The organism is Flavobacterium pisciphilum (assembly GCF_020905345.1).
Classification (GTDB): domain Bacteria; phylum Bacteroidota; class Bacteroidia; order Flavobacteriales; family Flavobacteriaceae; genus Flavobacterium; species Flavobacterium pisciphilum.
Window position 1 is genome coordinate 4,267,691 of record NZ_JAJJMO010000001.1, and the last position, 922,746, is coordinate 5,190,436.

Sequence of the window (922,746 nt, forward strand, 5' to 3'; positions counted from 1 at the left end):
TTTCATAATTACCATAGCGCATAAATAAGAAATCATTATTTAGAAAACGGTTTGCAATAGATGTACTACTCACCAAACCATTTACATAATCATTAGCAATCTGATTGTTTAAATCAACCCAATCCTGTTTGTAAAGCAAAGGCATATTATACTTAAATGGGAAATTACCTTTTGTCCATGATTGGTTTACATTATTCTCAATACTAGTCATATAATAAGCATTGAGCGGTATCGCTTTTGCAGGAATCACTCCTAATTCACTAGTATCTCTGTCACTTATAGCATATTTACCATTTAAAGGATAATCTTTATAGAGATATGGATAGATATCTGTTGTATAATACGCATCATTTAGTTTAGATTGTGCTGTTATCATAGGCTTACTATCGCTATAGGTTACTCCTTGCAATTCAACCATATCAAATGCTTCCTGACTTGAAATCGTATTGGTTAAATAGATGACATCTGAAAACAAGACTCCAAAATTGTAACTCTGCGTATTTATCGCATTCATCTTAGAAGTAAAGGTTTTGTACTTACTGGTGTTGAATGAATAAGATAGACGATCAATACTACCCTCTGCTTTAGATAACTCATCAGCTTGGTTTTCTCTTACTTGGATGTCATTACCTGCATCACTGATAGTATTCGTTTTTGTTGTAGCTGTTGAATTTCTTGACGGACTTTCTTTCAAACTACTTACTATCGAAAAGTTATATTTCTTGTCCTGATTAATATTAGGTAGATCATAATAGACTTCATTAGAACTGGTATTATAATTAAAAGTCGTAGCTTTTGCATTAGAAACTCCATCTTCATTTACCTTAATACTAGTTTCCCAATTGGTATCTTCAAACAAATAATCCTGACCACGTTTAAGCTGAATGTATCCTTTTGAATATTCTTCTTCAAGGAAATATTTCTGATCTACAACCGGATACGAATATTTTATATTGGTAAGTGGAATATGATCGGGAGCTCCTCCCGTTGTAAATAGTCTCTCTTCATATTCTGTTGCCACTTTTCCGTCTATTATTATAGGCTGAAATACACCATTTACCATCTTTTGAAAACTAACCTCTACCTGAACTTTTAATTCCTTGTTCGGGGGTAAAATATCTGTAGAAACAAAATTAGCTTTGTCTTTTGAAGAACCCCATTCTAAGATTCCCTGAATTTCTTTTGTACCATCAAGAACCTTAAATTTTTCTAGTATCACCTTATAGGTAACATCACCTGCATCTTCCGGAATTACAAAAGCTTCATTTACCTTCATTGAAAAAGCGGCTTGAGGTACAGCGAAAACATCTACATCGGTAGAACTTTGTTTTGGAGTCACATCTGTTATCAGTTTAAGTCCACCTAGCGGAGATCCATTCTCAAACTTACATTCTTCCCCTATTTCTAATTTAAAGCGGAATTTACCTTTAATTAACCCTCCTAAAATATTCATGTTTCCACCCACATACCCTCTCATCCAAACTGGATTTGGTAATTTTGCCTGTAATAAAACCGCAGCCCCTCCTGAAACAATTGGAATCTTTAATTTCAAGAATGATAATTTAATTCTAATTCCCAATTCTCCTTGTAGATACGCATATGATTGTCCGTTGGCATACCAGCCATTTATACCCACTCGATCTCCTGTATTAGAACATCTGGCCTCTTGATAATCTTTTAGCATGATATCAAATCCCATTCCTGCCTGAAAACGGGCATAAAAAAGTAAGAAACTCAAATCCCCTGTATCAAAATCTAAACTTGCACCAAAGGCTATACCCCCTCCATTTGCCAATGCATTTTCGTCACGCATATAATCTAATTGTTTGGCATCTACACCCAGAATCTGAGCCACAATAGGGGGCGGGGGCGGACTTGCTGGCAATAATGTACCTGCCATAAAATAACTGGTTGTTTTAAGGTATAAACCGGCAACTCCTATTTTTATACCACATCTTTTATCTGGAGTTCCCATGTACATATACCAATCTTTCGGGTCTTTATGAAATACTCCCCAAACTGCCTGCCCACCAGGTCCAGTACCTGACAGAAAATTTCCGGGAGTATTAATATATACATCCGTTGTGGCATGCATAGAATTATTCTGAAAATCAAATTCTATTGCTGCTGCCATTTTTATACCTACCGCAGCTGATAAATCTCCGGGAATTGCTGCTTTTGCCTCTGGAATATATTTACTGGCGAAAGAACCTTTAAGATCACTTTCAGTTATGCCTAAAAAACTTTTCTTTGAAGTAACATCTGACGCTACTTTTCCCATTAAGTCAGTAACATCTTTGAGTCCTGGTATAGTAGCCATAACATTTGCTTTCCCAAAAATGGCTAATCTATTGATTCCACCTTTTGAATTAAAAGCCATTTCAAATCCAGCTTCACCATCACAGATACTTTCTGAACCAATATTAAAATAAATTAAAGCTTTAATTCCTAAACTTACTTTTTCATCAGGCGTATAGCTTAATCCTGATGGTGAGAAATCTCCAATGGCTATATCTTGATTTCTGTGCATTTTATAATAGGCACCTCCACCAAAACCGGTAATCATAAACGGGACACCAGGCGTTGGAGGAAATTTTACTGCGGCATCAAAATACCAATATCTAAAAGTACTACGTCCAAAAATTGCTTTTGCTTTTACGTTGACAACTTTTGCCACATCTACTTCTAAGTCAGCATTAAAGCCATCTCCATAGATGGGGTCTTTTTCCATTAAGATAAGACCTCCCTTAATGGTGAGTCCACTAAACTGGCAATCAATATTTATGGCTGATAAATCTAAACCATCATATCGGCTTCGTTGCCTATAACCGTCATCATACATTTTCCCTTTTATCCCAATTCGGGCAGTGGCTCCAGCTCCGACACTTTCCATCAAGTTAATTCCTAAATCAAAATCGATTCGGGAATCATTTCCGTTAATGGCAACATTTATATTACCAATTGAAACAGGGAAATTTCCAAAGGCAACAGTACCTTTATAGCCCATATTTCGAACAGAAATAATAGGGGAGACGGTCTGCAATTGTAGATTTTCAAAAGAAATTCCCTTAAAGTCAACTGTACGTTTTCCCTCTACTTCCTTATCATCTGTTGCTCCTTTATTGGTACCAAAAGAAACTGTTCCGTTTAAATTAGCCTTAGGTAAAAACCGTCCATTGACTAATTTTAGTTCAACAGAACTATTAGGCAACAGCAAAGCTTTTGCTTTCCAAATGTCAAAAGCTATGGAATCTTTTGTAACTACAATCAGCTGCTGTTCATTCATGGATATAAAACCATTATATGCTAAACCTGCTCTATTGGTTTGCGCTGGTTTATCCGGAGTTGGGGTTCCAGTACTTGGTGTTCCAGGAGTTGAAGTTTCTTTTTTCCCTGTTGTTGCTTTTGTTATTGGTAAAAGAATCTGACCGCTTAAATTTACCTTTACAAAAGTATTCGCCGCAATAGTTACATCAATATGATCTAAGGAATAGGCCCATGATTTTTCCTTACTGGTTATACCCCGATCCAGTGGAAACACATTATCGGCATAAAAAGTCCCAGAAACCCCATATTTATCAATAATAAGATTTTGAGCTCCTACATAAAGTCGCTCTTTGCTTGATGCCGTATCTGTAGTCTGAAATTCTTTTGGCAGACCTACATCAAAAGTCTGAATGAATATTCCTTTCCATGCTTGGGGATTTGGTACTAAAAGTGCGTTTTTCGCATAATACTCCGGAAAGACGACTGTGGGATCATTTTTTAAATCACTTAAATCCAATACTGCATTACTGACTAAAAATTGGAAATTACCGTCAAAATCTTTTCCGTTTCTTTTGTCTTTTAACGTAAAAGGTTGCAAACTTACATTGACTAAAATATCATTCCAACTACTTGCCATAAAGCTAAACTCACCTCTAACTCTGTTTGGTATCTGAACCGTTTTTCCGTTATAATACGTTTTAGGAACAGTTATCTTTGCTTCGTCGACAGTTTTAGTTATAGGATCAATTGGTAATATCAGGTTTCTTGAAAACTCAACGGCTCCCGAAATTTTCATTTCTTTAAAACCATCGCAATCAATTGTTACATAGGTCAAATCATCGACATTTCCGGTTGCCATATCAAAACCGCCGTATAATGAAACCTGCCATTTATTATCACTAAACGGAATATCAACATTGCCAAGTAATACCAATTTGGCCTCTCCCATGATACCTCCCTGATGTGATAATTTTACATTATCAGCACCAAAAAATAATTGCATTGGTTGCCCGTCTGGCCCTTTTTGTGGAATATCTACTCTACAAAAAACTGTCAAAGTGGTATACTCTGGTAAAAAAACAGCTTTTGTTATTCCAATAGAATATTGAACATTATTTACGGTATTACGAATCCCTATTGGTAATTCTACCAAATCCTGATTTGAAAATTTATCTACCCAACGCTCAGAGGCTTCAATCTTTTCGATAGCGCTCGAAGCTGCTCCTAATTCTTTTGGTGGTGTAGCATTCTGCCCATAAGAAAAAACAACCGAAAGGATGATAAATAATACCGATAAATGTATTCTGTAAAACTTTTTCATAAGCAAATAATCCTGTTTTTTTGTAAAATAAAGCATAGTAACTTCTTTAATATTGTAGCCAAACTTCTTTTTGAAACAATCTGTATCCCTTTGGCTTACATTAAAAAGAGGCATACTCTTTCGATTCTTAATTATTCTTTAGATGTTTAAAATCAACCTCATCGTCTTTAACCTTTTTCGTTGCTAAATCATGGTAAAACGGAATTAGTTTTATTTTTAACTCTTCTATTATTTCTGTATCTGTTTTATTCTCTTTCATCATTTTAAAGAAGTGATTTAATTCTTGTTTATTAAAATTTGAAAGATTTTCGTTTTTATGAATATCATCTGCAGAAGTATTGGCAAGTATTGAAATCTCACTAAGCATCCATCGATGAATTAATAAAGGTTGTAGCTTTTTATTTTTTCTTTCGACTAATTTTAAATAAGATTTATAGCTAATTTTATCGGTTGCATCTTGTTCACTGATCCCATGCATTTTATGTTTATTGACTCTTCCCAATGCCATAACATAATCATTTTCAAACACTGCGTCTTTGCGAATTATTTCTTGATCTAAACTCTGTACCGTTTCAAGAATATATTTGTTGTATTTGTCTAAGATGTCATTATTTAAATCATACTTTTTCAGATAAATCAACGCTTTTTCTTTAAAACTTCCATCATCTGGGGTTAGAGTCGTAAGTGTCAACAAATGTTGCAGTTCGTCCGAATCTTCCTTTGGAATCGGTCGTAATGCAAGTTGAAGTTCTTCTAACTGCTTTATGATTTCATTTCTGGTTCCTTTGTAAGTCTTGTCTTTGTGCTTTATTTCTAAAATAGGATCTGAAACAATTTTCACTTCTTCTTTAGGTTCTTTTTTGGCTGGTAATTTTATTTTATCCAGTGAATAAGAATAATTCAACGTAGCAGTTAAATCATTAAATTTCTTCGCATTAGAACTAGTTCTAAACATTGAAATAATACTCATATTAAAATTGTGTTTTTCGAGCAGCATATAACTATTGTTAAACTTAACTCCAAATACAGAACTTGAATTCATATTTGACTGAGAATTATTATACAGCACTCCAAAATTTGTATTTAGCTTATCTTTGAACAACTTCTTAGAGGCTCCAACGGAACCACCAACCGAAGAATTACTATTTTGACCAACTGCATTATTGGTGTAATTAAGAGAGCTGTTTAATGCTACTTTGGTTCCTATAAAATTTACTGAATGGGTTAAATTATAATTCTGTACTGTACTGGCCTGCCCTTTTCTTATAATACCTCCTTGTTCATTTGCCTGACCAGCGATGCTATAATTGAAATTGAAATTTTGATTTCTCTTTTCCCCAAAAGCATAGGACATATTTACATTGGCATTTTGAGATAATTGTCTATAATCTAAAGTATCAGACTGCACTACATTTGGATTATTTATAAGCTCAAACTGATCTAATTTTTTATTTGTGTAAGTAGAGAAATTCGAATAACTACCCGAAATAGTAAGTTGATCTGTTACTGTGTAATTCATATTAATGGAAGCTACAACCCGCTTAGTATCCTGTTTTTTAGCTTTTGCTAGATCATCTCTTTGAAATCCTAAACTGGTAGAAACTGTAATTTTATCCTGATAAAAAGGACGTGAAAAACGCAAAGCTATGTTTTCTAAGTCATTATTAAAATATAGCGCGCCCAATGTGTTGTAGTTAGGATCAATACGCTCGTACGTTAATCCTATGACACTCTTTTGGATGTTATAATCAAAATTAACATTAAAGGCATTCATATAACTTGTACTTTCTTTGGCAGAAAACAACTTGTCTCTGAAACTTCCACCTGAAAGATTTTTACTTCGAGTATCATCCGTTAAAACAGACAAAGCATACTCAACATTAAAGTTTAAATTTTTTAATAAAGAGGTACTAAAGGTCAAACTGTTTACAAAATTTTCTTTTGGCGTTACCCCCTTATCACTCATCATGTTTAGAGAATTCACATTGTCTTTGGCATAAAAACCAATCCAGCCAATTTTATATTGTGGTTGCTCAAAACCTATTTTTGCTCCGTAACCAAAACGCTGATACACTGGAATTCCTCCCATTGCATCTTCTTCTGAAACGGCTTTAAGTAATTGTCCTCCCATTAAAGTGACTTTAAAAGGACTTCTAGGAGTAAGTTCCAGACCAACTCCTTTAAATGGAAAACCACTTAAGGTATAAGGAGAAAAGGTCATACTTACATTACCTATATAGGCTTTTACCCATTTGTATTTGGGCATAATACTTAATCTGTTGAAATCAAATGGGGCAGTATAGCCCAAATTATTTCCCTGATTGGTAATGCTATAAAATAACGGAACATTAAAATTAAAAGCACTAATATTTAAACTCCCTGAAAGCAAATAAGTAAAAGGCTCACGTGCATTTGGCATATTAGAATTATAATACATCATATTGGCATTAATAGTACCTGTAACTTTAAAATTAGGTTTATAAAAACTCTCTAAATCCACATCCTGGGTATATCCTTTGCCGCAAATACAACAGACAAAAACGATACATAACCAAAACAAGATCTTCTTATTCTCTCTCTTCATTTATTGGTTATTGTTTTTGTACTTTGATATCGCATAAAATATAAGAACCTGTTCCGTTCTTTACCATATCTTTAATTTTGATGGCTCCTTTTCGTCCGTCTTGTGTTTTAAACAGAATGATTTTTGGATAAGTAAAGCCAAATTGCTGTTCGCCAGCTGCGTTGTAATTTATATTTAAAGATTTTATCGCGGTATCATTTACCATCGCGTCAAATTGGGTTTCGGTGAAATTTAAACCACAATTACACAAATTTTGGGAGTTTATAAAAATGGTGCTTTGTGAATTTTGGAGTGTTAAAAAGCCATAATTGTTTACCTGATCCGGCGATATAAATCTGTTATAGGTAAAATTGTTGTTCAAGCCCTGAAAAACAATATCAATTAAGCTGCTATTCTGATCGTTGATTTCATTTGCTTTGTATACCTGTCTTGTAACTGTTGAGAACATTGCCCCAATAGTATTATTGTTATGTGCTGAATTGATTCCCAATTTAACGTTGGTCAAAATACGCAGATTAGTATCAGGTAAAACTGTAATAGTGGATTTAAAAACTTGACTGGTTTTATCATTAATAGCTTCTAGGGTAACTTCATGACTGCCTGCACTTGTAAAAACAACCGTAGGGTTTTCTTCTGTTGATGTTGCTGGATTTCCGCCTTCAAAAGTCCATTTGTAGTTTGTCGCACTAGTAGATTTATTGGCAAAATGTATCGTAACCGGAGCCTCATAATCATCATCTTCGAACTTTGGTTCGTATGTAAACAAACTCACTAGGTACGGAGCAACAGTGATTGTTTTAGTTTGTTTCTGTGATTCAAAACCATTAGAAACCGTTAGAGTAATGTTGTGTTCACCAGGAGTTGTAAACACAGCATTTGGAGGTGTTTTTCCTGAGAAACTTGCAGGGATTCCATCTTGAAAATCCCACTGAAAAGTTAATCCCTCTCCAGGGGTAGTATTCTTTAGAACGACTTCAACCGGAGAATAATTGCTCTTAATAATTTCATGGGTAAACTGAATGTTGATTCCGTCTCTTATAATAACGGTTTTACTAAATTCTTTATGCTCTCCATCTACATTTGATGCTTTGAGTTTTATGGTAAACGTTCCTTGTTTATCATACAATATCTCACCTGGATTTTTTAAAGATGAACTACTTGGATTGCCTCCTTCAAAAGTCCATTCATACGTATCTGCTCCAGTGACTTTATTGTCTATTTTGATAATAACAGGAATTGATTCATCCTCATTTGCATACGAAGTCGTAAAATCACCTTCTAAGGCTATAGAAGTTTCCTGATAACACGAAGTAATAACAATAAATAATAGTAAGAGTAAAGTTTTTTTCATTCCATTTATTTTAAAACAGTACAGCTTTTTAGGGCTGTAATGTTTTTATTATACAGTATTCTATCGCTAAATATTACAAATAGCGTTTGATAATCTTATCTGTAGAAAAAGCCCAAACAACATTGTTCTTATATGAAATATTGCGGATAGGTTGGTCGTGTGTGTAGTCAAGAGTCCAAACACTACCACCATTAATTGTTTTATAGATTTTATTATCTAGAATTGCCCAACCTGTATTGGCATCTTTAAAAGTAAATTTGGTAAACATCTCTCCATTATAAATTTGAGACCAAGAGTCACCTCCATTAATGGTTTTAAACAACTTAACATCTAGTAATGTATTTAGATATTTATTGATTAAAAGAAAACCATTTTCAGAATCAACAAAACAAATTTCTCTAGCGTAATAACCTGCAGGTTCCTTTACAAAAGGATACTCTTTCCAACCGTCTGTTGTGTTGTTTTTGAATAAGATAAAAGGCTGATTGATATTACCTTGTTCCTTATATCCAATTGCCCAAATATGGTTATTATCAATTTCTGTTGCTTGATAAAGATTGGCTCCATTACCTTCTATTTCGTAAACTTTAGTAAAATTGACTCCATTTGTTGTGGTAAATACTTTTCCTTTTTGAGAGACAATTGTCCCGTCTTTCATATTATCATCTACATAGATAGAATAAGCAGTTCCTACTTTGTTATCTCCAAAATTGGCAAATTCATCTATACCAAGATATCCACCAACTGCTATTTTAGAAATTCCAAAACCAGTATGACACCATCCTTCATCATTTATAGTTGCATGAAATCCAGCACCAAAACCATTATTGGCCCAATCTGTCCAAGTAATACCTCCATCTAAAGTTCTAGAGAGACGTGCACCACTTTGAGTGTAATATAAAATCTTATCACTTAACATTTGTATGCGAGGAATTGCAGAGTCACTTTTTCTATGTATTGGAATAGTGAACCAGCCTGTAGTTGATGGAATTGGTAAAATCCCAATGTTGCCATTATAAGTATTTTTTACATCATTAGTTACTATTCTGTTTGCAATTGTTAGAACTAATGATGGTAATAGTTTTTCCGTAGCTGGTAGTGTAAATGATATTTCGCTGGCAGTAGCCGAAAGAATTGTTGCAGGTACCCCATCAAATGTTATTTTTATATCACTTACTTTATCCGAAAAATTTTCACCATAGATACTAACAGTTTCTCCAGTTTCTCCAGCATTTTTTGAATAGGATGTTACTTTTGCTGTTTTTATCACTACAACTGGTAGCTCTTGAGTAGACGAATCATTTCCTGAATCTGAACTACAACTATTTAGCGTTAAAAAAAGTTGTAATGCTGCTAATAGTAAAATTCTCTTTTTCATTTTTATTTAATTTCTGTTAACTTAATTATTTTCTTTTCTCCAAATATTGGCTTCCTAAAGTATATCCGTTGCCAACAAGAACCCTTACAATATTCATAGCTGTAATATCCTTGCTCATTCTATATCCAATCGGATTACCTCTATTGTCAAAAGTGGCTTTAAAAACCTTATTATCAAACGTAATAAGTTCTTGATTTAAAAATTTATCATAGCCTGAAACCATAGCTGATTTAGCAAACCAGGTAGCAATTTTATAATTATCTAAATCCATAACTTCATACATCAACTCTCCATTAGTTGCTAGCGATGTCATCCTGATATAACCAATTCTTTTATCATCAGGATCCAGGTTTTGTGCCTTTATACTATAAATAACCCCTGTATCGTCAATTGCTAACTGATAGCTGTTTATCAAATTGCTCATTATATCCGAATCGTTTTTAATACCTAAAAGGTTTTCAGAAACACCTGTTGATTCTCCATTAATAAATTTTTCCACTGCTTCTGTATTTAAACCATCAGTATTTAAATAATTATGTTCTATCAACGCATTTACAACACTCTTCCCATTATTAAAAGGATTGAACTTTCCTGATGTAAAAGCAATTTCATTGAACTTTCCTGTTGTTTCATTTCTTAACTCTATCCACGGAATAGCTGCCGGATCAGTAACTTTTTTTAACTCTGCTGTGATCGTATAGTTTTTGTCAAGATTTGAAATTTTAAAAAGTGGCTTTTTACCTTCTATATATCCAATTGTTTTTTCATCCAGCTTTATGTCTCCTTTGTCAATCTTGATTTTTTGTGCAAAACCGCAAATACTGATTAGTATAATTATTAGGGTTAAAATGTTTTTTTTCATGTGTAAATGCTTGTTTTTAATTTTAATATCATATAATAATTGTGATTACGGTTTAATTTTTATATTAGCTTTTTAATTTATAAATGTGGTATTATTTAATCAAAGATTTATAAGTTTTCACTCATAAATCAATCTTCTGGATATGAGTCATGAACTTAAAAATCTAGCAATGATACTTCTCTTCATTTTTTAATAATTTCTAGACACAGATCGATTTTGTTTTTTAATTATTTTTTTCTTTAGATTGACATAAAACCTCGCATTTCAAGCATACATGCCACACTAAAAGCTTTACCCCGCAGCTGTGACGGCAGGGGATATTTCTATAGTTCTTATTTTGTAAAATAGATATCGTAACCAGATTCGACCTTCTTTACTTGTACATTTAACGTTTTCTTTAATTCATTAATGCCATAATTATCAAATACATATTCTGTTTTATAGAAGAAGTCATAGATTACTCCTTTTTTAATTTCATTATGCTCTTTAATTATTATTTTTAAATGAAATTCAACATTCTCAATTTCTGTAATTAAATCGCTATAATTCCTTATATCATTTAGTTCATCATAAGTCAATTTCAGTTTTTCATTATCAAAATCAATACAGCCATTATAAAGTAAATTTCGATAAGTTGGCTCATCTGCTAATACAATACCGAAATCACAAATATTAATTGAAATCAAATAGAATTTTTTTTGAACGTAATTTATTAGCAATAGAATTTCATTTAAACTTTCAATAAATTTTTCACCGTCTATATAATCACTATATCTTCGGAAGGTCATTTTTTTTGATTTATCATTAATATTCAAAGTTAATTCGTAGTTTTCTGCAGTATCTTCGATAGATAATAATGAAAAAATAATTTTTTCTTCTAATAAATTAAAGCTTTTAATAAAAGTCTCTAAGTAATCTTTACCTTCCCAAATACAATCTGGCACATCAAAATAATAATAATTGTTATCTACTATATTATCTATTTTTTCTAAACCATTATAATAGTATTTGTCATCATTTAATACCAGTTTGTCTATATCAAGATAGCGATCTATTTCACTATTTATCACTAGTGGTTTACTATTAGAATCAATATCAATTAAATGTATATCTTCTTTTCCTTCTTCTACATATAAAAATATATTATTGTTAAGTTTTGCAAAAGGAATGATTTTAGAACAATTTATTACAGGAAACAAATATCTTTTTATATGTTCATCAATTTCTTTTAGAATGAAGTATGGATTACTAAAATTATCTCCTTCTCTAATATGATAATCGATAACTTGAAATGTGCCATAACATGGTATTTCAAATTCTATCTTTATTTTGTTTTTTAATTGGAATTCAAGTATTTTCCTAATGGCATTTGGTATAATTCTATTGTTGCTTTTTTCAAAGGTATTTAATTGCTTGTTTTTTAATAAAATAACTATTTTAAAAAACTTAACTAGAATAACAAAAAATCCATAAATTATAAAAAATATGCCAAGATACTCCCAAAATAGCTTACCAGTATTGTGTAATATCATACCAAGTATTACAAGTACCAGACCAATAAAAATATTAATTATTTTATTTTTCATTTTCTAATTAAATTTCAATATAGAATTATGTTTAAACCTTTACTCTTTGCAAATTTCACTTATAATAATCATAGCCTGTCGAATTACCAAAACCGCTCATCAACGAACCCTTTTGTGTTATATGTTCTACTTGAAATACTACCAGGATCTGATTTATATTCAACCATTATATCTTTATCAAATCCCCCGCAATTAATACATAATACATCAATGGAACTATTGGCCTTGCATTAGGTATAGAATGTTCAAATTTAATTTTCTTCTCCTTCGTAAAATTTGCACCAATCTTTTACTATATCTTTCATTTAAATGGTTAACTGTTTATACTCTTTAAAATCAAACCCTTGTAATTTTGATTCCTCTAATGTTTTTTTCAATTCTTCACTTATTAATATAAGTGGAGTAATATTACTTAGGCTTAAAATGTCATACTTAGGAAAAGTATCTAATAAGACTAACTGTTTTATTTGAATATCTTTTTCAAAATTTAGTTCTCCTTCTAATTTATGTAGCTGGTCGACTGAAGAGACATTAAATTCTTTTAATATTGTGAATGGCCATTTTTGAAATAATTCAAATGTTGTTTTCTCAAAATCAACATAATTTATAAAACTATCTATAAAGTGAAACCAATAATATTTTAATTGTTTATTATGATATACAACTTCAATAGGATAAAAACGATGCGGGGGCAATTTAAATTTACAGAGTAAATCTTTTAATTCATCATCAATTGTAAGCCCTTTAAATCCAGGCAAAGAATGAAGTAAATTAGTTGCTACAGCATTATTTCTAATCTTTACACTGTAGGTAGGTTCAAATTCTGGAAATTTATTCCAAAAGACATTCCAATAAGAATAAGGAGATGATAAATTGTATTTTTCTGATTTCTCAATCTGAGGATATTCTCCAATAACATTTAGTTCATCTGTATTAAAAAAAGTGTAATATTTCATTTTAATTAATTCCGTATTTAGGGTTTATAATTTCTTTAAAATATGTATTTAAGTTTTTTGATGTAGAATTTTTTGCATTAAAAATTTCAGCTTTTAATTCCGGGATTAATTGTTTCTGTATAAAATCGTTACATGCATCTGGACTTAAATTTCCTTTCTCCATAAATTTATTCAATCTAAATTCAATAAAATTATCGTACGCAGGATGATTTTGATGTAAGCCTACTTGCAAAGCTTCATCATAATGCTCAAGACCCAATATACTTTCGGGTAAATTAGGATGGTAACCATTTCTTGCCGCTGCTTGTACAATAGGATGCTCACATCTACCAAGTGGTAAAACGTGATGAGCATCTATACCTGATTTCGTTCCTAAGAAATTTTTAATCTGAGATCTTAAATTTGATTTCGCAGCATCTGATGTAAAATCTATACTACCATTTACTACCTTCCACTTTAAAATCATGGATTTACTACCAAGTGAAACCTTTCGTGATACCTGTTTCACTCCATTTGCCAACTCTCCTGCTATATTATATTTTCTAACTCCACCCACCAAGCCTTCAGCAAATTCGATAGCATCATCGGTTATTTTTCCAACTTTTTCTAAACCTTCATCGGAACCAAGTATAACAGGTGTTTTTTCTCCATTAATTTCAATTTCTAAAATTCTATTTCCATTCTCATCTAATGGTAATTTTTCTATTCCTCCTTCAGCATTTATTGCTTCATCAACTTTAGATTTTAAAGTCTTTATTTCATCTTCCGTAAATTGTGCTCCTTTACGAATTAGTTTTATATCTAAAATTGGGAAACCACAATATAAGTTAGATGAAGGTCTTATTACAAGTCTGCTATCTCTTATAAATTCTGCACCTTCTCTTAAAACAAATTTAAACGCTTTACCCGAAGTGTTTAAAATGGGCTTAATAACTTTTCCTGCAAATTTAGAAACCTTGCTAATTAATGCTCCAACAGCGTCTAATTTATCTAAGGTCTGGAAGAAAGTGGCCAATCCTTTTGCTTCACCAGCTCCATAAAAACATGAAACGACTATGAATCCAACTTCACCAGTGCCATAAGAAACCATACAGGGGTTGGATGTATATTTATTCCATTGTTCACTTGCAAGGGTTTCAATAGTTTGCCATTCAAACTTTGAGAATGCTGTTAGTAAATTGGTTCTAGTTTTGTCTTCATTGGTAATTAACTTAATAATCATAGATGCTCCTTCAGGAATACCACCTACAGCACCTACAAATCCATTCCAAATACCACAAGTAAAAGCAAAACTTGCACGACTAGATGAATATTTATCAGTGTAAGGATTTTTATTAGTTATTATACTAGTTAATTTATCATTTAGAACAGTTAATGTAGCATAAGAATAGACCTGTGCCGGAAAGGAGTTATAATCAGTTACATCAGGATTATAAAAACGTTCAGGTATTACAGTTTTACCAATAAGACCAGCTAAACCATCCAACATCGCTGTTAAAGGATTAAAAGCAGTATATTTACCGTCAAATTTAGGTAATACTTCACCTAATAGCTGAAGATATTTGTTCATCTCTGTACTACCTTTTCCTTCTATTTTATCTCCTAAAACAGTTTTTATAGTTGCTTTTCCTTTTGCATCAAAATCAATCCAAAGCGCAATTTCCAATCCTTTTACACTAGCTAAGTAATCAGTTACTTCTTTACGTTTGGCAGGAAGTGTTTGAGTATCCGTTAAAAATATTTTAGTCGCAATGCCAGAATCAGTTTTGATACCTGCCATTTCAGAAAGAATTTTATTTTTTTCTTTCTCTGTAATAATAGCTGAATAGTCGTAAACATGACTTTCAGCTGCGTTTACATCTACCGGATCATTTTTGTAACCTTTATTCGCAAGTTTTCCTAAGTTTTCTACATAATTAACATAACTAACGTCTGTTCCATTACCATCTCCATCATAATTACATCCATTGCAGGCTACATAGCCCCAAAAAGTAGTCCTATCTTCTTTCTCGCGTCTAAAGTTATCTTTAGTAGTATATTTATCTATAAAGGCACTTAATTTTTCTGGTACCCTACTATCAAGTACTACCTTTAGTTCCTCATTGTAAATGGTTTTAAGATATTTATGTTGGGTAATTGATTTGTCATTATCAAAAAATAACCAAATTATACTCTCTTTTAAAGTTGGTTTGGAAGTTGGTAATTCAAAAACATCCTTTTTGTCTGCATCATTAACATACACTTTGTTTGTCGCATCCCATTTGTATGTTTTTTCACCGTTTTTAAATCCGCCCACGAATCCTTTTTCAGCAACTTCAAGGTAAGCTACTGTTCTTTCGTCTCCATTATTAACAAAAGTCCAATTTGGTGCAATACCAAAACCTTTTGCTAACTGCCCACTAGCTTGACTCTGAAAAGCATACAACTTAAATGCAGGATCATTGATTTGTTTCCAATCCTGATGATTCAGGATCGTTCCTGAACTATAGTCCATTAAGAAATCGGTACCAGATTCTGAAGTTTTATATTGTTCAAAAGGATGTTCTAATTTAAAGATTCCATGACCTAACTCATGTGCAGCCGTTTTATTATTTGCTGAATTAAATACATAACCGAATTGACCATTCAAACGCATATAACCATCTTGCCCAGTACTTGAAGCTTTATCGGTTATAAACAACACATAACTATTAGCTGTACCTTGATACAGGGCATTTATTTTTTGTTGCTCTGAACTATAGGTCGATGTAAGTGTATTCTTTTCAGTCTGAATTTTATTGACAGTATCTGGAACTACACTGTCAATTTTTAATCGGTCTTCTTTCGTAAAATTAATTTTTACCCCAACTTTATTATAAATTGCCTGTGTATTGGAAATAATTGCATCGACCTTACTTTGCGAAATTGCGTAAGTAGGCACCAGCGCTACATTTACTTCTTTTGTAGAAATATGTACGAGCATAAAAGCACCTATAACTTTCCATTTATTTCCTTGTTTTATAGTCGCTAATATTTGTTCTTCGGCATAACTCAGGTTTCCTTTTACCGTTAGTACAAAGACATTATCATTTTTTGTAAAGTTGATTTTGGCACCATTTTGGGTTTTAAAAACAATACTATCCGCTTTTACATTCGTGTCTGTAATGTTAACTGTAGCCAATACAGTATCCGTATCACCATTTAAAACTGCTTTATAGGGCAAGGCAACGTCACCTACTTTTTTGTATAACTTTTGTAAAGCGGTAGCTGCGTTATTTGGCATTACATCAAAAGCATATTTACTTCCGTTTCCTGAAAAAGCAATCGAGATTCCTTTGGCAGTAAATGCTGTGACCTGACCACTTTTATCTACACCATCGGTATTCTCAGGAGTTGGTTTTCCTCCCGCTGCGGGTTCAGTAGGTTGGTTACTTCCATTACCATCTTTGTCTACAGTATACGTATTTCCTTTACTATCAGTAATGACAGTATCTTTTCCTCCTGGAATGGTTACTTGCTGTCCATCGCTACCATTTACAACAATATCTCCATTGGGATTAATAATAATGTCTTTGATCTCAAACGGAACCGTTTCTTCTATCTGCCCACCCTGACCTTCACCTGTGAAATCTTCTACATCGGTAACATTTTTCCATTCGGGATTATAACTCGTTTCAACGATACCACTAATTAACTGATAATCGGTATTAACTACGATATTGTTAAATTCAACAGCAATCTTAGTGTCTTTTAGATAAGGCACAATAATGTAACCTCGACCGGAGTATGGGCTGTTTTCGCCTTTGAGTTCAAGAATAGTTACCGGAAAATCTCCAGCTTTAAACGTTTCACTTTGTATTAAATTGGTAAGCGGTTTTTGATTCTGAATATTAATTTGGGGTATGATACCACAATTATAAGCAGGAACACCACTAGTTTCTGTTAGCGTTGTAAAGGTGCTGATTCCAGAATAGGTAAACGACTGAACGCCATCTGTTGCAGGATCACAACTTGAACCAACTCTAAACTGATAGGTTATACCTGGCTCTAAATTGGTGATTAAACTTTGCGTGTTTAAACTATTTATCGAAAACCATTGCGCATTACGAACATTTTGTTTTTTATATTGTACCTGATAACGGGTGTGTTCCGGTATTCCTTCCCATGTGATTTTTACACTTTTAGAACTTTGAGATTCGCTTAACAAAAAGGAAGGAGCAGGGCAGGAAGCAGTATACTTAAAAGAATAAATTTCACTATATCCATCATTCTTAAACACAGCGTTCTCTGAAAGTCCTGTTGTCGAAATTGCTCTTACGCGCCATGCATAACGCATTCCCGGTGTAAGAATAGGCATGCTTAAATTATATAGTAAAGCAGTTCCAAAAAGTGTTTCCTCATATAATAAGGGAGACATCTGAAATGCAAACTGCGGATCTAGTGTAGGATCAATAAGCCTTTTTAATTCGAACTTATAGGAGATATTAGTCGCATTCATCTGGCGTGGTGTCCAGGTAAACATAATATTCGGGAAATCGCTTGAAGCTATTTGCTCATTTTTTTGTGGCGTATTTAAAAGTGGAGGATCATTTAAAATCAAATATAGACTCGCACAGCTTTTTTGTGATATTCTTTGATTAGTCATATAATCAAACATCTCGAAACAAAAACTGTACATGCCTTCTGGTAATCCGTTGGCATATTGTAATGCTGTAATTCCTTGCAGGTTTTCTAACCTAAATAAGGCTCCAATATCACTATTGGTTAAGGTCTGCAATTCGCCTCCATTGATAAAAATGGGGCGTTGTCCTACCATATAATCGCTGGTTTGTATATTGAGCCCGTTACCTTGTATGTGCAGTTTTAAGCGTACTTGTCGTTGCGATATCGTAATATCGGTAGGGTTGATTAGCAGTCGCATTTTAGTATCCATACTGGTTGCGTAATCGGATAATTTGACACTGTATGGACTATTAAAAACAGGTGTTAACTGGACAGGGAATAATTGGGCATAAGCCCCTCCAAGTCCAGAAAAAGATACTACAATAAAAAGGATAATATGATTGAAAAAGTTTTTCATTTTCTAATAGATGATAATTTTTTTAACAAGCGTTTGTTGTTCTGTTTCAAGCACCAAAATATACATTCCAGACGGCAATGAAGTGTTAAAATCGACTTCGTACTTTTTCTTGCCTGAATCTTTTTTCTGCGTGGTAAATTCTCCCGTAGTTGAAAACAGCCTTAAATTTATAGCACTGTTATTCTCTAAAGTCACAATTGCTTTAAAGTTTCCGTTACTCGGATTAGGTGTTACAATAAAATCAATGATAAACTTAGAACCAATAGCTGCATTAGGAAGCGTGCTTCTTTTTTCTACTGTAATATTTTTATTGTATGTGGCAAAGCAGTCTCCCTGTGTTTGTTGTAAACCTATTGTATAAATACCTGTAGTATCAAATTTAAGTGTAATATATTTTTCTTTTTGCTCTACAATGCTAACACCCTTAGGTAGTATCCAGTGGGTACTTTCTCCAAAAGGATTACTAGTATTTACCAAAATAACTTCTTCATCTGAGTAAGCCTGAGAGCTGAGTAAAAACTCAGAACTGATTACCATCTGATTTGTTTTTATTATAATTTCGTCCTCTCCAATACAACCTAAAGCTGAAGTTACTTTTACAGTATAAGTTCCAGATTTGGTCAAACTTACTTTTGCCTGATTTGATGTAAAACCATTTGTAGAAGTCCAACTGTATTGTGCTTTATCATCTGAGATTGTAACATCTAAATCTAATACCTGATCGTTGCATAAAGTTCTGTCTTTTCCTAAATCAACCACAATTGGGTTTGGATCTTTTAAAATAAACTTCTTTTTGTACACACAACAATCCGTGCAGGAAATAGTTACTTCATAATTTCCAGCTACCAGATTATTTAGATCTTTGGTAGTAGCTCCTGTGTTCCATAAAAAATTATAAGGTAAATTTCCACCTGTAACATTTAGTTCTATTGAACCATCATTACCACTATAACAAGTTGGATTTGTTACTGTTTCCGTAGTGAATATCCCTTTCGGATCACCTACAAAAATGCTCCCCTGAACAACACAGCCTTTTGCGTCTGTTGCAATTACAAAGTAGTTGTTTGTTGTTATGTTTTCAATTCTTGCCGTTGTTTCACCATTTGTCCACTCATATGTATAAGGCGGAGTTCCACCGGAAATGTGTGCTTCTGCCCAACCATCATCTCCATTGTTACAACTGGCATTCCCTTTTGTAAAAGTCAGATTTAGTTTTGCTGGTTCGGGCATATACTGAGTAACATCTACTTCTTTTACTAAAACATTATTGACATACGTTCCGAGTTTTATTCCGTTGGCATCTTCAATATTTAAGGCATACGTTCCCTCAGATAAGTTTTCGGCTGTTTCATCCTGATCGTTCCAAATAGTCCATGAACCATCTTTTTGCTGTTTCTTCCAGGTATAAAAATAGGGTAGTGCGTTATTTTTGTCCGCCTTTAACTGAATTCCTCCCTTGACATGGGCCACTAAAATTCCGTCCTGCGATTCGTCTCTTTGGTTGTCTTGTGGATTAGCATCGATCTCGTTTCCAAATTCATTACTTACATTACACGAAATAGTACGAACTACTTCAAAAGTAACTTCAAGCGGATCCGGATCATCCAAAGTTGTAATTGAATTTGCCACCGTACAACTTATTTTATTTGTTGCAGCGTTATAATTAGCATCACGAACTGTTAGGCTATAGGTTTCCTCAGGAAGCCCGTTTAGAGAGATAGTAAAAATGCCATTACTAAAGCTCGTTGTGGTTGTAGTTTGTGTTATTCCTGTACTATTTTTCCATTCAAACCAATAGGAGTTGTCTGGTAAAATTGTTCCACCTGTAACTTCTACTACAATTTTTCCATTAGTCGCTTTATAAAAAGTAGGATTAAAAACTTCTGTATATTTTATAGCAAGTGGTGCTACAGGTTGCAAGATAGTAACACTTTCCTGTGTTGTACAGCCTTTAGCATCTGTAATAAACACCCAGTATTTACCTGCTTTTAGAAACGTATTTTTATCAATATCTACTTCATTAGACCATTTATAGTCATACGGAGGCGTTCCTCCCACAACGTTTGCTGTAGCCCAACCGTCATTTCCGCCATTGCAAAAAACATCTCCATGTGTTATAGTAACAGCTAATTTTGGAGGTTCCTGCATTAATTGTGTAACATCAATTTCCTGTGTGAGTATATTATTAACATAAGTCCCTAACATGATTCCGTTTCTGTCTTTTATATTCAACGCATAACTTCCATGAGAAAGGTTTGAGGCTGTTTCACTTGTGATGTTAGGTAAAGCTATCCAGGAACCATCTGCCTGTTGTTTTTTCCAGTAAAAATAATAAGGCAATCCATTATTTACAGAAGACGCCAGTGGAGTTCCACCAGAAACATGAGCGACTAAAATACCATCTTGCGACTCGTCACGCTGACCATCTTTTGGCGTAGTGTCTTTATCATTACCAAACTCATTATTTGTATTACAAGAAATAGTACGAACTATTTCAAAAACAACTTTTAAAGGATCAGGTTCCGTCAATACGACTTTTGACTCTAATACGGAACAATTAATAATTTGATTTGTTCCCTCGCTATAATTTTTATCCTTAATCGTTAAAAAATAATCATCGGCAGGAACACCATTAAGAGTAATAGTATAAAATCCATCTTTTAATTCTGCAGTTGTAGTTTGTAGCACTCCTGTGGAGTTTTTCCATTGATAATAATATGATTTATCATCATTTGGTGTTCCTCCTGTTATCTTAGCTACAATTCTTCCATTGGTGGCTCCTGAAAAAGTAGGAGTAAAAATGTCTATATACTCAATTGCGACAGGAAATTCAGGTTCACTTATTACAATACTCCCTTTTGTAAAACAGCCTTTTGCATCAATAACTTCAACAGTATAGGTACCTGCAGTTAAATGAGATATTTTATTAACGTCAATAATTCCTTCACCTGTATTGTACCAAGTATAAGTATAAGGACTAGATCCTCCTGTGACATTTGCTTGAGCCCAGCCGTTATTGCCTACATGACAAGAAACATTTCCAGAATTGAATGATAATTCCAATTTAGTAGGTTCTACCATTTCTTTTGTTGTTGGAATTGCTGTTACTAAATCTGTAGTATTATAAGTTCCTTGTACTATGCCGTTAGCATCAATAATATTTAATGAATAGTTTCCTTGCGAAAGATTCTCAGCTGTTGCTGTTTTATGTTCTGACAATTCCTCCCAGAACCCTGTTATAGTATTATATTTTGACCAAATAAAGGTATAGGGTAAACCATTATTTGCTGCTCCCGTAAATTGAATACCGCCGCTTACTGTTGCTTTTAAAATTCCGTCTGAGAATTTATCTACATCTGATTCTGAATTTTCAGTGTTACAAGAAATAGGTTGTGTTTCTTGTAAAGTAATTTTAATTTTTTCGGGCTGCGTTAATATTTGAGAGGACTCGATAATAGAACAGCCTTCTTTATTTATGGCGTTATTGTAATTTTTATCTTTTACAGTTAGTTTGTATTCTCCTTCAGGAGCATTTTCCAATGTAATATTGTATGTATTATCGGCAGAATTATACTGAGCTGTTGCAGGCATAACAACACCAATACTATTTTTCCATTCAAAACTATAGGATTTGTCATCATTAATAGTCCCACCAGATATGGCGGCAACTAATTTTCCGTTGGCCGCTCCGTAAAAAGTTGGATCATTTTTGAGGGTGTAGTTTATGTATACAGCATTCGCAGGTTGCTCGATTGTGACCGACTTTGATAATTCGGCTCCTAATTCAATTTTCCCATCAACCACTTTCTGAATTTTGGCAACACAGCCATTCATGTCTTTCACATTTATAGCATAATCAATAGATAGACCAGAAATGGGATATAAACCATTTATAGTATGAGTATTACTATTGGTATTGCTAAAAGGAATCCATGTGGTCCCATTGTCAACGGAATATTGATATCCTTTTCCTGTTCCACCTGATGCATTTATGGTTATTGTTCCGTCTTTACCGCCGTTGCATTTAACATTTGTTTTCGATAAATTAAAATCGACGGGACTAGGTGAACCAATTGTAAAATAAGTTTTGATTTCTGTTGGTACTCTTGTATTGTAGCCATCATAAAATCCAATCAACTGAAACTCATAGTTACCTCGGGCCAAATTGTTTCTAGTCATAAATTTATCTCCATCCATAACGACAGCTCCATTTACGTCTACAGGTGTACCAGTATCTGCATTAATTAAAGTGTAATTTAATTTCTCCTGTGGTAATAGTGATTTATCAAATTGTATTTTCACACTACCATCCTTGCTTTCGAAATCATAGCAGCTTACATTAGCAGGAAGAGCAGATGTTACTACAGGTGAGGTCTTTAAATATGTAAAAGGAATCTCGTTTGAATTCAAACTTTGGTGTGTTTTTTCTAATTCATCAGTATATGCTTCATTATAATGTGTAGTATAATTAGTAGCACAATTTTGGATACATTTAATCCAATTAGTAATTGGAAAACTAGGGCGACACTTACTGGTACATTCATTAACTTTATAATACGCTTCTCTACGAGCATATCCTTTAGCCAGTTCACTTCCTGCATTACAATTCATATTTACCCAAACGTAAATAATTTTACCAAAATCCTCAGCTTTTAAAAAATCTTCACCTTTTATGTTTAGAACAGGCTTATTATTAAAAGCTGCCGGAATGTCTTTTTCAGGTTCGGTACCTACTCTATACTTCCAATTGTAATAATTTGGAGTCAAATTATCGGGAAGTTCAATTTTCAAAACTCCAGTATCCCCCAAATATTGAGGCTCCGCTGGTTTATTAATAACAACAACAGGTTTAACGGTAACTGTTAATTCACGCAATTCACTTCCTGCATTAGCTTGATAAGATGAGAAACAAGTATTGGTAATACTCACATTATCATAATTTCGGTTTGGTCCGCCATTACAACCAAAAGTAGTTTCCCAACGAACTACTTTATGGAACTCTAAATTAACAATAGGATTATTTTTAGTAAAAGTTTCTTCATGATCTACTGGTTGATAAATTTTTCTTCCTTGAAAAAGATTAGAATGATTCCCATCCTGATAAGTTGCTCTGATATAAATTAATCCATCAATATCTCCGCATCCGTCACTATCTCTACTTTGATAACCTACAATATTTAACTTATATTTGGTGTCCCCAACTAAATTAATCTGTCCATATCCAAATACAGAAACCAATAAAATTAACAATAAGTAAAACTTCTTCATAGGCTTAATATATAACTGTTAGGGTTTCGACTTTTGAAGGGCTATCATTTTCTAAATTAGGAATTAAATGATATTCATATTCCGAGTTTATATTTAAATTTTTATCTTCTATAGTAAATACAGTACCATTTAATTCTTTCCATAATGTTGGCGGCGTACCTTTTACATTTTTATAAATACTCAAACTGATTACTTTGTCCTTACTTTTATTATAATTCCATGTTAGGACTATTTTTTTATTCTCTCGATCAGGCAGTCCTTGCAAAAATGTAATTATTTTTACAGGTGTAAAATCCAAAACTTGTACCGTTATTATAGAATGATCTAATGATGACCACAGATTACTTTTGTCCCTAGCTAGAATAGCGTATTGATATGTCTTTTTATTCTCTACCCTGTCATCTGTATATTCCTGAATGGTGTCGTTTATTTGTTTAATCTCCAGCCACTTTTCCTGTCCTTTTTCTCTCCTTCTTAGACTATATCCTACTACATCTTCACTAAAACTGCGTATCCACTTTAAGTGTACTTTTCCATCTTTATTATCATAGTCTTTAAAAATGGGTGCAGCAGGGGGAATTTTATCGGGTTTATCTAAAACTAAAATATCTGATGGTTCTGAAATATTAAACCTCATGTCCTCTGCAGCAATTCTATAATACACTTTACTATTTGTCATTTTAAGGCTCACACTGTCTTTGTAATTATTGCCTACATAGGATTTATGATAAATATCTACAAATTCTTCACCAGCATTATTGGCTTTTAAAATTCGGTATCCACGCAAATCTTTTTCCTGATTTGTTTTCCATTTCAATCGCACCATTCCAAGACTATCAATTACACCTTCCAGCCCTATTGGTTTTGCTGGTGGTATAGAATCTACAGGTTGAACCAACATACTCTGTGAGGTTAAGCGCTGATTATTCTTACCAACTACAGATATGGTAAAATAATTAGATTGAAATAAAATTTCTTTATAATTGAGTTTTCTCTCCGATGGAGGAATCATTTTAGAAACTACTTTATAGGGACCTTTATCATTATCCGATAGGTTAATTTCATAGCCCTGAATAAAGCCTTCGGACGCTACAGGATATTCCCATTCCAAATTAACTTCATTAGAGTTCACTATATTATAATCTACAAGCCTTGCAGCGGTAACGATAGCAGCCACTCCAGTTGCAGTAATTGGTTTTGTTACTTCTCCCTTTTCTCCAAATGAAGTTATACCGTATAATCTATATTGATACATTTTATTGTTTACACTAAGCGTATCAATATAATACATGGTTTTAGATGGATGTTCGTCTTTATCATTTAAGTTTACTAAAGGTGTAGTTGCTATTGGAGTATAATTGGTCCCATCAGAAGATTTTTCGACCATAAAAGAAGTATATATTCTTTTGAATGTTTCGTAATCCCAGGAAAGCAGTACTTTTTTATCATCAGGAATCGCAATAAAATCTGTTGGTGCGGGTAAAACACTAAAGTCTTTTAAACCGATCATATAAGAAGATTCTTTAACTTTTGGGCTTTCAAAAACACTTACCTGATAAGCATACACTTCATTGACTTTAACGTTGGTATCTACAAATCCCCAACCCGCTTTTACTGCACCAGTAAAACTCATATCGGCTGCATATAAAGCAAAAGTATACCGTTGATCCAGCTCATCAGCCATATTTACTATTTTAGCAAGTTCCCCTTCTTTGGCACCAGTTACCTCAAAACTTTCTCCGTAGATAGATTGTGCAATTATAGCCGCATTATTATCTTTTTGTGCTAAGTCAAGCCATGAATCCAGAGGTTCTGGAAGAAGTGGTTTTGGTGTAAGTACCATTTTTTCGGGTTTAGGCAAAATATTCCCATCTCGAAGTATTGTAGTTCGGGTAATTACAAATCCTTTTTTATTTGCTTTTTGCCATTCTATTGGAGAATTAATAGCCCAACGAATCAAAATCTTATCTTTTTGAGCCCTGGCATTGACCATGACTTTTGCGTCTTTGCTTTGACTGTAACCTAATGAACACGTAATAATTAGTAAGAAAAGTAATTTTATCTTCAACATTCTATGGGTTTATTTAAAAAGCTACAAAACTAGCTTTTTAATATTTAATTAATAATATTTTTACGTTAAAAACTCCCTAAACAAAGGGTTTTTGAAGTCTTTAGATAGAGGGAGATTTCTGTTTAGCAAAGTCGATTATTTAAATTACTTTTCTATTGTAAAATTTCAATAAATTGGATTTCTGTTGATGTAAAAAAAATCAGACAAATGTATGTGGCTTTTTAGCTATTTGCAATACCCACTTTTAGTGATTTTTACGAATTTGATATTTTAGCATGATTAATTAGATTAACTTTCTTGTATTTAGTATTATATAGTATGTAAAATCAATAATTATATATTTAAAAATTGCACAAAGATAGTTTTGAATTTTAAATTAAATCGCTACAATAAGCCACAATAATACTATAATATGGTTTTGTGATAGATGATTGAGTTAATCGGTATAAATAGCATGTAATTTAAACTTAAATTATTTCAATATATTAAACAAACCATTAGTTTTGCTGCTTTAATTTAATATAAAATATAATGAAAGATTTAATAGAAAAAATCAACACAGAAATCGAAACGTTCAAAGCAGAATCGGAATCTTTAATTGAGAAAGGTGTAAAAGCAGCTGGGCCAAGAGCTCGTAAATCAAGCTTAGAACTTGAGAAATTATTCAAAGAGTTTAGAAAAATTTCTGTAGAAGAAGCTAAAAAGTAATCTTTTTGCTAAACAGTAAACCCCATCTAATCTAGGTGGGGTTTTGTATTAACATTCGTGATTTTATTGTTATAGACTATTTAGCCTTTTTTCCATTTGTTTTGCGATGAGTATTGAATCTATAGAGATAAAGAATAAAAAACCAATGATCATTGGAAATATTAGTGACCCCATTGTTATAAGAATATCTCCTATGCCTTGAGTTTTAAATTGATTTAAATAGAAATATGAAATAATTCCACCAGTAAAAAAAAATAGGGATAGTGAGATGGCAATGTTGGCACAAATTCTTTCAGTTTTACTTAAATTAATTTTTATTTCTGGACCATTTGAATCTAGGTGTTGTTTTGCTCTCTTGATTTTTGGCCATGTATAGTTTCCGCCTAGTTTATCTTTAAAAGAAATGTATTTTGGTATTGATTTCTCATTTGTATCAATTCCAGTTTGAGAAAAAAAGTACAACTCTTTCACATGAGGCTCAATAAATTTGGTTTTAAAATCATCATCAAATTTATCAAGAGCAGAAAATGTTTCTAAATCATTTAGTACGTTTTTTAGATTTCTTCTTTGTAAAGAATCAAATAAATTTGATAATGACTGCTTTCCCAGTATAGCTGCAAGTACAGTTCCAGATACAGTTAAGACTGTTTTTACAATATTTTCATTTATTAAATCCATATCATTTTAATTAAGAGATTTTAACTGATTTTTTTAACTTCTTAATTTTTAATTAATTTGCTTTAATATTTTATACCATACTCTTTTTCGAAATCACTAAAAAGCTGAGATAAGGATGTTTCCTCTTTACGGCAAATTTTTATTATAGTCTTCAATGGAGGTATATACCCTTCTGGAGCATTTGCTATTTTTGTAATGGTAGATGTAGCTAAATCACATTGATTAGCATAATTTGTCATACTGACTTTTTGACTAGCGGGATCTAATTTTTTTGGAAACCACTTTTTAGTAATGTAATTACATAAATTCATGTACATTAAAGCATCACTATTTGAAGTTGTGTTGGAAGGTTTTTTATTTACCACTTTTATAAAAGATTTTAACAAAATAAATCCATTAGGTTAAAAAAATCGTTCGCGCTTGCGAACGGTAAAGTTTTTTTAATTATATTTGCTTGAAATCCAAATGGATTGTATTTTTGCGATACTTCTAAATAAAAATATTTGAAGCATTCGCTTTGAATCTCGGATAGAAAACTGGTAATTTTCATTGGAACGAGAGGATAAGTGGTTTTGCTCACGACCATGGCGTGGGCTCACTTGTTGTTCCAGGGTTATACCAGTACCTCTATTCGACATGTTGAGTTTCTGCGCCATTTTTTATTTCTAAAGCAAATCTCTCATTTTTGGATTCTTAGCACCAAATTTTCATTGTTTTTTAGGCTCGTAATAATTTAATTAGTTCAACTAACCAAAATTTAGTGCCTATGATTCAACAAAAATGGTAGTCGATACCATACTCCACCTAACTTAACGCACAAAAAATGGCCCTCTAATTCGTCACCAAACTAGTATAGAGGACCGTAGCAAACAAAACAAACGTTTTACTTAACTAACCCAATATTATGAATAATTATTCATTCTACAAGGGTAGTAAGGCTCTTTATTGCCTGATTTTTTTCGGGTGTTTTTTGTCTTTTACCCCTGTTATAGCAAAAAGTGTACTGCGGCAACAGCAGTCCAACTCTCAACAAAATGTGGTGCACGGTACCATTACAGATGGAACCAATCCTTTACCAGGAGTTACCATTGCTTTAAAAAGCAAAATTAATTCTAGTTCAATTTGCGATTACAATGGGCAGTATAATATTACTGCCGCTGTTTCAGATACGCTAATTGTTTCTTTTATGGGATTCAAAACCGTCCTAGTCCCCATAAAGGGACGGCAAACCATAAACATAACATTAGAGTACGATACCATGGCACTGCAAGAAGTGCGCGTCAACGCAGGATACTATACCGTAAAGGAAAGCGAGCGTACCGGTAGCATTTCCAGAATAACAGCCAAGGATATCGAAACCCAACCTGTGACTAATGTCTTAGCAATCCTGCAAGGACGCATGGCAGGGGTCAATGTAACCCAAACCACAGGAGTCCCCGGTGGAGGATTCCAAATTCAGATACGAGGGCAAAACAGCATCCGACCCGAGGGAAATAATCCTTTATATATTATAGATGGTGTTCCTTATGCTTCAGATCCCATCGGTTACAACCAGACTTCGACGATCTTCCCTACTATTACCAGCCCACTTAATAGCATCAACCCAGAAGCTATAGAAAGCATCGAAATACTAAAAGATGCCGATGCAACCGCCATTTATGGCTCTCGTGGAGCCAATGGCGTTGTACTGATAACTACCAAAAAAGGAAAAGAAGGAAAAACAAAATTTACCTTCACCGCATCATCAGGAGGTGGAACAGTCACCAAATTCATGAAACTCATGGATACCCAGCAATACCTCGTCATGCGCCGTCAGGCATTTATTAATGATGGAATTACTACTTACCCAGCAGGAGATTACGACATCAATGGAACATGGGATCAAAACCGTTATACCAATTGGCAGAAGGAGTTTATAGGGGGGACGGCCATAATTACAGATTTGCAAGGAACCATCTCAGGTGGTTCGCAGTATACGCAGTTTCTCTTTAGTGGTAATTACCACACCGAATCAACTGTATTTCCAGGAGATTTTTTATACAAAAAAGGAGGTTCGCAGTTCAACTTAAACCATCAGTCGATTGATGGTAAATTTCGTTTGGTACTCTCAGCTGGTTATACACTACAAAAAAATGACCTGCCCGCTTATGATCTTACTAACGATTCTCGCAATCTCCCCCCAAATGCTCCCGCACTCTACGATGCTACAGGAAATCTCAATTGGGAAAATGGAACATGGAGCAATCCACTAGCCAATTTGTACGCTCAAAATAAATCCAAAACCAAAGATTTTCTTGCAAATACGGTATTATCTTATGAAATAACACCTGACTTAATTCTAAAAAGCAGTTTTGGGTATACCGACTTACAACATGAAGAAAGTCGTACGAGTCCTTCAACCATTTATAGTCCTTCTTTGGGTGCAACAAGCGCCAACTCTAGTTTATACCTCAATAATACCAAACGTAGTTCTTGGATTATAGAACCGCAGATTAATTGGGAAAAGAAATTAGGTGGAGGTAAATTCGGAATTCTGTTGGGAGGAACTTTTCAACAACAATCCACTTATCGCTTATTCCAGTCTGGAACTGGTTTTAGTTCCAATAGTTTAATTTATAATCTCGCATCGGCGACTACTAAAGTGGTAGCACTAAGTGATGAAACCATATATAAATACCAAGCTTTTTTTGGTAGGATTAACTACAATTGGCACGACCGTTATATTGTAAATTTAACGGCAAGACGTGATGGGTCAAGTCGTTTTGGTCCTGGAAATCAATATGCAAATTTTGGAGCAGTTGGTGTAGCTTGGTTGTTTTCTAATGAAAGCTTCTTAAAAAATAATACTTGGTTCAGCTTTGGCAAACTTCGTGGTAGTTATGGAACTACGGGTAGCGACCAGATTGGGGATTACCAATTTTTAAAGACCTATAGCTCTACAAGTACCAATTATCAAAACATTATCGGATTACAACCCAGTCGTTTATTTAATCCAGACTTTGGATGGGAGGTCAATAAAAAACTAGAAGTTGCTTTAGAACTAGGCTTTTTGGCTGATCGCATCTTTGTCACAGGGGCATGGTACCAAAACCGTTCTTCGAATCAACTCGTTGGAATTCCACTTCCTGGAACCACTGGTTTTACCCAGCTCCAAGCCAATCTGGATGCAACAGTAGAAAATACAGGATTAGAATTCACATTACGAACCATGAATGTTTCTACCAAGACTTTTAATTGGGTTACCAGTATTAATCTAACTATAGCTAAAAATGAACTTTTGGCTTTCCCAAATCTTACAAGCTCGACCTATAGAAATACGTATCGCATTGGTGAACCACTGAACATGCAATTGCGATACAAATACATTGGACTTGATCCTGCAACAGGACTATATCAATTTGCAGATGTGAACAACGATGGAAAGCTATCCTCTCCAGATGATAAACAAACTATAGTAAATCTTAATCCTGATTATTTTGGAGGATTCCAAAATCAATTGAGTTACAAAAATTGGAAGCTTGATTTTCTTTTTCAATTTGTGAAACAACGAAAAGACAGTTATGGTGGATCCTCAGGAATGGTCAATCAACCAGAAAGATTGGTGAATAGTTGGCAACAAGTTGGTGACACAGGTCCTTATCAACGTTATACTGCTGGGTACAATGCTGCTGCTATGACTACACAATCTCTTTATAGTGATAGTGATGCTACTATTGTTGATGCTTCTTATGTTCGTCTTAAAACGATTGCTTTAAGATATGATGTCCCTTTAAGTACAAAGGCTGTACAATGCGCTATTACACTCCAAGGACAAAATCTTTTGACTTTTACTTCTTATAAAGATGGAGATCCTGAAAACAACATTGGTTATCTCCCTCCGCTAAAAGTAATAACTGCGGGAATACAATTAACTTTTTAATCTATAAAGTATGAAAACGTTATATAAAAAAAAGAACGGTTACTGGCTAATAGCTAAAAAAATATTCTTTTTAAGTTTTACCTTCTCCATGCCTGCCTGCGATTCTTTCCTTGAGGTAGATCTCCCTAAATCCCAACTTACTGATGTTGCAGTGTTTCAGGAGTACACCACTGCCAATGCGGCTATGGCAGATATATATGCAAAAATTAGGGATAGAGGATTACTGACAGGTACAGCATTTGGACTTACCAATTATTTAGGGAATTATGCAGATGAACTTACCTTTTATGGAGCAGCAACTAATCCAGCTTTTGCATTTTATACCAATACCGTTTTGCCTTCTAATACTAACATAGGAACACTGTGGAACAACTCCTACAATCAAATTTATGCTGTCAATGCAGTTCTTGAAGGTGTACGACCATCAATGTTAACTGTACAAGAAAAAGCACAATTAGAAGGAGAAGCACTTTTCCTGCGTGGGTTACTTCATTTTTACCTGTTGCAACTCTTTGGCGACATTCCTTATATACAAACTACCGATTACAGAGTTAATAGTATTGTAACAAAGATGCCAAAAAGTGAGGTATATACCTATATTTTAAACGATTTAAGAACTGCTGAAGACTTGCTCTTACCAAATTATTCCAGTACTGAAAGGGTACGCGCTAATTCTTTTGTAGTGAAAGCACTCTTGGCTAGAGTTTATCTCTATAAAGGTTCATGGGATGATGCTAATAAAAAAGCTACGGCAGTTATAGAAAACAATTCATTATATATTTTTGAAAATACACTTAGTAAAGTGTTTTTAAAAAATTCCACCGAAGCCATTTGGCAATTCATGCCCACTGCTGTTGGGAAAAATACTGATGAAGGAGCATTTTTCACTTTTGCTTTTGGACCGCCTCCTATGGTAGCACTAAGCGAATCACTCATGAGTTCTTTTGCTACAAACGATTTGCGTAAAACTTCTTGGACTACACCAATAAGCAAAGGAAGTAGCACATGGTATTATGCCTCCAAATATAAAGAACCCCGAAGCACTGCTACATCAAGAGAATATTCTATAGTGTTACGTCTGACTGAACAATACCTTATTCGAGCAGAAGCCCGTGCTGAATTAGGAAATATCATTGGAGCAAAAGAAGATTTAAACAAAATCAGAAATCGTGCGGGACTCTCCGATACAGGAGCCAGTTCAAAAGAACAAATACTGGAAGAAATACTAGAGCAAAGAAGAAAGGAACTCTTTACCGAATATGGACATCGCTTTTTTGACCTTAAAAGAACAGGAAAACTCGATGCTGTCTTGTTTATAAAGCCAGGATGGAACACAACTGATGTTCTTTTACCTCTCCCTGAGAATGAACTCACGCTTAACCCTAATCTTAAACCGCAAAATCTAGGTTATTAAATTTAAAACCTATTGCCAATAAAACCAAATGCTAAAATGAAAATACATTCCAAAACAACTTTACTGTTACCATGGCGAAGGCCATTCTTTTTTTTAGTTTTTATTTTGCAATTAGTAGCCTGCTCCCTTTGGGGGCAGGTGTTGCAAAAAAAGAACTTAACGATAAACGATTATCCAAAGTGGGGCGAATTATCGCTTAATAAAATGAGCGCAAACGGACAGTGGATCTGTTATAGCATGACTTATGAAAATAGGCTTGACACGTTATTTGTAAAAAACACCAAATCATTACTGACTAAGGCTTTCCCTTTAGGGAACAATGGAGATTTTATAACATCAGATTGGTTTACCTATCAAACTGCACAAGAACTTCATCTGTTGAATTTAAAAACAGGCAAGCAAGAAACAGTGGATAATGCAATCCAATATGTTTATGCGCCAAAGGCAAAGAAACTATTGATTTTAAAAACCGAAAAGGATAAAGAAAATGTATTGATTATTCGGGATCTCGATGGAATGATTCAGGAGCGTATTGAGAGAGTGAATACATTTGTAATGGATCCAACAAACCAAATAGTACTCTACACAACAACAATTGGAAAGCAACACATCATTAATCTTTTACAACTTTCTCAAGAAAATAAAAAAACAACTTTGTTTAGTGGTTCCAGTTCTTTTAGCAATCTAACATGGGATGAGAAAGGAAAATCATTGGCTTTTATGCAAAAATATCCTGATGAATCGAGCTTTAACAATACTATTTTCTATTATAATGTGTCCAACAAGAAGTTATATACCACTAGTTCTCAGGCACAAAATAGTTTTCTGGGAGATTCCCTTTGCATGCCAAGCAATATTTTAGGTTACATGTTTAAATTAAAGATTTCCGATGATATGCGCAGCGTCTTTTTTAATGTACAGCAAAAAATCAAATCAAAAGATACGATAAGAGATACTGCTGTACAATTATGGAATGGAAATGCCAAATTGATTTATCCTATGCAAGAAAAGCAAAAAAATAATAAAAGGACATATCTTGCATTATGGCGTCCACTTGAAAATCAATTTCAACTTATTTCCAATGATATCTTACCAAAATATATGTTAACTGGAGATCAAAAATATGCCATACTATCCAATGAGGAACAATATGAACCCCAATATTCAAAACAAGGCCCGCGAGATTTTTATCTTATGGATGTGTCCACCGGTAAAAGCGAGTTGTTATTAAAGAAACAGTCTGGCAGTCTTGATCATACCACTGCTTCTCCTAATGGAAGGTACATTGCTTATTTCCAACAAAAGGACTGGTGGATTTATGATGTTACTAAGAAAATCCATATCAATATTACTAAAAATATTGGAGTGTCTTTTTCTAATAATCAAAAAGGACATCCACAAAAAAACAATGCTTATTCTCCTTTAGGTTGGACTCAAGAGGATAAAGAAATCCTATTGTATGATGCATACGATATCTGGGCAATACGTCCCGATGGATCTTCTGCGCGCAGGCTAACTCATGGGAGGGAAAGCCAAACTCAATTTAGATTAGCAGGCTCTACTTATGTTTTGCCCGCAAAAGTAAATTACGATGGAATGATTTTTTATACCCATAATCTTGATACAGGATTGTTGTTAGAAACTACTAGTGAACAAGGCTATTATGGCTTTTATAAATGTTCATCAAAATCCAATGAAAAGTTAGTGTTTTCTACTAACAGTCGTCTAGATCAACTAATTCAATCAGACAGAGGTAATGTTTTTATTTATACCGAGCAGCGTTATGACCTTTCTCCTCGATTGATGCTTCAATCCCATACTGATAAGATACCCAAAGTACTACTACTACAAAGTAACCCACAACAGCAGCAATTTTATTGGGGAAAATCAGAACTAATTCAATACAAAAATTCAAAAGGGAAATCCTTGCAGGGTATATTATATTATCCCGCGAATTACAACAATCAAAAAAAGTATCCAATGATTGTTTATATTTATGAGAAATTATCGAAAAAACTTCATAATAAATACCTCAATCCTTCCCAATTCATCGGAGAAGATGAAGCGTTTAACAGCACCTCTTTTACAACACAAGGGTATTTTGTACTTGCTCCGGATATTATTTATGAAATAGGTAATGTTGGAGTATCTGCGGTAGATTGTGTTGTTTCGGCAACAAATGAAGTCATTGCACAAGGACATGTTCTTCCAAATAAGATAGGGCTAATTGGACACTCTTTCGGAGGATATGAGACGGACTTTATCATCACACAAACCAACCTTTTTGCTGCAGCTGCAGCTGGTGCTGCAGCAACAGACCTTACTAGTTTTTATCTAACAGTAGGGCGTACAGGAAGAGATGATATATGGCGTTTTGAAAATCACCAATGGCGTATGGGAAAATCGCTCTTTGAGGATAAAGAAGGTTATGATAGAAACTCCCCAATTGTCCACGCAAAAAACATTACCACACCACTTCTTTCGTGGACTGGAGGTAAGGATAAACAGGTAAACTGGAATCAAAGTATAGAATTTTATTTGGCGCTACGACGTCTGGAAAAAAAGCATATAATGTTACTCTATCCCAAAGAAGAACATACTATTAGTAATAGTGAAAATCAAAAAGATCTTTCAAATAGAGTGCATGAATGGTTTGACTACCATCTAAAAGATATGCAACCTTCATCTTGGATAAAATCAGGGTTGAAGTAATAACTGATATTAAATGGTAATGCAGTTCCTTTGGAACTGCATTACATTTTTAATAGACATTTAAAAGAGTAACCTTAAGGTTTGAAAACAGTTTCTGGACAGCTCATTCCGCCTTCTTCAGGACGTCCAAAAGCTTGAGCCCCTCCAGGGTAGGAAACACGACAAACTTCCGTGCCTTCATCAGAACAAACTATCTGGACACTGCAAGGCGTCAATGTAATGGGAAAACCCACTACAAGATCATCAGATACTTTAGTATTCGCATCACTTTGCATTGACATAGTTAAAAATGCACCGGAAATGGCCAGTACAAAAACTGCAGCTGGCATCATTTTTTTTAAAATTATTGCTTTCATAATATTATAATTTATGGTTAATAGCGATCTACTATTTTCTACAGGTGTTCGATCTAATTCCTGATACTAGGCCTAGTATATCATTACGTGTATCACAGTTTTTTATTCTACACGTTTTATTTCATTTTTTAATTTTTCGTTCAATTGATAAACTACCAATTTTGTGTCGATAAGTGCATACACATGGGTTGATGTAACTAAAAAATCTCGAATTTTTTCACCATCAATTCCATAAATATGAAAACTAAATAGATATCCTTTTTTGTTAAGGTCGTAAACATCAATTACCGAGGATTGATTCCATACTTTTTTTGGCTCATAGCGCCCCGGAACATTGGAATTCACAAAAAGTAGGTGCCCATAGACACTACTATTCGCATTAACACTAAGCGCTGGTATTGCCATTGTTTGTTCCGTTTTTTCCTTGAGGTAGGCTACTTTTATTTGAGCACGTGATACAGTATCAATTGTATTGCCCCGATAATCAAGAACTCCATTTTCATCTGCAACGATGTACTCGTTACGGTAACTATAGAGATAGATCATTCTTTTCATTTCCTCGCTGTAATGCAACATACCATCCGTATCAAAAATGCCATCGATTTGCTTTTGTAATAGTTGTGGTGCCATTTGTAGTTTTGATGGAACTCCTGCTTTGAAGATGCCAAGGACATTGTTATTACTAGTAGTGTTAATACTCCTAAAAATAATTGAACTACTATCTATCGGTACGGCAGTAGTAAAATAAGGAGACTTAGGTTCTTGTAATTTAGCATTCCAATCGGTGATACGACCACTAAAAATAGCAGGGACTTTTCCATCTATTATATAGAAAAAAGGAGGACGAACAGCCATTCTAATAGATCTAAAAGGAAAGCTGCTGCGATCAAGTGTTACTTGTATCTTCTGTTGCTGGAGTTTGTTATCAACCGATAATAAATACAGTGGAACAGTATAATTGCCAAGATATAATTTTTCCTCACCAGCTCCCGCAAAATAATACGAATTGTACTTTAGATCTAAGGTATGTGTAAGTGTAACGGGATGATGTGGATAACGACGGATAAAAGGATTTTGATGATGCATGATTTCTTCGGAAGAGAGAAACAAAATGATGACAGCAATACAGCTCAATAAGAAGGATAATAATAACTGAATAGGGTAGGAGAGAAGCCTTGTGTTTTTTCTCCCAGAGTTACTGTGAGGATGATTGAGCCAAAGTGCTAAGCCAGCCAATAGTACAAAGATGAAGTTGAATATGAGATGTTCTAGCCAACTCATTTTCTCTAATATTCCTCCACAAGAGCAAGGAAGATAGGAACTGTAATTCAGCATGATATAAATATAAGCCGTAAACATGGTCATCAAACAAAATCCAGCATAAAGTGCTTTGATGCGTGTTTTTGGAAAAAGAAGTAATATTGCAATAGCGAACTCCACAATCAGTACAGTCCAGGAGATCCAATGAGCAAATGCGCTTAGCAATGGAGACTGCCCCAATTCTACCTTGAAATTTTCAAAATCAAGTCCTTTGTTCATCGCTGCATAAACCAATAAAAGGATATACAATAGACAAGTTATTTCAATAATTATCCTCTTACTTTTTTCGTTAAGTTTCATGCTTTCTAATCTTTAAGTTGATACAATTTTTAAAGTGTCAAATTTTAAAAACTCAAATAAAGGAAGCTTTTAACTGGGGTTCAATTATTTAGAGTTGGAGCTAAAACAAAATTACAACAAGCTGTTTTGTAGGTAGTTGTAAAAAACGTGCTAATTTTTGTAAAAAACGTGCCATTTTTATTGTATATAATTCAAAAGCATTATTTTTTGGGTAAAATAGATTGGTGAAAAATAAAATGCCAATAAACAATTACTTTTTATTGGCATTATTTTACTTTGCATTCAGAACCTATTTTACTTTCCGGTTTCGCTCAATGTTTTCAATTTTTCACTGAGTTCAATAAGTCCAGCTTTTTGTAAACATTCCTCCCCAAAGAATTTTAATTCCTGGAGATTTTCTTCTGGAACACTCGTCATAAGAATCGACGGTTTAGTACTCTCTTTGGCAGATAATCCACGTTCAATCACATGATTTAATAACAGTACATTTTTTCGTGAAATTTTCAAATCAATCTTCACTACATCATTCATTCCAGGGATACTAAGCACAGTATCTAAAACTTGAGCCACATCATTTGTTGTCATAATCTTCACGTTTTTAATTAATAATTTATTCTTGTAAAGGTATAAAGTCGGATATGAATTTTGATAGGTAAAATTTACCTGTGATAGGTAGAATCCGTGTTACTTGCATAGTTTTGTATCGCAGATGAGTGATAAGTATTAAAATGTAGAAGAGAATTTTAGAGAATCGGGAGATGAGTAATTTTTGTGAAATATATAAATTGAAATTCTTCCATGGAATTAAAATGTTCCTAGAAAAGGACATCATTGAAGTATTTAATGACGCTTTTACCCTTTTAGAATGAACAACCAAAAACCTTCCTGAAAACAGTCAGGATTTTGTTGTTTTAAAATTGGTTTATTGTTTTGAAAGAGCACGTTTTTCAATTTAAAACTAGAGGATAAATTGGCATTATGATTCCCTAGTTACAATAGTTTCGAATTATATTCAGTGTGCACTTTCCTAGAGTTCTAAAAAATAATAATAGATTTTATAAAAAACAGTGAAATTTTGATGACTGTTTAAATAATGTATTGAGTTTCCGGAATAATACAATTAATACATCACATCGTATAAAAAAAGTAATAAATGGAAAAACTGAATTTGGAACATTTTAAAAATTATGCAATGTCTAATAAACATTTAAAGTATCAGGAAGATTGCCATGTTCCTGCAATCAGCAAGATGTCCTGTTGTTAAACAACAGCTTCTTGATGCTCTACACTCGGGACTCGTTCGCAGTGATACTAGAAGGATAAAAAGAGTTTGATAACAATGAAAAAGAGAGATGATGAAAAGAAAAATTTCAAACAGAACACGTATTGTTGGGTTACGATTTACACCTGAAGAGTATGCGAAAATTGAGCGGAAATGGAAAGCTAGTACTTGCCGTAAGCTGAGCGATTACATTCGTAGACACCTATTTGATAAATCTATAAACACCACTTATAGGAATCAGTCTTTAGATGATATGATCTATGAAATGATGCAGTTGTTCAAGCAATTAAATGGCATTGGGAACAACTATAATCAGGCGGTAAAAAAACTACATACACTAAATCAAATTCCGGAATTTAAAGTATGGATTATAAGTGCTGAACTGGATAAAAAAAAGCTTTTTGATAAGATTGATGAAATCAAAAATCACATCCAGAAAATCTCGGAAAGATGGTTGCGATCATAAAAACGGGACACTCTATCCACAAGGTTTTCTATTACAATGAAAACAAAGTAAAAGAAAATGTTGCAGAATGTATAGGTGCTGGAAATTATCCGATTGATGTTGATAAAATGGGACTTACTATAAAACTGAATCGTTTTTTAAAACAACTGGAATTAAACGATAATGTAAAGCGAAACAGTGTACATATTTCAATCAACTTTGATCCGTCAGAAAATCATTCTAAGGAAAAATTAATAGCTATTGCTGATTCGTATATGGAAAAGATAGGTTTTGGTGAACAACCTTATCTAGTATATCAGCATCACGATTCCGGCCATGCGCACATCCATCTGGTTTCGATAAATGTCCAGAGAGATGGCACACGAATTGACATGCAAAATATTGGTAAAAACCGATCTGAACCGGCAAGAAAAGAAATTGAAAAACTCTTTGGACTTGTTAAAGCAGAAGGGAATAAAAACAGTCAGAATTTCGAACTTAAGCCAATCACCTCAGGAAAGATTCAGTATGGGCGAAGCGAATCAAAAAAGGCAATTACAAATGTATTGGATCAAGTACTTTACTCTTACAAATATACCAGTCTTCCAGAACTCAATGCAGTGCTCAAACAATACAATGTTTTAGCAGACCCAGGTAATGAAGATTCAAGAATGTTTAAAGCAAAAGGATTAATGTACAGGATACTCGATGATACAGGAAAACCTATTGGAGTGCCTATAAAAGCAAGTCTTTTTTACAACAAACCAACCCTGAAGTTTTTAGAAGAAAAATTTGCATCTAATACCACAAATGAAGTCTCAGATATGAGAAGGGTAAAAAACGCTATTGATATGGCATTTTTAAGAACAGAAATATCACTTACAGAATTAGCGCAACTACTTGAAAAAGAAGGGATTAATACTGTTTTTAGAAAAAATACAGAAGGATTACTTTATGGTATTACCTATGTAGACCATACCACAAAATGTGTTTTTAACGGCAGTAAATTGGGAAAACAATACAGTGCCAAAGCAATTCAGGAACGCTGTGCATCGATTAGTCAGGTAGAGCAAAACAGGGCAAGTTTAATAAGTGAAAAATCACATACAATCACATTTGAAGCACCTAATTCGGAAATTATTGCAACGCTTTTTGGTGATGATTTTAGAGATAACAAATACGTAGGTTCCAGCACTATAATGGCACAATTAGCAGAGATGCTCACGCAAGCTGAACAGACAGCTAATTACCTTCCGTACGAGCTGAAAAACAAAAAGAAAAAAAGAAGAGGACAGTCTTATAATCGATAAAACTTGAAATTATGGCTATGCTGACAGGAGAAAACGAACAGGCACTGAGAAAGATCTTGGATATGACAAGACTAATCAGTATTATTATTTTAACAATCCATTTTTATTATTACTGCTATGCCGCATTTGGAAAGTGGCATTTGGTTAGCGGATTCAGTGATAAAATTATGAGCAATATTTACTATACAGGATTGTTCAGTAATTTTCATAAATCCAAATTCTTTGCACTGGGATTTTTAATAATCTCACTAATTGGAGCTAAAGGACGAAAAGAGGAGAGACTAAATTACAAAACCGCTTTTGCTTATATAATTACGGGGATTCTGATTTACTTTATAAGTTATCTTTCATTATACCTGAAAATAGAATTAATGTTGGCAGCAATTGCCTACATGACTATTACTTCCAGTGGTTTTCTTTTAATGCTCACAGGAGGGACATTATTATCGCGTATTATAAAAAACAGGCTCAACAGCAAAGATATTTTTAATACTGAAAATGAAACCTTCCCGCAAGAAGAAAGACTCTTGGAAAACGAGTATTCCATCAACCTCCCAGCCCGATACTATTTAAAGGATAAGATAAGAGACAGTTGGATAAACATCATTAATCCGTTTCGGGGTTTATTGGTTTCTGGCACTCCTGGTTCTGGAAAATCCTATTTTGTCATACGTCATGTAATCACCCAGCACATCCGTAAAAAATTCACCATGTTCGTCTATGATTTCAAGTTTGATGATCTGACGAAAATCGTCTATAATACGTGGCTTAAATACAGACATCTTTATCCAATAGTACCAAAGTTTTATGTTATTAATTTTGATGATTTGACCCGAAGCAACCGATGTAACCCATTAGAGCCTTCAGGTATGAGCGATATTACCGATGCTTCAGAATCTGCGCGTACTATTCTGTTAGGACTCAACAAGGAATGGATCAAAAGACAGGGGGATTTTTTTGTAGAATCTCCGATTAATTTTCTCTCAGCGATCATATGGTATTTAAAAAAATATAAAGACGGCGAATTCTGCACCCTTCCTCATGTGATTGAACTCATGCAGGCGGATTATGATAGCCTGTTTACCTTACTTAGAGCTGAAAAAGAAATTGAGGTGCTCATTAATCCTTTTGTGAATGCTTATCTTAACCATGTGATGGACCAATTGGAGGGGCAAATTGCATCGGCTAAAATTGCTATGGCAAGACTTTCCTCCCCGCAATTGTATTATGTTTTGTCAGGTAATGATTTTACTTTGGACATCAATAATCCCGAAGAACCCAAGATTGTATGTATGGGTAATAACCCGCAGAAAATTCAAATATATGGAGCTGTATTATCATTATATGTAAACCGATTGGTAAAACAAGTGAACCAGAAAAATAAGCATAAAAGCAGCTTAATATTCGATGAGTTTCCTACAATTTACCTCAACAATATGGATAGTTTGATTGCCACGGCAAGAAGTAATAAAGTAGCAACTTGTTTGGGTATTCAGGATTTTAGCCAGCTGCGTAAAGACTATGGAAGAGAACAGGCTGATGTAATTATGAATATTGTTGGAAACGTAGTCAGCGGACAGGTTACAGGTGATACTGCCAAACAATTATCGGAACGTTTTGGAAAAATTATGCAGGACAGAGAAAGCCTTTCAATCAATAGTGGAGATACTTCAATCAGTCGTTCCAAACAGTTAGAATCTGCAGTGCCTCCATCCAAAATTTCCGGACTTAGTTCCGGTGAATTCGTGGGTATGGTAGCGGATGACCCTGATTGTAAAATAGAACTCAAAACATTCCATTCTGAAATTGTAAATGACCATGAAGCATTGAAAGAAGAACAGGATAATTATGTAGCTATTCCTGTTATTCGAAAAGTTGATAACGCTATGGTACAACGTAACTATTTGCAAATAAAAAAGGACATCAAGGATATTATTTATTCTGAAAAAGAAAGATTATTAAATGATTACGAACTAAGGCATTTAGTAATTAAGAAGTGATAAAAAATAACAATTTAAAGGGAGAAATAATGATACAAGAACAATTTACTGATATTATCCAATTAATAAAACAATCCAGATCAAGAGCTATTACTGCTGTTAATACTGAAATGATTAATCTGTACTGGAATATTGGACAGTACATTCACAATCGTATCGAAACAGCACAGTGGGGGAAATCAGTCGTAAAAGAATTGGCCGATTTTTTACAGAAAAGCGAGCCTGATTTAAAAGGATTTTCAGATGCGAATCTTTGGCGTATGAGACAGTTTTATGAGATTTACAAGGATACACCAAAACTCGCACCACTGGTGCGAGAAATTAACTGGTCTAATAATCTGATTATCTTTTCAAGATGTAAAACAGTGGAAGAACGGGAGTTTTATCTAAGCTTTTCCAAAAGGGAAAACTATAGTAAAAGAGAACTTGAACGCCAGATTTCATCCAGTCTTTTTGAAAGGATAATGATAGGAAATTCAAAACTCGCACCAGTGGTGCGAGAAATACATCCTGAGGTTAATAATACGTTCAAAGACAGTTATATTTTTGATTTTTTAAACCTTCCAGAATCTTATAGCGAGAATGAATTACAACAGGGACTCATTAAACAAATGAAAAATTTCATTCTGGAATTAGGTAAAGATTTTATCTTCATCGATCAGGAATACAAACTACAGGTAGGTAATAGCGATTTTTATGTTGATCTATTATTCTACCACAGAGGATTACAATGTCTGGTCGCTTTTGAACTCAAAGCCGATAAATTCAAACCGGAACATTTGGGACAATTGAATTTTTATCTTGAAGCATTAGATCGGGACGTGAAAAAAACACATGAAAACCCAAGTATTGGAATATTGTTATGTACAGATAAAGACAGTAAGGTTGTCGAGTATGCACTCAATAGAAGTTTATCGGCTACGATGGTTGCTGAATATAGAATCCAGTTACCCGATAAACAATTGCTAAAGCAAAAGCTTAAAGAATTATTGGAATAGAAATAATGGGATTCCTGCCTTAATCAAGTTTTGGTAGAAATTAATTCTTCAACTCTTTGACTTCCCTTTTCAATTCTAAAAGCATGTCTCTAAGACTTGAAAAATCTGATGATTCTTGTTTTTGGTCGCTTTTGCCGATATTACATTCATACTCCCAAATTTCCAGAATATCAGAAGCCTTGACTTCATAAGCAGGATAAAAATGATTGTCCGATTCTAAAACGAGCGTGTTTCTTTTATTTTTATTGAGCCTTTTATAAACCATACCGTCGCTTTTGGTGATTATGATATAGGTTTTTCCATCCATTACCTCTCCCAATTTGTCTATGTAGCGGCCTATAATAATTGAACCATCTTCATGTGGTGGCATAGAGTCTCCTTCCACAGGAAAACCCCGGTGTTTCCCAGGTCCTAAAAAAGGTAAAGAAATCTGCTGTAAGTTTTCGATAAATTCAGGATCGGCATACCCATTCAAATACCCGGCCTTTGCTGTTTGGGTAACGACTTCAATATAATTCTCTCCTGCTACATCAACAGTAATCGGTAGCAGTAATCTGTTGTTTTCCAATTTCAGCAAATCATCCATCGGTATTTTCCGAACATCTACAGAAAGTAGCAAATCGATACTGATTTGATAATAGTGCGCTATTTTCTTTAGGATTTCATACGGAGCTTCAGAGGTTCCGTCTTCATACTTGGCGTAGCGTCCACGGGTAATAAGAAGACTCTCAGCGACTTTTTCCTGAGAAACTTTCTTTTTTGCTCTAAGGCTTTTGATATTATCAGAAAATAAAGACATGTTAGTTTTGTTACAATTTGTATCAACAAATATAGGTATTTTTGTTACAATCTGTACTAATTTTGTTCCGTATAAAAGAAGAGGATTATGGGAAGGTCAATTGTACATATTGATATGAATACGTTTTTTGTATCCTGTGAGAGGTTAACCAATTCAGAGTTGAATGGAGTACCATTGATTATTGGAGGCGGGGACAGGGGAGTGGTCGCTTCTTGTTCTTATGAGGCTCGTACTTTTGGAGTGCGCTCGGCTATGCCTATTAAGATGGCACTTCGACTGTGCCCACAGGCAAAAGTGATGAAGGGAGATATGGAATTGTATTCCACCTTATCGCATACCATCACAGAAATAATCCAAGAGAAAGCACCCATAGTCGAGAAAGCAAGTATTGATGAGTTTTATCTGGATATAACGGGTATGGACAAATTTTATGGGAGTTATAAGTGGACTAATGAATTGGCTCAAACTATTACAAAAGAAACAGGATTACCATTAACCTTTGCTTTATCAGTTAATAAAACGGTTTCAAAAATAGGAACTGGAGAAGGAAAACAAAAGCAGAATTTGGAGATTCCAGAGCATATGGTACAACCCTTTTTAAATCCTTTATCCATTCAGAAAATCCCAATGGTGGGAGATAAGACTTTTCAGTTGCTTTCACGAATTGGTATTCGGACCATTCAAACGCTCTCTGAAATGCCATCGGAAGTCTTACAACAAATGATTGGAAAAAACGGAACTGAACTCTGGAAGAAAGCCAACGGTATAGATAATAATCCCGTGGAACCTTATACGGAAAGAAAATCCATATCAACCGAACATACTTTCTCGCAAGATACCATTGACATAGCTAAACTTAAACGCATACTCGTTGGGATGGTAGAAAAACTCGCCTTTCAATTACGTTCAGAACAATGGCTTACCTCGACGGTAGTTATTAAAATACGGTATGCTAATTTTGATACAGAGACCAAACAATGCCGTATAGCCTATACCTCAGCCGACCACACCCTGACCAAAAATGTAACCGATTTATTTGATAAATTATACCAGCGTCGCATGCGACTAAGACTAATAGGGATACGTTTTAGTGGTCTTGTTCGGGGAACGTATCAAATCAATCTCTTTGAAGATACAGAAGAAATGTTAGCCTTATATCAGGCAATGGATAAAATGAAAAGCCGCTATGGATTTGATGCCGTTATGCGGTGTGCAGGAGCTTCGTTCAAACCCAACAACAAAGCAGAAATTTTAAAACGCAAACAATAATTCATTATGTACCTCAACTGTCATTCTTTCCATTCCCTGCGTTATGGGACTATTCCATTGGTAGAGTTAGTACAGCAAGCTGCGGCATGTAATGTAAAAGCCATGGCACTTACAGACATCAACACTGTAACTGGGATTTATGATTTTATCAGGGCATGTAATACAGTTTCGATTAAACCACTAGTTGGAATTGAATTTAGATGCAATCATAAACTACGTTATATTGGGCTTGCCAAAAATAGTGAAGGTCTGGGGGAAATGAATCGTTTTTTGACCAAGCATAATTTTGAGAATACTTCTTTGCCAATAGAAGCGCCTGAATTCAAATCGGTCTTTATACTATATTCCCTGGAGAATGCTCCAGTTTATTTAAAAGAAAATGAATACATCGGCATTCGCCCCGAAGAACTTCCAAAACTGTTCAGTTCTCATTGGAAAAATAGAATGGATAAAATGGTCATTTCTCAGCCTGTAACCTTTCGGATTAAAAAAGAATTTAATCTCCATAAAATTCTTCGGGCTATTGATACCAATGTTATTCTATCAAAGCTTAGTCAGAGTGATTATTGCAGTACTTCGGACGTAATGGTGCCGCTTGAAAATTTACTGGCCCAATTCACGGATTATCCACAGATTATTGAGAATACCCAAAGAATAACAGACGAGTGTAATTTCGAGTTTGATTTCAAAACGCCTAAGAATAAAAAATACTATACCAATAGTAGAAGCAGTGATATGGCTTTGCTGATAACCCTTGCCCAGCAAGGATTAGTGTGGAGATACGGAACTACCAATTTGCAGGCAAAAGCACGAGTGGAGAAGGAACTGCGTGTGATTGAAGAACTAGAGTTCAGTGGTTATTTTTTAATCACATGGGACATTATCCGCTATAGCAACAGCTGTGGTTTTCTGCATATAGGCAGAGGGAGTGGAGCAAACAGTATCGTGAGTTATTGTCTTGGGATTACAGACATCTGTCCAATAGAATTGGATTTATATTTTGAACGTTTCCTGAATCTAAATCGTAAAAGCCCGCCAGATTTTGATATTGACTGGTCGTGGAAAGAACGCAATACAATCCTTGAATATATTTTCAATCGATATGGCGCAGACCATGTGGCTTTTTGTGGAACCAATGTAGAATTCAAGTACCGATCCATATTCAGGGAAGTGGGTAAAGTATTCGGTCTACCAAAGGAAGAACTTGATCTATTGGCTAAAAATCCAATGGTTTCACACGATGGAAATTCAGTAGTACGATATGTGCAGGAATATGGGATGATGCTTGAAAAATATCCCAACCAGCGCAGTATGCATTCCTGCGGGATATTGATCTCTGAAGAACCTCTTACCAATTATACAGTGCTCGAAATGCCACCCAAAGGCTTCCCGATTGTGCTCTTCGACATGCATATCGCTGAGGATATCGGTTTTGAAAAGTTTGATATCCTGAGCCAGAGAGGTATTGGCCACATTGATGATAGCGTGAAACTCATCCACAAGAATCGTGGTATTAAAGTAGATATAAGAGATACGTCATTATCCAAAGATGAGGTGTTGTGCAATACGTATTTGGCCACAGGCAAGACCATTGGTTGCTTTTATATTGAAAGCCCTGCTATGCGTGGATTACTTAGACGTCTTAATTGTGATAACTATAAAATACTGGTGGCTGCTTCCTCCATTATCCGCCCTGGAGTGGCACAGTCTGGAATGATGAAAGAGTACATTTTTCGCCATAACAACCCCGATAAATTCGAATATTTTCATGATGTTTTTAAAGAACAATTGGGGGAGACCTATGGTATTATGGTCTATCAGGAAGATGTAATCAAGATAGCTTTGCATTATGGAGGGCTTCCAGCTGCTGACGGAGATATCTTGCGCCGTGCCATGAGTGGTAAAGGGCGTTCCAAAGCTGCCTTACAAAAAGTCAAAGATAATTTCTTTGCTTCTTGCCTGCAAAAAGGACATTGCGTAAAACTAAGTGAAGAAATATACAGGCAAATTGAATCCTTTGCAGGCTATTCTTTCTGTAAAGCACATTCAGCATCCTATGCAGTGGAAAGTTACCAAAGTCTGTATCTGAAAGTACATTACCCTGTGGAATTTATGGTAGCCGTTATCAATAATCAGGGCGGTTTTTACAGGACAGAAGTGTATATTCATGAGGCTCGTATGTCAGGAGCAGTGATACATAACCCATGCGTCAATAAAAGTGAATACGAAGCAACACTATACGGAGTTGATGTTTATCTCGGGTTCATGCATTTAGAGGGTTTAGAAACTAAACTGGCACAGCTTATTGTGTCGGAACGAGAGTTGAGAGGTGATTTTAAATCATTGGAAGATTTTATCAATCGCATTCCTATTGGCATTGAAGGTATTCAGATTTTGATTTTTATTGGAGCTTTTCGCTTTACTGGTAAAACAAAGAATCAATTGTTGGTAATAGCCCGATTGATATTGGTGAATTTTAGGCCTGAAAATAGAAACCTCATGCTACTTCAGGAGCCAGTCAAAGAATATAAGCTGCCTGTACTCGAACGCTCGGCTTATGAAGATGCTTTTGATGAGATTGAACTGTTAAGTTTTCCAGTATCATGCACTCCTTTTGATCTTTTACAAACGCCATACAGAGGTGCTGTGATGGCAAAGGATTTAGTGAGTCATCACAAGAAAACAGTAAAAATGCTAGCCTATCTGATTTCCAGAAAACATGTGCCTACCAAAAGAGGTACCATGTATTTTGGCACTTGGATTGATACAGAAGGGGAGTATTTCGATACAGCCCATTTCTCAGATAGCCTTGAAAGATATCCTTTCCAAGGTGGTGGTTGTTATCTATTATTAGGAAATGTTGACGTAGAGTATCATTTTCCAACGGTAACGGTAACAAAAATGGCAAAGATGCCATTCATACCCGATCCGCGATATTCAAATACGAGTGACAGACAATTCAAAGCACACGAGCATATACGAGAAGATATGAGCATGACACATCGTGCTCCTTATCCTTCAGAATCTGAAATTAATTTACCTAGGGAAAAGATGGTTTAAATTTAAAACTGTTGATAGTTAAGGTATTATATGAAGCAGATATGTTAAAGTCAAACAGAAATAAGTACAAACTTGAATTTGTGTATTAATTTATGTATTTTCGTACAAATAAATAAAATGATTTAATAAGATCACACTACTAAATTTTGAGGAACAAAATGGTTTAATTAAAAATTCAAGTTCCGTATTGATAGCTGTTGATATTGTTTTAAGTAAAGTAGAATTAGTCATAATTTCCAAATACCATTGTTATTGAAGACCAGCTTACTTATAGGCTGGTTTTCTTTTTTAAGACATAGAGAGTGTTAATATGGAAACTGCTATATTTCTCAGAACTTGGTTTCAAAGCAAAAAAAATAGGCTGTTCATCGAACAGCCTATTTTTTTGTGAGGTTAAGAGTTTTTTATACTAGTAAGTATATTCGAACGTTTCATCACCACTAACTTGTTTTGTCAAAAAGTTATTGCCATCATATGTGTTTACGTAAGTAGTTGTTCCTACGTTCTCCCCATTTTTTGTTTCTGTTATTTTAGTGAAATTATTAGGTGTATTTACGTCTTTATCAAAAATTCCTGCATCCAATAACAAAGTATATCCTAAAATATTTTTAAAAGGATTATTTTTTGTATCATACTCAACTACATTGATATAATCATTAAATACAACTTTAGTGATGTTTCCTCTCGCATCTAAAGTAAATACACTTGATGATTCTTGTGTTTCTACTAGTGTGGTAGGATCAATCATAACTGTAACAGTTGAAATTGTTCCATCAGCATTGTAAGTATAGCTTTTCTTTAGGCTGGCAGAATCTGCTGATGCAGGAACCTCAATATAAGACTTCAGTTTATTGTTTTCGTAAGTGAAATTTGTAGTTGTTTTTAATACACCACCTTCAAAAGACTCTGCTTTGGTAATTACATTTCCTGTATATGAAAAGGTTGTTTTATCACCACCACTGTAGGTAAGACTTTCAATTTTGTTCCCTTGATAAGCATAGGTAACAGTCGAATTCTCTTCTGGAGAAAGTGTAGAAGTGTATTTTTCGGTTTTAGGGAAAATTGTATTCTCGACATTAGAATTATCACCACCATTGTCATCATCAGAACTAGAACAAGAAGTTAGTACTAAACTGATAGCACTAAATAAAAATAAAACTTTTTTCATTACGATTGTATTTATGATTTTTGCAAAAATATAATAAATTTCGTATAAAAAAAATGATTTTCATACTATTATGCAATTTACTGATTATCATATTATTTAGTTTTTTAGAAAGGTCAATTTTTCGTAAAAATAACAGCAAACTAGTTTTCTAAAAATTGAATAAAAATTCCTTTACTCAGGATATGAATTTTTGGAAAGCATTCCATAGGTTATTCTAGCATCATTTTTTAATTCTAATCTGTAGGTACTGCCCGCAAACTTTCCTTAACTCATTATCATTTATTGATTTTACATATGATAAGATATATGATATTCTATTAAAAGTCCATTAAGAAATTTTACTTAAAGCTTTCACTCGAAACGGACTAAAAGGGCAGCCAAGATAGTGCCCGCCGTATGCTGCATGCGCATAATGGCTCCGCTCACGCTTGCGCCACCCTTCGGGACTTATAGCACTCCGCATCCGTTAACCGGTCACTTGATTCTTGCTTTCTTTTTTCCCGTTTTTTCGTTTTGAAAACAATTTTTGTTAGGGCAGGATTAGAGAGAAAGTAAACAGTAGTAATCCTTAAAATTAAAATTATGGAAATCACAGGACGCATAACAGCAAATTCTGTTGTTCACAAAGTGGGCAATGACAAACAAGTGGTCAATTTCAGTATTGCCATAAACGACAATTACAAACCCAAAGGTAGTACCGAAGTAAAAGAAGTAGTAACCTATATTAATTGTTCGTATTGGTTAAATGCAAAAACAGCCGACTGGCTTAAAAAAGGAGCAATTGTACAATTGTTCGGGCGTATTGGTATGAATGTATATAGTAACAACGAAGGCAAAGCAATAGGTAGTCTTACGTTCCACACAAATAATATCAAGATTTTGGCTTTTGCTAAAAAAGCAGAACAGACCCAAACTGAAATAACACCCCAATCCAACGAGGGAGTAAAACAAGAACCCGCAGACGACCTGCCTTTTTAATCCATTCAAACAATAACATTTTAAATTTAAATATCATGGCACATCATATAAATTACAACGAGCAAAGCCAAAAACACAGTTTTTTCAGCGTAAAAGAAAAAGCATGGCATAATTTAGGACAGATAATATCGGACTACCCAACAAGCGCAGAAGCTATTGCGCACGCAGGATTAGATTACGAAGTCGAAAAACGCAAGCTATTTACACCCTGTTCTCAGGAAATTATTGTAAATAATGAAACCACCCACAATAAAATCGAAGTACCAAATTATTTCAGCACGGTACGTACTGATAACAATGCCGTTTTGGGTGTAGTGGGTAAGGACTATCAAATCGTACAAAACAGGGATGCTTTTTCTTTTTTCGATAGCATCGTTGGTGGTGAAGGTATTCTATACGAAACCGCAGGGGCTTTGGGTAAAGGCGAACGCATTTTTATAACCGCTAAACTACCCGATTACATCAGGGTTGGCAATGACGACCTTATCGAAAAATACCTGTTCCTTACCACCTCACACGACGGAAGCGGAAGCATAACAGCCGCTTTTACGCCTATACGAATTGTATGCGCCAATACCCTTAATGCCGCTATGCATAGTAAAACGAATACCGTACGCATTCGTCATACTTCCAATGCCAAACAACGTTTGGAACAGGCACATAAGGTAATGGGCATATCGGATATGCTATCGTCACAAATGGAATCTATTTTCAACGATTGGACAAAAGTACGCATCACAGATAAAGAGGTTAAAAAACTCATTTCGTTCGCTCTTGTTCCCAACAAGGAGGTTTTAAAATCCATACAGGATGGTAAAGAAGACGAACTTTCTACCTGTTTTACCAATATGGTGGATAGTGCTTTTGAGTACGCCATGAGTGACCCCACACAACTCATGGATACCACCAAAGGAACGGTGTTTGGGGCGTACAATAGCGTAACGGGTTACTTTCAGAATGTCCGAAACTATAAAGACGATGAAGCCAAATTAACCTCTCTTTTAATGGGAGGAACAGGACAGCTACGTACACAGTCTGCATTCAATTTGTGTATGGATTTTGCGAGAAAAGGCACAGATGCATTATTGCTAAACTAATCCAATAGGTACAGGCACAACCTGCCTGTACCTATTTTTTATCCACTTAAAACGCAACATTATGAATTTCTTTCAATCTCTAATCGCCTTGCAGGTTGCAGGCGACTGGAAAATAAACATAGTAAAAGAAACTGCCGACAGGCTTATCGTATCAGTATTGTTTTTCAATGATGCTATTGGCGATGAGGCACGTAAAAAAGTGCCGCCTATACTACTTAAAGGTACTGCCGAGGAATTGGATGCAGGATTTTTTGAAGCTATTGCAGAGCCTGTAAAAGATACGGCACAGTTATTTGCCAATATGGAGCAGTTCCTCAAAGAATCGGCACAGGCAAAAATTAGCTCGCAAATGGAAAAGGACAACATCCTTAAGATAGGCAAGGAAAAAACCGAAATGCAGAAGAAATACGAAGAAGCCATGAAGAAAGCCGATGAACTCGAAGCGCTGGGCAAATTCAAAGAAGCATGGATGAAAGTACCACAAGCAGACCAATATCCTGAACATAAGGACATCATTCACAAACGCAAAGCGGAACTTTCCGATAAATTCCCCATTGACCTTTTTAACGACCCTAATACCAAAGAATCATGTTAACAGCCACACTATTAGAAAGAGTCTTTTCATTTAAAGATAAAGAGCAGGATATTAAACTTGCCGATCCGTGCGCCTCATTCAGCCCCGAAGCGGTATTGAACTTTTATGCGCAGACCTATCCCATACTAACAACAGCAACTATCGAAGGACCCGTAATAAATGACGATGCCATACAATACAGATTTTTGTCGCAAATCGGAACAAAAGGATAAATCATGAAAACGAAATCCATAACAGGCAGTATCAGATTGCCTAAAACGAAAAAGCAATGCAAACTATACCAACAGTTAGGCGCTTGGGCAGAAAACACCAACCGCTTGCCCGATGCGCAGGAAGTAAAAAACAACAAACCCACCTCAGTACCTTTGGAACAGTTACCGATGGTTTTCTAAAACATCAGTTCTTACCGTTGTTCGAACAAGGAGAAGAAATGCCAAACTACGAAGGAACTGAAAAAGGATTTTTTGATTCGTTGAACATCCTGACAGGATTATATGGATTCGAACAGATAGAAGTAGAGCACAAAACCTACCCTTACAATATCTTGTTGGCGCATAAGTATACTCAAAGACAACTTGAAAAATCAGGACAGGATATTGAACTTGTCATTATGCAGGATGATGATGGAGCGGTGAAATTGGCAACCAACCATAGTTATAATACAGGTACAACCTTGTATTATATTCCGGTACTTCCTTTGTACCGATTGTTACAGGACAAAAAACAGAAACGAACTGCCGAACTTCTGTTGTCTGTGTTTGGATATCTCTACCATATTGCACGGATTCCCTACTACAGGGAGAATCATACCTATCTATTTTATCAGTATGAATGTATGGAAGAATGGTTGATAGATGATTTGGAAAATTGCGAGAGCGATGATGCAAACAATGAATTTTCAGAATTTAATGGGGTAAACTACTACGGAGATATAATGCTACGAAAAATATACAATCCTTATCATCTGAATGTTTTTAAACAGCGAATTGATACCTACAAGTCAAAATCTTCATTTAGTCAGGATTGCCTAAACATTGCACAAAAAGCATTTGCTTTATTAACCGATTATCCTGATGCCAGCATTTTCCGAAATACCTTGAATCAGGAACTGGATGAAGATGATAGCATCATACACGCAGAACAATACATTTCTTTTATAGCGGATAGCGATGGTATGCTGTATGAGAACATTGCCCGTGTTGTCAACGATGAATTTAATGAATGTGGAGAAATCGAAGAACCCACACTACAGCAAATCTATGATAGCGAAAACAGTCCATCAAAAGAGCTACTTGATTTTGAATACCGAATTTTCCCTTTGATTAATGAACTATGTACCCTTTTAAACTATATACCATGAAAGATATAACAGCCGATTTCGGAACATTATACACTCCTGTAAAAGCCTTGGTAATCTATCAGAAAAATTCGTCTGACAAGACTACTTATGTGGAAAGCTACGACATGGATAAAAATGGCTATCCCACCAATGCCCATCCACTGAGCGTAAAAGAAAGTACACTGCTTGCTAGTGCTTTAGATACTTCTGACGAACTCAAACGCAACTTTTTGAAACCTTTAGGATTGCTACCTAAAAATGTACTGTATATCAATCCCGACCACGATGGCTATGCCATTTGGCATACACCATCCCAAAAGGTAGATTTGTTTTTTGTCGAGAGTTTAGGCATTCCAAACGGCAAAGCATTAATACCTCCTTTGCTTTGGAAAGCCTCTAAAAACACACTTTGGATATATGCATTGGGGGAAACTCTAGCCATTACAGAAACTACCCCTTTATACAATGCCCCCTACTTTAATCTATACTCCGATGGTAGAGTTTGTATGGGAACCGTTTCAGTCAATAGTAAAACAGATTGCCTATTAGAAGAATTTATTCAGTCGTGGGAGCAGTACTTTTTTAACAGCTATTTCAGCCACCTGATTAGCGAGAAAAGCCCTGTGAAAGGAAACATTATTCAGTTGTGGCAAAGCCTTGTAAATACTCGCAAAAAGTTCCCCACAAAAGTCCTTATGAAAAACGGTCTAACCCTTAATAAACTACTGTCATGAACACATTAAAACCAATGCATTACGCAGATAATTACCTGATAAATCCAACCAATCCCATCACAATTAATCTTATTGGTGCAGGAGGAACAGGAAGCAGGATGCTTACTGAACTGGCAAGAATGAACCATAGCCTTATTGCTTTAGGACATACAGGATTGCAGGTTAGTTTATATGATGATGATAGGATAACCCAAGCCAATCAGGGGCGACAGCTTTTTGCCGATACTGAAGTTGGTTTGTACAAATCAGTGGCACTCATTAACCGAACCAATCGTTTTTTTGGTACGAATTGGAAAGCCATAACTGAGCAGTTTTCTACAGTAAACCTCAAATCTCTACCCAACCGCGGAAAAGCAAATATGTACATCAGTTGTATCGATACGGTATCGGCACGATTTGACATTGCAAAGGCTTTACAGGACTGCACAGAAAACAGCAGTTGGGAACGCAATAAATCACTGTATTGGCTTGACCTTGGTAATTCACAAAATACAGGACAGGCGATATTATCTACTATTGGCGAAATCAGGCAACCAAAATCCAAACTATACAGGACTGTTGCAAATCTTCCAATGGTTACCGATGAATTTAAAGAACTGCTAGAAGCACAGACCGAAAACAATGAACCAAGTTGTTCGCTTGCTGAAGCACTCGAAAAACAGGATTTGTTTATCAATACTACACTAGCCAGTATGGGGGCTTCTTTACTTTGGAAGTTATTCCGTGAAGGTATGACAGCCCATAGAGGATTTTTTTGGAATTTGGGTAATTTCAGGTCAGAACCGATACTGGTGGGTTGATGCCCGCCGCCCCGCAATTGCACTTCCTTCGTCGGGACAATTGCGGGGCGTTTTAAGCGGATGCGCCCGCTTGCACAGAACATGCCTTTATTGGCAGTCATGCAAGCGGGCACGTTTTTATTATTACTATTTGAAATAATGTTAAACGTTTAATAATACAATAAAAAATATTTGAAAATTTATGAAATTAAATATTATATATTTGAGAATAAATAAAAGAGTCATCAAACTAGCCTAGAACTATTTCGAATACATATGTATGATAAAATTATACATAATAAATGAATTTATATCATTACGAAATCACTGTGGAGGTTGTGAAATTTATTGGCAATTCTAATTTATTATTTGGCATTACTAAATAATAATAACAATTTGTAAATTAGTTGGAAGGATGGTTGGCTTCAATAATTAGATAATAAAAAAATGAGTCAAAGATTTGGAATTTTAATAGGGATAAATGATTATTTAATAAATCCTTTGGATTATTGCGTAAATGACGTAAATAAAATTGAAGAAGTTTTAATTAAAAATTGTCAATTTGACACAAACAACCTTAGAATAATTACTAGTGATAATGGTAGTTCTAATAAGGATATTGAAAGTTTATTCTACAATGCGGTTGATAACATCAGTAGAGACTTTAGGCAGAATGAAGACAGTATCTTTTTCTTTTTTTCTGGACACGGTGTTCATCATGAAGAAGCTACTTTACTATTTCATTCTAAAGAGATAACTGTTTCACAAATATATGCCAAAATTAAAGATAAGTTAAACCCTAAAAATCAATTTTTAGTATTTGATGCTTGTCACTCAGGTGAGAAAATAAAATCTGCAGTTGATGAAGATTTTTTTAAAGAACTCGATTGGAATAAACTTTCTTCAAAATCAGAAAATAAAACAATTATTGCAGCTTCTAGATTTGATCAAAAAGCTACAGAAAAAAAAATTTTCCAAAATGGTACCTTAACTCATTACTTTCTAAAAGCAATCATTACAAAACAGAACTATAATGATTTAGGATTTATTACACCGTCAGTAATTGCAGACTATGTAAGAAGGGAAGTTAGTTTAGATAAAAACTTTAATCAGATACCTTATACAAATAGTATTGATATTGGTAGCTATCCTTTTGCTTTTTCAAAATATTTAGAGATAGGATATAAACCATTAGAAATTACTGAAATAAAAAGAGAAGAAACAAATAAGGAGAAAAACGTAAATGAGAAGACTATAATACGAACTGCTCCAACTGTATTTTTTATTGAAAAACTTTCAAAAGCCTTCCCAGGTATTAGGGGTTTAAAATGGTTTGTAGGAAAACCAGCTACAGACGGGTTAAAAAGATTTTTACTTGGGCCTCTCAGATTTGACGAGGCAAAAGATTATGGTGTATTTGCAGATCCTATATGGTGGTTTAGGGGAGGTAGTGCATTACCTGTTGCAAAGTTTGAAGATTTAGGAAATGATAAAATATTATTAAACAACGATGAATTAATTATTGATAAAATTGCTGTTTTTAATTCATCTTCATATTACTCTAGTTTTATTTATATTCAAGTAACTGCTGACGTACCGTCCGGAGCATCCGAAATAAGTTCCGAAGATATAGAAAGACAAGTAAAAAGTATGGGCTATTGTTATGAGTCTTTTGGTATTTATAAAGACCATGTTGTGACGTCTGAGGAATACGAAGATGGTGCAGCAATTATTAATGGAGAATATACCGAACTAACAGATTGTAAATTTAGACATAGGTATCTTTCAAAATATAATATTATTCTTGTTCCGAAATCATCACCCCATAATACAAGGGAGGGTAATTTATTAGGTACAGAATATATGAATTCAATTCTCAAAGAAGAAAGAACTATAGAGCAATTTGCTAAAGAATACGAATTACTTCCAAGGAATCATATGGATCAGTAATACTGCACTGTATCACACTAAACTATATATTTAAAGGTAAATAAATATGATAAAGCAATTCACAGAGGATATAGTTCACAACAATGTTTCTTTATCTGAAGTTGTAACTATCTTTTAAACTTTTAGCTGTAGAAGTTGGAAACCAAACTTAATAAAACCGTCTAAACTTTTAGGTATATTCTATAATCGTGGATTGAAATTTTTGTGACTCTGTAACTCCTCATGTTTTGTTAGGAAATTTGGAGGGCTTTCTAATTGGATGCACCCAATTGCGTGAACAAACGAAATCACTTTTTCACACAATCGGGCGAGCGTTTAGTCATTAATAATACCTTTTGAGGAAATAAAATCATCTCGGATAATATAAGCAGTTGAAGATGCAGTCTCATCAATCAGTTTATCAAGTAGTAGGATAAAAGCATTTCTCAGCTTAGTAGATGTGATAACTTCCTTTCTTCTTACACCATCATAATAAGTTTGTATAACAATTTTTTCAAGGTAAAAGTTCCAATCTTTGTTGTTTGGCCATTCGTTTTTAATTCGCTCAGCCAGCCAGAAAATACCATCCGGCATTAACTCTTTATATCCTATTCCAGCAATTAATCTCCCTGAAGAGTTTAAATCAGCACCCTCTAAAATGATTGTTTCAAAAAAATGTTTTTTATTGTCTAAAGGTGCCCACTCCTTTTGTGTCAAGGATAGTATCCGATGATTAAGAAGAAGTGTTTTATCAAAAATGAAAGTATTAGTTGTTAAAATTTTATGGCTTAAATAATTCCATAAAATCCAAAAATTATCGCTTTTAGATTCGTTGTTTATAAGTTGATTTATTAGTTCTTCTAGACATTTTTCTACAAAATCAAATTTTTTATTTGCATAATTACGTTTTGATCCTTCTACATAGACCCAGTTAATTAATATTTTAAAATGTTCAATTGCAGTATCTTCTGGCTGGCTTAGTAAAAATTGAGCAAATTTTTGATGAAAAAGTTGCTGTAAGGAGTAATGAAGTCTGTCATCATATGAGGTAGAATCTCTAGTCAGACTTTCAAATATGAAATTCAATACTTCTTTATAATAATCTTGCAGGATTTTTAGATCTGTATCTTGTGGTACCAGTTTTAAAGCTTCAAATAGCCAGTCACTTCCATTTTTTTCATAGTCAGGAATTTCAATTTGAGAAGGAGCGACTCCTGCACCAACTTTATCCATTATTTTATTAATTGCACTATTGTACTCATGCAATATTTTGTTATAATTCTTATCACTGGATTGATGATTTGAGGCTCTATAGCCTGGATTAATAGTCAGTCGGATATTGCTGTAGATTTCTTTTAAAAATGCAAAAGGGGATATTTTAGAGGAGGTTTCAACTCTTCTAAAATATTGAAGATTCTGTTTTAGAAATGAGATTTTCGAATACTCAATAATCGAACTGATACAGAGTAAGACGAAGGCAGGATCAGACTGCCAAAGATTTTGTCTTATTGATTCTATTAGAGAACGGCATTCCGATCTATCAGTAAGATTTATTAAAGCGAAGACCATGTATTGCCTTAGATCTTTCTTTTCAGATTCCTCAGCATAAGACATTATAAGAGGGAGAACTGAAAAAGCAGCTTCCGTTTCATAAACTGTATATTTAGAATGCTGCAAATCTAAATGTTGTTTATTTTCAAAAAGCTCATATTTAAAAAGTTCAATTATTTTATCGTTAGACCATTCTTTTTCTAAAGGTGTTAAGCAAGAATAAAAATCTCTGATGCCAATAGAAGCTATCAATACTGCTTGTTTATATCTCGAATTTATCTCTATATTATTTTCAGCAGCTTTGGAAATTAAATAAAATTCCGACCATTTCGCATAATTATTTTCCTCAACAATTTCATGTCTTAGTTTTTTCATACACCAGTATGACGCGTGTGATACTGGATTAGTAATTGCCTGCCTCTCCTTATGCTGCTCAACAACTTTTTTCAGGTCTTCTTCTAAATTTGTTTCCATTAAAAAGCCATTCTCAACTTCTCCGACAATTTTATACTTTCTTTTGTCTATTCTAGTGAGCGCAAAACGCCACGCTTGATCTGTAGGGTTCTCAGAATTAAATTTATCTATTATCTGAAAGATATCAGCTTCGTACTGTCCCTGACTGAGATTCATTACTAGATCCTCAATACTTTTGCTTCTATGTTTCAGGTTTTGAAAATTCTGTAACTGCAGATGACGTAATTGGCTCTGTCTTTTGTAACTAATGGGACTGAAGGCTTCTGTTTCATTTATACACCTGTTAAAATCCAATTTATATATCTCTTTGATTTTTAATAAAGGAAAAATTTTATTTCCAACAATATCCATATGCTCGTTTGCAACACTTATTAGTATGGCATCAGTCATAACATTATTGCTTTTGCTGATTAAAACGTCAAAGCTGTAATCCCAAAGCCTCTTTAAAATTTCAGTGTACTGCTCATCTTCATTTTCTTTGATATCTTTACCTATATGAAGTAAATAGCATTCTAGTGCCATAAGGGTACACTTTAATAGATCTGGAACATTATTATAAGTACCTCTGAACATCATCCACAATGTCGGGCTTGCATGATGTCTAATTTTATTGCCATCTGGCATTGTTATAGTTATTTCAGACCGTACATCAGGAGGGAACAAAAATTGATTGCTTTTTCCGAAATCTGAATTAATATAAGAGTTTGCAGAATGATTAAATAACTTTATTAAAAAATTTAAGGTTCTAAAAGGTGAGACTAAAAGAAGATTTAATATTGGAGTTTCATAAGGGCTTGCAGGGGAATAATCATGGGAAGTACTTTCTTGTATGCCGAAATTATTTTCACTGTGAATACCTGATCGGTAATGAGGTCCAAAAAGTGATTTCTTTGCCATTTCAGCAATTTCCTCTGGAGTTGGAGGATAATAAAACCAATCTTTCTCTGCAATTTCCAAAACAAGCTCGGGATAGTTTTTACAAATATTTTTACCTTCATATCCATCAAGGACATAATCTAAAATTTTATCATATAAATTTCCAATTGCAAGGTCTACCGCACTTTTTTTATTTCGAAATGCGACCTCTATAATAACTTTCAAGTCTTCTTTAACAACATCAGCCAGATTAAAAAGTAATAAAATGCCCTTGTTTAAATCGTCAGTTTTTGACCTTTTCAGATCGGGTGTAACAGTTGATGTAAATATTTTATAATACCATATTAAGATCTTACCAACATGCCCTGCCTCGGCTGGAAATGGCTGAGCTTGTTTAAAACCCTTTTCCCACTGTAACATCATTAATAGTATTAATTTCATTTGAGTTTGCAGAACATCCAGATTAAAAAAAATAAATTCAATAAGATTAGGCCAGCCCTCCCCAAAAGGAATTAGGTTGATATTATGATATAATTCTGTTCTTTTTTCCTGCTCTATTACGCTGAGAAGTGTGAAGTCTGGTTTTTGGCATGCAACCTGCACTAAAAAGTTTATTCTTTTGAAATATTCAAAATTATTTAAAAATAGAAAGTCTTTATTCTCTTTCAAAAAATCCCTACTGTAGGGAGACTGCATAATAGCAATAAGTATCTCGTCCTTCCAGTATTTTTGTGTTTTTTGCTCCCTAAGTGTTGCTTTTAAAAATTGATTGATGGTCTCATTAATAGTTTGTATTTTTTCTGATATCCAAATTCTAAAGGCCCTTCTAACCGCTGGAGTTGATCCTAGACTTTCGTAAAAATTATCATAATTTCCTTGATCAATAATGTATTTTAAGTAATTATAATCAATATGTCGCGTTAATGCCCAGTCTTCGTAAATGTCGTGCGCAGGAGCAAAACTATTTTTATAAACAGGTTCAGGATCAATGATGTTGTCGGCAATTAGAGAATATAATATTTTCTGTGGGGCATCATCAACAGTTGTATATGCACTCATGGCGGCAGTTCTTTGCAAAGCAATTTTCATGAAAATTTCTCCACGTAATTTTCTCTGATCAACCTCAGTTATTTTGTCAAGGCCTTCAATGACATATTCCCACATAATTTGTTTGAACTTTACCTCAGAATCTACATCATTACTTAGTGAATTTTCGGGTAATGTAACCGCCTTATCAAGATTAAACGGTATTTGAAGAACTTTCGAAAGAGAAATATTATCCAGCAAAGATACTAGGGCAGGGTAGGTCTCGGCGACAGTATTAAGTTCAATCTTGTCAAGAAGTGGTACTTCAAAATTGGGAAAAGGGGGGAACTGTCTTAAAAAACGTATTTTTAACTGTTCAACCGCATAACTCCTGCAGGTAAGGACTAACGTTATATTAGGTCTCTTAGAAAGTAATTCAAAGAAATCGAGTATAGTATCAGCATTATTGGTTTCCAATACTTTTTCTATACTGTCTATTAAGAGTATATGAGATTTGTCATATGCTGGCGAATTAAGTATGTCTGCAAATCTGGTTTTAAAATTAAAAGGAGGTTCAGAAAATAGTTGCTCAATATTTTCCCTGTCTAGTTGCTCACCCTGCAAAGCTAAAATTTCGTATTCATTCTTCAGGTTCTCAAAAATATTCTTGACTAGAGCAGATTTACCAGCCCCCGGTTTTCCTGTAAAAATGGCCAGTCGGTTACTTTTTATAACTGTTGTTGCTTCTGCTGTTACTTTGGTACGTGGAAGATTAACCTTTCCAACACTGCTTCTTACTCTTGAAAGAACCCGCATGGAATTTTCATTAAGCTTTTCAATCGCATCAAGAATAGTCTCATCTGTTTCTATTTCATGAATTGATAGAGTTTGTAATGTTTTTGATAAGAGAAGATCATTAACCAGATTAAGATTAATTCCCAGAATTCGTTTATTTTTTCTCTCATAACCGAGAAATAATCCACAGCAAAAAAAGATGTTTTTTACTTTTATAAATATTGGACTTCCAGAATACCCTTCAACAAGATTGTCGTCATTATATTCACCAGTTAGGGGATCAGAGAGTTCAATCTGTATTTGGTTGCTGTGATCCTTATCATTAAGTGTTTTTAATTGATAAAGCGTTCTTTTTAATTCGTTCTGAACTATTTTAGGATAACCTGTTATCTCAAGCAGATGATCTTTTTGTGGAACCATGCAGAGAGATGGACATTTGGTGTAATCTAGAATTACGGGCAGGGATGATTTTTTGATCACTAAAACCCCGATATCTTCAACTTCATTATTTTTTCCAAATATTATAATGTCATCTGTTTTTAAATTATATTTTGACCATTTATTTTCGATAAGAAATTCAATTGAAAGTTCCTGAGCAGTCCATGGAACTTCTTCGACACTAACAAGAGAATGTCTTGCGGCAAACACATATACCACTTCCGCATCCTGAGTTGGAGAATAAATGAATCCGCCACTGTATCCTGCAGGGTTTTCAATGCGTATTATAAAATCTTTAGCTGTTGTCATCCTATTGTAAAATGAAGGTGGTTTTTTCCTTGATCAGGGAATTTTAAATTGATTTGAAAGTCTTTATCAACTTTGAAAATATTTCTTGTAAGCTCGTTTTCCTGTGTTATATGAAAATTTATAATTTTGTCAGGATTGGCATGGAGCACTTTGACTAAAGTTTCCTTATTGGGTAAATTCGATCTGTTGAATCCGTCCGCTGAAATGATATAATCCTCACAGTCAATCAATTCAAGAAGAGAGTTACTGATGTTGTACCTGCTTCCATGATGAGGAATCTGCATGTATTTAAGCTTTAATTTTCTGTCTTTACAAATTCTGTTAATTGAATAGGCTAGAATATCTGAATGGCTGTCAGCCGAAAACAATATAGATTCATTATTAAATTGCAGTATGAAGGAAATACTTGAGCCATTTTCTACTGAAGCATCTTTCACTTCCTTGCTAATATCGAAATCCTCAATTTTTTTATTGTAGTCGTTTTTTCGATTGGTTTTCAAAGATGAGGTTTCTGATTCTCTTATTTTAATTTCTGCATTTTTCCAGACGTTCAAAAGTGCATTATATTTTTGATTGTTAGGGGACAAAATTGTAGCCGTTGCTCCCCATAAATCAATAATATCATCATCTGTAATGCTTTCTCTTATATTGGAATTTTCAATAATATAATTTCTTAATGTGATGCCCTGCTTGACGTTTTTTAGATTATTTGTACGTATACCACTGTCATAATCCCAATTGGAATAATTGAACCAGAAGGTTGTTCTGGATAAATCAACAGCCTCTAGTAATTCAATATCTTTTAAAAGGCGAAGAATACCACCTATATGATCGTCATCAATATGTGTTATAATCCAAATATCTATTATTTCCTTTTTAATGTTGACTATTTCATCTATTCTTTTTCTCAGCCCTTTTTCATAGAGGTTTCCCTTCTCACTACCGCCATCAATTAAGATATTATGAGGTTTATTATCACTACCGATAAAATTAATATGAATTGCATCTGCACAGCCTGCATCTAGAAAATCTATGTTTATCAAAGTATAAAGTTATTAGTAAGATTCTTTATAAAATTACAATTATTTACAGCATACACAACTTATGCAGTCTGCAAACTAAACATTATATTTACTTGCACAATAAAAAACCTATGACACTAGCAGCTGTTTACATAAACGATCATTTTTTGTTTGATCAGCCTCAAACATTGAACTTTGGAGGAAGATTTATTTATAAATTTGAAAGTATTGATGATCGGACATTTATGGTGATTTTCACAGAAAACCCAAGTTTTATGGAAGGTTTCTGGGGGAGAGGGATTTCTTCTTTATCAGCGGTTGTTGGGGCCAATGGATCCGGGAAAACAAGTATCCTTAAAGTGATAAATAAAGGGTACCAAGAATTTACAAAAGCGATTTTTATTTATGAGGATGCTGATGGACATTTTTTACTAGACAATCGGACAGGAGATAGAAATGAATCAGGACAGTTTGTAAAGGGGACAGGCATAACAGTTTATTTTCCACCAGGCATAAAGTATACTAAATCTACTCCTGAAGGATTTACTGAATTGTATTTTTCGCCAATTTTTGATCCGAAAATAGAAGATTTTTTTTCGCATTTAGGTTTAAATTCAAGTCATCCGGAAAAAATGATAGGTGAAGTTTTTATGGAGAATATTCGAAAGGATGTAATTTTCTTAAATGCGGATGTAAGTAAAAAAATTAAGGAGGCGTATCCTGATTTTCCAACTTATGAAAGTCTGAATATAATTCCAAAAAAGTTATACAAACGTGATTTTAGAAAAGTATATAATGATACAAATTTAGGAAACCCCAAAAAAAATGAAACACTGCAGGTTACTATAGAAAGAGATTTAAGTGTTAAAGATTATTCAAATCCTGAATTTCTTTTAAACTCATACCTTGATATCCTGAAATCTTCTAATATCTTGGATGCACTAAATGAAATCTGGGATATGCCGGCTTACAGAAATAGTATACAGCATAATGAACACCTTGTGCATAGCTCTCGAGATTTTATGAAGGATATCGAAATCAATATTCTGTCTTTTCTGGTTATTAATGACATATTTGCGATAACGGATCTTACTGGTTCTTTTAATTTTGAGAGAATTTTAAATAGTAAGAGTTTTGACGAGCTGTTAAATCATTTTTTGGTAAAATATATTGTCCAAATTGATAAGAATTTTTACAGGTATGAAGATAAAATCAAGCTTGACAATTATACTGAACTTATGGATATTGTCATGAACGAATATGGTAAATTTGAGCAGCTGTCGGGAGTTAAGACCGAATCCCTGAAATCAAATATAATGCATCATGTGAATGGTTTTAAATCGATTAAAAGCCTTCATGAGATATTTGTCACCCTTTCAGACAACATCGTTTTTGAAAATGGAAGGTCAATATTAAAAATTGATGTCGACAGAGAAGATATAGAAGATCTAACAAAGGCTCTTTTTGATGTATATGCAAAAGTACGTGAGTACTTTTCAAATATTCCAATTGCACTAAAAGACGTTGTAGATATAGAGTCTAATAAGAATTTATCTTATGGTGAGAAATCGATTCTAAATCTATATTCAACATTCCACGATTTTACCTTTACAAATAATCATGTTAGGGAATCGGAAAATTTTTTGCTGATTCTTGATGAAGCTGACCTGGGATATCATCCAATTTGGAAAAGAAAATTTATAAACACTTTATGTGAAACTCTCCCAATAATTTTTGCTCAATTAAAGCCAGCTGTATGGGACAGTGTTGCTAAAAGAAAGAAGTCTAGCAATAATGAAAATCCACGTTTACAAATTGTGATTGCAACCCATGACCCGTTAACATTGTCCGATTTTCCAAGCAGTAATATAATTTACCTTAAGAAAGACAGCAATCGTAAAACTATAGTTTTAAATAGTGAAATAGATCCGAAGAAGTCATTTGGAGCAAACATTACAGATCTCTTAGCAGATTCGTTTTTTGTAGAGAATGGTTTAATAGGAGATTTTGCCAAGAAAAAGATTGAACATACTATCATGTGGCTCAATGAACAAAAGCAGAAAAAAGAAGAATTAGGATCATCTTACGTATTAGATCAGGAAGAATTCGTCCATCACCAAAGCATCATAAAGATAATTGATGAGCCGGTTATTAAAATCAAATTAGCAGAAATGCTTGATGAATTAAATGACCAGATAGATGTACAGAAAGAAATTATTCAGAGAGAAATTGATTTGCTGAATGAAAAGCTTGGAAGATTATGATTTACTTGGATCCCAGTAGTGCCAAGATTAAAGATGCACATGCAAATCATCATGCTAAATTACTGACTATTATTAAAGCAAGAATCATTCTGCATGCTGATGCAGTAGTAACAGCATTTCTAAATGATGATAATTTGGATATTATTTTAAAGGGAGCGCCTGATCAATTGATTCAGATACAAATGCAATTTTTCAGCAGCGTTGTTCCAGGATACAATTTCGCAGAGTGGCTGACCTATTTTAAATTTAAACGAAAACCGGTAGCGTCAAGGACAGCAGCTGAAATAACAATTTTAGCAAAGTATGGTAACTTTTACAGTCAGTTAAACCAAATATTTGATTATGATAAGTTTTCTTCAAAAAAGAATTTAGTATATTCTACATATGACCTTGCTCATAAATTAAATATCAATACCTGCACGTACTGTAATAGGATGTATACTAAGACTGTAATCAAGCCACAAAAGCTTACTCGTCCTGAATTTGATCATTGGTTCGCAAAAAGTCGATACCCACTCTTGGCATTATCTTTTTACAATTTAATTCCCAGCTGCAATATATGCAACAGTAGTATTAAAGGTTCAAATGAAATGACATTAGCAACTCATCTGCATCCTTACATTGATAAGCCGGAATTTAAATTTACATATTACAATAAAAGTTTTGATACTTATGGTTTTACTATCATTTCAGCCCCTGGATCGAAATCATATAATACGGTATCTGCTTTCAAAATAAAAGAAATTTATGAAATGCACGAAGATGAAATAGACGATTTACGTAAAATAAAATCTGCTTATTCGGAAAGTTACCTCACTATTCTAGCAAACCAGTTTAAGGGATTATCAATTTCCGAAGACGAAATGTACAGGCTTGCTTTTGGAACGTATAATGATGAGGAACTTTTTGATAGAAGACCTCTCAGCAGAATGAAAAGAGATATACTATTGGAATTAGGAATTATAAAAAAGAAGTAGAAATTCTGAATTAATATTAGTTTAATGTTTTGAATAGCCTTCGCTATTATGTTACGAAATAGTTTAATTAACATCTTTATTTATGACAAATGAATCAAAAAAACATCATTATTTGCCTCAATTTGTTCTGCGAAGATTTAGTATTGATACAAAAGGAAAACAAATTTATGTTTTTGATAAGCAGACTGAAAAATGTTATACCTCGTCAATATTAAATAGTGGCAGTGAAAACGACTATAATACTGTCTTAACTGATACAGAAGAGTTCAATTTTGAGTATCTTTTCCAGAAAACAGATAACTTATATGCAGAACTTACGAGAAAAATAATTGAGCAAGGATCTTTTGACGGACTTGATTACGATGATTTTAAGTCTTTAGCTTTAGTAACAGTAAATCAGCTGAGAAGAACTAAGCTTGAGAGGTCAACAATGGATTATGTTAACAGAGAAATTTATAATACAATTGAAAAAGCAATTAAGGACTTAAAAGGCCACTATACGAATGGTCATGAAAGGTTAACTTCCGAGGAAATTAAAGCTTTTTCAATTATGGGTGTCTTTGATACTGAAGAAGAAATTCGTTCACTTCTTACTATGGGTATCTATTTAATTAAAAACCGGACAGGGCTTCCATTTTTAATATCGGACACTCCTGTAGTTTTTGATAATAATTTTGATTATGGAGGACTAGGAATTTTTGAAAAGGGAATTGAAATATACCTGCCTATAAGTCCTGAATATTTAGTAGGTTTTTGTTGCCCTACAATAATAAATAAATTGCAGATAGCGGATAATTTAGGAACTTTAGATATCGAGGCTACAAAGTTTTTAAGAGCACTTGAAGAAGACCATCCTTTAATATTAGAGGATCTAAATCACGTTAAATATTACAATAGTCTTCAAGTATTAAAGTCCTATCGTTTTATATATAGTACTATTGATGTTTCCAGTTTAGTAAAAGGAATAATTTCACACAATCCAAAAATTAAGTTTAATGAAACAACTGTAAGGTTGGGGGAGATGGGAAAGGGACCTCCTCCAAATAAAAATCTCCCAATGGGCGATTTATTGATTATTTTTGGAAATAAGGATCACAATATGTTGCCCGTAAAAATTATTAGCGCCTCTCAAGAAAAGGTAGAATTTAAATGCGAAAAAAGCTTTTTGCTCTCAACTGTGTTAGCTGATATTCCCTATGAAAGAGCCGAGTGGCATTGTGATCAGTCTTTAAGATGGGCACTTGGAAAACCTGAAATAAACATTATTGATCAAGCGAATGATTTATACGAGTTAACTTATTCAGATAAAAAAATGTTTCAAGTTTTTGAGATGATAAGAAATGAAAAGAAGAAAAAAGAGGGGAATTTTAAGCAAAGTAGATTACGGCGATTTCTAAATTTTATAAGAATAATAAAAAAGTAACTGTTTAATAAAGAAAGTTTTATGAATAATGACAGAAAAAATGAAGGAAGATTTGATAAAGGATTTAATCTCAAATGCAAACTGTTCTTTGAGATTCGGGTATTACATCAATGATATTGTTGAAAACGTGAAATGTCAAGGCTGTTTGCGCGGACTTACTGTGCCTGTAGAGCCTAATTTCTAATATAAGCCCAATGATTTGATCAAAAATAATATGTTCCAAATGAAAACTTTAAAGGATGGAAACCTTACTGTCGTATGTGCACTGATTAGTCCTAAAAATCAAAGTAGGATAGATTTTAGTTATCTGCCCCTGATTTACATTTTAAAAAAAATTCAGTAGTCCGAAACCTTATACTGATCTTGATATTGTATGTCTTGTGGATTGGAAATTCTTTATTGGTAAAGCCAAACATATCGGTACAGCTTTTTTTGATAAATATTCTCAAAAAACTCACGTGCCTTGACACGCTGGTAGTTATAACAAAGGAAAATTTCCCTGCCATGGAAACCATATGAAAAACTTGAGAAAGCAAAAAATACTCTTGAAAGCAAATTAGCTAAATTGCTTATTAGGCCTGATTTATCAGCTGTTGGGGGGTAGATGTCCTTTCTCCACGAGAATTATGAAATAGATTTTACTCTAACTTTAAAAAGATTATATACCACGACCCAATATATGAAACCAGAACTTCTTAAACTCATTAAGAAAAACCAAGATGCTTACTATGTAAACAGAGGCTTTTATTATCAGTACTTAACAGTACTTCAAAAATGGATTCAGCATTACATCAGCAGTGACGATATTACTGTTTTCACTGAAGTAGGAAATGACATTAAGGAAGTTGGCCAAAAATTGGTCTATACACAGGTGAAATGCTACAAAGCTCCTTTTAGCTTTCAAAATAGTATTCTAAAAAAAGAACTATTCTCTTTTTTTGTCCAGTACTTGGAAGAAAAAGAAATAAATTTAGAGTTGGAATTTCATTTTTTTACTAACTCAGCACTCACCAAAAATGAAACACTACTCGCTGCATGGATGAATTCGCAACCTTTGACTGAAGGTGAATTACTAAATCAATGCCGCAAAAAAATTAGAGAGATTTTTAAAAAAGAACTCAAAGAGATATGTGCAAAAAAATTATATGATAAAAGAAAAACAGAAAAAGAAAAACTTGAAATTAAATCTGGCTTTGCAGTACTTATTGCAGAACTGGATATAAGCGCTCTACTTGATGATTTTATTAGTAGGATACATTGGTCTTTTGGAAAAGAAACTCCTTTAGAAAGTATTACCACCATACATAATACAGTTCTTGAAGATTTAAAGCATCAAAAATTCGAAGGAAAGCCACCACAAATGCTTCTCGAAGCACTACTTTCCGAAATCTACCGTTGCTCTCAATTAGAAGATAGTGAAAACAGAAAGGTAGATAATAAAATGATGGAGGTTATTCTGGCGCGAAAAGATGACGAAATTAGTAACTTTACAAATGAATCACTTGTAAAGCTTCTCGATGTTAGGTTTTATGCTTTGGAGGAAAAAGTTGCATTAGTAGAACATACAGTGGAACTTCATGGAAAGATACTAAAGGAACATTCAACACACTTGAATTCACTTTTAGCTATTGTTGCAAAACCAAAGGATGTATTGCTCCCACGAGACTTTACTTTGATTCCTTACATAAATAATACAGATGGTCTTGGAAGAACCGACGACTTACTGAATTTATACAACCTGCTGTTACAAAATAAATGTGTGAGTCTCTGCGGTGTTGGAGGCATTGGAAAAACCGTAGTAGCAAAGTTATATGCTAATAATTATCGTAATGAATATGATCATGTTTTATGGTTAGACACCGAAACAGGTATATATGAAAGTTTCATCCTTAATGAGGGCCTAATTCGTAACCTTTCTGTTAACCCTGAAGAAACTCCCCACAATAAATTCTTGGATATTATTCAAAAGCTCAACAATATTCAGGGAAAAGGTCTACTCGTAATAAACGATCTCTTAAATGATGAGAATGAAAAGCTGGATAAATTAAAAAGTCTGTACAACTGGCACGTAATTTTTACTTCGCGACTAAGAGTGAACTACGGCATACAGCAAGAGGTAAAACCACTTTCCTTTGAGCATGCCTCTCAGCTGTACCGTAAATTTGAACCAGACAGAATAGCTGATGATAATATATTTGAGCAATTTTTTGACCTCATAGAATACAACACTCTCACCATTGTGCTTGTTGCAAAGACAATACATCTGAGTTTCGATCTTACGCTAGAAAAGTTTTTAATTTATCTTCGGGAACAGCGGCTTGATGATGAAGATATAGAAGTAGATATAGAATTGGGAAGTACAAGTGTGAACTTACTTAATATACTGCAAAAAACCTTCAACATAAGCACGCTAAGTTCCTATGATCGCTATTATATGGAGTTTTTGGCGCTACTTCCCGCAGAGGGTATTACCATGGCGGATCTACTACTATTGTACGGTAAAGAATCTGAAAAAAAAAATAAGGCAGAACTGACAAAAGTGGTGAACCAACTGCATAAAAAAGGTTTAATTACACGAACTGGTAGCCAGATTAAAATGGACATGATATTTCAGGAATCTGTTTTATATCAGCTGCGTAAGGATAAGAACACTTTTATGTCTCAGATGTTTCACATACCCTTCCTTACCGCGCGTATTCGAGAAGGTGTAGATGGTAATCCTGGACAAGCGGCACGCTTTATAAAATATGCCCAGTCATTCGTAAGTAAAATTACAGAAGAGTACAGAGCATCAATTTATCAGCCTATGCTAATCTTGGAGAATGAAATGCTTAATGTCCTAAATTGGTTTCAAAATTCTAAGGATCTAATTCAAAAATGGGAAAATCTTACTTTAAGGGCGATCGCATACATGGATGCAGGTGACCTCCAATTAGGAATAATCTTTCATAACTATGGACTGAATCTCGCAGCTATTAATAAGCGTGAAGAAGCTTCAAAATATTTTGATATGTCTATAGTAATTTTTAAATCTGGGCAAGGGAACGCATCTCATCTGTTAAATATGTTATGTAATAAGGCTCATCTTTACTTGCAGCTGAATGATCTAGAAAGTTTTAAGATAACATTCCAGGAGATATCTGATTTAAGAGAACTGTATAATCTTTGGCATGATCATACATTTCCTTTGCAGTGTCATCTCTTGGGTACCGCTAACAAAAATAATGATAATTTTGTTGAGGCAAAGAAAATGTTTTCAATTGCAGTAAATGCCCAAAGGGAATTACCTATAGAAAACAGAAATGATCTTAATTTGGTAATTTATCTTTGTGATTTGGCCTTTTGCTTCCTAATGGATAAAGAAATTGAGCCCGCTGAAAGAGCAGTTATATATGCTGTAAATATATTATACCCCCTCAAGATGGGACCTGGGAAGCATTTAGAAAGGGTAATAGAAATATTGATCTGGATTACAGATTTAAAAGGAGAATTAGAAACAAGTAGTAAATTAAAAGAGCGACTTGAAAATTTATTTAGAGTCTAATTCTAGATATTACCTAATTTTTCTTTGAGTCAAATTTTCTTAACATTTTATATTGTCTTAGTCAAAATTTATATCGGAAATTGAAGATTTTTTTATATCATTACATTTTAGGATTTTCAATTATTTTAAGGAGTGATTTTATTTAAAAATTATTTTTTACATGATTAAAAGAGTATACAATAGGCAAATGCTTTACAATAGGAAATAAAAAATTCACTAAACACACATACTTTTAAGAACCTTAAAAGTCATCTTTAATAAAGTAATTATGTTGCTATACATTTGGATAAACAATTTCAGAAATATTTCAAGAACTGGATTTAATCTGTCATCGAGATATAATTTTACATTTGAAGAAAATGAAATAAAAACTATTTCAAACGGAATAGAAGGAGAATTAAAATGCGAAGTACTGGATAGTGTAAACATTTTTCCTGACAACATAGTCGATTTTAAAGTTGTTATTGGAGAAAATGGAGCCGGAAAAACATCTCTTTTAGATGCATTAATAAATAATTTAATGACGGAACATAATAGAAATTTTGATGGATTTATTGTCACGGATAAATCCATAATTTTTAGAGATAACAGCAAAATAAAATATAGTAATGATGAGCTTAAATTAGATCTTATTGCCGATATTGATATTGTCAATTATAAACTTCCTTCATATAAAGAAAAACGCGACAAAGATTATCCTACCAGATTAGTAGAAAGCTACTTGAAGAATAATATTGTTTTTTACTATAGTCCCTTACTAAATTTCGACAAAGTTATTGATTTTGAGGGAGTCGCAGGAATGAATGATGCATTCGAATATTATGAAAAATATATTAATCTATCCATTGAAAATCAAATAGTAAGGGATTATAAAAATAATGTAAACCAACCCAATCAGTATAGATTAAACGGTGTAAGTGAACTGCTTAATTTTAAAATTTTTGAAACTAAAAGATACCTTGATTTTTTATTCAATTTCCAGATTGGCGATGATTTCATATTTACCAATAAAATCGAAAAAATCCGCTTCCGAATGAACACTTTTTACGATATATATTGGGAAACAATAGATGATTATTTAAAAACTGATGACCAGACTTTAGGGAGTATAAAAAAAGTCACAAGCTTCATTAATGAAAAAGCTAAATCCAATAACTATGGTTTTACAGATTTAAAGTCAAATTTGTACAGACAATTTATATACTGTGTTCTAAAATTTGAATATGACTATAGATGGAGTATCAAAAACACTGCTGGAAGTAATGCTTTAATAGACACTTTAAGAACCTTTATTGATGCAACCAAAGGAAAGCGAACGCCTCAGACAATATTAGCCTCTTTTCTAAGACAAACACTCTTTAATAAAAAAACTAAGATCAATATAAAAACCTTTGACGATATTATTAAGTTTATAACTGATAATCCAAAGATTAAAACATTATATGAAGATTGTTTTGAGATTGAAATTCATGAAAAAGAAACTATCAATGAATTATTCAGACTGTTTTATGAAAATGAAAATTTTAAAACAGAACTCAGATACTACTTGTGTAATTTTATTTTGATTGAATTCGATGGATTAAGTAATGGTGAAAAAAATTTACTTTCATTATTTTCTAGGTTCTACAACAGCTCTAAATATTATAATTTCAAAAACAAAGAATTAATATTACTGCTGGATGAACCCGAAGTGGGTCTTCACCCACAGTGGCAGACTGAATTTATTTCAATATTAAACTCATTTTTAACAAAATTATTTCCTGACAATAAAATTCAAATTTTATTAACAACTCATTCTCCAATTTTATTATCCGATTTCCCTCCAAATCATGTAATATATTTGAAAAAAGATGATGAAACAGGGAAATGCCAGGTTGATAATATACAAAATTCAAATTCTACCTTTGCCGCAAACATACATTCTCTTTATTCTAATGCCTTTTTTTTAAAAGACAAAGGTGCCGCAATGGGGAATGTAGCCAAAAGTTATATTAATAAACTTATTCGGGATATTAAGCAAAAAGAAAAAAGCAAAGAGGAATTAACTGCTTTAATAGAGCCTATCGGAGAGCCATTGATTAAAGATCAATTAAAAAAAATATTAGATGAAAACTATCCTTCTTTTCAAGGAAATATAAAAAACATTGATCAATATATTCAAAGTTTGGAAAACACATTATTAGAAGCAAAAAAAATTAAAGCTGATTTAAATGAGGATAGTAACAAAAGTTAAAAATAACAATGACAAAACTGTAGAATTTAAAGATTTCTCTTCGGAATATTTTAATTTTCATAAAGGATCATGGACAAATTATTTTGATAATGCAAAAAGTGGTCTCGAAGATTTAATCCCTGGATATCAAAATTTAGAGTTAAATTTAATAAATGATTTAATAAATAATTTTGAAGACATAATTAAAGCTGCACCAACTGATATACCTCAATTAATAACTAAATTTACAACTGGTCAGTATACCAACGTATTAATAGATGCAGCTGATAACAGAACGGATTTATGCGTTGAAATAGAAAATAAATTTAATTATAAGGATTTTCGAAAAAGTGCCAAAGCGTCATGGTTCTGCGAAAAATTAGCCGTAAGAGCCTGTTTGTATTGCAATGCACAGTTTACTTTAGCTGTTGGAAAAAGCGGCAGTGCTAAAAAGCTTTTATTTCAGTTAGATCATTATCACACTAGGAGGAAGTATCCTTTTTTATCTTTGACAATGGGCAACTTGATTCCTTGCTGTTCATCTTGTAACATCGCCAAGAGTAAAAAAGATTTTGGCTCAGCAAATTTTTTTCATCCATATTTAGAAGATATAAGCGCCAATTTTACCTTTAGGGTAGATGAAGAAAATATTTTAAAATATTTAGTAGAGAAAAGAGATGAGCAGTTATTAGAACCAACAATACAATTTACAGATAAAAGGGTTTCAAATCATATCAGAGAGTTTAGATTAGATCACATATATAATAAACATACTGATATTGTAGAAGAACTAGTTTTAAAATTTCTATATTATAATGATTCAAAAATACTAGAGTTAAGAACAGCTTTTAGCGATCTAAAATTAGACAAATCAACAATCGATAGATTTATTCTAGGCAACTATACTTTGGATTCAGAAATAAACAATAGGCCTCTTTCTAAACTTTCGAAGGATATAGGAAAACAACTCAAAATAATAAAATAGAAAAAACCGCATATCTAAGGCATATCCAAATAACTTATATTATTCGGGCAAAAATCACGTATTAAATAAATATAATTAAATCGTATTTTCATTTATTCGAAAGTACTTGATTGCACAAAAAAAAATACAAATAAAGGGAGTCATAATAATTTTGCAAAAACTTAAATAAAAATTGAATGTTAGTAGAATTTGATATTCGCAGTGCCATTGTAGAGACACAAGTTGTAGGATATTGCACACAGGAAATGTACTTTGACTGGATGTGCAATTTAAAGTTTACTCTTTGCAAATGCTCTCAATGTTCGTCACCTATTTTAGTTGAACAAGAATATGAGTTTGATCATAGAGAAGAAACCTACTGGGGTATCCCAAAAAGAATTTATCCTGGAAATTTATTTCATATCAATCCTATAATTGTTAATAAACTAAAAATTGGTTTAACTGAAAGTATTAAATGTTATAAAGGGGGTGCTTACACGGCCACTGCAATAATGTGTAGAAGAACCCTTGAAGGATTTTTGCTTCATTAAAGGTGCAAAAGAAAAAAATCTGGCTCTATCGATTAAAAAACTCAAAGAAGATGACGTTATTATTGATCAGCTTTTTGATTGGGCGGATAAATTAAGATTAGGAGGAAATAAAGCAGCACATAATATTGATACTGATTTCGATTCTTTGGATGCTAAAGATATTTTAGATTTCACTATTGCAATTTTGGATTTTACTTATTGATTTAAAGATAAGTTTAATAACTTTAGGGATAGAGGAAAAAAAGGTTTATAGGATTATGTTATTCTTTTAAGTCCCTTTGCCTTATTTACTACTTCTATTGCTATTGTAATTAATGCCATTTAATATTTTTCTTAAACTTTCTCTAATCTCATGTTTTTCATAGGTGTTATAATTCAAGTTTTTACTTATTTTATGAAGTTTATTCAAGTTTATATTTGCCATTAGAAGGATATTTAATTTCATTTTTCTCATTTCTCGCTTGTCGTCGATTAGGTAAGGCATTCGGAGAAATAAAATTTCATAATTCATATAAAGAGCCAAAAAATAAAGAAAAGGAAGTAGGAGAAAAGTGAAAACGATAGGAAGTAATAAACTTTTTACATTTTGAATTGTTAGTAGATCATTATAGGCTATAAATGTTTTATAGCCAACATAAATAAAAACAAGAGCTCCTGTTGCTGAAAATATATTTTTTAAACATCCTGCTGCTTTCAAATGCTCAGCATTAGTTTTCGAAGAATGTTCAGCAGCAATTTGAAGTACTCCTATAAAAGTAATTATAGGAATGATGAACATTTCAATTGTAAAACTAAAAGTATAAAAATTAGTTACAAATTCCAAAAGTACAATTGCTTTTATGTTTTCTAAAAGTATCGGTAAGAAAAAGGCGGTGTCCTTTGCTTTATTAATATTAAAAAACAAAATAGCAGCAGATGTTACTGACCAGATTATAGTATCTTTCAATAAGTCTATATTCCAAATACCAACATTGTAAAAAATTAAAGTAATACCTGCTATGTATCCAAACATAAGCCATAAAGGAACTTGTATTCTATAATTAAAAAACTGTATAAAAAGATTAAAAACAGCTTTTGGTTTAACCCAAAAAATAGTTGCAATAAAAAACATGGAGGACCAGATAATCAGTGCTATTTCTCTAGTAGAAAATATTTCAAACATAGTTTTGTGATAAAATGAGCTTAATATGATATTAAAACTTAATCATACAAGACTAAAATTAAATTACCTGATTAGTTTTACAGTTTAAGTAATCAAAGATAAAAATCTTTTATTACAGATTATTGAACAGCTTGTGGAATTTGAAATTTACGTACTGTATCCGCTCTATTGTGTAATTACATTTTGCACATCGTAGATTATTTAATTGAGTCCAGAAAATACACTATCAATTCAACTATCTCTTTTTGGCGCAGAGAAAGGTTGATAAGATTTTCCTATTTTAAATGTCAGTAAAGCATCGTAAAGCAAATCAAAATCATAGTAGTTATAATTTTTAATTTATTTTATTCAGTTGATTAGAAGGTATTATTACAAACTAATATAAAACATTTGTTTTTAATAACTATCAAAATTAAGTTTGTACTATAAGGATATTAATTTATTTCATTGCAATCAATATAAAGTTTTATGCCAACGATAAAAAAAACTCAGTTAATTCTTTTACAGCAATCTAAATATTGACATTAAGTAAAGAATTTTAGCTTGTAAAATAAATCATAATTATTTTTATTTTTTTGGCTGAAATAAATGACTGAATGGAATTGTAGTCCTCAAGCCAACTGTTACTCTTTTATAAAATTGATCATTTCCATCACTGAATTTATCACCTAAATCATTAAATTTCACAAATGGTTCAAGATTTATAAATGCTTTCTTTTCTTTATCTGATTTATCCTTAAATGCAATTACTGTCCCAAAACCCAGATTTTGATAATTCCCATTATATTTGTTGGAATCCTTAATGAAATTAATGTCATAAAATATGTGAAAATAAAAATTCGGAAAAATCTTTTTGTTGATGTCAACTGTAATTTGATGTTTATGGAAGTCATCATATTCTAAGGAATTATAGGCATTGACTGATTTTTCCAACCTCCTCACTTGATCTTCGGAAGATCCTATTATATCTGAGGTTATAATATTTTCGGTAGTTAGTTCAGTAATATTATTACTTTTTGAATATGAATATGATAATGTATATAATCCATTAAAATGACGGAAGCTATTACCTTCCATATTCTTAATATTGATTTGATCATATAAAAAACTGGCTCGTAGACCACCTTTGTGATTTTCAGGTGTTTCTTTTGTAAGTTGATTGGCATAAATCTGATCTATGCCATAGAAATTCAATTTTTGGTGATTATATTCGTAGAAAGGTCCTGCCCATAAAAGTTTTATTGTGGTCCACTTTGCTGTCATTTCTGCCTCATCACTTTCTTTTGTTTTTTTTAATTTTATATTGGCTACTTTATCCTTTTCACTTTTACCATCAATTTTCAAAATCTCTTGAAGACATTTATTTTGATTAATTTCTAGTGAATTTAAAGCAATTTTTTCATCGATACATTCACCATTGCAAGAATTGACCTCCGCTTTTGCTTTTTCAATTTTTTTTGTTAGTAAATCGTGCTTAACAAATAAATGACTAACAGTCTTTTCTTCTAACATTGAAAGACTTTCAATTATAGCTTTTTTTTCTTTAAGAACAGTTTTATCGCTATCTAAATACTTAAATGATGTGAAAAGGACAAAACTTTGCTCGAATTGCAGCGTGATATCTGTATTATATTTTTCATTTTTAAATAATGTAGCAGCACCATCGGTTATACCTCCAGTAAAATTTATATTAGTTATGGTCCAAATTTTTAGTATTCTATCTGCGCTTGCTGATTCCTCTGAACTTATCGAAGAATTTACTGGTCGTGTCCATGGAATACTTAATGCAGCAGTGATAGTAGGTTTAACTACATTTACACTTAAAAATGAGCTTAATGAACTAAGATCTTTATCACCAGTTAGTGTACCACTGATTATTTGATTTTTAACAACATTGAAATTTTTTGAAGATATATAGTTGTCTTTTCTTTCATTTTCTTGTGAATAGACAGTGCAATATATTAAAACTAATAAAAAATATAAAGTTATTTTCATATTCTAAAAATCGTATTTAGTTAAGATTAAGATTTCCAACAAGAAGTAAATCTACAAATTCGATTAAAACTAGACACAAGTAAAAATACTTGTTTTTCTGTTTTTAAATTATCGATGTAAATGTTTATTTCTTACTTTAATTATGTAACTATTTGATACGTATAGTAGTGTTAGGGGGCTTTATGGATGTTCTTAGTTAGATGATGAATCGTAACACTTATTTTTCGTGGGATTCTGTAAAAGAATCAGAGCCTCTTTATTTAAAAGTATATAATCTTGACGATTTTACTTTATTTGCCCTAATTATTTCTGCTGCAAACATCTTAACTTTGTCTAGCATATCTCTTCTGTCATATATATGGACGCTTGAAGAATTACTTCTTTTGGACGGGTGGGTAACATAGCTTATAATCATCTCGGTAATATTTAATAAAGATAAATTGCTAACAAAAGAGCTTCTTAAGTTGTGAGTACTGAACAAGTGACTGTTCTCGACTTCAACAGATTTAAGTATGTTTCTGATGTTGATATTGAGATTAGCGAGACTAATGTTTGAAAAATCGGGAAAGATATCATCATTGTTTTGGATGATTTTTAATGCTGTGGAAAATAGAGGAGTATAGCATTCTGTTCCCGTTTTAGCTTGGATAGTGTGTATGTAGTAGAAAATGTTTTTATTTTCATCACACATTTGAATTGTTCTACATTTAGCTTCCTGCATTGATTGGAGGCGCATACCTGTTTGGCTGGCTATTAGAATATAGTTTTTTACTAGTTCCAAATGTTTTGATGTGGGTATGTATTCTATTACTTTTAGGATATCCTCTTCTTTAAGAAACGCTTCAGTTTTTGCAGATTTATTTCTTGTAGAAGCATTAATTAAATTTTTATCTGATAGATCTAATGGGATTCTTATGTCTAGTTTTTTAGCAGCTTTGCAAAGTAGTATGAAATATGTTTGGTATGCTTTTAAGGTGTTCGCTGCAAGTGCTTCTTTTGGCTCTAGTTTGTAACTAGTTACTAAAATTTTGCCAGTTCTAATATTATTTAATACTTCCCAAATTTCTCGATATACTATTTCATTGATTTTGTCAAATGTTAGTTTAATCTTTTTTGCTTCTTCATAACGTTTTATTATCGGAATAAGATTTCTAAAAGAGTTAATAGTGGTTTCTTTAACTTCATCTTTGCGTGCACTACCAACAAGGTTTTCTAAATAACTAATATGGTCGTTAAGAAAGTTTAGTATTATAAAATTTTCTTCTGGTTTTCTTTTATCTCGCCCACTAATTAGAAGAAGATAATTTTTGACTTCTTCTGGACTTGGTTCTTCATTTTTAAAATGAGACGCAGTAGCTATTATATTTGATTCAAAATCGGATAGCCTAATTCTTAACAGTTTATTGCGTTTCTCATATGTTTTAATTGTCTGTAGGTCATAAACATAATTCCGAACACCTCTTTTTTCTCGGATTACACCAAAATACTTTGGTAAAATTGTTACTTCTAAGGAGTATTGAAATTTTTTATAACTAATTTTTCCATCTACTTTATTTATAAACGAACCACTAACCTCGGCGAGCACTAATTCAGGGCTAGTCCGACGCTCAAGTACTTGACTTTTAGCTTTCAATTTATAACGATAAGTAATTGCTTTCATGATAATCAAAGATACATCAAAAATTTAATAGGTCTCTAATTAGGTCTCTAATTTTGTGGTATTAAATGAAAAAAATTGATATATTTTGATTGTTTTATTTTTTGTAGATCTCTGTAAAGCCTTTTGAATACTGGTAAAGTGCCGTTATTGTTGGATTCTTGTTTTTTGAATAATTTACTCTACAGATAAGTAATTCATGGAAATTTGTAACTGAAAATCAGTTTTTTATTGTTTAAAAATAAGTAACTCAATTAGTCTCTACATTTTATAGGCGTTTCTAAAAAGTTGGCGCAAAGATAGCCTTTTGGTGCTAACAAAAAAAGGGAGTTTTTAGCTATCTTTTTTATTGAATTTTAGAGTGTTTACTCTCTATTTTAATTGTTGAGTATTTGAATGGAATTTGTTCAAATTTTTAATATGCGTATAAGTAAATCAATGTGTTTATTGTAGAATGGGATATATCATTGCTTATTCTACACCCTTCTTGAATTATAGTACTTTTTTTGGAAAGTGATTTTAGATATATGTAGTTTTGGGTTTTTTAAATTCTTTAAGATTCCCACATTCCTGGAATCAGGCATATGTCAGTTTGTTTCACAAAATGATATTTTATTACCGATTTATTCGGAACTTGTGGGTAGTGAAGTTGGAAAAATGTATAATTTAAAATTAAAAACTTATATTTTTTAATTAGTCTTTAGTTATTAGTCTTATTTATAAAGGCAGAAATATTTGTTCTTATTTCTTCTTGCCACGATTTAATGTGGCCTTTTTCATTTATATCGAGTAACAAAACGCTACAATGTTTATCTCCGACTAAACCGCCAAAATCCAAAAAAGTTCCTGACTTTCCATTTTCTTTTTTACCTGGATATACCAAAGCTACTTTTTTGGCTCTATAATATTCATGGTAAACGTACATTTGACGTAAATCATCTGGAGAAGGATTACTGCCATTTAGATTTTTCCATTTGGTATCTAAAACAATATTACCCGTTGAAGTTTCAATAACAATATCTGGGATCATTCGAGTTTTTCTACCAGTTTCAGGTCTCCAAAAATATTTTAGAGATTGAGAGATTACCTTTGTAACTCCTTCTGTTTTTTTTCTTAGACTTATATAAATGAATTGTTCCCAAAGTAAATTCATATCAAACATTAGAGCTAAGACATGATTTTTACCTTTGCTAACATCAGGATGGTATTTTAATAATAATAATTTTGCTATTTCAATTGCTTTCTTATAGTGCTGATTTTTTCGATTAAAATGTATTTTATCAAATGTAGCTTCCGTTACTTTAATATCTGGCATTTCAGGAAAGTTTAGCAATAGAGATCCGATACGACTGTGAAGATCATTGTTTGTGTTGATTTGTTTCAACAGTTTTAAAGCTTTATACAAAATAAAATGCAGTTCATGTTCTACATCATAGGTTGTATGTTTCACATAAAAGCGTTCTTGATGAGTTAAATTATATTGAATCTGTTTAGCAAATTGTAAACTTCCTTTTAATGCTGTTACATTAGCTTCCCTTTTCCTATATTTTTTAATTAATCCGTTATGAATTAAATATTCTAATTCTTTAAGATATAGTTCCAAATACAAGTCTAAGATTGTGTTGGGTTTGATTTTTAAATTACTTGAACTTGTAGATTTTACATCGAAACTTCCAACGGCTTTAAGCATACCAATTAATAAATCACGCCATTTATTATCTTCCGAAATCGAGAGTGGTTTTCTATCCGCTTTAGGTAATACTTCAATTAGAGTACTGCCAACTTGAATTACACCAACATGTTCATTGAATTGAACCCCATGATGAACCAATTTGTAATAAGGCACACCATCACCATAATAGCGTTCAAGAGCTTCGAATTGTTCTTTGGATATTTTTTTTTCACCTCTATCATACCGAAGGATTTCATGTTCAAAAACAACTATTTTTTTAGTATATCCAGCCATCTATTTTAGTAATGTTGCAATAGCCATTTTCATTTCTTCATCTTCAAATAATAAAATATCCTTTATATTATAGATGGTTTTTTCAGTGAAATCAGATCCATCATAATCATGAAATTCAGCAAATAAAATATCATTTTCTTCAGAATTAATCGGCTCAAAAAAGCCTTGACCTAAGATCAATCCTATTTTACCATAATCTCCAAAGAAATATTCTTGTAAAAGAGGAATAATTTTATTTCTGAATGCTAATTTTAAATCATCAAAATTATTTACTGCCATAAAATAACTATGCCCAATAGTATGATCTTTATCTATTAAATATTCAATACGTTTGTTGATTTTTTCCAACAGTTTTTTTAAATCTACTCCATTAACAGAAAAAGAATCAAAATAAGAAATATTAGATTTGTCTTTTTCTTTTTTCATTGTTTCCCAGACACTAACCTTATTAGTACGCCACTCTTCAGAAACTTCTAACAACGAAAATAATTCATTTTCTTTTTCAACGAATTTTTTATCCTGCCATCCAACAAACTCATATTTCCATAATAAACGGCAATACATTCCAGACGGAGTTAGCAAGTTTGCTTGAGGCAACATTTCCTCAAAACTAAATCTTCTTCGTAAGGCAGTATCTAATGCTTCGATACTTCTGTCAGCAGTATTCATAGTACCAATAATATATAAATTTGAAGGTACGCCAAATTCTTCTTGGCTATAGGGTAAAGTTATATCAGCAATCTCATTTTCTCTGCCTAAACGTTTGTCATCTTCAATTAAAGTTATTAACTCTCCAAAAACATTCGACACATTGCATCGATTTATTTCATCTAAAAATATAACATGAATGTTGCCCGTTACAGCAGCTTTTTCAAAAGCAATTCTTCTTTTTTCTTTGGTCTTACTCAGACAATCTTTGAGATTAATAAAACCCGCCTTTTGTGCTGCTTTTTCGCAAGCATTGTAAAAGATCCCTTTTCTAGTCTCATAGATTAAATTTTTAGATTCTTCATCGTCTAATGTGTCAGAATCGTTTAACCTTGGTTTTATCCCCTCAATAAAATCTTCATAACTCAAACTTTGGTGACAGGTTGTAAAAGTATATTCCTTGCTCTTCGTATTGTCGCTTATTTTGAATTCTTCGTAGGCTTCTATGAGAGGGGGAAATTCTGATTGAAATTCAGCTCTGCTATCTAACCTCCATTCAGAATTTGATTCTTTATAGAAAACTTTTTCACCTACACGTTTCGCTAATTTTACATTTATGCAATTATCTACAGTATGATTTTGCAAACTACTCCATAATCGAGTTTTTAAACTTTTAACATTACTAGATCCTAATTTTGCAATGATTAAAGGATGTTGGGCTAAATCAGGAACGATTATTTTTTCTTTTTCAAATAAGACTAGCGCTATAATTTGCCACCAGGTATAGTTTTTTACAAAAGAGTTATAATCTTTTTCAGTTCCTGTTTTTTCATCTAAATCCCAATATTTTATAATTTGCTGAAGTTCATAGGTTTTCCCAGTTCCTGGAGGCCCGTAAAGAATTTGGTTTTTTGGAATATACATATTAGTAGCTATAGTATTAGTTTGTACAGGATTTTTTTCTTGACTTGATTGGGTATCATCATTCCATATTATCTCAATATCTGATTTTTTGGTAACTTCCTTTATAGTTTGCATATATCCGCCAAAATCAACTTCAAAAGGTTTAAAGTCTTCTTCCCATTGTATTTCGAGGTTTTGACCGTCGTTTAGATTCCGTATTACAATTCCCCTAGCTTTTATTGCCATAACTGCTTTTGTCTTTTCTCGAACAAATGCTGATTTAATAGCTATATTACTTCCTGCAGGAACACCATTTACCTCCTTATTAAATTTGTCTGTATATCCGTTAGTCCAAATGCTTTCTTTTATGAAACGCCCTGTTTGATCTTGTGGATTTTCAGTATCCCAAAATGCTCCAACAAGAAAATACTTTTCACTACTTTTATATTCACAAAAAAAGGTATCATAAAAACGTCGTAATCCAATTTGTTTGTGCGTAACTGTTGTTGGAAGATTATTTGCTGCTTTAAAGAAAAAATCTAAAACAGGATCTTTCATTTTAGCGCCATTTCCTCTTTTATCTAAATTATCAATAAATTGTTCTTTAATTGAATTATCTATAAAATCATTATCTATTAACTTTAATTTGCTGTTTTCAAAAGTTAATTGAATATCCTCTGAATTTTCTATAACATCTTGACTTTTGACAATTTTAATTGATCTGTATAATTCAGGATTTTTATAAAATTGAGAATCTGACAAATCAGTTAGTGGAATATTTTTTAACAATTCTAATTTAAAAAAAGCTTTACTTCGAGCAGATCTTGAAGTTAGGACTGCCAATGCTTTAGTTAGGTATAAGTATTTTAATGCAATTAATTGTGAAACGTTAATTCCTAGATCACGATTTAACACATCAAATTTTAAAATATCTTTACCATTTTTAATATTCCATTCTCGGGCTTTCCAAAACTGTATTTTGTCGCCACCAATCAAATAGACGAAATCACCTATTTTCAAATCTCCATACCAAGATGAACCTTGAGGAGCTATATAATAACCATCATTTATTTGATTTATATCTATTTTTTGTGAAATTTTACCGAAAAATATATTCATGCTCTTTATTTAGTTATTTCGAAATTTCACTTTTTACTTTTTCAAATAATTCTGGCTGTTTCTTGAATTTCTCACTTAATTTTTTAATATCTTCTTCATTAAATCGTTCTCTTGGTGAAATATTTGTGAGTATTTTTAATTCATCTTTGTATGCCATAAAAGGCTCATATAATTTATGAAAAGCTCGACCAACAGCACCTTGAAACATTATTAACTGTGGGTTGTACGTTTCATTAATACCATTTTTTAAAGTATGTTTAGTTGCTATTCCGGGATATGGATCAATATAAAAAACTTTCTTAATACCTAATTGAAATGCTTTCTTTGAACACAACTCACATGGACTTGCAGTTGTAAATAAATTACCGCCTTTAAGTCCATTGCCACCATTCTTAGTAATTTGCATCATTGCATTTTCTTCTGCATGTAGTGATCTTGTGTGTACTTGGTTTTTTTCTTTTTCGTACGTGTTTTGAACTGATTTAAAACAAAATGGACAGTTTTTACCCTCAAGATTTACCGCCACATTTTTTAAATCTTTATAATCCTCTTGTAGAAAATCTTTAAAGGTTCTAACATTATCATTTTCATCTCTAAATTCACCGCCTGATTTTTCATAGTCACTAAATAAATTTGAAGGAGAAGGTGTTAACAAATTTTCAACATTTCTTAAGTTACATGGTATTTGATGTTGTGCAACATCATTCCATCCAATAGATTTGACAGAATAATTTTCATCAGTAACAACAGCTCCGACTTGTCTTGAAATACAACCCGAATTAAATTTAGCATTATATGCTACCTGCATACACCTTTCAATACCAGTAGGTGTAATAATGCCAGGTTGATGTATTAAAGATGTTAATTTAACTAATTGTCTATCAATGCTTAAAAAGTCATAGTTACTAGTTGATTGCGGTTTTTCCTTTTTTCCTTGCTCTGTATTTGAAAAATAAATATGGTAATCACTTTTTTGAATACAATTTTCGGTGTCAGGTGAGGAGAATTCCCCTTTGTTTACATCGCCACCATCATATTCATTTTCATCTAAAAATAAAATTTGATTTGAATGTTTTAAAACACTATCGTTGTCTAAATGCTTATATTTATCTCTTATCTGTTTTTCAACATATTCTCGTCTTTCTATGTCACTTTTGTTAGTTGCAATCATGTAAAAAGCAGAATATTTTTCTTTGAAATACATTAATTCTAAAGAGTTTTTTAAGGCATCAATTACAATTTTTGTATTCTCGGAATTTGCTTTCCAAACTTTTATTAATTTATTAATTGTTTCAGCAACGGTATAAATGTTATCTAGAGTTTTATCTTTTTTCTGAATATTGTGTTCAAGGTTTCTTACAGTACCATATTCTCTTAAATTATTTGCTAAATCATGAACCAATCTTGTTCGCTTGGTGATGTCATAATTGTTCAAAATTTCATAAAACTCTTTTGAGAATTGTTCAAAGAAATTAAAGTAAAATTCAAAAAAATCAGGATCGTCTTTTTTTTCTTTTAAGCAAACATTTAAATCATTACAGCTTAATTCAATTAATTTCTCAAACCATTTTTTATTTTTATTTAGAAAATCGCCAATTTTATTAATTAAAATGCTGTCAATTTTTAAGTCAAATCGATTAGTGAACTTCTTAAAAGTGCCATTTTCGCCATTTTGAAAAATAATGTCAATAATATTTTTAATCGATGAATTAATGTCTTCTTTGTTCTCAATTATTCCTTGATGAAATAAATGCAAGAGTAAAACATCTTTATAATAAATGACATGAAACTGTTTCCAGTTATCTGAATGACTTAAATAATTACAACATATTTCAAATTTTATTTCTTCTGCTTCTAATGAATTTCTTTTGACTGAATTTAAAATATTATTGTCGAAATTATCTGACAAAAGCCATTTAGCAATTTCTGAACAACCTGAGCCCACTCTACCTGTTAATCCAATAATCGTAAAGTCTTTTCGTAAAGAATATAGTTTTTTTAATTTCATAATTGGTTTCTTAGTTGGATTGTAGCTACCATTTGGTCTACATTATTTGCATGATGTTTAATGTTGTTAATTATAATTGAAACTCTTGTAAAAGTTCCACCAGGAACCTCAATTAAACTTGTTTTGACAGTACCTTTTTGAGTTAATTCAAACATTGCTATTTTGAATTCATTCATTATTTTTAAATCTTTTTCCATAATTTTTTGTTTATTATAATCTGTTATTTCTTCAATTATAATTACAATTTTAGGATAAGTCAATAGTTTTTATAAAAGAAAATGATTTATTTTTCAGAGCTTCACTTTTTTTGTAACCACTTTCTTTTTCTCCACTTTAATAGACAGCCCTTTCAACTCCTGTATTTGTTGCAACAATTCTCTAGCATCTCCATCCGTATCTAATTGCTCTACTAACTCGCCTTTAAACGCTTTATGTAAAATAGCTTGTGGCAAAGTATCTATTTTTTTTTTGAGGGTTTCGTATTGTTTTTCTATAGCATCGGCTTTGGTAAACAAGCTTTCAATAGATCTAATTATTTCTATTTTTTCTTTTAATGAAGGTAATTTTATATCAATATCCTTAAAGCTGTTTTGAGAAATATTTCTCATTGAAAGTTGGTTTCCAGTAGCTCTTGACTCGATTTCAGATCTTCCTTTTTTAGTTTTTAAATAGTAATTTAAATATTTTTTATTAAGTTCTTCTTTAAAATTAATTCGCCAAACTTTATCACTTAGCATTATATCGAAATCAATTTCATGTACAATTACGGATGAGCCTACGAGTTCTAAAGTATTTGCTCTTGAAATTAAAAAATCCCCTTTTTTTATAAAAAAAGCATTGTTTATTCTGCTTTTATCTTCGACTGTTTTAGTTTCTTTTTGATTAAATTGATTCCAAGTAACGGCACTTATTTTTACTAAACCAACTTGACCTTGACTCACTGATGTTTCAAGACATAAAAAACTTTTTCCTGCTTGAATAGAATCAATTAAATTACCAACTTTCATTTCCTTCCATTCCTCCAACTCCTTCCCAACTCTCCAACTCTCTGTCAATTTTCCAGTAACGGCTTGCGTCAAGACTTGCTGTCTGAAGTCTTTAAGCAAAACAGGAATAGTTGCCATACTAGTTTTTATGCTTTCCAATTGATCAAAAAGACATTCTAGTTTGGTTACTATTCGGTTTTGCTCATTCAATGGTGGGAGGGGGATATAAATAGAAGCTAAATCAGTTTTATTAAATCCATTTTGGGCGGTTCTTTGTATTGATAAAATTGGCTCTTGGAACAGATTAGATTTTAATATCCATTTTACGAAACTTTTATTCATGTTTTGGGGTATATCAACTTTTGCAAGCGCTACATTATAAGAACCTTCCATTCCCGTAACTATTCTTCCAATTGAAGCTCCATATCTTGCTATAAGAATATCATCCTTTTGACATGTCATTAATTTCCCTGTATCAGGAATATAAGTTGGAACTGGTTTTTTTCCAAAATCTCTAATTTGTAAAAGTCTTATATATCCATCTCTAGGTTCATCTATAAAAACTGATTTCGGTGGTTGCGTCCCGCCATTTATATCGAAGATGTCTGTAAATGGAATTTCAACCCAGTTTTTTGGCAATTGCTTTTCCATTAACTTAATTCTTTTATCATTGCATTTAATTGCTCAGTAATACTTTGCAATTCTAAAAGAGCTTCTCTAGCAATATCAATAGGTTCACCTAAATCATTAGAGTTTGTTAAAGAACTATCTGCAATTAGGCCTAAATCTAAATTGAAATTCTTTTTTTCAATTTCAGTACGAGAAATACTTAGCCATCTTTCGTCTTTAATAGTTTTTCTTTTTTCATCAGAAACTAATCCATTATAGTCTTTTTCTACTTTGTCAAAAGATATTCCACCGGTGTATGCCAACACAAAATCTTTAAAGGCTTTTTCTGTAAAAGGCGTGCGCTTTCCATAGCTTGGTGCATTGGTACGCATATCATAAAACCAAACATTTTGTGTATTATTGGTTTCTGTTTTTTCTCTGGTAAAAAATAAAACATTAGTTTTTACACCAGCAGCGTAGAAAATACCAGTTGGCAAACGTAAAATAGTATGCAAATTGCATTTGTCCATTAGGTCACGACGTATTTTTTGTCCGTCGCCATCTTCAAACAATACATTATCTGGTAATATAACCGCAGCTCTTGCTTTCCCATCTTTTTTTAAACTACGGTAAATATGCTGCAAAAAATTCAATTGCTTGTTACTTGTAGGAAACGTAAAATCATCACGAGTAGGGCGTTCGCCTCCTTGTTTCGTTCCAAATGGAGGATTTGCTAACACACCGTCAAAATCCTTGAGAGTTTTACCAAATTCAGTCAAAGTATCTCCTAGATAAATTTTGCTTTCCATTCCATGTAAACGAGCGTTCATCAATGCTAAACGATGCGCATCAGGAACTAATTCTACTCCTGAAAATGCTTGATTTGTTTGGAAGTTTCTATCTTTTTCAGATAAATGGTAATAATTGTCGTATTTAGAACGTAAATAATGATCAGCTGAAATCATGAATCCAAAAGTTCCAGCTGCTGGGTCTGTCCAACGTTCACCCAATTTTGGGGCTATCAAATCGACCATAATGTTAATTAGTGAGCGAGGAGTAAAATATTGTCCTGCACCACTTTTCTTTTCGCCTGCATTTTTCTCTAATAAACTCTCGTAAATGTCTCCCATGACATCACGGTCGTTCTCTTCATACCAATCGAGTTTATCAATAGCAGTTACAATAGAGCGAAAGTTTACAGGTTTACGTAAACTAGTTGAAGCATTACTGTATATTTCTTTGATGCTTTGGCTATTGGTTTTGGTGCTTACGGTCGCTAGAAATTCACGATAGCGAGCAAAAGCTTTATTATTGTCGTGTTCTTTTACAAAATATTGCCATTGGTATTCGGCAGGAATGTGCTCATCAAATCCTTTTACTTCACTTAGTTTTAAAAAAAGAATATAGGTTAACTCGTTTAAGTATTCGTGATAGGTTACACCATCGTCACGTAATACATTACAAAGATTCCAGAGTTTGTTGGCTATTTCTTGTGCGCTCATTGTTTATTTGTTGTGAGGATATTCCTCAAATTATGTATTATGGGTATTATTTGTTTTTTCTGCAAAGAAGGAAATAATTTTGTTTAGGCAGTATACAAATTTTCATTTAATGTAGATAAAATGTTATCTAAATCATTTTCAAATATTTTATTCAATTTTGTAAATCCACCTTCATCACTAAATGGTTTTGAGTCTAAATCGGCTTTTGTTAATACAGTTTCTACTAATAATTGTTTTTCAAATCTATCTAGCCATTTTAGTTGAGTGGCATTCCAAGGACGACTATTCTTTACTTTGTTAATGGCATTTTTAATACGATCATCATGACTTATTAAATGTGTATCCAGAGCTAAAGTTCGTATGAATGAAATAATATCTGCTGCCAAATCTTCATTTTTGGCTGTTTTCCACGCTGTCGAAAGTGTTATTTCATTATAGCCTTTTTCATCTAGTAGTAATTTTAGCTCCTTCAATGATTTACGATCTAGATCTGCCGGTTTAGTGCAAATAGTTCTTAATGCTATAATTTGATTTCGATTTTCTTCAATATATTTTTTGAAACCTTGTATGTAATCTTCTGGTTTTTCCGCTTTTCCATAACCACGTTCAATACCTATTACTTGATCATCATGCTCAGAAACAAGTTGCATTTTAGGTTGATAGATTTTTTTGTCTAGAAAGTCCCAAAGACTTGTATAAGAAGTAAGCACTTTTTTGATGTTGTTGTTTTCAATCTCTAAGAGATTCTCGATAAATTCTTCTGGTGAATCACCTTTTGCCAAATACATGAAATGATCTCTTTGATTTTCATCAATTTGTTTCTTTTTTCGCTGCAATTTTGCAACAATTTGCTCTAATTGTTTTTTAGCACGTTCAGGTGTATCAATATATTCTAATTCTTCAATCAATTTTTGAAATGAAATAGAAGGATTAGAAACAGTCTTCATCTGAGTATAATCTTCTAAAGCTTCATATACACGAACGGCATCATAAATTTTGAAAAATTGTTTGTCAATTTCTGGACATAATCGTGTCGCTCTTCCTAACATTTGTTCAAAGAGAATACGTGATCGAACCCTTCTAATAAATACTAAATTAACTATTTGAGGCACATCAATTCCAGTTGTTAGCAAATCGACTGTAACTACAATGTTTGGGAATTTTTCGTTTTTAAAACGTTTGGTTAAATTTTCTACATCGTAAACTTTACCGGTGAGTTTTTGTATTGTATCTTGCGGAACTTCAACGCCAATAGATTCAAATTCTTCAAATAGCAATTGAACGATCAAATCGGCATGACTGTCACGAACAGCAAAAATCAATGTTTTTTCATCACCTTCGGGATCTAATCTTTGAACTAGCTCTTTAATAACTGCTCGATTAAAAGATTCTGTAATTACTAATTTGTTGAATTGTTCAATTTCAATATGTAACTCATCTTCTAATTCTGCAAGTTCTTCGATTTCATTAGTTTCAGAATTAAGCATTTTTGGTTTTTCTCCCTTTTCCCATAATATACCTTCTTCGCTTAATTTTGTTTTAATGATGTAAGGAGGTTCGTGATCTGTTAAGAACCCGTCGATAACAGCTTCGCGATAGGAATAATTGTGTACAGGTTTTCCAAAAATCTCTGTAGTATGTAAAGCAGGGGTTGCGGTTAATCCTACGATGTATGCATTAAAATATTCGATTACTCTTTTATACTGCCCGACATAGTCGTTTTCATCCTTAAAAGATAAATCTTCTTCGTTAATTTCTTTGTCAAGATTATAGCCTCTATGTGCTTCATCAATAATAATACAATCGTAAGTATCGATAGGCAATATTTCATTGGCTGTATAAAATAATCTTTTTACCATACTTTGTACGGTTGCGAAATGTAGACGTGTTTCAGCTTCAGGAAATACACTTTTCATTTCTTCCATTTTATAAATGTTGGAAAATGTATTAATATCTTCGACTTTGTTATCCTTAAAATTGCCTAAAGCCTGACTTGCTAATAATCGACGATCAGTTAAAAATAAAATACGTTTGAAACGATCGGATTTTATCATTCTGTATACAAAACCTATGGTAGTTCTTGTTTTTCCTGTACCAGTTGCCATAACAAGTAGCGAACGTTTATCTTCAGGATTTTGAATGATTTTTTCTTCAACGGCTTTTATAGCATCAATTTGATAATAGCGTAATCCTAATCCGTTTGGATTTTGAAGATAATCATAATCACTCTCTTGAAGACGGATATTTGCAGTTTCAACATCTCTTGAATATTGTTCTACGATTCCTTGTGGAGAAAACCAGCCTCTTAATGCTTGCGCTTTATTTCGTTCTTTTCTAATATCTAAAAACCAAATTCCACTTTTCGTTTTAATTTGCTCTAAATAATTTCGACCATTCGTAGAAAATAAAAAGGGAACTTTGAAATTATTCCATTGACCTAGAGTTTTAAAATCAGGTGAAAGTTCTACTAACTCTGCATAAATTTTTGATTGTTGTAAATCAGTAGAAATGTCAGTTGCATATTTCTTGGCTTCAACAATACCATATAATTCTGTTCCAATAAAAAGTGCATAATCAGCCCATTTGCCTTTACAAGGCCACTCTGCAATAGCTTTGTTTTTGCCCTTTTCAGGAAGTGTTTTGTTGTTTTTGTAATTGATCAGCAAAGAATCACATTCCCAACTAGCTTCAGACAATTGTTTGTCAATTAATATTTTCCTTGTATCGGCTTCGTCAAGTGTAATATTATTAGCATTTCGGTTCGATTTTTCTTTTCTCTTAGAAATGATTTCAGGTGTAGCATTGAAAGATGCTATTTTTATTTGATAATCAATGACTTCCTTAGATAATTTATCTAATTCGTTGTTAAGCGCTGTAATTGTTACATTATGGTTATTTTCGTGAAGTTGATAATCTCCTTTTTCTAGAAAATCATTTTCATATGTTTCGAAGAACCATTTGCTTAATTGATAACTCTTTTTCAATATAAATACTGCTTCAGAATTTGTACCGTTTCCATCATGACTGGCTTTATTTCCAGACTTTCTTACGGTATGCAACAAATCTTTAATTACCTCTGGTATACAATTTTTATAAAACAATTGATTAATTCGATCGACTTGATTACCGTCAAAAAATGCTAGATCTTCAAACTGCCAAATTAAGATTGTCATTTTTTCAGAAAACAGGCGCAATTTTGATAAAGAAGAGCTAGGGTCTAAATAGTATAGCTTTTCAGATAATTCACTGATAGCAAATAATTCGGGATATTTATCTTGTAAAAATGAAAATTTTGAAGCCATCGATAATCTTTCAAGTTTTTTTAATTTTTTGAGCTAATCTCAGTTCAAAAATGTAGTTATATACAAACATACTGAAAAGGATTTAAAACTAAAGTGGGGAAAACAGTAATAAAAAATAAAATGTACTTTCATTACTCTGTAAATAATTAATTAATAGTGTTTTATTGGTTTTAATCAAACTTTTGGATTTGTTGAAAAATAAATTGAAGCTGAAAAGATAGCCTTTTGGTGCCAACAAAAAAAGGGAGTTTTTAGCTATCTTTTTTATTGAATTTTACTTAGTTAATTAAAACTAGTATATCCTTTCATAGACTTAATATATTACCGGGAATTAAATCATCAAAAACGATTTTTAGCTAGGCTATATCACTACTTAAGCTATTTTGCTGAAGAATTTATTGTGTGTTTTTTCTTTCTTTATTTTTAATTTTAACAGTATTTATTTTTGATTATTAAAATTTTGATTTACTATTGCTTCTTTATGAAGCGATAACTAACAGGATTGATTTACTCCTATTTGATATCGCAGCATAATTAAAAAAGAAAATTAGAAGTAGTATTAATTAAAAACATACGGAGTATGAGATGTAAATTATTTTATGGAATTGTTGTAATGAATATGGTGTTTTCTATTAACAGTTATTCTCAAATTAAAAAGGATAGTATTGTAAAAATAGAAAAGGAAAAAAAAGTAATTAAATTAGTAAAGGAAGAAGCACAGAATGTGATGTTGAATGCTTCTAATGATAATGGTCCGCGAAATGTAAATATTGGTTTGCCTGCCAGTATTGGTGGTACTACAATTTTAGAAAATGGGCTTCCAGTTGTTTATAATTGGGCAAGTCAAAACCCTACAAGCGCCTGGCGAGCAGGATCAGGATTTAGTAAGTTTCAGGTGCAAACAGTTGGAGAAACAGCTATTTCTATTGGAGATGTAGGAGTTTCAGTAAGTACCTATAGTAATAGAGGAACTGAGAAACACCAGCAGAATTTAGCTCTTAATTCTAATGGATTTGGGCTTTTAAGAGGAGATGTAAGTTTTAGTGGTCCTTTAAAAAACGATTGGTATTATGCTGGAAGTGTATTTTTAAATTTTGACCCAGGTACTTTTAAGTCTGACTTCACAGACTATTTTGATAAAACTCAAATTTATAAAGGGGTAATCAGTAAGAGATACAATGCAGGCAAAGGGGAAATTTCAGTTCAGTACAAGTTTGCAAATTCTGAGGGAATTAGTTCTAAAGTGAGTCCTTATACTTATAATTTGGACGGAACAGTAAGTCAGTTTGGAGATTTTAAAATAGGAAGAAATTCTTATTTAGAACGTTCAGGAAAGTCAATTATAATTAATCCTATTACTGGACAAAGGGAAATACTTGATCAAATGAAAGATATGGGATCTACTACAAATGCGATAGATATCATGGGTAATAATAGACTTGGGAATGGCATGAAACTAGATTATGTAGTCCGTTATCAGAATGCTAAATCAGGTTTGTACAATCCTTATTTTACAAGTCTAAGGAAAATTGATGATTCAAAAAATCGCTATGTATATGTAGATAATCAGAATGAAGTGTATCAAGGGGATTATGTGCAAGGAGTATTAGCACTAAATACACCAAAAATTTCACAGAATACGATTATGGGGAGAGTCGATTTAAGTAAAAAGACTCAGAAGCACCATTGGTCAATTGGCTTAAATGAGTTTAATTATAAGATAGATGACTACTATCAGTCTACCTACAATATGATTCAGGAAGTAGCTGCTAATCCTAGTAAATTAATTACTCAGATAAAAGATAGTAATGGAAATTGGGTAAACGATTCTAGAATTGATGAATATGGGAATTCAGGTTATAACGCGGCTTTACAATATTATTCAGGTAGAGAAAATAAACTAGCCCTTTATGGAACTGAAAAATGGATTGCGAATGAAAAATTAGAATTTAATTTTGGAGCCCGATTAGAATGGCAACGTATTGATGGTTTTTGGTATCCTAAATCTAGCAGAGATGCGGCAAAAGAAGAGGGATTTCAAAATAATCAGATAGATATGTCTAAGAGACAATCGATACAAAAAGATTGGTTTAATAAAGCTTTTACAGCTAGTTTTCTTCATAAGACATTTGATAATATTGGGTTCTTAGCTGATATTTCTTATACAGAAGTAGCTGGTAATTTAAGTAATTATTCGGGTGCTGATGATCCAAATATTTCACCTTCACAGATTCCAGGAGCATCTGCAGGAACTTATTTTAATCATCCTTTGGTGAGTTTGGTTTCTAAAATAACGTACATACAACGTAACAATTTCAAAAACAATTCTTCTTTTCAGGGAGGACACAAACAAACAATTACTTATGATATTCAAACGATAGGGTGGACTACCGACATGGAAATAAAGCCTTTTAAAGGATTTAAATTTCATGCGTTGCTAACGCTTCAAAATCCTGAGTACAAAAACTTTGTTGTCGATTTAAGTGAAGTTGCTGCTGAAGGAAATAAAATTTATGATTTTAGTGGAGGTACTGCTCGTAGCGTATCAAAAGTTCTTGTTGAACTAGATCCAAGTTATTCTTATAAAAACTGGAGGGTATGGGTTAGTACTCGTTACTTTAGTAAAGAAGCGGCAAACTATCCTAACACCTTATTTTTTGCTAGTCGTTGGGAAACATTTGGAGGAGTTGCTTGTAAGTTGAATAAAAAAATAGATTTAAATCTTAATGTTGTGAACTTTTTAAATCAAAAGGGAGCACAAGGATCTATCTCGGGAACTAATACAACAACTGCAGAAGAAGCTCAAGCTTTTGACGGCAGACCATTAGTAGGGACTTATATGCGTCCTTTTACAGTTGAATTTGGAATAAAAGTAAAATTATAAATTATAGAAATTTGTTATTATGAAAAGATATAAAATCATCTTATTATTGGTTGTTTTTTTGGGAACAACTTCAATCATTACAGCTCAAAAATCTAAAAAGGCAATAAAGACCAAACCTCAAAATGTTACCTTTTATATTGCTCGTCATGGAAAAACAATGCTAAATACACTTGATAGAGTACAAGGTTGGTCCGATGCACCATTAACTCCTGAAGGAATTGAAGTAGCTGAGTTTTTAGGTAAAGGGCTTAAGGGAATTGACTTTAAGGCCGCTTATACAAGTGATTTAGGTCGTGCAACTCAAACAACTAATATTGTATTAAAAGCAAAAGGAGATACTAAGATCCCAATTATTGAAACAGAAAATTTGAGAGAAACTAATTTTGGAAGTTATGAGGGCGATTTGAATTCGAAAATGTGGGGTGATATAGCGATTTATCTCCATTTTAAAAACCTAGATGATCTTTTTGCTCATGTAAAAGCGAATGGAGTAGATGAGCCATTGCAGGTTGTGAAAAAATTAGACAAACTAAATATGGCTGAAGATTATGAACAAGTAAGAACACGAACTCAAAAAGCGCTGCGATCTATTGCTGAAAAAGAAGCAGCTAGTGGCGGCGGAAACATATTTATGGTAGGACACGGAATGGCGATAGGTACAATGCTATCTAATATAACAGGAAAAGAGGTACCACGTTCTCATATGGCAAATGCTTCTGTATGTAAAGTAATTTACGAAGATGGTAAATTTACTGTAGTGTCTTTTGGAGATACAAGTTATGTTGAAAAAGGGAAAAAAGGATTATAGTCTTAACCTAAATAGATTTTAAATTAAAATAAAAGGGTTCAACTTTCGATTAAAGTTGGACCCTTTTTATATAGTTGAGAATTATTAATCATTATAGATTAATAAAAAAGTTTTTAAGTCAAATTCAAGAAAATTGAGAAGGAAGTACCTGATTCACCATCACTTTCCATTTCTATGGTACCACCATGTAATTCTACAATTTGTTTAGTTAGGTACATACCTAGTCCAGTAGTGTGTTCGCCAGCTGTTCCTGTTCGCTTGGCTTGGGTAAATTTATCAAATATATGTTCTTGTAAATTTTTTGGGATACCAATTCCATCGTCTTTTACAACTAGTTTTAACTTATCGTTTTCTGTAGATGTAGAGATGTCAATAGTTCCATTTTCATACGTAAATTTAAGACTATTAGATAGTAGGTTATGGATTACTCTTTCAAATTTTGCATGATCAATTTTAATAGTTTTGCCGAAATTAAGATTCTTTACTAAAGTGATTTGTTTTTGTTCAAGTTCTTTAGAAAAATAAGTAATGGAATCTTCAATTAGGCTATCAAAATCTTCGAATGCATAAAAAGCAGCTTCTTCAGTAACTTGCTCGGTGATTAGGACATCTTCAATAATTTTAAAAGCAAAATCACAACTTTGGTTTAAATAGTCTACTAGCTGTTTGTTTTCTATAAGTTTAAGGTTGCTTTGGAGCATGTCACTTATCATTCTTATGGAAGCGATTGGATTTTTTAGATCATGAGCTGCCCATTGTATTGTTTGTTTTTGGATGCTTAGGCTAGAATTTAGATGATATATGATGTCATTTTGCGAAATTGTACCTACAAAGGTTTCTTTATCGTATACCATTAAAACGTTTTGTCCACTACTATCCATGACATTAAGTACGTCGGTAATTTTATCCGTTTTGCAAACAACAGGTTTTTCGGTGAGGCAATCTATAATAATCAAGTGTTGTTTTTTTGCTAAATCAGAAGAGGTAAGGATGCCAATGGCTTCATTCTCTTCCATTACAACAATACCTTTTTCTATAAACTCGCTACGTCTTGCAGTTACAACACCTGCATAGGCATCTAATGTAACATAATCGTAATTTACAAATGGCGTTATACTCATAGTTAAAAATCCTTAAGCACTATATTTTTTACAGAAATATTTATTTTGAAATCGACACTTATAAGTTCCCCTTCTGATATAAATGGAAAAACATTTTTTTCTAAAATTTGGATTACTTTTTCTTTGTTAATCTTAGTAAGTATGTTTTTATTGATAAAAACAGTTTCTATGTTTTTATTGCTAACATCGATAGTTTCAAAGCCATTTGGGACTAATAATTCAAAAGATTTTGAAAGTCCAATCTTACCTTGAATGGAGTTTTTTGCTAGAACAAGAATATCTTGAAACGGAGGAAGTTTTATTTCTTCAAAACTAAGATTAATGGTATACGTTTTATTTAAGTCATTCATATTGTGAGGGGTAAAAAAAATAAGCAGAGAAACAAATATACATTTAAATTTTTATGTTTAAATAAACCAAACCGAAGCAATATTATTTACTTCAGATTTTTCTTATTTTAAGTATTTTGTTTTTGGTATATTGTTATATTCTCTAGCTGAAATTCTGATATTATTGAAATTGATAATTTCGTTAAGTGTACGTTGCTTCGTAGATAAATATAGTGTTTTATTGTAGTTTTTTTACGACGTATATGAAAAAAGTGAGTGAGTTTTAGATTTAAAATAATAATGAATAAGCAATAATTTGCGTATTTGTTTGGTTTATAGTTATTTGTTGCTTGTTTTTGGGTAGCTAAATTATATTAAATGTAAGTTTTGGATTATGAATTAATACATAATCATTCCTAAAAAGTGATTAGAAGCTTGATAATTATCAAGAGACAAGGAATTAAACTTTATTTAAACTCAAATAAATGACTCGTTATTTAAGAAATAGCGACCATTTTTATTGAGTTTTTGAAAATCTATTGTCACTATTTGAACGTAACGTATAGTTAGAAAGAGTAATGAAAAATGTTTAGGAGTTTAATTCCTTAAAAACTTTCCCCATGATTTTTAATCCTTCTATAAGTTCTTCTTTGTTTAGCGAGCCATAACCAAGTCTTATAGAATTAGTAGGTTGGTTATCTAAATAAAAACTCTCTGGAGGCACAATTTGAACTCCTTTTTGTTCTAGTAATGCTATGTATTGAGTCAAGTCTATTGGTTCATTAAATTTTATCCAAAAAGCGAGTCCTCCTGTTGGTTTCTGAAAGCTAATAGTGTTTCCAAAGTTTTCACGTAGGCAGGATTCCATTAAATCACGTCTTTCTTTATAGATAGCGACTACTTTACGAGCATGCCTTTTTATAGTTCCATCTTCCATTAATTCGGCTATTGCGTGTTCTAGAATAGTATCACCTTGACGGTCAATTTGTACACGCAAGTTTACCAAAGATTCCATGAAGGCTATTGGACCTGTAACGTAACCTACACGTATTGCCGGAGCGATGAGTTTGCTTAGCGAACTAATGTAGATTACATTATCTGACTTTTCACTACTGGCTAAAGCCAATTTATTTCCTGCTCCAAAGTGGTATTCATGATCGTAATCATCTTCGATTATAGCAAAATTATATTTTAAGGATAGTTCTAGTAATTTGATTCTTCGCCCTGCTTTCATGGTAATCGTAGTAGGGAACTGGTGATGTGGGGTAACATATACCGCTTTGATTTTTGTCCTGCGACATAATTCTTCAAGTTCCTCTACATTAATTCCCTCGGTATCTATTTCAACTGTTTTTAAAATAGCTCCTGTTTCACGAAAGATCTTCTGGACCGCATAATAGGTAGGATTTTCGACTACCACAGTATCACCGGGTTTGATAAGAACTTTTGCAACTAGATATATTGCCATCTGACTTCCTCGGGTTACGCATAGATTATCTGGATCGACATTAAGACCTCTATCTCTAGAAAGCATTATAGAGAGCATTTCTCGTAGTTTATAATCTCCTTTTTCGCTACTATAACCAAGTAATCCCCATTTTCCTTTGCGCTGAAAGATGCGTTTGTATGCTCTGGATAATTCTTTAAGAGGTACTAGTCGGGTGTCTGGAGCTCCTTCATTAAAAACAATACGGCTTCCTTCGTGTGCACGATCGGTGAGGAAAAAGGGATTGTAATGAATGTATTCAAAAGTAGCTGCCTTTTTTTGAACCGTTGGTTGCTGTTTTTCTATTAAGGGTAAATTCTCTGATATGAATGTTCCAGATTTGTATTTGCTCTCTAGCCATCCTTCTTCAATGAGGGCCTCGTAAGCAAATACAACAGTTTTTCGGTTTACTCCAATATCTTCGGCTAGAATTCTGGTACCTGGTAAAGGAGTGCCTCTTTCAAGTCTTCCTTTAATAATTTCTTTTCGGATGACTTCGGTTATTTGTTCTACCAGAGTTTGATCAGAATTAAATGAAATATTAAAAATGGTTTTCCAGGGTCTTAACATCAGCTTTTTTATTAAAATATTCTTATGGTTCAAAATTAGCCATTTTATGTTGCCTTATTTTATCTGGTCCTATTTGTTTGTTAAAACTGGACTAACTGAATACTCCTGTAATGAATGACATTTGCTCCTTTATAAATCATTACTTAAAATTATTACATTATGAAACACATTGAAATTGCTACATTGAATCATTTGGATGAATTTGCTGAATTGTTTAACAGTTACCGTGTTTTTTATAGACAAGCATCTAATGTTGAAATTGGAAAAGCTTTTCTTAAGGAGCGAATTAGTAATAATGAAACAACTACATTTTTAATTAAAGCAGATGGCAAATTTGTAGGATTTGCTCAGTTGTATTCACTGTTCCATTATAAGGCATTAAAGCGACAATGGCTGTTAAGTGATTTATTTGTTGATCCTGATTTTAGAGGCCGAGGTTTTTCTAGGGATCTAATTGATAGATGTAAACAGTTTTGTGATGAAACTGGTGCTTGTGGGTTATTATTGGAAACTGAAAAGACTAATGAAATTGGGAATATTTTGTATCCTAAATGTGGATTTGAATTAGATCAAGACCATAACTATTACAATTGGTGGAAGAAAGTATAATTAGTTTGACTTGAAATAATCAAGATAAATTGTCAATAAAAAGAGCTACCTCAGATAACTTGAACAGCTCTTTTGGCTTTGGTTTATAAGGAAATTGATTGTTTAGCCCTGTTCCGATAGTTATCGGGAGAAACGGCATCCTTTTCTTTGTTTCTTTAGCAAAGAAAAGATATAGTGGACAGCAGGAATAGCTTCTTAAAAGGATACTTTATAAAACAAAAAAATCCACTTTATTGTTAGTAAAGTGGATTTTAGTTTATAGGTTTTTCTGATTAGTTTTTTGCTAGTTCATTTTCTTTTATAAACTTCTGAAAATTTTCTTCTGATTCAAAATAAGCGACATTTCCTTCTTCGTTTAATGACACTATATATGCTGAAGCTTTGTCAATTTTTTGCCCAGTAAAAGGATCTGTTGCTTTGCGAACGGTTTCGTCATTCGGAATGCGTTCTACACACATGTTACAACATCCGTAGTACATTTTTCCATCAAAAGGAACTTCTATTTGTTTTTTCTCCATATGCTTATCGTTCACCATGCATACCTCATCGGTGGGAACGTGTTTGGCCTTATTAGGGGCTGGGTTTTGCTGCATTGGTTGTTCCTGTGAAGTTTGTGCTACAGTTTGTTCTTTGTTCTCTTTGTCTTTACAAGAAATTAGAATCGCAGCAATTGCTACAATAACTAGGTATTTGCTATATGTTTTCATGGTTTTATTTTTTAATTTTTGTTCCTTCTACAATTTCTTCAGTGGCTTTTAAGAGTATAGTATCGTCTTCATTTAACGCTCCAAAAACCTCAATTTTATCCATTAATGGGCGTCCTTTTGAAACGGGAATGTTTTTGGTGATTCCGTTTTCGATTCGAATTATATACATACCAATATTACTTTCTACCAAGGCAGTTTTTGGAATGAAAAAAGTGGCTTCTTTTGCTTGCAAAGGCAATGTTGCTTCGACCACCATTAAAGGCTTAAGCTCAGGATGCATTTTCATGATATCTGCTTCGATGCGCTCTGAACGAAGTTTGAAATCTAGTACGCCTGATTTTCGAGATATTTTTGCCATATATTTTTTTTGAGGAATCGAATTGACCTTAAAATGTATTGAATCGCCCAAGTTTAAATAAGCTGTATTGGCTTCGGGAACTGAAAGAGAAACTCTCAGTTTTTTGTTATCCTGAAGTACCAATAAAGGTTTGTCTGAGCCTTTTCCCATTGGCCCAACATAAGAACCTAAGTCGATATTTCTTTCGGCAATAATTCCACTAAACGGCGCTCTAATTACCAAGTAATCGTTCATAATCTGTATTTCCTGATAAGCTGATTTGGCTGCTTCTAGCTGCGCTTGATCCGCTAGTTTTCTAGCTGTAATCTGATCTAATGCATCTTTGGCAATTGCTCCTTTTGTTTCATTTGCTTTGAACATTCGGTCGTAATTAGATTTTGTAGCAATGTATATGGCTTCTTGTGCTTTCCATTTTGATTTTGCTGCCGCCAATTGTGCCTGAATTTCTGGGGCTTCGAGTACAAGTATAACTTGTCCTTTTGTTACTACCGAGCCAATATCTACAGGAAGTTTTTTGACATAACTATTTACTTTGGCGTAAATAGCAGTTTCCTGATCCGAAATTAATTCACCTGCAAGTTTTAATTGTACCTGAGGATTGCTTTTTTTGATTGATACGGTTTCAAAATTTGGCATCATCATCATTGGCATTGCATCTGGTTTTTCGGCCTTTTTGTTTTCTGAATTGCAGGATGCAAATACAATTCCGATAAGGATATAATAAATTAGTTTCATATGTAGATAATATTTGATTTTATTGGAATGGGAAATCGCCATTTTTCATTACTGTTTCTTTCATCAGGATATATTTATTTTCATATTTGATGATTTTAAATTATGGCGATTTCATGATTTTATTTTTCTAATGTTATATAATGTGCACTGTTTTCGTCTTCAGGGTCTAATGAAGGAGATTGTGTAGATGCTTTTCCTTGAATCCATACGAATACTAACGGCAACAATAGTAATACACTAAATGAGGACGCGATTAGTCCACCAATTACTGCTCTCCCAAGTGGAGCTACTTGCTCACCACCTTCACCATGGCCTATTGCCATTGGCAACATACCTGCTATCATTGCCAATGAAGTCATGATAATAGGACGAATACGAAGTGAAGCTGCTTGTATGGCTGAGGTTAGCGCATTTCCGTTTTCCATACGTAATGTTTCGGCATTGCTAATTAATAATACTGCATTGGCTATAGAAACTCCTACCGACATAATGATTCCCATGTACGATTGTAAGTTTAATGTTGAGCCTGTTGCTTTCATTAACAACAACGATCCTAAAATTACAAATGGCACAGTTGTTAATATTACAAATGAAACTTTGAATGATTGGAAGTTGGCTGCCAACATCAAAAAGATTACGATAATTGCAATTAGTAATCCCATTGCCAAACTGCTCATGGTTTCATCCAGAACGGGCACCATTCCTGAAATTTGAATATTTACTCCTTTTGGTAATTCTCCTAAAGAAGCAATTGCTGCTTGCACATCTTTTTGCGCTCGACCCAAATCGGCATTATGAATATTTGCAGTAACAGGTGTATAGCCCATTGTTCCTAAGTTGTAACTTTCTCCTAAAACTTTTGTTGGAGTTATTGTGGCTACGTCACCAAGAACAGGTCGGTCAGAGTTTTTTCCTAACGGAACATTAAGCAATTCGTCTTTAGTGGTTAATATGTTTTGTGGCGTTTGCACTTGTACATCATAGGCAATTCCCATCATTCCGCCTACCCACATATTCTTGCTTGTGTAGCGAGAAGATGCTGTAATTGGTACTAGTGAACGAGCAATGTCTTGAGCGTCAATTCCTAATTGTGCTGCTCTTAATCTGTCTATATTTATTTCGAAAGCTGGATAGTTCAGGGATTGCGGAATTTGTTGGTCTCTTAAATAGTCGATTTCTTTTAATTTAGCCAACAACTTATTAGCATACATGACATTCATCTTTCTCATCATTCCTGAAAAACGAACTTCAATTGGTGTATTTGTTCCTTGACTTAAAATCTTTTCTGTAAGCTCTATCGGTTCAAAAGAAAAATGCAATTCTGGCATTTTTGCTTTCATATGATTACGGATTTTTTCCTTTAAATCGTTTGTGTTTCCGTCATAATCTTTTAACGCAAGTTGCATCAGCGCTTCGTGAGGCCCTGCATTATATAAGTAAATTGGACTTACCGCAAATGAGGAAGGGTGCTGACCGATAAATACAGATGAAATAGCAATGTGTTTTTTGCCAATTACAGTTTCCAATTCATTTAAAACTTGCTTTACTTTTAGCTCCGTTTTTTCGATACGAGTACCTTCTGGTGCTTTGATACGTACTTGAAATTGACTTGAATTTACGGTTGGTAACACATCTTTACCTGTATTGGTATACATGACAAAAACACCCAATGCAACTAACACAAAACTGGCAATCAAAATTGCTTTTCGTTTTTGCATTATGGATTGTAAAAACGTTACAAAACGATTTTTAAATCCATCAAATTTATCTTCTTTGTGCTCGTGATTTTTATTTTTCATTAACCAATTGGCCATTACAGGAACAAAGGTTTGTGATAGGATAAATGATACTATCATAGAAAATCCAATTGCTAGTGCCAACGGCATAAATAATGAACCTGGTATTCCTGTCATCATAAATGCTGGGGCAAATACTGCCAAAATACAAAGTAGGATCAATAGTTTAGGAAAAGCAATTTCTCGACAAGCATCTAGGATTGCTTTGGCTTTTGTTTTTCCCATTGCAAGATGTTGATGGATGTTTTCGATAGTAACAGTACTTTCATCAACTAGAATTCCTATAGCCAGAGCTAGCCCAGATAAGGACATAATATTGATGCTTTGTCCAAATAATTTCAGGAATAACACCCCCGATATAATCGAAATTGGAATCGTTAACACTACAATTAAAGCAGCTCTATTATCACGTAAGAATAACAATACCATTAATCCGGTTAATAAAGCACCTAAGACGCCTTCTAGAATCAAACTCTTTACAGCATTGATAACATATACCGATTGGTCAAATTCATAAGAGATTGTAACATCATCTGGTAAGTTATTTTGAATCATTGGAATGGCTTTTTTCAAATTCTTTACCACATCCCATGTTGATGCATTACCTGATTTGGCAATATTAATATATACTGAGCGCGCTCCATTAATCAAGGCATAACCTGTTGTAATATCGGCACCATCTTTTACCGTTGCAATATCACGGATATAGACATTATCGACTGCACCTTTAAAAATTGGAATATTGCCAAAATCGGCAACTTCTTTAATGGTGTTGTTTGTAGGTGTTAAATAATTTATATCATCAACATAGATATTCCCCGATGGAGAAGTAATATTATTACGGCTAATGGCCTCTACAATTTGCTCAGGAGTCAATTGATGGGTGCGTAATTTATTCGGATCGATGTTTATTTCGATTGTTCTTGGGCTTCCGCCAAAAGGAGGTGCGGTTGTTAATCCCGGAATTTTAATCAAAAATGGTCGTGCCGTAAAATTGGCGATATCTTGTAACTCGTTGTTGGTTTTCGAATTACTTTTAAACACCAATTGTCCTACGGGTTGTGACGACGCATCAAATCGAATAATGAATGGAGGCGGTGCACCCGGAGGTAAAAACACCTGTGAACGATTAGACAATGCATTGATTTCGGCAATTGCCTGCCCCATATCTGTACCTTCATAAAAGTTTATTTTCATTAAGGTAAGTCCTTGAGTATTTTTGGTTTCGATGCTTTCGATACCGCTAGTAAACAGCATCATATTTACATACATCTTAGTAAAATAACCTTCCATTTGTTGTGGCGTATATCCGTTAAATGAATGGGCTATATACACGACAGGAAGATTCATATCTGGCAGAATATCCACCTTTATATCTTTGGTAGCTTTAATTCCGAAGAATAAAAGCCCCAGCACCATCACCATAATAGAGATGGGCTTGCGCAAGGCAAAACGTATTAGATTCATAATTTAGGCTTTAGTATATGGCGTTTAATAAAATAGACAAGTCTCCTTTGGCAGCAGCTTTAATCCATAAGGCTTGCCAGATGTTGTTTTGAGCTATTTCATAGTCGATTTCGGCTCTGTTAAGCGTGTAGAAAGATTGAGTCAAGTCAACAATAGTTGTTAATCCGTTGTTGTATAATGCAGTATGTTGTTGGTATGCATCTGTAGCTGCTTTTAACTGTGTTTTGGTTTCTTCAAAATTTTCAAATGCATTTTTTAATTTGTCATCTGCCAGTTTTTGTTGCGCCACAAGTTCTTGATTCATATAGTCATACTCATTCTGCAAAGATTGCGTAATGAATTTCTGCCCTTTCTTTTTAGAGGTTTGACGGTATATATTCATCAAATTCCAACTAATACCAATTCCAACGATATAATTGCTGCGATCTATGCCAACACCATCGGAGTAGGATTTAGAAAAAGCAGTATTATCTTGTACATAATTCCAATCAAAACCTGAACCACGACCTTGTATTACACCAAATGATGAAATAGTTGGTAATCCGAGAGCTGACTGTAATTTTTCTTGTTGCACGCTTTTTTGAACCGTACTGTTTTGCCATTCCAAAATTGGATGGTTGCTAGTTTCTAGTGAGGATTCTAAAAGTAGGGCAGGAGTTTTGTTGGTAAATAGGCTATCTAATTTATATTTTTGATATTCTTCTCCCATCATAACAGCTAGGGCCTTGGAGTAATCAAGTTCTAAATCATAGGCTTTTAATACTGCTGATTTAGCATTCGCAACTTCGGCTTTCGCCAAAGAAAAATCAACTTCAGGAATCAAACCACTATTTGAACGACTTTCGGTTGTTGTAGCAACAACTTCGGCACGTTCTAGGTTTTTATCCTGCACATATTTAATGCGCTGTGCAGCCAGAAGATTTAAGTAAGCAGCGCCTACTTTTACCTGATGTTGAAATTTGAGTTGCTCTAAGTCTTTTTGAGCAACTGCTTCATCTGCTTTAGCAATAGCAACCTGATTTTTTATTTTACCAAAAGTAAAGAGGTTCCAATTGATGTTTGCCAAATAAAGTGACCCAAAAGCGGCATTCCAGTTTTGTTCTTGCAAAGGCATAGAAGTCGATGCAACACCCAAACCTCCATAGCCATACATAGGTCCGTTTTGTGCATTGATAGTTCCATAGCTTTGTTGTGCCATCAAAGTGAAATCGGGCAAATACTGGCTTTTTTGGTATATTACATTTTCTTTAGAAGCAAGAACCATTGCTTCTTTGGCTTTTATTTTTTCAAAATTCTGAACAGAACGTTCAAGAGCATTTGGTAATGTTACGGTCTGCGCTAAAAGATTTCCTGAGGCAAAACCGATGAATACCAATGCAAAGAATTGCATTTTCATACATTTATATTTAAAATTAAACAATAGAGATTCCATGCTATTCTTTTGAAATAGCACAGTTTATCAATTGAATAAAATCAAATACGGTATACGCAATAGTAAATATAGAGTAGGGTATTCCTAATAGGAATTGTTGTAAAGTCGTATGAAAATCCAGAAGTTTTAACTTGCGGGAATTCATAACCAAAAACAACTTTGAAAAAATGAAAAGGTATGGCAACCCCAAAGTATTTTAGAGTAGGATTGTCTGAAGCTGCTTTTTGAGCCTTTTCTGTTATTTTTAATAACTTGGTTTCATGTTTGCAGCAATCTTGAAGTATTTTTCCATCCTTACGAGCACATTTAGAGCAAGGTTGCCCTTCTTTATTTTGTGCAAAAAAGTAGGTTTCCTGTTTAATTCCTTTACAGATATGAGTATTCTTGGTAAAGCCACTAGACAATACCAAGTAAAAGAAGGATAATAATAGAATAAATACTTTTTTCATATCAGAAAGCAAAGGTTGCTATCTTCTTGGAAATCGGTGTTGCATAATTTTGGAAGATATTTGTAAGATTTACAATTTTCTTTTAATCTATGGGGGAGGGATTAACCGCAAAGCACGCAGTCCCGATGGTTATCGGGATACGCGAAGGTTATTTTAACTTGAGACTGTTCACTGTGACTGAAAATTTTTTGGCACGCAGATTTGGGAGATTTAGCAAATAGTATATAGTGAAGAAATCTTTTTGATTCTTTTAATTTGTAGGGGAGGGATTAACCGCAAAGCACGCAGTCCCGATGGCTATCGGGATACGCAAGGGTTATTTTAACTTGAGACGTTCACTGCGACTGAAAACTTTTTAGCACGCAGATTTGGGAGATTTAGCAAATAGTATATAGTGAAGAAATCCTTTTGTTTTATGGGGGAGGGATTAACCGCAAAAAGCGCAGTCCCGATGGCTATCGGGATACGCCAAGGTTATTTTAACTTGAGACTGTTCACTGCAACTGAAAACTTTTTCAGCGTACAGATTTGGGAGATTAACCGCAAAGCTTTATGATTTTATTTTTTAGAGTATTGTGCTAAATAGGTACTTAAAAAAGGGCTTAAATCAATTTGATGGATTTGTTGAGGTACATTAAGAACAGGCTTTCTAATTAAAGATTCGTTGGTTAAATAATAATGCAAACCGTCTTCGGTTGCAATACCTTCAACTTGATGAAATGGTAAAGCAATTTTGATTCTACGTTTGTTGCCTGCTAGAAAATCATTGTTTTTGTAGTCATATAAGAGGAATAAAAAAGGCTTACCAATTTTAGAATACCCACAAAGAACAATGAGCTTTTGTGTTGGTAAATAAGTTACGCCAGTTATTAATCCTTTTACATCAATGGTTTCTTTTAATTGAGCAACGTGATTTCCTGATTTGTTGGGTAAAGTATAGATACTTGTTTTATTGTGTTTCCATTGTTTGGTAAACAAATATATGCTGTCATTTCTAACGATGAATGCTTCACAATCAAAGTTGGTTTTGTTTGGCTTTTCTGGTGTAAAACGGGTTTGATTAGCATAAGAAAATGAAATAGTATCAATGACAGGGTTTCCTGTTAGAAATGATTTTTTATCGATTTTTAGAATATGTAAATCAGTTCTGTTTCCAATATAATTATTTCCAAAATCGCCTAGGTATATATGTGTGCTATCTTGTGCTATTTCTTCCCAGTCGGTATTGATTGCTTTTTCAAGTATGATTTTCTTTTTAATTTCTCCCTGAGGATTCAGTCCGTAAATGGTTTTATCATGGTCGTCATTATGTGTCCATAATAACGAATTGAAAGCTATTATTCCTGAGGTTTCCTTGATTGAATCACTTAGTTTATTAGAATACTCTGGTTTTATTTTTGTAGACTTGTATAAACAACTTCCATCGTTCTCTGTGGCTCTTGAATTGTAGTTTTTAGACAACGGGTCAGTGCAGCCTAAGATTTGTCCGTAGGTTGCAGTAATCGATAAAAAGAAAAGCAAAAGAGCTTTTTTCATTGGAATGAATTGTAGTTTGTCAAAAGTAAGGGAATATTTTTTGATTGTGGGGGTTCTGAATTATAAAGCAAAAAACTCGCAAATGCGAGTTTTTTGCTTTTTTGACACAGTTGTTTAAGGATGCGAACTATTTATTCGTAACAGACTTCGCGTCATCTGGGTAGGGGATTCTAAATCTATCTAAAATATTTCCTTTATAATCTATTATTGTTATTGTTTGATAAATAGATATTAATATTTTGTCTTCGTATTTAAAAAATGAAGTATAATCTATTCTATTTTCAGGTTCACAGGTGTATATTTTTTCTAATTTGTCATTTTTTCCATTCCATAAATAAAGTTGATTATAAGTTGATAATAAATATTTCTGAGTAACTTGTGAATAACTTAATGAGCTATCATAAAATTGGTCTACATGATCAGAATCAATATTTCTATTTTTTAGCACTAATTCTTTTTTTTTCAAAGTTTTTATGTAATATTCATAAATACCTTTATCAGAATTAATTACAAACTTATTTTTATCAATAAAATCATAACTTTTTATGTTGTAATAATTACTATCAGTATGTTTTTGGATTTGCTTAGTTTTTAAATTATAAGAATACAAATCCATTCCGTTAGGACGTTGTCTAACAATAGGAGAATGATTGGAATACTCTGCAGCTTTTACAAAAAAAATCACATCTTGATTATATTTTGAAAATTTTGGAGCAAATAATAAACTTGTTTTATAAACTTCTTTAGGATTTGAACCATCAGTATTTGCAACATAAACAGAAATAACAGGATTATTTATTTGCCAAGCTCGATATATTATTTTCTGTTCGTCTTCAGAAAAACTAGGTTCAGATAAATACCAACCATTCTTTTTTATTAATAATGTAGATATACTATCTCCAATTTTGAAACTATAAATAGATGATGATTTTTCTTTTTCGTAAGTATATAAAATTTGTTTCCCATTAGGAGACAAATAAATTTCATTTGTCAAAATACCTTCAAATGGCTTTTCTGGATAGAAAACATAAGTTAATATTACTAAAATGATTCCTCCAAATATATAATAAATTGTATTTTTCATGGTTTTGATTTATTAAAAGTTATTGGGTTTGAGTGAATTAAAGAAATGATTTGTAGAGTATCCAAATTCCTTTACAAAAGAATTCAATTCTTCATATCTCGATTGTGTACCTTTTGCAATAGTTTTTCCTATGACTATTGGTCCGAAAGCAAGACTCACAGCCCATGCTCTACCTGCAGTCTGCAAAGATATTGGACGATTAGTGACATCGTCTTTTGCTCCAAGAAAATACTTAAAGTAGGTACTTTGGGCTGTGTAATATAATTGTCTATCGTAATCTAAAACATTCAAATCAAACAAAGCTCCATGAATCCCATCTGCCCCTTTAAACACATAACCCTTGTCATGGTAGTATGCTCCTCTATCAATCACGTCAACCGGTCTGTCGTTTTTATAAAATGTAGAAATAGATGTGGGGCCTATAAACTCTGTACCAACCCACCCATCGCAATCTCCTGTACATGGTAATTTTCCATTACTATATTGATCATTTTGATTAACACCATTTGCTTTATTATTAATTATTTCAGGTTAAAATAAAAAGAATCAAATTTTTAATAATTACTTTAAACTAATTCTTTTTATTCATTTTAGTTTTTTAAATATAAAATTCTTTTAATTCTTTGTCAATAACTATAATCTGTTTTCTGTACTTTTTGAACAGCTTACTATTAAGACCAATAATGTAAAAAATAGAAAAGTTTTTAATTGAGAGGAATTGCAGTTTATCAAAAATAAGGGGAATATTAATTCATTTTTATAAAATTAATTCTTGGCCTTTTAGTTTGAACTCATTTCGATTTTTTCCAGTCTTTTTTCTATAGCTAATAATTTTTCATTTTGCTTTTCAAGTATTAATATTTTTTTACTTTGTTCGATACTATAAAGAGTTAATTCTTCAATCTTCTTCAACAAACTCATATTCATTTCGGCAAGCATAAGTCCATTTTTTTCAATTTCTTTAGCTGATGGAATTTCAGGTAAGTGACTATTTTGTTTAATGAATTCTTCTACTTCTTTTAATGATTTTAGTTTGTAATCATTTGCAAATACATAATCAGGTGCTGGAAAATTTAAGTCTATTCGAACTTCTTGCGCATGTATTTTTCCTTTTACAGTGAGCTTCTCGTCTGGATTTGAGGTTCCGATACCTATATTAGCATTAGATCCTTTAATAGTTAAGGCATCTGTATAGAAATCTTCAATTTCGGCTTTGCTTGCAGTTGTTTTTACTTTAAAGACCAAATTTCCAAAATTACTATCTACAGCATTTAAAACAATTTTAGCACTCTGAATATTCCCTGTACTGGAAGTTTTTGTCAATGCCATTTTAGTGTCAAATTGGGCTCCTTCTCCAGTACCGCCATTAATATTAAATTTTTCGATTGGGCTGTTAGTACCAATACCTATATTAGCATTAGATCCTTTAATAGTTAAGGCGTCTGTATAGAAATCTTCAATTTCGGCTTTGCTTGCAGTTGTTTTTACTTTAAAGACCAAATTTCCAAAATTACTATCCACAGCATTTAAAACAATTTTAGCACTCTGAATATTCCCTGTACTGGAAGTTTTTGTCAATGCCATTTTAGTATCAAATTGGGCTCCTTCTCCAGTACCGCCATTAATATTAAATTTTTCGATTGGACTGTTAGTACCAATACCTACATTAGCATCAGATCCTTTAATAGTTAAGGCATCTGTATAGAAATCTTCAATTTCGGCTTTGCTTGCAGTTGTTTTAACTTTAAACACTAAATTTCCAAAATTACTATCCACAGCATTTAAAACAATTTTAGCACTCTGAATATTCCCCGTACTGGAAGTTTTTGTCAATGCCATTTTAGTGTCAAATTGGGCTCCTTCTCCAGTACCGCCATTAACATTTAATATTTCGATAGGATTTGTTGTGCCAATACCTACTTTACCTTTATTTATAGTTAAATAAGTATCTGCTGAATTTCCCCATGACTGGATATTATCATTTGGATCTCTTTCCCACCAAGTCCTAGTATCAACATGTGGATTCATAAACGAGACATCAACAGAGATCCCATCATGTAATCTTGCAGTCAACCAATCATTAGATGTAGCATCTCTTAAAAGCCATTTTCTATTTATCACTTTATTATTAGATCCAGTATTACCACCAATTTCATTAATTAGTTGAAATGAATTAGGAGTCGTTTTTAATAGTGTAGATTCATAGCTTTTGATTGTACCATAAACATCAAGTTTTGTTGTAGGCTCCGTTGTTCCAATTCCTATATTACCATTTGCTAAAAATGTCATATACTGTGAATCCCAGTCTTTACCGATATAAGCATTTTTTAAAGAAGAAATTCCATTTGCAACTCCTCCAAAAGCACCAAATCCTATAAAATTTTGTGTGCCATCTTCATTAGTAATACGAAAACCTCTTGCCCAACCTGCGGTTACTCCAGGAAAATTAGCTTTTATTTGAACTCCACTAGCTGGAACATCTGTTCCAATTGATACATTGTTAAAAGTTGTATTTTGAGCTTTTATAGATAAACTTATGCTCATAATGATGAAAGATGATAGTAAATTGATTTTCATGTTTTTTATTTTTTTAATTGATTTTCTATTTTAGAAAGTCTTTCTGATAAAGATTTAAAAGCATTATTTTCTTTTTCTAATCTTTCAATTTTTTCAGATTGAATGGCGTTTTTCTTTTCCTGCTCAATTAGATATAATGTCATTTCTTCCATTTTTTTCAACAAACTCATATTCATTTCGGCAAGCATAAGTCCATTTTTTTCGATTTCTTTAGCTGAAGGAATTTCGGGTAAATGACTGTTTTGTTTAATGAATTCTTCTACTTCCTGTAGTGATTTTAGTTTGTAGTCATTTGCAAATACGTAGTCAGGTACAGTCATAGGGCTCTGAAGATCTATTCGAACTTCTTGCGCATGTATTTTACCATTAACAGTAAGTTTTTCGTCTGGATTTTGTGTTCCTATTCCCACCTTTCCTTGAAAAAATGCTAATGAAGTATAATCTACTCCGTTATAACGTTGTACAAATTCTTGATTGATACCGCTATTGTTCCAAATGGTTTGTAGTGTTAAATCATATCCGGAATTACCAGTTGACCATTTTTGTGAATTATGTCTTCCTTGTGCAATTACTGGTGAATAAACATCTAGTATAGCTGATGGTACTATGGTTCCAATTCCTAAGTAACCATTTTGAGCTATTCTAATAAATGCATTATTTGTAGCATGACCAGGAACATTAATTTCAGTAAAATCTCCTATTTGTGTATTCCAACCAGTTTGAATAATAGATTTATTGTTCCAAGATGTATTTCCTACAGATAACTTAATACCATGGTTGTTTCCTATTGATAAAGAAGATGTTATTTGTGAAGTTCCAATTCCGACAGAAGAATCACTACCTCTCATATAAAGAATGTTATCTTTATACCCATTTCCAGTATGTGCACCAAATGTTATAAAACCTGTTGTACCATCAAAACCCATATTCATTTGGGCTACATTTCCACTATTAATGAGTGTATTATGAACTCCGTCGTTGGTAATTGAGAAGGATCCTGTAGATAATGGTAAAGAACTATTTTGGGCGATGCAGAATGAAGTAGCAAAAATTGTGATGAGAATATACGATGTTTTCATATTTTTTTAAATCTTCTTAATTTTATTTATTTTGTGTTTTAAATCTTTATTTTCTTGTTTTAATGTTTCAATTTCTTTTTTGAAACCAATCATATAAAGCGTCATCTCTTCAATTTTTTGCAATAATTTAATATTCATCTCAGATAGGTTAATGCCATTTTCTTTCATCTCTTTAGCAGAAGCTATTTCTGGTAAATGATTGTTTTTCTTAATGAACATTTCTACAGAATCTAGTGATGGTAAATCGTAATCCTCTTTAAAAACAAAATCAGCACCAGCATTAACTGTGACTTTTACTTCTTGCGCATGAATATTTCCAGCTACTGTAAGTTTTGAATCTGGATTCTTAGTACCAATACCGACATTGCCATCTTCTTTATATGTCATTACATATGAGTTATTTGAACCATTGTATAAATAGATGTTGTTTCCAGTTGTAGTTGCTCCACTATGAACGGTATCGTATCCGAAGTGCCAATTTCCATTATATCCATTTCTACCTATAGTTCTGAATTTTATTCCTCCCCAAATCCCATCAGGAGAGTCTATATTAATTCCTTCTTCCCAAGCACCACTTGTAGCTGTAATTATTGTATTTCCATTAACGCTTAGTTTTACATTTGGAGCTGTTGTGTTAATACCAATATTACCATTTGCTAAAAATGTCATATATTGTGAATCCCAGTCTTTACCGATATAGGCATTTTTTAAAGAAGAAATTCCATTTGCAACTCCTCCAAAAGCACCAAGTCCTATAAAATTTTGTGTGCCATCTTCATTAGTAATATGAAAACTTCTTGCCCAACCTGCAGTTACTCCAGGAAAGTTAGCTTTTATTTGAACTCCATTAGCTGGAACATCTGTTCCAATTGATACATTGTTAAAAGTTGTATTTTGAGCTTTTATAGATAAACTTATGCTCATAATGATGATAGATGATAGTAAATTGATTTTCATGTTTTTTATTTTTTTAATTGATTTTCTATTTTAGAAAGTCTTTCTGATAAAGATTTAAATCCTTCGTTTTCTTTTTTTAATGTTTCGATTTCCTTATTTGCTTTATCAATTTCTTTAGATTGTTCAATATTTTTCTTTTCTTGCTCAATAGTGTAAAGTGTTAATTCTTCAATTTTTTGCAATAATTTAATATTCATCTCAGATAGGTTAATACCATTTTCTTTCATCTCTTTAGCAGAAGCTATTTCTGGTAAATGATTGTTTTCTTTGATAAAAGTTTCAACAGAAGTTAGTGAAGGTAAATTATAATTATTTTCAAAAACAAAATCGGCACCAGCACTAACTGTTACTCTTACTTCGCGAGAATTAATATCTCCTGCAACAGTTAGTTTTGCAGTTGGATTTGTTGTTCCGATGCCTACGTTACCTTTGTTTATAGTTAAATAAGTTTCTGCTGCATTCCCCCATGACTGGATATTATCATTTGGGTCCCTTTCCCACCAAGTTTTAGTATCAACATGTGGATTCATATACGAGGCATCAACAGAGATCCCATCATGTAATCTTGCAGTCCACCAATTATCAGATGTAGCATCTCTTAAAAGCCATTTTTTATTCATCATTTTATTACTAGATCCAGTGCTACCACCAATTTCATTAATTAGTTGGAATGAATTAGGAGTCGTTTTTAATGGGGTAGATTCATAGCTTTTGATTGTACCATAAACATCAAGTTTTGTTGTAGGATCCGTTGTTCCAATTCCAATATTTCCTTCACCATTGATATGCAAACGAACTTGTGGATTATTTTCAGAGGATGGACTTGTTAGAAATTGTATATGAGTGTCATAGTCACCACCTCTATAACTACGAATAGCGGATGAACCTGCACTTGAAAAGACCCAGCTTATATCTTGTGCGGAATTTAAATTAGCAGGGGAATTGGGACCGAAAATAGTAATTGCTTTTAAAGGAGTTGGATAACCATCTGGACCAGCCTGAATAGTTAGTTTAGCAGTAGGATTGTTTGTACCAATACCAACATTGTTATTTGGAGATATTTTTGTTCCTTCACTTGGGATGTAAATTTGAGCTTGTGATGAAATTATAGGCATTATTATAATTAAGGCGCTTAAAGTAATTTTTTTCATGATAGATAAATAAGTTATTTTAATTGCTTTTCAATTTTAGAAAGTCTTTCAGACAAAGACTTAAAAGCTTGGATTTCTACTTTTAATGATTTAATTTCTTTAGATTGCTCAATTGAATAGAGAGTAAGTTCTTCAATCTTCTGTAATAGTTTAATATTCATTTCTGATAGATTAATACCATTTTCTTGCATTTCTTTCGCAGAAGCTATTTCTGGTAGATGTTTGTTTTCCTTGATGAAAATTTCTACTGAATTCAATGATGGCAAATCGTAATTATTATCGAAGACAAAATCGGCACCAGCATCAACAGTTACTCTTACTTCGCGAGAATTAATGTCTCCCGCTACAGTTAGTTTAGCAGTTGGGTTAGTTGTACCAATTCCTACGTTACCTCCGTTAAAGTATGAGTTACCTATAGAGGATAGCAAGTTTTTGTATTCACCATTATACATCATTGCGATTTGATTTTCGCTCCAATAGCTTTGGTCATAAGGATATGTAAAACCTAATAATTTAAATGCGCCATTGCTACTTTCCGAGGTTGGCCTAATTGTTAGCTTTGCAATAGTGTTTGTTGTTCCAATTCCAATATTGCCTTCAGGACTAATATTAATAACTTCATTGGCAGTCCCTGAAGCTGATACAATATTAAATGACATTGCATTGTCTAACAAGCGAATGAATGAGCCTCCTCTAGCCGGATTTAATAATGAAATTTTTCCTAGGTTATTTTTGTTATTATGCACATTATTTCCAATACCGACACCTGTCCATGTTAATTGAGGTTCAGAAGCCCATAAAATTAAATCTGCTTGTCTTAGGTCATCATTTCCACCAACTGAATGTAATAAAAACCTACTATTATCGTGATACCCTTCAATAGTAAATTTTTCAGTAGGTGAGTTTGTACCAATTCCTATGTTGCTATTTAATGAATTTCCTAGTATTGTACCTGTTGGTGTATATAATTGCGCTTGCAAAGAAATTATTGAAGTAATCATAATTAAAGCGCTTAATGTAATTTTTTTCATGATATTATAATTATTCTAATTGGTTTTCAAGTTTAGAAAGCCTTTCAGATAAAGATTTAAAAGCTTGATTTTCTATTTCTAATCTTTCATTTTGCTTTTCAATAATTAGAATTTTTTTAGATTGTTCAATTGAATAAAGCGTCAATTCCTCAATTTTTTTCAATAAACTCATATTCATTTCAGCAAGCATAAACCCGTTTTTTTCGATTTCTTTAGCCGATGGAATTTCGGGTAAATGACTATTTTCTTTAATGAATTCTTCTACTTCTTGTAGTGATTTTAGTTTGTAATCATTTGCAAATACGTAGTCAGGTACAGTCATAGGGCTCTGGAGATCAATTCGAACTTCTTGAGCGTGAATTTTACCATTAACAGTAAGTTTTTCATCTGGATTAGTTGTACCAATGCCTACGTTACCATTTGAATCAATTCTCATGCGTTCTCTTCCTCCCGTACCCATTACAATATTTGCATACATATCAGATTGCGTAGAATAACCAGATAAATCTATATATGATTTCACATTATTTGTTCCTCCTCCAGCGGATAACCTTAAGAAACCATCATCAGCAAGAGGATTAGCTGCGTTATAGCCTCTAATTTCACCGTTTGAGAGTGTGCCTGATGAAATTATTGGTCTAGTTGAGGCATTAGTTAATCCACTATTAATAGTTAATGATCCTAATAATGTCAGCTTGCTAACTGGATTTGGAATGCCAATACCTAGGTTTCCGTTTAGAATATAACTATTTCCGTTTCCATTTATTTTTAAATTACCAGATGTTTCAATATCATTTTTTGAATCTAATAAATAACGCCAATCTTGCCAGTTAGGCTGACCATAAAAAGAACTTCTATATTGAACTCTACCATTATCCCAGTTACCGCTAAAATATAATTGAGAAACCAAGTGACCCACTCTACCATTTATTTCTAATAGTGATCCATATTGAGAAGGAGCTACTGTACTATTATAATTATCCCATAATTTTATTGACATAGGAGGGATTCCAACTCTTGGAAGACTTTCGAAGTTTTTTTGCTCCATCGCCCAAAATAAACTTTTTGAATCTAAATTGCCATCAAAACTTTGACAGTATGTTGTTGTAATATAATTTACTATAATTAAAAGTAGTATTTTTTTCATATTCCTTTATTTGTTTTCAATTGTATTAATTCTTTTCTCTAATTTTAGTTGATTCTTTTTCATTTCCTCATTCTCCTTTTTCATTTCAATCATATAAAGCGTCAATTCCTCAATTTTCTTCAATAAACTCATATTCATTTCGGCAAGCATAAGCCCATTTTTTTCGATTTCTTTAGCTGATGGGATTTCAGGTAAGTGACTATTTTGTTTAATGAATTCTTCTACTTCTTGTAGTGATTTTAGTTTGTAATCATTTGCAAATACGTAGTCTGGTACAGTCATAGGGCTCTGGAGATCAATTCGAACTTCTTGAGCGTGAATTTTGCCGTTTACCGTTAGTTTTTCGTCTGGGTTTGTTATGCCGATTCCGATATTACCCTCAGGGGTAACTACAAGAGAATATTTGTTGTTAATTCTATTATATAATTCAAAATTTGGTCCCGAGAATATTCCTGTTCCTAGTTCCCAACGATATTGCCCGCCACTTACATATTGAATTGATGCATTATATCCAACATCAGATGATTCTAAACGTAAATGTGCTGTTTGATTTTTAATGTGTAAATTTACCAAAGGGGTTTCAGTTCCGATACCTATATTTCCATTAGGTAAAAAGGACATGTATTGGTTTTTCCAGTCGGTTCCAATAAAACCACTAGTAAAACTAGATATACCATTTACTGAATTTCCATTAGCGCCGATTGAAAATAAATGCTGTAAGCCAGTTTCATTAGAAATAAAAAAACCTCTGTTCCAACTTCCTGTAAGCCCAGGAAAGTTTGTTTTAATATTTACTCCCCAATCAGGGGCATTTAATCCTATAGTGACATTATCGAATGTTGCGTTTTGTGCATTTGTAAGTAGTAAATTACCTAATACAAGTAGTCCTATAAATATTCTTTTTTTCATTTTATAGTTTCGTTAATTTTATTTTGAAGTAGATTCTATTTTTTTTACTTTTTGTTCAAGAACCAGAATTTTGTTATTTTGTTTCTGAATTTCTTTATTCTGTTCAATAGAATAAAGCGTCAATTCTTCAATCTTCTTCAATAAACTCATATTCATTTCGGCAAGCATAAGCCCATTTTTTTCGATTTCTTTAGCCGATGGGATTTCGGGTAAATGACTGTTTTGTTTAATGAATTCCTCAACTTCTTGTAGTGATTTTAGTTTATAATTATTAGCAAATACATAATCTGGCCAATTCCAATTGCTTCCAGATTTTACTATTACTTCTTCACAGCCGATAGTGCCTTTTACAGCTAATTTATTGCCTCTAGCCTCAGTGGAGCCAATAGAAACATCACCAGTATTTCTATTAAAAGTCATGAGTTGTATTCCATCGCTAGTTCCATTTCTTCTATAAATGTCTAAATTTCCATTTGTCTGATTATCATAAAATGCCCAACCATATTTGGCATCAGTTGGTACGGATGAATTTAAAACAGCTAGAAAGGGTACCTCACTACTGCCTCCATGACTTAAAAACAAAGGATTTCCTCCTGCAATAGTCAGTTTTGACATTGGATTTGTTGTACCGATTCCAACATTACCATTACCAACTAATGTCATCACATCAATTGGTTCTTTATTTTCAATGGTTCCTCCATATAGTTTGAATTTTAATTTATTACTGGTTGCAAGACCAGCCGTGATAGTTGCATCAATTCCATGCCAACGATTAGCATAATTTGTACCACTTTCCAAATCTGATTTATGACCATATTTAATTAAATTATCATAAACCCCATCTACTCCATCTAATGTTAATTTAGAGATGTTTCCTAATACACTAAGTTTCGATGATGGTGAAGTAGTTCCTATACCTATATTACCATTTGCTAAAAATGTCATATATTGTGAATCCCAGTCTTTACCGATATAGGCATTTTTTAAAGAAGAAATTCCATTTGCAACTCCTCCAAAAGCACCAAGTCCTATAAAATTTTGTGTGCCATCTTCATTAGTAATACGAAAACCTCTTGCCCAACCTGCGGTTACTCCAGGAAAGTTAGCTTTTATTTGAACTCCACTGGCTGGAACATCTGTTCCAATTGATACATTGTTAAAAGTTGTATTTTGAGCTTTTATAGATAAACTTATGCTCATAATGATGATAGATGATAGTAAATTGATTTTCATGTTTTTTATTTTTTTAATTGATTTTCTATTTTAGAAAGTCTTTCAGATAAAGATTTAAAAGCTTGATTTTCTTTTTTTAATATTTCAATTTCTCTTGATTGAATATTATTTTTCTTATCCTGCTCAATAGTATAAAGAGTAAGTTCTTCAATTTTTTTTAACAAACTCATATTCATTTCTGCAAGCATAAGCCCATTTTTTTCAATTTCTTCTGCTGATGGGATTTCAGGTAAGTGACTATTTTGTTTAATGAATTCTTCTACTTCTTTTAATGATTTTAGTTTGTAATCATTTGCAAATACGTAATCAGGTGCTGGAAAATTCAAGTCTATTCGAACTTCTTGCGCATGTATTTTTCCTTTTACAGTGAGCTTCTCGTCTGGATTTGAGGTTCCAATACCTATATTAGCATTAGATCCTTTAATAGTTAAGGCATCTGTATAGAAATCTTCAATTTCGGCTTTGCTAGCAGTTGTTTTAACTTTAAAAACTAAATTTCCCCAATTACTATCTACACCATTTAAAACAATTTTAGCACTCTGAATATTCCCCGTACTGGAAGTTTTTGTCAATGCCATTTTAGTGTCAAATTGGGCTCCTTCTCCAGTACCGCCATTAATATTAAATTTTTCGATTGGGATGTTAGTACCAATACCTACATTAGCATTAGATCCTTTAATGGTTAAGGCATCTGTATAGAAATCTTCAATTTCGGCTTTGCTTGCAGTTGTTTTAACTTTAAATACTAAATTTCCCCAACCACTATCTACACCATTTAAAACAATTTTAGCACTTTGAATGTTTCCTGTACTAGAAGTTTTAGTCAATGCTATTTTAGTGTCAAATTGGGCTCCTTCTCCAGTACCACCATTGATATTTAACTTTTCGATAGGGTTATTAGTACCAATGCCAACATTAGCATTAAATCCTTTTATTGTTAATGCGTCTGAATAAAAACTATCATATTCTGATTTGCTTGCTGTAGTTTTAACTTTAAAAACTAAATTTCCCCAACTACTATCTACACCATTTAAAACAATTTTAGCACTCTGAATGTTTCCTGTACTTGAAGTTTTAGTCAATGCCATTTTAGTGTCAAATTGGGCTCCTTCACCAGTACCTCCATTAACATTTAATATTTCTATAGGATTTGTTGTACCAATACCTACTTTACCTGTAAGCGGAAAATTATTTTGTGATATGCAAAAAGAGGTAACTAGAATTGCGATTATAGAAAAAGTTGATTTCATTATTTATTTTGTTTTAATATTTCTATTTCTTTCTTCATTTCAATCATATAAAGAGTCATTTCTTCAATCTTCTTCAATAAACTCATATTCATTTCGGCAAGCATAAGCCCATTTTTCTCAATTTCTTTAGCCGATGGGATTTCGGGTAAATGGCTGTTTTGTTTAATGAATTCTTCTACTTCTTGTAGTGATTTTAGTTTGTAATCATCTGCAAATACGTAGTCAGGTACGCAACTTGCTAGTAAATCTACTTTTACCTCATTTGATCTTATTGTACCACAAACATCTAATTTATATGCAGGATCTTTTGTTCCAATGCCTACATTTTGGTTGCTTTTAATTGTTAAAGTAGATCCAGTACTTCCATAATTGATATCCATAAAAGCGTAGCCATGGATGTCTCGAGATTTAATAGTCCATGGTCCACCAGTATGACCATATGGGAGTATTGATAGACGAATGATTTCTCCAACAGTATTTCCTGGAGCTTCTTGTCTTCCTATGGCTATAGTGCCATTTGAATCAATACTAAAAGCTTGTCTATCGGTACCTGAAGAAGATACTACATTAAATAACATTGAGTTATCTAGCAAGCGAATATAAGAGCCTCCTCTTGCCGGATTTAATAATGAAATACCTCCTAAGTTATTTTTAAAATTATGAATGTTATTTCCTATACCTACACCATTATATGTTAGCCCAGGTTCACTAGCCCATAACATGAGATCAGCTTGTCTCACATCTGTACCTCCACCTGTAGAATGTAGCAAAAATCTGGTATCACCATGATCACCAGAAATACTTAATTTTTCTAAAGGAGCATTGGTGCCAATTCCAATATTGCTATTTAATGAGTTTCCTAATATTGTGCCAGTTGGTGTATATAATTGCGCTTGTAAAGAAATTATTGAAGTCATTATAATTAAAGCGCTTAATGTAATTTTTTTCATGCTATTATGTTGTGTTGTTTAAATTTATGAATTTTATTTTTTTTATAAGAAATTTGCCGCAAGGTACTTTTTTAGAATCAAACATAAAACCCCATTCTTACTGATATTTAACAATAATCATCGAGTTTGTCAGTCTTTTGGAAACTCCTTTGATTTCTTCTTGAATATTTTATATTTGTTAGTGCTACTAATAATGTAATGAATTATGAAAATAAAAGAAGATTTATTCAATAAAAGGATTATTTCTATAGACGCTTTCCGTGGAATCACCATTTTTGTTATGATTTTTGTCAATGAGTTAGCAAGTGTGAAAAACGTACCACAGTGGATGAAACACATGCCAGCAGATGCCGATGCGATGACATTTGTTGATTTGGTATTTCCTGCGTTTTTATTTATTGTAGGTATGTCTATCCCATTTGCATTTAATGCTCGATTAATCAAAGGAGATACACCTAAAACGATTTGGACACATACGCTAAAAAGAGCATTGGCATTAATCATTATTGGTGTTTATATGGTAAATGCTGAATACGGTTATGATGCATCCAAAATGGTGATTTCAGCAGCCTTTTGGGGGCTTTTGGCTTACTCAATGCCAATTCCTATTTGGAATAAATACGATAAATCATTTCCTAAAGTCGCTAAAAACATATTGCAGTATGGCGGAATGCTAGTTTTAGTATTGCTATATTTTTTATATGTTCAGGAAAATGGGAATATTGGAATTACACCAAAATGGTGGGGAATACTCGGACTTATAGGGTGGGCTTATTTAATTTCGGTAGTTTATTATTGGCTGGTTAATGGAAAACTAATTGCAATGATTGGATTCCTTTTTGTTTGTCTTGTTGCAAATATTCTTAATCAGACAAAAGGGAACATAATTCATGATACAAGTTGGTTGAGTTTTATCGCTGGACACATGACACATGCTACATTGGTTTCGGCTGGAGTAGTAATCTCTCTTTTGTTTTTTGAAGGAAAAATTTCAGAGAAAATCAATTGGAGAGTAATAGGTTTTGGAGTGTTGTTTTTTGTATTAGGCTATTTGTTACGACCTTATTATGAAGTTTCAAAAATAAGAGGAACACCTTCTTGGGTATTATATTCTGCGGGTATTTGTACAGTAGTATTTTATTTCTTGTATTGGTTAATGGAGATTAAAAAACAAACAAAGTGGAGTGCTTTTTTTATGCCTGCGGCAGCAAATCCATTGCTAATTTATATACTTCCAGGAATTATCTATTATTTCAATTTGGCATTTAATATACATATCATTCCAGCATATTTTCGCGAAGGAGTTCCAGGAATAATTTGGTCGTTAGTATTCTCAACGATTATGTTATTTGTAATGCGAATTTTTAATAAGTATAAAATTCAGCTGCATTTGTAAAATTTCAATTGAAACAGTTTGGTTTGAGAGAAATTATTTATATTTTTCGATTTTATTATTGAAAATTAGATTATGACTGAAGAACAACGCGGACAAATAAAAAATGATAATGATGTGCTCATTAGACAAAAAGAATATCGAGTAAATGATTGGTTGCCTATATTGGACACACCAAAATTAAGGCCTCTTGAAGAGATTAAAGGAAGGATGTCAGTTATGAATGCTTTGATAAATATTGCTTTTGAAGCTCCTACTTATATTATTAAAGAATGGATTGAGAATCATGATTTAGTACACTATCTCTCAGATTCAGAAAAAGAGATTTTAGAAAAAGAAAATGATGATTTGACCGAATCAGAGGTTAATTCTCTAAGATGGTATTTAGAATCTTTATGGGCTTTTATGTGGGTTACAGAAATGATTCCAACGCTTGAAGCAGAAGAATATATTGGAGATAATATGACTTCGCTTTTACCAAATCTAGAAAGCGGAGATGACAATCAGAAAATGGAGCTTTTGCAAGAATTAAAATCAGAAGTTGAGATTTATACCAAGTTAGACTATTATTACCGATTGCATTGGTATTGTGTCGATGAAAGGTTAAATGGTAGGGAATCTAAATTAAATGAGGGATTGGTTTATGAAAGACGAAAATCGTTAGAATGGATTTATAATAGAGCTGATGATTGGGATAATGTAGAAATGAGTACATAGGATTTTCTAACTATAAAAAAGGGTTTAATGAAATCATTAAACCCTTTTTTATAGTTCACATCTCACATCTCACATCTCACATCTCACATCTCACATCTCACATCTCACATCTCACATCTCACATCTCACATCTCACATCTCACATCTCACAAAAATCACCTGATTCTCTTAAAAGCAATTGGGCCTTCTCTTTTTTTGTTGTCTTTATAGGTGCCCTCTAATGTATTGCCATCTTCAGATAATGTTAGGGTATGTGTTCCTTGAGTTGCCCAACCCTCTATAGGTAAAGTCACATCGACAACATATTCTATAGTGTTTCCGATTCTTTTTCCAACACCACTTTCTACAAACTTTTGACCTTTCCATTCTAAGTAATGAGAGAATATTACTTTACCGTTTTGTTCAGAAATAATAGCAACTGCATTTTCTACACCATCATTACGATCTACCCAAACGCCATTAATATCTATTTTTTTATCGACAGAAACGTTTTGACTATATGAAAGAGTATGAAAAAATAAGGTTAGGAATAAGAGTTTTAAAATTTTAATTTTCATAATGTGAGGTTGTTTTTTATGGTTTTAGGTTCTGAATTTGTACAGCGGTTATTTCTAATATAGCACCAGAAATAGGATGGTAATTCACGAAATTAAATTTGCAAAGATTGTGAATGTTTAATGGAGTGCCATTTAGTTTGAAATCCGACCATGGAATTTTGATAGTTGTAAATTTTTCAGGAGAAGCAGGTAAATTGGTCATTGCGTGTATTCCTCCATGTACACAGCCAGTACCAGAATCGTTTCCTTCGCGAGCTTGAATGGTAATAGGTTGAGATGATTTATAAGTAATGCTAACAAAATCAGAATTACTAGGTAAATTAGTTGGTGGTCCATCATTAGATCCAGATGGAGTAATCATCACATTCAGCTCGATTTCACCAACAGGGGAGTCATTAGCTGTTACTCGAATAACACCATCTTTCTTTCGAATCGTATTAATTATTTCCTGATTTTCTTTGGTAGGTCCTGCGATATACCAAGTGTTTGATTTTACTAGATTTAGATTATTTTCTTTACAGATAAAGCTTGAAGTAATAAATGCAATTATAATTAATGAAATTGGTAAACGGATCATAACTAAATATTTATGCTTTAAAAATTGAGTTCGTTTTATCTTATTCCAAATATACTTTTTTCAAATGATTTTGGAATTTTTCTTTTAATTCTTTTCAATATTAGTTTTTAAAAATGAAATCAAGCGTTTGGAACAGGGGGTATATGTAAAATGAAGCAAACAAAATAATAATAATTTGGTTTCAGATTTTAAAGTCAGTAAAAACGATTGATCTTTACGATTCGGATTAGCAGAAAATTTCTAACTTCCCCAAAAAAATATAGCCCTAATTTTCACATGCAATTATCAGTAATCATCCTTAATTACAATGTACGTTATTTTCTAGAACAATGCGTTTTAAGTGTACAGCAGGCGCTTGAGAACCTAGATAGCGAGATTATTGTAATTGATAATAATTCTTCAGATGATAGTTGTGAGATGATTCACAGTCGTTTTCCAGATGTGAAATTGATTCAGAATAAAGAAAATTTAGGTTTCCCAAAAGGGAATAATATAGGAGTTTCTCAGGCTAAAGGTGATTATATCTGTATTTTAAATCCTGATACGGTTGTTGCTGAAGATACATTTACAAAAGTATTGGCTTTTGCCAAAGAGCAACATAATTTAGGGATAGTAGGAGTAAACCTTATTGATGGGGCTGGTAATTTTCTTCCAGAGAGTAAGCGAGGCGTTCCTACACCTTGGGTTGCTTTTACCAAAATTGCAGGTTTGTATAAGTTTTTTCCAAAGTCTAAATATTGCAATAAATATTATGCGCAACATTTAAAGGAAAACGAAACGGGAAAAGTTGAAATTCTCGTTGGTGCTTTTATGGTAATGAAACGAGATTTGTATCATGAAGTAGGTGGTTTTGATGAAGATTGTTTTATGTATTCTGATGATATCGATCTGTCATATATGGTATTGAAGCAAGGGAAGACTAATTATTATTACTCTGAAACTACTGTAATTCACTACAAAGGGGAAAGTACTATAAAGGATGAAAAATATATGAAGCGCTTTCAAGAAGCGATGAATTTCTTTTATAGGAAACATTTTAAAGTGTCTTTTTTGTTTTCTCTTTTTATGAAAATGGGAATAGTATTTTTTTCAATTCTCAAAATGATTCAGGGAAATGGAACGATAAGAACAACGCCAAAAGAATATTTTTTATATAGCTTAAATGATAATTTAGCCGAAAAATTGAGTCAAATTTTACAAAATAAAGTTACATTTTACGATTTAAAAAAAGAAAAAATGGTAAATTCGTCCCTGATTTACATAGCAAAAGGAGTAGAGGTAATTTTGGATAATCATTACATATCATTCAAGAAATGTATCGATATCATAAAATCTGAAAGGCATAAGAAGATTACTTTTAAAATTTTACCTAAAACCACTGCTTTTTTAATCGGAAGTGATTCTAGTAATGATAGAGGTAAAATCGTTAAAATCACATAAAAATTATATTTAATGTAATTTATATTTAAAAATTTCAGTAATTTCGCAATCTGAAAATCAATATCACCTTTTAGGTTAACAATATGGCAAGATTTGAATTAAAACTTCCTAAAATGGGAGAAAGTGTCGCTGAAGCAACAATCACAAACTGGTTGAAAGAAGTTGGAGACAAAATTGAAATGGACGAAGCAGTACTGGAAATCGCTACTGATAAAGTAGATAGCGAAGTGCCAAGTGAAGTTTCGGGAATTTTGATTGAGCAATTGTTTGGTAAAGACGATTTAGTACAAGTAGGGCAGACTATTGCCATTATTGAAACAGAAGGTGGTTCATCGTTTTTAGTCGATAAAGTAGCAGAAGAAACTACTGCTCCAGCAGAAGTTGTGGCTATCGAAAAAACAATTGAAGTTGCTAAAGATTTAGTTGCTACACCAGCAGATTATACTACATCGGATAAATTCTTTTCTCCTTTGGTAAAAAATATTGCTAAAGAAGAAAATGTTTCTATCGCAGAGTTAGAAAGTATAAATGGTTCAGGAAAAGACGGTCGTGTGACCAAAGAAGATATATTGGCTTATATAGCTGGTAGAAAAGATAAAGTTGAAGCTCCAAAGGCAGAAGTAAAAGTTGAGGTTGCAGCGCCAGTTAAAGTGCAGGAGCAAGTTGCTTCAAAAGCAGTACCAGTTTCTGTAAATGGAGGTGATGAAATCATTGAAATGGACAGAATGCGTAAGCTTATCTCTGGCTATATGGTGGCTTCAGTTCAAACATCTGCGCATGTTCAGTCATTTATTGAGGTTGATGTTACAAATATTGTAAAATGGAGAGATAAAGTTAAAGCTGCTTTTGAAAAGAGAGAAGGCGAGAAGCTTACTTTTACTCCAATTATGATGGAAGCAGTAGCAAAAGCTTTGAAGGATTTTCCAGGAATGAACATTTCAGTTGATGGAGATTATATCATTAAAAAGAAAAATATTAACTTAGGGATGGCTGCAGCTTTACCAAATGGAAACTTAATTGTTCCAGTAATTAAAAATGCAGATCAGTTAAACCTAGTTGGAATGGCAAAAGCGGTTAATGATTTAGGTAATCGTGCAAAAGCAGGAAAATTAAAACCAGACGATACGCAAGGAGGAACTTATACAGTAACTAATGTTGGAACTTTTGGAAGTGTTTTTGGAACGCCAATTATCAATCAGCCACAAGTTGGTATTCTAGCATTGGGAGCAATCCGCAAGGTACCAGCAGTTATAGAAACTCCAGAAGGAGATTTTATAGGAATTCGTCAAAAAATGTTCCTTTCGCATAGTTATGACCACAGAGTTGTAGACGGAGCATTAGGAGGAAGTTTTGTAAAAAGAGTAGCAGAATATTTAGAGGCTTTTGATGTAGATAGAGACTTCTAAAGAAACCAATCTTATAAATAATTAACCCTTTTAACGTTTTAAATGTTGAAAGGGTTTTCTTTTTGCAGGATTATTGCATTACAGGTGGTAATCGGCAAGTTTCTGAAAAAAACAAGCGAAATTCGGCTTTAAAAATTATATTTGTAAACTTATAAAATTAAAAAATGGAACTGAAACTCAACAAACCAATTTGCTTTTTCGATCTTGAAACTACTGGAATTGACATCGGAAAGGATAGAATAGTAGAAATTTCAATATTTAAAGTTTTTCCAAACGGAAATAAAGAAAGTAAAACTTGGTTGGTGAACCCTACAATTCCAATTCCACCACAAACTACCGCTGTTCATGGTATCACTGATGAAAAAGTAGCAAATGAGCCTACGTTTGCAATATTGGCGCCGCAGGTTTATAATATGATAAAAGATAGCGATTTGGCAGGATTTAATTCTGATCGTTTTGATATTCCTTTATTAGCAGAAGAATTGTTACGCGCAGGAGTTGATTTTGATATGAAAAATAAATGCTCGGTTGATGTGCAGACTATTTTTCATAAAATGGAAGAGAGAACATTAAGTGCGGCTTTGAAGTTTTATTGCGGAAAAAGCTTAGAGAATGCACATTCAGCAGAAGCAGATACAATGGCTACTTATGAGATTCTTAAAGCGCAATTGGATCGTTACCCAGAGTTGGAAAATGACATGAAATCATTGTCGGAATTTACAACTAGAAAAAAATTAGCTGATTTTGCAGGAATGATTGCTTTTGATAAAGATGATGAAGAGGTTTTTACCTTCGGAAAGCATAAAGGAGCAAAGGTGGAGAAGATTCTTGAAACAGAACCAGGCTATTTTAGTTGGATACAAAATGCCGATTTTCCCTTGTATACCAAAAAGGTGCTAACGGCTATTAAATTAAGAAAGTTAAATACAAAATAAGATTCTAAGAAACTAAGATTCTAGGGGTCTGAGTTTTTGGCTCAATTTCTTAGTGGCTTAGTAGCTTAGCAACTCAGAAACTTAGAAAAGAATGAAAATAATCTGTATCGGTAGAAATTATACCAATCATATTGAAGAGTTACAAAACGAACGCCCAACAGAGCCAGTTGTATTTATGAAGCCAGATTCGGCAGTTTTATTAAAGCAACATCCATTTGTAATACCTGAATTTTCTGAGGATATTCATCACGAAATAGAGTTAATTGTTAAGATTAACAAGGTTGGGAAATATATAGAACCAAAGTTTGCGCATAAGTATTACGATGAAATAAGTGTGGGTATTGATTTTACTGCTAGAGATTTACAAACTAAATTGAAAGAAAAAGGATTACCTTGGGAGAAGGCAAAAGCCTTTGATGGTTCGGCAGTGATAGGTGAATTTTTGCCTAAGACGCAATTTAGTTCATTGGAAAATATTACATTTGAATTAACAAATAATTCTAAGAGCGTTCAAAAAGGAAATTCCAATATGATGTTGTGGAAAATTGATGAACTTATTTCTTATGTTTCTCAATACTTCACATTAAAAATTGGAGATATTATTTTTACAGGAACTCCTGAGGGAGTTGCGGCTGTAAAACCAGACGATGTTTTAGAAGGATTTTTAGAAGGAAAAAAATTATTCAGAATACAAGTAAAATAATGGCTTTAAAATACAACCTTTCAAAAGTGTACGCACTTTCAGATAATGATCCAGAATTTGTAAACGAAATTCTTAATTTGTTTGTAACCGAAGTTCCTGAGGATTTAAAACAAATTAAAGAAGGGATAAAAAAGAAAGATCATAAACATGCCTATGCCTATGCGCATAAGATAAAACCAACACTTGATTTATTAGGTCTTAATGTAGCTTTTGAAGAGATTCTTCAAGTGGAAGCTTGGACAAAGGCTGAAGGTAAAAAGAAAGCTATTGAGGAGACTTTTAAGAGTATAAAAAATCAAGTAAAAGAAGCAATCAAAGAAATTAAGAAAGACTTTGATTTGTGAAAAAAAATAAGATAGTTTTCCTGAAAACTCAGGTTGAATTATCTATTGTAAATTAAGATTCACTAATCGTAATATTGAATACTGATTAGTGAATTAATTTTTTCTTTCTTCGTATTATTCTCGATAAAAAGGATTTCTATTGCTATCTCGTGCAACTCCTTTTGAGAAATAACCTAATGTAGTAATTTGAACTTCAGATACATGAAAGCAACAATAATAACAATTGGTGACGAAATCCTAATAGGACAAATTGTAGATACAAATTCTGGTTTTATAGCCAAGTCTTTAGATAAAATCGGAGTTGAAGTCCACGAAATGATTTCGATAAGTGATGATAAAGAGCATATCTTAAACACCTTTTCTCAATTACAAAACAAAGTCGATTTAGTGATTATTACAGGAGGCTTAGGGCCAACTAAAGATGATGTGACTAAAAAAACATTTTGTGATTACTTTGAGGATGAATTAGTGGTAGATACTGATGTTTTGGCGCATGTCACAGAGTTAATCGAAGGTTTTTATAAACGCCCGATTACTCAAATGAATAAAGATCAAGCGTTGGTTCCGTCAAAATGTACTGTGCTTCACAATAAGATGGGAACAGCGCCAGGGATGTGGATGAAAAAAGAAAATACAGTCTTTGTTTCGCTTCCAGGGGTTCCATATGAAATGAAGTATTTGGTAGAAAGTGTTATAGTTCCAAAGGTTGTGAAAGAATACGAGCGACCATATATTATTCATAAAACCATACTTACATACGGGCAGGGTGAAAGTTTAGTAGCCGAGCGTATTGAAGAGTGGGAGAATAATTTACCAGATTTTATAAAATTAGCTTATTTGCCAAATCCAGGAAGAGTGCGATTGCGACTTTCGGCAAGAGGAACAGATAAAGAAATGCTAGAAGCAGCTATTGAGGCTAATGTGCAATCGCTAGATGCTATTATTCATGATATCATAGTAGGGTTTGATGATAACGAAACCATCGAGGTGGTAGTAGGGCAGTTGCTTGCTAAGAGAGGTAAAACAATAGCAACAGCAGAAAGTTGTACTGGAGGGAAAATTGCGTCGCTTTTGTCGGCGGTTTCTGGCGCATCAAGCTATTTTAAGGGGAGTGTTGTGGCTTATTCAACCGAGTTAAAAACTAGTATTTTGGGTGTTTCAGCGAGTTTAATAGAAGAAAATTCTGTCGTAAGTTCAGCAGTGGCTTCGGCGATGGCTTTGAACGTAAAACGCCTAATGAAAACTGATTACGCAATAGCGACAACTGGGAACGCTGGACCAACAAAAGGAGATTCAAATGCTGAAATTGGTACGGTTTTTATTGCAATTGCAACTCCAGGTGGTGTAATTGTTGAAGAATTTAACTTTGGCCAACCACGTGAAAAAGTGATAGATAGGGCTGTAATTAAAAGTTTAGAAATGTTACAAAAAGAAATTTTAAAAAATGTGCTCTAATTTTTTGTTTCAATCGTTTATTTTTCTTTTCTTTGCACCCTGATTTTGAATAACGATAAAACATAAGTATAATGTCAAGAGTTTGTGACCTTACAGGTAAAAGAGCGATGGTAGGAAATAACGTTTCTCACGCTATGAACAAAACTAAGAGAAAATTTTCTGTGAACTTAGTTAAAAAGCGTTTTTATCTTCCAGAAGAAGATAGATGGATTACTCTTAGAGTAGCAGCATCTACGATAAAAACAATTAATAAAAATGGAATTTCTGCAGTTTTGAAAAAAGCGCAGTCAGAAGGATTTATCAAATAATCTTTTCCAAAATAAATATATAGCAAGATGGCAAAGAAAGGTAATAGAATCCAAGTAATTTTAGAATGTACTGAACACAAGACTTCTGGTGTAGCAGGAACTTCAAGATACATTACAACAAAGAACAAAAAAAATACTCCAGATAGATTAGAGATTAAGAAATTTAATCCAATCTTGAAACGTGTAACTGTTCACAAAGAAATTAAGTAATAATTAGAGATTTTATAAATCTCAATGGTTTTGCCATTAGAGTTTTATAAGACTTCAAATAACATTTGAATCATGGCAAAGAAAACCGTAGCATCGTTACAAACAGCTTCTAAGAGATTATCAAAAGCCATCAAAATGGTGAAATCTCCTAAAACTGGTGCATATACATTCGTAGAATCTATTATGGCTCCTGAAGAAGTTGATACTTTCTTGAAAAAGAAATAATTAACAATTACAATATATAGAAAAGCTACTTTCATTCGGAAGTAGCTTTTTTATTTTTTATATTTGTCTCAAGATTTAGAGAAGCCAAACAATAGTTGTTTTTTAATCAAAGTTCCCGCTTTTGCTACAATCTTTTGTTCTGAACTCCAGAACAAAAGGATTTTGTTGCAATCAGGGCTAATTAAAGACAAATAGTCTTCTTTAAACTCAAGGATTGTCGTAGATTGTGAGAAAAATCTAGATAATTCAAAAAACTAACAACCTATATAAAATGAGTTTTTTTAAAAAAATATTTTCTTCCGACAAAAAAGAGACTTTAGACAAAGGTCTTGAGAAATCAAAAACCTCTTTCTTTTCTAAATTAAGCAAAGCAGTAGCTGGTAAATCTAAAGTCGATGACGACGTTTTAGATAATTTAGAAGAGATCCTTGTTTCTTCGGATGTTGGAGTAGAGACAACCCTAAAAGTTATTACCCGAATAGAAAGCCGTGTAGCAGCAGATAAGTATCTTGGAGTTGATGAGTTAAACCAAATCTTGCGAGAAGAGATTGCAGGTTTATTGTCAGAAACCAATACTGGAGAAGCAACTGAATTTGTAATTCCGATTCAAACAAAACCATATGTTTTAATGGTTGTTGGAGTAAATGGAGTAGGAAAGACTACAACTATCGGGAAATTAGCTTATCAGTTTAAAAAAGCAGGTTATAAAGTAGTTCTAGGTGCTGCAGATACTTTTCGTGCAGCAGCGATTGACCAATTGCAAATTTGGGCTGATCGTGTAGATGTGCCAATCGTAAGACAAAACATGGGTAGTGATCCAGCATCAGTAGCATTTGATACCTTACAATCAGCAGTAGCTCAAAATGCCGATGTGGTAATAATTGATACAGCAGGTCGTTTACATAACAAAATTAACTTGATGAACGAACTTACGAAAGTAAAACGTGTAATGCAGAAAGTTGTAGCCGATGCACCTCACGATGTACTTCTGGTTTTAGATGGTTCTACAGGACAAAATGCTTTTGAACAAGCGAAGCAGTTTACAGCTGCAACTGAAGTAACAGCGCTTGCTGTAACCAAATTAGATGGTACTGCCAAAGGTGGTGTTGTAATTGGTATTTCAGATCAGTTTAAAATTCCCGTAAAATACATTGGTGTAGGAGAAGGAATTGAAGACTTGCAGGTTTTTAATAAGTATGAGTTTGTAGATAGTTTCTTTAAATAATTTAAGATGAGTTTTAATACTATTCCACCAATTTATTTTTATTTTGGCAGCATTCTTTCTTTTGTTTTGTCTAATATTTTTAGAGAACAAAACCTAACAGTATATTACATATTATTAGTGATTGGGGTTGTTCTGTTTGTTTTAGGTCTTTTTAGAAGGATTCAGACAAAAAAATAATTAATAAATAGATTTCCGTTTTATAACATAAAGCTTTCCTTTGTTAGAGTAAGCTGTGTTTTATATATAAATCACCAAGGAATACTTATAGTATTCGTTGGTTTTTTGCTTTATAAATAAGTCTGAATAAAAAAGATAGTTTGTCGGGTTTTGGCAATTTTTTCTTCGTTATCAATTTTATAAAGTTAACTTTGTGTTTAACAAAAAACATTCATATTACCAAGAAGCTTTAGCCCTGATAGAAGTGGCATCCTTTATTATGGTATCCTGACAAAGGAAGGATCTCATAATAAAGATATAGCGAATAGCAGGAATGGCTCCTTGAAAAAAATAATTTATAATGAAAAACGTATTTAAAATTCTCTTAGTCTCACTTTTGTTCGTCGCTTGTCAACAGAAAATAGAACCTGCCGATATTGCTAAAATAAATGGATATTGGGAGATTGAAAAAGTAGTTTTTGATAAGGGTGAGAATAAAGATTACGGAATGAATGAGAGCTATGATTATTTTATGATCGGAGCTGATAATATAGGAACTCGTCAAAAAGTAATGCCACAACTGGATGGTACATTTGTCACAAATGAGTTGCACGAAGATGTTAAAGTAAGATTTAAAGACGGTAAAGCTTTCTTAGATTATTCAACACCTTATATGAAATGGAGTGAAGAATTAATTGCTTTAACAGACAGTGAGTTAGTGCTGTTAAACGCTGAGAAAAAGGAATATCATTATAAAAAAGCAGGACCAATTAATATTACAGAAAATGGCAAAAAGACTAAATAATCAGAGTACTGTTGGGGATATTTTGCAGAAAATCATCCAGGTTAATAAACTTCAACCCGGAATGGATGAGATTGATGTAAAAGACGCATGGAGACAACTAATGGGGAATGGTGTAAATAGTTATACCCGAAATGTAATTTTGAAAGGAAGTACGCTTTATGTTGAGCTTACGTCATCTGTTTTAAGAGAAGAATTGACTCATGGGAAATCTAAAATTATTACCATGATCAATGAAGAATTGCGTAGAGATGTAGTTCGTGATGTGGTTTTGAGATAGGTTTTTTGAGGTTCTGAGGTACAAAGTTGCAAAGTTGCAAAGGTTTTGAGTTGTCTAGATTTTAATTTTTAAGTGATTGAAACTTGAATTAAACTTGAATTAAACTTGAGACTGAGGCTGAAAACTGAAAAACTATCTTCGACTCCGCTCAGGATGATACTAGGACTAAAACACTATATAAAAAGAAAACCCGCTTCATTGAAGCGGGTTTTCTTTTTTGATTTAAACTTGACTAAGAAATCTAAGCCAGTCTACAATCTAAGGTTTAAATTAGAATTGCTCTCTTCCAGCAAAATGAAATGCACCTTCGATAGCAGCATTTTCATCGCTATCAGAACCGTGAACTGCATTTTCTCCGATAGAAGTTGCATATGCTTTACGAATTGTTCCTTCAGCAGCTTCAGCAGGGTTTGTAGCTCCGATTAAAGTTCTGAAATCTTCAACAGCGTTGTCTTTTTCTAAAATTGCAGCAACGATTGGTCCACGAGACATGAACTCTACTAATTCACCATAGAAAGGTCTTTCTGAGTGAACTGAGTAAAATGCTTTAGCATCAGCTACAGTTAATTGAGTTAATTTTAATGAAACGATTTTAAATCCTCCATTAGTAATCATTGCTAAGATATTTCCGATGTGTCCGTTTTGAACTGCATCTGGCTTAATCATTGTAAAAGTTCTATTTGTTGCCATTTTTGTTTTTATTAAATTTTGTGCAAAAATAGACTTTTTTTATGAATTGAATTTAATTAATTCACAATTAAAACTACAGAGACTACCTTTATGATAATTAATGTTGTAGAGTTGCATTAGTAACGATAGTTAGAAATGAATTTAAACCTTAAAAATTAGTTTGTTCTTGTAAAAAATCCATAAAATAAATGTCCAAATTCCAACGTAAGTAAGCGCACCAGCTAATGAAGCCGTCATCGGATTACTGAAGAATGGGGCAATGCCAAAACGATATAAATACTCTAAAAGATTAATTTGTTGATCTGGACTATGCGGATTTTTAAATTGAACCATTACTAATCCTTGTGGGATTATTTGAGAAAAGAAAAATACAATCATAGGATTTACTCCCCAGATTAAGAATAATTTTATCCCCTTTTTTAAGTCCATAATATCAATAAGATAATATAGTATTGCTAGGCAAGTGGTTGCTAAGCCAGCTGTATATAATACGTATGTACTTGTCCATAGCGATTTGTTTATTGGGAAAACAATACTCCAAATTTGAGCAACGATAATTAGAATAATACCAGCAATTGCCATCTTTTTAGCAATCTCTATTTTTGGTATAGAGCGGTGTAATAGTTGACCAATGAGTAAACCAATAATTCCTGTTGCAATTGATGGAATTGTACTTAAGATTCCTTCTGGATCCCATGTTATGGTTCCGCGATACATATGCCCTTTTAACAAGATACTATCTACCCAAGATGCTAGATTGGTGTCTTTTTCAAAATTAGCTTCTCCGATTCCTGGAACCGGAATTAAAGCCATCATAGCCCAATATCCCAATAATAAGATAGAAGCAACTAGTATTTGTGTTCTTTGGTTTGATTTTAAATACAAAAGCGATACTACAAAATATACAATTGCAATACGTTGCAGTACTCCCGGTAATCTTACATCTTGATAGGCTTCGATACCACTATAAGCCAAAAAGAGATAAATAAATAAGATAGAAAAGGCTAGGATATTTTTTACTTTAGAGCTAAAATTCCCCATTAATGCATATCCTACAGCAATAGTTATAATTAATCGACCTACAAGCAATGGAATTCCTTCGAGTCCGAAAAGTTGTATTTTGGCAAAAAAATTAAAGAAGATCCCTAAACAAAACATTCTTAAGGAGCGAACCAATATTTTATTAAAAGTGGTACTGTCAAAGGTTTTTGTAGGCATTGCAAATGAAACAGCAACTCCCATGATGAAGATGAAAAATGGAAATACCAAATCGGTTGGTGTACAGCCATGCCACTCTGAATGTAATAGAGGAGGATAAACAGCGCTCCAGCTTCCGGGATTATTGACGATTGTCATTAATAAAATAGTTAATCCTCTGAAGACATCTAGTGAAATCAAGCGCTCTTTGGTCATAATGTTTTGGTAATAGGTTAGTTTTTGTTTTAAATGTTAATAATTTGGTTTAGAGAGTAATATTCTAAGAAGCAAGCGGTTATTTATTTCCTTATGAGTATTACTTTATTGTGTTTTTATATTGTAATAATATTAAAATTAGATTCTAGAGGTTTTAAATCTCGAATTAAAAGTGGAATTAATTCTTCTCCTTTTTCTATATAAAATTCTGAAAAATTAGCTTGACGTTCTTGTAAGCTTTTGTTAGGGAATAACTCATTTTGCAAGTCAATAATACGTTGTAAAATATCGTTTAGTTTTCTCTTTTGAGCTTTCAATAATCTCTTTTCAAGGTTTTCTAATCCTTTTATTTGTTTTACTTCTTGAGCTTTTACAGCTCCCGTAAATGATTTATCGGTTTGATTTGCTAATTCATAAAGATGCTCAAATTGTTTCTGTAGAATCTCTTTTTGAGGGGTTAAATCAATGGAAAATGGAGATAATTCTCTTGTGCTTTTATTGATTAAATTCTCTTGTTTTGAGAATAAATCGCTCCATGATAAATTTAATTTATCTGCTTTTTTAACTTGTTTTTCGTTCGCTAAAAGCACCGAATTTCTAATTAAAAGCATCGGGAAAGTAATCTTTACAGTGTCAAAAAACGATTTCAATTCTAACCAATATGCGATTTCTCCGCCTCCACCAATATAACATAAATTAGGCAGAATAATTTCCTGATATAGCGGACGCATGATTACGTTTGGACTGAATTTTTCGGGATTACTTTCTAGTAAATCGAAGATTTCTTGTCCAGAGAATTCAATTCGGGTATTGTTTACTTTATATCTTCCATTTTCAAAAATGATACGTTCGCGTAAATCATCTTCGATATAAAATAAATTAATTTCACGTGGATTTACCTGAACCGCATAATCTTTAAGCTTTTCAATAGTTTCCTGAACAGCTTTATAAGAAGATTGAGATTCTAGTTCTTCTTTTATATAGGGGATAAAGGCACGTTTTAAATTTGCATTGTCAGCATCTAAAATTACTAAACCTTGAGAAGCAAATAAGCTATTGGCTAGATAACGAGTTGCATCTGCTAGATTATTGTGTTTTAAATACGCTTCTTTGAATAATTTTTTCAAAACAGTAGCATTGGTATTAGAGCCTAATTCTAAAGCGTATATTTCGAAAAATTCTTCAAGACCTTGTGTTGATAATCGGCCTACAGGTCCAGTACTTTCAGCATTCCATCTGAATTTCTTGCCTTTAAAATTGAAATAATTAATTTCTTCAAAATCATGGTCTTCCGTTGCCATCCAGTAAATAGGAACAAAATTATAGGAAGGATATTTTGATTTTAATTCGTTGGTAAGATTAATTGTAGAAATGATTTTATACAAAAAATATAATGGACCACTAAATAAGTTTAATTGATGTCCTGTTGTAACTGTAAATGTATTTGGGAGCGCTAATGCTTCTATATTGTGCTTGGTTGAATCAGTAAGCTCAATTGTAGCATATTGTTCTCTTAAGGCTGAAACTAATGGAATTCGATTGTTATCATCAAAGTTTTGTTGTTTTTCAATGATTTGTTTTTCGAAGTTTTCCAGTGTTGGGAAATTATTATATAGCGGTTTTAAATCTGATTTTTGCTCTAAATAATCATGTATCAATGTTGAGAAATATCCTGAGGTCTGGTAGCTGATACAGTCGTTTGGCATAAGTATAGGTTTATTTTTGATAGCTGTAAATTTAATCAAAATTTATACTTAAAAATGGATTTAACTATTGCTTATGATTTGATTTTTAAAAATAGTTATAATTCATTGAAAATCAATTAATTGAATGTAAAATAAGAAAATACTTGTTTTTAAATTTGTTTATTTGAAAAATAATTTAAAAATTTGCACTCGAAAATAAATCACTAACCAAATTAATAACGAAGACAATGTTTGTATTAAACTTTACCTCTCAAAACATCGCATCAGGATTAGATTCTGTTGTTATGTGTCTTCGTGGCTTTTCGCAATCATAGCAAATCAATTTTAGATATATGAATAAGCCCGAAGGAAATTAACTTTCGGGCTTTTTTTATTCTAGACACTTCAAAAAATTCCCGATACCCCGAACTCAATTTATCTATTTGAGATAAAATGCTTTTGCCTTGTATTTTCTAATACTTGGCAGGAAAACTATAATTTAATTTTTTTTAAATGGACAATTATCTTTTAGATGACTATGTAATGTGTAGTCGTCTAAAAACCAAAAGAAGAAAAAAAAGATTAGTAAAAGAGGATTTTGAGAAACAGCTTGTTCAATTATCAAAACGAAAACATACAATTCAATTGGCAATTAAAGATTTGCCTCTAATAGAATTGAAGGAACCTTATCAAAAAGGTTGGGTCCGTTTTTTTGTAGTTCGAAAAGATATTTTAAGCTCAGATCAAGCCATGTTTTATGTAAATATATTAGAAAAGATAAACACATTTCAGTTTTCCAATCTTAAAGTATTTACTAATTACAAAAAACGCTTTGGAAAAAAAACAGATAATACGAGGAAACAATTTGTGAATAACATTAGCATTAGCGAATGGAGTAGCAATAAACTTGAGTTAACTGAAAAAGAAAAAATGTGTTTCACACTAATCGAAAAGTGGTCTAGTCGATACGGTCGTTTTGTAAGATATTACAAATTTAATGAGCCTTGGAGGTTTGTACTTAAAATTGAGCCCAATATAATTACACATAAGAAAGCTGTAAATGTAGTTCTTGAAAGCGAATTAAAGCTGATAGAGAACTATATAGAAAATTGGGATTTAAGATGTAAGATTTATAAAGGCAATAGAGATAGATATTATTATATCAGCTTAAATAAGGCAAAATACAGTAATCAAAAAAACAGTAAAAATCTAAATGCGATGTATGAAGAGTATTTAGAAGAAAAATATACATAATGGGAAATAAATTATCTGGAAAGGACCTAATTAAAATAGGCTTTCCAAAAAATAACAGTATCAATATTGCCTTGGGGCAGATAAACAGATACAGAAAACGAGAAAAAAAAGAAAGCATATTAACCGAAGCCAAAGAAGTTTTACTATTTCCTGAAAAATTTACAGGACATGGTACTTGGGGCAAAGTTGCCGAAGGATTGGTAAACCCAGTACAGGTAAGAATGCATCAGCTCAATAATACACGTGCACCATTTTCCATATTTGGAGAAAATGAAATAGATGAGCAAGCCAAGTATCAGTTATATGATGCTTTAAAGTTGCCAATTTCAGTTGCTGGTGCTTTAATGCCTGATGCACATTCTGGTTATGGATTGCCAATTGGTGGTGTACTTGCTACAGATAACGCTGTGATTCCATACGGAGTGGGAGTTGACATTGGTTGTCGAATGAGTTTGTCAATTTTTGATATTCCAGCTTCATTCTTTAAAGGAAAGGATCATCAGTTGCAAGCGATTTTAAAGGACCATACAAAGTTTGGAATGTATGAAACACATGCAATAAAAGCAGACCATGAATTGTTTAGCCGAAGTGAGTTTCAAGATATTCCGCTCTTAAAAAATCTGTTGAGTAAAGCTTACAAACAGCTTGGTACATCGGGAGGTGGAAATCATTTTGTAGAGTTTGGAATTGCGAAAATCACTAATCCTCTTAATGAATGGAAAATAGGTGTAGGCGAGTATTTTGCAGTGCTTTCGCATAGTGGATCAAGAGGATTGGGGGCTAACATTGCCAAACATTATACATATCTAGCAACTAAACAATGTCCGTTACCAAAAAATGTACAGCATTTGGCTTGGTTGGATTTAAATACGCATGACGGGCAGGAATATTGGCTAGCTATGAATTTAGCTGGTGATTATGCAAAAGCTTGTCATGATGATATTCACCGCCGAATTGCCAAAGCAATTGGTAAACGTGTGGTTGTGACAATCGAAAATCATCACAATTTTGCTTGGAAAGAAACTGTAAATGGAAAAGAAGCTATTGTGCATCGTAAGGGAGCAACTCCTGCAAATGTTGGTGAATTGGGAATTATTCCAGGCTCAATGACAGCTCCAGGATTCATTGTTCAGGGAAAAGGAAATACAGCTAGTTTAAACTCAGCGTCACATGGTGCAGGGAGGCTTTTTTCTCGTAGAAAATGCAAGGAATCGTTTACGCAAAGTGAGATTAATAAAGTCTTAAAAGCAAACGATGTAAGTTTAATTGGTGGAAATATAGACGAAGCACCAATGGCATATAAAGATATCAATAAAGTAATGGCCAATCAAGCGGAATTGGTGGATGTGTTAGGCACATTTACGCCAAAAATCGTTAGAATGGACAGGTAATTTTAAAATTTAAAAAGATGAAACGATTTCAAGATGAAAATAAATTTTTAGGATATTTTTCTAATGAGGTTTTAGTACAATGCCCCAAATGCGATTGTAAATCGGCAGTTAAAAGAGAAAAGAAGATAGGCTGTGAATGTGGACGCTGTTTTACTACGGTTTTTGAGTGTAAGCACTGTTTTTATAGACTTGAAGCACCAGTTTACCAATATATCGCTTATGGGAAGGCGTATTGCAATCATTGTTTTGAAAAATATGAATTTGAATCGCAACCATTAAAAGAATGTCCTGAAAAATACAGAGCAAAATGTCCTCATTGTAGCTTTCAAGAAGAATGGAAACCAAAAATTAAAAAGGTTTTGCAAAACTCCAAAATTAATGATGGTTTAATAAAAGAGGAGTGGTATAATTTACCACTTTGGTTCCAAAAAGAAGTAGATGGGAATGTTTTTTGGGCTTACAATCAAGAGCATATTGATTATTTAGAGCGATATATCGGAGCGAGTTTGCGAGAGCGAAATTCAAAAATAAATTACAGTTCAAGTTTAGTATCTCGTTTACCAAAATTTGTAAAAGAAGCAAAAAACAGAGAAAAACTGTTGAAAATTATAGAGAAATGGAAAAAATAATTCAAATAACATCAGGGCGTGGCCCAGCTGAATGTAGCTGGGTTGTGGCTCAGGTTTTAAAGACTTTTCTGGAAGAAGCAAGTAGTAGTAAAATAAAGACTACTCTGCTTCAGAGAGAAACAGGAATAGAAAATGGTACGGTAGAAACAGCTACAGTTTTATTAGAAAGCAATGACCTTAATGAGTTTGTGAATTCTTGGGTTGGTACAATCCAGTGGATAGGGCAGAGTCAGTTTAGGAAATTTCATAAACGTAAAAATTGGTTTATCGGAATCTTTGAAGTTGATAAAGTAACGACAACGCAAATTTCTGAAAATGATATTCAGTATCAGGCAATGCGTAGTTCGGGTGCAGGTGGTCAACATGTAAATAAAGTGAGTTCAGCCGTTAGAGCAACACATATCCCTACGGGAATAAGTGTTGTTTCGATGGATTCACGTTCACAACATCAGAATAAAAAACTAGCTACCGAGAGGTTACTACAGAAGTTTAAAGAAGAAACTGTAAAGCAGTTTAAAGCTGAATTTCAGGTGCAATGGATGAACCAGTTGCAAATTCAGAGAGGAAATCCAATTCGGGTTTTTCAGGGTTCGGATTTTAAAAAACAAAAACAAACAAAAAATTACAAACAGGAACGGCAAAGATTAAAAAGAGAAGATTATTTAGATAATGATTAATTTCTAAAATCTTGAATTCCTAAATAAGATAAATTATGAAAACAGTAGATAAATATCTTTTTCAAGCACTAGATAATTACCCATACTCGCTGGAAGAAACCATCGAATCATTAGATTATGCGTTGTCATATGATGATAAAAATACTATGGCATTATGTTTATATGGACAGGTATTAAGCAACCATTTGTTTAAATATGATGAAGCTAAAGAATATTTTAGACAGGCTATTTCAATTAATATTAATGCAATCGAAGTGTATTCCTATTACATTTATACTTTAGTTTTAAATGAAGATTACGAGGAAGCAACGAAGTTAATTGATTTTGCATTGACCATTAAAGGAATTAATAAAGTAGAGATTCTTCTTAAGAAAGTATTGCTTTTAGAAAGTCAGAAGAAATTTAAGAAGGCACTAAAAGTATTGAAAGAAACAAAACTTGAAACTTTAAATTCTGACTATGATTATGGTATGGACGAAACCGAAAAAAGATTGAATAAAAAAGTTAGTAAGGTTTCTAAAAAAGATAAAATGCTGAAGAAAAAGAAGAAATAATACTAGAAAAGGATATCATAACGATATCCTTTTTTATTTTAAGTTTTTCACAATGTTATTTTAATTTTGCAGATAAAAATTTGTTACTTTCGGGAATTAGGCTCATTTTTACATGCTATTTTCTTAAAACACATATTGAATCATATGAAAGACAATTCCAATAAACGAAATTCTACAAAACATGTTCTTTTTGGCAGTTTAATAGGCACCACAATCGAATTTTTTGATTTTTATATTTATGCTAATGCTGCGGTATTGGTTTTTCCACAGTTATTTTTTCCAAGTTCAGATTCTACTATGGCAACTTTAGAATCATTAGCTACTTTTTCTATTGCTTTTTTATCACGTCCTTTGGGTTCAGCATTTTTTGGACATTATGGAGATAAAATCGGGCGTAAATTTACCTTAGTTGCAGCATTGTTGACTATGGGTATCTCGACTGTAGCCATTGGCTTTTTACCAAGTTATGCTAGTATTGGTGTTGTGGCTCCCTTATTATTGATGTTATGCCGATTTGGACAAGGCGTTGGATTAGGAGGCGAATGGGGAGGAGCTGTGTTACTGGCTATTGAAAATGCACCACCAAATAAACGTGCTTGGTATGGAATGTTTCCACAATTAGGAGCACCTATTGGATTGCTACTTTCAGGAGGTACTTTTTTATTACTAACGGATTCGATGAGTAATGAGGATTTTATGAATTATGGATGGAGAATTCCTTTTGTTGCTAGTTCACTTTTGGTTGTAGTAGGGTTTTATATTCGAACTAAAATTACAGAAACACCTTCTTTTGAAAATTCTAAAAAAGAACAGCAAGAAGTAAAGATTCCATTCTTTACTTTAATTAAATCCTATAAAAACCAATTAATTTTTGGAACACTTGCGGCTATAACAACATTTTTGGTGTTTTATCTAATGACTGTATTTACATTGAGTTGGGCAACTTCTGATTTGGGATATGCTAAAAGAGATTTTCTATTGATTCAATTATTTTCGGTATTGTTCTTTGCTTTATTTATTCCTATTTCTGCGGTAGTTGCAGATAAAATAGGTCGTCGTAAAATATTGATTATAACTACGGGAGCTATTGCTGTTTTTGGTTTTTTCTTTTCCTATTTTCTAAATTCAGGAAGTTCAGCTATGGTTACTTTCTTTTTATGTCTCGGAATGGCCTTGATGGGATTTACTTATGGACCTTTAGGAACGTTTCTGTCTGAATTATTTCCTACAGCTGTTCGTTACTCAGGGGCTTCATTGACTTTTAATATGGCAGGAATCTTAGGTGCAGCGTTCGCTCCAATGATTGCAATTTGGCTAGCGAGTACTTATAATTTGACTTATGTAGGTTTTTATCTGAGTATAGCAGCTTTTATTTCGATGTTATCCTTATTATTGATCAGTAAAAAAGAGCATAAGTTTTAATTATAGAGAGTGATAAATAACGTAAACCCTTCAGTAATTATTCTTGAAGGGTTTTTGCTTGAAAAACAGGAACTAAATCTTTTTGCAAAAACATTATAAATATCCCGTATTTTTGCAGAAAATAATACCGCCTTGAAAACTAAGCTTTTTGTAATCACGCCTCCATTTACTCAACTGAATACACCGTATCCAGCAACTGCTTATATTAAAGGGTTTCTGAATACTAAAAATGTAGAATCGGTTCAAGCCGATTTGGGTATTGAAGTGATTTTAGAATTGTTTTCGAAGAAAGGATTAGCAGATTTGTTTGAAGTGTCAAGTTTGAAGTTTGAAGTTTCTGAAATCTCAGATAACTCCAAGCGTATTTTTGCATTACAAGACGAGTATCTTAAAACTATTGATGCTGTAATTGCTTTTTTACAAGGAAAGAATCCAACATTAGCATTACAAATTTGTCAGGAAGATTTCTTGCCTGAGGCTTCTCGTTTTGTACAATTAGAAGAGCTAGATTGGGCTTTTGGAACAATGGGAACACAGGATAAGGCGAAGCATTTGGCAACATTATATCTTGAAGATATCTCAGATTTTATAGTGGAATGTGTCGATGAGAATTTTGGTTTCAGCCGTTATGCTGAACGTCTTGGGCGCAGTGCTAATTCTTTTGATGAATTGTACCAAGCTTTACAACAAGAGCCAACTTATATTGATGGGGTTTTAATTTCTATTTTGAAAGAACGAATAGAATCAGTAAAACCAACTTTGTTTTTAATTTCTGTTCCCTTTCCAGGGAATTTATATAGTGCATTTAGATCAGCACAATGGGTTAAACAGCATTATCCTGAAATTAAAATTTCTATGGGTGGAGGTTTCCCAAATACAGAATTGCGTTCGCTTTCTGATAAACGAGTTTTTGAGTTTTTCGATTTTATTACTTTGGATGATGGTGAAGTACCAATTGAAGAATTAATTTCGAGTATTGAAAATCCTGAAACTAATTCATATAAACGAACTTTTTTGTTAGAAAATGAAGAAGTCGTTTATAAAAATAATTCCCTAAAACAAGATTATAAACAATCTCAAGTTGGAACACCAGATTATTCCGATTTGCTTTTGGATAAGTATATTTCAGTTATAGAAATTGTCAATCCAATGCATCGTATGTGGAGCGATGGACGTTGGAATAAACTCACAATGGCTCACGGTTGTTATTGGGGAAAATGTACGTTTTGTGATATATCATTAGATTATATAAAGGTTTATGAACCTGTTGCAGCTAGTTTGTTATGTGACCGAATGGAAGACATGATGGAACAAACAGGGCAAAATGGGTTTCATTACGTGGACGAAGCTGCTCCGCCAGCACTTATGCGTGCTTTGGCACTGGAAATTCTTCGAAGGAAGTTAGCTGTAACTTGGTGGACCAATATTCGTTTTGAGAAAAGTTTTTCAGCCGATTTATGTTTGTTGTTAAAAGCTTCGGGTTGTATTGCCGTTTCAGGTGGTTTAGAAGTTGCTTCAGATCGATTATTGAAATTAATAGATAAAGGGGTAACAGTAGAACAAGTAGCAAAAGTAACACGTAATTTTACGGAAGCAGGTATTATGGTTCATGCGTATTTAATGTACGGATATCCAACACAAACGGTTCAGGAAACAGTAGATAGCCTTGAAATGGTACGTCAGTTATTTGAAGCAGGTGTTTTACAATCTGGATTTTGGCATCAGTTTGCTATGACTGCACATAGCCCAGTAGGAATGTATCCAGAAAAATTTGGTGTAAAAAAGGCAACAGAAGCTATCGGAACTTTTGCAAATAATGACATCGACTATACAGATTCTACAGGAATCAATCACGATAAATTTAGTTTTGGGTTGAAGAAATCATTATTCAATTTCATGCATGGAATTTGTTTTGATTATGAACTTCAAGACTGGTTTGATTTTAAAATCCCAAAAACTAAAATTGGATCTGATTTTATTTATGATGCTTTACAGGAATCAGAAGATTTTAATATAAAACCTACTGCCAAAATTGTTTGGTTAGGAGGGAAGCCTTTCACAGAATCTTTTACAAAATCTAAGAAAGGAAACTCATGGGAAATGCTAACGCTTACTTTTCATGATAAAAAAGAAAGTTTTAGTATTCAGACCAATAAAAACGAAGGAGAATGGCTAGTTGAAATACTACAGAAAATTTCAGTAGCAAAAACTAAAACCTATAATTTTCAGGAAATCAAAGCCGATTTTGAGACTAGTTTTGAAGACTTCGAATTGTTTTGGTATTCAAAACCAGTGAATACTTTAAGAGAATTTGGATTGTTGGTTTTATAAATACTCAATGCATTCACCATCATTAGGAATCGAAGTTTTTGATAAAAGATTATTAGCAGTTAAAGCAAGTCTTAATTCTTTTCTAGTGGTTGGGCAATGATTTAAAGCTTCTAAATGATTTGCGAAGACTTTACCTGGTGCAAGAGCAATAAATTTTATAATATCATTCATTCTCATTAATAATGGCTGTCCAATATCTAGTCTTGCTGTACCGCAGGCAATAGTTGCGATATCAGGTTTAAATTCAGTTAATACTTTTTGAACATGTTCAGTAAAAATAGTATCTGAGCTAATGTAAACCGATTTTTCATTAAGGAGTTCGATATAAAAACCCATTACATTTCCCATTAGTTTTGTAATGAATCCATATCCATGAATAGCAGGTATACCTGTTATTTTTCCGTCTAAAAAACGTTGAGGTTTCCAATAATCTAGAGCTTGAATAACGGTTAAGCCTCTTTTAGAGAGCGCATTCTCATCTTTGATATTACAAATTACAGGAATTGATTTTCTTCTTAAGAAAATTTCACCTGCTTTATCTAGATGATCTATGTGTGAATGAGTAATCAGGCAATGGGTAACTTTGCTTAAAATTTCTCTGCTGTTTTTTGGCAGAAAGGTAAGCGGATTTCTTCTTGGCTTGTAACGAAAAATGCTAAAAGGAGCAATAGTCTTTCTTTTGCCCAACATTGGGTCAATCAAAATAACATGCTTCTCAGTTTCAATAACCAATGTGGCATTACGTAAATGATGCAATTTCATATCTGGAGTATTTGATATTAAAAATACAAAATTCTATAAATTTGGGCAAGAATTAGATTGTAAATCGGAAACCAATTCCGTGTAGGTTCTCTATAGATATTCCTTGTTCGTTTATTAAAATTTTACGTAAACGTGAAATGAAAACATCTAGGCTTCGACCCATAAAATAATCATCATCCCCCCAAAGCGAAGTTAAAATTTGCTCTCTTTTTAAAACTGAATTTTTATTGTCAAGAAATAATTTTAATAATTCAGCTTCGCGCTGTGTTAAACCAATTTTTTCAGTTTCATTAAAAAGGATAAAGTTTTTAGTGTCAAAATGGTATTTCCCAATTTTATAAACTGATTTATCTATAGAATCGTTTTTATGCGAACGCTTTAAAAAGATTTCGATTTTCAAGAGTAATTCTTCAATGCTAAAAGGTTTTACAAGATAATCATCAGCTCCTAATCGAAGCCCTTTTATTCTATCTTCCTTTAGAGTTTTGGCCGAAAGGAAGATGATAGGAATATCAGAGTTGCTTTTTCTTATTTCGGTAGCGAGTTCAAAACCATCTATTTTAGGCATCATAATATCCAAAATGCAAATGTCAAAATTACCTTTGTTAAATGCTTCCAAGCCTAACTCTCCGTCGCAACAATGAGTTACATCGTAGTTGTTTTGTTCTAGGTTGTCTTTGGTAAGAAAACCTAAAGTTTCATCATCTTCAGTGTAAAGAATTTTATAGATACTCATTTTTTATATGGAATTGATATGGTTATGGTAATCCCTTTTTTAGGATTGTTAGTAGCATTGATTTTCCATTGATGCAAGTTGCAAATCTTTTTCACATAATACAAGCCTAATCCAAAGCCATTTGATTGGGTGCTTTTTTCATTTGGAATTCTGTAGAATTTATCAAAAATAAAAGAAATGTTTTTGTTTGCAATTCCTATCCCATTATCTATAAAAGCAATTTTTAAGAATTGGTTTTCTGTAGCTAGACGAATTATAATTTCGGGTTTGGTATCGCAATATTTTATTGCATTATCAAGGAGGTTATAAACGATGTTTGTAAAATGAAAAATATCGGCAACAATAGTATAGTTTTTAGAATCTGATTCGATTTTTATATCTGTATCAGGGTATTTTAATTTGATATTTTCTATTGTTTCCTCAATGGTTGGGATAATAGGAATATTTTTCAGTTCAAGTTCTAATGGGGTATAATCAGATTTTGCAATACTTAAAATCTTCTCGATATGGTTGTTTAATTTACCACTTTGATTGATGATGATTTCTGTATATTTTTCGAGTTTCTTATCTTCTTTAATCGGATTTTGTTTAATCAAATAATTAGATGCGATTAAAATAGAAGCCAAAGGAGTTTTAAACTCATGCGTCATATTATTAATAAAATCACGTTGTAATTCAGAATATTTCTTTTGCTGTAAAAGCATGAAAATCGAATAGATATAAATCAGTAAAATGATAATAAGCATTATCGAAAGCACAAGCCAAAAGCGCATTGAACTGAAGATATAACTGGTCTCATTAGGGAAACGTACGGCAAAATAGTAAACCAGATTTTTATGCTTTGGGAAATGAACAGATTGTTTCTTGTCTAATTTTTTGGATAAAGAAACATAATCTCCATAAATCATTTCGTTGCTCTGGCAATTGTACATAGCATATTCGAAATCGGTTGTAATATTCATTTTTTTGAATTCCGATTTTAAATAAAATTCTAAGATATCAGGTTCAAAATCATTTTCAATATTTACAACATAATAGTCATTGGATATTTTTTGGATAGGACTTTGCGCAGGCAATTCGTTGCTACTACTTTCATGTAGTTTTTTTGCTACTTCAAGTAATGCAATATGTGTTTTCTGGTTTAGCTTTTTCTGCTCAAGGGTAAAAGCTTCTTTGGTCCATAGTAATTGTGCGACTAGTATGCCGATGATTGCTATAAAACCCAGAAGAATAACGCTGTTGAGTCTGTTTATTTTCACTTAAATATAATTTACAAGGTGTAATATTAATCAAAAATATCTTTAAAAATAACGATTAACAAGTCATTAACAAACATTTGAAATCACTTAACAGCGTTTTATTTTTATCAGGTATACATTTGTAATGTTCAAAATAACAAAACCAAATAATAACTTAAAATTTAAAATTATGAAAATTATCAGACCATTATTATTAGTATTAACTTTAGGATTAATGTCTTTCTCAGCAGTTGCTCCAGTAGAATCTATAGTAGCAAAAGCTACTGCATTTGCAGGATCAATTACATGGAAAGCAGAAACTATCGATGTCGGGCAAATACCACTGAATGTACCAAAGGAAATTGATTTTGAATTTAAAAACACAGGAAAAACAGCTGTAGTTATTACAAGTGTTCAAGGTTCTTGTGGGTGTACTGCAACAAATTACACAAAGGAGCCGATTCTTCCTGGGAAATCGGCAAAAATTACAGCAACATACAATGCTGCTAGCAAAGGCGCTTTTTCTAAAACTGTTACAGTAGTAACAAGTGCAGAGACAACACCAAAAGTGCTTACATTAAAAGGAATAGTTTTATAAAAGTAGTAAGTTATAATGTCTTAACTCCAAACAAGTTAACTTGTTTGGAGTTTTTTTTTGATAGTTATTGCCTAGCAATTAATTTATTTAGGTAATACATTAATGCATTTATAAAAACGATTGCTGTAGTGGTTTGAGTCTAGAGCACTAATTATTACACTCTTTACTTTTCCAGATGAGGCATGTATAAACTTTGACTTCATACCATTGGCTTCACAAATAATTCCAAGGTGTCCTATATTTTTTCTGTCCTTGTAACCATAAAATACTAAAATATCTCCCACCTTAAAGTCTTCCGGAGATTTTGCTTTACCTAAATTTTTATATGCACCAGAGCTTCGAGGTAAATTAATATCAAAATATTTAAAAACATAATTAACGAAACCAGAACAATCAAATCCCCTTTTTGGGTTATTGCTAGCATATAAATAAGGAGTTCCCAGATATTGTTTAGAATAGGTAATAATAGAATCTCTGTCTATTATTGATTGTGTTTCTTGAGTTTGATTTATTGTAATTTTTTCTTCTTTTTTTATCCTAAATGATGAAAATAGAACTACAATAGTAAATATATAAATAGTGAATTTCATTTTTTGAGTAGAGAAATGATTTAATTTATAAAGATATGTGGTTGTTTTTAAATATCAAAGAAATGACTGGTAAGTAATGAATTTTAGTAATGAAGGATGTTCCTTTCTTTAAAGCTACTAAATGAAAAATAATATATTTAAGTTTGCTTTCATTCAGATGATTTCAAGTACTATGATGACAAAAATTTCTCTTCCTACTATTTTTGGGGATAACATGGTGTTGCAACGCAATGCAGAAGTTACCATTTGGGGTTGGTCAAATCCAAATGAAGAAATCAAACTAATATCGAGTTGGAATAATAAAGAATATCAAGTCATTGCCAACGATCATGGGCAATGGGAATTCGTGATTAAAACACTTGAAGGAGGAGGGCCTTATACAATTAGTGTAAAAGGAGATACCGAAGTAGTTCTGAAAAATATTCTTATAGGAGAAGTTTGGCTTTGTTCAGGACAATCTAATATGGAAATGGCTGCAAGCTGGGGAATCGATAATAGGGATGAGGAAGTGAAAAATGCTACTAATCCAAATATTCGTTTTTTTGCAGTTCAACAATTAACAGCTGCAACACCACAAAATAATCTATCAGGAAATTGGGTTGAGTCGACACCAGAAACCATGAGTGACTTCAGCGCAGTTGGTTATTTTTTTGCTAAACGGCTACAAGAAAATTTAAAGAATATCCCCATAGGCTTAATATCTTCAAGTATGGGAGGGACTCCTGCTGAGATTTGGATGCCAGAAGAAGTGGTTGTAAATGATCCTCTTTTAGCAGAAAGTGCAAAAATGTTCAACCAACAAGGATATGAACCTAGACAACCTGGACGTGCCTATAATGCGATGATTCATCCAATAACAGGGATTAAGATTGCAGGGACAATTTGGTATCAAGGAGAATCAAATGTGGGGTCTACAATTTATGATAAAACACTATCGGCTCTAATTAACTCTTGGAGAAAAGTATGGCAAGAAGATTTTCCATTTTATTTTGTACAAATTGCTCCTAATAAAACAGGAAGGAATAATTTTTTGAATGTTGCCGTGAGAGATGCGCAACGCAAAGTTTTGAAAGAAGTTTCTAATACAGGAATGGTAGTAATAAGTGATATTAGTGATGTGAAAGAAATTCATCCAACAGATAAAAAAACGGTTGGAATCCGTCTGGCAGATCTTACTTTATTAAATACTTATAAAACCATTACTGATTTGGTAAATAGTCCACTTTATAAAGCAATTAGACTAGAAGAGAATAAAGTTATAGTTTCTTTTGATTATGCTGATGGATTGTATTTTAAAGATAAAAAAGAGGAGCAATTTGAAATAGCTGGAATTGATGAGGTTTTTTATCCAGCCAAAGCTGAAATTAAAAATAACGAAGTGTGGTTGGAAAGTAAAAAGGTTAATGTTCCTGTAAAAGTTCGTTTTGCATGGGGAAACACAATTCAGTCTAATTTATTTAATAAGGCTAATTTGCCTGCTTCTTGTTTTATCTCAGAATAGAAACTAACTAGTAGGAATGTGGAAACAAAAAAACTTATTTGTCATGAATAGCATGGGGTATTTATGAGTTAATTTTTACAAATAAGTTTTTTATTTGTTATCTTTGAGAGACTTCGAAATAAAGCAAATTATATAAAAGAATGCTTTAGGAAAAGGTTGATGATTAAAGGTAAGCTGAAAACTTAATAGAGTAAGCATGATTTAAAATATACTTTATGGAAAATTCTTTATTTAAAAAAGTAAAAAAAGCTATTGATTATTGGTACATTCCATTATTAGTGGGGTTGCTTTTTGTTGGAATAGGAGTTTGGTCTTTTATAACACCTCTAGCAGCATATTTAACTCTTGCGTTTCTTTTTAGTATTTCATTTTTGGCTAGCGGAGTTTTTGAGATCATTTTTGCGCTTTCAAACAGAAAAAAAATAGATAATTGGGGATGGACATTAGCATCAGGAATTTTAGGATTGGTAGTTGGGATATTGCTAATTTCTAATCCGTTAATTTCGATTACCATACTTCCATTATACGTAGGATTTGTTATTTTATTCCGTTCAATAATGGCTATAGTTATTGCTTTTGATTTAAAGAGTTATCGAGTACCAGATTGGGGAAATCTTTTGGTTTTAGGGATTTTAGGAATTATATTTTCATTTATATTATTGTGGAACCCTATTTTTGCAGGGCTTTCACTAGTATATTGGACAGCTTTTGCTTTTATTGCAATTGGAGCTTTTTATATTTATTTTTCTTTCAAGCTCAAAAAAATACATGATATCCCAGAAAAGCTACATGAATTAGAAGATAGGATGAATTCATAAAGATTTTTTTTGGATATTCTTGTGAATAACCAAAAGAACAAAACTATAAATCGAAAGTATTTCAATTAGTATAAAATAATTGTATAATACTTTCGATTTCTTATTTTTACAGGAGTAGAATTTATACCTTAATTAGTCATAAATTCTTAAACTTTCAATTTCTAAATCAATAAAATGAAATACAACAGATGTGGAAAAAGCGGCTTATTATTACCGCAGATTTCTTTGGGATTATGGCATAATTTCGGTTCAGTAGATAATTTTGAGAATGGAGAAAGTATCATTAAAGAAGCTTTTGATAAGGGGATAACGCACTTTGATTTAGCTAATAATTATGGGCCAGTTCCAGGTTCAGCCGAAGAAAATTTTGGAAAAATACTATGGCATAATTTTCAGGGAAACTTAAGAGATCAAATTGTAGTTTCTACCAAAGCAGGTTATACCATGTGGGATGGACCGTATGGCGATTGGGGTTCTCGAAAATACTTATTGTCAAGTTTAGATCAGAGTTTAAAACGTATGAAACTAGATTATGTGGATATTTTTTATTCGCATCGGTTTGATCCTGAAACGCCTTTAGAAGAAACGATGATGGCATTAGATTATGCTGTACGGAGTGGGAAAGCTTTATATGCGGGAATATCCAATTATAATGCAGAGCAAACCAGAGAAGCAACTGCAATTTTAAAACAATTAGGAACACCATGTTTAATACATCAGGTAAAGTATTCGATGTTTGTTAGAGAGCCAGAAGCAGGTTTACTTGATGTCCTAGAGGAAAAAGGAGTAGGTTGTATTGCATTTTCACCTTTGGCGCAAGGGCTTTTAACTGATAAATATTTAAAAGGAATTCCAGAGAATTCTAGAGCATCAAATCCAAACGGGAATTTGCAACTTAAAGAAATATCAGAACAAAAAGTGCAAAAGATAATTGCCTTGAATGAGATTGCTCAGAAGAGAAATCAATCTTTGGCACAAATGGCATTGACTTGGCTGTTAAAAGACAACCGTGTTACATCAGTTCTAATCGGTGCGAGTTCAGTAGGACAGTTAAATAATAATATTGATAGTTTGCAAAATCTTGCTTTTACTCAAGATGAATTACAAGCTATTGAAACTATTTTAGGGTAAATTATAGGGCAGGGACTATTGTTATTTTTGTAATATGAATTAAAAGAAAAACCACCTGTAAAAAGTTTTTACAGGTGGTTTAATTTAAAATATCTTTTATCTAAATACAGTATTGTTATTTAGAATTATTTCTTTTTTGTAGGCTTTATTGGCGCATCAAATATTCCAGGAATTGCAGTCATTTCAGCAATTTTCACAATAACATCAGTTGCTTTTTGCATGCTTTCCACAGGAACATATTCGTATTTACCATGAAAGTTATGACCACCAGCAAAAATATTTGGGCAAGGCAATCCCATGTATGATAATTGAGAACCGTCAGTTCCACCTCTAATTGGTTTTATTAGTGGTTTAATGTTTAATTCTTTCATTGCTTTTTCTGCAATATCAACAATATGCTTTACAGGTAAAACCTTTTCTTTCATATTGTAGTATTGATCATTTATTTGAGCAATTACGATTGGTTCTCCGAATTTTTTAGCAAACTTATGATTGATTTTTTTAGTAATTCTCTCAATCAATTTTTTACGTCTTTCAAATTTTTTAGCACTATGATCTCTAATGATAAGCTCTAAGACAGTTTCTTCGATACTTCCAGTTATATGATGTACGTGAAAGAAACCTTCGTATCCTTTAGTTTCTTGAGGAGTTTCTCCTTTAGGTAGTTCATTAATAAACTCATTAGCGATAAGCATTGAGTTAATCATTTTTCCTTTGGCATAACCTGGATGTACACTTTTACCTTTAAAGATAATTTTTGCTCCAGCAGCATTAAAGTTTTCGTATTCAAGCTCCCCAATCTGACTTCCGTCCATTGTATAAGCCCATTCAGCACCAAACTTTTCTACATCAAAATGATGTGCACCACGACCGATTTCTTCATCAGGAGTAAATCCAACTCTAATTTTACCGTGTTTAATGTCAGGGTTTTGAATTAGGAATTCCATTGCAGATACAATTTCTGTAATTCCAGCCTTATCATCTGCACCTAGTAATGTAGTTCCGTCAGTTGTAATTAAGGTTTGCCCTTTATATTGTAATAAATCTTTGAAGTAACTTGGAGATAAAATAATATTTTGTTCAGCATTCAGTACAATGTCTTTACCGTCATAATTAGGAACAATTTGAGGTTTTACATTCGCTCCTGTAAAATCAGGAGAAGTGTCAAAATGAGAAATAAAGCCAATAGTAGGAACAGCATGTTCTACATTACTTGGTAAAGTAGCCATGATATAAGCTTTGTCATCTATAGTAACATCTTGCATTCCGATGCTTTTTAGTTCTTCGGCTAGTTTATTAGCAAGATCCCATTGCTTTGCAGTACTAGGAGTATTTTGTGAATTTGGATCAGACTCTGTATCAATTGTTACATAACTAATAAATCGATCTATAATATGTTGCATTTTTTTATTTTTTTAGCAAATATAGACAATTTTTTTAGCTGTCTTATTTTAGATTAAAAACATCCTGAAGTAAACAAAAAGGATGTTGTTTTATAATTGGATTCTTTTCTTACTAATTTTATTTTTTAAATGCTTTTTACACATCTAAAGCCAAGGTGATTTGCTGGAGAGCGTATTTCGCCTTTTCCTCTGGTGCCTACCATATATCGAGTGCAATATTGATCGGTGCATAAAAAGGAACCTCCACGATGCACTTTTTTGAGCTGGTCCGGTTCAGAAGGGTCATTACTTATCTCAGGTCCTTGAGGGTTTTTAGTAACTTTGCCACTTTCTGCTAATGATTTGTAATAGTCTGCGCTATACCAGTCATTTACCCATTCCCAAACATTTCCTGCCATATCGTATAATCCATAAGCATTTGGAGCGAATTGTGCTGTTGAAGCAATCCCTTTAAATCCGTCTTCACCAGTATCACCGTTCTTAATAGGGAAATGTCCTTGGTATATATTGGCCTGAAATTTTCCTTTTGGTTTTAAAGTATTTCCCCAAGTGTATAATTCTCCAGTTTTTCCCCCTCTAGCAGCAAATTCCCATTCAGCTTCACTAGGAAGTCTTTTACCAGCCCATTTTGCATAAGCGGCAGCATCCTCATAAGCAACTTGTACAACAGGGTATTTTTCTTTGCCTCTTATTGTGCTATCAGGTCCTTCAGGATGTTTCCAATTGGTTCCTCCAATGTAAGACCACCATTGTAAAAAGTTATCTAGATTTACAGATGTTGAGGTAGGTGTAAATACAACAGAACCTATTATTAAATCTTCTTCGGCAACTGCAGGAAATTCTTCTTTGGTAGGTTTTTGCTCAGCAACTGTAATGTATCCAGTTGCATTTACAAATTGTTCAAATTGTTCATTTGTAACTTCTGTCTCATCCATCCAATATCCATCTACATATACGCGATGAATTAGAGCAGCATCTTTGGTAACTCCTTTTATGCTACATAAACTTTCGTCTGCAACATTACTTCCCATCGAGAATTCTCCTCCAGGAATCCAAACCATGCCTTTTGGAGCTTTAGATGGAGCCATTTTTTTATTAACGATTGTAGGTTCAAATTTAGATTCAGATGAGGTTATTTGAATTTGATTGCAATCTAATGTTGAATTTTCTACAGCCGGTTTTGTGAATTTTGCGTAGCCAATGCTAATAAATAAAACGCTACTGGCTACTATTCCGAATATCCAAAATTTGTTTAATTTTTTCATTAATTCTATAGATTTAGTATGGTTTTTATTTTAAGGCATAAAACTACAATAAAAAACTTTAAACAACTTAAATTAGCGAGCTGTTTTTTTGTATAAATTAGGTGCGTTTTAGTATATTATAATTAAATTTGCAGCCACAAAAACAACAACACACTTATGTATAAATTGCTTATTCGTCCGATACTTTTTAGGTTTGATCCAGAAGAAGTTCATTATTTTACTTTTTCATTTGTTAGATTTATTTCAAAAATACCAGGAGTCTCATCGATTATAAAAGCGATTTATAAAGTAAATGATTCTCGTTTAGAGCGAGAAGTTTTTGGAATAAAGTTTAGTAATCCAGTTGGACTAGCCGCAGGATTTGATAAAGATGCCAAATTATACAAAGAACTTTCAGATTTTGGTTTCGGATTTATAGAAATAGGTACTGTAACGCCCGTAGGACAAGAGGGAAATCCTAAAAAGAGATTGTTTCGTTTAAAAGAAGATCAGGCTATTGTTAATCGAATGGGATTTAATAATGGTGGGGTTATTGAGGCGATCGAACGATTAAAGGAAAATAAAGGAGTTCTAATTGGAGGAAACATTGGTAAAAATAAAGTAACTCCTAACGAGAATGCAGTTGATGATTATATCATTTGTTTCAATGCTTTGTTTAATCATGTTGATTATTTTGTAGTGAATGTAAGTTCGCCAAATACACCAAATTTGAGAGCTTTACAGGATAAAGAGCCATTGACTCAATTGTTACAGACGTTGCAAAATAAAAATTTAACGCATGCTAAGCCAAAGCCAATTTTATTAAAAATAGCTCCAGACTTAACAGATGAGCAATTATTGGATATCATAGATATAATTAAAACTACGCAAATTGCGGGTGTAATTGCAACCAATACTACGATTTCTAGAGAAGGACTACAGTCTATAAATAAAGAAGAAATGGGTGGTTTGTCAGGGAAACCTTTAACCAAAAGATCTACCGAAGTAATTCGTTTTCTTTCAGAAAAAAGTAATAAAGCATTTCCTATCATAGGAGTAGGGGGAATTCATACCGCTCAAGATGCAATTGAGAAATTAAATGCAGGAGCAAGTTTAGTCCAGTTATACACAGGGTTTATTTATGAAGGTCCAGCTTTGATAAAAGCAATTAATAAAGAGATCTTAAATAAAGGTTTGTAAAGTCATTGCTTTAGTAATAAGACCAGTAAGTAATGCGATTCCAAAACTTAAAAGAGTTCCAATAAGAACGTATTCAGTTAGTTTGCGATCTTTGGCTTCTTTTAAATCACCAAATCTAAAGATGGATTTAGCAGCCAATAGAAAACCTATGGCTTCAAAATGACCTGTCATTATAAAACAAAACACAAATAAACGTTCTAGAATGCCAATGTAATTTCCTGCATTGGCAAGAGAATTGTCAGCCTCATTGTTGTTTTCTGGAGTCCAAATCGAGATGAGGTTTTTAATACAAATAGAAGTTGGTTTGGTTAAAAACAAAACCCCAGTTACAATAATCCAGAAGTGGCTGTTAAATCCAAGTAAATCTATTTTTTGCTGATTGTATAAAAGGGCAATTGCAATTAAAACTATAAAATGGGCTATTTGGTCTCCTATAAACCAAGCTCTTTTGGTAGAAGTCTTCTGAAAATGTAGTTTTAAAAAGTCAATAAATCCGTGAGTAATTGCTAATAAAAGCGCATACCATCCAAAAGAAAGCTCACCAACCAAAATCCAAGTTAAGATACCGTGTAAAGCTGCGTGCATATATAAATAAATGCTTTTTTGTTTCTTAATCTCCTTATTAATAACCCATGAATTAGGTTGGAAAATAAAGTCACCAAGTAAATGAGCCAAAAATAATTTTACAAATACTATCATAAAGTGAATTCTTTTATTTGTGATCTAAAATAGCGGTCTAAATCCATCATTAAATCAAATTGTGCCCGTTTTTGTCTTCGACTTACAGCAGCTTGGTTAATGCCTAGTTTTAATCCAATTTCTTCCTGTGATAAAGTTGGGTTCTGTATTGCAATTACGATAAATTCTGCTGCAGGAACCAGCCAATTATCCATAAAAGTTAAGCTTAATCGTAACATCAAATTGAGTTTTATGTCAAAATCAGCATTTCCAGATTTTAGAGACAAAGTTGTTTTTTGTTTTTTTAATGTTTCAAAAAGCTCCCCAGAGTATATAAAAGCAGTTCCGTTGCTTTCAGATATTTTCTTTGCTTTATGTGTTTTGTCTCCAAAACCAATACTCATTCTGGCATCAAGCTTCAAAGTTCTTAAATAGGCTTTTATCAATAAAGATGATAATAAAGCATCCTCAGGATTCTTGATTTCTATCTGAAATTCATCACCACGATAAATTTCCCATTCTATGGGGTTTTTACCAAACAGATTAAAAAGTTTTTTTAAGCCATCAATCCAATCTTTGGGTTGTAGCTGTCTAGAACCAATAATATCACCTGTGATTATACTTACCATATTCAAATATAATTAAAAATTAAATACCATTTTTGTTTCAAATTTTCTTGATTCTATAGTTTATCTATTAAGCAATTTGACTTTCTGCTTTAAAATGTAAAACTTCTGATACTCATGATAAAAAACATTACAAAGATAAGGAATGTTATTTATTATTACGTTTTTGTGTAATATTTGTTATTATTACGTTTTTGGGTAATAAAATAAACAAAGGGATATTTTTTATTTATATAAAAAAGACTGTAACTTAGCATTTAGAAACAGAGTCGCTTTGAATAAAGAAATTAAGATTATCGAATGCCCACGAGATGCCATGCAAGGTATCAAAACATTTATTCCTACTAAGAATAAGGTTTCTTATATCCAGTCTTTATTGCGGGTAGGCTTTGACACCATTGACTTTGGGAGTTTTGTCTCTCCAAAAGCAATACCTCAAATGCAAGATACAGCAGAGGTTTTGGCACAATTAGATTTGTCGCAAACCACCAGTAAACTGTTAGCAATTATAGCAAATACAAAGGGAGCAGAAATAGCTTCAGAGCACAAAGAGATTCAATATTTAGGGTTTCCATTTTCGATTTCAGAGAATTTTCAAATGCGAAATACGCATAAAACTATAGCCGAATCGATAATTACACTTCAAGAAATATTAGAAATAGCTGATAAAAAGAACAAAGAGGTAATAACTTATCTTTCAATGGGATTTGGAAATCCATATGGAGATCCTTGGAACGTTGAGATAGTTGGAGAATGGACAGAGAGACTCTCTAAAATGGGAGTGAAAACACTTTCTCTTTCAGATACAGTAGGAAGTTCAACGCCAGATATTATCACTTATCTATTTTCGAATCTAATTGCACAATATCCCAAAATAGAGTTTGGTGCGCACTTGCATACCACACCTAGCACTTGGTTTGAGAAAATAGATGCAGCTTTTCATGCAGGTTGTCACCGTTTTGATGGGGCGATTCAGGGTTTTGGAGGATGTCCGATGGCAACAGACAAGTTAACAGGGAATATGCCAACAGAAAAAATGGTATCCTACTTTACGGCGCAAAAGCAAAATACAAATATAAGGGCGATGAGTTTTGAAAGTGCTTATAATGAAGCCTCAAAACTGTTTGGTGCTTATCATTAAGTAAATATTAATTTTTATATATAATAAGTAATAATTAAAATCCGTTGTTAGCACTATATTAAACTAAAATAATTTTGCAATGAAATCATACCCCCATAATAGGTTTCTTAGGCTAATAATTGTTGCGATATTGTTTTGTTCGTGTGCGAGCGATTTAGATTTTGAACAAACTAAAGATCTTACATTAGAACCTGTTTTTGTTGCCAATTTAACTTATTTTGATGTTAAGGCAAATCAATTTGTTGACAATGGAACTGAGCAAGATGTTTTTTTTGATGTACAAGATTTCGATGTGTTTGGGGATCGTTTTTTTAGAGACAATTTAAGGAAAGCGGAGTTCAATTTTGAAATAGAAAATACAATACAACGAGCTTATATTGTTGACTTTGTTTTTTTAGATGAAAACAATCAGGTTGTACATGATACAAAAATAAATGTCCCAGCTTATGCAAACACGCCAAATATTGTAAAATATACCGATGTTTTCGAAAATGAATCGCTAGATTCATTAAAAAAATCTGTCAAGCTTGAGATAAGAGTCATGATGCTGGCAGGAATCCCATTAACAGCAGATAGTCCAGGGAATTTAAAATTACGTTCAGGAGCTACCTTATACTTCGAAATAAAATGAGAAAAATTTATCTGATTTTGTTGTTGGTGGTAAGTCTTTCTGGATTAGCGCAGAACAAGCAGGTTTTGTATAACTTTACCTCAGTTCCGCAATCATTACTTGTAAATCCTGGTGCAGATGTTTCTTATAAGTATTATTTTGGAATCCCATTATTGTCGGGTATCTCAGTAAATATTGGTTCGAGTAGTTTTTCTGCTTATGATTTGTTTGCAAATAATGGAGTTGATTTTAATACTAAATTGAGAAATGCAGTAAATAAAGCGTCCAAAAATGATATCGTTTCAGTTAATGAGCAAATCGAATTATTTTCAGGAGGATTTAAGCTTGGAGGGCTTGAAAATAAAGGATATCTTTCATTTGGAGTATATCAAGAAGCTGACTTTTTTATGTATGTGCCTAAAGATTTAGCACTGTTGGCGTTAGATGGGAATCAAAAATATATCGGAAAATCATTCGACCTAAGCCAGTTAAGTGTTAGGGCTGAGGTGCTTTCAGTTTTTCATGTGGGGTATCATAAAAAAATAAATGATAAGCTAGTTTTAGGAGGAAGAGCCAAGTTGTATTCAAGTGGATTAAATGCAACTTCAACCAAAAATTCAGGATATATTTATACAGGAATGTCGAATACAACAATGTATAACCAAATAATTTCTTCTAATTTAGAGCTGAAATCCTCTGGAATTGCAGAATATCTTGAGGATGATTATAATGGGAGTATAGCTTCAGATATTGCACACAAAACTTTTCTGGGTGGAAATTATGGAATTGGTTTTGATGCGGGGATAACCTATTATCCTAAAAAGAATATTCAGCTTACCGCAAGTGTTATCGACGTTGGTTTTATTCGACATAGCAAAGAAGTCGAAAATCTTACTTATAAAGGGTATTATCAATATGAGGGAGTGAATCCAAATTTCACCAATCCTGATAAGCCAGAAAATGTATTTGATGAATTTGAAGCGGCAATTCCAAGAGATACTTTATATAATAAATATACCACTTGGCGCCCAGTTAAATTTAATTCCTCAATTCAATATTCTTTTGGTAAAGATAGGTTAGATGAAGAATGCAATTGTAAGTCAAACAGAGAAACTGAATATCTCAATGGCGTTGGTGCCCAGTTGTTTGTAATGTCAACGCCTAGAACGCCGTTGGTTGCACTAACAGCTTTTTATAGACGTACGCTTTTCCAAAATTTACAAGTAAAAGCAACTTACACAGTGGATTCCTATACTTCAAAGAACATAGGATTTGGGCTTTCAACCACTCTTGGGAAGTTTAATTTATATGCCATGATCGATAATATTCTGGAATATAGAGATGTCACTAAAGCCAACAGTGCTACATTTCAATTTGGCTTAAATTTTATTTTCAAAGAAAATTCTGAATACAATTAAGTTATTTTTTTATTAGAAGCTAATCCAGTTATTCACTACAAATAAAATTCAGTGAACTCAGCTGAGAATAGAAACAATGTGAAGTAATCTTTATATTTTAAAGAAAAAAATAAAAGATTTTCGTTGCTATCTGGGCTAGGGTAGTAGTGGTTTAATGGTGTTTTTTAATAGTAATTGGATGCTATAATTTATAGTAGCAAAAAATTATAAAAGGCATAAAGTGAATGTTTTCAATTTATTTACTATATTTGCACGCAATTCAACTAGAAATTGCACCATGAAAGCACACAACTCCAAGATTATCGGCGAAGGTTTAACTTACGACGATGTATTATTAGTACCTAACTACTCGAATGTGCTTCCTCGCGAAGTGAGTATCAAATCAAAATTTTCTCGTAATATAACACTGAACGTTCCAATCGTATCTGCTGCTATGGATACTGTTACCGAAAGTGCAATGGCAATTGCTATGGCACAAGAAGGAGGAATAGGTGTTTTACATAAAAACATGACTATCGAGCAACAAGCTGGAAAAGTACGTAAAGTAAAACGTGCTGAGTCAGGAATGATCATTGATCCAGTTACTTTACCATTAAGTTCTACAATTGCCGATGCTAAAATGGCAATGAAAGAATTCGGAATTGGTGGAATTCCAATTGTTGACGAAAACAGAATCCTTAAAGGTATTGTTACCAATCGTGACTTACGTTTCGAAAAAAATGGAACAAGACCAATTGTTGAGGTTATGACAAGCCAAAATTTGGTAACAGTAGCCGAAGGAACTTCACTAGAACAAGCCGAAGTAGTTTTACAAGGACACAAAATAGAAAAATTACCAGTTGTTAATGCAAACTACGAACTAGTTGGATTAATTACTTTTAGAGATATCACTAAACTTACGTTAAAACCAATTGCAAATAAAGATGTTTACGGACGTTTACGCGTTGCGGCTGCAATTGGAGTAACGGGTGATGCAGTTCAAAGAGCCGAAGCACTTGTAAGTGCAGGTGTTGATGCAATTATTATCGATACAGCACACGGACATACTGAGGGTGTTGTAAATGTATTAAAAGAAGTAAAAAGCAAATTTCCAGGTATCGATGTTATCGTAGGAAATATTGCAACTCCTGAGGCTGCTAAATATTTAGTAGACAACGGTGCTGATGGAGTAAAAGTAGGTATCGGACCAGGTTCAATCTGTACAACTCGTATTGTAGCAGGAGTTGGTTTTCCACAATTCTCAGCAGTATTAGAAGTTGCTGCAGCAATAAAAGGAACTGGTGTACCAGTAATTGCTGATGGTGGAATACGTTATACAGGAGATATTCCTAAAGCTATTGCTGCTGGAGCTGACTGTGTTATGTTAGGGTCATTATTAGCAGGAACAAAAGAATCTCCGGGAGAAACTATCATCTTTGAAGGAAGAAAATTCAAATCTTACCGCGGAATGGGTTCAGTAGAAGCGATGGAAGGTGGATCAAAAGATCGTTATTTTCAAGATGTTGAAGACGATGTTAAGAAATTAGTTCCAGAAGGAATTGTAGGTCGTGTTCCTTATAAAGGAGAATTAAACGAAAGTATGCTTCAATTCATTGGTGGACTTCGTGCAGGAATGGGATACTGTGGTTCAAAAGATATTCCAACATTGCAAGAGTCAGGACGTTTTGTTAGAATCACATCTAGTGGAATCACTGAAAGTCATCCTCATAATGTTACAATTACTAAAGAAGCTCCAAATTATTCAAGATAATAATAGAGTTCCTATATAAAAGCAAAGGCGTAAGAGTTAAATCTTACGCCTTTTTTGTTATTTCTTCGAGTATAGTATTGTGTAGGGTGTTTGCTTCCAGTTCATTTAGAATCTTTTTGTGATAAGCAAATGTCACTTTTCTAATAGCATCGTTGTTAGGTTTTGTAAATATCCATTGGATTAATTTACTAATTCCGGAAGGAGTAATTATTCCAGAATCATTTTCAAATTTTGGACATTCTAAATAAATTCTTCCTTTATCTCGATATAATTCGAGTGCTACAAATCTTTTTTCTGTATTTTGATCTAAGCCATACAAAATGCTGAAAATTTGGTTTTTTGCGATTATTTTTATTTGGTTTCCGTCAAATGTAGTTTGGTCGTATTCATAAAATACCCACCAAAAATAAGTTTTAAAATCTACTGTAATTTTACGTTTTCCTTTTTTGCTTATAGCCATAATAAAAGTCTTTCTTACAAACATAAGTCTTTAGTTCTTAATGTAAGTGAAATGCCTCTAGATTAAGATTCAGGGGCTTTTGTGTGTTTTAAATCAATCCTTTTATTTTTGCATGTTGTAATAGTAAGATTGTTTTAGCATCTTTTATTTCGCCAGTTGTAATCATTGTATATGCTTCGTCAAAAGTCATTTCTAGCACTTCAATATTTTCATTTTCGATGTCAAGCCCACCACCTTCGCTAACTTTCATGCTTTCATCATATTCGCCTGTAAATAAATATAGAATTTCAGTTACAGATCCGGGTGACATATAGGTTTCGATTACTTTATCTACATTTTTTAAGCGATACCCAGTTTCTTCTTCGGTTTCTCTGATGATGCATTCTTTTGGGTTGTCTTTGTCTAAAAGCCCTGCGCAAACTTCAATCATCATCCCGGATTCATTTCCGTTAAGGTAAGTGGGCATACGAAACTGTCTAGTAAGTACTACGGTTTTCTTCTTGGAATTATAAAGTAATATTGCTGCTCCGTTTCCTCGGTCGTATACTTCTCGGCTGTGAGTTTCTAGTGCTCCATTATTCTTCTGGTAATCAAAAGTCACTTTGTTTAATGTGTACCAATTGTTAGATAATAACTTTGTTTCGGTTATTTTTATTTTAGGATTACTCATATATAAATATTTTTTTGGCAAAAAAAACGCTCTGTAATTCAGAGCGTTTAATGTTTTTTATTTAAGTATCGTTTGTTTTCTGTCTGGACCTACAGAAACAATTTTTATAGGTACTTCAACTTCTTTCTCGATAAACTCGATATATTCTTTTAATTCAGCTGGTAACTCATCATAAGTGGTCATTCCAGTTAAATCAGCTTGCCATCCTTTGAATTCTTTGTAAACGGGAGCTACATTTTCAGGCTCGATGTTATAAGGGAAGTGAGAGATGTTTTGTCCTTTGTAGTTGTATTCAGTACACACTTTTAAAGTTTCGAATCCTGAAAGAACGTCACCTTTCATCATCATTAATTGTGTAACACCATTTACTTGAACAGCATATTTTAATGCAACTAAGTCTAACCATCCACAACGTCTTTGTCTTCCTGTAACTGAACCAAATTCGTTTCCGATTTTTGCCATTGTAGCTCCAACTTCGTCAAAAAGTTCAGTTGGGAAAGGGCCACTTCCTACACGAGTTACGTATGCTTTGAAAATTCCGTAAACTTCTTTGATTTTGTTTGGCGCAATTCCTAAACCAGTACAAGCTCCAGCTGCAGTAGTGTTTGATGAAGTAACAAATGGATATGTTCCAAAATCTACATCTAGTAAAGATCCTTGAGCACCTTCACATAAAATAGATTTACCTGCTTTTTGAGCTTGGTGCATGTATTCTTCACTATCAATAAAATCTAATTTTTTTAATTCTTCGATAGCTTCAAAGAATTCTTTTTCAAGTTCTGCTAAGTTATATTGAATAGCAACATCGTAAAAAGCAATCATAGCTTCGTGCTTGTCTGCTAGTGCTCTATAACGTTCTTTGAAATCTTCTAATTCGATATCCCCAACACGTAGGCCATTTCTACCCGTTTTGTCCATATAAGTTGGACCAATACCTTTTAATGTAGAGCCAATTTTTGCTTTTCCTTTTGAAGCTTCAGAAGCTGCATCAAGTAAGCGGTGTGTTGGTAAAATTAAATGTGCTTTTCTAGATATAATTAATTTGCTTTTAATGTCTAAATTAAATTTCTCTAAGCCTTCAATTTCTTTTTGAAAAACCACAGGATCAATTACAACTCCATTACCGATAATGTTAATAGACTTCTCGTGAAAAATTCCAGAAGGAATTGTTCTTAGAACATGTTTTATTCCGTCAAATTCTAAAGTGTGTCCTGCATTTGGCCCACCTTGAAAACGAGCAATAATGTCATAATTCGAGGTAAGAACGTCTACAATTTTTCCTTTACCTTCATCTCCCCATTGTAATCCTAGTAATAAATCTACGGTCATTCTGTTTTTAATTTTAATTGGCGAGGTGTTTTTTTTGTACCCGCACAGATTAATTAGTTGTGTCTATTTTATTTAAATATTTTCAAGAACAATCTTTGTAGATCGTCTATTTTTGTTTTTTGTTTCCGTAAAAATATAAGGAATGATTCGTAATTTCGATATCAAATATTTCTTCGATTGTTTTTTTTATGGTCTGAATTCTAGGATCGCAAAATTCGATTACCTCACCTGAATCAGTCATAATGATATGATCGTGTTGTTTATCAAAATACGATTTCTCGTAATAGGCTTGATTTTGCCCAAATTGATGCTTACGAACTAAAGCACAATCTAATAGTAACTCTATCGTGTTGTATAGAGTTGCTCTACTTACACGATAATTTTTGTTTTTCATTTTGATATACAAGTTTTCAATATCAAAGTGTTCTTCACTATCGTATATTTCCTGAAGTATAGCATAACGTTCAGGAGTTTTACGATGGCCTTTTTGCTCAAGATATAATGTAAAAACATTTTTTACAATTTCTTGATTTTTGTTGTTGTCAGTTGAAATGAGTGTCATATCCTGCAAAGATAATTTATTATTTTAAATGAATAAAAGTTTCCTGTTTAAAGTTTCACATTCAAATGTTTAATCCTAAAAATTCAGGGACTTACGTTCTATATTCTCTAGTTACTTTCTCAACACCATCAATTTTTTTGATGTTGTTAATCATTTTCTTAAGTATGGAGTTGTTTCGTACAATTACTGCAATCTGACCATGAAAAATGCCAGCATCGGTACTCAATGAGATACTCTGGATGTTTACATTCATGTTGTTAGAAATTACCTTGGTCAACTGGTTAGTGAGTCCTAAAACGTCCATTCCTGTAATATTGATAATAGCTTTGAATTCCTCTTGCGAAGAGTCAATCCATTTGGCAGTCATAATTCGGTAGGCATAGTTGGATTGCATGCCAATAGCATTAGGGCAATCTTTTTTATGAACTTTTATACCTTCGTTTATTGTTACAAATCCAAAAACATCATCACCAGGAATTGGGTTACAACATGGAGATAATTTGTAATCAAGTTTATCGTGTTCGGTTCCAAAAACCAACATATCATAATTACTGCTAATTACAGGTTTATGGATGTCAGTATCAGCTGTAGAAGTGTTGTTGCGTTTTATTTTGTTTTTGAAGAAATTAATAAACGAGTTGCTTTTTTGAGCTGCATAGTCTTTTAATTGCTGATTTTCGATTGCGCCAACTCCCACTCTGTAAAATAAATCCAAACTCGTTTTGAGTTTAAAGAAATTAACCAACTCGTTTATAACTTGTTCGTTAATAGTTATTTTTAAGTGTTTTAGTTTACGAGTAAGTAATTCTTTTCCTTCTTCAGCAATCTTTTTGGTATTTTCGTTTAAAACGTTTTTAATTTTGGTTTTTGCTCGGGATGTGGTTACGTAATCCAACCAGTTTATAGTTGGTTTTTGGTTTTGAGAAGTAATGACTTCGACCTGATCCCCACTTTTTAATTCGTAGTTAAGCGGTACTAATCGTCCGTTTACACGTGTTCCACGAGTTTTTATTCCAATTTCAGAGTGAATGCTAAAAGCAAAATCCAATGAAGTTGCTCCTTTCGGAAGTGATTTAATCTCTCCTTTTGGAGTAAATACAAAGATTTCTTTTGAATATAAATTCATTTTAAAATCTTCGACAAAATCTACAGCATTGGTTTCTGAGTTTTCTAAGGCTTCACGAAGTAAGTTTAACCAAACATCAAGACCACTTTCTTCAGTAGCTCCATTTTTATATTTATAATGCGCAGCATATCCTTTCTCTGCAATCTCGTCCATACGCTCACTACGAACTTGTACTTCAATCCAGCGACCTTTTGGTCCCATAACTGTTATGTGCAAGGCTTCGTACCCGGTAGATTTTGGTGACGAAATCCAGTCACGCAAGCGGCTAGGGCTTGGTCTGTAATGATCCGTTACAATAGAATATATTTTCCAAGCTAGAAATTTTTCGTCATGAGGATTGGATTTATATACTATTCGAATAGCAAACTTATCATAAACTTCATCGAAGCTTACGTTTTGAGCACGCATTTTTCTTCGGATTGAATAAATAGATTTCGGACGCCCCTTTATCATGTACTCAATTCCTTCTTCATCCAAAGATTTTTTTAGTACATCCGAAATATCTTTAATATAGGCATCTTGCTCTTCTTTAGTTTCTCGAATCTTACTAACAATATCATTATAAACTTCTGGTTCAGTATATTTTAATCCTAAATCTTCAAGTTTTGTTTTAATGTTGTACAAACCTAATCGGTGAGCAAGAGGAGCATAAATGTATAACGTTTCTGATGCAATTTTGGTTTGTTTGTATTCAGCCATAGAATCCATGGTTTGCATATTGTGCAAACGGTCGGCTAATTTTATCAAAATTACACGTACATCATCATTTAAGGTAAGAATCATTTTACGGAAATTTTCCGCTTGCATTGATGCATTTAGATCCTTTTGAACCATCGAAATTTTAGTTAACCCTTCTACAAGTTGTGCTACTTTAGGATTGAATAAACGCTCAATGTCCTGTACAGTCATAGGGGTGTCTTCAACAACATCATGCAATAAGGCAGCAGCAATCGAGGTGGCTCCCAATCCAATTTCGGAAGCTACGATTTTTGCAACAGCAATAGGGTGGAAGATGTAAGCTTCGCCTGATTTTCGTCGTTGTTCTTTATGAGCATCTACAGCAACATCAAAAGCTTTTCGAATTAGTTTTTTGTCTGTTGGACTTAAAGTTTGATAACTAATTCGAAGTAATTCTTTGTATTCCTGTGCGATTGCTTTATTCTCTTTTTCAATATCTATCTCTGTCATAAGTAAGCATGGTTCAATTCCCTAAAAATAAGAATAAGTTAGAACATACGCAAGGTTTTCGATTGCTGATTTTAGATTTTAGGCCATGATTTTTGTGTAGAAAAAGTCTTAGTTTTTAGTTTCAGTTTTCAATATGAATTTGAAACAAAAAAAATCTCAGTTCCAGTTTTTAATTTAAAATTGAAAACTGGGACTGAGACAGATAACTGAAACTGGAAACTACTTTTTCGTAAAATCTAAGTCTTGAAAATCGTAACTAAAATCAGTTAATTCAGATATTGGTTCCATCTTTAATGTTACCACTTTTCCATTTGAATCATATTTAAAGAACAAATGGGCATCGGCATGAAAATAGGCATTATCCCATTTTACTACATAATTTCCATCTTTATAAAAGAATATTTCTCCAACTAATTGAGGAGAGCGTTTTGACGCAAAATATATTTTCCCTTTTTTCTCTGTAATTGTAATTTCTCCAAACCAATTGTCTTTGTAAGTTCCAGTGATTTTGGTGAAGTCAGTTTTTATTTTGTCTTTTTTGTTTTTTGCAACAACAGCCCAAACTTCATCAGTTACTTTATCTGCAGTTTCTACATTGGCTTTCAGACGATTGCTGTATAGTGCAACATAATCTTCAGATTTAATGCCTAAGTAGCTGTCTTTTATAGTATTGGTGATAGCAGTAAATGCAGCGCCAGATTGTTGATTTGTTAAGACTATAATTCCTAATTGTATTTCTGGGATTAAAGTAACTTGAGTAACAATTCCTTCTAAGCCACCTGTATGGCTAACTTGTTTGTAGCCTTTCACATCACTCAGAAACCAGCCTAAACCATATCCACTAAAGTGAGTATTATATGGTGCTCTAGGTTTTACTGGGATTATAGTTTGTAATTGCCACATTTCGTCATGTTCTTTCTCTGAAAAGAATTGTTTATTTTCGGGACCATATTTTCCGTTATTCATTTGCATAATAGCCCATTTACTCAGGTCATTTACGCTTGAATAAATTCCAGCAGCAGCATCAAAAAGTTGATTTTGATATCTCTTAATTACTTTTAATTTTTCGTCTATAGGAACGTGAGGGACGATAATATTTGTAGAGTCTTTTAAACGTAAAAATGATGCGGCACTATGATTCATTTCTAATGGACTCATAATGCGTTCTTCGATAAAATCACCCCAACTTTTTCCACTAGCAACATGAACAACTTCGCCAGCAACTATATACAATAAATTGTCATAGTCGTATTTGGTTCTGAAACCTGAAACTGGCTTTAAATATTGTAAGTTTTGGGTAATATCTTGTACAGTAAAATCACTTCCATCAGGCCAGATCATTAAATCTCCTGCACCAAGACCTAATCCGCTGCGGTGAGTTAATAGATCACGAATTGTAAATTCTTGTGTTACATATTCATTATACATTTTAAAATTAGGAAGATATTTTATCACTTTGTCATCCCATTTTATTTTGCCCTCATCAACAAGCATTGCCAGTGCAGCACTTGTAAAAGCTTTACTATTTGAAGCAATTCCGAATAGTGTATTTGCATCTACCTTTTCTTTTGTTAAGATAGATTTTACGCCGTAACCTTGAGCTTGAATAATTTTTCCGTCTTTGATAATAGCAACTGCAATTCCAGGGACATTAAATGTTTTTAAAGTGTTTTCTACTAATGCATCAACTTCTTTATTGGTGATTTGTGCTGCGACCGAAAAACTTAAAAATAGTGCTAAAAGTGATAATTTATAATTCATATGTAAATGATATTAGTTATTTAAAATTATAGCGGTTTTATGATTCACAACTTACAATTTATTAAAACCTCGTTGTCTTTTTGCTTCAAAAATTAATATAGCAGCTGCAACTGAAACATTCATACTATCTATTTCGCCTTCCATTGGTATGATTATGTTTTGAGTCGCTGCATCTCTCCATTCTTGAGTTAGTCCAGTAGCTTCCGTACCTACAACTAAGGCAGTTGGAGTAGTAAAGTCCTGAGTATGGTAAGAAGTTGAGTTTTGAAGTGTAGCACAGTAAAAATTAATTTTATTTTCCTTTAAAAAAGCAATAATTTCGGCAGTAGTTCCTGTTGCAATTTGGTTGGTAAATAAACAGCCTACGCTTGAGCGAACAATATTTGGATTGTACAAATCACTTTTAGGATTGGCAATGATTACTGCATTTAAATTGGCTGCATCAGCAGTACGCAATAGTGCTCCAATATTTCCTGGTTTTTCAGGAGCCTCAGCAACAAGAATTAATGGATTATCAGATAATTTTAAATCAGATAGTTGCAATGATTTGGTTTTGGCGATAGCCAAAACACCCTCTGTAGTATCGCGGTAAGCTAATTTTTGGTAAACTTCTTTGTTGATTTCTATTAAATTAACTTGTTTGCCTGTTAATTTATTAATCTCGTTTTCAGAAATTAATTCGGGTAAAAATAATACAGTTTCTATTTCGTAATCACCTTTTATAGCCAATGAAATTTCACGTTTTCCTTCAATTAAAAACGTTCCAGTTTGTTTCCGTGCTTTTGCTTTTTCTTGCAATAACACTAATGACTTTATAAATGGGTTTTGTATCGAAGTAATTTGTTTCAAGGGAAAAGGTGCTGAGTTTGTAAGTGGCTAAGGTAATAAGATTTTTTAAATTTTAAATTCAATACTATTTTTTATGAATTCGCTAAATTTATTAATTGTAGTTAGCATCTGTTTATAAAGAGTATTTCTTTATTTTTGTCAGAATTCAGAATTTTATTTTCATTTTAAAAACATTTAAATGTTTAACTTATTAGACATCATTGGGACAATGGCATTTGCTATGTCGGGAGCATTAACAGCTATGAATAAAAGATTAGATCCGTTTGGAGTTTTTATAATTGCTTTTGTTACAGCTGTGGGTGGGGGAACGGTTCGCGATGTTTTAATTGGTAGAACACCAGTGGGTTGGATGCTAGATTTGAAGTATGTTTACGTTATAATTTTGGGGTTTATCTTAGCAGTTATATTTAGAAAAAAGTTTGATAAATTAAGAACATCCTTGTTCTTGTTTGATACAATTGGGTTAGGGGTTTTTACATTAATAGGACTAGAAAGAGGAATACTTGCTGGTTTGCATCCTCTAATTTGTATAGCACTGGGTACTATGACAGCTTGCTTTGGAGGCGTTACTCGTGATATTTTGTGTAATGAAATTCCTGTGATTTTTAGAAGAGAAATTTATGCTACGATTTGTATTCTAGGAGGGATTGTCTTTTTTGTATTAAAAAAATGGAACTTAAATGATGATATTTTGTATTTAGTAACTTGTATTGTTATTATCTTAGTTCGATTAATGGCTGTAAGATATAAATGGTATCTACCAGCATTAGAACATAAACGATAAATGAAATCGAATACTAAATTGTGAAAAACTACACTGTAAGGGTATATCAGGAAACGGATTATAAAAAATGGAATGACTTTATTGGTCAAGCCAAAAACGCTACTTTCTTGTTTCATCGTGATTTTATGGAATATCATAAAGACCGATTTGAAGATTTTTCTTTATTAGTTTATGAAAATGAAAAATTAGTTTCAGTTTTACCTGCAAATAGAGCTGATAATGTGGTGTATTCACATCAGGGGCTTACTTATGGAGGTTTGGTTTATAATGAAAAGACAAAACTTGTTTCGGTTATTGAAATTTTTAAAAGTATTTTATTTTTTTTAAATGAGAATACTGTTGTAGAATTGCATTTGAAGACACTTCCAACAATTTATCATTTGAAACCTGCCGAAGAAATTCAATATGCTTTGTTTTTAGCTGAAGCAAAATTGGTTCGACGAGATTCGCTGTCAGTTTTGGATTTATCTCAAGAAAATAAAATATCAAAAATTAGAAAAAGAGGGATTCAAAAAGCTATTTTTAATGATTTAATTATCAAAGAAGAAAATGATTTTGATAGATTTTGGAATGAAATATTGATACCAAATTTAGATAAAAAACACAAAGCAAAACCAGTTCATACTTTAGAAGAGATAGATTATCTAAACAAATTTTTCCCTAAGAACATTAGGCAGTTTAATGTGTATTTGAATGATGAAATAGTAGCTGGAACAACAGTTTTTGAAAGCACAAATGTTGCACACTGTCAATATATTTCAAAAAACGAAAATCAGGATAATTTAGGAAGCTTAGATTTTTTATTTGAGTTTTTGATAAAAGAAATATTTGCTAAAAAACACTTTTTTGATTTTGGAATATCCAATGAGAGTCAAGGGAAAAAATTGAATGAAGGATTATCATATTGGAAAGAAAGTTTTGGAGCTAGTACAATCGCTCATGATTTTTATGAAGTAGAAACTTCTAATTATAATTTATTAAATAACGTTTTGATATGATTCCTTTTTTAGATCTGAAAAAAATAAATGAACCTTACGAAACTGCTTTTCAGGAAAAACTGAAATTAGTTTTAAGTAGCGGTTGGTATATTTTAGGTAAGGAATTAGAAACGTTCGAAAAAGCTTTTGCTGAATATTGTAAAGTAAATTATTGCATTGGAGTAGGTAATGGTCTTGATGCTTTAACTTTAATTTTTAAAGGATATATTGCATTAGGGAGACTACATAAAGGTGATGAAGTTATCGTCCCTGCAAATACGTACATTGCAAGTATTCTGGCTATTCTTCAGGCAGATTTAGTTCCAGTTTTGGTTGAACCGAGATTAGAAACCTACAATATTAATCCAGATTTAATCGAGGGAAAAATAACGTTAAAGACGAAAGCTATTTTAGCAGTTCACTTATATGGACAATTAGCTGAAATGGATGCTATAAATGAGATAGCAAGTCGAAATAATCTTTTGGTTGTTGAAGACGCTGCACAATCGCATGGTGCTTTTTTTGCAGAAAATAGTAAGTCTAAAATTGAGAATGATAATGTACAAGCATACAGTTTCTACCCAGGGAAAAATTTAGGTGCTTTGGGAGATGGCGGTGCAATTACTACAAACGATTTGGAGTTGGCTAAGATTTTATTTTCACTTCGGAATTATGGGTCAGAGACAAAATACTATAATGATTATGTTGGCGTAAACTCAAGATTAGATGAATTGCAGGCAGGATTCCTTAATGTGAAATTACCAAATTTAGATGCAGAAAACGAACAGAGAAGAGCAATTGCAAATAGATATTTGGCAGAAATAAAAAATGAAAAAATAATACTACCAGCTGCTTTATTACAAGGAACGAAGCAATCTAATCATGTGTTTCATCTGTTTGTTGTCCGAACTAAAAGCAGAAATTATTTACAAACTTATTTGTTAGAGAACGGCATTCAAACGATGATTCATTATCCTGTTTCTCCTCACAAACAAAAAGCATTGTCACAATGGAATAATTTATCTTTTCCTATTACAGAAAAAATACATGACGAGGTTTTGAGTTTACCAATAAGTCCTGTATTAACAAATGACGAAGTGAGTTTTGTAATTGAAATTATTAATAAATACTAAGTTTGAACTTTATTAAAAAATATACTCAAACAAATCTGTTTAAAATAACTTCTTTAAATAGCTTGAGTGTACTGTTGAAAATAGGTGTTGGATTGATTACATCAAAACTACTAGCTGTTTTTGTTGGTCCAAGCGGAATGGCTTTAGTTGGGAATCTTCGTAATTTTTTGACTTCCTTGGAAAGTATTTCCACTCTTGGGTTTCAAAGTGGAATTGTTAAATATGTTGCAGAAAGTAATGAAAAGAAGAATGAACTTCAGAAAATTATAGCATCAGTTTTTATTACCTTATTGCTTGTAGTATTGATCCTGAGTGGAGTCTTGTTTTTTATGGCTTCGTATTGGAACAATAAAATTTTCGGTGATAGTTTTGAATATTCTTTAGTTTTTAAAGTATTGGCTTTGGCATTGCCTTGGTATGCAATTTCAATTGTTCTACTAGCCATAATTAATGGTTTAGGCAAATTCAAAAAAGTTATTTGGGTAAATATTACGGGGAATGCTATTGGATTGATAGTCTCTGTTTTTATGATTTTACAGTTTAAAACACTTGGAGCTTTATTAGCGATTGTAATTACACCAGCATTGTTGTTTTTTGTAACTTTTTATTTTATTAATAAAGAGATAGTATTTTTTGATGCTATCCGATTTCAGTTATTTGATTTTAAAATTATAAAAAACTTATCTTCTTATTCTTTGATGGCTTTAGTTTCATCTGTTTTAGGGCCTTTTGTTTTATTAGCAATACGGAGCAATGTGATAGAGAGATTAGGGATAGAACAAGCAGGTTATTGGGAAACAATGACTCGTATTTCATCTTATTATATGATGTTTGTTTCAACAATCTTAAGTGTTTATTTTTTACCAAAATTAGTAATTGCGAAGACTAATCAAGAAACGAAGTTAATATTCTGGAGTTATTATAAAACAATCTTGCCAGCTTTTATTATTGGGGTTACAGCAATTTATTTTCTACGTTTTTTTATCATTAAACTGCTTTTTACATCGGATTTTATTCCTGTTACAAATTTGTTTTATTGGCAATTAGTTGGTGATATTTTTAAAGTTTGTTCTCTTATTTTGGGATTTCAGTTTTTTGCAAAAAAAATGACCATTGCTTTTATAATTTCGGAGTTATTATCACTTGCTGTTCTGTATTTTTCAAGTGTATATTTTATTGCTATTTATGGAATTGAAGGAATTGTAATGGCACAAGCTTTTGATAATATTCTTTATTTATTGATGCTTTGTATTTATTTTAGAAGGTGTTTTTTGGTTAAATAAAACTTAAAAAACATTTGGATTTCAGTTATTTTATTTGGTATGTTTGGAAGAATTAATCTACAAGCTAAATTACATTAAAAATGAAATTAACCTTTACTCTTTTATTTTTTGGAATATTTATACTAAGTTCTAGTACTTTAAATGCACAAATTAGTACCTCGATAGGCGGTGCTGGAAGTATTTTGCCAAACTCACTAACTTCTAATACTAATGTGGGAATCGGGACTACTAATCCAACAGCCACATTAGAGGTTAATGGAGTGGTTAAGGCTTCAAGTATTTCGTTGTCATCCGATTTATCAGATGGGCAAGTATTTATTTCTACTAGTGAAAGAAATAAAAAGTCATTGATTTTTGATGGAGGTAGAATTATTGGTGGTACATCGCAACCATATAGGATGTTTAAGTTTTTTGATTTTCCACAGTCAAACTTAGATCCTAAATCATATTTTTATTTTGGTTTAGATGATAGAAATGATTTTGGAAGATATAGATTTATTGCTGAAACAGGTGGTACTACACAAATGATAATGCTCAATAAGAGACAAGAAGAGTTAATGAAAATTTACGAAGATGGTAATGATAGTGTATATATGCAGTTTGGAAAAGCTAACAGTCGAGTTGTCATTGGAGGATATTCAAATCATCCGAATAGTTTAGGTCATAAATTATTTGTTCAGGATGGCAGTGCAAAAATCGAAGGTAATATTTTAACAGATTCAAATGTTGGTATAGGAACTTCATCACCAAATTCTCAATTAGTAATTCTAAAAAACAATGATGCTATTAGCTTAAATGCAGGAATAGTTAGTGGTCTTGGATTTAATAGAAATGTATTAGATGGAGCGATTTTTAATACATTGAAATCTGCTTGGCAGTTTAGTGCAAGGGATGAAATGTTCACTTTAGAGGGATACAATGGTGCTAATCATGATCTTTTCACTGTTTTAAAAAATGGTAATATAGGGATAGGTACAACCAATCCAGCCTCCAAACTAACAGTTGCAGGTGATATTAATGCCAGAGAAGTAAGAGTCACTGTAAACGCTGGCGCAGATTTTGTTTTCGAGCATGATTACAATTTACCATCTTTAACTTCTTTGGATAATTTTATTAAAGAAAACAAACATTTACCTGAAATAGCATCTGCTGAAGAAATGCAGAAAAATGGCATAAATTTATCTGAATTGAATATTAAGTTCTTACAGAAAATTGAAGAACTAACACTTTATTTAATCCAACAAAATAAAGATATGGAAGAGTTAAAAGCTCAAATGAAAATGATATTAAAAAATAAATAAAACTGCATGACTGATCCAAGTACTGATACATATACCGCTCTTATTAATGCCTTTGGTTAGTTAAAAATAGAAACAACACGTAATGGAATCATCTTATGCAATGGTCCTTCAGGAAAAACAGTAGAGAAAAATAGAGACAGAGTAAGACCGCTTATGCTTATAATAATTTAAGCCAAATTACAAGCTGTACTTTTACAAATATATTTGGGAGTAATACTATTGCCAATACTTATGAATATGATAATTATAAAAGAGTGTACCGAACTATTGAGATACTCCTTATGCAACTTTATTTGATGACTCAACATGTATTATGGGAAATCGATGCTTTAATGTAAGACGGAAATTAACTAGTGCTTCTTTAGGGAAACGGTAGAGTATAAGAAATGCTTATAATCAGTATGATGTAGTAATCGTTTAGTTTGTTAACCTCTTTAAGGATAGAGTTAATAAGGAGTTATAATAGCACAAGCTTTTGATAATATTTTTTATTTATTGATGCTTTGTATTTATTTTAGAAGGTATTTTGTTTAGTTAAATAAAACTTAAAAATTATTTCGATTTCTATTGTTTTATTTAGTAGGTTTGAAAGAATTAATCTACAAGTTAAACTATATTAAAAATGAAATCAATCTTTACTTTTTTATTTTTTTGGATATTTATATTAAGTTATAATGCTGTAAACGCACAAATTAGCACAGGTTCAGGTGGAGCTGGAAGTGTTTTGCCAAACTCATCAACTTCTAATACTAATGTAGGGATTGGAACTACTAATCCTACTACTACATTAGAGGTTAATGGAGATATTAAAGTAAAAAACGCCAATTTTTCAGGATTAGGTCTTCCTAATGGTCAAACTTTTATTGACACGAATGATCGAAACCAAAAAAGTAAAGTTTTTCAAGCAGGTAGTTTTGTTAATTCTAATAATAGTAGAATGATGAACTTTTTTGATTTTCCAGCTTCAAATATTAACGCAAAATCTAGGTTTTGGTTTTCCATCGATGATAGGGGAGATAATCAAAGATTTAGATCTTATGCTGAGACAGCTGGTTTTGGTGGTTTTGAGATAAATGATAGTAAACAACGAAATGTATTTAGAGTTTTAGAAGATACAACACCAGATGGCTGTAACTTTAGTCATGCTTCCCTTCCACAGGCTAACACAAAATTGATAATTGGCGCAAGTTATGAAAGCTTAACATCTGATGAAAATAAAAAATATAAATTAATAATTAAGGCAAGTTCATGTGGCTCAACATTTTTAGATGGTTCTGGTAGTGCATTTGTAGAAGGGAATATAATATCTATGAATAATATTGGAATCGGAACTACAAATTTTACTGATGGATCAGATACCTACAGACTATCTGTAAAAGGAAAGATAAGAGCTGAGGAAATAAAAGTATATTCTACTTGGGCAGATTATGTTTTTGATAAAGAGTATAAATTACCTAACTTGAAAGAAGTTGAAAACTATATAGTAGAAAATGGACATTTACCAAACGTACCATCTGCTAAAGAAATTACAGAGAAAGGTTTAGAACTTGGAGAAATGGCAAAAATTCAACAAGAAAAGATTGAAGAATTAACCTTGTATTTAATTAAGCAAAATAAAGAAATAGAACAGCAAAATAAAGATATTCAGGAGCTAAAAGATCAGGTGAAGGTTTTATTAGGGAAAAAATAACTGTCATTATTTAAATTTTGTTATTTTTGAAAAAACTATATAAATGACTTTATTATATTTTGATCCAGGTACAGGAGCTTTAATTGTTCAGTTTTTGGCTGCAGCAGTTGCAGCAGTTTTAATGTTTTACAGAACTGTTTTACATAAAGTAAAGCGTGTTTTTGGTATTGAAACTAAAAGGGAAGAAGATTTTATGGATGAAGCAGATAGCAAGGAGGATCAAAATTAGATGGGATCAAATAGAATTTCTTCATCTTTTAGGGACCCATCAGGTTATATTTTTATAGCTGGAGACAAAATAAAAAGAGCAATAAATCCAATTTATTTTGAGCAATACAAAGCTTTAACTGATAGCAGGTTTTATGCTCTTCTTTTTAAAAAGAAATTCCTAATTCCTCATAAAATCGAAATTTTATCTGCTGATCAAATAATTATTGAATCAGAAAAAATATCTTTTATAAGTTATCCTTATGAATGGAACTTTCTACAATACAAACATGCTGCTTTATTGACGTTAAAGATCCAGAAGTTATGTTTGGAGCATAATTTTACATTGAAGGATGCTTCAGCTTTCAATATTACTTTTCATGAAGGGAAACCTATTTTTATAGATACTTTATCATTTGATTTCTATAAGGAAAATAGTCCTTGGCTAGCTTACAAACAATTTATAATGCACTTCTTAGGGCCATTGGTTTTATCTAAATATTATGGACAAGACCAGTTAAAAATGCTGTCTCAATATTTAGAAGGTATTTCGTTACAAAAATTGTCTAAGTTATTACCAGCTAAAAGCTATTTAAGTCCAACATTGTTGAGTAATATTCACTTGTTGGCAAAATATGATTCAAAATTCGAATCAGATAAAAAAAAAGTAGTTAGCAATTTACCCAAAGCTTCTCAAATTAAATTGTTAGACGGTCTTTATGACTATATAGAAAATTTAACTATAAATGAAAATACTGAGTGGGATCATTATTATAACCAAACAAATTATAATGGAGCATCCTATGATTTTAAAAAGACTTATACAAAAGATTGGTTTCTATCTATAAAAGGGAAATCATTAATTGACATAGGAGGTAATGATGGAACATTTTCCAGAGTTTTGAAAGATATGGCAACCTTTATTATTGTTGCTGATGTTGATTCTAATGCAGTGGAACAAAATTACCGACAAGTATTAAAAAATAAAGAAAAAAACATTCTTCCTCTTGTTACAGATGTCTTAAATCCTACTGCTAATTATGGATTTAATAACCAAGAACGACTTTCATTTATTGATAGAATTAAAGAATTAAAGTTTGATGGCTGTTTAGCTCTTGCAGTGATTCATCATATAACATTGTCAGGGAATATTCCATTTGAATTTTCAGCACAGTTTTTTTCAAAAATGGCTTCAAATTTATTAATTGAATTTCCTACAAGATCGGATTCTTGGGTACAGTTTTTACTTGATAGTAAAAGAGATTTTAAAGATCATTTTGATTTTTATAACGAAGAAAATTTTGAGAAAGAGTATAGTGTATATTTTGAAATACTAAAGAAAGAAAGGATTATATCTTCCGAAAGAATTCTATATAGTATGAAGCGCCTTCAATAACTTACAACAAATGAAATTTAATTTTAAAGAAAAAGTAAATGATTTTTTGAATGATTCAAAAGATTATCCAATCCTGGTTGGTTTTTTTTCTGGATTTTATCCTTTAGTTTATTATTATTCAAATAATTATGAATCAATAAATTCATATCAGCATCTTCTATATTTCATTTTTTTATTTTTAGTTTTACCCTGTGCTGGGGTTTATACTCTGTATAAAATATTTCGTCATTTTAAAAAATTGAACGGTTATAAGAGGCATTTATTATTTGTATTAGCAATAGAGATTACTGCGGTGTTTCTATCTCAGGTTTATTATTTGACTATAAAGAAAAAAATATTATTATTATTGCTAATACTTGTAGTTTATCTCTCTTCAAAATTTTATAATTACTACAAAAATATAGTGATTTTTCTAATCTTATTGTCGGTAATCCCATTTTATAAAACGTTACATATTTTCATTTACAAACAATTCAATGATACTTTAAGTTGGACAAAACAGGATGATGATATTGAAAAAGTTAAGTTTGTGAAATTTCCCAATATCTATTTTTTAGAACCAGATGGTTACGTTGGTAAGCAAGTGATGGAAGATCACCCTTATAAATATAACAACAGCATGTATGATTGGTTAGAAAGTAATTCATTTATAGTTTATAAAGATACAAGAAGTAATTACCCAGCAAGTTTAGCTTCAAATGCTTCGATGTTTGCAATGAAACATCATCACTTAAATAGTATATTATCTTCACCATTTGAGATGCAGGATTCGAGAAGTATTATTGTCGGAAATAATCCTGTAATAAAGATTCTAAAGAATAATAATTATAAAACTTTTTTTATAGTTGAAGATGGTTATTTCCAGCAAAGTTTTCCAAAAGGCAATTATGATTATTTTAATATAATGAATTCAGAAATTCCCTTTTTTAGTAATGATAACAATGCAAAAAGAGATGTTTATGAAGATTTAAAAAAATGCTTAGAAGCTAATAATAATAATAATAATAATAATAATGATAAACCAAAGTTTTATTTTGTAGAGAAATTACTTCCACATCATATTATCTATGATGGCTCGGGTATAAAAAATGGGCGTAAAGTTTATTTGGAAAAAATTGAAATTGCAAACGATTGGCTAATAAAAACTATAGAGTTGATAACTAAAAAAGACCCTCAAGGAATTATTATTATTGGAGCAGATCATGGTGGATGGGTTGGTATTGAAAATATAAATGAAATGTTTACAACAAGGAATCCAAAATTACTTCAATCAATTTTCGGTAATTTAATAGCTATAAAATGGAATGATGATAAGCATCATAATTATGATGAAAATTTAAAGTCAAATGTAAATATTTTTCGAGTTTTATTTTCTTATTTGAGCGAAGATAGAGCCTTGTTGCAACATTTAGAAAAAGATTCAAGTTATAATCTTTATCAAGACGGTGTATTTTCAAAAACGGGGGTGAAAGTTATTGATTGATAGTTTTTGTTTTAAAATAAATGAAATATCTTTTTTAAAGATGGAATTGGTTTAATTAAAGAGATGACTTTAAAAAAAAGAAACAAATAGTTATGAATAAGACGACTAATTTTTTAACCTAAAGATTATTTCGAATACTCCAAATATTTTTAAGATATATTTATTTTTGATTTTTTGAACTCATTACATTAAACAACTTTAATTGTATGAAAATTCTTTTATTAGGTGAGTACAGTGCTCTACATTCTACATTAGCAGAAGGGTTAAGGATATTAGGACATGATGTTACCGTAGCTTCTGATGGATGTAAATGGATGAAAAATGATAGAGATATTAATTTGTTCCGCCATGGATATGATTTTTATAACTCGATTAAATACCTAAGAAGAATACATAATACTTTTAAAAAATTTAGAGGTTATGATATTGTACAGATTAATAACCCTTCATTTTTAGATTTAAAGATTGAGAGAAATCTTCATTTTTATAGATTTTTATTGAAAAATAATGCGAAAGTTTTTTTAGGGGCATTTGGGACTGATTATTTTTGGGAGAAACTATGTATAGAAAATAAAACACTTAAATATTCCGATTTATTTATTGGGAAAAAACCTCTTGATATTTATAATTGTGAGTGGATAGGAAATCAATTTCAAGATGCAAATGTTGAAGTCGCAGAAACATGTAATGGCATAATTTCTTGTTTGTATGAGTATTATAAAGCATATGAACCTTATTATAAAAATAAATTAGGATATATTCCCTTACCTATTAATACTAATTTACTTCAGTATAAGCAAAAAGTAATTCAAGAGGATAAAATCAAATTTTTTATTGGTATTCAAAAACTTAAATCAAAACTGAAAGGCACTGATTTATTTCTTGAAGAAATAATGAAAATTAAGGAGGCTTATCCCAAAGAAGTTCTGATAAATAAAGTCACTTCTCTACCTTGGATGGAATATGTGAAAATAATGTCAGAATCAGATGTTATATTAGATCAACTCTATTCTTATACTCCTGGAATGAATGGTTTGATTGGTATGGCGCAAGGTTTGGTTTTGGTAGGTGGAGGAGAACCAGAAATGTATGAGTTGTTGAAGGAAAATAATAATTATCCAATTGTTAATGTATTTCCTTCGAAAGAAGATATTTATACTAAATTAGAAACACTAATACAAAATAGAAAGGATATTCCGGAAATTTCAAGCAATAGTAGAAAATTTGTAGAACTACATCATAATTATGTTCAAGTAGCTCAACAATATGTTGATTTTTGGAATAGTAAATAGTAACAATTAATCAAAAAATGATTTGAAATACAGAATTATCCTTTTCATAATAAGTAACATTATGCTTGTTTTTCTTAATATATTGTCTTTGATTTTTATTTCAAAAAAAGTATATATTTGTGAGTATATAAATTAAAAATGGTAAAGACTTTTCTTGAAAATGATATCGAGATTTTAATTTCTACAATGAATCAAGATTCATTAGATTTTTTAGTTCCAATGTTTCCGTTTTTACATTTTTCTAATTTTTCAATTTTAATAATTAATCAGACTCAAAATGAGAAAATTTTAACTTCTAATTATTCTAAGGTAAGAGTTATAAACTCGTTTGAAAAAGGTTTGGTAAAAAGTAGAAATTTGGCTCTTGATAATGCTGTTGGAAAAATTCTTGTCATTGCTGACGATGACATTGTTTATCAGGAAGGATTTTTAGCTAAAATAATAAATTCGTATCATAAATTCCCTGAAGCGGCAGTAGTGATTTTTTCAGTGATAAATTCAAATGGAGATTTAATTAAGAAATATCCTTCTGGTTCTAAAGTTAACTTAGGTATCTTAGATGTACTTAATGTGAGCTCAATAGAAATGACATTAAATAAAACGATTATTGATGCATCTAAAATTCGATTTGATGAAAAATTTGGTTTAGGTGGAGCTTTCGAAATGGGTGAAGAAGCAGTTTTTTTATCTGATTTAAAAGAAAATGGTCAATTGCTTATTTTTGACTCACAAATAATTGTAAAACATGAAAGTCAAACTTCTTCAGAAAAGATAAATATAACTAATAAATATTATATTCAAGGTGCAGTATTTTCAAGAATATTTAAAAAGAAATATATTTTTTGGATTTTTATCAAATTGTTTTTTGATCTAAAACAGAATAAAATACAATTTAAAAAAATTAAAACCGCTTTTAAAAGTGCAAAAGAGGGACATGAAAAATTTGAAATAACAAGACATGAAAATAAATAATAAGGGGATACAAATTATTTCAATTCCTAAAATAGAGGAGAGAAGAGGCAACCTTTCAGTAATAGAAAATGATACTGTTCCCTTTGATATTAAAAGGGTTTATTATTTATATGATGTACCAAGTGGAGCTGAACGTGGAGGGCACGCACATAAAAATCTAAAACAATTTTTGATTGCATTAAGTGGTAGTTTTGACGTAGTTTTAAAAGATGGAAAAGAGTCAATGACCGTAACTTTGAATAAGCCATTTGAAGGTTTGTTAATTAATCCTGGGATTTGGAGGGAACTACAAAATTTTTCTTCAGGTTCTGTTTGTTTAGTTGTAGCTTCGGAAGTTTATATTGAAGCCGATTATATAAGAGATTTTGAGGAATTTGTAAATTATTCTATTCGTAAATAGAAAAGTACAGACCAGTTTTTTTTAGATAATTTTTTACTTTAAAAAGGATGCGTAAAGAAGAAGAAGGGAGGTTTAATAAAAATCGAATCTTTAAATTAATATTTTTTGCATCAATATTTTTTAGATAAAAGTTTTTTTTGTCTGTATATCCAAATATATAATAACGTAACCCGTATTCAATTCTATATAAATCTAAGAATTTTTTCAGTGATGAGTTTTGACTCTCAGCAGTTTTGAACGGTTCAAAATCCATTAATTTCATTGTATTAATGCTCTTCTTTGATAAGCTGTTGGGAGTATTGTAGTTATAAACGGCTGTAATCCTATTACTTATTGCTACAGAGTAATGAATACCGATTTTAGTCCACAATTCTAAATCTTCACCATTTGTAACTCCAGGGGTAAAACTGCCAAATTTCAATAGAATTTCTTTTGGAATTGCTAAGCTTGAAGTCCATGTTGTTCGAAATGGAGAATTCGAATAGAAATAATCTTCAATAATTCCTGAAAATGAATTTTCGATTCCATTGTGATGAGGAATTACAAATTGTTTAGATATTGTTTTGATTTTATAGCGAGAACAATAAATACCACAATTTGGGAAATTATTATATAATTTAAATAAAGTTTCTAAGTGATTAGGAAACCAATAGTCGTCTGCATCAAGAAAAGTAATTAGTTTTCCTTTAGATTTTTCGATTCCTGAATTTCTAGCAACAGAAACACCTTGATTTTTTTGATTGTAAAGCTGTATACGACTGTCATTAAATTCCAGAACTCTTGTTACGCTATTGTCTGTAGATCCATCGTTTATGATGATAATTTCATAATCTGTAAAAGTCTGATCAAGAACACTTTTTATAGTGTTTTCAATATAATCAGCTTTATTGTATAATGGAATAATTACAGAAAAAAATGCCATATAACTTATTTTTTTAAATTACAATAATAGCCTAATTTATAAAGGTCAAATAAAAATAAAGAAGGTTTTTGAGAAAGTAAATTTAATTCCATTTTTGCTTGATTTTTTCTGAATAGAAAGGCTGAAAAAGGAGTTATTCTGAGTTTTTTTATAAAATCAAAAGATTTAAGTATTTTACTTTCTTCAGAAGTTATTTTCTTTGAATTATAAAGTAATATCAGGTTTTCTAAGGCTGTTTTGGTTTTGTTTAGAAATATGATTGAAGTTTCTAAATTTAAATGATATGTGGGGTTTTCAATGCATAAAATTTCAAAATGATTTGATTTTAAAACGGAGAAAAAGCACAAATCTTCATAGCCATATTTTGTAATAACTTCATCAAAAGGATATTGAATAAAAATGTTTCTTTTTATTAATAAATTTGAGGTTAGAATTGATTTGGTTTCTCTTTTCTGTCCATAAATCCATCGTAAATACTGCTCCTCTTGAGGTTTTTTATTCTCATAAAGAATCCCTCCAAAAGCGATGTTTTCTTCTGTATTTGTAATGATATCTAAATATCGTTTTATAAAATTATTTTGAGCAGGAAATGTGTCACAGTCTAAAATAAGAAGCCAATTGTGTTTTGCTTTTCGAGCTAATGAATTAATATTTCCTCCTCTACCAATATTTTTATCTAAAGAAATAAAAAAACAATTTTCGAGTAAATTTATTTTTTCATTGTCTTTATTCAATATAGAATTAGATCCATCATCTTGGCAAATTATCTCGAACTCTATTTTAGATTCTAAACATTGTTTATGTAGTGCTTCAACTAGAGAAGAAACATTATAATTATAAACAGGAATTAGAATCGAAAGCATTACACTGTTCTCTGAACTACTTCAAAAATTCTAGCATCTTCACATTTTAATGTTTTCGAAGGGAATTTCATTAATAATGCATAATCATGCGTTGCCATGATAATAGTTTTTCCAAGTGCGTTGATGTTTCTCAAAACCTCAAGAACTTCAGAACTTGTTTGTGGATCTAAGTTTCCTGTAGGTTCATCAGCAAGGATAAACTCAGGATCATTAAGTAAAGCTCTTGCAATTGCAACACGTTGTTGTTCCCCCCCAGAAAGCTGATGTGGCATTTTTTGAGTAAACTCTTTCATACCAACTTTATCTAGAACTTCATCTATTTTGCGTTCCATTCCTTCTTTGTCTGTCCATCCAGTAGCTTTTAGAACAAAAAGCATATTGTCATTTACAGTTCTATCTGGAAGTAATTTGAAGTCTTGAAATACGATTCCAATCTTACGTCTCAAATAAGGAATATCATTTTCTTTTAGGGTAGCCAAATCAAAGTCAACAATGTGACCTTCTCCTTCTGTTAATGGTAAGTCACCATATAAAGTTTTCATGAAACTACTTTTTCCTGAACCTGTTTTTCCGATGATATAAAGAAATTCACCATGCTTTACTTCTAAATTTACATGAGATAAAATTTTTCTTCCTTCTTGATAAATAGTTACATCTTTAAGAGACAGTACGGTTTGTGACATGATAAAATTGATTTGAATGGTAAAAGTAATAAGTTAACGGCTGTATTCAAAATAAATTTTCCTCATTTAGGGAAATAGTCCTTTTTATGTGGTTATTTAAGACAATAAGTGTGTGGTTGTTGGGATTGATAAGTGTGTTAAAACACATTAGTTGCATTTTTAATTATAATAAATACTAAAACCATTTCGTTATACCCAGTAGAAAATGATACATTTGAAAATTAAATTAAAATCACAATGCGCAAACTTTCACGGTTAATTTTTATACTAGTTTTTCTTTTATCGATTAAGGTTTCGGCACAAAAGTCGGCTATTTATACTTACGATTTAAAGGATTTCGACAAAGCGGTTTCTTTATATAATGACAAACAATATACATCGGCTCAGATTATTTTTGAAAAAGTAAAAGAAAAAGAGACGAAAGAAGAAGTAAAGGCCGATTGTGCTTACTACATTGCTAATTGTGCTATAAGAACTAATCAGCCAAATGCTGATGAGCTTATGGAGCGTTTTGTAGAGGACTACCCAATAAGTACTAAACAAAATCAAGCATACATAGAAGTAGCTCATTATTTTTTCGATCAAGCTAATTATCCAAAAGCTTTACAATGGTTTGATCGTGTAGATGAAAGCTATATGAGCAAAAGTGATTTAGATAAATTCAACTTCCAGAAAGGATACAGCTATTTTAATTCTAAAAAGAAAAAAGAAGCTACAACCTATTTTAATAAAGTAGTAAACTCACCAGAATATGGTTCGCAAGCCAAATACTATTTAGGATTTATGGCTTATGAAGGCGATGATTATAAAGAGGCAACTAAATACTTTGATGAAGTTTCAGGCGAAGAAAAATACAAAGAGAAGCTTTCGTATTATCAAGCTGATATGAACTTTAAATTAGGAAATTTTCAAAAAGCAATTGATTTGGGGCAAAAAGCAATGCCGAAATCAAATGAAATCGAAAAATCAGAGCTGAATAAGATTATTGGAGAAAGTTATTTTAATTTAAAAATGTATGATAAATCAATTCCGTATTTAGTACAATATAAAGGTAAAAAAGGGAAGTGGAATAATACTGATTTCTACCAATTAGGATATGCTTATTATCAGCAAAAAGATTATGAAAATGCTATTTCGCAATTCAATAAAATTATTGAGGGAAAAGACTTTGTGGCACAAAATGCTTATTACCATTTAGGTCAGAGTTATTTAAATACAGATAAGAAGCAACAGGCCTTAAATGCATTTAAGAATGCTGCCGAAATGGATTTTGATAAGGCAATTCAAGAAGATGCAAGTTTAAATTATGCTAAGTTGAGTTATGAAATTGGGAATTCATATCAAAATGTACCAGTAGTACTGCTTGATTTCTTAAAGAAATATCCAAATAATTCTAGTAAATCAGAAGTAGAGAGATTATTGATAGATTCTTATATCTCATCTAAAAACTACAGTGAAGCTTTGGTTTTATTAGAAAAGAACAGATCACCAGAGAATAGATTAGCCTATCAAAAAGTGCTTTTTTATAGAGGATTAGAGTTGTATAATGACAATAATTATCAAGAGGCTTATAAAATGTTTGTGAAATCTTTAGGTGAACAAAAAAGTCCTGAGTTTACAGCGCGAGCTACTTTCTGGAAAGGAGAAACAGAGTATCTTAATGATGATTTTAAAAATGCTTTAATCAGTTATAAGCAATTTGCAGGTTTAGCTGCTGCCAAAGCGATTCCAGAGTTTAAAAATGTAAATTATAATATTGCTTATACGTATTTTAAATTAAAAGAATATGATAATGCTGCCAACTCATTTCAGGCACAAATTGATAATTCAAAAGAGGATACTTCAAGATTGCACGATTCTTATTTAAGATTAGCTGATTGTCGATTTGTAACTTCGAAGTATTCATCTGCTATGGAGGCTTATACTAAAGTAATGAGCTTTAGAGGAGTTGATGCAGATTATGCTTATTATCAAAAAGCCATTTGTTATGGTTTTATGAATAAAAATGATAAAAAAATAGAAGAGCTTAATGGGTTTCTTCAGATGTACAAAAAATCAGAATATCGTGATGATGTCATGTTTGAGTTAGCAAATACTTATGCTGCTGTAAAAAAACAAGAACAGGCAATTAAAATGTATGATCAATTGGTTTCGGAATTTAAAAATGGAGCTTTCACAGCAAAAGCTATTTTGCGTGAGGGATTAATTTATTATAATTCAGATAGAGATCAATTGGCTTTGGTTAAATTTAAAAAGGTTGCTGCGGATTTTCCTAGAACTCCAGAGGCGCTTGAAGCAGTTTCTACAGCTAGATTAATTTATGTTGACAACGGAAAAGTAGATGAATATGCTACTTGGGTACGTACTCTAGATTTTGTAGCTGTTACTGATGCTGATTTGGATAATGACACTTTTGAGGGAGCGATAAAACAATTTGAGCAAAATAATAATAAGCAAGCTATTGTAGGTTTGAGTGGTTATGTGAGCAAATTTCCAAAAGGAATACATGCGCTAGAAGCTAACTTTAAATTAGCACAAGCATATACAGCAGAAGGCTCAGAAAGTAAATCGATACCTAATTATCAATATGTAATTGAACAACCTCGAAACGAGTATACTGAACAATCTTTGATGCGTTTGGCTCAGATATTCTTAAAAGCTAAAGATTGTGATAAAGCAATTTCCGTTTTAACTCGTATAGAAAATGAAGGTGATTCGTCTCAGAATAAAACATTTGCACAGGCAAATTTGATGAAATGTTATTATGATAAAAACGATTATAATAACTCAGTTGTATATGCAGAAAAAGTGTTGCAAAACCCTAAGACAGATGAAAATGTAAAAAGTGATGCACAAATTATCGTAGCAAGAGCAGCAATTAAATCTGGTGATGAAGATAAAGCTAAAACAGCTTATGCAAAATTAGCTACAACGTCAAAAGGAGAATTGGCAGCTGAAGCATTATACTATGATGCTTACTTTAAAAATAAAGAAAACAAGTACGACGCTTCAAATGCAACGGTACAAAAACTAGCTAAGAATTATTCGTCATTTAAATATTTCGGAGCAAAAGGATTGGTGTTAATGGCGAAAAATTTCTATGGTTTAAAAGATAGTTATCAGGCAACTTATATTCTAGAGAATGTGATTCAGAATTTTACAGCTTATCCAGATGTGGTTTCGGAGGCAGAAAAAGAATTAAGTGCTATTAAAGTAGAAGAGTCTAAAACCAATTCGTCGATTACAAAATAGAAAATTGAAATATAAAATGTGAGATGTAAAAGTGAAATGGAAAATAATCATGAAGAATATTCACTACATCTTACTTCTTAATTTTTCACGTCTTTCTAAAAATAATAATAAAATATGAAAATCAATTTCCAAAATAAACATATCGCTTTTCTTTTACTGTTAACGTCTCAGTTGGCTTTGGCACAAAAAAAAGATGAAACAAAAAAGAAAGAAGAAACAATTGGTACTGAAGAAGTAAATGTTGTAAAAGCATATTCACCTACAATTTCAGATGCCTTTAAGGTAAAAGAAATTCCATCATTAAATGATGAGGGGAATGCTCCTAAAGAAACCATTAAATATACTATTTTTTCTTTCCCAGTAGCATCAACTTTTACCCCTTCAAAAGGAAATGCTCAAGGTGTAGATAAAGCAAAAAAAGAACATTTGTTTACTAATTATGCGACAGCAGGAGTTGGTAATTACGGTAATTTAAATGCAGAATTATTTGTAGCTCAAGAATTAGGGAACAATGATTATGTAGCGGGAATGTTCAAGCATCAGTCTTCACAAGGGGGGATTAAAGGAATTGATCTTAATGATAAGTTTTATGACACTTCATTGGATGTAATCTATGGAGTGAAAAACAGAGATATGTCTTGGAGTATTGATTTAGGATACCAAAATCAGATTTATAATTGGTATGGTTTGCCAGTTGATTTTGGTTCGACATTAGCTCCACAAGATCGCGGAATGCTAATTAGTAGTATAAGTCCAAAGCATTCGTACAACGGAATTAATCTTGGAGGAAATATTGATTTTAGCGATGGAATCTTCACCAAGGCAAGTATGAAATACAGCCACTTTTCTGATGGATTAAAATCTTCTGAGAATAGGTTTTACATAAAACCATCTTTTAAAGTAGAGATAATGGATCAGTCTATAAATACAGATGTAATTGTAGATTATGTAGGTGGAAGTTTTGAGAATAATTATGAAAAGACAAATTTAGCACCTATAAAATATGGTTTTACTAATTTTGGATTATCGCCAAGTTTTGTAATGCAGCAAGATGATTGGACATTAAATTTAGGAGCTAAATTATTCTACAGTTTGGATAATGAAAATAGTAATAGTAAAATTTTAGTATATCCAAATGTAACTGCTTCTTATAAGGTAGTTGGAGATTTAATGATTTTTTATGCTGGTGCTGAAGGGAACTTGGAGCAAAATACATACATGGATTTTGTTGACCAGAACCCATTTTTATCTCCAACATTAAATATTAATCCAACAGATAAACAATTTGATGTTTTTGCAGGTTTAAAAGGGAAATTAGCAAATAATGTGAGTTATAAAGTTCAGGGATCCTATGTAAATGAAAGAAATAAGGCATTGTTTAAGAGCAATAACTATACAGAAGATATAGCTAATGAAAAATATGCTTTCGGTAATTCATTTCAAGTTGTATACGATGATATGACGACATTGCGTTTCTATGGAGAGTTAAAAGCTGATTTTTCTAAGAATGTTTCTTTTGGAATCAACGGAACTTTTAATAGTTATAGCAATGACTACCAAAGCGAAGCTTGGAATTTACCAACAATGAAATTAAGTACAAGTTTAGACTTTAATGTTACTAAGCAATGGTATGCAGGATTTAATTTGTTCTATGTAGGAGAAAGAAAAGATGAGCAGGTAAATACTAGTTTAGGAATTGAATCAAGTCCGATTACCTTAAAAAGTTATTTTGATTTAAATGCACATGTAGGATATAAATACAGCGATAGATTGACTTTTTATTTAAAAGCAAATAATATTACCAATCAAGCATATCAAAGATGGTTAAATTACCCAGTTCAAGGTTTTCAGATTATGGCTGGAGCTAATTATAAATTTGATTTTTAAAGAGGTTTGACTGTAAGATTTACGTGAGAAACGTTAAGTTTTTTTAGCCACGAATTCAAAAAATATTTTTTTGAATTCGTGGCTAACTTTTTAAAATAACTTTAATTTGCGATCTTTGTGTAAATCGCAGCAAACCCTACAGTTTAAAAAAAATCAGGAATAGAGTGCCTGAGCAACTTAGCATCTAAAAAAAAAATGACTTTCAAGCAAAAAATACATACCTATTATTTACAAATGGTTCAGGATCGAATAGATGTTTTTAAAGACATGATTTCGGCTTTGACAGAAGATTCTAAAAATGATGCCAAAGGTTCTGCAGGAGACAAGCATGAAACGGCTTTGTCGATGATGCATATCGAGCAGGAAAAACTAACTAATAAATTAAAAGAAGCAATTGCTCAAAAAGCAATTTTAGATAGGATAGACGCTGAGTTTATTTCTTCGACTATTATTATTGGTAGTCTAGTTCAGGCAAATGGAATTTATTTGTATCTGAGTGTAGCTTTACCTAAAGTTTCAATTGATGGTATTAATGTGATTGCATTGTCGCCACAATCTCCACTAGGGGCTCATTTAATGGGGAACAAAGTTGGTTTTGAATTTGAAATCAATAAGACACATTATACTATCGAAAGTGTTTGTTAAGAGGGGAATTTTCTTTCACTTTTAAACTAAAACTAAGTAAAGAATTTAAAATTATAACTACAATGCTATTTTTTGCTTCTTTATTTTTTCATTTTTATTGTAAATTTTGATTTTTTGTTACAGATTATAACTGAAATGTTTGTTTGTGTTTTGTATTTGTAACTGTTATTGCATATTTGCCTTATCAAAACGAATAAAAAATATAAAAATATATAGTTATGTGTGGAATAGTATGTGCTTTTGATCTAAAGCAAAAAGCAGAAACGTTAAGACCTCAAGTATTAGAAATGTCTAAAATCATTCGCCACCGCGGACCAGATTGGAGTGGTATTTATAGTAATGATAAGGCAATTTTATCACATGAGCGTTTAGCAATTGTAGATCCAGCTTCTGGAAAACAACCCTTGTTTACAGAAGACAAGAAATTAGTTCTAGCTGCAAACGGTGAAATATATAACCACAGAGAATTACGCAAGCAATTTGAAGGAAAATACAACTTTCAGACTGAAAGCGATTGTGAAGTTATCTTGGCGCTTTATAAAGAGAAAGGACCACATTTTATAGATGAAATGAACGGTATTTTCGGATTTGCAATATACGATGTAGAAAAAGACGAGTACTTTATTGCCCGTGATCATATGGGAATTATTCCGTTATATATTGGATGGGACCAAGATGGAACTTTTTATGTAGCTTCAGAGTTGAAAGCATTAGAAGGATATTGTACGAAAATACAGTTATTTCCTCCAGGTCATTATATGACAAGTAAAGATGGTGAATTTGTGCAATGGTATAAAAGAGATTGGACAGAGTACGATGCCGTAAAAGATAATGAAACAAGTATTCCTGAAATCAAAAAAGCGCTTGAGGCAGCTGTTCATAGACAGTTAATGAGTGATGTGCCTTACGGAGTTTTATTATCTGGAGGTTTAGATTCTTCTATTACATCGGCAGTAGCTAAAAAGTATGCTCAAAAACGTATTGAATCAGATGATACTACAGATGCTTGGTATCCACAATTACACTCTTTTTCAGTAGGATTAGAAGGTTCGCCAGATTTAGCTGCAGCGCAAATCGTTGCTAAACATATCGGAACAATTCACCATGAAATCAAATTCACTATTCAAGAAGGGCTAGATGCTGTTCGTGATGTGATTTATAACTTAGAAACGTACGATGTAACTACAGTTAGAGCATCAACACCAATGTGGTTAATGGCGAGAGTTATTAAATCAATGGGAATTAAAATGGTATTGTCTGGAGAAGGTGCAGATGAGTTGTTTGGAGGGTATCTTTACTTTCATAAAGCGCCAAATGCAAAAGAATTTCATGAAGAAAACGTTCGTAAGTTGGGTAAACTGCATATGTATGATTGTTTACGTGCAAACAAAAGTTTGGCTGCTTGGGGGATAGAAGGACGTGTACCATTCTTGGATAAAGAATTTATGGATGTTGCCATGCGTATTAACCCACAAGATAAAATGATCAACAAAGAGCATCCAATGGAAAAATGGGTAGTTCGTAAAGCTTTTGAGGATATGCTTCCAGAAAGTGTTGCTTGGAGACAAAAAGAACAATTCTCAGATGGAGTAGGGTATAGTTGGATTGATACTTTGAAAGAAGTAGTAGCAAAAGAAGTTTCGGATGAGCAATTGGCGAATGCGAAATATAAATTCCCTTTACAGACCCCAACCTCTAAAGAAGAGTATTACTATCGTTCTATTTTTACAGAACATTTTCCAAGTGATGCAGCGGCTTTGTGTGTGCCTCAGGAAGCAAGTGTGGCTTGTAGTACTAAAATTGCTTTGGAGTGGGATGAAGCTTTCAAAAACATGAATGACCCTTCAGGAAGAGCGGTTGCAAGTGTTCATGATGATGCGTATGTTAAAGCATAAAGAAAATAAAATTATATTAAAGAAAGCGCTCTCAATCTTTGGGAACGTTTTCTTTTTTTAAAGTAAAAACTGATAATTTAGTGGTTAAAAGAGAATTTTTAGCCATATTTGTTATAGCAAAATTTTTAAAGTATTAAAAAGATATAGTTATGTGTGGAATATTAGCCATTATTGGAAAAGGAAAAGACCCGCAACTTGTAAAAGAACTTTCGAAAAGAATGTCACATCGTGGTCCAGATGAAAGTGATTTGCATGTAATGGAAAAAGGGCATATTATGAGTCATGAGCGTTTGTCGATTATAGATTTACATTCGGGAAAACAACCTATTCAAGGAACATCCTCTGCTTGGATGGTTCATAATGGCGAAATATACAACCACCAAGAATTGCGAAATGGCATTTTGAAAGCGCATACTTTTAGAACAAAATCAGATTCAGAAGTAATTGTTCATTTATACGAAGAGTTTGGTTATGATTTTTGTAACATGCTTGATGGAGACTGGGCTTTTGTGGTAATTGATGGAGATGATTTTATAGCAGGTAGAGATCCACTAGGTGTAAAACCTTTGTATTATGGTTTGGATGAAAGAGGAAGGATTTATTTTTCATCAGAAATGAAGTCTATTGCAGATCAATGTAAATCATTTTCTACATTTCCTCCAGGACACTATTATACACCTAAAACTGGTTTTGTAAAATATTACCAACCAGAATATGAAGATTATTTAAAAGCAGATCAGCATTTAGATTTAGCGTTAATCAGAGAAACTTTAACAGAGGCAACTCGTAAGCGTTTGATGAGTGACGTGCCAATTGGGGTATTACTTTCGGGGGGATTGGATTCATCATTAACTTCGGCAATAGCATCAAGATTATTGACAGAACGAGGCGAGAAATTGCATTCGTTTTCTATCGGATTGGATGTAGATGCACCAGATGCAATGGCTGCTAAAAAAGTAGCTGAGTTTTTAGGAACAGAGCATCATGAAGTGCATTTTACAATAGAACAGGGAATTGAAGTTCTTGATAAATTGATTTGGCATTTGGAGACTTATGATGTAACGTCAATTCGTGCAAGTACTCCAATGTATTTTCTGTCTAAGGCAATTGCAGATTTAGGAATAGGAATAAAAGTAGTGCTTTCGGGAGAAGGAGCAGATGAGATTTTTGGAGGGTATTTGTATTTTAGAAATGCTCCATCAGCTGAAGAATTTCAAAAAGAAACAATAGAAAGAGTTCAGAAATTATTTACTGCCGATTTATTAAGGGCAGATAAAGCTACAATGGCTCACGGATTAGAAACTAGAGTTCCGTTTTTAGACAAAACTTTCTTGGACGTGGCAGTTCGTGTCAAACCAGAAGAAAAACAGCCAAAAACGCACGAAGGAATAGAAAAACATATATTAAGAAAAGCGTTTGATACTCCAGATGATCCTTATTTGCCAGCAGAAGTGTTGTGGAGGCAAAAAGAGCAGTTCTCAGATGGAGTAGGGTACAATTGGATTGATCAATTAATAGAATATTGTTCATCTAAAGTTACAGATGAGGAATTGGCTGGAGCAGCAGTGGAGTTTCCTTATAACTCACCAACTACAAAAGAGGCTTATCTTTACAGATCAATATTTCATAAATTCTATCCACAGGTCAGTGCGGCGCAAACTGTTAGAAAATGGATTCCAAAATGGCAAGAAAACCAAGATCCAAGTGGTAGAGCAAATGAAGCTCACGTAAAAGCAGATACAGAAATTGCTAAATCGAGAGTCGTAGTTCAATAAATGAGTTTTAATTTGAGTTAGAAATAATAAATAAGTCAATTATCAAAATTTCAAAACAGCATTTTTAAATGTCCGTTTTGGAATTTTGTTATTTACAATAGTTGGAGATTTTATTTTTTATGCTATAAAAAACAGGATTTTTTGATAATATGTTGATAACTTAAGTGCTTTAGATGGTATTTTAACGGATATATAATTTGCGTTTTTATATATTTGCGTGTTAGACAAATATTACATTTTTTAGAATAAATTATATGAGCGAAGAAATCAAGAAGAACAATTATTCAGCAGATAGTATTCAGGCATTAGAGGGGATGGAGCATGTAAGAATGCGTCCATCGATGTATATTGGAGATGTGGGTGTTCGAGGACTGCATCATTTGGTTTATGAAGTTGTGGATAACTCTATTGATGAGGCCATGGGAGGATATTGTGATACTATTAGTGTGGCAATAAACGAAGATGGATCGGTAACTGTAGAAGATAATGGTCGTGGTATTCCGGTAGATATACATAAAAAAGAAGGAGTTTCAGCATTAGAGGTTGTAATGACCAAAATTGGTGCTGGAGGTAAATTTGATAAAGATTCGTATAAAGTTTCTGGAGGTTTGCACGGAGTTGGGGTTTCGGTAGTAAATGCACTATCAATCCACATGAAGTCAACCGTTTTTAAAGACGGGAAAATTTACGAGCAAGAATACGAAAGAGGTAAAGCGTTATATCCTGTTAAGCAAGTTGGTGAGACAGATAAAAGAGGTACACGCCAGACATTTTACCCAGATGATACTATTTTTACACAAACTACAGAGTTTTCTTATGATACTTTGTCTGCTCGTATGCGTGAGTTGTCTTATTTGAACAAAGGGATAACTATCACATTTACAGATAGAAGAGAGGTTGATAAAGATGGTAGTTTTATTCAAGAGATATTTCATTCAGATGAAGGGTTAAAAGAATATATTCGTTACTTAGATGGAAATCGTGAGCCAATTATTGCACACGTTATCTCTATGGATCACGAAAAAGGAGAAATTCCTGTAGAAGTAGCTTTGATATACAATACAAGTTATACAGAGAATATTTTTTCTTATGTAAATAATATTAACACACACGAAGGAGGTACACACCTGCAAGGTTTTAGAACTGGATTAACCAGATCGTTAAAGAAATATGCAGATGCTTCAGGAATGTTAGATAAATTAAAATTTGACATTTCAGGAGATGACTTCCGTGAAGGACTTACGGCAATTATTTCGGTAAAAGTAGCTGAACCACAATTTGAGGGGCAAACAAAAACTAAACTAGGAAATAGAGAAGTTGTTTCGCCTGTAAGTCAAGCTGTGAGTGAAATGATTGAGAATTATTTGGAGGAAAACCCGAATGATGCTAGAATCATTGTTCAAAAAGTAATTCTTGCTGCTCAAGCGCGTCATGCTGCTAAGAAAGCACGTGAAATGGTACAACGTAAAACCGTTATGGGTGGAGGCGGATTGCCAGGGAAACTATCAGACTGTTCTGAGCAGGATCCAGCACGTTGCGAAGTATATCTTGTCGAGGGAGATTCGGCAGGTGGAACTGCAAAACAAGGGCGTGATCGTGCATTTCAAGCGATTTTACCATTGCGTGGTAAGATTTTGAATGTTGAAAAAGCAATGCATCATAAAGTATTCGAAAACGAAGAGATTCGTAATATATTTACTGCTTTAGGGGTGACAGTTGGTACTGCTGAAGATAGTAAAGCACTAAACTTAGATAAGCTTCGTTACCATAAAGTAATTATTATGTGTGATGCCGATGTCGATGGTAGCCACATTTCTACTTTAATATTAACATTCTTTTTCCGTTTCATGAAAGAACTAATAGAGGAAGGACACGTATATATTGCTGCTCCACCTTTATATCAGGTTAAGAAAGGAAATAAAAAAGAATATGCTTGGAATGATGTTCAACGTGATCAGGCTAACGAAAGAATGGGTGGAAGCGCCGCAATTCAACGTTATAAAGGTCTTGGGGAGATGAATGCAGAGCAATTATGGGAAACTACAATGGATCCAAATTTCAGAACTTTACGTCAAGTAAATATTGATAGTTTAGCAGAAGCAGATAGAGTTTTCTCTATGTTGATGGGGGATGAGGTTCCGCCTCGTAGAGAATTTATCGAGAAGAATGCAGTTTATGCTAAAATTGATGCTTAAAAAAGTTTAATTATTTATATTTGTTTAAATGTCTTTTGCTTTTTATTGATTACTAAGCAAATTAATAATTAGCAGAAAAACGATTAACAAAAAATAACTAATAACCGAATAAATTTTTAAAATATGAAAGTTACCATTGTAGGAGCAGGAAACGTTGGAGCCACTTGTGCGGACGTTATTTCTTATAGAGGAATTGCAAGCGAAGTAGTACTATTGGATATCAAAGAAGGTTTTGCCGAAGGTAAAGCTCTAGATATTATGCAATGTGCTACAAATACTGGTTTTAACACCAAAGTAACTGGGGTAACAAATGATTATTCTAAAACCGCAGGTAGTGATGTAGTTGTAATTACATCTGGAATTCCTAGAAAACCAGGAATGACCCGTGAAGAATTAATTGGAATCAATGCTGGAATTGTAAAAACAGTTGCGGAAAATGTATTGAAACATTCACCAAATACAATAATTGTTGTTGTTTCGAATCCTATGGATACAATGACTTACTTGGCATTGAAATCAACTGGCTTGCCAAAAAATAGAATAATTGGTATGGGAGGAGCACTAGATAGTTCTCGTTTTAGAACCTATTTATCTTTAGCGCTAGATAAACCAGCTAATGATATTTCAGCTATGGTAATTGGAGGTCACGGAGATACAACTATGATTCCGTTAACACGTTTAGCTTCATATAATGGTATTCCAGTAACTGAATTTCTTTCAGAAGAAGTTTTAGAAAAAGTAGCAGCTGATACTATGGTAGGTGGTGCTACACTTACTGGACTTTTAGGTACGTCTGCTTGGTATGCTCCAGGAGCTTCTGTAGCGTATTTAGTTGATAGTATTTTGAATGATCAAAAGAAAATGATAGCATGTTCTGTTTTTGTTGAAGGCGAATACGGGCAAAATGATATTTGTATTGGTGTGCCATGTATTATTGGTAAAAATGGTGTTGAAGAAATTTTAGACATCAAATTAAACGACCAAGAAAAAGCATTATTTGCTAAAAGCGCAGATGCGGTTAGAGGAATGAATGACGCTTTAAAGGCGATTTTAGTATAAGATTTACGAGTAAATAGAAGAAGACTGCACTTTTGCAGTCTTTTTTTTGAGATTAATTAATAAATAAATTGGTTAATCTTTTCGTTAATTATATATTTGCTCGGTTTAAAAAAAATGATGTAATTCATGATTCCGTTATTTAAATATAAAAACTTGCTCAAAGGCTTGATTTTGTATGATTTAAAACAAAACAAACTATAAAACATAATTAATTTTTAGTAATAATGCAGAATAAAGGACTTATTAAATTTTTCGCAATTCTATTTGCATTGGTAAGTATTTACCAACTTTCCTTCACTTTTGTCGCAGATAAGGTAAAAAGTGATGCGAAATCTTTCGCAGGAAACGATCCTGATAAAGAATTAAAATATTTGGATTCTATTGGTAAAGAAAAAGTTTTCAATTTAGGATTTACTAGTTTTACTTTTAATGAAGTAAAAGACAAGCAAATCAATAAAGGTCTTGACTTAGAGGGAGGAATCAATGTTATTCTTCAAATCTCTGTAAAAGATGTTTTGAAAGGATTGGCTAATAATTCTAAAAATCCAGTTTTTAATAAGTCATTAGCAGATGCAACTGCAAATCAAAAAGGAAATCAAACGTATTTAGATGCATTTTTTGAAGCATTTGAAGCGAATTCAAATGGAACAGTAAAATTAGCTTCTCCAGATATCTTTGCTAACAGAAGTTTGCAAGGTGAAGGTGGAATTGATTTCCAAATGAGTGATGCTCAAGTAAAAAAAGTAATCAAAAGAAAAGTTGATGAGTCTGTAGATAGTGCTTTTGGAGTACTAAGAAAACGTATCGATAAATTTGGTGTAACACAACCAAATATTCAAAAAATTGGAGAAACAGGAAGAATTCTTGTTGAGCTTCCAGGTGCAAAAGACGTTGATAGAATCAAGAAATTATTGCAAAGTACTGCTCAATTAGAGTTTTGGGAAACATACAAAATTGAAGAAATGGGTAATTTCTTAGTGGCAGCTAATGATGCCTTGAAGAAAACCGAAATCAATAAAGTTGAAACTAAAGCTGTAGTTAAAGATTCATTGAATGATTTACTTACAGGTGGTAAAGATTCACTTGCTACTAAAAAAGGAAATAATCCTTTATTTGACAAAATGATAGGTCAAGGTGGTGGACCAATTTTAGGTCTTTTCTCACCAAAAGATACTGCTGTTGTAAACAGTTATTTAAAAAGATCAGATATCAGAGTATTATTAGCTCCGGATCAACATTATGCAAAATTTGTTTGGGGAAAACCAACAGATGTTAAAGATGCAAAAGGAAAAGAAGTTGAAGCTGTTGAATTATATGCTTTAAAAGGAAATAGAGATAATGTTGCTGCAATGAGCGGTGGTGTTGTTACTGATGCTAAAGATACTTTTGACCAAATGGGTAAACCAGCTGTGTCTATGCAAATGAACAGCCAAGGTGCTAAAGCTTGGGAAGAATTAACAGGAAGAGCATATACTCAAAAAAGTAATATTGCTATTGTTCTTGATGATATCGTATATTCTGCTCCAGGAGTATCTAGTGGTCCAATTTCAGGAGGAAGATCAGAGATTTCAGGTGTATTTGATGTTACAGAAACTAAAGATTTAGCTAACGTATTAAGAGCTGGTAAATTGCCTGCTGCTGCAGATATTGTTCAATCAGAAGTTGTAGGACCATCTTTAGGTCAAGAAGCTATTGATAATGGAACAACTTCAGCTATCGTAGGATTACTTTTAGTATCTCTTTGGATGATGATCTATTATGGTAAAGCAGGTTGGTATGCAAATCTTGCATTAGCAGTTAACTTACTTTTCTTATTTGGTATTTTAGCAAGTTTAGGAGCAGTTCTTACATTACCAGGTATTGCTGGTATCGTATTAACAATGGGAACAGCTGTAGATGCGAATATTATTATATATGAAAGAGCAAAAGAAGAATTGCGAACAGGTAAAACACTTGACGAAGCAATTAAAACTTCTTATAGCTGGAGAGGTGCGATGTCATCTATTACAGATGCAAACGTTACACACATTTTAACAGGAGCTGTATTATTTGTATTTGGTTCTGGACCAATTAAAGGTTTTGCTACTACGTTGTTAATTGGTATTGTTACCTCTTTATTTACTTCTATCTTTATTGCTAGAATATTTATTGACAGAAACATTAGCAGAAAGAACGATTTAACATTCGTTACTAATTTCTCTAAAAACATGTTTAACAACTTCCATTTTAATTTCTTAGGAGTTAAAAAATGGACTTATTTATTCTCAAGTATTGTTGTAGTAGTTAGTATTGTATCATTGTGTGTAAATGGACTTGATCAAGGTGTAGATTTTGTTGGAGGAAGAACATTCCAAATTCGTTTTGAAAAACCTGTACAAGCAGAAGTTGTTAAAGATGAATTGGCTGTTGTTTTTGGTAGTGCTGAAGCAAAAATCTTTGGTAAGGATAACCAATTAAAAATTACAACTAAATATAAAGTTGGAGAGCACGGTATTAAAGCTGATGAAGAAGTAAACAAATTGTTGTTTGATAATTTGAAAAAATATTATTCTGATGGTTTAACTTATGATAAATTTGTTAACTCTTATGAAGGTAAAAAACTAGGTATAGTTCAAGCTTCAAAAGTAGGACCAGCAGTTGCTGAAGATATTAAAACAAATGCTTACTGGGCTGTACTTGGAGCAATGGCAATTGTATTCTTATATTTAATGATTAGTTTTAGAAAATGGCAATATAGCTTAGGTGCAATCGCAGCTATTGCGCATGATGTTATCTTCGTATTAGGAATTTATTCATTATGTTATAAATTCATGCCGTTTGGTATGGAGGTAGATCAGCACTTTATTGCAGCGATTCTTACTGTGATTGGTTACTCAATGAATGATACAGTTATTGTATTTGACAGGGTTCGTGAGTTTCTTGCAGGAAAAACAAAAGGATCTTTTGCGCAAATCGTAAATGATTCTATTAATACAACAATGTCAAGAACAATCAATACATCATTAACAATGATCGTGGTATTATTAATCATGTTTGTTTTTGGTGGAGAATCAATTAGAGGATTTATTTTCGCTATGTTGGTAGGTATTATTGTAGGTACATATTCTTCATTATTTATTGCAACTCCAGTGTTAGTAGATTCTATCTCTGCAGCTGACAAGATTTCTATCGAAGAAAGACATAAAGAAGCATAATACAATTTGTATTATTATTTAAAGAAAAGGATTCAATGAAAATTGAATCCTTTTTTTGTGCAAAAAATTTAGCGGTTGAATGTGTTTTGTGTTTTGTAAGATGTGAAATGTAAGATGTGAAATGTGAAATGTGAAATGTGAAATGTGAGGTGTAAACTGTGATATGTGAAATGTAAACTGTAACATGTGAGAAGATTGATTAAATTGATTGCTATAATTGGCGGCTAAAAGCTGAGAACTGTGACTGTAAACTGCAGGTTGTGATATGTGAAATGTAAACAGTGAAATGTGAGAGGGTGGGCTAAATTGATTGCTGTAATTGACGGCTAAAAGCTGAGAACTGTGACTGTAAACTGTAAGTTGTGAGATGGAAACTGTGACAGCAAATTTTAAAGACTACGACTGGAAACTGAATACTGCGGCTGAGTACTGAATACCGAGTGCTGAGAGACTGTAAACTGAAATAGGAAGATGCTATTACAAAAAAAGACCCGATACTTTCAAGATGAAGGTATCGGGTCTTTTTTTTATTTAATATGTTTTTTTTAGCTTACAGAAGCTTTTTTATTGGCTCTAACCATAAAGTAGGCTCCTACTATTATAAATGGAATACTTAGCCATTGTCCTGTCGAAAATAGCCCTAATTCGCTTTCGATACCGCCTTGGCTTTCTTTTACAAATTCAACTATAAAACGAACTACAAATAATAGAACTAGAAATAAACCAAATAAGAATCCTGGCTTTTGACTAGCATTTGTTTTCCAGTATAAATAGTAAAGAATAGCAAATACAAATATGTAGCAAAATCCCTCGTATAGTTGAGTAGGGTGTTTTACTGGTACTTGCGCTAGTAAATCTGCAAATTTAGGGTCAGTTGCAATTGCAGTATATGCTTCTTTAGGATTTGCAATTTGTGTTTTGTTTACAGCATCACTTTTGCTGAAAGTATCGTGTAAAAAACGAATACCAAAAATAGAATCAGTTTCTTTTCCGATGATTTCAGAGTTAAAGAAGTTGCCTAAACGTACAAATATTGCACCACTAGCAACAGGAAGAACAACTCTGTCTAATATCCATAATAAAGGACGTTTTAGTATCTTTTTGCTGTAATAATACATTGCAATTATTATTGCTATTGCAGCACCATGACTAGCTAGACCTTGGTAACCTGTGAACTCAAAATTTGGACTAAAACGAAATGGTAAAAAGATTTCTAAGATATGATTTCTGTAATATTCCCAATCATAAAACAATACGTGACCTAAACGAGCACCAACCAAAGTGGCTAAAACGGTCCAGATAAATAGTGAATCTAATTTATCGATAGGCTCATTTTCACGTTCGAAAATTTGTTTCATTATGTACCATCCTAATCCAAAAGCAATTACGAACATTAGGCTGTAGTAACGAATCATAAAAAAACCTAAATCAATTCCTTCCGAAGGATTCCAAACAATGTTTAAAGCGTGTATCATGTAGTAATATATTTTTATGTTGTAAAAATAAAAATTTAAAGTAAAGTTATACTTTATAAAAAGTTAATGTTTGTGCTTGCATTTTTTTTCAGGAACAGGATCGTAACCGCTTCCTCCCCATGGGTGGCAACTGAGTATTCTTTTTATTCCTAGGTAACCTCCATAAAACAAACCATGAGTTTGTAATGCCTGAATCATGTAGCTAGAGCACGTTGGTTCAAAACGGCAAGCTGCAGGAGTAAAGGGAGAAATCGCATTTTGATAAAACCGTACAAGTAAAACAAAAGGATATATTAATATTTTTGATAACATATTTTGTTTGTAATCAGTATTCAGTAATGTTATTAAAATAGTCTTTCCTGAAAATCACTATTTAATGCTTATAAACTGAGTTTAAAACAAACTGTTTACTAAACACTAAATGAGGTTCCGTCTTTACCATCCTTTAATTGAATGCCTAATTCAATCAATTGATCTCTAATTTGGTCAGAAAGAGCAAAGTTTTTATCAGCTCTTGCTTGATTTCTCATTCCGATTAACATGGATACAACACCTTCTAATTTATCATTGTTAGCATCAGAAACTTTTTCATCTTTCAATCCTAAAACATCAAATACAAATGCTCTTAATGAAGTTGAAAGGGTATTTAAATCTTCAGAAGTAATTGTTTCCTTTTTTTCTTTTAATAGATTAACATAACGAACAGCTTCAAATAATTGTGCGATTAAAATAGGAGTATTAAAATCGTCATTCATGGCATCGTAGCATAGTTGTTTCCAACTTGCAATATTAATTGACGAGTTAGAACTTGCTGTAATTGAATCTAATGAGTCTAAAGCTTCCATTAATCGCTTGTATCCTTTTTCGGCAGCAACAATAGCATCGTCAGAAAAATCTAGAATGCTTCGGTAATGTGCTTGTAGCATGAAAAAACGAGCTACTGAAGCAGAAAATGGTTTGCTAAGAATGGTGTTTTCTCCACTCAAAATCTCGCCAGGTAAAATGTTATTTCCTGTAGATTTTGCCATTTTCTTTCCGTTTAAGGTAAGCATATTGGCATGCATCCAGTAATTTACTGGACTTTGACCAGTACATGCTTCATTTTGTGCGATTTCGCATTCATGGTGTGGGAATTTTAAATCCATTCCGCCGCCATGAATATCAAAATGATTACCAAGATATTTAGTACTCATTGCAGTACATTCAAGATGCCAACCTGGGAAACCATCGCTCCAAGGCGAAGGCCATCTCATAATATGTTGTGGTTCTGCCTTTTTCCAAAGAGCAAAATCCTGTGGATTTCTTTTGTCCGATTGACCATCAAGATCCCGTGTATTAGCAAGCATATCTTCGATATTTCGCCCACTTAATATACCGTAATTGTTGGTTTCGTTATATTTTACAACATCAAAATATACCGATCCGTTGGCTTCATAGCCAATTCCAGTATCGATTATTTTTTTGATAATCTCAATTTGCTCAATAATATGACCAGTTGCAGTAGGTTCAATACTAGGAGGTAAAAAATTAAAAGCTTTGAGTATTTCATGAAAGTCTACAGTGTATCGTTGTACGATTTCCATAGGCTCTAATTGTTCTATACGAGCTTTCTTAGCAATTTTATCTTCACCTTCATCTACATCATCAACAATGTGACCCACATCGGTAATGTTTCGCACATAACGTACTTTATAATCCAAATGCAAAAAATACCTAAAAATCACATCAAATGACATAAAAGTTCTCACATTTCCTAGGTGTACGTTACTGTAAACCGTAGGTCCGCAAACATACATTCCAACATTTCCTTCATGAATTGGATTGAAATTTTCTTTTTCACCTGAAAGTGAATTGTATATTTTTAGATGTTGACTAGTATATAATGGCATATTGTAGTTATAATTGATTTGTTTAATCGTTTAACTGTTTATTTGTATTCTATTGTTTGAAAGATAGTATTTTTTGAACTATTAATTTGCAAGCAAATTTGATTGCAGAGAATAAGATACCGTTAAAAAATGAGTTTTATCTTTAATTTGTGTTTCTAGATTTTCCTTCGGTAATACTTGATATTATCGAAGATGACTTTTTTTATTATCTGAGAAGGTGTTCTAAATATTTCGCTTGACGGAATGTTTGCCAGCGTGTAAATATCTAAAATATACATTCTTGATTTTTGTCAACCATCCAGTTTTTTTAAAGAGAAAAATACATTTTTTAATTGTTTTTAAAATTTCGCGTCAGTGTATTGTGTAAACAAATCGGCGAATTAACAATTAAGCTATCTTAGAACTGTGTTTCCAATTTAATGTAATCCAAAAATTCTCTTCTAGTTTGAGGATCTTTAAATTTACCACCAAATTCAGATGTTACAGTGCTGCTTTCAATATCTTTGATTCCTCTTGAGTTTACACAAAGGTGTTTTGCGTCTATAACGCAAGCTACATCTTCAGTACCAAGGGCTCTTTGTAATTCTTGAACGATTTGCATAGTTAGACGCTCTTGTACCTGAGGTCTTTTAGAGTAATACTCAACAATTCTGTTCATTTTTGATAGACCAATTACTCTTCCGTTAGAGATGTAAGCAACATGAGCTCTTCCTATAATTGGTAATAAATGGTGTTCGCAGGTAGAATAAAGCGTAATGTTTTTTTCAACCAACATTTCGCCATACTTGTAATTATTATCAAAAGTAGATGCTTTAGGCTTTCTTGCAGGGCTTAGTCCTCCAAAAATTTCTTTAACAAACATTTTGGCTACTCTGTTTGGGGTGCCTTTTAAACTGTCATCTGTTAAGTCCATTCCAAGTGTAATCAGAATATTTTCAACATCTTTCTTTATTTTTTCAATTTTTTCATCGTCAGTAATTGCAAAAGCATCTTCTCTAATTGGGTTTTGCGCACTTGATCCGATATGATTGTCACCTATTTCGTCTAAAAAATCTTCGTTATTTATCATTAAAAACTACTATTATAATGGGTATATCTTTTTGAGTGTGTAAAGATAATTAATAAAAGGGAAACAGTTTCTATCGTTTCTACTATTTAATGTGCAGTTTTTAGATATAAATTAATTTATAGACCCGTATGTGCCTGAAACAGAAATGGCAACAACTTTTAATCGTTGTTGCCATTTGCATTTTATTAACTATTTGTTTTTTTATTGTTTTCTATTTTTTAGCATTATATACTAAAAGAGCTTCTTTTAAAACAGTAACTGCTTGAATTAGATCTTCTTTGTTTAAAACATAAGCAATACGTACTTGGTTTAATCCCATTCCTGGCGTAGAATAAAATCCTGCTGCGGGAGCTATCATTACAGTTTTGCCATTATAATCGTAACTTTCTAATAGCCATTGTGCAAAATCGTCTGCATTATCAATAGGCAATTGAGCGATACAATAAAAGGCTCCTTTAGGTTTGGTAACTATAACTCCTTCTATTTTATTAAGTTCAGTGATTAAAGTATCTCTTCGTTCTCTGTATTCCGAAATTACTTCATCAAAATAACTTTGCGGAGTGTCAATAGCTGCTTCGCAAGCAATTTGTTCGATGGTAGGCGGACTTAAACGCGCTTGAGCAAATTTCATTACTGTAGCAATGACATCTTTATTTTTCGAAATTAAACAGCCAATTCTAGCGCCACACATGCTGTAACGTTTAGAAACGGAATCGACCATAATCACATTTTGTTCAATGCCTTTTAAGTTCATTACTGAATAATGGATGTCTCCATCATAGGTAAACTCACGATATACTTCGTCGGCAATTAAATACAAATCATGTTTTTTAACCAAATCTGCCAATTGTAAAATTTCAGATTCAGAATATAAATAGCCAGTTGGATTTCCTGGATTACATATTAGTATAGCTTTAGTTTTTGGTGTAATCAGTTTTTCGAAAGAAGCAATGCTAGGTAAAGCAAATGCTGTTTCGATACTTGAAATAACAGGAACTACAGTTGCACCAGTAGATGCCGAAAAGGCATTGTAGTTAGCATAAAAAGGCTCTGGAATAATAATTTCATCTCCCGGATCAGTAATTGTTGCTAATGCAAAAAGCAAAGCTTCAGAACCACCAGTGGTAATAATTATATCTTCCTTGTTTACGCTTACATTTTGGTGTTGGTAAAATTGAGCTAGTTTTTTTCTATAACTTTCATAGCCTGCAGATGGACTATATTCAATAATACTTAAATCAATATTTTTTATGGCCGAGATGGCGACTTCGGGTGTTTTTATATCAGGTTGACCAATGTTTAAATGATACACTTTATGTCCTTTTTTCTTAGCTATATCAGCATAAGGAGCAAGTTTTCGTATCGGTGATTCGGGCATGTTTTTGCCTTTGTTTGAAATTTTTGGCATGATCTAAATTATTGAAGTGCAAATTTGCATTTTTTTTTCGAATTTAACGTAAACAATATAAGTAGTTCTTAATTTGTATTAATTAACTAAAATTTTAGTATTTTTATAAGAAATACTCTTAATGAAAAGAAAATTTACTTTGTTTTTTTTGCAAATAATCACCTTTACTGCATTTGCGCAGCAGGGATTTGTTATTGATGAGCGTACAGATAAGGTGACTATTCCCTTTAAATTAATTAATAATTTAGTTTTTATACCTATAAAGGTAAATGGCGTGGAACTAAATTTTTTATTAGACTCGGGGGTTGATGATACTGTGCTTTTTAGTTTAGAAGATAAACAGGAGATTCGATTTTTTAATGTCGAGAAAATAAAACTAAGGGGTTTAGGAATTGAAGAATCTATTGAAGGTTTAAAATCTACTAATAATACATTAGAAGTAAACGGTTTAAAATCTGCCAATAATCTTTTGTACGTTATATTGGATCAGGAGTTTAATTTGTCATCGCATATTGGTATTCCTGTAAATGGAATTATTGGTTATCGATTTTTTAAAAATAATCTTATTGAGATTAATTATCAGAATAAAAAAATAACTGTCCATAGAGCTACTGATAAGTATCAAAAAAAATTAGAAAAAAAGTTTAAAAGTATTCCTATTACAATCGAGAGATCAAAACCTTATGTTTATTCAAGCGCTGTTATTGATAGTTTGAAGATTCCTGCTAAGTTACTAATTGATACAGGTAATAGTGATGCATTTTGGGTATTTCAAAATCCAGATATTAAATTGCCAAAGAAAAATTTTGAAGATTACCTAGGAAAAGGATTCAGTGGTGATATCGAAGGGAGGCGAGCTAGGATTCCTGAATTTTCTATTGGTGATTTCAATTTTAGTCATCCTATTGTTGCTTTTCCAGATTCAAGTTCTATTCGAAATGTAAAAATGGTTCCAAATAGGATAGGTTCTGTTGGAGGAGAAATATTAAGACGATTTACTGTGGTTTTTGACTACACAAATAAAAAAATGTACCTCAAGAAAAACAGAGAGTTCTCGCACCCTTTTACTTATAATAAAAGTGGAATTATTATCCAACATAATGGATTACAATGGGTTCAGGAAACAGTACATCTAGAAACAGTTCCTTTGGGAGGAGAAACATTTGATGCTAAAGGAGGGAGGACAACTAATGATTTTAGATATAAATTTCAGTTAAAACCTGTTTTTGAAATAGCTAATATTCGTAAAAAATCTGCAGCTGAACGTTCAGGGTTAAAAAGTGGTGATGTTGTTATTAGTATCAATAAAAATAAGGCTTATAGATACTCATTACAGGAGATAAATACATTACTAAAATCTGAAGATGATATATGGATAAGTTTAGAGGTTGAAAGAGACAGTCAGATTCTAAAATTTAGATTTCAGCTTACTGACGAGTTGTAATATTGTTTTACTATTTCAGAGTATTTATGGTTGTAAGTTTTTAATAGTTACAGAATTAGTCTGTTTTGTTTTATATGGTAGTTGCCTGAAGGGCTATGTCTTTTGGTGTTGAGGAATTATTTTGCTATTTTTAACAAAAAATTAATAATAATATATGACCAAAAATTACTTTGTTGAACTAAGGTTACTTTTGTTTTTACTAGTTTTATTTTTATTCCCTGTCAAAAATTTTGGACAATGTGCGGGTTTGGATACCAAAACTAGTGTGTGTGATATTCCTAACGCTGCAAGTCAATCTATTAATTTATTTGGGTTGTTAGATGGAAATCCTATGGCAGGTGGTACTTGGACAGATGATGATTTTTCGCAAGCATTAGATAGCGCTACAGGGATCTTAAATGCTCAATTAATAAGAGAAAGCGGATTTTATAGGTTTACTTATACCGTTTCAGGAGTAGCAGGTTGTGCTGATAATTCAGCAACAATAACTGTTGCAATTGGAGGATATCCAGGGGTTTCAGGACCTACTGGTGCAGCATGTACAGACGCTAATGCATACAATTTATTTCATGTTTTTAATGGTGCTTTTTTAAGTCCACAATCTAATGGTAAATGGTATAATAATACTAAAGGCAGTCCGGTTAATGGTAGTACTATTGATCCTAAAGCATTAGGAGTAGGGATTTATCAGTTTACATATTCCTTTCCAGCTATAGGAGATTGTGCAGGGCCTGTTTCTTCAACAGTATTTGTAACTGTTTATAGAGCTCCTGAGGCGGGTGCTCCTAATAATTTATCGTTATGCGATAGTGATGATTTATCAATTTATTCTAATCTGGATTTAAATAGCCGGCTTTCTGGTGAAGATCCCAACGGACAATGGACAGATAATGAAAACACAGGAGAGATTACAAGTAAAACAGATCGTTTTATAGATGTTCAGAAAATTTATAATACTCATGGAGCGGGAATTTATACTTTTACTTATACAGTTAGTAATACTCCACATCCTATTTGTAAAGTTGATTTTGCAACGGTAAGAATACGAATTGAAAAAAGAATAGATCTTAGAGGAGCAACTTTAGATGTTAGTTCAGATATATGTGAACCAGATATGCTTAGGGCTACTTATTCTGCAAAGCTTACAAGTGGAACGCAAATTATTCCTAACGGACAATACAATGTTACTTATAAAATAACTGGCCCATTAACAGCAAGCAATACTGAATTGTTGACTATTAATAATGGTTCTGTTACTTTTTCATTGCCATCAATATTTTTTCAAAAGGTTGGTCAGTTTAAAATTGAAATTACTGATTTTACTGCTTTTACAAATGAAGGGGTGTGTACTACTATAATTGATGATTTATCAGATGTTTTAACTATTTATCCAACTCCTAAGATTGATTCGGCTAAATTAAAAATTGATCCAATTTGTCAAAATAAAAGTGCTGTGGTAGAAATTACGGGAGCTTCAAGTCTTCTAGATGGTATGTACAATATTATTTATAAATTAAGTGGTGCTAATAATGCAAATGCACAAATAGCCTCGATTGTTGTTGTAAACGGAGCAGCAAGCTTCACAATTCCATCTGCTTTAACAGCTAAAGATGGTAATACGTTGGTTGCAATTACAAATATTACAAATACGATTGTTGGTTGTACTAATACAGCAAATGTATCAGCGAATATGGTGGTTAAGCCTTTGCCTAATTCAACTGATTTAAAGGTAGAAATAAAAGATTATTGTTTAAATGAGCCAGTGCCAGTTTCGATTTCGGGTTTAGGAACTTTAAAAGATATTACAATCTCATATAGAGTTTCTGGAAGTAATTTGGCTCCAGTACAAACAATAGTTTTAGTTGTATCGAATGGAAAAGCTAGTTTTGTACTTCCGCAAAATTTGGTTACTAATACCGGTTCTACTAGAGTTACGATTACAAATATTACGAATAATGAAACAACTTGTAATATTCTGCCCATAGGTTTATCAGATGATTTTTTAGTAAATTCTATTCCAAATGCACCAGTTGCAAGTTCACAAATATTCTGTAAGTCAGATGGGGCTACAATTGCGAATTTAGTACCTAATGGAGCTTCGTATAAATGGTATGATTCAGCGATTGCTACAACTCCATTAGCGGCTTCATTTGTATTGGTGTCAGGGAATTATTTTGTCAAAGAAACTGCGCTTTCCAGTGGGTGTGTATCGCCAGCAAGCAGAATTACAGTTACAATAAATGATTTACCAGCACCAGTATTAATTCCAAAAGGGCAAGAATTTTGCGGAATAAATAATCCTACAATTGCTGATTTATCCCATAATACAAATGCTTCAGCTTCGATAGTTTGGTATGATGCTCGAGATAATGGAAATCAATTAACCAATGCTACTTTACTTCAGGATAGAACTACATATTACGGATTTGATTTCTCAAGCACAACAAGTTGCTTCTCGGATAGTGATCTCGAAGTGACGGTTTCGCTTACAAATTGTTCTAATGAACAATATGCGGACTTCTTTATTCCCGACGGATTTTCTCCAAATGGTGATGGAACAAATGATACCTATGCAATTCCTGATATAGACTTTTTATATCCCGATTATACACTTGAAATTTACAATAGATATGGGAACTTAATGTTTAAAGGCAATAAAAATAAACCAGATTGGGATGGCAAAAATTCTGATTCTAAAATAATCGATGGAGTAGCTCCCAATGGTGTTTATTTTTATGTTGTCCATTTTAATAAAGATAATAGGCCGCCTTTGCAAGGCCGTCTTTATTTAAATCGATAATTCCTACTTTAATATAATTTTCAGATGAAAAAAATAATACTAATTATAAGTTTTCTTTTCTATATCATTGATGCATCTGCGCAGCAAGACCCAGAATACACACACTATATGTATAATATGAGTATGGTAAATCCGGCATATGCAACAGGAACTCCATTGATGTTAAATTTAGGAGCTTTATATAGAACGCAATGGGTTGGTGCAGTTGGTGCGCCTAAAACATTTAACTTTTTCGGGCATACTTCTTTAAGTAACAAAATAGAAGTAGGAGCCTCATTGATTTCTGATGATATAGGGGATGGTGCTAAAAAAGAGAATAATTTCTATGCCGATTTTGCATATATATTAGAACTAGGAGGGAATAATAAACTTTCGTTAGGATTAAAAGCTGGGTTTACTTCGTTGCAAACAAACTTTAATGGATTCCAATTTCAGAGTGGAGATGTAACTACTGATTTAGCTTTTGCAGAAAATATCAATGTTACCAAACCTAATATAGGTTTAGGGGGGTATTATTTCACTGATAAATTTTATGTTGGATTATCAGTACCAAATTTATTGAAGTCCAAGCATATCGAAGAGAAATCGGGAATAAATGCTTATGGATCCGAAGATATTCATACTTTTTTAACCGCAGGATATGTTTTTCAGCTTAGTGATATGTTTAAGCTAAAACCTGCTTTTATGTCAAGATTTGTTGTTGGAGCCCCAGCTTCTATAGATATTACTGCAAACGTTTTATATAATGAAAGGTTTGAATTGGGGGCTGCTTACAGAGTTAATGACGCGGTTAGCGTTTTAATGAATGTAAATGTTACTAAAGCAATTCGAGTAGGATATGCGTATGATTATACCACAACCAATTTTGGTCAATTCAATTCTGGAACGCATGAAATTATGCTTCTTTTTGATTTGGATTTATTAGGCAAAGGATATGATAAGTCACCAAGATTCTTTTAAAATGAAAAATATGAAAAAATTACTAGTTATTATATTCGTATTTTCAATACAGTTTATAAACGCTCAAGATCAAGATATAGCTAGGGCAAAGCGTTTTTTTGATAAAACATATTACAGTGAAGCTATTCCATTATATGAAAAGATAGTCTCAGAAAAGCCTTCGGCGGAAGCCATTAAAAACTTAGCCGATTCGTATTATTATACTAATGATTTAAAGAAAGCACAACAATATTATAGACTCTTGATTAAGAGTTATGATAAAGATTTAGATAGAAATTATTATTTTAAATATGCGCATACACTTAAAGCAACCAATAGTTATGATGAGGCAAGTGAGGTTTTAAAACAGTATTACTCTAAAAACAGTCAGGATTATTTAGATTTTGAAAATGCTACAAAAGAGCTCGAGAATGTTTCAGCAATTGGAGATAGATATACCATTAAAAATCTAGCGATAAATACTAAAAACTCTGAGTTTGGTGCAGTAAAATATGGAGATAGTTTAGTTTTTGCAGCAGTAAAAAAGAGACCAGGATTATTTGATAAAATGTATAAATGGGATAATGAAACCTATCTTAATTTAGTTTCAGCATCAATAAATAGGATAAATGCAGGAGATTCGATTGCCTATTATTTTGCAAAAGAATTAAAAACAGGAATGCATGAATCAAATGCTATTTTTACAAAAGATGGGAAGACTATCTATTTTACACGAAATAATTACAAAAATGGGCGGAGAGGGAAAAATGACGATAAAATTTCGAACCTTCAAATTTTTAAAGCTGAACTCATAAAGGGAAAATGGAAAAATGTAATATCGCTTCCGTTTAATAGTGATAATTATTCTGTAGAACACCCTGCATTGAGCTCGGATGAGAAAACATTGTATTTTGCTTCGGATATGCCGGGAACACTAGGTTCATTCGATATATTTTCAGTAGCTATAAACGAAGGTGCGTATGGAAATCCTCAGAATTTAGGGGCATTAATAAATACAGATAAAAGGGAGCAATTTCCATTTGTTTCAAAAGACAACAAACTTTATTTTTCATCCGATGGGCATTTAGGATATGGGTCATTAGATGTTTTTGTGTCCGAAATTAAAGAGGGATCATATAGTAAACCTCAAAATGTTGGTTTACCATTGAATTCAAATTTAGATGATTTCTCATTCAACATAGATTCAGATACCAAAGAGGGATATTTTGCATCGAATAGAACAGGAGGCAAAGGAAGTGACGATATCTATCAACTAAATGAAACCAAACCACTACTAATTGAAGATTGTAAGCAGCTTATAACTGGGGTAATTACAGATATTGATACGAAATTGCCGTTAGAAAATGCTGTGGTTTTACTTCAACAGGAAGAAAGCAAGCAATTGCGTACGATTGTAACTGCTGGTGATGGTAAATTTAATTTTAAAGTAGCCTGCGAGTTAACCTATACTATTTCGGCATCTAAAGAAAATTATACTAATAATTCCAGAACATTAGTTCTTGATAAAACCAGAGGTAAAAGTAATGATGCTTCGATGGCGCTTAAATCTCTTGATGTTGTAAAGCAGGAAGAAAAGCAGTTAGCTGAAGAGAAAAAACAAAAAGAAGCATTAGAGTTAATAGCTTTAAAAGCCAATGAAGCCAAAGCTAAAGCAAATGAAATTGCGCAGGTTGAAATTAAGAAAAAAGAAAAAGCTGAGAAGGCTGCTGTAGAGCAAAAGGAAAAAATAGAAAAGATTATTGCGCAAGAAAAAGATGTAGTAAGAGATAAAGACCGATTAATTATCAAGACTGATCCTATTTATTTTGATTACGATTTGTGGTATATAAGAAAGGAATCTAAAATTATTTTGAACAGAGTTTATGAATTGATGAAGAAGTACCCAGATATGGTAGTGGAGATTGGTTCGCATACAGATTCCAGAGGTAATGATAAGTACAATGCTAATTTATCTCAAAAAAGAGCCCAATCGACTAGACAGTACCTGATAGATTCCGGAATAGATAAAAAGAGAATTATTGCCAAAGGATACGGAGAGTCGGTGCCGATTGTAAAATGTAAAACAGATGATGCTTGTAACGAAGAGCAGCACGAATTAAATAGACGTAGTGAATTTGTAATTAAGGATTTATAAATATTTACACTGTTACGGAATCAAAAAGGCTTTTAAATAAATGAAGATTTTATTTAGAAGCCTTTCTTTTGGTTTCTTTTTTATTTAATTTTATAAGATATATATGAATTTAAAATATTTAATTATGAAGAATCTTGTCCTGTCTTTTATGCTTGTGTCTTGTATTGGACTTCAAAGCTGTAAAAAAAATGAAGCTCAGAAAGAAGCTGATGCTGCCAAGCTGGAAGCTGAAAGTGTTGTAAGTTTTCAATGTTACAAAGCTGTTTATGAAAAAGATACTGTTGATTTGAAATTGAATACTTTAAAAAACGGAAAAATAAGTGGGGACTTGGTGATGAAAGTTGATGGTGCACCGCAGAAACATGGTGGAATCATCGGTGAGTTTAAAGGAGATACTTTATTTGTAGATTATACCTTTATTGAAGGAACAAATAAAAATAAAACGTTCAAAAACCCTATGGCATTTTTAAAACGAGAAAAACAACTTATTTTAGGTAATGGATCTATGGAAACATATTTGGGTAGAACTTCTTTTACTAAAGGGAAACCTATAGATTTTGATCGTGTAAAGTATAAATTTGAAACTACTGACTGCGTTGATAAATAAAAACAAAAGTAAATCAATAAAAAAATCGCTTCCTAAATTTTAGGAAGCGATTTGTATTTATGGGAATTTAATTTGAATGTTAATTAGATACTTCTCCTCTAATTTTTAGAGCGACACGACCCTCTGGGTAATTTACAGCATTAGTCTCAACAGTAATTGTTTTTCTTATAGGCCCTGGAGCCATATTAAATTTTACTTCAATTTTTCCTGATTTTCCAGGCATAATTGCTGCACTTGGTTTGGATACAATACTAATACCTGCTGTAGATTGTACTGATGTGATCATAAGTGGGGAATCTCCAGTGTTAGTGAATTCGAAGGCTTTAGCGCCGTTGTCACCTTTACTTACTGTACCATAATCAATAGTATTATCCTTGGCAGCAAAATCAATTTTTGGGCCGTTTTGAGCAAGACCGATGGTTGTAACCATTAGGATTGCTATTAATGAGGCTACTTTTTTCATTTGAAATTGTTTTAAGTTATTAAGTAAATATACTTTCTTTTAATTAATACACAAATTATTAATTCGCTTTTTATAGTGTACTTAATTATTTACTTTTGTCATCTATTAATAAATACAAAAATCAAACCAAAGTGTAAAAGTTCATTTGTTTTACTATTTAAACGTTTATTTAATTGATAAGAAGACATTTAAAAAAAGAGGAAGGCAAATTAATGATTAAACAAATTAACGATTAAATATATCCAAGATAAAATGACAATTCCAGCACAATTTGACGCTAAAACAATCGAAAATAAATGGTATGACTACTGGATGAAAAATAATTACTTTCATTCGGAGCCAGATCATAGAACGCCTTATACAATTGTAATTCCTCCTCCTAATGTTACTGGAGTCTTACACATGGGACATATGCTAAACAATACAATTCAAGATGTATTGATAAGAAGAGCACGTCTAAAAGGCTTTAACGCTTGTTGGGTTCCAGGAACGGATCACGCATCGATAGCTACAGAAGCTAAGGTTGTTGCTAAATTAAAAGCAGAAGGAATCAATAAAAATGATTTAACACGTGAAGAATTTTTAGCTCATGCTTGGGAATGGACAGATAAGTATGGTGGCGTAATCTTGGATCAGTTAAAAAAATTAGGTGCTTCTTGCGATTGGGAACGTACTAAATTTACGATGGATCCAGATATGTCGGCTTCAGTAATTCGTTCGTTTGTTGATTTGTATAACAAAGGATTAATTTACCGTGGGTATAGAATGGTAAACTGGGATCCAGAAGCTAAAACAACTTTATCTGACGAAGAAGTTATTTACGAAGAGCAACAAGGAAAATTATTTTTCTTAAAATATAAAATTGAAGGTTCAGAAGATTTCTTGACCATTGCTACAACACGTCCAGAAACTATTTTTGGTGATACTGCTATTTGTATCAATCCAAATGATGAGCGTTTTACTCATTTAAAAGGTAAAAGTGCCATTGTTCCAATTTGTGGAAGAGTGATTCCTATTATTGAAGATGAATATGTAGATGTTGAGTTCGGAACAGGATGTCTTAAAGTTACTCCTGCCCACGACATGAACGATAAAACATTAGGAGAGAAGCATAATCTTGAAATCGTTGATATCTTTAATGAAGATGCTACTCTTAATAGTTTTGGATTGCATTATCAAGGAAAAGACCGTTTTGTAGTTCGTACAGAGATTGCTAAAGAACTAGAAGAAATTGGAGCTTTGGCAAAAACTGAAATCCATTTAAATAAGGTTGGAACTTCTGAAAGAACAAAAGCAGTAATCGAACCAAGATTATCGGATCAGTGGTTCTTGAAAATGGAAGATTTAGTAAAACCTGCAATTCAATCTGTTTTGGTTGATGGCGATATTAAATTACACCCAAAACGTTTTGAAAATACTTACGCACATTGGTTAAACAATATTCGTGATTGGAATATTTCACGTCAATTATGGTGGGGACACAGAATTCCTGCGTTCTATTATGGTGATGGGAAAGAAGATTTTGTAGTTGCAGAATCTATTGAAGATGCATTAAAACTAGCACAAGAGAAAACATCTAACGTTTCACTTAAAACATCTGATTTAAGACAAGATGTTGATGCTTTAGATACTTGGTTCTCAGCATGGCTTTGGCCAATGTCAGTTTTTGGAGGAGTTATGGATCCAGAAAGCGAAGATTTTAAATATTATTACCCAACAAATGATTTGGTTACAGGTCCGGATATTTTGTTTTTCTGGGTAGCGAGAATGATTATTGCGGGTTACGAATATGCTGGTGAAAAGCCATTTACAAATGTGTATTTAACTGGTTTAGTACGTGATAAGCAACGTCGCAAAATGTCTAAATCATTAGGAAACTCTCCTGATCCTTTAGATTTAATCGATGCTTTTGGTGCGGATGGTGTTCGTGTTGGATTACTTTTAAGTGCTTCTGCAGGAAACGACATTATGTTTGATGAAGAATTATGTAATCAAGGAAAAGCATTCTCTAACAAGATTTGGAATGCCTTGAAATTGATAAAAGGATGGGAAGTTTCAGATACTATTCCACAACCAGAATCATCAAAAGTTGCCGTAGAATGGTTTGAAGCTAAGTTTCAACAAACATTGGTTGATATTGAAGATAATTTTGATAAATACAGAATTTCAGATTCATTAATGGCTATTTACAAATTGGTTTGGGATGATTTCTGTTCTTTGTTCTTAGAAATGATCAAACCAGCTTACCAACAACCAATTGATAAAAAGACTTTTGATAGTGCGATTGAAGTTTTAGAAGATAACCTAAAATTACTTCATCCGTTTATGCCATTCCTGACTGAAGAAATTTGGCACATACTTGCTGAAAGAACTGCTGAAGAAGCTTTAATCGTTTCGACTTGGCCAGAATTAAAACCTTTTGATGCTAAATTAATTGCTGATTTTGAAAATTCAATTGAAGTAATTTCAGGAATCAGAACGATTCGAAAAGAGAAAAATATTGCAATGAAAGACAGTATTGAATTGAAAGCGATTAACAGCGAAAAATTCTCTACTTATTTTGATTCTGTAATTACAAAATTAGGAAACATTTCAGCTTTCGAATATGTTTCAGATAAAGTAGACGGAGCATTATCTTTCCGTGTAAAATCAAACGAATATTTTATTCCGATTAGTGGAGGAAATATTGATGTTGAAGCTGAAATTACAAAATTAACAGCCGAGTTGGTTTACACACAAGGTTTCTTGAAATCGGTTCAGTCTAAATTGGCAAATGAGAAATTTGTCGCTGGAGCACCAGAGAAAGTTTTGGCTAACGAAAAGCAAAAAGAAGCTGATGCTTTAGCAAAAATTACTACAATTGAGCAAAGTTTAGCTGGTTTGAAATAAGAACTGGTTTTATATATAAAAACAAACCCGACAGATTTTAATATCTGTCGGGTTTTTTATTTTAATATAGATGTTTCCACATCTCACATTTCTACATCCTGCATTTTATATATCACATTTCTCATTTTACAGTTTCGCTCTCACATTCTACTTCTTTCGGGTTAAGAATCGAAATAGGGGATAAGAAATCAGTGTGATACCAACTATGATTATAAAGCTTTTAGGATCACTGTATACGAATCCGATTAGTAGTGCTAATGAAACTAAAATGGCTAATATGGTTGTCCAAGGATACCAAAATGAGCGATAAGGTCTTGGTAAATCAGGTTCTGAGATTCGTAGTTTTATAAGCGAAAAATAAGCCAATGCCCAAACAATAATAGAGGTAAAGGCAGCAAAGGAAAACAATACTTCAAACGAACCGATACAAACTAAAAACAAGCTAAATAAAGAGGAAACTAAAAGAGCTACAATCGGAGTTCCTCCTTTATTTACAATTGTTCCTTTTTCAATAAAAAAGCCATCACGACTTAATCCATATAAAATTCTTGGCGGGATCATCATGAATGCATTCAGGATACTAATTAAAGAAAAAATAGAAATTACAGTAACTATAATGGCACCATTTTTCCCAAATATAATGTTGGCAACATCGGCAGCAGCCAGATTAGATTTTGCTATAGTTTCGATTGGTAAAACATAGAAAAAAGCAATGTTTAGTAAAACATAAATAGCAATTACGAGTAGCGCACCACTGTATAAAGAACGTGGAATGTTTTTGCTTGGATTGTCATTTTCTTCTGCAAAAAAGCAAACACCATTCCAGCCATTATAGGTTCCGATAATAAGTTGGAGGGATTTAAAAAATCCAAATAGAAGTCCAATTTCAAAGAAAGAGCCCTCTTTTTTAATTGGTGCTAACTTTACTCCAGAGTACATAAAACACGCAATAACCAAGGCTACAAAGCAAATAACTTTGATGAAACTGGTGATTTGTTGAATAACACTACCATTTTTGACCCCACTTAAATGCAGTAACACAAATGTAACCAATAACGCTATGGCCATTTCGGTTGAATAACTTTTTAGGCTTGGAAACAAGATAGTAAGATACTCGCTAATAACGATGCAATAAAATGCAGGTGGAATTACATTAGTAATATAATCAAACCAGCCTGATAAAAAGCCTGCATAATTTCCAAAAGCTCTTTTGATGTAATTATAAGATCCACCAGCTTTAGGAAGCATAGTGGCTAGTTCGGCATACGAATTAGCACCTATTAAGATAAATAATCCACCAAATAGCCATGAAGCAATAATGAGCCAATAATTGTCTAGCATGCTGGCAATTGTACCGGGGGTTCGTAAGATTCCAACTCCTATTGTTCCACCAATTAATACGGCGATATTAAAGCTCAGTCCGAGGCTTTTTTTTAATTGGTTTTTTTTGGAATCTGACATATTTAGATTTTTATTTTTGGAATTATTGAGTTTGCAAAAGTACTAATAAATTAGAGTGTTTTTTTAGAAACAGAAAACCTCGTTTATTGCTAAACGAGGTTTTTATTTATAGAAACTATAACTGCTTCTTAGAATTTATATCTTAAGCTTGTCATTACTTGGCGAGGTGCAATTGGATTCACACTATAGTTCTCATGAACAGTATAGTTTAGCTCATTAGTAATGTTTGATAATTTACATAAGATTGAGAATTTGTTCCATTCGTAACCTGCTGATACATCAATTGTAGTATATCCTTCTAATGGAATTTCTCTGTCATTAATTCCATTAGGTTTAGTAGGGTCATATTGACTGTTCCATCCACCAGTTCTTTTTCCAATATAATTTCCGATAGCACCAAATGTTATTCCTTTTAATGCTCCTGTAGGTAATTTATAGAAAAAACTTAAATTAGCAGTGTTTGCTGGGGTTCTTGCTAAACGATCTCCTTCGATAAAGCTTCCTGTTTTTCCTGTTGTTTTAGTATAACGCATGTCATTATAGCTATATCCTGCGACTATATTTAATCCTTCAACTGGTTTTGCCGTAATGTCAATCTCTATACCTTTACTTTTAGTTTCTCCACTTAACGCTTTTAAATTTGAGTTACTGTTTAATGTTCCATCAAGATTAAATTCAGCAGTTTGAGCTAAGTTGTTATTTGTAATTTGATATACAGTAACATTTGTACTTAATAAACCTTGAAGGAAATCTGTTTTAATTCCCACTTCATATTGGTCAATAATTGAAGCTTCTAATGGTTTCAAATCAATAGTTGTTCCTGTATTTGGTGTAAATGAAGTAGAGTAGCTACCAAATAAAGTGATTTCTTTTGTTGGTTGGTATATTAATCCCACTTTTGGAGAAAAAGCATTGTCTAGTTTTTTATCACCAACAGTAGGTATTGCGTTCTCAGGAGCTACTGTTTGATTTCCAGTAACAAGAGTTTCTTTATAAGTAGTAACTTCTGCTTCTTGCCAAGACCAACGAATACCTGCTAATACTTTAAATTTATCTGTAATTGAAATTAAATCTTGAAAATAGACACCAAAACGATTTGTATCAGTTTTTGCAATTTGAGTAGCTCTTGCGCCTGGAATATCATTTCTTTGTGTCGAAGGATCAAAGTCAAAAAGATTAATTCTATCATAAAGACTTGGATCGTATTTACCATTTATCATAACAGCTTTTTCACTGAAGGCATAAGTATAGGCTGTTGCAAATGAATTTTCCCAATCAGCACCTGCAAATATTTGGTGTTTTACAGATCCAGTATTAAAGTTTCCTTGTATGCTTAACTGATCCCCAAGAACTTGTTCTAAGTTTTTTCCTTGAGTTAATCCTCTATTCCAGTACCCTGGAGTTGGATATATTTTAATATCATCTAAATTAGATAATTGAGCTGTTGATTTTTGAGTTCTGTCGTAAGTTTGAAACGAAGCATTGAAATTAAGTTTCCAATTTTTATTGAAATCATGATTTAATAATGCCGAAGCACTAGCTGATTTTGTATTACCATTTGACCAAAGAGATCCGTAAAAACTATTACGAGGTAAGTCAAGAATCTGTTTTCCTATAATTCCTGTTCCAAAATCGGGAGTCCAATCTGCTGTTAGGTAATCTCCTTGTAATGTAATTTGTGTTTTAGAATTGATTACAAAAAGCAACGAAGGATTTACATATAGACGCTCATTTTTTACATTATCTCTAAAACTTTCTGAGTTTTCGTAAGATCCATTAATTCTAAAAGCAATAGACTTGCTAAGAGGACCATAAAAATCAAATGAAGGTTTGTAGAAAGAATAGCTTCCCATTTGCATAGAGATTTCTCCTCCTTTTTTAAATGAAGGAGTTTTTGTTACCAGATTTAGTATACCCCCTGGAGCTACATTTCCGAATAATAAAGCCGAACCACCTTTAAGAAATTCAACTTTTTCTAAACCAGAAACATCAGGAATAGAACCAGCATTATAGCGAAAACCATTTTTGAACATATTGTTGGTTGACATATCATAACCTCTCGAGAAGAAAGATTCTTGAGCACCACCACGAGCAGAACCTACATAAATACCATTCGCGTTTTTGATTACTTCGCTTAATCGTATTGCTTGTTGTTGCTCGATTACATCACTACCTATTATTTGTATATTTTGTGGATTGTCCATTGGCTTTAAACCAGAACGCACAGCAGTAACAGGTTTAGGCTCTCTATTAGTTGTAATAATAACTTCATTAAGGACTTCACCCTTTTTGTTTTTTACAGTATCTGTAATTGCTGTCGCAGTATCATGATTATCAGCTGTATTTGTTCTCCCTTGGGCAAAACCTGACAGACCGAATAATAAACCTAATGTAGGTAATAATATATATTTCATATTTGTTTATTTGGAATAAAAAAAAATAACGGCGCAAAAGTAGTGTCTATGGTTGTATTATCAAAACTTATTTAGAATAAATACAATTAATTTTTAACAAAATTTTACAATTTGGTTTAAAGCATAAAAAAAAAGAAGGAAACCTTTGTTAATACAAACAAGGTTCCTTCTTTTTATAAAAACATATAAAATGTTTTGTACGAATTCAGTTTATTTTACTTCTATAGAGTACGTTGCCATTTTCCATATTTCATTATAACTTTTACCGTTATGTTCGCCAGCATTTTTTTCTGTGTGTGCAAACTCAACCATATATTGTCCAGACCAAATTGGTGTAAATTCAAATTGTCCTTTTTCATCAGTATATAGCTCTTTTTCCCAACCATTTGGAGCGATAACTTTAATTTTTTGTTTTTTAGCAGTTGCGCCTTCATAAGAAGCAATACCTGTTATTTTTGTGTTTTTCTTTGCTATATCAGCATTTTCAGAGAATAAACCAATTGTGTTTTTGTTTGCAGTAGCATTATTACCTGCTGTTTTGTTACCTACAACAACATTTGCACTTGAATTATAATCTAATTTCATTGTACCATATACATCTTTTACTGTATGTTGCATAACTACAGTGTATACTCCATCTTCGTCTGGAGTAAAAAAGGCTTGGTATTTTTTGTCTAAAGCGGTTGGAGTTAATTTGATTTCTTTTTTAGAAGGGCTTATCAATACTAATGAAAAGTCTTTTAAATCCGAAAACCATTTGGCAGCTGGAGTAATGTCGTTATCAGAAAATTCTCCAAAGTATATTGAGATTTCTTGTGGTTTTCCTTTTGTACCAGTTGCTTTAGTTTCTATCCAAAGGGCATGTGCAAACAATTGTGGACTAAGTAATACAGTTAGTAATACTAAAAGCGTTTTTAAGGGTGTTAATTTCATAGCGAAAGTATTTTAGTTAATTATTATTAGGGGGTTAAATGTTTAAAATTTATAGGTAACAGTTACTCTAGCATTTGTTCCAGCTTCTGCTTGTAGATAATACATTTTAGTATTACTGTAATAACCTCCAGAGTATAAGTATTTGTTGAAGATGTTATTAATGATAAGATTTACTGACACTTTTTTTCTTTGGTAAGACAAGCCACCATCTACGCGGAAATAATCTGGTAATGTACCAGTATTACCATCAGAAATGAACCAAGGAGCTCTTTTTACTTGGTATTGGTATCCTAGAGAGGCTCCAAATCCATTCAATAAACCATTATCAAATTTATAGTTTAACCAAGTATTCTGTATATGTCTTGTGCTTCCTGGAATCTGAGTTCCAATCATATCAGCATTGTCATCTTTTGTTGTTTTTCCTTCAGTAAAGGCATAATTTAAGATGATATCAAAGTTTTTAAGAATTTCACCTCTAACGTCAACTTCAACACCTTTTACCTTTTGCTGGCCACTTTCTTTACTGTATTGCATAGCAGGTACATCTGGCTTACTTGGATCAAAAACAGTAGAATGCTCAGAATCAAATGTAAGTACATTATTCATTGTAATTTGGTATGCTGTAATAACAGAATTCCATTTTCCGTTAAACCAATCTCTTTTGTATCCTAATTCTATGTTTGTTCCAGTTTGGGGATCAAAACTTTTGCCTTGCCAGTTAGAACCATAATTTTCTGTAAAAGATTGATCGCGTACAAAATAGAATGCATTGTTTTTGTCTAATGAATAGCTCAATCCAATACGTGGAGTGACTTTTTTGTTAGTAGTGCTTCCAGAATAATGATCACCTGCTTTTAAGATGGTATATCTTCCTGCTAATGTTAAACGAAGCGCATTATCAAAAAATCCAACTTCATCTTGAATATAAAATCCTTTATAGTTATTCTGATATTTTACACCTCGGTCTTTAATATCTTTACTTCTGTCAAATTTTGGGGATTCAGCAAGAGTTCCATGTACAGGATTGTAAATATCTAAATCAGGTAAAACAGCAGATTGTCCGAAGTCATGGTAATAAGTTTTATCACTCATATCTATACCTGCTAATATTTTATGAGAAACAGATCCAGTTTGAATCTCACCATTTACATAAGCTTGACCTACATATATTTTTCCTAAAATATCCCAAATTCCTGCAGCTCTTTTAAGAATAGCATCGCTATCTGTAGCAAAACCAGAAGGCCATAGTGACATTCCTTCTTGCTTGTAGTTTAAGTAAGAGCCTTGGGCTGTAAATTTCCATTTATCATTAAACTTATGCTCAACAATACTTAAAAGACTTCTTTCAAGCATGTTTGTTGGGTCTAAATTTGGTTCTGATGTAGTAGAGCTTCTAGGTAACTCTTGGTAATTATTTTTCATAAAAAGATAATTACTACCAATAGCATTAACCTTTGCAAATTGTTGTGTATATTCAACTGTTATAGCTGTTTTATCAGTCGGTAAATATTTTAATACTGGTGCAAAAGAATAACGATCACTAAAATCAAAATCACGATAGCTTTTTCTCTTTTCTCCCATAACGTTAAAACGATACAAAAGTTTTCCGTCTTTAGTTAATTTTCCATCTAAGTCTAATGAACCTCTGTACATATCAAAACTTCCATAAGATAAACTAGCTTCTGCTTTGTTTCTTCCGCTTGGTTTTTTAGTTACGACATTGTAAAATCCGCTAGGATTTCCGTTAGCCAACATAAATCCAGCTGGACCTTTTACAAATTCGATACGTTCTACCATACTCATGTCTTCCGTTAATGGTCCCCATGTGGTACTTACGTTCATTCCATTTCTAAAAGCTGCAACTTGACTTCCTCTCATGGTAATATTAGCATAATTATCCCAATGTTCAACTCTTGTAGCTCCGCTGACATTACGAGTTACACCTTCAAGCATGTCAAAAATCTGCTGATCCTGCATTAATTTCCCTGTAATTACCTGTATGTTTTGTGGGATTTCGATAATTGGGGATTGCAAACGAAGTGATGATGAAATTCTGTTGGTTTTAAATGCACTTTTATTACTTAAAACTACGACTTGATTTAGTTCTGTATTTGATAAAGTAAGTTGAATATTTACTGTGGCAGTTTCTCCGTTTACAACTGTAACTTCTTGATAAGCGTCATTATATCCTACCAGAGTTACAATTAATGTTTGTTTCCCGACTGGTGCTTTTTTTATTTCAAATTCACCATCATTATCTGCTATAGTTGTTTTGTTTATTCCTTTTATAGAGATAGAGACCCCTTCGGCTGCTTTGTTGTCATTTGTTAATACTTTACCTTTTATAGTACCACCTTGTGCCGAAACTGTAGTTATTGTAAGTATGAATAGACTTAGAATTAAAGCTACTTTTTTAATTTGTTGATTCAGGTATTCCATAAATTTTAATGTAAAAATTTGATTTTATGTTTAAATCTGTTTTTTGAATTTTGCGACAAATTTAAAATTTAATATCCGTATAACAATACTTATTTAGACTAATTATCAATAATGTGTAATTTTTTTTCTTCTCACAAGTAGTGCTACAAACAAAAAACTTTTTAGAATCAATAGTGGTGGAGCTACTTTTGTATTTGTTTACCATTATTAATGAAGAAGAAAAATATCTAGGTGAATGTTGAATGAAGTACCTGTGATTATATTGTAAAAAAAGCTTTGTAATTATTAGAGATAATTACAAAGCTTTTACTATTAAGCTCTTGAAAATTCCCTAAGACAATTGAGGAAATTCAAGGTGAAAAGTAATGATCTATTAGATTACTTTTAAGTTTCTTTACTAGAATTTATAAGTAAAACTAGCCACAACATTTCTTGGTTTCTGAGGATTTATTGTAGACCATCCACCATTAAAATATTCTTTGTTTGCAATATTGTTGATGTTTAAAGCTACTCTAAACTTATTTCCGCCATAAAAAACAGAACCATTTATTACAGTATATGATGGAATCACAAATTTCCCAGTTACTTTACTGTCTAATGTAATATTATCGCTAGCATAATTTCCACCAAATCCTAAACCGAAACCTTCAAGACTACCATAATCGAATTTGTAAGTAGCCCAAAGATTGATTAAATTCTCAGGTCCTGACCAGATTGGTCTTTTTCCTGTTTCTAACCAAACATTAGATTCATCACCTTTTACAATCTTACTGTCATTGTAACTGTAACCAGCAATAATGTTTAAGCCTTTAATTGGATTGGCATTCAAATCAAATTCAAAACCTCTACTTTGCGCCTCACCACCTTGCAAGCTATTATGAATATTGCTTGGATCGGCAGTAACAAGATCTGCTACTTTTATATCGTAATAACTTATAGTTGCGTTTAGTTTATCGCCCAGAAGATTGGCTTTAATCCCAAACTCCACTTGATTAGCATGTTCTGGTTTAAAAGATTTGCTTGTTGGATCACTTCCGTCTGGGTTAGCAGTTTGTACCGGTCCTACATTTTTAAAACCGTTCATATAGTTTGCAAACAAAGCTAGTTTATCTTCTATCGGTTGGTACAATAAACCAAATTTTGGAGATAGAGCAGTTTGGGTATAATCATCAGCATCAGTTTTGATGTTACCTTCGGTATCAAAATAATCCAGACGTAAACTTGCCATTGCAATTAATTTGGGTGTAATATTAATGACATCAGAAGCATACACACTATACGTTGCGTCCTTGATATTATTGTCTTTCACTCCAGTTGTAGATAGTATATTATCTATTGAACTTTGAGTCAGTACACGTTCTTTGGCAGGATCACCAGGCACTACAAGTCCAGTTGCAGGATCTATATAATTTTTGTCTCCTTGTGCATTAACATTGTAAACCCAGCCCCAACCTGAACCATTGTAAATAGTATTTTTAGCAAAATAGTCTACTCCAACTACTAGGCGGTTACGCATGTTTCCAATCTTGAAATCACCTATGAAATTCTGTTGAAAATCTGTTGTTATTGTTTGAGATTGCTCTCTAGTAATGAGTATGCTAAAATCACGTTGACCATTTTCGTTATCATAGATATACGAGTAATATCCGTTAGCTCTTGTTGAACCTCTTGAAAGTGCTGTTTGTGAAGTCCATTGATCTGAAATTTTATAATTCATCTGACCTTGTAAATTATATTTCGGATTTTTAATAGCTAGATCATTACTATAAAATGAGAGTTTTGTGTTGTAATTTAAATCACTCATATTAGCGTACTGAACTGGTGAATTTCTCCCTAAGAATAACATCGAAGGAGTTGTTTTTTCTTCCTGCATGAACTCGGTATTAATAAGGAAAGATAACTTTTCGTTTACTTTATACGATAGGACAGGAGCTACAAAAAACGAAGTACGGAAACCAGCATCTTGAAAACTATTTTCTGTTTGATAAGCTGCATTAATTCTAATCGCAACATCGTCTGCCTCATCTACAGTAGTGTTTACATCGGCTGTAACTCTATTAAGACCAAAACTACCAGCAAGATACGATACCTCTGCACCAAAACCTGTATAGGGTTTTTTGGTAACGGTATTGATAAGTCCACCGTAACTAATTAAGCTACTTCCAAATAAAGTTCCTGATGGTCCTTTAATAACCTCGATTCTTTCAATATTTGCAGGATCTAAACTTCCGTTTGATAAACCGGGCAATCCGTTTACAATATTTGCTTGAGTTTCAAAACCACGCAAAGAATAATAGGATCCTCCGTCGCCACCACGACCTGTAGATTCCCATATTTTTTGAATTCCAGGTACGTTTTTCATCGCATCTTCATAATTTGTAATAGCTTGCTCTTTTAATAAATCTGCCGAAACTACATTATATACTTGTGGGTTTTCGATGTTTTTAAGTGGCATTCTAGAAACATAATTACTTTGCTTTGGAAATGCTTTTCCTCTATTGCTGGTTACAATTACCTCTTTTAATTGTTTGTTGGATACAGTTAATTGTAGTTCTAAGGCAGTCGTGTTTTTTTCGGATACACTTACCTGTTGTTCTAATGTTTCGTATCCATTTAGAGAAATTTGTAGCGTATAATCGTTTGGTTTTACTCTATTAAATTCAAACGCGCCATATTCGTTAGTGGTTGTTGAGTATTTGGTATTTTTTAAAATTACGCTTACATCAGATGCAGCTTGACCGTCAGAAGTGGTTACAATTCCTTTTAAACTTCCAAAACTTTGCTGAGCAAATATATTAGTTGAAAAAAATAGAAGTAGAAATGTAACAACAATAAATTGTGGTATTTGTTGATTTAAATATTTCATGATTTGTAAATAATGGTTAATTTTAGTTTTATTGAATTTATTTAGAATAAATAAAAACAGTGCAAATGTAAAAATTAATATTATTTTAACAATTTTTATTTTAGTTAATTATAGAGGTATTCTGTAAATTTTTAGAAGGGAATATAGTTCAAAAAAGGCAGCTGCTTTTTTGCTCAAAATGGTAAATGTTTTGAGGTTCTGAAGAGTAAAGGTATTGAGGTACTGAGTGGGAAGGGACTAAGGTGGAAAGGTAGTTGAGGGGAGGTGTTTGCTAATTACCAAAAAAAAAGCTTTATTCTATTGTGAATAAAGCTTTGATATTAAAAGTTGAATCTTAAATAAATTCTATTTCTTCGTTAGTGGAAGTTTGATGTATTTAACATCTTACCAAAAACATTTTAAAGATTGTTTCGAACTATTTTTTAACCATATGATATTTCTCAGAACTCGGTTTTCCTAATTGAGTACCAGAAATTTCAGCAGTTAAAGAGTTATTAGCATCTTTTGTATAGCTAATTTTTTGAGGATAATCGTGTTTTGGATTTTCAAAAATCAATGCTTTTTCTGTTGAATTCGTTAGTTCAAAAGCAACAGCTTCATCATTGTTTTGCCCTTTTACAGTGGCGTTATAAGTTAAAACTTCTCCTTTTTGTTGTAGTTTGATAGATTCAAAATGGATGGTGTCTTTTCCTTTTATAAAATAAGAGCTTCCTTGAAAAGTACTATCGTTTACTTTACTCCAAGTTTCAGTCAAGGTTCCTTGTGGTGAAACATTTTCCCATTTTCCAATAAGCCAATCGGCAGCCTTTATTTTGTCTTTCTCAGGAGACTCAGCATTTTTGCAAGAAACAATAGCTAACAAAAGAAGTAAAAGAGTAATTTTTTGAAACATTAGCGTAAATATTTGGTGTTATTTTGAGATGCTAAATTATGAAAAAATAGAATAGGTGGATGAGGTAAAATGAAATCTGTGAAAAGAGAAAAGTAAGGTGTGATTTGTGAGATGTGATTTGTGAAATGAGAGATGTGAAAAGTAGGATATGAAATTAGAACCTTGCCGCTCAGTTTGACAAAGTACAGATTAGTTTTAAGTTTCGGTCACTTAGAACCTCAGTAACTCAGAATCTTTGCCCCTTTGAGCCTTTACACAGATAGTTTCGACTCCGTTCAGTCTAACAAAGTACAAATTAGTTTTAAGTTTCGGTCACTTAGAACCTCAGTAACTCAGAATCTTTGCCACTTTGAGCCTTTACACAGATAGTTTCGACACCACTCAGTTTGACAAAGTACAGATTAGTTTTAAGTTTCGGTCACTTAGAACCTCAGCAACTCAGAATCTCTGCCCCTTTGAGCCTTTACACAGATAGTTTCGACTCCGCTCAGTCTAACAAAGTACGGATTAGTTTTAAGTTTCGGTCACTTAGAACCTCAGCAACTCAGAATCTCTGCCCCTTTGAGCCTTTACACAGATAGTTTCGACTCCGTTTTGTCTAACAAAGTACAGATTAGTTTCAAGTTTCGGTCACTTAGCACCTCAGTAACTCAGTAACTCAGTAACTCAGCAACTCAGCAACTCAGAATCTCTGCCCCTTTGTCCCTCTGAACCTTAGCACCTCAGTACCTTTCCTTAAACACTTTCATTTAAAATAGAATACACGAGTTCTTTGGTAGGTTTTTGATCTTTTAGTTTTTCTCTAACCATATCAAAAGTCACTTTAAAATCGCATCCTAATTTGTAATTACCACAACCATAGGCAGTTTTTCCTTTCATAACTGTTCCCTTTTTACATTTAGGGCATATTAATGTATCCGATGTTTCTTTTATGGCTTTCGGGCTTGTTTTTTTAGGTTCTAGTTTGAGCTTGTAATTTTCTTCAAAGCGAATTAATCCCTCCACTGTGCCTGCATCAGTTTTAAAATCTTTTAAATTTACTGTAGATCCTTTTTGAAGTAATCGCAGGTATTGGTTTTCTGATAATTTTTTTCCCTCAAAAACATAAGGCAATAGAAAATCGCATCCAGCTTTGTAATTGCCACAGCCATAAGCAGATTTTCCTTTTATAAGGGTAGATTTTTTACATTTCGGACAGGCTTCTGCCAAAATTCCTGCGGCTTTCTTTTTCTCAACTATAGCTACTTGTTTCTGAACGCTGCCCGCGTGCGAAATATTAGCGTGTCTGGTTTCGCTTCGTACTTCATATACCAAGGCTTCAACCATACGTTTCATGTTGATAATAAAAGAACCAGCGGTAAAAGTACCTTTTTCAATATCCTTCAACTGCTTCTCCCAAGAACCGGTAAGTTCTGCCGACTTTATTAATTCATTTTGAATGGTCTCAATAAGCTGAATTCCAGTTGGAGTTGGTAATACTTGTTTTTTATTTCGAACGATGTACTGACGCTTAAAAAGAGTTTCAATGATATTTGCTCGTGTTGATGGACGACCGATACCATTTTCTTTCATTAGTTCTCGTAAATCCTCGTCATCTACTTGTTTACCTGCTGTCTCCATAGCACGAAGTAAGGTTGCCTCAGTAAATTGATTGGGTGGTTTGGTTTCTTTTTCTAAAAACGAAGGTTCATGCGGACCTTTTTCTCCCACTACAAAATCGGGTAATAGATCAGCTTCTTTTTCTTTAGCATTTGGGTCTTCAAAAACAACACGAAATCCCTTTTTCAGGATTACTTTCCCTGTAGTTTTAAAACTTACATCGGCTGCTTTTCCAATAACCGTGGTATTGGCTACCAAACAATCATCATAAAATACAGCAATAAAACGCTTAGTAATAATGTCATACACCTGTTGCTGATTGTACTGTAAGTTAGATTGTATCCCTGTTGGAATAATCGCGTGGTGATCCGTTACCTTTTTATCGTTGAAAACTTTAGGTGATTTTTTAATCTTTTTCTCTAAAAGCGGTTGGGTTAATGCTGCATAATTGGTTAAATTTTGCAAAATACCAGGCACTTTTGGATAGATATCGTTGGGTAAGAAAGTGGTATCAACTCTAGGGTAGGTAACTACTTTTTGTTCGTATAAGGTTTGGACAATTTTAAGCGTTTCATCTGCCGAAAATCCAAACTTTGTATTGCAATATACTTGTAAGCCCGTTAAATCAAAGAGCTTAGGAGCATATTCATTACCATTCTTTTTATCGATTGAAACAATTTCAAAATCACTCTCTTTGACTTTATTAGCCAAAAGTTCACCATCTTCTTTCTTTAAGAAGCGGCCTTCTTCGTAGCTAAAAAGTGTTTCTCTGTATAATGTTTGTAATTCCCAGTAGGGTTGGGGTTTAAAGTTTTCAATTTCTTTAAATCGATCCACCACCATAGCCAATGTTGGTGTTTGCACCCGACCAATAGATAGCACTTGTTTGTAGCCACCATGTTTTACAGTATACAAACGAGTGGCATTCATACCAAGCAACCAGTCACCAATGGCTCTAGAGAAACCGGCATAGTATAAATTATCGTAATTGGCAGATGGCTTTAGGTTTTCAAAGCCTTCTTTTATGGCTTCAGTTGTTAGGGATGAAATCCATAAACGTTGTACTTCGCCTTTGTATTGGGCTTCATTCATAACCCAACGTTGAATGAGCTCTCCTTCTTGTCCAGCATCCCCACAGTTTATGACTAGTTCAGCTTTATCAAATAAGGTTTTTATGATTTTAAATTGCTTCTGAATACCAGAATTTTGCACCACTTTGGTTTCAAATTTTTCTGGTAGCATGGGTAGATTGTTCAAATCCCAACTTTTCCAATGGGGTTTGTAATCATTAGGTTCTTTTAAGGTGCATAAATGCCCGAAAGTATAGGTCACAGCATAACCGTTGCCTTCATAATACCCATCGTGTTTGGTATTGGCTCCTAAAACGGATGCGATTTCTCGTGCTACACTTGGTTTCTCGGCAATACAGACCTTCATTTTTCTTCTTCTAATTTGAACTCGCAAAATTACGGATTTTGAAGTTGGTATTAAAATGAAATGAGCAGGAGTTATGAACGAGTATAAGTAATGCAAAGGCATTGAGCGGAATGCATGGTTTGATTTTTTTGGTAATCCATTTTTATACTGTACTTCATTGTGAGAAATAAAGCAGTCTGATGCAATTTGTGGATTGAATTATATTCCCTCTACAAAATCAACGGACTTTGTAGAGGGAATAATTGTAGTAATTTTAATAAGATGATTGTTAACGTTAAATTCTAGTGATGCATATAATTGCCAGGGCCATTGGTTCCTTCAATTGATTCTGGTAGTATTCCATATTGGGTACGTAAATTGACTGTACCCAAGGTTTTTCCTGTTTGAATCTCAACTATATTAATGGTTCCAGAATTTAAGTTAGGGATATTTAGTAAGTTGTTTTGTATGGCAACAACCTCTTTTCCTGATTTGGTTTTGAAGAATGCCATATGATGTGCTCCTTTATCAGCATCAAGAGTTTTTAAAAGTTTGAGTTGTGGGAGATGGCTTAAATCAAAAATAAGTACTTTTCCTGGCTCAGCAAAACTTACATATAGCTTGTAGTTATCATCAATGTACATTTCGAGTGCCCAACCCAATCCTTGCGTACTTCCGTCAAACACTTTGCTAAAAGCATCATATTTTTTGGTAGTAGCATTGTATGGGGCAATCCATATATCTCCTCCAAGCATTGTTGTAGCAAGGGCATATTGAGGGAATTTTCCTCGTAGTAATAAAACTTCGACTGGGCTAGACATGTCTGTCTCTGAATCTGCCACTTGGTAGGTCTCTTTTAATTCATAAGTGTTCAAGTCCAATAATGTACAAGTGTTTCCTATTCCCGTAGTAAGATCTGGGTGAATGGTTGAGGTTACCATCATTAGTCCCTTTTCTTCATTAATAGAAATCCCATGCGGGTACATTATAAATTTGTTTGGATTGGTTTGAATAGGCGCTTTAATCGTTTTGATAAGCAGGTTGTTATTAGCATTAAAAACACCTATACTGCCATCTTTTGGGCCACCAGCACCTCCCATAAAGGTCATGAAATACCTTCCATCAGTGGTGAAAAATAAATCTTCACCTACAGTATTTTCTCCTGTATTAATCGGAGTTGCACTAATTAATTTTGGAGGACCATTTCGGTTTTCTTGCGTTTTAACCTGATAAAGATAGCTGCCTCCCAAAGCAGTTGTGTACAGCTTTTTTGCAGTGTGGTTGTAATAAAGGTGGTGTGGTAGGACACCAATACCTAATTCGAGTTTGCTACTAATGACTCCAAAATTTTCAGATTCAGGATCTAGCTCTATTACAGCTATTCCATCTGGTAATCCTTCCAAGCTTCTATAATCAATATAAAAAGAAGAATCATGGGGGTGATCCGAATTGTGGTTGTCATTTTGACAATTAGTAAATCCTATTAAAATAAGAATAAATACAAGAGTTGGTTTTAATTGTAGGTTCATAATTTCAGGGGGTTAGTTGTGGCTATTTTAGTATAAATATAATGTATTTTTAGAATAGGATAAAATATATTTTACTGATAATTAAGCTTATATGTTCCTGATGTGAATGTTTTTTACAATTTTAAATAAATATTTATTTTAATTTACTGCTGTCTCAGTTATGTTAGCTGACTTCACAAAGCGGATATAGTATATTTGTGCGTTTCTAATAATTAAGCCTTTTTTCTTCTGTTTGTTAGGTATTTTCGAATGGGTATATCACAAAAAATCATTGTTAAATATGCAACGCCAACTAGAAGAATTGTTCCTATAGCCATAATAAAAACGAGTTGGGTAGTATCTGGTTTATAAGTCGTATAATAATTTGCAAATATCCACATCACTGCATAATGAGTCATGTATAAAGGATATGATATTTTTCCTGAGAAGACACACAACTTTTTGAATCCCTGTTTTAATGTAGCCCCCGCTCCTAATGCAACCAATAATGGGAAATATAACAATACGATTAAGGGTTCAGTAAGCCAATTCCAATCAGAAAAGGGAGTTACAAAAGCTAACAGTAGTAGTACAGACAAACCAAGGAAACTTATTTTTGATTTAATAATCCAATTAGAACGATAAATCAACATTCCTGCTAAAAAGGAATACGAAATACGAGCACAACCATCCCAAAAAGTGGCTCCGCTCCATCCGCCCATTAAAGAACCACCCGCACGGTTACTGATAAAACAAATTCCAGCTGCCGCTACAAGAGTTAGCAAAAAAAGACTGCGACGGCTTAATTTATGAAGGAAAAGTACATAAAGAATATTGGCAACATACTCCCAGAACAATGACCAAGCAGGTGCATTTAAACCAAATATATTAAAGTAACGATCTGGCATTACTGGAAATGGAATCATAAGTAGCGAACACAAAAATATCAAAATCAATGTGCCTGTTTCGTAGGCTTCAGGATGACTAGAAAAGGGATCAAAAAGAAAAGCTACAAAACCCAATATTGAACCAAAAATAACCAAAGGATGCAATCTGATAAGCCTTGATTTAAAGAACTCAGTAATTCCCATTTTATCAATACGATCATGGTAGGCATAAGCAATAACAAAACCTGATAGGCAAAAGAAAAAGTCAACTGCTAAAAAACCATGAGCAATGAAATTTTTACTTGGCTCATAAACTATTTCCATAAAATGAAAAAGTACAATTGCCAATGCGGCTACTCCTCTTAAGCCATCTAAAATTTCAAAATGTTGTTTTGTCTTTAAAACCTCGGTATCTATTTTTGTCATATTTTGTACTTTAATTCTACTTCTTATAACTACTATGATTTTAGTAAGGGTCGCTAAAATAGAAATTTAGAAGTTGATATTAAAACAGAATTCTATGGCTACACAGGTTTTTTGTTGTTTTATTGTGGAGGATGTTAGAATGTGAAATGTGAAATGTGAAATGTGAAATGTGAGATGTTTGATGTAAAATTGAATCTTTTTTATGACGTTTCAATAGTTCATCAACAACTATATCGAGTAAATACTCTATATGATTGTTGTACCTGTTCTATTCTTAAATGGTAGAAAGATCTTGTCGTTATAAGATTAGGTTTTAATTGTGTGTTTCCTGTTTGTTTTCAGGTCCGTCATTTTTGATAAAATTAATCTTTGAGCCAGAATCCATATCTCCTGGGGTAATTGTTTGTAAAACAAATTGTTCTTTGGTTTTAAACTGTATTGTAATCTTTTCATCCTTGCAGAAAACGGTATCAATCAATTTGTCAATTATATTGTATTTTTCAATATAATCGACATAAACAGCTCCATCGGCTGCCCATTCATCCTTATCAAGTTCTACTTCTTCCCAGTTTTCCCAAAAGCCTAATCCAACATCTAGGAAAAAACGATACCAGTTCTTTCCTTTTATTTTGATGAAAATAATTAGTGGTTCTCCATCGTCCTCATCTTCCATTCCTACCAAACCTTCTAAAATAACATCTGAGAAATCAGAAACTACAAAATTGTCATCCTGATATATTCTTCCTTTAAGTTCTTCTTGCATAATCTATGTTTTAAATATTTTAAGTCTTAGTTTAAAAATCTATTTTAAGAAGGGGAGGGGCAATAGTGGTTCTAGAGAGAAATGCTCCAATAGATTAGTTCTGATACTTTTCTACTCTTTTTATTTTGACTTTCTAGACACTAATTCTTTCTCTAATTCTTGTTCCAACATTTTATTATTTGCTGAATTTTTAACGATTAGATATGTTAAGATCAAAGGAAAGAAAGTGAAAAAAGTGAATCCATTTTTTACTGCACTATAAACTACAATTCCAATAGTAAACCCAACAGCAGCTGCATTGATTATCTTATCGATTTTCATTTTTTTTATTTTCTTTAAAAGTTCTTGCTCGCTTAATCCGGTTAAGTTTTCTGGTTTCATAGCTATACTCTTTTATAGGTGGTTAGTTTTAAATGCTGTTTGGTTTTAAAATTCCTGTTACCATTCCATGTTTGTTGAGCCCAAGGAACTTAAATCAGAATATTTTCAGCTAAACGAAAATATGAAAAAAAAAGATAATTATACTATAACCAGTGCTTTGATCTTCCCTTTTATAGTTGTTGCTTATTGGTATGTACAGGAAGTTGTATGACTTCACATTGCTATTTTTTCAGATAAATATTCTGTTATGTTGAGCTATAAATAAAATCATTTATTATGTTTGTATGTATAAACTTACATATTTAAAATAAAAAAGAAAGAATTTTACTTTATTTATTTGTGTTTATGGTTTGTGATTAAGGAAATGAAAAGCTTTACAGTGAAGCAACTAAGAAGTGCCTAATTTGATGAGATAAGTAAGGTAATCTGAAGAGTTGCTTTTTGTTTTTTAAGTTTTAATTCAAAATAGCAGTAAAAAACAAGCATAAAAACAGAGTATATTATGGAGAAGATAAGTGATTGGCTAGACAATTTTTTAATGGGAGGGGATGAGAATAAATCCGTTAATTTTGAATCAATAGAAGAAAAAATCCCTGTTGAAAAACATCTTGAAGAAAGGAAATTGCAAATTGCCGAAATTCGAAAAAAGCGAGAGGAAAAAGAAGAGGCGGAGAATGGGTTAAAATTTGTTATTGATGGTGCCAAAATAAAATGTAATTTGTGTACTGTTCCCGATGGTGATCTAAAAGTAAATTACGATACGCCAACTATTCAAGACAAACGAGTAGCTACGGTGGTCGAGAAAGACATGACAAGCTTACTCTTTAAAGGGAATTGTAAAAAAAGCCCTCTGAGTGCGAGTCCTTGCGCTTCAGTAATGAAACTTGGAGATTGGAAAGACGTGGGAACGGTATATTTTCAGAATGAATTTCCGTTGCTTTTAAAAAGTACTATAAAATGCGAGTACGGAGGTGTTGACATTACAATTACTGATTGTGCACAACGTAATGAGATTACAAACTTAGATACCATAGGTGTGCCAGTGCCTAGTTTAGAAATAATATATGTAAATGGGCATTTTTATAATATAAACGGCACTTTTGAAGGAAAAGTAAATGAAGCTGAAAATTCAGGAAGTATTGAAGATGTATATATTTGTACAGGAAAATCTATGCAAAAAAATAGTGATGCAAAAGAGATTATGACTTATAATGGCATAAAGTTACTAAAAGAGAATGATGAGAATATACCCCATGAAAAGTTTATAAATAATTCATATCTCATTTGGCATGAAGCTTCTTTAACAGGAAATATTGAAACTGCTTTTTGGATAGCACATACAGTGAATAATGCATTACACTCAAAATATAAAAGAGGGAAAAATTCATTCAATAAATTATTTAAAACAGGATATTCTTCTGTAAAAGAATCAGATAAAATCAAAACCATTTCTATAACATCGAATACCAAAAATCATTGTTTTGCTCGTTCAGCAATGATAAGTGTTTTAAAAGGCGATAAAGATCCTACAAGCATTTCTTATTTTTGGGATGGATTAGATTTATTTACAAGAAGTGGAGAGTTAGATCATCCCAAGTTTAAACAATATAAAAGTGTCACAATTGTAAAAAGTCATCTTGATTTGGCAATCGAATTTTGGAGTATTGATTCAAATAGGGCAAAAGTTAATAAAAATGCTAAACTTAATTCTGTTTTTTCGAAAGAAGAATATACTCTTAAAGACGTAACTGATGGTTCGATTATAAATGAAAATGGTGTTTTTTCTGGAGCTAGAGCTAATTCTCAGAACAATAATAAAGTTCATGAAAGGTTGAAGTCAACTGGTTTTAAATCAGGAACAATGTTTTGGACAACTTTTTAAATTTAATAATTATGCGATATAATTTATTTACTCTTCTCTTTGCTGTTGTTTTTACTTTTTGTGGTAATAAGGTCGAAAAGGATATGGCTTTAAACTTGAGTGATATTCCAAAAGATACTATACAAATTCCAAAAGATATAAAGATAGATGCATCTTGTATAGATCAAATAAAAGGATACAAAAATAGATATGGAATTGTATTCTCAAACTATTATCGAGATGAGTCATTAAGTGTTGATTTTGATGGTAATCAGACACAGGATTCAATTACTATATTAAAACCGTTCTATGGAAATAGTATAGATGATTGCTATCCCGAAAATGCGGAATATGATTTCCCAATTCTGTTAATATCTAAAACGATTAATAATAAAAGTAAATTTTTAAAAATTTATAAGGATATATTAAAAAATAATGAAGCAAATTATTACGAAGAAATATATATCAGAAATAATGGGTTTATAATTTCCAAAGATTATAATGGTAATAATGGTTTTTTTTCAAAAACATTTGTTTCTTATAAAGAGCCTAATTTTTATGTGGACAGCATAAATGTTGAATCCTGGGGGGAATATCAATATAAAAAAACACTAAAATTTAAAAATGAAACCTTAGAGTTTTCAAAATATAAACGAACTGATATAGATTCTATTAGAGCTGTTCTAGATAGATAATTTATGATTTAGCTTTATAGTATCACTGGCGATATCCTTCATGGGGTGATTTAAATTAATATGCCAATAATGATGACTTATTTTAAGATTAAGTAATCCCAAAATATTCAAGATTGCTTAATGTCTTACTTTCTGTTAGCGTTGATTTGCAATCCATGCCTACAAAGTATATAATTTACGGACAGGGATTGTAAATCACGTAATCGGGATTGCTAAAAAATAGTAATAAAAATTTTTAAAAATGAAATATCTATACGTAATTTTAGTATTAATATTTTTTACAGAATGTAAAAACAAAGAGATTGAAAGTAAACCCAAAATTGATAGCAAAAAAGAAACAACTGCACACTCAAATGTTGATACTTTAAATCAAACAAAAAAAGGTGTAGTTGAAAAAAATGATACTTTATCAAAAACCTTATATAAAAATGGAATAATTAAAGATTTAATCTTTGCTAAGGATAGTTTGGGAGGTAAAGAATTATATCTATCATTCTATGAAAACCAGAATTTAAAATACAAAGGATTACAAGGAAACATACACAATAAAGATGTAAATACAGGAATGTCAATAGCTACATGGTTTTATTATGATTATAACGAAAAATTAGATTCAACCATTTATTATAATAATGCCGCATTTGGGAAAGATTTTATTGAAAAAAAAAGGTTTTATAAAAATGGAACTATTAAATCTATTGAAAGATATAATAATTATATACTATATGAAAATGAATTAGATTCTATAGGGGAATGGAGATATTACAATAAAGATGGGAAATTAGTAAAGAAGGAAAATTATTTAAGGGCAAGATAAAGGTATTTCGACACTGTCCTAAAAAGTGTGTAAGTTTAAAAATAATGGGTTTGACTTCATAAATTAATGATGAATCCACGCTAACATTAAAAGACGGATTTGCTCGATTGGGTAGAGAACCAAAAAGTAATATTCTGGTAACTCGAAGTTTTATTTAAAATAAAAAAAGTATCGATAGAATGCTGTGTGAAGTCTCTCAATTTCGTACAGCAAAAGTTAATAAGGAAGACTTAGGAGAGTAGTTTGCTTTTTAAGATTGATTTTATCAAGGAAGGCAATCTTTATTTTTTTTTAGATTCCATTTTTTTTATTTTCCCTTTCAATATTTTGAGTTCTTGATTTTGTTCCTCAAGTTTTTTATTCTGCTCTATTGTGTATAAAGTCAATTCCTCAATTTTTTGGAGTAGTTTAGATGCTAAGATACCTAAATCAGTTCCATTTTTCTCCATTTCTTTTGCAGGAAGTATTTCAGGTAAATGCTTTTTGTCTTTAACAAATTCTTCTAGCTCTTTTAAAGGCATTAGTTTATAATCATTTTCAAAAACAAAATCGGCACCATTTAGATCCACTTTTATTTCTTGTGCTCTGATAGTTCCTTTTACGTCCAGCCTATATGCTGGAGAAGATGTGCCGATACCTAAATAGCCGTTCGAATTAATTCGAATCCTTTCAGCTCCATTTACAAGAAATTTCAAAGCACGTGTATTATCTCCAGTGTAGCTATTATGTTCAAGTAAAATTGAAGCGGATTCACCATTAAAATCATAAAATTTATAACCACTTGAATATTTTTCAGTTTTTGAAGTTCTACGGTCTTGAACTGCAAAATTTCCTCCCATTTCTCCAATTGTAACTTTTTCTACTGGAATAAGATCTCCAATTCCGCCATAACCAGTTCCAATTCCTATATTTGATGTAGTCGAAATAGGATTTGTACCATTCCATTGTGCATTCATTGTTATAATAGAGCTTAATAAAATCGAGGTAATTAAAATTTGTTTTTTCATGTTTATTAGGTGTAATTTAGGAATAACTTATAATGTTTTATCTATTACTATATTCCGTTTGAAAAAGGTTTGCTTTTTTAGATTATTGAAACTTGTACGAAGTCAAGAAATGTCGTACCCATAGCTATTTGCCGCTACCATTTTTAATAAGTGTCTATTCCTAATACTTGTAGTTTATTGGCGTGTGTACGAAGTTGAGAGACTTCGTACAGTAATGTGTGTTTGCGTCAGCAGGGAAAATCTACTTTAGAAGTTCAATTATTTCATTATTCTTAGTTTCTTTTGCAGCTTTTAAAGCGGTCATTCCATTGTCATCTTTGACATTTTTATTGGCTCCGCTTTTTAATAATAATTTGGTTAGCTCAATGTTTTGATTGGCTGCTGCCCACATTAAACACGTCATTTTAAAGCCATCAATTTTATTTACATCAGCACCACTTTCGATTAAGAATTTCGAAATTTCATACTCATTATTCATTACAGCTTGCATTAATACAGGAATGTAGAATGATTCGTTTATTCTTCGGATGTAATTAGCTTGGGATTTATCTTTTTCAACAATCTTTTTTACAACTTCTAAATTATGCTCAAAAATAGCTTTAAAAAGTTTTTCTCCAGATTCTTGAGAATAGGTACTTATTGAAAATCCGAATAAAAATAAAAGTAAAAATCTTATCATAAAAATGATTTTGATATGGTTTTATAAATGTTTGGTTTTGATAGTTTAATTAATCACAACTTTAGGAAAAATTGCACACATCTAATTTTAAGAATACAGGTGTTTATTTTTTTTCAAATTTAAATTTGATATCTTCAGCTAATTCACTTTTATCTTTTACTTTTCCATAATGTTTTTTTGCCTTTTTCAGCATTTTCTCATCATTTGTTGCAATTCCTACTTCATAGAGGCTAAGTGCGTAATTACCATTAAAATTGTCGTCTTTAGAAAAATTTGATTGTACTTTTCCATAATATTGAAGAGATTCCAAATGTTTCTTGTTTAAGGTAAGTAATATTGCTTTTAAAAATTGTGCATCCTTATTTTCTCCTGTATATTTTTTTTCTGCAATATTTATATTCTCGAGCCCATTATCAAAATCACCAATAATAGTGCTAGTAAGTGCAATACCATAATACCCTTCAGGATTTTCAGGAAAAAATGTTGTAATTTCTTTAAACTTTTTTCTAGCGAGGTCTACTTTGCCAACCATTATACTTGTAAAAGCTAAATTTTGCTTAAATTCTATTGATTTATTTTGTGATAAACTGTCTGCTATGTAATACATTACTACAGCTTCTTTGTTCATATTACTTAATCTAAATGTATAACCAGCGAAAAAATATGCGTCACAAAAAGTTTTATCTTTTTTTATTAAGTCTTGAAAAATTCTATTTGCAGCTCCTATACGTAAATTGAGGTTAATACAATCTATACCTAACTTAAAAAGTTTTTTAGTTTCGCTATCCGTAGGCATTTCGCAATATGTTCTTTTGCCTAAAAAATAATCAGTTTGAGCAAATACATTAGTCTGTAAACTTAATATTAATGCTATTATCAAAAATCTTGTTTTCATTGATGTTTTTTCTAAAATGAGATTACCCGCAAAGATTAATTTTTTTCTTTTTATAAATGTAAAAAAAGCCACAAAAATATTTTCTTGTAGCTTTTTAATTTTGCTTGATAGGAAGAAATTTGCATTATTTAGGTTGTAAATCCTTTATTAAATCGCTTGAGGAATTATAAACAAAGTGCTCATTATCATTTACTAAATTTTCTCAAATGCGATATATTCATTCAGGCATTATTAGCAACCTTTTCTTTTGTCCTGTCTTTATGGGCACAGTTTGTAAATCTGCGCTAACGTTGGGAAGTTAGATAGGAGCGATTGGAAAACTTAATTTCTAATTATTTGCTTTGACAGTAGTGTATTGGTCAAAACTTGTATATATACGTGTTTCTTCTAATTGTCCATCGTCGTAGATTTCAATTCGTGTAGTTTCTTCAGATTTTTTATCGATAAATCGTATTTCTGATAATCGTTTTTTATTATCAAAGGATTCAGTTTTAAGATTTCTTCCATCTTCTTGATAGTGGATGGTTCTTAGATTTCCATTTTTATAATAATAGGTTTTTGAATTGTAAAAATTACCTTCATCATATGTTATCCCTTCATAATTATAGTGGGAAGTATATTTTCCTTCCATTACTAAGTTTTGGCTATTGTCAAAAATGAAATAATATGCTCCATCTTTTGGATTTATCAATTCATATCGTATTTGCAATTCTGGGCGACTACAAGGGCGAGTTGACATAAATTCTTCTCGTCTAAAAACTGTTGTATCGTTTTGCGAAACCCATAAGGTGTCAATTTCAGATTTACTTTTTTTATATCTTATTTTTGAAATAATAGTTTTTTCCTTCTCAATCGTATTGTTTTCTATAGCTGAATTGCAGCTTAGAACACTAATAATTAAGAGAAAAATAAAAGAAGTTATTTTCATTGTTTTGGGGTTGGTTGAATCTAGTTAGTAGACTACTATTTTTAGAGTCTGAATATTAGAGTTTTGGAATTCCTGATAGATTCTTTCAAAACAAATCTAACAAAACTACTTCTAAATCTAAATAGTTTTTCGCTGAACTAAAATAATAATCTTCTGATGAGGTTACTGTTTTGTCTTCTAAAGGATTATTATGAATGTAATTTATTGTGTTGAAACTTTACGGGCACGGATTGCAAATCCGCGCAAACTTTGAGGAGACAGATTCGCGCAATAGAGCAGTATCAGTAATTAAGCATAAAATTTATACAAATTTTTAAATAGATTTATTTGAATGAGAATTAAATTATATATTTGAAATTATTTTTTAATTAAAAAGGAGGTTAAGACCTCCTTTTTAATATTTTTTAAATAGTGTAACTATTTGTTTTTTATTGCTATTACCAACAATAGCAATATAATCAAGGTGTTTTCCATGATATTTATGTTAGGGAAAATTAAACAAGACCAAAGTCAGAATTGCAGTTCTGACTTTTTTTGTGTCTCCCATTTGACACTTTGATCTCATTACTCTCTTAATATTAAAAGAGTGTTTATTTTAATATAGGACAAAAAAAAACGTTAACATAATGCCGCAACAGTCTGATGACTGAGCAATACTATATTAACGTTTGTTTGTTTTAGCGTCTAGAAAAATACTGAAATCGTATAAATCCTCCTCGCTTGTAGCAAAGATATGAAAAAAATAATTACTTAAAAAAAAAATAAGTAAATTTAATTTCAGAGTAAGATTTACATCTTATATAAATTACAAAACTTTAAAGAAATTGTCAATGGTTATTGTTTTACCAAGTAAATGTTTTTGAGAGTTTATGTGTAATCCGTGTCTACAATGTATATTTTTTTGTCTTTTATTGTTCTTAATCTTTACGGGCAGGAATTGAAAATCTGCACAATCGAGATTTATTTTATAAAGTTTTCATATATGTATGAAGCTAATAAAGAGGCTATAAAACCTACAATAAAGCTTATAATAATTGATTCAGTACGAACCTTTTTGATTAATTTAGAATTCGAATTTTTATTTTTAGACTTTGAAATTTTACTTCCATTATTTGCGATTTGTGAATTTGTGATATTATCCATTTTTAGATTTTATAATTTTAGAGCCATTAGTTGCTACTTGTGAATTTGTTATATATACATTATTTATATTTTGATTTAATTCTAAATTAGCATCATCTCTATCGAATATTTTTATATTGACTCCTTCATAATCTATTATTTTGTCTAGACAATTAAATTTAGAAATATTTTGGGTTGAGTAAACGATTAAGTTATTATTAGCTTTAGTTTCTTTACAAACTTTTATGAATTTTGTTTCCATACAAGCGATATTACTAATATCAACATCTATTTTTTCAAATGTGTTCGGTGAGAATGACATGCATTCTAGCCATGTTTTTATTATATCTGCGTTTTGTTGTATAGCTTGGTAAATCGATATTATGTCACTATTTCGATCTTTAGTGACCTTGAAAGTATTGTTTTTGTTTGAAAAAACAAATAATATATTTGATAAATAAGCCTGTTCATCTTTATTGATACTACTTAAGAAGTCTGGTGAAATTGTATATAATGACATGAGTTAATTTTGATTTTTTAAAAATTCAACAGTATCGTCGTATAAATCTCCTCCATAAAAATCAATTGGCCATTCAAAAAAACCTTTCTCTTCTATTTTTAAAATGTTTACAACTGCACCATTTCCGTTTGCCTGTGGATCAATCATACAAATTCCCACTTGACTAGGTAATATTTTTCCTTCTGAAATTCTCCTACGTAATCTTTTTAAAATATATTCACTATGTGTTTCTATTATTAATTTTTTACCTGTTGAATTTTTTACAATATCAATAAATAAATCAGCTAAATCAGCTTGGATTTTAGGATGTAAATGAATTTCTGGTTGCTCAATAATTGTTGTGCTATTATCAGTTGATAAAAATCCTTGGAGAATAACTGGCAGTACTTGTGATATACCAAAACCTACATCAGTAATATCTAAATCAAGTTCATTTTGTTTTACTTTTAAGTGATGAATTACTTCTTTAAATTCTTGAACATTCACTTGAATTCCAAATTTTTTAAACCAATTATTTACTTTTGATTTAATTTTTGAATCATCTTTTATTACTTCTGCAATTGCATCTCCATCTAATGTGTCTAATGTTAAGTTTAATTTAGCTTTATCTAACATATAATATCTTTTTGGGTGTGCGCGAAGTGGACTTACATAATTTATTGATTCTTCAATGAATTCTTTTTTAATTTCATTTTGAAAATTTCTAAAAATTGTTATGATTGTTGAAGCTAATAAGGATTGTTCATTTTCTTTTTTTTCTATTTCATTAAAAGAATTGAATATTGTATTACTTGCATCAAAATAAGAAGTTACCTGTTCAATATCATTTTTGCTTAATTTTATTATTTCTGAAGTTAATCCAGTTTGATTTTCATCATTTACATGTAATTTTATTATAATTTTATTATTGTGTTTTAGCTCAATTAGACTTGTTAAAAGTATTCCTTCCTTATGTTTTAATTCGAAATTAACTTCAAATGAATCATTTTTGATTAATTTTGATAATGAATCAAGAAAGGTGTATGTCGATATTAATTGTCTTTTTAAGTTTTTACTTAATACTGGAATATTGAAGATACCATGATAATTTAACATTATGTTTATATGCTGTACATACTGTTTTTGGGTGTTTTCACGTGTAGAAATTTCTAAAATTGCATTAACATATTCTTCAAAATCTTGAACATTTTGAATTGTTTTATTTTTAATTTCCTTGAAACCTACAATTGGTATGAAATGAGGTAAATCCATGAAAATTTTTTTGTAATTTTTTATCAAGTGTTCCTTAAGGTATTCTTTTAAATTAGAGTTTTTTATTTCAAAACCAAATTTTAGAGGCAAGTCAGTTTTTTTGTTTCTGAATAAATTTATTGAATCTCCTAAATTTACATATCCGCCATATAATTTTAATGGAGATTTATATGATTTTAATCCAGTTTTTCCAGTTTGTTGAAGCATCAACATTAATTGGATTATTGAGCTTTTTCCAACGCTATTTGCTCCTAATAAAATTGTAATGGGTTTTAAAGGTATTTTTGCAGTTTCAAACGCCTTGTAATTCTCAATATTGATATTTTGTATCATATTTTTGTTTATGAGTTGTTTTTTAAATTATCTCATCTAACACTTTGATGTTTATTAAGGTTAGGATTGAGTAAAGCGGTTTCGGATATTAAAAATTAATTTTATGATTATGAATCGATGTTCTTATGATTTAGTTTTGTGATATTTTTTAAATTATTCATTAGATATTTTATTTTATATAATCTTAATAAAAAACAAACATCGTCTTTAATTTAAACCAACGACTGCGTATAAATACCTGATTTTGTAATTATGCTTCGGATAGTTCTAATTTTAATCAATTATAAATTAACATTGATAAAGCTGATGAAAAGCATTTTTATATTAATTGTCAAACGTAACTACTTATAATTCATGTTCTTTACTGAAAACCGTAAACTGACTTAATTTTTTGAAAAAGTTTCTAGCCCTGATAGAAGGGAAAATCCTTTTGTGCCTGTCCCGATAGCTATCGGGAGGAACAAAAGATTGTAATGGATAGCAGGAATAGGCTCCTAAAAAAGAGTATAATTGCAGTAAATACCTTGGAGAAATTGGGGTTAAAAAACTTGAAAGTTGAATGATAGAATTTTAAACAAAAATTTTGTAATTTTGCACTCCATAAAAGGATACACAAAATGTTAGATAGACTTCAAATAGTAAAACAACGTTTCGACGAGATTTCTGATTTAATCATCCAACCGGATGTTATTTCGGATCAGAAGCGTTATGTGCAATTGAATCAAGAGTACAAGAGCTTAAAAGCATTGGCAGAAAAACGCGACGAATACGTGCTTTTGTTGGCTAATATAGACGAGGCTAATGAGATAATTGCAGATGGTAGCGATGCCGATATGGTTGAAATGGCCAAAATGCAATTGGACGAAGCTAAGCAGCGTTTACCTGAACTAGAGGATGAAATTAAATTTATGTTGATTCCTAAAGATCCAGAAGACGCCAAAAACGTAATGGTAGAGATTCGTGCAGGTACGGGTGGAGATGAGGCTAGTATTTTTGCTGGTGATCTTTTCCGTATGTACACTAAATATTGTGAGAACCGTGGTTGGAGAACTTCGGTTGTAGATATGAACGAGGGAACTTCAGGAGGATTTAAAGAGGTAATTTTTGAAGTTACTGGTGAAGATGTTTACGGAACATTGAAGTTTGAGGCTGGTGTTCACCGTGTACAACGTGTTCCACAGACAGAAACTCAAGGTCGTGTGCATACATCGGCAGCTACAGTTATGGTTCTTCCAGAAGCTGAAGAGTTTGATGTACAAATTGACATGAACGATGTACGTGTTGACTTTTTCTGTTCGTCAGGACCTGGTGGACAATCGGTAAATACAACTAAATCGGCTGTGCGTTTAACGCATATTCCAACTGGTTTGGTGGCTCAATGTCAGGATCAAAAATCACAACACAAGAATAAAGATAAAGCGTTAAACGTTTTACGTTCTCGTTTATACGAACAAGAATTGGCCAAAAAAGAGGCTGAGGATGCTACTAAGCGTACTTCGCAGGTGAGTTCTGGTGACCGTTCGGCTAAGATCCGTACGTATAACTATGCGCAAGGTCGTGTAACAGATCACCGTGTTGGACTTACTTTATATGATTTGGGTAATATCATGAATGGTGATATCCAAAAGATTGTAGATGAGTTACAATTGGTAAACAATACAGAGAAATTAAAAGAAGCTAGCGAAGTATTCTAATTTAAGAAGCTACTTTTTTAAGATTATATAAATGCCTGACAAATTTTTGTCAGGCATTTTTTTATGCCTTTAATTTTAGAATGTAATGAGATGTTGGGCGGAGTAAGGTGCTTAGAGATTCAACTATTATTGGAAATATTTGTTGGGAGTTTCTTTCATGTATTTTTTAAAAAATTCAATAAAAGCACTGTCGCTTGAGAATTCTAAATCGTGGGCTGTTTCTCCAACATTTCGCCCTTCGGCAAGTAGTTCAATCGATTTGTGAAGCCGCCATTGCTGTCTCCATTCCTGATACGACATTCCTGTTTCTCTAGAGAATATGCGAGTAACGGTTTTTTCGCTTAATCCAATTTCTGAGGCTAATTGTTTAAGAAAAGGAGGTATTGCCTTGCCCAGATTCCAATGTTCGATATGGCGGTTTAGTTTTGAGGTTTTAGGCAGTATTAAAGATAGATTCTCTTTTGTACTCCCGTTTAATTCCTCGAAGAAAAGAGCCAAAGTGTTTTTTTGTAAGTCAATTGGCATATCCCAATTCCATAGCGAAATACGCTCAATCAATTGTTTAAGTAGCTCATTGATATTCATAATTGCTACTTGGTTTGGTAGTTCTGGAAAATGACTAATATCAAAATATATAGAACGATACATGGCTACATTTCGTACTATAACTCTATGGCTGCAATTTGCGGGAATCCATGCAGCCATTGTTGGAGGGAGGATATATTGATTGTCGGTAGTATTAAATGTCATGCACCCGCTAGGGGTATAGAGAAGCTGAGCTTTATTGTGCTCATGAAATCCAGAATCATGGGTTGTGAAATCTGATGCAATACCTATCACTGGAGCCTGTATTTCATCCGGATTAAAATAATTTTCTTTAGATATAAATGCCATCTGTCCTTATTTTTATGTTTTTAGTCTAAATATCATTAACAAGATAGGTAAAAGTTTATTCAATTTTGCAAAAAATAATAATAAACTAGATTATGAATAAAAAAACAACTTTAATACTGTTGACATTATTAATAATGTTTCCTCAGTTTGTAGAAACAATATATAGTCCTGCGTTGCCTCAAATAGCTTCTGAGTTTAGGGTTAATCATCAAGAAGCTTCTCGTACTATATCGCTTTATTTTATGGCTTTTGCTATTGGTGTTGTCTTTTGGGGAATTGCCTCTGATGTAATTGGTAGGCGTAAAGCGATGATTTATGGATTGGCTATTTATGGCCTTGGAACTATTCTGGCTTTGTTGTGTACTGATTTTACTATTTTGTTGATTGCAAGATTAATTGCTGCATTTGGTGCTGCAGTCGGATCAGTAGTAACACAAACAATACTAAGAGATCTTTATGATAAAAAAGAGCTAACAAGGGTTTTCTCTATTATGGGTATTGCACTTTCTGTAAGTCCTGTTGTTGGGCTCTTAACGGGTGGAATCCTTGTAGGTAATTATGGGTATGCTGGGGTGTTTTTGATGCTTTTGTTTTTAGCTGTTCTATTAACCATACTAACTTTGAAATTTTTGCCTGAAACAAAAAAAGAAACTTGCATTAAGCCTGATTTTATAGGTGTTTTTAAAGAGTTGCTTTGTGATAAATCAATTTGGTTATCGGTGTTCTTGGTAGGTTTTTTTAATATTATGTTTTTTAGCTATTATTCGTTAGCTCCCTTTATTTTTGAGCAATTGGGATTGAGTTCTCTTCAATTTGGATACAGCGGAATCGTATTGGCTTTTAGTTCTTTAATAGGTGCTTTGGTTAATAAAAAACTGATTTATCGACAGGTTCAATCGTATGATATTATCTTAATTGCAGCTTTTCTTACCGGAATAGGAGCGGGTAGTGTATTGCTACTTAAAGATAGCTTGTGGTTCTTGATAGGAGTGATGTTTATTGTTATAGCTTTTGGGATGGCAATACCTAATATATTGAGTCTGGCATTACTTAAGTATAAAAATGTAACTGGAACAGCTGGATCATTTTTTGGGTTAATGTATTATACACTGATAGGAATTGGTCTAGTTATTTCGGGATGGCTCCAAGATCTTGGCTTGGTATTGAGTATAGGTGCTTTGTTGTTGATTTTGCTAGCATTAGCATACAAAAGAGGTAATAGGTAGGATTGTGAATACTCTTTGATATAAAACAAAAAAAAGCTAAGTATGAGATTCTTAGCTTTTTGGGTAACATTACTAATTGTAGGTATAAAATATATAGTGAGAGCATTTACTCAATTAATCGTTTATGATGTAAAACGTATAAAGAAGTAATATACTATGAGAATACTTTTTTAAAATGAATTAAAGTAGTTGTTTTCAATGGGTTGCTGTTCTTTTTGAAATGAAATTGGTTACTGCTAGTTGAAACATCGAGCCCAAAAAGCTTGTTACCTTGTTGCGGGTGCTTCCTATAAGTATCTTTTTGGATAAATATCCAGCTCCAATACTAAAGATAGATTTAAGCAAATTGCTTTTTATATCGATGCCATCATTAATTTCCTCTAAGGTGTTTTTAATTATGTTTAAAGGTTTTAAATCTTCCTTTAAGTCATGAAACTTCTCTTTTAAATCAATCCATTCGGCTTCTTGCTGATTTTTTAATTGTAAAATCATCTGATTTAAATCATCGGTAGCGTTATTGGTTTTCATAAGAAATTGGTTTTAAGATTAATTTCAAGACATCTAATCTCTTTTTTTTAATAAAAGCGAAATTATGATGTTTCCAATTGGTCCCTTAATCCATTTGTCTTGCTTTTTATACAATACGATGGCAAGGATTAAATAGGCAAATGCTAATATGAAAAAGCCATAATAATATTCGCCCAAGAGCTTGCCAATTAATAAACTAAGTCCAACATTTAAGAATAAACTAAAAAAAGCAACAACAATAGCTATGATGATTTGCGATGTTAACGATGAAAGAACATCTGCGGATACTGATACCGATTTAAGTTTTAATAATTCAAAACTTGTTTTGGTATAATTCTCGGCTTTATCAAAAAGTGTATCTGTTGTTGTTGCTTTAGTTTCCATAGTGTTGTGTTTTGCTATTAAAAAAAATCACAATTCTTCTTAATTAGTTACGTGTTCGATTCCGTCGCTAACTTCTTCTTTTGCATTATTGTATTTTGCTTTTCCTTGATTCATAAGCTCTTTTCCATTTGTAGAGATAGTACTTACAATATGGTCTAGTTTTCCTTTGAAATCGTCTTTGTAATCTTTGCTTTTATCAGCTATTTTTTTTCTAGTTTTTGATCCTTTATCTGGTGCAAACAATACTCCTAATAATGCTCCAGCAGCAGCTGCTCCAATAATTCCTAAAATGGTGTTACTCGTTTTCATAATATTTGTATTTAATGTTTAATAATGTAATTTGTTTCTAAACTTCTTTGCCTTTAATTAATCTTAGAAGTACTGCGATAACTGCAATAATTAATAAGATGTGGATAATACTTCCTAGACTGTAAACAAAGAAACCTAAGGCCCACAGTATAACTAAAATAACGGCAATGGTGTATAATAAATTCGACATGGCATTTATATTTAAGGGTTAATAATGGGGGATGCGTAATCTAGTTTAGGATATGCCCTAAATAAGGTTTTTTGAAAATTAGCCTCTTGAGGTTAGTTTAACTTATAGGAAACATATAAACTTAAATTACTGTTTTTTGCATCAGGAAAAGTATAAGAGGTTCCTAAGAAACTGCGTTCTTTTCCTACAGTAGTTAATCCGTAATTGTAGCGTAATCCAATGCTTAGAGGATCAAAGTCTACACCGACACCAGCAGATAATCCGGCATCAAAGCGGTTGAAATCATCAGTATTTATTTTTTCTTCAAAATCAAATGCACTACCAGCATTAGACTCGTTGGTAACTTTGCCATCTACTAAATAAGAGGCATAACCACCTACATGGATATTGAAGTTTTGTGTTAACTTGAATTTTACCAGTAATGGTACTTCGATGTAGTTCAGTCTAAAACGACCTACTCCGTTTACAAAATCACTGTTGTATTCAAGTTCAGCTCCCTTTGTGGTATATAGTATTTCGGGTTGTATGAAGATATTATCAGAGATAGGGAATGCAGCATAAAATCCGGCATTGAAACCATATAAAGCATTTTTGTCATCGACATCACCAGAATATAGGTTGGACATATTTACTCCTCCCTTTATTCCAAATTCAACTCCAACGGGAGCGCTTTGGGCATTTAAAATTCCGAAAGAGGCTGAAATAAATACGGTTAGGGCGTATAATAATTGGGCTTTGTTTTTCATAGTTTTTAATTTTATGGCTTAGACATTAATTATGGGGGTACTATTTAAAAAAAAATCATTATTCCTTTTTCAGTGCTTTCGATTCGTCTAGAAAGCGGTATTGAGTTGGCAAATATTTTATCGATAGCTTGATGATATCGGTATCATTTGTCTCTCTTGTTATCGATTTTAGCAATTCAATCTGGTCGCTAATAGATTCGATTATTAAATCAATATATGCTTTGTCAAAATTGGCTTTGGTAGCGTCTATTAATGAATACAAATCATCGTTAGATTCTTTCTCATCGGTATTTAAAATAACGATTAGTTTTTGGTTAGCCATTTTGGTTATTTCATGAAGCAATTCATTTTGATTAGTTTCTATTTTACTGCTTAAGCTTTTTATCCTTTTATCTTGGCATTTTTGTTGTGCAATTTGACTTTTTGAAATTATAGCTTTACTAATATTTGCTGTTGCTATTAAAAAGTAAGCATCAATTTCTTCTGAATTATTATTTAAAAAAACCTCATTATCAGGGGCTTTCTCAAAAGCCTCATTTTTTTTACATGACAGTATAGTCGTCATAATTGTAAAGACAAAAATTGCTTTAATAAGCAAAGATTTAGAGGATAATACAGTGTAAATTTTCACTTCATAAAAGTTTATATTACAAAGATGCAACCGATATAGAACTTTTGCCTTACAGCATAAAAAAGAATCGTTATATAATTCCCATAATGTGAATTATATAACGATAAATGATAGTTTTTTTAAGGATTATTCGGGAAGAAAAATCGTAAAAATGGAGCCTTTATCCGGTGTACTGTCGGCTACGATATGTCCTTTGTGGTTTTCGACAATTTTTTTGCAGATTGCCAATCCAATTCCAGTTCCAGGATATTCATCAGTCTTTGAGTGTAGACGCTGGAATAATACAAAGATGGTTTCTTTAAATTGGGGATCAAACCCCATTCCGTTATCAGCAAAAGTAATTTTATAATATTTCTTTATAGACTGTTCAAGTAAATCGGGGAACTCTTTAGAAGTAATTTTTTCGCAAGAGATATTAATTTCAGGAGAAACATTTGGCTGGCTATATTTTAAAGAATTGCTTATTAAGTTTATGAATAACTGCTCTATTTGATAAGGAATAACCTTTAGTTTGGGCAGTTTATCCGATGTTATAACGGCGTTTCCTTCCTGAATTATTTCAGATAATTCTAGTTTTACTTTTTCGAATAAATCATTCAAATTCGTTTTTATAAACTCCTTCTTGGTCGTATTTGTTCTAGAAAAGAGTAGCAGGTCATCAATTAAAATGCGCATTCTCTTGGCTGAAGCATCAATTTTTATGATATAATTTTTTCCGCTCTCAGATAAAGAGTTCATGTCATTATCAGAAATTCTGGAAATGAATGTTTGAATTTTTCTAAGAGGTTCTTGCAAGTCATGACTCGCAACATGGTTAAACGAAGCTAGTTCTTTATTGCTTTTTTCAAGTTCTTTATTACGTTCATATATAGCAATATTCTGGAAATGCTCTTCCGTGATATCAAAAGTAATTCCTAATATTATTTTATTTCCTTGCTCGTCTATCAATAGTTTTCCGATGGATTTAAAATGTCTGATGTCTCCGTTTTTTCGAATCGCCTTATAATAAATAAGCGGAAGCTGCTTGTGATTGATAATAGCCTGCATGGAGTTTGCTATTGCTCTTTTGTCTTCAGGATGTACAAATTCTAAAAAGCTTTCTTTCTCAGGTACAAATGAGTTTGGAGGATATCCTAACAAGCGGTATTGGTTGTCAGAGTAGACAATTTTGTCGGTTCCTAGATCCCATTGCCAAGTGCTAAAAGCACCAATTATCTCAGATTCGGCCATAAGCCTGCTAGAGATTAGAAGCTTTTTGTTGAAAATTTTCAAGCGGTCGATATCATTGCTAATCTGTCTATAAGAAAGTAGAATAAACGAAAGTGCTACTAAAAAAAGGGATATAGAGAAGAAAGGAGTTAATGAGATTTCGCTTTGGTAAATTTTTTGCCTTTTCTGTAAAATCTCTTTTTCAACATCGTTCATTTCATCTATCTGAAAACGAATATTCTCCATTACAATTCGACCACCAAACATACAGTTGTCGAGTTTCCTTTTGTCATAGGTTTTCTCGTTGCTGTATTTTAATGAGCCTTCAAGATAGGTGTAACGCTGGATAATTAAATCGAATAGATTTTTAAGATTTTGTTGCTGCTTAGGATTATCAGTAATTAATTTTTTTAGCTTGATAAAGGATCTGTTGACTTTATCACGAGAAAAAAGGTAAGGTGCAAGAAAGCGGCTATTTTTGGTTATTATATAGCCTCTTTGCCCCGTTTCTGCATCTTTTACAAACGATAGTAATCGTTCTAATTGAATGTTTATTTCGTAGGTATGCATCATTAACTTGCTAGAATTCTGCAAGTCACGATTGTGTTTGTAAGATACCGACGTAATAAATAATAAAATAAATATCGATATTGCAAAAATAATCCTCAACGTAAGTGGGGAATTAAAATTTGGTATCAACTTCATCCGGTTTTAATTATTTTAAGCGTAACAAAAAGGTATCACGGTTCAAGCCCGAAGTGTGATAATGCCAGTTTAGAGTTACAACTTCATTAATTATTTTCTTTAAAGCATCAAAGCTGCTTGGTTTTTTAATATAAATATTTGCTCCTTGTATAAAAGTATCTTCTATATCTTCTTCTGATGAAGAGGTGGAGTAAATTGCAACAATCAAATGTTTTAAATGCTCCGTTTTTTTTATTTCCATCAAACATTCTTTGCCTGTTTTTTTAGGCATATTTAAATCTAGGAATAAAATATCGGGTAAAACTGTTTCAGGATGCATCAAATGCTCCATCAACTCCATACCATCATGTGCAAATTGTACTTTAGTCTGTATTTTTACTTCTTCAAAAGCATCTTTGAAAAAAAGGCGATCATCTTCATCATCATCCGCCAGTAAAATATGTAATGCGTTTTTTTGCATTTATTATATAGTTATTTTAAATTTTCGCGTCGTTTCTTTATAATTCTCTGGAATGCCGATGGCGTAATCCCTGTTGTATTCTTAAACTGTGTACTTAAATGTGCAACACTAGAGTAATTGAGTAAAAACGCAATTTCTGTCAAGCTCATTTCATTTATAATGATGAGATGTTTGGCTCGTTCAATTTTTTGCAAAATGATGAAATTCTCAATAGATGAATAGGTAACTTCCGAAAATACATTCGATAAGTACCCGTAGCTATGATTTAATTTCTCGGCCAAATAAACAGAACTTTTTAAATTGCTTCCGTTTTCATCCATAAAAACCATCTCAATAATGGCATCTTTTATTTTTTGTACCAGAACACTCTTTTGGTTCTCTACAATTTCTAGGCCAAAAGGTTCTAAATCATTTTTCATGCAATCTAATTCTTCCGATGTTAGGTTTTTATCTAATTCAATTTCTCCAAAACCTAAAGCTGTATAATTTATTTGTCGCTCATTCAATTTCTCTTTTAAAAATTGTGAGCAAACAGTATTAATATCAAACTTAATAAATAACTTCATTGTTTAAAAAATATTGCTAAAGATAAATAAAAAAACATTGATAAATAGGGGAATAAATAGTAATAAAATTAGGGGAGCTGTAAGTGCATATTAGCCAAGATTAGCTACTTATTTGAGCAAAAAAATACCGCCTAATTTTTTAATTAGACGGTAGGATAGTTGAGGTAAAAGAGAGAGGTGAATCTGAAATAATTTTATGTAATCCCTCTTTTTTATGTTTGTTATTTGTTGTGTGTTAATGTGTTATTGATTTGGGTTAAATGAATTGTATAATTCCTACTTTAATGAAAATTAACTCAAATAGCGTCTTATTATCCAAGACATTTTTTCGTGTTGTTCTAGTAAACCCGTTATAAAATCGGCAGATCCTATATCGTGATTTTCATTTTCAAATACAGGAATATATTTTCTAAATTCGGTAATAAGTTGTTCGTGGTTGCCTAATAATTCGCTCAGCATTTCTTTTTGCGAAGGGTACATATTAGGGAATTCTTTTAGTGTCGAATTACCAATAAATTCGGTCATGGTTCCAATTGTTTTCTCACCAAGCAGATTAATTCTTTCGGCTACTTCATCAATGATTGTTTCTAAAATGCCATATTGGTTTTCAAATAATTTATGCAATTCCATGAAACTGTTTCCCGATATATTCCAGTGAAATTTTCTTGTTTTTACATACAATATCATTTCATTTGATAGGATTGAGGTTAAGATGTCGGCGCTTTTTTTTAAATCTTTGGGAGATATTCCTATATGTGGTTTCATGCAAATTCTAATTTTAAGGGTATTCTTCAAAATTAAAACCTTGCTTATTTTTTTGTCTTACATTATTTGTAAAAGAAGTTATATTAATTCAATGTTGAATACCTCATAATTGGGCAATTATTGTAGTTTTGCCGCCAATTTAATTTTAAACCCAATTTGAATGAAAAAACAACTACTTATTTTATTACTTTTTATTACTTCTTTAGCAGCCAATGCCCAATCATACACAGGGTATTTTCATGATAATTATGCGGGTGTACAAAGTGTGCTTTTTAATCCTGCTTCTATAGCCGACTCTCGTTTTAAAACAGATGTTAATTTGTTTTCTATCAGTGGCTCGGTACAAAATGATTTGTATGGGGTTCGTCTTTTTGATGTTTATAAAGACGGGTATGATTTTAATAGTCAAGCTAAAATTACTACATCTAATTCAAATAATGGTCTTGCTAATTTTGATATTATGGGACCCTCTTTTATGTTTAATATTGCACCAAAACATACCTTAGCAGTATTTACAAGAGCAAGATCAGTAAGTAATGTTAGAAACATTAACGGATATCTTGTAGATCAGGTTAAAGATGGTTTAGACCAATCAGGTGATTTTAATTTTAACGCAGGTAATGTAAATGGAGCTTCAAATACTTGGGCAGAATTAGGTGTTTCTTATGCAGCTGTTTTGTATCAAAAAGACCAACATTTCTTAAAAGGAGGTTTAACTGCTAAGTACTTACAAGGTGGTGTAAATGGATATATTCATGGAAATGATGTTAAAGTTATTTATGTTGAAAATGCAGCTGATCCTAAAGCGGGTGTTCTAGCTTCTACAGGAGAAATTACTATAGGTGCAAGCCAGGATTTTGAAGCTAATGAAAAATATGATTTTGATGAAAACTCAAAAGGATTTGGATTTGATTTTGGACTTGTTTACGAGTGGAGACCAGATTATGATACATACGATGTAAGCAAAGCAAAACCTACAGATAATAATTTTAGAGATTTAAATAAGTATAAAGTACGTTTTGGATTATCTGTTACAGATATTGGATCTATAAATTATAGAAACGCAAAACAAGATACTTATAATGTTACAGGAGTAGTTACGCAACAAATGATTGATGATGCAGGTAACTTATATGATTTTTTAAATGATAACTACACTAAAACGTCAAGCTCAAAAGGAAGAAAAACAAATTTGCCTACTGCGCTTCATGCTGATGTAGATTGGAATATGTATAAAAAATTCTATCTTAATCTTAATGGTGATATTAATATGGCTAATGCCGATAAAATTAATGCGGTTACTATTGCCAATAGAGTAAGCTTAACGCCTCGTTACGAAAGCAGATGGTTTAGTTTTTATGTGCCAATGACTTGGATGGAATACAGCGGAATGCAAGTAGGTTCAGGAATTAGAGTAGGAGCTTTCTTTATTGGATCTGGTTCTATACTTACTAATTTGGTTTCAAAAGAATCAAAAGGAGCAGATTTTCACCTAGGGATGAAAATTCCGGTTTACCAAAAGAAATTTAAGGATACCGATGAAGATGGCGTTTTAGACAAAAATGATGCTTGCAGAAAAGTAGCTGGTCCAGTAGAGAACAATGGTTGTCCATGGCCAGATGCAGATAAAGACGGTGTTTTTGATAAAGACGACGCTTGTCCAAATGTTGCAGGTCCAATAGAAAATAAAGGATGTCCTTGGAAAGATTCAGATGGAGATACCTTATTAGACAATGTTGATGCTTGTCCAAGTGTTGCAGGTCCAGTAGAGAATAAAGGATGCCCTTGGCCAGATACAGATAAAGATGGCGTTTTGGATAAAGATGATGCTTGTCCAGATGTTGCAGGATTAGTAGAAAATAAAGGTTGCCCAATTTTAGATGCAGACAAAGATGGTATTCCAGACAATGAAGATGAATGTCCTTTACTTGCAGGTCCAATAGAGAATAAAGGTTGTCCTGAAGTTTCTAAAACTACATTAGAGCAATTAAAATTAGAAGCAAAATCAATCTTCTTCGAAACAGGTAAAGCAACTTTAAGCAAAGCTAAAAAAGAAGAAACATCAAAAAGATTAGAGGCTATCAAAGAAATTCTGAAAAATTATCCAAATGCTAAGTTTGCAATTAATGGACATACAGACAATGTAGGTAATCCTAAATTCAATCAAAAATTATCTGAAACTAGAGCAAAAGCGGTTAAGGATTATTTGATTGCCAAAGGAGTTCATTCAGCTAATTTAACATCTCAAGGATTTGGAGCTTCAAAACCAGTTAAATCTAATAAAACAGCTGCTGGAAGAGCAGAAAATAGAAGAACAGAAATTGTTTATCTAGGCAATTTGTAAACCAAGCCGAATATAATAGTAAAAAGCCATTCTTAATTGAGTGGCTTTTTTTATTTTTGCATACTTTCTAAAAAGAATTATTTATTATGAATTAGAAGGCTAAAAAAACAAGCATGACTACACAACAACTACACGAACAAATTCTTTTAAAAAAATCATTTTTATGCATCGGTTTAGATGTCGATTTAACTAAAATTCCAGAACATCTTTTAGAGACAGAAGATCCTATTTTTGAATTTAATAAAGCTATAATTGATGCTACCCACGATTTGGCCATCGCCTATAAACCGAATACTGCTTTTTATGAAGCATACGGAATAAAAGGATGGTTGTCGTTGCAAAAAACAATTAACTATATAAACGAGAAGCATCCAGATATTTTTACAATTGCCGATGCTAAACGTGGCGATATAGGTAATACATCAAGTATGTATGCCAAAGCTTTTTTTGAAGACCTAAAATTTGATAGTGTAACTGTTGCACCCTATATGGGAAAAGACTCGGTAGAGCCTTTCTTGGCTTTCGAGAATAAACACACAATAATGTTGGCGTTAACGTCAAATGAAGGTGCATTCGATTTCCAGACATTACTTACCAACGGTACAGAATTATATAAACAAGTTTTAGAAACTTCTAAAACATGGAAAAATAGCGAAAACTTAATGTACGTAGTTGGAGCGACCAAAGCCGAATATTTTACCGAAATCCGTAAGATTGTTCCAGACAGCTTTTTGCTAGTTCCAGGAGTAGGCGCTCAAGGCGGAAGTTTATCAGAAGTATGTAAATACGGAATGAATGACAAAATAGGATTGCTTATTAATTCCTCTCGTGCCATTATCTATGCATCTAAAGGAACTGACTTTGTAGAAAAAGCAAGGGAAGAAGCCTTAAAAATGCAACAAGAAATGGAAGCCATTATAAGCAATAAATAAAATTTAAGTCTTAGTTTTTAGTATACAGTCTCAGTTTTCAGTCACAGTGTAAACTGGGACTGAAAACTCTATAAACTGTAAACCGCGACTGCTAACTGCTAGCTGCGACTGAATACTGTAAACCGCAAACATGAAACAACTAACGGATCAAATTGGTACATTACATTCTTTTGAAACCGCTCCAAAACGAATTATCTCGCTTGTTCCTTCGCAAACTGAATTACTCTATGATTTAGGTCTTGAAGATAAGATTGTTGGAATAACGAAGTTTTGTGTGCATCCGTATCACCTAAAATCAACTAAGAAAATGGTTGGTGGAACTAAAAAGGTGCATTACGAAAAAATCAGATTACTGAATCCGGATATTATCATTTGCAATAAAGAAGAGAATACAAAGGAGATTGTTGACAAACTATCAGAGATATGTCCAGTTTGGGTAACCAATATACTGACTGTAGAAGATAATTTTCAGATGATTACCGATTTTGGGCAATTGTTTAATTGCAGAACCGAAGCACAAAAATGGAATGATAAATTGGCTTTTGGATTGCAAGATTTTAAAACTTTTATAAAAGACAAGCCATTTAAAAAAGCAGCTTATTTTATCTGGAAAAATCCTTTTATGGTAGCAGGTTCAGATAATTATATAAATGAGTTATTAAAGCTGAATCATTTTACAAATATATATCTTGATAAGGGGCGTTATCCTGAAATTGAACTTAAGAAAATGCGTTTAGAGGGTGATCCCGATGTCGTTTTATTGTCCTCAGAACCTTATCCGTTTAAGGAAGAAGATGCTTTTGAGATTGGACGATTTACACATCATGCTAAAACCGTTTTTGTAGATGGTGAAATGTTTTCGTGGTATGGAACCCGATTGCTAAAAGCATTCTCCTATTTTAAGCAAATGCACGAGCGCTTGCAATAATTTACTTTTAAACATTAATTTAGATAAAGAATTTCCTAACACTTCGCAATAGGAATAGGGCTTTGTATGCTTTAAAATAGACGAAACTATAAGGCAAAAAGAAGCCGGCATCTAACCAGATGCCGGCAATCATTTAACTAACCAAAACCAAAATAATAAATAACCAGTTTATTACTCTACAAAGGTCAGACATAAGTCAATCTTATGCTGTTAAGGTTTTGTTATTACTTTGTTGTACATAAGTTAACTTTTTTTGATTACTTTTAAGAATGGATAGAATGTAGTAATTTAATACTATTCAATAGTATATTGCTATCGTAATATAAAAACAATCAATTTTGTTTATAGATACAAGTGCGTTATCTTTGAATATAATCATTAAAATTTGTTACTTATGGAATCGAAAGACAAACTTACCACAGCAACAGGAACACCTGTACCAGACAATCAAAACATAATGACAGCAGGACCACGTGGTCCAGTATTATTGCAAGATTTTTGGTTTTTAGAGAAAATGGCACATTTTGACCGAGAGGTAATTCCTGAAAGACGAATGCATGCCAAGGGATCTGCTGCTTACGGAACATTTACTGTAACTCACGATATTACTCAATATACTAAAGCTGATATCTTTTCTGAAATAGGAAAGAAAACTGACATGTTTGTTCGCTTTTCTACAGTAGCTGGTGAAAGAGGTGCTGCCGATGCAGAAAGAGATATTCGTGGTTTTGCCATGAAGTTTTATACCAATCAAGGAAATTGGGATTTAGTAGGAAACAATACACCAGTATTCTTCTTCCGTGATCCAATGAAATTTCCGGACTTAAATCACGCTGTAAAACGGGATCCTCAAACAAATTTAAGAAGCGCTGATAACAATTGGGATTTCTGGACACTACTTCCTGAAGCATTACACCAAGTAACAATTGTAATGAGCGATAGAGGTATTCCTAAATCATACCGTCAGATGCACGGATTCGGAAGTCATACCTTTAGTTTTATCAATGATAAAAACGAAAGACATTGGGTTAAATTTCACTTTGTAACACAACAAGGAATCGAAAACCTATCTGATGAAGAGGCTGCAAAACTAGTTGGAAACGATAGAGAAAGCCACCAAAGAGATTTATTTGAGGCTATCGAAAGAAAAGATTTTCCAAAATGGAAATTGTCTGTGCAAATCATGACAGAGGAGCAAGCCAAAACCTATAAATACCATCCATTTGATTTAACAAAAGTTTGGTTAAAAGGAGATTTTCCACTTATTCCAGTTGGAGAATTTGAATTAAATAGAAACCCAGATAACTATTTTGCAGAAGTAGAGCAAGCAGCATTTAACCCTGCTAATATAGTTCCAGGAATCGGATATTCACCAGATAAGATGCTACAAGCGCGTTTGTTCTCTTATGGAGATGCACACCGTTATCGTTTAGGAGTAAATAACGCTCAAATTCCTGTAAATGCAGCCAAATGTCCTGTAAATAGCTTCCACAGAGATGGCGCAATGCGAGTAGATGGAAATTACGGAAGTAAAAAACATTATGAGCCTAATAGCTTTGGAAAATGGCAAGAACAACCAGAATACAAAGAACCGCCACTATCAATTCATGGTGATGCATATGCTCATAATTTTAGAGAAGATGATAACGATTATTTCTCTCAACCAGGAAAATTATTCCGCTTAATGACGGATGATAAAAAGCAATTTTTATTCAAGAATACTGCAGCACAAGTAGGAGGAGCACAAAAGTTTATTCAAGTAAGACACATTCGTAACTGCTTTAAGGCCGATCCAGCTTATGGAGAAGGTGTTGCAAATGCATTAGGAATGACAATGGATGAAGTAAATAATTTTAACGACCCAAGATTATCGATAGAAGTGAGGTAGTTTTTTTGGAGGTGCTAAGTTGTTAAGGTTTTGAGTTTCTAAGGCTCAAAGTAGCAAAGGCTCAAAGGTGCTAAGTTACTAAGGTTCTGAGTTTCTAAGGCTCAGAGAAACAAAGGCTCAAAGCAACAAAGGTTCTGAGGTGCTTAGTTACTAAGGTTCTAAGAGTCTGAAAGCAGAACTGTAAATAGGCTACTCTATGTTTTTCTAGTTGAAAGGCTCAGAGTTACAAAGGCTCAAAGCAACAGAGGTCTAAGATTATCTAAAAATAAAACCCGACAGTTTTCTGAAAGCTGTCGGGTTTGTTATTTTTATTTTTTATTGAAGGTTCTAAGTTGTAAAGTTTCTGAGGTTCTAAGATTTTGAACGAAAAGGTTCTAAGTAGTTGAAAATTAAAGTTGTTTTGGAATTCGCTAAATCCGTAAGCTAAAAAAATAAGTTCAAAAATTAAAAAACTCAGCAACTTGTTGACTCAGAACCTTAGCAACTCAGAATCTTAGTAACTAAAATTTAAAAAATTCTGCGTGCCAAAAATTAAGTTCAAAGATTAAAAAACTCAGAACCTTGTTGACTCAGAACCTTAGTAAATCAGCATCTTAGCATCTTAAACTTAAAAAAATCTGCTAAATCTGCGTGCTAAAAAAATAAGCCCAAAGATTAAAAACTCAGCACCTTAGTAACTCAGCATCTTAGTGTCTTAAACTTAAAAAAATCTGCTAAATCTGCGTGCCAAAAATTAAGTTCAAAGATTAAAAAACTCAGAACCTTGTTGACTCAACACCTTAGTAACTCAGCATCTTAGTGCCTTAACCTTAAAAAAATCTGCTAAATCTGCGTGCCAAAAAATAAGCCCAAAGATTAAAAAACTCAGCGCCTTAGCAACTCAGCATCTTAGCACCTTAACCTTAAAAAACTCTGAACCTCTGAGCCTTAGAATCTTAAGAAAAAACCACTGTTTTATTGCTGTACACCATTGTTTTGCGCTCAGCATGTAATTTGATGGCTCTTGCCAGTACGATACGTTCTAGGTCACGGCCTTTCATGATAAAATCATCTATCGAATTGACGTGAGACACACGAGCAATATCTTGTTCGATTATCGGACCTTCATCTAATTCTTCAGTTACATAATGACTGGTCGCTCCAATAATTTTTACCCCTCTTTTAAAAGCTGAATGGTACGGTTTAGCACCAGGGAATGCAGGTAAAAAAGAGTGATGGATATTAATGATTTTGTTTTCGTAAAGCGCAATTAATGCAGGAGTGATAATTTGCATGTAACGCGCTAGGACAATAAAGTTAATGCCATATTTCTTTAGCAATGCAATTTGTATTTTTTCACCCTCTTCTTTAGTGTCTTTGGTAAACGGAACACAGTGAAACGGAATGTCAAAACGCTCAGCAATCGCTCTTAAATCATTATGATTACTAATTATTAGAGGAATTTCAACTCCCAACTCATCGGCACTATAACGCCCTAGAATATCAAATAAACAGTGATCGTATTTAGAAACAAACAACGCCATTTTAGGCTTTTGTTCCTGATTGTATACCTCCCATGACATCTGAAACTTGGCTGCAATAGAGTCGTTAAAATCAGTTTTTATATCCTCAATGGCAATATTGCGATTGGTAAGTTCGCATTGCAATCGCATAAAAAACACATTTTGCTCCACATCAACATGTTGGTCAATGTAGGTAATGTTTCCTTCTACTTTTAAGATAAAGTTAGTCACAGCAGCAATAATACCTTTTTGGTCTTTGCAGTGAATAAGAAAAGTTATTTTTTGCATTTTAGTTTTTTGGTTAGTTGGTTAGCTGTTTATTTGTTCAATCGTTTTTATTGTGATTTGTAGTCGACAATAAAAACGATCAAGCATAAAATTATTTTTTATCCTGCATTGCAAATACTTTTTTCAATAAAGGAGAAGTTCTAGAGCTTATATCTGTTCTAATAGTTTTTTCTTCTACGGCAATCATTTTAAAAACACCAGCAAGGGCTTGGTTAGTAGTGTAATCCGTTAAATCAGGATTAACTTTCTTTACAAATGGGATATTATTGTATTTAGCAATAATGTTCGACCAGATTGCATCGGCACCAACTTTACTAAAGGATTCTTTAATAACAGGGTTAAATTTGCTGTATAATGAAGTAGTGGTGCTAGATTGTAAATAGGTTGTTGCAGCACTTTCATTACCCAATAAGATAGTTTTAGCATCATTAATCGACATGTTTTTTACAGCCGAAACAAATATAGGAGTAGCCTCTTTTACAGCATCTTCAGCTGCACGATTCAATACCTTAATACCTTCATCAGCAAGAGACGAAAGCCCGATTTTTCGTAAAGTAGCATCTACTTTTTGCAATTCGTCAGGCATTAGGATTTTTACAGCTTCATTTTTATAAAATCCATCAGTAGCCGTTAACTTTGTTACTTGTTTAGATATTCCTTTGTCTAAAGCTTCTTTTAATCCCGAAGCGATATCAACACCGCCAAGACCAAGACCAGATATTTTTGAAGATAGTTGAGGTAATTTGTTTAGCGTTTGTTGCACTTGAGCATAAGATGTAATAGAGAATGCCAGTGTTAAAAGTAAAATCTTTTTCATTAAATAGTATTTTTATAAGTTTCAAAAATACTACTTATTCAAAAATAAAGCCACAATTTTATTTTAGGAGCAGAAACATTTTGTTTCATTAGTAACATAGTTCCCGCTGTGCATTATATCCGCGCCCCAAAAAGCGCGGGATGCCATTCCCATCGGGGCTAGAGAGGGAAGATGGTTTTGTATAAATGCGAAAACGTGAAATGTTAACTGCGAGATGCTAAAAGTTAAATGTGAAAAGTGATATGTAGTGACATCATTAACTTTGGCTAGTATTTGGATATGTTTTTCCCTTATTTTTTATGTGAGTAATAACTTCTCCTGTAATGGCATCAATTTCGAATCTTTCTTCTGGTATTCCATGAGGAATAAATTCACGTGGAATACGAACTTGATATTGCATTATTTGAGGATTTCTAGAAACAGATGCTACACAATTGTCGTTTTTAATTTGATCTAGTTTATCCATTAGGTCAATATCATACTCCATTTTCATTTTTTGTACCAAATCTTGCCAGCTAAACTTATAAGGTTTATCAGTATTTATCTCCTTAATAAGGGTTCCGTTTTCATTGTATTCTCTTCTGAAACCGATGATGCAATCATAAAAACTTACTATTTCTCTTGTAATGTTTAGTGTGTTTTTATCATACATATACCTTTCTTTTATGGGAGTATTTAAGCGAGTAATTGTTTCCTGATAGGAATCTTTGTTCTCGACAAGGTAGGTTTCGATAGTATCTCCATTATTATTTATTTGGATATATCGACAATAGGTATTGTTGCCTTTTTTATGTTTATTAAATGCTTTTAAATCGAATTTTTTCATTTGTGGTATTTTTGAAATTGCTATTTCTGGTATAGCAAGAGACATTGTTTTTGTATTTTATATATAATTTATTGTCCATAAAACAACATCAGTTTTATGAAGCATTAGGTTGATTTTAAATTTTGAAAGCAAATATTTTTATTAATTATTATTGATGCCTATATAAGTTTTATACCTAAATAGGTCATGGTACTATTGTTCTTAGCTTTGGGTACTAAATACAAAATCAGTTCGCAATAATAGTACGACGGGGGGAGTCGTATTGATATAAATTTTATTCTTAGTCTAAAATGTTTTTTTGATTTTCTTCTAATTTTCTCATTGTAAAAGAGAAGCTATGTTTTTTGTTTTATCTGTACTATTTCTATTTGTTATTTAAGCATATTATTGTTGAATCTTTTAGGTCATAAAATTCTCTTTACCTTATTTTGATGAAAAACGATCAATTAAGATAGTTGATTCATATATTTATAAGAGAGTAGTTTAATACGACATACTAGATGAAATATTGTTTTTTGTGATATTATTATGATAGAATTAACTAGTTATCCCTAAAATCGATACAAATATATGAGAAAAAACTCATGAAATGAAATTTATATTTTTTAGTGCATGTCTTAAGATTATTTTAAATAGATTTTTTTTAATAAGGTTTAAAACTAGATTCAAGAATCATTAAATTTTTTTGTAAATTGCTCTCCTAAAATTATCATATTCTCAAAATGGAACCACAAATACCTTATATTCCTAAAAATAAAGTAAGAATTGTTACCGCTGCATCACTTTTTGATGGACATGATGCGGCAATAAATATAATGCGCCGTATTATTCAATCCACAGGAGTTGAGGTAATTCATTTAGGTCACGACAGAAGTGTTGAAGAAGTTGTAAACACAGCTATTCAGGAAGATGCAAACTCAATTGCTCTAACTTCTTATCAAGGTGGTCACAATGAGTATTTTAAATATATGTATGATTTGCTTCATGAAAAAGGAGCTGGGCATATCAAAATTTTTGGTGGAGGTGGAGGAGTGATTTTGCCAAGCGAAATTGCTGAATTACATGAATACGGAATCACGAGAATATATTCTCCAGATGATGGACGTTCTTTGGGATTACAAGGAATGATTAATGATTTGGTAGAGCGTTCAGATTATCCTATTGGAGATAAATTGACAAACGAAATCGATCATATCGAAGATAAAAATCCAACAGCAATAGCACGTTTGATTTCAGCAGCAGAGAATTTTCCTGAAATTGCAAAGCCTGTTTTTGATAAAATACATCAAAACAACGCTAATTCCAAAATTCCAGTACTAGGAATCACAGGAACTGGTGGAGCAGGAAAATCTTCATTGGTAGACGAGTTGGTACGTCGTTTTTTAATCGATTTTCCAACAAAAACTATCGGAATAGTATCAGTAGATCCATCGAAACGTAAAACAGGAGGAGCACTTCTAGGAGATAGAATCCGAATGAATGCTATTAATAATTCTAGAGTTTATATGCGTTCGTTGGCAACACGTCAATCAAATTTGGCTTTGTCTAAATATGTTGCCGAAGCGATTCAGGTTCTTAAAGCGGCTAAATATGATATTATCATTCTAGAAACTTCAGGAATTGGTCAGTCAGATACAGAGATTATGGATCATTCAGATGTTTCATTATATGTAATGACACCAGAGTTTGGAGCAGCAACACAGTTAGAGAAAATCGATATGCTTGATTTTGCCGACTTAGTAGCACTTAATAAATTTGACAAACGTGGGGCACTAGATGCAATACGTGATGTAAAAAAACAATACCAACGCAATCATAATCTATGGGATAAAAATCCTGATGATATGCCTGTTTTTGGTACAATTGCTTCACAGTTTAATGATCCGGGGATGAATACGCTGTATAAATCTATCATGGATAAAATTGTCGAAAAAACGGAATCGGACTTAAAATCGACTTTCGAAATCACTCGTGAAATGAGCGAGAAGATATTCGTTATTCCGCCACACAGAACGAGATATTTATCAGAAATTGCAGAGAATAATCGTAAATATGATGAAACTGCTTTGTCGCAACAACAAGTAGCACAAAAATTATACGGTATTTTTAAAACCTTAGAATCAGTTTCGGGTAAAGTTCCAGTAATTACAAAAGCAGGAATCGATGATTTAGGTGGGGCAGACGAGAAGAACGAAAACCGTGTTTTCTTAAACCTTTTACATAATCAATTTGATAAAGTAAAAATGGATTTGGATCCCTACAATTGGGAGATGATCTTGACTTGGGATGAGAAAGTAAATAAATACAAAAATCCTGTTTATAGCTTTAAAGTTAGAGATAAGGAAATAAAAATAGCAACACATACAGAAAGTTTGTCACACCAACAAATTCCGAAAATAGCTTTGCCTAAATACGAAGCATGGGGAGATATCTTACGTTGGTGTTTGCAAGAAAATGTTCCGGGAGAATTTCCGTTTACATCAGGTTTGTATCCTTTTAAACGTGAAGGCGAAGATCCGTCACGTATGTTTGCAGGAGAAGGAGGACCAGAAAGAACAAACAAGCGTTTTCATTATGTAAGTGCAGGATTGCCAGCTAAACGTTTATCGACAGCTTTTGATAGTGTGACTTTATATGGTAATGACCCCGATGTACGACCAGATATTTATGGTAAGATCGGAAATGCTGGAGTTTCTATTTGTTGTTTAGATGATGCTAAGAAATTATATTCAGGTTTTGACTTAGTTCATGCTTTAACATCAGTAAGTATGACTATTAATGGACCAGCGCCAATGCTGCTTGGATTCTTTATGAATGCAGCAATCGATCAGCAATGTGAGTATTATATTAAAGCGAATGATTTAGAGAAAGAAGTAGAACAAAAAATCATCAAATTATACAAAGAAAAAGGAATCACAAGACCTAAATACCAAGGCGATTTGCCAGCGGGGAATAATGGTTTAGGGTTAATGCTTCTTGGAGTTACAGGAGATGAGGTTTTACCGATAGAAGTTTATAATGAGATAAAAGCAAAAACACTTTCACAAGTACGTGGAACTGTACAAGCAGATATTCTTAAAGAAGATCAGGCACAAAATACCTGTATTTTCTCTACTGAGTTTGCTTTGCGATTAATGGGAGATGTTCAGGAATATTTTATCACGCAAAACGTTCGTAATTTTTACTCTGTTTCTATCTCAGGATATCATATTGCAGAGGCAGGAGCCAACCCAATTACGCAATTGGCATTTACACTTTCTAATGGTTTCACTTATGTAGAATACTACTTGAGCCGCGGAATGAGTATCAATGATTTTGGTCCAAACTTATCATTCTTTTTCTCAAATGGAGTAGATCCAGAATATGCAGTTATTGGACGTGTAGCACGTAAAATATGGGCAAAAGCCATGAAATTAAAGTATGGTGCTAACGAAAGAGCACAAATGCTTAAATACCATATTCAAACATCTGGACGCTCATTGCACGCGCAAGAAATAGATTTTAATGATATTCGTACAACGTTACAAGCATTATATGCTATTTATGACAACTGTAATTCATTGCATACTAATGCATATGATGAAGCAATTACAACACCTACAGAAGAATCAGTTCGTCGTGCTATGGCAATACAATTGATTATTAATAAAGAATTAGGTTTAGCTAAGAATGAAAACCCAATCCAAGGTTCATTTATAATCGAAGAATTAACGGACTTAGTAGAAGCAGCTGTTTTACAAGAATTCGACCGTATTACAGAGCGTGGTGGAGTTCTTGGAGCAATGGAAACAATGTACCAACGTTCAAAAATACAAGAAGAAAGTTTGTATTACGAGACTTTAAAACACTCAGGACAGTTCCCGATTGTAGGAGTAAATACGTTCTTGAGTTCAAAAGGATCTCCAACAGTTATTCCAGCTGAGGTTATTCGTGCTACCGAAGAAGAAAAACAATATCAGATTGATATGCTAGACAATTTGCATGAGTTCCATAAAGAATCTGTAAAAGATCATTTAAATACTTTGCAAGAAGCAGCTATCAAAAATGAAAATTTATTCACTCACTTAATGGAAGCAACCAAAGTTTGTTCACTTGGTCAAATTACTTCAGCATTGTTTGAAGTAGGAGGGCAGTATAGAAGGAATATGTAGAATATAAAATCTAATAATTATAAAAACGCATTTAGTTGACTTAAAGTTGATTGGATGCGTTTTTTGTTTTTATGTGTAATGTTTTATGATAAAAAATATTTATAGTTTAAAAACATTATATATTTACCTCAATTAATTAACAAAATAACAGTTTGATAAATTTTACGCAGACTGATTAAAAAACTAAATTTACTATACAGAATGAAAACAAAACTACTTTTATTTTTTTTAATAGTTGCAATTGTCAAAATTGATGCCCAACAACTAATCTATAATTTTTCAGGTAATCCAATAGGCCTTATTAAATTTAATAATAATATTTTTTTTAATGCTTCTTCTGAAGGTTTTGGTAATGAAATATGGCAAACAGATGGAACTATCTCAAATGCGACTTTACTGAAAGACATAAACCCAGGCAACGAGAGTAGTTACTCTCGTTTATTAAATAGCAGCTCAGCAATTTTAAATAATAAATTGTATTTTATTGCAAAAGATGGGAGTTCAGATGGTGAAATTTGGAAGACGGACGGAACTGAAAATGGGACAACAAAGGTTACAAGTTTTATTAATGGAAGAACTTTAAAACTTACAACCGTAGGGAGCTACATATATTTCTTAATAAAAACAATTGATGACCCATTAACAAGCACATTACAAGTTTGGAGAACGGATGGAACAACAGGAGGGACAATATTAGTTAAAGAGAATTTGCCTATTTGGAATACCCCAACTTTTGAAGGCAAATGCAATGATACTTTTATATTTACATTTCAGCCTCCTAGCACAAGTAATTCCAGAGTTTGGAGGAGTAATGGTACTTTAGAAGGAACCTTTCCGATTACCCCTGAAATAGATGGAAATGGATCTGGTGGGGGGACTACAGCTTTAAGTCAATATATTGAACATAACAATAAGTTATATTTTGTTAGTAGAAATTTTCTACATGAGACTGATGGAACTCTCGAAAACACAAAAAAGGTTGGAAGTTTGTACGAAGCAAATACTAATTTGGTAGCATTTAGTGATGTTGTTGAAGTGAATAAAAATTTATATTTTATGTTTTATTTACAGGATAATAAGTCTATGTCAATATGGAAATTTAATCCTGTAAGTGAAGATATAAGTATTATATATAATAATGTTTTTACTGCTCAATATTTTTCTCCTTCTAATTTAGTAAAAGCAAATAATTCTTTGCTCTTTTGTGCATCAAATAAAACAGAGGGTGGTGCATCTTTGGTGTCATTAGATCTTGCTAATAATGCGGTATCAGAAGTAAAAACGTTTTCAGATGTTAATATAGAAAAGCCTTTAGTGTTTAATAAAAATTTTCACACATATACTATTTCTAAAATTAGAGATAACGAGTATTTTATTATATCTGGAGTAGACAAAGGTTTTAAACGAAAGGGATGGATTTCTAATGTGGTAACGCATAATATAGAAAATATTAGTGCATTAGATAATGTAACATATGCTATTACTTATAATGACTATTTATATTATTCAAAAGACAGTAAATTATGGAAATATGTCAATAATTTGAATACTGAATCGATAGAAAGGAAAGCTTCTTTAATACTTTATCCAAATCCTTCATCTGATTTTATAGAAATAAATTCAAGTAACGAAGATAAAATTGACAGTATTCATGTTTTTGATTTAAATGGGAAATTAGTAATGAACTTATCTGGGTATAATAATAGCAATAGAATTGATATATCTAAACTGAATCAAGGAACTTACATTGTGGAATTTAAGTTAAATGGAGCTTCAGTTAGTAAAAAAATAATAAAGAAATAAAGTAATTAAAATAAAACATACAAGTTGTTCAGAAAACCTCTCAGAAATGAGAGGTTTTTTTATTTTGATGTTCAATACGATATAGTATATTTACGATTAATTTAATAGAAAAAAATCTACAAAGATGAAATATTTATTTACGGTTTTGTTTGTCGGAATTTGTTTTATTTCTTGCAATAGCGATGAAAATATTACAGATGATAGTAGTAATGAAACTTTGATGAGAGAAATGAATCTGAATGTTATGTATCCATTCAGTTCCCCAATTAATCGAGGGGAGATAAATTTTATTTTTGAATATGATAATAAAAATAGATTAACAAAAAAAAACGGAGGATATTTAGCGATTGCTCTTGCAACGGGTTTTGATTCCTATTTTAGCGATAAAGTATATAAAACATTAATTTATACTGACAATAAAGTTACTGTCGAAAATTTTTATGCTGGAGATGATGTCACAATTCAAAGAAACCCCATTTATTACACTTTAAACAGTGCTAATCAAATTGAAGAAAAAGTAGATCCAAAGATTATTTATATGACAGCTTTTAAAAAGCAATCGTATAAATATTCAAATGGGAAACTGGTTGAGATAGTAACAACTTTTCCTAACATATCATACGATCCAAATGATGTTGAGGATTATATACTTACATTTTCTGAGAAATTTTATTATGATGTCAATAATAATTTAATCAAAACAGAATATTTAGAGTTACATAATGGAGTGTTTAATGGAGAAAAGATTGTCAGGACTTTTGAAGACTACGATAATTCCCTTAATCCATTTAAAAGATTACAGTTATTAGAGGAGTATTTTTATCGTTCGCTCTCACAAAATAATTTTAGAAAATATACAGAGACATTAGATAATTTTGGAACTATTACTACAAGAAAAACTTCTTGGACATTCCCTTATGATGCTAAAGGTAATATCATATACTATACTAAACCAGTAAAGGAATAAGAAAAAAGACAGTTTTAAAAGCTGTCTTTTTTAGTTTATATAAGCAATAAATTAGCTACAGGATACTGGCTTTACTTTGTAGATTTGTCGAATTGGATAGTTGTAAAAATGATAATAGAAAATAAAGGAATTAAAACAGATACTTTTTATATACCTCCTTTTAATTTAGAAAAAGGAGAAGTTGTTGTATTGTATTTGCATAATTGTTCTGAATCATATGATGTAGAAATGTTGCTCAAAAGTATTTTTTGTGGCACTGTAAAAGATGAAAACGTCATAATTCATAAAAAGCTGAAATTTGTAGAACATTTTAAAGAATCAAACTTAAGAAGATATTTTTGCCCAATTACAGTTGGTGAGTATTTGCGAAAAAATACAGATTTAAATAGTTCATTTTCAGAAAAAATATTTGAAACTAATTGGATTACTAATAAAACAAAAGTTAATACACTTCCTGGAAATCCAAGGAAGCTTTTGTCTTTGTATGCCACACTTTCAAAAACAAAAAACATTGTATTTGATTTAGTAGGGCAAGATCCCCAGGGTGTAGAATTTGCATTTGAAATGGTAAAGGAAGCTGTAAAAAATGATGGTTCAGCTATTTTATTCTATCATTTTGATGGATTGAAAGAACATTGCTCTAAATATATTGAACTAGAATGGGTAAATCATTCAGGAAGTGATAAGGATTCTTCATGGCAGAATGGATTTGAGAGCTAAACTTTAAAAACAAAACCCCCATTCTCTTGAGAGTTGGGGGTTTTTATAATAACTAAAATTGTAATTGTTTTGAGCTTAACTAAAAGCTAATAAATTAACGACGAAAAGCTGGACTTTGATTAAAACTTTCGTTAGCTGTTTTATTTGCTTTAGAAGATTTTACAACAATCTCGTGTTTTATTTTATTGGTATTGTCTTGTACTTCAAGATAGTAAGTTCCTGCAGGGAATTCTTCTAAGCTTAATGTTTTTGAAGTCTCTAATTCATTAGTTGCTACTCCTTTGTATATCAAATGGCTCTCATTATCAAAAATTGAGAAATTTGATTTTTGTTCTCCATTCAAGGTAAAACTAACTACTTTACCATTTCCAGTTTTTATATTCAAGATATAATCCCCTTTTCCATCAATAGCATAAGTACTCATCGTTGTCAAAAAAATAACCAATACTAAGCTTAATCCTAAAATCTTCTTCATGTCTTTGTTTTTTGTTTTAATTTTCAAATCGCGGTGCGCAAAACTACAAATAGTTTGTTAACTGCAAAATATTTTTTATGTTAAATTTAAGGTCTAAGTAGCTGATTTAAAACTGTTTCTGTCTGACCTGTGATTATATACGGATTTAGAGAAACTTTGGATGTTATTTTATAACTTTTTTTTAATCAGTATTTTATGCTTTTGTAGTAATTGGCGTATAAAAAATAAATTTAAAGCAAAAAACAGTTAAGCAAACATCTTGTTTTTGAATATTTAGCACACTTTTTTAATATAACAAATTGCTCTTTTAGCGAATAAAAGAGATATTTTGAAAGACTATAAAGTACAAAATAGTGTTATTTAGTATCAATGAACTTTGTTACGAAAGCGGATTCAATAATTTTAGGCACCTTACACAAGAAAAAGGGTATTGCAATACCGTCATGAATTAAAACGGTTATTAGGTAATGATTTAATAGTGAACCGTTAATTGTAAAATGATTCATTTTGTATGTTAGAAAAATTTATATTTACATTCTTGTTTTTAATTATTATAACAAACAAGAGGTAATTAGTTACATTCAATCAAAATAACCAAAATTATAACTTAAATGAATTTATTTAGAACACTTATCGTATTTGCTCTAACAGGAATAATCGTTTCTAGCTGTGGCAAAAAAGAGCAAACAGTATTCCCAGACCCTTTACTAACCAATCGAGATACAACTGTAAATCCTGCAGATGATTTTTTTAATTATGCCAATAACGGATGGTTTAAGAAAAATCCAATTCCAAGTACCGACAGTAATAATGGTATTTCGAGAATTATTATGGACACGATTAATAAGCAAATAAAAACGATTTGCGAAAAATCGGCAACAGATGAATCGGCAACAAAAGGAAGTAATAAGCAAAAAATAGGTGATTTTTATGGCTCGGGGATGGATACAATTGCTATCGAAAAAGCAGGTATATCTCCGCTTAATAACGAAATAAAAAAAATCACTGCTATTAAAGACATTCCAACTTTGGTAAGTTCTATAGCGCATTTACAAACAATAGGTGCTAGTCCAGCCTTTTCGTTTTATGTAGGTCAAGATGATAAAATAAGCACAAAATATGCGCTGTTTTTTAGTCAAGGCGGATTGGGTATGGGACAAAGAGATTTTTATCTCGATGCCGATAAACGTAATGAATCTATTCGAAAGGAGTACTTAATTCATCTAAAAACCATGATGAAATTTATGGGAGAAGACGAAACCACTGCTGCCAAGAGTGCTACAAGTATTATGAAATTAGAAACAGCACTTGCAAAATCGTCACGTAAGTTAGAGTTAGTGCGAGATCCAATAAAAAACTACAATAAACTTACATTAGAACAATTTAGTAAAACTACACCAAATATTGATTGGAAAACAGTTCTGCCAGTCTTAGGAATTACCAAAGCTGATTCAGTAATTGTGGGGCAACCAGAGTTTTTTACAGCATTAAACGGATTACTGAAAACGTATCCTATTGAAGAATGGAAAACATATCTTAAATGGAGTTTAGTAAATGCTTATGCTGGTTATTTAAATGCAGCTGTTGAGAAACAAAATTTCAAATTCTTTTCAACGGTAATGAACGGAGTTAGTGCTCAAAAACCAAGATGGGAAAGAGTAGTTGGTCATACAGATAATTATTTGGGAGATTTAGTAGGGCAGGTTTATGTAGCTGAATATATGCCGAAGGGAGTTAAAGAAAAATTACTAGAAATAGGTAATAACATACGTGATGTATTTGCGCTACATATTAAGAAATTAGATTGGATGAGCGATACAACCAAAGAGAAAGCATTGAAAAAGCTGAATAAAATTGTTATGAAAGTTGGCTATCCAGATAAATGGAAAGATTTGAGTAAGCTTGCTATTGATCGTAACTCTTATTGTAGCAATGTACTAAGAGCTAATTCTTGGCATTACAATTATATGGTTGATAAATATGGTAAAGCTGTAGATAGAAATGAATGGATTATGCAGCCACAAACATATAATGCGTATTATCACTCAAGCAATAACGAAATTGTAATTCCTGCATGTAATATTATCGTTCCAGGTTATGAAGGAAGAATGCCTGATGATGCCATATTATACGGAATTCTTGGAGGCTCGTTCTTTGGGCATGAAATCACTCATGGGTTTGATGATGAAGGAAGCCTATATGACGAAAAAGGGAATTTAAATAATTGGTGGACAGCTGAAGATTTGAAAAAATTTAATAAAAAAACCAAACTGATTGTTTCGCAGTATAACAAATTTACTGTACTTGGTAAACATGTAAATGGCGATGCAACTCAAGGTGAGAATATTGCTGATTTAGGTGGTGTTGTAGTAGGTTACGAAGCATTTAAGAAAACAGCACAATATAAAAACAATGAAAAAATTAGCGGATTAACACCAGATCAACGTTATTTCCTTTCATATGCTTATTCATGGTTGGTAAATAGGAGAGATGAATCGAAGATTAATCTAATCATGACCGATGTACACGCTCCAGAACAATTTAGAGTAAATGGGCCATTAAGCAATATGCCAGAGTTTTATAAGGCATTTAATGTGAAAAAAGGAGACAAAATGTATCAACCAGATAGTTTACGAGTAGTGATTTGGTAGTTTTTTAAAGGTTCTAAGTTGCTGAGGTTCTAAGGGACAGAGGAACAAAGGGACAGAGGTTCAAAGTAACAAAAGAGGCAGAGGTTCAATCTATACGTAAAACAATCGCAATCTTGTCATGCCGAGGCATGAGGCATCTCACAAGTAGCTCGACAATTTAGGATACTTCGTGTTCCTTTCTTACGAGGCTTTAGAGGGAAAACAAGATTACAATTATTTTATGTTCAATTGAAATCTTTGCCTCTTTTTTTTGAGAAAGAAAGGTTCAAAGGGAGAGGTTCTGAAAAGGTTCAAAGTAACAAAGAGGCAGAGGTTCAATCTATACGTAAAACAATCGCAATCTTGTCATGCCGAGGCATGAGGCATCTCACAAGTAGCTCGACAATTTAGGACACTTTGTGTTCCTTTCTTACGAGGCTTTAAAGGGAAAACAAGATTACAATTATTTTATGTTCAATTGAAATCTTTGCCTCTTTTTTTTGAGTAAGAAAGGTTCAAAGGTTGCAGAGGCTCAAAGGGACAAAGGTTTAATATACACGCAAAACAATCGCAATCTTGTCATGCCGAGGCATGAGGCATCTCACAAGTAGCTTCCTTTAAAGGAAAAACAAGATTATAATTACTTTGTGTTCAATACAAACCTTTGTCCCTTTGAGCCTTTGTCCCTTTGAGCCTTTGAACCTTTCTAGCTTTGTACCTTTTCAAAACCTCTGCACCTTTGTCTCTTTTTTTATATCTTAGAGCCTTAGTAACTTAGAGCCTTTAAAAAAAATGAAAAACTTTAAAATTGTATTAATGGCTGCTTTTTTATGCAGTTCACTTTTGTCTTATGGAGCCAAAGTAGATACACTACAAATTGCTAGTGCTGCAATGGGGAAAACGTATAAGGCAGCAGTTGTTTTACCAAATTCCTATGCCAAAAGCAAAGCTTCATTCCCCGTATTGTATTTATTACATGGCGCTTACGGACATTTTGGAGATTGGTTAAAAAGTACACCAGATAAAAAACTAGTACAAAATTTATCAGATCAATACAATTTGATTGTTGTAATGCCAGAAGGAGAAACGTTTAGTTTTTACTTGGATAGTCCAGTGAATAAAGAGAGTCAGTTTGAAACCTATATCACCAAAGAAGTAATTCAGAAAATAGACAAAACTTACCGAACTATTAGCGATAGAAAGGGAAGGGTAATTTCAGGACTTTCTATGGGAGGGCATGGAGCATTGTCATTATCGGCGAAACATCCCGATTTGTTTTGTGCTGCTGGAAGCATGAGTGGTGCTGTAGATATGGGGAGTATGTTAAATCGAGATTCAGCTGCTCAGGTAGTAAAACTAATGCAACCTATTTTTGGAGATAAAAGTGATGATGTAGAATTGTATAAACAAAATGCAGTTTTAGGAATGGTCGACAAAATAAAAGCCAATAAGCTAGCCTTAATTATAGATTGCGGAGTTGATGATTTTCTAATCGAGCCCAATCGTGAATTGCATCGAAGATTGGTGTATAATAAAGTAGCCCATGATTATACCGAAAGACCAGGAGCACATACATGGGACTATTGGGAAAATTCATTGCCTTATCATGTGTTGTATTTTAGTAAAGTCTTGGCTAAAAATGGAGCTGTTGTAAATTAAAAAGTAATATTCTGTAAAATAAAAGTACTAAATAATAAAATTTTTAGTATTGAAAACCAGTGTTATAGAGGATATTATGAGATGTTTTTTAGATAAATAAGTGCTGTTTGTTTTTTTTGGTTTGATTTTTGGAATACCTTTATATATAAAATCTTAAAAATAAAAAACATGAAAAAGATAATTACACTTTTTGCAATTATAGGATTAGTTGCATTTTCTAGTTGCGAAGGACCAGAAGGACCAGTAGGGCCTCCAGGATTTGATGGGCCTCCAGGATCTAATACACCTTTGCCTCAAACTTTTGAAGTTCAAAATGTAAACCTTGGGAGTGTGAATGGTGATCCTAAGTTGTATAGTATTTATAGTACTTTCCAATTTGAAATAAAAAGTAATTTATTTGATGATGAAACTATTTTGATTTATAGACTTGCAGGTGCTACATCTTCAGGATTAGATGTTTGGGAATTAATACCAAGAACAAATATTTTTCCTAATGGTGATATTTTAAATTATAATTTTGATTTTAGTAAAGTAGATTTTACTATATATGCTAATGGTAATTATAATTTAGCTAGCAGACCAACGTTTGTTAATAACCAAACTTTTCGTTTTGTTATTGTGCCATCTGATTTTTTAAAAGCATCTGTTAATAAAAATAATTATTCAGAAGTTATGTCTGCTTTGAATTTAAAAGAAAGCCAAGTTCAACTTATTAATTTATAAGTTTTGCGTTTTAGAAATGCCAATAAAAAAGGGAATCGTAAGATTCCCTTTTTTTGTTTCAATTTTAATTGGTTTTATAGAATTTTAATTGAGTAGTCCTACTAGGAGTTGATTGTAAATTTATGAAATAAGTTCCTATTGGTAAATCTGAAATATTTATACTTATTGTATATGGATCTACAAGTGAGAAATTATTTGAATTAACAATCTGCCCCATAATATTAACTATATTTAAATTAAGATTATTTGGTTTGTATGCAAAATTTTTATTTTTGATATTTATAACTGATGTTGCGGGATTTGGGTAAATGATTACGCTAGATTCAGAATTTTTATAATTTATTGATGATAGATTTATTTCATTACTATAAGAAAAAATTCCATTATAATATTGTGGTTCTGTAACGCGTCTATAATTATATATAACTGGGGTTGACCAAGTGATTTCGCCTCTTCTGTTACTAGAAACAAGTTGAAGAGTAGGGGGTAAATAATCTTTAGATGTTGCTCCGACAATATTTGACCAATTACTAATTTTCCCACTATTATTATTGTCAATAGATTGACTCTGCCATTGATATTTTAAATATTGGTTTGTTTCTGGTGTTGCATCTGAACCAATAATAAGAGTAGGTGTGCTAATGGTATTCGAAGCTGATATTATAAGAGCTTGATCACAACAAATGGTATTGTTATTACGAACAGTTCTAAGTACTATTTTTAAAGAATTACTAGTTATTTTTAAATCTTTATAAATAGCAATTCGTCTTACTAAGTAAACGTTATCTTCAGAATCACTTAGGATTGGAAGACTTGATGAATTTAATGAAGCGCTATTTTCATTAGGTAGAGTAGTCCAATTATTCACTATTGGATACGTTTTATTTGTTAAGCCATATTGCCATTCATATTTCTCAATTTCTGCATATGTATCACTTCTTTTAGGTGTGTTAAATGGATCTTGTAAAGTATTTAGGTTTACAGTAGGCCAATTGCCAATTATCATTTTTGGATTCGTATTTGTAATTTCAGCAAAATTGTTTTCATCTATTGATGCGTCAATAGTAATTTCATTTCGAGAAATAGGGGATGGGACAACAGTAACAGTTATGGTGTTGCTTTTATTTGTGTGATTAAGGGTATTATTATAGCCTAGACCCCTCGAAACTGTAAAATTTTTAAGCTCAGTTATGTAATCCAGTTCTAATGTTTGGTTTTCAGTGCTTAAAAATTTAATTGTGCTATTTCCGGTTGCGCTCCAAGAGCTGTTTATACCATAGTTATAATTTGCATACGGATTTGCATATTGTGAACCTATTATAAGCGAAGGTTTCTCTCCAAGTCTTACAGTTTGGTTACAACATAAAGTATTTGCAATATTTGCAGGGTTAGGAGCATCGGCAGGTGGTGTTAAAGTTCCTCCACCAAGAGTTGAATTTTTTATAACTGCAATGCTGGCGCTTTTGTAAACCACACCAGTTGCATTTTTATATTCTGCATATACATACCCTCCTGAGGTACTAAAATCGTTCCAGTTTAAAGAAATCACAAATTGGCGATTAGCGGTTTTACCTCCTCCAAAAAGGAGTGTTCCTCCATTGCCTCCTGAAGGTATGCTTGCTCCAAGGGCATTGGCTTTAAGATAATATACGTTTATAGTGCCATTATCTCCTGGGGGAGCAGGAGAATCTACTTTAACGTTTAATGAAACGCTTGATATAGGAGTTGATTCAAGGTTTAAAGGTCCTGACGTGAAGCTTTTACCATTTACAACTAGTGGAGTAAGGGTTACTTTTTGTCCAAATAAAAGAGTTGTGTTTAACAAAAGGAATAGAATGTAATAAAAGTATTTCTTTTTCATAAGCAAAATTTTTAAATTAATAACTGAATAATCAGCAACTAATATAGTATTTTGTTTGTTAAATTTTGTTAAATATATTATTTTTCTTATATTTTAACAGTTTTAGTTACTTTAAAGACTTTTAGAAAACAAAAAAGGGAATCGTACGATTCCCTTTTTTTATGATTATATATAAAGAATTAATCCTCAGGTTCTGTAACTTTATCTTCCTCAGTTTTTTTACTTGATTGTAGAGAAACAATAATACCTACGGCAAGAGCAAGACCTATAAATGCTAAAGAGCCCCATTCAGGTATTTCGATATAATCGTGAAGTAACATTTTAAGGCCTACAAAACTTAAAATAGCAATTAAGCTATATTCTAGATAACTGAATTTTGCAAGCATATTGGCTAGGAAGAAATACATAGAGCGTAAACCTAAAATCGCAAATATATTAGAGCTGAATACTAAAAACGGATCTGATGTAATGGCGAGAATTGCAGGAACGCTATCTATCGCAAATATTACATCCATTACTTCAATTATGATTAAAGCAACAAAAAGAGGAGTTGCCGTTTTTCCTTTGTCAGTCCGAATGAAAAACTTCTCTTTATCGGTTTCAGAAGTGATAGGTATGATTTTGCCTAAGGTTTTGTATGCAAATGAGTCTTTAGGATGAAAATCTTCTTCATCTTTAGAGAACAGCATTTTCATAGCAGTAAAAAGCAAGAATGCTCCAAATAGGTAAGTTGTCCAAGTGAACTTATTAATAAGCATGACGCCAAAGAAAATCATAATCCCTCTAAACACAATAGCGCCTAGAATTCCCCAGAATAAGACACGGTGTTGGTACTTTTGCGGAATCTTAAAAGAGGCAAAAATAATAGCGATCACAAAAATATTATCAATACTTAAGGATAGTTCGATTAGATATCCAGTGATAAATTTTACGGCAGCAGCTGCAGGTTTTAATCCATCGGGGTTTTCTACGTAGTTTGTCGAGTACAACCAATAGATAACGCCAGAGAATAAAAAGGAGACACTTACCCAAATAAGAGTCCATTTACTGGCTTCCTTAGTACTTATAATATGAGGTGTTTTGTTAAACACACCAAGGTCAAGAGCAAGGATACCGATTACCGCAATTAAAAATAGAATCCAGACAATCATAAACTATTTTTTAGAATGAATTACAAAGATAGTTTTTGGTTTTTTACTTAAGAAGCATATTGTCAATATTTTAATACGTTAAATGTAAAATGTTGTAAGTAAGATGAGGGATGTTAAATGTTAAAAGCGTGAGGTGAGAAGTGAAAGATGAAAATCATATAGAGTATTTACTCAATAGAGGTATTGAATAAGGAGAGGCAGTATTAAAAATAAGAACATAAGGCAATGAATGTTTTCGAACCAAAGTTTTATTTAGAATTTCTCTTCTCGCATTTCATCCAGTATCTCGTCCAGCATTTCACATTTCACATTTCGCATTTCTCATTTCACTTACAACATTTCATTTATAAGATCTCATTTAAAACCAAAAAAAAGTGCCTACATAGATATGAGGCACTTTTATTATAGTATTTGGCTAAAAAGATTACAATGCTGATTTAACAGTTTTGATAATTCTAGCAGCAATTTTATAAGGGTCACCGTTAGATGCAGGTCTTCTGTCTTCTAACCAACCTTTCCAACCTTTTTGTACAGTAATCAATGGGATTCTTATCGAAGCTCCTCTATCAGAAATTCCGAAAGAGAAATCATGAATAGAAGCAGTTTCGTGTTTACCAGTTAAACGTAAATCGTTATAAGCACCGTAAACAGCAATATGCTCAGCAGTAACAGGACGGAAAGCTTCACAGATTTTTTCGTAAGTAGCTTGATCTCCACAAGTTCTTAAAACTTCGTTAGAGAAATTAGCGTGCATACCAGAACCATTCCAATCAGTATCACCAAGTGGTTTAGGGTGGTATTCGATATAGTAACCATATTTTTCAGTCAAACGATCAAGTAAGTATCTAGCGATCCAAATTTCGTCACCAGCTTTTTTTGCACCTTTAGCAAATAATTGGAATTCCCATTGTCCGCAAGCAACCTCTTGGTTGATCCCTTCAAAGTTAATACCAGCAGCGATACATAAATCAGCATGCTCTTCGACTAATTTTCTACCGTGTGTGTTTTTTCCACCTACAGAGCAGTAGTACATACCTTGTGGAGCAGGATAGCCTCCTACAGGGAAACCTAATGGCAATAAAGTTTTAGTGTCCATGATGAAATATTCTTGTTCAAAACCAAACCAGAAGTCATCATTGTCATCATCAATAGTAGCTCTACCGTTAGATGGATGCGGAGCTCCGTCAGCATACATAACTTCAGACATAACTAAGTATCCATTGATACGAGTTGGATCTGGGTAAATTGCAACAGGAACCAATAAACAATCTGAAGATCCACCTTCGGCTTGTTTAGTTGAAGATCCATCAAAAGACCAGTTACCAAGTTCTTCTAATGTTCCTTTGAAATTTTCGTGTTCTTCAACTTTAGTTTTGCTTCTAAGATTTTGTGTTGGTTCATATCCATCTAACCAAATGTACTCTAACTTTATTTTAGCCATAATAATATAAATTAATTTTTTTTTGATTTTTTTGTTGGGTCAAATATATATTTATTTTTTTATTGCTAGAAAAAAGGGGGTGATTTTTATTTATGCCATTGTTATTTTTTACATAAGCTCATTTTTTGGATGCTAAATTTTTAAATAGGCAATTTTATAGGGGGATAAAAAATAATTTCGCAATAATGGGCATTTTTTTATAAAATCAGTATTATCTAATGGTTATTAAATTGTGTCATTAATGCCGAAAATGGCGGGGTTTTGTTAAATTACTTCGAAAAGATGGGGGTGTAGTTTGAAATAGTTCCATAAAAGGTATCGATAGGGGTATAAAAGAAGGGTTTTATTATTATATTTGCACTTTATTATAAAATCTAAATTAATAATAACTTAAAATTTGTCAGCATGTCAACATTACGTTTCCAAGCTTTAAAAGAAGCTTCAACAAGAAAGCCTGTTCAGTTTGAAGAAACAGACAGAAAATCAACCATTTTTGGTTCTAATGTATTCAACGATAAAGCAATGAAGCAATATTTGACTTCAGATGCATTTAAAGGAGTACAGGGAGCGGTTCAGCATGGAACTAAGATAGACAGGAAACTGGCTGATTATATCGCAATGGGTATGAAAGAATGGGCTCTTTCAAAAGGAGTTACACATTATACACACTGGTTTCAGCCATTAACAGGTACAACTGCAGAAAAGCACGATGCATTTTTTGAGATATCATATGATGGTAGCGATTCATTCGAAAAATTTGGAGGAGCACAATTGGTACAACAAGAGCCAGATGCATCAAGCTTTCCAAATGGAGGAATAAGAAATACATTTGAAGCAAGAGGATATACTGCATGGGATCCAACATCACCAGCATTTATTTTTGGAACTACATTATGTATACCAACTGTTTTCATTTCATATACAGGAGAAGCATTAGATAATAAGATTCCTTTATTAAGAGCATTATCTGCAATTGATGATGCAGCAACAGATGTTTGTAAATATTTTGATAAGAATGTTAAGAAAGTTACTGCAACTCTTGGATGGGAGCAGGAATATTTCCTTGTAGACAAATCTCTTGCAGAATCTCGTCCTGATCTTATGATGACAGGAAGAACTTTGTTAGGGCATACTTCTGCCAAAGGACAACAATTAGACGATCATTATTTTGGTTCAATTCCTACTCGTGCATTAGTTTATATGAGAGATTTGGAGCAAGAGTGTATGTTATTGGGTATACCAGTAAAAACACGTCATAATGAGGTAGCGCCAAATCAGTTTGAGTTGGCACCAATTTTTGAAGAGACAAATCTAGCAGTAGATCATAACTGTTTATTAATGGATGTAATGCAAAAGGTAGCCGAGCGCCATCACTTTAAAGTATTATTTCATGAAAAACCTTTTAAAGGAGTTAATGGATCAGGTAAACACAACAACTGGTCGTTGGCAACAGATACAGGAGTAAACTTGTTAAGTCCAAGCAAAACTCCGATGAGTAATTTACAGTTTTTAACGTTCTTTATTAATACAATAAAAGCGGTTAATGATTATGAAGAATTACTAAGAGCAGCAATTGCGACAGCAAGTAATGATCACCGATTAGGAGCAAATGAAGCACCACCGGCAATTATCTCAGTATTTATTGGTGAGCAATTAACAAAGGTATTGGCAGAATTAGAAGGGGTAACAACTGGAAAATTATCGCCAGAAGAAAAAACAGATTTAAAATTAAATGTAGTAGGTAAAATTCCAGATGTACTTTTGGATAATACAGATAGAAACAGAACGTCACCATTTGCATTTACAGGAAATAAATTTGAGTTTAGAGCAGTTGGTTCAACAGCAAACTGTGCTAATTCAATGACTACACTTAATACTATTGTTGCAAAACAATTAAAAGACTTTAAAGTAGAAGTTGATGCTTTGATTGATTTAAAAGACATGAAGAAGGACGACGCCATCTTTAATGTTTTGAGAGAGTATATTAAGGTTTCTAAAAAAATCCTTTTTGAAGGAGACGGATATAGCGAAGCATGGGAAACTGAAGCTGCTAAAAGAGGATTGAGTAATCATAAAACAACTCCAGAGGCATTAAAAGCAAGAGCATCTAAGAAAGCGTTGGATTTATTCTCAGAAATGGGAATCATGAATCATGTTGAGGTAGAAGCACGTTACGAAATTGAATTGGAAGAGTACACTAAGAAAATTCAAATAGAAGGAAGAGTTTTAGGAGATATATCTAAAAATCATGTTATTCCTACCGCTATTCGTTATCAAAATACATTGATAGAAAATGTAAAAGGATTAAAAGAAATTTTTGGAGACGAATTCCTTACAATTGCAAAAGAGCAAATTGTATTGATTAAACAAATTTCTGGACATATTGAAGGAATCAATTCAAAAGTAGAAGCGATGACTGATGAAAGAAGAAAAGCAAACCAGCTTACAGATGCGCAAGAAATGGCAGAAGCTTATTGTAATAATGTAAAACCTTATTTTGAGGATATTAGAAATCATTGCGATAAACTAGAGTTACTTGTAGATAATGAAATCTGGACATTGACTAAATATAGAGAACTATTGTTTACAAAATAAGGGTTAAACCTTAAGGATAAAGAGGTCTGGTATATACCAGACCTTTTTTTGTATTATAAAGTCAAAAAGCATCTTAAAATTGTATTTTTAAGAATGAAAACGGAATCTAATATTAATTTAATGGCTTTAGTAATTTTTTTCTGATAGCATTTAAAGAATAAGGTAGCATTTCATCGTTAATGTTTTGCACTTCATCGAAAAAATCTTTAACTAATTGTAAAATAGGTATTTATACCTGTTTGGGTAAAATAAAGTTCTTTAAATTTGAATCATAATTAAGAAATAAAATGCTTCTTTTAATTTTATTTAACTTATTTATAATTACATTTTTTGGAGTGATTCCCCGTCACAAAACCTACATAATAATTTGTATTAATAACCAATTAAATATATTTATTATGAAAAAAGTAGTTTTAAGCATCTCCGCGATGCTATTTGTAGGTGCAGCAGCAATTGCTCAAGCGAATGTGAGCGATGTAAATCAAATTGGCTGGTTAAATGGAGCTTTAGTAGCTCAAGTAGGTTCTTCAAATGACTCACAAGTTACACAATTTGGTTTAGCAAATTTAGCTTTTGTTGGCCAAACAGGAGATTCAAATGAATCAGATGTTACTCAAGCAGGTGTTCTTAATATCGCTGCTGTAAGTCAAGATGGTGATAGCAATAGTGCAACTATAGGACAATTAGGACTAGGAAACATTGCAGTAATTGATCAAATGGGTAATAATAACACTGCATTAACTGCACAAGTAGGAGCTTTTAACTCTGCTTCAACTACTCAATCTGGGGATAACAATAATGCAACAACATTACAATTCTTCGTTGGTAACTCATCAACTATTGATCAAGATGGAGATGGAAACAATGCGTTCGTGTTCCAAACTTACTGGTTTAACGACTCTAGTATTTATCAATTAGGAGATGGAAATACAGCAATTACAGCACAACTTGGATACGACAACATGTCAACTGTTTATCAAAACGGTATAGCTAATTTTGCACTTACATTACAATTAGGTAATGACCATATGAGCACAATTTCTCAAACAGGTATTGCAAACGGAGCTATAGTTTTCCAATCTAACTAAGCTTTACTTTGAAGAAGTAGAATCTTAAATTTTACTGGAATTCAGTTTATACCAGTTTTATTTATAAAACTGGTATAAATTTTTAAAATTGATTTATTTAAAAAATGTATCATGAAACCAATAGTGTATTTAATATTATTTCTATTTACAAGTATTGCTTTCTCTCAGGAGTTAAATCCGATACAAAATGCATATGCTATAAAAGCATATGAAAGTAGTAATAACTATAGAAATCAAAACGCCAATTTGTTTGTTCAAAATAATAATATTGTAAATATTATGCAAATAGGGAATTACAATACTGCAGTTGCAAGTATCATTAGTAATAATGCCAATGTAGTTCTTAATCAAATAGGAAATGATAATTATATAAATATGTATAAGAAAGCACCAGAAATTAATGAATCAGTTATTCAAACTGGAAATAATAATATGGTGAGCGATTTTTCTTTATACTCCAGTGGAGCTATAAATATGTCGATTATTCAAAACGGAAGTAATCTAAACGTTTTTAATAATGGATCAAATTCTATATCAGAAGGAATGAGAATTACTCAAACCGGAAATTCGGGAACAATTTATATTTTCAATCATTGAGACTATGAAGCAGTATATTATAAATATTATTTTAATTGTGATGCTAATGCAAAATACATATGCGCAAGTGGTTTATACAGAGGTGAAAGCAAAAATTGAAATTGAAAAAATAGAAAATTTACTTGCGATTACCGGGACAGCCGAAAATTTAAAATCAGAGTTTAAAAACATCTCTTATAAATTATCGGTTTTAAAAGTAAATAAATCAAATTCTAATCAATCAAATAATGCGCAAGATGGTAGAGTTACATTAGAACCAATTCAAAAAGTAAATCTTTCAAAAACACAGGTGAATTTTACACCAGACGATGAAATAATCATCTTGTTATTGATTTATGATGATAATAATGCAGTTATAGGAAAAGATAAAGTAATTTTTGGTGGAAAGGATGAATCTAGAATAGCCATTCCAACACCTACAGACGGATTAGAAATTAATGGTATAGTTTCAAACGATACCAAGACTAAGTTAGGCAATGATTTTTACGATTATTTTTATTCAGAATATTCGAAATTAAAAATCAAATCACATAAGATCGTTACGGTTCGAGAAGAGTTAACCTTCGGAAGAACTACTAAGATAATGATAGATGTTGATGGAGAAATAATAGATGAATTTATTTCAAGACCAGACGAAGAGTTTTTAAAATACATGGCAGAATCATCATCGGCTAAAATTTTTAAGTATTTTAAAAACATCGAACGACAAAATAAGTTTATCACTCAGTATTGAGTTGTGCATTTAATTAGTTGACTTTTTAAATAGATTGATTAAATGTTTTTGACAGTTATTTTTAACCCTAAAAATACCAAAATGAAGACAATAACTTTACTATTTTGTTTACTAGGAATATGTTTTACTTCAGTTGCGCAAGATTTAGCATACAAACCTATCAACCCAGCTTTTGGGGGAGATACTTTTAACTACAATTGGTTGCTTAGTTCGGCGCAAGCACAAAATGACTACAAAGAAGATAAAACTACAGGATTCGAACAAAAATCAGATTTACAACGTTTCAAAGAGAATCTTAACAATCAATTGTTGAATAGACTTTCCAATTCTTTGTTTGAAGATCAGTTTGGTACGGGTACAGGTACAACAGGTATCGGTACTGGTACAGGAGGAGGAGGAATTAAACCAGGATCCTATGTCTTTGGAACACTCTCTGTAGATGTTTACGATTCCAACCTTGGTCTTGTTGTAGATATCTTGGATATAGAAACTGGGGAGCAAACACAAGTAATTGTTCCTGGAAACAATTAGGCAGATGTTTTTTATTGCCTAATACCATCTTTCACATTTTTATCGATAATAAGTTAATAAAGACTCACTTATGAATCAAAAATCACTTTTTGGAGTTCTAATAGTTCTTTTATTCTCTGGCTGTGGTGCGTATTTTAATCAACCAGTTGGAGTGCAAAAAGCTATTTATGGAGAGAATACACCAGCTACCTCGGCATTAACCAATATTCCTAAACCTAAAGAACAAATTGTTGTTGGGGTCTATAAATTTAAAGATCAAACAGGACAGTATAAAGCCATTGAACAAGGAAGCACATTTAGTACAGCAGTCACACAAGGAGCTACTTCTATTTTGATAAAAGCACTTGAGGACTCAAAATGGTTTATTCCAATTGAACGTGAAAACTTAGGAAATTTACTTAATGAAAGAAATATCATTAGATCTACTAGACAGGAGTATTCAACTAAACCTAATGAAAAAGAAGCCCCATTGACGCCTCTTTTATTTGCAGGTGTTTTGCTAGAAGGAGGTATTATATCCTATGACACAAATATTATTACAGGAGGTTTTGGTGCTAGATATTTTGGTGCAGGAGCTTCAGTAAGATATAGACAAGATAGAGTTACAGTTTATCTAAGATTAGTTTCAACATCAAACGGTAAAATTTTAAATACTGTTTATGTTTCCAAAACAATTTTATCACAAAGTGTCGATGCCAATTTATTTCGATACGTAAACCTAAACAGATTATTAGAAGTCGAAACAGGTTTTACTAGAAATGAACCTATACAATTAGCCGTTACCGAAGCTATAGAAAAAGCAGTTGAGGGGCTTATTGTAGACGGAATAAAAGACAAACTTTGGGAAGTAGACGCCCCAAAAGTTCAGGTTGATAACTTTGTTGCGGGTTATGATAATGAAAAAAGCGAAGCCGATTTAGCACAGCTTTACGGCAGAAACCTAACCGAGAGAAGAGGACGCTTTGGAATTGAGCTTGCAGGTGGAGCAACCTACATGCAAGGTGATTATCCTAACCCAGTTGCAAAACCAATGGGAAGAGGTGCCGTAAAATTTTTCATTACCCCAGCTTTTGATGTTAGTGCTTCAACAAATGTTTTTAAACTCGGTAATAAAGACAAGCTAGATGTTGGGTATGCAACTCTAGATTTAAATCTAGAATTATCGATACTACCTCACGATGTCTTTACCCCTTTCGTTTTTGGAGGAGCAGGTGTAGGATTCAATTCCAAGTATAAAAATATGCATACTAAGGTGCAAGTTGGAGGAGGCCTCGAGTATTTGATGACAAGCAATCTTGGTTTGAAAGTGTATGCAGAATACAATGTAAATTTTACAGATATGATAGATTATGTCGATAGTGGAGTCAGGGACGATTTTTATTGGCGATTTGGTTTAGGGGTAACCTATTATTTCCCAAAGAACTATCATAGAAAAAAGAGAATGTAAATTTTCTTAGCGACAATAAAAATATCTCATTCGAAAAATCATATCGAATAAACTTGATAAAAGTCTAATAAATAAAATCTACAAATGAAAATAGGATTAAGAATTTTAGTGTGTTTTATTCTTTTGATTTCTTGTAGTGAAGAACAATTGAAGGATGGAGCAAGTGGAACTGTAAAAGGAAGGGTAGTTGAGGCGGGAACGTTTACGCCTATCGAAAATGTACGCGTGTCCTCAAGTCCTGCGACAAGTACAGTGTTTACAGATAAAGATGGTTACTTTACTCTAGAAGGAGTATTGGTTGGAGATTATTCTTTTCAGGCTCAAAAAGACGGTTATATTGCCAGATTTGAACCCGGAAAAATTACTGCTGACGCAACAGTGCAAATTATATTTGAATTAGAAATTTCTACTGCAAATAATAAACCACCAGATATTCCGGTGTTAACAGCTCCAGTTGATAATGCAAAAGACCAACCTTTGAATTTAAATTTAACATGGACAGCTGCCGATAAAGAATCAGATTCTTTAACTTATACCGTTACTATAAAAAATGGAACGACTGATGAGATTAAAACATATCCAGATCTTAAAACAAAAACGTTGGCAATAAAAGATTTGAGCTATAGTACAAAATACTATTGGCAAGTAGCAGCTTCTGATGGAATTAATAAACCAACCAATAGCGCAACCAATTCATTTACAACTTTGGCATTCCCAAATCCTAGATTTTTGTATGTTAAAAAAGTAAATAATAATAACGTTATTTATACTGCCGATGAAGCAGGAAATCAACTACAATTAACATCTGCAAATGTTAATAGTTTTAGGCCAAGAAAAAACTTAAGTGTAAATAAAATTGCGTACCTTAGTTCCGATGGTTCTCAGAGTCAGATATATACGATGAATCCGGATGGGTCTGGAGTATTTAAAGTTACAAATTATGTACCTGTTGCAGGATTTAATATGGAGTTTGTAAATTATTGCTGGAATACAAACGGAAGTCAGATAATTTATCCAAATTTTGATAAATTATATCGAATAGATTCAGATGGAGGAGGACTTGTTCAATTGTTTCAAACGCCAAACGGAAAATTTATATCTGAGTGTGATTGGAGCCAAGATGGTAGCCAAATTGCGCTAAAAGTAAATGATAGATCGGGATATAATGTAGAAATTTATGTAATCGATATGTCAGGAACAGTTTTGTATACGATACAAACAGGTTTAAGCGGAGCAACAAGTGGATTGAATATTTCGGTAGATAACCAAAAAGTAATTTTTACAAGAGATGTTTCAGGTTTTGAAAATACCACATACCGAAGATTAGATTCCCGAATTTTCATGTACAACCGTTCAACCAATGCTGCTGTGGAGCTAACAACTCAAAAACAGAATGGTTTTAATGATTTAGATGTGAAATTTTCACCAAATGAAGCCGAAGTCATATTTGTAAATACATCCAATGATGGTATATCGGCACAAAATGTACAAAAAGTAAGTGTCAATAATTCAAGTGGTTCAACATCATCAAGAACCACATTATTCCAAAACGCATCAATGCCCGAATGGAAATAATCGTGGTATGGATATAGATTTCCAAACACTTTTTTTTAAAAATCCGATGAGACTCTCAAACTTATCGGATTTTTTTATGTTTCAGACAGCCATAAAACGCAACAATTAAAAAAACTGGTTATCTTTGCACCACATCAACAACACAAACTAATTTCATGAGTTCAGATTCAAGCAAAAGGTACGCACAAAGAGGAGTTTCGGCATCTAAAGAAGACGTACACAACGCCATAAAAAACATTGATAAAGGACTGTTTCCACAAGCATTTTGTAAAATTGTCCCAGACTATTTAACCCAAGACGAAGCATATTGCCTTATTATGCATGCCGATGGTGCAGGTACAAAATCATCTTTGGCCTATATGTATTGGAAAGAAACAGGCGATATATCAGTATGGAAAGGAATTGCACAAGATGCATTAATCATGAACATAGATGATTTACTATGTGTAGGAGCAACAGATAATATCTTGCTTTCATCAACAATCGGAAGAAATAAAAACTTAATTCCAGCCGAAGTAATTTCAGCAATTATCAATGGAACCGAAGAACTGATAAAAGAGTTAGATACTTTTGGCGTGACCATTCATTCAACAGGAGGAGAAACTGCCGATGTTGGTGATATTGTACGTACGATAATTGTAGATTCTACAGTAACGGCACGTATGAAACGTTCAAAAGTAGTGGATAATGCTAACATCAAAGCAGGTGATGTAATCGTAGGATTGGCTTCATTTGGTCAATCAACATACGAGAAAAGTTATAATGGAGGTATGGGAAGCAACGGATTAACATCGGCACGTCACGATGTATTCGGTAAGTATTTAGCAACCAAATATCCAGAGAGTTTTGACGCAGCTGTTCCTGAAGAATTAATTTATTCAGGACAAGTAAAATTGACAGATGCAGTAGAGAATAGCCCAATAGACGCAGGACAATTAGTGCTTTCGCCTACAAGAACCTACGCACCGATTATTAAGAAAATATTAGATAAATATACGCCAGACGAAATACACGGAATGGTGCATTGTAGTGGAGGAGCACAAACTAAAATCCTTCATTTCGTGCAGAATTTACACATTATAAAAGACAATCTATTTCCAGTTCCACCATTGTTTCAATTAATTCAGGAGCAATCTAAAACAGATTGGAAAGAAATGTACCAAGTATTTAATTGTGGGCACCGTATGGAATTATACGTTCCCGAAGCAATTGCAGAAGACATCATCGCGATTTCAAAATCATTTAATGTCGATGCACAAATCGTAGGAAGGGTAGAAGCTGCTGATACTAAAAAATTGACTATCACTAGCGAATACGGTACTTTCGAGTATTAAAAACAAAATAGTTACATATAAGTTATATAAGTTCATATAAACGTAGTGTCAAGCCAACTGAAATGAATTTATATAACTTATGTGTTTTTATTATAATTACAAGTAGCTTTTTTAGGAGCTAATCCTGCTGTACACTATATCTTTTCCGGCATCCCGATAAATATTGGGACCGCCCAAAAAGGATGTCGTTACTTCCGATAGCTATCGGAACAGGGTTAAAAATTACAGTTAGATAAAAATAGTGGGAATGGAATTTAAATTTCAGAACCCAAGTTTTTTTAATCTTTTAATTTAAAGATATGTACGAATTACTTTTTTGGAAATATTCAGAGGGGTTTTATTTAAACCACCACGAAGTATACGAAGCACTTGTCGAAGAACAAGAAGTTGAAGGTTTAGAGCAGCTTCCTGTTGCAGTAATCCTAAACAGGATTAGCTCATTATTTTCTAAATGGGAGAAAGTCGATGACAACAGTTGGAAAAATAAAGAAGGAAAAGGAGCTTTTCAAGTAATAACTACACCACAAAGCATCAGAATCGATTGTTACGGGACTGAAGGAAAAGCAATGGATATTCTAGTAAATGCATTGGAGGAATTTAAATGTCCGCTATATGATCCACAAGTTCCAGAGCGCTATGATGATATGAATGAATAATTAAATGTTTTTTTAATAAATTACAAAACTGATTTTTATAAAATGGATTTTAATTTCGCCTCAAATATAGTACTCGAAGATGATTTAGTTTTACTACGTCCTTTGCAAAGAACAGATATAGACAACTTATTAGAAATTTCTCTTAACGAACCAGAAACTTGGGAATATTCGTTAATTCGTGCCAACGGAAAAGAAAATCTTGAGAAATATATTGATATTGCTATTAATGCGAGAGATAATAAAATCGAATTTCCTTTTATTGTTTTTGATAAAAAATCAGGAAAATACGCAGGAAGCACCCGTTTTTACGATATGAGTATTTCGTACAAAACACTACAATTAGGATATACTTGGTACGGTTCAGCCTTTAGAGGGACAGGATTAAACAAGCATTGCAAATACTTATTATTGCAATATGCTTTTGAAACCATGGGAATGGAACGAGTAGAATTTCGTGCTGATAATAATAACCAGCGTAGTGTTGCTGCAATGAAAAGTATTGGTTGTAAAGTTGAAGGAGTTTTACGTAATCATATGCCAACTTTTGGTAGTGATGTGCGTCGCGATACCATTATTTTGAGCATCTTACGCGAAGAATGGTTTAGCGAAGTAAAAGAAAACTTAAAGCAAAAACTATAATATCTATTTATCAAGTAGCACCCATTTAGTTAAGACAGGCATAAATCATTGTAATATCTATAGCTAAAAATAATTGCATTCAGTAAAATACAATCTACCCGTCTTTCAATAATACATGCTGTTCTTTTCTAATTTTGGCAAGTAATTTATCGATATAAGATTTTATTTTTTGCGGTAATAAATCCCAGTTTTTATCTTTCTTAAAACTTCTACAATAGTCTAAGTCGCACTCAACAGCGCGTATAGCGTATTTTTTACCTTTATAAACAGTAATGATTTTAATACGTCTTATATTTTCATCATCTGTTTTGGTGCCATATACAAGTATAGGTTCTATATATCCATCATTGTCTATATCCTGAGTGCTACAATATTTTGTCCAAAACCAAATAGAAGTTTCTTCAGCTTCAGCACTTTCAACGAAATCGTTTATAGTCCATTTTACGAGATAACCACCATGATCATTTAAATAGCAAACGGCTTCAATTTTGGTATTTAAGGTATCTTTAGACGAAACAACTTTTTGATTCTCATTTAAAGTCAGCTCATAAACGCCGCCTTTATCTTGGTATTCGTAGGCTCTAAAAATGGGAAATTTACCCTTATCCAAATCTCGTTCGATTATTTCGCTTTCGCTCAGTATTTTGCTTTGTGCAGCTTGCGAAAAACCAAGTATAGAGTAAAAGAAAACTAATAATAAAATAAGTTTTTTCATAAGTTAAAATACTTTTTTGACTACTCAAAGATATTCATTTTTAGCTTTATTTTTAAAAAAGTAAGTGAATACAGTATTAAAATTCAGAATCAAATTTCATTGATAGGATTCGCAAAGTAATTTTCAAAAAACCAATTTTTATTGTAATTTTCTAAGCTGAAAGTGTTATTAAATCGTTTTAGTAAAAAAAGATACTATCGCTAACCCAAAACCATAAAACAAAAAAGACCCAATGAATAATGTAAAATACAAAGGTTTTCTTTTCGGATTATCAATTTTAATGTTCGGCTATAGCCATAAAATGAGCGGACAGGAAAAAGCGAATAAACTCAAAGAATTAGTTCAATATGTAGATCCAATGATAGGGACTGCCAAGATGGGACATACTTATCCAGGTGCAACAGTACCATTTGGGAGTGTGCAATTGAGTCCAGAAACGGATACGATTCCCTACGCAACAAATGGTAAGTATAATAAAGATGTTTACAAATATTGCGCAGGATACCAATACGAAGATAAAACGATAGTAGGATTTAGTCATACCCATTTTAGTGGTACTGGTCACTCAGATTTAGGTGATTTTTTAATTATGCCTACAACAGGAAAATTGCAATTAAATCCAGGTACAGCCAGTCGCCCCGAAACAGGATACCGATCTGTATTCTCACATAAAACAGAAAAAGCTGAGCCAGCATATTATAGTGTTCTTTTGGAAGATCACAATATCAAAGCAGAGCTTACAGCAACAACAAGGGTTGGAATGCATCAATATACATTTCCAAAATCAGATGAGGCACATATTATTTTAGATCTTACAGCTGGAATTTATAACTATGATAAAAAGAATGTTTGGACTTTTGTTCGTGTAGAGAACGATACTTTAATTACAGGATATCGCCAAACAAATGGTTGGGCAAGAACAAGAACAGTATATTTTGCAATGTCATTTAGTAAGCCTATTAAAGGATATGGACAGGCTACACCCGAAAAAAGCGTGTATAAAGGGTTCTGGGGGAAGTTTGATCAAACCAAAGGTTTTCCTGAAATGGCAGGGGCAAACCTAAAATTGTATTTTGATTTTGATACGAATGAAAATGAAAAGATAAAAATAAAATTTGCTATTTCGCCTGTCAGCACACAAGGAGCATTGGCTAATATGAAAGCAGAAATTCCAGATTGGGATTTTGAAAGAGTTAAAAAAGAAAGTCAGGAAGTTTGGAACAAAGAATTAAATAAAATTCAGGTACAGACTCTCAAGAAAGAAGACATGGTTAATTTTTATACCGCAATGTATCATGCTTTTCTTGGACCTACAGTATATATGGATAACGATGGGAATTACAAAGGGTTGGATGGAAATATTCATAAAGCAACCACATTTCAGAACTATACCAGTTTTTCGCTGTGGGATACCTATAGAGCTTTGCATCCATTATTTAATATCGTACAGCCAAAAAGAAATTCAGATATGATAAATTCAATGCTGGCACATTATGATCAAAGTGTACATAAAATGTTGCCGATATGGTCGCATTATGGCAATGAAAATTGGTGCATGATTGGGTATCATAGCGTTTCGGTTATTGCTGATGCAATTGTAAAAGGGAACGTAAATTTTGATGCAGATAAAGCTCTTTTAGCGACTGTAAATACAGCCAAAGTTCCTTATTACGATGGATTAGAGTATTACATGAAAAAAGGATATGTTCCAGAGGATAAAAACGGATCATCGGTATCTAAAACTTTAGAATATGCTTATGATGATTGGGCGATTGCTCAGGCAGCCAAAAAATTAGGAAAAGAAGATATTTACAATGTGTTTTCTAAAAGAGCAGAGAGTTATAAAAATGTGTATGATGCCAAAACAGGTTTTATGAGACCTAAACTTGATGATGGAACATTCAAGAAAGAGTTTGATCCATTAGATACACACGGGCAAGGTTTTATCGAAGGAAATTCTTGGAACTACAGTTTATACATGCCACAAGACCCAGCAGGAATGATAAAAATGATGAATGGCAAAGAGGCTTTTACAAGAAGATTAGACTCCCTATTTTCGATGCATTTACCAGATAAATATTTTGAAAATACAGAAGATATTACCAAAGAAGGAATTATTGGTAATTATGTTCATGGAAATGAGCCTTCGCATCACGTAGTTTATTTGTACAACTGGACCAATTCTCCATGGAAAGCACAAGATAAAATCAGAATGATCTTAAAAAGAATGTATCAAAATGGACCAGATGGACTAGGAGGGAATGATGATTTTGGACAAATGAGTGCTTGGTATATTTTTAGTAGTCTAGGGTTTTATCCAGTTGCGCCCGGATCAGTTGATTATAGTTTAGGAAGTCCGTTGGTTGCAAATGCAGTTTTTAATCTTGAAAACGGAAAAATTTTTGAAGTTGCCACAATAAACCAATCAGATAAAAATGTGTTTGTTAGCAAAGTGCTTTTAAATGGAAAACCACTTACAAGTCCTATAATAAAACATAGTGATATTATCAACGGAGGGAAGATTACGTTTTATATGAGTAGTAAGCCAAATAAAAAAATATATCAGAATTAACAGTTATTCTATTAAAAAGGATGGTTTTTTACTGAGCCTTAATGATGAAATTTTTATTGTAATTAAAATAGAAATGTAATGCTGTTTGTAAAAAACTTTGCGAAATTTGCCTTATAAATTTAGTGCAGATAAAATTGCCGCAATTCTTGATTTATATTGAGAAATGAAAATGGCAATAGGATATGTTCAATTAAAAATAAATAAAAACTACACATGAAAATAAATCCTAAAAACGGAATAGACAAGTTGTTGTTTGGTATGAAACAGAATGATGTTACAGCTATTTATGGCAAACCAGACAGAAACTATAAAGATGAAGATGATAATGTGATTTTTGCTTACAATAAGCACAAAATGAGATTGACATTCTATCAGGAAGAAGATTTAAAATTAGGGTATGTTGTAGCTTCAAGTCCAAGTTTAGAAATCTTTGGTTTTAAAATCATAGGAAGAAAAATAGCAGATGTAAAAAAGGATCTGGCTACTAAAGGAATTACAAAATTCACACAAGAAGAGTTTGATACTTTTGAGAACTATTTCAACGAAGAAAACTGGATTATCTTTCAGACAGAATTTGAAGAAGTAGTAAAGTTTGAAATCGGAGCTATCATCAATAATAAAGATGAATTTGATTGGAAATTTCCAACTAAGAAATAAAAGAAGAGTATAAAAAAACCGACAGTTAACTGTCGGTTTTTTTTATGATATAATTTAAGAGAAATTATTGTTTTGGAGTTGGTTGCTCTTTGTAGATTTCCAATTCAAAAATAAGGGTTGCGTTTGGTGGAATTACTCCGCCAGCACCTCTTTCACCATAAGCAAGTTTTGATGGAAGGAAGAATATTGCTTTCTCTCCATAAGACATAAGGTCTAATCCTTCGATAAATCCAGGAATCATACCGTCTTTTTTACCCGCTTGAAAAGGAAAAGCTTGGTAGCCTCCTTGTGCAGCACGATTTACATCGTGTTTTCCGTAAGCTCTAGCAACTTCTTCAAAACTACTGTCAAAAAGAGTTCCATCTTCAAAATAACCTGCATAATGAAAATAGAAAGTTGAACCAGCTGCTGGTTTTACTCCAGTTCCTTTTTGAACTATTTTATAAGACAAACCAGATGGAGTCGTTGTTGCAGTAGCTTTTGCAGTGTCAAAATATGCTTTTTTAGCTGCAATTACAGTAGCGTATTTTTCTTTATAAAGACGCTCTTGTTCAAGAGCTGCTGCTTGTGCTTGTTTGGTTTTTTCAGCATCAAGTAAAGCTTGTTTTTTAGCTTCTTCAGCTTTATTATCGTAATACGAAGCAAATACTTTAGGTGCATCAAATTTCTTCGCCATAGCTCCTTTACGAGTAATGGTTACAGTTTGTATTACATCATCTTGAAGGATAAGATTAACAACATCCATTCCTTGAACAACATGACCAAATATAGTGTGCTTGTCATTTAACCAAGGAGTATCTTTATGAGTAATAAAGAATTGACTTCCGTTAGTAGTAGGACCAGAATTAGCCATTGCAAGAATACCGCCTTTATCAAATCTAAGATCTGATACAAACTCATCTTTAAAAGCGTATCCAGGACCTCCAGAACCATTTCCGTCTGGATCTCCACCTTGAATCATGAAGTCATTAATAACTCTGTGAAATTTTAAACCATCAAAAAATGGTTTTCCTTTTAATCTTTCAACAGTTACATAAGGATTTGTTCCTTCTGCTAATGATACAAAATTAGCTACAGTAACAGGAGTTTTTATGTATTCAAGTTGCAATACGATATTTCCTTTTTTGGTTGTAATCGTAGCAAAAATCCCTTCGTTTTCAGCAGGTTTTGTTGCAACTTTAGTAATTGTTTTTTTCTTGCCTTGAACTGGCTTTTTAGTCGTTTGTGCTTGTAGGTTTAATACACCCAAGCAAAATAAAAATAGAATTTTTAATTTCATCTGATTCTAATTTAAGAGCTGTTAATTTTTAATATAAACTTATTCTGTTGGCATTTTCTCTAACAACTGAACTTCAAATATAATATTTGCGTTTGGTGGAATTACTCCTCCAGCTCCAGCTTGTCCATAAGCTAAATGTGAAGGAATGAAAAGTACTGCTTTGTCTCCAAATGAAAGCTTTTCGATACCTTCTATGAAACCTGGAATCATACCTTCTTTTGCACCTGCTTGAAACGGAATTGGGTTGTATTGTCTTGCTTCTGCTCTTGCAGCATCAAATTTCCCAAAAGATTTAGCTACGTTTGCCATACTTGTATCAAATAATGTTCCGTCTTCAAGGAAGCCAGCATAGTTGATGAAAACTTGTGCACCATTAGCAGGTTTTTTACCTGTTCCTTTTTCAGTAATAATATATTCTAACCCTGAACTTGTTTTTGTTGCTTTAGCTTTTAAAGCAGCATAAGAAGCTAGTTTTTCGTCACGAACTTCTTTGAATTTAGATTCAAATTCGCTTTTTGCTTTTGCTTCAACAGAAAAATAATCATGAAATACTTTTACAGCATCAAATTTCTTTGCAGCTTCACCATTTCTGATAATAGTTACTTTTACGATGTGATCATCTTGTTTGATTTGGTTTACAACTTCCATTCCTTTGTCTACAACCTGACCAAAAATAGTATGTTTACCTTCTAACCAAGGAGTTTCAACGTGAGTGATAAAAAACTGACTGCTATTTGTAGCTGGTCCGTTATTTGCCATTGCTAAAACACCACCTTTGTCAAATTTCAAATCGTTAGATTCATCTTTGAATTTATATCCAGTGTCTCCAGAACCAGTTCCTAATGGGTCACCAGTTTGAATCATGAAATCTTCGATTACTCTGTGGAATTTTAATCCGTCAAAAAAAGGTTTCTTTTTTAATTCTGGATTAGTAACAAATTCGTTTTTACCTTCTGCAAGTGTTACAAAATTAGCTACAGTTATAGGCGCTTTTTGATAGTTTAATTCAACAATGATATTTCCTTTGTTGGTTTCAATTTCTGCATATAAACCATCAGGCAAATTGCTATGTTCGTCTTTACAAGAGTAAAGTGTTGTAATGGCAAGTAATAATAATATGAGGCTTTTTTTCATTTTTAAAATATTAATTGTTTTTTATTAATTTAATGAGTCATTCTTTATTGCAGGCGTTGTAGGTTTCGGTGCTTCAGTTTTTGGTGATCTTGCTTCCATTTGTTTTCTATAAGCTGTTTCTGGAACAAAATTGTGTAAAGTAACAGTGCAAATTAACGGCTGGTTAATTCCAATTCGTTTTTCATCACCATGATAACCATAAGCCATATGAGATGGAAATAAGAAATTTACTGTTTCGTTTTTACGCATTAGTTTGATACCATCACGCAATCCCATCATGATTTCTTGCTTATCTACAAAATAGGTTTGAGGTCTTAACTCCATTTCGCTATAAATAACATTCCCTTTAAGGTCTTTTATTTCATAGTCAAAAAAAGCAACATCTCCTTTTTTTGGAGTTATTGTATCTGTAGTGTTTTGGTTTTCATAAGCGTACCAGTATCCTTTTGAAGAAGCAATATATTTTATTTTAGGGTTGTTTTTGATAACAGTCTTAATTTGTTGTTCTTCGGTAGCTACAAGTTTTTTATTTCTTTCGATAGATTTTTTCATGAATGTACCTGAAGAAATAGAAACGGGTCTTCTGGCTTCTTCATGCTGTTTACAGCTCGAAACTAAAACGGCTAAAACAATAGCTGAAGCAAATATTTTAGGGTAGTTCATGGTTGTTATATTTTTAGTTTGTTTACTAAATCTTCAAATTTCTTCAATGTTTCTTCCATTGAATCTAGTGATTTTCCTCCTGCAGCATTGCTGTGACCTCCACCGTTAAAATGAGCTCTTGCAAATTCATTTACATCAAAACCACCTTGTGAACGGAAAGAAATTTTGATTATTTTCTCATCTTTATTTTCAATAAATATAGCTGTAAAAACGATACCTTTCATGCTTAAACCGTAATTTACGATTCCTTCAGTATCTCCTTTTATATAATTAAACTCGTCTAATTCAGCTTGAGTTAATGAAGTATATGATGTTTTGTGTTCAGTTAAAACCTTCATGTTTTGCAATGCTCTTCCAAGTAATTGCAAGCGACTGTACGAACTGTTATCAAAAAGCAAAATTGGAATTTGCGTGTTTTCGACACCTAAATCAATTAGTTCAGCAATAATACGGTGGGTGTTTCCTGTTGTTCCAGGAAAACGAAAAGAACCAGAATCGGTTAATATTCCTGTATAAATGCAAGTTGCTATAGTTTTGTCTAAATCTTCTTTTTTATCTAAAAACGAGATGAAATTATAAACCATTTCGCAAGTAGATCCAAATGAAGTATCTGAATACATATAAGCGGCATAATCATCAGGTCTTTGGTGGTGATCAATCATGATAAACGGAGCTTTTAGCTTTGCTAAAGTATGTTCCATTTCTCCTGTGCGGTGAAAAGCATTAAAATCTAGTGTGAATATAAGTTCAGCTTCTTCAAGAATTTTAGTGCAGTTATCGATATCTTTTTCGAATATTCTTACTGTTTCAGAACCTGGTAACCAAGCAAGGAAATCAGGAAAATCATTCGGAGCAATTACAATTGGCTCATGATTGTTTTTTAATAAAAAGTGATATAAAGCTAAGGTTGAACCCATAGCATCCCCATCGGGACCTCGGTGTGGAATTATGGCAATCTTTTTTGGAGTTGCTAATAACAACTTTATGGCTTGAATGTCTTGTATTTTCATGTGTGCGAATTTACATTTTTTTACTGTAAAGTTGAAAACATTTTAGACATTAACATGCTTTTATAAAATCTTAATTTTCAATATTCATTTTTAGTTGCTGTTGTCGTTTTTGGTAGCTGTTTTTAGAGTAAAACAAAAGACAATCAAATACTAAACTTCGGGTTGTAGCTGTGACTGTGATTAAAAACAGCTGTAAATTAAAACCATTTTTGATATAAATTGTGTTTAGGGCCTTTTACAATTTGGGATTTGTAAATACCTATGGAGCCTGAGGATAAGTAGGCAATAACACAGGCTATGGCGATAAAAATTCCACTTTCGATACCAAATAATTCAATCCCCATAACGGTACAGGCAATAGGAGTATGGGTTGCTCCAGAGAATACAGCGACAAACCCCATTCCGGCAAGAAGAGCAATTGGCATAGGAACTATAAGTGATAAAGCACTGCCAAGAGTAGCCCCTACAAAAAATAATGGAGTAACCTCTCCACCTTTAAAACCAGCGCCTAGTGTAAAACCCGTAAAGAGTATTTTGAGTAAAAAATCATACCATGCATTTGTATTTGTAAAGGAGTCAACAATAGCGGGAACTCCCAAGCCTGAAAATTTTGTAAAACCAAAACCAGCAATAGCAACAGCAAGAATAATCCCGCCTACAAAGGGACGAAGCGGGGGGTATTTTATAGTTTTAGAAAATATGGAACTCCAAAAGTGGGTAGTTCGAGAGAATAATAAAGCAGCAAATCCGAATAATGTACCACAAATTAAAGTGTAAAATAAATTAGCAGAAGTGATTTCTGGAACTAGTGGAATGCTGTAATGAGTATGTTTTACTTGCCATATCTCGACAGTAAAATAGGCTGTATAAGCCACAATAAAGGAAAGCAAAATACTTTTTAAGTTAATTTTACTAAAATAAACGACTTCAAGAGCAAAGATGGCACCAGCTAAAGGTGTTCCAAAAACAGATGCAAAACCAGCACTTATTCCTAAAATGATTAGTGTTTTTCTTTCGGAATTATTGAGTTTAAAGATTTTTGTAAATTGGTCGGCGATTGCGCCTCCCATTTGTACAGCTGTTCCTTCACGGCCAGCCGAGCCACCAAATAAATGGGTGATTATGGTTCCAAAGTAAACTAGCGGAGCCATTTTTAAAGGAATAATTTCTTTTGGGTTTTCGTATTCTTCGAGCAATAAATTGTTGCCTTTTACAACGTCTTTCCCTAAATAATAATAACTAAGGCCTACTAGTAATCCACCAAGAGGCAAAAGCCAAATAATCCAGTCATGTAGGATTCTGTACTGGGTGACATACTCTAAAGTAATTAAAAAAAACGCCGAAGCTGAACCTGATAAAATACCTATCAATACACAAATGAAAATCCATTTGAGAGAGAGGAGTATTGTTTCTTTTAAATTTTGTAAATTCATTTAAATGGGGTAGCAGTGGCGTTTTTTTTTATTAAAAAGATTTGATTTGTTATACAATTACTGCTGTAAATTCTATTTCTACCAAGTATTCTGGTGCTACAAGTTTGCTAATTTCGTAAAAACCAGTTGTTGGTTTTATGTCTTTAAAAAAGGTTGAATGTGCTCCAGCTACAGACTCAAAGGTTGAGATATCGGTGGTGAAAATACGAGTTCTAATTACGTCTTTCATTCCAATTCCTAAATCTTCTAAAACTTTTTCTACTCTTTCCAGAATATTCAATGTCTGTGCATACGCATCATCGGCTTTAACTTTTTCGCCATCAACAATAGCGACAGTTCCAGAAACTTCTACGATATTACCAATGCGAACTGCGCGACAATATCCCATTTTGTCTTCCCAAGGAGATCCTGTTAGGATGTTTTCTCTTTTCATTCTAAGGTTGTTTTTGTGTGTGTTTTCGAACTGCTTTTAGTGGTTTTTAAAAGCAGTTCATAGTTAGATTAATAGTGTTGCAATTTATGAAAAATGCAAATGAAAACACACAAAATGTAGCGATTAATTCCTAGCTAAAAATCAGTTTTTGTGATAAATGGTTACGATTTTTGAGCTGTTACAATGAAAGGTTTGTCAGATCATTTTTGAGATAGTATCGCTTATATCCATTTATCACTATTCGTATAATCGTTAGGGAAATAGGTGAGATATTGAACCATTCGTGGAGCTGTTCCTTTATTTGGACTTGCACAATGTGGTAAAGTGTTTTGCCATATTATAAAATCACCAGCATTTGCAACTATCGGTACAGGTTGTGTTATTTTAATTATTTCTTCTCTTGGGTTTATGTCTGATTTAAGGTTGTTGAGCCAAGAATCTATTTTTTTATGAAACCCTGGTACACAATGAAAGGCACCATCATTAAGTCCGCAATCGGTTAGATAGAGAAGGCCTTGAAATCCAAAACTAATGGGCTGACTTAAGCTAACATCCCAATGAAGGTCACTTCCTAAAAAATAAAAGTGGTTAGTCTCAGGTGGATTAAAGCTTACTTTGTCAATCGTTTTGTATATATCAGTAGTGTTATATAGTTGTTCGTAAGCTTTTTTTATTTTTGGAGAAAATCTATTTCTGTTTAAGGTTTCATGATCCGAAAAATTAACCATTAGTCCTTTATGTTCCTGATGGGTTTCATACCAAGTTTCTTTTTTATCAGGGTTCATTTTTAAGAAATCCCAAATAGCACGTTGCGTGTCTTCACAATCTTCTTTTGGAATAGCATTTTTTACAATAACATATCCATTAATATTCCAAAATTCAATATCATCGTCAGAGAGTACTTGTTCAGTAATATGCTCAGAGTCTTGTGGTGTGATTTTCTTTTTATCATTCAGCCAGTTTTTAAAAGTCTCAAAATCTGGTTTTTTAAAATAGAGATACTGTAATGTTTCTTCCATGCCAATGCCAAATTGATATAACATTTTGATTTCTTCGTTCCAACTTTGGTTTTGATCTGAAGTAGAGGTGGTATTAGGGTTTAACGTGCGTTCCCATAGTTTTTTTAAAAGAATCCAAGGCATAGTTTTATAAGTGATTGTGGTTTGAAAATTTAGCTAAGCAGTAAATCAGGAATGGTATTTATTGTATCATTTCATGAGGTATTTGATCAAAATATACTTGTAATATGAAATCGCCTACTACGATACCATTCGCAAGTAATAAGTGACCATTAGGTGAGTTGTTCCATTTTACGTTTGTTGAAATATGATGCAGCTCACTATCGTAATTAACTATCGAAACACCTTCTATTAGCAAAGGATTTCCATATTTGTCAACAATTTTCTGCCCAGGAATTAGCTTATCAGCTTTTGTGTATTTCCCATTTGAAAGCAAGAAAGGAAGGTTTGTATCACAAATAAAATAAGGGATATCATTGCTCGGTACAAGTATGTATACTGTTTTTTGAGATTGAATATAATGGTTGTTATCGGTACTAAAGGAAACTCTAGCGGTTGTTGATGATAGTTTAATTTTACCTTGATTTACTTTTACAGAAATTGCAGATACTGCATCACCTTTTGTAAAATGATATACAGGTTTTAGTCCTGTAGGAATTGTGATGAGCGGATTATTCCCTGAAGCATTACTATTTAAATTAACATCAATCGCTGGAATAAAATTAGTTTTCATACTGTATTTTTTAGGAAGTTTCGAGCTGTATTAAAAAAAAGTATAGCTCAAAATTAACTTATTTAAAAATATAGATGTTACGTATAAATACCTGTTTTGAATCTCTTTTTGGTTGTTTATTAGTGTGTTATGTAGGTTTTGAAGTAACGAAAAAGGAATATTTTTTTGGTTGTACATGTTTTTTTATTTGCTAGGTTGATGAGGATACCCCATGAATATTTGTAGCAATTTGGATTTTAATTGCTTCTTTGGAATGGTTTTCAAGATGTTATAATTGAATTATTCAACTTGATATTGTTCAAAAAGGCGAAGTTTGTTTTGGGTAGTAGTGAGGTTTTTTTGAAGCACTTCGATTTTATTTAATAAATGGGTAATTGCATCAATCCCCTCTAAATTAATTTTGAGTTCATAATGCAGTCGTATCATTTTTTCTATAGAAGGCAATTGTTCTGGATGCAAATATTGTTCTTCTTCTAAAACGATAATTTCTATTAAACCATAACTGTCTAGTTTAGCTATAAAGGAGTCTTCAATTTCGTGATATATGCAAAATTGTTTTATTTGGATTAAGTTTTTGTTATCCATGATTTCTTATTTTAGATAATTCTTTGAATAATTCTTTTTCTTTCTCAGATAGGTTTGTTGGGATTTTTATAGTGTAGGTGATATATAAATCTCCAAATTGATTTTCTTTTTTATACACAGGGAATCCTTTTCCTTTTAATTTGACTTTGGTTCCGGGTTGTGTTTCTGGCGGGACTTTTATTTTTACTTTCCCATCAAAAGTATCCACCATAATTTCACCACCTAATATTGCAGTATATAAATCAAGATCAACATCGGCATATAGATTGTTTCCTTCTCTTTTAAAATCAGAATTATTTGCAATTACAAACGTAATATACAAATCTCCATTAGGACCTCCGTTAGCACCAGGTCCGCCATGTCCAGGGATTTTTATAATTTGCCCGTTTTCGACACCTGCAGGAATTGTAATTCGGATGTTTTTACCATTTACAGCTAGATTTTGTTTGTGCGTTGTATAAGCCGAGGTGAGATCCAATTGCAATTCGGCATTAAAATCGGGACCTCTAAATTTAGCTTGACTTCTACTGCTTCTTCTGGAGCCATACATAGAATTAAAGAAATCTGAAAAATCACTTTCTGAAAAGTCTTCTCCAGAAAAATTAGAATAATCAGGATCGGCTTGCTGTTGTCTTGAATGTTGTTGGTTAGGATCGTATCCTGCCTTTTCAAATTCTTCCGCATGTTTCCAGTCTTTCCCATATTTATCGTATTTTTTTCGATTCTCGGGATTGCTTAAAACTTCATTGGCTTCGTTTATTTCTTTGAACTTTTTCTCAGCCTCAGCGTCATTCGGATTTAAGTCAGGATGATATTTACGAGCTAATTTTCGATATGCTTTTTTGATTTCAGCTTCAGTGGCAGATTTTGTAATTCCTAATGTTTTATAATAGTCGATATAATCCATTTTGTGAGTTTTTAATAAAGGTAAATTAAAATACTGAAGTTATGAATAAGTTCTTAATTATCAAAATTGTATGTTTTGTATATTGAACATCTAAAAGGACTTGTTTTGATATTATCTAGCTAGGGATCATATTTTTTAATTTTTTTGGCAGGTTTTTTGTATCCAAAAATTAGCCTAATATATTGTTATAAATCTCTTAAAGTTGTAGAGCCAAATTTAATTATGCTATTTTTGCGATGTATCCCTATGATTTTAAGAAAATCTAAAAATTGATTCCATAATATTATACCCGAATGAAACAGCTTTTATTTTTTATATTATTAATTACAACTCTTTCGGCATCTGCTCAATCAGAATTTGGCCCTAAGTTTAAACCAATTCCTCCAACGAATTTTGGTATTAAACCTAAGAAAACACCACCTCCAGGGACATTAATCCCACCGATGGAAATTCCAGGTATAAAAGCGCCAAATGTTTTTAATAGTATAAATATAGCTCCTGCACAATCGCAATTAAATTCTTCGTATCAGATAGGGAAAACAAATAGTTTTTCGATGACACCTTCAAATGAGTTTGCAAATCCAGGTGACAGATACATTCCAGGAATGGAAAAAGATTTAGATAAAACGCTAAAGGAACAGGGACTAAAAGAAGGGAGAGGGACTTTACTTAAACAGAATATTTCTTTTGGAGATTTTAAAACTAAAGCGAATTATTTTGTTATTAGACTAAGAGATTTTGGAGCCATTGATGGCGACTTGGTTAAAGTGACTTCAAATGGTAAGGTGATACAGTCCGAAGTGTTTTTAGAAAATAACTTTAAAGATATTAGGATTATTCTAGATAAGGGATTCAATAAAATGGAATTTGAAGCGCTAAATATAGGTAGTCTTGGTGGTAATACTGCCGAAATACAAGTACTTGATGATCAAAAAAATGTAATTGTTCATGATTATTGGAATAATCTTGCAGCAGGTTTTAAAGCCTCAATAGTTGTTGTGAAGGAAGAATAATTTACCACAAATATTTAAAAATAGCATAAGGTTCAAAGGGATCAAGTTTTCAAACTTTAATTTCCTTTGAACCTTATTTTATTAAAAAGGATCTGCTGTAACTTTAAATCTCATTCCAGCCTCTATGCTCACGTTCTGTGTAAGTGTTTCTTTTAAGGTTACCGAAGTTCTTATCTTGTAATTATCTGCCTTAATATATTTGTCTAATCTTTCGGATGTACAAGTTAATTCGATTGTCTTGTCACTAGAATTGATATTATCCTGATAGGCAAGTTCGATTTCGTCACTTCCATCTGTTGAGATATACAAGTGGATAGATTTTAGAAAACTGAAAGTTTTCCCCTCAGGACTTTTTATAGTTAGATTTAGGGATCTTAATTTTACATCTTTTACTAAGCTAGCTTTTGTATTGTTGTTTTCAAATTCCGCACTAGAGTTGGTGGTTACATCTGGTGTAGGAACTTCAAAAGGAGCATTTATAGGAAAGCCACTTTTTATTTGAATATCAGCCTTATTGGATATTGTAAAAGTCAATAAATCATCAATCGCATTACATGAAAATGCAAGTAAACCTAAAAGGAGGGCAGAGAGAATTATTTTAAATTTCATAAAAGTTTTTTTTATACATACGGAAAATGATTCTGATTGGTTTTTGCTTTTTAGGTAAAAGTAAATCAATTTTTGTCTTTAATTTTTCACTTAAAAATAAAATTTGCACTGTATAAGATGGAAGAAGTTTTTCGATATGAAAAAAAATATAATTTTTTCATTGCTCTGATTTTTCAATTCGGAATATAAAAAGTATTTTTGCGCATGCAACACAACGTACTTATTTTAGATTTCGGATCGCAATATACTCAGCTTATTGCGCGTAGAGTTCGCGAATTAAATATATTCTGCGAAATCTTCCCTTATAATCATTTTCCGAGTGATTTATCAAGTTATAAAGCAGTAATTTTAGGAGGAAGCCCATTTTCTGTTCGTGCAGAAGACGCTCCACATCCTGATTTATCTCAAATTCGTGGTAAACTTCCAATGTTGGCAGTTTGTTACGGAGCACAATACCTAGCTCATTTTAGTGGAGGAGAAGTAGCTGCTTCAAACACAAGAGAATATGGTAGAGCCAATTTATCTTATATTAAGGAGAACGAAGTTTTCTTTGAAGGTGTTTCTGAAAACAGTCAAGTTTGGATGAGTCATAGTGATAGTATCAAAGCTTTGCCTACAAATGGTGTAAAATTAGCAAGTACACACGATGTTGAATTTGCAGCTTACAAAATTGAAGGCGAAACTACTTATGGTATTCAATATCATCCAGAGGTTTTCCATTCAACTGATGGATCTAAGATGCTTGAAAACTTTTTAGTGAAAATTGCTGAAGTTCCTCAAAACTTTACACCAAATGCTTTCGTAGAAGAGATGGTGGGAGAATTGAAAGAGAAATTAGGTAATGATAAAGTAGTTTTAGGATTATCAGGAGGAGTAGATTCGACTGTAGCAGCTGTATTATTACACCAAGCAATCGGTAAAAACCTATACTGTATATTTGTAAATAACGGTTTACTTCGTAAAAACGAATTCCAAAGCGTATTGGATCAATACAAAGGAATGGGATTAAACGTAAAAGGAGTAGATTCAGGAGATCGTTTTCTTGGCGAATTAGCAGGAATCAGTGATCCAGAAACCAAGCGTAAAACTATTGGTCGTGTATTCATCGAAGTTTTTGATGATGAATCGCATCTAATCGAAGATGTAAAATGGTTGGCACAAGGAACAATTTATCCTGATGTTATCGAGTCGGTTTCTGTAAAAGGACCTTCTGCAACTATTAAATCACACCATAACGTAGGTGGATTGCCAGATTACATGAAATTAAAAATTGTAGAGCCACTTCGTATGCTTTTTAAAGATGAAGTACGTAGAGTAGGGGCTACTTTAGGAATAGATCCAGAGTTACTAGGAAGACATCCTTTCCCAGGACCAGGATTATCAATTAGAATTCTTGGAGATATTACTCCTGAGAAAGTACAAATTTTGCAAGATGTTGATGCTGTATTTATCGATGGATTAAAATCTTGGGGATTGTATGATAAAGTTTGGCAGGCGGGAGCAATTTTGCTTCCTGTAAACAGTGTAGGTGTAATGGGTGATGAGCGTACTTACGAAAAAGTAGTAGCGCTTAGAGCTGTAGAATCTACTGATGGTATGACTGCTGACTGGGTACATTTGCCTTATGAGTTCTTGATGAAAGTCTCAAATGATATCATTAATAAAGTAAAAGGAGTAAATAGAGTAGTTTACGATATTAGCTCAAAACCACCCGCAACAATTGAGTGGGAATAATGAAATTTTTATAATTAAGTCGTTACATTTGTAACGACTTAATTGTTTAAAATAACTACATATGAGAGACTTTTTAACGGTTTTATTTGTATTCCTACTAGTATTTAACAAAACGTTCGGACAAGAGTCTATTGTAGAACACAAGATCGAAAAAGGTGAAACTGCTTATTTCATTGCCCAGAAATATAAAGTTTCGTTAGAAGAGATTTACAAATTAAACCCCGAATCACAAAGCGGATTAAAGGATAATCAGATTATCCGGATTCCCGTACATTCTCCGAGTAAGGAGAAAGAAACCAAACAACTTACGCACACTGTAGCTGCCAAAGAAACATTGTTTGGATTATCAAAGCAATATGATGTAAGTGCAGAAGCCATTCAAAATGCAAATGCCTCAATCCTTTCAGATGGATTGAAAATTGGTCAGGAACTTATTATTCCACAAGATGCTACCAGTAAAACTAAAGCTACTATTACTTCTTCTAAAGTAATGCATCAGGTTTTGGCTAAAGAATCTTTATTTAGTATTGCCAGACACTATAATGTCTCGGTACAGGATTTGGAAAACTTAAATAAAGAGACTTTATTGAACGGTTTGCAAATAGGTCAAACAATTGCAATTCCTAACAAAAGAAAAACAATCGATGGTCGAGTTCGTATCATAAATGGAGAAACTATTTTTCATGTTGTAGCTCCAAAAGAAACGAAATATTCGATTGCCAAAAAATACGGAATAACAATCGATCAACTTGAGGCTCAAAATCCAGAAATCGTAAACGGATTAATTGAAGGGAACAAACTAGCAATTAATACTAAAGAAATTACGCCTACCAACGAGAACGAAGAATTAATGCTTGCATTGGCAGAGAAACAAGTTGTAGTTGAAAAAACGAAAGCCAAGACTATCGAATTAGAAGATTTGAAAGACAGATTGGTGATTCAGAAAGAAATGAACCAAAAAGTAATTAAAATCAATGACCTTAATGTTGATCTTAAGGGAATGGATGGTTTAAAAGGTAATTCGGTAGAAAAATTACGATTGGTTTTGGAAGCCAATAAAAATGTTCAGGAAGTTTTAATGTCGAAACTAGATTCATTGGTAGTTAGTATGACCGATGATTTAACTGATTTAAAAAAGATGGATGTCTTGAATATGAAAGAGTCCAAACGATTAGAGAAACAATCTTACGAAAGTATTGCCAAAACAAATGAACTGTCTTCTCAACTTAAAAAAGAATTAGCCGAAAACAGAAAGTCTTATGCAGGCTTGATGAATAAAGTAGAGCGAATTGCTGTTGAAGAAAATCAAGAGTATAAAAGAAAGGTTCGTGAGAATACTAAAAACAAAACTGGTGAGACCTTATTGCAAAGTCTTTCTTTAGAAAAAATCAAGTATTATAAGATCGATCAGGAGAAAAATGATGCTCAAAATCAAAAACTGATTGCTAAAATTGATTCATTAGATACTCAGAAAAAAATAGAGGTGAAGCGACATATTAGTAAAGCTTCTTTTTATGGATCTGAAGCTCGTGCATTTGATGATAAAGTAGCTTTGTTGAAATTAAAAAGGTATCAAGATAACGCACTTCAAAATCAAGCCAATACTGAAACTCCAATTGTAGCGTTATCATTAGAAGAAATAAAACAGAAAATAAAGCAAGACCCACTTTATAATAATAAAGAAGGAAGGGTTGAATTTTTTGATAACCTGAAAGCAGTTCCTAACGGATATTATTTGGTTTTAGGTATCTTTACAGACGCTACACCCAGAGATCAGTTTATTATGAAACTAATAGATTCAGGTGATTTTAATGCAAGTTTTTTCTATAATGTAAACAGTCAATCGTATTATGTTTACTCTGACAGTTTTGAAAGTATAGAAGAAGCCTTATATGAATACAAACAAAAAGAAAATACACCACTTTATAAAAACTGGAGTATAGCTAAATTAGAATTATACATTAGCAAATAATTAACAGGTATGAGGAATCTTGTTTTACACAGAAATACTACCTTGTTTAAAATTTTTTATCTTATTATGAAATACATTTCACTACTAATTACAACCGTTTTTTTGATGTCTTATTCTGTTTTTTCGCAGGATAAAATTAGTAAACACACTGTTGCCAAAGGAGAAACAATTAACCAGATTGCTCAAAAATATAAGGTGACTCCTTATGATATTTATAAGCTTAATCCAGATGCCCAAAGAGGTTTAAAGCTGGATAGTGTTTTGTTGATTCCTAATAATTCAGGAAAAACTTCTAGTTCAGAAAAAGGGACTGCAACTACAGTAACTTCTAAAAAATCAAACGGTCCAATTTCGCATGAAGTAGTGGCTAAAGAAACACTTTTTGGTATTGAAAAAAAGTATAATGTATCAGATGAAGCTTTAAAAAAGGCTAATCCATTTCTTGAGAAGGATGGTTTGCAAATAGGACAAACTCTTGTTATTCCTTCAGGAAATACTAGTTCTAAAGGAACAGCAAAAGATTCAAAAACAATACCAGCTACAAAACTAGTTCCTGCTAAACAAGATCAATATGTTTATCATGATGTTTTGGCAAAAGAAACAAAATATTCGATTGCAAAACAATACGGAATTACTGTTGAAGAATTAGAAAAACGTAATCCAGAAGTGGTTCCTAACTTACCAGTAGGATATCGTTTAACTATTAAAGGAACAGCTCCAAAAACAGTAACAACTACTGCTGTTAAAAATGAAGTAAAAGCGCCAGTAATAGAAACCTCTAAGAAAGTATCGTATGCTGATTATCAGGTGAGACCAAAAGAGACATTATATAGTTTGTCTAAAACATTTGGTTTATCGCAAGATGAATTGATAAAATTGAATCCGATTTTATCAGGAGGAGTTCAGGAAGGGATGATTTTAAAAGTTCCTGCTGGAATTATGCCTACACCAGAAATCAAACCAGCAACTAGACCTGAAATTAAAGAAGAGGCTAAAGAAATAGTTACTTTATCTAAAAGGAGAGGATCTAATGACCGTAAGAAAATAGCATTATTATTACCATTCAATTTATCAAAAATTCAAAACGATACAACAAGCACTGCTAATCGTTTGAAGAAAGATAAGTTTTTAAGTATGACTTTAGATTTTTATTCTGGAGCATTAATGGCAATAGATTCGGCTAAAGTTTTAGGGTTACCAATAGATGTTTCTATTTTTGATTCTCAAGAAACTAAAGGCGGATCAAATGTAGCTTCAATTATTCAAAGCAATAAATTGCAAGATGCTGATGCGATTATCGGACCATTTTATCAAAGTAATGCTGAGGAAACAGCTAAGTTATTAAGTGAAAGTGATGTTCCTGTAATTTCTCCTTTATCTAGAGATAAAGGGAATCCTTTTGATAATTTGTATCAGACAATTCCATCTAATGATATCATTAAGAATGCAATGTTTGACTATATGCGTTCTAAAGGAGGAAACATAATTGCGGTTGTTGATAAGAAAAAAGAATCAGTAAGACAATACATTCAACAAAACCAAAAAGGAGTAATTTTTGCACCAGTTACAGAAACAGGAGACTTTAACCCAGCAGGTTTAAAGATTCAGTTTGTAGCTAATCGAATGAATTATGTTGTGATGGAAACGGGTAATACAGCCATGATTAAAGCTACAATAAAAGTAATGTTAGATGCAATGTCATCATATCAAGTACAATTGGTGATTCTTGAGCCAAACAGTACATTGGATACAGATGAGATTAATTTTGAGAATTTAACGAAGTTGAAATTAATGTACCCATCAGTAACACGTGAAAACGAATCTCCAGGAGCACTTATTTTTGAAAAAGAGTATAGAATCAAAAATAAAATCAATCCAAACACTTATGCAACTAGAGGTTTTGATGTTACTTTTGATACTATGATGCGTTTGTCTCAAGGAAAAACCTATGAGGAAACTGCAAATGATATCGCTACAGAACAAGTAGATAATAAATTTCAATTTTACAAAAAAGAAGAGGGAGGATATGCCAATAAAGGCGTTTACATCTTATATTACGATAGTGATTTAACAATAAAAGAAGCAAACTAATGACATCAAAAGTAACCTATTTAGGGGATTTAAGAACAAAATCAATACATGTGCAATCAGGAAGTGAAATCATATCTGATGCACCTTTAGATAACAACGGAAAAGGCGAAGCTTTCTCTCCAACTGATACTGTTGCAAATGCTTTAGCAAGTTGCATGATGACCATTATGGGAATTAAAGCACGTGATATGAATGTTGATATTACAAACTCTACTGCCGATGTTACCAAAATCATGAATGCAGAGCCAAGAAGAATAGGTGCAATCGAGATTGTTTTTGAAATGAAAGGAACAGACGATGAAAAAAGTAGAACAATTTTAGAGAGAGCAGCTATGACCTGCCCAGTTTTCTTGAGTTTGAATACTGAAATCGAAAAAAGAATTACTTTTAACTGGAAGTAGTTTTTAGTAATGAATATATTTTAAAAAAGCCATCAAGGAATCTTGATGGCTTTTTTTTTGTTTAATTGCTTGGTAAGCCTTTTTCTGGTCTTAGGTCTTGAAGAATAGGAGTGTCTATTGTTTTTACTTCTTTTTGGATTGTTTCATTTTTTTGTTCAAAAATAACAATGTTGTTTTTTCCTTTCTTTAGCCAACATCCAGGCAAGTAAAGTGTTTGTTGTGGTCCAACGCTCCAGTAGCGACCGATGTTGATTCCGTTTACAAATACAATTCCTTTACCCCAATCACGCATGTCTAGGAATACATCTCCAGTTTTACTCAGGTTAAAAGTGCCTTGATATAAAGTTGGACGATTTGTTTTTGCTGAATTTTTATATGATACCAAATCTGGTTCTGTGGACATGGGTAATTTATACATTTCCCAATCACCAGTAATTGTCTCGCCATTAATAATAACAGGACTTATAATTCCTTTATTATTGGCATTAATTTGTGAGCCATAATTGATACGCCCCATATTTTCTACAACAATATCTAGGGTAGCATTAAACGGAATGTCAATTTCGCAATCGTACTTTTTATAATAACGATTTAACTCCGCTACTTTTTTTCCATTAACATATACTATTGCATAGTCACGTAATCCATTTAATTCTAATTTTCCACTAATTGGCTGTGTGAATTTTTTGCTGTACCAAACGTACCCATCCCCTTGATTTAATTGCTCAAATGTAAGCGGATTGTCTTCTATTATAGGATTGATTTTAGATTTTAAGTCAGCTAAATCTACTGCTTTTGTTAGTTTTATATTAGGAATAGTTATTACAGGTGTTTGAGTAGGAACAGCAGGTGTTTCATCTGTTTTTAATAATTCTCTTAATGCATTATATTTTGGAGTTGCCCAACCAGCTTCACTAATTGGAGCATCATAATCATACGATGTCATGTCGGGCTGAATGTCGTGCTCTTTATCATAATTAGCCCCTGAAGTAAAACCAAAATTTGTTCCTCCGTGAATCATATAATAGTTAAATGAAACTTGGTTGTCTAAGTACTTTTTAGTCTGACGTACGGTTTGTTCTGGTTTTTGAGTAGGGAATGGCTCCGCCCAATGATCCAACCAACCAGGATAAAATTCGGCCACCATATAGGGACCTTGTCCATTATTAAACTGATTGACTACTGTTTTTAATTTAGTAATATCACTTTCTCCATTTGCTGTAGGTAATGCTCCTGGCAAAGCACCTCCTTCAAACAACCAGCTTCCATCAGAAGTGAAGAAAGGTACTTCAAAACCAATATCTTTTAATTGTTGGAATACTGCCGCACTGTATTTTTTATGCTCTGCTAATGGGATGTCTTTGCGTTGAGCAACATAAGAACCAAATTCGTTCTCCCCTTGTACCATTATAATAGGGCCTCCTTTGGTAATTTGTAAATCCTTGACCTGATTATACAATTCTGTAAAATAAGCCTTGGTAGCAGCCAAATATTCTTTGTTGTTCCCACGAATCACCATGTTAGGAACATTTTGTAAAAACCACGGATAACCTCCAAATTCCCATTCGGCACATACGTAAGGCCCCGGACGTAAAATGACAAATAAACCTTCTTCTTGTGCCGTTTTGATATATTCAGCTAAGTTTTTATTTCCAGTTTTAAAATCCCAAACTCCTGGAGTTGTTTCATGATAGTTCCAGAAAACATACGTTGCAACTGCATTTAAACCCATTGCTTTCATCATTTTTAATCGATGGCGCCAGTATGGTTGAGGAATGCGTGAATAATGCATTTCGCCCGAATGAATTTGAACTGGTTTGCCATTTAATAAAAAATTGCCATCATTTATAGCAAAAGTTTGCTTTGGCTGTGCAAATAACTGAGCTACTATAAAGAAAGAGAATATGCAGGTTAAATAATAGATTTTTTTCATTTTGATTTTGCTTAAAAGTGATAGGTATAACAAACAAGAGGGCACTTTATATGGGTGCCCTCTTGTTACAATTTAACTAACTTCAAAATATTTTTATTTAGAGAATTCTAAACCTTTTAATTTGTTCCAACCACCACGTGTGAAATCAGGAATTTCTACTGGAGATGAATTGTTGTCAAGTGAAATTTCTGTTAATGGACCTAAACAAGACCATTCAGCTAAATCATATACATCCATATCAAGAGGTAATCCGTTTTGTAAGCAGTAAATCAAACGGTAATCCATGATGAAATCCATTCCACCATGTCCACCAACTTGTTTAGCTTTTTCTTCAATTCCAGCTACGATTGGGTGTTTGTATTTTTCCATTAATGCTTTTTTCACTTCTTCTGGCATGAATTTGTGTGCACTTAAGTTTTCATGATCTGGTTTAATATCTGAGCTAATTGATTTAGCATCTAATGCATAACCTTCTACTGGATATTTATTAGCAAATCCTTTAGTTCCACTAAGTTGATACATACGGCTGTATGGACGTGGAGATGTTACATCATGTTGAATTTGGATTGTTTTACCATTTTCTGTACGAATCATAGTCATAGTATGATCTCCATTTCTAAAATCTTTAACGTCGATTCCTGATTTTTCTTTAATGTAAGCTGGATTTCCTACTGCTTTTGTATCCATAGATACTAAGTAGTTCATTTTGTCACCACGGTGAATGTTCAATGCTTGACAAGCTGGTCCCATACCATGTGTTGCATAAATGTCACCACGGTGTTTTTTGTTGTAATCCATACGCCAGTTATTCCAGTATTCTCCCCAAAATGGTTGAAGACCGTGAATGTAAGACCCTTCTGCATGAAGAATTTCTCCAAATAAACCTTGTTGAGCCATATTTAATGTAGTAAGTTCGAAGAAATCATACACACAGTTTTCCAGCATCATACAGTGTTTACGAGTTTTTTCAGAAGTATCAATAAGATCCCAGATTTCTTTCATAGTCATTGCACCAGGAACTTCTATAGCTACGTGTTTACCATCTTTCATAGCTTGAGAACCAATGTTAGCATGATGTTTCCAATCGGTTGCGATGTATACTAAATCTACATTTGGTAGTGCAGTAACTTTTTTCCAAGCATTTTCATCTCCATAAAATTCTTGTGCTTTTGGAAGCCCTCTTTTTGTTAGAATTTCATTTGCTTTAGTTGTATTTTCTTGAGTCATGTCACATAATGCAACAATTTCTACTCCTGGAATATGTGTCATACGTTCTACTGCTCCTGGACCACGCATTCCGAGACCAATAAAAGCAACACGTACGTTTGGAATTGGGGCTGTAGCTAAACGCAAAACATCTTTTTGTCCTTTAGCACGAGCTGGAGTAGGTGTCTTAATCATTTGAGCTGAAGAAGTAGCATATCCTAAAAAGAAGCAGGATATCAGAATAATTTTAAAGATACTAGTTTTCATGTTGAATTAATTTAATTTAGAATTGTAGACAATTTGTTTTGGGATTGCCTTAGTGTTGTTTTTTATGGCAAAGTACTAAAATTTATACTTGGCTTATTATGATTTAATGGTTTTGTAAACTTAGTTTTTGCTTTGGTGTATTTGTTAAAGAAGCCACCATCTTTTAAAAAGAAATGCCCTTTTTCGATACCACCTGAATAATCCATTCGATATCCTTTTCTACCAGTGTTATCTACTGTGAAAATGGCAGTATCTACTTCTTTCCAAACTCCTTTATCATCACAATACCATTGGTTGTTAAACAATACTTTGCGTGATTTATTTCCTTGCTGTGGTACAAAATTTTCTAAGAATGAATGAAATCTTTTTAAGTAGGTATTGGTCTGTGGACGATTAAAGCTTGCAATTAAGAGCCATTTTTTCAATTCTGGCGCATAAAAATAGGCAGTGTATGTTGTTGAGTTATCGTTTTGAGGAACTCCATTAAGCAAGAACTTATAAGTGTTACCTGCTTTCCAGTTGTATTTTAAATAGCTTTGTCCACCAGAACCTTCGTTTCCAAACTCACCTGTTTTTACATTTTCTCCTTTTTTAAGCATTTTGATTTTATGCGATTCAGGAATGCTTTTAGGGTCATCAGTAACAAAAGGACTCCAAACAGAGAATAATACGCGACGTTCTGTTTCAGAATTTACCTGAATTCCGAAGTAACCTTCTCCAAAACCGTTTGCCATATAATAGGATCCTATCTTGTCTTCGTTTACAGGAACAGTAATTTCATTGTAATACCATTGAACATTTACTTTTTCAGGTACTTCGTAGTTTAAATGTACAGATGGACCTCTTCGTCCCCAATGGAAAAAATTATCATCGTTATTTGGTACAAAGGCAGTTTTTCCTTGAAGTGCTGAGCCACTAATAATTAATTTAGAAATAGAAGGGAAATTATTTTGGGTCTTACTTATCCCTTTTATTTTTAAAGCAACATATCCTGTATCAACAATTTTCCATTCTCCTATTAAAATAGGTCTTTTGTTATTTTGGTCGAACTCAATTTTTTTAAACTCTTTGTTAATGCCAAATTCTAATGTAGATTTTCCTTGAGTATTTACTTGTTCATCTGTTGAAATTTGAATTAATCCAGGAGTTGAAACTCTAAAATAAACTGTAAAATATTCGTTAGGATTGGTCCAGTTTTCTATTCCATTATCGGTTATAGAATTGTTACTTTCAAGATTATTAGAACTGAATGCATTTCCGCCAAGAGGCAAATGGATTTCAGTTTTTGAATCCTGTGCCAATACATTTGTACTTATAGAGAACAATGTAAGTAAAGAGAATATGATTTTAAAATATTTCATTTAGCCTGATTTTAGCTATTATTGATTCTTGTATTTAACTTCTCTAGAATCCCCCTTAATTATCAAGGGGGAATTCTAAAGAGAGTCTTATTTACTAACTAACCATAAAACTCAAAATTAGTTTTTCAAAATCTTAATTATGGATTTTGAGTTAAAGTCCCCGGGTAAGCATTTATTTCCGATTGAGGAATATATTGTACCACTCTTAGACTTGTTGCAGGAACATCCACCATTGGTGTATGAGGTCCAGGATAATGACGAGTCATTGTTTCTCCGTTTCTGTATACATCATATCCGCGTTGCGCTTCAAAAGCAAGTTCTAATTGACGTTCTTCATCAATAAGTTGTGCTGCATTTGTACTTGTTAATGAGGTATATCCTCCACCTACAATTGATCTTTCTCTAATCACATTTAAGTTTGTAAGAGCACTTTGATAATCTCCTTTTTTAGCATAAGCCTCAGCCATATTCAAATACATTTCGGCTAATCTTGAAATAATAGGAGAGTGTAAGTGAGAGCTATTGTCTTGTAAAGAACATTTTGTAATGTAGTACATTGGATATACACGATTTAATAACATCATATAATCTTTTTCACCTACATAAGTTTTTCCTGCATAAACAATTGAATAACTGTTGTCAGCAGCATTAACTGCTGTAAGGTTGTAGTTTACATCAGCGATAGTAATATAATAGCTTCCGTTAGGATTAGTTTTAAGAGGCTGTTGGATATAGTTGTATCCAGTTTGTACTCCTGCAGCATTAAAAGCATCTACTACAAAACGGAAAGCATCTGTTTTGTTATTGGAAGCATCCAATGCATATTGAGGATCAATAAAAGCCCATCTTGCATCTTTCTTTAAACCAGATTTACGTAATAAGTCTAAGTATTTTGCGCTTGCATACATTTCTCCCCAACCTTGTCCTTGTATATTAGCATACATACCACCAATACCGTAGTAGTGGTCAAAACCTGAATATTCTGAAGCAACACGTTTAACAGCAAAAATAGTTTCTGTTTGTCCACCTGCATCAGGTGCAAATGTGTTGTATTTCATAAAATCTGCTCTGCTAAGTAAATTATAACGACCGCTAGTAATTACTTTATTAGCATATTCAATAGCTAAATCAGCATATTGTTGATTTGGCGTTTGATACGTTCCGCTCATGTATAAATACACTCTTGAAAGCATTGCTTGCGCAGCTTCTTTGGTTGCATAAGCAGCACTTCTGTTTTCATTCATTAATGCTTCTCCTTTTTTAAGATCGCTTATTGCTTGTTCGTAAGTTGCTTTTACAGTAGCTCTATCTGGAAGGTTAATGTTAGCGATATCTTCAGGTAATCCATTTACAATTGGCACACCTAAATTAGTTTCTGGTGATTGTGCATAAGGTCTACCATAAGTTTTAACTAGATAGAAATAAAGCATTCCTCTTAGATAATATGCTTCTCCTAATTTTTGATCTATTACTGGGCTTTCTCCTTCAGAAATCATTTTCATTAAATCACTTGATTGTGAAATGATTTTGTAACTATTATTCCAAAAGGTAGATAATCTATCATTATTTGGAATGTGCTGATAAGAGATAAAAGAGTAGAATGCATCAGTAGAGGTTCCTCTAATCATAATATTATCCCCAGGATACTCACCAACACGGTGCATTACATCCGACCAATCTCTTAGTTGTGCATAACATCCATTAAGAAGTACATCGACAGCTGCTTCTTTATCTTGTAAAATTTTATCTTTCGTATAAGATCCATATGGGTCTCGCTCTAACTCACATGAAGATAGAAAACTAAGAGTAATAAATAATATAAATATTTTTTTCATGATTTTGAGTTTTTAAAGAGTAAGATTAAAACCTAATACAAATCTGCGAGATTGAGGGTATACAGAGGTTGCAACTCCTGTTATAGATCTTTCACCTCTTAAATCTGCTGGTGGTATCTCTGGATCAACACCTGAGAAGTCAGTTATTGTAAATAAGTTTTCTCCTGATACAAATATTCTAAGATTTGATATATTCAAGCGTTCAATAGATAAATTATATCCAAATGAAAGGCTTCTCATTTTTAAATACGATCCATTTTCTAAGAAACGTGTTGATGCTTTATTAGAGTTACTTGAATTGTTGTAAATTGCTTGTGGGTGTGTTGCAATATCACCTGGTTTTTCCCAACGGCTCCATCCACTCTGAAGATTCATTTGGTTACGATCAGTATAAGCTCCATCTGAATCAAATTCTGCACGAGCATAGTTATAAATTTTACCACCTACTGAATAACTGAAAGTAGCTCCTAAATCGAAATTTTTATAATTTACAGAAGTCGAGAATCCTCCAAAATAAGATGGAGTGTAAGCTCCAGCAGTTACAGGATTTTTAGACGCTTCACCATAGTTTGATGTTTTAACACGTTCCCCAGTTGTTACATCAGTTTTATACCATTCTGGTTTTCCATTATCAGGATTTACACCAGCCCATTCTGGAAGTAACCAAGTGTCGACATCCATTCCTGGTTTTAATAATTTGGATGCAGAACCCGAAATACCAGTTCCATCACCAACAATAATCTCTTGTTTAGTTCCGTAAAGGCTTGTTACTTTGTTTTTATTCACACCAATATTAGCATCTACATTCCATCTCCAGTTTTCATTTTTGATGATATCTACATTCACAGACGCTTCAAAACCTCTGTTATTTACAGCTCCAACATTTCTCCAAATGCTAGTTACTCCAATTACTCCAGGTAAAGGAACTCGGTATAATAAACCTGACGTATCTTTATCGTAATAGTCTAATGTTACATTAATTCGGTTTAAAAAACTTACATCTAAACCAATACCAGTTGTATATGTTTTTTCCCAACTTAAATCAGGATTTCCAATTTGAGAAATTAAGGCTCCTGAGTTTCCATTATAACTATATGCTTTATCATTTGATGCCAAAGCGTATAAAGCTTGATGTGGATATAAACTATTTGGTCTGTTTCCTACAGAACCATAACTTGCTCTAAGTTTTAAGTTATTGATGTAGTCTGCTTTAAAGAATTTCTCTTTATGGATATTCCAACCACCACTAATAGAAAAGAAATTACCATATCTAGCGTTTTCTCCAAAATTAGAAGCTCCGTCACGACGCAATGAAAATTGTGCCATATATCTGTCATCATACGTATAATTGATGTTTGATAACAAAGATTGAACTGCCCATTGAGATCTTGTACCACCAACTTTTTCTGGAATTGCAGCTACATCCGGGATGATAAATCCTGGAGCTATACCAGTAGCAATTCCTTTAGATTTTTTATCATTATATTCATTCCATTCGTAACCAGCAATTGCGTTTATTGCATGTGCTCCAAATGATTTATTGAATTTAAATAATTGGTTAGTGTAGAAACGATTGTACCCTTCGTTTGTATCTTCGATTCTTCCTTTTACTGATAATCCTCCAGATGATCTCGGGTCAGTATAAGACATTGAAGTTAAATTAGAAAAAATGTAGTTGTTCGTAGAAGTAAAGGTTAACCATGAATTGAATTTTACATCAAAATCTAAATTAGTTCTAACATTATATCTTTGTGATTCTGCATAATCCCATTGTAAATCATATAAATAGTTAGAACCAGTTGTGTTAACCCAAGTTGGGTTAGGTTGATTTCCTACTAAAGTTCCATCAGGTAAATAGGGACTATCCCAAGGCATGTTGCCGTACATTGCACCGACAGAATGTTGTTTGTCTTCAGTTTCAGTACGTGTAATGTTTGCTTGTGGACGTATAGTCAACCAATTATTTACTTTATAGCTAAATTTAAGAAGTAAGTTGTAACGAGTATAGTCATATCCTTTTATAGCACCAGTTTCATCATATATTCCAAGAGAAACATAGCTTTTGAATACATCGCTACCACCATTAATAGATAAGTTAAAATCTCTAGCAATACCTGTTTGTGTTGCATTTTTCCACCAGTCATAATTTTTATTTCTTAATTCTGGATTCCACCACCATGCATTACTGAAATCTTGTTTGTTAGGGAAAGTATTATATAGATCATATAACTCTTCACCATTCATGATATCAAATTTTCCTGAATTTACTGTTGTAGCGGCAGTTTTGATAGAGGCATTAATGGTTGCTTTACCGCTTTTACCACTTTTTGTAGTAACAATAATTACACCATTTGCTCCCTGAGAACCATATACCGCAGTAGATGCAGCATCTTTAAGAACAGTTAAAGTTTCGATATCGGCAGGATTCATGTTTCCTGAGTTGCTACCTACAATAACACCATCAACTACCCATAGAGGGTCAGTGCTTCCGTTAACAGTAGTTTTTCCACGAATAACTATTTTACCTGTATCTCCTGGTTGTCCATTTCCTGAACTTACGTATACTCCAGTTGCTTTACCAGATAATAAATTTTCTACTGATGGAGTAGTAGCATCAATAAGTTTTTTATTATCTACGGTTTGTAAAGCACCAGTAAGGCTTTCTTTTTTAATTTTACTGTAACCTACGATAACTACTTCGTCCATTACTTCTCCTGCTTCTTTTAAAGCAACAACAATAGTCCCTTTTCCAATTGTAACTTGTTGCTCTATCATTCCCATATAAGAAATAACTAATACAGTTTGGTTATCTGCTACCTCAATGGCAAATTCACCATTGTAATCTGTTTGTACTCCAATAGAAGTTCCTTTAATCAGGACATTTGCGCCAGGGAGTGGTGCTCCGTTACTATCGGTTACTTTTCCCTTAACAATTTTTTGTACAAGTGCTAAATCAATTCTATTAGAACTAGTTGGTTTTGATGGAGCAGCTGTTGAAATTTGAAAAGTCAAAGCGAACAATGAAAGAATTGTTAATTTGATTTCCTTCCTAGACGGCTTGTTAAACCACAAGTCTCTCGGTTTTTTTTTAATTAATAATTTCATACTCTTAAAAATGTGTTTGGTTAATAATTTGTTTTTGTTTTGTGTTAACTGGTATTCATTTTTATTATAATCGATTTAAGGGATAATTGCCTTAAATGAAATCGTTATTCTATGCTTTTTTAATATTAATTATTTAGGAATTCATTCTTTTAAATCTTAAAAACGTATGTTTTTTCTTGTTTATTTAATGATTATTTTTTAACATAAATTCTGTTTTATTTTTTAAGATATGACGAAACTATATATTTAATTTTTATTAAACAAGGAAAAGCACAAAAAATGTGCTCGAACACACAATATTTGTGTTCTCGAGCACATTTTTTTTGTTGAAAATGTTTTTTTAGTAATAAAATTCTAGTTTATTATTAAAAAGTTGAAGGCTTCTCATTTATTTAAAAACAAGAATATTGTAGCTAATTATTATTAGATGAAGGAATAAATAAAAAGATTGATGAAAAATTTATGAAATTCTTATTTTAGATTGCAATTGAATGTCAGTTGCTTTAGTAGGAATCTGTTAATAAAAACAATATTATAGTATCAATATAGGTGTTAAGAGTTATGGTTTTAACATGTTTTTGAGTTGAGTGGGTTGCATTAAAAAATCCTCCAAATATTTGTGCTCATTTGAAGGATTTTTATTGTCTGAATTTAGAGTTGTTTTCCTTTTTAATTGAGGAGGAAAACGAATAATGATTCCAATTAAAATAGGAATTGGAATGCTTGAAATGTAGAAGCTGTTTTTAGATAGAATTTTGAAAATTTTATCTTTTAGTATTCAGATGAAACAAACCTATTTCTTTACCTGAGTCATTGAGCATTTGCAAATTTAAAACTTTGGAGTTGGCATCAATTCGTATTAAAGTTCTGGTTCCTGTTTCTGGTCCTCCACCAATTACAAAATGATAAGAGTGTTCTTTATTTGGCTCAAACATTCCGTATTCGTGTGTATGTCCAGCGACAAACAAATCGATTTTATATTTTTCAAATAAAGAACCAAATAATCTGCGACATTCAGTAGTTCCATGTTCTTCATCAGAATGGTAATGTGGAATATGCATCATTACTACGCGAAACGGAGCATTCTTAAAAGCTTTAGATTTCATTTGTTTCTCTAACCAAATGGCTTGCTCTTCACGATAAGAATCGTAATTAACAGTTCCGCCATAGACAGGATGAGAGTCTTTTTTATCTTCACCAGTATCTAGAACAATTGTAAAAACGGAACCCATTTTAAAACTGTAATACTCTTTCTTATCATAATTGTAATAATAGTCTAATAGATTTCTGGAGTATTTGCCTCTTGTTTCATGATTTCCTCTTACAAACATAAAAGGTTTCTCGGTTGAGAATAAACTGCATGGATGGAGTAAATGATTGATGATTTGATTTTCGTCTGTTTGGTAATCAAACATATCTCCATTTAGAAATACAAAATCATACGGCTTGTTCTGATTGAGTTGTATTAATTCTCCAAAAGATTCTGGGCGATCATGAATATCGTTTAAAATAAGCCAACTGACATCTTTTGTTTTGGGATCGAGTGTTTGAAAACGATATGTTTCACTACTTATGATGTCACCAAAAGTGATTTTATAAGGTCGGAAATCTAAAATTTGTTTCGAGAAAACTTTATAGTAATATGTGGTATTTGGTTTAAGATTTGTTAGTGTTACAGTATTAATTCTAGAATTGGTATTCATCATGCCATGTGCACATTGTTCGGCTTTTGTTCCTAGTTGTTCAGTTTCACCATATTCAACCCAATTCAAACAAAGCTGATTCGTAAGCCACATAATTGTCATACTATCAGTTGTAGGCGCTTGAAGATAAGGCTTTGTTAGAAAGTTATGTGTAGCATCTAGCGAATCTGCGTTTTGATTTGAAGCAAAAGCAGATAATGGTAATCCGGCAACTGCAACAGATCCCGAAATACCTACTATAGTTTTTGTTAAGAACGAGCGACGAGAGTTTTTTTCTTCTTTCATAAAAAGATAAAAATTTGGTTATTTATAGTTTAAAAGTGGCTTTATTTGGTGTTAATTGAGACGAAACTATCGATTATATTTTATTAAACAAAGAAAAGTATTGTAAAATGTGTTCGTGCACATTATATTTGTAGTGCAGCAATAATTGCGACAAAACCATAATTTAAGAATAGTATGAATCAGGAAACTAAGAACTACGAAGTAAATTCAATATCTAAAAATGAATTGATTGTATCAGGAAAGGGTGATTCTCATTTATGGAATAAAGCAATTGTTCTAGATGATTTTAGTTCGCCTTGGGATTCTAAATTGCCTTCTCGAATAGAGTTCAAAGCATTATGGGATTTGGAGCAATTATTTTTTTGCTTTACAGTTTACGATACCGAAATTCATATCGAAAAGAAAGATAATAGTAATGATAGTATTGGAAATTCAGATAGGGTAGAGCTGTTTTTTAGACCAGATAATACACTAAATCCATACTATTGTCTAGAAATAGATGCTACTGCCAGAGTAATGGATTTTATAGCCTATCCCGATAAGAATTTTAATTTTGATTGGTCTTGGCCAAAAGATGATTTATTGGTTAAATCATCTATAAATAAGGATTGTTTTGTGGTAGAAGGAGCGATAAGCATTGCCTCTTTAAAACAGTTCAATTTAATCAATAACAACCAAATCGAAGCAGGTATTTTTAGAGCTAAGTATTCTAAAGCTAATAATGCTAGTTATGAACCTACTTGGATTACCTGGGTGAATCCCGTTACCGAAACACCTAATTTTCATATTCCATCATCATTTGGAATTTTAACTTTGAAAGAATAAACTATTCTAGATAAAAATCGGCGTTTTCCGAATTAATGATGTCAATAGGTAAAAGTGTAACAGCTGGAGTTTCTTTATGGAAAAGGAAATGCTCTACAAAGTAGGTTATACCAAGATAAGCTTGTCTTTTTTGATTTTGATGAATTAAGAAATCAATTACTCCTAAATTTAGGTAATTTACATTTTCATCAATTAAATCGTAACCAATCATTCGGATTTTTTTGTTCTTAATCTCGCTAATGGTTTTTGCTATTTGATAGGCTTTGGATGTAGTAATGAAAACACCAGATAAATCGGGATTTTCACTGATGAAGTTTTTTAGGTTTACTTCAACATTAGGACTTTTTAATTTTAATGTCGTAATCTTATAGTCTAGATTTTCTTTTTCATTAAAGTAATTTCTGAAACCTCTTTCTTTTTCTTGCATGTGAATTGCATTCTTGTAGGTTTCGTCAATATGTATAATAGCAATATGTCCCTTGTCTAGAATAGTATTTAATAGCTTGGCTGCTACGCGACCACTTCTAAATAAATCTTGTCCAACAAAATTCTTGATTAAAGTAGACTCTACCTGATTATTAAATGTATTTACAAGGATGTCTAAAGAGTCATATTTTTTTATTGCTTCTATTGTTTCTTTATGGAATAATGGAGCCAGCAAAACTGCGTCTGGCGATTTTTCTATAATAAGCTCATTAATATTTGTGAATGATTTTGTTTTTTCAGGATTAAAATAAAACGTTTCAACAAGTATGTTGTAAGCTTTAAATTCTTGTATAGCATCATTTACTCCTTTAATACAAGGAAACCAATATGGGTCAATTTTAGGATCAGGTAAAACAATGCAAATACGATAAATCTTATTGTTCTTTAAGTTTCTGGCAATAAGATTGGGTTCGTAATTTATTACATTTAAAACTTCATTTACTTTTTCTAGTGCTAAAGGAGAAACTTTTCCTCTTTTGTGTAACACTCTGTCAACAGTACCTTTTGAAACTCCTGCTAATTTAGCAATATCTTTAATTGTATACTTTTTATCCATAAGGGGCAAATATATAAAAAACTTTGTGTTTGTTCTTTTCGGGTTTATTTACTAAAATAACTGGCTTTTTTATTTGTAATGAAGTATTCAGTTTTACAATTAACAATGAAGATGGTTAATGTATTAAATATTTTCAATGGAAAACAAAAATATAAAATTAGGTAATCTTATTTCAATTTTCGTAAATATCCTAATAATTTTAACATAGCCTTTTTACCAATATTTTTAAGCATATAGATAAGTGTGCTCGATAACATAATTTTAGTGTGTTCGAGCACATTTTTTGTTTTTTCCTAGGTTAATTAAAATTTAATATCTAGTTTCGTAAAGTTAAAATCAAAATAAAAGCCAATTTTACGAATCAATAATAGTGTAATTAACAGTATTGCAGTATTTTAATATATATCAAAAGTGAAAAAAATTATATCATTAGCGCCAGGACGGACGTGTCTTTTTGGAGATCATCAAGATTATTTAGGATTACCAGTTATAGCATGTGCAATAAATAGAAATATACAATTAACGGCAGTACAAAATGAGACTTCTGTTTTTAAGTTAGATATGGTAGATATTAATGAAGTTAGAATCATTGATATCGATGCAACTTTTGAAGAATTGGAGCCTCGCGATTATTTTGCATCTTCATTAAGAGTTTTAAGAAGACATGGATGCATTCCTACAGTTGGGTACGATATTACAGTAAAAGGGGACATTCCTATTAATTCTGGTACTTCGAGTTCTTCGGCATTATTAATGGCGTGGATTAATTTCCTAATAACCGCTTATGGTGTAGATTGTGAAGTTACACCAGAATTTATTGCTCAAATGGGATATGCTTCAGAAGTATTAGAACATGGTGAACCAGGCGGAATGATGGATCATTTTAGTATTGGAGTAGGTAATATTGTTCATATTAATACAAGTGTGCCATTTTCGTATGATATAATTGGTACAGGTTTAAAAGGGTTAATTACAGGTGTTTCGGGAGTTCCAAAAGAAACGATAGGATTAATAGGAGAATTAAAAGGCAATGCTTTATTAGCAATTGATATTGTAAAACAAAATTTTAAAGATTTTGATTTGCATAAAACTGAAATTGTAGATATCCACAAATACAGTAATTATTTGCCAGACAGATTAATTCCATTTTTTGAGGCTGCTATAAAAAATTACCATTACACAAGAGAAGCTTTAAAGGAATTTGATAAGCCAACACTTAATTTGGTGAGAATTGGTGAGCTAATGAATATGCATCATGCTGTTTTAAGAGATTTATTAAAGATAACAGTGCCAAAAATTGATGATATGATTAATGCAGCATTGCGTGCAGGAGCTTATGGAGCTAAGATTGTTGGTTCAGGAGGTGGAGGAAGTATTGTTGTAATTGCTGATCCAAATAAAGAAAAAGCGGTTGTAGAAGCAATACTAGCAGCAGGAGCAAAAGAAGCGTATACAGTAACTGTAGATCCAGGAGTAAGAATAATACAATAATATTAAAAAATTTAAAGACCAAATTATGCATGACAATTTAATTATTTTAGCAGGCGGTGCATCTTCTCGAATGAAAAAGGAAGTTGTGTTAAATAATTTAACCGAAGAAGAAATAGCTCAGGCAAATGAAAGAAGCAAAGGGCTAATAGGAGTAGGACCAAACGGAAGACCTTTGTTAGATTATCTTTTATTAAATGCAAAAAAAGCAGGCTATAAAAAGTGCATTATTATAATAGGAGAACAAGGAGAATTGTTTAAAGAATTCTATGGTAATCAAGATAAAAACAATGATTTTCATGGGTTAAATATTTCATTCGCAGTTCAATACATTCCAAAAGATAGAGTGAAGCCATTTGGTACTGCCGATGCATTATTTCAGGCTGTAGAACAATATCCAGAAATGAATTCTCAAAGTTACTCAGTTTGTAATAGTGATAACTTGTACTCTACAGCAGCTTTGTTGGCACTAAGAGAAACCAACAGTCCAAATGCTTTTATAGGTTATGATCGTGATGCATTGGATTTTCCATCCGAAAGAATTTCACGTTTTGCTATTGCCAAGTTAGATGCAAATAACCAATTATTAGATATACTAGAGAAACCAACGGCTGAAGACTTAGAAAATTATAAAGATTCAGAAGGGAAATTAAGAGTAAGTATGAATGCTTTTAAATTTAATGGGGCAATGGTATATCCTTATTTGAAAAATTGTCCAGCTCACCCAGAAAGAGACGAAAAAGAATTGCCAACAGTACTTTTGAATGCGATAAAAGAGAATCCAAATACAACTTTAGGAATTCCTTTTTCAGAGCATGTTCCAGATTTAACTGCCAAAGAAGATATCGCTGAAGTAAAAGAATATCTAAAAAAATACTACCCAAAGTTAAACTGGGAAGCATAAAATTAACAAAAATTTCATATCTAATTTAGGAATAAGAAGAACTTATTGAGCTACTTTTGTCGTATTATTGCAAAAAAAACGCAACTACCTGTTGTTTTTTGCAAAAAACATGAAAGCGTTGGTGCTATTTTAGATTGAAAAAAAACGATTAATCTATTAACCATCAACCAAAAAAAAATTATGTCAAAGATAGAAAGTGCAATACGTATAGACCAAAGGAGTACAATTATTCCTATGGTTATTTTAACCGCATTATTTTTTATTCTAGGATTTGTTACTTGGCTTAACGGGCCTTTAATTCCTTTTTTCGAGTTAGCTTGTGAGTTAACAGCTTCTCAAGCTTATTTCGTAACATTTGCTTTTTATATCGCCTATTTTGTAATGGCAATTCCATCTTCTTGGGTTATCGAAAAAGTAGGATATAAAAATGGAGTTTCGCTCGGATTAATTGTAATTGCTGTAGGAGCTTTTATGTTTTATCCAGCAGCGGCTACAAGAACATACGTTTTCTTTTTATTAGCATTATTCACCATGGGAACAGGTTTAGCAATCTTACAAACAGCTGCAAATCCTTATGTGGTTGTTATTGGTCCAAGAGAAAGTGCTGCAGCAAGGATTAGTGTTTTAGGAATTGCAAATAAATTAGCAGGATTTATAGCGCCATTAGCCCTGACAGCTTTGGTGTTATCAAATATGCAAGAATACACAGCAGAGAAAATTGCACTTTTAGACGAAGTTTCTAAAACAGAAGCCTTAAATTTGCTGACATTACAATTGCAAACACCATATCTTTATATGGGATTAGTTATTTTGGTTTTGGCACTTTTAGTTAAGTTGTCTCCATTACCAGAAATTGATTTGGATGAAGAAGGAGATGTAATGAGTTTAAGTATTTTTAAACAAATAAAAAATGCTTTCAAACACCCACAATTAGTTTTAGGAGTTATAACCTTAATGTTGTATTTAGCTGCCGAAGTTTTGGCAGGAGATTCAATTGGAGGATTCGGAAAAGAACTAGGAGTCTATGGTAAAGATGGTAATTTTTATTTAAAATTAACCTCATTTACAATGTCGGCAATGGTAGTAGGATATGTTTTAGGGATTACATTGATACCAAAATATCTTTCACAAGTTACTGCATTAAAAGCATCTGGAATTTTAGGATTAATTTTAGTAATTTTAATAGTTGTTATATCGCCAGAAATAACAGTTCAATTTTCGGGGATTCCAGCTATACCAGTAGTTATAATTTTAGTAGCATTAATGGGACTTGCAAATGCACTTTGTTGGCCGGCAATATGGCCAATGGCATTACAAGATTTAAAAGGATATACTAAGATAGGAAGTGCAATTTTAATCATGGGTATTATAGGAGGAGCAATTTTTCCTTTAATTTATGGCGCTTGGGCCGAAAGTATTAACACTGCTAATGTAGCAAACGGAGTGGTTAAAACGGCTAAAAGCGGAAACCAGATTGCATACTTAATACTAGTGCCTTGCTACTTAATGATTGTATTTTTTGCTTTCAAAGGGCATAAATACAGAAGTTGGTCTCGCAATTAAAAAAGGATAAATAATTAAAGTAAATATAAAAAGAAGCGAATAATGTTAAAAAGTTCCATAGATAAGGCGACAGGTTTCGAAAAAAGATTCGAAAACATTGATACAGTGGTTTTTGAAAACTCAACAGAAGCATCTAAAGCAGTTGCACAGCAAATAGCAACACTTATCAAGTCAAAACAAGAGAATAATGAGTCATGCGTTTTAGGATTAGCTACAGGATCTTCGCCAAAAGGATTATATGCTGAGTTAGTACGATTACACAAAGAAGAAGGATTGAGTTTTAGAAACGTAATTACCTTCAACTTGGACGAATACTATCCGATGGAGCCAGATTCGGTAAATAGTTACGTGCGATTCATGAAAGAATTGTTAATGGATCAAGTAGATATTTTACCTGAAAACTATCATATTCCAGACGGACTTTTATCAAAAGAAGAAATTGCAGATTATTGTGCAGACTACGAAGCTAAAATCGAGGCTTTAGGAGGAATCGATTTGCAGGTTCTTGGAATTGGAGCTAATGGACATATCGGATTCAACGAATCAGGTTCATTGCAAAACTCAAAAACAAGATTAGTAGCATTAGATCATATTACAAGAGTTGCAGCAAGTAAAGACTTTTTTGGATTAAACAATACGCCAAGAACAGCAATAACACTTGGGGTAAAAAAGATAATGGAAGCCAAACAAGTTATTTTATTGGCTTGGGGAGAAGGAAAAGCAGATGTTATAAAAAAATCTGTTGAAGGAGAAGTAACCAATAGAATTCCTGCATCATTCTTGCAAGAGCATAACAATGCTGTTTTTGTTTTAGATAAAGAAGCATCATCAAAACTAACAAGAGTTAATAGACCATGGTTGGTAGAGAAAATTGTTTGGACAGATAAATTAATCCGTAAAGCAGTTTTAGGATTAGCACTAGATTTGAAGAAACCAATCCTAATGCTTACCGATGCCGATTATATCGAAAACGGAATGAGCGATTTGTTGGCAGATTCAGGACCAGCTTATGATATCAATATCAAGATATTTAATAAATTACAAAATACGATTACAGGTTGGCCAGGTGGAAAACCAAATGCAGACGATACTAAGAGACCAGAAAGAGCAGAGCCTGCAAGAAAAAGAGTATTGATCTTTAGTCCACACCCAGATGATGATATCATTAGTATGGGAGGAACATTCATGAGATTGCAACAACAAGGACATGAAGTACACGTAGCTTACCAAACATCAGGAAATATTGCAGTAGCCGATGATGAGGCATTAAGATTTGCAAGATTTGTGATTGATTACAATGAGAAATTTGGAATAAAAAGCCCAGAAGCAGATGAAATCTACAACAAGGCAATCACATTTTTAAGTAACAAAAAAACAAGTGAAATCGATATTCCAGAAGTTAGATATCTAAAAGGATTGATACGTAAAGGAGAAGCGCGTTCAACAAGCCATTTTGTTGGTTTGCCAGACGAACAAATTCATTTTATGGAACTTCCATTTTATGAAACTGGAGCAATCGAGAAAAAACCATTAGGTGAAGAAGATATCAAGTTGACAATGGATTTAATTGATAAAATTAAGCCACATCAAATATATGCTGCAGGAGATTTAGCTGATCCACACGGAACACACAAAGTATGTTTGGATGCTATTTTTGAAGCAGTAAAAAGATTGAAACCAAGAGACTATATGAACGACTGTTGGGTTTGGTTATACAGAGGAGCTTGGCAAGAATGGGGAATTGACGAAGTTGAAATGGCAGTACCAATGAGCCCAGACCAAGTATTAGCGAAACGTCATGGAATCTTTAAACACCAATCACAAAAAGATGGAGTGGTATTTCAGGGATCTGATGCTCGTGAATTCTGGCAAAGAGCTGAAGACAGAAATAGCGAAACGGCACAATTATATAATGAATTAGGATTGTCACGTTATGCAGCAATGGAAGCTTTCGTGAGATGGCATTACTAAGTTAAAGGATGCAGGATATGAATTGTGAGATGTGAAACAAAAGATTTACTTTCCAATTGATATGAACTATATAGTTTAAAAAGCCAATTTGTGAAATTTGTAATTTTAAACATTCAAATTCATAAAAAATAAAATAGCTTTGTACTCAATTTAGAAGCAAGAAAAAAGATTCAGTTTGTTCTTTTTCTTGCTTCTTTTTTATTTGAAAAATGGAACAGAATAAAAAAGAACTTATAAAATTAGCCCATACAAAAATGCCCTTCGGAAAATACGAAGGACGTTTTCTTATTGATTTGCCTGAATATTATGTGGTTTGGTATAGTAATAAAGGATTTCCAAAAGGTGAATTAGGACTACAGTTGCAATTAGTCTATGAGTTAAAGTTAAATGGTCTGGAAGAATTGATACGCAATATTAAAAAACGGTACCCAAAGCCTTAAAAAAAGCTAGAGAAATTACCCTATTTAATTGTTGATAATTTAGTTTTAAGATATATTGTTTTGTTAAGTATTTTTTTACTTTTACGCAATTAATATAAAAAAGATATGGATAATTATTTAAAATCGTCAAATGCTGGTCAGGGGATGGGTGCAGCAGCTTTAGTTCTAGGGATACTAACTATTTTGGTGTCGTTTATTCCTTGTGTCGGAGTGGCAGCAATCTTTTTAGGAGTACTTGCTATCATTTTTGGGATAATTAGTTATATGACTGCAAAAAAAGGTAATGCCTCTACTGGGATGCCAATTGCGGGTTTAATATTAGGAATAGTTGGAACACTATTTGCCTCGATGTGGATTTTGTTTTTTGTAGTTGCAGCCAATGCAGATCCTTTACCTGATGAAAATGAAATCGGTACAATGTTAGACTCTATAAACGAAGAAACTGTAAAATTGCAAGACTCTTTAGATAATAGTATTAAAGTAATAGAAGACTCACTTAAAGTTGAAGAGTCAAAAAAATAATTTTTTGTGGAAATAAAAGATTCCTGCAGAATTAATTCTTACAAGAGGATAAACATAATTTTTATTGTATTAATTATGTTTATCTTTTTTTATTGTTATGTATCAAGGTTTTTGAATTTTGGAATTCATTCTTTTTGTGAGGGCAAGCCATTGAGTTATTGTAAAAGCCGAGGCTTAACAAGAGCCTTTTCTCAAATTTTGAATTTAAACTTCGAACAAGCGATTGCTTTTAATCCCTACAGCATAAAAATTTTTTCATTTTTTCTAGCCCAATTAATAGTCCGTTTTTTTATTAATTGGATCATACAATTTTCTAACTTTAAGTTGCTATTGGTTTTAGATGTCTTTTTTAGTTCGGTATTTTTTCTTTTTTCATTTTACAACTTAGTAGTAATTTGACATTTAGAGACGAATAAAGAGATTAACTAAATAGAGCGCCAATTTGAATTCAAAAATTATGAATTACGGAAGCAACTAAACGTTCTGTTTAAAAAAATGAAAATTATCTAATTATCTAATTGACAATTTGTCCAATTAAATTTGTACTTTTGCCACGTTTTTTACACAACTACAATACAAACAACAACAGAATGAATCAAACGAAATATATTTTTGTTACTGGCGGTGTGACTTCTTCATTAGGAAAAGGTATTATCGCAGCATCTTTAGCAAAATTGTTACAAGCAAGAGGTTATCGCACAACTATTCAAAAATTTGACCCGTATATAAATGTAGATCCGGGTACATTAAATCCGTACGAGCACGGAGAATGTTATGTGACTGATGATGGTGCTGAAACCGATTTGGATTTAGGACATTATGAGCGTTTCCTTAACGTTCCTACATCACAGGCAAATAACGTAACTACTGGTAGAGTATATCTTTCGGTTATTGAAAAAGAGAGAAGAGGAGAATTTCTTGGAAAAACGGTACAAGTAGTACCTCATATTACCAATGAAATTAAAGATAGAATGCAATTACTAGGTAAATCTGGTGATTATGATATTGTTATTACCGAAATCGGTGGAACAGTAGGAGATATAGAATCATTACCTTATATCGAGTCAGTTCGTCAATTGGTATGGGAGTTAGGAGAGAATAACGGAATCGTAATTCACTTAACTTTAGTGCCTTATTTGGCTGCAGCGGGAGAGTTGAAAACAAAACCAACGCAACACTCTGTAAAAACTTTAATGGAAAGCGGTATCAAAGCTGATATTTTAGTTTGCAGAACAGAACATGAACTTTCAGATGAATTACGTAGCAAACTAGCTTTGTTTTGTAATGTAAAAAGAGAGGCTGTAATACAGTCAATCGATGCATCGACAATATATGAAGTGCCTAATTTAATGCTAGAAGAAGGATTAGATGTAGTTGCTTTAAAGAAATTGGATTTACCTAAAAAAGCTGCTCCAGATTTAAAAAACTGGAATACTTTCTTAAAAAGATTAAAAAATCCAAAGCATACAATTAATATTGGTTTGATTGGTAAATATGTGGAAATGCAAGATTGCTACAAATCAATCTTAGAAGCATTTATTCATGCAGGAGCTTCAAATGAAACAAAAGTAAATGTAGTTTCTATCCATTCAGAGCATATTAATGCAGATAATATAGAAGAAAAATTGAAAGGCTTAGACGGAATTCTTGTTGCTCCAGGTTTTGGAGAAAGAGGAATTGAAGGAAAAATTGAAGCAGTGCGTTATGCACGTGAAAATAAAGTTCCATTTTTTGGAATTTGCCTTGGAATGCAAATGTCAGTAATCGAATATTCTCGTAATATTTTAGGTTATACAGAAGCAAACTCAACAGAGATGAACGAGAAAACGCCTCATCCAGTTGTTAATTTAATGGAAGAGCAAAAAACAGTAACCGATAAAGGAGGTACAATGCGTCTTGGAGCATGGAAATGTGATATTACACCAGACTCGTTGGCATATAAAATTTACGGTAAAACAACTATTTCTGAGCGTCACAGACACCGTTATGAGTATAACAGTCAGTACGTAGATGAATTGCAAAAAGCAGGGTTAATTGCTTCAGGAGTAAATCCAGATACAGGATTGGTAGAAATTGTAGAATTAAAAGACCATCCATTTTTTATCGGAGTACAATACCACCCAGAATACAAAAGTACAGTTGCGAATCCGCACCCAATTTTTGTGAATTTTATAGCTGCAGCAGTTACAGCTCATAAAAAATAATACGTATTTGTATAAGTTTCTAAAAACAGAAGAAACGCAAACATAAAATTTAGAATAAAAATTACAATGGAAGAAAAAAAATTTGATCTCAATTCAGTTATTGGTTTTATATTGATTTTTGGTATTTTGATTTGGATAATGTACCAAAACAAACCTTCTGAAGCTACTATCGCTGCAGAAAAAGCCAAGAAAGAATTAGTTGCAAAACAAGAAGCTCAAGCTAAACAAGCTACTGCTAAGACTGCGGTTTTACCAGTTGCAACAACACCTGGAGATACTTTGCAATTAGCAAAATTGCAAAAAACATTAGGTGGATTTGCTTATTCAGCTACACTTCCTTCTGCTAAAGATGCTTATACAACTATTGAAAATGATGTAGTAAAACTAAAAATCGCCAATAAAGGAGGTTTTATAGTTGAAGCTATTTTGAAAAAATACGAGAAATTCCAAAAGGGATCAGGACAATTAGTAGAGTTGATTAAAGACAACAACGCTAATTTAAATATCCAGTTGGTTACTAATGATAATCGTACTTTAAACACAAAAGATTTATTTTTTGAACCAACATTGACTAAAAATGGTGAGGATCAAATATTATCAATGCGTTTAAAAGCAGGCCCAAATGAATTTTTGGAATACAAGTATGTATTAAAACCAACAGATTATATGATTGGTTTTGATCTTCGTTCACAAGGTTTAAATAAAGTTTTGAATACGTCTAAACCGTTGGATTTACAATGGGATTTGAAAACGTATAGAAATGAAAAAAGTGTTTCATATGAAAATCGTTACGCAGAGATTTATTATGAATACAACGAAGGAAAGACTAGTTATGTAGGTCAAGGAGAAAATAAAGAAGAATCACCAGAGAAAGTAAGTTTTATTGCTTTTAAACAACACTTCTTCTCTACTATTTTATTGACTAATACTCCTTTTGAAAAATCAAAATTGCATTCTCATAACTTAGTTAAAGATGAGAAAGTTGATACAACGTTTACAAAAGACTTTAAAGCAAATGTTCCATTGGCATTTTCAAATGGAGAGCTTGATTATAAAATGAGCTGGTACTTTGGACCATCAGATTATAAAACTTTAAAATCATACAATAAAGATTTAGAAAGAATCATTCCACTTGGTTGGGGAATATTTGGATGGATCAATAAATTTATTTTTATTCCATTATTCGGATTCTTGAGTTCTTATATTCCTTACGGTATTGCTATCATTGTGTTTACAATTTTGATAAAAATAGCGATGTCGCCAATTACATATAAATCATTCTTGTCACAGGCAAAAATGAAAGTATTGCGACCAGAAATAACAGAGTTGGGTGAAAAATACAAGAAAGACCCAATGAAGAAACAGCAAGAAACAATGAAGCTGTATAATAAAGCAGGGGTGAACCCAATGGCAGGATGTATTCCAGCCTTGATACAACTACCGTTTATGTATGCTTCGTTCCAGTTCTTCCCATCAGCTTTTGAGTTAAGACAAAAAAGCTTCCTTTGGGCAGACGATTTATCTTCTTTCGATGCTGTAGTAAAATTACCATTCCATATTCCTTTATATGGAGATCATATTAGTTTGTTCCCAATATTGGCAGCAATTGCAATTTTCTTTTACATGAAAATGACATCTGGTGACCAACAAATGGCAGCTCCTCAACAAGAAGGTATGCCGGATATGGCTAAGATGATGAAAATCATGATCTATGTATCACCGCTTATGATGTTGATTTTCTTCAACTCGTATGGTGCTGGTTTGAGTTTGTATAACTTTATCTCTAACTTAATTACAATCGGAATTATGTATGTAATTAAAAACTATATTGTAGATAGCGATAAAATCCATGCTCAAATACAAGAGAACAAATTAAAAGAGCCTAAAAAACAAGGAAAGTTCCAAAGACGTTTACAAGAAGTTATGGAGCAACAAGAAGCTGCTAAAGCTGCTAAAGGCAAAAAATAATATAAGTTTGAAAATAAAAAAATCTCGATTTATCGGGATTTTTTTATACACGTATAATTTATTAATGGACTATTTCGTTAAGGTTTAAAATAGAATATAAAATGGTTTGTAAAAAAATATTACTCGGATTGGTTTTGTTGAATGCATTTCTTGTAAATGCACAAACATTAAATAAGCTAGATGCAGATGGTAAAAAAGACGGACTTTGGAAAGGGACTTATGAGGAATCAAAAAGAGCTCGTTACGAAGGAACTTTTAGTCATGGTAAGGAAATAGGTGTTTTTAAGTTTTATGATGATACAAAGGCAGCTAGTGTGATTGCGACAAGAGATTTTAGTGCCAATGATGGTAGTGCTTATACTATTTTTTATGATCAAGCTAAAAACAAAGTAAGTGAAGGAAAAGTTGTCAATAAACTTTTTGAGGGTGAGTGGAAATATTATCATCAAGCTTCACCAACTGTAATGACAATTGAAAATTATAGTAAAGGAAAGTTAAAAGGGTTGCGATCAGTTTTTTATCCAAATGGGAAAATTGCTGAAGAAATGAATTATAAAGACGGGATAAAAGAAGGAAGTTATAAAAGATATGCCGAAAATGGAACTGTTTTAGAGCAACTAAACTATAAGAATAATGAGTTAGATGGAGAAGCTATCTTTAATAATTCAAATGGAGTTGTTGCTTCAAAAGGACTATTTGTAAATGGTAAAAAATCAAGCAATTGGCAGTTTTTTGAAAAAGGAAAATTGGTAAAAGAAGTGAATATGAGTGACCCTAAAAACACAAATAAAACAGCCGAAAAGGTAGAGAAGAAGAAAAAATAAAGCGATAGGTTTAATTCTTGTTGCTATTCCTTTTGAGAGATTCTTTTTTAGTGATTTAGATGTGTTTTCATAGTGGCTAATTTGAGAAATAAATACCTTCTAAAGTTGCAATAAGTTTTATCTACCCTTTGATTGGATAAAGTAATAGAAACAATAGTTATTATCTGCAATTAAGGATTAACTTTGCAAAATAATTTTTTTTAGATTTCGAATATATGAAACGTGTTGTAGTAGGACTTTCTGGAGGTGTTGATTCAAGTGTTGCCGCTTATTTGTTGCAACAACAAGGATATGAAGTTATTGGCCTTTTTATGAAGAATTGGCATGATGATTCAGTTACAATTTCTAACGAATGCCCTTGGTTAGAAGATAGTAATGATGCTTTATTGGTAGCCGAAAAACTTGGGATTCCTTTTCAAACCGTTGATTTAAGCGAAGAATACAAAGAAAAAATCGTTGATTATATGTTCAACGAATATGAAAAAGGACGCACACCAAACCCAGATGTGTTATGTAATCGCGAGATTAAATTTGATGTTTTCATGAAAATTGCATTAAGTCTTGGTGCAGATTATGTAGCAACAGGACATTATTGTCAAAAAACAGAAATAGAGGTAGATGGTGAAAAAGTATATCAACTTATTGCCGGAGCCGATACAAATAAAGATCAATCTTATTTTTTATGTCAGTTGTCACAAGAGCAATTGGCTAAATCATTGTTCCCTATTGGAGCATTAACAAAACCAGAGGTACGTGAAATTGCTACCGAAATGGATTTGGTTACTGCCGAAAAGAAAGATTCGCAAGGCTTATGTTTCATCGGGAAAGTGCGCTTGCCAGAATTTTTGCAACAAAAACTACAACCTAAAGATGGTTTAATTGTACAAGTAGATAAAAATGACCCAATATATAATTCAGAAAAATTAGAGGATTTATCCCTTGAAAAAGAATTAGAATTTGAGTCTCAAAGGTTGCCTTATACTCCAAAAATGGGTAAAGTAGTTGGTAAACACCAAGGAGCACATTATTTCACTATAGGTCAACGAAAAGGACTTAATGTGGGAGGAACAACAGATCCTTTATTTATCATTGCAACTGACGTAGAAACAAATACAATTTATACAGGTTTAACGAGCCAACACCCAGGTTTGTTTAAAAAAGCATTGTTTATAGAAAATTCAGAAGTACACTGGATTCGTACTGATATGGCTTTAAAAAATGGAGAGCAAATGGAAGTAATGGCAAGGATTCGTTACCGTCAGCCTTTGCAGAAAGCAACTTTGCATCAATTTGAGGGAGGAATGTATGTTCACTTCGATGAGCCACAATCTGCTATAACCGAAGGACAATTTGCTGCTTGGTATTTAGATAATGAATTAGTTGGTTCGGGAGTAATTTCTTAGATTAGTACTTTTTTACGGAGGGCTTTCCCTTTTTTAAAGAAGTAACGAATGAAAAGATATCTCATATTTCTCTTTTTACTCATTTCATCTGCGACATTCTCGCAAGAAGAAGCATGGGTTTATTTTAACGCCAAACCTAATTCCCAAGCCTATTACGATAATCCTTTATTGATGCTTACGCAAAGAGCTTTGGATAGAAGAAGCAATCAAAACATAGCTTTAGATTTTAAAGATATTCCTATTGAGACGGCTTATGTCAATCAGATAAAAACAAGTACAGGAATAACGGTTATGGCACAATCCAAATGGTTAAATGCACTTCATATTCGAGGAACACAGGCTAATATCAATATGCTTAAGTTGCTGGGATTTGTTTCAAAAGTTGATTTTGCAAATAAAACTTTAAATCTTACAGGCAAAAAAGTAGCTTCAGAAAAGACAGTAGCAACAGATAAAAAGCTCGAAACTGCAGTCAATTATTCTTATGGAGGATCTGCAAATCAAATCCAAATGCTTAATGGGCAAATTTTGCATCAACAAGATTATACAGGTTCAGGTAAAATAATAGCTGTTCTTGATGCAGGCTTTCCAGGTGTTAATACTGCAAGCACATTTCAGCGTTTACGAGATAATAATAAAATATTAGGAGGATATGATTATGTTTCTAGAAACCCCAACTTCTATACGGGAGTTTCTCATGGTACAGAAGTTTTATCTACAATGGGAGGTTACAAAGTAAATGCTCTAGTGGGAACTGCTCCAGACGCTTCCTATTATTTATTCATTACAGAGGACGATACCTCAGAGAATCCTGTTGAAGAATCACTTTGGGTCGAAGCCGCAGAAGAAGCAGATAGGTTAGGAGTAGATATTATTACAACTTCTTTGGGATATTTTGAATATGATAATCCAGATTATAGTCATATTTATAATGATATGAATGGTACAACTAATTTTATATCGCGAGGAGCAGAAATTGCATTTAGTAAAGGAATGATTGTGGTAGCTTCAGCAGGTAATGAGGGAGATACTTCAGAGAAGCATATTGGAGCACCAGCCGATGCAATATCAGTAATTACTGTAGGTTCGGTAACATCTACCAGAACGATATCGTCCTTTAGTTCAATTGGGCCTAGTTACGATGGTAGAATTAAGCCAGATGTAATGGCACAAGGAACTGCAGCTGTAGTATCAGGTGTTTCAGGAAACATCAGTACAATAAATGGAACCTCTTTTTCATGCCCAATAATGGCAGGAGCAATTGCTTGTTTATGGCAGGCTTTACCAAATAAAACAAATCAAGAAATTCGACAATTGGTTTTACAGTCATCAGACAGATATGTATTTCCGAATATTCAATATGGCTATGGAATTCCCAATTTTAGCTTAGCTTTAAATACTGCTCTTGGTGTAGAATCGATTGAAAAGTCAGATTTTTTAGTTTACCCAAACCCAACAGATTCTACTATTTCCTTTACTTTGTCAAAAGATATAGATGAAGCATCTCTGACGGTGTATTCTATGCTTGGACAAAAGGTAATTGAAAAGCAAATTACTAATCAGGTATCTTTAGTTTCGTTACAATCATTACATTCAGGAGTTTATTTTTATACTTTAGACGCAAATAACCTGCACAAAACAGGAAAAATTATAAAACAATAATTGGTAGTATTACATGAATAGAATAACAACCCTTTTTAAAATAAAATATCCAATAATTCAAGCAGGAATGATTTGGAACAGTGGTTACAAGCTTGCAAGTGCGGTAAGTAATGCTGGAGGTTTAGGAATAATAGGAGCAGGCTCGATGTATCCAGAAGTATTGCGAGAGCACATTCAGAAATGCAAAAAAGCAACATCAAAACCCTTTGGAGTAAATGTGCCAATGCTTTACCCTAATATCGACGAGATCATTAAAATCATTGTTGATGAAGGTGTGAAAATTGTATTTACATCAGCAGGAAATCCTAAAACATGGACGTCATTTTTAAAAGAAAAAGGAATTACAGTTGTGCATGTGGTAAGTAGTACTATTTTTGCTTTAAAAGCACAAGAAGCAGGCGTAGATGCTATTGTGGCCGAAGGTTTTGAAGCTGGAGGGCATAATGGTCGTGATGAAACGACAACTTTTACATTGATTCCGATGGTGCGTGAAAAAATCACTATTCCGCTAATAGCAGCGGGAGGGATCGCAACAGGAAAAGGAATGCTTGCAGCGATGATTCTAGGTGCAGATGGAGTTCAGGTAGGAAGTCGCTTTGCAGCTTCAATAGAATCTTCAGCACATGATAATTTTAAGCAAACGATTGTTAATGTAAAAGAGGGTGATACACAGCTTACATTGAAAGAATTAGCTCCAGTACGATTAATTAAGAATAAATTTTATCAGGATGTTCAGGCGTTATACGAGAAGTGTCCAACAAAAGAAGAACTCGTTGAACTTTTAGGAAGAGCAAGAGCAAAACGAGGAATGTTTGAAGGCGATTTGGAAGAAGGCGAATTAGAAATCGGACAAATAGCAGGACTTATTCAAGATATTAAACCTGCTGCTGACATTATCGAAGAGATGATTTCAGATTTTGAAGCTGCACGTAAACAAACATTAAATTTAGATTTTTAGATAAATGAATCAAATAAAAATATATATAGTATTGTTTTTTCTAGGACTTGGTTTGCAACAAACCTATAGTCAGAGTTATAGATTTAAAACTTCAGGTTACAGCGTTTTAGAGAAAAACGAAAGAGGAAAATGGGGTAAGTGGTCAGATCTGGAATTAGTTAATATTTTGGTTGTTTTGGATACAGATAAAAACCGAATAGTAGTGAATTCACTAGAAACACAAGTGTATCAAATTTCAGACTATATAGCCAGAGAAGAAAATGAAACAGATATAGTGTATTCTTTTATTTGTAAAGATCTAAAAGGGAACGATACTAAATTGTCTATTATTACTAGAAAAAAACAGGACAATAGGAAGCAACTATATATTAATTACAATGATAGAATTATTGTATATAATATTTTTACCATCTGATAGAGGCTAATTGTTCTCACAAAAGATTAGAAACAATACAAAACAACCCGACAGATTTTTAAAACCTGTCGGGTTGTTTGTTATAAGAACGCTTAATATATTCTTAGCTTCTTAAACTTAGAATCGTAGTAGCTCAGAATCTTAGAATCTAAAAAAAAACTATTCAATGTCTTTGATGAATTCATCATACTCCAAGTAAAACATTTCAAGAGCATTCATTTTTTCGAAGTAAAAGTCGAATATTTCATCCCAATATTTACGATTGCTAAAACCAACTCCTAGTTTTTCAACCCAAATACGACTTATGGTTTTGCCACTTTCTAAAGTATATTCTTTTTCAAAAATAAGATCTTTGATGAACTCTTCTTCTAAAATATTTTTTAATGCTTCTAGTTTCTCATAGTATGCATTTCGTTTGTCGTCATTGCGATGTTCGATATCTATTAAAATTTGTGCTTTTTTGTTATCGACATAAAATTTAAAAGAGAAATCTTTAATTTTGGTGTCATAAAGTACCCATTTTCGTGGATATTTCTCGGCAAAAGCGACCCAAAACTCTCTCTTCATTTTCTGTGATTCTTCTTTACTGTACATCTTTAATAATTTGTATAGTCGTAACTATTTTTAATATTTAAGTTCAAAATTATTTACGGATAACCTACTATTTATATCACCTTCATACAGAATTCCATCGGCACTAGAAGCAAAAACTACGCTAATGTGTGTCGGTTTATTATTAGAACTTCCATAAAACCCATTGCTAAGTTTTTGATAATCAGGAAAAGTAGTGTTTAATGTTCCGTAGGTCAAATCTACATTAATATTTTGAAGATTCATACCAGTTGTTCTTCCAGTTCTATACTAGTCAATATGTGATTTTATTACGCTTTAATTTATAAAGAAAGATTTTAGAGAAAGCAGTTGCTGTTAAAACTTGTGAGATGATGAATTCTGAACTATATTTATATATTATTTAAATTACTCAGAAACTCATATATGAATTTTCAAAACTTTTTGAATTTTGTTCCCAACCTAGCAGAAGCGAAACTTCCAGCTGAAATTGCACATTATAAAATGGCTCCATTGGAACGAATGGAAGTTATGAAAAATATAGATATCAAAGCTAATGCTCCTCGAGTTGCTGCAGTTATGATGTTGTTATATCCCAAAAATGACATTACACATTTGGTTTTAATTGTTCGTAATGCTTATAATGGAGTACATTCATCGCAAATTGCATTTCCTGGAGGAAAGTATGAGCTAGATGATGAGAGTTATGCTTATACAGCTTTACGTGAAACGCATGAAGAAGTAGGTGTTTTACCAGATAAAATTCAAATTGTAAAGGCATTTACACCTACCTATATTCCGCCAAGTAATTTTGTGGTACATCCTTTTTTAGGAATCTGCAAAGAAGAAATACATTTTCGACCAGATCCAAGAGAAGTTGCAGATATTATAGAGTTGCCACTCTCCGTTTTTTTGGATGATGAAATTGTTATAAAAACGATTTTATCAACCTCGTATGCAACAAATATTACTGTTCCAGCTTTTAAAATAGAAAATCATATTGTGTGGGGTGCAACGGCGATGATATTGAGTGAGTTAAAAGAGGTTTTAAAAGAAAGTCTAGTAGATTAACTGACGATTAAATAAAGATGTAGTCAATTTGCTATTTGATGATTTAGACGAATATTTCATGCAGATTTGAAAAATAATATAGAAGACTTCTTTTGCTTTTTATTTTAAATAAAACATATTGTTGCTGATATTTAGAAAGTTGCGATTTATGGGCTTAGCGCAATTGCTAGTTGGAACTACAAAAATAAATTTCGTAAGTTTGTCTTTCTAATTTTTCAAAATAATACATAAATTTATGGGATTGTTTAAAAGAAATCCTTTTGGTCATATACTATTTATAAAAAAATGGTTAATTCGAATTTTTGGGGCAATTACACATAGACGTTATAGAGGTTTTAACGAATTGCAAATTGATGGCTCAGAAATTATAAGAAGTTTACCAGATACTAATGTTCTTTTCATATCTAATCATCAAACATACTTTGCTGATGTTGTGGCTATGTTTCATGTTTTTAACGCAAGTTTGAGTGGGAGAGAAGATAATATTAAAAATGTAGGTTACTTATGGCAACCAAAGATGAATATTTACTACGTTGCTGCTAAAGAAACAATGAGAGCAGGTTTATTGCCAAGAATTTTATCTTATGTGGGAGCAATAACAGTCGAGCGTACTTGGCGAGCTAAAGGAGTTGATGTTACTGAAAAAAGAGAAGTCAATCCTAATGATACAGAAAACATCAAAATTGCTCTTAAAGATGGGTGGGTAATCACGTTTCCGCAAGGAACAACGAAGTCATTTAAGCCAGTTCGAAAAGGGACAGCACATATTATTAAAGAACACAGGCCAATTGTTGTTCCAATAGTAATTGATGGTTTCCGCCGTTCTTTTGATAAAAAAGGGTTGCGAATGAAAAAGAAAGGAATTCTACAATCTTTTATTATTAAAGAACCACTTGTTATTGATTATGATAATGATACAATTGATGAAATTGTTGAAAAAGTAGAATTTGCCATCGAACAACACCCTTCGTTTTTAAAAGTTATTCCATCAGAAGAACTAAAAGTAGAAGAGGAATTGAATAAGATGCGTAGATGGGATTACTAGTTTAAGTGTTTTTTTGTAAAAAGTAGAAAGGAAACATCTGAAATTTGATTTCATTTCACTTTTTGCATCTCACTTTTTCACATTTGACATTTCACATTTCACATTTGACATTTCACTTTTTCACATCTTACATTTCACACCTTTCTATAAGTCTATTTTTTTAAGTTCTTTATAGTTGGCATACAATCTTCGTAATAGTGTGCCATAAATAAGTCTATAAAAGCACCATACTAATCCTAAGGATACAAGTGTAACTAGGAATAAAATACCAACGACCATTATTAATGCGGTTCCATTGGTAGCGATTTTCTCTTTAAGGTAATTCATCTCAGGGCTAGAGAAAGCAATGAAGAAGCTTACAATAGAGCTTAAAACCACCATTGCTAAATTATACCAAACATAGTACTGAACCGTTTTACGAGTTTTTAAAATACTACTCATTAATAATTTTGTAGATTTTGTAGTTGATATAGTCGTGTAATTTCTATAGAAAAAATACACAAAAATCAGTACTACTACATAATTGAAGTATGTTATAGCTTCAAGATAAAATATGTATTCAGGATGATTAATTTGTTTTAAAAAATCATCAATGCTAAATACGAAATTCGATGCAGTCCAAAATAATATTTCTAGAAGACTTATAACTAAGATCCATTTTACAATCGATGACGATTTTTTATGAATCATATTATAAATCTCTACTTCAGATACTTGGTGAAAAGTATCTGCAGTTTTATTCCAATCTTTTTTTAGTAAATCCAGCTCTTTCATATTTTTTTTAAGGATTTAATATTTTTTTAAGTTTCCCTTTAATTCTATTCATTTTCACTCTTGCGTTGACTTCACTAATACCCAAGGTTTCGGCAATTTCTTGATAATCTTTATCTTCCAGATACATGAAAACCAGTGCTTTTTCGATGTCGTTTAGTTGGTAAACGGCTTTGTACATTAACTTAATTTGTTCTTCTTCCTCATAGTTGTAATCAACTTCCTTTATAAAATGTTGGTGATTTTCAAACTCCACAGTTGCTATCGAACGTTTTGTTTTTCGATATAGTGTAATAGCGGTGTTTAGCGCGACTCGATAGGTCCAAGTAGAAAATTTGCTATCGCCTCTAAATTTTGGATATGCTTTCCATAACTGAATCGTAATTTCCTGAAACAAATCTTTGTGAGCATCTTGGTTAGCAGTATATAATCTACAAATTTTGTGGATTATATTCTGGTTTGCCTGCAATTGCACAACAAATGAATGTTCTAAATTATCGCTCATATTACATTAGTGTCGACAACACCGATTTTGTTACAAGTACTTCTTTTTATTTGTGATTTTTAGATCAATTTTTTTTAATAGAATTCCCTAGCCCTTTTTTAGTATAGATTTTTGTAAACCTGTAATGGAATTTCTTGACAAAAATAATTTTACTTTCATTAGTGCTACCTTATAAATTTATGTTTTTTAGTTTTATTTCTTAACAAATGAGAAAAGAATTAAAGTAAAAATAACAATTTAAATCTTTACAGATTCTTATAAATTGTAAGAATAGTTATAATTTTACTTTTTAATAGGTTTGTAATTAAGTGACGAATAGTGATATATGCAAATTATAAGGACTGTGATTATAATTTGCTTAATTTATTTTGGTAGTGGTGCATTTACTTTTGTTTGTTGATTTTTGAAGAAAGCATATTGTTTACCTTAAATAGAGCCTCTAACTATTTTCTAATTGCGAAACACATTTGAATATTTGCCATATAAATAAAAATGATGTTAAAAAAAATTTCTGATATCTATCCTAAGCTTGGAGATGTTATGCTTAATTACAAAGAGTTCTGGTCAGAAATGGATTTCCCTCCTAAACAAACGGTATTGAAAGAAGGAGATATCTCTACTATGTTATATTTTGTCTTAAAAGGAAGTATGCGGCTTTCTAATAACAATAATGGTGATGAAATAACGATTCAATTCTTTTTTGAAAATGATTTTGTCACTTCTTTTGAGAGTTTTTTTAAAGATACTCCCAGCTTTTTTAGTTTAGATACAATTGAACAATGTACTGTTTTAGCAATTAGGAAAGAACACTGGAAAATTATCATGGATGAGAATCCTTGTTTAAAAGATTCATTTTTTGATTTTACTTCAGATAGATTTATAAATTATATTCATCATTTTTTGTCTTATATAAAAGAGAAGCCAGAAGAGCGTTATAAAAATTTATTGAAAAATAAATCGCATATATTACAGCGTGTTCCTTTGCAATATATTGCTTCTTATTTAGGGATTACTACAGTGTCTTTGAGTCGAATTAGAGCAAGAAAGAATAAAAATAAATAGGAATAAGTCTATAAAATCAGTTTTTTTAGTAAGGTTTTAATTAACAATTGTTAATTTTTTAAAAGTTAATTAGAGTGAAATTTGCTCAAATCTAAAACCCCAAGAAATGGACAAAAAAATTATTTTATTTAATTTTAAGCCTATACTAGTAGGCAAATTAATCGACCAAAGAAAGCTTAATCAGTACACAAAATTTCTTTATCATCATTTTCAAAATCAACCTGTTTTTTCACTTATTGGAGAAGAGGAAATAGCAACCAGTTTTGAGTTTATTTCCGATCAGGTTAATAAATATTCTATTTCTCCTGAAAATATTAGTCAAAGGCAGATTTTGATTTTTGAAGAAGTAGCGCAGTTTATTGAAAATGAAATGGATAGTGTATCCCATTTAGATTATCAATTTCCTGATAATCTTACCAATGAGTCAGGAGATTTATGTATTCCTAAAATTGGTGACCGTATGCAATGGTTTAAAGAAAAAATGAGCTATGTTTTTGATGAATTTTATTCTAAAACAGACGATGCTCCAGAAAACCTTGTACATGTTACATGTTCGGGTTATGCATCTCCAAGTGTTGCTCAAGAAGCAGTTGTTAAAAGAAAGTGGGAGACTGCCCAAGTAACGCATTCTTATCAAATGGGATGTTACGGTGCTTTTCCAGCAATTCGTACAGCAAGTAGTTTGATAAGTGGAAGTACTACCAATGGGAGAGTTGATGTTGTTCATACAGAATTATTGTCTGCCCATCTTAATCTAACTGAATTTTCTATTTCTAATACAATGATTTGTTCTCTTTTTGCAGATGGATTTATTGGGTATTCTTTACTTGAAGAAGAGTCTTTTATGAATGATGATAGCATAGAAGAGAAAGTAGGATTGCGTATTCTGGCTTCACATGAAGTGATTATACCCGATTCATTAGAAGATATGTCATGGGACTTGGGAGAGTTTAATTTCTTAATGACTCTGTCTAAACGTGTTCCTGTTTTTATTCGTAAAAATATAAAGTCGTTTTTGTCAACGCTTTGTGAAAAGGCTGGAGTAAATCTAGAAGAAGAAAAGTACAATATGCATTTTGCAATTCACCCTGGAGGGCCGAAAATAATTGATTATATAGTTGATGAAATCGGAATTTTCAAAGAACAAGCTGGTTGGTCTTACGAAATATTGCACCGTCAAGGTAATATGTCATCAGCAACAGTGCCTCATATTTTTAATGAAATTATAAATGACCCAACAATAAAACAAGGAACCAAAATTGTGGCAATGGCTTTTGGGCCAGGGCTTACGGCAACGGCTTTGTTAGTTGAGAAAATATAATTTTATTATATGGAAAAAGAATACGATGTAATAATAGCAGGATGTGGCCCTACTGGAGCCACATTTGCTAATTATTTTGGTAAGCAAAATTTAAGAGTTTTGCTCTTTGATAAGGAGTCGGATATTATTGAATATCCTAGAGCGGTACATATTGACGAAGATGTAATAAGAATTTTTCAGGAATTGGGTTTGTATGAGGAAATGAAAAAAGATGCAATAAAACCTTTTGTAAATTATTCATTAGTTTCGAAAAAGGATAAATTACTTTTTCAATTTCAACCCAACTCTAGTATTTCTGAAGATATTCCTGATTGTAGTTGGATTTTGCAGCCTGAAATTGAAAAACATTTGAGGAATGGTTTTTTGCAATATCCAAACGTTACATTTTTAAAAGAAACAACTTGGAGGGATATGAATAAAAAAGAAGATTCTGTTTCTTTAGTATTAATGGATAGTCAAGAGCAATTAATAAAAGTAAAAGCTAAATTTCTTATTGCTTGCGATGGAGGTAAAAGTGCAATTCGAAAACAAATGAATATAGCTGTTCATGATTTCGGATTCAAGAAAGAATGGTTTGTTATTGATACAAATTATAATGGGGAAAATGTTTTTTCTGAAGACCATAAGCAATATTGTGATCCAGATCAACCTATGACTTATGTAAATGGGGTGAAAAACCATTTTAGATGGGAGTTTATGGTTTCTAAAAAGCATGCTGAATTTTCAGATGAAATGTTAGCAAAAACAATGATTCCCAAACTAGCTTCCCATTTTCCGATAGATGATTTTGAAATCATTAGAAAGAAAAAATATGTATTCCATACTTTAGTGGCAAAGGAATGGCGTTCAGGACCTGTTTTCTTGGCAGGAGATGCAGCACATCAGATGCCACCATTTTTGGGACAAGGGATGTGTTCTGGTATCAAAGATGCTAAAAATTTAGCATGGAAGATTGTTAGCGCTTGTACTAGTTTTAATGTAGCTACAAATGAATTGTTGGATTCTTACTATATGGAGCGTGCCCCGCAGGTAGAGAAAATAATTAAATTGGCTGCTATTCTGGGAGGGTTCATTCAATATTCTAATCCTATTTTGGCATCATTTAGGAATGGATTTTTAAAATTACTTAATATTTTACCCAATAAGCCTATTGATGCACTTATAGAAAAGCATCTTTATGGTTTAGAAGTGAAAAACTTTTCAAAATCCCAACATCCTTTGGTAGGTAAACGGATTCCTCAACCGCTTATCGTTTTAAAAAATAAAAGGAAAGTGTATTTTGATGAATTATGTGGATTTCATTGGGTAATATTATTTCGTTCAGATTGTAAAATCATTCCTTTTAATCCTTCTGGAACTTTAAAATACATTCCAGTTGTCGAAAATTTTTCAGAATCTTCAATGGGAATTAAATCGCAATTTTTTGCTAAATGGATGGTTGAGAATAAAGTAGATTTTGTTGTAATTAGGCCAGATAAGTTCATTTTTGATATTGGGAAGGCTAAAGATTATGATAAAGTTATTCGAAATATAGATTCATATATTAATAAAATTAGTGCTAATTAAAGAAAAAACACATGAATTATTTAATCATTTTTAACCATCCCTATAAAGGAAGTTATTGTAATGCTTTACTTAATGCAGTACAAGAGGGACTTAAAACAGCTCAACATTCTATGGATTTAATTCATCTTGATAATGAAGCGTTTAATCCGGTAATGACTGCCGAAGATTTAAAATCTTTTAGAGATAAAAAACCTAGCGATGCACAAGTTATTGCTTATCAGGAACGACTGGAAAAGGCAGATTATCTCGTTTTTATATTTCCAATATGGTGGGAACTGATGCCTGCTTTAATGAAAGGTTTTATTGATAAAGTTATTTTTCCAGGTTTGGCTTATGATTATTCAAATGAAAAGAACACAAGGATGAAACCTTTGTTGAATAATGTAAAAGGAGTTACTGTAATTACAACAATGAATACCCCGAGATACATCTATAAATGGATTTTTGGCAATGCAATTCAAAAAGCATTTATTAGAGGAATATTTTGGAAATTAGGGTATAAAAATAGAAAATGGATTAGTTATAATAGAGTGAAAATGGTGAGCCAAAATAAGCGTGAAAATTGGTTGGAAGAACTAGAAAGAAAATTTTCAAGATTATAATTAAAATTATTTAAAAGAGCTATTTGTTAATCTATAGCTCTTTCTTTTTGTAGTAATTGACCATTAAATCAACAAATTTACTATAACTTTCCATGCCATCTTTTTGTTGATTCATTTTTAGGAAGTTATCATAAAAAATATGAAAACCAGTCTCAATAAAAGTCTCATATTGCTTCCAGAAATCTTGGCTTTCTTTGTAGTTTTTTAGAATTCCAGGATGAACTGTTTTTATTATTTGGTTAAATAATTTTTCATCTTTTACTTGTAGAATCCCTAAACAATAGCGCAAGGCTAAGCTGTAACCAGAATATTGAATGTATAAATCGTCATTTTTTACTGAAGCTAAAAATCCTATAAAATTACATTCATTCTCACTAGCATAGCCCATTTGATGTGCCATTTCATGATTTGTAGTCATAGGAAAACTGTACATTGGACCAAGATCATTTACTTGAGCTTCATTGGTAAATGGATTTAAATAACCACCAAATCCCATATAGGTGAGAGGTAGGCTAAAAAGTGATTTTTTTACACTTGAATGAGAGTAGGTAAAATAAGGGTGGTCAGTTGCGAGATTGTTGTAGCCGTTTAAATTGATTTTAAAAACCTGTTCTTGTGAATAAGGAAAAACAACTTTAAGACTATCGTTTTTAGTTATTAGAGAATGAATAGAATTTGTTTTAGTGATTAATTTTTTTGTGAAATCTAATAAATCAGCATCAGTGTAGTCTTTTTGAATTTTCATTTTTTCAAATAAGGGCACTCGATAGTAATTAAAAGCCCATAGGAAGTGAAATAAAAAATAGAAAATGGAGAGATAGCTTAAAGCGGTCAAGAGATTATCTTTCCATGATAATTTCCATGATTTTCGGCTGATCCAAATCCATTTTAAAAATAATACAATCAAGGCAAAATAAATACAATCGCCTATAGAAAAAGGAATCCAACCAAGTGTAATTCTTGAAAAAGAAGCAATTTTTAAATACAATCCAGTGCTGTAGTATTTTTCAATGAATTCAGGAAAAAAGGGAATGATCTTTAATAGGATGATTTGTAACAGTAAAAATAAGGGAAGGATGTATTTTGATTTCACAGTATAAATTTTGGATACGTAAATATAAATACAATATCAATTGTATCGAAAAAGAATTTAAACTTTGTAACTTTGAAGTTGGAAAATGTTAAACATCAAACAAAACATAATGAGTCAAGAAATAAGAAATTTAGAACCAAAAGCGCTTTGGAATAAGTTTGCTGATTTGAATGCAGTACCACGTCCATCTAAAAAAGAAGAGCGTGTTATTGAGTTCATGAAAAACTTTGGTACTAGTTTAGGATTAGAAACTTTTGAGGATGAAATTCGTAATGTAATTATTCGTAAACCAGCTACTCCAGGAATGGAAAATCGTAAGGCAATTGTTTTACAAGGACACTTGGATATGGTGCATCAAAAAAATGCAGATACGGTTTTTGATTTTGATACACAGGGAATTGACATGTATGTTGATGGGGATTGGGTTCGTGCTAAAGGAACTACACTTGGTGCAGATAATGGACTTGGAGTTGCAACAATAATGGCAATTTTAGAAAGTAAAGATATTCCGCATCCAGCAATTGAAGCTTTGTTTACAATCGACGAAGAAACTGGAATGACAGGAGCTTTAAATCTAAAAGGAGGAATCCTTCAAGGTCAAATTTTATTGAATTTGGATACTGAAGAAGATGACGAAATTGATATAGGTTGTGCAGGAGGAATTGATGTAACAGCTACAAGAACTTATAATGAAGAAGATGTTCCAGAAGGTTCTGTTGGGCATATTATCACTGTAAAAGGTCTTAAAGGAGGTCATTCAGGAATGGATATTCATAAAGGTTTGGGTAATGCCAATAAAATTATGAATCGTTTGTTGTTTGATGCTTTCGAAAATTTCGGATTGCAAGTGGTTGAGATCAACGGAGGAAGTTTGCGTAATGCAATTCCAAGAGAAAGTGTTGCGAAAGTAATCATTTCAGAAATGTTTGATGAAGCTTACATTTTTGATATGCAAGAAATCATCAATGATATTAAAACAGAATATAAAACTACTGAACCAAATCTTACAATAGAAATCGTAAAATGCGATTTACCTAATAAAGTAATGGATTTAGGAGTTCAAGAAGGTATTATTCGTGCTATTTATGCTGCTCATAATGGGGTTTACAGAATGAGTGCAGATATGGCAGACTTAGTTGAAACTTCAAATAATATTGCTCGTGTAATAGTAAAAGATGGTGAAATTAAGATTGGATGTTTAACACGTTCTTCTGTAGAAACTTCTAAATTTGATTTGGCTAACTCATTGCGTTCAGCATTTGAACTAGTTGGTTGTGAAGTGGAGCTTTCAGGAAGTTACCCAGGTTGGACTCCAAATGTAAACTCTGAAATATTAGATGTTTTAGTTGGTATTTACGAAAAACAAAATAACGAAAAGCCTAAAGTTGTGGCTTGTCACGCTGGTTTAGAATGCGGAATTTTAGGAACTAATTATCCAGATATGGATATGATTTCTTTTGGACCAACAATTCATGGAGCACATTCACCAGATGAAAGAGCAAGTATTTCTTCAGCCCAAAAATATTGGAAGTTTGTTTTAGAAATTCTAGAGAACATTCCAGTTAAATAATTTTTAGTCTAGTATACAGTCACAGTAATCAGTTATAAGCTGAAAACTGTGACTGTGACTAAAAATTAAATTTAGTCTCTTTTAGGACTATTTTTCTTTTCTCTCTTTTCCTCTTTCTTTTCTTTTGCAGTTTTAAGAGGTTCCTTTTTTTGCGTTTTCTTCGCGTCTTGACTCTTTGCCATGTATGGTTTTGTTAAGTTAATTTCTTTTTATATAAAAGTAAATATAGTGACTATTTTTATATGATTACTCTTAAAAAAGCTCTTTTTAAATATGTTGCTAAATAGGGTTCTTATTTAGGAGTTTGTCTATATACTTCTACTGAATCTTTAGCCAGTCGAATTTTAAGCCATGACTTTAATTTAGTATTCATCTCTTTGTCTAACTCTTTTTTGCTCTGGTATAAAACAACAGGTATTATCTTGGTATTTTGCGCGTTTTTATAAGAGTAGTTTCCAATAACTAGCGATGATATATATGGAAAAAGTACTTTCGACTCGTCTGTAATTTGCTCATTGTTAAATTGGTATTCAGCTAGTTGTTCTCGTAAGCTATTAATCATAATGTCTTTTTTATCCACTAGATCTTTACTAGAATTCATTTTGTTGAGGATGTCTCGACTTAAATTAAAAGTGTCTTGCTGAATTAATAGCTGTGTATTAGGTAAGTTATAGTCAATCAGTTTTTTGTTCAAATTGCTGATTTCCTCGTTGTTGAATTTTTTAGATAAAAAAGCAAGCTCTATTTTTTTAGGATTGCTATTGTATTCTACCTTTTTGTATATTATTGGGTAATTATGATCTGTAAATTCATTTTTGATAAAAACCTCTGTCTTTAAACGGTAGCTCTTTTCAACAAATAATTGGTATGCAAAATAGATGCTAGGTAAAATCATGAACATGATAAGTATAGTAATGCCGTATTTTACTTGTTTCTCACGTTTTAAATCCAGTTGTTGGGTAATAGGGTATTTCAGGAATTTTACGATTACAAAAGTTGCAATGCAAATAAACACACAGTTTATAGCGTATAAGTACATAGCGCCTAAAAAGTAGCCAATATTTCCTAAAGCTAAACTATAGCCAGCAGTACATAGCGGAGGCATTAAAGCTGTTGCTATTGCTACACCTGGAATTGGATTTCCTTTCTCAACTCTTGTTACCGCAATTACGCCAACTAAGCCACCAAAAAAGGCAATTAAGATATCGTATATGTTAGGAGATGTTCGAGCCAAAAGCTCAGATTGTGCCTCTTTAAAAGGGCTTGCGTAAAAATATAAAGTAGAGATTGCTAGACTTACAAATGTAGCAATCAGAAGATTTTTAATAGATTTTTTTACTAATTCAAAGTCATACATTCCAAGTCCAAAACCGGCCCCAACAATTGGTCCCATTAAAGGTGAAATCAACATGGCACCAATTATTACAGCTGTAGAGTTTACATTTAAGCCAACAGATGCAATAAGTATTGCACAAGCTAATATCCATAAATTAGAACCTCTAAAAGAGATGCTGCTGGTGATATTCTCAATTACTTTGTTTTTATTCTCTTCTCCTTTTTGAAGGTCTATGAAGTTTAGGACTTTGTTTATTTCTTTTTTCATAAGGAAAGGAGTTTGTTGAATGTTAAATTACAAATTTTATATTAGAATACTTGTAAAAGATAGTTGCGTTGTTTCAAAAAAAAATCCTCAGCTACTTTGGGTAGTGAGGATTGATTTTTATTGTTTTAAAGTAACTAATTACGTTTAAGTATTTTATATTGCTCATAACAACCGCTTATGGCGTCCATTATTTGTAAATCATTTGCACTTTGTATAAAAGAATCAGAATAGTTGCAACGTTTTAAAATCTCAGGGATCTCATCTTTGCTTATTCCAAGTAATACAGCTACGGTTTCTCTATCAAATTTTGATTCTAATAGATTACGAACAGTATCGTCTTTTTTCATTTCCTTGAGCTTTCTTAATTCCTTGGGGTTTTTTCCAAAAAAATTATAGAGGACATCCGTTGGGTTAAAGATTGATCCTAGTACTTTACCAAATGCATTAGGAGAGTATTCTCCTGCTTCATATCCTTGGGTTAATCCCGAAATACTATAACGGTAGTTTTCTTTTGCAGGAATCAATTTAGAATCAACTTCTAGGTACCCAGTTAAGTTAAAAGGGCGTATGATAACTTCTTCAAGAGCAATTGCTTTTTCAGTAAGCTGAATTTTCGTGACTTTATTTTTTAGCCAGTCATTAGTAACACGAATTCTCAAGGATTGAAATCCTAAAATAGAGAAGTGTAAAGTGTCATTTGGCTGAACGTCAATTTCAAAATATCCTTTTGCATCAGATGTAGCACCTCTTACTTTGTTAAGATTGATGATGTTTACGCTAGAAAGTGGGAGTTTTGTATTGTCGTTAACAATGTAACCAGATACGCGTTGAGCATGCTCAGTCTCTTGGGAAAACGCGGTCGTGGATAGTACTAAAAAAAAGAAGACTACAAAATATTTCATAAACTGATTTAAAACTCTAAAAGTAGTAATCAAGATTGAATATTTTGTAGTCTTCTAGTATAATTATAAGAAAATTAACAAAGAGAATTAATCTCTTCTTGGTCTTCTTGGTCTTGATGAATCACCAAAGCTTTCAGAGCGTCTAGGAGCTCTATCTGAACCACCTTCGTTTCTTGGAGCTGAGCTTCTGAAACCACCTTCTCTTGGAGCAGAGTTTCTGTCGCTTCTAAAGCCACCTTCTCTTGGAGCAGAGTTTCTATCGCTTCTAAATCCTCCTCCAGAACCTTCTCTTCTTGGACCAGAACTTCTTCCGCCACCGAAACCACCACCAGAATTTCTTCCGTTATGGTCACGTCTTCCACCACCGTCATTTTTAGAAATTTCAACATTAATTCTACGTCCTTCTAATTGAACGTTGTTTAATACTTCCATTACTTTGTCAGTGTGCTCAGGGTCAGTGTTAAAGAAAGAGAAACCTTCTTTTACGTCTACTTTGAAAACGTCATCACGACCTAAGTCTAATGTTTCTTTCAAGTAGTCTTTTAATGACATCCAATCAAAATTGTCTCTTGATCCAATGTTAACAAAGTATCTAGTTGCACCACCATTGTTATTTGGTCTTGCGCTACCGTCTCTGTCATCACGTCTGTCAGATCCAGATGATTGATTAGAGATATCTCTGTTCTTTTTGTAATAAGCAATAAAACGGTTAAATTCAACAGAAACCATTTTCTTGATTAATTCTTCTTTCGTAAGACCTTCTAAAACATTGTTAATAGCTGGAAGGTAGTTGTCAATTTCGTGATCAACTTCAGTATCTTTAATCTTGTTTGCTAAGTGCAATAATTGAATTTCGCAAATTTCGATTCCAGAAGGAATTGTTTTCTCTTCAAATTTTTGTTTGATGATTCTTTCAATTGAAGAAATTTTACGTAATTCACTTTTAGTAACAATTACGATAGAAGTTCCTAATTTTCCAGCTCTACCAGTACGACCAGAACGGTGATTGTAAGTTTCAATCTCGTCAGGTAATTGGTAATTTACAACGTGAGTAACATTGTCAACATCAATACCACGTGCAGCAACGTCAGTAGCAACTAGCATCTGAATTTGTCTTCCACGGAAAGATTTCATTACACCATCACGTTGTGCTTGAGATAAATCTCCGTGCAACGCAGCAGCGCTATATCCATCTTCAATTAATTTTTCGGCAACAGCCTGAGTATCTCTCTTAGTACGACAGAAAACTACAGAGAAAATGTCTGGATTAGCATCAGCTAAACGTTTCAAAGCCTCGTAACGATCACGTGCATTTACTAAGTAAAATTCGTGAGATACAGTTGAAGAACCTGAGTTTTTAGCTCCAACAGTAATTTCTAATGGTTCGTGCATGAATTGTTTTGCAATTCTAGCAACTTCTTGTGGCATAGTTGCAGAGAACAACCATGTGCTTTTTTCGTCTGGAGATGTAGATAAGATGTTTACGATATCTTCGTAGAATCCCATGTTTAACATTTCGTCAGCCTCATCAAGAATACAATAGTTGATTTGAGAAATGTTTACCAATCCTCTGTTTATCATATCTTGCATTCTACCTGGAGTAGCCACAATAATTTGTGCTCCTCTTTTTATGTCTCTAGCTTGTTCTGTAATACTTGCACCACCGTAAACTGCTACTACATTAATACCTTTTTCGTATTTAGAGTAGTTTTTAATTTCGTTAGTAATTTGCAAACAAAGCTCGCGGGTTGGAGATAAAATTAATGCTTGTGTATTTCTATTGTTGGCATCAATTTTCTGAATTAGCGGAAAACCAAAAGCTGCCGTTTTCCCTGTCCCTGTCTGAGCCAACGCAACCATATCTGTGTCTTTTTCCAATAATAGGGGAATCGCTTTCTCCTGTACTTCGGTCGGATTTTCAAATCCTAGATCTAAAATCGCCTTCAGTAACGATTCACTCAATCCTAATTGTTCAAATTTATTCATATGTATTTTTAAAATAGGGTGCAAAATTACTGTTAATTATTCAGATAAACTAATGCTATTTTAAGAATTGTATATTTATTATGATTTGATTATCAAACGGTTATGTTTGTGATTAAGTATTGTCTAATCATTTTTTTAGAAATTGTAGCAAAAAAGCGTCTTGAAATTTAAAATTTATGCTATAAAATGTTGCATTTTAAACAATTATTAAATTATGTTCAGAAAATCAATAAGTTGTTGTGTTGCTTTTCCGCGATGGCTAATTTCATTTTTGATGGTTAGAGGCAATTCAGCAAAAGTTTCTTCGTATCCTTCAGGTTGAAAAATCGGGTCATAGCCAAAGCCCTGACTTCCTTTTTTGCCCAAAGTAATGCTTCCATTGGCAATTCCTGTAAACAAATGTTGCTTTCCATTAAGGTTCAACGCAATTACAGTTTTAAAATTTGCATTTCGATTAGGAGCGTCAGTTAAGGCATCCAAAACCTTATTCATATTATCATCAGAGTTGCGTTGTTCACCAGCATATCTAGCCGAATAAACTCCCGGTTCTCCATTTAAAGCATTTATTTCAAGTCCCGTATCGTCAGCAAAACAATCGTAACCATATTTTTTAGTTACATAATCAGCTTTAAGAATAGCATTTCCTTCAATAGTATCTGCGGTTTCAGGAATATCTTCATGACAACCAATATCCTCTAGACTTAATATTTTGATGCTACCATTAAGTATGCTTTGTATTTCTAAAATTTTATTTTTATTGTTTGAAGCAAAAACGAGATTCATATATAATAGGTGTATAATTTAAAAAGAGGTTTATACAAAGTTACAATGTTTTCATGAAATTTTGAGCCTGTAGTATTTTTTATAGAGCTTTTTCTGCTGTTCACTTTATCTTTTAATAAAAGAATGTCATTCCTTCTAATCGCTATCAGAACAAGGCTAAAAAAGTAGGAGCTAGTAGCAACATAGATAAGTACTCTAGTGTTGTTGAGCTGATTTAGATTCGCTTCTGTAAAAAATCTTGTGTATGAAATGTAATTAGAGTATGTTTGAATTAATGATTTATCAACCCAACAAAAAAGATATGATTAAGAAAATAACACAAATTTTATCTGCTATTGCTATTGTACTGTTAGTAGTAAGTTGTAAAAATACCAAACAAAAGCTTCAAGAGTATGTCACTACCTATAACAGTACGTCGGCAAGTTATATAGGTAATACTATTACTGGTACTACTGCTAGAGGCTATTTAGAGGATAATAAAATAGAAATACGAATTGAAACAGATTTGGAGCAAACTGAATCTAATAAACAAACCTACAGTGAGAAATTTCCAAATATGTTGGTTGAAATGATTCAAAAAGGCCAACTTTCTAAGGAATTAATCGAGGAAGGAGTGTCTTTTCATGTGTATTTTTTGGCCAATGATAATACTGTTTTAGCCAAAGAGATAATTAATAAGGAAGAATTGGACAAATTGCTAAAAGGCAATTCTCCTAAAGCAGAATAATAAAGGATCTGTATGTTTTAAATTAAAAAGCCTCTTTGTTTTATCAAAGAGGCTTTTTATTATCTAACGTTTCGTAACGCTTGTTAAGTTGTCTGGGAAATAGAGTTCAGATAAATTAGTAAACTCATCACCACGCATAAAGATATTGATATCAACATCAGCAAATCGCGTTTTTCCAGATGCGGCTAATAATTCATTTGCCGAGTGTAAAGTATTTTTGTGGAAATGGTACACACGATCTGATTTGTCTGTAACAACTAATCCTTTCATTAGCATTTTGTTTTGTGTAGCAACTCCTGTTGGACATTCGTTATTATGACAACGTAAAGCTTGAATACAACCTAGTGAGAACATAAAACCTCTTGCACTATTACACATATCAGCACCAAGAGCTACAGCATGCAAGATTGAGTATCCTGAAATGATTTTACCACTACCAATCACTCTCATTTTATCTCTAATATTTAAAGCAATCAAGGTTTTGTTTACAAAGATTAAAGCAGGTTCAAACGGCATACCAACACCATCAGCAAATTCAAGCGGAGCTGCACCAGTACCACCTTCGGCACCATCAATCGTAATGAAATCAGGGAAGCAATCTTCAGCAATCATTTCATTACAAATTGCTTCAAATTCTTTAGTATTTCCAATACAAAGTTTAAAACCAATAGGCTTACCTTCTGATAATTCGCGTAAACGAGCAACAAAATGAATTAATCCTTTTGCATCAGAGAATGCGCTATGGCTAGGAGGAGATAAAATTGTAGTATGTGGTTCTACGCCTCTTATTTTTGCTATTTGCTCTGTGTTTTTAGATGCAGGAAGTACACCACCATGTCCAGGTTTTGCTCCTTGTGATAGTTTAATTTCTATCATCTTTACATTTGGCAATAATGCTTTTTCCTTAAATTTTTCTCCATCAAAGTTACCGTTTGCATCACGACAGCCAAAATATCCTGTACCAATTTGCCAAGTAACATCACCACCACCAGCAAGGTGAAATTCTGTTAAACCACCCTCACCAGTATTTTGATAGAACTTCCCTTTTTGTGCTCCTATATTTAATGCTCGAACAGCATTTTCGCTAAGAGAACCAAAACTCATTGCTGAAATGTTTAGCAAAGAAGCAGAATAAGGTTGTTTACAGTCTTTTCCACCAACAAGAACACGAGGCAATTCTTCGTTTACTTTTGCTGGAAAGATAGAATGTTTTATTCCTTCGTAACTATCATGATTAAGGTTTAATTGAGTTCCAAAAGGAGAACTAGAATCTATATTTTTGGCTCTTTGATATACTAATGAGCGTTGATTTCTTGAAAAAGGTTTTCCATCGGTAGATCTTTCAATAAAATATTGTTGAATTTCAGGAGCAATCATCTCAAAAAGATATCTAAAATAACCAAGAACAGGAAAGTTTCGCAGGATGGCGTGTTTCTCTTGTTTGGTATTATAAATTCCAATAACTAATAATATAGGTAAAATGATAACAAGTAAAAAACCACGACCAGAATAAAGATAAATTGCGGCAACGACTAGAAACAATAAGATTCCGTAAATAAAGAATTTTTTTCTCATGTTTTTTAATATTTAATTTGAAAAGTGTAATGTGTAAAATTATAAATTGAGTTAGCTGTATCTCAAGCGAACGTAATTATGTTTGATTCCTTTTTTATCTGAATCTCTCTCATCAATTTCGAGAATATCAGTTAAGGATTTTAGCATTGGAGTTAATTTTGAAAAACCATAATTTCTTGGGTCAAATTCAGGTTTCTTTTTTACTAAAAGATTACCGATATCACCTAAGAATGCCCAACCATCATCATCGCCAATAGCCTCAATTGTATCCTCGATGAGTTCAATGGTTTGCAAGTCGATTTTGTTTAATGGTTTTTCAGTTTGTTTTTCGTTTTGTTTTCCTGTTGGTTTTTCAATAGTTTTTTTAGAGTCAGAAGCAGTAGGTTTTGGATCTTTCTTTTTAATAGCACCATCCAATACTTCAATATATATAAAACGGTCACAGGCAACGATAAAGGCACTTGGTGTTTTCTTTTCACCAATTCCAATTACTTTCATACCAGATTCACGCAATCTAATGGCTAATCTTGTGAAGTCACTATCGCTAGAAACAATACAAAAGCCGTCTAGTTTGCCAGAATATAATAAATCCATAGCATCAATAATTAATGCAGAATCGGAAGAATTCTTACCTACAGTATAACTATATTGTTGAATAGGAGTGATGGCATGCTCTAGTAAAACACTTTTCCAACCATTTGCATTAGGTTTTGTCCAATCGGCATAAATACGCTTGGTTGTAGGAGTACCAAATTTAGTAATTTCCTCCATCATACCTTTTACATTACTATACGGTACATTATCGGCATCGATAAGTACAGCAAGTTTCAATTCTCTGTTGCTGTTTAAAGACATTTTTTAGGTTTTACATAAAAATAATCTGGCAAAGGTAAGCTAAAATTGGTTTTCATTGAAATTTGGGTTATAATATGTGTTTTTAGACAATTAAATTATTCTGGTTATAAATAAGGTTTTTTTATTTCTAAATCTATTAAAGATAAATTTGTCTTTTAATAAGTTTTTGAATATATTTGTTTAAAATATAATTAACGAGTCTATGTTTTCAAAAGCATGTGAATATGCCATCCGAGCTTCAATATTTATTGCAACTAAATCGTCTCAAGGAATTAGAGTTGGGATAAAAGATGTGGCAAAAGAAATTGATTCTCCAGAACCATTTACTGCCAAAATAATGCAGATTCTTACCAAAAACGGTATTATAGATTCTGCTAAAGGTGTAGGAGGAGGGTTTGAAGTTTCAACTGTTGCAATTAAATCGATTAAATTAATTCAGATTGTAGATGCAGTTGATGGGGATAGTATATATATGGGGTGTGGTATTGGTTTAAAAGAATGTTCAGAAACACATCCTTGTCCGGTACACCATGAGTTTAAGGTAATACGTGAATTATTACTCGAGATGCTCACAAACACCACTTTAGAGGAGCTTGCTTTGGGAGTGAAATCAGGAGAATTTTTCTTAAAACGATAAATAAAAACAATTAACATTAAAATAATTTAAATACTCAAAAATGAATAAAAAAGTCAAAATTTCGATTGTAATGCTAATGGGATGTTTAGCAATAACTTCTTGTGGTAAAAAAGAAGCAACTCCAGCTACAGAGTCAACAGAGGTAAATGATACTGCAACTGAGTCAGAAGGACAGGCAGAAGCAGTAAGTAATGTTTTGGTTATTGAAGGAAATGATCAAATGCAGTTTAATACTAAAGAACTTAGAGCAGTAGCAGGAAAACCAATTACGTTGACATTAAAACACGTAGGTAAGATTCCAAAAGAAGCTATGGGACATAACTTGGTTATTTTACAAGAAGGAACAGATGAAGCAGCTTTTGCAGCCAAAGCAATCGCAGCTAAAGATACAGACTATATTCCAGCTTCAGAAAAAGCTTCAATTGTAGCACATACTAAATTAATTGGTGGTGGAGAAGAAGATACTATTGAATTTACTGTAGACAAAAAAGGAACATACAATTTCTTATGTACTTTCCCAGGGCATGTTGCTATGATGAAAGGTGTTTTAATTGTTGAATAATTAAAGAACTCTAATCCTAATTTATTGGGTTAGAGTTTTTTATTAAACTAATAAAAGACCAAATGGTCTTTTATTGGAAAATTTTAAAGAATAATATATGAAAAGAGAAAAAAAATTATGGATTGCGTTTTCTTTAGTAATGAGCATATCCTTTGCAGTTTTAGGGTATTATGGTTACGAAATTTATCAGCAAGCACCGCCAATCCCTAAACAAATAGTTTCAGATAGTGGAAAGATCATTTTTTCTGAAGACGAAATTAAAGACGGGCAAAATGTTTGGCAGAGTATAGGAGGGCAGGAAGTTGGATCAATATGGGGGCATGGTGCTTATGTAGCTCCCGATTGGACAGCCGATTGGTTGCATCGAGAAGCAATGTTTATTCTAGATAAATATGCACAAGAAGATTTTGGTAAGCGATTTGAAGATCTAGATAATGAGAAACAAGCAGCATTAAAAATACGCCTGCAAAAAGACGTGAGAACAAACCGTTATGATGAAAATTCAAAAACACTTACGATATCCGAAAATAGAGTTGAAGCAATTAAGTATTTAAGTACTTATTATGAAGGTCTTTTTACTAATGATCCTAAATTTGATAAATTAAGAGAAGAATATGCCATTCCTAAAAATTCGGTAAAAGAAGAGGCTAGAATGCATAAAATGAATGCTTTTTTCTTTTGGGCTACTTGGGCTACAGTAACAGAGCGTCCTAATTCTGATATTTCTTATACACACAATTGGCCATCGGATGAATTGGTTGGTAATGTTGCAACCAAAGAGTTACTTGCTTGGTCGGGTGTTAGTATTATATTATTGATTTTTAGTATTGGAATCCTCGTATTTTACCATGCTAAATCAGGAGAAGATGAAGAGTTTCCTATCCCAACAAAAGATCCAATAATTAATCAAGGAATGACTCCATCGATGCATTTGATTAAAAAATATTTTTGGGTGGTGAGTTTACTGATGATTATTCAAATGGCATTAGGAATAATTACAGCTCATTATGGAGTAGAAGGAAACGGATTATATGGTATTCCTATAGATCAAATTTTGCCTTATGCAGTTACAAGAACTTGGCATACACAATTGGCTATTTTTTGGATAGCAACAGCATGGTTGGCAACAGGATTATATATTGCTCCAGCAGTTTCAGGTAAAGATCCTAAATTTCAATGTTTTGGAGTTAACTTCTTGTTTATTGCTTTGTTAATTATTGTTCTAGGGTCAATGGTAGGACAGTGGTTTGGTGTAATGCAAAAACTAAACTTGGTACAAAACTTTTGGTTTGGACACCAAGGTTATGAATATGTAGATCTAGGACGTTTCTGGCAGATATTCCTTTTAGTTGGATTGTTTTTATGGCTAGCATTAATGATACGACCGTTGATTCCGATTATAAAGAAAAAAACAGAAGAAAAAAATCTAATTATTTTATTCTTAATCTCTTGTACAGCCATTGCTATGTTTTATGGTGCAGGATTAATGTGGGGAAGACAAACTAATCTTGCAATTGCTGAATATTGGAGATGGTGGGTTGTTCACCTTTGGGTAGAAGGATTCTTTGAAGTATTTGCAACGGTTGTAATCGCATTTCTATTTGTTCGATTAGGGTTGTTAAAAACCAAAACAGCGACTTTAAATGTTTTATTGGCAACAATTATTTTTATGGCAGGTGGTATTTTGGGAACATTTCATCACTTGTATTTCTCAGGAACTCCAACGGCTATAATGGCATTAGGAGCTTCGTTTAGCGCATTAGAAGTTGTACCACTTACATTAATTGGTTTTGAAGCATATCAAAACTACAAACTGTCAAAATCAACACAATGGATTATAGATTATAAATGGCCTATTTATTTTATGATAGCAGTAGCATTTTGGAATTTCCTTGGAGCTGGAGTTTTTGGATTCATAATCAATCCACCAATTGCACTTTATTATGTGCAAGGTTTAAATACAACCCCTCTTCATGCACATACAGCATTGTTTGGAGTTTATGGAATGCTAGGAATTGGTTTAATGCTTTTTGTTTTGAGAAGTTTATACAGAAACATTACATGGAATGAGAAATTGCTTAAGATTACTTTTTGGTCATTAAATATAGGTTTGTTTTTAATGGCTGTATTGAGTTTGCTACCAATAGGAATTTGGCAAGCAATCGAAAGCATTGATCACGGAATGTGGTATGCACGTTCATCGGAGTTAATGCAACAACCTACAATGATTACTTTAAAATGGATGCGTGCAATAGGTGATTCTATCTTTGGAATAGGAATTATAACTACAGCTTGGTTTGTCTTTGATTTGACATTAAAAAATAAAAGAAAATAATAAATATAAGAGTTATGGAAAATTTACAAAATAAAACAATAGGAGCGTTTGTGGCTGAGGATTTTAGAACAGCTGCGGTATTTACAAAATATAAAATTGATTTTTGCTGCAAAGGGAATAGAACTATTAATGAGGTTTGCGAAAAACAAGAAATAGATTCTAAGGTTTTGCTCAAAAAAATTCAAGATGCATTATCAACAAACGATGGTAGTAAAATAGATTTTAATTCATGGCCGTTGGATTTGTTGGCAGATTATATCGAAAAAACACACCACCGCTATGTAGAGGAAAAATCAGTTATCATAATGCAGTTTTTGAATAAACTTTGTAGTGTTCACGGTGCAAATCATAATGAATTATTTAAAATAAATGAGCTGTTTACTGAATGTGCAAGTGAATTGGCGCAACACATGAAAAAAGAAGAGCTGATGTTATTTCCTTTTGTGAAAAAGATGGTAAAAGCAAAAGAAACGGATGGAGATTTGATGCAACCTCCTTTTGGAACAGTATCAAATCCAATTGCAATGATGATGCATGAACATGATGCTGAAGGAGAACGCTTTCGCGAAATTGCTAGCTTAGCAAATGATTATAAAGCTCCAAGTGATGGATGTACTACTTATAAGGTAACTTTTGCAATGCTAAAAGAATTTGAAGAGAACTTACATACACACATTCATTTAGAGAATAATATCTTATTTCCTAAAGCAATGCTTTTAGAAAAAGAATTTTCTTAAAAAGACTGTATATTAATTAGAAGAATGCACCGATAAATCGACATCGGTGCATTTTTATTGCTGTAAGTTTATAATAATAGCATTGTTTTAAACTACTTTTAATTAAAATAAAAATGAAATTGTTATTTAAAATGAGTTCGCAAAAAAGTTGGATTATATGTTGTTTCTTAAACTTTTTGATAGCCTCGATTATAGGGTTGTTAATGCGTTATCTCTATCTGTTTCCATTAAATATAAATTATAGTTTTTTACTACATGCGCATTCCCACGTAGCAATGCTAGGCTGGGCTTATTTGATGATTTATGTCTTGGTTGTTCGTTTCTATCTTCCAAAAGAAAAAAGCAGCAAGCCTATTTACAACCGATTATTCTGGATTACAGAATTTGCAGTTATCGGTATGATGGTAACTTTTCCTATCCAGGGATATGCGTTGTTTTCGATTGTATTTTCTACAATGCATATTTTATTGAGTTATGTTTTTTGTTGGCTAGTTTGGAAAGATGGTTTTAAGGATAGGACAAGTCATCATAAACTTATAATAGCAGCGATTTTATTCATGGTCTTTTCAACTTTTGGAGTTTGGTGTTTAGGACCAGCAGTAAGTATGTTAGGGAAGCAAAGCGCTTTTTATCAAATTGCAATTCAGTTTTTTCTGCATTTTCAGTTTAATGGTTGGTTTTTATTTGCAGTTTTAGCTTTATTCTTAAAGCAATTTGAAGATAAAGTAGAAAAAAAACATTTTAAAGTATTCTTCACTCTACTTATCGTAGCCACATTTTTAACAGTAGCGTTTCCTGTAAGTTGGTATATCGAGAATAGCTTACTACATTGGATTAATACTCTTGGAGTCATTTTACAATTGATTGCTTTTGTTTATTTCTATAAAATGCTAAGGCCAAAAATAGAATGGTTTAAAGCCAATTTAGATCCAATTACTAAAATAGTTTATAGCTTAGCCTTATGTTCGTTATTCTTGAAAATCGGCATACAATTATTGGTTCTTATCCCTAATCTAGCCGAAGTTTCGCATCAAATTAGAAGTTTTATAATTGGTTTTATCCATTTAACAACTCTAGGAGTGATAACCGGATTTTTGTTTGGAGTATTAATACAAAATAAATTACTCTTACAGCAATCCTATTTATTACGTATTGGAATGAAGTGTTTTATCTTTGGGTATATAGCAACTGAAGGACTACTGTTTCTTCAAGGAGGGTACCTTTATTTAGCTAAAGGTGCTCTTTATGGGTATTATGAAGCAATCTTTGGAACGAGTGTTCTTATTGTTTTGGGATTACTCTTGATTATTGTGTCAATACTGAAAACAAAAAAACAAGAGTTGATTAATTAAAATCTTCCCTTGTTCTTTGCGAATTGAATTAATAACCTATTTTATTTTTTCGGCTTCCAGATTTATTCTGTCAATCGTTTTATCATTGTTTACACCTAAACCTTCTTGTTGGTAAACTAACTCTCCATCAGGATTAAAAACACTTATAATGTTAGAGTGTGAAAAATCTATAGGAGATATTTTTTTATAATTAACTGCAAGAATTGCTGCAAATTCGCGGGTATTTTCCTCAGTAGAGCGTAAGAAAATCCACGGATCATTTTCCATCTTATTAGCAATAGCAAATGCTTTTAGTTTCTCAGGAGTATCTGTTTCAGGGTCGATGCTAACTAAGATGAGTTTTACATTTTTCTTAGTTTTTGTATTTAATCGAGATTCTATGTTTCTCATGTCAGCAACTAGTCTTGGACAAGCTGCTTTACAAGTTGTATATATCATTACCATAACCAGAACATTTCCTCTCAAGCTTTTTAATTCAATGTCTTTTCCATCTTGAGTTGTCCATTGAGAAGGCAAATTATAAATAGATAAATCGCTAATTGGTTTGTCTTTTATATCTAGTGAACTGTTTTCCTTTTTAGAATCTTTACAGCTTTGTAATGTAAAAAGAAGAATAAAGATTGCAATTACTGTTTTTTTCATTTTAAATGATTTAGAATTATAGTTTTGTTGTGCTAGCACATCGGAAACCTAAGTTTCTAGTTGAATATTGTGCCTTAAGGCTTCCTCTAAAGGCATAACGCATAAAAGCAGCATAATCCATTAAGTCACTTGCATTTACTGAGGCTCCACCACAAAAAAGGTTTTTATCATTACTCTTGTCTTTTCTAGATTCTCCAGATAAAAAGATACTATTAAAGTCAGAGGTCCATTCCCATACCAATCCATGCATGTCGTAAACACCCCAATAATTTTTGAATGTTTGACCGATAGGATTTTCATATGTCTTTGATTTCTCGTACCACGACAATATGTATTTATTAAATTCAGCTTTAGTTCTGGCATCAATCTTTTTTTCATCAGCCATAGCAACATATTCCCATTCATCCATAGTGGGTAAACGTTTGCCTTGGCATTCACAATACTTCTTAGCGGCAAACCAAGAAACACTTGTTACAGGAGCTTTTGGATTTGAATTTCCAAAATCAAAATCTCCTTTCCAATATGATAGGTAGCTTTTGTCTGCAAAAATTCCTTTTATTTTTGATTTACTATAGCTTGGATTTTTCTTGATAAAAGCTAGAAATTCACTATTGGTAACAGGGTAAACATCTATATGAAATGATTTTACATTGACAGGTGTTTTCTCTGTAGCCCCATAAAGAGGGACAAAAGAGCCCTCTTTTATTGGAACCATTTTCGATTCTTGCGCGCTTAACATTCCCACATAAGCCAAGAAAAGAAAAATAATAAATATGTTTTTTTGCATAATATTGCTGTTGTTATCTTTGAGACTTTACCATTTCGGGAGTAACATCTGTTTTGTTATTTCCCCAACTGTTGTATATGTATGTCATAACATTTGCTATCTCGTCATCAGATAAATTCTGACTTGGCATAACATTGTTATATTTTTTACCGTTTACTGTTATTTCTCCACTTAAACCATGTAAGATTGTTTTGATTGCTCGTTTAGGATCAGAATTAAGGTAATCAGATTTTGCCAAAGGAGGGAATGTACTAGGGATCCCTTGTCCTTCAGATTGGTGACAAGCAAAACATGTTGTTCCAAAAATTTCTTTACCAATTTTTATTTTTTCAGCTACAGTTCTTTTTGGTGTAACTGTTTTAGCAGTTCCGTTATCAGGCATTTTTTGAATTGTTCCTCCTTCAGGTAAGTAAATACCTTCTTGAATAGTTCCAGAATAAATATTTTTATGGTCAGCACCTTCTACTTTTAATATTCCCAATGCCCCTTTGTTGAATGCTCTAAAAATGGAATGATCAACCAATATGAAGTCTCCAGGAGTTTCAACTTTAAAATCAATTATAGAGGCTCCTCCAGCAGGAATAAGTGTTGTTTGCACATTTTTGTTAATCATACTACCTCCTTCGATATGTACTTTATCAAATATTTCTCCAATAACATGGAAAGAAGACACTAGGTTAGGACCACCGTTACCAACAAACAAACGAACTGTTTCTCCAACCTTTGCAGTAAGTTCACCTCCATTAGTTAATGAACCAACTTTTCCGTTAAATACTACATAGTCAGGTGTTTCTTTTACAGCTTTATTCATGTCAAAAGGCTGAAGGCCTTTTGCTCCATATTCCCCTTGAGTGTAAAAATCACCTTGCATAACGTAGTATTCTTTGTCCACTGGAGGAAGACCACCTTCAGGCTCAACTAATATCAAACCGTACATTCCGTTTGCAATGTGCATCCCAACAGGAGCAGTAGCACAATGGTAAACGTATAACCCAGGGTTAATTACCTTGAAGTTAAATACTTTCTCATGACCAGGAGCTACTAATGATGATGTTGCTCCACCACCAGGGCCTGTCACTGCATGTAAATCGATGTTGTGAGGGAGTTTATTGTCAGGGTGATTTTTTAGGTGAAACTCAACTTCATCGCCTACACGCGTTCTAATAAAACTTCCAGGAACAGAGCCGCCAAATGTCCAATAAGTGTATTTTACACCATCTGTCATAGTTCCTTCTTGTTCTCTAATTTCCATGTTTACTTTTAGTTTCATAGCAGGTCTGTTGCCAACAGGTTTTGGAACCATTGGCGGAGCTGTGAGTTCAGCTTCCATTTCCCCATTAGTTACAATGTCAGTGTAATTTGTTGAGGTTTCTTCTTTTTTACATGATGCTAAAAGGACCATTGTAAAAATTGCACAAAAAAATACTTTCAATTTTAGTGGCATTTTGTAATTTCTGTTCATAATAAATTTGGTTTTATCTTAGTTTAAAAATCTTTATACAAAAATAAAAGACAAAAGAGTCTTTTATTATGATAAAAATCATGAAATACATATTATTTATTTTAGAAATTTGTCTTGTTTTAATTTGAATAGGTGCGCTCTTGAAAAACGTGTTTAGAAGAAGTTTGTTTTTTTGAATATTGATATTCAGAATATTTTTCAATAAAAATAAATGGAAACTCTATTTTAGAATAATAATCATTATTTTTGCACGCTGTTTAAATTAAAATTATTACTTCAAAATATATTTATGGTAAAAGATTTATTCGAAAGAATTCAAAACAATAAAGGACCATTAGGAAAATGGGCTTCTCAAGCTGAGGGTTATTTTGTATTCCCTAAATTAGAAGGTGAACTTGGTCCAAGAATGCAATTTGGTGGGAAAAATATTTTAAACTGGAGTTTGAATGACTATTTAGGTTTAGCAAATCATCCAGAAGTACGTCAGGCAGATACAGATGCAGCAATTAAATATGGTGCTGCTTACCCAATGGGAGCTCGTATGATGTCAGGACATACTAAATATCACGAACAATTAGAAAATGAATTGGCTGATTTCGTAATGAAAGAATCTGCTTATTTATTGAATTTTGGTTACCAAGGAATGGTGTCTATTATTGATGCTTTGGTGACTAAAAACGATATTATTGTATATGATGTAGATTCTCATGCTTGTATTATTGATGGTGTACGTTTACATATGGGTAAGCGTTTTACATACAAACACAATGATCTAGAAAGTATGGAAAAGAACCTGCAACGTGCTACTAAAATGGCAACTGAAACAGGTGGAGGTATTTTATTTATTACTGAAGGTGTGTTTGGAATGCGTGGTCAACAAGGAAAATTAAAAGAAATTGTTGCGCTTAAACAAAAATATAATTTCAGATTATTAGTAGATGATGCACATGGTTTTGGTACACTTGGTAAAACAGGAGCTGGAGCAGGTGAGGAGCAAGGAGTTCAAGATGATATTGATGTTTACTTCTCTACTTTTGCAAAATCTATGGCAAATATTGGAGCTTTTGTAGCTGCAGATAAAGATATTATCGACTATTTAAAATACAATTTGCGTTCTCAAATGTTTGCAAAAGCATTACCAATGATTCAAACTGTTGGTTCTTTGAAGCGTTTAGAATTGTTGCGTAATCACCCAGAATTAAAAGATAAATTATGGGAAAATGTGAATGCATTACAAAACGGATTGCGTTCAAGAAATTTCAATATTGGAGATACAAATACTTGTGTTACACCAGTTTATTTGCAAGGAAGTGTTCCTGAAGCAATGGTAATGGTAAATGATTTAAGAGAAAATTACGGTATTTTCTTATCAATTGTAATTTATCCAGTTATCCCAAAAGGAATTATTTTATTAAGAATGATACCAACAACTTCACATACTTTATCGGATATTGATGAAACACTTACTGCTTTTGAAGCAATTCGTGAAAAATTAGAAAACGGAACATATAAAGAAATTGCTAGTAGAACTACAGTTGATTTAGATGCATAGTTAAACCAGTATTCTTTTGAATATGTGGGAATTATATAAAAAAATCCATTCGTTATGCGAATGGATTTTTTTTGTTTAATTTTTTTATATAGTATATTTAACATTCAAACCTTTAAACAGAATGATTATGAAAAAAATAATTTTAATAATAGGAGTTGTTGCATTAGTATTGGTTTCATGTAAAAAGGATAAACCAGATGAAATAGTACCAAGTACAGTTGAGTCTGGAACAATCAAAGAATCAGTGGGGAAACAGTGTTTTCAATCAGTAGTTAATAATGATACCGTTGCTATGGTTTTAAATACTAATTCTCATAATGAAGTAAATGGAGAATTGATATATAAAATTTATCAAAAAGATAAAAACGTAGGAACCATAATTGGAAACATTAAGGGCGATACGCTTATTGCAGATTATACTTTTAAATCAGAAGGTGTTTCATCGATAAGAGAAGTGGCTTTTTTGAAAAAAGCAGGGACTTTTATAGAAGGATATGGTGACCTTATAGAAACAAATGGTAAGATGGTTTTTAAAGATAAAAAGCTCTTGAAATTTGATACGAAAATGACCTTATCAAAGGTAGAATGTAAATAGTTTCAAGATTAATGGAAATAAAAAAATCCATCTGCTGCGGCAGATGGATTTTTTTTTATAATTCTTTGCGAAAAGTTGCTCTTCGTTTGTGTATAACAGGATCAAAATGTTTCCATAAATTGTGTATAGCTACATTGTCTGATAATTCAGGAGTTCTATAACAGTTAATAATGCCCTTTTCTTTAAAAGTATGGTAATACTCATTGAAGATAATTGCTGTTACTGCTTTATTTTGATACTCAGGATGAACGCCAATAAGATAAAATATCATATCCTTGCTGTGTTTTTTTGCTTTAAGCAAATGCAAGAATCCAAACGGAAATAATTTTCCTTTTGTTTTTTGTAAAGCTTCAGAGAATGATGGCATAACAATACTAAAAGCAACAATGTTATGGTCTTTGTCTTCTACAAATTTGATAAACTCAGGATTAATAAAACTAATGTATTTTTTCTTGAAGTATTCTTTTTGAATGTCAGTTATTGCTACAAAAGAAGATAAAGAAGCATAAGATTCATTAAATAAATCAAACATTTTATCTACATGCGGCATAACCTCTTTGGTCGTCTTAAAGTTAAGCGGTTTTAATTGGTATCTTCTCTTTACTAAATCATTAGCCTTCTCAAAAGCCTCTGGTTTTACATTAGCAAAAGGGAATTTACTCTCATCATATTTTTTTTCTATTACATAACCCAATTGTTCAAAATGCGTAGCATAGTAAGGGTGATTGTACCATGTAATCATAGTTCCAATTTCATCAAAGCCTTCAGTTAAAACACCAACTTTATCAAGATTAGAGAATCCCATTGGTCCTTCAACATATTCAAGATTGTTTTTTCGACCTAATTCATATACTTTTTCAAGTAAAGCTTTGGTAACTTCGATATCATCAATAACATCAAACCAACCAAAACGGACTTTCTTTTTTTCTTGTCCATTAACTTCGCTCCAGTTAATTATGGCAGCAAGACGACCTACAATTGTATTATTTCTTAAAGCTACATAAAAAGTAGCTTCAGCATTTTCGAAAGCAGGGTTTTTGGTTTTGTCAAAAGTTTCCAATTCATCAGCAATAATTGGTGGAACCCAGTATTTATTGTCTTGGTATAATGAAAATGGAAATTTTATAAATTCAGTTAACTCTTTCTTAGTCTTGGCTTCTTGTATTGTAATCATTAAGATTGTATTATGTATTTTAAAAAAAAATCTCTTTTTTTGAGAGGTTGTGTAATTGGATTGTTGCAGTTCTTATTCAAATGAAGATTTGCGTTTTTGCTCTATTTTGATAGAATCTTCTTCAAGTTCTTTCTTTTTGCTTTTTTTACCTCTTTTCTCTTTTTTGCCCTTTTTGCCTTTCTTATCTTTAAAGCTCATTTGAACCTCTTTGTAGTTTGCGTCATAACGCCAAGAGAATCCAACACCACCATACAAAATAGAAGGAGTATCCTTAAAATTAGTACTTACAGATGCATCGATTTGCATATTTTTATTTAGCAAATAGGCAGCACCACCTCTAATAATACAATCGCTGTAAAAATCACTTTTATAACCTTGATTTTCTACAAAACCAGACCATTTGTCATTAAAACCACGTGTAAGTGTTACTACATATCCATAGCTAGGATAATCGGTAGTGATATAATCAGCAATAATATTGGTTACAAACACCCATTTTCCATCACCCAAATGATTTTGAGTAATCAACATGATTTTTGGAGAAATGCTAGATTTATTTGTAAATGCATAGGGATTTCCTGCAAAAGTAAAATTGGCTCCTGCAAAAATAGAAACTGCTGGAATTAATTGATGCCAGTTGAATCTTTGATTGGCTTTCCAACTATAAATGTTTGCCTTTTTTTCATAGTTTTTAAATGGATCATAGATTAGGTATTTAGCCCCTAATATAGTCTGTTTAAAATCATTTTTTTTGTAGCTGACAAATGGGGTAGAATAATCTTCCATTTGGTACTGTATATCGGCAATAAGCTCTAGTTGCTCACGAAAAAGACCCCAACGAAGAGTTAAATCAGTTCCAAAACCATTTGCTTTATAATTTAATAAATCGTGCTTTTCGTTAATTCCGTAAACGCCAACTTCGGCTTGAATTACTGATTTCCCAACTGAAAAAGCTGACATAGTTTCGCCTGGTCGGTTAGAATTGATAACATCGGTATGTTGACCGAAAAAAAGATAAGGCGTTAAAAAAACGCTGGAAAGAATCAAGTTTCTGATTTTAAACATATTATTTTTTTTAGTTAAAAAGTAATAACGCATTTCAAATGTACTATATTTTATTATTTATTTAAGATTGATATTTTAATTTTGAAGAATGGATTTGCTATTTTTGAAAAAAATTATATGATTATGCAAACAGCATCTTTTTCAGGTCTTATAAAAGCGATTTTTTACATGATTGCTTTTTATTACATTTTTAGATTCTTGGCAAAATTATTTTTACCAGTTTTAGTAAAAAAAGTGGTGGATAAAGCAGGAGAGAATTTTCAGAGACAACAGCAACAATATACACAGCAACAACAAAATAATTCATGGCAAAAAACCAGAACAAATGATGAGGTGATATATGATACCGCTAATGCGAAAAACCCGCGTGAAACCAAAAAAGTTGGGGATTACGTTGATTACGAAGAAATAGATTAAATTTGTAATCGATTTGTAATCGAACAATAGATTTTCATCCATAAACCAAACCTACCAAAATTGAAAGTAATAAATAAGCTTTATCCGCATGCCCTTGTTATATTGGGATTTGTACTCGTTTCTTTAATTTATTTTTATCCTGTATTACAAGGAAAACAGATTTTTCAATCGGATATTGCACAATATACCGGGATGGCAAAGGAACAAAATGATTTCAGAGCAACTGAACATTCTGAACCCTACTGGACAAACTCGGCTTTTGGCGGAATGCCAACTTATCAATTAGGAGCTAATTATCCGCATGATTATGTAGGACAATTAGACGATGCATTGCGATTCTTACCTCGCCCAGCAGACTATCTTTTCCTATATTTCTTAGGGTTTTATGGTTTGTTGTTGGTTTTAAAAATCGATCCGCTTAAAGCTTTTATCGGAGCATTGGCTTTTGGTTTCTCTACTTATTTGATTATTATATTAGGAGTTGGACATAATGCCAAGGCACATGCTATTGCATATATGCCATTGGTTATTGCTGGTTTTATACTCGTCTTTCAGAAAAAATACATTCTCGGTGGATTGCTCACCATGTTTGCGGTGGCTTTGGAAATCAATGCCAACCACTTTCAAATGACGTATTATCTATTGATTTTCTTATTGATACTTTCAGGATATTTTGCTTTTAACTTTATTAAAGAAAAAGAATATAAGCCACTTTTAATCTCATTTGGAGTTTTGGCAGTAGCTGGAATTTTTGCTTTAGGTGCAAATGCGACTAACTTAATGGCAACTAGCGAGTATGCTAGTTTCAGTACAAGAGGGAAAAGTGAATTAACATTCAATCCAGATGGTTCAAAAAATAATACTAGCGGAAGTGCTTTAACTCGTGATTATATTACAGAGTATAGCTATGGAGTTGCAGAAAGCTTTAATCTAATTGCGCCAAGATTGTTTGGTGGTTCAAATAGTGAAGCTTTGGGTACAGATAGTCATATGTATGAGTTCATGATAGGACAAGGTGTTCCAGAAGGACAAGCAAAAGATTTTGTTTCGGCAATGCCAACTTATTGGGGAGATCAGCCTATTGTAGCTGCTCCAGCATATATTGGTGCTATTGTGTTCTTTTTGGCAGTTTTGGCTTTGTTTATTGATGATAGAAAAATAAAATATGTGTTTTTCTCAGGAGCAATGGTTGCTTTGATGTTGTCTTGGGGTAAAAACTTTCCGTTGTTAACAGATTTCTTTATCGATTATGTGCCTATGTACGATAAATTTAGAGCTGTTTCTTCAATACAAGTAATTTTAGAGTTATGTTTCCCAGTTCTTGCAATTATGGGGTTACAATCTTTTTTTAAATTAAAAGAAATAGATCCAAAGTTGCAGCAAAAAGGATTGATTCAAACGGGAGTATTCAGTATTGGTGTTCTATTGATATTGGTTTTCTGTAAAAGCATGTTTAATTTCTCAGGAGGTAGTGATAGTTATTTCTTAGAGAATTACGGACCAGATTTTGTTGATGCACTAAAAGAAGATAGAAAAACGTTATACTCAGCAGATTTACTACGTTCAGGCTTCTTTATTGTAGTTGCTTTTGGAGTATTATGGTTCTTTATTAAAAATAAATTCTCTCAGAATACTGCACTTATAATAGTTGGAGTTTTGATGATTTTTGATTTGTTTTTTGTAGATAAAAAATATGTTTCAGCCAAAGATTTTGTAAGCGGAAGAGAAGTTGCTGTTCCTTTTCAAGAAACACCTTCAGATGCCCAGATCTTAAAAGATACTACGCATTATAGAGTTTTTGAAGTAAATGGAAACTTGTCTAGTGCAAGAGCTTCGTATTTCCATAAATCAATTGGAGGATATCATGCTGCAAAACCAAGAAGAATGCAGCAGTTATTTGACTATCAAATAGCAAAAAACAATATGGAAGTATTGGATATGCTAAATATAAAATACATCATCCAAACAAATAAAGAAGGACAAGAATTTCCAACTATAAACCCAAATACTAATGGTAATGCTTGGTTTGTAAGAGATGTGAAATTGGTTAATACAGCCGATGCTGAAATGAAAATTTTAGACCATTTGGACACTAAAACTGTAGCAGTCTTTAATATTCATGATTATGGATCTAAATTCAAAAGTGCTCGTTTAAAGAAAAAATGGGATCCAAACGGAACTATTAAATTAGAAGTTTATAAGCCAAATTATTTAAAATATACATCAGATAACCTAAATGATGGCTTAGCAGTTTTCTCTGAGATATATTATGAAAAAGGATGGAATGCTTATATAGATGGTAAACTAACAGATCATTTCCCTGTGAATTATGTTTTGAGAGCCCTTGAAGTGCCGGGAGGTAAACATACAATTGAATTTAAGTTTGAGCCAGAAGTTGTTAAAACGGGTAGTATGATTACACTTTTTAGCTCAATTGGTATGCTAATTCTTTTAATAGGAGGGATTTATTTTGAAAGAAAAAAATCGATTGGTGTTAAGTAATTCGATTTTATCCTCAGTCTGTAATCTTAAATTTTAAATTAATTCTTCTTGGAACAAAAGAAACTCTTAATAATTACTTATTATTTTCCGCCAGCTGGAGGGCCAGGTGTGCAACGCTGGTTAAAATTTGTAAAATACTTACCTGAATTTGGTGTTCAGCCAATTGTATATGTGCCAGAGAATCCAACATATCCAATTGTTGATGAAGGACTAGTAAAAGAAGTTTTAGATCAGGTAATTGTTATTAAGAATAAAATTATTGAGCCATATCAATTGGCTTCATTTTTTTCAAAAAATAAAACAAAGAAAATTGCTTCAGGAATTATTCCGAATCAAAAAAAGCAATCATTTCTTGATAAAACATTTCTTTGGATTCGAGGTAATTTATTTATTCCCGATGCACGTGTTTTATGGGTGAAACCATCAGTTTCATTTTTAGAAAAATATATTGTAGAAAATAATATTGATACAATTGTAACTTCAGGTCCGCCACATAGTTTGCACCTTATAGGTTTGGAGTTAAAAGAGAAACTAAATATAAAATGGTTCGCCGATTTTCGTGATCCATGGACTACGATTGGCTATCATAAATCATTACGCTTGTCTAGCTATGCTGCTAAAAAGCATAAGAAATTAGAATATAAGGTTTTAAATACTGCCGATACTATTCTTGTAACAAGTAAAACAACTAAAGTCGAGTTTCAGGAAATAACGACAAAACCAATTGAAGTTATTACAAACGGGTATGATGTTGAAAATGTTGATAAGCAAACGTTGGATACTAAATTTACATTAGCACATATAGGTTCTTTCTTGTCAGAAAGAAACCCACTCTTTTTATGGGAATGTTTGGTTGAATTATTACAAGAGATTCCAGAATTCAAACAACATTTAGAAATTAAACTAATAGGAGCGGTTAGTCAGGAAGTATTAGAAACAATTACTAAGTATAAGCTAAATGATTATCTGAATAATTTAGGATATGTTTCGCATAACGAAGCTATTGCGCATCAGAAAAAATCTCAGGTTTTATTATTAATTGAAATCAATTCAGAAGATACAAAGAGTATTATTCCGGGTAAATTGTTTGAATATATGGTTTCTAATAGACCAATAATTGCTATTGGACCGAAGGGATCTGATTTTTCAGATATTATAACCCAGACCAATACAGGAGTGTTTTTTGACTATTCTGAAAAAATGAAATTAAAAAGTGTAATTTTGGATTTTTATAATCAATTTTTAGAAGGAAAACTACAAGCAAACGGAGTAGGATTGCAACAATATTCTAGAAAAAACCTAACAAAGCAGTTAGCACAATTGATTAAATAAAATACTTTTTAAATTTTCAAAAATATAAATACCTTCAATGGGCATAGTCTTAAATCAGTCTTTTAAAAATACTATCATAACATATATTGGTTTTGGTATTGGTGCTATAAACACGCTTTATTTGTATCCAGTTTATCTTGGCGCGACATACTATGCTTTAACAAATTATATCCTTTCTGCTGCAAATGTAATAATGCCTTTGTTTGCTATAGGAATGCAAAATACATTAGTCAAGTTTTATTCTCAATATAAGACAGAAGAAGAAAGAGAGCAATTTTTATCCTTTACAGCACTGTTTCCTGTCTTAATGTGTATTCCTTTAGGGATTATAGGTTTTTTGTTTTTTGATGACATAACGGCTTTTGTGTCGAAGAAAAATCCAGTTGTAAAAGAGTTTATCTTACTGATTCCTTTTATCGGAATTTGTATGGCTTATTTCGAAATATTTTATGCTTGGGCGAGAGTGCATATGCATTCCGTTTTTGGTAATTTTATTAAAGAAGTTGGTTTGAGATTGTTTTCATCGATAGCATTGGTGGGATTGTATTTTCATTGGATTACATTAATTCAATTTGTATATATAACAGCAGGAATTTATTTTATCGCTTTTATTGTAACAATGTTTTATGCTTTCAGTATTAAAAAGCCGAATTTTCAAATCACAATACCTGAAAATGTAAAAAGTGTAATGGAGTATACTTTTTTTATTATTCTGTCAGGAAGTGTAGCCAATTTGCTCTTGGATGGAGATAAGCTTATGCTTAATCAATATATGAAGATTGAGAACATAGCCTATTATTCAGTGGCAACATATATTGCATTAGTAATCTCAGTTCCGAGTCGTGCAATGCATCAAATTGTGTATCCTATTACCGCTAAGTTGATGCATGATGATAAATATGATGAATTGAATGATTTGTACAAAAAGACATCTATTAATTTGCAGATAGTTGGTGGATTTGTAATGCTTTGTATTTTTGTAAATATTAATCAATTATATGAGTTGGTTCCAAAAGAATATGGCGGAGGAATTGCGGTTGTATTCATGATTGGATTATCTAAGTATTTTGATCTTATTCTAGGAAATAATAATGCAATTATTTTTAATACAAAATACTATCGAATGGTATTGTATTTAGGATTGCTGTTAGTTTTTTTAACTGTAGTTTTAAACATGATTTTTATTCCTATATACGGAATCAAAGGTTCTGCATTTGCTACTTTGTTATCTATTACATTATATAGCTTAGCTAAATTACTTTTTGTGGTTAAGCGACTGCATTTATATCCATTTACCAATCAGACATTATATTCAATTGCACTTACATTTGTATTGTTTTTATTGTTCTATTTCTGGGAATTTCCTTTTTATCCCCTTATTGGAATTAGTTTAAAATCAATCTTGGTGACAATTTTGTATGTCTATTTAAATTATAAGTTTGCTATTTCTAAAGAAATAAACCAAGTAATAAATAACTTCTTAAATAAGCTAGGAATTAAAGTTTAGTAAGAAGTAATGTAGGAAACAAAAAGTGATTCATTTTGTTTTATATTTGTTAAGCCGCTTGTGGTTTTATTACATACAAATATGAAAAAGAGAATAATTATTTTGTTGTTTATTCCCTTGTTTTTGATTTTTCAGGTAGGTTTTGCTCAAAAAGGAAAGAACAATGTTGAAAATCAAAATGATCAAGGCAATCATACTGATTCTATTTCTAAGGTTAATTTAAAAGGGTATCCAGTTACGCCTTTTAAAGACACTCTTTTTTATGTTTATAATAAAGTAGGTTCGTTTTCTGCCGAAAGCAGAGCTCAAGCTATTTCAGATAGAATTGAAAAACTCTATGAGAATGCTTTTTTTGTTGCCGATTCTCTAAAAATTATTTCTTCGGATGTAAGCTTGGACATTATTTATGAGAAAGATTTTGTAATAATGGCAATTTTAGATGCCGATGCAAAATCAGAAAATATGCCAGCAACTGCTGTTGCAAATCGCAATCTTACAGCAATAAAGAAGGCTATTCTTTTTCAGAATGAGAATAATTCATTGCTACCAAAACGATTAGGACTCACCGCTTTATTGATATTGATTCTTGGTCTTATCTTGGTCTTTGTAGGGAGGTTTTTTAATAAAGCAAGACTTTATTTATCCCGAAACAAAGAAAAATATTTTACTGGATTTAAGTACAACGAGATTAATATATTCAGTCCGCAAAAGCAGCTTTTTTTAGCAATGCGATTAATTGGTATTATCAAGACTTTTGTCTTAATACTGATAGTCTATTTATCATTACCAGTCCTTTTTAGCATTTTTCCAGGAACAGAAAAGTACACAACAACCTTACTACATTGGGTTCTTACACCTGCAAGATTAGCTGTCGTGAGCTTTGTGGCATTCCTGCCTAATTTGTTTACAATAATCGTAATTGTGTTTATTTTTAAATATATTTTAAAAGTTATTAAGTTTTTTGTAGATGAGATTAATAAAGGGAATATTAATATAAATGGTTTTTATAGTGATTGGGCAAAGCCTACATTTAATATCATACGTTTCTTAATGTATGCCTTTATGTTGGTTGTTATTTTTCCGTACTTACCAGGTTCAGATTCACCTGTATTTAAAGGGGTTTCTGTTTTTGTAGGGATTTTGTTTTCATTGGGATCATCAAACGCAATTGCCAATATGGTTGCTGGGCTAGTTATTACTTATATGCGCCCTTTTAAAATAGGAGATTTTATAAAAATAGGTGATGTGAGTGGGGAAGTGATAGAGAAAACGGCTTTAGTCACACGTATACGAACGCCAAAATTTGAAGACATTACAATACCAAATGCAACTGTCTTATCGAGTACATCAATTAATTATTCGGCAAATACAAAAGAGGATGCTAAAGGATTGGTTGTTCATTCTACCGTTACTATTGGGTATGATGTGCCATGGCCAGATGTTCATAAAGCATTAATTAGTGCTGCTTCAAAAACAGATTTTATAGAAAGTACTCCAGTTCCATTTGTTTTGCAAACTGGTTTGGATGATTTTTATGTGTGCTATGAAATTAATGCGTATACCAAAGAGCCTCAAAAACAGCCATTAATTTATTCTTCGTTGCATCAAAATATTCAGGATAGTTTTAATGAAGCTGGTATTGAGATAATGTCGCCACATTATAAAGCACTTCGAGATGGAAATAATACAACTATTCCAGAGCATTATTTGGATAATAATTATGAAACTCCAGCGTTTAATATAAAAAATAAGAAGTGATTTATTGTTCTGGGTATTAGTTTTTTATAAAAGCAATAACTGTTAATATGTAATAAATATTCGGTATAGCGCTCTGTATTAGTGAATTGATTTCGTTTAGTCTTTTGTGATGAAAGACTAATTGTAAAATCACTAAAAGTGGGTATTGTTTAATTTATTATTCTGAACTAATTTTGCCTTCTGAATTACTCCAAGAATAAATTATTAAAGTAAATAGCTAAAAATAATTTTAATTTACGATTATGAAAAGCCCACAATTTACGCAAGAAGAAAGTTTACAAGTGTTCTCAAATATAATTTCAAATAAAATCCACAATGGTTTTATTTTAGAAGAGAGAAATGATGAAATGCTTTTTGCAGTTTTATCAAAAGGAGAAAGAGTGGTCGATCATAGTTTTAATTTCCTTATTTGTTGCCTAACATTTGGGCTGTGGTCTATAGCTTGGTTGTATTTAACCATAGAATCATCTAAAAACAAAAGGATTTTGGTTGCCATCGATGAAGATGGAATCCCTTTTGAAGATAAATGTTACCACGAATAAGTTACTGTTACAATTTCTCTTTTAAGTAAATACCTGTTATAGATTTTTTTATCTTTACAATATCTTCAGGTATACCCTCAGCTAATAATTCTCCACCATTTTCCCCACCTTCAGGGCCTAAATCGATTATCCAATCAGCACATTTTATAAGGTCAAGGTTGTGTTCAATTACAATTATAGAGTGTCCTTTATCAATCAACGCATCAAATGAAGCTAATAATTTCTTGATGTCATGAAAATGAAGTCCCGTTGTAGGTTCATCAAAAACAAATAAAGCTTTATCTTTTGTTGCTCCTTTTACCAAAAAGGAAGCTAGTTTAATACGTTGTGCCTCACCACCAGAAAGGGTAGAAGAAGATTGACCTAATTGTACATATCCTAAACCAACATCTTGTAGAGGTTGTAGTTTTTGAGTGATTTTAGTTTGGTTGTTTGTAGAAAAGAAACTAATAGCATCATCAATTGTCATTGTAAGAATGTCATTGATGTTTTTATTATCAAAAGTAATTTCTAGAACTTCTTTCTTAAAGCGTTTTCCGCTACAAGTTTCACACGGTAATTGCACATCAGCCATAAAGACCATCTCAACGTTAATAGAGCCTTCTCCTTTACAGGTTTCGCATCTTCCGCCATCTACATTAAAAGAAAAGTGTTTGGCTTGATAACCTCTTATTTTTGATAGTTTCTCTTTGGCGTATAGCTCTCTAATATCATCATAAGCTTTTATGTAGGTAACAGGATTGGAACGAGAGCTTCTTCCAATAGGGTTTTGATCTACATATTCAATATGCTTTATTTGTGAAAAAGAACCTTTTATTTCGGTAAACTGACCTGCTTTTTCGGCAGCATTGTCTAATTTTTTCTGAATAGCAGGAAATAAAATCTTCTTAACAAGTGTACTTTTTCCACTACCAGAAACTCCAGTAATTACAGTTAAAACATCTAATGGAAATGTGACATCAATGTTCTTAAGATTATTTTCTCGTGCACCAATAACCTGCACATAGTTTTTAGATTTTCGGCGGTGTTTAGGAACAGCTATTTCTAAATCACCATTGAGGTATTTAGCTGTTAATGAAGATGATTTTAATATTTCATCATAGGTTCCCTGAGCGACTAGTTCACCTCCAAAGGTTCCTGCTTCAGGACCAATATCTATAATCATATCAGCAGCTTTCATGATGTCTTCATCATGTTCTACTACAATTACGGTATTGCCTAAGTCACGAAGAGAAAGTAATACTTTTATCAATCGTTCAGAGTCTTTTGGGTGCAAACCAATACTTGGTTCATCTAAGATATACATAGAACCAACTAAGCTGCTTCCTAGAGAAGTTGCTAGATTGATACGTTGTGATTCTCCTCCAGAAAGCGTCGAAGAATTTCGATTTAAGGTAAGATAAGATAATCCTACTTCAGTCAAAAAGGATAATCTATTATTAATTTCGACCATTAATCGTTTTGCGATTTGTTTCTCGTAAACATTAAGTTCTATTTCATTGAAGAAAGTAACTAAATGTTGAATTGGTAAATCGACTAAATCAGAAACAGTTTTGCCATTTATTTTCACATAAGAAGCTTCGACTCTTAGGCGCTTTCCTTTACAAACATGGCATTTTGTTTTTCCACGGTAACGCGAAAGCATTACTCTATTTTGTATTTTATAATTTTTCTCTTCGAGTTCTTTAAAGAAATCATTTAGCCCTTCAAAATATTGATTTCCTTTCCAGATTAGTTCTTTATGCTCTTCGCTTAATTGGAAGTAAGGTTTATGTATAGGGAAATCAAATTTATGGGAATTATTAACCAATTGATCACGAAACCAGCTCATGCTTTCACCACGCCAAGGATAAATAGCATTTTCGTAAATAGATAAAGAAGTATTTGGAATGACCAAATCGGTATCGATACCAATAATATTTCCATATCCTTCGCAGGCTGGACAAGCACCATACGGGTTGTTGAAGCTAAATAAATGAGGATTAGGTTCTAAAAATGTAATTCCGTCCAACTCAAAATTATTAGAGTAACTGAATCTTTTATTGGTTTTTAATTCTTGTAAAAAACAAATTCCTTTCCCTTCAAAGAAAGCAGTTTGAACAGCATCTGAAAGACGATTGTAAAATTCTTCTTCTTCCTTTACAACGATTCTATCAATAATTAATAAAATATCCTGATCCTTTTTTGAGTCAAGCGAAGCTGCAAATTCATCCAAACGAACCATCTCGTTATCAATTAAGATACGAGCAAATCCTTGTTGTAGTAAAACATTAAGTTTCTCTTCTAATTTTCTTCCTTTTTCAAGATGAATAGGAGCAAGAAGTAGCCACTTACTATCTAATTCGAAGCTTTTTACATCAGTAACAACATCGGTAACGGTATTTTTTTTGACTTCTTGACCAGAAATCGGGGAGTACGTACGACCAATTCTTGCAAAAAGTAATTTCACATAATCGTAAATCTCAGTAGAAGTTCCTACTGTCGAACGAGCATTAGTAGTATTTACTTTTTGCTCAATAGCAATTGCAGGAGCAATTCCTTTGATGTATTCGACTTTTGGTTTGTCTAAACGACCTAAAAACTGACGTGCATACGACGACAAACTTTCTACATAACGACGTTGACCTTCAGCATACAAAGTATCGAATGCTAAACTTGATTTTCCGGAGCCCGAAAGCCCAGTGATAACAACAAGTTTGTTTCTTGGAATGGCAACATCTACATTTTTTAAATTATGTACTTGAGCACCTTTAATGATGATATTTTTCTTTGGGTCGAGTGTAGAAAGGTCAATTTGCATACAAAAAATCAATTTCCACAAAAGTAAGCAATTTTCAATTGAGTTATGTTAAGGATAAATTTCAATTTATCTAAAAAGAAACTTATTTTAGGAAGCTTTAAACTTCATAATAACGTATAAATTCTTGTTTGCTAGAAAATCCTATATTTTAAAAATTATTATATTTTTTGATGTGCAGAATTGTTGATCTTTTATAAAAGAAAGTTGTTATTTGAAAAGTGTTTTTTTTCTAATTTTCAATTTTACAAAGAGAGTAAATTTTATAGAAAGCATAAATTTAACTTTCGTGTCAGTTTGCAGTGAAATTTGAGTATGTGATAATAAATCAGTACTATAGAAGATTAAATTAGTTAGAATAAGAGGGACTTTATTGAACTTCTTTTTTTGATGATAAATAGACAAATAATAATGAAGAAAATTGTAATCCTATTATTAATAGCGAATTTTAGTTTTGCTCAACAGATAAAAAGAAAACTGGTTTGGGAAGAAAATTTTAATGATAAAACCTTAAACGAAACGATTTGGAATTACGAACTAGGAGATGGTTGTCCTAATTTATGTGGATGGGGAAATAACGAAAGACAAGTTTATACCAAAACAAACCATCAATTAAAAGCTGGGAAATTAATCATTCAAGCAAGAAAAGAAGGCAATGTGTATTCGTCAACACGTATCACTACCAAAGGGAAAAAAGAGTTTAAATACGGACGAATCGAAGCAAGAGCTCAATTGCCTCTCGGTTATGGTCTGTGGCCAGCATTCTGGATGCTTGGTGCGAATATTGATCAAGTAAAATGGCCAAAATGCGGTGAAATCGATATCTTAGAATATATAGGTAAAGATCCACATATGGTTTATACTACATTGCACACCCAAGATAGTCATGGGAATACAATTAATACCAAGAAAACAGTTTTTCCTGATATCGAAAAAGGATTTCATGTATTTGCAATTGAGTGGACAAAAGATAAAATAGATTTTTTTGTAGATAAGGACTTAGTGTATACATTCAATCCAAAAGATAAAAATGAAGATGTTTGGCCTTTTGATAAACCTTTTTACATATTAGTAAATCTTGCTATTGGAGGAAATCTAGGAGGACCAGAGGTAGATGATACCATTTTTCCACAGGATTTTATCATTGATTATATTAGAGTATATCAGTAATAAAGGATGCCATAAAAAGGATGTTAAATCGTAAATGGTTTATTATCTGTGATTTATATTTATTTTTTAACTGTTAAGAACATAGGGGAAATTTATTGTTTTTTATCCTTTTTCTTGAAATTGCTGACTTTATTTTAATGTTTTTCAGAATTTGGTGGTAATTATTCTTAATTTAATTTGCTTTTTAAATAAAATATTTGTTAAATTTGAACAATTAATTAACACTTTAAAAACCAGTAGCCTATACATAAAATTACTTTTTTAGATAATTGCCCAAATTTCAAATTAAAACTAAAAGGTAGTATATTATGGCTAATCTGCAAACTCCTGATGCTCTATTGGTGAAGAACTATGTTGAAGGTAACGAAAGTGCTTTGTCAACATTGATAAAAAGACATGAATCAAAGATTTATGGATTTATATATTCAAAAATAGCTGACAAAGACATCTCAAATGATATATTTCAGGATACATTCATAAAAGTAATCAAGACTTTAAAAAGCAACTCATATAACGAAGAGGGTAAATTCTTACCTTGGGTAATGCGTATATCACACAATTTAATTGTAGATCATTACCGAAAAACAAAGAAAATGCCAATGTATAGAGAAACCGAAGAATTTTCAATATTCTCTATTATGTCAGATGATACACTAACAATCGAAAATAAAATGATTGTAGATCAAGTTGAAGTAGACTTGAAAAAGCTAATAGAAGAGCTTCCAAGTGATCAAAAAGAAGTATTGGTAATGCGTATGTATCAGGATATGAGCTTTAAAGAAATTTCAGAAGTAACTGGTGTTAGTATTAATACAGCGCTAGGTAGAATGAGATATGCTCTGATGAATATTAGAAAAATTATAGAAAAACATCAAATTATTTTAACTAATTAATATACTAAATTGAGTTATAGGCCGTTGTTATATAAATAAACAATTATTAGCATGGCAAAAATTTACTCAAAAAAAGCAACAGTTACTACAAACTTGAAACCCAACAAAGAAGTTGTTTCTTTTATATTAAGCTACTCACAAGCATTAACAGTAGTTAAAATAGACGATAAGAGTTTTGAGATTATAGCTAATTAAACAGCCCACAACAGTTGTCGGATGTTTTGAAAGTAAATGAATTAATCAAATTGGTCGTTTGATTAAAAAATCACTAAGTGCAGTATGCAATTAGTGATTTTTTTGTTTTTTAGAAGCTTGACTTTCGTTATAATCATCAATAACTGATTTTCTTCCAATCGTTTTTGTAATGATGTCTTTGTCAAGGTCCCAACCACGGGCAGGCGAATATTCTCGTCCGTACCAAATAATCTCTAGATGTAAATCATTCCAAATTTCCTCAGGAAAAAGACGTTTAGCATCTTTTTCAGTTTGAGTCACATTTTTTCCGTTAGATAAATTCCATCTGTACATCAATCTATGAATATGAGTGTCTACAGGAAATGCAGGAACGCCAAAGGCTTGTGACATAACTACACTCGCTGTTTTATGGCCAACTGCAGGTAGCTCTTCCAGATATTCATAACTCTGAGGAACTTCACCACCATGTTTGTCAATAAGTATATGTGATAAACCGTGAATTCCTTTGGCTTTCATAGGAGATAAACCACAAGGACGAATAATGTCTTGAATTTCTTCAATAGACATTTTTATCATATCATACGGATTGTCCGCCTTTGCAAATAATAAAGGAGTGATTTGGTTCACACGTACATCAGTACATTGAGCCGATAACAATACAGCAATTAATAAAGTATAAGGATCCTTGTGATCAAGAGGCACAGGGATGGTTGGATATAATTCTTTTAACGTATTTATAACAAAAGTTACCCTTTCTTGTTTATTCATTTCCGTAAATTTAATCCCGTAAAAATAGTACAAATTTCATGATGAGCCTAATCCAGCTTTCAGTTACAACTCCTCATTACGATAGCAATATTTTTAAGCATCCGTAAGAGCTTCCGTTGGTCGCTTTACTAATGCAAAAAATGTAGGCTATCACAATTCTGGGGTTTTCACTACAATCTGGGGCAAAATAATCTAAGTATTAAGTATTTTTGTAATTATATTCAAAAAACTAGTTGACTTGATAATCTATGAAGTTTAGTTATTAAAGAAAGTCTAATAATCCAATAATTCAACAAATATGACAACATTACAAGTAGGAGATAAAGCACCAAATTTTTCAGGAACAGACCAAGACGGGAATACACATAAATTAGCTGATTATGCAGGAAAAAAATTAGTAGTTTTCTTTTATCCAAAAGCAAGTACACCAGGATGTACAGCTGAGGCTTGTGATTTAAGAGATAATTTTGAGCGTTTTCAAGCAAATAATTATGCCCTTTTGGGAGTTAGTGCTGATGCACAAAAAGCACAAGCTAAATTTAAAGAAAAATACAGCTTTCCGTTTCCTTTACTAGCCGATGAAGATAAATCAGTGATAGAAGCATTTGGAGTTTGGGGACCAAAAAAATTCATGGGAAGAGAGTATGACGGAATCCATAGAACAACATTTGTAATCAACGAAGAAGGAATTATAGAAGATATAATTTCAAAAGTAAAAACCAAAGAACACGCAGATCAGATACTGAAATAAGATTGCGGTTGGTTGGTTTGCAAACCAAATCATTAAAGTATCAATCTTTCACAAAAAAAGGCATCAGTTTTAAAACTGATGCCTTTTATTATATCTAAACCTTAGAACCTTAGTTCCTCAGTAACTTAGCTACTTTTTTTTTAACTTAATTCGATTCTTTTAAAACTTTATTAGGCTCGTAACCAAATAAGTGATGTTCTTTAATGATTTCGGCAATACCTATTGGAAGCATTGGTTCCCATCCAGGTTTACCTTGACTAATCATTTTTAGTACCTCTCTAGAGAATACTTCAAGGGTATGAGGGTCAAAATCGGCAACATCAATTACTTTTCCATTAAATTTAAAGAACTTGTATAGTTCTTTCATTCTAGGGTGAACTTTTAAGTTGGTAGAGTTCATGATTGTACCATCTTCATCAATCATTGGGTATAAGAAAACCTTCATGTCTCGGTAAAATAATTTTCCGAAAGCTTCAAGAATACCACCACTTAAATGGCGATAGTATTTCTCATCAAAGATATCTACAAGATTATTAACTCCCATTGCCAATCCCATTCGGGCTTTGGTATAATTAGCAAAATACTCTACTACTTTATAGTATTCTTGGAAGTTCGAAATCATTACGGTTTGACCTAATGAACAAAGCAATTCGGCTCTATCCATAAAATCACGTTCATCAATTTCTCCATCAGAACGAAGGTTTGATAGAGTGATTTCGAAAATTACCAGCGTATTGTCTTTTTCGACTTTGCTTTCTTCGAGAAACATTTTTAATGATTTCTCATACATGTCCATATTAACCTTAGTTACAGGACGAAAACTCCCGCGTAAGGCAAGAATATTCTTTTTGTATAAAATGGCAGCAGGAAGGATGTTTTTACCTTCAGGATTGAACATTACCGCATCGGTCATTCCATTTTTTACCAATTGTAAACTAATCAATCGATTGTCAACATCGGCAAATCGAGGACCAGAAAAGTTAATGGTGTCAATTTCAAGTTGATCCTTGTCAAGGTGATCGTATAAATAACGAAGTAATCTCTTAGGATCGTTGTATTTATAAAATGCTCCGTAAATTAAGTTAACCCCAAGTATCCCTAGTGTTTCTTGTTGTAATCGAGCATCAGTTTCTTTAAAACGAATGTGAAGTATAATTTCGTTATATGCTTCATCAGGTTCAATTTGGTATCTTATTCCAACCCAACCGTGGCCTTTAAATTGTTTTGCAAAATCGATTGTTGCAACAGTATTGGCATAGCTAAAGAAAAGTTTGGTAGGGTGCTTTTCTCTGCTTAGACGTTCTTCGATTATTTGACCTTCAAGAGTTAACATTTTCTTTAATCTCTCTTCAGTAACATAGCGGCCATCACTTTCAATTCCGTAAATGGCATCACTAAAATCTTTATCATAAGCAGACATTGCCTTCGCAATTGTTCCAGATGAACCACCAGATCTAAAAAAATGTCTTACCGTTTCTTGGCCAGCACCAATCTCTGCAAAGGTTCCGTAGATATTTTCATTTAGATTAATTCGTAGAGCTTTGTCTTTTATGGATGGTATCTGAGCGATGACTTTGTCGCCCTTAAGTTTTATTTCTATACCCATTTTATTTTAAATATGGCTGATTTGTTACAAAGTTAGTAAATTAGGCTTCTAATGAAAGATAATTAATCCTATTTTTGTAAAAAAATAAAGTACAATTGAAGGTATATTTTTTAGGTACAGGCACATCACAAGGTATTCCGATTATAGGGGTTGATCATCCTGTCTGCAAAAGCACTGATGCTAAGGACAAAAGACTTCGAGTGTCTATTTGGATTAGTTGGGACAATCATTCATATGTTATCGATTGTGGTCCCGATTTTAGACAACAAATGCTAGCTTGTAATTGTCAGAAATTAGATGCTATTTTATTTACACATGAGCATGCTGATCATACTGCAGGTTTAGATGACATACGTCCGTTTAATTTTAGACAAGGCGAAATGCCAATTTATGCACATCAACGTGTTATTGATAATTTAAAAAAACGCTTTGATTACGTATTCGAAACTGTAAATAAATACCCAGGAGCACCATCAGTAAAAACAATTGAGGTAATCAATGACGAGCCATTTGCAGTAGGAAATAAAATGGCGATTCCAGTAAATGTTATGCATGGTGATTTACAAGTTTTCGGATATCGAATAGATGATTTTGCCTATTTAACAGATGTAAAAACGATAGAAGAAGCCGAAATTGATAAATTAAAAAATCTAAAAGTATTAGTGATAAATGCATTACGTGTTGAGCCACATGATACACATTTTAATTTGCAAGAAGCCTTAGATTTTATAACTTTGGTTCAGCCAGAAGTGGCTTATTTAACTCATATTAGTCATGTTTTAGGATTTCATGAAGAGGTGCAAAAAAAGCTTCCTAAAAATGTTTATCTAGCATACGATAATTTAGAAATCACAATTTAATTATATTATAAAAATGAAAAAATCCTTATTACTTTACCTATTTATCATTGCGATACTTATGAATATTTTTACCTATATGTTTTATAGTAAAGAAGTAAAGTTTGAGCAGGAGCGTTATGTAAAAACGACCAAAAAGCTTAGAGATAGTTTAGATTTAGTAGAGAATAAACTAATTGATGCCAACTATTTCTCATTAGAAAACAATCAAAACGCACAAAATTATTTTGACTCAGAAACGGCTTCAAAAACAATTAAGTACGAGCAACTAATTCCGATGGTTACTGAGAAATTAATGGATCTTAATGCTAACCCAAAAGGGAATCCATATACAGGACAAGATCAAATAGGGATAAATAAATTTATCATCAACAAAGTAAAGGTGTTAAACCACAGATGGATTATTGCTGATTTTAGTGATGGAGAAACGTGGGGAGAAGTTTTATTGAAATACTTTATTAATGAGGATGGAAGTGTAGCTTTTGAAGTAAACCAATCATTGATATATCAAAAATAAACATTAAGAATTGTATAATAATTGTAACAACTAACAAACAGAACTTATGAAAAAAGTATTTTTATTTTCGATTATTATTGGACTTTCATTTTCTTGTGCTAAAAAAGTTTCACAAGAAGAAACTACTAAAGTAACTCCAGAAGAAAAACCAGCCGCTATTGTTGGAGGAGATTCAGATGCTCATGGATGTAAAGGTTCTGCAGGTTATACATGGTCAGAGGTTAAAAAAGAATGCGTTCGAATTTTTGAGGTTGGAACAAAGTTATCTCATGCTGAAGATGGAAAAACCTATTCGACTGTTGCTTATGTTATTTTTGAAAAAGATGGAAACAAAGCCGAGCTTTTTCTAGATACACAAAAAGAGACAATTATGTTAGAACGAAAAGCCGAAGGAGAACCTTGGATCAATGGAGATTTAGAATTAATTCCTTGGAAAGGTTATGTACTTAAAAAAGCAGGTAAGATTATTTATACAGGCGAATAAAACCAAATGTATTAGAAAATATAGATAAAAGGCGAGAATCATTTCTCGCCTTTGTCTTTTTATAATTATTTGAAAAATGTTTGGGTACAAACGTTAATTCCTCTCGCAGTTCCCATTTCACAAACAACCTTTTACTCTCACAAACTAAATATTCTGTTTTATAAAATCGGTTGTAACTACTTGAGCAAATTCTTCGTTTAAACTAGCAAGGGCAGTTTCGTGAATAGTCTCGGCACTAAATTCTTGATCATTTAGTCCTTTTTTATTAAAAGCAGCTGTTGCATCAGAAATTAAAAAGGTATTATATCCAAAATTCCCAGCCATTCTAGTTGTTGTTGATACGCAATGATCAGTTGTTAAACCTATAATAACGAGTGTGTCGATTTTAGCCTCATCAAGTTGTTCTTTTAAATCGGTACCAATAAAGGCGCTGTTTACATTTTTTTGGATTACATTTTCTCCAGGGTTTGGTTTAACAATGTCTTTAAACGCATTACCAGGATTAGTTTCATGAAGCAGAGAGTGAGGATTAGAGGAGCAATGTTGTATATGAAAAATCGGTAACTTATTGCTTCTCCATATTTCAAGAAGTTCTGCAGCATTTTGTTCAGCATCCAAATTGTTGCGTTCAGCTCCCCAATAATTTATATTGTCAAAACCTTTCTGAATGTCGATTAGGATTAGTGCCGGATTGTCGAGTTTAGATATTTTCATTGTTTACTTTTTTAAAGGTTCCCATAATGTAGAATTTTCAATTCCATTGTCAGTTTGCTCGTCGATTAATTTCCAATTAAGAGTTTTTGCTATTTCTATAAAAACATTTTTTAAGCAATTAAAATTTTCATCATTATCCTTTGTGCAAACAATGCTTATCAAGTTGGTGTCATTTTTATTTACATCTCTATCAGACCAACTATCTATGTTTTTAGCTTTTAATAAGGTAATTGTTGTAAAAGGAAAATCTGGGTTATTACTGAAAATAAAATCTGAAGTTTGTTTAAATTTATCTAGAGAAATTAATAATTTTTTGATTTTCTGCGTGTCATAGCTAGAACTCAATTTTTCATCAGAACAGATATTTAAGTAATAATATTTATTTGACCACATGATTTAGAATATCTTAAGGTTTTTGCACAAGAAGAATTGGTCTGACTGTCTAATTATTTAAAAATGACATTAGTATAAGCTATTTTCCTTTTTCAAGTGCTTCAATTTTTTGTTTCGTTTCGGCGTTTTCCTTGTTGATTGATAACGTTTTTTTGTAATTGATTATTGCATTAGTTTTATCACCTGTTTCTTTATAATAATCACCAAGAGAATCATATACATTAAAGCTATTGGGATAGTTTTTAATGTTTAGTTTGAAGAAATATTCAGCTTGAGCTAAGTTTTTTAGTCCAAGGGCCCTGTAACCACAATCGTTTATAGAACCTTCAGGAGGTAGTATTTTGTATCCCATTTTTTCAGAAACATTTTGATAATGTTTTTCAATTTTTAAAGGAAAATTAATACTTGCATCTGTAAGATCACTGAATCCTAAGTTTAGTTTGTAAAAACTAAATATAAAGCGAAGCGCATCATATTCGGCAATTAAAGGAACAGAACCATGGCTATCATTATCATAATACTTGTACTGAAAGTTCAATTGGTTTTGCTTGTTCTTTTTTAGTGTATTAGCTAATTCAAAAATAGCTCGAATGTGTCTTGTAGCTTGTGTTGTGTCTTTTTTTACCTTGATAGTATCCATTCCTGCTTCCATGGTATTAGCAATTCCTATAAACAAGCTGGTATTTTTGAATTCTTTTGTTGCAAATGTTTTTTTGGTTTGCTCTAGAAATTTTTGTTTGTCCCACCACATGCTTGGATCAATAGAGACATAAGAGTTGAATAAATTGGTGTGATTTGCAAGTGCGTTTATAGCCGTTAAACCACCAAAAGAATGTCCGATTAGCATTTTGTATGGTGCCGTAGGGTAGTTGGTTTCAACGTACGGCATTAATTCTTTTTGGATAAAAGCAATGAAGTTTTCGTTTCCGCCAGTAGTTTTACTAGCATTAACATTCATCATAGGTAAATCAGATTCTATGTGAGTAGGGGTTAAATCTCGAGCTCTATCCGTATTGAGTATTCCTACTACAATCATTTTTGGACAAATTGTATTTCCGTTCATGGTGCTTAATTGCTCCGTCATGCCAACAACTGATGTGAAATGGGCATTACCATCTAACAAGTAAATAACAGGATATTGCTCTGTTTTAGTTGCACCTTTGATATAACCATCAGGAACATATATCCAGACTTTTCGGTCTTCATTTAATATCTTAGAATGAACAGTTTCAATTGTACCAATAGTAATCTTGTTGTCTGATTGTGCTTTTGCAAAAAAAGAAAAGCTAATAAAAAGTAGAGAGAATAATAGTTGTTTCATAAGTTGCTAATATAGGTTGGTTTATGAATTGGTCTTATTGCTTTGTTATTTGTTACGAGATTGTACGATATTGAAAGTTAAAGATAAAATGATTTCTAGTTAAAAGTATTAATTTGTTAAAATAAAAAAAGGTTTTAGATGTTTATCTAAAACCTTTATATTTATGTGATTTTAAGTTTATTGTTTAAAACTTAATGATGTGACAATTAAGTATTGTTGAAAGAAATGGAAGTATGAAACGAAAATTTACTTATTAAAGAAAGAAGATAAGATATAGTTTCATTAATAGATTTAGAATCCCCAAAATAAATAATACTTTCCAATATTTCTTGGAAGTTTGAAAGTTTGGATTTTTAGTGTTTTTTATAAAAAGTCCAGCAGCAATTAATATTGCTGGTAGAATTAAATCTTTTAAATCGTTTATTCCCATTATTGTGTTTTTAAACTAAAAATTGTTAAACTATTGCGTGAGCCAAGTTTTAAAATTATGGAGATTCTGATGGTCTTACAATATTCGATTGTAATTTAAGAATTACAACTGAAATATTTTCAGAAAAGCGATACTGTCATAAAAATGATTATATAAATCCAAAAGTTATAGAGTATTGTAAAGCCAAAGCCGTATGAAATACTTTTTGAATAGGATGCTTTACAGATAGATGATTTTTTAAAGACAAGCCTTAATGCTCTGAAAAAAATCCAATAAAGCATTGCAATAAAAGTTAGAATAGAAATCCACATTATGACTCCAAATGCCCAAAATAAATAACTGATTATAATTGCCATAATAAACCATAAAATCAGACTTATAATAACTCCAAAAATGCCTTCATCAACATCAGGTACAGAAAAATCATTTGCTTCTGGAGCTAAGTCTTTTAAGAAATCTAATTTTTTTGATTCAAAACGATCAGTTATTTTACCTAAATTATCTTTTATTTTTACTCCTTTATACAATCCGATTGAAATAAATAAGAAGAAAGCTAAGGATAAAATTGTCGTCGATAGTAATGAATTTTCAAAAACAGAATTATGATTTCCAAGTCCAAAAAGCCAAACAGATAATATTGTTAAGTTTATGACAATTAGAGTAATTATAAAGATGTTCTTGGAATTAAGAATTTTATAATTACTAATTGATTTATATTTAATTGTTTTTTTCAACTTAAAATTGTGACTGAATACAGTAAACTATTGCGCTAGCCAATTTTTGAAATCAAAGAAATTCTGAGGAGCAACTCCATGACCAACAGGATATTCTTTATAGGTAACCGGGATGTTTAGTTTTTCTAAAACAGCAGGTGTTTTTCTTGCCCAATCAATTGGAATTACTTGATCTACAGTTCCATGAGAAGCAAATATTTTTAGGTCTTTGAAATCGTTTTGCGTAAACCCTTCTTTGATGATTTCATCATTAAAATAACCGCTCATTGCAACTACTCTCTGGATTTTTTCTGGATATGAAAGTGCTACAGCATAACTCAAAATAGAACCTTGACTAAAACCAATCAAAGTAATGTTATTAGCATCAATAGGATAATTAGCTACTAATTCGTCAACAAAAACAGCAATTAAATCACGTGAAGTTTTGGCTTGCTCGTTATCTGAAAATTTGTTTTGATCAGCATCAAAATTGATTGCATACCACGCATAGCTGTTATATTGTAAGTCATAAGGAGCTCTTGCAGAAATAACATAATAATTATCAGGAAGTTCACTTGCAAAAGAGAATAAATCTTCTTCGTTGCTGCCGTATCCGTGAAGTAATAGTAGTAGAGGGTTTTTGTCTAAAATAACTTTTGGTTCTCTTATTTTATATTCTAAAGATAAATTCATTTTTTGAGTATTCAGTGTTCTTTATTTTTTGATTTTTGTAAATGATTGAACTTTTACAAAGCTTATTAGGGGGTGTCGTAAAGTTTCAAGATAATACTATTATCCGATGCTTTTAAACCATTTTTGAAAAAGCGCTCCTACTAAGGGCACAGGTTTAGTTTCGCCTTTGATGGCACTAAAAATACCATATGTCCATAAGATAGAGATACAAACCCACATTGGGAAAGTAATCATGAAACTATCAAAGTTACTAATGATAAGTCCGAATGAGATAAAGGTTAATGATAACCCTAAAGCTTGACGTATATGAAAAGAGGCAAAACTATTTTTGTGTTCAGAATTCATCGACATTGCGATTAAAACACCAATAATTAATATGTAACTTGTTATAGCAGGAGTTTTTCCTTCTTCGATTGAGTTGTTCATTCTTGTGTTTGTATTTATTTTTTCAAAACCAATTGACTCTGATTCACAATTCCGTAAACAGAACCTTGTAGCGGAGTACCTAAAAAGGCAGAGTTTTTAGATTTAGATAAGATATTCTCTTTTGAGAAAGTAGTTTTACCTTCTGGATTAAATAAGGTAATGTTTGCTTTAGAACCTTCGGTAATTGTATTGTTTTCGATACCAAAAACTGATTTTCCTAAGGTTAATTTTTCGATTACAGTTTCTAAAGGTAATACTGTTGCTAAAGCACCAAAGGCACTTTCTAGACCAACAGTACCATTTTTGGCCATATCAAACTCCATTTTTTTGAATTCAATATCAATTGGGTTGTGATCAGAAGTAATCATATCAATAGTTCCGTCTAAAACACCTGCAAGCAATGCTTGTCTGTCTATTTCAGTTCGTAAAGGAGGTGTAACTTTAAAACGAGTATCAAAACCTTCTAGTTTTTCATCAGTTAAAACCAAATGATGTACGGCAACACTACAGGTTACGTTTAGTCCTTTTGCTTTAGCTTCTTTAATTAATTGAACTGATTTAGTAGTTGAGATAGTTGGAATATGAAGCTTTCCACCAGCGTATTCTAATAAGAATAGGTTGCGAACAATTTGTAATTCTTCAGCAAGATCAGGAATTCCTTTTAAACCTAATCGAGTTGAAACAATTCCTTCATTGGCAACACCATTCCCTTTAATGTTTTGATCTTGTGAATAAGCAATTACCAAACCATCAAAATCCTGTACATATTGTAATGCTATTTTAAGTAAATTGGCATTGTCAAGACTTTTGTTGTAATCACCAAAAGCTACAGCTCCAGTTTTTTTCATGTCAAATAATTCTGCCATATCTTTTCCTTCGCTAGCTTTGGTCAAAGCTCCAATAGGGAAAAGTTCAGTAGCAAAACCATTGGCCTTGTTTTTTACAAAATTTACTTGCGATTGATTATCGATAATCGGGTAGGAGTTGGGTTGTAAAGCAATAGCAGTAAATCCGCTTTTTGCAGCTACATTCAATCCATTAGAGATAGTTTCACGGTCTTCGTAACCTGGCTCTCCAAGCGAAACACTACTGTCAAACCATCCTTGCGAAATATGTAAATTATCGAGTTTTATCTCGTCGGCATTTTCAGTATTAGGAAGTGAAGTTCCTATTTTTTCGATTAAACCATCCTTAATTAAAATATCTGCAGTCTTGTTATGAAATGGACTTTTAGAATCAATAATTTTTGCTTCTCTGATGATTATTTTCATATATAGGTATTTATTTTATTCAAACACAAAATCCTTTTTAATAGTAAAGTGTTATTTACTATGAGCGAGAATTAAAACTCAATTTTTACTTTACGAATCGAATTATAGCCATTTCTGCTACTATAAATAACAATGCAAAGATAACAAACCATTTCCAAATCTCATTGTCGGTTCGCTCCGTTTGTAGGGTGTTAAAAATAGTTGAAATTGTATCGGCAGTTTTATAATTAGAGATCAAATTAGTGTTAATCTGACTCAAATCACTTTCACTTCGTTTGTAATTAAAACTTACGTTTTCTAACGCTTCTTTTTTATTATAAATGGTATAATTACCAGCTTGTTCAGGGTAATCATTAAAAACGATTTTTACTTTATTATTTAAAATCTGCTGAATTGGAATAAACTGTTCCTCAGTTCCTCTTACTTCTAAAATGGCATCTTTAGACAGTAGTGCTTCAACAAAATACGGTTGGTTGTTACCGATAGTTATCGCATTTATTCCAGATTTCTGATTGTTTTGTGCCATTTTATAAAAAACAGGAACAATCAGCGGTGATTGCTGAAAATTAGAATTGATGCTGTTTATGGGCGCAGAGAAAACAGAAACTGCTGAAACTTGATTTTGTATCGAGGTTAAAAAAGCACTTTGATCTTCATAGGTTAAGGCCGATGAATAAGAACTTGTAATAGGGAACGAACTCTTTGTTTTTGGATATTGAAAGTTCTTGATTTTATTTTCGAAAACACCAGAGAATATAGGATGATCAAAGTTGATTTTGGTAATCAGTTTTTCTTTATTTTCAAAAGAACCCATTTGTACTTTACCAAAATTTGATAAAAATGAATTCATATTAGCAATAGTAATTTTCTCTGATGGAATAATAACAACGTTTCCACCTTTTGATACAAAAGATTTCAAGGTTGTTTGTAATGCCTGCGGAACTTCATCTAACTCATTTAAGATAATAGCATCTTGTTTATCAAGGCTATTGTAGTCAAGAGAACGAATGTCAAAATTATGATAATTGAATTCCTCAGAAGTGTAAATTCGAGATAAGAAATTGCTTTTTGCAGGTTCACCAATACTAATAACGTTGGTTTTTTTAGTTTCGGAAATGCTAAAATACAATTGGTTGTCATATTCTAAGCCATTATCTTCAATAACAACGTAGCCATGAAAAGCTTGTTTTGGAATGGTAAAATTGACTTTCTTCTTTTTGGTGTCAAAGTTTACAATGGTTTTAGCGATTAGCTTATCGTTGTTGAATAAAGACATCGAAATAGGCTTAAAGTTATCGCCATATCCAGATAAATTAATACCGATATCATAAAAATTATCCAGAGTTTGATTGATAAAAACGCTATCAATAGCCACATTATTTTTTTGTTCCGCTTTTGGGATTATAAAATACGGATTGTCTTCTGAATTAATGTTTTTTAATTGTTTTTCACCCAATCCAACTGCATCAGTAATAATGATAATATCCTTTTTAAAAGCTGACTTACGCGCTTTCACCTTTGCCATTATATTATCCAATTCAAAAGGAGAGGCACTGTATTTTAGATTCTGTAATGAGTTACGAACCGATTTTATGTCGGTGTTCCAGTAATTATCTGTGTTGGTAAGTAAAGAAAATGAAGTGTTTTCGGGAGTGTTTTCTAATAATTCCTGAACGGCACGTTTTAGTAATTCACCCTTTTTACCTTTTGCCTGCATACTAAATGAATTATCAAGAATGATATACATTTCGTTATTGGCATTTTTGCTGTCTTTGGCAGTAAAAAAGGGTTGAGCAAAAGCAAGAATAAGGCAAGTAAGTAGCAATAAGCGTGTAGCTAATAATAGCCATTTCTTGATTTTGGAACTTTTTCGGGTTTGGATAGAGAGTTTTGCTAAAAGTCGAACATTAGTGAAATATGACTTTTTGAAACGTCGTAATTGAAATAAATGAACCAAAATTGGAACAATCAATAAGAACAGAAAGTATAAAATTTCGGGATGTTTAAAATGCATTCTAAAGTTTAGTTTACTTCACTGATTTTATTTTCAATGGAGCTCATTGAATTTTTCGTTTGTCAAAAATACAAATTTACAGGCAGTTTTAACTGATGTTGTTATATTTTTTCGAACGGGCAAATTATTCTTAACGAATATAAGGATATTATGTATTTTAGCATTTCAATAAAATTTTTACAAATGAAAAAAGCGTATGCCGTTTTGCTCTTAATTCTATTTTTTACTGGAATTCAGGCGCAAAACAAAGTTAATCTGTTGGTAGGAACATATACCAATAGATGTGATAGTAAAGGAATCTATGTATATGAATTCGATACCAATTCAGGAGAATCTAAATTAAAAAATACTTCAGATAGCACAGTGAGTCCAAGCTATTTGTCAGTTTCTGCTGATAATAAATTTATTTATGCTGTTAACGAAAACGGAGCAGAAAGCACTGTAAGTGCTTTTGGCTACGAACCAAAATCAGGTAAGGTTACTTTTTTAAATAAGCAAAAAGCGATGGGAGCAGACCCTTGTTATTTGATTAATGATGGCGAAAATGTAATCACTGCGAATTATTCAGGAGGAAATATTTCGGTGTTCAAAAAAACAGCAGAAGGAATTTCAGAGGCAAAACAAGTCATTCAGCATACAGGAAAAGGAGTTAATACTCAAAGACAAGAAGGAGCTCATGTGCACATGGTGTATTTTTCACCAGATAAAAAATATGTTTTATCAAATGATTTAGGTTTAGATAAAGTTTTTATATACAAATACAATCCAAATTCGCAGGACAAAGTCTTAACATTAAAAGGAAGTGTTGATGTAAAAGCTGAAAGTGGGCCAAGACATTTAACGTTCAGTAAAGATGGGAAGTTTGTGTATTTAATTCAGGAATTAGATGCTACACTAACTACTTTTAGTTATGATAAAAATGGAAATTTAAAGCTGATTGCAGAGACAACTATTCTTCCTAAAGATTTCACTGGAGGAACAGGAGCAGCAGCTATAAAAATATCGCCAGATGGTAAGTTCTTATATGTGTCAGATCGTGTAGATGTAAATGCAATTTCAGTTTTTAAAATTCTTGGAAACGGTGGTTTAGAATTACAAGAACAAGTAAGTACTTTAGGAAAAGGTCCAAGAGATTTTTCTATTGATCCTACAGGAAATTTTCTTTTAGTAGGACATCAATACACAGATAATATTGTAATTTTCAAAAGAGATAAAGCTACAGGTAAGCTGACTGATACTGGAAAAAGAATCGAATTGTGCTCGCCAGTTGGTTTAGTTTTTACAAAGAATTAGTTTTTTTTAGAGGGACTAAGGAACTAAGGTTCTGAGGTGCTAAGATTTAAAGAGATAAAGGTTCAGAGGAACAAAGGTACAAAGCTAGAGTATTATAAGTTTTTTAACTTAGTCGCTTAGTGACTTAGAACCTTAGTAACTTAGCTACTTAAAATTATAAAGGCTCAAAGATGAAGAAATTACAAGTTTAAAAAACTTAGAACCTCAGCACCTTTGAGCCTTTGAACCTTAAAAAAAGAAACTATTTATTCTTATCTTTTCTTTTCTTATCTCTAGTTTTTAGCATGTTTCTGTTAACAGATCCGTGCGTTTTTTTCTTGGTTTTAGAAGGACCTCCTAAGTTGACTTTTTTATTCTTTTTATCTTTTTCATGAAAAGCCCCATCTCCAGAAAGTTTTTGTTTTTTCATCAAAAACTTCACAGGTTGTCTGTCTTTTTCAGGCTCGATTAATTTTATCGAAACTTCTACTTCTTCAGGGAAATCAGCAATATTAAGTTCTGTATTCATTAATACTTCTACTTCTACTTTAAATTCTTCTTCACGAGGAGTAATAAAGCTTATTGCAGTTCCAGTTGCATCGGCACGACCAGTACGACCAATTCTGTGCATGTATAATTCTGGTAATTCCGGCATCTCGAAGTTAATTACGTGGGTAATATTCGAAATATCCAAACCTCTCGCCATAATATCGGTAGTAATCAACCCTCGCAAATTTCCTTCTTGAAATTCTGCCATAGTACTTAAACGATAATTTTGTGATTTGTTAGAGTGAATTACGCCAAACTGTCCTTCAAATTCTTCTTCGATACGATCGTGAAGCATGTCAGAAATCTTCTTGTTATTTACAAAAACTAAGACGCGACTCATGTCTTCGTTGTTTTGTAGCAAGTGTTTCAACAAGTTTACTTTAGTATTGAAATTGGGTACATTATACGTAATTTGTTCAATGTTTTCAAGTGGAGTTCCTGATGCTGCAAGGGTAACCTCTTCTGGAAAATCAAAAAAGTCATTCAAAATTGCATCAACCTCATCGGTCATGGTTGCCGAGAAGAGAATGTTTTGACGTTTTCTTGGCATCATAGCTAAAATAGCAGTCAATTGCGTACGGAAACCTAAATTCAGCATTTCGTCAAACTCATCGATAACCAGTTTTTGCATTTCTTCAAAGCGGATAACATTATCCAATGTTAAATCCATGATTCTTCCGGGAGTCCCCACAAGAATATCACATCCTTGATAAACTGTTGTTTTTTGAGTGTTTATGTTAACCCCACCAAAAATACCAACTGTACGAACTGACATGTATTTTGTTAATTTTTCAACCTCTTCTACAACTTGAACTACAAGTTCACGAGTAGGGACAAGGATTACTATTTTTGGAGTATGTCCTGGAGTAAATTTATATAATTTTAATAAAGGCAATAAATAGGCAAATGTTTTACCTGTACCTGTTTGCGCAATTCCCATCATATCACGACCAGACATTATCACAGAAAAAGTTTTTTCCTGAATAGGAGTTGGGGATGTAAAACCTAAATCGTCTATTGCTTTTTGTACGGATTTAGGAAGATTAAATGTCTCGAAAGTGCTCATTTGCATTAAATTTTGTGCAAAGGTACATTAAAATAGCGGTTAGTTTACTAAATTCTTAGAATCATCTGATAATTTAAATGTGTAACAATCTAATAATCAATATTAAATACTTGTAAAAACATTTAAATGGAATAATACGAAATTGTATTTTGTAGGGTATAAAGCATCTGGCTTACTTAGATTTAAATCAAGTTTAACAGTTATTACCCAAGTAAAAAAGGGAGCGATTAATAGTTATTTGGAAAAGAGAATATTTCATGCTGTTGAGCGAATTTATTAACATTATTTGCATTTCTATAAGTACGAAAAGTATTCAAAAATAAAAGATGTCTTTTAATGATTTATATTTTTTTTTGAATATTTTTGGAAGAATAAAAACGGAAGGAATCTTAGTTAGTATACCATATTAAGGGATATTTATATACGAAGACCTATTCGATAAATAACTATTTAGACTACAGTTATGACCCTTTATAATAGATATATTAACGGTGAAACAGAACAAGTTTACCAAGACATTTATGCTTTGGGACAAGACGCTTTTTTACCAACGAACTTGCCTGATATTGAAAAAGTATTGAAGGAGACTTTTCAAAGAGTTGCTTATAATCTCGATATTATTTATGAGGAACTAAAAAGAATCAACTATCTATTTAATACAAAACCAGTATTTAATTTTGAAAAACCGTTGCATAAACCTTTATCGGATACTGATATTTTACTTCAACAACTTAGTAGTGCAGTAGAGTCTTTCGGATTTGTCCCTCTTTCAATGAAGTTCTTTTATGAAATTGTTGGCGGAGTTAATTTTGTTTGGGACTATGAAACAAATGAAGACTTTATGTGGGATATGGCTGATCCTATTCAAATTGCAAGTCTTGATTCAGTTGTAGAAGCTGTTACTGAAGAATGGTGGCAAGAAGAAATTCAGGAATATGTTGATGATGAAAATTTTGGAAATGCTTTTTTAGATCTAGCTGCTGATGATTTGCATAAAGATAACGTTAGTGGTGGGCAAGCCTATGCGATACAGATAACAAAAGAACCAAGTATTGACAGTATTTTTATGAATGAGCCAAACAATACAACATTTATAAACTATTTAAGAATATGTTTTGAGTACTGTGGCTTTCCAAGTATAACAAGACCTGATACGAATAATGATTATCAAGCATTTTTTAACAAAGTGAAACCATTGCTCAAACCAATATAATAGGGATCAATAAAGGTTTTTTGCTAGAACGAAACTGCAAAATAGTAGTAGTAGTAGTAATCTAATAGCAAAAAACAATGAAAAAAAAAACTTAAAGCCACTTTTTATTGTCAAAATTGCGGTAGGATTAGTTTATGTATAAGCGGCAGCGAATTGAAAGAATCATAAAATTAAGTAAGCGTAGACGAAGACATTCGTATAGCATTTTAAGCATACCTAATATTTAGCAAAAAATACTTGATTTAAAAATTTTCCAGACATACAGACTTAGGTTTAAAGAACGTAGAAACAGAAAAATAGTAACAAATAATTAATTAACTCTTGACTAAAATGAATTGGGCTGAACTAAAAAAAAATATTTACTATGTAGATGGTTCTTTAAGGGATATTTATATTAAAAACACAGACATTGTGGATAATGAAAAATGGTGTGAATTTGTAAATAATAACTATGTAATTAACTGGTTCAATGGTATAAGAGAAATTAACGAAGATAAAATTGACTTTGAAAGCGTAAAAGGATATCTTAATAATAATCACAATTTATGCTCTAGTGCTAGTGTTTACATTGAAAAGATAAGAATTAATAACCACTTCTTTATAGATGAGGAAATTGAAAATGACATTTCACCGAATGAAATAAATACTATTCAAGACCACGAAAAAATTATAAAATACATGACTGAATTATCTATTCTTTTAAACAAACCAGTTATTTTAACACCAGAGGGCACAGAGAAAGAGATATTAATAAGAGTAACAAAAAATGGAATTGAATACTTTCCTGAAAATTAAAAAATAATGGCAAAATAATAGGAGTGCTAAAATAGGGTAGAAGTATTAAATTAATAATTTGTGATTCTACTTTCATCACATCGTAAGCATTAGCATTTTAATTGTGATTGCATAGAATGTACTTCCCCAAAAGCAGGATATAAAATGAAAAATATTTGGAATTATGAATTGATGGCCTTGCTAAAAAATGCAAGACTTGGAGATACGAAAGAATTGAACCTTTTTTAGAAAAACATTCCGCCTTTATTTAACCCGTAAAAAAACATGAGAAAATACATTTTTAAATTTTGGTTACTAAATTTTTTATTGACTGCTATATTATTTTAATTTACTACATATTAGCTTTTACACAGCTAAAATCAAGCGATGGAAATTTATTTGAAACCATTTTGGAATTCTTATTTACGCTCTTTAACTTATATTATACATTCGTATATTCTATTGTAATGATTGTTTTTTCAATAGCTTTTTTTCTGAATTTAAAAGAAATAGTTCGAACTAATTTTTTCTTATCATTATTGACTTTTATGGGAGCTCCCTTAGTTGCAATGGTTTACATACTAATTGATTTATATCCTTATGATTCTTTTACTGTGGTCTGGTGGATTGGTTTTCCTTTGGTTTATTTACTATTCATAATAGTTCAATTTTATATGTTTAGAAGGAAAATAATAAATACAAGCAAGATTGATGAAGGCTAGAAATAAAGATTTTATCCTTTAATTTTTACCTTAAGACATTGATGATAATAACAAACCTAATAACCACAAAAAAATAATTGAATGGAAAAGATTAATTTATTAATTATTACGTCTCTAATTTCCTTGTTTATATCATTCATACTTATATTTTTTCTGTTTACAGTAAAAACAAAGAACAAACTAAGTAACTCGCTTTTTGCTCTTTTTCTATTAATAAACGCGGTAGATATTACTGAACCTTTATTTAATTTAACGGTTAATGGTCCTTCAAATCTCGGAATGCTTAGAAATACATGTGCTTTCCTGCAGATTCCTGTTTTTTACCTTTATATAGTTTCAGTTTGCTATTCTGATTTTAAGCTAAAACCCAAACATATACTGCATGTGCTTCCATTTGTAATTGCGAATGTAGTTTTATTACCTCGCTTTTATATGGTTGACGACGCTTCTAAAATTAATTTTATTCAAAATTATCAAAGTATGATAGAGCTACAGTTCAATCATATTCTTATACATATCCAATTGATTGTATATTTAATTGCTGTTTTTATGATATTAAGAAAAACAAAAAAACTATATCTTGAAAATTATTCTGGAGCAAATATAAACTCCTATAATTGGTTGTTTCAGTTTACAATTGTACTAACAATTATTTATTTGTTTGCGCTTTTAAAAAATGTTCTTAAATTTTCTGATTATCCCTATATCTCAGAAGGAATTAAAATTGGACTTCTAGTATCTCAGCTAGTTATTATTTGTTGGTATTTATTTAAAGCCTTAAATAATCCCAATTTATTTAGAAATATCGATTCAAAATTAAAATTGGTAAAGAGTATAATTTCTGAAGAAAAACATAATGGGGCAACACCTACAAGCGAAAAAGTACACAGTGAAGAATTATTGAAATTAAAGAAGTATATGGTTGAAGAAAAACCATTTCTTGATCCTACAATAACAATTCAGGATATTTCTAATGAAATTCAAATTCCTGTTCGTGATTTATCCCTTTTAATAAACCATAAATTAGAACAGCATTTTTACGATTTTATTAATGCGTATCGTATTGAAAAGGCTATGAATATTTTAAAAGATGCTACAAAAAGTAAAGTAACTGTTTTAGAAATTCTGTATGAAGTAGGCTTTAACTCGAAATCTTCTTTTAATACTGCTTTCAAAAAACACACCGGAAGTACGCCAACGGAGTATCGTAAGTGCTTGTAAAATAAAATTTTGTGATTACTCGTACTTCTTTTTTTAAGTACTCGTACTTTTTTTTAGAAGCAAATGCGATCGAATGTTTTTATTCGGTCGCACAGGATTAGTTTCTTTCTCAGATTTGTATCGAAATAAATTTTTAACCAATAAAAATCGATACAATGAAAACTTCCTTAAAATTCTTAGCAGTACTATTATTAATTAGTAACTTTTCTTTTGCACAACATGCCAATAAATATGGTTTTCTTACAGACAGTTTGAATATTGATAAACAATTAGAAAAAAATAAACTTCCGGGGTTTAGTCTAGTTGTTTTTGAAAATTATAAAATTGTGTATTCCAACCAATTTGGTGTGAAATCTGCAAATTCTAAAGAAAAGATAGATGAAAATACGGCTTTTTCGGCAGCATCAATTTCAAAACCAATTACAGCGCTTCTTTGTTATGTGCTCGAAGAGAAAGGATTACTTAATTTGGATGATCCGATAGACAATTCTTTAAAACGTTGGCATTTACCAAAAAGTAAGTTTACAGAAAATAACAGTCCAACTTGGAGACAATTCTTTAATCATACTGCTGGTACAAATCAAGGTGGTTTTGCAGATTACTATGAGGGTGATACAATTCCAACAATAAAGCAAAGTCTTTTGGGACAGATACCAAGATACGATAAAGAAATTGAATTCTTGTTTACGCCTGGCACTGGTTGGGAATATAGCGGCGGCGGTTATGTAATTGTTCAAATGGCATTAGAAGATACTTTTAATAAATCTATTGGAGAACTTGCAGCCGAGTATATTTTTAAACCTCTTGGAATGAAAAACACAACAATGATTCAGCCTAATGAAAAAGGGTTTTCAATAAATGTTGCTCTTGTTCACGACGAAAAAGGCAAAGTTATTAGAACAGGTTTGCCAATCACTCCGCAAGTTGGAGCATCAGGAATGTGGTCTACACCGACCGATTTGGCTAAGCTTTCTATTGAGATTCAAAATGCTTTGCGCAACAAAAATAATAAAGTGATTTCTCATAGTATTGCAGAGAAAGTAACAGCAGTAAGTGCTTTAAAAAATGCTGTTGGAGGTTGGGGTTACGGATGGCAAAAGACTTTTGGTTACAACAACTATGATTGGTTTAGTTGTAATGGTTCTAATACAGGAGTTGGAGGGAATATTCTTGCTACAATGGAAAACGGGAATGGTATGGTGTATCTTGCCAATGGAGAAAAACCAAATCGTTTTCCTGTAATGAACGAAACTCGAATGAAAATTCTAACATTGATGAATTGGGACAAAAAAGCTTCTAATGAAGAGACTCAGGAAATACCATTGCCTTTAAAAGAAAAACTAATCGGGACTTATGATGATTTTCTTTATGGACAAAAAATGGAAACCAAAATAGTAGAAAAGAATAATCGTTTGTATGTTGAATCTCCGCTTTTGGGTTTTTTTAAAGGAAAAAATGATAATGAGCTACTTTATCTAAAAAATGGATTATTTAAAATTATAGATTATCCTAATTTGTTGAAACTCGATTTTAGCAATGGGAAATTAAATTCCGTAACCTTAATAAGAGATAATATGAGTACTAAAGTCGAAGTAACAAATAAAGTAAAATAACTATTGGTAACAAGAATCCCTTAAATAATTCATTTATTTAAGGGATTCTTGTTTGAGATATAAGCATATTAAAATCCTTCAAATACACCTAGTCCAAACAATGCGAAATCGTATTTTACGGGATCCAAAGGATCCATTTTACGTAGATTTAAATCAAGTTCAGCCAATGCTTTACCATCATTTTGTTTTCGTAAAAGCAATTCAAGTTTACGAGCTACGTTTCCAGAATGTACATCAAGCGGACACGAAAGTTTAGATGGAGAAATAGTTTTCCAGATTCCTAAATCAACGCCTTTGGTATCTTGACGTACCATCCAACGGAGGTACATATTAATACGTTTGGCAGCTGAATTGTTTAATGGATCTGAAATGTGTTTTTGAGATCTCTGTAGATGATCTATTTCAAAGAAAGCCTTTTTGAATTCGTGAATGCTTTTTTGCAGGCTGTTTTCTTCTTGATTTTTGGTAAAGATAGCTTCAAGACCACCGTGATTTTTGTAAATGTGTTGTAACCCTTTTATAAAACTGCCAAAGTCTTTACCATTGAAGGTACGGTGTACAAAGTTTTCTAATCTTGCTATATCTTCATCGTTATGGCTCATGACGAAATCGTAGGGTGTGTTTCCCATTAATTCCATCATTTGGTGTGAGTTTTTAATAATCATTTTGCGATTTCCCCAAGCGATTGTAGCACTAAGGAACCCCGCAATTTCGATATCTTCTTTTTGAGTAAATAAATGAGGAATCTGAACAGGGTCACTTTCAATAAAATCTTGATTGTTGTATTGAATGACTTTTTCGTCGAGAAAATCTTTAAGTTCTGTTTGGGTCATGATTTAAATAAAAGTTCTTGAAATAGCTTCTAATTGCTAATTAAGCCATCGACCATTACAAGTTTTCTGTCGGCCATATTAGCTAGCTCTTCATTATGGGTTACAATTACAAAGGTTTGTCCAAATTCATCGCGAAGCTGAAAAAACAATTGGTGCAGATTCTCTGCCGAATGGGTGTCTAGATTCCCAGATGGTTCGTCTGCAAAAATAACATCAGGTTTATTGATTAAGGCTCTTGCAACGGCAACACGCTGTTGTTCTCCACCAGAAAGCTCATTGGGTTTATGATTGATTCGGTGTGATAATCCTAAATACTTTAATAACTTTTTAGCTTCAGCTTCGGTTTCAGAAGGTTTTTTTCCAGCGATGTAAGCAGGAATACAAACGTTCTCGAGTGCAGTAAATTCAGGTAATAATTGGTGAAATTGGAAAATGAATCCTAAGTTTAAGTTTCTGAATTTAGATAGAGTCTTATCACTTAAATTCAGAACGTTCTCATTGTTTATAATCAATGAGGTTGTTTTGTCTACTGAAGGTTTATCAAGTGTACCTAGAATTTGAAGCAAAGTTGTTTTTCCTGCTCCAGAAGCACCTACAATCGAAACAATTTCTCCTTTTTTAATATGCAAATCAACTCCCTTTAAAACCTCAAGTTGATCGTAGAATTTATGTATATTTTTTGCCTGTATCATTATGAAACTGTTTTTACAAAGAAACAAAGATTCTACCGATATAAAAATGTGTTATAACAGAATTTTAGGAACATTTTTTTGTAAAAAGTAAATTGGGAAAAGAGAGAGGTGAAAATGTGAAAAGTATTTTGTGGAAGAAAAGTAGTTGTAAAAAAGTGAAAAGTGAGATGTATAACAAAGGTATCTGTGTCTCAAGTGAAATTTTAGGAACGAAATTTGATTAATGGTTATAGAATTAATGAGTTCACTTTGAAAAATAAATATAAAATGAATTATATTTGATAGTAACTCAGGTTTTAATATGTATTAAAATGAATGAAAAAACACTTGTAAAAGACGAGAAGACAAAGAAACTTTTGTTGGGATTACTTTTTGATGGTATAGGAATGCTATCCTTTACAATTCCTTTTTTAGGAGAATTTGCCGATGTTATTTGGGCACCTCTTGCTGGTTTTTTAATGACTTATATGTATAAAGGTCGAGTAGGGAAAGTGGCAGGGATTTTGACTTTTGTCGAAGAGATACTTCCTTTTACAGACGTAATTCCATCGTTTACCTTAACGTGGTTTTATACTTATTTCATCCAAAAGCAAGATAAGACTATAAATAAAGATATTATTCTTTAAATAAAAATCCCAGTCCCATACTTTTTAGCATTTTTTTCTCAAAGTTCCAGAAAAAACGGAATTGACCAAAAATGGCTCCAATTGCTACAAGTAGTACTTGATAAATAGGGAAAATGATTATTAATCGGATAAGTGTAAACCAAATTCCAAAATCTTCTTTTGTAATTCCTAACCAAATGCAAAAAGGGTGAGATAACCAAGCCGAAGTAGATCCAGTTATAGCAAATACAATAAATATGATGGTGAGTTGAAAATTAGAAGTAATCCCCCAACGTTGTTTTAATTTATTCATTTTAATTTATAATGATTACAAATATAGCAACATTATCTTGAAGGGACATATCCAGCTAGCTTTTGTTTGTAAGTATTTTGAAAATAGATCATATAATTATAGATTAAGTAATTTACCTCATAGCCATAATTAATAGTTGGGTCATAATCGATTCTCATTTCGTATAAATTAGGGTTGTAACGTTGTGGTTGCATAACTCTACTATTCCACTCTTGTACATATTGTCGGTTTTTATTTTCTAGATAAGATTGAGAATAGTAGTTGCGAGGTAAGGCTATTGAAGCTAACCAAGTGTTAAAGCCACTGTCTATTATGATTACTTCGTATTCTAATTCATCATTTGCAATACGAACCGTATCATTCACCGAAGTAGCTGGTTTTTTGGTAACTGCAACTGTTGTTTTTTGAGTGGAACACGCAACAATAACAAATAGAACGAGGAATATGTAGATACCGTTTTTCATGATCTAAAAATTGAAGTATAAATTTACAAAAAAATCAGTGATAGCTTCTCTTATTTAACAATTTGTAAGGAAGGTTTTAAGTTGGTGAGGCTCTAAGTGTCAGAGGTTCTAAGTTGCAAAGGTTTCTTTACGATTTTTCAGTTAACTTACAGTGTTCAGTCTTAGTATTCAGTTAGCAGTCACGGTTTACAGTATTGAGTCTCAGTTTACAGTAATTTGTATAGATAAAACCCTGCATCCTTTGCGGTTAGTTTTCAGTGTTTAGTGTCAGTTTGTAGTAATTAGTATAGATGAAACCTTGCGTTCTTTGCGGTTAATTTTCAGTGCCAGTAATTAGTATAAAGTCTCAGTTTACAGTAATCAGTATAGATAAAACCCTGCGTCCTTTGCGGTTAGTTTTCAGTGTTTAGTGTCAGTTTGTAGTAATCAGTACAGATAAAACCTTGCGTTCTTTGCGGTTAATTTTTAGTGCCAGTAATTAGTATAAAGTCTCAGTTTACAGTAATCAGTATAGATAAAAATCCTGCGTCCTTTGCGGTTAATTCTCAGTAATCAGTATAGGGAAAACTTTGCGTTCTTTACGGTTAAGCCTGAAACGTTGAGCCTCAAAACAAAAAAAGCCATTTACATTTAAGTAAACAGCTTTGTGTTATTTTTAATCCTAAAACTGTGAAGTCTTAGTGCCTAAGAACCTCAGTAACCTAGAGCTTTAAAGTGTTATTTTCCGAATAGTTTACCTAATAAACCACCTAAACCACCGCTTTTAGTTGCTGCCATTGCATCACTAATATCTACTTTTCCATCTCCATTTTGGTCTAAACCAAATTGAGTTCCGTATTTAGAGATTGCATCCATAATTCCTGAAGCTTGTCCGCCATCACCAGAAATTGCATTAATAATATCTGAAATCTGAAAACTACTATCACCAGAGTCTTTTGCTTTCCCTATAAGTGAACCTAGAATTTGTGGAATCATATTACTAGCAACACCGCTTGATGCTTCTGTGCTTAATCCAAATTTTTCACCAAGATTTCCTGTAAGCTGTTGTGTTAATTGTTGCACAACAGGATTTGAACTATCAATAGGAGAATTTCCTTGAAATAGACCTGCAAGTTGTTCTACACCACCTTCAGATGCTATTTTTTGTAACCCTGAAAGGATAGAGCTACTTGTTTCATTCAGTACTGCTTCATTTTGTTCATTTGGTATAGCAGCGTTGTTTACAACAGAGCTACCTCCGTACTGTTGTACTAATTGTGTTAATTGCTCAAACATGAATTTAGGATTTAGATTAGAACTCAAATTTAATAAAAAAAATAAAGGGATTTATTAAACGGTGTTAATAAATCCCTTTCAAGTAATTTAATTATAATTGATTAGCTTAACAAATTAATAATTTGTTGTGCTAATTCAGTACCAATTCTGTCTTGTGCTTCTCCAGTTGCTGCACCAATATGTGGAGTCAAAGAGATTTTATTATGCATTAAAATAGCCATTTCTGGTTTTGGTTCGCTTTCAAAAACATCTAATCCTGCAAAAGATACTTTTCCAGAATCTAATGCTTTTACCAATGCAACCTCATCGATAACACCACCACGAGCACAGTTTACAATACCTACACCATCTTTCATGATTGCTAATTCTTTCTCACCGATGATATAACCATCTTGAGCAGGAACGTGTAAAGTAATGAAATCAGCTTCTTTAAATAAAGACTCTAATGATTGTGAAACGATAGAAGTGGTTATTGATTGTCCATCAAAGAATTCAACTTTAATATCTACTTTCGGAATAAAACTATCTGCAGCGATAACTTTCATTCCTAATCCTAATGCCATTTTTGCAGTAGCTTGACCAATACGACCAATACCAACAATACCAAGAGTTTTCCCTCTTAATTCAGTACCATTAGCATAAGCTTTTTTCAAACCATCAAAGTTAGTATCTCCTTCTAAAGGCATATTTCTGTTTGAATCGTGTAAAAAACGAACTCCATTAAATAAGTGTCCAAAAACTAATTCAGCCACAGATTCAGATGATGAAGCAGGAGTATTGATTACATGAATTCCTTTGCTTTTTGCATAGTCAACATCAATGTTGTCCATACCAACACCACCACGACCAATAATTTTTAATCCTGGGCAAGCATCGATAATATCTTTACGTACTTTGGTAGCACTACGCACCAAAACTACATCTACATTATTTTCATTTACAAAATTAGCAACTTGTTCTTGTGCTACTTTTGTAGTTATAACTTCAAATCCACCTTTTTCTAAAGCCAGAATTCCACTTTTAGAAATTCCATCATTTGCTAATACTTTCATTTCTTTTTTTATTTGTTATTCGGTTATTTCTTTAATCGTTTGGATTGAGTAATAACGTCAATTATATTAATTGTCTTTTTTTTGTTTAGGAGCTATTTTAGCTATCATTTCAAATGAAGTTCAATGAACTTCTATGAAAAAACAATAAAAAAGGATTCCTTTTTCTATCTGAGCTAAGGCACCTAAGTTTCAAATTGATGTTTTTAGTAAACTGAAAACGGTTACTAAAAACTAAACTTTACTTTCTAAAGCTTTCATTACATCTACTAATACTTGAACGCTTTCTATTGGCATTGCATTGTATATAGATGCTCTGTAACCACCAACTGAGCGGTGACCTGGTAAGCCCGAAATGTTAGCTTCTTTCCACATAGCATCAAATGTTGCTGTGTGATCTGGATTGTTTAATAAGAAAGTAACGTTCATGTTAGAACGATCAGCTTCAACTGCTGCACCTTTAAATAAAGGGTTTCTATCAATTTCAGCATAAAGCAAAGCCGCTTTTGCATCATTTAATTTTTCTACAGCTGCAATTCCGCCCATTTTTTTAATCCATTGTAATGTCAATAATGAGGCATATACAGGGAATACAGGAGGAGTGTTAAACATACTCTCAGCTTTAATATGTTTGCTATAATCTAGCATACTAGGAATAGCACGTCCGTTTTTACCAAGAACTTCTTCTTTAATAACAACTAGAGTAGCTCCTGCAGGTCCCATATTTTTTTGAGCCCCAGCGTAAATAATATCAAATTTTGAAAAGTCGATAACACGTGAGAATATATCCGAACTCATGTCGCAAACCAACGGAACATTTACCGATGGAAACTCTTTCATTTGTGTACCAAAAATGGTGTTGTTACTTGTACAGTGAAAATAATCTGCATCAGCAGGTACCTCGTAACCTTTTGGGATATGATTGTAATTTTCTTCTTTTGAAGATGCTACTATTACAGTTTCTCCAAAGAACTTTGATTCTTTAATTGCAGCAGTTGCCCATGTACCAGAGTCTAGATAAGCAGCTTTTCCGTTTTCTTTCATCAAGTTATACGGAATCATTAAAAATTCTAAACTAGCACCTCCTGCAAGAAAAAGAGCTTGGTACCCTTTGCCTTCAAGGCCTAGTAATTCGATTACAAGAGCTCTTGCTTCGTCCATAACAGCAACGAAATCTTTACTTCGGTGTGAAATTTCTAAGATTGATAACCCGGAATCATTAAAATTTAAAATGGCTTGTGCTGATTTATCAAAAACTTCTTGTGGTAAAATACAAGGTCCTGCGCTGTAGTTGTGTTTTTTCATGGTGTAGTTAAGTTCCAATATTTTTTAGAAACGCAAATTTCGGGAATAGGAGTCAAAAAATCGTTAAATTATTCGCAATAATTATGAGATTTTAACTTATGTTATTAACAAAAACGATATAGTATCTACGTTGTCTGCATAATCCCAGAGCTCAGGTGTCTGCGTTTTTCCAAATGGAATACTTTTTTCTATTAGGTTATTGCTTACGATACACTGAATTTGCTCGTTTTCAGCTTGTAAACGTTGTTTTAATTCCTCGATATTATCATATTTTTCATAAAAGACACTCGAAATAGGAGAGGCATGGCTTATATCTTCTTTTAGAGTAAGAAAGCCATTGTCTAGTAATTTAAAATTGCTCATCAAGAAAACGGCTTTATTATAGTCGTAATTGTTAGCATATTTTTCATAATGAATAACATCCTGATATTCAAAAATAGCTTCAAAAAAAGCATCAAATTTATATCCTTCAGGAACAAAAAATTTAGAAACATTGCGGCATCCTAAACCAAAATATCTGAAAATATCTTCGCCCAAAGCAACAAGTTGTTCTTTGGTTTCTTTTCCGTTTAATATGGCAACAGAGTTTCTGCTTTTTCGAATAATTGAAGGTTTATCTTTGAAATAATATTCAAAGTAACGTGCTGTATTATTGCTTCCTGTAGCGATTACAGCATCAAAATTCTCTAATTTTCCTTCTACAAAAGTAATAGCATTAGTAAAATCAGGATTGATAGCTATAAGGTATTTGGCTATAAATGGAAGTAAGTGCTGATCATTTGAAGAGGTTTTTACAAGTACATTATGTCCTGTAATTAAAACACATAAAAAATCATGAAACCCAACTAGCGGAATGTTTCCAGCTAATATTAGAGCTATATTTTTAGGCTCTTTAATGTTTATATCATACGCCGAAAGCCACTTGTTTATGTTATCTTCTGTCAACGCTTGAGCCCAAGATTGAATAGAAAAATAAACCTGTTCAGGTGTGTACCAACCGTTATGTGATTGAGATAAGTCAATCAGTTTTATGAAATCATCAAAAAACAAGTCATTACTTAGAACATTATTGTCTTTTTTACAATCATTTTCCGAAAATTGGCTTAAAAACTTGCCTAGTTCTATAAAAGATTGTTTTTTTTCGTTTTGTAACATAAGTAATTTGTATATGAATAGTTTTGATTGTAATTTTGCACAAAAATAAGCTATATAAGTTATAAGACAAAGCAGAATAAAATCTTATTTATTTCTAAACTTGTAACTTTTAACTCGTAACCAAAAATAAAATGGCAATAATTATAACCGACGAATGTATCAATTGTGGTGCTTGTGAACCAGAGTGCCCAAATACAGCAATCTATGAAGGTGCTGATGATTGGAGATACAAAGATGGAACAAAATTATCTGGAAAGATAATTTTACCAGACGGAACAGAAGTTGATGCAGAAGATGCTCAAACTCCTATTTCTGACGAAGTTTACTATATCGTTCCTGGAAAATGTACTGAATGCAAAGGGTTTCATGATGAACCTCAATGTGCTGCAGTATGCCCGGTTGATTGTTGCGTACCAGATGATAATCATGTAGAAGATGAAGAAACCTTGTTGAATAGACAAGCGTTTTTGCATGGCGAATAAAACAACTATTATTTAGAATTTAAAGAAGAATCCTGAGCATTGGCTCAGGATTTTTTTTTGCCCATATATTTTTTTCAGTCATGTAGTTGTTGAATACTTTTTTTAGCTAATTTGGTAATACAATTTTTACATTTCATTTGGTAACTTTAATAAGGGCTTATGAGTAGATTAATATTTGTGTTTTTTATATTGTTTAACGTGAGTGTTTTAGCTCAGAACACAGCGTATTCTATTGTTGTCAAAGATTTAGAAACTCAACTTCCTATAGATGATGCGACAGTAGTTGTACTTAAAACCAAACAAATTTTATTGAGTAATCAAGACGGAAAAGTAACTTTTATGTTGAATGGAGGTTCTAATTTCCAAGTTTCAGAAGCAAATCATGAGACATTAACCGTTCGATGGGCGACTTTAAAAGATAATGAATTTGTGATTTATTTAAAAAACAAGAAGAATAAATTAGATGAAATTGTTCTTTCAAAAGAGCCACCAGAAAAAATACTTCATAAAATTGTATCAAATTCAATGAAAAAATTAGCAGTGTCTTGCCGATTAAAGGTGTATGTAAGAGAATTTTTTATGCTTGACAATAAGTATTCCTATTATAATGATGGACTTGTGAATTTTCAGTTTGCAATAAATCAAAAAGAACCAACAACAACATTATTAGTAGAGCAAAATAGATCTTATGGATTGATAGATGCAGATGTAAGTGCTGATTTAAAGGGGTATAATTTGAATAATATTATGGAGAATTATTACAGCTTAAATTATTTCGAGCCTATCTTAGATTCAAAAATAAGGAAAGAATATGATTTTATTATAAAAGGACATCCTAGTAATAAAGATTATTATATCATGTTTATAAAACCAGTAAATATATCTAAAAAAGCAGTGGATAGTTATGAGATTGTTTACGATCCAGCTAAGAAATTAATAATCGAGTTTATGATTGTTACTACTCCTGAAGTAGCTGCTAAAATTGAAGACAAAACAACTGTTGGAGCTAAAAATATAACGAGGTCACTTGTGAAAGTAAATTATAGAGTAGACGGTTTAGATTACTACTTATTGAGCTCAAATGAAGAAATTGCTTATGATCTTGTGTTAAAGGATAAGGTTAAAAACATTCAGGTGCGCAATAGTTTTGTAACGACAAATTTCAACAAACAAAAGTTTACTCATAGTGAAAGTGATGTTTTTAAAGAGAAAACCCTTTTTAATAAAAAGAATAAGATTTTGACCAATTATTGGGATACTTCTGGGTTTACAGCTACCGAAGAAGAAAAAATATTAATAGCTGCATTAGATTATAAGATGTAGCTTTTAAAAATGAGTATAAAAAAATCCTGAGTATAACTCAGGATTTTTTTTATTGTAATATATTTTAGAATTAAAAAGTAAATCCAAGTCTAGCATAATAATACGCTCCGCTGAAACCCATTTGTACAGCATCCCAATATCCACCAGCTTCGGTATTTCCTTGCTCATCTTGTTTTGTTGGGTAAACATTGAATAAATTGTTACTTCCAACGCTTAGTTTTAATGATTTAGTTAGTTGGTATCCAATCGTTAAATCAGTTACAACTCTGTCATAATAGGTGTCATCTTCGTCTCCATAGTCAACTAAAACAACTTTACTGAAATGTGTAAAAGCCAAACCAGCATCAAATTTTTGTCTAGCATAGTTTAAGTTTAAACCAAATTTATTCTTAGGAGCCGAAGCTAATAAGAATGCTTTTTCGCGTCTTCCAAAAAAAGTTTCTTCAGGTAAATTGTTGTTTTTTATATTGTCAATTTTCATGCTGTTAATGTTTCCTACTAGAGTAGCGCTAAACAGGGATCCTCCAAATTTTTTCTTCCATGCAAGTACCAGATCTAATCCAGTTGTTTTAGTGTCTACACCATTTACAAAAAATTGTGCTTCTGCAACCCCAATATTTAATGAAGTAGCATCAAAGTAGCCAGTAAGTACAATACGGTTTTTGACTTTTATAAAGTACCCATCAACTGTAGCTGTAAAATCACCAAAATTTGCAGTAAATCCTAATGATGCGTTTACCGCCTTTTCTTCATTTAATTTCTGAATTCCAAATGCTTTGGTTACAGGGCTATTGTTTGGCGCTAGTAATACCTCAGTAGCACCACTGGCATTGAAATTTGTAAAATGTAAATTATAGTAAATCTGTGCCAATGATGGAGCACGGAACCCAGTGCTTATCGATCCTCTAAAATTTATATTTTTGCTTGCTTTTAAGCGCATTGCAAGTTTACCATTTAGAGTACTTCCGAAATCACTGTAATTTTCAAAACGAACAGCACCACTTATTAAAAATGCATTGGTAATATCTAATTCGGCATCAGTATATAGTGATAGGTTGGTACGGCTTTTGTCAACTGTATTTAGAGGGCTATATCCAGGGAAACCTTGTGAACCTCCTGGTCTTGGTATAGTAGGGCTAGAAGTTGGGTCAGATGGATCGTAATCTGGATTAGGAACAGTAGGAGCGCTTTGAGTTGTAGGGTTAGTTATAGGTCTTCCATTAGTGTCGTAAGTTGCGTAAGACCCTTCGTCACCTGCAAAAATAGTGAATCTTTCTGTGCGATATTCAGCTCCAAAAGCGATGTTTAATCCGTCAAGTACAGAGTCGTAGTTTTTAGAAAAATCAAAATTGGTAGTGTTTTGTGTTAGAGTATGGCCACCTGCATCAAATTCAGTAGGGGAAGCTGCTTCAAGTGAAGCGTTAATTGTTCCTTTTATGTAGTAATGAAAAAGGTTTTTACCATATGTATTACTAATGTCTATTTTCCAACCACTTGCAGTTTCAGTTCTAAATCCAGCAGCTAATGAGTTGTCGATAATATTCGAAGTGATTCTTGGAGTATACCCACCAGGATAAATAGATTCTACAACTCTTTCGCCATCATTTCTAGTAAATGCATAAGCATCTGTATCTCTGTAGTTTCTTCCTCCGAAAGCATAGAATTCAGTTTTGTCAGATACAGGAACTGCCATATTTGCAAAAAGATTGAAGCTTTGTATTTCGGCATCTCCAAATCCTTTTCTAAAATCGTATGCAGGGCGTAGTGTTTTGTTTTTATTGATGTATTCAGTAGTGAAATTTGCAAAACCTCCTTTTTCTCCAATTGCAACACCGTAATTGGCAGCTACTTTTACAGATCCACCATCAAAAGCTTGGTTCTTTCCGTATGAATTTCCATTTCCGTTTTGATCCAATCTGTAGTTTTTAGTATTTGGAGTCCCAGGAAGGAAATCACCTTTGGCTTTAGTATTAAAAACGCCATATGTAACCGAACCGTTAAGCTCGTTTATATTATCGTTTAATACAATATTAATAACTCCTGCAATAGCATCAGAACCATACTGAGCAGCAGCACCATCTCTTAAAATCTCAATTCTTTTTATAGCCGAAGCAGGAATTGCATTCAAATCCGTTCCGGTATTTCCACGTCCACGAGTTCCAAATAAATTAACAAGTGAGGATTGATGTCTTCTTTTTCCATTTATTAAAACTAATGTTTGATCAGGACCTAAGCCTCTTAATGAAGCTGGGTCAACGTGATCGGCACCATCAGATCCAGATTGTTTGTTGGCATTAAAAGATGGTGCTATATATTGTAGTAATTGATTGATTTCCAGTTTTCCACTTTGAGTAGTAACATCTTTTATATTGATAATGTCAATTGGTACTGCCGAATTAACAACAGTTCGTTTGGTGTTTCTAGAACCAACAATTACAACATCTTTTAAAGTTTGTCCGCCATTCTCGTTCATTATAATGTCAATAATGCTGCTTGTAGCATTTTTTTCAGCATTTGTATATCCAACATAACTAAAAACTAAGACAGCGCCTTCTTTAACTTTTATTATGTAAGCTCCTTGCATATCGGTAGATACCCCATTGGTAGTTCCTTTCTCTATAATGTTAACTCCAGAAAGAATTGCTCCAGTATGGTCTTTTACGACGCCGCTGATTTCTTTTTGTGCAAAAAGAAATGTAATATTTAGCATGAATACTAATAGTGTAATCTTTTTCATAATTAATTGAGTTTGGTTTTGCGTTTAGTTAGTTATGTAGTTAAAAGTAATCTTTTTTAACAAAAAATTAATAAAAAGTTTAATTTTTTTTAAGAGATGTCTTAAAAGTGTATTAATACATAGTTTTTGTTCGGCAACGAAGTTTTAAATCTTATATTTGCAAACTTTTAAAAGCGAGAACATAAATTTCAGCAGAATTGAATAGCTGCAAATAAAAATAAATAGAAACTACATATGAAAGCAGGAATTGTAGGATTGCCAAATGTTGGAAAATCAACATTATTTAATTGTTTGTCAAATGCAAAGGCACAAAGTGCAAACTTTCCTTTTTGTACAATTGAACCAAATATTGGTGTTGTAAACGTACCAGATCCAAGAATTGAAAAATTAGAAGAATTGGTAAAACCAGAGCGTGTTCAAATGGCAACTGTAGATATCGTTGATATTGCAGGTTTGGTAAAAGGAGCAAGTAAAGGAGAAGGATTAGGAAATCAATTTTTAGGAAATATCAGAGAGTGTAACGCGATTATTCACGTTTTACGTTGTTTTGATAATGATAATATTGTTCACGTAGATGGAAATGTAAACCCAATTCGTGACAAAGAAACAATCGATATTGAGTTGCAATTAAAAGATTTAGAAACTGTTGAAAAACGTTTAGAAAAAGTAAATCGTGCAGCTAAAACTGGAAATAAAGAGGCACAAACTGAAAAAGCTCTTTTAGACAGAATCAGAGAATCATTATTACAAGCTAAGTCGGCTCGTACTATTGTACCTCAAAGTAATGACGAAGAGGTTTTAATGGAATCTTTTCAGTTGATTACTGCAAAGCCAGTATTGTACGTTTGTAATGTTGATGAGAATTCAGCAGTAAGCGGAAACAAATATGTAGATCAGGTTCGTGAGTTAGTAAAAGACGAAGATGCAGAGGTTATTGTACTTTCAGTAGGAGCAGAGGCTGATATTACGGAATTAGAAAGCTACGAAGAGCGTCAGGTTTTCCTTGAAGATATGGGATTGCAAGAGCCAGGAGCATCAGTTTTAATTCGTGCGGCTTATAAATTATTGAAGCAACAAACGTATTTTACAGCAGGTGTAAAAGAAGTTCGTGCTTGGACTATTAATATTGGAGCAACTGCACCACAAGCAGCAGGAGTTATTCATACTGATTTTGAAAAAGGATTTATTCGTGCCGAAGTAATTTCATACGAAGATTTCGTACACTACGGTTCAGAGGCTAAAGCCAAAGAAGCTGGGAAATTTAAAGTAGAAGGAAAAGAATATATAGTAAAAGATGGAGATGTAATGCACTTCCGTTTTAACGTATAATGAAAATAGAATAAAGAGCATAAAAAAACCGCTAAAGAGATTTAGCGGTTTTTTTTATGCTTAAAAGTAATTTGCAAAATCTGAGTGAAACTTAAAAAAGATGTTTTTGAATTTTTATTTTAATCAAGAGTTATCCATGGGTAAAGTGTAACATTTGAAATGAATATGAGAATATTATTTTTTTATAATTGCTTATATTTGAGAGAACTATTAATTAGGCTATTTTGAATGATAAAAATATAATATCCAAGTCATGGTATTTGTTGAAAAACACTTTCTTAGAGTTTAATGATGATAATGCTATAAAATTAAGCGCTGCATTAGCGTATTATACTATTTTTGCACTTCCTCCTTTATTGATTATAATCATTACTATTTGTGGGGTTTTCTTTGGAGAAGATGCTGTAACGGGACAGCTTTATGATCAGATAAATGAATTAGTAGGTGATAGTGCAGCAATACAAATTCAAGAAGCAATAAAAAATGCACAATTGTCTGGAAATAATGTTTTAGCAACAATTTTTGGAGTGGTTATGTTGTTAATTGGTGCTTCGGGAGTTTTTGCAGAAATACAAAGTTCTATTAATTTTATCTGGGGATTACGTGCAAAACCAAATAAAGGGCTTAAGAAGTTTATACAAAATAGATTGATGTCATTTTCAATGATAGTTTCAGTTGGCTTTTTAATGTTAGTGAGCCTTTTTGTGAGTACTATTTTGGATTTAATGAGTGCCCGATTGAAACTTTATTTCCCAGAGAGTACCGTTTATCTATTTAATGCAATAAATTTGTGTATTATTTTTGCAAGTATCACTTTACTTTTTGCAATTATATTTAAAGCATTACCTGATGGAATAATAAAATGGAAAGATGCTTTTATTGGAGCGTCTTGCACGGCAGTACTTTTTATGATAGGGAAATTTGCTATAGGATTTTATTTAGGTAGCTCTACGATTGCATCTGTTTATGGAGCAGCAGGCTCAGTAATAATAATTTTAGTGTGGGTCTATTATTCGGCAATTATTCTGTATTTTGGAGCTGAATTTACTAAGGTCTATGCTAAGACATATGGAGGTAAAATATACCCTAACGAATATTCGGTAGAAATAAAAAAAGAAATTTTTGAGATAGAATAACTCTTCAAAAAATAAAAATATGAAAATTATAGCTTTCGCAGGAAGTAATAGTCAGCACTCTATAAATAAAAAACTGGTAACATACGCTGCAAATCAATTTAATAATGCCGAAATAGAAATTTTGGATTTAAATGATTTTGCAATGCCGTTATTTAGTGTTGATGTCGAAAAAGAAATAGGACAACATCCAAAAGCAAAGGCTTTTCTTCAAAAACTTAATGAGGCAGATGTTTTGGTAGTGTCTATGGCAGAAAATAATGGGAATTATTCGGTTGCTTTCAAAAATGTTTTTGATTGGAGTTCACGAATAGAGAAAGATGTTTTTCAGCATAAACCAATGTTGTTAATGGCTACATCACCTGGAGCAAGAGGTGGAGCTTCGGTTTTAGAAATTGCTCAGAAATTGTTCCCACGTTATGGTTCAGAAATTAAAGCAAGCTTTTCATTGCCGAGTTTTAATGCTAATTTTGATGAAGAAAAAGGAGAAATCTCAAACAAAGACCTGAAAGAGCAATTATTGACTCTGATAAACTCAAATTTTTAAAAATAAACAAGAATAAATAAGATTGCTTATGGTAACAATTTTTTTGAAATCGATATTAGATAATGATTTCTATAAATTTACGATGCAGCATGCTGTGATTAAGTTATTTCCTAAAGCAAAAGTACGGTATAAGTTTATAAACAGAGGAAAACATACTTTTCCTCCAGGGTTTGCTGTTTTATTGCGTCACTCGGTTGAAGCAATGATAAAATTGCAATTAACTCAAGAAGAAAAATTATATTTAAAGAAGCATTGCCCTTATTTAGATCCTACCTATTTGGATTTTTTACAAGGTTATACTTTTGATGCTTCAGAGGTTGAAATAGAACAAGTTGGTTCAGATTTAGATATTACTATCGAAGGATTTTGGTATCGTACGATTTTATGGGAAGTCCCATTGATGGCTTTAATTTCGGAGCTTTTTTATGCTTCTCAGGATTTAGAAAGAATTGATGATAAAGCAGTTCAGGATATTACCAAGAATAAAATAGAAAGCTATAATGCATTGGGAGCTACAGTCTTAGAATTTGGTACAAGACGACGTCATTCTTATAAAGTGCATACATTGGTTAATGAAACACTTGCGGCTTTTGGTCAAGAAAGTTTTCTAGGTACAAGTAATGTGCATTTGGCAATGCTTAACGGTATGCGACCTTTGGGAACGCATGCGCATGAATGGTTTATGTTTCATGCAGCACAATATGGTTTTAAAGTAGCCAATGTAATTGGATTAGAAAATTGGACAGAAGTCTATGGAGGTGATTTAGGAATTGCTTTGACAGATACCTACACAACCGATGTGTTTTTTGAGCAATTTGATAAAAAATATTCTAAGCTTTTTGACGGAGTTCGTCATGATAGTGGAGATCCAATAGAATTTGCAAAAAAAATAATTGCACATTACACAAAATTTGGAATTGATCCTAAGTCAAAAATCATTATTTTCTCAGATTCATTAAATTTAGAAAAGGTAAAAGTCATCTCAGATTTTTGTAGAGACAAGATAAAAATGGCATTTGGAATCGGTACAAATTTCACCAATGATGTCGGTTTGCCTGCTATGAATATGGTTATTAAATTAACCGAAACAAAGCCAGATTTTACCCATTGGGAAGGAGTAGTAAAGCTTTCTGATGAAAAAAATAAAAATACGGGAACTCCCGAAATGATTGCTTTGGCAAAACAAGTTTTAGGAATTAAGTCTTAAATTCTTGATTAAAAAGCATTTTTTTTATGGTTTTAATGAGTTTCTTTTTTTGATTTAAATAAATGCTTTTAAAAGACGCTATTATTGATAACTTTCAAAAAATTGGCTTTCATTTTTTAAGGAGATATAGTATATTAGCAAAAAATCCAAAAATCATTTATGCTAGAGCAAAATCAATATAACGAAGATAATATTCGATCACTCGATTGGAAAGAACATATTCGTATGCGTCCCGGAATGTATATTGGGAAACTAGGGGATGGATCTTCACCAGATGATGGTATTTATATTCTTTTAAAAGAGGTTTTAGATAACTGTATCGATGAGTTCGTTATGGGTGCAGGAAAAACTATTGAGGTGACTATCAGAGATAAAACAGTTTCTGTTCGTGATTACGGACGTGGAATTCCTCTTGGTAAAGTCGTCGATGTAGTTTCGAAAATGAATACTGGAGGAAAATATGACTCAAAAGCTTTCCAGAAATCAGTAGGTTTAAATGGAGTAGGAACCAAGGCAGTAAATGCACTTTCTAATTATTTTCGCGTAGAATCTGTTCGTGATGATAAGCAAAAAGCAGCTGAGTTTTCAGCAGGAAATTTGGTTCTTGAAGAAGATGTAATTGATACTACAAAGCGAAAAGGAACAAAAGTTACTTTTATTCCAGACGAAGCCATTTTTAAAAATTATAAATTCAGATTAGAATATGTAATTAAAATGGTTAAGAATTATTGTTACCTAAACAATGGGTTGACAATTATATTTAATGGTGAAAAGTATTATTCTGAAAATGGTCTTAGAGATTTATTGGAAGAAACAATAAGCGCTGAGGATTTAGAGTATCCAATTATCCATTTAAAAGATACAGATATTGAGATTGCTTTAACGCATAGTAAAACACAATATAGCGAGGAATATCACTCTTTTGTAAATGGTCAGAATACTACACAAGGAGGAACGCACTTAGCAGCATATAGAGAAGCAGTTGTAAAAACCATCAGAGAGTTTTACAACAAAAATTTCGAAGCATCAGATGTTCGTAAATCGATTGTAAGTGCGATTAGCATCAAGGTGATGGAACCAGTGTTTGAATCTCAGACTAAAACCAAATTAGGTTCGATGGATATGGGATCAGATGATGGAACACCAGCCGTATCTGTTCGTACTTTTGTAAATGATTTCGTGAAAACTAAATTAGATAACTATTTACATAAAAATCCTCCAACTGCAGAAGCATTACTTCGTAAAATCTTACAGGCGGAAAGAGAACGTAAAGAATTATCAGGAATTAGAAAATTAGCAACAGATCGTGCTAAGAAAGCTAATCTTCATAATAAAAAATTGAGAGATTGCCGTGCGCATCTTCCAGATACAAAGAATCCTAGAAACTTAGAAAGTACTTTGTTTATTACAGAGGGAGATTCGGCTTCGGGATCAATTACCAAGTCAAGAGATGTAAATACACAAGCAGTTTTTAGTTTGCGTGGAAAGCCTCTGAATTCATACGGAATGACAAAGAAAATTGTGTATGAAAACGAAGAGTTCAATTTACTGCAAGCCGCTTTAGATATTGAAGACGGATTAGAGAAACTGCGATATAATAATATTGTAATCGCAACCGATGCCGATGTCGATGGAATGCACATTCGTTTGTTGTTGATTACTTTTTTCTTGCAATTTTTTCCTGAATTAATAAAAGAAGGGCATTTATATATCTTGCAAACACCACTTTTTAGGGTCAGAAACAAGAAAGAAACCATCTATTGCTATTCAGAAGAAGAAAGAAAAGATGCTATTGAAAAATTAAAACCAAAACCAGAAATTACGCGATTTAAAGGTTTGGGAGAGATTTCACCAGATGAGTTCAAGAATTTTATTGGAGATACAATTCGTCTTGATCCTATTATGATGGATAAAAACACTTCGATTGAGCAATTATTATCATTCTATATGGGGAAAAATACTCCAGACAGACAGGAGTTTATTATCAAGAATTTGAAAGTAGAACTAGATACAATAGAAGAAGCTTAATATTTTGCTAGTAAATATAAAACAGTGTTACCAAGTGTTGAGGTTTTAAAAGAACTCATCGAAAAGAAATAGCATTAAATTTATAATTTCGAATATAATTAAATGAAAGACGAAGAAGACGATAACATAATTCCAGATAACGAAGAAAATAATTATGACGAGAATAACTCTATTGATGAAAATCAAGAGGAGGAGGACTCTGAAGAAATTATTAAAGTAGATGCTAAGCACTTCGAAGGGCAGCATTTTTACGAAAATAACGAAGACAGCGGTGATACTATTACCAAAGTTACCGGGATGTACAAAGACTGGTTTTTGGATTATGCTTCGTACGTAATTCTGGAACGTGCTGTTCCTGCTATCGAAGATGGATTTAAACCCGTACAGCGTCGTATTATGCACTCTCTTAAAGAGTTGGATGATGGTCGTTATAATAAAGTTGCCAATGTAGTAGGGCACACCATGCAGTATCACCCACACGGGGATGCGAGTATTGGAGATGCAATGGTGCAAATTGGGCAAAAAGATTTATTAATAGATTGTCAAGGAAACTGGGGTAACATCTTAACAGGAGATGGTGCTGCAGCTTCGCGTTATATTGAAGCACGTTTATCTAAATTTGCTTTGGAGGTATTATATTCTCCAAAAATTACTGATTGGGGAGTTTCTTATGATGGACGTCGTGCAGAACCAAACAATCTTCCAGTAAAATTCCCATTGCTTTTGGCACAAGGAGCCGAAGGTATTGCGGTAGGACTTTCTACAAAAGTGTTGCCACATAACTTTAACGAGCTAATTGATGCTTCGATAAAGATTCTAAAAGGAAAATCGTTTACATTATATCCTGATTTTATGACTCAGGGTATTGCAGATATATCGAACTATAATGATGGAATGCGTGGCGGACGAGTTCGTGTGCGTGCCAAAATTGCTCAGTTGGATAAAAATACGCTAGTAATTACACAGATTCCATTTTCGACTAATACAACGACTTTAATTGATAGTATTTTGAAAGCCAATGATAAAGGCAAAATCAAAATCAAGAAAATTGAAGACAATACAGCCGCAGATGTAGAGATTTTAATACATCTTTTCCCAGGAGTATCGCCAGATAAAACAATCGATGCCTTGTTTGCTTTTACAGCCTGCGAAACTTCGGTAGCTCCTTTAGGATGTGTTATTGAAGATAATAAGCCATTGTTTATTGGAGTGTCAGCAATGCTGAAAATTTCAACAAACAGAACAGTCGATTTGCTTCGTCAAGAATTGGAAATCCAATTAGAGGAATTAAAAAACAAATGGCATTTTTCTACTTTAGAGAAAATCTTCATTCGTGAAGAAATGTATATTGATTTCAAATTGTATGGAGACAGAGAAGGATTATACAAATATATGTATGACCGATTTGAACCGTTCAAAAAATCATTTGTTAGAGAAATTAACGATGATGATTTGCAACGATTAACTCAGATTCCGATGATTCGTATTACTCGTTTCGATTCAGACAAAGCTGATGATCTTATCGCTAGGTTAGAAGATGAAATGAAGGAAGTTGAGTATAATTTAGACAACTTAACAGATTTTGCAATTGCGTATTTTACCAAGCTAAAAGAAAAGTATGGTAAAGGTCGTGAACGTCAGACAGAGTTGCGTATTTTTGATGATATTGAGGCTACTAAAGTAGTTTTAAGAAACACCAAATTGTATGTAAATAGGGAAGAAGGTTTTATTGGAACCAGCTTGAAAAAGGACGAATATTTAACCGATTGTTCGGATATTGATGATGTAATTGTGTTTTTACGAGATGGTAAAATGATGATTACAAAAGTTGATGCTAAGACATTTGTTGGTAAAGATATTATTCATGTTGCTATTTTTGATAAAAGTGATAAGCGTACGATTTATAATATGATGTATCGTGACGGAAAATCAGGGCCTTCGTATATAAAACGTTTTAATGTTTCGGGTATAACACGTGATAAAGCGTATGATTTAACCAATGAAACTGCAGGTTCGCAAGTAGTTTATTTTTCGCATAATCCAAATGGAGAAGCTGAGGTAATTACTATTTTACTGCGTCAGGTAGGAAGTATTAAGAAGCTAAAATTTGATATAGATTTTGCTGCTTTAGCTATAAAAGGTCGTGGATCTAAAGGAAATTTGGTAACGAAATATCCGATTAAGAAAATTGAACTTAAAGAAAAAGGTATTTCGACATTGTTACCACGAAAAGTTTGGTATGATGATACTGTAAAACGTTTAAATGTAGATGCTCGAGGTGATTTGTTAGGTGAATTTAAACCAAGTGATAAGATACTAATCATTAGCCAAACAGGAAAACTGAAAGTTATTATTCCAGAATTATCAACTCATTTTGATGAAGATATGATTGTTTTGGAAAAATGGAAGCCTAAAAAACCAATCTCGGCAATTTATTTTGATGGAGAAAAAGAACGTTACTTTTTGAAACGTTTTCTGGTTGAAACTGAAAATAAAGAAGAAAGTTTTATTACAGATCACCCAAATTCTCAATTAGAAATTGTTTCAACTGATTACCGTCCGGTAGCACAATTGGTTTTCACCAAAGTGAAAGGAGTTCAAAAAGACGATTTACATATAGATGTTGAAGATTTTATTGCTGTAAAAGGATTTAAAGCATTAGGAAATCAACTAACAGCTGATAAATTAAAACAAGTTAATTTGTTAGATCCGTTACCATTTGAAGAACCAGTTGAGGAAATTCCAGAAAAACCAGAATTATCTGAAGAAGATTCGGTTGGAACGGAACTTGATGATGATGGACAAATCGGAATGGTTTTAGAATAATATAAGTACAGAAAGAATTGCTATAAAAGAAAAACGAGTCTTTTAAGATTAAATATTTGAGGCTTTTGCTCTAATAGAAATTTGATAAAAATAGAAAAGAGACTATTTCACGAGTTGTGAGATAGTCTCTTTTTATTTTAATAACTACAAGTTTATTAAAATAAAAAAATAATTGTCTATTCAAGTTAAAAGCAGACAACCAAATTTATTATTGAGAAGATTTTGTTTTACAAAGGAGATATGTAAACTTCTATTTTTGTTCCATCATATTTAAATGTTCCATCAGAATCACTTTTACCTAAAAAGCATAAATTAGCAGGAGCAAACCATGACGTTCCTAATGAATGTCCATTAACGGATCTAATTTCTGTTCCATTTCCAGTGGTAATAGCTGAGTGAAACCAAGTTTTATCAATAAGTCTATAGAAACCTATAGCTTTTCCTTTTGGTAGGAAAGAGTTACCATTCCATTTTTGGCCTCCAAGATAATTGAATTTGCTTAACCAATTTTGCCCATAAAACTCTGTTAAGTCATTAGGACTTATTTCAGCACCTAACATGTACAATGTATAAGCTACTACATCATGGCATACACCAGTATTGTATTTTGAAATATTTTCTGTGCCTGAAAGAAGTGCATTAGCAACACCCAGTTTATCAGATGCAGATAATTGAGCTTTTCTAGCTCCTTCAGTTGTTATAAATGCCATAAAATAATATTTTAATTATAAAAATGATATAGTGTAATGAAATGTAAAAATATAATTTTTTATTAAATTACAAATAAATTCTTACAATTTTAATTTTTGAAACTTAAATAAAAGCCTTAAAAAATACCCCAAAACATATGCAATTTTGGGGTAGAATTAAGGGAAGGGTAATATTATACTTGTTTGTAATCACTATGCCAAACTGCTTCCTCTGGGCCGTCTCCTTTGTGTCCGTCTAATTGAATCACGAAACTTTTAGCAGGGAAATATGGTGTAATATGAATATCTAATAAAATTCTATCTTTTTGAGTTTTATCTTGTTCAATTTTCATTACTGTAAACTTCTCAATAAGGTTAGTTGGACCTTTAATTCCATCTAAAAACTTAATAATTTGGCTTCTTAAATCAGCTTCTGTTCTAGTAGTCCAGTTTTCGAAAGCTCTTCTGTTTAAGAAATCAAAAAGTACTTTTGTAATGTGGTCAAATACTCTAACTACTGAATATGTTTGTAAACCTAAGTTGTCTCCGTTAAATAATGTTTTAGCAGAGAAAGCCATGATTTTGCTATATTCATTAACCATTGGTACTAGACCCATTTTTTCAAGTTCAGAAATTTCGCTTTTTTTCAAATCAAAACGAACACTTTCTACTTCATTAAGACCTCCAAACTTTTTACCTGCAACAACTTGAGACATTAAAGTTTTGTATATTTTTCCAGCTAATGAAGTTGATGGTGGAACATATAAATTTTCTTCTTCACCTACTTCATCATATTTACTTCTTCCTAGTAAATAGTTACAAGTCATGATGGTATTTGATTTATGAACATCACCACCTGTATGGTTTGCATTAAAGAAAATATCTATAACATCATCTGGTGTTTCAAGATCTTGAAAGTCAGTTAGTAAAACTGATTTATTCTCATGTGCTATCTTAGACCATTTATCTAAAACAGCGTTTGAGCCTAAATAACCAGGTACTGAAAGAATAGAATAGTTTTTTCTTAAATCTAATCTATCAAAATTTTGTTTTAATTCATTAGATACGTAATCAAAAAACAAAGTATTATCTAAATCTTTTAATTGAGATATATCTGCATTTAAGATAGTTACGTTTTTAATTTTGTCGCTTTCAGTGTTTTTATAAAATAAAGCTACACTTCTGTATGATGTTTCCAACTCTCTAGAAACATTTAAAGCGTATTTTAGGTTTTTATTTAATGTTGAATCTGCAGATGTAGCTTTTGCATTAGCAACTTCAATCATTGATTCAACAGAATTGTTGTCTTTTAGTAAATCTAACCATAAATCAATTTTATTGGTAAGGTTTGTTCTCTCACTTTCCCATTGTGCATCGTTAAGAAAAATGTTTTTTCTTGCTTTTCTAGTAGGGTTTAAGTTTGATAATCCGTCAATTACGTTTTCTAGGAAGGCAAAACCTCCGTATTCGTTTAATAAATTTATTTTGCTACTTGGAGATTCTTGTAGCAATTGTTCACTTGATGAACCTTGACTTTTTTGTTCTTTAGTTTGGGTAGCCATAATTTATTGTTTGTTGTTATTGATTTCTTTTTTTGCATTTTCAAGTAATTCTATGATCGCATCCTTAACAGCTGGATCTTGAATAGCCTTAATTAGCCCTCTGTTACTTGAGAGTTGTCTTACAATTTTATAAGCTTGCTCCTTTTCTGTATTTAATTTATTTAAAAAAGGGCTATTCTCTTTAATTGATTTTGCACCGAAATCACCTAGATTTTTAAATGTCATTGATTCATTCAAATCAGAGCCTTCCTCAGTAGTAAATTCGAAATCTACGTTAGGTTTGAAGTTTTCAAAGACAGCCTCTACAGTTTGTAAATCGTATACTGCTTCGGGTCCCACGGGTTGCTCATTTGTAAGTTTTTGAATCAATAGCGTTCTATTTGAAGGAATTTCTAAAATTGATTCGTTGGCATCAATTTTTACTTCATTACCACCAATGCCATAATTGAACATGCTCATAATTTTATAGATTTTTAGTTAATTTTGTAAAATTAATAAAAAAAAACTTCTAAAATATAGTGATTTGTAAGTATTTTATTTTCATTTTTGTATTTAGTCTGCAAAGCAAATTTTGGAGCAAATTTTTATCAAAAAAATGTTTATTTTTATTTAATATGAAATATCTTAAATACCCCGTCAATTTTAAGGCCTTAACCCGCGGTTCACAAGAGAATTTTTGTAAGATAGAAGAATCGATTGCATATAATATTATGATGATAATTACAACCTCTTTTGGAGAAATTCCAGAGACTCCAAACTACGGAACTATTATCTGGGATTTAGAATTTAATCAACATATCAAGAAAAGAGATTGGGAAGATTTGGTCAGAAAATCACTATTTGAGTCCATAACTGAATTCGAAAAAAGATTAATTCTGGGAGAAGTCACTATTTCTTTAGACGAAATTGATGACAAAGAATTAAGTTCAAGCATCAGAAGAAAAGCAATTGTAGTTGTGACAGGTTCCATCATCGAAAGTTCAATCCCATTTAATTTTCATACAAAATTGAATATAAGCCCAATTTCTCAATAATATTAAATATGAAAGACGTCAAGTTTATTGAAATTAAAAATAGAATACAGAAAAGATGTTTAGAAATCTGGGGGATAGAAGACATTCATATGGCAGATCCTTTGGTGTTGATGATGCTAGAAGTTTTTGTATACGAAATTTATTATTTGTATCAGGAAGGAGTAGAGTCTGATAACAAAATTATAGAGCGGATAGCTCAAGAAATTGTACCAAGTCAATGGAATCTACCAATGCCAGCACATACTTTGGCCAGCACAATTGCGACTAAAGGTATTGTTATACTAAATAGTGATACTGAGTTTGTAGTGAAATCAAGTTCAGTCACTAATACAGATTTTGATATTCATTTTACTCCATTTACAAATGAAAATATTATTGAAGGAGAGATTTGCTTTCAAATGTATAATTCATTTTTGATCGATTCTTTAAAAAATGTAACGCATTTACCTTCAAAACATAAGATAGCAGATCATCGAATATGGGTAGGATTAGATGCTTCTAAAGAGAATCTGGAAAAGTTAAACTCCTTGAAGTTTACATTTATAACAGAGAACTCAAAATTGGATGCCTTTTTAAAATATATTACCATAAAAGATTCCAAAGGAAATATTTTAGAAGTTGAAAATGAGGATTTTGAAGAGGTTCAAGACAATAAACATTATACAGAAACGATAAAGTCATTCTATAAAAATTTTATCTATAAATTAAAATTAGACACCGAAAATCTGGTGTATGAATCTATTTTAGACAAATTTTCAATTGATAAAGAAGGGCTAAAAACTAGCAAAAAAACGTCAGAATTGATTTGGTTAGAATTTGTATTCCCTGAAATTTTTTCTAAAGAAGAGTTGGATAAAATTCAAATAAAAATCAACACTTTCCCAATTGTCAACAGAAAACTAAATCATAGGGTTCACAATGCTCAAATTGAAGGACGTCTTTTTCCAATGAAAGCGGAAAGGAATACTCACTTTTTAGATGTCATGAAAGTTTTTAATGAAAAAAACATTGAATTCATCAACGGTATAAAACAACCACATATTCTTGCCTCAAACACCTTTACTCTTTTTTATGGTGGATTAGAAAACTACGATTCTCGAAATGCTAAATTTTTTCTTAGAAAATTAGTACGAGCCTTAAGAGAAGATATTAGTGCTTTTTCCAATATTAATGCAGATTACATCGATGCTACGATGACTAAAATTAATGAGGAAATTAATATAATCGAAAATAAAATAAGTAGCAGTTATAGTCAAGTAAATGACGAAGAAGAAGTGTATGCTTTAATTCATGAAACAGATAAATCTAAGATTATTTATTGTTCGTATTGGACTTCAAATGGACAAGTAGCAAATAATTTAAAGAGAGGAACCATTTTAAAGCAAACCGTTTTATCAGAGTTAGCTCAGGATTCTACTGTTTTTGAAACGGCTTCATTTGGAGGTATTTATAGAAATAACAAAGTCGAAAAATTAATCAATCTTCGATATGGCTTTTTGACCAAAGAACGATTGGTAACCAAGCAGGATATAAAGTCAGCAGTACATTATCATTTAAGAAATATCACCAAAGATGTGTTAATAACAGATGGCGTGGGGATTAGTGATGAAAGAAAAAAAGGGGTATTTAGAACGATTGATATAGAAGTTATTTTGCAAGATAAATATGCTGTACAGACAGAAAATAAGCAAAAAATAGGATTGTTTTTAAAAGAAACCTTAGAAAAACAATCCGTTATGAATATTCCATTCCAAATAACAATTAACTAAACTTATGAACGAATTAGATTATAGTCCAAGCTTATTATCTGCAATTAAATCTGCTAAATCATTAGCTATCCAAGACGGGCATAGTACCTATGGAGTTGCTCATTTGGCTTACGCATTATTATTTGAGCCAACGGGATTGGCAGAGGTATTAAGAACATTATCAAAAGATATAGAATATATAAAAGAATGGTTTGATGTGAGAAAAGAAGTATATACTTCTGCTCAAAATAATGGTAATATTATTGCAGCTGACCATGAAATTGAGCATGTTTTTTCAGAATCAAATTTTAATAAAATTAGATTAGGAGCAGATTATATTGATGCATTTTGTGTTTTTATAGCGATTATAAAACCTGGATTGGTTTATAGTGACAAACAAATTGATGGATTAAATTTAAGTGACAAAGAACTTTTGAAACATTTTGGATTACGAAATACTCAAAAAAGTTTTAGTCTGGCAGAAGATGGAGAGGAGCAGGAAACTATTGATGTGAGCTATTGTGATGCATTATACAAAAAGAACATCATTGAAGAGGGGAGTAGCATTATTGGCAGAAATAAGGAAGTAAGATTGATACTTGAAAATATCGAACGATATGAGAATCAGGGTATTTTATTGATAGGTGAGTCAGGTATTGGTAAAACAAGTATCATAAAAAATCTTATTTATCATTTGCATGAAACTGATCCCAACTTTTTTGAAGAAACACTTGTATTGTCTTTAAATTCATCCAAACTAGTAGCCAATTGTGCTAGTGAAAATGAAATTTCAAAAAAACTAATTGAAATTTTTGAAAAATTAGCCAAAAACGGGAAAAGCATACTATTTATTGATGATATACAAGTATTGCTAAATTCTTCAAGTTCAAAATCAAATGCAGTAATTAATATCATTAATACACAATTGACAGAAGGTAGTATTAATATTATTGCCACTATTGATTCTGATTCTTATAGAAAATCAATTGAAGGTACTACCATCAATGGAAAATTTGAAAATATTTTTATAGAAGAATTAGATTATGCTTTGTTACTAGAGTGTTTGGATATTTATAAAAATAAACTAGAAAAACATTATAAAATAGAGATTGAAAACGAAGTATTGCAAGAAGCAATTCATTTATCTAAACGATTTTATAAAGAAAAAAAATTGCCTTATGGTGCTATTGATTTATTAGACAGGACGGCTTCTTCAGTAATTGTTTCTAATGCAAATTCATTAGTTGAAATTATAAGAATAAAAGAGCAAATAACAGAATGTGATCCTGAAGATGAGTCAAAAATAAGTTTGCTAAAAAAGGAAATTTACAATCGAATTAGCTGTATTGTAACTAGTAAAATTGAAGTTGTCGAAAATTCAAAAAACACTAAAAACGAAGTGGTTACTTATGAAGATATCGAGAAGTTATCAATTAATATTGAGGCTATTGCAAAAGAAAAGATTGTTAAAGTTACAAAAGCGGAGATTTTAGCTGTTGTTTCTAATGCAACAGGAATTCCTTTAGGAAAAATAAGCGCTGGAGAAAAAGAAAAGCTTTTAACAATTGAAGATAAATTACAAGAGAGGGTAAAAGGACAATCACATGCCATAAAAACACTTTCGGAGGCTATTATTGAATCTCGAAGTGGTTTGAGTAATCCTAAACAACCAATTGGATCCTTTTTCTTTTTAGGACCAACAGGAACTGGAAAAACAGAATTAACAAAATCATTAGCTGAGTTATTGTTTGATGATGAAAATGCTATGATCCGATTTGATATGTCGGAATTTAAAGAAGAGCATTCGGCAGCCTTATTATATGGAGCTCCTCCAGGTTATGTGGGTTATGAAGAAGGAGGAATGCTAGTTAATAAAATTAGACAAAAACCGTATTCAGTTGTACTTTTTGATGAAATTGAAAAGGCGCACTCCTCTGTTTATGATGTTTTTTTACAGATTATGGATGAAGGTAAGGTGCATGATAAATTAGGAAGAGAAGGTGATTTTTCTAATGCGATTATCATTTTTACATCAAACATAGGTAGCCAATGGATTCAGGAGCAAATAGAAAGTGGGCATTTGCCAACTTCTAATCAATTGATAGATATTATGAGCACTCATTTCAGACCCGAGTTTTTAGGACGTTTGACAGAAGTTGTTCCGTTTGCTCCGATAAATATCGAAATTGCTAAAGCTATTTTTAAATTACATCTAAGTCGCTTACAAGTGCAATTAATAAGCATCAAGAATATTTCATTTGATTTGTCAGAAAGTGCTTTAGAGTATTTAACAAACAAAGGATTCTCTAAAAAGTATGGAGCCAGACCTATCGCTGGAACAGTAAGAACGTATTTGAAAAAAACAATCTCAAAATTAATTATATCAGAAGCTATTCTTGAGAATGAAACTATTGTTTTGGATATAAAAGAGGATGAGTTTATTTGGGAAAAGAAATAAGTTATAATGTTATTGAAGAATTATTACAAGGAATTTTTTGTTTGACAATATTTAAAGTTGATGAAATAGAGTTAGCGATATTGGAAATAGGAAAATCAATCATTTTGTAAAGGATTAAGATAAAAACCATGAGATCAGCCAAATTATTCATTTTAGGAGAAGAACGAGAATTACTCTGGGTAGATACGAATTATTATCGTCATACGAGTGTTAATGGATCGCCTACAAGTGATGTAGAGGGAGGAGTGCTTACTTTGGGTTTTGTAACACAAGAAAATGATGCGACTTTTTTGCATAATATGACAAAAGAGGTAAAAAAAGAGACTGAGAGAATGGAGGCGGGAGAAATTCATTTTTATAGCAAAGGGGATGAGGATTTCCCTGTTCGAAAATACAAGTTTAGAGATGCTTATTTAACTTATTTTTCGGAAACATTTTATGCTTTTAGCTCAGAAAATATGCAAACAATTTTGACTATTTCACCTGCCATTCAGGATTATGGTTCCAACTTGGTAAAGCATTGGCAAGTCTCTCAGATTTCCCCAAGTGAGCAAGCACCTTACCAGCCAATTAAAGAAAAAGAGAAGAAAAAACAATTGGTTTTGACCTTCTATGCAGATAAGAAAGAAGTTCTAAATGGTGTTTTTGGTTTTGATAAGTTTGATAAAGACTTTAAAAAGATATGCATAAGCGATATTATAAAACTTGAAAACGAGTATAACCCCTTTATGATAGATAACGAAAAATACTTTCCTGTTTGGGTAAGTATACGAAAAGGGCAAACTATAACACTAAAATTAGACACTTTAAAAAAAGAAAATTACAAAGAATTTAAAGAAATAACATTTCAAAAAACAAGTGATTTTACTTTTGAACCAGTTAACTTAAAAGATGCGAAAGAAGTTAAAATAACTTGTAATAATAGCAATCCTGAAACATTGCAATTAAAAATTGACGGTGATGGAGAAACGGTAGGTGCCATAAACTTTTTTTATCCAGAATCTAAAACCCTTGCCTTAGATTGGAGATTTGTAGAAGTTATGGGGAATGGTATGGATAAAAAGAAATTAAGTAAAATAATAACTGTTGAAAAATTAAATAAGTTTTTCAAAAAATCATTCAATCCGTTATTAATCGATATAAAAATAGAAAATAGTGAAACTAATATTGCAGATTTGACTCTTTTGAAAGATGAAATGGAGAAAACTACAGAAGTTATAGTATTTAATCAAGTTGAAAAGTATTATTATATAAACGATCTCCGAAAATCAACTTTTGTAGCTTATACACAAAGAGAAAATAAATCTTCAGAAACGGCACTTACGATGTATTTTATAAACATGCGTTGTATAAAACCTTCTGAAGTAACTAAATCATTAAGTGGAGAAGCATTTAGTTTAATTGGTGGGTTCTCTCCTACAGGTACAGGTACTGCTTATGGTGTATTAGATTCAGGTGATACCATCAAAGAGGAAAATATAATTCATGAATTACTACATGCCGTTGGTTTGCACCATACATTTGAAAAGGAATCCAAACATCAGTTTAAGTTTTCTAAAACGAATGATTATATGGATTATAATAACTCAAAAGAAGTTACTTATTATTGGCAATGGCAAATAGTACAAGACTGGATAAAAGCTAATTCTCAATTTACACGATAATGAAGAAGAAAATTTTAATAATTGTAGTTTTTTCTCTCTTTTTTATAGCGATGATAAAGGCTTACTCGCAAAAAAAAGAATGTTATCCGGATTCTATATTTACAATACATCAAGATGAAATGTTTTTAAATTTTGATAGTACCCAAAAAAGAAGAATTATTTTGTCGGATACAAAAGAGCTTAATAATTTCTATACTGTATTAGAATCGGGTGCTTTTAATATAAAATACTATAAGCAGAAAGAAATAGAGAAATGGTTGTTTTATACAATAGAAGGTAAATTAGAACACGTTAAATATGTATATGCCTATAATACTAATGTTAATTTATTCAAAGAATATTTTTTTGATGATAATGGAAATATTACAAAGACAGTTGACTATGAGAAAGGATTTAGTATTTGTTGGGAGGAAGCAATAGAAATATGCAAAAAACAAATCGGTGAAAAAAAATTAAAGAGATTGAATATAAAAAATTTTTATTTATATCGAGTAGATGGTAGTAACCCATATAATCACCCTGGGGTAAAACCTTTATGGATTGTTTGGCCTCTTACTAATAAAGGGAATAACCATGAAGACAGATATTTAAAAGGAAAGAATAATGGTAAGTTATCATATTGTGTTGATGGAGTGAGTGGTGAATTAATAAAAAAATTACCCGAATCGCTCGAGTATATCTACATAACGATGGAGTAATTGGTAGATTAATAAAATTGCCTCTGATTGCTCGAACATATTAAAATAACAAATCATAAAGATTGGATAATACATTAAGAAAATAGTCTTGATTGGGTATAAGAAGGTAAAGAAATAAGTTATGGAACAAGATATTGCTGTTTTAAAACAACAGGTTAATTTTAATTTAAGAGGAGAAGTTCTGTACTATGAATTGCAAAACCTTCTGGAGGATGAAGCAGAAGTTTTTGTTAGACATAGAGGGCTTTCAAAAAGGAATAACTCTAGGGATGCTATTGACATTTCTTCAATGTTGTACCAAGAAGGGGCAAGACTTACTAAAGAAGCACTTGTTTTACATCTGGCGAAAAATAGCATTTATCATAATTTGCCAGAGTTGCTTTTTCATCCATTGTCAGTTAGTAACCCAACAATGTCTAATAAAGAGATTGTAGAGGCAGTAAAAGAAAATAAAGAAGTAGAAAATGAAGCTTTAGATTTTTTTATGCCTTTTGACAATGAAATCTTTTCTGCCCATACAGATTCGACTATAAGAAGTCTCCACTTATTTAATGATAAAATAGATTTGTTTTTAAAGATAGTCGATGAATTAGTGGCTATAGAATTTAAATTGTCTAACAATCAAAAAAAGAACTTATTCATTTATTTATGTGAGTCGGAAAAGTTAAAAGAAAATCTTCCTGAGCTAGAAAAAGCTTTAGAAATGCTGCTGGGGAATGTGGTAAAGTTAAAATACAAAAAACATGTCTTTACAGTATCTCCCTTTTTAAAGCTTAGTGATGGCATTTTAGGATATAATTTAGGTCTTTGTGGATCTGTTGAAAGTGAGGTAGATGATGTTGAAGTTGCTTTGTATTTTGAAGGAAATATCGATTATTCGATTTTAGAACGCAAGATGACACTGACTCGCAAAGTATTAGAGTATTTTATTATTAGTAACAGGAAAATTGATATCGTATTTTTTAATAACTATCAATTGGGAATAAAGTTAAACGAAAACTATTTAGGCATTAATACCATTTTATAATTTTTAAACAATAATAAAGAGAAAACCTTCATATGAATACAATACTACCATTTTTTTTAAAATACCTATTAGCACCGCTTTTGATATTGATTATAACTCTAATAATGAGTCAATTTTCAAGTATAAAAATTAAAACAAAATCAGCGATAATATTTGTTTTGTGCTTTTCACTTATAGCAGCTTTGCCTTGTTTATTTGCTTTTTTTAATAATGAGTTTATTTGGTTGGGCTTGCTGTTCTCCGTTTTTTACTACTTAATTCTTGGAGTTGGATTATTATATTTTATGGACACTGCTATGTTTCAAAATATAGGAGTTCAAAATAGTGCACCAGCAAAATTATTCATGTTCTTAATTGTAGCAATTCTATCTTCTTGGATATATTATTTGGTATTTAATTATATCGCCATATCAAGTTATGCGCATATAAGCATGCTTAATATTCTATGGCTATTTGCACCAATATTTTTTGAAGAATCAAAGAAAAAATATTTACAGATTCCAGACGCATTTTATGAATATTGGAGAGTTGGGAAAGAGCGTAAAGATATTGAGTATTGGGATAATATCGATAAGTTCCGTTTGATGCAGGTATCTATAAATATAAAGAAAAAAGTCAATTCTGATTTCTTTTCAAAGTTTGATGTAAAAATTGCACAAGATGTTAATCTAGGTAATTGGTTTGATAAATTTATTGAAGATCAGAATTATAGATTTCCAAATGATGCTATAGAATCAAGTGCTGAGAACGAAGATACAGGTTGGATCTTTTATACAGCAAAATATTTCAGTTTCCCATTGTTTATTAGAAATCTGAGTCCACACCAGACTATTTCGGAGAGTAAATTAAAAAACAAACAAATCATTTTCGCAAAAAGAGTGGCTTTAAATAGACATGAAAATGAAATAGAGGAATAACTGAGACAAAGCATTTTTTTTAATCTCAGATCAATTTTAAAATAGAAAAACGAACTAACTAATACTCGAATAAAACAATTTAAGCAATTATGAAATCAAACATACACTTACCAATTAATTGGACTGATGGAGTAAAACTGACCAAAGACCATTTTATTAATAATTATTTCAATTTTATAACAATTGTTAGTGATTATAATAAAGTTCAGTTAAATGATTTTAATTATGGCTGTATCCAAACAGCTGGAGGAAAATCGATAGACATTGACATAAAAATTGAAGGAGGCCAACTGGTTGCCTATTTGAAAAAATGTGAATTGATAGCCAAAAACGGGCATTTAATCTCTTTCAATCAAGATATTTACGGTACAAAACTTCCTGAAGTTAGTATTAATGCAAATGATTTAGATAGAAACTCTTTTGAACATTATTATGTTATTGTTTCTATAAATCCTTACGATTTAATTCCTGTTGGCGTTCCAGATCCAGAGATAATTCCGCTGCATCACCCACATGCACTTCCAGAGATAAAATTACATATTATCAATAAAAAAGAAGTAAATGATAATTTTTTAGAAGGCTATTTTTTAATTGTCAAAAAAATTGCATTTCAAAATGGGACATTCATTGAGGATGATAAATATATAGCTCCAGTTGTAAAGACAAAAAACAATGAAATTCTAAAACAATTTCTGTCAAAAGTTAATAATGAATTATATCTGTTGAATGACTTTTCAATAAAAATTCATAAAAAAAATGTACAGAGTTCAACCAATAATAGGTTGGTGTCTAACACCTTTAGTTTATGTACTAAGATAATTGATTATTATGCAGAGCACTGCTTTTATCTTAAGAATATGGCTTCTGATGAATCTCCAGTACATATGTTTGATAAAATAATTGTTTTAGCAAATCATCTTCTTTCTACATTAACTCTAATGGATGACAAAGAGAAAGAGGTTTTATTACAGTATTATTATGAATGGATTGATGTTAAACCATCAGAGTTGTTAAGTGTATTGTTTGAAGCAAAAAGTGCGGTTTATGACCACAATGATATTACACAAACGCTAGAAAAACTGAATCAGTTTCTAGGTGTTTTAAAACGCTTATGGCAAAAATTAAGTGAGTTAGAATACATTGGGGTTAGAAAAGAAAATATTGTAATTAGTGAAGAAACCAAGACATTACCGCAAAGAAGTAATACATGGTCAATACTAGATTAAAAATAGAACGATGAAACCACTTAATTACACTAAAATAAATACAGAAAAACGCAAGTTTTACATTACGTTTTTCATAACATTCGCTTTTATTTTTGGTTGCTTGTATGTAACATTAATAACTGCGAATAAAGGTGTTGCTGAATTGGAGCAAAAAAACAAATACTACAATGATATTGCAGTGAAACAAGGCGAGATGAATTTGCTTTTGGACGAAATATTAATTGAAATTAATGATTTAAGGTTTAAAGACAGGACACTAAATGAACGCAAAAATCTTCAATCTCTAATTAATGAAAAGAGATTTGCAATCAATAATGAAATTCAAAAATCTAAAACGAATTTGACAAATTCTTTTGGACTATACGAAGAGTTTTTGGTTGAACTTCAACGGATACAGACTAAAATTGATGTATTAAAAGAAGTTGAGACAGGTTACAATATAAATAAAGTTCAGCTAGAAAAGTGTATTGATAAACACAATCAGGAAAATAAAAAAAAATAATCCATAATTATGAAAAAGGCAATAGAATTGGATGAAACATATTGGAAAAAAATAAAATTCAATTTAATATTTATCATCAGTGCTTGTGTTATATATATCGGTGTTACAAAGTTTTTATTAAAAACGCCCAATTTTAATAATACTGATATGCTCAATAGAATAAATGATTATGAAAAAATGCAGAAGATTAAAGGTGATTATGCTAATAAATCGAAAGTAATTTTCAAGACAATTGATACTATAAAGTACGATATTAATCAAGTGCAACGAATTGATGAAGTAAAAAGAAATATATCAGAATACAAGCAATTGTATAAAGATAATGAGTTTCATTCGTCATACAATTTTTGCTTAATTGGCGGAAATTTATTGAACGTTTTTTTAGAAATAAATCTTGAAGAAAGTACCGTCAAAAAAAACGATACCCTTATACAAAGAAGTCTTAACGAATGTAAAGCAAATTTTAAAAATGAACGTTAAAAATAAAACAGTAGTTATCCTTTTGCTTAGCATTGCGGTAATTTTAATTATAGTGGCATTACTATTTCCTTTTAATAAAAAGTTAAGCAATCTTGATTTTTCAATAGTAGATGCTAATGATAATCATCAATATGAACAAAATGAGAAATTATCATTTAAAATCAATGATAGTACCTTAATATCTGACAAAAAAGCGGTTTGGTATTTTGGTAATGGAGATTCAATTGTGAGTAAGAAGAATGTAGAATATACCTATGAAAAAGCAGGTAAGTATTTAATTACGCTAAGGATTGATAATAAATTTGATTTTTCAAAGCAAATTAATATTGTCAACGGGAGAGCGCTGACAGCAAAAGATTCTATTCCAAAAATATTCTGCGAGGAGTTTGGCTATGTAGGAGAAGAGATTGTATTTACTGGATATTCTCCAAGCTCTAATAACTGGTATTGGGAATTTGGTGAAACAGGTACTATTGATTCTTATGAAAAACAAGCTATTTATGTTTTTAATAAACCAGGTATCTATACCGTAAAATTAGAAACGGATAAAACTAGATATCCAATTACAAGAGAAATAGAAATTTTTCAATTGTATGAACCATTTAAAGAACCAGAAGTTGTAGACTCTTCAAGTATTGTATTAAACGATATAAAAAAACGACTGCAAATTATTGCTAATCTAAGTGCAAGAGATACCAGAACGTATAAAGATCAGGTTAATTACATAAAGAATAAGTATATATGTAGTAATGATTTGTCAAATGTTGTAGTGGTGATTAACGAAGAAAAATACAATGATTTCTTAAGTTACTGCCAAGGACTTCATTATTTGGATGGAAATGCTACGATAATTCAAGAAGTAAAATTAGATACAATTAAATGCTTTAAGCAAATAAATATTACACAAAAAACTAAAAAAACAAAGTAATATATGAAAATTAGCATTTTACTTAGATATACTTTTTTGATGTGCTTATTGATTTCCAATACTATTTTTTCGCAAGTAAAAAATAGAACAAGTGTTCTCAAGAAAACAGAAAAGACAGTTAACACGTATGATAATGAGGCACAAAAGGAAAGTGAAAAAACAGAGCTTAAATTAGTCTTTTCTGATAGAAATGATAATAATATTTATGAGGAACCGTATAGCTCTAAAGTAAAGAATAAAGCCAAGATTTTGTTTCCAATGTATGTTATCAATGAAGATAAAAATTATTACGAAGTTGTATTCGCTGATAAAAAGATGATTGGTAAGCCAAAAGGGACTTTGTCAGTTTTAAGAAGCAAAAAGAATCATTTTTCTAATGCCAAAGAAGTACAATATTTAGGTTGGATTAAGAAAGACAATGTAATAGAATATAGTAGAGCAATGCAAAATCAAGCCAATCTAAAATATGTGAAATATTTTGTTGCTTGTAATACATTAGACAATTTACTTTCTAGTGATAATAATGTCAAAAAAAGTGTTCTTTTATTAAAAAATGAACCGAATTTAGAAACAGTAGCTAAAAAAAATATTAAGCTAAATGATTTTGTATATGTATACAAAATAGATAAAAATGCTAAATCGGCTTTTGTATCTAATTTTGATGATCTTACAACAAAGGATACTATCAATCTTAAATGTGGCTGGGTACCTACGCAATATTTGAATCCTATAGAAGATAATATGGTTCTAAAATTAGGTGCAACTGATAAACTAGAATTATCATCAGGGAAAGTTACTTTTCAGGCAAACGAACTATATAAAAATACTTTGTTTATAAATGAAAATCAGTCAAGTAAACCAATTAAGTTTGATAATTCAAGTAAGATTTTGTTGCCAATAAATATTTGGAATCACGATAAAAATAAAATTACAAATTTAAAAGGTGATGATATCACTATAAAAACAATTGAACAAATTGCTGCTCAAAGTAAGAACATTAACTTTTATTATGTCTTTGAGAACAATAGTTCTACAAAACAGCATTTGAAGAAAACACTTTCTGCATTACAAAATCTAAAGCTTACTACAAGTAATGAGTTGTATGCAAATTATAATTTCACCTATTCGTTCATCGCTAAGGGAAAGTCTAAAAGTTATTATTTGATAAAATCACCATCTTTCTCAAAGTGGTTTGATTTAATTGAAAAAAGTATCAAAACACCAGATGAAATTACGAGAGAGAATATTTTGCCTAACAACGATAATGGAATCAGTCAGTTCTTGAGCTCAGATGTTAACTTCGAGAATAACTTTTTTATTTTGGCAGGATTAGACAATTCTATAAATTCTGCTTTGCCAGACAGTTTCAATATTTTGGCTAAGAATAATGCTAAATTATTATTCGTTCTTTTTGGAAATGAAAATACTGCTGATAATCAAGATTTTATTCTGCAAAGTAAAATGTATTTAAATGAGGCTAGTAATGCTAATAAAAGAAATATTCAAAACTATTATGTTGATCCAAAACTAGTAACAAAAAATGATGAGTTTACTTATAATGGAGAAAATGACAATGATTATGTTTACAATGCTCCCCTAAAAAGTAATTTCAACGGAGGTATTATATTCCCTAAATTAAATGGGGAACTTACTCCAGAGACTATAAATAAAGCGATTGATAGTGTTATTAGTAAAACTATAAAAACAAATAATGCTTTATTAAAATCATTGACACAATATAAGAATGAATTTAGTTTTCTGAGAAGCCAGCCAAGTCAAAAAATCAATAATTTGATTGAGAATTCTACTCAAAAAGATGGTGTAGATACTAACATAACAAAAAACTATAAAGATGAAACATTTGTAATAAATGCAAAAGATACTCTTAATAGTAATTTAGAAGACAAGGTTCATATTTTGCTTTCAGAAATTGAAATAAAGCAGCTTATTGAAAACTATAGAGAGTTAATTAGTAAAGAGTATACAAACGAAAATATTGACAAAGTTGAGGTCTTTAATTTTAAAGACAAATGTAAACTGTATACTAAGAACATTAAAAAGACAGAAAAAATAAAAGCTCGAAACTCTTTAGCTGATTTGTTTTATTTCAAGACAAGAGTATTTGTTAATAGTGCGCAGTTACATGAAATAAAAATTAGAGAGATTAGAAAGTTTAAGAAAAAGCCAGAGGAATTTAGATTGCTTTTTACAGCTTTAAATGCGAAGCTTGAAGTTTTAGAAAAAATGTTGCGCAACAATGCTTTTGAAGTTTTTGATGATGAATCTCAAACTAAATATTATTACATACCCAAAAAACTTTTATTATAAATAGAGATTATGGAGATTATTAAAACAATAGAAATAGCCAAGCCTTTACATGAAATAATTTTAGAAATGTTTTATTTTGAAAGTAAAGGAAAACCATGTGAGCTCACTAAAAATGAAATTTTATGGAAGTTGAAAGATTCAAGCATTTCCGAATATCAAATGGAGGAAGTACTGAACTGGATGGTTCATCATAAAAAGCTAAATGAAAATTTAGGGCTTTATAGTTTAGACCGCTTTGAACTTATAGATTTAGAAGAAAAATATAAAACCGAAAGATTGAATAAAGATAAAAAACAAGAGCCTATTTTTTTTACTAATTACAGCACCATAAATAATATACATAATGCTGCAAAGCCAAAAGTACTAGAGATATTTGCTCAGTATATTTTGCCTACTTTTTTGCTTTCTTATATCGTTTTTATCTTCTTTTTGGTGAATAAATTAAATAATAGCTTTGAAATTAAAAATGACAAAATGGAAGATCTAAGTGAGGTGAAACTTACTGAACCTAAAACTGGAGTTATTAGAAAAAAGGAAGCATTATCAGATAAAGAAGTTAAACGACTGTTTTCCAATCAGCATCAAAATATTTTGTATTTAAATAGAACGATTGATTCTTTACAGAAGCAAGTAAATAAAATAAATGAAATTCATACGACAGCAACTTTAACTATAAACAATCAGATAAATTCTCTGCAACCCCAAGTAAATGCTATCTTCTTACATATTGCAATAGTCCTTATGGGATTTATTTTGCTTTTCTTTATGAAAAATAGTGTTAATTAGCTTGTTTGTTTAATTTATAGTTGTATATTCGTATAGAATTGATTGCGAATCTCCCTCATCTTCCTACAAGAAGCAAATCAAAAAAAGTACGTCAGTACAAGAACGAGGTATTCTAAAATCAGTTAGAATACCTCTTTTTTTGTTTATACTAGTCAAACAATATAAAGAGGATTCTAAAAAACATTTTTTAACAACTTAATTATTTTTATTATGGCATTTAAAGCAATTTTAGAATTCGAAGGAAACGAGTACCAAGTATTATTTTCAAAAGTAGATATGTTAAGACATACTGATGGTAAAGGAGCTGTTTCATCTGAGATTAAAGGAGGTAGATTAAACGTAAGAGTTAAATCTACAGACAACACTACAGTTATTGAGCAGGCAGTAAACAGCCAGCACAAACCAGTAAGTGGAAAAGTGAAGTATTTTAAAGCTGATTCTGAGCAAGTAATGAAAGAACTTTCTTTTGAAAATGCTTTTATTGTATTCTTCAGTGAGCAATTAGATGCTTTGGCAGAAACTCCAATGGTAACTGAAATCACTTTCTCAGCTGAGAAAATTACATTAGGTAATGCAACATTAGATAACAATTGGGCTAAAATTTAATTTTTACCTATTTGGCAAGAAGCGGTACAACACCGCTTCTTGTTTTTATAATACTTCAAATATTTAAGGATGCGGTTATTAAAGAGATAGTCAAATCTTTTTTTCTTAAAATTCATAGTGCTATTATAAAGTAGTAGCTGATTTAACTTAATATTTTAAGGAATAGAAAATGATATGATAACTGGTAGTAAATAATAAAGTGATGCAACAACAAGGTTTTTTATATAAAAATTTAGATAATAATTTTTTCTTAAAAGAAATGTTGCCTGTGCTTTTAGCTCTATCCTTATTTGTATGTTATTATATTTATTCATCTACTATATTAATGAATATAGGGGCTATAAATAAAAGCTTCTTGGCTGAATATTTTTGCGCTTTTAAAATAGGAATAACACTAACTGGTGTTTTCTTTTTTTATCAAAAAGAGAAAATTAATAATATAAATATCTCCATAGGAGTTATTGTACTATTTGCCTCTTTTCTATTTGAACATATAGGACAGTTTTTAATAATGAATAGCCTTAATTATTCATCAGTTTTATATCTTAAAACATTCCCGAATATTACTTTTTGGTTTGGAATAATTCTATTTATTTTTTCTCTACAAGATTTTGGACAGAGAATAAATCTGGATAAACCGAACCTTTAAAATATTACCTACTAATCAAATAAAACCAACCTTGATGTTAGAGATACTACCAGAAATAAATTTCAGAATTGACAGTAAAAAGATATTCTTTTCTAGAAGTACGAAACTATATCAAACTAATAAATTATGTCATGGCTAAATCCTCATCCTCCGGAAAACATAAAAATGCTAGCTCATTAGGAGTTAAGGCCCCTCAATACAATCGGCAAACTGGTCAATGGGAAAATACCGATAAGCTAGGCGCAATGATGCAGAGAAGAAGTACACAAGGTCATCGTGTAGCAGAAGATGTGAAGGCTAAAAATTTGAATTCAGGACCTAAAAAAGAAAAACCTGTTCATCATTTGTTTTTGACAACAATTGCTATCGATATTTATGATTTTGCTAAAGCAAAGGGTGCGTCTTCTAAGGGAGCATTGTTAGTGTTAGCACAGGCAAGTTTAGAAAGTGGATATGGAGCTTCTGCAATAAAAAATGATGATTATAATTTATTTGGAGTAATGGGAAAACCATCCAAAAGGAGTACTAGTCACGGTACAGTTAAAGACTATTCAACTCTGGGAGGTTACCAAGCAGCTTTGACAGATTATTTTAATAAAATAAATAAAAACTGGAGCTACTTTTCTACCATAATAAAGAATGATACTATTACTGCAGATGATATTGACAAGGCTTTTAATACAGGGAAATATTATCCAACAGCTAAAGAAAGGCATGGAGGTAAATATACTTATAATGCCGATATGGACAGTGCTGGTAATAACCATTATGGTGAACATTTATTGAAACAGATAGGTAGTGTAAAAAAGCGTTTCAAGGATAGTTTAGTTTATCAACTAGATGTTAACAAGGAAAGATTAAAGGAAATAAATACCCTATTAACAAACAACTCTCTTTTATTCACAGATCCTGTGAAAATAAAACTAGAGGAGGAGAAAAGATTACTTATTAGCCGTAACGAAAAATTTAATTCTATTTCAAATGAAATTAACTAATTTTTTTAAACTAAAAATAGTTTTAATTGCTTTTGTACTTCTTGGGTGCAATTTAAAAAACAGTGAGAATCCTGTTTCGAAACATACAGCCAAAAATGAGCAAGAAAAATTTGAAGTTGACAGCCTAGAAGTTAAAGATAAAGAAGGCATTTTATATACCATCAAGTATTATAATGATAGTATTTATGTGACTCAGAATAAAAAAAACATTATAAAAATAGGTTATCTAAATCGATTTGAAAAAGCATTTCCAGTAAATGGTTTAATTGTAAATGATAAGTCTAAAGATTGTTATATCACAGACAGTCATATTCTTTTATTGCCATTAAATGAGGTAAATAATAGGATAAATTTAATTGCAATTGATTTAATAAATAAAAAAGAAATTAGTTATCAATTTAAAGAGAAATCAGATCTAATTACAACAGCTATTAACTCTTTTTATTTTAATGAAAAATCGAACATAATTGTAAGCACTAATAGCTTGAATTATGAAGGAAAAACCACTGTACATTACTATAAAATAGGTAAAGATTTAATAACCCATCAGGGAAGTAAAGAATTAGATTTAACGCCTGAAATGCTTGAAAGTAATGAAGCATTTTTTAAATTTTTAAATACAAATAATAATAACATTCCTTAAGACTAGCTACTAATACAAAAAAAAAATTATGACACCACCAACAATAATTTTTGGAATAGATTCTAAAAAAATAAGCCACTTTACCAGTATTGAGTTGGTACAAGTGATAAATGACCACCATCGATTTGAAATTCTTGTCCCACACGCTGTAGTAGAGAGCCCTTTGGCATATACCCTTGAAAATGCCCAGGCATGGTTAGGTAAGGTGGTGCATATAATTCTTGAAGAAAAGAATAATTTTCTAGGAGTTGTTACCAATATCGATTTTGATCAGGAAATGGGACATTCAGGAAATCACATTATAGTATCAGGCTATTCTAAAACTATATTATTAGAGTCTGGAGAGAAGTTATATTCTTGGGAAGAACTGGGCTTAAAAGATATTGTAAAAGAAGTAGTGAAAAATGGGGCAGGAGAGCAACTGCAAAATGATATCAATCCTGATTATAACAGTAAAATGGATTATCAGAATCAGTATCTCGAAACAGATTTTCAGTTCATTCAGCGATTGGCAAAACAATACAATGAATGGTTGTATTATGATGGAGAAAAATTAATTTTTGGGAAGCCTAAAAGTTTTGATGCTCCTATATCATTAACTTATAATAGTGATATTTCGAAATTAAAAATATCAGTTCAGGCATTGCCTAATAAGTTTAGTGCTTTTACATATAATGAAAGTGCTGACAAGCGCTATACTGCAAAATCTAAAGATACAGTAGGAGGTTTACCAAAATTAGGTAATGAAGCATTTGCAAGTTCAAAAGAAGTCTTTGCAACACCAGCTTATACTCACGGTATCGTAAGTACAGGGGATGATTTGGTTTTAGAATCCTTCTTAAAAAAGAAACAGGAAAGTGCTGCTGCTGATACTAATTTTGTTTCAGCGACTACAAAAAATTCAAAATTAAAAATAGGAAGTATAGTTAATATACAATCTAGTGTTTTGGAAAATGCGAGTATGATTACACAAGAAGTCGGTTCTTATATTATTACTGAAATTACACATTATGCTACCCATTTAGGGGAGTATGAAAATAATTTTAGAGCCATACCTTCTAAAGTACTTAGCTTGCCAGAACCAGATGTAGCATATCCAATAGCACAAACACAGCAGGCTGTTGTAGAGAGTAATACTGACCCGAAAAATAAAGGAAGAATAAGAGTGCAAATGCTTTGGCAACAAGGCACTTCAATGAAGACAGCATGGCTTCGTGTTATGACTCCAGATGCAGGTAGCAGTGATAAAGTAGGTACAAACCGAGGAATGGTATTTATTCCAGATGTAGGAGATCATGTTATGGTACATTTCCGTTATGGCGATCCTAACAGACCTTTTATCCTAGGTAGTGTCTTCCATGGAAAAAGCGGTGGCGGTGGTGGAAAAGACAACAATCAAAGAAGTTTTGCAACCCGAGGAGGAACTTCGCTTGTTCTCGATGAAGAAAAAAACACTTTTACGGCTACAGATCCAAGTGGTAATATGATAAAACTTAATGGAGATGGTACAATGACACTTTATGCGCCAAATAAGATAGATCTACAATCTAAAGAAATAAATCTTATTGCTGATGAAAAAGTAAATATAGATGGTGTAAATGAAGTAAATGTTAGTAGCAAAAAAGTATTGGTTACAGGTACTGATGAGGTTACGGTTAAAAGTGATACTCAAATTACTGATGAAGCACCAAGTATTAATATAAAAGGGAAAAACACCATTTTGGCAGAAGGAAAAGTTGTTGATATAGATGGAAAAACAATGACTAATGTTAAGGGAGGAATTGTAAATTTAAACTAAAACCAAAAATGAATAACGCTCACAATCCTATTGCTGTAAGGGTCGAAAATATTCAAAAAATATGGAATAAAACTAGAACTGATAAGCCAAAAGCACGACTATTTAGTATGGTTTGTTTTACGGATGATTTTCCTTTGGTAGATGGTTTTATTCGATTGGAGTCTTCAGCATACGGTAAGTCTGATGATTCATTCGTTGCTTTTGGGTTTGATTTTTATGACAAGAAAGCTTTTTACACCACCATTATTGAACAATGGATCGTAACGTTTGAAGAAGATTTGAAAAAAAATCCAAGTTGGAATTGGGAAGATTTTACCACTTTTAGAGAAGTACTACCAGAAATTGAGAAACTTAGTATAGCGAATCTTAAAGATTTTTATATAAAAATGCTGGTAAGCTTTAAGAAATTTGAGGCTAAAACAGATAATCTTTTAATTGTTAGTTTTTTAATTAAAAAAGTTAGTGATCCAGATTTATTAAAAGAAAGTATAAAAGAGCTTTCGGTTTTGTTACCAGCAGATATTGGATTCTTGTTTATTGATTACCAAGAAAGACAATTGTATAAAGAAATGATTACCTCAGTAAAGGAAAAAGGAATCATTATTGAAATTCCAAATCAAGATATTAATAAGGCGTATAAAGAAATAGCTACCCAAGGTAATCCAAACGACCCACAACTGAGATATAGAAAATGCTTGTTTGAAATTGGGGAAGCCGCAAAAGCTAAAAAACAAGGGAAAGTAAAAAAACTAGGAAAGGTACTTATTGATATAAGTAAGAGTACAGGGGAGACTAGTTTTTGGGCCTCTTCTTATCTTATTTATGCTAGTTTTTTATTTCAATTTAAAGATGAAAAAGAGCTTATTCATGAACTGTTAGATAAAGGAATAAAAATAACAACTCCATTTTATAAGGAGAAAGAAGATATTGCTGGGATTTTATTGCAATTATTAGCATACAAAGGTTCCCATTATAGTATTACAGGAAAAATAGATTCTGCTATATATTATTTTTTAAAGCAAGTAGCTGTAGCTAAAGAAATTGAGCAAGAAATGCAAGTTATTAATGGCTATAATTATGCTTTATTATTGGCTGCAAAAAAGAGAGATGGGCAATATACTGAAATTTTAAATGATGCTTTTGAGTATGGATACGCTTTGGATGATACAACTCTCAAAATTATCAATTTCACCTTTATTGCAAATAGTTATTTAGAGAATGATCCCAAAATCGATTATTCAGAAAAAGAAGCTATTGACGACAGAATGATAAGCATTTTTGGAGAAAGCTGGCGCGACAATCCGCGACAAATTGCAAAACAGATACAAGAGGAATACCAATTAAGTAATACCTACTAATTATGTTATTAACCGATAATCATTTAACCATTGTGGTGGGTATCGATATCCACTTTACTACTTTACCTCCATTTAACCCATTTCACCCTTATATAGGTATTGTAATAGATCCCTTTGATTATGTACCCTATTTAGGGACTAGTGTACACGTAAATGGATTCAAACGAGGGAACTCTGATACCAGTGGGATTATAATCCCACTAGTTCATATTCCGCTTTTCACACCGCCTTGGCTTATGACACCGATTATCGGTCATGAGAGCATGAATTTTTTCGCCTCACAAACCGTTTTTTCCGACAGTACCCGAATGAGTCCCAAAGGACATATGTTGATGACCTGTAATGATATTGGGATTCCGCTTTCCATGAGTCTAGGAAAAACCAAAGTAGGAAAAAAAATGATTCCTTTTGCTCCAACATTATTTGCTCCAACCTCTTTTTCATTGCCAATCCCCACAGGTAAACCCGTTATGGTTGGAGGACCTTATCCGCCAGATTGGGGTGGAATGTTAACTGGATTAGCAGCCAGTATCGGATTTAGTACGCTGATGAAAGTGGGGAAAAAAGCATTCAATAAATTCCTTAAAGGAGCTATTGGACCTAACAAACTCAGCAAACTATTGTGTAAGGCAGGGTTTGAACCTATAAATCTTATCAATGGAGCTGTAATATATGAAGGTAGCGACTTTGATATAGCCAGCCCTATACCATTAAATTGGGAACGAGCCTGGTACTCCGATTCAAAATACAAAGGTTGGCTTGGACACGGTGTGCATAGTGTATATGACCGAGCAGTAGAATTATACCCAGAAGATGAAGCTTTAGGACTGCGTATGGATGACGGAAGAGTTGTAGCTTTTCCAGCCTTACTACTCGATGAAGAGTTTTACTTGCGCCAAGAAAAAACAACCCTAAAAAGAATCCAAGAAGGGTATCAAGCCTACGATCATAAAAGCAAGCTATTTTATAATTTCACTTTATTTAATGGTAAAAAATACCAACTTACCCAAATAGCCAACCACGATGGATTAGCTGTTGATTTTGAATTTACAGGTTATCACCTAAGTAAAATTACAGATGCATCTGGTAGAGAAATAAAAGTAAGTACTAAAGACGGATTTATCCAAAAATTAGAAATTGTAGCTCCAGAGCAAGACGAATTACTAGTAGCTTATGAGTACGATCAGCACAATAATATGACAGCTATTATAGATGCGCTGGGTAAACCAACTTGTATTGAGTATGAAAACCATTTAATGGTAAAGAAAACGGATCGTAATGGACAAGCCTTTTATTGGGAATATGATAAACAAGACAAGTGTATTCATACTTGGGGCGACGGTGGTTGGCAAGAAGGTTGGATAGAATACCATACAGCAGAAGGCTATAATCTGGTAACAGATGCCAACGGAGCAGAAACAACTTATTATTATGAGCCAAACCAACTCGTAACCCAAGAGCAAGACCCTATGGGGAACAGTATTTTTTATGACTATACTGAGTTCATGGAATTGTACCGAGAAATCGACCAAGAAGGGCGAATCACGGGATACAATTACGATGATATGGGGAATGAAATAGGTACAACCTATCCCGATGGTACAGAAGAAATGATGTTGTACGATGATGAGAATCGTCCGTCGATAGCTATCGATCCTGAAGGACAGAAAACAATCTATTTGTATTACAAAGACAAAGCGCATCAGCTAAAAACTATCATTGCACCTGATAAAACGAGTACTCATTTTACCTACAACAAAAAAGGACTATTGGCAAGCGTTGCCAAAAACACTAATAAGCTACAATTAGTTTACGACCAGCAGCACAATCTTATTGAATGGCGTGAAAACGACCAAAAGCTAAAATCTTGGGAGTATAACCATCGAGGGCGTGTACAAGCGATATACACTCCAATGCAAATGGCGGACTATTTTAGCTATGATGCCTTAGATAGAGTGCAACAAATTGTAGAGAAAGATAGTAATGTTATACAATTTAGTTATAATAATTATGATGAAGTAGTAGCTTTAAAAGACAGAAAAAATAATATCAAGTTTAGTTATACCCCACTGGGAAGTCTTGCCACAAGAGAGCAAAACGGTGTAAAAGTGAGTTTTGACTACGACAAGATGGAATATCTTACTAGTATAAAAAATGAAAATAACGAAAGTTATTATTTTGGACGAAACAAAGCAGGTTACATCATACGCGAAACAGCATTTGATGGACTTGTAAAAAAATACAATCGAAACCTTGCGGGTGAAGTAACCAAAATAGATCATGGAGGCGGAAAAAATACTGAATATGAGCAAGATGCTTTAGGACGTGTAACTAGAGTTGATTACCACGATGGCACTTGGGATACCTATACCTATAACAAAAACGGACAATTAGTAGAAGCTACAAATCAAAATGTAAGCATCTACTTAGAGCGTGATGCAAACGGACGCATCACCAAAGAAACTCAAAAACAACAGCTTGATTCCAATGAGAATGGGATTACGCTAACGTCTACTTATAATGCTTTAGGACAACGTACCAACATAAGTACTAGTTTAGGAGCAGATGTAAATACTCATTACAATAGTAAAGGACTATTACAGCGTATTGAAGCGCAAAGTAATGAACTTAAAGAGCAACACCAAGCTTGGGAAACGACCTTAAAACGAGATGAATTAGGACGCGAAATAGAACGATATGCTACAGGAGGGCTAAACATAAAAACGAGCTACAATAGTAGTGGCAAGCAAAAAGAGCAAGAGGTATTTGCTAATGGAAAACGTACTGGTTCTCGTTATTACAATTGGGATACGAATCAGCAATTGCGTAGTGTGGTGAATCAAATGACCAATAGCATGACCTTTTTTGATTATGATGATTTTGGTAACTTAGCTAAGGCAGATTATGACGGCAAAGGAGAATTATACAAAACTCCTGATGCAGTAGGTAATTTATACAAAACTCAAGACTGTAATGATCGTAAATATGGCAAAGGAGGAAAACTTTTGCAGGATGAAAAATACCATTACAAATACGACGAACTTGGAAATTTGATACACAAAAGTTCTAGGAATATAAATGAACCACTACAATTTGAAGAGCCAACCAATTGGATAGATAAACTAGCTGGTAACAAAATAGAAGAGAACAGATTACAGCAAGAGCATGAGCAGTGGCAACAAGGTGACACCGTTTATACTTGGCTTGCTAACGGAATGTTAGAAAGCGTGCAAAACTCAAACGGTAAAGTTGTGAGTTTTGAATATGATGCGCTGGGAAGACGTACTGCAAAAATTGCAAACAAAGAAATAAAACGTTATTTTTGGGACGGTAACGTTCTTATCCACGAATGGAAATACAATCTAAAAGATAGACCAAAACTGATAGTTGTTGAAGGTGACTTAGTTTATGACAAGTCTGAACCAGTTGAAAATTTGATAACTTGGGTGTATGAGGAAGGCTCCTTTGTGCCAAGTGCCAAAATAATTGGAGATGCAAAGTATAGTATTATTAACGATTACATTGGACGTCCTATACAAGCTTATTCACAAACTGGTGAATTAATTTGGGAGGCAGATTATGATATTTATGGTAGTCTAAAAGATTTGAAAGGGGATAGGGAATTTATTCCCTTTAGGCAATTAGGACAATATGAAGACATTGAAACTGGGCTTTATTATAATAGATTTAGGTATTATAATTCTGAAACTGGAATCTATTTGAGTCAAGACCCAATTGGATTATTAGGAGGTAGTGCTCTTTATGCATATGTTCATGATTGCAATAATTGGGTTGATGTATTTGGACTAAATCCTTATATCTTTAGCGAAGAATTATCAAAGATTGCTCAAGAAGCTCATAATGTATTGTTAGAACCGGGTAAATCACCAAGAGGATTTAATAATAGTACTGTTTCTGTGGCAAAAGTTGATGTTAACGGAGTTTCTACTTTATATGCTTCTGGAAATGGTGCAAGTTTATCACCCGCACAAAGAACTAAATTAATAGAATTAGGTGTTCCTGAAGAAAATATTTTTAGTGGTAAAAAATTTAAAGAATTTATAGATGGTGATAAAGGAGCATTAACTAAACTTTCGAATCATGCTGAAAGGGTTGTTGAACGTAATATACCTAAAGGTGCTTCAATTAAAGAATGGGGTATATCTTGGGCATCTAAACAAAAAAATGAAATGTGTAGTAATTGTAAAACCCATTTTGGGTGTAATTAATAGTTTAAAATGAAACATCAAGAATATATATTAATTGTAAAAGAAAAAGTATCATTATTGAATCAAGACAGTCTTTTGTTTTGGGATTTATGGTGTTTAAATTATGTGTTTGAAAAAATAAACAATAAAAATTATTCTTTTTATGCTGATATTGAAAAGAGTTATAAATTATTATGGGATTATAATGATAAAATAAATAATAACTTTGATATTATATTAAATGACAAAAGTGTAAATAACATTATTAATTTTGATAATGATGAATTTGAAGATTTAGATGAATTTGATATTGAAGAAAAAGCTATTCAAGAAATGATAGTTGGATTAGAAAGTATTTTATTAAATTTTAAAGAGCATTTTAAATTAATTTATAATGCATATGAAAACCCTATAAATGTAATCGATGTTGAAATCGATGGAATTTTAATTTCAAAAGATAATGAAAATGAAATTTATTTAAATGAAATTAATTCACAAATAAAGCTTTTAGATGATTTAAATAGTAATGTGAGAAATTATACTTTTAAAGAAAAAAATATTTATAGGTAAAAAGATGGATATAAAAAGAAGCAATGTGTCAAATGCATTTGTATATAGTTTTGTAATCAAATATCTCATTCTTTTAAACATAAAAGAAAATAATATCATTCGATTTGTTTTTTTTAATCATCAAAATTCAAACAAATGAATCTGAATTTATTAAGAGACAAATTTTATACTACATTCCAAGATTATTGGAAAAGAAATTTTTTTAATAAAATTAAAAATTATGAAAATAAAAGAAATATATGAATCGAAAGATGATGATAAAGTTGAATTAATAAATAGTTTAAATTTTGATGATTATGAAGATAAATGGGATTTAATTTTAGAAGTGATTCAAGATGAAAATGAATATGATTTAGCTAGAATAGAAGCTCTTAAAGTTATAGAAATAGCAAAGATTCCTAAAATAGTAGTAGAGGAACTATGTAATATAGTTGTTAATTTGTTAAAAAATGAGAATGATTATGATGTAAGAAATTATGTGTTTATCGCTTCAAGAAATTTAATTAATTATAGTATTGAAATTAAAAATTGCATTAATGAAATTATATTGTCACAAGAGGAAGATATTGATATAAGACATAATGCATATTCTGCTATTCTAAAAATTGTAGATCAAGCGGACAAAATAAAAATCTTAAATTCATTATTAGATGATAATGTTTTTTCTAAGTATGCGAAAAAAGATATAAACTAAGCGTTGGGTAAATGTATTTGAGTTATCGACTAGTGTTTTTATTTATAATGTACGTGTTGGATAAGAATGGTCATTAAAATAAAACTAATAAGCCTTGCTTTAAAGCGAGGCTTATTAGTTTAATAAATAGTTTTCAATACAAACTATTTTAGGGAATATAGAAAAATGTGAATGTTAAATAGTACACAAAGATAGTCTAAGGTACTAAGTATAGTATTATTAATGATTATATAGGTCGTCCAGTATAAGCTTACAATGAGATTGGAGAGTTAATTTGGGAAATAGATTATGATATTTATGGTTGCTTACGTAACTTAAAAGGCAATAGAGATTTTATTCCTTTTTAGACAGTTAGGTCAATATGAGGATATAGAAACAGGATTGTATTACAACAGATTTAGGTATTATAATCCTGATGCGGGAATGTATATTAGTCAAGACCCTATTAGGCTTTTAGGAGGAAATGATTTATATGCCTATGTAATGGATTCGAATGGTCGAGTTGATAAATTTGGGTGGTATTCAGATTTGTTAGGAAGCGGTATGGGACATCATCTTATGCCTAGATCTGTAGCAAATAAATTAGAAATTACTGAATTAGCTCAAAAAAATTCCATTGCTTGGTATCCCAATGATGGAGCAAATACTGCTGTTTTGCATGGAGAGATGCATACAAATCTTATAGATGAAGGTGTGCCTTATCATGGTTCTAAATTTACTGGAACGGCTGATGATTTCTTTGAAAAAGGAGCAAAAGCTTATAAGGATATTGATACTAAGGGATATATGAAAATACCTGGAACAGATGATATTCTATTTGAAAATATGACCCCTGGTGAAGCATTGGATAAATTAAAAGAATTATATAACGACAAAAAAATACCTTGTAAATAATATTATTATGTTAGAAAAAAAATTAACTATAACTGATTATGGCATATACATAATGTCATTAGATAAATTGCTAGCTTTCTTAAAAGAAAATAAAATAAAAAGTAAAAAAATATTAGACGTTTTTCAAAAAAATCATGAATTATATCTAAAATCGTTGCAAGAAGGTATTTGGATTCCTATTGTTCCTATTGAATCAACGAAATATATTGTTAATTCTGAAAGTGACATTTATTTCACAAATGGATGGGAAAGAAAATTTAAATATGAAAATTTTAATCTTGAAATAAGTAATAATACTTTCTGGGTTGGATCATTTGGAAGTTTATTAAATTTAAATGTTGAGCAATTTGTAAATTCGACAGATGCAAGTATATCATATCAAACACTTGATGGAGTTACTTTATTTAAATCCTTTAAATTTAATTTAGACAGCGGCAAATATCTAGTAAATATATTAGGATATAAGAGAAAAGAAACACTTGAATATCCTGAAGCTAATTTTGGTTACTCATTTGAGTTTAAAAAGGTAGAAGAATTTAATGGTTATATGGACCCTAGAGAAGATGATAAGTATTTATTTAATTTATCAAAATATTAAGAGAGTCATTGGAAATGTTTAAAATACCTTTTTTGTAAAAAAGCATAAAGTTTTAATTTTTGAGACATACTATTTAAAGAATATATGACAACTTTCGAGTTGTCATTGTTGTTTTGAGTAGTAACATTCTTATTCACGAATGGAAATATGATTTAAAAGATCGACCTAAATTAATTGTTGTTGAGGATGACTTAGTATATGACAAACATGAACCAATTGAAAATCTGATTACTTGGGTGTATCAAGAAGGTTCTTTTGTACCAAGTGCTAAGATTATTGAAGGTGCTAAGTATAGCATTATTAATGATTATATTGGTCGTCCAATACAAGTTTATAGTGAGGTTGGACAGTTAGTTTGGGAAACGGATTACGATATCTATGGAGGCTTAAAAGATTTGAAAGGGGATTGAAACCTAATCCCCTTTAGACAACTTGGGCAGTATGAGGATGTAGAAACTGGATTGTACTATAACCGTTTTAGGTATTATAATAGTGAAACTGGATTATACTTATCTCAGGGTCCGATTGGGCTCGCTGGAAATAATCCAACATTGTATGGGTATGTAAGAGATAGCAATAAAAAAGTAGATATTTTTGGATTACAATCTAATTCCGCTTTGTTAGGGTCAAACTTAGGTGCTGCTCTGCTCTAATCATGCAGCACATCATATAGTGATGACTGGAACTCAAAATACAAAAATGAATTCATTAGTTACTCAAATGCAAGCTCATGGAATTAATATTGATGGGGATACTAATGGTATATGGATACCTGTAAAGGATGTTGATAAGGAGCCATTAGGTGCAGATATTTCTCATCAACAAGATGGTTTACATGGTAATGACTATAAAGATGAAATATACGATAGGTTAAATGGAAAAAACAAGGCAGATTTTGAAACTGAATTAGCTAATATTAAACAGGAGTTAGAAGCCGGAAGGACTTGGGAAACTGGAACAACTAAAAAACTTGGAAAGGCATGTCGATAATTGAAAATAATTATGAAATTATTAGGGATTTTTTTGAATTAAATAGGGAAACATTCGAAAAAAGAAAAGAAAAAATTAGTAGAAATCAATTTTCATTTGTGAATTGGAGTTCATCGTATTTAGAATTTTTTGCATATGAATATGAAATGAATCAGTTAAAGCCTCCTAAAATTTATAGAGAACTAAAGAGCAATTCAATATGTAATAATTATGTTGACGAAAAGTTAGTTTATGCTTTTAACTCTGAAAATGAGACATGGGGAAGTGTTTTTGTAGATTATAATGAGGATTGCAATGTTTGGTTTTTATTTTCAAGAAATTCTAAAGATGAAATGTGTTTAAAGCAAATTAAAGTTAAAGTTTTGGATAAAAATAAAACTAAAAAAATCTTGCTATACGTAATTAATGAAGATTTGGAAGAGGAAAGTTTATTTGTTGATTTATATGATTATAATCTTGAAGAACAAATCTCCAAGATAGAAAGACATGGATTTTACAAAAAGAGAGAGAGGTATTTACCTCTAAGAGAGTTTTTATTTAGTTATGATGATAAAAAAATAAAAATAAATTCAAAACAGCAAGCCTTGAATGGAGAAATTAGAGAAGTAAATATTTATGAAGGTAGAAAAAGGATTTAATCCTCTTGTTGGCGTAAGCATCTCGCTCATGAACTTCATCAAAATCAAAAATAACCATAAAAAAAACCGAGAAATTTCCTCGGTTTTGTTGTTTTATAAAAGAGTTTTAATGCAATTCATTTTACAGAATACAGGAAAATGTAAATATTTAATAGTGTGAAAAGATAGTTAAAGTACAAAGTATAGCATTATTAACAATTAATTGGTCGCCCAGTACAAGTTTATAGTGAGTTTGGATAAATTAGTTTGGGAAACGGATTATGATACTTATGGTGGTCTAAAAGATTTAAAAGGAGATAGGAAATTTATTCCTTTTAGACAACTCGTTCAGTATGAGGATACAGAGGCTTTGTTGTATTATAATCGTTTTCGATACTATAATCCTGATACGGGTTTGTATTTGAATCAAGATCCAATAAGATTATTAGGAGGAGATGCTTTATATTCATATGTCCACGACAGTAACGGTTGGGCTGATATTTTAGGGTTAGTAGATGCACCATTATCTTTGCCTGATAGTCCTAGTGTATATATTATTTCTAATGGATAGGAATCTTATGTAGGAAATTCTGGTTATGGAAAGCAAGGGATGAAGAAAAGAGTTTCTTCTACTAAGCATGTTGAGGCGCAGAATCTTTTGAACAAACCAGGGACTAAAGTTCAATACATAAATGTTGATTTTGGTACTGCGACAAGTGCAAGTGATAAGAATAATATTTTACGTCATTACGAAAATAGAGAAGCTCAAAAGGAGATTAAAAAAGGGCAAAAATTAAATAATAACACAGGTATACAAGATTCTAAAAAAAGAAAAGCAGTAGAAGATTTGATTGATTTAGAAGGAGCAAAAGCTAATAAAAGAAGAATAACATGCAAATAGAACAGATAAATAAACCGATGATATTTATAGAGAAAGGTAAATATTTTCAGAATTGGGAGGATAATCAATTTTGTATTGGAGATAAGGACATTTGTAAAACTTTTTTAAATGCGAAAAAAGTTTTATGGAAAATGAAACCAAAGACTGATGATTATTCAAATATTTTCTATTTAAGATTAAAACCTAATAAAGCGAATAAAAATGATGGATTTCCATCTTATATTATGGAACTTCCAAATCTTAAGCAACTAGATATTCCGATTTCATTTTTGGAACAAATTAATAAAGAAAATCTGCCTGAATGTGTAGAAACTTTAATAATAACTGCTAGTGATATCTATATATCTAATAAAAGTAATTATCCTCAGTTTCCAGAAACTGGATTTGAAAAAATAAAAGCATTAGTTCTAGACACTCCTCCTTGGTTAAATCTTGTTTTTAATGATATTTCTATCTCAGATAATAATTTTTCTAATCTTAAATATTTGAGTACAGGGATTGATAAAGAAGGTAATATATTAGAGCATATTAAAGATTTACAAAATTTAGAGTTTGTTGAAATTCATAATGTTGCGAATCATCAAATATTTGAATATTTGTCATATCGATTAAAATATATGTATTTGTCAGAAATGAAAAAAGATTTCTCTTTTGAAAAAATAGTATTATATAATGATGTTGAATTTTTAAACATAGCTCATTCACAGGCTGAAATAGATTGCGAATTATTTCTAAAATTGCCAAATTTAAAAGAAATTTATATTAGATCTTCTAAGAAAATAAAAAATATAGAAGCATTATTAGAATCTAAGAACTTATGTAGTTTAACTGTTATAGATTGTAATAATCCTTTTAAAAAAACAAACAGGAATTTGTTTGAAGACATATTTAATTATCTATTAAATATTGATTTTGCATAATAATGTTTTCAAGGTAGATGCAAGATTTTAGTTTGTATATATGATCAAAACAATAAACCCTATAAATTATTTAGGGTTTTATTATTTTAATTAACTACAAGAATAATTTTTTTGTTTCTTCTATTAAGATTATCAGAAAAGAAAAATTTTCAATAAAATTATAAATTATGAAAATATATAGTACTGCCCCAGAAGGAATTCAAATAACTGATTTATAGTAATATATTAAGGGATTTGAAGCGGGAATACATCTTCCAAGGGTTATAATCTTAGGAATAGACAATGTGCTGGGACCTGTGTAAGCAACTGGAATAAAAAAAAATGCAATGGTATAAGAAAGTTACACCAGCATCATTAGCTAAAAAAAATAAATCTTAAAGCTGTAAATAAAATGTCCAAATTATATATTTTATTAATTCTGTTAATTATAACTCCTATGATATATTTTTTCTTTAAACCTAAATTTCATATAAAATCTTATAATGAGAATCATAACAATCTAACATTAGAGGTTTATTCTAAATTTAAAAAATGTGGATTTATCAATATTAATAGTGAGAATATTGTTTATCAATATTCATTAGGATTATATGGAAAAAAAGGACTAATTGATTTAAGTAATGCTACTTTAGATTATCAGGATAATAAATTTTTGTTTAGTATTAAAGAGGGCAAAAATATTATTTCTATTGAATGTAGTAGGGATATATACAATGAATCGATTCTTTTTTTTAACAATAAGAATAAAATTAGAAATAGTCCCGACTACAAATCTAAAAGAGATTTATTCTTTAATAAATAAAGACAATATTTAGAATCTTTAATATTTGGAAAACTGCATGAAAAGTCGACTCTTTCTGATGTGAGTGTCCAAATTGTGAACACTACCAAATCATTTAATTGATTATAGACGTGGATATACGGATAGCATAGTAATATTAACTCTATTTTTACTAAATTTATTAATAATTTAGAAAATGATGATGTATAAAATTTCCTTGTTGACATGAGGATTGGACTTGTGAACACAATCAAAATAATAATAAATGAAAATTTACAGTACAGCACCAGAAGGAAATCAGATGGCTGATTTAGAACCAGCTCGTTATTTTAATTTAGCGATACAACAAATTCAAGAAGCAGAGGAGTGGCTTAGAACATCAGAGGAAGCTTGTCAAGCTTTATTGGTGCATTTAGATGCTTTTGTATATTTAAGTAAAAGATATCCTGAAATGGCAAATAGAAGAGTAGCAAAATTAAATAGAAGTCAAATAAAAGAAACTTTTTATGCTTGGTTTGAAAGATGTGGAAAAAAAATACCTGCAAGTTTTAGAAATGGTATAAAAGAATCAGCAGATAACTTATTTTCTGAATTAGAAAAAATATAAAATATGTGTGAAGATATGAGCTGTGAGATAATTAAAAATAATAATAGATTTAGTTTATTAAATTATAATGGTTTTGACTCTTAATGAATGACTTTAAAAATGCGAAGATAAAATATCTTAGAAATGTAGAGATGTGATAAAAGTCAATGGTGATAATTTTTTTAAATAATTAGAATAATATGGATATAAATAGTTTTAAAGAATCAATAGAACCATTCTTTTGGGTAGAACATGAAAGCAATGTGTCTGTTTGCTTGAACGTAGGAGAATATAAAACTGAAATTTTTCAAGTAAGAGAAGATGAGGGATTTGAAGGAAATGGATATGATTGGGGTTCTTTAGCACAAATATTTTTAGAAGAACAAAAACCAGAACTAATCAATATTGTGAAATTTGATCCTGAAGGCAGTATGTTTTGTGCATATTCTTCGGATAGTGATGCATTAAAATCATTTATTGCTTCGTTCAAACAAGCTTGTGAAAATGAAACTTTAATTCAAGATTTGTTTTCAAGGGCTGAATTGGATTAGTAGTATCTAAATGAGGTTGTACTCGGGCTGAAGGAAAGAATAAATTTGAAATCTCAAAGGGGAAAGGGTATTTTTCAGATAGATAAGAAACTAAAAAAAAGCGCTAAGATAATCTTAGCGCTTTTTTATTATAAATATTCGATGTTATGATTTTGATCGTTTTCTCATTTTCATATTGATAAACTCTACAGCTAATGAAAACGAAATAGCAAAATATAAGTATCCTTTAGGTACTGCGCCTATATGCTCTCCAACTAGAGAGGCATTAGATAAATGCATACTTTCAGTAATTAACATAAAGCCAATTAGGATTAAAAAAGCAAGTCCTAAAATTTGTATTGAAGGATTTGCATTTACAAAATTCCCAACTGGAACTGCAAATAACATCATTACCATTACTGAAATAATAACAGCAGTAATCATAATAGTTAAAGCGCCTGTAACACCATTTGTCATTCCTACAGCAGTTAAAATAGAATCTACAGAAAAGATTAAATCGATTAGTAAAATTTGTACAATTACATTTGAAAACGACTTTTTTGCAACACCTTTCAGTGTTTGTTCTTCTTCACCTTTATGGTCTACTTTTTCACTTATTTCTTTAGTGCTTTTATAAATCAAGAATAATCCACCTCCTAATAATATCAAAGCTTGTCCTGTAAAATCAGCATTTAACCAACCCCAATTGATGCTAAAAACAGTTGCTTTCATTGCTATTAAGTACGAGATACCCATTAATAGAGCAATACGCATGAACATAGCTAAAAACAAACCTATTCGAGTCGCTTTTTTGCGATCTTCAGGAGGGAGTTTCCCAGTTACTATCGATATAAAAATGATATTGTCGATTCCTAAAATAATTTCAAGAAAAGTCAGTGTCAATAAGGCAATCCATGCATCAGGATTTAAAAATACTTCCATCTAAAAAAGGGTGTTAATTAAGGGGTGAAATTAGGGATAAAAATTAATCAATTCGGACAACAGTACCGCGTTGCTTTTGGTTTGAGCCAATCATTCCGAATTCAAAAGTATAAGAATCTTTGGTTGTGCTTAAAATTTTCATTCCGATAGCTTTTTCTTCGGCTTTATTTTTTGGGTGTTTCTTTTGTAGTACATATTCGCAATCACTTACCCAACGAATTGTTGCTGTATCGGTTTTACCTTCGTATGTTTCTATTTCAATATCATCTTTTCGTTCAAAAATAGTTGTTTTTTTTACTCCATCAACTTCGAATTCAAACTTGAATTTTCCAGTTTTAAAATCCTTGCAATTGTGTTCGGTATTGTAACAAGATGCTACAATAAGTAGTAAAGGGAGTAATAGTAATTTTTTCATAATAAATGATTTGTTTAATTTTTTTGGAGCTATTTAACTCCGTTAAATCTTTGACTCCCAAGTTAAACAGTACTCTTTTTTTATAAAGAGTTCTTTTGTTCTAATTAGGATGCTCAGATTTTGTATCATTGTGAGCAGAGTCAAAAGAATTTTGCTCAATCTGATAGAATATTATTTATTTTAATCTTTTTAACTCTTCGTCTGTAAAGTTCTTAATTTCTTTTTCTTGTGCAAACTTTGCAGCATTGTAACTATTAGATTCTTTTCTTGGGATTGATAGACTTTGCCAGCTACTATTTTTTAATTGTTTGGCATAGAATACAATTTGCCCCACATGATATGGATAATGTGCTAATTGCCTATTGATGGCTTCAATCACTGTATGGCCTTCATTTCGAATGTATATAATATCTGTTAGCTGATTAGGTTGTAAGCTGTTTAAAGCTTCAAAAAGGCATTTCCAGCCCTTTTCCCAAGCCACCATTACTTCATCTTTTGATTGTGAGTCATTTTCAAATTCTTCATCACGATTACGCCATTGTTTTTCACCATCGGTTGTTAAGAAATCGGTCCAACGCGAAAGCATATTGCCTGAGAGGTGTTTTACTATAGTAGCAATACTATTAGTGTCTTCATTTAAAGTAGTGAAAATTTGTTCGGGTTCGAGTTGGGCAATTGCTTTTTCGCCTAGGGTTTTATAGTATAAAAATTGTTTTTTTATACTTTCTAAATACGATTCGGATGCATTCATGATTATACAATTTTAATGTCATACTTATCTAAAAGTCCCAAAACACCTTCTGTTGAGAATTGTGCTTTTTTCATAGGATTAAACTCTGGATCTATTTTAAAATTATAGGCAGTTTTAAAATTTACGCCTGCCAATTGTGTTTCGTTAAAAATAGCTCCTTCTAGATTACAATTATCAAAAACCGAACTTGTTAAGTTGGTGCCAATAAAAGTAGTTTCTTTCATCGAACAGTTGATGAATTTTGTTTTCGGCATTTTTTTATTCGAAAATGAAGCATAGTCTAATGCAGATTCTTCAAAATACACTTGGAATAGAAAATCCTCACCTTCATTAAACGCAATTCCTAGGAGTTTACAATTCTTAAATGTTACATTTTTTAAGCTTGTGCCTTTTAGACTTGTCATTGATAAATTGCAATCGATAAATTCACAATCTAAAAAAGTATTGTAAGCAAAATTACTGTTAGAGAAATCGCAATTTTTAAATACACAATCTTCAAATTCGCGATTGTTTATTTTTTTATCAATATAGATAACCTTATCGAATGTTTTTTGAATATGAATTAAGCTATCCATTGTAGTCTTAGAATTTATTTTGAATTAAAAAAATTAGTCATTAAACAGGCCTCTCATAATTGTTTTTAGACCATAAAAGATTAAAAACATTCCAGCCAAACAAGCAATAATACCGATAGCAAGTACTAGGTAATGCCATACGTTTTGTTTGTTCATAAACGCATTGTATATTACTGAAGGGCCAATAAATAATAGGGGCAAAGAACCCGATAAATATTTAACTCCTTTTCCTATCAATTCTTTATTTGTTCCCATATTTTTTAATTTTCAGTTTCATGTCCTACAGAACGGATGTCACTTTTTACATATTATAATTTTCGATTGCTTTCCGTACACTTCCATATGTATGTAATAGTTCGGATGCTTGCTCGTATGAAACAGGAATTTCACCCATTATCATTTTTACTCCGCGGTCAACTAATTTGCTGTTGCTTAATTGCATATCGACCATTTTGTTGCCCTTTACTTTTCCGAGTTGTATCATGGCTGCAGTTGAAATCATATTAAGTACCAGTTTTTGTGCAGTTCCTGCTTTCATTCTGGAGCTTCCTGTAACAAATTCAGGTCCAACAACTACTTCTATAGGGAATTGTGCAGTTTGTGAAAGCGGGCTTTCGGCGTTACATGTTATGCATCCTGTGATAATGTTATTTTCATTACAACGTTCTAAACCTCCAATTACATAAGGTGTCGTTCCTGAGGCTGCAATTCCAATTACAACATCTTTTTCGGTGATGTTGTGTTTTTGTAAATCGATCCATGCTTGTTTTGCATCGTCTTCAGCATTTTCTACCGCCTGACGGATAGCTTTGTCTCCACCTGCAATGATTCCGTTTACTAAATCGAATGGAACACCAAAAGTAGGAGGACATTCCGATGCATCTACAATCGCTAAACGACCTGATGTACCTGCTCCTATATAAAATAAGCGCCCACCAAGTTTTAGTTTGGTTGCGATTTGAGCTACAAGAGCTTCTATTTGTGGAATTGCTTTTTCTACTGCAAAAGGAACTGTTTTGTCTTCCTGATTAATGTTAGTCAGTAAGTCATGTACAGACATTTTTTCCAGATGTTCATATTTTGAGGACTGCTCTGTGATTTTTGTAAATGTCATTTTGTTTTTTGAGGTTCTAAGTTACAAAGCACCAAAGTTACAAAGTTTTTCCTACTTAGTGTTAAACAATTCATGTGAAATAGAGCTAATTAGTTTAAAAAAATAGAGATGAAAAACAGAATATTTATTGTGTAAAGAATAGCTTTTTTGATTTTTAAGTTGCGTGAGGGATTGAGGCGGCATCCTTTTTTTGGAGGAACGAAAAAAAAGATATAGCCGAAAGCCCGACCCAAAGGGACACGTCCAGATTATATGAAATAAGCCAGTGCAATTCCGAAAATAATCATCGAAATCTTGGCAATATTAAATTTGTGTCCTTCGCTACTTTCAAAAATTATAGTTGATGAAATATGGAATAATATTCCGATTACAACTGCTGTAATTTCGGTGTGATAATCATTTAAGATTGGCAAATACTCAGATGCTATTGTTCCTAGTGGTGTCATGATTGCAAATGTTATCATAAATGCAAAAATGGCCTTTTTGTTAAGATGTGCATTAATAAAAAAGGTTGTTAAGATAATCGCAATTGGCAAGTGATGTATAGCAATACCTATAGCGATATCGTGATGATGGCTCACAGGGAATCCTTCTAGAAAAGCATGTATGCATAAACTGATGAAGAGTAACCATGGGATTTGAGACATTTTTGCGTGCCCATGTACGTGCCCATGTTCAGCACCTTTGGAAAAAAACTCTAGTATGATTTGGAATAAAATTCCAAGCATTATAAATAATCCAATATTATGGTTGTGCGATTCGTATACTTCCGGTAATAGATGCATTACTGTAAGCGATAGCAGAAATGATCCGCTAAATGCTAATAATAATTTAAGATTGGTTTTGTCTTTTGGTTTAAGAATCAATGCGACAATATATCCCAATAATACAGAAAGTAGTGGTAATAGATAATTCATTTAGTTTAATCGTTTTTTAGTTTCCTCCTTTAATATTGACCAAGCAAATAAAGGATTTGTCAATTACTTAAAAATCATGATTAATCGTTCGCTATCGGTTTTGTGAAACTTTTTTAATTTATAATCACCAAATATATCTAATAGAAAAATACCAGCTTGTTCCATTAGGTCTTCAAAATCTTTTAAAGTTAGGGCTTTTACTTTTTCGGTAAAATGAAATTTTTTGCCTTGGTCCTCAAAATCTATTTCTTTAAAAATATGTCCGTCTTCTACATATCTCTTGATATGAAAATCGATACCATCGACAGTTTTTATTTCTTCAGGAACTAGTGTTTCTATTACTTGTGTTACATTCATAAAGTCGATTACTGCAAAGCCATATTCATTTAAGCTTGCTTTTATCGCTTTTAGAGTGGTAAGATTATCTTCGTCATTTTCAAAATAACCAAAGCTGGTAAATAGATTGAAAATAGCATCAAATTTTTCTTCAAATGGCTCACGCATGTCGTGTACCTTGAAATGTAATGTTTCGTTACTATTTTTGCTTGCTTCGGTAATACTGTTTTCAGATAGGTCTGCTCCAAGAACATTATATCCTAATTGGTTTAAATAAATAGAATGACGCCCTTTTCCGCATGCTAAATCAAGTACTTTGGCTTTTTCAGGAAGATTAAGATAGTGCGTAAGATTATCCATAAAAATTTGCGCTTCTCTATAATTTCTGTCCTTATATAATATATGGTAGTATGGCGTATCGAACCAAGAAGTGAACCAGTTTTCAGATGGTTGATTTGGATTTGTTGCAGATGAGTGATGTGCTTCAGACATTTATTCTTTTTCAATTAATTCAAGTCCCGCAAATTTAGTGTATTTTTGCTGAAAAATAACTATTTCGCAAGCGATACACGAAGAATGTCGCTGTGTAAATTTGAAATTTTTTATTACAGATTGATTTTTGTTTAAATAAGTCTGTTTTAATTTAAATATAAAAATGGAAGATAATTTTAAAATGGTGGCCAAAACCTTTTTTGGCTTTGAAGAAATTTTAGCAAAAGAATTACAATTGCTAGGAGCACAAGACGTTGAGCAAGGTGTGAGAATGGTAAGTTTTAAAGGGGATAAAGGGTTTATGTATAAAGCCAACTTATCATTGCGTACAGCATTGAAAGTGCTTAAGCCAATTTACTTTTTTAGAGCTAATAATGAACAAGCTCTATATAAAGGTATTTCGGGTGTAAACTGGTCTAAGCTTATAAATGCCAATCAAACTTTTGTGATTGATGCAACGGTGCATTCAGAACATTTTAATCACTCTGAGTTTGTTTCTCAAAAGTGTAAAGATGCTATTGTAGATCAGTTTAGAGAGCGTACAGGACAACGTCCAAGTATTGATAAAGCGCATCCAGATTTAAGAATAAATGTACACATTGATAAAGATCAAGTTTCGGTTGCTCTAGATACTTCTGGTAACTCATTACATCAACGTGGATATAGAACAGCTACGAATATTGCTCCAATAAATGAAGTATTGGCTGCAGGAATTTTGTTGTTGTCTGGATGGGAAGGTCAAGGTCATTTCTTAGATCCTATGTGTGGTTCTGGAACTTTTCTTGCTGAAGCAGCTATGATCGCATGTAATATCCCTGCGAATATTAATAGAAAAGAGTTTGCTTTTGAAAAATGGAATGATTGGGATAATGATTTGTTTGATCAAATTGTAAGCAGTTTGATGAAAAAAACAAAAGAGTTTCATTATACTATAAAAGGATTTGATAAAGCGCCAAGTGCAGTAAGTAAAGCCAAAGACAATATTAGAAATGCCAACTTAGAAGATTATGTCTCTATCGAAGAGAATAACTTTTTTGACACTGAGAAAACTACTCAGGGAACTTTACATATGGTATTTAATCCGCCGTATGATGAACGTTTGGATATTCATATGGAAGAATTCTACAAAAATATTGGTGATACATTAAAGAAAAACTATCCAGGAACTAATGCTTGGTTTATTACTGCCAATCTTGAAGCCTTGAAGTATGTTGGACTTAAGCCGTCTAGAAAAATCAAGCTTTTTAATGCAAGTTTAGAAGCGAGATTAGTAAAATACGAAATGTACGAAGGAAGTAAAAGAACTAAGTTTCAGGTAACAGAATAATAATTTAAGGTTCTAAGTGGCTAAGATACTAAGTTGCTAAGGTGTAATCTTAGTAACTTAGAGCCTCAGGAACTCAGTAACTTAAAAGATAATGACAAAATTACAAGTAAGAGCATTTTTATATCAGCTGGGCTGCTTTGCTATACTATTTATATTAGCGCGATTTTTGGTAGAAAAATACACAGGATTAACTGGTTTTTGGATTCCGATGACAGCATTTGTTGTGGGAACTATTCTGTCTCCGAAATTTCAAGCTGCTAAAACTAAAGATGGAGAAAAACTTTTTATGAAATGGATTTTTATGAAAGGTATTAAAGAAATAGGGTAGTCCTAAATTATATTTTACAATTTGGTTATTGTTTAAATAACCAAATTGTAAGATTATATTATTTTTTAGCTTTTGCTGTTCCTGGGATTACAACTTTTTTCTTGTAAATAGGAATGAAATAAGAAACAGTATAGTTAAAACCAATTCCGAAATTACCATTATACGTTCGGTTGAAACCTGGAATATAAAGATTGTCGAAGTTGTCTGGTTTTTTATTTGAAACCAAAGTTTTTAACTGCACGCTGAAACCTACAAACACATTATTAAAAACTTTTGCTTTTACTCCTGCATTTACTTCTAGCCAGCTAGCAGATAAACCACTAAATTTTTTACCAGAAGCTTCAGGAGGAAGTTCACCCCAATAGGGATCTGAATTGTAGATTTTAAAGCTATTTAATTCTTGGCTGAATGAACTAAAACCGTAGCGCAAACCTACTGATATTATATTTTCCATATCAAGCCAGTTTTCATACAAATTATAATCGAATCCGGCTTTTAGATAAGTTCCTTTGGCAGTTGAATTTACTCTGTCATCATCAGTCGTTTTATTTTCTAGGCCTATTTCAGCAGCTAGATAATATTTCTTTGTTAATCGATAATCTCCTGTAAATTCCACTCCTTTATAATCTGAATCATATAGGCCACGGGTTAATTTATATAAATCAACACCAAAACGTACACCATAACGATCCGTTTTTGCAGGCACAGTATCTTGCTTAACTTCCTGTGTAGCCACTTTTTTTGGAGCTGGCTTTGCCGTTTTTGTTTCAGTTTTATTTGTTATTGTAGTTTTGGTTGCTGTTGTTTCTTGGGCTTGAACCATAAATAAAGACAACATAAGGCAAAAGCTAAAGATATACTTTGATGTGTGTTTCATTTTCAAATTCAATGTTAGGTTGTTGTACATAAACAGCTTGCATCCAAAACCCTTCAAGGTTACCTGAATCAGTTAGGACAAATGGGGTACTTGGGTCTAAAGTAAATGTGGTTTTATAGCCACATGCTCTTGAAACAAAAGTATTTATATGCGTATAGTTGAATTTTATTACATCCTCATTTATTAAAGCTGGGTTTGGATCGTTATAATTTAATATAAAACGATAAGTAGTACTTTCAGCATTTGTTTTAAGCGGAATAGAAATTTTATTTCCATTAGTAATGTATTTGTCCGACTCAACAACAGCATTCTCATTAAAGATAATACCTTGTGTCATTTTTTCTCCAATTACCTTTAAGTTTGTTACATTCTTAGGGGTTGAATTAGTACGATCAAAAAAGGAAATTACCAATCGAGGTGTTGTTGGAGTATTAGCATCACAAATATCATCCTTTTCACATCCTGAAAAAGCGAAGGCAATTACGATTATTATAAAAAGTATTTTTTTCATTTACTGTTTGTGATTTATACTTCACACGTTTTTTATTCAATAAAACTTATCGCAGCTCCAAAAGTACAACATTTTCTACGTGATGCGTCTGTGGGAACATATCTACTGGACGTACACGTGTTACTTTGTATTTTTCATCCATTAATGCTAGGTCGCGAGCTTGTGTAGCTGAGTTACAACTTACATAAACTACTTTTTGAGGTGCAATTTTCATAATTTGTTCTATTACGTCTTTGTGCATCCCGTCGCGAGGTGGGTCAGTTATAATAACATCTGGTTTACCATGTGTTGCGATAAAACTTTCGTTGAATACAACTTTCATGTCTCCTACAAAAAACTCACAATTGGTAATGTTATTGCGTTCAGCATTTGCTTTAGCATCTAGAATTGCTTCAGGAACACTTTCTACACCAATTACTTTTTTTGCTTTTTTAGAAACGAATTGTGCTATAGTTCCTGTTCCTGTGTAAAGATCATAAACTGTTTCATGACCAGAAAGATCTGCAAAATCTCTTGTTATTTTGTATAACTCATAGGCTTGATCTGAATTGGTTTGGTAAAAAGATTTTGCATTTATGCTAAATTTTAAACCTTCCATTTCTTCCAAAATGTAATTTCTACCTTTATACAGTTTTATATCTTGGTCGTAGATTGTATCATTTGGCTTTCCGTTCACTACATATTGTAATGAAGTTATCTGTGGGAATTTCTCATAAAGATGATCCATGATTAACTCTCGGTTAGCTTTGTCTTCTTCAAAGAATTGAATCAATACCATTATTTCTCCAGTAGAAGCAGTACGTATCATTAAGGTACGCAATAATCCAGAATGTTCTCTAGGATTAAAGAAGGCAAGATTGTGCTCGTTGGCAAATGCACGAACTTCATTGCGGATAGCATTTGAAGGATCTTCTTGCAAGTGACATTTATTAATGTCTAGAATCTTGTCCCACATTTTTGGAATATGAAAACCTAATGCATTACGATTTCCTAAGTCTTCAGTGCTATCTATTTCTTTTTCAGTTAACCAACGGCTATTTGAAAATGAAAATTCCATTTTATTTCTATAAAAGAATTGTTTTTCAGAACCTAAAATGTCTTCAAATTCAGGAAGTTCAATTTTTCCTATGCGTTGTAAATGATTTTTAACTTCATTTTGTTTGTAATACAACTGTTGGCTGTATTTCATGTTTTGCCATTTACATCCTCCACAAACGCCAAAATGGTCACAAATTGGCTCTATGCGATGCTCTGATAATTCATGAAATTTCACTGCTTTTCCTTCATAATACGCTTTGCGTTTTTTGAAAGTTTGCACATCTACCACATCTCCCGGAACTACGTTCGGGATAAAGATTACTTTTCCGTCGGGAGCTTTTGCTACCGATACGCCTTTTGCTCCAGCATCAAGGACTTGTATTTGATGAAAGACAACTTTGTCTGTATTTTTTCTTCCCATAGCGCAAAAATAAGGGTTTGTAAACTTTTACAAATTTAAATTTGGAAATATTTTACCAAATTCTTTTATTTAACATTTCTTTTGTGTTTAAAAGTTAACTTTGTTTTAATCTAGAAACCCAAATTCTACGGCTTAATCAGGAACTTATACTATTTTTATGAAGTTGTATCACATGTTGTCCAAGATTAGTTTTTTGAAGAAAAGCTATGCGTTTAAATTTCTTTTTGTTGCTTTTATAGGTATTCACATTCCGTTAATCGGGATTTTGTTTTTTGTGCTATATGGTAATAATACAGTTTCTTCCGATTCTATTTTGATTTTTTCTTTAATCATGACATTGTTTGCTACAACTTTCACCTTGTTAGTTATTAATCAGTTGATAAGGCCAATTGTCATAGCGTCAAAAGCTTTGAACGAGTATAGAACGTGTAGGAAGTTATCTGTATTGCCTTCTCAGTATGAGGATGAGGCTGGGTTGTTGATGTGTAACATTCAGGAGTCTATTGATGAGGCTGAAAGTTTTATCAATGAAAAACAAGATTTGATCTATATGATTTCTCATGATTTAAGAAATTTTGCTGGTAATCCTCAAGGATTAGCAAGATTAATTATTGAAGAAAATCCATCAGAGTCAGTTAAGAATATGGCAGAATTAATTTGCGAATCAACGGATTTACAATTTCGATATATTGAAAACTTTATTAAACTTTTGAAACAACAAGATGAAATTGCTAAATCTAGTTCAATAGCTAAAACAATTCAAATAGCGCCAATTCTTCCAGCAGTAAAAGAGCAAGTATCTCAGCTTTTAGCACAAAAAAGCATTAAGTTAGTTTCAGATATCACTGTTGATGAAGCAGTGCTTAAAATTGATGCTGAATTGTTAATTCAGGTTTTGGTTAATTTGATTAGTAATGCAATTAAATTTTCTTATGCAGGAAGTGAAATTTCATTGCATATTTTTAAAGACGAAGAAAAATTAGTTTTTACTGTTTCGGATAAAGGAATTGGGTTTGATCAAAGTCAAATTGATGAGCTATTTAAAAAGTTTACCAAAATGGGTAAATTAGGAACTGCCAACGAAACTTCTACGGGAATTGGTTTGTATTTGTGTAAAAAGATAATTGATAAAAATGGAGGAAAATTAAGTGCAATGAGCCTTGGTAGAAATAGGGGGGCAACATTTACTATTGTTTTTGAAAAAGAAACCGTTTTTAATTCGGCTTCTTTTTAATATATTTTTTTTGTGAAGTATAAATGAAATAGAATTTAAAATTGCAAAGATTCTGTATAAGCTCAGAAAACGGGATACTTTAAAACCTTTGCAATTTTAGGATTTTCTTAATCAAACAAATCAGAAGATAAATAACGATCTCCACGATCACAAATTATAGCTACAATTACCCCTGATTCTAGTTGATTAGCAATTTTTAAAGCTACTGCAACAGAACCTCCGCTACTCATTCCTGCAAAAACGCCTTCTTCTAGAGCTAATCGTTTAGTCATCTCACGAGCTTCTTGTTCGCTTACGTCTATAACGGTATCTACTTTTTTTGCATCAAATATTTTTGGTAAATATTCTTTAGGCCATTTTCTTATTCCAGGAATCTGTGAACCATCGCTAGGTTGTGCTCCTATGATTTGAATATTGACGTTTTTTTCTTTTAGATACGTCGATGTACCAATAATAGTTCCTGTGGTTCCCATTGCTGAAACAAAATGGGTTATTTGTCCATCAGTATCATTCCATATTTCTGGACCTGTAGTTTTGTAATGTGCTTTCCAGTTGTCTTCGTTGGCAAATTGATTAAGCATGATATAACCACCTTCAGTAACTTTTCTTTCGGCATAGTCTCTTGAACCAATTATTCCTTCGCTAGCAGGTGTTAAAATAACTGTAGCGCCATATGCTCGCATGGTTTGTACTCTTTCTTTTGTAGAATCCTCTGGAAGTATCAACTCGATATCGATGCCCATTAATTGTGCAATCATTGCTAAGGCTATTCCTGTATTGCCACTTGTTGGTTCAATAAGTTTATCACCTTTTTTTATATCGCCTCTTTCTAGAGCCGAAAAAATCATATTGTATGCCGCTCTATCTTTTACACTACCACCAGGATTGTTTCCTTCAAGTTTTAATAAAAGTTTTACGTTTTTATTTTTTACTAAATTCACTGTTTCCATCAAAGGAGTGTTTCCTATCAGGTTTACTAATGTATGAGTGTTCATCTTATTTTTTTTCTTTTACTTTAACTTCAGTTGTGGTAGTATTGGTGACAATTGATTTTTCTGGAATTGATTTTGTAATCCATGCATTTCCTCCAATAATGCTATTTTTCCCAATAGTAGTTTCACCTCCTAAAATTGTAGCATTAGCATAGATGCAAACATTTTCCTCAACAGTAGGGTGTCTTTTTGCATTTTTCATTTCTTTAGTAATACTTAAAGCTCCTAAAGTTACTCCTTGGTATATTTTTACATGTTTTTTTATAATAGTCGTTTCTCCAATTACGATTCCTGTTGCGTGATCAATAAAAAATGGAGAAGCTATAGTTGCACCTGCGTGAATATCAGTTCCTGTAATTCGATGCGCGTATTCGCTCATTAATCTCGAAAAGAGTAATAGGTCCAATTTATATAATTCATGGCTTAATCGATATATGGCGATAGCATAAAAGCCTGGGTAAGCTAAGTATACTTCTTCTAGGCTATTTGAGGCTGGATCATTTTCTAAAATGTATGTAGCATCTTGAATTAATTTTTCTAAAATGATAGGTAATTTTTCTAGAAATTGCTCCCAAATTGATTCACATGATTTTTCTGACTTTTTACAAGCTATTAAGGCAATTTCTTTAAAACATTTTTCAAGTTCGTTAATACTTTTGTCTAAAGGAGCATTAGAATCGAATAAAGTGTAAAAAAGCTTTTCTGTAAAATCTTCTGTTTTGGTTTTGATCCCATAGTTTATAGAAGAGTGGCTCTTTAAAGCATTTATGTTCTGAATAATCATATTTTTTGTCACAATTATTAAATTGAATTGTTAGTTTGAGATGCTAAAAGTAAGGTGTTTTTTGTAAATAGAAGTAGTAATCAGTTAAAGAAATTTAACCATTAACATTCTGTTTGCAATAATTAAAAATATTTAAACAGCTTGAAAGTAGCTAGTATAAAACAATTTAAAAGAGTAAATTAGCTTGTGTAAACTTATTAAAAATGAAAACAAACGGAACGTTTAAAAGTGCTCTTTCTCATATTTCTTATCCTGAAAGCGAAAAAGTTTCAGGAAAGTCTATTCAAAGCCCAATTTTGGCATTAATTGTTGCGGCTTATCCATCATTTACTAGAGAAGGATATATTTCTATAAAAGAATTAAATGTATTTCGTGAAAAGTACATTTCAAGTTATTTATCAGAAGAGTTAGGAGTGCTCTCTAATCTTGAAAAAAATGTGATAGGGTCTCTTACAGACGAAAAGTTATTGGTAAGTGCTGTTGAAGATGAAGTAGAGGTTAGAAGTTTTGGTCAAAAAGTAGCTGATAAAGTAGCTGATTTTGGAGGGAGTTGGACCTTTATAATATTATTTATTGTTTTTATAGTGCTCTGGATTTCTATCAATATTTACATTTTGGTAAATAAAGGTTTTGATCCCTATCCGTTTATTTTACTTAATTTGATTTTATCATGTGTTGCTGCTTTGCAAGCTCCAGTAATTATGATGAGTCAAAATCGTCAAGAAGAGAAAGATCGTGATAGAGCAAAAAAGGATTATATGATTAATCTAAAATCAGAATTAGAGATACGAATGATGCATGAAAAATTAGATCATTTAATTATGCATCAGCAACAAGAATTAATCGAAATTCAGAAAGTTCAAATCGAAATGATAAATGATATTTTGAATCAGATTAAGAAATAGATTTTCTGATTTATGAAGGATTAGTAGTAATGTTTGTATGCGTAGCCCAATACCATAATCAGACTATTTAGGATGCCGAAAAGCCAAAGAGGTTTTTTGTAGTTCCGACTTTTGTCAAAAAAATATAAAGCAATAATTCCTAAAAATAGTAGGCTAGTATATAGCGCAGGATACATCTCAAATGCAGCTTTAAAATCACCTTGAAAAAGTAGGAATAAAGCGCGCTGAAATCCGCAACCTAAACACTCAATTCCGAAGAGGGTTTTACTCAAGCATGGTAACATGTATTTTTCTAGATCCAAGAGATTTGTTTTTCTACAATTTTACAAAAAAAAGTTCAATCCGTTTCAAGAATAATTAAATGCTATTTTAAAGTTGATTACTTTTGAAATCTGATAATTTATAAAAATGAAAAAGTTAAGGATCCCAATAATGATAATTGCAATTTTGATTGCGCTATATGAACAGTCATCTGCAGATAAAAACATTTATATTACAATTGTGGCAATTGTAATTTTTATGATAGGGATGATGCAATTAAGTGCAAAAACACCAAGTAAGAATCAAGATAAAGATGAACAAGATGTTGAATAAAGGAGATAAGGTTTCGGTTCTAGATGAAGCTATAAATGGAGTAGTGTTATCTGTTAAAAATAACGAGGTAACGATAGAATCTGAGGACGGATTCATGATGACATTTTTTGTCAATGAGTTAATTAAAATACACGATTCCAGTAATTTAATGAATTCTATTAAAAGGGTTAATGTAAGTGAGGTTTCAAAAGAGAAAGAAGAGCCAAAAGCAAGGAGTTTTGTGAAAGAACGCAAAGATAAACGTGAAATTCCAGCTCCAGAATTTGATTTACACATTGAAAAGTTAGTACCAAATAAACGTGGGATGTCTAATTATGATATCTTGACTTTACAGACAGAAACAGCAAAACGACACATCGAATTTGCTATCAAAAACCGCATTCCTAAAATTGTTTTTATCCATGGTGTTGGTGAAGGAATTTTAAAAGCGGAACTTGATTTTTTGTTAGGCCGTTATGATGGGATTGATTTTCAAGATGCCAATTATCAGAAATATGGTTTAGGCGCAACCGAAGTTTATTTTAAACAAAATACCAAATAAAGGCTGTTTTGTAAAGCGAAATAAGTTAAAGATAAGCCATAAAAAAAACGTCTGTTTTTAAAGAGAATTTCATTCAGAAACTCATTTTAAAAACAGACGTTTTTGTAAGAAAGTATTTTGTCTTAATCTGAAAAGGAAACACTCAAAAAGAAACGTAAAGGTATTCTTTTTGAGTGCTGATATTTGTTTTAATTGGGGGTAGTTATTATAGTTCCTAAAACAAAACTATTGCCTAATCTGAATTCATTATTTCCTTTTTGTAATGAAACATTTTTGAGCGTTATAGTGTGTGCAAAGTTATTTCCATTAGTTGTTGTTGAAACTTCTATGATGCCACTGCTTCCTGCAATTCCGTTTTTACCTGCCCATGTTTGAGTTACTGTAGAGGAAGAAGGAGGGGTAGTTTGACAGAAATAATCATTGGTTATAGGAGCACCAACAAAAACGCGATAAAGCAATTTATTTGTTGTATCATTGATTAATCTAGTTCTTGGTTGATTTAAAGGAGTAACTTCATTTAGAATCAAATCAGAGTCAATGTTATCAATAGTAAGAGCTGCATTTTGATTGTAATTGTATACCTGTTTTGAAACGGTACATTGTTTCGCATTTGATGGAACGAAAGTTAGTGGCAAGTCTGGTACAGTTACTGAATAGTCTCCGAATGGGAAGCTTTGATATGTTTGTGGTCCACTAGGTTTGTTAAATGTAATGTCTTTAAAAATAATACTATATGTATACCCAGTTATTTTGGTAGCATTGTTTTCATCAGCATCAGGCTTCTTTGCAGTTGTTGTTACCTCTATCACTCCCGATGTTGCTACCCATTCTTCAATTACATTAGGAGTTGCAGGTGGGATAACATCACACATATTGTTTTGAGTAACTTTACCATTATAAGCACGATAAATAACACGATATGTAGTAAGATCGATATTGTAGCGTTTTGGCTCTAAGGGAGTGCCTACAGAAGGTTCTCCTGCAAAAACAGTTTTAGGAAGATAAAGTAATAATGCTTCTTTTTCTTTTAGTTTAAAAATAAGACTGTTTGGAGAATTATTATCAGTGCAATTTGAAGGTAGTATATCTTGAAATTCAATAGACTCAACGGATATGTTTCCGTCGTCACAACCGTTTAATAGAAAGGCAAATAATATTATGCTTACAATTTTTTTCATTATGTTTTTATTTGTGTCAAAAATAGTGAAAAAAATGCTAATTGATATTTAAGAATAGACAATTGATATTTCATAACTTTGCCACAATGAAAAAAGTATATCTCGATAACGCCTCTACAACAGCCATACGACCAGAAGTCATTCAGGAAATGACTAAAGTAATGACTGAAGATTATGGAAATGCATCTTCTCCACATAGTTCTGGACGAAATGCCAAGACAATTTTGGAACTTTCAAGGAAAAGTATTGCTAAACAATTGAATTGTTCAGCACAAGAAATTATTTTTACTTCTGGTGGTACCGAAGCTAATAATTGGGTACTTCGTTCGGCTGTAAAGGACTTAAAAATCGAACGTATAATAACTACTAGAATTGAACATCATGCTGTTTTACATACCGCTTTGGTGTTAGAATCTGAATATAATATTACGATTGATTATGTAAATATTAATCCTGATGGATCGATTGATCTAACTCATTTGTCAAATTTACTGTCAGAAGAGAAGAAGACATTGGTAAGTCTTATGCATGTTAATAATGAAACAGGGACAGTTTTAGATCTAGATAGAGTTAGTGTAATATGTAAGCAATATGATGTGTTGTTTCATTCGGATACTGTACAATCTGTAGGTAAAACTAAAATTGATTTGCAAAGTTGTCCTTTGGATTTTATTGTTGCAAGTGCGCATAAGTTCCATGGCCCAAAAGGGATTGGTTTTGCTTTTGTTCGAAAAAACTCTGGATTACAACCATTACTTTTTGGTGGAGAGCAAGAAAAAGGCTTGCGTGCAGGTACTGAAGCTGTACATCAAATTGCTGGAATGGCAAAAGCTTTGACGCTTTCGTATGAAAATTTAGAGAATGAAAAAGAATATGTTACAGAATTAAAATCGTATTTAATTAATCAGTTAGAAATTGAATTTCCAGGCTTCAGAATTAATGGAAACAGAGATGATTTTTATACAATCTTGAATGTTATATTGCCTTTTTCGGCAGATAAAACTTCAATGTTACTGTTTAGTTTAGATATGAAAGGAATAGCGGTTTCTAGAGGAAGCGCTTGTCAATCAGGAAGCGTGCGCCCATCACATGTTTTAAAAGAAATGTTATCGGAAGCTGATTTAAAACTTCCGAATTTACGAATTTCTTTAAGTCATTACAATACCAAAGAAGATATCGATTGGTTTATTGATAGTTTAAAAACTATTTAGGATTCTAAGATGTAGAAGGTGGGAGGTTTAAAAACACATCGCACCTTTTGCATCTTGTAAAAGAAGACTATTTACGGATTACTTTTACTTGTGAGTCACTTGTTAACTTAATAATTGTAGATGGTTTTCCAGCTATTTTATCACGATTTAAATTCACAACATAATCAACTCCTTTAATTATTTCAGGGTTAATATCCTTAAAAGCGATAGGAGTAGGCTGTCCCGAAATATTGGCAGAGGTAGAAACTAAAGGTTTTTTCATTCGCTCTAAAAGTTTGAAACAAAAAGGCTCTTTAATAATTCTAATACCTAAAGAGTTATCAGGAGCTATAATGTTTGGTGCTACATTTCGAGGTTTGTCCAAAATAATTGTTGTAGGCTTTTCAGATAAATCCAAAATTTGCCAAGCTACTTCAGGAATATCTTTAAACACATTGTACATCATTTTTTCGCCATTCATTAGGCAAATCATACTTTGAGTTTCAGCTCTTTGTTTTAGTTTGTATATTTTGGCAACAGCTTCTGCATTAGTTGCATCACAGCCTATTCCCCAAACAGTATCTGTTGGATATAGTATTATTCCACCATCTTTAATGACTTCGTATGCATTGTGAATTTCGGTGTTTATGTCTTGACTCATAAGTTGAATATTAAATGAGAAATATTTTTCAAAATAGTTAGTAGTTAAACTAATATTATGATGTTAGTTTGTTTATGATTTGTACAATCTTCTCTAAGTCTTCAGTGGTAATTCCTACGTATAGTGGTAAACAAACTACTCGTGAAGCAATTGATTCAGATATAGGCATTTCTGTTCCTTTTGTGTAATTAATGGTGTTCAGAGATGGGTAAAAATAACGTCTTGGGATTATATTTTCTTTTTGTAATTCCTCTTGAACTCTTAATAGTGTTGCTTCAGAGTCAAATACTATAGGGTAATAACTATGATTCCATTCCGTGTTTTCTCTGATTTTTATACTTTTTAGGTTCTCGAAATTTAAATTTTCATTATAAAAGTCAGTTACTTTTTTTCTTTCACTAATAATATGCTCCATATATGGGAAAAGTGCTAATCCCATTGCAGCTTGCAATTCAGAAATCTTAGCATTAATTCCAAGGCCATGAAATTCCAAAGGGCCATTATGACCAAAATTGTGACTATAAAACAATTGATGATGTATTTCGTTGTCGTTACAGAACATCGCTCCGCCTTCTCCAGTATGAAATAATTTTGTTGCATGGAAACTACAAGTACTTACATCTCCATAATTAAATATGGATTGATTGTTGTATTTAACTCCAAAACAATGTGCAGCATCATAAATTACTTTTAGATTATGCTTTTTTGCAATAGCTTCAATTGCGGCTACATGACATGGGTTTCCAAAAACATGAGTTGCTAATATTGCCGTAGTTTTAGATGTTATTGAAGCTTCAATTTTATTTTCGTCTATAGTTAAATATTCAGGGTGTATGTCTACAAAAACAGGTTTGCAGTTTTCCCATACAATCGCAGCTGAAGTAGCTACGTATGAAAAAGGTGTTGTTATTATTTCGCCGCCTTTACCAAATAATTTTAAAGCAATTTGAATAGGAATTGTACCGTTATTAGTAATTGTTAAGTTAGAAACATCAAGGTAATCTTTGAGTTTATGCTCTAATTCTAATGTGAGTTCCCCACGGTTTGTGAGCCAAGCTTTGTCCCACGCACGTTTTACATAAGAATTGTATTCTTCTTGCGGAGGTAGAAAAGTTTTGGTTACAGGAATCATTTAATTATGGATTTAGTGAGTTTAATTAGCCGTAAAGGGTAAAGTATTGTTATATTTGTGGGGTAAAAATAGGAAAAGAAACCTGATTTTTTGGTATTAGTAAGTATTATAAAAGAATAAGAAAAAATCTTATTATCTGATTGTTTGAAAAACAAGATTTTAAGAATAGATTTTCTTTTGCCAAAATATAAGTTTTTTCTTTGTTTTTTATTGAAATTAATAAATATAATAAATCCAAAATAAATTTAAGAATACTATGGAAATCAACACTTTTTTGCAAAATTTTGCGGACATTTTAGATGATACAGATGCAACATTAATAAAACAAGAAACTGTTTTTAGAGATTTAGAAGAATGGGATTCATTAACGGCCTTGTCGTTAATTGCAATGGCAGACGAAGAATATTCGGTAAAATTGACCGGTGATGATATTAAATCTTCGACTTCATTAAACGATATCTTCGAAATAATAAAAAATAAAGGGTAATTTAAATGGCTACTTTTTCAGTAAATAATATTGCAATAAAAGGCATCTCATGTTGCGTTCCGAAAAATTTGGAACGCAACATTGATTTAGATATATTAACACAAGAAGAAATTCAAAAATTCATTGACGCAACTGGAGTTGAAGAACGACGTGTTGCTACAAAGGAAATTTGTACTTCTGATTTATGCTGTGAGGCTGCTGAAAAATTAATCAAAGATTTGAATTGGCAAAAAGAAGAAATTGAAATTTTAGTTTTTGTTTCGCAAACCGCTGATTATATTTTACCAGTTTCTGCAGCAATACTTCAAGACAGATTAGGATTGACAACAAATTGCATTGCCTTTGATGTGCCATTAGGCTGTTCAGGCTATGTTTATGGGATGTCAATAATAGCTAGCATGATGAAAGCAACAGGTATAAAAAAAGGATTGCTTTTGGCTGGTGATACAAGTAGTAAATTACTTTCTAAATCAGATAAGAGTACAGTCCCGCTTTTCGGAGATGGGGGTAGTGCAACAGCATTTGAACTTGAAGAAAATGCAGAGCGTTTACTTTTTGATTTAGGTACTGATGGATCAGGTTTTAAGACAATAATTGTAAATGATGGTGGTTCTAGAAATAGAACAACTCCAGATTCTTTAACATATCATACTATTTCGCCAGGAATTGAAAGAAATGCTTGTCAGTTGATTTTGGACGGAATGGATGTTTTTAGTTTTGGAATTTCACAAGCTCCAAAAACAGTAAATAAACTTATCGAAAAGTTTGAAATAGATAAAGACACTATAGATCATTTCGTATTTCATCAGGCAAATTTGATGATGAATAAAATGATTGTTAAAAAATTAAAACTGCCAGTTGAGAAAGTTCCTTATTCATTAAAAGGATATGGGAATACTTCTTCTACAACAATTCCTCTAACTATAGTGACAGAATTAAAAGAGGATCTTACTAATGCAACTCAGGATTTGATTATATGTGGATTTGGAGTTGGTTTATCTTGGGGAACAGCTAAGATAAGATTGGATAATGTTATAATTTCAGATTTAATAGAAATATGACGAAAAATCTAAACTATATAGATGAAACAGTTTATCAAGATGAGAAGTCGTTGTTTTTTAATGAATCTTGGATACTAGTTGCTCATAAAAATGAATTATTAAATACTAACGATTTTGTGACTTTTGAGTATTTTGGAAATAAAATTTTTATCCAAAATTTTAATGGCACAATAAAATCTTTTCAGAATGTATGTTTGCATAGATTTAATACAATTCATGAAGAGCCTTGTGGTAATAGAGTTTCCTCTTGCTTATATCATAATTGGACTTATGGAAAAAAGGGTAATGTAATTGGATTAATGTGTCGAAATTCATTTGAGAAAGATGATATAAGTGGATTAAAGCTCAAAGAATATGAAGTTGGTAATTGTGGCGATTTCTTTTTTATAAAACTAAATGATAAGTTAGAGCAAAATCTAGAGCAATATTTAGGTAGTATATTTAATCCATTAGAAGAAATAAGTAGACATTTTGGAGTAAAAACAATTGATTATACGATTGAACATAAAGTAAATTGGAAACTTTTAGTCGAAAATGTTTTGGAGTGTTATCACTGTACTTCAGTTCACGAAAACTCGTTTGCAAAAATGGGATTTGGATCTGTTGCTCCAGAAAAATTTGATTTTTACGATGCTCATAGTTGGTGTGAATTTCCAAAATCTGAAGATGTAAAACAAAACAAAATTATAGAAAAAGCTTTAGCTAGTAGAACTTTTAAAACACAAGGATATTTACATTTTTATATCTATCCCAATGCATTTATAAGTTCAGTAGAAGGTAAAGGTTTTTATTTTGGATTTATGCTTCCAGAATCTCCCTCTAAAACAAATTTAAGAGTACGTTACTTCTCTCCTAAATTTGACAAAGACTTAAGTGAATCAGAAATGAATATTATTGATTTTATTAATAATAGTTCTAATGAATCTTTGGATTTAGTTTTAAATGAAGATAAAAAAATAGCTGAAAATATTCAATCAAACTTAGTGAATTTTAAAGATAGTTCTCCAATATTTGGTGATGAAGAATTTAGAATTTTGAAGTTTTATGAATATTTTAATGCCCAAAAAGAATTAAAAAATATATAATGAATCCATTTGATTTATCAGGAAAGAAAATATTAGTAACTGGAGCATCTTCGGGTATCGGTTACGAAACTTGTTTAGCAATAACAAGACAAGGGGGAACTTTTATAGCAATAGCGAGACGTAAAGATTTTCTTGAAAAATTAATTGAAGAATGTGGTAGTGAAAATAGTTTTATAGCTGCAGATTTATCCAAAATGGATGATATTAAAGCTATTGTTGATACTATTGCTAATATAGATGGAATTGTACATTCAGCTGGAATTGTATCATTGGCACCCGTTAAATTTTATTCAGAAGAATTAATGAATGAGATGCGAGCAATAAATTTTGATTCAATTGCTTATCTGATAAATTTAATTTTCAAAAAGAAGAAAATAAATAAAGGAAGTTCAATTGTTTTGGTATCATCAATTGCAGGGTTGTTTGGAATGAAAGGAAATGGAATTTATGCTGCAAGTAAAGGAGCATTAATTGCAATTTCGAAAGTTTGGGCCAGTGAGTTTGCAACAAGTAAAACACGTGTAAATTGTGTTTCGCCTGGGATGGTTAAAACTGAAATAACATCAAAGTCGATTGAAGATTTGTCTTTAGAAGTAATTCAACAAGATGAAAAAAAATATCCTTTGGGTTATGGAGACCCAATTCAAGTTGCAAATCCAATAGTGTTTTTATTGTCAGAAGCAAGTAGTTGGATTACGGGGCAAAATATAGTTTTAGACGGAGGAAGAACTTCAACGATATAATTCTTGAGAATGAAAGCGAATATAAAAGCCATTTCATATTATTTACCTGAAGCTATTTTATCGAATGATTTAATTAATCGGGAGTTTCCTGAATGGGATATTGAAAAAATCAGTTCAAAGACAGGAATTAATTCCAGACGTATAAGTGCTGATGATGAATTTTCGTCGGATATGGCTATTAAAGCTGCCGAGAAATTGTTTGTAGAACACAATATAGATAAGTCAACTATTGATTTTTTATTGTTTTGTACTCAGAGCCCTGATTATTTTTTACCAACTACAGCATGTATTATTCAAGAAAGATTAGGTTTGAATACTACCATAGGGGCATTAGATTTTAATTTAGGGTGCTCAGGGTTTGTTTATGGACTGAGCTTGGCAAAAGGATTAATTGCTGGCGGAATGGCTAAGAATGTATTGTTGGTTACTTCAGAAACATACTCAAAATTTATTCATCCAAAAGACAAAAGCAATAAAACTATTTTTGGAGATGCAGCTGCGGCTACATTAATAAGTAGTGAGGAAGGATTCTGTTCTATTGGGAATTTTATTTTTGGTACGGATGGGAAAGGAGCAGAGAATCTAATTGTTAAGCAAGGAGGAATGCGTTTTCCTGTTTTGAAAGAAAGCGAAGATGTTACGGATGAATTTGGAAACGTTCGAAATGATAAGAATTTATTTATGAACGGAGCTGAAATTTTCAACTTTACAGGAGAGTTTGTCCCTAAACTTACCGAGGCCATTCTTGAAAAGTCTAATTTAACCAAAGACAATATTGATTTATTTATTTTTCATCAAGCTAATAAGTACATGCTTAATTATTTGAGAAAAAAAATAAAAATTCCAGAAGATAAATTTTTTATTGCAATGGAAGATTGTGGTAATACAGTTTCATCAACAATTCCAATCGCTTTATATGAAGCTCAAAAACAAGGAAAAGTTGGTAATTGTAAAAATTTAATACTAGCAGGATTTGGTGTGGGATATTCTTGGGCTGCTTGTAATTTAATAGTAGAATAATGAAGGATCTAATAATAATAGGAGCAAGAGGTTTTGGACGAGAGGTGTATGATTTGTCAAAACAATGTTCTGGATATAATACAGAATATATTATAAAAGGTTTTTTGGATGATAAATCGGATGCGTTAGTTGATTTTGAAAATTATCCTGAAATTATTTCATCTGTGGAAGGGTATGAAATTCAAGAGGATGATGTTTTTGTTTGTGCATTAGGAAGTGTAAAATGGAAGAAATATTATGTAGAGCTAATGTTGGCCAAAGGAGCTAAATTTATTAATTTAATTCATCCCTCGACAATCTTAAATACAAATGCAATTATTGGGAGTGGTTTAATTGCTTTTATGAACTCAAATATTAGTAATGATTGTGTAATTGAAGATTTTGTTACCATACAAGGTTATGTAGGGTTAGGGCATGACACCAAGATTGGTAAGTGGTCGCATTTAAATGCATATAGTTTTACTGGAGGTTTTGTAATACTGGAAGAAGAAGTTTGTTTAAATACTCGCGCAACAGTATTACCCAATGTTATTGTTCGTAAAGGAGCTACAATTGGAGCTTCAAGTTTGGTGATTAAAAATGTTAAAGAGAATACAACTGTTTTTGGAGTTCCTGCAAAAAGGCTAGAATTTTAAAAAGGAATTGTTATTCATTGAAATAAAAATAGAATGAAAGATCAAAATAGTATTATTTTAAATTGGAAAGGTAACCAAGAGCAACCTTTGGTAAGTATCTTATGTGATGCCTTTAATCATGAAAAATTTATTCGTGAAACTCTAGAAGGTTTTTTAAATCAAGAAACAAATTTTCCTTTTGAAATAATTATTCATGATGATGCTTCTACAGATAAAACAGTATCAGTTATTAAGGAATTTGTTGATCAATATCCATTAATAATTAAACCTATTTTCCAAAAAGAAAATCAATATTCTAAAAAGATAAATTTCTGGAGTGATGTTACTTTCCCTATGGCACAAGGAAAATACATAGCTTTGTGTGAAGGAGATGATTATTGGATGGATACATCAAAATTGCAAAAACAAGTTGATTTTCTTGAGAACAATGATGATTACGCAATTACATGGACAGATTTCTATACTAAAAAAGGAGATGAATTAGTTCCTAATAATTTTAACACCACTTTGCCGCCAGTTTATACAATTGATTTTAATAATCTTTTTGTACCTTATTGTACCTATACGTTGACTTGTATGTTCAAGAAATCGGCTGTGGATCCTTTGGATTATAAGAAATTTGCTTATGGTAAGGATAATACACTTTTTTCATTAGCATTATGTAATGGTAAAGGCGCTTATTTAAATTTTCAGAGTGCAGTTTATAGATGGCACCCTGGGGGGGTATATTCTTTAAGAACTCCTTTTTTTCAACGATACTCATCTTATCTTAATGTAAAAGAAATATATGAGTTTATTCCTGAAGCAAGGACAAATAATATTAAAAAAGTTAAGAAGTCATTATTAAAATATTCTGCATTAGAAGCTTTAAAATTACTTAAAGATAAAAATCAGGACAAAACTGAACCTAAAAAAGCAATTAAAGAATTTTTAGCGCAGGCTAGTTTTTTTGCTAAAATAAAATTTCTTTGGCGTTATATTAAATCGAAAATTTAGAAAATAACTATTATTTCTTCCAGCCAATTATAGATTTAATGAATAAAACAATCCTGTCTAGTTTATTTATTTTTTGAAAGAGTTCACTTTCCTCTTTCTTTAAATAGTTATAATAAGAGATGTCATATTTACTAGCGTTTCGAATTGTGCGTATTAAGGTTCTGTTTATGTGTTTGTTAAGTGATAGGTGATTGAATTTTTTTAGTTTTTCGTTTTGTGAAATTAAAAACTTTGAGGCTTTTATTACTTCGATAATCTCAGAAGGTAAGAGTCCTCTTCTTATAGAAATTGCATTTAAATAAGAGTCTATTTTTGGGTTTGTGGATTCTATTTCAAATTCTATGAGCTGATTGATTTTTATTCTTCGTATAGCTTCAGCTTCATTTATTATTCTAGTTTTACTAATATTATTAGAATGCCATCTATATTGAAGTAATGATTCTTGGATGTTATAAAAATTAGTTTTGGTTATTAATCGAGTCCATAAATCATAATCTTCTGAAATTGTAAATGAATTATCAAAATTTAAACCAGACAAGGCATCTTTTCTTAACATAACAGTTGGATTTCCAATACTACAGCTATGTAAAAAAGAAATTTTTATATCATCATGTTTTTCGCTATGTGTAACAGTATTTTTTTTTGCTCCAAAAAAAGTAAACCAACTTCCGCAGACTCCAATTTCGGGATATTTCTTGAAAATAGCTATCTGTTTCTCAAAACGATTTGGCAAAGCAATATCGTCGGCATCCATTAAAGCAATGAACTTTCCTTTAGCTATTAAAATTCCTTCATTTCTAATATTAGCAGGACCAACATTAGATTGTTTATCAATAACAACAACTCGAGAATCTTTTTGCTTATATTCTAAGATTATTTCTAAGCTATTATCGGTAGATTTATCATTTAAAAGTAATAGTTCGAAATCTGTATGTGTTTGATTTAGAATGCTTTCTATGCTTTCTTTTAAAAAAGACCCTGCATTGTAGATGGGCATTATAACAGAGATCTCAGGAGTTTGCATGGTATTTGTACTTAACAGGAAGCGACAAATATATAATATTACTTTTTAATTGTTGATAACCTCTAAAAATTAAATTTAATTAATATTAGTACATTTGCCCCAATAAATGCAAATAAATGAAAAAAATTCAAGTTGGCTTTTTGGTTTCTTATGATTATAGATATCTTCAAACAGCTCTCCTTCAGGTGTATAAAGAGGCGGATACAATTTTTTTAGCAATTGATAAAGAAAGAAAAACATGGAAAGGGGAATCCTTTATTATAGAAGATGATTTTTTTCAATGGATTAAGGAAGTGGATGTAGATTCAAAAATTCAAATTATTGAAGAAAATTTTTATTGCCCAGAACTAAACAGTATGGAATGTGAAGTTCGAGAGCGTAAAATATTATCAGAAAAAATGGGTATTGGCAATTGGTTAATTCAATTGGATTGTGATGAATATTTTTTAGAGTTTAAAGAATTTGTAGCCTTTTTGAAGTCTAAAAACCATTTTCTGGATAATCCTAAGAAAAATCAAGTTCAGATATCTCCTTATCTAGTAAATCTTTATAAGAGGCTTGATAATGGTATGTTATATGTTGAAAAAACTACAAAGGTTATAGTGGCAACAAATTATCCAAGCTATCAAATTGGAAGACGAACACGTAAGAGGGTAATCTATTACCAAGGATTAGTTCTCCATGAATGTATTTCTCGTTCAAAAGAAGAATTGGAAATGAAATTTAGTAATTGGGGGCATGATTTCGAGATTAACAAAAAAGAGCTTATAGAAAAGTGGGAAAGCGTAAATGAAAATAACTACAAGAGTATGTCAGATTTTTTCTATTTAGAGCCAGAAAAATGGAAAAAACTTGCATATGTTCAAGGTACTACATTTGAAGAGATAAAAGAGAATCTAGATCTTGCTAGTATAGTGCCAACATCTAAGTTTATACGGAAGAAAAACTTTGGACAATGGTTTAAACATTTATTTAAATAACTTCATCTATAAATTTTAATAGCATTAATAAAGGGGCAGTAAGTTTTGTTTGGAACTGGCTGCTTTTTTTATGATCCATAATGATTTAAAAAGATACACATCTGTAGCGTAATCGTTAGTTCTATCATTGTTTCATTTTTATATATTCAATTAAATCTCTTTTAATTTATTTTCTAAATGAAAATAGGATATTAATTTGAAGAGTTAATTTCTATGTGTATTTTTGTGAATAATAAAAACCTTCTAATGAATTTTAAAATTAACCCAATTTTCACAAACGAGACTAGATCGATACTAGATAAAATTAAGATTTTTAATAGTTCAGGTACTCTTTTTGGGAATGGACAACGTAACGTTATAAAATTATTCGATTTAGATGGGAAAAAGATTAATATTAAATCTTTTAAAATTCCGAATTTAATAAATAAAGTTGCGTATAAATATTTTCGAAAATCGAAAGCAAGGCGTTCTTTTGAATATGCTACTATTTTATTAGAAAAAGGGATTGGAACTCCACAGCCAATTGCTTTTTTAGAAAATTATAATTGGCTAGGGTTAAGAGATAGTTATTACGTTAGTGAGCATTTAATTACAGAACTTACTTTTAGAGAACTTGTAGAGGTTCCAGAATACCCTGATCACGAAAATATATTGAGACAATTTACGAGATTTAGTTTTGGTTTGCATGAAAGAGGAATTGAATTCTTAGATCATTCTCCAGGAAATACATTAATTAAAAAGAATACTAAGGGAGATTATGATTTCTTCTTAGTTGATTTAAATAGAATGGAATTTCATGATTCTATGACTTTTGAAATGCGAATGAAAAATCTATGCCGTTTAACTCCTGTTAAAGGGATGGTTGCTGTAATGAGTAATGAGTATGCTAAATTGTATGGAGAATCAGAACAAAAAATATTTGACACTTTATGGAAATACACTTCAGATTTTCAAGAGCAATTTTATAGAAAAAAACGATTGAAAAAGAAACTTAAATTTTGGAAGAAGTAACTTATGTTGTGTAAAAACAATATAAATATTGATTCTAAAAATGTCTTTTACGAACGCTTAAAAATATCTCATTTATAAAATTAACATACAAACTAATTCTAGAAGTATATAATTGTAACAGAAGATCGCCGCTTAACTATTAAAAAAGTTATATTTTTGTGTTTCATATATTAAATTTAAAAATGAAGATTAGTGGCTTGATTATTACTTTCAATGAAGAAAAAAATATTGGAAAATGTATTGATGCTTTATTAAAAATTTGCGATGAAGTTATTGTTGTAGATTCTTTTAGTAAAGATAAAACAGTTGAAATAGCGAAAGAAAAAGGAGCCATTGTTATTGAGCAATCTTTTTTGGGAGATGGCCCCCAACGTACACATGGTTTGCCTTATTGCAAGAATGATTGGGTTCTTAATCTTGATGCCGATGAGTTTTTAGATAAGGATGCAGAAGATTTTATTTTAAAAGAAAAATATTTAGAAGGTAATTATGATGCTTTTAGTTTTAGAGTGAAAAATTTTTTGGCAGATAAGCTTATAAATTTTTCAGGATGGTATCCAGATTATAAAGTTCGGTTTTTTAATAGAAAGACAGCACACCCTTCAAATTCAATTGTACACCAAAGTATAGTTACCCAAAGAGAGAAAAAAGTACCAGTACACATACTGCATTATGGGTGGGAATCTCTAGAACAAATTATCTCAAAAAAGAATCAATACTCTACTTGGCATGCGCAACAGCTTTTTGATCAAGGGGTAAGAATAAAATTTTTCAAGCCATTTCTTAATGGTACTGTTGCTTTTGTCCGTTGTTATTTTTTTAAGAAAGGAGTTTTTCACGGAATAGATGGGTTGTCAATTGCGATGATTCAGAGTTTCTTTTCTTATATGAAATATGCAAAACTTTTAAAGCTTCAAAAGCAAAATAAATAAATCCTACCTATACTGCCTTTTAGAGATTTTGTTTCATGAAAAAATCAATCTGATCTTTGAATAATTCAGGAGTGAATTGTTGGTAAAGTTGAGCAAAATTATTTTTAATTTCCTTGTGGGGTAAATTTTCATTAATTAACTCAGGTTTAAAATCATTCAAATGCACTGAAATATTTCGCAGTCCATCTTCGAAGGTTGCCCAATCATTTTTCTTTACATATGGTGAAAAGATTATAAAAGAAGGTTTGTTTAATGCTTTAGCCATATTAATTGCCCCACCATCATTACCTATGATTACGTCACACTGATTCATTATACCTATAAATGATCTTAAGTTGTTGCCTAATAAATCAAAATGGATTTTTTCTTGGGCACTTTTTGAGCATAAATTGAATATTTTTTGAGCATCTTCAATTTGATTTGGGAAATAATTAAAAAGAATAGTCACGTCTTTATTCTCAGCAACATAGTCTACTACTTTTGCCATATATTCCAGAGGATAAGTTTTTGATTTTTCGCTTCCCAAAAGACTTATCATTACAATTTTTCGATCTTTCCTTACTTCATGTTTATCTAGAAGAGCAATTGCTTCATTGTTTTCGTCTTTACTTACATATAATTTCGGAAAAGGGTCTATTGAATCAGTATCTAAATTTAAAGGTTTCAATAATGAAAGTCTATTGTCTATAGCTAATCCATGATTTGTTTCGACAGTATTGTCAAATCGCTTTATATTATGATTGTAAAATAAAGAGGAGTACCATTTGTAGTACGATATTTTATAATCAGCGCCAGAAAAAATGGTTATTAAATTAGTTTCTAATTTGCCATAAACATCAATTAATACATCATACTTATTAGCTCTTATTTTAAAAATGAAATTAAATAACGACAGGTAGGACTTTCTTATTTTGTTTTCTAATACTATTACCGAATCGATATTTGGATTTCCTATTAGAACATCTGTACAATTAGAATAGCACATGAAGTCTATAGTCGAGTTGGGATATTTTTTTTTAAGATTGTTACAAAGAATTGTACTAATTAGTACGTCACCAATTCTTTTTTGTTGTATGATTAATATTTTCATTATTTGAGATAAGTTTAATAAAAAACTATATTATATTTATTTTGGAGTATTCAATTTTAAGAATAAAATTCTATTCCATTTTATTGTGTGCTAGCCAAAGTGTTAAATAGCGTTTTAGAACCGCAAATGAGTTTATGTAAGCAAGGATATAGCCTTCTTTACCATCTAGGAAGCCTAGTTTAATAAAGTACTGGTTTATGAAGCTAAAAAAAGGTTTCATTAAGAAATGATAAAAATTTGGTTTTACATTTTTAGCGTATAATTCTAAAGCTTCCTTTTTACTTAATAAACTTAATTGATGATTGTATTCGTCAAAACTTTTATATGCGTAAGAGTCTATTCTGTTTTTTAATGTGGATGACTTTTTTAAAAATGTCAAATCCGCTTCTTTTTTTACATCGTCAGAAAAAGAATGTCTTTTTTTATCAAAAATAAAAATTCTTTTTTTGTTGTTAAACTCTCCGTGTTTTATTTTCTTTTTAAAGAAAAATAAAGTTTGTTTGATGTGGTATAGCTTATTGCCTTGAGGATTAGAGGTTTTAATTAAAATTTCATCTTTAAGCTCAGGAGAAAGATATTCATTCGTGTTCAATAATAGTATCCAATCGTTTTTAGCTTGATTGATTGCTAAATTTTGCTGTTGAGTTTTGTCTGTAGTAGTTTGTTCAATAACAGTTGCACCAAGCTCTTTTGCAATAGTCACTGTTTGATCTGTACTTTTGTCATCTATAAGGATAATTTCATTAGCAAACGAAACATTCTCAATGAGTTTCTTTATATTATTTTCCTCGTTAAAACAAAATGCCAAAACACTAATTTTTGGAACTACTACATTTTGGGACATAAAATCATTTTTGTGCAATATTAATAATTTTAGATTTATAACTTTGTGTAAAATTAAACAAAATGTCTCGACTCCCTATTTTAATGTATCATAACATTTGTGAATCTGAAAATGAAAGTAATAATTTGACTATTTCAGTGGAAAAATTAGAACAGCAATTTCAGTATTTGAAAGATAACAATTATGAAACATATCATTTTGAAGAACTAGCGAAAATGAATTCTATTCCCAAAAGGAGTATTGTTCTTACTTTTGATGATGTTACAGAAAATCAAATGATTTATGCAGTGCCTTTATTAGAGAAATTTAATTTAAAGGCTAGTTTTTTTATTCCTTTCTCTTATATAGGGAAAACTGATTTATGGAATACTAGCTCAGAGGTTCTGGGGAATAAAATAATGACAATTGAACAACTAAAAGATTTGAATAGTGATCGAATAGAACTAGGGTATCATTCTTATGAGCATAAAAAATATAGTTTATTGTCTGACTCAGAGATAGAAAATGATTTCATGAAGTGTGAGGAGATAATAAAGGCTAATAATTTAAGAATATATCCTGCTTTAGCTTATCCATACGGTAATTACCCTAAGAAGGGTAGTAGGAAAGAAAGTTTTAAGCAGGTAATTGCTAAGAATAAAATAAAATTTGGTTTAAAGATCGGTAATCGTCCAAACCGTTTTCCTTTTAAAGATAACTATGAGATTAAGCGAATAGATATTAAAGGTCAAGATAGTTTAATGACATTTAGGTTAAAAATAAAATTTGGCAAATTAAAGTTATTCTAAATCTTTTTCGATTAGCATCATTTTTGCATATCTAGAGAATACTCCATATGCATCGATTGCTGCAGCAGCAAGACCAGGAACTCCATCAAGATATACTCTTTTTACAATATAAGTGTGAAAAAAACGATAGAAGGGTTTAAAGAAAAGTAAAAACAGGGTTACTTTTTTTCCTTTATCAGCAGACATTTTTGCTTGAAACCAAGCATATTTGTCTTTTTTACTTATGAAATGAGATAATCCTTTGTAAGTGTAGTGTATCATGTAGTTTTTTAATACACCAGGTTTTGATTTTAGTATTAATTTTTCATGAACTTCATTTTCAAAAGCTAAGTTTTTGTTTTTCATTAAACGAACAACTTTGTCTGTATAATGAAATAAAAAACGACCCATGAAAAAATGTGGGAACCAAATTTTATAAGTGTCAAACTCGTTCGATTCAATACTTTTTAGTATTTCTGCTTGAAGTTTTTCGGTAACTCTTTCATCAGCATCTAAAAATAGTATCCAATCTCCAGTTGCAAAGCTTATAGCATGATTTCTTTGACAACAGTAATTGTCAAAATTTCTAAAAATGAGCTTAACCCCTAATTTAGAGGCAATTTCTTGTGTAGCATCAGTACTATGAGAGTCTAAAACAATGATCTCATCAGCAAATGAAACAGATTTTATTGCATCAGCAATATAAAACTCTTCATTATAAGTAAGTATGATAACGGATAGTTTTTTCATTTCTTTAATTAACATACTTACTTATAAGTGAGTTTAATAATATATTATTATACTGCAACATCGTACTCCCGAAGTGCATTGTTTAATGAAGTTTTTAAGTCTGTAGATGGTTTACGAGTACCAATGATTAAAGCACATGGAACTTGAAATTCTCCAGCAGCAAATTTTTTGGTATAGCTTCCTGGAATAACTACAGAACGAGCAGGAACATATCCTTTCATTTCTACAGGAGTATTACCAGTTACATCAATTATCTTTGTTGATGCAGTTAAACATACATTTGCTCCTAAAACTGCTTCTTTTCCAACATGCACACCTTCTACAACGATGCAACGAGAACCTATGAATGCTCCATCTTCAATGATTACTGGGGCTGCTTGTAAAGGCTCTAATACTCCACCAATACCTACACCACCACTTAAGTGTACATTTTTACCAATTTGAGCACAGCTTCCTACAGTTGCCCATGTATCTACCATTGTTCCTTCATCAACATATGCCCCAATGTTTACATAGCTAGGCATTAAGATTACACCGCTAGAGATGTAAGCTCCATAACGCGCTACTGCATTAGGTACTACACGAATACCTTTTTCAGCATATCCTCTTTTTAATAACATTTTATCGTGATATTCGAAAATACCAGACTCTAAAGTTTCCATTTTCTGAATAGGGAAGTACATAACAACTGCTTTTTTTACCCATTCGTTTACTTGCCAAGCATCTCCAGCTGGTTCAGCAACACGTAATTTTCCAGCATCCAAAAGTTCAATAACTTCTCTGATAGCATCAGTTGTAGTTGTTTCTTGTAGTAAAGCTCTGTTCTCCCAAGCTTGTTCTATAATAGTTTGTAATGAATTCATAATAGTAAGATTTTTGGCAAATATAATTCGATTTTTTTTTAAAACAACCCTCATTGCTTTATAGTAACAATTTTAATCAAAAAACAAGAATTTATTTTGTTGTGCAAAATTATAGTCTTTTTATTTCAAATAAGTTCTCTTTCTATAAAATATTTTACATCTTATTTCCTGATAAATATCAATTTTTGCTATTACTTATAAAAGTAGTTTTGTAGGACAATTTAATAAGAGCATACAGTATTTTAATTTGTTAGAACCCAAAATTTAATTAGTATTTTAACTATGAATCAAGAAAACCAGTTGTTTAAAAGACCTACACCAATTGATAAAGAAGTTTCTTGGGATAAAACCCAAGTGATCATGAGTAAAACAAATCCGTTTGGGATTATTGAATATGCAAATGAGACTTTTGTAGATGTTTGTGGATATGAAGACTATGAGTTAATGGGACAGCCACATAGTATAATAAGACATCCAGATATGCCACGAGTAATATTTAAAGTATTATGGGAAAATCTTAAAGAAGGAAATAATTTTCATGCTGTTGTAAAAAATCTAGCTAAATCAGGAAGATTTTACTGGGTAGTTACTGATTTTGAAATTGCGAGGGATGCAAATGGAGCGATTGTAAATTATTTTGGAAGAAGACGCTCTGTGCCGCAAGAAGTAATTGCAATGCATATTGAACCTTTATATAAAAAATTATTACAGATAGAATCGGCTAGCGGAATGGAGTTTAGTGAAAAATATCTGATTGGTTTTTTAGAAGAGAAAAAAAGATCCTATGTAGAGTATATTAAAGAGTTGATATATGAGCATGAAAAAGCACAATTTACACCTCACCAATCTGAAACCCCGCTTGTGGAGGAAGAAGAGGAAAGAGGGTTTTTTAGTCGTTTTTTTGGTAGATAAAAGATATATAAGCTCTAAAAGAGCGAGGTTAAAAATAATAGGGTTTGACTTTTGATTAAAGTCAAACCCTTTTTTATAGAGATGAGTGATTCAAAAGAAAGCATAAAAAAAGGAGGTTTTAAACCTCCTTTTTTTATCTGTATTCTATGATAGAACTTTCTTTTTATTTGTTTTAAGACTAGTTAAATGGCTAGTTTATTATTAATAACTCTTTCATTAAAAGACTGTATGTATGCTTTTAAGAATTTTTCAGATTCTTTGACTTTAGATTTGTCTTGTTGCATTAAATTATTTTTTAATAGAATATCCTCTTTCCATTTATATAATCCAATAGTTTGATTATTTGCAAAAGCAAGATAATAGTCATCTTTGATATAATGATAAGTTCCTTGAAGATAATAAACTACAAAGTTTTCTTTAGATTTATAACTTTTACCAAAACTAACCATATCAGTTTTTACATTCAGGTAATCTAAAATACTAGGCATGATATCAATTTGTTGAAAGTTTTTATCGCTGACACCAGTTAATTCAGGATTTGATGGGTCAAAAAATAATATTGGAATATTGAATTTTCCAATATTTGTCTTGTCAATATCTTTATCTCCTCCAGATGAAGTATGATCAGATGAAATCACAAATAAGGTGTTTTTGTACCAACCTTCTTTTTTAGCAGTATTAAAAAATTTTCGCAAGGCAAAATCTGTATACGCGATACTTTCTTGAATATCAGTGGTTCCTTTAGGGAATTTTCCTTTGTATCTTTCTGGTATGGTATATGGATTATGTGAGGAGATAGTAAATAATGAACTAAAGAATGGTTGTTTAAAAGAAGTTAATTTCGAAGCGTAAAATTGTAGAAATTCTTCGTCAAAAACTCCCCATTTGCCATCAAATGCATCTTTACCGGTATATTGATCTTTACCAAAGTATTGATCAAATCCTGCTACTTCAGCATATTGATCAAAGTTTTGGCTACCATTAAAAGCGCCATGAAAAAAAGATGTATTATAACCTTCTTTTTTTAAAATTTTTGGAAGACCATTTATTTTATTCAAAGAATAGCTTGATGATATAAAGGAATTATTCATTAAGCTTGGAATACTTGAAAGTATTGATGGAACAGCATCAATTGAAACTTTTCCGTTTGCAAATCCATTTTTGAAATAGTATGATTTTGTGATAAGAGAATCTAGGAAAGGAGTTTGTCCACGTCCTATGTTTTCATTCCCAAAGCTTTCTAGAATTAAAATTACAACATTCTTTTTAATAGCTGGTTCACTAGGTTTTAAGGAAATAACAGGATTGTAAATCGAAATTAATTCTTTGTCATTGTAATAACTAATTTTATCTATGTCTTCTTTCTTGAAAGCAGATTTAAGGATGCAAAAAGGAGTGTTTAAAACCAATCCAGAGTTGTTTAATGCCCCATATTCAGCAGCATCTACAATCTTAATAGGTTTTTTTCGGAAACCTCCACGACCCATAAGTAAAATTATAACTAAGGAAAGAACAAAATAAGCAATTTGTTTGTAATAATCTTTTCTAGTCGATTTTTCGTGTATTAGGTGTGTTCTTAAATTAGGAATCAACTTCCAAAGTAAAATGCTTACAATAAGGAATAAAGCAAAGATGTACCAAAATTCTTTTAGAAAAGAGGGGATCAATCCTAAAGCTTCTTGTTCCATTCCTTTGGCTGTAATCATTCCAAAAGTACTTCTCCTGCCAGTAAAACGATAGTAGATAATGTCTATGAAATTTGTAGCAATGAATAGAAGGTTTGCAGAATAAAAAGTAATCTTTAAAATGCTTTGGTATCTGGGTTTGTATTTAAAATTCCCTGGAATTAAGTGGGCAATCAAGAAAATAATATTTATATAGGCTATAGCAGCAAAATCAAAAAGAACTCCTCCAAAAAAGGTGTGCAATGTAAAGGTTTCAAATAAGTTTAAATTCATTAGATAAAAAAGAACTCGAGAAAGTTGGTAGATTACAACAATTAAAAAGAATCTTTTTAGGAATAAAACAATGCTATTTTTATAGTTATTCATTTGGAGTTTAGTAATTTTTAGGTATTTGCTTTTGCTTTAAGTTTATAGTAAAGAATGAAATTTTGGACAAAAGAACTATTTTTTTTTAAATTATAATTACTTATTCATCTAATTTTGTAAGAACAGGATTTGGTTTTTTATGTTGTAAAACAATATTTTAGATGTAATCTATTTGTTATTAAATAGTTATGTTTTTATTTTTTTAAATTAACATGTTTAGAATATTTATTTAAAACAAGTTAATTCTTTCTTTTGTTCGATGATAATTATCATGAATTAAGAAGGTAATGAAGAGTACTTTTGAAGTGAAATTATATATAAGAATTTTTAAGAGCAGTATTCCATTTAAGATTGTTTAAATCTATGAATTAGTATAAATAGAGATGATCAGTAAGCTCCCAGTATAAATTTTTAAATATTGTTTTAATTTTTTTTGGAGAAAAAATTTAATTAATCCGTTTTAAATTCTAGAACGGATTTTTTTTTACGGCAGGAGGTTTTTACTTTATGTATCTTTGTCATATAATTTTAATAAGATGCCAAGAATTCTCGCTATAGATTACGGACAAAAAAGAACAGGGATAGCTGTTACTGATGAATTACAAATTATTGCTTCAGGGTTAATAACAATTCCATCACATACAACAATTGATTTTTTGAAGGATTATTTTGCTAAAGAGAAGGTGGAAGCGGTTTTAATAGGGGAGCCAAAACAGATGAATGGAGAACCATCTGAAAGTGCTTCCATTATAAAAGGTTTTGTAACTCATTTTTCTAATATTTTTCCAGATATGAAAGTGGTTCGCGTAGATGAAAGATTTACTTCTAAAATGGCATTTCAAACAATGATTGATAGTGGTCTAAGTAAAAAACAACGTCAGAATAAGGGTTTGATTGATGAAATCTCAGCAACAATAATGCTTCAGGACTATTTGTCTCGAAAAATGTTTTAAGATTTTAGTAGTTTTGCCTCGAAAACGTTTTAGAAAACTATAACTTTTCAGATGAAATTTATAGTTTTTTTTTGCAATTTTATGAAGTACCTTTGCACTTTAAAATTTTCTTGCTATGTCCGACAAAACCATACGTTCAAATACCGAAGTAGTACTTATTGGTGCTGGAATTATGAGTGCAACTCTTGGGTTAATCTTAAAAGAATTACAGCCAGATTTAAAAATTGAAATTTACGAAAGATTAGATGTTGCTGCAGCCGAAAGCTCTGATGCTTGGAATAATGCGGGAACAGGACATTCAGCCTTTTGTGAATTAAATTATACTCCAGAAAAAAATGGAAGTATTGATCCTAAAAAAGCAATCAGTATTGCTGAATCCTTTGAAGTTTCTCGTCAGTTTTGGTCTTACTTAGTACAGCAAAACAAAATTACATCTCCTGATAATTTTATAAAAAGTGTTCCTCATATGAGTTTTGTTTGGGGAGAAAAAAATGTGGATTATCTTAAAAAAAGATTTGAAGCATTACAGAAAAATCCAATCTTCAAAGAAATGGTTTTTAGTACTGATTTTGCTCAATTAAAGGAATGGATGCCCTTGGTAATGGAGGGAAGAGATGCTTCGGATAAATTTGCTGCAACTTCTATGGCAATAGGAACAGATGTGAATTTTGGAGAATTAACAAGAAGTATGTTTAATTATCTAGGGAAATTAGATGGTGTGACAATTCATTTTAATCACGAAGTTAAAAAGTTAAAACAGCGTGAAGATAAATCATGGAGAATTAAAATCACAGATTTAGCAACAGGTCAAACCAGAAAAGTATATACTAAATTTGTATTTATTGGCGCTGGTGGAGGTTCTTTGCCTTTGTTAGAGAAAGCAAATGTTGCTGAGGGTAAAGGATTTGGAGGTTTTCCTGTGAGCGGACAGTGGTTAAAATGTACCAATCCAGAAGTTATTCTTCAGCATCAAGCTAAAGTTTATGGAAAAGCAAGTGTTGGTGCACCGCCTATGTCGGTTCCTCATATCGATACCCGAATGATAGACGGAGAAAGAGCGTTGCTTTTTGGACCATTTGCAGGTTTTTCTACTCGATTTTTAAAGAACGGATCCTACATGGATTTACCCATGTCAATAAAAACAGACAACATAATGCCGATGTTGGCAGCAGGTTATCATAATATACCACTTACTAAATATTTAATTGAGCAAGTGAGACAATCGCCTAAGGACAGAATGAATGCTTTACGTGAATACTTACCTAATGCAAAATCGAAAGATTGGAAATTAGAACGAGCAGGTCAGCGTGTTCAAGTTATTAAAAAAGATGAAAAAGAAGGTGGGATTCTTGAGTTTGGAACTGAGGTAATTAATACTAAAGACGGGACATTAGCTGTTTTATTAGGGGCTTCACCAGGAGCTTCAACTGCAGTTTCGATTATGGTAGGATTGGTTAATAAGTGTTTTAAAGATAAAGTGAAAACACCAGAATGGAATGAGAAATTTAAAGCAATGATTCCTTCTTATGGTCAAACCTTAAACGATAAACCAGAGCTATTAGCAGAAATAAGAAAAAATACAGCTGCTACTTTAAAGTTAGATAATTAGTAGTACTGTTATATCGCATATAAATAAAAAATCCAGATTAATTTTAATCTGGATTTTTTGCTATAAACTCTTTTGTAATCGTTACTATTTTATCAGAAAGATTAGTCATCCATATTAATTGCTCGATTACTAACTGTGCTTCCTGCATTTTAGATTCTCTTGCACTTTCATCAAGTTCATTATCATTTTCTAATCGGCTGAAGTTTTTCCTTTTTAATTCTTCAAAATGGAAAGTCAACTTTTCTTTATTAATGTCTCTATTCTTGTATATGGTTGTTTTTTCATGTCTTAAAATAGCAATTGAGTAATTTAAATTAGAAATAACGATATCAATTACAAAATTAAAAGATTCGGATGCAGAGGTCGTCTTGTGAGATTGAATGTAGGTACCTAAGGAGGCTGAGGACGAAAGCAAAGAATGGTTTAGTACAGCAAGCTTGTTTATTTGCGGAAGCTGTTTTTGTTTTGACTTAGGTTCTTGTACCATTCTCTGAAAAGAGGTCATTAGATTTCCAATTTCAATAAAGGCATTTTTTCTAGCTAAACGATAAGATGTAGGTAATGCTCCTTTCTTATTATAGTATTCGGCAATTTCTCGTAGATAATTTCTGTTGGCTTCAATTGATTTCTCTAAAAATGATGCTGCATTCAAAAATTCCCAAGCAGGCCATAAATAATAATTTGCTAAAAAGGCTAATGTAGCTCCAACAAGAGAATCTAATATTCTAAACTGAATTACTTCAAGTATGTTAGGTGTTAAAATTCCGTAAACAAATACTACATACATCGTAACAAATGTGGTGCTTACTTTATAGTTGCTTTGTGTAAAAGAAATACCAATGAGCATACAGAAAATGGCAAATATGCTTATTGCAATATGATTGTGTACTAATGATACAATTCCAAAAGCAATTAATCCACCTAGAACAGTACCAAAAACACGATTATAAGAGCGTTCTTTGGTTAGGCCGTAACCAGGGCGCATAATTACTACAATAGTCAATAAAATCCAATATACATTTTGGAAAGGTAGCATTTTGCCGATTATGAAACCTAACATAATGGTTATTGTAAGACGCAGTGAATGCCTGAAAAATGTAGATGAAAAACTAAAATTTTCAATTAATGTGCGTATCGGGTAATATTGAGGGGTAAGAAATTTTTCAAGTTCCTTATCCTTCTCTTTAAAATCATAAGAATTGATGGCTAATGAAAATGCCATTTCTACAATTTTAATTTTTTCGACCTGCTTTTGAGCGTATTTCAGCATATTGGTAAGCATCCAGACTCCTTCTGAAGCTTCAGTTTTTTCTAAACTATTTTTATAGGCATCAATTGCAGATTGTAATCCATTTATCTCCTTTTTTAAATCGTTAATAGATATATATTTAGATGCTTTATGAACACTTTTAGATAGTTTCTTTAATGTAGAAGCGAGTTTGTAGGCTAGATTTTGATAAGAACGTAGCGTTTCAGGATGATCGCTAAATTTTTTGTGCAATTTATCATGGTCAAATGATGTAGATAGTGCCAACTCCTGAATTTCGACTAAAGTTATAAAAACAATAAGCATCTTTCGGTTTTGACTTGAGTCGCCAGAAGTTGCTCTATTACCAATAAGTACTTGTCGCAAATTCTCATGAATTTGGTTTAACTCCACCTGAAGATGCAATTGTTTCTCGATTATCTTTTTTCTATCTGCATCAGGATTCCATAAATCACCTCTAAGTTTTAAGTATTTTGCTGTTAATCGAATTCCATCAGCAATTTGTAATTCGATATAGCGATGTGGTTTTACATAATGGAAAATAAGGGAAACTATTAAATAGAATAATCCTCCGATAAAAATATAACTAGAGTGTAATACAGCTTCCCAACCTTCGTGTAAGTGGGCAAATGATAGGGAAATAGAAAGTAAGGCGGAGAAAGATGCCATGGTTGCTCTTTGTCCATACACAGAAATCATAGAGGATAGAAAAAGTATTATCCCTAAAAATGGATAAAATAGCCAAGGAAAAGGATAAACTAAATTAACCAATAAGTTTACACCTGAAACAATTAAGGCAGTTACTACAATTCCTTTTATTTTATGTTTAAGATTACTAGGGATATCACTTGGATAAGTATAAAAAGCACCAAGGGCAATTGTAAAGCCAATTTCAAAATAACCTAAAAAGTTAAAAAACAAGACAGGAACAACAGATGCAAGTGTAACTTTTGAAGCGTTGATGAAAGAAGTACTGTCTGTGAATTTAACGATGCGATCGAACATAGTAATAGGTTTACTAGCAAAGATAAGAATTGTGCGAATTATTTAGCAATAATAGTAGCTTTGATTTAAATAGAAATCAAAAAGCATATAATCTGGTTTATAGAATTATTCATTGACTATTTTTTACTATTTTTGCCAACCTAATTCAGAATAATGAAATTTTGAATTAATAGTCGTTAATACATAATACAACAAGAATGATTTTACCAATTATAGGATATGGTGATCCTGTTTTAAGAAAAGTTGGAGAGGCAGTTACGCCAGAGTACCCAAACTTGAAAGAAACAATAGCGAACATGTACGAAACAATGTACAATGCTTATGGAGTAGGTCTTGCTGCGCCACAAGTTGGTTTGGCCTTGCGTTTATTTGTAATTGACACAACTCCTTTTAGTGATGATGAGGACTTACCAGCAGATGAACAAAAAGAATTAAAAGGATTTAAAAAGACTTTTATCAATGCCAAAATTTTAAAAGAAGATGGCGAAGAGTGGAGTTTTAATGAAGGTTGCTTGAGTATTCCAGATGTTCGTGAGGATGTTTACAGACATGAAAGAATTACAATTGAATATTGTGAAGAAGATTTTGTTGTGAAAACTGAAGTATTTGATGGTTTAATTGCAAGAGTAATTCAGCATGAGTATGATCATATTGAAGGAATTTTGTTTACAGATAAAATCTCATCATTAAAAAAACGTTTAATTCAAAAGAAATTAAAAAATATTACCGAAGGCAAAACGTTTCAAGAATACAGAATGAAATTTGCTGCTGCTAAAAAAGGGAGATAGTTTTTGATAGTCATTTGATAATAAAATAAAATAACCGAATTCTTAATACTAATTATAATAAACATGAATTTAGAAAAAATATTAGCTATTTCTGGGAAACCAGGTTTATACGCATTAAAAGTACAAACGCGTACAGGATTTGTAGCTGAATCATTAATTGATGGAAAAAAAATCACTGTTAGCTTAAAGAGTAATGTAAGTTTATTGTCAGAAATTTCAATTTATACATACGAAGGAGAAAAACCTTTATCAGAAGTAATGCAATTAATTGCAATAAAAGAAGATAAAGGACCAGCAATTTCTCATAAAGAAGATAATGCAACTTTAACAGCTTATTTTAAAGAAGTTTTACCTCAATATGATGAAGAAAGAGTTTATCCTTCTGATATTAAAAAAGTATTGAACTGGTACAATATGCTTCAAGCAAAAGGATTGGTTACAGATTTAGCGCCTGCACCAGCAGAGTCTAAAGAAGAAACTCCGGTTTTGGAAGAAGTAAAAAAAGCACCAGCAAAAAAAGCTAAAGCAGCTGCTGAAAAAAAATAGTTTCATTTTAAGGAATGATATTTAATCCTGTTGAGATGATTTCTTGACAGGATTTTTTACTTTTACAAAACTACTTATCCAATTTCAAAAAGATTTCACAATGAATAAAGATTTACAATTACAAGCCTTCGAAAGATTATTAAATATAATGGATGATTTGCGTGAAAAATGCCCTTGGGACATGAAGCAAACTATTCAAAGCTTGCGTCATCTTACGATTGAAGAAACATACGAATTGGGAGATGCTATCTTAGATAATGATCTTAACGAAGTAAAGAAAGAGTTAGGAGATTTGTTGTTACATATTGTTTTTTATGCCAAAATTGGTAGTGAAACAAATGATTTTGATATGGCGGATGTGTGTAATGAAATTTGTGAAAAACTAATTCATCGCCATCCTCATATTTATAGTGATACAGTTGTAAAAGATGAAGAAGAAGTAAAGCAAAACTGGGAAAAACTGAAATTAAAAGAAGGGAAAAAGTCTGTTTTAGAGGGAGTTCCTAGAAGTTTACCAGCATTGGTTAAAGCAAGTAGAATTCAAGATAAGGTAAAAGGAGTAGGTTTTGATTGGGAAGAGCCACATCAGGTTTGGGATAAGGTACAAGAAGAATTACAGGAACTACAGGTTGAGGTAAAAGCTGGAGATCAAGATAAAATTGAAGCCGAATTTGGAGATGTTTTGTTCTCGATGATTAACTATGCGAGGTTTCTAAATGTAAATGCCGAAGACGCGTTGGAACGTACCAATAAAAAATTCATAAAACGCTTTCAATACCTTGAGAGTAAAGCAGGAGAATTAGGGAAACCTTTAATGGATATGACTTTGGCGGAAATGGACGTTTTTTGGAACGAAGCAAAAAAGCTATAATTATTCAGCCATTTTCTTTAAGGCATTAAAATTTTTCAAAACAATTTTTTTACCAATTAAGTCAATTACATCTAGTTTTTTAAAATCAGATAATAATCGGATGCAACTTTCAGTAGCAGTACCAATCATACTTGCTAATTCATCTCTAGAAAGTTGTATTTGAAGTGTTTTGTCATTGTTTTCACCAAAAGTATCATGTAAATATAATAAGGTTTCAGCCAAACGTGATTTAACCGTTTTTTGAGCTAAGGAAACAGTATGATTATCAGATTCTTTTAAATCATCACAAATTGTTTTCATGACATTCATAGAAAACTGATTGTTTTGATTAAAGAAATTAATAATCTCGGTTTTAGGAATAAAACATACCTCCATATCATCTAAAGCTTTTGCGCTTAAATTGGCAGGTTCATTGCTAATCATAGATCGCTGACCTAGAAGCTCTCCAGATTTTACAAGTTTTACAATTTGATCTTTACCGTTGGCGCTTAGTTTAGAAAGTTTACCAACACCATCTTTTACACAGAAAACACCATTAGTAATTTCGCCTTCTTCAAAGATAGGATCCCCTTTTTTAATAGTATAAGTAGTTTTACTATTTGCTAGTTTAATAACTTCATCTTTGTTTAAAGCTTTTAACGAGGTAAGTTGTCTTACGATACATTGGTCACATTTATTCATAGCAAGTTATTTGTTTACAAAATTAAGTATTATTATGATTTTATACTCTTAAAATTTTGTAATAATAGCAGAAATACAATTTCTATAGGTTTATTCCCAATTTATTTTATTAAATTTAAAAATGTATTTTAAGAGCTATGATAAATGTCATGTTTTTTGATTATACCGTTCGTGACCTTTGTAAAAGCTTAAAAATGGTAAATTATGAGTGTCCAAAATTGTTTTCATTGTGGTTTAATTATACCAAAAAATGAAGTAATTGTTTTTGATGAAAAAGAATTTTGTTGCAGTGGATGTAAAACAGTTTATGAGATTTTTAGTCTAAATGACCTAACTTGTTATTATGATTTTGAGAATTCTCCCGGGGCAACACCACAAGATATTCAAGGTAAATATGATTTCTTAGATAATGAAAGTATTCAGCTTAAATTATTAGAATTTCAAGAAGATACTACAGCAATAGTTTCGTTAAATATCCCACATATTCATTGCAGTTCTTGTATTTGGATTTTAGAAAACTTAAATCGTCTTAAACCTGGAATTAGTTCTTCTCAGGTTAATTTTCCAGAAAAGAAAGTTAGAATTAACTACAATTCCGAAGAGATTACGCTTAAAGAAATTGCTTATACATTAAGCTCAATAGGGTATGAGCCTTATATCAGCTTAGAGAATTATGAGGCTGGGAAAAATAACGTCGACAGAAGTCTAACGTATAAATTAGGAGTCGCTTTCTTTTGTTTCGGAAACATTATGTTGCTTTCTTTTCCCGAATATTTTGAAGTAAAAGAATTTTGGTTAGATAATTATAAGCCCTTTTTTCGTTGGCTGATATTAATTCTGGCCATGCCAAGTTTTTTATACTCAGCAAGTGGTTACTATGTTTCGGCTTATAAAAGTATAAAAAGCAAAATGCTAAATATTGATATTCCCATTGCTTTAGGGATTGTTGTAATGTTTATACGAAGCACTTTTGATATTGTCATGGATTACGGTCCTGGTTTTTTTGACAGTTTGACAGGGTTGATTTTCTTTATGCTGTTAGGGAAAATGTTTCAAATCAAAACGTATAGTTTTTTAAGTTTCGAAAGAGACTTTAAATCTTATTTTCCAATTGCGGTAACTCGAATAAACCCAAATACACCCGAAGAAAGTATTCCTATTTATGATATAGATAAAGGAGATCGACTATTGATTAGAAATCAGGAGTTGATACCTGTTGATGGAATTTTGATAAGTGACCAAGCCGAAATTGATTATAGTTTTGTAACAGGAGAGGCTGTTCCTATCACAAAAAAATCGGGAGATAAAGTTTTTGCAGGAGGGAAGCAAATTGGTAAAGTGATAGAAATGGAGGTGCTTCATAGTGTTTCTAATAGTTACTTAACGCAGTTGTGGGGGAATGATATTTTCCAGAAAGACGTTCAGCAAAAACATAAAACTATAACTGATGCAATTAGTCGTTATTTTACACCAATTCTATTATTAATTGCCTTTGCAGGCTTTGGTTATTGGATATTTATAGATGCTAATACAGCGTTTAATGTCTTTACTGCTGTGCTTATTGTAGCTTGTCCGTGTGCTTTAGCATTGACCGCACCGTTTACATTTGGTAATATTTTAAGAATTTTAGGTAAGCAGAAATTCTATTTAAAAAACGCTTTGGTTATTGAGCAGCTTGCTAAAGTTGATACTTTGGTTTTTGATAAAACAGGGACGATTACGACTAATAAAAAATCGAATATTGCATACGAAGGAAAATCACTTTCTGAAGCAAACCTTGTTATGTTAAAAAATGTACTTCGAGCATCAAATCACCCTTTAAGCCGCATGTTATATGATTCTTTACCAGAATCTAACCGAATAAAATTAGATGATTTTAAAGAAATAACTGGAAAAGGAATTTTGGCAGTAATCGAAGATCATCAATTTCAGATAGGGTCATTTTCATTTGTTGCTGATAAAGAAGAGAATTCAATTCAACAAACGTCACTTCATATTAAAATAGATGGGGTTTATTATGGTAAATATATATTTAATAATCAGTATAGAGAAGGCTTAGCGGCTTTGTTTAAAGAGTTGAGCTTGAATTATAAAATCAAAGTTCTTTCAGGTGATAATGATGGAGAACGTGAAACTTTAGAAAAACTTTTGCCAGAAGGAACAGAACTTGTTTTTAATCAAAAACCAGAGCAAAAGCTTGCATTCATAAAAGAGTTACAAGATCATGGACATAATGTAATGATGGTAGGTGATGGGCTAAATGATGCAGGAGCACTGGCACAAAGTAATGTCGGGGTCTCTATTTCTGAGAATGTCAATGTCTTTTCGCCTGCTTGTGATGCTATTTTGGATGCAACAGAATTTAAGCACCTGAGCTATTTCTTAAAATTGTCTAAAAATTCTATTAAGATTATTAAAATGAGTTTTGTTTTATCATTGCTTTATAATGTTGTAGGATTGTCTTTTGCTATTACTGGAAATCTACTTCCTCTGGTTGCAGCTATCATAATGCCTCTGAGTACTATTACGATAGTAAGTTTTGTAACATTAGCCTCTAACTATTTCAGCAGAAGCAGTTTAAAATGATTATAAATAATTCAAATGTTATTTTTTCATAAATTTAACATATACCGCAGGAGCATGATAAATGTCATATTTTAAAAGGATGCTTAAAAGTAATTTTGTATAACTTAAATTTTTAAGAATATGAGTGTAATTTACTTATTAATCTCTGTTAGTATTATTATTGCGATTGGGTTTTTTATAGCCTTTGTAGTTGCAGTAAAAACAGGTCAATACGACGATGATTATACCCCTTCAGTTAGAATGCTTTTTGATGACGAAATCAAAAAAACTCCCAACGAAAAAATAAAAACTCCCAACAATAAAATAAAAATAACCAAAGAAAAACAAATCTAGATTATGGAAATGCAACAATTTTATTATGACAACAAAATTGTAAAGAAATTCATCTATGCTACCATTCTTTTTGGTGTAGTAGGAATGCTGGTCGGCCTTACATTGGCTTTTATGTACCTCTTTCCTAATATTACTGACGGGATCTCATGGTTGAGCTACGGGCGACTAAGACCTTTACACACCAACGCAGTTATTTTTGCCTTTGTAGGGAATGCATTCTTTGCAGGAATGTATTATTCTTTACAGCGACTTTTAAAAGCAAGAATGTTCAGTGATTTTTTAAGTAATGTACATTTCTGGGGATGGCAATTAATAATTGCTGCAGCAGCTATCACATTACCTTTAGGGTATACTTCGTCTAAAGAATATGCCGAATTAGAATGGCCAATTGATATCGCTATCGCATTAATTTGGGTAGTAATGGGTATTAACATGATTGGTACAATTTTACGCCGTAGAGAACGTCATTTGTATGTTGCTATTTGGTTTTATTTGGCCACATTTGTTACTGTTGCGGTACTGCATATTTTTAATAATATAGAAATACCAGTTTCAGCAATGAAAAGTTATTCTGTTTACGCAGGAGTTCAGGATGCTTTAGTACAATGGTGGTATGGTCATAATGCAGTTGCTTTCTTCTTAACAACTCCATTTTTAGGAATGATGTACTATTTTGTACCTAAAGTTGCTAATCGTCCAGTATATTCTTATCGTCTATCGATTATACATTTCTGGTCATTAATATTTATATACATCTGGGCTGGGCCTCACCATTTATTGTATTCAGCATTGCCTAACTGGGCACAGAATTTAGGAGTAGCTTTTTCAGTTATGTTACTTGCTCCATCTTGGGGAGGTATGATTAACGGGCTTTTAACACTAAGAGGTGCATGGGATAAAGTTCGTGAAGAGCCAGTTTTAAAATTCTTCGTTGTAGCTATTACTGGTTACGGTATGGCAACTTTTGAAGGGCCAATGCTTTCTTTTAAAAATGTAAACGCTATTGCGCATTATACAGACTGGATTATTGCTCACGTACACGTAGGTGCATTAGCATGGAATGGTTTTATGACTTTTGGTATGATTTATTGGTTGATACCAAGAATGACAAAAAGTACTTTATTCTCTAAAAAATTAGCAAACTTCCATTTCTGGATTGGTACTTTAGGGATTCTATTATATACATTACCAATGTACGTTGCTGGTTTTCAACAAGCTTCGATGTGGAAACAATTTAACCCAGATGGTACTTTAACTTACGGAAACTTCCTAGAAACAGTAACAGCGATTATGCCATTGTATTGGATGAGAGCTATTGGAGGTACTTTCTACCTTGTTGGAATGTTTGTATTAGTTTATAATATAATTCAAACTATACGTGTTGGTAGCCCAATTGAAGATGAATTGGCAGAAGCACCAGCATTAGAGAAAATTAGCAGTAGTAGAGTTCGTGGAGAAAAATTCCATTCATGGTTAGAAAGAAAACCTATCCAGTTAACTATTTTGGCTACAATTGCTATTTTAATTGGTGGAATCATTCAAATTGTTCCAACGATTATGGTAAAATCAAATATACCTACAATAACAAGTGTAAAACCATATTCACCATTGGAACTTGAAGGTCGTGACTTATATATTCGTGAAGGTTGTGTTGGATGTCACTCACAATCAGTACGACCATTTAGAAGTGAGGTTGAACGTTATGGACCACAATCAAAAGCAGGAGAGTTTGTGTATGACCATCCATTCTTATGGGGATCTAAACGTACAGGGCCAGACTTGTTAAGAGTAGGTGGTAAGTACAATGATAACTGGCATTTTAATCATTTCTGGAATCCACAAAGTATATCTGCAGGTTCAATCATGCCAGGGTACAAATGGTTATTTGATAATAAGCCGATGGATATTTCATTAACACAAAAGAAAATGGAAGTAATGGTTCAGTTAGGAGTTCCGTATTCTCCTGATGAAATTGCCAATGCACAAAAATTATTGAGAGCTCAAGCCCTTAAGATCGAAAAGAATTTAGAAAACGATCCTGATTATGTTGCGAGTTATGCTGATAGCAAGAAAAAGGCAGAAGCAAAAGGAGAGAAATTCATTCCTATGAATGAAAGAGAAATTGTAGCGCTTATTGCTTATATGCAACGATTAGGAACAGATATCAAAGTAAAAGAGACTTCAAAATAGAGAAATTATGTTCGAACAAGTAAAACACAACTTAGAGACTATCGCAGGAGTAGAGGTATTTCCAATACTTTCTTTGCTAATATTTTTCATCTTTTTTGTTTGCCTAGGGATCTGGGTATTTTCATACGGGAAAGATAAAATTGAAGAAATGAGCCAAATTCCATTGGACGAAAATTAAATTGTAGAATTAAAAATAATATATAAAATGAAAAAATTAATTCCAGTATATATACGATTACCACTAATTTTCTTCATCGTTTTTGGTGCAATGGAATATTTTATAGACTCAGGAGATAAACCGGCATTTATAAAATACCCAATGGTTTCTGTCTTTTTATTCGTATTTCTTTTTCTTTTAATAGCAATTGAGATTACAGTAAGTGCAATCGATCGTATTACATATAATCTGTTGACAGAAGAGCAGAAAGCTAAACTAGAGCTTGATAGTAATTTAAGTCTGAAAGAAAGAGCTTGGTATAAAAATTTAATGCAAAAACTAACAAAATCGGAGCCAATAGAAATGGAGGCGAGTTTGTTATTAGATCATGATTATGATGGTATTAAAGAGTTAGATAATAACTTACCACCATGGTGGATTTACTTATTCTACATTACAATTGCCTTTGCTGTATTTTATGTAGCACATTATGATGTGTTTGGCGGAGATGATCAGGAGATGGAGTTAAAAAAGGAGATGGCGCAAGCTAAGATAGATGTTGAAGAATATCTTAAAACAGCTCCAGATTTAATGGATGAGAAAACGGTTACTATATCAACAGATCCTGCTGATATTGCAGCTGGTAAGGAGATCTTTACAACCAATTGTGCAGCTTGTCACCGAGTTGATGGAGGAGGGCAAATTGGACCAAACTTAACAGATGATCACTGGATTTTAGGAGGAGGAATAAAAGAAATATTCCATACGATTAGTAATGGAGGACGAGATGGAAAAGGGATGATAGCATGGAAAGGAACATTAAAGCCAAAGGAGATACAAAAAGTAGCTAGTTATATTTTGACTTTAAAAGGAAGTAATCCAAAAGATCCGAAAGAACCAGAAGGAGAAGTATGGATAGATAAAGATGCATCAAAAGCTGATGCGGGAGCAGTTGCAACACAAACAGATTCTACACAAGTTAAAAAATAATACCATGTCAAATTTACCAGACGAAGCTTTTAGAGATACCATCGGAACGATTGATGAAGGGGGTAATAGAAAATTTATTTTCCCTAAGAAACCGTCTGGTAAATTATATGAATACAGAAAATGGGTTAGTTATGTTTTATTAACCATTTTAGTTGTAAATCCATTTATAAAAGTAAATGGGAATCAATTTATGATGTTCAATATATTAGAACGTCGTTTTAATATTTTCGGATTTCCTTTTTGGCCTCAAGATTTTTATCTTTTTGTAATTTCAATGCTTGTAGGTATTGTATTTATAATCTTGTTTACAGTTGTATATGGTCGTATTTTTTGTGGATGGATTTGTCCACAAACTATATTTTTAGAACTTGTTTTTCGTCGAATAGAATATTGGATTGATGGAGACAGAGGAGCGCAATCACGACTTGCTAGGCAAGAGTGGAATGGAGAAAAAATTAGAAAACGATTGATAAAATGGTTTATCTTTTTTGTGATCTCTTTTTTAATAGCCAATGTGTTCTTGGCTTATTTGGTAGGAAGTGATCAATTGTTTTTAATGATTGAAGAAGGACCAATTAAGCAAGCAAGTAACTTCATAGCGCTATTATTATTTACAGGAGTTTTCTACTTTATATTTGTTTGGTTTCGTGAGCAGGTGTGTATTATAGCTTGTCCATATGGAAGGTTACAAGGAGTGCTTTTGGATAATAAATCCATTAATGTAGCTTATGATTTTGTTCGTGGTGAAAAAGAACTAGGTAGAGCCAAATACAATAAGCAAGAAGATAGAGCAGCCTCTGGAAAAGGAGATTGTATTGATTGTAAACAATGTGTTCATGTTTGTCCAATGGGAATTGATATAAGAAACGGAACTCAATTAGAATGTACCAATTGCACGGCTTGTATTGATGAATGCGATACCATCATGGAAAATGTTGGTTTGCCAAAAGGACTTATCCGATATGCCTCAGAAGATGAAATAGAGAAAAAAGAGCCTTTCAGATTTACAGCAAGAATGAAAGGATATACAGCAGTATTGGTTGTCTTGCTAGGAATTTTTGTTGGAATGTTGTTTTTAAGAAATGATGTTCAAGCTACAATTTTGCGTTTACCAGGACAGCTTTTTCAACACAAAGGGGATAAAATAAGTAACATCTATACGTATAAGATTGTCAATAAAACAATGAATGATTTTACTGATATCCATTTTGAGTTAATTAATCAAAAAGGAACTATAAAAAATGTTGGAACTCAAAAATTTAAAGTTCCAAAACAAGGAATTTCACAAGGTACTTTGTTTATAGAAATAGATCAAGTACTTTTAGATAGTGATAAAACCAAGGTAGAAATAGGTGTTTTTAGTGGTGAAAAGCTAATAGAAAAAACATCAACAAACTTTTTAGGACCGAGAAGTTTTAATTAAAAAAGAAATTATGAAAATTAACTGGGGAACTGCAATTGTAATTGCATTTGGATTGTTTATGACATTCATTTTATACTTTGTTTTTAAAGTACAATCCGATAGTAAGTATAGTAATGATTTGGTTGTTGAAGAGTATTATAAACACGATTCTCATTTTGGAGATGAAATGACGCGTGTTCAAAATGCTCATGATTTAAAATTAAAGCCAACGATTATTGCTATGAAAGAAGGGGTTAAAATTGTTTTCCCTAATACTTTTGAAAGCAAAAATATAAAAGGAGAGGTATTAATGTACCGTCCATCAAATAAAAAACTAGATTTTAATACAGCAATTAGCTTAACAAATTCTGAATTATTGATTCCTCAAAAGAAATTAATAAAAGGACGTTGGGATGTAAATATGGAGTGGCAATATAATGGCCAACAGTATTTAACTAAAGAAGTTGTTTATGTTAACTAAAACAATGCTTGTGCAATATCATCTAATAGTCATACATTGTATGGGAAGGAAGTTTTAACACGCAGAAATTTAGATTTAGAATGTAATACCAACATGATCATTTAGAGAGAAATGTCTTTTTAGACTTTGTCAGCTATATCAAGAAGGTACTAATATAAGTAATAATGCTCTATTCAGCTTTTATATTCGGTTTAATCAGTAGTTTTCACTGCATTGGTATGTGTGGTCCAATTGCTATGATGTTGCCAGTAGATAAGCACAATAAGGCAAGAAAAGCAATACAGATTATAGTTTACCACTTAGGTAGATTGACTGCATATGGAACAATTGGGCTGATTTTTGGATTATTAGGAAAAGGTTTTTTCCTTGCCGGAATTCAACAAAAAATATCTATTATCATTGGGGTAATTATGATAGTTGTGGTTCTAACTCCAGAGAAAATTTTTGCTCAATATAATTTTTCAAAACCAGTTTATAGGCTAATTTCAAGAATAAAAACTAATCTTGGAAAGCATTTCAGAAACAAGAGTTATAAATCACTTTTTATCATTGGACTCCTTAATGGGTTTTTACCTTGCGGGATGGTATATGTAGCCTTATTTGGTGCAATTGCTATGCAAAGTGCCGAATTAGGTGTTTTATATATGGTTTTGTTTGGTTTAGGAACAGTTCCTTTAATGACCAGTGTAGTATATTTTAATTCGTTTTTGACACAATCAACTCGCAATAAATTTCAAAAGGCAATTCCTTATGTTGCTGTTATTATTGGAGTTTTGTTTATTTTGAGAGGATTAGGTCTAGGTATTCCGTATTTATCTCCATCAAATATGAGTTTATTTGTTCAAGAGACTCCTAATTGTCATTAGTTAATTAAGGATTTCGTTAAATAGTCATTGAAAATAAACTTGTTTCAGGGGCTTTTCTTTTTAGATGTAAATCAAAAGCCATACAAATGTTGCGTACAAAAGGTTTTCCTGCTTCAGTAACATTTATTTTTTGGTTCTCGATAGTAAGTAACCCGTCATTCTCCATTTCTTTTAATTGAAGTAGAATTTCAGGAATCTCTTTAAAATAGGTGCTTTCTTCGCTCCATGTCGTTTCAAAATTGCACATTAAGTTTAGTATGTGCTTTCTAATAATAAGGTCCTCTTCAGTCAATATATGTCCTTTTACAACAGGAAGTTTATCCCATTCTAGTAATTGATAGTAATCTTCTATGGTTTTTACATTTTGAGCAAAACTATACCAGCTATCACTAATTGAAGAAACACCCAGTCCAATCATTAATTGAGTTTTGGAAGCACTATATCCCATGAAATTACGATGTAATTTGCCTTCTTTAAAAGCAGTATATAAATGGTCAGATTTTAGAGCAAAATGATCCATACCAATTTCATGAAATTCATTTTTATACAATAATTGTTTTCCAATTTCGTATAATTTTCGTTTTTCGGCATCTTTAGGGACGTTTTCATCGCTAAAACCTCTTTGTCCATTCCCTTTAATCCAAGGCACATGTGCGTAGCTGTAAAAAGCCAAACGATCAGGTTGTAGTGAATTTGTTTTCTCTATCGTGTCGATGATATCTTCGACTTCTTGGAAAGGCAAGCCAAAAATTAAATCATGACTTATAGATGTATAGCCAATTTCTTTAGCCCAAAATGTTACTTTGGCTACATTGTGAAAAGATTGCTCACGATGAATTGCTTTTTGTACTTTTTTAGAATAATCCTGAACACCATAACTGACTCTTCTGAAGCCTAAGTTATAAAGTTTTTGTAAGTGTTCGTAGGTTGTATTATTAGGATGGCCTTCAAAGCTAAACTCGTGCTCTTTGGCTATATCCGCATAAGAAAAGATACCATTAATTAAATCTTCGAGATTTTTAGGGGAGAAGAAAGTAGGTGTTCCGCCCCCCAAGTGAATCTCTTTAATTATGGGCTTTTCGTTAAGTAATTTACAGTATAGGCTCCATTCTTTAATTACTGCTTCTATGTATGGATTTTCTACATCATGGTTTTTTGTAATTCGCTTGTTACAACCACAAAAAGTACACATACTTTCGCAAAAAGGCAAATGGATATATAAACTAATCCCATCTTTCTGATTACTTTCAGCAAATGATTTTTGTAAAGAATCAATCCAAAGTTGATAAGTAAAATCATTTTCATTCCAGTAAGGAACAGTAGGATAGCTTGTGTATCTTGGCCCTGGAACATTATATTTTTGTATCAACAAATTTTTCATAGTAAGAAATTTAATGGATATCAAAATTAATTAGAAACCAAAGAGATTAAAATGATAATTATCATAATGTAATTCAAAAAAAAAAGAGGCTCTAAATGAGCCTCTTTAACGAATTAAGAACTAAACAGAAATGCAATCTTGGATGATTTGTACCCATTTTTTACCTAATTGTTGATCTTCATGCAAGCAAACTTGATTTATTTGATCGTCTTCAATATTGTAAAATGGAATTACATTTTTTTGTCCAGTTGCTTTATCTTGAAACTCAAAATCAACTTTTATGGTGGTGTCAGAGCTTGCATCAGTTGTAGGTACTAATCGGCAAGATTTAACGAGATTTAAGTCTATAAATGAGCTTTCTTCTTTTCCCTTATTGAAGTTCATTGATATAAAACCTTTGTTCTTTTTATCAATAGTTAGGATTTTTTTGTTTTGTGATTCAGTTAAATCAAAGTCAAATTTTCCATTTTGGCTATGCTTTTCTTTTATTGCTTTGATTCTAGCTTTATTTAACGAGTTGGAACGGTAAGAGAAATAAAGAGGTAATATTGTTATTATGGCAAGTACAATGCCTATGATTGTTACGGAATTATCCATTATTGTTTTATTTTAAATTTAATTATATAGCATGAGATAATAAACAGAGTACTATTTGTAAACTGTTTACTTGTGAAGAAATTAATCTTCAATAGATAAAATCATGAGATTTAATTACCAGAAATAATGAAAAGGGTAGAGTAGTATTGAGATTTTCTTTCTCTGATTTATGGTCTGATCTGCAAAATTGAATATGCTTCTTTTTATCTTGTAATCTGGAATTACAACTAAAAAAGTATTAAACCATTTAGATAGAGAAGGATTCGAATAATTTGTTTTTAGATCGGCAATAACATGGAAACTTGCTTGTGGCTGTATAAAAGCAGAAGCCTTGATGTTATCGGGAGTAAAATTAAAATCTTTTTTTTGAGGTTGAATTATATCAATAGCAATTTTGTCTGCATTATAAGCAGACAAAAAGAGCATTAAGAGCCCAACAAAGATGATTGTTTTACGAATCCAGGTCATGCTACAAATCTAATTCATAAAATGTAATTTAAGTACCTTTTAAGAAAAAAATAGCACAATATAAGCCAAATGTTGGTCTCTAAATGTTTTTTAGATTAGTTATTGGTGCATTTTAAAATAATAATCGGCTGAATGTTTTCCACTGCCATAAAAAAAGAAAAACAGGCATACAATAAAAACACAAATAGCCAAGAGTAAATTTTGAGAATGCATTTCTCCCATAAAATTCACTAAGATTGCTCCTAACAAAATAGGTAGTTGTGCACCGATTGCCCATCGGGTAAGCAACCCAAAAACAATCATGATACCTCCAATCATGTGAGCTGGTGCTATGTAATGTAAAAGGAACATTCCGCCACCAAACTTGTCAATTGGAGATATTAAATCATGTAAATATTGGATATTAGTTACAAAGAAAACTCCTTTCATAAACAAAAATACCCCTAAAGCAATACGTAATAAATCTACAGGTAAATAAGTGTGCGCATTTGCCCATTTATTTAAATTTTTTACATTTTCCATGATACAATAGTTATTTGAAAATAATAGTACTAAGTTACTAATTTTTAACTATATAGTATTTTTTTTGGTTGTAAAAATGATTGAGGTGATTTTACTTACTTTATAAATTACACTTGAATAACTCCAAGATTAAATGGTTTTGTGATAGGGGAATGATTTGCTGCTTCGATTCCCATAGAAATCCACTTACGGGTATCTAATGGATCAATGATAGCATCTGTCCATAATCTAGAAGCTGCATAATATGGCGAAACTTGTTCGTCATAACGAGCTTTTATTTTTGCAAATAGCTCAGCCTCCTTGGCTTCATCTACAATTTCTCCTTTTGATTTTAAAGAAGAAGCTTCTATTTGAGCTAATACTTTTGCGGCTTGCGTTCCGCCCATTACTGCCAATTCAGCACTTGGCCAAGCAAAAATTAATCTTGGATCATAGGCTTTACCACACATGGCATAATTTCCTGCTCCATACGAATTTCCTACAATAACAGTGAATTTTGGTACTACCGAATTACTTACAGCATTTACCATTTTAGCACCGTCTTTTATAATTCCACCATGTTCAGATTTAGAACCTACCATGAAACCTGTAACATCTTGTACAAATACCAGAGGGATTTTTTTCTGATTGCAATTGGCAATAAAACGAGTTGCTTTATCAGCACTATCAGAGTAAATAACTCCACCAAATTGCATTTCACCTTTAGCAGTTTTTACAACTTTTCTTTGGTTTGCTATTATCCCTACTGCCCAGCCATCAATTCTAGCATAACCAGTAATTAAGGATTGACCATAGCCTTCTTTATATGCTTCAAACTCTGAATTATCAACCATACGCTTGATGATTTCCATCATATCATATTGTTCATTTCGTGCTTTTGGTAGAATTCCATAAATTTCATTTGGATCTAAGGCTGGTTTTACTGCTTTGATACGGCTATATCCAGCTTTATCGTAATCACCAATTTTATCTACGATATTTTTTATTTTATCTAATGCATCTTTATCATCCTTAGCTTTATAGTCGGTAACACCTGAAATTTCGCAATGAGTAGTTGCTCCACCCAAAGTTTCATTATCAATTGTTTCTCCAATAGCTGCTTTTACCAAATAACTTCCAGCTAGAAAAATACTTCCAGTTTTATCTACAATCAATGCTTCATCACTCATAATTGGTAAATAAGCACCGCCAGCGACACAACTGCCCATTACAGCAGCAATTTGAGTAATTCCCATGCTACTCATTTGAGCATTATTTCTAAAAATACGCCCAAAGTGTTCTTTATCGGGGAAAATTTCATCTTGCAAAGGCAGATAAACACCTGCACTATCAACTAGGTAGATTATTGGCAACCTATTTTCCATTGCAATTTCTTGTGCGCGTAGATTTTTTTTGGCAGTAATAGGAAACCATGCACCAGCTTTTACTGTCGCATCATTGGCAACTACTACACACTGTTTTCCTCGTACATATCCTATTTTTACAACGACACCGCCAGATGGACAGCCACCATGCTCGGCATACATTCCGTCTCCAACAAAACCACCGATTTCTATATATTTTGAATTCTCGTCAAGTAAATAATCAATTCGCTCTCTTGCAGTCATTTTGCCTTCTGCATGAAGTTTTTCTATACGTTTTTCTCCACCACCTAGTTTTACTTTGGCGAATTTTTGTTTTAGTTCAGAAAGTAAGAGTTTATTGTGATCTTCGTTTTTATTGAAGTTTAAATCCATAATAAAATAGTGTTTTTATAAAATAGTGTGTGCTAATTTACGAAATCGATCGAAATAAATTGATATGATATAATTAGTTTAAAAAGATAAACTGTAAAGTGTTTATTTACAGATTGAAACAAAAAAAAACAGAAGAGAACTTCTGTTTTTTATATATTCAAATATATTGTTTTTTTATTTTTTAGAATTGCTAACTAATCGTTTTAAGATTGCCCATTGTTTAAGGGCATCACGAGCTTCTACAGCTGGATATCCTAACATTGTTTTTCCTGCAGGAATGTCTCCAGTAACTCCTGAACCCGCACCTACAATAGCACCATCACCAATAGTTGTGTGGTCTTTAATAGAAGCGCTACCACCAATGATAACTCCGTTTCCTAGCGTTACAGAACCAGCTAAACCACTATTTCCAGCCATGATACAAAATTTCCCTAGTTTACTGTTGTGACCTATTTGAACTAAATTATCAATTTTACATCCATCACCAAGAATAGTCGAGCTAAATTTACCGCGATCAACACATGAGTTAGCACCTATTTCTACTCCATTTCCTATGATTACATTTCCTATTTGAGGAATTTTCACCAATCCTTTTTCACTACATGGGCGAAATCCAAAACCATCAGCTCCAATAGTTGCATTAGGATGAATGATACAATCATTTCCAATATGACAACGTTCGCGGATTACTGATCCTGACCAAATAGTTGTATTTCTTCCAATAGTACATTCGTCAAGGATAGTTACATTTGGATAAATAGTTACATTATCGCCTAATTTAACTTTAGGACCAATATAACATCCAGCTCCAATTCTAACTCCTTCGCCAATAATTGCAGATTCATCTACAACAGCTTTAACGTGAATATCATTGTGAAATACTGGTGTAGGTGGTGCAAAAAGAGCTAATATTTGGGACATTGCCAAATCAGCATTTTTTACTTTTATAAAAGCTCGATTGTCTCCTGGTTCTATTGAAATATCTTCATTAACAATAGCTATGCTTGCTTTGGAGTCTTGCCAATGTTTTTCATATTTTTTGTTTCCAATGAAAGAAATTTCGGAATTGGTTGCTTTGTCTAATTGCTCAGTTGCAGTAATATTCTGGGAAGTTTCACCATAAATAACACCATTAATTACTTCGTTAAGCTCTTGAATAGAATAGGATTTCATTTATTATCGATTAGTTTTAGGGGTTGCGTGGTATTTTATGCCAAATAAAATCAATTAGTATTTAATTACCTAATTATATTTTGATGGATTTTAATAAAAAGATAAAATAATAATCTGATTGTTATAAAAACGTTATTAAATCTATTAAATTGTTGATAGTTTCTAATTAGCTCCAAAAAGTTATTTTCTTGGTTGTCAATAGCCCTATATATGGAATAGTAAGTAGGTAAGGTTGTGATGGATGTAACATTTTAATGTAAATGTATAACTGTAATGATTCTTTATGACGTATTTTTATCACAAAAATCAACAAAAAATTTATGAAATTGTATTCTGTTAAAAAAGTACTTGCTTTCCTGCTATTTAATTCTTTGATTGCTCATTCTCAAGTTAAAGACCTGTTTAGCAAGCCTACTAAACTTCATACAATTTCTGAAAGATGGGAATTAACTTCAGAATCATCAAACGGAACCTTTTTGATAACTCCTTATAAGTCTATTTATATTTTACCAGTTAATTGGTATAGCTCGCCAAATGAACAGCCCTATTCAGGAAATGGTAAACCAGAGTATGTTGCCCCACCAGGGACGAACTATAATAATCTTGAAACAAAATTTCAGCTTAGTTTTAAAACCAAAATTTTTCACAATGCTCTTTTTGGAAAGGGGGATTTATGGGTTGGATATACTCAGACATCACAATGGCAGATCTACAACGAAAGTTTATCAAGGCCATTTAGAGAGATCAATTATGAACCAGAAGTTATTTTTAATTACCCACTTGATTTTAGTGTTTTAGGATTTAATATGCGAATGGCTGGTGTTGCATTTAATCATGAATCAAATGGGAAAGGATTGCCTTTTTCAAGAAGTTGGAATAGGATTATTTTTCATTTAGGGTTTGATCGTGATAACTGGAGTGTCTATGTTAGACCATGGCTTAGACTTCGTTCAAAAAAAGATGATAATCCAGATATTGCTCAATATATAGGACGTGGAGATATAAATATAATTTATACCAATAATAAAAGTGTATTTACTTTTACAGGGAGTAATAATTTAAATTTTAATAAAAATAGGGGGAGTGCTGCATTTTCATGGTCGTATCCAATTGCTGGAAATTTAAAAGGATTTCTTTTGGCGACCCATGGTTATGGAGAAACCTTAATTGATTATAATAATTCGCAGACTACAATAGGCGTGGGTGTCTCCTTAATTGGGCCACTTTAGTATAAAAAGAAACCCAGCTAAAAGCTGGGTTTAATAATTAAGATTCTTCTTCTTTTTGTCCCATCATCATTAAGAATGCTTTTAGGAAAGGGTCGATTTCACCGTTCATTACTCCATCGACATCGCTGGTTTCATAACCTGTACGGACGTCTTTGACTAATTTGTAAGGTTGCATTACATAATTTCGGATTTGTGATCCCCATTCGATTTTCATTTTCCCTGCTTCAATATCAGCGCGTTGTGCTTGTTGTTTCTTTAATTCGATTTCGTACAACTGAGATCGTAACATTTGCATAGCACGTTGTCTATTGTCTTGTTGTGATCTTGTTTCGGAACATTGAATTTGAATTCCAGTTGGTTTGTGAACCAATTGAACTTTTGTTTCTACTTTATTTACATTTTGCCCTCCAGCACCACTAGAGCGAGAAGTTGTAATTTCAATATCGGCAGGATTAATATCAATTTCAATACTATCATCCACAAGAGGATAGACATAAACTGATGCAAATGAGGTATGACGTTTAGCATTACTATCAAAAGGGGAGATTCTAACTAAGCGGTGTACGCCATTTTCTCCTTTTAAGTAACCAAAAGAATAATCTCCTTCAAACTCAAGGGTAACAGTTTTTATCCCTGCAACCTCACCAGCTTGAAAGTTAAGTTCTTTTATTTTATAGCCATAACTTTCGCCCCACATCATGTACATACGCATAAGCATTCCTGCCCAATCACAACTTTCGGTTCCACCAGCACCAGCAGTAATTTGAACTACGGCACTTAAGCTATCCCCTTCATCAGAAAGCATGTTTTTAAACTCAATGTTTTCAATATGCAATTGCGCAGCTTTATAATGCTCATCTAATTCTTCTGCAGAAATTGCTCCTTCTTTATAGAAATCATAGGCAATCTGTAATTCATCGGTAAGTTCGATAGCTTTGTTGTAATCTTCGATCCATTTTTTCTTGTTTCTTAGATTTTTTACAATGGCTTCAGCTTCTTTGGCATTGTTCCAGAAATCGGGCGCAAAAGTCTTTTCTTCTTCGTTGGCAATTTCAATTAATTTGGCATCAACGTCAAAGATACCTCCTCAACGCACCAAGGCGCTCTACAATACCTTTTATTTGTTCGGTAGTTGTCATAAATTATTAGTAGTTTTAATAAGATTTTTATAAATAACTCGTTTTAGTGCTTAACTGTTTTGTAATGGGTTAAAATTTATATAACTTCATTGAATTAGAAAACACGAAATACGTAATTTTGTTGGACAAAAATAAGATATAGTTTTTAGAATATGGAAATAAATTTAATTAGCGATACAATCACCAAGCCTAGTATTGAGATGTTACAATACATGTTCAATGCTCAAGTAGGAGATGATGTTTACAAGCAAGACCCAACGGTTATTGAACTTGAAGCTGGAATAGCAGCAATGTTTGGTATGGAAGCAGGGTTATTTTTTCCATCAGGAACTATGGCAAATCAAGCCGCAATAAAATTACATACACAACCAGGAGAGCAATTAATTGCTGATAAATATGCACATGTTTTTAACTATGAAGGAGGGGGAGTTTCGTTTAATAGCGGCGTTTCTTGTTGTTTATTAGAAGGAAATCGAGGTATGATTACTGCTGAGCAGGTTGCGGAAGCAATTAATGATCCAGAATTTTACCATAGCCCACTTACGAGTTTAGTATGTGTAGAGAATACAACTAATAAAGGAGGAGGAGCATGCTATGAAATTGAAGATTTAAAGAAAATAAAACAAGTTTGTGATGCTAATAATTTAAAATTCCATTTAGATGGGGCAAGAATTTGGAATGCCTTAGTCGCTAAAAGACAAGACCCGAAAGAATTTGGTAAATTATTCGATACTATTTCGGTTTGTTTCTCTAAAGGATTGGGAGCTCCTATTGGTTCAATGTTATTAGGTACCAAAGCTGATATTAAAAGAGCGTTGAGGATTCGAAAAATGTTGGGTGGAGGAATGCGTCAGGTGGGGTATTTGGCAGCTGCAGCTATCTTTGCTTTGGAAAATAACTTAGAAAGATTAGCAGACGATCACCGTAGAGCCAAAGAGATTGCTGCTGTTTTAAGCACAAAACATTGGGTTGCTTCTATAGAGCCTGTAGAAACTAATATTTTGATTTTTTCTTTGCAACCTAATTTTAGTGAGCAACTTTTGATAGAAAAATTAAAGCAGAAAAATATTTCGATAAGTTCAATGGGACATGGTAAACTCCGAATTGTTACTCATCTTGATTATAGACAAGTAATGCATACATACGTTTTAGAAACGTTGCAGAAATTATAAGATGTAAATTGCGAGATGTGAATTGTAAAAAGGTAGTTTAATAAAATTTTAAACTGAGTAGTATAAACTATTTAGTAGTAATTTTTAATAAAAGAACTATAATTTATAAAGTCAAAAGAAGGCTTTCTATTCAAAATAAATGACATCTCCCAATTTACATTTCACATATCACTTATAAGGTGTTATTTAAACAAATTATCCATTCCAGGAATCATCGGCATGTCCATTTTTGCAACAGCATCAAGTTCAGTCTGGTTAACATCTGTAGCTTTTTCTATAGCTTTATTTAATGTTACAATTAGATAATCTTCTAATTGCTCTTTATCTTCTAATAAAGAATCTGCTATTGTAATTGATTTTATTTTTCGGTTAGCTGTCAAAGTAACTTTTAACAATCCATCAGCACTTTGCTCATCTATTAAAACCGTATCCAATCGTTTTTTTGTATCTTCTATTTTTTGTTGGGTTTCTTTAAGTTTTCCCATCATTCCCATTAAATCCATTTTCGGTTATTTTTAAATTATAGAACGAAATTACTAATTCAATTTTAAAATCAAGTGTTAATTTACATAAAAAAGAATTTAGTTACGCCTTCGTTTATATTATTTTTGTAAATTCATTTTAAATTAAAATTCAGAAAATGCCAAATAAAATTGCTGCTCCAATAGCTAAAGAAATTCCTAAGTCGTTAAAAAAACATAAAGAAGTTAGAATTGATAATTATTTTTGGCTGAATGATAGAGAAAACCCCGAAGTCATTGACTATCTAAATCAGGAGAATGCCTATTACGAAAGTATGACTGAACATACTAAGGATTTACAGAAAGCATTGTACGAGGAAATGAAAGCTAGGATTAAGGAAGATGATGAGTCGGTTCCTTATTTTTATAATGGATATTTTTATATTACTCGTTTTGAAACAGGTAAAGATTACCCAATTTATTCCCGAAAAAAAGGAAATTTAACTGCTGATGAGGAAATTCTATTTAATTGTAATGAACTATCAGTAGGACACAACTATTTTAAATTAGGTGGACTGAGTATAAGCCCTGATAATAAGTTTATCTCATTTGCACAAGATATAGTAGGAAGAAGAATCTATACAATCCAAATTAAAAACTTGGAAACTGGTGAAATTTTTTCTGATAAAATAGAAAATACAACAGGAGCTTCAGTTTGGGCAAATGACAATAAGACTATATTTTATACCAAACAAGATGAGGTGACATTACGCGCTGATAAAGTCTTTAAACACAAATTAGATACTGACTCGGTTAATGATGTTTTAGTTTTTGAAGAAACTGATGATACCTTTAATGTTTCTATAGGTAAAGAAAAATCACGAAAATATATTGTAATTAGTTCAGGCAGTACATTGACTACTGAATATAGAACATTGAACTCTGACGATCCAGATGGAGAGTTTGTTGTTTTTCAACCCCGCGTTCGTGGTTTAGAATATAGTATTTCGCATTTTGAAGATCATTTTTATATTTTAACCAATAAAGACAAGGCAACTAACTTTAAGTTAATGAAAACGCCTGAAAATGCTACTGGGAAGAAAAATTGGAAAGACCTTATTCCGCATAGAGAGGATGTTTTATTAGAAGACATTGAAATTTTTAAGAATTATTTGGTTGTTGAGGAGCGTTCGAATGGCTTAAACCACATTCGAATTATGCCTTGGAATGGAGAACCAGACTATTATTTGCCTTTTGGAAGCGAGACTTACAGCGCTTTTACCACTACTAATATTGATTTTGACACTGATATTTTACGTTATAGTTACCAATCTTTGGCAACACCTTCTTCGGTTATCGATTTTAATATGAAAACGAAAACAAAAGAAATTCTAAAGGAACAACAAGTCTTAGGAGGAAAATTTGATAAAAACAATTATATCGAAGAACGCATTTGGGCTACGGCTACAGATGGTGTGAAAGTACCTATCTCAATAGTTTACCGTAAAGGATTGGAGAAAAATGGTAAGAACCCGTTATTGCTTTATGCTTATGGTTCATACGGTATGACAATGGATACTTATTTTTCATCAACCCGATTATCATTACTAGATAGAGGTTTTGTTTTTGCAATAGCACATATTCGTGGAGGAGAAGATCTAGGAAGACAATGGTACGAAGATGGTAAATTATTAAAAAAGAAAAATACCTTTACAGATTTTATAGATTGTTCTAAATTTGTAATCGAACAAAAATACACTTCTCCAGAGCATTTATATGCTGAAGGAGGCTCTGCTGGAGGGCTTTTAATGGGGGTTGTTGTTAACTGGGCTCCAGAGTTATACAATGGAGTAATTGCTCAAGTACCATTTGTTGATGTTATGACCACAATGTTAGATAGTAGTATTCCGTTAACTACAGGAGAGTATGATGAGTGGGGAAATCCAAATACAAAGAAATATTACGACTATATGTTGTCATATTCACCATATGATAATGTTAGTGCTCAAAAATACCCTAATATGTACATTTCTACTGGGTTACATGATTCTCAGGTGCAATATTGGGAGCCAGCCAAGTGGGTGGCTAAATTAAGAAATAAAAAAACGAATAATAATTTATTATTCTTAAATACTAACATGGATGCGGGGCACGGTGGTGCTTCCGGACGTTTTGAAGCTCTAAAGGAACTAGCCAAAGAGTTTAGTTTTTTATTAGATTTAGAGAAAATTAAAATGTAATTAGAATTTTTTTGTTAAATTTGCATCCTGTCGAGGTTAATTTAAAAATACCCTCGATTAACTATTTTTTTATGAAAGAAGAAATAACTGCTTACAACAACGTTTTAGAATTAATAGGTAATACACCTCTTATTAAACTAAATAAAATCACAGAAGGGTTAGAAGGTAATTTCTATGCAAAGGTAGAAGCTTTTAATCCGGGACATTCCTCAAAAGATAGAATCGCATTATATATTATTGAAGAGGCCGAAAAGAGAGGGATTTTATCTCCAGGAGATACAATTATAGAAACTACTTCCGGTAACACAGGTTTTAGCTTAGCTATGGTTAGCATTATAAAAGGTTATAATTGCATTCTAGCTGTTAGCTCAAAATCATCTAAAGATAAAATTGACATGTTGCGTAGTTTAGGTGCCAAAGTATATGTTTGCCCTGCACACGTTTCTGCTGATGATGAGCGCTCTTATTATAATGTTGCCAAAAGATTGCATGAAGAGACTAAAGGTTCTGTCTATATTAATCAATATTTTAATCAATTAAATGTTGATGCACACTACAACACTACAGGACCAGAAATTTGGGAACAAACAAAAGGTCAGATAACACATCTTATTGCTTGTAGTGGAACTGGAGGAACAATCTCAGGAACTGCAAAATTCTTAAAAGAGCAAAATCCAAATATTCGAATTCTAGGAGTTGATGCTTTTGGATCGGTATTAAAAAAATACCACGAAACAAGAGAATTTGATAACAAAGAAATTTATCCATACCGTATAGAAGGTTTAGGTAAAAATCTTATCCCATCAGCTACAGATTTTGATATCATCGATAAGTTTATAAAGGTTACCGATGAAGAAAGTGCACACTCAGCTAGAGAAGTTACTAGAAAAGAAGGTTTATTCGTAGGATACACATCTGGAGCAGTAATGCAAGCAATTAAACAATATGCAGAAGAAGGTGAGTTTACTAAAGATAGTAATATAATAGCAATATTTCCTGATCACGGTTCACGTTACATGAGTAAAGTATTTAGCGATGATTGGATGAATGAACAAGGATTCTTTGACAGTGTCAATGAAGAAGAAGTTCAAAAAATTGAATTCGTAAAGTAGTAGATAATACACTTATATATTAAAAAACTCCAGATGCTTCTGGAGTTTTTTTGTTTTAGAACTTGCTTGTTTGACTAGTATTAAAATAGGTTGACAAGTTTTACAATGTTAATTAAAACCAGTGAGTCTACTTCACTAGTTTTTTGATATACAAAGTTAGGTATTTTCATTTTTAAACTTAAATGAGGTCTTTTTTTAAATTATTTATTCATTTTCAACTGTTAATCAATAATATGTATTTTTCGGTATGTGCTAAGAAAAATAAAATAAAACTGATTCTATTATTGTCCATATTTTTCACCAAGGGTTTTTTTTCAAAATTGGATTGATAGGAAGGGCGTGATTCAATTCTTTTCCTATTGGAGCCATCCATTCTAAATTATGTTCATTAAAAATAGCAATATCTCTTATACCAAATGTTATTTTAGCAAGAGCATCAAAAGTTTCATCAGAAATCCAGATAAGTTGGGGTATGGAATCAATAACATAAAAATTCCCATTTTCATCCATTAAAACAATACTTTGTTCTATTAAGTCAGCAATGGGATACAATTGAAAGCCAATTAATGTTGAATAATAATATTCTAAATCATTATTTTTTGTTAAATCAATTTTCTTATCCAATTGATAAGAGTTTATATAATAATTATATAATTTTGTATCATTTAAATAGGAGGTATCAGTATTTATCGTTTCAAGTTTGTCTTCAGCATGAATTATTAAATTACCAAATTCACAGAGAAAATCTTGAACCTTTTTTGGAAATATTTTATATAAAATAGTGTTTTCTATTTGGGCTTTTATAGTTCTATTTTTATGCCATCCAGCTTCATTTAATACAGTTGTTAAATTATTATTCATATTATTCGATTTTTATATTAACATTTACTTTTATTTCCTCTATTCCGAAGAAATCTAAAAATGGATTACAACTTAAGCAAGCTGGTTTTATCTCTCCAATTTCAGCAATAATAGTTTTATTTTTTGCGCCTTTATTTGTTGTCTCAAATGCAATTGATTTTGTCCCTTTTAAAACATCTCTGGCCTCATCTTTTGTCTTAATTTTTATTTTTGTTCTTTTTTCGTATTCATATAACCATTTAGAAATAGCCTCAGGCTCTGCACATTTTCCATGTTGTCCTCGTCTTATTAATTCTTCAGCGTTTAGAGAAGGGTTTTTAAACCAATCATATACTAATGGATGGAGACTTTCAGGTAATTCACCTTCCTTTAACCCTGTTTTGTTACTCACAGCAGAAGTGAATTTAGAGTCTTTTAATAAAATACTACCTGCTCCTGGTTTACTACTATTTGACATTTTTGCTACTTCATCGATTATCTTATTTCCTTCAGTATATACAATTGAATTTTCTGTAGTCGATAATCCTGGAATATCTCTGATTTTTGATTCACCGAGTAATTTTATTTCTGTACTTTGAATATTCTCTAGCTTTTTCCACTTCAAATACCCACCAACGTCATTAATTTCATCAAGATTTTTTGCAACCAGACTAAGTTCTTCTACATTTTTGGTTAGACCAGTTTTTTCATTATAGAGTACTTTCCAGGAATCAAAAGCCTTTTGCGGGTCTTTTTCGGCAAAAGCTACAAGTTTATCTGATGTATATAGGTCATCTTTAAAGAACTTTATAATAGTTTCACATTGTGCATTTACGTTTAAAAATGCAAACAATATGATCCATAAAGTTAAATATATTTTTATTTTATTTCTCATTATCTCTTGTTTTTGATTTTTGCAATTATCTCATCTGTGAGAAGTGGATTTTCCCATATCCCCAATATATAAGTGATATCTTCTCCTAGTTGATCTTCTCCTGCTGAGCGCGGTTGGTCTTCTAATTTCCACCGGTTGAATTCAATTATTAAGTATTCTTTTTTATCCTCTTCAATCAAAAAAACATTTGCTGACCTCTTGTATAGAGGATTATTTTTTATTATGCTAGTAAAGTACCCTTCATATTCAGGACTTTCTTGGATGTCAAATTGGTATGTTTTTGAGAGGAAAAATAATTCTTCCTTATTAAAATATTCATTTGTCTGTACATAGGGATTTGCAATCAATCGTTTCATGTAAATTGACCTATTTCCAGAAGATATAACCTCTCCATTTGAATTTATAAAGCGTATTGTAGGGCGAATTAATTCCTGTTTAATTTGAGCTATTCCTTCTGCTATAACTTTTTCTGATCCATCACCGTATTTTTCGGTTTGAATACAATAAAATTTTTCTATTAATTTCATTTACAATCAATATTTTTTATTAATTTATCTACTCTAAAAGTTAAATCTTCTATATCATCTACCCATCTTCCTCCTCGAAAAACGGAGCGCTGAACAATATCATAATGTATTCCATTTATAAAAGCCTCATCGTGGAATTTCATAGTAGAAGATTCAACTTGTTTTGCTAATCCTTGTTGTGAGACACCATTTTTATTTTTCCAAGGTATTGCATCTCCATATCTAAATTTTAAACCGTCTGCTTTTTTTATTCTAAATTTTATATATACCATTCCTTCTTGTATATCTTCTAGTAAGGCTCGTGAATCATAGGTGAAAGGTATATCAATTTTATTATATTCATCAAGTTTTACAGGACTCGCAAAACCTCCACCTAATTCTATTACTTCAGTAACTTTGCCATCTGCTTTATCCACTCTTGGATTTTGAAAACGATCAAACAAACCACCATTTGCAATAATTTCAGAGGGGCCTAGTTCCCTTTCAATTTTAACGAATCCGCTATAAGGTGGCCAACCTCCATTTATTAAGTTTTTTGGATCTGCATGGAAAAAATTATATAGCCCATCCCAATCTTTGTCGCCCCATAATTTATATGCTTCAACTTTTTGATTCATGTTAGCAGATCCTACCGTTGTCTCAAACGCTTCAAAGGTACCTCTATTTAGCTTTTCAATTCTCGAGATAGTGGAAAGTTCATCTATATTTTTTACTCCTTTAATTCCCCATTTTTTCCATAGGTCAGCAAGTTCTAAATTTGTATTAAATTGGTTTAATATTTTTTCATCTTTATACAATAAGATAAATTCATTAACAAGCTTATCATCTTTCCAAGCTATTAGTTTTGATTTTAAATTAACGGGAAAGTTTGCTGGAAAAGTAACCGTATTTTCAATTACTTTTTCCAATTTAAGCTTTCCAATTGCTTTATTAAGTATTGCAATGTTTTCTATTTTCCCAGTGACTTTTAGGTATTCAATGTCTTTATTTATAGTTATAATTATTGCTTCCTTTGTATCTTTAGAAAGTTGATTAAATTCTCTAGCAGGGAATTCTTCATTTATATATTTAGCAAAATCTAGTGAGTTTTTTTCTACCTGTACCAGTGTTTCTGTCAATGCACCAGTTCTTAGTGCATCTTCAATAGGCAAGGCAGAAATTTTTGTCCATTTGTTCGGCATTGCTAAATCTGTAACAGACAATACTCCTGTGGCTAAACTTGCTCTGTTAAAGAAAGTGGCTAACTCAGGATTGGTTTCTCTAAAAGCTGTGCCAGCCATGCTAGAAATTGAACTTATTTTATCAGCATAAAAAAGTGCTCTACCTAAGGTTGTAAATTGACCACCTGGTATTGCGAGCGTAATTACATCTACTGACGTTTGAATAATATCACTTTGAGTTTGTTCTCTGCCGACTTCGCTTGCATAATGTATTATTATAGCAGGAACAGGTAATTCTGTGATGTGGTTTTTATCTTTATAGGCTTTAAAATCCCCTAATAAATCTTGTTCTGAATAGTTTTTAAATAAAATTAAGTCAAAAGGTAGATTTGTACTTTTTGATTTTATTTTATTATTAAATAAACCTCTTTTTATATTTTGCTCAATTGTAATTCCTCTTGACTTTGCATCGTATGAAGTTGTAACTGAATTAAATTTATCCGAGTTCTCATCATATTCATAAAACATTCCAATGACCAAATCATTTGAAAAACTATTTTTCATGTCAGACCAACCTCTTCTAAAAATATTTTGATAATCATGTTCTATAATTTTAAACTTAGAATCTTTAACAGATAAATCATTTATAGAAAGAGTTGCATATTTATCATTAATTGCTTTGTAATCATTTTTAAAACGATTACTTTTTAGATAATATTGATAAAATACTTTCATTAATTCTTTTCTATTATTTCCAGAGAAAAGAAAGTTACTATCATTTACTTTTTCAAAAAAAACATACCATAGAGGGAAGTCTTTTTCAACTAAAGGACCTGGGCTTAATCCCATAGGAGTTGAAACAGTTGACGTTATTTCCATCTTTTGATTATGAGTTTCTAATAAACTAATTAAAACGTCACTGTCAAATTTGGCATATTTTATAATGTCAACTATAATTTTTTCTTCCTCATTGCTCCATAAATTTCTCTTTAGTAAGATTTGAACAAGTTCTAATGCTTTGTTTGATTCTAATTTTTGGAATTCTAACTCAGTAGCTAATTTTAAACATGCTATTTGTTCTTCATTTATAGAAGTTATTTTAGTATCAAATAAAGTCTTTAAACATTCATTGTTAAGTTTAATTTGCTCGTTTAACGAGGTATCAAAATATTGAAAGTATTTCTCAAAGTATTTAGATTTATTATTGTCATTAAATCTTACATTGATAAAATCATATTTTTTAATGTTTCCTCTCCATCCTTCAGGGTTACTGCTTTCTGTTCTAAAATTTTCATTCCACTTGTAGGTAATTGTATTTCCAATAGGTGAATATATTGAGGAAGTGGGTTGGGTATAATAAGTATCAGTAAATCTCTCAAAGAATTTAGGATAAACAACTCGCATCTCGGCTATTTTATTTACCCATAATTGTTCAGGTTTTCCAAAATGAGTTTTTAGCATTTCTTGGGTGTCTTTATTATAACACCAAGAACATACGCTTACATTTGCTTTGAGTTCTTTATTTAAAGGGACTAAGAATTTGGTAGAGTATGGTGATATTTTATTTATAAAATCAATAAGACTTAAATCGTTCGTAGCCCCACTTTTATATTGAGATAGAGTTTCGTGTTCAATTGTAGGATTTAATGATAATTTGAATATTGCATAATTTGAATTTTCGTTAATCAATGGATAAATGAATCCATTTACTTTACTGAAATCAGTTAAATCTTTATATACTTCGCCATTTTTATTTACATATCCTTTATTTGAATCGATTATATACTCCAGTGATGTTTTTTCATCAATCTTTAATGTAAAACGTTCTAAACTACCTGTTTTAGTATTATTATTGTATGTGTTATCTTTAGGATTATTTCTATCGCCTGTAACTGACCCATAAGTGAATTCATATTTAATTAACTTGTCCTTAGGTATAGAGACTATTTGTCCTTGGCTTGTTATAAAGGATAATGTTTTCTTATCTAAATTTAAAAAATCATTAGGGATTTCGATTGATGTTACAATATTTTCACCAGCTTCATCTCCTTGAAACAGATATAATTGCAGTCCTGGAGCATGAAGAACCTGCCAATCATTGTGACTAAATTCCGTTCCTGTACCATAATCCATTAGTAGATCAGTAGGAGAGGTAGTTTTGTATTCTGTGAACGGGTGTTGCAATCCAAAAACACCATGTCCTAATTCGTGTGCAATGGTTTTTGTAGTACTGCCTTTGTCTTCTTCTTTATCTGTTGCTTTACTAAATATGAATCCAAATTGGCGTTTTAGTGGCATAAAACCAGCTAAACCTTTAGATGAAGGAATATTTGTAACTAAAACATAATACGAATCTTTTTCGTAGGTTATTTGTGTTTTTATGTAAGCTATTATTGCCTGTTGTTCTGCAGTATATTGTGCTAGCCATCCACTGTCACCACATTCGATAGTATTTTTAGGGTAATAACTGCTAGGTAAATTTACATTTTGAGTTGATACATTAAATTTAACTCCAGCTTTGTTGTATATGGCATTAAGATCATTTTCAACATTAGTAATTGAAGCGTTATTAATGCTTATTACTTTTAGGTTAATGTTTTTTTGAGATAGGTGCCACATATTCATGGTTCCTGCAATATCATAGTTTCCTGCAATTGCTTTCGGATCTTTCGGATCTTTTGAAGCAGTAGGTTTTACAGTTGCAATAATGGTTTCTTTAGCAAAATCTAAAGTGCGTTTTACATCTATGGTTGCTGTATTACCAGACCAAGTAGATTTTATCTCTGTTCCGGTTTGGGTTTTAAAGACGATATCGTCTTTAGTTTTTCCATTTTTGAATGTTGCAGTTGCAGTTACAATATCTGTACTATTTGGGCTATCAGAAATTGCTTTGTAACTTACTTTATATGGATTTCCATTTTTTTGCGGAATTGTTTCGTATGTTTTACTCAGGTTACCGTTATCTGTTGCAGGAGCAACATCAAAAGCATAAAATCCATTGCCTTTAGAAAATAGAATGGTAACATCCTCAGAAGAGATTTGTGCTACATCTCCACCAGAACCCATTCCATTTGTATTTTTAGATGTAGGTATTCCTCCAGGAGCTAATTGTCCTGTTTGTGCAATATCTCCAGGAGGTGCATTTGGAGGAACTGCATATTGTTTACCATCTTTATCGGTAAATATTATGTCATTAGCTGTTTTAGGCTCTATAAACGAGACACCATCTGGTCCAGTTACAGTAATAGTACCATCTGGATTTTTTACAACTTTGTCGATGACAAATTGTATGTCTTTCTGTACAATATTACCTATATCACCAAATACATCATTTATTAATGGATCTAAATCACCTACACCGCTCCATGTAGGATCATAACTAGCTATTATTTCTCCTGAAATTAACTTGAAATCGGTATTAACACCAATATTGTTAAATGTAATTCGGATGCGGGAGAATTTTCCAATATTGGTTTTTTCTCCACCCAATGCATCGGCTGCATCGATGAGTTTTCGGAATTTCTCTAAGAATGGTAGTGTTACGTAACCATCTCCCGAAAATGTACCGTTACTACCTGAAGAATGCAGTACTACAATAGGGAAATCACCTGCTGTAACAACATCATTAGGGAAAAGATCTGGTAAAGGAGTTTTATTGGCTAAATCATTCGGATCTGGTTTTATTCCGCAGCCTACAAAAGCAATTTCATCACTAGCCATAGTGGTGAATTCTTTAGTGTTACTATGCGTATATTTACCTAAATCGCAAGAAGCTCCTACAGTATACTCGTAAGTAGTATTGGGTTTTAAATTACTTATTGTTGCATATTCACGTGGGGTAACTAATTTATACCATTCTGAGCTGGCATTCTTTTCACGGTAATTTACTTGGTAATCATAATTGGCAATATCGCCACTCCAAGTGATTTTAGCTTGATCTTGACTTATACTCGTAGTTTCTATTGCAAGAGGTGCAGTACAAAACACTTCGTAGGTAAAAGAATAAATTTCGCTATAGCCATTGTTTTTAAATACACCAACCTCTTCAGCATTTGCGAGTGCTTTTGCTTTTATTCTCCAAGCATATCTTCTTCCAGGGATTAGTTGAGGTTCAGATAGGCTATATTGTAATGTTGTGGTTCTTGTAGTAGTGGTATAAAGAGGAGGAGAGTAGGCAAAGGCATTTTGTACTGGAGTGTATTTATCCCAGATTTCTACCAATGCGAACTCATATTCTACATTGCTTACATTTATTTGGCGCGGTGTCCAGCTAAAAATAATATTCTGAATATTTTGCTGCATAATCGAAGCATTATTCAGTGGTAGATTAAGGAATGGCGGATCGTTTTGGAAAATAATGGTAGTAACGCTAGTCTTGCGAGACAATTTTTTGCCAGTTGCAAAATCATATACTTCTACTGAAAAAGAGTAAATACCTTCAGGAAGTGCTTGTGCATATTGATTTGGATTAATTCCTTGTATGTTTTGAAACTGGAAATAAGGTGCTAAATCTATATTAGTAAGTTGTAATGGAAATCCTCCTTCAAGATGAAGTGGTCTTGCTCCAACTACGAAATCATTGGTAAGAAAAGAAATTCCGTTACCTTGAAAATAGCATTTAAGTCGTACTTGACGATTAGAAATCGTTAAATCGTTAAGAATTAATTGCACTTTTATTGGACTATTTATAGTCGTAGCATCAGCATAATTACTTAGGTAAATAGGTGATGGCTGTGTAAGTTGTGTACTTATCGTAACAGGAAATGTTTGTGCTGTACCTGCAAAAGCCAAAAGCAAGAAGCTAAGGGTTATGAATAGTTGTAATCGTAGTTTTTTTAACATCTGGGTAATTTATTTGTAACTATTATACTTTTAGATTTTTAATCTTCTTACTATTTTAATTCAATTTCATCGTTGACAGCTTTTTTGACAGCCAACTGATGGTAAAATGGAATTATTTTTTCTTCTAATCCTTCAATAATTTCGATATCAGGCTTTTTATTAGCTATCATATCAAAAACTGAATCAACTTCTTGTTTACTGAAATTTGCTATCGTTTCGTTTGTTTGTAAATCTTTTGCTGGTATTTTAGCAAGACTTGAGAATTCACGAAGCATCCATCGGTGGTTGGTAAGCTGTTGTTGGTTTTTATTACTTCTTTCAACAAGTTTTAAATACGCATTGTAACTTACTTTATCTGTAACATCAGTACTGTTTACTCCGTGCATTTTATGATTGTTTACTTTTCCTATGGCATTTACATATGAGTTTTGGATGCTTTCGTCTTTACGAGTCATTTCTTGATGTAGTCTTTTACAAACATCCGATAGTAATGAATTGTATTGATTTATTGCTTCTTTATCCAAGGTGAATTGGTCTAAATAGTCTAACACTTTTTCTTTAAATTCCGCATCATCCAAAGTCATTCTTGCAACGGTTAGTAAATGATCCAAGTTGGTTAATTTACTTGTTGGTATAGGATTGAGTTGAAGTTGTAATTCTTCTAATTGCTTTATTATTTCAGATTTTGTCCCTTCTAGAGCAATATCCTTGGAGTTGATTTTTAGTCTATTATCTTGAACTAGTTTATCTTTAGTTTCTATTTTATCTTCTTTCTTATTAGCTCGAAGTTTGATTTTATCAAAGGAATAGCTGTATGAAAATGTAGCTGTGATATCATTGTTTTTTGTCGTTGTAGAATTACTTAGAAGTGTAATTGCATTTAAGCCAAAATTATGCTTTTCCATATAGATATAGGATCCGTTAAGGCGTATATTAAAGACATCATTTTGTTTATCACCATTGTTGTAACTTGTGTTATAACTGCTCGAAAATGAGGTGTTTAGTTTTCTGTCAAAGAATAGTTTTGTTGCGCCAATTGTTGGTCCTATGATTAGATTTTTCCCTGTGTCCATTTTGCCTACAGTACTATTTAATGAAGCTGTTAGGTTAAGTGATTTTTCTGGAAAGCCTAGTATGTATGAAAGTCCCGAATTATAAAAAGTGGTAGCTCCACCAGCAATTGTTTTACCTTCTTGTTGGTTTACGGCATCTTGAAGGCTAAAATTAGCATTAATTGCTTGTTTTATTCTTTTATCATTTTTAAGCAAATAGTTAACCGCAACTGTAGCATTTTGATTGACTTGTCTGAAATTTAAAGTATCTAAATATTCATAATCTGAAGTTTGATTGATGTAATCAAATTGATTGCGACTATTGGTATAAGATTGGAAATTTGAATAATTAAAATTAATATTTAATTTCTGATTTGCTCTAAAATCGGCTGTTATGGATGAAACCAATCGTTTCATCTGACTTTGTTTTTGTTTCTCTAAATTGTCTTTTTGGAGTCCCAGATTCAGATTTAAGCTCAGTTTATCTTTGTACAATGTTTGAGATGCATTTACAGTAATGTTTTCTAAATCATTATTAAAATAATAACCACCCAATGTTCTGTAATTAGGATCTATCCGTTCATATCCTAATCCTAATGTCCCTTTTCCTGCGGGATAAACTAGTTGTCCTTTAAAAGCTTTATAGCTTGTGGTGGTGGTGTTTGAGTTCAAAAACAATGATGAGACACTTTTTGCTTTGCTACTTGATGTTACTCTTGAATCTTCAGTAATACTACTATTAGCAAATTCAGTTACAATTTGTAATTTATTAAAAAGCTTAAATGAGGTTTCAAAACTTATAGCTGCATTTTCTTGTGGAGTTACACCTAGTTCAAAAGGAATAGGGGTAGACAAAGAACTCATTTGATCCTTGGCTTTAAAAAAGGTAAGTCCAAGATTTACTTTTTCTAATTGGTACTGCGTTTTAAAACCATAACCGTATCTTTTGTAAGTAGGCACTAGCTCTTTATTGATTTCATCATACTCGCTACTTCGAACTAATCGCCCATACATGGCACTAACTTTGAATTTGCCTTGTGGAGTTAAGTCAATCCCGAAACCCGTAAACTGATGTCCACTTAATGTGTAAGGAGAAAAAGTCATACTCACATCACCAATATGAGCAGTAATCCATTTATAAGATGGATGTATGCTTAATCGATTCATTAATACAGGTTTGTTATAACCAAATTTTTGACTGGTATAAGAAAAGGAAAATGGCAAATTATATAAATTAGCGATATTTATATTTATGTTTCCGTTGAGGAAATAGGTGAAAGGATCTCGTACCGCATTACCAGAATACATCACTGCATTAGCAGATGCTCCTCCAGTAACATTTACTAATTTGGCTTTGGTTACTTCTTGAACATTGAAATTTTGGGAATATCCAAATGTACCTGCAAGCAGTATGATAAAAAATAATATTCTTCTTAAATTCATTATTATGTGTGCTAGAGAAACAAATAGGGAAGGGTTAATTCCCATTTGTTTCTGACTATATGATTTGTTTTTTGATGTAGAAATGATCTCTCTTACTGTATAATTATTTTTCTCAATTTATTTCCTTGTTGGGATTCAAACAAGACAAAATATATTCCTGAAGGTAGTCCGCTTAAGCTAAAATTAAATGAGTAGGCATCTTTACCATTTTCAGATTTAGAGTCAATTACCATATTATTATTCAAGCTATATACTTTAATATGTCCTGGTATTATTTTGTCTAAGGTTACATCTACAGTAAATACTCCGTTTGAAGGATTTGGATAAATCTTCATGTCAAATTTCTTCTGCAAATCGGTTGAATCTGGATTTTCGTATTCTCCTTCAATTACCAATACTTTTTTGGTTTGAAAGGCGGTACAATCACCTTTTTGAGTAGTCATTGTAATTTCGTATTCACCTGGTTTAGAGAAACTCATTTCTGCGTAGTCCTTATCTTTTGATTTTACAGTTGCTTCAGCAGGTAATATCCATTTGATACTATCGGCTTGTGGATTACTGATATCGACTATTATAAATTTCTCACCAACAAAAACTTGTGATGAAATTGCAAATTCAGCACTGATGGCAGTTTGTTGTGCTGAAATTTTGATGGTATCTGTAGCCTTACAGCCTAATTTGTTGGTTACAACAACAGTGTAATTTGCAGGTTCTGATACTGTAATCATCGGTTTGTTACTTGTAAACCCTTTGTCTGAACTCCATAAATAAGTTGCTTTATCATCGTCGATAGTAGCATTTATTGTTAGACTTTGGTCAAAACATAATGTAACATCTTCTCCAAGATAAATAATATCTTTTGGAGGATTTACAATTGTATATGTATTTGTAATAATACAACCTTTATTATCGGTTACTGTAACAGTATAATCTCCTGCGGAAGCATTACTTAATATATTTGATTTTTCACCTGTACTCCATAAATAGGTATAAGGAGCAATTCCTGCGACTGGTGTTACAATTATTGTTGCATCTGAACCTTCATAACATGTTGGGATTTTAATTTCGTTGGTTGCACTTAAATGTTCTGGGGCAACAATGTTTATATTTTTAGTGATTGTACAACCATTATTATCAGTAATTAATAAAGAATAATTTCCAGGAATGACATCTACTAAATTAGCAGTTTTGGCTCCTGTATTCCATAAGTAAGAGTAAGGTGTTGTACCTCCAGATGCTGCTGAGGTAATTGTCCAATCATTTCCATCTCCACAACGAGTATATTCAGATGAAAGAGTATTATTTAAAGGACTAGGTTCTGAAATTGTAATGGTTTCACTTTGAATAGATTTACCAAAATAATCTGTTGCGATAACATAATAAGTTCCTGCTTTGGCATTCATTAAAGTTTCATCCTCACTGATAACTACTGTAGGGTTGGTTACATTATACCACTTGTAGTAGTAATCAGGGAGCCCACCAGAAGTAATTGCTTTTATACTTGCTGTAGCATCACCATGACATTTTACAATGTTTATTTGAACTAATTTAATAAATAATGGATCTACTTTGTCTAAATCTCTTTTTTCAATTCTACAACCATTTGCATCTACTATAGTAATAAAATATTGTCCTACATAGATATTATAAATACTATTAGATTCTTTGTTACTATCTGTATATATTGATTTTCCAGTTTTATCAAACCATTCAAAATCATAATTAGGAGTTCCACCTACAACAGTAACTTTTATGCTAGCATCATCTACTCCTAAAGCCGATGGAGGAGTTTTGACTACAATTATGCTCATGGCTTTTGGCTCAGTAATAGTAATTTCTTGGCTTGTTTGACATAAGTTGGCATCGGTAACTGTAACGTTGTATGTTGAAGCAATTAGATTATCTAATATATTTTGATCTGCATTTTTTCCTGTGCTCCATACAATTTTATAAGGTGCTGTTCCTCCAGTGATAGCAATCTTAATTTCGGCATCGGATCCACCATTACAAGAAACATTCTTTTGTGTATAATCAATTTTTAAAAGTTTTGGTTCGATTATAGTTTTTGGAGTTGAGGTATAACTATTTCCAAATCCATCTGAAACTTCCAAAATATAATCTCCAGCAAGCATTGCATCAGAAGGGTTTGTTATAGATGTTACAATGTTAGGAGTTAGTACATTGTACCATTTGTATTTGTATGATTTATTTGCATCAGGTGTTCCTATTGGAGCCCCTCCTGTAATAGTAGCTTTTAAGATAGCTTGTTTATTCCCAAAACATTTTATTGCTTGAGTCTGAGAAATACTTGTAATTAATAACTCATCTGGTTGGTAGATGATATAGGTTGCTTCAGTTTTGCATTTATTTTTATCGGTAACAACTACGGTATAAGTTCCTTCGCCAATTCCGTCTAATAGAGGATTTGTTTTCCCCGTCATTTCTATTTTACCAACCTCTTTATACCATTGATAAGTGTATGGAAATGTTCCATCAGTCGCTATGATACCAATGCTACCGTTTTTTAAGCCATAACCGGTGGCTTCAATTTTCTTAGAAGAAGCTATGATTAATGGTTTTAAAGGTTGTGTAATTTCAACAGGAGTTGGAGTAGTTGAATAAGAGCATCCATTGGCATCTGTAATAGTAAAATTGTAATTACCAGCAGGAATTCCTGTTCTATCCTTTGTAGTGATGCCATCGTTCCATTTGACATTGTAAGCTCCAGTTCCTCCTTGAATATTTAACGTAATAGTTGCATCGCTACCACTAAAGCAATTTACGTTTGTTGTAGTTACGGTACATGTAATAGCTGGTCTTTCTATTAGTTCAGCGATAATTAGTTCTCTCGAAATATTCACATTGTCTGTTACTACGACTTTATAAAAACCAGCATATAAATTTTGAGCCCTATTTGTTACTTCTCCAGCAAGTTCTGTATAATTAATATCTGTTATATTCTGTTTGTAATACCATTTGTAAGTGTATAGTGGTTTTCCTCCGCTTACCAATACTTCTATACTACCAGTATTTGCTCCATTACAGGTTACATCAATCTTATTTACAAAGTCTACAGCTAATGCTTTTAGGGTAATTATTTCGATGCTAGATGTACAGTTGTTGTCATCTCTAATGGTAACTTCATAAGTTCCATTTCCTAAACCTGCAATTGTATTGGTTTTATATTCGGTACTAATACCATTCTTTTTCAAAATATAGGTATACGTTTTTGTACCTCCAGCTGCATTAATAGTTATGTTTCCATCATTAGCCGTAACTATTGTTGGCTGAGTTTGTGTAATATTTGTTATGGTTACTTGGTCATTCTGACTAATTGTAATATTTGCAGGACTGTTAAAAGTACAACCATTATCATCTGTAATGATATAAGAATAAGTTCCAGCAATTAATTTGGTTGCATCTATTTTTTTTGCAGGAGTTTTAATGTCTGTGTAAACAACAGTGTACGCTCCCGTTCCTCCTTTAATGTCCAATGTAATAGTTCCATTATTACCACCATAACAACTTACATCTGTATAAGAAGAAGTTGCAGTAAGTGGTTCTAGTGGCTCTGAAATGTTATAGTCGGTATAAATTTCTTTCGAAGCATCGTTAAGTTTTATTCTGTATTTACCTACTGTAAGTCCTGAAATAATAGGATTAGTTTGTAAGGGAATTTCTGTCTCAATGCCACTAATAATTTGAAACCAACTATATGAGTATGGAGTTGTACCACCAACTGCTTCAATGCTTAGAGCGCCAGTATCTTGTCCATGGCATTTAATGTTCACTTGGTTAACAAGATTTATAGTTAATGCTTTTAATGTAAATCGTTCTGATGTTGTTGTACATCCATTGGCATCTTTCACATAAACATCATAAACACCATCTCTTAAACCTGTAATTACATTTGATGAGTGTGTAGTGGCAGTACCACTTACCTTAGTTACTATGTAGCTATAAACACCAGTTCCTCCACTTGCATTTATTGTGATTTCTCCATCGTTAGCTGTTGGTGTTGAAGGTTGTTTTTGCGATTTGCTATTAATTACTAAAGATTCAGAGGGTTCTGTAATAGAAATTAATGTTGTATATTTAGAATAAATACACCCTTCTGAGTCAGTGATTATAAAATAATAATCATCTTTTTTCAACCCCGTTCTTTTTTGTCCAGTCCATTTCTGTCCATTAGTGTCATTATCATCCCAAATTACATTATATGGCCCAGTTCCTCCAGAAATTTTCAAGTCGATTTCAGCAGTTGCTTCTCCTTTACAAAGCACATTTATAGTTATAGAATTTTTAAGATCAACAGAAATGATATCTTTTTGTTTAACAGATAGAGAAGTGACATATTCATTTATTGGTGTTGCATTATCATATACGGTAAGTGTATAAACACCTGCTTTTCCTGTTACTGTTTTATTTGTAGAAGATGTTGATGTACCATCAAGATATTTAATATCCCAGTAAAAAGTATAATTGGCATTTGTATTAGGAAAACCTCCACTTGGGTTTGCTGTTAATGTGGTAGTTCCTCCATTACAAACAATGTCGGTGTTTCCTAATATACTTACTAGAAGTGCTTTTTCGGGTTGACCAACTATAAATATTTTTGTTGCAAAACAACCTTTAGCGTCAGTTACATTAATTATGTATTTCCCTGCTAGAAGTTTACTCAAATCAGTAGGATTAAAAGTTACATTATCTTTTGTCCATGTTTGGGTATATCCTGGAGTTCCTCCCGTAATGCCAAAACCATTAATTTGGCCATTAGGGTTATTAAAAGCAGTTGCATCTTTTTCAGTCCCAGATATTACTATTGCTGATGCGGGTTTTATTGGTACTGTTCTAGCCCCATTATTTAGCTCTCCAACACCAGCTTTTTGTTGAGAATACCCCAATAAACTAATAAAGAATAATAGTAGTAGGTAATGTTTTTTCATAATTTATATTGGTTGTTTTGGATATTTTTTTTGGCTTATTATTTTTTCTCAATGCAACCTTTTGCATCGGTAATCATAATATTATATTCTTTTGCTTTTAGTCCTGAGATATAATATTTATCATTAATAAAGCTTGGATTAAAAGCGCTAGTTAATTCTACACCATCTTTATAAAAATGATAAGGAGACCTGCCACTTAGTATTTTTATTTCAATTGTACCATCTGCACCTCCTGCACAAGAGGGTTCTGTATAATTGGTTATTTCGAACTTTACTTCTGGAGGTGATTGTATTGTAAATTCACTTTTACCTACACTAGTTTTAGTTTTAATGCCATTTATGATTTGATTGGTTTGATAGGTCATAGTATATATATGTTTTCCTAGATTTGTCCAAACATATGTATCAGGAGTCGTCATCATAGTTTTGGTTATTACTTTAGAATCCCTTGTAATGCCATCACTATCTTTGAGAGTCATTTCATATTCTTCGTCATCTAATAACTCTCTACTAAAATTAAATGTTACCTGCCCATCATTGTTATAAAAGCAAGAAGTGAAGTTTGGTTCTGATGTGCTTATTAATTTAGGAGAACAAGGAATTATATTGTAAGTAATTTTATTTGTAAATTGTGTTTTGTAACCAGTTTGAAAATGAATTGTTTTTTTTTTATCATACCCATCAAGTTCAGATATTTTAAAAGAGATTGATGAAAATGATTGAAAATCCTTTGGGAAATTAACCCAATTAATACCATCGTAGCTGTATTGCCAATTAAAGCCATTATCAAATTCAATTATTTCATCTATACAGAAGGTTGTTTTAGGGCTTTTAGGAGTAATATGTAATAGACTTATACTTGATGAAGCATAACATCCATTAAAATAGGTATTGTAATTTGTACTATTTAAATCGATGAAATGGTTTTCATAAATTTCACAATCTTTATGCATACTGTTCGAGTCAAAATATATTTTTTGAGCTACCAAATCAGGTATAACATAAAAAAAATCTGTTCTTGATGATGGTTTATAATTTTGATTTGGGGGTAAACTGAAATTACCACCATTAAAAGAGATCTGATAACTACCAACAGTCATTTCATGTTCCTCTCTAGGATACAAATCGCTATAAATTAGTAATCCATACTCCGTTTGGGCATGCAACGTAATTGATGATGTGATAAACATTATGGAGAGTAGAATTTTATTCATTTTTATTTCTCAATACAATTATTAGTATCTGTTATTTTAACTCGATATCCTATTGGATTTGCTGACAATTCATTTATAATATAATGTTGGTTGTCTATTTTTACTGTGTTTTTTATTATATCGTCTAAGGGAAATATGTACTGCAAATCACTTTTATTTCAATTGTTCCATCATTGGCTCCTACGCAAGAAAGTGCTGTGTAATTAGTTATTTTAAATAATATATTGTGTGTCAGGAAGTTGTTTCGTGTGATTTATGGTTAGGCTATAAATAGGTACTTCTTGCCCAAATGGATTGAGGGAATAAGCTAGTATAAGTATTATAAAAAATATTTTCATGTGTTATTATTGATTATTATTTTTCAATGCAACCTTCTGCATCAGTAACCATAATATTATGAGTTTGTGCTTTTAGTCCTGTGATATAGTATTTACTGTTAGCATAGCTAGGCTGAGATGGACCAGTTAGTTCTACACCATCTTTATAAAAACGATAAGGAGATGTACCACTAAGTACTTTTATTTCAATTGTACCATCATTGCCTCCTACGCAAGACGGTTCAGTATAATTGGTAATTTCGAACAATACTTTGGGAGGGTCTGTATAAGTAAAATTAAGAGTACTAGCAGATTCCATAAAACCTTTCAATATTTTTTTTGTAGGGTCTAATGGATCAACCATTTGCGCTTGGTATACAATTTTATAGGTATGTCCATTTTCTAAAGCGTTAACAAGATTAGTAAAGGAATAAACTTGAGGATTACTAGTACTAAAAATAGAAATGTTTTCACGTTCATTTCTTTCTATACCATTTGTGACATCTTTCATTTTTATACGATCCAAGCTTTCCCCTGGATATAATGGTCTATCAAAAGTAATATCTACTTTTTGAATTGGATCACCACTGCATTTAGGACCCTCATAGGTAACATTATTTATTGTTGGAGCGCAAGGAGAATATTTAATAGGGATAGGTGGTAAACCTCCATAATGTAATCTAAAGTATATAGTTTTATTAAGATAGTTTACATGATTATCTCCAAGAAGTTCTTGAATTGAAAATCTTGTTGTAGCAATATAATTTGTCTTTTTTCCACGAATGTAATCTGGTACAGTATTATAAGATGCTCCATTATCTAGAGAATATGACCAACGATAAACTTCAGCAGGAAAATCGGGAGCATTACCAGGTAGTAGTTCAGTCGGAAAAGCTGCTAATGCTACCTGAGACCCAGCGCAGATCTCGTTAGGACTAGCATTGTCTAGGTTTTTAAAGTATATATTAGGTTTAAAATTATCAATTGCAAATCTTTGGTACCCAGGACAATCCCATAGGGTAGCATTCGTTGCTTTAAGTAATTCAAGAAAAGTTAATGTTTGTTTTTTTATTTTAGGATCACAATTTATTGATGAAGTACAATCATATGCTAAGATTTCTAGATTAAATTTGGTAGGATTTGACTTTATAGTATATTCTTTAAAAGAAAAATTAGGAGGATATTGCTCATTATATGCATTCTCTCCAAGTTGTATTGTTGTATTGCTTAATATATCCATTTTCCATCCATGCCATCCATCTCTACATTTCTGACCTTGAGAATTATATGAATAATTAAACGTATAGGTTTGTCCAAAACTTTTTATTGTAGTAATAATAAAAAATAAGATAAATAATTTCTTCATGCTCTTAAAACTTTACTGTATAGAAATCCATTTTTGACATTCTTCCGTCTTTAAATTGGGCTCTAATTCCGTATTTGTATGTGGTATTTATGGTAAGTGTTGGATCTGATAACTTTCGTGATTCAGCTTTTAGAATCTGAATTAACTGTAGCGGTTCTTGATTTGTAGCTTTGTATATTTCAAAACTATCAACATCACTTTCTTTATAATCCCATGATAAATCAATACTTTTTGTGGTTGGATTTGCTTGAGCATAGAATCCTTTTACAGCTGGCTTAACTGTATATTTTGGTATAAATAGAGCTATTTCAGGTGTAGGATTAGAGACAAGGCCGCTTTCGTCTTTAGCAAAAATCGCATATCTGTAGGTTGCTCCTTCGTTTGTTTTTTTGTCTTGAAATGATTCTAATTTTGTTACATCATTTAAAATTAATTCCCATTTTTCCTGCTCATTTTCTTTACGATATAATTGATGAGAAGTTACATCTTCACTCTGGCTATTAACCCATTCTAAGAAAACGGCACCATCTTTTATTTCATATTTAGTAAATACGGGTGAAGTAGGAGGGATTACATCTGGTTTTTTAATAATTAATGTTTCAGAAAACGGAGACATATTATAATGTTGATCAACCGCAATGACTCTATAATATACTTTACTATTTAAACTCTTAATAATTACTTTATCTTCATAAGTATTTGGCTCGCTCGGACTAACAGTTAATTGGCTAAATTCTTCTTCTGCAGTATTTCCTCTATAAATACGATACCCCATTAAATCTTTTTCTTTGTTAGGAGCCCATGAAATTTTCACAACGCCCAAGCTATCAATTATCCCTTTTAATCCAATTGGTTTTGATGGTGGAATTGAATCTACAGGTTGTACTAGCATAGGAAATGAAGTTCTGCTATTCCCTTGTTTTCCTACTGCCGTAATGGTAAAATAATTGGTTGACGAAAGTTTGTTATAGGTTACAGAACGATTTTTTGGAGGAATGTTCTTTAGTACTGTAGTATATTTTTCGTTATCATAATCAGAACGATTAAGTTCAAAACTTGATATTTCTTGGTTTCCTTCCTCAGGAAACTCCCAAGATAATGTAACTGTAGTATCATCCTTAAATTCTTTTACTGTAAGATGAGGTACAAATTTTAATAAAGATTTGCCTTTCCCAGTAATTATTTCTGAGTAGGGGCTTAGCTCTCCAAAAGGTGATATACCTTGAATTCTATAGCTGTAGGGCTTGTTATTAGCAATTGAATCTACGTAAAAAATACGATTGTTATTTGCGTTTTCTTGGTTTAGACTTGTGTATGGTTTATCAGTAATTCTTTCAAAGGTTTTTTTATCTGTAGAACGTTCTACGTAATAACTGCCATATGCATGTGATAGAATTTTAAAATTCCAGCTTAACATAGTGCTGTTATCATTAAAATGGGCAGTGAAGTCCATTGGTTTAGGTAGTGGTTCATATTCTTTTAATCCTACAAAAACACCTCCATAATCAATACTCATTTCACTTTCAGGTACATTTGATGAAACTCTATATGCGTATTTCTCGTTTTGTTTTGCTGTTTTATCTTCAAAGCCTAATCCAGCTTTTTTAGCAATTTCAAAATCTTTATCAGCAGTAAATAATGCAAACGTAAATCTTTGCTCAGTTTCTTCTGAAAGATTTATAATAGTTTCTAATTTATCAGTTCCAGTAACTGCAAAATCCTCCCCATAAATAGCCTGAGCAACGATTGCTGCATTATCATTATTATCAATTAATTTTTCCCAAGCTTCGATTGGATCCGGTTTTGAAACTTTGGATAAAATTATTCTTTCTGGTGGTGATAAAGTTCTATTATCTCTAGTTACAGTATATCTTTCTACTAAATAGCCATAAATATTTAATTTTTTCCATGCTATGGGATCGGTAACTGCCCAACGTAATAATATTTTATCTTTTTGTATTCTTGCTATGACTTGTATTTCAGGTTTTTTTTCTGTTGTAATGGCCTCTTCCGTTTTATTTTGGGAGAAGCAATTGCTGATTATTGTAAAAAAAAGTATAGTTATAATTCTAAGCTTCATGCTAATTTGATTTATTAAATGTGAAAATTGAACTAGTTCCTGTTTGACCTCCTGGAAGTATATAATTCAATTTAATGTTATAAGTGCCTTGTTTTATAAATGGAAATTGACCATTAATAATATAATTGTATTTTGTAATCATTTCTTGATTTAGTGTATTCAAGTACTTATTAACTACTTTATATCGTATGTCTATAAAATCATTTTTATAATAAAATGGTAGATTATATCGGAAAGGCAAGTATTCTTTAAGCATGAAACTGGTAGGATTATTTATGATATAATCCTGATACCACGCCAGTGTCTCTACACCTTTAGTAGGAGGGATTCCTACTATATTAGTATCTCTGTTGACAGTTATAGTTCCTTCTAATGGGTATCCTTTATAAATTAATGGATAGATTTCATTTTTGTAATAACTATCATCTAGAATAGCTTCAGCATTTACTAATGGTATATTTAGAGTTTTTTCATTGCCTATTATTTCTATTTCATCAAAAGGTTCTGTTGATGTATTAAGAGATTGTAGTGCATGTACATCAGAATAAATGATCTCCACTAATGTTTGTTTAGGTTTTTTTGCTGCCAATTTTTCCTGAAAAGTATTGTATTGACTGGTGTTAAAATTATATTGTAATAATTCAACTCCTTGGCCACCAGAGATAGTTTCAGTTAGTTTATTACTTTTGGTTTCTATATTTGCATCTGAGCCTAAATCTTGTTTCTCATAATTTTCAGTCAAGTTTGCGTTAGCTTCTGTCTTCGGTTCTAGTGTCATCAAAGAGATATTATATTGCTTTAAAGTTTGTAAAGAAGGTAAATCAATACTAACTTTTTTAAGATTAGCATTATAAGCTATTGATGTAGAACTTGTTTTGTCACCAGTTTTATAAAAAGCTTTTTGTGATTGTCCAGCCTTTAAATCAAATAAATAGGGTTGACCTTGTTTTAAGACAACATATGCTTGTTTTGATTCATTTTGATACACGTATTTTTGATCAAAAACAGGGTAAGAATAAGCGACATTACTAACAGGAATATTGTTTGGAGCAATGCCTGTTGTAAAATTTCTTATTTCAGTCTCAGTCGCTATTTGGCCATTCTGATAAATGGTTTTCCATGATCCATTGACATTTTCTTGAAAACTTACTTTTGCTGTTGTAGTTAAATTCGAATTTTGAGGTAATATGTCAAATGGGGTAAATGTTACCAAATCTTTGTTCGTGTTCCATGATAATTCACCTATAAGTGGGATGCCATCTTTTTTAACAGTAAACTCTTCTAATTTTAATTTATACGTTTTTATTCCACTATCTTCTTCGATAGTAAAATTCTTTTCAATAGGCATATTAAATCCAACTTGAGGAAGAGCAAAAACATCAACATCTTTTGAGCCTTCAGCAGGAGTTACGTCTGCAATTGTTTTAAGGCCACCTAGCGGACTATCAGTAATGAACTCGCATTGCTTTCCAAACTCTAATTTAAATCTGAAGCGTCCTTTAACAGCTCCACCTAGTAAGCTGAAATTACCTCCTAGATAACCTCTAATCCATACAGGGTTGGGTAATTTGGCTTGTAAAAGAACTGCTCCACCACCTTTTATAATCGATAGCTTCTTTCGGATCATAAGTATTTTAATCTTTATGCCTAATTCTCCTTGTAAGTAGGCATAGGATTGGCCATTTGCATACCAGCCATTTATTCCAATTTGTCCAGAACCTTTACATGCTGCTTCACCATAATCTTTTACCATTATATCAAAACCAAATCCTGCTTGAAAGTTTGCGTAGAAAATTAGAAAAGTCAAGTCACCAGTTTTTAGGCTAAAATCAGATCCAAAGGCAAAGCCTTTTCCTGACGAAATACTATTTTCGTCTCGCATATAATCTAATTTAGCTACTTCTATTCCTAAAATTTGTGCTACAATAGCAGGGGGAGGAGGACTTCCTGGGATGTCATCTCCTAACATAAAATAACCACCAGCTTCTACTTCTATAGGTCCAATTGCTAGTTTTATTCCTAAACGATCAGTAGGAGTACCCATGTGGATATACCATTTATCAGGACCAAAATGCAGTACAGCCCAACCAGCTCTATTACCAGATGCACGACCTTTTATAAAACCTCCAGGAGTGTCAATATATAAATCGAATGTACCATGTAAAGTCTTAGATCTGAAGTCATATTCGATAGCAGCAAAAGCATTAATACCCATAGATTGTTTTACGGTATTAGGATACAATTGCTCAGCAGCTTTTGATAAATTTGAAGTTTTTAATGCCTCTAAAGCAACTTTAGATAATAAAGATTCATTTTCGGCAACAGCTTTTAAAGCACCTTTTAAAGCATCAGCTCCCGGTATCTCAAAAGGTTGCATTACGTGACCTTCCCCATAAAGACTAATTCTGTTTATACCTCCATGTGTATTAAATGCAATTTCAAAACCTGCACCTCCCCAAAAGGCATCAGCTGTTGCAGTTCCTGCAAATTTCAGCATAGCCTTGACTCCAAGTGCAGAATCAATATCTGGAACATAATTAGAACCCGATGCTACAAACGAAGAGCTAAAGCCATCTTTCCTCATTTTATAGTAAGCACCACCACCAAAGCCTTTGAAGGTAATTGCACCAGCAGGTATATTAAGATTGTCAACCATTGCATCTACATACCAATATCTAAATGTAGTAGAACCAAAAATGGCATTTGCTTCTACGGATATTCCTCCGGTAAAATCAGCGCCCACCATTCCTTTAAAGCCATTACCATAAACGGGATCATTATCCATTATAGTGATGCTTCCCTTAAATTTCACTCCCCCTAAATCAGCAGAAACTTTGATTTCTTCAAATTTAAGATGGTCAAATTTCCATTTTTGGATTCCTGCATTTTTAGCAAATTTACCAACAACATAAAATTTAGTTTGCCCCTTAAATTGATCCTTCATCAAATTGATGGCTATATCTATTTTTAAGCTTGCCGATTCATCATTTGCTATTAGGGCTATTTCGTTTATTGTAATAGGAAAGTTGCTGACTTTAGCATCATCTTCGGCAGTGTTTTTATAGCCAAAATAATCTGCTTTTATATAAGGAACTACGGTTTGCAATTGTAAATTTTGGAAAGTAACGCCTTTAAAGTTTACTGTTTCCTTTGTGTCAGTTTCTGATTCAGGAGTATTACTTCCTTTTATAGCCAAGCTTCCGTAAAGAACAGCTTTAGGTAAAAAAACGCCTTCTTTTACTTTTAACTCTACATAAGAGTTTTTTTCAATTTTAGCGTTAGCTTTAAATAGTTGAAAACAGATATCGTTTTTAACCTCAGCTTTTAAAAGATATTCATTATCTATTGGATTAATGATTGCTTTGTAACCAAGTTCACTTCTTACACCTGGTTTGCATTGTTTGGATGGATCAGTTACAGGTAAAACGATGTCTCCATCAAATCCAGCGTATGTTAAAGCATTTGCTCTAAATCCTAATTCAATATGATTAACAGAAAACTGCCAGCCAGAAGCGCTTCCTTTACCTAAATCCAAGACATTTTCTGCAGAGAAGTTACCAGAAACTCCCATTCGATCAATTAATAAATCGGTAGCTTTGAAAACAATTCGTTCGTTTGTTTCTTTATTCTTAAATTGTGATGGTAAAACTACTTTTAAGGATTTTACATAAAGACCTCTCCATAAATTTTCATTTCCAGGAACCAGATAATCTTTTTGATAGTCTTTTGGCCAAGTGACATCGGTAGAATTCCGAATATCACTAAAATCGATTACTGCTTTATTTAACTCAAAGCAAGTACCTTTATAATTTGTTAATTGAAAACTAGGTAATGATATTTCTACCAAGATATCATTCCAGTTAGATACTATTGTTTTAAATTTTGCTTGGACTTTTTGAGGAAATGGGATGACGTTATAATTGCTGTCAACAGGTTCTAATAAACTTCTAGAAAAGACTACATCGGCAGTTATTCCAAGTTCTTTAAAACCATTACAATCTATGGTTACGTAGGTTTGGTTTGTTACTTCACCAGTAGCCATATCCATACCTCCTTTTAATATTAATAATAGTTTCTCACCATTTATTTTTATAGGAGCATCGCCTAGTAATACCAAACTAGTGTTTCCTACTAAACCTCCTTTGTGTGATAATTTAATATTGTTTGCTCCAAAGAAAAGTTCTTTAGCCTTGCCTAATGAATCACGCTGGGGAAGAACTATTTTAACAAAAGCAGTTAGTTCTGTATATTGAGGAGTGAATTTTGCATTACTAATTCCCAAAGTGTATTGAATACCACCAATTGTTTTTTTGATACCCAAAGGCAGCATTGATAAACTTTTTGGCTCTAATAAGTCAGTTAGGTTTTCATTTTTATCAATCTCTTTAAAAACTTCAATAGCCTTATTCAAATTCTCATTTGTAGAGTTTGAAATTGGGTAGTTCTTTTTGATATAAGTATTAGTAAACTCGCTTTCGGTATTTAGGGAATGCGGAGTTAAATTAGTAGCTTTTCCTTGAGAAAGTAGCTTTATAATCGAATTGTTCTTGTTAATACTGTTTATAGTATCTCTATTAATATTAGAAAAACTATTAAAACTTATAAGAAATAAAACAAAAGTTAAGATAAAAGAGGAGAACTTCGTGGTAATTTTTTTCAATTTTCTGGTAGGTTGGTTTGGTATTAAGTTGTAAATTAATGAATTAATATAACTTAATTAAATGATTTATGGGCGCCTAAATATATATAATTATTAATAGGAAAATAATGGTTTATAAAAAGTTATAAAAGTTTTTTTTGTCAATACATATAGGACTTATCTGAGGTAAATAATCCGGCGAAAATAGGAGGCATCTTGTCTTTCTACAATACCCACTTTTGGTGATTTTTGGTACCTTATTTAAAAAAAAATACAAATTAAGTGTTGAATTCTTAATTATGATGTCATTATAAATTATAAAAGTATAGTAATAAGCTCTTTCGTTTCAAACCTAGACAATCTAAGATATAATTCTTCACAGATTTACTGGTTATAACAAAAAAAACTCCAGATTTCTCTGGAGTTTAGTAGATGTATAAAGTAAAAGAATTACTCTTCTTTCATGGTATGATATACGTTCATTACGTCATCATCTTCTTCAATTTTTTCGATAAGTTTTTCCACATCAGCAATTTGATCTTCAGTAAGTTCTTTTGTTATTTGTGGGATGCGCTCAAAACCAGAAGATAAAATTTCAATACCTCTATTTTCTAGTTCTTTTTGTAAAGCACCAAAGCTTCCAAAAGGAGCGTAGATTAAGATACCATCTTCATCTTCAAAAACTTCTTCAGCACCAAAATCAATTAATTCTAATTCCAATTCCTCAGGATCAAGGTTACCTTTAGGTATTCTGAAATTACAAGTGTGATCAAACATAAATTCAACAGAACCCTGAGTACCCATTGTTCCGTTACATTTATTAAAGTAACTACGAATATTGGCAACAGTACGGTTATTATTATCCGATGCAGTTTCTATTAATATAGCAATTCCGTGAGGTGCATAACCTTCAAATAAAATTTCTTTATAGTTAGCAGTATCTTTATTGCTGGCATTTTTTATAGCGCGCTCAACGTTGTCTTTCGGCATGTTGGCAGCTTTTGCATTTTGTATAACAGCTCTAAGTCTAGAATTGGCATCTGGATTAGGGCCACCTTCTTTAACAGCCATTACAATATCTTTACCAATTCGGGTAAATGTTTTGGCCATTGCTGACCAACGCTTCATTTTTCTACCTTTTCTAAATTCAAACGCTCTTCCCATTGCTGATTTTTTATTTTGAGTTGCAAAAATACAGTTATTAGTTATTTTACAAAAACAAACGCTATTCTTTTTTTAAATTATGTTTTATTTAAACTGTAAGATGTGAGAAGTAAGATGTAAATTGAGATTATATACTACACAAACGAAATAAGATTATCCACAGATTTAGTAGAACGGTGTATGAATCACTACAAGTCTTGTTATTTAACTTCTATAAGTACGTCACTGCAAACTGTCACTGAATACTGAATAACTACCTAGCTGCATTAAAATCATTGATAATATTTACAGCCTCATTTAAATAAGGATTAGTCTTAAGGTTATTAATTTGGTATTGATTCATAGTTTTCTCAGTAGGATGAATCCCTAAAAGGAATCGGTTTACAGTCGAGTTATATACATCCAGAGGATCATTCTTAGTGTTGTAAGAAACGATTTCTTCCCATAAGCTAGATCTTGTTTTTTTCTGAACAAAGACAGAGTCTAAGGTCATCGGAATCTCAGTTCGAGGAGTATTAACCAGTTGATCTATTTTCTTGTTTATTGTAATTATATTATTAAAATAATCACTAGCAGCAACTCTTATACTACTATCATCTGACAAAGCATTTATCAAGCTCCTTTTTACGTAAGGTCTAAATTTCAGGACAGGAATAATCGAATCATTTTTAATTGCAGTTGGGAAGTTTTTTTCTTTTTGAATAATGTTTTCATAAAATTCAGGAAGAACCACATCAGGAGTTATACCTATATATTGGTGGCTTTTTCCAGTTATTCGATAAAATTTATTAATTGTTATTTTCAAGAAATCAGTGTTTTTATCCTCATCCAATGATTGTATTGTTTGCATAGTCGCTTTGCCTAGCGTAGTACTTCCTAATAGCAAAGCGCGATTGTAATCCTGCATAATAGATGCAAAAAACTCACTAGCCGATGCTGTATTACCATTAACCAAAACAACAACAATACCTTTGTAGAGCATTCCTTTGTAAGGGTCGTTAATAACCGATTGTTCCTTTTTATTATCTACAACAATCGAGATAGGACCGCTATCGATAAACATTCCAGCTAGTTTTATAGCCTCTTCCATAGATCCACCACCATTATCGATTAAATCAATAACGAGGCCTTTGATGTTATCTTTCTGTAGTTTTATAATCTCTTTGGCAGTATCATCAGCACAACCTTTTCCGCTATTACCTTCTAAATCGGCATAAAAGCTAGGGATTTTTATATAACCAATCTTACTCTCTTTACCTATTATAAAACTAAAAACAGAGTTTTCTTCATCCTTCATGATTTGTTTTTCGATATAAACATCAAAACTTTTTCCTGAATTTCTTTTAAGTGTAAGTGTTATACTTTTGTTTGATTCAGATAAAATCATACTCGAAATGGATTCAAGTGTAGCGCACGAAACTTTTAAAGTTTCCTTTTGGTTAGAGATAGAGATAATTTGGTCCCCTTTCTTTATTTGGCCTGTTTGAAAAGCAGGGCCATTTGGATCCAATTCAGCAACAATAATTTCGTTTCTTTCATTCAGATTCACATTCATTCCTAATGATAAGTGTTCTTTAGATAGAGAAGCAACAAAGCTAGATTTTGAGTCATTGCTAAAATAAGCCGTATGAGGGTCAAAGTAAGTGCAGAAGTAATTGTATAGTTTCTCTTGAGGTTTTTTCTCCGTTTGCAAAAGAGTATTAATTCGACATATCTCATTATCGATAACTGACTTTTTATAAGTAGCTTCAAGAGATTTAAAATTTGTTTTAAGTGAGTCTAGATTGGAACTCACCTCAGCAATTTGATCTAAGATTTCATAACGCATTTTCTTGCGCCATACTTTCTCAACTTCGTTTTCCTTCATATATACGGGGAACGATTTTTTATAGAACCGAATCGTATCTTTTGCAGAATAATCAATAGGATCAGCTAAAATTTTTTGTAAAGCAACTTTATTTCTTATGAGACCATTTCTATATTTAGAAATAATGTCATTCAAGAAAGTGCAATCTTTATTGAGAATGAAATTGTCAATATTCAATCGGTATTTTTTGACAAGAGCATCATATTCTGACTTTAGGAGGATGTTTCTAGAAGAGTCTAGATCATCAATTAAGTTGTCAAAAACAAAAACCGATAGACTATCATCTACCGGTTTAGGTTGAATATGTTCGCTTTGAATAAGCGTATTTATTTTAGTTAAAACTTCACATGTAGAGTCACTATTTTGACCAAACAGAGAGAAACTAAGAAGCAGAAATACTAATGAAAAATTTTTCATAAATCGAGTATCAACATTTAAACTAAAATTACACTAATTTTTTTGATAAAACGAGTATAATCTCACTAAAATACTGATTCCGAAATAGAATCTAACCACAGATTAAATTGATTTCAATGATAAAACAGAGCTAATCATTTTAAGCTGTGGTATATAAGGTAAGCCTTAGTATAGTGCTTTTAAATATAAATTATTTTTTGTAGAAAGGTAATTTTGCCACTTTAGCAGGAACATCATTTTTTCTAATTCTAATAAAGATATCACTGTCTACAGCACTATTTGCAATAGTAACGTATCCTAAACCAATTCCAACGTTCATTGATGGAGACATAGTTCCAGAAGTAACAATTCCAATTACATTTCCAGATGCATCTACAATTTCATAACCTTGTCTTGGTACAGCACGTTCCTGCATTTCAAAACCAATAAGTTTTTTGGTAACACCAGCTTCTTTTTGCTTTTTAAGGTTTTCAGAGTTAGTAAAATCTTTAGTAAATTTTGTAATCCAACCCAATCCAGCTTCAAGTGGAGATGTAGTATCATCAATATCATTTCCGTATAAACAGAAGCCCATTTCTAAACGTAAAGTATCACGAGCCGCTAATCCAATTGGTTTAATACCAAAAGAGGCACCAGCTTCAAACACCTTATTCCAGATGTGTTCAACCTCATCATTTTTGCAATAAATCTCAAAACCACCAGAACCAGTATAACCAGTAGCCGAAATAATTACATTTTCAACACCAGCAAAAGTACCAACTTCAAAATGGTAATAAGGAATAGCAGATAAATCTACAGTAGTTAAACTTTGCATCGCTTCAACCGCTTTAGGACCTTGAATTGCTAATAAAGAGTAATCATCCGATAGGTTTTTCATCTCAGCACCAACATCATTGTGAGAAGAAATCCAATTCCAATCCTTATCAATATTCGAAGCATTTACAACAAGTAAATACTCTTCCTCTTTCATTTTATAAATAATCAAATCATCTACAATTCCGCCATCATTATTAGGTAAACAAGAATATTGAGCTCTACCAATAGTTAGTGTAGAAGCATCATTCGAAGTTACTTTCTGAATCAATGCCAAAGCATTTGGACCAGTCAACAAAAATTCTCCCATGTGCGAAACGTCAAAAACGCCAACACCAGTACGAACTGTTTCGTGTTCAGCATTTACACCTTCGTATAAAATAGGCATATTATAACCAGCAAAAGGTAGCATTTTCGCTCCCAAACCCTCATGTATGTGCGTTAGCGCAGTATTTTTCATTGTGTGTGTTTATAAAAGTGAATCGCAAATTTATTCAAAAAATATTGTAAACAAGTACTCAAAATTATAAAAGTCGCAAAGATTTGGAGCTATTTCCTGTTATTCGCTATATCTTTATGTTTTTAAAGAAAAAAGATTAGTAAAAAGCAAAGTTAAGCAAAACGATTAAATCCGTTGCTATACAATGTTTTATAAAGAAGTAGTCTTTATTTGGAACTCGGTGTCTGATAGGTTTTGGGTTTGAAATGACAAAGTTAAGTTACTAATTCGTTACCGATTAATAGAGGTTCCTTATTAGTTTAAACGGTTATATTTCAGTGTTTTGCACTTATTTTTATATTTCCTTGTAACTCAATGTAAATTAATTTTAAACATTAAACATTTGAGTTATGACGCAGACAAAAAAATCAACGTTCAAACTGCTTTTCTACTTGAAAAAGAACGAACTAAAAAAAAATGGTAATGCTCCAATTATGGCACGTATTACCATTGACGGAACACCTAAAACTTTTGGGACAAAGTTAGAAATTGACCCTAGCAATTGGGATCTAAAATATGGAAGAGTTGAGGGCAAAAGCGCAACAGCTTTAAATATTAATAAAAAGTTGGATAACATACGTGGGCGTATCGACAAAATTTATGAAGATATGCTGAAACACGAGGGCTTTGCTACTTCCCAAAAAGTAAAGCTCTCATTCTTGGGTGTTGGTGTAATGGATGATGCAATTCTAAAAGTCTTTAACGATAAAAATGAGGATTTTAAAAAATTGGTTGACAAGGAAGAACGTTCACAAAGCACCTACAACAAGTACATCACGGTTTATAATCATCTTACCACTTTTATCAAAGAACGCTATCATCGTGATGATATGGCCTTTCGGGAATTGACTGGAGATTTTATTAGGGAATTCGATTTTTATCTTCGGTACGATTTACAATCTACACATAATACGGTTTGGGTTTACACGATGCCCGTACTAAGTCTGGTAGAATTGGCTATAAAAAAAGGTTTGATACGTGATAATCCGTTTCAAGATTATGAAATTAATATGGAAGAAACCGACAGGGGTTATATTCTTAAAGAAGATGTAGAAAAACTGATGATGTGTGCACCGCCCCACCCACGGTATGAGCTTGTAAAAGATCTTTTTATTTTCAGTTGTTTTACCGGACTTGCTTATGCGGATATTAAAAAACTAACAAGGAACAATATTCAGTCTTTCTTCGATGGCCATCAATGGATCATCAGCAGAAGAAAGAAATCTGATATTGCGTCCAATGTTCGGTTAATGGAAATCCCTAAACGCATCATTGAGAAATATCAAGGTACGACAAGGAATGAATTTATCTTCCCCGTTCCCACCAATGTAACCTGCAATACTCACGTAGGTAAATTGATTGTCGAAGCGGAAATCATTACGGAGCAAAAGGTAACTTTTCACACGGCAAGACATACTTTCGGAACAATGTTTTTGACCGAGGGCGTACCTCTTGAAAGCCTTAGCAAAATGATGGGGCATAAAAACATTTCCACAACACAGATTTATGCTAAAATTACCAGCCAAAAGATTAGTAAGGATATGGATTTGGTAGCTCCTAAATTTAAGGAGATTGAAGAAGCGTTTTTACAGGTTATATAGTTAATCACAATTTGATAATTACGAGCAGAACTTAACGGTTCTGCTTTTTTTATGCCCATATTTTATAGCCAAAGCACATTTACTTCGCTCTGCTATTCCCTTTCTGTAAAAGAGCTTTTCGGCTACTTCTGGAACAGAAGATTAAAAAATGTTGCCATCTACGCCTCCCACACAAATACAATTTTTTAATCCTCTATTAGTGTGGCTTTGATAGCCCCACCGCTTTAAAAAAGTGTTTTAAAAATTCAGCGAATTGGAAGTGTTATTTCAATTCACTGTAAACCATTTCTCAATGCCATCTTCTTAGCTTCCACATTCATTTTTATCCAAAGACCCGTATGCTTTTTGTCCCATTTCAAGAGCAAAGGTATTTCCGTGTTCTTAACGCATCACAAAGGTCAAGCAAGTTTGGAAAATAATCTCCACCCGTTGGGTAGTATTTTTTTCCAAAACCTTGGTGATGCTAAACACGAACCTTTTATGCTCGTGAAACGAAACATAGCATACTCCGGCTCTTTACACGAATAAAAAAAATGTCAGATACGAAAATTAAAAGCATTGAAAATGGTAATGAAACGAAACAGCACCTCCTCTCATTGCCGAATAAATCAAAAAAAAATCAAATCAAAATCAATCACTAAAAATCAAAGGATATGAACATCACAGGCAGACTGACAAGAGATGCGGAAGTACGCACATTGTCGAACGAAAAACAGGTAGTAAACTTTTCAGTAGCGACCAACGACAGCTACCGTAACAAGCAGGGCGAACGAGTAGAGCAAACAACCTACTTCGATTGTGCCTATTGGATTTCTGCAAAGGTGGCAAGGCTACTGACCAAAGGCACTTTGGTAGAACTCACAGGACGAGTAAGTACAAGGGCGTGGGTAAGCAAAGACGGAGAAGCAAGAGCAGGTCTGAATTTCCATACCTCAAACATCAAACTGCACGGAGGTAGCAGGAGAACCGAAACCATACAGGCTACTGCACAAGCCGATAATAACAAGGTTACAGCACAGGGAACAGATGACGACCTCCCATTTTAACAAAGAGTATTCAATCATTTTTCAACATCAAAATTTTAAGCATTATGGCACATAATATCAATTTCAACGAGAGAACAGGACGTTATTCATTCTTTAGCGTACAACAAAAAGCGTGGCACGGTTTAGGGCAAATCGTGGAGCAATACCCTACAAGCGAGGAAGCTATCAAACATGCAGGGTTAGATTACGAAGTTGTAAAATCACCACTATTTACCAAAGGTTCGGGTATTATCGAAACGGAAAACGGCATTGAGATAGGCAGTAGTGAATTGGAAGTACCTAACTATTTCGCCAACATACGCACCGATAACAATGCAGTATTAGGTGTAGTTGGTAAGGATTACCACATCGTACAAAACCGTGAAGCTTTTAATTTCTTTGATGCTATTGTAGGCGGTGGCGAGGGTATTCTGTATGAAACCGCAGGAGCGTTAGGTAACGGAGAGCGCATATTTATCACAGCCAAATTGCCCGACTATATCCGTGTAGGTAATGGCGATGATGTAACAGAAAAGTACATTTTCCTAACTACTTCGCACGATGGTAGCGGAAGTATCACAGCCGCATTTACACCTGTCAGAATTGTTTGCCAAAATACGCTGAATGCTTCGCTACGCAGTATGACCAATGTAGTTCGTATCAAACACACTTCGGGAGCAAAAGGACGTATCGAGAATGCTCACAAGATTATGGGACTTGCCAACACATTGAGCAACCAATTAGAGGGAATTTTCAATGAATGGGCAAAAGTAAAGGTAACAGACCGAGAGGTTAAAAAGCTAATTCAATTGGCACTTTGCCCGAATAAGGAAACCTTTGATTTAATCAAAAAAGGTGCGGAAGATGAAATTTCAACCGTGTTCAAAAACACCGTTGAAGATGCTTTTGCATACGCAATGATAAGCGACACCCAACAAATGGATACGACAAAAGGAACATTGTTCGGAGCTTATAATGCGGTTACAGGTTACTATCAGAACGTAAGAAATTACAAGAATGATGAAGCCAAGTTGCAGAGCATTGTATTGGGTGGCACTGCTCAACTCAAATCACAGAAAGCATTTGAATTGTGTAATGGTTTTGCTTTAGATGGTGCAGAAACCCTAAACCTTAATTAAATAACAACAGGCTACCGCTTTAATCGGTGGTAGCCTACTAAAAACAAAAGTTATGGCAAATTGGTGCAGTAATACAGTTGTATTCGAGGGGAAACCCGAAACAATCACAGCAATACAGGAACTTTTTCAATCAATGAAGGAAAAGGAAGAAAAAACCGAAGAAGGGCAACTACCCGAATTTATTTCTAAAAATAATGGTGGTTATTTCTTCAATATCTATTGGAATGAAGGCGATGAAGGGCAATTTCAGTATGAAACAAAATGGTCGCCCAATATAGAAGTAATTCAAAAGATAGCGGAACATTACGAAGTGAACTTTACACAGGATTATGAAGAAATGGGCAATCTTATATATGGTAGGGCAACATTTTATGACAAGCTACTCACAGATATTTATTTGGAAGACGAAGATTTTGAACAATACGGGTTTGATGAAGAAACGGACACCTACCATTTCGAAGGAGAAATTTACGAAAGTGATTACGAGATATTGGAAACCTTGTTGGAACGAAAAATCAAAAATCAGCAACCTTAAAATCTACCGCAATGGAAATAGTAACAATAATAGCCACAAAGTTTGTACGCCACGATGTACCCGAATTGGCAACCCTGCAAAATGCAAAGGTTTACTTATTAAGGGAAAAACTGAACAAAGGCGAAAAATTGAACCGAGCCGAAAAAAATTGGCTTGCAGAAGCAGTAAACCGAAACGCCTATTTCAAAAGAGCTGTACCGCTTATGGGTTATCGCTTTGGATTTGAGGATGTTTTAAAATCCTATATCGTAAAGCAGTACGGTAGTTGGGCAGAATACAACGCTCCCGATAAAACAAGTCTTAGAAGTATCATTTATGGCAGGATTGACCAAATAGCGGAAATCAGCAAATAACACTTAAAGCCAAGTACGATGAAAATCATAGATAAAAAAGGGAATTGGATTGAAGTTACCGACCTCATAAAAGCTATTCAACAAACAGGTTGGTATAAAGAATATCAGCACCACCCACCAACAGAAACAGACAAGGAAAGACAGGAATATTGGGCAGATATGCACGAGAAACTTAAAAAAGAAAAAAGTAATAACAATTAAAATTTAAGAACGATGAACACCAATTTTTTCAATCAGATACAGCAGTTGGACTTTACAGGAGTATTACAACTGAACATTTCAAAAGGAATAGAAAGCAACCTAATTGTAACAGTATTGCTCAATAACGAACAATGCGGAGATAGTGCAAAAAATCTAATTCCACCATTGACCTTTAACGCCACACCCCAGGAGTTTGACGAGGGATTTTTTGAGCAGATAACCACACCTATACAAAAGGTATCGGGCTTAATGGTGGATATGGAGAAATTTCAAAAGCAACTTGATGAAGCCAAAGCACAATCGGCAATCGAGAAAGCAAAAACCGAAAAAGAGAAAAAAGAAAAAGAAGTCAAAGACAAGAAGTTTAAAGATGCAATGGCAAAGGCGGACGAGTTGGAGAAAGAGGGCAAATTCCGTGAAGCGTGGATAAAAGTTCCCGATATAACGGAGTTTCCCGAAAAAGCAGACGAGATACGCAAACGCAAAATAGCATTATCCGACAAATTCGCAACACCGAGCCTTTTCGGAGCAATGGACGAAGCAAAACCCGAACCACCAATAGAGCAAGAAATTACTGCCGATTATCCTATTGATGAAACAGACGAAGATGAAAAGAATAGTAATCATTAAAACAGAACATTATGTTATTAGCAACGCAATTAGAAAGAGTTTTTATACTCAAAGATAAAGGACAGGACATAAGACTGACCGACCCCGAACCACGTTGGAGCGTGGAAGCCGTAATGAATTTTTACGCCAATATGTACCCGATTTTGACTACGGCAAAAGCATCTGCACCGCAGATAAAAGACGATGCAGTCGAGTACAAATTTGAGAGCGTAATGGGAACGAAAGGTTAAACCAAAATTTTAAAACAATGAATTATGCAACGCAACATCATATCGGGAACTATCAGCATACCCGAACAGAAACGACAACGGCAATTGCACCGACAGTTGGGCGAGTTCGCCAATTGGCTACAAAGACCAAAGGACGCAAACCAAGTGCAGAAAGACAAGCAGAAATCCGTACCAATAGCAATGCTACCAATGGTATTCTAAAGTGTACGTTTCTGCCAAAACTGAAAACAGCAAAATCCGTACAGGCTTGTCAGAAAACGGAGAGGGATTTTTACAAGTCCCTTTCCCAACTTGCCGAGCATTACAACATTGAGGCAACACAGACCAAGGATTTTGGTTTTCCCTACAATATCGTATTGGCTATGTGGGATATGGAAACCAAAGTAAAACGTACCAACAAAAATTGGGATAGTTTCAAATTGGTACAGGACAGTAAGAAAACCTTTTTCGTAAGCGAGGAAAGGTACAATGTGGGTACGACCTTGTATTATATTCCAATTATACCACTATTTCAAATGCTCAAAGACCCGAAGCGTAAAAAGACTGCACCGCTTCTATTATCAGTATGTAGTTATCTGTACCATATTGCCGATGTGCCGTATTACAGACAGGAAGACAGCTATCTGTATTGGTTATATGAAATGCACAAAGATTGGGTGGAACAGGACGAGAAAACGGACGAAACGGAAAGTTACAAACGTGAGTTGAGAAATGCCGAATACATTGGCGATAGAATAGAACAAAAGCTATTTAATCGAACTAATCTAAAGGTATTTGAACAGCGTTTGAACCGATTTAAAAGTGTTGATATGTTCGACAAGGAATGTTGGCAAGTGGCTTGTAATGCGTTTGCCCTTTGTACAGAATATCCGAACACCACTATTTTCAGCAACGCAACATTGCCCGAAAAAGACCCTTATGATGATGACGAAAATGAAGTAATCGGAATGGAAAAGTACATTTCATTTATTGCAGATACCAGAGGCTGGTTATACGAAAGCCTTTCAGATACCATCAACAATGAATTTAACGAGTACGGAGCAATGGAAGAACCTACTATTTCCAAGCGATTTGACGGAAGCGAAATACCAACAGCCAATCTTGATTTTGAGAACCGTTTGTTTGGTTTATTGAATGATTTGAGTGGAATATTATACGAATACAAAACGATAGAAAAATGAATACAACAACAGATATAACAGACCATTTTGGCACATTGTACCATCCGAAATCTGCTTTGGTTTTCTATGAAACCAAAGGAACTGAAAACGATATGTATGTTGAGCATTTTGATATGGACATCAACGGAACGCCTATCAATGCCCATCCATTAACTGTAAAAGAAGCCAATATTTTAGCAAAGTCCTTACAGACCGATGAAGAAAAGAACCAAGCTTTTTTAAAACCAAAAGGAATTTTGCCGACCAATATCTTACACATCAATCCAAATGCGGAAAAAGGTACGGTACTTTGGTACACCAAAACACAGCAACGGAAACTGTATTTTGTGGATAGTTTGGGCATACCCAGCGGAATGGCACAAGTACCGCCAATGCTTTGGTTGGCAAGCAAAAGCAGTCTTACGTTATTTGCTTTGGCAAGCGACAGAAGACCCACCGAGAAAACGCCATTGCATTACGCACCTTACTTCAATATCTACGAGAAAGGCAATGTTTGTATGGGTACGGTGAGTGTTGATATTAAAAATTCGGCTTCGGTTGAGGAATTTCTACAGGCTTGGGAACATTATTTTTTCAAGTCCTATTTCAGTCATTCATTATGCGAAAACTTGACGAAAAAAAACATTGTGAACCTTTGGAAAGACCTTATCAATACCGATAAACCCTTTCCTAAAGAAGTATTGAAAAAGAACAACAAAATCCTTAAAAATCTATTGTGATGAATACAGCAAAAACCGCAGTTCATTTTACAGATAATTACCTGCTCAATCCTACCAATCCGATTTCGGTAAACCTTATCGGGGCAGGTGGCACAGGCTCAAAAGTATTGACTGCTTTAATGGAAATAAACGAAAGTTTGATTGCGTTGGGACACGCAGGGTTACAAGTCCGCCTTTGGGACGATGATGTTATCACGAGTGCCAATTTGGGCAGACAGCGTTTTGCAGAAAGTGAAACAGGATTATACAAATCCGTTGCTTTAGTCAATCGTTGTAACCGTTGGGCAGGAACAAATTGGAAAGCCGAAACGGTAAAATTTGAAAAAGATAATTTTGGCAGACCACCCGAAAAAGCAAGGGTAACCATTACCATTACTTGTGTGGATAATGTACAGGCGAGGTTTGGTGTTGCTGAAATTCTTAAAGAAATAAGTTACCGCAGACATTATCAAGACGAACCAAAATATTGGTTAGATTTTGGCAACAGCCAAGATACAGGACAAGTGCTACTATCTACTATCGGAGAGATAAAACAACCAAATTCTGAAAAGTACGAAACGGTGGCAAGCCTGCCATTTGTTACCGATGAATTTGGCGAACTATTGAAGCAATCCGAACAAGAGGACAACACGCCAAGTTGCTCACTTGCCGAAGCGTTGGAACACCAAGATTTGTTTATCAATTCATCATTGACACAAATGGGTTGTTCGTTATTGTGGAACTTGTTTCGCAAAGGAATGACCGAATACAGGGGATTTTTTCACAATCTGAAAGATTTCCGCACCCACCCGATAAAAGTCGCCTGACCCGAAAATTTGGGTGGCAAAAATGCAATTCCTCGCTACGGTCGGAAACGCATTTTTGCGGTTTAAAGCGGATGCAACCACTTTGTCAAAATGCACCACTACACAATTGCCTTTCCTTACATTTTACCAAACAGATTGCTAAATTATTACGTGGGATATTCGCTATCCCATTTGCTGTATTTAGTATTGACTTCTTTTCTTTCCACACAGCGATCAAAGAAAAGCAAAAGAACGTCGCCTGATTAATGATCGCTTATGACCTGTTTTTCGGATAGAAATATTTCGAAGAAAATTACTATTTAGCAGCTTAGCAGCAATATGAATTTAGTAGACAATTTAAGCTAATAACAAACTTAAACTGACAAAAAGTCTGAACCAAATAAATGGGCAACTGTTTGATATATAAAGATGTATAAAAACTAAAATTATGAAGTTATCAAATAAAGATTTACAAAACTTTATTGAGAAGATCAAACTGCAGCCTGAAAATATGGGTAAATACAGAGATCAAATCAATAATTTGAAAGAAAAATTAGAAAAAAAAATTGCTGAAGATGATAGTCACGGATTAAAAGTTCAAAAGTACATTATTGCTGGTTCGTGGAAAAAGCATACAATTTTAAAACCTACTGGAGAAAACCCTATAGATATAGATTTGGTACTCTTTATTTCTGGAGATAAAGAAATTCATAATGATCTACCCAAATTATATGATTATATTGTTTCTTATTTAAAAAGTATATATCCACAAAAGGATATTCAAAGAGATGTTGATGCTAAAGGAAATACAAAATCAATAACAATTTCCTTTAGTGGAACAGGTTTACAAGTTGACATTGTTCCTGTTGTTCCACTACAAGATATAGCCGAATATGTTTGGCAGCCAAGTCGACGCGGTGGAAAAAAATATATAACAAGTATCAGTAAACAATTAAGCTTTTCACTAGAAAAAAGGCAAAAAAATCCATCTTACACCTCCATTGTTAGAACAATAAAATGGTGGAAAAATTATAAAGAATTGCAGCCTACAGACAACGAACCAGGTTTATCATCATTTTCAATTGAATTAATTGTTGCTTATTTAGATGAGAACTATGGTATAGAAGAAAGTATTGAAGAAGGTGTAATTCGATTCTTTCAATTCGTAAGTAATCCATCATTTCCCATAATTGAATTTAAAGATTCAATTAAATCAATTCCTGGCAATTATGACTCACCTATTTACATTGCTGATAATACAAACAAAGAGAACAATATTGTGAAACGTCTTGATAAAAACAAATGGGATGAAATTATTGAAGAAGCTGAAGATGCCTTTGATACCTTAAATATTGCCGAATCAAAAAATAATAAAGGAGACACTATTCAAGAATGGAAACGTGTTTTCGGACCAACTTTTAATTTAGATTAATGCCTATGTACGGAACAACTACAAAAACCAGCACTTATACAGTTTTAGATATAAGAAAAACCTTTGAAGGCTGTGAAGCTGATATTAGAACAATTGCACGAAGAACTGGAAAATGGACAATGGAATATGTTGATAAACTATTCTATGACATACTTTTATTGGCTGAAAATGAATATTTATATTCAGTTGATGTTGTATTACTAAACAGCGAGACAGAAAGAGTAATTCGAGCTTCAAAATTTATTGTGAATTCTCTTGGAACATCTACAGAAAGTGAAAGAGCAGGTAAGAATAATGATTGGACTGACATTCCAAATACAAGATTATCAGTCATTTTGGCATATACTCAAAAATGGAAAAATTTAAATGCTTCAGAAAAAGAAAATTTTTCAAAAGGTTTTAAATTATCATGGACGGCATCCTCTATTGATAATTCATTCCCCAGTCTTCAAAGTTCAAATGCTCAATTATATGCTAGCAAAGGATATGAATTAAAAAAAACTAATTACAAATAGCTATGAATAATATTTTTGACAATATAGTTGAATTACCTAACAAGGGTATACAAGAAAGAGCAAAGAACTTAGTTGGTTTTGATTCAAAATTCGATAGAATTTTTTCTAACTTAAAATTATTACTTGATCAAGAAGGATTAAGTGAATGGAGTAAAAAGTTTCACAAAGTAGAGCTACCGATTATTTCTCAGCTTCAAGAGAAGTATCCGCTAATTATACTGTCTGGAGACGCAGGTACCGGAAAAACAATTTCCGCTGAAGCAATTGCAGATAGAATGTTACGAGAACTTAAAAAAGACGGTTTTTTTCTCAAACTAAGTACAAGAGTAAGAGGAGAAGGTTTACATGGTCAAATGGGTAACTTGGTAAATGATGCGTTCAGTGAATTAAAAAATCAAGCGGGAAAAAGAAGAATTGCATTTTTATTGATTGATGAGGCTGATGCTATAGCCTCAACTAGGTCAACTATGCAAATGCATCAAGAAGAAAAGGCAGCTGTTAATACATTAATTCAAAAAATTGACGAATTAAGAGAATTAAATGGTAGAGCTATTTTATTCATGTCAACAAATAGACTTCATTTTCTGGATGAAGCAATTATTCGAAGAGCTGCAATAATATTAGAATTTGAGAGACCTACTTTTGATGAGAGAAAGCAATTGTTTGAAAAATCAATTGGAGAAATTGGATTAAACGATAAAGAATTAGAAACTTTAGCAGATTTAACTGGTGAAAAACATAATAATGGTTTAGCTTTTTCTTTTTCAGACATTCGATTGAGAGTCTTACCTGAAGCAGTATCTAAATGTTTTCCTTCAAAAGCATTGGACTTTGAATCGGTAAAAGAAACAATCATTCAATTAAATCCAAGTCCAAAAATAATATGAAAGATAATCTCATAAAATATACCATACCTATTTTACTTATTATTATTGGATTATTTGACAATGATTTTTGGCATTCTCCATTTACAAGAGCAGGTATAATTTCTTTAATAACATTGATTTTAGGTTGGTTAATAGATAATTATAAACAACTAATATTAATTATTAATACTCAAATTTTGCACCGCAAAAAAGATTTTCGTTTATCAATTGCGTATCTGTACAGAATTAAAGTTGACAATGAGTATTTACTAGTAAAAAGTAGAACCAGAAATTATTATCAGCCAGTAGGTGGATGTTATAAAACATTACCTAGTAGTAGTGCTATTTTTGAAAAATTAGAAGTAAAACCTGACAGAAAGTTTGAAACAGAAAAAGGAATAGCTAAAAATGATTTGAGAGTTTATGTTAGGGGAAAAAATGTAATCTCTTTTCTTAAATGGTTCGATTCAAAAAAGGATAGGGAAATTTCTCCATGGAGAGAGTTTTGTGAAGAATTAATCTCAGAAGACATTTTACCCTGGAGACAATTTCGCTTCATTGATTATGAATTTAAAAAAAAGATTCAATCTCCAATTATCAAATTAGATAGCGGGGGTAAAGGGATATTTATTTTTGAAATTTTTGATTTGGTTATTAATAATGAACAATTACCAATTCTAGAAAAACTAAAATTAGAAAAAGAATCAAACAAATTTATTTGGGTAACTGACGATTTGATACAGACACTTGGACATAGTTTAAATAGTAAGGAGTATATGTTTGAAATCTCACCCCATACTAAATATGCTCAAAACTTAAAATGGGAATAATATATGAATACTGATAAAAACAAATCAAACGAACAAATTACAATTAAACTTTTAGACCAAAAAGATTGGAAAATTGTTAAAGAAATAAGTGTTGTTTCAACAAACCAATTTGGTGTTGAAAAGTATTAAATCTCATTTTTTTACGGTAAACTGTGATTTTGAAAGAAGAGAGAGTTTAATCACTGAACTCTATAAAATAATATTCAAGTAAAATAATTGTTATAACATTCATATTATTAGTTAGAGCTATAGACAGCTTGGTCAATGGCTCTTTTAAAATCATCTGCATCGCTACCAATGAGTAGATAACCTGCAAAACCAATGTCTAAAAGAGGTTTACCGACTTTTTTATCATCAATATCACTATGTGCAATCAGTTTTATTGTTGGATATTTTGTTCTTAATTCTTGAAGTTCAACCAAAACATTCTTGTTGTAAAAATCAAGGTCGATAATACAAATTTTCGGGAGTTCATTTAATGAAGATAATTGTGATAGTCCATCTTCAATGCTTTCCGAACGAAATAAGACTTCAGTTCCTGAAGCAATGAGGTCTTTACAAATGAAATCTAAAATTGGGCTTTTATCATTGATAAAGGCGAGTGTAATTTTTTGTTGTGCTGTACGTATCCGCCCGACGAAGTACATATTTGTGGTGATTTCTAGTGCTGCTATTTTTGCGTAAAATAAATAAACATTATGAGACGTCATAAAACAGAGCAGCAAAAGCTATTGATCCTATATAGAGCAAGTGGTCTTTCAATAGCAGCCTTTTGCAAGAAGCATGATCTTGTAAGAGCGACCTTCGACTATTGGTTAAAGAAGGATAAAGAAAAGTCAAGGGGTAGTTTTGTTGCCATCAAGCCTCCTGTCATCACCTCGCCAAGTGTGGCCTTACCTTCAATTGAGCTAAGCTTTCCCAATGGGGTTACCTTGAAGACAGCCATAACCAACCCTGATTTCATTTCCTCACTCATTCGATTAGTCTGATTATATGTTTAGCTTAGGATCCGAGCATCGATACTACCTGTATCGTGGTAGCTGTGATATGCGTCGTTCATTTAACGGACTTTGCGGTCTGATTAGTAGCGACCTCAACCTTAATCCGCTTAGCGGAGATGTATTTGTTTTCTTGAACAAAGCAGGCACCCATATCAAATTGCTTCATTGGGAGTCCGGAGGATTTGTGCTCTATTATAAAAGGCTGGAAAAGGGGAGTATATCGGTGCCTACAAATACACTTTCAGACCAGATATCGTACAGTGATTTGGTATTGATGATCGCAGGAGTAGAGGTGTTGAAAAGTCGTCAAAAAAAACGATATAAATTACACTGAAAGTGTTGTTATTATTAGGTTGTATGCGATTGGTTGATTAACTTTACACCATGCAAGCAACGTTCGAAAAACTATCAAAACAAGAGCTTTTGACCCTGGTCAAAGTTCAAAATGATAGAGTGCTTGAACTGGAAAATAAGAACGGACAAATTGCAAATAACAACCACACCCTTTCTCAGCAATACCATACCCTTTCAGATAAGTGTGATTACCTGCAGTACAAGGTAGCTTTGCTTACCCGTATGCTATTTGGTCAGCAAACTGAGCGTTTCGCCAAGGCCGAACAACCAGAACTTCCCTTTGCTCCAAGCGCTGAAGAACAAAAGCAGGTGCAAGAACAAATTGAAGAAAAGATAACCTACACCCGGAAGAAAGCAGCGGGTGGCCATAAAGGCCGTGCAGCTTTACCAGAGCACTTGCCAGTAGAAGAAATCGAGATCCATCCTGAACAAGACCTGACTGATAGCGTTGTTATCGGCAAGGACATTACAGATGAGCTCGAATTTGAGCCTGCACGCTTTTACATCAAACGCTATATCCGCTACAAATACGCTACTAAAGACCGTAGCTCCGTAAGCATAGGTCCATTGCCGGAAAGAGTAATAGATAAAGGGATCCCCGGCCCGGGACTGCTGGCATCGATCCTAACAGACAAATACATGGATCACCTCCCCCTTTACCGCCAAAAACAAAGGTTTGCCAGGGAGGACATTAAAATAGCCTCCTCTACCTTAGAAGGCTGGACAAAGGAAGCCCTGCGACTACTGGAGCCACTCTATGATAAATTAGTAGCCGACACCAAAAGCCAAGGTTACCTCCAGGTGGATGAAACCACCATTAAAGTTTTGGAAAGTGAAAAGAAAGGAGCCTGTCACAGAGGTTACTATTGGGTATATCATGCCCCATTGGATGGTACTGTGCTATTTGACTATAGCCCCACACGTGGGGCTGAAGCACCCTATCCCATATTAAAGGATTTTAAGGGGTATCTCCAAAGTGACGGCTATGCCGTTTATGAAAGCTTTGGCAAAGCAAAGGAGGTTACTCACCTGGCTTGTTGGGCACATGCAAGGAGGGAGTATGAACGCGCTTTGGATAATGATAAAACCAGAGCAGAAACAGCCTTGGTTATGATCCAAAAGTTATATGCTGTAGAACGACAATGCCGCACAGAAAACTTAAATAAGGCGCAGGTTAAAGAATTACGCCTTGCTACGAGCCTTCCTGTGCTTAATGAATTAGGCAAATGGATTGCTGAGGATATCAGGAACGTGCCGCCCAAGTCACAAATAGGCAAGGCGATGGCCTACTCTATTAGGCGTTGGAAGGAACTATGTGCCTATCTCTATGATGGAGACTTGGAAATAGATAACAACCGCGTGGAAAATGCCATAAGACCGGTGGCGCTCGGACGCAAAAACTACCTCTTTGCCGGAAGTCATGAGGCTGCTCAAAGAGCTGCTATGATCTATTCCTTCTTCGCCATCTGCAAGAAGCATGAGGTCAATCCTTTCAAGTGGCTAAAGTATACCTTGGAAAATATAAAGACAATAAAGTACAAGGACATCACTAATCTGTATCCGCAGAACTATAAGAAATTACAGAAACTATAAAAACACGTACTTCGTCGGGCGCTTACTGCTGTACCAGTTTCCATATCATCATACTTTTTTAAAGTTGATGTAGCCCTGCACAAAAAGAAAGCGCAGGCAACTACACTTACCGCACATTGAGGTACTGGTATACCCGACAACGAATAAGCGAGCGCCCACGCCTATGGCATGAGCGTTCTTCCTTATCGTCCCGTTGTCTAAAAATTACCAGTTTTCAATGTGGGACTTAAAGCAAAAACACTTTAAGTATTTCTATATTTTACATAGCAAAGATACTAAACTCTTGCTATTAGATGTATTAATGCAACAAAAAGCTTAGCCTGAATTTGTTTTGTGATTGATATAATTCTGCTCCAATATTGTCATCAAATCTGTTTCCTTATAAATAATTTTGCCACCGATCTGAATATACGGCAGGATATTATCATCACGGTATTGCTGTAAAGTCCGTTTGCTGATATGTAGCAATTTGCATACATCTTCGCCCGACAAATAAATTTCTCCGTTCATTACAGGACGATAATTTTTTAATATGCTTTCAATACGGTTTCTCAACTGCATTATCATTTGCTGTTGTTCGATTACTTCTTCAGCTTCATTCGTCAATAAATTCATTGTCATTGGTATTGTAGGGGTGTCCAGCTTCGAGCAAAGACAGTACATCCGAGCGTTTATAATAATTTTTGCGGTTCAGTTTGGAATATGGCAATAGCCCTTTGTCTTTATAGGTCTGCAAAGTCCGTTTGGTAATATCCATCATCAGGCACACTTCCTGGTTATCGAGCCACTTTTCTTCTTTGAAAATTGGAGTATATTTCCGTACAGCATTTTCGGTCATTTCTAAAAGTGCTTTTAGTTCATTCTTCATTCCGTCTAATGTGGATTTTTGTATTGCAATAACTTCCATAATCTGCTCAATTTTTCTGTGGAAGTGGAATTTATCAAGGATTTGTAAAGGCTTGGAAAATGTTGTATTGATTGGCGTTGAAAGGTAGTATTTGTCGCCACGATATAAATTTCAAGATAGTTTATTTTGTAAATTTGAAGAATATAGGTTACTGATAAATTAATTTTAAATGGCAGTATTACAAAAAGGCAATTCAAATTATCCGTTTTGGGGAGCATCAATAAGTCTAATCACTGGACTTGACCCGTTAGGCCTTCAAACAACCTCAGAAGCGACTTACGCCACTATGTTGCCTGGAATTTCCAATTTGACTAATCGTCTCCGTTATTATGGGTTTTATTGTTGGCTTTTAGACTTCTATTTCAAGACCGAGAAGAAAGGCAACTCAAAAGAACAATATCGTTTTATCCGCAGAGCTGAATTGATGATTGCCATAATTATGCAAAGCGAGCGTAAAGGAGTTCAACAGATAACAGGAAGTAACTTTGCTTCAAACCTAATAAATACAGCTGAGGAAACTTATTTTGACTTAGCCGAAGGAGCAGACAAGGACAATACCGATAAAAATGTTTATTGGAAATATCCATCCGGTGCATTCGGACAATATTATTACGGAGCAATGCAGGCACTTTCCTTAATTATTACAGCAATAAATGATGATGGAGATGCTATTTACAACATTAGTAAACCACACCCAAGACAAAAAGTTTCTGGGAAACAATTAGCCGAGGCTTTTGAAGGATCATTGTCACCACAAATAAAAGAGTTATTTTATATTAATATCAAAAAAGGAAAACTCTACCAAGATGATATTTCAGAACTGATAAAGTATTTTGCGATTGATACGGTACAAACAGAAAATGCCGAATGGCAACTATATGTAGAAATGCTTTTGGACAAAGACGATCCAAGTCAAGAAATGGAAGAACGTTTTACTTTTCACAGAAGGGAAACAATTTTGTCGCTCTTAAATACAGCTGTTAAAAATGAAAATAATTACGACTGGTATAGATTTCTATTGGAAAGTTACCGAAAGAAATTGGGAACAAATGGTTATCCTGAAACGGAAACTAATATTGGTTGGTACTGCTATCAATTAAATGAGTATTGGCAGTACAGTTGCGGTACGATGTTTTGGGCTGTATTACAACATCTTTACGATTTCCAACAAGACCAATATCTACCATTGTTTGTAAAGAAATTTTCAAGCAGTATTACAAATGAAATATGCAAAGAGCTAAAGCAAGCTACAGAGCCAACAAGTTCACTTGCAGAAATTTTGGAGTTAATCCCTGACACAGAAGATGAGGAAAACATCAAAAAGGAAATTGATGGAACAAACGACCCTGTTATAGTAGCAAAATATGGCTTTATTCTTTTGCTTCAAATATTCAAAAATAATAGAGAGCAACTTCATCCATTGAAAGAATTTATGAGCAGAAAAAAGATAGAAAGGGATGGGAATATGGTTGATGGTATCTTGACAGTTCACACAGCAGAAAACGATACACTTCAAGATTTTGTTGAACAATTTATTTTACGCAAAATTATTTACAGGCACTCAATGGTTGCACTCAGAAAAATGGGCAACGGCTCACAGGCTACTCACAAATTTTTTATTGAGGAACAATACATCCGTTTCATAGATACATTTCCTCCAAGAAACACATCGCCAAGAATGAACGCCTTGCAAAACATAATGTTTGATTTACAGGTAATCAACGACCAAAGGGTTTTATCGCCATTACATAAGAAACTTTTGATTGACTGATGATACTAGAAAGAGAAAACATACTAACATTGATAGGAAGCAGAAGATATCATTCTGCAATTCTTACTACCTTCAGCTTTGACTTTTATTTTTTTGAAATGAAAGCAATGAAATGGTTGCGTTCTTGTGGCGTGAGAAACATCAACGTTTTTATTGATGGACATTATTATTCAGAGTTAATGCAACAAGCGACAGGAGAAGAAATGCAACTTTCTGCCGGTTATTCACTTTATCCTGTTTTTCAAAAGTCAGTATTCCATCCAAAAATTTGGATGTTGTTTGGTGAAAAAGAAGGATTGCTTATTGTTGGTTCTGGAAACCTTACAAATTCTGGAAATGGCAACAATGATGAGATTTGGGGAGCATTTCATTTTGATATTCGTTCAACCGAAAATTCATCAGTCTTTTCGTCAGCTTGGGATTATCTATCAACTCTTTCATCGTCAGTTAAAGGACAGATGAATGAAAAAACTACAAAATGGATACTTGAACATTCTAAATGGCTGAATGAATTGCCAAAGACAAAACCATTTCAATTTTTCGAAACGTCGCAAAAAGAGAAGGTTGCTTTCCTGTTTAATACTGAAACAACTTCTATTTGGAACGAACTTTTAAAACATCTTAGCAATGAGAAAGTAGTAGAAATAACTACCATTTCTCCATATTATGACAAAAATGGGAAAGTATTGCAAGAACTTAATTCTCTTTTTCCTTCAGCCATAGTAAAAGTCATATTGGATGAAAGTGGTTTAATCCCTTCTGCAATGCAAGTGAACAAAGCGTTTACATTTTACGATTGGTGTGATGCAGGCGTAAGCAAAATCCAATATGCAAAATCTGGAAACTCAAAATCAAAACTTCACGGGAAGATTATTCATTTCAAGACAAAAAATGGAAAAGAATTTTGCTTGTTCGGTAGTGCCAATATTACACCTGCAGGATTGGGATTATTGGGCAAAAATTCAAATGCAGAAGTTTCACTTCTTATTCAGTCAGAAAAAGGTGGATTATTAAATCAATTAGGCATAAAACTGAAAACAAGCAATAGTAAAAGCCTTGATGAATTTACAGCGACTACAAATCAGTCAATTTATGAAACTATAATCAAGAACAATCAATTTAAAGTACAGTTGCTTTGTGCAGAGTTGATTTATGATGAATTTATACTTCATTCCACTGGAACTTATACCGATGAATTCAAGGTTGTTTTCTTCGATAAACAAAACCGATTTTTGTATTCCAAAACTTTCTCAAATTATGCGAAAGAGCTAAAAATAACAGTCAATTTAGAATTAGGCAGTTTCCTATATGTGCAATTGACAAATGTTAATGATGGGATTATCTCAAATAAACTATTAATTTCCGATTATTTCCTTTTGGCGAAAACGCATCCTAACCCAAAAACAGAGGAAATTGAGAAAATTTATAGCGAAATTCAAAATGGCGAACTAAGTAAAGTTCTTGACTTGTTGCATTACGCCATCTTTGACGAAACAGAAAATGAGACAGGAGCCAGCTTTTTAGATAGTAGGAGAAGCACGTTTACAAAGCTGAATGATGACAAAGAACCTGAAAAACTTTACGATCTCTCTTCCTATAAAGCAATAGAAAATTCTGGATTTGAAAAAAACCTTCTACTCTCTTCTCTTTCCCTACGTGTTTTAGATGTTTTGAAGTTCATCAATTTAAATGGAATTTCAACAAATAAACAAGCTGATATAAGTATTGATGAGCAAGAAGACGATTTAGGCAACATAAATGGAAATGAGGAAGGAGAAGTGGCAACGGTTCGTAACCTCTCTTTTGTCATTCTTAAATCTGAAAAAAGAAAGTTGATGAACTACTTTGATAACCTTTACAATTACCAACAAGAAATTCTCTATGGGAATAGTCGACCAAAAACATATAGGCCTACACTTACAGATTTGACTAAATATTTAATCGCTCTTGAGTTGATAAGTGAATACGGAGGGAAATCTGCAAAGTATGACGAACAAGACACGCACCATTTTTTCAGTTATTTACCATTTGTAGACGATTATGACAATAACAATGTAAAGGGTTGTTGTTTAAACTTAATTGGCGACTTTTTGATGCTGGCAAGAAGCGGATTTAAAGCGTATGAATTTGACTATACAAAAAAGAAAATCGAGGAACTAAAAAAAGAGGCACTCATAAATACAATTGTTTGCTTAATTAACAATCGATGGAAAGATGATGAATTACATTACTTTTTTACTATGGCTTTAAATGCACTTCATTATTTAGGTTGTAGGAATGTAGATGATTTCAATAGCAATTTTGTAGAATTAAAATCCAAAATTAATATTAGAATTTCCGAGCTGAAAAACAGAACAAAAGGATTTGAAAAAAACTTAGAGATATTTTACGAAAGACTATGTCCTTCGTTTATAAAAGTGATTGAACAGATTGAAGATAAGAACTTTGATACATCAGCAGTTAACGGGCAAATTATTTACAAATCGCCTTGGGGTTATAGCTACGTTCAGTACGTAAATAAAACAAACGATTTTACTTTAATCAGACCTGGCTTTATGTGGGACTATGATAAAGAAGATTACATAAAACACAGTCCAGACGAAATTTATTTACCTCTAAAACTCTCATCTTTTATATGCACCGATTTGTAAGTTAAAAAATCGGATAACTTTTGGGTTATCCGATTTGCGCTATTTAAGTCCTGTTTTGTAAGTGTTATCAAGTTTGTTATGAATAATTGTAGCTACAACCAATACTTCAGTCATTTCTGAAAGTTGAGTGTCTTCTAATATTTTCGGGTTATGCGCTTTTGGATTTCGGTACATAGAAAAAAATCCTTTACAGAAGTTGCCGAAACCCTTATGCTCACTTTCTTCGCTTGGATTATTCAGCATATTAAAAGCAAGCATAGGTCTTTTGTCTTTTCCTAAAGCAAAACAATCATCAACCAGATCTACTCCATCTGAAGTATAGCCACTTTTCTGCCTAAGTCTTTCCGCAACACTTTTTGTGATTTCTAGTATAGAGTGAAAATAATTTTCTTTCAGCCATTCGGCTTCGCAGTATGGTAAAATTTCTGAATGAACTCCGATACCGTGTACTTTTTCTTTGATTTTAAGTGACCTGCTTTTAGCTTCTGAAATGGTTTTAGCCTTTTCAACTAGTCGGGGTTGTCCGGTTTTATCAATTTCTATCCCTTCGTAAACTAATTTTTCATTGATAGTTGTTCTGTCTCTTTCAAATTCGTCTTCGGAATTATATCTTTTAGGATTTAATAACCTAACTACAAATGCCAATACATTATTTCCACAATTGTCTTGTATTTGCTTTTCTTTTAATGCATAAAAAAGTCTGTCGGTTTTGTTTGTACCAATTTGCGATTGAGAAATATTAGCACCAGCTAAATGTTCTGTGATTTTTGTATGCGTTAATAGATTTGATATAATGTCAGATATATTTCGCAAGGTTATGTCATCAAAGGATTTTGTCATTTAAAAATGATTAATTCTGTTTCTGGATTTCCATGTTTTGGATTTCCCTATCTTTTTTCTCACGAGAATAAACCCAAAGTGATAAAAGTCCAAATATAATCAATCCATAAGCTATCCATTTACCAACCTTTTCAATAAATTTAATGAAAACCGAACTTTCATAAGATGAAAAACCTTCGGCTCCCATCGGACCACGCCTGTAAAACTTTCGTCGGTTAAGCCAATAGCGAAGTCCTAAACCTGCAATCAAAAATATTATTCCTATAACCAATGATGCGACCATAACAAAACACTTAAAATCTACTTTTTAAATTTACAAAAAAAAACAGTTTTAATATCCCTTAAAAAGAGAAATCCTGCTTTTTGTGGCAGGATTTCATTGTTTTTAATCAGCACTATTAAACTGAAAACTTATCTGTTTTTCATTTCCAAAGCTGTCCGAAATCCAAACATCAAAGGATTGCGAAACGGCAGATGTTGAAGTATAGTACAACCGAAATTGCTCTGTGGGTAATGGGTATAAATCGTTCGGTAAATATGGTTGCTCATCGTAATACCGCAATATGCCTTGTCCGTCAAATTGGAAATAGCGAAGAAAATACTGTGTGTTGCTGTAATTGCCTGTTCGCTGTATGTCAATGCGTATTTCTACCGTTTGTCCATTGGCTACATCTTTTGGAACTGGCATCACGTTTACCTCGAAAGGAAAATCGTTCTGTATTTCGAGTTCATCATCTTTACTACAAGATACTAAAGTTACCGAAGCTGTTAGGATTGCCAGCATTACATATATCGGCACTAATCCTATTCTGAATTTATTAAATATAGCTATCATTGTTTTAAGTTTTTAAAAATTAAACCTTAATCCCACACCTGCGGATGGTCGGAATTGCTCTAAGTCCGTACCCCAAAATACTTTTGTGCGTCCTTGCAGGATTAACACAAAACGGTCTGATAGATATGTTTCAAGAGTGAGCCGTCCACCAGCTCCGTAGATGAAGTTATCCTCGCTCAAAATCTTTGCTCCGTCATACAACATCGCTTCGCCACGATTGATGCTTTCATAACCGACAACACCTGTTATTCCGAAGTTCAGCGTAATGTTTTTACGAGCATCGCCCAAAAGGAAGAAACTGTAGCCGCCTTCGGAAGTGTAGGTTTCCTGCGGTATGCGGAGGTCTTTGTAGTCGTGGTATTGGTGGGTGTATTCCAATGCCCAAAGCTGATAGTTCCCGTTTTTACCGTTCACGGTCATTCCAATATTGAGGTAATAATCATTAACAATTTTATCTTTGGATACTACACCTGTACTTACTTCCAGTCCTTTCTGTTTTGGGAGCATTCTTTGTGCCTGTGTAACCGTGATGGCCATCAAGATGAGCATCACGGTATAGATATACTTTTTCATATTATTGGATTAAAATGTTATTAAAATTTTAGGTGCATATCGTTTATTAAACGAGCTTTTATCAAATCCGAATTTTCTACCTGCAAAGTTTGATGTCTGCCACCGTTCTTCTCGAAAATCTCAATCAACAGTACCTTGTCATCGGCAATGGTAAATTGGTCTAACAGGAACACGTTTTGTTCGGTTAGTTTCCCGCCAATCTCGTCCAAAGGCTTGTAAGTTCTGAGGGGTATCATCGGGCGTTCTTGTACCACAGTACGTTTGGCTACCTTTTTATCTACTACTTTGAAATTGATAAAATCAATCTGGAAAGGCACATTGGTTTTATTTCTCAATTCCGTATGGAAATAGTATTTGCCGTTGTGGATATAAATGCCTTTGAGAATAAACTGAATGCCGAAACTCTTAGCCCCAATGTGCTTTACAATCCGATTATCATTTTTGTAAATTGTTTCTAATAGCAAGCCTGCTAGTGAAGGCGAATTATTGCCCAATTCTTCAAAAAGCACATCGTTTCCATTGGCTTTATCCACTGCCTTTTGCATTGTAAGTAGGTCGTAGCTCATTGCCTCCGGGTAAGAACTGTAATACACATTAAAGCTGTAAAAACGTCCGTCATTCGTAATGACCGAAAAATTGGTTTCAGGTTCGAAATCCCTTACCGTTGCTTTTACACGCAACACGTTTTCCGCATCTTCTGCTTTTCCTGCAATTAGATATTCGCTTCCCAAATCCACATAACGGATAGCGGTCGGAAAAATCAAGTGCGAAGTTTTATCGTAGGTAACTTCCATTTTATACGGTTCTATCTTGCCTAATGCAAGCGGAGTTCTGATGCTGTCTTGTGCAAAAGATTGTACGGCAAAGCCGAGTATCAGGACAATTGCCCAAAAGGTTTTTAAATGATTTTTCATTATTAAAATTATTTGAGTTCAACATTATTTTTTAGATACCAAGAAGACTTGATATCCTGCTTTCAGCGTAACTTTTGGGGTTCTTACCTTTTTGGCGAAGTAGCCCGAAATTCCCTGTACCACGCCACGACTAAGGTCTGCTGCAACCTGCTGTCCAGCATTTTGCGTGAGCATTACGCTTGTTCCGCCTGTCTGGCTTATATTGCCTGCCATTTCGGTAAGGGCATTCATTTCCGGCGAATATGGAACGTACAAGCCTTGCTGTCCGTCCAAATCGTAAATGGTTATATCTACCGGGATGATATTGCCCTCCAGTTCTATCGAGGTAACTTTTAGTTGTAAACGCCCTCCCTGAAATTTCGCATTAGCCGTTAAAATCGTTCCTTTTGGAATGGTACGGCTCGGTGTTTTTGCAGGCTCTAATAATCGTAAACGCACACCTGTTTCGCCAACTACTGTTTGGGCATCGTGTACACAGGCTTTGATACTGTTTTTGGGTTGTGCCATTTGTTCCACAGAACCAGCGGTATAAAACCCACGGTTCTTTGTTTCGCTCCAATCCGCTAAAAAAGCACTGTCCGATGGTTCACGGTAAAGGGTTGATACTGTATTTTTTCTTGCTGATGTGAACGATACAAAATGCTCTTTTTGGTTAGTAGCCATAGCACTAATAGCATCCGGAACAGCACCATTAGCAGGTGTTGAATTTTCGGTATTCGCATTTTTTGGCAGATACTTTGCTGCCATTTCATAGGATTTCTCCATTAGCTTCAATTGGTCATCAACTGTGGCCACAGGTGGCACATCCTTTTCTGATAATTTTTCTTTCAATTCGTCCACCTGCTTACGCAGTTCCATTGTTTCAGCGTTATCATCTTGATAAAAGGAACTCAATGCGCTTTGGCTATTTCGATAGCTGTTCAAAGCAGGGTTACTGCTTCTTGCCGAATTTCTCCCACTACCGCCAAAGCTGTTGTTTTCCTCTTCTTCATTAAACGGTTCGTCGGTTGGCTCTTCTTTGTCTTCTGTATTCCAGTAGTCTGAAAGTGTAGCCAATGCATTGCGTTTTTCCTGCTCTTTGCGTTCGAGCATTTCCTGTTCATACGCCTTGCCTTTGTCGGCAGGCATTCCAGTTCCAGTAGCCTCTGGTACCGCATCGTTCAGCCCTACATTTTCAATTGTCTTTTTGTCTTCGGATGGTTTAAATATGAGGTACATACAACCCACGAAAACAATCGCCATTAAGCCGAAAATTAAGGGCTTTTTGAGCTTCTCCTTATTATTCTGTGTGCCGTCTTGCAACACATCAGCAGTTGCTGTCGAGTTCCCCTCCGTTACCCGAACAACCGATTTTTTGTTCTCATTTTCTTTCATAAATTTGATTTTTTAAAATTGTTGATACACTATCCTGCAATCTTGCAGGACTTCCATTTTTTTTGAGGACAGGATTTTCGATATGCTCTATGATCATATCGTTTCCAGACTTTGAGGTATCGTACCAGACTTTGAAAATTACACCTGTGGTAAGCAGTAGATATCCCACAAAAAAGTACAGGGTATATTGGTGCTGCTTGCGCACTGGCAATGCCTGCCAACGTTCGTCGAGCTTATCAAAATACCTATCCATATTTGCTCTTAGTTTTTTCATACTCTTAATTTTTTATGATGATGTTAGAGCTTGAACCGCTTGGAGATTTTACCCACATTTTGCTTTTGTTCATCATTAACCAAAGCAATAACCTCAACTGCATTGGGTACGACTATTAAAGAGAGGTTTGTCAGTTCCGATTTTTTTAGCAATTGCCCAAATTGGTCTTTTCTTGCCACCTCCATTCTGTTGAGTGAGAATTTGCCGTTCAGATAATTTACCCACATACTGCATTCTACACTTGGCTTGTCTTCTCCCGACCATTGTAGGTAGCCTGTCAACAACAAGTCTTGTTTAGGCAAAGTATCTGCACCTTTTTGGCAGCTTTCAAGGTAATCGCTGATACTTTCTTTCAGCTTTCCGGCATACGCACCCTGCGTATGAAAATAGCCGTTATATCCTTTTTCTGTAAGGATTTTTGCGAACGTGTTTAAATCTGATAATGTTTCCATAAGATTGTTTTTTAGCGTTCGATGACTTCTATATCCCTGTTTTCCACGACTGCAAATTTTTCGATATTGAAGCCTTGTGGGTTGTTGTCAGAGCGAACGGAGTTGACTAGGTAGCAGGAAGTAATTAAGTTACGTCTGGTTACATTGCTTGACCGAATGATGAATTGTTTTGCATAGGTTCGTACCGCATAAGGATGGGTATCGAAATTGCAGACCACACTATCTACTTCGATGCGTTGCTGTACGTTTCCTGATATAATACGACTGTAATAGCCTTTTTCTGACAAGTCTTTATAGTAGTCGAAGGCACTTTTGTCGGCAAGATTGAATGCCCTGCTCATATTGCTTTCTATAGCGTTTTTGTCGGGAGCAAGTGTAAAAAACAGCTCGTGAAAACGTCTGACGTGTTCCCTTGCTTCCACAGGTCGGTTGATACTTGCATCTTGCGATAAGGCAAGCATCAAAGATTTGCCGTTATCCAATACATAGATTTTTTGGCGTTGTTCTTCTGCAAAGCGGTAGGACTGCCATACGGCATATCCTACCACGCCAATACAGAGAACCGCAAACACAATGGCATATAGTCTTATCTGCCTAAAGCTGTTTTCGATATTTCTTAGCGTTTTAAATTCCATTTTTTTGAATGATTTATTGTTATTTATTCATCAGTTTACCGCCGATGTTTCCTACTGTAGATCCTGCACCAGCACCCGCAAGGTTTCCTGCCTTCATCGCTGTTTGATTTACATTACGAGTAAAGTTTCCTGCACCTCCGGCTTGGATTACCCAACCTGTTACTGTTGGAATTGTGAAGTAGCCAACGATACCGATAATCATAAAGATGATGTACACCGTATTGCTCGTATCGGGTATGTAGGTCGGGTCGGCAAGCATTGCTATATCCCTTTCCAGTATGAGGGATTGTATTCTTGCCAGCATCGAGCTGAACAAATCGGAAACAGGAAGCCAGAGATATACGCTGACATATCTCGTGATCCACTGTGTGAGCGTGGACTGAAATCCGTCCCAAACGGAAATAGCAAAAGCTATTGGTCCGAGTATCGAAAGGACTATCAGGAAAAATGTTCGTATGGTATCAATAACTAAAGCCGCCGCCTGAAAGAGTATTTCCAATAAATTGCGAAACCAATCCTTTATTGCTTTCTCTATCTTGTAGGCTTGCCTGTCCATATACATTCCTGCCATTGTACCAACGTCCGATGGCGACCAGCCCAATTCATCCAGCTTTTTATCAAACTCTTCGTCTGATGCCATATAGGCGGTTTCGGGATTTCGTACCATTGCTTCGTATTCCAATTGGTCTTTCTGTTGCTGGAGTTGGTTGAGGTCAAGCACCTGGTCTTCGAGTATGGCGTGAGTTCCTGTAACTACCGGGCTTAATACTGCATTAATGGTTCCCAACACGATGGTTGGAAAGAACATTATACAAAGACCCAGAGCGAATGGACGCAGTAACGGAAACACATCGATAGGCTCGGCTCGGCTTAAAGCCTGCCAAACCTTTAATGCTACATAGAACAACGCACCCAATCCCGCCAATCCTTTAGCCACAGCCGCCATATCACCTGCAAGCGGCATCATATCGTCGTAAAGTGAACGAAGGAGTTCGTGAAGATTATCCCATTCCATTTTTACCAGTATTTTTGGTTAGAAGTTCCGTAGAGTTCAAGAACTCTCTGTGCGTCGTTTTTCTTTTTCGCTCTTAGGTAGCTTACAGAAATGTTCTTATTAGTGTAGTAGCGTACAAGGCTGTGGTAATCCTTTACCTCTTTGTACACACGATCAATAATATCCATACGCTCTTTGTCGTTTAGCGAAAGGCTTGAAGAGGTTATAATTTGCTTCAATTCTTTCAGCAGTTCGGTACTTTCATTGAGCAGTGCCGAATAACCATTGCCGATTGCAACCAATTCCTGTGGTGTGAAATTGGGATCGTTCATCATTTTTCCAAAGTTCTGAACATATATTTCGGACACATCGCCTACCAACAATACGGTTTGCTGTACTTTACGGGCATCTTTCACAAGGTTGTTGATAGCTTTTAGCTTGTCGTAATATTCCTTGCCCTGATCGTACACTTTTTTCACTTCGTTGAAGTTCTTTACGACATTGCTCACGGTGGAAGAAGTCTGTATGATTTCGTTCGCACTGTTGATAATTCCTGATGCCAGATTTGCAGGGTCAGTTACTACAAATTGAGCTTTCGCTGACGGTGCTACGGCGAGCATTAGTGCCGTACACACCAGATACAATACTTTTTTCATTGTTTCTGAATTTTTAAATTGTTAATTGACTATTGATTTACTTTGTCCCGCCTTTGCATTGCGATATGCTTGATGGCGAGTTCTACATTGCCGTCCAGTTCAGCAGCAAGCTGCATCACTTCCATTTTTTCGGTTTCTTCGGTGGTGTAAGCAAGGTATTCCTCCAAACTAACTTCGGTGGCATAGACTGCCGAGTGCGTACCACCTAAGCCTATCCAAACCTCTTTGTAAAGTCGGCTTGCATCGTTGTTCATATTGATAGAAAGTACCTGCCCTTTTTCCTTATCTGTAAGCCCCAACATCGCCTGTATATCATCAAACTTGTTCATATACTTGCGTTGGTCTAAAAGGATTTTACAATCACTGTTGTTAATGATACTTTCCTTAACAATGGGCGACTGGATGATGTCATCCACCTCCTGCGTTACCACGATGGCTTCACCGAAAAACTTCCTAACCGTTTTAAACAAATACTTTATATATTCTGCCATACCTTCCTTCGCAATCGCTTTCCAGGCTTCTTCAATTAGTATCAGCTTTCGGATGCCTTTCAACCTCCTCATCTTGTTGATGAAGACTTCCATAATGATGATCGTGACTATGGGAAAGAGGATTTTGTGGTCTTTTATCGCATCAATTTCAAAGACAATAAAGCGTTTGGAAAGCAGGTCTAACTGCTTATCGGAATTGAGCAAATAATCATACTCACCGCCCTTGTAGTAGGGTTCGAGTACGTTAAGGAAATTGGCAATGTCAAAGTCTTTTTCCCTTACCTGTTTTTCTTCGAGTACCTTGCGGTAATCGCCTTTTACATACTCATAGAAGCCATTGAATGATGGATAAATATCTTCCTGTTTGATGCGCTCGATATAGCCTGATACAGCATTCGATAATGCTACTTCTTCTGAACGGGTTGGTGGTTCATCATCACGTTTCCAGAGTGTCAGTATCAAAGTCTTGATACTTTCACGCTTCTCAATATCGAATACGCCATCATCGGTATAGAAAGGATTAAAGGCAATTGGGTTGTCTTCTGTATAAGTAAAGTAAACACCGTCTTCGCCTTTGGTTTTACCTTTAATGAGTTCGCACAAACCTTGATAAGAATTTCCGGTGTCCACAAGCAAAACGTGAGCGCCTTGCTCGTAATACTGTCGTACCATATGGTTTGTGAAGAAAGATTTACCACTTCCCGATGGACCGAGTATGAACTTGTTACGATTGGTAATAATTCCACGTTTCATCGGCAAATCCGAAATATCCAAATGGATAGGCTTTCCAGTCAGGCGGTCAGCCATCTTGATACCAAATGGTGATGGCGAATTGTGGTAATTGGTTTCTTCCGTAAAAAAGCACAATGCAGGCTCAATAAAAGTGTAAAAACTTTCCTCTGCGGGAAAATCACCTGCATTACCCGGCATTCCTGCCCAGTACAATGTTGCTACATCCGTAGTGTTGTGTCTGGGTTTACATTCCATCAATGCTAAAGCACTTCCACAATCATTTTTTAGCTGTTTCAGTTCTGCCGGATCATCCGACCACGCCATAATGTTGAAGTGAGCACGAACAGAAGATAGCCCAAAACTGTGGGCTTCGTTTAGGTACTTTTCTATCCACTCTTTGTTGATTTGGTTGGCACGACTGTAACGAGCCAGTGAGTGCATATTCCTTGCGGACTTCTCAAACTTTTGTAGACTGGCTTCGCTGTTATCCAAAAACAAATATTGGTTGTAAATGTGGTTGCAGTTTAACAACAAGCCCACAGGTGCGGCGAATGACAAACGGCAATCACTTCGGTCGGTAGATAGCTTTTCAAAACGGGTATCAGCCGATACCATTCCGGGTAAATCGTCAGTATCGGACAAGGTGTGCAGGCTCAACCTTTTGTTCCCGATACGAACTTCTTCGGCTCCTAATGCGATGTCCTGCATGGGTGTCCCTGCATCTCTTGACAAGGTGAGGTACTGTTCTAATAACCCCTGTTTTTCATCTTTACCGATGATATCGTTTTCACTCAGGCGTCGTAGGCTTATGAAACCACTATCATTCACGATACGTTCAAACTGCGCAACGGCTTCCATAAAACGGTGGATTGCTTCCTTATCTCTGATTTCCTTTGGTATCAGCGTACCTTTGCAGAGCGAAGAGAAATTGCTTTGCATCCGCATCCGATCTTTGGTAGTTTTGGTCAGGAATAAATAGCAATAATGGTTCAAGAAAGGGCGTTCGTTGAAATGTTGTTGGTAGGATTTGCCTAAAAAACTTAAATTCTCACCAGCAATATCTGGTGCATAGTTTTCCTTAATGTACCAGTCTTGTTTATGGATGACCGTATAATCGGGCAAGGTCTTGATAGCTTTATGCCAAGCGGAATGAATCGCTTCGTATTCCGCAGAAGCTACTGTGAATAGTTCTGGTAAGCGTACTTCAAAACAAGCGGTAATATCTGCATCCTTGGACAGGATACAATTATTTTCTACTGCCAACAAAGGAAACTTATTTTCCAACGTAGTGACTTTTGCTACATTTCTCATACGGCAGTTGATTTAGAGGTGGACTTTAAATAACGATGCACAGGCTTGCGACAGATGATGTAATGGGGATGCCTTTTTATTGCGCCGATTTTCATCAATCCGTGTTCACCATACTTTTGATTGAGTGAAAAGGTCTGCCATACAATTAGCGAAGCACCACCAATTCCTAAAGACAGACAGATGTAAGAATTAACCCCAGCCATGTAAAGTATCATGACCAGGATCAATGTCCCAAGTAATCCGCCGGCGAAGATGAATAGGTACTGCGCTTTCAGTCCCTTAAATTCTACTGTTCTTCCAATGCCTTTGTTGATGTTGTAATTACTCATAGGGCAAAGGATTAAAGGAAAAATGAACGAAGAATGGTAGCAGCTACAATAAGGAAGATACAGGCACCGAACCACGATGCCGCCGTTTTACTGGTATCGGGGTCGCCCGAACTGAATTTGTTGTACACCTTAACACCTCCGATTAACCCGACTACGGCACCAATAGCGTAGATAAGCTGTGTGGCGGGATCGAAATAAGAGGTGACCATTTGGGTAGCTTCTGTGATACCTGCTGTACCATTTCCCTGGGCGAATGCACCGATTCCTGAGAGCATCAATGTAGCTGCCAGCAAAACTTTTTTTCTTTGTTTTTTCATGATTAAACACATTAATTTGTTATTGTATTCCCACTTCTCGCGGGCTTTCTGAACAAAGGTGTTTCAGAAATCAAGGCGTTATAATAAAGTGACAGTCAAAGGAATGATTTGGCAGTGAGTGGCGTTATAGTTGATAATGGAGCATGAAAAAATGCCAAACATTTCGATACAGAATAGCTGATAAAATTTCTCCCTTATGATTTTATAAGTTTTCCATTATCCTAAAAAGACACTGGGTATTTATTTATCACCTTAACAAAGTCCCAAGAGACCCACCGCTTAAAAAAAAGATTTATTAAAATTATCATTTAAGTATTTGCTTAAATAAGAAAACTATTTGTATTTTTGCTGCGTTATTAAATCCTAAACAAGGAAATTATGGAAAACAATCAATCGTGTATCCGTGTGTTTGCCGACAAGGTTCAAATAGACAATTGTAGAGTAATACTTCAAACCAACGACAAGGCATTCAGCCAACTGAGTGGACTTTTAGCATTGGCAGGAAACGAAGTAAGGTTGAAAATCTTATTTCTCTTAGAAGAAGAAAACGAACTCTGCCCTTGCGACCTTTCAGACATTCTCGGAATGAGCATTCCTGCCGTTTCGCAACACCTCAGAAAACTAAAAGACGGAAACGTCATTGAAGGGAGAAGAGAAGGACAAACCATTTTCTACTCTTTGAAACAAGAGCAACTGACTTTACTTCGTCCATTTTTTAAACACATCATAAACAATTCAAAAAAGGAAACAGTATGAACAAGAAAAACAACAGATTTGTCGGAGCGGGAGTGCTTTCGGCAGTAGCAGCATCACTTTGCTGCATTACACCTGTATTGGCTCTTATTTCAGGAGCGTCAGGAGTGGCATCTACATTTTCGTGGATGGAACCAGCAAGACCTTATCTAATCGGTATCACTGTTTTGGTGTTGGGTTTTGCTTGGTATCAGAAACTTAAACCACGAACAGCCGAAGAAATTCAATGTGATTGCGAAGAAGACGAAAAGAAACCCTTTATGCAGACCAAAACATTCTTGGGAATTGTAACCGTATTTGCAGCCTTGATGCTCGCTTTTCCGAACTACGCACACATTTTCTATCCTTCAAACGACAACAAGGAAGTTGTAATCGTCAATGCTTCTGACATCCAAACGGTAACTTTTGATGTAAAAGGAATGACTTGCAATGGTTGTGCTTCACACGTAGAAAATGATGTGAACAAATTGCCAGGCATTGTTAAGGTAGATGCGATTTATGAAGAAGCGACTGCCAAAGTAGAATTTGACCAAACCAAAGTGAGTCTTGCTCAAATTGAAGAAGCCATCAACGGTACAGGTTACAAAGTGGTTGGCAAGAAATAGTATTTTTTTGCCCCTCGTATTTAAGAACTTAATTAAATAATTATACTATGAAAAAGAATTTAATTCTATTGAGTGCTTTGTTCCTAATTGGAATTGCTCAGCTTAATGCTCAATGTTGCAAACCGACTGACAGTAAAGCACAAACAGCAAATACAAACCAGCAAGAAGGTAAGACCCTGCAACTGAAAATCACGGGAATGACTTGTGCAGGTTGTTCCAACCATATTTCAAATGCCCTCAAAGAAGTGGACGGCATTATTGAACACAAAGTGGAATATCCGGGCGATTTGGCAACTATCCAGTACGACCCAAGCAAAACAAATCCTGAAGCTATCATAAAAGTAATTGAAAAAACAGGTTATAAAGCCGAAATCATTAAAGAAAATTCTAAATAATATGAAAACTGTAAAATTAATTTTAGGCATTGTTACTATCGGGATGATAGTAGCTAGTTGTAATAAAGAAGTACAGGAACCGGAAGTAAAACCAACAAATTCTTCAACTCCCGGTACTAATTCTTCCACCCCAACAGGTACTTCGACCATTTCTTACACAGATTTGAGTGCGGAACAAAGCACCATTGCGATTGGGGCAACCACAAAAGTAACAGCTACAGCAACAGGAGATGGTCTTTCTTATATCTGGAGTGCATCAGATGGCGATATTATAGGAAGTAAAGCATGTTTGCAGTAAAACCCCAAATAGAAAACTTATGAAAAATCAACGAAAATATATTGACGGTCAATTAAACGACATTCTTTTTTCTGAATTTAAGATAAAGAATAGCGATTTTATTTTACGAATATTTCAAGAATTGATGCAAGGCAGTTCTATATCTAAAAACAGATTTTATAAACTAATAAAAGTGTCCAAAGATAAAGCGGACGCTATTTTGAATAAACTGGGCGAAACCGATGTACAAGGAAATATTATTGCATTTTCTGGTCTATCTACAGTTCCTACCAAACATCGCTTTATTGTAAATGGTAAGATGTTATACACATGGTGTGTAGTAGATGCCATTCTGTTTGCTGAATGGTTAGATGTGGAAGTCAATGTTCATTCGTCCGACCCAATTGATAGTTCTCTCATAGAATTACAAATAAACGGAGGTCAGCTATTATGGACAACTCCTTATCCTTTATTTATTTCTTGGGTAGAATCTGTTGACACCTGCAATATTAAAGGGTCGCTATGTAATCACGTTTCATTTTTTGCAAGCGAAAGAACAGCAAAACAATGGTTAAAAAATAATCCTGATGGAAAAATATTGACGCTTGAGGATTTCTTTGAGCCTAAAAACATAGGAATGAAATGTTGTTAAGTATAGTCCTAAATAAATTAAAAAAATAAGATGAAAGAAGAAAAAATAAAATTGGAAATTGCAGGTATGACCTGCGACCATTGTGCCACAGGAATAAAAAAAATGCTTTCACAAAATGAGGGTGTTAAAGAAGCCAATGTGAGCTACCCAAAAGCTACTTGTGAATGTTCTTTTGACCCTACCAAAACAAGTAAAGAAGAAATCATCAATACCATTAACGGCACAAAAAACTATCGTGTAAAAAGTGAAATCCCTGATAATGGAAACAGCGGAATTAATCAATTTGATTTAATCATTATCGGTGGCGGTTCGGCTGCATTTTCGGCAGCAATCAAAGCCGAAAGTTTAGGATTATCGACCTTAATGGTAAACGGTGGTTTGGACTTTGGCGGTACTTGTGTCAACGTGGGTTGTGTGCCTTCTAAAAATCTTATTCGTGCAGGCGAGTCGGCTTATCACGCTACACATTCCAACTTTGAAGGCATCAAGCCAAAAGGAGTTGATATTGATTTCGCTCAAATCATCAAAGACAAGAAAAAATTAGTAGCCACACTTCAAGAGAAAAAATATATGGATGTGGTAAGCGATTTTGAAAACCTGACTATGCTAAAAGGTTGGGCAAAATTCAAAGACAACAAAACCATTTTGGTTGATGGCAAGGAATACAAAGCCTTCAAATTTTTAATTGCTGCGGGAGCTACGACCAACATTCCGACTATTGAAGGATTGGACAAAATTGACTACTTGACCAACGTTTCCCTTTTCGACTTGGAAGAAAAACCCGAAAGCTTGACCATTATGGGAGCAGGTTACATAGGTTTGGAAATTGCAATGGCGTACAATCGTTTAGGCGTTAAAGTCCGAATCATTGAATTTACCGACCGTGTTCTACGGACACAAACCCCAGACATCAGTGAAGCATTGGAAACCCAAATGCGAAAAGAAGGCATTGAAATCTTACCTAATTTCAGAGCCGTGAAATTCGAGAAACAAGCGAATGAAACCATCATTCACTGTAAATGTCCTGACGGTTCATTTACGCAAATTATAGAAAAAGGTAAGGTAGTAATTGCCACAGGCACAAAAGCCAATACAAGCCAATTAGGGTTAGATAACATTGGTTTGGAACTCACCAAAAGCGGACATATCGCTGTGAATGAAAAAATGGAAACCAATCTACCTAACATTTACGCAGCAGGTGACGTAACCAACACCCCTGCATTTGTTTATACAGCCGCTTTTGAAGGTAAAATTGCCGTTGAAAATGCGTTCTCAGGAACAGATAATAAAGCCGATTATTCTTCTTTACCTTGGGTGGTGTTTACTGACCCACAAATTGCAGGGGCAGGTTTAGATGAAGCACAGGCAGAATCAAAAGGCATTCCATTTGAAGTTTCAAAACTGGAACTTAAAGACGTACCGAGAGCCATTGCAGCAAACGACACAAGGGGTTTTATCAAACTCATTCGCAATACCGAAACTGACAAACTGATAGGTGCAAGAGTAGTTGCACCCGAAGGCGGGGAACTTATTCAACTATTAAGTATGGCTATCAAATACGGTATTACAGTAAGGGAATTGGCTGAGAGTTTCTATCCTTATTTGACATTAGGAGAAGGCATAAAATTAGCAGCCATAACATTTGGAAAGGACGTCTCAAAGTTGAGTTGTTGTGCGAGTTGATGAATAGGTTTGTGCTTTTAGCCCCTAATTTCCACCGTTTTCCAAAATTGATAGTGAGAGGAATTACTTGGCAGTGAGTGCCATTTTAATTGGTAGCTATTAGTAAGAAGCACATCGAACAAAATGATGTTCGACGTGCTTCTTACTAATCCTCTTTTAAAGAGGTTACATTTTTCGCCCTTTGCTTCCTTGCTCTTTTTTTGAAAAGGAAACAGACTTGTTTTGGAGTTTTTTCTTGATCGTTTTTTCTTTCAGCACCATCAGATTTTCTGTTATTATTTGTGGTAGGAATGTTTCCTTCCAGGGAATTGTCTTTGCTTCAAAATGAGATTTTAGACCTATACGCTTTAAATCTTCTTTGATATTCCAACCTCCGTTTCGGTTCCAACCAATTGGATCAAGATCTCTTTGAAAAGGAAATTGAACGGCGATAAGGTCTTTTGGAAATACCAGAATACTATCATAATCTAACTCTTGAAATTCGCGTGTTTTAGGGTTGTAGGGAATGATGTAAGCATTCGCTTCCTCGGAGAAATAATGATCTATTTCATCAAAGACAATTCCTTTTGACAAGAAATCATCTTTGGGGCGAAGCATATCCATGCGTATATCAACATAAAATGTATGACCTTCAATATTGATTGTAGGAAGCATTCCCTTTTGGGTTCTGTCATTGAATGCCGTCTGATCCACCATCAAGTCGAAGTCTGTTTTATTTTCTAATTCTTGGGGTGTTAGCTTATACTTTTCTGCCATTCCTGCTGGATCAAGCACAACGAGTTCCGGTATCTTTACTGAAGTGTCTTCTCCGTTACTTATAAGGTTCGGAATGTTCTTCTCCTGTAGACTATAGTTAAAAGCGTAGCCATCTTCTACATCGCTCATTACGTAAATTGAAATGGTATTGACTGGATTGTTTTTTTCCCTTAACTCGACCTTATTTATATCGATCAAGAAATCTGTTCCCTCGATATTTATACTGGGCAATTCTCTTTCCATACTTCGTTGTTTTAAAAGACAAAGGGAAGTCTATACAAACTCCCCAATGTCGAAATTTTCCAAATCATTTTTCCGCAAAGTGGAAGAACTGGTTTCCGTTTCAGAAGAAAGGCTACTATCCAATAGCTCTGCTATTTTACGAGAAGTGCCTTCCATAGAATTTTCCAAAAGGCTGAATAATTCGGTTCCCTGTATTTTCTGAACTATAGCTATCGCTGTTTCCTTTTGAGATTGCTCCAGTTTTTCTTTTTGAAGCAGTATCCCCACGGAGCTTAGTTCTTCAAAGGTAACCCCTTGGGCGAAACCGTTATCGCCATCGGATAATTCGTACCTATTCCATTCTTCCTCCTCTTCCCCAAAATCAGGCATATTACTGAAAACTTCGTCCAGCTCTTCCTGCGGAATTTGAATGCCGACGTTTTCATTTTCGTCGTATTCTATGTCAAAATTATCAGGATTTATTTCTGGTTTTTCAACTTGGCTTTCGGTGGCATTGTTTGGCACCGAAAGGCTTCTCTTAGGTCTAGGTTGCCCCATAATATCGGGCAGTTTAGGGTTGCTTTTTTCCTGTATCGGTTTTCTTTCTGAACTTTTTTTGATTACAATCTTGTCCTGCACAAGCAGGGCAATCACAATCAGCAGGCATATCACAATTACTATTTCCATAACTATAAAATGGGTTTAAAACGTTCGTTGAAATAATCAGTAATATCATCCCCAAACTCCCTAAAGTGGTGTTCAAGGATGTTGTCGATATAAGAATAGAGTGTAGTCTTTTCTTCTCTTGTTAATTGCACAATGCGGATTAACCTTTCGTGGTATTCGGGACGTATGTAAACGACCTTTCCGTTTCGACCTGAAGGAAACCGATTGACCAGAAATGTCTCCTCATAATCCACCTTCTTTGAGGAACTATTGCGGGCTTTTTCTTTTGGTTTTATTTCCTTCTGTATTTCCTGTTGTTGATTGGCTTCGGGTACAGTAAAAGACTGATTACCACTCATGATATTCATGATTAATTCTTCATCAACAACAGGTTTATCGAAGTCTTTTCTTCTCTTATCTGTTGACATACTTAACTATTTTAGAGGTTAACAATTTTTAAAAACTCCTCAACAAACAAATCCATTCTAGTTACTTTCATAAGCTGTGGTTCGGCAGGTAGCAAACTTGACCGGAATACACTGTTCAAGGTATCATCCGTTTCTTTTCTGAAACGTTTACTATCCATGATTTTTGAGGTCATTACAGATAAATCAAGCTCGTTAATGACACTTTGATAAGCCTCGTATATTCCTGTCTTTTCCCGGCCATCTACCTGGTTCCAAAACATCCACATTTTCTGATCCTCATTACTCTCAGCAGTTTCGGGTAAGCCAAGGAATGCTTTAGTAAAGCTCAACGTACTTTCCATAACCAGACGGTCAGCACTGATTGGAGAAAAAATAAAATCCATTGTTCTTAAGGTAGTAAGCACACCTTTTGTATTAGCTGTGCCGGGAAGGTCAAAAAAAGTTATATCAGGCTCTATTGTAGATTGATTTACGTATTCCAAAGCCTTTGACAAGGCATCCTCCGCTTTACAACTGATAATCGGATATGCCTTTTTATTGATGCTTTGATACAATTTCATTGCAGATCTTTTATGGTAATCATTCTGCATAATAGTTTTCAAATCCCTTTCTCTCATATTGGCTAAGCTGTGTTGTGGAAAATCACAATCCATTACAAGGACATTAAATCCTAAACGATAATGCAATACACTTGAAAGTAGTGCAGTCATAGTAGATTTTCCAACACCGCCTTTAGGCGTTGAAAAACTGATTTTTAAAGTTTTCTTTTCTGTTTCCATTATTTAAAGATTTATTGTTACACATTTTATTTGTTTGACAGGTTTGAATATTGGTGTATTTAAATAGCACCTATTTCCCGTATGCCTGTATTCCCTTTTTGGAAATTTTCTTGATTGTTATTTGCTTTCATTACCGCTTGGTGGGTAATCATTTTTAGCAACTGGTAAACCTTGTAGCTAGTAAATTGCTTTATCGCTTTTATGCTTTTACACTTTTATTGTTTTATGCTTTTAAAACCATATGCTTTTATTCCAAAATATTTGTACTAAAACCCAATTTATTTTTTACCCCTAATACATTTTTTATTACCTGCACTAAAACTATACGGCAAATAAAGCGATCGAATTGGCTCATTATTGATGTGTGGCAGTGTTTGGCTTCCAAAGGCAGAGTTTGTCCTAGTATCACATTGCAATACTTTTATTAACAGTTGGTTACTTTGTAAAATGAATTTTACAAACGGATTTATGCAAAGCATCTTGATAAAATGGACACGAAGCAGAACGGCTTCAAGCCGTTTTTTCCTGTTACATTTAATCCGTCCCGCAGGGCGGATTTTTGTGTTCACCGGAACACGGCAAGTTGTGTTTTGAGCATCTCGGAATGATTTCCGATGCTCAAAACAACTTGCCCTTTGCAGGGGGCAGAAAACACCTTCCGAAGTCAGGGTTTTGTATGGATTTTAAAATGGATTAGTGATGAACGATAACAACAGAAAGCAATTGAAAAAGACCGGACGCCGCCCTAAAGAAGACCCGGCGACAATCCGCTATACAATTTCCTTTAACGAGCAGGAACACGCCCGCTTTCTTGCCCTTTTTGACAAATCTGGTATGCAGGTAAAAGCGCATTTCATAACGTCCTGCATCTTTGACAAGACCATAAAGACCATTCAGATTGACAAGGGAACGGTTGATTTTTATATGCGGCTAACCTCTTTTCACAGCCAGTTCCGTTCCATAGGTGTGAACTATAACCAAATTGTAAAGCTGTTGTACAAGAATTTTTCCGAGAAAAAAGCCGCAGCGTTTCTGTACAAACTGGAAAAACAGACGGCTGAAATGGCAATGCTGTGTCAGAAAATTATCCAAATAAGCGAAGAATTTGAAGCCAAACACCTGAAAAAATAGCGGTAGAAATGATAGCAAAAATTGGAAGAAGCGCAAATTTATACGGGGCATTGGCGTACAATCAGCTTAAAGTGGAGAATGAAAACGGGCAGATTTTGTTTGCCAATAAGATGATTGAAACCGCAAGCGGTCATTATTCGGTGGCACAATTAGCCCAGTCTTTTGCCCCTTACCTGATAGCCAACCGCAACACCGAGAAACATACGTTGCATATTTCGCTCAATCCTGACCCGAACGATAAGGTTAGCGATGATAAGTTTAGGGAAATGACAGAACAGTATATGCGGGAAATGGGTTACGGCGAACAGCCTTTTGTGGTGTTCAAACATACCGATATTGACCGCAGCCATATACACATTGTATCGGTTTGCGTGGACGAGCAGGGCAAAAAGATTTCGGACAAATTCGAGAAAATGCGGTCTATGAATGTATGCCGTGAATTGGAAAAAAAACACGGGGTGATACCCGCCACCGACAAAGAGCGTAACCAGACTGATAAGGTTTTCCGTCCGGTAGATTATCGGGCAGGCGATGTAAAAAGTCAAATCGCTTCGGTCGTTCGCCACCTGCCGAATTACTACCAATACCAAACTTTAGGCGAATACAATGCCCTGCTTTCCCTGTTCAAAATTACCACCGAGAAAATCGAGGGCGAATTGCAGGGAAAAATGCAGCAGGGTCTATTATACATTCCCTTAAATGAAAAAGGCGAAAGAGCCGGGCATCCGTTCAAGGCTTCGCTGTTTGGAAAGAGCGCAGGACTTCCGGCTTTGGAACTGCATTTTGCGAAATGCAAAACGGCTTTGAAAGATAGCCCCGCCAAACAGACCCTAAAATCTGCCGTTACCATTGCCCTGAAAACCACAAGCGATGAACAGGCATTTAAAAAGCAATTAGCGGAACAGGGCATTAACGTAGTCGTGCGCCGGAATGATACAGGGCGTATTTATGGCATCACATTTATTGACCACAATTCCAAAGCAGTTTGGAACGGTTCACGTTTAGCAACTGAACTTTCTGCCAACACCTTTAATGATTATTGGAACAGTAACATCAACCCGGATATTAAGGAATCTGCCGTTTTACAACCCAAACTATCCACATCAAATGATGCGGATCTTCCTGCGGAAGAACCACACCATTTGTTCGACTTCTTAGCTACCGACAAACACGAAGACGGTTTGATTGAAGCACTGGGTGGCTTACTGCCCGAAGCCCAGGGCGAAGATTATGAGGAACAAGACTTTGCCAATAAAATGAAGAAGAAGCGCAAACGCCAAAGAGGTCAGAAATAATATTTAGCCAAACACTGCCACACAACGCCACAGACTGCCACAATCTTATAGCCACTCCACAGAGCCTTTAAATTCACGCCCGAACATTAAAACTTCAAATAATGCAGGGAGAAGACGATTTAAGAGGGCTTGCCAAGATAATGGCTTTTATGCGGGCAGTCAGTATTCTTTTGGTGCTGATGCACCTTTATTGGTTCTGTTATGGTTTCTTTTCAGAACGTGGTTGGACGTTGGAAGTAATCAACAAGATATTAGGCAATTTCGACCGGACGGCGGGTTTGTTTTCACATACTCTTTACACCAAAGCATTCGCTTTGGTTTTACTGGCTTTGAGTTGCATAGGAACAAAGGGAGTAAAGAACGAGAAGATAACCTGGACTAAAATTTACGTGGCTTTGGGCAATGGCTTTGTGCTGTTCTTCCTGAATACACCATTACTAAAGTTACCGCTAAATACCGCTACTTTTCTATATATCCTTACCTCAGGTTTGGGCTACATTGCTTTAATGGTTGCTGGCGTTTGGATGAGCCGATTGCTGCGTACCAACCTGATGGACGATGTTTTCAACAATGAAAATGAGAGTTTCCAACAGGAAACAAAATTGATGGAGAATGAATACTCCGTCAACCTGCCAACCAAATTTTATTACAAAGGGAAATGGAACAACGGCTGGATAAACATTGTCAATCCTTTCAGGGCATCCATCGTTCTCGGTACGCCGGGTTCGGGAAAATCTTATGCCATTGTAAACAATTACATTAAACAACAGATTGAAAAAGGTTTCTCAATGTACATTTATGATTTTAAGTTTGACGACCTTTCGACAATAGCATACAACCATTTGCTGAAGCATCGTGACAAGTACAAAATTCAGCCGAAATTTTACGTGATAAATTTCGACGACCCACGCAAGAGCCACCGTTGCAACCCACTCAATCCCGACTTTATGACCGACATTTCAGATGCTTATGAAGCGGCTTATACCATAATGCTAAACCTTAACAGATCGTGGATACAGAAGCAAGGGGATTTTTTCGTGGAAAGCCCAATTATTCTTTTAGCTGCCATTATTTGGTATCTAAAAATCTACGATGACGGCAAGTATTGTACGTTCCCTCACGCCATTGAATTGCTGAACAAAAAGTATTCAGACGTGTTCACAATTTTAACCTCATACCCCGATTTGGAAAATTATTTGTCGCCCTTTATGGATGCGTGGCAGGGCGGGGCGCAAGACCAGTTACAAGGTCAGATAGCATCGGCAAAAATCCCACTATCAAGAATGATTAGCCCGCAATTGTACTGGGTAATGACAGGCGATGATTTTACGCTTGACATCAATAATCCCAAAGAACCTAAAATTTTGTGCGTCGGCAATAATCCCGACCGTCAAAATATTTATTCTGCAGCTTTGGGTTTATACAATTCTAGGATTGTAAAACTGATTAATAAAAAGGGGCAGCTAAAGAGTTCCGTTATCATTGATGAGTTACCCACAATTTATTTCAGGGGACTGGATAACCTTATTGCAACAGCGAGAAGTAATAAAGTAGCAGTATGTTTGGGCTTTCAGGACTTTTCGCAATTAACGAGGGATTACGGCGACAAAGAAAGCAAGGTAATACAAAATACAGTTGGTAATATATTCAGTGGTCAGGTAGTTGGCGAAACGGCTAAAAGCCTTTCGGAACGCTTTGGAAAAGTATTGCAGAAACGCCAAAGTATGACCATTAACCGCAATGATAAATCTACCTCTATCTCCACACAGTTAGACAGCCTTATACCGGCTTCCAAAATTTCAACGCTTACACAGGGTATGTTTGTCGGTTCCGTATCAGATAACTTTGATGAACGTATCGAGCAAAAGATATTCCATGCTGAAATTGTGGTAGATAATGAAAAGGTAGCGGCAGAAATCAAAGCCTATCAGCAAATACCGCAAATCTTATCTTTTGTAAATGAGCAGGGCGTGGATAAAATGAAGCAGGAAATTGAAAACAATTACAAACAGATAAAATCCGACATCCTGAATATTGTTGTAAGTGAAATGGAGCGCATCAAGAACGACCCGAAGTTGCAGCATTTGTTGCAAGACGGTTAATTATATAAAAGATTTCTTGTCTTATCAAGATATAAATTCTAAATTTGCAACTTCAATGAAAAAAACAGCAAAAATATCATCTCAAGTTACTCCGCCCTGATAAAAGGTAACTAGTTGTTTTTTCCCAATTCATCTTATTGGTAGTATTTACGTATCCAAGGTTTTCCTTAATGGGTATGTCCTATTCTTTTACACAATTTTTATTAAATCCCTTATGCAAAAAATCATCAATCTGTTTGATTTCAAACAAAAAGTAGATTACAAAATCGAAGTATTATCGGGTCTAACTGTAGCCTTGGCTTTAGTGCCAGAAGCAGTAGCATTTGCGTTAATTGCAGGTCTTTCACCTTTAGTAGGATTATATGCAGCCTTTGTAATGAGTTTGGTTACGTCTATATTGGGCGGTCGTCCCGGTATGATTTCCGGGGCAACAGGAGCAATCGCAGTTGTCATAATTGCATTAGCGAAAACTCACGGGGTTGAATATGTGTTCGCTACTGTTATTTTAGCAGGAGCCATTCAAATGTTGGCAGGCTTTTTAAAATTAGGAAAGCTTATCCGTTTAGTGCCGCATCCAGTCATTTTCGGTTTTGTAAATGGTCTGGCAATAATAATTTTTATGTCTCAACTTGACCAATTTAAAGACCCTTCCGGAATATGGTTGACAGGAACAAACTTGTATATCCTGTTAGCGTTAGTAGGACTAACGATGTTAATAATTTGGGGATTGCCAAAACTTACAAAAGCTATACCAGCATCGCTTATTGCAATATTAGTTGTATTTGGTTTGGTTTATCTTTTTAAAATAGATACAAAAACTGTTGGGGATATCGCATCAATTAAAGGTGGTTTCCCTCCATTTCATATTCCGCAATTGCCTTTTAGTCTAGGAACGCTCCAGATTATTTTTCCTTATGCTGCAATCATTGCTGGCGTTGGCCTTATAGAGAGTTTGTTAACTTTAAATATCATTGATGAAATAACAGAGACTAGAGGACAAAGTAATCGTGAAGCAGTAGCACAGGGTGCCGCAAACATTCTTTCTGGTTTATTTTCAGGTATGGGTGGTTGTGCAATGCTCGGTCAGAGTTTAATAAATGTGTCTGCCGGTGCAAGAGCTAGGTTATCAGGTATTGTTGCTTCTATCTCGCTGTTAATATTTATAATGTTCGGCAGTGGTTTGATTGAAAAAGTTCCGATGGCAGCATTGACAGGACTTATGATAATGGTCGCAATAGGAACATTTGAGTGGGCAAGCCTCCGCATCATTAATAAAATGCCAAGACACGATATATTTGTTGGGATGTTAGTTGCTTTGATTACTGTATTGCTTCACAACCTTGCTTTAGCAGTATTAATTGGAGTTATAATATCTGCATTAGTATTTGCTTGGGAGAGTGCTAAACGTATTCGCGCAAGAAAGTATGTTGATGAGAATGGTGTTAAGCACTATGAAATATTTGGTCCATTATTCTTTGGCTCAACCACTGCATTCACAGAAAAGTTTGAGGTACTTGATGACCCTTCTGAAGTAATTATTGACTTCAAAGAAAGTAAAGTTGTTGATATGTCCGCAATTGAGGCATTGAATGTACTTACACACCGTTATGCCAAGCAGAACAAGAAAATACATTTAAGGCATTTAAGTGACGATTGTCGCCAACTTCTCAAAAATGCTGAAGCTGTTATTGATGTAAATATCATTGAAGATCCGACTTATAAAGTAATGCTCGATAAGTAGATATTGTTGGATAAATAAGTTGTAACACTTGTTTTATCTAATGATGTTTGCGTTGTAAGATGTCAAGTTAAGCCTATAGTATTGCATAGGCTTTCTTGTTTTATAATACCCAAATATCTTTTCAAATGGAAAAATATTATAACAAAAAAATTTTAGAACTTGAAGCGGCTTTAAGTGAGCTAGAAATTGAAAGTGACTACTTAACAGATAAAATTGAGATAGCGATACCAATTGTGATAAAGTGTTTATCCGAATTAAAAGAATTTGTATTAAATAACGATTTTAAGAGTATACAGGAAGAGATAAATTTTTTCAAATATCAAAAGCCAATTATTGTATCAAAATTAATTTACTACAATACTGTTTATAAAATTGAAACTAAAAGACCTTACGGCTATAACCGCTTTAAAAAATATTTCTCCAAAGAGCTTAAAAAGCTTAAAAGATTCTTTAATAGCAACATAGAGTTTTATAAATATTATCGAAGCAACAATTCTTTTCTGGATGAAAAATACTTTCTGCGTGGCAAGCACGATATAAGGCTGTGGTTAGACACATTTTATTTTGAAGCAGACCATCGTTTTTCTACTTCACACGATTATAAGATTGCCAAGATTATTGCCAATGACCTGATACAAGTTTATTTGGAAGACAGGCTCAATAACATCAATGTGAAAAGGGGTTCGGACAATTCATTGAAATGGACGGCAAGTAAAACAGCACTGACGGAACTCATATATGCACTGTACTCCCACGGTGTATTTAACAATGGGAATACAGACATAAAATTGATAGCTAAAACTTTTGAAGAAGCCTTTAATATTGAGTTAGGCGATTTTTACCACACGTTTATGGAACTGAAAGCCCGTAAGATAAACCGAACCAAATTCCTTGACAGCCTCTGTGAAGCCCTAATAAAAAAAATGGACGAAAAGGACGAAAAGTAACGACTATTATAATACGCCACGAGGTGAATGAACGCCTTTTGTCCGTATAATGCTTTCCTGCACCTTTGGGGCTTCATTCTGCTTTTCTGCCTGCTCCGAAGCATCTTGTTTGGTTTCCGGCGTAATAGATAGCTGTATCTTTCTTTCTACGGCAGCCAGTTCCGTTTTAAGCTCACTCAATCGACTTTCCTTAGCCCAAGTACCGTTAACCACTTCCTGAAGTATCGGCAGGTCTTTTTGTATTTCAGCGATTTTCTCCTGCTCCTGCTTCACAAAGCCCGGCAGTTTTTCCAAAGCCCTTAAAAAATTCATTGCGGCGGTTTCGGGGTCTTTTGCCATCAGACCGTTATTGTAGGTGTACTTGATATTGCCCTCGCCAGTTATAAAAAATCTATTGACCCTTTCGAGTGTTGAATTATCCTTTGGAAGTTCTGTTTTAACCAATAATTGAAACCCGTAGAGGTTGCCTATTTCACGATAGTCGCCTGCCGTGCGGGCTTTGTTCGCAATCTCGTTCAGTTTTGCGCCTATTTGTTTCGGATTTGCATTGGGCGGCAAGCCATCTAACAGCACAGGGTTTTCGATTGTACCGTCCGAACGCTTTTGCAGGCGTTGCTGTAAGTTTTCCCAGTCGGTACTCATCCGGCTCAAACGGGATTGAGTGCTTTGCAACATTTCCATATAATCCTGTACCTTAAATTTGGCACTGGATTTAGAGCGGTTGAACGCCTGCTTTTCGCTTTCCAGTCCGGCAATCTGTTTTTCCAGTTTGGCTTTATCCAACAGGTCTGTATTTCCTGACAGGATTGCCACATATTCCGAAAAGTTCATTCCCGATTTTTCGTCCATACTTCCCTCGTCAATCGTTCTTTTGGTCAGGTTGTTAGTCTTTAACTGGTCGATGAAAAGCTGCTTATTATACAGCAGGTTGAATTTGTAACTGTCCAACGATTTTTCAACTGCATAGATAATCACAGCAACTTTATTATCGGCAAAGAATTTGGCAATCTCATTGCCTTTTCTGATTGCCCGCCCGTCCCTTTGGGCAAGGTCAGACGGTCGCCACGGTGTATCTAAATGATGAACGGCAACAGCTCTTTTCTGTGCGTTTACGCCAGTTCCGAGCATACTTGTAGAACCGAACAGTACACGGATTTTGCCCTCGTTCATTCCGTTGATAAGTTCCTTACGTTGCTTATCATTTTTCGCTTCCTGAATAAACCTTACTTCGTGCGCAGGTATGCCGTGGTCCTCCACGAGTTTGCGTTTTATTTCGGAGTACACGTTCCATTCGCCGGGCTTGTAAGTTCCCAAATCGGAGAAAACGAACTGCGTTCCTTTCTGTGCGTTGAACTGGTTGTAATACTTGGCGATATTTACCGCACAATGCGAAGCCTTGTTGTCGGGATGGTCGTCGTATATACCACTTACCATACGCATATCGAGCGACATCTTACGGGCATAGTCCGTCGCAATGAGCATCTTTGCTTTTTCTTCCCTTTGCGATAATGGTTCTCTACCGAGCAAAGTAGCATCGCCCGTTTTGGCAAACTGCATCAGGCTTTGGATAAAGGCTTCTTGGTCGGGCGTTGGCGGTATGTTGTACAATACCTCGTTCTTAGTGGGGCGGTCAATACCAATATCCTTAGCCGTTCTGTAATCCGTGATTTCAGAATAGAACTGTGCCAGTTCCGGCACTTTGATAAAGTAGCGGAAACGCTCTTTTGCTACAATATTGTTAGCTACCGAAAATTCATAATCGGTCGTTTTCCGTGCATAGATAGCTGCCCACGCATCAAAGGAATGAATACCCTGTTTTTCCAATGCACGGGGGCGCAGGTATTTAAACAGCAGGTACAATTCCGTTAATGAATTGCTGATGGTTGTACCCGAAAGAAAGGTTGCACCCATATCCGCATTGGTACGCTCTTGAATGGTGCGGATTGCAAACAGCAGGTTCAGTGCCTTTTGGCTGCCGTCCACGTTCCCCAGTCCGGCAACCCGTGTATGACGGGTGTTGAACATCAGGTTTTTGAACTGGTGGCTTTCGTCCACAAACAAATGGTCTATGCCCATCATCTTAAAGTCCACAATATCATCCTTACGGTTTTCAATATCGTGTTGCAGCGTTTTCAGCTTTACTTCAAGATTTTCTTTCCGCTTGATTACCCCGGCGAGCATTCCCCTTGTCACTTCCTTGCCCTGCGATTTCAGGGCATCGAGATTGCGCTCTACGCTGTCCAGTTCTATTTCGAGGATTTCCTTTTGTATTTCGGGCGATTGCGGTATCATTCCGAACTGGTCGTGCGTAAGTATCACGCAATCCCAATCATTATTTTTAATATTCCCGAAAATCCGCAGGCGTTTTTTCGGCGTAAAATCATCAATACCCGGATAAAGGATTTTGGCGTGTGGATAGGCTTTACGGTAGTCTTCGGCAATGGCAGGTATATTTGCTTTCAGCCCGATAATCATCGGCTTATGGGCTAATCCCAAACGCTTCATTTCCTGCGCTGCGGTACACATTATCAGCGTTTTTCCTGCGCCTACTTCGTGGTCGCAGATAGCACCGTTGTTCAGCTTTATCATCCAAACGGTGTCCTTTTGACTTGAATACAGGTCTTCAATGCCTGCTCCCTTGCGGTCTAATCCCGGAAATTCCTGATGGCTTCCGTCATAGTTTGGGCGAACGAAACAATTAAAGGTATCGTTGTACTGGTCGGTCAGCCTGTTTTTAAACTCATCGTTCTGTGCGTGTAGCCAGTCGGTAAAGGCGGTACGGATTTCGTCAATCTTGGTGTTCGCCATTTGTATGGCTTCCATATCCCGTACTTTAACCTCTTGGTCGCCAACCAGTACTTTTTTGGTAATATCAGGCGTGGTATTGACAAGGGCGTGTTTGAGCAGGGCAATACCGTCAAACGTGCGGCTTTCCGCTTTGACGGCATATTTTTCCCAAATGTGCATATTGCCCTGATGACACTTTACAGAAAAGTCGTCGGAGCTTTCGGAATAATGAACCAGTACATCCGCATCAAACAGGTGCGAAGCGAAACGGGCATAAATCCCAGTAGGTATCCACCGTTCGCCGAGGTTAAAATCCAATTCCTCAAAGTCAATACGTTTTGGTCGGGCTTCCTCTAAAGCGTTAAGGCTTTCTTTGGCTTCGGTATCATCGGGATTGTTTTCGAGATAGGCTCTTACGTCGTCGGCTTTCTCAACTACGTTACCTGCAATCCAACGTTCAGCTATTTCGTATTCCTGTTGTAGCGGATTGAAGAACAACCGCCCGTGCAGGGCTTCTTTAAGGGTATCGGTAGGCAGGCTGCTGATTTCGGACATAAAGTCCAAATCCACATTTCCGTATTTGTTCAGCGAGGCGGCTAAAGCCTCTTCGGGATTGTCGGTTGCTAACGTAGTGGTAGAAAAGCTAACGGGACGGCTGAAAATATCCGCTTTGTGGATTACGCCGCCAATGATACGCTCCAGATAGGGGATTTCTTTGCCTGCGCTGTCGGTCTTTATCAGCTTGGCATTGTCGGCAGCATTGAGATTACCGTATTTTTTGACAAAGCCATCGTACAGGAGGTTCAGCGTTTCCCTTTCTTCTTTATGCTCGGTCTGCTTTTCAGCTTCTTTTTGGTACAGGTTGATATAACTGTCCCTTACGGCTATATAGGCTTCGGCTCTTGCTTTCTGTGAGCTCGGCAATTGCAACGGATGAAAGGTTGCTGTTGCCTTGTCGTCGTTCCTTTGCACATCTTGCAGATAACCAACCCAACCGTTATCTACCACAAGGCAATCGTTACGGTGGAATGATTGCAGTTCGCCAGTGTACGGGGCAGGTTCAGGAATAGCATTAATATTGGTAGTGGCAATGGCTGTCTTATCAGACTGGCCATTACCGTTTGTTTGTGAAAACAGGTCGCCAATAGCTTCCTGTTTTTTGTCGTTTACTTGGTGGCTTCCATTGGCAGCACCATTAGATTTTAGCGGTGTGTAAGACTGCTGCCTTGCACTACTGAACAGGTCTGGCTGACGACTTGTTGTACCTCTTCTTTTTTTAGTGCTTTGTCTTTTGGCTTGGGTAGTTCTTTTAGGTGGAGCAAGAACCATTATAGGTTCGCCCGCACTTTCAAACAGGTCAAAAATACTTAGTTGCTTTAATTCCTGCGGGCTTTCCTGACGGAGTACCGGAGTGGATACAGATTGCGGTTTTTGCTGAATGATTACAGGGTCGATAACCGGAGGTGTAACCTTTGGTTCAATCGGAATTTGTATAACAGGCTCATCGCTGCGTTCGCCTCTGTATAAATTCAAATTCAGGTGCTTTCCAAAATCTTCGGAAAGCATTTGCTTCAAATCTTCGGCAATCCCCTCAACACCGTCTTTATGCGTATAGATTAAGGCAGGTTGCCCGTATGGGTCGGTATCTAATTTTTGGTCGGTATGGATAATTCTTGCACTATCCTGAAAGAGCGCATTGCCCGGCGTATTGTATTCGGTTGGCTTGCTTTGGCAAAACAGATCTTCCCTGTCGGTCAGATTTTTTTTTGCCGTATTTTTTTGTAGGATAATCAGGTCGCTGCCTACTTCCGTACCTGCATATTCGGTAAACAGGTTGTTGGGCAATCTTACAACCGAAACCAAATTATTATCCTGCATTAACGCCCTGCGTATGGGTTCGTTCTTAGGGCTGTTCAGAATGCCCTGTGAAGTAATATAAGCCAACAAGCCGCCCTCACGGAGCATATCAGCACCTTTCAGAAAAAAGTAATTGTGTATGCTTCTGGCAGCTTGTTCCTTTGCGCTGTTTCTACTGCGGGAATAAGAAAGGTCAAATACAGAAGTATCGCCAAAAGGGATATTACTGGCAATTATATCATAGCTGTTTTGTTCCCTTTCGGGGATTTCTTCAAAACCGTTTATACGGATATTGCTATCGGGGTAAAGCTGCTTTAAAATCTTGCCTGTAAGCAAGTCCTTTTCATAAGCGGTAACACTGGCTGTTTGGTTTTTCGAAAAGGATTGGATGAATGAACCGATACCTGCGGAGGGTTCGAGGAATTTATCAATGTGCAGACCATTATCCCGCAAGGCAGATGAAATGGCATCTATAACCTTTGGCGGTGTATAAAAAGCCGTCAGTACGGAACTTTTCATACTGTCCACATACCTGCGGTATTGCTTATCGTCTTCGGAATTTTCTTTGAGTAGTTGGTGGAGTTCCTGCGTGAGTGGAAAAAGGTCGTGTTCTGTTTTTCTCCAATGATTGATATCTATTTTGTTTTCTATGGGGTTCAGAACGAATTTAAGACCGCCAAATCCGCTGTATCGCATCATTAGCAGTCTTTCGCCTACGGTGGCTTGCCGTTTCTCCTTTTCCAGTTTAAAAACAATTCGCAGGGCATCAATATTCTGTTGGAGATGGAACCGTTTACTGAAGCCCATTTTCCTCAATCCATATTGAGATGGTTCCAGTCAGTTCGGTGTAGAGTACATCAAACTCATACCCATAGGCGAAATCATCGGTTAATTTGTATCCTGCGAAAACAGGCTCACATACAGGGAACATTTTCAGGGCGAACAGTCGCAGTTCCTCGTCTGCCATTATGGTATCAAACTCATTGCATACCACTTTGAAAACCGTGTCGAACTTGGAGAAGTGCAAGCCCTCAAAAAGTATGTAATTGGCTATTTCGTCGCATTGCTCAACGGCGTTTCCCGAACGGAAAGCACCTTCGTAAGCATTGGCAGCCCACGAAGACCGTTGGTCTATAAATTTTTGGTCGTGTGCCTTTTCGGGAAAGCTGCTGTTTAATAGTTCTTGCAGTCGTAATCTGAAAAACGACAGGTCTTTTTGCTGTACATCCATACTTTATTTTGTTTTGAATTTTACTTAAATCCTAAAATTAGAAGCAGGAGCAAATGCCTTTGATAATGTTGCAGGGTTTGGCTTTGAAAGGCAGGATTTGGCTATTTACAATAGAAATTTGAAATGATAATTTGTACAGAATTGGTGCTTGGATATATGTTTTTTCACAAACTATTTTTGTGGTTTAAATATTTATCGTAATATTGCGATGTAAAATTAAGTGTATTATGGGCGTAACAAAAACTGAAATATTTACAGAGCAGCAAAACAACTTGGCAACCTCTTTAAAGGCATTGGCTCATCCTGCCCGTATAGCTATCCTACAATACATCATCAAGCAGAATGCTTGCATTTGTAATGACTTAGTGGAAGAATTAGGATTGGCGCAGGCTACGATTTCACAACATTTAAAAGAGCTTAAAAACATTGGTATCATCAAAGGCAATATAGAAGGGACAAGTGTGTGCTACTGTATTGATGAAAATGTTTGGCAGCAGATTAAAAAGGAACTCAATGCTTTCTTTATAGATAATGTAGAGGTTGATAAATGCTGTTAAGCATTTTTTTTAAGCACATTAATCGCAATAAAGCAATATAACAATTAAATAAAAAAATAATGAAACTATCAAACATCAAAGAAATCTTACCAGCATTGGATAATGTTGAATTTCAATTAGAGAACGGAACATTTGTACCCGAACACTTTCACGTTACCGAGATAGGTGTTATTACAAAACACTTCATTGATTGTGGCGGAACAATTAGAAACGAAAAAGTTGTCAATTTCCAATTATGGAATGCCAACGATTTTGAACACCGATTAAAGCCAACAAAGCTATTAAACATCATTAAGCTATCCGAAGAAAAGTTGGGTATTGAAGATGCCGAAATAGAAGTAGAATACCAAAGCGAAACGGTTGGTAAATACGATTTGAATTTTAACGGAAACCATTTTGTACTGAAAAACAAGCAAACCGCTTGCCTGGCAAGTGATGCTTGCGGTATTCCTGCCGAAAAGCAAAAGGTAAAATTATCAGAGCTGAATAATGCTTGCTGTACACCAAATTCGGGATGTTGCTAAACACTAAAAACAAAATGCGATGTATCAAAAACTAATCGAAATCATTAACAACAAAATTGATGTACAAAGCATCAGCGAAGAACGTAAAGCCGTATTACAACCGCTGATTGATTTTATACAGCAAAAAGTAAACGACAGGCAGGATATAAATATCAATTTCATCTGTACCCACAATTCCCGAAGAAGCCATTTATCACAGGTTTGGGCACAGGTAGCGTCAGCACATTTTAATATACCAAATGTACATTGTTATTCGGGCGGTACGGAAGAAACGTCACTATTTCCGAAAGTTGCAGAAACATTGACTAATCAGGGGTTTAACATTTTCAAAATCGCAGATACTAATAACCCTGTATATGCCATAAAATACAGCGATAATGCTTTGCCTGTTATCGGCTTTTCAAAAAAGTACGATAGTCCTTTCAACCCAGTATCAGCATTTACAGCCATTATGACCTGTTCACAGGCAGACGGTGGATGTCCATTTATTGCAGGTGCAGAAAAAAGGATACCTATCACATTTGAAGACCCTAAAATTTCAGACAATACACCGGAGCAATCACAGGTATATGCAGAAAGAAGTTTACAGATAGCAACGGAAATGTTTTATGTTTTTTCAAAAGTCAGTCAATAACCAATGCAACCAAAACTAAAATTTCTTGACCGTTACCTTACCTTATGGATATTCCTTGCAATGGCAGCAGGTATAGGTTTAGGGTATTTCTTTCCGGGAATATCAAAAATTACAAATGCTTTATCCGTAGGCACTACAAACGTTCCTTTGGCAATAGGTCTGATACTGATGATGTACCCGCCATTGGCAAAAGTGGATTATTCATTATTGCCCCAAGCATTTAAGGATAAAAAAGTAATCGGCATATCCTTATTGCTCAATTGGGTTATCGGTACAATATTGATGTTCGGATTAGCCGTTTTGTTTTTACGTAATGAACCCGATTATATGACAGGCTTGATATTGATAGGTTTGGCAAGATGTATCGCAATGGTAATCGTATGGAGCGATTTAGCTAAAGCAAACAGAGAATACACAGCTATGTTAGTTGCATTAAACAGCATCTTTCAGATAATTTCTTATAGCTTCTTAGTTTGGTTATTCATTAATGTATTACCAAGCAAATTAGGATTGGCAAATTTCAATGTAAGCGTATCAATGAAAGATGTTACAGAAAGCGTATTGATATACTTAGGCATTCCTTTCTTAGCAGGTTTTATAAGCCGTTACGCAATGGTAAAATCAAAAGGTATAGAATGGTATAACAGGAAATTTGTACCCCGAATATCGCCCATTACATTATATGCTTTACTTTTTACTATAGTATTAATGTTCAGTCTGAAAGGAGATAAAATATTAGAACTGCCAATGGATGTGGTAAAAGTAGCTATACCGTTAATCATCTATTTTGTACTGATGTTTTTCGTCAGCTTCTTTATCAACAAATCCCTTAAAGTTCCTTACGACAAAAACGCCTCAATCGCATTTACAGCCACAGGAAACAACTTTGAATTGGCAATAGCGGTAGCAATAGCCGTTTTCGGTATTCATTCCCCACAAGCGTTTGTAGGCGTTATAGGACCGTTGGTAGAAGTTCCGGTACTAATTCTATTAGTACGTGCAAGTTTATGGTTAAAGAAGAAGTATTACAGTTAGAAACAAGCAAAAGTTATGAAATGGCAATATGATTTCAACAGATGTACAAAAAATATAAGGTTCAATAATTAAAATAATATCGCGAAAATGATAAAACTAATAAAGACCATACCTGCATTTCCTGTTCGGGATATTGAAAAAGCAGTTGCCTTTTATAAAGCCCGATTGGGCTTTGATTGCAGACATATGGAAGAAACCTTTGCAATATTAATTAGGAATGGTATAGACTTACATTTATGGGCTTCCTGTAATTATAGCTGGAAATGGAAAAGTATTTTTTTATTTCTCAAACCGATTAGTAGCGGAGCGGAAAGTTTTTTGGCAGGTACACACAGTTGCCGGATTGAAATAAAAGGCATTGACGAACTGTATAAAGAACTAAAAGAAAAGGAAGTATTACACAATGAAAAAACCGAAATAGAAACCACTTACTACGACACAAGAGAATTTGCAACTTTGGACTTATACGGAAATTTACTAACCTTTTACGAAAATATACAGTAGGAACAAACAGTTCAACCAAGCCGGTTTTAACTTTTTGTATTTTAGCAATTGCTTAAATAAGCAAATTAACTATATTTGCAACATGGATAGTACTTCTTGTATAAGACAACAGGCGGACATTAAACAAATCAATCGCTGTAAAGAACGAGTTTCAGAACTTCACGGTTCGTTTGACTATTTGTCGAATGGACTTGAATTGGCGGGAAACAATGTAAGACTGAAAATCCTGTTTCTGATTTATGAAGAAAAACGACTATGTGTTTGTGATTTAAGCGATATTCTCGGTATGACAATTTCTGCAATTTCTCAACATTTACGAAAGCTCAAAGACCGTAGACTAATTGAAACGGAAAGAAAAGCACAAACTATTTTTTATTCATTGACAAAAGAGTATGAAAAAATGTTGACCCCATTTTTTGAAATACTTGATGATAATAAAATTTTATCTGATTCTCCGCAAACACACCTAATATTTTTAGTATATTAGCGCTCAAAAAGCAGGGATTATGAACATATTCAGTTTTACGGCTCATTTCGGTTCGGAGGAAGATTGTCGTTTGCATTTCAAGGAGCAGCGTGATAAGGAAGGGGTTGTCTGCAAGCGATGCGGGGGCACTTCCCATTATTGGTTACAGGGTAAATGGAGTTATGAATGCAAAGGTTGCCGTTTCCGCACCTCGTTGCGCAGCGGTACGATCATGGAGAGCTCCAAGCTGCCGTTTCTGGTGTGGTACAAAACGATGTTCCTGATGAGTTGCACAAAAAAGGGATTCTCCACCAACGAACTCCAGAAGCAATTAGGATTGAAGCGTTACGAACCGGTATGGGCGATGGTACACAAACTCCGCAGGGCGATGGGCAACCGGGATGCAAGGTATACACTGGAAGGGATGATAGAACTGGATGAGGGTTACTTTTCGGTGGCCAGTAAGGAAATCGAGCGAGGCAAGGGTACACGTGGCCGGGGAGCCGAGGGAAAGCAGAACGTTGCGGTGATGGCCGAAAGCACCCCGTTGGAAGATATCGAAACGGGCAAAAAGGAGAAGCATGTGCGTTATTTCAAGGCCAGGGTACTGGATAGCCATCAAAGTGAAGGAATCAACGGCGTGGTCAGGGACTGCATGGAGGATGATGCCATCGTATTTTCGGACAAAAGCACTTCTTACGTTGACATCTCCGATCTGGTGGAATTGCACGTCACCGAGAAATCAGACGCCAAAACCACCAAGGAAACACTCAAATGGGTGCATATCGCAATCAGTAATGCAAAACGGACATTGCTGGGCAACTACCATAAAATCAAAAGGAAATACTTACAGTTGTATCTCAACGAGTTTATTTACAAATTAAACAGACGGTATTTTGGAGACAAACTCTTTGACAGACTAGTAATTGCGAATATAACAGGTGCATAAACGGATAATCAGAAAAATCTATATGAACATTATAATTTAAAACCATATGTCATAAGTTATATTGACACAATGTTATTTGCAGATAAACTTGGGATGCCTAAAAAAATAAAAGATTTAGCAGAGAGTTTGGACTTAGAAGTAACAAATCATCACGACCCAGAATTCGATGCAAAACTTTGTGCTTTAATATTTGGCGAATTGACTGACAAGTATCCAAGTTATCAAGAACTAATAAGAAAAATTGATGACCAGCCTAAAACAAATAATAATTATTTCAATCAACCAAGTGAAGATGTTTTAGAAGAAAATGAAGAGCATTTATCAAATTATCAAATAACTCAAAACGAACTTGAAAACATTGATTTAATAGGAAAAGGAATAGTTATTACGGGCAACTTTTCAATAGAAAGAGAAGAAATAAAAACTTTTCTAATGAAAATTGGTGGACAAATAAAATCAGGAATAACAGGTAAAGTAGATTTTGTTTTTGCAGGTGAAGATTGTGGTTGGTCAAAAATCCAAAAAATAAACGACTTAAACCAATCAAAAAAAGCAAACATTAGAATTTTAAACGAAGCTGACTTAAATTATCTTATCAAAAAATACGGCATATAACATCGCATTGGCAAAATGGCGGGTTAAGTGCCAAACTCAACTTTTGTGCATTTTATTCCGCCGAATGTGTTCCACATTCAGCTTTTTTTAATAATTTAGCTTCTGTGGAAACACATCGGCTACGTCACTGCTAAATTGAACTTTTTGTCCAATTTATCCGCCACTTCGCCAATGCGTTTCCCGTTAGTGGCAACAAAAACAAACGATAATTAGACAATAAATGAAAAATATTTTATTTGTAGTTTTTATTTCAATGATATTTTTATTTGTTTGCTGTAACACAACAACGAATAAAAACATAATTGAAACAGAAATTTCTGATTTTGACAAAATTTTAGATAGTTTTCAAGTAAATGGTTCAATTCTAATTTATGATAACGACAAGAATACTTTTTACTCAAATGACTTTGATTGGGCTAAAAACGGAAAATTACCTGCATCAACATTCAAAATTCCAAATTCTATAATTGCTGTTGAATTAGGCATTATTGAAAATGATACAACTATTTTAAAATGGAATGGCGAGCAGAGAAAAATGGATATTTGGGAAAAAGATTTATCATTTAAAGATGCTTTTAGAATTTCCTGTGTTCCTTGCTATCAGGAAATTGCAAGGAAAATCGGAACAATTAAAATGAAAGAATATTTAGAAAAATTTGAGTATAAAAATATGATTTTTGACAGTTTAACGATTGACAATTTTTGGCTTGAAGGAAATTCAAAAATATCTCAAAAACAACAAATCGACTTTTTAAGGAAATTCTATTTTTCAAAATTTCCAATTTCTGATAGGACAATAAAGATTGTCAAAAATATTATGGAAATTGAGCGAACTGAAAATTACATTTTAAGCGGTAAGACTGGATTAAGTTCGATAGAAGAAAAATATAATGGTTGGTTTGTTGGTTATGTTGAAACAAAATCTAATGTTTATTTTTTTGCAACAAATGTAATTCCGACAGACGGATTGAATGTTGATGATTTTATTTCATCGAGAATTAATGTAACAAAAAATGCGTTAAAGCAAATGAATATAATGAAATGATAAATGCCACTAACATATGGTAGCCGATAATTGCCGGCTTTCGTGCCAACTTGATACTTTGGTGCTTTTAACGAACCGAAGTGCTAAATTGATACGAAAGTGCTGTAAATCCGGCAACTACGGCTACCATTTTTCGTTATGCGGCAGCTTAAAAGACGACACCAAACCAGAAAAATCATCTTGACAACCACCCGACTTTGAACTACGAAGGATGAAATTTTTCAGGGACAACTTCCAGCATTTCCAAAAAACAGTTTACCCATTGACTTGGAGACAAACAAACAATTTGAGCATTAAGGTTTAAACCGAATTTTTCCGAAATTGACCTGACCTGACTTTTCCTGAAAATCGACTTTAAAGCTGTTTTTACAGATAAATCAGGTTTCTCTAACAGACAGGAAATAAATGCTAAGTATTTGGCTTTAAACTTAAAATCAAAAAATAACTGTTTTCTTTTAATGTTTAACAGGGCTGATTTGACAGTTGGCGGTGGAAAGAAACTTTCAGGACCTACCTCATAGACAAGTTTCAAATCAAAAAAAGTATGATAGAAAACGGTATATGGATTGTAAAGCTTCCTCGAAAATAACTTTTGTGTAGGTTCTAACTGAAGGACAATGGAACCTCCCAGAAAATTTCCAAGACTCTCAAACATCAGGATTTTGAAAATATCGGAAGTAATGCCATAAGGAATATTTGACACCACTTTGAAAGGAAATTTCGGAACTGCAAAATTCCTAAAATCACAACCGACAACTTGAACATTTCGGGCATCAGAAAATAATTTTCGTAAATGTTCAACCAAAGCTGTGTCGTTTTCAATAGCAACAACATTGTTGGCGATTTTTAATAAATGAACAGTAAGAAACCCCTTGCCTGCCCCAATATCTAAAACCGTATCCTGATTACTTATATTTGCTTGTCTTATTGCATCTTTTATTAGCACTTTATCAATAGTAAAGTGCTGACCCGTAAAACGAACGGGCAATTTCTTTTTTGTCATTAGTAACTTCTTACAGGTGAATACTTGAATTCAAATCGTGGAGAAGTGAATAGACAGTATTACCCGACAGAGCAACTATGACAACGTAACGCCTTTACAAAAAAGTCGGTACACGAAACCCATAGACTAATTGTCTTGACCTAAAAGAGATTGGAATTTTCAGGACTGCCTATCACTTAGATAGAAGTCCAAGGTCTGCTGAAATACATAATTCAAAAATTGAAATTGCTTGACTGCAAATTTAGTAACTTTGCTTGACAAATTAACGAGAAAGAAGAGAAAATGAAAACCGACCGCATAACATCACCTATACGCAAGCAGGGGTTTCGTGCTTCGTAGGACAGTTAAGTGGTAAATTTAAAGTTCAGTTCTTCGTAGGAAGTTCAGTGGTTAAAATCCCTGCCTGCGTATAGCTGAGAACCGTTGTACGACATAGTAAAACCGAACCAAACAAAATGAAAGTCAGAGAAGAAAAGTTAAGAACAATTATAGAATGGTCGGAGAAAAACGAAGATGTAAGAGTTCTTCTTCTGACAAGTTCACTTGTAAATCCTTTAGCACTTGTTGACGAATTTAGTGATTTAGACATTGAATTTGTTTTTGAGGATAATACAAATTACATTTCAGACAAAAGCTGGACGCTTAAATTCGGAAATCCAATTGCTATGATTGAAGAAGACGAAAGTTGTTTTAACCATAAACACGCAATGAAAATGCTACTTTATGAAGACGGTGTGAAAGTAGATTTTAAACTTTACAGCAAATCAAAATTTATAAAGGAAACGCAAGAGAAAGAATTACCAGAAGATTGGGATATTGGTTATAAAATTTTAATTGATAAAGATGGTATTACAAAGCAAATGCTGAAACCAACTTATCAAATTTCCATTATCAAAAAACCGTCTGAAAAAGAGTTTCAAAATCTAATAAACGATTTTTGGTGGGACACAACTTACGTGGCAAAGTGTCTTGTGAGAGATGAAATATTCTATGCGAAATTTATGTCGGAAACCGTTATTCGCACAGAATATTTAATTCCTTTAATTGAATGGCACATTGCAAGTGAACACAATTGGAACATAACGACCAATAAATATGGACGGCTTTTCAAAAAGTATCTTAACCAGGAAATGTGGGCTAAAACAGAACAAACATTTTCAGGGAGCGATATAAAGGAAAATTGGACTGCTCTATTTTCAATGACTGATTTAGTTTCAGAAATAGGAACTGAATTGTCAAAAAAATTAGAGTACAAATACCCGGATAAATTAGAAAATGACATACGAAAATATTTAGCTGGACTAAAACCCAAAACATAACTACGTCGTACAACATCGTATTGGCAATAGGCGGGCTGAACGGCTTCGTATCAACGGAAGTGCAAAATTCAACTTCTGTTCTTCGATTAAAGTTCAGTGCTAAAAATCCCGCCCATCGCCAATACGCGGCACGTTATGTGAAAGAATAAAACGGCACCTCCAAAAAGAAAGTGCCGTTTCGAAATTAAATTTATAAATTCTCAATCCACTACTTCTGAAACAGTTGATTTTTCTATTAGAAAAATTCCGTCAAAAGCTTCTTCTATTTCAGTTTTTAGGCACATCGAATCAAATCGAATCTTATTACAATTTTTTAATTCCGTACTTCTGTTCATTAGTAAACAGCATTCTTTTCCTCCAAATTCTTGCATAATAAATTCAACAGAATCCGACTCTGGAAAATCAAGTGGAAATTTATCAACCCTAAAGCCAAATTGATAATCATTATCAGGATACAATGCCGCAGTTTCTCCACGTAGATTAGTTATTGCAAATGCTTTATATTTTTCTCCAAAAGTCATCGAAAGTCTTTGCCCCATTGGATAACAACTAATAAATCCATCAAAATCTACCGGAGTTTTTTGAATGTGAGCATTGTGGGCAACCAAAATAATCTTTTTACCAAGTGAATTTTTCAAAAACCAATCAATGCTTTCTGCCATATACTGGTCTTTTGCTCCCATATCTCCTTCAATTCCCCTTTCAGTAATGAAACTTTCCATAGCATCAGCATTATAATTCATATAAATCAAGCCTTTAACTTGATGAACTATCGATTGAAATTCTAAACTTTCTAATTTTGGTTGAAGAGTAATCAAACGAATGTAAACTTTTAATAGCAATGCTTTTAATTCATTATGTTCAGCTTCATCAAAAAGCGATAAATTTAACGCAAGCTGAGAAGTCGAATAGAAATCAAATTTCTCAGCAAGATTTAAAATCTTCTGTAAGACATCAGAAGAAACGATTGAAAGTCTTTGCAAATAATCAGATACAATACGAAAGTTTGGAAAATAAGAACCTCCATTTTTAGGAATATCCACACCTAAAAAGGTAATTTGATTATTATTGTCTTGATTATACCGACGAAGCCATAGCAAAGTATCTTTAAACTCATTTGGATAATAAAAGTGTGACAGTAACTTATCCAAATCGTCGAATGGAATTTGTGATTTTATCCACTTATCAACTTCTAATCCTTCAGAAAAACCAAACTCAAATGCCAAGGTGTCAAAATCACATTCAGTTACTAAAAACTCAATAACTTGATGCCTGAATGTAAAAAACTCTTTTATGAAATGTGCGTTTTCGCCTAAACCAACAATTGTAGAAGAATCAAAATATTCTCGAAATCGAAAAAGACTTTGTTTTATGGATGTATTATTTTCCGAATTAAACGGAAAAGTTAAGGGTTTTATATTTTTCATTATTACCTTATTTTAAATTAAAAATTAACGTACCAAATAGCAACCGTCTCAAAAAGACGATTTAATAATTTACTTTAATTTTTAATTACCAAGGCTTGCTGAAATACATAAAATGTGAATTATTTGAATACAAAGATACTAAAAATTCCTTCACATAACATCGCATTGGCAAAATGGCAGGTTAAGTGCTAAATTGAAAGTTTCTGCATTTTATTCCGCCGAATGTGTTCCACATTCGCTTTTTATTTGTAAGTTAGCTCTGTGGAAACACATCGGCTACGTTCTCGCTAAATTGAACTTTTTGTCCAATTTATCCGCCACTTCGCCAATGCGTTTCCCGTTATGTGCCATTTTTGAATGACAATGCGAATAGATACAGACAAACAAATGAATTTACTTAGTGATAAGAACGTTGCAATAATTGGTGGTGGACCCGTTGGACTGACTATGGCAAAATTATTACAGCAAAACGGCATAGACGTTTCAGTTTACGAAAGAGACAACGACCGAGAGGCAAGAATTTTTGGTGGAACCCTTGACCTACACAAAGGTTCAGGTCAGGAAGCAATGAAAAAAGCGGGATTGTTACAAACTTATTATGACTTAGCCTTACCAATGGGTGTAAATATTGCTGATGAAAAAGGCAATATTTTATCCACAAAAAATGTAAAGCCCGAAAATCGATTTGACAATCCTGAAATAAACAGAAATGACTTAAGGGCTATCTTGTTGAATAGTTTAGAAAACGACACGGTTATTTGGGATAGAAAACTTGTTATGCTTGAACCTGGTAAGAAGAAGTGGACACTAACTTTTGAGAATAAACCGAGTGAAACAGCAGATTTGGTTATTCTTGCCAATGGCGGGATGTCCAAGGTAAGAAAATTTGTTACCGACACGGAAGTTGAAGAAACAGGTACTTTCAATATACAAGCCGATATTCATCAACCAGAGATAAACTGTCCTGGATTTTTTCAGCTATGCAATGGAAACCGGCTAATGGCATCTCACCAAGGTAATTTATTATTTGCTAACCCCAATAATAATGGTGCATTGCATTTTGGAATAAGTTTTAAAACACCTGATGAATGGAAAAACCAAACGCAGGTAGATTTTCAAAACAGAAATAGTGTCGTTGATTTTCTTCTGAAAGAATTTTCCGATTGGGACGAACGCTACAAAGAATTGATTCATACGACGTTGTCATTTGTAGGATTGGCTACACGGATATTTCCTTTAGAAAAGCCTTGGAAAAGCAAGCGCCCATTACCCATAACAATGATTGGGGATGCCGCACATTTGATGCCGCCTTTTGCAGGGCAGGGAGTAAATAGTGGGTTGGTGGATGCCTTGATATTGTCTGATAATCTAGCCGATGGAAAATTTAATAGCATTGAAGAGGCTGTTAAAAATTATGAACAGCAAATGTTTATCTATGGCAAAGAAGCACAAGAAGAATCAACTCAAAACGAAATTGAAATGTTTAAACCCGACTTTACGTTTCAGCAATTGTTAAATGTATAAAATGGAATAAAACGGCACATAACAAACAAATTGGCAATAGAGCCGGTGAAGTACTTCTATTGAACTTTTGTGCAATGTTGAAGATTAGTAATTCTATTCAACATTTGTGCTAAAAGTCGGCTCCATCGCCAATTTGCCAAACGTTATATGCCATATTACACCAAAACTCGTCTGAATTATACAAAATGAACTATGTTTAACTTTTTTAAACCTAAACCAAAAAATCAAATTGAAATGGAAGTTTCGGGAATAAATCCTGAAACAAACAATGAATTTCTATTCTATAATTTTATCGAAAATACACCAAACTATATTCTTGAACCTTGGCTAAAAAAAGCAAAACAAGTTGGTTATAAAGTAAAACCTCAATACGAACAAGCGATTTTGCAAAAATTGAAATTCAATCAATTTAAAAATCCTCATACATTCCCTGAGTACTTTGAAAATAAATTTGATTTTATTGCTATTGACTTTGAGACAGCAAATAACAGTAGATTAAGTGCTTGTGCAATCGGATTATGCTTCGTGAAAAATGACACAATAGTTTATTCGACAAAACACTATATAAATCCACCAAAATCAGAAAAGTTTTTAAAAACTCATACTTCAATACACGGAATTTCATATGAAGATGTAGAATTTTCCCTTAATTTTCAAGAATTATGGGAAGACGAACTTTCTAAATATCTTTCATCTAATTTATTAATTTTTCATAATGCGAGTATGGACTTGAGTGTTTTGAAAAATCTATCTGATTCTCCGCAAACACACCTAATATTTTTAGTATATTAGCGCTCAAAAAGCAGGGATTATGAACATATTCAGTTTTACGGCTCATTTCGGTTCGGAGGAAGATTGTCGTTTGCATTTCAAGGAGCAGCGTGATAAGGAAGGGGTTGTCTGCAAGCGATGCGGGGGCACTTCCCATTATTGGTTACAGGGTAAATGGAGTTATGAATGCAAAGGTTGCCGTTTCCGCACCTCGTTGCGCAGCGGTACGATCATGGAGAGCTCCAAGCTGCCGTTTCTGGTGTGGTACAAAACGATGTTCCTGATGAGTTGCACAAAAAAGGGATTCTCCACCAACGAACTCCAGAAGCAATTAGGATTGAAGCGTTACGAACCGGTATGGGCGATGGTACACAAACTCCGCAGGGCGATGGGCAACCGGGATGCAAGGTATACACTGGAAGGGATGATAGAACTGGATGAGGGTTACTTTTCGGTGGCCAGTAAGGAAATCGAGCGAGGCAAGGGTACACGTGGCCGGGGAGCCGAGGGAAAGCAGAACGTTGCGGTGATGGCCGAAAGCACCCCGTTGGAAGATATCGAAACGGGCAAAAAGGAGAAGCATGTGCGTTATTTCAAGGCCAGGGTACTGGATAGCCATCAAAGTGAAGGAATCAACGGCGTGGTCAGGGACTGCATGGAGGATGATGCCATCGTATTTTCGGACAAAAGCACTTCTTACGTTGACATCTCCGATCTGGTGGAATTGCACGTCACCGAGAAATCAGACGCCAAAACCACCAAGGAAACACTCAAATGGGTGCATATCGCAATCAGTAATGCAAAACGGACATTGCTGGGCAACTACCATAAAATCAAAAGGAAATACTTACAGTTGTATCTCAACGAGTTTATTTACAAATTAAACAGACGGTATTTTGGAGACAAACTCTTTGACAGACTAGTAATTGCGAATATAACAGGTGCATAAACGGATAATCAGAATCTTTAAACATCCTAATTAACTACCTGCGGATTTTAGGTATTATTATAGAAGCCCCCATGAATAAATCGCTCATCATTTTCGGCATCGTCAACATAACCTCGGACAGTTTCTCCGATGGAGGCCGGTATCTGGCGCCAGACGCAGCCATTGCGCAGGCGCGTAAGCTGATGGCCGAGGGGGCAGATGTGATCGACCTCGGTCCGGCATCCAGCAATCCCGACGCCGCGCCTGTTTCGTCCGACACAGAAATCGCGCGTATCGCGCCGGTGCTGGACGCGCTCAAGGCAGATGGCATTCCCGTCTCGCTCGACAGTTATCAACCCGCGACGCAAGCCTATGCCTTGTCGCGTGGTGTGGCCTATCTCAATGATATTCGCGGTTTTCCAGACGCTGCGTTCTATCCGCAATTGGCGAAATCATCTGCCAAACTCGTCGTTATGCATTCGGTGCAAGACGGGCAGGCAGATCGGCGCGAGGCACCCGCTGGCGACATCATGGATCACATTGCGGCGTTCTTTGACGCGCGCATCGCGGCGCTGACGGGTGCCGGTATCAAACGCAACCGCCTTGTCCTTGATCCCGGCATGGGGTTTTTTCTGGGGGCTGCTCCCGAAACCTCGCTCTCGGTGCTGGCGCGGTTCGATGAATTGCGGCTGCGCTTCGATTTGCCGGTGCTTCTGTCTGTTTCGCGCAAATCCTTTCTGCGCGCGCTCACAGGCCGTGGTCCGGGGGATGTCGGGGCCGCGACACTCGCTGCAGAGCTTGCCGCCGCCGCAGGTGGAGCTGACTTCATCCGCACACACGAGCCGCGCCCCTTGCGCGACGGGCTGGCGGTATTGGCGGCGCTGAAAGAAACCGCAAGAATTCGTTAACTTTTCGGTGGCCAGTAAGGAAATCGAGCGAGGCAAGGGTACACGTGGCCGGGGAGCCGAGGGAAAGCAGAACGTTGCGGTGATGGCCGAAAGCACCCCGTTGGAAGATATCGAAACGGGCAAAAAGGAGAAGCATGTGCGTTATTTCAAGGCCAGGGTACTGGATAGCCATCAAAGTGAAGGAATCAACGGCGTGGTCAGGGACTGCATGGAGGATGATGCCATCGTATTTTCGGACAAAAGCACTTCTTACGTTGACATCTCCGATCTGGTGGAATTGCACGTCACCGAGAAATCAGACGCCAAAACCACCAAGGAAACACTCAAATGGGTGCATATCGCAATCAGTAATGCAAAACGGACATTGCTGGGCAACTACCATAAAATCAAAAGGAAATACTTACAGTTGTATCTCAACGAGTTTATTTACAAATTAAACAGACGGTATTTTGGAGACAAACTCTTTGACAGACTAGTAATTGCGAATATAACAGGTGCATAAACGGATAATCAGAAAATTTTATAAACTATATGAAAACGGACAACAAACTAATCGGCACTGGACTTTTTACAGCAATTGCTGCGTCATTATGTTGCATTACGCCTGTTTTAGCTCTAATAGCAGGGACAAGCGGGATTGCTTCAACCTTTTCTTGGCTCGAACCTTTCCGACCATATTTTATTGGCTTGACAATTTTAGTGCTTGGTTTTGCTTGGTTTCAAAAGTTGAAACCCAAAAAGCAAATTGACTGTGAATGTGAAATAAATGAAAAACCGAATTTTATGCAAACAAAATCATTTTTAGGAATTATTACTGTTATGGCGGCTTTACTTTTGTCATTTCCCCTTTATGCCCACATCTTTTTTCCAAAGACCGAAAGTAAAGCAATTATTACCCAAACTTCCAAAATCCAGAAAGTTGAGTTTACAATCAAAGGGATGACTTGTTCAGGTTGTGAACATCATATTAAAACAGAGATTAGCAAACTAAAAGGAATTATCGAAGTTGTCGTTTCCTATGAGAAAGGCAACGCTATTGTTAAGTTTGACAACAAGCAAACAAGTATTGCCGAAATCGAAAAAGCTATCAATTCGACAGGTTATAAATCACTAAAAAGTAAAGTTATATCATAATGGAAATTAAATTAAAATCAATAATAACTTGCCCAAACTGTGGACACAAAAAAGAGGAAACAATGCCAACAGATGCTTGCCAGTATTTTTATGAATGTGAAAATTGCAAAACAAGATTAAAACCATTACAGGGGGATTGTTGTGTGTATTGCAGTTATGGTACTGTAAAATGCCCGCCAATACAAGCAGGAAATAGCTGTTGTAAATAAGAGAAGCTTAATAATTTACTTTAGAAAGCTACTTGTCTAAATTTGTGAGTATAACCTATTTAGCGAAAAACCTCCGAATTATCAGAGGTTTTTTATTCATTATTTAAGATTTGGAGCATCCTGCCGACTTCAATATCCATTCTTGAAAACGCAAACCATTTTTTGCCCAGGTCTTTGAGTGATGCTCCTATATGGTAGAGTTCTGCATTATCAATAATCAAAAATCGGTCGTGGGCATCGGAGAAAACCTCAATAGTTACTGGAGGATATTGGCTATTATAGCGTTGTAAGTCTAACCGTAACTGATTGCTGAAACTTTTGGTAAGGATTGTAGCGGTTACATTAGTCTTACGCTTACCCAACAAAGTAAGCACCGTATCATCCACATAATTATCAAGCAGGATAATAGAACTTTTGGCCCTTCGGATAATATCGGAAACAAAGGCGTAGGCATCAAATACCTGTCCGTCGTAGAAAATGCCTTTTTCACTGTGGAGCTTGTCGCTTTCCAAAGCCTTAAAAATCTCTTCAAATTTTTGGTCGGCTTCCAGTTGCTTTAATTCGATATTATCCAAACGATGAAACAAAGAAGCGTTGCTGATAAGCATACGCCTCATTTCTACAAAGGCTTCCATTATTTCCACACTCATTTTAACGGCTATATCAGACCGGAGTATGGCAGATGCCATTGCAACGCCCTGTTCGGTAAAAACATAGGGCAAATAACGCCTGCCACCGTAATTTAAACTTGAGGTTCCAATTTGGAACCTCAAGTTTTCAACTTCCTCTTCGGTCAGTTGAAAGCAGAATGATACAGGAAAACGCTTAATATTTCTTTTAACAGCTTTGTTCAGGTTCTTTGTTTCTACCTGATATAAGGCAGCGAGGTCGCTATCCAACATTACCTGTTTGCCCCGGATAGTATAAATCAGGTTCCTGATTTCTTTGGGTACGATTGACGGTTTATTTTCCATTGCGTTTACTGCTTTTGTTTTTTTCAAACTCAAAGGAACTTTCAGCGTTTTCTTTCAGAATGATGTAAGCATCGAATTTCTTTCCGGCTTTGCTTGTCATTCCTTTGATAAGAGAGGTTTTGCCTTTATTGACAAGGTTTGTTAAATTTTCGATACTGATTTGTACACCGCAGACGGTGCGGAACTGTACCCAGTTACAAGCCTCATCAGGGCATTTCACAATCTTGTCACGGATAATAAGCTGCTGACTTTTGCATTTCGGGCAGGTTAGTTTGGGTTGGTTGGTGCTTGCAATAGAGGTTTGTAGCAATTCATCGGTAATAGATTTGGCATAGGTTTCCATTTCCTTTTGGAATGTTCCGGCATCCGCTTCGTTATTTTCTATTTTCTGTAACGCCAATTCCCATTCGGCAGTCATTGCCACGTCTGCAATTTTCCGGTCTTTTACAAGCCCGTACACCTGCAATCCTTTTTCCGTAGGGATTAAAGAACGTTTATCCCGTTGGATATAATTACGGGTAAACAGGGTTTCGATAATGGCGGCTCTTGTTGCAGGAGTACCGATGCCGATATTTTTGAGGGCTTTGCGTTCTTCTTCGTTCTCAATTTCTTTCCCTGCGGTTTCCATAGCCGACAAAAGCCCGGCTTCGGTGTAAAGCACTGGTGGTTTGGTCTGCTTTTCCAAAACTGCGGCTTCCTTTATGGCAAGTTCGTCGCCTTTATGCAGTTCAGGTAATTCCTGCACTGGCTCTTCGCCGTCATCGGTAAAACTTCCTTTTATGGAACGCCAACCCGCTTCCTGAATTTTACAGCCTTTTGCCGTAAAGTCGTAATGCAATACCTGTAATGATACATCGGTTATTTCTTTGACACAGGCTTGCGATATGGCTTCAAGCAAGCGAAGCGCAATCATATTGTAAATCTTGTTTTCGTCTGCATTAAGTACGGACGGCACTTTGTCCGTAATCAACAAACCGTGATGGTCCGTTACACGGAGGTCATTCACGATACGTTTGTTGAACCGTCCCCATTTGATTTTGGTAAGGGCTTGCTTGCAATCCTCACGATTTTGCAATGCCCGCACGAGGTTTGGAATTTCTGCCCACATATCTTCAGGGATGTATTTGCTCCCGGTACGTGGGTACGTGATAAACTTCTTTTCGTACAGGCTTTGCGCAATATTGAGCGTTGCTTCAGCAGATAATTTCAGCCTTTTGTTGGCTTCCTTTTGTAAGCCTGTCAGGTCGAAAAGCAAGGGCGGTTGTTCTGTAACGCTTTTGGTTTCTACTGATGTAAAGGTTGCCGTTGCGCCACGCTGAATAGCTTTAAGGGTATCATCAGCAAGTTGCTTTTCGTCCCATTTGGTTGCGGAAATACTTTTGAAATCAACCTGGGCTTTGTTGTGCGTTAATTGTATCTGCCAGTATTTCTTTACCGTGAAATTCTTATTGTCGAGGTAACGTTTGCATATCAAAGCCAGTGTGGGCGTTTGCACTCTTCCAAGCGAATAGATACCATTACCTGCGGCAATACTCAATGCTTGCGTAGCATTGATGCCTACAAGCCAGTCGGCACGGCTTCTGCCTTGCGCTGCCTGATACAGCCCGTCAAATGCTGCCCCGTCTTTCAGTTTGTCAAAGCCTTGCTTTATTGCCTTTTCGGTAAGCGAACTTATCCAAAGGCGTTCAAAAGGCTTGTTGCATTTCAGGTATTCATAAATGTACCTGAAAATGAGTTCGCCCTCTCGTCCTGCATCGGTAGCGACGATGATGCTGTTGCTCTTCGTAAAAAGCTGCTCAATGACTTTCAGTTGCTTTAATGCGCCAGTATCGGCAGTGTACCCTTTGTCTTTCTTGACCTTTCGGACGGTCAATAAAAACGGGTTGGGCAATATCGGTAAAGCTGATTTGTCAAATCCCGAAATCCCGTAATCTTCGGGCATTCCCAGTCCTATTAAATGACCGAATGCCCACGTAACAAAATAGCCGTTACCTGTCAGGTAGCCATCCTTTTTATCGGATGCTCCCACAAGTCCGGCTATTTCCCTTGCTACGCTTGGTTTTTCTGCAATAATTGTTTTCATACTGTATTACATTTTTCTGCCTTTGGATTTTGCAGGCTTGTTATCCTGTTGCTCCTGCTGCTTCTCGTTTTTCGGTCTTTGCTGCCCGGACTTCAAAGGCTCTTGGACGTTCTTGGTCGCTTCGTTGGTTTTACCCTCAGAATTGACGGCAGTCTGCGTTTTATGGCTTTCAGCAGGTTCCACTCTTGCTTTATATTGACCTGGAAACTCAAAATTGGTCTTTCCGGTATCTTTGTCGAACGTGATATAACCCTTATACGGTTGGTCTTTTTTATCTTTCAGTTCAACGTATATGGTTTGTCCGGCTTTGAACTTATTGTACTGCTCATCATCCAGTTCTTTGCCCCTGAAAGTTCTTGGAGCTTCTTGCGGTTGGCTTTGCTGATTGCTTTGTTGAGTGTTCTGTTGGTTCGTTTGCGCCTGCTGATTGTTGTTGCCTCTGTCAAACAGGAACTCAACATACCGTTTGTCAGCATTGAATTGTACAGTTGCCGAAAACTCCGTTCCTTTCGAGGAAATCATACCCTCTAAATAGAGCGGTTTGCCCTCCATCAGCGTTTGTTTTTGTTCGTCATTCAGCTTTACGCCCTTAATTTCATCGGGAATTTTTATAAACTCCGTGCGCAGTGCAACCACGTCATTGGTCAGCCTGTCAATACTGATAATGGACGGCATCAGGTCGCCTGTTTTGGAGTTTACCAAATTGACGACACGCCCCATATTACCCGTTTCGAGCAGGTTTTTCTTGTCTTCGTCCGTAAACTTGTGACCGAAAAACTCAAAGTGGAGGTTAGGCTCTCTTTTGATACCGTGTATTGCCACGATAACATTGCCGTCTTCCGCTTGCTGTAAAGACAGGCGGGCATCCGTACGGAGGATAGAGCCACCGAGGTTGATACCTATCGGTAAAAGCTCATTGGTTTTGTAACCTCGTAACAAAGGGTCGAGCAGGTTTCTTTTTTCAAGATACTCTTTGCTTAATCCGAGGTTTTTCATTGTGTCCCAATCAATCTGCTCCGGCTTGTAGCGATATTCGCTTGTTTCCGTTGTTGTTTGTGCTGTTGCCATATTATTTTGATTTTCTTGTTTTTTATCGGGTTGAGGTTCGGTTTTTACCTCGTGTTCTTTCAGCACTTTTTCGCCCTGTGGAGTGGGCTTATCTACGTGCTTTTGTAATTCCTCTGCTTTTTCAGCAGCAACCGGGGCAGGTACTTTGAAGAAAGTAAAGTTTGTGGGGTTCTTTAACTGGCTGAAAAAATTGGAAAAGAAGTTGGAAAAGAAATCGCCGCTTTTATCCACACGCATAAACTGGTTTTGATTTTTCTTCGTGGGGTCAACGGTTTCCATTTTCCCGTTTTCGTCTATACTCTTTACTGCCTGGATTTTCATTTTCTCTTTATCCAGTACGAGTAAGATGTCCGAAAGCTGTTCGGGCATTTCTTGTTTATTAGTTGTTTCTTCGCTCATAATCTGAAAATTTTAAAATTTCACGGTCGAATGTAAAGTGAGCCTTCACTGATTTGCTTTATGTGGCACTCAAAGGCAGCATTTGTCACTTATTGGCATCCAGTTTCGGCAAAGGCGGGTTAAAACTTTCCCTGATGAACTGATGCACATCGGACAGTTTGTAATACAGTTTTCCGCTAATGGTATAATAAGGGAGCTTGCCTATGGAGCGATAGCGTTGCAGGGAACGGTTACTGATTTTCAGCATTTGCAATAAGTCCTGATTGTCCAGTAGTTCTTCACCGTCTATGCTGTTGCGCTTCTTTTGCAAATCGTCTATGTGGTTGCCAAGAATGTCCAGCCTATCCATTATGCGTTCCATCCACGCCACAAATTCCATTTTGTCGATATTCATATGGTTACGCTTTTAATTATTACCTGATTTCAGCTTTCTGCCTTTCTCGATATAGCTTTTGCCTTTCGCCATAAGCTGCTCTACATATTCATCGGTGGTCTGCACAGCGTTTGCGTTGAGCATTTCCTTGATAGCACCAATCGTATAGTAATACTGCCCGTACATTTTTGAAAAGGCTATCTGCCCGTTGGTGCGCATACGCCACAACGTTTTTTCGCTGATGTGGAGATACTGGCAGACTTCGTGGTTGTTGAGCCATAAGCTATCGTAGCTTGTATCTTCCAGTTTGAGGATATATTCGCTAATGGCTTTCAACCGTTCGTTGAGGTGCTTCCACACTTCTTCGTCAACTGTTATAATGTTCATTGCACTATTGTTTAATATTCACAGTACAAAATTCAGAAGTGTGGCAGTGTTTGTCTGCCAATGCGTACCCATTGGTTTGGCACTTTTTTTCAAATTTTTTGCAATGAGAAAAACCCTTGTTTAATAAGGGTTTTAGCGTGTTTCGGTTATTTTGTAGTAGCCTTTTGCCCATATATGCCAATTGGCATATATGGGCAAAGAAAAAGCAGTACATTTTGTGTACTGCTTTCAAACACCCGTGCTGATGTTGCTAAAGGTCTTTATCCATATACTCTTCGAGGGAAATTTTGAGCCGGTCTAAAAACACCGTTCGGGAGCCTGCCCTTGTTTTCATTCGGTGGAAAGAATGATGTATATCGTTCAAGGGCGTTCGGAAGAGGATTTGGAAAATCAATGCTAATTTCCTGATGCCTATTTTCCCGTATGCAATAGATTTGGAAACATACAGGGCGTAAATCAATTCTATCAGTGCATTTTGCGAGTTCGTCCACGAAATGTCTTTGTTTCCATCACCGTTTATTGAAATGGTATCGGGATTTTTTTCAGGGTTTATTTTGGTAAGCAAGAAAGTATAAAGTAATTCATTGGCTATAATATGGGCAACTTTGTTATCGTAATAAGTAGAAAAGCTAAGGTCAATTTCAAATACACTACTTTTTAGACCATCGTGGTAATTGATTTTTCCGAGCCTGAAATAACTGTGGTCACGGTCAGTTCTGCCTGCACGATAGTACCTGTAAAAATCCTCATTGGATATGCTTTCCTTGTATTCGGATTTCAGAATTTTCAGTTGGTTTTCAAAATAACTTTGGTGTATTCTCCCTGCACTTACGGGGCAGGTAGTTTCAATGCGGAATACCTTATTGTAATAAATAAGTTTTCCTAAAATCTGCGGTTTGATGTTCTTGAAAAAATTGATTTCCTGCTGCTCATCCTTAAATCCGGTTTGTAAGGCTTTCATCTTTATAGTAAAGAGCATTTCCTTTAGGAATAAGGTCATTTGGTAAGCCTCATCCGCAGTTTGCATCATTTGAGAAGACAGTTTATCTTCCTGATGCTGAATTTCCGATAGTATTTTGTTCAACACGATTTCCATAGTTTTGACGTTTAGATATTGGGACTATTAGTTTCAGAATAACATCTACTTTGATTTGCCAAAACTTGGAAATAATATGTAAATCATTATCACATAGTGTCCCCATATTGGGAAAGATTTATTTTCAACTGGGTTTTTTACGAATATTTAAAAACGGAAAAAGGGTTAAGTATGCTACGACTTAACCCTTTTTTTATTAAATTTGCAGTAATGATTTACAAGGTAATCAAATGAAAGCGAGTGCAGTAAGCACCATTACTAAATCGTTACCGATAGCACTTTCGGTTCTTGTAAACTACTCTTTATTAGCCACTTTGGGCTATATTAATCTTTTTCAGTAAAAAACATAAAGGATATCACTACTATCAGGGCTATTGGACACAGGAGGCATTAGTCATTTTAGAATCATAGTTTTTTGTAATTTTAATAAAAATAACAACTCAATGAAAACTGCAATTGCAATAACTAAAGCCGAGATTCAAAAAATCTACAAACCTATAGACTCCCATACGCACAAAGGAATACAAGGACATGCGGCTCTTGTTGCAGGAAGTTACGGAAAGATAGGAGCAGTAGTTTTAGCATCCAAAGCCTGCATCAAATCAGGTTGCGGACTCGTAACAGCATATATTCCAAAATGTGGTTATGAAATCATTCAATCTACAATTCCCGAAGTAATGGTAGTGACAACCATTCATGAAAAATACATTTCCGAAATCATCTTAGAGATAGAGGCACAAGCCATAGGAATTGGTCCAGGAATAGGGCAGGAGGACATCACACAAAAGGCTTTTTATGAATTCCTAAAAACAAACCAAACCCCTTTAGTTATTGATGCCGATGCATTGAATATTTTATCACAAAATAAAACATGGCTTAATTTGCTTCAACCAAGGACAATACTCACACCGCATCCAAAAGAATTAGAACGCTTAATAGGAAGTTGGAACTCCAATCAAGAGAAATTTGAAAAAACGATTGAATTCTCTAAACAATATGGAGTAATCGTAGTTATGAAAGGGGCACCAACGCATATTGTAAATGAAGACGACATTTATCAAAACACTACAGGAAATGCTGCATTAGCAACAGCAGGGAGTGGTGATGTCTTAACCGGAATACTCACAAGCTTACTTGCTCAAGGATATCAATCGATTCAAGCAGCTCAATTAGGAGTGTACGTACATGGTTTAACTGCCGATATTGCATTGCCTGAAACAGGTTATCAATCATTCATAGCATCTGACATTATAGCCAATTTAGGAAAAGCCTTTTTATTACTAGAGAGGTAAGATGTGAAAAAGTAAAATGTGAAGAAGTAAGATATACAGAAACAAGAGCTAGAAAAGTAAAAAGAAACTTGTATTAATAATCTGCAAAATCTCCCAAATCTGCGTGAAACAAAAACAACCAAATCTAAAGCCCCGCAGTTTTAGAACCTACGGTTCTAAAAAATCTAAAAATCTAAAAATCTAAGATGTCTAATATTCTAACCATCTAAATTAGTAAGTTTGTATTCCAGTAAAAGCTGACTATGAAAAACAAACTAGATCTAAGAACGGTAAACGTAACGCGATATATAAGTCCGTTACGCGAAGGCGGTTCATTACCCGCTTTGGCCGAAGCAGATGATGATTTTAAATACGTCCTAAAATTTAAAGGAGCAGGACATGGTGTAAAAGCCCTAATTGCCGAATTAATAGGAGGAGAAATTGCCAATGCATTAAAACTTCAAATTCCCGAATTAGTATTTGCTAACCTAGATGAAGCTTTTGGTAGAACAGAAGCCGATGAAGAGATTCAGGATTTATTGCAGGGAAGTCAAGGACTTAATCTAGCATTGCATTTTTTGTCAGGTGCTATTACTTTTGATCCTGTTGTAACAGAAGTAACTCCTAAGCTGGCTTCACAAATTGTTTGGCTGGATGCTTTTATCACCAATGTAGATCGTACGTTTAGAAATACTAATATGCTAATTTGGCATAAAGAATTATGGCTAATAGATCATGGCGCATGTTTGTATTTTCATCATTCTTGGAACAATTGGGAGCAACATGCCAAGAGTCCTTTTGCACTGATAAAAGATCATGTGTTATTACCGCAAGCAGCGCTTTTAAAAGAAGTGGATTCAGAATATAAAGCAGTTTTAACTACCGAATTATTACAGGAAATCGTAGCACTTATTCCAGACGAATGGCTTAATTGGGAAGATACCGATGAAACGCCAGAAGGATTGCGAAATGTATATTTGCAATTTTTACAAACACGATTAAATCATTCTGAAATTTTTGTAAAAGAAGCCGAAAATGCAAGATAGTCACTTATATGAATATGCCGTAATTCGTGTGGTACCTAGAGTCGAACGCGAAGAATTCCTAAACATAGGTATCATATTATTTTGCAAAAGAGCCAAATTTATAAAAGTATTGTACCATATAAATGATGCTAAAATTCAAGCACTTTCGTCAGATTTTGATATCGAACAACTGCATTGCAATTTAACCTCGTTACAAAAAATAGCTATTGGAGCAAAAGATGGAGGACCAATCGGACAAATGGATATACCAGAGCGCTTTCGTTGGTTAACAGCAATTCGCAGCTCGGCAATTCAAACTTCGAGACCTCATCCGGGTTTATGTCAGGATTTAGATAAAACCATTCAAAGGTTATTTGAAGAATTAGTTCTTTAGAAAAAGAGGCTCAAAGGCTCAAAGAAGGAGAGTTGTAAAGGTTCAACAGTTTTGTGAATAGAGGTTCAAAGTTACAGAGACTCAAAGGTTCAAAAGGGTTCTTTTAATGTCTAAAAAAGAGAAACAATATAGTAAACTTTGCGACTCTGCGTCTTTGCGAGATAATACTTTTGCGAACTTAGCGTAAACCCTTGCGGACTTAACTGTTAAGTTTTTTAGTTTCAGGTTTCGATTTTTCATTTAAAACAACTTTGCATCCCTTGCGTAAATCTTTGCGCTCTTTTAAACCTTAAATCCTCTTCTCTAATAGAATAAACACAAAGAGTTCTTCTACAATAGCAACAGGGATGAATTAATTTTTTTCTATACGGGATTAGATTAAAAATCCAATATTCCAGAGAGGCATTCATTAGAAAAATGAAGCATTATGTTTTCTTTTTTTTGATTTTCAATAACTAATAAATCATAAGGTTTTAGATCGTATGACTTCTCATTAATTTTAATAGCAGTTGTATGTAAAGAGAATAAAATTATTATTTGAGCATTATAATTCTGATTACTGTTCGTTACTTCCAGTTTGTGATGGCGTATTTTTTCAGAAACCATCCAATTAAAATCAATACCTTTTGTATAAGAAGTCACTTCATCATTAGAATTAAATTCCATGATTTCATATTTCTTATATGTTTTTTTTTCTTTGTTTACCTCAACATGCAAGCAATTATCAAGCATAACCAAATATCGGTAATAGCCCTTGAACTTTGTAAACTCTGAAGGCTCTTCCTCTATTGTAGCACTGCTTATTCTGAATGCAAAATCTCTATCGGCATAGTTTGCTGTTTCTGGATATATTATATATTCATATGTCAATCCACCACTCCAAATAGAGGCTTTACTATCTTTTTTAGGTAAAAGGCGTATATTCATTTTTTATTGTTTTTAATAAGAAATCAAAAGTGCTATTCTTTCAATGATTATTATATAAAGTTACAGAGGTTCAAAGGAACAAAGGTTTTGATATAGACTTAATGTCTTCGTGAGAATTTCTATTTCACCAGTAAATAAACAATAGCGTCCTTAGCGGTTAAACCTGAAACCTGAAACCTGAAACGAAAAACTTAAACCTTTTTCTCTAATACAATAAATTCCAAAGGCTCTTTAGAAATGGTAACATGAACATCACTCTCAGGAAAAGGCTCTCTTTTGCCAGTATCTACATAACCATTACGTTTGTACCATGCAAGGAGTTCTTCACGCACAGATATTACAGTCATTACAATTTTTGGTAAACCTAATGATTTAGCATACACTTCGGCTTCTTGTAGTAACTTTTTACCAATACCACTATTTTGTAACTCAGGCGAAACGGTAAGCATCCCTAAATAGAGTTTATCTTCTTTCTCTACTAATAAAACAGAGCCAATAATTTGGTTGTTTTCTGTGAATTTCAAGAAAGTATTTTTCTTGTCTTCCATGGTTTCAGTTAGTTCCTCTTCTGTAGTTCTTTTCCCTTCTAGTAAGTTGGCTTCGGTAGTCCATCCTTTTTTAGACGATTCGCCACGATAAGCTGAGTTTATTAATGCATTTAATGCTGGAATATCTTGTAATGTTGCTTTTGTAATCATGTGAGGTTTATAATCTTGAAATTGATTTTCAAAGATAAATAAAAGCTACAAATTTATACTTGTAGCTTTTATTTAATAGATTAGTTTGTAATAATATTGATTCAATAGGAATGATAGTGCTTTGTTTATAAAATCAAAGTTTTATCTTTTTGATTTATATAGGATTAAGAATTTTTGCTCTATATTTTATTTACTCAACAAATTACTTTCAAGGACTATTTTTCTTATTTCAGATTCAAAATAATAAGTAATATCAAAATTTTCAAAAGTTTGATTTTCTAATACAACAATGCTGGTATTGGTTTCAGGGTAAAACAAATTAACAGAAACAAACCCTTGCTCGGATACAACTCCTGTATGACCAAATTCTTTAATTTTAGATTCATCGTTTACTCGAATACCATATCCATATCCAATTTCTTTTTTACCAAATACATCATGTTGGTCTTTAATGTTGTAGGAGGTCATTCGGCTGTAGGTAGCTTCGTTTAAAAGCTTACCATTATGCAACAAGTAATTCCAAAGAGTTAAATCTTTAACAGTACTCACAAGTCCTGCTGCTGGAATTCGTTCTTTAGGAATAACAACACCTTGAATTTCTTTGGTTGTTTTATCTTTAAAATATTCACGACCGTTTACAACCTCTTTTTGATTAGATGCATTAGGAAAGAAACTATCTTTCATTTTGTTTACTTTGAACAACTCGGTTACGACAGCTTCGTATGTTTTATTGGTTACTCTTTCTATAATTTGACCTAACAAAATATAATTCAAATCGGTATATTTAAATTGAGTTCCAACAGGAAAGAGTGTTGGTTTTTCAAGATCAACAATGCCCGAAGTATGATTTAATAGATTTTCGACTGTAACGGTACTTGTCCAAGGTTGCTTTAAGTTTGGTAAATATTTTTTTATGGGAGTATTTAAAACAATTTTTCCTTTTTCTACTTCTCGAAGAATCAAAACGGCAGTTATCTGCTTGCTATTGGATAAAATAACAAAATGATGATCTAATTTAAGAGGTGTTTTTTTTGTGTAATCAGAGTAGCCATACGCTTTCGAGTACTTAGTTTTTCCGTTTTGAGAGATTAGTATAGCGCCATTAAACGGTCGAACGGAAGTTGTTTGAATTAAACTATCAATTCTGGCAGTATAATTGTCTTTGACTTGAGCCAAAACTGTCTGTTTAAAAGCGAAAAGGAATAATAGAATTAAGAAAAACTTAGGTTTGATTTTCATAGAATTATAATAGGTTTTTGGTGTTTTATAGCTAAAAAAAGCAAAACAAAAATACTATTATATTTGTTAAATTTGGATTTGACCAAGAATAAAAATCTATTTCAAAAAGTTTTAAATTTTCTATTTGTTTGAATTAGTAATATGAAGCATAATTTTAATTTACCTGTTAGCTTCTGTGCTCACAAAGCATATTATTGTGTAGCATTTATTGTGTATAACCTTTACGGGCACAGATTACAAATCTATACGGTGCGGATTAATTATTTTATAATCCTCCCAAATATTTTATTGGGTCTGTAAGAAAAGCAGTTGCATTTGAAGCTTTAATACTTGTTACGAGATTTTCTATTTTGGGTTTATGAATTTCTCCTTTTAAATCAATTAAAACTAATTTATTTGCTTGACAAATTTCTAAAATTGGAATTAGAAAGTTTGTAATATTTGATGAATCCCTTAAGTCAACTCTAAATTGAAATTCCTCAATTCTAGTTTTATCGTCATTCAAACAAATGCTACTGTCATTATCTTCATTATTAACATCAGATTTCCAACACATACAAGTCTCGTCACCCCAACTAGCTCTTGTTATAATTTGATCCATTTTAGATATGATAGAAGAAACATCTCCATCGAAATGTATCCAGTAAGATTCTGTTTCGGGTAGGTATTTAGTTTTGTTATTCTTGAAAATACATTGGTAATCAACTTCGATTGATTTCTCAGGAACAACAATTAAAAGATATTGCCAAATTGCCATGTTTTACTTTAGGTTTAATTACATATAATAGATTACACTTTCGTAGGTACATCTAAGTTATTATAAATTAATGATTTTTTAAATATATAGAAAAAGCCGCAAATTACAAGAACAAAACCTCTGCAATCTGTGGCTTTTAAAGTTTTATTATCAGTGGTAAGTAGGATGCTTGTACTTGTGATTTAATTAATATACTTACCAAAATGGATTTCTAATGCTTCGTTATTGTATTTGTCTTCTCCACGCCAGTGTTCAATAAAAACCCAATCATGTTTTCCTTTTCCCGGTCTATCATAAGATTTTGGTTTGAGAACTCCGATACACGCCAATATTTCTATTAAAGTTTTTCTTTCTTCCTTTGTAGATTTAATAACTGTAGCTAAGTTTTTCTCTAAAGCGCTTGGATAATCATTTGGTAGAGAGTTTCCTATAATAGTTAAAATGTTTTTAAATATCTCAATATCCTCGTTCGTTGGATTTGGAATGTCTGCTATATGTAATTGCTGAAGATCAAATAATGTGTAAACAAGTTTGCCATGACGGACTCCGCCCCATTTAATCCTTTCGAAATTTAAAACGTTAAGATCGATATTCTTATAAAATTCATCTCCTATTATTCCGTATTTTAAATCTCTACAAGTTCCACAAGTATAATCTGTAGAGATAATTACTCCATTAGAGTATCCATTTCCAGATACTGCTTTTTCGTATTTATGATTCGTTAATTGTTTGGCAATAAAATAGGAAGCTAACCCAGAACGCCAATCCAATCTTCTGCTGGAAAGACTACTTAAAAATGCTTTAGCTACTTTCTCTTTGGTTATTTCTGGAAGTATTTGGAATATTTGATCCAAACATTGGTCATGTGAAATTGTTAAAGGATCAAACATCAAGCCTTTTGATTTAGCATATTCTAAATCAGTTGAATTTGTTATTCGTTCATGATCATTAATCCAACCATTTTTCCAATAAGTACCAAATAATATCCTTTTTGCTTTTTTATCCATAATTTTTATTTTTAGGCCAATATTTAATTAACCAAATATATAATTATAGTTTATTTATCTCACAAAAATGGTAGAATTTAAAAGCTACAAATCATAAGAACAAAATTTCCATAATATGCTTTTCATGATACAATCGAATTTGGATTCTCATTTATTTTATCTAAAAAAAGTTCAAAATTCCAATACTCATCTTTAATTTTATATATAATTTGTTTTCCTGATTCATAGACTATTATTTTCCATATTCTTCTTTCGTTGATGTTAAGGTGAGTTTTGATAACTTCGCTGATAGTAGAAAGACTATGTTTAATTACTGGCTTATCGTATTTAATGATGTATAAATTATCTTTATCAAAATAGAAAACAGAATTTGTTTCTATATATTTTTCTAAGCCAAACAAAAAGGGTGCTGGAGCAGATATTCGAGTTAATTTCCATAAATCTAGATTCGTTCTTTTTTTAAAATCGATTTCTCTTAGTTTTGTAAAATACTCATTTACTGATTGGATTTTTTTGTAACTAAGCAATAAAATAATAATTAAAGTAAAAAGAATAAAGACAATATTTACAGGCATATTTATTTTGAGTTATATTTTGTATAGAAATTTAATAATCAAACTTAAGGAACTTATTGAAAATTTTAAAGCCACAAATTACAAGAATAAAATCTTATAATGGGTGGCTTTAAAGTTTTATTGTCAGAAGTAATTTACCCTAAGAAACTCTTCAATTCCTCATAAGTTCCAATCTTAGCACTTACTTTTTCTTTATCTATAACACTTTCTATTTGTGTCGGGATTGGAAGTGTAATTTCCAATGCAGGTTCAACTACATCAAGGAACTTAATAGGGTGAGCTGTTTCTAAGAAAACACCAATTGAATTTTTATGTCTTTGTAATTCTTTCTTCAAACCTAGATAGCCAACAGCACCATGCGGTTCAGCTATGTAACCATCGGTTTTATAGATTTGTTTCATGGCTTCTAGCGTTTCTTCATCAGTATAACTGTAAGATGAGAAGTCTTTTTCGAAAGCCTTTAAATCATTATTATATAATTCTTGGATTCTAATAAAGTTACTTGGGTTTCCAACATCCATTGCGTTAGATATAGTTGCTTTAGAAGGTTTTGGATCGTATTTTCCGCTTTCTAAGAACCTAGGAACGGTATCATTTACATTGGTAGACGCTACAAAATGTTCAATTGGCAAACCTAATTTTTTAGCCATAATTCCAGCGCAGATATTCCCGAAATTTCCACTTGGGCAAGAGAAAATCAACGGTTTGTTCTGATTTTTCAAGGCTTTGTAGGCAAAGAAGAAGTAAAACATTTGTGGCAACCAACGAGCAATATTAATAGAGTTTGCTGAGGTTAGATTTTTATGTGCTAATGATTCATCTAAAAACGCTCTTTTTACCATATCCTGACAATCATCAAAAACACCATTAACTTCTAGTGCTTTGATGTTTTGTCCCAAAGTAGTTAATTGTTTTTCTTGAATGTCGCTTACTTTCCCCGATGGATATAAAATGACAACATCAACACCGTCAACACCAAGGAATCCACTAGCAACTGCACCACCGGTATCTCCTGAGGTAGCTACCAAAACCGTGTTTTTAGCGTCTTTTTTGTCTTTATTAAAGTAAGCCAAGCAACGAGACATAAATCGCGCACCAACATCTTTAAAAGCCATTGTAGGACCGTGAAATAATTCTAGTGAATAAATTCCGTCTTCGACTTTGACTACTGGAAAATCAAAACACAAGGTTTCAGCAATGATTTCTTTTAAAACAGTTTCTGGAATTTCATCACCTACAAATTGTTTGATGGCTTCAAAAGCAATGTGTTCATGACTTAAGTTTTCGATTGAATCAAAAAAAGAAGGGTCTAAAGCTGTAATGTTATCTGGGAAATATAATCCTTTATCACTAGCTAATCCTTGTATTACAGCTTCCTGAAAAGAAACTTCTGGGGCATTATGGTTTAAACTATAGTATTTCATTGTTTATTTATTTAACCGCAAAGAACGCAAGGAATGGATTTCTATTGAAAACGCAGAGATTGCAAAGCTTTGTGGTGCTATTTTTTTTATTTTGATTTATAATTGTTTTTGTCATTTCGACGTAAGGAGAAATCGCACTCGAAACTCGATAACAGTGCGTCATTACTTGTGTGATTTCTCGTTCCTCGAAATCACAAACTTTGTGTTAATACTTTGTGCGGACTTCGACTTCGCTTACTCTGACAAACGTTATTTCAGTACTTAATTAGTATGTTATTTGAACACGAATTTCACCGATTTTCACTAATTATTTGTGTTTAAATTATTGCACAAACCAATTTGTGTAAATTCGTGAAATTCGTGTTATATAATTCTAACTCCATCAGGATTAATTTTCGAAACGTGAATTTCATACGGTAAATTGATACTGTCATAAACCTCGCTCATAGCTTTGGCAATCTTTACAGCAGTTTCTTTTCCTTTGCTTAAAGCAAAAATAGAAGGGCCAGAACCAGAGATTCCAGAGCCTAGCGCACCATTTTCGATTGCTGCTTGTTTGATTAAATCAAAACCAGGAATTAATACACTTCGTAAGGGTTCGACGATTTCATCATGAAGCGAACGCCCAATTAAATCGTAATCTTTGGTATATAAACCAGCGATCAATCCACCTACATTTCCCCATTGCATAATGGCGCTTTTTAGGGAAACTGTTTGTTTTAATACCGAACGCGCATCCGATGTTTTTAGCTCAATTTGAGGATGTACAACCGTAGCATATAATTCTTCAGGACTGTCAATTTTTATAATATCAAGCGGGCTATAGCTTCTTACCAATGTAAAACCACCCAAAAGGGCAGGAGCAACGTTATCGGCATGAGCATTTCCACTAGCTAGTTTTTCGCCTTGCATAGCAAATTGAACCAAATCTTTTCTAGAATAGGGTCTTTCTAATAACTCATTGATTCCGAAAACTGCCCCAGCTGAACTTGCAGCGCTACTTCCGATACCACTTCCAGCTTTGATGTTTTTATAAATTTCAATTTCAAATCCGATAGTTATCGGATCAAAATCTCTTTGATATGCTTCAAGCATTGCCAATGTAGCAACTCCAGCTACATTTTTCTCAGTTTCTAAAGGTAAATCGGCACCTACAATTTTCGTGATGCGAACTCCTTTTTGATCTGATTTGCGAACAATCATTTCGTCACCCGCAGTTTCTAAACATAGTCCAAGAACATCAAATCCACACGAGAGATTGGCAATTGTTGCTGGACAAAATAGTTTTATTTCTTTCATTTTTTTTCTAGTTGCTAAGTTGCTAAGATTCTTAGTTTCTAAGATTTTACAACTCTATGATTTTATAAGGTTCTGAGTTATTGAGTTTCTAAGCTTTTTAACTTAGCTCCTTAGCAACTCAGAACCTTAGTGTCCCTTTTTTAGTTATTCCCAATTCTAATTACATCTGCAAAAATCCCTGAAGCGGTAACTGCTGCTCCGGCACCAGCACCTTTTATAAGCAATGGTTGGTCAACGTAACGATCGGTGTAAAACAATACGATATTATCTTTTCCTTCTAGGTTATAGAACGGATGGTCTTTTGGAATAAACTGCAATCCTACGCTTGCTTTTCCGTTTTCGAATTGTGCTACATATTTTAATCTAGAGTCTTTGCTTAATGCTTCATCATAGATTGCCTTAAAATGAGGAGCATGTTTTGTTAGCGATGCAAAAAAGTCTTCATTATTAGTTGTAGCAAGCGATTCTGCAGGCATGAAAGATTCGTTTTCAATAGCATCGATATCCATTTCATAACCACTTTCACGAATCAGAATCAGAATTTTGCGAGCTACATCTATTCCGCTCAAGTCAATTTTAGGATCCGGTTCTGTAAAACCTTGTACTCCGGCTTCTTTTACAACATCATGGAAGGAATTTTTCTCATCAAAATTATTAAAGATGAAGTTTAAACTTCCTGATAGTACAGCTTGTATTTTGTGTACTTCATCGCCAGAAGCAATTAAGTTTTTTACAGTATCTATAATCGGTAATCCTGCACCAACATTAGTTTCGAATAAAAACGGAGCATTAAACTGACGTGATAAACTTTTTAGCTTTTTATAATTACCATATTCAGATGAACAAGCAATTTTGTTGCAAGTAACCACCGCAATACTTTGTTTTAAAAACTCTTCATAGGTTTCAGATACGCTTGCATTTGCAGTAATATCAACAAAAATACTATTACGCAAATTCAGGTCTTTAGCACGGGCAATAAAAGTGTCTTTATTGGCTACTTCTCCGTTTTCAAGAGCCGATTGCCATTCTTTAAGAGAAATACCATCTTCATCAAAAAACATTTTTCTTGAATTAGATAAAGCAATAACGCGAACATTTATCTTTAGGTTTTCTTTCAAAAACTTTTTTTGATTATGAATTTGCTCGATGAATTTTTCGCCTACGTTACCAACTCCCATTACAAATAGGTTAAGTTGTTTGGTGTTTTCTTCAAAGAAGTTTTCGTGTAATGTGTTCAGCGCTTTTTTTACATCACGCTCATTAATTACAACAGAGATGTTTCTTTCAGATGCACCTTGTGCAATAGCACGAATATTCACATTATTTTTACCTAGTGTACTAAACATTCTTCCACTTAAACCTTGATGGTTTTTCATGTTTTCGCCTACTAAAGCAATGATGCAAAGGTTTTTCTCAACGATGCAAGGATCAACTTTATTTTGAATAATTTCTACTTCAAACGCACCATTGATTGCTTGCTCAGCATTTTCAGCATCAGCATTTAGTATACCAATACAAATAGAATGCTCAGACGAAGCTTGAGTTATAAAAATAACATTGATGCTCTCATTAGATAAAACTTCAAAAAGTCGCTTAGAAGAACCAGAAACGCCAATCATTCCAGGCCCTTCAAGAGTTATCAATGAGATATTATCTATATGGCTAATTCCTTTTACGATAGTATCTTTAGATGAAACTTGATTTGAAATGTAAGTTCCTACTGACTCAGGTTCAAAAGTGTTCTTGATTAAAATAGGAATATCTTTTCTTAAAACAGGCTGAATTGTAGGTGGATATAAAACTTTGGCACCAAAGTGTGACAACTCCATCGCTTCTTGATAAGAAATAGTTACAATTGGTTGTGCTTGTTTTACAATTTTAGGATTAGCTGTGTACATACCGTTTACATCAGTCCAGATCTCAAGTGCTTTAGCATCAAGTGCACCTGCCAGAATTGCTGCAGAATAATCAGATCCACCACGACCTAATGTAGTAATGATTCCGTCAAGAGAGGAAGCAATAAAACCAGGCATGATAACAACTTGAGATTTGTTTTCAGAAAAATAATCGCGTATTAATTGGTTTGTAACTTCAAAATTTACGGCTGCTTTTCCAAAGTGATTGTTGGTTTTAATAAGTTCGCGACTGTCTTTATAACCACTATTTTTATTAGTTTGTTTTAAAGCCTCGGCAATAATGTAAGAAGAAAGTAATTCTCCAAAACTAAGGATAGTATCAGCAGTTCTGTTAGATAATTCACCTAATAAGAAGCAACCATCAAGTAATGTTTCAAGGTGATTTATGATTCTTTTTACGTGGCTTAGTAAGCTACTTTGTTCACTAACAGGAATTAGGGCTTTTAAAGTGTCTAAGTGTTTTTTTTCTATTTCGGCAAGTATATCTTTAAAACTTTCGTCGTTAGAAGCAGCTTTTGCGGCGGCAGCCTGAAGTAAATCAGTTACTTTGCTTAAAGCCGAAACAACAACTATTAACTGATCCTGTTCTGCTTTTTGGTTTACAATTTCTAAAACTCGTTTTATATTTTCTGCATTGGCGACCGAAGTTCCACCAAATTTTAATATTTTCATTGTGTGTGTATTATTTTTATAAATGCAAGTGTTTATACGTATTCAATGCCTTTCTTCTTTGCAAGAAAAAAAGTATGGATAACTGGATTATATGTAAAAATGTATACCCCTAAGGGGTAGTAGTAATTGTAGAAGTTGTTGTAGCAGTAATTGCAACCCAGTTTTGAGTTGTTATCGAAGAGTGATATTTTATACTGTTATCTTTCATATTTGATTTTCCAAATGTACACGTTTTTATAAACAGCAAAAAATTTAATCGGATTTTTACGAATATTTTAATAATTAGTATGACAATATTCCAATACTGATTATTTGCTAAAATTTGAAGCATCAAAATGGGTTATTCATATATTTATCTCAAATTAAGGGAGTTATTTTTTAAAATGAGAACGAGATTTTTATATAATTAAGATAGTGATTTGTATTCGGACTATTAGAGTTATGTTTTTTGGTTTGTTTTTTAGATAGAATTTATTTTAAAAATTTGTAGGATATGTTTTATGTATTTAAAAAGAATTACACCCTATGATTGCTAGTGTTAAGCTATGCATTGAGAGATAGAAATTACTTTTTACGAAAGTATGATATGTGTATTCAGGGCAATATATCGATATCGTATTTTAAATTATTAGCAAAAAAGGTTGCTTTTTAATATTGATTTGTTGAATTTTGACAATTGACATTCAAATACAAATAAAATGAGCAACATCCATTATATCAGTACAGAGTTACTGAGTTTAGAGCAATTACAAGAGATTATCGTAGAACAAAAAACATTAGAGCTATCTGATGAAGCTAAAGTTAATGTTCAAAAGTGCAGAGAGTATTTAGATAAAAAAATGGAATCACATTCTGAGCCAATTTATGGAATCAATACAGGATTTGGATCACTTTGTAATGTGAAAATTTCAAATGAAAATTTATCTAAGCTTCAAGAGAATCTTGTGAAATCTCATGCTTGTGGAACAGGTGAGGAGGTACCACAAGAAATTGTTAAGTTAATGTTGTTGCTTAAGATACAATCATTAAGTTATGGTCATTCGGCAATACAATTGGTAACATTAGAGCGTTTGGTTTCTTTTTATAACAATGATGTTTTACCAGTTGTGTATACGCAAGGTTCACTTGGAGCATCTGGAGATTTAGCACCATTGGCACATCTATCATTACCATTATTAGGTGAAGGAGAAGTATATTTTGAAGGGAAGAAAGTACATTCAAGTGAAGTTTTAAAACACTTTAGCTGGGAGCCAATTATCTTAAAATCTAAAGAAGGATTAGCATTATTAAACGGTACACAATTTATGAGTGCTTATGGAGCTCATATTTTAATGAAAGCTTATAAGTTTTCTTATTTAGCGGATTTAATAGGAGCAATTTCTTTAGAAGGTTTTGATGGTAGAATCGAACCATTTAATGAATTAATTCATTTTATTCGTCCTCATAAAGGACAAATTGTTACCGCACAACGCATCAAAGACTTATTGGAAGGAAGTGAAATTATTGAACAAGTAAAAACACATGTTCAGGATCCATATTCATTCCGTTGTATGCCACAAGTTCATGGAGCTTCAAAGGATGCAATTGATTATGTGAGAAAGGTATTTAAGATAGAGATAAATTCAGTTACTGATAATCCTAATATATTTATTGAAAGTGATCAGATCATTTCAGGAGGAAATTTCCACGGACAACCTTTAGCATTAGCTTTAGATTTTATGGCAATTGCTTTGGCTGAATTAGGGAGTATTTCAGAGAGAAGAACTTATCAGTTAATTTCGGGATTGCGTAATCTTCCTGCATTTTTAGTAGACAATCCAGGATTAAATTCAGGACTGATGATTCCACAATATACAGCAGCAAGTATTGCAAGTCAAAACAAACAATTAGCAACACCAGCTAGTGTGGATAGTATTGTTTCAAGTAATGGACAAGAAGATCATGTGAGTATGGGAGCTAATGGAGCTACAAAAGCATTGCGTGTTATGGATAATTTAGAGCGTATTTTGGCTATCGAATTATTAAATGCTTCACAGGCAATAGCATATAGAAAACCTTTAAAATCTAGTGACTTTATAGAAATGTTTTTAAGTAGCTACCGTGAGGTAGTGCCACTGGTTACTGAGGATAGAATCCTACATTATGACATCGAAAAGACAATTTCATTTTTGAATAGTTTTCAAATTGAAAATGATTTGTTAACAATGGCTTAACATAACGAAAGAATAATGAAGTAATTTTGCAGTATTAAAAATATAAAAATGTCAATAAACAGTATTTTCCAATTTTTAGTGCCGAAAGATAAAAAGTTCTTTCCACTTTTTGAAGAAGCATCAAGCAATCTAATTGAATTAGCTTCTAATTTACACGAAGCAGTAAATCTTCCTTTGAAAGAAAGAGAAGTACTTTTTCAAAAGATAGATGAATTGGAACAAAAAGGCGAGGATATTACTCGTCAGACAAATTTGGAGTTAAGCAGAAACTTCATTACTCCATTCGATAGAGAAGATATTCACACGTTGATTACTTCTATTGATAATGTAGCTGATTATTTGCATGGTGCTGCAAGTAGAATGAGATTGTATCAAGTTGATAAGATTACAAAATCGATCAGAAAAATGACCGAAATCAACCTTGAGGCATGTCAGAATATTGATAGTGCAGTAAAAGAATTGAGAAATTTGCAAAATTTCAAAGTTATTAAAGACGCATGTGCTAGAATTAATAAACTAGAGAACAAGTCGGATAATGTTTATAACAAAGCAGTTTTTGAAATTTTTGAAAACGAAACAGACGCTAAAAATATTATTAAATATAAAGAAGTGTTATCTGTTTTAGAATCTGCAACAGATAAATGTAAGAGTGTTGCAAACATACTAGAATCTATTTCTGTAAAACATTCTTAAATTCAATTCAATTTCATTCTGAAGTTATAATTTTATGACGCTACTTATAATTATTATAGTATTAGCTTTAATTTTTGATTACATCAACGGTTTTCATGATGCGGCAAATGCTATAGCTACAGTTGTTGCGACAAAAGTATTGACGCCTTTTCAGGCCGTGCTTTGGGCAGCATTTTTTAACTTTTTGGCTTACTGGGTTTTCGGTTTTGGAGTAGCAGATACTGTTGCTAAAACGGCAAATACCATGCAAATCGATCTTGTTGTTATCTTAGCAGGGGTTATCGCTGCTATTTGTTGGAATTTATTGACTTGGTGGTTTGGAATTCCTTCAAGTTCATCACATACATTAATTGGAGGTTTTGCTGGTGCTGCTATTGCTCACGCAATTGCTGTACACGGTTTCTCAGGTTATGTAGGAGAAGATGGTACTACACAATATTGGTATGATATCGTAAGCTGGTACAAGGCAGGAAAAGATGGAGGAATGCCCTCGGGAGTCCTCATAATTGTTGCTTTTATTGTTTTGGCACCGCTGTTAGGAGCATTAGCCTCTTATCTAATTTCTATTTGGTTATTAAACTCTTCTAAGAAAAGTATTTTACCAAAATTGTTTACAATTGCTTTAATGATCTTTACAGGTGTTTTCATATATTATCAAATGATTCCTTATGAAAAAATTATAGAAAACGGTGGGCAACCTCGTTTTGAATCATCTGTTTTTTGGAGCGTTGTATTAGAATCGCATAATATTAAATGGTTCTTGGTAGGGTTTATTATATATTCTATCTCAGCATTTGCTTTGATATTTAGTAGTTTAAATCTACATCAAGCAGATAGCGCATTGAAAAAAATGCAATTACTATCTTCAGCTGCTTTTAGTTTAGGTCACGGTGGTAACGATTCTCAAAAAGTAATGGGTATTATTGCAGCAGCAGTTGCAGTTTATATTCATGCAAATCCAGGTATTCACATGGATGAATGGTTAGATGTGGTTCTTCCATCAGATGATGGAGCATTCAAGATGCCAGCTTGGATTCCTTTAGCTTGTTATTCTGCAATTGCTGCAGGAACATTAAGTGGAGGATGGAAAATTGTGAAAACAATGGGATCTAAAATTACTAAGGTAACTTCATTTGAAGGTGTAGCTGCAGAAACTGCAGGAGCATTAACATTATACTTTACAGAGCACTTTAAAGTGCCAGTAAGTACAACACATACAATTACAGGTTCTATCATCGGAGTTGGATTAACAAAACGTGTATCTGCAGTTCGTTGGGGTGTAACAGTAAGTTTATTGTGGGCTTGGGTATTAACAATTCCTGTTTCAGCACTTTTAGCTGCGATAATATATTATGCACTTAGTATTTTTATTTAAAAGTAAAAAGATATTTGTAAAATGTGAGATTTAAAAATCGCATTTAAAATCTATAAAAAAAAAGCTAGTTTCTTTACTGAAACTAGCTTTTTTTGTTTGTTGAATGTTTTTTACTGCCTAAATTTTATTTTCTATTATTAATATGTTGATTTAAAAAGATTAACCTTTCTGAAGCTTTAATAATATAAAAGACAATTTAATGGTTATTGTCTTGTTTTTTTAGAAGTTTTCATTCGTGTTAATTACAAGGATGGCATAAATTAAGGTGAAATTGGCATTTACGCCAAATCTGAAGTTTATACCTTTGAATTATGGAAAAAAAACTGATAGTTATTGTTGCAATACCCGATATGCTTATTCTGGATCTTGCAGGTCCTATGGATGCATTTCGCCTTGCAAAACATCTGATTGAAGAACAGGATAAGCAAATTAAATCTTTTAATTATGATGTTGTAATTGCATCACCTACGGACGAATTATATTTAGGTAATTTTAATGGTTTAAACTTTAGTTGTGATAAGAAAGTTGTTGACATTGTTGAGCCAATTGATACCCTTATTATTAGTGGATTTTCCTTTAAAACTCCACCACAGGATTATCTGATTTTTCAGGAATGGTTACAGAAAAATGCATACAAAATCCGTCGTGTTTGTTCCGTTTGTGTTGGAGCATTTTTATTAGCAGGATCAGGATTGTTGAATGGTAAACATGCAACTACACACTGGATGTATTGCGACTTACTAAAAAAGAAGTATCCCTTAATTCAGGTAGAATCGAAACCTATTTATATACAACAAAATTCAATATATACAGCTGCGGGTGCATCAACTGGTATTGATTTGTGTTTGGCTTTAATTGAAGAAGATTGTGGAAAGGAAATAAGTCTTTCTATAGCAAAAATATTAGTTATGTATTTACAAAGACATGGTAATCAGAGTCAGTATAGTAACTTTCTCTTACAGCCTGTGGTAGATAGTATGATTATTAAAAAACTTCATTTCTGGATATTAGAAAATTTAAATAAGCCGATAACTGTTCAAAATTTGGCTGAAAAAGCAGCTATGAGCCTGCGTAATTTTAATAGAGTCTTTACTGCCGAAACGGGAATTACTCCTGCTAAATACGTAGAAAAAGTACGATTAGAAACGGCAAAAAAATATTTAGAAGAAACAGATCATGAACTAAAAAATATAGCACATCTGGTAGGATTTGTATCAATAGATACTATGAGAGGAGTATTTATGAAACATTATCAGATTTCTCCCGCTGTTTATCGCATACAGTTTCAGAAATCAGACTTTAATCTGCTATTATAAAACCGTAGCGTTAAAAATATAGAATAATAATTAAAATCATTTAAAATGGAATCAAAAAAATTTCCACAATTCAACGAAAAAAAAATAATAAAAGTCGCGTTTCTAGTATTTGATCAAGTTGAAGCACTTGATCTGAATGGTCCTATAGATGTATTTGCCAAAGCTAATTTTTTTGGTAACAGATTTGAGCTCTATAGTGTTTCCCCAAATGAAAGTTTGGTATATTCTGAAGGTAATATCCTTCAAATTAAAGCTACTTATAATTTTTCTAATGCTCCACAGGCTGACATTATAGTGATTCCCGGGGCAGAACCATCTTTAGCAAAGCAGATTGGAGATAGTAATATTGAGATTGCCGAATGGATTAAAAGCCAACATAAGGCGGCTGCATTGATATTCTCAGTTTGTACAGGCTCCGTGATTCTTGCTGCAACTGGAATATTGGATAATAAAAAAGCAACTACTCATTTTGGAGCAATGCAGTATTTAAAGATGCATGAAAGTATTGAGATTGTTGAAAATGTACGATACGTCTTAGATGATGAAGTACTCACCACTGCAGGAATCACTTCGGGATTAGACGGAACATTATATGTGATTGAAGAAATATTAGGTAAGGAAATTGCTGATAATGTTTCGAAAATACTGGTTTACAATCGCGATGCGGTTTATGAATAATTAAATATAAATTTATTAAATGAAAGCTACAGGAGTAAAAAATCTTGTAGCTTTTTTGTTTGTTGAAATAATTTGTGCAAAAACTAAAATAGAGTACATTTATTTAATTCTAAAATAGAACTAAAGAATAAAGATTGTAATGGAAGTATCAAATGATATGTTCGGGATAGAACAAATAGAAAGAATTAAAAATAAGTTAGTTGAGGCGAAGAGTGTCGATAAAGACCTAAAAGTATTCGGTGCAGAAAGTCATAAATATATTTTAGGAGAAGTTGTAAGTGGTGATGCTATTTTAAAATTTGAGACCGAATACAAGGTGAAACTTCCTAATTGCTATAAAGCGTTTTTAATGAATATTGGAAATGGAGGTGTGTCATTTTTATCTTCGGCAGCAGGGCCTTTTTATGGGATTTACCCACTAGGAGAAGGGGTTAATGATTTAATTGATGAAAATACTAAAGATTACTTAAAAGGAGACTGTGTGTTGTATCCTAAAATGATTGATGCCTATTGGGAAAATCTCACGGAAAAGATTGAAGAAGAAACAATCTCAGATGAAGATTATAGTATTGAATTAGGAAAAATATATGGAGGTGTACTACCAATTGGCACGCAGGGTTGTTCTAATTGTCATGCAATTGTTTTAAATGGTGAGTTTAAAGGTAGAGTTGTTAATATCAATAGTGAAAGATATAAGCCTCAATTTACTTTTGAATTAAACTTTTTGGATTGGTATGAAAGATGGTTAGATGAGGTGATTTCTGGTGATTCAACAGGAGTATTTGGGTATAGAATGGGTGGGCAGGTATTGGATATTTTAGAAACCTACTTTTCGGCTACTGACAATGAAACTAGAAAAGATTGTTTGGCGGGCATTTTAAATAAACAAAAGCTAGACTCAACTATATTAGATATAATTGAAGATGAATTTAGAGCTAGTGATGTTGAGGTACAAACGGAGTTATTACAAATACTAACCAAATCTGATTACGAAAGAGCCTATCCTTATTTAGTTGATTTTGCAGAGGTAAGCTTATTAGATGTCTTGCAATTTGTGTTTTGGTATGCAAAAGAAAATAGTACAGACTGGCTTGCTGTTATCGAATCGAAGATTGAATCAATAAATGATGAAGAAACATTTACATTCTGTGTTTATTTATTAGAAGAAATGAATATCGATTTCGGCTATCTTATAGTTCCTTTTGTTAAAAACGATAATGAGGAAATACGAGTAACAACCTATTATATGCTTGGGCAATTAAGCAATAAAAATAGTTATATCGATACTTTTATCATAGGATTGAATGATAGCTCAAACAGAGTTCTTCATGCAACTCTGCAAGCTTTAAATGGAGTAGAAGACAAGAGGCTTTTGAAGTATTATAAAAGTATTGCCGAGAGATTTCCAAAAGAGAAGGATTATATTTTGGTGAATCTTAATCACAGACTTAAACCGTTTGGTTTAACAAATAAGACTATTAAAGATTTAGCTATAGATGCTTAAATTAATTTATATTTTCCAACAAGGTCTTTTCTGACCTTGTTGGTATAAAAATGATTATTTTTATTTTAAACTTCAACTTTAAAACCTAAATCGACATCAAGTCCTGATTGACCTCCTTGAACACCCCAGCTTTCTTTTTTACTGTCCCTAACAACAATTAAAACATGGTCTTTTGGGATGCCTAATTCAGATAGGTTTTTAACAATTTCACTAAATAAATTTCTTTTTGCATCAATTGAACGCCCTGAAAATGCATCAATGCTTATTAAAGTGTATAATTCAGGTTGAGTTTTAGTGGGTGAAACTGCAAAGCGATGTGGGGGATGGACCAAAAGTCTAACGGTTTTGTCTTCAACTGGGATTTGAAAAGCAGTTACCATTGCCGAATGAACAGCATCGATAATTTTTGTTCCTTCTTCTTCGTTATAGTCTTTTCTAACTTCTATTAAAATTGCTGGCATACTATTTTATTGTGTTTTTTAGTTCTTTTTGTAGGTACAATTATAGATAACTCCTTTTTTACAAAACTTTTTATGCGTCTATTGTGTAAAGAAATGGAATAGATATATTTCGAAAATTGGCTTTGTAAACATATTGAAAATTTTGTTAATGTAGATGTGTGATTTAATTAATAAATCAACATTATGATAGAATAATGTTGTTTGTTAACATAAAAAGAGAGGATTGCTGATTAATTTGATTCATTCGCAATAGCAATCAATTTTCACCCTACAAAAAAAGCCTAACCAAAGGTTAAGCTTTATAATGAGAGATAATCAATTGCTTTATTCTGTTAAGGGGTTTTGATGGTTGAGATACCAAGTAATACCAAATTTATCAATGAGACTTACCAATTGGGAGTTGATAGAAGTCGTTGAAAAATCTAATGTTATTTGGCCTCCTGCCTTTAAGCGATTAAAAACATTTAACTGTTCTTGTTTATCAGAAAAGTTTATTGTCATTCCTATGGCGTTTCCGAAAGATGCCTGCTCGTTTTCGAAACCATCAGAAACATAAAAATGAATAGCATCAGCTTTAAACTCGGCATGAGCAATTTTGCTTTTAAATTTTTCAGAAGTTTGATAGTTTGTTTCTTGGTATTTTTGTTCAAATATGACTTGCCCATCAAAGCAAAATTCATAAAACCTCAACGCTTCTTCACATCGTTGGGAAATTGTAAAATACGGTATTAATGTTTTCATGGTATAGTTGATTTAAGCTTCAAATATCAAGCTTAAATTCTGCTAAAAATTGAACGGAAATACTACTTTACAGAATGAGAAGGTAATACCCCAAAAGTTTTGAGATAGGTTCTAGTAAAATGCGCTTGATCTGCAAAACCTCCTTGATGAGCCACTTGAGTTAAATTTTCTTCGAATAGAATCGATTTTACTGATTTTACTAATTTAGTGTGTAACACGTATTGTTTAAAGGTTATACCGGTTGATTTTTTGAATAAAAAGGCAAATCTTGAAACTGATAAGCCTACACTTTCTGCAATTTGTTTCTGGCTTTTTGTTATGTCCTGATTTGCTTCTTTTATGCTTTTCAAAATACGCTTGTCCAAAGAGGCAGGAGTGATATTTTCTATGGAGACAATCTGATCAACTAGCTTATTTATGAAATTAGTTGTAAATGATTCTCTATTGTCTGTTTTGTTTTGCCAAGTTTCCAGTATCTCTAGAAAAGGTTTGAAATCGGTACTGCTTAATGAGGTTACACCTTTTTGTAAATCCAATAATTTTAAGCCTAATTCTGTATATGGTTCTATGTATATAAAAGCTATTTCACTGTTTTTATCACTTGTGAATTTTCTGGTAACATTAGGTTGAATTATACAGGCATCGAAGGATTTTGTTTGATTTTCATACGCTAGTTCAAAGGGTTTATCTAAAGAAAAAATAACCATTACCGCATAGTGTTTATGGAAATCGGTCTGTAAATTTTTCCCAATGTATATTCCACCTATTTCTGAGAATGCAATTTTATTTTCATTTAATTTCCGACTCATACTAGTTATTTGAATTCTATTGGAGGTTTTTACGAATTTTATTTATAATGAAAAATACCAGTTTTCAATACGAAGATACAGTTTCATTGTTTTTTTATAATGCTATAATCAAAAGATTCAATCATAGAAAGATAGGTTGATTTAGGGCTTAGTAAGTTTTAATCTTATGAAAAAAGGGTGATTTCATAATGAAATTACCCTTTTTATAATTTGTATTTATAGTTAAACTATTTCTGAAAATTTTTATGATTGTGTTTTCGTTTGTATATAGTTTGCTTTAAATGCTCTTTATCTTGTGAAATGATACTGATTGTACCATCTATTTCTAGCATGGCTAATTTTACCTCTTTATAGTGTGCAACACCATGTTCGCGCATTGCTTCCTCAAGCTCATCTGATGTAATGTTTAATTTGCTTAAAGATTTAAAATCGATATGACCATTATGAATCAGTACTTCTGGTTTTTCTAGTAAAAGATTGTGCAGTAGTTTGGATTTGTAGGTAAGTTTTTTGAGGGTGTAATTAATGATAAATAACACCGCTGCCGCTGCAATTCCTCCTAAAAGACTTGTATCACTACCAACCATTGCATTTTGGACGGCATTACTAATTAATAGAATCAGTATTACATCGGCAGTATTAAGCTGAGATAGTTCTTTCTTTCCAAAAACCCGTAATGCGATTACCATAAAAAAGTATACTGAGGCACTTCTGATAACAATATCGAGATATGGATTCATCTTTTCTAGTTTTAAGTGTTCGGGCTTAGTGTGCAGTTACCAGTCTCAGTATTCAGTTTTCAGTGACAGTGATAGTTTGCAGTCTCACTTTTTAGTTATCAGTATCCGTAAACTGTGACAGCAAACTGAATTCACAAACTAAGTCTGAAAACTATAAACTGCGACTGCAAACTAAGCTAGCAAACCGTAAACTATTTAAGTTTAAAATTTTTTTCAATAGCTTTTATCATTTCTCCAGCGACATCTTTATTGGTAGCACCTTCAATTCCTTCTAGACCTGGAGATGAATTTACTTCAAGTAATAAAGGACCTTTAGATGAACGAATAATATCAACACCAGCGACTTTTAAATCCATTGCTTTGGCAGCTTTTATGGCGATTCTTTTTTCTTCGCTAGTTATTTTTAGTATTGATGCAGTTCCGCCTAAATGAATATTTGCTCTAAATTCACCTGGCATAGCTTCACGCTGAATAGCAGCTACTACTTTTCCGTCGATTACAAAACAACGAATATCTTTACCGTTTGCTTCTTTAATGAACTCTTGTACTAGAATATTAGCGTTTAAGCTTTTAAAAGCATTTATAACGCTTTCTGCAGCCTTTTTTGTCTCAGCTAGTACAACGCCTTTACCTTGAGTGCCTTCTAATAATTTTACAATCAAAGGAGAGCCTCCAACCATTTTTATTAAATCGTCAGTGTCCAAAGGAGAATTAGCAAAACCAGTTGTTGGAATGTCTATTCCGCTGTTTAGTAATAATTGTAATGAATATAATTTATCGCGGGATTGTGTTATTGCAGAAGCAGAATTTAAACAGAAAACTTTCAAAGCTTCAAACTGACGTGTTAACGCACAACCATAGAAAGTAATGCTAGGGCGAATACGTGGAATAATAGCATCAAATTGATTTAATATTTTTCCACCGCGATAATGAATTTCAGGTGTTTTAGCATCAAGTTTCATGTAGCATTCTTTGATGTTCAAAAATTGCATATCATGACCTCTCATTTCGCCAGCTTCCATGATTCTTTTATTGCTGTATAATTCAGGGTTACTTGCCAAAAGTCCGATTCGTAATCCAGAGGTTGCTTTTTCGGAGTTCTGATATAGTTCTTTTAACGTGTCAGAGGTAGGTTGTCCCAAAAGGTATTTTTCTTCAGGATCTACAAGCACTCTACCGCTCATTGCTTCACGACCTAGAAGCATTCTGAAACCCATCGAATCTCGATTGGTTAAAGTCATTTCTATAGGCCATTTGGCATCACCAATTTTTAGGCTCGTTTGTATAACATAGCGTTGTTCTCTAAAGCCACTAGAGCTTTTTACAACCCTTTTGTCTACTAGGGGAGCCTCGCAATGTATTATAGTTTTAGTATTGTTTTGTATCGGATTAATATCAAATTTAACCCAGCTAGCATCATTTTTTATAAAAGGGGCTATGTTAATGGCGTGCATCGCCGAGGTTTTTGCACCCGAATCTACACGTGCTTTAATTGTGGGGATTCCTAATTCGGGAAATGAGCACCATTCTTCGCTACCTAAGATGAGTTTATTTTGAAGCATAATTTGATTTGTTTGACTTATTCAAAAGTAAATATTTGTTTTTAATAATTAACCGATTTAGTACAAAGAAAAAACCCGTTATGTTATAAAAAAACGTAACGGGTTTGTATTTGTTGTAAAAATTAAATTACATTATTGATTTGTTGGCTCTTCAGCTTTATGAACATCTACAGTAAGTTCTTGAGACTCTTCATTTAAATCAATCAAAATTTCGTCGCCTGAAGTAATTTTAGAAGTAATTATTTCTTCTGCCAATATATCTTCAACGTATTTTTGAATGGCTCTTTTTAGTGGTCTTGCTCCAAATTGCTTATCGAAACCTTTGTCAGCGATAAAAGCTTTGGCTTTATCAGTAAGGTTTAGTTTGTATCCTAATTCTTCTACACGTGCATATAGTTTCTTAAGTTCAATTTCGATAATTAAATCAATATCACTTTTTTCTAAGCTGTTGAATACAATTACATCATCAATTCTATTTAAGAATTCAGGTGCAAATGTTTTCTTCAATGCGTTTTCGATAATGCTTTTCGAATTATCATCGGCTTGAGCTACTTTTGCAGCAGTTCCAAATCCAACTCCTTGACCGAAATCTTTTAATTGTCTTGCTCCAACATTTGAAGTCATGATAATTATAGTGTTTTTAAAGTCAATTTTGCGTCCTAAACTATCTGTTAAGTAACCATCATCAAGCACTTGAAGCATCATGTTGAATACATCTGGATGTGCTTTTTCGATTTCATCTAAAAGGACTACACAATATGGTTTTCTACGAACTTTTTCAGTTAATTGTCCACCTTCTTCGTAACCAACGTATCCCGGAGGCGCTCCAACTAAACGTGAAATTGCAAATTTCTCCATGTATTCACTCATGTCAATACGAACCAAAGCGTCTTCTGAATCAAATAATTCTTTTGCTAGAACTTTTGCTAGTTGTGTTTTACCAACACCAGTTTGTCCTAAGAAAATAAATGATCCAATAGGTTTGTTTGGGTCTTTAAGACCAGCTCTGTTACGTTGTATAGAACGAGCGATTTTTAAAACAGCTTCATTTTGACCTATTACTTTATTCTGAATTAATTCAGGTAATTGAGCTAATTTGTTGCTTTCAGTTTGTGCAATTCTGTTTACAGGAATTCCTGTCATCATAGACACTACATCGGCAACGTTATCTTCGGTTACAAGAATTCTATTGCTTTTAGAATCTTCTTCCCATTGTTCTTGAGCTACAGCTAGTTCTTTTTCGATGCGTTTTTCGTCATCACGAAGTTTAGCTGCTTCCTCATATTTTTGTTTTTTAACAACGACATTTTTGTTTTCGCGTACCTCTTCTAGTTGACGTTCTAAATCCAAAATTTGTTTTGGAACATCAATATTAGTGATATGCACACGAGATCCAGCCTCGTCAAGAGCATCGATAGCTTTGTCTGGTAAGAAACGCTCCGACATATATCGGTTTGTTAATTTTACACAAGCTTCAATAGCTTCTGGCGTATAGGTTACGTTATGGTGATCTTCGTATTTGTCTTTAATGTTGTTTAAAATTGCAATTGTTTCTTCAACAGAAGTTGGCTCTACAATTACTTTCTGGAAACGTCTTTCTAACGCACCATCTTTCTCAATATATTGTCTGTACTCATCAAGTGTAGTAGCTCCAATACATTGGATTTCTCCTCTTGATAAGGCAGGTTTAAACATATTTGATGCGTCTAATGATCCAGTCGCACCTCCAGCACCAACGATAGTGTGAATTTCATCGATAAAAAGGATGATGTCATCATTTTTTTCTAATTCATTCATTACTGCTTTCATGCGTTCCTCAAACTGACCACGATATTTGGTTCCTGCTACAAGGCTCGCCAAATCTAAGGTTACCACACGTTTGTGAAATAAGATACGAGATACTTTTTTCTGAACAATACGCAAGGCTAGTCCTTCAGCAATAGCAGATTTTCCTACTCCAGGTTCACCAATTAATAAAGGGTTGTTCTTTTTTCTACGGCTTAAAATTTGCGAAACGCGTTCAATTTCTTTCTCACGTCCTACAACTGGGTCTAGTTTTCCTTCTTCAGCCATTTCTGTTAAATCTCTCCCAAAATTATCTAAAACTGGTGTTTTAGATTTTTTATTGGACTTATTGGCTGGATTATTAAAACTTCCTTCTTTAAGACTGTCATCTTGTCCTGAATCGTCATTATATGATTCGTTTCTTGGCAAGTTTTCTAAAAATTCTTCTTCGTTTGGAGTCATATTTAAGTATTGTTCTTTAGCTACATCATAATCTATTTTTAGCTTATTCAATAGCTTGGTTGTTGGATCGTTTTCGTTTCGTAAGATGCATAAAAGTAAGTGTGCCGTACTAATAGACGAACTCTGGAATACTTTGGCTTCTAGAAAAGTAGTCTTTAATGCTCTCTCAGCTTGACGTGTAAGGTGGAGATTCTTTTTTTCTACATTAATTTCGGCACTAGGATTAGCAGGGCTCAGTATTTCGACCTTCCTACGTAAATGTTCTAAATCGACTGCTAGGTTATTTAATATATGAATGGCTTTTCCGTTTCCATCCCTTAAAATGCCTAGCATCAAATGTTCAGTACCAATAAAGTCATGACCCAATCTTAAGGCCTCTTCTTTACTGTAGGTAATAACATCTTTTACTCTTGGTGAAAAATTATCATCCATAATATATAATTAGTATTGTAAATTTAGTGAATTAGTGTGTTAAAAACAAAAACCATACCCATTAGAAAGTCATGTCAGCTAAGGGACGAAAAAAATAATAATAAATGAGTTAAATAAGATTTAAATTATTAACTAAAATGTAAAATAAAGTTGTTAATAAATCATTGAAATAAGTAGCGTAAAATACCTTCAAAAATTTCAAAAAGACGTATATTGGCACGTTTTGAAACTAATATAATTTTTTAATATAACAACTTATGTCTGAAGGAGAAAAGTTAATTCCTATTAACATAGAGGATGAAATGAAATCAGCTTACATCGATTATTCGATGTCAGTTATTGTATCGAGAGCACTCCCTGATGTTAGAGATGGTTTGAAACCAGTACATCGAAGAGTTCTTTACGGAATGTATGATTTAGGAGTTTTTTCAAATAAAGCCCATAAAAAATCCGCCAGAATTGTCGGGGAAGTTTTAGGTAAGTATCACCCACACGGAGATACTTCAGTATATGATGCCATGGTACGTATGGCTCAAGAATGGAGTTTACGTTATTTATTAGTGGATGGCCAAGGTAACTTTGGTTCTGTAGATGGAGATAGCCCAGCAGCAATGCGTTATACGGAGGCTAGAATGCGTAAGATTTCAGAAGAAATAATGGCTGATATCGAAAAAGAAACAGTTGATTTTCAATTGAACTTTGATGATACTTTATATGAGCCGAAAGTAATGCCGACTAGAGTTCCAACTTTATTAATAAATGGAGCAACAGGTATTGCAGTAGGTATGGCAACTAATATGCCACCTCACAACCTTACAGAAGTTATCAATGGTACGCTAGCTTATCTTGATAATAACGATATTGAAATAGACGAATTAATAACACATATTAAAGCACCTGATTTTCCAACAGGAGGTATAATATATGGTTACGAAGGAGTTCGTGAAGCATTTAAAACTGGTAGAGGGCGTATTGTAATGCGTGCTAAAGTTGGTTTTGAAGAAGTAGATGGTAGAGAATGTATCATCGTTACTGAAATTCCATACCAAGTCAATAAAGCAGAAATGATTAAGCGTACTGCTGATTTGGTAAATGATAAAAAAATTGATGGAATAGCAAACATCCGTGATGAGTCAGATAGAAATGGTATGCGTATCGTTTATATTCTTAAACGTGATGCAACTCCAAACGTAGTTTTAAATACATTATATAAGTATACACAATTACAATCATCTTTTAGTGTAAATAATATTGCACTTGTAAAAGGTCGCCCACAAATGTTGAATCTAAAAGATATGATTCACTATTTTATTGAGCACCGTCACGATGTTGTGGTTCGTAGAACTAGATTTGAATTACGTAAAGCTGAAGAAAGAGCTCATATTTTAGAAGGTTTAATTATTGCATCAGATAATATTGATGAAGTAATTGCTTTAATAAGAGGTTCGAAAAATACAGAAGAAGCTCGTGAGAAATTAATTGAAAGATTTAAATTATCAGATATTCAAGCGCGTGCTATTGTAGAGATGCGTTTACGTCAATTAACAGGACTAGAACAAGACAAGTTAAGAGATGAGTATGATGAATTGATGAAATTAATTGAGCATTTGAAAGCATTATTAGCAGATGTAGATTTAAGAACTAATTTGATCAAAGAAGAACTTATTGAGATCCGTGATAAATATGGTGATGCACGTCGTTCATTAATTGAATATTCAGGTGGAGATGTAAGTATCGAAGATTTAATTGCTGATGAGAATGTGGTAATTACAATTTCTCATGCAGGGTATATCAAACGTACAAACCTTACTGAATACAAAACACAAAATAGAGGTGGAGTTGGACAAAAAAGTGCAGGAACAAGAGATCAAGATTTCCTTGAGCATATGTTCGTTGCAACCAATCACCAATATATGATGTTCTTTACCCAAAAAGGTAAATGTTTCTGGATGCGTGTATACGAAATTCCAGAAGGTAGTAAAACTGCCAAAGGTAGAGCTATCCAAAACTTGGTAAATATTGAAAGCGACGATAAAGTTAAAGCGTTTATCTGTACTCAAGATTTAAAAGATAAAGATTATATCAACAGCCATAACTTAGTTATGGTAACCAAAAAAGGACAGGTTAAGAAAACGTCTTTAGAGAAATATTCTAAACCTAGAGTAAATGGTGTTGCTGCAATTACTATTAAAGAAGGAGACGAATTATTAGAAGCTAAATTAACCAATGGAGAAAGTCAGATTATTTTGGCTGTTAAATCTGGTAAATTAGTTCGTTTTGAAGAAACTAAAACCCGTCCAATGGGAAGAACAGCTTCAGGAGTTCGTGGAATTACTTTAAAAGACGATACTGATGAAGTAATTGGTATGGTTACGGTAGATAAAGAGGATGTTAACGATTCACAAATTTTAGTTGTTACTGAAAACGGATACGGAAAACGTACCAAATTAGTTGATGATGATGGTGAAGATGTTTATAGAATTACTAACCGTGGAGGAAAAGGAGTAAAAACTCTTAATATTACTGAGAAAACCGGAAAACTTATTTCGATTAATGCAGTAACAGATGCTGATGATTTAATGATTATCAACAAATCTGGATTGACAATTAGAATGGCTATTGAAGATTTACGTGTAATGGGTCGTGCTACTCAAGGAGTTAGATTGATTAACTTAAAAGGTAAAGATTCTATTGCAGCTGTTACTAAAGTAATGAAAGACGATGTTGCAGAAGTTGTTGTTGATGAGGATGGAAATGTTATCGAAAGCGCTATTGAAAGAGTAAAACCAGACTTAGAAGTTCTTGAAGATGATGGTGTTGTTGAAGACGAAGACGAAGATGATGATGTTGAGGATGAAGATGCAGAAGATGATTCGGAAGAAGAAGATGAGTCTGAAGAATAATTAATAGAACCCAACAAACAATTTAAATATATAAAAAAATAGAACATTATGAAAAGTAAATATGTAATACTAGCGTCAGCATTATTGATATCGGTAGCTACTTTTGCTCAAAAAGATCAAATTAAAAGTGCTGAAAAAGCATTGAAAAATGGAGATGCTACATCGGCTATTTCTATTCTAGACGCAGCAGATTATCTGATTACAAATGCAAAAGATACTGAGCAAGCTCAATATTATTTTGTAAAAGGAAATGCTTATTTAGAAGTAGCAAAAAAAGGAGTAGATGAAGGTAAAAACCTTTTACTTGCTGCTGAGGCATATAAGAAGTTAATCGAGACTGAGCAAGCATCAGGAAAAGTTAAGTATTCAACTCAAGCTGCTGCTTCAATTACTGATATCAAAGGAAGATTGATTAATGGTGCTATTGCTGATTCAAAAGCGAATAAGCATGGTGATGGTGCAAAAAAGATATATGATGCTTATTTGCTAGATAAAAAAGATACAATCAACTTGTATTATGCAGCTTCAACTTATGTAAATGCTGGAGATTTTACTGCAGCTTTACCTCTTTACGAAGAGTTGAAAAAACTTAATTATTCAGGAAAAGGAACGACTTACTTAGCTTTAAATAAAGCTACAGGAGAAGACAATGCTTTTGCTACAGCAAATGAAAGAGATCTTGCAGTTAAGATTGGAACTCATGAGAAACCAAAAACAGAAGTTTCTCCTTCTAAAAGAGGTGAGATTTATAAAAATATCTCTCTTATCTTAGTTCAAAACGGTAAAACTGAAGAAGCTAAAAAAGCAATAGCAGAAGCTAGAGCTGCAAATCCAGAGGATACTTCTTTGATTTTGACTGAAGCAAATTTATATTTAGAAACTAAAGATTATGAGACTTATAAGAAGTTAATCGGTGAGGTTTTGAAAAATAATCCAAACGATGCTGATTTACTTTTTAATTTAGGAGTATTAAGCGGAAATGCTAAAAATACTGCTGACGCTGAGAAATATTACAATAAAGTAATCGAAATCAAACCAGACTATATTAATGCTTATATTAATTTAGCTGCTTTAAAATTAGAGGATGAAAAACCTATAATTGATGAGATGAATAAACTTGGAACTTCAGCAAAAGACATGAAGCGTTATGATGAATTGAAAGTTAAAAGAAATAACCTTTTCAAAAGCACAATTCCATACCTTAAAAAAGCGGTTGAGTTAGATCCTAAAAACGAGGATGTTTCTAAAACACTTTTAAATGTTTACAGCGCACTTGAAATGACTGCTGAATACAAAGCATTGAAAGCAAAAATGTAAGACATTTTTCTAAGCATAAAAAAACCGAGATAGTAAGTCTCGGTTTTTTTATGCTTTTATTTTGAAGAAGCTTATTTAATAAATAGTATTGTTTTAATTGTTAAAGACTTAAGTAGTAATTGCAATGTGGATTAATCAGACATTCATTGCATTTTGGTTTCGGACGACATGTTTCTCTTCCTAAAAAAGAAATAGCCATTCCTATTTCTCCCCAAATATCTTTTGGTATAACCTGCATCAATTCTTTTTCTACTTTATTACCATCTTTAGACTCTTTTATTAATCCAATTCTTGGCGCAACACGGATAACATGTAAATCTGCAATAATCCCTTCTGCGGGCTTATTTGATTCTTTTAAAATTACATTCGCTGATTTTCGACCAATGCCTTTTAATGCAACCAAATCTTTCATGGTCATTGGAATGTTTTCATCCTCTTTAATCGTATTTGCAATTTCGATTAACCACTCCGCTTTAGTTCTGTAGTTTCTAACTTTGCTAATATAGGTAAACAGCTCTTCTGTATTCGTTTTGGCTAGACTTTCCATGTTTGGATACTTTGCAAATAATGTAGGAGCAATCGAATTGATGTTAGCATCTGAATCTTGAGCTGATAGGACTACCATTACAAGCAGTTGATACGTATTCTGATAATCTAAAGGGTGTTTCCTGCCTTTGTATTTTGTTAGAATCGGTTCTAAGATTACTTTCCAATCTGGAGATTCACCAAATAAATCCATGACTATTTGTCTTTAAAGTCTATCGATAAAGAGTTTACACAATAACGCTGTCCTGTTTCAGTAGGACCATCATCAAATACATGTCCTAAGTGGCTTCCACAATTAGCACATAAAATTTCAGTTCGTTTCATACCATGGCTTACATCCGAGATATACTCGACTTTTCCAGGTATTGATTCATCAAAGGAAGGCCAACCACAATGCGCATCAAATTTAGAATTGCTCTCAAACAAAGGTTCGTTACAAGCCCCACAACAATAAACCCCTTTTTCAAAATGAAGATTGTACTCTCCAGTATGTGGGCGTTCGGTTCCTTTTTGGCGAAGTACGTGGTAACGGTCGTTACCAAGTTGCTCTTTCCATTCTTGTTCTGTTTTTTCGATTGGATATTTCATTGTTTTTTATTTTTTTGTCAAAAAGTAAGACTAACAAAATTAGTTACTTATGTTCAATAAATTGTACTGTTTTATTAATAACATTGCCATTACCTAAAATTTTGCGATGTCCTAATCCTTCAGTTAGTAGTAAAGTACCGTTTTTTAAATGTTCATTAATGTGAGTTCCTGCTTTTACGGAAACTTCAGGATCATCTTTATCATGAATAACCAAAACGGGGATATTTACATCAGCAGCAGCTACGTATGCTGAAAAATCATTCATTTTTACTTTGTATTTATTCTCAAAATAATTGCGTAGACGAGTACTGATATATGGTTTTAATTCTAGTTTAGATACAAAATCGTCAATGATATCCTGAACGATGTCACCACTACCGATAATAACTGCACGATTAACATTTAAACCTTGTTTTATAGCATTTAATACAGACATACCTCCCAACGAATGTCCAACAGCAGCTTCAAATGGGCCGTATTGTTTTTCAATTTCTAGAATCGAAGCAATAAAATCGACCATATGAGTAGTCTTACCAGGAGACTTTCCATGAGCAGGGGCATCAAAACTAACAGTCTCATAGCCATGTTTAACTAGTTCGTCGGTAATCTTGAATAATTGCGTTCCACGTCCAGACCAACCGTGAACCAACAGTACTTTTTTATCGCTTTTACCAAATTTATAGACAACAACTTCGTTATCAATTGCTGGTATTTTTATGGTTTTTTGTATGCTTTTTCGATCCATTTCTAGTTCTCTTTTGGGAACCTTATGTTTTATTGGAGTTATAAAAAGCTTCGTTGCGTATGAAGTGGCTAGTTTAGGCGAAATAAAAGAAAGAAGTTTCCCTGTTACTATTATAAATCGAGGAACTTTTAATGATTCTGTAGGACTAGATGTTTTTTTAGACATTATAATATGTTTTTATAGAGCTTTTATTTTATTTAGATTTAAAAATATAAAAGTAAGACAATTAATAAAATGTATTGACAAGTTAGAATTTATTAAGCGTGTTTGTATGGAGAATAATTTAATTATGATATTTTTTAAACGAATTGTATAAAAAATGAATTTAGAATAATCGTATTTTTGTGTGTTATTAAATCTAAAAGTCATGAGAAATAAATTATTATTGGGAATTTTTGCTATAGCCACAGTGTATTCATGTGCGGTAAATCCTGTTACGGGAAAAAAGAGTCTTAATTTTGTTTCTAATAGTGAGCTGTTTCCATCTTCGTTTCAGCAGTACAATACTTTTATTAAAGAAAACAAAGTCATTACTGGTACTGCCGATGCCAAAAGAGTAGAAAATGTTGGGATGAAAATCAAAGCAGCTGCCGAAAAATATTTAACCTATTTAGGGCAATCTCAATATCTTAAGGATTATCGTTGGGAATATAAGTTAGTCGATAATAAAGAAGTGAATGCTTGGTGTATGCCTGGAGGTAAAATTGTTGTTTATTCAGGGATTTTGCCAGTAACAAAAGACGATTCGGGTTTGGCAACTGTTTTAGGACACGAAGTTTCACATGCATTGGCTAATCATGGTGCACAGCGTATGAGTGCTGCACAGTTACAGCAACTAGGTGCAGTAGGTGTAGCTGCAGTTACAGGTAATCAGAGTGCTGAAACACAAGAAATGTGGCAGAAATATTATGGAATCGGATCACAAGTAGGAGTAATGCTTCCATTTAGCCGAAATAATGAAAGTGAAGCCGATAAGATAGGATTGACACTTATGGCAATTGCTGGATATAACCCCGATCAGTCTATTGCTTTTTGGAAAAGAATGTCGGCACAATCATCGGGTCAAACGCCTGAATTTCTTAGTACACACCCATCAGATGCAACTAGAATTGCTAATTTAAGTGTGTTAATTCCTCAAGCAAAAGCAACAGCACTTAAAGTAGGCATAATCAAATAAGTAGAAAATATATTTTTTGATTTCTAAAATCATTAATTTTCAACAAAGCTATCTTTTTAAGATGGCTTTGTTTTTTTTATGTGGTTATTGCTCAGTTGATTAGGTTGGTTGATGATTTATTAATATATGATTTAATAAAAATCTATTTAATTATAATAAAATTTAGATAAATTCGTAGGCTATTAATGAAACCATTTCTATGAAAAACTTACCAAAAGGAGATAAGAAGCTACTAAATGCATGGGCATTTTATGACTGGGCAAATTCAGTGTACACCCTTACTATTGCATCAGCAGTATTTCCAATATTTTATGAAGCTTTATTTTCTGAGCGTGAACATTATATTCATGTTTTCGGAATGAATCTTAAAAATTCAGCTTTGATTAGTTTTGTAACTGCAATGGCTTTTTTAGTTGTTTCATTTATTTCACCATTGTTATCAGGAATTGCTGATTATGTGGGAGATAAAAAGTCTTTTATGAAATTCTTTTGCTATTTAGGAGCCTTGTCTTGTATGGGGTTATATTGGTTTAATCTAGAAAACATATATGTTGGATTGGCATTTTATTTTTTAGGACTATTAGGATATTGGGGGAGTTTAGTTTTTTATAATTCGTATTTACCAGATATTGCTTTTCCAGAACAACAAGATAGAATTAGTGCCAAAGGGTATTCTTTAGGGTATATTGGAAGTGTATTTTTGTTGGTACTCAATTTAGCTATGATTATGAAACCTAAGTTTTTTGGGATCACAGGAACAGATGGTGAAGCAGCAATGAAAGCAATGCGATATTCATTCTTAATGGTTGGAGTTTGGTGGATACTATTCAGTCAATATACTTATTATTATTTGCCAAAGGGAAGTAAAGAGGTAAGCCAGAAATTATCTAAACATGTCATTTTTAATGGTTTCAAAGAATTAAAGAAAGTTTGGGCTTTGTTGAACGAAAACATTTCGTTACGAAGATATTTAGGAGGTTTTTTTGTTTCCAGTATGGCTGTGCAAACAGTAATGCTTGTAGCTACCTATTTTGGAGCGCAGGAAGTTCAATGGGCATCTAAAGATGAAGGTACAATTGGCTTAATTATTTGTATCTTATTAATACAATTAGTAGCTGTTTTAGGGGCAATTTTAACTTCAAGAGCTTCATCTAAATGGGGAAATATCCCGACTTTAATTGTTATTAATATTGTTTGGGCAGTACTTTGTTGTGTAGGGGCTTATTTTGTTACTTTACCAATACATTTTTACGCAATGGCAACTGTGGCAGGACTTGTAATGGGAGGGATTCAGGCTTTGTCACGTTCTACTTATTCAAAACTATTACCAGAAACAGAAGATACTACTTCATTTTTTAGTTTTTATGATGTTGCTGAAAAAATAGGAATTGTAATCGGAATGTGTGTTTACGGAATCATTGATCAAATAACAGGAAGTCCACGTGCGGCTATTGTAATTTTAGGTGTGTTTTTCGTGATTGCTATCTTCTTATTGAGAAGGATACCAAAAAGTAAAACTTTAAAACAATAAAATTTTTACCTTATTTCTTTGGTGTTAGGAAATGGAGTTAATATTCCACTCCTGTGTGTAATTAGATTTTTTATTTTGATTGGAGATTCTTTGAATTCTAGATTTTGAAACTCTTCATTCAGATATTTTGGAATATCATTATCTAATTTTAATTTTCCCTCTAATGGAACATTAGCAACGAGAATTCCTGTAAAAACTTTGGTTGTAGATGCTATTTCAAATAGCGTTTCATTGATGGCTTTATTTCCTTTTTCTTTGTCAATTTCGCCATAATGCTTAGTGTAAATTTTGCCATCTTTTACCACTCCAATAGAAACGGAGTATGCCTTTGAATCTTTTAGCTATGCATTAGCATTTTTATCTATCGCTGCGAAAATTTCTTTTTGGTTAAGTGTTTTCGTTTTTTGCTGGCTTGAGCATAAAAAAAACTAATACATAATAAAAAAGCAATAATCTTTAATCTAAATCCTAACGATGAGAGAAATAATTATTGCTTTTTTATTATTTATAATAGTTAAGCTTTTGAGATGCTTCCTGATCCATTTACTTTAGTGTCTTTTGTCTTAGGATTACCTGTATATTTTATATCTCCAGAACCAGATATTCTCGCTTTTAGGTTTTCGCTACAAAAGATTTTGCTATCACCTGATCCAGATATTGTAAAATCTACATTTTTAGCTTTTAATGAAGTTGCATCAACATCACCAGATCCAGACAATTTACTTTTAAAATCATTAGTATTTCCTTTTAAAACAGCATCTCCAGAACCACTTACTGTAAGATTAAAAGTGGACGAATCGACATCTAGGTTTAAGTCACCAGAACCTGATAATGATGCTGTGAAAACATCTGCTTTAATAGTGTTTTTTGAAGTTACATCACCTGAACCCGAAAGAGAAACATTAGATATTTTTTCGAAAGGAATAGTTATCTGAATTTTTCGCCCAACGCTTGCACTGATGTTTTTATTTTTTTCGGTGTATACTTTTAGCACATTACCTTCAACCTCAATTTTAATATAGGGGTGTAGATTTTCTTCAGCTTTTACTGTAATTGAACCTTCTTTTCCTGCAACCAAATCGACATCAAAGGAGCCCATTACTTTTATTTCGTCATAATCAGTTGTTGAGCGAGTATTGGTTACTACTTTTCCATTTCCTTTTATGCGTTCATTAGACCATTGTGCGTTAGCAATTGTAGTTATAAAGAATACGCTACAAACTAATAATTGAATTGATTTTTTCATTTTTGATTGATTTTATGATTATTGTTTTTTAACTAATGAGATACTTCCGTAGTTTGAGGTAAGAACTACTTTATTTTGACCTTTTTTCTTGTAAAAGCCACTAACATGTTTTGCATTGCTTTTTTCTTCATTATTAGAAATCTGTATCGAAGAATCTGTTTTTATACCAGAATATTTAGTCGAAATATCAAAATCGAATGCATAATTGCTATCATACCCAATTGACACATCTGAATATCCAGAGCTTACAGTTATATCTTTTGCATTTTGGTTTATAACCCCTATTGCTAGATTACCATAGTTAACGTCAACATTTAAAGTATTTAAAATTTCACCAATATTCACATTTAAGTAATTTCCTGCTCCTGCAACCGTACCTGTTTTTTGAAATTTAAAAGTTCCATAATTACAATCGTATTTTATATTTTGGGAGCCACCCATAACAATATCGGTGTAATTTGTATCAAGATTAATTTTACCAGCATCATTAATTTTTAAACCAGAGTAGCGAGCTTTGATATTTCCGGTTTTAATATACTGAATGCTTGAGTTTTGGCAATATTCTATGTGTATTGTATTGGTATTTCCATTTAATTTTCCAAGGTTAATTTTACCGTATTTACAAAAGACATCAGCGGTTGAAGCTAAATCTCCAATGGTGATATTTCCGTACTTATTATTCAGCTTTACAGTTCCATTTTTTGGTATTTTGATGATGTAATTGATTTCAAAACTATTACTACTCCCTTTGCTTTTGTATGTTGATTTTCCGATGTTAGTAATGGCAGTAACCATTGACTTTAATGCTGTAATATTAATATCGATACTGTTTAATTTTTCATTTACCCAGTTTTCGTTATTTCCAGAAACTTTTATGATGACTTCAAGGTCGATTTTATCTTCATCCCATGTTGTTACTGAGATATTTCCATATTTACTGTCTATATCTATTCCTGCATCAGAGTTAACAATATAGGTTTTTTTGACAACTTTTTGTTTTGATAGATAACTATCGTCATTTGCAAATCCTAGGAATGGGATTACAAGTAATAAAATAAGTAAGTTATAGTGTTTTTTCATGGGTGCTGTTTTTAAATTTTTCATTTTCGTCTATACGGGTCAATACATTTTGTAAGAATGAGATACGGGTTTGTAAATTGCTAATCATGGCGTAAATAATTTGTTTGTTTTCGCCGTTTTTTTGTAATTCGGCAATGATTTTTGCATAATCACCATCCATAGCTTTCATCTGTTTAAGCGCATCATTAATTATTTGCTCATTTTCCGGAGATTTTTTGTCATGAAGTTTTTCTAATTCATTGGCAATTAATGCCCCAAAAATCGAGTCGGTCCTTTTGGTTTCTTGTGATGCAAATTTTAATTCTTTTGGTTTGTGGCTCACATTAAAAAACACAGAGATTCCCAGCATAAGTACTATTGAAGCTGCAATAGCATATGTAATCGAGTAATTTTTTTTAGGTTTTGTTTTCTTTAGTTTGTTTAAAAAATCTGCTTCATGTTGGGGGTTCATTTCTTGAATGTCCCACTGGTTTTCAAATTTTTCAAATAATTGGCCTAATTCGTCATTTTCCTTTTTCATGTATCTGAATTTTATTTTTTTTAGAGAAGATATGATATCAAGTATCTTCTTTTTATTGGTGTTTACTGACTTATAATTGTTTTACACAATGTCTTTTTTAGAGGCGACCTCATTATCCTCTAATTTTTTTCGTAAACTACTTTTTGCTCTGTTTAATGTAGTCCTACAATTAGTGTAGCTAATGGCTAGTATTTCACTTATTTCTTCTTGATCGTACCCTTCAATATAAAATAAGGTCAACACCATTCGATAGTTGTCTTTTAAATCCAGAATAGCATCCATTACTTGCTTTACTTTTAGTGAATCTAAATCTATATTTTCTAAAAAGAAACTATCGCTTTCTTCTATTTTGTATAGTGTTTTGCTAAGATCTTCTACTTGGAATTTATTGTTCTTTTTGTAAAAATCTATACTATAATTAACTACAATTTTCTTAAGCCAAGCACCAAAAGCAACTTCTTGCTTGTAGTCATCAATTTTGGTGAATGCTTTAAGAAAACCTTCTTGCATAACATCTTGAGCATAGTGTTCGTCTTTTACAATACGATACGCAACATTATACATGGCTTTACAGTACCTGTTGTATACTTCAAATTGTGCTTTTTGATTCTTTTGTTTGCACAATGTTATTAATTCTTCGATATTTTGATTGGTTATATTCAAGTAGCGTCTATTGGTTTTAATTAATGACTTAGCTTTTTTTGGTTTGTTACACTTTTTTGTTTTTTATATTAAAAAAAAATAAAATTATTGATTATTTGTGCTTCAATAAAGATATAAAAGGTCACAATAATATTAGTCGAAAATATATAGTATTGGTTACAAGTGGGTTGAATTATAGAAATGTTGTTTTGTGAAAAGTTTTTTTTAAAATGCTTAAAGATTTGAATTATAGGATATAATTAAATTATACTTTCTTAAAAAACAATTGATATAGTAGTGGTATTAGGTGAAGCTAAAACCTATACATCAGATGTTGATTATTGGGGTTTAAAAAATATAGGCATTATTAAAATGGCAATCAAAGAAAGTGCTACAGAGCTAGTTGCTTATACACAGAAATAATTGTTGCATCCGAGAGTTATTACCAAAAATATTTTCGGTATTTTTATATCTATAATATTAATTTAAAATTGCATGATCAGGTAATAAATGGAGTTGGCTTGTAAATCAAAATTCTTGTCTATATCTGTTTTGGCACAATGATTGTCTATTTTTATTGCTGTGCAAATAAATAGGGGCCTTGCAGAGGTTTTGCTTAAAACGTAGCAGGGTTATCCAATAATTTGCATTATGAATTTATTTTTTAATGACAAAACGACTTATATTATACTATGTCAAATCATAAAATACTTACTATTGACAATCTGTCACTTCAGGAATTTGATTCTGAAGCCGAATTAATACCGTTATTAACTCCCGAGGATGAGGAAGAAATGAATAATGAAGAATTGCCTTTTTCATTACCAATTTTGCCTTTGCGCAACACTGTTTTATTTCCAGGAGTTGTTATTCCGATTTCTGCGGGTAGAGATAAATCTATAAAGCTTATAAACGATGCAAATGCTGGTGATAAAATCATTGGAGTTGTTTCTCAGATAAATGAAGAAGACGAAGATCCATCTAAAGATGATATCAATAAGGTAGGAACAGTTGCGAGAATTCTTCGTGTTCTAAAAATGCCTGACGGAAATATTACTGTTATTTTACAAGGTAAAAAGCGTTTTGAAATTGCAGAAGTAATTTCGGAAGAGCCATATATTACTGCAAATGTAAAAGAGGTTGAGGAAACACGTCCTGAGAAAAATGACACTGAATTTAATGCTATTGTTGATTCGATAAAAGAATTGGCAATTCAGATTATTAAAGAAAGCCCAAGCATTCCATCAGAAGCAACATTTGCTATTAAAAACATTGAAAGTCAGTCGTTTTTGATTAATTTTGTTTCATCGAATATGAATTTATCGGTAAAAGAGAAACAAGATTTATTATCGATAAATGGTTTAAAAGACCGAGCGCTTGAAACATTGCGTTACATGAACGTTGAGTTGCAAAAATTAGAATTGAAAAACGATATTCAATCGAAAGTTCGTTTTGATTTGGATCAGCAACAACGTGAATATTTCTTGCATCAGCAAATGAAAACCATTCAGGAAGAATTGGGAGGGGTTTCGCAAGAGGAAGAAATGGACGAAATGAGCCAGAAAGCCAAAGAAAAAGTTTGGGATGAGAAAACGCAAAAACATTTCGAGAAAGAATTGTCAAAAATGCGTAGAATGAATCCACAATCGCCAGATTTTGGTATTCAAAGAAACTATTTGGAGTTGTTTTTAGAATTGCCTTGGGGAACGTTCTCTAAAGATAATTTTGATTTAAAACAAGCTCAAAAAGTATTAGATAGAGATCATTTTGGTTTAGAAGAAGTAAAGAAAAGAATGATTGAACATTTGGCAGTTTTAAAATTGCGAAATGATATGAAATCACCGATCTTATGTCTAACAGGACCTCCGGGAGTTGGAAAAACATCTATAGGTAGATCTGTTGCTGAAGCTTTAGGAAGAGAATATGTGCGTATCTCTCTTGGTGGTTTACGTGATGAAGCAGAGATTCGTGGTCACAGAAAAACATATATCGGAGCAATGCCAGGTAGAATCATCCAAAGTTTGAAAAAAGCAGGGACTTCTAATCCAGTATTTGTTTTAGATGAAATCGATAAATTATCAAATAGTAATAGTGGTGATCCATCATCAGCTTTATTAGAAGTTTTGGATCCAGAACAAAACAGTGCTTTTTATGACAATTTCCTAGAAATGGGGTATGACCTATCAAAAGTAATGTTTATCGCTACTTCCAACAATATGTCGGCTATTCAACCAGCTTTAAAAGACAGAATGGAAGTAATTAAAATGTCTGGATATACTATAGAAGAGAAAGTTGAAATTGCACGCAAGCACTTGTTTCCAAAACAGCTTTTGGCTCATGGTTTAACTGCAAAGGATTTGACTATTGGTAAAAAGCAATTAGAAAAAATTGTTGAAGGATACACAAGAGAATCAGGTGTTCGTAATCTTGAAAATAAAATTGCTCAAGTAATTCGTAATGCAGCCAAATCGGTAGCAATGGAAGAAGAGTATAATAAAAAAGTAACCGACGAAGATATTGTTAAGATATTAGGGGTGCCAAGGTTAGAAAGAGATAAATACGAAAGTAATGATGTTGCTGGTGTAGTTACAGGACTTGCTTGGACAAGTGTTGGTGGAGATATTCTTTTTATAGAATCATTAATATCTGAAGGAAAAGGAGCTTTGACGATTACAGGGAATTTAGGAACTGTAATGAAAGAATCGGCTACAATTGCATTGGAATATATTAAGGCAAATGCTAAGAAATTAGGTTTGAATCCAGAATTGTTCCAAAAATATAATATTCATATACACGTACCAGAAGGAGCAACTCCTAAAGATGGTCCGAGTGCAGGTATTGCAATGTTGACTTCATTAGTGTCTTTATTGACGCAAACCAAAGTGAAGAAAAATATGGCAATGACTGGTGAGATTACTTTACGTGGAAAAGTATTACCAGTAGGAGGAATCAAAGAAAAAATATTAGCAGCCAAAAGAGCTAATATTAAAGAGATTATTTTATGTCATGAAAACAAAAGTGATATTGATGAAATTAAACCTGAATATTTAGAAGGGTTGACTTTTCATTACGTAAAAGAGATGAGTGAAGTTCTAGCACTGGCTTTAACAGATCAGAAAGTTAAAAATGCTAAAGAGTTGAAGTAATGTATCTTATTTTAATTTGCAATATTGACAAATAGTAATTATAAAATTCCAAGTTCTTAAACTGATTGTATTTAGTTTTAGGATTTGGAATTTTTTATTTTAATTTGAAAAGGACAATTTGTTATTTGTCATATTATAATTTTATCTTCGCAGCTGCGTTTTAGTAAAAGATAAAAGCAATATATAAGTATGCTGAAAAAACTGGGATTCTTTTATTTATTTACTTTTTGTGCCGTTTCTTACGGACAAATAGGAGGTAAATATACCTATCAGTTTTTGAATTTAATGCCTTCGCCAAGACAAGCAGCCTTAGGAGGTAAGACGATTACCATTTATGATGATGATGTGAATCAGGTTTTGTTTAATCCGGCAACTTTAAATCAGGATATGAGTAATCATCTTGCTTTAAATTACGGGAGTTATTATGGAGAAGTAACCTACGGAAGTGGTTCTTACGCTTATACGTATGATCAGCATTTGCAAACTTTTCAGGCAGGGGTTACTTATGTAAATTATGGGAGTTTTGATGGATATGACGAAAACGGTCAGGCTACTTCGGACTTTACAGGAAGTGAAGCAGCACTCTCTTTTGGTTATGCTTACAATATTCCATATACAGATATACATATAGGAGCAAATGCTAAATTGATTTCTTCTACTTTAGAGAGTTATCACTCTTTTGGAGGGGCGTTAGATTTAGGAATGCTTTATATCGATGAGAAAAATGATATAAATTGGGCTTTGGTTATTCGAAATATAGGAACTCAATTTAGTACCTATTCAGGGATTCATGAAAAATTGCCCTTAGAAGTAATGGCTGGGGTTTCGCAGGAATTGGAAAATGTGCCTATTAGATGGCATCTTACATTAGAGAATTTACAACAGTGGAATCTCGCTTTTTCAAATCCAGAGCGAGGTACAACAAATATAGACGGGACTACTACCGAAGAAAAGGTGTCTTTTTTTAATAATGCATTACGCCATGTAATCGTTGGAGTGGAACTTTTTCCTAAAAGAGCATTTAACTTTCGTGTAGGTTATAATTTTAGAAGGGGTGAAGAATTACGAATTTTAGAACAGCGTAATTTTTCTGGAATGTCACTAGGTTTTGGATTAAAATTGAATAAACTAAAGTTTAATTACTCTTACTCCAGATATAGTTTGGGAGCAAATACAAATCTTTTTGGATTGACGATTAATTTTCAAGATTAAGTTTATGAAAATATTTTATTTAATATTATTTGTTTGGTCAGGTTTATTTACTACCTCAAAAAACAACTATCAACAAGAAAGTATTAGTGATGCTGATGTCACAAGGCTTAATGAGCAGGTAAGGAATTTAAGAGAAATGATTAGTAGTAATTCTAAATACAATACTAAAATCGCTTTCTTGATTGACATGAAGATAAAATCAGGTAAAAACCGCTTTTTTGTTTATGATTTGGTAAATGATAAAATTTTAGATGAAGGGCTTGTAGCTCATGGATCGGGTTCAGAAACAGGAACTAGAGGGAGTTTAAAATTTAGTAATTTACCAGATTCAAAGGCTACTTCATTAGGGAGGTATTCAATAGAAAAGGCGTATAAAGGTATTTTTGGGAAAGCATATAGATTATTAGGTTTAGATCAAACGAATAACAATGCGTTAAAAAGAGCTATAGTTTTACATTATTATTCGGCAGTTCCGTGTGAAGAGCAGGATTATTATATTTCAAATAGCCATGGCTGTCCAATGGTTAATGAGGACTTTTTTAAAAGAATAGAAAAACTAATCGATACATCTAAGTCAAATATCATTATGGATATTTACTATTAGAAAAACATAAAACAATAAAAATAATAAAATACTATTTTGAAAAAAATAACGATAGCAATCGATGGATTTTCATCGACTGGAAAAAGTACTTTGGCAAAACAATTAGCAAAACATTTAGAATATGTATATGTAGATACTGGAGCTATGTATAGAGCAGTAGCGCTTTATGCAATGAAAAATGGATATATAAGTGCTGATTCTTTTGATAAAGAAAAACTAGTTGCAAGTTTACCTTCTATTCAATTGGTTTTTCAATATAATGCCGAATTAGGTTTTGGAGAAATGTATTTAAATGGAGAAAATGTAGAAAAAGAAATTAGAACGATTGAGGTTTCTAGTTTTGTAAGTAAAGTTGCCGAAGTTTCTCAGGTGCGTTCTAAATTGGTAGAGCAGCAACAGGAAATGGGGAAAAACAAAGGGATTGTTATGGACGGTAGAGATATAGGAACTGTAGTTTTTCCTGATGCTGAGCTTAAAATATTTATGACGGCAAGCGCTAGTACTCGTGCACAGAGACGTTTTGATGAGTTACAGCAAAAAGGAGACAATGTGTCTTATGAGGAAGTATTAAAAAATGTAGAAGAGCGTGATTATATTGATACACATCGAGAAGATTCACCATTGGTAATTGCCGATGATGCTGTAGAAATTGATAATTCGTACCTAAATAAAGAAGAACAATTTACTTCAGTTATGGAATTAGTGAATGATGTTGTAAAAACAGCTTAATTCTTTGCAGATTTCATTTTAAATAGTAGTTTTACCGCCTAATTTTATTTTAAAGACAATTCATCTTATGGGAATTAAAAACAGATTGATTATAATGAGCTTTCTTCAGTTTTTTGTTTGGGGAGCATGGCTTATTACAATCGGAAATTATTGGTTTGGAACAAAAAATTGGGAGGGAACTCAATTTGGTTTAGTTTTCGGTACCATGGGAATTGCTTCTTTATTTATGCCAACCCTTACAGGGATTATAGCTGATAGATGGATTAATGCTGAAAAATTATACGGCGCCTTACACATTCTATATGCGTTGGTCTTATTTGCAATAGCACAAGTAACAACTCCAGATCATTTTATATATGTGATGTTTGTAGCAATGTGTTGCTATATGCCTACAATTGCACTAAGTAATTCAATTTCATACACTTCGCTTAAATTAAATAATAAAAACATAGTAAAAGATTTTCCGCCTATTCGTGTATGGGGAACAATTGGTTTTATTGTTGCTATGTGGATTACCAATCTAAGCGGAAGCAAAGCAAATGAATATCAATTTTATATTGCTGGAATTGGTGCGTTAGTTCTAGGAATTTATGCCTTTACATTGCCAAAATGTGAGCCACAGTGTTTGACTAAAGAAGATGCTTCTTTAGTTGAAACATTAGGTTTGGAGGCTTTTAAGTTGTTCGGAAATTATAAAATGGCTTTGTTCTTTGTTTTCTCTATGTTTTTAGGAGGAGCTTTACAGTTAACTAATGCTTATGGTGATGTTTTCTTGGATGAGTTCAAGCATTTTCCAAAATATGCAGATTCGTTTGTAATTCAATATTCTACAATTATAATGTCGATTTCACAGGTTTCAGAAACCTTGTTTATTTTGGCAATTCCATTTTTCTTAAAGCGTTTTGGTATCAAACAAGTAATGCTTATTAGTATGCTTGCTTGGGTGTTGCGTTTTGGATTATTTGCTTTTGGAGACCCTGTAAATGGTTTATGGATGATTATTATGTCATGTATAGTTTATGGAATGGCATTTGATTTCTTTAATATATCAGGTTCATTATTTGTAGAAAGTAATACTGATTCTAAAATACGTTCTTCGGCACAGGGATTGTTCATGATGATGACCAATGGAGTAGGTGCTGTTTTAGGAAGTTTAACTTCGGGATGGGCAATTGATCGTTTCTTTACAAAATCATTTAATAATACAACAGAATTGGCTGGGTTTCTTCAAACGGAGCCTACAAATTCTAAGATGTTAGAGTTTGTGAATAGTCATGGAAACACTGTTTCTGCTGATGGCGTTTTTGCTAGTGAGATATTAATGAAGGATTGGCATAACATCTGGCTGTCGTTTGCAGCTTATGCATTAGTTATTGCAATTGCTTTTGCTATTTTGTTTAAGCACAAACATGATCCAAAAGAGATTGAAAATTTGAGTCATTAATAGAAGATATATTTTAAACAAAAACCGACAGGATCTAAAATCTGTCGGTTTTTTGTTTTTAAAAGGATTGTTTAATTTATTCCAGTGAAGCAATTAGATCTTCAGTTTGTCTTTTTTGTTCAGCATATTTTTGTTGCATATCTGAACCTTCTTCCATTCGATTGTAGTATTCTAAGCCTTTGTTAGCGAAGAACTTTTTATGGAAATTGGAGATTTGGGGAACTTGTGGAAATAATATATTGAAATTCATTTCGTAATACGCTTGCCATTCTCGTTCGTTTTTATCTAAAACGTAGGGTTTTGTAGTTTTTTGTTTAACATGAACCATTTCATGAGCAATAAGAATGAGCATTAATTCTAGTGGGAATTCGAAAGTGTTTTCTGGAATCCTGATAATTTGGGGTTTCCCAAAGTCGCCTTCGGTAGTCATTAGTATAAAACTAGGTTCTGCTTTTTCTCTAAACTCAAATCCTTTGAGGTTAAGATTCTTTAGATTATACTTTTTTAAAAGCCAGTAAACGGCATTGATAACTTGTCCGTTTTTGTGGAAAGTGTTAACCTTTAATTTTATTTCTTCGAGAGTCATAGCCATAAAGTAAAAGTAAATAAAAATTTGAGACCCAACCCGTTTTAAAAACCTATTAGGTATTTGCTTATAGTATTATATGAGCTTTGGCAAAAGTTCTTAAAACTACTAAATCTCTAATCTAGCCCCGATAAAGCCGATATCCTTTTTCTAGCTTTTTAGATAGGAAAAGATAAAGGCGAAAGCGGGAGTTTAGGTGTTTTAAACCTTTAAATTTTCTGCTTCTTAATAATTGACCGATAATCATCTGGATTTATTTTGTCAGTACAAATAAATGTATTAATTTTGCAAACCTTTTGGTGGAGAAGAGTTTCTATTAGGTATCAACTATTTATGTAAAACAACTTCTGTTTTTTCTATCGCTTTAAGAAACTCGAGAGAAACAGAATACAAATTTTTATCAGCATGTCTGAACAAGTAAAATCACAAGAAGAGTTTTTAGCAAATTTTAACTGGCACAATTTCGAAGAAGGTATTGATGCAGTAGATGAGAAAAACTTACAAGAATTCGAAGACTTAGTATCAAAAACTTTCATCGCTACTGATCAAGAAGAAGTAGTAGAAGGTGTAGTTGTTAGAATTACAGATAGAGACGTTATCGTTGATATCAACGCAAAATCGGAAGGTGTTATTTCTTTAAACGAATTCCGTTACAACCCAAACTTAAAAGTAGGTGACAAAGTTGAAGTATTAATTGACATCCGTGAGGATAAAACAGGTCAATTAGTATTGTCTCATAGAAAAGCACGTACTATCAAATCATGGGATAGAGTTATCGCTGCAAACGAAACAGGTGAAATCGTTAATGGTTTTGTAAAATGCAGAACTAAAGGTGGTATGATCGTTGACGTTTTCGGAATCGAAGCTTTCTTACCGGGTTCTCAAATTGACGTTAAGCCAATTAGAGACTACGATGTATATGTAAACAAAATGATGGAATTCAAAGTGGTAAAAATTAACCACGAATTCAAAAACGTTGTTGTATCTCATAAAGCGCTTATCGAAGCTGATATCGAAGTACAGAAAAAAGAAATCATCGGTCAATTACAAAAAGGACAAGTATTAGAAGGTGTTGTTAAAAACATTACTTCTTATGGTGTGTTTATTGACTTAGGTGGTGTTGATGGATTAATTCACATTACTGACCTTTCTTGGAGTAGAATCAACCACCCAAGTGAAGTTCTTGAATTAGACCAAAAATTAAACGTTGTAATCCTTGATTTCGATGATGAGAAAACAAGAATTCAATTAGGATTGAAACAATTAAACGCTCACCCATGGGATGCTTTAGATGCTAATTTAACTATTGGTGATAAAGTAAAAGGTAAAGTAGTTGTAATCGCTGATTACGGTGCATTTATCGAAGTTGCTGAAGGTGTTGAAGGTTTAATCCACGTTTCAGAAATGTCATGGTCAACTCATTTACGTTCTGCTCAAGATTTCGTAAAAGTTGGTGATGTAGTTGAAGCTGTTATCTTAACTCTTGACAGAGATGACCGTAAAATGTCATTAGGTATCAAACAATTGACTCAAGATCCATGGACTGATATCACTTCTAAATACCCAGTAGGTTCTAAACATACAGGTATCGTTAGAAACTTTACAAACTTTGGTATTTTCGTAGAATTAGAAGAAGGAATTGATGGATTAATCTACATCTCTGACTTATCTTGGACTAAGAAAATCAAACACCCATCTGAATTTGTAAATGTTGGTGAGAAACTTGATGTAGTTGTATTAGAATTAGATGTTGAAGGACGTAAATTATCTTTAGGTCACAAACAAACTACTGCTAATCCTTGGGATCAATACGAAGATTCTTTCGCTGTAGGAACTATCCACAATGGTGAAATTTCTGAAATCGTTGACAAAGGAGCTACTGTAGAATTCGGAGATGATATCGTTGCTTTCATTCCTACTCGTCACCTTGAAAAAGAAGACGGAAAGAAATTGAAAAAAGGAGAATCAGCTGATTTCAAAGTAATCGAATTTAACAAAGAATTCAAAAGAGTTGTTGCTTCTCACACTGCTATCTTCCGTGAAGAAGAAGAGAAAAATGTGAAAACTGCAACTGAAAATACTTCATCTGCATCTACAAACGCACCAGCTGCAACTTTAGGTGATAACAATGATGTATTAGCTGCATTAAAAGCTAAAATGGAAAAAACTGAGAAAAAATAATTCTTAGTTTCCTATAAATAGAAAGTCCCACAGTAATGTGGGACTTTTTTTTATTTCAAGTTTTACACTGCGACTGCAAACTGGAAAATGCGAATGTTCTTTTATCTAGCAGCCAATAATTTGGATTCCTCAGGTGTAAAATTATTTATAATTGTATAAGTGTCAATTTTTGCAATTGCCATTTCATCGAGAATATCAACTAGGTTTTTATAGTTGGATTTTTTACTTGGTTTAATAATTACAATTACACCGTTTTTTGGCTTTCCGATTTGAGCAGAATATTCTTTAATTGATTTATTTTTACTGTATAATTCCTTACGAATCCCATCTTTCCCGTACTTCATTTCTTTAGGTGAATCTATAGGCCGTTCTAGAAGTCCATGATAAGAAATGATTCTATCATGATCATCAAGTAATATCGTTATAATTCGGCTTCCATCCATTATTCCACAGCCTCCTAACCAGATATTATCTGGATCTTTATCTGGTAAAGCTAATGATATTGTTTTTGGTTTACCTAATTCGTTAGTAATCATAAAGAATGCAATTAATAAAAAAGAGACGCTCACCATGGCAGTTAAATCGACTCTTGTACTTAGTTTTTTACTTCTTACTTTTTTGTCTTTTTTATAGGTTTCCATAATTGCAATAGTTAATGATTAGGTAGTATAATGGAGTTGGTTTAGGTATTTCCCCTTTTTGGTTGTTATAAATATAATAATTTTTTAATATAAAAAGTCCCACATTGCTGTGAGACTTTCTTTTTTATATTTATTTACATTATCTGTAAACTAATCCTATCAGAAGAATATTTTTTTAACTAAGTAAGTTTATGGTTAAAGTAATATTTGTTTTCAATAACTTAGATATTGGACAAATTTCTTTGGCTTTTAAGGCTGCTTTAGAAAATTCCTCTTCAGAGATATTTGGAACCTTTCCTTTTAGATCCAGATTAATCTGGGTTATAGTACCATCTTCAAATGTCACTGTAGCTTCTGTATGTAAATCTTCTGGAGTATATCCTGCTTCTGATAGTAAGAAGCTTAATTGCATTGTAAAACAGCCAGAATGGGCTGCAGCAATTAACTCTTCGGGATTGGTACCCACGCCATTTTCAAAACGGGTCTTAAATGATAGTTGGGCATTATCTAGTGTGGTACTTTGAGTACTTATAGTTCCTTTTCCTTCCATTCCAGTGCCTTTCCAGTTGGCATGTGCTTTTCTAGTAAATTTCATCTTTTAGAATTTTATGGGATTAATAATAATTGTACAACTAAATTAATTGATTTTCTTGTATTGTTTTGAAATTCATTTAATTGTAATCTCAAATATACTCAAATTTTATTGAGTAGAAGTGTACAGCAGTACATCTCTACTATTTTACAATCATCTTTTTTACAATTCCTTCAGCTGTTTTTACAAAATAAATTCCTGTTGTAAGTTGAGATGTATTGATGGTTTGTGCATTTTTGGTAGTTAAAACATTTTTTCCATTTATATCAAATACTTGTATATCGGCAGTTCTGTTAAAATAAACAATTCCTTTTTGTGATGGGTTAGGGAATAGTGAAAAAGTAGGAGTACTATCTGTGACAAAATCAGGAGCTGATAAGCTTTTAGCGTCTACTTCAAAAATGGTTATTGTGCCACTTATTTCATTGGCAACAAGTATGTAACCTTTTCCTGTAGGGCTATTTTCTGGAGCTATATAAGTGATTCCTTCTGGTCCATGATCTCCTACGTATGCCGATGTGCTTCGGCTATTTTTATAATCTACAAATTTTACATTATTTGGGTCGGTAACATTATAAGCCATGACGCCACCAACGCGCTCTAATGATATAAAGGCAAAAGTTTGACTTCCTATTTTAGCAGTTGTTACTCCTTCAGGTTCTGGACCTTTGGCTCGGCTTCTTGTTTTTGAAGTATTGCTTTCGTGATCAGCATTAAAAAGCAATGGTAAATTTGCTGCAGTGTACATTTCGAAGTCATCTCCACTATCAAAAACAATTTGCTTGGTAGTTGTATTAAAAATAGAAAAAGAGCGTGCTCCTAAGCAATTAATGGCTTCAAAATCTGCATCGCTATCTAGATTTCCATTTAGATTTGTGGTTCTAAAGCGTCCCAAATTATAGGCCTGTTTTAGTACGGCTGCATTAGGAAAAATAGTTGGATCAAGATTAGTTGCGCCCACAGTAGTTCTTTCGACAAAACCAGTGTATTCTTTTTCATCACCTTCATTTGCAGTAACCAAGTAAGTAGTTCCACCTATAGTGTAATTAGCAACGCCATCTGGAAGATAAAAAGCTTTCATAGGCCAATTAGCAATTAATACTTCACCATTGTTATCAGACACATCAAAACCATTTCCTGGAATGCTAATATCTTTAGTTCCTAATGCCCAAATATCGGTTATGGTATTGTTGGTCAAATCAATTTCGGCAATAGCATTGTTTTCTTGTAAAGTTACCCATGCTTTTTTGGAGTCAGAACCGATAGTAACATATTCAGGTTCTAAATCTTGAGATAAAGTACTGGTTAGTTTCAATTTTCGTATTCCAGACGCAATTAAAGTAGCTTCCTGAGCATTATAAGCTGTAAAAAGTAATGTAGTAACATTCGATTGATTCAAAGTAGCAATTCCACCAGAAATATCAATTATGCTTACAGAACCTTCGGGGTCAACGCTGTAATCAATATTTGGCTGTCCTTCATTGGCAGTCATTACTTTTTTTCCATCTGGTGAAAAAGTTACCATATCTGGTAATGCACCTACAGTTACTTGTTTTTGGAAAATACCATCAGTGTTAAAAAAAACTACGGAGCCATTAAGAGATTCATCTGTATTTGGAGAAGCAACGGCTATAAGTCCGTTTTTTACAGCTACGCTTGTTACGCCACCATAAACATTCATATCTATAGATTTTATTACTTTGGGAGCAGTTGGGTCACTAAAGTTTATTACATCTAAGAATCCTGCAACAGCGCTTGTGGTGAATAAACGTTGAGAATCTTTATCATGAACTACAATTTCGCAGGTACTACTGTTGCTCCCAGATGGGTCAAAACTACCAATATAATTTAGTTCAATTTCTTTACTAGGAACAGGAGCTAAGCGATCGTTGTCTTTTATGTAAATTGTTGCTGTTGGAGTTCCAGTAATTGTAAAACCAACAGGGTTTTCTAAACTCAACACAAAATATTCAGCTTGCTGTTCTTCTAGGTTGTCATCGATAATAGGAATTGCAATAGTCTGCGTTAAAGCGCTAGAATTTGTAAAATGCAAGGTTTGTGTACTTAAAGTAAAATCATTTGCATCAGCGGTGCTAAAAGGGGCTCCTTTTACAACCAAATCGACAGAACCTGTTATTGGACTTCCTAAATTGATTATAAAATTTAAGTTTGCTGCATTTTCGTTTATAGTAATAAAGTTTGAAGCAAATGAAACAGTTGGACTTGCTGTTGTAAATAGAGAAGATAGAGTAGTAGTAATTGCATTATTGCTTAAATCTTCAACCTTGTTTGGTAATAATGCCAAATAATAGCTTTGGTTAGTCACTAGTGCTTGTGTTGGAGCAACAGTAATAATTTTATCATTTATTGTTGCATTAAAAGGAATTAAAGCACCAGTTGCATTGTTTAAGCGTAATTCTAATAAAGAAGCAACATTTGTGTTGTTTATAGTATTATCATTTATTAAGCGAATGCTTTCGTTAAAAGTGATTGTAGGGGTAACAGTAGTGCTAATAGCTGTACTTGCATTTGCTGGTAAAATGGTTGCTACTGGAGCGGTTGTATCTGCGCCGCCAGTTGCTGTACCTTCTGTAGTGAAATTGTCAAAGCGATTGTTTCCTCCAATTCCTCCAGGGCCTTGAACAAACTCTACTTTTAATTTAAAATTAGGATTGTTATTTGCACCTGTGATTGCAGTAAAATCTAAAGTTGCCAATCCTGGATCTCCATTGTTTGGTGTGACAGGTATAAATGAAGTATAGCTACTTCCGTCAAGAGTATAGAACCAGTTTTGAGTTCCAGCTCCTTGTGCGGAACGGCGGGTAGCAAATTTTACAATTATATTTTTGTAACCCGTAGTTGGCAATGCAAATACAAGAGCACCGCCTATAGGATTGCTAAAACGTAAATGAGTACCTGAAACTTCGCTATTACGCGTGTTTAAATTTAAAATATCAAAGTTTTGTCCAGTTCCGCCATTAAATTCTATAAAACTGGTTCCTCCTGCAAGGGCAGTTATCGAAGTGCCTGCGACTAATGCAACATTTGGTGTTGTCATTGTTGCTACTGATGTTGGATTATTAAAAGACCAGTAATTGATTAATGTTTGTCCCCAAGAGAAAGTGGAGGTTAGGAGTAAAGAAAAGTAAAATAACCTTTTTGAGTAGTGTTTTTTCATAGTTTTTGGTTTAATGGTAGACTACAAAAATCACTTAAAACTGTTATAATAAGATTAATAGAAAAATAAGGAATGATTAAATCAATGGCTTGAACGTTTGCTAAAGGTTATCATTCGATATTGTTATTCAGGGAATTGTAAAATAATTAAATAAAAAAAAATGGTTTGAAAGTTTTTACACTCTCAAACCATTTTATAAGGTTTAAAGGAAATATTAGATTGCAGTTACAATAGCAACAAAATCATCTGCTTTTAATGCAGCCCCACCAATAAGACCACCGTCTACGTCTGGTTTAGAGAAAATTTCTTTTGCATTTTCTGGTTTTACACTTCCTCCGTATAAAATAGAAACTTCTTCAGCAATCTCTTTTCCAAAAGCTTTACGAACAGTTTCTCTAATAAATTCGTGCATTTCTTGTGCTTGTTCTGGTGAAGCAGTTTCTCCAGTTCCAATAGCCCAAACAGGTTCGTAAGCAAGGATAACATTTGCCCAAGATTCTTTTTCTATTTGGAATAAACCATCTGTTAATTGGTTTTCAACAACATTAAAGTGGTTTCCAGTTTGACGGTCTTTTAATTCTTCTCCAAAACAGAAAATAACTGTTAATTCATGTTTCAATGAAGTATCTACTTTATTTGCAATAAGAGCATCTGATTCTTTAAAAATAGCTCTACGCTCAGAGTGTCCAAGAATTACGTAATCTACACCAACACTTTTTAGCATATCTGCAGAAACCTCACCTGTAAAAGCGCCACTTTCAGCTTGATGTACATTTTGTGCAGCAACTTCAATAGTTGTAAACTCTAAATGTGCAACCGCAGAAGCTAAGTTTACAAAAGTAGGAGCAACAATTACTTGAGCCTCACTTACAGTTGGTAATTTAGCAATTAACTCATTTAATAAATCTTCAGTTTGTTCTGCGTTTTTATGCATTTTCCAGTTTCCTGCAACAATTTTTTTTCTCATCTTGGTTCGTTTTATTTTTTATTTTTTTGAAATCTTGTATTATTATTTTAAGCTTTGTAATGTTTGGTTGATTTTTTCAAAATCAGTTTCGACTGCACGGTATAAAACAATTTTACCTTTTTTGTCTACAATGATATATCTAGGAATCCAATCTAAATCGATTGCTTTTCCAAAAACACCTTTCATACCATCATTCATCATAAAATGATCTCCTTTTATTTCATGTTTTTCGATTCCAGCTTTCCATTTATCAGCTGTTTTATCAGCAGAAAGGAATAAGTAAGATACATCTGGATTGTTCGCTTGCAATTCTTTTACTTTTGGCATTGCTTTTACACAATCACCACACCAAGAAGCCCAAACTTCTATAACCAAAGTTTTTCCTTTGTATTTTTTCAGTATGTCTTTGAAGGCAACTTGACTATTATCAGTAGCTAATAATTTTTCTGAGAGTGCTTCTTTAGAAAAAGCAGTTTTTTGTGCATTTGTACAAGAAAACGTAGCAAAAGCAATAAGCAATAGAACTATTTGTTTCATAGATGTATATTTTTTACCAAAGTTAAACAAACAAATCGAAACAGAAATAGAGATTAACAAAATTTGAAGACGTCTTTATTTTGTCATAAATTGAGCAATTTTGGCTACAAAAAGTAAAATGAAAACGTAATAGTTGAGTACTAAAATTAGTTTTTTGAACTAATTTAAAAAATGTAAATTAAAATAAATTTAGAAAAGAGATACTATTTTGGTTTTTAAAAGAATTTTAAAAGATAAAAAACGTCTAGCTTGGGTATAAAAAAAGCAATAAATTCGGCTCTAGGTATTTGTTGAAAAAGGATACTTGGATTTGTTACCAATTTATAAATTTCCATAAATCACAATGTAGTCAGCATATTTTAATTTGTCATTAAACCATTCTATTACTTCTTTTAAAAACTGTTTAAGTATTGAATCATTAGTTTCTATATTGCTAATTTTTTCTACAATTTCTAAGCAAGTTTTATTGTCAAAAAAGTTATGTCCACAATTATCAAAGCTTTCTTCAATATTTTTATTCCAAGGATTTTGCAAAGGAAAAACAGATTTGAATTTTTCTATGATTGTATCAAAATCAGCAGTAGGGATGAAGGCATCATTTCTTCTAACGGTTTTATAGTTTTCGCCATTTGCATTTTCTGGCCATATAATAAAACCGATTTCATTTTTTGATGTTTTATTTTTTCGAGTAGTAATTATTGTTTGTCTGGAATTAATTCTTTCAATTGCTTTAGCTTTATCATAGTTACAAAAAATATAATTTTCTTTTGCTATCTCTTCTTCACATTCTGTTATTGTACGAATGTATTTGATGTTGTTATTATGGAATTCTTTCTCACATGCAAGAATATCATTGTTGTGCTTTCTTAAAAGCTTAATAGCAGTATCTAAAGGAATAGCTATTTTATTTCTTAATGTTTTGATCTTTTCTAAGTCCATGTTGTCTTTCGAATAATAATCCCAAACATACATAAAAAAAGCGCCAACAAGTCTTAATTAAGGCTCATTGGCGCAATTATTTATTATTTTAAAGTTATGAGGTATGTTGTATTTATTTTAATTGATAATTGCCATTTGCCCATTTTTTGCAAGGCACAATCCAGTCATCTAATGCTTTGAATAAAAAGCCATGTTTTAGATTTGTATTTAGTTCAATTTCTTTAAAATGGTTGATTTTTAGCTTTGAAGTTTCTTTTCGTTTTATTGCAGAAACACCATAAATATCTGATTTTTCATAAATGGTTAAGATATTTCCACAATAATTTAAATCAGGGATTTCTTGTATGTCGGCATCTGTAAAACATCCAATAAATACAAAATTGACATTAGGATTTGCCAAATAAGTAGAAACATATTGTGCAATATAACCACCTTTTGAAGTACCGATTACTGTGATTTTATTTGGCTTAACACCTTTTTTAATTAAACTATTAATTTGCTTTACGATCTTTTTAGTGTATTTGTCAAAATCAGTATTCTTGTTTCTTAGTTCACTGAAAACAATAAAATTATCGTCTTTAAATGATTTAATGATTTCGTTGTATTCAGCTCTTCCGTATTCAGGATGCTTAGCATTCAAATCATTTTCCTCAAGAAATTTATTATGTATAAAAAAGATATAGGCTTGCGTTGAATCTTGTGTTTTTTCTTGTCCAAAAGAAAAGATACTTAAAAGCATAAAAAATAAGATAAACGTAGAATTTGGTGTTTTGCTCATAGAAATGGTTTGGTGTTAAGAATATACTTTCAAATGTACATAAAAAAATGCGTCAATAAATCTTAATTCAGACTCATTGACGCAATTATATATTGTTTTAAAGTGTAGCTATATTACAATTTTAAATCTTTAATATCATTGTAATGTACTTTTTGAGTAACAGTTCCATCATTTAAAATCACTATACTCGGATTAGCTCTTTCGATTGTTTTAAGAGTTATTGCATCGCAAAAGTAAAAATCAACATTTAGTTTGTATTGTTTTTTTGCAGCTGCGATTTCGTCTTGTCCTGAAGCTGTCATAGCAATTACTTTATATCCTTTTGCTTTAGCTTCTTGATTTAATTTTTCTAATTTCTCCATTCCAGATGGATCAGAAAGGGTTAAATCATAAGTAACAAAAATCATAAGTTTTGGTTCCTTTAAAAATTGGTCTTTGAAGTCTTCACCATCTTTTTCCATAGTAAAATCATGAATAGGTGGTACATAACCTTCAGTAATTACTTTGTCTTTTCGGTCAACAAAAGTTGCTCCTTCTGGAATAGCCATTAAATCTTTCTCCGTATATTCTTTGTTTACGCCATCAACATTGTAAATGAAAATCATTTCAACTACAGATAGTGGTGCTCCTTCAGGAATTTCCATCCCTTTCTCAATGTTAGTACCAACTTTATATGGACGGAAATCTTTTATTGGTAAATGATTTAATACCCAAACTCCCATAAAAATGCACAAAATAATACTTGCATAAGTAATAATATTTTGAACGCTATTGCTAAATAAAGGTTTAACTAATTCTTTATTGATGAACAATATTAAAATGAAGAATAGTAAAACGATATCTTTTGTGAATGATTCCCAAGGCGTTAAATGCAAAGCATCACCAAAACAACCACAGTCTTTTACTACATCAAAATATGCGGAATAAAAAGTTAGGAAAGTAAAAAGTATGATAAGAATTAATAAACTCCAAATTGTAATTTTAGATTTGTAGCCAATAAGTAACATTACCCCTAAAACCACTTCTAGAATTACTAAAAACAATGCTAAACCAAGTGATAATGGCTCTAAAAAAGGAATGTTAAAAACAGGCTCGCTAAAATATTCTGCTAATTTATATGAAAACCCAACAGGGTCATTTAATTTTATTAATCCAGAAATAATAAATAATACTCCAACAAATAATCTTGAAAATTGTGTAATTATATTTTTCATGTGTAGGTTTTAAATTTAAGTTTTTTGAAATTAAAAAACAGGAATTATTTTTTCGTTTCCAAAGGGTTTAATATTAGGGCGAAAACAGCATAATTAATCATATCTTGATAATTAGCATCAATACCCTCAGATACTAAAGTCAGTCCTTTATTATCTTCAATTTGTTTAACACGAAGCAATTTTTGAAGGATTATATCAGTTAATGAACTCACACGCATATCGCGCCAAGCTTCGCCATAATCATGGTTTTTGGCTTCCATTAATTCTTTAGTAAGTTTTACTTTAGCATCATATAATTCAGTTGCTTTTTCAACATCTAAATCAGGCTGATCAACAACTCCTAATTCCAATTGAATTAATGCCATTATAGAGTAATTGATGATTCCTATGAATTCTCCTTTTTCATCTTCATCAACTTTACGAATTTCATTTTCTTGTAAACTTCTAATTCGTTGTGCTTTTATAAAAATCTGGTCGGTTAATGAAGGCAACCTTAATATGCGCCACGCACTACCATAGTCTTTCATTTTATTGATAAAAAGCGAACGACAAATCGCAATTACATTATCGTATTCTTGAGAAGTATTCTTCATTATTGATGTATATTTGTCTAAATTTCTTCAAAAATAAGGATAAAATTTTTAAAAGTTTTGTTTCAAGATTCAAGTTTTGTTAATGATAGGTTAATATCTGTCAGAAAACGTTTCGGAACTTGAAGCTTTTGACTAAAAAAACATGAAACTATGTTGATTAACTGCAAAGGGCAACTCATTGATTTGTCAGTTCCTAAGGTAATGGGAATTTTGAATGTAACACCAAACTCTTTTTTTGATGGTGGAAAATACGATAGCGACCAAGCTATACTAACTCAAGTTGAAAAAATGCTTTCTGATGGAGCCACATTCATCGATCTTGGAGCTTATTCGAGCAAACCAAGTGCTGAATTTGTTTCGGAACAAGAAGAATTAGACCGAATTGTTCCTGTTGTACAATTAATTTTAGAACATTTTCCAGACGTATTACTCTCTATAGATACTTTTAGAAGTGAGGTTGCCAAAGCATGTATTGAAAATGGAGCTGCTATTATCAATGATATTTCTGGAGGTAATCTAGATGATAAGATGTTTGAAGTCATAGCCCAATATAATGTTCCGTATATCTTGATGCATATGAGAGGTACGCCGCAAACAATGCAAAGTCTGACCGATTATGACGATATTGTAAAAGAGATGCTGTTTTATTTTTCTGAAAAAGTAGCCCAAGCTAGAAATTTAGGTATAAATGATGTTATACTTGATCCCGGTTTTGGTTTTTCTAAAACACTAGATCAAAATTATGAAGTTTTGCAAAAAATGGAATTGTTTAATGTGTTAGAATTACCAGTTTTAGCTGGGTTTTCTAGAAAGTCAATGATATATAAAGAATTAAATACAAGTCAGCAAGAGGCTTTAAACGGGACAACAGTATTAAACACTATTTCTTTGACTAAAGGAGCTAAAATTTTGCGTGTTCATGACGTAAAAGAAGCAATGGAATGTGTTGTTTTGTATAATAAGATAGCAATTTAATATAGATTAATCTCAAGCTAAATAATAATAAAATAGAATTCAAAACATGAAATACTTAAGTTTAATTTTCGTTTTCCTTCTCTTTTCTTGTGGAAAAAAAGAAGATGTTTTACTGCCAAAAGCTAATGTGTCTGTTGTAAAAGACGTAAAAGATCATTCACCTATTTATATTTTTTTTAGAACAGAAGGAAAGGATACTTTGGCGGAAGTAAATCGTAAAAATAGTATTATTTCGACTAATTGGCTTTTTAATATCGATAAACGCTTGCCTCTAAAAACGGTGATTCCTGAAGTGATGAAACTTCAAGAAAAAAAACGAGCTGATTCTGCCCATAAAAATGAAGAGGCTCAAAATTATTATACCTACGCAGATACAATTGGTAAGAATATGGCTTTTTTACCTTTTACAGATGTATATTATAAACTAGGCGAAGTAAGTAAGGATGTAAGTCAATTGTATTTCAAGAAAAATGGTAGAATAGAATACAAAGGAAAAAAGACATATGATTTTCCTAAAGAAAATTTAGTGCCTTTTTTGGACAGCCTGATTATAAACCCAAAAGCACAAATTACATTTTCGTATGATAAGAATATGACTTATGGAGAATATGTTAGATGTAAAATTCTCATTAATAAACTAGTAATTAAAGAGCCTTGGTTGGTGTTTATAAATTATAATGAAGATATTATTTATTAATATGAGGATCAAGAGTTTATTGCAAAGATTTGTGGTCAAAAAGAGAGCCCTAATGGATTTTAAAATCTATTAGGGCTTCTTATTTGTTAGGGCTATTACAGTATTAATATCGAGTTATTGTCATTGATACTACGCATACTTCTTTTACTGATGATGGTAAGGCTCATTTCTTAAAATCGTAAAACCACGGTATAATTGTTCTATAAAAAATAAACGTACCATTTGATGGGAAAATGTCATTAATGAAAGCGAGATTTTTCCTTGTGCTTTACTGTAAACTGTATCTGAAAAACCATAAGGGCCACCAATTACAAAAACTAAAGTTTTTATTCCTGAGTTCATCTTTTTCTGTAATTCTTCTGAAAAGCCTACGCTTGAGAAGTTTTTACCGTTTTCATCTAATAAAATCAATTGATCGGTTGGGGCTAATTTTGCTAAAATCAATTCGCCCTCTTTTTCTTTTTGCTGACTCTCTGATAAGTTTTTTACGTTTTTGATATCTGGAATAATTTCCAAATCAAATTTGATGTAAAAAGACAAGCGCTTGGTATAATCGTCAATTAGACTTTGTAGCGATTTATTATCGGTTTTACCAATCGCAATGAGTTTTATATTCATTTTGGAATATTATTTTTTGTTTTCAAAAACAGTTTTAAAGTGCTCTACGACTGGAAATGGTTCGTAGTAATGATGCAATAATTTTTTCCATTCTAGATATGCTGCGGATTCTCGAAAACCAATTGTGTGGTCTTCTAGATTTTTCCAATCTACCAATAAAAGATATTTATTAGGCTGTTCGATACATTTTTGTAAAGTATGCCCCAGATACCCATCGATAGATGAAATATATTGACCTGCTTTGGAAAAATCACGTTCAAAATCCTGTTCTTGATTTTCTTTTACAAATAAAATAGCCGCTTCTAGAATCATCTTTTATTTATCTGAAAATTTAGCTTCAAAAGTTTTAAATCTTGCATCAAGGTCTTTTAGCAATTGTTTTTTAACGGCATCTTCCTGAATAAAGCTATAATTGATACTGTTGTAAACGTACTGTTTGATAGTTGCATAAGAAACATCTTGATATCTGCTTGCTAATAAAACATATTGCTCAGTCATATTTGTTCTTAAAATTCCTGCATCATCAGTGCTTATAACGATTGGAACATTAAATTCTTTGTATAGAGTAAATGGATGACGGGCATTTTTAACCTTCAAAATAAATTCATTACTTACTAAGTTAATCTCAATTGGAATATTGTTTTTTGCCATATAACGCAACAAATCATATGAGTTTTCTTCGTAAGCAATATCCACACCATGACCAATTCTATTAGCTCCTGCAGTATGAATTGCTGCAGTAATATGCCATGTTAATTCTTCTGGTTGAACCAATCCTAATGTAAGCTCACCAGCATGAAGAGTGTATTTTACATCTGGGAAACGTGAATGACAGTATTTAAACATAACCATATGCAACCAATAATCTTTCATAGAAGTTTCACCATGTTCTGGAGAAACGATGTTTACACCTGCTACAAGTTTGCTTTTATCAGCAGATATAAAGGCAATCATAAGATTTTTGAATAGATCTACAGGCTCCATAAAACGCAACACAAAGTTTTGATAACGCATTGTAAAATTAGCATCATCCATTTTAAGGTCTTTGTGTAGTTTAGCTATAAAATTAGTGTTGAAATCGTCAGCATATTTAACTGCATTTTTACTTTGTAATGACTTATAAAGTGCATCTAGAGATTTGAAAAGTGCTTTTTCATCTTTTTGAGCGGCAGCTTGTCTTAGTTTTGTATTAAAATCGGCTAAATCATCCACATTCATATCACAAGGAATTGTGTTTAATTGTGTTTCGATATAACTTACATTTTCTTTAATTGCTCTGTTTTTAAGCTCTAATAAACCTTCAGCAAAATGTCCATCGATGGTTGGAGAAAATTTTTCGAAAGAGTCAAAAAACAAATCATCAGAAGGAACTGAAATTCCATTATAGTCTTTAGCAGACCAAGTTTGCATAATTTGTTGTTTGTAATATTCTAGTTTATCTCTTTTTTTAATTGAAGAGAAAGTTTCCCAATTTCCTTTTTCAGGTTTGGTTTTTAAAACGTGCATAGTTTCTAAGTTCAAAAAGAAATCTTCTGCAATAGCTCTTTCTAGTAGAGGCTCAGCATAGATAGAGCCGGAAAAATGATGGTGTAAATCACCGCCTTTTGGCATTTGAGAAAAGAAAGCGGTTAAGGCTGCTTCGTTATTTCTAATTTTATCTAAATAAGTTGCTGTTGATTGAGAAAAGCTAATCTGCGCTATAAGAAAGCAGAAAATTGTAATTATCCTTGTCATAGTCTAGGTTTAAATTACATGCAAATATAATTGTTTTGACGGACTTTTGGAAATAAGGATAAAAAAAAGTAAGAATGAGCTGGTTTTAGAAAGAGAGTATAGAAGATACTCTCTTTCTAAAGATGCACTGAAGTGCGTCTTTACCTTGAAAACTTAGCGGCTTAGTGTCTCAGCATCTTTATTAATGAAATAACACATCTCTTATTTCTTCTGTTTTATCAAAAACGCTTTTTGCAAATGGACAAAGCGGTATGATTTTTAGATTATTTTCACGAGCATAAGTCACTGCTGCCATAACTAGTTTCTTCCCAACACCTTTACCATTAAAATCAGGATTTACTTCGGTGTGATCAATTATAAACTTTGTATCTCCAGCCCAAGTATATGTCATTCTTCCAGCTTCTTTTTCGTCTTCTACTGCGATGTAATATCCTTTTCTACCTTCGTTTATTTGTTTTATTTCCATGATGTTTAGTCTAAAGTGGTTTGTATTTGTATTGTGTTTGTAAGTGTTTTGTGTATTGGGCATCCATTGGCAATTTTTAAAAGCCTTTGTTTTTGTGCCTCATCAACATTGCCTTTTATTTCAATCTTGCGACTCAATAAGGAAACGTTTTGTTCTTTATCTTTCTCAAAATCTACTGAAATGTCAATTTCTGTAACATCCCATTGTTTATGGTCTATATACATGCGTAATGTAATCAGTGTGCATGATGCTAATGCTGATGCCAATAACTCTGTAGGGGAGAAGCCCAAGTTTTTTCCTCCAACTTCTTGGGGTTCATCAGCGATAATAATATTACCACTAGCAGATTTTATTTCCGTTCGATATTTTCTTGTGTCAATACTTGCTGTTATTGTATTCATAAGTTATCTCATTTTAGGTTCTGGTAATGGGACAAATTCTGTTTCACCAGGAACTTTTGGAAAAGTTTGTGCCGTCCAGTCTTGTTTTGCTTTTTCGATTAACTCTTTGTCAGATGAAACAAAATTCCAAAAAATGAAATGTTCTTCTGGAAATGGAGTTCCTCCAAATATATAAACAGTTGTATTAGCTGCTATTTCAAATTCGCATAATGTACTGTCGTTTGCAATCAGAATTTGTTTTGGATCGTAAGTATGCTCGCCGCTTCTTATGCTTCCCTCAAGAATATACAATCCACTTTCGCCAAATAAGTCTTTTCCAATACTTACTTTCTGAGCTGTTGCACTTTTAATTTCAATAAAATATAATGGGCTGTATACTGGAACTGGTGATTTTTGTCCAAAAGCCTCTCCTGCGATTAGCTTATAAGATACACCATCTTTTTCCCAAGATGGAATGTCGCTAGCTTCTACATGTACAAAATTAGGTTCCATTTGCTCCAATTCTTTTGGTAGCGCCACCCAAATTTGCAATCCATGGAGCATTTTTTCTGATTTACGCAAATATTCAGGTGTTCTCTCTGAATGTACAATTCCTTTTCCAGCCGTCATCCAGTTTACGGCCCCTGGCTTAATCTCCATTTCTGTTCCTAAACTGTCTTTGTGCATGATACTTCCTTCAAATAAGAAAGTTAGAGTAGATAATCCGATGTGTGGATGTGGCGGAACATCCATATTTTCATGGTCACTTAAATGTGCCGGTCCCATATGATCGATAAATACAAATGGTCCAACGGCTCTTTTTTCCCGAAAGGGTAATAATCTGCCGACCATAAAATTACCAATATTGGCAGCGCGTTCTTCAATAATTAGATTTACGTTTGACATGTTATATTTTTAAAATTAATCTTCTAGAACTCCAAATTTACCATTATTGTAATCATTTACTGCCTGAATTAATTCTTCCTGCGTGTTCATTACAAAAGGACCATGAGTAGCAATTGGTTCGTTAATTGGCTCACCACTTAAAATCAAGACAATACTATCTTCTACAGCTTCGATATTAAAATCTTCTCCTTCATTTTTAAATAAAACTAAGTGATTTGTTGGTACGTTTGTACTATCATTTACGATAATACTCCCTTCTATGACCAATAAAGCCGTATTGTAAGTAGCTGGGAAATTAAAAGCCGCTTTTCCGCCTTTAACTAATCTTGCATTAAGCAAATGCAAAGGGGTAAAGGTCGATGCTGTGCCTTTTACATCTTGATACTGTCCTGCAATGACTTCGATATGACCACCATTTTCAGGAAGTTCATATTTGCTAATTTCAGCATTGGTAATTCCTTGGTATTTTGGTTGTGACATTTTATCTTTTGCAGGTAAATTTACCCAGAGTTGTACCATTTGAAAATCACCTCCAGTTTTACTGAAGTTTTCTTCGTGGTATTCTTTATGTAAAACCCCTGAGGCAGCTGTCATCCATTGTACATCTCCTTCACCAATTATACCGCCACCGCCACTACTATCATGATGTGCTACTTTTCCTTTGTAGGCAATAGTAACAGTTTCGAAACCACGATGTGGGTGTACGCCAACTCCTTTTGGAGTATTTGTAGGTGGAAAATAAAATTTTGAATTATAATCGAGCATAATAAACGGACTCGTGCGTTTCATGCTTAGTTGTGGTACACTCGGAATAAAATTATGTACTCTAAATCCATCACCAACAAAATGGGGTTGATTTGGAGCTACTACGATTTCTATATTTTTAGTTTTCATAATGGTTTGCTTTAATTGTTTGACAAAGTTACTCTCATTATGAAAAATGTAACTTAATGTAGATTAAGAACAGAGTTACTATAAAAGTAATGATTAATATTTAATTATTAAAAAGGTATTTTTAATTGGATTTGATGGGTTTGATTCAAGTAATGTTGATGTTTTTTATTACTGATTATTTAAAACTTGGCAATAAAAGTCTGAGAACTTGTGAAGACAAGTTCTTTATATTATATCTTAAATTCTAGTTTTTTGATAATTATCTTAGACTTTTGATAGCTTTTTTAGGACTCATTTTTTGAGCACAAAGTTATGCAGCATTTCGTATCAACAAAGGAAACTAGGAATACTTCAGTAAGCAGAAATAATTTTTTTGTTGTGGATATGGATTGAAATTGGCTTAATTGTTTCCTTTATAACTTTCACGGTTAGGATATGCCGAAGGGTTATCTTTTAAATATTTTAAAAAAAAATTTCCATATCTATTGCTTTATTATATTTTGGTTCATATGATTTTTCTTTAATATTAAAATATCGCGTATGCAGTTTTTATCATGGAATACACAGCAATTGCGAACGCTTTGTGCATCGGGTGTCGAAATAGATATATAATAAATGACCTATGCAATAACAATCCCATTAGGTATTACTGGCTCAGCATTCAAGTAGTAAGAAGAATACTGATCCCACCATTCAAAATTAGGAATTAGATTTAATTCGCTAATTTTATATTGTTCATAAAACTTCCTAGCATCATTTGAAACAATTATAGATGTTAATTCACCGGAATGATAATAATGAAATTTAAATTCATAACCATTTGTTTGATCTTCATAATATTTATATGTTTTATTATAAATAGGTAAATTAGTTTGTAAATCTAAAGTTTGATTCATTATGCCAACATCGTTCGTTTTACGTACAGCTAAACCTTTACTTTTTATGATACCATTAAGATATTTAAAACTATGATATTTAATGTAGTTAGAATCAGTGTCTTCTATTTCAATAATCGAAATAGTTCCCATATTTAAGGCTAATAAATCTTGATGTGAGGATCCAAATTCAATATAATTTAAAGTATTAAATAGCATATTCCTGTCATAAAACTCCTCCTTTCTAAGTCTATTATTTTCTTTAAATATTTTAATAAAAATATCACTTGATGCAACTTGTTGTGCAGTAAGTGTTTTTCCGTATAGGTTGGTATATGTTATTTCCATTTATTTATGTAGATTAAAATGACCTTGTTGTTATTTTTAGATAAAGATGTTAATGCTTCACTTAATTTAATAATATTGTGATGCCAATCTTTCATAATCGTATTTGTTTATATTGTTATATATTATTTTATGATTTTTAAATAGTTGCCAGATAGAGTATTAAAGAAATAGAATCTGTTTTTGAAATTTGTTTCATTTACAGAATCATCATCTAATGTACCTAAACCCTTACTAGAGTTTTGATTTTTTGGAATCACAAAAAATATCGTTTCTATGAAATAATCACTATTTAGTACTTCTAATTTTCTAGATTTTTCTTCTCCGAAATACATTTTTGACTCTTTCTCAGAACTTTTAAAGAATATTTTTTCAGGAATTTTAAGCTTACCGAAATCATAATTATCAATACTGTTTTGATAAATATTATTTTTAATATTATGATCATATAGTTCTTTAAATGATTTTTTATTAAACTTTGAATTAGCATAATATTCAATAACTCTGTTTGATAAAGTAGCAACTACAAAATTAAATTTTCTCAATTCTTGAATTTCTTTGCAATTAAATCTATTGAATTTGGTTTTGTCTATCTTATTGAAAAAACACACATTATAGTTATTAAGACCAGGATAATTTTGGTTTTCACTTTGTTGAATGTCATTTTCTAAATATTGATATTTAGAAAGCCTAGTGTCATTAAATTGATAAGCATTTAAGGTATATCTTTCTTCAGTTCCAGATTTGTATTTAGTGTATTCGAGGGATAATTTGTTTAGTAATCTTTTAATAGTGTCATTAGAAAAAAAGTCTTTATAACTATACTTTGTAATAATAGCTACGTGAAATAAATCTTCATTGTAGAGATATCTAAAATTTTTATTTTCTATTGAATTACCTTTTGAAATTTTGTTTTGTAGTATTTTTAAATAATTATCCTGCTCAGAATAATCCTTTTTAAATTCTGTTAATTTGGGTTTCTCAAAGCTATAGGAAACATAGTGAGGATCATAAAGGCGTAACTTTAACTCCTTCGGCAATCCCGCAACATTTTGATATCCTTTTTCATTATATTTTTTATGATAACTCATAACAGTATTATAACCACTTGGAATTTCATTAAAGTAGTAATAGTTGTTTTTTTGATCATATTTAGCTGTAATTGCAGGAATCTCAAAGCCTTCAAGAGTTACTTTAGCATCATCAATATTTTTACCAGTTTCTGCATCTTCCAAGTATATTTTTATTTGTGGAGTTGCCTTTTCTTGAGCTAAGCTGTAAAATGATAATAGTGAAAAGAAAAATAGTAATACGTGTTTCATAAAGTAATGTGTTTTACTCAAATTTTAATTAAAAGACTTTCTCTTCAAAATAATATTCATTTGTTATAAGCAGGTTGAATTATTGAAACAATAAGTCAGATGATGCTAATTTAGTAACTTTAGATACTATCTATGTGAATTATATGTGCCAATATGATCTAATGAGTTTAAAGTTTGTATTTCTAGGATAATTAATATTGTTGATCTAAAATAAAGTTATTTATTGTAATCATCTTTTAATATTTTTTTCTATTTTTTGATGTGCTTTAAACCCTAATGAATTGTAATATTCTATTAAATCTATTGTACCTAATGGGGATGCTATATTATTATTATTATTATTATTATTATTATTATTATTATTTAGCTTATAAATTTGTATTTCGTTATTTGTTGTTTCTTTTAAATCAATAAGAAGATTTTCTTTTTTGTATTCAATAGTATCATTCAAATCATAATTGATTTGGTAGCGAAATTTATCGTTTTTATAAATAAGATTAATAATTTCATTGTATGACAAAATATCAGAAGCGGCTATATATTGTTTTAGATAATTTGGACTAGTAGGAATACTTGTTATAGTTTTAAATTTTTGGCAACTTACTACTATTGTATCACCATTATTAAAATTATCTAATAATTCTCCATTTTTAATTTTTATTTGATCAGAATTGGATAAAACATCAATTTCTTTCTTGTTACGTTCATAAACATTATTTTTTATCAGACCATTTTTAAATTTTTCTTTAAAATCGTTATATGTATTTGAGGAAGAATTATTTCTCTTTCCTTCTTTGGATATTTCAGAAGCTTTGATTGTTTCGATTGCTAAGGTCAGATTGCTTTTATAATTATTTGTTAGAGTGTCACAATGAATATATTTAATATATTTTGGGACATATTTAGGTGTTCCATCTTGATCAAAATATATTTTTTTTTCATTTTTTGTTAGCATGAGGATAGCGTAAGTTGAAAGGATGTTTTTGTCAGCTACTATTTTTTTAATTGTAGGATCATTAAATCTCTTAAATTTTTTTAATTTTTTTTTCTGTACTGCTATTGTATTTAAACCCCAAGTGCCAAAACTCAATTCATCTTTAACAATAAGATTTTTGTGGAATTTTGTTATATATTCTTTAGCAAAACACAATGACTTCGAAGCAAAATCAGGACAAGTTTTTGATGTATTTAAAATGGTGTCATTAAATAAAATGTAGATATGATACTCGTCTTCTTTGTAAAAATTGGTGTTATCACTAGGAATTCTTATTCTAAAGGGAGTATATAATTGTAATTTTAATTCTTTAGGTAAAACTTGAATATTCTGAAACCCTTTTTCATTATATTTTTTATGATAACTCATAACGGTATTGTAGCCGTTTGGAATTTCGTTAAAATAATAATATTTCTCTTTTTTGTTGTATTGACTTGTAATAGCTGGGATTTCAAAACCTTCAAGAGTCACTTTTGCGTCATCAATATTTTTACCAGTTTCTGCATCTTCCAAGTATATTTTTATTTGTGGAGTTGCCTTTTCTTGAGCTAAGCTGTAAAATGATAATAGTGAAAGGAAAAATAGTAATACGTGTTTCATAAAGTAATGTGTTTTACTCAAATTTTAATTAAAAGACTTTCTCTTCAAAATAATATTCATTTGTTATAATTAGGTTGAATTATTGAAACAATAAGTCAGATGATGCTAATTTAGTAACTTTAGATACTATCTATGTGAATTATATGTAGTTACTTTTTAGATGAATTTAATAAATATTTTTGGTTTTTAATACATAGAAAACCTGTTAGATCTAATCTTGGAAATAACTATAACTTTAAACAAAAAGGGCGTTTATACGATTTTGTATAAACGCCCTTTTTTAATAGTGTGAAATGTTTAAAATTTCATTCTTTGAATTCGCACTGCATTTAATATAGCAAGTAGAGCAACTCCAACATCAGCAAAAACAGCTTCCCACATAGTGGCTAGACCTCCCGCACCAAGTACAAGTACAATAGCCTTTACAACAAATGCTAGAGAGATATTCTGCCAAACGATTTGTTTTGTTTTTTTACCAATGTTTATAGCAGTAAAAATTTTTGTAGGCTGATCGTTTTGGATAACAATGTCGGCAGTTTCAATTGTCGCATCGCTTCCTAATCCACCCATTGCAATTCCTGCATGAGCAAGAGCTACAACTGGTGCGTCATTTACACCATCACCAACAAAAGCTATTTTTAAGTTTTTATCTTTTAAAGCAATAACTTTTTCGACTTTGTTCTCTGGTAATAAATCTCCGTAAGCTTCATCAATATTTAGCTCGTTTGCTACAGCATTAACTACGGCGGTTTTGTCACCTGAAAGCATTACTGTTTTTACGTTTATCTTATGTAGGCTCTGAATTGCTTGTTTGGCGTCTTCTTTAATTTCGTCGGCAATTAAAAAATAACCTGCATATTTCTGATTAACCGCAATTACAATTATAGTAAATGGCGTTTTATCAATTTCGCTGTCATAACTAATATTGAATTTCTTCAGTAGTTTGACATTACCAGCTAAGATTTCGTTTCCGTCAACTTTTCCTTTTAAGCCATGACCAGCAATTTCTTCGACATCACTAACCGTACTATTTTTCTCTGAACCTTTGGCATATTCAATTATGGCAGTCCCTACAGGATGTGTTGATTTGGTTTCGAGTGCAGCTGTATATTTTACTAAATCGGCTTCTGAAATACCTATTGCAACTACTTTTTGAACATTAAAAACCCCTTTAGTCAATGTTCCTGTTTTATCCATTACAACAACTTCTATAGCTGCCATAATATCTAAGAAACTAGAACCTTTAAATAGAATTCCGTTTTTACTAGCGGCTCCGATTCCTCCAAAATAGCCTAGCGGAATAGATATAACTAAGGCACAAGGACAAGAAATAACTAAGAATACTAATGCTCTGTACAGCCAATCTCTAAAGATATAATCATCTACAAAGAAGTAGGGCAACAGACAAATTACAATAGCCGAATACACTACAAATGGAGTATAGATTTTGGCAAATTTTCTAATGAACAATTCAGTAGGAGCTTTTTTTGCAGTTGCATCCTGAACCATTTCCAGAATCTTAGATAATTTACTATCTGTGTATAGAGCTGTAACTCGTACTTCGGCAACAGAGTTGAGGTTTATCATCCCTGCCAAAACACTTTCGCCTTTGCTTTTAGTGTCTGGTTTGCTCTCACCTGTTAAAGCAGCTGTATTAAATGAAGCTGTGTCAGAAAGTAGTTCTCCATCCAAACCTAGCTTTTCACCAGGTTTAAGCTGTATAATAGCTCCAATTTGTACACTTTTAGCCTTGATGGTTTTGGCTTGTTTGTTTTCTAAGATAGTAACTTCATCAGGACGCTGGTCTAGTAATGTTTTAATATTTGCTTTGGCTCTAGTAACTGCCAATGTTTGGAAAGTTTCTCCAATAGCATAAAATAGCATTACTGCAACTCCTTCTGGGTATTCACCAATGATAAAAGCTCCAATTGTAGCAATACTCATAAGTAAGAATTCTGAAAAGAAAGATCCTTTTCGGGCACTTCCTAAGGCTTCTTTAAGCACAGGAAAGCCAACGGGTAGATAAGCAATTACATACCATACTATTCGTATCCAACCAGTAAACCAGGTTTGTGGTAAATAATTATCAAAAATGATAGCGATAATCAATAAAACAAAACTAACTATGGGAGGAGTAAACATTTGCAAAACGGTTTGGTCTCCACCAGAATGATCGTGTCCGTCGTCGTCGCTGTGAGTTTCTGGTTCATCATGTGAACAACAGCCTGAGTGTGCTTGTTCTAAATGAGGCTTAGTAGATGTTTTACAATCTACTTGCTCATTGTTTTCGTCGGGTTTATGTTGATGTTTCATATTTGTTTTTTTCTGAATCCACAAAATTGAAAATTTTGTATTGTTTTAAACGGTGTAATATGATTTTCTGTAAAACATTTTAATGCTTCAAAATTATTCTGAAAAGTATTTTTCATATTGTTTTCAGAATATTGTTTGATGTTTAATCCGCTACATTTGAATGGTCCATTTTCTGAAAAAGTGCCTAGTAAAAAATGACCATTAGGATTTATTATATTTTCTGTAATGGAAATGTATTTATCAATATTTTCGTAATCAGTTAAAAAATGAAAAACGGCCCTGTCATACCAAAAATCAAATTTTACATCTGTGGTAAATTCGGTTATATCTGAAATAATCCAGTGTACTAAATTGGCTCTTTCGCCTAGGCGGCTTTTTGTTTTTTCTAATGCCGTCTCTGAAATGTCTAATACCCAAATATTTAAATAGCCTTTGTCAAGCAATGCATCAACCAGATTACTATCACCACCACCAATATCAATGATATTGGCAGTTTTTGATAGTTGTAAGTTTTCTATATAATCGATTGCTGTTTTTGGGTATTCCTGTGTCCAGCTAACTTCATTTGGCGTTTTTGTTGTGAATACATCTTCCCAATGTTTTTTGTTATTCATAACTTAAAGATTTTTTTAATGGGAGTGCTCTCCACCACCTTTTTGGGCAGCTAATATGTAAAAAGCACCTTGTGTAACGATTTGACTATTTTCTGGGATTGAAGTTACAAATTTTATTTCGGTATATCCCATATCTGTTGTACCAGGTATAACTTCGATTGCTTTAAAGTGTATTTCTCCTTTACCTTCCTCATGTGCTCCTTCAATTTCATTTTCATGGTCGTGTTTTGTATCTTTTTTAGGATGAGAATTCTCTTTTATGTAGATGAAAAATTTATCTCCATTTTTTACAATAGCCCCTTTTGGTAAGGCAGGAACAGTTGCGTTGTTTAAATTAATATTGGCAGAAACATACATTCCAGAGATTAAATCTTTGGCATCATCTGGATTTATTTTAGCATGAACTGCTACTGTTTTACTTTCGTTAGAGAACGATTTATTGATACCAAATATTTTTCCTTTGATCGATTTATTAGATTGATTGGTAAGTATAAAATCGACTTCCTGACCAATCGAGATAGAACCTAAATCTTTTTCATATACATTTAAATCTAAATGCATTTGGCTATTATCAAAAACTTCAAATAGTGGAATTCCAGTTTCTGCAAATGCTCCTTTGGCAATGCTTATTTCCCCTACATAACCACTTATTGGGGATATAATTGGAATTAGGGCACTGTTGCTAGATGGATTGACATTTAACGCTTCCAATTTGTTTTTTGCAGCCTGTGCTCTGGCTCTTTCTACGGCCAGTTTCGCTTTTACTTCTTGAAAAGTTTTTCGAGGGTTTACATTCTCATCAGCCAATGTTTTCTGACGATTGTATTCCAATTGTAAATATTCAATATTAGCTGTAGCTGATTTATAATCTTCTAGCATTCCTACCACTTCTAGATTTTGAATGGTTGCTAGAACTTTTCCTTTATTTACAAAAGTACCTTCCAGAACAAAGATATCTTTGACTGTACCACCAAGTAACGTCGCTATTTTAGCTGAGTTTTGTGGAGGAACAGTCGTGTATCCATTGGCTTTAATAATTGTCTTTAGGTTGCGGTTTTCAACTTTTCCGAATTGAATTCCAACCGTTTTAAATTGTGCTTCAGTTAATGCAACTTCATTTTCTGGTTTTTCTTCTTCCGGTGTTTCTTCAGCTTTCTTTTCGTTGCATGATGTTAAGATCAGCATTAAAAAAGCGATTGGAAGTAGAGTAGAAGTACGGCTTATTATGTTCTTTATATTTTTCATTGTAATGAGTATTAGTTCTTGGAGATTGATGGAAATTGTAATTGGATGGCGCTTTGATTGTATGTATTCAAAGTTTCGGCATATTGTTTTTTGATATCAATTGCTTGATTTAAAAAACTGATATAGGTCCAGTAACTCATATCTCCATTAGCATAACTTTTTTGTGCTGTTGTAATAATTTGTTCAGCATATTGTAAACCTTCTTTTTGATAATATGATAATCCTTTTTCCTGTTTTTCAAACTCATTTTTCAATTCCTGCATTTGTAATTCTAGTGAAAATTGATTTTTTTCCAATTCCAATTGCGATTGGGCAATGCTTATCGAAGCGGCTTTGGCTTTGGCTGTATTTACGCCTCCAAACAACGGAATTTGTAAGCCAGCTGTAAAACCTTGAAATAATGATTTAGTATCAATAGTTTGAGCAAAATACCCCAAGCCTAGTTTTGGAGTACGTTGCGCTTTAAATGTATTGGCTTCTTTCTGGAAGACCGAAATTTGTTGTTGATAATAATCATTCATCAAGCCTTCTATTTTTGCATTATCTGATCCAGCAAGAGCACTATATTGAAGCGGTGTACTAGTATCAGGAACAATGTTTTCTTTAGTTTGCATAAAAAACTGTAATTGTTTTTGGTAAATAGCCAAGTCGAATTCTAATTGTGTTTTTTGTGTTTCAATTTCTTTAGACTTCGCTTTTGCGCTAATTACTTCAATATTACCGCTTTCTCCAGTTTTAAATCGGAGTTCAGCATTTTTAAGAAACAAAGCATAAACATTGAATAACTCGACATTTAGTTTTTGCACAGAAACACCATATAAGTATTGATAATAGGCTAATGTTACTGCTTTTTCAATTTCATATTCGGATAAAGCCTTTTGTTTTTCAGCAAGTTTTACCAGTTCTTCCTGTAATTGTCGGTTGGCTTTGGTAATTTTTCCGATAGGGAAATATTGCTGTACCGAAACATTACTATCATATTCAGCACTGTTAAATTGCCCCCCTTGATATTGTATTTGTAGGGCTTCAGGCTGAAAGGCTGTTTTTTTAAGAACAGTTTGCTTTTCTATTTCTTTATCAGCAATTTTTAAGTTAATGCTATTGGCTTTTGCCATTTCTATTGCTTTATCCAATCCAATTGGTTGGCTGTTTTGTGCAAAAGAGAAACTGCTAATTAGTAATAAAAGCCCAGTTATTATCGGTTTTATCATTGTTGTTTTTCTTTTAATTACTCTTTCTGACAATAAGTAAAGTATTGGCAAAACTATTAATGTTAGTAGTGTAGCCGAGAATAAACCACCTATTACTACTGTTGCTAATGGTTTTTGTACTTCTGCACCACCACTTGTTGATAATGCCATTGGTAAGAAACCTAAAGAAGCTACGGCAGCTGTCATTAAAACAGGACGTAATCTTGTTTTAGTTCCAATTAATACGCGTTGTAATGGATCTGTAATTCCTTCTGTTTTAAGCTGATTGAAATAGGATATTAGGACAATTCCATTTAATACCGCAATTCCAAATAAAGCGATAAATCCAATTCCTGCCGAAATACTAAAAGGCATTCCGCGTAGCCATAATGCAAATACACCACCTATTGCTGAAAGTGGAATCGCAGTAAAGATCAATGCTGCTTGTTTGGTACTTTTAAAAGTAAAATAAAGAAGAATCAAAATTAAACTTAACGCAATTGGTAAAGCAACAGAAAGACGTTTGTTGGCTTCAATTAGGTTTTCAAATTGACCTCCATAAGTAATATAGTATCCTGCAGGAAGTTTGAAGTTCTTGTCTAGCTTTTGCTGAATTTCTTCTACTACGCTTTTCACATCACGTCCACGAACGTTCAGTCCAATTGTAATTCTGCGTTTACCATCTTCACGAACTACTTGTACAGGCCCTTGCTCATAGTTGACAGTTGCAACTTGTGATAATGGTACTTGTAGTCCATTTGGTAATGGAATGAATAAATTACTCACATCGGTAATATCTTTACGATTGTCTTTGTTCATTCGAACGACAATATCAAATCGCTTGTTTTCTTCATAAATTTTTCCAGCAGCTTCTCCTGCAAATGATGAACGAATGATTCTATTTAAATCTTCTATGTTTAGTCCATACAAGGCAATTTTATCATAATCGTATTTAATCGTAATTTGTGGCAATCCGCTTACTTTGTCCGCTTTAAGATCTCCAATACCTTCGATTTTCTGAATTTTCTGAATTAGTTCGTTACCTTTTCTTTCTAAGATATCGAGGTTATCACCAAATATTTTGATGGCTATATCACTTCGGCTACCAGTCATTAATTCATTAAAACGCATTTGTATAGGTTGTGAAACTTCGATGTTAGCTCCTGGGATTTTCCCCATTTCTTCTTTCATCAAACGAGCCAAATCTTGCCAATTATCTGCACTGGTCCATTCTTTTTTGTCTTTTAGAACAATAATCAAATCCCCACTTTCTATTGGCATTGGGTCAGTCGGGATTTCTCCACTTCCAATCTTAGTTACGATGGTTTTAATCTCTGGGAATTTTGCTTTAAGCATCTTTTCATACTCAGTTGTTGTTTTTATCATTTGAGTTAATGAACTTCCCGTCATGATAGTAGCATTAATGGCTAAATCACCTTCTTCGATAGTTGGAATAAATTCTCCTCCCATGTTTTGAAAAATAACAAGTGAAAAAACAAATAATGTGATAGCAATACCTAGAACAGCTTTTTTGAAGCGCAATGCTTTGTCTAAGAATGGAGCATATATTTTTTCAAACCAAGCCATCATTCGGTCACTAAAGTTTGGTTTATGCTCAGTGTCTTTAGATAAGAATAGTGCACTCATCATAGGGACATAGGTAAGCGATAGGATAAAAGCACCTATAACAGCAAACCCAACTGTCATTGCCATTGGTTTAAACATTTTTCCTTCGGTTCCAACTAAAGCTAATATTGGTAGGTATACAATTAAAATGATTATCTCTCCAAAAGCGGCGCTGTTTCTGATTTTTGAAGCCGAAGCATATACTTCTTTATCCATTTCAGATTGGGTTAACTCTCTTTTCTTTTTGAGTTTTTGCAAATGATGCATCGTAGCTTCAACAATAATCACGGCACCATCGACAATAATTCCAAAGTCAATTGCCCCCAAACTCATTAAATTTCCACTGACACCAAATGCATTCATTAGAATTACAGCAAAAAGCATTGCTAGCGGAATTACCGAAGCAACAATTAACCCTGCACGGAGGTTTCCTAAGAACAATATCAGTACAAAAATTACAATTAATGCTCCTTCAAGTAAGTTTTTAGTAACAGTTCCAATTGCATTATCTACCAATTTACTTCTGTCAATAAATGCTTCAGCAACTACTCCTTCAGGTAACATTTGATTAATCTGAATCATTTTTTCTTTAACGCGTTCTACAACTGCTTTAGAGTTTTCTCCTTTAAGCATTAGTGTTAGACCACCTACAATTTCACCTTTTCCATCTTTGGTTGTTGCACCAAAACGGATAGCATTACCTAGTTGCACTGTTGCTACATCACGAATTAAAATAGGAGTTGCATTTCGATTTTTAATCACAATGTTACCGATGTCTTTTATTCCAGATGCCATTCCAACACCACGAATAAAAAAGGCAAATTCATCTTTTTCGATATATGCACCACCAGTATTCTGATTGTTCTTCTCGAGGGCGTCAAAAATTTCTGTAATAGTAACTCCAGAACTATTTAATCGGTTGGGGTCAACAGCAATTTCGTATTGCTTTACACTACCTCCCCAAGTACTTACTTCGGCAACCCCTTTTACACCTTGTAATTGTGGTACGATAATCCAGTCTTGGATTGTTCTTAAACTAGTAGCATTGTATTTATCCTCATATCCCTTTTTGGCATATACGTCGTATTGATAAATTTCACCAAGCCCTGTTGTAATCGGAGCTAATTCTGGTGTTCCTGCATATTTAGGAATGATTTCTTCAGCTTGTTTTAGTCTTTGAAAGACTTGTTCACGTGCCCAATATGTATCAGCGTTTTCTTCAAAAACGACTGTAACAACGGATAGTCCAAAACGAGAAATACTACGTAGCTCAATTACTTTTGGAATTGTTTTTAGAGATTGTTCTAGTGGATAGGTTATTAACTGTTCTACTTCCTGACTGGCTAGAGTAGGAGCAGTAGTGATAATTTGCACCTGATTATTGGTAATATCAGGTAGCGCATCCAGTGGTAAATTTTTAAGTGAGAAACTTCCCCAAGCTATAAGAACCAGGGTAAGTAATAGTATAATGAATTTGTTCTTTATACTAAATTGTATAATCTTATCTAACATTTTTAGGATATAATGAATGAGAAATCCAGACGAGAAAACGCCTGTTTTTTTGTGGTATACCACAACACATATACCCGAAATTACTCGGGCTACATTATACTATTTGGGGTGGTTGCCAAATACTTCCGTAGAAATTGGAAGCAAGAATTGAATGATAAGATGATAGAGGTTTTTTAATGAGAGTTGTTTCAATATTAAAAACCCATGTAACAGCAGGAGCTGAAGTTAGAACTTGAACTGCACAACAATTGCAACTGCAAAATGGAGCGCAAAGATCTAATCCTTTTTCGTGAGATTGATTATCTGATTTACTTACTATTTCGCTTGTATGCGTAATAGCTTCGCTTTCCAGCGTATCCGCACAAGGCAAACACGATAGAACGATTAAATAAATTGATAATATGAGGTTAATCCATTTCACGGCAGTAAAATTAAGGATAAAAATCTGATGTTTAAAAAAATAATTATATTTTTTAGCAGAATAATAACATAATCTGGATACTAAATCACTGAATTATATAGGTTGGTTTCCATTTACAAAATTCTTATTTTGAAGTTGAGCTATATAAATTAAGTAAGTTTTTTAAAGAGAACTTTATTATTTTATTAGATTACTTATAGGGATTTATAAGCGTGACTGTATGTGTAAAATGGCTCTATTTGATTAATTCAAAATCTAGTAATTCACTCTCAGTTCCATTAATGATTATGGCCAATTGGTGTTTTCCTAAATGAAACACACGCGTTGTGATTACTTTAAAAGATTGATTCCTTTTAATTTTAATTATTTGATTAGGCTGATAAATGCGTTCACTAATTTTGAATACTTTTTTAGCTAAATGACCTTTTGATTTTTGATAGTAAACAGCATATTCCAATCGTACAGTTTTATTTTCGGAATTGGTATTGTTCAGTGAAAACTGAAATTCTAAATACTCACCAATTTTTACTTTAGGAGTGATAATTTCAAAGTCTGATAATTCGATATTAGTGCTTTCCAATCCATAATGTTTTAAAATATCTGGATTGCCTTGTTTTAATAAAGTACGACAGCCATGTTTAATGATGGCATCAGTTTCAGGACTTATATTTTGCCATTTGTTAGCAATATCCAGTACAATTTTTGGATTGTCTTTTACAATATCGTTGAGGTTATTGGCAACACTGCGACGAACATATTCTGATGAATCTGTTTTTAAATTTTCTAAAATGGGTAAAATTGAAGTTGGGTCTTTTTTTAGGGCAGGAATTGCCATTGCCCAAGGTAATCGTGAGCGAGAGCCTTCACTTGCCAATCGTCTTACATGGTGATTTTCATGTAATGACCATTCTATCATTTCCTCAATCATTTCCTGAGGATATTTAATAATAAAAGGGCGAACAGCAAACTCGCAACTTATAAATTGGGTAATCATTACAAATGCATTAGCACTTATTTTAAAGTCGTTAATGCCATATTTTTCTATATAATCGGCAAAAAATATAAAAGCTAGATTGCTCTCATTGAATTTGTCTTTCTTTAAATTTTCAATAATACTTTCAATAGTTAGAACTGCCTTTCCAAAATCGGTAGGCATAAATCGATGTAAAACAACTGTGGTATGTTGCATACGTTCTTTCCATTCTTTGTTGGCGAAATCAGCATCAAAAATCTGTGAGATAAATTGTTGTTTATCAAAATCAGGAATGACTTTTGCAACGCAATTAGTGAAGTTTTCGTAAAAAGCAATTGAATAGATATCTTTAATTAAGCCCATTTTTAGTAAAGTTGAAAATCAAAGATATTTAATGTTTGCTAATAGAGGGCATACAAAAACAAAAAACGTTTAAAATTTTCAAATCACCTAAATTTTCAAATCCACAAAATATGTGCTACTTTAGCATTCTATTAAAATTCATACAAAATGATTAACGAAGTACAATTTCAGAACGAATTACAATTGCTTATTTTTAATGCAATTCGCGAAGATGTAGGCACAGGAGATTATAGCTCTTTGGCTTGTATTCCTGCTGATGCGCAAGGTAAAGCCAAATTGTTGGTAAAGGAAGATGGGATAATTGGGGGAGTTGCATTTGCCAAAATGATTTTTAATTATGTCGATCCTAGTTTAAAAGTTGAAACATTTATAGAAGACGGAGCTCCGGTAAAATATGGAGATGTTGTGTTTCATGTTTCAGGAAGCTCGCAATCGATTTTAAAATCGGAGCGTGTTGTATTGAACTCAATGCAACGTATGTCAGCAATAGCGACTAAAACGAATCAATATGTACAACTGTTGAAAGGTACAAACGCTAAAATATTAGATACTCGTAAAACAACGCCTAATTTCCGTGTTGCCGAAAAATGGGCAGTAAAAATTGGAGGTGGAGAGAATCACCGATTTGCACTTTATGATATGATAATGCTTAAAGACAATCATATTGATTTTGCAGGGGGAATTACTTTAGCAATTGCTAAAACCAAAGCTTATTTAAAAGAGAATAAGCTAGATTTAAAGATTATAGTTGAGGCAAGGAGCTTAGATGAGATTAGAGAAATTTTACAAAGCGATGGTGTTTTTCGTATCTTAATAGATAATTTTAATTATGAAGACACTAAGAAAGCGGTTGCATTAATTGGAGATAAATGTCAGACAGAATCTTCAGGGAATATCAACGAAAAAACAATTCGTGAATATGCTTTATGCGGTGTCGATTATATTTCTTCAGGGGCATTAACACATTCAGTTTATAATATGGATTTAAGTTTAAAAGCACTTTAGAATTTTATAAATTATTTAAACAATAATCCAGTAAGTATGTCTGTAGAAATAGAAAACCGGCTAGAAAAAGTTCCTGTAGTGCGCTATCTCGTTCGTTTCTTAAAGAGTATAAAGCTACCTTGGCTTGATGGGTTTTCGTTGTATGATTTACTCGAATTGTATACTATAGGTATTATAGAGGGGGCATTTTCATATCATGCAAGTGCAGTTGCGTTTAGCTTTTTTATGGCGCTATTTCCATTTGCATTATTTATCCTTAATCTAATACCTTTTATTCCTATTGAGGGGTTTCAGCAGGATTTTTTGCAGTTTGTTCAGCAGGGAGTTCCACCAAATACTTACGATGCGATATATAAAATTATTAGTGATATTTTAAATAATAGTCACTCAGGATTGCTTTCATCTGGTTTCTTTCTATCTGTTTTTTTAATGGCAAATGGAGTTAACGGAATCTTAGGCGGGTTTGAATCATCTCGACATGTACTAGATAAGCGAGGTTTTTTTAGTCAGTATCTTGTAGCATTGGCGATTTCAATTATAATGTCGATGTTGTTATTGGTTACTGTTGCTACAATTGTTGTTTTTGAGGTGTTAATCCAAAAGACGATGATTCAGGATGTGCTAAATGATAGTATTCCGCTGATTATTATGGGGCGTTATTTGTTTGTAATCTTAATGATTTTGATAACTTCTTCTATATTACTGCGTTACGGAACAAAGCAATATAATAAAGTACCATTTATTAGTATTGGTTCAGTGTTTACAACAATCTTAATTGTGATATCTTCATACTTTTTTGGGATTTGGGTTATAAAATTCTCAAAATATAATGAACTTTATGGCTCAATTGGTACATTATTAATACTAATGTTTTACATTTGGATAAACTGTATGATTTTGCTTTTGGGATTCGAATTAAATGCCACAATCAAAAAATTAAGACAAAAAAATAATAAATAACATTTAGAAACTGTTCCTGCTTTTTGCTGTATTTTTATTCTTTAAAAGAATTGGATTAAAGGATGCTGTTGCAAATGAAGTTCTTTTGAACTTCGATGTAAGGTATAATAATAGTGAAATAATCAGGGCTAAAAAAAATCAAACATTATGAAAAACTGGATCTTAACAATGGGCTTATTATTTTTGGTAATAGGCAATGTGCAAAGTCAATCTGTAATCGGAAAATGGAAAACTGTTGACGATGCAACTGGAGAGGCGAAATCAATTGTAGAAGTGTATGAAAAATCGGGAAAAGTGTATGGCAAAATAGTCGAAATTCTTCGAGAGGAGCATAAAAAAGACCTCTGTACTTCTTGCCCTGGAGCGCTTAAAAACAAACCGATTTTAGGAATGGTAATTATTAACGATCTTGAAAAAGATGGTAAAGAGTACAATTCTGGAACGATTTTAGATCCAACAAATGGAAAAGTTTATAAATGTTTTATAGCATTAGACTCTCCAGATAAACTGAAATTACGAGGATTTGTTGGGATTTCTCTTTTGGGAAGAACACAATATTGGACAAGAGTTAGGAATTAAGGAAACGAAATTTAGAAATAATAAAGAATGCAAAATAAATTGATATTACTGTTGTTCCTTATAGGGATTACAAAATCTTTTGGGCAAACAGAAAATAATAAATTACAAATTAGTCATCTTACGGGTGACTTTTATGTTTATAAAACCTTTCATGATTATAAGGGAACTTTGATTTCTGCCAATGCTATGTATCTGATTACAGATAAGGGTGTTGTGTTGTTTGATGCTCCTTGGGACGAAACACAGTTTCAACCATTGCTTGATAGTATAAAAAAGAAACATAATAAAGAAGTGGTTATGCATATTGCAACCCATTCGCATGAGGATAGAGCTGGAGGGTTAGAGTTTTATAAGCAAAAAGGTATAAAAACGTACACCATAAAGCTAACCGATGAAATCAGTGAAAAAAACAACGGTAAAAGAGCGGCGTTTATAATGCCAAATGATACTACATTTGCAGTTGGAAAACATCGCTTTCAGATATTTTATCCAGGTAAAGGACATGCGCCAGATAATATTGTGGTTTGGTTTAATAAAGAGAAGATACTTTATGGAGGTTGCTTTGTAAAAAGTACAGATGCAACAGATCTAGGTTATTTGGGGGATTCCGATGTAAAAGAATGGGAAAAATCAATTAAAAAAGTACAGGCGAAATTTAAAAATCCAAGATATATTGTAACGGGTCATGAAGGTTGGGCTAATACAGAATCTTTAAAGCATACATTAAAATTGGTTAAGGAATATAATGCTAAATCAATTTCAGATAAATTAGATAAAAAGTAAGTTTATTTTAAAATCTTGCTAAAATTATAAACGAAAAATAATATTTTAAAAACTATTATTTTAAAACATACAACTATTTAAAATGCATTTTGTAGAAGTCATTTTACCACTTTCATTAGCTAAAACGTTTACTTATCGTATCTCAGAAGCTGAATTTAATTTTATTCAGAAAGGAATGCGGGTTGCGGTACCATTTGGTAAGAGCAAAATGTATACGGCATTGGTACTTGAAACGCATCAAAATGAGCCAACTTTGTATGAGGCAAAAGAGATTCATCAGATTCTTGATGAGAGACCAATTGCTACCGAGATTCAGATAAAACATTGGCTTTGGATTGCATCCTATTATATGTGTGCTATTGGTGATGTGTATCGAGGGGCATTTCCAAGCGGATTGTTGTTAGAAAGTGAAACAATGATTTCGTATAAAACTGGAGCTTTTGTTGATCAAACAGCTTTGACTGATGAAGAGTATTTGGTTTACGATGCATTACAACATCAGAGCTCACTTAAGGTTCAGGATATTGTTGCTATTTTAAATAAAAAGAATGTTTTTCCTATTCTTCAAAAATTAATAGATAAAGATATTGTTGTTCTTGAGCAGGAAATACAAGAAAGCTATAAGCCAAAATTAGTTCGTTATGTTAAGTTGCATGATAAGTTTGATTCTAATCAAGGATTAAATGAGTTGCTGGATATGCTTAAAAATGCGGCTAAGCAAAAAGAAATTGTTTTGGCGTACTTTCAGTTGAGTGCAGTTGAGAAGAAACCAATTACAGTTAAGAAGTTAGTTGAGGTATCACAATCTTCGTCAGCTGTAGTAAAAGCATTAATTGAGAAAGAGGTTTTCGAAGAATATTTTTTACAGCAAGATCGAATTAATTTTACAGGTAAAAGCTCAGAAAAGGAATTACAACTAAGTCAAGTTCAGCAAACTGCCTTTGAGGAAATCAAAAGTAGTTTTGTTGATAAAGAAGTTTGTTTGCTTCATGGAGTAACATCAAGTGGTAAGACTGAAATATATATTAAGCTTATAGAGGAGTATTTAGCAACTGGAAGACAGATCTTGTATCTATTGCCTGAAATTGCACTAACTACACAATTGGTAACTAGATTACGAGTTCATTTTGGTAATAAAGTAGCTGTTTTTCATTCTAAATATAGCAATAATGAACGAGTTGAGGTTTGGAATCAGACCTTGTCAAATGTTGAAAATGCTCAGATAATAATAGGAGCGAGGTCGGCTTTGTTTTTGCCATTTGCTAATTTAGGTTTACTTATTGTTGATGAAGAACATGAACAGACCTTTAAGCAAGTAGATCCTGCACCGCGTTATCATGCACGTGATGCTGCAATTGTTTTAGCAAATTTTCATAAAGCTAAAGTGCTTTTAGGGTCTGCAACACCAAGCTTGGAGACTTATTTTAATGCACAATCACAAAAATATGGATTGGTTACAGTCACTGAGCGTTATAATAATGTTCGGATGCCAGATATTGCATTGGTGGATTTAAAAGATAAGTATTTTAGAAAACGTATGACTGGGCATTTTAGCGACGTTTTAACCGAAGCAATTTCAGAAGCGCTAACATTGGGAGAGCAAGTTATATTGTTTCAAAACAGACGTGGATATTCACCTATTATAGAATGTATTACTTGTGGGCATGTTCCTCAATGTCAGCAATGCGATGTGAGTCTTACTTTTCATAAGCACAAAAATCAATTGCGTTGTCATTATTGTGGGTATAGCATGGCAAAACCAACTAATTGTCATAGTTGTTCTAGTATTGACTTGACCACTAAAGGATTTGGTACGGAGCAAATAGAGCAGGAGTTACTTGCGCTTTTTCCAAATGCCAGAACAGGTAGGATGGATCAAGATACTACACGAGGTAAATTTGGATTTGAAAAAATCATTGATAGTTTTAAAAATCGAGAGATAGATATTTTGGTTGGAACGCAAATGCTAGCCAAAGGATTGGATTTTGATAATGTAAGCTTGGTAGGGATTATGAATGCCGATAATATGTTGTTTCATCCTGATTTCCGTGCTTTCGAGCGTAGTTTTCAAATGATGATGCAGGTGTCAGGGCGTGCAGGGCGTTCGGAGAAGCAAGGTAAAGTTGTGATTCAGACTTATAATCCCAATCATAATACAATACAGCAGGTAACTAACAATGATTATGCTGGAATGTATAGAGAACAACTGTATGACAGGAAAATTTATAAATATCCACCTTATTTTAGGGTGATTAAGCTAACGATTAAGCACCGTGACTTTGATAAATTAAAAGAAGGTTCGATGTGGTTGTATCAAGTTTTGAGTCAGAATTTGAATATGCCTCTGTTGGGACCTGAAGAACCTGCTATAAGCCGAATTAGAAATGAATATATTCGAACGATTTTAATTAAAATACCGCAAGAGATGCCTTTGGTGGGTACAAAAAAAACTATTCAGAAAATACTGAATAGTTTTGAAGCTGTTGCGCAATATAGAGCCATAAAAGTAATTGTGAATGTAGACTTTTACTAATGCTTTTAATGAGTTATTGATAGTGCACGAACTAAGTCTTCTTTTTTATTTCGACTTAATGGGATCTTGGTGATTCCGATTTCGGCAAACTTACTATTAAAGCGTTCTACTTTGTCAATATTTATAATATATGACTTATGTACGCGAATGAATTTTTCTTTTGATAAATCATTTTCAAAAGATTTCATGGTAGAAAGCACCAGGTTACTATCGTCTTCGGTTACAACTCTTACATAGTCGCCAAAAGCTTCAATCCACTTAATTTTTGCGGTGAAAATTTTAAGTTTTTTGAGGTTACTCTTGATGAAAATATGCTCACCTTCATCTTCTTTTACATCTGTGCGTAAGGCGTATAGGTCTAATGCTCTTTTAACAGAGGCATTAAAGCGATCTATAGCTATTGGTTTTTGGAGATAATCAGTTGCATCATAGTCAAAAGCTTTTAAAGCGTATTCGGCTTTAGAGGTAATAAAGATAATTTGGGGTTTTGTTTTTAGACCATCTAAAAAATCAAAACCATTTATAACGGGCATTTCGATATCTAAAAATATCAAATCAATATTATTTAAAGAGATACAGCTTCGAGCTTCGATTGCATTTGAAAAATCTCCAATCAAGTGTAAATTCGGATGATTATTGACTAACTTTGAGATAATAGTTCTTTGGATAGAACTATCGTCTACAACAACACAATTTAGTTTCATAACATTTAAATTTAGGGAATGTAATAGTAAATATAAATTTATTTTTCTTTAAAAACTAGATTTTAGGCTTATTTTTTACCATACGTCGAATAAAAGTAAAAAAGTGTTGTATATATAAAATAAATGGTTACTTTTGCACCCAATTTTAACAAATAAATATTGTATTTATGAATCATTATGAAACTGTTTTCATTTTAAATCCCGTTTTATCTGAGGTTCAGGTGAAGGAAACAGTAACGAAATTTGAAGAATTTCTTACTAGTAGAGGAGCTGAAATGGTATCAAAAGAGGATTGGGGCCTAAAGAAAATGGCTTACGAAATCCAAAACAAAAAAAGTGGTTTTTATCACTTATTTGAGTTCAAAGTAGCTGGAGAAGTTCTAATTGCTTTTGAAACTGAATTTAGACGTGACGAGAGAGTTATGCGTTTCTTAACTGTAAGTTTAGATAAACACGCTATTTCTTGGGCTGAAAGAAGAAGAACAAAATTAAAATCTACAAAAGCTTAATTACTATGTCTACAATAGAGCAATCAGCAAAAGGAAAAAAAGACGGGGATATCAGATATCTTACGCCTTTGAACATAGAAACAAACAAAACTAAAAAGTATTGTCGTTTCAAAAAATCTGGAATCAAATATATCGATTATAAAGATGCAGATTTCTTATTGAAATTCGTTAATGAGCAAGGAAAAATTCTTCCTCGTCGTTTAACAGGAACTTCATTAAAATACCAAAGAAAAGTGTCTGTAGCTGTTAAGAGAGCACGTCACTTAGCTTTAATGCCATATGTGGCAGATTTATTAAAATAATATTTAAAACAAAGTTGTTGGTTTCCGGTAAGATGGAACCTAACTTCTCAAATAAAGGACAACAACATGGAACTTATTTTAAAGAAAGACGTACAGAATCTAGGATTTAAAGATGATGTAGTATCTGTAAAGTCTGGTTACGGTCGTAACTTTTTAATTCCTCAAGGTTTTGCTAGTTTAGCAACTCCTTCTGCAAAAAAAGTATTGGCTGAAAACCTAAAACAAAGAGCACATAAAGAGGCTAAAATTGTTGATGACGCTAAGAAAATAGCTGAAGCATTGAAAGCACTTGAAATTAAAATTTTCGCAAAAGCTGGTGGAGAGAAACTTTTTGGTTCTATCACTAACATAGATATTGCTGAAGCTTTGGAAAAAGCTGGTAACTCTATCGAAAGAAAATTTATTACTAGCGGTATCGTAAAACGTACTGGTAAATATGCTGCAAGCATTAGATTACACAGAGATGTTGTAGTTGAATTACCATACGAAATTGTTGCTGAAAAGTAATAGTTTTAATTTATAATATGAAATCCCGATGTAAATCGGGATTTTTTTTTGAATATTAAATAGCTAAATGAAGTTATAAAAGCCTTAAATATTTTAAAATGAAATACGCAAGATTAACAAAAGAACAATTTGATGAATTAAATGCTGAATTTGCAAGCTTTTTAGGAACGCAAGCTATAGACAAGGCTGAATGGGATTCAATTAAAATAAACAAGCCAGAGGTGGCAGAACAGGAGCTAGATGTGTTCTCTGATTTAATTTGGGAAGGAGTTCTTTCTAGAGCTGAATTTTTAGAACATTTTTCTAAAAATCATATTTTCCTTTTTCAGTGTTTTGATACACATGTACAATCTATAGTTTTAAAATCATTAGTTCCTGAAACTGATTTTCTGACAAAAGAAGGTTTGCAGTGGCTTAGTGATAATATGTTTACAGAAACGATTGAAATGAAAGTTGGTAAAAAGGTTTTTACTGATGACCGTAATACTTCAATTTTTGAATTGATTCAACAAGGGGCATTCTTGAGTGATGGACAATTGTTTAAACAGATCAATACAATTATTGAATCGTAGATCTTTGGGTTCTTTGATTTTTAAAAAAAATGGATTGATTTTATATTCTAATCAGTATATTTTTTACTGTCCATATTTCTTTAATGTCTTCAGAGTCAATTGTAGTGTTTTTGAAGAAAGCATTATCATTACTTAAAGTAAAGTTATTTTCTAAAGGACTGTTGTTAATTATTCTATTAATGATTAGTCCTTTGGTTTTACTTATTATAACTACAATGGCATCTTCTTCGATGCTTTTTATATCTGCAATTTCACACACTACAAATGAATTTGCATTTACCACAGGCTCCATGTTATTGCTAACTATTTCAAATACTCTAGAGATCTTACTTTGAATAAAAGGAAAATGGTATTTGGGTAAGCTATTTAATAAATCTTCATTTCCAAGACAGTATTCAAACTGAATCTCTCTTTTTATTAAAGGAGTATTGTTTAGAATTATATTATTTGTTTTCTCATTGTGGTTTTTTTCTGAAAGTATTTTATTTAAATCAATCTCATGAAAATTGCAAATTGAGATTATTGCGCTATAATCTAATGTATCTCTTTTTTTCCATGTAGAGATAGTATTTGGTTTGATATCTAGTAGTTTAGATAGTTCAATATCAGTGTTTATTTGCAAAGCCTTTTTTAATCTTTTTAAGATTAAATTCGCATTTAGTGATTTTTTTACTTGCATATTCGAAAAAAGATTTTTACATTTATGAAATATTAGTCATTAAACGATTGTTAATTAATCTTAATACTATCTAAAAAATAGTTAATTATCACTTGTTTTAAGTTAATATTTCAAAATTTGAATTATTCTCTAAAATTGCATAACACTAAAAGTCAGATATAAAATCTGACTAAGAATAACTAGGATATTTTATATAGAATCAGGGGCTTCTAATAATAAATGTGTAGCAATATATAAAAAAAATGATTATTTATTAATATTCTAAATTGTTTTCTGTCATAAAATAATATAATACCACATAATAGCATGAAGACTTTTAAAAAGGTCTTTTAAAATTAATAATTTTTTTGTACGATTTTTTGTCAATTATTATTTAATATGGATGCTTATGGAATTTATGATTACTTTTTTCAGAAGAAATAAATTCTTCTTTTATTTATTTCTTACATCATCGTCATTCAATAAAAAATTAAATGACATCTCATCTGATTTTACTTTTTCGAGTAAAAAAGAGTTTTCCCTATTTGATAATTTTATGAATCAAATGAATTCTTTTGTTTTCAGATTAAATAATTTGATTGGTCAATATAATTATAACCATCGCTGTTATTTATTCTATAACAATACAGAATAGTATTGTTTATTTAAGACTTCAATCCCCCTGAAGCGTAACTCGATTACTCAAGTATTAGTTATCAAATCTATTTTGGCTGAATTTATTTTCGCATTTAGTAGATTTTAGTTTTCGCATTTCTGTAGAATCAATTTCTTAGAATTATTGTGAGAAGGTGTTCTTGTACTTAAATCGTCGAATTAATTTTCTGTTTTTATTTTTTATGGATGTATACAAATACATCTCATATAGGTTTCTATTGCCTTATGTTAACTGAAATTATACAAGCAGAATATCAAATAAATACATTAATCTCTTAAAAAATATTTTATGAAATTAAAATCTACTTTAAACGACTCTTGTAAACGACTTTCTTTTTTTAGAATCCATTTGGCTTTTATTTTTTGTCGAATTAAGGATTCATTCGCTTCTTCGCGAATTGAGTTTGCAGCAAATTCCGAGTAATTTTTTATAGACTTTATAATCAAGATATTTTCAGAGCATTAGAATGTATGTCTGATGGTTTGTTAGTATAGCTTTATTTGATAATCTCTGTTTTATATGAGATTATTGATTGGTATCGCTTATTTATCATATTGGAATTTATTTATCACTTTATTAATCTCTCAGGAATATGAAAACTTTTTTCTTAACAATAAAAAATGTGACTTTTTTGCAAAGTTATTTGTGGTTGTTTTTGATATTGATTCCCTTTTCGAGTTCATTTTCACAAACTTTTTGTAGACCAGTTTCACAAACTAATAATACAGGAGGCCTTTTGTGTATTGGGATGAGTGTTACAACTCCAAATGATGCATTTGATGCGAGCATGAGTACTTACGCTTCATTAACAAATGCAGTTGGTTTGGCTTGTTTTGCACAAGAGACATTAACATTTAATCAGACAGCAAAAGCTGGTGATCAAATTGTTATTTATTTTGGAACTGGAAGTGGGCTATTGCAAGCTGGTTTATTAGCTAATGCAACAATCCAAGCTAAACTTTCAGGAGCAGATGTAGATAGTCCTGTGCCATTAAATAATGGATTATTAAATCTTCAATTGTTGCCAGGTAATCAAGTTGCAGTAATTAAATACACATTGCCCGGTGATGCAAATCAGATAAAAATTCAAACCGGAGGGCTTTTAAGTTTATTAGTAAATTTAAGGATATACGATGTCCGTTTACAATTTGCACAGCCTACAATTGTGGGAGGTGCTTCGCAATCTGTATGTTTTGGACAATCAATAGCTCTTTCAGCATCAGCTGCTCCAGGAACAACATTAGCATGGTACGATTCTCCAACTTCAACTACGGTTCTTTCAGCTACAGGTAACTTTACAACACCTGCTTTAACAACTACAACTACTTATTATGTTAGTGTTTCTAGAAATGTTGGATGTGAAAGTAACGAGCGTGTTCCTGTAACAGTAAATGTTATAAATCCAGTATTGCCGACTATTAATACTACAGGTACTGCGATTTGTTCTACTGGTCCAACACAGGCTACCACATTGTCAGTCATAAATCCAGTACCGGGAACAACATATTCATGGTATAGTGCTGCTACTGGCGGTGTCGCTTTGGCTACTGGAGATACATATACACCAACTGTACCAACAGGTGTAACTAATTTTTATGTAGATGCAACAATTGGTGCATGTACAACACCAACGCGAACTCCTGTTAGTGTTACTTCAACCCCAGTTCCTAGTTTAGCAACGGTATTAACCCCAAGTGTATCGATTCAATCAGGACAAAATGCAACCTTAAGCGCTTCAATTTCTGAAGCAAATGTTGTATTAGATTGGTATGATGTACCTACAGGTGGAACTAAATTATTGGCTAATTCTAATACTTTTACGACACCAATATTATTGGCTACCAAAACATTTTATGTTGAATCCCGTAACACTATTGGTGGATGTTTAAGTGCAACTAGAGTGCCTATAACGGTAACAGTTTTACCAGCTTCGCTTGGAACTTGTTTAGAGGCGAATAGTCAACAAACAACTCAAAATGGGCTTTGTCTGTTGTGTTCGGTTACTAATTCAAATAATTCGGTAGATGGAAATAGTGGTACAGCTTCAACATTAACTGTACCAATTGGTTTGGTTAATGGATGGATTCAACAAACATTGCAGTTCAATAATGCAGGTAATGCAGGTGATGTTATTCAAGTTGACTTAGAAATCCCGACTGGAATTCTAGATGTAAGCTTATTGAGTTATATTTCATTGGCTAGTTATAACGGAGCTACTTTTAATAATGATCGAGTAGCAGTTAATAATCCTCTTTTAAATATTCAGTTATTAACTGGAAATCGCTTTATAGCAAGTTTTGCAGCTGGCGCTTCTTTTGATCGTGTTGAAGTTAGATTGGGAGGTTTGGCTACATTATTATCAAGTGTTAATATTTATGGGGCATCTTATAAATTTAAAGCGAGAACGATAACTGGTAGCACAACCATTTGTAGTGGACAAACAGCTACATTGACATCTGATGCTGCTGTTGGTGAAACAATTAAATGGTATGATGCTTTAACAGGAGGTAATCTATTGAGTAGTACTGCTGCTTTTACTACACCTGCTTTAACCATAAATACTACATATTATGTTGAAGTTACTCGTAATGGTTGCGTAAATAGTGAAAGATTTCCTGTACTTGTTACAGTAAATAATCCAGTGGCTCCAGCAGCAATTGATGCTGTTCCTCTGAATTTATGTAGTGGACAAACGAGTACAATAACGATCCAGTCACCAGTTGTTGGTACCACTTATAGATGGTATGATGCAGTTACTGGTGGGAATTTATTATTTACAGGTACAGCTTATAGTACACCAAGTTTGACTACTACAACTACCTATTATGTTGAAGCAGGAATTGGAAGCTGTTTAAGTGCAATCCGCACAGCAGTTACTGTTAATGTGAGTCCACTGCCATCAGCGCCTGTCCCAGTATCTTCTACTATTACTATTCAGTCTGGTCAAAATGTAACTTTAGCCGTTACAGCTAATCCTGGATTTTCTTATGATTGGTACGATGCTCCAACGGGAGGAACCCTTTTAGCCCCAAATACTAGTACTTATACTCCTAGTCCAGCTTTAACGGTAAGTAAGACGTTTTATGTTAGTGCCAGAGATCTAGTTTCAGATTGTATCAGTAGTTCAAGAGCTGTAATTAATGTAACGATAAGCAATTCAATTGCGACATGTTTATTAGCAAATTCACAAGTTACTTCTAGAGGTGGACTAGACGGATGTCTAACATGTAGTTCTACTAATAATTCAGCTTCTGTTGATGGTAACAATACAACTGCTGCAAACATTTCAATACCAATTGGTTTATTAAATGATTATATACAACAAATGTTGACCTTTCCAACAACAGGACAAGCAGGTGATATTATAGATGTTGAATTAGGAATTCCTGTTGGACTTCTTGATATAAGCGCTCTTTCCTATATTAGTTTGCAAAGTTTTAATTTGGGTGTTGGAAATGGTGATCAAGCAAATATCAATTCACTTTTAAATGTTCAGATATTAACAGGGAATCGTTTTAAAGCAAGTTTTGTGGCTGCAGGGCCATTTACGAGCGTTCAGATTCGATTAAGTGGATTGGCTACATTATTAACAAGTTTAGATATTTATGAAGCTTCATATAGATTTTCAACTCCTACAATAACAGGAGCCGCGTCTCCTATTTGTGCAGGGCAAGGAACTACATTAACAGCATCATCAATTGGTACTGAAACTTTCAGCTGGTTTGATGTTCCTAGTGGAGGTGTTGCCTTAGCTACTAATACAAATGTTTATGCAACTGGACCATTAGCTGCAACCAAAATATTTTATTTGCAGTCAAGTCGTGGAGGTTGTGATAACAGTAATCGTGAAGCAGTAACTGTAACTGTTTTGCCTATTCCAACAGATGCTGATATTACAATTACTAGTCCTCAGATAGCTTCTTGTGTAGGAGGAGTTGTATTAGCACCGACATCAGCTTTAGCAGGGGCACAATTTAAATATTATACAGATCAGAATAAGACACAAGAAATTTCAACAGGAACTATAGTTGTAGCACAGCCAGGAGTAAGTTTTGTTAAAGATCCAGCAACTGGAGCACTTACTATCAGCGGACTTAATAATGTGGATGCACCTTATAATTATTATATATCAGTTCTTAATGGAGGTACTTGTGAGAATATAAACGGTACATTGAAAGCTGTTGTTGTAAATTATCCAGCAGAATCAGTTTTAGATGTTACACCTACTTTAGCTGGTTGTGCTAAAGTTAGTTTGAAAGATGCAATTATAAATTTTGACGCAACAGGAAATACTACCTATACTTTCTTTCAAGGAGTAACTCCAATTACGGAACAAGCTGCTGCAAATATTACTGTAGGAGGTTCTTATTGGATTCAAGCTCAAACAGTGGGTGTTGATTGTCCATCTGTAAAGAAAGAAGTTATTGTTACAATTAATCCTTTACCAACATTAACTGCTGTAACAAGTTCAGTTGTTGTTAATAAAGGAAATTCAGTAGCATTATCGGCAACATCTAATGGGACAGTAACTTGGTATGATCCGCAAGGAAATGCAATACCATCAAATAATACAGGCGCTCTTAATACAGTAGGAATTTTTACTTATACAGTAATTGCTAGTAATGGAACTTGTACTGTGACTCAGGCTATAACAATTAGTGTGATTGATCCAGTAAGTTGTGATCCATTATTAGAAAGAGAATATGCAACTAGTCAGACTTGGTCCTCAATTATTACTGGAACAGTAACAAATGGAGCAAATGCGGCGGATGGTAACCCAAGTACATTTTCTACAATAACTACAGGTTTAGGACTTTTAGGGATTGGTACTACATGGCAAAATATACAATGGCCTACAACTATAACCAAAGGAACTCCAGTGACAGTGAAATTAGGTTTAGAAAATAGCTTGGTTGCAGTAGGACAAAGTATTTCAGTAATAGGAACTAAACGTGATGGATCTAACAATCCGATTGATATTGGAACTTTACAATCTGTATCAGGATCATTATTAAATTTACTATCTGGTCAGAATTCATTCGAATATACTTTTGTCCCTTCGGATGTTGCTGGTCCTAAAGATTATGATGGTATTCGAGTTCAATTAGGATCTATTTTAAGTCTCGCACAAAATGTAAATGTTTATGATGCTTATTATAAAAAACAAGTAACTCAAATAACTTGTGGACAAGGTGATATTCAAGACGTTTTTACAGGAGTAAAAGATTTAGGAATTGGAGCATTAACAGCTACTGTAGGTGTTTCGAATCCATGGAACATAGCCGATGGAGATATTGCAACTTATGCTACAATGTTTAGCGGAGCCGGAGTGCTTGCTGCTGCTGAATTAAAAGCAGTTTTTAGAACTCCATCTATGGTTGGTGATAGTTTAAGGATTACAATTTCAAAACCAGGAACAATTTTAAATCTTAATTTACTTACTGGATTTACTATTCAACTTTATTCTGGTGATATTGCTGTTGGAGGTCCTATTCAAAATACAAGTAGTTTGTTGACTTTAAAATTGCTTTCTGGAGATACAATGGCAATGACTATTGTTGCTCCACAAACTCAGCCATATGATAGAGTTACAATTACTTTTGGCGGTGTTGCAAGTGTGTTAGACCAACTTAGAGTTCATAATATTGATCGTGTAACAAATACCAAAGTTATTGGCGGTGATCTCAATAATAAAATCACGGTTTGTCCCGGAACGGATATTACTTTAGAAGTTCCTCCAAAACCCTGCGCTGATTATGCTTGGTATGATTCCCCAACTGGTGGAAATCTATTAGTCAATGGTCAAACATATACACTCCCAGCTACTTTGGCTGCAGGTATTTATAAATATTATATTCAACCAATTCGTTACGGTTGCCCAGCTTTAACAAGAGGAGAAGTAACCGTAGAAGTTAGAGCAACTACACCTGCAAGTGCAATTGCAAGTGTAACAATAAATACGGGAAGCGATACAACAATTTGTGCTGAAGATGGTACAGTAACATTAGACGCAGTTTTAAATACTGCTCCAGTACTTACAAATCCAGTATATTATTGGTATAGTTTTGATGGTACAACAAGTCAATTGATTCCGGGGCAGTCTACTTCGAAATTAGTTATTACAGGATTAGTTCCTGGAACATATACTTATTATGTTGGAGTTAGTTCGGATGAATATTGTGAAACGTTATCTACAGATAGAAAACAAGTTACATTTACAATTTTACCAACGTCACTTCCAACAGATATTACGGTTGATAATGCTTCTATTTGTCATGACACAGATGCGACATTAACACCAACAAGTACCCTAACGAATCCTGTATTCTTTTGGTATTTAGACATCAATAAAACACAACCTATTATAAATGGGGCTGTAATCGGTGGAGTTACATATACAATTAGTGGTGCGGGAGTTTTAACCGCTTCTGGACTAACAACTGCCATGAGCCCAATTTCTTATTATGTTGCTGTATCAAGTGATAATACTTGTCAGAACAAAAATGGAGAACTTAAAACTGTAACAGTAACGGTAACCGATCCAGCTACACCAACTACAACAGATACGACACAAGATTTCTGTCTAGTAAATGCACCGAAAGTGTCCAACTTACAGGTGAACGAAGCAGGAGTAGTTTGGTATACATCTGAAACCGGAGGAATAGCTTTAGATCCAACCACAGCGTTAGTAAGTGGATTGTATTATGGAGCGATCCGTGATGGAGTAACAGGCTGTGAGAGCTCAGTGAGATTATTGGTGACAGTAACGGTAACCGATCCAGCTACACCAACTACAACAGATACAACACAAGATTTCTGTCTAGTAAATGCACCGAAAGTATCTAATCTACAAGTGAATGAAACTGGCGTAGTTTGGTTTACTACTGAAACAGGAGGAACAGCTTTAGATCCAACCACAGCTTTAGTAAGTGGATTGTATTATGGAGCAATTTTAGATCCAGTAACAGGATGTACAAGTTCAGTGAGATTACTAGTAACAGTAACGGTAACTGATCCAGCTACACCAACTACAACTGATACGACGCAAGATTTCTGTCTAGTAAACGCACCAAAAGTATCGAACCTACAGGTAAATGAAACTGGCGTAGTTTGGTTTACTACTGAAACAGGAGGAACAGCTTTAGATCCAACTACAGCTTTAGTAAGTGGATTGTATTATGGAGCAATTTTAGATCCAGTAACAGGATGTACAAGTTCAGTGAGATTACTAGTAACAGTAACGGTAACTGATCCAGCTACACCAACTACAACTGATACCACCCAAGATTTCTGTCTAGTAAATGCGCCAAAAGTATCGAACCTACAGGTAAATGAAACAGGAGTAGTTTGGTATACAACTGAGACAGGAGGAACAGCTTTAGATCCAACCACAGCGTTAGTAAGTGGATTGTATTATGGAGCAATTTTAGATCCAGTAACAGGATGTACAAGTTCAGTGAGGTTATTGGTAACAGTAACGGTAACTGATCCAGCTACACCAACAACAACTGATACGACCCAAGATTTCTGTCTAGTAAACGCACCAAAAGTATCGAACCTACAGGTAAATGAAACAGGAGTAGTTTGGTTTACTACTGAAACTGGCGGAACAGCTTTAGATCCAACCACAGCTTTAGCAAGTGGATTGTATTATGGAGCAATTTTAGATCCAGTAACAGGATGTACAAGTTCAGTGAGATTACTGGTAACAGTGACAGTAACTGATCCAGCTACACCAACTACAACAGATACAACACAAGATTTTTGTCTAGTAAACGCACCAAAAGTATCGAACCTACAGGTAAATGAAACTGGCGTAGTTTGGTTTACTACTGAAACAGGAGGAACAGCTTTAGATCCAACTACAGCTTTAGTAAGTGGATTGTATTATGGAGCAATTTTAGATCCAGTAACAGGATGTACAAGTTCAGTGAGATTACTAGTAACAGTAACAGTAACAGATCCAGCTACACCAACAACAACTGATACGACCCAAGATTTCTGTCTAGCAAATGCGCCAAAAGTATCGAATCTACAGGTAAATGAAATAGGAGTAGTTTGGTATACTTCTGAAACTGGAGGAATAGCTTTAGATCCAACCACAGCGTTAACAAATGGATTATATTATGGTGCTATCCGTGATGAGGTTACAGGTTGTGAGAGTTCAGTTCGATTACTAGTAACTGTAACGGTAACTGATCCAGCCACACCAACTACAACAGATACAACACAAGATTTCTGTCTAGTAAATGCACCGAAAGTATCGAACCTACAGGTGAATGAAACTGGGGTAGTTTGGTATACTTCTGAAACCGGAGGAACAGCTTTAGATCCAACGACAGCGTTAGTAAGTGGATTGTATTATGGAGCAATTTTAGATCCAGTAACAGGATGTACAAGTTCAGTTCGATTATTGGTAACAGTAACGGTAACAGATCCAGCTACACCAACTACAACTGATACGACTCAAGATTTTTGTTTGATAAATGCACCGAAAGTATCAAACTTACAGGTGAACGAGTCAGGAGTGGTTTGGTTTACAACTGAAACAGGAGGAACAGCTTTAGATCCAACTACAGCATTAGCAAGTGGATTGTATTATGGAGCAATTTTAGATCCAGTAACAGGATGTACAAGTTCAGTTCGATTACTAGTAACAGTAACAGTGACCGATCCAGCTACACCGACTACAACAGACACAACACAAGATTTCTGTCTAGTAAACGCACCGAAGGTATCGAATCTACAAGTGAACGAAGCAGGTGTGGTTTGGTATACTTCTGAAACCGGAGGAATAGCTTTAGATCCGACTACAGCGTTAACAAATGGATTGTATTATGGTGCTATCCGTGATGAGGTTACAGGTTGTGAGAGTTCAGTGAGATTACTGGTAACAGTAACGGTAACAGATCCAGCTACACCAACTACAACTGATACGACGCAAGATTTCTGTCTAGCAAATGCACCGAAGGTATCCAACTTACAGGTAAATGAAACTGGGGTAGTTTGGTTTACAACCGAAACCGGAGGAACAGCTTTAGATCCAACGACAGCGTTAGTAAGTGGATTGTATTATGGAGCAATTTTAGATCCAGTAACAGGATGTACAAGTTCAGTGAGATTACTAGTAACAGTAACGGTAACTGATCCAGCTACACCAACTACAACAGATACAACACAAGATTTCTGTCTAGTAAACGCACCGAAAGTATCCAACTTACAGGTGAATGAAACGGGAGTGGTTTGGTTTACAACCGAAACCGGAGGAACAGCTTTAGATCCAACTACAGCATTAGCAAGTGGATTGTATTATGGAGCTATCTTAGACCCAGTAACAGGATGTACAAGTTCAGTGAGATTACTAGTAACAGTAACAGTAACAGATCCAGCTACACCAACTACAACAGATACAACACAAGATTTCTGTCTAGTAAACGCACCAAAAGTATCAAACTTACAGGTGAACGAGCTAGGCGTAGTTTGGTATACTTCTGAAACCGGAGGAATAGCTTTAGATCCGACTACAGCGTTAACAAATGGATTGTATTATGGAGCGATTCGTGATGAGGTTACAGGTTGCGAGAGTTCAGTGAGATTACTAGTAACAGTAACAGTAACCGATCCAGCTACGCCAACTACAACAGATACGACACAAGATTTCTGTCTAGCAAATGCACCGAAAGTATCGAACTTACAAGTGAACGAAGCAGGAGTAGTTTGGTATACTTCTGAAACCGGAGGAATAGCATTAGATCCAACGACAGCTTTAACAAATGGATTGTATTATGGAGCTATTCGTGATGCAGTAACAGGCTGTGAGAGTTCTACAAGATTATTAGTGACAGTAACGGTAACTGATCCAGCTACACCAACAACAACTGATACGACGCAAGATTTCTGTCTAATAAATGCACCGAAAGTATCGAATTTACAGGCGAACGAGTCAGGCGTAGTTTGGTATACTTCTGAAACCGGAGGAACAGCTTTAGATCCAACTACAGCTTTAGCAAGTGGATTGTATTATGGAGCTATCTTAGATCCAGTAACAGGATGTACAAGTTCAGTTAGATTGCTGGTAACAGTAACGGTAACAGATCCAGCTACACCAACGACAACTGATACGACACAAGATTTCTGTTTGGCAAATGCACCGAAGGTATCGAATCTACAAGTGAATGAAACAGGCGTAGTTTGGTATACTTCTGAAACCGGAGGAACAGCATTAGATCCAACGACAGCTTTAGCAAGCGGATCATATTATGCAGCTATCCGTGATGAGGTTACAGGTTGTGAGAGTTCAGTGAGATTACTGGTAACAGTAACAGTAGCCAATCCAACCACACCAACTACAACTGATACGACGCAAGATTTCTGTCTAGTAAATACACCAAAAGTATCAAACTTACAAGGGAACGAAGCAGGAGTGGTTTGGTATACTTCTGAAACTGGTGGAACAGCTTTAGATCCGACTACAGCGTTAGCAAGCGGATTGTATTATGGAGCTATTCGTGATGCAGTAACAGGATGTGAGAGTTCTACAAGATTATTAGTGACTGTAACAGTAACAGATCCGGCAACGCCAATTATAGATAATACGGATCAGAAATTCTGTTTGATAAATACGTCAACAGTTGCAAGTATAAATGTAAGTCCTGCTAGTGCTGCTAATATCGTTTGGTACGATGCTTTAAGTGGAGGAAACTTGATTCCATCAGGAGCTACATTAATTAGTGGAAATTATTATGCAGCTACGAAAGATCCAATAACAAATTGTGAAAGCTCAGTTCGATTATTGGTAAAAGTGACTGTTAATGATGGAGCAATCCCTACAACATTAAAGGCAGCACAAGATTTCTGTTTATCAGCTCTACCAAAAATTTCAGATATACAAGTGAATGAAACGGGTGTTATCTGGTATAATGTAGAAACTGGAGGAGTAGCGTTAATACCAAGTACATTACTTGTTACGGGAACATATTATGGAGCTTTAGTAAATTTAGTTACAGGCTGTGAAAGTAAATTTAGATTGGCTGTACCAGTTAGTTTTAGAGGAGGTGAGCCAGCTACAATAACTGAAAGTAAAGTTGCTCCTTGTGTTTTTGATGAAATCACATATACAACTTTAAGTGGAATGTCTAATTATAATTGGACAATCACTGGAGGAGGAACTGTAACTGGAGGAGGAACTAGTACAGATAATTTTGTAAAAGTTATTTGGCCAGCAATCGGACCAGCAAGTGTAAATGTTTCATATTCTAATCAATGTAATGAAACGAAAACTAAATTACTTGCTTTGGTTGTTCAGACTTGCTCAGACATAACAATGACAAATACTGTAGATAATCCAACTCCAAATATTAATGAAAATGTGACTTTTACTGTAACAGTAAATAACACTGGATCAGGAAACTTTATAGATGTAATAGTTAGCGATCTTTTACCTTCAGGATATAGTTTTGTTAGTGCACAAACGAGTACCGGAGTATATAATAGTACAACAGGAGTATGGAGTATTCCAGTGCTAAATACAAATACAAGTGCAACACTAACAATTGTAGCTCAGGTATTACCAACTGGCAATTATTTAAATGTAGCTTCAGTTATTATTTCAAATCCAATAGATTCAGATACTTCAAATAATCATGCTGAAGCATCTGTAAGTCCAGTATGTTTGATAGTTTATAATGAATTTACTCCTAATAATGATGGTGCAAATGATGTTTTCAAAATAGATTGTATTGAAAATTATCCAAACAATAGTTTAAATGTTTATAACAGATATGGAGCATTAGTTTATAAACAAAGCCATTATAATAATGATTGGGACGGAATAGCAAATGTTTCGGGAGCAATTAATAAAGGAGATAAATTACCAGCGGGCACATATTATTATGTTCTAGACATTGGTGCAGATGGAGTAGTTAAAACAGGTTGGTTATCTATTATTAGATAACCTCCTGTAACCATAAATCATCAAATTAAATTAACTGACTAAATAGTTGTAATATGAAACTAAGTGTAAAATTTATAGAGACCTATCTTTTAATATTTTGCGGGTTTGCATCATTCCTTGCAAATGCACAACAAGACCCGCAATATACGCAGTATATGTATAACACAATGGTTATTAATCCAGCTTATGCAGGTTCTACAGGCTATCTAGAGGCAGTATTGTTGCATCGATCCCAATGGGTTGGAATAGACGGCGCACCGCAAACACAATCACTTTCAGTGCATGCGCCATTGAGAAATGAAAAAATAGGTTTAGGCTTAAGTGTGGTTAATGATAAATTAGGACCATCAAATGAGCTATACTTAGATGGTAATTTTTCATATTCTTTGCCTTTGGGTTATGAAAAAAGATTAGCATTTGGATTAAGAGCAGGAATGCGAATGATGAATATAGATTGGTCTAAAGGACGATACTATGATGCTAATGACGCTTTATTAAATAGTAATGTCAATAATGTAGTTAAACCTTCAATAGGAGCAGGAGTATATTATTATACTGATAGATGGTATGTTGGAGCATCTGTTCCTAGCTTTATAAGAAGCGATTATTACAATGATATACAAGAATCGTTAGATTATGATAGGTTGCATTATTTTTTCATGGGAGGTTATGTATTTGATTTGAGTCCAAGTTTAAAATTCAAGCCAGCTGTCTTAGCTAAAGTAGTTAGTGGAGCACCAATTTCAGTAGATCTTTCAGCTAATTTTATGCTTCAAGAAAAAGTGGTATTAGGAGCTTCTTATCGATTTGATGACTCAGTTAGTGCATTGGCAGGATTTCAAATATCACCAAGCTTTTACATCGGATATTCATATGATTATTCAGTAACCAAATTGAATAAATACAATGATGGTTCTCATGAATTCATCTTGCGTTACCAATTTCATAAAGACCCAAGAAAAATTAAATCTCCGAGATTCTTTTAAAAATTCGACTTATGAAAAAATACTATATACTTAGTCTGCTATTCAGCTTCGTATCTGTTTTAGCGCAAACAAATTTAAAAAAAGCAGATGCTTTATTTAGAAACTATTCTTATGTAGATGCTGCAAAAGCATACGAGGAATGTTTAGAAAAAATAAAAAAGCCATCGGTTCAAACTTTAAAAAATGCAGCTGACTCTTATTATTTTATTTCAGATAATCGAAATGCTTTAAAATGGTATCAAAAGCTGTATGAAATACAAGGAGATAATTTGCCTGATATTTATTATCTAAGGTACATTCAGTCCATGAAAGGAGTAATGGATTATGGTAATGCAGATAAAATTACCAAAGAATATTTAAATAAAAAAGGAGACCAAAAGGAAGTCGATAGATACATTTTTCAAAAGAAACTATTAGATAGTTTATCAAAAGCTAAATCGCTTTATACTATACAAAATATTGCTATTAATAGCAATAAATCTGATTTTGGAGCAGCTTTTTATAAAGACAAGATAGTATTTACATCAGCAAGAGATACAACCAATTTTGATAAAAAATTATACAATTGGAACAAACAGCCATTTTTAAGTTTATATGTTGCAGAAAGAAGTGCTGTTGATGGTAATTTGTTTGATGAAATAATTTTTGTGCCTAATATAATGACTAAATACCATGAGGCTACAGTAACATTTAGTTCGGATTGGCAAACAATGTATTATACAACAAATATTCTTAAGAAGAACAAATTGGTGGTAGATGAATCTAAAACTAATAATTTTCAAATTATAAAAGGAACGATAGAGGATAATAAATTGGTTAAAACTGAAACAGTATTTTTTGATAGCGATAAATATTCAGTAGGACATCCATACCTAAGTGATGATGGTAAATTACTGTTTTTTGCATCAGATATGCCAGGAGGATATGGAGAAACTGATTTGTATGTGGTACAAATTGCCAGTGATGGTACGATGAGTTCACCACAAAATTTAGGGCCAACAATTAATACAATTGGTAATGAAGTATTTCCTTTTTATAGAAAAGGGATGCTTTATTTTTCTTCAGACGGACATTATGGGTTAGGGGATTTAGATATCTATGAGAGTAAACTTTCTGAAGGGTTTAAATTTTCAGTACCAAGAAATTTAGGAGCACCAATAAATAGTAATAAGGATGATTTCTCATATATAATCGACTCAAAAGAAAATTATGGTTATATATCATCAAATCGTGCTCAAGGAAAAGGGGATGATGATATTTATTATTTTATCAAAGGAAGACCAATTTGTAATCAGTTAGTTTCAGGAAAAGCAATAAATACCAAAACAAAAGCAGGAATAAGTGATACATTTATTATAGCTTATGATGTATATGATGCGGTTATTACCGAAACTAAAACAGATGCAGATGGGAATTATAAATTGGAAGTACCTTGTAGTAAGAGGGTAAAAATAACGGCTAACAAACCAAATTATAGTGGAGATGAAAAATATGTAGAAACTACAAAAGACAATAATGGCGAGATAAAAGATGTTAATTTCTATCTTAGTAATTACGATGATTTGGTAGTTAAAAAAGATGGTGTAGAAAAAGTTGATATCAACCCTATTTTCTTTGATTATGACAAGTTTAATATTAATCCACAAGCAGCAATTGAGCTAGATAAAGTTGTATTTGTAATGCAAAAATTCCCTAAGATTAAGATTAAAATTGAATCACATACAGATTCTAGAGGTAAAGATGCCTATAATTTAAAATTATCAGATGAGAGAGCCAAGTCAACACAAGATTATATTCTTTCAAAAGGTATTGATGCTTCAAGAATTGTAAGTGCTATTGGTTATGGAGAAAAAAGATTAGTGAATAAATGTAGTAATGGAGTGAAATGTACTGAAAAAGAGCATTTTGCTAACAGACGTTCAGACTTTATTGTAACGGAAAAATAAATCTTAAATTATTTTGTGAAAACCACTTTTAAAAGAGTGGTTTTTTTGTTTTTAATTATACTTTTGAATGCTTATTTTAGACAAACTTTTTTAGAATAATAAAGACAATCGAATTACAAAAAAATATGAATATTCAGGATTCCATACAAGCTTTAAGAGATGAATTAAACGTGCATAATTATAATTATTATGTACTTGATAATGCTACAATATCAGATTATGAATTTGATGTAAAACTAAAGCAGCTTCAGGAATTAGAGGAGCAACATCCAGAGTTTTTTGATGAAAATTCACCAACACAACGAGTTGGTGGTACAATTACAAAAAATTTTCAGACAGTAGCTCATGAATATCGTATGTATTCGTTAGATAATTCGTATTCGAAAGAAGATTTAATCGACTGGGAAACCAGAATTCAAAAAGTACTAGGGAATGTTGACTTGCAATATACTTGTGAATTAAAATATGATGGTGCTTCAATAAGTATTACATATGAAAACGGAAAATTAAAACGAGCAGTTACTCGTGGAGATGGATTTCAAGGAGATGATGTAACAAATAATATTAAAACGATAAAATCGATTCCGTTACAACTAAAAGGAAATTACCCACCTGTTTTTGCAATTCGAGGCGAAATAATTTTACCTTTTGCAGGATTCGAAAAGATGAATCAGGATTTAATCGAAATTGGTGAAACACCTTATTCAAATCCAAGAAATACGGCTTCAGGAAGTTTGAAATTACAAGATAGTGCCGAGGTAGCCAAAAGACCATTGGAATGTTTGCTTTATTTTGTAACAGGAAATAATTTGCCTTTTAGAACTCAGTTTGAAGGATTAGAACTGGCAAGAAAATGGGGCTTTAAAGTACCAGTTGAAGCAAAATTGGCTAACAACCTACAAGAAGTATTTGATTTTATAGATTATTGGGATATTCATCGTCATGAATTACCTTATGAAACAGATGGTGTGGTTGTAAAGGTAAATAGTATTCAACATCAAGAGGAGTTAGGTTATACAGCAAAATCACCTCGTTGGGCAATTGCGTATAAATTTAAATCAGAGCGAGTTTCTACTAAATTAAATTCAATTTCTTACCAAGTAGGAAGAACAGGAGCTATTACTCCAGTAGCAAACTTAGAGCCAGTACAATTAGCTGGAACTGTTGTGAAAAGAGCATCTTTACATAATGCAGATCAGATAGAGAAATTAGATATAAGAGTAAATGATACTGTTTTTGTAGAAAAAGGAGGGGAGATTATTCCAAAGATAATAGCAGTTGATTTAACTCAAAGACCAGCAGATGCTGAACCTACAAAATATATTACCCTTTGTCCAGAGTGTGATACAGAATTGGTGAGATCAGAGGGAGAAGCGAATCATTATTGTCCTAATTTTTATGGATGTCCTCCGCAGATTATTGGTAGAATCCAGCATTATATTTCAAGAAAAGCAATGGATATTGAAGGACTTGGAGGAGAAACAGTAGCCTTACTATTTAATAACGGTTTAGTTCACAATTATGCTGATTTATATGAGCTAACAGTAGAGCAAATTTTGCCATTGGAAAGAATGGCTCAAAAGTCTGCTGAAAATCTAGTAAAAGGAGTAGAGAATTCTAAAAAAATTCCATTTGAGAGCGTTTTGTTTGCTCTTGGAATTCGATTTGTAGGAGAAACAGTAGCCAAAAAATTAGCAAAACATTACAAAAACATAGATGCATTGAGTCAAGCTACTTTAATGGATCTTGTTCTAGTAGACGAAATAGGAGAGCGTATTGCAAAGAGCGTGATAGAGTTCTTTGAAAACGATGAGAATAAAAAAATCATTGAGCGATTAAAAGAGTATGGCGTTCAATTTGAGGTAGTAGAAAAAATAAATCCTAATGCAACTACTAAATTTGAAGGAAAAACCTTTGTTGTTTCTGGAGTGTTTTCTAAATTCTCAAGAGACGATATTAAAAAAACGATTGAAGATAATGGCGGTAAAGTAGGAAGTTCAATTTCTGCCAAAACCGATTTTGTTGTTGCAGGTGAAAATATGGGACCCGCTAAATTAGAAAAAGCAAATAAATTAAATATCCCTATAATTTCAGAAGATGATTTTATAACAAAATTAAATGAAAGCTAATACACCATCATTAATTCTTTACTTCTTAGCATTAACGTTTGCGATTATCTTTGATTTCTTAAAAGAAGATTTTATAGGTATGTATGCAAAGGCAATTGTGGTGCCTTCAATATTTATATACTATCTTATTACTACAAATTATAGGATAAGTATAATTCAAGGATTTATTTTTGCCTTTTGCTTTACAGGAGAAGTATTTAATTTAATGGAGGTTGATGCTACAGAGTTAGGTTCTCTTTTTTGTTTCTTATCAGTCTATTTATTGTTTCTAAAACTTATTTTCAACGATTATAGAAAAATAAAGCTAAAAAAAAACGACATATTGCCAGTTGCAATAGTCGTTATATTTATTTTGTATTTATTGGTTTCCGTTTTGGGCTTACAATATGAGAAAGTAGATGATTACCATTTTATTTATACTATATACGGTATTGTATTGAGTATATTAGGATGCGTTTCATTTATCACTTATATAACCAAAGGCACTTATTTGAACCTTCTGTTAACGTTAATGACAACCTGTTTTATCTTCTCGGATATCTTCTTTATTTTCAATCAATCTTTTGATAATTCAATAGTTTTGGTGTTAATACGAGATGTAACACAAATGTTAGCCTATTATTTTATGGTAGGATATTTTATCCAAAAAAGAATTGAAAACTTTCGAATTAAACAATAATTGATTTCCCTTGTGAAGATTTATTCTTGTTGTTATCAAGGTAAAAATCTACTCTACCTACGTTAATTCCATAACAACCAACTTGATTAACTAAAACATCTTCACCAGCTTTGTTTTTTACAACCGTAGGTTTGTCAAGAAAAGTATGCGTGTGTCCACCAATTATTAAATCGATATCCTGAGTTAATTCAGCTAATTTTAAATCACATATTTTAGAAGAATCATCACGATATTTGTATCCTAAATGCGATAAGCAGATTACTAGATCACATTTTTGTTCTTTTTTAAGAATTCTAACCATATCATGTGCAGTCTCTACAGGATCGTTGTAAACAGTTTCTTTATACATAAGTTTGTCTACTAAGCCTTCAAGTTGGATTCCAAGACCAAAAACACCTATTTTAATACCGTCTTTATTAAAAATTTTGTACGGTTTCACAAGGCCGTCCATTGCAGTATTTTTAAAATCGTAGTTAGAAGAAATAAATTCAAATGAAGCATGAGGCATTTGCGCATATAAACCTTCTACACCATTATCAAAATCATGATTACCAATTGTTGAGGCATCATATTTCATCATGCTCATTAATTTAAATTCCAATTCTCCACCATAGTAGTTAAAATATGGAGTTCCTTGAAAAATATCACCAGCATCTAATAAAAGAACATTTGGATTTTCTTTACGAACCGTATCAATTAAAGCGGCGCGTCTTGATACTCCACCCATATTTGCATTACGTGGATCATCGGCAGGAAAAGGATCAATATGGCTATGAACATCATTGGTATGTAATATAGTAATGTGTTTAACATCTGGCGATGTGAAACTGCTCATAGACAAACCTAAACTTAATAATGCTGTACTAGCAGCAGTCTTTTCGATAAAATCTCTTCTTTTCATTTTAAATTATTTTGCGGTAAAACGCTTGAACCCAAAGTTCTTCAATATTTTTTAATTGTTTATTTTATTCTTGTGTAACTCGGATATCTTTAGGTACCGGAATCTTAGGAACAGATTTAAAATAATCAATAAGAATGTCTCGTAATTTGTAATTTAAATCATATTTCTGAACACCTTTTTTAAAGAAGTTCATACTATCACCACCATTTGCTAAATAATCATTTGTGGCAACATAATATATTTTATCGTTTTCGATAGGTTTTCCTTGAACCAGAATTTTCGTTGGAGTGTTATTTTTGGTAATGGTAAAAGTCATTCCAGAAAGAGGTTGAGGTTTTTTCTCAGCAATAAAATAATTAGCCAATTCTACGATTTGTTCTCCTTTTAAAGCAATAACAACAAGGCTATTTTCAAAAGGCATAATTTCAAAAGCAGTTCTTGCAGTAACATTACCCTTAGGAAGTATTGCTCGTATACCACCGTGATTAAGGAAGCAAATATCAATATCTTTCTTCTCTCTAGCATTAAAAACTATGTTACCTCTTTGTAGGCACACATCTGCCATTAGGTTACCAATAGTTGTTTGTAATTTTCCAGTACTTTTGTCTAGCGTTTCTGGACAATAAGAAAGAACACTATCTAAATCTTTATTAATATGTTCTCTATAAGGTTTAATGAAATTTTCTAGTTCAGGAGTTTGTTTCTCAGTACTAGTAATAGGAATTAGCTTACCTTCTATTTTGGAAACTTGATAAGTTTGCTTACTACAAGAAACTCCCAAAAAAAGTGTTAAGAATATAACAAAAAGTTTCAAAAATCCGTTATACTTTTTTAGTTTTACCATCTTAAATGCGACTTAAATAATTAATTTTGTAATCGAGTAAAAGTACTATGTTTTTAAATTATATAAAGGTTTTTTTTGTAAAAAAATCATTAAATAAAAATCTTGATAATGTAAAAAACTGTGCATTTACTACCGATATACAAACGGTTGGTTTACTTATAGATGGAAGTGATTTTTCAGAAAAAGATGCTTTGCTAGCCGAATTGGTATCAAGAGGAATTGTAGAAAAAAATATCAAGGTTGTAGTTTATAAAGATAAATTCGATAAAAAAGAGGCGTATACTTGTCCAACTTTTGGGATTAATCATCTTAATTGGAGTGGAGAGATTACCGAAAATTTGTTGAAAGATTTTATAAAAGAAGAATTCGATTTATTGATAAGTTATTATGATATCGAAAAAGCAATGTTGATGCTAATAACACAGAATTCCAAAGCCAAATTCAAAGTAGGTTTTGCTTCGGTCGATAAAAGGTTAAATCGAGTGATGATTAATACCAATGTACGAGAATATAAAGTTTTCGTGAATGAATTATTTAAGTATTTAAAAAACATTAAACAAAATATAATCTAATATGCAATCATTAATAGGGACAGGCGTTGCACTAGTGACTCCTTTTAAAGAAGATTTTTCAATTGATATAGAAGCGTTACAAAGAATAGTTAATTTTTCTGTAGATGGAGGAATTGAGTATCTTGTAGTTATGGGGACAACTGCCGAAAACGCAACATTAACTGAGGCAGAAAAGGAACTTGTTATTTCGACAGTTATTAATGCAAATAAAGGAAGGTTACCTTTAGTGTTAGGAATTGGAGGGAATAACACCATGCAAGTTGTGCAAGAACTAAAAACAAGAGACTTGTCAGCGTTTGAGGCGATATTATCAGTATCACCTTATTATAATAGACCTACGCAGGAAGGAATCTATCAGCATTTTAAAGCAATTGCCGAAGCATCTCCATTACCAGTTATTTTATATAATGTCCCAGGGAGAACATCAAGTAATATGTTGCCATCAACAGTAATACGTTTGGCAAAAGATTTTGCAAATGTGGTTGCTATAAAAGAAGCTGCAGGCGATTTAGTACAAGCAATGCAATTGCTTAAAAATAAACCAAGTGATTTTCTCGTTATATCAGGAGATGATATGATCGCTTTACCGATTATTTTAGCAGGAGGTTCAGGAGTAATCTCAGTTATTGGACAAGGTTTTCCAAAAGAATTTTCTGAAATGATTCGTTTAGGATTGAATAGAAAAGTAAATGAAGCATTCAAAACACAATACTTTTTATCAGATTGTATTGATATGATTTTTGAGCAAGGTAATCCAGCAGGAATAAAACAAGTGTTTAAATCGCTTGGTATTGCTGAGAATGTTGTGAGATTACCGCTTGTAGCAGCTGATGAGTCACTTGCAAATCGTATTGATGAGTTTGTTAAAAAAAGCATTAAATAAAAATAAAAAAGAAGGTATTTTATTATACTAAAAAATATTTTGTAGAAGCTAAATTAATAACTAAATTTGCCACCGAAACTTCGGTGTGGTTTTACTTGGATATAAGCATCCTGGGAATCATAATAAAAGTAAAAAAATGAAAAAAATAATATCTGTATTGTTTGTCGTTGTTCTTTTTTGTTCATGTAGTGATTATCAAAAAGCACTAAAAAATGAAGATGTAGCAGCTAAATTCGAAGTGGCAACAAAAATGTATGAAGCAGGAAAGTATACTAAAGCAATTCGTTTGTTTGAGCAACTTGCAACATCATATAGAGGGAAACCTCAAGCAGAAAAGTTGTTTTATATGTTTTCACAGTCATATTATAAAACACAACAGTATTATTTAGCAGGATATCAGTTCGAAAGTTTTGCTTCAGGGTATCCAAGAAGTGAAAAAGTAGAAGAAGCGGCTTTTTTAGGAGCTAAAAGTTATTCTATGCTATCACCAGTTTATAGCTTAGATCAAACAGATACTAATAAAGCAATAGATAAGTTGCAAGCATTTATAGATAATTATCCAAATTCAGAATATTTAGTAGAGGCAAATGCAAGCCTTAAAACGCTAACTAATAAATTGGAGAAAAAAGCATATGAAAATGCAAAAGGATATAATACTATTTCAGATTTCAAATCAGCAATAGTAGCATTTGATAATTTTATTGGAGATTATCCTGGAACAGAATTCAAAGAAGATGCATTGTATTATAAATTTGATTCAGCATATCAGTTGGCGATAAACAGTATTTCATCAAAAATGGAAGATCGTTTAAAAGTAGCTAAAACTGCGTATTCGAATTTAATGAAATATAAAAGCGATACTCATTACAAGGTGAAAGCTGATGAGATGAATGAAAGAGTTGAGAAAGAGTTACAAAATTTTACTAAATAAAATAAAGTCATGGATTTAAAAAAGACGAATGCTCCAGTAAATACAATTACCTACAATAAAACTACTATTGAAGAGCCTACAGGTAATGTGTATGAAGCAATAACTATTATGGCTAAAAGAGCAAATCAAATTAATTCTGAAATTAAAAAGGAATTGACTGAGAAGTTAGAAGAATTTGCTACCTATAATGATAGTCTTGAAGAAGTTTTCGAGAACAAAGAACAAATTGAAGTTTCAAAGTTTTACGAAAAATTGCCTAAACCACACGCTTTAGCGGTTCAAGAATGGTTAGACGGTAAAACATACCACAGAAATTCAAATAAATAATACAGTACCATGTCAGTTTTAAACGGTAAGAAGATTTTACTAGGAGTTTCTGGTGGAATTGCAGCCTATAAAACAGCATCATTAGTACGACTCTTTATAAAAGCAGGTGCCGAGATTCAAGTAATCATGACACCTGCTTCTAAGGATTTTGTAACGCCACTTACGTTATCAACCTTATCAAAAAATCCTGTACATTCAACTTTCTTTAATCAAGATGATGAGAATGAAAAATGGAACAATCATGTCGAATTAGGACTTTGGGCTGATTTGATGATAATTGCTCCAGCGACCGCAAATACAATGTCAAAAATGGCAAATGGTACTTGCGATAATCTATTGATAGCAACTTATTTATCGGCAAAATGTCCAGTTTACTTTGCGCCTGCAATGGACTTGGATATGTATATACATCCTTCGACCTTAGCGAGCTTTTCGTCGTTAAAACAGTTTGGAAATACTATTATTCCAGCAGAGAGTGGGGAGTTGGCTAGTGGTTTATCAGGAGAAGGTCGTATGGCTGAACCAGAAAATATTATTGCATTTTTAGAAGCTGATTTAGAAAGTAAATTACCTCTAAAAGGTAAGAAGTTTTTAATTACTGCAGGTCCTACCTATGAAGCAATAGATCCAGTACGTTTTATAGGGAATCATTCTTCAGGTAAAATGGGGTTTGATATCGCATCAGAAGCAGCAAACTTAGGGGCTTCGGTTGTACTAGTTGCTGGGCCTACAAATTGCAAAGTAACGAACTCATCAGTAAAGGTAATTCCAGTAACATCAGCACAAGAAATGTATGATGCATGTCATGAGTACTATTCAGATGTAGATGTGGCAATTGCTGCGGCTGCAGTTGCTGATTATAAGCCAAAAACGGTAGCGTCACAAAAAATAAAAAAGGCTTCAGAAGACTTTACAATAGAGTTAGAAAAAACAAAAGATATCTTATTATCATTGGGTAAAATAAAGAAAAATCAGTTTTTAATTGGTTTTGCTTTAGAAACAGAAAATGAAATTGAGAATGCAAAGCTAAAAATTCAGAAAAAAAACTTAGATTTGATAGTTTTAAATTCTTTACAGGATAAAGGAGCAGGTTTTGGTGGAGGAACAAATAAAGTAACCTTTATTGACAAACATCTTACTATCGAGCCTATGGAATTAAAAACTAAAGAGGCAGTTGCAGCTGATATTTTAAATAAGGTGATAAAGCATTTTTATGAATAAAATACTTACTTTTTTGTTGTTTTTATCTTTTGGTCTTGTACAGGCACAACAGTTAAATTGTACTGTAACTGTAAATTCACAAATGCTTCCTAATGCAAATCAACAAGTTTTTAAGACATTACAGACTGCGTTGAGTGAATTTGTTAATAATACAGATTGGACAGGAAGTTCATTAAAACAAAATGAGAAAATAAACTGTTCGATGTATTTAACTATCACATCTAATAGTTCAGATCAGTTTTCAGGTACAATACAAATACAATCTTCAAGATTAATTTATAATTCGACGTATTCATCTCCAGTTTTCAATTTCAATGATAAGGATTTGAGTTTTAGATATACCGAATTTGAAAATTTATTATACAATCCAAATGTTTTTGAGTCGAACCTTGTTTCTATAATGACATTTTATAGTTACATGATTTTAGGAATGGATGCAGATACTTTTATGCCAGCCTTAGGGACCCCATTTTTTGAAACTGCTCAAAATATTGCTAATGTTGCACAACAAGGAGGTTTTAAAGGATGGAGTCAGTCAGATGGATTGCAAAATCGCTATTTCTTGATTAATGATATGCTTGCGCCAACATATAGTGATTTACGACAATGTGTTTATGGATACCATACAGGTTTGGATCTAATGAATCAGGATTTAAAAGCGGCAAAAGAAAAAATTAAAACTTCGTTGTTACTTTTAGGAAAGTTAAATGCAACGAAACCAAATGCTTTTTTAACCCGAGTGTTTTTTGATGCTAAATCAGATGAAATAGTATCAATATTTACTGGAGGTCCTAGCGTTTCTATAACAGATTTAGTGGAGAATTTAAATAGGGTTTCGCCGATGAATTCTACTAAATGGGGACAGATTAAATATTAAGCATTCAGGTTAAGTTTGCTTATTTCCAAAACTTATATTACAAAAAAGAGATATGATTACTTCATTGTCAATAAAAAATTATGCACTGATTGAAAAATTATCAATTGATTTTTCAAAAGGATTTTCTATAATTACTGGTGAAACAGGAGCTGGAAAGTCAATAATATTGGGTGCATTAGGCTTGGTTTTAGGTAAAAGAGCTGATTTGACTTCGTTGAAAAACAAAGAAGAAAAATGTGTTATTGAAGCGCATTTTAAGATTTCAAAATATAATTTAGAAGCATTTTTTGAAGCTAATGATTTAGATTATGAAGAGGATACTATAATAAGACGCGAAATTTTACCATCGGGTAAATCGCGTGCTTTTATCAATGATAGTCCAGTAAATCTTCAGGAGTTGCAAGAGTTGAGTTTGTATTTAATAGATATTCATTCACAGCAGCAAACACAAGAGTTGTCAGAAGAGAGTGTGCAATTTCAAATTATTGACGCAATAGCAAATAATCAGGAAGTTATTGCAGAGTATCAGAATGTTTTAAAGAAATATAAATCAGATAAAACAAAACTGAATACACTTCTTAAAAAGCAAAGCGAATCTGCCAAAGAACAAGAATATAATACGTTTCTTTTAAATGAATTGGTTGCGGCACAGTTAAAATCAGGACAGCAAGAAGAATTAGAAGAAGAATTTGAGAAGCTTAACAATGTTGAGATTATCAAAGAATCAATAGATAAATCATTGGCTATAGCTAATGAAGAACAATTTGGTGTTACTCATAACTTAAATGAGGTTAAAGCTTCCTTGTATAAAATTGCTGCTTTCTCAACAGAATACCAAACTTTATTCGAAAGACTGACAAGTTTAGCTATCGAGTTTGATGATGTATCGAAAGAGTTGCAAAAGGCATCAGAAAAATTATTGAACGATCCAGCACAGTTAGATTTTATCAGTCAGAAATTGCAGGTTATTTATAATTTACAAAAAAAGCATCAAGTTGCTACAGTTGATGATTTAATCGAAATTCAAACCAAATTAGAAAATTCAGTTCTTGAATTAGGAAATATGGAAGAGGAGATTGCAAAATTAACTACTTCTATAGATCAAAAAGTAACAGAGTTAGATGTTTTTGCGAACAAAATTCATGAAAATAGAATTGCAGCAATTCCATTGTTGTCAGATAAATTAATTACAATATTGGAAACATTAGGAATGCCAAATGTTCGTTTTAAAATTGATATTAATTATGGAGAAACATATTTTCAAAATGGAAAAGATGAACTTCAGTTTTTATTCTCTGCAAACAAAGGAACAGATTTCGGATTGCTTAAAAAAGTAGCTTCGGGAGGAGAGATGTCGCGTATCATGCTTGCTGTAAAAGCAATTTTAGCACAATATTCAAAATTACCAACGTTAATTTTTGATGAAATAGATACTGGAGTCTCAGGGGAAATAGCTATTAGAATGGGTGAGATTATGAAAGAGATGAGTCAGCAAATGCAGATTTTTGCAATAACCCATTTACCACAGATTGCAGCCAAAGGAGGATCACACTTTAAAGTATTTAAGTCAACGGTTGATGATGATACACAATCAGAATTAAAGCTTTTGTCTCAAGAAGAAAGAGTTGTAGAAATTGCTCAAATGTTGTCAGGGTCAGTCGTTTCTGATTCGGCTTTAAATCATGCTAAAGCCTTGCTCAACTAAAAAAATGAGTTATATTTGTCAATTAAATTATTCAGTCATACCAAGTGAAAATAGGTAGTTAAATACCATCATTTTATAAAATAAAAATAAAAAATAGTTCCAAAATTATGATTATAGAACCAAGAATGAGAGGATTTATTTGTTTGACATCTCACCCAAAAGGATGCGAGCAAAATGTAAAAAATCAAATAGAATACATAAAATCTAAAGGGCCAATTGAAGGTGCTAAAAAAGTATTAGTAATTGGAGCATCAACAGGTTTTGGATTGGCTTCTAGAATTACAAGTGCATTTGGATCAAATGCTGCTACAATTGGAGTGTTTTTTGAAAAGCCACCAGTTGAAGGAAAAACAGCTTCTCCAGGATGGTATAACTCAGCAGCTTTCGAAAATGAAGCTCATAATACAGGTTTATATGCTAAAAGTATCAATGGTGATGCTTTCTCAAATGAAATTAAACAACAAACAATAGACTTGATTAAAGCTGATTTAGGTCAGATAGATTTAGTTATTTATAGTTTAGCTTCTCCAGTTCGTTTGCATCCAGTTACAGGAGTATTGCATCGTTCAGTTTTAAAGCCTATTGGAAGTACATTCACTAATAAAACAGTTGATTTCCATACAGGAAATGTAACAGAAGTTTCTATTGAGCCATGTACAGAAGAAGAGATTGCTAATACAGTAGCAGTAATGGGTGGAGAAGATTGGTCAATGTGGATGGATGCATTGAAAAATGAAAACTTACTAGCTCCAGGAGCTACAACAGTTGCTTATTCATATATAGGACCATCTTTAACAGAGGCAGTTTACCGTAAAGGAACTATTGGTCGTGCAAAAGATGATTTAGAAGCGACAGCATTTGCTATTACAGATAGTTTGAAAGATCTAGATGGTAAGGCTTATGTTTCAGTTAACAAAGCATTAGTTACACAAGCAAGTTCAGCTATTCCGGTTATTCCTTTATATATATCATTATTGTATAAAATCATGAAAGCAGAAGGTCTTCATGAAGGATGTATTGAACAAATTCAGCGTTTATTCCAAGATAGATTATATACTGGAAAACCAATTCCTACAGATGAAAAAGGAAGAATCCGTATTGACGACTGGGAAATGCGCGAAGATGTTCAAGAAAAAGTAGCTAAGTTATGGTTAGAAGCAACTACAGAAACATTGCCAGCAATTGGTGATTTGGCTGGGTATAGAAACGATTTCTTAAACTTATTTGGTTTCGAATTTGCAGGTGTAGATTATAAAGCAGACACGAATGAAGTAGTTGGGATAGAAAGCATCGCTTAAACCAGTATAAATTATATAATTATTTAAAACCATCAACCAAAAGTTGGTGGTTTTTTTATGGATATAACTTATCTTTGTTAAAATTTTACAGTTAAAACAAATACTACCTTAATACCGCATACCTAATTATGGTGTTTTCTTTAATTATACCAGTGTATAATCGTCCTGACGAAGTTGATGAGCTATTAGAAAGCTTACTGTTATCTGAATATAAAGAGCCTTTTGAAGTCGTACTAGTTGAAGACGGCTCAACGTTACCATGTGATGAGATAGTTCAAAAATATCAAGGGAAATTAAATATATCCTACTATTTTAAAGAAAATTCTGGGCCTGGTGATTCTAGGAACTATGGAATGCGAAAAGCATTAGGTGATTATTTTATCATTTTTGATTCAGATTGTATTATTCCTCCAAATTATTTGGTTGAAGTGGATAAGGCATTAAAAGAAGATTATGTAGATTGTTTTGGAGGACCAGATAGAGCATTAGATAGCTTTTCGAATATTCAGAAGGCAATCAATTTTGCAATGACATCATTTCTTACAACAGGAGGGATAAGAGGAGGTTCGGAGAAAATAGGAAAGTTTCAACCGCGAAGCTTTAATATGGGATTGTCTCGTAAAGGATTTGAAGCCTCAAAAGGATTTGGGAATATTCACCCAGGAGAAGACCCAGATTTGTCTATACGTTTGTGGAATTTAGGTTTCGAAACTAGACTTTTTTCTAATGCTTACGTATATCATAAACGAAGAATCGATTGGGATAAATTTTCGATTCAGGTGAATAAATTTGGAAAAGCGAGACCAATACTTAATAGTTGGTATCCACAGTATAATAAACTTACTTTTTTCTTCCCAACACTTTTCATTCTGGGACTTGCTTTAGCAGTTATATTGCTAATTTTTAACCTTGACATCTTATTGCAGTTGTATTTTGTTTACTTTATTATGATTTTTATTGTAGCAACAATTCAAAATAAGAGTCTGAAAATTGGTTATTTATCAGTTATTGCAGTTTGGAAACAATTTTATGGTTACGGAACTGGTTTTTTAGAGTCATTTATTAAGATAATTATTTTAAAGAAAAAACCACAAGAAGCCTTCCCAGGATTATTTTTTAAGATTTAATATGACAAAAGTAATAGGCTTAACCGGAGGTATTGGTAGTGGGAAAACTACCATAGCAGGCTATTTTAATGAAATGGGAATTCCTGTTTATATTGCTGATGATGAGGCCAAAAAAGTAATGCAGTCAGAAGAAATAATTGCTGCTATTCAAGCAATATTTGGGGCTGAAGTTTTTGAGAATAATACATTAAATAGAGCCAAATTGGCTGATATTGTTTTTAATAATGCAGATAAATTAGCATTGCTTAATGCAATTGTTCATCCTGCTGTAAAAAAAGATTTTGAGAATTGGTTGCTAAAACATAAAAAAGAACCCTATATAATATACGAAGCTGCAATTTTGTTTGAAAGCGGCCGTTATAAAGAATGTGATATTATAATTACGGTTACCGCCCCTCAGGAAACCAGAATTGAAAGAGTAATGCATCGCGATAAAACTACTCGCGAACATGTTTTAAAACGTATGAATATGCAATGGAATGATGAACAACGTTTAGCGAATAGTAATTACGTTATTCATAATTTGAATCTTAAAAATGCAAAGCAAGAAGTTGTTAAAATTCTTAAAATTTTAAATATTAAACAAAATCACTCTTAAATGTTAATATTTGGTTAATGTATTGTTTAGTATATTGTTAAAATATTAATTTTGTTTCGATGAATAAAATGTTTTTTAGAATTCTTGTTTTATTAATGAGTTTGTCCTTAATAGGGATAATTCTTGTTCAAGTATATTGGTTTACTTCTTCATTTAAAAATAATGATGAGCAGTTTAAGTTTCATGTTAAGCAAGTTATTGGAAATGTAGCCGATAAGCTACAACAGCAAGAAGCGTATAGTTTTTATGACAAGTACAATCATTATAAAGATAGTACAGGTAAAGTTCCACAAAAAAATGATTTGTTAGAATTTTATTACGTTCAGAAAAATCCTAGAACGAATAAAATGATTGTATATTCAAATAGTATTATATCGGAAGATTATAATATAAATGGATCGTTCTTTGATAAAAAATTTACTAACGAAAGGTTTAAGAATTTTAATTCTAAACGTACAACGGAAATCTATAATAATAACAATATAGATAATTCGTCATTACAGCAAAGTTTAATTCCAGATGTAAAGATTGAAAAATCGGGAAATCTAGATGTTTTAGATAATGCACAATTTGAAATATTCTTTAAAGACATTGCTTCAGCAATGCCTATTAATGAAAGAATTACCAAAGAGAAGTTACAAAAACTCTTAAAAAAGGAATTAGAAGAATACGGTGTAAAAACAAAATTTGAGTTTGGGATTTACAGTAGCGGTATTGCAACCAAAATTAAATCGGATGGATTTAAATATGATAAGGAATCAACTTATTCTATACCGATTTTTGCGGATAATGAAGGTAATAATAAATACGAGCTATCAGTAACATTTCCTCATAAGAAGAAGTTTTTATTATCAGAATTGGTAAGTATAACAATATTGTCAATCATATTTACGCTTATTATTATAATTGCATATACAAGCGCATTAAATCAGTTGATACGTCAGAAGCATATATCTGAAATTAAAACAGATTTTATAAATAATATGACGCATGAGTTTAAGACTCCAATTGCGACAATAAATTTGGCTTTGGATGCCATAAAAAATCCTAAAATAATCGAAGATAAAGAGAAGGTGTTTAGGTACCTTCAAATGATACGAGACGAAAACAAGAGAATGCATGCTCAAGTTGAGAATGTATTACGAATCTCTAAATTAGAGAAAAGAGAATTAGATATAAATAAAGAACCAACCGAAATCCATGGGATTATCGATGATGCAATAGAGCATGTAAGTTTGATTCTTGAAGACAGAGGAGGTACTATTACAAATCATTATGATGCAGCGAGAGCAACAGCATTAATTAATGAAGTGCATTTTACTAATGTCTTGGTTAATATATTGGAGAATGCTATAAAGTATTCGCCAGGTATTCCTAAAATTGAAATTTTTACGGAGAACATTAAAGATATGATTCTTATAAAAGTAAAAGATAATGGATTAGGGATGAGTAAAGTGGCTCAAAAAAGAGTTTTTGAGAAATTTTACAGAGAACATACAGGAGATTTACATAATGTAAAAGGACACGGATTGGGCTTATCATATGTAAAGAGAATCGTAGAAGATCATAATGGTCAAGTCTACGTTGAAAGTGAAAAAGGGAAAGGTAGTACCTTTATAATAAAAATACCACTAATAAATTAAAATATGGAAAATATCAATAAAAGAATTCTTTTAGTAGAAGATGACCTTAATTTTGGTGCAGTTCTTAAAGACTATTTAATGCTAAATGATTTTGAAGTTACATTAGCAAAAAACGGAATGGAAGGCTTCGAGAAATTCAAGAAAGACGTATACGATTTATGTATTCTTGATGTCATGATGCCATATAAGGACGGATATACGTTAGCAAAAGAAATCAGAGAGAAAAATAGTGAAGTGCCTATTATCTTCTTAACTGCAAAATCGATGAAAGAAGATGTGTTAAAAGGGTACAAAGCAGGTGCTGATGATTATTTGAACAAGCCGTTTGATTCAGAAGTATTGCTTATGAAAATTAAAGCAATCATTCAAAGAAAATCTTCTGATACAAAAGCAGAGCAAGTTCAATTTGAGTTTAACATTGGTAAATTTCATTTAAATTCAAAACTTAGATTTTTAACTTTTGAAAATGATGAGCCAATAAAGTTATCTCCAAAAGAAAACGAATTATTGAAAATGTTAATCCTTCATGAAAATGACTTAATGCCAAGAGAATTGGCTTTAACAAAAATCTGGAGAGATGATAATTACTTTACTTCAAGAAGTATGGACGTGTATATCGCCAAACTTAGAAAGTATCTTAAACCAGACGAAGATGTTGAGATTCTTAACATTCACGGAGAAGGTTTTAGACTAGTTGTTAAAAACAAAGTAAATGCATAAATAAATAAGCTTCGAGAAATCGGAGCTTTTTTTTTTGTAACTAATCCTGCTTTACGTTACAAGATTTTTCATAAAAAAGCATTTCTAATGATTAAAAATGAGCTTCCGTTGGTTGCTATTTTTACTCAAGAAATGCCTTTTTTTTATTTTAAAATGCTTTCCACTACAATCAGGGCTACATTTTGTTTTTAAAGAGCTATTATTTTTTCCAATTAAGTTGTAATGCAAAACAGGTTTTATCCTCTTTTGTAATACTAAAAGTAGTATTAGCTTCAGTTTCGCTTTCATGGATTACAACACTATCTTTTAAAGATAGTTCTTTCATGAAATTCATCTCAAAACTTTCTATTTCCTGATTTAATATTTTGTCTGAGTCTACGTGATCCAAGCACCATTCAAGGTATTTTACATTATTGACATGGTTCACAATATCTAAATCAGATAAATAAACTGTTTTTTCAAAAACTGATTCTTTCTCTGGGTTGACGCTTATTTTTGAGAAACCATCAACAGTTGCTCTATTATTGGGAAACAATTCAAAATGTTCATAAGGTAAGGCCAAGCCTTCAGGACGACGTGCTTTGGTATTGAAAACCGCCCAAAATGTTTCGCTACCAATAATCTTTTTACCATTTACGTACATTTCTAATGCACGAACAGAGCGAGAATTCTCTAAGCTATTAATCCAAGTTTTTACTGTTATTACGTCTTGCCATTTAGGTAAAGCTATAATTTCTACACGCATTCGGCTCAAAACCCATGCCTGGTCAAATTCCTGCATATCAGTAAAACTAATTCCTCCAACTTCTGAATGAGCTGCAGCGGTTAGTTGTAAAAGATTGCACATGTCAGTATATTTCAAATATCCATTTGGTGTGCATTGCGTAAAATTGATCTCCCAGTCTTTGCTTAAAACAGATGTGAAGTTTGGTGATATGGGCATTGTGAATTATTTTATGTTTTTTTCGATGAAGTTTATTATCTCACTTTTTGGCGTTAGATAATCAAACCATTTGGTGTTTTCATTTCGTTTAAACCAAGTTAGCTGACGTTTTGCAAAACGTCGAGTGTTTTTCTTGATTTCTTCGATTGCAAATTGCAATGTGAATTCGCCATCAAAATAACTAAATAATTCTCGATATCCGACAGTTTGTAGCGCATTTAACGCTTTGTTGGGATGAAGACTCTGAGCTTCTTCTATTAAACCGTTATTTACCATTATGTCTACTCGTTGGTTTATTCGGTCATAAATTACAGCTCTATCTGCTTCTAAACCTATAAGGATAGGAGTGAAGTCCCGATTGTTTTTTTTCTGGTTAAGAAACGAAGAATATGGCTTTTTTGTGCCTAAACAAACTTCTACAAAACGCATCATCCTTTGAGGATTTTGCAAGGTTTGTGGATTTTCGGCACTAAGCTTATCGTAATAACTACTGTCTAATTTTTTTAATTGTTCCTGTAAGTACGTAATCCCGTTTTGCTCGTATTCCTGAGCTACTTGCGCGCGTATTGCAGTATCTATTTCAGGAAATTCATCAAATCCTTTTAATACAGCATCAACATATAATCCTGAGCCACCTATAAGAATCACATAATCGTTGTGTTTGAATAATTCTTCTAATTTGATTATAGCTTCTTTTTCGTAATCGCCTACTGTATAGTTTTCGAATATAGATATATTCTGTATAAAGTGATGTTTAGCAGCCTGTAGTTCGTCAGGATTAGGTACGGCTGTACCAATTGTCATTTCTTTAAAAAACTGACGGCTATCGCACGATAGTATCTCGCACTTGAAATGTTGTGCCAATGCTATACTTAAGGCAGTTTTGCCTATAGCTGTTGGGCCAACGATTGTGATTAAGTATTTCATATTTTTTTAGCCCAGATGGAAATGTAAAACCCCGGACTTAGATTCGTTTACTTTTTTTTGGAATATAAGAGCGACTTTATGAAGCTCCTTTTATGCCTTAAAAAAACACGAATATAAGGAGGAGTTGTAATGTACAGCTGGAATAGCTTCTTAAATTATTTATCTGCTAATGTTTTACCACATTCGTAGCAATATTTAGCATTATCAAAATGAACTTGTGAGTTGCAATTTTTGCATGTTTTTTTTGTGCTAACAGCATTGCTTTTTAGACTGCTTTTTGCAAACTCAGCAGTTACAATTCCAGTTGGAACAGCAATAATTCCGTACCCCATAATCATTACCAAAGAGGCTAAAAATTGTCCCAATGGTGATGCTGGTGAAATATCGCCATAACCTACCGTTGTTAAGGTTACGATTGCCCAATAGATACCCATAGGGATGCTCGTAAAGCCACTTTCTTTGCCTTCGACTACATACATTAATGAACCAATAATTATGGCACTAATAACAACAAAGTAAATAAAAACCAGAATTTTTTCTTTGCTAGCTTCCATTGCTTCTCGAAGCTGTATGGATTGTTGTGAGATTTGTGGAATATGTAAAATTTTGAACAATCGAAAGAATCGTAAGACTCTTACAATGGTTAAAACATTTGTAGCAGGAAAAAATATCGATAAATACATGGGCAATATTGCCATTAAATCGATTATACCGTAAAAACTAAAAACATATTTTACTGGTTTTTGTATTGATATAATACGTAAGACGAATTCAATAGTAAAAAAAGCAGTAATAATCCATTCGCAAATAAGTAGTTGTGAGTGGTATCTTTGGTTGATTCCTTCTACCGTATCTAGCATTACTAAAAGGACACTCAACAAAATAAGCCCCAAAAGCACCAAGTCGAATAAGCGTCCTAAGAAGGTATTTGTACCATAAAGGATGATTTGGGTTTTTTGTCTGAAAAGGTCGTATTTAGATTTGATTCTTATCATGCCTACGAAGATACTGAATGTTAATATGTATTAAAAATGAATTACTTTCAATGATTTGCTTTTTCTCATATAATTCTGAATTATACTCTTAGCATCACGATTGCTTTGCATTGGTATAAGAATATTTTTTAGGATTTCGATGTTGGTAATCTGGTAGTTTAAATCGTAAAAAGCATAACCTTTATAAACACCATTTTCTATTAATACAGCGCTACGTTCATTTACAGTTCGACCGCGGTCTATTAAAACCATATTTTTGTTTTCGAAGCTATAATCTGTAATGAAATTTTGAACTCTTACATTGTATGTTTCTGGAGTGATTTCTCCAATACAAGCACCGTCACATTCTTTTATTTTATATTGAAAGCATTCTTTTTTAGTAACGTATAAACCAGTGAGCTTTTGGCACAGTTTGTATTTATCAGTTATAAAAAATAAAGCATTTTTTCCTTCTTGCAGGCTTCCATAAGATGTAATTTCTTTTTTTCGTCCATCAGTTTTCTGAAGTTTTAAGTTTAGATATCCTTTTTTGTCTTTTTCGACATATAAAGATAATGGAAAAATTGTTTTTTTCTGAGAACGATTGTATTTTGGTTTGTTAACTTTTATTTCTTCACTTTCTTTTAAAAGCGCAATTAGTTCACTTCCCGTTTCATCATAAGTAACAGTAAATACCTCGGCTTGAATTTTTTTGCTTTTGATATTTGTTCCTGTAAAATGCTGATTGATGCGTTTTTTTATATTTCGACTTTTGCCAATATAAATGATGGTTCCACTTTCATTGTGGATATAATATACACCTGTTTTTGTTGGTGCTTGTGCTACAATATCTAAAAGTTTAGGTGCAATGCCTTTTTCGATTTCGAGTTTTATGAAATCTTTTATGATTGTTTTTTCTGTATCTTTTTCTAAAAGCATTTTGAACAACTTAACTGTTGCCATTGCGTCACCATTGGCACGATGTCTGTCAGCCATTGGGATTCCAAGTGCACGTACTAGTTTGCCTAAGCTGTAAGAAGGTTGTTCTGGAATTAATTTTTTGGCAAGTTCGACTGTGCAAAGAGTTTTAGCTTCAAAATCATAGCCTAAGCGTCTAAATTCGGTACGTAAAATTCTGTAATCAAAAGAGGCATTGTGCGCTACGATAACACAATCTGAGGTGATTTCGATAATTCGTTTGGCAACTTCAAAAAACTTTGGAGCTGAGCGTAACATTGCATTGTTGATACCTGTAAGCTTTACAACAAATGGTTGAATGGGAATTTCAGGATTAACCAAACTAATGAATTGGTCAACTACTTCATGGCCATCAAATTTATAGATGGCAATTTCGGTAATTCCTTCTTCATTAAACTGTCCTCCAGTTGTTTCTATGTCGAGTATTGCGTACATTTTTAATGTCAATTTCAAAATTTAATTTCAATAAAAATACCAATTCAAGAATTTAAAATGTTATTGTTTTTTTTGAAATTGCAATTAATTATTTTTTATTTAATATCATTTTTGAAGTGATTGCAATTAACTGCTCTACTTCTTCAATTAGCCATTTTCGTTTTCTTTTTCTTGAATCATACTAAAATTTGAAATTTCTATTCAAAATCAAAAAAAAAATACATTACTATTCAGACTACTATTGAAATTATTTTTATTTTTTTATCTTCCTCCAAATATACTACTTCCAATGCGAACCATGGTACTACCGCATTCGATTGCAAGTTGATAATCTCCGGACATTCCCATTGAAACAGTACTCAACTTGCAGTTTGCAGTTTTTGTGGATTGTAATGAGTCAAAAATAGACTTTAAATGTGTAAATTCTTTTTTTATTTGGTTTTGATTTTCTGTAAAAGTTGCCATTCCCATTAAACCAATAACCTGAATGTTTTTCATATTTTGAAATTCATCAGAGGCTAGGAGTAATGTGAGTTCTTTTTCGTCAAGACCAAATTTCGTTTCTTCTTCGGCAATATGCATTTGAAGTAGGCAATCAATAACGCGATTGTTTTTTAATGCTTGTTTGTTAATTTCCTGAAGTAGTTTTAAACTATCAACACCGTGAATTAAGCTAACATACGAAGCCATAAATTTCACTTTATTGGTTTGTACATGTCCAATCATATGCCATTGAATGTCTTTCGGCATTTCTTCCCATTTATCGGTCATTTCTTGGATTTTGTTTTCTCCAAAAATACGTTGACCTGTTTCGTAGGCTTCCATCAAATCAGTAATAGGTTTGGTTTTAGAAACCGCAACCAATGTTACATGTTCAGGTAAAGAAGCTTTTATGGTATTTAAATTTGATGCTATTGACATTTTTCTATTTTCTCTTGAATTCTTAATATATCTATTTTTTCGTCCATTATGATTTTTTCTTCTTTATGTTTTTTGAACTCATTGAAGATTTCGATTATTTGCTCATCAGAAAATGTATCAAATAAATTAATAGTATACTTATCCTTCTTGTTTTTTAATCTAATATAAAAAAGTACGCTTTCTAATCCTTGCTTAGAAGACAAGCATCTTAGTTCTATATTAGTTTCTTTTATATCGAGTTCTTTTCTATATTCATTATTAAAAATTTCACCTTGCAATAAAATAGTATTTTTATCAAAAGATATTGTTTGTATAAAAAAACTTTTATTTCTATAAAAAACTATTGAAATTAATATGATACATAAAATTAGCTCAATAATGACCGTGTAATATTTAGCAAGATCAAGACTAAGTATTATGTATGAATAAAAGGCAAATGTTGCAAGGGCAACAAAGCTATTTATAGACAAAAGACGTTTGTTAAAGTTTTTATAGTCACCCTCAAATATTTCCATAATTTAAATTTAGACTATACAAATAATTTATATGAATTGCTTCGAAATTTTCTCTGCTTTTTTACTTTCACTATAATCATAAAAACCTTCGCCTGATTTTACTCCTAATTTTCCAGCACGTACCATATTAACTAATAACGGGCATGGTGCGTATTTGGGGTTTTTGAATCCGTCGTACATTACATTTAAAATGGCTAAACATACGTCAAGACCTATAAAATCTGCTAGTTGTAATGGTCCCATAGGGTGTCCCATTCCTAGTTTCATTACTGTATCTATCTCGTAAACACCAGCTACTTTGTTGTATAACGTTTCAATAGCTTCATTTAGCATTGGCATTAAAATTCTATTGGCAACAAAACCAGGGTAATCATTTACTTCAACTGGAGTTTTTCCAAGTTTTAGAGACAATTCCATAATGATTTTAGTTACTTCATCGCTGGTGTTGTAACCACGAATGATTTCTACTAATTTCATGATTGGCACTGGATTCATAAAGTGCATTCCGATAACACGCTCAGGATGTGCTACAACAGCTCCTATTTGTGTTATAGAAATAGATGAAGTATTTGTTGCTAGTATAGTATTATGCGAACAAGATTCGTTTAATTGCTTAAAAATATTTAGTTTTAAATCAATGTTTTCAGTAGCAGCTTCTACAACTAAATCTACACCTACAACACCATCTTTAATGTCTGTGTAAGTAATAATATTTGTTATTGTTTTGGCTTTTTCTTCTGCAGTAATGCTTCCTTTAGCAAGCATTCTATCTAAATTAGCGGCAATAGTTGCCATTCCTTTATCCAATGATTTTTCAGAAACATCAATTAGTTTTACAGTAAAACCACTTTGAGCAAATGTATGAGCAATTCCGTTACCCATTGTTCCAGCACCGATTACAGCTATTGTTTTCATATTATTTAAGTACTATATTTTATAATTTTAGCCATAAATTCACAAATTAATTCGTGAATTTATGGCTAGCTTTTTTTGTGATTATTTTATTTATCGAAACAGTCAATAATTTGGTAAGCTACTCTTAATGCATCTGTTGCTTGATCTAAAGTTACTACTGGATCAGTATTTGTGTTTATAGCATTTGCAAAAGATTCTAATTCATCTAGAATTGCATTGTTTTGCTCTACATCAGGGTTTGTAAAATAAATTTGTTTTTTTACCCCCTCTGCATTTTGCAAAATCATATCAAAATCACCTGGAATTTCAGGAGCATCTTTCATACGAACAACTTCACATTTTTTCTCTAGAAAGTCAACAGAAATATAAGCGTCTCTTTGGAAAAAACGTGTTTTGCGCATGTTTTTCATCGAAATACGGCTTGCTGTTAAATTTGCAACACAACCATTTTCAAATTCAATTCGTGCATTGGCAATATCAGGAGTGTCGCTAATTACGGAAACTCCACTAGCATTGATGCTTTTAACTTTCGATTTTACTACACTTAAAATTGCATCAATATCATGAATCATTAAATCTAATACTACAGGAACATCTGTACCACGAGGATTAAATTCGGCTAAACGATGTGTTTCTATGAACATTGGATTTTCGATCATGTCCTTTGTTGCTATGAAAGCCGGATTAAAGCGTTCAACATGACCAACTTGACCTTTTACGTTATACTCTTTTGCTAAAGCAATTATTTCTTCGGCTTCTTCAACAGTATTCGAAATTGGTTTTTCAATAAAAATATGTTTTCCTGATTTTATAGCTACCTTAGCACATTTGTAATGTGATAATGTTGGGGTTACAATATCAATTACATCAACAGCATGTATTAACTTTGCAATTGTATTGAAATTTTTATAACCGAATTCTTTGGAAATTTTCTCGGCGTTTTCTTGATTTTGGTCATAAAAACCAACTAATTCATATTTATCAGATTGTTGTAATAAACGTAAATGTATTTTACCTAAGTGACCAGCACCTAAAACTCCTACTTTTAACATGAGAATGTATTTTTAACAAAAATATAATTTATTTGTTGAAAGTGAAAGTGAATGCTTTAAAGTTTTAGTAATTTAATATTTAAGAATCAATATTTGAATTACTATTTACTTTCTTATTTTTGCCAAAATAAAAAGAACAAACATTGAAAGACACTGCCAAACATCAAGGACTTCGGAATCAATTAGTAAGCACTTTGCAACAAAAGGGAATTACCGATAAAGCTGTTTTGGAAGCGATAAAAAAAATTCCTAGACACCTTTTTTTGAACTCTAGCTTTGAAGATTATGCCTATCAAGACAAAGCTTTCCCGATTGGTGCGGGGCAAACTATTTCTCAACCTTACACTGTTGCGTTTCAATCGCAGCTGTTAGAAGTTAAAAAAGATCACAAAGTATTAGAAATTGGTACTGGATCTGGTTATCAAACTGCGGTATTATATATGTTGGGAGCCAAGGTATATAGTATTGAAAGACAAAATGAACTATTTAAAACAACATCTATCTTGTTTCCTAAATTAGGAATTCGCCCTAAGCATCTTTCTTTTGGAGATGGTTATAAAGGATTACCTGGTTATGCGCCATTTGATAGTATAATTGTGACGGCAGGGGCACCATTTATTCCTCAGCCATTAATGGCGCAATTAAAAATAGGAGGAAGGTTAGTGATTCCGCTAGGAGAAGATGTTCAAATTATGACGTTACTCATTCGTAAAAATGAAACTCAATTTGAAAAACACGAGTTTGGAGAATTTAGATTCGTACCTTTATTAGAAGATAAAAATTAAATAAAAAAGCCCATTTCGATGGGCTTTTTTATTGAGTAACTAATTGGATTGCACGCTGTAAATTTTCTTTTTCTACTTGTGCAACGTAATTTATAAAAATTGATTTATCATTTTGATTTTGACTTTCTGCTAAAATAGAGAGATACTCATTTTTGTGCTCATCATCCCCTTGAATGGTTGCAAAAACATAGCCGTTTTGAATTAATATCCAATTCATTAATAAGTGCGCTATTTGAATATTTCCGCTTTCAAAAGGATTAATTACTATGATTTTCAAATGGGCTTCAGATGCTAATAATATGGGGTGTAGTGTGTTCTTATTGGTTTCAAACCAACTGAAAAAGGAATTCATTTCACGAAGAATCAAAGGATCATTTTTGTATTTTCCTGCATGTTCAGGTTTAATTCCTCTTAAAATTTGGTTATGAATCGTTAGTAATTCTTTTTCATTGATAGAACTGTTTTTTTGAGTTAAATCTTTAATATAAGAAATAGTTTCATGATGGTTTACAGCTTCTAAATGTTCACGCATTGTTTTGCCTCCAATTGTTAGTCCCTCATTAATTACTGCTTTAGTCTCTTGTAGCGTCAATGTGTTGTCATTAATACGATTACTTTCATAGGTGAATTCAAGGTCTAAAATTTTAGAAATTCTATGTAAATCAAATTGTTGAAATGATTGTATTTTTGTTTTTAAGATTTCAATTTCATCTAAGATATTTTGTAATGTAGATAAAATGATAGAGCTGTCAGTTTTTTTAATATTTTGAATTTCGATTTCGGCGAGATGTAGTGCTTTAAGCGCTAGTTCTTCATGCCCGATTTCGTGTAGTATTTTTTCTTTTAACCAAACAATTAATAGGCTTTCAAAATCAATTTCGAGTAAAGAAGCAAGTTTAACAATTTGTTCTCTAGTAGGTTTTCGGGTGCCGCTTTCAAACTTACTTATTAAAGCTTGATCAATTTCGAGTAATTGGGCTACCTCTCGGGTTTTAAATCCTTTTTGCTCTCGAGCATTTTTAAGTATCATTTTCATTCTAGAGGCAAATTTTAAATTGTCAAGACAAATTTAGTCATTGTTTTAGCGATAAAAAAATAGCATTAAAATAAATTCAATGCTATTATATTGTCTAATAAGTATTATTTTTTAGGGAGAGTTCCGTCTTTATTCATCTCGTATATTATAGTTCTCATAATGTCGTCTACGGTTATGCCGATATCTGTAACATCAGTAGATTCTGTAGTGCCAGTCCATATTAGTTTCTTTTCTTTTAAAGAAAAAACATTGGTTTCTACTATATAGTAGGTGTTTTCTACATAATAACCTGGAGAATAAAAGTCGGTTCCATACATTCCGTACCAACCGCCAAAAGGGCCTCCATATAGACCATCATAGCCTCCATAATAAATACTGGTATCTATTCCTGGAACATAATTGGTTTGTTTTTCTTTGCTCACCAAGCGCATGGTTATAACGCCATCAAAATTTTCATCGCTTAGTATTTTTAGTTTTTGATCATCTGTGAGACCATTACTAATTTGATTCAAGAAAGGATAAGAAGGTTGAAAAATAGGGCTATTTGCAGCAATTCTGTTCTCGATAATTCTTCGAGTCTCTTCATTTTTTATTAAAGCTACAATTAATACTTTTTTAAAATTCTCTGAGCTAATTGTTATTTGTGGATCTCTCCAACTACTAACAATTGAAGAATTAGTGCCGCATCCATATAGTAAGATAGCAGTTAATACAACAAATATTCTTTTCATAACTTGAACATTTAGAATTTATTGTAGTAAAAATAAGTGTAAATATCGAGACAAGACTTTAGTAAGAAAGAGATTAAATTAAAAAGCCTTCTTGATTCGATCAAGGTCACGCTTAGTATCTTGTTCTTTTAAAGATTCACGCTTGTCGTAGTTTTTCTTTCCTTTACAAAGTCCGATTTGTAGTTTGGCAAGTCCTTTCTCATTAGTAAATAACTTTAATGGAATAATTGTTAATCCTTTTGCTTGCACACTCTTCTGAAGACTTTTTAACTCTTTTTTATTCAAAAGCAATTTTCGTTCACTTCTGGATTTGTGGTTGAATTGATTTCCAAAGGTATATTCTTCAATATAAGTATTTATAGCAAAAAGTTCATCACCACTAAATTCGCAAAAACTTTCGGTAATGTTTGCTTTACCAAGACGTATTGATTTGATTTCAGTTCCAGCTAAAACAATTCCAGCAGTATAGGTATCTATTATTTCGTAATCGAAGCGGGCTCTCTTATTGAGAATATTGACAGTTTTTAACATAGTGTACAAATGTAAAATAAAAAAGAAAAACTTTAGTAAAATCAAAGATAATTAAAGAAAATTTTTAAACTATGATTTTAATCATTTTTCAAGAAAAAACTTACACCTAAGTTTGTTAAATAATTTAAAATAAAAAACTAAGACATGAAAAAAATTTTAACATTAGCTAGTATTGTATTAATGGGGTTAACAGTAAAAGCTCAGGAAGTTAATCAAGGTTTAAAAGGAGCATGGTTTGTAACATCACAATTTGGTTACCAACAAACCAAAACGGATGATGTAAAACATACAAATTTATCAGTAGTGCCAATAGTTGGTACATTTATAACGCCATCGGTTGCTGTTGGGGCAGGACTTGGGTATATTAATATGAAATCTGATTCAGACAAAGGTACAGCAGCAAAAACTGATTTAATAGTTATTCAGCCATTAGCAAGAAAATACTGGAATGTAGCGGGTTCTTTATATTTCTTCGGACAGTTGGCAGCACCAATTATTACTGGTAAAGAAAAAGAGAGTGATTTAAAAATAAACCAATTTGGTTTGACATTATCAGGTGGATTTGATTACTTCGTGACAAAATATTTCTCTGTAGAGTTTTCTTATAACTTAGCTAATTTCACATCTACTACTTTAGATCCAAAAGATGGTTCTAAAACTACAGTAACTAATTTTGGATTAGCACATATGGCTAATGTTGATTCAGCTTATGCAGTTGGAGGTGCAAATCTAACAACACCACTTGCTGTTGGATTTAAATTCATATTCTAAATTATAGAAGATTATTTTAATTTCAATTTAGTAATTTTGTAAAAAAGAAAGACCGTACTTTTTATAGTACGGTCTTTTTATTATTATTTAAAAAACATAAAATGCAAAATCAAGATAGAAATCCTTTACACGGAATAACACTTCAAACTATACTCGAAAAACTAGTTGGTTACTATGGATTTGATACTTTGGGTGAATTAATCCCGATTAAATGCTTTACTTCAAATCCTAGTATAAAATCTAGTTTGACTTTCTTAAGAAAAACAGATTGGGCTAGAAAAAAAGTAGAGGATTTATATATAAAATCGATTCCTAAATTTCAGGTATAAATTAATTTAATTTATACGAAATCATTACACCGCCACCATAAGGCAACCATTCACCACTTTTGTTATAATGTGGTGCTTTTTCATAACGACCCGGAGTACCATCATTGTAAAAACCTTTATAAAAACCTTGATGCCATCCTCCGCTAACAAAAAAGTCAAGCATGAATTTGTTATTTAATTTCTTTTGATATCCAAGTGTGGCTCCTAATCTATATCCATGCCCTTCTTCATATTTATTAGTATCCCAGTAACCCCATTTTTGGATTTTATAGATATCAGCTCCAATGTGACCACCAAAATATAAACCATTGAATTTTTCGTTAAAATGGTAGCGAATTTCAGGAGTGAAAGTGACAAATTTCATTGGACTTTTCCCATCAAAGGATTCCCAAAAAGACGCCATTAAGTCAACATTAAGAGTTAGTTTTTCTCCAATACTTGTTTCTACAGCAACATCAGGAATTGCTACTAAAGCTGTAAGAGCATTTGCTTTTATATAAGTTTGGCTATGCGATTGAATTGTAAATAAAAGAACGATTAAGGCAAATAATTTTTTCATAAAATCTAGTAATTGCTAGCAATAAGTTCGTTTTGATTGCTAGTTTCGGGTGCAAATATAACGCAATGCATTATGTTGTATTGTTGTAATTTGAAAATTTAACAAGAATTGATTAAAAACATGTAAGTCATTTAAAGGGGAATGAATTTTTAAAACCTTGTCTTACAATGAGCTTGTGTTCTTTTTTATGTTAAATGATTGAGTCGTGTATTCTGATCTTTTTTTGTTTTCAATGCTGCCTAAGTAGGTTAAACACTTTTTTTGTTTAATAATGAGTAAATAACATTGTCTAAAAAACGACCTTCATAATATTCAGATTCTTTAAAATGGCCTTCCTTTACAAAACCAGTTTTTTGTAAAACTCTTTCTGAGGCTAGATTATCTGGATCAATAACAGCTTCGATTGAGTGTAGTTTCATATCATTAAAACCATAATCAATAACGGTTTTTGTTGCTTCAGGGATAATTCCTTTTCCATGAAACTCAGGTAATAGCATATAACCAATCTCTGCACGGTAATTTTCAGGTTGCACCCTAAAATAACCAATAAATCCAATTATTTTCGGATCATTTTTTAGTGTAATTCCCCAATTGATTCCTTCATTAGTTTCTATAATGCTATTAAGTTGCGCTATGTGTTCTAATGCTTGTTCAGTAGTTTTTATGAGTGGCCTTGGAATGTATTTCATAGTTTCAGGATTAGAACGTAAGGCTATGATTTCGTTAGCATCTTCATCTGTTATTCTTTTAAAGAGCAAGCGTTCAGTTTCAAGTATAGGGAATGGTGAAAAATTAAGATTTAACATAGGGTATATAAATAAGATTAAGTTATAGAATTTCGATACTAAATTTGGAGTTAAAGGTTTGATTTGCTTCTAAAGTCAGGATTCCTTCTTTTTCGAAAAAATTTCCAGAATTTTCATTAGTGTCAGAGTAGCCAAACCAAGGTTCAATACAGATAAAAGGAGCATTTACTTTTGTCCAAATACCTAAACTAGGAAAATCTGCAAAATCAACTTTAATATAAGGAATGTTGTTTTCTAAAATAGTTAAAGAATTTGAATCTAATGATTTAAATATTAAAGCATCATTTTCAAATAACGGATAATTTAGTTGAACCTGACCTTCAATTGTTTCTAATTGCTTTGTTTTATCGGAAATTAAATCATTTTCAAGCAAAGAATATTTTAAGGTTTCTTTTTTTTCAAATTCTAAGGCATAATTCTCAAAATCTTCTGGTAGTGCTATTGCAGGATGAGCACCTATAGAGAATGGCATTTTGGAAGCAGTTTTATTGATTACCTTATATTGGATATCCAATTGAGAATCTATTAAGGTGTAAATTAGTTGTAGTTCAAATTCAAAAGGATACACTTTTAGGGTCACATCATTTGATTGAATTGAAAAGATAGCACTTTCATCAGTTTTAGAAACTAGATTAAACTCCATGTCTCTAGCGAAGCCATGTCGTGGTAAATGATATGTTTCAGTATTAATAGTATAGGTGTTGTTTTTTAAAGTGCCAACGATTGGAAATAAGACTGGAGAGTGTTTGCCCCAGAAAGTTGGGTTTCCTTCCCAAATATATTCTTTGTTATGTTTGTTTTTTAATGAAAATAATTCGGCTCCAGCATGTTTAATTGAAGCAGAAAGTTTCGAATTTGAGATGATTGTAATCAAAATTTAGGTTTTGTAGAGATTAAAAAATATGTATTGTAAATATATTTATAAAATTAAATTATAGATAAAAAAGAAGATGAAATATTTTTTGATGGAATTTATATGAAATTGTATTAATCTGGTTGGTTTTAATTCATAAATACCTTTTTTTTTCATTAATTTGCTAGATAAACAGGTACAAAAATGAAAAAACACTCTTTGAGAGCCGTATTGTCTATGGCTTTATTGCTTGGAATTTCGACCACATGGGCGCAACAAGTTCCTAATACGAATACTAATCCTATTTCTAAATATGATTATTATGAGTCATTCTCTCCATTGTTCTATTCTAAAAATGGAACTGCAACTCGTTCAGCAAGCGGTCAGCCAGGTGCTGAATACTGGCAAAACAGAGCAGATTATAAAATAACTGCAAAGTTAAATGGAGTTACTAATGAGATTATTGGTACAGATGAAATTACTTATACCAACAATAGTCCAGATAAAATGTCTTTTGTTTGGCTAAATTTGGATCAGAATTTATTTAAAGAAGACTCAAGAGGAAATGCAGTAGTGCCATTAACAGGAAGTCGTAACGGTGCTCAAGGCCAAGTTTTTGATGGTGGAAATAAAATAAAATCAGTAAAAGTAACTGTTCTTGGCAAGAAAAAATCTGTTGAAGCAGATGCAAAATATATTGTTACTGATACTAGAATGCAAATTTTTCTTCCAGAAGAATTAGCTGCGAAAGGGAGTAGCGTTAAAATTAAAATTGAATTTTCATACATAGCTCCTAATGAAGGATCAGATAGAACAGGAGTTCTTGAAACTAAAAATGGTAAAATATTTACAATAGCACAGTGGTATCCACGTATGTGTGTGTATGATGATGTAAGAGGTTGGAATACACATCCTTATTTAGGTGCTTCAGAGTTTTATTTGGAATATGGTGATTTTGATTTAAAATTAACTGTTCCAGCTAATCATTTTGTAGTTGCGTCAGGAGAATTGTTGAATGCTTCAGAGGTATATACTGCTGAACAACAAAAACGTTTTAAAGAAGCTGCTCAAAGTGATAAAACAGTTATGATTCGCTCAGCTGAAGAGGTTGTATCAGCAGCATCTGTCCCTGTAAATGGAGAAAAAACATGGCATTATCAAATAAAAAATGCTCGTGATGTTTCTTGGGCATCTTCAGCTGCATTTATTTTAGATGGTGCTAAAATTAATTTACCTAGTGGAAAAAAATCATTAGCTCTTTCAGCTTATCCAGTTGAAAGTGCAGGAAATGGGGCTTGGGGACGTTCTACAGAGTATACTAAAGGAGCAATCGAAAATTATTCAAACAAATGGTTTGAATATCCTTACCCAGTTGCAACAAATGTAGCAGGAAATGAAGGAGGAATGGAATACCCAGGAATTGTATTTTGTAGTTGGGAGTCAAAAGGAGAAGACCTATGGGGAGTTACAGACCATGAATTTGGACACATCTGGTTTCCTATGATTGTAGGTTCAAATGAAAGATTATTTGGTTGGATGGATGAAGGATTTAATACTTTTATCAATTCGCTAAGTACTGCTGAGTTTAATAAAGGAGAGTATAAGGAAGCGCCAAGAGATTTACATAAAATGGCAGAGATGTTTACTAGTCCTAAATTAGAAACGATTATGAGTTCTCCAGATAATATGAAGGAGGCAAATATTGGGATGTTGTGTTATTATAAACCAAGTTCAGGTTTGGTGATTTTGAGAGAACAAGTATTAGGTAAAGAGCGTTTTGATATTGCTTTCCGTACTTATATTGAGCGCTGGGCTTATAAACACCCTACACCAGATGATTTCTTTAGAACAATGGAAAATGTTGCAGGAGAGGATTTAAGTTGGTTCTGGAGAGGATGGTTTGTTAATAACTGGCGTTTTGATCAAGGTATTAACTCTATTAAATATGTGAAAAATGATCCTAAAAAAGGGATTATTATTACTATTGAGAATTTTGAAAAGATGGTAATGCCTGTTGTAATAGATGTAAAAACTAAAAGCGGTAAAGTTTCTAGAACAAAACTACCAGTTGAAATCTGGCAAAGAAATACAGAGTGGTCTTTTAAATTTGACTCTACAGAAGAAATAGAAAGTGTTACAATTGACCCTGATCACGTTTTTCCAGATAGTAATGAAAGTAATAATGTATGGACAGCTGGAAGTGGTAAAATTGAAAAAGATGTTGTTTTAGATTCATATTTAGGTACATATTCAAGTAAAAGAACACCTTTAAAAATAACATTTACAGAAAAAAATGATGGACTTACTGTAGAGCTTCCTAATTATCCTAAATTTTCAGTTCAGCCAGTTGCTGATGCTGTAGATACTTTTGAATCAACAAGAGCTGGATTAAGATTTGTATTTAATAAGACAGGATTAAATATGACAATTTTAGAAAATTCACAAGTAATGGAATTTACAAAAGAGTAATTTAAATTTAAAAATTTAGATAGAATTAGAACTTTTGAGCTTTTTTAAACAGCTTTAAAAGCTTTAAAATGTTGAAATCGGCTATTTGAGAGTAACTCAAATAGCCGATTTTTTTGTTAAAAATTTAATTTTTTGCTTAGAATTTAGTTGCAACAATGCGATAAATCTATAAAAACAACATTATATTAAAAAAATGTTACAATTTTTAAATAAGGTGTTGTAATTAAAAAAAAGATGTAAATTTGCATCGATGAATAAAATAAGTTTACATATAACTTCTTTGTCGCGGACAAACTCACCTGCTACTTCTCCCGTAGTACGGATACTATCTCTATAGTATTATAAGAGTTTTTCGTTGTATTTATTTATATTCATTTTTTTGTCTTGAAATTACCTAAGTTGTCCTTTGGACAAACACATCCTAGAAGTACGTTTTATTTAAAAATTTCTCAATATCATCTTTCTGATATTAAGGGTTTTACGTATATTTTATTTAGCTTTGCTGAAGCAACTCTTGGGTTTCAGAAAAAAAATCATACTTTATTTTTTAACCCTAACTTCAACTATTGAAATGAAGATCTCTATTGTTGTAACACAAGAAGAACATTATAAATATGCGCAAGAAATATGCGATACTATAGAGTCGTCTGCCTTATTGAGAGGTACCGGAATTGCTAAAAGAACTCCAGAATATATTCAGAAAAAAATGGAGAACAGAGACGCATTGATTGCTTTGGCAGATGGTAAATTTGCAGGTTTTTGTTATATCGAAAGCTGGCAACATGGCAAGTTTGTAGCTCATTCGGGATTGATAGTACATCCAGATTATAGAAACTTAGGTTTAGCCAAAAAAATTAAATCAAAAGTTTTTGATTACTCATTAGAGAAATACCCAGATGCCAAAATATTTGGTATCACAACAGGTCTAGCAGTTATGAAAATTAACTCAGATTTAGGGTATAAGCCAGTTCCTTTTTCGGAACTTACAAGTGATCCAAGCTTTTGGGCAGGTTGCAAAACTTGTACGAATTATGAAATATTAAAAAGTAAAGAAAATAAAATGTGCTTATGCACAGGAATGTTATACGATCCAAAAGAAAAACAAAAAGATCCGCCAAAACATCCTTTCAACGTAAAAGTACTCAATAGATTAAAATCAATTAAACAAGCCCTTTTCTTAAAAAAATAAAATTATGAAAAAAGTTGTATTAGCTTATAGCGGAGGATTAGATACTTCGTACTGCCTTAAATATTTAAAAAATGAAAAAGGATATGAAGTCCACACTGTACTTATTAATACAGGAGGTTTCGATGAAGAAGAATTAAATGCTATTGAAGAAAGAGCTTACGAATTAGGAAGTGCTCAGCATGCAAATCTTACAATCGTAGATAAATACTATGATAAAGCTATAAAATATTTGATTTATGGAAATGTATTAAAAAACAATACATATCCATTATCTGTAAGTGCGGAACGTGTTTTTCAAGCTATTGAAGCAATAAAATATGCTAAAAAAGTAGGAGCAGAGGCAATTGCACACGGAAGTACAGGAGCTGGAAATGATCAAATTAGATTTGATTTAATTTTTCAGACAATTGCTCCCGAAATTGAAATCATTACTCCAATTAGAGATTTGAAATTGTCAAGACAAGAAGAAGTAGACTATTTACAAAAAAATGGAGTTCACTATTCTTGGGAAAAAGCACAATATTCTATTAATAAAGGGCTTTGGGGAACAAGTGTAGGAGGAAAAGAAACCTTAACTTCTAGCCAAGCTTTACCAAGTGAAGCATATCCTTCGCAATTGCAAAAAGAAGGAGAAGAGAAAGTTACGCTACAATTTGAAAAAGGAGAACTAGTTGGTGTAAATAACGTAAAAAACACACCAACCAAAAATATTGTTATTCTAGAAAAATTGGCCAATGCTTATGCAATTGGTAGAGATATTCACGTAGGAGATACTATTATTGGTATTAAAGGAAGAGTAGGTTTTGAAGCTGCTGCACCATTGATAATCATAAAAGCACATCATTTATTAGAGAAACATACACTTGGTAAATGGCAGCAATATTGGAAAGAACAATTAGGGAACTGGTATGGAATGTTGTTTCATGAAGGTCAGTTTTTAGATCCAGTAATGCGTAACATTGAAGCTTTTCTTGAAGATACTCAAAAAACTGTAAATGGAACTGTAATTGTTTCATTAAAACCATATCACTTTTCGCTTGACGGAATTGAATCAGATAATGATTTAATGAATACAGGATTTGGTCAATATGGAGAAATGAACAACGCTTGGACATCAGATGATGCCAAAGGATTTATAAAGATTTTAGGAAATGCACAAAACATATTTTCATCTGTAAATCACTTAGATTATGATTAATGTTGGAATAATAGGCGGTTCAGGCTATACAGCTGGGGAATTGATAAGAATATTGATGTATCATCCCAATGTGAATATTGATTTTGTATACAGTACAACCAATGCAGGTAAGCCACTTTCTGTTGCACATCACGATTTGTTGGGAGATATCGAAATGGATTTTACCAATGCAATTAATCCAAATGTAAACGTTGTTTTTTTATGTCTTGGACACGGGAAATCTATTTTGTTTTTACAAGAAAATAATTTTGCTGGTCATACAAAAATCATCGATTTAGGAAATGATTTTAGATTGACTAAAGATTCAAATTTTGAAGGAAAACAATTTGTTTATGGATTGCCAGAATTGAATAAAACAGCTATTAAAAAAGCAAATTATATTGCAAATCCAGGTTGTTTTGCAACAGCAATTCAATTGGCATTATTGCCATTGGCTAAGAATGAACTTTTAGAAAATGATATACATATTAATGCTACAACAGGAAGTACTGGAGCTGGTGTAAGTCCTTCAGAAACGACACATTTTAGTTGGAGATCAAATAATATGTCACATTATAAAGCGTTTGATCATCAGCATTTAGGAGAGATAAACCAGAGTGTAAACCAATTACAAGCAGCTTATTCAAATGAGTTGTTGTTCATCCCGAATAGAGGAGATTTTGCAAGAGGAATTTTTGCAACACTATATACTACTGTGGAAGAGAGCTTAGATGAAATCGCTACAAAATATGAAGATTTTTATAAAAATGAACCGTTTGTAACCGTTACTACAACCAATATCAATATGAAACAGGTTGTACAAACAAACAAGTGTATTATTAGTTTAACTAAAAAAGGAAACCGGTTATTAATTACGTCAATAATCGATAACTTAACCAAAGGAGCTTCTGGACAAGCAATTCAAAATATGAATTTAATGTTTGGATTACCAGAAACTACAGGTTTACATTTGAAACCAAGCGGATTTTAAAAATGAAAGTTAAAGGTGAGGTGTAAAATGTATTTATAGTACTTACATATCGATAGCTAGCCTTTTACTAATAACATTTAACAATAAAAAAAATGAACTTATTTAACGTTTACCCATTATATGATATTACTCCTGTAAAAGCATTAGATTGCACAATTACAGATAATAACGGAATAGAATATTTAGATTTATATGGTGGTCATGGAGTAATCTCTATTGGACACACACAAGCTGATTATGTAGCAAAACTGAAAAATCAATTGGATAATTTAGGATTTTATTCAAATGCAATTCAGAATCCTTTGCAAGTAGAATTAGCTGAAAAGCTAGGAAAACTTTCTGGATTAGAAGACTATGAATTGTTTTTATGTAGTTCAGGAGCAGAAGCAAATGAAAATGCATTGAAACTAGCTTCATTTCATAACGGAAAATCAAGAGTTATAGCTTTTGATAATTCTTTTCACGGAAGAACTTCGGCAGCAGTTGCAGTTACTGATAATAAAAAAATTGTAGCTCCAATAAATGCACAACAAGTAGTTACTTTTTTACCTTTAAATAATATCGAATTAGTAGAAGCAGAACTTCAAAAAGGAGATGTTTCTAGTGTAATTATCGAAGGAATTCAAGGAGTAGGTGGTTTAGATGAAGGAACAACTGCGTTTTTTCAAGCTTTAGAAAAGGCTTGTAAACAACACGGTGCTGTTTTAATTTTAGATGAAGTGCAATCAGGTTACGGAAGAAGCGGAAAGTTTTTTGCATACCAACATCACAATATTAAAGCAGATATTATTTCGGTAGCAAAAGGAATGGGGAATGGTTTTCCTGTTGGAGCTATCTTGATTTCACCTGAGTTTGAGGCTAGTTTCGGATTATTAGGAACTACTTTTGGAGGAAGTCATTTGTCTTGTGCTGCTGGAATTGCAGTTTTAGATGTAATGGAAAAATTGAAATTACAGGATAATGTAAACGAAGTTTCTGCATACTTTTTTGAGCAAATCAAACAAGTGCCTCAAATTATAAAGGTAAAAGGAAAAGGATTGATGCTTGGTGTTGAATTTGAATTTGATGTTGCAGCCTTGAGAAAGAAACTGATTATCGAAAAACATATTTTTACTGGAAGTGCTAATAACAAAAATCTGTTGAGAATTTTGCCTTCACTGACAGTGAAAAAATCAGATATAGATGCATTTATCGTTGCATTGAAAGAGAGTTTAGCTGAATTAGGGCATTAGTTTTTCATTGCTAACTACATAACAACTACTACCAAACAACCAACTACAAAAATTATGAATCACCAATTATCAATTGAAAAGAGGAATTTGGTTTTACTTTCGATGGCAAGGCTCGTTGAAGAGGAAAGGAACCAAATTATTCTGACGAATCAAGCTGATCTAGCCGCTTACAATGGCTCTGATTTAGCCATGGAAGAACGTTTAAAAGTAGATAATGCTAAGGTTGATGAAATGATTTTGTCATTGAATCAATTGGCTTCTCAAGAAGACCCAGTTGGTATAGAAAGATTTCATTTTGTTCATGAAAACGGAATTAAAGTCAGTAATAAAACAGCAGCCTTTGGTACAATATTGATTATTTATGAATCAAGACCTGATGTAACTATCGAAGCAGGTGGAATTGCTTTTAAATCTGGAAATAAAATTTTACTTAAAGGAGGAAAGGAAGCCTTAAAATCAAATTTAAAAATTGTGAGTTTATGGCATCAAGCTTTGGAGGAAAATAATGTTTCGACAGAATGGGTTGAGTATTTAAACTACAATCGTCAGGAAACACAGGCTTTTTTAGAAAAACCAACACAAAAAGTAGATTTAATAGTACCTCGGGGTGGCGAAAAATTAATTGAGTTTGTAAAAGCACATGCGACTTGTCCAGTTATTGTAAGTGGGCGGGGAAATAATTTTGTTTACGTTCATAAAGAAGCAGATACAGATATTGCTTTGAAAGTAATTTTGAATGCAAAAACATCTAAAATCTCAGCTTGTAATGCAATAGATAAGGTTCTAATAGATTCACGATTACCTAATTTTGAAGGTTTTCTAGCTATTTTGATAGAAGAATTGGATGAGTCGAAAGTAGAGATTATTGTAGATAAAACATTAAAAACGTTTACAAATACCAGTGTCTTGGAAAATGAAGATGTCTGGTATGAAGAATTTTTGGATTATAAAATAGTGTTAGGAGCGATCGATTCGGAATTAGATGCCATTGCAAAAATAAATAAGTATTGTGGAGGACATTCCGCAGCGATTATTACAAGAAATAATACTGTCGCTCAGGAATTTATGGAATCTATAGATGCAGCTGCAGTTTACCATAATGCATCGACTCGATTTACTGATGGAGGGCAGCTCGGCTTAGGTGGAGAATTAGCTATTAGCACAGACAAACTCCATCAAAGAGGACCAATTGGTTTGCAACATCTTGTAACCAATAAATGGTATATTTATGGTGAAGGACAAATTAGATAATTAGACTTCTTAGATTGTTAGACTATCTTAGAATTTAGATTACTGAATAATGATTTTCAATTTCAGATATAGCTTTGCGAACTTAGCGTTTATACAAGATTTGCAATATAAAAAACGTTGCGTCTTTTACGGTAAATAGATTGCTGAATAATGATTTTCGATTTCAGATGTAGCTTTGCGAACTTAGCGTTTATAAAAGATTTACAATATAAAAAAAGCTTGCGCCCTTTGCGGTTGAAGATTTTAGATTTTCAAAACTTAGATTCTTAGTATCTTAGAGACTTTAAAAAAATGAGCAAAAAAAGAATTTTATTAAAAATAGGAAGTAATACGTTAACGAAGGAAACCAATCATATTTCAAGAGGAAAAATTGAAGATATTGGAATTCAAATCGCAGCTTTAAATGACAAATACGAATTTGTAATCGTAAGCTCAGGAGCTATTGCGGCAGCGAAACAATTTGTGAAACTGGAAAGCAAAGGCAAAGAGATTATTGTAAAACAAGCGTTAGCTTCAATAGGACAGCCACATTTAATGCGGATTTTCCATGAGAATTTTAGCGATTTAGGTTTACTTACCTCACAATGTTTGTTGTCATATTCAGATTTTGAAAAGGAGCAATCCAAAATAAATATTGTAAATACAATTAATGTTTTGGTAGAGAACAATTACATTCCGATAATTAATGAAAATGATACAGTTGCTACTGATGAAATTCAGTTTGGTGATAATGATAAACTAGCAGCATTGGCAGCAGTTTTATTAAATGTAGATCTTTTGATTATTGCCACTAACACAAGTGGAATTTATACAAAAGCCTCTATTCATAATGAAGAGCCAGAAACGATAGCTTTAGTAAATGATTTGCGGATTTTGGAAAAAGAAATTGGAGAATCAAAATCGTCACACGGAACAGGAGGAATGCAGTCAAAAATTGAAGCAGCAGCTATTGCTAAAGCAGCAAATATCGAGACCTGGATCGTAAACGGATTAGATGATAATTTTATTCTAAAAGCATTAAAAAATGAGATTTCTTTTACAAAGATTGTGTAAAGGTGTTTAATCGTTAATTCGTTTAATTGATTTAACAATAGAGCATTAGAAACACAATTTTTTAGAAACAATATAAGTCGGATTTGTTTAATTGGTAAAAACGATTAAACAAAAGACGATTAACCGATTAAATAAATATAACTATGAACTATATTTCAATTCAAGATATCAACTCATTATCAAAATGGGTAAAAGGCGCATTAAAAATTAAAAAGAATCCGCTTAAAAATCAAAGCTTAGGGAAGAATAAAACCCTAGGAATGTTATTTTTTAATCCAAGTTTAAGAACGCGTTTGAGTACTCAAAAAGCAGCTTTAAACTTAGGTATGAATGTTATGGTAATGAATTTCACTAATGAAGGTTGGACATTGGAGTTTGAAGATGGTGCAATTATGAATTCTGGAGCTTCAGAGCACATAAAAGAAGCAGCAGAAGTCGTTTCACAATATTGTGATATTATTGCAATTCGTGCATTTGCAGGTTTAGAAGACAAAGAAAAAGATTATGCCGAAACGGTTATCTCTGGATTTATAAAATATGCAACTGTGCCAATCGTAAATATGGAAAGTGCGGTTCGTCATCCGATGCAGTCTTTAGCAGATGCCATTACGATGGAAGAATATAAAACCAAGCACAAACCAAAAGTAGTGCTTTCATGGGCACCACATCCTAAGGCTTTGCCTCAAGCTGTAGCGAATTCATTTGTAGAAATGATGCAAATGCAAAAAGATATGGATTTTGTAATCACACATCCAGAAGGGTACGAATTGAGTCCAGAAATTACAAAAGACAGTAAAATAGAATACGATCAAAATAAAGCTTTTGAAAACGCTGACTTTGTATATGTAAAAAACTGGAGTAACTTTAACGATTATGGAAAAGTAACCAATGTAGACCCAACATGGACTGTTACAGCCGAAAAAATGGCTTTAACAAACAACGGAAAATTTATGCATTGCCTTCCTGTTCGTCGTAATGTAATCGTAAGCGATGAAGTAATCGACAGTGAAAATTCAATCGTAATCCAACAGGCAAATAATAGAACATATTCAGCACAATTAGTGTTACAGAAGATATTGAAGAAATTGTAGAGTAAAGTTGCTAAGGTTCTAAGTGTCTAAGATGCTTAGAACCTCAGACACTTAGAATCTTAGACACTCAGAACCAAAAATGAAAAAAGTTACAGTAATAAAAATAGGCGGAAATATAATTGATAATCCAACCGAATTAGAACAATTTTTAACCGATTTTTCTAAAATAGAAGGGTATAAGGTATTGGTTCATGGAGGAGGGAAATCGGCAACAAAAATGGCTGAAAGTATTGGTTTAGTTCCTCAAATGATTGATGGCCGACGTATAACAGATGCTGCAATGCTAGATGTTGTAGTAATGATTTACGCAGGTCAGATTAATAAAAATATTGTAGCTCAATTGCAGTCTAAAGACAATAATGCAATTGGTTTTTCGGGAGCAGATGGGAATTTGATTCAATCAACAAAAAGAAACCATCCAACAATAGATTACGGTTTTGTAGGCGATGTAAAACAAGTTAATACAAAACTATTGGCTACATTGCTTGAAAACGGAATTGTTCCAGTTTTTTGCGCCATTACACACGATAAAAACGGACAATTGTTAAACACAAATGCAGATACAATTGCAAGTGAATTAGCGATTGCTTTATCAGAAGTTTTTGATGTGACGCTTACATATTGTTTTGAAAAACAAGGTGTTTTGTCAGATTCAGAAGATGATTTATCAGTAATTACAGAAATAAATGAGTCTTTATACGCAAAGCTAAAAGCCGAAAAAGTGATTCACTCAGGAATGATTCCTAAACTCGATAATTGTTTCAATAGCTTGTCAAAGGGAGTTCAAACAATAAAAATTGGACACCATAGTATGTTGCAAAATTCTAATATATTGCACACAACGATTAAATTATAAAAGAAAAAAGTTGCTAAGTTTCTAAGAAACCATGATTTTTGCAATCTTAGAAACCTCAGAATCTTAGTACCTCAGTACCTATTTAAAAATGAAAAATATAGAAACGCTCCAGCAAGAAGCAATAGCATTATTAAAAAGTTTAATCGAAACGCCTTCATTTTCAAGTGAAGAAGATCAAACGGCACTTTTAATAGAAAATTGGTTCAATCAAAACGAAATTCCTTTTAAGAGAGAAAATAATAATGTATGGGCTTTCAATAAGTATTTTGATGAAAAGAAGCCTACACTTTTGCTTAATTCACACCACGATACAGTAAAGCCAAATCAAGCATATACAAACGATCCTTTTAAAGCAATTGTAAAAGATGGCAAATTATTTGGATTGGGTAGTAATGATGCTGGAGGTTGTTTGGTATCTTTATTGGCAACGTTTGTGCATTTTTATAACAACGAAAAATTACCATATAATTTGGTAATTGTAGCTTCTGCAGAAGAAGAAAGTAGTGGAAAAAATGGACTAAATAGTGTCCTGCAGCATTTGCCAAAACTAGATTGTGCTATCGTAGGAGAGCCTACATTAATGCAATTGGCAGTAGCTGAAAAAGGATTATTGGTGTTGGATGTAAAAGTAAAAGGAACGGCAAGTCACGCAGCCCATCAAAACGAAGATAACTCATTATACAATGCTATTCCGGTAATGGAATGGTTTAGAAATTATAAATACGATAAAATATCAGATGTTTTAGGACCAGTTAAAATGACTGTAACCCAAATAAATGCTGGTAAGCAACATAATGTGGTGCCTTCAGAATGTGATTTGGTGATCGATATTCGTGTAAACGATTGTTATTCAAACACAGAAATTCTAGAAGTAGTAAAAGCCAATGTAAAAGCAGAGGTTACACCACGGTCGATGCATCTTAATGCATCCTCAATTCCAATTGCGCATGCTTTGGTACAAGCAGGAATTACTTTAGGAAGAACAACATACGGATCACCAACGCTTTCGGATCAATCGGTTTTAAGCTGTCAATCATTAAAATTGGGACCAGGAGAAACGTTACGTTCACATTCGGCAGATGAATTTATTTTTATAAACGAAATTGAGGAAGGAATCGAATTGTATATCAAAATACTAACGGATTTCTTTAAACTATAAAAAAAATATTATCCTGAGCGAAGTCGAAGGATAAGAAGCTATCCCGATAATTATCGGGACCCGCTATTCGTTGTAATCTTTTATTTTTAAAGAAAAAAACAAAAGGATTTCCACTTCTATCGGGGCTAGAAACGCCACTAGTATAAACGATGACATTAGTCCTAAATTAGAGATCAAATCTAAGAAGTCTAAAAATCTAATAGTCTAAAAATCTAAGTTATGAAACTTTGGGAAAAAGGAATACCAACTGACAAAAAAATCGAACAATTCACAGTAGGAAACGATAGAGAACTTGATTTGGTTTTGGCAAAATATGATGCATTAGGATCAATTGCGCATGCAAAAATGTTAGGGCAAATTGGACTTTTAATGGCAGATGAAACCAATTCATTAGTAGATGCTTTAAATGAAATCATTGTCGATGCTGAAGCAGGAAATTTCGTTATCGAAGATAGTTTTGAGGATGTACATTCTAAAATCGAATATTTGCTAACAGTGAAATTAGGTGATGCAGGGAAGAAAATCCACACTGCACGTTCTCGTAACGATCAAGTTTTGGTAGATGTACATTTATACTTAAAAGACGAAGTAAAAGCACTAAAAGAGCAAGTAAAAAGCCTTTTTGATTTATTGATGGAATCTGCTGAGAAACATCAAAATATATTATTACCAGGATATACACATTTGCAAATTGCAATGCCATCATCATTCGGGATGTGGTTTTCTGCTTATGCAGAAAGCCTTATAGATGATATTACGATGCTTAATGCAGCTGCCAAAATTGTAGATCAAAACCCATTAGGGTCAGCAGCAGGTTACGGAAGTTCATTCCCTATAAACAGAACATTTACAACACAAGAATTAGGATTTGAAGCATTAAAATACAATGCTGTAGCTGCACAAATGAGTCGTGGTAAAGCAGAGAAAACTGTTGCGTTTGCTATGAGCAGCGTTGCGGCAACATTGTCTAAGTTTGCAATGGATGTTTGTTTGTATATGAGTCAGAATTTTGATTTTATCAGTTTGCCATCACATCTTACAACGGGTTCAAGCATTATGCCACATAAAAAGAACCCAGATGTATTTGAGTTAATTCGTGGTAAGTGTAATAAGATACAAGCATTGCCGTATGAAATTACATTAATTACAAACAATTTACCAAGTGGTTATCATAGAGATTTGCAGCTTTTAAAGGAAGGATTATTTCCAGCAATTCAAAATCTTAAGGCTTGTTTGGATATTGCTATTTTTTCAATAAAAGACATTACAGTAAAAGACCACATTCTAGACGATAAGAAATATGATTATCTGTTTACAGTAGATACATTAAATGAAATGGTTGTTGCAGGAATGCCATTTAGAGATGCTTACAAAGAAGTTGCCGAACAACTAGAAAAAGGTACTTTTAAGTCGCCAAAAGAAACAAAACACACACATGAAGGAAGTATCAATAATTTGTGTTTAGATGCGATAAAAGAAAAAATGAAGAGTTCTTATTAATTTATAAAATGCGCTATAATTTCATAGCGCATTTTTTTTGAATAAAACCTTTTTTTCTAAGACAGAAAATTCATGCCAAATACATATATTTGATGATTAGTTATCAATAAATTAATTAGTATGGCACAATTTGATGAACAAGCAACTCAAAAACTTTTTGAGGAAAAACTAATTACCCAAGAACAATTTGTACAAGTTAAGGCTTATCGTAGTTTAGGAATTTTTTCTTTACACAACGAATTAAAGCTATTTTTGTATCTCTCAGTTTTGCTATTTACTTCGGGAATAGGAGTGTTAATTTATAAAAACATTGATAGCATTGGTCATATTGCTATTTTATCGATATTACTTATCATTATTGGAGTTTGTTTTTATTATTGTTTTAAAAACTCTAATGGATTTCAGAAATCAGAAACCTCTTTTGAAAGCCCAGTTTTAGATTATCTAGTACTTACGGCCAATATTCTAACTTGTATTTTTATCGGTTATTTGCAGTTTCAATACCAATCCTTTGGTACGCACTATGGTTTGGCTACGCTAATACCAACAGTTATTAGCTTTTTCTGTGCGTATTACTTCGATAATAAAAGTGTTTTAACTATTGCTATTACAGGTTTAGCAGCTTATATCGGATTTTCAGTAACACCACAGGACTTACTTCATAATGATTTTTATTTAAATCAAGATTTAAGTTATTCGGCAATAATACTAGGTGTTTTACTAGTTTTATGGTCAATTTATAGTGCGCGAATTTCTCTAAAAGAACATTTTGCTTTAATTTATCTAACGTTTGCATTGCATATAATTAGTATTGCTACTATTAGTAATATGATTAATGTGTATTATGGTTTATGGATTCCTTTCGCCATTATTCTTGCAGGGTCATCTTATTATTTTTATAAAGTAAGTTATAAACTAAGGGCAATTTCATTATTTGTATTTACAATTATCTATGCATACATAGGGATAAATATATTTTTATTTAGAGTTTTTTCAAATATAGATTTTTCAGATATATGGATGTTATTCGTGGTAATGCTTCCGCTTTATTTTATTGGATCCATAATAATATTTATAAAACTAATTAAGAACTTTAATAAAGAAACTGCGGTATGAGTATCCATGATAAAAGATTATTAGAAAATTTATCTTTATTAAAAGAGGCAGATTCGCTGCAAAGCGCTGGTTTTATTAGTAAAGAGCAATATAATTCGATGAAAAAAGAATTGCCATCATTTAAAATTCATCACAATATTTTGGTACGTATAGGTTTCTTTCTATTGGGAGCATTTTTATATTTATCGATATGTGGTGTTATAGCATTGATGGGGTTTACTACTTCAAATAGTGATTTTGGGTATGTTTGTTGTTATATTTTTGCTATAGTTGGGTTCGCTGGTTCTGAGTTTTTAGTGAGAAATAATTACTACAGGCACGGATTAGATGATGCATTTATTTTGGGAACAATATTAAATGCTGGTTTTGCAATTGCAATTTCAGGAAGAGGAGATAATATATTAGTGATTGCAATTACCGTTACAATAATTTCCTTAATAATGTATTTACGTTACCTACATTTATTGTCAGCTTTTGTATTTTATGTGGCTTTAACAGTAACATTGGGATGTGGAATATTTGATTATTTAGAAGCGGGACAAGCAATTCTTCCTTTTTTTATGATGTTATTTAGTATTGGAACTTTCTTTTTCTGCAAAAAACTTTTAGAAAACCTTACAGAATCCTTTCATTATAATGGAATTCTTTTAATAAAAAGTGCCAGTCTAATATTGCTATACCTTTCTGGAAATTATTTAGTTGTAAGAGAGTTTTCGGCTAGTTTATTAGGTGGTTATTATGAAGTAAGTCCAGAAATTCCATTTCCATTATTTTTTTGGAGTTTCACATTTATTATTCCAGTGCTTTATTTGTTTTTTGCACTAAGGAACAAGGATAGAATAATGCTTTGGATAAGCTTCTTGGCAATTGCTTTTTCATTTTACTCTTTCCGATTTTATTATTCTGTTTTACCAATAGAAGTAGCATTGACAATTGGGGGATTAGTTTTGTTTGCTGTCGCATTCTTTTCGATAAAAAAAATAAAAAATAACGAAACTGGATTAACATTCAAACCAGATAGGATCTCAAATTCAAATTCACTGCTCAATGCTGAAGCTTTAATTATAGCTTCTACATTTGGAATGAAGCCAGAGATAAAACCAGAGGCATCGCCAATGGAGTTTGGAGGAGGAGATTTTAGTGGAGGAGGTTCAGGTGGAAGTTTTTAATGACTGTGAAATGATGTTTGTAAAACGTAAGAGAGAAACATCAAAATTAAATAAAAGCTGAAAAAGCAAAACATTGAATTAGTAGTTCAGTGTTTTGCTTTTTATTTTTCACAAAAGACGTTTGACTTAAAATATCTTGCATTTTACAGAAAACATTTTACACTTTACTTTTCAAAGCCTCAGCATCAATATCGCTGTGAGAAACATTATATATAGATTTTCCGTCCTTAATAAGTAATAATTGAGGAGATTGATGAGTAACATTGAAACGAGATGCTATTTCATTCGAAACATCACGATGTGCTATCAAATCAAGGAAATAAGCCTTAACTTTATCATCCAAATCATATTCTCTTTCAAATTGTTTTAGTGCCATTTTGCTAATACTACATCGAGTACTGTGTTTAAATATAAGAATTTGCTTATCTTTAGACTCCGCCTCAATTTGGTCTAACTGCTCTAAACTTGTTAAAGGAATCCAGTTTATTTTTGTTTCTGATGGTTTATTTTGGTCAGAATCTCCAAATAATGATGATAAAAAACTCATGTTATGTCTGTTTTATGACTTTTTGGCATTTAAAAATGATTAAAACCGAATTTAAAGCGCCATTTTGTCCGTTTTATTGTTGTGGAATGTATTTTGAGAAATAATAAACAAAGTTACTTATTAAAATAGAATCATAAATCATAAATCAATATAAAGATGAACATAAATAAATTTACAATCAAATCGCAAGAAGCTATTCAGCTCTCTCAGCAGTTGGCTCAACAAAATGGTCAACAGCAAATAGAGAATGAGCATATCTTCAAAGCTATTTTTGAAGTTGATGAAAATGTAGCGCCGTTTATTTTGAAAAAACTCAATGTAAATGTGCCTTTATTTCTTCAAATTCTTGATAGCACAATTCAGAGCTTCCCGAAAGTATCGGGAGGAGATATATTGCTTTCGAGAGATGCTAATAAAGCATTGAATGAAGCGGAAATTATTGCACAAAAAATGAACGATGAATATGTTTCAATCGAACATTTAATGCTTGCAATTTTTGACTCAAAAAGTAAAGTTGCTCAAATCTTAAAAGATCAAGGAGTAACAGGTAAAGGCTTAAAAGCCGCTATAGAGGAATTACGTAAAGGAGAACGTGTAACTTCTGCATCAGCCGAAGAGACATATAACTCCTTAAATAAATATGCTAAAAACTTAAATGAATTAGCACGTACAGGAAAGTTAGATCCTGTTATTGGTCGTGATGAAGAAATTCGACGTGTATTACAGATTCTAACTCGTAGAACCAAGAATAACCCAATGTTAATTGGTGAACCTGGAGTTGGTAAAACAGCTATTGCTGAAGGTTTAGCACACAGAATTGTTGATGGTGACGTACCTGAGAACTTAAAAGATAAAATTGTTTTCTCATTAGATATGGGAGCTTTAATTGCCGGTGCAAAATACAAAGGTGAGTTTGAAGAGCGATTGAAATCGGTAGTTAAAGAAGTTACTGCAGCGGAAGGTGATATTGTTTTATTCATAGATGAGATTCATACACTTGTAGGAGCAGGTGGAGGAGAAGGAGCAATGGATGCTGCTAATATCCTAAAACCAGCTTTGGCACGTGGAGAATTAAGAGCAATTGGTGCTACGACATTAGATGAGTATCAAAAATATTTTGAGAAAGATAAAGCGCTGGAACGTCGATTCCAAAAAATTCTAATCGACGAGCCAGATACAGAAAGTGCTATTTCGATTTTGCGTGGAATCAAGGAAAAATATGAAACGCATCATAAGGTTCAGATAAAAGACGAAGCAATTATTGCGGCAGTCGAGCTTTCTCAACGTTACATTACCAATCGTTTCTTACCAGATAAGGCGATTGATTTAATGGATGAGGCAGCTTCTAAATTGCGTATGGAGATCAACTCAAAACCTGAGGAATTGGATGTTTTGGATCGAAAAATAATGCAATTAGAAATTGAGATCGAAGCCATAAAACGCGAAAAAGAAGAAAATAAACTGAAGGTTCTGCGAATGGAATTGGCTAATCTAAAAGAAGAGCGAAATGAAATCTACGCTAAATGGAAATCTGAAAAAGATGTCGTAGATGGAGTTCAAGCTGTGAAATTAGAAATAGAAGATTTTAAACACGAAGCAGAACGTGCAGAGCGTAATGGAGACTATGGTAAAGTAGCCGAAATTCGTTACGGAAAAATAAAAGAAGCACAAGAAAGACTGGATGTTTTATTGAAACAATTGCAAGAGTATCAATCCGGTAATTCTTTGATTAAAGAAGAGGTTACAAGAGAAGATATTGCTGAAGTGGTTGCAAAATGGACAGGAGTTCCAGTTACAAAAATGCTTCAAACAGAAAGAGAAAAACTCTTACATCTGGAAGATGAATTGCACAAACGTGTTGTTGGTCAGGAAGAAGCTATTGAAGCAGTAAGTGATGCTGTAAGACGAAGTAGAGCTGGTTTACAGGACATGAAAAAACCTGTAGGTACATTCCTTTTCTTAGGAACTACGGGAGTTGGTAAAACAGAGCTAGCAAAAGCATTAGCAGAGTATCTTTTTGATGACGAAAATGCTATGACCAGAATTGATATGAGTGAATATCAAGAAAGACATAGTGTAAGTAGATTAGTAGGTGCACCTCCAGGATATGTAGGATACGATGAAGGTGGACAATTAACAGAAGCTGTACGTAGAAAACCGTACTCAGTAGTTCTGTTGGATGAGATTGAAAAAGCACATCCAGATACTTTTAATATCTTATTACAAGTATTAGATGAAGGTCGATTAACGGACAACAAAGGACGTTTGGCCGATTTTAAAAATACAATTATTATTATGACTTCTAATATGGGAAGTCAGATTATACAAGAAAAATTCGAAAACCTAAAGGGGGGTATCGAAGCGGCAACAGAAGCGGCAAAAGTAGAAGTGCTTGGATTATTGAAACAAACGGTTCGTCCGGAGTTCATTAACCGTATTGACGAAATTGTATTGTTCCCACCTTTAACAGTGGAAAATATTACGCAGATTGTTGGTTTACAATTAAAAAGTGTTACTAAAATGTTGGCATTGCAAGGAATTACAATGGATGCTACTCCAGAAGCAATTGCTTATTTGTCGAATAAAGGATATGATCCACAATTCGGTGCAAGACCAGTAAAACGTGTAATACAAAGAGATGTTTTAAATCAATTGTCAAAAGAAATTTTGGCAGGGAAAATAGTAACAGACAGTATTATTTTATTAGATGCTTTTGATGGTAAATTGGTTTTTAGAAATCAAACACAAGAAGTAACCCAATAATTTTGATTTTTATTAATTTGAAAACACCAGTCGCAAGGCTGGTGTTTTTTTTATGTCTTAAATAAAATATAAATTTGATTAAATTGAAAGAAAAAAAATCAAACAAAATGTCTTAGATTCGCATGAAATTAAGAAATAAAACTAGCGAGAAAACTTGGATATTAATTACCAAATTTAGCGCAGTTTCTAAAACAATTATATGGCATCAGGTTTTTTCGTTCTATTAGATGATATTGCAGCAATTATGGATGATGTTGCAGTAATGAGTAAAGTTGCAGTAAAGAAAACGGCAGGTATTCTTGGTGATGATTTGGCAGTTAATGCCGAAAAAGCTTCAGGGTTTATTTCCTCAAGAGAACTTCCTGTATTATGGGCAATTGGTAAGGGTTCGTTTATTAATAAATTAATCATTTTGCCAATAGCATTTTTGCTTAGTGCTTTTTTTCCGGTAGCAATCATAGTAATCTTAGTGTTGGGTGGACTCTTTTTGGCTTATGAAGGAGCCGAAAAAATATTTGAATTTTTCTTTCCGCACAAGCATGAAAAAGTTGAGGTAACAGCGCAAACTTTTTCTGAAGAAGAAATTTTAGCTGCTGAAAAAGAAAAAATAAAATCAGCGATCGTAACCGATTTTATATTATCTGTAGAAATAGTAATTATAGCATTGGGTACTGTAATAGGGAAACCTATTTTAACACAAATATTAGTTGTTTCTATAATAGCTATAGTAGCAACAATTGGGGTTTATGGTATAGTTGCTCTTATTGTAAGAATGGATGAATTAGGTTTAAAATTGATTCAGCTTAGTAAAAAAGAACGTAGTATTTCCAAAACGATTGGAAATCTTCTAGTACAGGCACTTCCAAAAGTGATTCAAAGTTTATCAGTAATTGGTACAATAGCTTTAATCTTAGTAGCAGGTGGTATATTTGTACATAATATTGAATTTTTTCATCACCTAGTGCCTCAGTTGCCTTCAATCGTAAAAGAATTTACCATAGGACTAATAATTGGCTTTTTGGTTTTAGGGATTGTAACTTTAATCAAAAAAATGATTCCAAAAAAAGAAGTGGCAGAATAATTTTTTTGCGCATTATATATAACACCAATCGAGAGATTGGTGTTTTTTTTATGTCTAAAACGAACTTTTTTTTGCTTAATTAAATGATTGAATTTTAGTTGTTTAGTTTTTAGTTGTGTTTTTTTAACAATTTTATGAAGCAACCATTGAAACCTATTTGCATCTATATTGTAATTAACAACAAATAATTATTTATATGAAAAAGTTTAAATTAAAATCAGTTTTAGTCGTATTATTCTTAGTAACAGCATTGGTTTCATGCAGTAATGATAAAGATGAAGATCAACCAATTGCTCCTGAATTTATAATAAAAGCTTCTTTGGCAACTGAAGTAAAAGGACCAGCAACGGGAAAGGTAAATGAAGAACTTAGTTATGATGTGACATATATAGTTGATAATGCTTGTGGGGAATTTAGTAAAATCAGTACGGTGACTATTGGTACAGAAAAAGGATTGCAAGTTGAAACTAAATATTCGACAGGACCATGTACTATGCAAGTGCCAGAACCAAAGAAAACGATATACAAATTTAAAGCAACTGAAAAAGGAACTTTTGAAATAAAATTCAAAAAATCAGAGACAGAATTTGTAACCCAAAAAGTAGTTATTGAGTAGTTAATCTAAATCAATATAATGAGTGCTTACTAAGTAGGAAGAAACAGTTGGTTAAAAACTGTTTGTTTTTATTACATTCAATTAAACACCAGCGAGAGCGCTGGTGTTTTTTTGTTTTTAGAAGCAGAAGTATTGTTTATATATGAACTTTTGTCCCGCTATTCGTTTCAATATTTTATTTTTATAAAAAAAATAAAAGGATTTTCACTGCTATCGGGGCTAGAATAGAGGGTTTGGTTTTTTATTAGAACCCATGGCTCACTTTGCTATTCCTTTAAAAATTACTATTTTTGCACTCTAAATTTTAAGACATGCCGAACAAGAAATATAAAATAGCCGTTATTCAGTTAAATCTGAATGATGTTGCCGAAAATAATCTTAAAAAATGTATCAGTTGGGTAAAAGATGCAGCCAATAAAGGTGCTGAAGTAATCTTGTTGCCAGAACTATATAGTAGTCATTATTTTTGCCAAAGTGAAGATGTAGATAATTTTGCATTAGCAGAACCATTATACAGTACTTCATTTATAGCTTTTAGTGCTTTGGCTAAAGAATTAGGAGTGGTTATTATTGTTCCTTTCTTCGAAAAAAGAATGGCAGGAATATATCATAACAGTGCTTATATTATTGATACAGACGGATCAGAAGCAGGTTTGTACCGTAAGATGCATATTCCAGATGACCCACATTTTTATGAAAAATTCTACTTCACTCCAGGTGATTTAGGATTTCAAGCAATTGAAACAAAAAAAGGGAAAATAGGAACATTAATCTGTTGGGATCAATGGTATCCTGAAGCAGCACGTATTACAGCTTTAAAAGGAGCTGAGGTATTGTTTTATCCAACTGCGATTGGATGGCATCCAAAAGAAAAAGAGCAATATGGTGAAAACCAATATGGGGCATGGATGAACGTAATGAAAGGACATGCTGTTGCAAATGGTGTATTTGTTGCTGCCGCTAATAGAATTGGTTTAGAACAATATATTGATGGTACTGATGGGATTCAATTTTGGGGTGCTTCATTTATAGCTGGACCACAAGGAGAGATCTTAGCACAGGCTTCACATGATAAAGAAGAAATTCTAATTGCTGAGGTTGACTTAGATTTACAAGAAAACGTGCGTCAGAACTGGCCATTTTTCAGAGACAGAAGAATCGATGCTTTTGGAGATATTACTAAAAGAGCAATCGACTAATTAATTCAGTCGATTTGTATAAAAGCAAAAAAGGACAAAATTTACATTTTGTCCTTTTTTTATTCCTTAGAGTAAAATTTTATATTTATTTTACTTGAAAAGTAACTCTTCTTACGATTTGACGAGCTTCTTTAGAATTTTTATTTACAGAAGTGTCTTCACCGTTAGCAATTACATTTAATCTAGAAGCATCGATTCCAGCATTTGTAGCTACTTTTTTCACAGCTTCAGCTCTTTTTCTTGATAACTCAGTATTGTAGCTAGAGCTTCCAATTTCGTCTGAATATCCAATAATATCTGCAGATTTACCAGGATTGTTTTTTAGGTATTTAACTAAAAAGTCTACACCAGATAAAGAAGCATTTGTTGGTTTAGAAGAGTTAAAATCGAAGTATACATTAACATACCCTCCGTTAATTAATTCTTCAACAGTATTGTTAGTTGCAGTTTCGCTACCTTTTTTAGAATATGTTTTGTCTAAGTAACTTTCTAATTCATCTGGTACACCATTTTGATTCGTATCAATAGATTGTCCTTTAGTATTTACAGCAACTCCAGAAATAGTATTAGGCTCTAAATCATAAAGATCAGCTACACCATCTTTATCAGTGTCGATAAGACCAGTTTCGATTGTATTAACTCTGTCTTCTAATTTACTTAATCTGTCATTGTCTTCTGAATACCAGTCAGCATGTTTTTGATTTTTACCTAGGTAGAAAGTCAAACCAACAGAAGCATTTAATAATACTCCGTCAAATGAACCAGTAGTTGTTTGTCCCATTCCGTCAAAGTTGTGATTTTGTCTTCCATTAACAATTCCAGTAAGGTCACCAGTTAAAGCAAAACTGTTGCTTAATCTAATTTGTCCTGTAAGACCAACAATTCCGTGAGCCATATAGTCTTTTCCATCAAAACCATTATCAGCACTTAATTGAGATACTCCAAAACCACCATGTGCTAATAAACCAATAGTATTAGTCCAAGTTTCAAAGTTTAAAGCTCTACCAATATTTACAACCCCTTGTAAACTTGTTCTGAAGTATTTGCTATCAAAAGGAGCAGTATCATTTCGTTCTTGAAATTGATCGTATCCAAAATCTAATTTTAAACCAAATTTTGGGCTAAACATATAACGTACACCTAAATCTGCATGAAAAGGGCTAAGTGTTGACGTTGAATACCCTTCGGTCATGGTTCTAGTTGGTTTGTTTAAACCACCATTTAATTCGATAGACCATTTATTATACGAATTTTTTTCAATTGTAGGTTGTGCAGAACTTGTTGCCATGCTTTGTGCACCTGCAGCCATGGACAGTAATAAAAGTGATACGGAAGCTAATTTCTTTTTCATGATATCTATTGTTTAATTTAAATTTTTGAGCTTTTTTCTTCTAAACTCAGTATAAAAATAGGCCAATCGCTTCGAATCAATGTTCTATCGCTATTACATAATTCCCATGTTTTGTGGGTTTCTTCATCATTTTTCAGTTTTATTCATAGCAATACTTTTAGTTATTTAGGATGATTTATATTTCTATCTTGCTGGAAAAAAAGAACTTTAGATAATGATAAAGCTTATGATTGCTTATCTTTGTCCTTTTTTAATTTAGAACCTTTTTATGACGACGAATAATAGGATATTTCCTGCAGAGTGGGAAAAACAACAAGGAATTGTATTGTGTTTTCCTCACAATGGTAAAGACTGGCCAGGGAAATATGAAGCAGTTCAATGGGCTTTTGTAGAGTTTATAAAAAAAGTTGCTACACATGAAATTGTTTTCTTGGTAGTTGCTGATGAAGATTTGAAAGCAAAAGTGAACGATATGCTCGAAAGTGCACATGTAGATTTAAAGAATGTTACTTATATCATTCATAAAACCAACAGAAGCTGGATGCGTGATTCTGGACCAATTGTTGTTAAAAATGGAGATAAAAGAGAAGCGTTAAACTTCAATTTCAATGGTTGGGCAAAATATAAAAACTATCAACTGGATAAATTTGTACCAGCCAAAGTTGCAGAAGTTTTAAATATTCCAGTTACACAGGTTGTATATAAAGGAAAACCTGTTATTGTAGAAGGTGGTGCGATTGATGTAAACGGAAGAGGAACATTGTTAACTTCAGAAGAATGTTTAATGCATCCAAGCATTCAAGTTCGTAATCCAGGTTTTACAAAAGAAGATTATGAAGCTGTCTTTAAGGAATACCTTGGAGTAACAAACGTAATTTGGTTAGGAGATGGTATAGAGGGTGATGATACACATGGACATATCGATGATTTATGTCGTTTTGTAAATGAAGATACTATTGTAACTATTGTAGAGACTGATTCTAATGATTCAAATTATAAACCTTTGCAGGATAATTTGAAAAGATTACAAAATGCAAAGCTAGAAAACGGAAAATCTCCTGTAATTGTTGCTTTGCCAATGCCAAAAAGAGTCGATTTTGAGGATTTAAGATTACCAGCAAGTTATGCTAATTTCTTAATTCTAAATAATTGTGTTTTGGTTCCAACTTTTAATGATAGTAATGATCGTGTAGCGCTTAATATTCTTTCAGAATGTTTTCCTGATCGAGAAGTAATAGGAATTAGTTGTGTAGACTTTATATGGGGGTTTGGGACATTACACTGCTTAAGCCAGCAAATTCCAGCTTAAAATAGTCTTTAAAATATAGCATGTCGAAAGGCAGCATTCAAAAAAATATCTATACATATTATGTATGGATATTTTTTTTTACACTATTTCTTCCTTTTTAGTAGTTATGAGTTATAACAATTAGACATAAAAGTTTAAAATTTAGAAAATATTGGCTTCTGAAAAATATTCTAGAAAGAGAGTTTGTTCTTAACTTTGTAGTTGTTTTGAGGAAGATAAAAAAGATAACGGATTCATAACTAGTATTAAAATCGATGAAAATAGAGAATATACAGAAGATTTTAATGTTTTTAGAAGACAATTATCATCGTCAAATTGATCCTAAAGAGCTGGAGGAGATTTCAAATTATTCCTATAGAAATATTCAGCGTATTTTTAATGCAATACTCAAGGAGACAATTGGTAATTTTTGTATCCGATTAAAGTTAGAAAATGCATACAAACAATTAGTTTATACAGATCATTCGATTGTAGATATTGCTTATGATGTTGGGTATAGCAACAACCAGTCTTTCGCTAAGGCATTTAAGAATAAATTTCAAGCTACTCCTTTAGAAGCTAGGCAAAACAAGAAATCACTTTTTGATGAATATGTTAAGGTGAAAAAAGAAAAGTTTTCGTTTATTGATTTTGAATATGTGTATAAAGAGGAAATAAGTGTTTATTATAAAATACTTATGAGTAATAATTATGATAATAACGCTATAAATGAGCTATGGGATGCAGTTATTGATGAAAATAAAACAATCCCATCTTATAATTGTTTTGGAGTGATTGTAGACCAACCAATAATTTCGGATAAAGAAAAATCAAGATACGAAGTTTGTATAGATAGTTGCGTTAACCCGAAATTATATCTTTCAAAAACCATTTTTGGAGGTTGGTATGCTAAATATATTCATCTTGGCAATTATGATGAAATTGAAGAAACGTATCGTGAAATTTATTACCGATGGATTTATGAAAGCGATTATGAGTTAGGAACTTCGCCAATTATAGAGCAGTATATAGATGATGGAGAATCTACAAATTTTATAACAGAAATTTATGTTCCAATAAAACGTAAGTTGTCAAAATAAGACAATCCTTGTATGTGAGCTTGTTATAGTTTTGCATATCTAAAATTCATATAAAATGAGCAAATTCAAAATTTTAATTTTAATTACATCGATTACGGCACCAATTTTTAATTCGTGTGCTGCCGATGAAGGTACTATCGATTCAGTACAAACACCTGATTCTACAAAAGTGCAATATAAAATGCCTGATGAATCAGAGCCACATGAAGGAACATGGTTGCAATGGCCTCATCAATATCAACATGGCGTTACATACAGAAATGATTTGGATGCGACTTGGGTAGCTATGACTAATGCGTTGCAATCTACAGAAAAAGTACATATTGTTGCTTATGATGCAGTTGAGCAAACTAGAATTACTAATTTATTAAAAGCGGCAGGAGTTTCTTTAGCAAATGTTGATTTTAAAATACATCGTACAGATGATGTTTGGGTTAGAGATAATGGGCCTATTTATGTGCGAGACGCGCAAGGCAAGCTTGTAATAGAAGATTGGGGATTCAATGGCTGGGGAGGAAAATATGATTCTGCTAATTGTGACGCTATTCCAAGTGCCATCGGAGCTGCTACAGGAGTGACTGTGTTGAATTTAAATAGCATTATGGTGAATGAAGGTGGTTCGGTAGAATTAGATGGTCATGGTGTATTAATGGCTACTAAAAGTTCGATAATTAGTCAAAAACCTAAAAAATCAGTTAGGAATAAAGGAATGAGTCAGGCTCAAGCAGAGTCAAACTTTACAAAATACCTTGGAGCGACAAAGTTTATTTGGTTAGAAGGTGGTTTTAGTGAAGAAGACGTAACAGATATGCATATTGATGGTATTGTAAAATTTGCTTCAGGTAATAAAATGATCACTATGAGTGATTCAGATTTGTCAAGTTGGGGGCTTATAGATTCAGATATCGCAATTTTGAATTCAGCTTCAAATACTAAAAATGAGGTATATACAAAAGTAATTTTGCCACTTACACAACGTAATGTAACAACAAAAACAGGAATAGCTTTAGGGTATAAAGGAAGTTATATTAACTTTTATGTAGCAAACGGAAAAGTTTTAGTGCCTAACTATAATGATGCTAATGATGCTGTTGCAAATAAAATTATTGAAGGACTTTACCCAGGAAGAAAAGTTATAGGGATAGACGTAAGGAACTTATATGCAAATGGAGGAATGGTGCATTGTGTTACACAACAACAGCCTCAGCAATAGAAATTATATATCTAAAGAAAAAAGCGTATTGAAATTCAATACGCTTTTTTTTTATTCGGAAGCAGGATCTCTTCATTGTCTCACAAAAGGAGCAAGTAATTGGCTGGAAACTTCTCCAAAACCAATACGAACTTCATTGCTTTCGCAATGTCCTCTCATAATTACAGTGTCATTATCTTCTATGAATTTGCGTTCGCTACCATCATTTAATTTTATTGGATTTTTCCCTCCCCAAGTAAGTTCTAGCATAGAGCCAAAACTATCAGGAGTTGGACCAGATATTGTTCCTGAACCCATCATATCACCAGAATTAACACGACACCCGTTAGAAGTATGGTGTGCTAATTGTTGGCTCATTGACCAGTACATATATTTGAAATTTGATCTTGAAATTACAGTTTCTTCTTTATCTAATGGCTTAATAGAAACTTCTAGATTGATATCGAAAGCTTTTTTTCCTTTAGTTTGTAAATAAGGTAGAGGAGAAGGATCTTGTTTAGGTCCTTTTGTTCTAAATGGTTCTAAAGCATCCATAGTAACAATCCATGGAGAAATAGATGAGGCAAAGTTTTTTGCCAAGAATGGTCCTAAAGGCACATATTCCCATTTTTGAATATCACGAGCGCTCCAGTCATTTAATAAAACCATTCCGAAAATATAATCTTCAGCTTCATAAGCAGGAATAGGTTCCCCCATTATGTTGGCATCGGTTGTAATAAATGCAGTTTCCAATTCAAAATCAATTAATCTTGATGGACCAAAAACTGGAGAACTTTCACCATTAGGAAGTGTTTGCCCCATTGGTCTGTGTACAGGAATTCCAGAAGGAATAATCGTTGAGCTTCTTCCGTGGTATCCTACAGGGATGTGTAACCAGTTAGGTAATAATGCATTTTCCGGATCACGGAACATTTTACCTACATTGGTTGCATGTTCTCTACTAGAGTAAAAATCGGTATAATCACCAATTAAAACAGGTAATTGCATTTCGACATCATCAATTTTAAAAATGACGATATCTTTGTCTTTTGCTGAGTCTCTAAGTTGAGGATTGTTAATATCAAATATATCGGCAATACGGTTTCTAACCAATCGCCACGTTTTTTTTCCATCAGAAATGAAGTCATTTAGTGTGTCTTGCATAAACATATCATCAGTTAAATCAATTCCTGAAAAATAGCTCAATTGCTGCAAAGCACCTAAGTCTATGGCGTAGTCGCCTATTCTTGTTCCAACCGTTACTATATTTTCTTTGGTAAGAAAAACACCGAAGGGAATATTTTGAATAGGAAAGTCACTATTCTCTGGTACATCTAACCATGATTTTCGTTTAGTATCGTTGGCTGTTATCGGCATGTGAATGTTAATTATTTGTTGAAAAATTACTTGTCAAATATATCATAATCTAACTGTTTGACAAGCGTTTTTTTGTATTTTTGCATCAAATTAACGAAAAACTAAAAAATGCAACGCGACGAACAAATTTTTGATCTTATTCTTGAAGAACAAGACAGACAAATTCACGGATTAGAACTAATCGCTTCAGAAAATTTTGTAAGTGATGAGGTAATGGAAGCAGCTGGTTCTGTTTTAACTAATAAATATGCAGAAGGTTATCCAGGCAAAAGATACTACGGAGGTTGTGAAGTAGTTGACGTTATTGAGCAAATTGCTATAGATAGAGCTAAAGAATTATTTGGAGCTACTTACGCAAACGTTCAGCCACATTCAGGATCACAAGCAAATACTGCAGTTTATCATGCATGTTTAAAACCAGGAGATAAAATCTTAGGATTTGATTTATCTCACGGTGGACACTTAACTCACGGGTCACCAGTAAACTTTTCGGGACGTTTATATACACCTGTTTTTTATGGTGTAGATAAAGAAACTGGACGCTTGGATTATGATAAAATTCAAGAAATTGCTACTAAAGAGCAGCCAAAATTAATTATTGCAGGAGCTTCGGCTTATTCTCGTGATATGGATTTTGAGCGTTTTAGAGTAATTGCAGATAGCGTAGGAGCAATTTTATTTGCTGATATTTCACACCCTGCAGGACTTATCGCTAAAGGATTAATGAATGATCCAATTCCTCACTGTCATATTGTTTCTACAACAACACACAAAACATTACGTGGACCACGTGGAGGATTAATCTTAATGGGTAAAGATTTTGAAAACCCACTAGGCTTAACAAATCCAAAAGGAGAAATCAGAATGATGTCTACTTTATTAGATTTAGCTGTATTCCCTGGTAATCAAGGAGGACCTTTAATGCACATTATTGCTGCAAAAGCTGTAGCTTTTGGAGAAGCATTACAAGATGAATTCTTTACTTATGCAATGCAATTAAGAAGCAATGCAAAAGCAATGGCAGAAGCTTTTGTAAAAAGAGGATACGATATTATTTCTGGTGGAACTGACAATCACATGATGTTAATTGATCTTAGAAATAAAGGGATTTCAGGTAAAGATGCTGAAAATGCATTGGTAAAAGCTGAAATTACTGTAAATAAAAATATGGTTCCATTTGATGATAAATCACCATTTGTAACTTCAGGAATCCGTGTAGGAACAGCTGCAATCACAACTCGTGGTTTAGTTGAAGAAGACATGGAAACTATTGTTGCTTTAATCGATAGAGTATTAACAAATCACACTAGTGAAGAAGTTATCGAAGAAGTTGCTAATGAAGTAAATGAAATGATGAGCGAAAGAGCAATCTTCGTTTATTAAAAAAAAAACATCAAGTTTATAAAGTTTTAAGTTTAAAGTTTTGTGTTAGTCTAAAAGCAACACAAAGCTTTAAACTTTTTTTAGTTTTAATATAATGGTTTATAATTGATTGTTTAAAAGAGATAGATAGGTTAAAAAAAATAAAATGTGAAAAAATGAAACGAAATTTTTTGATTAGCTTAATAATAATTAATTCAGTTGTAACTGTATCTGCTCAACAATGGAACGGTACAAGCCCTATTTTTACTACCTCAAATGTGGGAATTGGAACAACTTTACCAGAGTCTCAATTACATGTTGTAGGAGATAATTTAAGCTTAACAATTTCTAGAAAGACTTATGTAAGTAATAATTCTGAAGTAGGCATAGATTTTAAACAGTTAACAGATAATGGTTTTTATAGAACTGGAGGTGCAATAAAGTCGATATCGAATAATTCATACCTTGGTGGACAAGGGAATACATATTCTTCACAATTAGCTTTTTATAGTGTGGGTGGTGGAAATTTGATCGAAGGTTTACGAATTGATGATAAAGGAAATATTGGAATGGGAATAATTTCTCCAGCATATAAGCTTGATGTTTGCGGTACAATTAGAGCAAAAGAGATAAAAGTTGATTTATTAGCTGGATGTGATTTTGTGTTTGAAAAGGATTATAAACTTATGAGTTTAAACGAACTTGATAAGTTTGTAAAAACTGAAAAGCATCTTCCAGAAATTCAATCAGAAAAAGAAATGATTGAAGATGGACTCAATCTGAAGATGTTTCAAATGAAATTATTGCAAAAAATAGAAGAGTTAACATTGTATGTAATAGAACAAAATAAAAAGAATGAACAACAAGAGCAAGAATTAAAAAGACTTAAAGCTAAAATAAAAAAAATAGAGTCTAGAAAAAATTAATAATATGAATAAAACTCAATTTTAATAGTTTACTTAATTCGAATGTGTTTTAATTTTGATTTAGGAAAGTATTAATTTTCGAGCTTTTGTGAAAATTTAATTATATTAAAAACAAAAAAGACCATGGGAGTACTTAGATTACAACTACCAACTGACCCAAGATGGGTAAATATTGTAGAGAAAAATATTGAAGAAATATTAACAGATCATGCTTGGTGCGAACAAAAAGCAGCAACAAATGCTATTACAATAATTACTAATAACTCAGAACATCAAGATTTAGTTAAAGATTTATTGGCTTTGGCCAAAGAGGAAATTGACCATTTCGAGCAAGTGCATAATATCATTATTAAAAGAGGCTTAAAATTAGGGCGCGAGCGTAAAGATGATTATGTAAATGAGCTGTATCAATATATGAAGAGAAGCAGTGACGGAAGTCGTGTTTCTAGCTTAGTTGAACGATTATTATTCTCAGCAATGATTGAGGCTAGAAGTTGTGAGCGATTTAAAGTGCTTTCAGAAAATATTAAAGACGAAGAATTAGCTGTTTTTTACAGAGAATTAATGGAGAGTGAAGCAGGACATTACACCACTTTTATTACATATGCAAGAAAATATGGAGTTGGAATTGATGTAGAGAAACGCTGGAGAGAATGGCTTGCCTATGAGGAATCTATAATTGCTAATTACGGAAAAGGAGAAACGATTCACGGGTAGACCCCAGCTTCCAGTCTCAGTCTCAGTTTTCAGTGGCAATTTCAGTAATCAACTAAATATTAGAGGAATTTGATTGTTTGGCAAATTAAGACTACAAAACAATCTAAGTAATCCAACTAATCTAAGTCAGTATAAAAATAATAATAATCTAAAATTATGATTACACTTAAAAAAGCTTCAATAGCCGATATACCTACAATACGAGAAATTGCATTTAAAACTTGGCCTAATACATATGGCGAAATTTTATCTAAAGAACAGCTTGATTATATGCTTGATAAATTTTATGAGCCAGCTCTTTTAGAAGAGAGTATTCATAATGGACATATTTTTACAATGGCTTATGAGGATGATTTTTGTTTGGGTTATGCTGGATATCAACATAATTATTTAGACAAAAATGTTACTCGTTTGAATAAGTTGTACTTACTTCCTGAATCTCAAGGAAAAGGAATGGGCAAAGTATTGATAGAAGCAGTTGAGGCAGCGGCCAAAGAAAAAGGCTCGGATATTGTAACTTTGAATGTAAATCGATTTAATAAAGCGGCTTCTTTTTATAAGAAAATGGGATTTGAAATTGTTGACGAAGCTAATATCGAGCTAGATTTTGGTTACCTAATGGAAGATTTTATTATGGAAAAGAAAGTAAAATAATACTCTACTTTATTAAATCCTTAAATAAATTTTAATTCTGCTTTGGTAATGCCAAAATTGGGAATGTAGCGGAGTTTTAGAAAACTTTTTTGTAATATTACTATATAAATCATTTTTTTTGATGAGAAAGATAAAGTACAAGAAAGGCCGAAAATTACAACCTTATTATTTAGAATATACTGGTCAGCATAAAGACACTCAGTCAGAAATGCAACTTTTTGTTTATGATGATTTTGAAGTGATCGAATATGATAATTTCAATATTTCAGCTTTAAATACGTGTATTGATTACACCAAAAATAATTGGCTTAATATACATGGTTTAAACAATATCGATTTGATTAAATCAATTGGAGGGTATTTTGAAGTAGATGGATTCATGCTCGCTGATATACTTAACACTTCCAAGAGGACTAAATTACAGGAACAACAAGAAATCCTGTTTTTTAATATAAAATCACTTTTACCATCTGAAGTCTCTGACAGCATCAGCGTTGAGCAGATTAGTTTTATAATCAAAGATGGAGTTTTAATTTCTTTTCAAGAAAAACGAAGTGATTTCTTTACTCATATCCGTGAACGTATTAGACAACATGCTGGAATTGTAAGAACTAAAAAAGTGGATTATTTGCTTTATTTATTATTAGATGCAGTAATGGAAAACTTTTATATTACACTTGAGGATGAGGAAGATAAAGTAGAAGAGTTAATTAATATTACCAAAGGAGATACAAATCCAATTATTCTTGAGAAAATAGAAAAGCATAGAGATAATTTTAATTTCTTAAAGCGTTCTATCATACCACTTCGTGATTCTTTGTACGATATTAAAAGTATAAAAGATGACAATACATTTAACGGAATTGAAAAAGAGAATTTCAGCTTTTTTGCACGTTTACACCAAAAGAGCTTAGAACTTCTAGAGCAAATAGAATCAGATATGAGTTCGTTAGAAAGTGCTTCTAATTTTTATTTTTCGGCACAAAGCCATAAGATGAATGAAATCATGAAAACACTAACGATTATTTCAGCAATATTTATTCCGCTTACTTTTATAGTTGGAGTATACGGAATGAACTTTGAAAATATACCAGAACTCAAATATCAATATGGATATTATTCTGTTATGATTGGAATGTTTTTGTTGGTGATTGCATTGATTATTTATTTTAAAAAAAGGAAATGGTTTTAGTAGTAGTGACTGATAATTCATTTTGCTAGTGTTCCAGAATATATTTAAATATAGAGAAAATAATAGTGAATACTATTGACTGCTATATGACAAAAGTCAGTTGCAATAAAAAGGAATTCCTTTAATTTTGTTTCTCAAATTAAAGAGATCTATGGCTAGAATTGTATCTTATTTAAATTAATTTTTCTGAGTACTTAAATGGTGGTTTTAGCCTTTTTTTAATAGTTGAGCATAGGATTTAGATTACTTTTGTAATGTTTTAAAGAATGAATTTATGAGTAAAGCGGTATATATAGCGACAAGCGAACAAAATAGTGGAAAATCCATTGTTACTTTGGGATTGATGAGTATGTTAATGGGAAAAACTGCCAAAGTAGGGTATTTTAGACCCATTATAGAGGATTTTGTCGATGGTGATCGAGACAATCATATTGATACAGTATTGACGCATTTTAACCTTGACATAGCTTTTGAAGATGCATTTGCAATAACCAAAAGCAAATTAATTAAGAAAAAGAATAAAGGTAAAATTGGTGAAGTTCTTGATTTGATTATTGAAAAATATAAACGTCTTGAAGAGCGTTTTGATTTTGTATTGGTTGAAGGAACTAGTTTTACTGGAGAAGGTACTGCTATTGAATTGGATACAAATGTATTAATTGCAAAGAATCTAGGGATTCCTACCATTATTTTAGGAACAGGAGTTGGTAAAACATTAGATGAATTAATTGATAATCTTTCACTTGTTTACAACTCATTTAAAGTAAAAGATGTTGAAGTATTGGCGGTTATTGCTAATAAAGTACAAATTGAGAATGTAGAATTAGTTACTTCAGGATTACAAAAAAGTTTACCAGAAGGAGTATTGGTAAATGCAATTCCTATTATTTCTAGTTTAAATCACCCAACGATGCAAGAAATTGTTAATCATCTTGGGGCTAAAGTTTTATTTGGTGAAGCTTATTTAAACAATCAAACTGGGCATTTTAGTGTTGGGGCTATGCAATTGCATAATTATTTAGTGCATTTAGGAAATAATTCGCTAGTGATAACTCCAGGAGATCGTGCAGATATTATTTTGGGAGCATTGCAAGCAAATGAATCGGCTAATTATCCAACAATTTCAGGAATTGTACTTACAGGAAATATTTTGCCAGAAGAAAGTATTTTGAAACTAATAGAAGGGCTTTCAGCTATTGTTCCAATTATTGCTGTAGAAGAAGGAACATATCATATTACGAATAAAATAGGGGCTATTAAATCACAGATTTATGCTAATAATGGTCATAAGATAGAAACCTCAATTAATACTTTCGAAAAATACGTTGATTTAGATAGTTTGTCTGAAAAGTTAATCACTTTTAAGGCTGAAGGCATGACGCCAAAAATGTTTCAGTACAATATGGTTAAAAGAGCCAAACAGCATCGTAAACATATTGTTTTGCCAGAAGGTAATGATGAGAGAATTATCATGGCAGCTTCAAGATTATTAGATATGGATGTTGTTGATATCTCAATTATTGGAGATAAAAAACAAATAGAAAATAAAGTTGTTGAACTAGGTATTACTTTTGATTTTTCTAAGGTCAATATTATTAACCCTACAGAATCTGATCTTTATGAAGATTATGCAAATACATACTATGAGCTTAGAAAAGCTAAAAATGTAAGTATTACTATGGCAAGAGATTTAATGGAAGACGTTTCTTATTTTGGTACAATGATGGTGTATAAAGGGCACGCTGACGGAATGGTTTCGGGAGCTGCTCATACAACGCAACATACAATATTACCCGCTTTACAGTTTATCAAAACCAAACCTAATTCATCAGTAGTTTCATCAGTATTTTTTATGTGTTTAGAAGATCGAGTTTCGGTATTTGGAGATTGTGCCATAAACCCAAACCCAACTGCTGAACAATTAGCTGAAATTGCAATTTCTTCTGCAGAATCGAGCTTAGCTTTTGGGATTGAACCCAAAATAGCAATGCTTTCATATTCTTCTGGATCATCAGGAAAAGGAGACGAAGTTGAAAAGGTAAGAACTGCAACTGAAATCGTTAAACAAAAACGTCCAGATTTAAAAATAGAAGGACCAATTCAATACGATGCAGCAGTAGATAGAAGTGTTGGGAAAAGTAAAATGCCAGATTCAGAAGTTGCTGGACAAGCAAGCGTACTTATTTTTCCAGACTTAAATACAGGAAATAACACATACAAAGCAGTACAAAGAGAAACAGGTGCATTGGCAATAGGTCCGATGTTACAAGGTTTAAAAAAACCTGTAAATGATTTAAGTCGTGGATGTACTGTTGACGATATTATAAATACAGTTGTTATTACAGCTATTCAAGCACAAGGATTATAAAAATATATACATGAAAATATTAATATTAAATTCAGGAAGTTCTTCTATAAAATACCAATTAATGAAAATGCCAGCTAACGAAGTAATTTGTTCTGGGATGATTGATAGAATTGGACTAGAGAGTTCGAATATAACGTATAAAACAAAGGATGTTTCTTTTGAAGAAACAGTATCAATACAGACACATAAAATTGGATTGCAAAAAGTTGCAAGCCTACTTTTAAATGAAGAAACAGGAGTAATAAAAGCTACTTCAGAAATAGATGCTGTTGGGCATCGTGTGGTTCATGGTGGAAGTTATTTTTCTGATACAACTATTATTACTAATGAAGTAAAGAACAAAGTAAAAGAACTTTCAGAATTAGCTCCATTACATAATCCAGCACATTTAGTTGGGATAAATGTAGCTGAAGAAATTTTTACTACTGCAAAACAAGTAGCAGTTTTTGATACCGCTTTTCATCAAACAATCCCTGTTGAGGCATATAAATATGCTATACCAAATTATCTTTTAACAGAAAATAAAGTGCGAGTTTATGGTTTTCATGGAACAAGTCACAAATATGTTTCTGAGCAAGCAATAGAGTATTTAGAGCGTAAATCTAATATTATCACAATACATCTTGGAAATGGATGTAGTATGACAGCTATTAAAGATGGGAAAAGTATTGATCATACGATGGGATTTTCTCCAGCAAATGGATTGATTATGGGAACACGTGCAGGAGATATAGATCAGTCTGTTATTTTTTACATGATGAAAAATCTAGATTATACTGCTGATGAGGTTAATTCGATTTTATTGAAACAAAGTGGCATGCTTGGACTTACGGGTTATAGTGATTTACGTGATATTGAATCAGAAGCAGAAAAAGGAAATAAAGATTGTCAATTGGCATTGGCAATGAATGCTTATAGAATAAGAAAATATATAGGTTCTTATGCTGCAGTTTTAAATGGCTTAGATGCCATTGTTTTTACAGCTGGAATAGGAGAAAACTCATCGTATATGCGAAAACTAGTATGTACAGATATGGAATATTTTGGAATAGAGTTAGATCAGGACAAAAATCAGATTCGCTCTAAATCCATTCGTGAAATTAATACAGAAACATCTAAAACCAAAATTTTGGTAATTCCTACAGATGAAGAGTTTGAAATTGCAAATCAGGTTTATCATTTGCTTAAAAACTAAATAAAATTAATTATTTTATAAAAAAAGCTTCTCGTTGAGAGGCTTTTTTTATATGAAAAATTGAATAAATGTGATTATATTTGGGCATAAATACCAATATTTTGAAATCAAATCTTCTTAATTTATTTTTCCTCTTTTTTATAACATTTCAAATTCAAGCTCAAGAGTTACTTCCTTTTGTAGAAAATTATAATAAGTCTAATTACGAGGGAGATAACCAAACATGGAGTGTTGCACAAGGGAATGATAATGCAATGTATTTTGCAAACAATCATTATTTGGTGCGTTATAATGGTGTTGTTTGGGAGAAATATACATTGCCAAACAAAACAATCATTCGTTCAATTATGGTTGATGGTGATAAAATCTATTCAGGATCGTATAAAGAATTTGGTTATTGGTATAGAGAAGATGGAAAAATGAAATACGTTTCTATTTCTAAAAATAGGAGGGTATTTGATGAAAATGAAAATGAAGAGGTTTGGAAAATTTTTAAACTGAATGATTTAATTTATTTTCAATCATTCAATCAGATTTTTGTTTACGACGGAAAATCAATCAAAAAAACGAAGCTACCATTTTTAATATCTTATTGCTTTATTATCAATAATCGGTTGCTTATAGCTTCTGTTGAACATGGGGTTTTTGTTGTTAATGGAAACAAATTAAATCCTGTAAAAGGTTGGGGAACTTTAAAAAACAATGTCATTCATGCTATTGAAAAGTATCAGAATAAAATATACATTTTTACACATAAAAAAGGAATTTTTGTAGAAAACAAAGGAAATTTGATTGCTTGGGATAATCCATTAAATGAGGTTTTAAAGAATGCAAATATAAATGTTGCCCGATTTTTAAAAAACAACAAACTTATAATTGGTACAGCTGGAGAAGGTGTCTATATGTTTGATTTTAATGATAATTCTTTTAAAAACATCAATAGGAAAAATGTATTGATGAACAATTCTATTTTGAGTATTGGATTGGATAAAGAAGATGACTTATGGCTAGGTTTGGATAACGGAATAGCTCATATCGAAGTTACATCGCCAGTTTCTATTTTTTATGATAATTCAGGAATTTTAGGATCGGTATATTCAGTTGTAAACATTGATAAAGGATATTTAATGGCATCCAATCATGGTGTTTTTAAATATGCGGATAAAAAACTTTCCTTGATTCCTAATAGTCAAGGACAAGCTTGGAATATAAGTAAAGTAGATAATAGATACTTTATTGGTCATAATGAAGGAACATTCTTGTATGGAAACGGACAGTTTTCTAAGTTAAACACAACAAATGGGGGATGGAATTTAACCAAAAGTAATATTGGTAATTCTTATTTTCAAGCAACTTATAGTGGCGTTGTTGTATATAAAGATATTAATAACCTAGAACAAAAAGTAGTCTTAAAAGGATTAAGAAAGCCTATAAAATACGTCGCTCAAAACAGAAAAAATGAGGTATGGGCGGCTGATAATTATAGAGGTTTATATAGAATTTTATATAACGATAATTATGAAACTACAAAAGTAGAAAATGTTACGCAGCACAGTAAAATTGGAAATGACTTTGGTGTGAAAATATTTGAGTTTAGAAAAGAAATTCTTTTTTTGATAAATAAAACTTGGTACACTTATAATTCGATATCCAATCTTCTGGAAAAGAATGAACTTTTTAATTCTAATTTTAATAATATCACAGATGTGGCAGCTATTGATGAAAATCATTTTATCTTATTGCAAGAAGGGCTTTTATATCATATTTATGCAAATGGTAATAAATTTATATGGAATAGTATTCAAGAGAAATATTATAAAGGAAAAATCATCAATGACAACCTAAATATATTTAAAAGTAAGAACAACTACTTATTGAATTTGGATGATGGTTTTATTTTATTTCAACCCAAAGATATAAATAGCCAAAAATTAGATTTAAAGGTTGAGGCATTCAATGACGAAAACTTAATCGAAAACAATTCTAGTATAAATTATAATTCAGAATTAAGGATAAATGTAATCTCAGGCCTATTTGGTGCAGCTAAGCCAAATTTATTTTATAAAATTAATGATGAGAATAATTTTAGGTCTATAAAAGATGGTTTAATCGTTTTGAATAACTTAAATAGTGGTTCACATGGTATAGAAATTTATAATCATGATGGGCTAAGCTATAGCAAAATTTCGAGTTTTGATTTTCTTGTTGCAAAGCCATGGTATCTTTCCTATTGGATGCTTTTATTGTATTTGTCTTTTATAGCAGGTATTTTGTATATCTATTATAGATGGAATAAGATGCGTTATTTACAAAAACTAGAATTAAGAGAAGAGGAGCTAAGACATCAAAAGGAAATTCTAGAAATGGAATTGAAAGCAGAGAATGATTTGAATAGTCAAGAGTACCAAAAACATATTCTGGAACTTGAATTGCAAACCAAATCATCAGAGGTTGCTGGTAAATCTCTTTCTATCGCTAAACAAAGTGAAATGATTGAAAAGATTCAGAGTATTTTAGATTCTGAAACCGACTTTAATAAACTTAAGAGTGAGATTAAAAAAGCTATAAAAATAAATGCTGTCAATAAACACGAATGGGAAACTTTTGAAAATAACTTAAATCAAATTCACAATGAATTTGTATCAAATCTTTTGCAAAAATATCCTAGTTTAACTTCAAAGGATGTTAAGCTTTGCATTTACTTAAAAATGAATCTTTCTTCAAAAGAGATTGCACCTTTAATGAATATTTCATTTAGAGGAGTAGAACTACATCGTTATCGATTAAGAAAGAAATTGAATCTAGTTCAAGATGAAAACCTTTCTAACTTTTTATTAAATCTATAAAACATCTTATTTTTTTAGAGATAATATATTATTTAACTTTTATTTTTATCAAATTGCAATACATCATTACTACATCAACATGATGTAGAGTGATGTTTTTTATTTTGTGTAAGTGCTTTTAAATCATTAATTTAATGTGGTATTTATGCCTTTTGATGTATTCATGTAGTATTTCTATTTAACGTACTATAACGTTGTAATTATCTAAGTTTGACGAACTAACTTTAACAATTTATTAATATATGAGAAATCTTATTTTTAGCTTATTAGCGCTCATTCTACTTCCAGCGTATATGTCTGGTCAAGTAATTAAAGGTAAGGTTTTGGATTCACAAGGCATGGCAATTCCAGGAGCAATGGTAGTAGCTACAGAATCTAGAACTTCAACTGACACAGATTTTGATGGTAATTTTGAACTTAAGGGCAAAATAGGAGAGCCATTAAAAATTAGCATGGTTGGGTTTGAAGCAGTAACGATAAACTCAACTTCAACTCCTATGAGTATAGTTTTGAAAGAATCTGAAGATACAGCTTTAAAAGAAGTTGTTGTTATTGGATATGGAACAAGAAAGAAAGTTGATAATACTTCGGCTGTAAGTTCAATCAAATCGGAAGAAATTACTAAAATGAAAGTATTGAATGCTTCTCAAGCAATACAAGGTAAAGCAGCTGGGGTTCAGGTTTCAGCTTCAGATGCACCAGGAAGTACACCTTCGATTGTGATTAGAGGTATTGGTACAGCATTAGGAGGAAGAAGTCCTTTATATGTTGTAGATGGTATGCCAACGGAGAATATCAATAATATCAATACAAATGATATTACTTCTTATGAAATTTTGAAAGATGCTTCTGCACTTGCTATCTATGGTACAAGAGGAGCTAATGGTGTAATTATGATTACAACCAAAACAGGAAAAGGAAAACTTACTGTTGAGGTAGAGAGTTTTACAGGTTTTAGAACTCCTTTGAAAAAAGTAAAAATGGCTAGTAGTGAAGAATATGCTCGTTATTCAAATCCTACTTACCTAAAAGACTATCCAGATGGAAGATTTTCGGCTAATCAGCCTTATAATACAAATTGGTTAGATGAAATTACTAGAACAGGATCATACACTCAAAATAATCTTGCTATTTCAGGGGCTTCAGAGAATATAAAATACTTTTTTAGTGTAGGTAATTATGAAGAAAAAGGTATTTTGAATGGAACGGAATATGGACGTACAACTATTAGAAATAATAATGAATTTAAAATTTCTGATAGACTTAAATTAACTCAAAATTTTAGTGTAAGTACTATAAAAAATACACCTAAACCTTTAAGTGCATTTTCTTCAGCTTATAGACAATCTCCTATAGTTCCAGTACGTTTCCCTAGTGGAAAATATGGAGTTGCATTTGATTCAAATGGAGTTGCTTCAGAGAGCGGAAAGTCATTTAATAATGTTGGAAATCCAGTAGCTCAGTTAGATTATAATAATGAGAAACAGCAAAGTATTATTTTGCAAGGAGGGTTAAAATTAGATTATGAAATTAGTAAATCATTAAAATTTACTTCTCAATTTAACGGAGAATCATATTCTTACAAGCAATATAATTATGTTGATAATGTAGCTATTTGGTTAGCGGCAGAACCTTCTCGTGTAGAGTCAGGGTATCCTTCAAGTTTAAATAAAAATACATTAACAAGAACTAGAGAGGATTATTTTAATTGGAACTTATCGAATTACTTAACATATAACAAGGTTTTTGGTAACATTCATGATATTGAGGTTACTGCTGGTATGGAATCTAATGTGATAGGAAGTAGAGAGAAGTTAACAATTGATAGAAAGAATGTAGATCCAAATTCTAATTATTGGTCTATAAAAGGGATTAATTCTGCTAGTTCAATAACAGGTTATAAAGATGAAGCTTCTAATGAAAGAAGATTAGCATCTTATTTTGGACGTTTCCAATACAAATTAATGGACAGGTATTTACTTACTGGTACTGTAAGACGTGATGGATCATCTCAATTTGCTAAAGACAAACGTTGGGGAACATTTCCTTCAGTTGGTTTAGGATGGGTAGTATCTAAAGAAAGTTTCTTAAGTAATGTAGAAACAATTAATTTATTAAAATTAAGAGGTTCTTGGGGTAGATTAGGAAATCAAAATGTACCACTTAATTCACAGTCATTCACTTCAGGAGTAGATGTACCTGGTTTTGGTTCTGGTATAACAATTAATTCACAAGTAGATCCTAATTTGTCTTGGGAAATTGTAGAAGAGCTTTCAGCAGGTTTTGACTTTGAAATATTAAACAATAGATTAAAAGGATCTTTTGATTTGTATGATAAGAATACAACAAATGCAATTTTGAATGTTTTACCATATGCGACTTCAGGATTAAATTTATCTACACCTATACACGTTGGAGAAGTATCTAATAAAGGATATGAAATTGCATTGCGTTGGGATGACAAAATAAATGATAATTTGAGCTATTGGGTAGGTGGTAACTTTTCTCATAATAAAAACAAACTTGCAAGTCTTTCAAATCCTCTAATTGCTGCTACTACTGGTGGAGATTTAGGGAATGGTGAAAATGTTAAGTATCTTGATTATAGTTCAATAGGAAGACCTTTGGGAAGTTTTTATATGTATGAATATGCAGGTATTGACCCAGCAAATGGTGATATGTTGTATTATAAGGCAGATGGAAGCAAGGTTAAACAACAATTATTAGACGAAAGACTTGATAAAAAATATGTAGGTTCAGTATTACCAAAAATTAATTACGGTATTAGTTTAGGATTGAATTATAAAAATATTGATTTTTCTGTTGACGGTTATGGTACAGGAGGAGCAAAAGTATACAATGGTAAAAAAGCACAACGATTTGGAGGAGATAATATTGAGTCTTCTTTAACTAATAATTTTTGGACACCAACAAATACAACAGCTTCAAATCCAGCACCTTTTAATCAGATTCCAAAAGCTTCGACTTATTACCTAGAATCAGCAGATTTCTTTAGAATCAACAACATTACTTTAGGATATAAACTTCCTCTAAAAGAGGATCAGTTTATTAGTTTTTGTAGATTATATGTAAATGCAATTAATCCGTTTATTACACAAAAATTCTCAGGTTTTTCACCTGATGTTGTAGGAGATGGTAACCCAGTTAGTGGTAATCAAGGGGTAGAGTTAGATGCTTACCCATCATTGAGATCATTTGTTATAGGCGCTAATTTAAAATTTTAATAATATGAAAAGATTATATATATCAATATTTGTACTTTCTGGATTATTCTTTTCTGGATGCGCAAATGATTTTCTAGATGTAGATCAAACTGAGACACTTCCAGATGATCCAAGTCTAATAAATAATGATGAAGGAGCTAAAAGTTTAGTGACAGCAATCTACAATCAATTTTTAAGCTGGGATATGTCATCTTTTGGTTGGATTGCAGTATCAAGTATCATTTCAGATGATGCAGATAAAGGTTCAGATCCTGGAGATACAGGAGTAGACAAAGATATTATCGATGGATTAACTTATAATGCTTCAACTCCATCATTCCAATCTGTTTGGAATGCTAATTATGTAGGGATAAATAGATGTAATCAAGCTTTGTTATTTTTTCCAAAGTTAGATAAAGTAACACCAGCTTTGAAAACTAGATTAGAAGGTGAAGCTAAGTTCATGAGAGCTTTTATGTACTTTACTTTAGTAAAAGGATATGGAGGGGTGCCTATTATTGATCATCCACCAATTCCAGGTTCAGATGCAGACAGAACAATGCAATTGACACGTAGATCAGCAGCAGAAGTGTATGCCTTTATTGAAAAAGACTTAAATGATGCAATAACAAATTTACCTGATAGATCAACTTACGGACCAGAAGATAAAGCTCGAGTTTCTAAAGGTTCTGCTTATGCTTTATTAGCAAAAGTAAATCTATATCAAAAAAATTGGCAAAAAGTTATTGATAATTGCGATAAAGTAACAGGATATAGCCTAGTTTCAGATTATGCTTCTATGTATAAAAAAGAAGGAGAATTTGGATCAGAATCTATTTTTGAAATTAATGGAGTAGGATCTACTTCTAGTCCAGGATTCGGAATTGCTAATTATACTGCTTCACAATCTCCACGTGGTACAGGTGGATGGGGTTGGGGTTTCAATACACCATCTGAAGGATTAGCAAAAGCTTATGAAGTTGGAGATGTTAGAAAAAATGCAACTATTATTTTTAGAGGGTCTACATTGTATGATGGTAGAGTAATTCCTGCTACTGTAGCTAACGCCATGTATAACTATAAAGCATATTCATCTGATTTCTATAACCAAGAGTTTACAGATACCAATCTTAGATATTTAAGATATGCTGAAGTTTTATTAATGAAAGCTGAGGCGCTAAACGAAGTAGGGCAAACAGCAACAGCTATTCCTTTATTAAATCAAGTTCGTCAAAGAGCAGGGTTAGGTATTACACCAGCTGTATCTCAAGATGATGTTAGAAAAGCAATCTGGAAAGAAAGAAGAGTAGAGTTGGCTTTTGAGCATGATAGATGGTTTGACCTTGTAAGAACTGGTCAAGCAGAAGCAGCTATGGCAGCAGATGGAAAAACTTTTATTGTAGGAAAACATGAATTATTTCCTATTCCAAATTCATTCTTAAGAGAGGCATCAGGTCTTTCACAACAAAACCCAGGAGGTTACTAAAAAATAGAATACCAAAAATCACTTCCTTCAACTCTGGAGGAAGTGATTATTTATTAATTGCATAAATTTTTATAATGATTAGAATTTCAGTTTTATTAATCTCTTTTGCTTTTTTTGGTTGCGGTTCTAATGCTGACAAATCAAAAGATAGTGCAACAGTGACTTCAGAAGTTGTAAAACTAACGGATGAAGAGCTTGTTGAAGTAGTGCAAAAACAAACTTTTAAATATTTTTGGGATTATGCCGAACCAAATTCGGGCTTGGCGAGAGAGCGTTATCATCCTGATGGGGTTTATCCCGAAAATGATGCTAATGTTGTTACAACCGGAGGTTCTGGTTTTGGATTAATGGCGATAGTGTCTGGAATGTCAAGAGGATACATTACAAAGAAAGAAGGTGTTGATAGACTTAATAAAATTGCTGATTTCTTGGACAAAGCTGACCGTTTTCACGGAGCTTGGTCACATTGGATAGATGGAAATACAGGAAAAGTAAAGCCGTTTGGAACTAAAGATAATGGAGGAGATTTAGTTGAGACTTCATTTTTGGTTAGTGGAATGATTACAGTTCGTGAATATTTAAAAAATGGTTCAGATACTGAAAAAGCAGTTGCTAAAAAATATGACGCACTTTGGAAAGGTGTAGATTGGAAATGGTATACTAATAACAAAAATGTATTGTATTGGCATTGGTCGCCTACCTACGATTGGCAAATGAACTTTCCTCTAGAAGGATATAATGAATGTTTGATTACTTATATATTGGCAGCAGCTTCGCCAACACACCCAATTACACCGAAAGAATACCACGAAGGTTGGGCAAGAAACGGAGGAATAGTTTCGACTAAATCGAAATATAACATTCCTCTGGTTTTAAAGCACAATGGAGCCGAAGAATATGGAGGTCCTTTATTTTGGGCACATTATTCTTATGTTGGACTAGATCCAAATCAGTTAACCGATAAGTATGCTAACTATTGGGATTTAAATGTAAATCACGTAAAAATTGATTATGAGTACTGTGTAGAGAATCCTAAGAAATATAAAGGATATGGCCCAGATTATTGGGGACTAACAGCATCATATTCTAGAAACTCAGATGGAACTACAGGTTACAATGCACATATGCCAAGTAACGATGTAGGAGTTATTGCTCCAACAGCAGCAATAAGCTCAATTGTTTATACACCAAAAGAGTCTATTGCGGTAATGCGTAATTTATATGAAAATCACAAAAAAGATGCTTGGGGAGTAGCTGGATTTTATGATGCAAGTAGCCTACAATATGGATGGACAGCTCAACGCTATTTGGCGATAGATCAAGGCCCAGAAGTAGTAATGATAGAAAACTATCGTACAGGTTTATTATGGGAATTATTCATGAATGCTCCAGAAGTAAAACAAGGGTTAATAAACTTGGGTTTTCACTCAGGTAAATACGGATTCTAGAACAGCCTTACAATGAAGTATAAATTAGCAGTGACAGCTCTATTGTTTTCAATCATTTCTTTTGCTCAAACAATTGTAAATGGGAATATGAAAACCGAAATCATTCAAAAACATGAACTAGGGTACGCATTGCATATTCCAGCAAGTATAAAAGAGAAAAAACCATTGCTAATTTTTCTTCATGGTTCAGGCGAAAAGGGAACCGATATTGAAAAAGTAAAAATTCACGGTCCATTTAAGTATTTAAAAGATCACAAACTAGATGCATATGTTCTTGCTCCACAATGCCCGGAGAATGAAGAATGGGATGCAGAAGTTTTATACCGATTGATTTTAAAAATCCAGAAAGAGAATAATATCGATTCAGATCGAATTTATGTTACTGGGCTAAGTTTAGGAGGTTGGGGAACATGGAATCTAGCTTTTGCACATCCAGATATGTTTGCAGCAATTGTGCCTATTTCAGGATTTGTAGATTTAATTCAGTTAGAACAAACCTGTAAAATAGCAAAGATTCCAACACGAATTTTTCACGGATTAATGGATGATGTCGTGAATATAGATTATGCGATTACAATTTATAAGGAATTAAAAAAATGTAATAGCAATGTAGAATTGACCATTTTTGATGATGCAGGTCATGATAGTTGGTCGAGAGTATATGACAACCAGCAAATTTATGACTGGATGTTCAAACAAGTAAGAAATAAATAAAACCCATAGAATGAAAAACAAATTAGTAATACTCTTTTTAGGATGTACTTTTTTGAGTTATGCTCAAAAGAAAGAAGCCAAAAAAACTGTAAAGATTAAGCCAAGAACAGAGTTTGTTTCAGAGTTGATGTCAAAAATGACAGTAGACGAAAAAATCGGACAGTTAAATTTACCTACTTCAGGAGATATAACAACTGGTCAAGCTAATAGTTCTAATGTTGCTAAAAATATTGAAGAAGGCAAAGTAGGTGGATTATTCAATATTAAATCAGTTAAGAAGATAAAAGAAGTACAAAGGATTGCAGTAGAAAAAAGCAGATTAAAAATTCCATTGCTTTTTGGTATGGATGTTATTCATGGTTACGAGACTACTTTTCCTATCCCTCTAGGATTATCTTGTATTTGGGATATGAAATTGATTGAAAGAAGTGCTCAAATTGCTGCAAAAGAAGCTAGTGCTGATGGTATTAACTGGACTTTCTCACCTATGGTAGATATCTCTCGTGATCCACGTTGGGGTAGAGTTTCAGAGGGATCAGGAGAAGATCCGTTTTTAGGTAGCGAAATTGCAAAAGCAATGGTAAATGGATACCAACAAAATGATCTTTCAAAAAACAATACGCTATTATCATGTGTAAAACATTTTGCTTTATATGGTGCGCCAGAAGCAGGACGTGATTACAACACAGTAGATATGAGTAAAATAAGAATGTATAATGAGTATTTCCCTCCTTATAAAGCAGCTGTAGATGCAGGTGTAGGTTCAGTTATGGCATCATTTAATGAAGTTGATGGAATCCCAGCAACTGGAAGTAAATGGTTAATGACAGATGTTTTAAGAAAAGAATGGGGTTTTAAAGGATTTGTTGTTACAGATTATACAGGAATTCCAGAAATGATTGACCACGGAATGGGTGATTTGCAAACTGTATCAGCATTAGCTTTAAATGCAGGTGTTGAGATGGATATGGTAGGAGAAGGATTCCTTACTACATTAAAAAAATCATTGGCAGAGAATAAAGTAAGTATGGAACAATTGGATAATGCGGTGCGTCTTATCCTTGAAGCAAAATACGATTTAGGATTGTTTGAAGATCCATATAGATATTGTGATGATAAAAGAGCTAAAACTGAAATTTTCACAACAAGCCATAGAGCCGAAGCAAGAAAAATTGCTTCTCAATCATTGGTTTTATTGAAAAATCAAAATCAGATTTTGCCTTTGAAAAAATCAGGAACTATTGCAGTAATCGGACCATTGGCAGATGCTAAAGAAAACATGCCAGGAACTTGGAGTGTTGCTACAAACATGAATACAGCTATTTCATTATTAACAGGAATCAAAGAAGTTGCAGGTAAATCGACAAAAGTGCTTTATGCAAAAGGAAGTAACTTAGATTACGATGCAGCATTTGAGGAAAAAGCAACAATGTTTGGTAAAACATTACACCGTGATAACAGAACTAAAGAAGAATTACTTGCTGAAGCTTTAAAAGTAGCTAATCAATCGGATGTAATTGTAGCTGCAATTGGAGAATCTGCTGAGATGAGTGGAGAAAGCAGCAGTAGAACTAATTTAGAAATTCCACAAGCGCAAAAAGATTTATTACAAGCATTATTAAAAACAGGAAAACCAGTTGTTTTAGTTTTATTTGATGGTCGTCCATTAGTAATAAAAGAAGAGAACGAAACAGTTCCAGCTATTCTTAATGTTTGGTTTGCAGGAAGTGAAGCAGGATATGCAATTGCAGATGTTTTGTTTGGAGATGAAAATCCTTCAGGAAAATTAACTTCAACATTCCCAAGAAACGTAGGACAAGTGCCTATTTATTATAACCAAAAAAATACAGGAAGACCACTTTTAAACAAAGAAGGGAAATTTGAAAAATTCAGATCAAACTTTATAGATGAAAGAAACGAGCCTTTATTCGCTTTTGGTTATGGATTAAGTTATACAACTTTCGACTATTCAAACTTAAAAATTTCATTTGATAAAATGAATTTCAACGGAAAACTAAATGTTACTGTTGATGTTACAAATACAGGGAATTTTGATGGTAAAGAAGTAGTACAATTGTACATAAGAGATTTAGTAGGTTCAGTTACAAGACCAGTAAGAGAACTTAAAGGTTTCCAAAAAATACACCTTAAAAAAGGTGAAAAACAAACTGTGAATTTTGAAATTTCAGTAGAAGATTTGAAATTTTATAATTCAAATTTAAAATTTATTGCAGAGCCAGGCCAATTCGACATATTCGTAGGTGGAGACTCTAATGCAGACAAGAAAGTTAGTTTTGAGTTAATCAATTAATTGGTTGGTTAGATTGATTCGTGTTTGGCCCTTCGTATTGGTTTCGAAGGGCCTTTTTTTTAACTTAAAATTTATTTTTTAAGATATTTAGTTCTTAGTCAGATATGATAAAACATAGTAGTTTCTAAAGAAACGCTACATCTATTAATTTTTTAGAATAATTATAAACCTTAAAATTTCTATATAATGAATGCTATTAAAATATTCCCTGCATTTTTGATGCTAATGATATTTGTATTTACTTCTTGTAATGTCACAAAAAATGGTATTGTTGCACATCGTGGAGCATGGAAAAAAAATAATTTACCAGAAAACTCAATTGCTGCTCTTAGACACGCTATAGATTTAAAAGCTGTAGGTTCAGAATTTGACGTTGTTATGACAGTCGATGACTCACTTGTGATAAATCATGATCCACATTATAATAACTTAATTGTTGAAGAAACTAAATATGCAGACTTAATCAAGTTTAAACTTTCTAATGGAGAGAAACTACCAACTTTGAGAGAGTATATTATAGAAGGGAAAAAGAATAATAAGCACACTACTTTGGTATGCGAAATAAAACCTTCAGGAGTAAGTAAAGAGAGAGGAAAAAAAATTGCTTTAAAAGCAGTTGAGATAGTTAAAAGTCTTAATGCAGAAAAGATAACTTCATATATCAGTTTTGATTATGAAATACTGAAACAAATTAGAGAAGTAGATTCTAAAACTACATTGCAATATTTGGAAGGAAATAAATCTCCAAAAGAAGTAAAACTAGATAATATAACAGGTGTTGATTATCATTATTCAGTTTTTAGAAAATACCCAAATTGGATTAAAGAAGCAAAGGATAATAAGATAACTTTAAATGTCTGGACAGTTAATGATGTTGTTGATATGGATTGGATTATTGAAAATAATTTTGACTATATCACAACCAATGAACCAGAGTTGTTAAGTGAAAGAATAAAGGTTAAAAAATAGATTTCTTTTAAATCTTATTTGTAAAATTTAAAATGATGAAAAATAGATATAAACTGTATTCAATAGTGCTTTTACTGCTTTTGGTAGGATGTAAAATTCATACATCTGAATCAAAAACTAATCTTTTAGGAAAGACCGAATGGTTTGATCCAAATAAACGGGCATCAACATATTGTAATCCGATAAATATTGGATACAATTACACCACTGAAAATCATAACAGAATTCCTGAATCCCGTCGTTCGAGTGCCGATCCTGTAATTATCACTTATAAAGGGGAATATTATTTATTTGCTACAAATCAAGCAGGATTCTTTTGGAGTAAAGATATGTCTAACTGGGAATTTGTTTACGGAAGTTTTCAAAGACGACCAGCCGACGATGATCAGTGTGCACCAGCAGCTTGGGTAGTAAATGATACCTTATTTTATGTAGGATCCACATGGAAGAAAGATCACCCAGTTTGGAAAACGGCTGATCCAAAATCAGGTAGATGGTTGAGACATGTTGATACAGCAATGTTACCAACTTGGGATCCAGCAATTTTTCAGGATGATGATAAAAAAGTATATATGTACTATGGTTCAAGCGGGAAATTACCACTTGTAGGAACCGAAGTAGATTATAAAACATGGTTACCAGTAGGGAATCAGGCAGATTATGCAAAACTGTATGCAGCAACTGAGGTAGAAGACATTCAGCGTCCGTATGGAGAGATAAAAGAGGTGGTGGGCTTAGATCCTGCAAATCATGGTTGGGAGCGCTTTGGGCCTAATAATGATATGGAACCAGCGCCTTGGGGAGATTTTATTGAGGGAGCTTGGATGACCAAACATAACGGAAAGTATTATATGCAATACGGAGCTCCAGCTACTGAGTTTAAAGGGTATGCCAATGGGGTGCATGTAGGAGACCATCCTTTAGGTCCATTTGTTTACCAAAAACACAACCCGATGTCATATAAACCAGGAGGATTTGTAATAGGAGCAGGGCACGGAAATACGTTTGCTGATAATTATGGTAATTATTGGAATACAGGAACATGCAAAATATCAATAAAAGACCGGTTTGAGCGCCGGATTGATATGTTTCCAGCAGGATTTGATAAAGATGATGTAATGTACTCTATCACATCGTATGGAGATTTTCCAATAGTACTACCAACAAAACAACGAGATCAGACCAAAGGAGCCTCATCAGGATGGATGTTACTTTCGTATAAAAAGCCAGTAACGGTTTCGTCATCAGAAGAATGCATGGAGGTTCAAACGCATAGGGTAGACAATGGAGGAAAAAAAGTATTTGAAAAAATATGTTACGATGCTAAAAATCTGACAGATGAGAATATTCAAACCTATTGGTCTGCAAAAACGAGTAATTCAGGAGAATGGTTGCAACTGGATTTAGGTAGAAAAATGCAAGTAAATGCTTTGCAAATAAACTATGCCGATCATAAAGCGACACAATATAATAAGGCAATGGATATTTATTATCAGTATAAGATATTTATGTCAGATGATGCTATAAATTGGACTTTGGTAGTAGATAAGTCACAGAATGATAAAGATGTACCACATGATTACGTAGAATTAACAAAACCCATTAAGGCTCGTTATATAAAAATGGTAAACATACATAATGCTTCAGGATTGTTTGCTGTGTCAGATTTTAGAGTTTTTGGAAATGGATTATTAGAAAAACCAAAACCAGTTTCAGAATTTAAAGTTGATAGAAGTTCTAAAGATAGCCGTAATGCAATGATACAATGGAAACAACAACCAGATGCAATAGGGTATAATATTTATTATGGAATTACACCTGATAAATTGTACAACAGCATTATGGTTTACGATGAAAGCACTTATGATTTCAGAGGTTTAGACAAAGGAACTAATTACTATTTTACTATTGAAGCTTTTAATGAGAATGGTATTAGTCTGAAAAATGAAATTATTGAAGTTAAATAATTATAGATTCTATTTTTTCAAAAAACGTACAGGAAAATGTAGAAGAGTTACAAAGAAATTTGTTTATTTTTGAAACTAAAACTTTTTTAAGTTAACTAACTTCAAAACGCTATATAACCAATGAAAAAAACATCCTTATTAACCTTATTACTTTTAAGTGGTTTGCTGTCATACGCACAAACACCAGATGAAAAGAATATTAAATTAATTTACAAATCAGCTTTAACAAATTCTAAATGTTATACATGGTTAGAATACCTATCTAATGATATTGGAGGTCGTTTGTCTGGTTCAACAAACGCTGCTGAAGCAGTTCAGTACACAAAAAATCAATTAGAAAGTATTGGTTTAGACAGAGTATATCTTCAAGAAGTAATGGTACCACATTGGGTTCGCGGAGAAAAAGAAACTGCTTATATTTTAAACAATAAAATAAAAACAGAAGTGCCAATTACAGCATTGGGAGGTTCGATTGCTACACCAAAAACAGGAATTACTGCAGAGGTAATCGAAGTAAAAGGGATTAAAGAACTAAATGAACTTGGAGCTAAAGTAAAAGGTAAGATAGTATTCTTTAATAGACCGATGGATCCTGAAAATGTTGAAACCTTTAAATCATACGGAGGTTGTGTAGATCAAAGATATGCTGGAGCAAAAGAAGCAGCTAAATTTGGAGCAGTGGGAACAATTGTACGTTCGATGAATTTAAGACAAGATGATTTTCCACATACTGGAGCGCAAAGTTATGGTGATTTGCCAAAATCAGAATACATACCAACTGCTGCAATAAGTACCAATGGAGCAGATTTATTAAGTAAATCTTTAAAGAGCAATCCAAATTTAACGTTTTACTTCAAACAGTCTTGTGAGACATTACCAGATGTATTGTCGCATAATGTAATTGGAGAATTGAAAGGAACAGAGAATCCAGGAAATATTATGATTGTTGGCGGACATCTTGATTCTTGGGATTTAGCCGACGGTTCACATGATGATGGTGCAGGAGTAGTACAAAGCATGGAAGTAATACGTATTCTTAAAAATTTAGGGTATAAACCTAAAAACACTATCCGCGTTGTCTTGTTTATGAACGAGGAAAACGGAGGAAAAGGTGGAGCGATGTATGAAGAAATGGCACAAAAAAATAAAGAGAATCATATTTTTGCATTAGAGAGCGATTCAGGAGGATTTAGCCCAAGAGGGTTTTCTTTTGAAACAGATGATGAAAATTTCAAAAAAATAGAAAGTTATAAAAGTTTATTTGAGCCTTATTTAGTTCATAGTTTTGTAAAAGGGCATAGTGGGTCAGATATTGGACATTTAACCTCTAAAACGCTTGTTAAAGCTGGTTTGAAGCCAGATTCACAACGTTACTTTGATTATCACCATGCAGCCAATGATAAATTTGATGCAATAAACAAAAGAGAACTAGAATTGGGAGCTGCAACAATGGCTTCATTGGTGTATCTTATTGATCAAAATGGAATCTTAACCAAATAGTCTATTTCCCTTTTTTGTAAATAACAAAAACCACTTAATTTAAATGCCCCAAAAAGGATACAACTTTTTTGGGGCATTTTTTTGTACTTAAGTTTTGATTTAAGTATAAAAATACATCAGATTATTATAATAAACTTAATTAAATGTCTGATTTAGATGTTGTTGTGTTTGTTTTTATTTGTTTTATACTTTATTTAACCATTTATTGATTAGACATTGATGACTAATCATTAACTTTGAAATATAATAATCCTAAAAAAAGAAAAAGATGAAACGTTTTGAAAATAAAGTTGCCTTTATTACAGGAGGTAATTCAGGAATAGGGAAAGTTTCAGCACTTGCAATTGCAAAAGAAGGGGCTGCAGTAATGATTACTGATCTAGGTGAGACTTCTCAGGTAGTAGAAGAAATAAAAAAAGCAGGAGGTAAAGCAGCCTATGTAAAATGTGATGTTTCTAAACCAGAAGAAGTGGAATATGCGGTTAATGAAACAATTAAAATTTTCGGTAGGTTGGATGTAGCACTTAATAATGCTGGTATTGTAGATACAAGCCTGAAACACATTAATGAAAAAACACTTGAAGAGTGGAACAAAGTAATTGCTGTAAATTTGAGCGGTGTGTTTTACGGAATGAAATATCAGATTGCACAGATGCGTAAACAAGGAGGTGGATCGATTGTTAATATCGGTTCAGTAATGAGCCAGGTTACAGATATGGGTATTGCTTCGTATGTTTCTTCAAAACATGGAGTGGTCGGATTAACGAAAGCAGCAGCTTTGGAAAATGGAACAGAAAATATTCGTGTCAATATAATTGGTCCAGGATATGTTGAAACTCCAATATTAATGGACAATGCTGGATCAGGAGCAGCCGAATATCTAAAATCAAAAACTGCAATGAAACGATTAGGAAAACCAGAAGAGATTGCTAAAGCATTTTTATTTCTAGCTTCTGATGATGCTAGTTACTGTACAGGAGCCTATTTACCTGTAGACGGAGGGTATTTAATTCAATAATTAGTATCTTTGAAAGATGTTTTAGAGGAAAAAAGAAGGAGATTAGCTCCTTCTTTTTTTATAATCTTGTTTTACAGATAAAATTATGACTTTTGATAAAAAACACATTCCTTCTCCTTCCATAAAAAGAGAACTAGGTTTAAATCTGCTTGAAACTTTTAATTGGGCATATACTAAATCTCAATTGTTCTTTGCTAGATATGGATTGACCTCTCAGCAGTATAATGTCTTAAAAATACTCGCAGATAATGATAAAGCGTTATCTACTTCTGATATATTGGCACAAATGGTCGAAAAAAATGCAGGGGTTTCACGACTAGTAGATCGTTTAGTCTTGAAGAAATTAGTGATAAAAGAAACTGTAGCTTCCGATAAGCGTTTAATTGCAGTCATTATCACTGAAGAAGGAGTAAAGTTGCTGAATAAAGTCGATGTAGAGCTTCATGTATTGGATGAGGAAGTATACGGGGCATTAACAAATCAAGAAGCAGATCAGCTAAATTACTTATTGAAGAAAATAAAAAACACAGAGATATAAAAGTATCTTTTTTTAGATAATACTTTAAAATTAAATGTATAAAAGCCGTCCCAAATTAGTGTTGAGACGGCTTTTTTTGTTTAATTATTTCCCCAGTCTATTTTTCTTGAGAAGTACATAACAGCGGCTAGGATTAAAAAGAGTCCTACACTACCTACTAGTAACGCATAATTCTCTAATTGGATAATGACATAAATAAATGTGTATAATCCGGTAAGTGAACAACCAATAAATATTGGAAACTTCTTCGTTTTTAAAATTGAAAAAGAATAGGCTGTAATAAGCGTTATAACCGCAATTCCAGATAATAGATACGCTTTGGTAAAATTACTATGTTCAGTTATCGAAATTAATAAAGTGTAAAACATAATGAGAGCCAAACCAATCATTGAATATTGAAAGATATGGATGCTAATTTTACTCATATTTTGGATTAAAAAGAAAATCAAGAATGTAAGCCCAATAACAAGAAAACCATATTTAGAGGCACGCTCATTTTGTTGGTATTGATCTACAGGAATTACAAAGTCAACTCCAAAACTATACGAATTTAGGTCAGGTAATATATCAAAAGCCTGTTGTGAGAATGCTCTGTTTATATGCAAAATTTTCCAATTTGCTGTAAAGCCAGTTTTGCTTATGTCTTTTGTTTTATCATCAGGCAAGTAATTACCAGTAAAGCTAGGAGATGCCCAGTTTGATTTCATTTCAACATTGGTAGTTTTACCAATCGGAACAATCTTAATTTGTTTACTACCGTTGTAGGTAATAGCAAAACTATAATCAGTTTTTGGAGCTGAAAGTATTGTTGTTAAATCGATAAAACCTGTTTCTAGGGCTTCGGTACTATCAAGTTTAGCTGAATTATACACAGGTTCAAAAACATAAGTGGTACTTCCGAATTTAATTTTCACCTCTTCTTTTATGCTCTTTAGATTGGTAGTTTTGATTAAGATAGTTGCCTTGTCCCATTGAATCGCTTCTTTCGCAATATTTCTGCTGCTAAAATCAGGCTGCACATAATTACCCTTAAATTTCATATCAGCAGTAAAGACAGCCGACTCATAATTGTTTCTATTTAGGATTTTAGTATCAGTATTAGAATTGATGTTTAATTCTTCTGGAAAAAAATAGGCATATTTAGTTGATGCTACTTTTTGCTTTACCGTTTCTTTAGTTTTTTCATTTATGGTTACTGTTTCTTCATAAGAAGTATATGGGATCTTTAATATTGGACCGTAGATATATACTTTTTCTCCCCATTTTTCATTGATTTCGGTAATGACATCATTTTGTCTAAAAGAACGTTCAGTGATTAAATTTTTTACATACTCTAACGGTATTAATAAAAATAAGGTTAGTAAGCCAACCATAATCATTTTGGCAGAGTTCGACTGAAAAATTGAAGTCGATTTTGGAGTTTCATTTGTTTCCATTGTAAAGTGTTTTTGAGTTTGATGATTAATAGATTAAATTTTTGGTACCATTGAATAGTATAAAAGTGCAATTGGAATGTTTGATAAGAGAATTAAAATTTTACCACCTATATATTCTCTTTGGTTTGGTAGTATGAAATAGCTATGAACAAGATGCAATAGAACAATTACATTGAGGAGTATTGCAGCGACGACAAAAAGGAAGCCTAAAATCAAGATATTGGAGTTGTCTTTTAACAATAAAAAAAATAGAAATAAAATAGTGCCTATAGTAAAGCATCCAATAGCAAGCTCAGTTGATGGTCTTCCTTCAAATTTTTCTTCATTAATTAAGTCTTTCATGATTTTTAAATTTTAAAAGTTTTTTGAATTGATTGAATAGGTGTTAATAACATTTTAGAGAAGTCTAAATAATAAAAAGGCATGGCGCTTTTTCCTCTTTTATACTGTTTCAAAAAATAACCAAGCTGTGTAGGGTAGAAGAGTGTTCCTGATATAATCACCATAAATAGGTACAAACTCTTTTTGCGATTGCCTAAAAGATAATATTGCATTCCAATTTCATCAATAACTGAAATTCCAGTATTGGTTAAAACATGAATGATATCATGATCTTCTAGTTTAGCTTGAATATCAAAATTGTTTCTATGAAGAAAATCACCCAATCCAAATCCTAAGCTTCCTTCTGGAAAAGCAAGTAATTCGGTTTTGTTGACCTCCCATGGTGCATTTTTCTTTATGTATTTCTGGTAAGGTATTCTAGACCATTCATACAATTTTTCAATTAATTGATCTCTCATTTTTGTGTTTTTAAAAGTACTTTGTATTTCAAAGTAAATAGATAAAAAAAGGGTGTTATTTTTTCTGTATTAATTTTTCAAGAGCGTCAATATGTGCAACAAATGCAAGTTTACCACTTTTAGTAGCTCTATAGCTTGTATTGGGCTTTTTACCAATAAATTGCTTTTGTATTTCGATATAATTTTCTTGTTCCAATGCTTTAGCATGGCTTGCAAGATTACCATCAGTAACACCCAAAAGCTCTTTCAGAGTACTAAAATCAGCTGATTCATTGACCATCAAAACAGACATGATACCAAGTCGGATTCGATGATCGAAGGCTTTATTTATATTTTGAATGATGCTTTTCAATTTTTAATAGGTATCAATTACTGTTTTTAATAATTTAGAATCAACGATGTTAGATGGGGCAACTACATCTTCCTCAAGAGGGATATTGTTTCCATATCGTTCTTTTAATATTTTTTGTACGCGTTTGTCCTCTAGATTAAAATCTTTCATTTTTTTCAGCGGACATAATTCAATGCCAGCGCCATTTTTATAAATTTTCCAAATTAATTCGGAGCAATATATTTTATCATCAGACCAGCCAAAATAAGGATCATAATCAGTATTAAGGAAATTTCGACTATAAATCTCCATTTTTTCGATAACAGTAGGAGTCAAAGCTGTAGAATCTTTTAATCTTTTTACCACAATTTTTTGATCTTTACCATGTTGAATCCATTCGTCTAAAGGAGTTAGTTTTACGGGCTGCACAGCTTCAAAAACAAAACGTTTACCATCTAAAAAATAAACGATTCCACAATGAGAAAACTTAGAATCTGTGGCAATTCTTACTGCTTCACATTGGCTAGACTCAGAGGTTTGAAAAATTAAATCACCAGCTTGGATTTTATCTAAAAGAGTAGTTTTTAGTTTCGGATTTTCAACAGTTGCTTTTGAAAAAGGATCGTTCGGAAAAAACTGCTTTGTGATGTATAAAGCACAGCAAAAGCTGATTATTAAGGTAACCCCAGCAAAAATATATTTTAATTTTTTCATATTTTATTTTTGAATTATACCGATTAAAGATTATTTTCTATCGTATTTGAAGTACATAATACTTCCGTATAGAATATGGCAAACACCAAAACCTAATGCCCAAAATTCTAATGCATAACCTGAGAATTCAGTAGAGATTAAACCAAGAATGATTATTGTAATTCCTAAATAACGTACATCTCTCAAAGTATATTTACTTGCATTAACACATGCTAATCCGTAAAATAGGAGAGTAACAGGAGCAATTAAACCATAGTAGCCATTTCGCAGCAAAAGTAAACCGAAAATCCCACCAGAAACAAGCGGAATCAAAAAATTGATTAGCAATCTTTTTGAAGCAGTATTCCATATTTTCTCACCTTCTTTTTTTGCTTTACTTACAGTTAATATCGCAGAAGTAATAATAGAAAATAATAGGACTAGAAATGCAGTCAATACAATTAACTTAAAAGTTTTACTTTCCAGAGTTATATAATATCCCACATGACTTTCAATAAGACCATTGGCAATATGAGCTCCAATAAGAGCATATATTCCTGCCATAATTCCTGATAAACCACTTAATGAAATAAACTGAGAAGATTTATTCATCATGTTTTTTATTTCACTAATATCCTGTAAATATTTATCTTTCATATAAAGTACTTTGAAATACAAAGTAAGTAATTAAAAAAATAGTCACCAAATAAAATGGCAACTATTTTTTATGAATTTGTAAATTATAATCTGAAGATACCTCCGAAAGCAATAATTCTCTGGAAGAAGAAAAAGTCTTGAGAAGCTTTATCGTCACTACTTTGCGTAGTTCTAATGTCTTGCATATTGATATAACCACCTTTTAACTCTCCTTGTACGTAAAAATGTTTAAAGAAAGTAATATTTATACCAGCTTTAGCAGATAAGCCATATCCTGAAACATGAAAATCATCATGACGATCTTTACCTAATAAAGTAGTGTTTGTTTTAGGATATAAAAGTCCAAAACCTAAACCTTCAGTCAAGTTAATTTGAACTTTATCAGTATTAGGAAGATTAAACCATTTTGAAATGTCATCAAATCTAGAAACTTCTGTATGGATATAGTTCAAACCATCTGTATGTTCGTACATTAAGAATTTTTCAGTTAAAAGAACTTTATTAGGGTCTCCAGCAACTAATTCATCGTATGATCCTGCGTTTGGATAATATCCATCAATTCCAACTTCACGATCTTGGTACATTACATATTTCATGTGATCCAGACCGATTGTTACACTGTAATGGTCGCTAATAAAATAACCTAAACGTAAATTAGTTTGAGGAATGGTCATTCTTGAAGGATTAACATAATCCATATGCCATCCTTTTGGTTTGTCATGTGCAGGTACATTGTTTAATGTAAAATTGTAATCTTTACCTCTAAAGTTGATATCCGATTTACTGTAACTTTCTCTGTTACCACCCCAAGAAACGAAGAATTTCCCTTTATTATGTGCTGTGTATTTGTCTTGTACTGCTATTTGTTCTTGCGCAAAAGTGTTTACTGAAAAACACAACAAGAAAAATAAAATAAAATTAGTTTTCAATGTAATAAGTTTAAAATTAAAATTGATTAATGGTTTTTCTGATAGCAACCAGTTTAGTCATTAAATCTTCAAAATAGTCTAAATGCAACATGTTTGCACCGTCGCTTTTTGCATTAGCTGGGTCAAAATGAGTTTCGATAAAAATACCATCAACACCTACAGCAATACCTGCTTTCGCAACTGTTTCGATCATATCAGGTCTTCCACCAGTTACACCTACAGTTTGATTTGGTTGTTGTAGCGAATGCGTTACATCAAGAACTGTTGTAGCATATTGTTGCATTGTTGGAATACCTCTATAATCTACAATCATATCTTGGTAGCCAAACATAGTACCACGGTCAGTAACCATTACATTTTGGTTGTTGCAATCCAATACTTTTTGTACAGCATGTTTCATGCTCTCAGGACTCATAAATTGTCCTTTTTTCAAGTTAACTACTTTTCCTGTATTGGCAGCAGCCACAACAAGATCAGTCTGACGTACTAAAAATGCTGGAATTTGTAAAACATCTACATATTGAGCAGCCATATCAGCATCCTCATTAGTATGAATATCAGTTACAGTAGGAACATGAAATGTTTCTGAAACTTTTCTTAGAATTTTTAATGCTTTTTCATCACCAATTCCAGAGAAGCTATCTATTCTAGAACGGTTTGCTTTTTTAAAAGATCCCTTAAAAACATAAGGAATTTGAAGTTTGTCAGTAATACCAATTAATTTTTCTGCAATACGCATCGCCATCTCTTCGCCTTCAATGGCACAAGGACCTGCTAATAAAAAGAAATTACCGCTATCAGTATGCTTAATTTGTGGAATATGTTGTATGTTCATAGTATGAATTTTTAAGACAGTGCAAAGGTAGTTATGATTTATGAGTTTGAGATGAAGATTTAAGAAATTTTTAAGATGCCTTTACTGTTAAATATGTAGTTCTTTTCTTAAAATAATATTTCAGATGATTTGATTTGGGTGATCTAAGGTAAAATAGACTTTTCCATAAATGATTTTCTTTTTCAGTATGCTGAGTATTGTGTCTTAACGATATGTAAAGTAATTTCATATACAATAACTGTCTTTGATAAGATGGTTATAATGTGTCCTTGTATATGTGTCTGATAGTCAATTTGTTTTGGTTTTCAGGAGGTGTTGTAGAAATGAGGTTAGTTGCTATTTCTATTTATTATGCTTAATACACCTGAATTAGAGATTATAATTTCCATGATTAAATAGTTTTATAGTTTACTTAAAATTTTTCTATCAATATAAAAAGTTCCAAAAGGGATAATTGAAGCCAATAGCACTTTCCAAATAGTCGTTTTAAATTGCCATTTTTGTTCAACCCCGATGCTTAAAGTGTTGATTATAAAAAGTACAAATAAGAATCCATGTATGGTTCCCATTATTTTAGAACCATCAGGATAATTGAAAAAGTATTTTAGTGGTACTGCTATAAAAACAAGAATGAGTAATGATATTCCTTCAAGCATAGCTATCAGACGTAATCTTCCAATATTTGTTTTGAGTAAATGTTTCATATTAAATTATTATTTAAGTTGATAATTAGTATTATAAAGCTCTTATATAGGGTCTTTGTGATAGGATAGAAAAAGGCCAAGGAACAGCAATTAAGAAGACCATGAATGCAATAATGAACCAAATCAACATAATCTTAAACTTTTCTTTATCAGTTGATTTTCTTTTGGATAAGGCAGCGCCTATCGTTAAAATAATCACGCCTATGGTCATTAATGTAGGATGAATTAGGGTGTAGAATAAAACATCAAAGTTTTGAATCGCTTCAGGCACATTTTTCCAGAAATATTTTATAATCGGACTTTGGATATAAAGTATTATTCCAATTGTTAATTGTATATGAGTAAATGTTGTCGCCCATTGTCTGATTAAAGTATCGCTATAAGAGAACTTTTGGTTGGTTTTGTATCCATTATATGCTTTATAAATGGCATAAATAAGACTTATAATTACTAACCAACGGATTAAAGAATGAAGAAAAAGTAGAGTAGGGTACATATTGTTATGTGCTTTAATTAATTATTGTGTTTTAAAACATACTAATTAGTATGTTTTTGGGTAAAAAAATTATTTTAAAAGATTAAGATAGTTTTTAAGTTCATTCAAATAATTCATATAGACAGATTTATTGTTTTCAAGTTTACCAAAATTACGGATTCCCCAGTAACCTGAAATAATGAAAAAAGTAACTTGTTTTGCGTTTATGTTTGGATTAATGAAATTGTTTTTTTTTCCATTTTCAATACTTGTGATCATTTGATTTTCCCATTCTTTCATTTGTTTTAAAATAGACTTTCTAAAGCTCTCATTCCAAGGAGTCATTTCCTGTACAAAATTTGAAATTGGGCAACCATATTCTACTTTCATAAATTTGTTTTCCATTAGCAGCTCATACATCATATTGTAAATAGATTCTAATGGGTTTCCATCAGGAGAATCTAGTAATATATTGTTTTTGATTGTGCTGGGATTCAGAATCTCATTTATAATAGCAATTCCCATTTCATTTTTATTCTTGAAGTGGTAATAAAAGGCTCCTTTAGTTACTTGTGTAGTAGCAAGTATATCATCAATACTGGTAGCCTGGTACCCCTTGGCATAGATAAGTTCATAGCTTTTTTGTAAAATATTTAGCCTGGTTGCTTCAGCTTTTTTCATAAAACATACTAGTTAGTATTTTTTTTGTAAAGAAAGCAAATATTTACGGTTTGTGCAAGCAGATTTTTGTTCTACTTGTTTTTTAAAATATGAAAATACAATTGCAGATGAAAAAAGAAAAATTATAAAAGCTGTTTTGATTTAAGCATAATTTATTGTCTTTTTTCATAGTATCTTTTAATAAAGAACTGTACAATAATGGTAACTAAAAGTAAAATTGCAAAAAGAAAATTAAAAGCAACAATTCCTAGCATTACCAAGCCACATCTATTCTGATATTCAATATTTGCATTTATATTTTCAGAAGCGATATATACAGAAAGTATTGATAAAGGTATTTGTAAAATTATAGTGATTAGAGATATATAACCAAAATTTAATTTTATCTTTTTTTTAATTGCTTTGGATCCCCATATAATTTGAATCAAAAATGGTATTACCAGTAGTATAAAAGGTGATATTCCGTACATTTATAAGATTTTTTTTGCTGTTTTGATTACTAATGTTAGGAACTGAATACCTGAATTACAGAGATTGCTTATTAAGTCTGTAAACAGTAAACTGAGACTGTCTTTCGACTTCGCTTAGGATGACAATAACACAAACCGAGACTGTAAACTGAGGCTGCAAACTGAATTATTTCTTCAAAGTCAATCCAAGTGGGACCATCAAAATACCTTTTTCGTAGATGTTAAGATATAAATTAATTGGTTTTTTCTGTCCTTCCCATTTTAGTTCATAAACATCAAGAAATCCAGCACCCATATCACTTCTTTTAGAAGGGAATGGACAACAGCTTTCAAGTTTAGTATAAGTTATTTTCTCGCCATTTGGACCAGCCAAAGCATTTAAAAAGCGTTGTTGATTAATAACTTCATCTTTAGAAGTTCTGTAAAAAATGTTTACAGGGTAATCTTTGTCATAGCCATATTTTTTGTCTTTACTATATGCTGTAATTACAAAAGTATTGTCTTTAGTTAAGGTCAGGTTTGGTGCATTATCATCTACATTTTTTAAAGTAGATTTTGTGCTTACACATGATGTAGCAGTAATAAGTAAAACTATAAAAAGAGCTATTTTTTTCATTTTTAAGGCAGTTTAATAATACAAATGTAAGTGGTTTTAATAAAAATAGTCCATAGATTAAAAAGAATTAAATTTTTTCTTTTTAGTCGCAGGAGAGACCTAACAGGTTTTAAAAATCTATTGGGTCTAAAGCAATTTTTGATCTTTTTAATTATAAAAAAGAAACAGTACAAATGTACATTGGCTTTCTATTTTGTTTTTATTGAATTCAGTTTTAAAATACCAATTACAATCAGATATTGTGCCATAAGATAGGTAAGCATAATAAAAAACGAACTTTTATAAATAGGTTCGTAAAATTTGTCCATTGCTAAAATACTATCAGAAAGGACAAAAATAATCGCCCCAATAAATATATAGGTATTAGCAGGTTTGTCCCAAACTAAATAACCACTAAATGCATATAAAAGCATTGTAGAAATTGTCAATGCATAAACAATTACAGGAAGTTGTAAATCACCCAATTTTGGTAGCAGAACGGTAAGCATCGTTGCCAAATAAATTAAAATAGCTACTAACCCAATATAGAAAGTGCTTTTGTTTCTTGAAACATCAGGTTTGTTTTGCTTATTAAACAGAACAATATAAATGATATGGGATAGTAAAAATGCAACTAAGCCTAATATAAAATAGATTTCGGCAATATCAGCAAACAATAATATTACATCACCAACCCATGAGAAAAATAAAGCACCAAGGAGTATTTTTTTGGAAGGAAATTCACTCGAAAAATAAACTCCAAGCCATAAAATCGGAATCAGTAACCCTTTTAAATACCAAGCAATATGTTCAAGATTAAAAAGAAGAATTAAAAGATAAAAAAGACTAAAACCTACAAAGATTTTTAAGAATAAAGGGCTTTTCATAGTTTGTATTTAAGAGTTTACCAGTATAGGTTTTATGCTTTTGAAATCGACTTTTACGAAATAAATTGTGATCAATAAAGAAATAATGAGGTATCCAATAATAAAAATATTACCGAAAGGGAAAACAGAATTAAGACCGAACCAATCTCCAAAATAATAAATAATTGCAAGAACGGTTACTAAACGTAAGCTTTCCCATAAAATAGCAAAACGATTTTTATCCATTAGTTCAGTATAGCTATAGATAGTTATGAAAATAAAAAAGCCATAATAAAAGATATTTGGGAAACCAATCTTGGCAATATTACTAAACAAATAACTTACAAATAGCAATGTTATCATAACTTGGGTAATCGACCAGTATATGAGTTTTGTAGAGTTATCAGTTCCGTATTTGGCATAATTATATACATCAGTAATTTTATTGACAGGATATTTTTCTTCAAAATTTTCAGGACGCCAGCCAGTTGGTTTGAACCATATTGTAAATTTATCTTTCCAGTTCTCAGCACGCCAAGCATCGCTAATTAATAATGCTAAATGCTGAAAGTTAATTCGAATGGGATTCCATGTATTTGCGGGTCTTGTGATACCAAAAACTGGCGGAACAGTTTCTAATTCTTCTTGAAAAGTACCAAAAAGTTTATCCCAGAATATAAATATCTGTGAATGATTTTTATCTAAATATTCAGGATTGATGGCATGGTGAACCCTGTGATGGGATGGAGTTACTAAGATATGTTCTAATGCTCCCATTTTTTTTATGTATTTGGTATGATACCAAAATTGCAAAAATAAGTGTAGTGGTAATGTAATTGCAATTACAGTTGCAGGAACACCAAGTAGGGCAGCTGGAATTAGTAAAAAAGTAAATAAATTAACAAAACTAGCTATGGGCTGTCGTAGGGCACAGGCTAGATTAAATTCTTCACTGCTATGATGAATAGCATGTTTATTCCAAAGAAAGTTAATCTGATGGGATAGACGATGACTCCAATAGCCGTAAAAATCAATGACAAAGAATCCAACTATATAAGTAATTATAGTGTTTTCGATGTGATAAATAGCAATTTTAGAAACCAGCCATTCATACGAAATGAAAGTGATGGTAAGACCTAGAACATCTTTTACCGAATTTGTAATCCCTGAGCTTATGCTAGATACACTATCAATAAGAGGAACATGGTCTTGTTTTATGTATAGACCATACGATTTTTCGATTATAATTAACAATAAAAAAATCGGCATTGCAATGATTAGTATTTTCCCGTACTCTTCCATAAAAAAAATAGTGTAATTTATTCAAATATAGAATAAATTACACTATTTTTTAAATTATTGATAATTATTTTAGATTATCTCTGCACTTAACCCAGCTTCCAGAAGTTGGGTGCATTGTGGCTTTAACTTATCCATCGGTCCCGTTTTTACGGTACATTTTCCGTTGTAATGAACAATTAAAGAACATTGTTCTGCTTGTTCGGGTGTATGATTGCACACGCGAATTAAGGTTTCTATTACATGATCAAAAGTATTTACATCATCATTATACACAATGATTTCGTTGTTAAAAGATATTGCTTCCTTTTCCCGAACTTTTTCTCTTACTTTTTCTTTAGTACTCATTTTTTTTAGTTTTTGTACTGTTGTAATTAATTAACTACAAATTTACATATTTTAAAGAAACCCAATTATTTCTTTGAAATTTTTTAACATATTCCAATCCTTTTTCAGTGCAAGAAGCATCGATGTAAGGAATGTCTTCTTCATAAAAGCCACTTAATAATAAAGTCCCTTTTGGGTTCAGGCAATCAACATAACTTTGCATATCATTTAGTAAAATATTACGGTTGATATTAGCAATAATCAAATCGTATTTTTTACCTGCCAATAATGCTGCGTCACCTTCATAAACGCTGATATGTTTGCAATTATTGCGTTCAGCATTTTCTATAGAGTTTAAATAGCACCAATTATCAATGTCGATTGCGTCAATAGGTTGAGCGCCTTTCATTTCGGCAAGAATAGCAAGTATAGCAGTTCCACAACCCATATCTAAGGTTTTCATTCCATTAACATCCATCTCTAATAGATGCTGAATCATCATGTGAGTTGTTTCATGATGTCCAGTTCCAAAGCTCATTTTTGGTTCGATTACAATGTCAAACTCAGCATTTGTTTTTGGATGAAATGGAGCACGAACATGACAGTTTCCATCAACATCAATAGGCTCGAAGTTTTTTTCCCATTCTTCATTCCAATTTACTTGCTCAATTTCTTCGAATGTATATTCAATCTTAAATTCATCCGATTGCAAAATATGAATATCTTCTAGAATCGTTTCGTCCCATAAATCTTTTTGTACAAAAGCAGAAATTCCAGTTTCGGTTTCGGTAAAACTCTCAAAAGCTTTCTCGCCTAATTCGGCAATTAGTATTTCTGATCCTAATTCTTTAGGTTCAATTGTAAAGTGATACCCGATATAAATGTTTGACATATTTGTTTTTTTTGCAAAGGTAGCAATCGAAACTTGAAATTGTTTAAAAAAATGAATAACGTTATCATATTATACAGTACTTTAGCTTAAAATTTGTAAGTATTATTAAAAAATGAAAGGCTTAATTGTTGTACTATTATTTATTGTTATAAATAGTTCGGGATGTGATGAAAAACAAGAAGTAATTCGTTCTTTTTGTTATTGGAAAACAAGTGCTTATTTTGATAAAGAAGAGGATTCAATTTGTAAGACTTTAAATGTAGAACATATGTATGTTCGTTTTTTTGATGTCGATTGGAATCCATACACAAAAGAACCACTTCCAGTAGCTACGATTAGGCATTTTGACTTTAACGAGAGTAATCCTGTTATTACGCCAAGTGTTTTTATTACCAATGATGTTGTGTTAGAGTCAAGTAGGGAGCAATTGGATACTTTGGCTAAAAGAATTCAGAAAAGGATAAAAGAAATTGGACTCAGTTATATAGATCGTAAAGCAGGAGTAAACGCAGATAGAATTGTTTATGCTGATTATGATAAGCAAAAAGGGGATTTTAGAAAAAGATTGAATTCAGATTCCATAAAAGCTATTGAATTAGGCAAGCTGAACCCCGATTTTAGCGAAATATTAATTGATTGTGATTGGACAGAAAAATCAAAAGAGAATTATTTTTATTTGTTAGAGCAAGTTAAAAAAGAATTAAAAAATTGCCAATTGTCAGCAACTATACGATTGTGGCAATATAAATATTCTGAAAAAGCGGGAGTTCCTCCTGTTGATAGAGGGTTATTAATGTGTTACAATCTATCTAGTCCAAATGATTATAAGACAAAAAACTCTATTGGAACTAGTGATGAATTAGAAAAATATATCACCCATAGTGACTATAAGCTTGATTTAGATATAGCGTTACCACTATATAGTTGGTCGGTTGTTTTTAGAGGGAATCAGTTTAAAGGAATTATATCTGATTATGAGGAATTTATTAAAGATGGCGAAAGGTTCAAAAAAATAGCACCTAACAAATATATACTCCAAGATGACGTTTTGGTAGGACAGACATATTTGCGTAATGGTGATGAAATAAGAATTGAAAAAATCTCAGATGAAGAGATTAACAAAATGATTTCAATTATAAAGAATAGGGTACCATTTGATAATAATACAAAGGTTACTTTCTTTTCATTTGATAAAAAATACATCCATGATTATGGAATCAAAAACATATCCGGTTATTATGCGCGTTTTCAGTAGCATAATTTTATTATTTGCTTTTCAGTTTTCGTTTGCTTGTGGGTGGAGCGAATCTGACGAAACAAGTCGATTAGTTTTGTTTAAATCTGAAAGAACGGGATTTTTAAAATTGAATTATTTTTGTTATTCGGCTAATACCTTTCACGAAGTCAGTGAAGTGTCTAGTAAAGATCAGGAATTAAATTGTTTAGAATGGCAGAGAAAAATAGGGGCTACTGTTACTACAGCTGATATTTATACGATTTTGTATGAAACAGATTCAGATAAATTTCAAGTAGCTTATCAAAATAAGATATTAAAACAGACTTTTGCCAAAAATACTTTTATTGCAACTTTGTTGCTTCCTAAAAATAAAGCCTTTTTAGATTATTTAGTATTTGCTAAAAAATTAGAGTATAATAACGTCCCAAGCTCAAAATGGGAATCCTGGAGTAGTATAGATAGTTATCAAGAAAATGCAAACTCTGTTGCATTAGATGATTATGATGAAAAAATTTCTTCTGCTAAAGATCCTTTTTTAAAACAGCGTTATGCTTTTCTTATTCTTAGGGACCGTTTTTATAGTGCTGATAAAGCTGAAGTAATCCGTTTGTATGATACTTATTTTGCTAATAATAAAAATACAATTTTAGAGCCTTGGGCATTGTATTATAAAGCATTGTGTATTGATGATTTTCCTCTTCAGAATTATTTGTTAAGTAAAGTTTTTGCCTCTTGTGAGGATAAAACATTTGCAGTGATGCAACATTATAATTTTAGAAAGACAGCAGCAACATTGAGTTTAGCTAAAAATGATGAAGAGCGTAATATGATCTTGATTATTGAAAGCATGCGAAACCCTGCACCAGATTTAAATACGATGAAGCAAGTTTACAAGTTAGACCCTAATAGTATTTATTTTAGTTTTTTGGTTCAAAGAGAAATTAATAAACTCGAAGATTGGATTTTTACTCCTAAATATTCAGTTAATAAGATTCCTGCGATTAGTTCCGATTTATCGAGCTGGTACGATAATTATGTAAATGCAAAAACAGTTAATTTTAATAAAGATATCATCTATTTAAAAGAACTGAAACAATTTTTGATTGAGGTTCATGGTACAGTTTCAGGGGAACAAAAAGATTTTATTTCATCGGCAATTGCGCAATTGTGTTTTATAGACGATGAAATTGAGCTTGGGAAAAAGTATGTTGCTATGATTTCTGATAAAGCCAATGCTTCAATCCAGTTGCAAAAAAATATCCAATTGGCTCTTGTAGTGTTGAAACAAGATAATTTGCAAGACAAAAATATCCAGAACAATCTCTTTAATTATTTTAATGCGATAGAAAACTTGGTTGAAGAGGATAATAGTTTGCTTAAGAATTTATATAGTTTATATAGAATAGCAAGTAATGAATTTTCTAAAAAAGGAGATAGAGCAACAGCAGGCTTGTTGTTTTTAAAGTCTAATCTTAAAAAAGAAGCTTTGAATTCGTGGTATTATTATGAGCCAGCTTTTTATCAATATATTGGTTATTTTGAAAGATATGCAACTCTGGAGGATATGGATAATTTGATTGCATTATATAAAAAGGAAAATAAAACACCATTTGAAAAATATATTTTGGCAGGGACAATAGCCCCAGATGTAAATTATTATAGAGATGTAAAAGGAACTATTGCTTTTAGAAAAAACAATTTAGCACTAGCATATCAAATATTTGCGAGCATGCCAGCAGATTTTTGGCAAAAAAACTATGAGTATAAGCATTTTTTAAATGAAGATCCATTTGTTCCTAAAGTCTTGCAAAAGCAGAAAGAAAAAAAGTTTACTTATCATTTTAATAAAGCCGAATTTGTGGCTAGATTAATTGAGTTAAAAAAAGAAAATACTGCCAAAAGTAATTTGCTATTGGCTCATGCTTACTTTAACGTCTCTTATTGGGGAAATTCTTGGATGATGATTGCTTACGACTGGTCTTCTAGTGGAAATTGGAAAACGTACTCAGATTATGTTTATGGAGAGACTAATTATGATGCTGAGATGACCTATCAAAATTCAAATTATTATAGATGTACGTTGGCTAAAATGTATTATGAAAAAGCACTAGAATTATCTAGAAATAAAGAAGAGAAAGCATTGGCAAGTTTAATGATTTTCGAATGCAACTATTATGATTATTATAAAGATTTAGATAATTTTATTGGTAAACGAGCCGCTTTTAAATCAGGTAAAGAATTAGTTGATTTTTATACTATTTATAATAAAACAAACACATTTAAGCAATATAATTGTCCGCTTTTAAAAGCATTTATAAATTAGATTTTGGCATTGGTTAAGTGGGTTGATGCCGATTAACGGATAGTTTGTATGTGAAAAACATAAAACAAAAAAGAGCGATAAAATTAATTATCGCTCTTTTTATTTATTGCCCTTAATAGATTTAGTTGTTGTTATCTAAATTTCTTAATTGGTGTAATTTTTCTTTCCAAACGTCAAGACTTTCTTTGTGTAGCGCAATGTTTTTGCGAACTTCTAGAACGATTGAATTTTCTTTTTTTGCATTTTTTGTATTGGTAAAGAACTGAATGTTATTCTCTAATTGGAAAATTTCATTTTGAACTTCTTCAATTTTACGCATTAAGAAAATTTTCTCATTGTCTAATTTTCTAGTATCGTTGCTTTCTGATAAATTATCAATTCTGTTTGAAAAACGAATCATTTCTGTTTCCTTTTTGCTTAGACTTAATTTTTCAAAAAGAGCATCTAGAATTTTATTGAATTTACCTTCGATATGACGTCTAGGGAAGGGTACTTTTCCGAAGCCTTTCCATGTCTCGATGTGTAATTTAATAGCATCAAGATCGGTTTTATGGTCACCAGTAAGTTGAAATTCTCTGATAGTTTCTAAGTAGGCTTTTTTGTTGTCAAATGCAGCTACTTCATCACCATTCTCTTCGTTTTTGTGCTCTTTTAGTTTATCAAAATAACTATTACAAGCATCTTTAAATTCTTTCCAGATTTTATCTGAATATTTTCTAGGAACATGACCAATTTGTTTCCACTCTTCCTGAATTTTCTTCATTATTGGAGTAGTCGATTCATAATCGGTACTTTCTTGTAATTCTTTGGCTTTGGCAACTAGAGCCATTTTTTTATTTAAATTGTCGTTTTGGTCTTTTTTAATGTCTTTGTAAAATGAATTTTTAAAAGTATTAAAATTTCTAACGGCAGTTTTAAATGCACTCCAAGTAGCTTCGTTTACATCTGAAGGAACTTTTCCAGCTGCAAAAAATGCAGAACGTAACGCTTCTACTTTTTCTATTTGTTGCAACCATAAAGAGTGTGTATTCACTTTCTCGGTAGCAAGAGTTTCAATTTGTGAAATGATGTTTTTCTTAACTTCTAGATTTTCAAGTTCTGTACCTCTAATGTTTTCGAACAAAACTTCACGTTTATCATGGATTTTTTTAGTTAATTCACTAAACTTATTCCATATTTCATCACGATGTTCTTTAGAAACGGGACCGATATCTTCTTTCCAGATTCTATGTAAATCTTGTAGTTCTCTAAATGCTTTACTTACATCAGCTTCGTTTACTAATTCTTCTACGCGAGCAACAATTTTTTGTTTTTGTTCTAGATTGTGTTTAAAATCTAAATCTCTAGCTTCACGATCTAAATGTAGATAATCATAAAAGTTCTCAACATGAAAATGGTAGTTATTCCATACGTGATTGTATTTATCTTTTGGAATTGAACCTGCATTTTTCCATCTTTCTCTTAATTCATTAAAGTGCTTAAGAGTGTCTTTTATGTTTTCTTGCGGATTAATAAGCTCTTTTAATTCCTCAACAATAGCCAATCTGTTTTCTAAATTTGATTTTAGATTGGTTTGTAGACTTTTAAAGTGTGCATTTCTATGGTCTCTGAATATATTGTAATATTCATCAAATTTTGTTTTTAATGGAGAATGATATTGAAATTCTTCGTTTGGATCTTGATTTTCAGCATTGAATTCTTCTCTTTTTTCTTCGATAAGATGATTGTACTGAAGCAAAAACGATTTTTTAATCTCTTCAATATGCTCTTTTACAGACATAACTTTATCTGACGAAACTAATTTTTTTAGTTCTGCAACTAACTCGTCTAGCGAAAAAGTATTATAATCATGCATTGGAAGGTCATGACGCTCTTTTAGCGTTTCATCTTCACTTTCTTCGGCATTAGAATTGGTTATTGCATCTAATGCTTTCTGATTTTGAGTCTCGGCAACAGTTTCTTTATCTGACAATTCTTCTTCAGAAGAAGTTATTGTGTTTTCAGATTCAGCTACAACGGTTTCCGCTTCACTTTCATTAATTTCAACTGAAACAGTTTGATTGTTTTCAGTAGAATTTGCAGATTCAATTTCTAATTTTCCATCTGCCTCTTGCAGGTTATCATTCTTTTCTTCTAACATTTTGTCAATGTATAAGGTTTTTACTTTAAATCTAGAGCGAAAGATACTAAAGGTGTTCCGAACTACAAAATAAATCCATTATTTATAGTGTGTTTAAGTTTAAAATTCTTGTTAAATGGTTGTTTATGAGGTTGTAAATGCGATTAAGGATACTGTTGGATATTTAAAATATTCTCGTTTTTTTGCTTAAAAAGGATTTTACTGCTATTTTTTATTTGAAAATCGTTTTACAATTGCCTGATAATGTTTGCCTCCGTCTTTTAGTTTTCTTTCCTGTGTTTTAAGGTTTACAGCGTATAATCCAAATTTTTTTGCATAACCTAAACTCCACTCAAAATTATCAATTAAGGACCAATAATAATACCCTCTCACATCATATCCGTCTTTTATAGCTTCAGATATGGCGTATAATTCTCTTTCTATAAATAGCCCTCGTCTGTTGTCTTTGGCATCGGCAATACCTGTTTCGGTAATTATAATGGGTTTTTTGATTCGAGACATTCGTTTAATTGCTCTGTATATCCCTTCGGGATAAACCGTATAATCCATATCAGTCATTTCTTCGCCTGCTACTGGTGAAAACATTTTTTCATGTTCGATGAATTTAAATGTAGTAGCATAGTGAGAGTAATAATTTAGCCCCATGAAGTCTATAGTGTTGGGGGCATCTTTATCAAAATAATTTTCATTGGCTTGAAATGGAACTCCAAAATGATATTTCCCAGTTTCGAAAAAGTTTAATGACGAATTGTTAAAATTATCATTGGCTACCAAGGCTCCCATCCAATCAAGTAGGCTCCATCTGTTTTTGGGTTCAAAGAAGAAAATGTCTTTTACGATGCCTATTTGTGACTCCTTACCATTTGGTAATTTCTTCATCATTTTGTAGGCTTGTGTGTGGGCAATTAGTATGTTTTTTAAGACTCTTCCAGCAATCTTAGAATTCTTTTTACCTGGAGGAAAAATATCTGACATGAATGCTAGATTTGTGTAAACATTAATTTCATTAAATGTTGTCCAATACGTAACTCGATTGCTGTATTTTTTGAATACAATTTTTACGAATAATAGAAAGTAAGCAATGTTTTCTTCTTTTTCAAATCCGTCTTTGTTCATAAACCACAGTGGTTCTTCGAAATGATGTAATGTAATGTTTGGGGTGATTTTTTTAGCCAATAAGCTATCAATTACATTTGAGTAATGCTGAATAGCATCGGAATCGAATTTACCTTCCTCGGGGTTTATTTTGCTCCATGATAAAGAGAAGCGATAAGCATTTACACCTAGCTCTTCCATTAGTTCTATGTCTTTTGGATATAGATTCCAATGATCTGTAGCAAGTCCTGCTTTGTCATGGTTATCAATTCGTGGTTTGCCATTTTGGTCTTTCTGGTTTTCCCACCATGACCAGTTGTTATTTGTGTGACCTCCTTCGACTTGATGTGCTGCTGTAGCGGTTCCCCAATGAAAGTTTTTAGGAAAATTTAAGTTGGAAGTATTTTTTTGAGACCAATCCCAGTTTGTTAATGGGTATTTTGTAGAAAGGTAAATAATTATGAGCAGGTATAGTATTGCAATAACAACTAGTACTTTTAAATATACATTCATGCTTTGTCTATCTATTTTTTGATAATAACAAAGCTAGAGCATTAAGGTTAAGTGGTTGTTTTATGGTGTTATGTTAGTATTAAAAAAAAACTGTTTGTAAAGAGGGATGGAGGGAGGTTTAAAAGGTGTAGAGAGGTAAAGTAACACAGGTGAAATTTGAATGACTATAATCTTATATTCTAGATAGTCTAGATTGGGATTGTTTTGGGATAGTTGTTTCTGTAAAAAAAAAGACCACAATCTTGTGATTGTAGTCTTTAGTATTTTTTTTGAGTTTTTTATTTATTCCAGATTTTCCATGCTTTTTCGGCTTGGAAAATAAGCATATCATATCCGTTTTTTATGGTTGCTCCGTTTTCTTTAGCTTTTTTAAGAAATGTTGTTTCTTCTGGATTGTATATTAAATCGTAAGCAATGTGTCTTTTTGTGAAAAACTCATACGGAATTGCTGGACAAGCCTCGATGTTTGGGCTAGTGCCAACAGGTGTACTATTGATTATAATTTGGTAGTTATCAAAAGTTGTAGCATTGATTAGATTGTAATCAATACAATCCTCTTTTGCCTCGCGTGAAACAAACGTGTATAATATACCTAATTCATCCAAAGCATAAGCGACTGCTTTTGAAGCACCTCCTGTACCAAGAATTAAAGCTTTCTTGTGGTGTGGTTTCAATAAAGGTTTCAATGATTTTTTAAAACCATAGTAATCGGTGTTGTATCCTTTTAGTTTTCCTTTTTTGGTGAATCTAATAGTGTTTACAGCACCGATTAATGTAGCTTTTTTTGATAGTTTATCTAAAAAGGGTAATACTTGTTGTTTGTAGGGTATTGTTACATTTAATCCTTTTAAATCCGGATTGTTTTTCGTTAACGTTGTAAAATGGTTAATTTCTGGAATATCAAAATTTTCATAACTACATCCTTTAAAATGTTCGTCGCTGAATTTTTCGGTAAAATAACCTTTCGAAAAAGAATAACTAATGTTTTTTCCTAACAAACCGAAACGCCTTTTTAAAATATGAATCATTATTGTTTTTTATGTTTTGTAATATAGTTTTGTACCATTTTTTTTGTCCAAACTACAGGGAATAAGTCTTCGATTAATATGTAATTATCGAATTTTAATCGCAATCCATTACTTAAATGGAATTTAGCTTTTGTGTTATCCTGTATCATGAAATATAATCCAGCCAAACGGTATTCGATTTCGTTTTCTTCTGGGAAATATTCTGATGCTTGTAATAAGGTTTGTATAGCACTTTCAAACTCGCCCAAAAACTGAAGTATATCTACCCAAAACAACCACGTGTCAAGTGAATAATCACCAAACTCTACTGCTTTTCGGTAGCCAAACTCTGCTTCTTCAAAAAAGTTCATTTGTTTGTTTATTGTTGCATAACGTTTCCAATACAAACGATTTTGATTGTCTATTGCTAATGCTTTGTTGACAAAAAACAATGCTTTTTGATAGTTTTTCTGGCGTACATAAAAATCGGTTATGGCTATCCATCCTTTATCTAAAAGAGGATCTTCATGAACGGTTTTATTGTAATATTTTAATGCTAATGCTTTGTTTCCAAGTTTTTCGTAACATTTTCCTATTCTCAATAGTGCATACGAAGTTGCATCATCGAGTTCGATGGTACGATTGTAGCTTTCTATTGCTTCGGCATATTTTTTTAAACGTTCGAATGCTTTGGCTCTTTCCATGAAAGCACCAAGAAACTCATCGTCGATTAGGGTAGCATAATCAAAAGCACGTATTGCGCTCTCATATTCTTTTATGCCATAATGCAAACGACCTAGCTGGTGCCAAGCGATTTCACTATATGGGTTTTTGTTTATATACTTGTTTAAATAGGTAATAGCTTCTTGATTTTGGTCTAAAAACTCAAAACAATAAACTACATTGTATAAGGCCGATTGGTCTTCCAAATCTTCTTCTAGACATTTGATAAAGTTCTCTTTTGCCATTTCAAGATTGTCCATAAAAAGATATTCCATACCGATTAAATTGTACACATCGGCAAAATCATCGGTATATTCCAAAGCGATTTTAAGCAGTTCGACTGCTTTTTCGTGTTGGTCTCTTTTAGAATAGATGTTTGCTTTCTGGATGTAAATTTCTTCGTTGTTGGGTTCGATTGCGTACAACTCATTTAAAAGCTTTTCAGCTATTTCGAGTTTGTCGTCATACACTAGCATCTCTACTTGTACTAATTTTAAGCCTGTAGATTTTGGATGTTGGTCTAATGCAAGTTTTAAGGCTTTCTTTGCTAAATTAGCCTTGCCTATGTCCAGATAATGAAGGATAATCTCTTCGAATTCTTCTGAATCAAAAAAGAGTACTTTGTTAGTTTTTAACATTGACTCAAATTTGGATAGGGATAGGTTATAATCTTCTTCTTCGTTGCTTAATTGCATACTGTATTTTTTTGATATTAGCCTTTTATAAAATTAGGCAACATGTTTTTGTTATGTGGAGAAAGAAGGAATTGTTGTGAACAATTTAATTAACAATATTGGTAGTGTATACAAGCTGTTTTTAGGTGAAACCTTTTTTTTAACGGATTGTATTTTATTTTTTTAACTGTTTTGTTATCAACGATATGCGTTAGCCCAGATAGCAGCGGTATCCTTTTGTTTTTTTCTTTAAAAACAAAAGATATAGCGGATAGCTGGAAATAGCTCCTAATTATTCTTTTTGTTTATTATTTCATCCATTACATTTAGGATTGTGGCGCAACCTTCTCTTATTTCTTCTTCTGAAATTGTTAACGGAGGTGTAATGCGTATCGCACATCCTTCAAACAGTAACCAAAATAAAATAAGCCCTTTGTCCTGACAGCTTAAAATAACTTCGTTTGTTATTTCGGCACTTTCTGTCATGGCTGCAAGCATTAATCCTCTTCCTCTAACTTCCTTAATCAAAGGATGTACCAAAAGTGATCTAATTAGTTTTTCTTTTTCTAATGTTTCAGGCATTAGGTTTGTTTCAGTAATTTCTTTCAAAGTCGCCAAACAGGCTGACGCAATGACAGGGTGTCCTCCAAATGTGGTTATATGACCGAGTTTTGGGTTTTCGGTTAGCAAGTCCATTTTTTCTGCTGATGCTGTAAATGCGCCTACTGGCATTCCGCCTCCCATTCCTTTTCCCATAACGACGATATCGGGAACGACATCGTAATTCTGGAATCCGAATAGTTTTCCGGTTCTTCCAAATCCTGGCTGGATTTCGTCGACTATCATCATAGCTCCAACTTCGTCACAGCGTTTGCGTACTTTTTGTAAAAAGTTATCGTGTGGCTCTATAAATCCTGCTCCTCCTTGAATTGTTTCTAAAATAATTCCGGCTGTTTTGGTAGTTATTTTTTGTAAATCTTCTTCGCTATTGAAGGTTATAAAATCTACATCTGGAATTAAAGGTCTAAAGGCTTGTTTGCGCTCTTCGAATCCCATAACACTCATTGAGCCCATTGTGTTACCGTGATAGGCATTATAACACGATATTAACTGACTGCGTCCTGTTGTTCTTCGGGCTAGTTTTAATGCACCTTCAATTGCTTCGGTTCCTGAATTTACTAAATAGGTTTTATTTAATGATTCTGGTAGGAGAGAAGCCATTAGTTTACAATATTCTACCGCTGGGCTTTGTGAATACTCTCCGTAGACCATTACGTGCGAATATTTGTCTAGTTGGTCTTTTATTGCTTGATTTACTCTCGGATGTTGGTGTCCAAGGGTACAGGCTGATACACCTGCTACAAAATCTAAATATTTTTTATTATTGGTATCGTATATGTAAGATCCTATAGCGTGTGAAACTTCCATTCCTAATGGATATGGTGATGTTTGTGCTTGGTATTTTATAAAATCGGGATTCATTTTTTTTTTCTTTTAAGATACTGTGGTTCTAAGGTCTGCTAATATTACTGAGAACTGAGAACTATGACTGTTAACTGCGACTGCTAACCGAGTCTGTTAATTAAAAATGAGAGTAAATACTATTTTTTAGCCTTTACTGTCTTTTTTGAAGGTTTCTTTTTGTCGTAATCAAGTGTTTCTTTCCTTATTTTCATAGGAACATTTTCTTTGGCATTCTCAATTTTGCCTTCTTCGACTAATTTATCATTGAGTTCGTTTTCTTCGGCAGTGAATATATCGTCTTTTGACTTAATTTTTTCTTCTCCTCTCCAATTCATCCCTCGCAGTTTCCGTGCATTTTCGGGTAATTCGGCTTCTGGAAAGATATCTCCATCGACCTGATTGAAGAATGTAATGGTTTCGATAGCATTATTTTCGAGTATAAGATTGATTTTACTACTTACGTTTTTATTGATTCCTATGAGTTCTTGGGCATCATTACGCATATAATAAACAACTTCTGTATTCTTTATTACATCGACATCGTGTAGTTTTCCTTCTTTAAATTTTCCATATAAATTTAATCCCTTGACTTGATTATAGCCGGTTCCCAAGGTATCCTTGGAGATGATAAAGGTATTATTGAGGACTTTTAGCGAGTCGAGTTTTTTGGTGTTGTTGTCACCAATAAGGTGCATGATATCTCCTGTAATCTGACTTTCGCCATTCCAGAGTATTGGGTTTCCTATTAGTTTGGTTAAAGCCGTTCGGCTACTTGAATGTATCGAATCGCATTTTCCGCTCATATCTGTTTTAAAAAATCGAACATTATTAAAGGCTCGTATAATACGATCGCCTTCTTTTCCTGTAACCATTAGTCTTTTTCCGTGTATGTAAACCGAATCGTTCTCGACAAAGTTTATCGCTACGGCTCTCTTAGTTACAAACATAGAATCTTTTTGTTTGTATATTTCAGCATAATGCCCTTTTACAATTCCTCGATTTATTGAGTCGGTAATTTTTACATTTCGCGTTGCCGAAGCAAAATCTTTGTTTCGGTCGTAGTACAAACTATCTCCTTCAATCAACCGATCTTCATAGCGGATGTATGATTTTCTGAGAAAATGGGCTAGATTCTTTTTGGTGTCGTAAAACCCTTTTTCTGTATAGATAAAATCGGTTTTACTAGTAATTGTTGATGGTCCAAACAAATAGGAATGTCCAGAATTACTGTAATAATCCAGATGATTTGATTTTATAATACATTTAGGATTGGTAACTGTAACTGCAGTTAAGAATTTAAACTTTTTTTCTGCTACATAATATCTCCCAGATTTACTTTCTAAAGTATTTTCTCTGTTTACAATGGTTCCTTTGGAATTATAGTATACTTCTTGGATATTCCTGTCGAAGTTAATGGTGTCAGTTTGTAATGTTGCGTCTGGTGAACTCATAACAGGATTTCCTGTTGCAAACGCTTTTTTTGAATTACCACTATATTCAGCATATTTACTGTTTAGAAATAAGGTGTCACCTTGTACGATTTGTACATTTCCAAATGCTTTTAGGTAGTTTTCTCCTTCAAACAAATAAGCTTTGTTACATGTTAAAACAACACCATCGTGATTTACTTTTACATTTCCGGTAAGTAAAACAGCGCCCGGCATTTCGATTTCGTTTCTATCTACAAAATCTGAATGTTCGATGTTGATAATTTTTGGAGCCTGTGCTATTCCTAAATTTACACTTAAAATGAGCAAGCAGCTATATATGAAAAAGAGTGATTTCTTCAATTGATTAAATTTTTGTCAAATTTATGAAAAAGGAAACAACCTTAACTGATATTAGGATTTATTTATAATTCAAAATTACACTTAAATTTTGGATGTTACTATTTTTAAGTTATCAACAAATAATCTTACTAACACGTTGTAGTGTTTGTAGTGGGGGCAATTTTTTAGTTAATTTTTTATTGATGAATTTAAGTTTTAAAAAATAGATTAAATTTAAAAATTCGTTAATGCTTTTTTGCATTAAAAAATTAATATAATGAAGTTATAAAAGATATGATAAAAGCAAGAGTTCTTGTGGCAGGGATTACCGCTATGGTTTTGGTTACTGCATGTAAAACAAAAGATATAAAACTAAATACGGACAAAAAAGTAGTAGTTTCTGAAAATAAAGTTGTGGTCTATCAAGTTTTTACTCGTTTGTTTGGAAATAAAAACACAACCAATAAACCTTGGGGTACTATTGAAGAAAATGGAGTAGGGAAGTTCAATGATTTTACAGATAAAGCGTTAAATGAAATTAAAGATTTAGGAGTTACCTATATTTGGTATACAGGTGTTCCTCACCATGCCTTAGTTCGTGATTATACTGCATACGGAATTTCTAATGATGATCCTGAGGTAGTAAAAGGAAGAGCTGGATCTCCATATGCTGTAAAGGATTATTATAATGTAAATCCTGATTTGGCAGTTAATCCTGCGAATCGCTTGCAAGAATTTGAGGCTTTGATTGCTCGTACGCATAAAGCAGGTTTAAAAGTTATTATAGATATTGTTCCGAATCATATTGCTAGAAAATATGAAGGCAAAAACAATCCAACTGGTGTGAATGATTTTGGTGCTAATGATGATGTTTCTGTTGTGTATAAACGGGATAATAATTTTTACTATATACCCAATACTCCTTTTGAGATTCCAGATAATGTTGTTCCGCTAAATGGAGAGAAAAATCCACTTGTAGATGGTAAATTTGATGAATATCCTGCAAAATGGACTGGTAACGGTTCTAGTAAAGCTAAACCGGATCAAAATGATTGGTATGAAACTGTAAAAGTAAATTATGGTATTCGTCCTGATGGTTCTAAAGATTTTCCTGAATTGCCTGCTGGGTTTGATGCAAAACCGTATCAAGATCATTATGATTTCTGGAAGGATAAAGAGGTTCCTGATTCTTGGAAAAAATTTAAATCAATTGCCTTGTATTGGATTTCTAAAGGTGTTGATGGCTTTCGTTATGATATGGCCGAAATGGTTCCGTATGAATTTTGGAGTTATATGAACTCTGCTATTAAGACTAAGAATTCAAATGCTTTTTTGCTTGCCGAGGTATATAATCCAAAAGAGTATCGTAATTATATTCATTTGGGAAAAATGGATTACTTATATGATAAGGTTGAAACGTATGATAAACTGAAAGATATCATTAAAGGAAAGTCATCTCCTGATGAACTTTCAGAGATTCAACATAATATGGCAGATATAGAGCATAATATGTTACACTTTTTGGATAACCATGATGAGCAACGTTTGGCAAATTCTGAGTTTGCAGGAACCCCAGAGAAAGGAAAGCCACTAATGGTTGTTTCTACTACAATAAGTACTTCGCCTACGATGGTATATTTTGGGCAAGAAGTAGGTGAGGCTGGGAATGAAGATGCAGGTTTTGGGAAGCCTTCTAGAACTTCTATTTTTGATTATATTGGAGTGCCTAATCATCAACGATGGATGAACAACGGTAAATTTGATGGTGGACAGCTTTCACAATCGGAAAAGAACCTGCGAGATTTTTATAAGCGATTATTGAATTTTTCTATAAAAAGCCCTGCTTTAATGGGGCAATTTCAAGAAATCCAGACTGTAAACCGTAAGGATACTCCAGCTTATGATGCTAGCATTTATTCTTATGTGCGTTGGTCAGAGAATCAAAAACTAATCGTTGTGGCTAATTTTTCTGCTGATAAAACAAGTGTATTTGAATTAAAAATCCCAGCAGCTGTTATCTCAAAATGGAATTTGAAAGATGGAGCGTATTTGCTAACAGATCAATTGTATTTAAAAGATAAAGTAAAGCTAAATGTAACAAATGGAGAAGGGCATGCTAAGATTAGGATAGCGCCATCTGAATCGTTTATTTATGAAGTGAAGTAGTTTAATAGATTAGGTTATAGAGCCTGTCTAGTTTGTTTTTATATATTAACCTTGTTCTATGAAATAACAGTCATAAAACAAGGTTTTTTTATTGATGTATTTGTAAATTGAATGGGAGTGGTATTTAATCTGCCTTAAAATAGTGTTTGTTGTGTCTGTTTCAGAATCAGCTATATAAAAAGAAAGCTGATACATTGTATCAGCTTTTTTTTAGACTCTACCAACCTTGGTTAGTGCAGTTTTATAATTTTCGTTTATCTTTTCCCAATTGACAATATTGAAGAAAGCATCAACATAGCTATTTTTTCTATTTTGATAATCTAGATAATAAGCGTGTTCCCATAAATCCAAAGCTAAAATTGGGGTTCCCGGAATTAGAGCATTTTTCATTAATGGATTGTCTTGGTTTTCAGTTGTGGTTATCTGAAGCTTTCCAGCTTTATCTACGACTAACCAAACCCATCCTGATCCAAATTGTTTACTTGCTTCATTTTTAAATAATGATTTAAAATTAGCAAACGATCCAAATTCTTTATTCATTGCACTTGCTAATGTATCTGTAGCTTGCTCTGATTCTGGTTTTGGAGTCATACATTTCCAATAAAGGGTATGATTGTAGTATCCGCCTGCGTTATTACGCAGTTTAGCATCATTCAAGTCTAGTTTGCTCAAAATTTGCTCAATCGTCATATTTACATAATCTGTATTAGCGATTGCTTTATTTAGATTATTTGTATAGGTTAAATAATGCTTTGAGTAATGTGTTTCGAGTGTTAATGATCTGATGTTTGGAGCCAAAGCATTATAGGCATACGGAAGTCTTTCAAGTTGAAATGCCCCTGGGTTTGCTTTTACTTCGTCTGGACTACCAATTATTATTTTTTCATCTTTTGAAGGTAACGGAACTTCTACAACTTCGGTAAGTTTGTTATTGTCGTTACATGAAAGAATTGTAAGTGAAATCAAGATAAAAAACGAAAATTGAATACCATATTTTTTCATAAAATATCTATTTAGTTATTAGTGAATTAATGATTTCTATATAATTTTCTTTAGCTTCATCTGTGCTTAAATGACTAATTTGAATCCATGCATTTGTTTTAAAAGCATTTCTTAAGTCAAAATTTTCAGATTGATTATACTTTGCCGTTCCAAAAGTAGCTTGTTTATAAAAAGCATACAGCCTCAATTGCACATCTTGTGGCAGTGAGGCTTGCGTCATTTTGGAAGCAATTTCGACAGCCTCTAAAAATCGTATGTCTAGGTCTTTTTCTGTCATTAAGCTTTTGTAGCGATAATTGTTTTACCACCAATTGCTTTTTGGTTTAATACCACATTGATAGGCGTACCCAAAGGTAAGAAAATATCTACTCTTGAGCCAAATTTAATAAAACCAGCATCAGTACCTTGTTCTACTTGCATACCTTCTTGTGCATAATTTACAATTCGACGAGCCAATGCTCCTGCAATTTGTCTGTATAGAACTTCTCCGAAAGATTTATTTTCGATTACAACTGTTGTTCTTTCGTTTTCTTCACTTGCTTTTGGATGCCATGCAACTAAGAATTTACCTGGGTGGTATTTGCTAAATTTCACAATTCCGTCTAATGCATAACGAGTTACGTGTACATTTATTGGTGACATGAAAATTGAAATTTGAAGACGTTTGTCTTTAAAATATTCTCCTTCGTAAACTTCTTCAATCACAACAACTTTACCATCAACTGGAGCAAGAATTTGATTGATGTCTTTAATTACAGTTCTCTTAGGGTTTCTGAAAAACTGCAATATGATGATTAGTAGCAATAACGCACTAATCTGAATTAGCATTTTGATCCAATTGGTATCAATAAAATGATCAGTTAATAAAAGTACAACACTAACGAATATAGTGCCTAATAAAATGGATTGGGTTCCTTCTTTATGAAACATAATTTAAAATTTGATAAAATAAAAATACAATTGGTGCTACAAATATAACACTATCTAATCGATCTAAAACACCTCCATGTCCAGGCATTATTGTTCCGCTATCTTTAACTCCGGCAATTCTTTTAAATTTTGATTCAATTAAATCGCCGATAGTACCAAAAACTCCAACGATTAAAGCAATAATAGTCCATATTAAAATAGATTTATCACTGAAATTTGGGTTTGGTTTGATGTATAATTTTGAAATTAAAAAGCCTGCAAAACAAGCAAAAACAACTCCACCTAGAAATCCTTCTATGGTCTTTTTTGGTGAAATACGTTCAAATAATTTATGTTTTCCTATAGATTTGCCGACCAAATAGGCAAAGGTATCATTTGTCCATATAAGAATGAATAATCCAATAATGATTTTAGGATTATAATCTTTAACTCCAAATGAAATTTTGGTAATAAAAATAAAGGGTAGTGTAATGTATCCTAATAAATAGATGTATTTAGATGTTCTACTTATAGTTTGGGTATCATCAAATAAAAACACAATACATTTTACAGATATCAACAATGTAATTACTAGTAATACAGTATTTAATTGATCTATATTGATAGTAAATTTAATATCTTCTTTTAAGAATTTATTGATGTAGTTTTCTGTTTCGTTTTTGTAAAAGCTAATCAGTGCAACTGACGAATAAAAAGTGGAAACAAATAAAAGTGAAAATATTTTATTGATGTTAGCTAGATTACAAAATTCATACGTTGCAATTACTAGGAAAACACCGAAAAGTATAATGAAACTTTCCGTTGAATACAGGATAGACGTTAATAGTAATACTATATAAACGGCACCTGATAGAGCTCTCTTGAGGGTTTCATTCATATTATAGATCTTCTAAGAGCAATAAATATAAGTTCTTAGCAACACTTCCGTATTGCGTAAAATCTTCTTCTTTTGCTTTTTCGAAATATTTTATAGTGGTAATATTGGTAGGGTAGTCTCTTTCGTATTTACGTTTTATGGCGCTTAGTCCATCACTTTTGGCAGTCAGAATTTGACTTGTAGTTGCAATAATAACAATATTTACGGGTAACTCGTTTGGTTTATTTTGTTTTATTTGTTTTGATGAAAATAATATTGACCCTTCTTCTGCGATTAAGTTTTCACAACTAGCTAATAAAAATTTAGGATGAGCTGGGTTTTGATAAATTAATTTATTTTCTTCAAGTAAATGGAATAAGGCTGGTTCAAAACATGAAACTTCGTTTTCAAACCAATCGTTTTCTTCTAAGATATTTTCAAATTGTTCAGTTACTTCTTGAGTGTTTTCGCAATATAAAAATTTACCTCCATTTTTTTTAAAATTAAAAATGAATTGCTCATCTATAGAAAGAGGATTATCAGAATGTGAATTGCTATATTCACTTTGATTCTCTTCTTCAGATTCGTCATGGCTGGAGCCAAATAATTTTTTAAAAAAACTCATTATTGTTGAAATGCTTTACGTGTTAATTGAAAACGTTCAAAGATAAAAAAATCTTAATTCAAAAGTGGCTTTTGAATTAAGATTTTAAAAATAATTATATTATTTTGGTAGTATTACGAAACTACTTCTTCTAGATTTTTATCAAAAGTACGTTTTCCGAAAATTGCTTCTAAGTCATCTTTGAAAATAACTTCTTTTTCAATAAGGATTTCAGCAAGCTGATTTAACTTGTCTTTGTTCTCTTCTAATATTTGGATTGCTCTTTGGTATTGACCCTCAATTAGTTCTGAAATTTCTTGATCGATAACTTTTGCAGTCTCATCTGAATATGGTTTTGAAAAGTTATATTCACTTTGTCCTGTTGAATCGTAATAAGTAACATTTCCGATTTTTTCATTCAATCCGTAAATTGTTACCATTGCACGAGCTTGACGTGTAACTTTTTCTAAATCGCTTAATGCACCAGTCGAAATTCTGTCAAAAGTTACTTTTTCAGCAGCTCTTCCACCCATAGTAGCACACATTTCGTCTAACATTTGGTCTGTTCTTACGATTTGTCTCTCTTCTGGTAGGTACCAAGCAGCTCCTAAACTTTGTCCACGAGGAACAATAGTTACCTTAATAAGTGGTGCTGCATGTTCCAACATCCAACTTACAGTAGCATGTCCTGCTTCGTGAATTGCAATTGCTTTTTTCTCTTCTGGAGTAATAATTTTGTTTTTCTTTTCTAATCCACCTACAATTCTGTCTACAGCATCAAGGAAATCTTGTCTGTCTACAGCTGTTTTGTTGTTTCTTGCAGCGATTAATGCAGCTTCATTACATACGTTTGCAATGTCTGCTCCTGAAAATCCTGGAGTTTGTTTTGCAAGGAAATCTAAATCAAGACCTTCTACTTTTTTCAAAGGAGCTAAGTGTACTTGGAAGATTTCTGCTCTTTCACGAATGTCTGGTAAATCAACAAAAATTTGTCTGTCAAAACGACCTGCACGCATTAAAGCTTTGTCTAAAACGTCGGCTCTGTTTGTTGCAGCTAATACAATTACGTTTGAGTTTGTTCCAAAACCATCCATTTCGGTTAGTAATTGGTTCAATGTGTTTTCTCTTTCGTCGTTACCACCTGACATATTGCTTTTTCCACGTGCTCTACCTACAGCATCAATTTCATCAATAAATATGATTGCTGGAGATTTTTCTTTAGCTTGTTTAAACAAATCACGTACACGTGAAGCTCCTACACCAACAAACATTTCAACAAAATCAGAACCTGATAATGAGAAGAATGGTACTTGTGCTTCACCAGCAACTGCTTTTGCTAATAACGTTTTTCCTGTTCCAGGAGGTCCTACTAGTAAAGCTCCTTTAGGAATCTTACCTCCTAAGTTAGTATACTTTTCAGGGTTTTTCAAGAATTCTACAATTTCTTGTATCTCTTCTTTTGCACCTTCTAAACCAGCTACATCTTTAAATGTAGTTTTAATATCTGTTTTTTCATCAAATAGCTTAGCTTTCGATTTTCCAATATTAAAAATTTGTCCGCCACCGCCACCAGCGCCGCCTGACATTTTTCTCATAATGAAAATCCAAACTCCAATAAGGATGATTATTGGAAGTAAACCAACTAAAATATCAGTCCAGTTACTTTTTTGAACAAAATTAAAATCTTTCAGTTTCCCTTCGGCTACTGCTTTTTCTAACTTAGTTTGAAAAATTTGGTCATTACCAATTTCCAAAGTATAGTGAGGACCTTTATTTGGTCGGTCAAATATGTCTTTAGATACTTTTTTTTGCGCTGGATCCTTAAGTGCAGCAGCATTTAGATACACTTCAGCTTCAGCTTTATTGTATACAATTACTTTTTCAATTTGTCCTTTTTCTAAAAAATCATTGAATTTAGAAGAAGTTAATTGTGCCGGCTCTTGTAAACTTGATCCTCCGGTTGCAAAACTGATAAATAAAAATATTAAAAGTATTGCGGTATAAATTAACCAAGGACTTATTTTAAATTTACTCGGGGTTGGATTATTATCTTTAGCCATTTGAAGAAAGTTTCTTTAGTATTTGTTTTCGATTGTAGTTATTTTGGCATCTCCCCAAAGACTCTCGATATTGTAATATTCTCGAATGTGCTTTTGAAATACGTGAACAACAATATGCACGTAATCGATAAGAACCCATTCTGCGTTATCGGTTCCTTCAACATGCCAAGGTTTGTCTTTTAGTTCTTTCGATACAGTTTTTTGGATTGAGCCTACTATGGCGTTAACTTGGGTATTCGAATTTCCGTTGCATATGATGAAATAATCGCAAACTGCTGCGTCTATTTCCCTTAAGTCCAAGATACTAATATCATTTCCTTTTACTTCTTCGATTCCTTTGATTATGTTCGCTAACAGAACATCATTATTAACAGTCTTTTTCGCCATGAATTATTTTATATGAGTTTGTAAAGTTACCAATTTTTGTGATTATTTTTGAACCTTAACAAAATATTAAATTAAGTTATATAAATTATTTAGATGAAACTAATCAAACTCGATGCCATAGATTCAACGAATGAGTTCTTAAAATCATTAAGTAGCCAACAAGAACCTGAGAACTTTACTGTTGTTACTGCCGAAAATCAAACAAAAGGGAAAGGACAAATGGGTGCTATTTGGAGCTCTGAAGTGGGTAAGAATTTAATAATGAGTGTGTTGGTTAAGGATTTCTTGCTTAATAATGAAGAGTTTTTTAATCTAAATATTATTATTTCGCTATCTGTAATAAAGGCTTTAGAAGAATTAAATATTCCTGATTTAAGTATTAAGTGGCCTAACGACATTATGTCATACAATAAGAAATTAGGCGGTATTTTGATTGAAAATACGCTCAAAAGTGACGGTACTATCGTGTCAGTTGTTGGTTTAGGATTAAATGTTAACCAAACTAACTTCCAAAACCTGCCAAACGCTTCTTCACTTGCAGTTATTTGTAACACCGAATTTAACAAAGAAGAACTTGTTGTTTTGATTGTTGAGAAAATGAAAGAAAAAATTCTTTTGTGGAATGAACAGTCTGCTGTATTTTGGGATGAATATTTCAACAAATTGTTTAGAAAAGGTGTTCCAATGCCTTTTAAAAGCCTAGATAATCAAAATTTTATGGGAATTATTCAAGGGGTTTCTCCAATAGGGAAATTACAAGTCTTGTTGGAAGATGATTCTGTTTCTGAATTTGAAATTAAAGAAATACAGATGCTTTATTGAGTTTTTAGGGGTACTAAGGTCCTGAGTTTCTGAGGTGCTAAGGGATATAGGGGCAAAGTTGCAAAGAGACAAAGGTTTTCTTTGTAAGGTTCTGAGTTTCTTAGTTGCTAAGGCTCTAAGTTGTCTAGACGCTTAGGTTTCTGTTTATACGTAAAGCATCGCAATATTGTCACACTGACGAAGGAAGGGTCTCATAAAGTAACTCGTCAAAGGACTCAGAGGTTTTTTTGTAAGTTGCTAAGGTTCTGATTTTCTGAGGGGTATAGGGACAAAGTTGCAAAGGGACAAAGGTTCAGAGGTTTTGTTTTTAAGTTGCTAAGGTTCTTAGTTGCTAAGGCTCTAAGTTGTCTAGACGCTTAGGTTTCAGTTTATACGTAAAGCATCACAATATTGTCACACTGACGAAGGAAGGGTCTCATAAAGTAACTCGTCAAAGGATTTAGAAGTTTTCTTTGTAAGGTTCTAAGCTTTTGAGGTACTGAGGTGCTAAGGAGTATAGAGGCAAAGTTGCAAAGGTTCAAAGGTTCAAAGGTTTTGAGCAGATATAAATCTGCTAGACTTGTTTGATCTGCGTGGAAAAGGGAAAATTCTAGTATAAAAAAAGTCCGATTTCACAATCGGACTTTAAATTTTTTATATGTGACAAGCAACAATTATAGTTTTGTCATGTTATTGGCAAGGGTTTCGATAAACTTCCCGATTGGCCCTTTTATCATCATTGCCATCATCGGATTGAATTCTCCTTCAAAGTCCAATTTTACAGCACTAGAAGTGTCTGAAACTGTTTCGATGTTAGATACCAATGTAAATGGTAGTTTGTCGCTTGCAGCACCCAAAACAATTTTGCTTGGAGCTGTTTTTTCTTTCATTTTTAATTTTATTTCTGGCATTCCCTTTAAGCCAAAAATAAATGCATCTTCACCTATTACTTCAAATTTAGCAATGTTGTCTGGCATTAATTTTTCAAAATTTTTCACATCACTCAATAAATCAAATAATTCTTGAGCCGATTTCTGAACAGTAACTTTTGGACTTTCTAAGTTCATATTTATTCGTGTTTTTATTCTGAAAAATCAGAAAATTTATTTTTAAAAATTTAAAAAATTATTCTTGTTTCCAAGCAGCAGGGTTTACGTTCCATTCCTGTAAAGTAATTAAATCTTCTTCTGGAATGTACTTTTTTGCAACAGCAAGGTTTAATAAATTTGAATAGTTACTCAATGTGTATAAGTCGATTTTTGCATCTTTAAAGTTTTTTTCAGCAACATCAAAGCCATAAGTAAATATTGCAGCCATCCCTTTTATGTTAGCTCCAGCATTACGTAAAGCCTCAACAGCAAGTAAGCTACTGTTTCCTGTGCTTATTAAATCTTCAACAACAACAACATTTTGTCCCTTTTGTAAAAAACCTTCAACTTGATTTTGTCTTCCGTGTTTTTTAGGTTCTGGTCTAACATATACAAACGGTAATCCTAAGCTTTCAGCAACAAGAATACCAATACCAATGGCTCCTGTAGCGACTCCAGCGATTACATCTGGCTTACCAAATTGTTTTTCAATGTTCTTAGCAAACTCATCTCTAACATAATTTCTGATGCTTGGAAATGAGAGAATTAGCCTGTTATCACAATAAATAGGTGATTTCCATCCTGAAGCCCATGTAAAAGGATTTCCTGGATTCAATTTAATTGCATTTATTTGCAAAAGCAATTCGGCTGTTTTTTCGGCAGTATCTTTATTAAAAATCATAGTACAAATGTATAAAGTTTTTGTGAACGACAAACCACTTTTTTTGACAAATGAAATCTCCAAAGAGACTAATTTTCAATTGTTCTTGTTGGAAAGTATTGACATAGAGCAAATTATAGTCAAAATGTTCCAAAATAAAATTCAGGCAGCATATTTATATCATCCTGACGAGAAGGAAATTATGAAAACGTTAAAGTCAAAAATTCCTGTGAATAAGGCAGGAGGAGGGCTTGTTTATAATAAAAAAGGTGAGGTGTTATTTATCTTTAGAAATGGAAAATGGGACCTGCCAAAGGGTGGAATAGAAAAAGGTGAAGCGATCGAAGAGACCGCTATGCGTGAGGTAGAAGAGGAAACAGGTGTAGGGAAATTAAGAATTACCAACAAATTGCAAAAGACCTATCACGTTTTTAAACGCAATGGTAAATACAAATTAAAAATTACGCATTGGTTCGAAATGCAATCCGATTTTAAAGGAACTCCTCAAGGACAATTAGAAGAAGGAATCGAAAAAGTTGCTTGGTTAAATCCAGTTCAAATAAAAGAAGCTCTTAAAAATTCTTACGAGAACATTAAATTATTATTCGAAGAAGAAAATAAAATTATTGTGAAAGAGTAGGGAGTGTAAGATGTTTTTTTGTGAAATGTGAGATGGCTTTTGTGAAATGTAAAAGAAAGTTAGTAACTCTAAAAAATATGCACTTAGAATCTTGGCAATGACGTGTCACCATATAAATAATTAAACTTCCACAAAACATGAGAAAAAATATTTTTATACTTTCATTATTGTTAACCTCTTCATTTTGTATTGCTCAAAATTGGTTTCCCCCAACAAATGGTAATGTAGGTATTGGAACAATAGAGCCAGCATTTAAGTTGGATGTTAATGGAGGAGGCCGTTTTAAGATAGATGATGATCAATCTGGTATAGGCGGTTTAACCATAGAAACAAATAATGGAACAAATTTAAAAATAGGAGGGAATACAACTTATAGTTGGATACAATCTCATGCGGCGTTACCTCTTTACATAAATGAGCTTGGTAATAATACAATATTTAATCGTAGAGATGGTAATGTAGGTATTGGAACAACAAATCCCTTAGCAAAACTAGATGTTAATGGAGAAGTAAAAGTTAAAGAAAATTTATTTATTACAGGCGCGTCAGGGGGATATACTACTGGCGATAACCCAATTTTATTTTTTGGGGTAAGTAATGGATTTGCAAGAATAAATATTCCATTTGGAGATAAAATGATTCTATCTTCTTATCATGGATATGCATTTAAGACTAGTTATAATGGTGCAACTCCAATTACAGCATTAACGATTGGTATTACAGGAGATGTAGGTATAGGAGTAACCAATCCAGATGAAAAACTTACTGTAAAAGGAAAAATTCATGCCCAAGAAGTAAGGATTGACTTAGCAGCTCCTATTGTGCCTGATTATGTTTTTGCTAATGATTATAAATTGAGATCATTAGAGGAAGTAGAGGATTATGTAAAAGAGAATCGTCATTTACCTGAAATTCCGTCTGCTGCTGTAATTGAAAAAAATGGATTGATGCTTGCCGAAATGAATATGAGTTTATTGAAAAAGATTGAGGAACTAACTCTTTATGCTATAGAACAGAAGAAAGAATTAAGCACTCAAAAGGAGGAAATAATTCAATTAAAAAAATACAATACAGAATTGGAACTTATTAAAGAGAGATTGTTGAAATTAGAAGGTCATAAATAAGCTATATTTTTACCATATATTTTCACTTTCAAAAAAAGCTTATTTAAATCGCTCGAGAGTTTTGTCGATTAAATTCTCAATTTCTAAAAATTTATACGCCATTTTCAAAACTTCTTCCTGAAAGTGCTCTAAATCTAGTTTTAGCCAGCCTTCCATTAAGGTTAATGGACCGTGATTTACGCTTACATTTTGCCATTTATGAGTGTAATCTTTGAAATCTTCCCTAAAGAGTTCAGCAAATTTTCTGCTTTGTATAGAATGTCCTTTTAGTTTTCTCAATTTTAAAGCATGAATATTATACATTATTTTTTGCTTTTCTATTGTTGAATCATTGATCCAAAGAGAAAAAAAGATTCTTGATTCGGCAGTTAATGGCTCTTGTGGATTGTTTGTCCATGATTTTTTATACAATTTGATAAAAACAGAATCCAAATAAATACCAACTGAAACTTCAATTGATTTTTCACGTAAAAGTTTTTGATCAAGTTGATCTGCTACCTTTTGAAAGTTTTCTAGATAAAAAGAAGTATCCATGTTTTATTTACTATTTAGAGAATAACCCAGTGGTTTAGTTTGCAGTCACGGTGTGCAGTCTCAGTTAGAAATTGCAATAAATCCATTTCTCATTTTACATTTTGCCTTTTATAAATCCACGCTATCAGAGTAAGAATATTTGTTTCCAAATTTAATCATAACACCCAAAATTTAAGCTCTTCATTTTTCCATCTTCCGCTTCTCCAACCAATACAGTTGATTTATCATGTTCAATTTTATCTCTATTTTTAAATAGTTCATCTTTATTTAGCGTTTTACAGTCTTTTGAATAAATGAGTGTATTAGAGTCTACTTTATAAGTTCTTATTTTTGAATTTTTATTTATGATTATCTTTTCATCAACATTTTCATATTTTATTTGAACAAAATCAATATCAATAACTACCTCATCATTAATTTTATATATTCTTTTTAAAAAAGCATTTATTTCCTTTTTGTCTTCTCCAAAGACAATTTTGTCGGATGATTTTAAATCATTTTTTATTTTTTCTGATTCCGTTTTTATGTGTGTTTTCTCAGAGTTTAAATTGTTTTCCTTATTTCCATTGCAGGAAAATATTAAAATTAAAACGAGAAACCATAAAATGTTTTTTTTCATTGCTTTATTTCTATTTGTTCTGGTTAATTTTTCTATTAATTGTATTTTTTTATTTAAATCTATTTGTTTAGCAGGTTTGGTTTTGTCATAATTATAACAGCACCTCTCTCTCCTTGAAAGCCATACAGCATAGTAGCAGTTTGTTTATTCAAAAATGCAATTTGATATAAGTCTTTTTTTTCTAAAGGTATAAAGATTGTATCATTATTAATATCATATTCAAATGGACGACCATCAATTATTACAATTGGAGTTGAAGTTATTTGGTCTAATTTTATTATTTTATGAATCGAATCGGATAAAAAATATTTTTGATTATCAGTGTCTTTAAGCACGAAAGTTTTATTTTTTGAGCAACCAAAAATTGTAATTAAAATAAGTGCTAGTATGAGTTTTTTCATAAAACCTTCTTTCTTAGAGGATATTGGCTATAGCAATAGTGCTATTAGGAACTTTTGCGTAGTCCCTTGCGTTCACGAGTGAGACACTCGGGTTAGTAGTGCTAGCATTGATGAACAAACAAAGCAAAGCTTTGCGAACTTTGTGGTTAAACCTTTTTGCATTTCACAAAATACACTTTACAAAACCCGATAAACTGGATACTGCATATGTGCTTTTTCATAATAAGCAGAATGTTTGTAAACCCAATCCAGTTGTGCTTCTGAATCTTTGGCAAGTTTAGGGTCGTTGAGTTTGGCTTGTTCTAATTCGGCTTTTAATTTTGGATTGTCTTTTAATAGTTTAGCGGCAGTATCTTCAAAAACATATTCTGAGTAGCCTTCTTTTTGCTGTAGAATCGTATCGAAGAAATTCCAGTTAAAGAAGGAATCAACACCTTCTGGTTCTAGTGTTTCTAGTAGGTATTTGATTGCTTTTTGTTGGGTTTTGAATACATAATCTCCTTTGTGAAAAGGCACTTTTGTTATTTGTGAAGTTACTTTGGTGTTTCGGTGTAGATAATGTCCTTCGTAAGCAGAATTTGTTGTTTTAAAATCGGCAATCCTGTAACTTTCAACTTCTATTATAGTATCATTTTTTAGTTGTGTGTAAGCAGCTCCATTGCTTTTGAGTAAATCGATAACATTCCAGTACCCTTTAGGAATAATATAGGCAGTCGGCACTGTGATATCTTTTACTGATTTGAACTCTTTTATATAAGGAATGTCTTTTTTGTATGGTTTTGTTCTGTCATAAAACAAACGGTTACCAGTGGTAGCATCGCTTTTTTTGTGAGTTGCTTCATATCCTAGAAAGTTAAAGGTTGTCATTTTTGTGCTATCAATTTCCCATTTTATGGTATATGTTTTTTTAGGAACGTATTGCGCTTCATTTTTCAAACGCATTTCTTTTATTTTCTTGTAATTAGCATCGGTAAAGTCAATTGTTGTTGTCATGTATTCGTAAGTTGCTTTTACACGGTCGGCATAATTTTTAAGCATATGTGTTTCTACTACAAATCCAATTGTATTAAAAAGAGAGGTGTAACCAGTTGTGTAACGCGGACTATCTGAAAATTGTATAAAACCATTATCTGGTGTTTCCTCAAATGCATTTACATAAGGAGTAGTTTCTAGGTTCTTTTTCTGTAAATCTTTTATCAAGGCAGGCATCATTTCGTTATTGAGGTAATCACCCAAAACAGTACCTAATTTGTTATGTTGTGTCATAATATAGGTTAGTTTGTATTGGTAATCGGAGCCATTACTTACGTGATTGTCGATAAAAACATCTGGATTTGTTTTATGGAATATTTCAACAAAACTTTTGGTATTGCGCGTGTCTGATTTAATTAAATCACGGTTTAGGTCGTAATTTCTAGCGTTTCCGCGAAAACCATATTCCTCAGGTCCATCTTGATTGGCTCTGGTTGTAGAGTTTCGGTTTAATGCGCCGCCAATATTGTAAACTGGAATGGTTACAATAACGGTGTTTTTAGGTGCTTTTATTTTTCCAAGTGCTAGATCTCTAAATAATTGCATTGTTGCATCAATTCCGTCTGGTTCTCCAGCATGGATTCCGTTGTTAAGAAGTATTACAGCTTTGTTTTTTTTGATTGTATTAAAATCAAATTGTTTGTCAGGATTAAAAGTGATTATATGCAATGGATAGCCACTATCTGTAAGTCCCATTTCCTGCATTTTTATAGTCGGAAAATCATGCGCAAGAAGTGTGTAGTATTTTATGGTTTCTTGGTAATTGGCTGATTGATTTCCGTTTCCTTTTTCGAAATAAGTATCGTATTTATTGCCTTTTTGAGCAAAAATAATAAATGAGAAAAGTAAAAATGGAATAGTAAAAAGTCTCATGGTTTGGTTTTTAATAGAAAAATCAAATATAAAGTTTTATTTGTTTCAGGTTTCAAGTTTTAAGTTGAAATGAGAGTAGAGTTACTTTTATATATTTACAGTAAAATATATTAATTTATTTGTTGTAAATTAATGAGGGTTAGTTTTTTAACGGTTTTTGAGATTAAATGCAAAAAGCTTTGCGAATTTTGTTGTAAAAATAACTTGACATTAAAATAAAACTTGTACTTTGAAACTTATAATCGTATAAGCTTTCTCATAAATTATATAACTTTTTTTGTTTTATAATTAAGACTTTTGATATGTTCTAACCATTAAACCCCAAAAAATCATGAGAAATATTAACCAAATTGCTATTGTTTCGAGTGTGCTAATAAGTTTATTAAGCTGCTCTAGTGATAAAGATGTCGATGTAAATCCAGGTACAATAACAAATCCTGTAGAAGGGAATGCTGCCAATACAACTTACAAACCAGCATTTGAAGGACAAACCCGAATTAGCGGTGTGCAGACTAATACACCTTATGAGGGAGTTGTTATTGCTACAACATTAACTAGTCCGTGGGGAATTACAAGTCTTACTGATGGCAGATTATTAATCACCGAAAAAACAGGAACAATGCGTATTGCTACAACAGCTGGAGTTGTAAGTGGCGCAATAACAGGTATTCCTGCCGTTAATTCTGCCGGACAAGGAGGTTTATTAGGACTATGCATTGATCCTGAATTTGCAACTAATCGTATGATTTATTGGGTTTTTGCAGAGGCTACAACTGGCGGAAATAATACAGCGGTAGCCAAAGGAAAATTATCAACTGATGAAAAAACAATCGAAGGCGCAACTGTTATTTACAGAGCCAAACCAGCCAATGCAAGTACACTTCATTATGGTGGACGTATTCTTTTTGATAAAACAGGTTTTCTTGTTGTAAGTACTGGAGAAAGATCTGTACTTGAAACCAGACCTTTAGCGCAATCAGTTGCAACAGGTTTGGGTAAAGTAATTAGAATAACAAAAGAGGGGCAACCCGCAACTGGAAATCCTACTTTTATGCAAGCCGGAGCTTTACCAGAATTATATAGTATTGGTCATAGAAATCCACAGGGTTTAGCACTTAATCCAGTTACTAATGAAATTTGGCTTGCCGAGCACGGACCACGTGGAGGAGATGAAATCAATCGTATAAAAGCAGGTGCAAATTACGGATGGCCAACCATTACATACGGGATAGAATACAGCGGAGAAAAAATTGGAGCGGGAATTCAGCAGCAAGATGGTTTAGAGCAACCGGTTTACTATTGGGATCCAGTGGTTTCACCAAGCGGAATGACTTTTTATACAGGAAATCGTGTTCCAGAATGGCAAAATAATCTTTTCATAGGGGCTTTAAGTGGAATGCATATCGTACGTCTTGCCATAAAAGACAATAAAATTGTTGGCGAAGAAAGACTTTTGGCTTCAGAAAACCAACGTTTTAGAGATGTTACTCAAGGAAAAGACGGGGCATTATACGCTGTTACTGATGGTGGAAGACTTTATAAGATTGACAAAAAATAACAATCAATTTATAAAATATCCTACTTTTAGAAGCCTTCTTAATCACTAAAATAGCATTAAGTTTTTAGTACTGTGAAAAGTCTCCCGACTTCGTATAGTAATTTAAGAACACTTTAAAGAGCGGAGTTTTAATAGAAAATAAAATATGAAGTTTTATTTGTTTCGGGTTTCAAGTTGAAATGAGAGTATAGTTACTTAGATATATTTACAGTAAAACACATTAACTTATTTCTCGCAAATTTGCAATACCGCAAGGAAACTAAACGGTGTATGGCTCTTTGCTCCCAAAAGCTAGCGGGATTGCGATAAAATCTGCACAAAGTTTAACTGCAATTCAACTTGAAACCTGAAACAAATTCCCAATCACAAATGTTTAGCGAGCTCGATAATCCCTTCTTCGATTTGTTGTTCGGTGAGTGAGGCATAGCCTAAACGGAAACCCGATATTGGTTTGTTAAAACTAAATTTTTCGGGAGTCATGATTTCGATGCCTTTTAAAAGAAGTTTATCAGCTATTTCATAGCCATTGACGGGTGAATTTGGGACAATCCAAAATGCCAAACCACCTTCGGGTTTTAGGAATGTGGTTTTATCTTTTAGGTATTTATTACAAATGGTTTCAAAATAATCTCTTTTGGCTTTGTAAATAAGGGTGGTTCGTTTGAGATGTCTTTTTATTTCGCCTTCATTTATAAGTTGTAAAACAGCTTCTTCCATTATATTATCGCCTTGAACATCGATCATTTTGCGATGTCTGGCTACTTTTTCTATCGTTTCGGGATTGCTTACTAAATAGCCAATTCGTAGTGCTGGCGCGACAATTTTGCTTAATGTTCCGATGTAGATTGTGTTTTTTGCATTGCTATAACTTGACAGTGGTAAGATTGGTCTTTGCCCAAAATGGAATTCATTGTCATAATCATCTTCAATAATTATAAAACCATAGGTATTGGATAGTTCTATGAGTTTTAATCTTCTTTTTAGACTCAATGTTACAGTTGTTGGGAATTGATGATGAGGAGTGACGTAAATGGCTTTTATAGTATCATGTTTTTTTAAGTATTCTTCTACCTCATCGACTACTAATCCGTCTTTATCGACTGATACAGGGAGTAATTGTGCTCCTGCATTTTCAAATGTTTCCCAAGCGGGTTTGTATCCAGGGTTTTCTACCAGTATATAATCGCCTTTAGTAAATAAACAATGCGAAGCTAGGTACATTGCCATCTGACTGCCTCGTGTAATGCATATTTCATCTGGAGTAACATTCATTCCTCTTTTAAAATTCAGCATTTGTACAATGGCTTTTCTGAATTCTAAATTGCCCAATTCACTACTGTAGCCCATTATTTGCCAGCGTGATTTTCGATTGAAGATTTGTCTGTAAGCTCTCGCTAACTCATTCATTGGTGCAATTCGGCTATCGGGAATACCATCATCAAAAACTAGAAGAGGATTTATTTCTTTAGTTATTGGTTCTGTTTTTCTTTTGTGGTTTGTTGTTTCAATAACATTCGGTAGAATATCTGCTACAAAAGTTCCTTTTCTCTCCAATGTGATAAGCCAACCTTCAGCAATGAGCACGTCTAGTGCCTCGATTACAGTATTTCTGTTCACTTTGAGTAGTCCAGCTAGTTGCCTGCTTCCGGGTAGTGCATTCCCGCTATTAAGTATTCCAGTTTTGATGGCTTCAATAATAGCATCGGCTATTTGGAGATAAATTGCTTTATCTGAATTATTGTTCAGTTGAATTTCTAATTTCCAAGGTCTTAACATCTGGACTAGGTATTTGTGTTTAAACTGTGCTATATGGGTAGTCCAAAGATAGGGTAATTTTGTAAAGCAATAATGCAGAAAATAAATAATTATAAAATTATGGAAACTAAAAAACAATTTTCATCAAAAGACTTTCACGAAACCTTTGCTAGACCAACTTTTGTGATGCCTGCAAAACTAATTCACAAAAATGTAGAAGATGCAGGAGTGCACAACCAATTCTCTACAGAACGAAAGCACCCTGTTTTCTTTATAGATCTTCCTAGCAAAAACGTAAGTATGACTATTGGTGGTTTATTGCCCGATCAAATGACAAACAGACACAGACATACGTATGAAACTGTATTGTATGTTATTGAGGGACATGGATACACAGAGATTGAAGATACTAGAATAGAGTGGAAGGCTGGCGATGCAGTTTATATTCCGAGTTGGGCTTGGCATAGACATAAGAATTTAAGCAGCGAGGTATCTGCTAAATATATTGCATGCGAAAATGCACCTCAACTTCAAAATTTAGGTGTTGCATTACGAGAAGAAGAAGGAAGAGATCTTTAATTAAACAGAAAAAGAAATGACAAATACTCCATTTAAAGGGGTTATCGCTTATCCGATTACTCCATTTGATAAAAATGAAAAAGTAGATATTAAACTGTACAAAAAATTATTAGAAAGATTAATTGTCTCTGGTTCTCATGGTGTAGCTCCACTAGGAAGTACAGGTGTAATGCCGTATTTAACAGATGATGAGAAAGAAGGGATTACAGAAGCAACAATACAGCAAGTTAATGGTAGAGTTCCTGTTTTGGTTGGCGTATCTAACTTAACAACAGAAAGAACTATTCATCATGCTAAGTTTGCTGAAAAAGCGGGTGCCGATGCGGTTATGATTATTCCTATGAGCTATTGGAAATTGACGGATGATGAGATTATTAAGCATTTTGATGCAGTTGCCAAACACATCTCGATACCGATTATGGCTTATAATAATCCGGCAACTAGTGGTGTAGATATGTCTCCAGCTCTATTGAAAAAAATTCTTGAAATCCCAAATGTAACCATGATTAAGGAAAGTTCTGGTGATGTACAAAGAATGCATTATTTAAAGCGGGAATTGGGCGATGATGTTGCTTTTTATAATGGTTCAAATCCGTTGGCATTGGCAGCATTTTCTGCGGGGGCGACTGGATGGTGTACTGCTGCGCCAAATTTAATTCCGGAACTAAACTTAGGTCTATATAATGCAATTCAGAAAAATGATTTAAAAGAAGCTCAAAAGGTGTTTTATAAGCAATTGAATCTTTTAAAATTGATTGTAAACAAAGGGTTGCCACGAACAATTAAGGCAGGTTTGAAAATTCAGGGAATCGACGCTGGGTTTTTAAGAAGCCCATTAAAACCATTGTCTGAAATCGAAATAGCTGAAATGGAATTGATTTTTAAAGAATTAGAACTATAAGGAGCTAACTATTGAATGTTTTTTAACCGCAAAGGGTACAATTTTTTTTATGTGTGTGATTTTGTAAAATTGCAAAGTTCATAGCGCTTTGTTTTTTATCAACGATGTGCACTTTATGTAAATTTTTGTATGCTTTGCGGTAAAATTTTTAGGCATTTCTGGTCTCATATCAAACTTAAAATTGCGACTGAGAAAAAATAACTACTTTTGCAAAATGAATAAGAAACACCATTCGAATAATATACTTTTGAATTTAGGTATCGAGAGCCTAAACGAAATGCAAGAAGTGGCTCAGGATGCTATCCTGAATGATAATAATGTTTTACTACTTTCGCCAACTGGTTCTGGAAAAACACTAGCTTTTTTACTGCCAGTTTTAGAATTGTTGCAACCTGAAATCCTTTCTGTACAATGTTTAATTTTAGTTCCATCACGAGAACTAGGATTACAAATTGAGCAGGTTTGGAAAAAAATGGGAACCGATTACAAAGTTAATATTTGTTACGGAGGCCATTCTATAGATACAGAAATTAAGAACCTAAGTAATCCGCCAGCAGTTTTGATAGGAACTCCGGGAAGAATTGCTGATCATATTGATAGAGGAACTTTTCGTTTAGATAAAATCCAAACTTTAATCTTGGATGAATTTGATAAATCATTGCAATTGGGTTTTCATGAGCAAATGTCTTTTATCATTGGTAAGTTGCCTAAATTGAATAAGCGTGTGTTGGTTTCGGCTACATCGGATATTGAAATTCCTAAATACACAAGAGTAATTAATCCAACGATTTTGGATTTTATTCCTGAAGAAGAGGAGAAATCGAATCTTTCGATGCAAATGGTTGTTTCTCCAAACAAAGACAAAATAGGAAGTTTGTTTAACTTGATATGTTCTTTAAAATCACAATCGGCTATTATTTTTTGTAACCACCGTGATGCTGCTGAACGTATTAGTGATACCCTAAATGAAAAAGGAATTTACGCTACTTATTATCATGGTGGAATGGATCAAGATGAGCGTGAGCGTGCTTTGATTCAGTTTAGAAACGGAAGTGTGAGTTATTTAATCACAACTGATTTGGCTGCTCGTGGTCTTGATATTCCTGAGATGAATCACGTTATTCATTATCATTTGCCATTAAAAGAAGATGAGTTTACTCACCGTAACGGACGTACTGCTCGTATGCTTGCATCTGGAACGGCTTATATTATCGTTCACGAAAGTGAGAAGAAACTAGACTATATTAATTATGATATGGATGTTTTAAAGGTCGATAACGCTACGACTTTACCTAAACCACCAGAATATCAAACAATCTATATTAGTGGTGGAAAGAAAACGAAATTGAATAAAATTGATATCGTTGGATTCTTTTCTCAAAAAGGAAAACTTGAAAAAGGTGATTTGGGATTAATAGAGGTAAAGGATTTTATTTCGTTTGCTGCTGTAAAATTCAATAAGGTAAAAGATTTGCTTAAAAACATTAAAGATGAGAAGATGAAAGGCAAAAAATTTAAAATCGAAGTTGCAAGAAAAGTAATTAAGAAAGAAGAGGAGTAATTTATTTAAAAACAAATAGTTACTGGTTTGTTGTTTGTGGGAAAGGAATAATTGTTAATATTAATTTGGGATTTAATGTCAATAAATTAACAGTGTAAGAAAGGAATTATTTTTTTTATTATTATGTTTGCGCCATAAAATAAATAAACCCCAAAGAATATTATGAAAAAAATTATTACTATTGCTGTTTTGTTTTTAAGTTTTGCATCCTTTGCTCAAATTAAAGTTATTGCAACTGTACCTGTTGAAAAATTAGGTAAAGTGAATAATAATTATATCCAAAAAATTGGAGATGAATACACTGTATTTTATAACTGTATTCAAAGTGATGATGAAAACAATACTTTAAGAAAATTTACTTTTAAAAATATTGATAATGATTACCTAAATCTTTACAATATTATCGTAAACGGATTTACTGCAACTCCTTTGTATGATATTAAATTAGAATTGCCTAACAATTATGTTTGGTTGCATTATACTGCAAGTATTGACAAACCTACTGTTCAATTTATGGTTTCTAATAAAGATGCTAGTTCAAACAGTGTTTCTGAAGCTTTAACTAAAGATCAAGTAAGCAAATTGTTTCAAAAATAATCTAGATTTCTAAAATCTATTAGATATAAAAAAGGCTATTCAGAATTTGAATAGCCTTTTTTAGTTTACAGTTTTCAGTCTCAGTATTTAGTTTTGAGTATTATACTGTAAACTGGGACTGAAAACTTCTTCAAGAGTTATATTTTCTTCACGTATTGTGTGATAATTACAATTTGTTGTCCATCTACTTTTCCTTCGATGTATTCAGCATTTTCATGGTCTAAACGGATGTTACGCACAGCAGTTCCTTGTTTGGCTACCATACTTGATCCTTTTACTTTTAAGTCTTTTATTAAAACTACTGAATCTCCGTGCTCTAAAATTACACCATTGCTATCACGGTGTATAATTTTGTTTTCATCATCTTCTCCTTCTCCAGTTGCTTGTGCCCATGCCAACGTATCTTCGTCTAGGTACATCATGTCTAGTAATTCTTGTGGCCATCCTGCAGCACGCATTCTACTTAACATTCTCCAAGCTACAACTTGTACAGCAACATTCTCATTCCACATACTGTCATTTAAACATCTCCAATGATTTAAATCTACGTTATCTGGATTTTCTATTTGATCAACACAAGTACTACAAGCCATTACACTTTCATCAATTCCACCTTTTTTGGTAGGTAAAACTTGATATACTTTTAAATTTTCGGTTGCACCACAAAGTTCACATTTTGATCCGCTACGTTTGTTTAATTCTCTTTCTATGCTCATTTTGTTTTATTATTATTTTAAAATACAAAAATACAGTTTAATACTACGTTCAACAAATTTATGTTTATGAATTAAAATTATTCATTTCTTTTGACCTCATAGATATTCTCTTCATTATAAAGCTTTATTATTTCTTTTTTAGAAAAGCGGTATGCATTTTTATAATTTGCATCCTTATCAATTTCATCAATGGCTGTTTTTTTATCAATTTCCATTTCATTTATTAAAACATTAACGCTGTCTTTGGAAACATGATTAACCTTCATAGTAGAAAAGTATCCTTCTGATGATTTCATATAATAGGTATCACCTATTTTAGGGCTTTTAATGTATTTATCACTGTCTACATTTGTTTGATAGGCTGAATAGAAACATAATGCTACTATTAAAGCAATAATAAATAATCCTGTAAACATCCAGATTGGTGTATTTACTCTGTCTTTTTCATTTTCTCTTTCTAATTTTGTTTGAATAGTAGATGGTAATTCAAATTTTTCAAATGTTTTTTTACACGAATTGCATTCGGCAAAAGTCCTTTTTTTCATTGGAAAAAAAGGAATTAAGTAAAGGTGAGCATACTTTCCAAATATGCTGTACACCATTGAAACATTTAAATTGCAATTTGGACAATCTACATTTATAATTTGTCCATTTTTTAAATTACTAGCTTTGGTTCCGTAATAAAATATCATATTTAATTTTTTAGTGTTGGCTTATAAAAAAAAAACTCTATTTAAATCTAAATAGAGTTTGGGTAAAAATACAGTAAAATACTACTTTTTGCAAATTTATTTTTTTAAGCTTGATTATTTTTGGACTCTAACTGCGTCTGGAACTAGCATTTCATATTCGCCTCCATTTCGTAATACATCACGAACGATACTTGAGCTTATATATGAAGTTCTTGCCGCGGTTAATAAAAACACAGTTTCTATTTTAGATAAACGTCTGTTGGTGTGGGCAATTGCTTTTTCGAATTCGAAATCGGCTGGATTGCGTAATCCTCTTAATATGAAATTTGCTTTTAATTTATGGCATAAATCAATCGTAAGACCTTCATAGGTAATTACTGTTATCTTTGGTTCGTCTTTAAAAGTTTCTTCGATAAATCGCTTTCTTTCTTCGAGCGAAAACATGTATTTTTTTTCGGCATTTACACCAATTGCAATTACTATTTCATCAAATAGTGAAATTCCTCGTTTGATAATATCTTCGTGTCCAAGTGTAATGGGATCAAATGATCCTGGAAATATGGCTTTTCTCATGTTTTATTTTTTGAGGTTCATAGATACAAAGACACAAAGATTCAAAGGTTTGTATACTGAAAATTAGAAATAAACTAAATCTTTGTGCCTTTGGAACTTTGTCTCTTTGAGCCTTTTTTTTAGAGAGCTAACTCAATTGAATTTGTAAACAAGTCTTCTAGTGAAATTCCGGCAGCTTTGGCCTGTTGTGGAATCAAACTTTCGGTTGTTAAGCCAGGAATGGTATTCATTTCGAGCATGTATGGTTCGTTGTCTACGATGATGAATTCGCTTCTTGAGAATCCTTTCATTTTTAATACTTCGTAGGCGCGTTTGGCTACTTCGCTTACTTTTTGAGTTAATTCATCAGAGATCCTTGCTGGGGTGATTTCTTGTGATTTTCCTTCGTATTTGGCTTCGTAATCAAAGAAATCATTGTCTGAAACTATTTCGGTTATTGGTAATACGATTACTTTTCCTTGGTAGTTAATTACTCCAACAGAAACCTCAGTTCCATCAAGGAAACTTTCGATGATGATTTCGTTATCTTCTTTATAGGCAACTTCTATTGCAATTGGAAGTTCGACAGCAGTTTTTACTTTTGAAATTCCGAAGCTTGAACCTGCTTTATTTGGTTTTACGAAACATGGCAATCCTACTTTTTTTACAATCTCGTCAGTATTAATGACATCTCCTTTGTTTAGGTAATATGAAATCGCTGTTTTTATTCCGTATGGTTTTAAAACTGATAACAAATCACGTTTGTTGAATGTAAGCGCTGCTTGGTAATAGTCGCATGATGTTTGTGGGATGTGCAATAACTCAAAATAGGCTTGCATTAATCCGTCTTCACCCGGTGTTCCGTGTATGGCATTGAATACACAGTCGAAAGTGATTTTGCTTCCGTTTACTGTTACCGAAAAATCATTTTTATCTATTGGGAATTCAGCATCTTTTTCATCTACGTAAACCCATTTTTCTTTGAAAATATGAACTCGGAAACCGTTGTATTTCGTTTTATCTAGGTATTGATATACTACGTTTCCGCTGATTAGTGATATTTGATATTCGCTAGAATATCCTCCCATGATAATGGCAATGTTTTTCATGTTTTTCTTTTTTATGCTGTTGCAAGCTATGTAGCTTTATTTTGTTTCTTGATTTGAATGTTGTTATGAAAACAGTTTATTTTTAGCCCCGATAATTATCGGGATAGGTTCTGAAATCATTCTTTTACCCCGCTCAGGGTGACATTAGGATGACTATCAGGGTGCTTTCTTGTATTAAACAAAATTATCATTTTTTTTGAAACGAAATCTTTATCTTTGCCACAAATAAAAATAAATTTATGAGTTTACGTAAGTATCTAACTAGCCGAGTATTTTTTACGCAAATACTAATTGCTGTTGCAATTATTGCTGTTTTGGGGTATTTGTTTATGCATTGGTTGACTTTTACCACTGATCATGGACATGAAATTGAAGTACCTGATTTGAAAAAATTGACGGAAGAGCAAGTTGAGGCAAAATTGGACGGACTGGATTTGGATTACGTGCTTTTGGATAGTGTAGATTATAAAAGTGATTTCCCTAAATATAGTGTTGTTGAGCAAGATCCTTTGCCGGGAACGAAAGTAAAAGTGGGAAGAAAGATTTATATTAAAATAAATTCTTCTGGTTTTTCATCAGTTCGTATTCCGGATTTGATTGAGAAAACATACCGTGAAGCGGTGCCTACCTTAAAAGCATTGGGACTTCAAGAGGGGACAATTACGTATATTCCGAACCTTGGAAAAGACATGGTTTTGGAAATGCGTTACAAAGGAAGAAATTTAAAAGTGGGAGATCGCGTACTGAAATCATCAAAAATTGATTTGGTTTTGGGCGATGGAAAAGCAAGTTATTTAGATGAAAGTCAACCGGCAGATTCTCTAGCAGTGCCTGAAGATGAAAAAACAGCAAATGAACAATAATAATACCGATAGTTTAGATTTAGAAGAAGAGTTATATGAGCATTTTAGATTTGAAGTTCCTAAGGGTCAAGCGCCTTTACGAATCGACAAATATTTAATGGGCTTAATACAAAATGCAACAAGAAATAAGATTCAGAATGCTGCAACAGAGGGTAATATCTTTGTAAATGACGTCATTGTAAAGTCAAATTACAAAGTTAAAGCGTTTGATGTTGTTACGGTTATGTTGTCACATCCTCCGTATGAAAATCATATTATTCCAGAAGATATTCCGTTAAACATTGTTTACGAAGATGATGCTTTATTGTTAATCAATAAGGAGCCTGGAATGGTTGTGCATCCTGGTCATGGTAATTATACTGGAACTTTGGTTCATGCTTTGGCTCATCATTTTGATAATCTTCCAATGAATAGTAGCGAGCGTCCTGGATTGGTTCATAGAATTGATAAGGATACTTCTGGACTTTTGGTTATTGCCAAAACGGAAGCTGCTATGACGCATCTTGCCAAACAATTCGAAGCTAAAACTTCTGAAAGAGAATACATTGCTTTGGTTTGGGGGAATGTTGCTGAGGAGCAAGGTACTATTGAAGGGAATCTAGCTAGACACTTGAAAGACAGAATGCAAATGGCTGTTTTTGCTGATCCTGAGATTGGTAAACCTGCTGTAACGCATTATAAAGTTTTGGAACGTTTTGGATATGTTACTTTAATTTCTTGTCAGCTTGAAACGGGTAGAACGCACCAGATTCGTGCACATATGAAACATATTGGTCATCCGCTTTTTAATGATGAGCGTTATGGTGGTCATTTGATTTTAAAGGGAACTACGTTTACTAAATACAAGCAATTTATTGATAATTGTTTTAAGGCTTTGCCTAGGCAAGCATTGCATGCAAAAACGCTAGGTTTTGTTCATCCTACCACTGGTGAGATGATGCGTTTTGATACTGACTTGCCTGATGATTTTAAGGATTGTATCGAGAAATGGAGAAATTACTCTAAATCACATAATACTGATGAAGAAAGTTAAAATATATAAAGCCCCAATTTGGGGCTTTTTTTATGCTTTGTTCTCTTTGAAAAAACAAACTCTGTTTTGATTACTCTTTGTTTTTGTCATTATTGAAATAGTATTACTGATTGATTTTTGTTCGTATATATGGTACTTTTTCTTTGTCTGTTAAATTGATTTTTTAGCGATTTACTCTGCAAATTAATTACTTTTGCCGCTTTCACAGACTTATATTCAAAATAATGAAGCAGTATTTTAATTTATTTGACTTTAGACAAAAAGTAGATTATAAAACAGAAATCTTGGCTGGTTTAACTGTGGCTATGACTATGATTCCTGAATCACTTTCGTTTGCTATTTTAGCTGGTTTTCCGCCATTGGTTGGTTTGTATGCTGCATTTATCATGGGATTGATCACGGCTGTTTTTGGTGGACGTCCCGGAATGGTTTCGGGTGGAGCTGGAGCTACGGTAATTGTATTGATTGCTTTAATGAAATCGCATGGTTTGGAATATGTTTTTGCTGCTGTAGCTTTGGCTGGAGTTTTGCAAATTTTGGTTGGTTTATTTAAGTGGGGGAAATTTATTCGGTTGGTTCCTCAGCCTGTAATGTATGGTTTTGTAAATGGTTTGGCTGTTGTGATTTTTATGTCGCAATTAAAACAATTTAAAACTGTTGTTAATGGAGAGTCTGTTTGGCTTTCGGGAAGCCCAATGTTTATTATGTTAGGATTGGTTGCTTTGACTGTAGCAATTGTAATTGTGTTTCCTAAAATCACCAAGGCTATTCCTGCTTCATTGGTAGCGATTATTGTTGTATTTGGTTTGGTTCTTGGTTTTGGGATTGAAACAAAAACGGTGGCTGATATTGCTTCTATAAGTGGTGGTTTTCCTTCTTTTCATTTGCCAAATATTAATTTTAATCTAGAAACGCTTCAATTAATTTTTCCATATTCTTTAATTATGGCTTCTGTTGGTTTGACTGAAGGCTTACTAACATTAAATCTAGTTGATGAGTTAACTGGAACTAAAGGAAATGGCAATCGCGAATGTATCGCTCAGGGAAGTGCTAATATTGTAAATGGTTTTTTCTTTGGAATGGGTGGGTGCCCTATGATTGCACAAACGTTGGTAAATATTTCGGCTGGTTCTAGAGCGCGTTTGTCTGGTATTATTGCTTCGTTGACTATTCTTGTTATTATTTTATTTGGAGCTCCTGTAATTGAGAAATTACCCATGGCTGCTTTGGTTGGTGTTATGTTTATGGTTGCAATAGGCACATTTGAATGGGCTAGTTTCCGAATTATTAATAAAATGCCTAAGCATGATATTTTTGTTGGAATTGTCGTAGCTGTGATTACTATTTTTATGCATAATCTGGCTTTGGCAGTTTTAATAGGTGTTATTATTTCGGCATTGGTTTTTGCTTGGGAAAGTGCTAAACGTATTCGTGCTAGAGAATATATTGATGATAATGGAGTAAAACATTACGAGATTTTTGGCCCTCTTTTTTTTGGTTCTACTATGGCATTTATAGAAAAATTTGATGTTAATGATGATCCTAATGAAATAATTATAGATTTTAAAGAAAGTAAGATTGTTGATATGAGTGCTATTGATGCTGTAAATAAAATTACTGAGCGCTATGCCAAGGCAAATAAAACGGTTCGTCTATATCATTTAAGTGAAGATTGTAGGTTACTGCTTAAAAACGCTGCTATTATTGTTGATATTCTAGAAGATCCCACTTATAAAGTTACTACTGATTAAAGATTAAAAAGAGGACTTTGAACTAAAAACAAAAGAGGGAATCTCATAATTATGAGATTCCCTCTTTTGTTTAAATACTTTTTATAATTAAGTCTGTTATTTTTACTTCTCCGTTGGTTATGAATCCTAGTTTTCCGTGTTGGTTTAAGTTGCTTTTTTCTATAGAACATTCTAATGTAGTAGTACCATCTACAGAAAAGAACAATTGATTGTTTAATAATCGAATCTTTATGGAATACCATTGGTTGTTTTTTAGACTCATTGGTTTAGCAAATAAAGTTGGTCCGCCTCGGTCATCATATTCATCACCATTTTTAACGTATTTTCCTCTGCCAATTACTATATTTTGATCTATTTGATAAAGATAAGTTCGGATGTATTTTTCATGATCTAAATTTAGCATAATTTCAAATAGGGACTCTTTTGTCATATTTGCTTTTAAATTTATTTCATAATTTTTAGGAAGCTGTTTTTTAGATTCTATTATAGCCCAAGACATGGGACCTCCTGCACCAATTAAAGTGTCATTTTGCAATTGCCACTTTTTAGGATCTAGATTCCAATGAGATTTGAGTTTATGCTTAGCTAACTGGTATTCTTTTTTGGGTGTTGAAATTGTGGTAGAACAGGAGCTTATTACTAATGGTAATAGGAGTAAAAGTATGTGCTTAAGTTTCATATATGTGATTTTTTTCTGTTAAGTCATATATGATATCGCTTTTATTTTATGGGGTTTGCTTGTAACAAACTTTTTGGTTACTGCGATTTCTGACTTATTGTTTTATCGTTCCGATTGATCCTTTTTCTGATGGAATTAATTCAAACACAGCAGTAGGAGTGAGTCCTGGCTCAATGCGATGTGAGACATACAAGATAGTCATATTCGTTTCTTTAACCAAAAGGGTAACAAGTTCTATAACTAAGGCTACATTTTCGTCATCTAGGCCTTCTACTGGCTCGTCTAAAATAACCAAAGGAGGATGTTTCAAAACAGCTCTAACTATTAATGCTACTCTTTGTTGACCAATAGAAAGTTGTGTAAATGTTTTATCTTTTAAATGGCTCATTTTAATCACATCTAGCCATTGCGATACAATTTGTCTTTGTAATGAAGTTGGTTCAGTATATAAACCAATTGAGTCAAAAAAGCCAGACAGTATCATGTGTTCCAGACTGTGTTTTTTCTGAAATAAATCGGTCATGGAAGTCGAAAAATATCCGATTCTCTTTTTGATATCCCAAACGCTTTCTCCACTTCCTTTTTTCTTTCCAAAAAGGAATAAATCTTGTCCATATCCTTTTGGGTTATCTCCAGAAATTAATGACAGTATTGTGCTTTTTCCTGAACCGTTTGGACCGATAAGTTGCCAAAACTCATTTTTTTTGATTGTCCATGTAATGGCGTCAACGATTTTTCTTTCGTCATAACTCACCGAAACGGCATTCATATGAATTAGTACCTCTTCATTATAATCGGTAGGCTCAGCTGGCTTTGGAATAGTGACTTTTATTGAATTTGAGCTCGTTTGAGTTTGTTTTATTTCGTTTAAAATAAATGTATTATCTGTAATTTGTGCTTTGTTGTGAATAAAAGGAAACAAATCGGCAGCTCGATTTACCAATTGAATGATGCGAACTGATTTTGCCAATTGTTCTAGTGAATTAGCCAATGTAATACGAGAAGCATGATCCAAGTGATCGAGTGGATTATCGAAAATAATATAATCGGGGTTTTGCTTTACACAATAGTTCAAAAACTCTTTTTTTCGTTCGCCTGAGGAGAATGTTTTTAGTTTTCGTTCTGATTCTGTTGCAGCTTCTATTACATCATATTGGTATTCTTTTTCGATGAATTTATCGATTGCAATATCCGAAAATAGAATCCCGTTTAAGGAATTAAAAGGGGCAAGTTCTCCTTTGGCATTTCCGTCAAGTACCGTGTCAATAAAAGCTTTTTTATTAACGGTATTCGATAAAAGGATGTCCCAATGTTCTATTGTATTCATTTGCGCAATTTAAGAATTCTATTTTGTTTGGGCTGTAATCATAGGTCGATTATTTCTAGACCATTCGCTCCAAGAACCTACATAAAGTTTCGGAATTGATAATTCTGCATAATCCATAGCGAGTATAGTATGACAAGCTGTTACGCCTGAACCACAATGCACAATTATATTTTCGGGTTTTGTATTGCCTATTATAGCTTGATATTTGGCTTTTAAAACTTCAGGAGCTAAATAGTTACCATCTTCATTCAAATTGCTCGTAAAAGGAACGTTTGTAGCTCCAGGAATGTGTCCCGCAATTAAATCGATAGGTTCTGTTAAGCCATTAAAACGATCTTTGTCTCTTACATCAATGATTATCGTGTTCTGATTATTGCTGACTTTGTCTATTTCTGTTATAGTTGCTTGATGCAATTGCCAGTTTGTAATTGGGTATAATTCTGCTATTGCAAAACTTTCTGTTCCTGAGTCTACTGGAAAACCTACTTGTGTTGCTGCTTGTAAACCGCCATTTATAACTTGTATTTTTTCATGACCTATTGCTCTTAACATCCACCAGAAACGAGCGGCAGCGTTTGAACCGTTTTTGTCATCGTATACGATTACATGACTTGATGGTATTATTCCAAGTTTTGATAGGACTTCTGAAAATTTTTCGAATGAAGGTAAAGGATGTCTTCCTCCATTGGCAGCATCTGAGGGGATGGTTGCTAAATCAAGATTTAAATCGACATAACGAGCCCCTTGTAAATGAGATGTTATGTAATTTTCTTTGGCATTAATTCCTGCTCTAGCATCAATAATTACAATTTCTGATTTTTGTAATGCTATTAGTTCTTCAGGACTTATGATTGGAGATAATTGCTTTGCCATTTTATTTATGATTGAAATTGAATACTTATAATTTCCCAGTGTTGTTTTTTAGCCACAATAACGTATTTATTACCAGTTGGCTTTGGGGCTCATTTTCGAAGGTATATGAAAGGGTTTTATTGGTGTTGTTTTCATAATCGATATCGTTATGACCCATGTTAAAATAGACCATTTTGTATTTTTTATTTGTCCAAACGATAGGATAATAGCCACTATGCCATATTTCGCTAGGTTTTGGTCCTGTTCCTAGTGGGAAACTTTTATCGTCTATGGCTAAAAGAATATTGATATCTGGATTTTCTCTAAGATCATTCTGCCATCTGTACCATTCGTTTGGTGATGATTTAAATGTTAAAGGGATATCTTTTGTTATAATAAATTTGCTTTCCACTCGTAGTATTGCTGATGTTGGCTTCCATGTATTACTGCCATATTCGCCAGAACCTAAGAACTGATTGTGATACCAATCCCAGTTTTGAGGATATTGTGAATCATTTAAAGCAAACGCTGCAAAGTGAAACCCAATCCAAGCTCCACCATTTTCCATGTATTTTTTAAAAGCTTCCCTCTGATTTGTCTCTTCGGGGTGCGTATCTAAAAAAATTACTGCTTGATATTTTGCTAGAAATTTAGCATTTAGGTTATCCCAATTATTGGTTGAATCGTATTCAAAATGATATTTTTCTGCCATTTTAGGAAACCAGCTGTTGGCTTCATGTACAAAACTGATATGAGCTTGGTCGTTTTTGGCAGTATAAAAGGCAATTACTTTAAATTTAGAATTGTCTTTATCATGTTGAGAAAAAGTAGAATAAGTTGTTAGGAGGATTAGTGTTAGTAACCCTCTTTTGGCAACATAATAGATTGTTTTATCAAGTAACCGCATTGAATCGATCTTGGGGATTGCTACTTTTTTTATTAATCGTTAATTTTTTCTATCACTATTTCATTTCCAGATTTGTCATAGTAAGTGCAAGTCATTTCGACAATATCTACTCTCCATTTGGCTATTCCGCATTGCCCAGCTTGGTTGCAAAATGTCATATAATCGGTTTGTCCGTCTTGATGTTGTAAGAGGTATTCTAGGAAAAGTTCTTTATTTACATTTGATGTTACTTTTATCTCCTCGTATTTATCAGTTGTAGCTACTCGATAATTGTTAACGCCATAATATTCTACAGTACCATCTTTTACATTGGTGTCGTATCCTTTTACGCCAAGAATTATTAAGTCTTGTATGTAATTTGGGAAATCAGCTCCAGTTTTTACTTTTGAATGTGCTTCTTTAATTTGTTCTATTGTAAACATATTGATTTGTACTTGGGTTAAAAATATTTATTGTTTCAAAAATACGATTAATGACTCTATATTTTCTTTTTATGAAAACAAAAAAATGAAATAGGTAAAAATATATATAAGATTCTTTAAGGAGAATGAAATTATTAAAATATTGCATTTTAACTGAAAATGAGGTACTTGAAAGGAATTCTTCTTATTAATAAGAAAAATATACCTAAATTTACTATAGAATGTTGTAAGCTAAATCTAGTATTATGAAAAAAACATTACTATTACTCCTGTTTACTGTATCTACATTTGCTCAAGAAGCCAATACATTTGATTTTGCAGTTATAAACTCTACTTTAATCTCCCCAAATATTGATCTTGACAGGGGACGGAGTGTTGTTGCTGGAAATGAGAATCAATACTCAACTTATTTTCAGTATGCTATTAATGTGGGTGCTGATGATTTAATTCTTGGAGCTGGGATTAATAAATCAGAAATTGACCGAACCTATATTGGTTATATCGGTAAAATTTGCGAGAATTTCAGGGCGACAATTTCTTTTGGTTATGTAGAATCTCGTAGTGGTTATTATGGAACGTTTACAGGATTAAGCGTTTCTTGGCATCTAAGTGACAATAATTTTATTGGTGGAAGTTTACAAAATGTGCATTCTATAGGTGATGCGTATCGTACAGATGTAAGTTTTGAATATTATAATAAATTAGCTCCGAAAATCTTTGCGAGCTATGAAATTTTGCCTAAAATAATAGTTTTTGGACAATTGAGCAGTAGGGTTAATGATATTGCATTAAAATATCAACTTAGTCACTTTTCTCTAGGAGGATTTTATTCGGGACACGGAGTTGAAGGTGTTTTTGGTACCTACACTATCGGAAGATTTGCCGTTTCTTGTAGTACGACCTTTGATAAAGTAAATTTTGGATTGAAGTTTCAGTAATATTTAGTCTTCTTTTTTTAATGTAATTACTTGTTGCGGAAATGGTATCTCTATTTTTTCGGCATCAAAACGTTTTTTTATACTGTATAATAAATCACAATAAAGAACAAACCCATCTGTTGCATCTTTGGCCCAAGCCCAAACTTTTAAGTTTACACTTGAATCTTTAAGGGCTACAACTCTCGCTATGACTAGTGGTGTATTATTTTTTTTGTTTGCAGCAGTTCGAGTATCAATAAATAGTGGATGTTTGGCGACTTCTTCTTTCATTATCTCTAATGCTTTATCAATGTCTGAATCATAACCGATACCAATTTCGATAATTTTACAGCATTTGGAATCATTCATATTTGTATTTAGAATAATCTGATTGCTTATAACTGAATTTGGAATAATAATACGATTATTCTCCATGTCTTTTAAAACCACTTGCCTTAAATTGATATCTTCAACAACACCACTAAAATTATTGATAGTAATTTTATCGTTTATCCTGAAAGGCTTAAAAACAACTAAGAATATTCCGCTCATAATATTGCTTAGGGCCTGTTGTGAGGCTAGACCTGCAATGACCGAAATTACTCCTGCACCAGCAAGTAAAGAATGCCCGATAACTTTAAACTCTGGAATTTGAATTAATGCAAATGAAATCCCCAATATGTAGATTACAGTAATGACTAAATGTTTTAAGAACTTATATCCTGTACTATCAAAATTGTTAACACCTAATCGACGGCGAATAAAACGCATAAAAAGCTTGTCAACAATAGCGCTCAATACGATTGTAATAACCAGTATTATTGCAATTGCAACTATTAATCGAAAGTCTTTTATTAGGTTTATCATTGAGATTTTTATTTCTGTTTTTTGATGAAAGTAAAGTATTAATTGAATTCTGAGAAGTTAGAAACTTTTAATTTGTCCCAATCTTCTTGGATGACGCTATAATAAACATCGTCTTTACTTTTTCCATCAGCATCAATATAATTATTTCTAAAAACACCTTCTTTTTGAGCTCCGAGTTTTTCGATTGCTCTTTGAGATTTTAAATTCTCTGAATCAGCACTAAACTGTATTCGCTTGAAACCAATGCTTTCAAAACCAAATTTTAAAAGTTCGTGTTTGCAAGCTTTATTTAAACCTGTTCCTTGAAATGCTTTCCCATACCATGTCCATCCAATTTCGCATTTTTGATTTGCAATATTTAGATATCCATAACGTGTGCTTCCTGCTACTTTATTTGTAAGCTTATCAATAATAAGAAATGGATAACAAATTCCTGCTTCTTTTTGCTTGATTGTACTTTCGATATAATTCTCAAAATCGGTATCGTCATTTACATACATTCCCATGTATCTCCAGATATCGTCGTTATAGATTATCTCTTTGAGTTCAATATTTCTAATGCTTTCAAAGGGAATTAAAAGAACTCTCTCGTTTTCAAGTGTGATATTGGTTTTTAAAATTGCAGTATCCATTTTAGGGCTAATAGTCTTTAGTAAATAATTTGCGTAATCAGTCTTATTATTCTTGCTCTTCGAAATTGTCGTAATAGGTAAAATCCTTTGTTATCAATCCGTTTTCGATAGTGAAAATGGTACAAATTGGTAATTCGAATGTAGAACCATCTTCAGCTGTTCCGCTAGAAACAAACTCTACAATGACATGATTTTCTCCTGATGGGTATATTTGAATTACTTTATCCGTTACATCTGGGAATATGTGGTTTAACTCACTGTATTTTTTTTCTATTTCGGCACGGGTTTGTTTTACGATTCCATTTCCTAAAGAAGGATCTTTAAACTCAGCAGTTGGAATATACATCTCGGACATTTTTTTCCAATCGTGATTATTGAAATGTGTAAAATACTGTTTGACTAATTCGGTATTTTTAGAATCCATATTTTGTGTGTTTTGATTATTACATGCTATTAATGATACAATTGTTATTAGAACTACGATTATTTTTTTCATAATTATATTTTTAATTGTTTATTATTTTTATAATAAGTCCACACAAAATATGGAGCTACTTATGCGTATTGATGAGATGTTTTTCAGAAAGATTTATAACCCTACAAAATCTTCACTTTTTGGAAAAATACTCAAAGCCTCTATTGCAATTGCTGGGGTAGGCGAAGCTAGTTTTCTTAGCTTTGTATCCATCCAAGCACCGTCAACAGTAATTGTTGCGCAAAGCTTGCCTTCTTCATTGATAAATTCGTGTATGATTGACCAGCGAGATCCATCAGGTTTCATTTTTGAAGTTTTGGTATGAATAGCTATTTTATCTGAAAGCTTTATTTCTTTTCTAAAAACACATTCTTCTCTAAAAAGAACTGGACCAAAGCTTTGTTCTTGCATTACTCTTAGAGTTAAACCTAGTTTTTCTAAAATTTCGATACGATGTTGCGCACCAAAATCATAATAAGCGCTATGTCGTAAGTGAAAATTAGGGTCTAGATCTGACCAACGGAAAGATAATTCTTTACTAAATGAAACCATTTTAATTCTATTTTATAGTTATTTCAGGTGTAATCTTCATAATCAACGGATTAATTAAAGAAACACTATTTTTTTGAGAACCGAAAATACAAATAAAAATCGAAAAGTAATTTGTTGTGGTAGTTAAAGTGTATGGAGCAGAAGTTGATTTTGTTATATTATTCTTTAATAGAATTCAGTTGTAAATGGTGCAAAATCTTGTAATTTGGGTAAAGGTCTGATTAAGACTTTCTTTTGGGTTTGGGTAGGTTTTTCATTGCTATCGTCATATCGTTCAGAGGTGCTTACTTGTATTCCAGTTGATAAGTTAAAATCGACTGTCCCCATTGTTCCCTGACCATCTGAATATCCTTCTGAAAATCCGATTAATTCTAAATTGTTGTTTTGATAACGGAATTTATGCTCAAAACTTCCTCTCGTTAGCTCTTTATGAATAATTAAAATGCCTTTTTCGATAGAAACTCCATAAAAGAATCCATTATAGTATCCGTTTTTGCCTTGGGGATATTGAGGGTCTATTGCTTTTGTGGTTGAAACAATTAATTTATATGCGCCATTAGGCTGTGCAAAGAATACTTCTAGCTTATATGGTGCTTCTTCATTTATAGTATCTTGAGTTACTACAACCAAATCGTCTAGCTTATCTTTGTTTAGATCCCCTTTTACTTTTTTTATTTGAACAACAAAATTGTCTTTTTTATTGTTTTTTTGAGCAATTAAAGATGAGGTGGCAAAGATGAAAAGGAATGCTATTATTTTATTCATTTCAGTTTTTTTTGATAAATAGAAACATAGTTTACAAGATACTAAAAAAGTAAGATTAATAGGTGTGTTTCTTTTAGGTTTTAGATTTAACCGCAAAGGTTTATATTTTACCTAGAAACTGTGACTGAATACTGGAAAACTCAATATTAACCGCAAAGTTCGCAGTCTCGATGGCTATCGGGATACGCAAGGGACACAAGGTTATCTTTAATTCAAAATTTGAAACTAAAAACTTCAATTTCACACCTATTTTTTATCCACAATCTTGTCACCCTGACGAAGGAAGGGTCTCATAGAGTAACTCGATATGGTGTGAACAGTTACTCGTGGAGTTTCTTCGTTCCTCAGAAAGACAATATTGGAGTTTGTTTTACGAATAGATGCAAAAGTTACTTTTAATTCAAAACTTGAAACTGTGACTGAATACTGGAAAACTCAATATTAACCGCAAAGTTCGCAGTCCCGATGGCTATCGGGATACGCAAGGGACTCAAAGTTTTTAAAAAAGATAATTCACAAATTGCATCGTATCTATGAGCCATTTGTGAATTATGTTTAATGTGTTATATAGTATGTGTTTATTTATGGTTCGTCACACTCAAAGGTTACGTTTGTAAATAATTTATTGAATTCTTTTTCCATTGTACCATCATCGTCTACTCTGTAAACTTCTGCATTGGCGCAATTCCACCAGCCATACGTCATTATTTCTTGTCTAGCATTTTGTATTCTGTCCTTAGAGTTGTATTTTTCTAAATGACGTTCCATGAATTTTTCTGGGCTACCATTGTTCTTTTTTTGTTTTTCGGCCAAATTATTCCAGGTTTTTAACAGCAAGATAGTATCATTTGAAATTAATGCTTTTGCATATTCAGTACAGTTTTTAGAGAATCGATTGTTTAGTAAAACCGAAGGATTGGAATAGGCTTCGATAGCTATCTTTTTTAGTTCATACGTATCTTCTAACTCATGTATTCTGTCTGCTTTTACTTTTTCCCAATACGGATTGGAGATAACTTTTTGGTTGTAAGAAGCTTTTCTTTCGTTGTATTCTGCAGTTAATTCACGAGTTAATTTCTCAGCATCGGCTGCAGAAGATGGGTTAGTATTTGTACTTAGATAAGCCCCTGAGTGCATACCCCATGTATCATGAGTGTTTTTAAGCTCTTCTTCAGTGTATTTTTCAGAATCATATTCGCCTGTGTTTGAGCATAATTCAGTATCCCATTTAAAAATAGCTGTTTTGCCACTTTTAGTATTGCCACTTATTTGTGTCGTTTCTTTTTCTTCTTTTTCTTCTTTTTGTTTTTTCGGCTTATCAGAGCAAGAAAATAATAGTATTGAACTTAGTAATAGGAGTAGGGGGTGTTTCATTGGGAATAGTAATTAAATGTATAAATTGGATGTAAATTAATTGATTTTTTTAATATCACTAATATCCTTTGTCATTGTAGATGTTGAATTTTTCGAAAGAAATTTCTCCAAAGTCTTTTACTGTTTTTAGTTTTTCAAAATCAACAACGATAGCTTCGGCATTGTCGTTGGTGTCACTATTAAATTTATAATCGATATAGTGATCTTTGTAGAGCAGCCAATTATTCTTGGATTGATTGTATTTAAAAGTAGTAATACGCTCCCAATGATGCCCTCCCGAAACGCCATGTTCTATTGAGAAGTAGCCTTTTTTTATTGATATTCCTGTAAATGGATCTCCAAAGACACCACCACAATCAATACAGTATACTGCATTGTTATTTTTATGAGCTAAAGTGTATGTGCCTCCTTTTTGTCCTAGTAAAATAAGCATAGGTCTTTTGTCGGGTTTGTTTTCGGCATAGTTGGATGTTGACTCTTCACTAGTTTTGCGTAAAACCAAAATAGCATCGGTGTACTCGTCTAGATTAAGATCACCTGACTCAATGCTTATTATGCTATAATCTTTAGGTACAAATGCTTTTAAATCTTCATCAAGACTATCGATTGAGTCATTAAATGTTTGGTGTTTTTTTATAGAATCTGTTTTGCTTTTTTCTATTTGAATAGAATCAATATTGTCTTCTGATTTATCAATTGCGTTTTCTTTTGTAGTTTGATTGCAAGAAAAGAGCATCAATGATAGTATTAATAGATTTACAGTGTTTTTCATTGGATTTGTCAATGTTTTTATAAAAAGACTATTGTTTTTGGTTTATTTTTTCTTGATTTCTTGGGCTATTTTAAGAATATCCCACCATTTTTTTTCTGAGCTTGGTTTTGGGTTGTCTAAGATAGTTTGTCCGTTAAAACCCAAAATATATTCATTAGATTCAAAATCAAATAAATGAATCTGATCGTTTTCTATATTAAATTCTGGTTTGCCTTCTGGGTTTACCCAGATATTTCTCCCTCCAAAATTCCATATTATTTCTCCACTTTTGGTTATTCTTTTAATATCTAGTTCTCCATGAATAATAAAATCATCTTGAACTTTATGTATCGAAAAATTAGTTATGAAGTCTATTTCTTTGCGCCATATTAAATTTAAACTTGGTATTTCGAGGCAATAGATTTTGTTGCAAACGCAAATCCAGATTTTGTCATCTTCGATTATAAATGATTTTTCAGTTATTGCAGTTGCACCACCACTTTCGCAAATTATTGCACTTGCTATTTCGGTATCTGACTCCTTAATAATAATACCGCATTTACTTGTTGGAGAAAACGCATCCTTGTCATTTTTTCCTTGAAAGAAAACAGTATCGTAAACTTTTAAATTATCAGCCGAATTTATCGTGTAATTGCTGTCGTTAAAGACTTCAATCTGATAATTTTTATAGTTAAGTTTTACCATTTATTATTTTCTTGCTAAGGTAGTTCATTACAAATTTAAATTCTTGATCTAAATTAATTAAAAGTTAATTCATTTGTGTAAAAAACCTATCTCTAATATATGATTAGGGATAGGTTTAGATATTTGAATTGATAAATGTTTTTTGCGAGCAAGGTTATTTATCGTCTTGCATCAGAGCATCTTCACTACCTGGTTCAATGTCTTTATTTCTCCAAAATGCTATATTGGCATCAATATTATTTTTGATGACTGAGAAGTTTTCTATGGGGTTATTGTTGAATAATATTGTTGCGTCTAGGTGTTTTTTGAATGATTCAAAAACCATCTCAACAACGGCTATTTTGTGTGTGGTATTTCTAAGGGTGTCATATTGTAAACGTATTCCATCAAAAGGACCTTTGTGATGAAAAACTTCATCGTTTTTTATTAAGGGGAATAGCCATAAAGTAACGTCATCACCTTCGTCATCTTGATTGCTAATTCCGAAATAGTCATCTATTTGTTCTATTTCAAGGTCTGCGAAATTCAAAAACATGTCATTTTTTGATGGAAAATTGGGATTGGAAAATCCTGTAATTTTAAAAAAATCTCCAAAAGATGGCTTCTCTTGATTAAACTTAAAATCGATACTTATGTATTCTTTGTCTTCCATTATTGATGTATTTTTTGAATTATTTTACTAAAATATAAATAAAACATTACAAAATATAAAATGAATTGTTAATTAATTTGTGTGCTTGAGGGATTTCTAGCTCTGATAGTAACAACATCATTTTCTAGCTTTTTTAGCTAGGAAAAGATATAGCGAATAGCAGGATTGGCTACTAAAAGGATTATTGTTCTTGTATGTTTACTTTTTTTAATATCCATGGTAGGGTAAGACCTTGTCCACTTTCGATGTATTCTGTTTGGATTCCGTTTTTAACTATCATATAATATTCTTTCGGGCTATAGCTTGTACTTGCAAATTTTCCATTTTTCATTATGGCACAATTTGGTTCTTTGTCAGGTTCAAGAAAAATATTTTCTTACTTAGGTAGTTCATTACAAATTTAAATTCTTGATCTAAATTAATAGAATTACTAATGTTAAATTTTGCATTTTAGTCTGCTAGATGTAAAACTCTAGCTGTAGGCAGTTTTTATTTAATCAGCAATATCTTCGTTGATGAAATTATATCCATTATCCATTACTTTTTTTAAGTATTCTTCAAAGCTGTCTGCTATTACACTAAATTCGTCTGGGTCATGTAAAAACCTCACTACTTGACCTTTTTTTCCTTTTTCGGATGGGCTAAAATCTATAAATAGTTTTGATGTCCCTCCATTATTTATGCAATCAGAAAAATGAAGCCATTTTAGCTCGCCGATTTTATTTGTTATTTTTTCATCAATCGCTACTTCATCATATTTTCTTTCTATGAAATCTGAATAATAGTTGATAGCGAGATTTTGATTTTCTATAATTTCTTTGGATGATAACAAATAATACGGGTATTCTTGAATATCAGAACCAAGAAAATAAAGAGTAATTTCCTCTCCTGCATATTCTCTCCAATAGGTTCCATCTACATATTCAAGCAGCATAATCAATGTGTCAGTGATATTAGGAAATACTTCTTTCAGTTTTTCAATATCTTCCTTACTTGCGCCGTGTTTAATTTTTTCAAAATGCTCCCAAGTCTCTTTCGCATTGTTGTCAAAATATGCCTTTTTTAGTCCTGCTATATATTTTTCTGCGTCCATTTTTTTATTTTTAATAAATATTCCTGTTCCTTCGTTTGGCGTTGCAGTCTTTATCTGTTTGGATGTAATACTCAGGCACTTGAAGAGGTTGGGTAATTTTGAATCCGAGTATTTACGTGATTAAAAGTTTAATCAAAGGTTGTTAATAGCAGTTTTTTTAGCCCTCAATTGACACTTCAGGGTCTATTTTAAACGAATTAGTTTTGGAGTCATACTCCACGGTTAAATATCCGCCAACTCGTCCGATATTATTAGATATAATTAGTGTCTTTGTTTTTAGGTTTACATTCTCGACATTGTCGTAAATAACAGTCATTACATTTCCTGTCTGTGTTTCTATTTTTGAAAAATTTAAAGTTTGAAAAACTGAATTATTGCTCTTTCTGATAATTTTTAATTTATCCATTTGTGCACGATCAACTTCTGGTTTTTTCGAATAAATCCCAACAAAGTAATAATCGGTTAATGAATTTGATTGTAGGATTTCAATATTGTTAAATGTATGTTTTTCAGATGTATCAGTGAGTTTTGAAATAAAGCTTAAATGTAATGGTAAAACCTTTTTAGTAGTTAGATTTGTCCAAGTTCCATTGCATTCTTTTTCTGAAAAGTTAAACTCAAAAACAGCAGTATTTTTGTTATTCTGAATTTCGTAAATAAATGCTTTATTATTTTTGAAGTCTATCTTTCCTTCAAGTTTTATGGGGTTGTTATGTTTGTCATATTTATAGACACCATTTATATTAAATGCTTTTTTTGCTTTTTCTCCAAAATATTCTTCTGTAATTTGGATAGAAAATGAAATTGGATATTTATCAATTGTTCCTTTATAATTATAACATTTGTACCATCCAGCATAAGTGTTAGTAGTACCGAAGATTAAGAGAACTATAATTTTTAATATTGTGCTTTTCATGATAGGTTTAGATGATTACTTGCGATGGTGTTTGGCAAGGTTTTGATGTTTTTTAAGTCAAGTATTTTGATTAAACGAAAATACGATTAAAAATATTAATTGAGTCAAGTTTTGATTTTTGCACTAATTCCTTGTCTTTTTTGTATCTAAGATGTTAATTGTTTTTTTAATAACACTTTGAAATATAAAGGTTTATTGAAAATGTCTAATTTTATGTTTCATGAAAAAAAGATACTATAAAAGGGTGGTGATTGTTCTAGCCCTGATAGGAGTGGCATCCTTTTTCTTGTTCCTTTAACAAGGAAAAGATAGAATGGATAGCAGGAACTAGCTCCTAGGAATGACACTTAAAGTACTGATATGCCACGAATGTCAGGTTTGTAAAATGTCATGTTGTCAGATTGTTTTTATTATGCCGACAGTAAAACTGACAATTTATATAGTTTTTTTGTATTGGCACAAAGATTGACTTAAGCACCATGAGTTGTTAAAATAAGTATACATCAAAATTAAATATATAAAAAAATGGGTAAAATAATCGGAATTGATTTAGGGACTACGAACTCTTGTGTTTCTGTAATGGAAGGTAACGAAGCAGTTGTTATTCCTAATGCAGAAGGAAAAAGAACTACACCATCTATCATCGCTTTTGTTGAAGGTGGAGAAATTAAAGTAGGAGATCCTGCAAAAAGACAAGCGGTAACGAATCCTACAAAAACGATTGCTTCTATTAAACGTTTTATGGGACACACTTTTGCTGAAACTACAAATGAAGCAAAAAGAGTATCATACAAAGTAGTAAAAGGTGACAACAATACTCCACGTGTGGATATTGATGGTCGTTTATATACTGCTCAAGAATTGTCTGCAATGACTCTTCAAAAAATGAAAAAAACTGCTGAAGACTATTTAGGTCAAACAGTAACTGAAGCAGTTATTACTGTTCCTGCTTACTTTAATGATGCACAACGTCAAGCTACAAAAGAAGCTGGTGAAATTGCAGGTCTTAAAGTTATGCGTATCATCAATGAGCCAACTGCAGCTGCACTTGCTTATGGATTAGATAAAAAAGGAACTGATCAAAAAATTGCTGTTTACGATTTAGGTGGAGGTACATTTGATATTTCTGTTCTTGAATTAGGAGACGGAGTTTTCGAAGTATTGTCTACAAACGGTGATACTCACTTAGGTGGAGATGACTTTGACCACGAAATTATTGACTGGTTAGCTGACGAATTCAAAGCTGAAGAAGGTATCGACTTACGTCTTGACCCAATGTCATTACAACGTTTGAAAGAAGCTGCTGAGAAAGCTAAGATTGAATTGTCTTCTGCTTCAGAAACTGAAATCAACTTACCATACGTTACAGCTACGGCTTCTGGACCAAAACACTTAGTGAAAAAATTGTCTAGAGCTCAATTCGAAAAATTAACTGATTCTTTAGTAAAACGTTCTATGGAGCCTGTTGCTAAAGCATTAAAAGATGCTGGTTTAACTACATCTGATATTGACGAAGTTATTCTTGTTGGAGGTTCTACTCGTATGCCAAGAATTGCTGAAGAAGTTGAAAAATTCTTCGGTAAAAAAGCATCTAAAGGAGTTAACCCTGATGAGGTTGTTGCAATTGGAGCAGCTATTCAAGGTGGTGTATTATCTGGAGATGTAAAAGATGTATTGTTACTTGACGTTACACCTTTATCTTTAGGTATCGAAACTATGGGTGGTGTATTGACTAAATTAATTGAGTCTAATACTACAATTCCAACTAAAAAATCACAAGTTTTCTCAACTGCTGCTGATTCTCAACCATCTGTTGAAATTCACGTATTGCAAGGTGAAAGAGCTATGGCTGCTGATAACAAAACTATCGGTCGTTTCCATTTAGATGGTATTCCACCAGCACCAAGAGGAGTTCCTCAAATCGAGGTTACTTTTGATATTGATGCAAATGGTATCATCAAAGTTTCTGCAACTGATAAAGGAACAGGAAAATCTCATGATATCCGTATCGAAGCTTCTTCTGGATTAACAGCTGAAGAAATCGAAAAAATGAAAAAAGATGCAGAAGCTAATGCTGATGCTGATAAAATAGCAAAAGAAAGAGCTGAGAAATTAAACGAAGCTGACAGCATGATTTTCCAAACTGAAACTCAATTGAAAGAGTTAGGAAGCAAATTAGCTGACGATCATAAAGTTGCTGTTGAGTACGCTTTAACTGAATTGAGAATGGCTCACCAATCTCAAGACATTCCAGCTATTCAAACTGCTCTTGACAACATTAATGCAGCTTGGAAAACAGCTACAGAAGCAATGTATGCTCAAGGAGAACAAGGTCAACAAGCAGCTCAACCACAAGGTGGAGAGCCTCAAGGAGACAATGTTGAAGACGTTGAATTCGAAGAAGTAAAATAATTCTTCTTTAACAATAATGAAAACCGAGTCAGAAATGACTCGGTTTTTTTTGCTTATTTCTAATGTTAATTGATACAACCCAACTGGTTTTTAAACCTAGTTGGGTTTTGTTTTTTAGTTATAAGTTTAAAAAAATTAGTGATTTCTATTCTTTTTCTTGAGGTTTTCTTGCTTGATGTGATTCTTTTATTTCTAATAATTAGAAATTTTACAAGATTTTTAATAAGTCTTACTCCTTTGTTTAGTAGGTGTTTATAAGAGATTTGTTTTTTTTGTTTCATTTATTTTCGAATATTAAAAACCAAATAGAAAGTTATAGCGTAAATGACATTATAAAACTTATAAATTAAATTATAACAATCTTAAAAACGTAATCATGAAAACTAAAAACATTTTAACAGCAGCAATTTTTGCATTAGTATTTGGAGCAACTTCTTTCGCTCAAAAATCAGTTATGGTTGGTGGAGCAGCAATGTACCCAAACAAAAATATTATTGAAAATGCAGTAAACTCAAAAGACCATACTACATTGGTAGCAGCAGTAAAAGCAGCTGGCTTAGTAGAAACTTTAGAAGGAAAAGGTCCATTTACTGTTTTTGCACCAACAAATGAGGCATTTAATAAATTGCCAAAAGGTACAGTTGAAACATTATTGAAACCTGAAAATATTAAAACGTTGCAAAATATCTTAACCTACCATGTTGTGGCAGGAAAAATGAATGCATCGGATGTTGCTAAAGCAATAAAAATGGGTGGTGGTAAAGCTACACTTAAAACAGTTAGCGGTGGAACTCTTACAGCTTGGATGAAAGGAAAAGATTTATACATAAGTGATGAGAGTGGAAACAAAGCAAAAGTTACAATTGCTGACGTAAACCAGTCTAATGGTGTAATTCATGTAATTGATACTGTATTGCTGCCAAAAAAATAATTGCAACTCGATTGTCCCAATAATCACAAAAAAGTCCTGTATGTTGTACAGGACTTTTTTGTGTTTTATAGGTAGTATATGTTATCCTAGAGCGCGTGCTGTAACAAAATAACGGTAGCCAATTATTGCCATTTGCCATTTCTTAGCCTTAGTTACATCAAGACCTTGCTTGGTAAAACTGGGTAAAATTAATTTATTTATCTGTGCTAGAATTTTGTACATAGGAGTAGGATTTTTTTCAAAGATATAAAAAAAGACTTTGTGGCATCACAAAGTCTTTTCATTGGGCTTTTAAATAAGTGATTAAATGCTATTTTAACAGTAGTTTATCTATTCTCTTTATCATGTCTTCGGCATTAGTGTTTTTAGGAGAAAGAGCTAATGATTTTTTGATTTTAATTTATTTTTCAAGCTTTAGTACTTGTTTGTTGTATTTTTCCATATCACGATTGAATTTTTTCATTTCTTTGTCAAATTCCTTCATACCTAGATCAAATTTTTTCATTTCAATGTCGAATTTGGCCATTTCTTTTTCATAAATCGCTTCACGTTTAGCCATTACAGCTTCGACTTCTTTTTCATAACTAGACATATCTGGTTGAAAGCTTTCCATCTTTTTGCTAAATTCAGCCATTTCTTTGTTGAATTTTTTCATTGCTTTCTCATCATTTACATTCAGTGGATGCATTGGTGCTTTTGGCATTTTTGATAAATCAACATTTGCAACCGGCATTGGACCATTAGGGAAGTTTGGAACATTGGGTGGTGTTGGTGGCGTTGGCGGTACAGGACGCTCTTCATCAATATTGTAATCCTCTTGATCAATTTGATTTTCTGTCATATCAACTGGTTGATGTATTTTTTCATCAATCTGTAAATTGACAGTTTTGCTACCGTCACTATTTTTTGTTACAACAACACCAAAAGGTTTTATTGCTTCATTACCATTAATTTGCATTATTTGTGATTTTCCATTTATCCTTTTTATGTCGACTTTTATTCCTATTAGTTCATGGTCAGAATTTCTTTTTACTTCTGAAAATGCAATTATTATCTCATGACTTTCTTTTAGTTTTTGAGTAATTTCATCTAGTTCTTTATCCGTTGTGTTCTTTTTAATATTGTAAATAAGAAAATTTTTCTGATCTGATTTTACATTTTCAACTGCTGCTGTTTTTGATTCTTTTTCTTGTGCAATTACTTTTACTTGAAATAAGAATACAAATGCCCCTAATAATGGAAGTATTAAAGCATACTTCCAGTAATTTTTCTTTTTTGATTGATTTTTGTTTAACATGACGATTCGTTTTTTGATTAATGATTGATAAAAATGATTGGTGATTGCAACACAATTTTCATGTGTTGTTATTTTTAAAAGTGTGTATTGATACGCCTTTTTATCGGCTATTTTTTTCAAGGCCTCAGCATCGGCAATGAATTCTAGATTTTGCAGGATAGCTTTTTTGTATAGCCAAATAATTGGATTGAACCAGAATACAATACAAAACATCCTTGCAATCAATACATCGGTGGTGTGATTTTGTTCGCTGTGAATTTTCTCATGCTCAAGAATGTTTTCTAGTTCAGTAGGGTTGTACAGTGATGAGTTGTACACAATGTAACTGAAGAAAGAAAATGGAGCAATGTTTTCTGAAATATCCACAAACTTAAAATCGGCTTGATTTTGAATGGTTTTTCCTTTAATAACTCTTTTTAAGCTATAAAAATCGAAAACAAATTTTAGTAATAACAAAGTGATGATTGAAACATATAATAGAACTAAACATAAATTTAAATGGGTGTCAAGCCAATTCTGTTCTACTGGAATTGTTTGAGTTGCATTTATTGGTGCAGTAAAATTTACTGGAGTAGCGCTAGTGGTGGAGGCAACCCAAATGATCTTAGTATAGACAACAAAAGGCAATACAATCGAAGTGATTAGTCCCGATAATAAAAACCATCTATTACTAGTAAAAAATGTTTCTTTTCGCAATAAAATGTGATACGCCAAATAAAATAGGGTGATTAATCCGCTAGTTTTAATAATATAAATGAAAATTGCCTCCATGAAATTATTGTTTTTTGTTTTCGATCATTTCCAGTATTTCACGTAGTTCGTTGGCTGAAATTTTTTCTTCTTTAGCAAAAAAGGAAACCATATTCTTATACGAACTATTAAAATAATTGTCAATTGCTGTATTCATAAAACGCTTGCTATACTCTTTTAAGGTTACAACAGGATAGTATTGATGTGTATTTCCAAAAGGAGTATGTGCCACAAAACCTTTGTCTTCCAAGTTTCTCACAATGGTCGATAGTGTGTTGTAATGCGGTTGATCCTCGGTGATTTCGGCTTGGATTTCCTTTACAAAAGCTTTGTTTAGCTTCCATAAAATATGCATTATCTCTTCTTCTTTATTGGTTAACTTTTGCATGATTTAAGTTTTTATTTTATAAGCAATTGAAGAAATTATTTTTTGGTTTCAATTTCAATTACACCATTTTGACCTTGACTACCATATTTAGCTATTGCGTCTGCACCCTTGTAGACACTCATTGATTTGATATTCTGTGCATCAAGATCGTCAAGGGAAATTTGGTCTGATTGTATTACTCCATCTACAATTATTAATTGTTCTGCATTTTTAGAGGCACCATCTTTTGGAGAAGTTACTTTGAAATTGGCTCCAGTTTTAGTATCTGTTATTTTGATTGTAGATCCTGTTTTGGTATCTGTATTCACCTGCGTAGTTATACTATTAGTTACAACAATATCTTTATCCCCTTTAGATTGAATGCTGATACTAACGGTTTTATTAGTATTGTTATTTGTAGTAGTAAAGCTTTTATTATCTTTTGATTCAGCTTTTGAATTCTCAGTAAATGATTCATTTTTTAAATCTTCCACCAGTTTAGCCTTATTAATATTATCGTCGGTGGTGAAAAGAATCTTTTTGGTGTTATCATCATAAGTTATTACAAGAATCCCACAGTTTTTGATAGCTTTATTTTCATTGATTAGAAACGTTTTTTCTAATTCAGTACCTTTTTTTAATTCTACTTTAATAGCAGTTAGTTGGTTTTGTGAGTCGCGATTTACATCAGAGAAAACTGCATCAATATTGTGTTTTTGCTTAATGGTTTCTGCTAGTACTTTTAGCTCCTGATCTGTTGTGTTTTTTTTGATTTTGTATACATCCATTGACGTAACTTTTTCTTTAGCAGCTTCTTTTGAAATTTCTTTTACTGGTTCTGTTTTTGATTCCTTTTCTTTTGCAATTACTTCTATTTGAAATAAAAGTACAAAAGCCACTAATGCTGGAATTACAACATAAAACTTCCAAGAATTTCTCTTTTTTGATTGATTTTTGTTTAACATAATGATTCGTTTTTTGATTAATGATTGATAAAAATGATTGGTGATTGCAACACAATTTTCATGTGTTGTTATTTTTAAAAGGGTGTATTGATATGCTTTTTTGTCTGATATTTTTTGAGCAGCTTCACTGTCTGCTATAAATTCAAGATTTTGTAGAATGGCTTTTTTGTATAGCCAAATAATTGGGTTGAACCAAAATAGTATGCAAAAGACTCTCGATATTAAAACGTCTACAGTATGATTTTGCTCACTATGTACTTTTTCATGTTCAATGATACTTTCTAGTTCCAAAGGGCTATACAGTGATGAGTTGTATACAATATAGTCAAAGTAAGAGAAAGGAGCAATGCTTTCTTTTGTATCTATAAATTTAAAGTCAGCTTGTTGTTGTGTTTTCTTGCCTTTTATTACTGAATTTAAACTATAGAAATCAATAGCAAATTTTATCAATAGAATTAGAAACCCTGTACTATAAATAGCTATTAGTGTAAGATTCCAATCAATTTGAAAAGGTATATCTGTATTGACCTGAGGAGTGAAAATTTGATAATTATCGTTATTTGAAGCCGAAGCAGGGGCAACCCAAACTGTTTTGGTGTAAATTATAAAGGGTAATACAATGGAAGTAATTAATCCAGATAGCAAAAACCATCTATTGCCATTAAAAAAAGTTTCTTTCCGCAATAAAATGTAATATGCCAAATAGAATAGGGTGATTAATCCACTAGTTTTAAGAATATAGATAAAAATTGCTTCCATAATTTATTATTTTTTGTTTTCGATCATATCTAATATTTCGCGTAATTCGTCTGCAGAAATTTTTTCTTCTTTAGCAAAAAAGGAGACCATATTTTTATACGAACTATTAAAATAATTGTCAATTGCTGTATTCATAAAACGCTTGCTATACTCTTTTAAAGTTACAACAGGGTAGTATTGATGTGTGTTTCCAAAAGGAGTATGTGCTACAAAACCTTTTTCTTCTAAGTTTCTCACAATGGTAGATAGCGTGTTGTAATGCGGTTGATCCTCAGTGATTTCAGCTTGGATTTCTTTTACGAAAGCTTTGTTTAGCTTCCATAAAATGTGCATTATCTCTTCTTCTTTATTGGTTAACTTTTGCATGTTTTCTAATTTTAAATCAAACTTACAACTAATTTTATAGTTACACAACTAAAAAAGCAGTTATTCAACTATTTTTTTAGTTAATGTATGGTTTAAAGAAGTATAGTTAGAAACGTATTTCTAGTTTAAAATATTGTTTTACAGGGTGTTAATTTGTTTTAGGAGCGATTCTAGGCTATTATAAAATGCTGTTTTCTTTTTGCAATTCTTTTCGAATCCAAAAACAAAAAGCTGTAGCGGTTAGTCCAATAGATCCCATTATGAACCAATTGGTTTGATATCCTAATTGAGTAATGAATTCAAAACCTACTTTAGAACTGACAATATGCGCCAAACTAAAGCTCATAGTGTATAAGGCCATATAGCGCCCTTCTTGGCCACGTGGTGCTCTGCTTAAGGCGAAAGCATTTGAGAATGGAAAAGTCAATATCTCGCCTAGAGAAACTACAATCATTGCAAATACAAGGATTCCAGCCCAAACATTAATTAGCAGCAAATAGAAACTCAAGCCCATCAATAGTGAGCCGTAAATAATTATTTTTATCTTTTGAAATGCTTTACGCTCCAAATAACTCACAATTGGCATCTCTAATGAAAATATTAAGAGACCATTCAAAGTCATTAAGAGTCCAGTTTGTAATTCGGTTAGACCAAATTGCTCATTGTGATATAATGGTAAAGTTGTGAAAAGCTGAAAGAAAATCATGGCAGTTGCAAAGCTCACAAATAAAAACATCCAAAATATCTTGTCTTTAAACACTGATTTTGGTTCGCATATTATGTCATGGCTACTATCATGAACTGGTTTTTTCTTTTCTTTTACTAATAAGGCAAAAATTGAGATTGAAACAATACATGAAGCTCCATCAACCCAAAATAATCCTTGATAGCCAATTCCCATAATAATTAGACCTCCTAATGCAGGACCGGCTGCAAAACCTAGATTTACTGCAAGTCGTACTAATGTTAAGGCTCGGGTTCTATTTTCGGGTTTGGCATAAGCACCAAGAGAAACAAACATTGCAGGACGAAACATATCGGCTACAGCCATAATACAAAACATACCGACGCATAATGTCCAGAAAGATGTTAGGTATTGTAAAAAGAAAAGGGAAACACCACTAGTAAAGAGACTAAAGACCATTATTTTGTAAAAGCCTATTTTGTCTGATAGTTTACCACCAAGCCAAGAACCAAGCATAGAGCCTAATCCAAAAGAAACCATAATCCACCCAACTTGGTTGTACGTAAACTGAAGATCTTCTTTTAAGTACTTAGATAAAAAAGGAAGTACCATTGTTCCGGCACGATTAATAAACGTAACAAGTGTTAGTATCCAAATCTCTCTAGAAAATCCTCTGAAATTGTTAATGTAACGTTGAAAGGCAGTTATAAACATTATAAATGGGTTATATGTGCAAAGTTATAAAACTTTGTAACTTTCAGTCTTTGTTGCTTTGTTACTTTTAAACTATTTTTGCTAAAATTTATAAGATGAAAAAACTAATTCTACTTTTGATACTTTTAGCATTTAATTTTGGGGTTGCTCAAGAAAAATTAAATAGTGCTGCTGCCGAAAATTTTCAAAAGACTATTAATGGTGAATATGCTGATGTGAAAACGAGTCCACTATTAGCCGAAGACTTAAAAACATTCAAGACATTAGATTTTTATCCAATAAATGAGAAATATTCAGTTGTAGCTAAATTTGTGAAAGCTAAAAATGAAAAAGCTTTTGAGATGAAAACATCAACAGATAGAAAGCCAATGTATATAAAATATGGTACGATTTATTTCACTATTGATGGTGTTGACTCCCAATTAAACGTATACAAAAATATTGATCTTTCTAAAAAAGCTGAATATAAAGACCATCTGTTTCTTCCTTTTTCAGATTTAACTTCTGGTAAAGAGACCTATATAGGAGGGAGATATATTGATTTAAAAATTCCAAAAGGAAATACTATAGCTGTTGATTTTAATCAGGCGTATAATCCGTATTGTGCTTATAATCATAAATATTCATGCCCAATTGTACCTTTGGAGAATGATTTGAATGTGGCTATTCATGCAGGAGTTAAAAAGTTTCATGATTAATGGAATTTTTTAATTTCCATACACATAAATCTATAAATCATCCAGATATTTTGGATTTGGTCAATCAATACCCTAATGATTTTGATGAAGGTATTGCTTATTACTCCATAGGAATTCATCCGTGGTATATTGTTAAGGATCGAATTGAAGCTGATTTGGAGATTATAGATCAAAAACTAGCAACCGAAAATTGTCTAGCTATTGGTGAATGTGGTTTGGATAAACGAACTGAAGTTCCGTTTGAACTGCAAGTAGCTGTTTTTGAAAAACAATTACTTCTTGCTCAAAAGCATCAAAAACCTGTTGTCATACATTGTGTAGCAGCATTTCAGGAAGTAATTGCTTTAAAGAAGAAATTGACGATTACTGTTCCTATGATTATTCATGGGTTTTCAAAAAATGAACAAGTAGCCAAACAGCTTTTGGATAATGGATTCTATATTTCTTTTGGAAAATATTTAATCAAGAATCCACATTTAGAAACTGTCTTTAAAAGCATTCCTGATAATCGATTTTTTCTAGAAACCGATACTATTGATGAAAACATAGAAACAGTATATGCTTTGGCAGCAAAATACAAAAACATAACAATTGATGAATTAAAACAGTTAATCTGGAGTAATTTTAAAATTGTATTTAATAAATAAAAAGAACTAATAAAAAACAAAATATATGGCAGAGTGGACTGAAAGAGCCGAATTATTATTTAAAAAAGAGGGATTAGATAATCTTAAAAATTCACACGTTCTTGTTGTTGGATTAGGTGGAGTGGGATCATTTGCAGCAGAGTTTTTAGCCAGAGCAGGAGTAGGAACGATGACTATTGTAGATGGAGATGTAGTAGATATTACCAATATAAACAGACAATTGCCAGCTTTACACTCAACTGTAGGGCAACCTAAAGTTACTATTGTAGGTGACCGTTTAATGGATATTAATCCTGAATTAAAATTAATCAGAGTTCAGGAGTTTCTTTCACCTGAGCGTGCTTTCGAGATAGTTACTGAGGAATTTGATTATGTTTTGGATTGCATTGATAGTGTTACTCCAAAACTAAACTTGATTATTGCTGCCAAACGCAAGCGTGTAAAAATTATTAGCAGTATGGGAGCTGGTGGAAAAATGGAAGCTTCGAAAGTAAAAGTTACTGATATTTCGAATACAGTAAATTGTTATTTTGCTAAAACAATTCGCAGAAGATTAAAAGAAGCTAAAATTGATAAATTGAAAGTGGTTTTTTCTTCTGAGATTCAAGATGAAGCAAGTTTGAAAATGACTGACGGATCTAATTTTAAGAAATCATTTTACGGTACCAATAGCTATATGCCAGGATTATTTGGTTTATATGCTGCCGAAACCGTGATTCGTTATTTGCTTAAGAAGTAGTTTTTTAGTCTCAGTATTCAGTCTCGGTTTACAGTGGCAGTATCCAGTGACAGTTTACAGTTTCGGTAAGCATTTTGAAAAAAAACATTGAATTTCTGTTATTTAAAGCCCACATAACTTAGAATCTTAGTACCTTAAAAATAAAAAAATGATTAAAACAGTAATTTTTGATATGGACGGTGTAATTGTAGATACAGAACCCGTACATTCTTATGCTTACCACAAACAATTTTTGGAATTAAATATAGAAGTGTCTGATGAAGTTTATACTTCGTTCACAGGATTTTCTACACGTAATACATTTCAAGCTTTAAAGAATATTTTTCCATCGATAGAGCAAGGAGTTGAAGATTTGATTCAGAGAAAAAGAACTATTTTTAATGATGCTTTCGATACCAAAGAAGATTTGTATTTATTAGAAGGTGTTGAGGATTTAATTAAGGATTTGTATGCTAATGGTATACAATTGATTCTAGCTTCATCAGCTTCAAAAGTGACTATTGAGCGTGTTTTTACCCGTTTTAATTTGCATCAATATTTTACTGATACCGTAAGTGGCGAAGACTTTCCTCAATCTAAGCCAAATCCAGCGATTTTTTTACATGCAGCATCATTGTCTAAAGCGCCAAAAGAAAACTGTATTATCATTGAAGATAGTACAAATGGTGTAAAAGCTGCAAAAGCAGCAGGAATATATTGTGTAGGATATAATAGCGAACATTCTAAAATGCAGGACTTATCAGATGCTGATATCGTTATTAATCATTTTAATGAATTAAATTTTGAAAAAATAGTACAAATAAAGTCTTCTATTAGGTAATTATTAACATTTCGAATTGATCGAATTCGTAATTTTGGGAAAACAAAAAAACTATAAATAATGAAAAAAGTACTTATTGCCTTAGCAATTGTTATTGCTCCATTTGTAGCAGAAGCACAAATAAAAACACCTCAAGCGAGTCCGAAAGCAGTTGTAAACCAGATTGTTGGTTTAACAGATGTAGAAGTTACTTACTCAAGACCAGGCGCTAGAGGTAGAGCAGTCTTTGGAAATTTGGTTCCGTTTGGTAAATTATGGAGAACGGGTGCAAACGAAAATTCAGTAATATCATTTAGTGATGATGTTGTAATTGATGGAAAAACATTGAAAAAAGGAAAATATGCTATCTTCACTGTTCCAAGAATTGAAAGTTGGGATGTTATTTTCTATTCAAAAACGGATAACTGGGGATTGCCAGAAAATTGGAGTGATGCTGATGTAGCTTTAAAAACTACTGTAAAAGAAGATGCTCTAAACAAAGCAGTTGAAACATTCACAATTGGAATTAATAATCTAGACGCTAATTCAGGAACTATTGATATTGCTTGGGAAAATTCTTCAGCATCAGTTAAATTTGAAGTTCCTACAGATAAAATTGCTTCAGAAAGTATCAAAAGAGTATTGGCTGGACCATCATCAAATGATTATTTTGCAGCAGCACAATATACTTTCCAAGCTAAAGGGGGAGATATTGCTAAAGCAAGAGAGTATGTTGACAAAGCAATTGAGTTAAGTGCAGATAAGCCTTTCTATTTCTACAGACTTAAATCTTTAATCCAAGCTAAACAAGGAGACAAAAAAGGAGCTATTGAAACTGCTAAAGTTTCACTTGCTGCTTCAGAAGCTGCTAAAAATCAGGATTACGTAAAAATGAATAAAGACAGTATTTCTGAATGGAGTAAATAATAATTTATTCTATTTATAAAAAATCCCATTTTGAAAATATTTCAAAATGGGATTTTTTTATGTCTTGTTCAGAATTTACCATATTTTAATAGCACTCAAATAAATCCAGAGTATAAAAAAGACTTGCAAAGGAACTCTGAACCATAAATAGGATGTTCCGTTTCCGTTGAATGTTCCTTTTTGGTAATCAATATGATTTATTGCTGCATAAATATTTGCTGGAAGCAAAAAAATAAAGAATACAATTAAAGCCCATGCTGAGTACACTTTAAAATCAGGCATTAAAAGGCCAATTCCAAGTATAATTTCTAATATACCTGTTACATATACTAATTCTGTTTTAAATGGCACAAATGGGGGTATCATCATTGACATGCCTTTTGTAAAGGCAAAATGTGCAATTGCTGTAAAGAAAAGCATAATGCACATTGATATTCTTGCAGCAAATAATAAGTCATATTGATGGGTTACCAGCTTTATAATAATAATTGACAGTATAAAAGTTGAAAGTAAAACGAATAGTGGTTTCATTTTTTATATTCTATTGGTTCGAGATTAATTAAAAGCGCTAATTTATTGATTAATTGCTAGTTATGTGTAAACGGTTTTTTTTATTTTGCTAAAATTTCTTTAGTAGTTTTTAAATAAATTGTGTCTAATTTATTACCTGAGCATTTATACATTTTTGTGTCATTAATTTCATCATTATGTTTGAAATATACTACTGTTCCTTTTTCTCCTGAATTTATCATTAATTTAAATTTACCATCATTATTTGTTATACCAATGCGATCATTACTACTGTGTATTGGATCAATCATCTCCATAACTCCAAATTCAATATTAGCTATAGGTTTGTTTTCAAAGTACACAATACCTTCAATAAAGCAATTGGGCTCTTTCTTTCCTGTACACCCAAAAAAACACGCAATAAAAATAAATATTAAATATTTCATATAATTTTAGTTAACCAAATAAGTCCCAAAATATCACTTTCTGCTGTAACAGTCCTATTTCGATTACCTGTTCCATCATTGTAATATTTCATTAAATCAATTTTGCCTGAGGGTAAATTCTCACCTTTAGATTTTTCCAAATAATCAATGTAAAGATATTTTTTAATAAATGATTCTTTTTCTAGTGGTTTGGTATTTTGAAGAAAATAATAAGAATTCCTCTTATAAAAGGTTATTCAAGTTCTCATACTTGTTAAAGAATATACACGTTACTTTATTTTTAACGTCCAACTTGTTTGTTTGGATTCTATATCATTTCTGTTTGTATATTTTGATTTCTCTATACTATTAAAAAAATCTTCTTTATTATATGTCTTTGCAACGTTTCCTGCAGTATCTATAATTCTTATACTGAATTTTTGAGGGAATTTTATACTAGTATCTTTAAAAAGTATTGGAGTTTGACTACCTATACTTTTTAATTTATCCAGATAAATTGTATCTATTTTGTTGTATTGTAGATTTATATTAGACTTAATATTTTCCTTTTCGGTATATTTAAAGTCTAATATTATACGGATAGGTTCATTTTTATCATTAATAAAATAAATGGACTTTATAGGTAACCCAAATCCTTTATCTTCTAATTTAGGTTTTCTTCCATTTTCCCAAATTGTACTCATTAAAAATAAAAAAATAATGTAAAATGCTACAAGAGATATCAAACAAAATAAAAGCTTTAGCATTAAATTTTGTTTGCTTTTAAAAATTTTAATTGTTAAAATTATGAATCCAACAGCTAACAACAATATGAAAAAATCTTTCATTACGTTACTTTAATTTTAGTTAACCATAGCAATCCAAAAACATAATTTTCTGCGGCAACAACCTCATTATAATTATTTTTTATTTTGATCTTTTCATAAATATTGAGTCTTTTTTATACAAATCATTTGAATTACCATATACTTCAATAGTATCTGTTAAATAATTTTGTTTTTTTAAAAGAATTAAATTTGCCAAATTATGAGATTCCATTCCTAAACTTAGTTTGGTTTGTTTGCTTACTTCAAAATACCCCTTTATCGAAGACATAGCTACAACTACATGCTCTCCATCTAATAATTGTATCACTTCTACATTTCCAATTGGAGTTTTGGAAATGGAGTCATATACATAACATTTCATTTCTACTCTTTGTGTATCCTTGGTACATGATACTAATAATACTAGTACTAATAATAAGAGGTTATTTTTTTTCATTTTTAGTTAGCTATAGCAATTCAAGAGCTTCTTTTTCTGTGGCAACAACATACCTATCTATAAAGAAGGAGGAGAAGATGACGCATAATAAGGGGGACAATTATGAAATTTTAAGTTATGACTATCGGGTTTTATAAATTGTTATTGTATCAATTTTGTACGTTCATCCACTGCCATTCTTATAGTATCAAATTCTGTTCTTAAAAAAAGAAAATGAGAACTAGGAGGATGGTAACTATTTATCTTTATTATAACAATACTATCCTTGTACCCATTTTTTATAAAAACTAAATTAGATTCATCATCAATATTTTCCTTTTTTTTCAATTTAAAGAAGCCTTTTTCATCAGTTAATACATAATTATTACTTGATTTTCCATCAATGACTTTAACTCCAACCAAAGGCTTTTTTTCCTCATTAAAAACATAACCTTCAAAATAATTTTTTAAAGGTTCTTTTACAATAAATATATTTATTGCTAAAAGAATAAGTAGAATAAAGAACACTCCTAGTGTAGAAATAAAAGAGTACAGAATGCGGGATTTTTTTTTCTTTGTTCTATCAAAAATTATAAAGATTAATAATGTAATGATTAGAATGCTTACTATTATGAATATAGTAAAATTAAAATTATCAACTAGATACAGAATTTGTCTTAAATTATATTTTTCATTTAAATCAGGATTAATTTTAATTAAGACACAAAAGAAAGTACTTAATATGAAAAATAATATATAACACGTCTTATTTCTTTTTGCATATGCGAAAAGGAATAAAGCAATAAGTAATAAAAAAATTAATGTCATTTTATTTCAATTTTCGTTAACCAAATAAGTCCCAAAACATCGTCTTCTGTAGCAACAACTCTGTCATAATCATATCTATGCGGGTCATTGTTATAATATTTCATTAAATCAATTTCTCCTATTTTAGGATATTTTTTGCCTCCTTTTGAGATAGGTAATACATCCGAATAATCCGAACTTCCTTTATGTTGATATGAATGATCGGTACTTCCTCCAGATTTTTCAGCAATTGCCTTAAGTATTGAGTGTCCCAATTCATGTGCTGAAGTAAATGAAAATTCTTTATCTTCTATCGGAGTGTTTTTATTGTTACCATAATAAAAAAAAGTTTCATCAATATATCGCCAATCCGCATCATTTCTTAATAATTCAGTTTGAATTTTTAAATTATAATCTTGATAACCAGCGTTGTAGTATATGGTTTCATTTAAAGGGACATAAGGTATATATTCTAAAATATTTGCAATCACTGATTTTATTGTACTTGCATCTCCCGAATTATTAGATCTCCCCCAATAAAGATTTGTACTATATTTCAAGTCAATATCATCCATTGATTTATTAATAGTATTTAATGCCTTAATAAAAACTTCATATTGTTCTGAATTTATAGAAACATTATTTCCAATAGTTCTTTCGTGATTTCTAGACCAATGTTCTTCTAATCCTTTCAGAGCTAATTGTTCTAATTCTTTAAATGATCGAGTTCTCTGTTTGATAATAGGCTTTCCAATTTTTGTTAAAACAGATTTTGGTATTTTTTCCCAGACGTATCTTTCTCTAAACATGGGAATTCTTGGATCATCAAATTCGCTTCTATACTTTTCTTTTTCAAATCCTTCATCACCACCATCCTTTAAATCTACCCTCAAAGTCACATCAATACGTTTGGTTTTTTTGTCAATCTTAACATCTGTCCATTCTATTTGACTGTATTTTGTAGAGAAATCTACAACAATACTTTTTACGATGCCATCTTTTCTCGCTGTAATTTTGGCTTTTAGATTTTTGCTATTAAATCGAGTACTATCATAAATTTCATCATTATCAAAGCCATCCCAACTTAAAATATAACTTCCCATAACCGTATAATCATTAGGCTCAAGATCAGGGCTACCTATTGGTTTTATTGCTGATATCATTGGGATATTTGAAACCTTATTAGTCTTTTTACTTTTATTCTGAATAATTACAGGTTTCAGGTAATTATATGCATATAGTTGGTCTCCACTTTCGTCAATTATCTCAAAATGAAGATCATCTATGTTTGATTTTTCAAGTTTATATTTAAATCTAAAGAATGGATTCTCTATTTTATCTTTAAAATCTAATATTCCAAAAGGGACTACTGTTTTTTCAGTTTTGTCTAAGGTAAACTTGATATCAAAATCTAGTATAGGACTCAGCACTGGAGCCCCAATAGTATCAATTTTTTCGATTACGTTACGTTGTGCTGAATCTGTAATTTTAATAGGAACACCTCCATATTCGCATTTTATGGTACTTTTTAGGAGTAATGGAAATTTGTCCTGAAAATATACGGTTCCCACATCTTTCCAGTCGGCAAGTTTCATTACTGAGGCACAAGGACTGGCACTCTGAGGGCTTTTTTTGCAATTGCCTTTAAAGATTACACTCTTTTTATCTTTCTCAACGATTGTTGCTGTTCGCTTGTCTTGTGTACTTGGAGTATCATAATTTACTTTTAAATCACCTTCCGGAACGGTACATAAGTCACATTTAAGTTTGGCTCCATCAATGACAAATTTTAATCCATCCTCAGCATCTTCTTTTTCTTCACGTTGTTTTCGTTTTAAAGTATTATCTGGTTTTGCCATTAAAGTGTTGTTTTATAATATAAAGCAGTTGATTGTTTTTTATCTCTGTTTTCAAAACACCTCGCCTAATATCGGGTTATGTTTATCATTCAAAAAAATCATCAAACCAACTTATATTTCTACTTAATCGTTTAAGTTATTTTTTAGGATTTATTAGTAATGCATAAAAGGTTAAATGTATTTTAAGCAAGTAAGATAAATCGTGTGTTTCAAGCAAATATAACTTTTTTATTATGCGAAACGATAGTTTTATGGATTAAATTCCTACAGATATAAGGGTTTTTATCTTGAATTATTAGCTGTCGAAACGCTATAAGAGTAGTATATATGGGAGATTGGCTCAAAAAAAAGGCTGTAAAACATATGTTTTACAGCCTTTTTTTTAATGTTCAGCTATTATTTCTTTTTGTTTTCTAAATATAGTGAGTTGCATTAATAAGGATAAGAATATGGTTAACATGGCACCAATAAAGTTAAGCCATAGATACCCCAGTTTTTCTTGCCCGCTTGGGTAGATCCATATAGTATAATAAAAAATTATAAAAATGGTAATCTGACTAATAAGCGCACTATAAAATACGGCTTTGGACTGGACGCGTCTGATGTAAAAACCAACCAGAAATATTCCTAAAACAGTTCCGTAAAATATGGATCCGATGATGTTTACGAGCTGGATTAAATTCTCAAATAATGTTCCTATGCAAGCAAAAAGGATAGCAATTATTCCCCAGAATAAAGTGAAAAATTTGGTTGCATAAAGATAATGTTTATCTGATTTTTCGGTTTTAAGATTACGCTTATATATATCAATCGCTGTTGTTGATGCCAATGCATTAAGCCCAGATGCAGTAGAGGACATGGCTGCTGAAAGGATTACGGCTAATAATAGACCAATTAACCCTTTTGGTAAATAGTTCAAAATGAAATGAAAGAATACATAATCTTTATCATTTGTTTCGCTATTACTGTCGGCTTTCAGGATGATTTCTTTGGCTCGCTCACGTAAATCCCTTTCTTTATTGGATAGTGTTACTAATTCTTTTCGCAGAATTGGATTGTCATAATCTTGATTTAATTGATCGATATATAACAAGTTGATTACTTTTTTGTCTTCAGAAAGCACATTGAGTTTTTTCTCTAAAGTTTGGTATTCATCTTTATACGTCGATTTTTCGATTACAGCTTTGTTGTTCGGATTAAAATTTAAAGGAACTGGGTTGAACTGAAAGAATACAAAAACCATTATTCCGGTAAGTAGAATAAAGAATTGCATCGGAACTTTTAAAAGTCCGTTCATGATTAATCCCATTTGGCTTTCCTTAACTGATCTACCAGATAGATAACGACCTACTTGTGATTGGTCGGTACCAAAATAGGCTAGTGCAAGAAAGAATCCACCAGTTATTCCGCTCCAAAAGGTATATTTTTCTTCTGGATTAAATGAGAAATCTACGATATTCATTTTATCATTTGCTCCAGCAATATGCATGGCATTGGTAAAGGTCATATCGTTGGGTAGGTAATGTAATATCAAGAAAAAGGTGATAAACATTCCAGACATGATGACAAACATTTGCTGTTTTTGCGTGACATTTACAGCTTTTGTTCCTCCTGAGAAAGTATAGATAATTACGAGTAATCCTATCATAATATTCATTAGAGTAAGATTCCACCCAAGTAATGCTGACAATATAATTGCAGGAGCATAGATAGTTAACCCTGTTCCTAGGCCTCGCTGAACCAAGAATAGTATTGCTGCAAGCGAACGTGTTTTTAAATCAAATCGTTTCTCTAGGAATTCGTAGGCCGTAAATACTTTGAATTTGTGATATAGTGGTATGAAAGTAACGCAAATAACAATCATAGCAATTGGTAATCCAAAATAGAACTGGACAAAACCCATTCCATCATGATATGCCTGCCCCGGAGTTGATAAAAATGTAATGGCACTTGCTTGTGTAGCCATTACAGAAAGCCCAACGGTGTACCAAGGAGTTTCATTA

794 protein-coding genes and 3 pseudogenes (2 of these 797 only partly in view) are annotated in these 922,746 nt (G+C 32.6%); 403 read left to right on the forward strand and 394 right to left on the reverse strand.

Going from position 1 to position 922,746, the window contains the following annotated elements; all coding sequences use genetic code 11:
* The 10 genes from LNQ49_RS18220 to LNQ49_RS18265 form a co-directional block, all read right to left on the reverse strand.
* Positions 1-4,588: the 5' portion of a hypothetical protein gene (locus LNQ49_RS18220; protein WP_229990435.1), read on the reverse strand. 83 nt of this gene lie to the left of the window's left edge; the window shows 4,588 of its 4,671 coding nt (coding positions 1-4,588); its start codon is at positions 4,586-4,588; the stop codon falls past the left edge of the window.
* Between the two features lie 127 nt (positions 4,589-4,715).
* Entirely contained in the window at positions 4,716-7,172 is a 2,457-nt protein-coding gene (locus LNQ49_RS18225; protein WP_229990436.1) for a TonB-dependent receptor, read from the reverse strand.
* 7 nt (positions 7,173-7,179) lie between these two features.
* Positions 7,180-8,523: a PKD domain-containing protein gene (locus LNQ49_RS18230; protein WP_229990437.1), complete on the reverse strand. Its 1,344-nt coding sequence runs from the start codon at positions 8,521-8,523 to the stop codon at positions 7,180-7,182.
* Between the two features lie 73 nt (positions 8,524-8,596).
* Positions 8,597-9,901 carry an IPT/TIG domain-containing protein gene (locus LNQ49_RS18235; protein WP_229990438.1) on the reverse strand — a complete coding sequence of 435 codons (1,305 nt, stop codon included), beginning with the start codon at positions 9,899-9,901 and terminating at the stop codon, positions 8,597-8,599.
* A 25-nt stretch (positions 9,902-9,926) separates the two neighbouring features.
* Complete coding sequence (locus tag LNQ49_RS18240; protein ID WP_229990439.1) at positions 9,927-10,763, reverse strand: hypothetical protein; 837 nt, start codon at positions 10,761-10,763, stop codon at positions 9,927-9,929.
* Positions 10,764-11,095: 332 nt separating this feature from the next.
* The gene (locus tag LNQ49_RS18245) at positions 11,096-12,349 is read right to left on the reverse strand and encodes a hypothetical protein (RefSeq protein WP_229990440.1); all 1,254 of its coding nucleotides are present in this window, start codon (positions 12,347-12,349) and stop codon (positions 11,096-11,098) included.
* A gap of 305 nt (positions 12,350-12,654) precedes the next feature.
* On the reverse strand, positions 12,655-13,305 hold the full coding sequence (locus LNQ49_RS18250) for a hypothetical protein (RefSeq protein ID WP_229990441.1): 651 nt from the start codon (positions 13,303-13,305) through the stop codon (positions 12,655-12,657).
* A 1-nt stretch (position 13,306) separates the two neighbouring features.
* Entirely contained in the window at positions 13,307-18,364 is a 5,058-nt protein-coding gene (locus LNQ49_RS18255; RefSeq protein ID WP_229990442.1) for a fibronectin type III domain-containing protein, read from the reverse strand.
* A gap of 3 nt (positions 18,365-18,367) precedes the next feature.
* Entirely contained in the window at positions 18,368-23,632 is a 5,265-nt protein-coding gene (locus tag LNQ49_RS18260) for a T9SS type A sorting domain-containing protein (RefSeq protein ID WP_229990443.1), read from the reverse strand.
* Positions 23,633-23,636: 4 nt separating this feature from the next.
* The gene (locus LNQ49_RS18265) at positions 23,637-25,703 is read right to left on the reverse strand and encodes a fibronectin type III domain-containing protein (RefSeq protein WP_229990444.1); all 2,067 of its coding nucleotides are present in this window, start codon (positions 25,701-25,703) and stop codon (positions 23,637-23,639) included.
* 531 nt (positions 25,704-26,234) lie between these two features.
* Here LNQ49_RS18265 and LNQ49_RS18270 point away from each other — a divergent pair.
* A complete protein-coding gene (locus tag LNQ49_RS18270) occupies positions 26,235-26,411 on the forward strand; it encodes a histone H1 (protein WP_229990445.1) in 177 nt (58 codons plus the stop codon).
* A 69-nt stretch (positions 26,412-26,480) separates the two neighbouring features.
* Here LNQ49_RS18270 and LNQ49_RS18275 read toward each other — a convergent pair whose 3' ends face one another.
* Both LNQ49_RS18275 and LNQ49_RS18280 read right to left on the reverse strand, forming a co-directional pair.
* Positions 26,481-27,089 carry a hypothetical protein gene (locus LNQ49_RS18275; protein ID WP_229990446.1) on the reverse strand — a complete coding sequence of 203 codons (609 nt, stop codon included), beginning with the start codon at positions 27,087-27,089 and terminating at the stop codon, positions 26,481-26,483.
* A gap of 62 nt (positions 27,090-27,151) precedes the next feature.
* Positions 27,152-27,454 carry a hypothetical protein gene (locus LNQ49_RS18280; protein WP_229990447.1) on the reverse strand — a complete coding sequence of 101 codons (303 nt, stop codon included), beginning with the start codon at positions 27,452-27,454 and terminating at the stop codon, positions 27,152-27,154.
* A 671-nt stretch (positions 27,455-28,125) separates the two neighbouring features.
* Here LNQ49_RS18280 and LNQ49_RS18285 point away from each other — a divergent pair.
* From LNQ49_RS18285 to LNQ49_RS18295, 3 genes are read left to right on the forward strand one after another with little or no spacing between them, the layout of a single operon-like run.
* On the forward strand, positions 28,126-31,008 hold the full coding sequence (locus tag LNQ49_RS18285; RefSeq protein WP_346432473.1) for a SusC/RagA family TonB-linked outer membrane protein: 2,883 nt from the start codon (positions 28,126-28,128) through the stop codon (positions 31,006-31,008).
* A 10-nt stretch (positions 31,009-31,018) separates the two neighbouring features.
* Positions 31,019-32,422, forward strand: a complete 1,404-nt coding sequence (locus tag LNQ49_RS18290; RefSeq protein WP_229990449.1) for a RagB/SusD family nutrient uptake outer membrane protein — start codon at positions 31,019-31,021, stop codon at positions 32,420-32,422.
* A gap of 36 nt (positions 32,423-32,458) precedes the next feature.
* Positions 32,459-35,134 carry an alpha/beta hydrolase family protein gene (locus LNQ49_RS18295; protein ID WP_229990450.1) on the forward strand — a complete coding sequence of 892 codons (2,676 nt, stop codon included), beginning with the start codon at positions 32,459-32,461 and terminating at the stop codon, positions 35,132-35,134.
* Between the two features lie 74 nt (positions 35,135-35,208).
* On the opposite strand, the gene LNQ49_RS18300 is transcribed toward LNQ49_RS18295, so the two are convergent.
* From LNQ49_RS18300 to LNQ49_RS18310, 3 genes are all read right to left on the reverse strand, one after another.
* Positions 35,209-35,490, reverse strand: coding sequence for a DUF6520 family protein (locus LNQ49_RS18300; RefSeq protein WP_229990451.1), 282 nt, complete (start codon positions 35,488-35,490; stop codon positions 35,209-35,211).
* A gap of 102 nt (positions 35,491-35,592) precedes the next feature.
* Positions 35,593-37,110, reverse strand: coding sequence for a MauE/DoxX family redox-associated membrane protein (locus tag LNQ49_RS18305; protein WP_346432474.1), 1,518 nt, complete (start codon positions 37,108-37,110; stop codon positions 35,593-35,595).
* A gap of 294 nt (positions 37,111-37,404) precedes the next feature.
* Positions 37,405-37,695, reverse strand: coding sequence for a hypothetical protein (locus tag LNQ49_RS18310; RefSeq protein WP_255680849.1), 291 nt, complete (start codon positions 37,693-37,695; stop codon positions 37,405-37,407).
* Between the two features lie 770 nt (positions 37,696-38,465).
* Here LNQ49_RS18310 and LNQ49_RS18315 point away from each other — a divergent pair.
* From LNQ49_RS18315 to LNQ49_RS18330, 4 genes are read left to right on the forward strand one after another with little or no spacing between them, the layout of a single operon-like run.
* Complete coding sequence (locus LNQ49_RS18315) at positions 38,466-38,858, forward strand: plasmid mobilization protein (RefSeq protein ID WP_346432475.1); 393 nt, start codon at positions 38,466-38,468, stop codon at positions 38,856-38,858.
* Positions 38,843-40,147 (forward strand): relaxase/mobilization nuclease domain-containing protein, encoded by a 1,305-nt coding sequence (locus LNQ49_RS18320; RefSeq protein WP_229990454.1) that lies wholly within the window; start codon positions 38,843-38,845, stop codon positions 40,145-40,147. The genes LNQ49_RS18315 and LNQ49_RS18320 overlap by 16 nt, the downstream gene beginning before the upstream one ends.
* 17 nt (positions 40,148-40,164) lie before the next feature.
* Complete coding sequence (gene mobC, locus LNQ49_RS18325) at positions 40,165-42,147, forward strand: conjugal transfer protein MobC (protein ID WP_229991353.1); 1,983 nt, start codon at positions 40,165-40,167, stop codon at positions 42,145-42,147.
* Between the two features lie 29 nt (positions 42,148-42,176).
* A complete protein-coding gene (locus tag LNQ49_RS18330) occupies positions 42,177-43,145 on the forward strand; it encodes a PDDEXK nuclease domain-containing protein (protein WP_255680850.1) in 969 nt (322 codons plus the stop codon).
* A 40-nt stretch (positions 43,146-43,185) separates the two neighbouring features.
* On the opposite strand, the gene LNQ49_RS18335 is transcribed toward LNQ49_RS18330, so the two are convergent.
* Positions 43,186-43,944, reverse strand: coding sequence for an XRE family transcriptional regulator (locus tag LNQ49_RS18335; protein ID WP_229990455.1), 759 nt, complete (start codon positions 43,942-43,944; stop codon positions 43,186-43,188).
* An 87-nt stretch (positions 43,945-44,031) separates the two neighbouring features.
* Between LNQ49_RS18335 and dinB the strand changes: the two genes are divergently transcribed.
* Both dinB and LNQ49_RS18345 read left to right on the forward strand, forming a co-directional pair.
* Entirely contained in the window at positions 44,032-45,213 is a 1,182-nt protein-coding gene (gene dinB / locus LNQ49_RS18340) for a DNA polymerase IV (RefSeq protein ID WP_229990456.1), read from the forward strand.
* A gap of 6 nt (positions 45,214-45,219) precedes the next feature.
* Positions 45,220-48,273, forward strand: coding sequence for a DNA polymerase III subunit alpha (locus LNQ49_RS18345; protein ID WP_229990457.1), 3,054 nt, complete (start codon positions 45,220-45,222; stop codon positions 48,271-48,273).
* Between the two features lie 409 nt (positions 48,274-48,682).
* Here LNQ49_RS18345 and LNQ49_RS18350 read toward each other — a convergent pair whose 3' ends face one another.
* Entirely contained in the window at positions 48,683-49,441 is a 759-nt protein-coding gene (locus tag LNQ49_RS18350; protein ID WP_229990458.1) for a hypothetical protein, read from the reverse strand.
* Between the two features lie 582 nt (positions 49,442-50,023).
* On the opposite strand from LNQ49_RS18350, the gene LNQ49_RS18355 reads away from it, so the two are divergent.
* The 8 genes from LNQ49_RS18355 to LNQ49_RS18390 all read left to right on the forward strand — a co-directional run bounded on the left by LNQ49_RS18355 (position 50,024) and on the right by LNQ49_RS18390 (position 56,913).
* Positions 50,024-50,419: a single-stranded DNA-binding protein gene (locus LNQ49_RS18355; protein WP_229990459.1), complete on the forward strand. Its 396-nt coding sequence runs from the start codon at positions 50,024-50,026 to the stop codon at positions 50,417-50,419.
* A 35-nt stretch (positions 50,420-50,454) separates the two neighbouring features.
* On the forward strand, positions 50,455-51,516 hold the full coding sequence (locus LNQ49_RS18360; RefSeq protein ID WP_229990460.1) for a DUF932 domain-containing protein: 1,062 nt from the start codon (positions 50,455-50,457) through the stop codon (positions 51,514-51,516).
* A gap of 61 nt (positions 51,517-51,577) precedes the next feature.
* A complete protein-coding gene (locus LNQ49_RS18365) occupies positions 51,578-52,111 on the forward strand; it encodes a prtrc system protein e (RefSeq protein WP_229990461.1) in 534 nt (177 codons plus the stop codon).
* Positions 52,105-52,323, forward strand: a complete 219-nt coding sequence (locus LNQ49_RS18370) for a PRTRC system protein C (RefSeq protein ID WP_229990462.1) — start codon at positions 52,105-52,107, stop codon at positions 52,321-52,323. The genes LNQ49_RS18365 and LNQ49_RS18370 overlap by 7 nt, the downstream gene beginning before the upstream one ends.
* A gap of 56 nt (positions 52,324-52,379) precedes the next feature.
* Positions 52,380-53,471, forward strand: a complete 1,092-nt coding sequence (locus LNQ49_RS18375; RefSeq protein WP_229990463.1) for a hypothetical protein — start codon at positions 52,380-52,382, stop codon at positions 53,469-53,471.
* Positions 53,468-54,184, forward strand: coding sequence for a prokaryotic E2 ligase family D protein (locus tag LNQ49_RS18380; RefSeq protein ID WP_229990464.1), 717 nt, complete (start codon positions 53,468-53,470; stop codon positions 54,182-54,184). The genes LNQ49_RS18375 and LNQ49_RS18380 overlap by 4 nt, the downstream gene beginning before the upstream one ends.
* Positions 54,181-54,984 (forward strand): PRTRC system ThiF family protein, encoded by an 804-nt coding sequence (locus LNQ49_RS18385; RefSeq protein ID WP_229990465.1) that lies wholly within the window; start codon positions 54,181-54,183, stop codon positions 54,982-54,984. Before LNQ49_RS18380 ends, LNQ49_RS18385 begins: the two co-directional genes overlap by 4 nt.
* 426 nt (positions 54,985-55,410) lie before the next feature.
* Positions 55,411-56,913 (forward strand): caspase family protein, encoded by a 1,503-nt coding sequence (locus LNQ49_RS18390; RefSeq protein WP_229990466.1) that lies wholly within the window; start codon positions 55,411-55,413, stop codon positions 56,911-56,913.
* 315 nt (positions 56,914-57,228) lie between these two features.
* Here the strand turns inward: LNQ49_RS18390 and LNQ49_RS18395 are convergent, their stop codons facing one another.
* On the reverse strand, positions 57,229-62,361 hold the full coding sequence (locus LNQ49_RS18395) for an nSTAND3 domain-containing NTPase (RefSeq protein ID WP_229990467.1): 5,133 nt from the start codon (positions 62,359-62,361) through the stop codon (positions 57,229-57,231).
* Positions 62,358-63,404, reverse strand: a complete 1,047-nt coding sequence (locus LNQ49_RS18400) for a ComEC/Rec2 family competence protein (protein WP_229990468.1) — start codon at positions 63,402-63,404, stop codon at positions 62,358-62,360. Before LNQ49_RS18400 ends, LNQ49_RS18395 begins: the two co-directional genes overlap by 4 nt.
* A gap of 110 nt (positions 63,405-63,514) precedes the next feature.
* Here LNQ49_RS18400 and LNQ49_RS18405 point away from each other — a divergent pair, with 110 nt between their 5' ends.
* The 8 genes from LNQ49_RS18405 to LNQ49_RS18440 all read left to right on the forward strand — a co-directional run bounded on the left by LNQ49_RS18405 (position 63,515) and on the right by LNQ49_RS18440 (position 75,520).
* Positions 63,515-65,647 (forward strand): ATP-binding protein, encoded by a 2,133-nt coding sequence (locus tag LNQ49_RS18405; RefSeq protein WP_229990469.1) that lies wholly within the window; start codon positions 63,515-63,517, stop codon positions 65,645-65,647.
* Entirely contained in the window at positions 65,644-66,624 is a 981-nt protein-coding gene (locus LNQ49_RS18410; RefSeq protein ID WP_229990470.1) for a hypothetical protein, read from the forward strand. Before LNQ49_RS18405 ends, LNQ49_RS18410 begins: the two co-directional genes overlap by 4 nt.
* Positions 66,625-66,706: 82 nt before the next feature.
* Positions 66,707-68,047, forward strand: coding sequence for a DUF4238 domain-containing protein (locus tag LNQ49_RS18415; protein WP_229990471.1), 1,341 nt, complete (start codon positions 66,707-66,709; stop codon positions 68,045-68,047).
* A 679-nt stretch (positions 68,048-68,726) separates the two neighbouring features.
* Positions 68,727-71,591, forward strand: coding sequence for an NB-ARC domain-containing protein (locus tag LNQ49_RS18420; RefSeq protein ID WP_229990472.1), 2,865 nt, complete (start codon positions 68,727-68,729; stop codon positions 71,589-71,591).
* A gap of 268 nt (positions 71,592-71,859) precedes the next feature.
* Positions 71,860-73,824, forward strand: coding sequence for an AAA family ATPase (locus LNQ49_RS18425; protein ID WP_229990473.1), 1,965 nt, complete (start codon positions 71,860-71,862; stop codon positions 73,822-73,824).
* Complete coding sequence (locus LNQ49_RS18430) at positions 73,802-74,788, forward strand: HNH endonuclease family protein (RefSeq protein WP_229990474.1); 987 nt, start codon at positions 73,802-73,804, stop codon at positions 74,786-74,788. The genes LNQ49_RS18425 and LNQ49_RS18430 overlap by 23 nt, the downstream gene beginning before the upstream one ends.
* A 176-nt stretch (positions 74,789-74,964) precedes the next feature.
* Positions 74,965-75,318: a hypothetical protein gene (locus LNQ49_RS18435; protein WP_229990475.1), complete on the forward strand. Its 354-nt coding sequence runs from the start codon at positions 74,965-74,967 to the stop codon at positions 75,316-75,318.
* Positions 75,296-75,520 carry a DUF4145 domain-containing protein gene (locus tag LNQ49_RS18440; RefSeq protein WP_229990476.1) on the forward strand — a complete coding sequence of 75 codons (225 nt, stop codon included), beginning with the start codon at positions 75,296-75,298 and terminating at the stop codon, positions 75,518-75,520. Before LNQ49_RS18435 ends, LNQ49_RS18440 begins: the two co-directional genes overlap by 23 nt.
* 81 nt (positions 75,521-75,601) lie before the next feature.
* Here the strand turns inward: LNQ49_RS18440 and LNQ49_RS18445 are convergent, their stop codons facing one another.
* The 10 genes from LNQ49_RS18445 to hsdR all read right to left on the reverse strand — a co-directional run bounded on the left by LNQ49_RS18445 (position 75,602) and on the right by hsdR (position 93,175).
* Entirely contained in the window at positions 75,602-76,480 is an 879-nt protein-coding gene (locus tag LNQ49_RS18445) for a hypothetical protein (RefSeq protein WP_229990477.1), read from the reverse strand.
* A 567-nt stretch (positions 76,481-77,047) separates the two neighbouring features.
* Positions 77,048-78,475: a hypothetical protein gene (locus LNQ49_RS18450; protein ID WP_229990478.1), complete on the reverse strand. Its 1,428-nt coding sequence runs from the start codon at positions 78,473-78,475 to the stop codon at positions 77,048-77,050.
* Between the two features lie 256 nt (positions 78,476-78,731).
* Positions 78,732-80,135, reverse strand: coding sequence for a site-specific integrase (locus tag LNQ49_RS18455; protein ID WP_229990479.1), 1,404 nt, complete (start codon positions 80,133-80,135; stop codon positions 78,732-78,734).
* A 697-nt stretch (positions 80,136-80,832) separates the two neighbouring features.
* Positions 80,833-82,098 carry an McrC family protein gene (locus tag LNQ49_RS18460; RefSeq protein WP_229990480.1) on the reverse strand — a complete coding sequence of 422 codons (1,266 nt, stop codon included), beginning with the start codon at positions 82,096-82,098 and terminating at the stop codon, positions 80,833-80,835.
* On the reverse strand, positions 82,099-84,768 hold the full coding sequence (locus tag LNQ49_RS18465) for an McrB family protein (RefSeq protein WP_229990481.1): 2,670 nt from the start codon (positions 84,766-84,768) through the stop codon (positions 82,099-82,101). It lies immediately after the preceding gene.
* Between the two features lie 13 nt (positions 84,769-84,781).
* Entirely contained in the window at positions 84,782-86,776 is a 1,995-nt protein-coding gene (locus LNQ49_RS18470) for a cytidine/deoxycytidylate deaminase family protein (RefSeq protein WP_229990482.1), read from the reverse strand.
* Positions 86,773-86,973, reverse strand: coding sequence for a hypothetical protein (locus LNQ49_RS18475; RefSeq protein ID WP_229990483.1), 201 nt, complete (start codon positions 86,971-86,973; stop codon positions 86,773-86,775). Before LNQ49_RS18475 ends, LNQ49_RS18470 begins: the two co-directional genes overlap by 4 nt.
* A gap of 93 nt (positions 86,974-87,066) precedes the next feature.
* Positions 87,067-88,413 (reverse strand): restriction endonuclease subunit S, encoded by a 1,347-nt coding sequence (locus LNQ49_RS18480; RefSeq protein ID WP_229990484.1) that lies wholly within the window; start codon positions 88,411-88,413, stop codon positions 87,067-87,069.
* Positions 88,413-89,873, reverse strand: a complete 1,461-nt coding sequence (locus LNQ49_RS18485) for a class I SAM-dependent DNA methyltransferase (RefSeq protein WP_229990485.1) — start codon at positions 89,871-89,873, stop codon at positions 88,413-88,415. The genes LNQ49_RS18480 and LNQ49_RS18485 overlap by 1 nt, the downstream gene beginning before the upstream one ends.
* An 83-nt stretch (positions 89,874-89,956) precedes the next feature.
* A complete protein-coding gene (gene hsdR / locus LNQ49_RS18490) occupies positions 89,957-93,175 on the reverse strand; it encodes a type I restriction-modification system endonuclease (protein ID WP_229990486.1) in 3,219 nt (1,072 codons plus the stop codon).
* Between the two features lie 580 nt (positions 93,176-93,755).
* On the opposite strand from hsdR, the gene LNQ49_RS18495 reads away from it, so the two are divergent.
* Positions 93,756-96,059, forward strand: a complete 2,304-nt coding sequence (locus LNQ49_RS18495) for a TonB-dependent receptor (protein WP_229990487.1) — start codon at positions 93,756-93,758, stop codon at positions 96,057-96,059.
* 19 nt (positions 96,060-96,078) lie between these two features.
* Entirely contained in the window at positions 96,079-96,867 is a 789-nt protein-coding gene (locus LNQ49_RS18500) for a histidine phosphatase family protein (protein WP_229990488.1), read from the forward strand.
* A 113-nt stretch (positions 96,868-96,980) separates the two neighbouring features.
* Here the strand turns inward: LNQ49_RS18500 and LNQ49_RS18505 are convergent, their stop codons facing one another.
* The 3 genes from LNQ49_RS18505 to pdxR (LNQ49_RS18515) form a co-directional block, all read right to left on the reverse strand.
* Positions 96,981-97,988, reverse strand: coding sequence for an ATP-binding protein (locus tag LNQ49_RS18505; RefSeq protein WP_229990489.1), 1,008 nt, complete (start codon positions 97,986-97,988; stop codon positions 96,981-96,983).
* A gap of 2 nt (positions 97,989-97,990) precedes the next feature.
* Positions 97,991-98,338, reverse strand: coding sequence for a hypothetical protein (locus LNQ49_RS18510; RefSeq protein ID WP_229990490.1), 348 nt, complete (start codon positions 98,336-98,338; stop codon positions 97,991-97,993).
* A 568-nt stretch (positions 98,339-98,906) separates the two neighbouring features.
* Positions 98,907-100,373, reverse strand: a complete 1,467-nt coding sequence (gene pdxR / locus LNQ49_RS18515; RefSeq protein WP_229990491.1) for a MocR-like pyridoxine biosynthesis transcription factor PdxR — start codon at positions 100,371-100,373, stop codon at positions 98,907-98,909.
* Between the two features lie 159 nt (positions 100,374-100,532).
* Here pdxR (LNQ49_RS18515) and LNQ49_RS18520 point away from each other — a divergent pair, with 159 nt between their 5' ends.
* Positions 100,533-100,982 carry a GNAT family N-acetyltransferase gene (locus LNQ49_RS18520; RefSeq protein ID WP_229990492.1) on the forward strand — a complete coding sequence of 150 codons (450 nt, stop codon included), beginning with the start codon at positions 100,533-100,535 and terminating at the stop codon, positions 100,980-100,982.
* 272 nt (positions 100,983-101,254) lie between these two features.
* Here LNQ49_RS18520 and LNQ49_RS18525 read toward each other — a convergent pair whose 3' ends face one another.
* From LNQ49_RS18525 to LNQ49_RS18610, 18 genes are all read right to left on the reverse strand, one after another.
* Positions 101,255-101,689 carry a hypothetical protein gene (locus LNQ49_RS18525; RefSeq protein WP_229990493.1) on the reverse strand — a complete coding sequence of 145 codons (435 nt, stop codon included), beginning with the start codon at positions 101,687-101,689 and terminating at the stop codon, positions 101,255-101,257.
* A 4-nt stretch (positions 101,690-101,693) separates the two neighbouring features.
* Entirely contained in the window at positions 101,694-102,782 is a 1,089-nt protein-coding gene (locus tag LNQ49_RS18530) for an efflux RND transporter periplasmic adaptor subunit (RefSeq protein WP_229990494.1), read from the reverse strand.
* Between the two features lie 119 nt (positions 102,783-102,901).
* Entirely contained in the window at positions 102,902-106,045 is a 3,144-nt protein-coding gene (locus tag LNQ49_RS18535) for an efflux RND transporter permease subunit (protein WP_229990495.1), read from the reverse strand.
* Between the two features lie 10 nt (positions 106,046-106,055).
* On the reverse strand, positions 106,056-107,441 hold the full coding sequence (locus tag LNQ49_RS18540) for a TolC family protein (protein ID WP_229990496.1): 1,386 nt from the start codon (positions 107,439-107,441) through the stop codon (positions 106,056-106,058).
* 77 nt (positions 107,442-107,518) lie between these two features.
* The gene (locus LNQ49_RS18545; protein ID WP_229990497.1) at positions 107,519-107,926 is read right to left on the reverse strand and encodes an HYC_CC_PP family protein; all 408 of its coding nucleotides are present in this window, start codon (positions 107,924-107,926) and stop codon (positions 107,519-107,521) included.
* 558 nt (positions 107,927-108,484) lie between these two features.
* Positions 108,485-109,462 (reverse strand): T9SS C-terminal target domain-containing protein, encoded by a 978-nt coding sequence (locus tag LNQ49_RS18550; RefSeq protein ID WP_229990498.1) that lies wholly within the window; start codon positions 109,460-109,462, stop codon positions 108,485-108,487.
* 127 nt (positions 109,463-109,589) lie between these two features.
* Positions 109,590-110,546, reverse strand: coding sequence for a TolB family protein (locus LNQ49_RS18555; protein WP_229990499.1), 957 nt, complete (start codon positions 110,544-110,546; stop codon positions 109,590-109,592).
* Positions 110,547-110,558: 12 nt separating this feature from the next.
* On the reverse strand, positions 110,559-110,918 hold the full coding sequence (locus tag LNQ49_RS18560; protein ID WP_229990500.1) for a hypothetical protein: 360 nt from the start codon (positions 110,916-110,918) through the stop codon (positions 110,559-110,561).
* 408 nt (positions 110,919-111,326) lie between these two features.
* Positions 111,327-113,123 carry a hypothetical protein gene (locus LNQ49_RS18565; RefSeq protein ID WP_229990501.1) on the reverse strand — a complete coding sequence of 599 codons (1,797 nt, stop codon included), beginning with the start codon at positions 113,121-113,123 and terminating at the stop codon, positions 111,327-111,329.
* 5 nt (positions 113,124-113,128) lie between these two features.
* Entirely contained in the window at positions 113,129-114,202 is a 1,074-nt protein-coding gene (locus LNQ49_RS18570) for a tail fiber protein (protein WP_229990502.1), read from the reverse strand.
* Positions 114,203-114,208: 6 nt separating this feature from the next.
* A complete protein-coding gene (locus LNQ49_RS18575) occupies positions 114,209-115,159 on the reverse strand; it encodes a tail fiber protein (protein WP_229990503.1) in 951 nt (316 codons plus the stop codon).
* Between the two features lie 5 nt (positions 115,160-115,164).
* A complete protein-coding gene (locus LNQ49_RS18580; protein ID WP_229990504.1) occupies positions 115,165-116,310 on the reverse strand; it encodes a coiled-coil domain-containing protein in 1,146 nt (381 codons plus the stop codon).
* Positions 116,311-116,324: 14 nt separating this feature from the next.
* Complete coding sequence (locus LNQ49_RS18585; protein ID WP_229990505.1) at positions 116,325-117,341, reverse strand: hypothetical protein; 1,017 nt, start codon at positions 117,339-117,341, stop codon at positions 116,325-116,327.
* Positions 117,342-117,351: 10 nt separating this feature from the next.
* The gene (locus LNQ49_RS18590; protein WP_229990506.1) at positions 117,352-118,488 is read right to left on the reverse strand and encodes a tail fiber protein; all 1,137 of its coding nucleotides are present in this window, start codon (positions 118,486-118,488) and stop codon (positions 117,352-117,354) included.
* Positions 118,489-118,494: 6 nt separating this feature from the next.
* Positions 118,495-119,397: a tail fiber protein gene (locus LNQ49_RS18595; protein WP_229990507.1), complete on the reverse strand. Its 903-nt coding sequence runs from the start codon at positions 119,395-119,397 to the stop codon at positions 118,495-118,497.
* Positions 119,398-119,415: 18 nt separating this feature from the next.
* Entirely contained in the window at positions 119,416-120,630 is a 1,215-nt protein-coding gene (locus LNQ49_RS18600) for a hypothetical protein (RefSeq protein ID WP_229990508.1), read from the reverse strand.
* 5 nt (positions 120,631-120,635) lie between these two features.
* On the reverse strand, positions 120,636-121,880 hold the full coding sequence (locus tag LNQ49_RS18605) for a hypothetical protein (RefSeq protein ID WP_229990509.1): 1,245 nt from the start codon (positions 121,878-121,880) through the stop codon (positions 120,636-120,638).
* The gene (locus LNQ49_RS18610; protein ID WP_229990510.1) at positions 121,880-122,830 is read right to left on the reverse strand and encodes a hypothetical protein; all 951 of its coding nucleotides are present in this window, start codon (positions 122,828-122,830) and stop codon (positions 121,880-121,882) included. The genes LNQ49_RS18605 and LNQ49_RS18610 overlap by 1 nt, the downstream gene beginning before the upstream one ends.
* Positions 122,831-123,035: 205 nt before the next feature.
* Here LNQ49_RS18610 and LNQ49_RS18615 point away from each other — a divergent pair, with 205 nt between their 5' ends.
* Together LNQ49_RS18615 and LNQ49_RS18620 are read left to right on the forward strand one after the other, a co-directional pair.
* A complete protein-coding gene (locus tag LNQ49_RS18615) occupies positions 123,036-124,226 on the forward strand; it encodes a DUF5009 domain-containing protein (protein WP_229990511.1) in 1,191 nt (396 codons plus the stop codon).
* Positions 124,227-124,298: 72 nt separating this feature from the next.
* The gene (locus LNQ49_RS18620) at positions 124,299-124,940 is read left to right on the forward strand and encodes a DUF4272 domain-containing protein (RefSeq protein WP_229990512.1); all 642 of its coding nucleotides are present in this window, start codon (positions 124,299-124,301) and stop codon (positions 124,938-124,940) included.
* 155 nt (positions 124,941-125,095) lie between these two features.
* Here LNQ49_RS18620 and LNQ49_RS18625 read toward each other — a convergent pair whose 3' ends face one another.
* Together LNQ49_RS18625 and LNQ49_RS18630 are read right to left on the reverse strand one after the other, a co-directional pair.
* Positions 125,096-125,497: a hypothetical protein gene (locus LNQ49_RS18625; protein ID WP_229990513.1), complete on the reverse strand. Its 402-nt coding sequence runs from the start codon at positions 125,495-125,497 to the stop codon at positions 125,096-125,098.
* A gap of 16 nt (positions 125,498-125,513) precedes the next feature.
* Positions 125,514-126,074, reverse strand: coding sequence for a hypothetical protein (locus LNQ49_RS18630; RefSeq protein ID WP_229990514.1), 561 nt, complete (start codon positions 126,072-126,074; stop codon positions 125,514-125,516).
* Between the two features lie 276 nt (positions 126,075-126,350).
* On the opposite strand from LNQ49_RS18630, the gene LNQ49_RS18635 reads away from it, so the two are divergent.
* The 12 genes from LNQ49_RS18635 to LNQ49_RS18690 all read left to right on the forward strand — a co-directional run bounded on the left by LNQ49_RS18635 (position 126,351) and on the right by LNQ49_RS18690 (position 135,563).
* Positions 126,351-127,514: a glycosyltransferase family 2 protein gene (locus LNQ49_RS18635; RefSeq protein WP_229990515.1), complete on the forward strand. Its 1,164-nt coding sequence runs from the start codon at positions 126,351-126,353 to the stop codon at positions 127,512-127,514.
* Between the two features lie 83 nt (positions 127,515-127,597).
* Positions 127,598-128,920, forward strand: a complete 1,323-nt coding sequence (locus tag LNQ49_RS18640) for a dihydrolipoamide acetyltransferase family protein (RefSeq protein ID WP_229990516.1) — start codon at positions 127,598-127,600, stop codon at positions 128,918-128,920.
* Positions 128,921-129,084: 164 nt separating this feature from the next.
* On the forward strand, positions 129,085-129,855 hold the full coding sequence (locus LNQ49_RS18645; RefSeq protein WP_229990517.1) for a 3'-5' exonuclease: 771 nt from the start codon (positions 129,085-129,087) through the stop codon (positions 129,853-129,855).
* Between the two features lie 91 nt (positions 129,856-129,946).
* The gene (locus LNQ49_RS18650; RefSeq protein ID WP_229990518.1) at positions 129,947-130,558 is read left to right on the forward strand and encodes a fumarylacetoacetate hydrolase family protein; all 612 of its coding nucleotides are present in this window, start codon (positions 129,947-129,949) and stop codon (positions 130,556-130,558) included.
* Positions 130,558-130,902: an Hpt domain-containing protein gene (locus tag LNQ49_RS18655; protein ID WP_035625977.1), complete on the forward strand. Its 345-nt coding sequence runs from the start codon at positions 130,558-130,560 to the stop codon at positions 130,900-130,902. The genes LNQ49_RS18650 and LNQ49_RS18655 overlap by 1 nt, the downstream gene beginning before the upstream one ends.
* A 201-nt stretch (positions 130,903-131,103) precedes the next feature.
* On the forward strand, positions 131,104-132,357 hold the full coding sequence (locus tag LNQ49_RS18660; RefSeq protein WP_229990519.1) for a CinA family nicotinamide mononucleotide deamidase-related protein: 1,254 nt from the start codon (positions 131,104-131,106) through the stop codon (positions 132,355-132,357).
* 71 nt (positions 132,358-132,428) lie between these two features.
* On the forward strand, positions 132,429-132,665 hold the full coding sequence (gene rpmB, locus LNQ49_RS18665) for a 50S ribosomal protein L28 (RefSeq protein ID WP_007805815.1): 237 nt from the start codon (positions 132,429-132,431) through the stop codon (positions 132,663-132,665).
* Between the two features lie 27 nt (positions 132,666-132,692).
* On the forward strand, positions 132,693-132,875 hold the full coding sequence (gene rpmG, locus LNQ49_RS18670; protein ID WP_017495179.1) for a 50S ribosomal protein L33: 183 nt from the start codon (positions 132,693-132,695) through the stop codon (positions 132,873-132,875).
* A 72-nt stretch (positions 132,876-132,947) separates the two neighbouring features.
* Complete coding sequence (locus LNQ49_RS18675; RefSeq protein WP_072961632.1) at positions 132,948-133,100, forward strand: DUF4295 domain-containing protein; 153 nt, start codon at positions 132,948-132,950, stop codon at positions 133,098-133,100.
* Between the two features lie 271 nt (positions 133,101-133,371).
* Positions 133,372-134,325 carry a signal recognition particle-docking protein FtsY gene (gene ftsY, locus LNQ49_RS18680; protein WP_229990520.1) on the forward strand — a complete coding sequence of 318 codons (954 nt, stop codon included), beginning with the start codon at positions 133,372-133,374 and terminating at the stop codon, positions 134,323-134,325.
* Positions 134,326-134,842: 517 nt separating this feature from the next.
* A complete protein-coding gene (locus tag LNQ49_RS18685) occupies positions 134,843-135,286 on the forward strand; it encodes a hypothetical protein (RefSeq protein WP_229990521.1) in 444 nt (147 codons plus the stop codon).
* Positions 135,267-135,563, forward strand: a complete 297-nt coding sequence (locus tag LNQ49_RS18690; RefSeq protein ID WP_229990522.1) for a DciA family protein — start codon at positions 135,267-135,269, stop codon at positions 135,561-135,563. Before LNQ49_RS18685 ends, LNQ49_RS18690 begins: the two co-directional genes overlap by 20 nt.
* A 270-nt stretch (positions 135,564-135,833) precedes the next feature.
* Here the strand turns inward: LNQ49_RS18690 and LNQ49_RS18695 are convergent, their stop codons facing one another.
* The 3 genes from LNQ49_RS18695 to bshC form a co-directional block, all read right to left on the reverse strand.
* Positions 135,834-136,253 carry a nucleoside-diphosphate kinase gene (locus LNQ49_RS18695; protein WP_229990523.1) on the reverse strand — a complete coding sequence of 140 codons (420 nt, stop codon included), beginning with the start codon at positions 136,251-136,253 and terminating at the stop codon, positions 135,834-135,836.
* Between the two features lie 141 nt (positions 136,254-136,394).
* Positions 136,395-137,666, reverse strand: coding sequence for an acyltransferase family protein (locus tag LNQ49_RS18700; RefSeq protein WP_229990524.1), 1,272 nt, complete (start codon positions 137,664-137,666; stop codon positions 136,395-136,397).
* A 116-nt stretch (positions 137,667-137,782) separates the two neighbouring features.
* A complete protein-coding gene (gene bshC, locus LNQ49_RS18705) occupies positions 137,783-139,372 on the reverse strand; it encodes a bacillithiol biosynthesis cysteine-adding enzyme BshC (protein ID WP_229990525.1) in 1,590 nt (529 codons plus the stop codon).
* A gap of 492 nt (positions 139,373-139,864) precedes the next feature.
* Between bshC and LNQ49_RS18710 the strand changes: the two genes are divergently transcribed.
* The 7 genes from LNQ49_RS18710 to LNQ49_RS18740 all read left to right on the forward strand — a co-directional run bounded on the left by LNQ49_RS18710 (position 139,865) and on the right by LNQ49_RS18740 (position 147,609).
* Entirely contained in the window at positions 139,865-140,605 is a 741-nt protein-coding gene (locus tag LNQ49_RS18710) for a hypothetical protein (protein ID WP_229990526.1), read from the forward strand.
* A complete protein-coding gene (locus LNQ49_RS18715; protein WP_229990527.1) occupies positions 140,605-141,996 on the forward strand; it encodes an RtcB family protein in 1,392 nt (463 codons plus the stop codon). The genes LNQ49_RS18710 and LNQ49_RS18715 overlap by 1 nt, the downstream gene beginning before the upstream one ends.
* Before the next feature lie 17 nt (positions 141,997-142,013).
* Complete coding sequence (locus tag LNQ49_RS18720) at positions 142,014-142,625, forward strand: hypothetical protein (RefSeq protein WP_229990528.1); 612 nt, start codon at positions 142,014-142,016, stop codon at positions 142,623-142,625.
* Positions 142,613-143,302 carry a peptide chain release factor H gene (gene prfH, locus LNQ49_RS18725; protein ID WP_229990529.1) on the forward strand — a complete coding sequence of 230 codons (690 nt, stop codon included), beginning with the start codon at positions 142,613-142,615 and terminating at the stop codon, positions 143,300-143,302. Before LNQ49_RS18720 ends, prfH begins: the two co-directional genes overlap by 13 nt.
* Positions 143,303-143,337: 35 nt before the next feature.
* On the forward strand, positions 143,338-143,856 hold the full coding sequence (locus LNQ49_RS18730; RefSeq protein WP_229990530.1) for a hypothetical protein: 519 nt from the start codon (positions 143,338-143,340) through the stop codon (positions 143,854-143,856).
* Between the two features lie 144 nt (positions 143,857-144,000).
* Positions 144,001-145,278 carry an MFS transporter gene (locus LNQ49_RS18735; protein ID WP_229990531.1) on the forward strand — a complete coding sequence of 426 codons (1,278 nt, stop codon included), beginning with the start codon at positions 144,001-144,003 and terminating at the stop codon, positions 145,276-145,278.
* A 132-nt stretch (positions 145,279-145,410) separates the two neighbouring features.
* On the forward strand, positions 145,411-147,609 hold the full coding sequence (locus LNQ49_RS18740) for a B12-binding domain-containing radical SAM protein (RefSeq protein ID WP_229990532.1): 2,199 nt from the start codon (positions 145,411-145,413) through the stop codon (positions 147,607-147,609).
* On the opposite strand, the gene LNQ49_RS18745 is transcribed toward LNQ49_RS18740, so the two are convergent.
* The 3 genes from LNQ49_RS18745 to LNQ49_RS18755 are packed head-to-tail and all read right to left on the reverse strand — an operon-like array spanning position 147,604 to position 150,366.
* Complete coding sequence (locus LNQ49_RS18745; RefSeq protein ID WP_229990533.1) at positions 147,604-148,371, reverse strand: MBL fold metallo-hydrolase; 768 nt, start codon at positions 148,369-148,371, stop codon at positions 147,604-147,606. The two genes, LNQ49_RS18740 and LNQ49_RS18745, sit on opposite strands and share 6 nt — an antisense overlap.
* Positions 148,372-148,423: 52 nt before the next feature.
* Positions 148,424-149,107, reverse strand: a complete 684-nt coding sequence (locus tag LNQ49_RS18750) for a response regulator transcription factor (protein WP_229990534.1) — start codon at positions 149,105-149,107, stop codon at positions 148,424-148,426.
* Positions 149,104-150,366 carry a sensor histidine kinase gene (locus LNQ49_RS18755; RefSeq protein WP_229990535.1) on the reverse strand — a complete coding sequence of 421 codons (1,263 nt, stop codon included), beginning with the start codon at positions 150,364-150,366 and terminating at the stop codon, positions 149,104-149,106. The genes LNQ49_RS18750 and LNQ49_RS18755 overlap by 4 nt, the downstream gene beginning before the upstream one ends.
* A gap of 169 nt (positions 150,367-150,535) precedes the next feature.
* On the opposite strand from LNQ49_RS18755, the gene LNQ49_RS18760 reads away from it, so the two are divergent.
* Complete coding sequence (locus LNQ49_RS18760) at positions 150,536-150,943, forward strand: DUF1573 domain-containing protein (protein ID WP_229990536.1); 408 nt, start codon at positions 150,536-150,538, stop codon at positions 150,941-150,943.
* An 83-nt stretch (positions 150,944-151,026) separates the two neighbouring features.
* Here the strand turns inward: LNQ49_RS18760 and LNQ49_RS18765 are convergent, their stop codons facing one another.
* Positions 151,027-151,533, reverse strand: coding sequence for a C40 family peptidase (locus tag LNQ49_RS18765; protein WP_229990537.1), 507 nt, complete (start codon positions 151,531-151,533; stop codon positions 151,027-151,029).
* A gap of 121 nt (positions 151,534-151,654) precedes the next feature.
* On the opposite strand from LNQ49_RS18765, the gene LNQ49_RS18770 reads away from it, so the two are divergent.
* The 3 genes from LNQ49_RS18770 (at position 151,655) to LNQ49_RS18780 (ending at position 154,983) form a co-directional block, all read left to right on the forward strand.
* Positions 151,655-153,034 carry a sialate O-acetylesterase gene (locus LNQ49_RS18770; protein WP_229990538.1) on the forward strand — a complete coding sequence of 460 codons (1,380 nt, stop codon included), beginning with the start codon at positions 151,655-151,657 and terminating at the stop codon, positions 153,032-153,034.
* 215 nt (positions 153,035-153,249) lie between these two features.
* Positions 153,250-153,852, forward strand: a complete 603-nt coding sequence (locus LNQ49_RS18775) for an HdeD family acid-resistance protein (protein WP_229990539.1) — start codon at positions 153,250-153,252, stop codon at positions 153,850-153,852.
* Between the two features lie 174 nt (positions 153,853-154,026).
* On the forward strand, positions 154,027-154,983 hold the full coding sequence (locus LNQ49_RS18780; protein ID WP_229990540.1) for an aldo/keto reductase: 957 nt from the start codon (positions 154,027-154,029) through the stop codon (positions 154,981-154,983).
* Between the two features lie 125 nt (positions 154,984-155,108).
* Here LNQ49_RS18780 and pepT read toward each other — a convergent pair whose 3' ends face one another.
* Together pepT and LNQ49_RS18790 are read right to left on the reverse strand one after the other, a co-directional pair.
* Positions 155,109-156,386, reverse strand: coding sequence for a peptidase T (gene pepT / locus LNQ49_RS18785; protein ID WP_229990541.1), 1,278 nt, complete (start codon positions 156,384-156,386; stop codon positions 155,109-155,111).
* Between the two features lie 125 nt (positions 156,387-156,511).
* Positions 156,512-157,651 carry a formylglycine-generating enzyme family protein gene (locus tag LNQ49_RS18790; RefSeq protein ID WP_229990542.1) on the reverse strand — a complete coding sequence of 380 codons (1,140 nt, stop codon included), beginning with the start codon at positions 157,649-157,651 and terminating at the stop codon, positions 156,512-156,514.
* Between the two features lie 156 nt (positions 157,652-157,807).
* Here LNQ49_RS18790 and LNQ49_RS18795 point away from each other — a divergent pair, with 156 nt between their 5' ends.
* Entirely contained in the window at positions 157,808-158,830 is a 1,023-nt protein-coding gene (locus LNQ49_RS18795; protein ID WP_229990543.1) for a quinone-dependent dihydroorotate dehydrogenase, read from the forward strand.
* On the opposite strand, the gene LNQ49_RS18800 is transcribed toward LNQ49_RS18795, so the two are convergent.
* Complete coding sequence (locus tag LNQ49_RS18800; RefSeq protein ID WP_229990544.1) at positions 158,813-159,529, reverse strand: DUF3307 domain-containing protein; 717 nt, start codon at positions 159,527-159,529, stop codon at positions 158,813-158,815. The genes LNQ49_RS18795 and LNQ49_RS18800 overlap by 18 nt on opposite strands.
* Positions 159,526-160,137 (reverse strand): RNA polymerase sigma factor sigma-70 region 4 domain-containing protein, encoded by a 612-nt coding sequence (locus tag LNQ49_RS18805; RefSeq protein WP_229990545.1) that lies wholly within the window; start codon positions 160,135-160,137, stop codon positions 159,526-159,528. The genes LNQ49_RS18800 and LNQ49_RS18805 overlap by 4 nt, the downstream gene beginning before the upstream one ends.
* Positions 160,138-160,408: 271 nt before the next feature.
* On the opposite strand from LNQ49_RS18805, the gene LNQ49_RS18810 reads away from it, so the two are divergent.
* The 4 genes from LNQ49_RS18810 (at position 160,409) to guaB (ending at position 165,053) form a co-directional block, all read left to right on the forward strand.
* Positions 160,409-161,275 carry a hydroxymethylglutaryl-CoA lyase gene (locus LNQ49_RS18810; RefSeq protein WP_229990546.1) on the forward strand — a complete coding sequence of 289 codons (867 nt, stop codon included), beginning with the start codon at positions 160,409-160,411 and terminating at the stop codon, positions 161,273-161,275.
* A gap of 79 nt (positions 161,276-161,354) precedes the next feature.
* Complete coding sequence (locus LNQ49_RS18815; RefSeq protein WP_229990547.1) at positions 161,355-161,906, forward strand: hypothetical protein; 552 nt, start codon at positions 161,355-161,357, stop codon at positions 161,904-161,906.
* Complete coding sequence (locus LNQ49_RS18820; RefSeq protein ID WP_229990548.1) at positions 161,903-163,303, forward strand: DUF5723 family protein; 1,401 nt, start codon at positions 161,903-161,905, stop codon at positions 163,301-163,303. Before LNQ49_RS18815 ends, LNQ49_RS18820 begins: the two co-directional genes overlap by 4 nt.
* A 277-nt stretch (positions 163,304-163,580) precedes the next feature.
* The gene (guaB, locus tag LNQ49_RS18825; protein WP_229990549.1) at positions 163,581-165,053 is read left to right on the forward strand and encodes an IMP dehydrogenase; all 1,473 of its coding nucleotides are present in this window, start codon (positions 163,581-163,583) and stop codon (positions 165,051-165,053) included.
* Positions 165,054-165,096: 43 nt separating this feature from the next.
* On the opposite strand, the gene LNQ49_RS18830 is transcribed toward guaB, so the two are convergent.
* From LNQ49_RS18830 to LNQ49_RS18860, 7 genes are all read right to left on the reverse strand, one after another.
* Positions 165,097-165,513, reverse strand: a complete 417-nt coding sequence (locus tag LNQ49_RS18830) for a hypothetical protein (RefSeq protein ID WP_229990550.1) — start codon at positions 165,511-165,513, stop codon at positions 165,097-165,099.
* Between the two features lie 88 nt (positions 165,514-165,601).
* A complete protein-coding gene (gene nudK / locus LNQ49_RS18835; protein WP_229990551.1) occupies positions 165,602-166,183 on the reverse strand; it encodes a GDP-mannose pyrophosphatase NudK in 582 nt (193 codons plus the stop codon).
* A gap of 57 nt (positions 166,184-166,240) precedes the next feature.
* Positions 166,241-167,512 carry an adenylosuccinate synthase gene (locus LNQ49_RS18840; RefSeq protein ID WP_229990552.1) on the reverse strand — a complete coding sequence of 424 codons (1,272 nt, stop codon included), beginning with the start codon at positions 167,510-167,512 and terminating at the stop codon, positions 166,241-166,243.
* A gap of 106 nt (positions 167,513-167,618) precedes the next feature.
* A complete protein-coding gene (locus LNQ49_RS18845; RefSeq protein ID WP_035618963.1) occupies positions 167,619-168,074 on the reverse strand; it encodes a Fur family transcriptional regulator in 456 nt (151 codons plus the stop codon).
* A gap of 91 nt (positions 168,075-168,165) precedes the next feature.
* The gene (locus tag LNQ49_RS18850; RefSeq protein ID WP_229990553.1) at positions 168,166-170,388 is read right to left on the reverse strand and encodes a RelA/SpoT family protein; all 2,223 of its coding nucleotides are present in this window, start codon (positions 170,386-170,388) and stop codon (positions 168,166-168,168) included.
* A gap of 219 nt (positions 170,389-170,607) precedes the next feature.
* On the reverse strand, positions 170,608-172,149 hold the full coding sequence (locus LNQ49_RS18855; protein ID WP_229990554.1) for a serine hydrolase: 1,542 nt from the start codon (positions 172,147-172,149) through the stop codon (positions 170,608-170,610).
* Positions 172,150-172,200: 51 nt separating this feature from the next.
* Complete coding sequence (locus tag LNQ49_RS18860; RefSeq protein ID WP_229990555.1) at positions 172,201-172,998, reverse strand: TrmH family RNA methyltransferase; 798 nt, start codon at positions 172,996-172,998, stop codon at positions 172,201-172,203.
* A gap of 178 nt (positions 172,999-173,176) precedes the next feature.
* Here LNQ49_RS18860 and LNQ49_RS18865 point away from each other — a divergent pair, with 178 nt between their 5' ends.
* The 12 genes from LNQ49_RS18865 to LNQ49_RS18920 all read left to right on the forward strand — a co-directional run bounded on the left by LNQ49_RS18865 (position 173,177) and on the right by LNQ49_RS18920 (position 185,916).
* Complete coding sequence (locus tag LNQ49_RS18865; protein ID WP_229990556.1) at positions 173,177-173,782, forward strand: trimeric intracellular cation channel family protein; 606 nt, start codon at positions 173,177-173,179, stop codon at positions 173,780-173,782.
* 20 nt (positions 173,783-173,802) lie between these two features.
* Entirely contained in the window at positions 173,803-174,780 is a 978-nt protein-coding gene (locus LNQ49_RS18870) for a GNAT family N-acetyltransferase (protein ID WP_229990557.1), read from the forward strand.
* Positions 174,777-175,892: a DegT/DnrJ/EryC1/StrS family aminotransferase gene (locus LNQ49_RS18875; RefSeq protein ID WP_229990558.1), complete on the forward strand. Its 1,116-nt coding sequence runs from the start codon at positions 174,777-174,779 to the stop codon at positions 175,890-175,892. Before LNQ49_RS18870 ends, LNQ49_RS18875 begins: the two co-directional genes overlap by 4 nt.
* Positions 175,893-175,894: 2 nt before the next feature.
* Positions 175,895-177,175, forward strand: coding sequence for an O-antigen translocase (locus LNQ49_RS18880; RefSeq protein WP_229990559.1), 1,281 nt, complete (start codon positions 175,895-175,897; stop codon positions 177,173-177,175).
* Between the two features lie 80 nt (positions 177,176-177,255).
* On the forward strand, positions 177,256-178,476 hold the full coding sequence (locus LNQ49_RS18885) for a hypothetical protein (protein ID WP_229990560.1): 1,221 nt from the start codon (positions 177,256-177,258) through the stop codon (positions 178,474-178,476).
* A gap of 622 nt (positions 178,477-179,098) precedes the next feature.
* Positions 179,099-180,166 carry a hypothetical protein gene (locus LNQ49_RS18890; protein WP_229990561.1) on the forward strand — a complete coding sequence of 356 codons (1,068 nt, stop codon included), beginning with the start codon at positions 179,099-179,101 and terminating at the stop codon, positions 180,164-180,166.
* A gap of 43 nt (positions 180,167-180,209) precedes the next feature.
* Positions 180,210-180,395, forward strand: coding sequence for a hypothetical protein (locus LNQ49_RS18895; protein WP_229990562.1), 186 nt, complete (start codon positions 180,210-180,212; stop codon positions 180,393-180,395).
* Positions 180,396-181,769 (forward strand): class I SAM-dependent methyltransferase, encoded by a 1,374-nt coding sequence (locus tag LNQ49_RS18900; RefSeq protein WP_229990563.1) that lies wholly within the window; start codon positions 180,396-180,398, stop codon positions 181,767-181,769.
* A 10-nt stretch (positions 181,770-181,779) separates the two neighbouring features.
* The gene (locus LNQ49_RS18905; protein WP_229990564.1) at positions 181,780-183,252 is read left to right on the forward strand and encodes a hypothetical protein; all 1,473 of its coding nucleotides are present in this window, start codon (positions 181,780-181,782) and stop codon (positions 183,250-183,252) included.
* Positions 183,253-183,458: 206 nt separating this feature from the next.
* The gene (locus LNQ49_RS18910; RefSeq protein WP_229990565.1) at positions 183,459-184,544 is read left to right on the forward strand and encodes a glycosyltransferase family protein; all 1,086 of its coding nucleotides are present in this window, start codon (positions 183,459-183,461) and stop codon (positions 184,542-184,544) included.
* Positions 184,545-184,730: 186 nt separating this feature from the next.
* Positions 184,731-185,516: a glycosyltransferase family A protein gene (locus tag LNQ49_RS18915; protein ID WP_229990566.1), complete on the forward strand. Its 786-nt coding sequence runs from the start codon at positions 184,731-184,733 to the stop codon at positions 185,514-185,516.
* A complete protein-coding gene (locus tag LNQ49_RS18920) occupies positions 185,503-185,916 on the forward strand; it encodes a sugar 3,4-ketoisomerase (protein WP_229990567.1) in 414 nt (137 codons plus the stop codon). Before LNQ49_RS18915 ends, LNQ49_RS18920 begins: the two co-directional genes overlap by 14 nt.
* On the opposite strand, the gene LNQ49_RS18925 is transcribed toward LNQ49_RS18920, so the two are convergent.
* From LNQ49_RS18925 to LNQ49_RS18935, 3 genes are read right to left on the reverse strand one after another with little or no spacing between them, the layout of a single operon-like run.
* Positions 185,903-186,838 carry a glycosyltransferase family 2 protein gene (locus tag LNQ49_RS18925; protein ID WP_229990568.1) on the reverse strand — a complete coding sequence of 312 codons (936 nt, stop codon included), beginning with the start codon at positions 186,836-186,838 and terminating at the stop codon, positions 185,903-185,905. The two genes, LNQ49_RS18920 and LNQ49_RS18925, sit on opposite strands and share 14 nt — an antisense overlap.
* Before the next feature lie 5 nt (positions 186,839-186,843).
* Positions 186,844-187,701: a glycosyltransferase family 2 protein gene (locus LNQ49_RS18930; RefSeq protein WP_229990569.1), complete on the reverse strand. Its 858-nt coding sequence runs from the start codon at positions 187,699-187,701 to the stop codon at positions 186,844-186,846.
* Positions 187,701-188,384 (reverse strand): cell division ATP-binding protein FtsE, encoded by a 684-nt coding sequence (locus LNQ49_RS18935; RefSeq protein ID WP_229990570.1) that lies wholly within the window; start codon positions 188,382-188,384, stop codon positions 187,701-187,703. Before LNQ49_RS18935 ends, LNQ49_RS18930 begins: the two co-directional genes overlap by 1 nt.
* Before the next feature lie 237 nt (positions 188,385-188,621).
* Between LNQ49_RS18935 and LNQ49_RS18940 the strand changes: the two genes are divergently transcribed.
* From LNQ49_RS18940 to secDF, 8 genes are all read left to right on the forward strand, one after another.
* On the forward strand, positions 188,622-191,636 hold the full coding sequence (locus LNQ49_RS18940) for a tetratricopeptide repeat protein (protein ID WP_229990571.1): 3,015 nt from the start codon (positions 188,622-188,624) through the stop codon (positions 191,634-191,636).
* A 114-nt stretch (positions 191,637-191,750) separates the two neighbouring features.
* Positions 191,751-193,523: a TonB-dependent receptor gene (locus tag LNQ49_RS18945; RefSeq protein WP_229990572.1), complete on the forward strand. Its 1,773-nt coding sequence runs from the start codon at positions 191,751-191,753 to the stop codon at positions 193,521-193,523.
* 195 nt (positions 193,524-193,718) lie between these two features.
* Positions 193,719-194,168, forward strand: a complete 450-nt coding sequence (locus tag LNQ49_RS18950; protein ID WP_229990573.1) for a GreA/GreB family elongation factor — start codon at positions 193,719-193,721, stop codon at positions 194,166-194,168.
* Between the two features lie 218 nt (positions 194,169-194,386).
* The gene (gene asnB / locus LNQ49_RS18955) at positions 194,387-196,063 is read left to right on the forward strand and encodes an asparagine synthase B (protein ID WP_229990574.1); all 1,677 of its coding nucleotides are present in this window, start codon (positions 194,387-194,389) and stop codon (positions 196,061-196,063) included.
* A gap of 149 nt (positions 196,064-196,212) precedes the next feature.
* The gene (gene asnB, locus LNQ49_RS18960) at positions 196,213-197,838 is read left to right on the forward strand and encodes an asparagine synthase B (RefSeq protein ID WP_229990575.1); all 1,626 of its coding nucleotides are present in this window, start codon (positions 196,213-196,215) and stop codon (positions 197,836-197,838) included.
* A gap of 254 nt (positions 197,839-198,092) precedes the next feature.
* Positions 198,093-200,033 carry a DNA topoisomerase (ATP-hydrolyzing) subunit B gene (gene gyrB, locus LNQ49_RS18965; RefSeq protein WP_229990576.1) on the forward strand — a complete coding sequence of 647 codons (1,941 nt, stop codon included), beginning with the start codon at positions 198,093-198,095 and terminating at the stop codon, positions 200,031-200,033.
* Positions 200,034-200,156: 123 nt separating this feature from the next.
* On the forward strand, positions 200,157-201,092 hold the full coding sequence (gene mdh, locus LNQ49_RS18970) for a malate dehydrogenase (RefSeq protein ID WP_229990577.1): 936 nt from the start codon (positions 200,157-200,159) through the stop codon (positions 201,090-201,092).
* Positions 201,093-201,316: 224 nt separating this feature from the next.
* A complete protein-coding gene (secDF, locus tag LNQ49_RS18975; RefSeq protein WP_229990578.1) occupies positions 201,317-204,286 on the forward strand; it encodes a protein translocase subunit SecDF in 2,970 nt (989 codons plus the stop codon).
* Positions 204,287-204,831: 545 nt separating this feature from the next.
* Here the strand turns inward: secDF and lgt are convergent.
* The 5 genes from lgt to LNQ49_RS19000 all read right to left on the reverse strand — a co-directional run bounded on the left by lgt (position 204,832) and on the right by LNQ49_RS19000 (position 210,127).
* Entirely contained in the window at positions 204,832-205,761 is a 930-nt protein-coding gene (gene lgt, locus LNQ49_RS18980) for a prolipoprotein diacylglyceryl transferase (RefSeq protein ID WP_229990579.1), read from the reverse strand.
* A 63-nt stretch (positions 205,762-205,824) separates the two neighbouring features.
* Positions 205,825-206,073 carry a membrane protein insertion efficiency factor YidD gene (gene yidD, locus LNQ49_RS18985; RefSeq protein WP_229990580.1) on the reverse strand — a complete coding sequence of 83 codons (249 nt, stop codon included), beginning with the start codon at positions 206,071-206,073 and terminating at the stop codon, positions 205,825-205,827.
* A gap of 98 nt (positions 206,074-206,171) precedes the next feature.
* Positions 206,172-207,650, reverse strand: a complete 1,479-nt coding sequence (gene cysS, locus LNQ49_RS18990; RefSeq protein WP_229990581.1) for a cysteine--tRNA ligase — start codon at positions 207,648-207,650, stop codon at positions 206,172-206,174.
* A 397-nt stretch (positions 207,651-208,047) separates the two neighbouring features.
* A complete protein-coding gene (gene folE, locus LNQ49_RS18995; protein ID WP_229990582.1) occupies positions 208,048-208,719 on the reverse strand; it encodes a GTP cyclohydrolase I FolE in 672 nt (223 codons plus the stop codon).
* Between the two features lie 211 nt (positions 208,720-208,930).
* Complete coding sequence (locus LNQ49_RS19000; RefSeq protein WP_229990583.1) at positions 208,931-210,127, reverse strand: pyridoxal phosphate-dependent aminotransferase; 1,197 nt, start codon at positions 210,125-210,127, stop codon at positions 208,931-208,933.
* 121 nt (positions 210,128-210,248) lie between these two features.
* Between LNQ49_RS19000 and LNQ49_RS19005 the strand changes: the two genes are divergently transcribed.
* The 5 genes from LNQ49_RS19005 (at position 210,249) to LNQ49_RS19025 (ending at position 218,072) form a co-directional block, all read left to right on the forward strand.
* On the forward strand, positions 210,249-211,571 hold the full coding sequence (locus LNQ49_RS19005; protein ID WP_229990584.1) for an aspartyl protease family protein: 1,323 nt from the start codon (positions 210,249-210,251) through the stop codon (positions 211,569-211,571).
* A gap of 154 nt (positions 211,572-211,725) precedes the next feature.
* Positions 211,726-214,371: a T9SS type B sorting domain-containing protein gene (locus LNQ49_RS19010; RefSeq protein WP_229990585.1), complete on the forward strand. Its 2,646-nt coding sequence runs from the start codon at positions 211,726-211,728 to the stop codon at positions 214,369-214,371.
* A 24-nt stretch (positions 214,372-214,395) separates the two neighbouring features.
* Entirely contained in the window at positions 214,396-215,331 is a 936-nt protein-coding gene (locus LNQ49_RS19015; protein ID WP_229990586.1) for a PorP/SprF family type IX secretion system membrane protein, read from the forward strand.
* Positions 215,332-215,341: 10 nt separating this feature from the next.
* Entirely contained in the window at positions 215,342-217,465 is a 2,124-nt protein-coding gene (locus LNQ49_RS19020; RefSeq protein ID WP_229990587.1) for an OmpA family protein, read from the forward strand.
* A gap of 124 nt (positions 217,466-217,589) precedes the next feature.
* On the forward strand, positions 217,590-218,072 hold the full coding sequence (locus LNQ49_RS19025; protein ID WP_229990588.1) for a hypothetical protein: 483 nt from the start codon (positions 217,590-217,592) through the stop codon (positions 218,070-218,072).
* A gap of 79 nt (positions 218,073-218,151) precedes the next feature.
* Here the strand turns inward: LNQ49_RS19025 and LNQ49_RS19030 are convergent, their stop codons facing one another.
* A complete protein-coding gene (locus tag LNQ49_RS19030) occupies positions 218,152-218,535 on the reverse strand; it encodes a DUF1573 domain-containing protein (RefSeq protein ID WP_229990589.1) in 384 nt (127 codons plus the stop codon).
* A 252-nt stretch (positions 218,536-218,787) separates the two neighbouring features.
* Here LNQ49_RS19030 and LNQ49_RS19035 point away from each other — a divergent pair, with 252 nt between their 5' ends.
* Entirely contained in the window at positions 218,788-221,424 is a 2,637-nt protein-coding gene (locus LNQ49_RS19035) for a valine--tRNA ligase (protein ID WP_229990590.1), read from the forward strand.
* A gap of 147 nt (positions 221,425-221,571) precedes the next feature.
* Here the strand turns inward: LNQ49_RS19035 and LNQ49_RS19040 are convergent, their stop codons facing one another.
* The 11 genes from LNQ49_RS19040 to LNQ49_RS19090 all read right to left on the reverse strand — a co-directional run bounded on the left by LNQ49_RS19040 (position 221,572) and on the right by LNQ49_RS19090 (position 239,409).
* Positions 221,572-222,885 carry an APC family permease gene (locus LNQ49_RS19040; RefSeq protein WP_229990591.1) on the reverse strand — a complete coding sequence of 438 codons (1,314 nt, stop codon included), beginning with the start codon at positions 222,883-222,885 and terminating at the stop codon, positions 221,572-221,574.
* 128 nt (positions 222,886-223,013) lie between these two features.
* Positions 223,014-225,299 (reverse strand): TonB-dependent siderophore receptor, encoded by a 2,286-nt coding sequence (locus tag LNQ49_RS19045; RefSeq protein ID WP_229990592.1) that lies wholly within the window; start codon positions 225,297-225,299, stop codon positions 223,014-223,016.
* Between the two features lie 210 nt (positions 225,300-225,509).
* On the reverse strand, positions 225,510-226,232 hold the full coding sequence (locus LNQ49_RS19050) for a DUF4198 domain-containing protein (protein ID WP_229990593.1): 723 nt from the start codon (positions 226,230-226,232) through the stop codon (positions 225,510-225,512).
* A gap of 42 nt (positions 226,233-226,274) precedes the next feature.
* Positions 226,275-228,671, reverse strand: coding sequence for a TonB-dependent receptor (locus tag LNQ49_RS19055; RefSeq protein ID WP_229990594.1), 2,397 nt, complete (start codon positions 228,669-228,671; stop codon positions 226,275-226,277).
* Between the two features lie 397 nt (positions 228,672-229,068).
* Positions 229,069-231,537, reverse strand: a complete 2,469-nt coding sequence (locus tag LNQ49_RS19060) for a TonB-dependent receptor (protein ID WP_229990595.1) — start codon at positions 231,535-231,537, stop codon at positions 229,069-229,071.
* Between the two features lie 415 nt (positions 231,538-231,952).
* Positions 231,953-232,429, reverse strand: a complete 477-nt coding sequence (locus tag LNQ49_RS19065; protein WP_229990596.1) for a DUF6265 family protein — start codon at positions 232,427-232,429, stop codon at positions 231,953-231,955.
* A 735-nt stretch (positions 232,430-233,164) separates the two neighbouring features.
* Positions 233,165-235,465, reverse strand: coding sequence for a DNA topoisomerase 3 (locus tag LNQ49_RS19070; protein WP_229990597.1), 2,301 nt, complete (start codon positions 235,463-235,465; stop codon positions 233,165-233,167).
* 281 nt (positions 235,466-235,746) lie between these two features.
* Positions 235,747-236,973 (reverse strand): YncE family protein, encoded by a 1,227-nt coding sequence (locus tag LNQ49_RS19075; RefSeq protein ID WP_229990598.1) that lies wholly within the window; start codon positions 236,971-236,973, stop codon positions 235,747-235,749.
* Positions 236,974-237,185: 212 nt separating this feature from the next.
* Positions 237,186-238,265 (reverse strand): acyltransferase family protein, encoded by a 1,080-nt coding sequence (locus LNQ49_RS19080; protein WP_229990599.1) that lies wholly within the window; start codon positions 238,263-238,265, stop codon positions 237,186-237,188.
* 313 nt (positions 238,266-238,578) lie between these two features.
* The gene (locus LNQ49_RS19085; RefSeq protein WP_229990600.1) at positions 238,579-239,028 is read right to left on the reverse strand and encodes a hypothetical protein; all 450 of its coding nucleotides are present in this window, start codon (positions 239,026-239,028) and stop codon (positions 238,579-238,581) included.
* Between the two features lie 120 nt (positions 239,029-239,148).
* Positions 239,149-239,409 carry a hypothetical protein gene (locus tag LNQ49_RS19090; protein ID WP_229990601.1) on the reverse strand — a complete coding sequence of 87 codons (261 nt, stop codon included), beginning with the start codon at positions 239,407-239,409 and terminating at the stop codon, positions 239,149-239,151.
* A 502-nt stretch (positions 239,410-239,911) separates the two neighbouring features.
* On the opposite strand from LNQ49_RS19090, the gene LNQ49_RS19095 reads away from it, so the two are divergent.
* The 3 genes from LNQ49_RS19095 (at position 239,912) to LNQ49_RS19105 (ending at position 242,782) form a co-directional block, all read left to right on the forward strand.
* Positions 239,912-241,291, forward strand: coding sequence for a DUF4280 domain-containing protein (locus LNQ49_RS19095; protein ID WP_229990602.1), 1,380 nt, complete (start codon positions 239,912-239,914; stop codon positions 241,289-241,291).
* Positions 241,292-241,302: 11 nt separating this feature from the next.
* Entirely contained in the window at positions 241,303-241,965 is a 663-nt protein-coding gene (locus LNQ49_RS19100) for a hypothetical protein (protein ID WP_229990603.1), read from the forward strand.
* 241 nt (positions 241,966-242,206) lie between these two features.
* The gene (locus LNQ49_RS19105) at positions 242,207-242,782 is read left to right on the forward strand and encodes a hypothetical protein (RefSeq protein ID WP_229990604.1); all 576 of its coding nucleotides are present in this window, start codon (positions 242,207-242,209) and stop codon (positions 242,780-242,782) included.
* Positions 242,783-243,063: 281 nt separating this feature from the next.
* On the opposite strand, the gene LNQ49_RS19110 is transcribed toward LNQ49_RS19105, so the two are convergent.
* The 8 genes and pseudogenes from LNQ49_RS19110 to LNQ49_RS19145 form a co-directional block, all read right to left on the reverse strand.
* Positions 243,064-243,789, reverse strand: a complete 726-nt coding sequence (locus LNQ49_RS19110; RefSeq protein WP_229990605.1) for a hypothetical protein — start codon at positions 243,787-243,789, stop codon at positions 243,064-243,066.
* A gap of 241 nt (positions 243,790-244,030) precedes the next feature.
* Entirely contained in the window at positions 244,031-244,468 is a 438-nt protein-coding gene (locus LNQ49_RS19115) for an ankyrin repeat domain-containing protein (protein ID WP_229990606.1), read from the reverse strand.
* 103 nt (positions 244,469-244,571) lie between these two features.
* Complete coding sequence (locus tag LNQ49_RS19120; protein ID WP_229990607.1) at positions 244,572-245,435, reverse strand: tetratricopeptide repeat protein; 864 nt, start codon at positions 245,433-245,435, stop codon at positions 244,572-244,574.
* A gap of 256 nt (positions 245,436-245,691) precedes the next feature.
* Positions 245,692-246,291, reverse strand: a complete 600-nt coding sequence (locus LNQ49_RS19125) for a hypothetical protein (RefSeq protein ID WP_229990608.1) — start codon at positions 246,289-246,291, stop codon at positions 245,692-245,694.
* Positions 246,292-246,376: 85 nt separating this feature from the next.
* Positions 246,377-246,496 (reverse strand): annotated as a pseudogene (locus LNQ49_RS23375) (REP-associated tyrosine transposase); the annotation flags it as partial.
* Positions 246,497-247,251: 755 nt separating this feature from the next.
* Positions 247,252-247,434 (reverse strand): hypothetical protein, encoded by a 183-nt coding sequence (locus LNQ49_RS19135; protein WP_229990609.1) that lies wholly within the window; start codon positions 247,432-247,434, stop codon positions 247,252-247,254.
* Positions 247,427-247,933, reverse strand: a complete 507-nt coding sequence (locus tag LNQ49_RS19140) for a hypothetical protein (RefSeq protein ID WP_229990610.1) — start codon at positions 247,931-247,933, stop codon at positions 247,427-247,429. Before LNQ49_RS19140 ends, LNQ49_RS19135 begins: the two co-directional genes overlap by 8 nt.
* Positions 247,934-247,936: 3 nt before the next feature.
* Complete coding sequence (locus tag LNQ49_RS19145; protein WP_229990611.1) at positions 247,937-249,517, reverse strand: AAA family ATPase; 1,581 nt, start codon at positions 249,515-249,517, stop codon at positions 247,937-247,939.
* Between the two features lie 617 nt (positions 249,518-250,134).
* Between LNQ49_RS19145 and prfA the strand changes: the two genes are divergently transcribed.
* Positions 250,135-251,211, forward strand: coding sequence for a peptide chain release factor 1 (prfA, locus tag LNQ49_RS19150; RefSeq protein ID WP_229990612.1), 1,077 nt, complete (start codon positions 250,135-250,137; stop codon positions 251,209-251,211).
* Between the two features lie 126 nt (positions 251,212-251,337).
* On the opposite strand, the gene LNQ49_RS19155 is transcribed toward prfA, so the two are convergent.
* Positions 251,338-252,105 carry an AraC family transcriptional regulator gene (locus LNQ49_RS19155; protein WP_229990613.1) on the reverse strand — a complete coding sequence of 256 codons (768 nt, stop codon included), beginning with the start codon at positions 252,103-252,105 and terminating at the stop codon, positions 251,338-251,340.
* Positions 252,106-252,197: 92 nt separating this feature from the next.
* Between LNQ49_RS19155 and LNQ49_RS19160 the strand changes: the two genes are divergently transcribed.
* Complete coding sequence (locus LNQ49_RS19160; RefSeq protein WP_229990614.1) at positions 252,198-253,331, forward strand: multidrug effflux MFS transporter; 1,134 nt, start codon at positions 252,198-252,200, stop codon at positions 253,329-253,331.
* A 195-nt stretch (positions 253,332-253,526) separates the two neighbouring features.
* Here LNQ49_RS19160 and LNQ49_RS19165 read toward each other — a convergent pair whose 3' ends face one another.
* From LNQ49_RS19165 to LNQ49_RS19210, 10 genes are all read right to left on the reverse strand, one after another.
* Entirely contained in the window at positions 253,527-253,859 is a 333-nt protein-coding gene (locus LNQ49_RS19165; RefSeq protein ID WP_229990615.1) for a hypothetical protein, read from the reverse strand.
* 33 nt (positions 253,860-253,892) lie between these two features.
* A complete protein-coding gene (locus tag LNQ49_RS19170) occupies positions 253,893-254,243 on the reverse strand; it encodes a hypothetical protein (RefSeq protein ID WP_229990616.1) in 351 nt (116 codons plus the stop codon).
* A gap of 39 nt (positions 254,244-254,282) precedes the next feature.
* Positions 254,283-254,552, reverse strand: a complete 270-nt coding sequence (locus LNQ49_RS19175; protein WP_229990617.1) for a YtxH domain-containing protein — start codon at positions 254,550-254,552, stop codon at positions 254,283-254,285.
* Between the two features lie 37 nt (positions 254,553-254,589).
* Positions 254,590-254,742, reverse strand: a complete 153-nt coding sequence (locus LNQ49_RS19180; protein WP_229990618.1) for a lmo0937 family membrane protein — start codon at positions 254,740-254,742, stop codon at positions 254,590-254,592.
* Between the two features lie 92 nt (positions 254,743-254,834).
* Positions 254,835-255,488 (reverse strand): porin family protein, encoded by a 654-nt coding sequence (locus tag LNQ49_RS19185; RefSeq protein ID WP_229990619.1) that lies wholly within the window; start codon positions 255,486-255,488, stop codon positions 254,835-254,837.
* Positions 255,489-255,546: 58 nt separating this feature from the next.
* Positions 255,547-256,053 (reverse strand): DUF4142 domain-containing protein, encoded by a 507-nt coding sequence (locus LNQ49_RS19190; RefSeq protein ID WP_229990620.1) that lies wholly within the window; start codon positions 256,051-256,053, stop codon positions 255,547-255,549.
* Between the two features lie 192 nt (positions 256,054-256,245).
* Positions 256,246-258,033, reverse strand: a complete 1,788-nt coding sequence (locus tag LNQ49_RS19195) for a sensor histidine kinase (protein WP_229990621.1) — start codon at positions 258,031-258,033, stop codon at positions 256,246-256,248.
* Positions 258,034-258,043: 10 nt separating this feature from the next.
* A complete protein-coding gene (locus LNQ49_RS19200) occupies positions 258,044-258,493 on the reverse strand; it encodes a response regulator (protein ID WP_229990622.1) in 450 nt (149 codons plus the stop codon).
* Positions 258,494-258,504: 11 nt separating this feature from the next.
* Positions 258,505-259,059 (reverse strand): helix-turn-helix domain-containing protein, encoded by a 555-nt coding sequence (locus tag LNQ49_RS19205; protein ID WP_229990623.1) that lies wholly within the window; start codon positions 259,057-259,059, stop codon positions 258,505-258,507.
* 291 nt (positions 259,060-259,350) lie between these two features.
* Positions 259,351-259,824 (reverse strand): Dps family protein, encoded by a 474-nt coding sequence (locus tag LNQ49_RS19210; protein WP_229990624.1) that lies wholly within the window; start codon positions 259,822-259,824, stop codon positions 259,351-259,353.
* Positions 259,825-259,984: 160 nt separating this feature from the next.
* On the opposite strand from LNQ49_RS19210, the gene LNQ49_RS19215 reads away from it, so the two are divergent.
* The 4 genes from LNQ49_RS19215 (at position 259,985) to LNQ49_RS19230 (ending at position 265,916) form a co-directional block, all read left to right on the forward strand.
* On the forward strand, positions 259,985-262,168 hold the full coding sequence (locus LNQ49_RS19215) for a DUF5723 family protein (protein ID WP_229990625.1): 2,184 nt from the start codon (positions 259,985-259,987) through the stop codon (positions 262,166-262,168).
* Positions 262,169-262,281: 113 nt separating this feature from the next.
* Entirely contained in the window at positions 262,282-263,100 is an 819-nt protein-coding gene (gene pyrF, locus LNQ49_RS19220; RefSeq protein WP_229990626.1) for an orotidine-5'-phosphate decarboxylase, read from the forward strand.
* A 130-nt stretch (positions 263,101-263,230) separates the two neighbouring features.
* Entirely contained in the window at positions 263,231-264,028 is a 798-nt protein-coding gene (locus LNQ49_RS19225; protein WP_229990627.1) for an ABC transporter substrate-binding protein, read from the forward strand.
* 394 nt (positions 264,029-264,422) lie between these two features.
* On the forward strand, positions 264,423-265,916 hold the full coding sequence (locus tag LNQ49_RS19230; protein ID WP_229990628.1) for a catalase: 1,494 nt from the start codon (positions 264,423-264,425) through the stop codon (positions 265,914-265,916).
* Between the two features lie 935 nt (positions 265,917-266,851).
* Here the strand turns inward: LNQ49_RS19230 and purU are convergent.
* The 3 genes from purU to LNQ49_RS19245 all read right to left on the reverse strand — a co-directional run bounded on the left by purU (position 266,852) and on the right by LNQ49_RS19245 (position 269,349).
* The gene (purU, locus tag LNQ49_RS19235; RefSeq protein WP_229990629.1) at positions 266,852-267,706 is read right to left on the reverse strand and encodes a formyltetrahydrofolate deformylase; all 855 of its coding nucleotides are present in this window, start codon (positions 267,704-267,706) and stop codon (positions 266,852-266,854) included.
* A 91-nt stretch (positions 267,707-267,797) separates the two neighbouring features.
* Positions 267,798-268,523, reverse strand: coding sequence for a DUF4197 domain-containing protein (locus tag LNQ49_RS19240; RefSeq protein WP_229990630.1), 726 nt, complete (start codon positions 268,521-268,523; stop codon positions 267,798-267,800).
* Between the two features lie 256 nt (positions 268,524-268,779).
* Positions 268,780-269,349 carry a hypothetical protein gene (locus LNQ49_RS19245; RefSeq protein ID WP_229990631.1) on the reverse strand — a complete coding sequence of 190 codons (570 nt, stop codon included), beginning with the start codon at positions 269,347-269,349 and terminating at the stop codon, positions 268,780-268,782.
* A gap of 722 nt (positions 269,350-270,071) precedes the next feature.
* On the opposite strand from LNQ49_RS19245, the gene LNQ49_RS19250 reads away from it, so the two are divergent.
* The 4 genes from LNQ49_RS19250 (at position 270,072) to LNQ49_RS19265 (ending at position 276,990) form a co-directional block, all read left to right on the forward strand.
* Positions 270,072-273,500 (forward strand): methylmalonyl-CoA mutase family protein, encoded by a 3,429-nt coding sequence (locus LNQ49_RS19250; RefSeq protein WP_229990632.1) that lies wholly within the window; start codon positions 270,072-270,074, stop codon positions 273,498-273,500.
* 201 nt (positions 273,501-273,701) lie between these two features.
* Positions 273,702-275,303 carry a T9SS type A sorting domain-containing protein gene (locus LNQ49_RS19255; protein ID WP_229990633.1) on the forward strand — a complete coding sequence of 534 codons (1,602 nt, stop codon included), beginning with the start codon at positions 273,702-273,704 and terminating at the stop codon, positions 275,301-275,303.
* A 124-nt stretch (positions 275,304-275,427) separates the two neighbouring features.
* Positions 275,428-276,270, forward strand: a complete 843-nt coding sequence (locus tag LNQ49_RS19260) for a hypothetical protein (protein ID WP_229990634.1) — start codon at positions 275,428-275,430, stop codon at positions 276,268-276,270.
* Positions 276,271-276,378: 108 nt separating this feature from the next.
* On the forward strand, positions 276,379-276,990 hold the full coding sequence (locus tag LNQ49_RS19265; RefSeq protein WP_229990635.1) for a hypothetical protein: 612 nt from the start codon (positions 276,379-276,381) through the stop codon (positions 276,988-276,990).
* 94 nt (positions 276,991-277,084) lie between these two features.
* On the opposite strand, the gene LNQ49_RS19270 is transcribed toward LNQ49_RS19265, so the two are convergent.
* Positions 277,085-277,465 (reverse strand): T9SS type A sorting domain-containing protein, encoded by a 381-nt coding sequence (locus LNQ49_RS19270; protein ID WP_229990636.1) that lies wholly within the window; start codon positions 277,463-277,465, stop codon positions 277,085-277,087.
* A gap of 611 nt (positions 277,466-278,076) precedes the next feature.
* Here LNQ49_RS19270 and LNQ49_RS19275 point away from each other — a divergent pair.
* From LNQ49_RS19275 to LNQ49_RS19285, 3 genes are all read left to right on the forward strand, one after another.
* The gene (locus tag LNQ49_RS19275; RefSeq protein ID WP_229990637.1) at positions 278,077-280,116 is read left to right on the forward strand and encodes a M13 family metallopeptidase; all 2,040 of its coding nucleotides are present in this window, start codon (positions 278,077-278,079) and stop codon (positions 280,114-280,116) included.
* A 771-nt stretch (positions 280,117-280,887) separates the two neighbouring features.
* Positions 280,888-281,754 carry an alpha/beta hydrolase gene (locus LNQ49_RS19280; RefSeq protein ID WP_229990638.1) on the forward strand — a complete coding sequence of 289 codons (867 nt, stop codon included), beginning with the start codon at positions 280,888-280,890 and terminating at the stop codon, positions 281,752-281,754.
* A 168-nt stretch (positions 281,755-281,922) separates the two neighbouring features.
* Positions 281,923-282,477: a hypothetical protein gene (locus LNQ49_RS19285; protein WP_229990639.1), complete on the forward strand. Its 555-nt coding sequence runs from the start codon at positions 281,923-281,925 to the stop codon at positions 282,475-282,477.
* A 64-nt stretch (positions 282,478-282,541) separates the two neighbouring features.
* Here LNQ49_RS19285 and LNQ49_RS19290 read toward each other — a convergent pair whose 3' ends face one another.
* The 3 genes from LNQ49_RS19290 to LNQ49_RS19300 all read right to left on the reverse strand — a co-directional run bounded on the left by LNQ49_RS19290 (position 282,542) and on the right by LNQ49_RS19300 (position 286,930).
* Positions 282,542-284,338 carry a T9SS type A sorting domain-containing protein gene (locus tag LNQ49_RS19290; protein WP_229990640.1) on the reverse strand — a complete coding sequence of 599 codons (1,797 nt, stop codon included), beginning with the start codon at positions 284,336-284,338 and terminating at the stop codon, positions 282,542-282,544.
* A 179-nt stretch (positions 284,339-284,517) separates the two neighbouring features.
* Positions 284,518-285,489: a TerC family protein gene (locus LNQ49_RS19295; protein WP_229990641.1), complete on the reverse strand. Its 972-nt coding sequence runs from the start codon at positions 285,487-285,489 to the stop codon at positions 284,518-284,520.
* Positions 285,490-285,913: 424 nt separating this feature from the next.
* The gene (locus LNQ49_RS19300) at positions 285,914-286,930 is read right to left on the reverse strand and encodes a glutamine synthetase beta-grasp domain-containing protein (protein WP_229990642.1); all 1,017 of its coding nucleotides are present in this window, start codon (positions 286,928-286,930) and stop codon (positions 285,914-285,916) included.
* Between the two features lie 405 nt (positions 286,931-287,335).
* On the opposite strand from LNQ49_RS19300, the gene LNQ49_RS19305 reads away from it, so the two are divergent.
* From LNQ49_RS19305 to LNQ49_RS19350, 10 genes are all read left to right on the forward strand, one after another.
* Positions 287,336-289,525 (forward strand): glutamine synthetase III family protein, encoded by a 2,190-nt coding sequence (locus LNQ49_RS19305; protein ID WP_229990643.1) that lies wholly within the window; start codon positions 287,336-287,338, stop codon positions 289,523-289,525.
* A 398-nt stretch (positions 289,526-289,923) separates the two neighbouring features.
* The gene (locus LNQ49_RS19310) at positions 289,924-290,613 is read left to right on the forward strand and encodes a hypothetical protein (protein WP_229990644.1); all 690 of its coding nucleotides are present in this window, start codon (positions 289,924-289,926) and stop codon (positions 290,611-290,613) included.
* A 111-nt stretch (positions 290,614-290,724) separates the two neighbouring features.
* A complete protein-coding gene (locus LNQ49_RS19315; RefSeq protein ID WP_229990645.1) occupies positions 290,725-291,210 on the forward strand; it encodes a hypothetical protein in 486 nt (161 codons plus the stop codon).
* 46 nt (positions 291,211-291,256) lie between these two features.
* Complete coding sequence (locus LNQ49_RS19320) at positions 291,257-291,943, forward strand: curli production assembly/transport protein CsgE (RefSeq protein WP_229990646.1); 687 nt, start codon at positions 291,257-291,259, stop codon at positions 291,941-291,943.
* Positions 291,944-292,024: 81 nt separating this feature from the next.
* Complete coding sequence (locus tag LNQ49_RS19325) at positions 292,025-292,474, forward strand: curli assembly protein CsgF (RefSeq protein ID WP_229990647.1); 450 nt, start codon at positions 292,025-292,027, stop codon at positions 292,472-292,474.
* 70 nt (positions 292,475-292,544) lie between these two features.
* Positions 292,545-293,921 carry a CsgG/HfaB family protein gene (locus LNQ49_RS19330; RefSeq protein WP_229990648.1) on the forward strand — a complete coding sequence of 459 codons (1,377 nt, stop codon included), beginning with the start codon at positions 292,545-292,547 and terminating at the stop codon, positions 293,919-293,921.
* A gap of 84 nt (positions 293,922-294,005) precedes the next feature.
* On the forward strand, positions 294,006-295,496 hold the full coding sequence (locus LNQ49_RS19335) for a carboxypeptidase regulatory-like domain-containing protein (protein ID WP_229990649.1): 1,491 nt from the start codon (positions 294,006-294,008) through the stop codon (positions 295,494-295,496).
* 155 nt (positions 295,497-295,651) lie between these two features.
* Positions 295,652-296,830, forward strand: a complete 1,179-nt coding sequence (locus LNQ49_RS19340) for an AIR synthase related protein (RefSeq protein ID WP_229990650.1) — start codon at positions 295,652-295,654, stop codon at positions 296,828-296,830.
* A gap of 299 nt (positions 296,831-297,129) precedes the next feature.
* On the forward strand, positions 297,130-297,486 hold the full coding sequence (locus tag LNQ49_RS19345) for a hypothetical protein (RefSeq protein ID WP_229990651.1): 357 nt from the start codon (positions 297,130-297,132) through the stop codon (positions 297,484-297,486).
* Positions 297,487-297,528: 42 nt separating this feature from the next.
* Positions 297,529-298,125, forward strand: a complete 597-nt coding sequence (locus LNQ49_RS19350) for a GNAT family N-acetyltransferase (protein ID WP_229990652.1) — start codon at positions 297,529-297,531, stop codon at positions 298,123-298,125.
* 94 nt (positions 298,126-298,219) lie between these two features.
* On the opposite strand, the gene LNQ49_RS19355 is transcribed toward LNQ49_RS19350, so the two are convergent.
* Positions 298,220-298,840: a M949_RS01915 family surface polysaccharide biosynthesis protein gene (locus LNQ49_RS19355; protein ID WP_229990653.1), complete on the reverse strand. Its 621-nt coding sequence runs from the start codon at positions 298,838-298,840 to the stop codon at positions 298,220-298,222.
* A 232-nt stretch (positions 298,841-299,072) separates the two neighbouring features.
* On the opposite strand from LNQ49_RS19355, the gene LNQ49_RS19360 reads away from it, so the two are divergent.
* Positions 299,073-301,412: a GH92 family glycosyl hydrolase gene (locus tag LNQ49_RS19360; protein WP_229990654.1), complete on the forward strand. Its 2,340-nt coding sequence runs from the start codon at positions 299,073-299,075 to the stop codon at positions 301,410-301,412.
* Positions 301,413-301,625: 213 nt separating this feature from the next.
* On the forward strand, positions 301,626-302,069 hold the full coding sequence (locus tag LNQ49_RS19365; protein WP_229990655.1) for a hypothetical protein: 444 nt from the start codon (positions 301,626-301,628) through the stop codon (positions 302,067-302,069).
* A gap of 64 nt (positions 302,070-302,133) precedes the next feature.
* Here LNQ49_RS19365 and LNQ49_RS19370 read toward each other — a convergent pair whose 3' ends face one another.
* The 10 genes from LNQ49_RS19370 to LNQ49_RS19415 all read right to left on the reverse strand — a co-directional run bounded on the left by LNQ49_RS19370 (position 302,134) and on the right by LNQ49_RS19415 (position 311,265).
* Positions 302,134-303,348 carry a peptidylprolyl isomerase gene (locus tag LNQ49_RS19370; protein WP_229990656.1) on the reverse strand — a complete coding sequence of 405 codons (1,215 nt, stop codon included), beginning with the start codon at positions 303,346-303,348 and terminating at the stop codon, positions 302,134-302,136.
* Positions 303,349-303,387: 39 nt separating this feature from the next.
* Entirely contained in the window at positions 303,388-304,482 is a 1,095-nt protein-coding gene (locus tag LNQ49_RS19375; protein WP_229990657.1) for a peptidylprolyl isomerase, read from the reverse strand.
* A 24-nt stretch (positions 304,483-304,506) separates the two neighbouring features.
* Positions 304,507-305,145: a gliding motility-associated peptidyl-prolyl isomerase GldI gene (gene gldI / locus LNQ49_RS19380; protein WP_229990658.1), complete on the reverse strand. Its 639-nt coding sequence runs from the start codon at positions 305,143-305,145 to the stop codon at positions 304,507-304,509.
* Between the two features lie 5 nt (positions 305,146-305,150).
* A complete protein-coding gene (locus tag LNQ49_RS19385; RefSeq protein ID WP_229990659.1) occupies positions 305,151-306,155 on the reverse strand; it encodes a DHH family phosphoesterase in 1,005 nt (334 codons plus the stop codon).
* 197 nt (positions 306,156-306,352) lie between these two features.
* Complete coding sequence (locus tag LNQ49_RS19390) at positions 306,353-307,588, reverse strand: voltage-gated chloride channel family protein (protein WP_229990660.1); 1,236 nt, start codon at positions 307,586-307,588, stop codon at positions 306,353-306,355.
* Between the two features lie 49 nt (positions 307,589-307,637).
* Positions 307,638-308,021, reverse strand: a complete 384-nt coding sequence (locus LNQ49_RS19395) for a RidA family protein (RefSeq protein ID WP_229990661.1) — start codon at positions 308,019-308,021, stop codon at positions 307,638-307,640.
* Positions 308,022-308,242: 221 nt separating this feature from the next.
* Positions 308,243-309,163 carry a phytanoyl-CoA dioxygenase family protein gene (locus LNQ49_RS19400; protein ID WP_229990662.1) on the reverse strand — a complete coding sequence of 307 codons (921 nt, stop codon included), beginning with the start codon at positions 309,161-309,163 and terminating at the stop codon, positions 308,243-308,245.
* Positions 309,164-309,221: 58 nt separating this feature from the next.
* Positions 309,222-309,773: a hypothetical protein gene (locus LNQ49_RS19405; protein WP_229990663.1), complete on the reverse strand. Its 552-nt coding sequence runs from the start codon at positions 309,771-309,773 to the stop codon at positions 309,222-309,224.
* A gap of 279 nt (positions 309,774-310,052) precedes the next feature.
* Positions 310,053-310,358: a chaperone modulator CbpM gene (locus LNQ49_RS19410; protein WP_229990664.1), complete on the reverse strand. Its 306-nt coding sequence runs from the start codon at positions 310,356-310,358 to the stop codon at positions 310,053-310,055.
* Entirely contained in the window at positions 310,351-311,265 is a 915-nt protein-coding gene (locus LNQ49_RS19415) for a DnaJ C-terminal domain-containing protein (protein ID WP_229990665.1), read from the reverse strand. Before LNQ49_RS19415 ends, LNQ49_RS19410 begins: the two co-directional genes overlap by 8 nt.
* Positions 311,266-311,558: 293 nt before the next feature.
* On the opposite strand from LNQ49_RS19415, the gene LNQ49_RS19420 reads away from it, so the two are divergent.
* Positions 311,559-312,278 (forward strand): hypothetical protein, encoded by a 720-nt coding sequence (locus LNQ49_RS19420; protein ID WP_229990666.1) that lies wholly within the window; start codon positions 311,559-311,561, stop codon positions 312,276-312,278.
* 81 nt (positions 312,279-312,359) lie between these two features.
* Here LNQ49_RS19420 and LNQ49_RS19425 read toward each other — a convergent pair whose 3' ends face one another.
* Positions 312,360-312,887 carry a hypothetical protein gene (locus tag LNQ49_RS19425; RefSeq protein ID WP_229990667.1) on the reverse strand — a complete coding sequence of 176 codons (528 nt, stop codon included), beginning with the start codon at positions 312,885-312,887 and terminating at the stop codon, positions 312,360-312,362.
* 204 nt (positions 312,888-313,091) lie between these two features.
* Between LNQ49_RS19425 and guaA the strand changes: the two genes are divergently transcribed.
* From guaA to LNQ49_RS19445, 4 genes are all read left to right on the forward strand, one after another.
* A complete protein-coding gene (guaA, locus tag LNQ49_RS19430) occupies positions 313,092-314,621 on the forward strand; it encodes a glutamine-hydrolyzing GMP synthase (protein ID WP_229990668.1) in 1,530 nt (509 codons plus the stop codon).
* 61 nt (positions 314,622-314,682) lie between these two features.
* Positions 314,683-316,593 carry a LysM peptidoglycan-binding domain-containing protein gene (locus LNQ49_RS19435; RefSeq protein WP_229990669.1) on the forward strand — a complete coding sequence of 637 codons (1,911 nt, stop codon included), beginning with the start codon at positions 314,683-314,685 and terminating at the stop codon, positions 316,591-316,593.
* A gap of 66 nt (positions 316,594-316,659) precedes the next feature.
* The gene (locus tag LNQ49_RS19440; protein WP_229990670.1) at positions 316,660-318,684 is read left to right on the forward strand and encodes a LysM peptidoglycan-binding domain-containing protein; all 2,025 of its coding nucleotides are present in this window, start codon (positions 316,660-316,662) and stop codon (positions 318,682-318,684) included.
* Positions 318,684-319,085, forward strand: a complete 402-nt coding sequence (locus LNQ49_RS19445; protein ID WP_229990671.1) for an OsmC family protein — start codon at positions 318,684-318,686, stop codon at positions 319,083-319,085. The genes LNQ49_RS19440 and LNQ49_RS19445 overlap by 1 nt, the downstream gene beginning before the upstream one ends.
* Positions 319,086-319,146: 61 nt before the next feature.
* Here LNQ49_RS19445 and LNQ49_RS19450 read toward each other — a convergent pair whose 3' ends face one another.
* From LNQ49_RS19450 to LNQ49_RS19475, 6 genes are all read right to left on the reverse strand, one after another.
* Positions 319,147-321,018, reverse strand: a complete 1,872-nt coding sequence (locus LNQ49_RS19450) for a glycoside hydrolase family 35 protein (RefSeq protein ID WP_229990672.1) — start codon at positions 321,016-321,018, stop codon at positions 319,147-319,149.
* 93 nt (positions 321,019-321,111) lie between these two features.
* Positions 321,112-322,491, reverse strand: coding sequence for a Gfo/Idh/MocA family protein (locus LNQ49_RS19455; protein ID WP_229990673.1), 1,380 nt, complete (start codon positions 322,489-322,491; stop codon positions 321,112-321,114).
* Between the two features lie 62 nt (positions 322,492-322,553).
* Positions 322,554-323,852: a DUF3472 domain-containing protein gene (locus LNQ49_RS19460; protein ID WP_229990674.1), complete on the reverse strand. Its 1,299-nt coding sequence runs from the start codon at positions 323,850-323,852 to the stop codon at positions 322,554-322,556.
* A 137-nt stretch (positions 323,853-323,989) separates the two neighbouring features.
* Positions 323,990-325,687 carry a RagB/SusD family nutrient uptake outer membrane protein gene (locus LNQ49_RS19465; RefSeq protein ID WP_229990675.1) on the reverse strand — a complete coding sequence of 566 codons (1,698 nt, stop codon included), beginning with the start codon at positions 325,685-325,687 and terminating at the stop codon, positions 323,990-323,992.
* 12 nt (positions 325,688-325,699) lie between these two features.
* On the reverse strand, positions 325,700-328,792 hold the full coding sequence (locus LNQ49_RS19470) for a SusC/RagA family TonB-linked outer membrane protein (protein ID WP_229990676.1): 3,093 nt from the start codon (positions 328,790-328,792) through the stop codon (positions 325,700-325,702).
* 764 nt (positions 328,793-329,556) lie between these two features.
* Positions 329,557-330,780 carry a purple acid phosphatase family protein gene (locus LNQ49_RS19475; protein ID WP_229990677.1) on the reverse strand — a complete coding sequence of 408 codons (1,224 nt, stop codon included), beginning with the start codon at positions 330,778-330,780 and terminating at the stop codon, positions 329,557-329,559.
* Between the two features lie 174 nt (positions 330,781-330,954).
* Here LNQ49_RS19475 and LNQ49_RS19480 point away from each other — a divergent pair, with 174 nt between their 5' ends.
* Entirely contained in the window at positions 330,955-331,605 is a 651-nt protein-coding gene (locus LNQ49_RS19480) for a sugar-binding protein (protein WP_229990678.1), read from the forward strand.
* 1 nt (position 331,606) lies between these two features.
* On the opposite strand, the gene LNQ49_RS19485 is transcribed toward LNQ49_RS19480, so the two are convergent.
* Entirely contained in the window at positions 331,607-332,647 is a 1,041-nt protein-coding gene (locus LNQ49_RS19485; RefSeq protein WP_229990679.1) for a LacI family DNA-binding transcriptional regulator, read from the reverse strand.
* Between the two features lie 411 nt (positions 332,648-333,058).
* Here LNQ49_RS19485 and LNQ49_RS23320 point away from each other — a divergent pair, with 411 nt between their 5' ends.
* From LNQ49_RS23320 to LNQ49_RS19550, 13 genes are all read left to right on the forward strand, one after another.
* A complete protein-coding gene (locus LNQ49_RS23320; protein ID WP_229990680.1) occupies positions 333,059-334,138 on the forward strand; it encodes a GHMP family kinase ATP-binding protein in 1,080 nt (359 codons plus the stop codon).
* Positions 334,139-334,163: 25 nt separating this feature from the next.
* A complete protein-coding gene (locus LNQ49_RS19495; protein WP_229990681.1) occupies positions 334,164-335,039 on the forward strand; it encodes a sugar phosphate nucleotidyltransferase in 876 nt (291 codons plus the stop codon).
* A gap of 180 nt (positions 335,040-335,219) precedes the next feature.
* Positions 335,220-336,602, forward strand: coding sequence for a sugar MFS transporter (locus LNQ49_RS19500; protein WP_229990682.1), 1,383 nt, complete (start codon positions 335,220-335,222; stop codon positions 336,600-336,602).
* A 42-nt stretch (positions 336,603-336,644) separates the two neighbouring features.
* Positions 336,645-338,573: a glucosamine-6-phosphate deaminase gene (gene nagB / locus LNQ49_RS19505; RefSeq protein WP_229990683.1), complete on the forward strand. Its 1,929-nt coding sequence runs from the start codon at positions 336,645-336,647 to the stop codon at positions 338,571-338,573.
* A 209-nt stretch (positions 338,574-338,782) separates the two neighbouring features.
* Positions 338,783-339,013: a DUF3820 family protein gene (locus LNQ49_RS19510; RefSeq protein WP_229990684.1), complete on the forward strand. Its 231-nt coding sequence runs from the start codon at positions 338,783-338,785 to the stop codon at positions 339,011-339,013.
* Between the two features lie 105 nt (positions 339,014-339,118).
* Positions 339,119-339,535, forward strand: coding sequence for a DUF4190 domain-containing protein (locus LNQ49_RS19515; protein ID WP_229990685.1), 417 nt, complete (start codon positions 339,119-339,121; stop codon positions 339,533-339,535).
* 590 nt (positions 339,536-340,125) lie between these two features.
* Positions 340,126-341,739 carry a CTP synthase gene (pyrG, locus tag LNQ49_RS19520; RefSeq protein ID WP_229990686.1) on the forward strand — a complete coding sequence of 538 codons (1,614 nt, stop codon included), beginning with the start codon at positions 340,126-340,128 and terminating at the stop codon, positions 341,737-341,739.
* Between the two features lie 66 nt (positions 341,740-341,805).
* Positions 341,806-343,707, forward strand: coding sequence for a membrane protein insertase YidC (gene yidC / locus LNQ49_RS19525; protein ID WP_229990687.1), 1,902 nt, complete (start codon positions 341,806-341,808; stop codon positions 343,705-343,707).
* Between the two features lie 101 nt (positions 343,708-343,808).
* A complete protein-coding gene (locus tag LNQ49_RS19530; protein ID WP_229990688.1) occupies positions 343,809-344,531 on the forward strand; it encodes a toxin-antitoxin system YwqK family antitoxin in 723 nt (240 codons plus the stop codon).
* Between the two features lie 215 nt (positions 344,532-344,746).
* Entirely contained in the window at positions 344,747-345,934 is a 1,188-nt protein-coding gene (gene mnmA / locus LNQ49_RS19535) for a tRNA 2-thiouridine(34) synthase MnmA (RefSeq protein WP_229990689.1), read from the forward strand.
* 48 nt (positions 345,935-345,982) lie between these two features.
* Entirely contained in the window at positions 345,983-347,596 is a 1,614-nt protein-coding gene (locus LNQ49_RS19540) for a S8 family serine peptidase (protein ID WP_229990690.1), read from the forward strand.
* Positions 347,597-347,609: 13 nt separating this feature from the next.
* A complete protein-coding gene (locus LNQ49_RS19545) occupies positions 347,610-348,554 on the forward strand; it encodes an NAD(P)H-dependent flavin oxidoreductase (RefSeq protein ID WP_229990691.1) in 945 nt (314 codons plus the stop codon).
* Between the two features lie 4 nt (positions 348,555-348,558).
* Positions 348,559-348,969 (forward strand): hypothetical protein, encoded by a 411-nt coding sequence (locus LNQ49_RS19550; RefSeq protein WP_229990692.1) that lies wholly within the window; start codon positions 348,559-348,561, stop codon positions 348,967-348,969.
* A gap of 159 nt (positions 348,970-349,128) precedes the next feature.
* Here LNQ49_RS19550 and LNQ49_RS19555 read toward each other — a convergent pair whose 3' ends face one another.
* Positions 349,129-349,563 (reverse strand): DUF4268 domain-containing protein, encoded by a 435-nt coding sequence (locus LNQ49_RS19555; RefSeq protein ID WP_229990693.1) that lies wholly within the window; start codon positions 349,561-349,563, stop codon positions 349,129-349,131.
* 30 nt (positions 349,564-349,593) lie between these two features.
* A complete protein-coding gene (locus LNQ49_RS19560; protein WP_229990694.1) occupies positions 349,594-349,806 on the reverse strand; it encodes a PCMD domain-containing protein in 213 nt (70 codons plus the stop codon).
* A 159-nt stretch (positions 349,807-349,965) separates the two neighbouring features.
* Between LNQ49_RS19560 and LNQ49_RS19565 the strand changes: the two genes are divergently transcribed.
* The gene (locus LNQ49_RS19565) at positions 349,966-350,610 is read left to right on the forward strand and encodes an NUDIX hydrolase (RefSeq protein ID WP_229990695.1); all 645 of its coding nucleotides are present in this window, start codon (positions 349,966-349,968) and stop codon (positions 350,608-350,610) included.
* A 235-nt stretch (positions 350,611-350,845) separates the two neighbouring features.
* Positions 350,846-351,655, forward strand: a complete 810-nt coding sequence (locus LNQ49_RS19570) for a lysophospholipid acyltransferase family protein (protein ID WP_229990696.1) — start codon at positions 350,846-350,848, stop codon at positions 351,653-351,655.
* Between the two features lie 144 nt (positions 351,656-351,799).
* On the opposite strand, the gene LNQ49_RS19575 is transcribed toward LNQ49_RS19570, so the two are convergent.
* Positions 351,800-352,429 carry a hypothetical protein gene (locus LNQ49_RS19575; RefSeq protein WP_229990697.1) on the reverse strand — a complete coding sequence of 210 codons (630 nt, stop codon included), beginning with the start codon at positions 352,427-352,429 and terminating at the stop codon, positions 351,800-351,802.
* 7 nt (positions 352,430-352,436) lie between these two features.
* A complete protein-coding gene (locus LNQ49_RS19580; RefSeq protein ID WP_035623144.1) occupies positions 352,437-352,931 on the reverse strand; it encodes an RNA polymerase sigma factor in 495 nt (164 codons plus the stop codon).
* A 492-nt stretch (positions 352,932-353,423) separates the two neighbouring features.
* On the opposite strand from LNQ49_RS19580, the gene LNQ49_RS19585 reads away from it, so the two are divergent.
* The 4 genes from LNQ49_RS19585 (at position 353,424) to LNQ49_RS19600 (ending at position 357,482) form a co-directional block, all read left to right on the forward strand.
* Complete coding sequence (locus LNQ49_RS19585; protein WP_229990698.1) at positions 353,424-353,993, forward strand: Crp/Fnr family transcriptional regulator; 570 nt, start codon at positions 353,424-353,426, stop codon at positions 353,991-353,993.
* Positions 353,994-354,099: 106 nt separating this feature from the next.
* Positions 354,100-355,314, forward strand: coding sequence for a 3-oxoacyl-[acyl-carrier-protein] synthase III C-terminal domain-containing protein (locus LNQ49_RS19590; protein ID WP_229990699.1), 1,215 nt, complete (start codon positions 354,100-354,102; stop codon positions 355,312-355,314).
* Between the two features lie 9 nt (positions 355,315-355,323).
* Complete coding sequence (locus LNQ49_RS19595; protein ID WP_229990700.1) at positions 355,324-356,880, forward strand: FAD-dependent monooxygenase; 1,557 nt, start codon at positions 355,324-355,326, stop codon at positions 356,878-356,880.
* Between the two features lie 11 nt (positions 356,881-356,891).
* On the forward strand, positions 356,892-357,482 hold the full coding sequence (locus tag LNQ49_RS19600; RefSeq protein WP_229990701.1) for an NAD(P)H-dependent oxidoreductase: 591 nt from the start codon (positions 356,892-356,894) through the stop codon (positions 357,480-357,482).
* Positions 357,483-357,513: 31 nt separating this feature from the next.
* On the opposite strand, the gene LNQ49_RS19605 is transcribed toward LNQ49_RS19600, so the two are convergent.
* On the reverse strand, positions 357,514-358,575 hold the full coding sequence (locus LNQ49_RS19605) for a DUF3810 domain-containing protein (RefSeq protein WP_229990702.1): 1,062 nt from the start codon (positions 358,573-358,575) through the stop codon (positions 357,514-357,516).
* Positions 358,576-358,684: 109 nt separating this feature from the next.
* On the opposite strand from LNQ49_RS19605, the gene LNQ49_RS19610 reads away from it, so the two are divergent.
* Complete coding sequence (locus LNQ49_RS19610; RefSeq protein WP_229990703.1) at positions 358,685-360,145, forward strand: aminoacyl-histidine dipeptidase; 1,461 nt, start codon at positions 358,685-358,687, stop codon at positions 360,143-360,145.
* Between the two features lie 292 nt (positions 360,146-360,437).
* Here LNQ49_RS19610 and LNQ49_RS19615 read toward each other — a convergent pair whose 3' ends face one another.
* From LNQ49_RS19615 to LNQ49_RS19630, 4 genes are all read right to left on the reverse strand, one after another.
* Positions 360,438-361,748, reverse strand: a complete 1,311-nt coding sequence (locus LNQ49_RS19615; protein ID WP_229990704.1) for a TIGR00341 family protein — start codon at positions 361,746-361,748, stop codon at positions 360,438-360,440.
* 134 nt (positions 361,749-361,882) lie between these two features.
* Positions 361,883-362,650 (reverse strand): carboxypeptidase-like regulatory domain-containing protein, encoded by a 768-nt coding sequence (locus LNQ49_RS19620; RefSeq protein ID WP_229990705.1) that lies wholly within the window; start codon positions 362,648-362,650, stop codon positions 361,883-361,885.
* An 87-nt stretch (positions 362,651-362,737) separates the two neighbouring features.
* Positions 362,738-364,636, reverse strand: coding sequence for a DEAD/DEAH box helicase (locus LNQ49_RS19625; protein ID WP_229990706.1), 1,899 nt, complete (start codon positions 364,634-364,636; stop codon positions 362,738-362,740).
* Positions 364,637-364,843: 207 nt separating this feature from the next.
* The gene (locus LNQ49_RS19630) at positions 364,844-365,419 is read right to left on the reverse strand and encodes a non-canonical purine NTP diphosphatase (protein ID WP_229990707.1); all 576 of its coding nucleotides are present in this window, start codon (positions 365,417-365,419) and stop codon (positions 364,844-364,846) included.
* 301 nt (positions 365,420-365,720) lie between these two features.
* Here LNQ49_RS19630 and LNQ49_RS19635 point away from each other — a divergent pair, with 301 nt between their 5' ends.
* Entirely contained in the window at positions 365,721-366,146 is a 426-nt protein-coding gene (locus LNQ49_RS19635) for a hypothetical protein (RefSeq protein WP_229990708.1), read from the forward strand.
* A 63-nt stretch (positions 366,147-366,209) separates the two neighbouring features.
* Here the strand turns inward: LNQ49_RS19635 and LNQ49_RS19640 are convergent, their stop codons facing one another.
* Positions 366,210-367,721, reverse strand: a complete 1,512-nt coding sequence (locus LNQ49_RS19640; RefSeq protein WP_229990709.1) for an FMN-binding glutamate synthase family protein — start codon at positions 367,719-367,721, stop codon at positions 366,210-366,212.
* Between the two features lie 51 nt (positions 367,722-367,772).
* Positions 367,773-368,576, reverse strand: a complete 804-nt coding sequence (locus tag LNQ49_RS19645) for an NYN domain-containing protein (protein ID WP_229990710.1) — start codon at positions 368,574-368,576, stop codon at positions 367,773-367,775.
* 202 nt (positions 368,577-368,778) lie between these two features.
* Between LNQ49_RS19645 and LNQ49_RS19650 the strand changes: the two genes are divergently transcribed.
* The 5 genes from LNQ49_RS19650 (at position 368,779) to LNQ49_RS19670 (ending at position 374,199) form a co-directional block, all read left to right on the forward strand.
* A complete protein-coding gene (locus LNQ49_RS19650; RefSeq protein ID WP_229990711.1) occupies positions 368,779-369,213 on the forward strand; it encodes an RrF2 family transcriptional regulator in 435 nt (144 codons plus the stop codon).
* A 40-nt stretch (positions 369,214-369,253) separates the two neighbouring features.
* On the forward strand, positions 369,254-369,775 hold the full coding sequence (gene azu / locus LNQ49_RS19655; RefSeq protein ID WP_229990712.1) for an azurin: 522 nt from the start codon (positions 369,254-369,256) through the stop codon (positions 369,773-369,775).
* Between the two features lie 97 nt (positions 369,776-369,872).
* A complete protein-coding gene (locus tag LNQ49_RS19660) occupies positions 369,873-372,110 on the forward strand; it encodes a nitric-oxide reductase large subunit (RefSeq protein ID WP_229990713.1) in 2,238 nt (745 codons plus the stop codon).
* Between the two features lie 14 nt (positions 372,111-372,124).
* Positions 372,125-372,847, forward strand: coding sequence for an iron-sulfur cluster repair di-iron protein (gene ric, locus LNQ49_RS19665; RefSeq protein WP_229990714.1), 723 nt, complete (start codon positions 372,125-372,127; stop codon positions 372,845-372,847).
* Between the two features lie 113 nt (positions 372,848-372,960).
* Entirely contained in the window at positions 372,961-374,199 is a 1,239-nt protein-coding gene (locus tag LNQ49_RS19670) for a hypothetical protein (RefSeq protein WP_229990715.1), read from the forward strand.
* A gap of 36 nt (positions 374,200-374,235) precedes the next feature.
* On the opposite strand, the gene LNQ49_RS19675 is transcribed toward LNQ49_RS19670, so the two are convergent.
* Genes LNQ49_RS19675 through nirK form a run of 3 tightly spaced genes read right to left on the reverse strand, consistent with a single transcriptional unit; the run spans position 374,236 to position 377,030 of the window.
* The gene (locus LNQ49_RS19675; RefSeq protein WP_229990716.1) at positions 374,236-374,841 is read right to left on the reverse strand and encodes an SCO family protein; all 606 of its coding nucleotides are present in this window, start codon (positions 374,839-374,841) and stop codon (positions 374,236-374,238) included.
* Positions 374,842-374,857: 16 nt separating this feature from the next.
* On the reverse strand, positions 374,858-375,628 hold the full coding sequence (locus LNQ49_RS19680) for a formylglycine-generating enzyme family protein (protein ID WP_229990717.1): 771 nt from the start codon (positions 375,626-375,628) through the stop codon (positions 374,858-374,860).
* 13 nt (positions 375,629-375,641) lie between these two features.
* Positions 375,642-377,030: a copper-containing nitrite reductase gene (nirK, locus tag LNQ49_RS19685; protein ID WP_229991355.1), complete on the reverse strand. Its 1,389-nt coding sequence runs from the start codon at positions 377,028-377,030 to the stop codon at positions 375,642-375,644.
* Positions 377,031-377,379: 349 nt separating this feature from the next.
* On the opposite strand from nirK, the gene capB reads away from it, so the two are divergent.
* Together capB and LNQ49_RS19695 are read left to right on the forward strand one after the other, a co-directional pair.
* Positions 377,380-378,642 carry a cysteate-C-fatty acyltransferase gene (gene capB / locus LNQ49_RS19690; protein ID WP_229990718.1) on the forward strand — a complete coding sequence of 421 codons (1,263 nt, stop codon included), beginning with the start codon at positions 377,380-377,382 and terminating at the stop codon, positions 378,640-378,642.
* 127 nt (positions 378,643-378,769) lie between these two features.
* The gene (locus LNQ49_RS19695; protein WP_229990719.1) at positions 378,770-379,237 is read left to right on the forward strand and encodes a hypothetical protein; all 468 of its coding nucleotides are present in this window, start codon (positions 378,770-378,772) and stop codon (positions 379,235-379,237) included.
* Positions 379,238-379,292: 55 nt separating this feature from the next.
* Here the strand turns inward: LNQ49_RS19695 and LNQ49_RS19700 are convergent, their stop codons facing one another.
* Together LNQ49_RS19700 and LNQ49_RS19705 are read right to left on the reverse strand one after the other, a co-directional pair.
* Positions 379,293-380,411 (reverse strand): GTP cyclohydrolase, encoded by a 1,119-nt coding sequence (locus LNQ49_RS19700; protein WP_229990720.1) that lies wholly within the window; start codon positions 380,409-380,411, stop codon positions 379,293-379,295.
* A 72-nt stretch (positions 380,412-380,483) separates the two neighbouring features.
* On the reverse strand, positions 380,484-381,476 hold the full coding sequence (locus tag LNQ49_RS19705; protein ID WP_229990721.1) for a transporter: 993 nt from the start codon (positions 381,474-381,476) through the stop codon (positions 380,484-380,486).
* Positions 381,477-381,557: 81 nt separating this feature from the next.
* Between LNQ49_RS19705 and LNQ49_RS19710 the strand changes: the two genes are divergently transcribed.
* The 6 genes from LNQ49_RS19710 (at position 381,558) to LNQ49_RS19735 (ending at position 389,534) form a co-directional block, all read left to right on the forward strand.
* On the forward strand, positions 381,558-381,893 hold the full coding sequence (locus LNQ49_RS19710) for a DUF4834 family protein (RefSeq protein WP_428978342.1): 336 nt from the start codon (positions 381,558-381,560) through the stop codon (positions 381,891-381,893).
* A 60-nt stretch (positions 381,894-381,953) separates the two neighbouring features.
* Entirely contained in the window at positions 381,954-384,395 is a 2,442-nt protein-coding gene (locus LNQ49_RS19715) for a YfhO family protein (RefSeq protein WP_229990722.1), read from the forward strand.
* A 48-nt stretch (positions 384,396-384,443) separates the two neighbouring features.
* Positions 384,444-385,727 carry a glycosyltransferase family 4 protein gene (locus LNQ49_RS19720; protein ID WP_229990723.1) on the forward strand — a complete coding sequence of 428 codons (1,284 nt, stop codon included), beginning with the start codon at positions 384,444-384,446 and terminating at the stop codon, positions 385,725-385,727.
* 37 nt (positions 385,728-385,764) lie between these two features.
* On the forward strand, positions 385,765-387,234 hold the full coding sequence (locus LNQ49_RS19725) for an oligosaccharide flippase family protein (RefSeq protein ID WP_229990724.1): 1,470 nt from the start codon (positions 385,765-385,767) through the stop codon (positions 387,232-387,234).
* Between the two features lie 81 nt (positions 387,235-387,315).
* The gene (locus tag LNQ49_RS19730; RefSeq protein WP_229990725.1) at positions 387,316-388,992 is read left to right on the forward strand and encodes a mechanosensitive ion channel family protein; all 1,677 of its coding nucleotides are present in this window, start codon (positions 387,316-387,318) and stop codon (positions 388,990-388,992) included.
* A gap of 242 nt (positions 388,993-389,234) precedes the next feature.
* Positions 389,235-389,534, forward strand: coding sequence for a hypothetical protein (locus tag LNQ49_RS19735; protein WP_229990726.1), 300 nt, complete (start codon positions 389,235-389,237; stop codon positions 389,532-389,534).
* 7 nt (positions 389,535-389,541) lie between these two features.
* Here LNQ49_RS19735 and uvrA read toward each other — a convergent pair whose 3' ends face one another.
* Positions 389,542-392,334 carry an excinuclease ABC subunit UvrA gene (gene uvrA, locus LNQ49_RS19740; RefSeq protein ID WP_229990727.1) on the reverse strand — a complete coding sequence of 931 codons (2,793 nt, stop codon included), beginning with the start codon at positions 392,332-392,334 and terminating at the stop codon, positions 389,542-389,544.
* Positions 392,335-392,742: 408 nt separating this feature from the next.
* Here uvrA and LNQ49_RS19745 point away from each other — a divergent pair, with 408 nt between their 5' ends.
* From LNQ49_RS19745 to LNQ49_RS19755, 3 genes are all read left to right on the forward strand, one after another.
* On the forward strand, positions 392,743-393,501 hold the full coding sequence (locus tag LNQ49_RS19745; protein ID WP_229990728.1) for a glycoside hydrolase family 16 protein: 759 nt from the start codon (positions 392,743-392,745) through the stop codon (positions 393,499-393,501).
* Between the two features lie 308 nt (positions 393,502-393,809).
* Positions 393,810-394,394: an RNA polymerase sigma factor gene (locus LNQ49_RS19750; protein WP_229990729.1), complete on the forward strand. Its 585-nt coding sequence runs from the start codon at positions 393,810-393,812 to the stop codon at positions 394,392-394,394.
* 51 nt (positions 394,395-394,445) lie between these two features.
* Positions 394,446-394,589, forward strand: a complete 144-nt coding sequence (locus tag LNQ49_RS19755; protein ID WP_229990730.1) for a hypothetical protein — start codon at positions 394,446-394,448, stop codon at positions 394,587-394,589.
* A 90-nt stretch (positions 394,590-394,679) separates the two neighbouring features.
* Here the strand turns inward: LNQ49_RS19755 and LNQ49_RS19760 are convergent, their stop codons facing one another.
* The gene (locus LNQ49_RS19760; protein WP_229990731.1) at positions 394,680-395,357 is read right to left on the reverse strand and encodes an endonuclease III domain-containing protein; all 678 of its coding nucleotides are present in this window, start codon (positions 395,355-395,357) and stop codon (positions 394,680-394,682) included.
* A 298-nt stretch (positions 395,358-395,655) separates the two neighbouring features.
* Here LNQ49_RS19760 and bcp point away from each other — a divergent pair, with 298 nt between their 5' ends.
* Complete coding sequence (gene bcp, locus LNQ49_RS19765; RefSeq protein WP_229990732.1) at positions 395,656-396,108, forward strand: thioredoxin-dependent thiol peroxidase; 453 nt, start codon at positions 395,656-395,658, stop codon at positions 396,106-396,108.
* Between the two features lie 145 nt (positions 396,109-396,253).
* Here bcp and LNQ49_RS19770 read toward each other — a convergent pair whose 3' ends face one another.
* On the reverse strand, positions 396,254-397,714 hold the full coding sequence (locus LNQ49_RS19770) for a TonB-dependent receptor (protein WP_229990733.1): 1,461 nt from the start codon (positions 397,712-397,714) through the stop codon (positions 396,254-396,256).
* 95 nt (positions 397,715-397,809) lie between these two features.
* On the opposite strand from LNQ49_RS19770, the gene LNQ49_RS19775 reads away from it, so the two are divergent.
* The 3 genes from LNQ49_RS19775 to LNQ49_RS19785 are packed head-to-tail and all read left to right on the forward strand — an operon-like array spanning position 397,810 to position 399,572.
* Positions 397,810-398,574 (forward strand): MBL fold metallo-hydrolase, encoded by a 765-nt coding sequence (locus LNQ49_RS19775; RefSeq protein WP_229990734.1) that lies wholly within the window; start codon positions 397,810-397,812, stop codon positions 398,572-398,574.
* A gap of 13 nt (positions 398,575-398,587) precedes the next feature.
* Positions 398,588-399,088 (forward strand): hypothetical protein, encoded by a 501-nt coding sequence (locus tag LNQ49_RS19780; protein WP_229990735.1) that lies wholly within the window; start codon positions 398,588-398,590, stop codon positions 399,086-399,088.
* A gap of 46 nt (positions 399,089-399,134) precedes the next feature.
* Positions 399,135-399,572 carry a hypothetical protein gene (locus tag LNQ49_RS19785; protein WP_229990736.1) on the forward strand — a complete coding sequence of 146 codons (438 nt, stop codon included), beginning with the start codon at positions 399,135-399,137 and terminating at the stop codon, positions 399,570-399,572.
* 144 nt (positions 399,573-399,716) lie between these two features.
* On the opposite strand, the gene LNQ49_RS19790 is transcribed toward LNQ49_RS19785, so the two are convergent.
* From LNQ49_RS19790 to LNQ49_RS19830, 9 genes are all read right to left on the reverse strand, one after another.
* Positions 399,717-400,286 carry a cysteine hydrolase family protein gene (locus tag LNQ49_RS19790; RefSeq protein ID WP_229990737.1) on the reverse strand — a complete coding sequence of 190 codons (570 nt, stop codon included), beginning with the start codon at positions 400,284-400,286 and terminating at the stop codon, positions 399,717-399,719.
* Between the two features lie 3 nt (positions 400,287-400,289).
* Positions 400,290-400,679, reverse strand: a complete 390-nt coding sequence (locus tag LNQ49_RS19795) for a hypothetical protein (RefSeq protein WP_229990738.1) — start codon at positions 400,677-400,679, stop codon at positions 400,290-400,292.
* Between the two features lie 79 nt (positions 400,680-400,758).
* Positions 400,759-402,000, reverse strand: a complete 1,242-nt coding sequence (locus LNQ49_RS19800) for an alpha/beta hydrolase-fold protein (protein WP_229990739.1) — start codon at positions 401,998-402,000, stop codon at positions 400,759-400,761.
* 253 nt (positions 402,001-402,253) lie between these two features.
* On the reverse strand, positions 402,254-402,430 hold the full coding sequence (locus tag LNQ49_RS19805; protein WP_229990740.1) for a hypothetical protein: 177 nt from the start codon (positions 402,428-402,430) through the stop codon (positions 402,254-402,256).
* Positions 402,431-402,549: 119 nt separating this feature from the next.
* A complete protein-coding gene (locus LNQ49_RS19810) occupies positions 402,550-403,164 on the reverse strand; it encodes a hypothetical protein (protein WP_229990741.1) in 615 nt (204 codons plus the stop codon).
* Between the two features lie 27 nt (positions 403,165-403,191).
* The gene (locus tag LNQ49_RS19815; RefSeq protein WP_229990742.1) at positions 403,192-403,836 is read right to left on the reverse strand and encodes an alpha/beta hydrolase; all 645 of its coding nucleotides are present in this window, start codon (positions 403,834-403,836) and stop codon (positions 403,192-403,194) included.
* 99 nt (positions 403,837-403,935) lie between these two features.
* Positions 403,936-404,262, reverse strand: a complete 327-nt coding sequence (locus LNQ49_RS19820) for a hypothetical protein (RefSeq protein ID WP_229990743.1) — start codon at positions 404,260-404,262, stop codon at positions 403,936-403,938.
* Positions 404,263-404,276: 14 nt separating this feature from the next.
* Positions 404,277-405,533 carry a dihydroorotase gene (locus tag LNQ49_RS19825; protein WP_229990744.1) on the reverse strand — a complete coding sequence of 419 codons (1,257 nt, stop codon included), beginning with the start codon at positions 405,531-405,533 and terminating at the stop codon, positions 404,277-404,279.
* Positions 405,534-405,618: 85 nt separating this feature from the next.
* Complete coding sequence (locus LNQ49_RS19830) at positions 405,619-407,547, reverse strand: vWA domain-containing protein (RefSeq protein ID WP_229990745.1); 1,929 nt, start codon at positions 407,545-407,547, stop codon at positions 405,619-405,621.
* Between the two features lie 183 nt (positions 407,548-407,730).
* Here LNQ49_RS19830 and LNQ49_RS19835 point away from each other — a divergent pair, with 183 nt between their 5' ends.
* Positions 407,731-408,840, forward strand: a complete 1,110-nt coding sequence (locus LNQ49_RS19835; RefSeq protein WP_229990746.1) for a lactonase family protein — start codon at positions 407,731-407,733, stop codon at positions 408,838-408,840.
* Between the two features lie 241 nt (positions 408,841-409,081).
* Here LNQ49_RS19835 and LNQ49_RS19840 read toward each other — a convergent pair whose 3' ends face one another.
* Positions 409,082-410,434, reverse strand: coding sequence for a DEAD/DEAH box helicase (locus LNQ49_RS19840; RefSeq protein WP_229990747.1), 1,353 nt, complete (start codon positions 410,432-410,434; stop codon positions 409,082-409,084).
* 463 nt (positions 410,435-410,897) lie between these two features.
* Between LNQ49_RS19840 and LNQ49_RS19845 the strand changes: the two genes are divergently transcribed.
* The 4 genes from LNQ49_RS19845 to LNQ49_RS19860 all read left to right on the forward strand — a co-directional run bounded on the left by LNQ49_RS19845 (position 410,898) and on the right by LNQ49_RS19860 (position 415,977).
* Positions 410,898-411,647 (forward strand): hypothetical protein, encoded by a 750-nt coding sequence (locus LNQ49_RS19845; protein ID WP_229990748.1) that lies wholly within the window; start codon positions 410,898-410,900, stop codon positions 411,645-411,647.
* A gap of 330 nt (positions 411,648-411,977) precedes the next feature.
* Complete coding sequence (locus LNQ49_RS19850) at positions 411,978-412,442, forward strand: hypothetical protein (RefSeq protein WP_229990749.1); 465 nt, start codon at positions 411,978-411,980, stop codon at positions 412,440-412,442.
* A gap of 782 nt (positions 412,443-413,224) precedes the next feature.
* Positions 413,225-414,364, forward strand: a complete 1,140-nt coding sequence (locus LNQ49_RS19855; protein ID WP_229990750.1) for a helix-turn-helix domain-containing protein — start codon at positions 413,225-413,227, stop codon at positions 414,362-414,364.
* Between the two features lie 155 nt (positions 414,365-414,519).
* A complete protein-coding gene (locus tag LNQ49_RS19860) occupies positions 414,520-415,977 on the forward strand; it encodes a serine hydrolase domain-containing protein (RefSeq protein WP_229990751.1) in 1,458 nt (485 codons plus the stop codon).
* Between the two features lie 68 nt (positions 415,978-416,045).
* On the opposite strand, the gene LNQ49_RS19865 is transcribed toward LNQ49_RS19860, so the two are convergent.
* Both LNQ49_RS19865 and LNQ49_RS19870 read right to left on the reverse strand, forming a co-directional pair.
* Positions 416,046-416,810 (reverse strand): TIGR02757 family protein, encoded by a 765-nt coding sequence (locus LNQ49_RS19865; RefSeq protein ID WP_229990752.1) that lies wholly within the window; start codon positions 416,808-416,810, stop codon positions 416,046-416,048.
* Positions 416,811-416,839: 29 nt separating this feature from the next.
* Positions 416,840-417,502: an ABC transporter ATP-binding protein gene (locus LNQ49_RS19870; RefSeq protein ID WP_229990753.1), complete on the reverse strand. Its 663-nt coding sequence runs from the start codon at positions 417,500-417,502 to the stop codon at positions 416,840-416,842.
* A 311-nt stretch (positions 417,503-417,813) separates the two neighbouring features.
* Here LNQ49_RS19870 and LNQ49_RS19875 point away from each other — a divergent pair, with 311 nt between their 5' ends.
* Positions 417,814-418,128 carry a hypothetical protein gene (locus LNQ49_RS19875; protein ID WP_229990754.1) on the forward strand — a complete coding sequence of 105 codons (315 nt, stop codon included), beginning with the start codon at positions 417,814-417,816 and terminating at the stop codon, positions 418,126-418,128.
* On the opposite strand, the gene LNQ49_RS19880 is transcribed toward LNQ49_RS19875, so the two are convergent.
* The 6 genes from LNQ49_RS19880 to LNQ49_RS19905 all read right to left on the reverse strand — a co-directional run bounded on the left by LNQ49_RS19880 (position 418,118) and on the right by LNQ49_RS19905 (position 423,668).
* Entirely contained in the window at positions 418,118-418,420 is a 303-nt protein-coding gene (locus tag LNQ49_RS19880; protein WP_229990755.1) for a DUF6787 family protein, read from the reverse strand. The two genes, LNQ49_RS19875 and LNQ49_RS19880, sit on opposite strands and share 11 nt — an antisense overlap.
* Positions 418,421-418,452: 32 nt before the next feature.
* Entirely contained in the window at positions 418,453-418,884 is a 432-nt protein-coding gene (locus LNQ49_RS19885) for a DUF6146 family protein (protein ID WP_229990756.1), read from the reverse strand.
* Positions 418,885-419,601: 717 nt separating this feature from the next.
* The gene (locus LNQ49_RS19890) at positions 419,602-420,159 is read right to left on the reverse strand and encodes a hypothetical protein (RefSeq protein WP_229990757.1); all 558 of its coding nucleotides are present in this window, start codon (positions 420,157-420,159) and stop codon (positions 419,602-419,604) included.
* Between the two features lie 101 nt (positions 420,160-420,260).
* The gene (locus LNQ49_RS19895; protein WP_229990758.1) at positions 420,261-421,211 is read right to left on the reverse strand and encodes a D-2-hydroxyacid dehydrogenase; all 951 of its coding nucleotides are present in this window, start codon (positions 421,209-421,211) and stop codon (positions 420,261-420,263) included.
* Between the two features lie 231 nt (positions 421,212-421,442).
* Positions 421,443-422,513: a 3-phosphoserine/phosphohydroxythreonine transaminase gene (gene serC, locus LNQ49_RS19900; RefSeq protein ID WP_229990759.1), complete on the reverse strand. Its 1,071-nt coding sequence runs from the start codon at positions 422,511-422,513 to the stop codon at positions 421,443-421,445.
* A gap of 96 nt (positions 422,514-422,609) precedes the next feature.
* Positions 422,610-423,668 (reverse strand): acyl-CoA reductase, encoded by a 1,059-nt coding sequence (locus LNQ49_RS19905; RefSeq protein ID WP_229990760.1) that lies wholly within the window; start codon positions 423,666-423,668, stop codon positions 422,610-422,612.
* Between the two features lie 131 nt (positions 423,669-423,799).
* Here LNQ49_RS19905 and LNQ49_RS19910 point away from each other — a divergent pair, with 131 nt between their 5' ends.
* Both LNQ49_RS19910 and LNQ49_RS19915 read left to right on the forward strand, forming a co-directional pair.
* Positions 423,800-424,150 (forward strand): 4Fe-4S dicluster domain-containing protein, encoded by a 351-nt coding sequence (locus LNQ49_RS19910; RefSeq protein ID WP_129537800.1) that lies wholly within the window; start codon positions 423,800-423,802, stop codon positions 424,148-424,150.
* A 159-nt stretch (positions 424,151-424,309) separates the two neighbouring features.
* Positions 424,310-425,473: a hypothetical protein gene (locus tag LNQ49_RS19915; RefSeq protein WP_229990761.1), complete on the forward strand. Its 1,164-nt coding sequence runs from the start codon at positions 424,310-424,312 to the stop codon at positions 425,471-425,473.
* Between the two features lie 70 nt (positions 425,474-425,543).
* Here LNQ49_RS19915 and LNQ49_RS19920 read toward each other — a convergent pair whose 3' ends face one another.
* A complete protein-coding gene (locus LNQ49_RS19920) occupies positions 425,544-428,210 on the reverse strand; it encodes a TonB-dependent receptor (protein WP_229990762.1) in 2,667 nt (888 codons plus the stop codon).
* Positions 428,211-428,444: 234 nt separating this feature from the next.
* Here LNQ49_RS19920 and ychF point away from each other — a divergent pair, with 234 nt between their 5' ends.
* The 6 genes from ychF to LNQ49_RS19950 all read left to right on the forward strand — a co-directional run bounded on the left by ychF (position 428,445) and on the right by LNQ49_RS19950 (position 437,280).
* On the forward strand, positions 428,445-429,539 hold the full coding sequence (ychF, locus tag LNQ49_RS19925; protein ID WP_229990763.1) for a redox-regulated ATPase YchF: 1,095 nt from the start codon (positions 428,445-428,447) through the stop codon (positions 429,537-429,539).
* A 224-nt stretch (positions 429,540-429,763) separates the two neighbouring features.
* Positions 429,764-430,675, forward strand: coding sequence for a YihY/virulence factor BrkB family protein (locus tag LNQ49_RS19930; RefSeq protein ID WP_229990764.1), 912 nt, complete (start codon positions 429,764-429,766; stop codon positions 430,673-430,675).
* 19 nt (positions 430,676-430,694) lie between these two features.
* Positions 430,695-431,219, forward strand: a complete 525-nt coding sequence (locus tag LNQ49_RS19935; protein ID WP_229990765.1) for an NADPH-dependent FMN reductase — start codon at positions 430,695-430,697, stop codon at positions 431,217-431,219.
* Positions 431,220-431,247: 28 nt separating this feature from the next.
* Positions 431,248-432,426: a nicotinate phosphoribosyltransferase gene (pncB, locus tag LNQ49_RS19940; RefSeq protein ID WP_229990766.1), complete on the forward strand. Its 1,179-nt coding sequence runs from the start codon at positions 431,248-431,250 to the stop codon at positions 432,424-432,426.
* Positions 432,427-432,585: 159 nt separating this feature from the next.
* Complete coding sequence (locus LNQ49_RS19945) at positions 432,586-434,454, forward strand: DNA topoisomerase IV subunit B (RefSeq protein ID WP_229990767.1); 1,869 nt, start codon at positions 432,586-432,588, stop codon at positions 434,452-434,454.
* Positions 434,455-434,556: 102 nt separating this feature from the next.
* Complete coding sequence (locus LNQ49_RS19950; protein WP_229990768.1) at positions 434,557-437,280, forward strand: DNA gyrase/topoisomerase IV subunit A; 2,724 nt, start codon at positions 434,557-434,559, stop codon at positions 437,278-437,280.
* Between the two features lie 227 nt (positions 437,281-437,507).
* On the opposite strand, the gene LNQ49_RS19955 is transcribed toward LNQ49_RS19950, so the two are convergent.
* The 3 genes from LNQ49_RS19955 to LNQ49_RS19965 all read right to left on the reverse strand — a co-directional run bounded on the left by LNQ49_RS19955 (position 437,508) and on the right by LNQ49_RS19965 (position 439,990).
* On the reverse strand, positions 437,508-437,990 hold the full coding sequence (locus LNQ49_RS19955; protein WP_229990769.1) for a hypothetical protein: 483 nt from the start codon (positions 437,988-437,990) through the stop codon (positions 437,508-437,510).
* 173 nt (positions 437,991-438,163) lie between these two features.
* Entirely contained in the window at positions 438,164-439,531 is a 1,368-nt protein-coding gene (locus tag LNQ49_RS19960; protein WP_229990770.1) for a DUF5458 family protein, read from the reverse strand.
* A 3-nt stretch (positions 439,532-439,534) separates the two neighbouring features.
* A complete protein-coding gene (locus LNQ49_RS19965) occupies positions 439,535-439,990 on the reverse strand; it encodes a type VI secretion system contractile sheath small subunit (RefSeq protein ID WP_229990771.1) in 456 nt (151 codons plus the stop codon).
* Between the two features lie 155 nt (positions 439,991-440,145).
* On the opposite strand from LNQ49_RS19965, the gene LNQ49_RS19970 reads away from it, so the two are divergent.
* The 34 genes from LNQ49_RS19970 to LNQ49_RS20135 all read left to right on the forward strand — a co-directional run bounded on the left by LNQ49_RS19970 (position 440,146) and on the right by LNQ49_RS20135 (position 473,686).
* A complete protein-coding gene (locus tag LNQ49_RS19970) occupies positions 440,146-440,565 on the forward strand; it encodes a GPW/gp25 family protein (protein WP_255680878.1) in 420 nt (139 codons plus the stop codon).
* A gap of 8 nt (positions 440,566-440,573) precedes the next feature.
* Positions 440,574-442,334 (forward strand): hypothetical protein, encoded by a 1,761-nt coding sequence (locus LNQ49_RS19975; RefSeq protein WP_229990773.1) that lies wholly within the window; start codon positions 440,574-440,576, stop codon positions 442,332-442,334.
* A 4-nt stretch (positions 442,335-442,338) separates the two neighbouring features.
* Entirely contained in the window at positions 442,339-444,771 is a 2,433-nt protein-coding gene (locus tag LNQ49_RS19980) for an AAA family ATPase (RefSeq protein ID WP_229990774.1), read from the forward strand.
* Positions 444,772-444,899: 128 nt separating this feature from the next.
* A complete protein-coding gene (gene tssD / locus LNQ49_RS19985) occupies positions 444,900-446,435 on the forward strand; it encodes a type VI secretion system tube protein TssD (RefSeq protein ID WP_229990775.1) in 1,536 nt (511 codons plus the stop codon).
* Entirely contained in the window at positions 446,435-447,133 is a 699-nt protein-coding gene (locus tag LNQ49_RS19990) for a hypothetical protein (RefSeq protein WP_229990776.1), read from the forward strand. Before tssD (LNQ49_RS19985) ends, LNQ49_RS19990 begins: the two co-directional genes overlap by 1 nt.
* Before the next feature lie 121 nt (positions 447,134-447,254).
* Positions 447,255-448,160: a hypothetical protein gene (locus LNQ49_RS19995; RefSeq protein ID WP_229990777.1), complete on the forward strand. Its 906-nt coding sequence runs from the start codon at positions 447,255-447,257 to the stop codon at positions 448,158-448,160.
* 32 nt (positions 448,161-448,192) lie between these two features.
* Positions 448,193-449,077 carry a TssN family type VI secretion system protein gene (locus tag LNQ49_RS20000; RefSeq protein ID WP_255680879.1) on the forward strand — a complete coding sequence of 295 codons (885 nt, stop codon included), beginning with the start codon at positions 448,193-448,195 and terminating at the stop codon, positions 449,075-449,077.
* An 89-nt stretch (positions 449,078-449,166) separates the two neighbouring features.
* Positions 449,167-450,303, forward strand: coding sequence for a hypothetical protein (locus tag LNQ49_RS20005; protein ID WP_229990779.1), 1,137 nt, complete (start codon positions 449,167-449,169; stop codon positions 450,301-450,303).
* Positions 450,304-450,313: 10 nt separating this feature from the next.
* Positions 450,314-450,805 (forward strand): hypothetical protein, encoded by a 492-nt coding sequence (locus LNQ49_RS20010; RefSeq protein ID WP_229990780.1) that lies wholly within the window; start codon positions 450,314-450,316, stop codon positions 450,803-450,805.
* A gap of 9 nt (positions 450,806-450,814) precedes the next feature.
* Positions 450,815-451,285, forward strand: a complete 471-nt coding sequence (tssO, locus tag LNQ49_RS20015; RefSeq protein ID WP_229990781.1) for a type VI secretion system TssO — start codon at positions 450,815-450,817, stop codon at positions 451,283-451,285.
* On the forward strand, positions 451,275-452,213 hold the full coding sequence (locus LNQ49_RS20020) for a PKD domain-containing protein (RefSeq protein ID WP_229990782.1): 939 nt from the start codon (positions 451,275-451,277) through the stop codon (positions 452,211-452,213). The genes tssO and LNQ49_RS20020 overlap by 11 nt, the downstream gene beginning before the upstream one ends.
* A gap of 3 nt (positions 452,214-452,216) precedes the next feature.
* The gene (gene tssR, locus LNQ49_RS20025; RefSeq protein ID WP_229990783.1) at positions 452,217-454,541 is read left to right on the forward strand and encodes a type VI secretion system protein TssR domain-containing protein; all 2,325 of its coding nucleotides are present in this window, start codon (positions 452,217-452,219) and stop codon (positions 454,539-454,541) included.
* Positions 454,542-454,550: 9 nt separating this feature from the next.
* On the forward strand, positions 454,551-455,327 hold the full coding sequence (locus LNQ49_RS20030) for a DUF5457 domain-containing protein (protein ID WP_229990784.1): 777 nt from the start codon (positions 454,551-454,553) through the stop codon (positions 455,325-455,327).
* Between the two features lie 210 nt (positions 455,328-455,537).
* A complete protein-coding gene (gene tssD / locus LNQ49_RS20035) occupies positions 455,538-455,933 on the forward strand; it encodes a type VI secretion system tube protein TssD (protein ID WP_229986988.1) in 396 nt (131 codons plus the stop codon).
* 202 nt (positions 455,934-456,135) lie between these two features.
* On the forward strand, positions 456,136-456,582 hold the full coding sequence (locus LNQ49_RS20040; RefSeq protein WP_229990785.1) for a hypothetical protein: 447 nt from the start codon (positions 456,136-456,138) through the stop codon (positions 456,580-456,582).
* Between the two features lie 131 nt (positions 456,583-456,713).
* Positions 456,714-457,577, forward strand: a complete 864-nt coding sequence (locus LNQ49_RS20045) for a glucosaminidase domain-containing protein (RefSeq protein WP_229990786.1) — start codon at positions 456,714-456,716, stop codon at positions 457,575-457,577.
* Complete coding sequence (locus LNQ49_RS20050; RefSeq protein ID WP_229990787.1) at positions 457,564-458,220, forward strand: hypothetical protein; 657 nt, start codon at positions 457,564-457,566, stop codon at positions 458,218-458,220. The genes LNQ49_RS20045 and LNQ49_RS20050 overlap by 14 nt, the downstream gene beginning before the upstream one ends.
* A 28-nt stretch (positions 458,221-458,248) precedes the next feature.
* Positions 458,249-460,018, forward strand: coding sequence for a type VI secretion system Vgr family protein (locus tag LNQ49_RS20055; RefSeq protein ID WP_229990788.1), 1,770 nt, complete (start codon positions 458,249-458,251; stop codon positions 460,016-460,018).
* Positions 460,019-460,026: 8 nt separating this feature from the next.
* Complete coding sequence (locus tag LNQ49_RS20060; protein ID WP_229990789.1) at positions 460,027-461,376, forward strand: hypothetical protein; 1,350 nt, start codon at positions 460,027-460,029, stop codon at positions 461,374-461,376.
* Positions 461,377-461,378: 2 nt separating this feature from the next.
* Entirely contained in the window at positions 461,379-465,605 is a 4,227-nt protein-coding gene (locus LNQ49_RS20065) for a DUF6531 domain-containing protein (protein WP_229990790.1), read from the forward strand.
* Positions 465,606-465,614: 9 nt separating this feature from the next.
* Entirely contained in the window at positions 465,615-466,154 is a 540-nt protein-coding gene (locus LNQ49_RS20070; RefSeq protein ID WP_229990791.1) for a hypothetical protein, read from the forward strand.
* 220 nt (positions 466,155-466,374) lie between these two features.
* Positions 466,375-466,848, forward strand: coding sequence for a hypothetical protein (locus tag LNQ49_RS20075; RefSeq protein WP_229990792.1), 474 nt, complete (start codon positions 466,375-466,377; stop codon positions 466,846-466,848).
* Positions 466,849-467,229: 381 nt separating this feature from the next.
* On the forward strand, positions 467,230-467,742 hold the full coding sequence (locus tag LNQ49_RS20080; protein ID WP_229990793.1) for an RHS repeat-associated core domain-containing protein: 513 nt from the start codon (positions 467,230-467,232) through the stop codon (positions 467,740-467,742).
* Between the two features lie 7 nt (positions 467,743-467,749).
* Positions 467,750-468,340: a hypothetical protein gene (locus tag LNQ49_RS20085; RefSeq protein ID WP_229990794.1), complete on the forward strand. Its 591-nt coding sequence runs from the start codon at positions 467,750-467,752 to the stop codon at positions 468,338-468,340.
* Between the two features lie 113 nt (positions 468,341-468,453).
* Positions 468,454-468,750 carry a hypothetical protein gene (locus LNQ49_RS20090; RefSeq protein ID WP_229990795.1) on the forward strand — a complete coding sequence of 99 codons (297 nt, stop codon included), beginning with the start codon at positions 468,454-468,456 and terminating at the stop codon, positions 468,748-468,750.
* Positions 468,751-468,756: 6 nt separating this feature from the next.
* Positions 468,757-468,993: an RHS repeat-associated core domain-containing protein gene (locus LNQ49_RS20095; RefSeq protein ID WP_346432487.1), complete on the forward strand. Its 237-nt coding sequence runs from the start codon at positions 468,757-468,759 to the stop codon at positions 468,991-468,993.
* A complete protein-coding gene (locus LNQ49_RS20100) occupies positions 468,977-469,330 on the forward strand; it encodes an AHH domain-containing protein (RefSeq protein WP_346432476.1) in 354 nt (117 codons plus the stop codon). Before LNQ49_RS20095 ends, LNQ49_RS20100 begins: the two co-directional genes overlap by 17 nt.
* Positions 469,321-469,968 (forward strand): hypothetical protein, encoded by a 648-nt coding sequence (locus LNQ49_RS20105; RefSeq protein WP_229990798.1) that lies wholly within the window; start codon positions 469,321-469,323, stop codon positions 469,966-469,968. The genes LNQ49_RS20100 and LNQ49_RS20105 overlap by 10 nt, the downstream gene beginning before the upstream one ends.
* 232 nt (positions 469,969-470,200) lie before the next feature.
* Positions 470,201-470,518, forward strand: coding sequence for an RHS repeat-associated core domain-containing protein (locus LNQ49_RS23280; RefSeq protein ID WP_305070225.1), 318 nt, complete (start codon positions 470,201-470,203; stop codon positions 470,516-470,518).
* 39 nt (positions 470,519-470,557) lie between these two features.
* Positions 470,558-470,848 carry a hypothetical protein gene (locus LNQ49_RS20115; protein WP_229990799.1) on the forward strand — a complete coding sequence of 97 codons (291 nt, stop codon included), beginning with the start codon at positions 470,558-470,560 and terminating at the stop codon, positions 470,846-470,848.
* The gene (locus LNQ49_RS20120) at positions 470,839-471,768 is read left to right on the forward strand and encodes a hypothetical protein (protein ID WP_229990800.1); all 930 of its coding nucleotides are present in this window, start codon (positions 470,839-470,841) and stop codon (positions 471,766-471,768) included. The genes LNQ49_RS20115 and LNQ49_RS20120 overlap by 10 nt, the downstream gene beginning before the upstream one ends.
* A gap of 436 nt (positions 471,769-472,204) precedes the next feature.
* Positions 472,205-472,570 carry a hypothetical protein gene (locus tag LNQ49_RS20125; RefSeq protein WP_229990801.1) on the forward strand — a complete coding sequence of 122 codons (366 nt, stop codon included), beginning with the start codon at positions 472,205-472,207 and terminating at the stop codon, positions 472,568-472,570.
* Positions 472,571-472,814: 244 nt separating this feature from the next.
* A complete protein-coding gene (locus tag LNQ49_RS20130) occupies positions 472,815-473,156 on the forward strand; it encodes a hypothetical protein (RefSeq protein ID WP_229990802.1) in 342 nt (113 codons plus the stop codon).
* 179 nt (positions 473,157-473,335) lie between these two features.
* Positions 473,336-473,686, forward strand: a complete 351-nt coding sequence (locus LNQ49_RS20135; RefSeq protein WP_229990803.1) for an immunity 51 family protein — start codon at positions 473,336-473,338, stop codon at positions 473,684-473,686.
* 144 nt (positions 473,687-473,830) lie between these two features.
* Here LNQ49_RS20135 and LNQ49_RS20140 read toward each other — a convergent pair whose 3' ends face one another.
* The 8 genes from LNQ49_RS20140 to LNQ49_RS20175 all read right to left on the reverse strand — a co-directional run bounded on the left by LNQ49_RS20140 (position 473,831) and on the right by LNQ49_RS20175 (position 479,207).
* On the reverse strand, positions 473,831-474,607 hold the full coding sequence (locus LNQ49_RS20140; protein WP_229990804.1) for a TerC family protein: 777 nt from the start codon (positions 474,605-474,607) through the stop codon (positions 473,831-473,833).
* A 43-nt stretch (positions 474,608-474,650) separates the two neighbouring features.
* Complete coding sequence (locus LNQ49_RS20145; protein WP_229990805.1) at positions 474,651-475,022, reverse strand: DNA topoisomerase IV; 372 nt, start codon at positions 475,020-475,022, stop codon at positions 474,651-474,653.
* A gap of 175 nt (positions 475,023-475,197) precedes the next feature.
* The gene (locus LNQ49_RS20150; RefSeq protein ID WP_229990806.1) at positions 475,198-475,773 is read right to left on the reverse strand and encodes a DUF1572 domain-containing protein; all 576 of its coding nucleotides are present in this window, start codon (positions 475,771-475,773) and stop codon (positions 475,198-475,200) included.
* 2 nt (positions 475,774-475,775) lie between these two features.
* Positions 475,776-476,348 carry a pentapeptide repeat-containing protein gene (locus LNQ49_RS20155; RefSeq protein ID WP_229990807.1) on the reverse strand — a complete coding sequence of 191 codons (573 nt, stop codon included), beginning with the start codon at positions 476,346-476,348 and terminating at the stop codon, positions 475,776-475,778.
* Positions 476,349-476,381: 33 nt separating this feature from the next.
* Entirely contained in the window at positions 476,382-476,603 is a 222-nt protein-coding gene (locus LNQ49_RS20160; RefSeq protein WP_229990808.1) for a DUF6095 family protein, read from the reverse strand.
* A gap of 46 nt (positions 476,604-476,649) precedes the next feature.
* Complete coding sequence (murQ, locus tag LNQ49_RS20165; RefSeq protein ID WP_229990809.1) at positions 476,650-477,462, reverse strand: N-acetylmuramic acid 6-phosphate etherase; 813 nt, start codon at positions 477,460-477,462, stop codon at positions 476,650-476,652.
* A gap of 248 nt (positions 477,463-477,710) precedes the next feature.
* On the reverse strand, positions 477,711-478,379 hold the full coding sequence (locus LNQ49_RS20170; protein ID WP_229990810.1) for a ZIP family metal transporter: 669 nt from the start codon (positions 478,377-478,379) through the stop codon (positions 477,711-477,713).
* Positions 478,380-478,442: 63 nt separating this feature from the next.
* Entirely contained in the window at positions 478,443-479,207 is a 765-nt protein-coding gene (locus tag LNQ49_RS20175) for a class I SAM-dependent methyltransferase (RefSeq protein WP_229990811.1), read from the reverse strand.
* 163 nt (positions 479,208-479,370) lie between these two features.
* Between LNQ49_RS20175 and LNQ49_RS20180 the strand changes: the two genes are divergently transcribed.
* Both LNQ49_RS20180 and LNQ49_RS20185 read left to right on the forward strand, forming a co-directional pair.
* The gene (locus LNQ49_RS20180; RefSeq protein WP_229990812.1) at positions 479,371-480,534 is read left to right on the forward strand and encodes a THUMP domain-containing class I SAM-dependent RNA methyltransferase; all 1,164 of its coding nucleotides are present in this window, start codon (positions 479,371-479,373) and stop codon (positions 480,532-480,534) included.
* A gap of 91 nt (positions 480,535-480,625) precedes the next feature.
* Positions 480,626-480,862, forward strand: a complete 237-nt coding sequence (locus LNQ49_RS20185) for a hypothetical protein (RefSeq protein WP_229990813.1) — start codon at positions 480,626-480,628, stop codon at positions 480,860-480,862.
* A gap of 58 nt (positions 480,863-480,920) precedes the next feature.
* On the opposite strand, the gene LNQ49_RS20190 is transcribed toward LNQ49_RS20185, so the two are convergent.
* The 3 genes from LNQ49_RS20190 to rlmD are packed head-to-tail and all read right to left on the reverse strand — an operon-like array spanning position 480,921 to position 483,709.
* Entirely contained in the window at positions 480,921-481,739 is an 819-nt protein-coding gene (locus LNQ49_RS20190; RefSeq protein ID WP_229990814.1) for a DUF6048 family protein, read from the reverse strand.
* Positions 481,711-482,250: a DUF6452 family protein gene (locus LNQ49_RS20195; protein WP_229990815.1), complete on the reverse strand. Its 540-nt coding sequence runs from the start codon at positions 482,248-482,250 to the stop codon at positions 481,711-481,713. Before LNQ49_RS20195 ends, LNQ49_RS20190 begins: the two co-directional genes overlap by 29 nt.
* A gap of 46 nt (positions 482,251-482,296) precedes the next feature.
* The gene (rlmD, locus tag LNQ49_RS20200) at positions 482,297-483,709 is read right to left on the reverse strand and encodes a 23S rRNA (uracil(1939)-C(5))-methyltransferase RlmD (RefSeq protein WP_229990816.1); all 1,413 of its coding nucleotides are present in this window, start codon (positions 483,707-483,709) and stop codon (positions 482,297-482,299) included.
* 157 nt (positions 483,710-483,866) lie between these two features.
* On the opposite strand from rlmD, the gene LNQ49_RS20205 reads away from it, so the two are divergent.
* Positions 483,867-484,943 carry a sensor histidine kinase gene (locus LNQ49_RS20205; RefSeq protein ID WP_229990817.1) on the forward strand — a complete coding sequence of 359 codons (1,077 nt, stop codon included), beginning with the start codon at positions 483,867-483,869 and terminating at the stop codon, positions 484,941-484,943.
* 107 nt (positions 484,944-485,050) lie between these two features.
* Here the strand turns inward: LNQ49_RS20205 and cysM are convergent, their stop codons facing one another.
* Positions 485,051-485,938, reverse strand: a complete 888-nt coding sequence (cysM, locus tag LNQ49_RS20210; RefSeq protein WP_229990818.1) for a cysteine synthase CysM — start codon at positions 485,936-485,938, stop codon at positions 485,051-485,053.
* A 1-nt stretch (position 485,939) separates the two neighbouring features.
* Entirely contained in the window at positions 485,940-486,731 is a 792-nt protein-coding gene (epsC, locus tag LNQ49_RS20215) for a serine O-acetyltransferase EpsC (protein ID WP_229990819.1), read from the reverse strand.
* Positions 486,732-486,922: 191 nt separating this feature from the next.
* Between epsC and LNQ49_RS20220 the strand changes: the two genes are divergently transcribed.
* Positions 486,923-487,624 carry a DUF1003 domain-containing protein gene (locus tag LNQ49_RS20220; protein WP_229990820.1) on the forward strand — a complete coding sequence of 234 codons (702 nt, stop codon included), beginning with the start codon at positions 486,923-486,925 and terminating at the stop codon, positions 487,622-487,624.
* A gap of 20 nt (positions 487,625-487,644) precedes the next feature.
* On the opposite strand, the gene LNQ49_RS20225 is transcribed toward LNQ49_RS20220, so the two are convergent.
* Positions 487,645-487,908: a DUF2752 domain-containing protein gene (locus tag LNQ49_RS20225; RefSeq protein WP_346432488.1), complete on the reverse strand. Its 264-nt coding sequence runs from the start codon at positions 487,906-487,908 to the stop codon at positions 487,645-487,647.
* 124 nt (positions 487,909-488,032) lie between these two features.
* On the opposite strand from LNQ49_RS20225, the gene LNQ49_RS20230 reads away from it, so the two are divergent.
* Together LNQ49_RS20230 and LNQ49_RS20235 are read left to right on the forward strand one after the other, a co-directional pair.
* Positions 488,033-488,218 carry a hypothetical protein gene (locus LNQ49_RS20230; protein ID WP_229990822.1) on the forward strand — a complete coding sequence of 62 codons (186 nt, stop codon included), beginning with the start codon at positions 488,033-488,035 and terminating at the stop codon, positions 488,216-488,218.
* Positions 488,208-488,759, forward strand: coding sequence for a Smr/MutS family protein (locus LNQ49_RS20235; protein ID WP_229991357.1), 552 nt, complete (start codon positions 488,208-488,210; stop codon positions 488,757-488,759). Before LNQ49_RS20230 ends, LNQ49_RS20235 begins: the two co-directional genes overlap by 11 nt.
* Positions 488,760-488,947: 188 nt before the next feature.
* Here the strand turns inward: LNQ49_RS20235 and LNQ49_RS20240 are convergent, their stop codons facing one another.
* Positions 488,948-489,937: a hypothetical protein gene (locus LNQ49_RS20240; RefSeq protein WP_229990823.1), complete on the reverse strand. Its 990-nt coding sequence runs from the start codon at positions 489,935-489,937 to the stop codon at positions 488,948-488,950.
* A gap of 86 nt (positions 489,938-490,023) precedes the next feature.
* Here LNQ49_RS20240 and LNQ49_RS20245 point away from each other — a divergent pair, with 86 nt between their 5' ends.
* The gene (locus LNQ49_RS20245) at positions 490,024-491,148 is read left to right on the forward strand and encodes a cysteine desulfurase family protein (RefSeq protein WP_229990824.1); all 1,125 of its coding nucleotides are present in this window, start codon (positions 490,024-490,026) and stop codon (positions 491,146-491,148) included.
* 67 nt (positions 491,149-491,215) lie between these two features.
* Here LNQ49_RS20245 and LNQ49_RS20250 read toward each other — a convergent pair whose 3' ends face one another.
* Together LNQ49_RS20250 and LNQ49_RS20255 are read right to left on the reverse strand one after the other, a co-directional pair.
* Positions 491,216-491,788, reverse strand: coding sequence for an L-threonylcarbamoyladenylate synthase (locus LNQ49_RS20250; RefSeq protein WP_229990825.1), 573 nt, complete (start codon positions 491,786-491,788; stop codon positions 491,216-491,218).
* 55 nt (positions 491,789-491,843) lie between these two features.
* A complete protein-coding gene (locus LNQ49_RS20255) occupies positions 491,844-492,920 on the reverse strand; it encodes a DegT/DnrJ/EryC1/StrS family aminotransferase (RefSeq protein ID WP_229990826.1) in 1,077 nt (358 codons plus the stop codon).
* Between the two features lie 256 nt (positions 492,921-493,176).
* On the opposite strand from LNQ49_RS20255, the gene LNQ49_RS20260 reads away from it, so the two are divergent.
* From LNQ49_RS20260 to LNQ49_RS20290, 7 genes are read left to right on the forward strand one after another with little or no spacing between them, the layout of a single operon-like run.
* Positions 493,177-493,407 carry a phosphopantetheine-binding protein gene (locus tag LNQ49_RS20260; RefSeq protein ID WP_229990827.1) on the forward strand — a complete coding sequence of 77 codons (231 nt, stop codon included), beginning with the start codon at positions 493,177-493,179 and terminating at the stop codon, positions 493,405-493,407.
* Positions 493,408-493,412: 5 nt separating this feature from the next.
* Positions 493,413-494,468: a 3-oxoacyl-ACP synthase III family protein gene (locus LNQ49_RS20265; protein ID WP_229990828.1), complete on the forward strand. Its 1,056-nt coding sequence runs from the start codon at positions 493,413-493,415 to the stop codon at positions 494,466-494,468.
* Positions 494,465-495,553: an aromatic ring-hydroxylating oxygenase subunit alpha gene (locus LNQ49_RS20270; protein WP_229990829.1), complete on the forward strand. Its 1,089-nt coding sequence runs from the start codon at positions 494,465-494,467 to the stop codon at positions 495,551-495,553. The genes LNQ49_RS20265 and LNQ49_RS20270 overlap by 4 nt, the downstream gene beginning before the upstream one ends.
* Positions 495,553-496,296: an SDR family NAD(P)-dependent oxidoreductase gene (locus LNQ49_RS20275; protein ID WP_229990830.1), complete on the forward strand. Its 744-nt coding sequence runs from the start codon at positions 495,553-495,555 to the stop codon at positions 496,294-496,296. The genes LNQ49_RS20270 and LNQ49_RS20275 overlap by 1 nt, the downstream gene beginning before the upstream one ends.
* A gap of 9 nt (positions 496,297-496,305) precedes the next feature.
* Positions 496,306-497,316 carry a ketoacyl-ACP synthase III gene (locus LNQ49_RS20280; RefSeq protein ID WP_229990831.1) on the forward strand — a complete coding sequence of 337 codons (1,011 nt, stop codon included), beginning with the start codon at positions 496,306-496,308 and terminating at the stop codon, positions 497,314-497,316.
* Positions 497,316-497,951 (forward strand): acetyltransferase, encoded by a 636-nt coding sequence (locus LNQ49_RS20285; protein WP_229990832.1) that lies wholly within the window; start codon positions 497,316-497,318, stop codon positions 497,949-497,951. Before LNQ49_RS20280 ends, LNQ49_RS20285 begins: the two co-directional genes overlap by 1 nt.
* A gap of 33 nt (positions 497,952-497,984) precedes the next feature.
* Positions 497,985-498,947 carry a glycosyltransferase gene (locus LNQ49_RS20290; protein ID WP_229990833.1) on the forward strand — a complete coding sequence of 321 codons (963 nt, stop codon included), beginning with the start codon at positions 497,985-497,987 and terminating at the stop codon, positions 498,945-498,947.
* A gap of 10 nt (positions 498,948-498,957) precedes the next feature.
* Here LNQ49_RS20290 and LNQ49_RS20295 read toward each other — a convergent pair whose 3' ends face one another.
* A complete protein-coding gene (locus LNQ49_RS20295) occupies positions 498,958-499,971 on the reverse strand; it encodes a glycosyltransferase family 2 protein (RefSeq protein ID WP_229990834.1) in 1,014 nt (337 codons plus the stop codon).
* A gap of 116 nt (positions 499,972-500,087) precedes the next feature.
* On the opposite strand from LNQ49_RS20295, the gene LNQ49_RS20300 reads away from it, so the two are divergent.
* From LNQ49_RS20300 to LNQ49_RS20310, 3 genes are all read left to right on the forward strand, one after another.
* Complete coding sequence (locus LNQ49_RS20300) at positions 500,088-500,951, forward strand: hypothetical protein (RefSeq protein ID WP_229990835.1); 864 nt, start codon at positions 500,088-500,090, stop codon at positions 500,949-500,951.
* A gap of 246 nt (positions 500,952-501,197) precedes the next feature.
* On the forward strand, positions 501,198-501,962 hold the full coding sequence (locus tag LNQ49_RS20305) for a lipopolysaccharide kinase InaA family protein (RefSeq protein ID WP_229990836.1): 765 nt from the start codon (positions 501,198-501,200) through the stop codon (positions 501,960-501,962).
* A 182-nt stretch (positions 501,963-502,144) separates the two neighbouring features.
* Positions 502,145-502,894: a glycosyltransferase family 2 protein gene (locus LNQ49_RS20310; protein WP_229990837.1), complete on the forward strand. Its 750-nt coding sequence runs from the start codon at positions 502,145-502,147 to the stop codon at positions 502,892-502,894.
* 19 nt (positions 502,895-502,913) lie between these two features.
* Here the strand turns inward: LNQ49_RS20310 and LNQ49_RS20315 are convergent, their stop codons facing one another.
* The gene (locus LNQ49_RS20315; RefSeq protein WP_229990838.1) at positions 502,914-503,984 is read right to left on the reverse strand and encodes a glycosyltransferase family 9 protein; all 1,071 of its coding nucleotides are present in this window, start codon (positions 503,982-503,984) and stop codon (positions 502,914-502,916) included.
* A gap of 70 nt (positions 503,985-504,054) precedes the next feature.
* Complete coding sequence (locus LNQ49_RS20320) at positions 504,055-504,828, reverse strand: glycosyltransferase family 2 protein (protein WP_229990839.1); 774 nt, start codon at positions 504,826-504,828, stop codon at positions 504,055-504,057.
* Positions 504,829-504,965: 137 nt separating this feature from the next.
* Here LNQ49_RS20320 and LNQ49_RS20325 point away from each other — a divergent pair, with 137 nt between their 5' ends.
* Entirely contained in the window at positions 504,966-505,616 is a 651-nt protein-coding gene (locus tag LNQ49_RS20325; RefSeq protein WP_229990840.1) for a polysaccharide deacetylase family protein, read from the forward strand.
* Here LNQ49_RS20325 and LNQ49_RS20330 read toward each other — a convergent pair.
* Complete coding sequence (locus LNQ49_RS20330; RefSeq protein ID WP_229990841.1) at positions 505,608-506,345, reverse strand: glycosyltransferase family 2 protein; 738 nt, start codon at positions 506,343-506,345, stop codon at positions 505,608-505,610. The two genes, LNQ49_RS20325 and LNQ49_RS20330, sit on opposite strands and share 9 nt — an antisense overlap.
* Before the next feature lie 47 nt (positions 506,346-506,392).
* Positions 506,393-507,208, reverse strand: a complete 816-nt coding sequence (locus tag LNQ49_RS20335; RefSeq protein ID WP_229990842.1) for a 2,3,4,5-tetrahydropyridine-2,6-dicarboxylate N-succinyltransferase — start codon at positions 507,206-507,208, stop codon at positions 506,393-506,395.
* Between the two features lie 282 nt (positions 507,209-507,490).
* Here LNQ49_RS20335 and LNQ49_RS20340 point away from each other — a divergent pair, with 282 nt between their 5' ends.
* Positions 507,491-508,120, forward strand: coding sequence for a PAS domain-containing protein (locus LNQ49_RS20340; protein ID WP_229990843.1), 630 nt, complete (start codon positions 507,491-507,493; stop codon positions 508,118-508,120).
* A 182-nt stretch (positions 508,121-508,302) separates the two neighbouring features.
* Here LNQ49_RS20340 and LNQ49_RS20345 read toward each other — a convergent pair whose 3' ends face one another.
* Complete coding sequence (locus LNQ49_RS20345) at positions 508,303-510,171, reverse strand: LTA synthase family protein (RefSeq protein WP_229990844.1); 1,869 nt, start codon at positions 510,169-510,171, stop codon at positions 508,303-508,305.
* Positions 510,172-510,707: 536 nt separating this feature from the next.
* On the opposite strand from LNQ49_RS20345, the gene ruvX reads away from it, so the two are divergent.
* Positions 510,708-511,124 carry a Holliday junction resolvase RuvX gene (ruvX, locus tag LNQ49_RS20350; protein WP_229990845.1) on the forward strand — a complete coding sequence of 139 codons (417 nt, stop codon included), beginning with the start codon at positions 510,708-510,710 and terminating at the stop codon, positions 511,122-511,124.
* A 115-nt stretch (positions 511,125-511,239) separates the two neighbouring features.
* Complete coding sequence (locus LNQ49_RS20355; protein WP_229990846.1) at positions 511,240-512,733, forward strand: malate:quinone oxidoreductase; 1,494 nt, start codon at positions 511,240-511,242, stop codon at positions 512,731-512,733.
* Between the two features lie 43 nt (positions 512,734-512,776).
* On the opposite strand, the gene LNQ49_RS20360 is transcribed toward LNQ49_RS20355, so the two are convergent.
* Positions 512,777-515,005, reverse strand: coding sequence for an FUSC family protein (locus LNQ49_RS20360; RefSeq protein ID WP_229990847.1), 2,229 nt, complete (start codon positions 515,003-515,005; stop codon positions 512,777-512,779).
* A 197-nt stretch (positions 515,006-515,202) separates the two neighbouring features.
* Between LNQ49_RS20360 and def the strand changes: the two genes are divergently transcribed.
* The 3 genes from def to mazG all read left to right on the forward strand — a co-directional run bounded on the left by def (position 515,203) and on the right by mazG (position 517,210).
* Positions 515,203-515,793, forward strand: coding sequence for a peptide deformylase (def, locus tag LNQ49_RS20365; protein ID WP_229990848.1), 591 nt, complete (start codon positions 515,203-515,205; stop codon positions 515,791-515,793).
* 63 nt (positions 515,794-515,856) lie between these two features.
* Positions 515,857-516,339, forward strand: coding sequence for a DUF5606 family protein (locus LNQ49_RS20370; RefSeq protein ID WP_229990849.1), 483 nt, complete (start codon positions 515,857-515,859; stop codon positions 516,337-516,339).
* Positions 516,340-516,439: 100 nt separating this feature from the next.
* Positions 516,440-517,210, forward strand: coding sequence for a nucleoside triphosphate pyrophosphohydrolase (gene mazG, locus LNQ49_RS20375; RefSeq protein ID WP_229990850.1), 771 nt, complete (start codon positions 516,440-516,442; stop codon positions 517,208-517,210).
* Here the strand turns inward: mazG and LNQ49_RS20380 are convergent, their stop codons facing one another.
* Positions 517,211-517,891: a Crp/Fnr family transcriptional regulator gene (locus tag LNQ49_RS20380; RefSeq protein WP_229990851.1), complete on the reverse strand. Its 681-nt coding sequence runs from the start codon at positions 517,889-517,891 to the stop codon at positions 517,211-517,213.
* A gap of 204 nt (positions 517,892-518,095) precedes the next feature.
* Between LNQ49_RS20380 and LNQ49_RS20385 the strand changes: the two genes are divergently transcribed.
* From LNQ49_RS20385 to LNQ49_RS20420, 8 genes are all read left to right on the forward strand, one after another.
* Entirely contained in the window at positions 518,096-520,477 is a 2,382-nt protein-coding gene (locus tag LNQ49_RS20385) for a heavy metal translocating P-type ATPase (protein WP_229990852.1), read from the forward strand.
* Between the two features lie 120 nt (positions 520,478-520,597).
* Complete coding sequence (gene ccoS, locus LNQ49_RS20390) at positions 520,598-520,810, forward strand: cbb3-type cytochrome oxidase assembly protein CcoS (protein WP_229990853.1); 213 nt, start codon at positions 520,598-520,600, stop codon at positions 520,808-520,810.
* A 3-nt stretch (positions 520,811-520,813) separates the two neighbouring features.
* Complete coding sequence (gene ccoN, locus LNQ49_RS20395; protein ID WP_229990854.1) at positions 520,814-523,000, forward strand: cytochrome-c oxidase, cbb3-type subunit I; 2,187 nt, start codon at positions 520,814-520,816, stop codon at positions 522,998-523,000.
* A gap of 7 nt (positions 523,001-523,007) precedes the next feature.
* Positions 523,008-523,178, forward strand: a complete 171-nt coding sequence (locus LNQ49_RS20400) for a cbb3-type cytochrome c oxidase subunit 3 (protein ID WP_229990855.1) — start codon at positions 523,008-523,010, stop codon at positions 523,176-523,178.
* 27 nt (positions 523,179-523,205) lie between these two features.
* The gene (locus LNQ49_RS20405) at positions 523,206-524,147 is read left to right on the forward strand and encodes a cbb3-type cytochrome c oxidase N-terminal domain-containing protein (RefSeq protein WP_229990856.1); all 942 of its coding nucleotides are present in this window, start codon (positions 523,206-523,208) and stop codon (positions 524,145-524,147) included.
* A gap of 4 nt (positions 524,148-524,151) precedes the next feature.
* The gene (gene ccoG, locus LNQ49_RS20410) at positions 524,152-525,570 is read left to right on the forward strand and encodes a cytochrome c oxidase accessory protein CcoG (RefSeq protein WP_229990857.1); all 1,419 of its coding nucleotides are present in this window, start codon (positions 524,152-524,154) and stop codon (positions 525,568-525,570) included.
* Between the two features lie 10 nt (positions 525,571-525,580).
* Positions 525,581-526,030 (forward strand): FixH family protein, encoded by a 450-nt coding sequence (locus LNQ49_RS20415; protein WP_229990858.1) that lies wholly within the window; start codon positions 525,581-525,583, stop codon positions 526,028-526,030.
* 164 nt (positions 526,031-526,194) lie between these two features.
* The gene (locus tag LNQ49_RS20420) at positions 526,195-526,896 is read left to right on the forward strand and encodes a sulfite exporter TauE/SafE family protein (protein ID WP_229990859.1); all 702 of its coding nucleotides are present in this window, start codon (positions 526,195-526,197) and stop codon (positions 526,894-526,896) included.
* Between the two features lie 16 nt (positions 526,897-526,912).
* Here the strand turns inward: LNQ49_RS20420 and hemN are convergent, their stop codons facing one another.
* From hemN to lpxD, 6 genes are all read right to left on the reverse strand, one after another.
* The gene (gene hemN / locus LNQ49_RS20425; RefSeq protein WP_229990860.1) at positions 526,913-528,277 is read right to left on the reverse strand and encodes an oxygen-independent coproporphyrinogen III oxidase; all 1,365 of its coding nucleotides are present in this window, start codon (positions 528,275-528,277) and stop codon (positions 526,913-526,915) included.
* Positions 528,278-528,397: 120 nt separating this feature from the next.
* Positions 528,398-528,874, reverse strand: coding sequence for a hypothetical protein (locus LNQ49_RS20430; protein WP_229990861.1), 477 nt, complete (start codon positions 528,872-528,874; stop codon positions 528,398-528,400).
* Positions 528,875-528,988: 114 nt separating this feature from the next.
* Positions 528,989-529,342, reverse strand: coding sequence for a hypothetical protein (locus LNQ49_RS20435; protein ID WP_229990862.1), 354 nt, complete (start codon positions 529,340-529,342; stop codon positions 528,989-528,991).
* Between the two features lie 99 nt (positions 529,343-529,441).
* Positions 529,442-529,864 (reverse strand): DoxX family protein, encoded by a 423-nt coding sequence (locus tag LNQ49_RS20440; RefSeq protein ID WP_229990863.1) that lies wholly within the window; start codon positions 529,862-529,864, stop codon positions 529,442-529,444.
* Between the two features lie 107 nt (positions 529,865-529,971).
* A complete protein-coding gene (locus LNQ49_RS20445; protein ID WP_229990864.1) occupies positions 529,972-531,600 on the reverse strand; it encodes an acyl-CoA carboxylase subunit beta in 1,629 nt (542 codons plus the stop codon).
* Positions 531,601-531,774: 174 nt separating this feature from the next.
* Positions 531,775-532,773, reverse strand: coding sequence for a UDP-3-O-(3-hydroxymyristoyl)glucosamine N-acyltransferase (gene lpxD / locus LNQ49_RS20450; RefSeq protein WP_229990865.1), 999 nt, complete (start codon positions 532,771-532,773; stop codon positions 531,775-531,777).
* Positions 532,774-533,093: 320 nt separating this feature from the next.
* Here lpxD and LNQ49_RS20455 point away from each other — a divergent pair, with 320 nt between their 5' ends.
* Positions 533,094-534,002, forward strand: coding sequence for a phospholipase A (locus tag LNQ49_RS20455; RefSeq protein ID WP_229990866.1), 909 nt, complete (start codon positions 533,094-533,096; stop codon positions 534,000-534,002).
* A 37-nt stretch (positions 534,003-534,039) separates the two neighbouring features.
* Here LNQ49_RS20455 and prfB read toward each other — a convergent pair.
* Positions 534,040-535,141, reverse strand: a protein-coding gene (gene prfB / locus LNQ49_RS20460; protein ID WP_229990867.1) for a peptide chain release factor 2 whose coding sequence is annotated in 2 segments (ribosomal slippage) — positions 534,040-535,077 and positions 535,079-535,141 — 1,101 coding nt in all. Because the reading frame shifts where the segments join, the coding sequence is not laid out codon by codon here.
* Positions 535,142-535,293: 152 nt separating this feature from the next.
* Between prfB and LNQ49_RS20465 the strand changes: the two genes are divergently transcribed.
* Complete coding sequence (locus tag LNQ49_RS20465; protein ID WP_229990868.1) at positions 535,294-536,313, forward strand: threonine aldolase family protein; 1,020 nt, start codon at positions 535,294-535,296, stop codon at positions 536,311-536,313.
* Positions 536,314-536,495: 182 nt separating this feature from the next.
* On the opposite strand, the gene LNQ49_RS20470 is transcribed toward LNQ49_RS20465, so the two are convergent.
* A complete protein-coding gene (locus LNQ49_RS20470) occupies positions 536,496-536,816 on the reverse strand; it encodes a YbaB/EbfC family nucleoid-associated protein (RefSeq protein ID WP_129537871.1) in 321 nt (106 codons plus the stop codon).
* A 137-nt stretch (positions 536,817-536,953) separates the two neighbouring features.
* Between LNQ49_RS20470 and LNQ49_RS20475 the strand changes: the two genes are divergently transcribed.
* Complete coding sequence (locus LNQ49_RS20475) at positions 536,954-539,014, forward strand: S9 family peptidase (protein ID WP_229990869.1); 2,061 nt, start codon at positions 536,954-536,956, stop codon at positions 539,012-539,014.
* Between the two features lie 71 nt (positions 539,015-539,085).
* On the forward strand, positions 539,086-540,126 hold the full coding sequence (gene capA / locus LNQ49_RS20480; protein ID WP_229990870.1) for a cysteate synthase: 1,041 nt from the start codon (positions 539,086-539,088) through the stop codon (positions 540,124-540,126).
* A 297-nt stretch (positions 540,127-540,423) separates the two neighbouring features.
* Here the strand turns inward: capA and LNQ49_RS20485 are convergent, their stop codons facing one another.
* The 13 genes from LNQ49_RS20485 to gcvT form a co-directional block, all read right to left on the reverse strand.
* Positions 540,424-540,987: an SUKH-3 domain-containing protein gene (locus LNQ49_RS20485; protein ID WP_229990871.1), complete on the reverse strand. Its 564-nt coding sequence runs from the start codon at positions 540,985-540,987 to the stop codon at positions 540,424-540,426.
* A gap of 1 nt (position 540,988) precedes the next feature.
* Positions 540,989-541,861: a YwqJ-related putative deaminase gene (locus LNQ49_RS20490; protein ID WP_229990872.1), complete on the reverse strand. Its 873-nt coding sequence runs from the start codon at positions 541,859-541,861 to the stop codon at positions 540,989-540,991.
* Complete coding sequence (locus tag LNQ49_RS20495; protein ID WP_229990873.1) at positions 541,861-542,388, reverse strand: hypothetical protein; 528 nt, start codon at positions 542,386-542,388, stop codon at positions 541,861-541,863. Before LNQ49_RS20495 ends, LNQ49_RS20490 begins: the two co-directional genes overlap by 1 nt.
* Positions 542,385-548,390, reverse strand: coding sequence for a fibronectin type III domain-containing protein (locus tag LNQ49_RS20500; protein WP_229990874.1), 6,006 nt, complete (start codon positions 548,388-548,390; stop codon positions 542,385-542,387). Before LNQ49_RS20500 ends, LNQ49_RS20495 begins: the two co-directional genes overlap by 4 nt.
* A gap of 50 nt (positions 548,391-548,440) precedes the next feature.
* Positions 548,441-550,885 (reverse strand): TonB-dependent receptor, encoded by a 2,445-nt coding sequence (locus LNQ49_RS20505; RefSeq protein ID WP_229990875.1) that lies wholly within the window; start codon positions 550,883-550,885, stop codon positions 548,441-548,443.
* 92 nt (positions 550,886-550,977) lie between these two features.
* Positions 550,978-555,831 carry a T9SS type A sorting domain-containing protein gene (locus LNQ49_RS20510; RefSeq protein ID WP_229990876.1) on the reverse strand — a complete coding sequence of 1,618 codons (4,854 nt, stop codon included), beginning with the start codon at positions 555,829-555,831 and terminating at the stop codon, positions 550,978-550,980.
* Between the two features lie 38 nt (positions 555,832-555,869).
* A complete protein-coding gene (locus LNQ49_RS20515; RefSeq protein WP_229990877.1) occupies positions 555,870-557,045 on the reverse strand; it encodes a hypothetical protein in 1,176 nt (391 codons plus the stop codon).
* 354 nt (positions 557,046-557,399) lie between these two features.
* Positions 557,400-558,728 carry a SprB repeat-containing protein gene (locus LNQ49_RS20520; RefSeq protein WP_229990878.1) on the reverse strand — a complete coding sequence of 443 codons (1,329 nt, stop codon included), beginning with the start codon at positions 558,726-558,728 and terminating at the stop codon, positions 557,400-557,402.
* Between the two features lie 4 nt (positions 558,729-558,732).
* Positions 558,733-560,808 (reverse strand): fibronectin type III domain-containing protein, encoded by a 2,076-nt coding sequence (locus LNQ49_RS20525; protein WP_229990879.1) that lies wholly within the window; start codon positions 560,806-560,808, stop codon positions 558,733-558,735.
* Between the two features lies 1 nt (position 560,809).
* Positions 560,810-565,468: a hypothetical protein gene (locus LNQ49_RS20530; RefSeq protein WP_229990880.1), complete on the reverse strand. Its 4,659-nt coding sequence runs from the start codon at positions 565,466-565,468 to the stop codon at positions 560,810-560,812.
* A 429-nt stretch (positions 565,469-565,897) separates the two neighbouring features.
* Positions 565,898-566,611 carry a YebC/PmpR family DNA-binding transcriptional regulator gene (locus LNQ49_RS20535; RefSeq protein ID WP_229990881.1) on the reverse strand — a complete coding sequence of 238 codons (714 nt, stop codon included), beginning with the start codon at positions 566,609-566,611 and terminating at the stop codon, positions 565,898-565,900.
* 253 nt (positions 566,612-566,864) lie between these two features.
* On the reverse strand, positions 566,865-568,895 hold the full coding sequence (locus tag LNQ49_RS20540) for a S41 family peptidase (protein WP_229990882.1): 2,031 nt from the start codon (positions 568,893-568,895) through the stop codon (positions 566,865-566,867).
* Positions 568,896-569,085: 190 nt separating this feature from the next.
* The gene (gene gcvT, locus LNQ49_RS20545; protein ID WP_229990883.1) at positions 569,086-570,168 is read right to left on the reverse strand and encodes a glycine cleavage system aminomethyltransferase GcvT; all 1,083 of its coding nucleotides are present in this window, start codon (positions 570,166-570,168) and stop codon (positions 569,086-569,088) included.
* A 389-nt stretch (positions 570,169-570,557) separates the two neighbouring features.
* On the opposite strand from gcvT, the gene LNQ49_RS20550 reads away from it, so the two are divergent.
* The 16 genes from LNQ49_RS20550 (at position 570,558) to LNQ49_RS23265 (ending at position 582,378) form a co-directional block, all read left to right on the forward strand.
* Entirely contained in the window at positions 570,558-571,808 is a 1,251-nt protein-coding gene (locus tag LNQ49_RS20550; protein ID WP_196376683.1) for a site-specific integrase, read from the forward strand.
* 653 nt (positions 571,809-572,461) lie between these two features.
* A complete protein-coding gene (locus LNQ49_RS20555) occupies positions 572,462-572,854 on the forward strand; it encodes a single-stranded DNA-binding protein (RefSeq protein WP_196376684.1) in 393 nt (130 codons plus the stop codon).
* Between the two features lie 44 nt (positions 572,855-572,898).
* On the forward strand, positions 572,899-573,972 hold the full coding sequence (locus LNQ49_RS20560; protein ID WP_196376685.1) for a DUF932 domain-containing protein: 1,074 nt from the start codon (positions 572,899-572,901) through the stop codon (positions 573,970-573,972).
* Positions 573,973-574,024: 52 nt separating this feature from the next.
* Positions 574,025-574,507, forward strand: coding sequence for a DUF1281 family ferredoxin-like fold protein (locus LNQ49_RS20565; protein ID WP_003002504.1), 483 nt, complete (start codon positions 574,025-574,027; stop codon positions 574,505-574,507).
* Between the two features lie 11 nt (positions 574,508-574,518).
* A complete protein-coding gene (locus LNQ49_RS20570) occupies positions 574,519-574,860 on the forward strand; it encodes a hypothetical protein (RefSeq protein ID WP_034736795.1) in 342 nt (113 codons plus the stop codon).
* Between the two features lie 18 nt (positions 574,861-574,878).
* Positions 574,879-575,061, forward strand: a complete 183-nt coding sequence (locus LNQ49_RS20575) for a hypothetical protein (RefSeq protein ID WP_003002500.1) — start codon at positions 574,879-574,881, stop codon at positions 575,059-575,061.
* A gap of 12 nt (positions 575,062-575,073) precedes the next feature.
* Entirely contained in the window at positions 575,074-575,691 is a 618-nt protein-coding gene (locus LNQ49_RS20580) for a PRTRC system protein E (RefSeq protein ID WP_003002497.1), read from the forward strand.
* An 11-nt stretch (positions 575,692-575,702) separates the two neighbouring features.
* Positions 575,703-575,921, forward strand: a complete 219-nt coding sequence (locus LNQ49_RS20585; RefSeq protein WP_002978317.1) for a PRTRC system protein C — start codon at positions 575,703-575,705, stop codon at positions 575,919-575,921.
* A 17-nt stretch (positions 575,922-575,938) separates the two neighbouring features.
* Complete coding sequence (locus LNQ49_RS20590) at positions 575,939-577,102, forward strand: hypothetical protein (protein ID WP_003002494.1); 1,164 nt, start codon at positions 575,939-575,941, stop codon at positions 577,100-577,102.
* Positions 577,099-577,821 carry a hypothetical protein gene (locus tag LNQ49_RS20595; RefSeq protein WP_003002491.1) on the forward strand — a complete coding sequence of 241 codons (723 nt, stop codon included), beginning with the start codon at positions 577,099-577,101 and terminating at the stop codon, positions 577,819-577,821. The genes LNQ49_RS20590 and LNQ49_RS20595 overlap by 4 nt, the downstream gene beginning before the upstream one ends.
* A complete protein-coding gene (locus tag LNQ49_RS20600; RefSeq protein WP_003002489.1) occupies positions 577,821-578,627 on the forward strand; it encodes a PRTRC system ThiF family protein in 807 nt (268 codons plus the stop codon). The genes LNQ49_RS20595 and LNQ49_RS20600 overlap by 1 nt, the downstream gene beginning before the upstream one ends.
* 427 nt (positions 578,628-579,054) lie before the next feature.
* Positions 579,055-580,038 carry a CBASS oligonucleotide cyclase gene (locus LNQ49_RS20605; RefSeq protein WP_003002487.1) on the forward strand — a complete coding sequence of 328 codons (984 nt, stop codon included), beginning with the start codon at positions 579,055-579,057 and terminating at the stop codon, positions 580,036-580,038.
* A gap of 5 nt (positions 580,039-580,043) precedes the next feature.
* A complete protein-coding gene (locus LNQ49_RS20610; RefSeq protein ID WP_034736833.1) occupies positions 580,044-580,553 on the forward strand; it encodes an HORMA-1 domain-containing protein in 510 nt (169 codons plus the stop codon).
* A gap of 2 nt (positions 580,554-580,555) precedes the next feature.
* Positions 580,556-581,440, forward strand: coding sequence for an ATP-binding protein (locus LNQ49_RS20615; RefSeq protein ID WP_003002482.1), 885 nt, complete (start codon positions 580,556-580,558; stop codon positions 581,438-581,440).
* On the forward strand, positions 581,437-582,249 hold the full coding sequence (locus LNQ49_RS20620) for an SMODS-associated NUDIX domain-containing protein (RefSeq protein ID WP_003002474.1): 813 nt from the start codon (positions 581,437-581,439) through the stop codon (positions 582,247-582,249). Before LNQ49_RS20615 ends, LNQ49_RS20620 begins: the two co-directional genes overlap by 4 nt.
* 3 nt (positions 582,250-582,252) lie before the next feature.
* The gene (locus tag LNQ49_RS23265; protein ID WP_255680893.1) at positions 582,253-582,378 is read left to right on the forward strand and encodes a hypothetical protein; all 126 of its coding nucleotides are present in this window, start codon (positions 582,253-582,255) and stop codon (positions 582,376-582,378) included.
* Between the two features lie 107 nt (positions 582,379-582,485).
* On the opposite strand, the gene LNQ49_RS20625 is transcribed toward LNQ49_RS23265, so the two are convergent.
* Entirely contained in the window at positions 582,486-582,959 is a 474-nt protein-coding gene (locus tag LNQ49_RS20625; RefSeq protein WP_428978343.1) for a response regulator, read from the reverse strand.
* Between LNQ49_RS20625 and tnpA the strand changes: the two genes are divergently transcribed.
* The 3 genes from tnpA to tnpC are packed head-to-tail and all read left to right on the forward strand — an operon-like array spanning position 582,948 to position 585,197.
* A complete protein-coding gene (tnpA, locus tag LNQ49_RS23380) occupies positions 582,948-583,238 on the forward strand; it encodes an IS66 family insertion sequence element accessory protein TnpA (RefSeq protein WP_428978344.1) in 291 nt (96 codons plus the stop codon). The genes LNQ49_RS20625 and tnpA overlap by 12 nt on opposite strands.
* Before the next feature lie 4 nt (positions 583,239-583,242).
* The gene (gene tnpB / locus LNQ49_RS23385; protein WP_428978345.1) at positions 583,243-583,584 is read left to right on the forward strand and encodes an IS66 family insertion sequence element accessory protein TnpB; all 342 of its coding nucleotides are present in this window, start codon (positions 583,243-583,245) and stop codon (positions 583,582-583,584) included.
* Positions 583,585-583,634: 50 nt separating this feature from the next.
* Entirely contained in the window at positions 583,635-585,197 is a 1,563-nt protein-coding gene (gene tnpC / locus LNQ49_RS20630; protein WP_229990884.1) for an IS66 family transposase, read from the forward strand.
* A gap of 315 nt (positions 585,198-585,512) precedes the next feature.
* Here the strand turns inward: tnpC and LNQ49_RS20635 are convergent, their stop codons facing one another.
* Both LNQ49_RS20635 and LNQ49_RS20640 read right to left on the reverse strand, forming a co-directional pair.
* On the reverse strand, positions 585,513-585,812 hold the full coding sequence (locus LNQ49_RS20635; protein ID WP_003002463.1) for a helix-turn-helix domain-containing protein: 300 nt from the start codon (positions 585,810-585,812) through the stop codon (positions 585,513-585,515).
* Positions 585,793-586,104, reverse strand: a complete 312-nt coding sequence (locus tag LNQ49_RS20640; protein ID WP_003002460.1) for a helix-turn-helix domain-containing protein — start codon at positions 586,102-586,104, stop codon at positions 585,793-585,795. The genes LNQ49_RS20635 and LNQ49_RS20640 overlap by 20 nt, the downstream gene beginning before the upstream one ends.
* Before the next feature lie 169 nt (positions 586,105-586,273).
* On the opposite strand from LNQ49_RS20640, the gene LNQ49_RS20645 reads away from it, so the two are divergent.
* Both LNQ49_RS20645 and LNQ49_RS20650 read left to right on the forward strand, forming a co-directional pair.
* Complete coding sequence (locus LNQ49_RS20645; RefSeq protein ID WP_229990885.1) at positions 586,274-587,875, forward strand: hypothetical protein; 1,602 nt, start codon at positions 586,274-586,276, stop codon at positions 587,873-587,875.
* On the forward strand, positions 587,875-590,526 hold the full coding sequence (locus LNQ49_RS20650) for a phospholipase D-like domain-containing protein (RefSeq protein WP_003002451.1): 2,652 nt from the start codon (positions 587,875-587,877) through the stop codon (positions 590,524-590,526). Before LNQ49_RS20645 ends, LNQ49_RS20650 begins: the two co-directional genes overlap by 1 nt.
* Positions 590,527-590,565: 39 nt before the next feature.
* Here LNQ49_RS20650 and LNQ49_RS20655 read toward each other — a convergent pair whose 3' ends face one another.
* The 14 genes from LNQ49_RS20655 to LNQ49_RS20720 form a co-directional block, all read right to left on the reverse strand.
* Positions 590,566-591,366: a TIGR02391 family protein gene (locus tag LNQ49_RS20655; RefSeq protein WP_003002448.1), complete on the reverse strand. Its 801-nt coding sequence runs from the start codon at positions 591,364-591,366 to the stop codon at positions 590,566-590,568.
* 10 nt (positions 591,367-591,376) lie between these two features.
* Positions 591,377-591,649 (reverse strand): molybdenum ABC transporter permease, encoded by a 273-nt coding sequence (locus tag LNQ49_RS20660; protein ID WP_003002444.1) that lies wholly within the window; start codon positions 591,647-591,649, stop codon positions 591,377-591,379.
* A gap of 102 nt (positions 591,650-591,751) precedes the next feature.
* Positions 591,752-592,201 (reverse strand): DUF3872 domain-containing protein, encoded by a 450-nt coding sequence (locus LNQ49_RS20665; RefSeq protein WP_003002441.1) that lies wholly within the window; start codon positions 592,199-592,201, stop codon positions 591,752-591,754.
* A gap of 12 nt (positions 592,202-592,213) precedes the next feature.
* Entirely contained in the window at positions 592,214-592,774 is a 561-nt protein-coding gene (locus LNQ49_RS20670; protein WP_196376687.1) for a conjugal transfer protein TraO, read from the reverse strand.
* Between the two features lie 20 nt (positions 592,775-592,794).
* Positions 592,795-593,688, reverse strand: a complete 894-nt coding sequence (traN, locus tag LNQ49_RS20675) for a conjugative transposon protein TraN (protein ID WP_003002435.1) — start codon at positions 593,686-593,688, stop codon at positions 592,795-592,797.
* Positions 593,689-593,712: 24 nt separating this feature from the next.
* Positions 593,713-595,062: a conjugative transposon protein TraM gene (gene traM, locus LNQ49_RS20680; RefSeq protein WP_196376688.1), complete on the reverse strand. Its 1,350-nt coding sequence runs from the start codon at positions 595,060-595,062 to the stop codon at positions 593,713-593,715.
* Positions 595,049-595,336 (reverse strand): hypothetical protein, encoded by a 288-nt coding sequence (locus LNQ49_RS20685; RefSeq protein WP_034736780.1) that lies wholly within the window; start codon positions 595,334-595,336, stop codon positions 595,049-595,051. Before LNQ49_RS20685 ends, traM begins: the two co-directional genes overlap by 14 nt.
* Positions 595,337-595,359: 23 nt before the next feature.
* Positions 595,360-595,788 carry a hypothetical protein gene (locus LNQ49_RS20690; protein WP_002978258.1) on the reverse strand — a complete coding sequence of 143 codons (429 nt, stop codon included), beginning with the start codon at positions 595,786-595,788 and terminating at the stop codon, positions 595,360-595,362.
* A gap of 11 nt (positions 595,789-595,799) precedes the next feature.
* On the reverse strand, positions 595,800-596,423 hold the full coding sequence (traK, locus tag LNQ49_RS20695) for a conjugative transposon protein TraK (protein ID WP_002978256.1): 624 nt from the start codon (positions 596,421-596,423) through the stop codon (positions 595,800-595,802).
* 19 nt (positions 596,424-596,442) lie between these two features.
* On the reverse strand, positions 596,443-597,438 hold the full coding sequence (gene traJ / locus LNQ49_RS20700; RefSeq protein ID WP_002978255.1) for a conjugative transposon protein TraJ: 996 nt from the start codon (positions 597,436-597,438) through the stop codon (positions 596,443-596,445).
* A 2-nt stretch (positions 597,439-597,440) separates the two neighbouring features.
* Positions 597,441-598,073, reverse strand: coding sequence for a DUF4141 domain-containing protein (locus tag LNQ49_RS20705; protein WP_002978253.1), 633 nt, complete (start codon positions 598,071-598,073; stop codon positions 597,441-597,443).
* Positions 598,074-598,102: 29 nt separating this feature from the next.
* A complete protein-coding gene (locus LNQ49_RS20710) occupies positions 598,103-600,607 on the reverse strand; it encodes a TraG family conjugative transposon ATPase (RefSeq protein ID WP_196376689.1) in 2,505 nt (834 codons plus the stop codon).
* Complete coding sequence (locus LNQ49_RS20715; protein WP_003002417.1) at positions 600,604-600,936, reverse strand: DUF4133 domain-containing protein; 333 nt, start codon at positions 600,934-600,936, stop codon at positions 600,604-600,606. Before LNQ49_RS20715 ends, LNQ49_RS20710 begins: the two co-directional genes overlap by 4 nt.
* Before the next feature lie 11 nt (positions 600,937-600,947).
* Positions 600,948-601,253 (reverse strand): DUF4134 domain-containing protein, encoded by a 306-nt coding sequence (locus LNQ49_RS20720; RefSeq protein ID WP_034871415.1) that lies wholly within the window; start codon positions 601,251-601,253, stop codon positions 600,948-600,950.
* Positions 601,254-601,631: 378 nt separating this feature from the next.
* On the opposite strand from LNQ49_RS20720, the gene LNQ49_RS20725 reads away from it, so the two are divergent.
* The 6 genes from LNQ49_RS20725 to merA are packed head-to-tail and all read left to right on the forward strand — an operon-like array spanning position 601,632 to position 605,618.
* Positions 601,632-602,009 (forward strand): ArsR/SmtB family transcription factor, encoded by a 378-nt coding sequence (locus LNQ49_RS20725; protein WP_002978241.1) that lies wholly within the window; start codon positions 601,632-601,634, stop codon positions 602,007-602,009.
* Positions 602,006-602,611 carry a mercuric transport protein MerTP gene (merTP, locus tag LNQ49_RS20730; RefSeq protein ID WP_002978239.1) on the forward strand — a complete coding sequence of 202 codons (606 nt, stop codon included), beginning with the start codon at positions 602,006-602,008 and terminating at the stop codon, positions 602,609-602,611. Before LNQ49_RS20725 ends, merTP (LNQ49_RS20730) begins: the two co-directional genes overlap by 4 nt.
* Before the next feature lie 47 nt (positions 602,612-602,658).
* Positions 602,659-603,006 carry a heavy-metal-associated domain-containing protein gene (locus tag LNQ49_RS20735; protein WP_002978237.1) on the forward strand — a complete coding sequence of 116 codons (348 nt, stop codon included), beginning with the start codon at positions 602,659-602,661 and terminating at the stop codon, positions 603,004-603,006.
* 43 nt (positions 603,007-603,049) lie between these two features.
* Positions 603,050-603,304 (forward strand): hypothetical protein, encoded by a 255-nt coding sequence (locus LNQ49_RS20740; RefSeq protein ID WP_228370512.1) that lies wholly within the window; start codon positions 603,050-603,052, stop codon positions 603,302-603,304.
* 19 nt (positions 603,305-603,323) lie between these two features.
* On the forward strand, positions 603,324-603,935 hold the full coding sequence (gene merB, locus LNQ49_RS20745; protein WP_002978232.1) for an organomercurial lyase: 612 nt from the start codon (positions 603,324-603,326) through the stop codon (positions 603,933-603,935).
* Positions 603,936-603,965: 30 nt separating this feature from the next.
* Entirely contained in the window at positions 603,966-605,618 is a 1,653-nt protein-coding gene (merA, locus tag LNQ49_RS20750; RefSeq protein WP_196376690.1) for a mercury(II) reductase, read from the forward strand.
* A gap of 165 nt (positions 605,619-605,783) precedes the next feature.
* Here the strand turns inward: merA and LNQ49_RS20755 are convergent, their stop codons facing one another.
* Genes LNQ49_RS20755 through LNQ49_RS20770 form a run of 4 tightly spaced genes read right to left on the reverse strand, consistent with a single transcriptional unit; the run spans position 605,784 to position 608,469 of the window.
* Positions 605,784-606,617: a hypothetical protein gene (locus LNQ49_RS20755; RefSeq protein WP_115050585.1), complete on the reverse strand. Its 834-nt coding sequence runs from the start codon at positions 606,615-606,617 to the stop codon at positions 605,784-605,786.
* A gap of 30 nt (positions 606,618-606,647) precedes the next feature.
* Positions 606,648-607,283 (reverse strand): hypothetical protein, encoded by a 636-nt coding sequence (locus LNQ49_RS20760; protein WP_002978226.1) that lies wholly within the window; start codon positions 607,281-607,283, stop codon positions 606,648-606,650.
* Positions 607,284-607,285: 2 nt separating this feature from the next.
* The gene (locus LNQ49_RS20765; RefSeq protein WP_034736765.1) at positions 607,286-607,690 is read right to left on the reverse strand and encodes a DUF3408 domain-containing protein; all 405 of its coding nucleotides are present in this window, start codon (positions 607,688-607,690) and stop codon (positions 607,286-607,288) included.
* A gap of 11 nt (positions 607,691-607,701) precedes the next feature.
* Positions 607,702-608,469: a ParA family protein gene (locus tag LNQ49_RS20770; protein WP_034736763.1), complete on the reverse strand. Its 768-nt coding sequence runs from the start codon at positions 608,467-608,469 to the stop codon at positions 607,702-607,704.
* A 699-nt stretch (positions 608,470-609,168) separates the two neighbouring features.
* Between LNQ49_RS20770 and mobA the strand changes: the two genes are divergently transcribed.
* From mobA to LNQ49_RS20795, 5 genes are all read left to right on the forward strand, one after another.
* Positions 609,169-609,600: a conjugal transfer protein MobA gene (gene mobA, locus LNQ49_RS20775; RefSeq protein WP_003002400.1), complete on the forward strand. Its 432-nt coding sequence runs from the start codon at positions 609,169-609,171 to the stop codon at positions 609,598-609,600.
* An 8-nt stretch (positions 609,601-609,608) separates the two neighbouring features.
* The gene (gene mobB, locus LNQ49_RS20780) at positions 609,609-610,895 is read left to right on the forward strand and encodes a conjugal transfer protein MobB (protein ID WP_003002398.1); all 1,287 of its coding nucleotides are present in this window, start codon (positions 609,609-609,611) and stop codon (positions 610,893-610,895) included.
* A gap of 101 nt (positions 610,896-610,996) precedes the next feature.
* Entirely contained in the window at positions 610,997-612,997 is a 2,001-nt protein-coding gene (gene mobC, locus LNQ49_RS20785) for a conjugal transfer protein MobC (protein ID WP_003002396.1), read from the forward strand.
* Positions 612,998-613,211: 214 nt separating this feature from the next.
* Positions 613,212-614,738: a SulP family inorganic anion transporter gene (locus LNQ49_RS20790; RefSeq protein WP_196376691.1), complete on the forward strand. Its 1,527-nt coding sequence runs from the start codon at positions 613,212-613,214 to the stop codon at positions 614,736-614,738.
* A 125-nt stretch (positions 614,739-614,863) separates the two neighbouring features.
* Complete coding sequence (locus tag LNQ49_RS20795; protein ID WP_196376692.1) at positions 614,864-615,685, forward strand: RteC domain-containing protein; 822 nt, start codon at positions 614,864-614,866, stop codon at positions 615,683-615,685.
* 6 nt (positions 615,686-615,691) lie between these two features.
* On the opposite strand, the gene LNQ49_RS20800 is transcribed toward LNQ49_RS20795, so the two are convergent.
* Positions 615,692-621,136, reverse strand: coding sequence for an N-6 DNA methylase (locus LNQ49_RS20800; RefSeq protein ID WP_196376693.1), 5,445 nt, complete (start codon positions 621,134-621,136; stop codon positions 615,692-615,694).
* Entirely contained in the window at positions 621,123-621,560 is a 438-nt protein-coding gene (locus LNQ49_RS20805) for a DUF1896 domain-containing protein (protein ID WP_003002387.1), read from the reverse strand. The genes LNQ49_RS20800 and LNQ49_RS20805 overlap by 14 nt, the downstream gene beginning before the upstream one ends.
* 227 nt (positions 621,561-621,787) lie before the next feature.
* On the opposite strand from LNQ49_RS20805, the gene LNQ49_RS20810 reads away from it, so the two are divergent.
* The 9 genes from LNQ49_RS20810 (at position 621,788) to LNQ49_RS20850 (ending at position 627,889) form a co-directional block, all read left to right on the forward strand.
* Positions 621,788-622,117, forward strand: a complete 330-nt coding sequence (locus LNQ49_RS20810) for an ArsR/SmtB family transcription factor (RefSeq protein ID WP_003002386.1) — start codon at positions 621,788-621,790, stop codon at positions 622,115-622,117.
* Between the two features lie 59 nt (positions 622,118-622,176).
* Positions 622,177-622,641 (forward strand): DUF6428 family protein, encoded by a 465-nt coding sequence (locus LNQ49_RS20815; RefSeq protein ID WP_003002385.1) that lies wholly within the window; start codon positions 622,177-622,179, stop codon positions 622,639-622,641.
* A 19-nt stretch (positions 622,642-622,660) separates the two neighbouring features.
* A complete protein-coding gene (locus tag LNQ49_RS20820; protein WP_072885949.1) occupies positions 622,661-623,275 on the forward strand; it encodes a low molecular weight phosphatase family protein in 615 nt (204 codons plus the stop codon).
* Between the two features lie 3 nt (positions 623,276-623,278).
* Complete coding sequence (arsB, locus tag LNQ49_RS20825) at positions 623,279-624,310, forward strand: ACR3 family arsenite efflux transporter (protein WP_003002381.1); 1,032 nt, start codon at positions 623,279-623,281, stop codon at positions 624,308-624,310.
* A gap of 87 nt (positions 624,311-624,397) precedes the next feature.
* Positions 624,398-624,814: a bleomycin resistance protein gene (locus LNQ49_RS20830; RefSeq protein WP_003002379.1), complete on the forward strand. Its 417-nt coding sequence runs from the start codon at positions 624,398-624,400 to the stop codon at positions 624,812-624,814.
* An 82-nt stretch (positions 624,815-624,896) separates the two neighbouring features.
* Positions 624,897-625,301: an ArsR/SmtB family transcription factor gene (locus LNQ49_RS20835; protein WP_196376694.1), complete on the forward strand. Its 405-nt coding sequence runs from the start codon at positions 624,897-624,899 to the stop codon at positions 625,299-625,301.
* A 19-nt stretch (positions 625,302-625,320) separates the two neighbouring features.
* Positions 625,321-626,229, forward strand: coding sequence for an IS1595-like element ISBbi1 family transposase (locus tag LNQ49_RS20840; RefSeq protein ID WP_005807145.1), 909 nt, complete (start codon positions 625,321-625,323; stop codon positions 626,227-626,229).
* A 93-nt stretch (positions 626,230-626,322) separates the two neighbouring features.
* A complete protein-coding gene (locus LNQ49_RS20845) occupies positions 626,323-626,844 on the forward strand; it encodes a BRCT domain-containing protein (RefSeq protein ID WP_229990886.1) in 522 nt (173 codons plus the stop codon).
* A 220-nt stretch (positions 626,845-627,064) separates the two neighbouring features.
* A complete protein-coding gene (locus LNQ49_RS20850; protein ID WP_004295324.1) occupies positions 627,065-627,889 on the forward strand; it encodes a class D beta-lactamase OXA-347 in 825 nt (274 codons plus the stop codon).
* Between the two features lie 202 nt (positions 627,890-628,091).
* Here the strand turns inward: LNQ49_RS20850 and erm(F) are convergent, their stop codons facing one another.
* On the reverse strand, positions 628,092-628,892 hold the full coding sequence (gene erm(F) / locus LNQ49_RS20855) for a 23S rRNA (adenine(2058)-N(6))-methyltransferase Erm(F) (protein ID WP_004295323.1): 801 nt from the start codon (positions 628,890-628,892) through the stop codon (positions 628,092-628,094).
* A 455-nt stretch (positions 628,893-629,347) separates the two neighbouring features.
* Here erm(F) and LNQ49_RS20860 point away from each other — a divergent pair, with 455 nt between their 5' ends.
* Positions 629,348-630,211: an aminoglycoside 6-adenylyltransferase AadS gene (locus LNQ49_RS20860; protein ID WP_003013318.1), complete on the forward strand. Its 864-nt coding sequence runs from the start codon at positions 629,348-629,350 to the stop codon at positions 630,209-630,211.
* 200 nt (positions 630,212-630,411) lie between these two features.
* On the opposite strand, the gene ere(D) is transcribed toward LNQ49_RS20860, so the two are convergent.
* Positions 630,412-631,638 (reverse strand): EreD family erythromycin esterase, encoded by a 1,227-nt coding sequence (gene ere(D), locus LNQ49_RS20865; protein WP_009040233.1) that lies wholly within the window; start codon positions 631,636-631,638, stop codon positions 630,412-630,414.
* A 357-nt stretch (positions 631,639-631,995) separates the two neighbouring features.
* Between ere(D) and LNQ49_RS20870 the strand changes: the two genes are divergently transcribed.
* The 7 genes and pseudogenes from LNQ49_RS20870 to LNQ49_RS20900 all read left to right on the forward strand — a co-directional run bounded on the left by LNQ49_RS20870 (position 631,996) and on the right by LNQ49_RS20900 (position 637,112).
* Positions 631,996-633,162, forward strand: a complete 1,167-nt coding sequence (locus LNQ49_RS20870; RefSeq protein WP_008651082.1) for a tetracycline-inactivating monooxygenase Tet(X2) — start codon at positions 631,996-631,998, stop codon at positions 633,160-633,162.
* 192 nt (positions 633,163-633,354) lie between these two features.
* Entirely contained in the window at positions 633,355-633,954 is a 600-nt protein-coding gene (locus LNQ49_RS20875; RefSeq protein WP_050427871.1) for an exonuclease domain-containing protein, read from the forward strand.
* 19 nt (positions 633,955-633,973) lie between these two features.
* A complete protein-coding gene (locus LNQ49_RS20880; RefSeq protein WP_005807145.1) occupies positions 633,974-634,882 on the forward strand; it encodes an IS1595-like element ISBbi1 family transposase in 909 nt (302 codons plus the stop codon).
* Between the two features lie 71 nt (positions 634,883-634,953).
* A complete protein-coding gene (sul2, locus tag LNQ49_RS20885) occupies positions 634,954-635,769 on the forward strand; it encodes a sulfonamide-resistant dihydropteroate synthase Sul2 (protein WP_001043260.1) in 816 nt (271 codons plus the stop codon).
* Position 635,770: 1 nt separating this feature from the next.
* Positions 635,771-636,271: pseudogene (locus LNQ49_RS20890) on the forward strand (IS1595-like element ISBbi1 family transposase); the annotation flags it as partial.
* Between the two features lie 29 nt (positions 636,272-636,300).
* Positions 636,301-636,903, forward strand: a complete 603-nt coding sequence (gene merTP, locus LNQ49_RS20895; protein ID WP_003002375.1) for a mercuric transport protein MerTP — start codon at positions 636,301-636,303, stop codon at positions 636,901-636,903.
* Positions 636,903-637,112 carry a GDCCVxC domain-containing (seleno)protein gene (locus tag LNQ49_RS20900; RefSeq protein ID WP_078704224.1) on the forward strand — a complete coding sequence of 70 codons (210 nt, stop codon included), beginning with the start codon at positions 636,903-636,905 and terminating at the stop codon, positions 637,110-637,112. The genes merTP (LNQ49_RS20895) and LNQ49_RS20900 overlap by 1 nt, the downstream gene beginning before the upstream one ends.
* A 92-nt stretch (positions 637,113-637,204) precedes the next feature.
* Here the strand turns inward: LNQ49_RS20900 and LNQ49_RS20905 are convergent, their stop codons facing one another.
* The 6 genes from LNQ49_RS20905 to LNQ49_RS20930 form a co-directional block, all read right to left on the reverse strand.
* Positions 637,205-638,113 carry an ORF6N domain-containing protein gene (locus LNQ49_RS20905; RefSeq protein ID WP_487313310.1) on the reverse strand — a complete coding sequence of 303 codons (909 nt, stop codon included), beginning with the start codon at positions 638,111-638,113 and terminating at the stop codon, positions 637,205-637,207.
* Positions 638,076-640,169, reverse strand: a complete 2,094-nt coding sequence (locus LNQ49_RS20910) for a type IA DNA topoisomerase (RefSeq protein ID WP_003002368.1) — start codon at positions 640,167-640,169, stop codon at positions 638,076-638,078. The genes LNQ49_RS20905 and LNQ49_RS20910 overlap by 38 nt, the downstream gene beginning before the upstream one ends.
* A gap of 6 nt (positions 640,170-640,175) precedes the next feature.
* Positions 640,176-641,636: a DUF3945 domain-containing protein gene (locus LNQ49_RS20915; protein WP_003002367.1), complete on the reverse strand. Its 1,461-nt coding sequence runs from the start codon at positions 641,634-641,636 to the stop codon at positions 640,176-640,178.
* Between the two features lie 85 nt (positions 641,637-641,721).
* Positions 641,722-642,030 carry a helix-turn-helix domain-containing protein gene (locus LNQ49_RS20920; RefSeq protein WP_002978404.1) on the reverse strand — a complete coding sequence of 103 codons (309 nt, stop codon included), beginning with the start codon at positions 642,028-642,030 and terminating at the stop codon, positions 641,722-641,724.
* A gap of 12 nt (positions 642,031-642,042) precedes the next feature.
* Entirely contained in the window at positions 642,043-642,396 is a 354-nt protein-coding gene (locus LNQ49_RS20925) for a helix-turn-helix domain-containing protein (protein WP_024566644.1), read from the reverse strand.
* A 250-nt stretch (positions 642,397-642,646) separates the two neighbouring features.
* Positions 642,647-643,492, reverse strand: coding sequence for an RteC domain-containing protein (locus LNQ49_RS20930; RefSeq protein WP_003002362.1), 846 nt, complete (start codon positions 643,490-643,492; stop codon positions 642,647-642,649).
* Positions 643,493-643,935: 443 nt separating this feature from the next.
* Between LNQ49_RS20930 and LNQ49_RS20935 the strand changes: the two genes are divergently transcribed.
* The 3 genes from LNQ49_RS20935 (at position 643,936) to LNQ49_RS20945 (ending at position 646,182) form a co-directional block, all read left to right on the forward strand.
* Positions 643,936-644,784, forward strand: a complete 849-nt coding sequence (locus LNQ49_RS20935) for an NAD(P)H-hydrate dehydratase (protein WP_229990887.1) — start codon at positions 643,936-643,938, stop codon at positions 644,782-644,784.
* A 242-nt stretch (positions 644,785-645,026) separates the two neighbouring features.
* Positions 645,027-645,809, forward strand: a complete 783-nt coding sequence (locus LNQ49_RS20940; protein ID WP_229990888.1) for a HipA family kinase — start codon at positions 645,027-645,029, stop codon at positions 645,807-645,809.
* The gene (locus LNQ49_RS20945; protein WP_229990889.1) at positions 645,799-646,182 is read left to right on the forward strand and encodes a DUF3037 domain-containing protein; all 384 of its coding nucleotides are present in this window, start codon (positions 645,799-645,801) and stop codon (positions 646,180-646,182) included. Before LNQ49_RS20940 ends, LNQ49_RS20945 begins: the two co-directional genes overlap by 11 nt.
* 378 nt (positions 646,183-646,560) lie before the next feature.
* On the opposite strand, the gene LNQ49_RS20950 is transcribed toward LNQ49_RS20945, so the two are convergent.
* The 9 genes from LNQ49_RS20950 to thrA form a co-directional block, all read right to left on the reverse strand.
* Entirely contained in the window at positions 646,561-647,109 is a 549-nt protein-coding gene (locus LNQ49_RS20950; RefSeq protein ID WP_229990890.1) for a HutD family protein, read from the reverse strand.
* A 191-nt stretch (positions 647,110-647,300) separates the two neighbouring features.
* Positions 647,301-647,807 (reverse strand): GNAT family N-acetyltransferase, encoded by a 507-nt coding sequence (locus LNQ49_RS20955; protein ID WP_229990891.1) that lies wholly within the window; start codon positions 647,805-647,807, stop codon positions 647,301-647,303.
* 186 nt (positions 647,808-647,993) lie between these two features.
* Positions 647,994-649,046 (reverse strand): serine hydrolase domain-containing protein, encoded by a 1,053-nt coding sequence (locus LNQ49_RS20960; protein ID WP_229990892.1) that lies wholly within the window; start codon positions 649,044-649,046, stop codon positions 647,994-647,996.
* A gap of 265 nt (positions 649,047-649,311) precedes the next feature.
* A complete protein-coding gene (locus tag LNQ49_RS20965) occupies positions 649,312-649,803 on the reverse strand; it encodes a hypothetical protein (protein WP_229990893.1) in 492 nt (163 codons plus the stop codon).
* 182 nt (positions 649,804-649,985) lie between these two features.
* Positions 649,986-650,810, reverse strand: coding sequence for a hypothetical protein (locus LNQ49_RS20970; RefSeq protein WP_229990894.1), 825 nt, complete (start codon positions 650,808-650,810; stop codon positions 649,986-649,988).
* A 122-nt stretch (positions 650,811-650,932) separates the two neighbouring features.
* Positions 650,933-651,385 carry a hypothetical protein gene (locus LNQ49_RS20975; RefSeq protein ID WP_229990895.1) on the reverse strand — a complete coding sequence of 151 codons (453 nt, stop codon included), beginning with the start codon at positions 651,383-651,385 and terminating at the stop codon, positions 650,933-650,935.
* A 134-nt stretch (positions 651,386-651,519) separates the two neighbouring features.
* Positions 651,520-652,809 (reverse strand): threonine synthase, encoded by a 1,290-nt coding sequence (gene thrC / locus LNQ49_RS20980; protein ID WP_229990896.1) that lies wholly within the window; start codon positions 652,807-652,809, stop codon positions 651,520-651,522.
* Between the two features lie 363 nt (positions 652,810-653,172).
* Positions 653,173-654,108, reverse strand: a complete 936-nt coding sequence (locus LNQ49_RS20985) for a homoserine kinase (RefSeq protein ID WP_229990897.1) — start codon at positions 654,106-654,108, stop codon at positions 653,173-653,175.
* Positions 654,109-654,248: 140 nt separating this feature from the next.
* Positions 654,249-656,696: a bifunctional aspartate kinase/homoserine dehydrogenase I gene (gene thrA / locus LNQ49_RS20990; protein WP_229990898.1), complete on the reverse strand. Its 2,448-nt coding sequence runs from the start codon at positions 656,694-656,696 to the stop codon at positions 654,249-654,251.
* 698 nt (positions 656,697-657,394) lie between these two features.
* On the opposite strand from thrA, the gene hutH reads away from it, so the two are divergent.
* The 6 genes from hutH to LNQ49_RS21020 all read left to right on the forward strand — a co-directional run bounded on the left by hutH (position 657,395) and on the right by LNQ49_RS21020 (position 664,475).
* Positions 657,395-658,909 (forward strand): histidine ammonia-lyase, encoded by a 1,515-nt coding sequence (gene hutH / locus LNQ49_RS20995; RefSeq protein ID WP_229990899.1) that lies wholly within the window; start codon positions 657,395-657,397, stop codon positions 658,907-658,909.
* Between the two features lie 48 nt (positions 658,910-658,957).
* The gene (locus LNQ49_RS21000) at positions 658,958-659,602 is read left to right on the forward strand and encodes a DUF47 domain-containing protein (RefSeq protein WP_173966668.1); all 645 of its coding nucleotides are present in this window, start codon (positions 658,958-658,960) and stop codon (positions 659,600-659,602) included.
* A 34-nt stretch (positions 659,603-659,636) separates the two neighbouring features.
* Positions 659,637-660,977, forward strand: a complete 1,341-nt coding sequence (locus tag LNQ49_RS21005; protein WP_229990900.1) for an inorganic phosphate transporter — start codon at positions 659,637-659,639, stop codon at positions 660,975-660,977.
* 311 nt (positions 660,978-661,288) lie between these two features.
* Complete coding sequence (locus tag LNQ49_RS21010) at positions 661,289-662,293, forward strand: GlxA family transcriptional regulator (RefSeq protein ID WP_229990901.1); 1,005 nt, start codon at positions 661,289-661,291, stop codon at positions 662,291-662,293.
* Positions 662,294-662,338: 45 nt separating this feature from the next.
* Complete coding sequence (locus tag LNQ49_RS21015) at positions 662,339-662,971, forward strand: DJ-1/PfpI family protein (protein ID WP_229990902.1); 633 nt, start codon at positions 662,339-662,341, stop codon at positions 662,969-662,971.
* Between the two features lie 139 nt (positions 662,972-663,110).
* Positions 663,111-664,475: an SMI1/KNR4 family protein gene (locus LNQ49_RS21020; RefSeq protein WP_229990903.1), complete on the forward strand. Its 1,365-nt coding sequence runs from the start codon at positions 663,111-663,113 to the stop codon at positions 664,473-664,475.
* 65 nt (positions 664,476-664,540) lie between these two features.
* On the opposite strand, the gene LNQ49_RS21025 is transcribed toward LNQ49_RS21020, so the two are convergent.
* The 6 genes from LNQ49_RS21025 to LNQ49_RS21050 form a co-directional block, all read right to left on the reverse strand.
* Positions 664,541-664,936, reverse strand: a complete 396-nt coding sequence (locus LNQ49_RS21025; protein WP_229990904.1) for a tautomerase family protein — start codon at positions 664,934-664,936, stop codon at positions 664,541-664,543.
* Between the two features lie 324 nt (positions 664,937-665,260).
* Entirely contained in the window at positions 665,261-665,677 is a 417-nt protein-coding gene (locus tag LNQ49_RS21030) for a VOC family protein (RefSeq protein ID WP_229990905.1), read from the reverse strand.
* Positions 665,678-665,739: 62 nt separating this feature from the next.
* Positions 665,740-666,486, reverse strand: a complete 747-nt coding sequence (locus LNQ49_RS21035) for a helix-turn-helix transcriptional regulator (protein WP_229990906.1) — start codon at positions 666,484-666,486, stop codon at positions 665,740-665,742.
* A 227-nt stretch (positions 666,487-666,713) separates the two neighbouring features.
* Positions 666,714-667,226 (reverse strand): DUF421 domain-containing protein, encoded by a 513-nt coding sequence (locus tag LNQ49_RS21040; protein WP_229990907.1) that lies wholly within the window; start codon positions 667,224-667,226, stop codon positions 666,714-666,716.
* 191 nt (positions 667,227-667,417) lie between these two features.
* Entirely contained in the window at positions 667,418-668,788 is a 1,371-nt protein-coding gene (gene rimK / locus LNQ49_RS21045) for a 30S ribosomal protein S6--L-glutamate ligase (protein ID WP_229990908.1), read from the reverse strand.
* 132 nt (positions 668,789-668,920) lie between these two features.
* Complete coding sequence (locus tag LNQ49_RS21050) at positions 668,921-671,467, reverse strand: ATP-dependent Clp protease ATP-binding subunit (protein WP_229990909.1); 2,547 nt, start codon at positions 671,465-671,467, stop codon at positions 668,921-668,923.
* Positions 671,468-671,724: 257 nt separating this feature from the next.
* Between LNQ49_RS21050 and gyrA the strand changes: the two genes are divergently transcribed.
* Together gyrA and LNQ49_RS21060 are read left to right on the forward strand one after the other, a co-directional pair.
* On the forward strand, positions 671,725-674,370 hold the full coding sequence (gene gyrA, locus LNQ49_RS21055; RefSeq protein WP_229990910.1) for a DNA gyrase subunit A: 2,646 nt from the start codon (positions 671,725-671,727) through the stop codon (positions 674,368-674,370).
* Between the two features lie 48 nt (positions 674,371-674,418).
* A complete protein-coding gene (locus LNQ49_RS21060) occupies positions 674,419-675,687 on the forward strand; it encodes a tetratricopeptide repeat protein (protein WP_229990911.1) in 1,269 nt (422 codons plus the stop codon).
* 100 nt (positions 675,688-675,787) lie between these two features.
* Here LNQ49_RS21060 and LNQ49_RS21065 read toward each other — a convergent pair whose 3' ends face one another.
* The 3 genes from LNQ49_RS21065 to LNQ49_RS21075 are packed head-to-tail and all read right to left on the reverse strand — an operon-like array spanning position 675,788 to position 677,731.
* Positions 675,788-676,426, reverse strand: a complete 639-nt coding sequence (locus LNQ49_RS21065) for an endonuclease III domain-containing protein (protein ID WP_229990912.1) — start codon at positions 676,424-676,426, stop codon at positions 675,788-675,790.
* A gap of 2 nt (positions 676,427-676,428) precedes the next feature.
* Positions 676,429-676,821 (reverse strand): peptide-methionine (R)-S-oxide reductase MsrB, encoded by a 393-nt coding sequence (gene msrB / locus LNQ49_RS21070; protein WP_229990913.1) that lies wholly within the window; start codon positions 676,819-676,821, stop codon positions 676,429-676,431.
* 43 nt (positions 676,822-676,864) lie between these two features.
* Positions 676,865-677,731, reverse strand: coding sequence for an alpha/beta hydrolase (locus LNQ49_RS21075; protein WP_229990914.1), 867 nt, complete (start codon positions 677,729-677,731; stop codon positions 676,865-676,867).
* Positions 677,732-677,933: 202 nt separating this feature from the next.
* Between LNQ49_RS21075 and LNQ49_RS21080 the strand changes: the two genes are divergently transcribed.
* Positions 677,934-678,743 carry a M48 family metallopeptidase gene (locus LNQ49_RS21080; RefSeq protein WP_229990915.1) on the forward strand — a complete coding sequence of 270 codons (810 nt, stop codon included), beginning with the start codon at positions 677,934-677,936 and terminating at the stop codon, positions 678,741-678,743.
* Positions 678,744-678,942: 199 nt separating this feature from the next.
* Positions 678,943-680,274: an MFS transporter gene (locus tag LNQ49_RS21085; RefSeq protein WP_229990916.1), complete on the forward strand. Its 1,332-nt coding sequence runs from the start codon at positions 678,943-678,945 to the stop codon at positions 680,272-680,274.
* A gap of 5 nt (positions 680,275-680,279) precedes the next feature.
* Here the strand turns inward: LNQ49_RS21085 and LNQ49_RS21090 are convergent.
* The 5 genes and pseudogenes from LNQ49_RS21090 to LNQ49_RS21110 form a co-directional block, all read right to left on the reverse strand.
* Positions 680,280-680,591, reverse strand: a pseudogene (locus LNQ49_RS21090) (serine hydrolase domain-containing protein); the annotation flags it as partial.
* Between the two features lie 197 nt (positions 680,592-680,788).
* Entirely contained in the window at positions 680,789-681,520 is a 732-nt protein-coding gene (locus LNQ49_RS21095) for a head GIN domain-containing protein (protein ID WP_229990918.1), read from the reverse strand.
* A gap of 18 nt (positions 681,521-681,538) precedes the next feature.
* Positions 681,539-682,600, reverse strand: coding sequence for a DUF4097 family beta strand repeat-containing protein (locus tag LNQ49_RS21100; RefSeq protein WP_229990919.1), 1,062 nt, complete (start codon positions 682,598-682,600; stop codon positions 681,539-681,541).
* The gene (locus LNQ49_RS21105) at positions 682,584-683,120 is read right to left on the reverse strand and encodes an anti-sigma factor (RefSeq protein ID WP_229990920.1); all 537 of its coding nucleotides are present in this window, start codon (positions 683,118-683,120) and stop codon (positions 682,584-682,586) included. The genes LNQ49_RS21100 and LNQ49_RS21105 overlap by 17 nt, the downstream gene beginning before the upstream one ends.
* 81 nt (positions 683,121-683,201) lie before the next feature.
* Positions 683,202-683,783 carry an RNA polymerase sigma factor gene (locus tag LNQ49_RS21110; RefSeq protein ID WP_229990921.1) on the reverse strand — a complete coding sequence of 194 codons (582 nt, stop codon included), beginning with the start codon at positions 683,781-683,783 and terminating at the stop codon, positions 683,202-683,204.
* A 671-nt stretch (positions 683,784-684,454) separates the two neighbouring features.
* On the opposite strand from LNQ49_RS21110, the gene lon reads away from it, so the two are divergent.
* The 5 genes from lon (at position 684,455) to LNQ49_RS21135 (ending at position 690,897) form a co-directional block, all read left to right on the forward strand.
* Positions 684,455-686,908 (forward strand): endopeptidase La, encoded by a 2,454-nt coding sequence (lon, locus tag LNQ49_RS21115; RefSeq protein ID WP_229990922.1) that lies wholly within the window; start codon positions 684,455-684,457, stop codon positions 686,906-686,908.
* 189 nt (positions 686,909-687,097) lie between these two features.
* A complete protein-coding gene (gene porQ, locus LNQ49_RS21120) occupies positions 687,098-688,120 on the forward strand; it encodes a type IX secretion system protein PorQ (protein ID WP_229990923.1) in 1,023 nt (340 codons plus the stop codon).
* Positions 688,121-688,124: 4 nt separating this feature from the next.
* A complete protein-coding gene (locus LNQ49_RS21125) occupies positions 688,125-688,724 on the forward strand; it encodes a murein L,D-transpeptidase catalytic domain-containing protein (protein ID WP_229990924.1) in 600 nt (199 codons plus the stop codon).
* 36 nt (positions 688,725-688,760) lie between these two features.
* Positions 688,761-689,453: a (d)CMP kinase gene (cmk, locus tag LNQ49_RS21130; protein ID WP_229990925.1), complete on the forward strand. Its 693-nt coding sequence runs from the start codon at positions 688,761-688,763 to the stop codon at positions 689,451-689,453.
* A 67-nt stretch (positions 689,454-689,520) separates the two neighbouring features.
* Positions 689,521-690,897, forward strand: coding sequence for a nucleoside permease (locus tag LNQ49_RS21135; protein ID WP_229990926.1), 1,377 nt, complete (start codon positions 689,521-689,523; stop codon positions 690,895-690,897).
* A 76-nt stretch (positions 690,898-690,973) separates the two neighbouring features.
* Here LNQ49_RS21135 and LNQ49_RS21140 read toward each other — a convergent pair whose 3' ends face one another.
* Positions 690,974-691,489 (reverse strand): hypothetical protein, encoded by a 516-nt coding sequence (locus LNQ49_RS21140; protein ID WP_346432477.1) that lies wholly within the window; start codon positions 691,487-691,489, stop codon positions 690,974-690,976.
* 399 nt (positions 691,490-691,888) lie between these two features.
* Here LNQ49_RS21140 and rpsA point away from each other — a divergent pair, with 399 nt between their 5' ends.
* A complete protein-coding gene (gene rpsA / locus LNQ49_RS21145) occupies positions 691,889-693,664 on the forward strand; it encodes a 30S ribosomal protein S1 (protein ID WP_229990927.1) in 1,776 nt (591 codons plus the stop codon).
* A 101-nt stretch (positions 693,665-693,765) separates the two neighbouring features.
* On the opposite strand, the gene LNQ49_RS21150 is transcribed toward rpsA, so the two are convergent.
* The 9 genes from LNQ49_RS21150 to LNQ49_RS21190 form a co-directional block, all read right to left on the reverse strand.
* A complete protein-coding gene (locus tag LNQ49_RS21150; protein WP_229990928.1) occupies positions 693,766-694,305 on the reverse strand; it encodes an ExbD/TolR family protein in 540 nt (179 codons plus the stop codon).
* 175 nt (positions 694,306-694,480) lie between these two features.
* Positions 694,481-694,900: an OsmC family protein gene (locus LNQ49_RS21155; RefSeq protein ID WP_229990929.1), complete on the reverse strand. Its 420-nt coding sequence runs from the start codon at positions 694,898-694,900 to the stop codon at positions 694,481-694,483.
* 139 nt (positions 694,901-695,039) lie between these two features.
* The gene (locus tag LNQ49_RS21160; protein ID WP_229990930.1) at positions 695,040-698,075 is read right to left on the reverse strand and encodes a choice-of-anchor I family protein; all 3,036 of its coding nucleotides are present in this window, start codon (positions 698,073-698,075) and stop codon (positions 695,040-695,042) included.
* 214 nt (positions 698,076-698,289) lie between these two features.
* Positions 698,290-699,042, reverse strand: coding sequence for a triose-phosphate isomerase (gene tpiA / locus LNQ49_RS21165; protein ID WP_229990931.1), 753 nt, complete (start codon positions 699,040-699,042; stop codon positions 698,290-698,292).
* Positions 699,043-699,084: 42 nt separating this feature from the next.
* Positions 699,085-699,579 (reverse strand): TlpA family protein disulfide reductase, encoded by a 495-nt coding sequence (locus LNQ49_RS21170; RefSeq protein WP_229990932.1) that lies wholly within the window; start codon positions 699,577-699,579, stop codon positions 699,085-699,087.
* Between the two features lie 321 nt (positions 699,580-699,900).
* Entirely contained in the window at positions 699,901-700,518 is a 618-nt protein-coding gene (locus LNQ49_RS21175) for a hypothetical protein (RefSeq protein WP_229990933.1), read from the reverse strand.
* A gap of 112 nt (positions 700,519-700,630) precedes the next feature.
* Positions 700,631-701,296, reverse strand: a complete 666-nt coding sequence (locus LNQ49_RS21180) for an alpha/beta hydrolase (RefSeq protein ID WP_229990934.1) — start codon at positions 701,294-701,296, stop codon at positions 700,631-700,633.
* A gap of 113 nt (positions 701,297-701,409) precedes the next feature.
* On the reverse strand, positions 701,410-702,510 hold the full coding sequence (locus LNQ49_RS21185; RefSeq protein WP_229990935.1) for a BT_3928 family protein: 1,101 nt from the start codon (positions 702,508-702,510) through the stop codon (positions 701,410-701,412).
* Between the two features lie 44 nt (positions 702,511-702,554).
* Positions 702,555-703,103: a DUF1599 domain-containing protein gene (locus tag LNQ49_RS21190; RefSeq protein ID WP_229990936.1), complete on the reverse strand. Its 549-nt coding sequence runs from the start codon at positions 703,101-703,103 to the stop codon at positions 702,555-702,557.
* Between the two features lie 150 nt (positions 703,104-703,253).
* Here LNQ49_RS21190 and folP point away from each other — a divergent pair, with 150 nt between their 5' ends.
* Positions 703,254-704,078, forward strand: coding sequence for a dihydropteroate synthase (gene folP, locus LNQ49_RS21195; protein ID WP_229990937.1), 825 nt, complete (start codon positions 703,254-703,256; stop codon positions 704,076-704,078).
* 46 nt (positions 704,079-704,124) lie between these two features.
* Positions 704,125-704,775 (forward strand): hypothetical protein, encoded by a 651-nt coding sequence (locus LNQ49_RS21200; RefSeq protein WP_229990938.1) that lies wholly within the window; start codon positions 704,125-704,127, stop codon positions 704,773-704,775.
* Between the two features lie 144 nt (positions 704,776-704,919).
* Here the strand turns inward: LNQ49_RS21200 and rlmH are convergent, their stop codons facing one another.
* The 16 genes from rlmH to LNQ49_RS21280 form a co-directional block, all read right to left on the reverse strand.
* Positions 704,920-705,393, reverse strand: a complete 474-nt coding sequence (gene rlmH / locus LNQ49_RS21205) for a 23S rRNA (pseudouridine(1915)-N(3))-methyltransferase RlmH (protein ID WP_229990939.1) — start codon at positions 705,391-705,393, stop codon at positions 704,920-704,922.
* A gap of 9 nt (positions 705,394-705,402) precedes the next feature.
* Positions 705,403-705,705 (reverse strand): antibiotic biosynthesis monooxygenase family protein, encoded by a 303-nt coding sequence (locus LNQ49_RS21210; RefSeq protein WP_229990940.1) that lies wholly within the window; start codon positions 705,703-705,705, stop codon positions 705,403-705,405.
* A 3-nt stretch (positions 705,706-705,708) separates the two neighbouring features.
* A complete protein-coding gene (locus tag LNQ49_RS21215) occupies positions 705,709-707,127 on the reverse strand; it encodes an amidohydrolase family protein (protein ID WP_229990941.1) in 1,419 nt (472 codons plus the stop codon).
* A 181-nt stretch (positions 707,128-707,308) separates the two neighbouring features.
* Entirely contained in the window at positions 707,309-707,593 is a 285-nt protein-coding gene (locus tag LNQ49_RS21220) for a GNAT family N-acetyltransferase (protein WP_229990942.1), read from the reverse strand.
* A gap of 5 nt (positions 707,594-707,598) precedes the next feature.
* The gene (locus LNQ49_RS21225) at positions 707,599-707,994 is read right to left on the reverse strand and encodes an OsmC family protein (RefSeq protein WP_229990943.1); all 396 of its coding nucleotides are present in this window, start codon (positions 707,992-707,994) and stop codon (positions 707,599-707,601) included.
* A gap of 3 nt (positions 707,995-707,997) precedes the next feature.
* Positions 707,998-708,879 carry a pirin family protein gene (locus LNQ49_RS21230; RefSeq protein WP_229990944.1) on the reverse strand — a complete coding sequence of 294 codons (882 nt, stop codon included), beginning with the start codon at positions 708,877-708,879 and terminating at the stop codon, positions 707,998-708,000.
* 15 nt (positions 708,880-708,894) lie between these two features.
* Positions 708,895-709,773, reverse strand: coding sequence for a pirin family protein (locus tag LNQ49_RS21235; RefSeq protein ID WP_229990945.1), 879 nt, complete (start codon positions 709,771-709,773; stop codon positions 708,895-708,897).
* 620 nt (positions 709,774-710,393) lie between these two features.
* Positions 710,394-710,996 carry a hypothetical protein gene (locus tag LNQ49_RS21240; RefSeq protein ID WP_229990946.1) on the reverse strand — a complete coding sequence of 201 codons (603 nt, stop codon included), beginning with the start codon at positions 710,994-710,996 and terminating at the stop codon, positions 710,394-710,396.
* A 122-nt stretch (positions 710,997-711,118) separates the two neighbouring features.
* Positions 711,119-712,315, reverse strand: a complete 1,197-nt coding sequence (locus LNQ49_RS21245) for a hypothetical protein (protein WP_229990947.1) — start codon at positions 712,313-712,315, stop codon at positions 711,119-711,121.
* A 229-nt stretch (positions 712,316-712,544) separates the two neighbouring features.
* Entirely contained in the window at positions 712,545-713,909 is a 1,365-nt protein-coding gene (locus LNQ49_RS21250) for a hypothetical protein (protein ID WP_229990948.1), read from the reverse strand.
* 297 nt (positions 713,910-714,206) lie between these two features.
* Positions 714,207-716,222, reverse strand: coding sequence for a heavy metal translocating P-type ATPase (locus LNQ49_RS21255; protein ID WP_229990949.1), 2,016 nt, complete (start codon positions 716,220-716,222; stop codon positions 714,207-714,209).
* Positions 716,219-716,836 (reverse strand): class I SAM-dependent methyltransferase, encoded by a 618-nt coding sequence (locus LNQ49_RS21260; protein ID WP_229990950.1) that lies wholly within the window; start codon positions 716,834-716,836, stop codon positions 716,219-716,221. Before LNQ49_RS21260 ends, LNQ49_RS21255 begins: the two co-directional genes overlap by 4 nt.
* Before the next feature lie 15 nt (positions 716,837-716,851).
* Positions 716,852-718,081: an efflux RND transporter periplasmic adaptor subunit gene (locus LNQ49_RS21265; RefSeq protein ID WP_229990951.1), complete on the reverse strand. Its 1,230-nt coding sequence runs from the start codon at positions 718,079-718,081 to the stop codon at positions 716,852-716,854.
* An 11-nt stretch (positions 718,082-718,092) separates the two neighbouring features.
* On the reverse strand, positions 718,093-722,409 hold the full coding sequence (locus LNQ49_RS21270) for a CusA/CzcA family heavy metal efflux RND transporter (RefSeq protein ID WP_229990952.1): 4,317 nt from the start codon (positions 722,407-722,409) through the stop codon (positions 718,093-718,095).
* Positions 722,410-722,503: 94 nt separating this feature from the next.
* Entirely contained in the window at positions 722,504-722,830 is a 327-nt protein-coding gene (locus LNQ49_RS21275; RefSeq protein WP_229990953.1) for a DUF6660 family protein, read from the reverse strand.
* Between the two features lie 235 nt (positions 722,831-723,065).
* Complete coding sequence (locus tag LNQ49_RS21280) at positions 723,066-724,166, reverse strand: DNA alkylation repair protein (protein WP_229990954.1); 1,101 nt, start codon at positions 724,164-724,166, stop codon at positions 723,066-723,068.
* 147 nt (positions 724,167-724,313) lie between these two features.
* Here LNQ49_RS21280 and nadC point away from each other — a divergent pair, with 147 nt between their 5' ends.
* The 5 genes from nadC (at position 724,314) to priA (ending at position 730,026) form a co-directional block, all read left to right on the forward strand.
* The gene (nadC, locus tag LNQ49_RS21285; RefSeq protein ID WP_229990955.1) at positions 724,314-725,171 is read left to right on the forward strand and encodes a carboxylating nicotinate-nucleotide diphosphorylase; all 858 of its coding nucleotides are present in this window, start codon (positions 724,314-724,316) and stop codon (positions 725,169-725,171) included.
* A 36-nt stretch (positions 725,172-725,207) separates the two neighbouring features.
* Entirely contained in the window at positions 725,208-726,131 is a 924-nt protein-coding gene (locus LNQ49_RS21290; RefSeq protein ID WP_229990956.1) for a YihY/virulence factor BrkB family protein, read from the forward strand.
* 147 nt (positions 726,132-726,278) lie between these two features.
* Positions 726,279-726,710, forward strand: a complete 432-nt coding sequence (locus LNQ49_RS21295; protein WP_229990957.1) for a DUF2147 domain-containing protein — start codon at positions 726,279-726,281, stop codon at positions 726,708-726,710.
* A gap of 27 nt (positions 726,711-726,737) precedes the next feature.
* Entirely contained in the window at positions 726,738-727,493 is a 756-nt protein-coding gene (bla-B1-FLAV, locus tag LNQ49_RS21300; RefSeq protein WP_229990958.1) for a subclass B1 metallo-beta-lactamase, read from the forward strand.
* An 82-nt stretch (positions 727,494-727,575) separates the two neighbouring features.
* A complete protein-coding gene (priA, locus tag LNQ49_RS21305) occupies positions 727,576-730,026 on the forward strand; it encodes a replication restart helicase PriA (protein WP_229990959.1) in 2,451 nt (816 codons plus the stop codon).
* 5 nt (positions 730,027-730,031) lie between these two features.
* Here the strand turns inward: priA and LNQ49_RS21310 are convergent, their stop codons facing one another.
* On the reverse strand, positions 730,032-730,730 hold the full coding sequence (locus tag LNQ49_RS21310) for a LytR/AlgR family response regulator transcription factor (RefSeq protein ID WP_035628734.1): 699 nt from the start codon (positions 730,728-730,730) through the stop codon (positions 730,032-730,034).
* A 167-nt stretch (positions 730,731-730,897) separates the two neighbouring features.
* Here LNQ49_RS21310 and rpsF point away from each other — a divergent pair, with 167 nt between their 5' ends.
* The 4 genes from rpsF to LNQ49_RS21330 all read left to right on the forward strand — a co-directional run bounded on the left by rpsF (position 730,898) and on the right by LNQ49_RS21330 (position 732,620).
* Entirely contained in the window at positions 730,898-731,239 is a 342-nt protein-coding gene (gene rpsF, locus LNQ49_RS21315; protein WP_035628733.1) for a 30S ribosomal protein S6, read from the forward strand.
* Positions 731,240-731,244: 5 nt separating this feature from the next.
* Complete coding sequence (gene rpsR, locus LNQ49_RS21320; RefSeq protein ID WP_002987043.1) at positions 731,245-731,541, forward strand: 30S ribosomal protein S18; 297 nt, start codon at positions 731,245-731,247, stop codon at positions 731,539-731,541.
* 66 nt (positions 731,542-731,607) lie between these two features.
* Entirely contained in the window at positions 731,608-732,048 is a 441-nt protein-coding gene (rplI, locus tag LNQ49_RS21325) for a 50S ribosomal protein L9 (RefSeq protein WP_229990960.1), read from the forward strand.
* Positions 732,049-732,146: 98 nt separating this feature from the next.
* A complete protein-coding gene (locus tag LNQ49_RS21330; protein WP_195738076.1) occupies positions 732,147-732,620 on the forward strand; it encodes a DUF6495 family protein in 474 nt (157 codons plus the stop codon).
* Positions 732,621-732,660: 40 nt separating this feature from the next.
* On the opposite strand, the gene LNQ49_RS21335 is transcribed toward LNQ49_RS21330, so the two are convergent.
* The gene (locus tag LNQ49_RS21335; RefSeq protein WP_229990961.1) at positions 732,661-733,299 is read right to left on the reverse strand and encodes a LexA family transcriptional regulator; all 639 of its coding nucleotides are present in this window, start codon (positions 733,297-733,299) and stop codon (positions 732,661-732,663) included.
* Positions 733,300-734,546: 1,247 nt separating this feature from the next.
* Between LNQ49_RS21335 and LNQ49_RS21340 the strand changes: the two genes are divergently transcribed.
* The 5 genes from LNQ49_RS21340 to LNQ49_RS21360 all read left to right on the forward strand — a co-directional run bounded on the left by LNQ49_RS21340 (position 734,547) and on the right by LNQ49_RS21360 (position 751,647).
* The gene (locus tag LNQ49_RS21340; protein WP_229990962.1) at positions 734,547-745,907 is read left to right on the forward strand and encodes an Ig-like domain-containing protein; all 11,361 of its coding nucleotides are present in this window, start codon (positions 734,547-734,549) and stop codon (positions 745,905-745,907) included.
* A gap of 53 nt (positions 745,908-745,960) precedes the next feature.
* Positions 745,961-746,893, forward strand: coding sequence for a PorP/SprF family type IX secretion system membrane protein (locus LNQ49_RS21345; RefSeq protein ID WP_229990963.1), 933 nt, complete (start codon positions 745,961-745,963; stop codon positions 746,891-746,893).
* A gap of 11 nt (positions 746,894-746,904) precedes the next feature.
* Positions 746,905-748,839, forward strand: coding sequence for an OmpA family protein (locus tag LNQ49_RS21350; protein ID WP_229990964.1), 1,935 nt, complete (start codon positions 746,905-746,907; stop codon positions 748,837-748,839).
* 125 nt (positions 748,840-748,964) lie between these two features.
* Entirely contained in the window at positions 748,965-750,968 is a 2,004-nt protein-coding gene (ligA, locus tag LNQ49_RS21355) for an NAD-dependent DNA ligase LigA (protein WP_229990965.1), read from the forward strand.
* Positions 750,958-751,647, forward strand: coding sequence for a lysoplasmalogenase family protein (locus LNQ49_RS21360; RefSeq protein WP_229990966.1), 690 nt, complete (start codon positions 750,958-750,960; stop codon positions 751,645-751,647). The genes ligA and LNQ49_RS21360 overlap by 11 nt, the downstream gene beginning before the upstream one ends.
* On the opposite strand, the gene LNQ49_RS21365 is transcribed toward LNQ49_RS21360, so the two are convergent.
* Positions 751,637-752,548: a bifunctional metallophosphatase/5'-nucleotidase gene (locus LNQ49_RS21365; protein ID WP_229990967.1), complete on the reverse strand. Its 912-nt coding sequence runs from the start codon at positions 752,546-752,548 to the stop codon at positions 751,637-751,639. The genes LNQ49_RS21360 and LNQ49_RS21365 overlap by 11 nt on opposite strands.
* A gap of 64 nt (positions 752,549-752,612) precedes the next feature.
* Entirely contained in the window at positions 752,613-753,392 is a 780-nt protein-coding gene (locus LNQ49_RS21370) for a 5'-nucleotidase C-terminal domain-containing protein (protein WP_229990968.1), read from the reverse strand.
* 47 nt (positions 753,393-753,439) lie between these two features.
* On the opposite strand from LNQ49_RS21370, the gene LNQ49_RS21375 reads away from it, so the two are divergent.
* The 12 genes from LNQ49_RS21375 to LNQ49_RS21430 all read left to right on the forward strand — a co-directional run bounded on the left by LNQ49_RS21375 (position 753,440) and on the right by LNQ49_RS21430 (position 765,294).
* Complete coding sequence (locus LNQ49_RS21375) at positions 753,440-753,964, forward strand: DUF6913 domain-containing protein (RefSeq protein WP_229990969.1); 525 nt, start codon at positions 753,440-753,442, stop codon at positions 753,962-753,964.
* Between the two features lies 1 nt (position 753,965).
* The gene (gene dapA, locus LNQ49_RS21380; protein WP_229990970.1) at positions 753,966-754,847 is read left to right on the forward strand and encodes a 4-hydroxy-tetrahydrodipicolinate synthase; all 882 of its coding nucleotides are present in this window, start codon (positions 753,966-753,968) and stop codon (positions 754,845-754,847) included.
* Positions 754,848-754,983: 136 nt separating this feature from the next.
* On the forward strand, positions 754,984-755,778 hold the full coding sequence (locus tag LNQ49_RS21385) for an outer membrane protein assembly factor BamD (protein WP_229990971.1): 795 nt from the start codon (positions 754,984-754,986) through the stop codon (positions 755,776-755,778).
* A gap of 9 nt (positions 755,779-755,787) precedes the next feature.
* Entirely contained in the window at positions 755,788-756,105 is a 318-nt protein-coding gene (locus LNQ49_RS21390; RefSeq protein ID WP_129537989.1) for a DNA-directed RNA polymerase subunit omega, read from the forward strand.
* 9 nt (positions 756,106-756,114) lie between these two features.
* Entirely contained in the window at positions 756,115-757,326 is a 1,212-nt protein-coding gene (coaBC, locus tag LNQ49_RS21395; protein ID WP_229990972.1) for a bifunctional phosphopantothenoylcysteine decarboxylase/phosphopantothenate--cysteine ligase CoaBC, read from the forward strand.
* Complete coding sequence (porD, locus tag LNQ49_RS21400) at positions 757,319-758,203, forward strand: type IX secretion system protein PorD (protein WP_229990973.1); 885 nt, start codon at positions 757,319-757,321, stop codon at positions 758,201-758,203. Before coaBC ends, porD begins: the two co-directional genes overlap by 8 nt.
* 52 nt (positions 758,204-758,255) lie before the next feature.
* Positions 758,256-759,908 carry a DNA repair protein RecN gene (gene recN, locus LNQ49_RS21405; protein WP_229990974.1) on the forward strand — a complete coding sequence of 551 codons (1,653 nt, stop codon included), beginning with the start codon at positions 758,256-758,258 and terminating at the stop codon, positions 759,906-759,908.
* Positions 759,909-760,015: 107 nt separating this feature from the next.
* On the forward strand, positions 760,016-761,206 hold the full coding sequence (fabV, locus tag LNQ49_RS21410; protein WP_229990975.1) for an enoyl-ACP reductase FabV: 1,191 nt from the start codon (positions 760,016-760,018) through the stop codon (positions 761,204-761,206).
* A 128-nt stretch (positions 761,207-761,334) separates the two neighbouring features.
* The gene (locus LNQ49_RS21415; RefSeq protein WP_229990976.1) at positions 761,335-762,333 is read left to right on the forward strand and encodes a glycosyltransferase family 2 protein; all 999 of its coding nucleotides are present in this window, start codon (positions 761,335-761,337) and stop codon (positions 762,331-762,333) included.
* Between the two features lies 1 nt (position 762,334).
* Positions 762,335-762,931, forward strand: a complete 597-nt coding sequence (coaE, locus tag LNQ49_RS21420; protein WP_229990977.1) for a dephospho-CoA kinase — start codon at positions 762,335-762,337, stop codon at positions 762,929-762,931.
* 59 nt (positions 762,932-762,990) lie between these two features.
* Positions 762,991-764,574 carry a sensor histidine kinase gene (locus tag LNQ49_RS21425; protein WP_229990978.1) on the forward strand — a complete coding sequence of 528 codons (1,584 nt, stop codon included), beginning with the start codon at positions 762,991-762,993 and terminating at the stop codon, positions 764,572-764,574.
* Between the two features lie 3 nt (positions 764,575-764,577).
* Complete coding sequence (locus LNQ49_RS21430; RefSeq protein WP_229990979.1) at positions 764,578-765,294, forward strand: response regulator transcription factor; 717 nt, start codon at positions 764,578-764,580, stop codon at positions 765,292-765,294.
* A gap of 199 nt (positions 765,295-765,493) precedes the next feature.
* Here LNQ49_RS21430 and LNQ49_RS21435 read toward each other — a convergent pair whose 3' ends face one another.
* From LNQ49_RS21435 to LNQ49_RS21470, 8 genes are all read right to left on the reverse strand, one after another.
* Entirely contained in the window at positions 765,494-766,237 is a 744-nt protein-coding gene (locus LNQ49_RS21435; RefSeq protein ID WP_229990980.1) for an acyl-[acyl-carrier-protein] thioesterase, read from the reverse strand.
* Between the two features lie 6 nt (positions 766,238-766,243).
* Entirely contained in the window at positions 766,244-767,164 is a 921-nt protein-coding gene (miaA, locus tag LNQ49_RS21440; protein ID WP_229990981.1) for a tRNA (adenosine(37)-N6)-dimethylallyltransferase MiaA, read from the reverse strand.
* Positions 767,165-767,319: 155 nt separating this feature from the next.
* A complete protein-coding gene (locus LNQ49_RS21445) occupies positions 767,320-768,159 on the reverse strand; it encodes an ion transporter (RefSeq protein ID WP_229990982.1) in 840 nt (279 codons plus the stop codon).
* Between the two features lie 30 nt (positions 768,160-768,189).
* A complete protein-coding gene (locus LNQ49_RS21450; protein ID WP_229990983.1) occupies positions 768,190-769,551 on the reverse strand; it encodes an exonuclease domain-containing protein in 1,362 nt (453 codons plus the stop codon).
* Between the two features lie 261 nt (positions 769,552-769,812).
* Complete coding sequence (locus tag LNQ49_RS21455; protein WP_229990984.1) at positions 769,813-770,472, reverse strand: YggS family pyridoxal phosphate-dependent enzyme; 660 nt, start codon at positions 770,470-770,472, stop codon at positions 769,813-769,815.
* On the reverse strand, positions 770,463-770,987 hold the full coding sequence (locus LNQ49_RS21460) for a hypothetical protein (protein ID WP_229990985.1): 525 nt from the start codon (positions 770,985-770,987) through the stop codon (positions 770,463-770,465). Before LNQ49_RS21460 ends, LNQ49_RS21455 begins: the two co-directional genes overlap by 10 nt.
* A 27-nt stretch (positions 770,988-771,014) precedes the next feature.
* Positions 771,015-771,902, reverse strand: a complete 888-nt coding sequence (locus tag LNQ49_RS21465) for a 3-hydroxyacyl-CoA dehydrogenase family protein (RefSeq protein ID WP_229990986.1) — start codon at positions 771,900-771,902, stop codon at positions 771,015-771,017.
* An 86-nt stretch (positions 771,903-771,988) separates the two neighbouring features.
* Entirely contained in the window at positions 771,989-772,954 is a 966-nt protein-coding gene (locus LNQ49_RS21470; RefSeq protein ID WP_229990987.1) for a Gfo/Idh/MocA family protein, read from the reverse strand.
* Positions 772,955-773,097: 143 nt separating this feature from the next.
* Here LNQ49_RS21470 and LNQ49_RS21475 point away from each other — a divergent pair, with 143 nt between their 5' ends.
* Positions 773,098-773,739 carry a protein-L-isoaspartate(D-aspartate) O-methyltransferase gene (locus tag LNQ49_RS21475; protein ID WP_229990988.1) on the forward strand — a complete coding sequence of 214 codons (642 nt, stop codon included), beginning with the start codon at positions 773,098-773,100 and terminating at the stop codon, positions 773,737-773,739.
* A 28-nt stretch (positions 773,740-773,767) separates the two neighbouring features.
* On the opposite strand, the gene LNQ49_RS21480 is transcribed toward LNQ49_RS21475, so the two are convergent.
* The 3 genes from LNQ49_RS21480 to smpB form a co-directional block, all read right to left on the reverse strand.
* Positions 773,768-774,775 (reverse strand): helix-turn-helix domain-containing protein, encoded by a 1,008-nt coding sequence (locus LNQ49_RS21480; RefSeq protein WP_229990989.1) that lies wholly within the window; start codon positions 774,773-774,775, stop codon positions 773,768-773,770.
* Between the two features lie 104 nt (positions 774,776-774,879).
* The gene (locus LNQ49_RS21485; protein ID WP_229990990.1) at positions 774,880-775,506 is read right to left on the reverse strand and encodes a hypothetical protein; all 627 of its coding nucleotides are present in this window, start codon (positions 775,504-775,506) and stop codon (positions 774,880-774,882) included.
* Positions 775,507-775,584: 78 nt separating this feature from the next.
* Complete coding sequence (gene smpB / locus LNQ49_RS21490; protein WP_229990991.1) at positions 775,585-776,037, reverse strand: SsrA-binding protein SmpB; 453 nt, start codon at positions 776,035-776,037, stop codon at positions 775,585-775,587.
* Between the two features lie 144 nt (positions 776,038-776,181).
* Between smpB and LNQ49_RS21495 the strand changes: the two genes are divergently transcribed.
* Together LNQ49_RS21495 and LNQ49_RS21500 are read left to right on the forward strand one after the other, a co-directional pair.
* Positions 776,182-776,808, forward strand: coding sequence for an outer membrane beta-barrel protein (locus tag LNQ49_RS21495; RefSeq protein ID WP_229990992.1), 627 nt, complete (start codon positions 776,182-776,184; stop codon positions 776,806-776,808).
* 101 nt (positions 776,809-776,909) lie between these two features.
* Positions 776,910-777,137 (forward strand): VF530 family protein, encoded by a 228-nt coding sequence (locus LNQ49_RS21500; protein WP_229990993.1) that lies wholly within the window; start codon positions 776,910-776,912, stop codon positions 777,135-777,137.
* Position 777,138: 1 nt separating this feature from the next.
* On the opposite strand, the gene LNQ49_RS21505 is transcribed toward LNQ49_RS21500, so the two are convergent.
* The 3 genes from LNQ49_RS21505 to LNQ49_RS21515 all read right to left on the reverse strand — a co-directional run bounded on the left by LNQ49_RS21505 (position 777,139) and on the right by LNQ49_RS21515 (position 779,376).
* Complete coding sequence (locus LNQ49_RS21505; RefSeq protein ID WP_229990994.1) at positions 777,139-777,696, reverse strand: DUF3575 domain-containing protein; 558 nt, start codon at positions 777,694-777,696, stop codon at positions 777,139-777,141.
* 248 nt (positions 777,697-777,944) lie between these two features.
* Positions 777,945-778,502 (reverse strand): GNAT family N-acetyltransferase, encoded by a 558-nt coding sequence (locus tag LNQ49_RS21510; RefSeq protein ID WP_229990995.1) that lies wholly within the window; start codon positions 778,500-778,502, stop codon positions 777,945-777,947.
* A gap of 22 nt (positions 778,503-778,524) precedes the next feature.
* On the reverse strand, positions 778,525-779,376 hold the full coding sequence (locus LNQ49_RS21515) for an aldose 1-epimerase family protein (RefSeq protein ID WP_229990996.1): 852 nt from the start codon (positions 779,374-779,376) through the stop codon (positions 778,525-778,527).
* 183 nt (positions 779,377-779,559) lie between these two features.
* Between LNQ49_RS21515 and LNQ49_RS21520 the strand changes: the two genes are divergently transcribed.
* From LNQ49_RS21520 to LNQ49_RS21580, 13 genes are all read left to right on the forward strand, one after another.
* Complete coding sequence (locus LNQ49_RS21520) at positions 779,560-781,824, forward strand: M1 family metallopeptidase (protein WP_229990997.1); 2,265 nt, start codon at positions 779,560-779,562, stop codon at positions 781,822-781,824.
* Between the two features lie 571 nt (positions 781,825-782,395).
* Positions 782,396-783,013: a GNAT family N-acetyltransferase gene (locus LNQ49_RS21525; protein ID WP_229990998.1), complete on the forward strand. Its 618-nt coding sequence runs from the start codon at positions 782,396-782,398 to the stop codon at positions 783,011-783,013.
* A 4-nt stretch (positions 783,014-783,017) separates the two neighbouring features.
* Positions 783,018-784,211: an argininosuccinate synthase gene (locus LNQ49_RS21530; RefSeq protein WP_229990999.1), complete on the forward strand. Its 1,194-nt coding sequence runs from the start codon at positions 783,018-783,020 to the stop codon at positions 784,209-784,211.
* The gene (gene argC / locus LNQ49_RS21535; RefSeq protein ID WP_229991000.1) at positions 784,204-785,181 is read left to right on the forward strand and encodes an N-acetyl-gamma-glutamyl-phosphate reductase; all 978 of its coding nucleotides are present in this window, start codon (positions 784,204-784,206) and stop codon (positions 785,179-785,181) included. The genes LNQ49_RS21530 and argC overlap by 8 nt, the downstream gene beginning before the upstream one ends.
* Before the next feature lie 92 nt (positions 785,182-785,273).
* The gene (locus tag LNQ49_RS21540) at positions 785,274-786,413 is read left to right on the forward strand and encodes an aspartate aminotransferase family protein (RefSeq protein WP_229991001.1); all 1,140 of its coding nucleotides are present in this window, start codon (positions 785,274-785,276) and stop codon (positions 786,411-786,413) included.
* Between the two features lie 54 nt (positions 786,414-786,467).
* Positions 786,468-787,664 (forward strand): glutamate-5-semialdehyde dehydrogenase, encoded by a 1,197-nt coding sequence (locus LNQ49_RS21545; RefSeq protein ID WP_229991002.1) that lies wholly within the window; start codon positions 786,468-786,470, stop codon positions 787,662-787,664.
* Between the two features lie 291 nt (positions 787,665-787,955).
* Positions 787,956-788,717 (forward strand): glutamate 5-kinase, encoded by a 762-nt coding sequence (proB, locus tag LNQ49_RS21550; RefSeq protein WP_229991003.1) that lies wholly within the window; start codon positions 787,956-787,958, stop codon positions 788,715-788,717.
* Positions 788,718-788,860: 143 nt separating this feature from the next.
* Complete coding sequence (locus LNQ49_RS21555) at positions 788,861-789,808, forward strand: N-acetylornithine carbamoyltransferase (RefSeq protein ID WP_229991004.1); 948 nt, start codon at positions 788,861-788,863, stop codon at positions 789,806-789,808.
* A 79-nt stretch (positions 789,809-789,887) separates the two neighbouring features.
* Positions 789,888-790,664, forward strand: a complete 777-nt coding sequence (gene argB, locus LNQ49_RS21560) for an acetylglutamate kinase (protein ID WP_229991005.1) — start codon at positions 789,888-789,890, stop codon at positions 790,662-790,664.
* Between the two features lie 88 nt (positions 790,665-790,752).
* On the forward strand, positions 790,753-791,823 hold the full coding sequence (locus LNQ49_RS21565) for a M20 family metallo-hydrolase (protein WP_229991006.1): 1,071 nt from the start codon (positions 790,753-790,755) through the stop codon (positions 791,821-791,823).
* Between the two features lie 219 nt (positions 791,824-792,042).
* Positions 792,043-793,323 carry an argininosuccinate lyase gene (argH, locus tag LNQ49_RS21570; RefSeq protein WP_229991007.1) on the forward strand — a complete coding sequence of 427 codons (1,281 nt, stop codon included), beginning with the start codon at positions 792,043-792,045 and terminating at the stop codon, positions 793,321-793,323.
* 120 nt (positions 793,324-793,443) lie between these two features.
* The gene (locus LNQ49_RS21575) at positions 793,444-794,439 is read left to right on the forward strand and encodes a DUF2157 domain-containing protein (RefSeq protein WP_229991008.1); all 996 of its coding nucleotides are present in this window, start codon (positions 793,444-793,446) and stop codon (positions 794,437-794,439) included.
* Positions 794,436-795,608, forward strand: coding sequence for a hypothetical protein (locus LNQ49_RS21580; RefSeq protein WP_229991009.1), 1,173 nt, complete (start codon positions 794,436-794,438; stop codon positions 795,606-795,608). The genes LNQ49_RS21575 and LNQ49_RS21580 overlap by 4 nt, the downstream gene beginning before the upstream one ends.
* A 157-nt stretch (positions 795,609-795,765) precedes the next feature.
* Here LNQ49_RS21580 and ytxJ read toward each other — a convergent pair whose 3' ends face one another.
* Complete coding sequence (gene ytxJ, locus LNQ49_RS21585) at positions 795,766-796,155, reverse strand: bacillithiol system redox-active protein YtxJ (protein ID WP_229991010.1); 390 nt, start codon at positions 796,153-796,155, stop codon at positions 795,766-795,768.
* Between the two features lie 156 nt (positions 796,156-796,311).
* Between ytxJ and clpB the strand changes: the two genes are divergently transcribed.
* The 4 genes from clpB (at position 796,312) to LNQ49_RS21605 (ending at position 801,814) form a co-directional block, all read left to right on the forward strand.
* A complete protein-coding gene (clpB, locus tag LNQ49_RS21590; RefSeq protein ID WP_229991011.1) occupies positions 796,312-798,918 on the forward strand; it encodes an ATP-dependent chaperone ClpB in 2,607 nt (868 codons plus the stop codon).
* A 199-nt stretch (positions 798,919-799,117) separates the two neighbouring features.
* A complete protein-coding gene (locus LNQ49_RS21595; RefSeq protein WP_229991012.1) occupies positions 799,118-799,999 on the forward strand; it encodes a DUF808 domain-containing protein in 882 nt (293 codons plus the stop codon).
* Between the two features lie 196 nt (positions 800,000-800,195).
* The gene (locus LNQ49_RS21600; protein ID WP_229991013.1) at positions 800,196-800,615 is read left to right on the forward strand and encodes a hypothetical protein; all 420 of its coding nucleotides are present in this window, start codon (positions 800,196-800,198) and stop codon (positions 800,613-800,615) included.
* Between the two features lie 311 nt (positions 800,616-800,926).
* Positions 800,927-801,814, forward strand: coding sequence for a carbon-nitrogen hydrolase (locus LNQ49_RS21605; RefSeq protein WP_035620980.1), 888 nt, complete (start codon positions 800,927-800,929; stop codon positions 801,812-801,814).
* A gap of 85 nt (positions 801,815-801,899) precedes the next feature.
* Here the strand turns inward: LNQ49_RS21605 and LNQ49_RS21610 are convergent, their stop codons facing one another.
* Positions 801,900-803,165: an OmpA family protein gene (locus LNQ49_RS21610; RefSeq protein WP_229991014.1), complete on the reverse strand. Its 1,266-nt coding sequence runs from the start codon at positions 803,163-803,165 to the stop codon at positions 801,900-801,902.
* A gap of 268 nt (positions 803,166-803,433) precedes the next feature.
* Between LNQ49_RS21610 and LNQ49_RS21615 the strand changes: the two genes are divergently transcribed.
* From LNQ49_RS21615 to LNQ49_RS21625, 3 genes are all read left to right on the forward strand, one after another.
* Positions 803,434-804,474, forward strand: coding sequence for an agmatine deiminase family protein (locus LNQ49_RS21615; RefSeq protein ID WP_229991015.1), 1,041 nt, complete (start codon positions 803,434-803,436; stop codon positions 804,472-804,474).
* Positions 804,475-804,728: 254 nt separating this feature from the next.
* Positions 804,729-805,553, forward strand: a complete 825-nt coding sequence (locus LNQ49_RS21620) for an AraC family transcriptional regulator (protein WP_229991016.1) — start codon at positions 804,729-804,731, stop codon at positions 805,551-805,553.
* 55 nt (positions 805,554-805,608) lie between these two features.
* Positions 805,609-806,766, forward strand: coding sequence for an agmatine deiminase family protein (locus LNQ49_RS21625; protein ID WP_229991017.1), 1,158 nt, complete (start codon positions 805,609-805,611; stop codon positions 806,764-806,766).
* A 72-nt stretch (positions 806,767-806,838) separates the two neighbouring features.
* Here LNQ49_RS21625 and fahA read toward each other — a convergent pair whose 3' ends face one another.
* Complete coding sequence (fahA, locus tag LNQ49_RS21630) at positions 806,839-808,122, reverse strand: fumarylacetoacetase (protein WP_229991018.1); 1,284 nt, start codon at positions 808,120-808,122, stop codon at positions 806,839-806,841.
* A gap of 108 nt (positions 808,123-808,230) precedes the next feature.
* On the opposite strand from fahA, the gene glyA reads away from it, so the two are divergent.
* The 18 genes from glyA to LNQ49_RS21720 all read left to right on the forward strand — a co-directional run bounded on the left by glyA (position 808,231) and on the right by LNQ49_RS21720 (position 834,557).
* Complete coding sequence (glyA, locus tag LNQ49_RS21635; protein WP_229991019.1) at positions 808,231-809,505, forward strand: serine hydroxymethyltransferase; 1,275 nt, start codon at positions 808,231-808,233, stop codon at positions 809,503-809,505.
* Positions 809,506-809,660: 155 nt separating this feature from the next.
* Positions 809,661-810,410 carry a hypothetical protein gene (locus tag LNQ49_RS21640; protein ID WP_229991020.1) on the forward strand — a complete coding sequence of 250 codons (750 nt, stop codon included), beginning with the start codon at positions 809,661-809,663 and terminating at the stop codon, positions 810,408-810,410.
* A 123-nt stretch (positions 810,411-810,533) separates the two neighbouring features.
* A complete protein-coding gene (locus LNQ49_RS21645; RefSeq protein WP_229991021.1) occupies positions 810,534-811,127 on the forward strand; it encodes a MiaE family protein in 594 nt (197 codons plus the stop codon).
* A 156-nt stretch (positions 811,128-811,283) separates the two neighbouring features.
* The gene (locus LNQ49_RS21650; protein WP_229991022.1) at positions 811,284-811,781 is read left to right on the forward strand and encodes a GNAT family N-acetyltransferase; all 498 of its coding nucleotides are present in this window, start codon (positions 811,284-811,286) and stop codon (positions 811,779-811,781) included.
* Between the two features lie 121 nt (positions 811,782-811,902).
* Complete coding sequence (gene corA, locus LNQ49_RS21655; RefSeq protein WP_229991023.1) at positions 811,903-812,973, forward strand: magnesium/cobalt transporter CorA; 1,071 nt, start codon at positions 811,903-811,905, stop codon at positions 812,971-812,973.
* Between the two features lie 274 nt (positions 812,974-813,247).
* Positions 813,248-815,341, forward strand: coding sequence for a phosphate acetyltransferase (pta, locus tag LNQ49_RS21660; RefSeq protein WP_229991024.1), 2,094 nt, complete (start codon positions 813,248-813,250; stop codon positions 815,339-815,341).
* Positions 815,342-815,351: 10 nt separating this feature from the next.
* Positions 815,352-816,536 (forward strand): acetate/propionate family kinase, encoded by a 1,185-nt coding sequence (locus tag LNQ49_RS21665; RefSeq protein ID WP_229991025.1) that lies wholly within the window; start codon positions 815,352-815,354, stop codon positions 816,534-816,536.
* Between the two features lie 101 nt (positions 816,537-816,637).
* Positions 816,638-819,382: a helix-turn-helix and ligand-binding sensor domain-containing protein gene (locus LNQ49_RS21670; RefSeq protein WP_229991026.1), complete on the forward strand. Its 2,745-nt coding sequence runs from the start codon at positions 816,638-816,640 to the stop codon at positions 819,380-819,382.
* Positions 819,383-819,624: 242 nt separating this feature from the next.
* Positions 819,625-822,627 carry a SusC/RagA family TonB-linked outer membrane protein gene (locus LNQ49_RS21675; RefSeq protein WP_229991027.1) on the forward strand — a complete coding sequence of 1,001 codons (3,003 nt, stop codon included), beginning with the start codon at positions 819,625-819,627 and terminating at the stop codon, positions 822,625-822,627.
* 4 nt (positions 822,628-822,631) lie between these two features.
* The gene (locus LNQ49_RS21680; protein ID WP_229991028.1) at positions 822,632-824,092 is read left to right on the forward strand and encodes a RagB/SusD family nutrient uptake outer membrane protein; all 1,461 of its coding nucleotides are present in this window, start codon (positions 822,632-822,634) and stop codon (positions 824,090-824,092) included.
* A 74-nt stretch (positions 824,093-824,166) separates the two neighbouring features.
* Entirely contained in the window at positions 824,167-825,540 is a 1,374-nt protein-coding gene (locus tag LNQ49_RS21685; protein ID WP_229991029.1) for a glucoamylase family protein, read from the forward strand.
* A 12-nt stretch (positions 825,541-825,552) separates the two neighbouring features.
* Positions 825,553-826,254 carry a carboxylesterase family protein gene (locus LNQ49_RS21690; RefSeq protein WP_229991030.1) on the forward strand — a complete coding sequence of 234 codons (702 nt, stop codon included), beginning with the start codon at positions 825,553-825,555 and terminating at the stop codon, positions 826,252-826,254.
* Positions 826,255-826,264: 10 nt separating this feature from the next.
* Complete coding sequence (bglX, locus tag LNQ49_RS21695; protein ID WP_229991031.1) at positions 826,265-828,565, forward strand: beta-glucosidase BglX; 2,301 nt, start codon at positions 826,265-826,267, stop codon at positions 828,563-828,565.
* 186 nt (positions 828,566-828,751) lie between these two features.
* A complete protein-coding gene (locus tag LNQ49_RS21700) occupies positions 828,752-829,534 on the forward strand; it encodes a glycerophosphodiester phosphodiesterase family protein (protein WP_229991032.1) in 783 nt (260 codons plus the stop codon).
* A 32-nt stretch (positions 829,535-829,566) separates the two neighbouring features.
* The gene (locus LNQ49_RS21705; RefSeq protein WP_229991033.1) at positions 829,567-831,501 is read left to right on the forward strand and encodes a discoidin domain-containing protein; all 1,935 of its coding nucleotides are present in this window, start codon (positions 829,567-829,569) and stop codon (positions 831,499-831,501) included.
* Positions 831,502-831,621: 120 nt separating this feature from the next.
* Entirely contained in the window at positions 831,622-833,001 is a 1,380-nt protein-coding gene (locus tag LNQ49_RS21710; protein WP_229991034.1) for a M20/M25/M40 family metallo-hydrolase, read from the forward strand.
* Between the two features lie 268 nt (positions 833,002-833,269).
* Positions 833,270-834,019 (forward strand): SDR family NAD(P)-dependent oxidoreductase, encoded by a 750-nt coding sequence (locus tag LNQ49_RS21715; protein WP_229991035.1) that lies wholly within the window; start codon positions 833,270-833,272, stop codon positions 834,017-834,019.
* 85 nt (positions 834,020-834,104) lie between these two features.
* Entirely contained in the window at positions 834,105-834,557 is a 453-nt protein-coding gene (locus LNQ49_RS21720) for a MarR family winged helix-turn-helix transcriptional regulator (protein WP_229991036.1), read from the forward strand.
* Between the two features lie 80 nt (positions 834,558-834,637).
* Here the strand turns inward: LNQ49_RS21720 and creD are convergent, their stop codons facing one another.
* The 17 genes from creD to prmA all read right to left on the reverse strand — a co-directional run bounded on the left by creD (position 834,638) and on the right by prmA (position 846,547).
* Positions 834,638-835,993: a cell envelope integrity protein CreD gene (gene creD / locus LNQ49_RS21725; protein ID WP_229991037.1), complete on the reverse strand. Its 1,356-nt coding sequence runs from the start codon at positions 835,991-835,993 to the stop codon at positions 834,638-834,640.
* 33 nt (positions 835,994-836,026) lie between these two features.
* Positions 836,027-836,335: a hypothetical protein gene (locus tag LNQ49_RS21730; RefSeq protein WP_229991038.1), complete on the reverse strand. Its 309-nt coding sequence runs from the start codon at positions 836,333-836,335 to the stop codon at positions 836,027-836,029.
* A gap of 5 nt (positions 836,336-836,340) precedes the next feature.
* Complete coding sequence (locus LNQ49_RS21735) at positions 836,341-836,793, reverse strand: hypothetical protein (RefSeq protein ID WP_229991039.1); 453 nt, start codon at positions 836,791-836,793, stop codon at positions 836,341-836,343.
* Between the two features lie 55 nt (positions 836,794-836,848).
* Positions 836,849-837,145, reverse strand: a complete 297-nt coding sequence (locus LNQ49_RS21740; RefSeq protein WP_229991040.1) for a winged helix-turn-helix domain-containing protein — start codon at positions 837,143-837,145, stop codon at positions 836,849-836,851.
* Positions 837,146-837,148: 3 nt separating this feature from the next.
* Positions 837,149-837,838: a YiiX family permuted papain-like enzyme gene (locus tag LNQ49_RS21745; RefSeq protein WP_229991041.1), complete on the reverse strand. Its 690-nt coding sequence runs from the start codon at positions 837,836-837,838 to the stop codon at positions 837,149-837,151.
* 30 nt (positions 837,839-837,868) lie between these two features.
* Positions 837,869-838,474, reverse strand: a complete 606-nt coding sequence (locus tag LNQ49_RS21750) for a hypothetical protein (protein WP_229991042.1) — start codon at positions 838,472-838,474, stop codon at positions 837,869-837,871.
* An 83-nt stretch (positions 838,475-838,557) separates the two neighbouring features.
* Positions 838,558-839,403: a hypothetical protein gene (locus LNQ49_RS21755; RefSeq protein WP_229991043.1), complete on the reverse strand. Its 846-nt coding sequence runs from the start codon at positions 839,401-839,403 to the stop codon at positions 838,558-838,560.
* A 16-nt stretch (positions 839,404-839,419) separates the two neighbouring features.
* A complete protein-coding gene (kdsA, locus tag LNQ49_RS21760) occupies positions 839,420-840,238 on the reverse strand; it encodes a 3-deoxy-8-phosphooctulonate synthase (RefSeq protein WP_039113008.1) in 819 nt (272 codons plus the stop codon).
* A gap of 401 nt (positions 840,239-840,639) precedes the next feature.
* Positions 840,640-840,942: a DUF3817 domain-containing protein gene (locus LNQ49_RS21765; RefSeq protein ID WP_229991044.1), complete on the reverse strand. Its 303-nt coding sequence runs from the start codon at positions 840,940-840,942 to the stop codon at positions 840,640-840,642.
* Positions 840,943-840,973: 31 nt separating this feature from the next.
* Positions 840,974-841,438, reverse strand: coding sequence for a hypothetical protein (locus tag LNQ49_RS21770; RefSeq protein ID WP_229991045.1), 465 nt, complete (start codon positions 841,436-841,438; stop codon positions 840,974-840,976).
* Positions 841,439-841,507: 69 nt separating this feature from the next.
* A complete protein-coding gene (locus tag LNQ49_RS21775) occupies positions 841,508-842,098 on the reverse strand; it encodes a TetR/AcrR family transcriptional regulator (RefSeq protein WP_229991046.1) in 591 nt (196 codons plus the stop codon).
* Positions 842,099-842,250: 152 nt separating this feature from the next.
* Positions 842,251-842,568: a hypothetical protein gene (locus LNQ49_RS21780; RefSeq protein ID WP_229991047.1), complete on the reverse strand. Its 318-nt coding sequence runs from the start codon at positions 842,566-842,568 to the stop codon at positions 842,251-842,253.
* A gap of 166 nt (positions 842,569-842,734) precedes the next feature.
* A complete protein-coding gene (locus tag LNQ49_RS21785; RefSeq protein ID WP_229991048.1) occupies positions 842,735-843,184 on the reverse strand; it encodes a 2-dehydro-3-deoxyphosphooctonate aldolase in 450 nt (149 codons plus the stop codon).
* A gap of 188 nt (positions 843,185-843,372) precedes the next feature.
* Positions 843,373-844,050, reverse strand: a complete 678-nt coding sequence (locus LNQ49_RS21790; protein ID WP_229991049.1) for a lysoplasmalogenase — start codon at positions 844,048-844,050, stop codon at positions 843,373-843,375.
* Between the two features lie 9 nt (positions 844,051-844,059).
* Positions 844,060-845,331: a sterol desaturase family protein gene (locus LNQ49_RS21795; protein WP_229991050.1), complete on the reverse strand. Its 1,272-nt coding sequence runs from the start codon at positions 845,329-845,331 to the stop codon at positions 844,060-844,062.
* 69 nt (positions 845,332-845,400) lie between these two features.
* Positions 845,401-845,676 carry an ATP-dependent Clp protease adaptor ClpS gene (locus LNQ49_RS21800; RefSeq protein WP_229991051.1) on the reverse strand — a complete coding sequence of 92 codons (276 nt, stop codon included), beginning with the start codon at positions 845,674-845,676 and terminating at the stop codon, positions 845,401-845,403.
* A gap of 34 nt (positions 845,677-845,710) precedes the next feature.
* Positions 845,711-846,547 (reverse strand): 50S ribosomal protein L11 methyltransferase, encoded by an 837-nt coding sequence (prmA, locus tag LNQ49_RS21805; RefSeq protein WP_229991052.1) that lies wholly within the window; start codon positions 846,545-846,547, stop codon positions 845,711-845,713.
* Between the two features lie 112 nt (positions 846,548-846,659).
* On the opposite strand from prmA, the gene LNQ49_RS21810 reads away from it, so the two are divergent.
* Together LNQ49_RS21810 and LNQ49_RS21815 are read left to right on the forward strand one after the other, a co-directional pair.
* Entirely contained in the window at positions 846,660-847,802 is a 1,143-nt protein-coding gene (locus LNQ49_RS21810; protein ID WP_229991053.1) for a hypothetical protein, read from the forward strand.
* Entirely contained in the window at positions 847,759-850,107 is a 2,349-nt protein-coding gene (locus LNQ49_RS21815) for a hypothetical protein (RefSeq protein WP_229991054.1), read from the forward strand. Before LNQ49_RS21810 ends, LNQ49_RS21815 begins: the two co-directional genes overlap by 44 nt.
* 121 nt (positions 850,108-850,228) lie before the next feature.
* Here LNQ49_RS21815 and LNQ49_RS21820 read toward each other — a convergent pair whose 3' ends face one another.
* The 6 genes from LNQ49_RS21820 to LNQ49_RS21845 form a co-directional block, all read right to left on the reverse strand.
* The gene (locus LNQ49_RS21820) at positions 850,229-852,247 is read right to left on the reverse strand and encodes a DUF349 domain-containing protein (protein WP_229991055.1); all 2,019 of its coding nucleotides are present in this window, start codon (positions 852,245-852,247) and stop codon (positions 850,229-850,231) included.
* 204 nt (positions 852,248-852,451) lie between these two features.
* Positions 852,452-853,855, reverse strand: a complete 1,404-nt coding sequence (locus LNQ49_RS21825) for a glycoside hydrolase family 1 protein (RefSeq protein ID WP_229991056.1) — start codon at positions 853,853-853,855, stop codon at positions 852,452-852,454.
* A gap of 278 nt (positions 853,856-854,133) precedes the next feature.
* Positions 854,134-854,883: a shikimate dehydrogenase family protein gene (locus LNQ49_RS21830; protein ID WP_229991057.1), complete on the reverse strand. Its 750-nt coding sequence runs from the start codon at positions 854,881-854,883 to the stop codon at positions 854,134-854,136.
* Complete coding sequence (locus LNQ49_RS21835) at positions 854,883-856,280, reverse strand: tetratricopeptide repeat protein (RefSeq protein ID WP_229991058.1); 1,398 nt, start codon at positions 856,278-856,280, stop codon at positions 854,883-854,885. The genes LNQ49_RS21830 and LNQ49_RS21835 overlap by 1 nt, the downstream gene beginning before the upstream one ends.
* 267 nt (positions 856,281-856,547) lie before the next feature.
* On the reverse strand, positions 856,548-857,741 hold the full coding sequence (locus LNQ49_RS21840; protein WP_229991059.1) for an aspartate aminotransferase family protein: 1,194 nt from the start codon (positions 857,739-857,741) through the stop codon (positions 856,548-856,550).
* Positions 857,742-857,860: 119 nt separating this feature from the next.
* Positions 857,861-859,513: an OstA-like protein gene (locus LNQ49_RS21845; RefSeq protein WP_428978346.1), complete on the reverse strand. Its 1,653-nt coding sequence runs from the start codon at positions 859,511-859,513 to the stop codon at positions 857,861-857,863.
* A gap of 273 nt (positions 859,514-859,786) precedes the next feature.
* Here LNQ49_RS21845 and LNQ49_RS21850 point away from each other — a divergent pair, with 273 nt between their 5' ends.
* Positions 859,787-861,658, forward strand: a complete 1,872-nt coding sequence (locus LNQ49_RS21850; RefSeq protein WP_229991060.1) for an alpha-amylase family glycosyl hydrolase — start codon at positions 859,787-859,789, stop codon at positions 861,656-861,658.
* Positions 861,659-861,868: 210 nt separating this feature from the next.
* Here LNQ49_RS21850 and LNQ49_RS21855 read toward each other — a convergent pair whose 3' ends face one another.
* The 7 genes from LNQ49_RS21855 to rsfS all read right to left on the reverse strand — a co-directional run bounded on the left by LNQ49_RS21855 (position 861,869) and on the right by rsfS (position 867,497).
* Positions 861,869-862,660 carry a superoxide dismutase gene (locus LNQ49_RS21855; protein WP_229991061.1) on the reverse strand — a complete coding sequence of 264 codons (792 nt, stop codon included), beginning with the start codon at positions 862,658-862,660 and terminating at the stop codon, positions 861,869-861,871.
* Between the two features lie 7 nt (positions 862,661-862,667).
* On the reverse strand, positions 862,668-862,937 hold the full coding sequence (locus LNQ49_RS21860) for an acyl-CoA-binding protein (RefSeq protein ID WP_229991062.1): 270 nt from the start codon (positions 862,935-862,937) through the stop codon (positions 862,668-862,670).
* Complete coding sequence (locus LNQ49_RS21865; RefSeq protein ID WP_229991063.1) at positions 862,937-863,590, reverse strand: phosphatidylserine decarboxylase family protein; 654 nt, start codon at positions 863,588-863,590, stop codon at positions 862,937-862,939. The genes LNQ49_RS21860 and LNQ49_RS21865 overlap by 1 nt, the downstream gene beginning before the upstream one ends.
* Positions 863,580-864,467, reverse strand: coding sequence for a phosphatidate cytidylyltransferase (locus tag LNQ49_RS21870; protein ID WP_229991064.1), 888 nt, complete (start codon positions 864,465-864,467; stop codon positions 863,580-863,582). The genes LNQ49_RS21865 and LNQ49_RS21870 overlap by 11 nt, the downstream gene beginning before the upstream one ends.
* A gap of 1 nt (position 864,468) precedes the next feature.
* The gene (locus LNQ49_RS21875) at positions 864,469-865,071 is read right to left on the reverse strand and encodes a lactate utilization protein (RefSeq protein ID WP_229991065.1); all 603 of its coding nucleotides are present in this window, start codon (positions 865,069-865,071) and stop codon (positions 864,469-864,471) included.
* A gap of 113 nt (positions 865,072-865,184) precedes the next feature.
* A complete protein-coding gene (gene ftsH, locus LNQ49_RS21880; protein WP_229991066.1) occupies positions 865,185-867,110 on the reverse strand; it encodes an ATP-dependent zinc metalloprotease FtsH in 1,926 nt (641 codons plus the stop codon).
* Positions 867,111-867,125: 15 nt separating this feature from the next.
* A complete protein-coding gene (rsfS, locus tag LNQ49_RS21885; RefSeq protein WP_129538068.1) occupies positions 867,126-867,497 on the reverse strand; it encodes a ribosome silencing factor in 372 nt (123 codons plus the stop codon).
* A 93-nt stretch (positions 867,498-867,590) separates the two neighbouring features.
* On the opposite strand from rsfS, the gene LNQ49_RS21890 reads away from it, so the two are divergent.
* Positions 867,591-868,319: a biotin--[acetyl-CoA-carboxylase] ligase gene (locus LNQ49_RS21890; RefSeq protein ID WP_229991067.1), complete on the forward strand. Its 729-nt coding sequence runs from the start codon at positions 867,591-867,593 to the stop codon at positions 868,317-868,319.
* Between the two features lie 653 nt (positions 868,320-868,972).
* Here LNQ49_RS21890 and LNQ49_RS21895 read toward each other — a convergent pair.
* The gene (locus LNQ49_RS21895; RefSeq protein ID WP_039112984.1) at positions 868,973-869,365 is read right to left on the reverse strand and encodes an SRPBCC family protein; all 393 of its coding nucleotides are present in this window, start codon (positions 869,363-869,365) and stop codon (positions 868,973-868,975) included.
* Between the two features lie 58 nt (positions 869,366-869,423).
* A complete protein-coding gene (gene pyrE, locus LNQ49_RS21900; protein WP_229991068.1) occupies positions 869,424-870,068 on the reverse strand; it encodes an orotate phosphoribosyltransferase in 645 nt (214 codons plus the stop codon).
* Between the two features lie 7 nt (positions 870,069-870,075).
* Between pyrE and LNQ49_RS21905 the strand changes: the two genes are divergently transcribed.
* Entirely contained in the window at positions 870,076-870,687 is a 612-nt protein-coding gene (locus LNQ49_RS21905; RefSeq protein ID WP_229991069.1) for an NUDIX hydrolase, read from the forward strand.
* A 137-nt stretch (positions 870,688-870,824) separates the two neighbouring features.
* Positions 870,825-871,811, forward strand: a complete 987-nt coding sequence (locus LNQ49_RS21910) for a tail fiber protein (RefSeq protein ID WP_229991070.1) — start codon at positions 870,825-870,827, stop codon at positions 871,809-871,811.
* Positions 871,812-871,850: 39 nt separating this feature from the next.
* Here the strand turns inward: LNQ49_RS21910 and LNQ49_RS21915 are convergent, their stop codons facing one another.
* The 4 genes from LNQ49_RS21915 to LNQ49_RS21930 form a co-directional block, all read right to left on the reverse strand.
* Positions 871,851-872,345 (reverse strand): hypothetical protein, encoded by a 495-nt coding sequence (locus LNQ49_RS21915; RefSeq protein WP_229991071.1) that lies wholly within the window; start codon positions 872,343-872,345, stop codon positions 871,851-871,853.
* Between the two features lie 151 nt (positions 872,346-872,496).
* Positions 872,497-872,964 (reverse strand): hypothetical protein, encoded by a 468-nt coding sequence (locus LNQ49_RS21920; protein ID WP_229991072.1) that lies wholly within the window; start codon positions 872,962-872,964, stop codon positions 872,497-872,499.
* 59 nt (positions 872,965-873,023) lie between these two features.
* On the reverse strand, positions 873,024-873,365 hold the full coding sequence (locus LNQ49_RS21925) for a hypothetical protein (protein ID WP_229991073.1): 342 nt from the start codon (positions 873,363-873,365) through the stop codon (positions 873,024-873,026).
* A 177-nt stretch (positions 873,366-873,542) separates the two neighbouring features.
* Entirely contained in the window at positions 873,543-875,270 is a 1,728-nt protein-coding gene (locus LNQ49_RS21930) for a M14 family metallopeptidase (RefSeq protein WP_229991074.1), read from the reverse strand.
* 331 nt (positions 875,271-875,601) lie between these two features.
* Here LNQ49_RS21930 and LNQ49_RS21935 point away from each other — a divergent pair, with 331 nt between their 5' ends.
* Positions 875,602-876,828, forward strand: coding sequence for a PQQ-dependent sugar dehydrogenase (locus tag LNQ49_RS21935; RefSeq protein WP_229991075.1), 1,227 nt, complete (start codon positions 875,602-875,604; stop codon positions 876,826-876,828).
* Between the two features lie 363 nt (positions 876,829-877,191).
* On the opposite strand, the gene pdxR (LNQ49_RS21940) is transcribed toward LNQ49_RS21935, so the two are convergent.
* Positions 877,192-878,604, reverse strand: a complete 1,413-nt coding sequence (pdxR, locus tag LNQ49_RS21940; RefSeq protein ID WP_229991076.1) for a MocR-like pyridoxine biosynthesis transcription factor PdxR — start codon at positions 878,602-878,604, stop codon at positions 877,192-877,194.
* 99 nt (positions 878,605-878,703) lie between these two features.
* Between pdxR (LNQ49_RS21940) and LNQ49_RS21945 the strand changes: the two genes are divergently transcribed.
* From LNQ49_RS21945 to LNQ49_RS21960, 4 genes are all read left to right on the forward strand, one after another.
* On the forward strand, positions 878,704-879,162 hold the full coding sequence (locus tag LNQ49_RS21945; protein WP_229991077.1) for a cupin domain-containing protein: 459 nt from the start codon (positions 878,704-878,706) through the stop codon (positions 879,160-879,162).
* A 16-nt stretch (positions 879,163-879,178) separates the two neighbouring features.
* Entirely contained in the window at positions 879,179-880,063 is an 885-nt protein-coding gene (locus LNQ49_RS21950; protein ID WP_229991078.1) for a dihydrodipicolinate synthase family protein, read from the forward strand.
* Between the two features lie 214 nt (positions 880,064-880,277).
* The gene (locus tag LNQ49_RS21955) at positions 880,278-881,624 is read left to right on the forward strand and encodes a DEAD/DEAH box helicase (protein WP_229991079.1); all 1,347 of its coding nucleotides are present in this window, start codon (positions 880,278-880,280) and stop codon (positions 881,622-881,624) included.
* A gap of 162 nt (positions 881,625-881,786) precedes the next feature.
* Positions 881,787-882,221 carry a hypothetical protein gene (locus LNQ49_RS21960; RefSeq protein ID WP_229991080.1) on the forward strand — a complete coding sequence of 145 codons (435 nt, stop codon included), beginning with the start codon at positions 881,787-881,789 and terminating at the stop codon, positions 882,219-882,221.
* A 137-nt stretch (positions 882,222-882,358) separates the two neighbouring features.
* Here LNQ49_RS21960 and LNQ49_RS21965 read toward each other — a convergent pair whose 3' ends face one another.
* From LNQ49_RS21965 to LNQ49_RS21980, 4 genes are all read right to left on the reverse strand, one after another.
* Positions 882,359-882,937 (reverse strand): PhnA domain-containing protein, encoded by a 579-nt coding sequence (locus LNQ49_RS21965; protein ID WP_229991081.1) that lies wholly within the window; start codon positions 882,935-882,937, stop codon positions 882,359-882,361.
* 77 nt (positions 882,938-883,014) lie between these two features.
* A complete protein-coding gene (locus LNQ49_RS21970) occupies positions 883,015-883,629 on the reverse strand; it encodes a zinc-ribbon domain-containing protein (protein ID WP_229991082.1) in 615 nt (204 codons plus the stop codon).
* A 114-nt stretch (positions 883,630-883,743) separates the two neighbouring features.
* A complete protein-coding gene (coaD, locus tag LNQ49_RS21975) occupies positions 883,744-884,202 on the reverse strand; it encodes a pantetheine-phosphate adenylyltransferase (protein ID WP_229991083.1) in 459 nt (152 codons plus the stop codon).
* Between the two features lie 119 nt (positions 884,203-884,321).
* A complete protein-coding gene (locus LNQ49_RS21980; RefSeq protein WP_229991084.1) occupies positions 884,322-885,290 on the reverse strand; it encodes a D-alanine--D-alanine ligase in 969 nt (322 codons plus the stop codon).
* Between the two features lie 239 nt (positions 885,291-885,529).
* Between LNQ49_RS21980 and LNQ49_RS21985 the strand changes: the two genes are divergently transcribed.
* The 3 genes from LNQ49_RS21985 (at position 885,530) to LNQ49_RS21995 (ending at position 888,937) form a co-directional block, all read left to right on the forward strand.
* Positions 885,530-886,153 carry a PASTA domain-containing protein gene (locus LNQ49_RS21985; RefSeq protein WP_129538085.1) on the forward strand — a complete coding sequence of 208 codons (624 nt, stop codon included), beginning with the start codon at positions 885,530-885,532 and terminating at the stop codon, positions 886,151-886,153.
* Positions 886,143-887,186, forward strand: a complete 1,044-nt coding sequence (locus LNQ49_RS21990; RefSeq protein WP_229991085.1) for an RluA family pseudouridine synthase — start codon at positions 886,143-886,145, stop codon at positions 887,184-887,186. Before LNQ49_RS21985 ends, LNQ49_RS21990 begins: the two co-directional genes overlap by 11 nt.
* A gap of 224 nt (positions 887,187-887,410) precedes the next feature.
* Positions 887,411-888,937, forward strand: a complete 1,527-nt coding sequence (locus LNQ49_RS21995; RefSeq protein WP_229991086.1) for a SulP family inorganic anion transporter — start codon at positions 887,411-887,413, stop codon at positions 888,935-888,937.
* 70 nt (positions 888,938-889,007) lie between these two features.
* On the opposite strand, the gene LNQ49_RS22000 is transcribed toward LNQ49_RS21995, so the two are convergent.
* The 5 genes from LNQ49_RS22000 to LNQ49_RS22020 form a co-directional block, all read right to left on the reverse strand.
* Positions 889,008-889,616, reverse strand: coding sequence for a LamG domain-containing protein (locus tag LNQ49_RS22000; RefSeq protein WP_229991087.1), 609 nt, complete (start codon positions 889,614-889,616; stop codon positions 889,008-889,010).
* A gap of 94 nt (positions 889,617-889,710) precedes the next feature.
* The gene (locus tag LNQ49_RS22005; RefSeq protein WP_229991088.1) at positions 889,711-890,943 is read right to left on the reverse strand and encodes an ATP-binding cassette domain-containing protein; all 1,233 of its coding nucleotides are present in this window, start codon (positions 890,941-890,943) and stop codon (positions 889,711-889,713) included.
* Between the two features lie 18 nt (positions 890,944-890,961).
* Positions 890,962-891,816, reverse strand: coding sequence for a sulfurtransferase (locus LNQ49_RS22010; protein ID WP_229991089.1), 855 nt, complete (start codon positions 891,814-891,816; stop codon positions 890,962-890,964).
* 25 nt (positions 891,817-891,841) lie between these two features.
* Entirely contained in the window at positions 891,842-892,702 is an 861-nt protein-coding gene (locus LNQ49_RS22015) for a ThuA domain-containing protein (RefSeq protein ID WP_229991090.1), read from the reverse strand.
* Positions 892,703-892,734: 32 nt separating this feature from the next.
* On the reverse strand, positions 892,735-893,124 hold the full coding sequence (locus LNQ49_RS22020; protein ID WP_229991091.1) for a DUF1398 domain-containing protein: 390 nt from the start codon (positions 893,122-893,124) through the stop codon (positions 892,735-892,737).
* Between the two features lie 245 nt (positions 893,125-893,369).
* Between LNQ49_RS22020 and LNQ49_RS22025 the strand changes: the two genes are divergently transcribed.
* Positions 893,370-894,062, forward strand: coding sequence for a hypothetical protein (locus tag LNQ49_RS22025; protein WP_229991092.1), 693 nt, complete (start codon positions 893,370-893,372; stop codon positions 894,060-894,062).
* Between the two features lie 3 nt (positions 894,063-894,065).
* Here the strand turns inward: LNQ49_RS22025 and LNQ49_RS22030 are convergent, their stop codons facing one another.
* The 12 genes from LNQ49_RS22030 to LNQ49_RS22085 all read right to left on the reverse strand — a co-directional run bounded on the left by LNQ49_RS22030 (position 894,066) and on the right by LNQ49_RS22085 (position 902,823).
* Positions 894,066-894,908: a mechanosensitive ion channel family protein gene (locus tag LNQ49_RS22030; protein ID WP_229991093.1), complete on the reverse strand. Its 843-nt coding sequence runs from the start codon at positions 894,906-894,908 to the stop codon at positions 894,066-894,068.
* A 38-nt stretch (positions 894,909-894,946) separates the two neighbouring features.
* Complete coding sequence (locus LNQ49_RS22035) at positions 894,947-895,540, reverse strand: GNAT family N-acetyltransferase (RefSeq protein ID WP_229991094.1); 594 nt, start codon at positions 895,538-895,540, stop codon at positions 894,947-894,949.
* A gap of 46 nt (positions 895,541-895,586) precedes the next feature.
* Positions 895,587-896,036, reverse strand: coding sequence for a nuclear transport factor 2 family protein (locus tag LNQ49_RS22040; protein ID WP_229991095.1), 450 nt, complete (start codon positions 896,034-896,036; stop codon positions 895,587-895,589).
* A 93-nt stretch (positions 896,037-896,129) separates the two neighbouring features.
* Positions 896,130-896,567: an acyl-CoA thioesterase gene (locus LNQ49_RS22045; RefSeq protein WP_229991096.1), complete on the reverse strand. Its 438-nt coding sequence runs from the start codon at positions 896,565-896,567 to the stop codon at positions 896,130-896,132.
* A gap of 165 nt (positions 896,568-896,732) precedes the next feature.
* Positions 896,733-897,332, reverse strand: coding sequence for a hypothetical protein (locus LNQ49_RS22050; RefSeq protein ID WP_229991097.1), 600 nt, complete (start codon positions 897,330-897,332; stop codon positions 896,733-896,735).
* Positions 897,333-897,914: 582 nt separating this feature from the next.
* The gene (locus tag LNQ49_RS22055; RefSeq protein WP_229991098.1) at positions 897,915-898,706 is read right to left on the reverse strand and encodes a hypothetical protein; all 792 of its coding nucleotides are present in this window, start codon (positions 898,704-898,706) and stop codon (positions 897,915-897,917) included.
* Between the two features lie 58 nt (positions 898,707-898,764).
* Positions 898,765-899,478 (reverse strand): hypothetical protein, encoded by a 714-nt coding sequence (locus tag LNQ49_RS22060; protein WP_229991099.1) that lies wholly within the window; start codon positions 899,476-899,478, stop codon positions 898,765-898,767.
* 42 nt (positions 899,479-899,520) lie between these two features.
* Entirely contained in the window at positions 899,521-900,162 is a 642-nt protein-coding gene (locus LNQ49_RS22065; protein WP_229991100.1) for a hypothetical protein, read from the reverse strand.
* 154 nt (positions 900,163-900,316) lie between these two features.
* On the reverse strand, positions 900,317-900,814 hold the full coding sequence (locus tag LNQ49_RS22070) for a hypothetical protein (protein ID WP_229991101.1): 498 nt from the start codon (positions 900,812-900,814) through the stop codon (positions 900,317-900,319).
* A 181-nt stretch (positions 900,815-900,995) separates the two neighbouring features.
* Positions 900,996-901,145 carry a hypothetical protein gene (locus LNQ49_RS22075; protein WP_229991102.1) on the reverse strand — a complete coding sequence of 50 codons (150 nt, stop codon included), beginning with the start codon at positions 901,143-901,145 and terminating at the stop codon, positions 900,996-900,998.
* A gap of 162 nt (positions 901,146-901,307) precedes the next feature.
* A complete protein-coding gene (locus LNQ49_RS22080) occupies positions 901,308-901,907 on the reverse strand; it encodes an SMI1/KNR4 family protein (RefSeq protein ID WP_229991103.1) in 600 nt (199 codons plus the stop codon).
* Between the two features lie 157 nt (positions 901,908-902,064).
* Complete coding sequence (locus LNQ49_RS22085; RefSeq protein WP_229991104.1) at positions 902,065-902,823, reverse strand: hypothetical protein; 759 nt, start codon at positions 902,821-902,823, stop codon at positions 902,065-902,067.
* 525 nt (positions 902,824-903,348) lie between these two features.
* On the opposite strand from LNQ49_RS22085, the gene dnaK reads away from it, so the two are divergent.
* Both dnaK and LNQ49_RS22095 read left to right on the forward strand, forming a co-directional pair.
* On the forward strand, positions 903,349-905,235 hold the full coding sequence (dnaK, locus tag LNQ49_RS22090) for a molecular chaperone DnaK (RefSeq protein WP_229991105.1): 1,887 nt from the start codon (positions 903,349-903,351) through the stop codon (positions 905,233-905,235).
* A 376-nt stretch (positions 905,236-905,611) separates the two neighbouring features.
* On the forward strand, positions 905,612-906,166 hold the full coding sequence (locus LNQ49_RS22095; RefSeq protein ID WP_229991106.1) for a fasciclin domain-containing protein: 555 nt from the start codon (positions 905,612-905,614) through the stop codon (positions 906,164-906,166).
* Positions 906,167-906,247: 81 nt separating this feature from the next.
* Here LNQ49_RS22095 and LNQ49_RS22100 read toward each other — a convergent pair whose 3' ends face one another.
* The 6 genes from LNQ49_RS22100 to LNQ49_RS22125 all read right to left on the reverse strand — a co-directional run bounded on the left by LNQ49_RS22100 (position 906,248) and on the right by LNQ49_RS22125 (position 912,069).
* Complete coding sequence (locus LNQ49_RS22100; protein ID WP_229991107.1) at positions 906,248-906,388, reverse strand: SsrA-binding protein; 141 nt, start codon at positions 906,386-906,388, stop codon at positions 906,248-906,250.
* A 178-nt stretch (positions 906,389-906,566) separates the two neighbouring features.
* The gene (locus LNQ49_RS22105) at positions 906,567-908,234 is read right to left on the reverse strand and encodes a M56 family metallopeptidase (protein WP_229991108.1); all 1,668 of its coding nucleotides are present in this window, start codon (positions 908,232-908,234) and stop codon (positions 906,567-906,569) included.
* A gap of 4 nt (positions 908,235-908,238) precedes the next feature.
* Positions 908,239-908,601, reverse strand: coding sequence for a BlaI/MecI/CopY family transcriptional regulator (locus LNQ49_RS22110; RefSeq protein ID WP_229991109.1), 363 nt, complete (start codon positions 908,599-908,601; stop codon positions 908,239-908,241).
* Between the two features lie 35 nt (positions 908,602-908,636).
* A complete protein-coding gene (locus LNQ49_RS22115; protein WP_229991110.1) occupies positions 908,637-910,304 on the reverse strand; it encodes a M56 family metallopeptidase in 1,668 nt (555 codons plus the stop codon).
* A gap of 6 nt (positions 910,305-910,310) precedes the next feature.
* Positions 910,311-910,670: a BlaI/MecI/CopY family transcriptional regulator gene (locus tag LNQ49_RS22120; RefSeq protein WP_129538193.1), complete on the reverse strand. Its 360-nt coding sequence runs from the start codon at positions 910,668-910,670 to the stop codon at positions 910,311-910,313.
* Positions 910,671-910,848: 178 nt separating this feature from the next.
* Positions 910,849-912,069: an MDR family MFS transporter gene (locus tag LNQ49_RS22125; protein WP_229991111.1), complete on the reverse strand. Its 1,221-nt coding sequence runs from the start codon at positions 912,067-912,069 to the stop codon at positions 910,849-910,851.
* Between the two features lie 95 nt (positions 912,070-912,164).
* On the opposite strand from LNQ49_RS22125, the gene LNQ49_RS22130 reads away from it, so the two are divergent.
* The 5 genes from LNQ49_RS22130 (at position 912,165) to LNQ49_RS22150 (ending at position 915,879) form a co-directional block, all read left to right on the forward strand.
* Positions 912,165-912,767, forward strand: a complete 603-nt coding sequence (locus tag LNQ49_RS22130) for a DUF1684 domain-containing protein (RefSeq protein WP_229991112.1) — start codon at positions 912,165-912,167, stop codon at positions 912,765-912,767.
* Positions 912,767-913,414, forward strand: coding sequence for a TatD family hydrolase (locus LNQ49_RS22135; RefSeq protein ID WP_229991113.1), 648 nt, complete (start codon positions 912,767-912,769; stop codon positions 913,412-913,414). Before LNQ49_RS22130 ends, LNQ49_RS22135 begins: the two co-directional genes overlap by 1 nt.
* A gap of 25 nt (positions 913,415-913,439) precedes the next feature.
* Positions 913,440-914,153: a tRNA threonylcarbamoyladenosine dehydratase gene (locus LNQ49_RS22140; RefSeq protein ID WP_229991114.1), complete on the forward strand. Its 714-nt coding sequence runs from the start codon at positions 913,440-913,442 to the stop codon at positions 914,151-914,153.
* Positions 914,154-914,301: 148 nt separating this feature from the next.
* On the forward strand, positions 914,302-914,973 hold the full coding sequence (locus tag LNQ49_RS22145) for an HAD family hydrolase (RefSeq protein WP_229991115.1): 672 nt from the start codon (positions 914,302-914,304) through the stop codon (positions 914,971-914,973).
* A 60-nt stretch (positions 914,974-915,033) separates the two neighbouring features.
* Positions 915,034-915,879, forward strand: coding sequence for a DUF2911 domain-containing protein (locus tag LNQ49_RS22150; protein ID WP_229991116.1), 846 nt, complete (start codon positions 915,034-915,036; stop codon positions 915,877-915,879).
* Between the two features lie 75 nt (positions 915,880-915,954).
* Here LNQ49_RS22150 and LNQ49_RS22155 read toward each other — a convergent pair whose 3' ends face one another.
* The 7 genes from LNQ49_RS22155 to LNQ49_RS22185 all read right to left on the reverse strand — a co-directional run.
* Positions 915,955-916,410, reverse strand: a complete 456-nt coding sequence (locus tag LNQ49_RS22155) for a DoxX family protein (RefSeq protein WP_229991117.1) — start codon at positions 916,408-916,410, stop codon at positions 915,955-915,957.
* Between the two features lie 80 nt (positions 916,411-916,490).
* A complete protein-coding gene (locus LNQ49_RS22160; RefSeq protein WP_229991118.1) occupies positions 916,491-916,835 on the reverse strand; it encodes a hypothetical protein in 345 nt (114 codons plus the stop codon).
* Between the two features lie 269 nt (positions 916,836-917,104).
* Entirely contained in the window at positions 917,105-917,662 is a 558-nt protein-coding gene (locus LNQ49_RS22165) for a hypothetical protein (RefSeq protein WP_229991119.1), read from the reverse strand.
* Between the two features lie 79 nt (positions 917,663-917,741).
* Positions 917,742-918,098, reverse strand: a complete 357-nt coding sequence (locus LNQ49_RS22170; RefSeq protein ID WP_229991120.1) for a hypothetical protein — start codon at positions 918,096-918,098, stop codon at positions 917,742-917,744.
* A 141-nt stretch (positions 918,099-918,239) separates the two neighbouring features.
* Entirely contained in the window at positions 918,240-918,905 is a 666-nt protein-coding gene (locus LNQ49_RS22175) for a hypothetical protein (protein WP_229991121.1), read from the reverse strand.
* On the reverse strand, positions 918,902-920,743 hold the full coding sequence (locus LNQ49_RS22180; protein WP_229991122.1) for a DUF4280 domain-containing protein: 1,842 nt from the start codon (positions 920,741-920,743) through the stop codon (positions 918,902-918,904). The genes LNQ49_RS22175 and LNQ49_RS22180 overlap by 4 nt, the downstream gene beginning before the upstream one ends.
* Before the next feature lie 382 nt (positions 920,744-921,125).
* Positions 921,126-922,746, reverse strand: partial view of a sodium:solute symporter family protein gene (locus LNQ49_RS22185; protein ID WP_229991123.1) — the 3' portion only. 110 nt of this gene lie beyond the right edge of the window; 1,621 of the gene's 1,731 nt are visible here — the last part of the coding sequence; its start codon lies off the right edge, out of view; its stop codon occupies positions 921,126-921,128.

Bases quoted from the DNA above. Each gene is read 5' to 3' on its own strand.
- LNQ49_RS18225 (WP_229990436.1), bottom strand. From the start codon at position 7,172: ATGAAGAGAGAGAATAAGAAGATCTTGTTTTGGTTATGTATCGTTTTT.
- LNQ49_RS18230 (WP_229990437.1), bottom strand. From the start codon at position 8,523: ATGAAAAAAACTTTACTCTTACTATTATTTATTGTTATTACTTCGTGT.
- LNQ49_RS18235 (WP_229990438.1), bottom strand. From the start codon at position 9,901: ATGAAAAAGAGAATTTTACTATTAGCAGCATTACAACTTTTTTTAACG.
- LNQ49_RS18240 (WP_229990439.1), bottom strand. From the start codon at position 10,763: ATGAAAAAAAACATTTTAACCCTAATAATTATACTAATCAGTATTTGC.
- LNQ49_RS18245 (WP_229990440.1), bottom strand. From the start codon at position 12,349: ATGAAAAATAAAATAATTAATATTTTTATTGGTCTGGTACTTGTAATA.
- LNQ49_RS18250 (WP_229990441.1), bottom strand. From the start codon at position 13,305: ATGAAATATTACACTTTTTTTAATACAGATGAACTAAATGTTATTGGA.
- LNQ49_RS18255 (WP_229990442.1), bottom strand. From the start codon at position 18,364: ATGAAAAACTTTTTCAATCATATTATCCTTTTTATTGTAGTATCTTTT.
- LNQ49_RS18260 (WP_229990443.1), bottom strand. From the start codon at position 23,632: ATGAAGAAGTTTTACTTATTGTTAATTTTATTGGTTTCTGTATTTGGA.
- LNQ49_RS18265 (WP_229990444.1), bottom strand. From the start codon at position 25,703: ATGTTGAAGATAAAATTACTTTTCTTACTAATTATTACGTGTTCATTA.
- LNQ49_RS18270 (WP_229990445.1), top strand. From the start codon at position 26,235: ATGAAAGATTTAATAGAAAAAATCAACACAGAAATCGAAACGTTCAAA.
- LNQ49_RS18275 (WP_229990446.1), bottom strand. From the start codon at position 27,089: ATGGATTTAATAAATGAAAATATTGTAAAAACAGTCTTAACTGTATCT.
- LNQ49_RS18290 (WP_229990449.1), top strand. From the start codon at position 31,019: ATGAAAACGTTATATAAAAAAAAGAACGGTTACTGGCTAATAGCTAAA.
- LNQ49_RS18295 (WP_229990450.1), top strand. From the start codon at position 32,459: ATGAAAATACATTCCAAAACAACTTTACTGTTACCATGGCGAAGGCCA.
- LNQ49_RS18300 (WP_229990451.1), bottom strand. From the start codon at position 35,490: ATGAAAGCAATAATTTTAAAAAAAATGATGCCAGCTGCAGTTTTTGTA.
- LNQ49_RS18305 (WP_346432474.1), bottom strand. From the start codon at position 37,110: ATGAAACTTAACGAAAAAAGTAAGAGGATAATTATTGAAATAACTTGT.
- LNQ49_RS18310 (WP_255680849.1), bottom strand. From the start codon at position 37,695: ATGACAACAAATGATGTGGCTCAAGTTTTAGATACTGTGCTTAGTATC.
- LNQ49_RS18315 (WP_346432475.1), top strand. From the start codon at position 38,466: ATGAAAAGAAAAATTTCAAACAGAACACGTATTGTTGGGTTACGATTT.
- LNQ49_RS18320 (WP_229990454.1), top strand. From the start codon at position 38,843: ATGGTTGCGATCATAAAAACGGGACACTCTATCCACAAGGTTTTCTAT.
- mobC (WP_229991353.1), top strand. From the start codon at position 40,165: ATGCTGACAGGAGAAAACGAACAGGCACTGAGAAAGATCTTGGATATG.
- LNQ49_RS18330 (WP_255680850.1), top strand. From the start codon at position 42,177: ATGATACAAGAACAATTTACTGATATTATCCAATTAATAAAACAATCC.
- LNQ49_RS18335 (WP_229990455.1), bottom strand. From the start codon at position 43,944: ATGTCTTTATTTTCTGATAATATCAAAAGCCTTAGAGCAAAAAAGAAA.
- dinB (WP_229990456.1), top strand. From the start codon at position 44,032: ATGGGAAGGTCAATTGTACATATTGATATGAATACGTTTTTTGTATCC.
- LNQ49_RS18345 (WP_229990457.1), top strand. From the start codon at position 45,220: ATGTACCTCAACTGTCATTCTTTCCATTCCCTGCGTTATGGGACTATT.
- LNQ49_RS18350 (WP_229990458.1), bottom strand. From the start codon at position 49,441: ATGAAAAAAGTTTTATTTTTATTTAGTGCTATCAGTTTAGTACTAACT.
- LNQ49_RS18355 (WP_229990459.1), top strand. From the start codon at position 50,024: ATGGAAATCACAGGACGCATAACAGCAAATTCTGTTGTTCACAAAGTG.
- LNQ49_RS18360 (WP_229990460.1), top strand. From the start codon at position 50,455: ATGGCACATCATATAAATTACAACGAGCAAAGCCAAAAACACAGTTTT.
- LNQ49_RS18365 (WP_229990461.1), top strand. From the start codon at position 51,578: ATGAATTTCTTTCAATCTCTAATCGCCTTGCAGGTTGCAGGCGACTGG.
- LNQ49_RS18370 (WP_229990462.1), top strand. From the start codon at position 52,105: ATGTTAACAGCCACACTATTAGAAAGAGTCTTTTCATTTAAAGATAAA.
- LNQ49_RS18375 (WP_229990463.1), top strand. From the start codon at position 52,380: ATGCAAACTATACCAACAGTTAGGCGCTTGGGCAGAAAACACCAACCG.
- LNQ49_RS18380 (WP_229990464.1), top strand. From the start codon at position 53,468: ATGAAAGATATAACAGCCGATTTCGGAACATTATACACTCCTGTAAAA.
- LNQ49_RS18385 (WP_229990465.1), top strand. From the start codon at position 54,181: ATGAACACATTAAAACCAATGCATTACGCAGATAATTACCTGATAAAT.
- LNQ49_RS18390 (WP_229990466.1), top strand. From the start codon at position 55,411: ATGAGTCAAAGATTTGGAATTTTAATAGGGATAAATGATTATTTAATA.
- LNQ49_RS18395 (WP_229990467.1), bottom strand. From the start codon at position 62,361: ATGACAACAGCTAAAGATTTTATAATACGCATTGAAAACCCTGCAGGA.
- LNQ49_RS18405 (WP_229990469.1), top strand. From the start codon at position 63,515: ATGACACTAGCAGCTGTTTACATAAACGATCATTTTTTGTTTGATCAG.
- LNQ49_RS18410 (WP_229990470.1), top strand. From the start codon at position 65,644: ATGATTTACTTGGATCCCAGTAGTGCCAAGATTAAAGATGCACATGCA.
- LNQ49_RS18415 (WP_229990471.1), top strand. From the start codon at position 66,707: ATGACAAATGAATCAAAAAAACATCATTATTTGCCTCAATTTGTTCTG.
- LNQ49_RS18420 (WP_229990472.1), top strand. From the start codon at position 68,727: ATGAAACCAGAACTTCTTAAACTCATTAAGAAAAACCAAGATGCTTAC.
- LNQ49_RS18425 (WP_229990473.1), top strand. From the start codon at position 71,860: ATGTTGCTATACATTTGGATAAACAATTTCAGAAATATTTCAAGAACT.
- LNQ49_RS18430 (WP_229990474.1), top strand. From the start codon at position 73,802: ATGAGGATAGTAACAAAAGTTAAAAATAACAATGACAAAACTGTAGAA.
- LNQ49_RS18435 (WP_229990475.1), top strand. From the start codon at position 74,965: ATGTTAGTAGAATTTGATATTCGCAGTGCCATTGTAGAGACACAAGTT.
- LNQ49_RS18445 (WP_229990477.1), bottom strand. From the start codon at position 76,480: ATGTTTGAAATATTTTCTACTAGAGAAATAGCACTGATTATCTGGTCC.
- LNQ49_RS18450 (WP_229990478.1), bottom strand. From the start codon at position 78,475: ATGAAAATAACTTTATATTTTTTATTAGTTTTAATATATTGCACTGTC.
- LNQ49_RS18455 (WP_229990479.1), bottom strand. From the start codon at position 80,135: ATGAAAGCAATTACTTATCGTTATAAATTGAAAGCTAAAAGTCAAGTA.
- LNQ49_RS18460 (WP_229990480.1), bottom strand. From the start codon at position 82,098: ATGGCTGGATATACTAAAAAAATAGTTGTTTTTGAACATGAAATCCTT.
- LNQ49_RS18465 (WP_229990481.1), bottom strand. From the start codon at position 84,768: ATGAATATATTTTTCGGTAAAATTTCACAAAAAATAGATATAAATCAA.
- LNQ49_RS18470 (WP_229990482.1), bottom strand. From the start codon at position 86,776: ATGAAATTAAAAAAACTATATTCTTTACGAAAAGACTTTACGATTATT.
- LNQ49_RS18475 (WP_229990483.1), bottom strand. From the start codon at position 86,973: ATGGAAAAAGATTTAAAAATAATGAATGAATTCAAAATAGCAATGTTT.
- LNQ49_RS18480 (WP_229990484.1), bottom strand. From the start codon at position 88,413: ATGGAAAAGCAATTGCCAAAAAACTGGGTTGAAATTCCATTTACAGAC.
- LNQ49_RS18485 (WP_229990485.1), bottom strand. From the start codon at position 89,873: ATGAGCGCACAAGAAATAGCCAACAAACTCTGGAATCTTTGTAATGTA.
- hsdR (WP_229990486.1), bottom strand. From the start codon at position 93,175: ATGGCTTCAAAATTTTCATTTTTACAAGATAAATATCCCGAATTATTT.
- LNQ49_RS18495 (WP_229990487.1), top strand. From the start codon at position 93,756: ATGAGATGTAAATTATTTTATGGAATTGTTGTAATGAATATGGTGTTT.
- LNQ49_RS18500 (WP_229990488.1), top strand. From the start codon at position 96,079: ATGAAAAGATATAAAATCATCTTATTATTGGTTGTTTTTTTGGGAACA.
- LNQ49_RS18505 (WP_229990489.1), bottom strand. From the start codon at position 97,988: ATGAGTATAACGCCATTTGTAAATTACGATTATGTTACATTAGATGCC.
- LNQ49_RS18510 (WP_229990490.1), bottom strand. From the start codon at position 98,338: ATGAATGACTTAAATAAAACGTATACCATTAATCTTAGTTTTGAAGAA.
- pdxR (WP_229990491.1), bottom strand. From the start codon at position 100,373: ATGTTAAGACCCTGGAAAACCATTTTTAATATTTCATTTAATTCTGAT.
- LNQ49_RS18520 (WP_229990492.1), top strand. From the start codon at position 100,533: ATGAAACACATTGAAATTGCTACATTGAATCATTTGGATGAATTTGCT.
- LNQ49_RS18525 (WP_229990493.1), bottom strand. From the start codon at position 101,689: ATGAAAACATATAGCAAATACCTAGTTATTGTAGCAATTGCTGCGATT.
- LNQ49_RS18530 (WP_229990494.1), bottom strand. From the start codon at position 102,782: ATGAAACTAATTTATTATATCCTTATCGGAATTGTATTTGCATCCTGC.
- LNQ49_RS18535 (WP_229990495.1), bottom strand. From the start codon at position 106,045: ATGAATCTAATACGTTTTGCCTTGCGCAAGCCCATCTCTATTATGGTG.
- LNQ49_RS18540 (WP_229990496.1), bottom strand. From the start codon at position 107,441: ATGAAAATGCAATTCTTTGCATTGGTATTCATCGGTTTTGCCTCAGGA.
- LNQ49_RS18545 (WP_229990497.1), bottom strand. From the start codon at position 107,926: ATGAAAAAAGTATTTATTCTATTATTATCCTTCTTTTACTTGGTATTG.
- LNQ49_RS18550 (WP_229990498.1), bottom strand. From the start codon at position 109,462: ATGAAAAAAGCTCTTTTGCTTTTCTTTTTATCGATTACTGCAACCTAC.
- LNQ49_RS18555 (WP_229990499.1), bottom strand. From the start codon at position 110,546: ATGAAAAATACAATTTATTATATATTTGGAGGAATCATTTTAGTAATA.
- LNQ49_RS18565 (WP_229990501.1), bottom strand. From the start codon at position 113,123: ATGAAAATCAATTTACTATCATCTTTCATCATTATGAGCATAAGTTTA.
- LNQ49_RS18570 (WP_229990502.1), bottom strand. From the start codon at position 114,202: ATGAAAACATCGTATATTCTCATCACAATTTTTGCTACTTCATTCTGC.
- LNQ49_RS18575 (WP_229990503.1), bottom strand. From the start codon at position 115,159: ATGAAAATCAATTTACTATCATCTATCATCATTATGAGCATAAGTTTA.
- LNQ49_RS18580 (WP_229990504.1), bottom strand. From the start codon at position 116,310: ATGAAAAAAATTACTTTAAGCGCCTTAATTATAATAATGCCTATAATT.
- LNQ49_RS18585 (WP_229990505.1), bottom strand. From the start codon at position 117,341: ATGAAAAAAATTACATTAAGCGCTTTAATTATGATTACTTCAATAATT.
- LNQ49_RS18590 (WP_229990506.1), bottom strand. From the start codon at position 118,488: ATGAAAAAAATACTACTTTTAATTATAGTAAATTATATTACAACAACA.
- LNQ49_RS18595 (WP_229990507.1), bottom strand. From the start codon at position 119,397: ATGAAAAAAAGAATATTTATAGGACTACTTGTATTAGGTAATTTACTA.
- LNQ49_RS18600 (WP_229990508.1), bottom strand. From the start codon at position 120,630: ATGAAAATCAATTTACTATCATCTATCATCATTATGAGCATAAGTTTA.
- LNQ49_RS18605 (WP_229990509.1), bottom strand. From the start codon at position 121,880: ATGAAATCAACTTTTTCTATAATCGCAATTCTAGTTACCTCTTTTTGC.
- LNQ49_RS18610 (WP_229990510.1), bottom strand. From the start codon at position 122,830: ATGAAAAAAATTACATTAAGCGCTTTAATTATAATGACTTCAATAATT.
- LNQ49_RS18615 (WP_229990511.1), top strand. From the start codon at position 123,036: ATGAAAATAAAAGAAGATTTATTCAATAAAAGGATTATTTCTATAGAC.
- LNQ49_RS18620 (WP_229990512.1), top strand. From the start codon at position 124,299: ATGACTGAAGAACAACGCGGACAAATAAAAAATGATAATGATGTGCTC.
- LNQ49_RS18625 (WP_229990513.1), bottom strand. From the start codon at position 125,497: ATGAAAATTAAAATTTTAAAACTCTTATTCCTAACCTTATTTTTTCAT.
- LNQ49_RS18630 (WP_229990514.1), bottom strand. From the start codon at position 126,074: ATGATCCGTTTACCAATTTCATTAATTATAATTGCATTTATTACTTCA.
- LNQ49_RS18635 (WP_229990515.1), top strand. From the start codon at position 126,351: ATGCAATTATCAGTAATCATCCTTAATTACAATGTACGTTATTTTCTA.
- LNQ49_RS18640 (WP_229990516.1), top strand. From the start codon at position 127,598: ATGGCAAGATTTGAATTAAAACTTCCTAAAATGGGAGAAAGTGTCGCT.
- LNQ49_RS18645 (WP_229990517.1), top strand. From the start codon at position 129,085: ATGGAACTGAAACTCAACAAACCAATTTGCTTTTTCGATCTTGAAACT.
- LNQ49_RS18650 (WP_229990518.1), top strand. From the start codon at position 129,947: ATGAAAATAATCTGTATCGGTAGAAATTATACCAATCATATTGAAGAG.
- LNQ49_RS18655 (WP_035625977.1), top strand. From the start codon at position 130,558: ATGGCTTTAAAATACAACCTTTCAAAAGTGTACGCACTTTCAGATAAT.
- LNQ49_RS18660 (WP_229990519.1), top strand. From the start codon at position 131,104: ATGAAAGCAACAATAATAACAATTGGTGACGAAATCCTAATAGGACAA.
- rpmB (WP_007805815.1), top strand. From the start codon at position 132,429: ATGTCAAGAGTTTGTGACCTTACAGGTAAAAGAGCGATGGTAGGAAAT.
- rpmG (WP_017495179.1), top strand. From the start codon at position 132,693: ATGGCAAAGAAAGGTAATAGAATCCAAGTAATTTTAGAATGTACTGAA.
- LNQ49_RS18675 (WP_072961632.1), top strand. From the start codon at position 132,948: ATGGCAAAGAAAACCGTAGCATCGTTACAAACAGCTTCTAAGAGATTA.
- ftsY (WP_229990520.1), top strand. From the start codon at position 133,372: ATGAGTTTTTTTAAAAAAATATTTTCTTCCGACAAAAAAGAGACTTTA.
- LNQ49_RS18685 (WP_229990521.1), top strand. From the start codon at position 134,843: ATGAAAAACGTATTTAAAATTCTCTTAGTCTCACTTTTGTTCGTCGCT.
- LNQ49_RS18690 (WP_229990522.1), top strand. From the start codon at position 135,267: ATGGCAAAAAGACTAAATAATCAGAGTACTGTTGGGGATATTTTGCAG.
- LNQ49_RS18695 (WP_229990523.1), bottom strand. From the start codon at position 136,253: ATGGCAACAAATAGAACTTTTACAATGATTAAGCCAGATGCAGTTCAA.
- LNQ49_RS18700 (WP_229990524.1), bottom strand. From the start codon at position 137,666: ATGACCAAAGAGCGCTTGATTTCACTAGATGTCTTCAGAGGATTAACT.
- bshC (WP_229990525.1), bottom strand. From the start codon at position 139,372: ATGCCAAACGACTGTATCAGCTACCAGACCTCAGGATATTTCTCAACA.
- LNQ49_RS18710 (WP_229990526.1), top strand. From the start codon at position 139,865: ATGGACAATTATCTTTTAGATGACTATGTAATGTGTAGTCGTCTAAAA.
- LNQ49_RS18715 (WP_229990527.1), top strand. From the start codon at position 140,605: ATGGGAAATAAATTATCTGGAAAGGACCTAATTAAAATAGGCTTTCCA.
- LNQ49_RS18720 (WP_229990528.1), top strand. From the start codon at position 142,014: ATGAAACGATTTCAAGATGAAAATAAATTTTTAGGATATTTTTCTAAT.
- prfH (WP_229990529.1), top strand. From the start codon at position 142,613: ATGGAAAAAATAATTCAAATAACATCAGGGCGTGGCCCAGCTGAATGT.
- LNQ49_RS18730 (WP_229990530.1), top strand. From the start codon at position 143,338: ATGAAAACAGTAGATAAATATCTTTTTCAAGCACTAGATAATTACCCA.
- LNQ49_RS18735 (WP_229990531.1), top strand. From the start codon at position 144,001: ATGAAAGACAATTCCAATAAACGAAATTCTACAAAACATGTTCTTTTT.
- LNQ49_RS18745 (WP_229990533.1), bottom strand. From the start codon at position 148,371: ATGAAATTGCATCATTTACGTAATGCCACATTGGTTATTGAAACTGAG.
- LNQ49_RS18750 (WP_229990534.1), bottom strand. From the start codon at position 149,107: ATGAGTATCTATAAAATTCTTTACACTGAAGATGATGAAACTTTAGGT.
- LNQ49_RS18760 (WP_229990536.1), top strand. From the start codon at position 150,536: ATGAAAATTATCAGACCATTATTATTAGTATTAACTTTAGGATTAATG.
- LNQ49_RS18765 (WP_229990537.1), bottom strand. From the start codon at position 151,533: ATGAAATTCACTATTTATATATTTACTATTGTAGTTCTATTTTCATCA.
- LNQ49_RS18770 (WP_229990538.1), top strand. From the start codon at position 151,655: ATGAAAAATAATATATTTAAGTTTGCTTTCATTCAGATGATTTCAAGT.
- LNQ49_RS18775 (WP_229990539.1), top strand. From the start codon at position 153,250: ATGGAAAATTCTTTATTTAAAAAAGTAAAAAAAGCTATTGATTATTGG.
- LNQ49_RS18780 (WP_229990540.1), top strand. From the start codon at position 154,027: ATGAAATACAACAGATGTGGAAAAAGCGGCTTATTATTACCGCAGATT.
- pepT (WP_229990541.1), bottom strand. From the start codon at position 156,386: ATGCAACATATTATAGATCGATTTATTAGTTATGTAACAATTGATACA.
- LNQ49_RS18790 (WP_229990542.1), bottom strand. From the start codon at position 157,651: ATGAAAAAATTAAACAAATTTTGGATATTCGGAATAGTAGCCAGTAGC.
- LNQ49_RS18795 (WP_229990543.1), top strand. From the start codon at position 157,808: ATGTATAAATTGCTTATTCGTCCGATACTTTTTAGGTTTGATCCAGAA.
- LNQ49_RS18800 (WP_229990544.1), bottom strand. From the start codon at position 159,529: ATGATAGTATTTGTAAAATTATTTTTGGCTCATTTACTTGGTGACTTT.
- LNQ49_RS18805 (WP_229990545.1), bottom strand. From the start codon at position 160,137: ATGGTAAGTATAATCACAGGTGATATTATTGGTTCTAGACAGCTACAA.
- LNQ49_RS18815 (WP_229990547.1), top strand. From the start codon at position 161,355: ATGAAATCATACCCCCATAATAGGTTTCTTAGGCTAATAATTGTTGCG.
- LNQ49_RS18820 (WP_229990548.1), top strand. From the start codon at position 161,903: ATGAGAAAAATTTATCTGATTTTGTTGTTGGTGGTAAGTCTTTCTGGA.
- guaB (WP_229990549.1), top strand. From the start codon at position 163,581: ATGAAAGCACACAACTCCAAGATTATCGGCGAAGGTTTAACTTACGAC.
- LNQ49_RS18830 (WP_229990550.1), bottom strand. From the start codon at position 165,513: ATGGCTATAAGCAAAAAAGGAAAACGTAAAATTACAGTAGATTTTAAA.
- nudK (WP_229990551.1), bottom strand. From the start codon at position 166,183: ATGAGTAATCCTAAAATAAAAATAACCGAAACAAAGTTATTATCTAAC.
- LNQ49_RS18840 (WP_229990552.1), bottom strand. From the start codon at position 167,512: ATGACCGTAGATTTATTACTAGGATTACAATGGGGAGATGAAGGTAAA.
- LNQ49_RS18845 (WP_035618963.1), bottom strand. From the start codon at position 168,074: ATGACACTCATTTCAACTGACAACAACAAAAATCAAGAAATTGTAAAA.
- LNQ49_RS18850 (WP_229990553.1), bottom strand. From the start codon at position 170,388: ATGACAGAGATAGATATTGAAAAAGAGAATAAAGCAATCGCACAGGAA.
- LNQ49_RS18855 (WP_229990554.1), bottom strand. From the start codon at position 172,149: ATGAATTATAAATTATCACTTTTAGCACTATTTTTAAGTTTTTCGGTC.
- LNQ49_RS18865 (WP_229990556.1), top strand. From the start codon at position 173,177: ATGTTTAACTTATTAGACATCATTGGGACAATGGCATTTGCTATGTCG.
- LNQ49_RS18875 (WP_229990558.1), top strand. From the start codon at position 174,777: ATGATTCCTTTTTTAGATCTGAAAAAAATAAATGAACCTTACGAAACT.
- LNQ49_RS18885 (WP_229990560.1), top strand. From the start codon at position 177,256: ATGAAATTAACCTTTACTCTTTTATTTTTTGGAATATTTATACTAAGT.
- LNQ49_RS18890 (WP_229990561.1), top strand. From the start codon at position 179,099: ATGAAATCAATCTTTACTTTTTTATTTTTTTGGATATTTATATTAAGT.
- LNQ49_RS18895 (WP_229990562.1), top strand. From the start codon at position 180,210: ATGACTTTATTATATTTTGATCCAGGTACAGGAGCTTTAATTGTTCAG.
- LNQ49_RS18900 (WP_229990563.1), top strand. From the start codon at position 180,396: ATGGGATCAAATAGAATTTCTTCATCTTTTAGGGACCCATCAGGTTAT.
- LNQ49_RS18905 (WP_229990564.1), top strand. From the start codon at position 181,780: ATGAAATTTAATTTTAAAGAAAAAGTAAATGATTTTTTGAATGATTCA.
- LNQ49_RS18910 (WP_229990565.1), top strand. From the start codon at position 183,459: ATGAAAATTCTTTTATTAGGTGAGTACAGTGCTCTACATTCTACATTA.
- LNQ49_RS18915 (WP_229990566.1), top strand. From the start codon at position 184,731: ATGAATCAAGATTCATTAGATTTTTTAGTTCCAATGTTTCCGTTTTTA.
- LNQ49_RS18920 (WP_229990567.1), top strand. From the start codon at position 185,503: ATGAAAATAAATAATAAGGGGATACAAATTATTTCAATTCCTAAAATA.
- LNQ49_RS18925 (WP_229990568.1), bottom strand. From the start codon at position 186,838: ATGGCATTTTTTTCTGTAATTATTCCATTATACAATAAAGCTGATTAT.
- LNQ49_RS18930 (WP_229990569.1), bottom strand. From the start codon at position 187,701: ATGCTTTCGATTCTAATTCCTGTTTATAATTATAATGTTTCTTCTCTA.
- LNQ49_RS18935 (WP_229990570.1), bottom strand. From the start codon at position 188,384: ATGTCACAAACCGTACTGTCTCTTAAAGATGTAACTATTTATCAAGAA.
- LNQ49_RS18940 (WP_229990571.1), top strand. From the start codon at position 188,622: ATGCGCAAACTTTCACGGTTAATTTTTATACTAGTTTTTCTTTTATCG.
- LNQ49_RS18945 (WP_229990572.1), top strand. From the start codon at position 191,751: ATGAAAATCAATTTCCAAAATAAACATATCGCTTTTCTTTTACTGTTA.
- LNQ49_RS18950 (WP_229990573.1), top strand. From the start codon at position 193,719: ATGACTTTCAAGCAAAAAATACATACCTATTATTTACAAATGGTTCAG.
- asnB (WP_229990574.1), top strand. From the start codon at position 194,387: ATGTGTGGAATAGTATGTGCTTTTGATCTAAAGCAAAAAGCAGAAACG.
- asnB (WP_229990575.1), top strand. From the start codon at position 196,213: ATGTGTGGAATATTAGCCATTATTGGAAAAGGAAAAGACCCGCAACTT.
- gyrB (WP_229990576.1), top strand. From the start codon at position 198,093: ATGAGCGAAGAAATCAAGAAGAACAATTATTCAGCAGATAGTATTCAG.
- mdh (WP_229990577.1), top strand. From the start codon at position 200,157: ATGAAAGTTACCATTGTAGGAGCAGGAAACGTTGGAGCCACTTGTGCG.
- secDF (WP_229990578.1), top strand. From the start codon at position 201,317: ATGCAGAATAAAGGACTTATTAAATTTTTCGCAATTCTATTTGCATTG.
- lgt (WP_229990579.1), bottom strand. From the start codon at position 205,761: ATGATACACGCTTTAAACATTGTTTGGAATCCTTCGGAAGGAATTGAT.
- yidD (WP_229990580.1), bottom strand. From the start codon at position 206,073: ATGTTATCAAAAATATTAATATATCCTTTTGTTTTACTTGTACGGTTT.
- cysS (WP_229990581.1), bottom strand. From the start codon at position 207,650: ATGCCATTATATACTAGTCAACATCTAAAAATATACAATTCACTTTCA.
- folE (WP_229990582.1), bottom strand. From the start codon at position 208,719: ATGATAAATAACGAAGATTTTTTAGACGAAATAGGTGACAATCATATC.
- LNQ49_RS19000 (WP_229990583.1), bottom strand. From the start codon at position 210,127: ATGCCAAAAATTTCAAACAAAGGCAAAAACATGCCCGAATCACCGATA.
- LNQ49_RS19005 (WP_229990584.1), top strand. From the start codon at position 210,249: ATGAAAAGAAAATTTACTTTGTTTTTTTTGCAAATAATCACCTTTACT.
- LNQ49_RS19010 (WP_229990585.1), top strand. From the start codon at position 211,726: ATGACCAAAAATTACTTTGTTGAACTAAGGTTACTTTTGTTTTTACTA.
- LNQ49_RS19015 (WP_229990586.1), top strand. From the start codon at position 214,396: ATGAAAAAAATAATACTAATTATAAGTTTTCTTTTCTATATCATTGAT.
- LNQ49_RS19020 (WP_229990587.1), top strand. From the start codon at position 215,342: ATGAAAAAATTACTAGTTATTATATTCGTATTTTCAATACAGTTTATA.
- LNQ49_RS19025 (WP_229990588.1), top strand. From the start codon at position 217,590: ATGAAGAATCTTGTCCTGTCTTTTATGCTTGTGTCTTGTATTGGACTT.
- LNQ49_RS19030 (WP_229990589.1), bottom strand. From the start codon at position 218,535: ATGAAAAAAGTAGCCTCATTAATAGCAATCCTAATGGTTACAACCATC.
- LNQ49_RS19035 (WP_229990590.1), top strand. From the start codon at position 218,788: ATGACAATTCCAGCACAATTTGACGCTAAAACAATCGAAAATAAATGG.
- LNQ49_RS19040 (WP_229990591.1), bottom strand. From the start codon at position 222,885: ATGTCAGATTCCAAAAAAAACCAATTAAAAAAAAGCCTCGGACTGAGC.
- LNQ49_RS19045 (WP_229990592.1), bottom strand. From the start codon at position 225,299: ATGAAATATATATTATTACCTACATTAGGTTTATTATTCGGTCTGTCA.
- LNQ49_RS19050 (WP_229990593.1), bottom strand. From the start codon at position 226,232: ATGAAATTAACACCCTTAAAAACGCTTTTAGTATTACTAACTGTATTA.
- LNQ49_RS19055 (WP_229990594.1), bottom strand. From the start codon at position 228,671: ATGGAATACCTGAATCAACAAATTAAAAAAGTAGCTTTAATTCTAAGT.
- LNQ49_RS19060 (WP_229990595.1), bottom strand. From the start codon at position 231,537: ATGAAATATTTAAATCAACAAATACCACAATTTATTGTTGTTACATTT.
- LNQ49_RS19065 (WP_229990596.1), bottom strand. From the start codon at position 232,429: ATGTTTCAAAAAATTACTCTTTTACTTCTTTTGTTAGCTATTGTTTCT.
- LNQ49_RS19070 (WP_229990597.1), bottom strand. From the start codon at position 235,465: ATGAAGGTCTGTATTGCCGAGAAACCAAGTGTAGCACGAGAAATCGCA.
- LNQ49_RS19075 (WP_229990598.1), bottom strand. From the start codon at position 236,973: ATGAACCTACAATTAAAACCAACTCTTGTATTTATTCTTATTTTAATA.
- LNQ49_RS19080 (WP_229990599.1), bottom strand. From the start codon at position 238,265: ATGACAAAAATAGATACCGAGGTTTTAAAGACAAAACAACATTTTGAA.
- LNQ49_RS19085 (WP_229990600.1), bottom strand. From the start codon at position 239,028: ATGCAAGAAGAACTTAAAGGAAGAATATATCAGGATGACAATTTTGTA.
- LNQ49_RS19090 (WP_229990601.1), bottom strand. From the start codon at position 239,409: ATGAAACCAGAAAACTTAACCGGATTAAGCGAGCAAGAACTTTTAAAG.
- LNQ49_RS19095 (WP_229990602.1), top strand. From the start codon at position 239,912: ATGGAGAAGATAAGTGATTGGCTAGACAATTTTTTAATGGGAGGGGAT.
- LNQ49_RS19100 (WP_229990603.1), top strand. From the start codon at position 241,303: ATGCGATATAATTTATTTACTCTTCTCTTTGCTGTTGTTTTTACTTTT.
- LNQ49_RS19105 (WP_229990604.1), top strand. From the start codon at position 242,207: ATGAAATATCTATACGTAATTTTAGTATTAATATTTTTTACAGAATGT.
- LNQ49_RS19110 (WP_229990605.1), bottom strand. From the start codon at position 243,789: ATGAAAAAACAAATTTTAATTACCTCGATTTTATTAAGCTCTATTATA.
- LNQ49_RS19115 (WP_229990606.1), bottom strand. From the start codon at position 244,468: ATGATAAGATTTTTACTTTTATTTTTATTCGGATTTTCAATAAGTACC.
- LNQ49_RS19125 (WP_229990608.1), bottom strand. From the start codon at position 246,291: ATGAAAATAACTTCTTTTATTTTTCTCTTAATTATTAGTGTTCTAAGC.
- LNQ49_RS19135 (WP_229990609.1), bottom strand. From the start codon at position 247,434: ATGGATAATATCACAAATTCACAAATCGCAAATAATGGAAGTAAAATT.
- LNQ49_RS19140 (WP_229990610.1), bottom strand. From the start codon at position 247,933: ATGTCATTATATACAATTTCACCAGACTTCTTAAGTAGTATCAATAAA.
- LNQ49_RS19145 (WP_229990611.1), bottom strand. From the start codon at position 249,517: ATGATACAAAATATCAATATTGAGAATTACAAGGCGTTTGAAACTGCA.
- prfA (WP_229990612.1), top strand. From the start codon at position 250,135: ATGTTAGATAGACTTCAAATAGTAAAACAACGTTTCGACGAGATTTCT.
- LNQ49_RS19155 (WP_229990613.1), bottom strand. From the start codon at position 252,105: ATGGCATTTATATCTAAAGAAAATTATTTTAATCCGGATGAAATACAG.
- LNQ49_RS19160 (WP_229990614.1), top strand. From the start codon at position 252,198: ATGAATAAAAAAACAACTTTAATACTGTTGACATTATTAATAATGTTT.
- LNQ49_RS19165 (WP_229990615.1), bottom strand. From the start codon at position 253,859: ATGAAAACCAATAACGCTACCGATGATTTAAATCAGATGATTTTACAA.
- LNQ49_RS19170 (WP_229990616.1), bottom strand. From the start codon at position 254,243: ATGGAAACTAAAGCAACAACAACAGATACACTTTTTGATAAAGCCGAG.
- LNQ49_RS19175 (WP_229990617.1), bottom strand. From the start codon at position 254,552: ATGAAAACGAGTAACACCATTTTAGGAATTATTGGAGCAGCTGCTGCT.
- LNQ49_RS19180 (WP_229990618.1), bottom strand. From the start codon at position 254,742: ATGTCGAATTTATTATACACCATTGCCGTTATTTTAGTTATACTGTGG.
- LNQ49_RS19185 (WP_229990619.1), bottom strand. From the start codon at position 255,488: ATGAAAAACAAAGCCCAATTATTATACGCCCTAACCGTATTTATTTCA.
- LNQ49_RS19190 (WP_229990620.1), bottom strand. From the start codon at position 256,053: ATGACGACTATACTGTCATGTAAAAAAAATGAGGCTTTTGAGAAAGCC.
- LNQ49_RS19195 (WP_229990621.1), bottom strand. From the start codon at position 258,033: ATGAAGTTGATACCAAATTTTAATTCCCCACTTACGTTGAGGATTATT.
- LNQ49_RS19200 (WP_229990622.1), bottom strand. From the start codon at position 258,493: ATGCAAAAAAACGCATTACATATTTTACTGGCGGATGATGATGAAGAT.
- LNQ49_RS19205 (WP_229990623.1), bottom strand. From the start codon at position 259,059: ATGAAGTTATTTATTAAGTTTGATATTAATACTGTTTGCTCACAATTT.
- LNQ49_RS19210 (WP_229990624.1), bottom strand. From the start codon at position 259,824: ATGAAACCACATATAGGAATATCTCCCAAAGATTTAAAAAAAAGCGCC.
- LNQ49_RS19215 (WP_229990625.1), top strand. From the start codon at position 259,985: ATGAAAAAACAACTACTTATTTTATTACTTTTTATTACTTCTTTAGCA.
- pyrF (WP_229990626.1), top strand. From the start codon at position 262,282: ATGACTACACAACAACTACACGAACAAATTCTTTTAAAAAAATCATTT.
- LNQ49_RS19225 (WP_229990627.1), top strand. From the start codon at position 263,231: ATGAAACAACTAACGGATCAAATTGGTACATTACATTCTTTTGAAACC.
- LNQ49_RS19230 (WP_229990628.1), top strand. From the start codon at position 264,423: ATGGAATCGAAAGACAAACTTACCACAGCAACAGGAACACCTGTACCA.
- purU (WP_229990629.1), bottom strand. From the start codon at position 267,706: ATGCAAAAAATAACTTTTCTTATTCACTGCAAAGACCAAAAAGGTATT.
- LNQ49_RS19240 (WP_229990630.1), bottom strand. From the start codon at position 268,523: ATGAAAAAGATTTTACTTTTAACACTGGCATTCTCTATTACATCTTAT.
- LNQ49_RS19245 (WP_229990631.1), bottom strand. From the start codon at position 269,349: ATGAAAAAATTCGATTTAAAAGCATTTAATAAACATAAAAAAGGCAAC.
- LNQ49_RS19250 (WP_229990632.1), top strand. From the start codon at position 270,072: ATGGAACCACAAATACCTTATATTCCTAAAAATAAAGTAAGAATTGTT.
- LNQ49_RS19255 (WP_229990633.1), top strand. From the start codon at position 273,702: ATGAAAACAAAACTACTTTTATTTTTTTTAATAGTTGCAATTGTCAAA.
- LNQ49_RS19260 (WP_229990634.1), top strand. From the start codon at position 275,428: ATGAAATATTTATTTACGGTTTTGTTTGTCGGAATTTGTTTTATTTCT.
- LNQ49_RS19265 (WP_229990635.1), top strand. From the start codon at position 276,379: ATGATAATAGAAAATAAAGGAATTAAAACAGATACTTTTTATATACCT.
- LNQ49_RS19270 (WP_229990636.1), bottom strand. From the start codon at position 277,465: ATGAAGAAGATTTTAGGATTAAGCTTAGTATTGGTTATTTTTTTGACA.
- LNQ49_RS19275 (WP_229990637.1), top strand. From the start codon at position 278,077: ATGAATTTATTTAGAACACTTATCGTATTTGCTCTAACAGGAATAATC.
- LNQ49_RS19280 (WP_229990638.1), top strand. From the start codon at position 280,888: ATGAAAAACTTTAAAATTGTATTAATGGCTGCTTTTTTATGCAGTTCA.
- LNQ49_RS19285 (WP_229990639.1), top strand. From the start codon at position 281,923: ATGAAAAAGATAATTACACTTTTTGCAATTATAGGATTAGTTGCATTT.
- LNQ49_RS19290 (WP_229990640.1), bottom strand. From the start codon at position 284,338: ATGAAAAAGAAATACTTTTATTACATTCTATTCCTTTTGTTAAACACA.
- LNQ49_RS19295 (WP_229990641.1), bottom strand. From the start codon at position 285,489: ATGATTGTCTGGATTCTATTTTTAATTGCGGTAATCGGTATCCTTGCT.
- LNQ49_RS19300 (WP_229990642.1), bottom strand. From the start codon at position 286,930: ATGGCTAAAATAAAGTTAGAGTACATTTGGTTAGATGGATATGAACCA.
- LNQ49_RS19305 (WP_229990643.1), top strand. From the start codon at position 287,336: ATGTCAACATTACGTTTCCAAGCTTTAAAAGAAGCTTCAACAAGAAAG.
- LNQ49_RS19310 (WP_229990644.1), top strand. From the start codon at position 289,924: ATGAAAAAAGTAGTTTTAAGCATCTCCGCGATGCTATTTGTAGGTGCA.
- LNQ49_RS19315 (WP_229990645.1), top strand. From the start codon at position 290,725: ATGAAACCAATAGTGTATTTAATATTATTTCTATTTACAAGTATTGCT.
- LNQ49_RS19320 (WP_229990646.1), top strand. From the start codon at position 291,257: ATGCAAAATACATATGCGCAAGTGGTTTATACAGAGGTGAAAGCAAAA.
- LNQ49_RS19325 (WP_229990647.1), top strand. From the start codon at position 292,025: ATGAAGACAATAACTTTACTATTTTGTTTACTAGGAATATGTTTTACT.
- LNQ49_RS19330 (WP_229990648.1), top strand. From the start codon at position 292,545: ATGAATCAAAAATCACTTTTTGGAGTTCTAATAGTTCTTTTATTCTCT.
- LNQ49_RS19335 (WP_229990649.1), top strand. From the start codon at position 294,006: ATGAAAATAGGATTAAGAATTTTAGTGTGTTTTATTCTTTTGATTTCT.
- LNQ49_RS19340 (WP_229990650.1), top strand. From the start codon at position 295,652: ATGAGTTCAGATTCAAGCAAAAGGTACGCACAAAGAGGAGTTTCGGCA.
- LNQ49_RS19345 (WP_229990651.1), top strand. From the start codon at position 297,130: ATGTACGAATTACTTTTTTGGAAATATTCAGAGGGGTTTTATTTAAAC.
- LNQ49_RS19350 (WP_229990652.1), top strand. From the start codon at position 297,529: ATGGATTTTAATTTCGCCTCAAATATAGTACTCGAAGATGATTTAGTT.
- LNQ49_RS19355 (WP_229990653.1), bottom strand. From the start codon at position 298,840: ATGAAAAAACTTATTTTATTATTAGTTTTCTTTTACTCTATACTTGGT.
- LNQ49_RS19360 (WP_229990654.1), top strand. From the start codon at position 299,073: ATGAATAATGTAAAATACAAAGGTTTTCTTTTCGGATTATCAATTTTA.
- LNQ49_RS19365 (WP_229990655.1), top strand. From the start codon at position 301,626: ATGAAAATAAATCCTAAAAACGGAATAGACAAGTTGTTGTTTGGTATG.
- LNQ49_RS19370 (WP_229990656.1), bottom strand. From the start codon at position 303,348: ATGAAATTAAAAATTCTATTTTTATTTTGCTTGGGTGTATTAAACCTA.
- LNQ49_RS19375 (WP_229990657.1), bottom strand. From the start codon at position 304,482: ATGAAAAAAAGCCTCATATTATTATTACTTGCCATTACAACACTTTAC.
- gldI (WP_229990658.1), bottom strand. From the start codon at position 305,145: ATGAACTACCCTAAAATATTTGCTTCAGCTATTGTTTTAGCCGTTTTA.
- LNQ49_RS19385 (WP_229990659.1), bottom strand. From the start codon at position 306,155: ATGAAAATACAAGACATTCAAGCCATAAAGTTGTTATTAGCAACTCCA.
- LNQ49_RS19390 (WP_229990660.1), bottom strand. From the start codon at position 307,588: ATGAATTTACAAAATTTAAAAGAAACAATACTCCTCTCTCTCAAATGG.
- LNQ49_RS19395 (WP_229990661.1), bottom strand. From the start codon at position 308,021: ATGAAAAGAGAAAACATCCTAACAGGATCTCCTTGGGAAGACAAAATG.
- LNQ49_RS19400 (WP_229990662.1), bottom strand. From the start codon at position 309,163: ATGCCTTGGATTCTTTTAAAAAAACTATGGGAACGCACGTTAAACCCT.
- LNQ49_RS19405 (WP_229990663.1), bottom strand. From the start codon at position 309,773: ATGAAAACTAATTTTATTCCAGCGATTGATGTTAATTTAAATAGTAAT.
- LNQ49_RS19410 (WP_229990664.1), bottom strand. From the start codon at position 310,358: ATGGATAACAAAAACTTAATCCAAATAAAACAATTTTGCATATATCAC.
- LNQ49_RS19415 (WP_229990665.1), bottom strand. From the start codon at position 311,265: ATGGATTATATCGACTATTATAAAACATTAGGAATTACAAAATCTGCC.
- LNQ49_RS19420 (WP_229990666.1), top strand. From the start codon at position 311,559: ATGAAACAGCTTTTATTTTTTATATTATTAATTACAACTCTTTCGGCA.
- LNQ49_RS19425 (WP_229990667.1), bottom strand. From the start codon at position 312,887: ATGAAATTTAAAATAATTCTCTCTGCCCTCCTTTTAGGTTTACTTGCA.
- guaA (WP_229990668.1), top strand. From the start codon at position 313,092: ATGCAACACAACGTACTTATTTTAGATTTCGGATCGCAATATACTCAG.
- LNQ49_RS19435 (WP_229990669.1), top strand. From the start codon at position 314,683: ATGAGAGACTTTTTAACGGTTTTATTTGTATTCCTACTAGTATTTAAC.
- LNQ49_RS19440 (WP_229990670.1), top strand. From the start codon at position 316,660: ATGAAATACATTTCACTACTAATTACAACCGTTTTTTTGATGTCTTAT.
- LNQ49_RS19445 (WP_229990671.1), top strand. From the start codon at position 318,684: ATGACATCAAAAGTAACCTATTTAGGGGATTTAAGAACAAAATCAATA.
- LNQ49_RS19450 (WP_229990672.1), bottom strand. From the start codon at position 321,018: ATGAAAAAAATCTATTATTTAACCTGCATATTCTCTTTCTTTATAGTA.
- LNQ49_RS19455 (WP_229990673.1), bottom strand. From the start codon at position 322,491: ATGAAAACTAGTATCTTTAAAATTATTCTGATATCCTGCTTCTTTTTA.
- LNQ49_RS19460 (WP_229990674.1), bottom strand. From the start codon at position 323,852: ATGAAATATTTTAAAATCATATTCTCTTTACTTACATTGTTCTCTATA.
- LNQ49_RS19465 (WP_229990675.1), bottom strand. From the start codon at position 325,687: ATGAAAAAAATATTTATATTATTTATTACTCTTAGTTTTCTATCTTCA.
- LNQ49_RS19470 (WP_229990676.1), bottom strand. From the start codon at position 328,792: ATGAAATTATTAATTAAAAAAAAACCGAGAGACTTGTGGTTTAACAAG.
- LNQ49_RS19475 (WP_229990677.1), bottom strand. From the start codon at position 330,780: ATGAAAGAAGAAAAAAACTCTCGTCGCTCGTTCTTAACAAAAACTATA.
- LNQ49_RS19480 (WP_229990678.1), top strand. From the start codon at position 330,955: ATGAATCAGGAAACTAAGAACTACGAAGTAAATTCAATATCTAAAAAT.
- LNQ49_RS19485 (WP_229990679.1), bottom strand. From the start codon at position 332,647: ATGGATAAAAAGTATACAATTAAAGATATTGCTAAATTAGCAGGAGTT.
- LNQ49_RS19495 (WP_229990681.1), top strand. From the start codon at position 334,164: ATGCATGACAATTTAATTATTTTAGCAGGCGGTGCATCTTCTCGAATG.
- LNQ49_RS19500 (WP_229990682.1), top strand. From the start codon at position 335,220: ATGTCAAAGATAGAAAGTGCAATACGTATAGACCAAAGGAGTACAATT.
- nagB (WP_229990683.1), top strand. From the start codon at position 336,645: ATGTTAAAAAGTTCCATAGATAAGGCGACAGGTTTCGAAAAAAGATTC.
- LNQ49_RS19510 (WP_229990684.1), top strand. From the start codon at position 338,783: ATGGAACAGAATAAAAAAGAACTTATAAAATTAGCCCATACAAAAATG.
- LNQ49_RS19515 (WP_229990685.1), top strand. From the start codon at position 339,119: ATGGATAATTATTTAAAATCGTCAAATGCTGGTCAGGGGATGGGTGCA.
- pyrG (WP_229990686.1), top strand. From the start codon at position 340,126: ATGAATCAAACGAAATATATTTTTGTTACTGGCGGTGTGACTTCTTCA.
- yidC (WP_229990687.1), top strand. From the start codon at position 341,806: ATGGAAGAAAAAAAATTTGATCTCAATTCAGTTATTGGTTTTATATTG.
- LNQ49_RS19530 (WP_229990688.1), top strand. From the start codon at position 343,809: ATGGTTTGTAAAAAAATATTACTCGGATTGGTTTTGTTGAATGCATTT.
- mnmA (WP_229990689.1), top strand. From the start codon at position 344,747: ATGAAACGTGTTGTAGTAGGACTTTCTGGAGGTGTTGATTCAAGTGTT.
- LNQ49_RS19540 (WP_229990690.1), top strand. From the start codon at position 345,983: ATGAAAAGATATCTCATATTTCTCTTTTTACTCATTTCATCTGCGACA.
- LNQ49_RS19545 (WP_229990691.1), top strand. From the start codon at position 347,610: ATGAATAGAATAACAACCCTTTTTAAAATAAAATATCCAATAATTCAA.
- LNQ49_RS19550 (WP_229990692.1), top strand. From the start codon at position 348,559: ATGAATCAAATAAAAATATATATAGTATTGTTTTTTCTAGGACTTGGT.
- LNQ49_RS19555 (WP_229990693.1), bottom strand. From the start codon at position 349,563: ATGTACAGTAAAGAAGAATCACAGAAAATGAAGAGAGAGTTTTGGGTC.
- LNQ49_RS19560 (WP_229990694.1), bottom strand. From the start codon at position 349,806: ATGAATCTTCAAAATATTAATGTAGATTTGACCTACGGAACATTAAAC.
- LNQ49_RS19565 (WP_229990695.1), top strand. From the start codon at position 349,966: ATGAATTTTCAAAACTTTTTGAATTTTGTTCCCAACCTAGCAGAAGCG.
- LNQ49_RS19570 (WP_229990696.1), top strand. From the start codon at position 350,846: ATGGGATTGTTTAAAAGAAATCCTTTTGGTCATATACTATTTATAAAA.
- LNQ49_RS19575 (WP_229990697.1), bottom strand. From the start codon at position 352,429: ATGAAAGAGCTGGATTTACTAAAAAAAGATTGGAATAAAACTGCAGAT.
- LNQ49_RS19580 (WP_035623144.1), bottom strand. From the start codon at position 352,931: ATGAGCGATAATTTAGAACATTCATTTGTTGTGCAATTGCAGGCAAAC.
- LNQ49_RS19585 (WP_229990698.1), top strand. From the start codon at position 353,424: ATGATGTTAAAAAAAATTTCTGATATCTATCCTAAGCTTGGAGATGTT.
- LNQ49_RS19590 (WP_229990699.1), top strand. From the start codon at position 354,100: ATGGACAAAAAAATTATTTTATTTAATTTTAAGCCTATACTAGTAGGC.
- LNQ49_RS19595 (WP_229990700.1), top strand. From the start codon at position 355,324: ATGGAAAAAGAATACGATGTAATAATAGCAGGATGTGGCCCTACTGGA.
- LNQ49_RS19600 (WP_229990701.1), top strand. From the start codon at position 356,892: ATGAATTATTTAATCATTTTTAACCATCCCTATAAAGGAAGTTATTGT.
- LNQ49_RS19610 (WP_229990703.1), top strand. From the start codon at position 358,685: ATGAGTCAAGAAATAAGAAATTTAGAACCAAAAGCGCTTTGGAATAAG.
- LNQ49_RS19615 (WP_229990704.1), bottom strand. From the start codon at position 361,748: ATGAAAAAAGAAATAAACAAAGTCCTAAACTTCATAGACCTTCAAAAA.
- LNQ49_RS19620 (WP_229990705.1), bottom strand. From the start codon at position 362,650: ATGAAATATTTTGTAGTCTTCTTTTTTTTAGTACTATCCACGACCGCG.
- LNQ49_RS19625 (WP_229990706.1), bottom strand. From the start codon at position 364,636: ATGAATAAATTTGAACAATTAGGATTGAGTGAATCGTTACTGAAGGCG.
- LNQ49_RS19630 (WP_229990707.1), bottom strand. From the start codon at position 365,419: ATGAATCTCGTTTTTGCTTCAAACAATAAAAATAAAATTTTAGAAATA.
- LNQ49_RS19635 (WP_229990708.1), top strand. From the start codon at position 365,721: ATGATTAAGAAAATAACACAAATTTTATCTGCTATTGCTATTGTACTG.
- LNQ49_RS19640 (WP_229990709.1), bottom strand. From the start codon at position 367,721: ATGAGAAAAAAATTCTTTATTTACGGAATCTTATTGTTTCTAGTCGTT.
- LNQ49_RS19645 (WP_229990710.1), bottom strand. From the start codon at position 368,576: ATGTCTTTAAACAGCAACAGAGAATTGAAACTTGCTGTACTTATCGAT.
- LNQ49_RS19650 (WP_229990711.1), top strand. From the start codon at position 368,779: ATGTTTTCAAAAGCATGTGAATATGCCATCCGAGCTTCAATATTTATT.
- azu (WP_229990712.1), top strand. From the start codon at position 369,254: ATGAATAAAAAAGTCAAAATTTCGATTGTAATGCTAATGGGATGTTTA.
- LNQ49_RS19660 (WP_229990713.1), top strand. From the start codon at position 369,873: ATGAAAAGAGAAAAAAAATTATGGATTGCGTTTTCTTTAGTAATGAGC.
- ric (WP_229990714.1), top strand. From the start codon at position 372,125: ATGGAAAATTTACAAAATAAAACAATAGGAGCGTTTGTGGCTGAGGAT.
- LNQ49_RS19670 (WP_229990715.1), top strand. From the start codon at position 372,961: ATGAAATTGTTATTTAAAATGAGTTCGCAAAAAAGTTGGATTATATGT.
- LNQ49_RS19675 (WP_229990716.1), bottom strand. From the start codon at position 374,841: ATGAAAAAAACAGTAATTGCAATCTTTATTCTTCTTTTTACATTACAA.
- LNQ49_RS19680 (WP_229990717.1), bottom strand. From the start codon at position 375,628: ATGCAAAAAAACATATTTATTATTTTTCTTTTCTTGGCTTATGTGGGA.
- nirK (WP_229991355.1), bottom strand. From the start codon at position 377,030: ATGGTCCTTTTAGCATCATGTAAAAAAGAAGAAACCTCAACAAATTAC.
- capB (WP_229990718.1), top strand. From the start codon at position 377,380: ATGGTAAAAGATTTATTCGAAAGAATTCAAAACAATAAAGGACCATTA.
- LNQ49_RS19695 (WP_229990719.1), top strand. From the start codon at position 378,770: ATGAAAAAAATAATTTTAATAATAGGAGTTGTTGCATTAGTATTGGTT.
- LNQ49_RS19700 (WP_229990720.1), bottom strand. From the start codon at position 380,411: ATGATTACAATACAAGAAGCCAAGACTAAGAAAGAGTTAACTGAATTT.
- LNQ49_RS19705 (WP_229990721.1), bottom strand. From the start codon at position 381,476: ATGTTTAAAATCAGAAACTTGATTCTTTCCAGCGTTTTTTTAACGCCT.
- LNQ49_RS19725 (WP_229990724.1), top strand. From the start codon at position 385,765: ATGGGCATAGTCTTAAATCAGTCTTTTAAAAATACTATCATAACATAT.
- LNQ49_RS19730 (WP_229990725.1), top strand. From the start codon at position 387,316: ATGAAAAAGAGAATAATTATTTTGTTGTTTATTCCCTTGTTTTTGATT.
- LNQ49_RS19735 (WP_229990726.1), top strand. From the start codon at position 389,235: ATGAAAAGCCCACAATTTACGCAAGAAGAAAGTTTACAAGTGTTCTCA.
- uvrA (WP_229990727.1), bottom strand. From the start codon at position 392,334: ATGCAAATTGACCTTTCTACACTCGACCCAAAGAAAAATATCATCATT.
- LNQ49_RS19745 (WP_229990728.1), top strand. From the start codon at position 392,743: ATGAAGAAAATTGTAATCCTATTATTAATAGCGAATTTTAGTTTTGCT.
- LNQ49_RS19750 (WP_229990729.1), top strand. From the start codon at position 393,810: ATGGCTAATCTGCAAACTCCTGATGCTCTATTGGTGAAGAACTATGTT.
- LNQ49_RS19755 (WP_229990730.1), top strand. From the start codon at position 394,446: ATGGCAAAAATTTACTCAAAAAAAGCAACAGTTACTACAAACTTGAAA.
- LNQ49_RS19760 (WP_229990731.1), bottom strand. From the start codon at position 395,357: ATGAATAAACAAGAAAGGGTAACTTTTGTTATAAATACGTTAAAAGAA.
- bcp (WP_229990732.1), top strand. From the start codon at position 395,656: ATGACAACATTACAAGTAGGAGATAAAGCACCAAATTTTTCAGGAACA.
- LNQ49_RS19770 (WP_229990733.1), bottom strand. From the start codon at position 397,714: ATGGGTATAGAAATAAAACTTAAGGGCGACAAAGTCATCGCTCAGATA.
- LNQ49_RS19780 (WP_229990735.1), top strand. From the start codon at position 398,588: ATGAAAAAATCCTTATTACTTTACCTATTTATCATTGCGATACTTATG.
- LNQ49_RS19785 (WP_229990736.1), top strand. From the start codon at position 399,135: ATGAAAAAAGTATTTTTATTTTCGATTATTATTGGACTTTCATTTTCT.
- LNQ49_RS19790 (WP_229990737.1), bottom strand. From the start codon at position 400,286: ATGAAAATATCTAAACTCGACAATCCGGCACTAATCCTAATCGACATT.
- LNQ49_RS19795 (WP_229990738.1), bottom strand. From the start codon at position 400,679: ATGTGGTCAAATAAATATTATTACTTAAATATCTGTTCTGATGAAAAA.
- LNQ49_RS19800 (WP_229990739.1), bottom strand. From the start codon at position 402,000: ATGAAACAACTATTATTCTCTCTACTTTTTATTAGCTTTTCTTTTTTT.
- LNQ49_RS19805 (WP_229990740.1), bottom strand. From the start codon at position 402,430: ATGGGAATAAACGATTTAAAAGATTTAATTCTACCAGCAATATTAATT.
- LNQ49_RS19815 (WP_229990742.1), bottom strand. From the start codon at position 403,836: ATGAATTTATCTTTAGAATATAAAATAAGAGAACCAAAAGTTATTTTA.
- LNQ49_RS19820 (WP_229990743.1), bottom strand. From the start codon at position 404,262: ATGAACAACTCAATCGAAGAAGGAAAAACTCCTGCTATAACAAGTTAC.
- LNQ49_RS19825 (WP_229990744.1), bottom strand. From the start codon at position 405,533: ATGAAAATAATCATCAGAGAAGCAAAAATTATTGATTCTAAAAGTCCA.
- LNQ49_RS19830 (WP_229990745.1), bottom strand. From the start codon at position 407,547: ATGCATTTTAAACATCCCGAAATTTTATACTTTCTGTTCTTATTGATT.
- LNQ49_RS19835 (WP_229990746.1), top strand. From the start codon at position 407,731: ATGAAAAAAGCGTATGCCGTTTTGCTCTTAATTCTATTTTTTACTGGA.
- LNQ49_RS19840 (WP_229990747.1), bottom strand. From the start codon at position 410,434: ATGAGCACTTTCGAGACATTTAATCTTCCTAAATCCGTACAAAAAGCA.
- LNQ49_RS19845 (WP_229990748.1), top strand. From the start codon at position 410,898: ATGACCCTTTATAATAGATATATTAACGGTGAAACAGAACAAGTTTAC.
- LNQ49_RS19850 (WP_229990749.1), top strand. From the start codon at position 411,978: ATGAATTGGGCTGAACTAAAAAAAAATATTTACTATGTAGATGGTTCT.
- LNQ49_RS19855 (WP_229990750.1), top strand. From the start codon at position 413,225: ATGGAAAAGATTAATTTATTAATTATTACGTCTCTAATTTCCTTGTTT.
- LNQ49_RS19860 (WP_229990751.1), top strand. From the start codon at position 414,520: ATGAAAACTTCCTTAAAATTCTTAGCAGTACTATTATTAATTAGTAAC.
- LNQ49_RS19865 (WP_229990752.1), bottom strand. From the start codon at position 416,810: ATGACCCAAACAGAACTTAAAGATTTTCTCGACGAAAAAGTCATTCAA.
- LNQ49_RS19870 (WP_229990753.1), bottom strand. From the start codon at position 417,502: ATGATACAGGCAAAAAATATACATAAATTCTACGATCAACTTGAGGTT.
- LNQ49_RS19875 (WP_229990754.1), top strand. From the start codon at position 417,814: ATGAATGAAAAAACACTTGTAAAAGACGAGAAGACAAAGAAACTTTTG.
- LNQ49_RS19880 (WP_229990755.1), bottom strand. From the start codon at position 418,420: ATGAATAAATTAAAACAACGTTGGGGGATTACTTCTAATTTTCAACTC.
- LNQ49_RS19885 (WP_229990756.1), bottom strand. From the start codon at position 418,884: ATGAAAAACGGTATCTACATATTCCTCGTTCTATTTGTTATTGTTGCG.
- LNQ49_RS19890 (WP_229990757.1), bottom strand. From the start codon at position 420,159: ATGTTTGAGCAATTAACACAATTAGTACAACAGTACGGAGGTAGCTCT.
- LNQ49_RS19895 (WP_229990758.1), bottom strand. From the start codon at position 421,211: ATGAAAGTATTAGCAAATGATGGAATTTCTAAAAGTGGAATTCTGGCT.
- serC (WP_229990759.1), bottom strand. From the start codon at position 422,513: ATGAAAAAACACAACTACAGCGCAGGACCTTGTATTTTACCACAAGAA.
- LNQ49_RS19905 (WP_229990760.1), bottom strand. From the start codon at position 423,668: ATGTTACAAAACGAAAAAAAACAATCTTTTATAGAACTAGGCAAGTTT.
- LNQ49_RS19910 (WP_129537800.1), top strand. From the start codon at position 423,800: ATGGCAATAATTATAACCGACGAATGTATCAATTGTGGTGCTTGTGAA.
- LNQ49_RS19915 (WP_229990761.1), top strand. From the start codon at position 424,310: ATGAGTAGATTAATATTTGTGTTTTTTATATTGTTTAACGTGAGTGTT.
- LNQ49_RS19920 (WP_229990762.1), bottom strand. From the start codon at position 428,210: ATGAAAAAGATTACACTATTAGTATTCATGCTAAATATTACATTTCTT.
- ychF (WP_229990763.1), top strand. From the start codon at position 428,445: ATGAAAGCAGGAATTGTAGGATTGCCAAATGTTGGAAAATCAACATTA.
- LNQ49_RS19935 (WP_229990765.1), top strand. From the start codon at position 430,695: ATGAAAATTATAGCTTTCGCAGGAAGTAATAGTCAGCACTCTATAAAT.
- pncB (WP_229990766.1), top strand. From the start codon at position 431,248: ATGGTAACAATTTTTTTGAAATCGATATTAGATAATGATTTCTATAAA.
- LNQ49_RS19945 (WP_229990767.1), top strand. From the start codon at position 432,586: ATGCTAGAGCAAAATCAATATAACGAAGATAATATTCGATCACTCGAT.
- LNQ49_RS19950 (WP_229990768.1), top strand. From the start codon at position 434,557: ATGAAAGACGAAGAAGACGATAACATAATTCCAGATAACGAAGAAAAT.
- LNQ49_RS19955 (WP_229990769.1), bottom strand. From the start codon at position 437,990: ATGGCATTTATAACAACTGAAGGAGCTAGAAAAGCTCAATTATCTGCA.
- LNQ49_RS19960 (WP_229990770.1), bottom strand. From the start codon at position 439,531: ATGGCTACCCAAACTAAAGAACAAAAAAGTCAAGGTTCATCAAGTGAA.
- LNQ49_RS19965 (WP_229990771.1), bottom strand. From the start codon at position 439,990: ATGAGCATGTTCAATTATGGCATTGGTGGTAATGAAGTAAAAATTGAT.
- LNQ49_RS19970 (WP_255680878.1), top strand. From the start codon at position 440,146: ATGAAATATCTTAAATACCCCGTCAATTTTAAGGCCTTAACCCGCGGT.
- LNQ49_RS19975 (WP_229990773.1), top strand. From the start codon at position 440,574: ATGAAAGACGTCAAGTTTATTGAAATTAAAAATAGAATACAGAAAAGA.
- LNQ49_RS19980 (WP_229990774.1), top strand. From the start codon at position 442,339: ATGAACGAATTAGATTATAGTCCAAGCTTATTATCTGCAATTAAATCT.
- tssD (WP_229990775.1), top strand. From the start codon at position 444,900: ATGAGATCAGCCAAATTATTCATTTTAGGAGAAGAACGAGAATTACTC.
- LNQ49_RS19990 (WP_229990776.1), top strand. From the start codon at position 446,435: ATGAAGAAGAAAATTTTAATAATTGTAGTTTTTTCTCTCTTTTTTATA.
- LNQ49_RS19995 (WP_229990777.1), top strand. From the start codon at position 447,255: ATGGAACAAGATATTGCTGTTTTAAAACAACAGGTTAATTTTAATTTA.
- LNQ49_RS20000 (WP_255680879.1), top strand. From the start codon at position 448,193: ATGAATACAATACTACCATTTTTTTTAAAATACCTATTAGCACCGCTT.
- LNQ49_RS20005 (WP_229990779.1), top strand. From the start codon at position 449,167: ATGAAATCAAACATACACTTACCAATTAATTGGACTGATGGAGTAAAA.
- LNQ49_RS20010 (WP_229990780.1), top strand. From the start codon at position 450,314: ATGAAACCACTTAATTACACTAAAATAAATACAGAAAAACGCAAGTTT.
- tssO (WP_229990781.1), top strand. From the start codon at position 450,815: ATGAAAAAGGCAATAGAATTGGATGAAACATATTGGAAAAAAATAAAA.
- LNQ49_RS20020 (WP_229990782.1), top strand. From the start codon at position 451,275: ATGAACGTTAAAAATAAAACAGTAGTTATCCTTTTGCTTAGCATTGCG.
- tssR (WP_229990783.1), top strand. From the start codon at position 452,217: ATGAAAATTAGCATTTTACTTAGATATACTTTTTTGATGTGCTTATTG.
- LNQ49_RS20030 (WP_229990784.1), top strand. From the start codon at position 454,551: ATGGAGATTATTAAAACAATAGAAATAGCCAAGCCTTTACATGAAATA.
- tssD (WP_229986988.1), top strand. From the start codon at position 455,538: ATGGCATTTAAAGCAATTTTAGAATTCGAAGGAAACGAGTACCAAGTA.
- LNQ49_RS20040 (WP_229990785.1), top strand. From the start codon at position 456,136: ATGCAACAACAAGGTTTTTTATATAAAAATTTAGATAATAATTTTTTC.
- LNQ49_RS20045 (WP_229990786.1), top strand. From the start codon at position 456,714: ATGGCTAAATCCTCATCCTCCGGAAAACATAAAAATGCTAGCTCATTA.
- LNQ49_RS20050 (WP_229990787.1), top strand. From the start codon at position 457,564: ATGAAATTAACTAATTTTTTTAAACTAAAAATAGTTTTAATTGCTTTT.
- LNQ49_RS20055 (WP_229990788.1), top strand. From the start codon at position 458,249: ATGACACCACCAACAATAATTTTTGGAATAGATTCTAAAAAAATAAGC.
- LNQ49_RS20060 (WP_229990789.1), top strand. From the start codon at position 460,027: ATGAATAACGCTCACAATCCTATTGCTGTAAGGGTCGAAAATATTCAA.
- LNQ49_RS20065 (WP_229990790.1), top strand. From the start codon at position 461,379: ATGTTATTAACCGATAATCATTTAACCATTGTGGTGGGTATCGATATC.
- LNQ49_RS20070 (WP_229990791.1), top strand. From the start codon at position 465,615: ATGAAACATCAAGAATATATATTAATTGTAAAAGAAAAAGTATCATTA.
- LNQ49_RS20075 (WP_229990792.1), top strand. From the start codon at position 466,375: ATGAAAATAAAAGAAATATATGAATCGAAAGATGATGATAAAGTTGAA.
- LNQ49_RS20085 (WP_229990794.1), top strand. From the start codon at position 467,750: ATGTTAGAAAAAAAATTAACTATAACTGATTATGGCATATACATAATG.
- LNQ49_RS20105 (WP_229990798.1), top strand. From the start codon at position 469,321: ATGTCGATAATTGAAAATAATTATGAAATTATTAGGGATTTTTTTGAA.
- LNQ49_RS20115 (WP_229990799.1), top strand. From the start codon at position 470,558: ATGAAGAAAAGAGTTTCTTCTACTAAGCATGTTGAGGCGCAGAATCTT.
- LNQ49_RS20120 (WP_229990800.1), top strand. From the start codon at position 470,839: ATGCAAATAGAACAGATAAATAAACCGATGATATTTATAGAGAAAGGT.
- LNQ49_RS20125 (WP_229990801.1), top strand. From the start codon at position 472,205: ATGATATATTTTTTCTTTAAACCTAAATTTCATATAAAATCTTATAAT.
- LNQ49_RS20130 (WP_229990802.1), top strand. From the start codon at position 472,815: ATGAAAATTTACAGTACAGCACCAGAAGGAAATCAGATGGCTGATTTA.
- LNQ49_RS20135 (WP_229990803.1), top strand. From the start codon at position 473,336: ATGGATATAAATAGTTTTAAAGAATCAATAGAACCATTCTTTTGGGTA.
- LNQ49_RS20140 (WP_229990804.1), bottom strand. From the start codon at position 474,607: ATGGAAGTATTTTTAAATCCTGATGCATGGATTGCCTTATTGACACTG.
- LNQ49_RS20145 (WP_229990805.1), bottom strand. From the start codon at position 475,022: ATGAAAAAATTACTATTACTCCCTTTACTACTTATTGTAGCATCTTGT.
- LNQ49_RS20150 (WP_229990806.1), bottom strand. From the start codon at position 475,773: ATGAATGCATCCGAATCGTATTTAGAAAGTATAAAAAAACAATTTTTA.
- LNQ49_RS20155 (WP_229990807.1), bottom strand. From the start codon at position 476,348: ATGGATAGCTTAATTCATATTCAAAAAACATTCGATAAGGTTATCTAT.
- LNQ49_RS20160 (WP_229990808.1), bottom strand. From the start codon at position 476,603: ATGGGAACAAATAAAGAATTGATAGGAAAAGGAGTTAAATATTTATCG.
- murQ (WP_229990809.1), bottom strand. From the start codon at position 477,462: ATGACATTTACAAAAATCACAGAGCAGTCCTCAAAATATGAACATCTG.
- LNQ49_RS20170 (WP_229990810.1), bottom strand. From the start codon at position 478,379: ATGAATTATCTATTACCACTACTTTCTGTATTATTGGGATATATTGTC.
- LNQ49_RS20175 (WP_229990811.1), bottom strand. From the start codon at position 479,207: ATGTCTGAAGCACATCACTCATCTGCAACAAATCCAAATCAACCATCT.
- LNQ49_RS20180 (WP_229990812.1), top strand. From the start codon at position 479,371: ATGGAAGATAATTTTAAAATGGTGGCCAAAACCTTTTTTGGCTTTGAA.
- LNQ49_RS20185 (WP_229990813.1), top strand. From the start codon at position 480,626: ATGACAAAATTACAAGTAAGAGCATTTTTATATCAGCTGGGCTGCTTT.
- LNQ49_RS20190 (WP_229990814.1), bottom strand. From the start codon at position 481,739: ATGAAACACACATCAAAGTATATCTTTAGCTTTTGCCTTATGTTGTCT.
- LNQ49_RS20195 (WP_229990815.1), bottom strand. From the start codon at position 482,250: ATGAAAAAAATACTTTTTATAATAATCGTAATTGCCTTCGCTTTTTCA.
- rlmD (WP_229990816.1), bottom strand. From the start codon at position 483,709: ATGGGAAGAAAAAATACAGACAAAGTTGTCTTTCATCAAATACAAGTC.
- LNQ49_RS20205 (WP_229990817.1), top strand. From the start codon at position 483,867: ATGAAGTTGTATCACATGTTGTCCAAGATTAGTTTTTTGAAGAAAAGC.
- cysM (WP_229990818.1), bottom strand. From the start codon at position 485,938: ATGAACACTCATACATTAGTAAACCTGATAGGAAACACTCCTTTGATG.
- LNQ49_RS20220 (WP_229990820.1), top strand. From the start codon at position 486,923: ATGAAAACAAACGGAACGTTTAAAAGTGCTCTTTCTCATATTTCTTAT.
- LNQ49_RS20225 (WP_346432488.1), bottom strand. From the start codon at position 487,908: ATGTTACCATGCTTGAGTAAAACCCTCTTCGGAATTGAGTGTTTAGGT.
- LNQ49_RS20230 (WP_229990822.1), top strand. From the start codon at position 488,033: ATGAAAAAGTTAAGGATCCCAATAATGATAATTGCAATTTTGATTGCG.
- LNQ49_RS20235 (WP_229991357.1), top strand. From the start codon at position 488,208: ATGTTGAATAAAGGAGATAAGGTTTCGGTTCTAGATGAAGCTATAAAT.
- LNQ49_RS20240 (WP_229990823.1), bottom strand. From the start codon at position 489,937: ATGAAAAAAATTGTAAGCATAATATTATTTGCCTTTCTATTAAACGGT.
- LNQ49_RS20245 (WP_229990824.1), top strand. From the start codon at position 490,024: ATGAAAAAAGTATATCTCGATAACGCCTCTACAACAGCCATACGACCA.
- LNQ49_RS20250 (WP_229990825.1), bottom strand. From the start codon at position 491,788: ATGAGTCAAGACATAAACACCGAAATTCACAATGCATACGAAGTCATT.
- LNQ49_RS20255 (WP_229990826.1), bottom strand. From the start codon at position 492,920: ATGATTCCTGTAACCAAAACTTTTCTACCTCCGCAAGAAGAATACAAT.
- LNQ49_RS20260 (WP_229990827.1), top strand. From the start codon at position 493,177: ATGGAAATCAACACTTTTTTGCAAAATTTTGCGGACATTTTAGATGAT.
- LNQ49_RS20265 (WP_229990828.1), top strand. From the start codon at position 493,413: ATGGCTACTTTTTCAGTAAATAATATTGCAATAAAAGGCATCTCATGT.
- LNQ49_RS20270 (WP_229990829.1), top strand. From the start codon at position 494,465: ATGACGAAAAATCTAAACTATATAGATGAAACAGTTTATCAAGATGAG.
- LNQ49_RS20275 (WP_229990830.1), top strand. From the start codon at position 495,553: ATGAATCCATTTGATTTATCAGGAAAGAAAATATTAGTAACTGGAGCA.
- LNQ49_RS20280 (WP_229990831.1), top strand. From the start codon at position 496,306: ATGAAAGCGAATATAAAAGCCATTTCATATTATTTACCTGAAGCTATT.
- LNQ49_RS20285 (WP_229990832.1), top strand. From the start codon at position 497,316: ATGAAGGATCTAATAATAATAGGAGCAAGAGGTTTTGGACGAGAGGTG.
- LNQ49_RS20290 (WP_229990833.1), top strand. From the start codon at position 497,985: ATGAAAGATCAAAATAGTATTATTTTAAATTGGAAAGGTAACCAAGAG.
- LNQ49_RS20295 (WP_229990834.1), bottom strand. From the start codon at position 499,971: ATGCAAACTCCTGAGATCTCTGTTATAATGCCCATCTACAATGCAGGG.
- LNQ49_RS20300 (WP_229990835.1), top strand. From the start codon at position 500,088: ATGAAAAAAATTCAAGTTGGCTTTTTGGTTTCTTATGATTATAGATAT.
- LNQ49_RS20305 (WP_229990836.1), top strand. From the start codon at position 501,198: ATGAATTTTAAAATTAACCCAATTTTCACAAACGAGACTAGATCGATA.
- LNQ49_RS20310 (WP_229990837.1), top strand. From the start codon at position 502,145: ATGAAGATTAGTGGCTTGATTATTACTTTCAATGAAGAAAAAAATATT.
- LNQ49_RS20315 (WP_229990838.1), bottom strand. From the start codon at position 503,984: ATGAAAATATTAATCATACAACAAAAAAGAATTGGTGACGTACTAATT.
- LNQ49_RS20320 (WP_229990839.1), bottom strand. From the start codon at position 504,828: ATGTCCCAAAATGTAGTAGTTCCAAAAATTAGTGTTTTGGCATTTTGT.
- LNQ49_RS20330 (WP_229990841.1), bottom strand. From the start codon at position 506,345: ATGAAAAAACTATCCGTTATCATACTTACTTATAATGAAGAGTTTTAT.
- LNQ49_RS20335 (WP_229990842.1), bottom strand. From the start codon at position 507,208: ATGAATTCATTACAAACTATTATAGAACAAGCTTGGGAGAACAGAGCT.
- LNQ49_RS20340 (WP_229990843.1), top strand. From the start codon at position 507,491: ATGAATCAAGAAAACCAGTTGTTTAAAAGACCTACACCAATTGATAAA.
- LNQ49_RS20345 (WP_229990844.1), bottom strand. From the start codon at position 510,171: ATGAATAACTATAAAAATAGCATTGTTTTATTCCTAAAAAGATTCTTT.
- ruvX (WP_229990845.1), top strand. From the start codon at position 510,708: ATGCCAAGAATTCTCGCTATAGATTACGGACAAAAAAGAACAGGGATA.
- LNQ49_RS20355 (WP_229990846.1), top strand. From the start codon at position 511,240: ATGTCCGACAAAACCATACGTTCAAATACCGAAGTAGTACTTATTGGT.
- LNQ49_RS20360 (WP_229990847.1), bottom strand. From the start codon at position 515,005: ATGTTCGATCGCATCGTTAAATTCACAGACAGTACTTCTTTCATCAAC.
- def (WP_229990848.1), top strand. From the start codon at position 515,203: ATGATTTTACCAATTATAGGATATGGTGATCCTGTTTTAAGAAAAGTT.
- LNQ49_RS20370 (WP_229990849.1), top strand. From the start codon at position 515,857: ATGAATTTAGAAAAAATATTAGCTATTTCTGGGAAACCAGGTTTATAC.
- mazG (WP_229990850.1), top strand. From the start codon at position 516,440: ATGAATAAAGATTTACAATTACAAGCCTTCGAAAGATTATTAAATATA.
- LNQ49_RS20380 (WP_229990851.1), bottom strand. From the start codon at position 517,891: ATGAATAAATGTGACCAATGTATCGTAAGACAACTTACCTCGTTAAAA.
- LNQ49_RS20385 (WP_229990852.1), top strand. From the start codon at position 518,096: ATGAGTGTCCAAAATTGTTTTCATTGTGGTTTAATTATACCAAAAAAT.
- ccoS (WP_229990853.1), top strand. From the start codon at position 520,598: ATGAGTGTAATTTACTTATTAATCTCTGTTAGTATTATTATTGCGATT.
- ccoN (WP_229990854.1), top strand. From the start codon at position 520,814: ATGGAAATGCAACAATTTTATTATGACAACAAAATTGTAAAGAAATTC.
- LNQ49_RS20400 (WP_229990855.1), top strand. From the start codon at position 523,008: ATGTTCGAACAAGTAAAACACAACTTAGAGACTATCGCAGGAGTAGAG.
- LNQ49_RS20405 (WP_229990856.1), top strand. From the start codon at position 523,206: ATGAAAAAATTAATTCCAGTATATATACGATTACCACTAATTTTCTTC.
- ccoG (WP_229990857.1), top strand. From the start codon at position 524,152: ATGTCAAATTTACCAGACGAAGCTTTTAGAGATACCATCGGAACGATT.
- LNQ49_RS20415 (WP_229990858.1), top strand. From the start codon at position 525,581: ATGAAAATTAACTGGGGAACTGCAATTGTAATTGCATTTGGATTGTTT.
- LNQ49_RS20420 (WP_229990859.1), top strand. From the start codon at position 526,195: ATGCTCTATTCAGCTTTTATATTCGGTTTAATCAGTAGTTTTCACTGC.
- hemN (WP_229990860.1), bottom strand. From the start codon at position 528,277: ATGAAAAATTTGTTGATACAAAAATATAATGTTCCAGGGCCAAGATAC.
- LNQ49_RS20430 (WP_229990861.1), bottom strand. From the start codon at position 528,874: ATGGATAATTCCGTAACAATCATAGGCATTGTACTTGCCATAATAACA.
- LNQ49_RS20435 (WP_229990862.1), bottom strand. From the start codon at position 529,342: ATGACCTGGATTCGTAAAACAATCATCTTTGTTGGGCTCTTAATGCTC.
- LNQ49_RS20440 (WP_229990863.1), bottom strand. From the start codon at position 529,864: ATGGAAAATGTAAAAAATTTAAATAAATGGGCAAATGCGCACACTTAT.
- LNQ49_RS20445 (WP_229990864.1), bottom strand. From the start codon at position 531,600: ATGGATTTAAACTTCAATAAAAACGAAGATCACAATAAACTCTTACTT.
- lpxD (WP_229990865.1), bottom strand. From the start codon at position 532,773: ATGAAATCCTATTCTATTCAAGAGCTTAACGAAGTAATTAATGGTGTT.
- LNQ49_RS20455 (WP_229990866.1), top strand. From the start codon at position 533,094: ATGAAATTGTATTCTGTTAAAAAAGTACTTGCTTTCCTGCTATTTAAT.
- LNQ49_RS20465 (WP_229990868.1), top strand. From the start codon at position 535,294: ATGGAAATAAATTTAATTAGCGATACAATCACCAAGCCTAGTATTGAG.
- LNQ49_RS20470 (WP_129537871.1), bottom strand. From the start codon at position 536,816: ATGGATTTAATGGGAATGATGGGAAAACTTAAAGAAACCCAACAAAAA.
- LNQ49_RS20475 (WP_229990869.1), top strand. From the start codon at position 536,954: ATGCCAAATAAAATTGCTGCTCCAATAGCTAAAGAAATTCCTAAGTCG.
- capA (WP_229990870.1), top strand. From the start codon at position 539,086: ATGAAAGAAGAAATAACTGCTTACAACAACGTTTTAGAATTAATAGGT.
- LNQ49_RS20485 (WP_229990871.1), bottom strand. From the start codon at position 540,987: ATGAATAATAATTTAACAACTGTATTAAATGAAGCTGGATGGCATAAA.
- LNQ49_RS20490 (WP_229990872.1), bottom strand. From the start codon at position 541,861: ATGAGAAATAAAATAAAAATATATTTAACTTTATGGATCATATTGTTT.
- LNQ49_RS20495 (WP_229990873.1), bottom strand. From the start codon at position 542,388: ATGAAATTAATAGAAAAATTTTATTGTATTCAAACCGAAAAATACGGT.
- LNQ49_RS20500 (WP_229990874.1), bottom strand. From the start codon at position 548,390: ATGTTAAAAAAACTACGATTACAACTATTCATAACCCTTAGCTTCTTG.
- LNQ49_RS20505 (WP_229990875.1), bottom strand. From the start codon at position 550,885: ATGAATTTAAGAAGAATATTATTTTTTATCATACTGCTTGCAGGTACA.
- LNQ49_RS20510 (WP_229990876.1), bottom strand. From the start codon at position 555,831: ATGAAAAAACATTACCTACTACTATTATTCTTTATTAGTTTATTGGGG.
- LNQ49_RS20515 (WP_229990877.1), bottom strand. From the start codon at position 557,045: ATGAATAAAATTCTACTCTCCATAATGTTTATCACATCATCAATTACG.
- LNQ49_RS20520 (WP_229990878.1), bottom strand. From the start codon at position 558,728: ATGAAGAAATTATTTATCTTATTTTTTATTATTACTACAATAAAAAGT.
- LNQ49_RS20525 (WP_229990879.1), bottom strand. From the start codon at position 560,808: ATGAAGCTTAGAATTATAACTATACTTTTTTTTACAATAATCAGCAAT.
- LNQ49_RS20535 (WP_229990881.1), bottom strand. From the start codon at position 566,611: ATGGGAAGAGCGTTTGAATTTAGAAAAGGTAGAAAAATGAAGCGTTGG.
- LNQ49_RS20540 (WP_229990882.1), bottom strand. From the start codon at position 568,895: ATGAAAAATTTTTCATTAGTATTTCTGCTTCTTAGTTTCTCTCTGTTT.
- gcvT (WP_229990883.1), bottom strand. From the start codon at position 570,168: ATGAAAAATACTGCGCTAACGCACATACATGAGGGTTTGGGAGCGAAA.
- LNQ49_RS20550 (WP_196376683.1), top strand. From the start codon at position 570,558: ATGACGCAGACAAAAAAATCAACGTTCAAACTGCTTTTCTACTTGAAA.
- LNQ49_RS20555 (WP_196376684.1), top strand. From the start codon at position 572,462: ATGAACATCACAGGCAGACTGACAAGAGATGCGGAAGTACGCACATTG.
- LNQ49_RS20560 (WP_196376685.1), top strand. From the start codon at position 572,899: ATGGCACATAATATCAATTTCAACGAGAGAACAGGACGTTATTCATTC.
- LNQ49_RS20565 (WP_003002504.1), top strand. From the start codon at position 574,025: ATGGCAAATTGGTGCAGTAATACAGTTGTATTCGAGGGGAAACCCGAA.
- LNQ49_RS20570 (WP_034736795.1), top strand. From the start codon at position 574,519: ATGGAAATAGTAACAATAATAGCCACAAAGTTTGTACGCCACGATGTA.
- LNQ49_RS20575 (WP_003002500.1), top strand. From the start codon at position 574,879: ATGAAAATCATAGATAAAAAAGGGAATTGGATTGAAGTTACCGACCTC.
- LNQ49_RS20580 (WP_003002497.1), top strand. From the start codon at position 575,074: ATGAACACCAATTTTTTCAATCAGATACAGCAGTTGGACTTTACAGGA.
- LNQ49_RS20585 (WP_002978317.1), top strand. From the start codon at position 575,703: ATGTTATTAGCAACGCAATTAGAAAGAGTTTTTATACTCAAAGATAAA.
- LNQ49_RS20590 (WP_003002494.1), top strand. From the start codon at position 575,939: ATGAATTATGCAACGCAACATCATATCGGGAACTATCAGCATACCCGA.
- LNQ49_RS20595 (WP_003002491.1), top strand. From the start codon at position 577,099: ATGAATACAACAACAGATATAACAGACCATTTTGGCACATTGTACCAT.
- LNQ49_RS20600 (WP_003002489.1), top strand. From the start codon at position 577,821: ATGAATACAGCAAAAACCGCAGTTCATTTTACAGATAATTACCTGCTC.
- LNQ49_RS20605 (WP_003002487.1), top strand. From the start codon at position 579,055: ATGAAGTTATCAAATAAAGATTTACAAAACTTTATTGAGAAGATCAAA.
- LNQ49_RS20610 (WP_034736833.1), top strand. From the start codon at position 580,044: ATGTACGGAACAACTACAAAAACCAGCACTTATACAGTTTTAGATATA.
- LNQ49_RS20615 (WP_003002482.1), top strand. From the start codon at position 580,556: ATGAATAATATTTTTGACAATATAGTTGAATTACCTAACAAGGGTATA.
- LNQ49_RS20620 (WP_003002474.1), top strand. From the start codon at position 581,437: ATGAAAGATAATCTCATAAAATATACCATACCTATTTTACTTATTATT.
- LNQ49_RS23265 (WP_255680893.1), top strand. From the start codon at position 582,253: ATGAATACTGATAAAAACAAATCAAACGAACAAATTACAATTAAACTT.
- tnpA (WP_428978344.1), top strand. From the start codon at position 582,948: ATGAGACGTCATAAAACAGAGCAGCAAAAGCTATTGATCCTATATAGA.
- LNQ49_RS20625 (WP_428978343.1), bottom strand. From the start codon at position 582,959: ATGACGTCTCATAATGTTTATTTATTTTACGCAAAAATAGCAGCACTA.
- tnpB (WP_428978345.1), top strand. From the start codon at position 583,243: ATGTTTAGCTTAGGATCCGAGCATCGATACTACCTGTATCGTGGTAGC.
- tnpC (WP_229990884.1), top strand. From the start codon at position 583,635: ATGCAAGCAACGTTCGAAAAACTATCAAAACAAGAGCTTTTGACCCTG.
- LNQ49_RS20635 (WP_003002463.1), bottom strand. From the start codon at position 585,812: ATGAATTTATTGACGAATGAAGCTGAAGAAGTAATCGAACAACAGCAA.
- LNQ49_RS20640 (WP_003002460.1), bottom strand. From the start codon at position 586,104: ATGGAAGTTATTGCAATACAAAAATCCACATTAGACGGAATGAAGAAT.
- LNQ49_RS20645 (WP_229990885.1), top strand. From the start codon at position 586,274: ATGGCAGTATTACAAAAAGGCAATTCAAATTATCCGTTTTGGGGAGCA.
- LNQ49_RS20650 (WP_003002451.1), top strand. From the start codon at position 587,875: ATGATACTAGAAAGAGAAAACATACTAACATTGATAGGAAGCAGAAGA.
- LNQ49_RS20655 (WP_003002448.1), bottom strand. From the start codon at position 591,366: ATGACAAAATCCTTTGATGACATAACCTTGCGAAATATATCTGACATT.
- LNQ49_RS20660 (WP_003002444.1), bottom strand. From the start codon at position 591,649: ATGGTCGCATCATTGGTTATAGGAATAATATTTTTGATTGCAGGTTTA.
- LNQ49_RS20665 (WP_003002441.1), bottom strand. From the start codon at position 592,201: ATGATAGCTATATTTAATAAATTCAGAATAGGATTAGTGCCGATATAT.
- LNQ49_RS20670 (WP_196376687.1), bottom strand. From the start codon at position 592,774: ATGAAAAAGTATATCTATACCGTGATGCTCATCTTGATGGCCATCACG.
- traN (WP_003002435.1), bottom strand. From the start codon at position 593,688: ATGAAAAATCATTTAAAAACCTTTTGGGCAATTGTCCTGATACTCGGC.
- traM (WP_196376688.1), bottom strand. From the start codon at position 595,062: ATGAAAGAAAATGAGAACAAAAAATCGGTTGTTCGGGTAACGGAGGGG.
- LNQ49_RS20685 (WP_034736780.1), bottom strand. From the start codon at position 595,336: ATGAAAAAACTAAGAGCAAATATGGATAGGTATTTTGATAAGCTCGAC.
- LNQ49_RS20690 (WP_002978258.1), bottom strand. From the start codon at position 595,788: ATGGAAACATTATCAGATTTAAACACGTTCGCAAAAATCCTTACAGAA.
- traK (WP_002978256.1), bottom strand. From the start codon at position 596,423: ATGGAATTTAAAACGCTAAGAAATATCGAAAACAGCTTTAGGCAGATA.
- traJ (WP_002978255.1), bottom strand. From the start codon at position 597,438: ATGGAATGGGATAATCTTCACGAACTCCTTCGTTCACTTTACGACGAT.
- LNQ49_RS20705 (WP_002978253.1), bottom strand. From the start codon at position 598,073: ATGAAAAAAGTATTGTATCTGGTGTGTACGGCACTAATGCTCGCCGTA.
- LNQ49_RS20710 (WP_196376689.1), bottom strand. From the start codon at position 600,607: ATGAGAAATGTAGCAAAAGTCACTACGTTGGAAAATAAGTTTCCTTTG.
- LNQ49_RS20715 (WP_003002417.1), bottom strand. From the start codon at position 600,936: ATGAGTAATTACAACATCAACAAAGGCATTGGAAGAACAGTAGAATTT.
- LNQ49_RS20720 (WP_034871415.1), bottom strand. From the start codon at position 601,253: ATGAAAAAACAAAGAAAAAAAGTTTTGCTGGCAGCTACATTGATGCTC.
- LNQ49_RS20725 (WP_002978241.1), top strand. From the start codon at position 601,632: ATGGAAAACAATCAATCGTGTATCCGTGTGTTTGCCGACAAGGTTCAA.
- merTP (WP_002978239.1), top strand. From the start codon at position 602,006: ATGAACAAGAAAAACAACAGATTTGTCGGAGCGGGAGTGCTTTCGGCA.
- LNQ49_RS20735 (WP_002978237.1), top strand. From the start codon at position 602,659: ATGAAAAAGAATTTAATTCTATTGAGTGCTTTGTTCCTAATTGGAATT.
- LNQ49_RS20740 (WP_228370512.1), top strand. From the start codon at position 603,050: ATGATAGTAGCTAGTTGTAATAAAGAAGTACAGGAACCGGAAGTAAAA.
- merB (WP_002978232.1), top strand. From the start codon at position 603,324: ATGAAAAATCAACGAAAATATATTGACGGTCAATTAAACGACATTCTT.
- merA (WP_196376690.1), top strand. From the start codon at position 603,966: ATGAAAGAAGAAAAAATAAAATTGGAAATTGCAGGTATGACCTGCGAC.
- LNQ49_RS20755 (WP_115050585.1), bottom strand. From the start codon at position 606,617: ATGGAAAGAGAATTGCCCAGTATAAATATCGAGGGAACAGATTTCTTG.
- LNQ49_RS20760 (WP_002978226.1), bottom strand. From the start codon at position 607,283: ATGGAAATAGTAATTGTGATATGCCTGCTGATTGTGATTGCCCTGCTT.
- LNQ49_RS20765 (WP_034736765.1), bottom strand. From the start codon at position 607,690: ATGTCAACAGATAAGAGAAGAAAAGACTTCGATAAACCTGTTGTTGAT.
- LNQ49_RS20770 (WP_034736763.1), bottom strand. From the start codon at position 608,469: ATGGAAACAGAAAAGAAAACTTTAAAAATCAGTTTTTCAACGCCTAAA.
- mobA (WP_003002400.1), top strand. From the start codon at position 609,169: ATGAACGATAACAACAGAAAGCAATTGAAAAAGACCGGACGCCGCCCT.
- mobB (WP_003002398.1), top strand. From the start codon at position 609,609: ATGATAGCAAAAATTGGAAGAAGCGCAAATTTATACGGGGCATTGGCG.
- mobC (WP_003002396.1), top strand. From the start codon at position 610,997: ATGCAGGGAGAAGACGATTTAAGAGGGCTTGCCAAGATAATGGCTTTT.
- LNQ49_RS20790 (WP_196376691.1), top strand. From the start codon at position 613,212: ATGCAAAAAATCATCAATCTGTTTGATTTCAAACAAAAAGTAGATTAC.
- LNQ49_RS20795 (WP_196376692.1), top strand. From the start codon at position 614,864: ATGGAAAAATATTATAACAAAAAAATTTTAGAACTTGAAGCGGCTTTA.
- LNQ49_RS20800 (WP_196376693.1), bottom strand. From the start codon at position 621,136: ATGGGCTTCAGTAAACGGTTCCATCTCCAACAGAATATTGATGCCCTG.
- LNQ49_RS20805 (WP_003002387.1), bottom strand. From the start codon at position 621,560: ATGGATGTACAGCAAAAAGACCTGTCGTTTTTCAGATTACGACTGCAA.
- LNQ49_RS20810 (WP_003002386.1), top strand. From the start codon at position 621,788: ATGGGCGTAACAAAAACTGAAATATTTACAGAGCAGCAAAACAACTTG.
- LNQ49_RS20815 (WP_003002385.1), top strand. From the start codon at position 622,177: ATGAAACTATCAAACATCAAAGAAATCTTACCAGCATTGGATAATGTT.
- LNQ49_RS20820 (WP_072885949.1), top strand. From the start codon at position 622,661: ATGTATCAAAAACTAATCGAAATCATTAACAACAAAATTGATGTACAA.
- arsB (WP_003002381.1), top strand. From the start codon at position 623,279: ATGCAACCAAAACTAAAATTTCTTGACCGTTACCTTACCTTATGGATA.
- LNQ49_RS20830 (WP_003002379.1), top strand. From the start codon at position 624,398: ATGATAAAACTAATAAAGACCATACCTGCATTTCCTGTTCGGGATATT.
- LNQ49_RS20835 (WP_196376694.1), top strand. From the start codon at position 624,897: ATGGATAGTACTTCTTGTATAAGACAACAGGCGGACATTAAACAAATC.
- LNQ49_RS20840 (WP_005807145.1), top strand. From the start codon at position 625,321: ATGAACATATTCAGTTTTACGGCTCATTTCGGTTCGGAGGAAGATTGT.
- LNQ49_RS20845 (WP_229990886.1), top strand. From the start codon at position 626,323: ATGCCTAAAAAAATAAAAGATTTAGCAGAGAGTTTGGACTTAGAAGTA.
- LNQ49_RS20850 (WP_004295324.1), top strand. From the start codon at position 627,065: ATGAAAAATATTTTATTTGTAGTTTTTATTTCAATGATATTTTTATTT.
- LNQ49_RS20860 (WP_003013318.1), top strand. From the start codon at position 629,348: ATGAAAGTCAGAGAAGAAAAGTTAAGAACAATTATAGAATGGTCGGAG.
- LNQ49_RS20870 (WP_008651082.1), top strand. From the start codon at position 631,996: ATGACAATGCGAATAGATACAGACAAACAAATGAATTTACTTAGTGAT.
- LNQ49_RS20875 (WP_050427871.1), top strand. From the start codon at position 633,355: ATGTTTAACTTTTTTAAACCTAAACCAAAAAATCAAATTGAAATGGAA.
- LNQ49_RS20880 (WP_005807145.1), top strand. From the start codon at position 633,974: ATGAACATATTCAGTTTTACGGCTCATTTCGGTTCGGAGGAAGATTGT.
- sul2 (WP_001043260.1), top strand. From the start codon at position 634,954: ATGAATAAATCGCTCATCATTTTCGGCATCGTCAACATAACCTCGGAC.
- merTP (WP_003002375.1), top strand. From the start codon at position 636,301: ATGAAAACGGACAACAAACTAATCGGCACTGGACTTTTTACAGCAATT.
- LNQ49_RS20900 (WP_078704224.1), top strand. From the start codon at position 636,903: ATGGAAATTAAATTAAAATCAATAATAACTTGCCCAAACTGTGGACAC.
- LNQ49_RS20910 (WP_003002368.1), bottom strand. From the start codon at position 640,169: ATGAAAACAATTATTGCAGAAAAACCAAGCGTAGCAAGGGAAATAGCC.
- LNQ49_RS20915 (WP_003002367.1), bottom strand. From the start codon at position 641,636: ATGAGCGAAGAAACAACTAATAAACAAGAAATGCCCGAACAGCTTTCG.
- LNQ49_RS20920 (WP_002978404.1), bottom strand. From the start codon at position 642,030: ATGAATATCGACAAAATGGAATTTGTGGCGTGGATGGAACGCATAATG.
- LNQ49_RS20925 (WP_024566644.1), bottom strand. From the start codon at position 642,396: ATGAACATTATAACAGTTGACGAAGAAGTGTGGAAGCACCTCAACGAA.
- LNQ49_RS20930 (WP_003002362.1), bottom strand. From the start codon at position 643,492: ATGGAAATCGTGTTGAACAAAATACTATCGGAAATTCAGCATCAGGAA.
- LNQ49_RS20935 (WP_229990887.1), top strand. From the start codon at position 643,936: ATGAAAACTGCAATTGCAATAACTAAAGCCGAGATTCAAAAAATCTAC.
- LNQ49_RS20940 (WP_229990888.1), top strand. From the start codon at position 645,027: ATGAAAAACAAACTAGATCTAAGAACGGTAAACGTAACGCGATATATA.
- LNQ49_RS20945 (WP_229990889.1), top strand. From the start codon at position 645,799: ATGCAAGATAGTCACTTATATGAATATGCCGTAATTCGTGTGGTACCT.
- LNQ49_RS20950 (WP_229990890.1), bottom strand. From the start codon at position 647,109: ATGAATATACGCCTTTTACCTAAAAAAGATAGTAAAGCCTCTATTTGG.
- LNQ49_RS20955 (WP_229990891.1), bottom strand. From the start codon at position 647,807: ATGATTACAAAAGCAACATTACAAGATATTCCAGCATTAAATGCATTA.
- LNQ49_RS20960 (WP_229990892.1), bottom strand. From the start codon at position 649,046: ATGAAAATCAAACCTAAGTTTTTCTTAATTCTATTATTCCTTTTCGCT.
- LNQ49_RS20965 (WP_229990893.1), bottom strand. From the start codon at position 649,803: ATGGCAATTTGGCAATATCTTTTAATTGTTGTTCCTGAGAAATCAATC.
- LNQ49_RS20970 (WP_229990894.1), bottom strand. From the start codon at position 650,810: ATGGATAAAAAAGCAAAAAGGATATTATTTGGTACTTATTGGAAAAAT.
- LNQ49_RS20975 (WP_229990895.1), bottom strand. From the start codon at position 651,385: ATGCCTGTAAATATTGTCTTTATTCTTTTTACTTTAATTATTATTTTA.
- thrC (WP_229990896.1), bottom strand. From the start codon at position 652,809: ATGAAATACTATAGTTTAAACCATAATGCCCCAGAAGTTTCTTTTCAG.
- LNQ49_RS20985 (WP_229990897.1), bottom strand. From the start codon at position 654,108: ATGAAAGAAATAAAACTATTTTGTCCAGCAACAATTGCCAATCTCTCG.
- thrA (WP_229990898.1), bottom strand. From the start codon at position 656,696: ATGAAAATATTAAAATTTGGTGGAACTTCGGTCGCCAATGCAGAAAAT.
- hutH (WP_229990899.1), top strand. From the start codon at position 657,395: ATGAGCAACATCCATTATATCAGTACAGAGTTACTGAGTTTAGAGCAA.
- LNQ49_RS21000 (WP_173966668.1), top strand. From the start codon at position 658,958: ATGTCAATAAACAGTATTTTCCAATTTTTAGTGCCGAAAGATAAAAAG.
- LNQ49_RS21005 (WP_229990900.1), top strand. From the start codon at position 659,637: ATGACGCTACTTATAATTATTATAGTATTAGCTTTAATTTTTGATTAC.
- LNQ49_RS21010 (WP_229990901.1), top strand. From the start codon at position 661,289: ATGGAAAAAAAACTGATAGTTATTGTTGCAATACCCGATATGCTTATT.
- LNQ49_RS21015 (WP_229990902.1), top strand. From the start codon at position 662,339: ATGGAATCAAAAAAATTTCCACAATTCAACGAAAAAAAAATAATAAAA.
- LNQ49_RS21020 (WP_229990903.1), top strand. From the start codon at position 663,111: ATGGAAGTATCAAATGATATGTTCGGGATAGAACAAATAGAAAGAATT.
- LNQ49_RS21025 (WP_229990904.1), bottom strand. From the start codon at position 664,936: ATGCCAGCAATTTTAATAGAAGTTAGAAAAGACTATAACGAAGAAGAA.
- LNQ49_RS21030 (WP_229990905.1), bottom strand. From the start codon at position 665,677: ATGAAAACATTAATACCGTATTTTACAATTTCCCAACGATGTGAAGAA.
- LNQ49_RS21035 (WP_229990906.1), bottom strand. From the start codon at position 666,486: ATGAGTCGGAAATTAAATGAAAATAAAATTGCATTCTCAGAAATAGGT.
- LNQ49_RS21040 (WP_229990907.1), bottom strand. From the start codon at position 667,226: ATGAATCCATATCTCGATATTGTTATCAGAAGTGCCTCAGTATACTTT.
- rimK (WP_229990908.1), bottom strand. From the start codon at position 668,788: ATGCTTCAAAATAAACTCATCTTAGGTAGCGAAGAATGGTGCTCATTT.
- LNQ49_RS21050 (WP_229990909.1), bottom strand. From the start codon at position 671,467: ATGGATGATAATTTTTCACCAAGAGTAAAAGATGTTATTACCTACAGT.
- gyrA (WP_229990910.1), top strand. From the start codon at position 671,725: ATGTCTGAAGGAGAAAAGTTAATTCCTATTAACATAGAGGATGAAATG.
- LNQ49_RS21060 (WP_229990911.1), top strand. From the start codon at position 674,419: ATGAAAAGTAAATATGTAATACTAGCGTCAGCATTATTGATATCGGTA.
- LNQ49_RS21065 (WP_229990912.1), bottom strand. From the start codon at position 676,426: ATGGATTTATTTGGTGAATCTCCAGATTGGAAAGTAATCTTAGAACCG.
- msrB (WP_229990913.1), bottom strand. From the start codon at position 676,821: ATGAAATATCCAATCGAAAAAACAGAACAAGAATGGAAAGAGCAACTT.
- LNQ49_RS21075 (WP_229990914.1), bottom strand. From the start codon at position 677,731: ATGTCTAAAAAAACATCTAGTCCTACAGAATCATTAAAAGTTCCTCGA.
- LNQ49_RS21080 (WP_229990915.1), top strand. From the start codon at position 677,934: ATGAGAAATAAATTATTATTGGGAATTTTTGCTATAGCCACAGTGTAT.
- LNQ49_RS21085 (WP_229990916.1), top strand. From the start codon at position 678,943: ATGAAAAACTTACCAAAAGGAGATAAGAAGCTACTAAATGCATGGGCA.
- LNQ49_RS21095 (WP_229990918.1), bottom strand. From the start codon at position 681,520: ATGAAAAAATCAATTCAATTATTAGTTTGTAGCGTATTCTTTATAACT.
- LNQ49_RS21100 (WP_229990919.1), bottom strand. From the start codon at position 682,600: ATGAAAAAACACTATAACTTACTTATTTTATTACTTGTAATCCCATTC.
- LNQ49_RS21105 (WP_229990920.1), bottom strand. From the start codon at position 683,120: ATGAAAAAGGAAAATGACGAATTAGGCCAATTATTTGAAAAATTTGAA.
- lon (WP_229990922.1), top strand. From the start codon at position 684,455: ATGTCAAATCATAAAATACTTACTATTGACAATCTGTCACTTCAGGAA.
- porQ (WP_229990923.1), top strand. From the start codon at position 687,098: ATGCTGAAAAAACTGGGATTCTTTTATTTATTTACTTTTTGTGCCGTT.
- LNQ49_RS21125 (WP_229990924.1), top strand. From the start codon at position 688,125: ATGAAAATATTTTATTTAATATTATTTGTTTGGTCAGGTTTATTTACT.
- LNQ49_RS21135 (WP_229990926.1), top strand. From the start codon at position 689,521: ATGGGAATTAAAAACAGATTGATTATAATGAGCTTTCTTCAGTTTTTT.
- LNQ49_RS21140 (WP_346432477.1), bottom strand. From the start codon at position 691,489: ATGGCTATGACTCTCGAAGAAATAAAATTAAAGGTTAACACTTTCCAC.
- rpsA (WP_229990927.1), top strand. From the start codon at position 691,889: ATGTCTGAACAAGTAAAATCACAAGAAGAGTTTTTAGCAAATTTTAAC.
- LNQ49_RS21150 (WP_229990928.1), bottom strand. From the start codon at position 694,305: ATGGAAACCTATAAAAAAGACAAAAAAGTAAGAAGTAAAAAACTAAGT.
- LNQ49_RS21155 (WP_229990929.1), bottom strand. From the start codon at position 694,900: ATGAAATTTACTAGAAAAGCACATGCCAACTGGAAAGGCACTGGAATG.
- LNQ49_RS21160 (WP_229990930.1), bottom strand. From the start codon at position 698,075: ATGAAAAAACACTACTCAAAAAGGTTATTTTACTTTTCTTTACTCCTA.
- tpiA (WP_229990931.1), bottom strand. From the start codon at position 699,042: ATGAGAAAAAAAATTGTTGCAGGAAACTGGAAAATGCATAAAAACGCA.
- LNQ49_RS21170 (WP_229990932.1), bottom strand. From the start codon at position 699,579: ATGAAACAAATAGTTCTATTGCTTATTGCTTTTGCTACGTTTTCTTGT.
- LNQ49_RS21175 (WP_229990933.1), bottom strand. From the start codon at position 700,518: ATGGACTTAGAAAAGATCAAAACATTAAGAAATAAAATAGCTATTCCT.
- LNQ49_RS21180 (WP_229990934.1), bottom strand. From the start codon at position 701,296: ATGAGCAAAACACCAAATTCTACGTTTATCTTATTTTTTATGCTTTTA.
- LNQ49_RS21185 (WP_229990935.1), bottom strand. From the start codon at position 702,510: ATGAAAAATATAATTACACAATTTTCAAGATTATTTGTTGGAGTATTA.
- LNQ49_RS21190 (WP_229990936.1), bottom strand. From the start codon at position 703,103: ATGAAGAATACTTCTCAAGAATACGATAATGTAATTGCGATTTGTCGT.
- folP (WP_229990937.1), top strand. From the start codon at position 703,254: ATGTTGATTAACTGCAAAGGGCAACTCATTGATTTGTCAGTTCCTAAG.
- LNQ49_RS21200 (WP_229990938.1), top strand. From the start codon at position 704,125: ATGAAATACTTAAGTTTAATTTTCGTTTTCCTTCTCTTTTCTTGTGGA.
- rlmH (WP_229990939.1), bottom strand. From the start codon at position 705,393: ATGAATATAAAACTCATTGCGATTGGTAAAACCGATAATAAATCGCTA.
- LNQ49_RS21210 (WP_229990940.1), bottom strand. From the start codon at position 705,705: ATGATTCTAGAAGCGGCTATTTTATTTGTAAAAGAAAATCAAGAACAG.
- LNQ49_RS21215 (WP_229990941.1), bottom strand. From the start codon at position 707,127: ATGACAAGGATAATTACAATTTTCTGCTTTCTTATAGCGCAGATTAGC.
- LNQ49_RS21220 (WP_229990942.1), bottom strand. From the start codon at position 707,593: ATGGAAATAAAACAAATAAACGAAGGTAGAAAAGGATATTACATCGCA.
- LNQ49_RS21225 (WP_229990943.1), bottom strand. From the start codon at position 707,994: ATGAATACAATAACAGCAAGTATTGACACAAGAAAATATCGAACGGAA.
- LNQ49_RS21230 (WP_229990944.1), bottom strand. From the start codon at position 708,879: ATGTCAAACGTAAATCTAATTATTGAAGAACGCGCTGCCAATATTGGT.
- LNQ49_RS21235 (WP_229990945.1), bottom strand. From the start codon at position 709,773: ATGAAAACTAAAAATATAGAAATCGTAGTAGCTCCAAATCAACCCCAT.
- LNQ49_RS21240 (WP_229990946.1), bottom strand. From the start codon at position 710,996: ATGGAAATAACATATACCAACCTATACGGAAAAACACTTACTGCACAA.
- LNQ49_RS21245 (WP_229990947.1), bottom strand. From the start codon at position 712,315: ATGAAACACGTATTACTATTTTTCTTTTCACTATTATCATTTTACAGC.
- LNQ49_RS21250 (WP_229990948.1), bottom strand. From the start codon at position 713,909: ATGAAACACGTATTACTATTTTTCCTTTCACTATTATCATTTTACAGC.
- LNQ49_RS21255 (WP_229990949.1), bottom strand. From the start codon at position 716,222: ATGAAACATCAACATAAACCCGACGAAAACAATGAGCAAGTAGATTGT.
- LNQ49_RS21260 (WP_229990950.1), bottom strand. From the start codon at position 716,836: ATGAATAACAAAAAACATTGGGAAGATGTATTCACAACAAAAACGCCA.
- LNQ49_RS21265 (WP_229990951.1), bottom strand. From the start codon at position 718,081: ATGAAAAATATAAAGAACATAATAAGCCGTACTTCTACTCTACTTCCA.
- LNQ49_RS21270 (WP_229990952.1), bottom strand. From the start codon at position 722,409: ATGTTAGATAAGATTATACAATTTAGTATAAAGAACAAATTCATTATA.
- LNQ49_RS21280 (WP_229990954.1), bottom strand. From the start codon at position 724,166: ATGGGCTTAATTAAAGATATCTATTCAATTGCTTTTTACGAAAACTTC.
- nadC (WP_229990955.1), top strand. From the start codon at position 724,314: ATGATTAACGAAGTACAATTTCAGAACGAATTACAATTGCTTATTTTT.
- LNQ49_RS21290 (WP_229990956.1), top strand. From the start codon at position 725,208: ATGTCTGTAGAAATAGAAAACCGGCTAGAAAAAGTTCCTGTAGTGCGC.
- LNQ49_RS21295 (WP_229990957.1), top strand. From the start codon at position 726,279: ATGAAAAACTGGATCTTAACAATGGGCTTATTATTTTTGGTAATAGGC.
- bla-B1-FLAV (WP_229990958.1), top strand. From the start codon at position 726,738: ATGCAAAATAAATTGATATTACTGTTGTTCCTTATAGGGATTACAAAA.
- priA (WP_229990959.1), top strand. From the start codon at position 727,576: ATGCATTTTGTAGAAGTCATTTTACCACTTTCATTAGCTAAAACGTTT.
- LNQ49_RS21310 (WP_035628734.1), bottom strand. From the start codon at position 730,730: ATGAAACTAAATTGTGTTGTTGTAGACGATAGTTCTATCCAAAGAACT.
- rpsF (WP_035628733.1), top strand. From the start codon at position 730,898: ATGAATCATTATGAAACTGTTTTCATTTTAAATCCCGTTTTATCTGAG.
- rpsR (WP_002987043.1), top strand. From the start codon at position 731,245: ATGTCTACAATAGAGCAATCAGCAAAAGGAAAAAAAGACGGGGATATC.
- rplI (WP_229990960.1), top strand. From the start codon at position 731,608: ATGGAACTTATTTTAAAGAAAGACGTACAGAATCTAGGATTTAAAGAT.
- LNQ49_RS21330 (WP_195738076.1), top strand. From the start codon at position 732,147: ATGAAATACGCAAGATTAACAAAAGAACAATTTGATGAATTAAATGCT.
- LNQ49_RS21335 (WP_229990961.1), bottom strand. From the start codon at position 733,299: ATGCAAGTAAAAAAATCACTAAATGCGAATTTAATCTTAAAAAGATTA.
- LNQ49_RS21340 (WP_229990962.1), top strand. From the start codon at position 734,547: ATGAAAACTTTTTTCTTAACAATAAAAAATGTGACTTTTTTGCAAAGT.
- LNQ49_RS21345 (WP_229990963.1), top strand. From the start codon at position 745,961: ATGAAACTAAGTGTAAAATTTATAGAGACCTATCTTTTAATATTTTGC.
- LNQ49_RS21350 (WP_229990964.1), top strand. From the start codon at position 746,905: ATGAAAAAATACTATATACTTAGTCTGCTATTCAGCTTCGTATCTGTT.
- ligA (WP_229990965.1), top strand. From the start codon at position 748,965: ATGAATATTCAGGATTCCATACAAGCTTTAAGAGATGAATTAAACGTG.
- LNQ49_RS21360 (WP_229990966.1), top strand. From the start codon at position 750,958: ATGAAAGCTAATACACCATCATTAATTCTTTACTTCTTAGCATTAACG.
- LNQ49_RS21365 (WP_229990967.1), bottom strand. From the start codon at position 752,548: ATGAAAAGAAGAGATTTTATCGAAAAGACTGCTGCTAGTACAGCATTA.
- LNQ49_RS21370 (WP_229990968.1), bottom strand. From the start codon at position 753,392: ATGGTAAAACTAAAAAAGTATAACGGATTTTTGAAACTTTTTGTTATA.
- LNQ49_RS21375 (WP_229990969.1), top strand. From the start codon at position 753,440: ATGTTTTTAAATTATATAAAGGTTTTTTTTGTAAAAAAATCATTAAAT.
- dapA (WP_229990970.1), top strand. From the start codon at position 753,966: ATGCAATCATTAATAGGGACAGGCGTTGCACTAGTGACTCCTTTTAAA.
- LNQ49_RS21385 (WP_229990971.1), top strand. From the start codon at position 754,984: ATGAAAAAAATAATATCTGTATTGTTTGTCGTTGTTCTTTTTTGTTCA.
- LNQ49_RS21390 (WP_129537989.1), top strand. From the start codon at position 755,788: ATGGATTTAAAAAAGACGAATGCTCCAGTAAATACAATTACCTACAAT.
- coaBC (WP_229990972.1), top strand. From the start codon at position 756,115: ATGTCAGTTTTAAACGGTAAGAAGATTTTACTAGGAGTTTCTGGTGGA.
- porD (WP_229990973.1), top strand. From the start codon at position 757,319: ATGAATAAAATACTTACTTTTTTGTTGTTTTTATCTTTTGGTCTTGTA.
- recN (WP_229990974.1), top strand. From the start codon at position 758,256: ATGATTACTTCATTGTCAATAAAAAATTATGCACTGATTGAAAAATTA.
- fabV (WP_229990975.1), top strand. From the start codon at position 760,016: ATGATTATAGAACCAAGAATGAGAGGATTTATTTGTTTGACATCTCAC.
- LNQ49_RS21415 (WP_229990976.1), top strand. From the start codon at position 761,335: ATGGTGTTTTCTTTAATTATACCAGTGTATAATCGTCCTGACGAAGTT.
- coaE (WP_229990977.1), top strand. From the start codon at position 762,335: ATGACAAAAGTAATAGGCTTAACCGGAGGTATTGGTAGTGGGAAAACT.
- LNQ49_RS21425 (WP_229990978.1), top strand. From the start codon at position 762,991: ATGAATAAAATGTTTTTTAGAATTCTTGTTTTATTAATGAGTTTGTCC.
- LNQ49_RS21430 (WP_229990979.1), top strand. From the start codon at position 764,578: ATGGAAAATATCAATAAAAGAATTCTTTTAGTAGAAGATGACCTTAAT.
- LNQ49_RS21435 (WP_229990980.1), bottom strand. From the start codon at position 766,237: ATGCCCATATCACCAAACTTCACATCTGTTTTAAGCAAAGACTGGGAG.
- miaA (WP_229990981.1), bottom strand. From the start codon at position 767,164: ATGAAATACTTAATCACAATCGTTGGCCCAACAGCTATAGGCAAAACT.
- LNQ49_RS21445 (WP_229990982.1), bottom strand. From the start codon at position 768,159: ATGATAAGAATCAAATCTAAATACGACCTTTTCAGACAAAAAACCCAA.
- LNQ49_RS21450 (WP_229990983.1), bottom strand. From the start codon at position 769,551: ATGTACGCAATACTCGACATAGAAACAACTGGAGGACAGTTTAATGAA.
- LNQ49_RS21455 (WP_229990984.1), bottom strand. From the start codon at position 770,472: ATGTCAATAGCATCAAATTTAAATACCATAAAAGCTTCTTTACCTGAA.
- LNQ49_RS21460 (WP_229990985.1), bottom strand. From the start codon at position 770,987: ATGGAAATATTTGAGGGTGACTATAAAAACTTTAACAAACGTCTTTTG.
- LNQ49_RS21465 (WP_229990986.1), bottom strand. From the start codon at position 771,902: ATGAAAACAATAGCTGTAATCGGTGCTGGAACAATGGGTAACGGAATT.
- LNQ49_RS21470 (WP_229990987.1), bottom strand. From the start codon at position 772,954: ATGTTAAAAGTAGGAGTTTTAGGTGCTGGTCACTTAGGTAAAATACAT.
- LNQ49_RS21480 (WP_229990989.1), bottom strand. From the start codon at position 774,775: ATGAAAATGATACTTAAAAATGCTCGAGAGCAAAAAGGATTTAAAACC.
- LNQ49_RS21485 (WP_229990990.1), bottom strand. From the start codon at position 775,506: ATGAAAAGAATATTTGTTGTATTAACTGCTATCTTACTATATGGATGC.
- smpB (WP_229990991.1), bottom strand. From the start codon at position 776,037: ATGTTAAAAACTGTCAATATTCTCAATAAGAGAGCCCGCTTCGATTAC.
- LNQ49_RS21495 (WP_229990992.1), top strand. From the start codon at position 776,182: ATGAAAAAAATTTTAACATTAGCTAGTATTGTATTAATGGGGTTAACA.
- LNQ49_RS21500 (WP_229990993.1), top strand. From the start codon at position 776,910: ATGCAAAATCAAGATAGAAATCCTTTACACGGAATAACACTTCAAACT.
- LNQ49_RS21505 (WP_229990994.1), bottom strand. From the start codon at position 777,696: ATGAAAAAATTATTTGCCTTAATCGTTCTTTTATTTACAATTCAATCG.
- LNQ49_RS21510 (WP_229990995.1), bottom strand. From the start codon at position 778,502: ATGTTAAATCTTAATTTTTCACCATTCCCTATACTTGAAACTGAACGC.
- LNQ49_RS21520 (WP_229990997.1), top strand. From the start codon at position 779,560: ATGAAAAAACACTCTTTGAGAGCCGTATTGTCTATGGCTTTATTGCTT.
- LNQ49_RS21525 (WP_229990998.1), top strand. From the start codon at position 782,396: ATGAAGATCTCTATTGTTGTAACACAAGAAGAACATTATAAATATGCG.
- LNQ49_RS21530 (WP_229990999.1), top strand. From the start codon at position 783,018: ATGAAAAAAGTTGTATTAGCTTATAGCGGAGGATTAGATACTTCGTAC.
- argC (WP_229991000.1), top strand. From the start codon at position 784,204: ATGATTAATGTTGGAATAATAGGCGGTTCAGGCTATACAGCTGGGGAA.
- LNQ49_RS21540 (WP_229991001.1), top strand. From the start codon at position 785,274: ATGAACTTATTTAACGTTTACCCATTATATGATATTACTCCTGTAAAA.
- LNQ49_RS21545 (WP_229991002.1), top strand. From the start codon at position 786,468: ATGAATCACCAATTATCAATTGAAAAGAGGAATTTGGTTTTACTTTCG.
- proB (WP_229991003.1), top strand. From the start codon at position 787,956: ATGAGCAAAAAAAGAATTTTATTAAAAATAGGAAGTAATACGTTAACG.
- LNQ49_RS21555 (WP_229991004.1), top strand. From the start codon at position 788,861: ATGAACTATATTTCAATTCAAGATATCAACTCATTATCAAAATGGGTA.
- argB (WP_229991005.1), top strand. From the start codon at position 789,888: ATGAAAAAAGTTACAGTAATAAAAATAGGCGGAAATATAATTGATAAT.
- LNQ49_RS21565 (WP_229991006.1), top strand. From the start codon at position 790,753: ATGAAAAATATAGAAACGCTCCAGCAAGAAGCAATAGCATTATTAAAA.
- argH (WP_229991007.1), top strand. From the start codon at position 792,043: ATGAAACTTTGGGAAAAAGGAATACCAACTGACAAAAAAATCGAACAA.
- LNQ49_RS21575 (WP_229991008.1), top strand. From the start codon at position 793,444: ATGGCACAATTTGATGAACAAGCAACTCAAAAACTTTTTGAGGAAAAA.
- LNQ49_RS21580 (WP_229991009.1), top strand. From the start codon at position 794,436: ATGAGTATCCATGATAAAAGATTATTAGAAAATTTATCTTTATTAAAA.
- ytxJ (WP_229991010.1), bottom strand. From the start codon at position 796,155: ATGAGTTTTTTATCATCATTATTTGGAGATTCTGACCAAAATAAACCA.
- clpB (WP_229991011.1), top strand. From the start codon at position 796,312: ATGAACATAAATAAATTTACAATCAAATCGCAAGAAGCTATTCAGCTC.
- LNQ49_RS21595 (WP_229991012.1), top strand. From the start codon at position 799,118: ATGGCATCAGGTTTTTTCGTTCTATTAGATGATATTGCAGCAATTATG.
- LNQ49_RS21600 (WP_229991013.1), top strand. From the start codon at position 800,196: ATGAAAAAGTTTAAATTAAAATCAGTTTTAGTCGTATTATTCTTAGTA.
- LNQ49_RS21605 (WP_035620980.1), top strand. From the start codon at position 800,927: ATGCCGAACAAGAAATATAAAATAGCCGTTATTCAGTTAAATCTGAAT.
- LNQ49_RS21610 (WP_229991014.1), bottom strand. From the start codon at position 803,165: ATGAAAAAGAAATTAGCTTCCGTATCACTTTTATTACTGTCCATGGCT.
- LNQ49_RS21615 (WP_229991015.1), top strand. From the start codon at position 803,434: ATGACGACGAATAATAGGATATTTCCTGCAGAGTGGGAAAAACAACAA.
- LNQ49_RS21620 (WP_229991016.1), top strand. From the start codon at position 804,729: ATGAAAATAGAGAATATACAGAAGATTTTAATGTTTTTAGAAGACAAT.
- LNQ49_RS21625 (WP_229991017.1), top strand. From the start codon at position 805,609: ATGAGCAAATTCAAAATTTTAATTTTAATTACATCGATTACGGCACCA.
- fahA (WP_229991018.1), bottom strand. From the start codon at position 808,122: ATGCCGATAACAGCCAACGATACTAAACGAAAATCATGGTTAGATGTA.
- glyA (WP_229991019.1), top strand. From the start codon at position 808,231: ATGCAACGCGACGAACAAATTTTTGATCTTATTCTTGAAGAACAAGAC.
- LNQ49_RS21640 (WP_229991020.1), top strand. From the start codon at position 809,661: ATGAAACGAAATTTTTTGATTAGCTTAATAATAATTAATTCAGTTGTA.
- LNQ49_RS21645 (WP_229991021.1), top strand. From the start codon at position 810,534: ATGGGAGTACTTAGATTACAACTACCAACTGACCCAAGATGGGTAAAT.
- LNQ49_RS21650 (WP_229991022.1), top strand. From the start codon at position 811,284: ATGATTACACTTAAAAAAGCTTCAATAGCCGATATACCTACAATACGA.
- corA (WP_229991023.1), top strand. From the start codon at position 811,903: ATGAGAAAGATAAAGTACAAGAAAGGCCGAAAATTACAACCTTATTAT.
- pta (WP_229991024.1), top strand. From the start codon at position 813,248: ATGAGTAAAGCGGTATATATAGCGACAAGCGAACAAAATAGTGGAAAA.
- LNQ49_RS21665 (WP_229991025.1), top strand. From the start codon at position 815,352: ATGAAAATATTAATATTAAATTCAGGAAGTTCTTCTATAAAATACCAA.
- LNQ49_RS21675 (WP_229991027.1), top strand. From the start codon at position 819,625: ATGAGAAATCTTATTTTTAGCTTATTAGCGCTCATTCTACTTCCAGCG.
- LNQ49_RS21680 (WP_229991028.1), top strand. From the start codon at position 822,632: ATGAAAAGATTATATATATCAATATTTGTACTTTCTGGATTATTCTTT.
- LNQ49_RS21685 (WP_229991029.1), top strand. From the start codon at position 824,167: ATGATTAGAATTTCAGTTTTATTAATCTCTTTTGCTTTTTTTGGTTGC.
- LNQ49_RS21690 (WP_229991030.1), top strand. From the start codon at position 825,553: ATGAAGTATAAATTAGCAGTGACAGCTCTATTGTTTTCAATCATTTCT.
- bglX (WP_229991031.1), top strand. From the start codon at position 826,265: ATGAAAAACAAATTAGTAATACTCTTTTTAGGATGTACTTTTTTGAGT.
- LNQ49_RS21700 (WP_229991032.1), top strand. From the start codon at position 828,752: ATGAATGCTATTAAAATATTCCCTGCATTTTTGATGCTAATGATATTT.
- LNQ49_RS21705 (WP_229991033.1), top strand. From the start codon at position 829,567: ATGATGAAAAATAGATATAAACTGTATTCAATAGTGCTTTTACTGCTT.
- LNQ49_RS21710 (WP_229991034.1), top strand. From the start codon at position 831,622: ATGAAAAAAACATCCTTATTAACCTTATTACTTTTAAGTGGTTTGCTG.
- LNQ49_RS21715 (WP_229991035.1), top strand. From the start codon at position 833,270: ATGAAACGTTTTGAAAATAAAGTTGCCTTTATTACAGGAGGTAATTCA.
- LNQ49_RS21720 (WP_229991036.1), top strand. From the start codon at position 834,105: ATGACTTTTGATAAAAAACACATTCCTTCTCCTTCCATAAAAAGAGAA.
- creD (WP_229991037.1), bottom strand. From the start codon at position 835,993: ATGGAAACAAATGAAACTCCAAAATCGACTTCAATTTTTCAGTCGAAC.
- LNQ49_RS21730 (WP_229991038.1), bottom strand. From the start codon at position 836,335: ATGAAAGACTTAATTAATGAAGAAAAATTTGAAGGAAGACCATCAACT.
- LNQ49_RS21735 (WP_229991039.1), bottom strand. From the start codon at position 836,793: ATGAGAGATCAATTAATTGAAAAATTGTATGAATGGTCTAGAATACCT.
- LNQ49_RS21745 (WP_229991041.1), bottom strand. From the start codon at position 837,838: ATGAAAAAATTAAAATATATTTTTGCTGGGGTTACCTTAATAATCAGC.
- LNQ49_RS21750 (WP_229991042.1), bottom strand. From the start codon at position 838,474: ATGAAAGATAAATATTTACAGGATATTAGTGAAATAAAAAACATGATG.
- kdsA (WP_039113008.1), bottom strand. From the start codon at position 840,238: ATGAACATACAACATATTCCACAAATTAAGCATACTGATAGCGGTAAT.
- LNQ49_RS21765 (WP_229991044.1), bottom strand. From the start codon at position 840,942: ATGAAACATTTACTCAAAACAAATATTGGAAGATTACGTCTGATAGCT.
- LNQ49_RS21770 (WP_229991045.1), bottom strand. From the start codon at position 841,438: ATGTACCCTACTCTACTTTTTCTTCATTCTTTAATCCGTTGGTTAGTA.
- LNQ49_RS21775 (WP_229991046.1), bottom strand. From the start codon at position 842,098: ATGAAAAAAGCTGAAGCAACCAGGCTAAATATTTTACAAAAAAGCTAT.
- LNQ49_RS21780 (WP_229991047.1), bottom strand. From the start codon at position 842,568: ATGTACGGAATATCACCTTTTATACTACTGGTAATACCATTTTTGATT.
- LNQ49_RS21785 (WP_229991048.1), bottom strand. From the start codon at position 843,184: ATGAAAAAAATAGCTCTTTTTATAGTTTTACTTATTACTGCTACATCA.
- LNQ49_RS21790 (WP_229991049.1), bottom strand. From the start codon at position 844,050: ATGAAAAGCCCTTTATTCTTAAAAATCTTTGTAGGTTTTAGTCTTTTT.
- LNQ49_RS21795 (WP_229991050.1), bottom strand. From the start codon at position 845,331: ATGGAAGAGTACGGGAAAATACTAATCATTGCAATGCCGATTTTTTTA.
- LNQ49_RS21800 (WP_229991051.1), bottom strand. From the start codon at position 845,676: ATGAGTACTAAAGAAAAAGTAAGAGAAAAAGTTCGGGAAAAGGAAGCA.
- prmA (WP_229991052.1), bottom strand. From the start codon at position 846,547: ATGTCAAACATTTATATCGGGTATCACTTTACAATTGAACCTAAAGAA.
- LNQ49_RS21810 (WP_229991053.1), top strand. From the start codon at position 846,660: ATGAAAGGCTTAATTGTTGTACTATTATTTATTGTTATAAATAGTTCG.
- LNQ49_RS21815 (WP_229991054.1), top strand. From the start codon at position 847,759: ATGGAATCAAAAACATATCCGGTTATTATGCGCGTTTTCAGTAGCATA.
- LNQ49_RS21820 (WP_229991055.1), bottom strand. From the start codon at position 852,247: ATGTTAGAAGAAAAGAATGATAACCTGCAAGAGGCAGATGGAAAATTA.
- LNQ49_RS21825 (WP_229991056.1), bottom strand. From the start codon at position 853,855: ATGAATGTATATTTAAAAGTACTAGTTGTTATTGCAATACTATACCTG.
- LNQ49_RS21830 (WP_229991057.1), bottom strand. From the start codon at position 854,883: ATGATTCATATTTTAAAAAGGCGTTTCGGTTTGTTAGGAAAAAACATT.
- LNQ49_RS21835 (WP_229991058.1), bottom strand. From the start codon at position 856,280: ATGCAATTAAGCAACGAAGAAGAAGATTATAACCTATCCCTATCCAAA.
- LNQ49_RS21840 (WP_229991059.1), bottom strand. From the start codon at position 857,741: ATGAATCCCGATTTTATAAAATACCAAGCACAAACATCACCATATCCA.
- LNQ49_RS21850 (WP_229991060.1), top strand. From the start codon at position 859,787: ATGATAAAAGCAAGAGTTCTTGTGGCAGGGATTACCGCTATGGTTTTG.
- LNQ49_RS21855 (WP_229991061.1), bottom strand. From the start codon at position 862,660: ATGAAAAAATATGGTATTCAATTTTCGTTTTTTATCTTGATTTCACTT.
- LNQ49_RS21860 (WP_229991062.1), bottom strand. From the start codon at position 862,937: ATGACAGAAAAAGACCTAGACATACGATTTTTAGAGGCTGTCGAAATT.
- LNQ49_RS21865 (WP_229991063.1), bottom strand. From the start codon at position 863,590: ATGTTTCATAAAGAAGGAACCCAATCCATTTTATTAGGCACTATATTC.
- LNQ49_RS21870 (WP_229991064.1), bottom strand. From the start codon at position 864,467: ATGAATGAAACCCTCAAGAGAGCTCTATCAGGTGCCGTTTATATAGTA.
- LNQ49_RS21875 (WP_229991065.1), bottom strand. From the start codon at position 865,071: ATGAGTTTTTTTAAAAAATTATTTGGCTCCAGCCATGACGAATCTGAA.
- ftsH (WP_229991066.1), bottom strand. From the start codon at position 867,110: ATGGCTAAAGATAATAATCCAACCCCGAGTAAATTTAAAATAAGTCCT.
- rsfS (WP_129538068.1), bottom strand. From the start codon at position 867,497: ATGGCGAAAAAGACTGTTAATAATGATGTTCTGTTAGCGAACATAATC.
- LNQ49_RS21890 (WP_229991067.1), top strand. From the start codon at position 867,591: ATGAAACTAATCAAACTCGATGCCATAGATTCAACGAATGAGTTCTTA.
- LNQ49_RS21895 (WP_039112984.1), bottom strand. From the start codon at position 869,365: ATGAACTTAGAAAGTCCAAAAGTTACTGTTCAGAAATCGGCTCAAGAA.
- pyrE (WP_229991068.1), bottom strand. From the start codon at position 870,068: ATGATTTTTAATAAAGATACTGCCGAAAAAACAGCCGAATTGCTTTTG.
- LNQ49_RS21905 (WP_229991069.1), top strand. From the start codon at position 870,076: ATGTATAAAGTTTTTGTGAACGACAAACCACTTTTTTTGACAAATGAA.
- LNQ49_RS21910 (WP_229991070.1), top strand. From the start codon at position 870,825: ATGAGAAAAAATATTTTTATACTTTCATTATTGTTAACCTCTTCATTT.
- LNQ49_RS21915 (WP_229991071.1), bottom strand. From the start codon at position 872,345: ATGGATACTTCTTTTTATCTAGAAAACTTTCAAAAGGTAGCAGATCAA.
- LNQ49_RS21920 (WP_229991072.1), bottom strand. From the start codon at position 872,964: ATGAAAAAAAACATTTTATGGTTTCTCGTTTTAATTTTAATATTTTCC.
- LNQ49_RS21925 (WP_229991073.1), bottom strand. From the start codon at position 873,365: ATGAAAAAACTCATACTAGCACTTATTTTAATTACAATTTTTGGTTGC.
- LNQ49_RS21930 (WP_229991074.1), bottom strand. From the start codon at position 875,270: ATGAGACTTTTTACTATTCCATTTTTACTTTTCTCATTTATTATTTTT.
- LNQ49_RS21935 (WP_229991075.1), top strand. From the start codon at position 875,602: ATGAGAAATATTAACCAAATTGCTATTGTTTCGAGTGTGCTAATAAGT.
- pdxR (WP_229991076.1), bottom strand. From the start codon at position 878,604: ATGTTAAGACCTTGGAAATTAGAAATTCAACTGAACAATAATTCAGAT.
- LNQ49_RS21945 (WP_229991077.1), top strand. From the start codon at position 878,704: ATGGAAACTAAAAAACAATTTTCATCAAAAGACTTTCACGAAACCTTT.
- LNQ49_RS21950 (WP_229991078.1), top strand. From the start codon at position 879,179: ATGACAAATACTCCATTTAAAGGGGTTATCGCTTATCCGATTACTCCA.
- LNQ49_RS21955 (WP_229991079.1), top strand. From the start codon at position 880,278: ATGAATAAGAAACACCATTCGAATAATATACTTTTGAATTTAGGTATC.
- LNQ49_RS21960 (WP_229991080.1), top strand. From the start codon at position 881,787: ATGAAAAAAATTATTACTATTGCTGTTTTGTTTTTAAGTTTTGCATCC.
- LNQ49_RS21965 (WP_229991081.1), bottom strand. From the start codon at position 882,937: ATGAGCATAGAAAGAGAATTAAACAAACGTAGCGGATCAAAATGTGAA.
- LNQ49_RS21970 (WP_229991082.1), bottom strand. From the start codon at position 883,629: ATGATATTTTATTACGGAACCAAAGCTAGTAATTTAAAAAATGGACAA.
- coaD (WP_229991083.1), bottom strand. From the start codon at position 884,202: ATGAGAAAAGCCATATTTCCAGGATCATTTGATCCCATTACACTTGGA.
- LNQ49_RS21980 (WP_229991084.1), bottom strand. From the start codon at position 885,290: ATGAAAAACATTGCCATTATCATGGGAGGATATTCTAGCGAATATCAA.
- LNQ49_RS21985 (WP_129538085.1), top strand. From the start codon at position 885,530: ATGAGTTTACGTAAGTATCTAACTAGCCGAGTATTTTTTACGCAAATA.
- LNQ49_RS21990 (WP_229991085.1), top strand. From the start codon at position 886,143: ATGAACAATAATAATACCGATAGTTTAGATTTAGAAGAAGAGTTATAT.
- LNQ49_RS21995 (WP_229991086.1), top strand. From the start codon at position 887,411: ATGAAGCAGTATTTTAATTTATTTGACTTTAGACAAAAAGTAGATTAT.
- LNQ49_RS22000 (WP_229991087.1), bottom strand. From the start codon at position 889,616: ATGAAACTTAAGCACATACTTTTACTCCTATTACCATTAGTAATAAGC.
- LNQ49_RS22005 (WP_229991088.1), bottom strand. From the start codon at position 890,943: ATGAATACAATAGAACATTGGGACATCCTTTTATCGAATACCGTTAAT.
- LNQ49_RS22010 (WP_229991089.1), bottom strand. From the start codon at position 891,816: ATGGCAAAGCAATTATCTCCAATCATAAGTCCTGAAGAACTAATAGCA.
- LNQ49_RS22015 (WP_229991090.1), bottom strand. From the start codon at position 892,702: ATGCGGTTACTTGATAAAACAATCTATTATGTTGCCAAAAGAGGGTTA.
- LNQ49_RS22020 (WP_229991091.1), bottom strand. From the start codon at position 893,124: ATGTTTACAATAGAACAAATTAAAGAAGCACATTCAAAAGTAAAAACT.
- LNQ49_RS22025 (WP_229991092.1), top strand. From the start codon at position 893,370: ATGAAAAAAACATTACTATTACTCCTGTTTACTGTATCTACATTTGCT.
- LNQ49_RS22030 (WP_229991093.1), bottom strand. From the start codon at position 894,908: ATGATAAACCTAATAAAAGACTTTCGATTAATAGTTGCAATTGCAATA.
- LNQ49_RS22035 (WP_229991094.1), bottom strand. From the start codon at position 895,540: ATGGATACTGCAATTTTAAAAACCAATATCACACTTGAAAACGAGAGA.
- LNQ49_RS22040 (WP_229991095.1), bottom strand. From the start codon at position 896,036: ATGAAAAAAATAATCGTAGTTCTAATAACAATTGTATCATTAATAGCA.
- LNQ49_RS22045 (WP_229991096.1), bottom strand. From the start codon at position 896,567: ATGGTTTCATTTAGTAAAGAATTATCTTTCCGTTGGTCAGATCTAGAC.
- LNQ49_RS22050 (WP_229991097.1), bottom strand. From the start codon at position 897,332: ATGAATAAAATAATAGCATTCCTTTTCATCTTTGCCACCTCATCTTTA.
- LNQ49_RS22055 (WP_229991098.1), bottom strand. From the start codon at position 898,706: ATGAAACACCCCCTACTCCTATTACTAAGTTCAATACTATTATTTTCT.
- LNQ49_RS22060 (WP_229991099.1), bottom strand. From the start codon at position 899,478: ATGAAAAACACTGTAAATCTATTAATACTATCATTGATGCTCTTTTCT.
- LNQ49_RS22065 (WP_229991100.1), bottom strand. From the start codon at position 900,162: ATGGTAAAACTTAACTATAAAAATTATCAGATTGAAGTCTTTAACGAC.
- LNQ49_RS22070 (WP_229991101.1), bottom strand. From the start codon at position 900,814: ATGGAAGACAAAGAATACATAAGTATCGATTTTAAGTTTAATCAAGAG.
- LNQ49_RS22075 (WP_229991102.1), bottom strand. From the start codon at position 901,145: ATGAAAAATGGAAAATTTGCAAGTACAAGCTATAGCCCGAAAGAATAT.
- LNQ49_RS22080 (WP_229991103.1), bottom strand. From the start codon at position 901,907: ATGGACGCAGAAAAATATATAGCAGGACTAAAAAAGGCATATTTTGAC.
- LNQ49_RS22085 (WP_229991104.1), bottom strand. From the start codon at position 902,823: ATGAAAAGCACAATATTAAAAATTATAGTTCTCTTAATCTTCGGTACT.
- dnaK (WP_229991105.1), top strand. From the start codon at position 903,349: ATGGGTAAAATAATCGGAATTGATTTAGGGACTACGAACTCTTGTGTT.
- LNQ49_RS22095 (WP_229991106.1), top strand. From the start codon at position 905,612: ATGAAAACTAAAAACATTTTAACAGCAGCAATTTTTGCATTAGTATTT.
- LNQ49_RS22100 (WP_229991107.1), bottom strand. From the start codon at position 906,388: ATGTACAAAATTCTAGCACAGATAAATAAATTAATTTTACCCAGTTTT.
- LNQ49_RS22105 (WP_229991108.1), bottom strand. From the start codon at position 908,234: ATGGAGGCAATTTTCATTTATATTATTAAAACTAGCGGATTAATCACC.
- LNQ49_RS22110 (WP_229991109.1), bottom strand. From the start codon at position 908,601: ATGCAAAAGTTAACCAATAAAGAAGAAGAGATAATGCATATTTTATGG.
- LNQ49_RS22115 (WP_229991110.1), bottom strand. From the start codon at position 910,304: ATGGAAGCAATTTTTATCTATATTCTTAAAACTAGTGGATTAATCACC.
- LNQ49_RS22120 (WP_129538193.1), bottom strand. From the start codon at position 910,670: ATGCAAAAGTTAACCAATAAAGAAGAAGAGATAATGCACATTTTATGG.
- LNQ49_RS22125 (WP_229991111.1), bottom strand. From the start codon at position 912,069: ATGTTTATAACTGCCTTTCAACGTTACATTAACAATTTCAGAGGATTT.
- LNQ49_RS22130 (WP_229991112.1), top strand. From the start codon at position 912,165: ATGAAAAAACTAATTCTACTTTTGATACTTTTAGCATTTAATTTTGGG.
- LNQ49_RS22135 (WP_229991113.1), top strand. From the start codon at position 912,767: ATGGAATTTTTTAATTTCCATACACATAAATCTATAAATCATCCAGAT.
- LNQ49_RS22140 (WP_229991114.1), top strand. From the start codon at position 913,440: ATGGCAGAGTGGACTGAAAGAGCCGAATTATTATTTAAAAAAGAGGGA.
- LNQ49_RS22145 (WP_229991115.1), top strand. From the start codon at position 914,302: ATGATTAAAACAGTAATTTTTGATATGGACGGTGTAATTGTAGATACA.
- LNQ49_RS22150 (WP_229991116.1), top strand. From the start codon at position 915,034: ATGAAAAAAGTACTTATTGCCTTAGCAATTGTTATTGCTCCATTTGTA.
- LNQ49_RS22155 (WP_229991117.1), bottom strand. From the start codon at position 916,410: ATGAAACCACTATTCGTTTTACTTTCAACTTTTATACTGTCAATTATT.
- LNQ49_RS22160 (WP_229991118.1), bottom strand. From the start codon at position 916,835: ATGAAATATTTAATATTTATTTTTATTGCGTGTTTTTTTGGGTGTACA.
- LNQ49_RS22165 (WP_229991119.1), bottom strand. From the start codon at position 917,662: ATGAAAGATTTTTTCATATTGTTGTTAGCTGTTGGATTCATAATTTTA.
- LNQ49_RS22170 (WP_229991120.1), bottom strand. From the start codon at position 918,098: ATGAAAAAAAATAACCTCTTATTATTAGTACTAGTATTATTAGTATCA.
- LNQ49_RS22175 (WP_229991121.1), bottom strand. From the start codon at position 918,905: ATGACATTAATTTTTTTATTACTTATTGCTTTATTCCTTTTCGCATAT.
- LNQ49_RS22180 (WP_229991122.1), bottom strand. From the start codon at position 920,743: ATGGCAAAACCAGATAATACTTTAAAACGAAAACAACGTGAAGAAAAA.